805 protein-coding genes, 13 tRNA genes, 6 rRNA genes, 1 other RNA gene, 2 pseudogenes and 5 riboswitches (2 of these 832 cut by a window edge) are annotated in these 917,496 nt (G+C 71.6%); of the genes and pseudogenes, 486 read left to right on the top strand and 341 right to left on the bottom strand.

Annotated elements, in window-relative coordinates; all coding sequences use genetic code 11:
• The 5 genes in view from M1D46_RS16730 to M1D46_RS16710 are tightly spaced (at most 24 nt apart) and all read left to right on the top strand, a layout consistent with a single transcriptional unit that may run on beyond the window.
• On the top strand, positions 1-863 hold the 3' portion of the coding sequence (locus M1D46_RS16730; protein ID WP_456286164.1) for an ABC transporter permease. The gene continues 22 nt to the left of window position 1, outside the view; 863 of the gene's 885 nt are visible here — the last part of the coding sequence; the start codon falls outside the window, past its left edge; its stop codon occupies positions 861-863.
• Positions 860-2,458 carry a dipeptide ABC transporter ATP-binding protein gene (locus M1D46_RS16725; protein WP_456286163.1) on the top strand — a complete coding sequence of 533 codons (1,599 nt, stop codon included), beginning with the start codon at positions 860-862 and terminating at the stop codon, positions 2,456-2,458. The genes M1D46_RS16730 and M1D46_RS16725 overlap by 4 nt, the downstream gene beginning before the upstream one ends.
• A 24-nt stretch (positions 2,459-2,482) precedes the next feature.
• A complete protein-coding gene (locus tag M1D46_RS16720) occupies positions 2,483-4,027 on the top strand; it encodes an ABC transporter substrate-binding protein (protein WP_456286162.1) in 1,545 nt (514 codons plus the stop codon).
• A complete protein-coding gene (locus tag M1D46_RS16715) occupies positions 4,024-5,235 on the top strand; it encodes an amidohydrolase family protein (RefSeq protein WP_456286161.1) in 1,212 nt (403 codons plus the stop codon). Before M1D46_RS16720 ends, M1D46_RS16715 begins: the two co-directional genes overlap by 4 nt.
• Positions 5,232-6,215 (top strand): ornithine cyclodeaminase family protein, encoded by a 984-nt coding sequence (locus M1D46_RS16710; RefSeq protein ID WP_456286160.1) that lies wholly within the window; start codon positions 5,232-5,234, stop codon positions 6,213-6,215. Before M1D46_RS16715 ends, M1D46_RS16710 begins: the two co-directional genes overlap by 4 nt.
• Here M1D46_RS16710 and M1D46_RS16705 read toward each other — a convergent pair whose 3' ends face one another.
• A complete protein-coding gene (locus tag M1D46_RS16705) occupies positions 6,216-7,484 on the bottom strand; it encodes a TetR/AcrR family transcriptional regulator (RefSeq protein ID WP_456286159.1) in 1,269 nt (422 codons plus the stop codon).
• Between the two features lie 121 nt (positions 7,485-7,605).
• On the opposite strand from M1D46_RS16705, the gene M1D46_RS16700 reads away from it, so the two are divergent.
• The 6 genes from M1D46_RS16700 to M1D46_RS16675 all read left to right on the top strand — a co-directional run bounded on the left by M1D46_RS16700 (position 7,606) and on the right by M1D46_RS16675 (position 15,535).
• Positions 7,606-8,910 (top strand): MFS transporter, encoded by a 1,305-nt coding sequence (locus tag M1D46_RS16700; protein ID WP_456286158.1) that lies wholly within the window; start codon positions 7,606-7,608, stop codon positions 8,908-8,910.
• Positions 8,907-10,685, top strand: coding sequence for a glycoside hydrolase family 3 protein (locus tag M1D46_RS16695; RefSeq protein ID WP_456286157.1), 1,779 nt, complete (start codon positions 8,907-8,909; stop codon positions 10,683-10,685). The genes M1D46_RS16700 and M1D46_RS16695 overlap by 4 nt, the downstream gene beginning before the upstream one ends.
• Before the next feature lie 82 nt (positions 10,686-10,767).
• Positions 10,768-11,598, top strand: coding sequence for a histidine phosphatase family protein (locus M1D46_RS16690; RefSeq protein WP_456286156.1), 831 nt, complete (start codon positions 10,768-10,770; stop codon positions 11,596-11,598).
• 395 nt (positions 11,599-11,993) lie between these two features.
• The gene (gene ddaH, locus M1D46_RS16685; protein ID WP_456286155.1) at positions 11,994-12,863 is read left to right on the top strand and encodes a dimethylargininase; all 870 of its coding nucleotides are present in this window, start codon (positions 11,994-11,996) and stop codon (positions 12,861-12,863) included.
• Positions 12,860-14,059 (top strand): ornithine--oxo-acid transaminase, encoded by a 1,200-nt coding sequence (gene rocD, locus M1D46_RS16680; protein WP_456286154.1) that lies wholly within the window; start codon positions 12,860-12,862, stop codon positions 14,057-14,059. The genes ddaH and rocD overlap by 4 nt, the downstream gene beginning before the upstream one ends.
• 189 nt (positions 14,060-14,248) lie before the next feature.
• Positions 14,249-15,535 (top strand): MFS transporter, encoded by a 1,287-nt coding sequence (locus M1D46_RS16675; protein ID WP_455970394.1) that lies wholly within the window; start codon positions 14,249-14,251, stop codon positions 15,533-15,535.
• Between the two features lie 59 nt (positions 15,536-15,594).
• Here the strand turns inward: M1D46_RS16675 and M1D46_RS16670 are convergent, their stop codons facing one another.
• Genes M1D46_RS16670 through M1D46_RS16660 form a run of 3 tightly spaced genes read right to left on the bottom strand, consistent with a single transcriptional unit; the run spans position 15,595 to position 17,821 of the window.
• Positions 15,595-15,948: an L-rhamnose mutarotase gene (locus M1D46_RS16670; protein WP_282980080.1), complete on the bottom strand. Its 354-nt coding sequence runs from the start codon at positions 15,946-15,948 to the stop codon at positions 15,595-15,597.
• 53 nt (positions 15,949-16,001) lie between these two features.
• Positions 16,002-17,375 (bottom strand): MFS transporter, encoded by a 1,374-nt coding sequence (locus M1D46_RS16665; RefSeq protein ID WP_456287184.1) that lies wholly within the window; start codon positions 17,373-17,375, stop codon positions 16,002-16,004.
• Between the two features lie 5 nt (positions 17,376-17,380).
• The gene (locus tag M1D46_RS16660; RefSeq protein WP_456286153.1) at positions 17,381-17,821 is read right to left on the bottom strand and encodes a MarR family winged helix-turn-helix transcriptional regulator; all 441 of its coding nucleotides are present in this window, start codon (positions 17,819-17,821) and stop codon (positions 17,381-17,383) included.
• Between the two features lie 59 nt (positions 17,822-17,880).
• Here M1D46_RS16660 and M1D46_RS16655 point away from each other — a divergent pair, with 59 nt between their 5' ends.
• From M1D46_RS16655 to M1D46_RS16645, 3 genes are read left to right on the top strand one after another with little or no spacing between them, the layout of a single operon-like run.
• Entirely contained in the window at positions 17,881-18,738 is an 858-nt protein-coding gene (locus M1D46_RS16655; protein ID WP_456286152.1) for an alpha/beta fold hydrolase, read from the top strand.
• A gap of 58 nt (positions 18,739-18,796) precedes the next feature.
• Complete coding sequence (locus M1D46_RS16650) at positions 18,797-19,846, top strand: lipoyl protein ligase domain-containing protein (protein ID WP_456286151.1); 1,050 nt, start codon at positions 18,797-18,799, stop codon at positions 19,844-19,846.
• Positions 19,843-20,853 carry a DNA-methyltransferase gene (locus M1D46_RS16645; RefSeq protein ID WP_456286150.1) on the top strand — a complete coding sequence of 337 codons (1,011 nt, stop codon included), beginning with the start codon at positions 19,843-19,845 and terminating at the stop codon, positions 20,851-20,853. The genes M1D46_RS16650 and M1D46_RS16645 overlap by 4 nt, the downstream gene beginning before the upstream one ends.
• A gap of 60 nt (positions 20,854-20,913) precedes the next feature.
• On the opposite strand, the gene M1D46_RS16640 is transcribed toward M1D46_RS16645, so the two are convergent.
• Positions 20,914-22,956 carry a bifunctional metallophosphatase/5'-nucleotidase gene (locus M1D46_RS16640; protein WP_456286149.1) on the bottom strand — a complete coding sequence of 681 codons (2,043 nt, stop codon included), beginning with the start codon at positions 22,954-22,956 and terminating at the stop codon, positions 20,914-20,916.
• A 116-nt stretch (positions 22,957-23,072) separates the two neighbouring features.
• On the opposite strand from M1D46_RS16640, the gene M1D46_RS16635 reads away from it, so the two are divergent.
• A complete protein-coding gene (locus tag M1D46_RS16635; protein WP_456286148.1) occupies positions 23,073-24,056 on the top strand; it encodes an LLM class F420-dependent oxidoreductase in 984 nt (327 codons plus the stop codon).
• A gap of 10 nt (positions 24,057-24,066) precedes the next feature.
• Here M1D46_RS16635 and M1D46_RS16630 read toward each other — a convergent pair whose 3' ends face one another.
• The gene (locus M1D46_RS16630) at positions 24,067-25,566 is read right to left on the bottom strand and encodes a carboxylesterase/lipase family protein (protein ID WP_456283905.1); all 1,500 of its coding nucleotides are present in this window, start codon (positions 25,564-25,566) and stop codon (positions 24,067-24,069) included.
• A gap of 28 nt (positions 25,567-25,594) precedes the next feature.
• Positions 25,595-27,319, bottom strand: a complete 1,725-nt coding sequence (poxB, locus tag M1D46_RS16625) for a ubiquinone-dependent pyruvate dehydrogenase (RefSeq protein WP_456286147.1) — start codon at positions 27,317-27,319, stop codon at positions 25,595-25,597.
• 181 nt (positions 27,320-27,500) lie between these two features.
• Here poxB and M1D46_RS16620 point away from each other — a divergent pair, with 181 nt between their 5' ends.
• A complete protein-coding gene (locus M1D46_RS16620) occupies positions 27,501-28,973 on the top strand; it encodes an MFS transporter (protein ID WP_456286146.1) in 1,473 nt (490 codons plus the stop codon).
• Here M1D46_RS16620 and M1D46_RS16615 read toward each other — a convergent pair.
• From M1D46_RS16615 to M1D46_RS16575, 9 genes are all read right to left on the bottom strand, one after another.
• Positions 28,955-29,401 (bottom strand): MarR family winged helix-turn-helix transcriptional regulator, encoded by a 447-nt coding sequence (locus M1D46_RS16615; RefSeq protein ID WP_456283903.1) that lies wholly within the window; start codon positions 29,399-29,401, stop codon positions 28,955-28,957. The two genes, M1D46_RS16620 and M1D46_RS16615, sit on opposite strands and share 19 nt — an antisense overlap.
• Before the next feature lie 60 nt (positions 29,402-29,461).
• Positions 29,462-31,138 (bottom strand): hypothetical protein, encoded by a 1,677-nt coding sequence (locus M1D46_RS16610; protein ID WP_456286145.1) that lies wholly within the window; start codon positions 31,136-31,138, stop codon positions 29,462-29,464.
• Complete coding sequence (locus M1D46_RS16605) at positions 31,135-32,031, bottom strand: carbohydrate ABC transporter permease (RefSeq protein WP_456286144.1); 897 nt, start codon at positions 32,029-32,031, stop codon at positions 31,135-31,137. The genes M1D46_RS16610 and M1D46_RS16605 overlap by 4 nt, the downstream gene beginning before the upstream one ends.
• Positions 32,028-32,960 carry a carbohydrate ABC transporter permease gene (locus M1D46_RS16600; protein WP_456286143.1) on the bottom strand — a complete coding sequence of 311 codons (933 nt, stop codon included), beginning with the start codon at positions 32,958-32,960 and terminating at the stop codon, positions 32,028-32,030. Before M1D46_RS16600 ends, M1D46_RS16605 begins: the two co-directional genes overlap by 4 nt.
• A gap of 4 nt (positions 32,961-32,964) precedes the next feature.
• A complete protein-coding gene (locus tag M1D46_RS16595; protein WP_456286142.1) occupies positions 32,965-34,251 on the bottom strand; it encodes an ABC transporter substrate-binding protein in 1,287 nt (428 codons plus the stop codon).
• Between the two features lie 445 nt (positions 34,252-34,696).
• A complete protein-coding gene (locus M1D46_RS16590) occupies positions 34,697-35,170 on the bottom strand; it encodes an HD domain-containing protein (protein WP_456283899.1) in 474 nt (157 codons plus the stop codon).
• Positions 35,171-35,236: 66 nt separating this feature from the next.
• Positions 35,237-36,256: a cation diffusion facilitator family transporter gene (locus M1D46_RS16585; protein ID WP_456286141.1), complete on the bottom strand. Its 1,020-nt coding sequence runs from the start codon at positions 36,254-36,256 to the stop codon at positions 35,237-35,239.
• Complete coding sequence (locus tag M1D46_RS16580) at positions 36,253-36,618, bottom strand: ArsR/SmtB family transcription factor (RefSeq protein WP_456286140.1); 366 nt, start codon at positions 36,616-36,618, stop codon at positions 36,253-36,255. Before M1D46_RS16580 ends, M1D46_RS16585 begins: the two co-directional genes overlap by 4 nt.
• 81 nt (positions 36,619-36,699) lie before the next feature.
• Positions 36,700-37,992 carry an FAD-dependent oxidoreductase gene (locus M1D46_RS16575; RefSeq protein WP_456286139.1) on the bottom strand — a complete coding sequence of 431 codons (1,293 nt, stop codon included), beginning with the start codon at positions 37,990-37,992 and terminating at the stop codon, positions 36,700-36,702.
• 84 nt (positions 37,993-38,076) lie between these two features.
• Here M1D46_RS16575 and M1D46_RS16570 point away from each other — a divergent pair, with 84 nt between their 5' ends.
• The 5 genes from M1D46_RS16570 to M1D46_RS16550 all read left to right on the top strand — a co-directional run bounded on the left by M1D46_RS16570 (position 38,077) and on the right by M1D46_RS16550 (position 40,683).
• Positions 38,077-38,421, top strand: coding sequence for an ArsR/SmtB family transcription factor (locus M1D46_RS16570; protein ID WP_456286138.1), 345 nt, complete (start codon positions 38,077-38,079; stop codon positions 38,419-38,421).
• Between the two features lie 44 nt (positions 38,422-38,465).
• The gene (locus tag M1D46_RS16565) at positions 38,466-39,176 is read left to right on the top strand and encodes a tyrosine-protein phosphatase (RefSeq protein ID WP_456286137.1); all 711 of its coding nucleotides are present in this window, start codon (positions 38,466-38,468) and stop codon (positions 39,174-39,176) included.
• Between the two features lie 48 nt (positions 39,177-39,224).
• Positions 39,225-39,656, top strand: coding sequence for a DUF1232 domain-containing protein (locus M1D46_RS16560; RefSeq protein WP_456286136.1), 432 nt, complete (start codon positions 39,225-39,227; stop codon positions 39,654-39,656).
• A 59-nt stretch (positions 39,657-39,715) separates the two neighbouring features.
• Positions 39,716-40,213: a hypothetical protein gene (locus tag M1D46_RS16555; protein WP_456286135.1), complete on the top strand. Its 498-nt coding sequence runs from the start codon at positions 39,716-39,718 to the stop codon at positions 40,211-40,213.
• Between the two features lie 86 nt (positions 40,214-40,299).
• Complete coding sequence (locus tag M1D46_RS16550) at positions 40,300-40,683, top strand: hypothetical protein (protein ID WP_455970421.1); 384 nt, start codon at positions 40,300-40,302, stop codon at positions 40,681-40,683.
• A gap of 12 nt (positions 40,684-40,695) precedes the next feature.
• Here the strand turns inward: M1D46_RS16550 and corA are convergent, their stop codons facing one another.
• On the bottom strand, positions 40,696-41,712 hold the full coding sequence (gene corA, locus M1D46_RS16545) for a magnesium/cobalt transporter CorA (RefSeq protein WP_421076049.1): 1,017 nt from the start codon (positions 41,710-41,712) through the stop codon (positions 40,696-40,698).
• A 289-nt stretch (positions 41,713-42,001) separates the two neighbouring features.
• Positions 42,002-43,300: an alpha-galactosidase gene (locus tag M1D46_RS16540; RefSeq protein WP_456286134.1), complete on the bottom strand. Its 1,299-nt coding sequence runs from the start codon at positions 43,298-43,300 to the stop codon at positions 42,002-42,004.
• Between the two features lie 120 nt (positions 43,301-43,420).
• Here M1D46_RS16540 and soxR point away from each other — a divergent pair, with 120 nt between their 5' ends.
• The 3 genes from soxR (at position 43,421) to M1D46_RS16525 (ending at position 45,105) form a co-directional block, all read left to right on the top strand.
• A complete protein-coding gene (gene soxR, locus M1D46_RS16535; RefSeq protein WP_271174296.1) occupies positions 43,421-43,888 on the top strand; it encodes a redox-sensitive transcriptional activator SoxR in 468 nt (155 codons plus the stop codon).
• 62 nt (positions 43,889-43,950) lie between these two features.
• Positions 43,951-44,445: a flavin reductase family protein gene (locus M1D46_RS16530; protein ID WP_421076052.1), complete on the top strand. Its 495-nt coding sequence runs from the start codon at positions 43,951-43,953 to the stop codon at positions 44,443-44,445.
• A gap of 27 nt (positions 44,446-44,472) precedes the next feature.
• On the top strand, positions 44,473-45,105 hold the full coding sequence (locus M1D46_RS16525) for a superoxide dismutase (RefSeq protein WP_271174294.1): 633 nt from the start codon (positions 44,473-44,475) through the stop codon (positions 45,103-45,105).
• A 99-nt stretch (positions 45,106-45,204) separates the two neighbouring features.
• Here M1D46_RS16525 and M1D46_RS16520 read toward each other — a convergent pair whose 3' ends face one another.
• On the bottom strand, positions 45,205-46,749 hold the full coding sequence (locus M1D46_RS16520) for an SDR family oxidoreductase (RefSeq protein WP_456286133.1): 1,545 nt from the start codon (positions 46,747-46,749) through the stop codon (positions 45,205-45,207).
• 267 nt (positions 46,750-47,016) lie between these two features.
• Between M1D46_RS16520 and M1D46_RS16515 the strand changes: the two genes are divergently transcribed.
• Both M1D46_RS16515 and M1D46_RS16510 read left to right on the top strand, forming a co-directional pair.
• The gene (locus M1D46_RS16515) at positions 47,017-48,309 is read left to right on the top strand and encodes a hypothetical protein (RefSeq protein WP_456286132.1); all 1,293 of its coding nucleotides are present in this window, start codon (positions 47,017-47,019) and stop codon (positions 48,307-48,309) included.
• 47 nt (positions 48,310-48,356) lie between these two features.
• Positions 48,357-49,466 (top strand): threonine synthase, encoded by a 1,110-nt coding sequence (locus tag M1D46_RS16510; protein WP_456286131.1) that lies wholly within the window; start codon positions 48,357-48,359, stop codon positions 49,464-49,466.
• Positions 49,467-49,480: 14 nt separating this feature from the next.
• Here the strand turns inward: M1D46_RS16510 and M1D46_RS16505 are convergent, their stop codons facing one another.
• The gene (locus M1D46_RS16505) at positions 49,481-49,837 is read right to left on the bottom strand and encodes a winged helix-turn-helix transcriptional regulator (RefSeq protein ID WP_271174290.1); all 357 of its coding nucleotides are present in this window, start codon (positions 49,835-49,837) and stop codon (positions 49,481-49,483) included.
• Between the two features lie 124 nt (positions 49,838-49,961).
• On the opposite strand from M1D46_RS16505, the gene M1D46_RS16500 reads away from it, so the two are divergent.
• The 4 genes from M1D46_RS16500 (at position 49,962) to rrf (M1D46_RS16485) (ending at position 56,348) form a co-directional block, all read left to right on the top strand.
• Positions 49,962-50,603, top strand: coding sequence for an NAD(P)-dependent oxidoreductase (locus M1D46_RS16500; RefSeq protein WP_271174289.1), 642 nt, complete (start codon positions 49,962-49,964; stop codon positions 50,601-50,603).
• Between the two features lie 540 nt (positions 50,604-51,143).
• Positions 51,144-52,667 (top strand): 16S ribosomal RNA (locus M1D46_RS16495).
• A 357-nt stretch (positions 52,668-53,024) separates the two neighbouring features.
• Positions 53,025-56,129: ribosomal RNA gene (locus tag M1D46_RS16490) — 23S ribosomal RNA — on the top strand.
• Positions 56,130-56,231: 102 nt separating this feature from the next.
• A 5S ribosomal RNA gene (gene rrf / locus M1D46_RS16485) occupies positions 56,232-56,348 on the top strand.
• The 16S, 23S and 5S rRNA genes sit together here, the layout of an rRNA operon.
• A gap of 82 nt (positions 56,349-56,430) precedes the next feature.
• Here the strand turns inward: rrf (M1D46_RS16485) and M1D46_RS16480 are convergent.
• A complete protein-coding gene (locus tag M1D46_RS16480; protein WP_456286130.1) occupies positions 56,431-57,159 on the bottom strand; it encodes an NRDE family protein in 729 nt (242 codons plus the stop codon).
• A gap of 71 nt (positions 57,160-57,230) precedes the next feature.
• Here M1D46_RS16480 and coaBC point away from each other — a divergent pair, with 71 nt between their 5' ends.
• The gene (gene coaBC, locus M1D46_RS16475; protein WP_456286129.1) at positions 57,231-58,445 is read left to right on the top strand and encodes a bifunctional phosphopantothenoylcysteine decarboxylase/phosphopantothenate--cysteine ligase CoaBC; all 1,215 of its coding nucleotides are present in this window, start codon (positions 57,231-57,233) and stop codon (positions 58,443-58,445) included.
• A 5-nt stretch (positions 58,446-58,450) separates the two neighbouring features.
• Here coaBC and M1D46_RS16470 read toward each other — a convergent pair whose 3' ends face one another.
• Entirely contained in the window at positions 58,451-58,747 is a 297-nt protein-coding gene (locus M1D46_RS16470) for a DUF503 domain-containing protein (RefSeq protein WP_282980125.1), read from the bottom strand.
• A 103-nt stretch (positions 58,748-58,850) separates the two neighbouring features.
• On the opposite strand from M1D46_RS16470, the gene M1D46_RS16465 reads away from it, so the two are divergent.
• Entirely contained in the window at positions 58,851-59,411 is a 561-nt protein-coding gene (locus M1D46_RS16465; protein ID WP_282980126.1) for a hypothetical protein, read from the top strand.
• A 3-nt stretch (positions 59,412-59,414) separates the two neighbouring features.
• Here the strand turns inward: M1D46_RS16465 and M1D46_RS16460 are convergent, their stop codons facing one another.
• Positions 59,415-60,197, bottom strand: a complete 783-nt coding sequence (locus M1D46_RS16460; RefSeq protein ID WP_456286128.1) for a siderophore-interacting protein — start codon at positions 60,195-60,197, stop codon at positions 59,415-59,417.
• Positions 60,198-60,343: 146 nt separating this feature from the next.
• On the opposite strand from M1D46_RS16460, the gene M1D46_RS16455 reads away from it, so the two are divergent.
• The 4 genes from M1D46_RS16455 (at position 60,344) to M1D46_RS16440 (ending at position 64,191) form a co-directional block, all read left to right on the top strand.
• Entirely contained in the window at positions 60,344-61,348 is a 1,005-nt protein-coding gene (locus M1D46_RS16455) for a siderophore ABC transporter substrate-binding protein (protein ID WP_456286127.1), read from the top strand.
• Between the two features lie 65 nt (positions 61,349-61,413).
• The gene (locus tag M1D46_RS16450) at positions 61,414-62,400 is read left to right on the top strand and encodes an ABC transporter permease (protein WP_456283881.1); all 987 of its coding nucleotides are present in this window, start codon (positions 61,414-61,416) and stop codon (positions 62,398-62,400) included.
• On the top strand, positions 62,393-63,439 hold the full coding sequence (locus tag M1D46_RS16445) for an iron chelate uptake ABC transporter family permease subunit (protein ID WP_456286126.1): 1,047 nt from the start codon (positions 62,393-62,395) through the stop codon (positions 63,437-63,439). The genes M1D46_RS16450 and M1D46_RS16445 overlap by 8 nt, the downstream gene beginning before the upstream one ends.
• Entirely contained in the window at positions 63,436-64,191 is a 756-nt protein-coding gene (locus M1D46_RS16440; RefSeq protein ID WP_271174365.1) for an iron ABC transporter ATP-binding protein, read from the top strand. Before M1D46_RS16445 ends, M1D46_RS16440 begins: the two co-directional genes overlap by 4 nt.
• 1 nt (position 64,192) lies before the next feature.
• On the opposite strand, the gene M1D46_RS16435 is transcribed toward M1D46_RS16440, so the two are convergent.
• Genes M1D46_RS16435 through M1D46_RS16425 form a run of 3 tightly spaced genes read right to left on the bottom strand, consistent with a single transcriptional unit; the run spans position 64,193 to position 66,156 of the window.
• Positions 64,193-64,387 (bottom strand): hypothetical protein, encoded by a 195-nt coding sequence (locus tag M1D46_RS16435; RefSeq protein WP_271174366.1) that lies wholly within the window; start codon positions 64,385-64,387, stop codon positions 64,193-64,195.
• Positions 64,388-64,405: 18 nt separating this feature from the next.
• A complete protein-coding gene (locus tag M1D46_RS16430; protein ID WP_456286125.1) occupies positions 64,406-65,389 on the bottom strand; it encodes a DNA-3-methyladenine glycosylase family protein in 984 nt (327 codons plus the stop codon).
• 47 nt (positions 65,390-65,436) lie between these two features.
• Positions 65,437-66,156 (bottom strand): winged helix-turn-helix domain-containing protein, encoded by a 720-nt coding sequence (locus tag M1D46_RS16425; RefSeq protein WP_456286124.1) that lies wholly within the window; start codon positions 66,154-66,156, stop codon positions 65,437-65,439.
• A 461-nt stretch (positions 66,157-66,617) separates the two neighbouring features.
• On the opposite strand from M1D46_RS16425, the gene M1D46_RS16420 reads away from it, so the two are divergent.
• From M1D46_RS16420 to M1D46_RS16400, 5 genes are all read left to right on the top strand, one after another.
• A complete protein-coding gene (locus tag M1D46_RS16420) occupies positions 66,618-66,905 on the top strand; it encodes a GNAT family N-acetyltransferase (RefSeq protein WP_282980131.1) in 288 nt (95 codons plus the stop codon).
• Positions 66,902-67,342 carry a pyrimidine dimer DNA glycosylase/endonuclease V gene (locus tag M1D46_RS16415; protein ID WP_456286123.1) on the top strand — a complete coding sequence of 147 codons (441 nt, stop codon included), beginning with the start codon at positions 66,902-66,904 and terminating at the stop codon, positions 67,340-67,342. The genes M1D46_RS16420 and M1D46_RS16415 overlap by 4 nt, the downstream gene beginning before the upstream one ends.
• A 10-nt stretch (positions 67,343-67,352) precedes the next feature.
• Positions 67,353-68,324, top strand: a complete 972-nt coding sequence (locus tag M1D46_RS16410) for an SDR family oxidoreductase (protein WP_456286122.1) — start codon at positions 67,353-67,355, stop codon at positions 68,322-68,324.
• 277 nt (positions 68,325-68,601) lie between these two features.
• Positions 68,602-68,991, top strand: a complete 390-nt coding sequence (locus tag M1D46_RS16405; protein ID WP_456286121.1) for a nitroreductase family deazaflavin-dependent oxidoreductase — start codon at positions 68,602-68,604, stop codon at positions 68,989-68,991.
• A 256-nt stretch (positions 68,992-69,247) separates the two neighbouring features.
• Positions 69,248-70,045, top strand: coding sequence for an HNH endonuclease (locus M1D46_RS16400; RefSeq protein WP_456286120.1), 798 nt, complete (start codon positions 69,248-69,250; stop codon positions 70,043-70,045).
• On the opposite strand, the gene M1D46_RS16395 is transcribed toward M1D46_RS16400, so the two are convergent.
• Positions 70,019-70,432 carry a (deoxy)nucleoside triphosphate pyrophosphohydrolase gene (locus M1D46_RS16395; RefSeq protein ID WP_456286119.1) on the bottom strand — a complete coding sequence of 138 codons (414 nt, stop codon included), beginning with the start codon at positions 70,430-70,432 and terminating at the stop codon, positions 70,019-70,021. The two genes, M1D46_RS16400 and M1D46_RS16395, sit on opposite strands and share 27 nt — an antisense overlap.
• 97 nt (positions 70,433-70,529) lie before the next feature.
• Here M1D46_RS16395 and M1D46_RS16390 point away from each other — a divergent pair, with 97 nt between their 5' ends.
• Positions 70,530-71,687 (top strand): exonuclease SbcCD subunit D, encoded by a 1,158-nt coding sequence (locus tag M1D46_RS16390; RefSeq protein ID WP_456286118.1) that lies wholly within the window; start codon positions 70,530-70,532, stop codon positions 71,685-71,687.
• Positions 71,684-74,749, top strand: coding sequence for an AAA family ATPase (locus tag M1D46_RS16385; protein WP_456286117.1), 3,066 nt, complete (start codon positions 71,684-71,686; stop codon positions 74,747-74,749). The genes M1D46_RS16390 and M1D46_RS16385 overlap by 4 nt, the downstream gene beginning before the upstream one ends.
• Here the strand turns inward: M1D46_RS16385 and M1D46_RS16380 are convergent.
• Both M1D46_RS16380 and M1D46_RS16375 read right to left on the bottom strand, forming a co-directional pair.
• Positions 74,730-75,506: a hypothetical protein gene (locus M1D46_RS16380; protein ID WP_456286116.1), complete on the bottom strand. Its 777-nt coding sequence runs from the start codon at positions 75,504-75,506 to the stop codon at positions 74,730-74,732. The two genes, M1D46_RS16385 and M1D46_RS16380, sit on opposite strands and share 20 nt — an antisense overlap.
• Before the next feature lie 42 nt (positions 75,507-75,548).
• On the bottom strand, positions 75,549-76,475 hold the full coding sequence (locus M1D46_RS16375; RefSeq protein WP_421076073.1) for an aldo/keto reductase: 927 nt from the start codon (positions 76,473-76,475) through the stop codon (positions 75,549-75,551).
• Between the two features lie 202 nt (positions 76,476-76,677).
• Here M1D46_RS16375 and M1D46_RS16370 point away from each other — a divergent pair, with 202 nt between their 5' ends.
• Positions 76,678-78,033, top strand: coding sequence for a DUF222 domain-containing protein (locus M1D46_RS16370; RefSeq protein ID WP_456286115.1), 1,356 nt, complete (start codon positions 76,678-76,680; stop codon positions 78,031-78,033).
• Positions 78,034-78,056: 23 nt separating this feature from the next.
• Complete coding sequence (locus M1D46_RS16365; protein WP_324013943.1) at positions 78,057-78,236, top strand: hypothetical protein; 180 nt, start codon at positions 78,057-78,059, stop codon at positions 78,234-78,236.
• A 21-nt stretch (positions 78,237-78,257) separates the two neighbouring features.
• Here the strand turns inward: M1D46_RS16365 and M1D46_RS16360 are convergent, their stop codons facing one another.
• Genes M1D46_RS16360 through M1D46_RS16335 form a run of 6 tightly spaced genes read right to left on the bottom strand, consistent with a single transcriptional unit; the run spans position 78,258 to position 87,376 of the window.
• Positions 78,258-79,562 carry a GHKL domain-containing protein gene (locus M1D46_RS16360; RefSeq protein ID WP_456286114.1) on the bottom strand — a complete coding sequence of 435 codons (1,305 nt, stop codon included), beginning with the start codon at positions 79,560-79,562 and terminating at the stop codon, positions 78,258-78,260.
• Positions 79,559-80,281 carry a LytR/AlgR family response regulator transcription factor gene (locus M1D46_RS16355; protein WP_456286113.1) on the bottom strand — a complete coding sequence of 241 codons (723 nt, stop codon included), beginning with the start codon at positions 80,279-80,281 and terminating at the stop codon, positions 79,559-79,561. Before M1D46_RS16355 ends, M1D46_RS16360 begins: the two co-directional genes overlap by 4 nt.
• An 18-nt stretch (positions 80,282-80,299) precedes the next feature.
• Entirely contained in the window at positions 80,300-81,325 is a 1,026-nt protein-coding gene (locus M1D46_RS16350; RefSeq protein ID WP_324013945.1) for a glycosyltransferase family 2 protein, read from the bottom strand.
• A gap of 4 nt (positions 81,326-81,329) precedes the next feature.
• Positions 81,330-81,953 (bottom strand): hypothetical protein, encoded by a 624-nt coding sequence (locus M1D46_RS16345; protein WP_456286112.1) that lies wholly within the window; start codon positions 81,951-81,953, stop codon positions 81,330-81,332.
• Positions 81,950-84,409 (bottom strand): glycoside hydrolase family 3 C-terminal domain-containing protein, encoded by a 2,460-nt coding sequence (locus tag M1D46_RS16340; RefSeq protein WP_456286111.1) that lies wholly within the window; start codon positions 84,407-84,409, stop codon positions 81,950-81,952. The genes M1D46_RS16345 and M1D46_RS16340 overlap by 4 nt, the downstream gene beginning before the upstream one ends.
• Positions 84,410-84,469: 60 nt before the next feature.
• Positions 84,470-87,376, bottom strand: a complete 2,907-nt coding sequence (locus M1D46_RS16335; RefSeq protein ID WP_456286110.1) for a glycoside hydrolase family 3 C-terminal domain-containing protein — start codon at positions 87,374-87,376, stop codon at positions 84,470-84,472.
• A gap of 198 nt (positions 87,377-87,574) precedes the next feature.
• Here M1D46_RS16335 and M1D46_RS16330 point away from each other — a divergent pair, with 198 nt between their 5' ends.
• A complete protein-coding gene (locus tag M1D46_RS16330) occupies positions 87,575-88,180 on the top strand; it encodes a nucleoside deaminase (protein WP_271174393.1) in 606 nt (201 codons plus the stop codon).
• Positions 88,181-88,183: 3 nt separating this feature from the next.
• Here the strand turns inward: M1D46_RS16330 and M1D46_RS16325 are convergent, their stop codons facing one another.
• On the bottom strand, positions 88,184-89,371 hold the full coding sequence (locus tag M1D46_RS16325; protein WP_456286109.1) for an MFS transporter: 1,188 nt from the start codon (positions 89,369-89,371) through the stop codon (positions 88,184-88,186).
• Between the two features lie 70 nt (positions 89,372-89,441).
• Between M1D46_RS16325 and M1D46_RS16320 the strand changes: the two genes are divergently transcribed.
• Positions 89,442-90,350 carry a LysR family transcriptional regulator gene (locus tag M1D46_RS16320; protein WP_456286108.1) on the top strand — a complete coding sequence of 303 codons (909 nt, stop codon included), beginning with the start codon at positions 89,442-89,444 and terminating at the stop codon, positions 90,348-90,350.
• A gap of 7 nt (positions 90,351-90,357) precedes the next feature.
• Here M1D46_RS16320 and M1D46_RS16315 read toward each other — a convergent pair whose 3' ends face one another.
• Positions 90,358-91,812 carry a lipase maturation factor family protein gene (locus M1D46_RS16315; protein ID WP_456286107.1) on the bottom strand — a complete coding sequence of 485 codons (1,455 nt, stop codon included), beginning with the start codon at positions 91,810-91,812 and terminating at the stop codon, positions 90,358-90,360.
• An 89-nt stretch (positions 91,813-91,901) separates the two neighbouring features.
• On the opposite strand from M1D46_RS16315, the gene M1D46_RS16310 reads away from it, so the two are divergent.
• The gene (locus tag M1D46_RS16310) at positions 91,902-92,456 is read left to right on the top strand and encodes a hypothetical protein (RefSeq protein WP_271174397.1); all 555 of its coding nucleotides are present in this window, start codon (positions 91,902-91,904) and stop codon (positions 92,454-92,456) included.
• Here M1D46_RS16310 and M1D46_RS16305 read toward each other — a convergent pair whose 3' ends face one another.
• Genes M1D46_RS16305 through M1D46_RS16295 form a run of 3 tightly spaced genes read right to left on the bottom strand, consistent with a single transcriptional unit; the run spans position 92,457 to position 96,396 of the window.
• A complete protein-coding gene (locus tag M1D46_RS16305; protein WP_455970215.1) occupies positions 92,457-94,514 on the bottom strand; it encodes an NAD(+) synthase in 2,058 nt (685 codons plus the stop codon).
• A gap of 45 nt (positions 94,515-94,559) precedes the next feature.
• Complete coding sequence (locus M1D46_RS16300) at positions 94,560-95,225, bottom strand: LuxR C-terminal-related transcriptional regulator (protein WP_271174399.1); 666 nt, start codon at positions 95,223-95,225, stop codon at positions 94,560-94,562.
• The gene (locus M1D46_RS16295; protein WP_456286106.1) at positions 95,212-96,396 is read right to left on the bottom strand and encodes an ATP-binding protein; all 1,185 of its coding nucleotides are present in this window, start codon (positions 96,394-96,396) and stop codon (positions 95,212-95,214) included. Before M1D46_RS16295 ends, M1D46_RS16300 begins: the two co-directional genes overlap by 14 nt.
• 104 nt (positions 96,397-96,500) lie before the next feature.
• On the opposite strand from M1D46_RS16295, the gene M1D46_RS16290 reads away from it, so the two are divergent.
• On the top strand, positions 96,501-98,333 hold the full coding sequence (locus M1D46_RS16290; protein WP_456286105.1) for a PspC domain-containing protein: 1,833 nt from the start codon (positions 96,501-96,503) through the stop codon (positions 98,331-98,333).
• Complete coding sequence (locus tag M1D46_RS16285; RefSeq protein WP_456286104.1) at positions 98,330-98,638, top strand: hypothetical protein; 309 nt, start codon at positions 98,330-98,332, stop codon at positions 98,636-98,638. Before M1D46_RS16290 ends, M1D46_RS16285 begins: the two co-directional genes overlap by 4 nt.
• 49 nt (positions 98,639-98,687) lie before the next feature.
• Here M1D46_RS16285 and M1D46_RS16280 read toward each other — a convergent pair whose 3' ends face one another.
• Positions 98,688-99,509 carry an SMP-30/gluconolactonase/LRE family protein gene (locus tag M1D46_RS16280; protein WP_456286103.1) on the bottom strand — a complete coding sequence of 274 codons (822 nt, stop codon included), beginning with the start codon at positions 99,507-99,509 and terminating at the stop codon, positions 98,688-98,690.
• An 84-nt stretch (positions 99,510-99,593) separates the two neighbouring features.
• Between M1D46_RS16280 and M1D46_RS16275 the strand changes: the two genes are divergently transcribed.
• Both M1D46_RS16275 and M1D46_RS16270 read left to right on the top strand, forming a co-directional pair.
• Entirely contained in the window at positions 99,594-103,145 is a 3,552-nt protein-coding gene (locus M1D46_RS16275; protein ID WP_456286102.1) for a TM0106 family RecB-like putative nuclease, read from the top strand.
• Positions 103,142-103,915, top strand: a complete 774-nt coding sequence (locus M1D46_RS16270) for a hypothetical protein (protein WP_456286101.1) — start codon at positions 103,142-103,144, stop codon at positions 103,913-103,915. The genes M1D46_RS16275 and M1D46_RS16270 overlap by 4 nt, the downstream gene beginning before the upstream one ends.
• Positions 103,916-103,938: 23 nt before the next feature.
• Here M1D46_RS16270 and upp read toward each other — a convergent pair whose 3' ends face one another.
• Complete coding sequence (gene upp / locus M1D46_RS16265; protein ID WP_271174406.1) at positions 103,939-104,571, bottom strand: uracil phosphoribosyltransferase; 633 nt, start codon at positions 104,569-104,571, stop codon at positions 103,939-103,941.
• A 95-nt stretch (positions 104,572-104,666) separates the two neighbouring features.
• Between upp and tadA the strand changes: the two genes are divergently transcribed.
• Positions 104,667-105,098 (top strand): tRNA adenosine(34) deaminase TadA, encoded by a 432-nt coding sequence (tadA, locus tag M1D46_RS16260; RefSeq protein ID WP_456287183.1) that lies wholly within the window; start codon positions 104,667-104,669, stop codon positions 105,096-105,098.
• Positions 105,099-105,338: 240 nt separating this feature from the next.
• On the opposite strand, the gene M1D46_RS16255 is transcribed toward tadA, so the two are convergent.
• Together M1D46_RS16255 and M1D46_RS16250 are read right to left on the bottom strand one after the other, a co-directional pair.
• Positions 105,339-106,262 carry an LLM class F420-dependent oxidoreductase gene (locus tag M1D46_RS16255; protein WP_456286100.1) on the bottom strand — a complete coding sequence of 308 codons (924 nt, stop codon included), beginning with the start codon at positions 106,260-106,262 and terminating at the stop codon, positions 105,339-105,341.
• A gap of 29 nt (positions 106,263-106,291) precedes the next feature.
• Complete coding sequence (locus M1D46_RS16250) at positions 106,292-107,257, bottom strand: cation diffusion facilitator family transporter (RefSeq protein ID WP_282980161.1); 966 nt, start codon at positions 107,255-107,257, stop codon at positions 106,292-106,294.
• Positions 107,258-107,331: 74 nt separating this feature from the next.
• Between M1D46_RS16250 and proC the strand changes: the two genes are divergently transcribed.
• The gene (proC, locus tag M1D46_RS16245; protein ID WP_456286099.1) at positions 107,332-108,171 is read left to right on the top strand and encodes a pyrroline-5-carboxylate reductase; all 840 of its coding nucleotides are present in this window, start codon (positions 107,332-107,334) and stop codon (positions 108,169-108,171) included.
• A gap of 4 nt (positions 108,172-108,175) precedes the next feature.
• Here the strand turns inward: proC and M1D46_RS16240 are convergent, their stop codons facing one another.
• A complete protein-coding gene (locus tag M1D46_RS16240) occupies positions 108,176-109,384 on the bottom strand; it encodes an FAD-dependent oxidoreductase (protein WP_456286098.1) in 1,209 nt (402 codons plus the stop codon).
• A gap of 9 nt (positions 109,385-109,393) precedes the next feature.
• Between M1D46_RS16240 and M1D46_RS16235 the strand changes: the two genes are divergently transcribed.
• A complete protein-coding gene (locus M1D46_RS16235; RefSeq protein ID WP_456286097.1) occupies positions 109,394-110,857 on the top strand; it encodes a TrkH family potassium uptake protein in 1,464 nt (487 codons plus the stop codon).
• Between the two features lie 26 nt (positions 110,858-110,883).
• The gene (locus tag M1D46_RS16230; protein ID WP_456283849.1) at positions 110,884-111,579 is read left to right on the top strand and encodes a potassium channel family protein; all 696 of its coding nucleotides are present in this window, start codon (positions 110,884-110,886) and stop codon (positions 111,577-111,579) included.
• Between the two features lie 9 nt (positions 111,580-111,588).
• Here M1D46_RS16230 and M1D46_RS16225 read toward each other — a convergent pair whose 3' ends face one another.
• Both M1D46_RS16225 and M1D46_RS16220 read right to left on the bottom strand, forming a co-directional pair.
• On the bottom strand, positions 111,589-112,260 hold the full coding sequence (locus tag M1D46_RS16225; protein WP_271174410.1) for a potassium channel family protein: 672 nt from the start codon (positions 112,258-112,260) through the stop codon (positions 111,589-111,591).
• On the bottom strand, positions 112,253-113,692 hold the full coding sequence (locus tag M1D46_RS16220) for a TrkH family potassium uptake protein (RefSeq protein WP_282980165.1): 1,440 nt from the start codon (positions 113,690-113,692) through the stop codon (positions 112,253-112,255). The genes M1D46_RS16225 and M1D46_RS16220 overlap by 8 nt, the downstream gene beginning before the upstream one ends.
• A gap of 69 nt (positions 113,693-113,761) precedes the next feature.
• On the opposite strand from M1D46_RS16220, the gene M1D46_RS16215 reads away from it, so the two are divergent.
• The 3 genes from M1D46_RS16215 to M1D46_RS16205 all read left to right on the top strand — a co-directional run bounded on the left by M1D46_RS16215 (position 113,762) and on the right by M1D46_RS16205 (position 122,585).
• Positions 113,762-114,178, top strand: coding sequence for an ArsR/SmtB family transcription factor (locus tag M1D46_RS16215; protein ID WP_456286096.1), 417 nt, complete (start codon positions 113,762-113,764; stop codon positions 114,176-114,178).
• A gap of 383 nt (positions 114,179-114,561) precedes the next feature.
• A complete protein-coding gene (locus M1D46_RS16210) occupies positions 114,562-121,152 on the top strand; it encodes a hypothetical protein (RefSeq protein ID WP_456286095.1) in 6,591 nt (2,196 codons plus the stop codon).
• An 86-nt stretch (positions 121,153-121,238) separates the two neighbouring features.
• Positions 121,239-122,585, top strand: a complete 1,347-nt coding sequence (locus tag M1D46_RS16205; protein WP_456286094.1) for a copper amine oxidase — start codon at positions 121,239-121,241, stop codon at positions 122,583-122,585.
• A 45-nt stretch (positions 122,586-122,630) separates the two neighbouring features.
• Here M1D46_RS16205 and M1D46_RS16200 read toward each other — a convergent pair whose 3' ends face one another.
• Positions 122,631-123,419 (bottom strand): ABC transporter permease, encoded by a 789-nt coding sequence (locus tag M1D46_RS16200; protein WP_456286093.1) that lies wholly within the window; start codon positions 123,417-123,419, stop codon positions 122,631-122,633.
• Positions 123,416-124,312, bottom strand: coding sequence for an ATP-binding cassette domain-containing protein (locus M1D46_RS16195; protein ID WP_282980172.1), 897 nt, complete (start codon positions 124,310-124,312; stop codon positions 123,416-123,418). The genes M1D46_RS16200 and M1D46_RS16195 overlap by 4 nt, the downstream gene beginning before the upstream one ends.
• Before the next feature lie 83 nt (positions 124,313-124,395).
• Here M1D46_RS16195 and M1D46_RS16190 point away from each other — a divergent pair, with 83 nt between their 5' ends.
• From M1D46_RS16190 to M1D46_RS16160, 7 genes are all read left to right on the top strand, one after another.
• Positions 124,396-125,340, top strand: coding sequence for a TetR/AcrR family transcriptional regulator (locus M1D46_RS16190; protein ID WP_456286092.1), 945 nt, complete (start codon positions 124,396-124,398; stop codon positions 125,338-125,340).
• A 92-nt stretch (positions 125,341-125,432) separates the two neighbouring features.
• Positions 125,433-125,636, top strand: coding sequence for a helix-turn-helix domain-containing protein (locus M1D46_RS16185; RefSeq protein WP_271174418.1), 204 nt, complete (start codon positions 125,433-125,435; stop codon positions 125,634-125,636).
• Between the two features lie 138 nt (positions 125,637-125,774).
• A complete protein-coding gene (locus M1D46_RS16180) occupies positions 125,775-125,873 on the top strand; it encodes a 30S ribosomal protein bS22 (protein WP_003792170.1) in 99 nt (32 codons plus the stop codon).
• Between the two features lie 194 nt (positions 125,874-126,067).
• Positions 126,068-126,868 (top strand): aquaporin Z, encoded by an 801-nt coding sequence (gene aqpZ, locus M1D46_RS16175; protein ID WP_456286091.1) that lies wholly within the window; start codon positions 126,068-126,070, stop codon positions 126,866-126,868.
• Positions 126,869-126,918: 50 nt separating this feature from the next.
• Complete coding sequence (locus M1D46_RS16170) at positions 126,919-127,212, top strand: rhodanese-like domain-containing protein (RefSeq protein WP_271174419.1); 294 nt, start codon at positions 126,919-126,921, stop codon at positions 127,210-127,212.
• 5 nt (positions 127,213-127,217) lie between these two features.
• Positions 127,218-127,478: a glutaredoxin family protein gene (locus M1D46_RS16165; protein WP_282980178.1), complete on the top strand. Its 261-nt coding sequence runs from the start codon at positions 127,218-127,220 to the stop codon at positions 127,476-127,478.
• Between the two features lie 16 nt (positions 127,479-127,494).
• Positions 127,495-127,797, top strand: coding sequence for a Dabb family protein (locus M1D46_RS16160; protein WP_271174421.1), 303 nt, complete (start codon positions 127,495-127,497; stop codon positions 127,795-127,797).
• Between the two features lie 67 nt (positions 127,798-127,864).
• Here M1D46_RS16160 and aspS read toward each other — a convergent pair whose 3' ends face one another.
• Positions 127,865-129,640 carry an aspartate--tRNA ligase gene (gene aspS / locus M1D46_RS16155; protein ID WP_456286090.1) on the bottom strand — a complete coding sequence of 592 codons (1,776 nt, stop codon included), beginning with the start codon at positions 129,638-129,640 and terminating at the stop codon, positions 127,865-127,867.
• Positions 129,641-130,059: 419 nt separating this feature from the next.
• Between aspS and M1D46_RS16150 the strand changes: the two genes are divergently transcribed.
• From M1D46_RS16150 to M1D46_RS16105, 10 genes are all read left to right on the top strand, one after another.
• The gene (locus tag M1D46_RS16150) at positions 130,060-131,760 is read left to right on the top strand and encodes a DUF222 domain-containing protein (RefSeq protein WP_456286089.1); all 1,701 of its coding nucleotides are present in this window, start codon (positions 130,060-130,062) and stop codon (positions 131,758-131,760) included.
• A gap of 134 nt (positions 131,761-131,894) precedes the next feature.
• Positions 131,895-132,602 (top strand): DedA family protein, encoded by a 708-nt coding sequence (locus M1D46_RS16145; RefSeq protein WP_456286088.1) that lies wholly within the window; start codon positions 131,895-131,897, stop codon positions 132,600-132,602.
• 19 nt (positions 132,603-132,621) lie between these two features.
• Complete coding sequence (locus M1D46_RS16140) at positions 132,622-133,251, top strand: histidine phosphatase family protein (protein WP_271174547.1); 630 nt, start codon at positions 132,622-132,624, stop codon at positions 133,249-133,251.
• 121 nt (positions 133,252-133,372) lie between these two features.
• Entirely contained in the window at positions 133,373-133,936 is a 564-nt protein-coding gene (locus M1D46_RS16135) for a KdsC family phosphatase (protein ID WP_374727746.1), read from the top strand.
• On the top strand, positions 133,933-134,817 hold the full coding sequence (locus M1D46_RS16130; protein ID WP_456286087.1) for an N-acetylneuraminate synthase family protein: 885 nt from the start codon (positions 133,933-133,935) through the stop codon (positions 134,815-134,817). Before M1D46_RS16135 ends, M1D46_RS16130 begins: the two co-directional genes overlap by 4 nt.
• Before the next feature lie 144 nt (positions 134,818-134,961).
• Positions 134,962-135,597: a TlpA family protein disulfide reductase gene (locus M1D46_RS16125; protein WP_456283836.1), complete on the top strand. Its 636-nt coding sequence runs from the start codon at positions 134,962-134,964 to the stop codon at positions 135,595-135,597.
• 19 nt (positions 135,598-135,616) lie between these two features.
• Positions 135,617-136,390, top strand: a complete 774-nt coding sequence (locus tag M1D46_RS16120; RefSeq protein ID WP_282980321.1) for a cytochrome c biogenesis CcdA family protein — start codon at positions 135,617-135,619, stop codon at positions 136,388-136,390.
• Positions 136,387-138,108, top strand: coding sequence for a cytochrome c biogenesis protein ResB (resB, locus tag M1D46_RS16115; protein WP_271174551.1), 1,722 nt, complete (start codon positions 136,387-136,389; stop codon positions 138,106-138,108). The genes M1D46_RS16120 and resB overlap by 4 nt, the downstream gene beginning before the upstream one ends.
• Positions 138,109-138,162: 54 nt before the next feature.
• Complete coding sequence (gene ccsB / locus M1D46_RS16110; RefSeq protein WP_456286086.1) at positions 138,163-139,140, top strand: c-type cytochrome biogenesis protein CcsB; 978 nt, start codon at positions 138,163-138,165, stop codon at positions 139,138-139,140.
• 52 nt (positions 139,141-139,192) lie between these two features.
• Positions 139,193-140,335: an acyltransferase family protein gene (locus M1D46_RS16105; protein WP_456286085.1), complete on the top strand. Its 1,143-nt coding sequence runs from the start codon at positions 139,193-139,195 to the stop codon at positions 140,333-140,335.
• Here M1D46_RS16105 and M1D46_RS16100 read toward each other — a convergent pair.
• A complete protein-coding gene (locus M1D46_RS16100) occupies positions 140,325-141,767 on the bottom strand; it encodes a glycosyltransferase (protein ID WP_456286084.1) in 1,443 nt (480 codons plus the stop codon). The genes M1D46_RS16105 and M1D46_RS16100 overlap by 11 nt on opposite strands.
• Positions 141,768-141,904: 137 nt before the next feature.
• On the opposite strand from M1D46_RS16100, the gene M1D46_RS16095 reads away from it, so the two are divergent.
• Genes M1D46_RS16095 through M1D46_RS16085 form a run of 3 tightly spaced genes read left to right on the top strand, consistent with a single transcriptional unit; the run spans position 141,905 to position 145,760 of the window.
• Entirely contained in the window at positions 141,905-142,684 is a 780-nt protein-coding gene (locus tag M1D46_RS16095; protein ID WP_324013996.1) for a DeoR/GlpR family DNA-binding transcription regulator, read from the top strand.
• Positions 142,681-143,682 (top strand): 1-phosphofructokinase family hexose kinase, encoded by a 1,002-nt coding sequence (locus tag M1D46_RS16090; RefSeq protein WP_456286083.1) that lies wholly within the window; start codon positions 142,681-142,683, stop codon positions 143,680-143,682. The genes M1D46_RS16095 and M1D46_RS16090 overlap by 4 nt, the downstream gene beginning before the upstream one ends.
• Positions 143,683-143,723: 41 nt before the next feature.
• A complete protein-coding gene (locus M1D46_RS16085) occupies positions 143,724-145,760 on the top strand; it encodes a PTS fructose transporter subunit IIABC (protein WP_456286082.1) in 2,037 nt (678 codons plus the stop codon).
• Between the two features lie 55 nt (positions 145,761-145,815).
• On the opposite strand, the gene M1D46_RS16080 is transcribed toward M1D46_RS16085, so the two are convergent.
• From M1D46_RS16080 to M1D46_RS16070, 3 genes are read right to left on the bottom strand one after another with little or no spacing between them, the layout of a single operon-like run.
• On the bottom strand, positions 145,816-146,259 hold the full coding sequence (locus M1D46_RS16080) for a DUF1905 domain-containing protein (protein ID WP_421076158.1): 444 nt from the start codon (positions 146,257-146,259) through the stop codon (positions 145,816-145,818).
• A gap of 57 nt (positions 146,260-146,316) precedes the next feature.
• The gene (locus M1D46_RS16075) at positions 146,317-148,761 is read right to left on the bottom strand and encodes a YhgE/Pip family protein (RefSeq protein ID WP_456286081.1); all 2,445 of its coding nucleotides are present in this window, start codon (positions 148,759-148,761) and stop codon (positions 146,317-146,319) included.
• A complete protein-coding gene (locus tag M1D46_RS16070) occupies positions 148,758-151,556 on the bottom strand; it encodes an MMPL family transporter (RefSeq protein ID WP_456286080.1) in 2,799 nt (932 codons plus the stop codon). Before M1D46_RS16070 ends, M1D46_RS16075 begins: the two co-directional genes overlap by 4 nt.
• 163 nt (positions 151,557-151,719) lie before the next feature.
• On the opposite strand from M1D46_RS16070, the gene M1D46_RS16065 reads away from it, so the two are divergent.
• The 4 genes from M1D46_RS16065 to M1D46_RS16050 all read left to right on the top strand — a co-directional run bounded on the left by M1D46_RS16065 (position 151,720) and on the right by M1D46_RS16050 (position 156,953).
• Entirely contained in the window at positions 151,720-152,355 is a 636-nt protein-coding gene (locus M1D46_RS16065; RefSeq protein ID WP_456286079.1) for a TetR/AcrR family transcriptional regulator, read from the top strand.
• 80 nt (positions 152,356-152,435) lie between these two features.
• Positions 152,436-154,019, top strand: a complete 1,584-nt coding sequence (locus M1D46_RS16060) for a phenylacetate--CoA ligase family protein (RefSeq protein ID WP_456286078.1) — start codon at positions 152,436-152,438, stop codon at positions 154,017-154,019.
• A 1-nt stretch (position 154,020) separates the two neighbouring features.
• The gene (locus M1D46_RS16055; RefSeq protein WP_456286077.1) at positions 154,021-155,901 is read left to right on the top strand and encodes an N-acetyltransferase family protein; all 1,881 of its coding nucleotides are present in this window, start codon (positions 154,021-154,023) and stop codon (positions 155,899-155,901) included.
• Positions 155,898-156,953 (top strand): hypothetical protein, encoded by a 1,056-nt coding sequence (locus tag M1D46_RS16050; protein ID WP_456286076.1) that lies wholly within the window; start codon positions 155,898-155,900, stop codon positions 156,951-156,953. The genes M1D46_RS16055 and M1D46_RS16050 overlap by 4 nt, the downstream gene beginning before the upstream one ends.
• Positions 156,954-157,148: 195 nt before the next feature.
• Here the strand turns inward: M1D46_RS16050 and M1D46_RS16045 are convergent, their stop codons facing one another.
• On the bottom strand, positions 157,149-158,135 hold the full coding sequence (locus M1D46_RS16045; RefSeq protein WP_456286075.1) for an o-succinylbenzoate synthase: 987 nt from the start codon (positions 158,133-158,135) through the stop codon (positions 157,149-157,151).
• 97 nt (positions 158,136-158,232) lie between these two features.
• On the opposite strand from M1D46_RS16045, the gene M1D46_RS16040 reads away from it, so the two are divergent.
• The 6 genes from M1D46_RS16040 (at position 158,233) to M1D46_RS16015 (ending at position 163,707) form a co-directional block, all read left to right on the top strand.
• The gene (locus M1D46_RS16040; RefSeq protein WP_271174566.1) at positions 158,233-158,574 is read left to right on the top strand and encodes a PadR family transcriptional regulator; all 342 of its coding nucleotides are present in this window, start codon (positions 158,233-158,235) and stop codon (positions 158,572-158,574) included.
• Position 158,575: 1 nt separating this feature from the next.
• The gene (locus tag M1D46_RS16035) at positions 158,576-159,535 is read left to right on the top strand and encodes a permease prefix domain 1-containing protein (protein WP_456286074.1); all 960 of its coding nucleotides are present in this window, start codon (positions 158,576-158,578) and stop codon (positions 159,533-159,535) included.
• 239 nt (positions 159,536-159,774) lie between these two features.
• Entirely contained in the window at positions 159,775-160,575 is an 801-nt protein-coding gene (locus M1D46_RS16030; RefSeq protein ID WP_324014021.1) for an LLM class F420-dependent oxidoreductase, read from the top strand.
• A 96-nt stretch (positions 160,576-160,671) separates the two neighbouring features.
• Positions 160,672-161,580 carry a 1,4-dihydroxy-2-naphthoyl-CoA synthase gene (locus M1D46_RS16025; protein WP_271174570.1) on the top strand — a complete coding sequence of 303 codons (909 nt, stop codon included), beginning with the start codon at positions 160,672-160,674 and terminating at the stop codon, positions 161,578-161,580.
• Positions 161,581-161,593: 13 nt separating this feature from the next.
• The gene (locus M1D46_RS16020; RefSeq protein ID WP_456286073.1) at positions 161,594-162,742 is read left to right on the top strand and encodes an AMP-binding protein; all 1,149 of its coding nucleotides are present in this window, start codon (positions 161,594-161,596) and stop codon (positions 162,740-162,742) included.
• Between the two features lie 11 nt (positions 162,743-162,753).
• Positions 162,754-163,707 carry a 1,4-dihydroxy-2-naphthoate polyprenyltransferase gene (locus M1D46_RS16015; RefSeq protein ID WP_282980348.1) on the top strand — a complete coding sequence of 318 codons (954 nt, stop codon included), beginning with the start codon at positions 162,754-162,756 and terminating at the stop codon, positions 163,705-163,707.
• 298 nt (positions 163,708-164,005) lie between these two features.
• On the opposite strand, the gene M1D46_RS16010 is transcribed toward M1D46_RS16015, so the two are convergent.
• Positions 164,006-164,284, bottom strand: a complete 279-nt coding sequence (locus M1D46_RS16010) for a DUF4229 domain-containing protein (protein WP_282980350.1) — start codon at positions 164,282-164,284, stop codon at positions 164,006-164,008.
• A gap of 79 nt (positions 164,285-164,363) precedes the next feature.
• On the opposite strand from M1D46_RS16010, the gene M1D46_RS16005 reads away from it, so the two are divergent.
• From M1D46_RS16005 to M1D46_RS15955, 11 genes are all read left to right on the top strand, one after another.
• The gene (locus M1D46_RS16005) at positions 164,364-164,738 is read left to right on the top strand and encodes a PLD nuclease N-terminal domain-containing protein (RefSeq protein WP_271174574.1); all 375 of its coding nucleotides are present in this window, start codon (positions 164,364-164,366) and stop codon (positions 164,736-164,738) included.
• A gap of 1 nt (position 164,739) precedes the next feature.
• The gene (gene menD, locus M1D46_RS16000; RefSeq protein WP_456286072.1) at positions 164,740-166,428 is read left to right on the top strand and encodes a 2-succinyl-5-enolpyruvyl-6-hydroxy-3-cyclohexene-1-carboxylic-acid synthase; all 1,689 of its coding nucleotides are present in this window, start codon (positions 164,740-164,742) and stop codon (positions 166,426-166,428) included.
• Between the two features lie 44 nt (positions 166,429-166,472).
• Entirely contained in the window at positions 166,473-167,342 is an 870-nt protein-coding gene (locus tag M1D46_RS15995) for a polyphosphate kinase 2 family protein (RefSeq protein WP_456286071.1), read from the top strand.
• A gap of 61 nt (positions 167,343-167,403) precedes the next feature.
• Positions 167,404-168,549: a glycerate kinase gene (locus M1D46_RS15990; protein WP_456286070.1), complete on the top strand. Its 1,146-nt coding sequence runs from the start codon at positions 167,404-167,406 to the stop codon at positions 168,547-168,549.
• 24 nt (positions 168,550-168,573) lie between these two features.
• Positions 168,574-169,611 (top strand): LacI family DNA-binding transcriptional regulator, encoded by a 1,038-nt coding sequence (locus M1D46_RS15985; RefSeq protein WP_271174578.1) that lies wholly within the window; start codon positions 168,574-168,576, stop codon positions 169,609-169,611.
• A gap of 133 nt (positions 169,612-169,744) precedes the next feature.
• The gene (locus tag M1D46_RS15980) at positions 169,745-171,079 is read left to right on the top strand and encodes an ABC transporter substrate-binding protein (RefSeq protein WP_282980355.1); all 1,335 of its coding nucleotides are present in this window, start codon (positions 169,745-169,747) and stop codon (positions 171,077-171,079) included.
• A gap of 55 nt (positions 171,080-171,134) precedes the next feature.
• Positions 171,135-172,061 (top strand): carbohydrate ABC transporter permease, encoded by a 927-nt coding sequence (locus M1D46_RS15975; protein ID WP_271174580.1) that lies wholly within the window; start codon positions 171,135-171,137, stop codon positions 172,059-172,061.
• Positions 172,062-172,069: 8 nt separating this feature from the next.
• On the top strand, positions 172,070-173,005 hold the full coding sequence (locus tag M1D46_RS15970) for a carbohydrate ABC transporter permease (protein ID WP_271174581.1): 936 nt from the start codon (positions 172,070-172,072) through the stop codon (positions 173,003-173,005).
• A gap of 2 nt (positions 173,006-173,007) precedes the next feature.
• Positions 173,008-173,637, top strand: a complete 630-nt coding sequence (locus M1D46_RS15965) for a DUF624 domain-containing protein (protein ID WP_456286069.1) — start codon at positions 173,008-173,010, stop codon at positions 173,635-173,637.
• Between the two features lie 50 nt (positions 173,638-173,687).
• The gene (arfA, locus tag M1D46_RS15960) at positions 173,688-175,181 is read left to right on the top strand and encodes an arabinosylfuranosidase ArfA (protein WP_456283814.1); all 1,494 of its coding nucleotides are present in this window, start codon (positions 173,688-173,690) and stop codon (positions 175,179-175,181) included.
• A gap of 93 nt (positions 175,182-175,274) precedes the next feature.
• Positions 175,275-176,522: an FAD-binding protein gene (locus M1D46_RS15955; protein ID WP_456286068.1), complete on the top strand. Its 1,248-nt coding sequence runs from the start codon at positions 175,275-175,277 to the stop codon at positions 176,520-176,522.
• 8 nt (positions 176,523-176,530) lie between these two features.
• On the opposite strand, the gene M1D46_RS15950 is transcribed toward M1D46_RS15955, so the two are convergent.
• Positions 176,531-177,787 carry an isochorismate synthase gene (locus M1D46_RS15950; protein ID WP_456286067.1) on the bottom strand — a complete coding sequence of 419 codons (1,257 nt, stop codon included), beginning with the start codon at positions 177,785-177,787 and terminating at the stop codon, positions 176,531-176,533.
• 58 nt (positions 177,788-177,845) lie between these two features.
• Between M1D46_RS15950 and M1D46_RS15945 the strand changes: the two genes are divergently transcribed.
• The 4 genes from M1D46_RS15945 (at position 177,846) to M1D46_RS15930 (ending at position 181,656) form a co-directional block, all read left to right on the top strand.
• Positions 177,846-178,391, top strand: a complete 546-nt coding sequence (locus tag M1D46_RS15945; protein WP_456286066.1) for a DUF402 domain-containing protein — start codon at positions 177,846-177,848, stop codon at positions 178,389-178,391.
• 62 nt (positions 178,392-178,453) lie between these two features.
• Positions 178,454-179,143 carry a class I SAM-dependent methyltransferase gene (locus tag M1D46_RS15940; protein ID WP_456287182.1) on the top strand — a complete coding sequence of 230 codons (690 nt, stop codon included), beginning with the start codon at positions 178,454-178,456 and terminating at the stop codon, positions 179,141-179,143.
• Between the two features lie 45 nt (positions 179,144-179,188).
• Complete coding sequence (locus M1D46_RS15935; protein ID WP_271174588.1) at positions 179,189-180,250, top strand: polyprenyl synthetase family protein; 1,062 nt, start codon at positions 179,189-179,191, stop codon at positions 180,248-180,250.
• A 35-nt stretch (positions 180,251-180,285) separates the two neighbouring features.
• The gene (locus tag M1D46_RS15930) at positions 180,286-181,656 is read left to right on the top strand and encodes an FAD-dependent oxidoreductase (RefSeq protein ID WP_456286065.1); all 1,371 of its coding nucleotides are present in this window, start codon (positions 180,286-180,288) and stop codon (positions 181,654-181,656) included.
• A gap of 21 nt (positions 181,657-181,677) precedes the next feature.
• On the opposite strand, the gene M1D46_RS15925 is transcribed toward M1D46_RS15930, so the two are convergent.
• Complete coding sequence (locus M1D46_RS15925) at positions 181,678-182,703, bottom strand: LacI family DNA-binding transcriptional regulator (protein ID WP_456283811.1); 1,026 nt, start codon at positions 182,701-182,703, stop codon at positions 181,678-181,680.
• Between the two features lie 33 nt (positions 182,704-182,736).
• On the bottom strand, positions 182,737-184,377 hold the full coding sequence (locus tag M1D46_RS15920; RefSeq protein WP_456286064.1) for a glycoside hydrolase family 13 protein: 1,641 nt from the start codon (positions 184,375-184,377) through the stop codon (positions 182,737-182,739).
• A gap of 187 nt (positions 184,378-184,564) precedes the next feature.
• On the opposite strand from M1D46_RS15920, the gene M1D46_RS15915 reads away from it, so the two are divergent.
• The 3 genes from M1D46_RS15915 (at position 184,565) to M1D46_RS15905 (ending at position 188,492) form a co-directional block, all read left to right on the top strand.
• Positions 184,565-185,806, top strand: a complete 1,242-nt coding sequence (locus M1D46_RS15915; RefSeq protein WP_456286063.1) for a sugar ABC transporter substrate-binding protein — start codon at positions 184,565-184,567, stop codon at positions 185,804-185,806.
• A gap of 146 nt (positions 185,807-185,952) precedes the next feature.
• Positions 185,953-187,575 (top strand): ABC transporter permease subunit, encoded by a 1,623-nt coding sequence (locus M1D46_RS15910; protein WP_456286062.1) that lies wholly within the window; start codon positions 185,953-185,955, stop codon positions 187,573-187,575.
• On the top strand, positions 187,572-188,492 hold the full coding sequence (locus M1D46_RS15905; RefSeq protein WP_156243004.1) for a sugar ABC transporter permease: 921 nt from the start codon (positions 187,572-187,574) through the stop codon (positions 188,490-188,492). The genes M1D46_RS15910 and M1D46_RS15905 overlap by 4 nt, the downstream gene beginning before the upstream one ends.
• Before the next feature lie 248 nt (positions 188,493-188,740).
• Here the strand turns inward: M1D46_RS15905 and M1D46_RS15900 are convergent, their stop codons facing one another.
• The gene (locus tag M1D46_RS15900) at positions 188,741-190,303 is read right to left on the bottom strand and encodes a DEAD/DEAH box helicase (protein WP_456286061.1); all 1,563 of its coding nucleotides are present in this window, start codon (positions 190,301-190,303) and stop codon (positions 188,741-188,743) included.
• A gap of 283 nt (positions 190,304-190,586) precedes the next feature.
• On the opposite strand from M1D46_RS15900, the gene M1D46_RS15895 reads away from it, so the two are divergent.
• Complete coding sequence (locus M1D46_RS15895) at positions 190,587-190,910, top strand: hypothetical protein (RefSeq protein ID WP_271173682.1); 324 nt, start codon at positions 190,587-190,589, stop codon at positions 190,908-190,910.
• 184 nt (positions 190,911-191,094) lie between these two features.
• Here the strand turns inward: M1D46_RS15895 and M1D46_RS15890 are convergent, their stop codons facing one another.
• Positions 191,095-191,583 (bottom strand): YajQ family cyclic di-GMP-binding protein, encoded by a 489-nt coding sequence (locus M1D46_RS15890; protein WP_271173681.1) that lies wholly within the window; start codon positions 191,581-191,583, stop codon positions 191,095-191,097.
• A gap of 81 nt (positions 191,584-191,664) precedes the next feature.
• Here M1D46_RS15890 and M1D46_RS15885 point away from each other — a divergent pair, with 81 nt between their 5' ends.
• From M1D46_RS15885 to M1D46_RS15875, 3 genes are read left to right on the top strand one after another with little or no spacing between them, the layout of a single operon-like run.
• Complete coding sequence (locus tag M1D46_RS15885; RefSeq protein ID WP_456286060.1) at positions 191,665-192,156, top strand: FBP domain-containing protein; 492 nt, start codon at positions 191,665-191,667, stop codon at positions 192,154-192,156.
• Positions 192,157-192,184: 28 nt separating this feature from the next.
• Positions 192,185-192,577, top strand: coding sequence for a DoxX family protein (locus M1D46_RS15880; protein WP_456286059.1), 393 nt, complete (start codon positions 192,185-192,187; stop codon positions 192,575-192,577).
• A 39-nt stretch (positions 192,578-192,616) separates the two neighbouring features.
• Positions 192,617-193,822 (top strand): PQQ-dependent sugar dehydrogenase, encoded by a 1,206-nt coding sequence (locus M1D46_RS15875; protein WP_456286058.1) that lies wholly within the window; start codon positions 192,617-192,619, stop codon positions 193,820-193,822.
• A gap of 1 nt (position 193,823) precedes the next feature.
• Here M1D46_RS15875 and M1D46_RS15870 read toward each other — a convergent pair whose 3' ends face one another.
• The gene (locus M1D46_RS15870; protein ID WP_455970705.1) at positions 193,824-194,363 is read right to left on the bottom strand and encodes a TetR/AcrR family transcriptional regulator; all 540 of its coding nucleotides are present in this window, start codon (positions 194,361-194,363) and stop codon (positions 193,824-193,826) included.
• A gap of 53 nt (positions 194,364-194,416) precedes the next feature.
• Between M1D46_RS15870 and M1D46_RS15865 the strand changes: the two genes are divergently transcribed.
• Entirely contained in the window at positions 194,417-195,304 is an 888-nt protein-coding gene (locus M1D46_RS15865; protein WP_456286057.1) for an alpha/beta fold hydrolase, read from the top strand.
• 81 nt (positions 195,305-195,385) lie between these two features.
• On the opposite strand, the gene M1D46_RS15860 is transcribed toward M1D46_RS15865, so the two are convergent.
• Positions 195,386-196,426, bottom strand: coding sequence for an NAD(P)-dependent alcohol dehydrogenase (locus tag M1D46_RS15860; protein WP_456286056.1), 1,041 nt, complete (start codon positions 196,424-196,426; stop codon positions 195,386-195,388).
• A 215-nt stretch (positions 196,427-196,641) separates the two neighbouring features.
• Here M1D46_RS15860 and M1D46_RS15855 point away from each other — a divergent pair, with 215 nt between their 5' ends.
• Positions 196,642-197,820, top strand: coding sequence for a MarP family serine protease (locus M1D46_RS15855; protein ID WP_456286055.1), 1,179 nt, complete (start codon positions 196,642-196,644; stop codon positions 197,818-197,820).
• A 27-nt stretch (positions 197,821-197,847) separates the two neighbouring features.
• On the opposite strand, the gene M1D46_RS15850 is transcribed toward M1D46_RS15855, so the two are convergent.
• From M1D46_RS15850 to M1D46_RS15835, 4 genes are read right to left on the bottom strand one after another with little or no spacing between them, the layout of a single operon-like run.
• Entirely contained in the window at positions 197,848-199,551 is a 1,704-nt protein-coding gene (locus M1D46_RS15850) for an acyltransferase (protein WP_456286054.1), read from the bottom strand.
• Between the two features lie 3 nt (positions 199,552-199,554).
• Positions 199,555-200,469 (bottom strand): carbohydrate ABC transporter permease, encoded by a 915-nt coding sequence (locus M1D46_RS15845; RefSeq protein WP_456286053.1) that lies wholly within the window; start codon positions 200,467-200,469, stop codon positions 199,555-199,557.
• Positions 200,469-201,374, bottom strand: coding sequence for a carbohydrate ABC transporter permease (locus tag M1D46_RS15840; RefSeq protein ID WP_456286052.1), 906 nt, complete (start codon positions 201,372-201,374; stop codon positions 200,469-200,471). The genes M1D46_RS15845 and M1D46_RS15840 overlap by 1 nt, the downstream gene beginning before the upstream one ends.
• Before the next feature lie 55 nt (positions 201,375-201,429).
• Positions 201,430-202,719 carry an ABC transporter substrate-binding protein gene (locus M1D46_RS15835; RefSeq protein WP_456286051.1) on the bottom strand — a complete coding sequence of 430 codons (1,290 nt, stop codon included), beginning with the start codon at positions 202,717-202,719 and terminating at the stop codon, positions 201,430-201,432.
• Positions 202,720-202,860: 141 nt separating this feature from the next.
• On the opposite strand from M1D46_RS15835, the gene M1D46_RS15830 reads away from it, so the two are divergent.
• A complete protein-coding gene (locus M1D46_RS15830) occupies positions 202,861-203,946 on the top strand; it encodes a substrate-binding domain-containing protein (protein WP_456286050.1) in 1,086 nt (361 codons plus the stop codon).
• A 27-nt stretch (positions 203,947-203,973) separates the two neighbouring features.
• Here the strand turns inward: M1D46_RS15830 and M1D46_RS15825 are convergent, their stop codons facing one another.
• Together M1D46_RS15825 and M1D46_RS15820 are read right to left on the bottom strand one after the other, a co-directional pair.
• Positions 203,974-205,293, bottom strand: a complete 1,320-nt coding sequence (locus tag M1D46_RS15825) for an MFS transporter (RefSeq protein ID WP_456286049.1) — start codon at positions 205,291-205,293, stop codon at positions 203,974-203,976.
• A gap of 69 nt (positions 205,294-205,362) precedes the next feature.
• Entirely contained in the window at positions 205,363-206,136 is a 774-nt protein-coding gene (locus tag M1D46_RS15820) for an SDR family NAD(P)-dependent oxidoreductase (RefSeq protein WP_456286048.1), read from the bottom strand.
• A gap of 63 nt (positions 206,137-206,199) precedes the next feature.
• On the opposite strand from M1D46_RS15820, the gene M1D46_RS15815 reads away from it, so the two are divergent.
• Together M1D46_RS15815 and M1D46_RS15810 are read left to right on the top strand one after the other, a co-directional pair.
• On the top strand, positions 206,200-206,451 hold the full coding sequence (locus M1D46_RS15815) for a hypothetical protein (protein WP_456286047.1): 252 nt from the start codon (positions 206,200-206,202) through the stop codon (positions 206,449-206,451).
• 479 nt (positions 206,452-206,930) lie between these two features.
• Entirely contained in the window at positions 206,931-207,800 is an 870-nt protein-coding gene (locus tag M1D46_RS15810) for a LysR family transcriptional regulator (protein ID WP_456286046.1), read from the top strand.
• 686 nt (positions 207,801-208,486) lie between these two features.
• Here the strand turns inward: M1D46_RS15810 and M1D46_RS15805 are convergent.
• Positions 208,487-208,568 (bottom strand) — tRNA-Tyr (locus M1D46_RS15805).
• 201 nt (positions 208,569-208,769) lie between these two features.
• Between M1D46_RS15805 and M1D46_RS15800 the strand changes: the two genes are divergently transcribed.
• The 5 genes from M1D46_RS15800 to M1D46_RS15780 all read left to right on the top strand — a co-directional run bounded on the left by M1D46_RS15800 (position 208,770) and on the right by M1D46_RS15780 (position 212,299).
• Positions 208,770-209,741 carry a hypothetical protein gene (locus tag M1D46_RS15800; protein WP_456286045.1) on the top strand — a complete coding sequence of 324 codons (972 nt, stop codon included), beginning with the start codon at positions 208,770-208,772 and terminating at the stop codon, positions 209,739-209,741.
• Between the two features lie 79 nt (positions 209,742-209,820).
• The gene (locus tag M1D46_RS15795) at positions 209,821-210,612 is read left to right on the top strand and encodes an inositol monophosphatase family protein (RefSeq protein ID WP_456286044.1); all 792 of its coding nucleotides are present in this window, start codon (positions 209,821-209,823) and stop codon (positions 210,610-210,612) included.
• A gap of 364 nt (positions 210,613-210,976) precedes the next feature.
• Positions 210,977-212,050: a M23 family metallopeptidase gene (locus tag M1D46_RS15790; RefSeq protein WP_456286043.1), complete on the top strand. Its 1,074-nt coding sequence runs from the start codon at positions 210,977-210,979 to the stop codon at positions 212,048-212,050.
• Positions 212,051-212,130: 80 nt separating this feature from the next.
• A tRNA-Thr gene (locus tag M1D46_RS15785) sits at positions 212,131-212,202 on the top strand.
• 23 nt (positions 212,203-212,225) lie between these two features.
• A tRNA-Met gene (locus M1D46_RS15780) sits at positions 212,226-212,299 on the top strand.
• 359 nt (positions 212,300-212,658) lie between these two features.
• On the opposite strand, the gene M1D46_RS15775 is transcribed toward M1D46_RS15780, so the two are convergent.
• The 3 genes from M1D46_RS15775 to M1D46_RS15765 all read right to left on the bottom strand — a co-directional run bounded on the left by M1D46_RS15775 (position 212,659) and on the right by M1D46_RS15765 (position 216,663).
• Entirely contained in the window at positions 212,659-214,065 is a 1,407-nt protein-coding gene (locus M1D46_RS15775) for a ricin-type beta-trefoil lectin domain protein (RefSeq protein ID WP_456286042.1), read from the bottom strand.
• 339 nt (positions 214,066-214,404) lie between these two features.
• Positions 214,405-215,610, bottom strand: a complete 1,206-nt coding sequence (locus M1D46_RS15770) for a low temperature requirement protein A (RefSeq protein ID WP_456286041.1) — start codon at positions 215,608-215,610, stop codon at positions 214,405-214,407.
• 60 nt (positions 215,611-215,670) lie between these two features.
• The gene (locus M1D46_RS15765; RefSeq protein WP_456286040.1) at positions 215,671-216,663 is read right to left on the bottom strand and encodes a LacI family DNA-binding transcriptional regulator; all 993 of its coding nucleotides are present in this window, start codon (positions 216,661-216,663) and stop codon (positions 215,671-215,673) included.
• 153 nt (positions 216,664-216,816) lie between these two features.
• On the opposite strand from M1D46_RS15765, the gene M1D46_RS15760 reads away from it, so the two are divergent.
• The 6 genes from M1D46_RS15760 to M1D46_RS15735 all read left to right on the top strand — a co-directional run bounded on the left by M1D46_RS15760 (position 216,817) and on the right by M1D46_RS15735 (position 223,638).
• Positions 216,817-218,307, top strand: coding sequence for a mannitol dehydrogenase family protein (locus M1D46_RS15760; protein WP_456286039.1), 1,491 nt, complete (start codon positions 216,817-216,819; stop codon positions 218,305-218,307).
• Entirely contained in the window at positions 218,304-219,308 is a 1,005-nt protein-coding gene (locus M1D46_RS15755) for an L-idonate 5-dehydrogenase (protein ID WP_456286038.1), read from the top strand. The genes M1D46_RS15760 and M1D46_RS15755 overlap by 4 nt, the downstream gene beginning before the upstream one ends.
• A 70-nt stretch (positions 219,309-219,378) precedes the next feature.
• Positions 219,379-220,770 (top strand): MFS transporter, encoded by a 1,392-nt coding sequence (locus M1D46_RS15750; protein WP_456286037.1) that lies wholly within the window; start codon positions 219,379-219,381, stop codon positions 220,768-220,770.
• 30 nt (positions 220,771-220,800) lie between these two features.
• A complete protein-coding gene (manD, locus tag M1D46_RS15745) occupies positions 220,801-222,042 on the top strand; it encodes a D-mannonate dehydratase ManD (RefSeq protein ID WP_456286036.1) in 1,242 nt (413 codons plus the stop codon).
• The gene (locus M1D46_RS15740) at positions 222,032-222,682 is read left to right on the top strand and encodes a bifunctional 4-hydroxy-2-oxoglutarate aldolase/2-dehydro-3-deoxy-phosphogluconate aldolase (protein ID WP_456286035.1); all 651 of its coding nucleotides are present in this window, start codon (positions 222,032-222,034) and stop codon (positions 222,680-222,682) included. Before manD ends, M1D46_RS15740 begins: the two co-directional genes overlap by 11 nt.
• The gene (locus M1D46_RS15735; protein WP_456286034.1) at positions 222,679-223,638 is read left to right on the top strand and encodes a sugar kinase; all 960 of its coding nucleotides are present in this window, start codon (positions 222,679-222,681) and stop codon (positions 223,636-223,638) included. The genes M1D46_RS15740 and M1D46_RS15735 overlap by 4 nt, the downstream gene beginning before the upstream one ends.
• A 37-nt stretch (positions 223,639-223,675) precedes the next feature.
• Here M1D46_RS15735 and M1D46_RS15730 read toward each other — a convergent pair whose 3' ends face one another.
• Positions 223,676-223,855, bottom strand: a complete 180-nt coding sequence (locus M1D46_RS15730; RefSeq protein ID WP_271173669.1) for a hypothetical protein — start codon at positions 223,853-223,855, stop codon at positions 223,676-223,678.
• 27 nt (positions 223,856-223,882) lie between these two features.
• Entirely contained in the window at positions 223,883-225,385 is a 1,503-nt protein-coding gene (locus M1D46_RS15725; RefSeq protein ID WP_456286033.1) for a PucR family transcriptional regulator, read from the bottom strand.
• Between the two features lie 84 nt (positions 225,386-225,469).
• On the opposite strand from M1D46_RS15725, the gene gabT reads away from it, so the two are divergent.
• The 6 genes from gabT to M1D46_RS15695 are packed head-to-tail and all read left to right on the top strand — an operon-like array spanning position 225,470 to position 233,516.
• A complete protein-coding gene (gene gabT, locus M1D46_RS15720; protein WP_456286032.1) occupies positions 225,470-226,822 on the top strand; it encodes a 4-aminobutyrate--2-oxoglutarate transaminase in 1,353 nt (450 codons plus the stop codon).
• A gap of 26 nt (positions 226,823-226,848) precedes the next feature.
• Entirely contained in the window at positions 226,849-228,207 is a 1,359-nt protein-coding gene (locus M1D46_RS15715; protein WP_271173666.1) for a flavin monoamine oxidase family protein, read from the top strand.
• Entirely contained in the window at positions 228,204-229,079 is an 876-nt protein-coding gene (locus M1D46_RS15710; protein ID WP_456286031.1) for a universal stress protein, read from the top strand. Before M1D46_RS15715 ends, M1D46_RS15710 begins: the two co-directional genes overlap by 4 nt.
• 4 nt (positions 229,080-229,083) lie before the next feature.
• Positions 229,084-230,631: an APC family permease gene (locus tag M1D46_RS15705; RefSeq protein ID WP_456286030.1), complete on the top strand. Its 1,548-nt coding sequence runs from the start codon at positions 229,084-229,086 to the stop codon at positions 230,629-230,631.
• 37 nt (positions 230,632-230,668) lie between these two features.
• Entirely contained in the window at positions 230,669-232,135 is a 1,467-nt protein-coding gene (locus M1D46_RS15700; protein ID WP_271173663.1) for an NAD-dependent succinate-semialdehyde dehydrogenase, read from the top strand.
• Between the two features lie 19 nt (positions 232,136-232,154).
• The gene (locus M1D46_RS15695) at positions 232,155-233,516 is read left to right on the top strand and encodes an NAD-dependent succinate-semialdehyde dehydrogenase (protein WP_456286029.1); all 1,362 of its coding nucleotides are present in this window, start codon (positions 232,155-232,157) and stop codon (positions 233,514-233,516) included.
• A gap of 110 nt (positions 233,517-233,626) precedes the next feature.
• Here M1D46_RS15695 and M1D46_RS15690 read toward each other — a convergent pair whose 3' ends face one another.
• Positions 233,627-235,327, bottom strand: coding sequence for an amidase (locus M1D46_RS15690; protein WP_456286028.1), 1,701 nt, complete (start codon positions 235,325-235,327; stop codon positions 233,627-233,629).
• Positions 235,327-236,364 (bottom strand): agmatine deiminase family protein, encoded by a 1,038-nt coding sequence (locus tag M1D46_RS15685; RefSeq protein WP_456286027.1) that lies wholly within the window; start codon positions 236,362-236,364, stop codon positions 235,327-235,329. Before M1D46_RS15685 ends, M1D46_RS15690 begins: the two co-directional genes overlap by 1 nt.
• Before the next feature lie 64 nt (positions 236,365-236,428).
• Between M1D46_RS15685 and M1D46_RS15680 the strand changes: the two genes are divergently transcribed.
• The gene (locus tag M1D46_RS15680; RefSeq protein WP_455969407.1) at positions 236,429-237,040 is read left to right on the top strand and encodes a TetR/AcrR family transcriptional regulator; all 612 of its coding nucleotides are present in this window, start codon (positions 236,429-236,431) and stop codon (positions 237,038-237,040) included.
• A gap of 163 nt (positions 237,041-237,203) precedes the next feature.
• Here M1D46_RS15680 and M1D46_RS15675 read toward each other — a convergent pair whose 3' ends face one another.
• Positions 237,204-238,802, bottom strand: coding sequence for an amidohydrolase (locus tag M1D46_RS15675; protein WP_456286026.1), 1,599 nt, complete (start codon positions 238,800-238,802; stop codon positions 237,204-237,206).
• Positions 238,802-240,043, bottom strand: a complete 1,242-nt coding sequence (locus M1D46_RS15670) for an MFS transporter (protein WP_456286025.1) — start codon at positions 240,041-240,043, stop codon at positions 238,802-238,804. The genes M1D46_RS15675 and M1D46_RS15670 overlap by 1 nt, the downstream gene beginning before the upstream one ends.
• A gap of 186 nt (positions 240,044-240,229) precedes the next feature.
• Between M1D46_RS15670 and M1D46_RS15665 the strand changes: the two genes are divergently transcribed.
• From M1D46_RS15665 to M1D46_RS15655, 3 genes are all read left to right on the top strand, one after another.
• A complete protein-coding gene (locus tag M1D46_RS15665) occupies positions 240,230-240,832 on the top strand; it encodes a TetR/AcrR family transcriptional regulator C-terminal domain-containing protein (RefSeq protein WP_456286024.1) in 603 nt (200 codons plus the stop codon).
• A gap of 121 nt (positions 240,833-240,953) precedes the next feature.
• Positions 240,954-244,856 (top strand): Pls/PosA family non-ribosomal peptide synthetase, encoded by a 3,903-nt coding sequence (locus tag M1D46_RS15660; RefSeq protein WP_456286023.1) that lies wholly within the window; start codon positions 240,954-240,956, stop codon positions 244,854-244,856.
• Positions 244,853-246,184 carry a M1 family metallopeptidase gene (locus tag M1D46_RS15655; RefSeq protein ID WP_456286022.1) on the top strand — a complete coding sequence of 444 codons (1,332 nt, stop codon included), beginning with the start codon at positions 244,853-244,855 and terminating at the stop codon, positions 246,182-246,184. Before M1D46_RS15660 ends, M1D46_RS15655 begins: the two co-directional genes overlap by 4 nt.
• Here the strand turns inward: M1D46_RS15655 and M1D46_RS15650 are convergent.
• Positions 246,172-246,747, bottom strand: a complete 576-nt coding sequence (locus M1D46_RS15650; RefSeq protein ID WP_456286021.1) for a 4'-phosphopantetheinyl transferase family protein — start codon at positions 246,745-246,747, stop codon at positions 246,172-246,174. The genes M1D46_RS15655 and M1D46_RS15650 overlap by 13 nt on opposite strands.
• 35 nt (positions 246,748-246,782) lie before the next feature.
• Between M1D46_RS15650 and M1D46_RS15645 the strand changes: the two genes are divergently transcribed.
• Positions 246,783-247,391: a GNAT family N-acetyltransferase gene (locus tag M1D46_RS15645; protein WP_456286020.1), complete on the top strand. Its 609-nt coding sequence runs from the start codon at positions 246,783-246,785 to the stop codon at positions 247,389-247,391.
• Between the two features lie 112 nt (positions 247,392-247,503).
• Positions 247,504-248,298: a sulfite exporter TauE/SafE family protein gene (locus M1D46_RS15640; protein WP_456286019.1), complete on the top strand. Its 795-nt coding sequence runs from the start codon at positions 247,504-247,506 to the stop codon at positions 248,296-248,298.
• Between the two features lie 11 nt (positions 248,299-248,309).
• Here M1D46_RS15640 and M1D46_RS15635 read toward each other — a convergent pair whose 3' ends face one another.
• Positions 248,310-248,801, bottom strand: a complete 492-nt coding sequence (locus M1D46_RS15635; protein WP_282979476.1) for an FBP domain-containing protein — start codon at positions 248,799-248,801, stop codon at positions 248,310-248,312.
• A 334-nt stretch (positions 248,802-249,135) separates the two neighbouring features.
• On the opposite strand from M1D46_RS15635, the gene M1D46_RS15630 reads away from it, so the two are divergent.
• From M1D46_RS15630 to M1D46_RS15620, 3 genes are read left to right on the top strand one after another with little or no spacing between them, the layout of a single operon-like run.
• Entirely contained in the window at positions 249,136-249,594 is a 459-nt protein-coding gene (locus tag M1D46_RS15630; RefSeq protein ID WP_271173650.1) for an FAS1-like dehydratase domain-containing protein, read from the top strand.
• Positions 249,587-249,991 (top strand): MaoC/PaaZ C-terminal domain-containing protein, encoded by a 405-nt coding sequence (locus M1D46_RS15625; protein ID WP_271173649.1) that lies wholly within the window; start codon positions 249,587-249,589, stop codon positions 249,989-249,991. The genes M1D46_RS15630 and M1D46_RS15625 overlap by 8 nt, the downstream gene beginning before the upstream one ends.
• Positions 249,988-251,124, top strand: coding sequence for a UDP-N-acetylmuramate dehydrogenase (locus M1D46_RS15620; RefSeq protein ID WP_456286017.1), 1,137 nt, complete (start codon positions 249,988-249,990; stop codon positions 251,122-251,124). The genes M1D46_RS15625 and M1D46_RS15620 overlap by 4 nt, the downstream gene beginning before the upstream one ends.
• A 118-nt stretch (positions 251,125-251,242) precedes the next feature.
• On the opposite strand, the gene M1D46_RS15615 is transcribed toward M1D46_RS15620, so the two are convergent.
• From M1D46_RS15615 to aceA, 3 genes are all read right to left on the bottom strand, one after another.
• Positions 251,243-252,442, bottom strand: a complete 1,200-nt coding sequence (locus tag M1D46_RS15615) for a pyridoxal phosphate-dependent aminotransferase (protein WP_271173647.1) — start codon at positions 252,440-252,442, stop codon at positions 251,243-251,245.
• Positions 252,443-252,572: 130 nt separating this feature from the next.
• Positions 252,573-254,231: a malate synthase A gene (gene aceB, locus M1D46_RS15610; RefSeq protein WP_456286016.1), complete on the bottom strand. Its 1,659-nt coding sequence runs from the start codon at positions 254,229-254,231 to the stop codon at positions 252,573-252,575.
• A 49-nt stretch (positions 254,232-254,280) separates the two neighbouring features.
• The gene (gene aceA, locus M1D46_RS15605; RefSeq protein ID WP_456286015.1) at positions 254,281-255,597 is read right to left on the bottom strand and encodes an isocitrate lyase; all 1,317 of its coding nucleotides are present in this window, start codon (positions 255,595-255,597) and stop codon (positions 254,281-254,283) included.
• Between the two features lie 145 nt (positions 255,598-255,742).
• Here aceA and M1D46_RS15600 point away from each other — a divergent pair, with 145 nt between their 5' ends.
• The 4 genes from M1D46_RS15600 (at position 255,743) to nusG (ending at position 258,830) form a co-directional block, all read left to right on the top strand.
• Positions 255,743-257,212, top strand: a complete 1,470-nt coding sequence (locus tag M1D46_RS15600) for a helix-turn-helix domain-containing protein (protein WP_456283769.1) — start codon at positions 255,743-255,745, stop codon at positions 257,210-257,212.
• 137 nt (positions 257,213-257,349) lie between these two features.
• Positions 257,350-257,422: transfer RNA gene (locus M1D46_RS15595), tRNA-Trp, on the top strand.
• A gap of 35 nt (positions 257,423-257,457) precedes the next feature.
• Positions 257,458-257,721, top strand: a complete 264-nt coding sequence (gene secE, locus M1D46_RS15590) for a preprotein translocase subunit SecE (RefSeq protein ID WP_271173643.1) — start codon at positions 257,458-257,460, stop codon at positions 257,719-257,721.
• Positions 257,722-257,819: 98 nt separating this feature from the next.
• Positions 257,820-258,830: a transcription termination/antitermination protein NusG gene (gene nusG, locus M1D46_RS15585; protein ID WP_456286014.1), complete on the top strand. Its 1,011-nt coding sequence runs from the start codon at positions 257,820-257,822 to the stop codon at positions 258,828-258,830.
• A gap of 56 nt (positions 258,831-258,886) precedes the next feature.
• Here the strand turns inward: nusG and M1D46_RS15580 are convergent, their stop codons facing one another.
• Positions 258,887-259,285 (bottom strand): VOC family protein, encoded by a 399-nt coding sequence (locus M1D46_RS15580; RefSeq protein ID WP_456286013.1) that lies wholly within the window; start codon positions 259,283-259,285, stop codon positions 258,887-258,889.
• A 131-nt stretch (positions 259,286-259,416) separates the two neighbouring features.
• On the opposite strand from M1D46_RS15580, the gene M1D46_RS15575 reads away from it, so the two are divergent.
• The 8 genes from M1D46_RS15575 to M1D46_RS15540 all read left to right on the top strand — a co-directional run bounded on the left by M1D46_RS15575 (position 259,417) and on the right by M1D46_RS15540 (position 264,821).
• Positions 259,417-260,370 carry a helix-turn-helix transcriptional regulator gene (locus tag M1D46_RS15575; RefSeq protein ID WP_456286012.1) on the top strand — a complete coding sequence of 318 codons (954 nt, stop codon included), beginning with the start codon at positions 259,417-259,419 and terminating at the stop codon, positions 260,368-260,370.
• A gap of 112 nt (positions 260,371-260,482) precedes the next feature.
• On the top strand, positions 260,483-260,914 hold the full coding sequence (gene rplK, locus M1D46_RS15570; RefSeq protein WP_271173641.1) for a 50S ribosomal protein L11: 432 nt from the start codon (positions 260,483-260,485) through the stop codon (positions 260,912-260,914).
• Positions 260,915-260,927: 13 nt separating this feature from the next.
• Positions 260,928-261,620 carry a 50S ribosomal protein L1 gene (rplA, locus tag M1D46_RS15565; protein WP_271173640.1) on the top strand — a complete coding sequence of 231 codons (693 nt, stop codon included), beginning with the start codon at positions 260,928-260,930 and terminating at the stop codon, positions 261,618-261,620.
• Between the two features lie 174 nt (positions 261,621-261,794).
• A complete protein-coding gene (locus M1D46_RS15560) occupies positions 261,795-262,397 on the top strand; it encodes a SipW-dependent-type signal peptide-containing protein (protein ID WP_456286011.1) in 603 nt (200 codons plus the stop codon).
• A gap of 4 nt (positions 262,398-262,401) precedes the next feature.
• On the top strand, positions 262,402-263,028 hold the full coding sequence (locus M1D46_RS15555; protein ID WP_456286010.1) for a SipW-dependent-type signal peptide-containing protein: 627 nt from the start codon (positions 262,402-262,404) through the stop codon (positions 263,026-263,028).
• A gap of 10 nt (positions 263,029-263,038) precedes the next feature.
• Positions 263,039-263,641, top strand: a complete 603-nt coding sequence (locus M1D46_RS15550; RefSeq protein ID WP_456286009.1) for a signal peptidase I — start codon at positions 263,039-263,041, stop codon at positions 263,639-263,641.
• Positions 263,638-264,267 (top strand): hypothetical protein, encoded by a 630-nt coding sequence (locus M1D46_RS15545; RefSeq protein WP_456286008.1) that lies wholly within the window; start codon positions 263,638-263,640, stop codon positions 264,265-264,267. Before M1D46_RS15550 ends, M1D46_RS15545 begins: the two co-directional genes overlap by 4 nt.
• Entirely contained in the window at positions 264,264-264,821 is a 558-nt protein-coding gene (locus M1D46_RS15540) for a hypothetical protein (protein WP_456286007.1), read from the top strand. The genes M1D46_RS15545 and M1D46_RS15540 overlap by 4 nt, the downstream gene beginning before the upstream one ends.
• 11 nt (positions 264,822-264,832) lie before the next feature.
• Here the strand turns inward: M1D46_RS15540 and M1D46_RS15535 are convergent, their stop codons facing one another.
• The 3 genes from M1D46_RS15535 to M1D46_RS15525 form a co-directional block, all read right to left on the bottom strand.
• The gene (locus tag M1D46_RS15535) at positions 264,833-265,366 is read right to left on the bottom strand and encodes a MarR family winged helix-turn-helix transcriptional regulator (protein ID WP_271173634.1); all 534 of its coding nucleotides are present in this window, start codon (positions 265,364-265,366) and stop codon (positions 264,833-264,835) included.
• 22 nt (positions 265,367-265,388) lie between these two features.
• On the bottom strand, positions 265,389-267,065 hold the full coding sequence (locus tag M1D46_RS15530; RefSeq protein WP_455969432.1) for an MDR family MFS transporter: 1,677 nt from the start codon (positions 267,063-267,065) through the stop codon (positions 265,389-265,391).
• Positions 267,066-267,419: 354 nt separating this feature from the next.
• On the bottom strand, positions 267,420-268,106 hold the full coding sequence (locus M1D46_RS15525) for a YqaJ viral recombinase family protein (RefSeq protein WP_421075423.1): 687 nt from the start codon (positions 268,104-268,106) through the stop codon (positions 267,420-267,422).
• A 335-nt stretch (positions 268,107-268,441) separates the two neighbouring features.
• On the opposite strand from M1D46_RS15525, the gene rplJ reads away from it, so the two are divergent.
• From rplJ to M1D46_RS15500, 5 genes are all read left to right on the top strand, one after another.
• Complete coding sequence (rplJ, locus tag M1D46_RS15520) at positions 268,442-268,957, top strand: 50S ribosomal protein L10 (protein ID WP_271173631.1); 516 nt, start codon at positions 268,442-268,444, stop codon at positions 268,955-268,957.
• A gap of 51 nt (positions 268,958-269,008) precedes the next feature.
• Positions 269,009-269,398 carry a 50S ribosomal protein L7/L12 gene (rplL, locus tag M1D46_RS15515; RefSeq protein ID WP_271173630.1) on the top strand — a complete coding sequence of 130 codons (390 nt, stop codon included), beginning with the start codon at positions 269,009-269,011 and terminating at the stop codon, positions 269,396-269,398.
• A gap of 172 nt (positions 269,399-269,570) precedes the next feature.
• A complete protein-coding gene (locus tag M1D46_RS15510) occupies positions 269,571-270,905 on the top strand; it encodes an ABC transporter substrate-binding protein (RefSeq protein ID WP_456286006.1) in 1,335 nt (444 codons plus the stop codon).
• A gap of 9 nt (positions 270,906-270,914) precedes the next feature.
• Positions 270,915-272,048 carry a carbohydrate ABC transporter permease gene (locus M1D46_RS15505; RefSeq protein WP_271173628.1) on the top strand — a complete coding sequence of 378 codons (1,134 nt, stop codon included), beginning with the start codon at positions 270,915-270,917 and terminating at the stop codon, positions 272,046-272,048.
• Positions 272,048-272,983, top strand: coding sequence for a carbohydrate ABC transporter permease (locus M1D46_RS15500; RefSeq protein ID WP_271173627.1), 936 nt, complete (start codon positions 272,048-272,050; stop codon positions 272,981-272,983). Before M1D46_RS15505 ends, M1D46_RS15500 begins: the two co-directional genes overlap by 1 nt.
• A gap of 55 nt (positions 272,984-273,038) precedes the next feature.
• Here the strand turns inward: M1D46_RS15500 and M1D46_RS15495 are convergent, their stop codons facing one another.
• Together M1D46_RS15495 and M1D46_RS15490 are read right to left on the bottom strand one after the other, a co-directional pair.
• On the bottom strand, positions 273,039-273,713 hold the full coding sequence (locus M1D46_RS15495) for a DUF305 domain-containing protein (RefSeq protein WP_456286005.1): 675 nt from the start codon (positions 273,711-273,713) through the stop codon (positions 273,039-273,041).
• A 2-nt stretch (positions 273,714-273,715) separates the two neighbouring features.
• Positions 273,716-274,429, bottom strand: a complete 714-nt coding sequence (locus M1D46_RS15490; protein ID WP_282979456.1) for a DUF3105 domain-containing protein — start codon at positions 274,427-274,429, stop codon at positions 273,716-273,718.
• A gap of 334 nt (positions 274,430-274,763) precedes the next feature.
• On the opposite strand from M1D46_RS15490, the gene M1D46_RS15485 reads away from it, so the two are divergent.
• From M1D46_RS15485 to M1D46_RS15475, 3 genes are all read left to right on the top strand, one after another.
• A complete protein-coding gene (locus M1D46_RS15485; protein ID WP_456287181.1) occupies positions 274,764-275,999 on the top strand; it encodes a multidrug effflux MFS transporter in 1,236 nt (411 codons plus the stop codon).
• 46 nt (positions 276,000-276,045) lie between these two features.
• Positions 276,046-276,702, top strand: coding sequence for a phosphatase PAP2 family protein (locus tag M1D46_RS15480; protein ID WP_456286004.1), 657 nt, complete (start codon positions 276,046-276,048; stop codon positions 276,700-276,702).
• A 137-nt stretch (positions 276,703-276,839) separates the two neighbouring features.
• Positions 276,840-278,777 (top strand): helicase HerA-like domain-containing protein, encoded by a 1,938-nt coding sequence (locus tag M1D46_RS15475; protein ID WP_456286003.1) that lies wholly within the window; start codon positions 276,840-276,842, stop codon positions 278,775-278,777.
• Between the two features lie 54 nt (positions 278,778-278,831).
• Here M1D46_RS15475 and M1D46_RS15470 read toward each other — a convergent pair whose 3' ends face one another.
• The 4 genes from M1D46_RS15470 to M1D46_RS15455 form a co-directional block, all read right to left on the bottom strand.
• Positions 278,832-279,815 (bottom strand): malate dehydrogenase, encoded by a 984-nt coding sequence (locus M1D46_RS15470; RefSeq protein WP_456286002.1) that lies wholly within the window; start codon positions 279,813-279,815, stop codon positions 278,832-278,834.
• Positions 279,816-279,824: 9 nt separating this feature from the next.
• Positions 279,825-280,646 (bottom strand): alpha/beta fold hydrolase, encoded by an 822-nt coding sequence (locus M1D46_RS15465; protein ID WP_456286000.1) that lies wholly within the window; start codon positions 280,644-280,646, stop codon positions 279,825-279,827.
• A 19-nt stretch (positions 280,647-280,665) separates the two neighbouring features.
• Positions 280,666-283,836: a sigma-70 family RNA polymerase sigma factor gene (locus M1D46_RS15460; protein WP_456285999.1), complete on the bottom strand. Its 3,171-nt coding sequence runs from the start codon at positions 283,834-283,836 to the stop codon at positions 280,666-280,668.
• A 364-nt stretch (positions 283,837-284,200) separates the two neighbouring features.
• The gene (locus tag M1D46_RS15455; RefSeq protein ID WP_456285998.1) at positions 284,201-285,367 is read right to left on the bottom strand and encodes an N-acetylglucosamine-6-phosphate deacetylase; all 1,167 of its coding nucleotides are present in this window, start codon (positions 285,365-285,367) and stop codon (positions 284,201-284,203) included.
• Between the two features lie 57 nt (positions 285,368-285,424).
• A riboswitch (ZMP/ZTP riboswitch) is annotated at positions 285,425-285,508 on the top strand.
• Positions 285,509-285,542: 34 nt separating this feature from the next.
• Here M1D46_RS15455 and glyA point away from each other — a divergent pair.
• The 3 genes from glyA (at position 285,543) to M1D46_RS15440 (ending at position 289,557) form a co-directional block, all read left to right on the top strand.
• Complete coding sequence (glyA, locus tag M1D46_RS15450) at positions 285,543-286,841, top strand: serine hydroxymethyltransferase (protein ID WP_324014105.1); 1,299 nt, start codon at positions 285,543-285,545, stop codon at positions 286,839-286,841.
• 120 nt (positions 286,842-286,961) lie between these two features.
• Positions 286,962-287,843, top strand: a complete 882-nt coding sequence (locus M1D46_RS15445) for a bifunctional methylenetetrahydrofolate dehydrogenase/methenyltetrahydrofolate cyclohydrolase (RefSeq protein ID WP_324014106.1) — start codon at positions 286,962-286,964, stop codon at positions 287,841-287,843.
• A gap of 133 nt (positions 287,844-287,976) precedes the next feature.
• Positions 287,977-289,557 carry an AMP-binding protein gene (locus M1D46_RS15440; protein WP_456285997.1) on the top strand — a complete coding sequence of 527 codons (1,581 nt, stop codon included), beginning with the start codon at positions 287,977-287,979 and terminating at the stop codon, positions 289,555-289,557.
• Between the two features lie 3 nt (positions 289,558-289,560).
• Here the strand turns inward: M1D46_RS15440 and M1D46_RS15435 are convergent, their stop codons facing one another.
• The 3 genes from M1D46_RS15435 to M1D46_RS15425 form a co-directional block, all read right to left on the bottom strand.
• A complete protein-coding gene (locus M1D46_RS15435) occupies positions 289,561-290,001 on the bottom strand; it encodes a hypothetical protein (RefSeq protein WP_456285996.1) in 441 nt (146 codons plus the stop codon).
• Between the two features lie 32 nt (positions 290,002-290,033).
• Positions 290,034-290,213, bottom strand: a complete 180-nt coding sequence (locus M1D46_RS15430; protein ID WP_282979442.1) for a hypothetical protein — start codon at positions 290,211-290,213, stop codon at positions 290,034-290,036.
• A gap of 205 nt (positions 290,214-290,418) precedes the next feature.
• Positions 290,419-291,867, bottom strand: coding sequence for a helix-turn-helix domain-containing protein (locus M1D46_RS15425; RefSeq protein WP_416383290.1), 1,449 nt, complete (start codon positions 291,865-291,867; stop codon positions 290,419-290,421).
• 121 nt (positions 291,868-291,988) lie between these two features.
• Between M1D46_RS15425 and M1D46_RS15420 the strand changes: the two genes are divergently transcribed.
• Positions 291,989-293,845 carry a phosphoenolpyruvate carboxykinase (GTP) gene (locus M1D46_RS15420; protein WP_456285995.1) on the top strand — a complete coding sequence of 619 codons (1,857 nt, stop codon included), beginning with the start codon at positions 291,989-291,991 and terminating at the stop codon, positions 293,843-293,845.
• A 105-nt stretch (positions 293,846-293,950) separates the two neighbouring features.
• On the opposite strand, the gene M1D46_RS15415 is transcribed toward M1D46_RS15420, so the two are convergent.
• The 9 genes from M1D46_RS15415 to M1D46_RS15375 all read right to left on the bottom strand — a co-directional run bounded on the left by M1D46_RS15415 (position 293,951) and on the right by M1D46_RS15375 (position 303,939).
• A complete protein-coding gene (locus M1D46_RS15415) occupies positions 293,951-295,024 on the bottom strand; it encodes a winged helix DNA-binding domain-containing protein (RefSeq protein WP_456285994.1) in 1,074 nt (357 codons plus the stop codon).
• 43 nt (positions 295,025-295,067) lie between these two features.
• On the bottom strand, positions 295,068-297,125 hold the full coding sequence (locus M1D46_RS15410) for an ABC transporter ATP-binding protein (RefSeq protein WP_456285993.1): 2,058 nt from the start codon (positions 297,123-297,125) through the stop codon (positions 295,068-295,070).
• Positions 297,126-297,201: 76 nt separating this feature from the next.
• On the bottom strand, positions 297,202-298,632 hold the full coding sequence (locus M1D46_RS15405; RefSeq protein WP_456285991.1) for an MFS transporter: 1,431 nt from the start codon (positions 298,630-298,632) through the stop codon (positions 297,202-297,204).
• A gap of 236 nt (positions 298,633-298,868) precedes the next feature.
• Complete coding sequence (locus M1D46_RS15400) at positions 298,869-299,219, bottom strand: Fe-S protein (RefSeq protein ID WP_271173607.1); 351 nt, start codon at positions 299,217-299,219, stop codon at positions 298,869-298,871.
• Positions 299,220-299,266: 47 nt separating this feature from the next.
• Positions 299,267-299,740 (bottom strand): 6,7-dimethyl-8-ribityllumazine synthase, encoded by a 474-nt coding sequence (ribH, locus tag M1D46_RS15395; RefSeq protein WP_456285990.1) that lies wholly within the window; start codon positions 299,738-299,740, stop codon positions 299,267-299,269.
• Entirely contained in the window at positions 299,737-301,023 is a 1,287-nt protein-coding gene (gene ribA, locus M1D46_RS15390; protein WP_271173605.1) for a GTP cyclohydrolase II, read from the bottom strand. Before ribA ends, ribH begins: the two co-directional genes overlap by 4 nt.
• Positions 301,020-301,775 (bottom strand): riboflavin synthase, encoded by a 756-nt coding sequence (locus M1D46_RS15385; RefSeq protein ID WP_456285989.1) that lies wholly within the window; start codon positions 301,773-301,775, stop codon positions 301,020-301,022. The genes ribA and M1D46_RS15385 overlap by 4 nt, the downstream gene beginning before the upstream one ends.
• 1 nt (position 301,776) lies before the next feature.
• Positions 301,777-302,811 (bottom strand): bifunctional diaminohydroxyphosphoribosylaminopyrimidine deaminase/5-amino-6-(5-phosphoribosylamino)uracil reductase RibD, encoded by a 1,035-nt coding sequence (ribD, locus tag M1D46_RS15380; protein ID WP_456285988.1) that lies wholly within the window; start codon positions 302,809-302,811, stop codon positions 301,777-301,779.
• Between the two features lie 55 nt (positions 302,812-302,866).
• A riboswitch (FMN riboswitch) is annotated at positions 302,867-303,013 on the bottom strand.
• A gap of 62 nt (positions 303,014-303,075) precedes the next feature.
• Entirely contained in the window at positions 303,076-303,939 is an 864-nt protein-coding gene (locus tag M1D46_RS15375) for an Fpg/Nei family DNA glycosylase (RefSeq protein WP_456285987.1), read from the bottom strand.
• Between the two features lie 73 nt (positions 303,940-304,012).
• On the opposite strand from M1D46_RS15375, the gene M1D46_RS15370 reads away from it, so the two are divergent.
• On the top strand, positions 304,013-304,528 hold the full coding sequence (locus tag M1D46_RS15370) for an N-acetyltransferase family protein (protein WP_456285986.1): 516 nt from the start codon (positions 304,013-304,015) through the stop codon (positions 304,526-304,528).
• 1,235 nt (positions 304,529-305,763) lie between these two features.
• Here M1D46_RS15370 and M1D46_RS15365 read toward each other — a convergent pair.
• The 5 genes from M1D46_RS15365 to M1D46_RS15345 are packed head-to-tail and all read right to left on the bottom strand — an operon-like array spanning position 305,764 to position 311,303.
• Positions 305,764-306,396: a GNAT family N-acetyltransferase gene (locus M1D46_RS15365; RefSeq protein WP_421075441.1), complete on the bottom strand. Its 633-nt coding sequence runs from the start codon at positions 306,394-306,396 to the stop codon at positions 305,764-305,766.
• 7 nt (positions 306,397-306,403) lie between these two features.
• Positions 306,404-307,381: a tryptophan--tRNA ligase gene (gene trpS / locus M1D46_RS15360; RefSeq protein ID WP_456287180.1), complete on the bottom strand. Its 978-nt coding sequence runs from the start codon at positions 307,379-307,381 to the stop codon at positions 306,404-306,406.
• Between the two features lie 49 nt (positions 307,382-307,430).
• A complete protein-coding gene (locus M1D46_RS15355) occupies positions 307,431-308,375 on the bottom strand; it encodes an NUDIX hydrolase (protein ID WP_324014120.1) in 945 nt (314 codons plus the stop codon).
• Entirely contained in the window at positions 308,372-310,555 is a 2,184-nt protein-coding gene (locus tag M1D46_RS15350; protein ID WP_455969452.1) for an RNA degradosome polyphosphate kinase, read from the bottom strand. Before M1D46_RS15350 ends, M1D46_RS15355 begins: the two co-directional genes overlap by 4 nt.
• A gap of 49 nt (positions 310,556-310,604) precedes the next feature.
• Entirely contained in the window at positions 310,605-311,303 is a 699-nt protein-coding gene (locus tag M1D46_RS15345; protein WP_421075442.1) for a response regulator transcription factor, read from the bottom strand.
• 141 nt (positions 311,304-311,444) lie between these two features.
• On the opposite strand from M1D46_RS15345, the gene M1D46_RS15340 reads away from it, so the two are divergent.
• The 4 genes from M1D46_RS15340 (at position 311,445) to M1D46_RS15325 (ending at position 315,013) form a co-directional block, all read left to right on the top strand.
• The gene (locus M1D46_RS15340) at positions 311,445-311,735 is read left to right on the top strand and encodes a hypothetical protein (protein WP_271173595.1); all 291 of its coding nucleotides are present in this window, start codon (positions 311,445-311,447) and stop codon (positions 311,733-311,735) included.
• A 176-nt stretch (positions 311,736-311,911) separates the two neighbouring features.
• Positions 311,912-312,517, top strand: coding sequence for a nitrobindin family protein (locus M1D46_RS15335; protein ID WP_324014123.1), 606 nt, complete (start codon positions 311,912-311,914; stop codon positions 312,515-312,517).
• A gap of 256 nt (positions 312,518-312,773) precedes the next feature.
• Complete coding sequence (gene ygfZ / locus M1D46_RS15330; protein WP_456285985.1) at positions 312,774-313,871, top strand: CAF17-like 4Fe-4S cluster assembly/insertion protein YgfZ; 1,098 nt, start codon at positions 312,774-312,776, stop codon at positions 313,869-313,871.
• A 17-nt stretch (positions 313,872-313,888) separates the two neighbouring features.
• Positions 313,889-315,013 carry an FUSC family protein gene (locus M1D46_RS15325; protein WP_324014125.1) on the top strand — a complete coding sequence of 375 codons (1,125 nt, stop codon included), beginning with the start codon at positions 313,889-313,891 and terminating at the stop codon, positions 315,011-315,013.
• A gap of 12 nt (positions 315,014-315,025) precedes the next feature.
• Here the strand turns inward: M1D46_RS15325 and M1D46_RS15320 are convergent, their stop codons facing one another.
• The gene (locus M1D46_RS15320; protein WP_456285984.1) at positions 315,026-315,844 is read right to left on the bottom strand and encodes a class I SAM-dependent methyltransferase; all 819 of its coding nucleotides are present in this window, start codon (positions 315,842-315,844) and stop codon (positions 315,026-315,028) included.
• A gap of 71 nt (positions 315,845-315,915) precedes the next feature.
• Here M1D46_RS15320 and M1D46_RS15315 point away from each other — a divergent pair, with 71 nt between their 5' ends.
• On the top strand, positions 315,916-316,659 hold the full coding sequence (locus tag M1D46_RS15315; RefSeq protein ID WP_271173590.1) for a phosphoglyceromutase: 744 nt from the start codon (positions 315,916-315,918) through the stop codon (positions 316,657-316,659).
• A gap of 54 nt (positions 316,660-316,713) precedes the next feature.
• Here M1D46_RS15315 and phoU read toward each other — a convergent pair whose 3' ends face one another.
• Positions 316,714-317,403: a phosphate signaling complex protein PhoU gene (phoU, locus tag M1D46_RS15310; RefSeq protein WP_271173589.1), complete on the bottom strand. Its 690-nt coding sequence runs from the start codon at positions 317,401-317,403 to the stop codon at positions 316,714-316,716.
• A gap of 190 nt (positions 317,404-317,593) precedes the next feature.
• Here phoU and M1D46_RS15305 point away from each other — a divergent pair, with 190 nt between their 5' ends.
• A complete protein-coding gene (locus M1D46_RS15305; protein WP_324014127.1) occupies positions 317,594-318,784 on the top strand; it encodes a sensor histidine kinase in 1,191 nt (396 codons plus the stop codon).
• Positions 318,785-318,812: 28 nt separating this feature from the next.
• Positions 318,813-319,496: a response regulator transcription factor gene (locus M1D46_RS15300; RefSeq protein ID WP_271173587.1), complete on the top strand. Its 684-nt coding sequence runs from the start codon at positions 318,813-318,815 to the stop codon at positions 319,494-319,496.
• 71 nt (positions 319,497-319,567) lie between these two features.
• Here the strand turns inward: M1D46_RS15300 and M1D46_RS15295 are convergent, their stop codons facing one another.
• Entirely contained in the window at positions 319,568-320,095 is a 528-nt protein-coding gene (locus M1D46_RS15295) for a DNA modification methylase (protein WP_456285983.1), read from the bottom strand.
• Between the two features lie 174 nt (positions 320,096-320,269).
• Here M1D46_RS15295 and M1D46_RS15290 point away from each other — a divergent pair, with 174 nt between their 5' ends.
• Entirely contained in the window at positions 320,270-320,755 is a 486-nt protein-coding gene (locus tag M1D46_RS15290; protein ID WP_271173585.1) for a CarD family transcriptional regulator, read from the top strand.
• 76 nt (positions 320,756-320,831) lie between these two features.
• On the top strand, positions 320,832-322,013 hold the full coding sequence (gene ispD, locus M1D46_RS15285; protein WP_456285982.1) for a 2-C-methyl-D-erythritol 4-phosphate cytidylyltransferase: 1,182 nt from the start codon (positions 320,832-320,834) through the stop codon (positions 322,011-322,013).
• Positions 322,014-322,023: 10 nt separating this feature from the next.
• Here the strand turns inward: ispD and M1D46_RS15280 are convergent, their stop codons facing one another.
• Together M1D46_RS15280 and M1D46_RS15275 are read right to left on the bottom strand one after the other, a co-directional pair.
• A complete protein-coding gene (locus M1D46_RS15280) occupies positions 322,024-322,485 on the bottom strand; it encodes a GNAT family N-acetyltransferase (protein ID WP_456285981.1) in 462 nt (153 codons plus the stop codon).
• Position 322,486: 1 nt separating this feature from the next.
• Positions 322,487-323,398 (bottom strand): DMT family transporter, encoded by a 912-nt coding sequence (locus M1D46_RS15275; RefSeq protein ID WP_456287179.1) that lies wholly within the window; start codon positions 323,396-323,398, stop codon positions 322,487-322,489.
• Between the two features lie 86 nt (positions 323,399-323,484).
• Here M1D46_RS15275 and cysS point away from each other — a divergent pair, with 86 nt between their 5' ends.
• Positions 323,485-324,876 (top strand): cysteine--tRNA ligase, encoded by a 1,392-nt coding sequence (gene cysS / locus M1D46_RS15270; RefSeq protein ID WP_456285980.1) that lies wholly within the window; start codon positions 323,485-323,487, stop codon positions 324,874-324,876.
• Positions 324,869-325,843, top strand: coding sequence for a 23S rRNA (guanosine(2251)-2'-O)-methyltransferase RlmB (rlmB, locus tag M1D46_RS15265; protein WP_271173581.1), 975 nt, complete (start codon positions 324,869-324,871; stop codon positions 325,841-325,843). The genes cysS and rlmB overlap by 8 nt, the downstream gene beginning before the upstream one ends.
• A gap of 64 nt (positions 325,844-325,907) precedes the next feature.
• On the opposite strand, the gene M1D46_RS15260 is transcribed toward rlmB, so the two are convergent.
• Together M1D46_RS15260 and M1D46_RS15255 are read right to left on the bottom strand one after the other, a co-directional pair.
• A complete protein-coding gene (locus M1D46_RS15260; RefSeq protein ID WP_271173580.1) occupies positions 325,908-327,191 on the bottom strand; it encodes a DUF4032 domain-containing protein in 1,284 nt (427 codons plus the stop codon).
• A 78-nt stretch (positions 327,192-327,269) separates the two neighbouring features.
• Positions 327,270-328,367 carry an ABC transporter ATP-binding protein gene (locus M1D46_RS15255; RefSeq protein ID WP_271173579.1) on the bottom strand — a complete coding sequence of 366 codons (1,098 nt, stop codon included), beginning with the start codon at positions 328,365-328,367 and terminating at the stop codon, positions 327,270-327,272.
• Positions 328,368-328,637: 270 nt separating this feature from the next.
• Between M1D46_RS15255 and M1D46_RS15250 the strand changes: the two genes are divergently transcribed.
• Together M1D46_RS15250 and M1D46_RS15245 are read left to right on the top strand one after the other, a co-directional pair.
• Positions 328,638-329,627, top strand: a complete 990-nt coding sequence (locus tag M1D46_RS15250) for a DsbA family protein (RefSeq protein ID WP_271173578.1) — start codon at positions 328,638-328,640, stop codon at positions 329,625-329,627.
• Between the two features lie 53 nt (positions 329,628-329,680).
• Positions 329,681-329,756 (top strand) — tRNA-Thr (locus M1D46_RS15245).
• Positions 329,757-329,816: 60 nt separating this feature from the next.
• On the opposite strand, the gene M1D46_RS15240 is transcribed toward M1D46_RS15245, so the two are convergent.
• Positions 329,817-332,711: a glycosyl hydrolase gene (locus M1D46_RS15240; protein WP_456285979.1), complete on the bottom strand. Its 2,895-nt coding sequence runs from the start codon at positions 332,709-332,711 to the stop codon at positions 329,817-329,819.
• A 77-nt stretch (positions 332,712-332,788) separates the two neighbouring features.
• Complete coding sequence (locus M1D46_RS15235) at positions 332,789-333,559, bottom strand: metal-dependent hydrolase (RefSeq protein WP_456285977.1); 771 nt, start codon at positions 333,557-333,559, stop codon at positions 332,789-332,791.
• Positions 333,560-333,866: 307 nt separating this feature from the next.
• On the opposite strand from M1D46_RS15235, the gene M1D46_RS15230 reads away from it, so the two are divergent.
• Positions 333,867-334,166: a hypothetical protein gene (locus M1D46_RS15230; protein ID WP_271173575.1), complete on the top strand. Its 300-nt coding sequence runs from the start codon at positions 333,867-333,869 to the stop codon at positions 334,164-334,166.
• Between the two features lie 226 nt (positions 334,167-334,392).
• Positions 334,393-335,343 carry a DMT family transporter gene (locus M1D46_RS15225; protein ID WP_456285976.1) on the top strand — a complete coding sequence of 317 codons (951 nt, stop codon included), beginning with the start codon at positions 334,393-334,395 and terminating at the stop codon, positions 335,341-335,343.
• A gap of 4 nt (positions 335,344-335,347) precedes the next feature.
• Here M1D46_RS15225 and M1D46_RS15220 read toward each other — a convergent pair whose 3' ends face one another.
• Positions 335,348-336,328 (bottom strand): DUF5937 family protein, encoded by a 981-nt coding sequence (locus tag M1D46_RS15220; protein WP_456285975.1) that lies wholly within the window; start codon positions 336,326-336,328, stop codon positions 335,348-335,350.
• 65 nt (positions 336,329-336,393) lie between these two features.
• Between M1D46_RS15220 and M1D46_RS15215 the strand changes: the two genes are divergently transcribed.
• Together M1D46_RS15215 and M1D46_RS15210 are read left to right on the top strand one after the other, a co-directional pair.
• On the top strand, positions 336,394-336,726 hold the full coding sequence (locus M1D46_RS15215; protein ID WP_456285974.1) for a cupin domain-containing protein: 333 nt from the start codon (positions 336,394-336,396) through the stop codon (positions 336,724-336,726).
• Positions 336,726-337,019 carry a DUF4287 domain-containing protein gene (locus M1D46_RS15210; protein WP_271173571.1) on the top strand — a complete coding sequence of 98 codons (294 nt, stop codon included), beginning with the start codon at positions 336,726-336,728 and terminating at the stop codon, positions 337,017-337,019. The genes M1D46_RS15215 and M1D46_RS15210 overlap by 1 nt, the downstream gene beginning before the upstream one ends.
• A 1-nt stretch (position 337,020) precedes the next feature.
• On the opposite strand, the gene M1D46_RS15205 is transcribed toward M1D46_RS15210, so the two are convergent.
• Positions 337,021-337,569 carry a nitroreductase family protein gene (locus M1D46_RS15205; protein WP_421075465.1) on the bottom strand — a complete coding sequence of 183 codons (549 nt, stop codon included), beginning with the start codon at positions 337,567-337,569 and terminating at the stop codon, positions 337,021-337,023.
• Positions 337,570-337,580: 11 nt separating this feature from the next.
• Positions 337,581-337,982 (bottom strand): peptide-methionine (R)-S-oxide reductase MsrB, encoded by a 402-nt coding sequence (gene msrB / locus M1D46_RS15200; RefSeq protein ID WP_271173570.1) that lies wholly within the window; start codon positions 337,980-337,982, stop codon positions 337,581-337,583.
• Positions 337,983-338,054: 72 nt separating this feature from the next.
• Here msrB and M1D46_RS15195 point away from each other — a divergent pair, with 72 nt between their 5' ends.
• The 5 genes from M1D46_RS15195 (at position 338,055) to groL (ending at position 341,994) form a co-directional block, all read left to right on the top strand.
• Complete coding sequence (locus tag M1D46_RS15195) at positions 338,055-339,038, top strand: DUF2332 family protein (RefSeq protein ID WP_456285973.1); 984 nt, start codon at positions 338,055-338,057, stop codon at positions 339,036-339,038.
• A 35-nt stretch (positions 339,039-339,073) separates the two neighbouring features.
• Complete coding sequence (locus M1D46_RS15190; protein ID WP_271173568.1) at positions 339,074-339,319, top strand: DUF3263 domain-containing protein; 246 nt, start codon at positions 339,074-339,076, stop codon at positions 339,317-339,319.
• 29 nt (positions 339,320-339,348) lie between these two features.
• On the top strand, positions 339,349-339,888 hold the full coding sequence (locus tag M1D46_RS15185) for a LytR C-terminal domain-containing protein (RefSeq protein WP_282979401.1): 540 nt from the start codon (positions 339,349-339,351) through the stop codon (positions 339,886-339,888).
• A 103-nt stretch (positions 339,889-339,991) separates the two neighbouring features.
• Positions 339,992-340,195: a cold-shock protein gene (locus tag M1D46_RS15180; protein WP_271173566.1), complete on the top strand. Its 204-nt coding sequence runs from the start codon at positions 339,992-339,994 to the stop codon at positions 340,193-340,195.
• A 179-nt stretch (positions 340,196-340,374) separates the two neighbouring features.
• Positions 340,375-341,994 (top strand): chaperonin GroEL, encoded by a 1,620-nt coding sequence (gene groL, locus M1D46_RS15175; protein WP_271173565.1) that lies wholly within the window; start codon positions 340,375-340,377, stop codon positions 341,992-341,994.
• 82 nt (positions 341,995-342,076) lie between these two features.
• Here groL and M1D46_RS15170 read toward each other — a convergent pair whose 3' ends face one another.
• From M1D46_RS15170 to M1D46_RS15145, 6 genes are all read right to left on the bottom strand, one after another.
• The gene (locus M1D46_RS15170; protein ID WP_271173564.1) at positions 342,077-342,364 is read right to left on the bottom strand and encodes a WXG100 family type VII secretion target; all 288 of its coding nucleotides are present in this window, start codon (positions 342,362-342,364) and stop codon (positions 342,077-342,079) included.
• Positions 342,365-342,411: 47 nt separating this feature from the next.
• A complete protein-coding gene (locus M1D46_RS15165) occupies positions 342,412-344,214 on the bottom strand; it encodes a sensor histidine kinase (protein WP_271173563.1) in 1,803 nt (600 codons plus the stop codon).
• 61 nt (positions 344,215-344,275) lie between these two features.
• A complete protein-coding gene (locus M1D46_RS15160; RefSeq protein WP_271173562.1) occupies positions 344,276-344,971 on the bottom strand; it encodes a response regulator transcription factor in 696 nt (231 codons plus the stop codon).
• A gap of 81 nt (positions 344,972-345,052) precedes the next feature.
• Positions 345,053-346,696, bottom strand: coding sequence for a DNA repair helicase XPB (locus tag M1D46_RS15155; RefSeq protein WP_456285972.1), 1,644 nt, complete (start codon positions 346,694-346,696; stop codon positions 345,053-345,055).
• A gap of 49 nt (positions 346,697-346,745) precedes the next feature.
• The gene (locus M1D46_RS15150) at positions 346,746-348,437 is read right to left on the bottom strand and encodes a helicase-associated domain-containing protein (protein WP_456285971.1); all 1,692 of its coding nucleotides are present in this window, start codon (positions 348,435-348,437) and stop codon (positions 346,746-346,748) included.
• A gap of 4 nt (positions 348,438-348,441) precedes the next feature.
• Positions 348,442-348,708 carry a multidrug ABC transporter ATPase gene (locus tag M1D46_RS15145; RefSeq protein WP_271173559.1) on the bottom strand — a complete coding sequence of 89 codons (267 nt, stop codon included), beginning with the start codon at positions 348,706-348,708 and terminating at the stop codon, positions 348,442-348,444.
• Positions 348,709-348,804: 96 nt separating this feature from the next.
• Between M1D46_RS15145 and M1D46_RS15140 the strand changes: the two genes are divergently transcribed.
• A complete protein-coding gene (locus M1D46_RS15140; protein ID WP_271173558.1) occupies positions 348,805-349,188 on the top strand; it encodes a cold-shock protein in 384 nt (127 codons plus the stop codon).
• Positions 349,181-349,882, top strand: coding sequence for a DUF3027 domain-containing protein (locus tag M1D46_RS15135; RefSeq protein WP_456285970.1), 702 nt, complete (start codon positions 349,181-349,183; stop codon positions 349,880-349,882). Before M1D46_RS15140 ends, M1D46_RS15135 begins: the two co-directional genes overlap by 8 nt.
• Positions 349,883-349,944: 62 nt before the next feature.
• On the opposite strand, the gene serC is transcribed toward M1D46_RS15135, so the two are convergent.
• Positions 349,945-351,054, bottom strand: a complete 1,110-nt coding sequence (gene serC / locus M1D46_RS15130) for a phosphoserine transaminase (protein WP_456285969.1) — start codon at positions 351,052-351,054, stop codon at positions 349,945-349,947.
• Between the two features lie 98 nt (positions 351,055-351,152).
• Here serC and M1D46_RS15125 point away from each other — a divergent pair, with 98 nt between their 5' ends.
• The 3 genes from M1D46_RS15125 to M1D46_RS15115 all read left to right on the top strand — a co-directional run bounded on the left by M1D46_RS15125 (position 351,153) and on the right by M1D46_RS15115 (position 353,837).
• The gene (locus M1D46_RS15125; protein ID WP_271173555.1) at positions 351,153-351,854 is read left to right on the top strand and encodes a metal-dependent transcriptional regulator; all 702 of its coding nucleotides are present in this window, start codon (positions 351,153-351,155) and stop codon (positions 351,852-351,854) included.
• 198 nt (positions 351,855-352,052) lie between these two features.
• Positions 352,053-352,973, top strand: a complete 921-nt coding sequence (locus M1D46_RS15120) for a M23 family metallopeptidase (RefSeq protein ID WP_271173554.1) — start codon at positions 352,053-352,055, stop codon at positions 352,971-352,973.
• A 366-nt stretch (positions 352,974-353,339) separates the two neighbouring features.
• Positions 353,340-353,837: an HNH endonuclease gene (locus M1D46_RS15115; RefSeq protein ID WP_324014145.1), complete on the top strand. Its 498-nt coding sequence runs from the start codon at positions 353,340-353,342 to the stop codon at positions 353,835-353,837.
• A gap of 5 nt (positions 353,838-353,842) precedes the next feature.
• Here M1D46_RS15115 and M1D46_RS15110 read toward each other — a convergent pair.
• The 4 genes from M1D46_RS15110 to M1D46_RS15095 form a co-directional block, all read right to left on the bottom strand.
• A tRNA-Arg gene (locus tag M1D46_RS15110) sits at positions 353,843-353,915 on the bottom strand.
• Positions 353,916-353,991: 76 nt separating this feature from the next.
• Complete coding sequence (locus tag M1D46_RS15105) at positions 353,992-354,273, bottom strand: Fe-S cluster assembly protein HesB (protein ID WP_456285968.1); 282 nt, start codon at positions 354,271-354,273, stop codon at positions 353,992-353,994.
• Positions 354,274-354,405: 132 nt separating this feature from the next.
• Complete coding sequence (locus tag M1D46_RS15100) at positions 354,406-354,759, bottom strand: histone-like nucleoid-structuring protein Lsr2 (protein WP_456285967.1); 354 nt, start codon at positions 354,757-354,759, stop codon at positions 354,406-354,408.
• Between the two features lie 60 nt (positions 354,760-354,819).
• The gene (locus M1D46_RS15095; RefSeq protein WP_282979390.1) at positions 354,820-355,686 is read right to left on the bottom strand and encodes a LuxR C-terminal-related transcriptional regulator; all 867 of its coding nucleotides are present in this window, start codon (positions 355,684-355,686) and stop codon (positions 354,820-354,822) included.
• Between the two features lie 133 nt (positions 355,687-355,819).
• On the opposite strand from M1D46_RS15095, the gene M1D46_RS15090 reads away from it, so the two are divergent.
• Both M1D46_RS15090 and M1D46_RS15085 read left to right on the top strand, forming a co-directional pair.
• A complete protein-coding gene (locus tag M1D46_RS15090; RefSeq protein WP_456285966.1) occupies positions 355,820-356,170 on the top strand; it encodes a DUF485 domain-containing protein in 351 nt (116 codons plus the stop codon).
• Entirely contained in the window at positions 356,167-357,774 is a 1,608-nt protein-coding gene (locus tag M1D46_RS15085; protein WP_456285965.1) for a solute symporter family protein, read from the top strand. The genes M1D46_RS15090 and M1D46_RS15085 overlap by 4 nt, the downstream gene beginning before the upstream one ends.
• A gap of 82 nt (positions 357,775-357,856) precedes the next feature.
• Here the strand turns inward: M1D46_RS15085 and M1D46_RS15080 are convergent, their stop codons facing one another.
• Positions 357,857-358,369: a methylated-DNA--[protein]-cysteine S-methyltransferase gene (locus M1D46_RS15080; RefSeq protein WP_456285964.1), complete on the bottom strand. Its 513-nt coding sequence runs from the start codon at positions 358,367-358,369 to the stop codon at positions 357,857-357,859.
• 168 nt (positions 358,370-358,537) lie between these two features.
• Here M1D46_RS15080 and M1D46_RS15075 point away from each other — a divergent pair, with 168 nt between their 5' ends.
• On the top strand, positions 358,538-362,227 hold the full coding sequence (locus M1D46_RS15075; RefSeq protein ID WP_456287178.1) for an AAA family ATPase: 3,690 nt from the start codon (positions 358,538-358,540) through the stop codon (positions 362,225-362,227).
• The gene (locus tag M1D46_RS15070; protein ID WP_421075460.1) at positions 362,227-362,424 is read left to right on the top strand and encodes a hypothetical protein; all 198 of its coding nucleotides are present in this window, start codon (positions 362,227-362,229) and stop codon (positions 362,422-362,424) included. Before M1D46_RS15075 ends, M1D46_RS15070 begins: the two co-directional genes overlap by 1 nt.
• Positions 362,425-362,497: 73 nt before the next feature.
• Here M1D46_RS15070 and mscL read toward each other — a convergent pair whose 3' ends face one another.
• The 3 genes from mscL to M1D46_RS15055 are packed head-to-tail and all read right to left on the bottom strand — an operon-like array spanning position 362,498 to position 363,849.
• The gene (mscL, locus tag M1D46_RS15065; protein WP_421075461.1) at positions 362,498-362,902 is read right to left on the bottom strand and encodes a large conductance mechanosensitive channel protein MscL; all 405 of its coding nucleotides are present in this window, start codon (positions 362,900-362,902) and stop codon (positions 362,498-362,500) included.
• A gap of 55 nt (positions 362,903-362,957) precedes the next feature.
• Positions 362,958-363,230, bottom strand: coding sequence for an FmdB family zinc ribbon protein (locus M1D46_RS15060; protein WP_456285963.1), 273 nt, complete (start codon positions 363,228-363,230; stop codon positions 362,958-362,960).
• 31 nt (positions 363,231-363,261) lie between these two features.
• The gene (locus M1D46_RS15055; RefSeq protein ID WP_271173542.1) at positions 363,262-363,849 is read right to left on the bottom strand and encodes a 5-formyltetrahydrofolate cyclo-ligase; all 588 of its coding nucleotides are present in this window, start codon (positions 363,847-363,849) and stop codon (positions 363,262-363,264) included.
• A gap of 77 nt (positions 363,850-363,926) precedes the next feature.
• Here M1D46_RS15055 and galU point away from each other — a divergent pair, with 77 nt between their 5' ends.
• The 8 genes from galU to rrf (M1D46_RS15015) all read left to right on the top strand — a co-directional run bounded on the left by galU (position 363,927) and on the right by rrf (M1D46_RS15015) (position 373,102).
• The gene (galU, locus tag M1D46_RS15050; RefSeq protein WP_271173541.1) at positions 363,927-364,814 is read left to right on the top strand and encodes a UTP--glucose-1-phosphate uridylyltransferase GalU; all 888 of its coding nucleotides are present in this window, start codon (positions 363,927-363,929) and stop codon (positions 364,812-364,814) included.
• 34 nt (positions 364,815-364,848) lie between these two features.
• The gene (locus M1D46_RS15045; RefSeq protein WP_456285962.1) at positions 364,849-365,478 is read left to right on the top strand and encodes a GNAT family N-acetyltransferase; all 630 of its coding nucleotides are present in this window, start codon (positions 364,849-364,851) and stop codon (positions 365,476-365,478) included.
• 66 nt (positions 365,479-365,544) lie between these two features.
• Positions 365,545-366,549 carry a large exoprotein gene (locus M1D46_RS15040; RefSeq protein ID WP_456285961.1) on the top strand — a complete coding sequence of 335 codons (1,005 nt, stop codon included), beginning with the start codon at positions 365,545-365,547 and terminating at the stop codon, positions 366,547-366,549.
• 89 nt (positions 366,550-366,638) lie between these two features.
• Positions 366,639-367,241 (top strand): SGNH/GDSL hydrolase family protein, encoded by a 603-nt coding sequence (locus M1D46_RS15035; protein WP_455969999.1) that lies wholly within the window; start codon positions 366,639-366,641, stop codon positions 367,239-367,241.
• 55 nt (positions 367,242-367,296) lie between these two features.
• Positions 367,297-367,369: transfer RNA gene (locus M1D46_RS15030), tRNA-Ala, on the top strand.
• Positions 367,370-367,898: 529 nt separating this feature from the next.
• Positions 367,899-369,422, top strand: a 16S ribosomal RNA gene (locus tag M1D46_RS15025).
• A 356-nt stretch (positions 369,423-369,778) separates the two neighbouring features.
• Positions 369,779-372,883 (top strand): 23S ribosomal RNA (locus tag M1D46_RS15020).
• 102 nt (positions 372,884-372,985) lie between these two features.
• Positions 372,986-373,102: ribosomal RNA gene (gene rrf, locus M1D46_RS15015) — 5S ribosomal RNA — on the top strand.
• A 57-nt stretch (positions 373,103-373,159) separates the two neighbouring features.
• Here the strand turns inward: rrf (M1D46_RS15015) and M1D46_RS15010 are convergent.
• Positions 373,160-374,431: a DUF445 domain-containing protein gene (locus M1D46_RS15010; protein WP_421076385.1), complete on the bottom strand. Its 1,272-nt coding sequence runs from the start codon at positions 374,429-374,431 to the stop codon at positions 373,160-373,162.
• A gap of 76 nt (positions 374,432-374,507) precedes the next feature.
• On the opposite strand from M1D46_RS15010, the gene M1D46_RS15005 reads away from it, so the two are divergent.
• Positions 374,508-374,780 carry a metal-sensitive transcriptional regulator gene (locus M1D46_RS15005; RefSeq protein ID WP_271174754.1) on the top strand — a complete coding sequence of 91 codons (273 nt, stop codon included), beginning with the start codon at positions 374,508-374,510 and terminating at the stop codon, positions 374,778-374,780.
• Between the two features lie 6 nt (positions 374,781-374,786).
• Here the strand turns inward: M1D46_RS15005 and M1D46_RS15000 are convergent, their stop codons facing one another.
• Positions 374,787-375,992, bottom strand: coding sequence for an MFS transporter (locus tag M1D46_RS15000; protein ID WP_456285960.1), 1,206 nt, complete (start codon positions 375,990-375,992; stop codon positions 374,787-374,789).
• Positions 375,993-376,344: 352 nt separating this feature from the next.
• Between M1D46_RS15000 and nrdH the strand changes: the two genes are divergently transcribed.
• Genes nrdH through nrdF form a run of 4 tightly spaced genes read left to right on the top strand, consistent with a single transcriptional unit; the run spans position 376,345 to position 380,201 of the window.
• On the top strand, positions 376,345-376,578 hold the full coding sequence (gene nrdH, locus M1D46_RS14995) for a glutaredoxin-like protein NrdH (RefSeq protein ID WP_271174756.1): 234 nt from the start codon (positions 376,345-376,347) through the stop codon (positions 376,576-376,578).
• A 26-nt stretch (positions 376,579-376,604) separates the two neighbouring features.
• Positions 376,605-377,063 (top strand): class Ib ribonucleoside-diphosphate reductase assembly flavoprotein NrdI, encoded by a 459-nt coding sequence (gene nrdI, locus M1D46_RS14990; protein WP_271174757.1) that lies wholly within the window; start codon positions 376,605-376,607, stop codon positions 377,061-377,063.
• Positions 377,042-379,201 (top strand): class 1b ribonucleoside-diphosphate reductase subunit alpha, encoded by a 2,160-nt coding sequence (gene nrdE / locus M1D46_RS14985; protein WP_271174758.1) that lies wholly within the window; start codon positions 377,042-377,044, stop codon positions 379,199-379,201. Before nrdI ends, nrdE begins: the two co-directional genes overlap by 22 nt.
• Before the next feature lie 25 nt (positions 379,202-379,226).
• Positions 379,227-380,201, top strand: coding sequence for a class 1b ribonucleoside-diphosphate reductase subunit beta (gene nrdF / locus M1D46_RS14980; RefSeq protein WP_456285959.1), 975 nt, complete (start codon positions 379,227-379,229; stop codon positions 380,199-380,201).
• Positions 380,202-380,981: 780 nt separating this feature from the next.
• On the opposite strand, the gene M1D46_RS14975 is transcribed toward nrdF, so the two are convergent.
• Complete coding sequence (locus tag M1D46_RS14975) at positions 380,982-381,773, bottom strand: hypothetical protein (RefSeq protein ID WP_456285958.1); 792 nt, start codon at positions 381,771-381,773, stop codon at positions 380,982-380,984.
• Positions 381,774-381,834: 61 nt separating this feature from the next.
• Complete coding sequence (locus M1D46_RS14970) at positions 381,835-382,311, bottom strand: hypothetical protein (protein WP_456285957.1); 477 nt, start codon at positions 382,309-382,311, stop codon at positions 381,835-381,837.
• On the opposite strand from M1D46_RS14970, the gene M1D46_RS14965 reads away from it, so the two are divergent.
• Positions 382,271-383,059, top strand: a complete 789-nt coding sequence (locus tag M1D46_RS14965; protein WP_456285956.1) for a sunset domain-containing protein — start codon at positions 382,271-382,273, stop codon at positions 383,057-383,059. The two genes, M1D46_RS14970 and M1D46_RS14965, sit on opposite strands and share 41 nt — an antisense overlap.
• 57 nt (positions 383,060-383,116) lie before the next feature.
• Here M1D46_RS14965 and M1D46_RS14960 read toward each other — a convergent pair whose 3' ends face one another.
• A complete protein-coding gene (locus tag M1D46_RS14960) occupies positions 383,117-383,536 on the bottom strand; it encodes an N-acetyltransferase family protein (RefSeq protein ID WP_456283718.1) in 420 nt (139 codons plus the stop codon).
• A 75-nt stretch (positions 383,537-383,611) separates the two neighbouring features.
• On the opposite strand from M1D46_RS14960, the gene M1D46_RS14955 reads away from it, so the two are divergent.
• Positions 383,612-384,217, top strand: a complete 606-nt coding sequence (locus M1D46_RS14955; protein WP_456283717.1) for an NUDIX hydrolase — start codon at positions 383,612-383,614, stop codon at positions 384,215-384,217.
• A 45-nt stretch (positions 384,218-384,262) separates the two neighbouring features.
• Positions 384,263-384,559, top strand: a complete 297-nt coding sequence (locus tag M1D46_RS14950) for a hypothetical protein (protein ID WP_421078657.1) — start codon at positions 384,263-384,265, stop codon at positions 384,557-384,559.
• A 64-nt stretch (positions 384,560-384,623) separates the two neighbouring features.
• Here the strand turns inward: M1D46_RS14950 and M1D46_RS14945 are convergent, their stop codons facing one another.
• A complete protein-coding gene (locus M1D46_RS14945) occupies positions 384,624-386,099 on the bottom strand; it encodes a CitMHS family transporter (protein WP_282980537.1) in 1,476 nt (491 codons plus the stop codon).
• 174 nt (positions 386,100-386,273) lie between these two features.
• On the opposite strand from M1D46_RS14945, the gene M1D46_RS14940 reads away from it, so the two are divergent.
• The 3 genes from M1D46_RS14940 (at position 386,274) to M1D46_RS14930 (ending at position 390,485) form a co-directional block, all read left to right on the top strand.
• Complete coding sequence (locus M1D46_RS14940; RefSeq protein ID WP_456285955.1) at positions 386,274-387,941, top strand: ATP-binding protein; 1,668 nt, start codon at positions 386,274-386,276, stop codon at positions 387,939-387,941.
• Complete coding sequence (locus M1D46_RS14935) at positions 387,938-388,582, top strand: response regulator (RefSeq protein WP_282980540.1); 645 nt, start codon at positions 387,938-387,940, stop codon at positions 388,580-388,582. The genes M1D46_RS14940 and M1D46_RS14935 overlap by 4 nt, the downstream gene beginning before the upstream one ends.
• A 187-nt stretch (positions 388,583-388,769) precedes the next feature.
• Entirely contained in the window at positions 388,770-390,485 is a 1,716-nt protein-coding gene (locus tag M1D46_RS14930) for a DUF222 domain-containing protein (RefSeq protein WP_456285954.1), read from the top strand.
• A gap of 86 nt (positions 390,486-390,571) precedes the next feature.
• Here M1D46_RS14930 and bcp (M1D46_RS14925) read toward each other — a convergent pair whose 3' ends face one another.
• The 3 genes from bcp (M1D46_RS14925) to M1D46_RS14915 form a co-directional block, all read right to left on the bottom strand.
• The gene (gene bcp / locus M1D46_RS14925; RefSeq protein ID WP_282980312.1) at positions 390,572-391,042 is read right to left on the bottom strand and encodes a thioredoxin-dependent thiol peroxidase; all 471 of its coding nucleotides are present in this window, start codon (positions 391,040-391,042) and stop codon (positions 390,572-390,574) included.
• A gap of 136 nt (positions 391,043-391,178) precedes the next feature.
• Complete coding sequence (locus tag M1D46_RS14920) at positions 391,179-392,636, bottom strand: phytoene desaturase family protein (RefSeq protein WP_456285953.1); 1,458 nt, start codon at positions 392,634-392,636, stop codon at positions 391,179-391,181.
• A gap of 43 nt (positions 392,637-392,679) precedes the next feature.
• A complete protein-coding gene (locus M1D46_RS14915) occupies positions 392,680-393,909 on the bottom strand; it encodes an acyl-CoA dehydrogenase family protein (protein ID WP_456285952.1) in 1,230 nt (409 codons plus the stop codon).
• Positions 393,910-393,979: 70 nt separating this feature from the next.
• Here M1D46_RS14915 and M1D46_RS14910 point away from each other — a divergent pair, with 70 nt between their 5' ends.
• The 3 genes from M1D46_RS14910 to sucD all read left to right on the top strand — a co-directional run bounded on the left by M1D46_RS14910 (position 393,980) and on the right by sucD (position 396,417).
• Positions 393,980-394,132, top strand: a complete 153-nt coding sequence (locus M1D46_RS14910) for a hypothetical protein (RefSeq protein WP_271174534.1) — start codon at positions 393,980-393,982, stop codon at positions 394,130-394,132.
• Positions 394,133-394,326: 194 nt separating this feature from the next.
• Positions 394,327-395,493, top strand: a complete 1,167-nt coding sequence (gene sucC / locus M1D46_RS14905; RefSeq protein WP_271174533.1) for an ADP-forming succinate--CoA ligase subunit beta — start codon at positions 394,327-394,329, stop codon at positions 395,491-395,493.
• 21 nt (positions 395,494-395,514) lie between these two features.
• Positions 395,515-396,417, top strand: coding sequence for a succinate--CoA ligase subunit alpha (sucD, locus tag M1D46_RS14900; RefSeq protein ID WP_271174532.1), 903 nt, complete (start codon positions 395,515-395,517; stop codon positions 396,415-396,417).
• Positions 396,418-396,565: 148 nt separating this feature from the next.
• Here the strand turns inward: sucD and ligD are convergent, their stop codons facing one another.
• From ligD to dhaK, 4 genes are read right to left on the bottom strand one after another with little or no spacing between them, the layout of a single operon-like run.
• On the bottom strand, positions 396,566-397,618 hold the full coding sequence (ligD, locus tag M1D46_RS14895) for a non-homologous end-joining DNA ligase (protein WP_456285951.1): 1,053 nt from the start codon (positions 397,616-397,618) through the stop codon (positions 396,566-396,568).
• 7 nt (positions 397,619-397,625) lie between these two features.
• Positions 397,626-398,330: a dihydroxyacetone kinase phosphoryl donor subunit DhaM gene (gene dhaM, locus M1D46_RS14890; protein WP_421076103.1), complete on the bottom strand. Its 705-nt coding sequence runs from the start codon at positions 398,328-398,330 to the stop codon at positions 397,626-397,628.
• Entirely contained in the window at positions 398,327-398,959 is a 633-nt protein-coding gene (gene dhaL, locus M1D46_RS14885) for a dihydroxyacetone kinase subunit DhaL (protein WP_456285950.1), read from the bottom strand. The genes dhaM and dhaL overlap by 4 nt, the downstream gene beginning before the upstream one ends.
• A gap of 4 nt (positions 398,960-398,963) precedes the next feature.
• Positions 398,964-399,950 (bottom strand): dihydroxyacetone kinase subunit DhaK, encoded by a 987-nt coding sequence (gene dhaK, locus M1D46_RS14880; RefSeq protein WP_456285949.1) that lies wholly within the window; start codon positions 399,948-399,950, stop codon positions 398,964-398,966.
• Positions 399,951-400,120: 170 nt separating this feature from the next.
• Between dhaK and M1D46_RS14875 the strand changes: the two genes are divergently transcribed.
• The 9 genes from M1D46_RS14875 to M1D46_RS14835 all read left to right on the top strand — a co-directional run bounded on the left by M1D46_RS14875 (position 400,121) and on the right by M1D46_RS14835 (position 410,862).
• Positions 400,121-400,573: a nitroreductase family deazaflavin-dependent oxidoreductase gene (locus M1D46_RS14875; protein ID WP_282980299.1), complete on the top strand. Its 453-nt coding sequence runs from the start codon at positions 400,121-400,123 to the stop codon at positions 400,571-400,573.
• Positions 400,574-400,631: 58 nt separating this feature from the next.
• Positions 400,632-401,936 carry a cell division protein PerM gene (locus M1D46_RS14870; protein ID WP_456285948.1) on the top strand — a complete coding sequence of 435 codons (1,305 nt, stop codon included), beginning with the start codon at positions 400,632-400,634 and terminating at the stop codon, positions 401,934-401,936.
• A gap of 9 nt (positions 401,937-401,945) precedes the next feature.
• Positions 401,946-402,536, top strand: a complete 591-nt coding sequence (purN, locus tag M1D46_RS14865; RefSeq protein ID WP_271174525.1) for a phosphoribosylglycinamide formyltransferase — start codon at positions 401,946-401,948, stop codon at positions 402,534-402,536.
• A gap of 31 nt (positions 402,537-402,567) precedes the next feature.
• On the top strand, positions 402,568-404,175 hold the full coding sequence (gene purH / locus M1D46_RS14860; RefSeq protein ID WP_271174524.1) for a bifunctional phosphoribosylaminoimidazolecarboxamide formyltransferase/IMP cyclohydrolase: 1,608 nt from the start codon (positions 402,568-402,570) through the stop codon (positions 404,173-404,175).
• Positions 404,176-404,305: 130 nt separating this feature from the next.
• The gene (locus M1D46_RS14855) at positions 404,306-405,781 is read left to right on the top strand and encodes an AlkA N-terminal domain-containing protein (protein ID WP_456285947.1); all 1,476 of its coding nucleotides are present in this window, start codon (positions 404,306-404,308) and stop codon (positions 405,779-405,781) included.
• The gene (locus tag M1D46_RS14850) at positions 405,778-406,320 is read left to right on the top strand and encodes a methylated-DNA--[protein]-cysteine S-methyltransferase (RefSeq protein WP_456285946.1); all 543 of its coding nucleotides are present in this window, start codon (positions 405,778-405,780) and stop codon (positions 406,318-406,320) included. Before M1D46_RS14855 ends, M1D46_RS14850 begins: the two co-directional genes overlap by 4 nt.
• Before the next feature lie 33 nt (positions 406,321-406,353).
• Positions 406,354-407,046, top strand: coding sequence for a sulfurtransferase (locus tag M1D46_RS14845; RefSeq protein ID WP_456285945.1), 693 nt, complete (start codon positions 406,354-406,356; stop codon positions 407,044-407,046).
• Positions 407,047-407,140: 94 nt separating this feature from the next.
• Entirely contained in the window at positions 407,141-409,051 is a 1,911-nt protein-coding gene (locus M1D46_RS14840; RefSeq protein WP_456285944.1) for an ABC transporter ATP-binding protein, read from the top strand.
• Positions 409,048-410,862, top strand: coding sequence for an ABC transporter ATP-binding protein (locus M1D46_RS14835; RefSeq protein ID WP_456285943.1), 1,815 nt, complete (start codon positions 409,048-409,050; stop codon positions 410,860-410,862). Before M1D46_RS14840 ends, M1D46_RS14835 begins: the two co-directional genes overlap by 4 nt.
• 183 nt (positions 410,863-411,045) lie before the next feature.
• Here M1D46_RS14835 and M1D46_RS14830 read toward each other — a convergent pair whose 3' ends face one another.
• The 3 genes from M1D46_RS14830 to M1D46_RS14820 all read right to left on the bottom strand — a co-directional run bounded on the left by M1D46_RS14830 (position 411,046) and on the right by M1D46_RS14820 (position 414,514).
• Entirely contained in the window at positions 411,046-411,498 is a 453-nt protein-coding gene (locus M1D46_RS14830) for a GNAT family N-acetyltransferase (protein ID WP_271174518.1), read from the bottom strand.
• A 20-nt stretch (positions 411,499-411,518) separates the two neighbouring features.
• On the bottom strand, positions 411,519-412,997 hold the full coding sequence (locus M1D46_RS14825; protein ID WP_456285942.1) for a L,D-transpeptidase family protein: 1,479 nt from the start codon (positions 412,995-412,997) through the stop codon (positions 411,519-411,521).
• Between the two features lie 89 nt (positions 412,998-413,086).
• A complete protein-coding gene (locus M1D46_RS14820) occupies positions 413,087-414,514 on the bottom strand; it encodes a family 20 glycosylhydrolase (RefSeq protein ID WP_456285941.1) in 1,428 nt (475 codons plus the stop codon).
• A gap of 121 nt (positions 414,515-414,635) precedes the next feature.
• Here M1D46_RS14820 and M1D46_RS14815 point away from each other — a divergent pair, with 121 nt between their 5' ends.
• From M1D46_RS14815 to M1D46_RS14785, 7 genes are read left to right on the top strand one after another with little or no spacing between them, the layout of a single operon-like run.
• Entirely contained in the window at positions 414,636-415,769 is a 1,134-nt protein-coding gene (locus tag M1D46_RS14815) for an ROK family transcriptional regulator (RefSeq protein ID WP_456285940.1), read from the top strand.
• A gap of 37 nt (positions 415,770-415,806) precedes the next feature.
• Positions 415,807-417,078 (top strand): extracellular solute-binding protein, encoded by a 1,272-nt coding sequence (locus M1D46_RS14810; RefSeq protein WP_456285939.1) that lies wholly within the window; start codon positions 415,807-415,809, stop codon positions 417,076-417,078.
• Positions 417,079-417,085: 7 nt separating this feature from the next.
• Positions 417,086-418,051, top strand: coding sequence for a carbohydrate ABC transporter permease (locus tag M1D46_RS14805; protein WP_271174513.1), 966 nt, complete (start codon positions 417,086-417,088; stop codon positions 418,049-418,051).
• A complete protein-coding gene (locus M1D46_RS14800; RefSeq protein ID WP_271174512.1) occupies positions 418,048-418,902 on the top strand; it encodes a carbohydrate ABC transporter permease in 855 nt (284 codons plus the stop codon). The genes M1D46_RS14805 and M1D46_RS14800 overlap by 4 nt, the downstream gene beginning before the upstream one ends.
• Positions 418,899-419,801, top strand: a complete 903-nt coding sequence (locus M1D46_RS14795) for an ROK family protein (RefSeq protein ID WP_456285938.1) — start codon at positions 418,899-418,901, stop codon at positions 419,799-419,801. Before M1D46_RS14800 ends, M1D46_RS14795 begins: the two co-directional genes overlap by 4 nt.
• A 14-nt stretch (positions 419,802-419,815) precedes the next feature.
• Positions 419,816-420,595, top strand: coding sequence for a glucosamine-6-phosphate deaminase (locus tag M1D46_RS14790; protein WP_271174511.1), 780 nt, complete (start codon positions 419,816-419,818; stop codon positions 420,593-420,595).
• Between the two features lie 2 nt (positions 420,596-420,597).
• On the top strand, positions 420,598-421,317 hold the full coding sequence (locus M1D46_RS14785; protein WP_456285937.1) for a copper homeostasis protein CutC: 720 nt from the start codon (positions 420,598-420,600) through the stop codon (positions 421,315-421,317).
• A 14-nt stretch (positions 421,318-421,331) separates the two neighbouring features.
• On the opposite strand, the gene M1D46_RS14780 is transcribed toward M1D46_RS14785, so the two are convergent.
• The 4 genes from M1D46_RS14780 to M1D46_RS14765 are packed head-to-tail and all read right to left on the bottom strand — an operon-like array spanning position 421,332 to position 423,791.
• The gene (locus tag M1D46_RS14780) at positions 421,332-422,693 is read right to left on the bottom strand and encodes an FAD-binding oxidoreductase (protein WP_456285936.1); all 1,362 of its coding nucleotides are present in this window, start codon (positions 422,691-422,693) and stop codon (positions 421,332-421,334) included.
• Positions 422,693-423,064: a YrdB family protein gene (locus M1D46_RS14775; RefSeq protein ID WP_456285935.1), complete on the bottom strand. Its 372-nt coding sequence runs from the start codon at positions 423,062-423,064 to the stop codon at positions 422,693-422,695. Before M1D46_RS14775 ends, M1D46_RS14780 begins: the two co-directional genes overlap by 1 nt.
• Before the next feature lie 35 nt (positions 423,065-423,099).
• Complete coding sequence (locus M1D46_RS14770; RefSeq protein WP_456285934.1) at positions 423,100-423,531, bottom strand: hypothetical protein; 432 nt, start codon at positions 423,529-423,531, stop codon at positions 423,100-423,102.
• The gene (locus M1D46_RS14765; RefSeq protein WP_271174506.1) at positions 423,528-423,791 is read right to left on the bottom strand and encodes a hypothetical protein; all 264 of its coding nucleotides are present in this window, start codon (positions 423,789-423,791) and stop codon (positions 423,528-423,530) included. Before M1D46_RS14765 ends, M1D46_RS14770 begins: the two co-directional genes overlap by 4 nt.
• Before the next feature lie 167 nt (positions 423,792-423,958).
• Between M1D46_RS14765 and M1D46_RS14760 the strand changes: the two genes are divergently transcribed.
• Both M1D46_RS14760 and M1D46_RS14755 read left to right on the top strand, forming a co-directional pair.
• Entirely contained in the window at positions 423,959-425,473 is a 1,515-nt protein-coding gene (locus M1D46_RS14760; protein ID WP_456285933.1) for an FAD-dependent oxidoreductase, read from the top strand.
• Between the two features lie 72 nt (positions 425,474-425,545).
• Entirely contained in the window at positions 425,546-427,024 is a 1,479-nt protein-coding gene (locus M1D46_RS14755; protein ID WP_456285932.1) for an SPFH domain-containing protein, read from the top strand.
• A gap of 65 nt (positions 427,025-427,089) precedes the next feature.
• On the opposite strand, the gene M1D46_RS14750 is transcribed toward M1D46_RS14755, so the two are convergent.
• The gene (locus M1D46_RS14750) at positions 427,090-428,118 is read right to left on the bottom strand and encodes a fatty acid desaturase family protein (protein WP_456285931.1); all 1,029 of its coding nucleotides are present in this window, start codon (positions 428,116-428,118) and stop codon (positions 427,090-427,092) included.
• Between the two features lie 313 nt (positions 428,119-428,431).
• Between M1D46_RS14750 and M1D46_RS14745 the strand changes: the two genes are divergently transcribed.
• The 6 genes from M1D46_RS14745 (at position 428,432) to M1D46_RS14720 (ending at position 433,871) form a co-directional block, all read left to right on the top strand.
• Positions 428,432-430,114, top strand: coding sequence for a Na+/H+ antiporter (locus tag M1D46_RS14745; protein ID WP_456285930.1), 1,683 nt, complete (start codon positions 428,432-428,434; stop codon positions 430,112-430,114).
• 89 nt (positions 430,115-430,203) lie between these two features.
• Entirely contained in the window at positions 430,204-430,797 is a 594-nt protein-coding gene (locus M1D46_RS14740) for a carboxymuconolactone decarboxylase family protein (protein WP_456285929.1), read from the top strand.
• On the top strand, positions 430,794-431,315 hold the full coding sequence (locus tag M1D46_RS14735; RefSeq protein WP_456285928.1) for an O-acetyl-ADP-ribose deacetylase: 522 nt from the start codon (positions 430,794-430,796) through the stop codon (positions 431,313-431,315). The genes M1D46_RS14740 and M1D46_RS14735 overlap by 4 nt, the downstream gene beginning before the upstream one ends.
• Positions 431,316-431,471: 156 nt before the next feature.
• A complete protein-coding gene (locus M1D46_RS14730) occupies positions 431,472-432,449 on the top strand; it encodes a phosphodiesterase (RefSeq protein ID WP_456285926.1) in 978 nt (325 codons plus the stop codon).
• A 67-nt stretch (positions 432,450-432,516) separates the two neighbouring features.
• The gene (locus tag M1D46_RS14725) at positions 432,517-432,996 is read left to right on the top strand and encodes a hypothetical protein (protein WP_456285925.1); all 480 of its coding nucleotides are present in this window, start codon (positions 432,517-432,519) and stop codon (positions 432,994-432,996) included.
• Between the two features lie 101 nt (positions 432,997-433,097).
• Entirely contained in the window at positions 433,098-433,871 is a 774-nt protein-coding gene (locus M1D46_RS14720) for an alpha/beta fold hydrolase (protein WP_456285924.1), read from the top strand.
• Positions 433,872-433,916: 45 nt separating this feature from the next.
• On the opposite strand, the gene M1D46_RS14715 is transcribed toward M1D46_RS14720, so the two are convergent.
• Positions 433,917-434,606: an AAA family ATPase gene (locus M1D46_RS14715; RefSeq protein ID WP_456285923.1), complete on the bottom strand. Its 690-nt coding sequence runs from the start codon at positions 434,604-434,606 to the stop codon at positions 433,917-433,919.
• 203 nt (positions 434,607-434,809) lie between these two features.
• On the opposite strand from M1D46_RS14715, the gene M1D46_RS14710 reads away from it, so the two are divergent.
• Positions 434,810-434,898, top strand: a tRNA-Ser gene (locus M1D46_RS14710).
• Positions 434,899-434,952: 54 nt separating this feature from the next.
• On the opposite strand, the gene glgA is transcribed toward M1D46_RS14710, so the two are convergent.
• On the bottom strand, positions 434,953-436,140 hold the full coding sequence (gene glgA / locus M1D46_RS14705; RefSeq protein WP_421076127.1) for a glycogen synthase: 1,188 nt from the start codon (positions 436,138-436,140) through the stop codon (positions 434,953-434,955).
• Positions 436,141-436,251: 111 nt separating this feature from the next.
• Here glgA and glgC point away from each other — a divergent pair, with 111 nt between their 5' ends.
• A complete protein-coding gene (glgC, locus tag M1D46_RS14700; protein ID WP_282980264.1) occupies positions 436,252-437,490 on the top strand; it encodes a glucose-1-phosphate adenylyltransferase in 1,239 nt (412 codons plus the stop codon).
• A gap of 12 nt (positions 437,491-437,502) precedes the next feature.
• On the opposite strand, the gene M1D46_RS14695 is transcribed toward glgC, so the two are convergent.
• Genes M1D46_RS14695 through M1D46_RS14685 form a run of 3 tightly spaced genes read right to left on the bottom strand, consistent with a single transcriptional unit; the run spans position 437,503 to position 441,918 of the window.
• Positions 437,503-439,725: a transglutaminase TgpA family protein gene (locus M1D46_RS14695; protein ID WP_456285922.1), complete on the bottom strand. Its 2,223-nt coding sequence runs from the start codon at positions 439,723-439,725 to the stop codon at positions 437,503-437,505.
• Positions 439,712-440,950 carry a DUF58 domain-containing protein gene (locus M1D46_RS14690; RefSeq protein WP_271174493.1) on the bottom strand — a complete coding sequence of 413 codons (1,239 nt, stop codon included), beginning with the start codon at positions 440,948-440,950 and terminating at the stop codon, positions 439,712-439,714. Before M1D46_RS14690 ends, M1D46_RS14695 begins: the two co-directional genes overlap by 14 nt.
• Positions 440,951-440,955: 5 nt before the next feature.
• Positions 440,956-441,918 (bottom strand): AAA family ATPase, encoded by a 963-nt coding sequence (locus M1D46_RS14685; RefSeq protein WP_271174492.1) that lies wholly within the window; start codon positions 441,916-441,918, stop codon positions 440,956-440,958.
• A 42-nt stretch (positions 441,919-441,960) separates the two neighbouring features.
• Here M1D46_RS14685 and ffs point away from each other — a divergent pair.
• The 6 genes from ffs to M1D46_RS14655 all read left to right on the top strand — a co-directional run bounded on the left by ffs (position 441,961) and on the right by M1D46_RS14655 (position 449,629).
• An RNA gene (gene ffs / locus M1D46_RS14680) (signal recognition particle sRNA small type) lies at positions 441,961-442,057 on the top strand.
• A 92-nt stretch (positions 442,058-442,149) separates the two neighbouring features.
• A complete protein-coding gene (gene pta, locus M1D46_RS14675) occupies positions 442,150-444,261 on the top strand; it encodes a phosphate acetyltransferase (protein ID WP_421076130.1) in 2,112 nt (703 codons plus the stop codon).
• Positions 444,258-445,493 carry an acetate/propionate family kinase gene (locus tag M1D46_RS14670; protein ID WP_456285921.1) on the top strand — a complete coding sequence of 412 codons (1,236 nt, stop codon included), beginning with the start codon at positions 444,258-444,260 and terminating at the stop codon, positions 445,491-445,493. The genes pta and M1D46_RS14670 overlap by 4 nt, the downstream gene beginning before the upstream one ends.
• A 57-nt stretch (positions 445,494-445,550) precedes the next feature.
• Positions 445,551-446,294, top strand: a complete 744-nt coding sequence (locus tag M1D46_RS14665) for an HAD family hydrolase (RefSeq protein WP_456287177.1) — start codon at positions 445,551-445,553, stop codon at positions 446,292-446,294.
• Positions 446,295-446,340: 46 nt separating this feature from the next.
• Entirely contained in the window at positions 446,341-448,860 is a 2,520-nt protein-coding gene (locus M1D46_RS14660; protein WP_456285920.1) for a glycoside hydrolase family 65 protein, read from the top strand.
• 64 nt (positions 448,861-448,924) lie between these two features.
• The gene (locus M1D46_RS14655; protein WP_456285919.1) at positions 448,925-449,629 is read left to right on the top strand and encodes a FadR/GntR family transcriptional regulator; all 705 of its coding nucleotides are present in this window, start codon (positions 448,925-448,927) and stop codon (positions 449,627-449,629) included.
• On the opposite strand, the gene M1D46_RS14650 is transcribed toward M1D46_RS14655, so the two are convergent.
• The gene (locus tag M1D46_RS14650) at positions 449,595-450,992 is read right to left on the bottom strand and encodes an aspartate ammonia-lyase (protein ID WP_456285918.1); all 1,398 of its coding nucleotides are present in this window, start codon (positions 450,990-450,992) and stop codon (positions 449,595-449,597) included. The genes M1D46_RS14655 and M1D46_RS14650 overlap by 35 nt on opposite strands.
• Before the next feature lie 93 nt (positions 450,993-451,085).
• On the opposite strand from M1D46_RS14650, the gene M1D46_RS14645 reads away from it, so the two are divergent.
• From M1D46_RS14645 to mqo, 7 genes are all read left to right on the top strand, one after another.
• On the top strand, positions 451,086-452,648 hold the full coding sequence (locus tag M1D46_RS14645) for an amino acid permease (RefSeq protein ID WP_416383292.1): 1,563 nt from the start codon (positions 451,086-451,088) through the stop codon (positions 452,646-452,648).
• The gene (locus tag M1D46_RS14640) at positions 452,645-453,619 is read left to right on the top strand and encodes an asparaginase domain-containing protein (RefSeq protein ID WP_456285917.1); all 975 of its coding nucleotides are present in this window, start codon (positions 452,645-452,647) and stop codon (positions 453,617-453,619) included. The genes M1D46_RS14645 and M1D46_RS14640 overlap by 4 nt, the downstream gene beginning before the upstream one ends.
• A 53-nt stretch (positions 453,620-453,672) precedes the next feature.
• The gene (locus tag M1D46_RS14635; RefSeq protein WP_456285916.1) at positions 453,673-456,384 is read left to right on the top strand and encodes a DNA polymerase III subunit gamma and tau; all 2,712 of its coding nucleotides are present in this window, start codon (positions 453,673-453,675) and stop codon (positions 456,382-456,384) included.
• A gap of 29 nt (positions 456,385-456,413) precedes the next feature.
• On the top strand, positions 456,414-457,007 hold the full coding sequence (recR, locus tag M1D46_RS14630) for a recombination mediator RecR (RefSeq protein ID WP_456285915.1): 594 nt from the start codon (positions 456,414-456,416) through the stop codon (positions 457,005-457,007).
• Between the two features lie 521 nt (positions 457,008-457,528).
• Positions 457,529-458,836: an aspartate kinase gene (locus M1D46_RS14625; RefSeq protein WP_271173951.1), complete on the top strand. Its 1,308-nt coding sequence runs from the start codon at positions 457,529-457,531 to the stop codon at positions 458,834-458,836.
• A 252-nt stretch (positions 458,837-459,088) separates the two neighbouring features.
• Positions 459,089-460,165: an aspartate-semialdehyde dehydrogenase gene (locus M1D46_RS14620; RefSeq protein WP_456285914.1), complete on the top strand. Its 1,077-nt coding sequence runs from the start codon at positions 459,089-459,091 to the stop codon at positions 460,163-460,165.
• Between the two features lie 218 nt (positions 460,166-460,383).
• Entirely contained in the window at positions 460,384-461,808 is a 1,425-nt protein-coding gene (gene mqo / locus M1D46_RS14615; protein ID WP_456287176.1) for a malate dehydrogenase (quinone), read from the top strand.
• Between the two features lie 13 nt (positions 461,809-461,821).
• Here mqo and bcp (M1D46_RS14610) read toward each other — a convergent pair whose 3' ends face one another.
• Together bcp (M1D46_RS14610) and M1D46_RS14605 are read right to left on the bottom strand one after the other, a co-directional pair.
• A complete protein-coding gene (bcp, locus tag M1D46_RS14610; protein ID WP_271173948.1) occupies positions 461,822-462,301 on the bottom strand; it encodes a thioredoxin-dependent thiol peroxidase in 480 nt (159 codons plus the stop codon).
• An 89-nt stretch (positions 462,302-462,390) separates the two neighbouring features.
• Positions 462,391-463,167 carry an SDR family oxidoreductase gene (locus M1D46_RS14605; RefSeq protein WP_456285913.1) on the bottom strand — a complete coding sequence of 259 codons (777 nt, stop codon included), beginning with the start codon at positions 463,165-463,167 and terminating at the stop codon, positions 462,391-462,393.
• A 138-nt stretch (positions 463,168-463,305) separates the two neighbouring features.
• On the opposite strand from M1D46_RS14605, the gene uraD reads away from it, so the two are divergent.
• From uraD to aceE, 5 genes are all read left to right on the top strand, one after another.
• Positions 463,306-463,803, top strand: coding sequence for a 2-oxo-4-hydroxy-4-carboxy-5-ureidoimidazoline decarboxylase (gene uraD / locus M1D46_RS14600; RefSeq protein WP_324014199.1), 498 nt, complete (start codon positions 463,306-463,308; stop codon positions 463,801-463,803).
• Positions 463,800-464,126 (top strand): hydroxyisourate hydrolase, encoded by a 327-nt coding sequence (uraH, locus tag M1D46_RS14595; protein ID WP_282979724.1) that lies wholly within the window; start codon positions 463,800-463,802, stop codon positions 464,124-464,126. Before uraD ends, uraH begins: the two co-directional genes overlap by 4 nt.
• Positions 464,127-464,128: 2 nt before the next feature.
• Positions 464,129-465,064: a factor-independent urate hydroxylase gene (gene pucL, locus M1D46_RS14590; RefSeq protein ID WP_282979723.1), complete on the top strand. Its 936-nt coding sequence runs from the start codon at positions 464,129-464,131 to the stop codon at positions 465,062-465,064.
• A 167-nt stretch (positions 465,065-465,231) separates the two neighbouring features.
• A complete protein-coding gene (locus tag M1D46_RS14585) occupies positions 465,232-466,824 on the top strand; it encodes a nucleobase:cation symporter-2 family protein (protein ID WP_421076311.1) in 1,593 nt (530 codons plus the stop codon).
• On the top strand, positions 466,821-469,544 hold the full coding sequence (gene aceE / locus M1D46_RS14580) for a pyruvate dehydrogenase (acetyl-transferring), homodimeric type (protein ID WP_456285912.1): 2,724 nt from the start codon (positions 466,821-466,823) through the stop codon (positions 469,542-469,544). The genes M1D46_RS14585 and aceE overlap by 4 nt, the downstream gene beginning before the upstream one ends.
• A 65-nt stretch (positions 469,545-469,609) precedes the next feature.
• On the opposite strand, the gene M1D46_RS14575 is transcribed toward aceE, so the two are convergent.
• A complete protein-coding gene (locus M1D46_RS14575; protein ID WP_324014201.1) occupies positions 469,610-470,368 on the bottom strand; it encodes an IclR family transcriptional regulator in 759 nt (252 codons plus the stop codon).
• Positions 470,369-470,514: 146 nt separating this feature from the next.
• On the opposite strand from M1D46_RS14575, the gene M1D46_RS14570 reads away from it, so the two are divergent.
• The 12 genes from M1D46_RS14570 (at position 470,515) to galE (ending at position 484,344) form a co-directional block, all read left to right on the top strand.
• On the top strand, positions 470,515-471,939 hold the full coding sequence (locus M1D46_RS14570) for a malic enzyme-like NAD(P)-binding protein (protein WP_456285911.1): 1,425 nt from the start codon (positions 470,515-470,517) through the stop codon (positions 471,937-471,939).
• 15 nt (positions 471,940-471,954) lie between these two features.
• Positions 471,955-473,556: a malate synthase A gene (gene aceB / locus M1D46_RS14565; protein ID WP_456285910.1), complete on the top strand. Its 1,602-nt coding sequence runs from the start codon at positions 471,955-471,957 to the stop codon at positions 473,554-473,556.
• Positions 473,553-474,830 (top strand): DUF6986 family protein, encoded by a 1,278-nt coding sequence (locus M1D46_RS14560; protein WP_456285909.1) that lies wholly within the window; start codon positions 473,553-473,555, stop codon positions 474,828-474,830. Before aceB (M1D46_RS14565) ends, M1D46_RS14560 begins: the two co-directional genes overlap by 4 nt.
• A 9-nt stretch (positions 474,831-474,839) precedes the next feature.
• A complete protein-coding gene (locus tag M1D46_RS14555) occupies positions 474,840-475,667 on the top strand; it encodes a bifunctional allantoicase/(S)-ureidoglycine aminohydrolase (protein WP_271173937.1) in 828 nt (275 codons plus the stop codon).
• 157 nt (positions 475,668-475,824) lie between these two features.
• Positions 475,825-476,619 (top strand): hydroxypyruvate isomerase family protein, encoded by a 795-nt coding sequence (locus tag M1D46_RS14550; protein ID WP_282979717.1) that lies wholly within the window; start codon positions 475,825-475,827, stop codon positions 476,617-476,619.
• Positions 476,620-476,656: 37 nt separating this feature from the next.
• A complete protein-coding gene (locus M1D46_RS14545; RefSeq protein ID WP_456285908.1) occupies positions 476,657-477,544 on the top strand; it encodes a 2-hydroxy-3-oxopropionate reductase in 888 nt (295 codons plus the stop codon).
• Between the two features lie 69 nt (positions 477,545-477,613).
• Entirely contained in the window at positions 477,614-479,410 is a 1,797-nt protein-coding gene (gene gcl, locus M1D46_RS14540) for a glyoxylate carboligase (RefSeq protein ID WP_456285907.1), read from the top strand.
• A 22-nt stretch (positions 479,411-479,432) separates the two neighbouring features.
• Positions 479,433-480,566: a glycerate kinase gene (locus tag M1D46_RS14535; protein WP_456285906.1), complete on the top strand. Its 1,134-nt coding sequence runs from the start codon at positions 479,433-479,435 to the stop codon at positions 480,564-480,566.
• A gap of 26 nt (positions 480,567-480,592) precedes the next feature.
• Complete coding sequence (gene allB, locus M1D46_RS14530; RefSeq protein WP_456285904.1) at positions 480,593-481,987, top strand: allantoinase AllB; 1,395 nt, start codon at positions 480,593-480,595, stop codon at positions 481,985-481,987.
• Positions 481,988-482,029: 42 nt separating this feature from the next.
• Entirely contained in the window at positions 482,030-482,482 is a 453-nt protein-coding gene (locus tag M1D46_RS14525; protein ID WP_456285903.1) for an NUDIX hydrolase, read from the top strand.
• A gap of 137 nt (positions 482,483-482,619) precedes the next feature.
• Positions 482,620-483,282 (top strand): thymidine kinase, encoded by a 663-nt coding sequence (locus M1D46_RS14520; protein ID WP_456285902.1) that lies wholly within the window; start codon positions 482,620-482,622, stop codon positions 483,280-483,282.
• A 42-nt stretch (positions 483,283-483,324) separates the two neighbouring features.
• Positions 483,325-484,344 (top strand): UDP-glucose 4-epimerase GalE, encoded by a 1,020-nt coding sequence (gene galE, locus M1D46_RS14515; RefSeq protein WP_271173929.1) that lies wholly within the window; start codon positions 483,325-483,327, stop codon positions 484,342-484,344.
• A gap of 62 nt (positions 484,345-484,406) precedes the next feature.
• On the opposite strand, the gene M1D46_RS14510 is transcribed toward galE, so the two are convergent.
• Positions 484,407-485,174 carry an HAD-IIB family hydrolase gene (locus M1D46_RS14510; RefSeq protein ID WP_271173928.1) on the bottom strand — a complete coding sequence of 256 codons (768 nt, stop codon included), beginning with the start codon at positions 485,172-485,174 and terminating at the stop codon, positions 484,407-484,409.
• Between the two features lie 156 nt (positions 485,175-485,330).
• Between M1D46_RS14510 and M1D46_RS14505 the strand changes: the two genes are divergently transcribed.
• Positions 485,331-485,483, top strand: a complete 153-nt coding sequence (locus M1D46_RS14505) for a hypothetical protein (RefSeq protein ID WP_456285901.1) — start codon at positions 485,331-485,333, stop codon at positions 485,481-485,483.
• A 68-nt stretch (positions 485,484-485,551) separates the two neighbouring features.
• Here the strand turns inward: M1D46_RS14505 and M1D46_RS14500 are convergent.
• Positions 485,552-485,628: transfer RNA gene (locus M1D46_RS14500), tRNA-Pro, on the bottom strand.
• 199 nt (positions 485,629-485,827) lie between these two features.
• Between M1D46_RS14500 and M1D46_RS14495 the strand changes: the two genes are divergently transcribed.
• Positions 485,828-486,211, top strand: coding sequence for a Pr6Pr family membrane protein (locus tag M1D46_RS14495; RefSeq protein ID WP_456285900.1), 384 nt, complete (start codon positions 485,828-485,830; stop codon positions 486,209-486,211).
• On the opposite strand, the gene M1D46_RS14490 is transcribed toward M1D46_RS14495, so the two are convergent.
• Both M1D46_RS14490 and M1D46_RS14485 read right to left on the bottom strand, forming a co-directional pair.
• Positions 486,212-487,129 carry a metallophosphoesterase gene (locus M1D46_RS14490; RefSeq protein ID WP_271173925.1) on the bottom strand — a complete coding sequence of 306 codons (918 nt, stop codon included), beginning with the start codon at positions 487,127-487,129 and terminating at the stop codon, positions 486,212-486,214.
• Entirely contained in the window at positions 487,129-489,738 is a 2,610-nt protein-coding gene (locus M1D46_RS14485) for a transglycosylase domain-containing protein (protein WP_455969857.1), read from the bottom strand. Before M1D46_RS14485 ends, M1D46_RS14490 begins: the two co-directional genes overlap by 1 nt.
• 99 nt (positions 489,739-489,837) lie before the next feature.
• Between M1D46_RS14485 and M1D46_RS14480 the strand changes: the two genes are divergently transcribed.
• Together M1D46_RS14480 and M1D46_RS14475 are read left to right on the top strand one after the other, a co-directional pair.
• Positions 489,838-490,062: a hypothetical protein gene (locus tag M1D46_RS14480; protein ID WP_271173923.1), complete on the top strand. Its 225-nt coding sequence runs from the start codon at positions 489,838-489,840 to the stop codon at positions 490,060-490,062.
• The gene (locus tag M1D46_RS14475; protein ID WP_456285899.1) at positions 490,059-490,526 is read left to right on the top strand and encodes a RidA family protein; all 468 of its coding nucleotides are present in this window, start codon (positions 490,059-490,061) and stop codon (positions 490,524-490,526) included. Before M1D46_RS14480 ends, M1D46_RS14475 begins: the two co-directional genes overlap by 4 nt.
• Positions 490,527-490,577: 51 nt before the next feature.
• Here the strand turns inward: M1D46_RS14475 and acs are convergent, their stop codons facing one another.
• Complete coding sequence (gene acs / locus M1D46_RS14470; RefSeq protein ID WP_324014211.1) at positions 490,578-492,545, bottom strand: acetate--CoA ligase; 1,968 nt, start codon at positions 492,543-492,545, stop codon at positions 490,578-490,580.
• A gap of 229 nt (positions 492,546-492,774) precedes the next feature.
• Here acs and M1D46_RS14465 point away from each other — a divergent pair, with 229 nt between their 5' ends.
• From M1D46_RS14465 to M1D46_RS14415, 11 genes are all read left to right on the top strand, one after another.
• Positions 492,775-493,800 (top strand): TadA family conjugal transfer-associated ATPase, encoded by a 1,026-nt coding sequence (locus tag M1D46_RS14465; RefSeq protein WP_456285898.1) that lies wholly within the window; start codon positions 492,775-492,777, stop codon positions 493,798-493,800.
• A complete protein-coding gene (locus M1D46_RS14460; RefSeq protein WP_456285897.1) occupies positions 493,791-494,735 on the top strand; it encodes a type II secretion system F family protein in 945 nt (314 codons plus the stop codon). Before M1D46_RS14465 ends, M1D46_RS14460 begins: the two co-directional genes overlap by 10 nt.
• Before the next feature lie 42 nt (positions 494,736-494,777).
• Complete coding sequence (locus M1D46_RS14455) at positions 494,778-494,966, top strand: DUF4244 domain-containing protein (protein WP_271173890.1); 189 nt, start codon at positions 494,778-494,780, stop codon at positions 494,964-494,966.
• On the top strand, positions 494,966-495,328 hold the full coding sequence (locus M1D46_RS14450) for a TadE family type IV pilus minor pilin (RefSeq protein WP_271173889.1): 363 nt from the start codon (positions 494,966-494,968) through the stop codon (positions 495,326-495,328). The genes M1D46_RS14455 and M1D46_RS14450 overlap by 1 nt, the downstream gene beginning before the upstream one ends.
• Positions 495,328-495,648 carry an Rv3654c family TadE-like protein gene (locus M1D46_RS14445; RefSeq protein ID WP_324014215.1) on the top strand — a complete coding sequence of 107 codons (321 nt, stop codon included), beginning with the start codon at positions 495,328-495,330 and terminating at the stop codon, positions 495,646-495,648. Before M1D46_RS14450 ends, M1D46_RS14445 begins: the two co-directional genes overlap by 1 nt.
• A 147-nt stretch (positions 495,649-495,795) precedes the next feature.
• A complete protein-coding gene (gene topA, locus M1D46_RS14440; RefSeq protein ID WP_456287175.1) occupies positions 495,796-498,462 on the top strand; it encodes a type I DNA topoisomerase in 2,667 nt (888 codons plus the stop codon).
• Between the two features lie 2 nt (positions 498,463-498,464).
• On the top strand, positions 498,465-499,085 hold the full coding sequence (tmk, locus tag M1D46_RS14435; RefSeq protein ID WP_456285896.1) for a dTMP kinase: 621 nt from the start codon (positions 498,465-498,467) through the stop codon (positions 499,083-499,085).
• 55 nt (positions 499,086-499,140) lie between these two features.
• Positions 499,141-500,298 carry a DNA polymerase III subunit delta' gene (locus M1D46_RS14430; protein WP_456285895.1) on the top strand — a complete coding sequence of 386 codons (1,158 nt, stop codon included), beginning with the start codon at positions 499,141-499,143 and terminating at the stop codon, positions 500,296-500,298.
• Positions 500,295-501,875 (top strand): alpha/beta hydrolase, encoded by a 1,581-nt coding sequence (locus M1D46_RS14425; protein ID WP_456285894.1) that lies wholly within the window; start codon positions 500,295-500,297, stop codon positions 501,873-501,875. Before M1D46_RS14430 ends, M1D46_RS14425 begins: the two co-directional genes overlap by 4 nt.
• A 103-nt stretch (positions 501,876-501,978) precedes the next feature.
• Positions 501,979-502,051 (top strand) — tRNA-Thr (locus tag M1D46_RS14420).
• Between the two features lie 58 nt (positions 502,052-502,109).
• Entirely contained in the window at positions 502,110-502,508 is a 399-nt protein-coding gene (locus tag M1D46_RS14415; protein WP_271173883.1) for a hypothetical protein, read from the top strand.
• Positions 502,509-502,515: 7 nt separating this feature from the next.
• Here M1D46_RS14415 and M1D46_RS14410 read toward each other — a convergent pair whose 3' ends face one another.
• Positions 502,516-502,713 (bottom strand): hypothetical protein, encoded by a 198-nt coding sequence (locus tag M1D46_RS14410; protein WP_456285893.1) that lies wholly within the window; start codon positions 502,711-502,713, stop codon positions 502,516-502,518.
• 42 nt (positions 502,714-502,755) lie between these two features.
• On the opposite strand from M1D46_RS14410, the gene M1D46_RS14405 reads away from it, so the two are divergent.
• Both M1D46_RS14405 and M1D46_RS14400 read left to right on the top strand, forming a co-directional pair.
• Complete coding sequence (locus M1D46_RS14405) at positions 502,756-503,196, top strand: MarR family winged helix-turn-helix transcriptional regulator (protein ID WP_271173881.1); 441 nt, start codon at positions 502,756-502,758, stop codon at positions 503,194-503,196.
• Between the two features lie 31 nt (positions 503,197-503,227).
• The gene (locus M1D46_RS14400; protein WP_456285892.1) at positions 503,228-503,800 is read left to right on the top strand and encodes an isochorismatase family protein; all 573 of its coding nucleotides are present in this window, start codon (positions 503,228-503,230) and stop codon (positions 503,798-503,800) included.
• 3 nt (positions 503,801-503,803) lie between these two features.
• Here M1D46_RS14400 and M1D46_RS14395 read toward each other — a convergent pair whose 3' ends face one another.
• Together M1D46_RS14395 and M1D46_RS14390 are read right to left on the bottom strand one after the other, a co-directional pair.
• Positions 503,804-504,421 (bottom strand): GyrI-like domain-containing protein, encoded by a 618-nt coding sequence (locus M1D46_RS14395; protein WP_456285891.1) that lies wholly within the window; start codon positions 504,419-504,421, stop codon positions 503,804-503,806.
• 22 nt (positions 504,422-504,443) lie between these two features.
• Positions 504,444-505,244: a fructosamine kinase family protein gene (locus M1D46_RS14390; protein WP_456285890.1), complete on the bottom strand. Its 801-nt coding sequence runs from the start codon at positions 505,242-505,244 to the stop codon at positions 504,444-504,446.
• Positions 505,245-505,363: 119 nt separating this feature from the next.
• Here M1D46_RS14390 and M1D46_RS14385 point away from each other — a divergent pair, with 119 nt between their 5' ends.
• On the top strand, positions 505,364-506,233 hold the full coding sequence (locus M1D46_RS14385) for an SDR family oxidoreductase (RefSeq protein WP_421076362.1): 870 nt from the start codon (positions 505,364-505,366) through the stop codon (positions 506,231-506,233).
• Positions 506,234-506,261: 28 nt separating this feature from the next.
• Here M1D46_RS14385 and M1D46_RS14380 read toward each other — a convergent pair.
• Positions 506,262-506,337 (bottom strand) — tRNA-Lys (locus M1D46_RS14380).
• A 38-nt stretch (positions 506,338-506,375) separates the two neighbouring features.
• Between M1D46_RS14380 and M1D46_RS14375 the strand changes: the two genes are divergently transcribed.
• Both M1D46_RS14375 and M1D46_RS14370 read left to right on the top strand, forming a co-directional pair.
• Positions 506,376-506,765 (top strand): hypothetical protein, encoded by a 390-nt coding sequence (locus M1D46_RS14375; protein ID WP_456285889.1) that lies wholly within the window; start codon positions 506,376-506,378, stop codon positions 506,763-506,765.
• A 74-nt stretch (positions 506,766-506,839) separates the two neighbouring features.
• Complete coding sequence (locus tag M1D46_RS14370; protein ID WP_456285887.1) at positions 506,840-507,469, top strand: DNA-directed RNA polymerase subunit beta; 630 nt, start codon at positions 506,840-506,842, stop codon at positions 507,467-507,469.
• Positions 507,470-508,109: 640 nt separating this feature from the next.
• Here the strand turns inward: M1D46_RS14370 and pstB are convergent.
• From pstB to M1D46_RS14350, 4 genes are all read right to left on the bottom strand, one after another.
• Positions 508,110-508,889, bottom strand: a complete 780-nt coding sequence (gene pstB / locus M1D46_RS14365) for a phosphate ABC transporter ATP-binding protein PstB (RefSeq protein ID WP_271173874.1) — start codon at positions 508,887-508,889, stop codon at positions 508,110-508,112.
• A 35-nt stretch (positions 508,890-508,924) separates the two neighbouring features.
• The gene (gene pstA / locus M1D46_RS14360; protein ID WP_271173873.1) at positions 508,925-510,007 is read right to left on the bottom strand and encodes a phosphate ABC transporter permease PstA; all 1,083 of its coding nucleotides are present in this window, start codon (positions 510,005-510,007) and stop codon (positions 508,925-508,927) included.
• 1 nt (position 510,008) lies between these two features.
• The gene (gene pstC / locus M1D46_RS14355; protein WP_271173872.1) at positions 510,009-510,992 is read right to left on the bottom strand and encodes a phosphate ABC transporter permease subunit PstC; all 984 of its coding nucleotides are present in this window, start codon (positions 510,990-510,992) and stop codon (positions 510,009-510,011) included.
• Between the two features lie 138 nt (positions 510,993-511,130).
• Positions 511,131-512,240, bottom strand: a complete 1,110-nt coding sequence (locus M1D46_RS14350) for a phosphate ABC transporter substrate-binding protein PstS (RefSeq protein WP_271173871.1) — start codon at positions 512,238-512,240, stop codon at positions 511,131-511,133.
• Positions 512,241-512,429: 189 nt separating this feature from the next.
• Here M1D46_RS14350 and M1D46_RS14345 point away from each other — a divergent pair, with 189 nt between their 5' ends.
• Positions 512,430-513,194, top strand: coding sequence for a hypothetical protein (locus tag M1D46_RS14345; protein WP_456285886.1), 765 nt, complete (start codon positions 512,430-512,432; stop codon positions 513,192-513,194).
• A 61-nt stretch (positions 513,195-513,255) separates the two neighbouring features.
• Here M1D46_RS14345 and M1D46_RS14340 read toward each other — a convergent pair whose 3' ends face one another.
• A complete protein-coding gene (locus M1D46_RS14340; protein ID WP_271173869.1) occupies positions 513,256-514,098 on the bottom strand; it encodes an exodeoxyribonuclease III in 843 nt (280 codons plus the stop codon).
• A 125-nt stretch (positions 514,099-514,223) separates the two neighbouring features.
• Complete coding sequence (locus M1D46_RS14335) at positions 514,224-515,339, bottom strand: mannose-1-phosphate guanylyltransferase (protein ID WP_282979684.1); 1,116 nt, start codon at positions 515,337-515,339, stop codon at positions 514,224-514,226.
• A gap of 198 nt (positions 515,340-515,537) precedes the next feature.
• On the opposite strand from M1D46_RS14335, the gene sdhC reads away from it, so the two are divergent.
• The 11 genes and pseudogenes from sdhC (at position 515,538) to M1D46_RS14280 (ending at position 527,337) form a co-directional block, all read left to right on the top strand.
• Positions 515,538-515,972: a succinate dehydrogenase, cytochrome b556 subunit gene (gene sdhC / locus M1D46_RS14330; RefSeq protein ID WP_271173867.1), complete on the top strand. Its 435-nt coding sequence runs from the start codon at positions 515,538-515,540 to the stop codon at positions 515,970-515,972.
• Positions 515,972-516,445, top strand: coding sequence for a succinate dehydrogenase, hydrophobic membrane anchor protein (sdhD, locus tag M1D46_RS14325; protein ID WP_271173866.1), 474 nt, complete (start codon positions 515,972-515,974; stop codon positions 516,443-516,445). Before sdhC ends, sdhD begins: the two co-directional genes overlap by 1 nt.
• Positions 516,446-516,465: 20 nt before the next feature.
• A complete protein-coding gene (gene sdhA / locus M1D46_RS14320; protein WP_271173865.1) occupies positions 516,466-518,292 on the top strand; it encodes a succinate dehydrogenase flavoprotein subunit in 1,827 nt (608 codons plus the stop codon).
• Complete coding sequence (locus tag M1D46_RS14315; RefSeq protein ID WP_271173864.1) at positions 518,292-519,047, top strand: succinate dehydrogenase iron-sulfur subunit; 756 nt, start codon at positions 518,292-518,294, stop codon at positions 519,045-519,047. The genes sdhA and M1D46_RS14315 overlap by 1 nt, the downstream gene beginning before the upstream one ends.
• Before the next feature lie 162 nt (positions 519,048-519,209).
• Positions 519,210-520,313: a BMP family lipoprotein gene (locus M1D46_RS14310; protein WP_456285885.1), complete on the top strand. Its 1,104-nt coding sequence runs from the start codon at positions 519,210-519,212 to the stop codon at positions 520,311-520,313.
• A 102-nt stretch (positions 520,314-520,415) separates the two neighbouring features.
• The gene (locus tag M1D46_RS14305; RefSeq protein WP_456285884.1) at positions 520,416-521,924 is read left to right on the top strand and encodes an ABC transporter ATP-binding protein; all 1,509 of its coding nucleotides are present in this window, start codon (positions 520,416-520,418) and stop codon (positions 521,922-521,924) included.
• The gene (locus tag M1D46_RS14300) at positions 521,921-523,192 is read left to right on the top strand and encodes an ABC transporter permease (RefSeq protein WP_456285883.1); all 1,272 of its coding nucleotides are present in this window, start codon (positions 521,921-521,923) and stop codon (positions 523,190-523,192) included. The genes M1D46_RS14305 and M1D46_RS14300 overlap by 4 nt, the downstream gene beginning before the upstream one ends.
• Entirely contained in the window at positions 523,189-524,466 is a 1,278-nt protein-coding gene (locus M1D46_RS14295; RefSeq protein WP_271173860.1) for an ABC transporter permease, read from the top strand. The genes M1D46_RS14300 and M1D46_RS14295 overlap by 4 nt, the downstream gene beginning before the upstream one ends.
• 5 nt (positions 524,467-524,471) lie before the next feature.
• A complete protein-coding gene (locus tag M1D46_RS14290) occupies positions 524,472-524,867 on the top strand; it encodes a cytidine deaminase (protein WP_271173859.1) in 396 nt (131 codons plus the stop codon).
• Positions 524,864-526,154: pseudogene (locus tag M1D46_RS14285) on the top strand (thymidine phosphorylase). Before M1D46_RS14290 ends, M1D46_RS14285 begins: the two are co-directional and overlap by 4 nt.
• Before the next feature lie 67 nt (positions 526,155-526,221).
• Positions 526,222-527,337, top strand: coding sequence for an adenosine deaminase (locus tag M1D46_RS14280; RefSeq protein ID WP_421074304.1), 1,116 nt, complete (start codon positions 526,222-526,224; stop codon positions 527,335-527,337).
• A gap of 87 nt (positions 527,338-527,424) precedes the next feature.
• Here the strand turns inward: M1D46_RS14280 and M1D46_RS14275 are convergent, their stop codons facing one another.
• From M1D46_RS14275 to M1D46_RS14255, 5 genes are read right to left on the bottom strand one after another with little or no spacing between them, the layout of a single operon-like run.
• Positions 527,425-528,570 (bottom strand): mannitol-1-phosphate 5-dehydrogenase, encoded by a 1,146-nt coding sequence (locus M1D46_RS14275; RefSeq protein ID WP_282979678.1) that lies wholly within the window; start codon positions 528,568-528,570, stop codon positions 527,425-527,427.
• Positions 528,570-530,639, bottom strand: a complete 2,070-nt coding sequence (locus M1D46_RS14270; RefSeq protein ID WP_456285882.1) for a PTS mannitol transporter subunit IICBA — start codon at positions 530,637-530,639, stop codon at positions 528,570-528,572. Before M1D46_RS14270 ends, M1D46_RS14275 begins: the two co-directional genes overlap by 1 nt.
• A 29-nt stretch (positions 530,640-530,668) precedes the next feature.
• Positions 530,669-532,324 carry a phosphoenolpyruvate--protein phosphotransferase gene (ptsP, locus tag M1D46_RS14265; protein WP_456285881.1) on the bottom strand — a complete coding sequence of 552 codons (1,656 nt, stop codon included), beginning with the start codon at positions 532,322-532,324 and terminating at the stop codon, positions 530,669-530,671.
• A complete protein-coding gene (locus tag M1D46_RS14260) occupies positions 532,324-532,599 on the bottom strand; it encodes an HPr family phosphocarrier protein (RefSeq protein WP_271173853.1) in 276 nt (91 codons plus the stop codon). The genes ptsP and M1D46_RS14260 overlap by 1 nt, the downstream gene beginning before the upstream one ends.
• Positions 532,600-532,615: 16 nt before the next feature.
• Complete coding sequence (locus tag M1D46_RS14255; protein WP_271173852.1) at positions 532,616-532,939, bottom strand: PTS sugar transporter subunit IIB; 324 nt, start codon at positions 532,937-532,939, stop codon at positions 532,616-532,618.
• Positions 532,940-533,101: 162 nt separating this feature from the next.
• Here M1D46_RS14255 and M1D46_RS14250 point away from each other — a divergent pair, with 162 nt between their 5' ends.
• Positions 533,102-535,024 carry a BglG family transcription antiterminator gene (locus tag M1D46_RS14250; protein WP_456285880.1) on the top strand — a complete coding sequence of 641 codons (1,923 nt, stop codon included), beginning with the start codon at positions 533,102-533,104 and terminating at the stop codon, positions 535,022-535,024.
• A gap of 59 nt (positions 535,025-535,083) precedes the next feature.
• Here the strand turns inward: M1D46_RS14250 and M1D46_RS14245 are convergent, their stop codons facing one another.
• Both M1D46_RS14245 and M1D46_RS14240 read right to left on the bottom strand, forming a co-directional pair.
• Positions 535,084-536,739, bottom strand: coding sequence for a phospho-sugar mutase (locus M1D46_RS14245; protein WP_456285879.1), 1,656 nt, complete (start codon positions 536,737-536,739; stop codon positions 535,084-535,086).
• Positions 536,739-537,569, bottom strand: a complete 831-nt coding sequence (locus tag M1D46_RS14240) for a purine-nucleoside phosphorylase (RefSeq protein WP_456285878.1) — start codon at positions 537,567-537,569, stop codon at positions 536,739-536,741. Before M1D46_RS14240 ends, M1D46_RS14245 begins: the two co-directional genes overlap by 1 nt.
• A gap of 69 nt (positions 537,570-537,638) precedes the next feature.
• On the opposite strand from M1D46_RS14240, the gene M1D46_RS14235 reads away from it, so the two are divergent.
• From M1D46_RS14235 to M1D46_RS14195, 9 genes are all read left to right on the top strand, one after another.
• Positions 537,639-539,078: an NAD(P)H-quinone dehydrogenase gene (locus tag M1D46_RS14235; protein WP_271173848.1), complete on the top strand. Its 1,440-nt coding sequence runs from the start codon at positions 537,639-537,641 to the stop codon at positions 539,076-539,078.
• A 359-nt stretch (positions 539,079-539,437) separates the two neighbouring features.
• Positions 539,438-540,556, top strand: coding sequence for a pyruvate dehydrogenase (acetyl-transferring) E1 component subunit alpha (pdhA, locus tag M1D46_RS14230; protein ID WP_282979670.1), 1,119 nt, complete (start codon positions 539,438-539,440; stop codon positions 540,554-540,556).
• Positions 540,553-541,572 (top strand): alpha-ketoacid dehydrogenase subunit beta, encoded by a 1,020-nt coding sequence (locus M1D46_RS14225; protein ID WP_271173846.1) that lies wholly within the window; start codon positions 540,553-540,555, stop codon positions 541,570-541,572. The genes pdhA and M1D46_RS14225 overlap by 4 nt, the downstream gene beginning before the upstream one ends.
• Positions 541,569-542,864 (top strand): dihydrolipoamide acetyltransferase family protein, encoded by a 1,296-nt coding sequence (locus tag M1D46_RS14220; protein ID WP_456285877.1) that lies wholly within the window; start codon positions 541,569-541,571, stop codon positions 542,862-542,864. The genes M1D46_RS14225 and M1D46_RS14220 overlap by 4 nt, the downstream gene beginning before the upstream one ends.
• Before the next feature lie 8 nt (positions 542,865-542,872).
• Positions 542,873-544,480 (top strand): carboxyl transferase domain-containing protein, encoded by a 1,608-nt coding sequence (locus M1D46_RS14215; protein WP_456285876.1) that lies wholly within the window; start codon positions 542,873-542,875, stop codon positions 544,478-544,480.
• 5 nt (positions 544,481-544,485) lie between these two features.
• A complete protein-coding gene (locus tag M1D46_RS14210; protein ID WP_456285875.1) occupies positions 544,486-546,429 on the top strand; it encodes an acetyl/propionyl/methylcrotonyl-CoA carboxylase subunit alpha in 1,944 nt (647 codons plus the stop codon).
• Positions 546,426-546,902: a MaoC family dehydratase gene (locus M1D46_RS14205; RefSeq protein WP_271173842.1), complete on the top strand. Its 477-nt coding sequence runs from the start codon at positions 546,426-546,428 to the stop codon at positions 546,900-546,902. Before M1D46_RS14210 ends, M1D46_RS14205 begins: the two co-directional genes overlap by 4 nt.
• Entirely contained in the window at positions 546,899-547,726 is an 828-nt protein-coding gene (locus M1D46_RS14200) for an HpcH/HpaI aldolase/citrate lyase family protein (RefSeq protein WP_456285874.1), read from the top strand. The genes M1D46_RS14205 and M1D46_RS14200 overlap by 4 nt, the downstream gene beginning before the upstream one ends.
• 57 nt (positions 547,727-547,783) lie before the next feature.
• On the top strand, positions 547,784-548,950 hold the full coding sequence (locus tag M1D46_RS14195; RefSeq protein WP_271173957.1) for an acyl-CoA dehydrogenase family protein: 1,167 nt from the start codon (positions 547,784-547,786) through the stop codon (positions 548,948-548,950).
• A gap of 76 nt (positions 548,951-549,026) precedes the next feature.
• On the opposite strand, the gene M1D46_RS14190 is transcribed toward M1D46_RS14195, so the two are convergent.
• Positions 549,027-550,796: an acetyl/propionyl/methylcrotonyl-CoA carboxylase subunit alpha gene (locus tag M1D46_RS14190; RefSeq protein WP_282979660.1), complete on the bottom strand. Its 1,770-nt coding sequence runs from the start codon at positions 550,794-550,796 to the stop codon at positions 549,027-549,029.
• 78 nt (positions 550,797-550,874) lie between these two features.
• Positions 550,875-551,528 (bottom strand): Maf family protein, encoded by a 654-nt coding sequence (locus M1D46_RS14185; protein WP_456285873.1) that lies wholly within the window; start codon positions 551,526-551,528, stop codon positions 550,875-550,877.
• A gap of 48 nt (positions 551,529-551,576) precedes the next feature.
• Between M1D46_RS14185 and M1D46_RS14180 the strand changes: the two genes are divergently transcribed.
• Genes M1D46_RS14180 through M1D46_RS14165 form a run of 4 tightly spaced genes read left to right on the top strand, consistent with a single transcriptional unit; the run spans position 551,577 to position 555,841 of the window.
• A complete protein-coding gene (locus tag M1D46_RS14180) occupies positions 551,577-552,848 on the top strand; it encodes a class I SAM-dependent RNA methyltransferase (protein WP_456285872.1) in 1,272 nt (423 codons plus the stop codon).
• A 31-nt stretch (positions 552,849-552,879) separates the two neighbouring features.
• Positions 552,880-553,527, top strand: a complete 648-nt coding sequence (locus M1D46_RS14175) for a response regulator transcription factor (protein ID WP_271173837.1) — start codon at positions 552,880-552,882, stop codon at positions 553,525-553,527.
• A complete protein-coding gene (locus tag M1D46_RS14170) occupies positions 553,527-554,825 on the top strand; it encodes a sensor histidine kinase (protein ID WP_324014243.1) in 1,299 nt (432 codons plus the stop codon). Before M1D46_RS14175 ends, M1D46_RS14170 begins: the two co-directional genes overlap by 1 nt.
• Positions 554,822-555,841 (top strand): hypothetical protein, encoded by a 1,020-nt coding sequence (locus M1D46_RS14165; RefSeq protein WP_456285871.1) that lies wholly within the window; start codon positions 554,822-554,824, stop codon positions 555,839-555,841. The genes M1D46_RS14170 and M1D46_RS14165 overlap by 4 nt, the downstream gene beginning before the upstream one ends.
• Before the next feature lie 213 nt (positions 555,842-556,054).
• Here M1D46_RS14165 and M1D46_RS14160 read toward each other — a convergent pair whose 3' ends face one another.
• The 5 genes from M1D46_RS14160 to M1D46_RS14140 all read right to left on the bottom strand — a co-directional run bounded on the left by M1D46_RS14160 (position 556,055) and on the right by M1D46_RS14140 (position 560,530).
• Positions 556,055-556,270 (bottom strand): acyl-CoA carboxylase subunit epsilon, encoded by a 216-nt coding sequence (locus M1D46_RS14160; RefSeq protein ID WP_271173834.1) that lies wholly within the window; start codon positions 556,268-556,270, stop codon positions 556,055-556,057.
• A 13-nt stretch (positions 556,271-556,283) separates the two neighbouring features.
• Positions 556,284-557,855: an acyl-CoA carboxylase subunit beta gene (locus M1D46_RS14155; protein WP_282979738.1), complete on the bottom strand. Its 1,572-nt coding sequence runs from the start codon at positions 557,853-557,855 to the stop codon at positions 556,284-556,286.
• Between the two features lie 121 nt (positions 557,856-557,976).
• Entirely contained in the window at positions 557,977-559,098 is a 1,122-nt protein-coding gene (locus M1D46_RS14150; protein ID WP_282979657.1) for a 5-(carboxyamino)imidazole ribonucleotide synthase, read from the bottom strand.
• Between the two features lie 36 nt (positions 559,099-559,134).
• Positions 559,135-559,695: a PH domain-containing protein gene (locus M1D46_RS14145; RefSeq protein ID WP_456285870.1), complete on the bottom strand. Its 561-nt coding sequence runs from the start codon at positions 559,693-559,695 to the stop codon at positions 559,135-559,137.
• Positions 559,696-559,747: 52 nt separating this feature from the next.
• Positions 559,748-560,530, bottom strand: a complete 783-nt coding sequence (locus M1D46_RS14140; RefSeq protein ID WP_456285869.1) for a biotin--[acetyl-CoA-carboxylase] ligase — start codon at positions 560,528-560,530, stop codon at positions 559,748-559,750.
• Positions 560,531-560,811: 281 nt separating this feature from the next.
• Here M1D46_RS14140 and M1D46_RS14135 point away from each other — a divergent pair, with 281 nt between their 5' ends.
• The 6 genes from M1D46_RS14135 to M1D46_RS14110 all read left to right on the top strand — a co-directional run bounded on the left by M1D46_RS14135 (position 560,812) and on the right by M1D46_RS14110 (position 566,574).
• Positions 560,812-561,642, top strand: a complete 831-nt coding sequence (locus M1D46_RS14135) for an endonuclease domain-containing protein (RefSeq protein WP_456285868.1) — start codon at positions 560,812-560,814, stop codon at positions 561,640-561,642.
• Between the two features lie 216 nt (positions 561,643-561,858).
• The gene (purE, locus tag M1D46_RS14130) at positions 561,859-562,326 is read left to right on the top strand and encodes a 5-(carboxyamino)imidazole ribonucleotide mutase (RefSeq protein ID WP_456287174.1); all 468 of its coding nucleotides are present in this window, start codon (positions 561,859-561,861) and stop codon (positions 562,324-562,326) included.
• A gap of 11 nt (positions 562,327-562,337) precedes the next feature.
• Positions 562,338-563,768, top strand: a complete 1,431-nt coding sequence (locus tag M1D46_RS14125) for an LCP family protein (RefSeq protein WP_456285867.1) — start codon at positions 562,338-562,340, stop codon at positions 563,766-563,768.
• A complete protein-coding gene (locus M1D46_RS14120; RefSeq protein ID WP_324014248.1) occupies positions 563,765-564,841 on the top strand; it encodes a glycosyltransferase in 1,077 nt (358 codons plus the stop codon). The genes M1D46_RS14125 and M1D46_RS14120 overlap by 4 nt, the downstream gene beginning before the upstream one ends.
• Positions 564,842-564,937: 96 nt before the next feature.
• Positions 564,938-565,813: an ABC transporter permease gene (locus M1D46_RS14115; RefSeq protein WP_456285866.1), complete on the top strand. Its 876-nt coding sequence runs from the start codon at positions 564,938-564,940 to the stop codon at positions 565,811-565,813.
• Positions 565,813-566,574, top strand: coding sequence for an ABC transporter ATP-binding protein (locus M1D46_RS14110; protein ID WP_271173826.1), 762 nt, complete (start codon positions 565,813-565,815; stop codon positions 566,572-566,574). The genes M1D46_RS14115 and M1D46_RS14110 overlap by 1 nt, the downstream gene beginning before the upstream one ends.
• Before the next feature lie 24 nt (positions 566,575-566,598).
• Here the strand turns inward: M1D46_RS14110 and M1D46_RS14105 are convergent, their stop codons facing one another.
• Positions 566,599-567,507 (bottom strand): glycosyltransferase family 2 protein, encoded by a 909-nt coding sequence (locus M1D46_RS14105; RefSeq protein ID WP_324014250.1) that lies wholly within the window; start codon positions 567,505-567,507, stop codon positions 566,599-566,601.
• 1 nt (position 567,508) lies between these two features.
• Positions 567,509-568,810: a UDP-glucose dehydrogenase family protein gene (locus tag M1D46_RS14100; protein WP_324012313.1), complete on the bottom strand. Its 1,302-nt coding sequence runs from the start codon at positions 568,808-568,810 to the stop codon at positions 567,509-567,511.
• Positions 568,811-568,994: 184 nt separating this feature from the next.
• On the opposite strand from M1D46_RS14100, the gene M1D46_RS14095 reads away from it, so the two are divergent.
• Complete coding sequence (locus tag M1D46_RS14095; protein WP_456285865.1) at positions 568,995-571,091, top strand: hypothetical protein; 2,097 nt, start codon at positions 568,995-568,997, stop codon at positions 571,089-571,091.
• A gap of 22 nt (positions 571,092-571,113) precedes the next feature.
• A complete protein-coding gene (locus M1D46_RS14090) occupies positions 571,114-572,784 on the top strand; it encodes a glycosyltransferase (protein WP_456285864.1) in 1,671 nt (556 codons plus the stop codon).
• Here M1D46_RS14090 and M1D46_RS14085 read toward each other — a convergent pair.
• The 5 genes from M1D46_RS14085 to rfbA are packed head-to-tail and all read right to left on the bottom strand — an operon-like array spanning position 572,747 to position 579,157.
• Positions 572,747-573,832, bottom strand: coding sequence for a glycosyltransferase (locus tag M1D46_RS14085; RefSeq protein ID WP_456285863.1), 1,086 nt, complete (start codon positions 573,830-573,832; stop codon positions 572,747-572,749). The two genes, M1D46_RS14090 and M1D46_RS14085, sit on opposite strands and share 38 nt — an antisense overlap.
• Complete coding sequence (locus M1D46_RS14080) at positions 573,829-575,868, bottom strand: acyltransferase family protein (RefSeq protein ID WP_456285862.1); 2,040 nt, start codon at positions 575,866-575,868, stop codon at positions 573,829-573,831. Before M1D46_RS14080 ends, M1D46_RS14085 begins: the two co-directional genes overlap by 4 nt.
• The gene (locus tag M1D46_RS14075; protein WP_456285861.1) at positions 575,865-577,277 is read right to left on the bottom strand and encodes a sugar nucleotide-binding protein; all 1,413 of its coding nucleotides are present in this window, start codon (positions 577,275-577,277) and stop codon (positions 575,865-575,867) included. Before M1D46_RS14075 ends, M1D46_RS14080 begins: the two co-directional genes overlap by 4 nt.
• Before the next feature lie 6 nt (positions 577,278-577,283).
• Positions 577,284-578,282, bottom strand: a complete 999-nt coding sequence (gene rfbB, locus M1D46_RS14070; protein ID WP_324014256.1) for a dTDP-glucose 4,6-dehydratase — start codon at positions 578,280-578,282, stop codon at positions 577,284-577,286.
• 5 nt (positions 578,283-578,287) lie between these two features.
• Complete coding sequence (gene rfbA, locus M1D46_RS14065; protein ID WP_456285860.1) at positions 578,288-579,157, bottom strand: glucose-1-phosphate thymidylyltransferase RfbA; 870 nt, start codon at positions 579,155-579,157, stop codon at positions 578,288-578,290.
• A 160-nt stretch (positions 579,158-579,317) separates the two neighbouring features.
• Between rfbA and M1D46_RS14060 the strand changes: the two genes are divergently transcribed.
• On the top strand, positions 579,318-580,655 hold the full coding sequence (locus tag M1D46_RS14060; RefSeq protein ID WP_421074324.1) for an MFS transporter: 1,338 nt from the start codon (positions 579,318-579,320) through the stop codon (positions 580,653-580,655).
• A 79-nt stretch (positions 580,656-580,734) separates the two neighbouring features.
• Positions 580,735-582,927 carry a hypothetical protein gene (locus tag M1D46_RS14055; RefSeq protein ID WP_456285859.1) on the top strand — a complete coding sequence of 731 codons (2,193 nt, stop codon included), beginning with the start codon at positions 580,735-580,737 and terminating at the stop codon, positions 582,925-582,927.
• Here M1D46_RS14055 and M1D46_RS14050 read toward each other — a convergent pair.
• From M1D46_RS14050 to M1D46_RS14040, 3 genes are read right to left on the bottom strand one after another with little or no spacing between them, the layout of a single operon-like run.
• Positions 582,882-583,838, bottom strand: coding sequence for a glycosyltransferase family 2 protein (locus M1D46_RS14050; RefSeq protein ID WP_271172849.1), 957 nt, complete (start codon positions 583,836-583,838; stop codon positions 582,882-582,884). The genes M1D46_RS14055 and M1D46_RS14050 overlap by 46 nt on opposite strands.
• Positions 583,835-584,665, bottom strand: a complete 831-nt coding sequence (locus tag M1D46_RS14045) for a glycosyltransferase family 2 protein (protein WP_271172848.1) — start codon at positions 584,663-584,665, stop codon at positions 583,835-583,837. The genes M1D46_RS14050 and M1D46_RS14045 overlap by 4 nt, the downstream gene beginning before the upstream one ends.
• Positions 584,662-585,147 (bottom strand): GtrA family protein, encoded by a 486-nt coding sequence (locus M1D46_RS14040; protein WP_271172847.1) that lies wholly within the window; start codon positions 585,145-585,147, stop codon positions 584,662-584,664. Before M1D46_RS14040 ends, M1D46_RS14045 begins: the two co-directional genes overlap by 4 nt.
• Before the next feature lie 96 nt (positions 585,148-585,243).
• Between M1D46_RS14040 and glf the strand changes: the two genes are divergently transcribed.
• On the top strand, positions 585,244-586,383 hold the full coding sequence (gene glf, locus M1D46_RS14035; RefSeq protein ID WP_324014260.1) for a UDP-galactopyranose mutase: 1,140 nt from the start codon (positions 585,244-585,246) through the stop codon (positions 586,381-586,383).
• 28 nt (positions 586,384-586,411) lie between these two features.
• On the top strand, positions 586,412-588,463 hold the full coding sequence (locus M1D46_RS14030; RefSeq protein WP_456285858.1) for a DUF6541 family protein: 2,052 nt from the start codon (positions 586,412-586,414) through the stop codon (positions 588,461-588,463).
• Positions 588,464-588,631: 168 nt separating this feature from the next.
• Here M1D46_RS14030 and M1D46_RS14025 read toward each other — a convergent pair whose 3' ends face one another.
• Positions 588,632-589,093 carry a GtrA family protein gene (locus tag M1D46_RS14025; protein ID WP_421074329.1) on the bottom strand — a complete coding sequence of 154 codons (462 nt, stop codon included), beginning with the start codon at positions 589,091-589,093 and terminating at the stop codon, positions 588,632-588,634.
• 133 nt (positions 589,094-589,226) lie between these two features.
• Between M1D46_RS14025 and M1D46_RS14020 the strand changes: the two genes are divergently transcribed.
• The 4 genes from M1D46_RS14020 to M1D46_RS14005 are packed head-to-tail and all read left to right on the top strand — an operon-like array spanning position 589,227 to position 593,175.
• Complete coding sequence (locus M1D46_RS14020) at positions 589,227-590,204, top strand: glycosyltransferase (protein ID WP_271172843.1); 978 nt, start codon at positions 589,227-589,229, stop codon at positions 590,202-590,204.
• On the top strand, positions 590,201-590,998 hold the full coding sequence (locus M1D46_RS14015) for an ABC transporter permease (RefSeq protein ID WP_271172842.1): 798 nt from the start codon (positions 590,201-590,203) through the stop codon (positions 590,996-590,998). Before M1D46_RS14020 ends, M1D46_RS14015 begins: the two co-directional genes overlap by 4 nt.
• Positions 590,998-591,744: an ABC transporter ATP-binding protein gene (locus M1D46_RS14010; protein ID WP_324014263.1), complete on the top strand. Its 747-nt coding sequence runs from the start codon at positions 590,998-591,000 to the stop codon at positions 591,742-591,744. The genes M1D46_RS14015 and M1D46_RS14010 overlap by 1 nt, the downstream gene beginning before the upstream one ends.
• 27 nt (positions 591,745-591,771) lie before the next feature.
• Positions 591,772-593,175 (top strand): glycosyltransferase 61 family protein, encoded by a 1,404-nt coding sequence (locus M1D46_RS14005; protein WP_456285857.1) that lies wholly within the window; start codon positions 591,772-591,774, stop codon positions 593,173-593,175.
• Between the two features lie 4 nt (positions 593,176-593,179).
• On the opposite strand, the gene M1D46_RS14000 is transcribed toward M1D46_RS14005, so the two are convergent.
• Positions 593,180-595,216 (bottom strand): acyltransferase family protein, encoded by a 2,037-nt coding sequence (locus tag M1D46_RS14000; protein ID WP_456285856.1) that lies wholly within the window; start codon positions 595,214-595,216, stop codon positions 593,180-593,182.
• Positions 595,217-595,224: 8 nt separating this feature from the next.
• Positions 595,225-596,871, bottom strand: coding sequence for a glycosyltransferase (locus M1D46_RS13995; protein WP_271172838.1), 1,647 nt, complete (start codon positions 596,869-596,871; stop codon positions 595,225-595,227).
• Between the two features lie 145 nt (positions 596,872-597,016).
• Here M1D46_RS13995 and M1D46_RS13990 point away from each other — a divergent pair, with 145 nt between their 5' ends.
• The 6 genes from M1D46_RS13990 (at position 597,017) to M1D46_RS13965 (ending at position 605,309) form a co-directional block, all read left to right on the top strand.
• Positions 597,017-598,831, top strand: a complete 1,815-nt coding sequence (locus tag M1D46_RS13990; protein WP_421074332.1) for a glycosyltransferase — start codon at positions 597,017-597,019, stop codon at positions 598,829-598,831.
• Positions 598,832-598,834: 3 nt separating this feature from the next.
• Positions 598,835-600,721 carry a DUF6020 family protein gene (locus M1D46_RS13985; RefSeq protein ID WP_456285855.1) on the top strand — a complete coding sequence of 629 codons (1,887 nt, stop codon included), beginning with the start codon at positions 598,835-598,837 and terminating at the stop codon, positions 600,719-600,721.
• Positions 600,718-602,439, top strand: a complete 1,722-nt coding sequence (locus tag M1D46_RS13980) for a DUF6020 family protein (protein WP_456285854.1) — start codon at positions 600,718-600,720, stop codon at positions 602,437-602,439. Before M1D46_RS13985 ends, M1D46_RS13980 begins: the two co-directional genes overlap by 4 nt.
• Entirely contained in the window at positions 602,436-603,593 is a 1,158-nt protein-coding gene (locus tag M1D46_RS13975) for a glycosyltransferase (RefSeq protein WP_456285853.1), read from the top strand. The genes M1D46_RS13980 and M1D46_RS13975 overlap by 4 nt, the downstream gene beginning before the upstream one ends.
• A 205-nt stretch (positions 603,594-603,798) precedes the next feature.
• Positions 603,799-604,164, top strand: coding sequence for a HEPN domain-containing protein (locus M1D46_RS13970; protein ID WP_456285852.1), 366 nt, complete (start codon positions 603,799-603,801; stop codon positions 604,162-604,164).
• On the top strand, positions 604,164-605,309 hold the full coding sequence (locus M1D46_RS13965; protein WP_456285851.1) for a hypothetical protein: 1,146 nt from the start codon (positions 604,164-604,166) through the stop codon (positions 605,307-605,309). The genes M1D46_RS13970 and M1D46_RS13965 overlap by 1 nt, the downstream gene beginning before the upstream one ends.
• A 130-nt stretch (positions 605,310-605,439) precedes the next feature.
• Here the strand turns inward: M1D46_RS13965 and M1D46_RS13960 are convergent, their stop codons facing one another.
• From M1D46_RS13960 to M1D46_RS13940, 5 genes are read right to left on the bottom strand one after another with little or no spacing between them, the layout of a single operon-like run.
• Positions 605,440-605,895 (bottom strand): acyltransferase, encoded by a 456-nt coding sequence (locus M1D46_RS13960; RefSeq protein WP_271172833.1) that lies wholly within the window; start codon positions 605,893-605,895, stop codon positions 605,440-605,442.
• A 4-nt stretch (positions 605,896-605,899) separates the two neighbouring features.
• Positions 605,900-606,913, bottom strand: a complete 1,014-nt coding sequence (locus M1D46_RS13955) for a glycosyltransferase family 2 protein (RefSeq protein ID WP_324014271.1) — start codon at positions 606,911-606,913, stop codon at positions 605,900-605,902.
• Positions 606,910-608,820, bottom strand: a complete 1,911-nt coding sequence (locus M1D46_RS13950) for a glycosyltransferase (protein WP_455970017.1) — start codon at positions 608,818-608,820, stop codon at positions 606,910-606,912. Before M1D46_RS13950 ends, M1D46_RS13955 begins: the two co-directional genes overlap by 4 nt.
• Before the next feature lie 56 nt (positions 608,821-608,876).
• Complete coding sequence (locus M1D46_RS13945; protein ID WP_271172830.1) at positions 608,877-610,190, bottom strand: O-antigen ligase family protein; 1,314 nt, start codon at positions 610,188-610,190, stop codon at positions 608,877-608,879.
• Positions 610,187-611,614, bottom strand: a complete 1,428-nt coding sequence (locus M1D46_RS13940) for an O-antigen ligase family protein (protein ID WP_456285850.1) — start codon at positions 611,612-611,614, stop codon at positions 610,187-610,189. Before M1D46_RS13940 ends, M1D46_RS13945 begins: the two co-directional genes overlap by 4 nt.
• Positions 611,615-611,663: 49 nt before the next feature.
• Between M1D46_RS13940 and manA the strand changes: the two genes are divergently transcribed.
• From manA to M1D46_RS13920, 4 genes are all read left to right on the top strand, one after another.
• Positions 611,664-612,821 carry a mannose-6-phosphate isomerase, class I gene (manA, locus tag M1D46_RS13935; protein WP_456285849.1) on the top strand — a complete coding sequence of 386 codons (1,158 nt, stop codon included), beginning with the start codon at positions 611,664-611,666 and terminating at the stop codon, positions 612,819-612,821.
• A 197-nt stretch (positions 612,822-613,018) separates the two neighbouring features.
• Positions 613,019-613,339 (top strand): WhiB family transcriptional regulator, encoded by a 321-nt coding sequence (locus tag M1D46_RS13930; RefSeq protein ID WP_271172827.1) that lies wholly within the window; start codon positions 613,019-613,021, stop codon positions 613,337-613,339.
• A gap of 74 nt (positions 613,340-613,413) precedes the next feature.
• Entirely contained in the window at positions 613,414-616,209 is a 2,796-nt protein-coding gene (locus tag M1D46_RS13925; RefSeq protein WP_456285848.1) for a glycosyltransferase, read from the top strand.
• Entirely contained in the window at positions 616,206-617,582 is a 1,377-nt protein-coding gene (locus M1D46_RS13920; protein ID WP_456285847.1) for a DUF5719 family protein, read from the top strand. Before M1D46_RS13925 ends, M1D46_RS13920 begins: the two co-directional genes overlap by 4 nt.
• A 4-nt stretch (positions 617,583-617,586) precedes the next feature.
• Here the strand turns inward: M1D46_RS13920 and M1D46_RS13915 are convergent, their stop codons facing one another.
• On the bottom strand, positions 617,587-618,045 hold the full coding sequence (locus tag M1D46_RS13915) for a hypothetical protein (protein ID WP_271172824.1): 459 nt from the start codon (positions 618,043-618,045) through the stop codon (positions 617,587-617,589).
• A gap of 71 nt (positions 618,046-618,116) precedes the next feature.
• Here M1D46_RS13915 and M1D46_RS13910 point away from each other — a divergent pair, with 71 nt between their 5' ends.
• A complete protein-coding gene (locus M1D46_RS13910) occupies positions 618,117-618,323 on the top strand; it encodes a DUF3499 family protein (RefSeq protein ID WP_271172823.1) in 207 nt (68 codons plus the stop codon).
• Between the two features lie 17 nt (positions 618,324-618,340).
• On the opposite strand, the gene M1D46_RS13905 is transcribed toward M1D46_RS13910, so the two are convergent.
• A complete protein-coding gene (locus M1D46_RS13905; protein WP_324014278.1) occupies positions 618,341-619,336 on the bottom strand; it encodes a stage II sporulation protein M in 996 nt (331 codons plus the stop codon).
• A gap of 16 nt (positions 619,337-619,352) precedes the next feature.
• Between M1D46_RS13905 and M1D46_RS13900 the strand changes: the two genes are divergently transcribed.
• Entirely contained in the window at positions 619,353-620,174 is an 822-nt protein-coding gene (locus tag M1D46_RS13900; RefSeq protein WP_324014279.1) for an RDD family protein, read from the top strand.
• Positions 620,175-620,181: 7 nt separating this feature from the next.
• On the opposite strand, the gene M1D46_RS13895 is transcribed toward M1D46_RS13900, so the two are convergent.
• Positions 620,182-620,937, bottom strand: coding sequence for an aquaporin (locus M1D46_RS13895; RefSeq protein WP_456285846.1), 756 nt, complete (start codon positions 620,935-620,937; stop codon positions 620,182-620,184).
• Positions 620,938-621,064: 127 nt separating this feature from the next.
• Between M1D46_RS13895 and M1D46_RS13890 the strand changes: the two genes are divergently transcribed.
• On the top strand, positions 621,065-621,526 hold the full coding sequence (locus M1D46_RS13890) for a Fur family transcriptional regulator (protein ID WP_416383293.1): 462 nt from the start codon (positions 621,065-621,067) through the stop codon (positions 621,524-621,526).
• Positions 621,527-621,559: 33 nt separating this feature from the next.
• Positions 621,560-623,824 carry a catalase/peroxidase HPI gene (gene katG, locus M1D46_RS13885; RefSeq protein WP_456285845.1) on the top strand — a complete coding sequence of 755 codons (2,265 nt, stop codon included), beginning with the start codon at positions 621,560-621,562 and terminating at the stop codon, positions 623,822-623,824.
• Between the two features lie 189 nt (positions 623,825-624,013).
• Here katG and M1D46_RS13880 read toward each other — a convergent pair whose 3' ends face one another.
• Genes M1D46_RS13880 through M1D46_RS13860 form a run of 5 tightly spaced genes read right to left on the bottom strand, consistent with a single transcriptional unit; the run spans position 624,014 to position 629,564 of the window.
• On the bottom strand, positions 624,014-625,318 hold the full coding sequence (locus M1D46_RS13880) for a DUF58 domain-containing protein (RefSeq protein ID WP_271172818.1): 1,305 nt from the start codon (positions 625,316-625,318) through the stop codon (positions 624,014-624,016).
• Between the two features lie 16 nt (positions 625,319-625,334).
• A complete protein-coding gene (locus tag M1D46_RS13875) occupies positions 625,335-626,258 on the bottom strand; it encodes an AAA family ATPase (RefSeq protein WP_271172865.1) in 924 nt (307 codons plus the stop codon).
• Positions 626,259-626,299: 41 nt separating this feature from the next.
• Positions 626,300-627,478, bottom strand: a complete 1,179-nt coding sequence (locus M1D46_RS13870) for a DUF4350 domain-containing protein (RefSeq protein ID WP_456285844.1) — start codon at positions 627,476-627,478, stop codon at positions 626,300-626,302.
• Positions 627,475-628,152 carry a DUF4129 domain-containing protein gene (locus tag M1D46_RS13865; protein ID WP_456285843.1) on the bottom strand — a complete coding sequence of 226 codons (678 nt, stop codon included), beginning with the start codon at positions 628,150-628,152 and terminating at the stop codon, positions 627,475-627,477. The genes M1D46_RS13870 and M1D46_RS13865 overlap by 4 nt, the downstream gene beginning before the upstream one ends.
• Positions 628,149-629,564 (bottom strand): glycerophosphoryl diester phosphodiesterase membrane domain-containing protein, encoded by a 1,416-nt coding sequence (locus tag M1D46_RS13860; protein WP_456285842.1) that lies wholly within the window; start codon positions 629,562-629,564, stop codon positions 628,149-628,151. The genes M1D46_RS13865 and M1D46_RS13860 overlap by 4 nt, the downstream gene beginning before the upstream one ends.
• 179 nt (positions 629,565-629,743) lie before the next feature.
• Here M1D46_RS13860 and mtrA point away from each other — a divergent pair, with 179 nt between their 5' ends.
• The 5 genes from mtrA (at position 629,744) to hpf (ending at position 635,336) form a co-directional block, all read left to right on the top strand.
• Positions 629,744-630,424 (top strand): MtrAB system response regulator MtrA, encoded by a 681-nt coding sequence (gene mtrA / locus M1D46_RS13855; RefSeq protein ID WP_271172814.1) that lies wholly within the window; start codon positions 629,744-629,746, stop codon positions 630,422-630,424.
• 5 nt (positions 630,425-630,429) lie between these two features.
• Entirely contained in the window at positions 630,430-632,091 is a 1,662-nt protein-coding gene (mtrB, locus tag M1D46_RS13850; protein WP_421074349.1) for an MtrAB system histidine kinase MtrB, read from the top strand.
• On the top strand, positions 632,088-633,791 hold the full coding sequence (locus M1D46_RS13845) for an LpqB family beta-propeller domain-containing protein (protein ID WP_456285841.1): 1,704 nt from the start codon (positions 632,088-632,090) through the stop codon (positions 633,789-633,791). Before mtrB ends, M1D46_RS13845 begins: the two co-directional genes overlap by 4 nt.
• Before the next feature lie 97 nt (positions 633,792-633,888).
• The gene (locus tag M1D46_RS13840; RefSeq protein WP_456285840.1) at positions 633,889-634,560 is read left to right on the top strand and encodes a ComF family protein; all 672 of its coding nucleotides are present in this window, start codon (positions 633,889-633,891) and stop codon (positions 634,558-634,560) included.
• Between the two features lie 110 nt (positions 634,561-634,670).
• Complete coding sequence (gene hpf, locus M1D46_RS13835; protein WP_271172810.1) at positions 634,671-635,336, top strand: ribosome hibernation-promoting factor, HPF/YfiA family; 666 nt, start codon at positions 634,671-634,673, stop codon at positions 635,334-635,336.
• 64 nt (positions 635,337-635,400) lie between these two features.
• Here hpf and M1D46_RS13830 read toward each other — a convergent pair whose 3' ends face one another.
• From M1D46_RS13830 to M1D46_RS13785, 10 genes are all read right to left on the bottom strand, one after another.
• Positions 635,401-636,738, bottom strand: a complete 1,338-nt coding sequence (locus M1D46_RS13830; protein WP_324014287.1) for a hypothetical protein — start codon at positions 636,736-636,738, stop codon at positions 635,401-635,403.
• Between the two features lie 10 nt (positions 636,739-636,748).
• A complete protein-coding gene (locus M1D46_RS13825; protein ID WP_455970033.1) occupies positions 636,749-637,795 on the bottom strand; it encodes a LacI family DNA-binding transcriptional regulator in 1,047 nt (348 codons plus the stop codon).
• A 34-nt stretch (positions 637,796-637,829) separates the two neighbouring features.
• Complete coding sequence (locus M1D46_RS13820) at positions 637,830-638,735, bottom strand: N-acetylglucosamine kinase (protein ID WP_456285839.1); 906 nt, start codon at positions 638,733-638,735, stop codon at positions 637,830-637,832.
• 20 nt (positions 638,736-638,755) lie between these two features.
• A complete protein-coding gene (locus tag M1D46_RS13815) occupies positions 638,756-641,614 on the bottom strand; it encodes a glycosyl hydrolase (RefSeq protein WP_456285838.1) in 2,859 nt (952 codons plus the stop codon).
• A 46-nt stretch (positions 641,615-641,660) separates the two neighbouring features.
• Positions 641,661-642,602: a glycoside hydrolase family 113 gene (locus M1D46_RS13810; protein WP_456285837.1), complete on the bottom strand. Its 942-nt coding sequence runs from the start codon at positions 642,600-642,602 to the stop codon at positions 641,661-641,663.
• On the bottom strand, positions 642,599-645,067 hold the full coding sequence (locus M1D46_RS13805) for a glycoside hydrolase family 2 protein (RefSeq protein WP_456285836.1): 2,469 nt from the start codon (positions 645,065-645,067) through the stop codon (positions 642,599-642,601). The genes M1D46_RS13810 and M1D46_RS13805 overlap by 4 nt, the downstream gene beginning before the upstream one ends.
• Entirely contained in the window at positions 645,064-645,921 is an 858-nt protein-coding gene (locus M1D46_RS13800; protein ID WP_282978652.1) for a carbohydrate ABC transporter permease, read from the bottom strand. Before M1D46_RS13800 ends, M1D46_RS13805 begins: the two co-directional genes overlap by 4 nt.
• Positions 645,918-646,913 carry a carbohydrate ABC transporter permease gene (locus M1D46_RS13795; protein ID WP_456285835.1) on the bottom strand — a complete coding sequence of 332 codons (996 nt, stop codon included), beginning with the start codon at positions 646,911-646,913 and terminating at the stop codon, positions 645,918-645,920. The genes M1D46_RS13800 and M1D46_RS13795 overlap by 4 nt, the downstream gene beginning before the upstream one ends.
• A 23-nt stretch (positions 646,914-646,936) precedes the next feature.
• Positions 646,937-648,250 carry an ABC transporter substrate-binding protein gene (locus tag M1D46_RS13790; RefSeq protein ID WP_271172802.1) on the bottom strand — a complete coding sequence of 438 codons (1,314 nt, stop codon included), beginning with the start codon at positions 648,248-648,250 and terminating at the stop codon, positions 646,937-646,939.
• A gap of 211 nt (positions 648,251-648,461) precedes the next feature.
• Positions 648,462-649,055 (bottom strand): PadR family transcriptional regulator, encoded by a 594-nt coding sequence (locus M1D46_RS13785; RefSeq protein WP_456285834.1) that lies wholly within the window; start codon positions 649,053-649,055, stop codon positions 648,462-648,464.
• Between the two features lie 141 nt (positions 649,056-649,196).
• Between M1D46_RS13785 and M1D46_RS13780 the strand changes: the two genes are divergently transcribed.
• Entirely contained in the window at positions 649,197-650,165 is a 969-nt protein-coding gene (locus M1D46_RS13780; protein WP_421074359.1) for a phosphodiesterase, read from the top strand.
• A gap of 3 nt (positions 650,166-650,168) precedes the next feature.
• Here M1D46_RS13780 and M1D46_RS13775 read toward each other — a convergent pair whose 3' ends face one another.
• A complete protein-coding gene (locus tag M1D46_RS13775; protein WP_456285833.1) occupies positions 650,169-651,701 on the bottom strand; it encodes a stealth family protein in 1,533 nt (510 codons plus the stop codon).
• Positions 651,702-651,906: 205 nt separating this feature from the next.
• Positions 651,907-652,887: an epimerase gene (locus tag M1D46_RS13770; protein ID WP_456285832.1), complete on the bottom strand. Its 981-nt coding sequence runs from the start codon at positions 652,885-652,887 to the stop codon at positions 651,907-651,909.
• Positions 652,888-653,133: 246 nt separating this feature from the next.
• Here M1D46_RS13770 and M1D46_RS13765 point away from each other — a divergent pair, with 246 nt between their 5' ends.
• From M1D46_RS13765 to M1D46_RS13750, 4 genes are all read left to right on the top strand, one after another.
• Complete coding sequence (locus tag M1D46_RS13765) at positions 653,134-653,589, top strand: SRPBCC family protein (protein WP_456285831.1); 456 nt, start codon at positions 653,134-653,136, stop codon at positions 653,587-653,589.
• Positions 653,590-653,598: 9 nt separating this feature from the next.
• On the top strand, positions 653,599-654,366 hold the full coding sequence (locus M1D46_RS13760) for a hypothetical protein (protein ID WP_456285830.1): 768 nt from the start codon (positions 653,599-653,601) through the stop codon (positions 654,364-654,366).
• A 129-nt stretch (positions 654,367-654,495) separates the two neighbouring features.
• Complete coding sequence (gene secA, locus M1D46_RS13755) at positions 654,496-657,270, top strand: preprotein translocase subunit SecA (RefSeq protein ID WP_456285829.1); 2,775 nt, start codon at positions 654,496-654,498, stop codon at positions 657,268-657,270.
• 90 nt (positions 657,271-657,360) lie between these two features.
• Complete coding sequence (locus M1D46_RS13750; RefSeq protein WP_271172795.1) at positions 657,361-658,590, top strand: pyridoxal phosphate-dependent aminotransferase; 1,230 nt, start codon at positions 657,361-657,363, stop codon at positions 658,588-658,590.
• On the opposite strand, the gene M1D46_RS13745 is transcribed toward M1D46_RS13750, so the two are convergent.
• Complete coding sequence (locus M1D46_RS13745) at positions 658,591-659,031, bottom strand: Rv3235 family protein (RefSeq protein WP_324014298.1); 441 nt, start codon at positions 659,029-659,031, stop codon at positions 658,591-658,593.
• Positions 659,032-659,161: 130 nt separating this feature from the next.
• Here M1D46_RS13745 and M1D46_RS13740 point away from each other — a divergent pair, with 130 nt between their 5' ends.
• Positions 659,162-659,776, top strand: a complete 615-nt coding sequence (locus M1D46_RS13740; protein ID WP_456285828.1) for a hypothetical protein — start codon at positions 659,162-659,164, stop codon at positions 659,774-659,776.
• A gap of 4 nt (positions 659,777-659,780) precedes the next feature.
• Here M1D46_RS13740 and M1D46_RS13735 read toward each other — a convergent pair whose 3' ends face one another.
• Complete coding sequence (locus M1D46_RS13735; protein WP_271172792.1) at positions 659,781-660,044, bottom strand: helix-turn-helix domain-containing protein; 264 nt, start codon at positions 660,042-660,044, stop codon at positions 659,781-659,783.
• 98 nt (positions 660,045-660,142) lie between these two features.
• On the opposite strand from M1D46_RS13735, the gene M1D46_RS13730 reads away from it, so the two are divergent.
• The 3 genes from M1D46_RS13730 to M1D46_RS13720 are packed head-to-tail and all read left to right on the top strand — an operon-like array spanning position 660,143 to position 663,597.
• Positions 660,143-660,799, top strand: coding sequence for an SAF domain-containing protein (locus M1D46_RS13730; RefSeq protein WP_456285827.1), 657 nt, complete (start codon positions 660,143-660,145; stop codon positions 660,797-660,799).
• Positions 660,796-662,094 carry an AAA family ATPase gene (locus M1D46_RS13725; RefSeq protein WP_456285826.1) on the top strand — a complete coding sequence of 433 codons (1,299 nt, stop codon included), beginning with the start codon at positions 660,796-660,798 and terminating at the stop codon, positions 662,092-662,094. The genes M1D46_RS13730 and M1D46_RS13725 overlap by 4 nt, the downstream gene beginning before the upstream one ends.
• A 9-nt stretch (positions 662,095-662,103) precedes the next feature.
• On the top strand, positions 662,104-663,597 hold the full coding sequence (locus M1D46_RS13720; RefSeq protein WP_271172789.1) for a sensor histidine kinase: 1,494 nt from the start codon (positions 662,104-662,106) through the stop codon (positions 663,595-663,597).
• Positions 663,598-663,654: 57 nt separating this feature from the next.
• Here the strand turns inward: M1D46_RS13720 and M1D46_RS13715 are convergent, their stop codons facing one another.
• Positions 663,655-663,903: a WhiB family transcriptional regulator gene (locus tag M1D46_RS13715; protein WP_271172788.1), complete on the bottom strand. Its 249-nt coding sequence runs from the start codon at positions 663,901-663,903 to the stop codon at positions 663,655-663,657.
• 222 nt (positions 663,904-664,125) lie between these two features.
• On the opposite strand from M1D46_RS13715, the gene M1D46_RS13710 reads away from it, so the two are divergent.
• Entirely contained in the window at positions 664,126-664,521 is a 396-nt protein-coding gene (locus M1D46_RS13710; RefSeq protein ID WP_271172787.1) for a histidine kinase, read from the top strand.
• Here the strand turns inward: M1D46_RS13710 and M1D46_RS13705 are convergent.
• The 3 genes from M1D46_RS13705 to M1D46_RS13695 are packed head-to-tail and all read right to left on the bottom strand — an operon-like array spanning position 664,497 to position 665,982.
• A complete protein-coding gene (locus tag M1D46_RS13705) occupies positions 664,497-665,252 on the bottom strand; it encodes an EI24 domain-containing protein (RefSeq protein ID WP_456285825.1) in 756 nt (251 codons plus the stop codon). The genes M1D46_RS13710 and M1D46_RS13705 overlap by 25 nt on opposite strands.
• Before the next feature lie 34 nt (positions 665,253-665,286).
• Positions 665,287-665,496, bottom strand: coding sequence for a helix-turn-helix domain-containing protein (locus tag M1D46_RS13700; protein ID WP_271172785.1), 210 nt, complete (start codon positions 665,494-665,496; stop codon positions 665,287-665,289).
• Positions 665,497-665,982 carry a DUF2975 domain-containing protein gene (locus M1D46_RS13695; RefSeq protein WP_456285824.1) on the bottom strand — a complete coding sequence of 162 codons (486 nt, stop codon included), beginning with the start codon at positions 665,980-665,982 and terminating at the stop codon, positions 665,497-665,499. It lies immediately after the preceding gene.
• 180 nt (positions 665,983-666,162) lie between these two features.
• On the opposite strand from M1D46_RS13695, the gene M1D46_RS13690 reads away from it, so the two are divergent.
• The 6 genes from M1D46_RS13690 to M1D46_RS13665 all read left to right on the top strand — a co-directional run bounded on the left by M1D46_RS13690 (position 666,163) and on the right by M1D46_RS13665 (position 674,994).
• Positions 666,163-668,688, top strand: a complete 2,526-nt coding sequence (locus M1D46_RS13690) for an ATP-dependent Clp protease ATP-binding subunit (protein WP_456285823.1) — start codon at positions 666,163-666,165, stop codon at positions 668,686-668,688.
• Between the two features lie 223 nt (positions 668,689-668,911).
• Positions 668,912-669,988, top strand: a complete 1,077-nt coding sequence (locus tag M1D46_RS13685) for a 3-deoxy-7-phosphoheptulonate synthase (RefSeq protein ID WP_456285822.1) — start codon at positions 668,912-668,914, stop codon at positions 669,986-669,988.
• 9 nt (positions 669,989-669,997) lie between these two features.
• Positions 669,998-670,945 carry a nucleoside hydrolase gene (locus M1D46_RS13680; RefSeq protein ID WP_271172781.1) on the top strand — a complete coding sequence of 316 codons (948 nt, stop codon included), beginning with the start codon at positions 669,998-670,000 and terminating at the stop codon, positions 670,943-670,945.
• Positions 670,946-671,224: 279 nt separating this feature from the next.
• A complete protein-coding gene (locus M1D46_RS13675) occupies positions 671,225-672,226 on the top strand; it encodes an ABC transporter permease (protein WP_456285821.1) in 1,002 nt (333 codons plus the stop codon).
• A gap of 10 nt (positions 672,227-672,236) precedes the next feature.
• Positions 672,237-673,202, top strand: a complete 966-nt coding sequence (locus M1D46_RS13670; RefSeq protein ID WP_271172779.1) for a carbohydrate ABC transporter permease — start codon at positions 672,237-672,239, stop codon at positions 673,200-673,202.
• A 28-nt stretch (positions 673,203-673,230) separates the two neighbouring features.
• The gene (locus M1D46_RS13665) at positions 673,231-674,994 is read left to right on the top strand and encodes a type 2 periplasmic-binding domain-containing protein (RefSeq protein ID WP_324014308.1); all 1,764 of its coding nucleotides are present in this window, start codon (positions 673,231-673,233) and stop codon (positions 674,992-674,994) included.
• 71 nt (positions 674,995-675,065) lie between these two features.
• Here the strand turns inward: M1D46_RS13665 and M1D46_RS13660 are convergent, their stop codons facing one another.
• From M1D46_RS13660 to M1D46_RS13650, 3 genes are all read right to left on the bottom strand, one after another.
• Complete coding sequence (locus M1D46_RS13660; protein ID WP_324014309.1) at positions 675,066-675,668, bottom strand: DUF624 domain-containing protein; 603 nt, start codon at positions 675,666-675,668, stop codon at positions 675,066-675,068.
• A 97-nt stretch (positions 675,669-675,765) separates the two neighbouring features.
• Positions 675,766-676,515: a sulfite exporter TauE/SafE family protein gene (locus tag M1D46_RS13655; RefSeq protein WP_374727774.1), complete on the bottom strand. Its 750-nt coding sequence runs from the start codon at positions 676,513-676,515 to the stop codon at positions 675,766-675,768.
• Entirely contained in the window at positions 676,515-677,534 is a 1,020-nt protein-coding gene (locus tag M1D46_RS13650; RefSeq protein WP_456285820.1) for an NYN domain-containing protein, read from the bottom strand. Before M1D46_RS13650 ends, M1D46_RS13655 begins: the two co-directional genes overlap by 1 nt.
• A gap of 194 nt (positions 677,535-677,728) precedes the next feature.
• On the opposite strand from M1D46_RS13650, the gene M1D46_RS13645 reads away from it, so the two are divergent.
• Positions 677,729-680,203, top strand: coding sequence for a rhamnogalacturonan lyase (locus tag M1D46_RS13645; protein ID WP_456285819.1), 2,475 nt, complete (start codon positions 677,729-677,731; stop codon positions 680,201-680,203).
• Positions 680,204-680,263: 60 nt separating this feature from the next.
• Here M1D46_RS13645 and xylB read toward each other — a convergent pair whose 3' ends face one another.
• Genes xylB through M1D46_RS13630 form a run of 3 tightly spaced genes read right to left on the bottom strand, consistent with a single transcriptional unit; the run spans position 680,264 to position 683,635 of the window.
• Positions 680,264-681,655, bottom strand: a complete 1,392-nt coding sequence (gene xylB, locus M1D46_RS13640) for a xylulokinase (protein ID WP_456285818.1) — start codon at positions 681,653-681,655, stop codon at positions 680,264-680,266.
• 11 nt (positions 681,656-681,666) lie between these two features.
• On the bottom strand, positions 681,667-682,857 hold the full coding sequence (xylA, locus tag M1D46_RS13635) for a xylose isomerase (RefSeq protein ID WP_282978627.1): 1,191 nt from the start codon (positions 682,855-682,857) through the stop codon (positions 681,667-681,669).
• Between the two features lie 49 nt (positions 682,858-682,906).
• Positions 682,907-683,635 carry an alpha/beta hydrolase gene (locus M1D46_RS13630; RefSeq protein WP_271172772.1) on the bottom strand — a complete coding sequence of 243 codons (729 nt, stop codon included), beginning with the start codon at positions 683,633-683,635 and terminating at the stop codon, positions 682,907-682,909.
• A 56-nt stretch (positions 683,636-683,691) separates the two neighbouring features.
• On the opposite strand from M1D46_RS13630, the gene M1D46_RS13625 reads away from it, so the two are divergent.
• The 5 genes from M1D46_RS13625 (at position 683,692) to M1D46_RS13605 (ending at position 694,863) form a co-directional block, all read left to right on the top strand.
• Positions 683,692-686,025, top strand: a complete 2,334-nt coding sequence (locus M1D46_RS13625) for a glycosyl hydrolase family 95 catalytic domain-containing protein (protein WP_456285817.1) — start codon at positions 683,692-683,694, stop codon at positions 686,023-686,025.
• 145 nt (positions 686,026-686,170) lie between these two features.
• Entirely contained in the window at positions 686,171-688,294 is a 2,124-nt protein-coding gene (locus M1D46_RS13620; protein ID WP_456285816.1) for a beta-galactosidase, read from the top strand.
• Between the two features lie 72 nt (positions 688,295-688,366).
• The gene (locus tag M1D46_RS13615) at positions 688,367-689,374 is read left to right on the top strand and encodes a LacI family DNA-binding transcriptional regulator (protein WP_324014315.1); all 1,008 of its coding nucleotides are present in this window, start codon (positions 688,367-688,369) and stop codon (positions 689,372-689,374) included.
• Positions 689,375-689,479: 105 nt separating this feature from the next.
• Positions 689,480-691,807, top strand: coding sequence for an alpha-xylosidase (gene yicI / locus M1D46_RS13610; RefSeq protein ID WP_456285815.1), 2,328 nt, complete (start codon positions 689,480-689,482; stop codon positions 691,805-691,807).
• 176 nt (positions 691,808-691,983) lie between these two features.
• Complete coding sequence (locus tag M1D46_RS13605) at positions 691,984-694,863, top strand: endo-1,4-beta-xylanase (protein WP_456285814.1); 2,880 nt, start codon at positions 691,984-691,986, stop codon at positions 694,861-694,863.
• Between the two features lie 560 nt (positions 694,864-695,423).
• Here the strand turns inward: M1D46_RS13605 and M1D46_RS13600 are convergent.
• On the bottom strand, positions 695,424-696,467 hold the full coding sequence (locus M1D46_RS13600) for a LacI family DNA-binding transcriptional regulator (RefSeq protein ID WP_324014318.1): 1,044 nt from the start codon (positions 696,465-696,467) through the stop codon (positions 695,424-695,426).
• 188 nt (positions 696,468-696,655) lie between these two features.
• On the opposite strand from M1D46_RS13600, the gene M1D46_RS13595 reads away from it, so the two are divergent.
• The 5 genes from M1D46_RS13595 (at position 696,656) to M1D46_RS13575 (ending at position 703,580) form a co-directional block, all read left to right on the top strand.
• Entirely contained in the window at positions 696,656-697,933 is a 1,278-nt protein-coding gene (locus tag M1D46_RS13595) for an ABC transporter substrate-binding protein (RefSeq protein WP_271172765.1), read from the top strand.
• An 8-nt stretch (positions 697,934-697,941) separates the two neighbouring features.
• Positions 697,942-698,934 carry a carbohydrate ABC transporter permease gene (locus M1D46_RS13590; protein ID WP_421074378.1) on the top strand — a complete coding sequence of 331 codons (993 nt, stop codon included), beginning with the start codon at positions 697,942-697,944 and terminating at the stop codon, positions 698,932-698,934.
• Entirely contained in the window at positions 698,931-699,824 is an 894-nt protein-coding gene (locus M1D46_RS13585) for a carbohydrate ABC transporter permease (RefSeq protein WP_374727737.1), read from the top strand. The genes M1D46_RS13590 and M1D46_RS13585 overlap by 4 nt, the downstream gene beginning before the upstream one ends.
• Positions 699,825-699,850: 26 nt before the next feature.
• Positions 699,851-702,256, top strand: coding sequence for a beta-xylosidase/alpha-l-arabinosidase (locus tag M1D46_RS13580; protein ID WP_456285813.1), 2,406 nt, complete (start codon positions 699,851-699,853; stop codon positions 702,254-702,256).
• Between the two features lie 160 nt (positions 702,257-702,416).
• The gene (locus M1D46_RS13575) at positions 702,417-703,580 is read left to right on the top strand and encodes an ROK family protein (protein ID WP_455970801.1); all 1,164 of its coding nucleotides are present in this window, start codon (positions 702,417-702,419) and stop codon (positions 703,578-703,580) included.
• A 65-nt stretch (positions 703,581-703,645) separates the two neighbouring features.
• Here the strand turns inward: M1D46_RS13575 and M1D46_RS13570 are convergent, their stop codons facing one another.
• From M1D46_RS13570 to M1D46_RS13520, 11 genes are all read right to left on the bottom strand, one after another.
• Positions 703,646-705,091, bottom strand: a complete 1,446-nt coding sequence (locus tag M1D46_RS13570; RefSeq protein WP_456285812.1) for an aldehyde dehydrogenase (NADP(+)) — start codon at positions 705,089-705,091, stop codon at positions 703,646-703,648.
• Positions 705,088-706,176 carry a mandelate racemase/muconate lactonizing enzyme family protein gene (locus M1D46_RS13565; RefSeq protein ID WP_456285811.1) on the bottom strand — a complete coding sequence of 363 codons (1,089 nt, stop codon included), beginning with the start codon at positions 706,174-706,176 and terminating at the stop codon, positions 705,088-705,090. The genes M1D46_RS13570 and M1D46_RS13565 overlap by 4 nt, the downstream gene beginning before the upstream one ends.
• A complete protein-coding gene (locus tag M1D46_RS13560; protein WP_456285810.1) occupies positions 706,173-707,084 on the bottom strand; it encodes a 5-dehydro-4-deoxyglucarate dehydratase in 912 nt (303 codons plus the stop codon). Before M1D46_RS13560 ends, M1D46_RS13565 begins: the two co-directional genes overlap by 4 nt.
• Positions 707,077-708,018, bottom strand: coding sequence for an NAD-dependent epimerase/dehydratase family protein (locus tag M1D46_RS13555; RefSeq protein WP_456285809.1), 942 nt, complete (start codon positions 708,016-708,018; stop codon positions 707,077-707,079). Before M1D46_RS13555 ends, M1D46_RS13560 begins: the two co-directional genes overlap by 8 nt.
• Complete coding sequence (locus M1D46_RS13550) at positions 708,015-709,352, bottom strand: Gfo/Idh/MocA family protein (RefSeq protein WP_456285808.1); 1,338 nt, start codon at positions 709,350-709,352, stop codon at positions 708,015-708,017. The genes M1D46_RS13555 and M1D46_RS13550 overlap by 4 nt, the downstream gene beginning before the upstream one ends.
• 71 nt (positions 709,353-709,423) lie before the next feature.
• Positions 709,424-710,416: a LacI family DNA-binding transcriptional regulator gene (locus M1D46_RS13545; protein ID WP_421074385.1), complete on the bottom strand. Its 993-nt coding sequence runs from the start codon at positions 710,414-710,416 to the stop codon at positions 709,424-709,426.
• 105 nt (positions 710,417-710,521) lie between these two features.
• Positions 710,522-711,583 (bottom strand): M24 family metallopeptidase, encoded by a 1,062-nt coding sequence (locus M1D46_RS13540; RefSeq protein WP_456285807.1) that lies wholly within the window; start codon positions 711,581-711,583, stop codon positions 710,522-710,524.
• Positions 711,584-711,820: 237 nt separating this feature from the next.
• Positions 711,821-713,128: an O-acetylhomoserine aminocarboxypropyltransferase/cysteine synthase family protein gene (locus M1D46_RS13535; RefSeq protein WP_456285806.1), complete on the bottom strand. Its 1,308-nt coding sequence runs from the start codon at positions 713,126-713,128 to the stop codon at positions 711,821-711,823.
• Positions 713,129-713,207: 79 nt separating this feature from the next.
• Positions 713,208-714,149, bottom strand: a complete 942-nt coding sequence (locus M1D46_RS13530) for a quinone oxidoreductase family protein (protein ID WP_456285805.1) — start codon at positions 714,147-714,149, stop codon at positions 713,208-713,210.
• A gap of 62 nt (positions 714,150-714,211) precedes the next feature.
• Complete coding sequence (locus M1D46_RS13525) at positions 714,212-715,486, bottom strand: alpha-hydroxy acid oxidase (RefSeq protein WP_456285804.1); 1,275 nt, start codon at positions 715,484-715,486, stop codon at positions 714,212-714,214.
• Positions 715,455-716,189, bottom strand: coding sequence for a FadR/GntR family transcriptional regulator (locus M1D46_RS13520; RefSeq protein ID WP_324014330.1), 735 nt, complete (start codon positions 716,187-716,189; stop codon positions 715,455-715,457). Before M1D46_RS13520 ends, M1D46_RS13525 begins: the two co-directional genes overlap by 32 nt.
• A gap of 69 nt (positions 716,190-716,258) precedes the next feature.
• Between M1D46_RS13520 and M1D46_RS13515 the strand changes: the two genes are divergently transcribed.
• Both M1D46_RS13515 and M1D46_RS13510 read left to right on the top strand, forming a co-directional pair.
• Positions 716,259-717,173: a pseudouridine synthase gene (locus M1D46_RS13515; RefSeq protein ID WP_456285803.1), complete on the top strand. Its 915-nt coding sequence runs from the start codon at positions 716,259-716,261 to the stop codon at positions 717,171-717,173.
• Between the two features lie 177 nt (positions 717,174-717,350).
• Complete coding sequence (locus tag M1D46_RS13510; protein WP_456285802.1) at positions 717,351-718,970, top strand: DUF222 domain-containing protein; 1,620 nt, start codon at positions 717,351-717,353, stop codon at positions 718,968-718,970.
• A gap of 56 nt (positions 718,971-719,026) precedes the next feature.
• On the opposite strand, the gene M1D46_RS13505 is transcribed toward M1D46_RS13510, so the two are convergent.
• The 5 genes from M1D46_RS13505 to rhaI all read right to left on the bottom strand — a co-directional run bounded on the left by M1D46_RS13505 (position 719,027) and on the right by rhaI (position 725,620).
• Complete coding sequence (locus tag M1D46_RS13505) at positions 719,027-719,986, bottom strand: serine hydrolase domain-containing protein (RefSeq protein ID WP_456285801.1); 960 nt, start codon at positions 719,984-719,986, stop codon at positions 719,027-719,029.
• Positions 719,983-721,395, bottom strand: a complete 1,413-nt coding sequence (locus M1D46_RS13500) for a rhamnulokinase (protein WP_456285800.1) — start codon at positions 721,393-721,395, stop codon at positions 719,983-719,985. The genes M1D46_RS13505 and M1D46_RS13500 overlap by 4 nt, the downstream gene beginning before the upstream one ends.
• Positions 721,396-721,483: 88 nt before the next feature.
• The gene (locus M1D46_RS13495) at positions 721,484-723,520 is read right to left on the bottom strand and encodes a bifunctional aldolase/short-chain dehydrogenase (protein WP_282978575.1); all 2,037 of its coding nucleotides are present in this window, start codon (positions 723,518-723,520) and stop codon (positions 721,484-721,486) included.
• Positions 723,521-723,640: 120 nt separating this feature from the next.
• The gene (locus M1D46_RS13490) at positions 723,641-724,408 is read right to left on the bottom strand and encodes a DeoR/GlpR family DNA-binding transcription regulator (protein ID WP_456285799.1); all 768 of its coding nucleotides are present in this window, start codon (positions 724,406-724,408) and stop codon (positions 723,641-723,643) included.
• 33 nt (positions 724,409-724,441) lie between these two features.
• On the bottom strand, positions 724,442-725,620 hold the full coding sequence (gene rhaI / locus M1D46_RS13485) for an L-rhamnose isomerase (protein WP_271172744.1): 1,179 nt from the start codon (positions 725,618-725,620) through the stop codon (positions 724,442-724,444).
• 172 nt (positions 725,621-725,792) lie between these two features.
• Between rhaI and M1D46_RS13480 the strand changes: the two genes are divergently transcribed.
• Positions 725,793-726,770, top strand: coding sequence for a LacI family DNA-binding transcriptional regulator (locus M1D46_RS13480; RefSeq protein ID WP_282978571.1), 978 nt, complete (start codon positions 725,793-725,795; stop codon positions 726,768-726,770).
• 365 nt (positions 726,771-727,135) lie between these two features.
• On the opposite strand, the gene M1D46_RS13475 is transcribed toward M1D46_RS13480, so the two are convergent.
• The 18 genes from M1D46_RS13475 to M1D46_RS13390 form a co-directional block, all read right to left on the bottom strand.
• Complete coding sequence (locus M1D46_RS13475) at positions 727,136-727,810, bottom strand: uridine kinase (RefSeq protein ID WP_456285798.1); 675 nt, start codon at positions 727,808-727,810, stop codon at positions 727,136-727,138.
• Between the two features lie 86 nt (positions 727,811-727,896).
• Complete coding sequence (locus tag M1D46_RS13470) at positions 727,897-728,928, bottom strand: LacI family DNA-binding transcriptional regulator (RefSeq protein ID WP_456285797.1); 1,032 nt, start codon at positions 728,926-728,928, stop codon at positions 727,897-727,899.
• Between the two features lie 58 nt (positions 728,929-728,986).
• The gene (locus tag M1D46_RS13465; protein ID WP_421074402.1) at positions 728,987-729,853 is read right to left on the bottom strand and encodes a sugar phosphate isomerase/epimerase family protein; all 867 of its coding nucleotides are present in this window, start codon (positions 729,851-729,853) and stop codon (positions 728,987-728,989) included.
• Positions 729,850-731,055 (bottom strand): dihydrodipicolinate synthase family protein, encoded by a 1,206-nt coding sequence (locus M1D46_RS13460; RefSeq protein WP_456285796.1) that lies wholly within the window; start codon positions 731,053-731,055, stop codon positions 729,850-729,852. The genes M1D46_RS13465 and M1D46_RS13460 overlap by 4 nt, the downstream gene beginning before the upstream one ends.
• Positions 731,056-731,060: 5 nt before the next feature.
• Entirely contained in the window at positions 731,061-732,188 is a 1,128-nt protein-coding gene (locus tag M1D46_RS13455; protein ID WP_271172862.1) for a Gfo/Idh/MocA family protein, read from the bottom strand.
• 163 nt (positions 732,189-732,351) lie between these two features.
• A complete protein-coding gene (locus M1D46_RS13450; protein ID WP_456285795.1) occupies positions 732,352-734,418 on the bottom strand; it encodes a beta-galactosidase in 2,067 nt (688 codons plus the stop codon).
• 27 nt (positions 734,419-734,445) lie between these two features.
• Positions 734,446-735,087: a DUF624 domain-containing protein gene (locus M1D46_RS13445; RefSeq protein WP_456285794.1), complete on the bottom strand. Its 642-nt coding sequence runs from the start codon at positions 735,085-735,087 to the stop codon at positions 734,446-734,448.
• Positions 735,088-735,089: 2 nt separating this feature from the next.
• A complete protein-coding gene (locus M1D46_RS13440; RefSeq protein WP_271172734.1) occupies positions 735,090-735,989 on the bottom strand; it encodes a carbohydrate ABC transporter permease in 900 nt (299 codons plus the stop codon).
• Positions 735,986-736,969 (bottom strand): carbohydrate ABC transporter permease, encoded by a 984-nt coding sequence (locus tag M1D46_RS13435; protein ID WP_271172733.1) that lies wholly within the window; start codon positions 736,967-736,969, stop codon positions 735,986-735,988. The genes M1D46_RS13440 and M1D46_RS13435 overlap by 4 nt, the downstream gene beginning before the upstream one ends.
• Before the next feature lie 54 nt (positions 736,970-737,023).
• Entirely contained in the window at positions 737,024-738,328 is a 1,305-nt protein-coding gene (locus tag M1D46_RS13430; RefSeq protein WP_271172732.1) for an ABC transporter substrate-binding protein, read from the bottom strand.
• Positions 738,329-738,498: 170 nt separating this feature from the next.
• Entirely contained in the window at positions 738,499-739,776 is a 1,278-nt protein-coding gene (locus tag M1D46_RS13425; RefSeq protein ID WP_456285793.1) for an ABC transporter substrate-binding protein, read from the bottom strand.
• Positions 739,777-739,885: 109 nt separating this feature from the next.
• A complete protein-coding gene (locus tag M1D46_RS13420; RefSeq protein ID WP_456285792.1) occupies positions 739,886-740,812 on the bottom strand; it encodes a DUF6807 domain-containing protein in 927 nt (308 codons plus the stop codon).
• Positions 740,809-741,933, bottom strand: a complete 1,125-nt coding sequence (locus tag M1D46_RS13415; protein WP_271172729.1) for a Gfo/Idh/MocA family protein — start codon at positions 741,931-741,933, stop codon at positions 740,809-740,811. The genes M1D46_RS13420 and M1D46_RS13415 overlap by 4 nt, the downstream gene beginning before the upstream one ends.
• 97 nt (positions 741,934-742,030) lie before the next feature.
• Positions 742,031-743,797, bottom strand: a complete 1,767-nt coding sequence (locus M1D46_RS13410) for an ABC transporter ATP-binding protein (RefSeq protein WP_456285791.1) — start codon at positions 743,795-743,797, stop codon at positions 742,031-742,033.
• Between the two features lie 130 nt (positions 743,798-743,927).
• Complete coding sequence (locus M1D46_RS13405; RefSeq protein ID WP_456285790.1) at positions 743,928-748,925, bottom strand: rhamnogalacturonan lyase family protein; 4,998 nt, start codon at positions 748,923-748,925, stop codon at positions 743,928-743,930.
• Positions 748,926-749,056: 131 nt separating this feature from the next.
• Positions 749,057-750,061 (bottom strand): LacI family DNA-binding transcriptional regulator, encoded by a 1,005-nt coding sequence (locus M1D46_RS13400; protein WP_456285789.1) that lies wholly within the window; start codon positions 750,059-750,061, stop codon positions 749,057-749,059.
• Between the two features lie 111 nt (positions 750,062-750,172).
• A complete protein-coding gene (locus M1D46_RS13395; RefSeq protein WP_456285788.1) occupies positions 750,173-751,138 on the bottom strand; it encodes an acetylxylan esterase in 966 nt (321 codons plus the stop codon).
• A 147-nt stretch (positions 751,139-751,285) separates the two neighbouring features.
• On the bottom strand, positions 751,286-753,496 hold the full coding sequence (locus M1D46_RS13390; protein ID WP_456285787.1) for an NADP-dependent isocitrate dehydrogenase: 2,211 nt from the start codon (positions 753,494-753,496) through the stop codon (positions 751,286-751,288).
• 161 nt (positions 753,497-753,657) lie between these two features.
• Between M1D46_RS13390 and M1D46_RS13385 the strand changes: the two genes are divergently transcribed.
• From M1D46_RS13385 to M1D46_RS13375, 3 genes are read left to right on the top strand one after another with little or no spacing between them, the layout of a single operon-like run.
• The gene (locus M1D46_RS13385; protein WP_282978558.1) at positions 753,658-754,197 is read left to right on the top strand and encodes a VOC family protein; all 540 of its coding nucleotides are present in this window, start codon (positions 753,658-753,660) and stop codon (positions 754,195-754,197) included.
• Entirely contained in the window at positions 754,187-754,984 is a 798-nt protein-coding gene (locus M1D46_RS13380; RefSeq protein WP_456285786.1) for a MerR family transcriptional regulator, read from the top strand. Before M1D46_RS13385 ends, M1D46_RS13380 begins: the two co-directional genes overlap by 11 nt.
• A 23-nt stretch (positions 754,985-755,007) precedes the next feature.
• Complete coding sequence (locus M1D46_RS13375) at positions 755,008-755,730, top strand: DUF1361 domain-containing protein (protein WP_456285785.1); 723 nt, start codon at positions 755,008-755,010, stop codon at positions 755,728-755,730.
• Positions 755,731-755,735: 5 nt separating this feature from the next.
• Here M1D46_RS13375 and hrpA read toward each other — a convergent pair whose 3' ends face one another.
• Positions 755,736-759,695: an ATP-dependent RNA helicase HrpA gene (hrpA, locus tag M1D46_RS13370; protein ID WP_456285784.1), complete on the bottom strand. Its 3,960-nt coding sequence runs from the start codon at positions 759,693-759,695 to the stop codon at positions 755,736-755,738.
• A 61-nt stretch (positions 759,696-759,756) separates the two neighbouring features.
• Here hrpA and M1D46_RS13365 point away from each other — a divergent pair, with 61 nt between their 5' ends.
• Positions 759,757-760,647 (top strand): DUF817 domain-containing protein, encoded by an 891-nt coding sequence (locus M1D46_RS13365; protein WP_282978555.1) that lies wholly within the window; start codon positions 759,757-759,759, stop codon positions 760,645-760,647.
• Here M1D46_RS13365 and M1D46_RS13360 read toward each other — a convergent pair.
• On the bottom strand, positions 760,613-761,347 hold the full coding sequence (locus M1D46_RS13360; protein WP_282978554.1) for a ribonuclease H family protein: 735 nt from the start codon (positions 761,345-761,347) through the stop codon (positions 760,613-760,615). The two genes, M1D46_RS13365 and M1D46_RS13360, sit on opposite strands and share 35 nt — an antisense overlap.
• An 85-nt stretch (positions 761,348-761,432) precedes the next feature.
• Between M1D46_RS13360 and M1D46_RS13355 the strand changes: the two genes are divergently transcribed.
• From M1D46_RS13355 to M1D46_RS13315, 9 genes are all read left to right on the top strand, one after another.
• Positions 761,433-763,703: a glycoside hydrolase domain-containing protein gene (locus tag M1D46_RS13355; protein ID WP_456285783.1), complete on the top strand. Its 2,271-nt coding sequence runs from the start codon at positions 761,433-761,435 to the stop codon at positions 763,701-763,703.
• A 136-nt stretch (positions 763,704-763,839) separates the two neighbouring features.
• Complete coding sequence (locus M1D46_RS13350) at positions 763,840-765,114, top strand: glycosyltransferase (protein ID WP_456285782.1); 1,275 nt, start codon at positions 763,840-763,842, stop codon at positions 765,112-765,114.
• A 49-nt stretch (positions 765,115-765,163) separates the two neighbouring features.
• Positions 765,164-766,000: an aldo/keto reductase gene (locus M1D46_RS13345; protein WP_282978551.1), complete on the top strand. Its 837-nt coding sequence runs from the start codon at positions 765,164-765,166 to the stop codon at positions 765,998-766,000.
• A 145-nt stretch (positions 766,001-766,145) separates the two neighbouring features.
• Positions 766,146-767,246 (top strand): LacI family DNA-binding transcriptional regulator, encoded by a 1,101-nt coding sequence (locus M1D46_RS13340; protein ID WP_456285781.1) that lies wholly within the window; start codon positions 766,146-766,148, stop codon positions 767,244-767,246.
• A gap of 155 nt (positions 767,247-767,401) precedes the next feature.
• Complete coding sequence (locus M1D46_RS13335; protein ID WP_456285780.1) at positions 767,402-769,063, top strand: ABC transporter substrate-binding protein; 1,662 nt, start codon at positions 767,402-767,404, stop codon at positions 769,061-769,063.
• Positions 769,060-770,040, top strand: a complete 981-nt coding sequence (locus tag M1D46_RS13330; RefSeq protein WP_282978547.1) for an ABC transporter permease — start codon at positions 769,060-769,062, stop codon at positions 770,038-770,040. Before M1D46_RS13335 ends, M1D46_RS13330 begins: the two co-directional genes overlap by 4 nt.
• Positions 770,037-770,951, top strand: a complete 915-nt coding sequence (locus M1D46_RS13325; protein ID WP_282978545.1) for an ABC transporter permease — start codon at positions 770,037-770,039, stop codon at positions 770,949-770,951. The genes M1D46_RS13330 and M1D46_RS13325 overlap by 4 nt, the downstream gene beginning before the upstream one ends.
• Positions 770,948-772,651 carry an ABC transporter ATP-binding protein gene (locus tag M1D46_RS13320; protein ID WP_456285779.1) on the top strand — a complete coding sequence of 568 codons (1,704 nt, stop codon included), beginning with the start codon at positions 770,948-770,950 and terminating at the stop codon, positions 772,649-772,651. The genes M1D46_RS13325 and M1D46_RS13320 overlap by 4 nt, the downstream gene beginning before the upstream one ends.
• 44 nt (positions 772,652-772,695) lie before the next feature.
• The gene (locus M1D46_RS13315; protein WP_456285778.1) at positions 772,696-773,871 is read left to right on the top strand and encodes a glycoside hydrolase family 1 protein; all 1,176 of its coding nucleotides are present in this window, start codon (positions 772,696-772,698) and stop codon (positions 773,869-773,871) included.
• A gap of 57 nt (positions 773,872-773,928) precedes the next feature.
• Here the strand turns inward: M1D46_RS13315 and M1D46_RS13310 are convergent, their stop codons facing one another.
• Positions 773,929-775,476 (bottom strand): dolichyl-phosphate-mannose--protein mannosyltransferase, encoded by a 1,548-nt coding sequence (locus tag M1D46_RS13310; RefSeq protein ID WP_456285777.1) that lies wholly within the window; start codon positions 775,474-775,476, stop codon positions 773,929-773,931.
• A gap of 113 nt (positions 775,477-775,589) precedes the next feature.
• Between M1D46_RS13310 and M1D46_RS13305 the strand changes: the two genes are divergently transcribed.
• Both M1D46_RS13305 and rsmI read left to right on the top strand, forming a co-directional pair.
• Positions 775,590-777,047: a DUF4407 domain-containing protein gene (locus M1D46_RS13305; protein WP_456285776.1), complete on the top strand. Its 1,458-nt coding sequence runs from the start codon at positions 775,590-775,592 to the stop codon at positions 777,045-777,047.
• Positions 777,044-777,859, top strand: a complete 816-nt coding sequence (gene rsmI, locus M1D46_RS13300) for a 16S rRNA (cytidine(1402)-2'-O)-methyltransferase (RefSeq protein ID WP_282978540.1) — start codon at positions 777,044-777,046, stop codon at positions 777,857-777,859. Before M1D46_RS13305 ends, rsmI begins: the two co-directional genes overlap by 4 nt.
• 15 nt (positions 777,860-777,874) lie before the next feature.
• Here the strand turns inward: rsmI and M1D46_RS13295 are convergent, their stop codons facing one another.
• A complete protein-coding gene (locus M1D46_RS13295; RefSeq protein ID WP_456285775.1) occupies positions 777,875-778,534 on the bottom strand; it encodes a hypothetical protein in 660 nt (219 codons plus the stop codon).
• A 21-nt stretch (positions 778,535-778,555) separates the two neighbouring features.
• A complete protein-coding gene (locus M1D46_RS13290; RefSeq protein ID WP_456285774.1) occupies positions 778,556-779,206 on the bottom strand; it encodes an FAD-binding protein in 651 nt (216 codons plus the stop codon).
• Positions 779,207-779,276: 70 nt separating this feature from the next.
• Between M1D46_RS13290 and M1D46_RS13285 the strand changes: the two genes are divergently transcribed.
• The gene (locus M1D46_RS13285; RefSeq protein ID WP_456285773.1) at positions 779,277-780,137 is read left to right on the top strand and encodes a LysR family transcriptional regulator; all 861 of its coding nucleotides are present in this window, start codon (positions 779,277-779,279) and stop codon (positions 780,135-780,137) included.
• Positions 780,138-780,143: 6 nt separating this feature from the next.
• Here M1D46_RS13285 and M1D46_RS13280 read toward each other — a convergent pair whose 3' ends face one another.
• The 5 genes from M1D46_RS13280 to M1D46_RS13260 form a co-directional block, all read right to left on the bottom strand.
• Positions 780,144-782,099, bottom strand: a complete 1,956-nt coding sequence (locus M1D46_RS13280; RefSeq protein WP_456285772.1) for a glycosyl hydrolase 53 family protein — start codon at positions 782,097-782,099, stop codon at positions 780,144-780,146.
• A gap of 57 nt (positions 782,100-782,156) precedes the next feature.
• Positions 782,157-783,056 carry a sugar ABC transporter permease gene (locus tag M1D46_RS13275; RefSeq protein ID WP_456285771.1) on the bottom strand — a complete coding sequence of 300 codons (900 nt, stop codon included), beginning with the start codon at positions 783,054-783,056 and terminating at the stop codon, positions 782,157-782,159.
• On the bottom strand, positions 783,053-784,651 hold the full coding sequence (locus M1D46_RS13270) for an ABC transporter permease subunit (protein ID WP_421074426.1): 1,599 nt from the start codon (positions 784,649-784,651) through the stop codon (positions 783,053-783,055). The genes M1D46_RS13275 and M1D46_RS13270 overlap by 4 nt, the downstream gene beginning before the upstream one ends.
• A 58-nt stretch (positions 784,652-784,709) precedes the next feature.
• Positions 784,710-785,939 (bottom strand): sugar ABC transporter substrate-binding protein, encoded by a 1,230-nt coding sequence (locus M1D46_RS13265; RefSeq protein ID WP_456285770.1) that lies wholly within the window; start codon positions 785,937-785,939, stop codon positions 784,710-784,712.
• 115 nt (positions 785,940-786,054) lie between these two features.
• A complete protein-coding gene (locus tag M1D46_RS13260; RefSeq protein WP_282978535.1) occupies positions 786,055-788,058 on the bottom strand; it encodes a beta-galactosidase in 2,004 nt (667 codons plus the stop codon).
• Positions 788,059-788,197: 139 nt separating this feature from the next.
• On the opposite strand from M1D46_RS13260, the gene M1D46_RS13255 reads away from it, so the two are divergent.
• The 9 genes from M1D46_RS13255 to mmsB all read left to right on the top strand — a co-directional run bounded on the left by M1D46_RS13255 (position 788,198) and on the right by mmsB (position 798,811).
• Positions 788,198-789,211, top strand: a complete 1,014-nt coding sequence (locus tag M1D46_RS13255) for a LacI family DNA-binding transcriptional regulator (RefSeq protein WP_456285769.1) — start codon at positions 788,198-788,200, stop codon at positions 789,209-789,211.
• 42 nt (positions 789,212-789,253) lie between these two features.
• The gene (metG, locus tag M1D46_RS13250; protein ID WP_456285768.1) at positions 789,254-790,831 is read left to right on the top strand and encodes a methionine--tRNA ligase; all 1,578 of its coding nucleotides are present in this window, start codon (positions 789,254-789,256) and stop codon (positions 790,829-790,831) included.
• Positions 790,832-790,850: 19 nt separating this feature from the next.
• Positions 790,851-791,744: a TatD family hydrolase gene (locus M1D46_RS13245; protein WP_456285767.1), complete on the top strand. Its 894-nt coding sequence runs from the start codon at positions 790,851-790,853 to the stop codon at positions 791,742-791,744.
• Entirely contained in the window at positions 791,741-792,613 is an 873-nt protein-coding gene (gene rsmA / locus M1D46_RS13240) for a 16S rRNA (adenine(1518)-N(6)/adenine(1519)-N(6))-dimethyltransferase RsmA (RefSeq protein WP_271172698.1), read from the top strand. Before M1D46_RS13245 ends, rsmA begins: the two co-directional genes overlap by 4 nt.
• Positions 792,610-793,542, top strand: coding sequence for a 4-(cytidine 5'-diphospho)-2-C-methyl-D-erythritol kinase (locus M1D46_RS13235; protein ID WP_456285766.1), 933 nt, complete (start codon positions 792,610-792,612; stop codon positions 793,540-793,542). Before rsmA ends, M1D46_RS13235 begins: the two co-directional genes overlap by 4 nt.
• Before the next feature lie 154 nt (positions 793,543-793,696).
• The gene (locus tag M1D46_RS13230) at positions 793,697-794,686 is read left to right on the top strand and encodes a LacI family DNA-binding transcriptional regulator (RefSeq protein WP_456287173.1); all 990 of its coding nucleotides are present in this window, start codon (positions 793,697-793,699) and stop codon (positions 794,684-794,686) included.
• A gap of 176 nt (positions 794,687-794,862) precedes the next feature.
• Positions 794,863-795,981, top strand: coding sequence for a multiple monosaccharide ABC transporter substrate-binding protein (gene chvE, locus M1D46_RS13225; RefSeq protein WP_324014376.1), 1,119 nt, complete (start codon positions 794,863-794,865; stop codon positions 795,979-795,981).
• Between the two features lie 99 nt (positions 795,982-796,080).
• Positions 796,081-797,607 (top strand): multiple monosaccharide ABC transporter ATP-binding protein, encoded by a 1,527-nt coding sequence (gene mmsA, locus M1D46_RS13220; RefSeq protein ID WP_271172858.1) that lies wholly within the window; start codon positions 796,081-796,083, stop codon positions 797,605-797,607.
• Entirely contained in the window at positions 797,594-798,811 is a 1,218-nt protein-coding gene (gene mmsB / locus M1D46_RS13215; RefSeq protein WP_271172693.1) for a multiple monosaccharide ABC transporter permease, read from the top strand. Before mmsA ends, mmsB begins: the two co-directional genes overlap by 14 nt.
• A gap of 60 nt (positions 798,812-798,871) precedes the next feature.
• Here mmsB and M1D46_RS13210 read toward each other — a convergent pair whose 3' ends face one another.
• Genes M1D46_RS13210 through M1D46_RS13200 form a run of 3 tightly spaced genes read right to left on the bottom strand, consistent with a single transcriptional unit; the run spans position 798,872 to position 801,788 of the window.
• Positions 798,872-799,663 carry an ABC transporter ATP-binding protein gene (locus M1D46_RS13210; RefSeq protein ID WP_271172692.1) on the bottom strand — a complete coding sequence of 264 codons (792 nt, stop codon included), beginning with the start codon at positions 799,661-799,663 and terminating at the stop codon, positions 798,872-798,874.
• The gene (locus M1D46_RS13205) at positions 799,660-800,730 is read right to left on the bottom strand and encodes a FecCD family ABC transporter permease (protein WP_456285765.1); all 1,071 of its coding nucleotides are present in this window, start codon (positions 800,728-800,730) and stop codon (positions 799,660-799,662) included. Before M1D46_RS13205 ends, M1D46_RS13210 begins: the two co-directional genes overlap by 4 nt.
• A complete protein-coding gene (locus M1D46_RS13200; protein ID WP_456285764.1) occupies positions 800,727-801,788 on the bottom strand; it encodes a FecCD family ABC transporter permease in 1,062 nt (353 codons plus the stop codon). Before M1D46_RS13200 ends, M1D46_RS13205 begins: the two co-directional genes overlap by 4 nt.
• Positions 801,789-801,880: 92 nt before the next feature.
• On the opposite strand from M1D46_RS13200, the gene M1D46_RS13195 reads away from it, so the two are divergent.
• From M1D46_RS13195 to M1D46_RS13185, 3 genes are all read left to right on the top strand, one after another.
• Positions 801,881-802,900 (top strand): ABC transporter substrate-binding protein, encoded by a 1,020-nt coding sequence (locus M1D46_RS13195; RefSeq protein ID WP_456285763.1) that lies wholly within the window; start codon positions 801,881-801,883, stop codon positions 802,898-802,900.
• A 144-nt stretch (positions 802,901-803,044) separates the two neighbouring features.
• Positions 803,045-804,145 carry a ScyD/ScyE family protein gene (locus tag M1D46_RS13190; RefSeq protein ID WP_456285762.1) on the top strand — a complete coding sequence of 367 codons (1,101 nt, stop codon included), beginning with the start codon at positions 803,045-803,047 and terminating at the stop codon, positions 804,143-804,145.
• A 67-nt stretch (positions 804,146-804,212) separates the two neighbouring features.
• Positions 804,213-806,018: an ABC-F family ATP-binding cassette domain-containing protein gene (locus M1D46_RS13185; protein WP_456285761.1), complete on the top strand. Its 1,806-nt coding sequence runs from the start codon at positions 804,213-804,215 to the stop codon at positions 806,016-806,018.
• A gap of 12 nt (positions 806,019-806,030) precedes the next feature.
• Here the strand turns inward: M1D46_RS13185 and M1D46_RS13180 are convergent, their stop codons facing one another.
• Genes M1D46_RS13180 through M1D46_RS13170 form a run of 3 tightly spaced genes read right to left on the bottom strand, consistent with a single transcriptional unit; the run spans position 806,031 to position 807,736 of the window.
• Positions 806,031-806,579 (bottom strand): GNAT family N-acetyltransferase, encoded by a 549-nt coding sequence (locus tag M1D46_RS13180; protein ID WP_456285760.1) that lies wholly within the window; start codon positions 806,577-806,579, stop codon positions 806,031-806,033.
• Entirely contained in the window at positions 806,576-807,229 is a 654-nt protein-coding gene (locus M1D46_RS13175) for a GNAT family N-acetyltransferase (RefSeq protein ID WP_456285759.1), read from the bottom strand. Before M1D46_RS13175 ends, M1D46_RS13180 begins: the two co-directional genes overlap by 4 nt.
• Positions 807,230-807,283: 54 nt before the next feature.
• Positions 807,284-807,736 (bottom strand): N-acetyltransferase family protein, encoded by a 453-nt coding sequence (locus M1D46_RS13170; protein ID WP_456285758.1) that lies wholly within the window; start codon positions 807,734-807,736, stop codon positions 807,284-807,286.
• A 142-nt stretch (positions 807,737-807,878) separates the two neighbouring features.
• Here M1D46_RS13170 and M1D46_RS13165 point away from each other — a divergent pair, with 142 nt between their 5' ends.
• Both M1D46_RS13165 and M1D46_RS13160 read left to right on the top strand, forming a co-directional pair.
• Complete coding sequence (locus M1D46_RS13165; protein ID WP_456285757.1) at positions 807,879-809,339, top strand: DUF222 domain-containing protein; 1,461 nt, start codon at positions 807,879-807,881, stop codon at positions 809,337-809,339.
• A 240-nt stretch (positions 809,340-809,579) separates the two neighbouring features.
• The gene (locus M1D46_RS13160; RefSeq protein WP_456285756.1) at positions 809,580-810,116 is read left to right on the top strand and encodes a hypothetical protein; all 537 of its coding nucleotides are present in this window, start codon (positions 809,580-809,582) and stop codon (positions 810,114-810,116) included.
• Positions 810,117-810,231: 115 nt separating this feature from the next.
• On the opposite strand, the gene M1D46_RS13155 is transcribed toward M1D46_RS13160, so the two are convergent.
• Entirely contained in the window at positions 810,232-810,594 is a 363-nt protein-coding gene (locus M1D46_RS13155; protein WP_324014387.1) for a MerR family transcriptional regulator, read from the bottom strand.
• Positions 810,595-810,647: 53 nt separating this feature from the next.
• On the opposite strand from M1D46_RS13155, the gene M1D46_RS13150 reads away from it, so the two are divergent.
• A complete protein-coding gene (locus tag M1D46_RS13150; RefSeq protein ID WP_456285755.1) occupies positions 810,648-811,592 on the top strand; it encodes an aldo/keto reductase in 945 nt (314 codons plus the stop codon).
• A 6-nt stretch (positions 811,593-811,598) separates the two neighbouring features.
• Here M1D46_RS13150 and M1D46_RS13145 read toward each other — a convergent pair whose 3' ends face one another.
• Positions 811,599-812,102, bottom strand: a complete 504-nt coding sequence (locus tag M1D46_RS13145) for a MarR family winged helix-turn-helix transcriptional regulator (protein ID WP_271173815.1) — start codon at positions 812,100-812,102, stop codon at positions 811,599-811,601.
• A 101-nt stretch (positions 812,103-812,203) separates the two neighbouring features.
• Between M1D46_RS13145 and M1D46_RS13140 the strand changes: the two genes are divergently transcribed.
• The 6 genes from M1D46_RS13140 (at position 812,204) to M1D46_RS13115 (ending at position 817,746) form a co-directional block, all read left to right on the top strand.
• Positions 812,204-812,275, top strand: a tRNA-Gln gene (locus tag M1D46_RS13140).
• Between the two features lie 31 nt (positions 812,276-812,306).
• Positions 812,307-813,767 (top strand): bifunctional UDP-N-acetylglucosamine diphosphorylase/glucosamine-1-phosphate N-acetyltransferase GlmU, encoded by a 1,461-nt coding sequence (gene glmU, locus M1D46_RS13135; protein WP_456285754.1) that lies wholly within the window; start codon positions 812,307-812,309, stop codon positions 813,765-813,767.
• Positions 813,742-814,776 (top strand): ribose-phosphate diphosphokinase, encoded by a 1,035-nt coding sequence (locus M1D46_RS13130; RefSeq protein WP_271173813.1) that lies wholly within the window; start codon positions 813,742-813,744, stop codon positions 814,774-814,776. The genes glmU and M1D46_RS13130 overlap by 26 nt, the downstream gene beginning before the upstream one ends.
• A gap of 108 nt (positions 814,777-814,884) precedes the next feature.
• Entirely contained in the window at positions 814,885-815,337 is a 453-nt protein-coding gene (locus tag M1D46_RS13125; RefSeq protein ID WP_455969579.1) for a hypothetical protein, read from the top strand.
• Position 815,338: 1 nt separating this feature from the next.
• Entirely contained in the window at positions 815,339-816,202 is an 864-nt protein-coding gene (locus M1D46_RS13120) for an FAD:protein FMN transferase (RefSeq protein WP_456285753.1), read from the top strand.
• On the top strand, positions 816,199-817,746 hold the full coding sequence (locus M1D46_RS13115; protein ID WP_456285752.1) for an FAD-dependent oxidoreductase: 1,548 nt from the start codon (positions 816,199-816,201) through the stop codon (positions 817,744-817,746). The genes M1D46_RS13120 and M1D46_RS13115 overlap by 4 nt, the downstream gene beginning before the upstream one ends.
• Before the next feature lie 51 nt (positions 817,747-817,797).
• Here the strand turns inward: M1D46_RS13115 and M1D46_RS13110 are convergent, their stop codons facing one another.
• On the bottom strand, positions 817,798-818,481 hold the full coding sequence (locus M1D46_RS13110; protein ID WP_456285751.1) for an ABC transporter ATP-binding protein: 684 nt from the start codon (positions 818,479-818,481) through the stop codon (positions 817,798-817,800).
• 26 nt (positions 818,482-818,507) lie between these two features.
• On the bottom strand, positions 818,508-819,968 hold the full coding sequence (locus M1D46_RS13105) for an ABC transporter permease (RefSeq protein WP_456285750.1): 1,461 nt from the start codon (positions 819,966-819,968) through the stop codon (positions 818,508-818,510).
• A 170-nt stretch (positions 819,969-820,138) separates the two neighbouring features.
• Here M1D46_RS13105 and M1D46_RS13100 point away from each other — a divergent pair, with 170 nt between their 5' ends.
• The gene (locus M1D46_RS13100; RefSeq protein WP_271173807.1) at positions 820,139-820,879 is read left to right on the top strand and encodes a response regulator transcription factor; all 741 of its coding nucleotides are present in this window, start codon (positions 820,139-820,141) and stop codon (positions 820,877-820,879) included.
• Positions 820,876-822,372, top strand: a complete 1,497-nt coding sequence (locus tag M1D46_RS13095; protein WP_456285749.1) for a sensor histidine kinase — start codon at positions 820,876-820,878, stop codon at positions 822,370-822,372. Before M1D46_RS13100 ends, M1D46_RS13095 begins: the two co-directional genes overlap by 4 nt.
• 64 nt (positions 822,373-822,436) lie before the next feature.
• Here M1D46_RS13095 and gndA read toward each other — a convergent pair whose 3' ends face one another.
• Both gndA and M1D46_RS13085 read right to left on the bottom strand, forming a co-directional pair.
• A complete protein-coding gene (gndA, locus tag M1D46_RS13090) occupies positions 822,437-823,840 on the bottom strand; it encodes an NADP-dependent phosphogluconate dehydrogenase (RefSeq protein ID WP_456287172.1) in 1,404 nt (467 codons plus the stop codon).
• Between the two features lie 159 nt (positions 823,841-823,999).
• Entirely contained in the window at positions 824,000-824,122 is a 123-nt protein-coding gene (locus tag M1D46_RS13085; protein WP_271173805.1) for a hypothetical protein, read from the bottom strand.
• A 123-nt stretch (positions 824,123-824,245) separates the two neighbouring features.
• On the opposite strand from M1D46_RS13085, the gene M1D46_RS13080 reads away from it, so the two are divergent.
• The 3 genes from M1D46_RS13080 to pth all read left to right on the top strand — a co-directional run bounded on the left by M1D46_RS13080 (position 824,246) and on the right by pth (position 826,692).
• Positions 824,246-825,229: an alpha/beta hydrolase gene (locus M1D46_RS13080; RefSeq protein ID WP_456285748.1), complete on the top strand. Its 984-nt coding sequence runs from the start codon at positions 824,246-824,248 to the stop codon at positions 825,227-825,229.
• A 214-nt stretch (positions 825,230-825,443) separates the two neighbouring features.
• Positions 825,444-826,037 (top strand): 50S ribosomal protein L25/general stress protein Ctc, encoded by a 594-nt coding sequence (locus M1D46_RS13075; protein WP_271173803.1) that lies wholly within the window; start codon positions 825,444-825,446, stop codon positions 826,035-826,037.
• A gap of 70 nt (positions 826,038-826,107) precedes the next feature.
• Positions 826,108-826,692 carry an aminoacyl-tRNA hydrolase gene (pth, locus tag M1D46_RS13070; protein ID WP_271173802.1) on the top strand — a complete coding sequence of 195 codons (585 nt, stop codon included), beginning with the start codon at positions 826,108-826,110 and terminating at the stop codon, positions 826,690-826,692.
• 16 nt (positions 826,693-826,708) lie between these two features.
• Here pth and M1D46_RS13065 read toward each other — a convergent pair whose 3' ends face one another.
• The gene (locus M1D46_RS13065; RefSeq protein WP_324014398.1) at positions 826,709-827,272 is read right to left on the bottom strand and encodes a hypothetical protein; all 564 of its coding nucleotides are present in this window, start codon (positions 827,270-827,272) and stop codon (positions 826,709-826,711) included.
• 72 nt (positions 827,273-827,344) lie between these two features.
• Here M1D46_RS13065 and mfd point away from each other — a divergent pair, with 72 nt between their 5' ends.
• The 4 genes from mfd to hisS all read left to right on the top strand — a co-directional run bounded on the left by mfd (position 827,345) and on the right by hisS (position 834,229).
• Positions 827,345-830,962: a transcription-repair coupling factor gene (gene mfd / locus M1D46_RS13060; RefSeq protein WP_456285747.1), complete on the top strand. Its 3,618-nt coding sequence runs from the start codon at positions 827,345-827,347 to the stop codon at positions 830,960-830,962.
• Positions 830,963-831,049: 87 nt separating this feature from the next.
• A complete protein-coding gene (locus M1D46_RS13055) occupies positions 831,050-832,210 on the top strand; it encodes a Na+/H+ antiporter NhaA (protein ID WP_456285746.1) in 1,161 nt (386 codons plus the stop codon).
• 17 nt (positions 832,211-832,227) lie between these two features.
• A complete protein-coding gene (locus M1D46_RS13050) occupies positions 832,228-832,908 on the top strand; it encodes a MazG family protein (protein ID WP_455969587.1) in 681 nt (226 codons plus the stop codon).
• Positions 832,909-832,933: 25 nt separating this feature from the next.
• Complete coding sequence (gene hisS / locus M1D46_RS13045; RefSeq protein WP_456285745.1) at positions 832,934-834,229, top strand: histidine--tRNA ligase; 1,296 nt, start codon at positions 832,934-832,936, stop codon at positions 834,227-834,229.
• A gap of 3 nt (positions 834,230-834,232) precedes the next feature.
• Here the strand turns inward: hisS and M1D46_RS13040 are convergent, their stop codons facing one another.
• Positions 834,233-835,492: an APC family permease gene (locus tag M1D46_RS13040; RefSeq protein ID WP_455969589.1), complete on the bottom strand. Its 1,260-nt coding sequence runs from the start codon at positions 835,490-835,492 to the stop codon at positions 834,233-834,235.
• A gap of 86 nt (positions 835,493-835,578) precedes the next feature.
• On the opposite strand from M1D46_RS13040, the gene M1D46_RS13035 reads away from it, so the two are divergent.
• From M1D46_RS13035 to M1D46_RS12980, 12 genes are all read left to right on the top strand, one after another.
• Positions 835,579-835,929: a GntR family transcriptional regulator gene (locus M1D46_RS13035; RefSeq protein ID WP_271173795.1), complete on the top strand. Its 351-nt coding sequence runs from the start codon at positions 835,579-835,581 to the stop codon at positions 835,927-835,929.
• 27 nt (positions 835,930-835,956) lie between these two features.
• Positions 835,957-837,003, top strand: a complete 1,047-nt coding sequence (locus tag M1D46_RS13030; RefSeq protein WP_456285744.1) for a DUF1648 domain-containing protein — start codon at positions 835,957-835,959, stop codon at positions 837,001-837,003.
• A gap of 99 nt (positions 837,004-837,102) precedes the next feature.
• The gene (locus tag M1D46_RS13025; protein ID WP_456285743.1) at positions 837,103-838,110 is read left to right on the top strand and encodes an ABC transporter substrate-binding protein; all 1,008 of its coding nucleotides are present in this window, start codon (positions 837,103-837,105) and stop codon (positions 838,108-838,110) included.
• Between the two features lie 21 nt (positions 838,111-838,131).
• Positions 838,132-839,097 carry an ABC transporter permease gene (locus tag M1D46_RS13020; RefSeq protein WP_324014404.1) on the top strand — a complete coding sequence of 322 codons (966 nt, stop codon included), beginning with the start codon at positions 838,132-838,134 and terminating at the stop codon, positions 839,095-839,097.
• A gap of 5 nt (positions 839,098-839,102) precedes the next feature.
• Positions 839,103-839,894 (top strand): ABC transporter ATP-binding protein, encoded by a 792-nt coding sequence (locus M1D46_RS13015; protein ID WP_455969600.1) that lies wholly within the window; start codon positions 839,103-839,105, stop codon positions 839,892-839,894.
• Between the two features lie 10 nt (positions 839,895-839,904).
• On the top strand, positions 839,905-840,573 hold the full coding sequence (locus M1D46_RS13010) for an O-methyltransferase (protein ID WP_456285742.1): 669 nt from the start codon (positions 839,905-839,907) through the stop codon (positions 840,571-840,573).
• Between the two features lie 87 nt (positions 840,574-840,660).
• Positions 840,661-841,941 (top strand): phosphopyruvate hydratase, encoded by a 1,281-nt coding sequence (eno, locus tag M1D46_RS13005; protein ID WP_456285741.1) that lies wholly within the window; start codon positions 840,661-840,663, stop codon positions 841,939-841,941.
• Between the two features lie 33 nt (positions 841,942-841,974).
• Positions 841,975-842,523 (top strand): FtsB family cell division protein, encoded by a 549-nt coding sequence (locus M1D46_RS13000; protein WP_456285740.1) that lies wholly within the window; start codon positions 841,975-841,977, stop codon positions 842,521-842,523.
• 9 nt (positions 842,524-842,532) lie between these two features.
• Positions 842,533-843,051 carry a DUF501 domain-containing protein gene (locus M1D46_RS12995; protein WP_455969592.1) on the top strand — a complete coding sequence of 173 codons (519 nt, stop codon included), beginning with the start codon at positions 842,533-842,535 and terminating at the stop codon, positions 843,049-843,051.
• Positions 843,048-844,418, top strand: a complete 1,371-nt coding sequence (locus tag M1D46_RS12990) for a S8 family serine peptidase (protein WP_456285739.1) — start codon at positions 843,048-843,050, stop codon at positions 844,416-844,418. Before M1D46_RS12995 ends, M1D46_RS12990 begins: the two co-directional genes overlap by 4 nt.
• Before the next feature lie 35 nt (positions 844,419-844,453).
• Positions 844,454-845,845 carry an NAD(P)/FAD-dependent oxidoreductase gene (locus M1D46_RS12985; protein ID WP_456285738.1) on the top strand — a complete coding sequence of 464 codons (1,392 nt, stop codon included), beginning with the start codon at positions 844,454-844,456 and terminating at the stop codon, positions 845,843-845,845.
• 68 nt (positions 845,846-845,913) lie between these two features.
• A tRNA-Leu gene (locus M1D46_RS12980) sits at positions 845,914-845,986 on the top strand.
• A gap of 14 nt (positions 845,987-846,000) precedes the next feature.
• Here M1D46_RS12980 and M1D46_RS12975 read toward each other — a convergent pair.
• The 6 genes from M1D46_RS12975 to M1D46_RS12950 all read right to left on the bottom strand — a co-directional run bounded on the left by M1D46_RS12975 (position 846,001) and on the right by M1D46_RS12950 (position 849,875).
• Positions 846,001-846,582 carry a dihydrofolate reductase family protein gene (locus M1D46_RS12975; RefSeq protein WP_456285737.1) on the bottom strand — a complete coding sequence of 194 codons (582 nt, stop codon included), beginning with the start codon at positions 846,580-846,582 and terminating at the stop codon, positions 846,001-846,003.
• 37 nt (positions 846,583-846,619) lie between these two features.
• On the bottom strand, positions 846,620-847,300 hold the full coding sequence (locus M1D46_RS12970; protein WP_456285736.1) for a DNA alkylation repair protein: 681 nt from the start codon (positions 847,298-847,300) through the stop codon (positions 846,620-846,622).
• 24 nt (positions 847,301-847,324) lie between these two features.
• A complete protein-coding gene (locus tag M1D46_RS12965; protein WP_456285735.1) occupies positions 847,325-848,485 on the bottom strand; it encodes an aminotransferase class I/II-fold pyridoxal phosphate-dependent enzyme in 1,161 nt (386 codons plus the stop codon).
• A 19-nt stretch (positions 848,486-848,504) separates the two neighbouring features.
• Complete coding sequence (locus M1D46_RS12960; RefSeq protein WP_456285734.1) at positions 848,505-849,275, bottom strand: isocitrate lyase/PEP mutase family protein; 771 nt, start codon at positions 849,273-849,275, stop codon at positions 848,505-848,507.
• Positions 849,276-849,339: 64 nt separating this feature from the next.
• Positions 849,340-849,501, bottom strand: coding sequence for a hypothetical protein (locus M1D46_RS12955; RefSeq protein ID WP_456285733.1), 162 nt, complete (start codon positions 849,499-849,501; stop codon positions 849,340-849,342).
• Positions 849,498-849,875 carry a hypothetical protein gene (locus tag M1D46_RS12950; RefSeq protein ID WP_456285732.1) on the bottom strand — a complete coding sequence of 126 codons (378 nt, stop codon included), beginning with the start codon at positions 849,873-849,875 and terminating at the stop codon, positions 849,498-849,500. The genes M1D46_RS12955 and M1D46_RS12950 overlap by 4 nt, the downstream gene beginning before the upstream one ends.
• Positions 849,876-849,967: 92 nt before the next feature.
• Here M1D46_RS12950 and M1D46_RS12945 point away from each other — a divergent pair, with 92 nt between their 5' ends.
• Positions 849,968-850,534, top strand: a complete 567-nt coding sequence (locus M1D46_RS12945; RefSeq protein WP_282979584.1) for a LemA family protein — start codon at positions 849,968-849,970, stop codon at positions 850,532-850,534.
• A 24-nt stretch (positions 850,535-850,558) separates the two neighbouring features.
• On the opposite strand, the gene M1D46_RS12940 is transcribed toward M1D46_RS12945, so the two are convergent.
• On the bottom strand, positions 850,559-851,482 hold the full coding sequence (locus M1D46_RS12940) for a hypothetical protein (RefSeq protein ID WP_456285731.1): 924 nt from the start codon (positions 851,480-851,482) through the stop codon (positions 850,559-850,561).
• A 23-nt stretch (positions 851,483-851,505) separates the two neighbouring features.
• Positions 851,506-852,774 (bottom strand): winged helix-turn-helix domain-containing protein, encoded by a 1,269-nt coding sequence (locus tag M1D46_RS12935; RefSeq protein WP_456285730.1) that lies wholly within the window; start codon positions 852,772-852,774, stop codon positions 851,506-851,508.
• A 94-nt stretch (positions 852,775-852,868) separates the two neighbouring features.
• On the opposite strand from M1D46_RS12935, the gene M1D46_RS12930 reads away from it, so the two are divergent.
• Together M1D46_RS12930 and ilvA are read left to right on the top strand one after the other, a co-directional pair.
• Positions 852,869-854,104: an AI-2E family transporter gene (locus tag M1D46_RS12930; RefSeq protein WP_456285729.1), complete on the top strand. Its 1,236-nt coding sequence runs from the start codon at positions 852,869-852,871 to the stop codon at positions 854,102-854,104.
• A gap of 5 nt (positions 854,105-854,109) precedes the next feature.
• On the top strand, positions 854,110-855,381 hold the full coding sequence (gene ilvA, locus M1D46_RS12925; protein ID WP_271173823.1) for a threonine ammonia-lyase: 1,272 nt from the start codon (positions 854,110-854,112) through the stop codon (positions 855,379-855,381).
• A gap of 47 nt (positions 855,382-855,428) precedes the next feature.
• Here the strand turns inward: ilvA and greA are convergent, their stop codons facing one another.
• Positions 855,429-855,917, bottom strand: a complete 489-nt coding sequence (gene greA, locus M1D46_RS12920) for a transcription elongation factor GreA (protein ID WP_271173775.1) — start codon at positions 855,915-855,917, stop codon at positions 855,429-855,431.
• A 96-nt stretch (positions 855,918-856,013) separates the two neighbouring features.
• Positions 856,014-856,406, bottom strand: coding sequence for a DUF4307 domain-containing protein (locus tag M1D46_RS12915; protein ID WP_324014416.1), 393 nt, complete (start codon positions 856,404-856,406; stop codon positions 856,014-856,016).
• 102 nt (positions 856,407-856,508) lie between these two features.
• Between M1D46_RS12915 and M1D46_RS12910 the strand changes: the two genes are divergently transcribed.
• Positions 856,509-856,820: a hypothetical protein gene (locus M1D46_RS12910; RefSeq protein ID WP_456283497.1), complete on the top strand. Its 312-nt coding sequence runs from the start codon at positions 856,509-856,511 to the stop codon at positions 856,818-856,820.
• Here the strand turns inward: M1D46_RS12910 and trhA are convergent.
• The gene (gene trhA / locus M1D46_RS12905) at positions 856,804-857,541 is read right to left on the bottom strand and encodes a PAQR family membrane homeostasis protein TrhA (RefSeq protein WP_456285728.1); all 738 of its coding nucleotides are present in this window, start codon (positions 857,539-857,541) and stop codon (positions 856,804-856,806) included. The two genes, M1D46_RS12910 and trhA, sit on opposite strands and share 17 nt — an antisense overlap.
• Positions 857,542-857,606: 65 nt before the next feature.
• On the opposite strand from trhA, the gene M1D46_RS12900 reads away from it, so the two are divergent.
• From M1D46_RS12900 to M1D46_RS12880, 5 genes are all read left to right on the top strand, one after another.
• Positions 857,607-858,392, top strand: a complete 786-nt coding sequence (locus M1D46_RS12900; protein ID WP_271173771.1) for an isoprenyl transferase — start codon at positions 857,607-857,609, stop codon at positions 858,390-858,392.
• A gap of 43 nt (positions 858,393-858,435) precedes the next feature.
• Complete coding sequence (locus M1D46_RS12895) at positions 858,436-859,569, top strand: aminotransferase class V-fold PLP-dependent enzyme (protein WP_456285727.1); 1,134 nt, start codon at positions 858,436-858,438, stop codon at positions 859,567-859,569.
• A gap of 202 nt (positions 859,570-859,771) precedes the next feature.
• Positions 859,772-861,118, top strand: a complete 1,347-nt coding sequence (locus M1D46_RS12890) for a PhoH family protein (protein WP_271173769.1) — start codon at positions 859,772-859,774, stop codon at positions 861,116-861,118.
• Between the two features lie 112 nt (positions 861,119-861,230).
• On the top strand, positions 861,231-863,471 hold the full coding sequence (locus tag M1D46_RS12885; RefSeq protein ID WP_456285726.1) for a carbon starvation CstA family protein: 2,241 nt from the start codon (positions 861,231-861,233) through the stop codon (positions 863,469-863,471).
• Positions 863,471-863,677 carry a YbdD/YjiX family protein gene (locus tag M1D46_RS12880; RefSeq protein WP_456285725.1) on the top strand — a complete coding sequence of 69 codons (207 nt, stop codon included), beginning with the start codon at positions 863,471-863,473 and terminating at the stop codon, positions 863,675-863,677. The genes M1D46_RS12885 and M1D46_RS12880 overlap by 1 nt, the downstream gene beginning before the upstream one ends.
• Before the next feature lie 60 nt (positions 863,678-863,737).
• On the opposite strand, the gene M1D46_RS12875 is transcribed toward M1D46_RS12880, so the two are convergent.
• The 6 genes from M1D46_RS12875 to xseA all read right to left on the bottom strand — a co-directional run bounded on the left by M1D46_RS12875 (position 863,738) and on the right by xseA (position 870,581).
• A complete protein-coding gene (locus M1D46_RS12875) occupies positions 863,738-866,146 on the bottom strand; it encodes a PhoX family protein (protein ID WP_456285724.1) in 2,409 nt (802 codons plus the stop codon).
• Positions 866,147-866,343: 197 nt separating this feature from the next.
• Entirely contained in the window at positions 866,344-867,738 is a 1,395-nt protein-coding gene (locus M1D46_RS12870) for a class II fumarate hydratase (protein ID WP_271173766.1), read from the bottom strand.
• A gap of 19 nt (positions 867,739-867,757) precedes the next feature.
• The gene (locus M1D46_RS12865) at positions 867,758-868,408 is read right to left on the bottom strand and encodes a carbonic anhydrase (RefSeq protein WP_271173765.1); all 651 of its coding nucleotides are present in this window, start codon (positions 868,406-868,408) and stop codon (positions 867,758-867,760) included.
• Positions 868,405-869,052, bottom strand: a complete 648-nt coding sequence (locus M1D46_RS12860) for a DUF4245 family protein (RefSeq protein WP_455971178.1) — start codon at positions 869,050-869,052, stop codon at positions 868,405-868,407. Before M1D46_RS12860 ends, M1D46_RS12865 begins: the two co-directional genes overlap by 4 nt.
• Positions 869,052-869,276 (bottom strand): exodeoxyribonuclease VII small subunit, encoded by a 225-nt coding sequence (locus M1D46_RS12855; protein WP_421074469.1) that lies wholly within the window; start codon positions 869,274-869,276, stop codon positions 869,052-869,054. The genes M1D46_RS12860 and M1D46_RS12855 overlap by 1 nt, the downstream gene beginning before the upstream one ends.
• A gap of 12 nt (positions 869,277-869,288) precedes the next feature.
• Positions 869,289-870,581, bottom strand: a complete 1,293-nt coding sequence (gene xseA / locus M1D46_RS12850; protein ID WP_456285723.1) for an exodeoxyribonuclease VII large subunit — start codon at positions 870,579-870,581, stop codon at positions 869,289-869,291.
• Positions 870,582-870,653: 72 nt separating this feature from the next.
• Here xseA and M1D46_RS12845 point away from each other — a divergent pair, with 72 nt between their 5' ends.
• Together M1D46_RS12845 and M1D46_RS12840 are read left to right on the top strand one after the other, a co-directional pair.
• Positions 870,654-871,715: a 4-hydroxy-3-methylbut-2-enyl diphosphate reductase gene (locus M1D46_RS12845; protein ID WP_271173761.1), complete on the top strand. Its 1,062-nt coding sequence runs from the start codon at positions 870,654-870,656 to the stop codon at positions 871,713-871,715.
• A complete protein-coding gene (locus M1D46_RS12840) occupies positions 871,712-872,254 on the top strand; it encodes a DUF6264 family protein (RefSeq protein WP_456285722.1) in 543 nt (180 codons plus the stop codon). The genes M1D46_RS12845 and M1D46_RS12840 overlap by 4 nt, the downstream gene beginning before the upstream one ends.
• Positions 872,255-872,313: 59 nt before the next feature.
• On the opposite strand, the gene fbaA is transcribed toward M1D46_RS12840, so the two are convergent.
• The gene (gene fbaA, locus M1D46_RS12835) at positions 872,314-873,342 is read right to left on the bottom strand and encodes a class II fructose-bisphosphate aldolase (RefSeq protein ID WP_282979568.1); all 1,029 of its coding nucleotides are present in this window, start codon (positions 873,340-873,342) and stop codon (positions 872,314-872,316) included.
• Between the two features lie 179 nt (positions 873,343-873,521).
• On the opposite strand from fbaA, the gene glpX reads away from it, so the two are divergent.
• Together glpX and M1D46_RS12825 are read left to right on the top strand one after the other, a co-directional pair.
• A complete protein-coding gene (gene glpX / locus M1D46_RS12830) occupies positions 873,522-874,526 on the top strand; it encodes a class II fructose-bisphosphatase (RefSeq protein WP_271173758.1) in 1,005 nt (334 codons plus the stop codon).
• 120 nt (positions 874,527-874,646) lie between these two features.
• Positions 874,647-874,868 carry a UDP-N-acetylmuramyl pentapeptide phosphotransferase gene (locus M1D46_RS12825; protein ID WP_271173757.1) on the top strand — a complete coding sequence of 74 codons (222 nt, stop codon included), beginning with the start codon at positions 874,647-874,649 and terminating at the stop codon, positions 874,866-874,868.
• A 30-nt stretch (positions 874,869-874,898) separates the two neighbouring features.
• Here M1D46_RS12825 and M1D46_RS12820 read toward each other — a convergent pair whose 3' ends face one another.
• Positions 874,899-875,483 carry a 3'-5' exonuclease gene (locus M1D46_RS12820; protein ID WP_456285721.1) on the bottom strand — a complete coding sequence of 195 codons (585 nt, stop codon included), beginning with the start codon at positions 875,481-875,483 and terminating at the stop codon, positions 874,899-874,901.
• A gap of 104 nt (positions 875,484-875,587) precedes the next feature.
• On the opposite strand from M1D46_RS12820, the gene M1D46_RS12815 reads away from it, so the two are divergent.
• The 3 genes from M1D46_RS12815 to M1D46_RS12805 are packed head-to-tail and all read left to right on the top strand — an operon-like array spanning position 875,588 to position 878,945.
• Entirely contained in the window at positions 875,588-876,208 is a 621-nt protein-coding gene (locus tag M1D46_RS12815) for a TetR/AcrR family transcriptional regulator (protein ID WP_456285720.1), read from the top strand.
• On the top strand, positions 876,205-877,056 hold the full coding sequence (locus tag M1D46_RS12810; RefSeq protein WP_456285719.1) for a hypothetical protein: 852 nt from the start codon (positions 876,205-876,207) through the stop codon (positions 877,054-877,056). Before M1D46_RS12815 ends, M1D46_RS12810 begins: the two co-directional genes overlap by 4 nt.
• Complete coding sequence (locus tag M1D46_RS12805; protein ID WP_456285718.1) at positions 877,053-878,945, top strand: YhgE/Pip family protein; 1,893 nt, start codon at positions 877,053-877,055, stop codon at positions 878,943-878,945. The genes M1D46_RS12810 and M1D46_RS12805 overlap by 4 nt, the downstream gene beginning before the upstream one ends.
• On the opposite strand, the gene M1D46_RS12800 is transcribed toward M1D46_RS12805, so the two are convergent.
• Positions 878,935-880,011 carry an FUSC family protein gene (locus tag M1D46_RS12800; RefSeq protein WP_456285717.1) on the bottom strand — a complete coding sequence of 359 codons (1,077 nt, stop codon included), beginning with the start codon at positions 880,009-880,011 and terminating at the stop codon, positions 878,935-878,937. The two genes, M1D46_RS12805 and M1D46_RS12800, sit on opposite strands and share 11 nt — an antisense overlap.
• A 111-nt stretch (positions 880,012-880,122) precedes the next feature.
• Between M1D46_RS12800 and ychF the strand changes: the two genes are divergently transcribed.
• The 4 genes from ychF to M1D46_RS12780 all read left to right on the top strand — a co-directional run bounded on the left by ychF (position 880,123) and on the right by M1D46_RS12780 (position 882,587).
• Positions 880,123-881,196, top strand: coding sequence for a redox-regulated ATPase YchF (ychF, locus tag M1D46_RS12795; protein ID WP_282979560.1), 1,074 nt, complete (start codon positions 880,123-880,125; stop codon positions 881,194-881,196).
• Between the two features lie 124 nt (positions 881,197-881,320).
• On the top strand, positions 881,321-881,497 hold the full coding sequence (locus M1D46_RS12790) for a hypothetical protein (RefSeq protein WP_456285716.1): 177 nt from the start codon (positions 881,321-881,323) through the stop codon (positions 881,495-881,497).
• 53 nt (positions 881,498-881,550) lie between these two features.
• On the top strand, positions 881,551-881,988 hold the full coding sequence (locus M1D46_RS12785; protein ID WP_324014434.1) for an HIT family protein: 438 nt from the start codon (positions 881,551-881,553) through the stop codon (positions 881,986-881,988).
• A gap of 56 nt (positions 881,989-882,044) precedes the next feature.
• Complete coding sequence (locus tag M1D46_RS12780; protein WP_456285715.1) at positions 882,045-882,587, top strand: putative immunity protein; 543 nt, start codon at positions 882,045-882,047, stop codon at positions 882,585-882,587.
• A gap of 649 nt (positions 882,588-883,236) precedes the next feature.
• Here M1D46_RS12780 and M1D46_RS12775 read toward each other — a convergent pair.
• Positions 883,237-884,145: an alpha/beta hydrolase gene (locus M1D46_RS12775; RefSeq protein WP_456285714.1), complete on the bottom strand. Its 909-nt coding sequence runs from the start codon at positions 884,143-884,145 to the stop codon at positions 883,237-883,239.
• Between the two features lie 103 nt (positions 884,146-884,248).
• Complete coding sequence (locus tag M1D46_RS12770; protein WP_456285713.1) at positions 884,249-884,665, bottom strand: VOC family protein; 417 nt, start codon at positions 884,663-884,665, stop codon at positions 884,249-884,251.
• Positions 884,666-884,771: 106 nt separating this feature from the next.
• Here M1D46_RS12770 and M1D46_RS12765 point away from each other — a divergent pair, with 106 nt between their 5' ends.
• Positions 884,772-885,743 (top strand): helix-turn-helix transcriptional regulator, encoded by a 972-nt coding sequence (locus M1D46_RS12765; protein ID WP_456285712.1) that lies wholly within the window; start codon positions 884,772-884,774, stop codon positions 885,741-885,743.
• A 95-nt stretch (positions 885,744-885,838) separates the two neighbouring features.
• On the opposite strand, the gene M1D46_RS12760 is transcribed toward M1D46_RS12765, so the two are convergent.
• The gene (locus tag M1D46_RS12760; RefSeq protein ID WP_456285711.1) at positions 885,839-886,273 is read right to left on the bottom strand and encodes a MarR family winged helix-turn-helix transcriptional regulator; all 435 of its coding nucleotides are present in this window, start codon (positions 886,271-886,273) and stop codon (positions 885,839-885,841) included.
• Between the two features lie 65 nt (positions 886,274-886,338).
• Here M1D46_RS12760 and M1D46_RS12755 point away from each other — a divergent pair, with 65 nt between their 5' ends.
• The gene (locus M1D46_RS12755; protein ID WP_456287171.1) at positions 886,339-886,932 is read left to right on the top strand and encodes an NAD(P)H oxidoreductase; all 594 of its coding nucleotides are present in this window, start codon (positions 886,339-886,341) and stop codon (positions 886,930-886,932) included.
• A gap of 57 nt (positions 886,933-886,989) precedes the next feature.
• Here the strand turns inward: M1D46_RS12755 and M1D46_RS12750 are convergent, their stop codons facing one another.
• Positions 886,990-887,493 (bottom strand): carboxymuconolactone decarboxylase family protein, encoded by a 504-nt coding sequence (locus M1D46_RS12750; protein ID WP_456285710.1) that lies wholly within the window; start codon positions 887,491-887,493, stop codon positions 886,990-886,992.
• 88 nt (positions 887,494-887,581) lie between these two features.
• Between M1D46_RS12750 and M1D46_RS12745 the strand changes: the two genes are divergently transcribed.
• Both M1D46_RS12745 and M1D46_RS12740 read left to right on the top strand, forming a co-directional pair.
• On the top strand, positions 887,582-888,451 hold the full coding sequence (locus M1D46_RS12745) for a sigma-70 family RNA polymerase sigma factor (RefSeq protein WP_324014443.1): 870 nt from the start codon (positions 887,582-887,584) through the stop codon (positions 888,449-888,451).
• 62 nt (positions 888,452-888,513) lie between these two features.
• Positions 888,514-889,023 carry a pyridoxamine 5'-phosphate oxidase family protein gene (locus M1D46_RS12740; protein WP_456285709.1) on the top strand — a complete coding sequence of 170 codons (510 nt, stop codon included), beginning with the start codon at positions 888,514-888,516 and terminating at the stop codon, positions 889,021-889,023.
• Positions 889,024-889,042: 19 nt separating this feature from the next.
• On the opposite strand, the gene M1D46_RS12735 is transcribed toward M1D46_RS12740, so the two are convergent.
• Complete coding sequence (locus M1D46_RS12735) at positions 889,043-889,972, bottom strand: alpha/beta fold hydrolase (RefSeq protein WP_456285708.1); 930 nt, start codon at positions 889,970-889,972, stop codon at positions 889,043-889,045.
• 58 nt (positions 889,973-890,030) lie between these two features.
• On the opposite strand from M1D46_RS12735, the gene M1D46_RS12730 reads away from it, so the two are divergent.
• From M1D46_RS12730 to M1D46_RS12720, 3 genes and pseudogenes are all read left to right on the top strand, one after another.
• On the top strand, positions 890,031-890,648 hold the full coding sequence (locus M1D46_RS12730; protein WP_456285707.1) for a TetR/AcrR family transcriptional regulator: 618 nt from the start codon (positions 890,031-890,033) through the stop codon (positions 890,646-890,648).
• Positions 890,648-890,812, top strand: a pseudogene (locus tag M1D46_RS12725) (putative quinol monooxygenase); the annotation flags it as partial. The gene M1D46_RS12730 and the pseudogene M1D46_RS12725, both read left to right, overlap by 1 nt.
• A 210-nt stretch (positions 890,813-891,022) precedes the next feature.
• Positions 891,023-891,565, top strand: coding sequence for a mismatch-specific DNA-glycosylase (locus tag M1D46_RS12720; RefSeq protein WP_456287170.1), 543 nt, complete (start codon positions 891,023-891,025; stop codon positions 891,563-891,565).
• A gap of 15 nt (positions 891,566-891,580) precedes the next feature.
• Here the strand turns inward: M1D46_RS12720 and M1D46_RS12715 are convergent, their stop codons facing one another.
• Positions 891,581-893,461: a penicillin-binding transpeptidase domain-containing protein gene (locus tag M1D46_RS12715; RefSeq protein ID WP_456285706.1), complete on the bottom strand. Its 1,881-nt coding sequence runs from the start codon at positions 893,459-893,461 to the stop codon at positions 891,581-891,583.
• A 136-nt stretch (positions 893,462-893,597) separates the two neighbouring features.
• On the opposite strand from M1D46_RS12715, the gene M1D46_RS12710 reads away from it, so the two are divergent.
• Positions 893,598-894,914 carry a cytochrome P450 gene (locus M1D46_RS12710; protein ID WP_456285705.1) on the top strand — a complete coding sequence of 439 codons (1,317 nt, stop codon included), beginning with the start codon at positions 893,598-893,600 and terminating at the stop codon, positions 894,912-894,914.
• Between the two features lie 52 nt (positions 894,915-894,966).
• A complete protein-coding gene (locus tag M1D46_RS12705; RefSeq protein ID WP_456285704.1) occupies positions 894,967-895,584 on the top strand; it encodes a class I SAM-dependent DNA methyltransferase in 618 nt (205 codons plus the stop codon).
• 1 nt (position 895,585) lies between these two features.
• Here the strand turns inward: M1D46_RS12705 and M1D46_RS12700 are convergent, their stop codons facing one another.
• On the bottom strand, positions 895,586-896,065 hold the full coding sequence (locus M1D46_RS12700; RefSeq protein WP_456285703.1) for a DUF2231 domain-containing protein: 480 nt from the start codon (positions 896,063-896,065) through the stop codon (positions 895,586-895,588).
• 83 nt (positions 896,066-896,148) lie between these two features.
• Between M1D46_RS12700 and M1D46_RS12695 the strand changes: the two genes are divergently transcribed.
• The 3 genes from M1D46_RS12695 (at position 896,149) to M1D46_RS12685 (ending at position 897,908) form a co-directional block, all read left to right on the top strand.
• Positions 896,149-896,655 carry a sigma-70 family RNA polymerase sigma factor gene (locus M1D46_RS12695; protein WP_456285702.1) on the top strand — a complete coding sequence of 169 codons (507 nt, stop codon included), beginning with the start codon at positions 896,149-896,151 and terminating at the stop codon, positions 896,653-896,655.
• Positions 896,652-897,335 carry a zf-HC2 domain-containing protein gene (locus tag M1D46_RS12690; protein WP_456285701.1) on the top strand — a complete coding sequence of 228 codons (684 nt, stop codon included), beginning with the start codon at positions 896,652-896,654 and terminating at the stop codon, positions 897,333-897,335. The genes M1D46_RS12695 and M1D46_RS12690 overlap by 4 nt, the downstream gene beginning before the upstream one ends.
• Positions 897,336-897,398: 63 nt before the next feature.
• Positions 897,399-897,908 (top strand): COG4315 family predicted lipoprotein, encoded by a 510-nt coding sequence (locus tag M1D46_RS12685; protein WP_456285700.1) that lies wholly within the window; start codon positions 897,399-897,401, stop codon positions 897,906-897,908.
• 47 nt (positions 897,909-897,955) lie between these two features.
• Here the strand turns inward: M1D46_RS12685 and M1D46_RS12680 are convergent, their stop codons facing one another.
• Positions 897,956-898,939, bottom strand: a complete 984-nt coding sequence (locus tag M1D46_RS12680) for a bile acid:sodium symporter family protein (RefSeq protein ID WP_324014453.1) — start codon at positions 898,937-898,939, stop codon at positions 897,956-897,958.
• 110 nt (positions 898,940-899,049) lie between these two features.
• On the opposite strand from M1D46_RS12680, the gene M1D46_RS12675 reads away from it, so the two are divergent.
• Together M1D46_RS12675 and M1D46_RS12670 are read left to right on the top strand one after the other, a co-directional pair.
• Positions 899,050-900,615 (top strand): sodium-dependent transporter, encoded by a 1,566-nt coding sequence (locus tag M1D46_RS12675; protein WP_456285699.1) that lies wholly within the window; start codon positions 899,050-899,052, stop codon positions 900,613-900,615.
• Entirely contained in the window at positions 900,612-900,755 is a 144-nt protein-coding gene (locus tag M1D46_RS12670; protein ID WP_271173703.1) for a MetS family NSS transporter small subunit, read from the top strand. Before M1D46_RS12675 ends, M1D46_RS12670 begins: the two co-directional genes overlap by 4 nt.
• Before the next feature lie 232 nt (positions 900,756-900,987).
• Here the strand turns inward: M1D46_RS12670 and M1D46_RS12665 are convergent, their stop codons facing one another.
• A complete protein-coding gene (locus M1D46_RS12665; protein ID WP_456285698.1) occupies positions 900,988-902,484 on the bottom strand; it encodes an MDR family MFS transporter in 1,497 nt (498 codons plus the stop codon).
• A 151-nt stretch (positions 902,485-902,635) separates the two neighbouring features.
• On the opposite strand from M1D46_RS12665, the gene M1D46_RS12660 reads away from it, so the two are divergent.
• Positions 902,636-904,510, top strand: coding sequence for an ABC transporter ATP-binding protein (locus M1D46_RS12660; protein ID WP_456287169.1), 1,875 nt, complete (start codon positions 902,636-902,638; stop codon positions 904,508-904,510).
• 187 nt (positions 904,511-904,697) lie between these two features.
• Positions 904,698-905,078 carry a hypothetical protein gene (locus M1D46_RS12655; RefSeq protein WP_456285697.1) on the top strand — a complete coding sequence of 127 codons (381 nt, stop codon included), beginning with the start codon at positions 904,698-904,700 and terminating at the stop codon, positions 905,076-905,078.
• Positions 905,079-905,152: 74 nt separating this feature from the next.
• Here the strand turns inward: M1D46_RS12655 and M1D46_RS12650 are convergent, their stop codons facing one another.
• From M1D46_RS12650 to M1D46_RS12625, 6 genes are all read right to left on the bottom strand, one after another.
• Positions 905,153-906,040 (bottom strand): glycosyltransferase family 2 protein, encoded by an 888-nt coding sequence (locus M1D46_RS12650; protein ID WP_456285696.1) that lies wholly within the window; start codon positions 906,038-906,040, stop codon positions 905,153-905,155.
• Between the two features lie 34 nt (positions 906,041-906,074).
• Positions 906,075-907,196, bottom strand: coding sequence for a cysteine desulfurase family protein (locus M1D46_RS12645; protein WP_456285695.1), 1,122 nt, complete (start codon positions 907,194-907,196; stop codon positions 906,075-906,077).
• A 3-nt stretch (positions 907,197-907,199) separates the two neighbouring features.
• Complete coding sequence (gene nadC / locus M1D46_RS12640) at positions 907,200-908,051, bottom strand: carboxylating nicotinate-nucleotide diphosphorylase (protein ID WP_456285694.1); 852 nt, start codon at positions 908,049-908,051, stop codon at positions 907,200-907,202.
• Positions 908,045-909,562, bottom strand: coding sequence for an L-aspartate oxidase (gene nadB, locus M1D46_RS12635; RefSeq protein ID WP_456285693.1), 1,518 nt, complete (start codon positions 909,560-909,562; stop codon positions 908,045-908,047). The genes nadC and nadB overlap by 7 nt, the downstream gene beginning before the upstream one ends.
• Positions 909,559-910,890 carry a quinolinate synthase NadA gene (gene nadA / locus M1D46_RS12630; RefSeq protein ID WP_282979524.1) on the bottom strand — a complete coding sequence of 444 codons (1,332 nt, stop codon included), beginning with the start codon at positions 910,888-910,890 and terminating at the stop codon, positions 909,559-909,561. The genes nadB and nadA overlap by 4 nt, the downstream gene beginning before the upstream one ends.
• A gap of 83 nt (positions 910,891-910,973) precedes the next feature.
• Positions 910,974-911,579 (bottom strand): NUDIX hydrolase, encoded by a 606-nt coding sequence (locus M1D46_RS12625; RefSeq protein WP_324014856.1) that lies wholly within the window; start codon positions 911,577-911,579, stop codon positions 910,974-910,976.
• Positions 911,580-911,730: 151 nt separating this feature from the next.
• Positions 911,731-911,826, top strand: a riboswitch (TPP riboswitch).
• Here M1D46_RS12625 and thiM point away from each other — a divergent pair.
• The 5 genes from thiM to gcvT all read left to right on the top strand — a co-directional run.
• Positions 911,818-912,651, top strand: a complete 834-nt coding sequence (gene thiM / locus M1D46_RS12620; RefSeq protein ID WP_271173694.1) for a hydroxyethylthiazole kinase — start codon at positions 911,818-911,820, stop codon at positions 912,649-912,651. Its footprint overlaps the riboswitch before it by 9 nt.
• Entirely contained in the window at positions 912,648-913,319 is a 672-nt protein-coding gene (gene thiE, locus M1D46_RS12615; RefSeq protein WP_271173693.1) for a thiamine phosphate synthase, read from the top strand. The genes thiM and thiE overlap by 4 nt, the downstream gene beginning before the upstream one ends.
• Positions 913,316-914,824, top strand: coding sequence for a bifunctional hydroxymethylpyrimidine kinase/phosphomethylpyrimidine kinase (thiD, locus tag M1D46_RS12610; RefSeq protein ID WP_456285692.1), 1,509 nt, complete (start codon positions 913,316-913,318; stop codon positions 914,822-914,824). The genes thiE and thiD overlap by 4 nt, the downstream gene beginning before the upstream one ends.
• Before the next feature lie 27 nt (positions 914,825-914,851).
• A riboswitch (glycine riboswitch) is annotated at positions 914,852-914,942 on the top strand.
• Positions 914,943-915,035, top strand: a riboswitch (glycine riboswitch).
• A 47-nt stretch (positions 915,036-915,082) separates the two neighbouring features.
• On the top strand, positions 915,083-916,510 hold the full coding sequence (locus M1D46_RS12605; protein ID WP_456285691.1) for an L-serine ammonia-lyase: 1,428 nt from the start codon (positions 915,083-915,085) through the stop codon (positions 916,508-916,510).
• 10 nt (positions 916,511-916,520) lie between these two features.
• On the top strand, positions 916,521-917,496 hold the 5' portion of the coding sequence (gene gcvT / locus M1D46_RS12600; RefSeq protein ID WP_456285690.1) for a glycine cleavage system aminomethyltransferase GcvT. The gene runs 155 nt beyond the window's last position; 976 of the gene's 1,131 nt are visible here — the first part of the coding sequence; its start codon is at positions 916,521-916,523; its stop codon lies off the right edge, out of view.

The following is a 917,496-nucleotide window of genomic DNA, read 5'->3' as shown; positions in this document are numbered from 1 at the left end:
CGGCGGCGTCTGCCGTGGTTGCGCCCCCGCGCTTCGCCCTCCATCCCTCCGCTGTCGTCGGGGTCGTCATGATCTCGCTCGTGGCGCTGCTCGCGGCCATCCCGCCCCTCCTGCCCGGCTTCGACCCCATGGCGCAGGATCTGCGCGCCGCGCTCGTCCCGCCCTTCGCCGACCCGGGCCATCCGCTCGGGACCGACGCGCTCGGCCGCGACCTGCTGGACCGTGTGTCGCTCGCCTCGGGGGTGACGCTCGGCATCGCACTCGCGATCGTGTGCATGAATGCCGTCATCGGGTCCGCGGCCGGCATGCTCGCGGGGTACTTCGGGGGCCGCCTGGAGGCGTTCGTCTCCGTCGTCGGCAACGTCACCCTCGCCATGCCGGTCGTCCTCCTGCTCATCGCGATCTGCGCCGTGCTCCGGCCGAGTGCCGGCCTCGTCATCGTCGTGCTCGGCTGCACATGGTGGGTCGGCTATGCACGCGTCACGCGCAACGTCGCCTCGTCGCTCCGCAGGCAGGACTTCGTCGTCGCGCCGCTCACGCAGGGCGCGGACACCGTGTGGGTGCTCGTGCGCCACGTCGTCCCGAACATCTGGCCGCACACTCTCATCATCGCCGCGACCGACATCGCCACCATCGTGCTCATCGAGTCGTCCCTCGAGTACCTGGGGCTCGGTGTGCAGCCGCCCGTGCCCAGCTGGGGATCGATGATCTTCGACGGGCAGAAGTACCTCGGCACGGATCCGTGGGTCGCGGTCCTCCCCGGCCTCGTCATGTTCCTCGCCGTCGCGGGCGTGCAGTTCCTCAGCCAGCAGTTCACGGCGGAGAGCCGCGGTGCGCTCCTCCGGAAGGGAGGCATGCGATGAGCGTGCTTGAGATCGACGACCTCCGAATCGAGGTGCCGGGACCGGAGGGGCCGCGCCTCGCTGTCGACGGTGTCTCGCTCCGAGTCGGACCGGGGGAGGCTCTCGGCGTCGTCGGCGAATCGGGCTCCGGCAAGAGCCTCACGATGCTCGCGGCGCTCGGCCTCCTGCCGGCCGGGGTCCGCCTCGTATCCGGGCGCATCATCCTCGACGGGCGCGACATCACCGCCCTCGCCGAGTCGGAGATGCGGGTGCTCCGCGGTCGCACGGCGGCCATGGTCTTTCAGGACCCCATGTCGGCGCTCAACCCGCTGAGGTCGGTCGGGTCGCAGATCGCGACCGCGGTGCGCGTGCACGCGCCGCAGCTCACGCGCAGGCAGGCACGGGAGCGCGCCGTCGAGCTGCTCGAATCGGTCGGCGTGCGCCACGCCGCCGAGCGGGCCGGGGCGCGTCCGCACCAGTGGTCCGGAGGCATGCGCCAACGGGCGATGATCGCCATGGCCGTCGCACACGACCCTCTGCTGCTCATCGCGGACGAGCCGACCACGGCGCTCGACGTCACCGTGCAGGCCCAGGTCATGGCACTCCTTGCAGACGTGCGCGAGCGCAGGGGGTCGGCCCTCGTGCTCATCACCCACGACCTCGGCCTCGTGGCCGAGAACACCGACCGGGTCTCGGTCATGTACCACGGCTCGCTCGTCGAAGAGGGGCCGACGAGCGCGGTGCTTCTCGCCCCGGCCCACGACTACACGAGGCGCCTCCTCGGCGCGCGTCCCGAGGCGCACGAGCCCGACCGCCCGGCGCGTGCCGCGGCGACCCGGGATTCCGCGCTCGAGGTCGACGATCTCGTCGTGGAGTACCCGCCGCCGCGGCGAGGAGCCGCGCCCGTGCGGGCCGTCGACGGCGCGCGTCTGCGCGTGGACCGAGGCGAGACGGTCGCCGTCGTCGGCGAGTCGGGCTGCGGCAAGTCCTCGCTCGCCCGTGCCGTGCTCGGCATCCACGCTGCCGCGAGCGGCACCGTCTCACTCGGAGGACGCCGTGTCGCGCTCCCGCTGGCCCGTCGGAACGCCGGCGAGCGCGAGCGCGCCCAGATCGTCTTCCAGGACCCGTACTCCGCGCTCGACCCGCGGATGACCGTGGGCGAGATCGTCGCGGAGCCGCTCCGCATCCGGGGCGTGCACACCCGTGAGCGCGTGCTCGCCCTTCTCTCCGATGTCGGTCTCGACCGGTCCTTCGCCGCCCGGCTGCCCGGCGCGCTCTCCGGAGGACAGCGTCAGCGGGTCGGCATCGCGCGGGCCCTCGCTCTGCGGCCAGCGCTTCTCGTGCTCGACGAGCCGGTGTCCGCCCTCGACGTATCGATCCAGGCCCAGGTGCTCGATCTCCTCGACGTGCTGCAGCGGGAGCACGGACTCGGGTACCTCTTCATCTCCCACGACCTGGGGGTCGTGCGGAACATCGCCGACCGCGTCGTCGTGATGCAGGGCGGTCGGATCGTCGAGGAGGCGCCGGCCGACGAGATCTTCCGAAACCCCCGCCATCCGTACACCCGCACCCTTCTCGAAGCCATTCCGCGCATCGAGACCTCGCCCGCATCCTGACCCCCCCCCGAAACGAGGATCATCATGACCGTCTCGCCTTCCCGCCGTCGCGCGCTCGCGGCCGGCACCCTGCTCTCGATCGGCGGAGTCGTCCTCGCCGGATGCGCGGGCGGCTTCGACGAGCCGTCCGACGCTGCCGCGGAGGGTGCCGCGACCTCGATCGTCGCCGCGCTCCCGACTGACCCCACCTCGATGGATCCCATCCGCTCTGGCGCGCTCGTCGTGCTCTCGGTGTTCTTCCACACGTTCGATCAGCTCGTGAAGATCACGGCCGACGGTGCGATGGAGCCCAAGCTCGCCGAGGAGTGGACGTCGAACGACGAGCTCACGCAGTGGGACTTCTCGCTCCGCGAGGGCGTCACCGCGTCGAACGGCGAGGCGATCACGGCGGACGACGTCGTCTTCTCCTACGAGGCGATCCTCGGAGACCCGACGAGCGAGAACTTCGCCTACCTCTCATCGGTCGATTCGGTCGAGGCCGTCGACGAGCTCACCGTGCGGTTCCACCTCAAGCAGCCGTTCTCGGCATTCCCGCGCAACACCTCGCTCATCTCGATCGTCCCGGCGGACACGTACCAGGAGATGGGACCCGACGCGTTCGCGCAGGACCCGATCGGCTCGGGACCGTACGTCTTCGAGCGCGTGCAGAAGGGCGTGGCCTACGAGCTCGTCCGCAATGACGCGTACTGGGGCGAGGCCCCCGCGCTCGAGGAGATCTCGCTGCAGCCCGTGTCATCCGACGAATCGCGCGTCAACGGCGTCCTGTCGGGATCTCTCGACGTGGCGCAGGTCGGTCCGACGCAGGTGTCCTCTGTCGAATCGAGCGGATCCGCGCAGGTGTTCTCGGCGCTGTCGAACGGGGTCGTCTTCCTCGGGATGAACTCGACGTCGGGGGTCCTCGCGGACGCGCGCGTCCGGCAGGCGATCGCGTACGCCATCGACCGCGAGGCGATCACGGACAGCCTTCTCCTGGGGCTCGCGGAGCCGGCGACGGCGATGCTCGCTCCCGCGGTCGAAGGCTTCTCCGCGGAGGTCTCCGGAACGCCGTACGACCCCGCGCGAGCGAAGGAGCTGCTCGCCGAGGCCGGGTACGCCGGCGAGACGATCGCCTTCGACTACGCGACGGATGGTCGCATCCCGCTCTCCGCTGAGGTCGCGCAGACGATCCAGGGCTACCTGGCCGATGTCGGCATCTCCGTCGAGATGACGGGCGCTGACCAGGAGAGCCACACGCTCAAGGTGCGGAACAGGGAGTTCGCCGGCATCTACCTCAACACGTGGGCTCCTTCGACGGTGGATGGCGATCTGCCGCTCACCGACTTCTACGAGGCGGATGGGAACAACAACTACGCGCAGGATCCTGTCACGGCCGAGCTCGCCGTCGAGCAGCGAGGGGTGACGGGTGCGGACCGCGAGGCGGTGTTCGCGGAGCTTCTCGACTACAGCAACTCTCAGGGATACTTCGTGCCCCTCTACGTGCCCATGAACAACTTCGCGGCCGACCCGGCACTCGAGTGGGAACCGCGCGCCGACGGCCTCTACGACTTCTCGGAGACGAGCTTCCAGTGAGCAGCACCATCCTCGCCGACGTCCGCCCGTGGGGCGCGCAGCCGGCAGACGTCATCGTCCGCGACGGCGTGATCGCCGAGATCCTTCCCGCGGGCTCGGCGATCGGCGGCGACCGCGTCGCCGGTCGCGGGCGCCTCCTCCTGCCGTCGTTCTCCGACGTGCACGTGCACCTCGACTCGACCCGGATCGGACTGCCGTTCCGTCCGCACACGGGATCTCCCGGCGTCTGGAACATGATGCTCAACGACCGACGGCATTGGCGCGATGCCGAGGAGAGCATGGTCTGGCGCACGACCGAGACCCTCGGGCGGATGATCGCGCACGGCACGACGAGCGTGCGCAGCTACGCGCAGGTCGACGTCGACTGCGGCCTCGAGCGTCTCGATGCCGTCCTCGCCGCGAAGGCCGCGCACGCGGCGCGCGCCCACGTCGAGATCATCGCGTTCCCGCAGGCGGGACTTCTCCGCGAAGACGGTGCGCCCGAGCTGCTCGACCGCGCCATGGCGCACGGCGCGGACGTCGTCGGAGGCATCGACCCCTGCGCGCTCGACCGGGACCCTGTGCGGCATCTCGACATCGTGTTCGACATCGCGCAGCGCCACGACGCCCCCATCGATGTGCATCTGCATGAGCCGGATCAGCTGGCGAAGTTCTCCGCCGAGCTGATCGTCGAGCGCGTGAAGGCCCTCGATCTGCGAGGGCGCGTCACGATCTCGCACGGGTACGGTCTCGCTCGGCTCCCCGAGCGCGAGCTCCGCGGCCTGCTCGAGGACTTCGCCGAATGGGACATCGCGTGGGCCACGGTCGCTCCGCCCTCGGCCCTGCCGACGCTGCTGCTTGCGGAGTACGGCATCCGGCTCGGTCTCGGTGAGGATGGGCAGCGGGACTACTGGGCGCCGTACGGCAACGCGGACATGCTCGACAGAACCTGGCAGATGGCGTTCACGAACGGCTTCCGCCGCGACGTCGATATCGAGCACTGCGTCGCTGTCGCGACGATGGGCGGGCGCTCCGTGCTCGGCATGGCGGCACGTCTCGGATCGATCGAGGACCGGCCGGGAGTCGCCGTCGGCGACCCCGCCGACCTGGTGCTGATCGCGGGAGAGACCGTCACGTCGGCCGTGATGGATCGTCCCGCGGACCGCACGGTGCTGCGAGCGGGGACCGTCGTCGCCGACGGGCTGGAACTCGTGGATGTGAACGCGTGACCCTCGTGCTGACGGCGTCGCAGCTCGAGGCGCTCGTGGATCGCCCGGCGACGGTCGACGCCGTGTCGCGGATGTTCGCCGAGATCGCGACCGGGCGCGCCGCCCAGCCCGGGCCGACATCGATGGCGACAGCGGCCGCGACAGGCCGCTACATCCTCATGTCCGCGGTGTCGGACAGCACAGGGACGGCAGCGGTGAAGCTGCTCGCCGACCTGCCCGACAACGCCGAGCGCGGTCTGCCGACACAGCGGTCGATGATCCTCGTCGTCGATCGCGAGGACGGCGAGCCTGTCGCGCTGGTGCATGGGGGTGTGCCCACGCGCGTGCGCACCGCAGCCGCCAGTGCGGTCGCAACCGACGTGCTCGCGCGCCCCGACAGTCGCGGACTCGGTCTCGTCGGGGCAGGAGCGCTCGCTCGCGAGCATGTCCGGCAGCTCCAGGGCATCCGCGCGTTCGAACGTCTCGTCGTGTGGTCGCGCACGAGAGATTCGGCGGAGGCGCTCGCAGCGACGGCGGAGTGGGATGGCGAGATCGCCGTCGTGGACGACGTGCGCGCGGTCTTCGCCGAGGCCGACGTCGTGTGCACGCTGACGCCGTCGATCGAGCCGATCGTCGAAGGCGGCTGGCTTCGGCCGGGTCAGCATCTCAACGTCGTCGGCGCACGTCCGCGCGCTGACGAGCGGGAGGTCGACGGTGAGACCATGCGCCGCAGCTCGCTCTGGGTGGACGATCGCGCCACAGCGGAGTCGAAGTCGGGCGATCTCCTGATGGCCGTCGAGGAAGGCGCCATCGGACTCGGCGACGTCGTCGGGACGATCGGAGAGGCGATCGCAGGACGTGTGCGAGGACGCATCGACGCGGAGGAGATCACCCTCTTCGACTCCGTCGGGATCGGCGCACAGGACCTGGCGATCGCCGACCTGCTCATCCGTTCCGCCCGCCTCCGCGGTGTCGGGTGGGAGGTCGATCTGGGGGCCTGATCAGCGCGGCGGCAGCACGTCGGCGAGATGCGCTCGCAGCTGCGCGGCCACGTCGACACCGTCGCGATCGTAGAGCCAGTGGTACTGGAGTCCGTCCCACAGGGCCAGCACCCAGAGCGCCTCATGCGCGGGGTCGCGATGCGGCGGGAGGTCTCCGGTCGCTGCAGCTGCACGGAACATGCTCTCGAACCCGTCGAGCGCCGTCGCGTAGCGGTGCGCGACGTACGCGTGCCCCGGATGGTCGGCGGGCACGGCCTCGCACGAGATGACGGCGTAGACCTCGATGAGGCCGGGCTCGTCGCGCTCGTTCGCGGCCGCGGCATCCGCGAACCCTCGGATGACGTCGGCAGGCAGGTCGCCGGACATCGAGCCCACCACCCGGTCGATGCGGCGGTCGCGCTCCTCGAGCACCGCGAGCAGCAGGGCGTCCTTCGAGGGGAAGTGATGGTACAGAGCGGACTTCGACACGCCCACGCGCTCCGCGATGTCGCGCAGGCTGGTGTCGCCGTAGCCCTCGCGGGAGAACAGGGTCGTCGCGTCGGCGAGGATGCGCTCGCGTCGGGCGCGGCCTGATCGGTACCCCGTCTCCTCGACGGGCGGCGGGACGAGCGGCGGCATCTGCGGCGTCTCGGGGTGCCTCGCCGGCGCCCCGTCGTCGGGGTCGCGCCAGCCGAGCGGGAACGACAGGAGGCTCTCGTGCCGCTCGAGCGCCGCGACGACGTCGGCGCGGTCGGGAAGGTACTGCTCGATCACCTGGAGGGCGTCCCACGCCGCCATGAGGCGCACGGCCTCGGCCTCGGGGGCGCGGTCCGTTCCCACGAGGCCCTCCGCCTGGGCCGCCTCGATCGTCGCGGCGGCGAGGGGGCGGAACGCGTGCGCGCGGTCCCGCAGCGCGGCGTGCGCGGGATGCGCCGCGGCGGAGGCCTCGCCGATCAGGGAGGAGAAGAGGGGGAGGTAGCCGGGCGTGCGCGCGTTCCGCCGCGCGATCGCCGAGAACGGCAGCTCCCCGGCTGAGCTCGACGAGAGGTCGTCGAGCAGCTCGTCGCTCCTGTCCTCGTCGAACCGCTCGAGCACGAGGCGCAGGAGCTCCTCCTTGCCTGAGAAGTGCTTGAGCAGCGCGGGATGGCTGACGCCGGCCTCCGCGGCGATCTCGCGGAGGGAGACGGCGCGGTAGCCGCGCTGAGTGAAGAGCGCGAGCGCCGCATCGACGAGCGCCGCGCGCGTGCGCTGGGTGCGGGCCCCGCGGCTCGCGTCGGCTGTGGTCTGCACGTGCCCTCCCGGCTTCCATCGTACTTCGGTTACCGATCGGTCGAGGTTCAGTTACCAGTTGGTCGTTTTTCATGTACGCTGGGCGCGTTCGTCGGTGCAGACGAGAGAAGAGGACACGACGATGACAGAGATGTCAGCGGCCGCATCGGCGGCCTACGCAGGGACCACGGGCTTCAAGGCGCCGGGCACGACGCCGGCCCGCACACCGCGCGGCTACACGCCCGGGCTCGCGACGGTGAACTTCGGCATCTACATGGCGCTGCTGACGCCGGTCATGGTGTCGATGGCGTTCAAGGTGCAGCACATCGCGAGCTCGACCGAGGAGGCGACCGGCCAGCTCGGCCTCGTCCTCGGCGTCGGCGCGCTCTTCGCTCTCGTCGCGAACCCCCTCGCTGGCCGTCTGTCCGATCGCACGACGTCGCGCTTCGGCATGCGCCGCCCGTGGATCCTCGGCGGCGGCATCGTCGGGCTCGCGGGTCTGGGCCTCATCGGCGCGGCCACCTCCGTCTGGGCCGTGCTGATCGGATGGTGCGTGGCTCAGACCGCGCTGAACGCCGTGCTCGCCGCGGCGAACGCCACGCTGCCCGACCAGGTGCCGGTCTCGAGCCGCGGCCGCGTCTCAGGCGTCGTCGGCATCACCACGCCGCTCGCGATCCTCGGCGGGAGCTTCCTCATCAACTTCATCGCCGACGATCTCATGCGCTTCCTCGCGCCGGGCCTGCTCGCGCTGCTGTTCATCATCCTCTTCGTGCTCGTCCTGAAGGACCGCCGCCTCGAGCACAAGCCCGCTCAGCGCTTCACGGTCGGGCAGTTCTTCGGCTCGTTCGTCTTCAACCCGCGCAAGCACCCCGACTTCGGCTGGACCTGGCTGACGAAGTTCTTCGTCATGTTCGGGTACGCCGGCATCGCGACGTACCTGCCGTACTTCCTGACCGAGAAGTTCGCCCTCGACGAGCAGGGGGCGATCTCGACCATCCTGCTCGCCAACGTCGCGTCGACGCTCGCGATGGCCGTGTCGAGCCCGATCGGCGGCTTCCTCTCCGACCGCTTCGGCAAGCGCCGCCCGTTCGTCGCGGCTGCCGGGCTCATCATGGTCGTCGGGCTGGTGCTCCTCGCGTTCGCGCCGTCGATCCCGGTCATCGTCGTGGCGCAGGCGATCATCGGCCTCGGCGCCGGCTCGTTCTTCTCGGTCGACCTCGCGCTCGCGACGGAGGTGCTGCCGAACGCCGAGGACACCGCGAAGGACCTGGGTGTGCTCAACATCGCCAACGCGCTCCCGCAGTCCATCGCGCCGGCGATGGCCCCCGGCATCATCGCCCTCGGCGCGGGCACGGCGATCGGCGGCTACTCGACCTGGTACCTCTTCGGCGCCTTCGTGGCCTTCCTCGGCGCCGTGCTCGTCTACCGCATCAAGGGAGTGAAGTGACCGACCTCCAGACGCCGACTGCCCGTCCCTGGCTCGACGCCAGCCTGCCCGTCGAGGAGCGCGTCGAGCTGCTCCTCGCTGAGATGACCCTCGAGGAGAAGGCGGGGCTCCTCTTCCACACGATGATCGGCATGGGCGACCTCGACGCGTCCAACCCGATCTTCGGGACGCCGTCGGCCGTCGAGTACGTCGAGCAGCGGCGCATGACGCACTTCAACCTCGTCGGCGGGGCGGCGACGGCGCGAGAGATCGCGGCGTGGCACAACGCCGTCCAGCGGCTGGCGGCGTCGACGCGGCTCGGCATCCCTGTCACGCTCTCGACCGACCCGCGGCACTCCTTCACCGACAACCCCGGCACCGGGATGATGGCCGGCCCGTTCTCCGAGTGGCCCGAGCCGCTGGGCCTCGCGGCCATCCGCTCGGAGGAGGTCGTCGAGCGCTTCGCCGACATCGCGCGCCAGGAGTACCTCGCCGTCGGCATCCGCGTGGCACTGCATCCGCAGGTCGACCTCGCGACAGAGCCGCGCTGGTCGCGGCAGATCGCGACGTTCGGCGAGGACGCAGAGCTCACGGCCCGCCTCGGCGCCGCATACGTGCGGGGCTTCCAGGGCGAGGCATTCGGGGCCGCGTCCGTGTCGACCATGACGAAGCACTTCCCGGGCGGCGGGCCGCAGAAGGACGGCGAGGACCCGCACTTCGCTCACGGTCGCGAGCAGGTCTACCCGGGCGGAGCGTTCGAGCACCACCTCGAGCCGTTCGAGGCCCTGTTCGACGCGGGGACGCGCCAGGTCATGCCGTACTACGGGATGCCTGTGGGCACGGAGCACGAGGAGGTCGGCTTCGGCTTCAACAAGTCCGTCATCACGGGCCTTCTGCGCGAGCGGTTCGGCTTCGACGGCGTCGTGTGCACCGACTGGGGTCTCATCACCGACGCCGAGATCTTCGGCGACCCGTTCCCCGCGCGGGCCTGGGGCGTCGAGCACCTCTCGCCGCGCGAGCGCATGAAGAAGGTGCTCGAGGCGGGAGCCGACCAGTTCGGCGGCGAGGCGTGCCCCGAGCTGCTCGTCGAGCTCGTCGCCTCGGGCGAGGTGCCAGAGGCGCGGATCGACATCTCGGCGCGCCGCCTGCTGCGCGAGAAGTTCGCGCTCGGTCTCTTTGACGACCCGTTCGTCGACGAGGACGCGGCAGACCGCATCGTGGGCAGCGCGGAGTTCCGCGCTGCCGGAGAAGCCGCGCAGCGTGCCTCGATCACGCTGCTGACGAACGGGGTCGACGGCGCCCCCGCCCTCCCGCTGCGCCGAGGGCTGCGGCTCTACGTCGAGGGCGTCGATCGGGAGGTCGCCGCCGCGTACGGATCGGTCGTCGATCGTCCTGAGGACGCGGACGCGGCCATCCTCCGCCTGCAGGCGCCGTACGAGGCCCGCCCGACCGCGTTCGAGAACCTCTTCCACTCCGGATCGCTCGACTTCCCCGACGACGTCGTCGCCCATGTGCGCGACATCGCCGGCCACGTGCCGACGGTCGTCGACGTGTTCGCCGAGCGGCCGGCCATCCTGCAGCCGATCGTCGAGGCCGCCGCTGCCGTCACGGTCAACTGGGGCGCGAGCGCAGCCGCGCTGCTCGACGTGCTCACCGGCGCGTCGGCTCCCTCAGGGCGCCTCCCGTTCGATCTGCCCTGCTCCATGGCGGCCGTCGAGGCGTCGCGCCCCGACGTGCCGTTCGACACGGCCGACCCGCTCTTCCGGTTCGGTCACGGGCTCGGCTACTCGGCCTGAACCCGGACCGCCGGCGTCGGCTCGTGGCCCGACGCCGGCGGTGCTCCGTCCTGCCACGACCTCTCGATCGAAGGAGATCTTCGTGCACACAGCACACGTGCGCCGCATCGGCCTCGCCGCTCTCGCCACCGCCGCCCTTGTCGGCGGGACGACCGCCTGCGCGGCGTCCGAGAGCGCCGATGCGACGGCATCCGCCCCGCCCAGCGAACAGGGCGCGGTCACCGTGTACCTCACGCGCCACGGCGAGACCATCCTCAACGCGCTCGAGCGCGCGCAGGGCTGGGCCGACTCGCCGCTCACGGAGGGCGGCGAGCAGCTCGCCGTCGACCTCGGCGAGGGGCTCGCCGAGGAGGGGATCGAGTTCGAGGCCGCCTACTCCGCCGACATGGTGCGCCACTTCGACACCGCCTCGCTCGCGCTCGAGGGCGCAGGCCAGACCCTCGTGCCGGAGCGCGACGAGCGCCTCCGCGAGATCGCGTTCGGCAGCTTCGAGGGCAGCGAGAACGAGGTGATGTGGAACACCGCGGCGCAGAGCCTCGGCTATGCCGACCAGGCCGAGATGTTCGGCGACTTCGGCGCCGACTTCTCGTTCACGGACGCGCTCGACGCGATCGCCGCCGCCTCGACCGATGAGGAGTTGCCCGCCGAGACGAGCGACGACCTCGGTGCTCGGGCGATCGAGGCGCTCACGGAGATCGCGGAGGCGCAGAGCGAGGCCGGCGGCGGCGATGTGCTCGTCGTCTCGAGCGGCATCACGATCATGGTCGCGCTCGAGGCCCTCGACGCCGACCTCAGCGAGGTCACGGCGGGCATCGAGAACGCCGCCGTGAGCAAGCTCGTCTACGACGGCGGCACCTGGACCGTCGAGAGCGTGAACGACCTCAGCTACGTGGAGGCCGGCGCCGAGCTCTGACGCTCGCCCGGCGCCCCGTGCAGGCGCCCCGCGGATCGGATGGTCCGCGGGGCGCGGTCGTGTCCGGCGTCGTGCTGGCGCGTCGGGAGTCGCGCAGGCGTGTCCGGCGTCGTGCTGGCGCGTCCGGATTCGGATCGGTGGGGCGCGTGTGCGCGTGTCGGCCCCAGGAGCTCACACCAGCCCCACCGGTCCGAATCCGGGAGCGTTCACCGACAGCGGGCGCTCACCGCGGGCACGCCCTCGGGAAGATCGTCGTGGTGCCCTGACGCCGCGTTCTCACCGACGACTCGGGATCACCGTGGAAGAATGACCTCGGCGTGCCCGGATCGCGGCTTCCAGCTCCGCCGGGCCTCTGGACAGCGTCCGCCGCCCGTTGCCACGACGAGGAGCGAAATATGTCCGTCGCGTCTCCCGCGCCCACCGAGGCGCCGACTCGCACTCAGCACAAGCGGCGCTATCTGATGTGCCGCCCCGAGCACTTCACCGTGTCGTACTCGATCAACCCCTGGATGGAGCCGACGCGGCCGACCGACACCGCGCGAGCGGTCGCCCAGTGGCAGGTGCTCTACGACACCTACCGCGAGCTGGGGCACGAGGTCGAGCTCATCGAGCCCCTCGCCGACTACCCCGACATGGTCTACACGGCGAACGGCGGCTTCGTCATCGACGGCATCGCCTACGGGCCGAGCTTCCGCTATGTCGAGCGCCAGGGCGAGGCGCCCGCGTTCATCGACTGGTTCCGCGCGAACGGCTTCGAGACGGTCGTGCCCGAGGAGGTCAACGAGGGCGAAGGCGACTTCCTCCTCGCGGGCGACGTCATCCTGGCGGGCACGGGCTTCCGGTCGACGGGCGACAGCCATGCCGAGGTGGCCCGCGTGTTCGGCCGAGAGGTGATCAGCCTCAACCTCGTCGACCCGCGGTTCTACCACCTCGACACGGCACTGAGCGTGCTCGACCCGGTCGAGGACGAGACGACCGGGCCCGCGAACATCGCCTACCTCCCCGGCGCGTTCGACGAGCGCAGCCGCGCGATCCTCGAGGAGCGGTTCCCCGATGCGATCCAGGTCTCGGATGAGGACGGCGCCGTCTTCGGCCTGAACTCCGCCAGCGACGGGCACAACGTCTTCATCTCGCCGCGCGCGAAGGGCTTCGAGGCGCAGCTGCGCGAGCGCGGGTACAACCCGGTGCTCATCGACCTGTCCGAGCTCCTGCTCGGCGGCGGCGGCATCAAGTGCTGCACGCTCGAGCTGCGGGGCGCGAAGTGACCACGGCCGAGACCGCGACGAGCCACGTCGCGCACAACTACCACCCCCTTCCCGTCGTCATCGCGGGCGGCGAGGGCGCGTGGGTGACGGATGTCGAGGGCAAGCGGTACCTCGACATGCTCGCGGGGTACTCGGCCCTCAACTTCGGCCACCGGCACCCCGACCTCGTCGCGGCCGCGACGGAGCAGCTCGGGCGGATCACGCTGACGAGCCGCGCATTCGACAACGACCGCCTCGAGCCGTTCGCGACGGCACTCGCCGCGCTGTGCGGCAAGGACCTCGTCCTCCCCATGAACACCGGCGCCGAGGCCGTCGAGACCGGCATCAAGGTGGCGCGGGCGTGGGGCTACCGGGTGAAGGGCATCGCCGACGACCGCGCGAAGATCGTGGTCGCACACGGCAACTTCCACGGCCGCACGACGACGATCGTGGGCTTCAGCGACGACCCCGAGGCGCACGACGACTTCGGGCCGTTCCCGGCCGGATTCGTGGCCGTGCCCTACGGCGACGCCGACGCGCTCGCCGCGGCGATCGACGACGACACGGCAGCCGTGCTCATCGAGCCGATCCAGGGCGAGGCGGGCGTCGTGATCCCGCCGGATGGCTACCTCCGACGGGTGCGCGAGGTCACGCGCGAGCGCAACGTGCTCTTCATCGCGGACGAGATCCAGTCGGGGCTCGGCCGCGTGGGAGAGACGTTCGCGTGCGATCGCGAGGGCGTGGTCCCCGACGTCTACCTGCTCGGCAAGGCGCTCGGCGGCGGCATCCTGCCCGTGTCGGCTGTCGTCGCGGATGCCGACGTGCTGGGCGTCATCCGCCCGGGTGAGCACGGGTCCACGTTCGGCGGCAATCCGCTGTCTTCGGCCGTGGCGCTTCGCGTCGTCGAGCTGCTCGCGACCGGCGAGTTCCAGAAGCGCGCGCAGCTGCTCGGTGCGCACCTGCGGGAGAAGCTCGAGGCGCTCGTGGGTCAGGGCATCACCGAGATCCGCGTCGCCGGGCTCTGGGCCGGCGTCGACATCGACCCGTCCATCGGCACGGGGCGTCAGGTGTCGGAGGCGCTCATGGCGCGCGGCGTGCTCGTCAAGGACACCCACGGGCAGACCATCCGGATCGCCCCGCCGCTCGTCATCCGCGCGACCGAGATCGACTGGGCGCTCGAGCAGCTCCAGGTCGTGCTGGCGGATCTCGCCGGCTGACCCCCGTTCCTCCGGAAGCCCTCCGCCCCGACAGGGGTCGGAGGGCTTCTGTCGTCCGGCGGCTTGCGGATGGTCCGCGCGCCGCGTAAGGTACCGACTCGGCGTCGTTGAATCGTTTTATGAGAGCGGTCACATCGGAGCGCGAGGACGCGGACGACGTCGAACGGATTCAAGGAAGAGACGACTCACATGGCACGCATCGGAGCGAAATCGACCACGGGGTGGAAGGCCACCATCTCGGTCGCGATGTCCAACTACATCGAAGCGGGCTCGATCATCGCGATCGCGACGAGCCTCGGATTCTGGCAGGCGCAGTTCGGGTTCACCGACGGCTTCGCGGGCCTCCTCGCCGCGCTCAGCGCGAACGCGTTCGGCGCGGCGATCGGAGCGATCATCGGCGGGCCGCTGTGCGACCGGTTCGGGCGCAAGTTCATCTACACCTACGACCTCATGGTCTACATGGTCGGCGTGCTCATCGCGGCATTCGCGGTGAACGAGTGGATGCTGCTCGCGGCGTTCGTCATCACGGGCATCGCCGTCGGCGCAGGCGTGCCCGCCTCATGGACCTACATCGCCGAGGAGGCGCCCGCCGACAAGCGCGCGGCCCACGTCGGCACGGCGCAGCTCGCCTGGTCGGTGGGCCCGATGATCGGCTTCCTGCTCGCTGCTCTGCTGGAACCGCTCGGACTGCTCGGCTCGCGCATCATCTTCGTGCACCTCTTCGTCGTCGCCTTCGTCACGTGGTGGGTGCGACAGGGGCTCTCCGAGTCGAAGCGCTGGAAGGCCTCGCGCGACGACGCCTCCGCCAACGCGATCGGCGGCAAGGGGCTCAAGGCGCTCTTCGGCCGCAAGCAGAACCTCACGGCGCTCCTGTTCCTCATCGGCGTCTACGGCTTCTGGAACACCGTCGCCGGCCAGGCCGGCATCTTCATGCCGCGCGTCTACGACGCGGCGGGCCTCACCAACGCGCAGCAGCAGTTCTTCCTGCAGTCGCTGCTGTGGCTCTTCACCGTGCTCGGCACCTACTTCGGGTTCATGCGCTTCGCCGACCGCGTCTCCCGTCGCCTGCTCTACGTGATCGGCGCGGTCATGGGGATCGCCGGATGGGTGGTGCTCGTCTACCTGCCGGCCTCCGCCGTCACGATGCTCGCGTTCGCGGTGCTGTGGGGCTTCGCCTCGGGCATCGGCGCGCAGGCGTTCTACGGCCTCTGGACAGCGGAGCTGTTCTCGACCCGCTACCGCGCGTCGGCCCAGGGCGTGCTGTTCTTCGCCGCTCGCATCATGGTGGGCATCCTGAGCTACGGCTTCCCGGTCTGGCTGACCACGATGGGTCTGCACGGACTCGGCGCGCTCCTCATCGCCATCCTCGCGGTCGCCCTGCTCGTCGGCGCGATCTGGGCGCCCGAGACGCGCGGCAAGACGCTCGAGGAGATCGAGGAGGAGCGCTACGGCGCTCCCGCGAAGTCGCTCGTCTGAGCTCCCGCAGCACGAAGCCCTCCTGCGTCGACCGGCGCAGGAGGGCTTCGTCGTCGCTGCTAGGCGCCGCGGGCGTCGGCGAGCTGCGACTCGAGGTGGAACACCTCGGGGAACGTCTCGGCCGCCTGGTCGGCGCGGCCGTCGAGCGACACGAAGAAGGGGGCCATCGACTCCTCCCAGCGCGCCGCGACCTCCGACTCCGCGAGGTAGGCCTGCGCGGCGGCGTCATCGTCGGTCTCGTAGAACCCGATGAGCTCCCCGCCGCCCAGGTGGAAGATCGAGTAGTTCCGCCGCCCCGCTGCGGCGATCTCCTCGAGCATCTCCGGCCACACCGGGCTGTGGCGCGCGATGTACTCGTCGAGCATCTCGGGCTTCACCCGGAGACGGAAGCAGACGCGGGTCGTGGAGCTCATGGGCGGGGCCTCTCTCGATGGCGGGCAAGCGCTTTCATGCTAGCCGTCGAGCCTCAGCGGCCGCGTCGCGCCATCCGCTCGTCCTCGTCCTCGTCCTCGTCGTCGATGCGGATGGCCGTGGTCTGGGCCACCTGGTCGCTGAACTCCTCCGGCGCGACGGTCGGATTGGCCTTCGTGATGATGTCGAGCGGCCGGGTCTCGTCGAGGGAGACGCCGAGGCGGCGGTCGGCATCGCGGTGCAGGCGCCCCGACCAGATGACCCAGGTGAGCCCGATCAGGCTCGCGAGCACGCCGGCCGTGCCGCCGAGGACGATGGCGGCGCGAGGGCCGAACGCGTCGGCGACCCACCCCGCGATCGGCGCGCCGATCGGGGTCGAGCCCATGATGACCGCCATGTAGAGGGCGAGCACGCGGCCGCGCAGGGCCGGGTCGGAGTTCGTCTGCACGTAGCCGTTCGCGGTGGTGAGCATCGTCACCGTGCCGAAGCCGACGAAGACGAGGGCGGCGGCATATGTCCAGTAGCTCGGCATCGCCGCCGACACGAGCGACGCGACGCCGAAGCCGCCCGCTGCGATCATGACGACGCGCAGCCGGGCGCGCTCGCGTCGGGCGGCGAGCAGTGCGCCCGTGAGCGAGCCGATCGCGAGCACCGAGCTCAGCAGCCCGTAGCCGTCCGCACCGTGCCCGAACTCGATCGCCATGGTCGACGCGAAGATCGGGAAGTTCATGCCGAACGCGCCCACGAGGAACACCATGACGAACGCGACGATGAGGTCGGGGCGACGGGAGACATAGCGGAAGCCGTCGGCGACGCGCGCCGCGCCCTGGCTGCGCACGCGCGGCACGAGCTCGTCGCGGCGCATGAGCATGAGCGCCACGATCATGGCGAGGAAGGTGGCGGCGTTCACGAAGAACACCCATCCGCTCCCGACCGCGACGATGAGCAGACCGCCCACGGCCGGGCCGATGAGGCGCGCCATGTTGAACGACGCCGAGTTCAGCGCCACGGCGTTGGCCGCGTGCCGGCGCTCGACGACGTCCGACACGAACGCCTGCCGCGCGGGGCTGTCGAAGGCGTTCGCGACGCCGAAGGCCAGCGCGAAGAGCAGCATGAGCGGCAGGGTCATCACGCCCGCGAGGAGGAGCGCGCCAACCCCGAGCGCGAGGAGCAGGAGCACGCCCTGCGTGACCATGAGAAGACGTCGCCGGTCGAAGCGATCGGCGACCCAGCCGGTCACGCTCACGAGCACGAGCGGCGGGCCGAACTGCAGCGCCATCGTGACGCCCATGGCCGTCGCATCGTTGTCGGTGAGCTCGGTCAGGACGACCCAGTCCTGCGCCGTCGACTGCATCCATCCGCCGACGTTGGAGATGAGGGCCCCGAGGAACCAGATGCGGTAGTTGAACGACGCGAACGACCGGAACATCGCGTTCATCGCTCGACCTCCCGCATGATGATCGCCGCCGCGCTGCGGAGCGTCTGGCGGTCTTCGGGCGACAGGTCGGCGAGCACCTTCGAGAGCCACTCGTCGCGTCGCCGTGCGGTCTCCTCGACGACGCGACGCCCGCTCTCGGTGATCTGGATGTCGACCTTGCGCCGGTCATCGCCGTTCTCGGTGCGGCTGAGGTGGCCGAGGTCCTCGAGGCAGTTGACCGTCCGGTTCATGGATGGCGCGGTGATGCCTTCGCGCTCGGCGAGCGCGGACAGCGTGTGCGGCCCGTGCACCTTGAGGGCGACGAGCACGGCGAACTGCCCGTCGGTCATGTCCGAGACGGCGCGCTGCTGCTTGAGCCGCCGCGAGAGGCGGAAGACGGCGGCCCGGATCTCGGAGGCGTCGGAGGAGAGCTTCGTCGATGCGGATTGTTTAGCCATGTCAACCATTAGCATAGCTCATTAGCTTTGCTAAATAAAGGGGTGTGTACGATCGACGCATGCCCGAGTTCGTCGACGCGCACGGCGTCGCCATCGTGTACGACGTCTACGAGCCGGAGGGGCGGCCCCGCGGTGTCGTCCAGGTGCTCCACGGCGTCGGCGAGCACGCGGGGCGCTATGCCGCGCTCGCCGAGGCGCTGACCGGGGCCGGCTTCGCGGTCTACGCCGACGACCATCGCGGTCACGGCCGCACGGGCATGCGCCAGCACGGCGACGCGGCGAAGCTCGGTCGCCTCGGCGTCGGCGGGCACCGCGCGGCCGTCGACGCCGTCTGGCAGCTGTCGCGGCGGATCCGCGACGAGCGCCCGGGCCTCCCGCTCGTGCTCCTCGGCCACTCGTGGGGATCCTTCCTCGCGCAGATCCTCTTCGACGCCCACCCCGAGGCGTACGACGCGGTCGTCCTCGTCGGCTCGTCGCTGCGATGGCCGGGCGCCCTGAACCCGGGCGACCTCAATGCGCCGTGGAAGGCGCCGGGCGCGACCGGCGTCGAGTGGCTCTCGACCGACCCGGCCGTGCAGAAGGCGTTCCTCGACGATCCGCTCGCGGTCAACGTGCCGCTCGTCAAGCTGTTCGGCGTGGTCGAGGCCGCCCGGATCTACGGGCGCCCCCGCCGCGACCTCCGCGAGCGGGCGGGGGCCGACGTCCCCGTGCTCCTCCTCGTCGGGCGCGACGACACGGTCGGCGGCCCGCGCGGCGTGCACAAGCTCGCGCAGGCGTACCGGGAGCGCGCCGGGCTGACGGATGTGACGACGCTCGTCTACGACGGGCGGCACGAGATCCTCAACGAGCCCGTGCAGGGGCGCGTGCGCGCCGACATCCTCGCCTGGCTCGACGCGCGGGTGCCGGCGCGGTCGTAGCCCGCGAGAGAGCGCTCGCTCTCGGCGTCGTCTCGACGCGACGACGTAGGCTGGACGCGTGCACGGCGAGTACAAGGTCCCCGGTGGAAAGCTCGTGGTCGTCGACCTCGAGGTCGACGCCGGGAGGATCAGCTCCTTCCACCTGGCGGGCGACTTCTTCCTCGAGCCCGACACGGCGCTCGACGACATCAACCGCGCGCTGATCGGCATGCCCGACACCGCAGACGTCCCGGCGATCGCCGCGGCCATCCGCGCGCGCCTCCCCGAGGGCGTCCAGATGCTCGGGTTCACGCCCGAGGCCGTCGGCACGGCCGTGCGCCGCGCGCTCGTGACGGCGTCGACCTGGACCGACTTCGAGTGGGAGATCATCGACGACCCCGCCGTCTCGCCGCTCGTCAACCTCGCGCTCGACGAGGTGCTCACGGGCCGCGTGGGCGACGGCCGCCGCAAGCCGACGCTCCGCATCTGGGAGTGGGACGAGTCGGCGGTCGTGATCGGCTCGTTCCAGTCGTACCGCAACGAGGTCGACCCCGAGGGCGCCGCACGCCACGGCTTCCAGGTCGTCCGCCGCATCTCGGGCGGCGGCGCCATGCTCATGGGCGCCGGGCAGATCATCACCTACTCGCTCTACGTGCCGGCGTCGCTCGTGGCGGGCCTCACGTTCGCCGACTCGTACGCCTTCCTCGACGACTGGGTGCTGCAGGCGCTGCGCGGGCTCGGCATCGAGGCGACCTACCAGCCGCTCAACGACATCGCGAGCCCCTCGGGCAAGATCGGCGGGGCGGCGCAGAAGCGGCTCGCGAACGGCGGGGTCCTCCACCACGCGACGCTCTCGTACGACATCGACGGCCAGGTCATGACCGAGGTCCTGCGGATCGGGCGCGAGAAGCTCAGCGACAAGGGCACGGCGTCGGCCGCGAAGCGCGTCGACCCGATCCGCAGCCAGACGGGCATGTCGCGCCGCGAGATCATCGACCGCTTCATGGCGTCGTTCCAGGCGTTCACCGGCGCCGAGCGCGGGCACGTGGCGCCCGACGAGCTCGCAGAGGCCGAGGAGCTCGTGCGCACCAAGTTCGCGACCGACGCGTGGCTCCACCGCGTCCCGTGAGTCAGGACATCCTCGACGACGCACCGCTCGCCGCCCTCACACCGGGCCGCGGCGCGGTCGCGATCCACTACGGCGACAACCTCGACGTCGCGGCACGGCTGCCCGACGGCGCCTTCACCATCGCGTACCTCGACCCGCCGTTCAACACCGGGCGCGGGCGCGAGACCGACGAGAGCCGCCGCGGCTTCTCGATCCACGTGCCCGACGAGCCCGAGGTCGCGGCGGATGTCCCCGAGCCCGTCCTCGAGGACGGCGCGCTCTTCGGGAGCCCGGACGGCGCCGACATCGCGGCGACCGACGCGCACGAGGCCGAGGTCCGCGCGGCGACGCACACGGGCTTCCACGGCCGCAGCTACGAGCGCGTGCGGGGTGCGCTGCGCACCTTCGACGACCGGTTCGACGACTACTGGGGCTTCCTCATGCCGCGGATCGAGGAGGCCTGGCGGCTCCTCGCCGACGACGGCACGCTCTACCTGCATCTCGACTACCGCGAGGCGCACTACGCCAAGGTGATGCTCGACGCGGTCTTCGGGCGCGACGCGTTCCTCAACGAGCTCATCTGGGCGTACGACTACGGGGCGAAGTCGCGCCGCCGATGGCCGACGAAGCACGACACGATCCTCGTCTACGTCAAGGACCCCGACCGCTACTGGTTCGACTCCGAGGCCGTCGACCGCGAGCCGTACATGGCACCCGGACTCGTCACGCGCGAGAAGGCGCGTCGCGGCAAGCTGCCGACGGATGTCTGGTGGCACACGATCGTGCCGACGAGCGGGGCGGAGCGGACCGGATACGCGACGCAGAAGCCCGAGGGCATCCTGCGCCGCATCATCCAGGCCTCCTCGCGCCCGGGGGATCGCGTCCTCGACATGTTCGCGGGCAGCGGCACGACCGGAGCGGTCGCCGCAGCGCTCGGCCGCGACGCGGTGCTCATCGACGACAACCCCGACGCCATCCGGATCATGGGAGACCGCATCCCCGACGCGCGCGTCGTGCTCCGCAGGTAGCGCCGGCCCGCGCCTGCGCGGAGCGGCGGGGGCGACGCACGCCGCCCCCGCCGCCCCTCCTCAGACTCGGCGCCGGCGCGCCGCGAGGACCACGGCCCCCGCTGCGAGCACGAGGACGCCGGCGACGCCGGTGCCGATGACCGTCGAGCCGCCCGTCGGCGCAAGCGGAGCATCCTCGTCGGCCTCGGGCGAGGGCGCTGCGGTGGGCGCGGGCGTGGGCGCCGCTGTCGGCTCGGCAGTGGGCTCCGGCGAGGGCGCCGCGGTCGGCTCCGCCGTCGGCTCCGGGGTGGGCGCCGGCGACGGCGCCTCCTCGACGGGCGAGGTGGTGAGGGACCAGTTCTCGGTGAAGAAGTCGGCCGGGTCGATCACGCCGCGCGACTGCGCCCAGTCCACGAGCAGCTGCCGGATCTCGAGGCGCTCGTCGTAGACGACGGGCGCCTCCGCGACGTGCGGGTAGCCCGAGCCGCCGCTCTGCCGGTAGTTGTTCACGGCGAGCACGAACTGCTCGTCGTCGGACACGGGGGTGCCGTCGGGGTGGCGGAGCCCCGTGATGCGCTCGCCGACCGGCTGCGAGATGTCGATCGTGTAGTCGAGCCCGGTGAGCACGTCGTACGCGTAGTCGGGGATGCCCTCAGGGGCATCCTCGTAGCGGGCGTTCGTGCCGTTCTCGGGATCGAACTCGGCGCCCTCCTCCGTCTGGACGAAGTAGCGCGCGGAGTGCTCGAGGTAGTCCTGCACCTGCGCGCCCGTGAGCACGACGCCGAGAAGCGTGTTCTCGTAGATGTAGAGGCCTGCGAGATCGCGGATGGTGACCTCGCCCTGCGGGAAGCGCGCCGTCCGCGAGAACGGCGACGCCTGGGAGAGCACCGGCAGGTCGGCGTACTCCGTCGTGTCGAGAGCGTTCGCCACGGTCTCGGCCTGCACCTCGCTGATGAAGTCGATGATCGGGGTGTCCTCGTAGCGCGACGTCTCGGTGCGCAGCTCCTCGGTCGACGTCGCGACCGGGGTGTTGACGTACGACACCGTGGTGTCGTGCGCGCGCTGAACGGCCTCGGCGAGCCCGGCGCTCTCGCCGATCCCCTCTCGCCCGTAGTGCGGCACGACGACCGGGGCGTGGCCATCCGACCAGTCGACGCGGAAGCCGTCGCCGTCGGCGACGAGCGTCAGGTCGACCTGGCTCGCGCTGCGCGCCCAGTACTCCGGCTGGGTGATGAGCACCTTCTCGCCCGCGGCGTTCTCGACGATCTCCTCCGGCTCGTCCTGATGACTGTGGCCGGCCACGACGACGTCGATGCCCGGCACCTGGGTCGCGATGTTGCGGGCGGCGTCCTCCTCGAGCAGAGCCGGGTCGTAGTCCGCGTCGGCAGTGGTGCCCTTGCCCGTGTGCGCGAGCACGACGACCACATCGGCCTGCTCCTCGACCACGGGCACCCACTCCGCCGCGGTCTCGACGACGTCGCGGAACTCCAGCACGCCGTCGACGATCGCCTTGTCCCACACCCGAACGCCGGGGGTCACGGCCCCCAGCACGCCGATCGTGACGGTCTCGCCGTCGATCTCGCGATCGATGAGCGTGTAGGGCTCGTGATAGGGCTCGCCGGTCGCGACGTCGATGACGTTCGCACCGAGAAGCGGAGCGTCGAGGCCCTGCTCGTAGGCGGCGAGGAGGTCGAGACCGTAGTTGTACTCGTGGTTGCCGACGACCTGCGCGTCGTAGCCGATCGCGTCGAACGCCGTCGCCATGGGGTGCTCGAGCTCGCCCGACAGCACGGACGGCGCTCCGTCGCCCATCCCGTAGAAGTAGGTGAGGGGAGTGCCCTGGATCGCATCGCCGTTGTCGAGGACGACGACCGACTCGGCGCCCTTCTCCGCGCGCACCTGATCGACGGCGGTGGCGACCCGGGTGAGCCCGAGTGCGTCGTCGGCGGGGAACGGCGCGTTCTGGAAGTAGTCCCAGTCCACGACGTGTCCGTGCACGTCGGTCGTGGCCATGAGCGTGAGCGGGATGCGCCGCTCTGCGTCGTCCGTAGCGGCCGATGCGGCGGGTGCCGCCGGCAGCAGGACGAGCAGGGCGGCGGCGGGCGCGGCGATGATCCTGCGCATGAGTGCCTTCCTGGTTCGGGAGAGGGGAGAGGGCGTCGCGGTGGCGACGGGGGACACCTTACGGGGGGCCGATGACATGCGGATGTCGCGCGCGGGAAGGCGGGTACCCTGGCGGCATGCGCTTCGGAACCTTCATCCCCCAGGGCTGGCGTCACGACCTCGTCGGCATCGATCCGGCCGAGCAGTGGAGCGCGATGCTGTCGCTCGCGCAGGCCGCGGACGCCGGTCCGTGGGAGTCGCTGTGGGTCTACGACCACTTCCACACGACGCCGGTGCCGTCGCGCGAGGCTACTCACGAGGCGTGGACCCTCATGTCGGCGTTCGCGGCGTCGACGAGCCGCATCCGCCTCGGGCAGATGTGCACGTGCATGGGCTACCGCAATCCCGCATACCTCGCGAAGGTCGCCGCGACGGTCGACCATGTCTCGCGCGGGCGCGTCGAGATGGGCATCGGCGGCGGATGGTACGAGCACGAGTGGCGCGCGTACGGGTACGGATTCCCGAAGATCGGCGATCGGCTCCGGATGCTCCGCGAGGGCGTCGAGATCATGAAGCAGGCGTGGGAGTCGGGGGAGGCGACCCTCGACGGCCGCTTCTACCAGGTCGACGGCGCGATCGTCGAGCCCCGGCCCATCCAGCGCCCCGGCATCCCGTTCTGGATCTCGGGCGGCGGCGAGAAGGTCACCCTGAAGATCGCCGCGGAGTACGCGCAGTACACGAACTTCGCCGGCGCGCCCGACGCGTTCGCCCACAAGAGCGCCGTGCTTCGCGAGCACTGCGACGCCATCGGCCGCGACTTCGCCGAGATCGTCCGGTCGGCGAACTACAACACGGTCATCGGCGAGACCGAGTCCGAGGTCGAGGAGCGCCTCGCGGCGATCGAGGCGCGCGTCCGGCCGCATCTCGGCGACGCGACGGATGGCTTCATCGGCGAGTACCGGGGAGCGGTCGCGGTGGGCACGGTCGAGCAGGTGACCGAGCGCCTTGCCGCGCTCGGCGACCAGGGACTGGCCTACGCGATCCACTACTTCCCCGAGGCCGCCTACGACCGGTCGGGCGTCGAGCTGTTCGAGCAGAAGGTGATCCCGGCGCTCAGCTGAGCGCGCGGCCTCACGCGAGCGGGATCGCCCCGTCGTACGCGTCCAGTGACTCGGTCTCCGCGGTCGCGGGGTACGCGAACACGCGAGACGGCGTCGAGCCCGCTGACCAGGGACTCCAATCGGCCGCGCGGGTCCGGATGAAGCCGACCGCCGCGCCGTGGACGGCGTCGGCGAGCTCCTGCGGCGGGTCCTCGCCGGTCATGAGGTCGACGCCCTCGGCGTCGAGCACGTCGAAGAAGAACGGCACGTCGAGGCAGTGGAGCGACCACCCGCGCGCCGGCGACACCCACTCGAACCGGTAGGCCCAGGTGCGGCCGCCCGAGGTCGCGGCCGATCGCGCGCGGGCGATGCGCACCACGTGGCGGCGGAAGAGCGCGTCGGTGACGAAGCGGCCGATCGCGGCGGGGACGCCGCGATCGCGCCGCAGCTCCGCGTTCGCCCGGAGATAGGCGCGGCGTCGCTTCCGAGGGAGCCCGAGCACGGTCAGGACGAGCCAGGCCGGAACCCAGCGGAGCCACCGGCTGTGGTCGTCGACGATCATCGAGAACTCGTCGTCCGTGGTGCCGATCACGAGGGGCTTGTCGGAGCCGACGCCCTTCGCGAGGGCACGCAGAGTCGGCTCGAGGATGAGCTCGCCGTCGATCGCAGGACCCAGCCGCAGGCCATCCGACAGCACGGCCTGGGCGCCGTGCAGATCGCGCATGGCGATGAGGTCCTTCGCGGCGTCGCGCACCTGCTTCTCGGTGAGCGCGCGCCATCCCGCCACGGTCGGCTCGACGCCTCCCTCCGCTGCGGCCCGGCGCCCGAAGCGCTCGGCCTCCTCGGGCGTGATCACGCCGATCGTGGCCGACATCGCCCAGACCGCCGAGAAGAGGTGCTGCGCCGCGGGCATCCCGAGAAGGGTGAGCACCGCTCCGCCGCCGGCCGACTGGCCCGCGATCGTCACGCGGGTGGGGTCGCCGCCGAAGGAGCGGATGTTGCGCTGCACCCACTCGAGGGCGGCGAGCCAGTCCCGCACCCCGCGGTTGCTCGGCGCGTCGGCGATCCAGCCGAACCCGTCGAAGCCGAGGCGGTACGACGCCGTCACGACGACGACGCCGTCGCGGGCGAACGAGCGCCCGTCGTACCAGGGGCTCGCGATCGAGCCGGAGACGTAGGCGCCGCCGTGGAAGTACACGAGGACGGGAAGCTCCGCCCCCGGATCGGTCGACGGGGTGAACACGTTGACGTTGAGCGTCGAGCGACCGGGGACCGACGGCTCCGGGATGAGCGTGATGCCGGTCGCCCCGCGCTGGGGCGTCGCCCCCTGCCGGGTGGCGTCGAGCACGCCATCCCAGGGCTCGTGCGGTGCGGGCGCCTGGAAGCGGAGGCGCCCGACCGGCGGCTGCGCGAACGGGATGCCGAGGAACGTCGCGCAGTCCCGGCGCCAGAACCCGCGCACGCGACCCGCCTCGGTGTCGACGACGGGCTGCTCGACGCGGTGCGGATCGGTCGGGATGCTCGCGGTCACGGTTCCAGTATCGCCGCCCCCGGGAGGCTCAGAAGAGCTGGCGCCAGTTCGCCTTCGCGAGGTCGAGGAGCTCGTCGCCGCGGCCGGAGAGGACGGTGCGGATGGCGTAGAGCGCGAATCCGCCGACCTGGTCGGCCGTGATCGTGGGCGGCATCGACAGCTCCTGCCGCTCGGTCACGACGTCGAGGAGCGCCGGCCCGTCGTGGGCGAGGAGCTCCTCGATCGCGGCAGGGAGGGCATCCGACCGCTCCACCCGGATGCCCTTGATGCCGAGCGCGTTCGCGACGGCAGCGAAGTCGGGGTTCTCGAGACCCGTGCCGTAGGTCGCGAAGCCGGCGGCCTTCATCTCGAGCTCGACGAAGTTCAGCGACGAGTTGTTGACCACGACGGTCTTCACGGGCAGATCGTTCTGCGTGAGGGTGATGAGCTCGCCGAGCATCATCGCGAGCCCGCCGTCGCCCGCGAGGGCGACCACCTGGCGGCCGGGCTGCGCGGCCTGCGCGCCGATGCCGTGCAGGAGCGCGTTCGCCATGGATCCATGGCTGAACGAGCCGATGAGACGCCGGCGCCCGTTCATCGTGAGGTACCGCGCGGCCCAGACGGTCGGCGAGCCGACGTCGGCGGTGAAGACGGCGTCGTCGGCAGCGGCCTCGTCGAGGAGCCGCGCGAGGTACTGCGGGTGGATGGGGTGCGCCCCGCGGCGCGGAACCGCGAGCTCGTCGAGCTTGCGCCGCGTCTTGACGTAGTGGTCGCGCGCGTCGTCGAGGTGCTGTCGGCTGCGCTTCTCGGAGAGACGGGGGAGCAGCGCCGCCGCGGTCGCCTTGACGTCTCCGACGAGCCCGAGGTCGAGCGGATGGCGGCGGCCGAGCTGGGAGCCGCGGATGTCGACCTGGATCGTCGTCGCGTGCTCGGGGTAGAACTGCGGGTAGGGGAAGTCGGTGCCGAGCATCAGGAGCGCGTCGGCACCCTCCATCGCGCGGTAGCCCGAGGCGAATCCGAGCAGTCCCGTCATCCCGACGTCGAACGGGTTGTCGTACTCGATGAACTCCTTGCCGCGCAGCGCGTGGACGACCGGGGCGGCGAGCCGGTCGGCGAGGGCGACGACCTCGTCGTGCGCGCCCTGGACGCCGGCGCCGGCGAGGATCGTGACCTTCTTCGCGCCACCGAGCAGCTCGGCCGCGCGGTCGAGCTCGGCGTCGTTCGGCAGGACGACCGGGCGCGCCCGGTCGATGACGGTCACGCGGTCGGAGGCGGCCTCCGCGAGCGCGACGTCGCCGGGGATCACGACGACCGCGACGTCGCGCTCCTGGATGGCCGTGCGCATCGCGATCTCGAGGATGCGCGGCATCTGGCTCGCGTCCGCGACGTACTCGACGTAGGCGCTGCACTCGCGGAACAGCTCCTGCGGGTGCGTCTCCTGGAAGTAGTTCGTGCCGATCTCGGAGGTCGGGATGTGCGCCGCGATCGCAAGCACGGGAACCCGCGAGCGATGCGCGTCGTAGAGCCCGTTGATGAGGTGCAGGTTGCCCGGACCGCACGAGCCCGCGACGACGGCGAGGTCGTCGGTCAGCGCCGCCTCGGCGGCCGCCGCGAACGCCGCCGACTCCTCGTGGCGCACGTGGACCCAGCGGATGGATCCGTCCTTGCGGAGCGCGTCGGTGAAGCCGTTGAGCGAGTCGCCGGGGATCCCGTACACGCGCTCGACGCCGTTCGCCCTGAGGGTCGCGACGATGTTCTGGGCGACGTCGGTCATGGGTCGTGCCTCCGTTCGAGCCTGCCTGCGGTACCTCCGACGTTACGCCCGATCCGGAGCCCGGAGGCGGTCCGCGGGAATGTCCGAGGGGGCGCGTAGCTTCTCCTCGACAGATCCTCTTGACGACGTACTTGCCTTTTGCAAGTATCCGAACGACGGCGTGCGACGACGGAGAGAGACCATGGCGGACACCCAGACCCATCCCGGCGACGGCAACCCGGCGCCTCCCGAGAACGGCATGCGCAGCTTCCTGCACGTGCTCGTGAACACGGCATTCGCGAACATCACGACGAGCTATCTCTGGTGGGCCCTGACCTTCTGGATCTACCTCGAGACGCGCAACGTCATCGCGACGGGCGTCATCGGCGGCGCCTACATGCTGTTCATCGCGCTCTTCAGCATGTTCTTCGGGACCCTCGTCGACCGCTTCCGCAAGAAGGCGGTCATGGCCTGGGCCACGCTCATCGCGTTCAGCGTCTTCTGCCTCGACGCGATCTTCTTCTTCGTGCTGGGCGAGGAGCGCATCGTCGACCTCACGCAGCCGTGGTTCTGGATCTTCGCCGTCGTCATGCTCGCCGGTGCCGTGGTCGAGCAGCTGCGCAACATCGCCCTCTCGACGACCGTCACGCTTCTCGTGCCCGTCGACCGCCATGCGAACGCGAACGGCATGGTCGGCACCGTGCAGGGCCTCGCATTCCTCGTCACGAGCGTGTTCAGCGGGCTCTCCGTCGGGCTCCTCGGCATGGGCACGACGCTGCTCATCGCCCTCGTCGCGATGGCGCTGTCGCTTCTGCACCTCATGGCCATCCGCATCCCCGAGCGCGAGATCGTGCATGCCGAGGGGCAGACCCGGTGGGTGGATGTCGCCGGCGGGTTCCAGGCGGTGCGCGCGGTTCCGGGGCTGCTCACGCTCGTGCTCTTCACGACGCTGAACAACCTCGTGGGCGGCGTCTACATGGCGCTCATGGACCCGTACGGGCTCGAGATGTTCTCGGTCGAGATGTGGGGCATCTGGCTCGCGGTGGGCTCGACCGGCTTCATCGTCGGCGGCGCGGTGATCGCGAAGCTGGGGCTCGGCAGGAACCCGATCCGCACGATGCTGCTCATCGCCGCGCTCGTCGGCGTCGTCGGGGCGGTCTTCACCCTGAGGGACTGGGCGTGGCTCTACGTCGGCGGCATCTGGGTCTTCATGTGCCTCATGCCCGCCGTCGAGGCAGCCGAGCAGACGGTCATCCAGAAGGTGACGCCGTACGAGAAGCAGGGGCGCGTCTTCGGGTTCGCGATGACCTTCGAAGCGGCCTCGGCGCCCATCACCTCGTTCCTCATCGCGCCGATCGCTCAGCTCTGGGTCATCCCGTACATGCAGACGGACGCGGGTCAACGGCAGTGGGCCTGGCTGCTGGGGGAGGGCGAGGCGCGGGGCATCGCGCTCGTGTTCGTCGCGGCCGGCGTCGTCGCCATCCTGCTGGCGCTCGGCGCGTTCCTCCTGCCGGCCTACCGGATGCTGTCGGCCCAGTTCCTGAAGAGCGACGGCGAAGAGCCGAACGCGGCACCCGAGGCGCCGGCCGCTCCGACGCCAGGGACCGCGGGGCTCGTCGCGACTTCGCACGCGGAGGACGAGCCGGTCGCGCCGGATCAGTCGGCCGACCGGTAGCTTCCCGCGCGGAGCCTCTCGGTGATGTCGAGCAGCGTACGCAGGTCGTCGTCGTCGAGGCACGACATGCGCTCGGCGATGCTCTTGCCGTGAGCCGCGGCGATCGATCGGAACGCGCGGGCGCCGTCCTCCGTCGCCGTCACGAGGGCGCCGCGCCCGTCGTCGGGGTCGCTGCACTTCGTGACGAGCCCGCGCCCGACCATGCGGTCGACGAGCCGGGAGACGCTCGGCTGGCTGATGAGCATGTTCGCCGTGACGTCGCGCAGCCGCGCCGTCATGTCCGGTGCACGGGTGACCGTGAGCAGCACGTCGTACTCCGCCTGCGAGAGGTCGCCGCCCACGAAGTCGTTCGAGACGTCCTCGAACACCTCGTGCTGCGCACGGAAGAGGCTCTCCCACGCGGCGATAGCGAGTCTGCGGTCGGCCATGCCTCTCAGGCTAGCGTTCCATGCGCGCCTATAGGAGTTGATCGGGGCGCCGGGGCGCCCTCAGGTGCCACGCGTGCGCAGCGTGAGACGCGCCACCCCGGGCGCGCGCCCCGTGATGTAGACCCTCGGACCGGACTGCGCGTCGGTGCCACCGAGGTAGGTGTAGTCCTCTCCCGGCTCATAGAACGCAGGCGGACCGCCGGGCAGCGCGGGGCCGAACTCGATGACGTCGTGTCCGATCGTGCACCGGCCGTAGCCGTCCCTGAGCTGGTAGGCACCGCCTCCGAGCGGTGCGGCGCCGTCGATGCGGCCGCCCGGAGCGAAGGCGAGCTCGAGTGACCATGCCAGGGCAGGGCCCTGCAGCGAGATCTCGATGTCGGCGCCGTCGTCGCGCGGCGTGATCTCGATGCGCGTCACGAGCTCTACCGCATCGGATTCCCTCGCGTCGAAGGACATCGCGGCCGCGAAGCGGCCCTCGTCCGCGAGCGCGTAGTCGCCCATCGCGCGGATGGCCGTGGACGGGAGGGGCTGGTAGTACCGTCCCTCGACGCGCTCGTCGAGGACGAGCCGACCGTGCTCCTCGACGAGGCTGCCAGGACGGAAGGGGCCGAGACCGAAGAAGTCCCGGGAGAGCCGTGCGGACACGAGGCGCGCGGCCCCCGCCTCGAGCCGCAGGAACGTGGGACTGTTCGAAAGCCCTGACCGGACCCGGCGCATGCGGGCGTAGTCTGACCCGCCGAACACCACGACGGTGCGCTCTCTGCGCGTGTCGACGACGAGGCCGCTTGCGGACCATCGGTCGCGCCTCGGCAGCTCCGGTGCGAGCGGCGCGGGAAGCGTCTCACCGATCGCCGGGTGGAGGAGCAGTTCGGCGAGGGCGTCCGACGAGACGCCGGAGGCCCGGGCGCGCTCCGCGCCCCACGCGAGATCGCCTCGGCCCGTCTCCACGGCGTACCGACGGTAGAGAACGAGGAAGGGGGCGGCAGGGAAGCGATCGTCCCGCTGATCCTGGCGCCGCGAGTGCACCGTCTCGACGGAGCCGTCGCCGCGGATGAGCCCGAGGAAGGACGTGAGATTGCGCGCGACGATCTCCCGCAGGTCCTCGCGCACGAGGATGTCGGCGATGGCCGTGAGGGAGGGGTTCGACACGTGCGCGGCGTAGTTGGCGCTCCGTTCCGAGTACATCCCGTCCGCGTCGATGTCGACGCCCTCCTCGAGCCACGTCTCCGCGCGGCTCCGCAGCACCGGATCGCCGGTGTGGCGGTGGAGTCGGGCGAGCGCCCCGGCGAGCTCCCATCGGTGGTTCGGCGTGTGCACGCCGCCCGCCAGCATGGCGGGCGCCGCGCGCTCCGCGATCCGATCGAGCGCCGTCGCGACCTCGCGGAGCGGCCCTGGATCATCCGACCGCCGGATGAGCTCGAGCGCGTCGGCGACATCGCTGACGGTGAAGGCGGAATCGGGCGGCGACTCGACGTTGTCGCCGCCCGCGAACAGTCCGGAGGGGGACTGCAGCTCGCTCAGCGTCATGACGAGGTCGGCCGCCGCCCGGGCAGGATCGGCCCGTCCGGCGTGGGCGCTCCCGGGAGCGAGTGCGGCAGCGACGAGCAGCTTCGCCTGGCGCATGAGCTCGCGATGAGCGGGAAGGGCATCCGCTCGGCTCGGGCTGCTGAGAAGACGCGCGATGTCGCGGTCCGCGGCCGCGAGCACCGCCCGACGGAAGCCGAGGTCCTCGCTCACTCCTTCAGCCCCGCGTTGATGTCGGCGTTCATCACGTACTTCTGGAAGACGACGTACATGATCACGAGCGGGATGATGGAGATCACAGACGCGGCGAGCAGCACGGACCAGTTGACGTTCTCGGCCCCGACGATCGACTGGATCGCGATCTGCAGGGTGAACTTCCCCGGATCGTTGAGCACGATGAGCGGCCAGATGTAGTCATTCCAGCGCCATTGGAACGAGAAGATGGCGAGGGTGATGATGATCGGCCGCGCGATCGGGATCATGATCCGCGCGAAGATCCGCAGCTCGCTCGCTCCGTCGATGCGCGCGGCCTCGACCAGCGAGTCGGGCACCGTCAGGAAGAACTGCCGGAACATGAAGATGCCCGTCGCCGTGATGATCGAGGGGATCACGAGGCCCCACAGCGAGTTGTAGAGGCCCAGGTCGCGGATGACGAGGAACGTCGGCGACAGGATGACCTCCGTCGGGAGCATCGTCGTGGCGAGGATGCAGATGAAGAACGCCTTGAGCCACCACCGGTCGTACTTCGCCAGCGCGTATCCCGAGCAGGCGCTGGCGACGATGGTGAGTGCGGTGGTGGTGACCGCGACGAAGGCCGTGTTCAGGAAGTAGCCGGCGAAGTCGTAGCTCGACCATGCCGTGGCGTATCCGGAGAAGTCCCATCGCTCGGGGAGCAGCGTCAGCGGGTAGGAGAAGAGATCGCCGGCGGGCTTGAACGAGCTCAGCAGGAACCACAGCAGCGGGAAGCCGAACGCGAGCACGAGGATCCAGAGGACTGCCGTCGCGCCGATCGCCTTCACGCGCTCGGCGGGGCCGCGCAGGCGGTCGGCTGCGGGGCGGCGGCGTCGGGAAGGAGCCGTCGTCACGACCTCGGTGAGCGTGCTCATGCCGCGCCCCTCCTCTTGTTGAACCAGAGTTGGACCAGGGCGATCACCATGAGGATGACCATGAGGATCATGGATGCCGCGCTCGCATAGCCGATTTGGCCGTTCTGGAACCCGGTTCGGTAGATGTACTGCACGAGCAGGTTGTTCTCGGTTCCGGGCCCGCCGTTGTTGAGGGCCTGGATCATGGCGAACTCCTTGATCGATCCGATGGTCGACAGGAGGATCACGATGAACGACGTCGGGGCGATGCTCGGCAGCGTGATGTGCCGGAAGCGCTGCCAGGAGCCGGCGCCGTCGAGCTCGGCGGCCTCGTAGTACGCCTGCGGAACATTCCGGATCGCGGCGATGAAGAGGAGCATGTTGAACGCGGTGCCGGCCCACGCGCCGGCGAAGACGACGACGAGAAGCGAGATGTCGGCGTTCGACTGCCAGGGGACGGGAGCGCCGCCGAGCATCCCGATGACGAAGTTGACGAAGCCGAAGTTCTCCCCGAACATCCAGCGCCAGACCACGCCGGTCACGATGGGGGAGATGAGCCAGGGGATGAAGAACACGATGCGCGCCACCGCGCGCCCCCGCGCGAACTTGCTGACGAGCAGCGATGCGATGCCGAGCGCGAGTGCGTAGGACAGCGGCACCTGCAGGATCGCGTACTGGAACGTGCGCGCGAGCGCCTGGTAGAAGCCGCTGTCTGCGAACAGCTCCGCGTAGTTTTCGAATCCGATGAAATCGGGAGTGCCGATCCCCGTGTAGTCGGTGAACGAGTACGCGAGCCCGATCGCCCCGGGCCAGACGAAGAAGAGGGCGAAGAGGACGACGTTCGCCGCGATGAGCGTGAGCGGCGCGACCCGGTAGCGGTGGAGCGGTCGGCGTCGCCGGGCACCGCCGGCGGCAGGGGCCGCCTGCGGTGCCTGGAGGGCGGTCGTCATGCGCTCACTCGCCTCCGACCTGGTCCTCGTAGCCCGCGAGGATGTTGTCGAGCGTGGTCTGCGCGTCCTGCTGTCCATTGATGAACGCCCCCATCTCGGAGACCGTGGGGTCCTCGGCGAGGGCCTTGTCGTCGAGCGCCCAGCGTGTCTGCGCCTGAGCGAACGAGCTCGAGATCGGGTCGGCCAGCTCGATCTCCTGCGTGTACAGCTCGAACCCGTCGAGCGCGGCCTGCGACTCGAACGGGTAGGCGAGGTCGAGCCCGTTCTCGACGGGGAGGAACCCGTTCGTCTCGGCGAGCACCGCGTACTGCTCGGGGTCGTACATCCAGTCGACGAAGTCGTATGCGGCCTCAGAGCGGCCGCCGCCGTTGTCGAATGCGACCGTCAGCCCGCCGAAGTTGAGGTCCGTCGCGTGCACGGGCTGCGCCGGCGCCGGCACTGCGGCCCACTCGAAGTCGGTGATCGTGGAGCTGAAGTCCGCGATCTGCCAGACGCCGGAGAAGTACGCGACGACCTGGCCGCTCTTGAAGAGGGCGTTCGGGTCGGCGCCGCTCGTCCAGACCGACTTCGGCATGATCACGTCGTCGTTCATCGCCTTGAAGCGCTCGTAGATGTCGATCGTCGCGTCGTTCGTGGAGATCTCTCCGTCATCCCACTGGATGGCCTCGCCGCCGAGCTGGTACTGGAACGCGCGGAAGCGCGACGGCGATGCATCGAAGGTCAGGTTGTACTGCGCGCCGGTCGCCTCCCGCACCTGCGTCGTCGCGTCGAGGAACGCGTCCCACGTCCACGTCTCATTCGGATCGGTCGGGTACGCGACGCCTGCCTCGTCGAAGAGGGTCTTGTTGATGAACATGCCGGATGCGGTGACGTCCGAGGGGATGCTGAGCACCGAGTCGTCGTCGCCTCGCACGATGAGGTCGGTGTTGATCCCGTTCTCCGGGTCGTCGACGATCTCGGCGAGATCCTGGGCCGCCGGTGTCCACAGAGGATCGAGCCCCGGAACGCGCGCTACGTCGGGGAGCTCGTTCGCCTGCGCCGCGCTGCGCAGGCGCGTGCCGTAGCCGTCGTACGGGATGTTGACGATCTCGACGGCGGTCCCGGTCTCCTCCTCGTACTGCTCGGCGAGCGCGTCGTAGCCCGCCTGCTGCTCGACGCTCGTCGACAGCCAGAACGTGATGCTGTCGGCCTCGCCGCTCGCGCCGCCCGCGCATCCGGCGAGTGCGAGGACAGCGCTCCCTGCAACGACGAAGGCGGACGTGCGGATGAAGCGGGTGCTGCGGTTCGTCATCGAAACCTCCTCGGCGGCATCGATGCCGCGGTCGGGCTGGATGTCTCGGATGTGTGATTGTCTCTACGTCCGGACAAATGTGGGTGGCACGATGCTAGCCCGCTGATCGGGCATGGGCAAGCGCTTGCCCGGATGGTCGGCGTGGAAGGGATCTGCAACCCGGAGCTCGACTCCTGCTCGACGGGCGCAGGGGCTCAGCCGGCACAAGTAAGGGCCGGGCGGAGAGGAAGCCGCCCGGCCCTTGTCCCTTGCACCAAGAGTGTCCTGCAATCACATGTCGGCAGCTGCCACAGCAAAACAGCTGCCGTGCGATGACTCTATAACGGGGAGGTAACGGGAGCAACCCTCGGCGTTATCTTCCTGTGATTTCTTCACCGACGCATAGCGATCAGTCAGGCAGCGCCTCGACCTGGTGCGGGACCGGTCCTTCGGCGGAGGTCTGGGCTCAGGATGCGAGCGGAGTCGACGGCTGCTCCTCGCGTGCGGGAGCGCCGAGCCCGAGCAGCGCCCGCCCCCGCTCGTACTTCGCGAACAGCACCTCGCGCGTGGCCGCGTCGAGTGCCGCAAGCCGTTCCGGGCGCATGTTGTCGGCGAGGTCGTGCTCCTTCACGGCGCGCGCGAGCGGATTGGCGCGCACGCGGCCGTAGTAGGCCTCGACGGGCTCGTCGTCGCGGATCGAGAGGGCGTCGACAGCCTCGACGACGTGCGCCGGGAACTCCGCGCGCAGGTCCTCGATGGAGGTGTCGGTCTTCTCGAGCACGTCGTGCAGCCATCCGATCGCCGCGAGCACGTGGTCGCCCTCGGCTCGTGCGGCGACGCGTGCGGGATGGTCGACGTACGGGTTCCCGAGGAGGTCGACCTGGTCCGCGTGCGCCGCGCGCGCGAATCTCTCCGCGCGTCGAGCGATCCATCCACTCACGCGTCCATCTTCCATCGTTGACCGATGGACCGCATCCCGGCGTGGGCGAGGGCGGCCTGGTCCGCGTCAGGTGCGCGCAGAGCGGACGCGGACGGTCATCTCGTCGACGTTCGGCATCGCCTGCTTCACCGCGTGCTCGGCCTCGATCGCGAGACGGTCGGCGTCGATCAGCGTGGTCGCGCGCGTGGAGACGATGGCGTCCCCGCGCAGGCGGTGCCCGACCCACCGCAGCCGCACGCGCTCGACCGCATCCACCCGCGCTGTGTGCGCAAGGACGTGCTCGGCCCGGTCGACGAGCTCGGGCTCGATTCCGTCGAGCAGGCGGAGGCCGACGGATCGCACCGTTCCGATGAGCAGGATGCCGATCATGATCGAGATGAGCAGGCCGACGATCGCGTCGGCGATCGGGAACCCCAGCAGGACTCCGATCCCTCCGACCACGACGGCGAGCGACGTGAAGCCGTCGGCTCGCGCGTGCACTCCGTCGGCGACCAGCGCGGCGGACCCGATCCTGCGCCCGATGCGGATGCGGTAGATCGCGACGATCTCATTGCCGGCGAAGCCGACGACGCCGGCTGCGATGACCCACTCGAGGTTGGACACCGATCGCGGATCGAACAGCCGCTGGATGGACTCGCTCACAGCGACGACGGCCGAGAGGGCGATCATGAGCACGATGAACAGCCCTGCGAGATCCTCGGCTCGGCTGAGGCCGTAGGGGTAGCGGCGGGTGGCGACGCGTCGCGAGAGCGCGAACGCGATCCACAGGGGCACGGCGGTGAGCGCGTCGGAGAAGTTGTGGACGGTGTCGGCCAGCAGCGCCACCGAGCCCGACAGCGCGACGACGGCCGCCTGTGTCAGCGCCGTCGCGAGCATGATCGCCAGGCTGATCTTCAGCGCGCGGACGCCCTCGGTGTGGGCGCGCATCGCGTCGTCGATCGCGTCGGCGGGGTCGTGGGAGTGGGGCACCAGGATCCCGTGCAGAAGACCGCGCAGCCCCGACGGGTGGTCGTGGTCGTGGTCGTGATGCTCGCGGTCGTGAGGCGCGTGAGCGTGGTCGTGATGCGGATGGCTGTGCGCGGTCACGCGCCGGCCCTCTCGATGTGATGGTGGCGGGGATGGTCGCTGAGCGAGTGCTCTGCCTGGAAGATCGCGTCCGCGACGAGCTGTGACGCGTGCTCGTTCTCGAGGCGGTAGTGCACGCGCTGGCCCTCGTGCCGCGTCGCGACGATCCGCGCCATCCGGAGCTTCGCGAGGTGCTGCGACGCGGCCGCCGGCGACTTGCCGACGGCCTCGGCGATGCGGTTGACCGAGAGCTCGCCGTTCCTCCGGAGCGCGAGGACGATGCGGACGCGCGTCGGATCGGCGAGGAGGCGGAAGACCTCGACGGCGAGCTCGACGTACGGGCTGTCGAGATCCATTCCGCATATCCGCTTATCTGCATCCATACGCAGATTATGGCAGATGCGCGGGCGCCGGCCGGGGCTGGTCCGGCGCGGTCCGGCGCGGCACCATGGCGCCGTGCGCATCTACCCCACGGGGGCCGGCTGCGATCCGATCTGCAGGACCGGGGACGCGCAGCAGCTTCCTCCGGCTTCGTCGAATGCGGCCGCGCCTCCGCAGACTCCCGTCTCGGGAAGAGCGAGTTCGCTCCGCGCGGCCGCCTCGTGATCGCCGGCGAGGTGGGCTGCGACGCTGCGCACCTGCTCGTAGCCGGTCAGCGCGAGGAACGTGGGCGCGCGGCCGTAGCTCTTCGCTCCCACGATGAAGAGACCGCGTTCGGGCTGAACGAGCTCGCGCGCCCCGGTCGCGGCGACCGTGCCGCACGAGTGGATGTTCGGGTCGATCTCCGAGGCGATCCCCGCGACGGCCTCGAGGGTCGGGTCGAGGGCGACGCGCAGCTCGGACAGCAGAGACGTGTCCGGCCGGAAGCCGGTGAGCGCGAACACGTGGCCGAGCCCCGCGAGCTCTCGTCCGTCCTCGGAGACGAGGTCGACGCCATCCGCGTGAGCCCGCACCTCCGCGACGCGAAACCCTGCGACGACCTCGACCAGGCCCTCTTCTACGGCGCGGCGCGCGCGGCCTCCGAGCGCGGCGCGCTCGGGCAGCCCGTCGGCGTCGCCGGATCCGAAGACCGCCGCACCCCGACGCAGCGCCCAGGTGACGACCGTGCCGGGGGTCTTCCGGGCGAGTTCGGCCAGCCGGAGCACGGCATGCGCTGCCGAGTGCCCGGCGCCGACGACCGCGACCCGGCGCCCCGCGAACGCGGAGACGTCGTCGGGGATGCGATACGAGATCGCGCCTGCTGCCGAGGTCTCTCCGATGGCGGGAAGCCCGTCGGCACCTGCGGGATTGGGGTGGCTCCAGGTGCCGCTCGCGTCGATCACCGAGCCGGCGAGGATCCGCGCCTCACGACCATCCGCGTCCCTCGTGTGAACGGTGAACGCCTGCTCGTCGCGCCCGGCGTCGACCACGCGGTCGCGTCCGACGCGACTCACGCCGGTCACCTCGACCCCCGTGCGCACGCGCTCGCCGAGGGCGGCGGCGAGGGGGAGGAGGTAGCGGTCGACCCATTCTGCGCCGGTGGGGTACCCGGTCGTCGGTGCGGTCCATCCGGTCGGAGTCAGAAGGCGGCGGGCCGCGGCGTCGATGAGCTCCGGCCAGGCCGAGAACAGCCGCACGTGGCCCCATTCCGACACGGCGGCGCCCGCGGCGCGGCCTCTCTCGAGCACGATGGCGTCCCGTCCGCGCTCGGTGAGGTGCGCGGCGGTGGCCAGACCCTGCGGCCCCGCTCCGATGATGACGACGGGAAGCTGCGACATCGGATCTCCTCAGATTGAAAGATGTCAATGTGTCGAGCGTGCCCGACCTATCGAAAGATGTCAATGCGTGCGACACTGGGGAGCATGAGTCTTCCTGCGGTGATCGACGGAACGGGCACGTGCTGTGTGCCGCCGATCACGTCGATCATGAGCACCGAGGAGGCAGAGCGAGTCGCGCGCGTCTTCAAGGCGCTCGGCGACCCGACGCGTGTGAGGCTGCTGTCGCTGATCGCGTCGGCGGATGGCGCTGAGGCGTGCATCTGCGATCTCACGGAACCGGTCGGGCTCTCCCAGGGAACGGTGTCGCACCACATGAAGCTCCTTGCGGAAGCGGGCCTCGTGACGCGCGATCAGCGGGGGAAGTGGGCCTACTACGCGATCGACAAGGGTGCCCTCGACCAGGCCGCCGCGGCCCTCCGCACCGCATGATCGGCGGAGTCGCACATGTCCGCGAGCTCGATTGGGGCGGCAGTGTGAACATCCGCGATCTCGGCGGACTGCCGACGCCGCTCTCGCCGACGGGCCAGACCCTGCGGGGGCGCGTTGCGCGTGGCCCCCGCCGTGAGCGCCTGACCGCGGACGGGTGGCTCGCAGCCCGCGAATGGGGGCTGCGAGCGGTGGTCGACCTGCGTTGCGCCCATGAGGTCGGCCGTCGACCCGACGACCCCATCGTGTCGGAGGATGCACTTGCGGACCTGCGCATCGTCCAGGCGCCGACCGAGGACCAAGAGGATCCCGAGTTCCGGCGGGTCTGCTTCCCGCTGCTCGACTCGCCCGAGTACTGGGCTCACAACTGGCGTCTTCTCCCGGGCCTGGTGCGGGCAGCGCTCGTCGCCGTCGCTGACGCAGGAGCGGGAGTGCTCGTCCACTGCGGCGCAGGGCGTGACCGCACGGGCATGCTCTCCGCGCTGCTCCTCGGCAACGCCGGGGTCCTGCCCGACGCCGTGGCAGAGGACTACGCAGAGTCGGTCAGAGCGATGGCAGCGGCGGCGCACCATTCGCCCACGGGAGACCGGCAGTCGCGCTGGAGCCCAGAGGAGCGCGAGGCGTGGATCGAGGAGGTGTCGGTGATCGTGCGTGAGGTCGCAGCGGACGTCAGCCGCGCGTTCCATGTGATCGGCCTCGATGACGCGTACCGCGAGCGATTGCGTTCACTTCTCGTCGACCCCGACGGCGCCCGCTAGCGTGGGCACCGTGGTGGACGTGCGAGTGACCGTCCGGGAGCAGAATCCATGACGCCGCTGCCGGACTGGCTCGACATCCTCCTCGCGGTGCTCGGCGCGCTCCTCGTCCTGTGGCTCGGGCTCATCGCCATCCTGTGGGTCCAGGCGAAGCGGGCGGGGCGAGACGTGGACTGGCGGGAGGCGGTCCGACTCGTTCCCGACGTGATCCGGCTCATCCGGCGACTGGCGGTGGATCGCACGGTGCCTCGATCGACGCGATGGTGGCTCCTGGGCCTCCTCGGATACCTGCTCCTCCCGATCGATCTCGTGCCCGACGTGATCCCGGTTCTCGGCTACGCGGACGACGTGATCGTGGTCGTGCTCGTGCTGCGGCACGCCATCCGCACGGCGGGGCGCGAGCCGATCGAGCGCCACTGGCCGGGCAGCGAGGATGGGCTCGGCAGTCTTCTCGCGCTCCTCGGGATGCGGTCTCGCCGCTGAGCCCCTGTCCGCCGAAGAGCCGACAGCGCTCGACCCGACGCTCGACGTAGCCTGCCGGGATGAGAACGCGCACGCTGGTCGTCGCCTCGGCTGCCCTCCTCCTGCTGACGGGGTGCGCGGCCCCGACGGCCGCCGGCCGCGCGCCATCCGCCTCGCCGACACCGACCGCCGCGTGCCCCGAGCAGCCGGGTGTCGAACTGCCTCCCGAGTGCGCCGGCTACGACCCCGAGCACTCGATGGCGCAGAACGACGCCTACCGCCAACGGGGCGAGCTCGACCCGGCGGTCGAGGAGGCGGCGCGCGACATCGCCGAGGCCGCCGCCGATGACCTCGAGGCCCTCCGCACGAGCGGCGAGCCGGTGACCGCGGACGCGGTCGTCGATCTGCTCGAGGCGGAGGGCCTGTCCAGTGTGCAGACCCGCGAGGGCGCCGGGCACGTGCTGTTCGGCGCTGTCGCTGCCACGGGCGGATGCGTGTTCGGCGCGGTCGCGCCGGAGGCCGTCACGATCGACGTCGGCGGGGGCATCGCCGACGGAGGATGCCTGCCGGCGCAGTGAGCGTGCGCGTCGGCTCCGCGGGGAGCAGACCCGGGCACCGTCGCGCCGCCTTCCGCCGTTCCGACGGCGACGCTAGCTTGTGCGCCATGAGCGCACCTCGAGCGGCGACGCACCCTCCTCGACCGACAGCCCTCCACATCGGAGTCGGGCTCATGGTCTTCACGTGCCTCCTGGGGCTCACCTTCGGCATCCTCGGCTTCGTCGATGCATCCGACCACGGCGATGAGGAGGGCGCCGCGCTCTTCCTCATCGCCGCAGCCGTCGTCGTCGTCGACCTCGTGCTGGCGATCCTCGTGTGGTTCGGGCGCATGTGGGCGCGCACCGTGCTGACGGTCATCGTGATCGGCAACATGCTGCTCGGGATCTTCACCGGCCAGGGGCCGACGGGTCTTCTCGGGGTGGCCGCGGTCGCCGTGCTCTACCTCAAGCCGTGCACCGAGTGGCTGCAGGAGGCGCGCCCGTCGGAGTGACGGGCGCGGTCGCTAGAGCCACCGCTTGCGCTTGAACACGCCCCAGAGTGCGAAGCCGAGCCCGACCATGAGGGCGAGTGAGAGCGGATAGCCGTAGGTCCAGTCCAGCTCCGGCATGTGCTCGAAGTTCATGCCGTACACAGTGCCGACGAGCGTCGGCGCGAACAGGATGGCCGCCCACGACGAGATCTTCTTGATCTCCTCGTTCTGCGCGAGATTGAACTCCGTCATCCGGCGCATCTCGTCGTTCTGACGCTGAGCGGCGAGCGTCGCGTCGACCGTCAGCGCGTTCTCGAGGATCGACCGGAAGGCACCCGTGCGGTCGGCGATGCGCAGGGCGTGATCGAGCACATCGCGCAGGTACCGCTGCAGCTCGAGGTCGACACGGTACTTGTCGGAGCCGCGCAGGAGAGCTTCGAGCATGGCGACGAGCGGCTGCGTCGCCCGCTGGAAGCCGATGACCTCGCGGGCCAGCTCGTAGATGCGACGGGAAGCCGAGTCGGCACCCGAGAAGAGCTCGTCCTCGATCTCGTCGATGTCGTTCTCCAGGCCGGCGACCACGGGCGCGTACTTGTCGACGACCTCGTCGAGCACGGCGTACAGCACCGCCTCGGGCCCCATCGCGAGGAGCTGAGGCGAGGCCTCGAGCCGACGGCGGACGCTCGCGAGATCGGGCGCCTCGGCATGGCGGATCGTGACGACGAAGTCGGGCCCGACGAACAGGTGGAGCTCGCCGAACTCGACCTGCTCTTCGTCATCGCGGTAGCGCGCCGGCCGGAGCACGACGAAGAGCGTGTCGCCGTAGCGCTCGAGCTTGGCACGCTGGTGCCCCTTGAGCGCATCCTCGACGGCGAGCGGGTGGAGCGAGAACTCGGCGGCGATGGCGCGGATCTCCTCCGCCGTCGGGCGATAGAGCCCGATCCACGCCATGCCGTCGCGATCGCGCATGGTCTCGCGGGTCGCGGTCAGGTCGGCCGGGTCGGCCGTGCGGTGTCCGTCCACGTACACCGCGTTGTCGATCAATGCCATCATCATTCACCTCTTTCTGCTCACTTCGAGGCACGCGCGAGCAGGGCTCCGCACGTGCAGAGAGGCCGCGCGCTCGAGCACGCGGCAGGCGCCGCCGATGGGCGAAGACGTCAGCGAGGAGTGACGCTGATCGACGAAGGCGAATCGGCGGCGCGGCGACTATCACTGGACATCGCGCATCACCTGCCTTCGGATCGGGGAACGGGCATGGAGAGCCCGGGGAATGATACGTCGCGGCTGCCGAGGCGTCAAAATCCGGGGGCGCTCCGCCGGGGGAAGCCCCTACCTCTCAGCGCGCGACGTAGCGGAGGAGTGCGGCTCCGTGCGGTGCGAGGGAGAGGCGGATGGCCGTGCTGCCGTGAGCGACGCCGCGCACGGCGGCATGATCGGTCGCGATCTCGGCACCCGTCCACAGCTCGCGCAGCTCTCCGTGGAGCTGGGCGAGGAGACCGACGTTCTGCGCGTCGAGGGCGATGTCGCGCGCCTCGTCGTGGAGGTTGAACGCGGCGACGTAGCGCTCGCCGTCGGTGCCGTCGGCCGTCCACAGCACGAGGCCGTTCTCGCGGAACACCTCGCGACTCGCCTCGGCGCGCAGCAGCGCGAGCGCATCGGCGTTCGTGAAGAGCGCGATCGTGGCAGGGTCGCTCGTCGGAAGGTCTCCGCCGATCATGAGGGGCGACCGGGCCACGAGCCACAGCGTCATGAGCGAGACCCGCTCGGCGGGGGTCAGGCGGTCGTGACGCGGCTCGCCGCGCTCGGCCCGGATGCCGATCCGGCCGAGCGGCAGCATGTCGCCGTCCGGCCATCCGCTCGCCGACGCGTGCGGCGCCCAGCGCGCGAAACGGGCGAAGTTCGCCTCGACGTCGTGCCAGTCGTCCCACAGGTCGTCGCAGATCCGCCACATCGTCGCGTGCTCGCGGAGGTGATCGAGGCGCGTGAGGGAGAGGTCGCGGCCCGGCGAGAGGCTCAGCTCGATCGGGCGGCCGGTGCGCGCGATGGCGCGCGCGTAGGCCTCGATGTCGGCCGCCTGGTACGGCCACAGCATGTCGTCGGCCTTGATGAAGTCGACGCCCCACGACGCGTAGAGATCGAGCGTGGAGTCGTAGTATGCCTGCGCCGCGGGGTGATCATGGTCGAGCCCGACCATGTCGGGGTTCCACTCGCAGGCGTTCGCGGGGTCGGCGACCTCCGACGCGCGCGCGTCGGTGCCCAGGATCGGCGCGTCGGCGGCGACCGCGCGCCGCGGGATGCCCCGCATCGTGTGGATGCCGAAGCGGAGGCCGAGCGCGTGGATGCGCTCGGCCAGTGGCCCGAAGCCCGCGCCGCCGGCCGAACTCGGGAAGCGCCCCGGGTCGGGGATGAGCCTGCCGTGCTCGTCCATCGCGAGCGGCGCGTCGTCGTTGTACCCGTGCGAGCGCGCGGTCGGATCGGACCAGTCGATGTCGACGACCACCGTGTCCCACCCGTAGGGGAGGAGGTGCTTCGCCATGAACTCGGCATTCGCGAGGACCTCCGCCTCGGTGACGGTGGTGCCGAAGCAGTCCCAGCTGTTCCAGCCCATGGGCGGGGTGGTGCGCGCGAGCGGCATGGTGTCCCTTCATCGGGTTCGCGGGAGGGCACGACGCGGTGCCGCGGACGACGCTACCGGAATTCTCACGTTGGAGGAGACCGGCGATCGGATGGCGCGAGCGCGCTCTACCCTGGACGGATGGCGGAGGTCGAACGCGATCCCGAGCAACTGCTCACGGTCGGCGAGGTGAGCGCGCGAACCGGAGTCGCCGTGTCAGCGCTGCACTACTACGAGCAGCTCGGACTCATCGCGGCCTCGCGCACGTCGGGAAACCAGCGCCGGTTCCGCCGGCACATGATCCGCCGCATCACGCTGATCGCGGTGGCGAAGCGGCTGGGCATCCCGCTCGCCGACGTCCGCCGAGCGCTTGCCGACGTGCCGCTCGACCGACGGCCCACGCAGGAGGACTGGCAGCGGGCCTCGCGCGAGTGGAAGCGGGTGCTCGAACGACGACGGCAGGCGATCGAGCGTCTCGAGCATGAGCTGACCGGCTGCATCGGCTGCGGCTGCCTCTCGATGAACGCATGTCGCCTGCTCAACCCCGACGACGAGCTGGGCCAGGAGGGCGCAGGCGCGCGGCGACTCGACGTCGACGACGCTTCCTGAGGGTCTGCCGCGATCGGCCGCCGATTTGACCTCAAGTGCACCTGAGGTTCTACCGTCGAAGCATGCACAGCCCATCCGTCGATGCCTTCAAGACCGCGTTCCGTCTGCATCCGGCGGGGATCGCGGTGGTGTCGGCTCGCACAGCGGAGGGGCCCGTGGGGCTCACGGCCTCGAGCGTCGCGTCGGTCGGACTGGACCCGCTCGCCCTCGCGTTCTCCGTGACCCGGTCGCGGGGGAGCGCCGGCGGCATCCTCCGCGCCGAGTCGTTCGTCGTGAACCTCGTCACCGCGCGCCACGTTGAGACCGCGCAGGCCTTCGCGGTCACGGGCGCCGACCGCTTCACTCCCGAGCAGGGGTGGTCGACGCTCGAGACGGGCGAGCCCTACCTCCCGTCGGCGCGCTTCGCGCTGCGCTGCCGGCCTCTGCAGGTGACTCCCGTGGGCGCGTCCTCCCTGGTCCTCGCTGAAGTCCTCGACGTGATCGAAGGGGAGGCCGGCGAGCCGGTCGTCTACTTCGATCGCGCCTTCCACGTCCTCAACCCCACCGCGGTCGGCTGACCGCATCCACCCAGAGAGAAGGAAACGATGCCCGCATACGCACTGCCCGATCTTCCCTACGACTACTCCGCGCTCGCGCCGCACATCTCGGCGCGCATCATGGAGCTGCACCACTCGAAGCACCACCAGGCCTACGTCACGGGCGCGAACACGGCGCTCGAGCAGCTCGCCGAGGCGCGCGAGACGAACAGCCTCGCCAACGTGAACAAGCTCGAGAAGGACCTCGCGTTCAACCTCGGCGGTCACATCAACCACAGCGTGTTCTGGCAGAACATGTCGCCGGATGGCGGCGGAGCGCCCGAGGGCGAGCTCGCGGCCGCGCTCGAGGACGCGTTCGGCTCGATCGACGGCTTCCGCGCGCACTTCACCGCGACGGCGCTCGGCGTGCAGGGCTCGGGATGGTCGGTGCTCGCGTGGGACTCGGTCGGCGCGCGTCCCGTGATCTTCCAGCTGTTCGACCAGCAGGGCAACGCGCCCCTCGGCGTCACGCCGCTTCTCCAGCTCGACGTGTGGGAGCACGCGTACTACCTCGACTACCAGAACGTGCGCGCGGACTACGTGAAGGCGTTCTGGGAGGTCGTCAACTGGGCCGACGTGCAGCGCCGCTTCGAGGCCGCGCGCACGGCGACGTCGGGCCTCATCGTCCCGGCGGCGAGCTGAGCCCTCGCGCAGACGGCGCGCGACTCGCGACACGGCTGCGGCGGGCAGCGCTTCTGGCGCTGCTCGCCGTGCCCGTCGCGGTCGGCGCCGTCGCGAGTGTCATCGGGCGCTGAGGCCGCCGAGCGCCTCCGCAGCCGCCGTGATGCGCTCGGCCATCCCCGCGAAGATGAATCCGTGGAAGGGCAGGACGGCAAGCCAGTAGAGGCGTCCGGCGAGACCGCGCGGGAAGAACACCGCTCGCTGCCGGTACCGGGCGCCGGCGCCGTCCGGCTCGACCCCCAGCTCGAGCCACGCGGCACCCGGGACCTTCATCTCCGCCCGCAGCCGCAGGAGACGGCCGTCCTCGATCGCTTCGACACGCCAGAAGTCGATCGCGTCGCCGACGCGAGCCGCGCTGCGGGAGCGCCGCCCGCGGCGCAGTCCGACCCCGCCCGCAGCCCGGTCCATCCAGCCCCGCGCCGCCCAGAGGACGGGTGAGGAGTACCAGCCGTTCTCGCCCCCGATGCCGAGCACGATCTCCCAGACGTCCTCGGCCGAGGCGCGCGTGCAGCGTTCGCGCTCATCGGTGAAGACGGTGCGGCCGGCCCATTCGGGGTCGCTCGGCAGCGGGTCGCTCGGTGCGCCGGAGACCTCGGCGTCCTGCCAGCTCGTCTCGACACGGTCCGCGTCGAGGCGGCCGAGCGCGAGCCGCACCGCCTCGCGATACGGCGTCAGCCCGCCTGCGGGAGGCGGGATGAGGTCGTCGGGCACGCCGTCCTTCACGATGCACTCGTTCTGAAGCGACGCGATGAGCGGGCGCGCGATCGCACGCGGCACCGGAGTGACCAGGTTCACCCAGTGAGACGCGAGGGTCGGCGTGAGCACGGGCAGCGCCGCGATGGCGCGCTGGCGCAGCCCCGCCTCGATCGCGTAGCCGTTCATCATCTGCCCGTATCGGAGCACGTCAGGACCGCCGATGTCGATCGCACGGCTGATCCCGCTGGGAGCCCGTGCGGCTCCGAGCAGATAGTGGAGCACATCGCGGATCGCGATCGGCTGGATGCGGTTCCGCACCCAGCGCGGCGCGGGCATGTACGGGAGGACCTCGGTGAGATGGCGGATCATCTCGAATGATGCCGAGCCGGAGCCGATCACGACGCCCGCCTGCAGCACCAGAGTCGGCACCCCCGAGTTGAGGAGGATCTCGCCGACGGCGACGCGCGAGCGGAGGTGCGGTGAGAGCTCGGCATCGGCGGGATGCAGCCCGCCGAGATAGACGAGGCGACGGACACCGGCCGTGGCCGCCGCCTTCCCGACGGTCTGCGCCGCGAGCTCGTCTGCGCGCTCGAATCCCCGGCCGGCTCCCATGGAGTGGACGAGGTAGAACAGCACATCGGCGTCGTCGCATGCACGCGCGACCGCGCTCGCCTCGGCAGCGGAGCCCTCGACGATCTCCACCTCGTCGCCCCACGGCAGCGATCGTGCACGAGCGGCGTCTCTCACGAGCACGCGCACGCGGTATCCGGCTGCGACGAGCCGCGGCGTCAGTCTGCCGCCGACATAGCCCGTCGCCCCGAGCACGAGCGCGCGGGGTGGTGTGCCGTCAGCTCGCGGAAGCGCGCGCAATGCCGGTTCGTGTCCCGTGGGCGCCGTGAGGTCGATCATCCGCTCAGGCTAGGAGGCCCCGCTCGCCGCCGCCCAGCGCTTGACAGCCGGCGCGACGGCGCGATTCCTTGCGCCGAGATGACGGCTGGTTAGAATACCGGTGTTCTGTGCCGGCTGGCACGGGGGAAGACGTGGCCCTGACTGCGGGTTCGCGACCGGATGGCACGGAGAGCAGCTATGACCGCTGGCGGAGACGACGCCGTGGCCGCGTCTTCGCATGGCGGCGCGCGTCGGAGTCGTCGGGAGGGCCTCCCGGAAGCGGTGCCCGTGCGCCGCGTCGACACGGCCCCCGTGACGCCGCTCATCCTGCCGTCGTACGGGTCCTCTCCGCGCCGCGGCGGTGCCTCGGGCATCGCGGCTCTGCCGTTCGCGGCGCCGGTCACGCCCGTGCGCACCGAGGTCGCCGCGAACGGATCGTCGTTCCGCGCGGGTCAGCTCGTCGCCGCAGGCACGGCGGCTGCGGTGATCGCCGCCGTGGCGACCGCGTTCACTCCGGGAGGCGGCGGCGGGACGCTCCTCGGGTCGGGCTTCACCTTCGCTGAGGCACAGCAGGGGACCTACGCGGGCACCCCCGAGGCGGACGGCGAGGGCGGACTCGCCGTCGAGGTGGTCGAGCCGCCCGCCGATGACCTCGAGCCGCTCGGGATCCTGCCGTCGACGCTTCCTGACGACCTGCGCTCGGATGCGCCCGACGATCGCTCCGGCGGCGGAGGCGACGACAACGGCGGCGGCGATGACCCCCAGGACGAGCGCGACGGCGACGACCGCGAGGGCCAGGACGACCACGGGGACGAGGACCAGGACTCGAGCCCGAGCCCCTTCCCGTGGTGGCCCGACTTCGATTTCGATCTCGACGACCCGTCTCCGACGACGAAGCCGCAGCCGTCGCGCGAGCCGAGCGATCCATCCGACCCCTCGCCGACGCGGGAGCCGTCCGAGCCATCCGAGCCGTCTCCGACCCGGGAGCCCTCGGACCCGTCTCCGACACGCGAGCCATCGGACCCGTCTCCGACACGCGAGCCCTCCGAGCCCTCGCCCACCCGGGAGCCCTCGGAGCCTGCGCCCACACGCGAGCCGTCCGAGCCGTCTGAGCCCTCGCCGACCCGCGAGCCGTCCGAGCCCGCTGAGCCGTCGCCATCCGAGCCGACAGAGCCGACCGAGGAGCCTTCGACGCCGCCCACGAGCGGGCCCTCACAGCCGCCGAGCCCGAGTCTTCCTCCCACGAGTGAGCCCTCTCCGCCGCCCACGAGCGAACCGCCGGCCCCGGCACCCGATCCCCTCCGGTTCGCCGGGCTGAGCGAGAACTACACGCTCAGCCTCTTGGGAATCAAGGTGCTCGGAAGCTACACGCTCTCGGTGGTCGGCGAGCCCGGTTCGACGGCGACCGTCACCTACGGCGGGTCCGCCGCGGGCTCGGTCACGTTCGGCGGCTCCGGTGCCGCGTCGATCACGCTGGGCAGGTCGCTCGTCGACCTCAAGCTGAGCAATCCGCTGATCCGCGTCGCGTACTCGGATGGCACGCCGGGTGCGCCGATCGAAGAGTACCGCGACAGCATCTGACTCCCCGCTCGATAGTCTGCTCGTCCGAGCGTCCGAGAGGGGATGACATGGTCGCCGTGTACGTGGATCCTGTCGATGGCCGCACCTTTGGGCTGGACACGCCGCGCTGGCGCTCCGACGCGGGTCGGCCCCTCATGGTGAGTGCGCAGCGCGGGATCGCCCGCGACGAGATCGAGACGCGCGAGCGCTCGCTCTGGCGGTATCACGCCGCGCTCCCCGTCGACATCGCGCATCCGATCACGCTCGGCGAGGGCTGCACGCCGCTCGTGGAGCGGGAGTGGGGGCGCCATCGTCCGCTCTTCAAGCTCGAGTGGTTCAGCCCGACGGGGAGCTTCAAGGACCGCGGATCGAGCGTCATGCTGTCGTACCTGCGCGAGCGCGGAGTCGAGGCCGTGCTCGAGGACAGCTCCGGGAACGGCGGATCGTCGATCGCGGGGTACGGCGCGGCCGGTGGGATGGGGGTGCGCATCTTCGCGCCGGCCTCGACCTCTCCCGCGAAGATCGCGCAGGTGCGCGCATACGGTGCCGAGGTCGAGCTCGTCGACGGGCCGCGGGAGGCTTCTCAGGAAGCGGCGATCCGCGGATCCGACGAGACGTTCTACGCGAGCCACAACTGGCAGGCCCTCTTCCTCGAGGGGACGAAGACGCTCGCCTACGAGCTCTGGGAGGATCTCGGGTTCCGCGCGCCCGACAACGTCATCGTGCCGGTCGGTGCCGGGAGCAGCCTGCTCGGGTGCTGGCTCGGCTTCCGCGAGCTGCATTCCGCCGGTCAGATCGAGCGGATGCCGCGGCTCTTCGCCGCGCAGCCCATGGGATGCTCTCCGGTCGTCGCCGCGCTCTCGGGAGAGCGGCACGCGCATGCGCCGACGATCGCCGAGGGCACGGCCATCCGATCGCCTCTCCGCCTCGACCAGATGCTGCAGGCGCTCCGCGAGACGGAGGGCGCGGCTCTCGCGATCTCGGAGGAGGGCATCGTCGCCGCCCTGCGCGCGCTGTGCGATCGCGGGCTGTTCGCCGAGCCGACCAGCGCGCTCGCCGCGGCCGCCTTCGACGAGCTCGTCGCGCGCGGGGTGATCGGTGACAGCGAGACGACGGTCGTCATGCTCAGCGGCTCGGGGCTCAAGGCGGCCGAGACGATCCGGTCGCTGCTGTCCTGAGGCGTCCGGTGGCGTCAGGCGGCGTCGGCCTGCTGGCGCGCCTCGAGCACGTCGGGCATGTGCGTCGTCGCCCAGGTCTCCAGCGCGCGCAGCGGCTCGCGCAGGCTGCGTCCGAGGTCGGACAGCTCGTAGACGACGCGCGGCGGCACCTCGGCGTACACGGTCCGCGTCACGAGTCCGTCGCGCTCCAGTGCGCGGAGGGTCTGGGTGAGCATCTTCTGCGAGATGCCCTCGATGCGGCGGGCGACCTCAGAGAAGCGGAGCGGCCCGTCCTCGAGCGTGCCGAGGACGAGCGCGGTCCATCGGTCGCCGATGCGGTCGAGCAGCTGCCGGCTGGGGCAGTCCTTCGCGTAGGGGTTCCACGCGTCCATCACGCCTCACTTACGTCGCGGTGACCAGGGCACGGGAAAGTGCCTGCTTCCCCACAGTAACAGGCTCTCCTAGAGTGACTATTGCGCGGTGATCGCCGCGGACCGACTACAGGAGGACATCCAGATGACACGTATCGCCGTCTTCGGAGGAACCGGCTTCGCCGGAGGGCACATCGTCGAGAACGCCGTGGGGCGCGGACACGAGGTGATCTCGTACAGCCGGTCGGTTCCCGCGACGACGATCGAGGGCGTCGAGTACCGGACGGGGTCGATCGCCGATGCCGACACGGTGAAGCAGGCCGTCGCGGATGCCGACGTGGTGATCAGCGCCGTCGCCCCGCGGGGCGACATGGAGGGCGCGGTCGCGCCTGCCATCGCCCAGCTGGCCGAGGCCGCGCGCGCGGCCGGCACGCGGATCGGCGTGATCGGCGGCGCAGGGTCGCTGCACGTTTCGGAGGGCGGGCCTCGCGTGCTGGACAGCGGATTCCCGGAGGCGTTCAAGGCAGAGGCCCTTGAGATGACGGATGTCCTGGAGGCGCTCAAGGCCTCGCCCGAGGACCTGGACTGGTTCTTCATCAGCCCCGCGGGCGGGTTCGGCGCATTCAACCCCGGCGAGGCGAAGGGCACGTACCGTCTCGGCGGCGACGTGCTTCTCGTGGATGAGGACGGGGAGTCGTTCATCTCTGGGGCCGACCTCGCGCTCGCGATCGTGGATGAGATCGAGGCGCCGAAGCACCACCGCAAGCGCTTCACGGTCGCCTACTGACAGCTGGGGGCGCTGGGGAGAGGCGGGGCGGTCGCGATGGCGGCCGCCCCGCCTCGGCGCAGGAGCGCGACACGCCCGACGCTGACCTCGGTTTGCCCGACCCCACCGATCCGCGTAATGTATTCCCTTGTCGCCGCCAAGCGGTGAGGTTGAGCCGGAAGGTTCCCCGCCCCAGGTCTGCGACAGAAACCACCTCGAAGAAGAGACGCACTCGTGCGTCGACTCGAAGGGGTGGCGGTCGTTCTCTCGAGCGGCTGCGATCGACACGGCGTGTCGGATTCGCATCCTGGTGAGAAAGCGGCTAAGATAGAGAAGTTGCCCCGGAGGGCCACGGCGGGAGTCGTGGGGCTGGGTGCGTCTGATCCTTGAGAACTCAACAGCGTGCACTTGTCAAATGCCAAATTATCCTCGTCCAGCTTCGGCTGGTTGAGAATTCCTTTGGATCAAATTTTATGGTTGTCAGTTTTTGGCATCCTTTTTGGTCATGATTGAACTCGCAGGTGCCTGTCCGTTTTCCCGGGTGGGTGTCTGCTTTCGTTTTTTACGGAGAGTTTGATCCTGGCTCAGGATGAACGCTGGCGGCGTGCTTAACACATGCAAGTCGAACGATGAAGCCCAGCTTGCTGGGTGGATTAGTGGCGAACGGGTGAGTAACACGTGAGCAACCTGCCCCTGACTCTGGGATAACAGCCGGAAACGGTTGCTAATACCGGATATGCATCATGGCCGCATGGTCTGTGGTGGGAAAGATTTTTCGGTTGGGGATGGGCTCGCGGCCTATCAGCTTGTTGGTGAGGTAGTGGCTCACCAAGGCGTCGACGGGTAGCCGGCCTGAGAGGGTGACCGGCCACACTGGGACTGAGACACGGCCCAGACTCCTACGGGAGGCAGCAGTGGGGAATATTGCACAATGGGCGGAAGCCTGATGCAGCAACGCCGCGTGAGGGATGACGGCCTTCGGGTTGTAAACCTCTTTTAGCAGGGAAGAAGCGTAAGTGACGGTACCTGCAGAAAAAGCGCCGGCTAACTACGTGCCAGCAGCCGCGGTAATACGTAGGGCGCAAGCGTTATCCGGAATTATTGGGCGTAAAGAGCTCGTAGGCGGTTTGTCGCGTCTGCTGTGAAAACCCGAGGCTCAACCTCGGGCCTGCAGTGGGTACGGGCAGACTAGAGTGCGGTAGGGGAGATTGGAATTCCTGGTGTAGCGGTGGAATGCGCAGATATCAGGAGGAACACCGATGGCGAAGGCAGATCTCTGGGCCGTTACTGACGCTGAGGAGCGAAAGGGTGGGGAGCAAACAGGCTTAGATACCCTGGTAGTCCACCCCGTAAACGTTGGGAACTAGTTGTGGGGGCCTTTCCACGGTCTCCGTGACGCAGCTAACGCATTAAGTTCCCCGCCTGGGGAGTACGGCCGCAAGGCTAAAACTCAAAGGAATTGACGGGGACCCGCACAAGCGGCGGAGCATGCGGATTAATTCGATGCAACGCGAAGAACCTTACCAAGGCTTGACATACACCGGAAACGTCTGGAAACAGTCGCCCCTTTTTGGTCGGTGTACAGGTGGTGCATGGTTGTCGTCAGCTCGTGTCGTGAGATGTTGGGTTAAGTCCCGCAACGAGCGCAACCCTCGTTCTATGTTGCCAGCACGTTATGGTGGGAACTCATGGGATACTGCCGGGGTCAACTCGGAGGAAGGTGGGGATGACGTCAAATCATCATGCCCCTTATGTCTTGGGCTTCACGCATGCTACAATGGCCGGTACAAAGGGCTGCAATACCGTGAGGTGGAGCGAATCCCAAAAAGCCGGTCCCAGTTCGGATTGAGGTCTGCAACTCGACCTCATGAAGTCGGAGTCGCTAGTAATCGCAGATCAGCAACGCTGCGGTGAATACGTTCCCGGGTCTTGTACACACCGCCCGTCAAGTCATGAAAGTCGGTAACACCTGAAGCCGGTGGCCTAACCCCTTGTGGGAGGGAGCTGTCGAAGGTGGGATCGGTAATTAGGACTAAGTCGTAACAAGGTAGCCGTACCGGAAGGTGCGGCTGGATCACCTCCTTTCTAAGGAGCATCTCGAACCCTTCGGGGTTCGCAGAGGCCCGTTTCGAGGCGAATGTTCTCGACGGGTTGCTCATGGGTGGAACATTTGACAAGGCGTCAGCGCAGCTGAGTCCTTCTAGTACGTCTGGCCTTCGGGTCGGGTGGGAACGGGGGGTTCGGTGAGCGGGGCGCCTGCACGCTGTTGGGTCCTGAGGGACCAGGCGCTTTCGGGTGTCTGTTTCCTTGTGGGCCTCGTCTGAGCCGGCTGTCTGGTCGGGGAGGGGGGGTGCCGCCCGTACTTTGAGAACTACACAGTGGACGCGAGCATCTTAAAGAAGCGAACACAGGATCCTTTCGGGGGTTCTGTGGCTCATGTGATTTCAAGTCTTTAAGAGCAAACGGTGGATGCCTTGGCATCTGGAGCCGAAGAAGGACGTAGCAATCTGCGATAAGCCTTGGGGAGCCGATAAGCGGGCTGTGATCCGAGGATTTCCGAATGGGGAAACCCCGCCAGGCGGCGTGCTGACCTGGTGACTCCCGTCTGAATATATAGGGCGGGTAGAGGGAACGTGGGGAAGTGAAACATCTCAGTACCCACAGGAAGAGAAAACAACAGTGATTCCGTGAGTAGTGGCGAGCGAAAGCGGATGAGGCTAAACCGGATCGTGTGTGATAGCCGGCAGGTGTTGCACGTTCGGGGTTGTGGGACCATTCTGAGACCGCTGCCGCAGGTCTCGGTGGTACAGGTGCGTATAGACGAACGGTTTTGAATGGCCGGCCAGAGCGGGTGGTAGCCCCGTAGTCGACATGCGTTTCCTGCCGCGAGTGGTATCCCAAGTAGCACGGGGCCCGTGAAATCCCGTGTGAATCTGCCAGGACCACCTGGTAAGCCTAAATACTCCCAGATGACCGATAGCGGACAAGTACCGTGAGGGAAAGGTGAAAAGTACCCCGGGAGGGGAGTGAAATAGTACCTGAAACCGTTTGCTTACAAACCGTCGGAGCCTCCTTGTTGGGGTGACGGCGTGCCTTTTGAAGAATGAGCCTGCGAGTTAGTGATACGTGGCGAGGTTAACCCGTGTGGGGCAGCCGTAGCGAAAGCGAGTCTGAATAGGGCGAGTTTAGTCGCGTGTCCTAGACCCGAAGCGAAGTGATCTATCCATGGCCAGGCTGAAGCGACGGTAAGACGTCGTGGAGGGCCGAACCCACTTAGGTTGAAAACTGAGGGGATGAGCTGTGGATAGGGGTGAAAGGCCAATCAAACTTCGTGATAGCTGGTTCTCTCCGAAATGCATTTAGGTGCAGCGTTGCGTGTTTCTTGCCGGAGGTAGAGCTACTGGATGGCCGATGGGCCCTACAAGGTTACTGACGTCAGCCAAACTCCGAATGCCGGTAAGTGAGAGCGCAGCAGTGAGACGGTGGGGGATAAGCTTCATCGTCGAGAGGGAAACAACCCAGACCACCATCTAAGGTCCCTAAGCGCGTGCTAAGTGGGAAAGGATGTGGAGTTGCTCAGACAACCAGGAGGTTGGCTTAGAAGCAGCCACCCTTGAAAGAGTGCGTAATAGCTCACTGGTCAAGTGATTCCGCGCCGACAATGTAACGGGGCTCAAGCACGCCACCGAAGTTGTGGCATTGACATTTTTGGTAGGCCTTCGTGGTCCAGCCGTGTTGATGGGTAGGAGAGCGTCGTGTGGGCGGTGAAGCGGCGGAGTGATCCAGCCGTGGAGGCCACACGAGTGAGAATGCAGGCATGAGTAGCGAAAGACGTGTGAGAAACACGTCCTCCGGAAGACCAAGGGTTCCAGGGTCAAGCTAATCTTCCCTGGGTAAGTCGGGACCTAAGGCGAGGCCGACAGGCGTAGTCGATGGACAACGGGTTGATATTCCCGTACCGGCGAAGAACCGCCCCAATCAATCCAGTGGTGCTAAGCGCCCAAAGCCAGACATCGCCGCCTTCGGGTGGCACCGTCTGGTGGAGCGCGCGACCCCATGCTGGTGCGGTTAGCGTATTAACAGGTGTGACGCAGGAAGGTAGCCCAAGCCAGGCGATGGTTGTCCTGGTCCAAGCATGTAGGCCGAGCCATAGGCAAATCCGTGGCTCATGTGGCTGAGATGTGATGGGGATGAAAAGTGGGTGATCCTATGCTGCCGAGAAAAGCATCGACGCGAGGTTCTAGCCGCCCGTACCCCAAACCGACTCAGGTGGTCAGGTAGAGAATACCGAGGAGATCGAGATAATCGTGGTTAAGGAACTCGGCAAAATGCCCCCGTAACTTCGGGAGAAGGGGGGCCCAGCGCGTATTAGAACTTGCTTCGAAAGCGTGTGTGGGCCGCAGAGACCAGTGGGTAGCGACTGTTTATTAAAAACACAGGTCCGTGCGAAGTCGCAAGACGATGTATACGGACTGACGCCTGCCCGGTGCCGGAAGGTTAAGAGGACCGGTCAGCCGCAAGGCGAAGCTGAGAATTTAAGCCCCGGTAAACGGCGGTGGTAACTATAACCATCCTAAGGTAGCGAAATTCCTTGTCGGGTAAGTTCCGACCTGCACGAATGGCGTAACGACTTCCCAACTGTCTCAACCACGAACTCGGCGAAATTGCATTACGAGTAAAGATGCTCGTTACGCGCAGCAGGACGGAAAGACCCCGTGACCTTTACTACAGCTTGGTATTGGTGTTCGGTGTGGCTTGTGTAGGATAGGTGGGAGACTGTGAAGCAGTGACGCCAGTCATTGTGGAGTCGTTGTTGAAATACCACTCTGGTCACTCTGGATATCTAACTTCGGACCGTGATCCGGTTCAGGGACAGTGCCTGGTGGGTAGTTTAACTGGGGCGGTTGCCTCCCAAAGAGTAACGGAGGCGCCCAAAGGTTCCCTCAACCTGGTTGGCAATCAGGTGGCGAGTGTAAGTGCACAAGGGAGCTTGACTGTGAGACTGACAGGTCGAGCAGGGACGAAAGTCGGGACTAGTGATCCGGCAGTGGCTTGTGGAAGCGCTGTCGCTCAACGGATAAAAGGTACCTCGGGGATAACAGGCTGATCTTGCCCAAGAGTCCATATCGACGGCATGGTTTGGCACCTCGATGTCGGCTCGTCGCATCCTGGGGCTGGAGTAGGTCCCAAGGGTTGGGCTGTTCGCCCATTAAAGCGGTACGCGAGCTGGGTTTAGAACGTCGTGAGACAGTTCGGTCCCTATCCGCTGCGCGCGTAGGAAGTTTGAGAGGATCTGACCCTAGTACGAGAGGACCGGGTTGGACGAACCTCTGGTGTGCCAGTTGTCCTGCCAAGGGCACCGCTGGTTGGCTACGTTCGGGATGGATAACCGCTGAAAGCATCTAAGCGGGAAGCCGGCCTCAAGATGAGACTTCCATCACCTTCGGGTGGAGAGGCTCCCAGCAGACTACTGGGTTGATAGGCCAGACGTGGAAGCCCAGCAATGGGTGCAGCTGACTGGTACTAATAAGCCGATGACTTGATAACACACCGTCTTCTGCGGTGCTCGCGTCCACTTTGTGGTTCCCGATGTACGGGCACCAGAAACTTTCATAGAGAAAGCTTGATGTCGAACACATCACCAGATGTTTCGGCGGTCATAGCGAGAGGGAAACGCCCGGCCACATTCCGAACCCGGAAGCTAAGCCTCTCAGCGCCGATGGTACTGCAAGGGGGACCTTGTGGGAGAGTAGGACACCGCCGGACTTCACGTAGACGAAAGGCCACCCAACGCCGGGTGGCCTTTCGTGCATCACACGGGCATCACCCGAACACCGCCTCGCGGCAGTCAGCCGCGGGGCGGCTCGAAGCTCAGCGGCGACCACTCGCCCGCGTGGGGCAGCTCGGCGTACCGCACGTCGGTCGTCTGCGCGGAGACCGAAGCCACGCACGCCAGCAGAGACTGCGTCGGGTAGCCGTGCGGGCGGTTGTCGCGGATGATCGCGCGGTCGTCCTCCGGGCTGAGCTCGGCGCTCTGCGCGAGCACGGTCAGCCATGGCTCCCACCATCCGCTCGCATCGCCATCCGTCGACGCGGCCTCGAAGGCCGCGTGCCACGCCGCGATGCGCGGCGTGGCCGGGTCGTCCGCATCGGTGTGCGCGATCATGTGCGTGCCGGGGGACAGGCGTTCGCGTCGCAGCTCCTGCCCGTCCCACGAGACGATCGACGCGCCCTCTCCATCGACCTCGACGAGGTTGAAGCCCAGGGTGCGGAGCTCTCCTCGCGGGGTGGCGCCCCTGACCGCGTCGAGCACGATGCCCCCGCGCGAGGCGATCTGAGCGGCGGGGAGATCGGGTTCGCCGGCGCGGTTGAGCAGCACGGCGAGGCGGCCCGGCCGGGCTGCGAGCCATGCGCCGCCTGCGAGGCGATCCTGCACGCCGACGACGTCCGGCAGCCGCGGCCACCACGAGCCGAGGGGGTTCCACGGGCGAGCCGGGTCCTCGTCGCGCACGGCGAGAAGGCGGATGGGCTCGGCGGTGGCGCCGGGCTCGGGAATGCGGATGACGACGGTGCACATAGCGATCCCGTTCAGCCTAGGGCCGTGCGGAGGGGTGCCGGGCGGCCAGACGGATGGGAGAATCGCACTCGATGAACATCGTCGTGGGAGTGTCCGGCGGCATCGCCGCGTACAAGGCCGTGCACCTCGTGCGGCTGCTCGTGAAGGACGGTCACGACGTGCACGTCGTGCCCACCGCTGACGCGCTGCGCTTCGTCGGTCTGCCGACCTGGGAGGCGATCAGCCGCCATCCGGTGACGACATCCGTGCACGAGGACGTCGCGAGCGTGCGCCATGTCGCGCTGGGCCAGGCGGCCGACCTTGTCGTCGTGGCGCCTGCCACCGCGAACACGCTCGCGCGGATGGCCGCCGGCATCGCGGACGACCTCCTCGGCACGACGCTGCTCGCGACGACGGCGCCGGTCGTCGTCGCCCCGGCCATGCACACGGAGATGTGGCGGCATCCCGCCACGGAGGCGAACGTCGACACCCTGCGCCGCCGCGGCGTGCTCTTCGTCGGCCCGGAGTCGGGGCAGCTCACGGGGGACGACGTCGGCCCGGGGCGGATGGCCGAGCCCGAGCGGATCCACGAGGCTCTGCGCGCGATCCTCTCGCGACGCCAGGATGCCGCCGGGCTCCGTATCGCCGTCTCCGCGGGCGGGACGCGCGAGCCCATCGACCCCGTCCGCTTCCTCGGCAACCGCTCGAGCGGTCGCCAGGGCGCGGCCATCGCGATCGCGGCCGCCGATCGCGGGGCTGAGGTGACCGCGGTCCTCGCGCATGTGGACGAATCCGTCCGGAGCGCCCTCGAGGGGCACCCCGGCATCCGGGTGCGCGTCGCCGGCACGGCCGCCGAGCTCGCCGCGGAGATGCGCGAGGTGGCGCCCGGCGTCGATGTCGTGATCATGGCCGCGGCGGTCGCCGACTACCGCGTCGCGTCGGTGTCCGAGAGCAAGCTCACGAAGGAGGCGGCCGGCGGCGCGCCCCCGACGCTCGAGCTCGTCGAGAACGAGGACATCCTCGCGGGGCTGGCCGCCGACCGGAGGCCGGGCCAGACGGTCGTCGGCTTCGCCGCCGAGACGCCCGCGGAGGGGGAGACCCTTCTCGAGCGCGGGGTGCGGAAGCGTCGGCGGAAGGGCGTCGATCTCCTCGCGGTGAACGCGGTCGGATGGTCGGAGGGCTTCGAGCAGGCCGACAACGCGCTCACGATCATCGACGCGCAGGACCAGGTCGCGGCATCCGTCACCGGCTCCAAGCGCGAGGTCGCCGATGGGCTGATCGACGCCATCCTCGCCGTGCGGAGCTGACCTCCTCAGTCGTCGCTCGAGTGCAGTCCCCGTCGGACGGACAGGAGCGTCACCTCGGGGTGCTCCTCCGCGAGCACGCGCTCGGCGCGGTCGAGCACGTCGCGCACGTGCGCGAGGTCGGCGCCCACGACCGAGAGCCCGATCGCCGTCCGCCGGTGCAGGTCGTGCGCACCCACCTCCGCGGCGGCGGCCTCGGTGCGGCGGGAGAGGTTCGCGATGAGCGGCCGGATGACGCTCCGCTTCTCCTTGAGGGAGTGCACGTCACCCAGCAGGACGTCGAACTCGACCCAGCCGATCCACATGGTGCCAGTGTCACACGGCTGTCTCGGCGTGCGTGAGCACGCAGCGGATGGATCCCCCCGAGATGTCCGGGATATCGCCAGCGATGCGGCGTAGGCTCCGCGCATGAGCAGCACCTGGATCGCGCAGCCCACGGTCGACGACGCCACGGTCACGGCGAGCACAGGGCGCGGATGGGACGAGTGGGTCGCCCTCATCGACGCCGGCCCGGGCCCCGAGGCGGGCCACACGGCGATCGCCCGCTGGCTCGTCGACGCGCACGCGGTCGACGCGTGGTGGGCGCAGTCGGTGACCGTCGGCTACGAGCGCATCCGCGGGCTGCGACTGCCGGGGCAGATGCCCGACGGGACGTTCAGCGTCTCGCGCAGCCGGCGTCTCCGCGTGCAGGCCGACACCCTGCGTGACGCCCTGCTCGATGACGCGCTGCGGCGCGAGCTGCTCGGCGAGGTCGAGACCGAGCTGCTCTCGCGGCCCACGGCGAAGAACCTGCGCTTCCGCGTCACCCATGAGGGCGTCGAGACGGGGATCGTGGCGTTCACCGCGGAGGACGCGGGCGACGGCACGCGCCTCACGGTCACGCACGAGAAGCTGCCCACGCCCGAGGAGGCGGAGTGGTGGAAGGCGCACTGGGCCGAGTGGCTCGACGGAGTCGGCTCGAACCCGTGAGCCTCAGTGCGCGGCGTGGTACGTCGCGCCGCTCTCGTCGGCCTTCCAGTAGCCCTTGACGACGATGCGCTCGGGGTCGAGCGACCAGCGGTCGACAGCGAGCGCGCGCCCGGCCCTGACGACCGCCTGCTCGGCGGCGATGAATGCGAAGACGTCGCCATCGGGCCGGTCGGCCTCGGTGAGCTGCTCGAGCCGGGAGATGAGCGCCGATGTCGGGCGGGCGCCATCCCGATGCACGTACTCCACGGCGACCGGTGCATCGATCGGCACCTCATGCGCGGCATCCGCGACCTCCACGAGCACGCGGGCGCTCGCGCCATCCGGGATCGCCGCAGCATAGCGGCGGATCTGCGGGATGGCGGTCTCATCGCCCGCGAGGAGCCACGCGTCGGGCGCGCCGTCGATGCGCAGCGTGCCGCGCGGGCCCCCGACGCCGAGCAGCGAGCCCATCGGCGCTCCGGCCGCCCACACGCCCGCGACGCCCTCGTCGCCGTGCACGGCGAACTCGAGGTCGAGCCAGTCCTCGCCCCACCGCAGCGGGGTGAACTCGCGGCTCGGCGCCTCGCGCATCTCCTCGACGCTCGATGGGGCGCCGTCGGGGAAGAAGATGCGGATGTGGTCGTCGTGGCCGAGGCCCTCGCCGAAGCCCGCGAGGTCGTCGCCCTGAACGCGCACCCGGACGTAGTCCGGACCGATCCACTCGCGGGAGGCGAGCCGTGTGAACCGGAAGCGGAGGTCGACGCGCGAGCGCTCGAGTGCGAAGCGGGCGTCCGTGGAATTCGACAAGTGCATAAGACTTAGGTTAGCCTTCCTGCGATCCGGTTAGGTTCGGCTTACCTGAATCGAGCGTCCCGAGGATGAGCGGCGCTCCCGGCATCGTCCCCCACGAGACCGCGGATGACACCGCGCTCTCCGACCCAGGAGGCACCGCTATGTCCACGACCCGTCCGATCGCCGCGCTCTCGCTCGTCGCGGCATCCGCCCTCGCTCTCGCCGGCTGCGCTTCGGCCGCCGATGACAGCGCCGAGGCCGCGCCCGAGGAGTCCGCGGCCGCCGAGCCGACCTCGGTCGAGGTCGAGGACAACAACGGCACGCAGACGGTCGCCGTCCCGCCGACGTCGGTGGTCGCGACCGACAACCGCACGTTCGAGACGCTCGCCGACTGGGGCATCGAGCTCTCCGCCGCCGCCGTGTCGCTCATGCCCGAGACGATCCCGTACACGACCGACGACGCGATCGTCGACCTCGGCACGCACAACGAGCCCGACCTCGAGGCCGTGGTCGCGGCCGAGCCAGACCTCATCGTGAACGGTCAGCGCTTCGCGCAGTACCACGACGACTTCGCGGCGCTCGCGCCGGACGCGACGATCCTCGAGCTCGACCCGCGCGAGGGCGAGCCCTTCGACGCGGAGCTCAAGCGCCAGGTCGCCGTGCTCGGCGAGGTCTTCGGCAAGCAGGCCGAGGCCGAGGAGCTCGCGGCCGACCTCGACGCTGCGATCGAGCGCGTGAAGGCCGCCTACGACCCGGCCGACTCGGTGATGGCGGTCATCACGTCGGGCGGAGAGATCGGGTACTCCGCGCCGGGCAACGGCCGCACGCTCGGTCCGGTCTTCGACATCCTCGGTCTCACCCCCGCGCTCGAGGTCCCGGAGTCGAGCGAGGACCACCAGGGCGACGACATCTCCGTCGAGGCGATCGCCGACTCGAACCCGGACTGGCTCCTCGTGATGGACCGTGACGCGGCCGTCGCCGCAGACGACCCGGAGTACACGCAGGCGGCCGAGGTGCTCGAGGACTCCGAGGCGCTCGCCGGCGTCACCGCCGTGCAGGAGGACCAGATCGTGTACATGCCCGCCGACACGTACACGAACGAGGGCATCCAGACGTACACGGAGTTCTTCAACGACTTCGCCGACGCCCTCGAAGCGGGCGCGTGATCCGACACGGCTGAACCGGTGGCGGGCCCGCAGGACGCGGGCCCGCCGTCGACGCAGAGGACCCCATGACTCAGGCCATCCCCACCGCGGCGCCCGCGCGCCGCAGCCGTCTCTTCGACGCTCGGCTGCTGATCGGCGTCGCCGTGGTCGCGGCGCTGCTCGTGCTCTCGCTCTTCGTCGGCGTCTACGACGTGCTCGGCGCCGACGACGGCGCCGAGATGTTCGCGATCACCCGGATCCCCCGGACGATCGCCCTCGTGCTCGCGGGCGCGGCGATGGCGATGTGCGGCCTCGTGATGCAGCTGCTCACGCAGAACCGCTTCGTCGAGCCCACGACGACGGGCACGACGGAGTGGGCGGGGCTCGGCCTCCTCGCGGTCATGGTGCTCATCCCCGACGCGAGCATCCTCACGCGGATGGTCGGCGCGGTCGTCGCCGCGTTCGTCGGCACGATGGTCTTCTTCCTCTTCCTGCGCAGGGTCTCGCTCCGGTCCTCGCTCATCGTGCCGATCGTCGGGATCATGCTCGGCGCCGTGGTCGGCTCGGTCTCCATGTTCTTCGCCCTGCAGACCGACATGCTGCAGAGCCTCGGCGTGTGGTTCGCCGGCAGCTTCACCTCCGTCCTGCGCGGTCAGTACGAGCCGCTGTGGGTCGTCCTGGCGGTGGGGATCGCGATCTTCATCGCCGCCGACCGCTTCACGGTGGCGGGGCTGGGCGAGGAGGTCGCGACCAACGTCGGCCTCGACTACAACCGCATCATGCTCCTCGGAACCGCCCTCATCGCGGTCGCCACGGGCGTCGTGACGGTGGTCGTCGGCAACCTGCCCTTCCTCGGGCTGATCGTGCCCAACGTCGTGTCGATGGTCCGCGGCGACGACCTCCGCAGCAACCTGCCGTGGGTCTGCCTGCTCGGCATCGCGATCGTCACCGTATGCGACCTCGTCGGGCGGACGATCATCATGCCGTTCGAGGTGCCGGTGTCCCTGATCCTGGGTGTCGTCGGTGCCGCCGTCTTCATCCTCCTTCTCCTGAGGCAGCGTCGACGTGGCTGACACCCGAACCGTCCTCGCTCCCGCAGGCGCCGCGACCCGCCGCAGCGCCGCGCCGCTGCCGACCCTCCGCGCGCGGCGCCGCTACGCCATCCTGCTCGCGGTGCTCGCCGCCCTCGCGGCCGGCGCCGCGTTCGGACTGCTCGCGTGGGACAACCCCATGCCCGTCGGCTCCGAGGGGTTCTGGCGCATCGCGAACCTCCGCGCGACGAACCTCGTCGTGCTGTCCGTCGTCGCGGTCTGCCAGGCGATCGCGACGGTGACGTTCCAGACGGTCACCGAGAACCGGATCATCACGCCGTCGATCATGGGCTTCGAGTCCCTCTACACGGCCGTGCAGACATCGGCGGTCTACTTCCTCGGCGCGGCCGGCGTGGTCGCGTTTCAGGGCGTGCCGCAGTTCCTCCTGCAGGTCGCCCTCATGGTCGGGCTCTCGCTGCTGCTCTACGGATGGCTGCTGTCGGGGCGGTACGGAAGCCTCCACATCATGCTCCTCGTCGGGATCGTCATCGGCGCGGGCCTCGGCTCGGTCTCGACCTTCATGCAGCGGCTGCTCACGCCGAGCGAGTTCGATGTGCTCGCGGCCCGGCTGTTCGGGAGCATCGCGAACGCCGACGCCTCCTACCTGCCCGTGGCCCTCCCGCTCGTGGGCCTCGCGGTGATCTTCATCCTCGCGAACGGCCGCCGGCTCAACGCGATCGCCCTCGGCCGCGACCTGAGCACGAGCCTCGGCATCGACCACCGACGCGAGGTCATGCGGATGCTGATCTTCGTGTCCATCCTCATGGCGGTCTCGACGGCCCTGGTCGGTCCGATGACGTTCCTCGGCTTCCTCGTCGCGACGCTCGCCTACCAGTTCGCCGACACGTACGACCACCGCCTCGTGTTCCCGGTCGCCGCGTTGACCGGCTTCGTGGTCCTGGCCGGGGCGTACTTCGTCATGAAGAACGTCTTCTCCGCGCAGGGCGTCGTCTCGATCATCATCGAGCTCGTCGGCGGGACTGTCTTCCTCTTCGTCATCCTCAGAAAGGGCAGGCTGTGATCTCGCTCACCGGCGTCCGCAAGGACTACAGCACCGAGGTCGCGATCGGCCCCGTCGATCTGCAGATCCCCGAGGGCGGCATCACGGCCCTCGTCGGGCCGAATGGCGCGGGGAAGTCGACGCTCCTCACGATGATCGGACGCCTCCTCGGCATCGACGAGGGCAGCATCGAGATCGCGGGCTGCGACGTCGCGAGCACGGCCTCGAAGGACCTCGCTCGCATCGTCTCGATCCTCCGCCAGGAGAACCACTTCATCACGCGGCTGACCGTGCGCCAGCTCGTGTCGTTCGGGCGCTTCCCCTACTCCAAGGGGCGTCTGACGCGGGCGGACGAGGAGATCATCAGCCGGGCGATCGACTTCCTCGATCTCACGGCGCTCGAGAACCGCTATCTCGACCAGCTCTCCGGCGGTCAGCGGCAGCGCGCCTACGTGGCGATGGTGCTGTCGCAGGAGACCGAGTACGTGCTGCTCGACGAGCCGCTCAACAACCTCGACATGCGCCACTCCGTGCAGATGATGAAGCAGCTGCGGCGCGCGGCCGAGGAGCTCGGGCGGACGATCGTCATCGTGCTGCACGACATCAACTTCGCGGGCCACTACGCCGATCGCATCTGCGCGGTCAAGGACGGCAGGGTCGTCGAGTTCGGCACGCCCGACGAGATCCTCACCGACGAGGTGCTGACACGCGTCTTCGACACCCCGGTGCAGGTGGTGGCGGGCCCGAACGGGCCGCTCGCGGTCTACTACTGACCTACAGCTCGATGCCGTGATCCTCGTCGTTCACGCCCTGGTTGCGCCCGCGGCGCGACTCGAACGACATGAAGAGGATGAGCCCGACGACGAGGCCGAGCACGATGCCGAGGCCGACGTTGCCCAGGATCAGCCCGACGATGATGGCGAGCGCGAGCACGCCGAGGGCGATGAGCAGGGTGCGGCCGCGGGTCATGCCACCATCATGCCGCGCTCAGCGGTCGCGGTGGTCCTCCATGTGCAGGCGCGGCGCTCGCCGCGGCTCGCTCGCGCCGGACGCGAGGATGAGGCGGATGACCCGGTAGCGCTGCCCGCGCCAGGGTTCGAGCAGCTCGAGCATGCCGTCGTCGTCCGTCCGGCAGCCGGTGAGCGCGTACCCGACCTGATGCGCGAGATGGAAGTCGCCCACGCTCACGGCGTCCGGGTCTCCGAGCGCGCGGATGCGCGTCTCGGATGCGGTCCAGAGGCCGATCCCGCGGATGGCCGTGAGGGCGCGGTCGCGACCGTCGCCATCCGAGGCGGTGAGCGTCGCCCGCACGAGCGAGGGTCCGCGCCGGGCCGCCTCGACGATGGTGCGCGACTGCGGCGGCTCGAGCCCTGCTCTGTGCCATGCCCACGACGGGATGAGCCGCCAGCCGTCGATCGAGGGCGGCGCGAACAGAGGCCGCGGTGTCGGGCCGGGGACGCGTTCGCCGAACCACGTGACGAGGGCGCGCCAGGCGCCGAACGCCTGCCGCAGGGTCACCTTCTGCTCGGTGATGGACTGCGCGAGCGCGTCGAAGAGCAGGTCGCTGCGCGCGATGCGGAGGCCGGGGTGCCGCCGGTGCGCGTCCGCGATGAGCGGATGGGCGCGTGCGTCGAAGTCGCCGGCATCGTCGAGCGCGCCGCAGAGGGCGGGCACCTGGGCGATCGCCCACGCGCGCCCCGGGCCCCAGGCAGCGGCGCGCACCGCGCCATCCGCCGTCTGCCGCAGAGCCGTGCACGCGATGCCGTCGGGGGTGCGCGTCGCGCGCCAGACCACGCCGCGGTCGAAGGCCTGCGCCGGATCGCCCGGGCCGCGCTGCAACACGGCGACCGTCGCGTAGAGGTCGAGAGGGCGCCGCGGGCGGTAGACCGTCTCGAGGCGCGGGCCGGGGTCGGGGCGCGGGTCGCGCTCGCGGGTCGCGAAGCGCGACTCGAGCGCGGCCTGAGGGATCATGCCGCCACGCTACGCCCCGCACCCGACAAAGCGGTGCGCGGCGCGGGTCAGAAGCGGTCGGGCGACGGGGCGCCGGCGCCGTACCGGATGGTGACGTCGGCGTGGCGGTCGAAGCGGTAGCCGACGCCGCGCACGGTGCGGACGATGTCCTCGTAGCGCCCGAGCTTCGCGCGCAGGCGGCGCACGTGCACGTCGATGGTGCGCTCGCCGGGCACGTCGTCCTCGCTCTGCGCCTGCCACAGAGACTCGACGAGCTCGGTGCGCTCGATCGTGCGGCCCTCGCGGAGGACGAGGTACTGCAGCAGCTCGAACTCCTTGAACGTGAGGGCGGCCGACTCCCCGTCGAGCAGGACGCGCTTGCGCGAGATGTCGACGACGACGCCCTCGGCCTGCTCGGGCTCGGTCGTCTCGGGCTGGACGCGGGCGACCGCACCCGGCTCCTTGAGGGCGAGGCGGACGACGTCGACGTCGCGGCCGCCCGCGTTCTGCGGAGCGAGCGCGACGGCCGCGTAGGTCTCGGCGCTGGGGGAGAGCTCCGCGATGGTGCGGCGGAGCGCCTCGACGATCGTCGAGAGCGAGACGCCGTCGGCGACGGCCTTGGCCTCGTCGAGCCCGACGTAGAGCGCGAAGCCGCGGGGCGAGACGGCCGGCTGCGGGCCGGTCTGCGGCGCCTCGGCGGGGGAGGGGACGGCACGGAGGTGGGTCGGACGGGCGGTGGGAGCGGCGGGGCGGACGGTCGCGGGGCGCTCGAGGAGGGAAGCAGACATGATGATGGAGTCCTTCTGCGGGGGAACCCGGTGGGTTCGGTCGTGCTGAGGTGCGGCCGGATCGGCGGTGATCGCCTGATCGTGAGCTCGGCCGGTGCCGGATGCGGCGGTGTCGAAGCTGCCGGTGTGATCGGAGCTCGGGGGCGTTGCGACCATAGGGGTCTCGCTGTGCCCTGGCGGTGCTGCTGAGGGGTTATCCGACGTCAGCTGCACATTCGACAGCACGTGACAACACAGCCGGCCATCATCATGCCGGCAGTCCCGTTCGCCTCCCAGGCGGACAAGGGCTGTGTGCTGTCAGTCATGTCGCCGATTATGTCCGGGCGTGTCGGGGTGTGTCAAACGGAGTCCGGATGTGACGGTCTGCGTGAAGAAATGTGACGGATGTGCGCGCCTGAGAGCCTCCCGGCAGGGCGATCTGCACGCGCCTCGGTGTCGGTGGGCGGGCGTACTCTCGGAGGGTGACCGAGCTCCACTTCACCCACGCACCCGAGGCGTCGCGCTACGAGCTGCGGCGGGGCGACGACCTCGTGAGCATCCTCGACTACCGCGACAACGGGCGCACGGTCGCGCTCACGCGCGCGTACACGAATCCCCGCTTCCGAGGGCACGGCTACGCCGCGGTCGTGACCGAGCGCGCGGTCGCCGACATCGAGTCCCGCGGCGATCGGCGCGTGCTGCCGGTGTGCTGGTACGTGGCCGACTGGTTCGCGGAGCATCCCGAGCGCGCCGGCCTGCTCGCTTCGTGAGGCTCTGGACGCTGCACCCCTCGCTCCTCGATCGGCAGGGGCTCACTGCCGTCTGGCGTGAGGGCCTGCTCGCGCAGGCGGTGCTCCTGGGGCGGACGAAGGGCTACACCGCGCACCCGCAGCTCGACCGCTTCCGCGCCCACGCGGATCCGGAGGCGGCGATCGGCGCCTACCTCGCCGGCGTGCAGGAGGAGGCGACCCGCCGCGGCTACCGATACGACGTCGAGCGCATCGCGGTCCCGCCGCACGGCGAGGTCGAGGCGATCCCCGCGACCGCGGGCCAGCTCGAGTTCGAGTGGGGTCATCTGCTGCGCAAGCTGGCCATCCGCTCTCCTGAGCTCCATGAGGCGCATGCCGCGCGCCTCACGCGCGACAGCCATCCGCTCTTCGTGATCGTGCCCGGCGACGTCGAGCCCTGGGAGCGCGGGCGGGAGTAGCGTGGCGTCCATGCGCATCCTCCTCATCGGCGGCACCGGCAACATCAGCTCGTACGTGACGGAGGAGGCGCTCGCGCGCGGGCACGACGTCACCGTGCTGAACCGCGGGAAGAGCGAGGTGCCGGATGGTGTGCGCTCGCTCGTCGGCGACGCAGGTGACGCCGCATCGATGGAGCGCGCGGTCGGCGCCGAGACGTTCGACGTCGTCGCGAACTTCCGCAGCTTCTCTCCGCAGCAGGTGGCCGACGACATCCGGATCTTCGAGGGCCGGACGGCGCAGTACATCTACATCTCGAGTGCGTCGGCGTATCAGAAGCCGATCGCGCAGCTGCCGATCGTGGAGTCGACGTCGCTGCGGAACCCGTTCTGGCAGTACTCGCGCGACAAGATCGCGAGCGAGGACCTGCTCGTGGCGGCGTACCGCGGGTCGGGCTTCCCGATGACGATCGTGCGGCCGAGCCACACCTACGGTCCGTCGCTCATCCCGCTCGAGGGCAAGTGGACCGCGCTGCAGCGCATCCTCGACGGGCGGCCGATCGTCGTGCACGGCGACGGCACGAGCTGGTGGACGCTCACCCACTCGCGCGACTTCGCTCGGGCGTTCGTCGGACTGTTCGGCAATCCGCACGCGCTCGGGCAGGCGGTGCACATCACGAGCGACGAGAGCCTCACGTGGGATGAGATCGCCCGGCTTCTCGGCCGCGCGCTCGGTCGCGAGCCGGAGATCGTGCACGTGGCGTCGGACGCGATCGCCCGCGAGCTTCCCGAGATGGGCCCCGGGCTCGTGGGCGACAAGGCGCACTCGGTGATCTTCGACAACACGCGGATCAAGCAGCTCGTGCCCGGATGGACGGCGACGACGCCGTTCGCGGAGGGTGCGCGCGAGATCGTCGAGTGGCATCGAGCGGATCCGTCGCGTCAGGAGGTGGACGCGGAGCTGGACGCCGCGTTCGATCGGCTCATCGCGAAGCACGGGGCGTAGGGGCGGCGTCGTCCGGTCGTTGAGCGGGTTCCGTTTCCCCGGTCGTTGAGCGAGCTCTCCGTCCCGGTCATTGAGCGGGTTCCGTTTCCCCGGTCGTTGAGCTAGTGCTCCCTTCCGGTCGTTGAGCGAGTGCTCCCTCCCGGTCATTGAGCCATGCCTCCCTTCCGGGCGTTGAGCGAGCGAAGCGAGTCGAAACGCCGCAAGCCGACCTCGGGACCTTCCTCGCTCTGGTCTCCGCGCGTCGAAACGGCGCAAGATGGTCCCGGAGAGGACTCCCATGACCCGCGCGAAGTCGACATTCCTGAAGGTGCTCAACCGCACCCTCAACCCGCTGACTCTGCGCGCGGCGCGGAGCGGGCGGGGTCCGTTCTCGCTCATCGAGCATGTCGGACGGCGCTCAGGTCGGACCTTCGAAGCACCGCTGATCCTCGCGCGCGTGCCCGAGGGCTTCGTCGCCGAGCTGACGTACGGCCCGCAGGTGAACTGGTACCGCAACGTGGTCGCCGGCGGCGGGCGCGTGCTCTACCGAGGAGAGTGGTTCGAGATCACGTCCGTCGAGCCCTGCGGCGTGGAGGAAGGGCTGAGGGCCTTCGGGGCGCCGGCGTCATGGCTGCTGAAGCTGCTGCGGAGGAGGGAGTTCCGGCGGCTGTGCGTGGAGCAATCGTGATTGGGAATGCCAAGTCGCGACACTCGTGCGACTTCCGATCTTTCCAACCCTTCACATAGCTAAACGATACTGTTGAACTATGGAAGTTCCGCGTGGCCCTCGAGCCAATAGGTCAACGTTTACTGCGGAACAAGAGGATCTGCTCAGAGCCGACGTGTTCCGGTGGCTGGACGAGCAGCTGCTGATCTCTGGGGGAGGCCCCCTGAGCCGGACGCTTCTGTCGTCATACCGGTTCCCCGGCATGAAGGGAACCCTGGTGGACAACTCGAAGGGAATTCGGAATCCCAGCGAATTGGATGCCACGCTGAGTATCCTGACCACCTACAAGACGCTCATCAGAGCTCGTTCGGGATTTCACTATCGCGACCAGATTGACAGTCAGGGACGCGTCACCTACTCGCTACAGAAGAAGGACGCGGGCGATAACGTCAAGCTCTTCAGGGCTTACCAGGCGAGAGTTCCACTGGTCTACTTTCATCCGGTCCGTGAAGGTCTCTATGACGCGCACTATCCGGTGTTTCTTGATCAGTTCGACTGGAACGAACGCGTTGTCCAGTTCTGGTTACCGGGCGTCCAGGACGATGAGTTCCACGGCATCGACCCTCTGTCGGAGATGCCTCAATATCGAAACTATAAGCAGCGGAAGATCTGGCAGCGCGCACACCAGGCGGGTTTTCGCCTCCGCGTGCTGAACGCCTATCGACACCGGTGTGCGGTGTGTGCTTTGTCTGAGACCGTTCTGCTCGAGGCCGCGCACATTTACCCCGACCTACATGAACGCGGAGAGCCGGTCGTAACGAACGGTCTATCGCTCTGCAAAATTCATCATGCGGCCTTCGATGGCCTGCTAATGGCAATCACTCCCAGCTACAGAGTGGAAGTGGCCGCGCGCGTCCGAAACAAGCCGGGTGACCTGATCCTCGGAGAGATACTCGGGAAGTCTCACGGGCGTGAGATCGCCCGTCCCGTCAAAAGGACGGACTGGCCGGATCCGCTTGCCCTCGAGTACAGGTTTGAACGGTTTCTCTCAAAGGCCAACGATGGTCTGAGCTAGGGCCTGTGCCGCGGGGATATCGGCTGGGGCCCACTCGAGTCCGTCGAGCTCCGAGGGACGTAGCCACATCAGAGACGAGTGCTCGGACGCTTGAGGAGAGCCGTCCAGCAGTTCGCAGACGTAGGTAGAGAGCACGACCACGCCGAAGTCGTACTCATATCGTGTCGTGACGACATGCTCGTCCACCCGGATAACACAGGACAACTCTTCGTGAATCTCGCGCGCGAGGGCGTCGGCAGGGGCCTCGCCTGGCTCGATCTTCCCGCCCGGAAACTCCCACATGCCGCCGAGCGTGGCGCCGGGTCGGCGTTGCGCGCACAGCACGTGGCCATCACGAATGATCGCGGCAGCCACCACCGGGATCTCTCGGGCCACGGAAGCTTCCACGCGGCAAGCCTAGATCGGCCGGTCGGTCCTGCGCCCTCCTGACCCCTGCCCGCCGCGTCGCCGCGGCAATGTCCGACCCCCTCCTTACCGTTGAAGCATGCGGATCCTGCACACCTCGGACTGGCACATCGGGCGGACCTTCCACGGGTTCTCGACGCTCGATGCGCTGCGGGGCGTGTTCGATGCCCTTGTCGAGGAGGTGCGTGTCCGGAAGATCGACGTGGTCGTCGTCGCGGGCGATGTCTTCGACTCCGGTACGCCCGCCGCTGCCGCGTTCGAACTGCTCACCGATACTCTCCGGGCCATCCGCTCGGCAGGGGCTCAGCTCGTCGTCACGAGCGGCAACCACGACTCGGCCGCGCGCCTGGGCTTCCAGGCGCCGCTGCTCGGCGCAGCCGGCGTGCACATCATCACCGATCCGCGCTCGGTCGGCACCCCCGTCACGATCGACGACGAGCACGGGCCCGTGCACTTCTACGGTCTTCCCTACCTCGAGCCCGCGATCGTGCGCAGCGTCTGGCGAGACGTCGACCTGCGCACGCAGGAGCAGGCCATCCGTCACGCGATGAGCCTCGTGAACGCCGACCGCTCCGAGCGCGGCGGGCGATCGATCGTCGCGTCCCATTGCTTCGCGGGCGACGTCGAACCGACCGCGGGCGTCGAGCGCGAGATCCGGCAGGGATCGCTCGATGTCGTGCCGCTCGTCGACTTCGACGGGCCCGACTACGTCGCGCTCGGTCACATCCACGGGCGGTCGCGCCTCGCCGAGAACGTCCGCTACTCGGGCGCGCCGCTGCACTACAGCTTCGGTGAGGGCGACAAGCCCCGCGGCGCCTGGATCGTCGATCTCGGCGCCGACGGTGTCGAGCGCATCGAATGGCTCGACCTCCCCATCCCGCGCCGGCTGGTCACTCTGCGCGGCACCCTCGACGAGCTGCTGTCCGACGAGCGCTACCGCGAGCACGAGGGCGACTGGGTCTGCGCCGTGCTGACCGACGTGAACCCGCCGCTCGAGCCGATGCGGAAGCTCCGCGCGCGCTTCGACGGATGCGCCACCATCCAGCTCGCACCCGTCGGAGGAGTCAAGGAGGAGCGTCGCACCTTCCGTGAGCGAGTCGAGAGCGCGCGCTCCGACCGCGAGCTCGTCGACGACTTCCTGGCGCACGTGCGCAACGGCGAGGGCGCGACTGACGTCGAGCGGGAGATCATCGGCGAGGTCGTCTCGACCCGCGAGGCCGCGGAGACGCGCGCATGAGAATCCACCGCGTCGAGATCGAGGGCTTCGGCCCCTTCCGCAGGCGCCAGATCGTCGACCTCGACGCATACGCCGCCGACGGCCTCTTCCTCATCGGCGGGCGCACGGGCGCCGGCAAGTCGAGCATCCTCGACGCGATCACCTTCGCGATCTTCGGCTCGGTTCCGCGCTACGAGGGCGGAGAGAAGCGCCTCCGCAGCGACCACTGCGAGCCCGACGACCCAACGAGCGTCGCGGTCGAGTTCACGACCGGCGGCACCCGCTGGCGCATCGAGCGATCGCCCGAGTACGAGCGCCCGAAGAAGCGCGGCGACGGGATGACCACGGCTCCCGCGCGCGCTCAGATGGGCGAGGTGGTCGGCGACTCCGTCGACTGGCGCGCCGCGAAGGACCGCGACGTCGCGAACCTCGTCGCCGAGGTCGTCGGACTCAACCAGCAGCAGTTCCTCCAGGTCATCCTGCTCGCGCAGGGGCGCTTCGCCCGCTTCCTGCTCGCCGACAACAACGATCGCCAGAAGCTCCTCCGCACCCTCTTCGGCTCGCGCCGCTTCGAGGACTACGAGAGGGAGCTCGATCAGCGGCGGGCATCGGCTGAGGCGACAGTCGCCGAGGGGCGTCAGCTCCTCTCGGTCGTGCTCGACCAGGCCGACGGCATCGCGGCCCGGCTTCCGTCCTCGTCCGAGGCTGCGGCGGATGGCGAGGGCGGCGCGATCGCGCATGCGGCGACAGCGGATGGCCCGGGCCGAGAGGCGACGGAGGCTGCGGCCGGGCGCGCCTCTGACGACATGCGGATCGCCGAGCTCGAGCGCGCCGAGCAGCGCTCGCGCCACGAGGTGGAGATCGCGGAGGCCGCGGAGGCCGAGGCGCGTCGCCGCCGCGAGGCGGCCGCCGAGACCTGCGACCGCCTCCGCGGCGAACGGGAGAAGCAAGAGCAGCGTGATGGTCTGCGGCGCCGGCTCGACGAGCTCGAAGCGCGCATCGACGACATCGAGCGCGCGCGGGCGGAGCTCACCGCGGCGCGCCGGGCGGAGAGCGTGCGCGGCGCGCTTGATGGCGCCGGACGCGCCCTCGCCGCCGTCGCGACCGCTGTGAGCGCGGTCGAGGGCGCGGCGGAGCGGTGGTCCGAGTTCGCGTCGGGCGAGGGCCTCGAGCCCGCCGATCTCGAGCGGATCGCGACGGAGGCGCAGCAGCGGATCGGTGAATGGCGACCGGTTCTCGCCGTCGAGCAGAGTCTCGTCGCCGACGAGGAGGCCCTCGCCGCCCTGCGCGACGAAGCCGCACGAGCGCAGGAGCGCGCCGATGAGGTCGCGGTGCGCCTCGCGGAGATCCCGCGTCGACGCGGGGAACTCGACGCCGCGGCGAAGTCTGCCACGGAGACCGCGGGGCAGCGCCGCCACGCGGAGGACCGGCTGACCTCGGCGACGGCGCAGCTCGAGGCTGCGCGTGAGGTTGCACGACTCGCGTCCGAGTACGAGCGCGCCGCCGCGGCGGCCGAGGAGGCGCTGCGTGCGCGCGACGCCGCCGATCGCGAGCTCGCCGAGCTCCATCGGCGTCGCCTCAGCGGCTACGCCGCCGAACTCGCGGCGGAGCTCTCGGACGGCGTCGCGTGCGCGGTCTGCGGGTCCACGGCCCACCCCGCGCCAGCCGAGCGGGACGACGACCATGTCTCCGCTGAGGAGATCGACGCCGCGGAGGAGCGGAAGGCGCATGCGAGCCGAACCGAGCTCGCGGCATCCGAGACCCGTCGAGAGGCGCAGCGCGCGCTCGCCGAAGCCGAGGCGAAGTCGGGCGGGCGGAGCGTCGAGCAGCTCGAGTCCGAACGCGACGCGGCGGCAGAGGAGCTCCGCGCGGCGACGGCCGCGGCAGAGGACCTCAAGGCCATCGAGTCGGCCCAGCGCGAGCTCGCCGAGGAGGAGCAGCGTCTCGGGTCCGAGCGGACCGCTGTGGAGACCGAGAAGACCGAGCTGGCCTCGCGCATCCGCTCGGCGGAGGACGGGCTGGAGAAGAACCGCGCGACGGTCACGGCAGCGAGGGGCGATGCCGAGTCGGTCGCCGATCGCATCGAGGCGGAGACCCGGCGTGCGGGAGCAGCAGAGGCCTACGCCGAAGCGCAGAATGATGCGCTTCGTGCCGAGCGATCCGCGACAGAGGCGGCCGAGGCGCTCGATCGGGCCGTCCGCAATGCGGGCTTCGCCGATGTCGAGAGCGCGCGTGCGGCCATCCGCGACGTCGCCGTCCAGGAGCAGCTCGAGCAGCAGATCAGCACCCATGACGGCGATCTGCGCAGCACGAAGGCCGCGCTCATGGAGCTCGAGTTCCTCGTGCTGCCCGAGGAGCCGATCGATGTCGACGGCGCGCAGGCCGCACTCTCCGCGGCCGACGACGCCCGCCACGCGGCTGTCGCGCACCTGTCGTCGATGCGTCAACTCGCTGCGGCGCTGCAGGACGCGCTCCGCCGGGCGCAGGAGGCGCATGAGAGCATCGCCGCCGCGGTGCGGGAGGCGACGATCATCCGCGACCTGGCCGACGCCGTCGCCGGGCGGAACATGAAGAAGATGGACCTCGAGACGTTCGTCCTCGCTGCCGAGCTCGAGGGCATCGTCGAAGCGGCCAACCGCCGCCTCGATGAGATGTCGGATGGCCGCTACGCGCTCCAGCACACCGACGCGCTCGCGTACCGCAACGCGGCGAGCGGCCTCGGGCTCGAGGTGCTCGACCGCTTCACGGGGCAGCCGCGGTCACCGCGGTCGCTCTCGGGCGGAGAGACGTTCCTCGCCTCCCTCGCTCTCGCGCTCGGGCTCGCCGAGGTCGTCACGAACCGCGCAGGGGGGATCACGCTCGACACCCTCTTCATCGACGAGGGCTTCGGATCACTTGACAGCGAGACGCTCGAGGTCGCGATGCGCACGCTCGACGGCCTCCGCGAGGGCGGCCGCACCGTGGGCGTGATCAGCCACGTCGAGGCCATGAAGGAGCAGATCCCCGCGCAGCTGCGCGTCGATCGCACGCCTCAGGGCTGGAGCACCGTGACCCAGGAGACCGTCAGTCCGCTCGGACGATGATCTGATCTCCGGACAGCTCGAACTGGAGGGCGGTTCCGACGGGGAAGATGTCGCGAAGCGGCGCCGGCGTGCTTTCGTCGATCATTGTCGCGATGGTCGCGGGGAATGGCCCGAACGCACAGGCCGCGAATCCGAAGAAGTACCGCGCTCCGTCATCGGGGAGCGGAGCTGATGCCTGCATGCACCGTGTACCGCCTGCCGTACGCCCCGAACCGCTGAGCGGGTAGGTCACAAAGCTGATGCCGTGGAACTCCTCGAAGACCGTGACATCTCCCGGCATATCGAGTTCGGGCGGCAGCTCGCCGTCGGGGTCGACGTGCAGCACGGCGACGCGGTGCACGTCGATGCTCGACACGGCGGCCATGCCCCCGAGGGTGACCGCGACGGCGAGGACGAGCGATGCAGCCCAGAGGGCGAGGAGTCTGGTCGAGGGAAGCCGGCGCATGCGCGCCGCAAGCCGTTCGATCCATCGCCGTCCCGACACGCCATCCGCGGGAGCGGACAGCACTGGATCGCTCTCCGATGCCGCGCTCTGCGTGTCCGCTGCCGCACCGGACCGCGCCGCACCGTCCGCCGCGAGCGAAGGGGAAGCAGCCGCGACGCCCTCGTCACCCGCGGTGTCGACCTTCGCGGTCCGGGCCGCACCGTCGAGTTCCGCGAGGCGGGCGAGGGCGGCGGCGCGCGTCGCGCCGTCCGCCCCACGCCCGAAGGCCTGCTCGCGAAGGAGTCGCAGTTCGTCGTCGGTCGCGGGAGCCATCCCGCTCATCCTGCCATCGCGCGCGGGTGGCGCTGCGAGCCGCTACGCGGACAGGCGGTCGAGTTCTGCGATCTCCTCCGGCGCGAGCTCGAGGCGTCCGGCGGCGAGGAGATCCGCCACCTGGTCGACGCGCGACGCCGACGCGATCGGGGCGACGACGGTGGGGCGCGACCGAAGCCACGCGAGCGAGATCGTCGCGATCGACACCCCGTGGGCCTGCGCGATCCGCTCGATGCCGTCGATGAGCGCGAGGTTCTTCTCGGAGATGTACTCCTTCGCAGCGCCCGCACGCGGAGAGCCGGCGTCGGCCGCCGAGCGGTACTTGCCCGCGAGGAAGCCCTTCGCGAGGGAGAAGTACGGCAGGACGCCGAGGTGGAACTCCTCGGCGAGAGGGAGGATCGTCTGCTCGATGCCGCGCTCGACGAGGTTGTAGTGGGGCTGCACGGCGACCGGGTCAGGGGCGCCGATCTCGCGCGCGATGCGGATCCACTCGCGGATGCGCTCGGGCGTGTAGTTCGAGATCGCGGTGTACTGAACGAGGCCGTCCTGCACGAGCTCGCCGAACGCCGCGACGGTCTCCTCGAGCGGCGTCGACTCGTCGTCGAAGTGCGCGTAGTAGAGATCGATCGACTCGACGCCGAGGCGCTCGATGGACGCCTCCGCGGCGGCGCGGACGTTGGCGGCGGAGAGGCCGCGGAAGTCGGGGTGCTGGCTGACCTTGGTCGCGACGGTCACGCCCTGCGGCTTGCGATCGGCGAGCCAGGCTCCGATGATCCGCTCGCTGTCGCCGCCGCTGTTGCCGGGAACCCAGGCGCTGTACGAGTCGGCCGTGTCGATGAAGTCGCCGCCTCCTTCGACGAAGGCGTCGAGGATGCGGAACGACTCGTCGCGGTCCGCCGTCCACCCGAACACGTTTCCGCCGAGATTCAGGGGGAAGACGTCGAGCTCGCTCGTGCCGATCCGTGCCATGGTGCCTCCAGTCGTTCGGTGATCCGGCTTCCAGGCTATGAGCTGTCGGATGGCCGGGGCGCGGATCGCGGGGAGATCAGCGGATGCTGCGGCTGCGTTCGCGGGGGAGGGACGTGCAATCGTGTGCGAACGAGCTCGAAGAAAACTTCTAAAAACTCTTGCGCGACCAATCGAACAGAACTACTATGGAGTCATGTCGAGGATGACATCAGCACTCAGCGAGAGCCTGGCGGCCCTGCGTGCCGACGTCGCTGACCTCGATGTGGATGGTCTCGCTCCGGACGAGCTGAGGGCGCTGACCGATGTGCTCGGCGCCCTCCGGCGCAGCGTCGATGCGTCGCTCGCCGCGGCCTCGGGAGAGATCGCCCGGCAGTCGCGCCGCGAGCTCGGCAAGGACGGGTTCGCGCGCAGGCAGGGGTACTCCTCGCCGGGCACTCTGCTCTCGGCCACGACGGGTGTGACGACGTGCGAGGCTGCTCGGCTCGTGCGCGTCGGCGAGGCGATCGCGCCGCGGATGAGCCTCGTCGGGGAGCGGCTGCCCGCGAAGCACCCGCATGTCGCCGAGGCGCTTCGGGCCGGCGCCCTCGGCCTCGCCGCAGCGGAGGCCATCGTCGGCATGCTCGACCGGGTGGTCGTGCGCGCCGGCACGGCGGCCTGCGACGAGATGGAGTCGATCCTCGTCGCGCAGGCCCCCGGGCTCACGAGTGACGAGCTGCGGCGCCTGCTGCTCGATGCCGAGATGCGGCTCGATCCGGATGGCGCGGAAGTCCGAGAGCAGGATCGCCGCGATCGGCGCATGCTCGCGTGGCGCACGGAGCGCGACGGCTCGGTGTCCTTCACGGGGCGCGCCGACCCCGAGACGGCGGCGCCGATCGTCGCGCTGCTCGACGGCATGGTGACGCAGCGGATGCGCGCGAACGAGCACGAGCCCGACGAGGCGCGGCGCGATCGCCGCACGCGGCTGCAGATGCAGATCGACATCCTCGCCGACGTCGCTCGGCATGCTCTCGGCTGCACCGCCATCCCGACCCGCCCCATCGCCACGATGGTCGTGCGGATGGACTACGACACCTTCCGTGCGGCACTCGATGAGCAGAACGGCGACGCGTCGGGCGGCGGCATGGCGACCATCGACGGAATCGAGCAGCCCGTGACCGCCAAGGCGGTGCGGCGCATGGCGGTCGATGCGCAGATCATCCCGTGCGTGCTCGGCGGCAAGAGCGAGATCCTCGACCTCGGACGCAGAGAGCGTCTCTTCACGCCGAAGCAGAAGCTCGCGATCTCCATCCGCGACGAGGGGTGCGCATTCTGCGGCGCCCCGCCCGGCCACGCTGTGGTGCACCACATCGAGTGGTGGTCGCGGGGAGGAAGGACCGATCTCGACAACGGGATCCTCCTGTGCGTGGCCTGTCATCATCGGATCCACGACGACGGATGGGATATCCGCATCGAGGGAGCCGGGGTCGACGCGGTGCCGTGGTTCATCCCGCCGCCCTGGCTCGACCACACGCGCACGCCGCGTCGTGGCGGGCCGACCCGGTACCGGGTGGCCTGCTGATCGGCGGGCCCTAGGCTGGAGTCATGAACAAGAGCACCATCTGGACAGTCCTGGGCGTCATCGCCGCGGTCGTCATCGCGTGGTGGCTCGTGAACATCCTGTTCTCGGTGATGTTCTGGATCTTCAAGCTCGCGGTCGTCGCCGTCGTGGCCGTGGTCGTCTTCTTCGTGCTGCGGTCGCTCGTGAGCTCGCGGCGCGACTGAGCACCGCCGAGCCCGGAACGCTCAGCGCGGGAAGAGCGCGCGCAGCGAGAACCAGCGCTCGTCCGCGCTGATCGAGAGCGAGCCGCCGTACCGCTCGACGGCCGCCTCGATGTTGCGCAGACCGTAGCCGTGGCCGGCCTCGCGCTTGCGTGAGACGATCCGGCCATCCGCGCGCTTCACGATGCCGTCGAAGGTGTTCTCGACGCGCAGCATCACGAAGTCGTCCTGCGCGAAGAGGGCGACCCGCACGAGGCGCTCATCGGTGTCCGCGATGCGCTTCGTCGCCTCGATGGCGTTGTCGAGGGCGTTCCCCAGCACCGCCGTCACGTCGAGCGGGCTCATGAAGTCGAGCAGCCGGCCATCCGCCACGTACGAGACGTCGACTCCGTCCTCGTTGGCGCGCAGGCGCTTGCCGGTGAGGACCACGTCGACCACGCGGTTGCCCGTGCGCACCTGTGCCCCGTAGTCGCGGATGGACTCCTCGAGGTCGTCGAGCATCCGCTCGCGCAGCCCCGGATCGGTCTCGGCCCGCAGCGCGTCGAGATGGTGCTTCATGTCGTGGTACTTGCGGCTCACCTCGTCGATCGCGCGTCGCGAGAGCTCGTACTGGTCGTGCTGGCTCCGGAGCAGCTGCGACATCGCCTCCGCGTCGCGACGGGTCTGCATCTCGCGGCGCACCTCGTGCTGCACGTAGAGCGCGATGTAGCCGCAGAGGTCCACGAGTGTGCGGATGTAGAAGATCTCGGGGCCAAGCCGGCTGCTGAACGGGGTGTTGGCGTTGGCGAAGCTGAGGTTCGAGATCCCGAAGGTCGCTGCGGCGATCGCCAGCGCGCTCACGAGCTCGCGCCATCCGACCTCGATCTCCGCTCCGCGCGTGAGATGCCGGCGCTCGGCGAGCCAGGCGAGCACGAGCACGCCGCCGTAGACGAGGGCGAGGAACGCCGCCCGGGCGACGCCCTCCGCGTCGGGCAGGTAGAAGCGCTCGAGCTGCCAGTGCAGCGAGGCGACGAACTCGGCGAGCACGAACGCCCGCGCCGTCAGGTACCCCGCCGTCACCGCGGTGATCCGCAGCGACGCGAACAGGAGCGCGAACATCGTGATCGCGGCGCCGAGCATGCCGGGGATCCACAGCGCGAGAGGGAGGGTGTCTGCCCACAGCTGCAGGCCGACGAGAGCCGCGAGCCCGGCCAGGGCGACGCCGACGGTGGGGAGCCACCGCATGCGCCGGCGGACGATCGCGATGAACACCACGCAGGCGCCCCACTCGGCGAGAGCGGTGAACAGGCGCGGGATCTCGGCGAGCTCGCTCGTGACGACGTCGCTCATGCCGTGATCCCGCGCGAGCCGATGTAGCTCGCGAGCGCCGCGAGGAAGTCCTTCTTGCGCGGACGGCTGATCTGCAGCCGCGCACCGCCGCGCATCCGGCAGTCGCTGCCCTCGACGCCCGTGACGTGGCGCAGATTGACGAGGTATCCGCTGTTGCACCGGTGGAAGCCCTCGTCCGCGAGCTCGGCCTCCATGGCCTTCAGCGTCGCGACCACCGTGTGGTCGGTCTCGAGCGTGTGGATCAGCACGTTGTGCTTCGCGCTCTCGAGGTAGACGATGTCGGCGACGTCGACGCGGTGGCGCGCCCCGTCGGTGGTCGAGAAGAGGAGGTGACGGCGCTCGCGCCGCCGCAGGCGGACGAGGCACCGCTCCATCTCCTGCTCGAAGGCCGCGTAGGACACCGGCTTGAGGAGGTAGCTGAGCGCGTCGACCTCGTATCCGCTGATCGCGTACTGAGGCGAGCTCGTCACGAACACGATGATGACCTCGCCGTCCACCTCGCGGATGTGGCGGGCGGCGGTCATGCCGTCCACGCGCTCCATCTGGATGTCGAGGAGGAGGACATCCCAGTCGGGCCGGTAGTCGTCGAGGATGTCCGCGCCGTCATGGAACGCGCCGATGTGGAACCGCTCGTCGTGCTCGCGCTGGAACCGGTCGAGGTGCGAGAGGAGACGGTCGATGCTCCCCGGGTCGTCCTCGACGACGGCGATGCGGATCATCCTCTCTCCCTCCTCGGATCAGCTGAAACCGACGACCCGGCGCGCGACGCTGTACGCGAGCGAGGTCACGCGGCGCCCGGCATGACCGGGCAGGTTGCTGCTCGCGCCCATGAAGCTCCGTCGGAGCCTCGTGTAGACCCACGGGCTCTCCGCCTTGACCTCGCGCCAGAAGGCGTCGCGCTGAGCGAGGTGCGCACGCGTTCCTCCTCGCGCGAGAGTGGCGGAGGTGACCGCGCAGATCGCCTCGATGTAGTGCAGCAGCGCGGCGTACAGGGGCGCCGGCACCTCTCCGGTCGCGACCTCGGCGGGAGAGGGGAGTGCGCGCAGGGCGAGGCGGTTCACCCGCAGCTGCTGGTCGACGCGGCGCAGCATCGTGTCGGCCTCGACCGACTGCCCCTCGCGGCCGATGACGTAGTGGTAGAGCTTCACCGGCAGGTAGTACATGCTCCGCACGCGCGCGAGGGGCACGACGACGTAGAGGTTGTCGACGTAGAAGGTGTTCTCGGGCAGCCGGAGGCCGGATGCCCGCACCATCTCGGTGCGGTAGATGATCGCGTGCATCATGAGGTACTGGCGACGGCTGAACCGCTCGGTGTCGCCCCATCCGAAGACCCGCCCCGCGGGGAAGACGCTGTCGAACCGGGAGACGCGGTTCGACTTGCCCACGCGGTCGTGCACGTAGTCGGTGAACACGGCGTCGACGCCGCCGCACTCCTCGAGGGTGCGCAGGATCTGCAGCACCTGCTCGAGAGCGGGGATGCTGAGCCAGTCGTCGGCGTCGAGCACCTTGAGGTACGTGCCGCGCGCCTCGGCGAGACCGGTGTTGATCGCCCCGCCGTGCCCCCGGTTCGGCTGATGGATGGCCCGGAACACGTCGGGGCGCCGACGCGCGTAGTCGTCGGCGATCTCGGCGGTGGCATCGGTCGATCCGTCGTCGACGACGATCACCTCGATGTCGTGCCGCATCCGCAGAAGGGGGACGAGGGCACGGTGAAGGTGGTCGGCCGCGTTGTAGGCGGGGACCACGATCGAGAGGAGGGGCATGGCTCTAGTCTGCCTGTGCGGTGGGCGCGGCCACGGCGGCGTCGGGCGTCTGGCGGAAGATCAGCTTGAAGATCGGGTAGAAGACCCAGAACGAGATCGCCGAGTTGATGATCATCGTCGCGACGTCGGCCACGACCTCGCCCGTGCCGCCCCACATCCCGATGAGGAGGTCGTAGATCGGGGCCTTGTAGAACCCCTGCGCGGCAGCCGCGACGAACGTGATGACGACGTAGGCGAGCGCGTACCATCCGGCCGCGACCCACGGCGAGGTGTTCGACTTGAACGTGATGTTGCGCTGGAGGAAGAAGTTGATGACCTGCGCGATGAGCAGCGTGATCTGGACGGCCAGGAAGTAGGCGAGACCGCCGCCCCCTTCGGGGAGGGCGCCGGCCGCGTAGTCGAACATGAAGTACGTCGAGCCGTCGACGTTCGAGCCGACCGGGAGCACCTGGAAGTCGACCCCGACGAGACCCGTGAAGCTGTCGAACGCCCAGCGGAAGATCGGCATGAGCGCGAGCTGCAGCACGGTCACGCCGTTCGAGAGCACGAAGAACATGAGGAACTTCGACAGCTCGGGGTGCCGGTCCTGGAAGCCTCGCCACCAGTCCTTGATCGCGGTGAACATCATGCGCTCCTGTTCGAGGTGGGTGCGTCGGCGGCGGAGAGGAAGGCGTCGCGGGTGCGCCTCTCCTCCCGGCGTCCGCGGAAGAAGGCGGCGACGACGCGGCCCAGACCGCGGATCGTCTGCCCGTTGACGAGGGTGAGCAGCGCGTCGGTGAGCCGGCTCGTCGCGAGCCCGCCGCTCATCTTCGAGATGACGCGGAACGGCCCGTTGAAGAGGAAGAGGATGTTGAGGTCGGGCTCCCCGGACGCCTCGGCCTTGCGCCGACGACCGTCGACGATCCGGAACACAAGGCGCGCGAGGGGGCTGCGGGCGACGCGGAGCCGATCGATCGGATCGTTCACGCCGAGCGGGCCGTCGCCCCATTCCGACTCCGGGCGCGGGCGGCCGAGCAGCGCGGTGAAGTCCGCGTCGGAGACGTCGTGCACGCGTCCCGTGGCGTAGACGGCGAGTGCTGCCTCCGGCGTCCGCTGGGGCACGGTGCCCCCGACGGGGACGACGGCCTCAAGCGGCAGATCGCGGACATTCGGGCCCACCAGCACGAGGTAGTCGCCCTCCTCGATCTGCCAGGTGCCCGTGCGGACGTCGAAGAACCGGAAGGCGCGCGCGCCGAGCGGCACGGTGATCCGCGCGGCCTCGCCGGCCGCGAGCCGCACCTTGCGGAAGCCCTTGAGCTCGCGCACCGCGCGCGGGACGCCGCCCGTGCCGCGGCGGCCGACGTAGACCTGCGCCACGTCGGCGCCTGCGACGCCGCCCGTGTTCGTCACGGTGAACGAGACCGCGTCGTCGCCCACCTGCAGGTCGGAGTACGCGAACGTCGTGTAGCTCAGTCCGAATCCGAAGGGGAACGCGACATCGACGCCCGCGGTCTCGTAGTAGCGGTAGCCGACGAAGGGGCCCTCGCGGTACTCGGCGGTGCGGTCGACGCTCGGGAAGCGTCCGGCGGTCGGCGTGTCGGCGAGGCGGTGCGGGACGGTCTCGGCGAGGCGGCCGCCGGGGTTGACGGCTCCGGTCAGCACGTCGGCGAGCCCCTCCGCACCGGCCTGTCCGCCGAGGTATGCGTGCACGAGAGCCGCCGCGTCATCGGCCCACGGCGTCTCGACGACGCCGCCCGCGCTCAGCACGACCACCGTGCGCGGATTCGCGGCCGCGACAGCGCGCAGCACGTCGACCTGCGCCGTGGGCAGCGCGAGGGAGCCGCGGTCGAGCCCCTCCGACTCGGAGATCTCGGGGAGGCCGAGCGCGAGGACCGCGACCTCGGCCTCGCGCGCCGCGGCGACGGCGCCTGCGAGGAGCGCGGCGTCGGGGCGGCCGTCCCGGCGGAACCCCGGCGAGAACGAGAGCACCTCGAGGTCGCTGTCGGCGAGCGCATCCCGCAGGTTCGTCACGCGGGTGGCGTTGACCGCCGACGATCCTGCGCCCTGGTAGCGCGGGGTCTCGGCGAAGTCGCCGATGAGGGCGACGCGCGTGCCGGACGAGAGGGGGAGGAGCCCGCCCTCATTGCGCAGGAGGACGGCCGACTCGGCCGCCGCGCGTCGGGCGAGGGCGTGGTGCGCGTCGGCGTCGAAGCGCGATCGGGCGCGCGTCGTCCGCGTCGTGACGCGCCGCACGAGGTCGAGGATCTCGGCGACCCGCGCATCGAGGTCCGCCTCGGCGAGCTCGCCGCGCTCGACGGCGGCGACGATCTGACGGGCCGAGTCGAACCCGGGCGAGGGCATCTCGATCGAGCCGCCCGCGCGCACGGCGGCGACGGCGTCGTTGCCGCCACCCCAGTCGGAGACGACCGCGCCGTCGAAGCCCCACTCCTCGCGGAGGATCTCGGCGAGAAGATGCGCGTTCTCGTGCGCGTAGGCGCCGTTCACGAGGTTGTACGACGACATGATCGCCCACGGCGCCGCGTCCTCGACGACGATCTCGAACGCGGTCAGGTAGATCTCGCGCAGGGTCCGCTCGTCGACGACCGAGTCGCTCACCATCCGGCGCAGCTCCTGGCTGTTGACGGCGAAGTGCTTGGGCGTCGCGGCGACACCCTGCTCCTGGATGCCGCGCACGTACGCGGCGGCGAGGCACCCCGCGAGCTCGGGGTCCTCGGAGAAGTACTCGAAGCTGCGCCCGCCGAGCGGGCTGCGCTTGATGTTGAGACCCGGCCCAAGCAGCACGTGCACGCCCTGGGCGGACGCCTCCGCACCGAGCGCTCGGCCGATCTCGGCGGCGAGCTCCTCGTCCCAGCTGTTGGCGATCGTGGCCGCGGTCGGGAAGCAGGTCGCCGGCTCGGAGGCGTTGAGACCGAGGTGGTCCGCGGAGCCGACCTGCTTGCGCACACCGTGCGGGCCATCCGACATCCAGATCGCGGGGATGCCGAGACGCGCGATCGCGCGCGTCTGCCAGGTGTTCTGACCGCTCAGCAGGGCGGCCTTCTCGAGGAGGGTGAGCTGGGCGAGGAGCGCCGGTGTGTCGTTCACGATGAGGTCTTCCTGTGCGGGGCCGGGAGGTCGCCCTCCCGGCCCCGGTTCATGGCTGGGTCAGTACGTCGCCGCGTCGGCCGGGGCGACGGTCGGGCGAGCGCGGTGACGGCGCACGCGCACGACCATCCAGACCACGCCGGCCACGACGAGCAGCGCGAGCAGGATCGTCCCGACGATGACGCCGATCTCCCAGCCCGCCAGCTGGTACGTGAGCGTCGCACCCGAGGCCATGCCGTTCACCGCGTTGGAGTTCGCCACGGTGTAGAGCACGTTGTGGATGGCGTACCGCAGGTTGTCCTGCGCGGCCGCGCTCGTCGAGTCCGCGATCGTCTTCGAGCCCTCGAACGTCAGCATGTGATCCGTTCCCCTGGCGTTCCACGCCTGGTCGGGGTACATGAAGTCGTACAGGTTGAAGTCGGTGATCGCGAAGCCGCGGAAGCCCCACTCCTCGCGCAGGACGTCGTGCATGAGCGCGGACGAGCCGCCGGCCCACGTCGCGCCGATGCGGTTGAAGGAGCTCATGATCGCGGTCGAGCCGATCTCGCTCGTCTGCAGCTCGCCATCCGCGTCGTAGTACTCGACCTCGCCGCGCGCGTCCTTCACGACCATCTCGAACGGCTTGAGGTACAGCTCGCGGATGGTCTGCTCGGTCGCCCAGGTCGAGAGCCCGCCGCCGTTCACGCGGTTGGTCTCCTGGTCGTTCATGGCGAAGTGCTTCGTGAACGAGTACACGCCCTTCGTCAGCGCGCCGTCGACGACCTGGGTCGCGAGGGCGCCCGAGAGCACAGGGTCCTCCGAGTAGTACTCGAAGTTGCGGCCGGCGAAGGGCGAGCGGTGTAGGTTCACCGCGGGGGCGTACCAGCCGTTCGCGCCCATGTGCAGCGCCTCGTTGCCCACGGCCACGCCCATGGCGTTCGCGAGGTCGCGGCTCCACGTCTGCCCGATGAGGTACTCCGAGGGGAACGCGGTCCCGGTCCAGAGGTCGGGGTTGATGAACGACGAGAAGCCCGCGGGGCCGTCGAGGTCGTTCGTGCGGATCTTGCCGATCTCCGGCAGCCCGGCCGTGTTGTACGCGCCCGACGTGAGGAGCGTGAGCACCTCGTCGGGGTCGAGCTGGTCGAGGAGCTCCTCCCACGTGGGGTCGTCGTACGGCAGGCCGCGCAGATCGACGAGGGACAGGTCGTTGCCGGCGTTCCACGTCGGAGCCTCGGCGCCCTCGGCGTCGGACGCGGCGGCTGCGGCGTCGAACGGCTCGTACGCGGCGATCGTCGCCTCGCTCGCCTCGAGGTCGGCGCCCTCGGGAGCGGTCGGGAACGTGCCGGCGAAATCCGCGCGCGAGAACGCCGTGCGGGTGCCGTCCTCGAAGGCGGCCGTGACGTCGTCGAAGCGGTTGGTCGCGGGGACCTCGTCGCTCGCGCGTCCGTCCGTGTAGACGACGGTCTCGTCGACCGTGTAGACGAGCGGCTCGATGCCGTCCTTGAGGCTGTGCGAGTCGGTCTGCAGCTTCAGCTCGTAGTCGCCCTGCTCGAGCACGTAGGCCGCGGCATCTGCCGCGTCGTACGAGGCCATGTCCTCGACAGCGAGCGTCAGCGTGACGGTCTCCGTCGCGCCGGGCTCGAGGAGCCCCGTCTTCGCGAAGTCGCCGAGCACCACGTGGGCCTTCTCGATGCCGCCCGGGGTGTAGGGAGCGGTGTAGTAGAGCTGGACGACGTCCTTGCCGGCGACGTCGCCCGTGTTCGTCACGTCGACGTCGATCGAGATCTCGCCGTCGACCTCGCCCAGGCGCGCGTCCGCGACGCTCCAGTCGAAGGTCGTGTAGCTCAGCCCGTAGCCGAACGGGTAGACGACGGCCTCGTCGTAGTCGATGAAGCCCTCGACCGCGGCGGTCTCGTAGTAGCGGTACCCGCTGTAGATGCCCTCCTCGTAGTCCACGAAGTACGCGTCCTCGAGGTTCGAGTAGGCGAAGTCGCCGAAGTTGACGAACGTCGGGTCGGCCGTGAAGTCGGCCGAGAAGACGTCGACGGTGTGACCAGACGGGTTGACCGCGCCGCTCAGGATGCTGCCGAGGGCGTTGAAGCCCGAGACACCCGGCGAGCCGGCGAACACGATGCCGTCGACTGCGGGGTCGTCCTCGAGGATGCCGAGCTCCATCGACGTCGACGCGTTGACGACGACCACGACGGTCTCGAAGTTCTCCTCGGCGAGGGCGACGAGGTCCTTCTCGTCCTGGTCGAGCTCGAGCTGGTGCTGCCCCGGCTCGGCGGTCTCGTCCCAGGGGGTCATGTCGGTGGCGAGGTCTCCGCCCTCGCCGCCGGCGCGTCCGATGACGACGATCGCCGCGTCGCCGTACTCCGCGAAGCTGTCGAGCGCGTCCTGCGAGTACTCGTCGACCGGCATCTCGCCGATGTTGTAGTTCGACTCCTCGGGCTTGTCCATGACGATGTTCGTCCGGCCGCCCTCCGCTGCGGGGTTCGCCTCGGCGAAGGCCGCGAGCTCGTCGAAGACCGTGTCGTTGACCGTGAAGCCGGCGTTCTCGATGCCCTGGCGGATGTTCACGGCCGTGCGCGTGTCGGCGGTTCCCGATCCGGAGCCGCCGTACACGGGGTCGGCGGCGCCACGCCCGAGGAGCGTCACGGCGCCCGTCTCGAGCGGCAGCGCGCCGTTGTTCTTGAGGAGCGTCATGCCCTCGTCGGCGATGTCCTCGACGAGCTCGGCCGACGCCGCCTTGGCGTCCTCCTGCGTCGCGTGATCGCTCTCGTAGTAGGTCGTGTCGAGCTCAGCGCCCTCGGCGGTGTTGCTGACGACGTACGTGCCGGTGCCCATGAACGATTCGATCGCCCCGCGGAACATCCCGATCGCGATGTTCGCGCCGACGGCCAGGACGGCCACGAACGCGACGATCGGGATCCAGATCGCGAGGAACCTCCTGTTCGACATCGGCGCCTTGGCCTTCGTTGAACCCACGTGTTCTCTCCTCTTGATGCGGGCCTCCCTCGGCGGAGGCCGGCGTCCCGCCTCGGTGCGCAGACGCCGCCACCCATTCCACCGATGTTCATGCACCTGCATGGGCGCTGCCGCACAATCTGTCGTTTCCGGCGGATGAACTGTCGGCCGCCCGCGGTCCGTCACACGGCCGACACATGCGTGGAGCATGCTGGCGTCATGGAGTTCCCACCCCTCGCCACCTCGTACACGATCTCCCTTCCCGCCTGGATCGCGGAGGAGCTCGCCGACGTGCCCGACGTCATCCCGACCCTCGAGGAGCGCATGGCCCTCGTCAACCGGCTCGCCGACCGCAACTGGCGCGAGGGCAACGGCGGCCCGTTCGCGGCCCTCGTCGCCGAGGCCGACACGGGCCGGATCGTGTCGGTCGGCGTGAACGTCGTGCTGTCCACGGGCATCACGTCGGGGCACGCCGAGGTGACGGCGCTCGGGATGGCCCAGGCGCGGGTCGGCTCGTGGGACCTCGGCGCATCCGACCAGCCGCGGCACGAGCTCGTCGTGAACTGGCGCCCGTGCGTGCAGTGCTACGGCGCGGCGATGTGGTCGGGCATCACGACCCTCGCGATCGCCGGATCGGGGCCGGAGTGCGAGGAGATCACGACGTTCGACGAGGGCCCGATGGTCGCCGACTGGGCGGAGGCCTTCGAGGCCCGCGGCATCGCCGTGATCGATGGCGTCGCGAAGGACGACGCGGTCGCGGTCTTCCGCGCGTACCGTGCGGCGGTCGACGCCGGCGCGATCACGGTCTACAACGCGCGCGGCTGATCGTCAGCGCCGCGTGGCCGCGAGCGCGCATCCGCCCGCCGCGATCGCGAGCGCGCCCAGGACGATGACGACCGCGGGCCATCCGGCCGCCGTCCACGCGGCGCTGCAGAGCCATCCGAACAGGCTCGACCCGCCGTAGTAGAAGACGTTGTACATCGACCCCGCGCTCGCGCGGTCGGCGCCCGCGAAGCCCGCCACGGCCGAGCTCGCGACGGAGTGCGCGAGGAACATCCCGGTCGTGAGCAGCACGACGCCCGCGATCACGAGCGGCAGCGGGGTCGTGCCCGTGAGCAGGGCGCCCGCGAGCATGAGCGCGCATCCCGCGAGCAGGGGCGTGCGCAGGCCGAAGCGGAGCGAGAGGCGCCCGGAGAGCTGCGCGGCGGCCGTCCCGCCGAGATAGGCGAGGAACACGAAGGAGACGACCGCAGCCGGCAGGGCATAGGGCGGGGCCTCGAGGCGGAACGTGATCGCGTTGTACATGCCGATCATCGCCCCGAGCAGCATGCCGCCCATGAGGAACAGCGCGCGCAGGCGCGCATCGCGCAGCTGCCGCAGGAACACCCGGAGCGTGCGCCCGGCGGGGGCTCCGGATGGCGCCGTGCGCGGCAGCAGGACGGCCATCGTGATCGTGATCGCGGCGCCGACGAGATCGAGGAGGAGCAGGCCGAGGCGCCATCCGCCGATCTCGGCGAGGAGCGGCGCGACGAGCCGCCCGGACAGCCCGCCGATCGAGGCCGCCGCGATGTAGCCGCCCGCCACGACCGCGGCGCGGCGCCCCGAGATCACCTCGTGCACGAGGGCGACGGCCAGCGCCGGGATCCCGCCCAGCGCCGCGCCCTGCAGGAACCGCCCCGCCACGAGGAGCTCGAGGGTGGGCGCGAGCGGGAGGAGCAGCGCGATGAGCGCCGACGTCGTCGCCGAGACGCGCATCGACCACGCCACCCCGCGCCGTGCCGCGAGCACCGCCCACAGCGGAAGCGAGAGGGCGAGGCCGAGCGTCGCGCCGGAGATGATCCAGGCCACGGCGGCGGCTGAGCGGCCGAGGTCGGCGGCGACGAACGTGAGCAGCCCCTGCGGGGCGTGGAGGAGCGCGAAGCTCGCGATGCCCGCGCACCACATCGCGATCGAGAGGCGCCGCGACCTCGGCACGGCCGACTCCCTCGCGGTCGGGAGGGAGGCGGTCGCCGTCATGACCTCGACGCTAGCTCGCCCGATACATGCGGATCCAATACCGGATCGGCTTGATGCATACCATGAGGGCATGGAACCGGATCGGATCCGCGGCGTCCTCCCGCTCGTGCCGGTGCTCGTCGCGCTCGGCGACACCGAGCACGTCACGGCGGCCGCCGAGCGCCTCGGTATGCCGCAGCCCAACGTGAGCCGCGCCATCCGCACCCTCGAGCAGCGCCTCGGCGTCGCGCTCGTCGAGAGGGAGGGCCGCGGCATCCGCCTGACCGCCGCCGCGCGCACGCTCCTGCCTGCGTTCCGACGTGCGATCGAGCTCATCGAGGACGGCGTCGGCGCCGTCACGGGCGCGGCCTCGTCGACGGTGTCGCTCGCCTTCCAGACCTCGCTCGGGGAGCGCTTCATCCCCGAGGTCGTGAGCACCGTGCGCCGCGACCGCCCGGATCTGCGCTTCGAGCTGCACCAGGGCGCGCGCTCGCTCCTCATCGAGCAGCTGCACGCGGGTCGCGTCGCCATGGCCCTCGTCGTCGACACTCCGGCGATCGGCGGCGACATCGAGGTCGTGCCCCTGTTCGAGCAGCCGCTCGTCGCGCTCGTGCCCGACGACCATCCGCTCGCGCGGCGCGCGTCGGTCTCGGTGCCCGAGATCGCGGAGTGGCCGATCGTCACCCTCGCGCGCGGCTTCGGGCTGCGGGACTCGCTCGACGCCCTCTTCGCGCGCAGCGAGCGGACGCCCCGCATCGCCTTCGAGGGCGAGGATCTCATCACGGTGCGCGGTCTCGTGACGGCCGGGCTCGGCCTCGCGGTCGTGCCCGAGCAGCCGGTCGTGCCCGCGGGCTGCGTGTCCGTGCCGATCCGCAGCCGCCTCGCGTCGCGGCGGATGTGCGCGGTGACGGCCGCGGGGGAGTCGCGCCCTGCGGTGCTGCTCGTGCGCGACGCGGTCGTCCGCGTCGCGCAGGAGCGGCGGATCTGGGCGGAGGGCTGATCAGGCGTCACGCGACGTCGTGCAGCGACACGGGCTGCACGAGCGTCCTGCGCCGGTCGCGCACCCAGACGTCTCCGCTCTCGCGCTTCTCGGCGCGCGAGGCGAAGCGGTAGCGGTAGGTCACGACGCGGACGAAGCGGGGTGGCTGGCCGTGGAACGGGTCGCGCGCGAGGAGCCGGAGGGTCGGACGGTCGGCTTCGAGCAGCCGCACGAGGAACACGAGGAACCAGTCGTCGATGCGGTGGCCGAGCGGGAGGAACCACATCAGCCAGTCGAGCCGCAGATGGTACGGAGCGACCTGAGGGGGCCTGCGACGCACGTCGCCGGGTTTCCCGCGGAAGCCGTACTCGTGCCACTGCGCGTGCTCGGGATTCGCGTCGAGCGTGCCCTCGACGACGAACTCGATGCGCTCCTTCGTGACCGTGCCGAAGGCGCCGTACGCGTTGGCGAGGTTCCAGCGGTTGAAGCTCGCGTTCATGAGCTGCCGATGCGCGAAGAGGTTGCGCAGCGGCTGCCCGCTCAGCACGACGCAGAGCACCGCGACGGCCGAGGTGACCACGAGCCAGGGCAGGGGGAGCTCGTCGCGCTCGTCGCCCGCGGGGATGCCCACAGCCGAGAAAGCGAGGACGATCGTCGCCGCGTTCAGCCATGCGAAGTTGCCCGTGAGGACGAGCCAGAGCTGCGTCGCGATGATCACGACCGCCGCGCACGCGCCGATGAGGAGCGGGATCGCGTCGGGCAGCCACAGCCCGAGGAGCGGCGCGAACACGAGCCAGGGCACGGCGAGCTGCGCGATGTGATTGCCCACGACCTCGAGCCTGTGGAACCAGCGCGGCAGCAGATGCGCCTGGCGGCTCAGGGGCCCCGGCATCGGCTGCGTTTCGTGGTGGTAGGTCAGCGCCGTGAGGTCTCGCCACTCGCGCCCGCTGCGGATCTTGATCATGCCGGCGCCGAACTCGAGCCGGAACAGCAGCCACCAGAACAGGACGATGATCGCCGTCGCGGGCGGCTGGTCGTGCGAGCCGAGGAACGCGGCGAGGAAGCCCGACTCGAGGAGCAGCATCTCCCATCCGAAGCCGTAGAAGGTCTGCCCGATCGAGACGATCGACATGTAGCCGAACCAGATCGCGAGGAAGCACAGCATCGGCAGCCAGGGCGGACCGAGCTGGGGGAGGCCGGCCGCGATCAGCGTGCTGACGGCCATCCCGCCGATGCAGAGCGCGACGAGACGGCGATCCGTGTACCGGATCCATCGGAACAGAGTGGGCCGCAGCGCCCGGGCGGCACGGTCGGAGGAGCGCGCCCACGCGAGCAGCTCGGGCGCCGGGAGCAGGCCGTGCTCGCCGAGGAGCGCGCGGAACTGGTTGAGCGTCGAGAGGAACGCGACGAGGTACAGCGCCGCGATGCCGCGCTGGAGCACCTCGCGCGCGAACGCGAAGTCGACCGCCGCGAAGCCGTCCATGCCGCCACGATACGACCGTCGCGCCCGGCCTCTCACGGGGTTGACGGAGGGGTCTGGCCTCGCATCCGGATCCCGGCATATATTGAGGCATGGAAGGTACGACCGGAACCATCGTCGCCGTCGTCGGCCCCGGTGCCGACGACGTGCTCGCCTCCGTCGATGCGCTCGACGGCGTCTCCGCGCTCTCGCTGCGCGGTTCCGAGCCGTCTCTCGCGGCGCATCGCATCTCGGCGTCCGGCACCCCCTGGGTGGTGCACGACGCCGACCCGCTCGAGCACGTGGCCTCCGCGTGGATCGAGCTCTTCGAGGAGCGCGCGACCCTCGGCGTGCTCGAGGCGGAGATCGGCGACACGCTCCGCCAGTTCGAGCGCGGCGACGCGCTCATGCCCGACTACTACCTCGTGCTCGAACCCGACGAGGCCCCCGAGATCTGGCGGCACTGGTGGTGCGGCGCGCTCGGCCACCGGGCGCCGCGGCGCATCGTGCCCGTGCACGCGCCCGAGGCCGAGCGCCGCGAGCAGGCGGCGCGGATGCTCCGCAGCCTGCCGACGTCGCGCCCGTGGCCGGATCCCGCGACATGGCTCCCGGGCCTCGCGATGCAGATCCCGGATCGCGTCGGCCTGCGCGACCGCGACCCCGAGTGACTACTCGACGAGGTCGGGCAGCGCGGCCTTGAGCTCGGCGAGCCAGGCCCTCGCGTTCCCGTCGGACGGCGCACGCCAGTCTCCGCGTGGCGAGAGCGAGCCGGCGGGCGACACCTTCGGCCCATTCGGGATGGCCGACCGCTTGAACTGCGAGAACCCGAAGAAGCGCTTGAGGAAGACCTGCTCCCACTTCACGATGGTCGCGAGGTCGTAGGCGTAGTGATCCTCCGCGGGGAACCCGGGGGGCCACGCGCCCGCCTCGGCGTCGCTCCACGCCCGCTCGGCGAGGAAGGCGATCTTCGACGGCCGCATGCCGTAGCGCAGGATGTGGAACAGCGTGAAGTCGTGGAGGGCGTACGGACCGATCGTGCTCTCGGTCGACTGCACCTTGCCGTCCTGGCCGGCCGGCACGAGCTCGGGGCTGATCTCGGTGTCGAGCACCGACTGCAGCACCTTCCGCTCCGCCTCCGACACGCCCTCGCCGTGTGCGATGACCCAGCGGATGAGGTGCTGCATGAGGGTCTTCGGGACGCCGGGGTTGACCGAGTAGTGGCTCATCTGGTCGCCCACGCCGTAGGTCGCCCAGCCGAGGGCGATCTCGGACAGGTCGCCCGTGCCGACGACGATGCCGCCATGGTGGTTCGCGAGCCGGAAGAGGTAGTCGGTCCGCAGGCCCGCCTGCACGTTCTCGAACGTCACGTCGTAGACCGGCTCGCCCTGGCCGAACGGATGGCCCATGCGCGTGAGCATCTCGGTCGCGGCCGGGCGGATGTCGATGGTCTCGATGGTCGCGCCGACCGACTCCGCGAGGGCGATCGCGTTCGACTTCGTGTGCTCGCTCGTCGCGAACCCCGGCATCGTGTAGGCGAGGATGTCGCTGCGCGGGCGGCCCATCCGGTCCATCGCGCGGGCGATGACGAGCAGCGCGTGCGTCGAGTCGAGACCGCCGCTCACGCCGATGACGGGCTTCGGGCTGCCGATCGCCGACAGGCGCTGCACGAGCCCCGACACCTGGATGTTGAACGCCTCGTAGCAGTCCTGCGCGAGACGAGCGGGGTCGTCGGGCACGAAGGGGAACCGGTCGAGCGCTCGCCGCAGGCCGACGTCGCCGCGCGGCGGATCCACCTCGAAGCGGACGGTCCGGAAGCGCGTCTGCTCGGCGAAGGTGCGCCGGTTGTCGTCGAATGTGCCCTGGCGCAGGCGGTCCTGCCGGATGCGGTCGAGGTCGACGTCCGCGACGGAGTGGCGCGCGCCATCCGGGAAGCGCTCGGTCTCGGCGAGGAGGGTGCCGACCTCGTAGACCATCGTCTGCCCGTCCCACGAGACGTCGTTGGTCGACTCGCCCTGCCCGGCCGCGGCGTACGCGTACGCCGCGATGCATCGGGCAGAGGCCGACTTGCAGAGCAGGTGGCGATCGTCGGCGCGCGCGATCGTGATCGGGCTGCCGGAGAGATTGAGGAGCACGGTGGCGCCCGCGAGCGCCGCGAGCGACGAGGGCGGAACGGGCACCCACATGTCCTCGCACACCTCGACGTGCACGACGAGGCCGGGCACGTCCGCCGCCTCGAAGAGGAGGTCGGGGCCGAACGGCACCTCGCGACCCGCGACCGCGATCGTGCCGCGCTGGTCGTCGCCCGGGGCGTACCAGCGGCGCTCGTAGAACTCGCGGTAGGTCGGCAGATACGACTTCGGCGCGACGCCGAGGATCTCGCCGCGGTGGATGACGACGGCCGTGTTGAAGACGCGGCTGCCGCGCTGGAGGGGCGCGCCCACGACGAGCACGGGGAAGAGGTCGGCCGAGGCCGCGACGATCGTCGCGATCGCGTCGTCGACCGCGTCGAGGAGCGGGTCCTGCAGCACGAGGTCGTCGATCGCGTAGCCCGAGAGGCACAGCTCGGGGTACACCGCGACCGCGACGGCGTCGTCGCTCAGCTCGCGGGCGGTCTCGATGACCGCCTGTGCGTTCGCGGCCGGGTCCGCGACCGCGAGCGGGATGGTCGCCGCCGCGATGCGGGCGAAGCCGTGGCCGTATGCGCTGCCGAAGTCGAAGTCGCTCACGTCGTCCAGTCTGTCACCGGAGGCGGTGGGCCGCCCCGATCGCCGCTAGAGCAGCCGTCGCGCCGACGCCCACGCCGTGAGCTCGTGCCGCGACGAGAGCTGGAGCTTGCGGAGCACGGCCGACACGTGCGTCTCGACGGTCTTCACCGAGATGAAGAGCTCGGCGGCGACCTCCTTGTAGGCGTAGCCGCGGGCGATGAGCCGCATGACCTCCTGCTCGCGCGCGGAGAGGCGGTCGAGCTCGTCGTCGGCGACCGCGGTCTCGCCCGAGGCCGCGCCGAAGGCGTCGATGACGAATCCGGCCAGGCGCGGGGAGAAGACCGCGTCGCCCGACGCGACGACCCGCACCGCGCGGGAGACCTCGGCTCCCGACGCGCCCTTCGTGATGTACCCGCGGGCGCCCGCGCGGATGACCCGCACGACGTCCTCCGCGGCGTCCGAGACGCTCAGGGCGAGGAAGCGGGTTCCGGGTGAGAGCGGCGACGCCTGCCGCAGGACGTCCTCGCCGCCCGCGCTGCCGGCCGCGCCGCCGGGCAGGTGCACGTCGAGGAGCACGACGTCGGGCGCGGTCTCGGCGATCACGGCGACTGCGGACGGCACGTCGGCGGCCTCGCCGACGACCCGGAGCGCGCCGTCGAGGTCGGCGCGCAGCCCCGAGCGGAAGATGGAGTGGTCGTCGACGATCACGACGGTGAGCTCAGGCACGGGCACCTGCCGAAGGGTAGCGGATGTGCACCTGCGTGCCGACGCCTCCCGCGCCGCGCGTGACCGAGGCCATCCCGCCCGTGCGCCGCATGCGGCCGACGATCGACTCGCGCACGCCGAAGCGGTCCTCGGGAACGGCGTCGAGGTCGAACCCGGCACCCCGGTCGCGGACGAAGACGTCGACGGCTCCCGGGGCGCCCTCGATGTAGACCGAGACCTCGCCGCCCGCGTGGCGCGCCGCGTTGAGCATCGCCTCGCGGGCCGCCGCGGCGACCTCGCCGCTCGCCCGCTCGGTCGACGATCCGGCGGAGACGACCGAGATCGCCACCTCGTAGTCGAGCTCGAGCGCTGTCGCGTAGTCGCGCAGATCGGTCGCGAGGTCGCTGTCGGCGGGGGCGTCGTCGTCGTAGAGCCATGCCCGCAGCTCGCGCTCCTGGGCGCGGGCGATCCGGCCGACCTCGCTCGAGGCGCCCGCGCGGTTCTGGATGAGCGCGAGCGTCTGCAGCACGGAGTCGTGCAGGTGCGCGGCCATCTCGGCGCGCTGCTCCTCGCGGATGCCCTGGATGCGCGCGGCCTGGAGCTCACGGAACCGCGCGATCCAGGTCGACGACCACACGACGGCGATGCCGAGCGCTGCCGCGAGCGCGATGAGGAGCATGACCGGCGCGAGCTGGGCCGCGACCGAGCCCGTGCGGGTGAGGATGAGGATGGCCACGGCCGCGAGCACGGCCGACGCGATGCTGCGCACGAGGAGGTCCTGCTGGGGGCCGCGGGCCGGGTCGGCCCGGTCGAGGACGGCCGACCACACGCCCCCGGCGGTCGCGAGCGCGATCGCGAAGACCGCGGGGAGCAGGCTCGCGGGCGGGAGGACGCCCTGAGTGAGGCTCCAGTAGTTCATCTGGAGCGCGACCAGGAGGAACAGGGCAGCCCCCGCGAGGAGGATCCACGCGACGGGAGCCCGCCGCGTGACGCGCGCATCGCCATCCTGCAGGGGCGTGAAGGCCCAGAGCCACAGATAGAGGAGTGCGCCCGCGCCCCAGATGCCTGCCGTCGCGGCGAACAGGAGCCGCGTGACCGGCACGCGCCATCCGAGGTGCCGCGCGACGCCCTCGGCGACGCCCGCGACGACCGCGCTGCGCGAGCGCGCGAGGCGCGAAGCGGGAGGCGCGGCGGTCATGCCCCCATGCAACCACGCGCGGGCCGCCCTGAGCGGGCGAATCAGGGGAGGACCGGGGTGATCCCTCATGGCGGCGCCGGCGCGCAGCGCGCGAGGATCGGACCATGACCGAGAGCGAGCCGCGGGGAACCGAGATGACGAGCGCCGTGGGGGCGGATGGCGGCGCTCCCGCCGTCGAGGCGCCGTCGCGTCGCCCGGGAGGAGGCTTCTTCGACTGGGTGCGATCGCTCGGCCTCGTGCGCACGGAGGGCTGGATCGGCGGCGTGTGCGCCGCGATCGCGCGCCGCACGGGCGCCGACCCCGTCATCGTGCGGGGCATCTTCGTCGTCGCCGCGGTGCTCGGGTTCCCCGCGCTGTGGCTGTACGCCCTCGGATGGGCCCTGCTCCCGGATGAGCGAGGCGACATCGCGATCCGCCTGCGGACCGGCTCGGGCCCCGCCCTCGTCGGCATCGCGATCATGATCGGCTTCGGCGCACTCGCCAGCTGGGCGAGCGCGACGCTCATGGAGGACTTCCTCGCCCTGGCGTACCCGGGCCGGATCGTCTGGACCGCCATCGAGGCCTCGTTCTGGATCGCGGTCGTCGCGGCGCTCGCCGCGTTCGCGCTCTGGCTCGTCCGGCGCGAGCGGTCCGTGGGCGGCGTGGCCGCGCTCGGACCGGGGCGGACGGCGCTCATCGTCCTCGTCTGCGTCGCGGCCGCCATCCCGATCCTGGGGATCGGCTTCGGCGTCGTCGTGCCCGCGATCTTCGGGTACGGATCGCCCGTCGCGCTCCTCGTCGGGCTCGCGGCGGTCGCGGCCATCGCCGCGCTCGGCATCTGGGCCGGCCGGCGCATCGCGTCCCCCGTGTCGGGCGGGGGCCTCGGCGGGGTGCAGGGAACCCCCGCCGCCCGCGGGACGGCCGGGGGGCCGGCCGTCCCGCCCTTCGAGCCGGCTCCGTCGCCCGAGCCGCCCGCCGACGGCGACTTCGACGCCTGGCGTCGCCAGCACGAGGAGTGGCGCGAGCAGCACGACGCGTGGCGCGCGCAGCAGACCGACGCGGAGCGCCTCGCCCGCGAGGAGGAGCGCGCCCGCCGCCAGCAGGCCGCGCGCGCGTTCGCGGAGGAGGCGGCGCGCGTGCGCGCGGCCCGCAGGGCGAGTCGTCCGAGGATCTCCCTCGCCTTCGGCGCGTCGACACTCGGACTCGCCCTCGTCGCGGGATCGGCCGCAGCCCTCGTCGTCCTCGGCGGAGGGACCTGGCCGATCGAGCCCGAACGCGCCTCGGCCGCCCTTGCGGCCGCGGCCTTCGCGATGTCGGCGGTCGCGGCCGGCGGGATGGTGATCGCGGGCGCCCTGCGCCGCCGCAGCGGGGCGCTCGCGGCCCTCGCCGCGATCGCGCTCGCCGCAGGGGCCGGCACGGCGCTCGGCGCGAACAACGTGATCGGCGCGAACAGCTGGCAGACGATCGCCGTCGACGGCTCGTCGTACGAGGTGACGCGCGCCTACGGCTCCCTCGAGCTGTGGCTGATGGCCGACGGCGGCGGAGAGGGCAGCGCCACGGTCGTCCGCCGTGCCGGCTTCACGCAGGTGACCGTCCCTCCGGATGTCGCGGCGGACATCCGGGTCCATGCCGACGATGACACGCGCGTCATGGTGACCCGGATGGGCGACGCGGGCGTCTACGAGTCGGAGGACCTGCCGGTGCCGCGCGACGGGATCGTCGAGTGGGCGCAGGACGGCGCCGAGGCGGATGCGCCCCTGCGCACGGTGGACATCACGCAGACCGAGGGCGGTGAGGTGTCGATCTGGGTGCTCGACGAGGCCGAGTTCGGCGCGGTCGAGCCGACGCCCACGCCGACCGCGGGATCGACGGGCGGCCCGACGCCGGAGCCGACCGATGGCACCGGCGGAGCCACCGCCGAGCCGACGCCGTCCGCTGACGAGGAGAGTGCACGATGAGCGAAGAGCAGCGCGTCCTCGAGGGCGCCCCGGCCGCGGGCCCCGAGCCCGCCGAGCGGCCCCGCATCCGCTGGGCGGCGATCATCTGGGGTGCGCTCATGCTCGTCGTCTCCCTCGTCGGGCTGGGGCAGGTGCTCGACGCGACGCGATACGCCGCGCTCCAGGCGGCGGTGGCCGACTGGATCCTCACGGCCGACCCCGTGTCGACCGCGGTGACCGTCGTCCTGGCCGCCGGCGCGGTCATCCTCGTCGCCGGTCTCGCCGGGCTCGCTCGCGGCGTGCAGAAGCGGTCAGCGCGGCGCTGAGCCGGGCCGCTTCGCCGCGCGACGCGGCGCCCGCGCCGCCTGACCGGGCTCAGGCCTCGAGCACGTCGGCGATCGCGGCGGCGAACGTGTGCCCGTCGAACGGTCCCGGCTCATCCATCCCCTGCGCGGCGCTCGTCACGACGACGCGGCCGTCCGGCGTCGTGAGGACGCTCGTGGGGTGCTCGGCCGGGACCTCGATGCGCGCGAGCCGCGTGCCATCCGCTCGGTACACGTCGAGGCGCCCGCCGTCGTACACGGCGCTCCAGATGCGTCCCTGCGCGTCGACGTGCAGGCCGTCGGGCGACCCGTCGACCGCTGCGAACACGTCGAGGCGGTCGGGTGCCGCGAGCGGCGCGCGCAGGATGCGGCCGCCCACGGTGTCGGCGATGAGCACGGTCTCGCCGTCGGGATGGAAGGCCGGGCCGTTCGGGATGTCGATGCCGGTCGCGAGGCGCGTCACCTCGCCGGTGCCCGCGTCCCAGCGCCAGACCGCGCCATCCGGGTCGGAGCCGTCCCGGACCATCGTCCCGAACCACAGCGATCCGTCGGGCGCGATGGTCCCGTCGTTGACGCGATGCCGGGCGGGGTCGAGACCGGTGTCGGCGAGAGCGGTGTGGCGCCCGAAGATGTCGAGCTCGACGACGCCCGTCCCCGCCGCGGCGAGCAGGCGTCCGTCCGGCGCCTTCTCGGCGAAGCCGACCGGGCGGTCGAGCCGATGGGTCGCGGCGTCCCCGCCCTCGGGGGTCCAGGCGTGCAGGACGCCGCCTTCGAGGTCGACCCAGTGCACGACGCCGTCGATGAGCCGCGATCCCTCGCCGAGGGGATGGGCCGCGGCGCTCAGCCGGGTCCACGGGCCGGGTCGCTCGTCCATGCCGTCTCCTCCGCTCGCGGGCATCAGAGCCATCGTGTCATGCCGGCGGACGGGGATGTCCGAGACCCGGGCTACCGTCGGAGTGTGAGATTCATCCCGACAGAGCAGCGCCTCGTGTGGAGCGCGAGCGACCTCAAGGCCGCCGCCGAGTGCGAGTTCGCGTGGCTGCGGGCGATCGACGCGAAGCTCGGCCGCGTCGCCGCCGTCGAGGATCCGGAGGACGCCATGCTCGAGCGCGCGGCCCGGCTCGGCGATCGCCACGAGGAGCGCGTCCTCGAGCGCTACCGCCAGGAGTTCGGCGCCGGGGTGGTCGAGCTCGAGCGGGTGTCGTCGGCCGACTCCGCGGCGCTCGCCGACGTGGCGGCCCAGACGGTCGACGCGCTGCGGTCGGATGCGCGGGTGCTGTTCCAGGCGGCCTTCACCACGGACGAGTTCGTCGGATTCGCCGACTTCCTCGTGCAGGAGGCGGATGGCCGCTGGCGCGTGCAGGACAGCAAGCTCGCCCGCACGGCCCGCGTGACGGCGCTCATGCAGCTCGCGGCATACGTCGATCAGCTGCGCCGTCTCGGCATCCCGACCTCCGACGAGGTCGACCTCCTGCTCGGCGACGGCTCGGTGTCGACGCACCGCGTGGACGACCTGCTTCCGATGTTCGACGTGCGCCGTCGCCGCCTGCGCGCGCTCATCGCGGATCGCGGGATCGAGCGGGGCGCGTCGGCCGAGGCGATCGCGTGGGGCGACGAGCGCGGCGAGCTCGAGGTGTCCGCCTGCGGGCGCTGCGCGACCTGCGAGCTCGAGGTCGTCGCGCATCGCGACCTGCTGCTCGTCGCGGGCATGCGCCCGTCGCAGCGCGCTCGCCTGCGCGACATCGGCATCCGCACGATCGACGACCTCGCGGCGGCCGAGACCGGGCCCGCGCGGATGAACTCCGACGTCTTCGCGTCGCTGCGCACGCAGGCGCGCCTCCAGCTGCAGAGCCCTGCGGGCGTGCCGGGTGACGAGCCGGCCGACGCGCACCCGGTTCCCGCGTACGAGGTCGTGCAGCCGCTCGCGCTCGGCGCGATGCCCCGCCCGAGCCAGGGTGACGTGTTCTTCGACTTCGAGGGCGATCCGCTCTACAGCGAGCAGGTCGGCTCGGCCGCCGTCTGGGGCATCGACTACCTCTTCGGATGGGTCGACCTGCGCGAGCAGTACTCCGCACTCTGGGCGCACACCCTCGCGGAGGAGAAGGCCGCCCTCGAGCGCTTCTGCGACTTCGTCGCGGCGCGCAGGGCCGCGCATCCCGACATGCACATCTACCACTACGCGCCGTATGAGCCCACGCACCTGGCGGCGATGGCCGCTCGGCACGGCGTGCGCGAGGCCGACGTCGACCGGATGCTGCGCGACGAGCTCTTCGTCGACCTCTACCCGATCGTTCGGCGGGCCCTGCGCATCGGCTCGCGGTCGTACTCGATCAAGAAGCTCGAGCCGCTCTACATGGGCGACGAGGTGCGCACGCAGGACGTGCAGAAGGGCGACGACTCGATCGTCCGCTACGTCGAGGCGCGCGCCCTGCAGGCCGATGGGCAGGAGGCGGCCGCGCGGGCCATCCTCGACGACCTCGCCGACTACAACCGCTACGACTGCGTCTCGACCCGGCGCCTGCGCGACTGGCTCGTCGAGCGTGCGCGGGAGACCGGCGTGACCCCTGCCCCGCCCGAGGTGCCCGACGAGCTCGCGTACGCGCCGTCTCCGCTCGCGCTCGCGCTCGACGCGCATGCCGCTGCGCGCCGCGATGCCCGCGTGGCGGCAGACCCGCTGTCGGCCCCGAGCGCCGACGAGGACGCGCTGCGTCTCGCTGCGGCCGCGATCGACTACTACCCGCGCGAGGCGAAGAGCTTCTGGCACGGGCACTTCCAGCGGCTGCGGGAGCCGCTCGGCCTCTGGCTCGACACCCGCGATGTCCTCGCCGTCGACGCCTCGCGCTGCCGCGTCGTCGAGGACTGGGGGATGCCCGAGGGCGCGCGATCCGTCCGCCGCGTGGTCGAGCTCCGCGGCGAGCTCGCACCGGGAACGCGACTGAGCGAGGGCGTCGAGCCGTACCTGCTCTATCCGCGGCCCGCTCCGTTCCCGAACCAGGCCTCCCCGCGCTGGGTGCACGTGCCGCGCCAGGCACGCGTCATCGAGGTCCTCGACGACGGTGCCGTCATCGAGGAGCGCGCGGCCGACGGCGAGACGTGGCAGGAGCTTCCGGTCGCCCTCACCCCCGCGCCCCCGCCGCGTGCCGGCAACCAGCAGGGGGCCATCGACGCATGGGCCGAGACGGTCGTGCGCGCGGCCGACGCGGGGGAGCTCCCGGCCGACCCGGCCACCGACATCCTGCGCCGCATCCCGCCGCGCGGTGCCGGGATCGCGCCGTCCGACGGCGACGACGTGTCCGCGATCGTCCGGACGGTGCGCGGCCTGGACAGCTCCTACGTCGCCGTCCAGGGCCCTCCCGGCACCGGCAAGACGTATGTCGGCTCGCATGTCATCGCCCGCCTCGTCATGGAGCACGGCTACCGGGTCGGCGTCGTCGCGCAGTCGCACGCCGTGGTCGAGAACATGCTCGACCGCGTCGTCGCGGCGGGGGTGCCCGGCTCGCGCGTCGCGAAGGCGCCGAAGTCCGGAGCCGAGCCGCGCGACCCCGCCTTCACGCTGATCCCCAAGAACGGCATGGCCCGCTTCGTCTCCGAGCAGCAGGGCGGCTACGTCGTCGGCGGCACCGCGTGGGACTTCACGCACACCGGCCGCATCGCGCGCGGCGGGCTCGACCTGCTCGTCATCGACGAGGCCGGCCAGTTCTCGCTCGCGTCGACCATCGCGGTCTCGACGGCGGCGCGCAGCCTTCTGCTGCTCGGCGATCCGCAGCAGCTTCCGCAGGTGAGCCAGGGGGTGCATCCCGAGCCCGTGGACACCTCGGCGCTCGGCTGGGTCATGGATGGCCAGCAGGTGCTCCCGGAGACGCACGGCTACTTCCTCGCGCGGTCGTGGCGCATGCATCCGGAGGTGTCCGAGGCCGTCTCGCACCTGTCCTACGCCGGGCGTCTCGCGTCGCGCGCCGGCGCGGAGCGCCGGTCGGTCGACGGCGTCGCGCCGGGCCTGCACGCGGTGCCCGTGCATCATCGGGGCGACGCGACCGAGTCGCAGGCCGAGGCCGACGAGGTCGTGCGGATCGTCGGCGAGGTCGTCGGGCGGGCATTCACCGACATCCGCATCGACGACGACGGCGTCGCCCACGCGTGCCCGCCGCGCCCGCTCACGGAGGACGACATCATCGTCGTCGCGCCGTACAACGCCCAGCAGCAGCTCGTCGAGCAGACCCTGCAGCGTGCCGGATGGCCGCGCGTGCGCGTCGGGACCGTCGACCGGTTCCAGGGGCAGGAGGCCGCGATCTCGATCGTGACGCTCGCGGCCTCATCGGGCAGGGACGCCCCGCGCGGGACGGAGTTCCTGCTGCTCCAGAACCGGCTCAACGTCGCGATCTCGCGCGCGATGGTCGCGGCGTACCTCGTGCACTCGCCCGCCCTGCTCGACGACCTGCCTCACACGCCCGCCGGCGTCGCGCGCATGAGCGCGTTCGCCCGCCTCGTGGCTCCGGAGGAGCGCGCATGACCGACGCCGACGCCATCCGCCGCGCAGCCGCCGAGTGGGTCTGGCTGCCCCGCGACTCCGATCACGTCGTCGACGGGATGGTCGCCGTGCGCTATCCCGCGCGCTTCGGCGGCGGGGTGCGGGTCTCGGCGTTCGACCGCGAGGGCACACCCGATGAGGCGGTGGACGCCGCGCTCGACCGCGCCCGCGACTGGGGCGAGCGGCGCGCGACCTTCTGGGTCGGCGCATCCGACCGCCCAGCGGGGCTCGCGGACGCGCTGCTCCGGCGCGGCGCGGTGCACGAGGACACCGTCACCGTCTTCGCGCTCGCCCTCGACGAGGCGGCGCCGGGGGAGTCCCCGGGCGTCACGGTCGAGACGGTGCGCACACGAGAGCAGCTGCGCGACGTCGACGCGGTCAACGTGCCGGTCTGGGAGCAGGCGCCGCTCGACGAGGCGGGGCTCGACGCCGAACTGCGCGAGCTCGAGGCGGATGGGAGCGCGGGGCGCGGGTTCCGCGTGCTCGCGCGCATCGACGGCCGCCCCGTGAGCACGGGCGGCGCGACGATCGTCGGGGAGTTCGCGCGCCTCTGGGGCGCGGCCACCCTCGCCTCCGACCGCGGGCGCGGCGCGTATCGGGCCGCGCTCGCGGAGCGGCTCCGCCTCGCCCGCGCGTTCGGCGCGTCGACCGCGCTCGTCAAGGGGCGGGTGTCGACCTCGGCGCCGATCCTCGCGCGCGCCGGCTTCCGGACGTACGGCGAGGAGCGGGCCTACCGGCTCGACGTGGACTGAGGCGCGGCCCGAGCCGCCCCGGCTCAGACCGTGCCGTACAGGCGGTCGCCCGCGTCGCCGAGCCCCGGCACGATGTACCCGTGCTCGTTGAGGCCCTCGTCGAGCGCGCCGAGCACGAGCGTGATGTCGCGGTCGCCCACGAGGCTCTCGATCGCGTGGACGCCCTCCGGGGTGCCGAGGAGGCACACGGCGGTTACCTCGGTCGCGCCGCGGTCGAAGAGGTACTTGATCGCCGCGGCGAGCGAGCCGCCGGTCGCGAGCATCGGGTCGAGCACGAAGCACTGGCGGTCGCTGAGGTCGTCGGGCAGGCGCTCGGCGTACGTGGTCGGAAGGAGGGTCTCCTCGTTCCGCACGATGCCGAGGAAGCCGACCTCCGCGGTCGGGACGAGCTTGGTCATCCCCTCGAGCATGCCGAGCCCTGCGCGCAGGATCGGGACGACGAGCGGCTTCGGGTCGGCGATCCTGACGCCCTTCGTCTGCGTGACGGGGGTGTCGATCGTGACCGGCTCGACGCGCACGTTGCGCGTGGCCTCGTAGGCGAGGAGCGTCATGAGCTCCTCAGTCAGCTGACGGAAGACCGGCGACGGCGTTGCCTTGTCGCGGAGCACCGTGAGCTTGTGCGTGATGAGCGGGTGGTCGGCGACGTGCAGGCGCATAGAGCAAGGCTACCGGGACGCGGTTGCGCGGATGCAGAGAGCCGGGGCCGTTCTAGGCTCGGAGGGTGAATTCCTCGCCATCCGACGTGTCCGCGATGCGCCGCGCGCTCGCGCTGGCCGACGCCGCGGGGGAGCGCGGGGACATCCCGGTCGGAGCCGTGGTGCTCGGGGCGGATGGCGCGGTGCTCGGCGAGGGGCGGAACCTCCGCGAGGAGACGCACGACCCAGCGGCGCACGCCGAGATCGTCGCCATGCGCCGCGCGGCCGAGGCCATCGGATCCTGGAACCTCGAGGGATGCACGCTCGTCGTGACGCTCGAGCCGTGCGTCATGTGCGCGGGAGCGGTCCTGCAGGCCCGCATTGCGCGGCTCGTCTTCGGGGCGTGGGACGAGAAGGCAGGGGCCGCGGGATCGATGTACGACGTCGTGCGGGACCGGCGCCTTCCCCACCGCGCGGAGGTCGTCGGCGGCGTGCTCGAGGACGAGGCCGTGGCGCTCCTGCGCGCCTTCTTCGCCGAGCGCCGCTGAACGCAGAGAGTCCCCGCGGCCGCGCCGCGGGGACTCTCGAGCGATGGGCTCAGATGCCGAGGCCGCCGAGGAGGCCGAGGAGCGTCTCGAGGAGTCCGGAGAGGAGGCCGAGGAGATCTGCCATGGTCGTTTCCTTTGTTCTGCGGGCCGGAGCCCAGGTGGGAGAGGTGCGCCGGTCGGGCGCAGTCCCTAGCCTCGCCTACTGAAATATCGGAATGCAAGACCCTGGCGGCGATTCGCTCAGCGCAGGCGCGGCAGCACCTCCTCGCCGAGATACGCCACGTGATCGAGGTCGCCCATGTCCATCAGCTGGAAGTACAGCCGAGACGCGCCGAGCTTCTTCAGCCGGGTCGCCTTGGCGACGATGTCGTCGGCGGAGCCGGCGAAGCCGTCTCCCGCGCGGAACGCCGCGAGGTCGGTCTGGGTCGCTGCTGCGCGCCGCTCGAGGTCGGCCTCGCTGCCGCCCGCGAGGGTCGTGAGCGCGACGCTGAGCTTCAGCGTCTCGGGGTCCCGGCCGATCCGCTCGCACGCCGCGCGCACGCGGGCGAAGCGGTCGGCGATGACGTCCTCGGGCTGGAAGGCGATGTTGAACTCGGTCGCGTGCTGCGCCGCGAGCTCCGGCGTCCGGGTGAGGCCTGCGCCGCCCACGATGACGGGCACCCGATCCTGCACGGGCTTCGGCAGGGCGGGGGAGTCGACGAGCCGGTAGTGCTCTCCCTCGAAGCCGTAGCGCTCGCCGACCGGGGTGGACCACAGCCCGTTCACGATCTCGAGCTGCTCGGCGAGCATCCCGAACCGCTTCCGGGGGAAGGGGATCGCGTACGCGAGATGCTCCGCCTCGAACCAGCCGGTCCCGAGCCCGAGCTCGGCGCGGCCATCCGACATCGCGTCGACCTGCGCGACCTGGATCGCGAGGATCCCGGGCCAGCGGTAGGTGACCGACGAGACGAGGGTGCCGAGCCTCAGGCGGGTCGTCTCGCGCGCCAGGCCGGCGAGCGTCGTCCAGGCGTCCGTCGGCCCCGGGAGCCCTTCGCCGCCCATCGTCAGATAGTGGTCCGAGCGGAAGAAGCCGTCGAATCCGACGCGCTCGGCCTGCTGCGCGAACGCGAGCTGGGTGTCGTAGCTGGCCCCCATCTGGGGCTCGGTGAAGACGCAGAACTCCATGCGCCCCAGTCTGTCAGCGCAGGGAGCCGTCAGTCGGAGGACTTGAGGATGAAGGTCTCCGTCGGAGGGCCGGGCTCGTGGGGAGCGCGATAGACGTCGGTCTCGAGGTAGATGATCCGCGCGGCAGGCACGGCCTCGCGGATGCGCGCCTCGACCGCATCGATGTCGCGCGCCGCGTCGGCCACGGAGATGTCCTGCGGGAGGCCGACCTTGCCGGCCACCATGAGCTCCTCGGGCCCGACGTATAGCGTCTTCACGTGGATGAGCTTCTCGACCTCGGGCCCCGCCTCGATCGCGGCGACGATCCGCTCGAAGTCGGCCTCCGATGCGCCTTCGCCGACGAGCAGGCTCTTCGTCTCGATGCCGAGCACGATCGCCACGAGGATGAGGAGCACGCCGATGCAGATGGTGCCGAGCGCGTCGAAGACGGCGTCGCCCGTGAGCACCGTGAGGCCCACGCCGAGGAGCGCGAGGGTGAGGCCGATCAGCGCCGCGAAGTCCTCGAGGAGGACGACGGGCAGCTCGGGTGCCTTCGCGCGGCGGATGAACGACGCCCAGGACTGCCCGCGCTCGCGCACGGCGTTGCTCTCCTTGACGGCGGTGCGCAGCGAGAAGCTCTCGAGGCCGATCGCGATGACGAGGATGGCGATCGGCAGCCAGGCGTTCTCGACCGCGTGCGGGTGGGTGAGCTTCTCGACTCCCTCGTAGAGCGAGAAGACCCCGCCGACCGAGAAGAGGATGATCGCGACGACGAACGCGTACACGTAGCGCTCGCGGCCGTGCCCGAAGGGGTGCTCGCGGTCGGCGGCTCGCCGCGCGCGGCGTCCGCCGAGCAGGAGGAGGAGCTGGTTGCCGGAGTCGGCGACCGAGTGGATGGCCTCCGCGAGCATCGATGCGGAGCCCGAGATGATCCATCCGATGAACTTCGCGATCGCGATCCCGATGTTCGCCGCGAAGGCCGCCAGGATCGCCTTGCCACCGCCGTGTGCGCTCATGCTCGCAGTCTAAGGCGGGCGCTCGCGCCTCGCCCGCCCGTCGGCGCGCCGCACGCGCTCCCTAGGATTGACGCATGACTGACTCGCTCCCCTCCGTCGCGTTCCTCGGTGCCGGCTCGATGGGCGGTGCGATCCTGCGGGGTCTCGTCGCGAGCGGCCTCGACGTCGACGGCGGCGTCTTCGCGACCAACCGCTCGGCGCAGAAGGCGGCCGAGCTCGCAGCGCTCCCGGGGGTCACGAGCATCGCGCTCGAGGACGAGCCCGACGGCAACGCGCGCGCCGCGTCGGAGGCGCGCATCGTGCTCGTCGGCGTGAAGCCCGCGATGGTGCCCGACCTCCTCCGCGAGATCGGGCCCGCTCTCCGCGACGACGCGATCGTCGTGAGCCTCGCGGCGGGCGTGACGCTCGACACCTTCCAGAGCATCCTCGGCTCCGAGACCGCGGTGCTCCGCTCGATGCCGAACACCCCCGCGCGCATCGGCAAGGGCGTCACGGGCCTCGCTCGGGGCGCCGCCGCGAGCGACGAGGATGTGCGCGTCGTGCGCCGCCTCTTCGAGACGGTGGGCACCGTGATCGAGGTGCCCGAGGAGCGCATCGACGCGCTCTCGGCGATCTCGGGTTCGGGGCCCGCCTACGTCTTCCTCCTCGTCGAGGAGCTCACGCGCGCGGCCGTCGCGCAGGGGTTCGCGGAGGCGGATGCGCGCGCGATGGCCGAGGGCACGTTCATCGGCGCGACGGCGCTCCTCGACGCGACGGGGGAGGACCCCGCCGAGCTGCGTCGGCAGGTGACGAGCCCCAAGGGCACGACCGAGCGGGCGATCGCGGTCCTGCAGGACGCTCGCCTGAGCGAGCTCTTCCGGACGGCGACGGATGCCGCGATCGCGCGCGCGAAGGAGCTCGCCGCGGGCGTGTGACGGGTCAGCGGCCGATGCGCTCGGGGCGCACGCCCATCCCGACGAACCTCCCGGTGAGGTGGGTCAGCCGCGGGTGATCCCGCAGCAGGCGGAGCATCAGCGGCAGGGGAGCGCCGGGCGCGCGCTCGGCCAGGAGGGGCGCCTGCATTCGGCGCTGGATGGCCTGGGTCACGATCGTGGGGAACGCGCGTCGCCGCTGCACGCGGCGGAGGACGCTGCCGGGCACAGCACCGCCCGCGTGGAGGGCCGGGGTGAGGATCCGCGCGGCCGCGATCGCATCCTGCAGCGCGAGGTTGATGCCGACGCCGCCCGCCGGCGACATGGCGTGCGCGGCGTCGCCGATGCAGAGCAGCCCGTCCGACCACCACCGGCGCAGGCGCTCGATCCGCACCCGCAGGAGGTGCACGTCGGAGGGTGTCAGCCGGGAGACCGCCTCTGACAGGCGAGGGGAGATGCGCGCGATGCGGTCGCGCATGCGCGCGAGATCCGCCGCGCTGCCCTGCCAGCCGCCCGCGGGGATGACGTGGGCGACCTGGAGGAAGTCGCCGCGGTCGATCGCGATGATCATGCCCGCTCCCGCCTGCACGAAGGGGTGGCGCTCGCCGGCGCGCTTCGGCAGGCGGAACCACAGCACGTCCATGCCCGCGGCCTTCCCGCGCGGCACGAGGCCCGCGCGCTCGCGGACGCGCGAATCGCGGCCATCCGCCCCGACGACGAGCCGCGCTCCGACCTCGAGCGGGCCGTTCGGCCCGACGGCCCGCACGCCGGTCACGCGATCGGCGTCGCGGAGCAGACCCTCGACGCGCGTCGACCGGAGGAGCCGGTAGGACGCCTCCTGCTCGCCCGCGCGGGCGAGCAGGTCGAGGAAGTCCAACTGGGGCATGAAGGTGATGACGCGACGCCGCAGCGGCAGACGCGAGAAGTCGGCGATGACGCCCTCCTCGCCGTGCCAGCTCACAGTGATCCGCTCGGTGTCGGCGTGGGGGAGCGCGAGGAAGTCGTCGAGCAGGCCCAGCTCGTGCAGCGCTTCCTGTGTCGAAGGATGGATGGTGTCGCCGCGGAAATCGCGGAGGAAGTCGGCGTGCTTCTCCAGCACGACGACATCGATGCCTGCCCGCGCGAGCAGCAGGCCCAGCATGAGGCCCGCCGGCCCGCCGCCCGCGATGACGCAGTCAGCGTCGATCCGGCTCGGGGCTCTGCGCTGCGCGGGCACGGAGCCATCATGCGGCGAGCGGCCGATGACGGCAAGGGCGTCCACGGGAGCGGGGGAGTGCGCGTCGTCCGTGCGCCGCGCGAAGCAGGAGTATCGTGCTTCCTCGTGCTCTTCTCAGCGACGTCGTCGCGGCGACACCGCGCACGGCTGCGGCACCTCGCTCCCGCGCAGGCGATCGTCACCGGTTTCGGACTCGCGCTCGCAGTCGGCACCGCGCTCCTCTGGCTTCCGATCTCGAATGCCGAGGGGGAGTTCACGGACCCCGTCGACGCGGTGTTCACCGCGACGTCCGCGCTCTGTGTGACCGGCCTCACGGTCGTCGACACGGCGGCTCACTGGAGCCCCTTCGGACTCGTCGTCATCCTCGCGCTGATCCATATCGGCGGGCTCGGCATCATGCTGTTCGCGTCGCTCGTCGGCATCGTCCTCGCCCGCAAGCTCAGCGTGCGCTCACGGCTCAACGCCGTCGCGGAGGCGAAGGCCGACGGCATCGGCGATGTCCGGCGGCTCGCGTGGGGCATCTTCGCGACGTCGATCGCGATCGAGGGCGTCGTGGCCGTGCTGCTGTTCGTCCGGTTCGTCGTGGGCTACGGGTCCTCGGCGGGCGAGGCGGCGTGGCTCGCGGTGTTCCATGCGGTGTCGTCGTTCAACAACGCCGGCTTCGCGCTGTACAGCGACAACCTCATGTCCTTCGTCGGCGACCCGTGGATCTGCCTCCCGCTCTGCGCCGCGATCATCCTCGGCGGGCTCGGCTTCCCCGTGCTCCGGCAGCTGAGGCGCGAGATCGGGCGGCCCCTGCACTGGACGATGAACACGAGGATCGTGCTCGCCGGCACGGTCGTGCTGCTCGTCCTCGGCACGGTGTACATCACGGTGATCGAGTGGGAGAACCCCGGCACGCTGGGCGCCTTCGACCCCGCGACGCGCATCCTGGCCGGGTTCTTCCACGCCGTGCAGGTGCGGACGGCTGGATTCAACTCGCTCGACATCGGCCAGATGCACGACGAGACCTGGCTCGGGATGGATGTGCTCATGTTCATCGGCGGCGGGCCGGCCGGAACCGCGGGCGGCATCAAGATCACGACCTTCGCCGTGCTCCTCTTCATCCTCTGGACCGAGCTGCGCGGCGGCACGGCCGTCAACGTCTTCGGCAAGCGCCTGTCCCGCGCGGTGCACCGCGAGGCGATCTCCGTCGTCCTCATGGCGATCGCCGCCGTGATGGCCGGCGTCATCGCGATCCTCACGATGACGGAGCTCGATCTCGACGCGGTCCTCTTCGAAGCCGTGTCGGCGTTCGCCACGGTCGGGCTGTCGACCGGGATCACGGCCGATCTGCCCGACGCGGCGAAGCTCATCCTCGTCGCGCTGATGTTCCTGGGCCGCATCGGCCCCCTCACGCTCGGCTCGGCTCTCGCGCTGCGCGAGCGCCGCGTCTCATACGAGCTCCCGAAGGAGCGGCCGGCGATCGGCTGATGCCGCCGGCGGAAAGGATCGAATCCATGGGCAGGTTCCTCTCATTCGGCGACACGTCTCGCCGCATCGCCGAGGCCGACTCGGTCGCCGTCATCGGGCTCGGCCGGTTCGGCAGCTCGCTCGCGCTCGAGCTGATGGCGTCGGGCACCGAGGTCCTCGGGATCGACGGCTCGGAGGAGGTGGTGCAGGACCACAACGCGCAGCTCACCCAGGTGGTGCGCGCGGACGCGACGAAGGAGGAGGTCCTCCGTCAGCTCGCCGTCGACGAGTTCGACCGCGTCGTGCTCGCGATCGGCACCGACATCAAGGCGTCGATCCTCGTCGCCTCGCTCCTGCTGCAGCTGAACGTCCCGGTGATCTGGGCGAAGGCGGTCGACGAGCAGCACGGCCGCATCCTCGAGCAGCTGGGCGTGCACCACGTCATCTATCCCGAGAAGGACATGGGGCGCCGTGTCGCGCATCTCGTCCGTGGCGCCGCCTCGGACTACCTCGAGATCGATCGCGGCTACGCGATCGTCAAGACGGCGGCTCCCGCCGAGGTGCAGGGGGTGCCGCTCGGCGAGACCGACCTGCGCCGGCGACACGGCGTGACGATCGCAGCGTTCCGCGGAGCATCGAACGAGTGGGCCAACGCCGACGCCGACACGGTCCTGCATGAGGGCGACGTCGTGCTCGTCGTCGGGCCGACCCGGCGCGTCGAGTCGTTCGCGCAGCTGCGCTGAGGGCGCGGCTCAGCGGTCGAGCGAGGCGAAGCGCTCGATGTCCTCGTTCGTCCCGGACACGATGATGAGGTCGTGGTTCGTCACGACGGTGTTCGCCTCGGCGTAGCGGAACGGCTTGCCGGGGCTCTTCACGCCGACGACGGTCACGTTGTACTTCGAGCGGACGCCCGACTCGTTGAGGCCCCTGCCTCGGATGAACCGCGGCGGGTACATCTTCGCGAGCACGAAGTCGTCGTCGAAGCGGATGAAGTCGAGCATGCGGCCGCTCACGAGGTGGGCGACGCGCTCTCCTGCCTCCCGCTCGGGGTAGATGACGTGATTCGCGCCCACGCGGGCGAGGATCTTGCCGTGCGACTGCGAGACGGCCTTCGCCCAGATCTGCGGCACCTTGAGGTCGACGAGGTTGGCGGTGATGAGCACCGACGCCTCGATCGACGAGCCGACGGCCACCACGGCCACCTGGAAGTCGCCGGCGCCGATCTGCTGGAGCGCCTCGAGACTGCGGGCATCCGCCTGCACGGCGTGCGTGACGCGCTCGGACCATTTCTGCACGAGATCGAGGTTGTCGTCGATCGCGAGGACGTCGCGGTCGAGTCGGTCGAGCTCGCCCGCGCAGGCGGCGCCGAAGCGCCCGAGTCCGATGACGAGGACGGGCGCGTCGCTGCGGATCTGCTCAACCAACGATGGGCCTTTCGACGGGCAGCGCGTACTGCTGCGACTTGGAGGTCGCGGCCACGGCCGCGGCGAGGGTCACTGTACCAACGCGCCCCATGAAGACCGTGACGGCGAGCACGTAGACGGCGGAGTCGGGCAGCTCCGCCGTGAGGCCGGTGGAGAGCCCCACGGTCGCGAACGCGGAGATGACGTCGAACAGCACCTCGGCGAGGGGCGCCTTGGTGATCTGCGCGATGATGATGGTCGACAGGGCGACGATCGTGGCGCCCCAGGCGAGAACCGCCACGGCGACGCGCTGCACGTCGCTGGGGATGCGTCGCCCGAAGACCTCGACGCTGCGCCGGCCCTTGGCCTCCGACCACACCGAGAGGGCCAGCACGGCGAGGGTCGTGACCTTGATGCCGCCCGCGGTCGACGCCGAGCCGCCGCCCACGAACATGAGCATCGACGCGGCGAGCATCGACGACTCGTACAGCTCGCCGGGGTCGATCACGGAGAAGCCCCCGGACCGGGTCATGGCGCTGAGGAAGAACGCCTGGAAGGTCGTGTCCCACGCATCGCTCTCGCCCCAGGTTCCGGGGTTGCCGTACTCGAGAACCAGGAACACCGCCGCGCCCGCGACGAAGAGGATGACGGTGGTGATGAGCGTGAGCTTCGTGTGCAGCGGCCAGCGGTGCGGCTGGGTGAGCTGCCGCGAGAGTGCGTAGATGACGGGGAACCCGATGCTGCCGAGGAACACCGAGATCATGAGGACGGTCAGGAAGAAGTAGTCGGTGTGGAACGACTCGAGTCCGCCCACGGTCGGCGTGAAGCCCGTGTTCGTGAACGACATCGCGGCGTAGTACGGCGCGATCCACGCGGCGTCGAGCCAGCTGTACCCGGCCCAGACGATCGGGAAGTAGAGGAGCACGGCGACGACCACCTCGATGACGAGGGTCGACAGGGCGACGACGCGCAGCAGCTGGCCGATCTCGCCGAGGCGAACGGCCTGTCCTTCGTTGACGACGCCCCCGTGCGATCGCAGCGGGTTGGTGTCGCCAGCGGCGATCAGCTTGGCGCGCAGGCCCAGCCGCTTCGAGATCACGAGGCCGAGCAGCGACGCGAGGGTCAGAGCGCCGAGCCCGCCGATGTTGACGCCGATGAAGATGACGGCGTGCCCGAACGCCGACCAGTGCGTCGCCATGTCGACCGTCGACAGGCCGGTCACGCAGATGGTCGAGACAGCCGTGAAGAGCGCGTCCGACAGCGGGGTGCGCGAGCGGTCGTCGCTCGCGATCGGCAGAGACAGCAGCGCCGTGAAGATGAGGATCAGCGAGACGAACACGAGGATGGCGAATCGCGCCGGCGAGGACGTCGTGAAGTCGCGGAAGAACTGGCCGAGCTCCCGCCCGGCATCCTTGAACGCGCCGGCCAGTGCCGCCGACCGGCTCGTCGCCATCCGCTCTCCCCCTTCGCGCCGAAGTCGCCCATCATGGTACTCCGCGGCGCGCGCGGCTAACCTATCGGCATGGCGGACATCTTCGACGTGATCGCGGACGGCACGAGGCGCGACATCCTTCAGCTTCTGCTTCGCCGATCGTCGGATGGCCAGGACGGCACGAGCGTGTCGCAGATCGTCGCCGAGATGGGGGTCAGCCAGCCCACCGTCTCGAAGCATCTCAAGGTGCTGCGCGAGGCCGGTCTCGTCTCGGTGCGCGAGGAAGGGCAGCACCGCTACTACAGCCTGTCGCCCGAGCCGCTCGAGGCGGTCGACGACTGGCTCGTGCCGTTCTTCGTCGACGAGTCCGACCTCGCGGAGGAGGCCGCGTCGTACGCGACGCCGACCCTGCCGGAGCCGGCCGCACGAGTGGCGGAGTCGGTCGGCCGCGCCGCGGCGTCCGCCAAGAACGTGGTGCAGTCGGCGCTGCGTCGTCTCGGGGCCTGACCCACCGGGCGCGTTCGGGCCATCCGCTCCTCCTCGTCCGCGCGGACTCAGGAGGTGTCATCGCGCGCTGATTCTTCGAGGGGAGCGCTCTCAGCGCTGACCGGCGACTTCCGCGGTCCGGAAGCCCGTCGGGGCGTCCCTGCGACGCTGGGAAGAACTTTCGCGGGACCTGTGGACATCCTGAATGTGATCCCGTAATACTGGCATCACGAGCGCGCTCGGTCGACCGGTGTCGGCACTTGGGGGAGTTGCGTCACACAGAAGGGCGAAGGTTGATGCGTCAACAGCGAAATCTGCCGCCGGCTCGGGGCGGTACGAGGGGGAGGAAGCGCTGGCAGCTGCCCAGCCTTCTGACGGGAACAGCCGCGGCAGTCGCTGCGGCCATGATCGTCTCGACCACGAATGCGGCCATGGCCGCAGGACTGAACACCTATCCGGACGAGCCGACCGAGGCCGAGGCCAACATCGCCGAGCTCGTGCTGAACGGCGACGACGTCCTGAGCGCCGCGCACTCTCACGCCGGCTCGGTTTCGAATCCCGGCCCGAACCGCGAGGCGTTCAGCGGCTCGTTCGTCGGAGCCGAGGTCATCGACTTCGGCGCGGGGTACACCATCCCGCTGGACCAGTTCATCCAGTTCGGCGAGCTCGGCGTCATCCAGAGCGAGTCGACCGCGACCGACGGCCGCAACGGCGAGGCCATCACCGGCATCGCCGGTGCGGACGGGGGACTCGCGCTCGACGGCACCGATTCCGACTTCGGCACGGCGCGCATCAACCTGCTCTCGGTGTTCCAGGCGGCCGGCCTCGGCGGCGTCACCGACCCCGCGGTCGATCAGGCCGACCTGAGCTTCGGGCTCGGCGGCGCGTGGGTCGAGGCCGTCGACGGACAGTTCCAGGACCCCGACGCGGTCGGCGGCGCGGGCCAGTACCGCGTCGGCGACATGAAGCTCGAGCTCCACTCGCCTGCACTCGAGACGGCTGCCGCCGGCCTCAGCGACGCCGTGGGCCAGATGGAGCAGACGCTCGTCGACACGATCAACACCGCGCTCGGGCTCGGCACGCTCGTGCCTGGAGCGACGATCGAGACGACGATCACGAGCAACCTTCAGCAGGACGTGCTCGATGCGGTCATGCTCGGTCCGATCGAGACGGACGACGGCCTCGCGTCGATCAACCTCAGCGAGGGGACGATCACGGTCGACCTCGCCCGGATCGGCGGCAACGACGACGGCATCATCGACCGCCCGGTCGGTATCAACAACCAGAACCCCAACACCGAGCTGATCGATGACGAGACCTACCCGTTCATCGCGTCGAGTATCCACGACGTCATCGAGAAGGTGATCGACGTCGCTCTCGACTCGGCGATCAACTCGCTCGACAGCGTGGTCATCGACTTCGACGTCACGTCGGTCGCGGGCACGGCGGCGTTCGCCATGAACCTCTCGGGTGACATCGTCGAGCCCTGTGTCGGCGGCGGCCTCGGCGGCGTCGCTCTCTGCGGCACGGCCGTGCCGCTTGTGCAGACCGCGGTCGGACTGCTCAGCCCGGTGCTGACGGACCCGGCGGGTGCGCTGTACCAGGCGTTCGAGACGATCAAGACCGACACGATCACCGCTCCGGTCCGTGCGGTTCTCGACCCGTTCATCGAGCTCTTCGCGGACAACGTCTTCTCGGTTCAGCTGAACCACCAGGAGACCGCGAGCTGCACGCTGCCGGCAGGCGGTGAGACGCTCGCGTCGCTCCAGCTCTCGGCGCTGAGCTTCGGCGTCGCGGGCGGCGTCGGCCGGTTCAACATCGGCAACGCCGGTCTCCGGGTCGACGCCTGTGCACCCGCCGGCCCCGTGGTCGACGCGTCGTCGCCGGTGCCCTCGGGCTCCTGCACGACGATCACGTCGTCGGGTTGGACGCCGGCCACCGAGGTGACGTTCCAGCTGCGCGACGCCGCGGGTAACGCTGTCGGCGAGCCGCTCGTCGTCACGACCGACGCCGAGGGCAACGTGCCCGCCGACACCTGCCTGCCGATCCCCGCGGGATCGACTCCGGGTGACTACACGGTGGAGGGAACGGACCCCGACGGAAACACCAGCAGTGACACGGTCACCGTGTACACGCCGACGCTCACGGCCCAGTCGCCGGTCCTCCCAGGCGAGTGCTCGGTTCTGACGTCCGGTGGATGGCTGCCGAGCACGGAGGTCACGTTCCAGCTGACCGACGCGGCGGGCACCCCGGTCGGCGACCCGGTGGTCGTCACGACCGACGCCGAGGGCAACATCCCGGCTGACACGTGCGTCCTCGTCCCCGAGGGCACCGAGCCCGGCGACTACAGCGTCGTCGGCACCGACCCGAACGGCGCCGAGATCACGTCGCCGCTCGTGGTGTCGCCCGAGGACGCGCCGATCCTCGACGCCTCCTCGCCGGCTCCCGCCGGTGACGAGACCGAGATCACGTCGGAGAACTGGGACCCAACGGTCGACGTGACGGTCCAGCTGCAGGACGCCGACGGCAACGCGGTCGGCGACCCGATCACGGTGACGACCGACGACACCGGCGCCTTCCCCGCGGGGACGACGCTGCCGATCCCGGCCGGCACGCCGGCGGGCGACTACACGGTCGTCGGCACGGACCCGAACGGCGAGACCGCGCAGGACACCATCCAGGTGTACCTGCCGACGCTCGAGCCGCTCACCCCGGCCGCTCCCGGCGCGTGCGTCGCGATCGTCTCGGGTGGCTGGCAGCCGAACACGGAGGTCACCTTCCAGCTGACCGACGCTGCCGGCAACCCGGTCGGCGACCCGGTCACGGCGACCACCGACGGCGCGGGCAACGTCCCGGCTGACACGTGCGTCACGATCCCCGAGGGCACGGAGCCCGGCGACTACACGGTCATCGGCACCGATCCCGAGGGCGGTCAGGTCGAGGGCCCGATCGAGGTCTACGCGCCGACGCTCGAGGCCACGTCGCCCGAGATCGCCGGTGGCGAGACCGAGGTGACGTCGGGCGGCTGGCTGCCCGAGTCGGAGGTCACGCTCCAGCTGACGGACCCTGACGGCAACCCCGTGGGCGACCCGGTTCCGGCCACGACGGACGCGGACGGCAACGTCCCCGCCGGCACGGTCGTCCCGGTTCCGGCTGACGCTCCTGCGGGCGCGTACACGGTCGTCGGCACCGACGCGAACGGCACGGAGGTCTCGGCCCCGGTCGAGGTCATCGCGCCGACGATCGAGGCGACGTCTCCGGTTCCGGCCGGTGGCGAGACCGAGGTGACGTCGGGCGGCTGGCCGGCCGACACCCCGCTGACGCTTCAGCTGGTGGACGCTGACGGCAGCCCCGTGGGTGAGCCGGTTCCCGCGACGACCGACGCGGAGGGCAACCTCCCCGAAGGCACGGTCGTCCCCGTTCCGGCTGACGCTCCCGCGGACGAGTACATGGTCACGGCGACCGACGCGGACGGCAACGAGATCTCGGCTGCGATCGCGGTCTACGCTCCCGCGATCGACGTGACGTCGCCCGAGATCGCCGGTGGCGAGACCGAGGTCACGTCGGGTGGCTGGCTGCCCGAGTCGGAGGTCACCCTCCAGCTCGAGGACGCCGACGGCAACCCCGCGGGCGAGCCGGTGGTCGTCACGACGGACGCGGACGGCAACGTGCCCGAGGGCACCGTGGTCCCGATCCCGGCCGACGCCGCCGAGGGTGACGTGCTCACCGTCGTCGCGACGGACGCGAACGGCGCCGAGGTGTCGGACACCGTCGAGGTCGCGGCCATCGCGCCGACCCTCGAGGCCGAGTCGCCGGTTCCCGCCGGCGGCGCGTCGGACATCACGTCGGGTGGCTGGCTGCCCGAGTCGGAGGTCACCCTCCAGCTCGAGGACGCCGAGGGCAACCCGGTCGGCGAGCCCGTGGTCGTCACGACCGACGCGGACGGCAACGTCTCCGCCGGTACGACGGTTCCGGTTCCGGCTGAGGCTCCCGCGGGCGACTACACGGTCGTCGGCACGGACGAGAACGGTGTCACGGTCGAGGATGTCGTCTCGGTCTACGCACCCGCGATCGACGTCACCTCTCCGGAGGCGGCGGGTGGCGAGACCGAGGTCACGTCGGGCGGCTGGCTGCCCGAGTCCGAGGTCACGCTGCAGCTGACGGACGGCGGCGCCCCCGTGGGCGACCCCGTGGTCGTCACGACCGACGCGGACGGCAACGTCCCCGCCGGCACGACGGTCGCGATCCCCGCTGACGCGACGATCGAGGATGTCTTCACCGTCGTCGGCTCTGACGCCAACGGCGCCACGGTGAGCGACACCGTCGAGATCATCGCTCCGACGCTCGAGGCGACGTCGCCGGTTCCGGCCGGTGGCGCGACCGAGGTGACGTCGGGCGGCTGGGCTCCTGAGTCCGAGGTCTCGCTGCAGCTCGAAGACGCCGACGGCAACCCCGTGGGCGAGCCCGTGGTCGTCACGACCGACGCGGACGGCAACGTCCCCGCCGGCACGACGGTCCCGGTTCCGGCTGACGCACCGGCGGGCGACTTCACGGTCGTCGGCACCGACGCGAACGACAACAGCGTCGAGGCCCCGGTCGAGGTCTACGCGCCGGTCATCGAAGCCACGTCGCCGGTTCAGGCCGGTGACGCGACCGAGGTGACGTCGGGCGGCTGGATTGGCGGCAGTGACGTCTCGCTGCAGCTGACCGACGCCGAGGGCAACCCCGTGGGGGAGCCCGTGGTCGTCACGACGGACGCGGACGGCAACGTCCCCGCCGCCACGACGCTCCCGACCCCGGCCGACGCGGCTCCCGGTGACGTGTTCACCGTGGTCGCAACGGACGACAACGGCGCCGAGGTGTCCGACACGGTCGAGATCGTCGCCCGCGAGGTGACGGTCGATGCCGAGTCGCCGGTTCCGGCCGGCGGCGAGTCGGAGATCACATCGGGCGGCTGGCTGCCCGAGTCCGAGGTCACCTTCCAGCTGACGGACGCCGAGGGCAACCCCGTGGGCGAGCCCGTGGTGGTCACGACGGACGCGGATGGCAACGTCCCCGCCGGCACGACGGTCCCGGTTCCGGCTGACGCTCCTGCTGGCGACTACACGGTCGTCGGCTCGGACGCCAACGGCAACACGGGCGAGGCTCCGCTCGCGGTGTACGCGCCGGTCATCGACGCCTCCTCGCCGGTCATCGCCGGCGGTGAGACCGAGGTGACGTCGGGTGGCTGGGCTCCCGAGTCCGAGGTCACGATCCAGCTCGAGGACGCCGACGGCAACGTCGCCGGCGACCCCGTGACGGTCACGACCGACGCTGAGGGCAGCGTGCCCGCAGGCACCACGCTGACGGTTCCCGCTGACGCGGCAGCCGGTGACATGTTCACCGTCGTCGCGACCGACGCGAACGGCGCCGAGGTCTCGGCTCCGGTCGAGGTCATCGCTCCCACCCTCGAGGCGGAGTCGCCGGTTCCGGCCGGTGGCGAGTCGGAGGTCACGTCGGGCGGCTGGGCGCCCAACGCTCCTCTGACCATCCAGCTCGTGGACGGCGACGGCAACCCGGTCGGTGAGCCGATCGAGGTCACCACGGACGACCAGGGCAACGTGCCGGCAGGCACCGTCGTCCCGGTTCCCGAGGACGCCGCGGCCGGCGACTACGAGATCGTCGTGACGGATGACGCGGGCAACGCGCTCTCGGCTCCGCTCGCGGTCTACGCGCCGGTCATCGAGGCCACGTCGCCGGTCGAGGCCGGTGACGCGACCGAGGTCACGTCGTCCGGCTGGATCGGCGACAGCGAGGTCTCGCTGCAGCTGACGGATGGCGAGGGTGCGCCGGTGGGCGACCCGGTGGCCGTGACGGTCGACGCGGACGGCAGCGTCCCCGCCGGCACCACGGTTCCGGTTCCCGCCGACGCCGCACTCGGTGCGCACACGGTCGTCGCGACCGACGCGAACGGCGCGGAGGTCTCCGCACCGGTCGAGGTCATCGCGGCCTCCGGTGAGCCGACCTTCGACGCGGAGTCGCCGGTTCCGGCCGGCGGCGAGTCGGAGATCACGTCGGGCGGCTGGGCCCCTGAGTCGGAGGTCACCCTCCAGCTCTCGGACCCCGAGGGCGCGGACGCGGGCGAGCCCGTGGTCGTGACGACCGACGCCGAGGGCGACGTGCCGGCCGGCACGGTCGTGCCGATCCCGGCGGACGCCGAGGCCGGTGTCTTCACCGTCACGGCGGCCGACGCGGAGGGCCTGCAGCTGTCCGACACCGTCGACGTCTACTCGCCGACGCTCGAGGTCGAGACCCCGGCGGCGCCCGGTACGTGCGCCGACGTCGTCTCGGGCGGCTGGCTGCCGAACTCGGAGGTCACGATCCAGCTGACGGATGCCGATGGCAACCCCGTGGGCGACCCGGTGGTCGTCACGGCGGACGCCGACGGCAACCTGCCGGCCGGCACGTGCGTCCCCGTTCCCGCTGACGCGGAGCCCGGAGACTACACGGTCGTCGGAACCGACGGAGACGCGGTCGTCGAGGCGCCGCTGACCGTCGCGAACGAGGGCGACGCCGACGACAGCAGCAACGCCGACAGCGACGCGAACGCTGACAGCTCCAGCAACGCTGACAGCTCCAGCAACGCTGACAGCTCCAGCAACGCGGACAGCTCCAGCAACGCGGACAGCTCCAGCAACGCTGACAGCTCCAGCAACGCGGACAGCTCCAGCAACGCTGACAGCAGCAGCAACGCCGACTCCGACAACGAGTCCGACGCCAACGCTGACAACGACAGCACCGCGGACAGCGACAGCAACGCGAACGCTGACAACGACAGCGACGCGAACGCGAACAGCTCGAGCAACGGCAACGGCGACAGCGGCGGCAAGAAGCGCCCGCTCTCGCCGACCGGCGGCGAGTTCGACGCGATCCCGCTGGCGCTGCTGGTGATCCTCGCCGGCACGGGCATCCTGCTCGGCGCCACCCGCAGCAAGTGGCTGGTCCGCAAGGACTGACCATCTGACGCGCACACCGGCGGCGGCCTCGGAGACGGGGCCGCCGTCGGCGTGTGCGGGGGAGGAGATCTGTGAGAATCGAGAGCATGCGAAGGCGAGCGGGGGCCGCGTTGATCGCGCTGGTGGCGGCGGGCGGGCTCGCCGCCTGCACGGATGAGCCGCAGGCAGCGCCCGAGGAGGCGCCGCGCGCTGCGACGTTCGACTGCGATCAGGGTGAGCCGCTCGCGAACGCCCTCGAGAACGGCGCCGAGTGGGCCATGTGCTGGCAGGTCGATCCCGATCGCGGCCTCGTGCTCACGGACATCCGCTTCACTCCGACCGATGCCGAGCCCGTCCTCATCGCCGAGGAGCTCTCGCTCGCGCAGCTCGAGGTCCCCTACGACTCGGGCGAGAACACCACGTACGACCTCACCGACGCCGGCTTCGGCGGCACGAAGATGCAGACCCTCACCGAGACGGAGTGCGTCGGGGAGCGGATCGCGACGGACATCCCCGACATCGATGACGGCACGTACGGCAAGACCCGTCACCGCGAGGTGCTGTGCTCGCTCATCGTTGACGGCGGGCTCGGGTACCGATCGGGGGAGTTCGGCGAGGTCGTCGCCGCGCGACGCGAGGACTGGCAGCTCTCCACGATCTCGAAGGTCGGATGGTACGAGTACGTCACGCAGTACTCGTTCGGCTCGGACGGCGTCATCCGATCCGACCTCGGCGCGACCGGCGACATCTCGCCGATCGACTTCAGCGACCACGAGCACGGCTCGGCGGTGGGCGAGGGCGATCATGCGCACGCGACGAGCCACTCCCACAACGCCGTCTGGCGGGTCCACTGGGCGCTCGACGATCCGGGCGCGCTCGCGGTCGAGCAGTACGACGCGGAGGACACGGGGGAGATGGGGCCGAAGGCGCCGATCGTGGAGGGCAGTCTGCGGGCGATCGAGCATCCGGCGATCGCGCAGTGGGAGGACCGGCGCTGGTGGCGCGTCCTGGCACCGGGCGTGCTCAACGCCGATGGCCGTCCGATCTCCTACGAGATCGATCTCGGCAAGAGCGACACCTTCACCTTCACCCACGATCACCTCTTCCACGGCGAGGAGGAGGCGTACGACGTCGCGTTCACGAATGCCGACCCGTGCGAGCTGCTCGCCGTCCGCAACGGGGCGGGGTCGACCTGCGGGCAGAGCGTGCACGACTACATCGAGGACTCCGCGGACGAGGAGCTGCGCGATGTCGTCTCCTGGGTCGCCGTGGGCTTCCACCATGTCGTCAGAGATGAGGATCAGTCGCCGATGGACATGCACTGGCAGGGGTTCGCCCTGCGGCCGCGCGACCTCACGGCGCAGCGGGTCGCCGTGCCGGACGGGCGCGAGGAGCTCAACGGCGAGCTCGAGGGCGAGTTCCGGAAGTGGTATCGCCTCGACGAGGAGGACTGAGCAGGGGAGGGAGCGGGCGGAGGGGCGCGCCCTCCGCCCGCCTGCTCAGCGGCGCCCTGCCTTGCGCTGGAACAGCCATCCGCCCCAGGCCACCGCGATGACGAGGATCGCGGCGCACCAGAGCAGCGCCCAGGCTCCCTGTGCACCGATGCCGGTGCCGAAGAGCAGGCCGCGGATGGTCTCGATGATGGGCGTCACGGGCTGGTAGGTCGCGATCGGCTGCAGCCAGTCGGCCAGGGAGTCCACCGGGACGAACCCGCTCGAGAGGTACGGCAGGAAGAGGAGCACGAAGCCGTAGGCGTTGGCGCCCTCGGGGCTCGACGCGGCGAGTCCGATCGCGCCGAAGAGGTACGTGATGGCGAGGATGTACAGCGCGATGAGCGCGGCGGCGCCGATCCACTCGAGCGGACCGGCCGTCGGACGGAAGCCCACGAGCAGGGCGACGCCGACGACGATCGCCGTCGCCACGAGGTTGCGGATGAGGCTCGCGACGACGTGTCCCGTGAGGACGGCGCTCGCTCGCAGCGGCATCGTGCGGAACCGGGCGATGATGCCCGCCTTCATGTCACCGGCGACGTAGACGGCTGTCGAGGCCGCGCCGAAGCCCGCGCACGTGAAGACGATCCCGGGCACGACATAGTCGACGTAGCCGCCGGACGGATCGATCGCGCCGCCGAAGATCCACGTGAACATGAGCATGAGCATCACGGGGAGGAGGATGGCCATGAGCAGCGACTCCCCGTCGCGCAGCGAATGGCGGAGGCTGCGCCCGACGAAGACCGACTCGGCGGTCAGGCCGCGCAGGCGCGGGCGTGCGAGGTCGACGGTGGTCATGCGGACTCCTTGAGCTGGGGCGTCCGGGCGGACGCGGGTTCGGTGAGGGCGAGGAAGACGTCGTCGAGCGTCGGGCGTCGCAGCGAGACGACGCCCTCGGCGCCGGACTCGTCGAGCACGTCGAGGGCCCGGCGCAGGCCCGACACGGTGCCGTCCGTCGGCACCTCGCGGAGGAGGTCGCCACGGGCGTCGTGGAGCTCGACGGTGTCGCCGCCCACGCGCGCCTTCAGCTGCGAGGCCGTGCCGAGCGCGGCGACCCGGCCCTCGTGCAGCACGGCGATCCGGTCGGCCAGCTGGTCCGCCTCCTCGAGGTACTGGGTCGTGAGGAAGACGGTGGTGCCGGCTGCGGCGACGGCGCGGATGACGTCCCACAGGTCACGGCGGCTGCGGGTGTCGAGACCGGTGGTCGGCTCGTCGAGGAAGAGCACCTCGGGCGTCACGACGAAGCTCAGCGCGAGGTCGAGACGGCGGCGCATCCCGCCGGAGAACGTGCCCACGCGCCGCGCGGCGGCATCGGACAGGGCGAAGCGGGCGAGGAGATCCCGTGCGCGCTCGGCGGCGGCTCGGGGCGACAGGCCGGCGAGACGGCCGAACATGACGAGGTTCTCGGACGCCGTGAGCACGTCGTCGACCGCAGCGGACTGACCCGTCAGGCTGATGCGACGGCGGACCTCGTCGGGCTGCGTCGCCACGTCGTGGCCCGCGACGTGCGCGATGCCGTCGTCGGGGTGCACGAGCGTCGTGAGGATGCTGATGGTCGTCGTCTTGCCCGCGCCGTTCGGGCCGAGCAGGGCGAAGACCTCTCCGGGCTCGACCGAGAGGTCGAGCCCGTCGAGGACGGTGTGCGCGCCGAACCGCTTGCGCAGTCCTCGCACCTCGATGGCGGGACGCATGGCGTCTCCCTTCTGTGTATGAGTGAAACTGTTTATGACAGTAACACACTGTTTATGTCATATACAGGCCTAGGCTGAGACGCATGAGCGAGATCGAGCAGACCCCCGTCGAGCTGCCCCGCGGCATCGCGCTCGCATGGGGGGTCGCCGCGAATCCGCAGCGGGGGCCCAAGCGCGAGATGAGCGTCGAGCGCATCGTCGAGACGGCCGTCGACCTGGCCGACCGCGAGGGGATCGGCGCCGTGTCGATGGCCGCCGTCGCGAAGAAGCTCGGCTTCACGCCCATGTCGCTCTACCGGTACGTCAGTGCGAAGGACGACCTGCTCCTCCTCATGCAGGAGGAGGCGACGGGGCTGCCACCCGAGGAGCATCGGACGGCGGATGGCTGGCGCCGGGCGCTCGAGGTGCTCTTCCGCGCGCAGGTCGAGATCTACCTCCGCCATCCGTGGATCCTGGCTCTGCCGATCGCGGGCTCGCCGATCACGCCGAACAGCTCGGCGTGGCTCGATGCGGCCCTCGGCGCGCTGGCGGAGACGCCCCTCGCTCCGTCGGAGCGGCTCGCGGTCGCGCTGGCCGTCACTGGGCAGGCGCGGTGGTGCGGGATCGTGAACGCCGGCTACAGCGAGGCCGCGCGCGCAGACGGGCTCGCGCCCGAGGAGGTGGCAGCGCGCGAGGCGGCCCTGTTCGATGCGGTCATCGACGCCGACGGGTATCCGGCGCTGCGCGGCGCGATCGATGCGGGCGTCTTCCTCGACGAGGCCGATCCCTTCCGATTCGGGCTCGCCCGCCTTCTCGACGGCGTCGAGGGCTACATCGCCCGGCTCGACCGCGGTGAGCCCCCTGCGAGCGAGGGCGGATGGATCGAGCTCGACGACGCCGACGTGCTCGAGGACAAGCGCTACCGCGCGGCGGCGAAGGCGTCGCGAGACGCGCAGAAGGCGCTCGTCGCCGCGGAGAAGGCGCTGCGCCAGGCGCGCAGGGCTCAGGCCCAGGCTCTCAAGGAGGCGCGGGAGCGCGCCGCGCGCTGACGGGTGCCCGGGTCACACGGGTCACTCGGGTTTACAGGCGTCTCCGCTAGCCTCTAGAGTTGTCGGGATCGAACAGAGAGGGTCGTGGGGGAATGGCTGAACTGCCGGATGTGCGGTTTCTCACGGTCGCCGAGGTCGCAGACATCATGCGCGTCTCGAAGATGACCGTCTATCGGCTCGTCCACTCGGGCGAGCTCCCCGCCGTCCGGTTCGGCCGCAGCTACCGCGTCCCCGAGTCGGCCGTCACGGCCGCTCTCGAAATGCCGTCGGAGCGCCCCATCGCCGACGCCGGCTGAGCGCTCCGAGTCGGCGTTCAGGCGCCGCTCCCATCATGGGATAAGATGCTCTGAGGCACTTTTCCATGGTGCCCGATCCCGGATGTCAGCGACGGCCGTCGCGACCGGACATCCAACCCCTGACATAGCGAGGTTTCCGTGGGTTCTGTCATCAAGAAGCGCCGCAAGCGCATGGCGAAGAAGAAGCACCGCAAGCTGCTTCGCAAGACTCGCCACCAGCGCCGCAACAAGAAGTAGCGGCCCCCGCGAACGCCGGCTCCGTGATCCACGGGCCGGCGTTTCTGGTATCCGGCGTCATCGCCGGTCGTGACCTGTCGTCGCGGCTCGTCACATGATGACTCGCCCTCGTCTGGAATATTGGAATTCGCTAGGTTGAGCGTGAACCGCCTGCCGGAGATCCGGCGCGGCGATCCTCCTCTGAAAGGGCAACCATGAGCGATCCGAAGCCAGAGCGTCACGTCGATCCCACCCCTCTCGAGCACACCCCCGACCCCACGGGTCCGTCCACCGCCGCGACGCTCGTCGCGGAGTTCCTGGGCACCTTCCTCCTCGTCCTCGGCGGCGTCGGCGCGGCGCTGTTCGCCGCCGACTTCGGCGCGAGCGATGCCGGGACGAGCCTCGGCATCGGCTTCGTCGGCGTCGCGCTGGCGTTCGGGCTCACCGTCGTCGCAGGGGCGTACGCCTTCGGGCCGATCTCCGGCGGGCACTTCAACCCGGCCGTCACCCTCGGCCTGGCCGCCGCCGGCCGGTTCCCGTGGGGCGGCGTCGCCGGCTACGTCGTCGCGCAGGTCATCGGCGGCGTCGCGGCGACGAGCGTCATCGCGCTCATCGGCTCGTCCGGCGACGGATGGCTCGCCGCGGCCCAGGAGGGCGGGTTCGCGAGCAACGGGTTCGGCGAGCTCTCGCCGGGCGGCTTCGGCATCCTCGGCGCGATCGTCGTCGAGGTGCTGTTCACGGCGCTCTTCGTGCTCGTCATCCTCGGCGTCACGCACCCCACGCGCGGCAACCCCGCGCTCGCGGGTCTCGCGATCGGCCTCACCCTGACGCTCATCCACCTCGTCACGATCCCCGTCGACAACACGTCGGTGAACCCCGCGCGATCGATCGCGTCGGCGATCTTCGGGGGAGGCGACGCGCTCGCGCAGCTCTGGGTCTTCCTCGTGTTCCCTCTCGTCGGCGGACTCATCGCGGGCTTCGCCTACAAGCCGCTGCTCGACACGGCGCGCCGCTGAGCAGCAGCGCGAGCGGAGCGACGGCCCGTGATCCACGGGATACTGGAGGGATGAACGAGATCACGGTCCAGGAGCTCCGCTCGCGCGAGGGCGTTCCGCTCATCGACGTCCGCGAGACGCACGAGTTCGCGGCAGGACGTGTGCCGGGCGCCGTCAACCTGCCGATGTCCGAGCTCGGGATGCGGCTCGACGAGCTGCCCGCAGAGCCGTTCGACGTCATCTGCGAGGTCGGCGGACGCTCCGCCCGGGTCGTCGAGGCGCTCACGGCGCGGGGCTACGAGGCGACGAACGTCGCGGGCGGCACGAGCGCGTGGCGCGCGGCCGGCTACGACATCGAGGCCTGAGCCGGATGACGCAGCTGACGCTCATCGGCAAGCCCGACTGCCATCTCTGCGACGTCGCGCGCGAGGTCGTCGACCAGGTCCTCGCCGAGCTCCCGGATGAGACCGCCGACCGCATCGAGGTCGTCGAGCGGTCGATCGCCGACGACGAGGAGCTTCACGCGCAGTGGTGGGAGAAGATCCCCGTCGTCCTCATCGACGGACGACTGCACGGCCACTGGCGCGTGTCCCCCGACCGCCTGCGCGACGCCCTCGTCGCCGCATCCTGAACCGAGAGGCTCTGCCATGGCCATCCGCCACATCGTCCTGTTCCAGCTCGCCGCGTCCGACCCCGAGACCCGCGCAGCGCACGCGGCCGAGGCGAAGGAGCGCCTCGAGGCGCTCGTCGGCGTCGTCCCCGGTCTGCTCGAGCTGACCGTCTCGCGCAACGCCGCCTACGAGGGCGAGAACCACGACATCGTGCTCGACGCGCTCTTCCCCGACCTCGCCGCGCTCGAGGCGTACCAGGTGCACCCCGCCCATGTCGAGGCGGCGCGCTTCGTCGGGTCTGTCCGCAGCGGGCGCGCGGCGATCGACCTCGAGGTCTGAGACCCGTCCCTCACGCACGACGCCCCCGCCGGATGGCGGGGGCGTCGTGCATGAGGGCGGGAGAGGCTCAGGCCTCGTCGTCCTCCTCGGGCTCGTAGTCGACGCCGGCCTCGGCGCGCTGCTCGGGCGTGATCGGGGCCGGAGCAGCCGTGAGCGGGTCGAAGCCGCTGCCGATCTTCGGGAACGCGATGACCTCGCGGATCGACGGGGCGCCCGCGAGCAGCGACACGACGCGGTCCCACCCGAACGCGATGCCGCCGTGCGGCGGCGCGCCGAACTGGAACGCGTCGAGCAGGAAGCCGAACTTCTCCTGCGCCTCCTCGGGGCCGATCCCCATGACGTCGAAGACGCGCTCCTGCACGTCGCGGCGGTGGATGCGGATCGAGCCGCCGCCGATCTCGTTGCCGTTGCACACGATGTCGTACGCGTACGCGAGCGCCTCGCCCGGAGCCTCCTCGAAGCGGTCGATCCACTCCGGCTTGGGCGACGTGAACGCGTGGTGCACGGCGGTCCAGGCGGAGTGGCCGAGGTCGACGTCGTCGTCCTCGCCGGTCGGCTTGAAGAGGGGCGCGTCGACGACCCACACGAACGACCACGCGCTCTCGTCGATCTGTCTCGTGCGCTTGGCGATCTCGACGCGCGCGGCGCCGAGCAGCGCGCGCGCCTCGCTCGTCCTGCCTGCAGCGAAGAACACGGCGTCGCCGGGCTGAGCGCCCGTCGCGGCGGCGAGCCCCTCGCGCTCGGCGTCGGAGAGGTTCTTGGCGACCGGGCCGCCGAGCGTCCCGTCCTCGCCGAACGTGACGTAGGCGAGGCCCTTCGCGCCGCGCGACTTGGCCCAGTCCTGCCACGCGTCGAACTGACGACGGGGGAGCGAGGCGCCGCCGGGGTGCACGACCGAGCCGACGTACTCCTGCTGGAAGACGCGGAAGGTCGTGTCGGCGAAGTAGTCGGCGAGCTCGACGATCGCGTTGCCGAAGCGCAGGTCCGGCTTGTCCGAGCCGTACAGGCGCATCGCGTCGGCGAAGGTGATGCGCTCGATCGGCGTCGGGATCTCGACGTCGATGAGGCGCCACAGTGCCTGCACGATCTCCTCGCCGAGGGCGATCACGTCCTCCTGGTCGACGAAGCTCGCCTCGATGTCGAGCTGCGTGAACTCGGGCTGGCGGTCGGCGCGGAAGTCCTCGTCGCGGTAGCAGCGTGCGATCTGGTAGTAGCGCTCGATGCCGCCCACCTGTAGCAGCTGCTTGAAGAGCTGCGGCGACTGGGGGAGCGCGTACCAGCTGCCCGGGCTGAGGCGCGCGGGCACGAGGAAGTCGCGCGCGCCCTCGGGCGTCGAGCGGGTGAGCGTGGGGGTCTCGACCTCGACGAAGTCGTGCTCCTCGAGCACACGGCGCGCGGCCGCCGATGCCTTCGAGCGCAGGCGGATGGCCGCGGCGGGCGCGGGGCGGCGGAGGTCGAGGTAGCGGTACTTGAAGCGCGCGTCCTCGCCGACGGTCTCGGTGCCGTCGAGCGCGGTCGAGACCTGGAAGGGGAGCGCGGCCGACTCGTTGAGCACCTCGACCTCGGACGCGATGATCTCGATCTCGCCGGTCGCGAGGTTCGGGTTCGCGTTGCCCTCGGGACGGCGTGACACCTCGCCCGTGACCTTCAGGACGAACTCGCTGCGCAGCGGGTGCGCGATCTCCTCGTCGCGGATGACGACCTGTGCGATGCCCGATGCATCGCGCAGATCGATGAAGGCGACGCCTCCGTGATCGCGGCGGCGATCGACCCACCCGGTGAGGGTGACGGTCTGACCGATGAGCGAGGCGTCGAGCGAGCCTGCCTTGTGGGTGCGCAGCACGGAGAATCCTCCTGGTAGGAAAGGGAACCGCACCATTCTACGGACCGCGCGCGTCCTGGCCATCCGCTCGCGGGAGCGGGCTAGCCAGGGCTCGCAGGGCGCGGGGCGGCTGGCGGAGGCGCGCGGAACAGCGAACGCTGCGGATGGCGTGCGGAGGGCATGCGGCGGATGGCGGGCGGCGGATGCGCCGGTCCGTCGAGCGCGATCCTGGCGTGTGGCCAGTGCGCGGGGCGGTCCCGCTCGGTCGCGACAGGTGCATGTAAGCGTTTCGCTTACACGTCCCGGAGGATGTCGGTGGTCGGGACGAGGATGGCCCCTTGTTTTGTGGCCCTGGGCACGCGAGATTGCAGGCAACGGATCTTCGAAGAATCTTCGAGGAATGTCTTGCATCTGGTCGTAGTTGTGTTCTATCATGGGGTATGGCCTTCCCATGGGTGCCCGATGAGGGGCAGGATGATCCGGCCGGCGCGGTGTGCGCCGCGGTCGGGTTGCTGGGCGGGCTGTTCACACGGGTGGGGGAGGTGGCGTCGGGCGATCTCGCGGGATTCACCGCGCGGGTGGAGCAGCTGGGGCGGGTCGTGGACGCGCTGCGGGTGCGGGCGGCAGGGGAGGTCGCGTGGCGGTCCCGGCGGGGCCTGGAAAGGCCCCTCGCGGGAGAGCTCGGCTGCCGGGACGGGCGGGAACTGCTCGAGCGGCTCACCGGGATCCCCGGGCCGGCAGTATCCGCGCGGGTGCGGCTGGATGAAGCCACCCGCGACCGGGAAGGCCCCACCGGGCTCCCCGTCCCGCCGGCGCACCCGGCGGTGGCCGCGGCAGTGGAAGCGGGCCTGCTCGGGGCGGAGCCGGCGGCGCTGATCGTGAAGGCCGTCGCCACCGCCCGCCGCGGCGCGCCCGCCTCCGAGGCCGACAAGCTCGAGGTGATGGAGCGTCACCTCGTCGGGATCGCCACCGGCGCGATCGCGACCGACCTGGACGAGGCCGCACCCCCAGCAGAGGCCACCTCGCCGTTCCCGGACGGCACGGCCGCGGCCGTGCCGTGGAGCGTCGTGAAAGCCCACGCGGACGCGTGGGTGGACGTCCTCACCGCGGACGGCCTCCCGCCCGACCCCGAACGCCCCATCCGCAACCGCACCCTCACCCTCACACCCCTGCCCGACGGGGCCTTCCGTGTCAACGGCACCCTCGTCCCCGAAGCCGGCGCCCTCCTGCAGAACCTCCTCTCCGCCCACACCAACCCCGCCCGCCACGTCACCTTCACCCCCACCACAGACCACGACGACGCCCCCGAAGGCGGCGACCCCCTGCGCAGCAACGCCGACGCGGGCGACGCCGAAAGCGGCGCGGACACGGATGGCGATGGCGGGTTCTTCGACGGGATCGACACCGAGACCCGCAACGACACAGACCCGTGGGGACCGGACGAGATCATCCACGACCCCCGCACCCCCGGACAGAAGCGCCACGACGCGTTCTTCGCGATGATCCAGGCCGCCTCACGCGCCGCAGAGACCCCCACCCTCGGCGGCGCCGCCCCCACCGTCATGATCCACATCACCGCCGACGACCTCACCACCACAGACACAGACCCCAGCGGCGACGGCGACGGCGTGCATGACACCGCGGCCCACGGCCCGGGTCCCGCATTCACCCGCCCGAAGCACGGCATCGCGCACCTCGACGGCGTCGACGCGCCCGTCCCCGCGACCGTGGCCCGCCGGATCGGATGCACCGGCGACATCCTCCGCGCCCTCTTCAGCCCCGAAGGACGCATCCTCGAGCTGCGCAGCATCCAACGCTGCTTCACCCCCACCCAGCGCAAAGCGATCGTCGCCCGCGACGGCGGATGCATCATCCCCGGCTGCACCATCCCCGCCGCCTGGTGCGAGATCCACCACGTCCAAGACCACGCCCACGGCGGACCCACCGAAACCGACAACGGCGTCCTCCTCTGCTGGTGGCACCACCACCACCTCGACACCTCCGGCTGGAACATCCACATGCACCACGGCGTGCCCTACATCGCCGCCCCCAACTGGATCGACCGACACCACCGCCACCGCCCAGCACCCACCTCCCGCACCAGACTCCACGCAAAACTCACCCAACACCTCAGATGCTGACAACCCCGCAGATGCCGAACCACGCGCGACGAGCGCACAGGCGATCCCGGCCCTTCGCACAGGGAACCCGGATGCGCCGTCGATAGCGTCGAGCCCGACCCCACCGCCCGCGCCGACGGAAAGGCCGCACCGACATGACGACGACCGAGATCACGGCCGCCGCCGACGGAGGATCCTGGCTCTCCACTCTCGTGGATGCGGTCGTGGGGCTCATGGACGTCATCGGCCCCTACGGCGCCGGCGTCGCGATCGCGGCCGAGAACCTGTTCCCGCCGCTGCCGAGCGAGGCCATCCTCCCCATGGCGGGCCTCGCCGCCCATCGCGGCGCATTCGCGCTGTGGGAGGCGATCCTCTGGACGACGGTCGGGTCCATCGTCGGCGCGCTCCTCCTCTACGGCATCGGCGTCTGGTTCGGCGTCGACCGCCTGCGCCGCATCGCCGAGCGCCTGCCGCTCGTCTCGGGAGAGGACATCGACCGGACGGTGGCCTGGTTCCACCGGCACGGCGGCAAGGCCGTCTTCCTCGGCCGGTTCGTCCCGATCTTCCGGAGCCTCATCTCCATCCCGGCGGGTGTCGTGCGGATGCCCGTGTGGCGCTTCGCGCTGCTCACGGCCGCGGGGAGCGTCATCTGGAACACCGTCTTCATCCTCGTCGGCTGGTATCTCGGCAGCGGGTGGCACATCGTCGAGCAGTACATGGACATCGTCCAGAACGTCGTCATCGTGGGCGTCGCGGCCGCGGTCGTCTGGTTCGTCGTCGTCCGCATCCGCGCGCAGCGTCGCCAGCGGGCGGCCGGTGCCGTCGCTCCGCGCGGCGAGCGCGAGGCGCCCGCGGCCGACTGAGCGTTCGTAGACTGGGCCTGTGCCCGCCGAACGCCTCCATCTCGTCCGCCACGGCGAGGTCTTCAATCCGCGGCGCGTGCTGTACGAGCGCATGCCCGGATTCCGCCTGAGCGAGGACGGGCGGCGGATGGCCAGGGCAGCGGCCGACTACGTGCGCTCGCTCGATCGCCCGCTCGCCGAGCTCGTGTGCTCTCCGCTCGAGCGCACGCGCGAGTCGGCCGAGCCGTTCACGGCGCTGTTCGAGCTCGAGCCGCGCGCCGACGAGCGCGTCATCGAGCCGTGGAACGCGTTCGCGGGGAAGCGCATGAGCCGCGCCGTCTTCATCCCGCAGAACTGGTGGCACCTGCGCCGCCCGTCGCGGCCGAGCTGGGGCGAGCCGTATCGCGAGGTCGTCGACCGCATGCACGCGGCCCTCGACGACGCGTGGGACGCCGCCGACGGCGGCGATGTCGTCATCGTGACGCACCAGGCGCCGATCTGGATCACGCACCTCTCCGTCGCGGGCCTGCCGCTGCGGCACGATCCCCGCACGCGCCGGTGCGCCCTCTCGAGCGTGACCTCGTTCGAGCGCAAGGGCGACGTCTGGCGCGAGATCGACTACGTCGAGCCTGCGTCGACCGCGGGCGCGGTCGACGTCGGCGCCGTCTGAGACCCGCACCGCGCCATCCTTCACCCCGCCGTCGCCTCGCGGGCACCTTCCGGACCCCTCGCGTTCACGCAGTGCGCTGACCGTAGAAGGTCAGCGGGAGACGCCCGCTGACGGAGGTCACGTGAGCGGTCTGAGGCGAGAGGCGATCGACGCCCGGGCGGTCGTGACCGACTTCGACGGAGTCCACACCGACGACACCGCCTTCGTCGACGCCGACGGCCGCGAGTTCGTCCGGGTGAGCCGCTCCGACGGGATGGGCGTCTCGCTCCTGCGCAGGGCCGGCATCCCCTTCCTCATCCTCTCCACCGAGACGAACGGCGTCGTCGCCGCGCGCGCCCGCAAGCTCCGCGTCGACGTGCGCCAGGGGCTCGACGACAAGGCGGCGGCTCTGCGCGAGTGGGCGGATGCCCAGGGCGTCGCGCTCGCGGATGTCGCGTACCTGGGCAACGACGTGAACGACTTGCCGTGCCTGCGGATCGTCGGCTGGCCCGTCGCGGTTCCGCGCTCCCATCCCGACGTGCTCGCGATCGCCCGCGTCGTCCTGCACCGAGCGGGCGGCGACGGCGCCGTCCGCGAACTGGCCGAGCGCGTCCTGCGCTCCCGCACGGGCCTCGTGCCCGAGCGCGCGGGCGCTGCGCTCCGCGCGTCCATCCCGTCCTCGTCACAACCGGAGGAGCACTCATGACGGTCACGATCGGCACTCGCACGCTGGGCGATGCGCACCCCACCTACGTCATCGCCGAGATCGGCCTGAACCACAACGGCTCGGTCGAGATCGCCAAGGAGCTCATCGACGTCGCCGCGGCCGCCGGCGCGGATGCGGTCAAGTTCCAGAAGCGCACCCCGGAGATCTCCACGCCCGAGCACATGCGCGACGTGCCGCGCGAGACGCCGTGGGGCACCATGACGTACCTCGAGTACCGCTACCGGGTCGAGTTCGGCCGCGACGAGTACCTCGAGATCGGCGCGCACGCCGCCGAGCGCGGCGTCGACTGGTTCGCGTCGCCGTGGGACGAGCCGTCGGTCGCGTTCCTCGAGGACCTCGACGTCGTCGCGCACAAGGTCGCCTCGGCGAGCCTCACCGACGACGGACTCCTCGCGGCTCTGCGCGACACGGGCAAGCCGATCATCCTCTCCACGGGCATGTCGACCATGGCGCAGATCGACCGGGCGGTCGACCTCCTCGGCACGGAGAACCTCGTCCTCCTGCACGCGACGTCGACGTATCCGATGCCGGCGGAGGAGGCGAACCTCCGCATGATCCCGACGCTGAAGGACCGCTTCGCCGGCGTCCCGGTCGGATACTCGGGGCACGAGCGTGGGCTCGCGATCTCGTTCGCGGCCGTCGCGCTGGGCGCCGCCGCCGTCGAGCGCCACATCACGCTCGATCGCGGCATGTGGGGCTCGGACCACGCCGCCTCGATCGAGCCGACCGAGCTCGCGGCCCTCGTCGCCGGCATCCGCGACATCGAGCCCGCCCTCGGCGACGGCATCAAGCGCGTCTTCCCCGGCGAGCTCGCGCCCATGGCCAAGCTGCGCCGCGTGGGAGCGGGCGCCGCGGTCTGACCCGCCTGCCGCACCTTCGCGGCAAACCGGCGCCCGATCGCCGCATTTCGGGGCAAGGCTCGCCGAGCCTTGCCCCGAAGCCACCGCCCCGGCCATACAGCATCGACCCAGGCACCTCGAACACGGGAACGTAGGATGGGAGCCGTGCGCACGCCTGCCGTCCCGAGCCTGTCTCCCCGCATCCGCCGGGGCGCGAGAGCGGCCGCCGCGCTCGCCGTCGCGACGCTCATCGCCGGTCTGGCGGCGTGCTCCGCGGACCCCGTGACGCAGGCCTACCTCGAAGGCGACGACAAAGGCTACATCGCGAGCGACTTCCGGGTGAAGGAGATCCCCGTCGAGGAGCGCGGCGAGCCCGTCGAGTGGTCGGGTGTCACGGAGGAGGGCGACGAGCTCTCGAGCGACGACACCGCGGGCGATGTCACCGTCGTGAACTTCTGGTACGCCGCCTGCGGCCCGTGCCGGGCCGAGGCCGCCGACCTCGAGTCGGTGTGGCAGGAGTACCAGGGCGAGAACGTGTCGTTCGTCGGCGTCAACACCTACGACCAGGCCGACACCGCGCGCTCGTTCGCCGAGCGGTGGGGCGTGACGTACCCGAGCATCATCGACGCCAACGACGGCAGCGCGAAGCTCGCCTTCGCCGGCGCGACCTCGATCCAGGCGACGCCCACGACGCTCGTCCTCGACACCGAGGGGCGCGTCGCCGCGGTCCTCATCGGCCAGCTCGAGGGCGCGTCCATCCTCTCGACGCTCGTGGCCGACACGCTCGCGGAGTCGGCATGACCGCCGCGGGCGCGGCATCGTGAGCCTCGACGCCGTCGTCTTCGGCGGGGCCCTGTGGCTCGCGATCCCGATCGCGATGCTCGCGGGGCTCGTGTCGTTCGTGTCGCCCTGCGTGCTTCCCCTCATCCCGGGCTACCTCGGCTTCATCGGGGGAGCCGTCGCGCCCCGCGGTGGGGCGGCGGATGGCGCGGCGCCGGGCGGCTCGCGCGGTCGCCTCGTCGGCGGGGTGCTCCTGTTCATCGCGGGCTTCACGCTCGTGTTCGTGACCCTCATCGTGCTCGGCGGGCTCGCGGGCAGCGGCCTGCAGCAGTTCAGCCTGCTCTACGGCGACCTCATCACCCGCATCCTCGGCGTCGTCATCATCCTCATGGGCGTCGTCTTCATCGGCTTCCTCGGGTTCGCGCAGCGCATCGCGCGCCCGCAGGTCAAGGGCGACCTCGGCCTCATCGGCGCTCCGCTGCTCGGGATCGCCCTCGGCATCGGCTGGGCGCCGTGCATCGGCCCGACCCTCACGGCGATCATGTCGCTCGCGATCATCCAGGGAGACGGATGGCGCGCCGCGGTGCTCGGCCTCGCCTACTCGCTCGGGCTGGGCATCCCGTTCCTCCTCGTCGCCCTCGGCTTCGGCTGGGTCACGCGATCGACCGCGTTCCTGCGTCGGCACATCCGCGTCGTGAACATCGTCGGCGGCGTGCTCCTCATCGTGCTCGGCCTGCTCATGGTGACGGGCCTGTGGACCGACGTGATGTCGCGCCTCGGCGTGCTGTTCGCCACGATCGAGCCGCCCCTATGACCGCCGAGAAGGGCGCCGCGACCGCCCGGAAGGACACCGTGACCGATCAGCGCACCGCGCCCCAGCGCGACGGCAGCGAGCCGCTGCGCCCCTCCGACCACGTCGACGCCGACGAGGCGATCGCGCAGCCCGCGCTCGGCTTCGTCGGATGGCTGCGCTGGGGATGGCGGCAGCTCACGAGCATGCGCACGGCGCTCGTGCTGCTGCTCCTGCTCGCGATCGCGGCCGTTCCGGGGTCGATCTTCCCGCAGCGCATGGCGAACCCGAACGGCGTCACGCAGTGGGAGCGCGACAACCCGGATCTGTTCCCCGTGCTCGACGCGCTGCAGCTGTTCGACGTGTACCAGTCCGCCTGGTTCTCGGCGATCTACATCCTGCTGTTCGTCTCGCTCATCGGCTGCATCCTGCCGCGCACGAAGCACCACGCGAAGGCCCTGCGCACGAAGCCGCCGCGCACGCCCGCGCGGCTCGCGCGCCTCGACGACTTCCGCGAGGACCGCATCGCGGCCGAGGACCCGGAGGCCGAGGCCGCCCACGCCGTCGATCTCGCGGCCGCGCAGCTCAAGGCGCAGGGGTATCGCGTCGAGCGCTACGACGGCCGCGGCGCGTTCTCGGTGTCGGCCGAGCGCGGGTACCTGCGCGAGACGGGCAACCTCGTCTTCCACGCGTCGCTCGTCGGCGTGCTCCTCACGGTCGGCATCGGCGGCGGATTCGCCTACACGGGCCAGCGCGTCGTCGTCGAGGGCACGACCTTCGTCAACTCACTGCTCGACTACTCGTCGATGAACCGCGGCCGCTTCGTGTCGGAGGCCGCCCTCACGCCGTACTCGATGCGGCTCGACTCGTTCGACGTCACCTACCAGGAGTACGGCGGGCCCGGGTCGGGGCAGGCGGGCGACTTCTCCGCCAACGTCACGGTCACGCATCCCGACGGGTCGACGTCGGAGGACGCGGTGCGCGTCAACCACCCTCTCCAGCTCGAGGGCGACGCGATCTACCTGCTCGGCAACGGGTACGCGCCGACGATCACCGTCCGGAACCCCGAGGGCGAGGTCGTGTACCGCGACTCCGTACCGTTCCTGCCGCAGGACACCGCGATGACGTCGACCGGCGTCGTCAAGGTGCCCGACGGCCTCTCCGAGCAGCTCGGCCTCGTGGGCTTCTTCTACCCGACCCAGGTGCCGCTCGACACGGGCGCGTTCGCCTCGGCGTACGGCGACCTGCTCAACCCCATGCTCACCCTGAACGTGTACGCGGGCGACCTCGGTATCGACGACGGCACGCCGCGCTCGGTGTACGCCCTCGACGTGACGGGGCTCGAGCAGCTCACGGGCGGCGACACGGGCGTCGACTCGATCGAGCTGGCACCGGGTGACACCGCCGACCTGCCGAACGGCATGGGCACGATCACGTTCGAGGACGAGACGCCCGAGGGCACCGATCCGGCCCTCGGCTACACCGAGTCGGTCAAGCGGTTCGTGTCGCTCCAGATCCACCACGATCCCTCGGCGCTCGGCGTGCTCGTGTTCGCGGTCCTCGCGACGCTCGGCCTGCTCGTCGCGCTCTTCGTGCCTCGGCGCCGGATGTGGGTCAAGGCCACGCCCGACGGAGACGGCGTGCGCCTCGAGTACGCGGCTCTCGCCCGCGGCGAGGATCCCGCGCTCGCCGACGCGGTCGAGCAGCTGCGCGCGAAGCACCGGGCAGCGCTCGACGACTGATCCTCGCGCTCGGCTCCCGACCGCGCGCGACCCCCGAAACCTAGGATGGACACCATGCAGCTCGATCCCGTGACGATGGACAGCTTCTCCGTCGTGCTCGTCTGGACGGCCATCTCGCTCTACGTCCTCGCGTTCATCGCCTACGCGGTCGACCTCGCGAACCGCTCACAGGCGTCGCTGGCCGCGAAGGACGCCCGGCAGCTCGTCGGCGTCGGCGCCCGCGCCGCGTCTCCCGCCGCGAGCGAGACCGCGGGCGCGGCGGCCCCGCGCTACGTGTGGGGCCGGATCGGCACCTCGCTCACGTGGCTCGGCTTCGTGTTCCACCTCGGCGCGACGCTCCTGCGCGGCCTCGCGGCGGGGCGCGTGCCGTGGTCGAACATGTACGAGTTCGCGATGACCGGCACGCTCCTCATGACGGCGGTCTACCTCGGCGTCCTGTTCTGGAAGGACCTCCGCTTCCTCGGGTCGTTCATGACCGGCCTCGTGACGGTGCTGCTCGGCTCGTCGTCGCTGTTCTACGTGCAGATCACGCCGCTCATGGACCCGCTCAAGTCGGTCTGGCTCGTCATCCACGTCTTCGTCGCGTCGCTCGCGACCGCCTTCCTCGCGCTCGCCTTCGCGCTGTCGGTGCTGCAGCTCCTGCAGGCACGGCGCGAGCGGATGGCCGTCGAAGCGGCCGAGGCGCCCGCGCGCCGCAGCATGCTCCGGACCATCCCGAGCGCCGAGGCGCTCGAGGGCCTCGCGTACCGCTTCGCGATCATCGGCTTCATCTTCTGGACGTTCACGCTCATCGCGGGGGCCATCTGGGCGAACGACGCCTGGGGGCGCTACTGGGGCTTCGACACGAAGGAAGTCTGGACCTTCATCATCTGGGTGCTCTACGCGGGCTACATCCACGCACGGGCGACGCGCGGCTGGCGCGGCACGCGCTCGGCGTGGCTCTCGATCGTCGGCTTCGCCGCCGTGATCTTCAACTTCACGATCGTGAACATGTTCTTCGAGGGGCTGCACGCGTACAGCGGCCTCAGCTGAGCGTGGGAGGAGCCTGAGCACCGCGCCCCGCTCGGTTGCCTAGGCTGATCGGATGGCCGCGCCCCGACCCGCACGACTGCACGCGCTCGACGGCGTGCGCGGAGCGGCCGCGCTAGTCGTCGTGCTCTACCACGCGAGCCTCATCGCCCGGCCGTTCGCCGACGACGGGACGGCCCGCCTCATCTGGGAGACGGCGACCGAGTCGCCCCTCAAGCTGGGGTTCGCGGGAACCGAGGCGGTCCAGGTGTTCTTCGTGCTGTCGGGCCTCGTCGTGACGCTCCCTGCGCTGCGCGCGGGGTTCTCGTGGCCCGGCTACTTCGTCTCGCGACTCGTGCGCCTCTACCTGCCCGTGTGGGCGGCCATCCTCTTCGCCGTCCTCCTCGTCGTGGTCATCCCGCGCGACCCCTCCCGGGTGACGCCCGACGTCTGGATCGTGAACGCCAACATCACCTTCCCCGACTGGGCGCTCGCGTTCGACGAGGCCACCCTCATGCCCGTGACGTACGACACGGTGAACACGCTCTGGTCGCTGCGCTGGGAGATCGTCTTCAGCGTGCTGCTGCCGGTGTTCGCGGCCGTCGCGCTGCTCCTGCGGCGCTGGGCCTGGCCGGCCGCGGCCGCGTGCATCGCGGCGATGGTCGCCGGTCGGGTGCTCGACGAGCGGCCCTTCGACCTCGACGCGCTCGTCTACCTGCCGACGTTCCTGCTCGGCTGCCTCATCGCCGTCCGCCTCGACGAGATCACCGCGTGGGCGCGGCGTCGGCCGCGGCCCATCCTGTGGCTCGCGCTCTTCGCCGCCTCCTGGCTGCTGCTCATCGCGTCGTGGTGGACGCGCCCGCTCGTGCCGCCGTCGAGCACGCTGGGGGAGGCGCTGTGGGGTCTCGCGGGCGCGGGCGCGGCAGGGCTCATCCTGCTCGCCGTGTGCTCCCCGCTCGCCGAGCGCGTGCTGCAGACGCGCCCGCTGCGCTGGCTGGGCGACATCTCGTTCAGCCTCTACCTCGTGCACGCGCCGATCCTCGCGACGCTCGCGTTCGCGTGGGGCGACGAGAACTGGGCGCTCGTCGCTCTCGCGGGCGTCCCGCTGAGCCTCGCGGTCGGGTGGCTCTTCCACCGCGGCGTCGAGCGGCCCTCCCACCGTGCCGCGCGCGCGGCGGGGCGCCGCGCGGAGCGCGCGTTCGCCCGCGTCACCGCCTGAGCAGGCGGTGCTTCCTGCGGTGCGCGCGTCGCATCGCCTGTCCCCACGCGCGGGTGACGTCCTCGTCGGAGAAGCGCTGCGCGCTCTCGACGGCCGCACGGCGCATCCGCATCCGCTCCTCCTCTGACGCTCCGACGAACCGCGCGACCGCGGCGGCCAGCGCCTCCTCGTCGCCCGCGGGAACGAGGAACCCGTTCTCGCCGTCGCGGATGATGTCGGCCGCCCCGTAGGGGACGTCGTACGCGATCGGCACGCAGCCCGCGGCGAGCGCCTCGATGAGGACGAGCGGGAAGCCCTCCGAGGTGGACGTCGACAGCAGGAAGGAGGAGCGCTCGAGGTGCGCGGCCGCGTCGGGCGCGTACCCGCGCAGCCGGATGCGGTCGTCGGCGAGCGGGGCGAGGCTCGCGCGGTCCTCGCCCTCGCCCCACACGTCGAGCTCGACGTCGAGGCCCGCGGAGCGGGCCGCGCGGACGGCCGCCATGGCGTGCGCGACGCGCTTGCGTCGGGTCAGGCTCGCGAGCATGATGCCGGCGCCGGGCGGCCGGCCCTCGAGCGGCGGCGCCTCGGGCAGGTCGCGCCCGTTCGGCACGACGTCCAGGCACGCGTGCTCGCCGAGCAGGGCCACGACGTCGTCGCGCTGGCGCCGCGTGAGGAGCACGACGGCGTCGAACGCGTCCAGGTTCTCGAACACGGGCCTCCGCGACTCGCGCAGGCGCCCCATCGGCCGCCGGCGTCCGACGAGATGCGATGCGTGCACGACGTGCATGGTCACCGCGTGCGGGCGGTGGTAGTCCATCGCCCAGCGTGCGACGGTCTTGCTGTCGACGACGAGGTACGACGGCTCGTCCTCGGTGAGCGCGTCGAGCCACGCGCGGTAGAGGTGCGCGATGCGGCCCCACGACCGCACCGGCCGGCCGTCGCCGTCGCACAGGACGACGGACTTCCCGCCTGGGGTCCCGCGCTCGGTGACATCCCGGCGCTCCGAGAGGAGCAGCGAGCCGTCCGCGCGGAAGTGGTCGGTCTGCAGGATCTCGCCGCCCTCTGATGCGCGCACGCGGCTGAGGACGATGTCGCCCCGGCGCCGCTCGGACAGCCGCTCGCCGTCACGCGGCGGCAGGGTCGCGAGCGGCGTGAACGGGTGCCGGTCGGGGCGGAGGGAGCCGCCGGGCAGGGGGTTCTCGCGCAGCCAGTCCCACAGATTGAGGAGGGCCATCCCATCGACGATCATGCCCTCGCGCCGCAGACGCTCCTCCCTGGCCGGGTAGTCCGGGTCGGGATCGAACGTGAGCACGGTCACCGGCCGGTCGGCGAGACGCACGAACGCGCGGCTGCGGTGGAGCATCGCGGAGGTCATCCCGCCCCACGTGTCGTCGACCGACCACGTGAGCGCGTACTGACGCCCGCGGGGAAGCATCGGGCGGAGGTGCAGCATCCGGAGAGCCTAAGTCGGCGGCCTCAGCGGTCCCAGGGGATTGCGCGTGTGGCGGACGGTCTGCCAGCGGATCCATAACTCTGTTGCTTTGTGTGGGTTTCGGTTGTATTGTGTGGGAATCCGAAGGAGGATGCCGCATGTACGCAACGGAGCGCAGAGAGCTCATCGAGCAGGCGCTGCTCGCCGACGCCCGCGTCGCGGTCGCCGATCTGGCCGAGCGCCTGGGCGTCACGACCGAGACCGTGCGCCGCGACCTCGCCGTCCTCGAGGAGGCCGGCGTCCTCCGCCGCGTCCACGGCGGCGCGGTTCCCGCCGACCGCGGCAGCCTCGCCGAGACCGACCTCAGAGAGCGCGTCGGCCGCCACGGCGTCGCCAAGCGGCGGATCGCGCAGCGTGCGCTCGACGCCCTGCCCTCCGGGTTCACGGGCTCCGTCCTCCTCGACGCGGGCACGACCACCGCGGCGCTCGCCGATCTGCTTCCCGCCCGGTTCGGCGGAGCGCGGGTCGAGGTGGTCACGCACTCGGTCGCGATCGCCGCCGCCCTGAGCGCGAGCGAGGGGGTGGCCCTCTCCGCGATCGGCGGACGGGTTCGCGGCGTGACCGGAGCGGCGGTGGGCGCGCGGACGGTCGAGGCGATCTCATCCCTCCGGCCCGAGATCGCCTTCGTCGGCGTCAACGGCCTCTCGGCCGCATTCGGCGCGAGCACCCCCGATCCCGACGAGGCCGATGTCAAGGGCGCGATCGTGCGCGCCGCGCGCCGCGTCGTCGTCCTCGCCGATGCGTCGAAGTTCGGCGAGGAGTCGCTGCAGCGCTTCGCGAGGCTCGACCAGCTCGACGTGCTCGTCACCGATCGCGCCCCCGACGCGGCGCTCGCCGCGGCGCTCGAGGACGCGGGAACGGAGGTCTGGGTCGCATGATCGTCACGCTCACCGCCAACCCGGCGCTCGACCGCACGATCGCGCTGGACAGCGCCCTCGTGCCGGGCGAGGTGCACCGGGCCTCGTCCGCGCAGGAGGACGCCGCGGGCAAGGGCGTCAACGTCGCCCGCGTGCTCCACGGCTCCGAGGTCGAGGCCCTCGCGGTCCTGCCGCTCGCCGCGGACGACCCGTTCGCGGCGCTGCTCGACCCGACCCTGGCCATCCGCGCCGTGCCGACGACGGCGCACGCCCGCGCGAACATCGCGCTGACGGATGCCGCCGGCGAGACGACGAAGATCAACCTCGCGGGCACCCCGCTCGGCGACGACGTGCTCCGCGCGCTCGTCGACGCCGTGGTCGCGGCCTCGGACGGCGCCGACTGGCTCGCCCTGTGCGGCTCGCTGCCCGCGGGCGCCCCCGGCGACCTCTACGCGACCGTCATCCGCGCGGTGCGCTCCCGCGTCGCGCATCCGCCGCGGATCGCCGTCGACGCGACCGGGCCCGCGCTCGAGACCGTGCTCGCCCAGGCGGACGAGATCGGCGCCGTCGACCTCATCAAGCCCAACGAGGACGAGCTCGTGCAGCTCGCGGTCGACCTCTCGGCGCCGGATGTCGACCGGCCCGCGCTGCAGTCGCGTCTCGTCCGCGAGGTCGAGGCCGACCCGATCGCCGCCACGGCACGCCTCGCGCGGGAGCTCGTGCCCGGCACGGTCCGCGCGGCCCTCGTGACGCTCGGCGGCGACGGCGCGATCCTCGTCGACGCGCACGGCGTCTGGCACGCCGGCATCCCGGCGGGCGTCGACGTGCTCAGCACCGTCGGAGCGGGCGACAGCTCGCTCGCCGGCTACCTGCTCGCCGACCGGGCCGGGGCCGCCCCCGCCGAGCGGCTCCGCACCGCCGTCCGCTACGGCTCCGCGACCGCGGCCCTGCCCGGGACGCGCCTGGCGACCCCCGCCGATCTCCCGACCGGCGACATCCCCGTCCGCGCGCTCGACTGAGCGCACCCGAATCCCGCACCGCACCCATCCAGGAGGGCACCGTGTCCACCATCACCCCCCAGCTCGTCAGCCTCGACGAGGATCTCGGAGCCGACAAGGAAGCCGTGCTCCGCTCGCTCTCGGCGCGCTTCGTCGCGCAGGGCCGCGCCCGCGACGCCGAGGAGCTCTTCGCCGCCGCGTGGGCGCGCGAGGAGACCGACGCGACCGGCCTGCCGGGAGGCATCGCGATCCCGCACGCCAAGAGCGCGACCGTCACCCAGGCCTCGCTCGCCTTCGCGCGGCTCTCGCCGGGCGTAGACTTCGGCTCGTTCGACGGCCCGAGCGACATCGTCTTCATGATCGCCGCGCCCGACACCGCCGCCGAGGAGCACCTCGCCGTGCTCTCCACGCTCGCGCGGCACCTCATGGACGAGGACTTCCTCGCCGCCCTGCGCGGCGCGAAGGACGCCGATGAGGCCGTCGCGATCGTCCGTCACGCGATCGGCGAGGGCGACGGAGCTGCCGACGCGGAGCCGGTCGCGGCGGCGCCGACGCCGGCGGCTCCCGCCGACGGCGGACGGCAGATCGACGGGCGTCCCGTGCGGATCGTCGCGGTCACCGCGTGCGCCACCGGCATCGCCCACACGTACATGGCGGCCGACGCGCTCGCCGCCGCCGCGAAGAAGGCCGGCGTGGAGTTCGCGGTCGAGCCGCAGGGCTCGAGCGGCTTCGACCGCTTCGACGCCGAGACGATCGCGCAGGCGGACGCCGTGATCTTCGCGGTCGACGTCGACGTGCGCGAGCCCGAGCGCTTCGCCGGCAAGCCCGTCGTGCGGCGCTCGGTGAAGGCGGGCATCGAGCACGCCGCCGAGCTCATCGAGACCGCCGCGAAGGCCGCGGCCGACCCGGCGGCGGAGCGCGTGAGCGGAAGCGCGGCGGCGTCGACCGCCGCCGCCTCCGCGCAGAAGGAGTCGTTCGGCGCGAAGGTCAAGCGCGTGCTCCTCACGGGCGTCTCGTACATGATCCCGTTCGTCGCGGGCGGCGGCCTCCTGATCGCGCTCGGGTTCCTCTTCGGTGGGTTCGACATCAACGAGAACGCCCAGGACATCGTCCTCGGGAACGCCCTGTGGAACCTGCCGGAGGGCGGCCTCTTCCAATACCTGGGCGCCGTGTTCTTCTCCATCGGCGGCATCTCGATGGGCTTCCTCGTCGCAGCGCTCGCGGGCTACATCGCGTTCGCGATCGCCGACCGCCCGGGCATCGCGCCCGGCTTCGTGGCCGGCTCGGTCGCCGTGCTCATGAGCGCGGGCTTCATCGGCGGCATCGTCGGCGGTGTGCTCGCCGGGCTCGCGGCCTGGTGGCTCGGCTCGCTCAGCGTCCCGCGCTGGCTGCGCGGCCTCATGCCCGTCGTGATCATCCCGCTGCTCGGCTCGATCTTCGCGTCGGGCCTCATGATCCTGTTCCTCGGCTGGCCGATCGCGGCGCTCATGAGCGCCATGACCGACGGGCTCAACGGGCTCGCGGAGTCGGGCCTCATCGTCGTCGTGGGCATCGTCCTCGGCCTCATGATGTGCTTCGACCTCGGCGGCCCCGTGAACAAGGTCGCGTACGCGTTCGCCGTCGCGGGCCTGGGAACGGCGACCGAGGGCAACAGCGTGCCGTACCTCATCATGGCCGCGGTCATGACCGCCGGCATGGTGCCGCCGCTCGGCATGGCGCTCGCGTCGACCGTGCTCGCCCCCAAGGCGTTCACCGCGCCCGAGCGCGAGAACGGCAAGGCCGCGTGGCTGCTGGGCCTGTCCTTCATCTCGGAGGGGGCGATCCCGTTCGCGGCGGCCGACCCGCTGCGCGTCATCCCCGCCTCGATGCTCGGCGGGGCCGTCACGGGCGCGCTCTCGATGCTGTTCTCGGTCGGCTCGCGCGCCCCGCACGGCGGCCTGTTCGTGTGGTTCGCGATCGACCCGATCTGGGGCTTCGCGCTCTCGCTCGTCGCCGGCACCGTCGTCACGGCCTTCGCGGTCGTGCTCCTCAAGCGGTTCGCGCGTCGCCGCACCGACGCTCCCGCACCGGCCCTTGAGGATGCCGTCGCGATCGCCTGATCCGCGCGGCGCACGGCGCCCCATCCGCTCGTCGGATGGGGCGCCGTGCTGTCGATCAGCCCCGCAGCTCGGCGAGCGCCTTCTCGAGGCGGCGGTCGCGCGTCGCCTCCTGCTTGGCCTCCGCGATCGACCGGGCGATCTCCTTGCGGCGCGAGTACGCGAGCGCGTCGAATGCGGCCTTCGCGGCGGGATCCGCCGCGAGCGCCTCGGCGAGCGCGGGCGGCACCTCGACCGTGCGCTCTGCCGCGTCGAGGGCGATCTCGACCTCGACCTCGTCGCCGATCTCGACGCCCAGCTCGGCGCGCGCGGCCTTGCTGAGCCCGAGCATGTTCTCGCCGCCCATCCGCGCGATGCGCAGCCGTGCGACCCGGTCGCCGATCGTCACGACGACAGGCGGGTTCTTCACCGAGCCGAGCGCGGCCACCTGCTCGTCCGAGAGCAGGATGGCCGCGGCCGGCCCGCGCGCATGGATGGTCGTGTGCAGCTGCAGGGCGTTCATGCGGCCACGATAGCGGCCTCGGATCCGCGTTCGGGTGCGTCGCGCCCTGCACCCGGCTCAGCTCGCGAGCAGGGCGCGCGCCGACACCGTGCGCCGCGCGGCGACCGCGATCGAGGTCGCCGCGAACGCCAGCACCGCCCAGACGACGAGCCCGGCGATCGCGGCGCCAGCACCCGGCGCATCCGAGATGACCGCGAGCAGGGCGCGGTGCGCCGGGGCCGTGGGCAGGGCCGCGGCGAGGTCGCCGAGCACGCCAGGGGTCGTCGACACGATGCCCGTGGCGATCGCGAGCGTTCCGGCCACGGCCGCGATCCAGCGGCCCGCCCCACCGAGGATCGTGACGAGCGCCTGGTGCACGGCGGCGAACGACACGCCCGCGAGCGCGCTCAGCCCGAGGAGCGCCCAGAAGGTCGACGCCTCGTAGCCCGCCGCGAGCTGCACGACGCCCGCGACGAGCACGCCCTGCGCGGCGCCGATGCCCGCTGCGGGGAGGAGTCCGCCGCCCGCCAGCAGGACCGATGCGCGGCGCGAGGTGAGCGTCCGGCCGGCGATGGGGCGCAGCGCGAGGAACGTCGCGAGACCGCCGAACCACAGCACGGCCGCGATGAGGAGCGGGATGGCCGAGGCGCCGAAGAGCTCGAGATCGGACGCGCTCGAGGCGACCGGGTCCGCGACCGCCGAGGCGAGGTCGGCGGCCTCCTCGTCGGTGTACGAGGGGAGGGCCTCGGTCGCCTGATCCAGCCCGTCGCCGAGCGTGGTCGCTCCCGACCCCAGCTCGCCGATGCCGTCGCCGAGGTCGGTCGCGCCGTCGGCGAGCTGCCCGATGCCGTCGCCGAGGTCGGTCGCGCCGTCCTCGAGCTGCCCGATGCCGCTGCCGAGATCGGCAGCGCCCGTCGCGAGCTGCGCGATGCCGTCCGAGAGGTCGGTGGTGCCGCCGGCGAGCTGCCCGATGCCGCCCGACAGGTCGGTCGCTCCCGTGGCGAGCTGCGTCGCACCATCCGCGAGCGGGGCCGCGCCTCCCTGCAGCTGGCGCGCGCCGTCGCCCAGCTGCGTGGCGCCGCCCGCGAGCTGCGCGACCCCGTCGGCGAGCGCGCCGGCCCCGGTCTGCAGCTCGCTCGCGCCCGACGCGAGCTCGTCGGCGCCCGTTGCGAGGGCGCCCAGGCCCTCGTCGCCGGCGAGAGCGCCCGCGCCGCCCGCTGCCTCCTGCAGCTGCCCCGCGATCTGCGCCGTGGCCTGCGCGTCGAACGCCGACAGGCCGCCCGAGGTGCCGGCCGCGGCCTGCTCGGCCTGGTCTGCGGCTCCCGCGATCGCCGACAGCTGCGCGCAGTACTCCGCCGCCGCTCCCGAGGCCGCGCAGCCCGCGACGAGGGCGTCCAGGCCGTCGGAGACGCCGGTCGTCGCCTGCGCCGCTCCGCTCGCGGCCGCGAGGAGATCGTCGGGCACGAGTCCGCTCGCGGTGAGGGCCGCCGCCCCGTCGGACAGCTGCGTCTGCATCTGCGCGGCGCCATCCTGCGCCTGCCGGATGCCGGCGGCGAGCTGGGTCGCCCCGTCCGCGAGCGCGCCCGCTCCGTCGGCGACGCGGGTCGCGCCGGCCGAGGCGTCGGTCGCTCCGGTCGCGAGCTGGTCGGCGCCGTTCGCGAGATCGCCGGCGCCCGTGCCGAGCTGGCCGATGCCGTCCGCGACCTGCGTCGCCCCGTCGGCCAGCTGCGTCGCGCCGGTCTGCGCGGCGCCCGCTCCATCGGCGAGCTGCGTCGCGCCGTCACGGGCCGCTCCGGCTCCGTTCGCGAGCTGGACGGCGCCATCCTGCGCCTGACCTGCGCCGTTCGCGAGCTGCATCGCCCCGTCCTGCGCCTGCGTCGCTCCGTCGGCGAGCTGAGTCGCCCCGTCCTGCGCCTGCGTCGCTCCGTCGGCGAGCGCGTGGGCGCCGTCGGCCGCCTCGCCCAGCTGGTCGCCGAGCGTCGTGTAGCCGACGAAGACGTTCTCGAGCGTCGACTCCGACAGCGTCGTGCCGAGCGTCGATGCCGCGACCGAGGCGATCTCGCTCGTGATCGCGCCGTCGACGACCCGGGCGTCGGGCGCGGTGGTGACCTCGATGAGCGCCTGCTCCGGCTTCTCGTCCTCGCCCGAGAGCGACTGCGCCGACGACATCGCCGCGGCCGAGAACTCGGCGGGGATCGTCACGACGGCCTGGTACGTGCCGTCCGCGAGGCCCTCCTCGGCGTCGTCCTCGTTCGAGAGCACCCAGTCGAGGTTGCTGTCGAGGTCGTCGGAGCCCTCGACGAGCCCCGCGGCGAGCTGGCGGCCGAGCGGCACGGTCTGACCGTCGATCTCGGTGCCGTCGTCGTCGTTCACGATCGCGGCCGTCATGTTGTCGAGTCGCGCGGTCGGGTCGTCGAGCGCCGACACGAGCACGCCGCCGAGCAGGGCGGGCAGCGCGAGCGCTCCGATCACCGCGAGCCAGCGCACGCGGCTGCGGTCTGCGGATGGCCGGAAGGGCGTCATGCGGTCACCTCGAGGGTCTCGTCGGGCGTGTGGATGTCTGCGGTGCCGCCATCGGGGAAGCCCGCGGCGGCGAGGAGGGCGAGGGCCGTCCGGGAGTCGCGCGCCGCGGCGACCACCGTGAGCGGCGCGGTCGGGTCCTGCGCGTGCGCGGCATCCCGCAGGAGCGCCGCGACCTGGTCGCCGGTCGCGGGGGAGAGCGTGTCGAGGCCGTCCACGACCACGAGCCGCGTCGCGCCGGAGAGCGCGGCGCGCAGGTCGGCGGCCGGGTCGTCCGCGCCGTCGAGGAGGGCGACGCCGACATGGCCGCGGACCCAGGCCCCGCGTCCGGGCAGGAGATGGCCGGCGACGCGCAGGCGGCCGTCGGCGATCGGCAGGCGGCCGGCGATCGCGAGCAGCACGGCACGCGATCGGGCCGGGTCGTCCGCGGTCACGACGAGCGCCTCGCCGGGGTCGACCCGCAGATCGGCGCCGGACACGAGTGCGCGGTCGCCGTCGGCGATGACGAGCCCCTCGGCGGCGACGACCGCCGTCGAGCCGGGCTCCGGCCAGTCGGCGAGCTCGCGTTCGCGCTCGACCGCCTCGCCCTCGATGTCGAAGTGCGGCAGGGCGCGCTCGAGCCACGCCGGCATCCACCAGGCGTGGCGTCCGAGGAGCGCGAGGACCGCGGGCACGAGCGTCATGCGGATGAGGAACGCGTCGACGGCGATGCCCACGGCGAGCGCGAGCGCGATCGGCTTGATGCTGCTGTCGCCCTCGGGGACGAAGGCCGCGAACACCGCGAACATGATGACCGCGGCGGCCGTCACGACGCGGGCCGAGGCGGCGAAGCCCGTGTGGATCGCGCCCACCGCCACCTCGCGCGTGCGACCGCGGCGCCGCGCCGCGTGCACGTAGTCCTCGCGCATGCGCGAGACGAGGAACACCTCGTAGTCCATCGCGAGGCCGAAGAGCACGCCCATGACGATGATCGGCATGAACGCGATCACGGGGCCCGTGCGCGCGACGTGCAGGAGGTCGGCGCCCCAGCCCCACTCGAAGACCGCCGCGACGACGCCGAAGGCGGCGAGGACCGACAGCAGGTACCCCGCCGTCGCCTTGAGCGGCACCCAGATCGAGCGGAAGACGATCATGAGCAGGACGAACGAGAGGCCCACGACGAACACGCCGAACGGCAGGAGCGCCTCGCCGAGCCGGTCGGAGATGTCGATCGAGACCGCCGTGAAGCCCGTCACGACGAGGTCGACGCCGTACTCGTCGAGCCACGCGTCGTGGTGCGCGCGCAGCTCGCGCACGAGCTCGCTCGTCGCGGGGTCGGATGGCCCGGTCTCGGGGATGATCTGGACGATGCCCGTGTCGGCGGTCTCGTTGGGCGTCGCGAGCGCGACCCGGGCGACGCCGTCGATCTGCTCGACCTCGTCCGCGAGGTCCGCCATGAGGCCGAGCGGGTCGTCCGACGTCACGATCGTGCCGGTGAGGATGAGGGGCCCGTTGAACCCCTCGCCGAAGTGCTCGCCGACGAGGTCGTAGCTCTGCCGCGCCTCGCTGTCCTCAGGCAGCACGCCCGCGTTCGGCAGAGCGAGGCCGAGCTGGGCCGACGGGACGGCCACGATGCCGAGCCCGAGCACGACCGCGACCGTCGTGATCCAGGGGTGGCGTGTGACTCCGCGCACCCAGCGCAGCGCGAACCCCGGGCGCGCACCTGCGTCCTCGGCCGGCTCTGCGCCATCCGCCGGGGCCGCCGGGCTCTTCCGTGTGCGCCGGGCCCGGGGCGGCCGACCGGCGGCTCGGCCCTTCACGAGCCCGAGGAAGGCGGGTGTGAGCGTCACCGCGATGAGCACGGCGACGGCGACGGCGACGGCGGCGGCGATGCCCATCGTCGTGAGGAAGGGGATGCCGGCGAAGCCCAGGCCCACGAGCGCGATGAGCACCGTGACGCCCGCGAAGACCACCGCCGACCCGGCCGTGCCGGTGGCCCGGGCGGCGGACTCCTCGGGATCGACGCCGCTGCGCACCTGGTCCTGGTGTCGCGCCGCGATGAAGAGCGCGTAGTCGATGCCGACCGCGAGCCCCAGCATGAGGGCGAGCATCGGCGTCGTCGACGACACGGTCGCGAACGCGGTCGACGCCACGATGCCGAGCATCGACACGCCCACGCCGAGCAGGGCGATGCCGAGGGGGAGGCCAGCGAGGACGAACGAGCGGAACGTCACGATGAGCACGAGCAGCGCGATGACGACGCCGACGGCCTCGACGATCGAGAGGGCGGGGAGCTCGGTCGCGTAGAGGTCGCCGCCGAGCGCGACGCGCGCGCCGTCGGGCAGCTCGCCGCGCAGCTCGTGCACGGCGTCGGCGAAGCCGTCCTTCGTCTCATCGGAGATCGTCGAGCTCTGGCCGGTGAACTGCACCTGCACGATCGCGGCCTCGCCGTCGTCGGAGACGAGGCCGTCGACCATCTCGCTGTACGGCGAGGTCGTCGCCTCGACCCCCGGGAAGTCGGCGAGCTCATCGACCTTCTCCTCGATCGGCTCCCGGTAGGCCGCATCGTCGATGCTGTCGCCATCGGCGGCCACGACGATGAACTGCGCGGCCGTCCCCGAGACCTGCGGGAACGTGCGGCTCAGCTGCTCGATGCCCTCCTGGCCCTCGGTCCCGGGGATCGAGAAGCTGTTGTCGAAGCCGCGGTTCAGGCCGAGGGCACCCGCCCCCACGACGACGAGGAGGAGCAGCCAGCCGCCGAGGACGCGCCAGGGGTGGCGGAAGGACCAGCGGCCGAGCGAGAACAGCAGAGTGGACACGGTGGCGCCTCCGGGGGCACGTCAGACGGGCTTCGATACAGCGCTGTATCCGATACAGGACTGTATCGTAATCGACCGAGCAGGATTCCGGGCTGAATCCCGGGTGTGAGATCGTGAACAGCGCGGGACGCGCCGATGGCGCGCTTCGCGGGAGGAGGCCGAGGTGGCAGAAGAGGTGCGGAGCGGGACGCGGAGCCGCGAGAACACGCGCGCGCGGCTGCTGGAGGCGGCTGCCGAGGTGTTCGCGGAGGTGGGGCTCGGCGAGGCGTCGGTCGAGCGCATCTGCGAGCGGGCGGGCTACACCCGCGGCGCGTTCTACTCGAACTTCGCCACGAAGGACGAGATGTTCCTCGAGCTCGCGAAGGTCGTCGCCCGCGACCGGGTGGCCGCGGCGCGGGCGCGTGTCGCCGAGATCGACGTCGCCGCGACGATCGGCGTCGAGGCCTCCGACGTCGCGGCGATCATCCGGGTCCTCGACGTGATCGGCGACGACCGGCTGAGCACGCTCCTCACGTACGAGATCAATCTCCACGCGATGCGCGACCGCGACTTCGCCGTCGCCTACGCGGTGCAGGAGCAGGAGATGGTCGACGAGGTCGTCCAGCTCATCGAGGAGATCGTCGAGAACGAGCGGCTGGAGCTGCGTGTGACCTCGCTCGAGGCCGCGCGCATCATCCTCGCCGTGTGGGGCGACGTGTCGGGTCGTGCGGCCATCGCCGGCCTCGACGCGGACGCCGCGCGCGAGCTGCGCAGCGTGGAGGTCGGCCGCGTCGTGCAGCTGCTCATCGAGCGGTGCTGACCGTGCTTCAGACGGGGGCCGCCGGGCGCTAGGTTTCTGCCCAGGGGTCCGCATCGGGAGCGGACGGAGGGGGAGGCGTCGTGACGCGCAGGCACAGCGGCCCGGGGCCGGCCGGACTCGAGGGGCCGGGCTCGGCTCTGCGGCAGACGCTCCTGCGGCTCTCGGCCAAGGCGATCACCGACCTCTACGAGCTGTACCGCGTCCATCCGGTGGTCTGGCGGTGGACGGCGCGGCACTTCCAGCCCGGGATGGCGCGGTTCGCGAGGTTCAACGCGTGGATGATGTGCCAGCTCGCGAACCTCGACGTGCCGGCCTATCAGCGCCACCTCCGTGCGCACGGGTTCCGCTTCCGGTGGTTCCGGCTCGACAGCTTCCCCGAGACCGACAAGCACGGCTACGTCACGGCGCACTCGGAGGACGACCGCTGCTGGAACGGCGAGATCGAGACGATCGGCACGGTCGTCGACGAGTCGTCCGGCTCGTCGGGCACGCCCTTCAACTGGATGCGCGGCCGCCACGAGCTGAAGACCATCCACAGCAACGTCGCGGGGTACGTGACGCTCCTGTTCGGCTCGAAGCGGCTGTTCTGCATCAACGCGTTCTCGATGGGCGCCTGGGCGACGGGCACGAACACCGGCCATGCGATGTCGAAGATCGCCATGGTGAAGAACACCGGGCCCGACCTCGACAAGATCGTCGACACCATCCGCCACTTCGGGCCGCGCTTCGTGTATCTCGTGAGCGCGTACCCGCCGTTCCTCAAGCACCTCCGCGACCGGCTCGACCGCGAGGAGTGGTTCTCGTGGCGCGACTACCAGCTGAACGGGTTCGTCGGGGGCGAGGCCATGACGGAGGGCCTGCGCGACTACCTCGAGGTCTGCTTCGGACGCGTGTACTCGGGATACGGCGCGAGCGACCTCACGATCGGGATGGGCGGGGAATCGGATGTCGCGGTGTGGCTGCGGCGGTCGATGTACGCCGACGAGCGGGTGCGCGAGCGGCTGCTGGGGCCCGATGAGACGCGCATCCCGATGGTGTTCCAGTACAACCCGCTCGAGACCTTCCTCGAGGTGAACGGCGCCGGCGAGCTCGTCGTCACGCTCAACTCGACCGCCGTCATGAGCCCGAAGCTCCGCTACAACATCGGCGACGAGGCGAAGCTCATCTCGCTCCCCGAGGTCTTCGACGCGCTCGCCTTCGACCCCGAGCTGCAGCGCGCGTTCCACCGGGCGTTCGCGGTGCAGCGCATGCGCCTGCCGTTCCTCTTCCTGTTCGGGCGGAAGGACTCCACGATCTCGTACATGGGCGCGAACCTCTATCCGATCGACATCGAGAACGGGCTCTACCGGGACAACCGGTTCGCGCCGCAGATCGAGTCGTTCAAGCTCGCGCTCGTCGACATCGGCGCGCACGAGCAGCGCCCGCTCGTGCATGTGCAGCTGCGCGAGGGAGCGGCCCTCGACGCGGCGGAGCGCGACGAGCTCGCTCAGGCCGCGCGGGGCGGGATCGTGGCGCACCTCGAGGCGGTCTCGCGCGACTTCGCGCAGTCGCTCGAGGAGGACCCGACGACCGCCGACATCCGCGTCGAGGTGCACGCGCACGGCACGGGGCCGTTCGCAGGCGGCGAGTCCAAGATCAAGAACGTCTACCTCGTGAAGGACTGACGTGTTCACCGAGGACTTCTCCCGCGCACCCGTGCAGGGGCGCGCGGCCGCTCTCGTGATCGCCGAGGGCCGGTGCGCGGCGAGCCGCCGCGACGGCGTGACGTGGCGGCGCCGACTGCGTGACGGGTCGATCCGCGCCGAGCTCGTCCTGTTCTCGTCGATCGCGGCCGCCGAGGCCGTCGCCCGCGCGCACCGCGGGCGCGTGCGGCTCCTCGTGGCCGAGCCGCGCGGCTACACGAACGGCGTGTGGCGCGCGGAGGACGGCGGGATGGCGCACAACGAGCGCTTCCACCCCGTCTCCACCGAGCTGCGCGACGGCCGGGAGCCGCCCGAGATCGCCGGGCCGGTGCGGCGTCCGCGACGGGAGCGTCGTCGCCCCGAGCCGCGTCGCTGGACGATCTTCGACGGGGAGTCGATGTTCCTCGGCGCGACGCGCTACCGCCATCCGCTCGCGTGGCTCGCCACGAACCGGCACTGGTGGCCCATGGTCGCGAAGATGCACCGCATGCCCGGCACGGTGTGGCACGGCGTCTTCGCCGAGTGGCCGTTCACGCTCGGCACGCTCGCGACCTATCGCACGCGCGACGACATGATGCGCTTCGCGCGCATGCCGGAGCATCGCCACCTCATGCAGTGGATCGTCCGCGACACGGTCAACGCGACGGGCGGCTTCATCCGGATCTTCTCCTCGCGCGGCGAGCTCGCGCGTCAGGCATCGGCGGCCGCGCAGGCGCCCGCGCGCGTTCGGGCGGATGGCCCAGGCGGCGACGACGGGGAGCGGCTGCGCCTCGAGCGGGTCGAGACCGAGGCGCAGCTGCAGGAGTTCCTCGCGGTGTCGCGCCGCGGCGACCCCGCGCACCTCGCGGTGCCCCTCCTCGAGGACGTCGTGCGCGCGTGGTTCGACGGGTCGGCGGCGGCGGATGGCCGCACCGAGCTGCTCCTCGCACGCCGCGGCGACGAGACGGTGGGGCGCACGACGATCCACGCCGACCGCGCGCTCGACGAGAAGCTCGGCACGCGCGCGACGCTCTTCGGGGCGACGTGGGCGGCGACGCCCGACGACCTCCGCGCGCTGCTCGAGCTCATCGCGGATCGCGGGCGGCGCGACGGCAGCGCCGAGGTGATCGGCCCCGTCTCGCTCCTGCCGAACCAGACCGGCGGGGTGATCACGAGCGGATTCGACGAGCCCGGCTTCTTCGACGGGGCCTGGAATCCCGAGTGGGTCCCGCGCGTGTACGAGGAGGCGGGCTTCGCGGTCTGGAACGCATCCGACACCTGGATCGCCGACCTCGATGCCGCTCCCGCGCCATCCGCCCCGTCGGCCGAGGAGCTCGCCGCCGCGGGCATCCGGATCCGGCGCGCGTCGCGCGTGCGGTTCGCGCGCGACGTGGCCCGGCTGCGGACGCTCGTCAACGCCGCCTTCGCGCAGCTGCCGTACTACACCGAGATCTCGCGCGCGCAGATGCGCGACGCGACGAGCGGGCTCGTCGGGCTCATGGACCCCGGGCTGTGGCTCTTCGCCGAGGACGCGCGGACGGGCGAGCCGGTCGGCTTCGTGCTCGTCGTGCCCGACCCGGTCGACGTGCTGAGAGGATCCGGCGGGCGCGTCGGGCCGCGCGAGGCCCTTCGACTGCTGCGCGGCGGGCGCGGCCGCGACGCCGTGCTCGTCATCCACGGCGTCGTGCCCGAGCGCCAGGGGCGAGGCATCGCCGGGCTTCTCTGGCGCGCCGTCGCCGAGCGGCTCCGCGCGGGCGGCTACCGCACCCTGCGGACGACGTACATCGGGCGCGAGAACGCGGCCTCGGCCCGACCCATCGAGCGGCTCGGCGGCCGTCCGCTGCACGGGACGGCCTTCTACCGCCGCCGGCTGGAGGAGTCATGACCGATCTTCGCGACATCGTCGCGGCGGCGTCGAGCGCGCCGTCCGCGCACAACACGCAGCCGTGGGACGCCCGCATCCGCTCGGACGCGATCGAGCTGGGCGTCGCGGAGGGCCGCACGCTCCGCGTGGGCGACCCCACGGGCCGCGACACCGTGCTCGCGCTCGGAGCGTGGACCGAGGCCGCCGTCGCCGCGGCGCGTGCGCGCGGGCGCGCCCTCGACGTGCAGATCCTGCCGGCCCTCGCGGACCCCGCGGTGATCGTCCGCGCCGAGCGCCGCGACCCGGTCGCCCGCCTCGCGCTCGGCGGCGAGGTGCCCGTCCAGGGCACGGCTCTGGATCGGCGGCTCACCTATCGCGGGGCCGTGCGACGCGTGCCCGGCTTCCTCGAGGCCGCGTCTGCCGTCGTGCCGCCGTGGATCCGGCTCGTGCCCATCGCCGCGGGCGACCTGCGCCGGCTGTCGGCACTGGGCACAGCCGACACGCTCACCCGGCCCGGCGTCGCGGAGGAGCTCGCCTCCTGGCTGAGGCTGTCGCCGCAGCACCCCCGCTATGACCTCGACGGGCTGAGCGACCGCGTGCTCCTCCTGCCGCCGCGCCTCGCGGCACTCGCCGCGCCGTTCACGCGACGCCGCCGGCTGCGCGACGGCGCGGCCCGCGTGGCCCGCATCGGCGGCGATCTCGTGCGCCGCGTGCTGCTCGAGGTGCCGGTCCAGGCCGCGGGCGAGGCCGCCGACGCGGACCACTTCGTGCTCGTCGTCGAGTCGGACGAGCTCGACCTTAGCACCGGCGCCGCGCTCACGCGGATCCTCAACTCGCCGCTCGGCCTGCCCGCGGAGACGGTGTTCGAGGCTGGCCGCGCGCTCATGCGGGTGTGGCTTCTCGCCGCCGAGCGCGGCATCGCGTTCGCGCCCCACTCGGAGGTGCTCGACTCTGCACTCGCCCAGGGCGAGCTGCAGTACCGGCTCGGGCTCGGGCGCCGCGCGGTGCCGCTCTTCGTCACATCGGCCGGGCGGCCGATGGCGGTGCCGCCGCGCTCGCCGCGTCTCGGCTGATCTCGTCCGCAGAGCGACCGCGACGCGGTTCGGGTCGCAGTTGGCGTCGGTATCGGCGTCTGTGGGGACGGGAGTTGCGACCTGGGTGGGGTGGTGTGTGGTTCGGGTCGCGGTTTCCGTCGGTATCGGCGTCTGTGGGGACGGGAGTTGCGACCTGGGTGGGGTGGTGTGTGGTTCGGGTCGCGGTTGGGTCCGCTACGTCAGGAGCGCGTGGCAGCGGGTGATGCGGGCGCGCCACCACTGCTCGCGCTCGGCGGGTGCCCCGTGCGTGTCGAGCAGGGAGGGATCCGGCTCCGGCCGGGTGACGGGGATCGCGCCGCCTGAGGGGACGAGGCGCGGATCGACGACGTCGGCCGCGAGCAGTGCGGCCGTGCCGAGGCCGCAGTCGTATGCCAGTTCGGGGAGGGCTGCGGCGAGGGCCGCGCCCTGCGCGAGGCCGATCGACGTGTCGAGGGCGCTCGAGACGACCGCGGGGAGCCCTGCCGCCTGCACGATGTCGAGGGCACGCCTCGTGCCGCCCAGAGGCTGCGCCTTCACGACGAGGATGTCGGCCGCTCCCGCGCGGGCGACCCGCAGCGGGTCGGCCGCCTTCCGCACGCTCTCGTCGGCCGCGACCGGGATGTCCCAGTCATGCAGACGCCGTCGGATCTCGGCGAGTTCGTCGACGCTCGCGCACGGCTGCTCCGCGTACTCGAGGTCGAACTCGGAGAGGGCGTGGAGGGCCCGCTCGGCCTCGTCGACGTTCCAGCCGCCGTTCGCGTCGACGCGGATGCGCGCCTCGACACCCAGAGCCTCGCGCACGGCCCTCACGCGGGCGACGTCGTCGTCGAGCGTCTGCCCGCGCTCGGCGACCTTGACCTTCGCGGTGCGGCATCCGTCATAGCGGGCGAGGATGGCCGCGACGTCTGCGGCGGCGACGGCGGGCACCGTCGCGTTGACGGGGATCGAGGATCGATGCGCCGCGGGCTGCGGGTTCCAGGCGAAGTCGATCGCCGCCGCGAGCCAGGTGCTCGCCTCCTCGTCGTCGTACTCGAGGAAGGGGGAGAACTCGGCCCACCCCTCCGGCCCCTCGAACAGCGCGGCCTCGCGGTGGTCGACACCCCGGAACCGCGTCGCGAGCGGGAGCGAGACGATGCGCGTGCCCGCGAGGATCTCGGCGAGCGGGGGCAGCGGAGCGGTCATGGGACCATCCTGCCCCTCGCCGCGGGGGCGCAGCGTGTGCGACCCGGGTCAGTAGTGTCTATTGCAATAGTGTGTGTCACACAGTAATGTGAAGCGCATGAGCGAGAACGAGGCCTTCGAGACGCACCTGCAGGAGCTCCGGCGCGGCACGATCGTGCTCGCGTGCCTGCAGCTCCTGCGGGACGCGGGCTACGGGTACGGGCTGCTCGAAGACCTCGAGCGCCACGGCTTCGCGACCGACGCCAACACGCTGTACCCGCTGCTGCGTCGCCTCGAGAAGCAGGGACACCTCACGAGCGAGTGGAACACCGACGAGGCGCGGCCGCGCAAGTTCTACCGCACCTCGGCGGCGGGCATCCGCCTCGCCGAGACCCTCACCGGCGAGTGGCGCGCGCTCACCGCCTCCATCGCCTCCCTCACCGACCCCTCGGAGGACTGACATGACCGGCTACACCGAGCGGTACATCGCCGCCGCCATCCGCACGCTCCCGCCCACCGCCCAGGGCGACGTCCGCGATGAGCTCCAGGCGTCGATCGCCGACGCGATCGACGCGCGCGTCGACGCGGGACAGCCGTTCGTCGACGCCGAGCGCGCCGTGCTCACCGAGCTCGGCGACCCCGACGTGCTGGCGGCGCGCTACGCCGACCGGCCCCTGCAGCTCATCGGCCCGCGCTACTACCTCGTGTGGTGGCGGCTCCTCAAGCTCCTGCTGTGGATCGTCATCCCGTGTGCCATGGTCGGCCATGCGATCGCCCTCGTGCTCACGAAGCGCGCGGCCGGCTTGGACGCGAGCGCGAACCTCATCGGGGAGGTGATCGGCGGGTCGATCGCGCTCGGCCTCTCCGTGGGGGTCCATGTCGCGTTCTGGACGACGCTCGTGTTCGCGATCCTCGAGCGCACGGGCACCGACACCGGCGTGCGGTGGAGCGTCGATCAGCTGCCCGAGCCGAGCGGCGACGGCACGGGGCGCAGCGACCTCATCGCGTCGCTCGTCCTGCTCGGCGCGCTTGCGGGGGCCATCCTCTGGGACAGCGCGGTCGGGTTCGCGCGGACGCCCGAGCGATGGATGCCCGTGCTCGACCAGCGACTGTGGCCCTGGGGGATCGCGTGGCTGTTCGCGACCCTCGTGCTGTCGGCGCTCGTCGCTATCGCGGTGTACGCGAAGGGGCGGTGGACGAGCGCGCTTGCCGCGCTGAACGCGGTCGCCGCTCTCGCCTTCGCGGTGCCGGCCCTCGTGCTGCTCGTGCAGGACGGTCTGCTGAGCCCCGCGTTCACGGCGACCTTCCTGCCGGGCGCGGCGCTCCCGGTCACGAAGGCGGTCCTCGGGGTCGTGATCATCGCCGTCGCGGGGTGGTCGATCGTCGACGGCTTCGTGAAGGCCCGTCGCGCAGCGCGCTGACCGAGAAGGGGCGCCTCGCCGGCGGGCGGGGCGCCTCTCCATTGCACGGGCGGCCGGTACCATGCCCGCATGGCGCTGACTGCCGATGCCCTCGTCGCCGCGCCCGACGCGGCGCGGGCCTTCCTGGAGCGGGTGGGGGAGCGCCTCCCGGCGTCCGTCCGGAGAGAGGCGCGCGCCAAGCTCCCGTGAGCGGCCTGCCGTCCGAGCCCGCACCATCCGCGCGCCCATAGGCTGGCCACATGCCTCTTCTCGACACCCCGGTCCGACTCGGCGTCCAGATCGCGCCGCAGCACTCCTCCTACGCCACGATCCGCGACGCGGTCTCCCGCCTCGAGGACATGGGCGTCGACATCCTCTTCAACTGGGACCACTTCTTCCCGCTCTCGGGCGATCCCGAAGGCACGCACTTCGAGGCCTGGACGATGCTCGCGGCGTGGGCCGAGCAGACCGAGCGCGTCGAGTTCGGCTGCCTCGTGAACTGCAACTCGTACCGCAACGCGGATCTCCAGGCCGACATGGCCCGGACCGTCGACCACATCTCCGCGAAGGGCGGCGAGACCGGGCGCTTCATCTTCGGCACGGGAGCCGGATGGTTCGAGCGCGACTACGACGAGTACGGCTACGAGTTCGGCACCCCGGGCACGCGCCTGAAGGACCTCGCCGCGGGGATGGAGCGGATCGAGCGCCGCTGGGACGCGCTCAACCCGGCGCCGACGCGGCGGATCCCCGTGCTCATCGGCGGCAAGGGCGAGCAGAAGACGCTGCGCCTCGTCGCGAGGCACGCGGACATCTGGCACAGCTTCACGGAGGGCGAGGAGCTCGCGCGCAAGCTCGACGTGCTCGCGAGCTGGGGGGAGAAGGAGGAGCGCGACCTGTCGCAGCTCGTCGTCTCGAACGAGCTCAAGGGGCGCGACGAGGCGAAGGCCGACGAGCTCTTCGCGGCCGGCGTGCGCCTGTTCACGCTCGGGATCAGCGGCCCCGAGCTCGACTTCGACCTCGTGCGCCGCTGGCTCGCCTGGCGCGACGCGAAGAACGGCTGAGACGGGGCGGGTTCGCCGCGAAACGCGGCAACCCGAGCCCGTTCGCCGCGAAACGCGGCGAACCGCCTCCCCGGGCCCCGGAATAGGCTGGACCACGTGAGCGACGCCTTCGTATCCGACCTGTTCGACCCCGCCGAGTGGGACGCCGCGCCCGGCTCCGAGGACTACCGGGACATCACGGCGCACGTGTCGAAGGACGGCCGCATCGCGCGGATCGCGATCGACCGGCCGGAGGTGCGCAACGCGTTCCGCCCGGCGACCGTCGACGAGCTCTACCGCGCCCTCGACCTCGCGCGCACCGACCCGCGCATCGGCGTCGTGCTCCTCACGGGCAACGGCCCGAGCCCCAAGGACGGCGGATGGGCGTTCTGCTCGGGCGGGGATCAGCGCATCCGCGGCCGCGACGGGTACAAGTACTCCGAGGACGAGACCTCGGTCACGGACTCCGCGCGCGCGGGGCGGCTTCACATCCTCGAGGTGCAGCGGCTCATCCGCTTCATGCCGAAGGTCGTCATCGCCGTGGTCCCCGGCTGGGCCGCGGGAGGCGGGCACTCCCTCAACGTCGTGTGCGATCTCTCGATCGCGTCGGAGGACGCGAAGTTCAAGCAGACGGATGCCGACGTCGGCTCATTCGATGCGGGATACGGCTCGGCGTACTTCGCGCGGCAGATCGGCCAGAAGTTCGCGCGCGAGATCTTCTTCCTCGCCGAGACCTACTCGGCGCAGCGGGCGTACGAGATGGGCGCGGTCAACCGCGTCGTCCCGCACGCGGAGCTCGAGCGCGAGGCGATCGCGATGGCCCGGACCATCCTCGGGAAGTCACCCACGGCCATCCGCATGCTGAAGTACGCCTTCAACGCGGTCGACGACGGCCTCGTCGGGCAGCAGCTCTTCGCGGGCGAGGCGACGCGTCTCGCCTACGGCACCGACGAGGCGGTCGAGGGCCGCGACGCGTTCCTCGAGAAGCGGGATCCCGACTGGGCGCCGTTCCCGTGGCACTTCTGATCCGGATGGCGCGGTGAAGCTCGAGCGCTTCGCGGGCGACGACCCGCGCGACCTCCTGCGGGCTCTGCGCAGCGCGCTGGGGGCAGGCCCCGCGATCGCCGTGGGGCCGGCGGATGGCCTGCCCGCGGATGTCCCGGCGGGCACCGCGGTCGTCCTCACGACCTCGGGCTCGACAGGGGTGCCCAAGAGCGTCGTCCTGTCGCGGCACGCGCTCACCGCGAGCGCCCTCGCGACGCGCGAGCGGATCGGCGCGGGGCAGTGGCTGCTGCCCCTCGCGCCGACGTACATCGCCGGCGTCCAGGTGCTCGTGCGCGGACTCGTCGAGGGCACCGAGCCCGCGGTGCTGTCCGGGCGGTTCTCTGCGCAGGCCTTCGCGCATGTCGTCTCGGGCATGCGATCGTCGCGCGGCGGCGAGCGCGTGCCGACCTACACATCCCTCGTGCCCGCGCAGCTGCAGACCCTCGTCGATGCCGCGGCCGAGAGCGCCGAGGTGCAGCGCGCGCTCGCGTCGTTCGAGGCCATCCTCGTCGGCGGGCAGGCGCTGCCGGTCGCGCTGCGCGAGCGCGCGGCCGAGCTCGGTGCGCGGATCGTCCGCACCTACGGCTCGACCGAGACGAGCGGCGGCTGCGTGTACGACGGCGTGCCGCTCGACGGCGTCCGCGTCGCCGAGGTCGGCGGCGAGCTGCGGATCGCGGGCCCCGTGCTCGCCGACGGCTACCTCGACGCCGAGCTCACGGCGCGCACCTTCGAGACGGATGGCGACGGCATCCGCTGGTACCGGACGGGCGACGCGGGAGCGGTCGCGGATGGCGCGGTGTCGGTCACGGGCCGGATCGACAACGTCATCGTCTCCGGCGGCGTGAACGTCTCGCTCGACCGCGTCGAGCGCGCCGTGCGCGAGCTGCCCGGTCTCGCCGACGCGGTCGTCGTCGGCGCCCCCGACGAGCGCTGGGGAGAGACGCCCGTCGTCGTCGCGGCGCGCAGAGCAGGGGAGGCGCCGTCCCTCGACGTCGTGCGCGCGGCCGTCGCCGCGGCCGTCGGGAAGCCCGCCAGGCCCTCGCGCCTCGTCCTCGTCGACGCGCTGCCGCGGCTCGCCTCCGGCAAGCCCGACCGCCAGGCCATCCGGAGCCTCGTGCGCGGGCAGGGCGAGCCTGCGTCGTAGGATCGGAAGCCGTGGCACAGGCGAAGAACCGCAGGAAGAACGTCAGCGGCAACCCGGCGAAGCGCGGCAGCGTCGTCGCCCCTCCGCCGAAGCCCGTCACGCTCGGAGACTGGATCGGCGCGGCGCGACTGCGCACGCTGCCGCTCGCGATCACCCCGGTTGTCATCGGAACCGGCGCCGCCGTCCTCGTCGGCGACCTCTTCCACTGGGTCATCGCGCTCGCGTGCCTCGTCGTCGCGGTCGCGCTGCAGATCGGCGTGAACTTCGCCAACGACTACTCCGACGGCGTCCGCGGCACGGATGACCACCGCGTCGGCCCGGCACGGCTCACCGCGTCGCGGCGCGTGTCTGCGAAGTCGGTGCTCGTCGTCGCCCTCGTCTTCTTCGGGATCGCCGCGGTGGCCGGGCTCGCCATCGTCATCCGCACGCAGCAGTGGTGGATGCTCGCGGTCGGCGCGGTCTGCATCGTCGCCGCCTGGTTCTACACGGGCGGCAAGCGCCCCTACGGCTACAACGCTCTCGGCGAGGTGTTCGTGTTCGTGTTCTTCGGGCTCGTCGCGACGCTCGGGACGACGTGGGTGCAGGCGCTCGCCCTCCCGCAGGAGGCGTGGTTCGGCGCCGTGGCAGCGGGCTTCCTCGCGTGCGCGGTGCTCCTCGCGAACAACCTCCGCGACATCGACCAGGACCGCGCGGCCGGCAAGCGGACGCTTACGGTGCTCATCGGCAAGCGCGCGACGCAGGCGCTCTTCACGGCGCTCGTCGCGCTCGCGTTCGCGATCGCCGTGTACCTCGCGTTCTTCTATCCGATCGCGTGGCTCGCGCTGCTCGCGCTCCTGGCGGTCGGGCCGGCCATCCTCATCGTGTGGACGTATCAGACCGCGCGCGAGCTCATTCTCGCCCTCGCCCTCACGTCGCTCGGGTCGCTCGCGTACGGCGCCTTCCTCGCCTGGGCCTTCGTCGGCTGAGCCCACCACGCATGTCTCACTCGCTGCGGCTTAGACCGGGCCTTTCCCGCAGGGCGTGAGACATGCACCGCCTGGAGTGAGACCCCCACTCTGCATGTCTCACTCGCTGCGGCTTAGCCCGGGTCTTTCCGGCAGGGAGTGAGACATGCACCGCCTGGAGTGAGACCCCCACTCCGCATGTCTCACGCGCTGCGGCTTAGACCGGGTCTTTCCGGCAGGCAGTGAGTCATGCACCGCCCGGCGTGAGACATGCACGGCCTGGAGTGAGACATGCACCGCCGGGACGCCGCGGGGCGCGTCACGCGCCGGTGGCGGAGTCCTCGGCCTCGGCGTCGAGCTCGGCGGCGGAGCGGCGGCGCGACTGCTTCTCCTGACGCGACGCGTACAGCCCCGTCGAGACGTCGTCGAGCGGGCGGCGCAGGAGGAGGATCGACAGGCTCAGCCCGATGAGCGCCGCGAAGATCGCCGCGAGCCACCACAGCTGCTGGAAGACGGGGAAGATCATCAGCACGCCGAACGGCACGAGGAACGCGAGCAGACGCAGCACCGAGTAGACGACGACAGACCGGATCTTCACGCTGACATCCTACGGAGCGTCGTCTGAGGGAATCCGGGGCACCCGGGCCGCTCCCGGTTCCCCCGCCTAGGATGTGAGGATGGCCCGCGCTCTCATCGTCCTGGCGGTCGCCGCTGCTGTGTTCTGGGTGTTCAGCATCGTCGACTGCTCGGTGCAGCCGCCGTCGCGTCACCGCGGCGTCTCGAAGCGCGCATGGATCGCCATCGTCGTCCTCATCCCCGTCATCGGCGGCATCCTCTGGTTCGTCATCGGGCGCACACGCCCCGACGCGCAGCGCCAGCGCCCGATCGCGCCGGACGACGACCCGACCTTCCTCGGCACCGTGCGGCCGATCCCCGACCAGGACGAGCGCATCCGCCAGCTCGAGGAGGAGCTCGCCCGGCTCGACGCCGAGGACGACCCGACCCGCGACGACAAGCGCGACGATCCCGACGGCGACGGACGCCTCCGCTGACATGCCGGACGCCATCGCCTCCCCGGCCTCCGCGGCCGCGTGGCGGCTGCTCGACGAGCTCGTCCGCGGCGGGGTCTCGCACGTCGTCCTGAGCCCGGGGTCGCGGTCGCAGGCGCTCGCGCTCGCCGCTGCGCGTCTCGAGCGCGAGGGTCGCATCCGCCTGCACGTCCGCATCGACGAGCGCGTCGCGGGGTTCACGGCGCTCGGCATCGGCCGCGAGCTCGGCGTGCCCGCTGCGGTCGTCTGCACGTCGGGCACGGCGGTCGCGAACCTCCTCCCGGCCGCCCTCGAGGCGCACCACTCGGGCGTGCCCCTGCTCCTCCTCACCGCGGATCGGCCGCCCGAGCTGCGCGGCGTCGGCGCGAACCAGACCACGCGCCAGCCGGGCCTCTTCGACGCGCTCGCGCGGTTCGCGACGGATGCCGAGACGCCGACGGGCGCGGATGGCGAGGGCGAGCGGATGGCGCGGCTCGCGGCGCTCGCGCTCGCGCACGCGACGGGGCGGGCGGGAGACGCCGTGCCGGGCCCTGTTCACCTGAACCTGCCGTACCGCGAGCCGCTCGCGGGCGCCATCCCGGAGCCGGACGGGGAGCCGGGGCCGTCGGCAGACGTCCCCCCGAGCGCACCCGCGCGCACGACGACGATCCTGCCGCGCGGCCCGCGGACGGTCGTCGTCGCGGGCGAGGGCGCGGGCGCTGACGCCGAGCAGCTCGCGCACGAGGCGGGCTGGCCGCTCGTCGCGGAGATCGTGAGCGGCGCGCGGTTCGGTCGGCGGATCATCCACGGCTACCGCGCTGCGCTGCGGGACGCCGAGCTGGGCGGCCGCGTCGAGCGGGCCGTCGTGCTCGGCCATCCGACCCTGAGCCGGGAGGTCGCCGCGCTCCTGTCCGACCCCGCTGTCGACGTCGTGGCCGTCCGCCGTGGGGGCGAGGAGCTGAACCTCAACGGCCGCACGCGCCCCGCCGACGCCGTCGCGGTCGAGGACGGACCCGTCGACGACGCGTGGCTGGGCGCGTGGATGCGCTTCTCGCACGCGCATGCCGCCGACCTCGACGCGCCCGCGCCCGACCTGCCCGGGCTGCGCTCGGCGGATCCGCACGAGCGCCTCGACGCCGTGCGCGCCGAGCTCGACGCCGTGCGGCGGCCCCTCGACCGTGCGCAGCTCGTGTCGGCGGTCTGGGCGGCGACCTGGCCGCACGACCGGCTCGTCTTCGGGTCGTCGCGGCTCGTGCGGGTCGCCGACGCGCTGCTGCCGGGCAAGAAGGTGCCCGTGCACGCGAACCGCGGGCTCGCCGGCATCGACGGCACGGTCGCGACGGCGATGGGCGTCGCGCTCGCGAGCCAGGGCCCGGACCGGCCGGGCGTCACCCGCGTCCTCCTCGGCGACCTCGCCTTCCTCCACGACACCGGCGCGCTCCTCCTGCCCGACTTCGAGGACGAGCCGCGTGTGCAGGTGATCGTCGGCAACGACCGCGGCGGAACGATCTTCGACGGGCTCGAGGTCGCGGCGACGGCCTCCGACGAGGACATGACGCGCGTGCTCTACACGCCGCAGTCCGCCCGCATCGAGCAGCTCGCCGCGGCGTACGGGTGGGAGCACCACCGCGTCACGACGCGCGGCGCGCTCGACCAGGCGCTCACCTCGACCGTCGGCCGCCGCCGGATCATCGAGGTCCCGCTCGCGCGCTGACCCGCCCTGGCGCCGCGGCGACCGTGCGCGGCAGGATGGGGACCATGATCGCGAAGAGCCAGGTGAAGTGGACCGAGGACGCGCTGACCGCGCTCCGAGCGCCGGCGGGGTTCCGCCTGGCCGATCTCGATCCGGACGCGACGCCGGGCTACGCGGGCGACAAGAAGGACGGCGCTGTCGACCTCGCGTCCGGTCTGACGCAGCTGGCCGAGTACCAGGAGCGCCTCTACGCCGAGAGCCACGGCGGCGACGGCCGCGACAGCGTGCTGCTCGTCCTGCAGGCGATGGACTCGGCGGGCAAGGGCGGCATCGTGCGCCACGTCGTCGGCGGCGTGGATCCGCAGGGGATCGAGCTCGTCGCCTTCAAGGCGCCGTCACCCGAGGAGCTCGAGCACGACTTCCTCTGGCGCATCGAGCAGCGCGTGCCGCGCCCGGGCTTCATCGGGGTCTTCGACCGCTCGCACTACGAGGACGTGCTCATCGGGAGGGTCCGCGCCCTCGCGCCGGCGGACGAGATCGAGCGGCGCTACGACGCGATCAACGCGTTCGAGGAGCGCCTCGTCGAGCAGGGCACGCGCATCGTGAAGGTCATGCTGCACATCTCCTACGACGAGCAGGGCGAGCGGCTCATGGAGCGCCTCGAGCGCCCGGACAAGCACTGGAAGTACAACCCCGGCGACGTCGACGAGCGCGCGCAGTGGCCCGCCTACCAGGAGGCGTATCAGACGGTCTTCGACCGCACCTCGACCCCCGAGGCCCCGTGGTACGTCGTCCCGGCGAACCGCAAGTGGTATGCGCGGCTCGCCGTTCAGGAGCTCCTCCTCGAGACGCTCGAGCAGATCGACCCGCAGTGGCCGACCGCCGACTTCGACGTCGAGGCCGAGAAGGCGCGGCTGCGCGCGACCATGCGCTGACCGCGCGACGGCGGATGGCCGCGGTCCGTGCGCGCTCCGCGGATGCGGGAGGATTGGGGGCATGGCTCGCATCGTCATCGCACCGGACAGCTTCAAGGGCACGATCGCGGCGGCCGATGTCGCCGCGGCGCTCGCCGAGGGATGGACAGCGGTGCGCCCCGACGACGAGATCGTCGCGCGGCCGATGGCCGACGGCGGCGAGGGCACCCTCGCCGCGTTCGCGGAGGCCGTCCCCGGGGCCGTGCGCGTGCCCATCCGCGTGACCGGCCCGTCGGGGTTCGCCGTCGACGCGTCGTGGCTGCGCCTTCCCGCGACCGACGCCGCCCCGGGCGGCATCGGCGTCGTCGAGCTCGCATCGACCTCGGGCATCGAGCTGCTGGGCGACGCGCGTCGTCCGTGGGAGGCGTCGACGCTCGGCTTCGGGCAGGCGATCGCGGCCGCGCTGGACGCCGGCGTCTCGCAGCTCGTCCTCGGCATCGGCTCGAGCGCGTCGACCGACGGCGGAACGGGCCTGCTCACCGCACTCGGCGCGCGCTTCACGGACGCGTTCGACACGTCGATCGCGCCCGGGGCATCGGGCCTCGACGACGTCGCGAAGGTCGACCTCTCGCGGCTGCGCCCGCTGCCGGAGGGCGGGGTCCAGGTGCTCTGCGACGTCACGAACCCGCTGCTCGGCGGCCGGGGCGCGGCGGCCGTGTTCGGCCCGCAGAAGGGCCTCGACGAGGAGGGCGTCGCGCGCGCTGACGCGGGCCTCGCGCGCCTCGTCGATGTGCTGCGCGGCGTGAGCGGCGACACCGTCGCCGGCTCGCTCGCGCGCGTCGCCGACCCCGAGGAGGCCGGCGCGGGTGCCGCGGGCGGCGCGGGCTACGGGCTGCTCGTGTGGGGCGCCGAGATCGTCCCGGGGGCGGAGCGCGTGGCGGAGCTCACCGGCCTCGGCGACGCGATCGCCGGCGCCGATCTCGTCGTGACGGGCGAGGGCTCGTACGACGGCCAGTCCGCCTCGGGCAAGGCGCCCGCGCACGTCTCGGCTCTGGCCGAGGCCGCGGGCGCACGCGTCGCGATCGTGGCCGGGCGCATCGCCGCCGACACGTCGGGGCTCTGGCGCGCCCTCTCGCTCACCGAGCTCGCGGGGTCATCCGAGGCGGCGATCGCCGACCCCGCGACGCACCTGCGCGCGGCCGGATCCGCGCTCGCGGAGGCACTGTGAGCGGCGCGGGGGAGGAGGGGCGCCATGGCCGCCACCCTGCGTGACGTCGCGGAGCTCGCCGGCGTCTCGATCAAGACGGTCTCCAACGTCGTGCGCGGCTACAAGCACGTCAAGGAGTCGACGCGGACGGCCGTGCTCGCGGCGATCGAGCAGACCGGCTACCAGCCGAACATCTCCGCGCGCAGCCTGCGCATCGGGCGCAGCGGCGTCATCGGCCTCGCCCTGCCGGAGCTCGCCCTGCCGTACTTCGCCGAGCTCGCGGGAGCCGTGATCTCGGAGGCGAAGGAGCACGGGGTCACGGTGCTCATCGAGCAGACCGGGGCCGAGCTCGACGCCGAGTACGACGTGCTGCGCAGCCCGAGCCTCCAGCTGACCGACGGGCTCATCTTCAGCCCGCTCGCGATGAGCCAGGACGATGTCGCGCGCCTCGAGGTCGACTACCCGCTCGTCATCCTCGGCGAGCGCATCTTCGACCCGCCGTGCGACCACGTCGTCATGGACAACGTGGTCGCCGCGCGCGCGGCCACCGAGCACCTCATCGCGGCCGGATGCCGGCGGATCGCCGCCATCGGCGCGCACCTCGGCGAGGACCAGGGCTCCGCGGCCCTGCGCCTGCGCGGATACCGCGAGGCGCTCGAGGCCGCCGGCCTGCCCTACGACGAGAGCCTCGTCGGCTACGTCGGCCTCTGGCACCGCCTGGACGGCGCGCAGGCCATGCACGAGGTCCTCGCGCGCGGCGTCGCCGTCGACGGCGTCTTCGGCATGAACGACACGCTCGCGTTCGGCGCGCTCCGCGCCCTGCAGGACGAGGGGCGCCGCGTGCCCGACGAGGTGAAGATCATCGGCTTCGACGACCTCGACGAGACCCGGTACACGGCGCCCTCCCTCTCGACCGTCGACCCCGGCCGCCTCCAGATCGCCCAGCAGGCGGTGCGGGTGCTGCTGTCGCGCATCGAGGAGCGCCGCTCGGGCGGCGCCGCAGCGGCTCCGCGCCGCTACACGACGCCGTTCCGGATCGTCGAGCGCGAGTCGACCCGACGCGCGGACGCCCCCGCTGCCTGACGGCGCCGCGTCGTCTTGACGTCGTGGGGTCGGCGGTCTATCTTTACAACGTTGGCTTTACAACGTTGGAAACCAGGCTCGGAGAAGAGCGTTTCGAGCGGCGCTGTCGCCGCCTGAGAAGAAGGAGGTCGCGATGCCGAGGAAGATCGCGATCGCGGGGATGACCGCCGTGCTGGCGATCGCCGCGCCGGTGCTCGGCGGCTGCGCCGCTGCGCAGGACGAGGACACCCTGACGTTCATGTTCCGCGGCGGACCCGCCGAGGAGGAGGCGTACACCGCCGCCATCGAGCAGTACGAGGCCGACACCGGCATCGACGTCGAGATCATCATGACGACGGCCGACGAGTACGCGACGAAGCTCCGTGCGGCGATCGTCGGCGGCCAGGTGCCCGACGTGTTCTACATCGATCCGGGCAGCGTCGAGTCCTACGTGAACGCGGGGGTGATCCAGGACATCACGGAGTACGTCGAGGCGTCCGACGCGATCGACCTCGACAACATGTGGGACTACGGCATCGACTCGTACCGCTACGACGGCGAGAAGCTCGGGCAGGGGCCGCTCTACGCGCTCCCCAAGGACGTCGGCCCGTTCTCGTTCGGCTACAACGCGACGATGCTCGACGCCGCGGGCGTCGAGCGGCCCGACCCCGACGACCCGTACACGTGGGAGGAGTGGGTCGAGGTCCTCAAGGCGATCACGAAGGACACCGACGGCGACGGCGAGCTCGACCAGTGGGGCACGGGCCTCAACGTGGTCTGGAACCTGCAGTCGTTCGCGTGGTCGAACGGCGCCGACTGGATCGACGAGGACGCCGAGAGCGTCACGGTCGACACCCCCGAGTTCGCCGAGGCGCTGCAGTTCTTCGCGGACCTGCAGAACGTCCACGCCGTGACGCCCTCGGTCGCCGAGGCGCAGACGCTCGACACCTACCAGCGCTGGATGCAGGGCGAGATCGGGTTCTTCCCCGTCGGCCCGTGGGACGTCCCGATCTACAAGGACCTCCCCTTCGAGTGGGACCTCATCCCGTGGCCGGTCGGCGAGACGGGGGAGACCGCGTCCTGGATCGGCACCCTGGGCATCGCCGTGTCGGCCTCGACTGCGAACACCGAGGCCGCCGTCGACCTGGCCGCGTACCTGTCGGCGGACCGCGAGACGCAGCAGGCGCTCGTCGACGCGGGCGTGCAGATCCCCAACCTCATCGACATGGCCGAGGAGTACGCGGCCGACGACTCCACCATGCCGGCCAACAAGGAGGAGTTCCTCCAGGTCCTGCAGGACTACGGCCGCGCGCTGCCCGCCACCTACACGTACAACGCGCAGTGGTACGACGAGCTCTTCACGAACATCCAGCCGGTCATCGATGGCAAGGTCACGGCCGAGGAGTACCTCGCGCAGGCGCAGCCGAGGATGCAGGAGTTCCTCGACATGGCCAACGACCAGTCCGAGATGGCGAGGACCGGCGGATGATCGCGGCGCCGCTGCCCCTGCCCTCCCTCTCCCTGTCGAACGAAGGAGCTCGACGATGACCACCACCTCCGCCGTCGCCCCACCCAGGGCGACCCGCCGGCGCAGCGCGCTGCATCGGCGCGAGCACCGGGCCGCCGCGCTCTTCGTGGCGATCCCCGTGATCGGGTTCCTCGCGTTCGTCGCGTACCCGCTCGTGTTCGCCGCGGCGACGTCGTTCACGAACTGGAATGGCATCACGGCCCCCGCGCCCAACGGGATCGCCAACTACGTGCGCATGCTCGGCGACGAGTACTTCTGGAAGTCGCTCGGCAACACCGTCTTCCTCATGCTCGGCATCCCGCTCGGGCTCATCCTGTCGCTCCTGCTCGCGCTCGCGATGAACCGCAAGATGCGCGGCACGACGTTCTTCCGGACGATCTACTACATCCCGGTCATCTCCTCGATCGCGGCCATCGCCATCCTCTGGCAGTGGGCGTACAACGGCGACTTCGGTCTCGTGAACCAGGCGCTCGCGTACGTCGGCATCGACGGGCCGAACTGGCTGCAGGATGCCGCGACCGCGAAGCCCGCGATCATCCTCATGACCGTGTGGAAGGGCCTCGGCTACTCGATGCTCCTCTACCTCGCGGCGCTGCAGTCCGTTCCCCGGCAGCTGTACGAGGCGGCGAGCCTCGACGGGGCGTCGGCGTTCCAGCAGTTCCGCGCGATCACCGTGCCGATGCTGCGGCCCGTGACCTTCTTCCTCGTCGTGACCAACATCATCGGCGGAGCGCAGATCTTCGTCGAGATCAACATCATGACCCCGACGGGAGGCCCGGAGTTCTCCACGGCCACGATCGTCTGGTACATCTGGCGCCAGGCGTTCGAGTACCTCAACATGGGCTACGCGACGGCGATGTCGATCGTCCTCGGCATCCTCGTGTTCGTCGTCACGGCCATCCAGTTCGCGCTCAACCGGCGCAGCACGTTCTCGATCGAGTGAGGCCGACGATGACCGCTCTCCAGACCCCCACCCCGACCACGACGCAGAGCCTGTCGACGCGCGCGCTCGTGCAGCCGCAGAAGGGCGGCCGCCGCCCCGAGGGCAGCCGCACGCGCCGCTCCCGCCTCGGCAACGTGATCGTCGCGATCATCCTGTCGCTCGGCGGCATCACGATGGTCGCTCCGCTCCTGTGGATGCTCACGACCTCGCTCAAGACCCGCGAGGCCGTCTTCTTCCTGCCGCCGCAGTGGATCCCCGACCCCGTGCAGTGGGACAACTACGTGCGCGTGTGGACGGCCGGGCCGCTCCTCACGGGCATCGCCAACAGCGCGATCGTCGCCGTGAGCGTGACGCTCATCGGCGGTGCCGCGTCGGCGCTCGCGGCCTACGCGTTCGCCAAGATGCGCCTGCCCGGCAAGGGAGCGCTGTTCCTGTCGCTGCTCGCGGCGATCATGATCCCGTTCCCGACGCTCATGATCCCGCAGTTCCAGATGTTCGCCCGCGCGGGCCTCGTCGACACCCTCTGGCCGCTCATCCTGCCCGGGATCTTCGGGAACATCGTCATGGTGTTCTTCCTGCGCCAGTACCTCGACACGGTGCCCGACTCGATCATCGAGGCGGCCGTGATCGACGGCGCGAGCCACTTCACGATCTTCTGGCGCCTGATCTTCCCGATCATCCGACCGGCGATCGCGGCGCAGTTCATCCTGTGGTTCATGGCCGTCTGGAACGACTACCTCGCGCCGATCATCTACCTGAACTCGCCCGAGGTGCAGACCCTGCAGCTCGTGATCGCGCGCTTCAACGCGACGTACGCGAGCCAGACCGACTATCCGCTCATCATGGCGGCGTCGTGCATCGCGCTCGTGCCGGTCCTCGCGGTCTTCGTGATCTTCCAGAAGCAGATCATCGAGTCGATCGCCCTCACGGGATCGAAGGGCTGATCGTGGCGACGACGGATGTCCGGGGCGCGGCAGGCGAGGAGGCGATCGGATGGTCGGGGCGCGTCATGGACGTGCTCGGCCACGTCTCGCGGCTGCTGCTCGTGCAGGGGCTGTGGCTCGGGGGCGCGCTCGCCGGCCTCGTCGTGCTCGGCGTCTTCCCGGCATCCGTCGCCGCCGTGCGCGCGCTCGAGGCGCCCTCCGCGCCGGTCCGCGCGTTCGTCGCGGCCTATCGCGAGGCGTTCGGGCGCGCGAACCTCGCCGGCGCCGGGTTCCAGGTCGCCTGGCTCGTCGTCGCGCTCGACGTCGCCGTCTCGTCGTCGCTGCCGGCGGGCATCGCGTCGGCAGCCCTCGCGGCCGTCACGATCGTCGGCGCCGTATCCGCTGTGTCGGCGGCGTACGCGGTCGTCGCCCTGGCCCGTGCGCCGCGGGCGACGACCCGCACTGTCCTGCGGTTCGCGGTCGTGGCGCCCTGGCTGACCCCGGGCCGGGCCCTCGTCGTCCTCGCCGCGCTCGGCGCCGTCGCCGCGGCGCTCCTGACCGCACCGCCCATCGCGCTCCTCTTCGGAGCGAGCGCGCCGCTCCTCGTCCACGCGGCGCTCATCGGCCCTGCCGTCGACCGCGCGACCGCGTGACACCATGGCCGGCACCGGCCACCCCCTGAGAGAGAAACCGAGAGGTACGCATGTCCACCGCGAGCATTCGCATCGACCCCGAGGCCGTCGTCGCACCGATCGACCGCCGCATCTTCGGCTCGTTCGTCGAGCACCTCGGTCGCTGCGTCTACGACGGCATCTACGAGCCCGGCCATCCGCAGGCCGATGAGAACGGCTTCCGGAAGGACGTCACCGCCCTCGTGAAGGAGCTCGGCGCGACGACCATCCGCTATCCGGGCGGCAACTTCGTGTCGGGCTACCGATGGGAGGACGGCGTCGGGCCGCGGGAGAGCCGCCCCGTCCGCCGCGACCTCGCATGGCACGCGCTCGAGACGAACCAGATCGGCCTGAACGAGTTCGCCTCGTGGCTCCAGGAGATCGGCAGCGAGCTCATGCTCGCGGTGAACCTCGGCACGCGCGGCATCCTCGAGGCGCTCGACCTGCTCGAGTACGCCAACCACCCGTCGGGCACCGCGCTCAGCGACCTGCGCGCCGCGCACGGCTACCCCGAGCCGTGGGACATCCGGATGTGGTGCCTCGGCAACGAGATGGACGGCCCGTGGCAGACCGGCTACATGACGGCCGACGACTACGGCAAGCTCGCTGCGCGCACCGCGCAGGCGATGAAGGCCGCGCAGAAGGACCTCGAGCTCGTCGTGTGCGGGTCGTCGGGATCGTCGATGCCGACCTTCGGGGAGTGGGAGCGCACCGTCCTCGAGCACGCGTACGACTACGTCGACTTCGTCTCGTGCCACGCCTACTACCAGGAGTTCGACGGCGACCTCGACTCCTTCCTCGCGTCGGCCCTCGACATGCGCTACTTCATCGAGACGGTCGTGACGACGGCCGACGCGGTGGGGCATCGGCGCAAGACCGACAAGAAGATCATGCTGTCGTTCGACGAGTGGAACATCTGGTACCTCAAGGAGCACCAGGAGTCCGACGAGGTCAACGAGACCTGGCCGATCGCGCCGCGCCAGCTCGAGGACGTGTACTCGGTCGCCGACGCGGTCGTCTTCGGCAGCCTGCTGATGACCCTGCTCGAGCACCACGACCGCGTGCGCTCGGCCTCGCTCGCGCAGCTCGTCAACGTGATCGCGCCGATCATGACCGAGCCGGGCGGCGACGCGTGGCGCCAGACGACGTTCTTCCCGTTCTCGGTCACCTCGCGCCTCGCGCAGGGCCGCGTGCTCAAGCCGCGCGTCGAGGCCGGGACGGTCACCTCGAAGAAGTACGGAGAGGCATCGGCGGTCGACGCGGTCGCGACCGACGGCGACGAGGGCTCGGCGGTGTTCCTCGTGAACCGCTCGCGCGAGGCCGTCGACGTGACGATCGACGTCTCGGGTCTGGGGCGCGCCGCGGTGGCGGAGGCCGTCACCCTGTGGGACGACGACGTGTACGCGAAGAACACGATCGACGACCAGGAGCGCGTGGGGCTCAAGCCCCTCGACGCCCGGCTCGACGGCGGCACCCTGCGGGTCCGGCTCGAGCCCGTGTCGTGGTCGGCCATCGCGCTGAGCTGAGCCGCGCTACGGTCGGGAGGGCGGGGCGCGGATGCGCCCCGCCCTCAATAACGCTATAGTGGCAACAAATCAACGGCGATGAAGGAGACGAGGATGGCGCAGGCCAACTGGGCGGGGAACGTGCGCTTCGGCGCACAGCGGGTCGAGACGCCGTCGAGCGTCGACGAGGTCCGTGCGGTGCTGGCCTCGGCCGGCCGCGTGCGCGCGCTGGGGTCGGGGCACTCGTTCAACCTCATCGCCGACACCGACGACACGCTCCTGTCGACGGCGCGGCTCACGGCCGCGCCGCGCATCGACCCAGGCGCCCGCACCGTCACGGTCGGCGCGGGCATGCGCTACGGCGAGCTCGCGCCCGCGCTCGAGGCCGAGGGATGGGCGCTCGCGAACCTCGCATCGCTGCCGCACATCTCGATCGCGGGCGCGATCGCGACCGGAACGCACGGATCGGGTGACACGGTCGGCACGCTCTCCTCCGCGGTCGCGGCTCTCGAGCTCGTCACGCCGACGGGCGAGGTCGTCACCCTGCGCCGCGGCGACCGCGACTTCGACGGGGCCGTGGTCTCGCTCGGCGCGCTCGGCATCGTCACCGAGGTGACCCTCGACATCGAGCCGACCTTCGCCATCCGCCAGCGCGTGTACGAGCGGCTGCCGCTCGAGGTCGCGCTCGCGGAGTTCGACGTGCTCATGGCCTCGGCGTACAGCGTCAGCCTCTTCCACCGCTGGGACGACCCCGACGTCATCGACCAGGTCTGGACGAAGGCGCGCGGCGATGAGGCACCGCGGCTGCCGGGCGACATCGCCGAGGCGACCGAGCAGGTGCACATGCTCGCCGGCGTCACCCCCGAGGCGACCACGCCGCAGCTCGGCGAGCGCGGCGCGTGGCTCGACCGGCTCGCGCACTTCAAGCTCAGCCACACGCCGTCGAACGGCGCCGAGCTGCAGTCGGAGCTCCTCGTGCCGCGCACGCACGCGGTGGGGGCGATCGAGGCCGTCCGCGCGCTCGCCGACGAGGTCGCGCCGCTCGTGCAGGTGATGGAGATCCGCTCGATGCGCGCCGACGACCTCTGGCTGAGCCCCGCCTCCGGTCACGACGCGATCGGCCTGCACTTCACGTGGCACCAGCGCCAGGCCGAGGTCGAGGCCGTCGTGGCGAAGCTCGAGAAGGCCCTCGAGCCGTGGGGTGCGCGCCCGCACTGGGGCAAGCTCACGCGACTCGACGCCGACATGCTCCGGTCGGTCTGGCCGCGCCTGGGCGACTTCGCGGAGCTCGCGCGGCGTTTCGACCCCGAGGGGAAGCTGCGCAATCCGTTCCTGGACCGGGTGCTCGCCGCAGCGGGCTGAGCCGCCGGCTAGGCGAGCGCGTCGACGATCGGACGGAACTTCACGCGCGTCTCGAGCAGCTCGGCCTCGGGCTGGCTGCCCGCGACGATGCCCCCGCCCGCGTGCGCGGTGACCGGGCGGTGCGCACCCTCGGGTGCGCCGATCTGGGCGCAGCGCAGCGCGATCGCCCATTCGCCGTCGCCGTCGCCGTCCACCCAGCCGACGGGCCCGGCGTAGCGACCGCGGTCGAACGGCTCGATGCGCCGGATGGCGGCGATCGCGTCGGGCGTCGGGGTCCCGGCCACGGCGGCGGTCGGATGCAGCGCGCGCACCATGTCGAGAGCCGAGTCGCCGTTCGCGAGCGTGCCCTCGACATCCGTCGCGAGGTGCCACACGTTCGGCAGCTTCAGGGTGAACGGCTGCTCGGCGGCGACGAGAGCCGACGTGTGGGGCTCGAGCGCCGTGAGCACGCTCTGGACGGCGTAGCGGTGCTCGTCGAGGTCCTTCGGGGTCGTCGCGAGCTCGGCCGTGATCGCCGTGTCCTCATCCGCGTTCGCGCCGCGCGGGCGGGTGCCGGCGAGCACGCGCGCCGTGACGGTGCCTCCCGAGACCGTGACGAGCGTCTCGGGGCTCGCCCCGATGATGCCGTCGACGGCATAGGCCCAGGTGCCGGGGTATCCCTCCGCGAGAGCGCGCACGAGCCGCCGCAGGTCGGCGTCGGCGGGCAGCGTGCCCGCGATGTCCCGCGCGATGACGACCTTCTCGACCTCGCCGGCGGCGATCGCCTCGAGTGCGGCGGCGACCGCCGCGGTGTGCCCTGCGGGGTCGAGCTCGCCGGGACCGAGCGTCGCCGACCAGTGCGGGCCATAAGCGAGCGGCTCGGGGGCGGCCGGCTCCGGGCCGTCCAGCCGCGAGATGCGCGTCATCCACGCGCGGCCGCCGCGGCGCCCCACGACAATGCTCGGCACGATGAGCGTGCTCGGCGCGAGCGAGGTCTCGTCGAACGCGAACGCCCCGAACGCGACGAGTCCGGTTCCCGGCAGGCGGACGGCGTCGTCGACCTCGGTCGCGGCCGAGATCGCGCGCCACACGTCGGCGATCGCCTCGAGCCGGCCGTCCTCTCCGACGTCGATCCGCAGCACCTCGGCTCCGGATCCGATCATCCCCTCGCCGCGGCGCATCCAGACGAGCGGGTCCTCGGCGGAGGAGAGCAGCAGCGGATCCTCGGGGGCGTCGATGGGGCGCGTCACCGCGCGCAGGCGCGGCAGGGAGAGCGGGTCGGGCACGGCCTCCAGCCTAGGGACTCACGCTGAGCGCACGTCGTGCGCGTCTACACTCGGCAGGGTGAGCGCCGACCGACCCGCCGTGGGAACCCGACTGCTCTTCCGCTGGCGCAAGTGGGACGGCTCTCCGCACTGGGTGCACGAGTGCGTGTATCTCGGGTCGGACGACTGGGGCGACTGGTTCGGCCAGCTCCCTGGGTGGCGCAGCGCGCGCCCCGGTCGCGATGTCGTCCTCGACGCCGCGTGCATCACGCTCCTCCCCGCGGGCGAGGCCACGTGGACGCTCACGCGGAACGCGGCGCCGTCGCTCACGCGCGTCTACATCGATCTCGCGTGGGATGCGCGCTGGGATGGCCCCGAGCCGACGGCGATCGACATGGACCTCGACGTCGTGCACCGCCTCGACCACCGCGGCATCTACGTCGACGACCGCGACGAGTGGGACGAGCACCGCGCGCACTACGGCTATCCCGCCGACGTGCAGGAGGAGCTCGAGGCCCGCACGCTCGTCCTCGAGCAGGAGGTGCGCGCCGACGTCGCGCCGTTCGACGACGCCACCGCCGACCGCTGGTTCGGGGTGCTGCACGACCTAGACTCGACAGGGTGAGCGCCGCACCGAAGGAACCCAACCGCGCCGACCTCGGCAAGGACCCCGCGAGCGTCGCGGGGATGTTCGATCAGGTCGCCGCGCGCTACGACCTCACCAACGTCGCGATGACGTTCGGGAACGACGCGCTCTGGCGGGCGGCGACGACCCGCACGGTCGCGCCTCGGCCGGGGGAGCGCATCCTCGACCTGGCGGCGGGCACCGGCTCGTCGTCCGCGTCGCTCGCGCGCAGCGGCGCCGAGGTCGTCGCCGCCGACTTCTCGCCCGGCATGCTCGCCGAGGGGCGCCGGCGGCACGGCGACATCCGCAATCTCACCTTCGTGCAGGCGGACGCCACCGACCTGCCCTTCGATGACGACGAGTTCGACGCCGTCACGATGTCGTACGGGCTCCGCAACGTCGACCGCCCCAAGAAGGCGATCGCCGAGCTCTTCCGCGTGACGAAGCCGGGCGGACGGCTCGTCATCAACGAGTTCTCGACCCCGCCCGGGCGGCTGTTCGGAAGGCTCTACCGGTTCTACGGCGACAACGTGCTGCCGCGGGTCGCGCGCCTCGTCGGATCGAACGGGGAGGCCTACGACTACCTCAACGAGTCGATCCGGCACTGGCCGGACCAGGCGACGCTCGCGACGTGGATCCGCGAGGCGGGCTGGGTCGACGTGCGGTACCGCAACCTGAGCTTCGGCATCGTCGCCCTGCACCGCGGGGTCAAGCCGACGGGCGAGGCGGCATCCGGAGATGTCTCGGCCTGAAGGCACCGTGAGCGCCGGTGCGGGCCGGGCAGGTAGGCTGGGCAGGTGACTCCGAGCCCCTCCGCGCCGGGTTCGCAGCTGGCGAGCCGATTCGGTCTGAGCGACCGCGTGTTCGCCGGACCCGTCGCTCGGCGCCTCGCGGCGAAGATCGAGGAGGGACTCGAGCAGGTCGAGAGCGAGCTCGCCGTCGAGCTCAAGGCCGCCGACCCGCTCGTCGACGCGATGAGCCGGTACCTCTACGAGGCCGGCGGCAAGCGCGTCCGCCCGATGCTCGTCCTGCTCACCGCTCAGCTCGGCCAGGGGGCGACGCAGCCGGTCATCGAAGCCGCCAAGGCCCTCGAGCTCATGCACCTCGGGTCGCTCTACCACGACGACGTCATGGACGGCGCCGACCGGCGTCGCGGCGTCGCGGCCGCGCACCAGGTCTGGGGCAACAGCGTCGCCATCCTCACGGGAGACCTGCTCCTGTCCCGCGCGAGCGTGATCATGTCGCGCAACGGCGAGGAGGCCATGCGCATCCAGTCGCAGACGTTCGAGCGCCTCGTCCTCGGGCAGATGCACGAGACGCTCGGAGCGCAGCCGGGCGACGACCCGATCGAGTTCTACATCGGCGTGCTCGCCGACAAGACGGGCTCGCTCATCGCCGCGGCCGCCCAGGCCGGAGCGTACTTCTCGGGGGCCGACGAGAAGTACGGCGAGCCCCTGCGCGTGTACGGCGAGAAGGTGGGCGTCGCGTTCCAGCTCGCGGATGACGTGATCGATCTCTCGGCGAACCCCGACGACACGGGCAAGGTGCCGGGGACGGATCTGCGCGCCGGCGTGCCGACGATGCCCTACCTCCTCCTGTCGCGTCGCGATGACGACGCGTCGCGCGGCCTCCTCGCGCGCATCGATGAGGGTGTCGCGCGCATCGCCGACGGCGCCGACCCCGCGATCCTCGACGGGCCGCTCGCGGAGCTCCGCGACCACCCGGTGACCGAGGCCACCCGCGAGCTGTCGCTCGAATGGACCAGGGGCGCCATCGCGGCGCTCGACGCGCTCCCGCGCGGCGCCGTCCGCGAGGCGCTCACGCGCTTCGCGGAGAGTCTCGCCATCCGCTCCAGCTGACGCCCGCCTCCGCGGTGCCGAACGAAGGGACCGATATGACCCAGCTCCGTCTCGCCATCGTGGGCGCAGGCCCGGCCGGCATCTACGCAGCGGACATCCTGCTGAAGACCGAGCGCAGCTTCGACGTGTCGATCGACCTGTTCGAGCAGCTCCCCGCGCCCTACGGCCTCGTCCGCTACGGCGTCGCGCCCGATCATCCGCGCATCAAGGGCGTCGTCGGCGCCCTCCGCGAGGTGCTCGACCGCGGCGACATCCGCATCTTCGGCAACGTGCGCTTCGGCGAGGACCTCACGCTCGACGACCTCAAGCGCCACTACCACGCCGTGCTCTTCGCGACCGGCGCGGTGCGCGACGCCGACCTCGCGATCCCCGGCATCGACGCCGACGGCTCGTTCGGCGCCGCCGACTTCGTGAGCTGGTTCGACGGGCACCCGGATGTCCCGCGCACGTGGCCGCTCACGGCGTCGTCGGTGGGCGTGATCGGCAACGGCAACGTGGCCCTCGACATCTCGCGCATGCTCGCCAAGCACGCCGAGGACCTCCTGCCCACCGAGATCCCGGACAACGTCTACGAGGTGCTCGCGGCATCGCCCGTCACCGATGTGCACGTGTTCGGCCGCCGAGGCCCCGCGCAGGTGAAGTTCACGCCGCTCGAGCTGCGCGAGCTCGGCGAGCTGCGCGACGTGGACATGGTCGTGTACGACGAGGACTTCGACTACGACGAGGCGTCGAAGGCCGCCGTCGCGTCGAACAAGCAGGTCAAGGTCATCGACCGCGTCCTCCAGGAATGGCGCACCCGCCCTGGCGCGAACGGGGCCGGGGGAACCGCCTCGCGTCGTCTGCACCTGCACTTCTGGGCGCGCCCCGTCGAGGTGAAGACCGATGAGCAGGGCCGTGTCGCCGCCCTCGTGTACGAGCGGACGCGACCGGATGGCCACGGCGGCGTCATCGGGACAGGCGAGATGCGCGAGGTGCCGATGGGGCAGCTCTACCGCGCCGTGGGGTACTTCGGATCGCCCCTGCCCGGCGTGCCGTTCGACGAGAAGCACGGGGTCATCCCGAACCACGAGGGCCAGGTGCTGCACGAGGACTCGAACGAGCGCGTGCCCGGGCTGTACGCGACAGGCTGGATCAAGCGCGGCCCTGTCGGCCTCATCGGGCACACGAAGTCCGACGCGATGGAGACCGTGCAGCACATCGTGAACGATCAGGGCTCGTGGTGGCAGCCGGAGGACCCGTCGGCCGACGCCATCCCCGCGCTCCTCGCCGAGCGCGGGGTCATCTGGACCGACCTCGAGGGGTGGCATCGGCTCGACGCGCACGAGATCGCGCTGGGCCAGCCGCACGGCCGCGCGCGCGTCAAGGTCGTCCCGCGCGACGAGATGGTGCGGATCTCGCGCGACTGACGGCCCGAGCGCCGGGTCGGCTCAGTCGCGCGGGCGCGACGTCGACGAGCGCACGACGAGCTCGAACGGCAGCGGGATGTCCGCGAGCGGCTCGGAGCCGTCGCGCGGCTCGAGCTGCTCGAGCAGGATGTCCACCGCGCGCGCTCCCTGCTTCCGCGGGAACTGCGCGACCGTCGTGAGCCCGAAGAACTCGGCCTGGTCGTGGTCGTCGATGCCCACGACCGAGACGTCGTGGGGCACGGCGAGCCCGAGGTCGCGCGCCGCGAGGATGGCGCCGATCGCCATCTCGTCGGAGGCCGCGAAGATCGCCGTCGGACGGCTGCGCGGGGGAGCGCCGAGGAGCTGCTTGGCCGCGTGGTACCCGCCCTGCACCGTGAAGTCGGCGTTCGCCACGAGGTCGGCGTCGAACGGGATGCCCGCCTCGTCCAGCGCCGCCTCGTACCCGTGCCGGCGCTGGACAGGCAGGTGGAAGTCGGAGTCGAACTCCGGTCGGCCGCCGAGGTGGCCGATCCGCGTGTGCCCGAGCCCCGTGAGGTGCTCCGTCGCGAGCTTGGCGACCGCGACGTCGTCGATCGCGAGCGTGCGCACCCCCGGGATGGGCCCGCCGACGCCGACGATGGGCTTGCCGAGCGCGTGCAGGCGGGCGACCTCGTCCTCCGTGAGCTCGAGCGACACGGCGATCACGGCGTCGACGCGCTGGCGCAGGAGGAAGTGCTCGAAGACGCTCGCGCGCTCCTCCCCGCCGCCGGAGAGGTTGTAGAGCGTCACGTCGTAGCCCGCCCGGAGGAGCGCCTGCTGAGCGCCCTCGAGCACGGAGGCGAAGTACCACCGGTTGAGGAACGGCAGCACGACGCCGACGTTGCGCGTGCGCCCGCTCGCGAGGCTCGAGGCGTTCGATGAGACGACGTACCCGAGCGCGTCGGCCGCCGCGAGGACGGCCTCCTTCGCCGCCGCCGACACGTGGCCGCGGCCGGAGAGGGCGCGCGAGACCGTGGCGGTCGAGACGCCTGCGCGCTGCGCGACCTCGGCGATGCTCACGGAATGCACGCGTTCATCGTAGGAGACGCGGGGCATCCCGCGTCATCCTGCGATGAACCAGGCGGCCGTGTCGGCGGGGACGACGCCCTCGCCGAGCGGCCCGCTCGCGCACAGGACCCGCATGCCCTCGGGCGCGGGGACATCCTCGGATCCCGTGTTCGCGATCACCGTCACACGCCCGTTGCGGAACGCGAGGACGTGCGTCGGCCATCCGTCGACCCACTCGAGGTCGCCGCTCGCGAGGGACTCCTCGCGGCGCAGCCGCAGGAGGTCGCGGTAGAGCGAGAGCGTCGACGCAGGATCGTCGCGCTGGACGTCGCGCGCGAGCGCCCGCCACTCGGCCGGCTGGGGGAGCCACGACGCCCCGGTCGCGCTGAAGCCGAACGCCGGCGCGCCGGCCTCCCACGGGATGGGAACGCGGCACCCGTCGCGGCCGTAGCGCTCGCCGTTCGTGCGGAACCAGGTCGGGTCCTGGCGGGCCTCATCGGGAAGCTCGATCGCCTCGGGGAGCCCGAGCTCCTCGCCCTGGTAGATGTAGGCGCTTCCCGGCAGCGCGAACATGACGGTCGTCGCCGCTCGGGCGCGGCGGAGGCCGACGACGGGGTCGGGCTTGCCCGGGGAGAGCGGGCCGATGCCGTGACCCTGCGGGCTGTCGGCGCCCAGCGCGAGTCGCGAGGCGTGCCGGATGACGTCGTGGTTCGACAGGACCCACGTCGCGGGCGCGCCGACGGCCGGGAAGGCCTCGAGCGAGTCGGCGATGACCGTGCGCAGGGCCGCGGCGTCCCACTCGGTCATCATGTACGGGAAGTTGAAGGCCTGGTGCATCTCATCGGGGCGCACCCACAGCGCGGTCTCGCGCGCGGTCGGACGCCACGCCTCGGCGCACAGCGCGCGGTCGCCGTCGTACTGCTCGAGCAGCGCGCGCCACTCGCGGTACACCTCGTGGACGCCGGGGCGCCCCCAGTAGGGCACGTCGTCCTCGGCCTCGCCGCCCATCGAGTCGGCGTCCTCGGGCTGGATGTAGTCGGGGAGCCCGTCCTCCTTGATGAGGCCGTGCGCGACGTCGACGCGGAAGCCGTCGACGCCCCGGTCGAGCCAGAAGCGCAGGATGTCGAGGAACTCGTCGCGCACCTCGCGCTGCGTCCAGTCGAAGTCGGGCTGGCTCGAGTCGAAGAGGTGCAGGTACCACTGACCGGGAGAGCCATCTGCTTCGGTGACGCGCGTCCACGCGGGGCCGCCGAAGATCGACTGCCAGTTGTTCGGCGGCTCGTGGCCGCCCGGGCCGCGGCCGTCGCGGAACAGGTAGCGCGCGCGCTCGCGGCTGCCGGGCGCGGCGGTCAGCGCCTCCTGGAACCAGACATGCTGGTCGGAGGAGTGGTTCGGCACGAGGTCGATGATGACCCGGATGCCCCGGGCGTGCGCGGCCTCGAGCATCGCGTCGAAGTCGGCCAGCGTCCCGAAGAGCGGATCGACGTCGCGGTAGTCGGTCACGTCGTAGCCCGCGTCGCGCTGGGGCGAGGTCATGAACGGCGAGAGCCAGATCGCGTCGATGCCCAGCTCGGCGAGCGCGTCCATGCGCGACGTCACGCCCGCGAGGTCGCCGACGCCGTCGCCCGAGGCGTCGGCGAAGGAGCGCGGGTAGATCTGGTAGATCGCGGCGGTGCGCCACCATTCAGGGGTCATGGTCGCCCACTCTAGAGGATTTCGGCGTCGGTTGTAAGCGTTTGCAGTTCACGGGCGCGTAACTCGGCCCGCGATTCGTATCGAATCGGTCACGCCCGCAGATTCGCGGTTTTCAAATCGGTGCTCGACGGTGTATACATGTAAACGCTTGCACAGTTGCGGGCTCATCAACCAGGAGGACACACCAATGAAGGTGAACAGCAGGGGACGCTTCGCGGCCGTCGTCGCGATGGCCGGCGTGACGGCACTCGGGCTCGCGGGTTGTGCGAGCGACAGCGCGAACGAAGGCGCTTCGGGCGGCGGAGACGCCGAGGCGCCCTCGTCGACGCTCACCGTGTGGGTCGACGCCGAGCGCGTCGACGCGCTGCAGGCGGTGGCCGACGCGTACACCGAGAAGAGCGGCGTCGAGGTCGAGCTCGTCGGCAAGGACAACGCGACGATCAAGGACGACTTCATCCAGCAGGTGCCGACCGGTGAGGGCCCCGACATCACGATGGGCGCGCACGACTGGCTCGGCGAGCTCGCGACGAACGGCGTCGTGGCGCCGCTCGAGCTGGGCGACGCCGCGGGCGACTTCCTCGACGTCGCCGTCGAGGCCTCGACGTACGACGGCACCGTCTACATGCTCCCGTACGCGGTCGAGAACATCGCGATGCTGCGCAACGCCGAGCTCGTCCCCGAGGCCGCGACGAGCTTCGACGACATGATCGCGAAGGGCCAGGCCGCCGGCCTCGAGACCCCGTTCGTCGTCGAGCAGGGCGCGGAGGGCAACCCGTACCACCTCTACCCGTTCCAGACCGCGTTCGGCGCTCCCGTCTTCGGCACGAACGAGAACGGCTACGACGCGACCGACCTGCAGCTGGGCAACGCCGGCGGCGAGGAGTTCGCGACGTGGCTCGGCGAGCAGGGCGGCAAGGGCGCGTTCAACACCGACATCGACGGCGACATCGCCAAGCAGGCGTTCCTCGACGGCACGGCGGCCTTCTGGCTGACCGGCCCGTGGAACGTCGGCGCAGCGGTCGACGCGGGCATCGACGTCGCGATCGACCCCGTCCCGAGCCCGACCGATCAGCCGGCATCGCCCTTCGCGGGCGTGAAGGGCTTCTTCGTGTCGGCCGAGTCGGACGACAAGGTCGCCGCGAACGACTTCCTCGTGAACTACCTCGGCAGCGAGGAGGCGCAGCTCGCGCTCTTCGAGGCCGGCAACATCCTCCCCGCGCTCTCGTCGGCCGCGGAGACCGCCTCGAGCGACCCGATCATCGGCGGCTTCGCGACCGTCGGCGCGGAGGCCGTGCCGATGCCCGCGATCCCCGAGATGGGCGCCGTGTGGCAGTACTGGGGCATCGCGGAGGCCGAGATCATCAACGGCGCCGACCCCGTCGCGACGTGGGAGAAGCTCGCCGCCGACGTGCAGGCCGCGATCGGCTGACGCACCCGCTCGGATCGCGGACGCGGGCGGGCCGCCCTCTCGACGGGGGCGTCCCCGCCCGCGGCCGCGGCCCATCCGAGCGCACCGCAGCGGTCCGCCCGCCCTGGCGACCGGCCGCTGACCCCACGAGACAGCGATAGGAACCCATGACCGACACCCTCTCCGGCGCCGAGACGGCGACCGAAGACCCGAAGCCCACGGCGCGCCAGCGGCGCGCGCGGTCGATCGCCGACCAGGCCGGCGGCGGACTGGCCTCCGTGATCGTGAAGATCGCGGCCCTCGCGATCGTCGACGCGATCGCCGTGTACGCGGCTCTCGTGCTGCTCGGCCACGAGCAGTGGATCGTCCTCGCGGCGGTCGTGCTCGTGGCGGGAATCGTCAACTGGGTCTACTTCTCCCGCCGCGCGCTCGCGGCGAAGTACCTCGCGCCCGGCCTCATCTTCCTGTGCCTGTTCCAGGTCTTCGTGCTCGTCTACACGGGCTACGTCGCCTTCACGAACTACGGCACGGGCCACAACGGCTCGAAGGAGCAGGCCGTCGCCTCGCTCATGGCCTCGGCCCTCGAGCGCGTGCCCGACTCCGCGAGCTACCCGATCACTGTGGTCGAGGCCGGAGGCGAGATCGGCCTCCTCGTCACCACACCCGACGGCGAGGCCCTCCTGGGGACCGCCGAGCAGCCCCTCGCGCCGGTCGACGCCGGCTTCGACGGCGACAAGGCCGTATCGGCGCCCGGCTGGACGACGCTGCAGTTCGCCGACGTGCTCGAGCGCACCGACCAGATCACCGAGCTCGCCGTGCCGTTCTCGGACGACCCGAACGACGGCGCCCTCCGCACCCCCGACGGGACGAGCGCGTACCTCTACACCTCGACGCTCGAGTACGACGAGGCGGCCGGCACGCTCACCGACCTCCGCAGCGGCACCGTCTACTCCGACCTCGGCACCGGCGCGTTCACGGCGCCCGACGGCACCGAGATCCTTCCCGGGTGGCAGGTGACGGTCGGCTTCGACAACTTCATCCGCGCCGTCACGGACGCGCGCCTCGCGAGCCCGCTCGTCTACGTCACGATCTGGACGTTCGCGTTCGCGCTCATCTCGGTCGCGTCGACGTTCTTCCTCGGCCTCTTCCTCGCGATCGCGTTCAACAACGCGCGCATGCGGGGGCGCCGCACCTACCGCGTGCTCATGATCCTCCCGTATGCGGTGCCGTCGTTCCTGTCGGCACTCGTGTGGGCCGGCATGATGAACCAGAGCTTCGGGTTCCTCAACGAGGTGATCTTCGGCGGCGCCGACATCCCGTGGCTGACCGACCCCGTGCTCGCGAAGGTGTCGGTGCTCATCGTGAACCTCTGGCTCGGCTTCCCCTACATGTTCCTCGTGTGCACGGGAGCGCTGCAGGCCATCCCCGAGGAGCTCCAGGAGGCCGCGACCGTCGACGGCGCGAAGCCATGGGCCGTTTTCCGGCTCATCAAGCTGCCGCTCCTGCTCGTGAGCGTGGCGCCTCTGCTCATCGCGTCGTTCGCGTTCAACTTCAACAACTTCAACATCGTCTACATGCTCACGAACGGCGGTCCGCGCGACAGTGAGGCGCCGATCCCGGTCGGCCACACCGACCTGCTGATCTCGATGGTCTACAAGGTCGCCTTCACGGGGCAGACCCGCGACTACGGGCTCGCGAGCGCGTACTCGATCATCATCTTCATCATCGTGGCGGTCATCTCCGTGATCGCGTTCCGCCGCACCAAGTCCCTCGAGGAGCTGAACGGATGACCGCCTCACTCGACACCGTCGCCATCACCGGCGGCAGCCGCGGCGCGTACGCGCCCCGCCGGCGCGGCTTCGGGCGCTGGTTCGCCGACACCGGATGGCGCCACCTCGTCGGCGTCGTCATGGTCGCGTTCTCGCTCCTGCCGATCGTCTTCGTCATCTCGAGCTCGCTGAACCCGAACGGCACCCTCACCGGCTCGAACGCGCTCTTCTCGAAGATCGGCATCGACAGCTACGTGCGGATCCTGAGCGACCCGAAGGTGCCGTTCGTGGCCTGGTTCGGCAACACGCTCATCATCGCGGGCATCACCGCCGTCGCGACCGTGTTCCTGGGCGGGCTCGCGGCGTACGCGTTCTCGCGCATGCGGTTCGCGGGCCGCCGGTTCGGGCTCATCGCGATCGTCGTCGTGCAGATGTTCCCGCAGCTGCTCGCCGTCGTCGCGATCTTCCTCCTCATGAGCGCGATCAGCGACTGGTTCCCCGCGATCGGCCTGAACACCCGCATCGGCCTCATCCTCGTCTACCTGGGCGGCGCGCTCGGCGTGAACACCTACCTCATGTACGGGTTCTTCAACACGATCCCGCAGTCGATCGACGAGGCCGCGAAGATCGACGGCGCAGGGCATGCGCGCGTGTTCTTCACGATCATCCTTCCGCTCGTGGCGCCCATCCTCGCGGTCGTCGCGCTGCTGTCGTTCATCGCCTCGGTGAACGAGTACGTGGTCGCGTCGGTGCTGCTCATCGACACCGACGTGCAGACGCTCGCGGTCGGCCTCACGAAGCTCGTGTCGAACCCGCGCTACGCCGACTGGAGCGCGTTCTCGGCGGGCGCCGTGATCGCGGCGCTGCCCGTCGTGGCGCTGTTCCTCTTCCTCCAGAAGTACATAGTCGGAGGACTGACGGCGGGCGCCGTGAAGTAGGCCGCACCGCTCGTCGAGGGGCTCGCGCTGGGGCGCGGGCCCCTCGACGTGTCTGCGGTCCCGCGCCTGGAGCTGCCCTGCGGTACACATTGCAGGAGTTCCTTCGGGGTGCGGATGGCTGCGCCCCGGATTCCTGCGGGTCGCGGTGCGCGCGGGGCCGGGATCTCCTGCGTTCTGTCCCGCATCGGGAGTGAACGACAGAGCCCCGGCCATCCGAGAGCGGATGGCCGGGGCGCTGTCGACGGGGATCAGCCCTGGGTCGACTGCGCGGGAGCCGAGACGCGGCGCGGCTGCCGACGGCGCGGCGGGCGCGACGGGGCGCTCTCGGCGCCTGCGGCGTGCGTGCGGGGAGCGGTGTCGCCCGACGAGGTCGAGTACATCGGCTGCGAGCCGCCCTGCGCGCGCCCGCGGCCGCCCTGACCGCGCGCCGCGCCGCCGTTGCGACCGCCGCCGTTGCGACCAGCCGAAGCACCGCCGCGGCCGCCCGCGCGCTCGGCCGACTGCTGGCCGCCCTGACCCTCGCGGGCCGCGCGCTTGCGACGGGCGTTCGCCCCCTGCGACGTGCCGGGAGCCGACGGCGCGGGAGCGTTGCCCGAGCCCGGGCCGCCCGGGACGGGTGCGACGCGCGGAGCGACCTCGCCGACGAGGGCCGTGACGGCAGCGCTCTCGGGCGTGACGCGCTGCGGCTGCGCGGCGATGCCCGCCTTGCGCAGCAGCTGCTTGGTGTCCTGGCGCTGCGAGGGCAGCATGACCGTGACGACGTCGCCGGCCGAGCCCGCGCGCGCGGTGCGGCCCGAGCGGTGGACGTACGCCTTGTGCTCGGCGGGCGGGTCGACGTGGACCACGAGGTCGACGCCGTCGACGTGCACGCCGCGCGCGGCGACATCCGTCGCGACGAGCACGCGGACGCGGCCCGACGAGAAGTCCGCGAGGTTGCGGTCGCGGGCGTTCTGCGACAGGTTGCCGTGCAGGTCGACCGCGGGGATGCCGCGCGCCGTGAGCTGCTTGGCGAGCTTCTTCGCCTGGTGCTTGGTGCGGGTGAAGAGGATGCGGCGGGCGACGCCCGACGCGAGGGTGCGGACGAGCTCGGTCTTGTCCTCGTCGTCGACCTCGAAGACGTGGTGCGTCATCGCGGGGACCGGCGACTCGGCCGGGTCGATCGAGTGGCGCACCGGGTCCTTGAGGAATCGCGCGACGAGCTTGTCCACGCCGTTGTCGAGCGTCGCGGAGAAGAACATCCGCTGACCGCCGGCAGGTGTCTTCGCGAGGATGCGCGTGACGCCGGGCAGGAAGCCCAGGTCGGCCATGTGGTCGGCCTCGTCGAGCACCGTCACCGCGACGCGGTCGAGGTTGACGATGCCCTGGCTCATGAGGTCCTCGAGGCGGCCGGGGCAGGCGACGACGATGTCGACGCCGGCGCGGAACGCGGCCTCCTGCGGCTTCTGCGAGACCCCGCCGAACACGACGGCGACGGTGAGGCCGGAGGCCTTCGCGAGCGGCGTGACGACGCGTGCGATCTGGGTCGCGAGCTCGCGGGTCGGGGCGAGCACGAGGCCCGACGGACGCCCGGCGATGCGCTTCGGCTTCGCGGCCGACAGGCGCGCGACGAGCGGGATGGCGAACGCGAGCGTCTTGCCCGAGCCGGTCTTGCCGCGGCCGAGCACGTCGCGGCCGGCGAGGGTGGAGGGCAGCGTCTCGCGCTGGATGGGGAAGGGGGTCGGGCGGTCCTCGGCGACGAGCACCTCGATGAGGTGCGCGGGGACGCCGAGGTCGGCGAAGGTGGTCTCGGGCTGCGTGGTCGCAGTGGTCACAGATGACTGCTTTCGAGAAGGGGCCGTCGTGCAGGGGAACACGCTGATCGCGGGGCACGACGGCAGGTGGCGAACTCGGCGGATGCCGGATCCGTTCGCCGCGGCAGGATGTTCGCGAGGCGCGGCGGGGGAGTCCCTCCGCGCGATCAAGACACGACGACGCGCGACACTCGGGTCGCGCAGATCCCGACTCTAGCATCCGGCGCTGAGCGCGGCCTGGGGCACCTCTCCCTGATGTGCGGGCGGCCGCCGCTCGATACTGTGCTTGCAGACAAGTCCGCGGATGAAGGGGGACGCGATGTACAACGACGACTACGGATGGATGGCCGGGCTCGGCGTGGGGATGATGATCCTGGGGCTCGTCATCTACCTCGGGATCCTGGCGCTCATGCTGTGGGTGGGGTACCTGATCATGCGGACGGCCGTGAAGAACGGCATCCTGCGCGCGGACGAGGAGCGCGCGGCGCGCGGGCTCGCGCCGCGGCCCGGTGCGCCGTATCCGCCGCAGCAGGGATATGCGGGGCCGCAGCACCCCGGCTCGCCGGGATCGGGACCGTCCTACCCGGGCGGCACGGCGAACCCGCCGTCCACGCCGCCGCGGGACTGAGACGCGATCGGCCCGGCGCCTTCGAGGCGCCGGGCCGAGCCGCATTCCTGCGCGCATCCCCCCGGAGCGGAGGCGGTGCTCCCCAGAAGCCCCGCCCCCGCAGGGACCCGACCTGCGTCGGAGCCCCCGTCGATGAGACCGCCGAGCGGCCCATCCATGACGCGGGTTCAGGAACCCCTCAGGTTCAGCGGTAGTTGATGAACTGGAGGTCGATGTCGAGGTCGGCGGCCTTCAGGAGACGGATGACCTCCTGCAGGTCGTCGCGGCTCTTCGACGACACGCGCAGCTCGTCGCCCTGGATCTGCGACTTCACGCCCTTGGGGCCCTCGTCTCGGATGATCTTGCCGATCTTCTTCGCGTTCTCCTGCGAGATCCCCTCCTTGAGCGTGGAGGTGATGCGGTACTCCTTGCCGCTCGCGACGGGGTCGCCCGACTCGAGGCTCTTGAGCGAGATGCCGCGCTTGATGAGCTTGGACTGGAAGACGTCGAGCACGGCCTTCGCACGGTCCTCGCTGTCCGCCTTGATGAGGATGGCCTCGCCGCTCCACTCGATGGAGGCGCCGGTGCCCTTGAAGTCGTAGCGCTGCTCGACCTCCTTGCGTGCCTGGTTGAGCGCGTTGTCCGCCTCCTGGCGGTCGATCTTGGAGACGATGTCGAATGAGCTGTCGGCCATGTCGAAAAGCCTACTCACCCGATCCCGGGCGGCGCGGGGCTTCGTAGAATGGCCCGCGAGAACACGGCGAGGAGGATGGCCATGCGCCCGCTGACAGAGAAGGATGTCCTCGAGTCGTTCGTGAACGCGGACGACCGTGAGCTCGAGCTCGTCGAGCTTCCCCACGACTTCCCGCTCACCGAGTGGGATCACCTCGACTTCCTCGCCTGGCGCGATCCGCACACCCACAGCCGCGGGTACATCGTGGCCGAGATCGACGGCGAGCCGACCGGCGTCGTGCTGCGGGCGGCCTCGACGACCTCGGGCGCGCGACACGGCATCTGCAACATCTGCCGCACGATGCAGCCCGGCAACCAGGTGACCATGTTCACGGCGCGCAAGGCGGGCCGTGCGGGGCAGAAGGGCGACAGCGTCGGCACGTACATCTGCGCCGACCTCTCCTGCCACGAGAACGTGCGTCTCGCGCTGCCGCTCGCGCCGAACGAATACCGGGCGAGCGTCGACATGAAGATCGACGGCACCGCGCGGCGCTCCCGCGCGTTCGTCGAGCGGGTTCTCGAAGACGCGGCCTGACGTCCGCAGGCGCGCCTAGACTCGCCGCATGAGCACGCCCGTCCGCACGATCGGCCGCCTCCTCCTCGGCTCGGCGCTCGCGTTCGCGGGCGTCGCGCACCTCACCGTCGCCCGCGGGGAGTTCCGCGCGCAGGTGCCCGACTTCGTGCCGCTCGACCCCGACACGACGGTCGTGGCCTCGGGCGTCGTCGAGGTCGGTCTCGGAGCAGCGCTGCTCTTCGCGCGCCGTCGACGCCGCCGGATCGGCACGCTCGCGGCACTCTTCTTCGTCGCCGTCTTCCCGGGCAACATCGCGCAGTGGTGGCATCGCCGGAGCGCGTTCGGACTCGACACCGACGGCAAGCGCTTTGCGCGCCTCTTCTTCCAGCCGCTCCTCGTCGCCCTCGCGGTGTGGTCGACGCGGACGCCGCGCGTGCGCTGAGCAGGAGACGCGCGAGCGAGGCCGACGATGAGCGAGCGGATGGCCAGGGCGCGCCACGCGCGAAGAGGCCGGCTGCTGCCGGCGTGTCGGGTCGCCGCGGGAGTGGCGATCGCCGTCACGGCCGTTGCGCTCGCCGCATGCGGGCCGTCGTCGCCTCCGAACGGGGACGGCCCGACGGTGCCGGCGAGCTCCGCATCGACCCCGCCGTCGCCATCCGCGCCCTCCGGCTCCGGATCGCCCTCGCCATCCGCGCCCGCCGCTTCGCCTCCGAAGCCCTCGCCGCAGCCATCCGCCCTCGTGCTCGATGAGCGCCGCGTGGTCGCCGAGGGACTCGACGCGCCCTGGTCGGTCGCGTTCCTGGGCGCGACGGCGCTCGTGAGCGAGCGCGACAGCGGGCGCATCCTCGAGCTCGACGGTGAGGGCGGCGTGCGCGAGGTCGGCGTCATCCCCGGCGTCCGCGCGGGAGGCGAGGGCGGTCTCCTCGGCATCGCGGTGCACGATGGCCTGCTGTATGTGTACTTCACGGCGTCGGGGGAGAACCGCATCGAGCGCTTTCCGCTCGACGGCGACCCGCTCGCCCTAGGGGCGGGCGAGACCGTGCTCGCGGGGATCCCCGCCGCCGGCAACCACAACGGCGGCCGCATCGCGTTCGGCCCCGACGGGATGCTCTACGCGACGGCGGGCGACGCGGGCGACCGGTCGAGCGCGCGAGACCCGGCAGCCCTGTCCGGCAAGATCCTGCGGATGACGCCCGAAGGCGACGTACCGGCCGACAATCCGTTCCCCGGATCGCTCGTCTACAGCCTCGGGCATCGGAACCCGCAGGGCATCGCGTGGGCGCAGGACGGCACGATGTACGCGAGCGAGTTCGGCCAGGACACGTGGGACGAGCTCAACGTCATCGAGCTGGGCGGAGACTACGGATGGCCCGACGTCGAGGGCGCGGCCGGGCGGGCGGGCCTGATCGATCCCGTGCAGCAGTGGGCGCCGGCCGACGCGAGCCCGAGCGGCATCGCGATCGCGGGCGACACCCTCTACATCGCCAACCTGCGGGGCGAGCGCCTGCGCGAGGTTCCGCTGGCCGACCCTGCCTCCTCGACCGAGCACCTCGTCGCGGAGGAGGGGCGCCTGCGTGACGTCGTGGTGACGCCCGACGGAGAGCTGTGGGTGCTGACGAACAACACCGACGGTCGCGGCGAGCCGCGCCCGGAGGACGACCGGATCCTCGGGTTCGCCCTGCGCTGATTCAGTCCGCGAGCGCTCCGCGGATCGCCACCGCGATCGCCGGCCGCGGGTCGCTCGTATCGCCGCGGGCGATGCGGTGCAGGATCAGTCCCTCGCACACGCTCATCACGGCGGCCGCCGCCGCGTCGGGATCGCGTGCGCCCAGCCGGGCGACCGCGTCGGACACGACCGCGACATAGCGCTCGCGCGACGACGACAGCTTCGCGCTGAGCTCGGGGTCGTGCGACGCCTCGAGGAAGAGCGCGTGGCGGGCGATGGTGTGGGTTCGTCGGGGGCCCGTGATGAACTCGACCATTCCGGCGAGGGCATCGACGAAGGCGTCGGGGTCGGCGGGCAGGGGCTCGGCGGTGTCGAGCTCGGACGCGACGATGCCGTCGACGACCCCCGCGAGAAGCGCCTCCCGCGTGCGGAAGTAGTTCGACGTGCTGCCCTCGGGCAGGCCCGCCCGCCGATCCACCCTCCGATGCGTGAAGGAGCGCATCCCCTCCTCGCCGAGGAGGGCGATCGCCGCCTCGACGACGAGCTCTCGCGTGCGTGCCATCGCGCTCCAGGGTAGTCATGGTGTTGTTACTACGATCGTAGTAACATGCGGCCATGAGCGCTCTCGAACTGCGCATGCCGGACCTGGCCGACGTGACGCATCGCATGGTCCAGGTGCACGAGCACGGCGACGCGCTCGCGCTGCACGTCGCCGAGGCGGGCGCCGGCGTGCCGGTGCTCCTCCTGCACGGCTCGCCCCAGCACTGGTGGGAGTACCGCCGTGTGATCCCCGAGCTGGCCGCCGATCATCGTGTGATCGCGGCCGACCTGCGGGGCGCGGGATGGTCGGACGCTCCCGATCACGGGTACGACGAGGCCCAGCAGACGGCGGACGTCCTCGCTCTGCTCGACGCGCTCGGCATCGAGCGTGTGCACCTCGTCGTCCACGACTACTCCGCGTTCCTCGGCTGGCGTCTCGCGTTCGACCATCCGGATCGGCTCGCGAGCCTCACGGCGCTCGGGAGCCCGCATCCGTGGAGCGGGATCACGCCGAAGATGGCGCTCCAGCTGTGGCGCGTCTGGTTCCTTCCCGTGATCGCGTCGCCGCTCGGTCCGCGGCTCCTCGCGCGAGGGCGGCAGCGGCTCGCACGGCACATGCTCCGCGAACGGGCGGCGGGTGTCGCCGACCTCGGCGGAGACGACGTCGAGGCCTTCCTCGCGCCCCTGCGCGACCCCGCGCGGCCTACCGCACTCGCGCTCGTCTACCGCAGGCTCATCCTGCCGGGCATGAGCGCGATGTCGCAGTGGAAGGAGCGGACGCTGCAGGTCCCCACGCGGATCGTCGTGGGGGCCCAGGATCCGGTCATGCGCCATGCCGTGCTGGACGACGGCGGCGGCCGCGCCGTCGACCTCCGCATGAGCCGGGCGGATGGCGCGGCGCACTTCATCGTGGACGAGCGCCCCGATGCCGTCCTGGCGGCGGTGCGCGAGCTCACGCGCTGACGACCATCCCCATCCGCAGATGGCGCCCGTTCCGGTGTCGCGGCCGCGACCATCCGGAACGGGCGCCTTCCGCCCTGACTCCTACAGCGTGGAGCTGTCGATGACGAAGCGGTACCGCACGTCACTCGAGAGCACGCGCTCGTACGCCTCGTTGATCTGCTCGGCCGGGATCAGCTCGATCTCGGGCGCGATGCCGTGCTCGGCGCAGAAGTCGAGCATCTCCTGGGTCTCCGCGATCGAGCCGATGCCCGATCCCGCGAACGAGCGGCGGTTGCCGAACAGCGTGAAGACGTGCAGAGCGAGGGGCTCGGGCGGTGCGCCGACGTTGACCATCGTGCCGTCGAGACGGAGCAGCGAGAGGTAGCGGTCGAGGTCGAGCGGCGCGCTGACGGTGTTGACGATGAGATCGAACCGGTTGCGCAGCTCGGCGAAGGTCGCGGGGTCGGCGGTCGCGAAGTGATCCGTCGCCCCGTAGCGCAGGGCGTCATCCTTCTTGTCGAGGGTGCGCGACAGCACCGTCACCTCGGCGCCCATCGCGGCGGCGATCTTGACGGCCATGTGGCCGAGACCGCCCATGCCGACGACCGCGACGCGCTTGCCGGGGCCCGCATTCCAGTGGGCGAGCGGCGAGTAGGTCGTGATGCCCGCGCACAGCAGCGGCGCTGCCGCCTCGTACGGGATGGCCTCGGGCACCTTCAGGACGAAGTCCTCGTCGACGACGACGTGCGTCGAGTACCCGCCCTGCGTGATCGTGCCGTCGCGGTCGACCGACGCGTACGTCTGCGTGTTGCCGGCGAGGCAGTAGTTCTCCATGCCCGCCTGGCAGTTCTCGCACTCGCGGCACGAGTCGACCATGCAGCCGACCCCGACGCGGTCGCCGACGGCGTGCTTGACGACGTCGGAGCCGACCTCCACGACCTCGCCGACGATCTCGTGGCCGACGACCTGCGGGTAGGTGATCGGTCCCCAGTCGCCGCGGACCGTGTGGATGTCGGAATGGCAGATGCCGGCGTAGCGGATGGCGATGAGGACGTCCTTCGGCCCGACATCCCGTCGTTCGATGGTGGTCGGGACGAGCGGCTCGGTCGCGGATGGCGCCGCGTAGGCGTTGACAGTGAGCATGCGATCTCCTGTGATGCGGTCTGTCGACGCCCGACGGGCGTCGATGGATTCCATCCTCATGCGGGATCGGGGGCGGAGGGCGCGATGCGGGGGTGCCGGTCGCACTTTCCTGGCGGAAGCGCGCGTGCCGCATCGAGCGCGCTCCCGGCCGAGGCGGAGGTGCCGTGCGTAGCCTGAGGGCGACACGCGGTCGGCGCGTGGGGGAGGAGGACGACATGCCCTCGGTCGTCGACGTGCTGATCGTCGTGCTGCTCCTCGGCGCGCTCCTGTCGGGACTGCGCGCGGGCTTCTTCGCCGCGCTCGGCGCCCTGTGCGGACTCGTCGCGGCGGGCGTCGCGGCTCCGTGGGTCCTGCCCCTCGTCGCCTCCGCCGTGCCGGATGAGGGATGGCGCGGGCTGGCCGTGATCGGAAGCGCGGTCCTCCTGCTCGCGCTCGGTGCGAGCCTCGGGGCCGCGATCGGCGGGATCATCCGGCGCGGTGCCGACAGGCTGCGCCTTCGCGCGCTCGAGCGGCTGCTCGGCGGCGCCTTCGGGCTCGTGGCCGGCACGCTCGCGGTGTCGCTCACCGGAGCGGGGATCGCGTCGGCCGGCATCCCCGCCGTGTCGTCGTCGGTCGCGTCCTCGTCGCTCCTGCGGACCATCGACGCGCTCACTCCCGCTCCGCTGTCCGAGGCCATGGCGCGGCTTCACTCGGCCATCCTCGGAGAGACGGTGCTGCCGACGATCGACGGGCTCCTCGGCGACCTACCCGACGCGGCGGACCCCGGCAGCGCGGATCTCGAGAACCCCGCGCTCGCCGCAGCAGCCGAGTCGGTGGCCAGGGTATCGGGCGTGGCCGCCGCCTGCAGCACGCGGCCCAGCGGAACCGGCTTCGTCGTCGCCGAGGACCGGATCGTCACGAACGCCCACGTCGTGGCGGGGGTCGAGACGCCCATGGTCGAGCTGCCCGGCGAACCGGCCCGTGACGGCCGGATCGTGTACTTCGATCCGATCGACGACCTCGCGGTGATCGCCGTCGACGTCGAGGCCGCGCCGCTCGCGCTCGACGACAGCGTGCAGGCGGGTGACGCCGGGGCCGTGCAGGGATACCCGTACGGCGGCCCGTTCCGCACCGTCTCGGCCGGCATCGCGGCGAGCGGCCCCGCGCTCATCGAGGACATCTACGGTGAGAGCACGACAGAGCGGGCGATCTACGCGCTCGAGGCGGAGGTCGCCCCCGGCAACTCCGGCGGTCCGCTGCTCAGCGAGGACGGCACGGTCGCCGGGGTCGTCTTCGCCCGCGACGAGGCGCGTCCGGAGATCGGCTACGCGATGTCGAACGCCGAGCTGCAGCCCGTTCTTGACGCGCTTCCCGGAGCGACCGACACGGTGTCCACCGGGCGCTGCCTGGGCTGAGAATGTCGCATCCGAGGGGGCCGGGCCTCAGCTCGTCTCGATTGCCCGGAGAGGGCGATGCACGCCTCGGGGGCGGTAGCCGAGTTCCGCGCTGCACCCCGCCAGGTCCGCGAGATACCAGACGATGGAGAGCCACATCTCGGTGCCCTGGAGACCTGGCACCGTTCCAGGGCGATCGAGCGACGGCCACCCGACTCGGAAGCCATGCCCTGCATCCTCCTGCCAAGCGCTCAGCGCCTGACGCAGGAGAGATTCCGCGACGTGCTGGATGTCATCGGCGCGGTGCTCGGCGCGCCGGCTGAGCCACAGGGGGTGCGCGACATCGAGGACGTTGCAGGCATTGAGCTGATCGGGGGCGAAGAAGCGCCTGTCCTGTGCATGTCTCAGCACGGTGTCGACGACACGGTCGGCGAAGGGCACCGGCCGACGGAACTGCGACAGACTGCCTCGCGATGCCCGGTAGAACCCGTTCACGATCTGCAGCAGCCCGTCGGAGTCCCCGGGCTCTCCCCACATCCCGGTCCATGGCGAAGCGTGCGTGAAGAGCCAGCCGAAGTACGCCTCCTCGACACCGGCGGGAATGGGATCGCCGCGCCGCACGGACCACCAGAGCGCTGTGCCGATGATGTCGGCCCAATGGCCCGCGTGCCACGCACCGTCCCGCCAGGGGAGCCCATCGAGCCTGCGCACGAGGTCCGCGGGCGTCGTGTCCGTGATCATTTTGAGCGGGTGAGCGAATCCGCTCCCGAGCACATCGAGCGCATAGCCGGCGCTCAGTACGTGATACCCGACGTCGCCGTCGTCGGGGCTGCCCGGAGCGAGCGGCTCACCCCGCTCGTCCAGGAGTGCGATGAGTCCGGTCTCCGGGTCTTGCCAGCCGCGGAGCCGGTCGACGATCGTCTGCTTCGGGGTCTGCGGCGGAGCGTCGTCGAGGAGCATGTCCGCGATCTCCACGGCGTCGCACTGAGCCCGGACAGTCGGCGCGGCGCCCGGGATGTCCGTGAAGAGCCCGAGGTCGGCGTTCCAGCACCGCTCCAGCACACTCGTCGCCTGTCGGCGGGCCCGCTCGCCGTACTGCGCGACCAGTGCCGAGAGCCCGTCGCGCTCGGTCCGGCCACGCGGCGCGACGCGCCACCTGATGAGCTTCGCCGGGTTGCCTCCGACGACGGCACCCGCCGGCACATCCTTCGTGACGACCGCTCCGGCCGCGAGCACCGCGCGGTCTCCGATGGTCACTCCGTCGAGGATCACGACGTGCGAGCCGACCCAGACGTCCTCGCCGATCCGGATCCCCTTCGACGTGAGCGGCTGGTGGAAGACCCACCTGTCGGGATCATCGATCGTGTGGTTGAAGCCCAGGATCGAGGTGTGCGCGCCGATGCGCACGGCGTCGCCCATCTGCACGATGCCGCGGACCACCGCGTAGGCGTTGATGGTGCAGTGCCGACCGGTTCGGATGTCGCCGGTCACATAGGCGCCGGCCGCGATCGTCGACCCCGCTCCCAGTTCGAGCGCGTCGGTGTCGACGTTCGCCGTGGTGGCGATGTAGACGTCGTCGCCGATTCGATGGCCCGGACGCTCGGCGAGGCGAGCCGCGATCGCCGTCTGAAGGTCGCGTTCACGGTCTCCGCCCTCAGCGGGGAACAGCCAGGGGGAGAAATCCCACCGCTTCATGTCCGGCTGTGGCTCCGCAGAGGGGGCGGTGTCGAGCGAGTGTGGGGTCGAGGACATGTGTCAGCCTTTCAGTCCGCTTGTCGCGATGCCTTCGACGAAGAACCGCTGTCCGAGGAGGAAGATGATCGCGATCGGCACGACCGAGAGTGTAAGGCCCGCGAAGAGGACGCCGTAGTCGACATCGAAGAGGCTCGTGACGAAGTTGTTCAGGCCGAGCTGCATCGTCCACAGGCTCGGGTCGCGCAGGTAGATGAGCGGTCCGAGGTAGTCGTTCCACGTGCCGACGAACGTGAGGAGCGACAGGCTCGCGATCGCCGGCACCGACAGCGGGAGCATCATCCGCCGCCAGATGCCGTACTCGGTCAGCCCGTCGAGACGGGCGGCCTCGGAGATATCCTCGGGGATCGTCTCGTAGAACTGCCGCATGAGGAAGACTCCGAACGCGCCGAACGCCTGCAGGAGGACGATGGACCAGAGCGTGTTCGCCACCCCGGCGTCGGACAGGAGGACGAACTGCGGGATCATGTACGACTGCCACGGGACCGCGATCGTGCCGATGTAGAGCAGGAAGAGCGCGTCCCTGCCGGGGAAGCGCACGCGGGAGAACCCGTAGGCGGCGAAGGAGCCCGTGAGCACCTGCAGGGCCGTGACCGTGACCGAGAGGACGAGCGTGTTGCGGATCCACGTGACGATGTCGGAGCGCGTCCAGATCTCCACGTAGTTGTCCCACACGAACACCTCGGGGATCCAGCGGATCGGCACCGAGAAGACCGCGTTGGCCTCCTTGAGCGAGCTCATGATCATCCAGAAGAACGGAGTGAGCATGGCGGCCGCCGCCGCGATGAGCGCGACGTAGAGGAGCGCGCGGGCGATCGGGTGCGCCTTCCCTCCCGCGCCGCGCGGGCGGGGCTTCGGGTCGATCGAGAGCCGGCGACGGGTCGGCTCGGGGGCGACGAGGGTCATGGTCTCGCTCATCACGAGTCCTTCCGCTTGTTCCACAGGAACTGCGCGATCGTCACGACGATGCACAGGAGGAAGAGCACGACGGCCGCGGCGGACGCGTAGCCGAACTGGTTCTCCACGAAGCCCTTGCGGTAGATGAACTGCGAGATCACGGTCGTCGACTGGCCGGGACCCCCTTCCGTGAGCACGAGGATGAGATCGAAGACCTTGAACGATCCGATCGTCAGCATCACGGTGACGAAGAACATCGTCGGCCGCAGACTCGGCAGCGTCACGTGTCGGAAGCGCTGGACCGCGTCGGCGCCGTCGACGCGCGCCGCCTCGAGGAGCTCCCTCGGGACCGTCTGGAGCGCGGCCAGGAACAGCACCATATAGAACCCCATGTCGCGCCAGGTGCTGACGATGACGACCGCCGGCATCGCCCAATCGGCAGACGTGAGCCAGCCAGGCGGCTCCGTGATCCCCAGGAACCGCAGGATCTCGTTGACCGGGCCGTACTCCGGGCTGAGCAAGAGGTTCCACACGAGCGCGATCGCGACGATCGACGTGATGTAGGGGAAGAACGCGGCGGTGCGGAAGAACGCGACGCCGCGCAGCTTGTTGTTGAGCAGGAGCGCGAGCCCGAGCGACACGACGATGGTCAGAGGAATGTGCATCGCCGCGTAGTAGAGCGTGTTGACGAACGCAAGATGGAACGTGGCGTCGCCGAGGAGGCGCTGGAAGTTCTGCACTCCCACGAAGCGAGACGTTCCGAAGATGTTCCAGTCGGTCAACGACATGTAGAACAGCGTGAGGATCGGAACCAGGGTGAGCGCCGCGAATCCGAGGAAGTTCGGCAGGATGAAGCTCCACCCGACGAGGGTGTTGCGCATCCGCAGGCGGGACGGCCGGCGGCGAGCTGCGGCGATGGCTGTCATTCGGTCTCCTTTGCGAGAACGTGTGACCGGCCCTGCGAGGGCCGGCCAACACGGCTCAGAACGTTCCGACCTCGGCGTCGACGCGGGACTCGGCCTCCGCGATGGCGTCGTCCACATCTGCACTCCCGGAGAGGATCGCCGAGTGCATGTCGGCGAGGATGTTCCAGACAGGGGAGGTCGCGGGTGACGTCGGGACTTCGGGGACCGTCTCGTGTGTCTGAACCGCGAACCGCGAGAGCTCGTCCTGCGGGGCGCCCTCGACCGAGAAGTACGCATCGACCACGGCGTCGCTCAGGAGAGCAGGGGTGATGCCGATTCCGGCGAGCTCCAGAGCCGCCTCTTCGCTTGCGGCGTACTCCAGGAACGCCTCTGCAGTCTCGAGTTCGCCCTCGTCGAGGGCCGCGTTGATGCCGAATCCCGTCGGGTTCCCGAACGTCACCGGCTCCGCCGCGGTGCCGGTCGCGGTCTCATCGGCCTGAGGGGCCGGGGCGATCCCCCATTCGAACTCATCGGCTTCTCCCGCTGCACGTTGCGTCATGAGCGTGGCGACGTACCACGAGCCCATCAGCATCATCGCGGACTTCTGGCGGCCGAACTCGCCCTGATAGGTCAGCTGGCTCGCGGTGACGGTGTTGTAGGACTCCTGGGCGCCCGCTTCCTGGAGCGCGAGGGTGCGCTCGTAGTACGGCACCATGTACGCGTAATCCCCACTCAGGAAGTCGGCGCCGTCGGTCTGTGCCGTGGCCATGGACTGCACAACCGACTGCCAGGTGTGCTGGAAGACCGCCTTCGCGGTGGAGCCTGCGGCGTCGAGTCCTTCTGTCAGCCTCCGCGCCGCGTCCTCGTAGTCGTCCCACGTCCACGTGCCGTCCGGATACTCCACGCCCGCCGCGTCGAAGAGCGCCCGGTTGTAGAAGAGGACCCACGAATCCTGGCGATACGGCACGGCGTACCGCACGCCATCGATCTCATACGCGGGCGCACCGCCGATGCCCTCGGGGAGCGGCACGGCCGAGACATCGCGAAGCTGACCTCCCTGCTGGAAGGTCGTGAGCGACTGGATCGACTTCTGGGTGATGATGTCGGGCCCCTTGCCCGCGGCGAGATCCGCCGTGACGAGAGTGTCGTACTGCGCGGCCTCGTAGTTGACCAGCTCCACTTCGACACCCGGATTCGCCTTCTCGAATCCGTCCGCGAGGACCTGGAACTCGGGGGTGGTCTCGAGGCTCCATGCGGAGACGGTGAGCGTCTGGTCGCCGCCCGCCGCGGACGGCTCCGCGCCGCCGCAGCCGGAGAGGGTCAAGGCCCCGACCAAGAGAATCGATCCGCCGATCGCGCGCTTCATGTGGATGCTGCTCCTTTGCAGAGGGCGGGCACCGTGCCCGCCGGGTTGCGAGCGAGCGTAGCAATCTCAGTTGATCTATCAAGCGCTGATCAGATCATCTACGATCAAAACGATCACGCAGTGGTCTGGGAGGGTCGATTCATGACAAACAGCCCGCAGTTCGCCGCGTCCCGGCGAGAAGCCATCCTGGATCTGCTCGCACGTACCGGTGAGCTCCGGATCGCCGAGTTGGCGGAGGCGCTCGGAGTCGCCGCGGTGACTTTGCGTCGAGATCTTCAGCACCTGGAGGAGCAGGGGCTGCTCATCAGGGTGCACGGCGGGGCGGTTCCGGCGCCGGGCGGGGCCGCGCGTCGCCGCACGAAGATCCCGAGCGAGATCACGGTCGGCGTGCTCGTCCCCTCCCTGGGGTTCTACTGGCCGCAGGTGGTTCGCTCGCTCGAAGAGGCCGCGCGGGAGCACGGGGTGTCCGTTGTCCTGCGCAGCACGTCATACGACCTCCAGGACGAGAGGCCCGTCCTGCAGCGGATGCGGGAGGAGGATGGCGTCTCCGGGTTCGTGGTCGCTCCCAATACGGACACCGAGCACTCCGCGGACGTGATCGCGTGGCTCGAATCGTCGGGGCTGCCGTATGTGCTCGCGGAACGCGAGGCGGTGGTCGGCGCGGCCGAGGAGCCGGTGGAAGCGGTCACGACCGACCATGCGCTGGGCGCAGCGATGGCGGCGCGACATCTGGTCCAACTGGGTCATCGCAGGGTCGGCCTGCTGTTCCGCGCTTCACCCACCGCAAGGAAGATCGCCGCGGGGTGGTCTTCCGCTTGCCGTTCTCTCGGCCTCGCCTCGAGCGATCACCTCGAGCGCATGCTCCCTGACCGGGGAGCACCGGACTTCTCCAGCACGGTGCAGGAGGTGCTCGAGAGCATCGCCAACGCGGGCGTGACCGGACTCCTCGTCCATTCCGACCGCGAGGCGATGGCGATCGTCGATCTCGTCCTCGCTCAGGGGCTCGCTGTGCCAGGGGACCTCTCTGTCATCGCCTACGACGACGAGTTCGCCGAGCTGTTCACCCCGCCGATCACGGGAATCGCGCCGCCACGCGCCATGATCGGACGGCTCGCGCTCGAGCTCCTGCTCGCGCGCATCGCCGAGCCGGACCGTCCTGTGCAGAGGGCTCTGCTCAATCCCGCGCTCAACGTGCGCGCGTCGACCGCAGCCCCGCGGGAAGGGTGACCGGCGGCCGCAGAGCCCCGGCACAGATCAGCCGTGTGCCGTTCGCTCGCCGTCGGCCGCGCTCTTCGAGCGCCAGGCCGCGACGCCGGCAAGGATGCACGCTCCCGAGACGAACGATGCGGCAAGAACCCAGTTGTCCGTGCTGCCCAAGAGCGCGAAGCAGATCGTCGGGGCGAACCCCGTGACGAGGAAGCTCAGTTGGGTTGAGATGGCGACGCCTGTGTAGCGGACATCCGGGGTGAACTGCTCGGCGAAGAATGAAGGCCACAGGGCGTTCGGCGCGGCATAGAGGACTCCTTTGAGCAGGATCGTTGACGCGATGACGAGCCCGAGGTTCCCGGTTGTGATCGAGGCGAAGAAGCCGAACGCGCCGACGGCGCACGCGAAGGACCCTGCGACGTAGACGACACGGCGGCCTACCCTGTCGGCAAGAGCACCGAACAACGGGTGGCACGCGAGGGCGACGAACTGGCTCGCGGAGATCGCAACGAGCATTCCGGGGCGATCGATCCCGTGATGTCCCGTCGCGTAGGACAGCCCGAACACCATCACGACCGTCGAGATGACGATCGAGAACGCCGATACGAAGACGGTCAGCGCCTGACGCCACTGCGTGCGGAGGAGCTTCGCGAGGGGAAGTTTCGGTCGGGCTGTCCGGTCCGGAGTGAGGCGGCTCACGAACTCGGGCGACTCGTCGACACCGCTGCGGACCACGAGGGTCACGAAGACCATCACGAAGCTGAGGAGGAAGGGGATGCGCCAGCCCCAAGATTCCAGGGCGTCTCGAGGAAGCGCCTCGAGAGGGATGAAGATGGCCGTCGCCGACAGCGCGCCGATCGCTGCACCGTTGAGTAGCCAACTCGTGTACAGGCCGCGCTTCCTTGACGGCGCGTGCTCGATGGTGAGGAGGCTCGCTCCGACCTGCTCGCCTCCGGCCGAGATGCCCTGCAGCAGCCGGCAAGCGACGAGGAGGGTCGGCGCCCAGCCCCCGATGGCCTCGTAGGTGGGCAGGAGACCGATCGCGAACGTGCTCGCTCCCATAAGCGCGAGGGTGGCCATGAGGACCTTCTTGCGCCCGAGGCGGTCGCCTAGGTCGCCGAAGAGGACGGCCCCGACGGGGCGCGCGACGTATGCGACGCCGAAGGACGCGAGTGAGGCGAGGGTCGCCGCGAACGGATGCGCGTCGGGAAAGAAGAGGTGATTGAACAGAAGGGCGGCGGCGGTGCCGTAGACGAAGAAGTCGTAGTACTCGACCACGCTTCCCAGGAAGCTGCCGAAGGCAGCTCGTCGCGCCATGCGAGTGCTCGGAGGCACCGCGGCGACGTCGTTGTCAGCGAGAGAGTTCATGTGAGATTTGCCTTTCGGTTTCCCGGTGCTTCGCTGCATCGGGAGCGGTCGTGCGTTGAAGGGGCAGCGTCAAGGGGCGGCTGCGAGTTGCGCGCCCCCGGCGACGTGGAGAACTTCTCCCGTGATGAAGGAGGCGTTGTCTCCTGCGAGGAAGGCGATCGCGTCGACGACGTCCTCGACGGTAGCGAGCCTCCCCAGAACCGACATCCGCTCGTGCTTGTGGACGAACGCGTCGAGTTCCTCCGCGCTGCGACCGCCGCGCGTGAACGGGGTGACGATCATGCTGGGCGCGACGGCGTTGGCGGTGACGCCCAGAGGGCCGAGCTCGACCGCCATGGAGCGAGTCAGCCCGACGATGCCGGCCTTCGACGTCGTGTACGCCGCCGGGCCGCCGCTGAGGTACGTGCGGGAGGTGATGTTCACGATGCGCCCGTATCGGGTCGCACGCCAGATCGGGACAGCCGCCCGCGCGAGAAGCATCGGCGCTCGGAGATTGACCGCCATCGTGAGGTCCCACGCATCGACCTCAACGGCGTCGAGGCGCTGCTTCGGGTTGAAGGCCGCGTTGTTGATGAGGCGATCGAGTCGACCGAGCTGTCGAGAGATGGTCTCGACGCTTGCCGTGGCCTGTGCCGGGTCGCTGAGATCCGCCATCAGGGGCAGGACCTCGGCACCGGTGCGTTCGGCGATCTCGCCTGCACGCTGCGCCGTTGCGTCACGGTCGCGGTCGAGAAGCACAACGAGGTCGCCCTGTGCGGCGAAGCGCGCAGCGACGGCGGAGCCGAGGGCACCTGCGCCTCCCGTGACGACGGTGACGGGCATCGGAATGGGCGCGGTGGTCATGGAATCCTTCGTTCGTTCACAGACACGAGCTGAGCTGCTCGCGCGATCAAGAGGGCGGGAGTCGTGGACCGCGCGCGCGAGCGGGGCATCGGTAGGCTCATCGCTGAAGTCCTCCGCGCTGACCCATCCATCGATTCCGGCGTCGTGAAGGGTCTCGATGAAGAGGGGGACGTCGAGAACGCCGGGGTGCAGGGTGGACCAGCGCAGACGACATCCCGTCGCGGTCTCATCCGTGCGCTCGTGGTCGGCGTTCTTGACGTGCACGCCCCCGATGCGGTCGCCGAGGATGTCCACCGCATCGCGGTGTGCTCGTAGCCTTCCGCCGCGAGATTTCCGACGTCGTAGATGACGCCGACGAGCCGTGAGTCGACGCCGGAGAGGAGGTGCTCGGCTGGCGACGCGCTGGGAACGATCGTGCGCTGATGGGTCTCAACGGCGAACCTCACCGCGACGGTTGCGAGCCCGACCGAGCGGGTGGCAGCGCACGCGGCGTCGGCCGTCACCGTGCACCGGTTGTGGTCGAGGAAATGGGGGAGTTCGCCCGTTGAGGGTTCATCGCTGATCCGCCATTCGATCCCGGCATAGCGGAACGCGGATGCAGCGGAGATGTGCTCCTCGGGGAGAAGCGAAGGCGTGCACGCGGAGTAGACGCTGAGTTTCACCACGGAGTCCTCCAGATTCGCCTTTGAGCGGGGCGGCACGGCCCTGTGCTTGTTCCAGTAGAGACGACGGCCTCGTTCCTGTCCAAGGCCATTCGCGCACCGGGATATGCCGAGCGGGCATATCATCGCGGCATGGACATCCGCCAGCTCGAATACTTCGTGGCCATCGTCGACGAAGGATCGATCAACGCGGCCGCCGATGTACTGAGGCTCGGCCAACCTGCGCTGTCGCGACAGGTGCGTGCGCTCGAAATCGAGGTCGGCGTCGAATTGCTCGTTCGCACGCCACGCGGCGTGCAGGCGACGCCGGCGGGAGAGGCGCTCGCCAGGCATGCCCGCCGGCTGATCGCCCTGCGGGCTGAGATCCCTGAGGTGATCGCGCATAGCCGGGCCGTCGCGGAGATGGTCAACATCGGCATACCGCCCGGCACCCCGGCGGAATGGCTGCTCGAGGTGGTGCGCCTCCTCCTCACACACCTGGCCTGCCAGCCGGTGATCGCGGAGTCGAGCAGTACGCAGCAGCTCAAGCGCCTGCGCGAGGGGCGCCTGGATCTCGCGATCGTCCATCAGGAGCCTCCGAAGGACGTGCGCGCCTGGCTCCTGCGCAGCGAAGACTTCGGACTCGCGGTCCGGCCGGATTCGCCGCTCGTCGAACGGCCGCGGCTCGAGATCGACGCGCTCGACGGGATTCGCGTCATGGTGCACTCGCGCGAGCAGGTCCCGACCCAGCAGGATGCTCTCATCGCGGCCGTCGTGAATGCCGGCGCCGAACCCGTCTGGCAGTTCGTGCAGTTCGTCGAGCATGCTCGGGCCGCCGCCGAGGCCGTGCGGGCGGACGCTGCGCTCGTGAGCCGCCACACCGCCACACGGCAGCTGGACGGCTGGCATTGGCGGCCGATCAGCGGCCTCGGCGTGCAGATGCGGACGTGGCTGCTCGCGCCAATGCGGTCGCGTGCGATCGTCCAGGACGCGGCGGCGGCCATCGTGGCGCTCTCTGCGTAGCCGACGGGTTCTGCGGCTGACCCTCGCTGATCGGGCGCGGTGTGTCCACGCCAGTGTCGCCGCTGTCGCGATCGACGAACGGACGTCCACAGCGGGTGAGCCTGTGGACGGGGACCGGCTGGCGGCGCAGAGCTGACCGCCGCCCGCGTGTCGGCTCGGACGTCGCAGCGCTTGCCCTCACCATCGGCCGGGCAGGGCTAATAGATGTGCCACGGCGGTCAGCGGGTGGATCCCTGCGATCGGGCTTGCTGGCCCGCCCCTCGACGTCGCCTTCGACCTGCTGAACGCGGGAGCGCTGGACGAGGCCCTCGACGCGCTCTCAACCGCCGCGGCCGCTCCGGTCACGGCCGCAGGCACCGTCCGTCCCATCGCGCACTACGCGGCGGCCGCGACCCACGCGTCGAGGGGCGCCGGCGACGATGGCAGCGTCGGTGCGATGAAGGACGCGTCGTGGAGCCCTCGGCATCAGTGCGAGCGTTCCCAGGATGCCGTCCCGTCGGCTGTAGGGCGGGCAGACGCCGCCGGCCGGTTGCCCCGATGGAAACGGTGGAGGCGGCCTCGGGTAGATCGCCACCCGGCGGCGATGCACGCCTGGACAGCGCGAGGCTGACGCTGGAGCTTCTCCACGGTGCGCCCTCGTGGCGTAACGAGAAGGCCCCCGCTCTCGCGGGGGCCTTCTCGTTGTGTGGCAAGTGAGGGATTCGAACCCCCGAAGCATGACGCGGCTGATTTACAGTCAGCTCCCTTTGGCCGCTCGGGCAACTTGCCAGTGCGCGCCCGCCCGACTTTCACCAGACGACCGGATGCGCGAGTAACGATATTACCCCGTGAGACGGGCAAGGTGAAATCGCCGGATGGTGAGCGCCTCTCGGGCGCGTTGCTCACGGTTCGGCGACGGTCGGGGAGGGCGCCCGCCCGCCGTGGAATGATGACGACATCGGAGCGCCCGCTCCGCCGAAGGGGGACCAGATGTCTGCACCGTACCCGCCCCACGATCAGCCGCAGCAGGCTGTCGCGCCGGGCGATCGTCCGATGTCGAAGCTGATCAAGGGCGCCATCTGGATCGCGATCGGCGCGCTCATCGCGGCCGCCCTCATCTGCGTGGTGTGGGTGCTCGTGGGCGACCAGAACGGCATCATCGGCAAGGCGTTCCTCACGGTGCTCCTCCTGGCGGGCTTCGCCGGGGTCGTGCTGCTCGACGCGAACCTCGCGCCGCGGCGTCCGGATTGGTTCGCACTCGCGAGCATGATCTCGTGGGTCGTCGTCCTGCTCGTGGGCGCCGTGAAGATCTGGCTCGACGTGGTGCCCCGCGGGTGGGAGTCCGACGACTACTTCGAGTACGGATACGGTGCGGAGGGGATCGAGCGCTTCTTCCACCTCGTCCTCGTGATCGGCGTGCTCCAGCTCGCGCTGCTGCACCAGCGCCTCTTCTGGCGAGCCCACGAGCGCCACGTGACGACGTTCACGCGCATCATCGCGATCGCGACGACGGTCTTCCTCGTCGTCCTCGTCGCGATGCTCGTCTTCTTCCTCACCTTCCCCGACAGCTTCGACTTCGGCGAGCTGTACTGGCGGATCGTCGTGTCCCTCGCCATCCTCGCGGCCGTCGGCACGACGCTCCTGCCGCTGCTCAACGCCCTCTTCGCACCGCGGAAGCCGCGCCCGATGGGGCCGGCCTCCGCGCAGGGGTACGCGCAGGTCCAGCCGCAGCCGCAGCCGTACGCGCAGCCGCAGGGCTACCCGCAGGCACAGGGCCACGCGCCTCCGGCGTGGCCGACGTACTACGACGGCGTGACGCCGCTTCCTATGCTGCCCGACGGATCCCCCGACTGGAACGCGTACTACACCGGGTACCCGACCTATCCGCAGACTCCCGCCGCATCCGGCGAAGCCGAGGTGCCGCCGCGTCCGCCGCTCCCGCCCGTCCCGCCCGTGTCCTGACGGCTCCCCGCTGAAGGCGGGAGTCGCCCGTTCACGGCACCGGCGCCATCCGGCCAGCGCGCGCGGATACCGTGGAGGGATGACTCTCGAACTCGACCTGCGCGACCTCGCCATCGACATCGCCCGCGAGGCGGGTGAGCTCGCGAAGCGCCGCCGCGACGAGGGGGTGGCCATCGCCGCGAGCAAGTCGACCCTCGCCGACATCGTCACCGAGGCCGACCGCGAGGTCGAGGCGCTCATCCGCTCCCGCCTCGCCGAGGCGCGTCCGGGTGACGGGTTCCTGGGGGAGGAGTCGGGCGGTGGCGACGGCGCCTCCGAGGTGACGTGGGTCGTCGACCCGATCGACGGGACCGTCAACTACGCGTTCGGGCAACCGGCCTATGGAGTGAGCATCGCCGCCGTGACCGGGCCCGCCGACCCGCTCGGATGGCAGGTCATCGCGGGCGCGGTCGCGGCGCCCGCTCTGGGTGAGATGTTCTCCGCCGCGCGGGAACACGGCGCGTTCGTGGGAGACCGGCGGCTCTCCGTGACGGTGGAGGCGCCCGCGGGCGCGCTCGTCGCGACGGGCTTCGGATACGACCCCGAGACGCATGCGAGCGCTCTCGACGAGCTGCGGCGCGTCATGCCCATCGCGCGCGACATCCGCCGTGCGGGGGCGGCCTCCCTGGACCTCGCGTACGTGGCGGCTGGGCGCCTGGACGCCTACTACGAGCGCGGCCTGAAGCCGTGGGACATGGCGGCGGGATCGCTCCTCGTGACCGAGGCCGGCGGGCGACTCGGGTGGTTCGAGACGGACGCCTGGGGGCGCCGGATGATGGTCGCCGCGAGTGCGGCCGTGTACGACCGGCTCGTCGAGGTGCTCGCCAGCTGACTGCGGGGCGGGCGTTCTCGTCGATTCGTGCACAGGGTGCCGGGTCGGTTAGATTCGTCCCCAACCTCCGTCGTGGATGGCGCTCCCAGAGAACATCCGCTACGTTGGTTACCGGATCGTTACTTTCGCAGCCCGATCTTGCGGAGTGACCGATCGCCCCGATCACGTTTCTCGCTGTTCCCCCGCAGCGACCTACGGAAAGCACTCCTCCTTGCCGCTCGACACACCCATGGCTGAAGCTGCGCCCCAGCGCCGCTCGCGTCGCGACCTCCGCGCGACGTCCATGCCAGACCCGCAGGGTGCGACGACGCGTGCTGACGATGTGGAGACGACTCTTCCCGAGCCGCCGCTGACGCGTCGCCGGTTGCGTGAACTCGCCTCGGCCACCCCCGCCCCCGAGATCATCCACGACGGCGATGCCGACTTCGGCGAGGCCCTCAAGGTCGCCGAGCAGGTGACGGGCTCCGCTCCCGCCACCGGCGCCATCCCCACGGCTGAGGACGATGAGTTCCTCGCCGCGGCGCGTGCCCTCCACTTCACGGGCGAGACGCCCGTCTCCGTCGCTCCCGCAGCGGAGGCCCCCGAGCCCACGCCGGAGACTCCCGCGCAGGACGCGCACGTCGCTCCGCGTCGCGGGCTCGCCTTCCGTCGCGTCGCGACCGCTGCGGCGTCGATCGGCGCGATGGGCGTCATCGGCCTCCTCGCCGTCGGCATGACCACGCCGCTCGGCGCCCTCGCGCAGGGCGGCGCCGCGAATGCTGCGGCCACCGTCTCGATCGCCGCAGGCAGCGACGCTCAGGACCTCGAGGATGAGGAGATCCAGGCCTTCGTCGCCTCCTCCGAGGTGCAGAACGCCGATGTCACGCGTGCCCAGGGGTACTCGGCGGAGACCCTCCCGACCCTCGCGTCGGCGGATGGCATCAGCACGGCCGGCGCGTTCTTCACGAACGACGCCTCGGCCGACATCCAGTGGCCGTTCGCGGTTGGCACGAGCATGAGCTCGGGCTACGGGCCGCGCTGGGGCCGCATGCACGAGGGTGTCGACTTCACGCCGGGTGACGGCGCTCCCGTCCAGGCGATCGCCGACGGCGTCGTGCGCATCGCGACCGAGTCGGGCGGCGCGTACGGCGTGACCGTCTACATCGACCACGTCATCGACGGCCAGGTCGTCACGAGCCACTATGCGCACATGCAGTACGGCTCGCTGAAGGTGACGCAGGGTCAGCGTGTGGAGACCGGTGACGTCGTCGGCCTCACGGGCAACACCGGCCGCTCGTACGGCGCGCACATGCACTTCGAGATCATCATCAACGGGAAGACCACCGACCCGCTGCCGTGGCTCCAGGAGCATGCGAACACGCGCTACTCGAAGGAAGAGGAGGCCGCTGCGGAGGCCGCTCTCACGGATCTCCTCGGCTCGGAGATCACGTCGGAGTGACCGACGCGCGCGGCGGTCGTCGGTTCGAAGTCGCCGCGCGGAGATGGTATTCTCTTCTGGTTGCCTGCTGAAGGCAGCACGCCCCGATAGCTCAGTGGCAGAGCACTTCCATGGTAAGGAAGGGGTCGTCAGTTCAATCCTGACTCGGGGCTCGCAGCATCCACGGATGCATCGCGGCAGGGTAGCTCAGTTGGTGAGAGCGCACGACTCATAATCGTGAGGTCGCGGGTTCAAGCCCCGCTCCTGCTACAGATCAAGCCCCCGCCTCGGCGGGGGCTTCGTCGTGTCGGAGCACGTCGCGTCGCGAGCGTCGTCCTCTCCGGAGCCTTCGTCATGCCAGCCCGTCGCCGCCGGAGCCTTCGTCATGCCGGGGCCTCCTCGCTGGAGCCTTCGTCATGCCGGGGCCTCGGAGCCTCCTCGCTGGAGCCTCGTGCCCCGCGGCCTGGCCTGACCTGCCTCGTTCCGCCGACTGACCGGGATCGATGTCTCGCTTCGCGCGGGAATGGCGGGCGGATGGCCGCGGCGAGTGAGACATGCGAGGCCCGAACGGCAGCGCCCCGGGGATGCGGGGCGTTCCCGGGCGCTGCCCGCGCCGCGCGCGGGTGGCGTCAGGCTCGGCTCCAGCGCTGGGTCGCGCTCGTCGCGTCGCAGGTCTCGAGCGCGAGCGACCACTCCGTCTCCGAGGTCGCGACGCACAGCGTCGGATCGGCGAGGCTCGCGATGGCGCCGTCGGCTCGGAACTCCCAGAGCTGGGTCGCCTCGCCGGAGCAGTCCTCGATCGACAGGCCGCTTCCGACGGCGAGCGAGCCGGCCACATCGACGCACATGTCGCCGTAGACCGTGACCTCGCCCTCGGGCGTCGCGTGGAACGACTGGTTCGCGCCGCCGTTGCAGTTCCACAGGCCCAGCATCGTCCCGGGTGTGGACGAGGCGCCGGGCACGTCGATGCAGACGCCGTGCTGCTCGCTCACGATCGGCTCGCCGGGAGGGGCGGGCGGGAGGTCGTTGAGCTGCTCGTCCTTCAGCAGGCCCCAGCCCCACTGGAGCTGGGCGAGCCCGGACTCGTTCGTCACCTCGAGGTCGCCGTCGCCGACGAACTCGGTGAGCGTGTACGAGTCGTTCGTGCGCAGGCCCGGCCAGTAGACGACGCCCATTCCCTGGTCGCGGGTCACCTCCGTGAGCGCGCCGAGGTACGACGTGGACACGTCGCCCGTGTGGTTGCCGTAGTTCAGCCCCGTCGTCATCGGCGAGCCGGCCTCGCTCACGAGCGTGCGCCATCCGTACTCGCCGATCCGCGGCAGCAGGTTCTGCTTCCACTCCTCCTCGGTCGTGTGATCCGCCCAGAAGCCGTAGAAGTGCAGCGACAGGAGCGTGCCCTCGAGCTCCTCGGCCGCGCCGACGCCGGTGACGTCGTCGTTGTAGCCCGTTCCCGAGACGATCACACGCGAGCGGGGCACGTCAGAGTGCTGCTCCAGCCAGTCGACGTTCAGATCGACCCACTCGTCAAGCGAGTAGCCGAACGGCTCGTTCATCACCTCGAAGTACACGTGCGGATTGCGCTCGTACGCGTCGACGACCGTGTCCCACATCTCATCGAACGCAGCCGGGTCGTCGGCTCGGCCGTCCTTCGCGTTGTCGGCCTCCCAGTAGCTGAGGATGACGTCGAAGCCGTGGCGGCTGGCCGCGTCGATCGCGCCGCGGTACGAGTCCCACCACTCCGTTCCGACGCTGGACGGGTTGATCGGCAGGCGCACGGTGTTCGCGCGCAGCTCGTGTCGGAACTCCGAGACGATGTCCGACGCCTTCTCATACGTGGTCCTGTAGTCGTCCGCGGTACTGAGACCGGATGGCACGACCTCGTCGTCCGCGTAGTTGTCGCGAGGGTCGGCCCAGTTGACGCCGCGGAACTCGCTCGTCCCCTTGGGTCCGCTCGTCGGGGCGGCGGTCGCGCTCGCGGCGACGCCTCCGGTCAGCAGCAGGCCGGCCGCTACCGCGATCCCGAGTGCTCTCTTCATCGATCAGTACTCCATTCCGGCGCAGCGTCGCGCCATGGGTGACAGCGGATGGCGCGCCATGGTTGCGCAAACATCCGCCGCGGACAGCGTAGCCGACGATCGCGGATCTGTCGCGGCCGCGGCGGGTTCCCGGGCGAGTGTGCCGGTTGGCGCCGACGGGGCAGGCAGGGGCGCGGCTTTCGGCGCAGGATCGACACCCGGCGCGGGCGGCAGCGCCTCGGCGCCGGGCGCGACGCTCGGTGAGGCGGGCGCCGGGGCAGAGGGGCACTCGGTGCGGAAGTGCGCCGTGGGCAGAAGGGCGCCCGGGCAGAAAGGCACCCGAGGAGAAGTGCGCCCGGGTCAGCCGCCTGCGCGTCGACCGCGCCGCACGCGCTCGATCGTCTCACCCGCGGCGACCGCGACGAGCACGGCGGTGACGACCACCGTGGTCGTCAGTGCGATCGCGAAGAGCCCGAAGACCCACACCCCGGCCATGGCGACTGCCCCCGCGAGCTGAGCCCTGGGCATCCGCCCTTCGAGCAGCCTGCGAAAGACGACCGTCCCGACAAGGAAGAGGAACGGGCCCGTCGTGGTCGTGAGCGCGCTGACCGCACCGTGCTCGTGTGGATGCGAGAGTGCCTGCTTGTCGCCGACCGACAGCATCACGATGCCGCCGACGATGAGCAGGTGCACCCAGGTGTAGACGATGCGGGCGAGGCGCCCGGGAGCATCCGACTCCTCGATCGCCTCGGCTCCCACCCGCTCGCCGTGATCGAAGTAGATCCACCAGGTCGCGGCAGCCGTGACGAATGCGCAGGCCATTGCGATCACGCTCTCCGGCGATGACTCCTTCGCGACGAAGGCGAAGCCGGTGACGAGAAGGCCTTCGCCGATCGCGATGAGCACGAAGAGAGATGTGCGCTCGGCGATGTGCGCGCCGGAGAGGTCCCAGCGCTCGAGGGAGACGCCGCCCCATCCCGGTACGCGGAACCCCAGAACGGTGCCGACGAGCTCGAGGCCGAGGGCGGCGATCCACAGGGGCAGCTGCGTGGGCAGGGGGAGGAGGGCGCCGACGATCCAGAGCACGGATCCCGCCGCGGTCCAGATGAGGATGCACGTGAAGTCGTGCGCGATCCGTCGGTCATGCCGCATCGTCGCCCACACGATGAAGGCCGTGCGGCCCAGCTGCAGGGCGACATACGCGACGGCGAAGGTCCAGGCGCGGTCGCCGAACGACTCCTTGGTCGCCACGGCCATGAGCAGGGCGAGGAATGCGAGGGCGATCACCGCGACGCGCACGGGGAGCTTCGCCGGGTCGAGCGTGTTCGTCACCCACGTCGTCGAGACCCAGGTCCACCACACCGCGCAGAGCAGGATGGCGCCCTCGAGCGCGCCGAGGAGCTCTCGGTGATCGAAGAGGTAGCTCGAGAGCTGGGTGAGCGCGAAGACGAACACGAGGTCGAAGAAGAGCTCGACGTGCGTCACGCGGTCGGCCCCGCTCGATCTCAGCACGTTCCGCGGAAGGCCGAGACGGGCGATCCCGGAGGGGAGGCGTTGGGGGCGCATGACGACAGCATCCCGCACCGCGGGCGGCCCGGTGAAGCGCCGGCGCTGACGCGCCTCGTCTCAGCCCGCCGGCGCGGAAGAATCTCGCGTAGGCGATGGCGGCGGCGCGGTGGACCCTCGGACGATGAGCTGCGAATCGAGGCTCGCGAGCTCGCGCGCCGTGCCGCCCGACATCGCCTCGAGCAGCACCTCGACGGCGAGCGAGCCGCAACGGCCGATCGCGAGGCGCACGGTCGTCAGCCCGGGCTGCCTGGCCGACGCCATCTCGATATCGTCGACCCCGACGATGCTGAGATCCTCGGGGCAGCTCCTGCCGAGATCCGCGATCCCCGCATCGATGCCGAGTGCGATGAGGTCGTTGTACGCGATCACCGCGGTCGCGCCGCTCGCGAGTGCCGGCGCCGCCGCCGCCCGGCCGCCCTGGATGGATGCCGACTGGTGATTGAGGCGCGTGAGGCGCACGCCCTGGCGCTCGCAGGCTCGCGCGATCGCGTCCCCGCGGCGGATGTCGGCCCAGGACAGGCGCGGACCAGCCGCGTACGCGATGTGACGGTGGCCCAGGGCTGCCAGGTGCTCGACGGCCTGTCGCGGCCCGTTCTCCGTGTCCATGACGACCGACGGCACGCCCTCGATGACGCGGTTGACGACGACGGCAGGCGTGTCGCCGATGAGCTCGCGGATCTCATCATCCGGAAGGCGCGGGGAGCACAGCAGGATGCCGTTCAGGCGTCGGGCGCGCTCGATCTGCTCCCGCTCCCGGTGCACGTCCTCGTCCGTGTCGAACAGCACAACTCGGTGGCGTCCGTGCCAGGCCTGCGCATGGATCCCCTTGAGGAGCGTCGCGTAGACGGGGCTCGCGACGTCGGGCACCAGGACGCCGAAGGCCTTCTCGCCGCCGTTCGCATTCGCGTTCGCGTAACCGAGCTCGGCGGCGGCGGCGAGGACCCGTTCGAGCGTCGCGCGCGCCAGCCGGTCGGGCTCGCCGAACGCGCGCGATGCCGTCGCGAGAGAGACGCCGGCGGCGCGAGCGACATCGGTCAGTGTGGCGGTCACGGAGGTCCTTCTTCTGGGAGTGCCTCATCCATGATGACCCATGAAACGTGAATGAAAGCAGTTGACAAGCTTGTACAAACACTGCAGGATGGCTCTCATGTCGATCGAAGAGGATCCCGCCGTCTTCCGGCGCCCGAGCCGCGGGAGTGCGGCATGATCGCCTCCGGACCGCGCTTGGGGCGCGAGGGGCGGCAGATCGCACGACCTGCGGGTGTGCTCCATCTCGGCCTGGGCAACTTCCACCGCGCGCATCAGGCCGTCTACACGGCCGCGGCGATCGCCGCGGAGGGAGGCGACTGGGGCATCGTCGGCGTCGCCTCCCGCTCGCGGTCGATCGCCGACGCCATGCGCGCCCAAGATCTGCGATACGCGGTCGCGGAGATCTCGCCGCAGGGGATGTCGCTGAGCACCCCGGACGTGCATACAGACGTCTTCGTCGCCGGAGACGAGCCGGAGCGCGTCGTCTCGCACCTCGCAGACCCGGCCATCCGCGTCGTGACGCTCACGGTCACCGAGAACGGGTACAGCTACTCGCCCTCCACAGGCCACCTCGACGTCGACGATCCTGCGATCACGGCCGACCTCCGCGGCGGACGGCCGAGCACGACCATCGGGCAGCTGGCGCGGGGCATCCAGCGCCGTGCGGCCGATGGAGCACCCCTCACGGTGCTCAGCTGCGACAACCTCGCATCGAACGGCGCACACACCGAGCGCCTCGTCCGCGAGTTCCTGACGGCGCTTCCCGAGCGCGAGAGCGCGGAAGCGCTCGCCTTCCTCGACCAGGCCGTCGCGTTCCCCTCGAGCATGGTCGACCGGATCGTCCCGGCGACCACGGCTCAGCTGCGTCACGATGTGGCCGCGCGGCTGGGCGCCTGGGACGAGGTCCCGGTTCCCGCCGAGCCGTTCACGATGTGGGCGATCGAGGACCGGTTCGCCGCTGGTCGCCCGGCGTGGGAGGTCGGCGGAGCGGTCTTCACCGACGAGGTCGGCCGGTACGAGGACCTCAAGGTCCGCCTGCTCAACGGCACCCACTCGCTGATCGCCTACCTCGGCGCGCTGCGCGGCCTCGACACGATCGCCGAGGCGATCGCCGACCCCGAGATCGAGGCCGCGGCGCGGGCCGTGCTCCGCCGTGAGTACGGGCCCTCGATCACTGCGCCGAGCGGAGTCGACCTCGACGCGTACGAGGAGCAGCTCTTCGAGCGCTGGAGCAACAGCGCCCTCGGGCATCGGACCGCCCAGGTTGGCACCGACGGGTCGGTCAAGCTGCGGCAGCGCATCCCCGCCCCGGCCGTGCTCGCCCTGGAGGGAGGGACGGTTCCGCACCTGATCGCCCTCACCGTCGCCGCGTACCTCGCGTGCCTCGCGCCGATGCCGCATTTCGATCCGGGTTCGCAGGCTCATGCGATGAAGGACGGAGCTCGCGCCCGGCTTGCGGCGGTCGCGGCCGATGCCCGCGGTGCGCGGGAGGTCGCCCGACGGGCGATCGGCGACCTGCACCTGTTCGGCGGGGAGCTCGCCGAGCACGACGAGTTCATCGAGCGCGTCGGGGAGCTGCTGCACACCATCACGGAGCACGGCGCGGCCGCCGCCATCCGAGACGCGGTCGCCGCGTCCGAGCAGATCAAGGAGACGAGCCGATGAAGCGACTGGCGATCCACGCCCGCGAGGACATCCGCTGGGAGGAGGCGGATGATCCGCGGCCCGAGACGGGCCAGGTCCGGCTCCGCGTCCGCTACGTCGGCATCTGCGGGTCCGACCTCCACTACTACTTCCACGGCGCGAATGGCGAGTACGCCATCCGGGAGCCGCTCACACCCGGGCACGAGCTGTCTGCCGAGGTCGATCTCGACCCGTCCGGCCGGCTCGAGCCGGGGACGCGGGTCACGGTCCACCCCGCCCGGTTCGGGTCGGATGTCGCGGGGCTCGAGGAGCGCCCCCACCTGCGTCCCGGGGGCGATTACCTCGGAAGCGCCGCTACCATGCCGCACCGACAGGGCGGTGCTGCGGAGTACCTCATCGTCGAGCAGCACATGGTCCGGCCGCTTCCTGATGGCGTGTCCCTCGAGCGCGGCGCGCTCGCCGAACCGCTTGCTGTCGCACTCCACGCCGTCCGGATCGCCGGCGATCTCGCGGGCAAGCGCGTCCTCGTGACCGGCGCGGGGCCGATCGGCCTCCTCGTCGTCGCGGCGGCGGTGCGCGCCGGCGCAGAGGCCGTCGCCGCCGGCGACCTCCGCGAGGAGCCGCTCGCCCGCGCTCAGGCGCTGGGCGCACACGAAGTGCTCCTCGTCGGGCGGGACGCCGTCGCGGCCGAGTCGTACGACGTGGTGTTCGAGTGCTCCGGAGCACCCGTCTCGCTCAGCCAGGCGATGCGGGCTGCGAAGCGCGCGGGCACCGTCGTCCAGGTCGGGATGCTGCCCGACGCCCTCATCGAGGTGAACCTCGCTCCCGCACTGGCGAAGGAACTCACCCTGCGAGGCGCATTCCGGTTCTCGGACGAGATCGACGAGGCCATCGAGATGCTCGCCGCAGACAGTCGGCTCGATGCCGTGATCACGCATGTCGTCCCCGCATCCGATGCGGTCTCCGCCTTCACGACCGCTCGCGATTCATCCGCGTCCGCGAAGGTCCTGCTGTCGCTCTGACGCGACGGCCCATCCCAGCCGAACCCACCCCAGACATCCGTCCGACCAAACGGTGCAAAGGAGTACCCGAATGTCAGATGCACAGCGTGTGACCGACGTCCACGATCCCGCAGCGAAGAGGTCGATTCGCGACCTCGTGCGCGCCGCCATCTCCGGCTGGCTCGGCACGGCGCTGGAGTTCATGGACTACCAGCTCTACTCGCTCGCCGCGGCCCTCGTCTTCGCCGACCTGTTCTTCTCCGACGAGGACCCCGCGATGGCCGTCGTCGCCGCGATGACTACCTACGGGGTCGGCTACGTCGCCCGCCCCGTGGGCGCATTCTTCTTCGCGCGCCTCGGAGACAAGACCGGGCGGACGAAGGTCCTCTTCTACACGATCCTGCTCATGGGCCTCGCGACCACGTTGATCGGCGTCCTGCCCACCTACTCGCAGGTCGGCATCCTCGCGCCCATCCTGCTCGTGGTGCTGCGCATCGCGCAGGGCTTCGGCGCCGGCGCCGAGATCTCCGGGGCCGGGGTCATGCTCGCGGAGTACGCCCCCGCGAAGCGCCGCGGGATCATCGCGTCGCTCGTCGCACTCGGCACGAACTGCGGCACGCTGCTCGCTTCGGCAATCTGGGCGGTGCTGCTCGTCGCGTTCAACGAGCAGCAGGTCATCGACTGGGCCTGGCGCATCCCGTTCATCGGCAGCGTGGTGATCATGCTCTTCGCCGTCTGGGTCCGCTTCAACCTCAAGGAGAGCCCGGTCTTCGAGGAGCGCGACGATGTCGTCGACGGTCAGGCGCTGTCCAAGCAGGAGACGATCCGGCTCGCGACCGAGACCGGCGACATCCGCACGCTCGAGGCGATGAACCGCAAGCCGATCAAGGCGTTCATCATCGCGCTGCTCCTGCGCTTCGGCCAGGCCGGCAACTCCGGGATGATCCAGACCTACCTGATCAGCTACATCACCGTCGTGCTCCTGCTCGACCGCTCCATCGGCGTGAACGCCGTCATCGTCTCGTCGCTCGTCGCCTTCATCACCGTGCCGCTCTCGGGCTGGCTCGGCGACCGCTTCGGCCGCAAGCGCATGTACATGGTGTGGGCCGTCGTCGCGCTCGTCGTCATCGTTCCGACGATGCTCATGATCAGTAGCAAGGACACGCCTCTGGTGTTCATCGGGTACGTGGTCCTGCACAACCTCGCCGTGATGAGCTTCGCCTCGCTCGAGAACCTCACGCTGCCCGAGATCTTCGGCGCCCGGAACCGGTACACCTACACGGCGATGGCCCGCGAGATCGCAGCGATCGCGGCAACCGGAGCCGGCCCCGTGATCGCCGCGGCCTGGGTCTCCGCCGCGACCGGCTCGTTCATCCCGGTCATCATGATGCTCGTGTTCTTCACCCTCTGTGCGCTCGTCGCCTCCATCTGGATGCCGGAGGTCGCCGGCCGCGACCTCACCGACCCGCGCGACGCCATCTGACCCTCGTCGAACGCCGCTGAAAGGAACACCGTGAGCATCGAAAGTGCCGATGTCATCATCACCAGCCCCGGTCGGAACTTCGTCACCCTGAAGATCACGACGAGCGACGGCGTCGTGGGATGGGGCGACGCCACCCTCAATGGCCGTGAGCTCTCGGTCGCGTCGTACCTCGGCGATCACGTCGCGTCGACGCTGATCGGTCGCGACGAGGACCGGATCGAAGACACCTGGCAGTACCTGTATCGAGGGCCGTACTGGCGCCGCGGGCCTGTCACCATGGCCGCGATCGCCGCCGTCGACATGGCGCTCTGGGACATCAAGGCCAAGAAGGCCGGCATGCCCCTCTACCAGCTGCTCGGCGGTGCGAGCCGCGCGGGAGTGCGCGTCTACGCCCATGCCTCAGGAACCGACTACCAGGCTCTTGCGAACGCGATCACGGGGTATCAGGAGCTCGGCTTCACGGCGGTCCGCGTGCAGACGGGGGTGCCCGGGCTCGGGCAGATCTACGGCGTCTCGACCTCGGGGCCGGGCGTCCGCTACGACTACGAGCCCGCCAAGCGCGCGGCAGACGGGACGGCGGCGTCTGCCCCGACCGAGGAGTCCTGGGACACCGCCGCGTACCTCGCGCATATGCCGGGGGTGTTCGAGCGCATCCGCTCCGATTTCGGATCCGGCCTGCGGATCCTGCACGACGGCCACCATCGCATGTCACCGATCGAGGCCGCGCGATTCGCGAAGGACATCGAGCCGTACAAGCTCTTCTGGCTCGAGGACTGCACGCCGGGGGAGGACCAGACCGCGCTGCGCCTCGTCCGTCAGCACTCCACGACGCCCCTCGCGATCGGCGAGGTGTTCAACTCCGTGCACGACTACCAGACCCTCATCACCGAGCGCCTGATCGACTACGTGCGCTCGGCGGTCACGCACACCGGCGGCATCACCGCGATGAAGAAGCTCCTCGACTTCGCAGCGATCTACGGCATCCGCTCGGGCATCCACGGGCCCACCGACATCTCGCCCGTCGGGATGGCCGCGGCGCTCCACCTGGACCTCGCCATCCACAACTTCGGGATCCAGGAGTACATGCCGCACAACGCCGAGACGCTCGAGGTCTTCCAGACGTCGTTCACGCTCGACGGCGGCTTCCTGCACCCGGGCGAGGCTCCCGGACTGGGCGTCGAGCTCGACGAGGAGGCGGCGTCGGCCTTCCCGTACACGAAGGCGTATCTGCCCGTGAACCGTCTCACGGACGGAACCGTTCATGACTGGTGACCAGAGGATCCCGCTCCCGTCGCGCACCGCCGCAGCCCGCCTCATCGTCGTGATGCGTGCATCGGCTGCCGAGGAGTACGACCGCGTGCTGGACGTGCTCCTCGGCGCGGGCGTCCGCAGCGTCGAGCTCACGCTCACGACGCCGGGCACGATCGAGCGACTCCCGGCCCTGCGGGAGCGCTACGGAGACGTCGCCGACCTCGGCGTCGGCACGGTCGTCGACCGCGAGCAGCTGCGGCGGGCGGCGGAAGCGGGGGCCGATTACATCGTCACCCCGATCACGTCGAGCGCTCTCCTGGCGGAGGCAGCGCACGTCAGGGTTCCTTTCGTGCCCGGCGGGCTCACGCCGACCGAGCTCGAGAGCTCCTGGTCCGCGGGGGCCTCGGCCGTGAAGATCTTCCCCGCGGGCCAGGTGGGCGCGGGATACGTCAAGGACCTCCGTGGGCCGTTCCCCGACATGCAGGTCGTGCCGTCGGGAGGCGTCGACCGAGACAGCGCGGCCGAGTGGCTGCGGGCGGGCGCCGTCGCCGTGAGCGTCGGCGGTCCGCTTCTCGGCGACGCACTGCGCGGAGGGGATCTCGGAGGGCTCCGCGCTCGAGCGGAGGCCTTCGTGACGGTCTGCGCCGAGGCAGCACGATGAGAGCCCGCGCTCCTCGCGTGGTGACGCTGGGCGAGACCATGGCGCTCATGCGCACGCGCGAACTCGGGTCGTTGCGGCACCTCTCCGACCTCGCGTGCGGCATCGGGGGCGCCGAGAGCAATGTCGCGATCGGCCTCCGGCGCCTCGGCGTCGATGCGTCGTGGCTCGGGCGCGTCGGCGACGACGCGCTCGGCGAGCGGGTCGTGCGCGAGATCCGCGCGGAGGGCGTGGACGTGCGCGCCGTCGTGGACGACGGCGCACCCACCGGGCTCATGGTGAAGGAGCGGCCGTCGTCGACCTCGACCGTGGTGCGCTATTACCGCGCGGGATCCGCAGGCTCCCGCCTCGCCCCCGCAGACCTCCCGGCGGGATGGATCGAGGAGGCCGCGCTCCTGCACGTCTCGGGCATCACTGCCTTGATCTCCGCGACGGCGCGGGACGCTCTCCTGGCCGCGATCGACCGTGCGCGGGACGCCGGTGTGACGGTGTCCTTCGACGTCAACTACAGGTCAGCGCTTGCGCCGCCCGAGACCGCCGGGCCGGTCCTGCGGTCGATCGCCGAGCGTGCGGACCTCGTCTTCGGGGGTGAGGACGAGCTCATGCTCCTCGCCGTCGGCGGCGACGCGGAGAGCGGTGCGGGCCGACTTCGCGCTGGGGGCGTCGGCGAGGTGGTCGTCAAGCGCGGGGCCGAGGGCGCGACACTGCTCTCTCCCGAGGGTCGTGTCGAGGCGCGCGGACACGCGGTCGACGTCGTCGACACGGTCGGCGCAGGGGACGCCTTCGTCGCGGGCTACCTCAGCGCGCTGCTCGCGGGGATGGACGCCCCCGCTCGCGTGGCGAGGGCCAACGTCTGCGGGGCGCTGGCCTGCACGACTCCGGGCGACTGGGAAGCGGGGCCGACCCTCCGGGAGGTCGAAGGCTTCGGCGTGTCCGGAACGGACCCGGTGGCACGCTGAGCCGGACCCGGTGAAGCGCCCTCGAGCGCGCCTCGTCTCAGTCGCCGCGCGAGCCCAGGTGCTCGATGAGCCGCAGGACGAGCGTGATGAGCCCGGCGAGTCCGACGAGCGCGAGCACGGCGCCCAGCAGGCGCGGCGGACCGCCCGCCGCGACGACGAGCGCGATGCCGACCGCGAGCAGGACGAGCGAGAGCGCGGCCAGGCGCGTGGTCGACATCCGCCTCAGCATCCCGCCACCCTAGCGTCAGCGCGCCGCGAGCAGCGCGACCCAGATCTCGGCGCGCGCCGCGAACGACTGGAGGTCGCGCTCGAGCAGCCGCTCGGCGAGGCGGATGCGGGTGCGCACGGTGTGACGGTGCACGCCGAGCGCGCGGGCGGCGTCGTCGTAGCGCGCATCGTGCAGGAGCCAGATCCGCAGCGTGTCGAGGATGGCGGTGCCGTGCACGTCGTCATGCCGCACGATGGCGGACAGGACCGTGCGCGCCACGTTCGCGGCCTCGGGGGAGAGGGTGCTCAGCACTCCGGCGGATGCGACATCGGCGAAGCGCGTGACGCCCTCGCCTCGGTCGCGCGCGATGCGCGCCTCGTCGAGCGACGCCGCGAAGGACGCGAGGGGCCCCGGCTCCGACACCCCGACCGCGACGTCGAAGCGCTCGGCGAGCTCGTCGAGCGCGAGCGGGGCATCCGCCGTGTGGACGAGGGCGATCCCGCCCTCGGGGTCGCTCCCGAAGAAGAAGCTCCCCTGCTCGCGGCCCGCGCGCAGCTCGAGGAACGCGGCGAGCGCATCCGGTGCCTCGTCGGTGACCGCGACGACGACCGGGTCGGCCGGCAGTCCGCCCCACGCGGCGTCGCCGATCTCGCCCGCGAGCGCGGTGTCGCCCGTGAGGAGCGCCCGCACGACGCCGGCGCGGAGCGTGCCGCGGGCACGCGCGAGGGCCTCGTTCTGCTCGAGCGCGAACCCCGTCATCGCGACGACCGCCGTGACGACGCTGCGGGCCTCCTCGTCGAGCGCCTCGGCCCCGATGACGAGCACGCCTCGCAGCGTGCCGCCCGGTCCGAGCGTCTGGAGCGTGAACGAGCGACCGCCGACGCGGATCACCGCGGCAGCGCTCGCCCCGCGCGCGAGCATCGTCTCGCACTCCTGCTGCACACGCTCGGCCAGCGCGGGCTCGAGCGGCGCAGACGCGCGCACGGGGGCCGCCGCGGAGTCGAACAGTCCCGCCCACGCGCCCAGCTGCCGGGAGAGCTCGGAGATCGCCGAGCCGAGGCCATCCCGCCGCAGGGCGGCGAGAGCGACCGCCCGCTGCGCCGACAGCGCCCAGGTGCGCCGAGCGTATGCTCCGGCGGCGATCGCCTCGGCGACTGCGCGCGCGACCGCGATGAAGGGCGTGCGGTAGGGCACCTCGAACAGCGGCACGCCGTGCGCCTCGCACGCGGCCGAGAGCGCTTCGGGGATGCCGGTGCGGGCGACCTCGGTGCCGAACCCGAGCGCGACCACGCCGCGATGCGCGAGCCGGCGGACGTACTCCTCGTACTGCGCGGCGTCGTCTCCGGAGAACTGCGTCCCGGTTGTGAGGAGCACCATCTCCTCCGCGAGGAAGGGCGTCGGGTCCGCCAGATCCGAGCTGTGCACCCAGCGGATGGGCTGCTCGAGCGCTCCGTGCGACGCGGACGCGAGGCGCAGGGCGAGGTCGCCGCGCGAGAGCAGGGCGCGGAGCGTGGGGGCGGATGGTGCGGGCTGAGACATCGTGTACAGAGCGTATAGCGAATGCATCGATTCTGTACCGCATGGCGAATGCAGCGACTTCGGGCCCGGTCGTACGCTCGCGGCATGACCACCTCTACCCTCGCCACCGCTGTGGGCGGCCCGGCCCTGCCTCAGGAGCGCCGCCTCGTCACCTCGATCCCCGGCCCGCGCTCGCAGGAGCTGCTCGCGCGCAAGGCCGATGCGGTCGCCGCGGGCGTCGGCCACACCGCGCCCATCTCGGCCTTCGCGGCCGGCGGCGGCGTCGTCGTCGACGCCGACGGCAACTCGCTCATCGACCTCGGCTCCGGCATCGCCGTGACGACGGTGGGCAACGCGCACCCCAAGGTCGTCGAGGCCGTGCAGGCCCAGGTCGCCGCCTTCACGCACACCTGCTTCATGGTCTCGCCGTACGAGTCGTACGTCGCCGTCGCTGAGGCGCTCAACCGCCTCACCCCGGGCGACCACGCGAAGAAGTCCGCGCTCTTCAACTCCGGCGCCGAGGCCGTCGAGAACGCGGTCAAGATCGCGCGCAAGCACACGGGGCGCCAGGCCGTCGTCGCGTTCGACCACGGCTACCACGGCCGCACGAACCTCACGATGGCGCTCACCGCGAAGTCGATGCCCTACAAGAGCGGCTTCGGCCCGTTCGCGCCCGAGGTGTACCGCGCCCCGCTGTCGTACCCCTACCGCGACGGCCTGTCCGGCACCGAGGCGGCGAAGCGCGCGATCTCGCAGATCGAGAAGCAGATCGGCGCCGACAACCTCGCGGCCGTCATCATCGAGCCCATCCAGGGCGAGGGCGGCTTCATCGTCCCGGCCGACGGATTCCTCCCCGCGATCGTCGACTGGTGCCGCTCGAACGGCGTCGTCTTCATCGCCGACGAGGTGCAGACCGGCTTCGGCCGCACGGGCGCGATGTTCGCGAGCGAGCACTTCGGCATCGTCCCCGACCTCATCACGACCGCCAAGGGCATCGCGGCCGGCCTGCCGCTGGCCGCCGTCACGGGACGCGCCGAGATCATGGACGCCTCGCACGCGGGCGGCCTCGGCGGCACCTACGGCGGCAACCCCATCGCGTGCGCGGCCGCGCTCGCGGCGATCGACGTGTTCGAGAACGACGACCTCATCTCCCGTGCGCGGGAGATCGGCGACCTCATCAAGGGCCGCTTCACCGAGCTGCAGGCGGGCGACGCGCGCATCGGCGACGTCCGCGGCCTGGGCGCGATGATCGCGGTCGAGTTCGTGAACGCCGAGACGGGCGAGCCCGACGCGGCGCTCACCGCCGCGGTGGCGAAGGCGGCCATCGCGCAGGGCGTCATCGTCCTGACCTGCGGAACCTACGGCAACGTCATCCGCTTCCTGCCCCCGCTCTCGATCGACGACGCGCTGCTCGCCGAGGGTCTGGGCGTCGTCGCCGACGCGCTGGCCGCGGCCTGACGGACGACCGGAAGAAGGAGAACGACATGACGGAGATCACACGCGACGTCGTCATCGTGGGCGCGGGAGCGGCCGGCACGACGGCGGCGAACGAGCTGAAGAAGGCCGGTCTGTCGGTCGCCGTGCTCGAGGCGCGCGACCGCGTCGGCGGCCGGCTGTGGACCGACGTCGTCGACGGGGCGATGCTCGAGATCGGCGGCCAGTGGGTGTCGCCCGACCAGGACGCGCTCAAGGAGACGATCGCCGAGCTCGGTCTCGAGACCTACAGCCGCTATCGCGAGGGCGAGAGCGTCTACGTCGACGCCGACGGCAAGCTCACCCGCTTCACGGGCGAGATCTTCCCGGTGGCGCCTGAGACCGAGAAGGTCATGGTCGAGCTCATCGAGAAGCTCGACCGCCTGACGGCCGAGATCGACCCCGCGCGCCCGTGGGAGCACCCCGACGCCGAGGCGCTCGACACGATCTCGTTCGAGGGCTGGCTCGCGCGCGAGACCGACGACCAGGAAGCGCGCGACAACATCGCGCTCTTCATCGCGGGCGCGATGCTCACCAAGCCCGCCCACGCGTTCTCGGCTCTGCAGGCCCTGCACATGGCGGCGAGCGCCGGGAGCTTCTCGAACCTCGTCGACGCCGACTTCATCCTCGACAAGCGCGTGGTGGGCGGCCTGCAGCAGGTGCCGCAGCTGCTCGCCGAGCGCCTCGGCGACGACGTGCACCTGAACGCGCCCGTCCGGACGCTCCGGTGGGGCGCCGACGGCGTCATCGCGGAGGCCGACGGCATCACCGTCCGCGCCAAGTACGCGATCCTCGCGCACGCGCCGGTCCTCTACGACCGCATCTCGTTCGTGCCCGCGCTGCCGCGCCGCCAGCACCAGCTGCACCAGCACCTGTCGATGGGCTTCGTCATCAAGGTGCACGCCGTGTACGACCGGCCGTTCTGGCGCGAGCAGGGCCTCTCGGCGACCGCCTTCAGCCCGTACGAGCTGTGCCACGAGGCGTACGACAACACCAACCACGGCGACGAGCGCGGCACCCTCGTGGGCTTCGTGTCGGACAAGAACGCCGACGGCGTGTTCGAGCTCTCGGCCGAGGAGCGCAAGGAGCGCATCCTCGAGTCGATCTCGCACTACTACGGCCCCGAGGCGAAGAACCCGGTCGTGTACTACGAGAGCGACTGGGGCTCCGAGGAGTGGACGCGCGGCGCGTACGCCGCGAGCTTCGACCTCGGCGGCCTGCACCGCTACGGCAAGGACCAGTCGGCGCCCGTCGGCCCGATCCACTTCGCCTGCAGCGACCTCGCGGGTCTCGGCTACCAGCACGTGGACGGCGCGATCCGCATGGGCCGCCTCGCCGCCGCCGACATCATCGAGCGGTCCCGCTCATGACCGCGGCGCTGGTCGTCGGCTACACCGCCACCCCCGCGGGCGCGGATGCCGTCGCGCTCGCGGGCCGTCTCGCCGCCGCGACCGGCGCGAGCGTCGAGATCGTCATGGTGCTGCCGTCCGAGGGCCGCAACGCCCTGACGCCGCCCGACGCGTCCTACGACGAGTACGTCCGCGCGCAGGCGCGCGAGTGGCTGCGCGACGCGGCCGCCTCGCTCCCCGAAGGCCTCGACCACCGTGCGCACGTGCGCACGGCCGAGTCCTTCGGGGAGGGCCTCCTCGCCGCCGCGCGCGAGTTCCGCGCGTCGCACATCGTCGTCGGCGCCGCCGACGGCGGTCTCCGCGGCCGCCACCGCCTCGGGTCCGTGGCGAACGAGCTGCTGCACTCGTCCGACATCCCCGTCGTCCTCGCGCCGGCGGGCTCCGTCGACGTGACGGCGCCCCTCGACCGCGTGACAGTCGCGATCGGCACCCGCCCGGGCGCCGACGTCCTCCTCGAGGATGCCGCAGCGCTCGCCGCGGGCGCTCGCGTGCCGCTGCGTCTCGTCTCGCTCGTCACGGTGGACCTCCCCGCGGGGGTGCAGACGTCCGCCATCCGCGTCGTCGGCGCCTCGCACGCCGATGCCGTCCTCGAGGCCGCGCGCGCCGAGCTCCCGGCCGATGTGCCCGTCGACGTCGTCGTCGCCGAGGGCGACTCGATCGAGGACGCCGTCACCCGCCTCGCCTGGCAGCCGGGCGAGGTCGTGTTCGTCGGCTCGAGCCGTCTCGCACGCCCCCGCTTCCTGTTCCTCGGCTCGACCGCGGCGAAGATGCTGCACGAGCTGCCCGTCCCGATGATCGTCGTCTCGCGCACCCGCGCGCCTGAAGAATCCTGAGCGCATGAGCCAGAACCCGCACACCGTCGTGTCTGATCCCGTCACCACCGGCATCTCGAGCAAGGGCCTGAGCGCCGGCACGCTCGGGCTCATCGGAGCCGTCGTCCTCGGCGTCTCCACCGTGGCGCCCGCCTACACGTTCACGGCCGCCATCGGCCCGACCGCGTCCGAGGTCGGCACGCAGGTGCCCGCGATCATCATCGTGGGCTTCATCCCGATGCTCCTCGTCGCCTTCGGCTACCGCGAGCTCAACCGCGTCATGCCCGACTCGGGCACCTCGTTCACGTGGGCGACGCGCGCCTTCGGTCCGTGGATCGGCTGGATGGCCGGGTGGGGCCTGATCGCCGCGACCATCCTCGTCCTGTCGAACCTCGCGGGCATCGCGGTCGACTTCCTCTTCCTCCTGATCAGCCAGATCACGGGCAGCGCCGAGATCGCGGAGCTGACGCGGAACCCGTTCATCAACGTGGGCGTCTGCCTGCTGTTCGTGCTCGCGGCGACGTGGGTGTCGTACCGCGACCTGCAGACGTCGCAGCGCCTCCAGTACGTGCTCGTGGGCTTCCAGGTCGTCGTGCTCGTCGTGTTCGCGATCACGGCGATCACGCGCGCCGCGTCGGGTGATGCGTTCGACCCGACGCCGTTCGACCCGAACTGGTTCAACCCGTTCGCCGTCCCCTCCTTCAGCGCGGCGGTCGCCGGCCTGTCGCTGTCGATCTTCATCTTCTGGGGATGGGACCTCGTGCTCACGATGAACGAGGAGACGAAGAACCCCGAGAAGACCCCGGGCCGCGCCGCCACCGTCGTCGTGCTCGTGGTCGTGTTCCTGTACCTCATCCTCGGCATCGGCATGGTGATGTTCGCGGGCGTCGGCGACGGCGAGCTCGGCCTCGGCAACCCCGACATCCAGGAGAACGTGTTCTTCGCGCTGTCGAACCCGATCATGGGCTCGCTGGGCTTCCTCGTCTCGCTCGCGGTGCTCACGAGCTCGGCGTCGTCGCTGCAGGCCACGTTCGCGTCGCCCACCCGAACGATGCTCGCCATGGGCCACTACGGAGCGCTCCCCAAGAAGTTCGGCTCCGTGCACCCGCGGTTCTTCAGCCCCGGATACTCGACGATCGTCGCGGCGATCGTGACGAGCGTGTTCTACGCGGTCATGCGCTTCGTGAGCGAGAACACCCTGTGGGACACGATCCTCGCGCTCGGCATGCTCATCTGCTTCTACTACGGGCTGACCGCCTTCGCGTGCGTCTGGTACTTCCGCCGGCAGTGGTTCGACTCCGTGCGCAACGTCTTCTTCATGCTGCTGTTCCCGCTCGTCGGCGGGATCATCCTGGCCATCCTCTTCGTGACGACCCTCATCGACACGATGGACCCGGCCTACGGAAGCGGCTCTCAGATCGGCGGCATCGGCCTCGTCTTCATCCTCGGCATCGCCGTCATCGTGATCGGCATCGCGCTGATGCTGTGGCAGGCGGCGCGCGAGCCCGCGTTCTTCCGCGGCAGCGTGCTGACCATGGACGCGCCGCCCAGCCTCCGCGGCACCCGCCGCTGAACCGACCTCACCGACCATCCACCCGGAAGGAACCGACATGACGAACGACCGCGAGAGCGCCCTGCTGGCCTCGGTGCCGACCCGTCTGTTCATCGGCGGCGAGTGGGTCGACGCCCCCGAGGGCGCGACCTTCGACGTCCACGACCCCTCGACGAACGAGGTGATCGCCCGCGTGGCGGACGCGACCGCCGAGGACGGCACCCGCGCCCTCGACGCCGCGGTCGCCGCGCAGGACGCCTGGGCGGCCACCGCGCCCCGCACGCGCAGCGACATCCTGCGCCGCGCCTGGGAGCTCGTTCAGGAGCGCAAGGAGGACATCGCCCTCCTCATGACGCTCGAGATGGGCAAGCCGCTCGCGGAGGCGCGCGGCGAGGTCGTCTACGGGGGCGAGTTCCTGCGCTGGTTCAGCGAGGAGGCGGTGCGCATCACGGGCCGCTACGGCCTGAACCCGGAGGGCACCGGCCGGATGGTCGTGTCGCAGCGCCCCGTGGGCCCCTCGTTCTTCATCACCCCGTGGAACTTCCCGTTCGCGATGGCCACGCGCAAGATCGCGCCCGCGCTCGCCGCCGGCTGCACGGTCGTCATCAAGCCCCCGCAGCTCACGCCCCTCACGACGCTGTTCTTCACGCAGCTCCTCGTCGAGGCCGGCGTGCCCGCGGGCGTCGTGAACGTCGTCACGTCGGCGTCGTCGCGTCGCGTCTCGGCGCCCATCATCTCCGACCCGCGTCTGCGCAAGCTGTCGTTCACGGGTTCGACCGAGGTCGGCCGCCAGCTCATCGCGCAGGCCGCCGAGGGCGTGCTGCGCGTCTCGATGGAGCTCGGCGGCAACGCGCCGTTCGTCGTCTTCGAGGACGCCGATCTCGACAAGGCCGTGGAGGGCGCCCTCGCGGCGAAGTTCCGCAACATCGGGCAGGCGTGCACCGCGGCCAACCGCTTCATCGTGCACGAGTCCATCGCCGACGCCTTCGCGGCCAAGGTCACCGAGCGCGTCCAGGCGATGCGGATCGGCCGCGGCACCGAGGACGGCGTGGCCATCGGCCCGCTCATCGACGCCGACGCGGTCGCGAAGGCCGACGAGCTCGTGACGGACGCGACCGACCGCGGCGCCACGGTGCTCACGGGCGGCGAGAAGCTCGACGGCCCCGGGACGTTCTACGCGCCCACGGTCCTCACCGGAGTCACCGCGGGCAGCGCCATCCTGCGCGAGGAGATCTTCGGACCCGTCCTCGCGATCGCGACCTTCGCCGACGAGGACGAGGCGGTCCGCCTCGCGAACGACACCGAGTACGGCCTCGTGTCGTACGTCTACACGCAGGACCTCGCCCGCGGCCACCGGATGATCGACCGCCTCGAGACCGGCATGATGGGTCTCAACGCCGGCGTCGTCTCGAACGCGGCCGCTCCGTTCGGCGGCGTCAAGCAGTCCGGCGTCGGACGCGAGGGCGGGCTCGAGGGCATCCACGAGTACCTGTCGACGAAGTACACCCTCATCCCCAACGACTGACCGCGACGAGAGGAACATCATGAGCGACTACGCCGTCGTCGATCCCGCAACGGGCGAGACCGTCGCCGAGTACGACACCTTCACGGACGCGCAGATCCAGGACGCGATCGCGCGCGCGAGCGAGGGAGCCCGCGCCTGGGCGGCGCTCTCCGTCGCCGACCGCGCCGCGGCCGTCCGCCGTGCCGCCGCCCTGCACCGCGAGCGCCGCGACGCCCTCGCCGCGACGATCGTGCGCGAGATGGGCAAGCCGCTCGAGGCCGCGCTCGGCGAGGTCGACTTCTCGGCCGACATCATCGAGTACTACGCCGACAACGCCGAGGCGATCACGCGCGACCAGCCGATCGACATCCTGGGCGAGGGGAGCGCGGTCATCCGCCGCGCCCCGCTCGGCGTGCTGTTCGGGATCATGCCGTGGAACTTCCCGACCTACCAGGTCGCGCGGTTCGCGGGTCCGAACCTCGTGATCGGGAACGCGATCATCCTCAAGCACGCCCCGCAGTGCCCCGAGTCGGCGGCAGCGCTCGAGGAGATCTTCCGCGACGCGGGCCTGCCCGAGGGGGCCTACGTCAACGTGTACGCGACGAACGAGCAGGCGGCGACGATCATCGCCGACCCGCGCGTCCAGGGCGTCTCGGTGACCGGCTCGGAGCGTGCGGGCTCCGCCGTCGCCGCGCTCGCGGGCCAGCACCTCAAGAAGGTGGCTCTCGAGCTCGGCGGGTCGGACCCGTTCATCGTGCTCTCGGCCGACGACCTCGACGCGGTCGTGCAGGCCGCCGTCGACGCGCGCCTCGACAACAACGGCCAGGCGTGCAACGGCGCCAAGCGGTTCATCGTCGTCGACGCCCTGTACGACGAGTTCCTGTCGAAGTTCTCCTCGGCCATGGAGGCCGCGAAGGTCGGCCACCCGCTCGAGGAGGACACGGTCCTCGGGCCGCTCTCGTCGCTCGCCGCCGCGGAGCGCCTGCAGGAGCAGATCGACCGCGCCGTCGAGCAGGGCGCGCGTCTCGTCGTGGGCGGCAAGCGCGACGGCGCGTACTTCCCCGGGACCGTGCTCACCGACGTGACGCCCGAGATGGACGTCTACCGCGAGGAGCTCTTCGGCCCCGCGGGCGTCGTGTACCGCGTCGCCGACGAGGACGAGGCCGTGCGTCTCGCGAACGACACCCCGTTCGGCCTCGGGTCGTACGTCTTCACGACCGACGCCGAGCAGGCGCAGCGGGTAGCCGACCGCATCGAGGCCGGCATGGTGTACGTCAACATCGTGCTCGCCGACAGCCCCGAGCTGCCCTTCGGCGGCGTCAAGCGCAGCGGCACCTCGCGTGAGCTCGGCCTCCTCGCGGCCGAGGAGTTCGTCAACAAGAAGCTCATCCGGGTGGGCTGAGCCGGGTCGGGCGGGCGGATCCGCCCCGCGGCTGCCGCCAGCCCGCCGCCAACGCGAGAGCCCCGGATGGCCACCACGGCCATCCGGGGCTCTCGCGCGTCGGCGCCGCGTCAGAGCGCGGGCGTCCGCGGCGGCATCGTGCGGCGCGCGCCCGTCGCCTCGAACGCGGCGCCGAGCGCGAGGAGCGCCGCGTCGTCGTACGCGCGGCCGGCGAAGGTGAGGCCCACGGGCATCCCGATGTCCGACATCGTGCCCATCGGAACGGTCACGGTCGGCACGCCGAAGTGGCGGATGGCGAGGTTGCCGTTCGCGACCCACACGCCGTTGCGCCAGCCGAGCTCGGCGGACTCCGGGTTCACGTCCATGTCCGCGCGGCCGACGTCGGCCATCGCGGGGAAGACGACGGCGTCGAGTCCGACGTCGTCCATCCACTGCTCGAGGTCGACGCGGCGGGTCTCCTCGAGGCCGCGCACGCCGCTCTCGAGCTCGGGGATGTCCGTCATCGCCGCCACGGGGTGCTCGCGGACGTGCGCGGGGTACGACGCGATGTCGTCGTCGAAGCCCGTGTAGCGGTCGGGCAGCGCGCCCGCGGGATGCGGGAAGATCTGCGCGCCGTCGACCACGTCGAGCGACGGGATGGCCGGATCTCCGTTCGCGCGCAGGAAGTCGTCCCATGCCCACGCGGACAGGTCGACGATCTCGCGGTGGAGGTAGGCGGGCGTGACGAGCCCGCGCGTCGTGATCTTCGGCGCACCGGGCCGGTCGCCCTCGTAGTTCGACACGAGCGGGAAGTCCACCTCCACGACGGTCGCTCCGGCCGCCTCGAGGTCGGCGCGCGCGGCCCGCCACAGCTCTATGACGGACTCGCGCGTGCTGATGCGGCGCCCGGTGGGGCCGCCGATGCCGGGGTCGTCCGACGTGCCGGCGTCCGGATCGGCGTTGATGTACATGCGCGGCACGCCGAGGCGCTTGCCCCGCAGCGAGGCGCCGTCGGCGAGCGCCGGGTAGGAGGCGGGGCGGATGGCGGACGCCGCGGGGATCCGCACCCACGGCTGCACGCGCCAGAAGTCGCCGCGCGTCTCGGGGTCGTCGGCGACGACGACGTCGAGCACCGCGAGCAGGTCGGCCATCGTGCGCGTGTGCGGCACGACGACGTCCATGGTGGGCACGAGCGGCCAGTTGCCGCGTACCGAGATGACGCCGCGCGAGGGCGTGTACGCGCACAGCGCGTTGCACGACGCGGGAGCGCGCCCGCTCGACCACGTCTCCTCGCCGAGGCCGAACGCCGCGAAGCTCGCGGCGGTCGCCGTGCCCGACCCGTTCGACGAGCCCGACCCGAACGCCGACGTGAGGTACTCGGCGCTGTACGGGCTCTCAGCGCGACCGTAGAGGCCGCGCTGCATGCCGCCGTTGGCCATCGGGGGCATGTTCGTGAGACCGAGGCAGATCGCGCCGGATGCGCGCAGCCGCTCGATCGTGAACGCGTCGCGCTGGGCGACGAGATCGGCGAAGGCCGGGCTGCCCGACGCGGCCGTGAGGCCCTTCACGAGGTAGCTGTCCTTGGCCGTGTACGGGATGCCGTCCAGCGGACCGAGGAGGCGGCCGGCCGCGCGACGGGCGTCGGACGCGCGTGCCTCGTCGCGGGCATCGGGGTTCCGCACGACGACCGCGTTGAGCGCGGTCGCGGTGCCGGGCGCGTCGAAGGCGTCGATGCGGGCGAGGTAGGCCTCGACGAGCTCGACCGCGGTCGTGCGGCCCTGCGCGAGCGCCTGCTGGAGGTCGGCGATGGATGCCTCGAGCACGTCGATCATCAGAGCGCCCCCACCGACGGCTGCTGCTGCGTGATGCAGTGGATGCCGCCGCCACGCGCGAAGATCTCGCGGGCGTCGACCGTCTTCACGGTGCGGCCCGGGTATACCTCCGCGAGGATGTCGCGCGCGCGGCCATCCGCTTCGTCCTCGCCGAATCCGCACGCGATGACCCCGTCGTTCACGACGAGGTGGTTGACGTAGCTCCAGTCGACGAAGCCCTCATCGTCGCGCAGCGTCGCGGGCGCCGGCAGGTCGACGATCTCGAAGGCGCGGCCCGCCGCATCGGTCTGCTGGGCGAGATGCGCGCGCAGCTCGCGCGTCACGGCGTGGTCAGGATGGTCGGGGTCGCGCTGATCGTGGAGCAGGAGGACGCCGGGGGAGGTCAGCGTCGCGACGATGTCGACGTGGCCGTTCGTGCCGAACTCGTCGTAGTCGCGCGTGAGTCCGCGCGGCAGCCAGACGACCTTCGCCGCACCGATCGTGCGGGCGAACTCGGCCTCGACGCGCTCCTTGTCGGCGTACGGGTTGCGACGCGGGTCGAGCTGCACGGTCTCCGTCGCGAGCACGGTGCCCTCGCCGTCGACGTGGATGCCGCCGCCCTCGTTCACGAGCGCCGAGCTGACGATCTCCGCGCCCGCGGCGCGGCCCACGATGCGTCCGAGCTGCGCCGACAGGCGCCATTCCGCCCACGCGGGCGCGCCCCAGCCGTTGAAGGTCCAGTCGACGGCGCCGAGAGCGCCCGGGCGCGAGTCGTCGAGGACGAAGGTCGGGCCGACGTCGCGCATCCAGAACTCGTCGAGGGGCGCCTCGAGGAGCTCGATGTGCGACGAGAGCATGCGGCGGGCGCGCGCGACCTCGCTCGGGTCGACGACCATCGTGACGGGCTCGAACTCGGCGACGGCGTGCGCGACCGCGCTCCACGCCGTGTAGCCGGCCTCGCGCTCGGCGTCGGTGTCGCCGAGGGTGAATCCCTCTCGGGGGAACGCCATCCAGGTGCGCTCGTGCCGATCCGTCTCTGCGGGCATCCGCCAGGTCATCATCGATCCTCTCGTATATTGATCGTGTGATCAATAACTTGATTCTGACGCTAGGGTGAGGGACATGTCAAGCGAAGCGGCGCCCCCTCGCCGACGTGCGCCGCGCCGCGCTCCCGCTGAGCGCCGCGCCGAGATCGCCGCGGCGGCGCGCGCGATCGCCCTGGCCGATGGGCTGCATGCCGTGACGCTCCGCGCGATCGCCGCCCGGGCATCCGTGACTCCTGCGCTCGTCGCGCACTACGCACCGGCCATGGAGGAGCTCGTCGCGACGACCTTCGCCGGCATCGTGGGCGACGAGCTCGCCGAGGTCGCTCAGCTCGTCGCGGGGGAGGCCCCGCGGGATGCGCTGCGCGCCCTCATCGAGACCCTCCTCAGCGGGACGCGCGACGACGTCACGGCGGTGTGGGTCGAGGCGTGGGCGCTCGGACGCCGCAGCGATCCGCTCGCCGCCGCGGTGCGCGAGCAGATGGACGCGTGGGCCCGCCTGCTGCGCGAGGTGATCGAGGAGGGAGCGGCCGACGGGTCGTTCCGCGTCGAAGACCCGTCGGCCGCAGCGTGGCAGCTGCTGGGGATGATCGACGGCCTCAACGCGCAGGCCCTCGTCCGGTGGGGCGGCGCGGCAGAGCGCGCCGAGCTGCTGCTGCGCGCCGCCGAGGCCATGCTCGGCGTCCGCTGACCGACCCCGCGCGTCCCGCTCGCAACCCCGCGCGTCCGCTCGCAACCCCGCGCGTCCCGCTCGCACGCCTGCATGTCTCACCCGAAGGCATGCATGTCTCACTCGTCGCGGGAATGCCGAGGCGTATCCCGCGGCGAGTGAGACATGCGGAGGGGGTGGTGGGTCAGGCCTCGTATGCGACGCGGCCCGCGACGACGGTCACGACGACGCGCGCGGAGAGCAGTGCCGCCGGCCCGGCGGCGAACGGGTCCGTGTCGAGCACCGCGAAGTCGGCCGCGGCTCCCGGCACGAGGCGCCCGCGCCATCCGCCGTCGCCGATCGACGCCGCCGTGTCGCGCGTCGCGTGGACGATCGCGCGGTCGAGCGGCAGCGCGAACTGCGGGTGCACGGCCGGCACCGACGTGTCGAGCGCCGACGCGCGCGTCGTGGCGACGTACATGTTCGCGAGGGACGCGTGCGGCGCCGTGGGCGCGTCGGTCGAGAAGGCGAGGAGGGCACCCGCGTCCTCGTACTCGGGCCAGGCGAAGGCGCGCTCGACGCGCTCGTCGTCGAGCTGGGCCGCCCAGTTGGCGAAGATGGCCGGATCCGCGTGAACCGGCTGCATCGACGCCGTGACGCCGAGGCGCGCCATCCGTTCGGCCGTGCCGGGCGCCGCGTACTCGAGATGCTCGATGCGGTGGCGTCGCGGACGCTCCCCGTTCGCGGCGATCGCGTGCTCGATCGCGTCGAGTGCCATCGTGCTCGCGCGGTCGCCGATCGCGTGCATGGCGATCTGCAGTCCCGCGGCATCCGCCGCATCGACCACGGGCCCGAGCCGCTCGGCCGGCCAGATCGGCTCGGCGTTCGTGCCGTCGGCGTACGGATGGCCCATGGCCGCCGTGCACGCGTCGATCGTGCCGTCGAGGATGAGCTTGATGCCGATGACCCGGAGCCACGGCGACGCCGTCGCGGCAGCGAGCTCGGCGGCGCGGGCGACCTGCGCGACGTTCTCCGCATCGTCGCCCGTGTTCGTCACGAACCAGTGCGCGGCCACGCGGATCGGCAGCGTGCCGCCGCGCCGCTCAGCCGCGCGTCGGAACGCCTCGAGCCCGAAGTCGTCGAACGCCATGTCGACGACCCCGGTGACGCCGGTCGCGAGGTACGCCCCGATCACGCGCTCGACCGCGGCGTCGCGCTGCGCGTCGGTCGCCGTCGCATCGCGATGCGCCCACGCGTACTGCACGGCCGCGGTCTCGTAGAGCAGTCCGGTCGGCTCGCCGTCGGCGTCGCGCTCGATGCGGCCGCCGATGGGGTCGGGCGTGTCTCGCGTGATGCCGAGCTCGGCGAGCGCCGCGGTGTTGACCCAGCACGAGTGGTAGTCGTTCGCGTCGAGGTACACGGGGATGTCGGCGACGGCCTCGTCGATCATCGCGGCGGTCGGCGCCCCGCCGGGGATCGCGTCGAAGAGCCACCCGCGCCCGCGCAGCACGCCGTCGGCGCCCGGGCGCGCGTCGCGGAGCCGGCTCTGGATCTCGTCGAGCGTGCGGGCGTCGGTCAGACCGACCTGGCCGAGCGCCTCGCCCGTCATGAGCAGGTGGGTGTGCGCGTCGGTGAATCCGGGCAGGACGAGGCGGCCGCCGAGGTCGACCGTCGCATCGGCCGCCGGCGCTCCGCTGGCGTCCCCGACGTACGCGAGCGTGTCGCCGTCGACGACGAGCGCCTCGGCCCAGGCGGGCTCGTCGGCGGTGAAGATGCGGGCGCTGCGGTAGAGGGTGCGGGTCATCAGGCGTTCTCCGGGATGGCGGTGCGTGCGGCTCGCTCGAGCCGCGTGGACAGGAGCGCGATCGCGCCCGCGGGGACGGCGAGCACGACGCTCGCGACGGAGAGGGCGGTCGTGAAGCCCTGGTATCCGAGCGTGCCGACGAGGGCCGCGCCGATCACGGGCGTGAGCGCCGAGCCGACGAGGTAGACCGCGAGGAGCGGGCCCGACCAGCGGCCGTCCGCGTCGAGGGCCGCCGAGGTCGAGACGAAGTACATGAAGGCGATCGCGTAGATCGTGTTCCACGCGATGAAGACGACGATGAACGCGGTCTGGTCGGCCATGAAGCCCTCGGCGAACTTGAGGGCGGCGCCCGCGAGCAGCAGGGTCGCGAGCGGCACGGCACGGCCAAGGCGGTCGCCGACGATCATGAGGAGGATCGAGCCGAGGAGCCCGCCCGCCGTCGCTCCGCTGAGCGCGATGCCGAGGCCCTCGGGCGTGAGACCCGCCTGCTCGGCGCCCATGACTCCCGCCATCGCCCACAGCGAGTCCTCGCTCGCGGCCCAGAGCGCGAACGTGACGAGCAGGGCGAAGCCGGCGATCGTGACGGTGCGCGAGCGCGGCACCGAGGTGCGCACCATGCCGGTGGGCGGGATCTCGATCGGCATGGCCTCCGCGACGGCGGCGCCGGCGTGCGGCTCGAGCACGGGCGCGGCCGGCAGCCAGAGCGACACCGCGAGCCCGATGAGGCAGAAGAGCGCGAGCGCGCCGAACACGTCGATCGGCGCGAGCCCGATGAGGGGGAGCACGGCGAGGACGACGGTGATGACGGCGCGGTTGGCGAGCCCGTTGAAGCCCGCGACGCGATCGGGGTTGCGGAACGCCGCGAGAGCGGCCCCCGAGGCGGCGACCGCGCCGCCCGCGCCGACGCCGCCGGCGAGGAGTCCCGGCAGGATGAGGGCCGGCACGACGGCGGCTGCGCCGAAGCCGAGGAGCCCGAGGGCGAGTCCGCCGCGGGCGACGGTGCGACGGTGCGCTCCCGCGCAGAGCGGGGCGATGGCGAGGCCGGTCACGGCGGTCAGCAGGAGCGTCGCGGTGACGAGCCAGCTCGCCGCGAGGACGTCCATGCCGAGGCCCGACTGGGCCGCCGTGATCATGTACGGCGAGAGGTTGACGCCGAGGTAGCCGGCGATGCCGATCGCGAATGTCGCGGTCGCGGTGGGGAGTCGCAGGGGCACGCGGCTCGTCAGGTCGATGGTTGACATGGGAACTCCAGAGGGGGCACGGCGCTGTGCGCGGAAGCGGATGTGCGGGCCGGCATCGGGTGGTGCGGCTCGGCCGTTTAACGAATGGTGTTCGTCAACGAACGATGTTCGTTATTATGCAGGGAAGAGACGCCGCGCGAAACCCCCGTGCGGCGATCGTGCTCCGATCGGCGGAGAGGGGAGCGCATGGCCAGGCCGTCCACACCGCTGCTGTCGCCCGAGATCATCGGCGACGCGGGGCTCGCGCTGGCCCGGGCGGGGGAGCCGTTCGGCGTCAACGCGATCGCGCGCAGCCTCGGCGTGCGGCCGTCGTCCCTCTACAACCACGCCGACGGCGCCGACGCGATCCTCGAGCTCATGCGGGGGCGCCTCATCGCGTCGTACCGCGTGCAGCCGCAGGGCGTGCCGTGGGACGACTACGTGCTCGAGGTGCTGCGCGCCCAGCGCCGCATGTACGCCGACTACCCGGCTCTCGTCCCGCTGCTCGTCGACCGGACGATCACGAACCCCGACCTCATCGCGTCGTACGACGACCTCGCCACCGTGCTCGTGGAGGCGGGCTTCCCCGAAGACGAGGTCCTCACGATCATCGCCGTGATCGACGCCTTCGCGATCGGCTTCGGCCTCGACCTCGCGTCGCCCGACGAGGTCTGGCGCCCAGAGGGCGAGACCCGCACCCTCGGGCGCCTTCTCGAGGGCGGCGTGCGCGGGGAGGCGCGCGCCGCGCGGTCCTTCGAGCTCGGCGCCGCCATCCTCATCGACTCCCTGCGCGCGCGCCTGCCGCGCTGACCCGCGCGACGCGCCCGGCCGTCGTCGTGCGGCCCCGCGCCGGTCGGCGGTCGTTCACCGATCGGTAACCTGACCCCACGACGATGGCGGCGCACCCGGCGACGCCACGGATGGAGACAGGTTGACCGACACCGCGGCGGCGCAGAGCGCCGTGCTCGATCGCGGCGAGAGCGCCGCACCCCCGCGCACCCTCGTCGACATCCTCGAGGAGACCGCGCGGGCGCATCCCGACGCGTCCGCCATCGAGGACGCCGACGGAGCGCTCAGCTACCGCGAGCTGCTCGCGCAGGTGCGGGCCGTCGCGCAGCGCCTGCGGACGCACGGGGTCCGCCGCGGAGACCGCGTCGGCGTGCGGATGGCCTCGGGAACGGCGGAGCTGTACGTCTCGATCCTCGCGGTGCTCGCCGCGGGAGCCGCGTACGTGCCCGTCGACGCGGACGACCCCCAGGAGCGCGCCGACCTCGTGTTCGGCGAGGCGAAGGTGCGCGGCGTCCTCACGGGCGGCGGGCGCTTCGAGCCCACCGACCCGTCCGCGCCGGCCGTCGAGCCCGCCGAGGACCAGCGCCCCGGCCTCGACGACGACGCCTGGATCATCTTCACCTCGGGCTCGACGGGCACCCCGAAGGGCGTCGCGGTCTCGCACCGCTCGGCCGCGGCGTTCGTCGACGCCGAGGCGCGCCTCTTCCTCGCCGACGAGCCGCTCGGGCCCGGCGACCGCGTGCTCGCCGGCCTCTCCGTCGCCTTCGACGCGTCGTGCGAGGAGATGTGGCTCGCGTGGCGCTCGGGGGCGTGTCTCGTTCCCGCCCCGCGCTCGCTCGTGCGCTCGGGATCCGACCTCGGCCCGTGGCTGCTCGGCCACGGCATCACGGCCGTCTCGACCGTCCCGACGCTCGCCGCGCTGTGGCCCGCCGACACGATCGAGAACGTGCGCCTCCTCATCTTCGGCGGCGAGGCCTGCCCGCCCGAGCTCGTCGCCCGCCTCGTCGGCGAGGGCCGCGAGGTCTGGAACACCTACGGGCCCACCGAGGCCACCGTCGTGGCGTGCGCGGCGCTCATGCGCGCCGACGAGCCCGTGCGGATCGGCCTTCCGCTCGACGGATGGCAGCTGGCCGTCGTCGACGCCGACGGCCGCCCGGTCGCGGCGGGCGAGCCCGGCGAGCTCATCATCGGCGGGGTCGGCCTCGCGCGCTACCTCGACCCCGCCAAGGACGCCGAGAAGTACGCGCCCATGCCGACTCTCGGGTGGGAGCGGGCGTACCGCTCGGGCGACATGGTGCGGTTCGAGCCCGAGGGGCTCCTCTTCCAGGGCCGCGTCGACGACCAGGTGAAGGTGGGCGGGCGCCGCATCGAGCTGGGCGAGGTCGAAGCCGCGCTCCAGGACCTCCCGGGCGTCGGCGGCGCCGCGGTCGCGGTCCGCAAGACCGCGGCCGGCGTCGACATCCTCGTCGGCTACCTCGTCGCCGATGCCGGCTTCGACCGCGCCGACGCGCGCTCGCGCTTGGCCGAGCGCCTGCCCGCGCCGCTCATCCCCACCCTCGCCGTCATCGACGAGCTGCCGACGCGCACATCGGGCAAGGTCGACAAGGCCGCGCTGCCGTGGCCGCTCGCGGATGCGGGTGACGCCGACGCCTCCGACCTCGACGCCGACGTCGCGTGGCTCGCCGCGCACTGGCAGGCCGTGCTCGGCATCCCAGTCGCCGATCCGGATGCCGATTTCTTCGACCTCGGCGGCGGGTCGCTCGCGGCCGCGCAGCTCGTCACGCTCATCCGCGAGACCGCGCCCGAGTTCACGGTCGCCGACGTGTACAGCCACCCGCGTCTCGCCGCGATGGCCGAAGCCGCGCTCGACACCGTCGACCCCGAGGCCGCCGGCGGGTTCAGCACGCCCGCGCCGACGCCCCGGCTCACGCAGTGGACCCAGTCGCTCGTCGGGATCCCGCTCTTCATCCTCACCGGCGCCCGCTGGCTCGTGTACGCGCTCACGGCCTCGACTCTCCTGTCGCTCGTCCCCGGGTTCGAGGCCCTCCCGGTCATCGACTGGTGGTGGACGCTCCTCGGGCTCATCGTCTTCGCGACGCCGTTCGGGCGGATGGCGCTGGGCGCGCTGTTCGCGCGGGTGCTGCTCGCGGGACTCCGGCCGGGCGACTACCGCCGCGGGGGCGCGACGCACATGCGCCTCTGGCTCGCCGAGAAGGTCACCGACCAGATCGACCCGGTCGGCCTCGCGGGTGCGCCGTGGGTCACCTACTACGCGCGCGCCCTCGGCGCGAAGATCGGCCGGGACGTCGACCTCCACACCATGCCGCCCGTGACGGGCATGCTCGAGGTCGGCTCGGGCGCCGCGATCGAGCCCGAGGTCGACCTGTCGGGGTACTGGATCGACGGAGAGACCGTCCGCATCGGCGGCATCCGCATCGGCGCCGGCGCGACGATCGGCGCGCGCAGCACCCTCGCCCCGGGAACGAAGATCGGCCAGGGCGCGGAGGTCGGCCCGGGATCCGCCGTGTTCGGCCGCGTGCGCGCGGGGCAGCACTGGTCGGGCTCGCCTGCCGTCCGGGCGGGCGCCGCGACGCGGGGATGGCCGCAGGAGCGCCCGCCCGCACCGCGTCGTCACCTGGCGCTCTATGCGCTGTCGTCGATGGGCCTCGCGCTCCTGCCGATCGTCGCGTTCGCCGCGGGCGGCCTCGTGCTCGCGCTCAGCATGCGCGGGGCAGACGACCTCGCGGAGGCCGCGCTCGCCGCGTTCGCGCTCCTCGTGCCGGCCGTCGTCGTGACCGGCCTCGTCTTCGCCGGCGCGGTCGTCGTGCTCGTGCGGCTGCTCTCGATCGGCCTGCGCGAGGGCACGTATCCCATCCGCAGCGTGCCGGCGTGGCAGGCCTGGAGCATCGAGCGCCTCCTCGACGCCGCGCGCACCGTGCTCTTCCCGATCTACTCGAGCCTCTTCACGCCCGTGTGGCTGCGGCTTCTCGGCGCGAAGGTCGGGCGCAACGTCGAGGCGTCGACGGTTCTGCTCCTGCCGTCGATGACGACGATCGACGACGGCGCGTTCCTCGCCGACGACACGATGGTCGCCTCGTACGAGCTGCGCGGCGGATGGCTCAGGGTCGCGCCCGCGCGGATCGGCAAGCGGGCGTTCCTCGGCAACTCGGGGATGGCCGCGGCCGGTCACCGCGTTCCCAAGGACGGCCTCGTCGCCGTGCTGTCGGTCGCGCCCATGAAGGCCAAGGCCGGCTCCAGCTGGCTCGGGTCGCCGCCCGTGCGCCTCCGGCGCGTCGTCGCCGAGGTCGACGAGAGCCGCACCTTCCGGCCATCCGCCCGGCTGCGCGTCGCCCGCACGCTGTGGGAGCTGTGCCGCTTCGTGCCCGTCGTGATCACGTGCGGTCTCGGGCTCGGCGTGCTGTTCGCCCTCTATGCGCTCGCCCAGCTGCTCGGCGTGGTCGTCACCCTGCTGCTCTCGGGCGTCGTCATGCTCGCGGCCGGGGCGGTCGCCGCGCTCGTCTCGACCGCCGCCAAGTGGCTCATCGTCGGGCCGATCCGCGCGGGGGAGCAGCCGCTCTGGTCGAGCTTCGTGTGGCGCACGGAGGTCTCGGACACCTTCGTCGAGATGCTCGCTGCGCCGTGGTTCGCGCGGCCCGCGTCGGGCACGCCCGCGCTCGCCGCATGGCTGCGGTCGCTCGGCGCCCGCATCGGCCGCGGCGTGTGGTGCGAGAGCTACTGGCTGCCCGAGCCCGACCTCGTCACGCTCGGCGACGGCGCGACGGTCAACCGCGGGTGCGTCGTGCAGACCCACCTGTTCCATGATCGAATCATGAGCATGGACACCGTGACGCTCGAGCCGGGGGCGACCCTCGGCCCCCACAGCGTGATCCTGCCGGCGGCCTCGATCGGCGCGCACGCGACGGTCGGCCCTGCCTCGCTCGTCATGCGCGGCGAGGCCGTGCCCGTCGGCAGCCGCTGGAGCGGCAACCCGATCGGGCCGTGGCGAGCCGTGAAGGTGCGCGCCTACCAGGCGACCGCCTCGTGACGGCCGGCCTGGGCGCCGACCCGTACGTGCCGCGCAGCGGCGACACGCGGTACCGCGTCGAGCGCTACGACGTCGACCTCGACTACCGCATCGCGACGAACCGTCTCGCGGGGCGAGCCGAGATCGCCCTCGTCACGCTCGCGGACACCTCTGTGCTGTCCTTCGACCTCGTCGGGCTGCGCGCGTCGAACGTGCAGGTGCGCGGGCGCAAGGTCGCCAAGATGCGCCAGTCGGAGCGCCGCGTGCGCGTCACGCTGTCGGAGGAGCTCCCGGCCGGGACAGCCCTCGACGTCCGCATCGACTACGCGGGTTCGCCGCGGCCGCGCCGGTCTCCCTGGGGCCCGATCGGCTGGGAGGAGCTCGAGGACGGCGTGCTCGTGGCCTCGCAGCCCACCGGCGCGCCGACCTGGTTCCCGTGCAACGACCGCGTCGCCGACAAGGCGCGGTACCGGATCGCGATCGCGTGCGATCAGAACCACCGCGTCGAGGCGACGGGGCGCCGGGTGTCGACGACGACACGCGCGGGGCGGACGACGCACGTCTTCGAGGAGGACACCCCGACGTCGGCCTACCTCGTCACGGTGCAGATCGGGCGCTATGTCTCCCGCCAGATCGCCGAGACGGCCGAGGGGGTCCCGGTCGCCGCGGTGCATCCGCCCGCACTCGCCGCGCGCGTCGACGCGGACCTCGCGGTCGTCCCGCGCATCCTCGAGACGTTCGAGCGGGCCTTCGGGCCCTACCCGATGTCGGTGTGCCGTCTCGTGGTCACCGAGGACGAGCTGGAGATCCCGCTCGAGGCGCAGGGGATGGCCGTGTTCGGCGCGAATCACATCGACGGGCGCGGCGGATCGGAGCGCCTCGTCGCCCACGAGATCGCGCACCAGTGGTTCGGCAACAGCGTGGGCGTCGGGCAGTGGCGCGACATCTGGCTCAACGAGGGCTTCGCGTGCTACGCCGAGTGGATCTGGTCCGAGGCGAAGGGCGGCCCCTCGGCGGACGAGCTCGCACGCACGCACCACGCGCGGCTGCGTCAGCTCCCGCAGGACCTCCTCCTGAGCGACCCGGGGCCCGACCTCATGTTCGACGACCGGGTCTACAAGCGCGGCGCGCTCGCGCTGCACGCCCTGCGTCTGACGATCGGCGATCCGGCGTTCTTCGATCTCGTGCGGGCGTGGACCGCGAACCACCGTCACGGCGTGGCCGCGTCGGCGGACTTCGAGCGGATGGCCGACCCCGTGCTCGCTCCGTGGCTGCACGAGCGCGCGCTGCCCGAGCTGCCGCCGCGCCGGTCCGGCCGCGCAGCGGGCCCAGCGCGTCAGGACGACTGAGACACCGCGATCGCCGCGACGTGCGCGGCGTCGATCGCGAGGTCGCGCACGTCGTAGACGGCCCCCTCGAGCTCCGCGCGCCATCCGTCGCCCGCCGGGGCGAGCGCGACCACGGCGGGATCGACGCGCAGGCCGCGGCCATCCGCCTTGAGCACGGCCTCGACCCTGGTCCAGTGCCGCAGCGGATCCTCCCCGGGCGGCACCGGGATGGGCGGAGGCACGCGCAGAGCGCTCGCCGTCTCGACGTCGACCCCCACGCGGCGGCGGGAGACCGCCGCGAGCGATCCGCCATCCGCGTGCGACGTGCTCGCGAAGAGGCGCGCGCCATCCGCCCGCACCTCGGGAGCACCGTGCCGCGCGCCGCAGTCGGGGCAGCGTGCCGGCTCGACGACCGCGCGCTCGTCGAGCAGCGCGCGCAGCGCCGCGCGCCCGTGGAGGAACCGTGCGCGCCGCGGGGCCGTCAGCGCCGCCGCGCGCTCGGCGTCGGCGGACGACAGGGCAGGCAGGGCGGCGTCGGACGCCGCGAGCCACGCGACGCCCGGGGCGACGAGGCGGACGGGCACCTCGCGAGGCTACCGCGCGGGATAGCCTGGCGGTCGTGAGCGAATCCGCCGCGCTGATGCGTCCGTACCGCCCCTCCGATCGCGCCGCCCTCGGGGAGGTGTGCGTGCGCACCGCCGACGCGGGCGGCGACGCGACCGGCCTCCTCGGCGACGACGAGCTGTGGCCCGAGCTCTTCCTGTATCCGTACGTCGACCGTCACCCCGATCTCGCCCTCGTCGTCGAGTCGGGAGGGCGCGCGGCCGGCTACATCGTGTGCGCGCCCGACACGGCCGCCTTCGAGACCTGGTTCCGCGACACGTGGTGGCCGCCGCGCGCCGCGCGGTTCCCCGACCCCGGCGATCGTCCCGGGCGCGAAGCCGACCTCCTCCGGTACGCGCATCGCCGGGGCCCCGAGGACCAGCCGCATCTCGCCGCCCATCCCGCGCACCTCCACATCGACCTGCTGCCTGAGCTGCAGGGACAGGGGTGGGGGCGGCGCCTCGTCGAGACCCTGCTCGACGCGCTGCGCGAGCGCGGGGTGCCGGGCGTGCACCTCGCCGCGGACCCCGCGAACACGGGCGCGCTCGCGTTCTACCCGCGCCTGGGGTTCACCCGCGTCGAGAGCGCCCGCGACTCGGCGGTGTTCGTCCGCGCGCTGCGCTGACGCCGCGCGCGCCCCGCGCGTCATCGCCGGAAACATGCCGTTGGTAGCGTGGACGGATGGCTCACGGACGGATGACGAGGGATGGCGCGGTGTCGGCGATCGGGTCGGCGCAGTGACCGAGGTGCGCCGCCGCGGCGCGGGGGCCATCGCGGCGTTCGTCGGGATCGGCGCGCTCGCGGGCTTCCTGTCCGGGCTCTTCGGCGTGGGCGGCGGCACGGTCATCGTCCCGCTGCTCGTGCTCCTCGTCCGCTTCACGCAGCGCCTGGGCGCGGGCACGTCGTCGGCGGCGATCATCCCGACGGCGATCGTCGGCGTCATCTCCTACGCCGTGAACGGCGACGTCGACTGGATCGCGGCGCTGCTCATCGCCGCGGGCGCCGTCTTCGGCGCGCAGATCGGCGTGCGGATGCTCCACGCGCTGTCGGAGCCCGTGCTCCGGTGGATCTTCGTCGGCTTCCTCGTCGTCGTCATGATCAGCCTCTTCCTCATCGTGCCCTCGCGCGACGCCGTGCTCGAGATCGACGTCTGGAGCGGCGCGGGCCTCGTCGTGCTCGGCCTCGTGACCGGCATCGTGTCGGGGCTCATCGGCGTCGGCGGCGGCATCGTCGTCGTGCCCGTCCTCATGCTGCTCTTCGGGATGAGCGACCTCGTCGCGAAGGGCACGTCGCTGCTCATGATGATCCCGACGTCGCTCTCGGGCACCGTGGCGAACATCCGCAAGCACAACGTCGACGTCGCCGCCGCCGTCGGCGTGGGCCTCGCGGCCTGCGCGACCGCGCCGCTCGGCACGTGGGTCGCGAACCTCGTCGACCCGCAGGTCGGCAACATCCTCTTCGCCGTCTTCCTCGTCGTGATCGCGGCGCAGATGGCCCAGAAGGCCATCCGCGCCGCGCGCGCGAAGGGGTGACCCCGGCGGCGTCAGCCCTCGACGCCGAGCGCGCGGATGAACGCCCGCACGTGCTCGCCGAGACGGCGGATGCGCTCGTCGCGCGCCGCCTCGCGGTCGAAGCCCTGGTAGGCGAGGGGCGGGAGCTTCCGCACGGCGGCGGGGCACCCGAAGTTCGCGCACACCAGGGTGCCGATCGTGTCGCCCTTGCGGCCGGCGGGGCCCGTCTTGCGCGCCGCGAAGAACTGCACGTCGTTCGGCAGGGTCACGTCCTCGCACCATGAGCACAGGGCGCGGGCGCCCGTGCGCTGCTCGGCCTGGCGCAGGAGCACGCCCACGGGGCGCCCGCCGAGCTCCGCGACGACGTACGCGCGTCGGGGGAGCTTCGGGTCGGCCCAGCCGAGGTAGTCGAGCCGATCGAAGTCGCGCTCGGCGAAGTCGACCGGGAGGGTCAGGTCGGAGACCTCCTTGCGGGAGGCGTTGACGAAGGAGGCGCGGATGTCGCGCTCGGTCAGGGTGTTCATGTCATGTCCTCGAAGGCGGCCGCGTGCGTGCGCGGCGTCGTGTGTCAGCGGGACTCCGGCCGATGGCGAGGCCGCCTGCCGTGCAGGAGGTCTCGCGAGAGGGTCGCGGTCTCGCGGGAGTGGTGAGGTCTCGCGCGGATGGCGAGAGCACGGCACGCCGCAGAAGGGCGCGCCGGAGCGACGGGCCGCGCAGGGGCGCGGCGACGGCTCAGGCTCTGTCGTCGGCGCGAGCGGCGCCGACGACCTCCTCACGCCCGCGACGCGGGCTCACACGATGGGACACGTGCGGCAGTCTACCGACCGCGCCTGGAGGCGGCCTCGTTAGGATGGCCGGGTGCCTGTGAACCCCGAACTGGTCGGACGAGAGTTCCCGCCGACGCCCCCGTATCTGGTGGGTCGCGAGAAGGTGCGCGAGTTCGCGCGCGCCGTCTTCGCCGACGCGCCGCAGCACAGCGACCCGGAGGCCGCGCGCGCGCTCGGCTACGCCGACGTCGTCGCGCCGCCGACCTTCGCGATGGTCGTCCAGGACCACACGCTGCAGCAGCTGCTGGGCGAGCCCGACAGCGGCATCGCGCTGGAGCGGACGATCCACGCCGAGCAGCGCTTCCGCTACACGCGCCCGATCGTCGCGGGCGACGAGCTCACGGCGCAGCTGACCGTCACGGGCATCCGCTCGGTCGGCTCGAACGCCATGATCACGAGCGACGCCGAGATCGTCGACGCCGAGGGGCGCCACGTCGTCACCGCGACGTCGGTCCTGCTCGTCGGGGGAGAGGAGAGCGCGGATGTCTGAGCTCACCGTCGGCGAGGTCGTCGCCGAGCGCACCGTGCACCTCACGCGCGAGTCCCTCGTGCGCTATGCCGGGGCATCCGGCGACTTCAATCCGATCCACTACCGCGACGACGTCGCCCAGTCGGTGGGCCTGCCCGGCGTGCTCGCGCACGGCATGCTGACGATGGGCCTCGCGGTCGGCACGATCGCGGAGTGGCTCGGCGACACCGGCCGGATCGCAGAGTACGGCGTGCGCTTCACGCGCCCCGTCGTCGTGGACGCCGAGACCGGCGCCGACGTCTCGGTCGTCGCGAAGGTCGGGCAGGTCGCCGACGACACCGTGCGCATCGACCTCACCGTGACGCACGCCGACACGACCGTGCTCGGCAAGGCGCAGGTGCGCGTGCGCCGCGCATGAGCGAGATCGCGCCCATCCCCCTCTCGCAGCTCACGACCCTGCGGGTCGGTGCCGCGCCCGAGCGCATGATCGACGCCCACACGCGAGACGAGCTCGTCGCGGTCCTGCGCGACGTCTGGAGCGACGACGGCGAGTGGATGGTCCTCGGCGGCGGGTCGAACCTGCTCATGGGGGACGAGCCGTTCCCCGGCACGGTCGTCCGCATCCTCACCCGCGGCTTCGAGGTCGTCGGCGGCGCACGCGAGGGCCGCGTCCGACTGCGCGTCGAGGCCGGCCAGAACTGGGATGAGCTCGTCGCCTGGACGGTCGCGAACGGGCTCGCGGGCATCGAGGCGATGTCGGGCATCCCCGGCACGTCGGGGGCCGCGCCGATCCAGAACGTGGGCGCCTACGGGCAGGAGATCGTCCAGACGCTCGTCGAGGTCGACCTCATCGACGCGTCCACGGGCGAGGTGTCGACGGTCCCGGCCGCCGACCTCGCGCTCGGCCCGCGCACGTCGGTGCTCAAGCGCCACTACGGGTCCGTGCCCGAGCGGGAGGCGGTCATCCTCTCGCTCACGCTCGAGCTCGAGCAGGTCGGCACGGGCGAGCGGCCCATCCGCGACGCGCGGCTGCGCAGCGCCCTCGGCGTCGCCGAGGACGCGGCGGTCTCGCTGGCGTGGATCCGCGATCACGTCCTCGCGATCCGGGCGTCCAAGGGCATGGTCCTCGACGACCCCGACGCCGACACGCACAGCGCGGGCTCGTTCTTCCAGAACCCGATCCTGCCCGAGTCGGTCGCGCGCACGCTGCCCGACGAGTGCCCGCGGTGGCCCGTCGAGCCGGATCTCGACCCGGTCGTCGTCATCCCGCTCGAGTCCTACGACGGGGCCCTGCCGCGCGTGGTGAGCACGCGCGCCGACGTGAAGGTGCCCGCCGCATGGCTCATCGAGCACTCGGGCATCGAGAAGGGCTTCCGCCTGCCGCGATCGCGCGCGGGCGTCTCGACCAAGCACGCGCTCGCGCTCACGAACCGCGGCGGCGCCACCGGCGGGGAGATCGCCGAGCTCGCGCGCTTCATCCGCAGCCGCGTGGCGGCGGAGTTCGGCATCGTGCTGCAGCCCGAGCCCGTCCTCGTGGGTGTCGAGCTGTAGCGCCGTCCCCCCCCTACATCATCGAAACTAGCCCCCGTGGTCGAAACCGGTGCTCGGAGCGCCGGTCTCGACGACGGGGGCTAGTCTCGTGGGCCGTGGTGGGCCGACCGACGGGGTGTTACGCGAAGAGCTCCTGGAGGCGCTGGACGCCCTCGAGCAGCTGGTCGTCGCCGAGCGCGTACGACAGGCGCAGGTAGCCGCTCGGGCCGAAGGCCTCGCCCGGCACGACGGCGACCTCGGCCTCGTCGAGGATGAAGTCGGCGAGCTCGAGCGACGTCTCGATGCGGCGCCCCTTCCACTCGCGGCCGAGCAGGCCCTGCACGTCGGGGTACGCGTAGAACGCCCCGAGCGGGTTCGGCACGGTGACGCCCTCGATCTTCGCGAGCTCCGAGACGATGAGGCGGCGACGGCGGTCGAACGCCGTGCGGAACTCCTCGACCTCGTCCTGCGGTCCGCTGAGTGCGGTGGTCGCCGCGATCTGCGCGATGTTGTTGACGTTGCTCGTGAGGTGCGACTGGAGGTTCGCGGCGAGCTTGATCGCGTCGGAGGGCCCGACCATCCAGCCCACGCGCCATCCGGTCATGGCGTACGTCTTCGCGACGCCGTTCAGCAGCAGGGTCTGGCCGGCGAGCTCGGGGACGGCCTCGACGATCGACACGGCGCGCGTGCCCTCGTAGACGAGGTTCTGGTAGATCTCGTCGGTGATCACCCAGATGCCGTGCTCGAGCGCCCACTGGCCGATCGCGGCGGTCTCCTCGGCGGTGTAGACCGAGCCGGTGGGATTGGAGGGCGATACGAACACGAGGACGGTCGTGCGCTCCGTGCGCGCGGCCTCGAGCTGCTCGACGGTGACCTTGTACTCCTGGTCGGCGCCCGCGAAGACCTCGACCGGGACGCCGTCGGCGAGGCGGATGGCCTCGGGGTACGTCGTCCAGTACGGCGCGGGCAGGAGCACCTCGTCGCCGGGGTTCACGACGGCCTGGAACGCCTGGTAGACGGCCTGCTTGCCGCCGTTCGTCACGACGATCTGGCTCGGCGACACCTCGAGGCCCGAGTCGCGGAGGGTCTTCGCGGCGATCGCCTCGCGCAGCGGGAGGAGACCCGCGGCGGGGGTGTAGCGGAAGTTCGCCGGGTTGCGGAGCGCCTCGGCCGCCGCGTCCACGACGAACTGCGGCGTCGAGAAGTCGGGCTCGCCGGCGGCATACGAGATGACGGGCTTGCCCTCGGCCTTCAGGGCTTTCGCCTTGGCGTCGACCTTGAGGGTCGCGGATTCGGCGATGGCGGAGAGCTTGCGAGAGAGCGGTGCGCGGTCGGTCACGCCCCCAGCGTAGTCGGCGCGACGCGGGCGCGCCGCTCGCCGACGGGGCGAAAACTCGGCCGTTCCTTCGCCCTGGTCAAGCCCGTGCGAGCCGGAGGCCCGAGGCTCCGACTCGCACGGGCGCAGGACGTCAGTCCCGCTCGACGAGATGGTCGGCGTAGGCCTTCGTCGTGAGGAAGGCACGGAACGTCGGGCTCAGGGCCACGTCGCGGAAGACCTCGGCCGCCTCGTCGAAGCGGTCTCCCTCCGAGCGCTCGACCTCGCCGAGCACCCGGTCGACGAGCTCCGACACGTACTCGCGGGTGATCGGCGTGCCCTGCTCGGTGACCTGCTCCTGCCGGATCCACTGCCAGATCTGCGAGCGCGAGATCTCGGCCGTCGCCGCGTCCTCCATGAGGCCGTCGATCGCCACGGCCCCGAGCCCGCGCAGCCAGGCCTCGATGTAGCGGATGGCCACGGACACGTTCCCGTGGACGCCCTCGTCGGTGATCGCGCGCCCGATCCACAGGTTGAGCAGGTGGCGCTCGCGCACCCTGACGTCGTCGCGGGTGCGCTCGAGCTGGTTCGGCCGGTCTCCGAGCACGGCGTCGAACTCCGCCTGGGCGACGGGGATGAGGTCGGGGTGCGCGACCCAGGTGCCGTCGAAGCCGTCCGCTGCCTCGCGCTTCTTGTCGGCCGCGACCCTCTCCATCGCCCGCGCATTCGCCTCGGGGTCCCTGCGGTTGGGGATGAACGCGCTCATGCCGCCGATCGCGTACGCGCCGCGCCGGTGGCACGTCTGCACGAGGAGCTCGGTGTAGGCGCGCATGAAGTCGACCGTCATCGTGACCTCGTTCCGGTCGGGCAGCACGAAGCGCGATCCGCGGCCGCGGTAGGTCTTGATGATCGAGAAGATGTAGTCCCAGCGGCCCGCGTTGAGCCCCGCGCAGTGGTCGCGCAGCTCGTAGAGGATCTCCTCCATCTCGAACGCGGCCGGCAGCGTCTCGATCAGCACGGTCGCGCGGATCGTGCCGTGCGGGATGCCGAGGTACTGCTCCGAGAACGAGAAGACGTGGTCCCACAGGCGCGCCTCCTCCGCCGACTCGATCTTCGGCAGGTAGAAGTACGGGCCTGCGCCGCTGGCGATGAGCTGCTCGGCGTTGTGGAAGACGTAGAGGCCGAAGTCGACGAGCGAGCCCGAAGCGGGCATCGTGCGCCCGTGGCGGTCGGTGAAGAGCAGGTGGTGCTCCTCGAGGTGCCAGCCGCGGGGGCGCATCACGATCGTGGGCGTGCGCTCGGCGGTGACCTCGTAGCGGCGGCCGTCCGGGCTCGTGTACGAGAGGTCGCCGCGGATCGCGTCGCGCAGCGAAAGCTGCCCGCCGATGACATTGCGCCAGGTCGGGCTCGTCGCGTCCTCCTGGTCGGCGAGCCACACGCGGGCCCCCGAGTTCAGCGCGTTGATCGTCATGCGCGGATCGGTCGGGCCGGTGATCTCGACGCGTCGGTCCTCGAGACCCGGCCCGGGGCCCGCGACGCGCCAGGAGGCGTCTTCGCGGATGCGCGCGGTGTCCTCGCGGAAGCGCGGGTCCCGGCCGTTGCCGATCTCGTAGCCGCGCCGCATCCGATCGGCGAGACGGTCGTAGCGCGCGCCTGCGAAGAGCTCGTGCAGCTGGGCGAGGAACGCGAGCGCCTCAGGGGTGAGGATCTCCTCGAAGCGCTCGTGGAGGCGGCCGGCGACCTCGATCGACGGGGCGGTGCGCGCGCGGTAGCGCTCGTCGGCGGCGGGCGGGGCGATGTCGGTGATGGTCATGATGACTCCTGAAGGGAAGAGAAGCGGATGGCCTGAGCCGGGTGCGGCATCAGTGGAACTGCTCGGCCTCGGTGGAGCCGACGAGAGCGAGGGTGGCGCTCGAGGGGTTGAGGGCGGTCGACACGTGGTCGAAGTAGCCGGTGCCGACCTCGCGCTGGTGCTTGGTGGCGGTGTAGCCGTCGGCCTCGGCGGCGAACTCGGCGTCCTGCAGCTCGACGTAGGCCGTCATCGCGCGCTCGGCGTAGCCGCGCGCGAGCTGGTACATCGAGTGGTTGAGGGCGTGGAAGCCGGCGAGGGTGATGAACTGGAACCGGTAGCCGAGCTCGGCGAGCTCCGCCTGGAACGACGCGATCTGGCTGTCGGACAGCGCGCGGTGCCAGTTGAAGCTGGGCGAGCAGTTGTAGGCGAGCATCTTGCCGGGGTGCTCGGCGTGGATCGCCGCCGCGAACTCGCGGGCGAGCTCGATGTCGGGGGTCCCCGTCTCGACCCAGAGCAGGTCGGCGTACGGGGCGTAGGCGAGCCCGCGGGAGATCACCGGCTCGATGCCGTTGCGCACGCGGTAGAAGCCCTCGTCCGTGCGCTCGCCGGTCGTGAACGCGCGGTCGCGCTCGTCGACGTCGCTCGTCAGGAGGTCGGCTGCGAGGGCATCGGTCCGCGCGATCTGGATGGTCGGCACGCCCGCGACGTCGGCCGCGAGCCGCGCGGCGTTGAGCGTGCGGATGTGCTGCTGCGTCGGCACGAGGACCTTGCCCCCGAGGTGCCCGCACTTCTTCTCGCTCGCGAGCTGGTCCTCCCAGTGGATGCCGGCGGCGCCCGCCTGGATCATCGCGTGCGCCAGCTCGTAGGCGTTGAGTGGGCCGCCGAAGCCGGCCTCCGCGTCGGCGACGATCGGGGCGAGCCAGTCGCGGGTCACCTCGCCCTCGGCGTGCTCGAGCTGGTCCTGGCGGAGGAGCGCGTTGTTGATGCGGCGCACGACGGCCGGAACGGAGTTCGCGGGGTAGAGCGACTGGTCGGGATACGTCTGCCCGGAGAGGTTCGCGTCTGCCGCGACCTGCCATCCGGAGAGGTAGATCGCCTTGAGCCCTGCACGGACCTGCTGGACCGCCTGGTTGCCGGTGAGCGCTCCGAGCGCGCGGATGTACTCGTCCGAGTTCAGGCGCTCCCACAGGACCTCCGCGCCGCGGCGGGCGAGGGTCGCCTCCTCGCGGACGGTGCCGCGCAGGCGGATGACGTCCTCGGCCGTGTAGTCGCGCGTGATGCCGTTCCAGCGGGGATCGGCGCTCCACTCGAGGCGGAGCTCCTCGGCCGTCTGGGTCTGGTTGCCAGGGCGGCGACCGGCGGTCGTGTTCTCTTCGGGGGTGCTCATCATCGTGCTCCTCGTGGTGAGCGGCGGGTGCCGCGTGCTGTCGTGAACACAACGATCCGAGAAAGTCGAGCGACTCGGGGACGGTTCGTGAGGAGAAGTTCACGAGATCTTCTGCAGATCGGATGTCCTGTGGCATCATCGGCGCATGGTCGCCGCAGAAGAAGTCGAAGAGGACGGGCCCGACGCGCTCGCCGTGGGGCGCCGCATCCGCCAGCTCCGCGCCGAGCGGGGCATGACGCTCGATGCGCTCGCGGCGGCGGTCGGGCGCGCACCGAGCCAGCTCTCGATGATCGAGAACGGGCGGCGCGAGCCGCGCCTGTCGATGCTGCGCACGATCGCGAAGGCGCTCGGCGTGGGCATCGACGCGCTGCTCGAGGCCGACGCGCTCGACGAGCGGGCGGGCATGGAGATCGCGCTCGAGCGGGCGCTGCGCTCGCCGCGCATGCAGACCCTCGGGATCGAGCCCTTCCGCATCCCCAAGGCCGTCCCCGACGACGTGCTCCGAGCCATCCTCCGCCTGACCGGCGAGATCGACCGCCTGCATGACGAGCGCTCGGCGACGCCCGAGGAGGCGCGCCGCGCGAACGTCGAGCTGCGCCGTCTCATGCGACGGCAGGACAACTACTTCCCGGAGCTCGAGCAGAAGGCGCGCGAGCTCCTCGCGGCGATCGACCACCCGGGAGGGCCGCTCACGCAGCGCGCCGCGAGCGACATCGCGGCGCATCTCGGCTTCACGCTCCACTACGTGCCCGACCTCCCGCAGACCACGCGCAGCGTCGCCGACCTCCGCCACGGGCGGCTCTACCTCTCCGACCGGGTGAGCGGCGACCCGCGCACGGCGGTGCTGCAGGCGCTCGCCAGCCGCGTGCTCGGGCACTCGGCGCCTTCGGACTATCGGGAGTTCCTGCGGCAGCGCGTCGAGCAGAACTACCTGACCGGCGCCCTGCTCATCCCGGAGGATCACGCGGTGCCCGTGCTGCGCGAGGCGAAGGCGCGACGCGCGATCTCCATCGAGGACCTCCGCGACGCCTATGCGGTGTCGTATGAGAGCGCAGCCCACCGGTTCACGAACCTCGCGACCCGGCACCTCGACATCCCCGTCCACTTCCTCAAGGTGCACGAGTCGGGCACGATCACGAAGGCCTACGAGAACGACGACGTCAACTTCCCGACCGACCGCCTCGGTTCGATCGAGGGGCAGCTGTGCTGCCGGCTCTGGACGAGCCGCGTCGTCTTCGACGTCGACGACCGGTTCAACCCGTACTACCAGTACACCGACACGGGCAACGGGACCTACTGGTGCACGGCGCGCGTGGAGCATTCGAGCCAGGGCGCGCACTCGGTGAGCGTCGGCGTGCGCTTCGACGACACGAAGTGGTTCGTGGGGCGCGACACGCCCCAGCGCGGCGTGTCGCGGCACGCGGTCGAGACCTGCTGTCGGCGTCCGCCCGCTGAGCTCGAGTCCGCGTGGCGGGATGGCGCGTGGCCGAACGTGCGGACGCCGCGCACCCTGCTCGCGACGCTCCCGACCGGCTCCTTCCCGGGCGTCGACACGACCGATGTGTACGCGTTCCTGGAAGCCCACGCGCCGCGCGAGCACGCGGACGCGCGCTGAGCGGACGGCGCGCCTCGGTTCGCGGTGCCCATCGGCATGCCGTATGCTGGATGAAGCAGTGCTCCTCTGCATTCTTCCGCTGTGCCTCGTGCACGACGGCAGTCGGGGAGGGGCATTCCTGAGATCGCACGATCTCTAGGGCGGTAGCTCAATTGGCAGAGCAGCGGTCTCCAAAACCGCAGGTTGCAGGTTCGATTCCTGTCCGCCCTGCGCGTCAGCGACAGCTGACTCACGAAAGGTAACCCATGGCCCACGACGCTTCGGGCGGCGAGATCGTCGCGGCGGCTGGCACGACCGGCGGCAAGAAGGCAGGCTTCTTCGCGCGCATCGTGATCTTCATCCGCCAGGTGATCGCCGAGCTCCGCAAGGTCGTCACTCCCACGCGCAAGGAACTCCTGAAGTTCACCGCCGTGGTGCTGGGGTTCGTGGTGATCATGATGGCCCTCGTGTACGGCCTGGACTACCTGTTCTCGTGGGTCACGACGGTGGTCTTCGGCGTCCCGAGCTGATCCAGCCGGTCGGATGACGCGCATGCCCTCTCCGCGCCACAATGGAGAGAGCAAGTCTGCGTGACGCCTCTCGGCGTCCGGAACGGAAGAGAAACCACGTGTCTGAGAAGTATGCCGACGACGTCGACCTGGCGACGGCTGCTGAGCAGTCGAGCGAAGAGGACGAGGCCCAGGAGGGCAACGTCCTCGCCGAGGAGGAGCGCTCGAGCTCGTCCGCCGAGCACAACGCCATGCACGTCGAGGGCGACTTCGACGAGGACTCTGACGAGGACATCGACATCGACGACCCGGAGGCCGACGCGATCGTGAACGACGCACTGAACATCGACGAGGCCGCTGAGGTCGAGGCTGCTGCCGAGGTCCTCACGGACTCCGCGGACGAGGAGGCCGACGAGGCCGCGGCGGCTGCCGCCGAGGAGGTCGCACCGTACGACGGCCCCGAGGTCGGCGACGACGCCGACGACGAGGAGTCGGACGCCGAGGACGACCCCTACGAGGCGTTCCGCCGCGAGCTGCGCTCGCTCGAGGGCAAGTGGTACGTCATCCACTCGTACGCGGGCTTCGAGCGCAAGGTGAAGGCCAACATCGAGCAGCGCAAGTCGACGCTCGAGGTCGAGGACGACATCTACCAGGTCGAGGTCCCGATGGAGGACGTCGTCGAGATCAAGAACGGCCAGCGCAAGATGGTCACGCGCGTGCGCATCCCGGGCTACGTGCTCGTGCGCATGGAGCTCAACGAGGACACCTGGTCGGTCGTGCGCCACACGCCGGGCGTCACGGGCTTCGTGGGCAACGCCCACAACCCGACGCCCCTCCGCTTCGAAGAGGCCTTCAACATGCTGAAGCCGCTCGCGGAGCTCAAGGAGGCGCAGGCCCAGGCCGCCAAGGGCGCGTCGAAGAAGGGCCAGGCGGCCCCCGCTCGCGTCATCCCGGCCGAGGTCGACTTCGAGATCGGCGAGACGATCACGATCAAGGAGGGCTCGTTCGCCGGCCTTCCCGGTTCGATCAGCGAGATCAAGCCCGAGAGCGGCAAGCTCACGGTGCTCGTGTCGCTCTTCGAACGCGAGACGCCCGTCGAGCTCTCGTTCGACCAGGTCACCAAGATCTGACCCGCTTCGCGCGTCGCGAACGCCCCGTCGGCTCCCGCCGGCGGGGCGTTCGCCGTTCAGCGGGCGTGCTGCGCGGCCCAGTGCGGGCTCTGGATCAGGCCGATGAGGTTCCCGAACGGGTCGCTCACCGACGCGGACCACCACCCCTCGCCGCGCTGGACCACGGGGTCGAACGGCGACGCGCCCAGCGCCACGAGGCGATCGACCTCGCCGCGGATGTCGTCGACGTGCAGGCTCGCGAGCGCGCCTCCCGGCTGGGGGAGGACGGGGCGGAAGCGCGCGTCCATGACGGCGAACTCGTCGTCGTCGTCGCCGAAGCGCCACTCCGCATACTGCGCGGGCCCCTCCTCGGGGCGGATGAAGTACGGCGGCGTGCCGAAGACGGCGGTGTACCACGCGACGGCTGCGCTCATGTCGTCGGCGACGACGTTGAGCTGGGCGAGACCACGGAACATGATGTCCTCCTCGATCGGGGCTGATTCCCCTATGCTCGTCGGTGAAGTGATCACCTTCTGATCACTTCAGAAACGGGGTCCACATCCGCGCCGACCGGCTCATCCAGGCGCTCCTCCTGCTGCAGGGGCGCGTGCAGATCACCGCGGCGGAGCTCGCGGCGGAGCTCGAGGTCTCTGTGCCGACCGCGCGGCGCGATCTCGAGGCGCTCGCGATGGCGGGGGTGCCGATCTACCCCACCCGCGGCCGCGGGGGCGGCTGGCGGCTCATCGGCGGTGCTCGCACCGACCTCACCGGCCTGACCGAGGGGGAGGTGACGGCGCTGGTCATCGCCGTGACGCAATCCAGCTCTCCTTCGGCGGAGCGGACAGCGGCCATCCGCAAGCTCGTGCAGGCCGCGCCTGCCCCGTTCCGCGAGGGAGCGCAGCTCGTCGCCGCCGCGACCGTGCGGGACCTGCCGTGGGGCGAGCGCGACGACGGACGCACGCGGTCCGCGGTCGCGGAGCTGCAGCGGGCGATCGCACGACGTCGCCGTGTGCGGCTTGTTTATGGGAGCGCGTCGGCGGGGGAGCACCTCGACCTCGTGCCCCTTCTCGTCGGGAGCCGCGGCGCGAACTGGTATCTGCTCGCCGCCCCGTGCCTCCCGGGGGAGACGACAGCCGATGAGGACCGTCTGCGCACCTACCGCGTCGACCGGATGCGCGAGCTGCGCGCGATCGAGGAGCCCGGTGCGGCTCCCGCGGGATTCGATCCCGCGCAGGCCTGGGCGCGGATGACGGAGCGGGTCGAGCGTCTGCGCGGCGAGGTGCGAGCCATCGTGCGCGTGCAGCCGTGGGCCGTGAAGGCGCTCTGCGACCGCTTCGGAGTGCAGGCTGCCCCGCGGGAACCAGGGGCCGAGGGCGGGAGCGCACTCGTCGAGGTCGGCGCGCAGAGCGCGGATGCCCTGGCTGAGCAGCTCGCCGGGTGGGTCGACGTCGCGGAGGTGATCGAGCCGGATGACGTGCGTCGGGCTCTGCGACGACTGGGCGAGCGCCTCCTCGCGCGATACGCGGATGAGGGCGATGCGGCCGGCTCTGCGATCCGGTAGACTTGTGTGGTTTGCGTGCGCTTTCGCGCGCGCCGACACACCGCCATCCGGATCCGCCGGATGCGCGGGAGAGCGGATGCATCCGGCATTCACTCGATGAGAGGAAGAGGAAATGGCACCGAAGAAGAAGGTGACCGGCCTGATCAAGCTTCAGATCAACGCCGGTGCAGCCAACCCGGCGCCGCCGATCGGACCCGCCCTGGGTCAGCACGGCGTCAACATCATGGAGTTCTGCAAGGCGTACAACGCGGCGACCGAGTCGCAGCGCGGCAACGTCATCCCCGTGGAGATCACCGTCTACGAGGACCGCAGCTTCACGTTCGTCCTGAAGACTCCGCCGGCAGCCGAGCTCATCAAGAAGGCGGCTGGCGTCGCCAAGGGCTCGTCCACGCCGCACACGGTCAAGGTCGCGAAGCTCACCAAGGAGCAGGTCGCCGAGATCGCCAAGACGAAGCAGCCCGACCTCAACGCGAACGACCTCGAGGCCGCCTCGAAGATCATCGCCGGCACCGCCCGCTCCATGGGCATCACGGTCGAGGACTGAGGGGATAACGAACATGGCTACCAAGTCCAAGGCTTACCAGTCCGCCGCCGAGAAGATCGAGGCCGGCAAGTTCTACACGCCCGCTGAGGCCGTCGCGCTCGCGAAGGAGACGGGCTCGAAGAAGTTCGACTCGACCGTCGAGGTCGCGCTCAAGCTCTCGGTCGACCCGCGCAAGGCGGACCAGATGGTCCGCGGCACGGTCATCCTGCCGCACGGCACGGGCAAGACCGCCCGCGTCATCGTCTTCGCCAACGGCCCGGCCGCCGAAGCCGCCATCGCCGCCGGTGCGGACGAGGTCGGCGGCGCCGAGCTCATCGAGAAGGTCGCCGCCGGCTGGACCGACTTCGATGCGGCTGTCGCCGTGCCGGAGCTCATGGGCCAGGTCGGTCGACTCGGCAAGGTGCTCGGCCCCCGTGGCCTCATGCCCAACCCGAAGACCGGCACCGTCACCCCCAACACGGCCAAGGCCGTCGAGGAGATCAAGGGCGGCAAGATCGAGTTCCGTGTCGACAAGCACGCCAACGTGCACTTCGTCGTCGGCAAGGCCTCGTTCTCGGCCGAGCAGCTGAACGAGAACATCGGCGCAGCGCTCGAGGAGATCGTCCGCCTCAAGCCGTCGAGCTCGAAGGGCCGCTACATCCAGAAGGGCGCCGTGTCGACTACGTTCGGCCCCGGCATCCCGCTGGACGTCAACGCGATCGCGTAACACGCCCATCCCGCGAAGGCCCCGTCTCCGGACGGGGCCTTCGTCGTCTCCCGCCCCGGACGCACGTGGGTGTCCGGCCCCCAGCCTGAGGGCTATGCGCGCGGCGTTCCATGTGCGACGCTGGAACGGCGTGAATACCGATATCCGCACGCGCAGCACCACGAGGGGGCACACATGAGCACGACCGACACCCGTCGCCGCAAGGTCTTCGCCGTCCTCGCCGGAGGACTCGTCCTCGGCGTCGGCGCCGCCGTCACGCTGGCCGCCTGGAACGACTCGGAGTTCGCGACGGGGACATTCGGGGCCGGCGCGTTCAACCTGGAGGGCTCGACGACGAGCGCGACGGACGGCTACGCGGACCACGAGACGGCACCCGGAGCGGCCCTCGCCTTCACGCTGCCGCTCGCCGAGAACCTGTCGCCGACCGACGTCGTCTACGCGCCGTTCTGGGTGCGACTCGATGACACGACGACCTCCGACGCGACCCTCGTCGCCGACACCGTCGCGGCCACGGGGGCGAACGCGGCGAACCTGTCGTACGAGGTGTACGCGATCGCCGCCGACGCGACCTGCAGCGCGGCGACCGCGACGGGCACGCTCGTCGCATCGGGCGCGACGCTCGACGCGCTGACCGCAGGTGCCGACGTGGCCCTCACCGCGGGAGACGCCGCGCCCGGTGCACCCGTGCAGCTCTGCTTCGAGGTGACGGCCGGGGCGGGGCTCGAGGAGGGCGGCGACGCGACGGCGACCTGGTCGTTCACGGCGACGTCGGAGTAGTCCCGTGGCGCGCAAGGCCACGCGCGACGCGCGGCGGCGGGCGCCGCGGTGGCGCCGCCTGCGGGCGGTGCTGGCAGGCGGCGTCGTGCTCGGCATCGGTGCCGCCGCGACGCTGGCGGCATGGAACGACACCGAGCACACGACGGCGACGCTCACGGCGGGCACGTTCGGGATCGTCGGTGCGACGAACGGCACGACCTTCACCGAGCACGCGAGTGCGGGCGCGGCGGCCGTCCTGAACTTCCAGGTCGCCCCCACGGCGATGGCTCCGGGCACGACGACCTACGCGCTGTTCAGCGTGCGCACGGTGAATCCCTCGATCGCCGGGAGCGTCCTCCTCACCGCGACCGACGCCAACGCCACGACAGGGCTCGGCCAGTACCTCACGTACGGCGTCCGCACGGTTCCCGCGGCGCAGTGCGACGCGACGACGTTCGGAGCATCGACCGCGACCGTGATCCCGCCGGGCTCGCCGCTCGGTGCCGACGCCGCGTCGTCGCAGAGCCTGTCTGCCAACGGAGCGAGCACCGTCAACTACTGCTTCGCGGTCACGCTCCCGTCGACCGCGCCCAACGCGGCGCAGGGAGCCTCCGTGACGCCGACGTGGCAGTTCACGGCGACGTCCTCGTGAGCGTCCTCGCATGAGCGCTCCTCCGCAGACGCGTCGCGACGCCCGCGCCCGCCAGCGCGCGGGCGTCCGTCGGCGGACGCCCGCGCGCTTCCTCGGCGACGTGCTCCTGACCCTCGCGGCGATCGCGGGCACGGTCTGCATCGTGCTCGTGGTGCTCGCATACCTCTTCGACATCACGCTCATCATGTTCCGCACGGGATCGATGGCTCCGACCATCCCCTCCGGCTCCGTCGCCGTGGTGCAGCGTGTGCCGGCCGCGTCGCTCGACGTGGGCGACGTCGTGACCGTGGACCGCGAGGGCCAGCTGCCCGTGACGCACCGCATCACCTCGATCAACCCGGGGGCGAGCGCTGAAGAGCGCGTCATCACGATGCGCGGCGACGCGAACGAGCAGGACGACGTCGCGCCGTACACGATCACCACGGCGCGGATCGTGCTCTTCTCCGTGCCCGGGATCGCGCCGGTCATCGCGTCCTTCGGCGATCCGCGTGTGCTCGGCGGGCTCTCGGTCGGCGCGGCCCTGCTCGTCGGCTGGGCCTTCTGGCCGCGTCGGGCGGATGGCGCCGAGCGCGCGAGGGAAGAGCCAGCGCCCGACGGCCGGGGGACCGGATGACCCCGCGTCGAGCTCTCTGCCTCGCGGCGGCCGTCGCCGCCGTCGCGCTGCCGACGGCGGCCGTCGCCGCTCCGACGACGCGGGTGATCGAGGGCGAGCACATCCGGATCGAGTCGACGGCGGACTGGGAGCGGATGGCGCAGCTCGAGCCGGGGGAGAGCGTCGCGTGGACGCTCGCGATCTCCGTGGATGCGCCCGACCCCGGGACGCTCGACATCGGCGTCCGCGGCGCGGGCGGGCTCGACCTCGTCGCCGACATCGCCACGTGCGGCGTCGCATGGCAGGGGGCGGAGTGCCCCGAGGGAGCGGAAGTCCTGCGCGCCGACTGGGCGCTGCCGCTCGACGGCGCCACCGACTGGCTGCGGAGCTCGGGCACCGAGGAGCCTGTCTTCGTGCGGCTGGACGTGAGCCTGGCGCCCTCGGCCGTCGAGTCGGCCGAAGCGGAGGTCTCGGTCCACGTGCGCGCGGCCGGCGACGAGGTCTTCGTCGATCAGGACGACGAGCGCGACCTCTCGCCGACGGGCGGCTCGGCCGCGCCGCTGTTGCTCGCTGCGGGAGCCGTGCTCGTGGGTGGAGGCGTCGCCGCGCTCGCCCGCGGCCGCCGCGCCCGGAGGTCGCCGCGATGACCCGGCTCCGCAGGCGGATCGCTGCGCTCGCCCTCGCCGCCGCGCTCGGCGTCGCCGCGCTCACGCCTGCCGCGACGACGACAGACGCGGCGTTCACGGACACGGAGCACGCGAACGCGACGCTGACGGCGTTGCGCCTGCAGCCGCCGACGATCACGGGGGTGACGTGCTCGCGTCCTGCACTGCTCAACCCCGGGGCGGTCTACCTCACGATCACGTGGCGCTGGCCCGACGCCGGAGCGCCGTACTCGGGATACTCTGCAGCGAACGCGTCCTGGACGACGACCGCGATCACACCGGTGGCGGGCTCGCCCACCCCCGCGGCGCCGACGACCACCGTGGCGAACGGCGTCTACACGACGACGTTCACGGGCACCCTTCTCGGGAACCTTCTGGGCGGGCTCAGCAACCTCCTGCTCGGGTCATCCTTCTCGGCGGACGTCGTCACGACCGGCGTCGTCGGAACGGGGACGACCACCTGGACGTCGCCGACGCGCAGCGGTGTGACGATGACGATCCCGCCGCTGGCGGGGGCGAGCTGCTCGGTGAACTGAGAGCCCGACGCTCAGCGGGGGTCGGGCGTCGTCCCGTTGGTGAGGGCGTGGAGGAGGCCAGCGAGGTCGCGGACGCGCTCGACATCCCAGGCGAGGAGGGTGTCGTAGAGCAGGCTCTCGTGATGGGAGCGGGCCTCCTCGAGGCGGGCGATGCCGAGCGGGGTCGCCTCGAGCAGATGCGCCCGTCGATCGCTCGGATCCGGTGTGCGGGCGATGAGGCCGAGATCCTGCAGGTCCTTCACGGTGCGGCTCAGCTGGCCCTTGTCGAGCATCATCCGCTCGACGAGCGTCGACGCCTTGAGCGGGCCGTGCCGGACGATCGCGGTGAACACCTTGTAGGCGCCGGGGTTGAGCCCGGGGGACACGCGGTCTGCGTTCTCGTGGATGATGCGCCGCACGTGCGTCATCAGCTCGCTGAACTCGGCCTCGACCGACTTGATGGCCTCCGCCTGCTCGGGGGAGACGCCCTCGGCGGGCGTCGTCCCCGCAAGCGGGAGCCCGGGTCCGCGCGGGGGCGCGGCGTCCTGGGCGGTGTCGGCGGTCACGGGATCATTCTCTCGGATCGCCTCAGCGGCTGCGCGCAGATGACGCGTCGCCGTCATCTGCGACGTGCACGGGGATGGAGCCCGTCTCGGCGGTCGCGACCGCGAGATCGCCCTCGAGACGCTGCGCGCGCATCCGCTCGATGTTGTTCTGCCGGGTGAGGGGCTTGTTCGGGAGGAAAGCGATCGCCACGAGGCTCAGGACGGCCAGGGGCACGCCGATGAGGAACGCGTGCGAGATCGCCTGAGCCGAGGCGTCCTCGATGATCACCGCGATGGCCTCGGGCATGTCCCTCGTGACCGGGAGGGCGCCCGACTGGAGCTGGGCGAGGATGGCCTGGCCCTGCTCGCCGAGGCTCATCACGGCGGCGCCGATCTCCTGTGCGCGATCCGTCAGCTGCTGGGTCATGCTCGCTGCCAGCACCGAGCCCATGACGGCGACGCCGGCGGTGCCGCCGACCGTGCGGAAGAAGTTGACGCCCGAGCTGGCGACGCCGATCTCCTGCGGCTTCGACGTGTTCTGCACGACGAGGACCAGGTTCTGCATGGTCATGCCGGTGCCCGCTCCGAGCAGGAACATGTACGTGCCGACGAGCCACAGCGACGTGTCGTACGCGAGCGTCGACAGCAGGCCCGTGCCCGCGATCATGAGCACGGCGCCCACGACGAGGTAGCTCTTCCAACGGCCGAAGCGCGTGACGAGCTGCCCCACGACGGCCGACGCCACGAGCATGCCCGCGGCCATCGGGATCGTCAGCAGACCCGCCTCGGTCGGGCCGTAGCCGCGGGAGATCTGCATGTACTGGCCGAGGTAGACGGAGGTGCCGAACATCGCCACGCCGATCGAGATCGACGCGAGCACCGCGAGCGTGAACGTGCGGTTGCGGAAGAGCGTGAGGGGGATGAGCGGCTCGGCGACGCGGAGCTCGACGAGCACGAACGCGACGGCCGCGATCAGCGCGATGCCGACCATCCATGCGGTCTCCCAGCTGATCCATCCGTAGTCCGACACGTTCGTGATCCAGACGAGGAGCACACCGGCCGAGACGCTGAGGAGCACGATGCCGAGGTAGTCGATGCGCACCTTCGCCGCGCGGATCTGCTCGATCCGCAGTGTCCGCAGGAGCACGGCGAACGCGATGACGCCCAGCGGGACGCCGACGTAGAAGTTCCAGCGCCATCCGATCGTGTCGGTCATGACGCCGCCGAGCAGCGGGCCGCCGACCGTCGCGACAGCCATGACGCCCGCGAAGAGGCCCATGTACTTGCCGCGCTCGCGCGGGCTGATGATGTCGGCCATGAGCACCTGGCTGAGTGCGGCCAGACCGCCGCCGCCGAGGCCCTGGAGGGCGCGGAAGGCGATGAGCATCTCGGCGCTCGTGGACATGCCAGCACCCGCGCTCGCGAGCACGAAGACCGCGAGGGCGATGAGCATGAGGGTCTTGCGGTTGACGAGGTCGGCGAGCTTGCCCCAGATCGGGGTCGAGATCGCCGTGGTCAGGAGGGTGATCGTCACGACCCAGGTGTAGGACTCCTGGGTGCCGCCGAGCGCCGGGACGATGATGGGCAGCGACGTGCCGACCACGGTCGTGGAGACCATGGAGCAGAACATGGCGAGGAGGAGGCCCGAGAGGGCCTCGAGCACCTGGCGGCGGGACATCCGCGCCGCGGGCGCCTGTGCGGGGGTGGGTTGCGCGCTCATACGCACCTTTCGCGATCGTGTCCGGATTGGCATGACGGCGTCGGCATGCAGAAGTTGAAGAAAGTCAACGATATCGAGAACGTTGACAAACCGCAACTAATTCCCCGGATGTCGGTGCGTGTGGTGTTGGGGTGGGGTGCGGTGCATGTCTCGGTTGGTGTGGGTATGGGCTGCCGATTGCCGCGGCGGGTGAGACATGCCTGGTTCCGGTATCGGTGCGTGTCTCGCTTGGTGCCGGTATGGGGTGCCGATAACGACGGCGGGTGAGACATGGCGGCGCGGCGCGTGAGATATGGCAGCCACCCCCCCCGCGGCCACCCGGCACACCGCCACCCGGGCGTGCGACTCGGCGCGTCAGTCGGCGAGTGCCAGTGCCCGATACGCGGAGCGCTGGAGTGCGCGCTCGCGCGGAGTGAGCGGCGCGGTCGCTGCGGCCTCGGGCCGGCGCGGCGGCTCGTTGCCCGTCGTGCGTCGGTACAGCTCGTCGATGAGGGCGGTCGCGAGCTTCACGAGCCGCGAGATCTCCGCGTCGTCGCGGTCGATCCAGACGCACTTCGGCTCGTCGTGCAGCGGCTGGAAGTCGCGGTGCTCCTCCCAGGCGAAGAGCGTCCGCTCGGCGCCGAGCACGTGCTGCTGCCACCACACCTGGCGGAGGTACGAGCGCGGGATGGTGCGCCACGTCTTGTTCGTCGTCTTGATCTCGGCGAGCAGGATGCGGCCGCTCTGGTCGACGGCGATCCCGTCGGGGGTTGCGAGATGGCGCTTCTCGATCGTCGCGTGGAAGAGGGCGCTGGACGGCTGGATGCCGTGGGTCGCGGCGACCCACGAGGCGATCTCGGGCTCTCGGCGCCGCCCGTGGTCGGTGTACGCGTTGCCGCCGAACGACGAGCCGCGCAGCTTCTGCTCGGCGGCGCGGGGGATGACCCGCTCGCTCGTGATCGTCGCGATGTCGGTCGCGGTGATGCCCTGCGACCGCGCCCGTAGCCAGGCCACCCTGTCGCGGGAGTCCGCGACGATCCGGGCGGCGAGTTCGGGGGTCACCTCTCGACCCTAACCCCGCCCCCTGACGGCGTCCCGACCGGACATGCGGGTTCGGCGGACTCGGTGCGGAAGGTCCGCTCCCGTCGATTTGGCCCAGGCCCTCGAGTCGGGTACGCTGGTCCGAGCCGAAGACCGCCGGTCATCGCCGTGTGCGCAAGCACGTGACGATCGAAGCTCTGCACTGCAGGGGCCCGCGCAGGTGTCACGAACGTATCCCGTGAGAACGGGAACCGAGCTCCGTGCGCTTGCGCCGGAGCTCTTTCTCATGTTCGGGGCGGGTGGCGCGGCCGGTGCCCCACCTCCGTGGAGCACCTCAGGACAATCAAGGAGTGGCCATGGCGCAGAAGGAAGCATCGGTCGCCGAGCTCACGAAGCAGTTCGAGAGCTCGACCGCCGTTCTGCTCACCGAGTACCGCGGTCTGACGGTTGCCGAGCTCAAGGAGCTCCGCAACGCGATCCGTCAGGACGCGGAGTACGCCGTGGTGAAGAACACGCTGACCAAGATCGCCGCGAACAACGCGGGGATCACGGCGCTGGACGACGACCTCAAGGGTCCGTCGGCCGTCGCCTTCGTGCACGGCGACCCCGTCGCCGTCGCCAAGGGTCTGCGCGCCTTCGCCAAGGCACACCCTCTTCTCGTGGTGAAGGGCGGCTACTTCGATGGCACCGCCCTCAGCCCTGAGGAGGTCAGCAAGCTCGCTGACCTCGAGAGCCGCGAAGTCCTGCTCGCCAAGGTCGCGGGCATGATGAAGGCCTCGATGTCGAAGGCTGCCGCCCTCTTCCAGGCGCCGCTGTCGAAGACCGTTCGCACGGTCGAGGCGCTGCGCGAGAAGCAGGAGACCGCAGCCTGATCAGGCTGCGCGGAAGCAACCCCGAAACCCCGAAAAAGTAGGAGAAACATCATGGCGAAGCTCAGCACCGAAGAGCTGCTCGACGCGTTCAAGGAGCTCACGCTCATCGAGCTCAGCGAGTTCGTGAAGGCCTTCGAGGAGACCTTCGACGTCACCGCTGCTGCCCCGGTCGCCGTTGCGGCCGCTGGCGCCCCGGCTGCGGGCGGCGACGCTCCGGCCGAGGAGGAGAAGGACTCGTTCGACGTCATCCTCGAGGCTGCCGGCGACAAGAAGATCCAGGTCATCAAGGTCGTCCGCGAGCTCACCTCGCTCGGCCTCGGCGAGGCGAAGGCTGTCGTCGACGGCGCTCCCAAGGCTGTCCTCGAGGGCGCCAACAAGGAGACGGCCGACAAGGCCAAGGAGGCCCTCGAGGGCGCCGGCGCGACCGTCACCCTCAAGTAAGTCTTCTTCTCGAAGCTTCTTCGCGAAGGCCCCGGGTTCGTCCCGGGGCCTTCGTGCGTCTGCGGACGTTACGGGTCCGTGACTGTCAAGTGATTGTGGAAGCGCTCCTATGGCTCCTAGCTTGGAGGGCACAGCCTTTCCACAGAGAAGATGCTCGAGATAGGAGCAGACGATGAAGACTGCAGGACGCAAGCGGATCCTCCTCGCGGCGAGCGGGCTGGGGATCGCCGGTCTCGCTCTCGCGGGATGCACGAGCGGCCCCGGAGCATCGGATGGCGGCGGAGACGGGGGCGGTGGCGACGGCGGAGACGCCCAGGTCACGGTCTACGGCACGATCGTCGACGCGGAGGCGGAGCTCCTCGAGCAGTCCTGGGCGGACTGGGAGGAGGAGAGCGGCATCGACATCGTGTACGAGGGCTCGCAGGAGTTCGAGGCGCAGATCGCCGTTCGCGCGCAGGGCGGCAACCCGCCCGACCTCGCGATCTTCCCGCAGCCCGGCCTGCTGTCCGACATGGCGAGCCGCGGCTACCTCATGGAGGCGCCCGAGGGAGTGGTCTCGAACCTCCGCGAGTACTGGGCAGAGGACTGGGAGACCTACGCCTCGCATGACGGCACGATCTACGGCGCGCCCCTCATGGCGAACGCGAAGGGCTGGATCTGGTACCAGCCCGGCGTGTTCGAGGAGCACGGCTGGGAGGTCCCGACCGACTGGCAGGGCCTGCTCGACCTCACGCAGCAGATCCGCGACGAGACGGGCGAGCCGCCGTGGTGCGCGGGCTTCGGGTCCGACGCCGCGACCGGATGGCCGGGCACCGACTGGATCGAGGACCTCGTCCTGCGCCAGGCCGGCCCCGAGGTCTACGACCAGTGGGTCGCGAACGAGGTCCCCTTCACCGACCCGCAGATCAAGGAGGCCTTCGACGCGACGGCTGAGATCCTCCTCAACCCCGACTACGTCAACGCGGGCTTCGGCGACGTGGCCTCGATCGGCTCGACGCCCTTCGGCGACGTGGCGAACGCGCTCGTCTCGGGCGACTGCCTCCTGACGCACCAGGCGTCGTTCCTCGACGGCTTCATCGTCGAGGCCGGCGGCGAGGTCGGCGAGGATGGCGATGTCTGGGCGTTCATGCTGCCCCCGGTCGACGCGGGCGCCGGCCAGATGATCACGGGCGGCGGCGAGATCGTCGGCGCGTTCAGCGACGACGAGAACGTCGTCAAGGTGCAGGAGTACCTGTCGAGCCCCGAGTGGGCGAACTCCCGCGTCTCGCTCGGCGGCGTGATCAGCGCGAACAACGGGCTCGACCCCGAGAACGCGCAGAGCCCGATCCTCAAGGCGGCCATCGAGATCCTCCAGGACGAGGAGACGACGTTCCGCTTCGACGGATCCGACCTCATGCCCTCCGCAGTCGGCGCCGGCACGTTCTGGACGGGCATGCGCGACTGGGTGAACGGCGCCTCGACCGACGACGTCCTGGAGCAGATCGAATCGGGCTGGCCGGAAGAGTAACGGCCGGACATGAAAGCGTTTCTCGACTGGCTGAGCACGCTCTCGCCGTGGCTGGAGATCCCGATCATCATCGGGGTGTTCCTGCTCGCGGTCGGCATCCTGCTCTTCTTCATCGAGATCGCGCCGCGCGCGGGCCGGGTGTACACGTACATCCGGCTCGCCGCGTGCGTGCTCTTGCCCCTGGCCGTGATGTGGATGCTCCAGTCCTACTGGTGGGCGATCATCGCGGCCGGCGTCCTCGGCCTGCTGTTCTTCTGGCTCGACTACCGGTCGAAGCAGGGAGCCGGCTATCTGTTCCAGCTCGTCGGATTCCTCGCGCCCGCCCTGATCCTGCTGCTCGTCGGCCTCGTCTTCCCCGTCATCCAGACGTTCGGGCAGTCGATGTTCAATGCGAGCGGATCGCGCTTCATCGGACTCGACAACTTCATCTGGATCTTCACGCAGCCGCAGGGCATCCGCACGATCGTGAACACGATTGTCTGGGTGCTCATCGCCCCGATCGTGTCGACGGTCGTGGGCCTCGTCTACGCGTACTTCATCGACAAGACGCGCGGGGAGAAGGTCTACAAGATCCTCGTGTTCCTGCCGATGGCGATCTCGTTCGTCGGCGCGTCGATCATCTGGCGCTTCATGTACACGGCTCGGCCCGCGGACGCGGAGCAGATCGGCTTCGTCAACCAGATCATCGTCTGGTTCGGCGGCAGCCCTGTCCCGTTCCTCCAGGTGGAGCCCTGGAACACGCTGTTCCTCATCGTCGTGTTCGTGTGGATCTACACCGGATTCGCGATGGTCGTGCTGTCCGCGGCGATCAAGGGCGTGCCGACCGAGCAGCTCGAGGCGGCTGAGCTCGACGGAGCCAACGCGTACGAGCGCTTCATGAACGTCGTCGTGCCGGGCATCCGGCCCTCCCTGATCGTGGTCCTCACGACGATCGCGATCGCGTCCATGAAGATCTTCGACATCGTCCGCACGATGACCGCGGGCGCGAACAACACCTCGGTGCTCGCGAACGAGATGTACTCGCAGTTCCGCAGCTTCGAGGCCGGACGGTCCGCGGCGTACGCCGTGATCCTGTTCGTGCTCGTGCTCCCGCTGGTCATCTACAACGCGCGACAGCTCAAGGCACAGAGGGAGGTGCGCTGATGACCGCGACCGAGCTCGTGACGACGGCGGGCAAGCCGTCGAGGAAGCGCGCGCTGAGCGACACCAAGCGCCGCCTGACGAACCCGTGGGCCACGGTTGCCGCGCTCGTCATCGCGGTGCTGTGGACCATCCCGACGTTCGGCGTGTTCGTGTCGTCGTTCCGTCCGCGGGTGGAGATCCAGACGACCGGATGGTGGACGGTCTTCCAGAACTGGGGCTGGACGTTCGACAACTACGTCGAGGCGCTGAACACCTCGACGGGCGGCCTCACGATGCTGGGCTCGTTCGTGAACTCCTTCGCGATCACGCTCCCGGCGTCGATCATCCCGCTCATCATCGCGACGCTCGCGGCGTACGGGTTCGCCTGGATGGACTTCCGCGGCAAGAACCTGCTGTTCGTGCTCGTGTTCGCGCTGCAGATCGTCCCGATCCAGATGGCCTTCATCCCGCTCCTGCAGCTGTTCTCGCGCGGAGAGCTGTTCGGGGTCCCGGTCATCCAGGCGGTGGGGTCGTCGGGCTACGCGCAGGTGTGGATCGCGCACACGATCTTCGGACTGCCGCTCGCGATCTTCCTGCTGCACAACTTCATCGCGCAGATCCCGGCGGATGTCATCGAGGCGGCCCGCGTGGACGGCGCGGGGCACGGGCAGATCTTCTTCCGCATCGTGCTCCCGCTCAGCATGCCGGCGATCGCGTCGTTCGCGATCTTCCAGTTCCTGTGGGTCTGGAACGACCTGCTCGTGGCCTTGATCTTCGCGGACGGCAACGTGGCTCCGATCACGAAGCTGCTCGCGCAGATGACAGGGTCGCGCGGTCAGGACTGGCACCTGCTCACGGCCGGCGCGTTCATCGCGATCATCGTGCCGCTGCTGGTGTTCCTCTTCCTGCAGCGCTACTTCGTCCGCGGCCTGCTGGCGGGCTCGGCGAAGGGATGACCCGCATGACGAAGGGCCCGCCGGACGGCGGGCCCTTCGTCATGCGTCGGCCCGCTCAGCCGGTGCAGCCGAGGCGCGTCTGGATCGACTGCATGGCCGCGATCTCGGCCGTCTGGCCCTGGCCCATGCTGCGCGCGGTCTGGATCACGCGCTCGTCGCTGCCGAGCTCCACGACGGCGTCCGTCATCTCGATCGCGCCCGCGTGGTGACGGATCATGAGCTCGAGGAAGAGGCAGTCCCGAGCCGAGCCCTCGAGCGAGGCGAGCCGGTCGATCTCCTCGGCCGTGGCCATCCCCATCGCCGCTTCGAGCTCCTCGGCGGATGCCGTCGCGCTCGCGCCGTGGTCGTGTCCGGTTCCCGACATCCACGACATGAGCGGGTCGCCCGCCTGGGGCAGGCCCCACGCCACGAGCCATCCGTACATCTCGCCGCGCTGCGCCGCCTGAGCCGTCGCGATGTCGTACGCGAGGGCGCGGAGCTCGTCGTCGTCGGTCGCGCGGTACTCGATCATCGCCATCTCGACGGCCTGCGCATGATGCACCTGCATGTCGCGCGCGAAGCCGGCGTCCGCGGCGTTCGGCCCGCCGCCCGAGCCGGTCGCGTCGGAGAGGTCGTCGAACGTCGTGAAGCGGCCGATCGCGAACGCGAGGCCCGCCACGAGCACGACCGCGATCACCACGAGCGGCCAGGGGATGCCCGTGCGCGCGGTCGGGCCGTCGGACTCCGTCATGCTCAGCTGAGCTTGCCGGGGCCGTCGATGGCGCCGGTGCATGCGGCGCCCGGCTCCGGCACGTTCTGGTTGCGCCAGTACTCCTCGAAGAACTCCGCGATGCGCTCGTCGTCGACCGAGTCGACCTTGAGCTGCGCGTTCCAGGCGCTCACGGCGACCGGCGTACCGAGGTCGGGGTACGGCGAGAGGATCGCGTAGCTCGACGGCAGGTAGCCCTTGAGCGTCTCGAGCTCCTCGTCGCTCACGAGCTCGGGGTCGTACGTGACCCACACCGCGCCGTGCTCGAGGGAGTGCACCGCGTTCTCGTTCTGCTGCGGCTCGCTGTAGACGCCGCAGTTCAGCCAGTACACGTTGTGCGGGCCGCCCGCGGGAGGGGTCTGCTCGTATTCGACGGTGCCCTCGACGTGCGTGTTCGTGTTGGAGAAGGTCTCGACCCCCTCGATCTCCGCCCCGTCGCCGCCGATGCCGTACTCGGCGACATTCGGACGCGGCGTGAAGACGAACGACGCGACGATCGCCCCGATCACGGCGACCGCCGCGACCGTGCCGACCGTCCACCAGACGAGCTTCCCGCGCTGGCGCTTCTTGAGCTGCCGCTGGTACTCGGCGAGCTTCTCCTGACGCCGGGCCTCGCGCTGCTGCTTGACCGTCTGCTCGATCTCGGCCTGGCGGGCGGGGTTGCCGCTGGACTTCTGGGGGCGCTTCTGCGTCGACACGCTCCGATCCTATGCGGCTGAATGCGCGCGCCGCTGGGAGAATCGGGCCGGGAACCTGGGCTTCCGCCTTGCGCTGCCCGTCCCCCTCGACCCTAGGATTGAGGACGTCCCCTTCGCGCGGATCCTCCCGGGCGTCGTCTGGGACTTCTTTCTTTCTCCGCACACCTCGTCCGCGAAAGCAGCGACGCTCACGATGACTCACGAAGACCGTTCCCCGCGCGACGAGCACGGGCACCACCCGCACACGGGCAGCATCCCCACCGCCACGGGCCTCATCCCGGTGCCCACGGGGACCATTCCGCTGCCCGACGCCGCGCGCGCGGCAGCGGGGGAGATGCCGCGCACGCATCGCGGTGACGCGCTCTCGAGCGGCCGGCGCCTCGCGTACGTCCTCCTGCTCGGCGCGCTGACGGCGCTCGGCCCGTTCACGATCGACCTCTACCTGCCCGCGTTCCCCCTGCTCGAGCGCGATTTCGAGACGACGAGCGCGGCCATCCAGCTCACGCTCACGGGCACGATGATCGGCTTCGCGCTCGGCCAGCTCGTCGTGGGCCCGCTGAGCGACAAGTTCGGCCGGCGGGTTCCGCTGCTCATGGTGACCGCGCTGCACGTGCTCTCGAGCCTCGCGGCGGCCTTCGCGCCCACGCTCGAGCTGCTCGGCGCCGCGCGCGTGCTGATGGGAATGGGCGCGGCCGCGGGCGGCGTGGTGGCGATGGCCATGGTGCGCGACCTGTTCGGCGGGCGCCGCCTCGTCATCATGCTGTCGCGGCTCGCGCTCGTGACGGGGGTCGCGCCCGTCGTGGCGCCGCTCATCGGCTCAGCGCTGCTCACGGTCATGCCCTGGCACGGGATCTTCCTCGTGCTCGCTGCGTACGGCACGGTCATGCTCCTGTGCGCGATCTTCGCGCTGCCCGAGACCCGCCCCGCGTCCGACCGCATCTCGCACGAGACGGTGTCCGTGTGGCACCGCTATCGCGTCGTGCTCACCGACCGCGTGTACCTGGGCGTGCTCGTGATCGGAGCGATGACCTTCTCGGGGCTCTTCTCGTACCTGTCGGCGTCGTCCTTCCTGTTCCAGCAGTCGTACGGCTTCACCGAGGTGCAGTACGGCCTGCTCTTCGCCTCGAACTCGGTCGGCCTCGTGATCGGCAACCAGGTCGCGGCCCGTCTCGCGGCGCGGTTCGGGCCGCAGTGGGTGCTCGCGTACGCGACCGCCGTGCTCGTGCTCGCCTCTGCCGGCATCATCGTCGGCGACCAGCTCGGGCTCGGCGTGTGGGGCGTCGTGATCCCGCTGTTCGTCTTCATGACGACGTGCGGCTTCACCTTCCCCTGCGCGCAGGTGCTCGCGCTCGACCGGCACCCCGAGGCGGCCGGCACGGCGGCGTCGGTGCTCGGCGCGACGAACAACGGGATCGCGGGCGTCATCTCGCCGCTCGTCGGCGTGATCTCGGCGGCCTCGGGCATCACGGGTACCACGATGGCGTCGGTGATGCTCGGCTGCTCGGCCATCGCCGTCCTCTCGCTCTGGCTCGTCGTCCGCCCGCGCTCGCTCGGCCTGCTCGCCGACTGACCGCACGCCTGCGCCCGAACGGCGCGGGCGTGGGCAGAATGGGGCGATGGGGATGTCGCGTCGGGCCATGCTGTGGTGGGGGATCGGGCTCATCGCGGCGGCCGCGCTGCTCGGCTGGGCCACGGTGCTGCACCGCGATCCCTTCCCGATCGACACGTGGTGGGCAGGCGTGCTGCCCGAGGCCGATGCGGGCGTCCGCCTGTGGTTCTCTCTCCTCCTCGACCGGATCGGCGGAGGGTGGTGGGCCATCCTCGTCTTCCCGCTCGGGATCGGGGCCTTCCTCCTCGCAACGCGCCACCGCTGGGGAGCCCTGTACTTCCTCGTCGCGACGGCTGCCAGCGCGGGGTTCGTGCAGCTGCTCAAGCAGCTCTACTCGCGGCAGCGCCCCGAGGACATCCTCGTCGTCGTCGACCACGGTTCATTCCCGTCGGGGCATGTGGCCAATGCCGCCACGGTCGTGTTCGCCCTGTGGGTGCTCTTCCCGCGATGGTGGATGGCCACGGTCGCGGTGATCTGGACGCTCTCGATGGCGTTCGCGCGCACGTATCTCTCGGCGCACTGGGCGAGCGACACCGCGGGCGGCGCGCTCGTCGGGGCCGGGGCGGCGCTGGTCGTCGCCGCGCTCCTGAACGCGCGTCTCCTGCGAGATCGCGACCGCATCGCTGAGCGGCGGGAGCAGTCGGAGAGGCTCGCCCGGTCGTAGGGCGGGACACAGCGCAGGAGTCCGGTCGGAGGCGGAGCCTGCTGCCCGCGCGATCCTGGGGGTGAGCGCGCGCCGGGCCCGGGGAGTTCCTGCGTCGTGTCCCGCGTCGGGCGACCCGCGCTGGCTAGGCTGTGGCCATGAGCCCCGAGAACGCTCCTGACGCCGCTGCCGCCGAACTCGAGAGACTGCGCGCGGAGGCCGCGGCCGCCGAAGCCGCTCTCAAGGCCGCGGAGGCCCGCGCGAAGCTCGCCGCCGCGGAGGCCGCCGCGGCACGTGCCGGACGGTCGGATGGCGACGAGCCGGCCGCCGAGGACGATGCCGAGCCGCCCGCCGCGGACGAGCCATCTGCGGAGCCCGAGACATCCGCGGAGCCCGAGCCCGAACCATCCGCCGAGCCCGAGCCGTCCGCTGAGCCCGAGCCCGAGCCATCCGAGGAATCCGCGAAGCCCGCGGCGTCTGACGGGCCGCTCGACGCGGGCGACGTGCAGCGCATCGTCGACGGCTACGCCTTCGAGGGGGAGACGCTCGACATCGGCGCCCTCGTGAACGGGGAGCCGCTCGCCGACGCGCAGATCCGGATCCCGCTCGCGATGCTCAACCGGCACGGCCTCGTCGCCGGAGCAACGGGAACGGGCAAGACCCGCACTCTGCAGGGGCTCGCGGAGCAGCTCGCCGCGAAGGGTGTGCCCGTGTTCGCGGCCGACATCAAGGGCGACCTCACGGGCATGGCGACGCCGGGGGAGCCGAGTGACAAGCTTCTCGCCCGCACGAAGGGCATCGGCCAGGACTGGAAGCCCGAGGCGGCGGCGGTCGAGTACTTCGCGCTCGGCGGGATCGGCACGGGCGTGCCCGTGCGCGCGACGGTGACCGGCTTCGGGCCGCTCCTGCTGTCGAAGGTGCTCGGCCTCAACGACACGCAGGAGTCGAGCCTCGGGCTCGTCTTCCACTACGCCGACGAGAAGGGCCTGCCGCTCGTCGATCTCGCCGACCTCCGCGCGGTGCTGCAGTACCTCACGAGCGACGAGGGCAAGGCCGAGCTCAAGGGGCTGGGCGGCTTGTCGTCGGCGACCGCCGGCGTCATCCTGCGCGAGCTCATCACGTTCGCCGAGGGCGGCGCCGACGTCTTCTTCGGAGAGCCCGAGTTCGATGTGCAGGACTTCCTGCGGACGGCCGAGGATGGCCGTGGCATCGTCTCACTGCTCGAGGTGCCGGGCGTCGCCGATCGACCGGAACTGTTCTCGACGTTCCTCATGTACCTCCTCGCCGAGCTCTTCGAGCTGCTGCCCGAGGTCGGCGACGTCGACAAGCCCAAGCTCGTGTTCTTCTTCGACGAGGCGCACCTGCTCTTCAAGAACGCGTCGAAGGACTTCCTCGCGGCGATCACGCAGACGGTGCGGCTCATCCGCTCGAAGGGCGTCGGCGTCTTCTTCGTCACGCAGACGCCGAAGGATGTCGATGGCGACGTGCTCGCGCAGCTCGGCTCCCGCGTGCAGCACCAGTTGCGCGCCTTCACGCCGGATGACGCCAAGGCGCTTCGCTCGACGGTCGGGACGTATCCGAAGTCGGGCTACGACCTCGAGCGGGTGCTGCAGGAGCTCGGCACCGGAGAGGCGATCGTCACCGTCATGAGCGAGAAGGGTGCGCCCACACCCGTCGCGTGGACGCGCGTGCGCGCACCGCAGGGGCTCATGGACGCGTCGCCCGCCGCTGTCGTGGAGCAGGCTGTCGCGTCGTCGACGCTCCTGCCCAAGTACGGCGAGCCCGTCGATCGCGAATCCGCGTACGAGATGCTCACGGCGAAGATGAACGCCGCCGCCGAGGCCGCGGAGGCCGAGGAGAAGGCACTCGAGAAGGCGAAGGCCGACGCCGAGTACGAGAAGCAGAAGGCCGCGATCGAGAAGAAGGCGCAGCAGGAGTACGACCGCCTGCTGAAGTCGACCAAGAGCCGCACGACGACACGGCGCACCACGCGGTCGAGCAGCGACCGCGTGGTCGAGCGGGTCATCGGCTCGGCGGCGACGACCCTCGTGAACAGCGTGATCCGGGGTCTGTTCGGCAACAGCCGCCGGCGCTGAGGATGAAAGCCCTGCCCGCCCCGTGTCGGGGCGGGCAGGGCTTCCACCATCAGCTCAGGACGGGATGAGCCCGAGCTCGCGCACGGCGGTGCGCTCGTCGGCGAGCTCGGCGACCGACGTGTCGATGCGGGCGCGCGAGAAGCCGTCGATCTCGAGGTCGGGCACGATCCGCCATCCGCCGTTCTCCGTCTGCACGGGGAAGGACGACACGAGTCCCTCGGGCACGCCGTAGGACCCGTCGGAGACGACCGCCATCGAGGTCCAGTCGCCTTCGGCCGTGCCGTCCAGCCAGTCGCGCGCGGCATCCACCGTGGCGCTCGCCGCGGACGCTGCGGACGACGAACCGCGGGCCTCGATGATCGCCGTGCCCCGGTTCGCGACGGTCGGCAGGAACTCGCTCTCGACCCACGGACGGTCGACGAGCTCGAGCGCGGGCCGGCCTGACACCACGGCGTGCGACAGGTCGGCGTACTGCGTCGCGGAGTGGTTGCCCCAGATCGTCATGCGCGAGATCTCCGACACCGGCGCGCCCGTCTTGAGCGCCAGCTGCGCGAGAGCGCGGTTGTGGTCGAGGCGGGTCAGGGCAGAGAAGCGCTCGGCCGGGATGTCGGGCGCGTTCTGCTGCGCGATCAGCGCGTTCGTGTTCGCGGGGTTGCCCGTGATGAGCACGCGGATGTCGTCGCCTGCGACGTCGTTCAGCGCCTGACCCTGGGCCGTGAAGATCGCTCCGTTGGCGGAGAGGAGATCGCCGCGGGTCATCTCGGCCGTGCGCGGGCGGGCGCCGACGAGGAGCGCGAGGTCGGCTCCGTCGAACGCGCGCCGCGCATCGTCGGTGATGTCGATCCCGGAGAGAAGGGGGAATGCGCAGTCGACGAGCTCCATCGCGACGCCCTCCGCCTTCGGCAGCGCGGGCGTCACCTCGAGCAGGCGGAGCTCGACCGGGCGGTCGCCGAGACCGCCGCTCGCGAGACGGAAGAGGAGGCTGTAGCCGATCTGACCGGCCGCGCCCGTGACGGCGATGCGAAGAGGTGTGACCATGACTCGACGCTACCGGTCGGTCGGTGCCTCCGGCAGGGCCGAGCGCAGCGGGCGGCGCAGGAACCGGTCGGCGATCTGCATCCCGATCCCGCCGTCGAGCAGCACGCCGTGCTTGGCGCCCTTGATCACGGTCAGTCGGGCGCCCGGGATGCGCGCGTCGAGGACCCGGGCGTTCTCGACCGGCGTCAGGGCGTCGAGCTCGCCGTGCAGCACGAGCGTCGGGGCCGTGATGCGCGGCAGGTCGTCGAGCGTGTCGTGCGCGCGGCTGGCGCGATGGTGCCGGGCGAGGGCGGTGCGGTCGCGGCCGACGGCGAGGAGCCGCACCAGGTCGTCCTGCGCCTCGTCCCAGAAGACCGACGCGACCTCCTTCCGGTCGCGCGAGCGGATGGCGCGGTCGGCTTCGTCGGAACGCCGCGGGCCGTGCGCGTCGCCGGTCGACGTCGAGACGAGCACGAGCTTGCGCACGCGCTCGGGATGGTCGATCGCGAGCCACTGGGCGACACGGCCGCCCATCGAATGCCCGACGACGTCCGCTCGCTCGATGCCCGCATCGTCGAGGATGTGCACGACGTCGTCGGCGAAGAGGCGCGTCGTGAAGCGCTCGGCCTCGCCCAGTTCGCTGTCGCCGATGCCGCGGTGGTCGAAGATCACGATCTGCCGATCGCGGAGCAGTCCGGGCCCCACGATCTGCCACGACCGGTGATCGACCGCCTGACCCGCGATGAGCACGAGCGGTGCGCCTTGCCCCGCGGTCCAGTACGCGAGCCGGATGCCGTCGGCCGCGGTCGCATCGTGCCGCACCCACTCGGGCCCGTAGGGATTGTCCGTCACTCGGACGAGGGTAGCCGGGTCAGGGGAGTGGGATGGTCAGAGTCGAGATGAACGAAGACAAGCGCACAGGCTGAGACGCGTCACCATGTGCTGTGTCCTCGTACTCGGACTCGATGGTGTCCTGCTGCGCAACCACATCGAGAAGAAGTTCGCCCGCCGGTTTCGTGAAGCTCGCCGTTGCCATTCCGTATCCGTCGAGCACCCCGCGCCACACAGCGTCGCCGGAGTAGATCAATCGAGTTGCGGAGTACGGCCTGCCCGCGATCTCAACCGTCGTGGTCACGGGCAGGAGTGCGTCGGCGTCGAAGGGGTCGGTGGGCAGTCCGCTCGTGGCGGACTCGATTGTGAGCGGGGTCGGTGGAGCGACAAGTTCCTCAACGCCGAGCGATGCAAGCGTTTCCGATGCGCCATTGCCCCACACTTCCTGGCGGGCGTAGCTAAGCGTCACCCGAGCCATCGGATCGCTCAGCGCGAGGCCGTCTTCGGAGAGCTGCGGCTCGAAAGCGAACACGGCGTTCCCACCAGGATTCGCAAGGGGGACGACCGTCTGAGTTCCATAAACGTCGACGACGACACTCTCGCCCGGCTCGCCGACGAGTGGGAGCACGACCGTGAACCTCTCACGCTCGGGATCGACATTCGGCGTGCCAACCTGCAGCGACGTGTCCAGCAGCCCGCTGAGGTTCAGCTCGCGAACGGTGTTCTCGACCGGAGGCGCGACGGCGTGCGCTGCCGCGTAGCGGGCGACGACGGCGACGTCGGACCTCACGTCCTCCTGCGTGAGCGGAAGAACGATGGTCGACGTCCCGCCCGCCAATTGGGTTGTGCCGAGCCGTCGTTCCGCTAGGAACACCTCGACCCGCGCGTCGGGTTCCCCGCTCACGACCAGCGTCGCTGTGCTGTCGACATCGTCGCCTAGAGCGCTCAGCTGCAGCGGATCGTTGATCGCGACATCCTCGATATCGATCAGCTCGCCCAGAGTCGTCGCGTCGTCGAGGCCCGCGAGGGCGCCATCCCGATAGCGCACCTCGATCGGCAGATCGTCTCGGACCTCGCCCGGGCCGAGCGCGATGGTGAGCGTGGCCTTCCCCTCAGCATCGAGCGTTCGTGAGTCGTCGGACGAGGTCGACCCGTTGACGTACACGGAAACCTGCTTGCTGACCTCGCCGGTCACGGCGAACTCGACGGTTCCGGCGTTCTTGTCGACATCGACCGCCGCGCCGATGTCGATCCGCTGCGGTGGCACCGGCGTCTCAGTCGGCGTCGGTTCCGGCGTGGGCGTCGGGCTCGCGGTCGGCGTCACCGTCGGAGTCGGAGTCGGAGTCGGAGTCGGGGTCGGCTCGGGCTCGACGGCCTCGAGCAGCGGATCGCGCACGCCCAGCGTCGACAGCGACGCGACGAACGACTCACCCTCGACGTCGCGATAGGCGATCTCGAGCGTGACGTCGTCCGTCACCTGAACGGCGGTGAGCGCGAACTGGAGCTCCGCGACGCCGTCGGCCGAGAACTCGCCCTCCGCGAGCGCATCCGCGTCGGCCGCCGTGAAGAGGAGCATCGCGGAGGCCGCAGCGGGTGCGGAGCTCGACTCGGTCACGGCCACGGGCTCACCGGGCTCGCCGGTCACGTCGATCTGGACGATGCGCTCGCGCGCATCGACGACGGACGCACGCTCGAAGCCGATGGGCGCGGGGCTCTCGACCTCGGGCGCGGGCTCCGACGGCTGCGGCGTCGGCTCGGGCGACGGCTCCTCCGACGGGCTCGGAGCGGGCTCCTCCGATGGGCTCGGCTCGGGCGACGGCGCCCCTGACGGCTCTGGCTCGGCGGTCGGCTGCGGCTCGAGCGTGGGCTCGGGGGTCGGCTGAGGCTCGGCCGTCGGCTGGGGCTCGGCGCTCGGCTCGGGAGCCGGCGCCGGAGTGAGCGTCGGTGTCGGGGTCGGCGAAGCGGATGGCGCGGGCTCGTCGACCGGGGGAGCGATCGGCTCCTCGGGGGCCGGGGTCTGCGCGAGCAGCTCGTCGGAGGCCTCGATCGACGCGTCGGGCTGCGCAGCGTCCTCGAATGCTGACGCGGCCTCGTTCGCGGATCCCGCGAAGCCGCCCGTGAGCGTCGCCGCGAGCACCGTTCCCGCGACCGCGGCCGCCGCGATCCCGGCGCCGACGAGCCCGCCGATCGTCCACGCGGAGCTCGACGCCGACCCGCCGGCCGATCCTCCGGATCCACCTGACCCGCCGCCTGCCGCAGCGAACCCGACCGACTTGGCGGCGCCATCCGCTGCCGCGCCGGTCGCCGCTCCGGCGCCGACGGCTCCGCCCGCGACCGCCACAGCGCCCTCGTATACCGAAGACGGCATGGCCGCGAGCGCGACGAGCGCCGACTCGTCGCGCTGGAGCGATGCGAGGTAGCCGGCGGTGCCGGTGACGCCGATCGTGAGCGGCAGGAGCACGAGCGCGAGTCGGCTGCCGACCTCCTTCGCCTCCGAGGCGACGATCGCGCAGCGCGCGCACTCGCCGAGGTGCGCGTCGACCTTGGCCTGGTCGCGCGATCCGAGGTTGCCGCGCGTGTACGCGCCGAGGCGCTCGATCGTCCAGGCGTGCGCGGACCCGTCCTCGACGGAGGCGATGTGCGCCTGGATCCACGCCTCGCGCAGCCCCTCACGAGCGCGGAACGCGAGCTGCGAGACGGCAGCCGCCTTCATGCCGAGCAGCGGCGCGATCTCCGCGGGCTTCATCTGCTCGATCTCGGTGTACCAGAGCACCTCCTGCCAGCGCGTGGGCAGGCTGCGGAAGGCGGTGTGGGTGAGGCTGCGGTCGAGCGCCTCGTCCGTGGCGACCTCGGTCGACTCCGGGTCCTCGACCTCCTCGAGCCCGTCGCTCGTCGCCTCCGTGCGCGCGCGGCCCCACGATGCCGCCACATTGCGGATGGTCGTGAAGAGGTAGGCGCGGAACGAGCCGGTCGGCCCGTTGCCGCGCTGGATCGACTGGAAGATCTTCGCGTACGACTCCTGCACGAGGTCGTCGGCGTCGAGGCTCGACGTAATCGACCGCGCGGCGACGATGCCCGATCGGTAGTGGCGCCGCCACAGCTCGCCGAACGCGTCGTGGTCTCCCGAGCGGGTGCGGAGGACGAGATCCGCGTCGGGGGTCGCCGATGCCGGCGCCTCGCCGTCGCTGAGGTTCTCGTCGTCTGTGGTCATAGGTGCGGGTCCGTGTCGGTGGGCACACCCCTCGTCGCATCGGTGGCGGCGGGTGCGCGTGCGGCCGACGTCGGGTCGTCAGGCCGGTGAACATCCTCCCGCGGATCGGGCGGCTCCGCCACCCCGATGTAGGGATTCACGGGGGATTTGCCGCCCGATGGCACGGTCACATCCGGAGTTCGACAAATTTCTCGGAAGTCGCGTAATGAAACCGCCCCACCGCCGTCTCATGCGGTGAGGGACGTTCCGCCCAGCTGCTGGGGAGCTTCGGGTCGGAGGTCTCGCGAGGCGGCATCGCCGCTCGCGACGAGGGGCTCGGACACTCGGGGGAGGGGTCCGGGCCCCTGATCTCTCTCCGGACGCCTCAGCGCACGGCGCCCGCCGTCCAGACGCGCGCGACCTCGAGCTCGCGGCTCCACAGAACCGCATCGGCGATCGCCCCGGTGCGGAGCGTGCCGAGGTCGTCGCGGCGCAGCACCTTGGCGGGTGTCGCCGTGAGCGCCCCGACCGCGTCGGGCAGCGGGACGCCGAGCCCGACGACCCGGCGGAGCGCCACGTCCTGCGTGAGCGTGGAGCCCGCGATGATGTCGGTGCCGCGTACCGTCGCGACGCCCTGCTCGACGACCACGTCGAGGGCGCCGATCGCGTAGTCGCCGTCGGCCATGCCGGTCGCCGCCATCGCGTCGGTCACGAGCGCGACCCGGCCCGGCGCTGCCCGGAGCAGCATGAGCATCACGGCGTCGGCGACGTGCACACCGTCGGCGATGAGCTCGAGCACGACCCGGTCGTCGCGCGCGGCGGTCGGGATGGGCCCCGGCCGGCGGTGGTGGATGCCCGGCATCGCGTTGAAGGCGTGCGTCACGAGCGTCGCACCGGCGTCGACGCCCGCCGCGGTCGCGTCGGCGTCGGCGTCGGTGTGCCCGATCGCCGCGATGACCCCCGCCGCCGAGATGGCGCGGATCGCGTCGATCGCGCCGGGCAGCTCGGGGGCGATCGTGATCTGCCGGATGGTCTGGGTTCCGCCGATCTCGCCCGCTGCGAGCAGGCGCGCGACCGTGTCGGCGTCGGGGTGGCGCAGGAGCTCGGGGTCATGCGCGCCGTGATGGCCGGGGTCGAGGAACGGCCCCTCGAGATGGCTGCCGAGGATGTCGTCCTCATGCTGGGCGAGGCGCCCGATGGCGGCGACGCGCGCCTCGAGGTCGTCGACGGAAGCGGTCACGAGCGAGATGACCGCTCGCGTCGTGCCGTGCGCCCGGTGCAGAGCGCGTGCCGTCCGGATGGCGTCCGCCCCGTCCTCGTGGGCGGCGCCCGCACCGCCGTGCCCGTGCAGGTCGATCAGCCCCGGCGTGAGCACGGCGCCGTCGCCCGCGATCTCGGCCGCGTCGATGACGACATCGCCCGTCTGCGTCGCGGCGCGCCATCCGTCTCCGTCGCCGCGCGACGAGACGCGTCCGTCCTCGAAGCGGATCCAGCCGTCGCGCTCCGCGCGGCGGTCGGAGACGAGCAGCGTCGAGTGGATCACGGTCCCCATGCTCCTGACCCTCCCACATCCACCCGACCGCGGCCATCCGACTCGGGTCGGCTATGCTGTTCGCGTCGCGACTGGCGTTGAGGTGGTGCACCACCGGGAAGCGACCGAGACGGCATTCGACCGCACGCCTGGGCCGATGCGATGACCCCTTTTCGTCTGTCGTCTGGAGATCGCCATGACCGATCCGCTGTTCAACGCCCCCCTCGCCGAGGTCGACCCGGAGATCGCGGAGGTGCTGCAGCGCGAGCTCGATCGCCAGCGCGGCTTCCTCGAGATGATCGCGTCGGAGAACTTCGTGCCTGTCTCGGTGCTGCAGTCGCAGGGCTCCGTGCTCACGAACAAGTACGCCGAGGGCTACCCTGGCCGCCGCTACTACGGCGGCTGCGAGGAGGTCGACGTCGCCGAGGAGCTCGCGATCGCCCGCGCGAAGGAGCTGTTCGGCGCCGAGTTCGCGAACGTCCAGCCGCACTCGGGCGCCACCGCCAACGCGGCCGTGCTGCACGCGATCGCCCGCCCCGGCGACACGATCCTCGGCCTCTCGCTCGACCACGGCGGCCACCTCACGCACGGCATGAAGATCAACTTCTCCGGCCGTCTCTACGACATCGTCGCCTACGGCGTGAACCCCGAGACCTCGCTCGTCGACATGGACGAGGTGCGCCGCCTCGCCCTCGAGCACAAGCCGAAGGTCATCATCGCCGGCTGGTCGGCGTACCCCCGCCAGCTCGACTTCGCCGCGTTCCGCGAGATCGCCGACGAGGTGGGCGCGTACCTCTGGGTCGACATGGCGCACTTCGCGGGCCTGGTCGCCGCGGGTGTCCACCCGAGCCCCGTCCCGCACGCGCACGTCGTCTCGTCGACCGTGCACAAGACGATCGGCGGCCCCCGCTCGGGCTTCATCCTCACGAACGACGCCGACATCGCGAAGAAGATCAACTCGGCCGTCTTCCCGGGTCAGCAGGGCGGCCCGCTCATGCACGTGATCGCCGCCAAGGCCACCGCGTTCAAGCTCGCCGCGACGCCCGAGTTCAAGGACCGTCAGGAGCGCACCGTCCGCGGCGCGGCCATCCTCGCCGATCGCCTCTCGCAGCAGGACGTGAAGGACGCGGGCATCGCGGTCCGCTCGGGCGGCACCGACGTGCATCTCGTGCTCGTCGACCTGCGCGACGCCGCGATCAACGGCAAGGAGGCCGAGGACCTCCTGCACGACATCCGCATCACGGTCAACCGCAACGCCGTCCCGAACGACCCGCGCCCGCCGATGGTCACCTCGGGCCTGCGTATCGGCACCCCCGCGCTCGCGACGCGCGGCTTCGGCGACGCCGAGTTCACCGAGGTCGCCGACATCATCGCCCTCGCGCTGCTCCCCGGCGCCGACGTCGACGCCCTGCGCGAGCGCGTCGCGAAGCTCGCCGATGCGTTCCCGCTCTACCCCGGCCTCGAGCAGGTCGGCCAGGGCTACGCAGGCGTCTGAGGCACCCCGATCCGTCGAGACTAGCCCCGGTCGTCGAAGCCAGCGCTCCCCGCGCTGGCTTCGACGACGGGCACTAGTCTCGACCGGTTCTGACCCACGAACGAGGGAAGACGAAGACGGATGACCGCACAGATTCTCGATGGCAAGGCGGCCGCGGCCGCGATCAAGGCGGAGCTCGCGGAGCGGGTCGCCGCCCTCGCGGCGAAGGGCGTCACACCCGGCATCGCGACCGTGCTGGTCGGCGCCGACCCCGCGTCGCAGCTGTACGTCGGCATGAAGCACAAGCAGTCGGTGGCGATCGGGATGAACTCGATCCAGCGCGAGCTGCCGGCTGACGCGACCCAGGCCGACGTCGAGGCGCTGATCGACGAGCTCAACGCCGATCCGACGTGCCACGGCTACATCGTGCAGCTGCCGCTGCCCAAGCACATCGACACGGACGCGGTGCTCGAGCGCATCGACCCCGCGAAGGACGCCGACGGCCTGCACCCGACGAACCTCGGCCGTCTCGTGCTCAACGTGAACGCGCCGATCGCCACCCCGCTGCCGTGCACGCCCCGCGGCGTCATCGAGCTGCTCGTGCGCAACGGGTACGACCTGAACGGCAAGCACGTCGTGGTCGTCGGCCGCGGCGTGACGATCGGCCGCCCCATGGGGCTCCTCCTCACGCGGCGCGACGTCAACGCGACGGTCACCCAGGTGCACACGGGCACGCCCGACATGGCGCCCTACCTGCGCGAGGCCGACGTCATCGTCGCGGGCGCCGGCGTCAAGCACCTCATCCGCGCGGAGGACGTCAAGCCCGGCGCGGCCGTGCTCGACGTGGGCGTCACGCGCGAGACCGACCCCGAGACCGGGAAGCAGCGGGTCTTCGGAGACGTGCACCCCGACGTCGCCGAGGTCGCGGGCTTCCTGTCGCCGAACCCCGGCGGCGTGGGCCCGATGACCGTGGCGCTGCTCATGACGAACGTCGTCGAGGCGGCCGAGCGCTCCCTCGCCTGAGCCGCGTCCCCCGACACGAACCCCGGTCCGCTCTCGTCGGGCCGGGGTTCTTCGTGAGAGACTCCCCGCATCCGGTCGACGGCGACCGGAGGGGCCGTCGGAGGGGCGGGCCTGAAGGGGACGAGAGGCCATCATGCACGCTCCGGAGCCCGAGCTCACCATTCCCGACGCACCCGTCTACGACCTCCTCTTCGCGGACCTCCGCGATGAGGAGCGCGACCTCGTCGCCTTCATCGACGGCCGGACCGGCGACACCCTGACCTACGGAGCGCTCGTCGACGCGATCGACGCCTTCGCGGGCGCGCTCGCCGCGCGCGGCATCGGCCCCGGAGACGTGGTCTCGCTGCACGCGGTCAACACCCCGGCCTTCGCGATCGCCTTCCACGGCATCCTCCGCGCCGGCGCGACGGCGACCACGGTCAACGCGCTCTTCACGCCGGGCGAGATCGAGAAGCAGCTGCGGATGGCCAGGGCCGTCGCGCACGTGACGGTCTCGCCGCTCGCGCCCGGCTCGGTGCCCGCGGCGCAGGCGACGGGCATCCCGGCCGAGCGCATCGTCGTCCTCGACGGGTGGGACGCCTTCCCGACCCTCCGCGACCTGCTGGCCGAGGGCCATCCCGCCCCCGACGTGACACCGGAGGCGCGGAGCCAGGTCGCCGTGATCCCGTTCTCGTCGGGCACGACGGGCCTGCCCAAGGGGGTCATGCTCTCGCACCGCAACCTCGTCGCGAACGTGCAGCAGTGCGTCGCGCGACTGCACGTGTCGCCGCAGGAGCGCCTGCTCGCGGTGCTCCCGTTCTTCCACATCTACGGGATGACCGTGCTCCTGAACCTCGCGCTGCGCGCGCGTGCGACGCTCGTCACGATGCCGAGGTTCGATCTCGAGGAGTTCCTGCGCGTCCTGCAGGACCACCGCGTCTCCTACGCGTTCATCGCCCCGCCGATCGCGGTCGCCCTCGCGAAGCACCCGCTCGTCGACCAGTACGACCTGAGCGCCCTGCGCACGGTCTTCTCGGGAGCTGCGCCCCTCGACGAGCGACTCGGCCGCGCGGTCGCCGACCGTCTCGGCGTCGAGGTGCTGCAGGGCTACGGCATGACCGAGCTCAGCCCGGTCTCGCACGCCATGGTGCGCGGCGCGAGCGACGGCGTCCCGCTCTCGTCGATCGGGCCCGCCGTGCCGGGCACCGAGGCGCAGATCGTCGACATCGAGACGCACGCGGTGATCGAGGTGCCGGAGGAGGGGCGCTCGCGCTCGGGCGAGCTGTGGGTGCGCGGGCCGCAGGTGATGCTCGGGTACCTCGACAACCCGGAGGCGACGGCCGCGTGCCTGACAGAGGACGGATGGCTGCGCACGGGCGACATCGCCGCATACGACGCGAGCGGGGCCGTGTTCATCGTCGATCGGCTCAAGGAGCTCATCAAGCACAAGGGCTACCAGGTGGCGCCCGCGGAGCTCGAGGCGCTCCTGCTCGCGAGCGACCGCGTCGCGGATGCGGCGGTCGTGGGCGAGCCGCTCGAGGACGGCGACGAGGCGCCCGTGGCCTTCGTCGTCCCGCAGGGCGAGCCCGACGCCGACGCCGTGCTCGCCGAGCTCAACGGCCAGGTCGCGCCCTACAAGAAGCTGCGCCGGGTCGAGTTCGTCGACGCCATCCCGAAGTCCGCATCGGGCAAGATCCTCCGCAAGGATCTCAAGGCCCGCCTGACGGGGGAGTGAGGGTCATCCGCGGCGCTTGAAGCGCGCCCGGGCGTCGTCGAGCATCCGCGTCGCCCGGCGCTCGAAGCGGTCGTCGATGAGGTCGTAGACGACCCACGCGACGAGCAGGTAGAGCGGCGGGAGGACGTAGCCCCAGAACCAGCCGCGCACGTCGACGTCCGACAGGGCGACCACGAGCATCCAGATGACGAGCTGCACGAGGAACGTCGCGAGGTACTGGACGAGCTTCTCGCCGATGCGCGCCCTCCGCGCGAGCGAGGACGCGGCGCCGCGGAAGATCCGTGCGAGGAGCGGCTTGAGCCAGATCGTCGCGAGCGCGAGCACGAGAGCCGCCCACCACGCGGCCCAGCCGACGGAGACGAACGGGACGAGCCATCCGACGACCGCGAGCACGAGCACGTCGAAGAGGTAGAGGCAGACGAGCCGGATGAACCACGCTTTCATGGCCTCAGCCTGCCACGCAGGCCGCTCGCCGGCTACGAGGCGGATGGCTCGCCCGCGAGGCGCAGCGTGCTCACCGACACGGTCGACTCCGTGCCGAGGAAGACGAGCGAGCCCGCGGCGATGCGCAGGGCGCTGTACGCGGGGTCGACGAGCCCCGTGCGGCGCGGTGCGCTCGGAGGCTGCGAGGGCGAGGGAATGGCGGTGGCCGGCATGACGGCTCCTCGGGTCGGCGGCTGGTACTGCTCCAGCTTCCGCCCGGCGGGGCGTCGCGCACATCCCGCTGGGGGATGAACCCGGGTCATCCCAGGGTCCTCCTCCGGGATGACCCCGTCCAGGTTCTGCATGTCTCACCCGGGGTGTGAAAGGGGCCGCCGAAACCACAGCGAGTGAGACATGCAGAAGGGGGGGCGGGGGAGGTCAGTGCTCGCTGTGGCGGTCGAGGAACTCGTAGACCTCGAGGTCGTCGACGCCCGGGAAGGCGCCGCGGGGCAGCGGCGAGAAGATGTGCGTGTGGACGCGCGCGCTCGGCCACGCCTTGCCGCGCCACGGTGACTCCGCAACGCTCGGCGGCCGCCGGCAGCACGATTCGTCGGGGCAGCTCGACGACGCCCGCACCTGCGTCTCGCGACCGCGCCACCACTTCGCGTCGTCGAACGGGACGCCGACCGTGATCGAGAACTCGCCCGAGCTGCGCGAGCCCGTCTGCGTCGCACACCAGAACGTGCCGGCCGGGGTGTCGGTGTACTGGTAGTGCTCGGTCGTGCGGTTCTGCTGCTCGAAGGCGTTGCGCGCCGCGAACTTGCGGCACACGATCTGGCCCTCGATCGCACCGGTCACATCCTCGGGCAGCGGCAGGCCGTCGTTCTCGTAAACGCGCTCCACCTGGCCCTGGCTGCCCACCCTGAGGAAGTGCAGCCGCATGCCGAAGTGGGTCGTGAGCAGGTTCGTCATCCGCATGCCCGCCGCCTCGTGCGTCACGCCGAACGCGTCGCGGAAGTCCTCGACGGCGAGATTGCGGTCCTTGCGCGCCTGCTCGAGGAACGCCACCGCGGCGGTCTGCGGGATGAGGCAGCAGGCGGCGTAGTAGTTGATCTCGAGCCGCTGCTGGAGGAAGTCGGCGTAGTCGGTGGGCCGCTCGTGCCCGAGCAGCCGGTGAGCCATGGCCTGCAAGGCCATCGAGCGGAGACCGTGGCCGCCGGGGATCGACGCCGGCGGCAGGTAGATGCGGCCGTTCTCGAGGTCGGTGATCGAGCGCGTCGACGAGGGCAGGTCGTTCACGTAGATGAGCTCGAAGCCGAGCTGCTCGGCCATGATGCTCACCGTGCGGTGCTTGAGGGCGCCCGACGTGTGGCCGGCCGCGCGGAGCTGGCGCTCGGCGAGCTCCTCGATCTCGGGCAGGTAGTTGTTGGCCGCACGCTGCCGCAGGCGCAGCTCGGTGTTGGCGCGCCGCGCCTCCTCCGGGGTGGCGATCGCCTCGTTCTCACGGCGCTGCAGCTCGCGGTGCAGGCCGATGATCGACTCGATGGTCTCGTCGCTGAGACCCTTGGTCACCTTGATCGGCGGGACGCCGAGCTGGCGGAACACCTGGCTCGACTGCGCCCGCTCGAGCTCGATCTCGAGGGCGGCCCTGCGGTTCGGCGGCTCTCCTGAGATGAGGTCGGTGACGTTCGTGTCCACGGCGTCGGCGATGGCCTGCAGCAGCGAGAGCTTCGGCTCGCGCTTGCCGTTCTCGATGAGGCTCAGCTGGCTTCCGGCGACCCCGACGAGCGCGCCGAGCTCGTCGAGCGTCAGCCCCCGCTGCACGCGGTGATGGCGGATGCGGTGGCCGAGGGTCTTGAGCTCGAGGCCGGTCTTCTGGTCGCTCATCGGAGGCATTCCTTGATGATAGCTAAAGATCCATCATTCTTTCGACTTCGGATGGCCGAAAAGAGCGGCAGAACCGAGAGAACCTGGCATGGCGACCACGTCTCACCCACAAGGAGCTCTGATGGCAATCGCCGAACCCCTCGCCCCTCACACGACGGACGCCCTCGCCGGCTTCGGCGCACGGCCCGCCTACGACGGCGCCGGCATGCGCGAGCTCGCCGCGTGGGTCGACGAGATCGCCCGTCTCACCCAGCCCGATCGCATCCACTGGGTATCGGGCTCCGCGGAGGAGAACGCCGCGCTCATCGCCGACATGGTGGCCTCCGGCACGCTCATCCCGCTCGACGCCGAGAAGCGCCCGAACTCGTTCCTCGCGCGATCGCACCCCGGCGACGTCGCGCGCCTCGAGTCGCGCACGTACATCTGCTCGGAGCGCGAGGAGGACGCCGGCCCCACGAACAACTGGGCCGACCCCGCGCAGATGCGCGAGACCCTGAACCCGCTGTTCCGCGGCTCCATGCGCGGCCGCACGATGTTCGTCGTGCCGTTCTCGATGGGCAAGGTCGGCGGTCCGATCTCGCAGATCGGCGTGCAGGTCACCGACAGCCCGTACGCGGTCGCGTCGATCGAGATCATGACCCGCGTCGGCGACGACGTCACGCGCCTCATCGCCGAGGGCGCCGACTGGGTGCGCACGGTGCACACCGTCGGAGCCCCGCTCGAGCCGGGTGAGGTCGACGTCGCGTGGCCGTGCAACGACGAGAAGTACATCGTGCACTTCCCCGACACGCTCGAGGTCTGGTCGTTCGGCTCCGGCTACGGCGGCAACGCCATCCTCGCGAAGAAGTGCTTCGCGCTCCGGATCGCCTCGGTGCTCGGGCGCGACCAGAGCTGGATGGCCGAGCACATGCTGCTCATCCGCGTCATCGACCCTGCCGGCCGCGCGTACCACGTGGCCGCGGCCTTCCCGTCGGCCTGCGGCAAGACGAACCTCGCGATGCTGCGCCCCACCATCCCCGGATGGAAGGTCGAGACCCTCGGCGACGACATCACGTGGATCCGCCCCGGCGCCGACGGCCGGTTCCATGCGATCAACCCCGAGGCCGGGTTCTTCGGGGTCGCACCCGGCACGGGCGCGTCGACGAATGTCACTGCGGTCGAGACGCTGTGGGGCAACGTGCTCTTCACGAACGTCGCGCTGACCGACGACGGCGACGTCTGGTGGGAGGGCCTCACGGACGAGACGCCCGCGCACCTCATCGACTGGCAGGGCCAGGACTGGACGCCCGACGCGGGCCGCCCGGCCGCCCACCCGAACTCGCGCTTCACCGTGGCCGCCGATCAGGCGCCGTCGATCGCGGACGACTGGGAGGAGGCGGTGCCGCTCGATGCCATCCTCTTCGGGGGCCGTCGCGCGACGAACGTCCCGCTCGTCGTCGAGGCGTTCGACTGGGAGCACGGCGTCTTCCTCGGGTCGACGATCTCGTCGGAGCGCACCGCGGCGGCCGAGGGCACCGTGGGCGAGCTGCGCCGCGACCCGTTCGCGATGATGCCGTTCTGTGGGTACAACATGGCCGACTACTTCGGGCACTGGCTCGAGATGGGCGGCAAGGCCGAGCAGCTCCCGCGGATCTTCCAGGTCAACTGGTTCCGCAAGGGCGCCGACGGCCGCTTCCTCTGGCCCGGGTTCGGCGAGAACTCGCGCGTGATCGACTGGATCATCCGTCGCCTGCAGGGTGAGGTCGAGGCCGTGCCGTCCGCCATCGGCCTGCTGCCGGTCGTCGCCGACCTGGACCTCGATGGCATCGATGTGCCCGCAGCCGACCTCGAGGAGCTCTTCGAGGTCGACCCGACGTCGTGGCTCGCCGAGGCGGCGCTCACCGAGGAGTTCTACGACACGTTCGGCGACCGCGTCCCGGCCGCGCTGCGGGCGCAGCTCGCGGCTCTTCGCGAGCGTCTCGAGTCCGCGAAGGCCTGATCCGCACAGACGGCCTTCCGCCGCGTCCACCCGGACCGCACGCCGGGTGACGCACCCCAGCGGCCCGCCCCCTTCCGATCCGGGGCGGGCCGCTTCATGCTCGGCTCACGCGCGCAGGATGGCCATGGCCCGGTCGACCGCGGCGCGCGCGTCGGATGCGTCGATCGGAGCGTCGGCGAAGAGCTCGATCTGCGCGTCGCCCGTCGCCCGCTGCGCCATCGCGGGCGGCTTCCACACGCCGACGATCTCGCCGTCGTGCACGATGAGGGGCCGCACCATGCCGTTGGCGCCGGGACCTGCGGCCGCGAGCGCCTCGGGGGATGCGGTCACGGTGCGGTCGGCGTAGGCGATGTAGAACTCCTCGAACGTCGGCAGGGCGAACGTCCGCGCGGCGTCGGGAGCGGTGCGCGGTGGCGCGGGAGACGCGTAGAGCGGCTCGTCGGCGTCGCGGACGACCCTCACCCGATCCGCCGCGGCGGCAGCGGCCGCGCGTGCCGTGGTGAGCGGGAGCCCGGCCCACCAGGCGAAGTCGCGCGCCGTGGCCGGTCCGTGCCCCGCGATGTAGCGCGCGAAGAACTCGGCGAGCGGGTCGGCGGGCGATGCGGACTCGCGGATCCACTCCTCGGCGAGGACGAGGTGCTGCTCGCGCGGCTCGGCCCCGTCGCGATGGACGACGGGGCCCCAGACGAGGACGCGGTGGAGCGCGAGCGTGACGATGAGGTGGTAGCCGCGCTGACCGGCCGTCGAGATGCCGCCCGACTCCCAGACCGCGGCGATCTCCGCGCGGGTCAGGCGGCCGCCGCCGCGTAGCGCGGCCACGGCGAGCTTCTCGGCGCGCGCGATGTCGTCGTCGGCGATGCCCAGGTCGCGCAGCCGCTTCGCGTCGGCCTGCAGCATCCGCGCGGCGGTGACCGACAGCATCCAGCCGAGGTCCTCGGCCGCGGCGGTGTGCAGCGTGCCGCGCTGCGTCCACGCGCGCACGAGTGCGCCGCGGTCGTAGGCGCGGTCGACGGCCGACACCCCTGCGCCGCGTGTCCGCGCGGCGAGAGCCAGCCGGCCGCCCCAGAAGTCCTGGGACTGGGTGGCGGTCAGATGGCGGGCGGCGTCGACGGGTGTGCGCGCGGGAGCGACGAGCCGGTGGTGGCGCAGGCGCGCTCGCCGCAGGGCGGGGAGATCCATGCCGCCCATCCTGCCCGTGGCCGCCGACGTCGGGGAAGGCGACTCACACGAGCAGCTGGTGCTTCGCGAGATCGCGGTAGAGCGGCACGCTCGCCACGAGCTCCGAGTGCGTGCCCTGGCCGATCACTCGGCCGCGATCGAGCACGACGATGCGGTCGCTGTCGACGACGGTCGAGAGGCGGTGCGCGATCACGATGAGCGTGCGCCCCTCGGCGACCGCGTCGATCGCCTCGCGCATCCTCTGCTCGTTGACGCCGTCGAGGGACGACGTCGACTCATCGAGGAGCAGGATGGGCGGAGCCGCGAGCAGCGCGCGGGCGATCGCGAGCCGCTGGCGCTCGCCTCCGGACAGCATGACGCCGTCCTCGCCCACCGGGGTGTCGATCCCGAGCGGGCTGCGGTCGACGATCTCGCCGAGGTTCACGGCGCGCAGCACGCGGTCGCAGTCGGCGTCGCTCGCGTCGGGCGAGGCGAGGCGGAGGTTGTCGGCGAGCGTGCCAGCGAGCGTCGGCGCGTCCTGCTCGACGTATCCGAAGTGCGACCGCAGCTCGGCGCGGGGCAGGTCGCGGATGTCGACGCCGTCGAGGAGGACCGCGCCGCCCGTCGGGTCGTAGAAGCGCTCGATGAGCGAGAGGATGGTCGACTTGCCCGCGCCGGACGGGCCGACGAGCGCCACGCGCGCGCTGTGCGGCACCTCGAAGGAGACGCCGCGGAGCACCTCGCGGTCGGCCTCGCTCGGCGCCTGTGCCGCCTCCTCGTCGAGAGGCCCCGCCTCGAGGTGCGCACGCTCGATCGCCCGCTGCGCCTCGCGCGCCGCCTCCTCGCGTGCCGCGACCGCCGCCGCGGGGTAGGCGAAGCGCACGTCGCGGAAGGCGATCGCCGGCGCCGCGCCATCCGCTGTCGCCGGTGCCGCGCCATCCGCTGTCGTCGCGCCCATGCCATCCGCTGCCGTCGCGCCCGCGCCATCCGCTGCAGGAGAATCCGTCCGCCGCAGGAGGATTCCCGCGGAGGGGTCCTGCTCTCGCGCGTCCGTCCTGCCCTCGCGCGGGGCGGCTGGCGCGGCGTCGGCGCGGACGCGGTCGTCGGCGTCCTCGGTGGGGAGGTCGAGGACCTCCTGGATGCGCCCGAGCGCGCCGAGCGCCTGGCCGACGCTCGCAATGGCCCCGAACGCCGAGGCGAGGGGCATGATGAGGAGGAAGAGGAACATCACGAACGTGACGAGGCTCGCGATCGTGAGCGCTCCCGATGCGACGCGCATGCCGCCGACGCCGAGCACGACGAGCAGCGAGACCTGCATCGCGATGCCCGCGACCGGGACGACGAGCGCAGACGCCTTCGCGACGCGGATGCCGGCGTGGTACGCGGCGGTCGCCATCGCGCCGACCGACTCCTGCTCGCGGTCGGTCGCTCCCGCCGCGCGGATGGTGCGGATGGATCCGATCACGCGCTCGACGCCGCTCGAGAGCTCGCCAACGCGCTCCTGCTGCGCGGCCGATGCGGCGCGGATGCGACCGGACAGGAGCCCGACGGCCGCACCCGAGACGCCGATGACGCCGACGATCGTCAGCAGCAGCACGGGATCGATGAAGAGCATCGCCACGAGGGCGCCGACGAACAGGAGGGCGTTGCCCCCGCTGTCGGCGAGGCCCTGGGTGAGGACGGCGTAGAGCAGTGTCGTGTCGGTGCCGACGCGCGAGACGAGGTCGCCGGTGCGCCGCGCGTCGAACTCGCTCACCGGGAGGTGGAGGATGCGCGCGATGAGGCGGCGCCGGCTCGAGTGGACGACCGCGGTGCCCGTGCGCTGCAGGAGGTAGTGCTGGTACGCGCCCACGGCGCTCGAGGCGAGGACGAGGAGGACGAGAGCCCACAGCAGCCACCCGAGCGGCGAGCTGGCCTGGACGCGGTCGATCACCTGCCCGATGAGGAGCGGCTGGACGAGCGTCGCGACCGCCTCGACGATGCTCAGCACCGCGACGACGACGAGCACGCCGCGGTGCTCCAGGAGGAAGGGCAGCAGCTGCCGGAACGACGCGCGCGGCCCTTCCTCTGCACGCGGTCGCGCGAAGAGCGAGCGGCGTGCGCGCGGGGCGGTCTGGCTCACGGGGTCTCCTTCCGAGGTGCGCGGGGGATCGCCGAGCGCACCTCAGCCAGCCTAGGCAACCGCCCCGCGCATCGGCTCAGCGTCGGGAGGCCGCTGCGACCGCCGCGTCGTCGTCGAGGTCGACGTCCTTCGTCTCCTTGCCGATGAGGAGCGCGACGAGCGTGAGCACGCCGGCCGCGGCGAGGTACACGCCGACGAGCCAGGGGTTGCCGCCGCCGAGGGCCCACAGACCCAGCGCGATCGAGGGCGCCACGGCGGCGCCGAGGATCGACGCGACGTTGTACGACACGGCCGATCCGGTGTACCGCACGTTGGTCGGGAACAGCTCGGGAAGCAGCGCGCCCATGGGCCCGAACGTCATGCCCATGAGGAGGAAGCCGAAGATGAGGAACGCCTGCACGAGCGCACCCGTGAACTTCTCCTGGCCCTGCGGCAGGAGGAAGACGACGAAGAGCAGGCCGAACACGATGATCGCGGTCGTGACGCAGATGAGGAGGCGGCGGCGTCCGACCGAGTCGGCGAGCGGTCCCGAGAGCAGCGTGCACAGGCCGAAGAACACGACGCCGATGATCTGCATGAGCACGAAGTCGACGTACGTGAACCCGAGCCCGGGCACGAAGGTCGCGGGGTCGACGCCCTCAGGGGCGGTCGCCGGGCGGGTGCCGTACGCGAGCGTGAAGCTCGTCATGAGGTAGAAGAGCACGTACGTCGCGAGCATGTAGAAGGTGCCCAGGATGAGCGGGCGCCAGTGCGTGCGGACGGTCGCGCCGAGCGGGAACTTCTGGATCGCGCCGGTCTTCTCCGCCTTCGTGAACGAGTCCGACTCGACGAGCTTGAGGCGGACCCAGAGGCCGATGATCACCATGACCGCGGAGAAGAGGAACGGGATGCGCCAGCCCCACGCGAGGAACGCCTCCGATGCGAGGCCGCCCTCGCCGGGCAGGGCGAAGTTGATCACGAGGAAGAGGGTGTTCGCGATGATGAAGCCGATCGGCGCGCCGAGCTGGGGGAACGTCCCGTAGAGGGCGCGCTTGCCGGCGGGCGCGTTCTCGGTCGCCACGAGCGCGGCGCCCGACCACTCGCCGCCCAGCGCGAAGCCCTGCGCGAGCCGCAGGATGAGCAGGAGGAGCGCTGCCCACGCGCCGATGAGCTGGTACGTCGGCAGCAGGCCGATGAGGAAGGTCGCGATGCCCATCGTGAGCAGCGATGCGACGAGGGTCGCCTTGCGTCCGAACCGGTCGCCGAAGTGGCCGAAGACGATCGCCCCGACCGGGCGCGCGAGCATCGCGGCGCCGAAGGTCGCGAACGACGCGAGCAGCGCCGTGGTCTCGTTGCCCGTCGGGAAGAAGAGAGCAGGGAAGACGAGCACGGCCGCCGTCGCGTAGGCGTAGAAGTCGTAGAACTCGATCGTCGTGCCGACGAGGCTCGCGGTGATGACGCGGCCGCGCGTGTTCGCGGGCGTGGCGGCGGCGGGGGCGTCGGGGCTCTGTGCTGCGGTGGATGTCATGGAGATGCCTGTCCGGAGGGAAGACGGCGGCGCGGAGGGCGCTCGCCGGGGAGACGGCGTCGGCGTCGTCGCCGGCTGGATGGCCGTCTCGACGCGCGGACGCGATCGTCAAGTCTACGCGCCCTCAGCAATACGGAGACCGCGACGGCCCCTCGCGCGAAAGGTGCGCAGAGGGGCCGTCGTGCGTGCCGGAGCCGGTGGGCGGAATGCTCAGCCGCCCGAGGGCTCGGATGCGGTCACCAGATGACCGCGATCGTCGCGTTCGCGAGCGTGAGGATGCCGACCAGCCAGAACAGCGCGGGCGGCGTCTGCGCGCCGCGCTTCTGCCGTGCGGAGAGGATGCCGAGGAGCGCGCCGATCACGAGGAGCACGACGAGCTTGACGCCGATCTTGGCGTAGTTCAGGTCGCCGTCCACGCCCCACGGCGCGGCCAGAGCGAGACCCGCGAGACCGGCGATCGCGAGCCCCCAGTGCATGAGCCGCGTGACGTGCGTCCGCCGGTTCGCGACCTCGACGAGCCACGAGCCGAAGAGCGTCGCGAAGCCGACGAGGTGGATGACGATGACGATGCTGCGCAGGATCTCCATGAGCACACCCTACGGGTTTTCTACGATATGTAGAAGGAAGGTCGCCCTCAGCCGCGGAGCGCGCGCAGCGTGAGCGCCGTGCGCAGCGCCGCGTCGGCCGCCTCTGCGCCCTTGTCCTCCTTCGAGCCAGGCAGGCCCGCGCGGTCGAGGCCCTGCTGCTCATCGTCCAGCGTGAGCACGCCGAAGCCGACCGGCTTGCCGGTGTCGAGCGCGACGCGCGTGAGGCCATCCGTCGCGGCGTTCGAGACGAAGTCGAAGTGGGGCGTTCCTCCGCGGATGATGACGCCGAGGGCGACGACCGCGTCCGCGCCCGCCTCGAGCGCCGCCTTCGCGACGATCGGGAGCTCGAACGAGCCCGCCACGCGCACGAGCGTCGACTCGGCGCCCGCCGCGTCGAGGGTGCGCTGCGCCCCTGCGATGAGCCCGTCGGTGATCTCGTCGTGCCACGTCCCCGCGACGATCGTCACGCGCAGGCCCTCCGCCGCGATGCCGCCCTTCTCGGGTGCTCCCTTGCCGCTCACTTCTCTGCTCCTTCGTGCATCTGGGCGACCGCCGCGGCGAGCGCCTCCTCGCCGATCACGTGACCCATCCGGTCGCGCTTCGTCTCGAGGTACTGGTGGTTGTTGGGTCCGACGCCGACGATCAGCGGCACCTGCTCGACGACCTCGAGCCCGAGGGCGCGCAGCTGGCTGACCTTGTCGGTGTTGTTCGTGAGGAGGCGGATGCGCTCGACGCCGAGATCGGCGAGGATGCCCGCGGCCGCCGCGTAGTCGCGCGCGTCGGCGGGGAGGCCGAGTGCCGTGTTGGCATCGACGGTGTCGAGGCCGCGCTCCTGCAGCGCGTAGGCGCGCAGCTTGTTGATGAGGCCGATGCCGCGCCCCTCGTGCCCGCGCATGTAGATGACCACGCCGCCGTCCTGCTCGATCGCGTCGAGCGCGGCGTCGAGCTGCGGGCCGCACTCGCACTTGAGCGAGCCGAACGCCTCGCCCGTGAGGCACTCCGAGTGCACGCGCACGAGCGGCGCGTCGTCGGTGAGGTCGCCCTTGACGACCGCGAGGTGGTCGGTGCCGGTGATCCGGTCCTTGTACGCGAGGAAGCGGAAGACGCCGTGCGAGGTCGGGACGGTGGAGTCCGCGCGCAGGCTCACCTGGCGGCGGAACGGCGTGACGGGCTCCGCCGACGGGTCGTTCTCCTCGAGGTAGGCGATGAGCTGCTCGATCGTGACGACAGGGAGCCCCTCGCGCTGTCCGAGCTCGATGAGGCCGGGGAGGCGCATCATGTCGCCGTCCTCCGCCACGACCTCGCCGATCACCCCGACGGGTGCGAGGCCCGCGAGGCGCATGAGGTCGACCGCGGCCTCGGTGTGGCCCGAGCGCTCGCGGACGCCGCCGGGCACGGCGCGCAGGGGCAGGATGTGGCCGGGGCGGATGATGCTCGTCGGCGTCGACTCGGGGTCGGCGAGGACGTTGACCGTGCGGGCGCGATCGTGCGCGCTGATGCCCGTGGTGACGCCCTCGGCTGCGTCGACGCTCACCGTGTACGCCGTCGACCGCGCGTCCTCGTTGACGGCCACCATGGGCGCGAGGTCGAGGCGGTCGGCCCAGTCCTGGGGCATGGGGGCGCACAGGAAGCCCGAGGAGTACCGCACGGTCCAGGCGATCCACTCGGGCGTCGCGAGCTGCGCCGAGAGGATGACGTCGCCCTCGTTCTCGCGGTTCTCGTCGTCGGCCACGAGGACGGGGCGGCCCGCCCGGAGCGCCTCGAGCGCCTCGGGGATGGTCGACAGCTGACTGGCAAGGCTCATCGCGAGCCTCCTTCGGGGGTGGAGCGGAGGATGACGAAGTCGGCGGGCGGAACGTCGTACGTCGCGAACGACGACTCGTGACCCGTCCCGGCCTCGCGCTGGGCGGTCGCGACGGCCGCGCGGACGGGCGCGGGGGTCGCCTGCTGCGCGCCGAAGGACAGCAGCCGCTGCACGTGGCGCGCGAGGATGTCGGTCTCGAGGTTGACGGCGTCGCCGACGCGGCGCTCGCCGAGGGTCGTCGCCTCGAGCGTCTCGGGGATGAGCGACACCTCGAACCACGGCGTCGGCTCGTGGGCGGGGCTGACGGCGCTCACGGTGAGCGAGACGCCGTCGACCGCGATCGAGCCCTTGTCGACGACGAGGGGCGCGAGCTCGGCGGGGAGCGCGATGCGCACGACGCGCCACTGCTCGCCGGGCCGGACGCCGACGACGGTTCCCGTGCCGTCGATGTGCCCCTGCACGATGTGGCCGCCGAGCCGGCCGCCCGAGGCCGTCGCCCGCTCGAGGTTGACGGGGGTGCCCGTCCGCGCCGCGTCGAGCGTCGACATGTCGAGCGTCTGCTTCATGACGTCTGCCGTGAAGCCCTCGTCCGTCCAGTCCACGACCGTGAGGCACACGCCGCTCACCGCGATCGAGTCGCCGTGGTGCACGTCCTCGATCACGCGCGGGGCGTGGAGCGTGAGGCGCACGCCGTCGCCGGAGGGCTCGATCGCCGTGATGCGGCCGATCTCCTCGATGATGCCGGTGAACATGTCAGCTGCCTCCTTCGGGGGCTTCGGGGGCCGGGCGGGCCACGACGAGGAGGTCGGAGCCGAGGCGGTCGACCTGCTCGACGGCGAGGCGCCGCTGCCGGGAGATGGTGGGGACGCCGATCTCGCCGAGCGCGAGCCGCGGACCGCCGAGGAGGGTCGGCGCGAGATAGACGAGGACGCGGTCGGCGAGTCCCGCAGCGAGGAACGCGCTCGCGAGCGTCGGCCCGCCCTCGACGAACACGCGGTGGAGCCCGCGCTCGTGGAGGTCGTCGAGAACGGCGCGCAGGTCGCGCGTGCGGTAGTGGATCGCCTCGTGCGGATGGCGGCGGATGGCCGCTCCGTCGGGGATGTCGGCGGTGCCGATCACGACGGGGACGGGCTGCGCGGGGTGCAGGGCGTCGCCGTCGCGGGCCGTGAGAGCAGGGTCGTCGGCGAGCAGGGTGCCCGACCCGACGACGATCGCGTCGGCCTGCGCCCGTCGGACATGGACATCCGCCCGCGCCTCGGCTCCCGTGATCCACTGGCTCGTGCCGTCGGCCGCGGCCGCGCGGCCGTCGAGGCTCTGAGCCCACTTGATCGTGACGTGGGGGCGGCCGAGCCGTCGCGCCGTCAGCCACGAGTCGAGAAGCGCATGGGCCTCGGGCGCCATGAGGCCGCTCTCGACGCTCACGCCCGCAGCGCGGAGGCGATCGCCGCCTCCGCTCTCGACGTCGCCCGGGTCGTCCAGTGCGTACACGACGCGCGCGACGCCTGCGGCGATGAGGGCCTCGGAGCAGGGGCCCGTGCGGCCGGTGTGGTTGCACGGCTCGAGCGTCACGACCGCCGTCGCGCCGCGGGCCGCGCCCGGGGCGAGGTGCGAGAGCGCGTCGACCTCGGCATGCGCGGTCCCGGCCCCGTGGTGCCAGCCCTCGGCGATCACATCGCCGTCGGGGGAGAGGATGACCGCGCCGACCTGCGGGTTCCGGCTGCGCGGCCCGCGGCGCGCGAGCTCGAGCGCGCGGGCCATCGCCCGCTGCTCCGCGTTGCTGAACGCCATCCGAACCTCCTGCAGGCACCCCGGGGTTCGCGAACGGCGCCCTCGACGGGCGACGTCACGTGCTGCCTCTCATCCGGACTCGCAGGCTGCGCCTGCATCACCGTCGGTTCCGGAATCCCACCGGATCGGCCCCCGCCATCAGGACGGGGGTTCGCGGACTGTCACCGCCGGTTCGGATTCTCACCGACCCCGGAGCACGTTCTGTGCACTCAGCATAATCAACCGCGACCGTGCGCCGTTATTCCCGGCGTCGTATGCGTCGCCCTATTTCAGCAGGCGCGACAGCCGGCGGTCGGCGAGGACCTTGCCGCCCGTCTGGCACGTCGGGCAGTACTGGAAGTCGGTGTCGGCGAAGAAGACGCTGCGGATGGTGTCTCCGCAGACGGGGCAGGCCTCTCCCGATCGCGCGTGCACGGCCATCCCGCGCCGCTTCGCGTCCTTGAGATCGGCCGGCGGCTTGCCCGAGGCCGTCGCGACGGCATCGGCGAGGGTCGCGCGGAGCGCGTCGTAGAGGCGGTCGACCTCGGCGTCGTCGAGGTTCGCCGCGAGCGCGTAGGGCGACATCCGCGCGGCATGCAGGATCTCGTCGGAGTAGGCGTTCCCGATGCCCGCGATCACGGACTGGTCGCGCAGGAGCCCCTTGATCTGCGTGCGGCGCCCGCGCAGCAGCCCGGCGAGAGCGTCGCGGTCGAAGCCGTCGCCCAGCGGATCGGGGCCGAGGCGCGCGATGCCGGGCACGTCGCCGATGGCCCGAACGACGTACACCGCGAGCGACTTCTTCGTGCCGGCCTCGGTGAGGTCGAAGCCCGAGCCGTCGTCGAACGCGATCCGCAGGGCGATCGGCGAGCGGCCCGGCTTGATCACGGTCGCCGGCAGCGTCTCGTGCCAGCGCAGCCATCCGGCCTTCGCGAGGTGGAAGATGAGGTGGAGACCGCCGTCGAGCTCGAGGTCGACGAACTTGCCGTGGCGCTGCGCGTCGCGCACGCGGGCGCCGACGATCGCGTCGATCGGAGGATCGTAGGTCTTGAGCGCCGCGATCGCGGCCACCTGGGCCTTGACGACGGCGCGCCCCGACGTGCGCTCGCGCAGATAGCGCACGAGCCCCTCCACCTCCGGCATCTCGGGCATGCCGCCATCCTCGCACCGCGCACGGACATCCGTCACGGGCTGGACAGGGCGACGCCGATGCGACACTGGATCCGTGATCGCCGACCTCGCGCTGCTGCCCGTCGTCCTCGAGTCCCGCCTGGGGGAGGTGACGCTGCGCGCGGCCCGCGAGGAGGATCTCGACGCGCTCATGGCGCTGCTCGCGGACGACGAGGTGAGCGCCGCGCGCGGCGACGTCGCCGCGGAGGAGGACCGCCCCGCCTACGCGGCCGCGCTCGCGGCCATCCAGGCCGACCCCGCGAACACGCTGCTCGTCGCGGAGTCCGCCGATGGCGCCCTCATCGGGACGCTCCAGCTCACCCGCATCCCGGGAATGGCCCGTCGCGGCGCGACCCGGCTGCTCGTCGAGGCCGTTCGCGTGCGCTCCGACCTGCGCTCATCGGGCGTCGGCTCGGCGATGATGCGGTGGGTTGTCGATGACGCGGCGCCGGCGCTCGGCTGCGCACTCGTGCAGCTGACCTCGGACTCCGCGCGCGCCGCGGCGCACCGCTTCTACGAGCGCCTCGGATTCGTCGCCTCGCACGTGGGCTTCAAGTACCGCGTCGTGTAGGCGCACCGGCACGCCCGTCGCCCGGACGCGCTCGTCGCCCGGGACAGAACGCAGGAGTTTCTGCGGGGCGGCGAGCAGCGGCCCCGAGAATCCGCGCCTCGTCGGCGGCTGCGCGCGCGAAGTTCCTGCGTTGTGTCCCGCTCCCCGCGCCGACGCGTCGTGCACAGACGGCGTGTTGGGGCGAAGATCTCCACAGGTCCGACTCTCGCGTCTCCCCGCCGCTGTCGCCACGGGCACGATGCCGTCATGGCAGGAGGCAGCACCGCCCAAGCGCGGAAGAAGGCGCGGAGGTCGCCGAGGTCGTTCTCCTTCGCCGCGCTGCGCGCGCGGGGGATGAGCCGAGGGACGATCCGGCGCAGGGTCGCGGAGGGCGAGTACGTGCGCGTGCGGCGAGACGTGTACGTCGAACGCGGGGAGTCGGACGACATCCTTCGGGCAGCGCGGGTCGGAGGCCGACTGGACTGCGTCTCGGCGATGCGGGAGCGGGGCGTCTTCGTGCGCGAGCGCGGAGGACTGCACATCCAGGTGGATCCGCGCAGCGGCCGACTCGCATCGCCCGAGGATCGCGAGCAGCGCCTCGCGGCAGTGCACGGCGTCGTCGTGCACTGGCGGGACGATCCGGCGCCCGACCACGACCTCCTCGCCGACCCCGTCGCCTCTGTCGCGCGTGCCGTGCGCTGCCAGCATCCGCGCGACGCCGTGGCCACGATCGACAGTGCTCTCCACCTCGGGGTGATCCGCGCTGATCAGATCGACGCGCTGTTCGCGCTCCTCCCTGCGCGCTGCGCCGCGCTGCGTCCGCTCATCGACGGCCGGGCGGAATCCGGCGCCGAGTCGCTCGCGCGCCTGGCGCTCCGCGTGCTCGGCCGGTCGATCGACCTCCAGGTGCGCATCGACGGGGTCGGCCGCGTCGACCTGCTCGTCGACGGATGGATCGTCGTCGAATGCGACGGCAAGGCGTTCCACGAGAGCTGGGCGGCCCAGCTGGAGGACCGCCGCCGCGACCTCGCGCTCGCCGCGCGCGGCTACGCGTGCGTCCGGGTCTCGGCGATGACGGTGTTCGAGGAGCGGCACGTGCTCGCCTGGCGGTCCGCGGGCTCCTGCGCGCTCGCCGCTGAGCGACCGCCGGGACAGAACGCAGGAGATCCGTCCGTGCAGAGGCCATCAGCACGCGGGATCATGCGGCCGTCGGCGACGCGGGCTGAGAGGACTCCTGCGCTGTGTCCCGGCAGCCCTCAGCGCAGAGCGGACGAGGCCGCGGTGCGCGGACCGGAGACCCGGATGGGCCGCCGACGGCGCCGGCGGATCGACAGCGACGCGGTCCTCGGCTCGAGCACCGGCCATTCGACGGGGGAGCGGTCGTCGCTCGCCACGAGGCCCGCGATCCACGCGTCCTCGCGCTCGGCGGAGGCGCGGATGCCGCGGCGCCGCGTGCCCTCGAACCGGAACCCGAGCGAGCGCGCGAGGCGGGCGGACGGCTCGTTCCCGGCGACCGCGTGCCACTCGATCCGCTCGAGGCGCATGGGACCGAGGGCGAAGTCGACGACCGCGCAGCCGGCCTCGGCGCCGTAGCCGCGCCCGCGCGCGTCAGCGGAGATCCAGTAGCCGAGCTCGGCCGAGCCGTCCCCGATCCGGTGCAGGCCGATCATCCCGACGAGACCCTCGGCGTCGTGGATCGCCCAGGTGATCTCCTCGCCGGCGCTGCGCCGCTCGGCGCAGAGCGCGACGAACTGCTCGGCGTCCTCCCGCGTGTAGGGGGACGGCACGTTCGTCCACCGCTGCACCTCGGTGTCCTGGCAGGCGAGGTGGATGGCCTCGACATCGTCCTCGGTCGGCGGCGTGAGAGTCAGGCGGGCGGTCCGCAGCATCAGCGCGTCACGCACGGCGCAGCAGTCCGACGCGGTCGTACACGGTGCTCAGGGTCTCGTCGGCGACGGCCGCGGCCTTCTCGGCGTTGACGGCGAGCACGCGGTCGAGCTCGGCGGGGTCGTCGAGCAGCTCGAGCGCCCGCGCGCGGACCGGCTCGAACTCGGCCACGACGACGTCGCGCAGGCCCTTCTTGAAGTCGCCGTACCCGCGGCCGGCGTACTCGTCCTCGATCGAGGGGATCTGACGGCCGGTGAGGGCCGCGTAGATCGTGAGGAGGTTCGAGACGCCGGGCTTGCCCTCGCGGTCGTAGACGACGACGCCGTCGTTGTCGGTCACGGCGCGCATGATCTTCTTGGCCGTGACGTCGACGTCGTCAAGCAGCCACAGCACGCCCGCGTGCGACTCCGCCGACTTCGACATCTTCGCCGAGGGGTTCTGCAGGTCGTAGATGCGCGCCGTCTCGGCCTGGATCACCGGCTCCGGCACGCGGAACGTCTCGCCGTAGCGCGCGTTGAAGCGCTCGGCGAGGTCGCGCGTGAGCTCGACGTGCTGCTTCTGGTCGTCGCCGACCGGGACGACGTGCGTCTGGTAGAGCAGGATGTCGGCGGCCATGAGCACGGGATACGTGAAGAGGCCGACGCTCGTCGCGTCGGCGCCGTAGCGCTGCGACTTGTCCTTGAACTGCGTCATGCGGCCGGCCTCGCCGAAGCCGGTGATCGTGGAGAGGATCCAGGCGAGCTCGGCGTGCGCGCGCACGTGCGACTGCACGTACAGCGTCGACCGCGACGGCTCGATGCCGGCCGCGATGTACTGCGCGGCCGTGCGGCGGGTCTTCTCGCGCAGCTCGGCCGGATCGTTCGGCTGGGTGAGCGCGTGCAGGTCGACGACCGAGAAGAACGCGTCGTACGTGTCCTGCATGTCGCGCCACTGCAGGAGAGCCCCGATGTAGTTGCCGATCTGGAGCGAATCGGCCGACGGCTGCATTCCCGAGTAGAGGCGCGCTTTCTGAGTCACCGGACGATTCTAGACGCCGTCAGACCCCCGGAGCGTGCGTCTCGATCGCGACGATGCCCGCTCCGGGGTTCGTCGCCGAGAGGTGCACGACCGCGAAGGCGCCGGGGTCGAGGCCCGCCGCGCTCTCGAGATGGGGCCCGTGGACGGTCCCGGTCGCGAGCGCCAGCTCCCGCATGAGCGCGGGGATCACGGGCCGATGGCTGCAGATGACGGCGGGCTTGCCCGACCGCACCCGACGGCCGACGACCTCGCGGGCATCCGCCGTGCCGGCATCCCATGCGTCCTCGCTGATGAGCGGTGTCTCGACGATCCGGCGGCCGATCGCCTTCGACAGCGGCGTCACCGTCTTCACGCACCGCTCGGCGTCGCTCGAGACGATCTTGCGGACGCCGAACGCGCGCAGCGCCCCGACGATCGCCTTCGCCTGCTCCTTGCCGCGGGTCTGCAGCGGACGGGCGGCGTCCTCGCCGCCCCATTCGTCGCGCGCGACGGCCTTCCCGTGCCGCAGCACGACGACCGGGAACGTGCGGAGGCTCGCGGCGCGGCGCAGCCGCTCGAAGCGATCGAGGATGTCCTGGTCGACCGGGTAGCTGAGGCGCTTGCGCGCCGCGCCGACGGTGACCCACTCGAGCCCGGCGATCTCCTTGTTCGGCACGAACGTGCTGGCGCGGATGGCCTCCTGCGTCGCCTCGGCGGCCCAGTAGTGCACGATCTTCTCGCGTCCGGACGGCTGGATGTAGACCGACTGGCCCACCGACGGGCCGAGCGACACCCGCAGGCCTGTCTCCTCGTGGATCTCGCGCACGGCGGTCTCCGCGAGCATCTCTCCCGGATCGAGCTTGCCCTTCGGGAGGGAGATGTCGCGGTACTTGCCGCGGTGCACGAGCAGGACGAGGAGCTCGCCGTCGAGCTCGCGCCACACCACGCACCCGGCGGCGTACACGGGTCGATGCGCTGACGTCATCGAGTCGCGCGCGGACGCCGTCGTCGCTGGATCGCTGCCATGGTCTTATCCTGCACGTCGGCGAGGGGCTTGCCGTTCTCATCGAGGTGGTGGCGCGTCCACACGCCCTCGGCGCCGAGGTGCCAGGTCGCGCTCGCGTCATCCATCCCGAGGTCGAAGAACGCCTGCAGCTCCTTGATGTGCTGCGGCTTCGCGACCCGGACGAGCGCCTCGACGCGGCGGTCGAGGTTGCGGTGCATCATGTCGGCGCTGCCGATGTAGACCTCGGGGTCGCCGTCGTTCGCGAACGCGAAGATGCGCGCGTGCTCGAGGTAGCGGCCGAGCACGCTGCGGACGCGGATGTTGTCGCTCACGCCGGGCAGATCCACGCGGAGGCTGCAGATGCCGCGGACCCAGACGTCGACCTGCACGCCCGCGAGCGACGCGCGGTAGAGCGCGTCGATGATCTGCTCGTCGACCATCGAGTTGACCTTGATGCGCACGTGCGCGGGCTTGCCGGCCAGCGCGTTGCGGCGCTCGCGCTCGATGAGGCGCAGGAGGCCCTTGCGGAGATGGAGCGGCGCGACGAGGAGGCGCTTGAACTTCTTCTCGATCGCGTACCCGCTCAGCTCGTTGAACAGGCGGGTGACGTCGCGCCCCACATCGGGGTCGCACGTGAAGAGGCCGAGGTCCTCGTAGATGCGGCTCGTCTTGGGGTTGTAGTTGCCCGTGCCGACGTGCGTGTAGTGGCGCAGCAGGCCCTTCTCCTCGCGGATGACGAGAGCGAGCTTGCAGTGGGTCTTGAGCCCGACGAGGCCGTAGACGACGTGCACGCCCGCCTTCTCGAGCTTGCGCGCCCACTCGATGTTGTTGGCCTCGTCGAAGCGCGCCTTGACCTCGACGAGCGCGAGCACCTGCTTGCCGGCCTCGGCCGCGTCGATGAGCGCCTGCACGATGGGGCTGTCGCCCGAGGTGCGGTAGAGCGTCTGCTTGATCGCGAGCACGTGCGGGTCGCGCGCGGCCTGCTCGAGGAACGCCTGCACGCTCGTCGCGAAGGACTCGTACGGGTGGTGCACGAGCACGTCGCCCTTGCGGATGGCTCCGAAGATGTCGGCGCGCGCGTGCTTCGAGTCCGCGTCGGCGGGCTGGAAGGCGAGCGGCGTCACGGGCAGGTGCGGCTTGAACTTCAGCTCGGGCCGGTCGATCTTCCCGAGGCTGAAGAGCGACCGGAGGTCGAGCGGAGACGGGAGGCGATAGACCTCCTGCTCAGAGATGTCGAGCTCGCGGATGAGCAGGTCGAGGGTGACGTCGTCCATGTCCTCGGTGATCTCGAGGCGGATGGGCGGGCCGAATCGGCGGCGCAGCAGCTCCGCCTCGAGCGCCTGGATGAGGTTCTCCGACTCGTCCTCCTCGATCGTCACGTCCTCGTTGCGCGTGAGGCGGAACGCGTGGTGGTCGAGGATCTCCATCCCGGGGAAGAGGTCGGCGAGGTTCTCGGCGATGAGGTCCTCGAGCGCGAGGTAGCGGATGCTGCCGGGCGCGTCGTCCTTCGCGGGAACCTGCACGAGGCGGGGGAGCATCTGCGGCACCTTCAGGCGCGCGAACTCCTCGCGCCCCGTGCGCGCGTTGCGGATGCGGATGGCGAGGTTGAGCGACAGGCCCGAGATGTACGGGAACGGGTGAGCCGGGTCGACCGCGAGCGGCATGAGCACGGGGAAGACCTGCGCCTGGAAGTACTCGTAGAGGTCGGCGCGCTCGCTGTCGGTGAGCTCGTCCCAGCGGACGAAGTCGATCCCGGCCTCGGAGAGCGCGGGCTTGAGGTCGTCGTTCCAGACGGCCGCGTGGCGCGCCTGCAGCTCGTGCGCGAGCTCGGAGATGTTGGAGAGCACCTTCGCGGGCGCCGTTCCGACGTTCGTCGGGACGGCCAGGCCCGTCACGATGCGCCGCTTGAGGCCCGCGACGCGGACCATGAAGAACTCGTCGAGGTTGCTCGCGAAGATCGCGAGGAAGTTCGCACGCTCGAGGAGCGGGAGCGCCGGGTCCTCCGCGAGCTCGAGCACGCGGTTGTTGAACGCGAGCCAGCTGAGCTCCCGGTCCATGAAGCGATGCTCGGGGAGGCTCGCATCGGGGGCTTCCACGATCTCGTCGAAGTCGTCGTCCTCGGTGTCGAAGCCGGGGTCGACCAGGGGCGCATCCGTCATGTGCCTATCCTGGCACCCGCGGGTGTCGCGCGTGTGAACGGGCGGCGCGTCAGGCCTTCCGCGCTCCCTGCGCCGGCGCGTCCTCGTCGTCCTCCGAGACGTTGAACCGATAGCCGACGTTCCGCACGGTGCCGATGAGCTGCTCGAGGTCGCCGAGCTTCGCGCGCAGGCGCCGAACGTGCACGTCGACCGTGCGGGTGCCGCCGAAGTAGTCGTAGCCCCACACCTCGCTCAGCAGCTGCTCGCGCGTGAACACCCGCGAGGGGTGGGTCGCGAAGAAGTGCAGGAGCTGGAACTCCTTGTACGTGAGGTCGAGCGGCTTCCCGTGCACCTTGGCCGAGTACGAGGCCTCGTCGATCGTGATGCCCGAGGTCTGGACGCGGCTCGAGGTCTCCTCCGCGGTGCGCCGCCCCACCACGAGGCGGATGCGCGCATCGGCTTCGGCGGGGCCGGCCGTCGCGAGGATGACGTCGTCGACACCCCAGTCGGGGGAGACGGCCGTCAGGCCGCCCTCCGTGACGATGAGGACGAGGGGCGCGTCGATGCCCGCCGTGTTCAGGATCTTGCAGAGCGCCTTCGCGCCGACGAGGTCGGTGCGCGCGTCGAGGAAGATCGCGTCAGCGCTCGGTGCGTTCACGAGCTGAGCGGCCTCCGCGGGGATCTGTCGCACGCGGTGGCTGAGGAGCTCGAGTGCGGGCAGCGCAGAGGCTCCGCCGGGGGCGGAGCTGAGCACGAGGAGCTGAGCCAAGCGAGGTCCTTTCGCCGGCGGCGGGTGCCACGCCGTGCTTCCGATGATAGGGGCAGCCGAAAGTGCGGCGAGACGCCTGCGCGCGCGGCACGCCACCGTGGATCCTGTCGTCAGGGGCCGCGATCGGCGATGATGGAGGGCGTGACCGAACCCGTGCTCGTCCCGCGCAGATTCCCGGTCGGCCTGGCCGTGACCTGGGCGTTCGCCGGCGTGGTCGCGATCGCGATCGGCATCTTCGTGGCGCCCGCCGATCGGTTCGGATGGTTCGCCGTCGGCGCAGGCGCCGCCCTCCTCGTCGCGTTCGCCGCGGAGCTGCGCCTCGGTCGCGCCGAGGGGTTCATCTCGCGGGTCGCCGCCGCGGCGGTCGGCGGGGTCGGGATCATGGGCGTCGTGTCCGCGATCTTCGCGCTCGCCGCGATCGTCCCCGGCTGAGCCCTGCGCGGTCGCCGGGGCGCGCCGGGAGGACTAGAGTGGTGCCATGGATCTCGTCGCCCTCGAACTGTTCTTCGTCGGCCTGCTGGGCCTCGCGAGTCTCGCGATCGCCTTCTGCTCCGGCGCAGTGATCGTCAACCTCTTCCGCGGCCAGCGCTGAGCCGGGGCGGAGCCTCGTGATCGAGATTCCGACCGACCTGCCTGCCGACCTCGTCCCGCTCTCCTGGCTCATCGGAGTGTGGGAGGGGACGGGCGTCATCGACTACCGCGTCGGGGATGCCCACTACGAGGGCGAGTTCACGCACCGCGTCAGCTTCAGCCATGACGGCGGTCCGTACCTCAACTACTCGGCCACCGCATGGCTCGCGCCCGAGGGCGAGCGCCCCGCGCAGCAGCTCGTCGCCGAGACCGGCTTCTGGCGCCTCTCGCGTCCCGCGACCGCTGCGACGCCGGGGCCCGGCCTTCTCCCTGCGCTCGAGACGGAGCCGACTCGGACGGCCGACGACGTCGAGCGCCTGCGCACAGCGGGCGGCGGCTTCGAGATCGAGGTCAACCTCGTGCACGCGGACGGCGTGAGCGAGCTCTACCTCGGTCAGGTCAAGGGGCCTCGCATCGACATCGCGACGGACGCGGTCGTCCGCACCGCCGGCGCGAAGCACTATGCCGCCGCGACGCGGATGTACGGCCTCGTCGACGGACACCTCCTGTGGGCGTGGGACATCGCGGCGCTGGGCCGCGAGCTCGGGTCGCACGCCTCCGCGCGCCTCGCCCGCACACAGTAACCCCTGCGAGCGCAGCGAGCCGCTCTCGGTCGTTGAGCGAGCGGAGCGAGTCGAAACGCGAGCGCAGCGAGCCGCTCCCGGTCGTTGAGCGAGCGGAGCGAGTCGAAACGCAGAGCGCAGCGAGCCGCTCCCGGTCGTTGAGCGAGCGGAGCGAGTCGAAACGCAGAGCGCAGCGAGCCGCTCTCGGTCGTTGAGCGAGCGGAGCGAGTCGAAACGGCGCGGCGCCTCTGTTCGCGCCGTGCCCGAGAATGGGAGCATGACCGATCCCTTCGCCCAGATCCCCGGGGCCGTGCTCTCGGATGACGGCGTCGCCCATTTCGGCGACCCCACGCGGGAGCAGCGCGCCCTCGCCCAGGGGGAGGCGATCGTCCCGCGCGGCGACCGTGCCGTCGTGGCGGTCTCGGGGCCCGAGCGGCTGACGTGGCTCGACTCCATCACGTCGCAGGCCGTCGCGCGCCTCGCGCCCGGCGTGAGCACCGAGCTGCTCGTTCTCGACCCGCAGGGCCACGTCGAGCACGCGGCGGCGGTGATCGACGACGGCGCGACCGCATGGCTCATCGCCGACGCGGCGGATGCCGCCGGACTCGCGAAGTGGCTCGGCATGATGCGCTTCCGCGCGCAGGTCGAGGTGGCCCTGCGCCCCGACCTCCGCGTGGCCGGCTTCGTGCGCGGCGGGGGCGCGGAGCACGCGCTCGCCGACGCGGCCGCCCGGCCGAACGGCGTCGCGCTGGTCTGGCAGGACCCCTGGACGGGGGTGAGCGCGGGCGGATGGCAGTACGCGCGCACCGAGGAGCATCCGGGCGCCGCGCACGCGTGGGCCGAGGCCATCCTCGAGGAGAGCGTGTGGGCGGACGCTGCAGCGCTCCCGGTCGCCGGCCTGCTCGCCGCGGAGGCGCTGCGGATCGCGGCCTGGCGCCCGCGATGGGCCGCCGAGGTCGACGAGCGGGCGCTGCCGCACGAGAGCGACTGGCTGCGGTCGGCGGTGCACCTCGCGAAGGGCTGCTATCGCGGCCAGGAGACCGTGGCGAAGGTGCACAACCTCGGCCATCCGCCGCGTCGACTGGTGATGCTGCATCTCGACGGCAGCGACAGCGTGCTCCCCGAGCGGGGTGCGCGCGTGCTCGCGGGCGAGGCCGAGGCCGGGCACGTCACGTCGTCGGCGTGGCATCACGAGCTGGGCCCGATCGCGCTCGCGATCGTCGCCCGCCGCATCCCGGAGGGGGAGACGCTCGCGGTCGAGGCCGACGGCGTGCGCGTCGCCGCGGCGCAGGAGGTCATCGTGCCGGGCGACGCGGGCGCGACCGCGGAGGTGCCGCGCATCACGCGCCTGTCGCGCCGCCCGCTCGCGCAGTGACGGCGTAGCGTCGGAACGTGCCCGAGCCGCGTGACGCCCCCGAGACCTCGCCACTGACCGCGGCGATCCCCGTCACGTGGCGCCGCCGCCTCTCCCTGCGGCCGGGGCTCGAGCGCGTGCGCGACTCGGGGGCGGCGATCGCCCAGATCGTCATCGCGGCCACGGGCGCCTTCCTCCTCGCGCACTATCTCCTCGGCCACGAGGCGCCCCTGCTCGCGGCGACGGTGTCGATCTCCTCCCTCGGCCTCGCGCGCGACGCGCGACCGCGCAAGGTCGTCGAGACGGTGCTGGGCATGCTCACGGGCATCCTCATCTCCGAGCTGCTCCGCCTCGTCTTCGGCTCGGGGCCGTGGCAGCTCGCGCTCACGCTCGCCGTCACGCTCCTCGTCGCGCGCTTCCTCATGCCCTCTCCGCAGTTCGCCGTCGCGGCGGCCATCCAGTCCGCGATCGCGATGGTGCTGCCGGCCGGGCCGCTGCCGTTCCTCCGGCTCGCGGATGGGGCGATCGGCGGGGCGCTCGCGATCGTCATGACCGCGCTGCTGCCGCGCAACCCGATGAGCACCGAGCTGCGCGATGCCCGCGTGCTGTTCGCGGCGCTCGACGCGGCGATGGGGCGCGTCGTCCAGGGGCTCCGACGCGGCGACGCCGTGCGGGCGGATCGCGGGCTCGAGAAGGCGCGCGGGCTGCAGGGCGATGTCGACGCCTGGCGCACGTCGCTCGAGTCGGCGCAGGCGGTCTCGGCGCTCTCGCCGTTCCTGCGCTCGCGCCGGATCGAGCTCGCCCGCCACGCGCGCGTCCTGCAGAGCGTCGACCTCGCCGCCCGGAATCTGCGCGTCGTCGCGCGGCGCGCGGCCTACGTCGTGCGCGACGGCGAGCCGCGTCCGGCGATCGCCGAGCCGCTCGCCGAGCTCCAGCGCGCGGCGGGCGTCGTCGCGCACGCGCTCGAGGACATCTCCGCCGAGCCCGCGGCGCGAGAGGCGCTCCTCGCGATCGCGCGGCGGCTCGATCCCGCGGCGATGATGCCCGACGCGTCTCAGGGCGAGCTCGCGCTGCTCGCGGCGCTGCGCCCGTTCGCGGTCGACCTGCTCGTCGCGAGCGGTCTCACCCACGCCGAAGCGGCAGCGGCCATCCCGCGCATCTGATCGCGTCGCGCCTCACGCGGGCGCGACGGCCGCCCAGGGCACCGTGAGCTCGCCGAGCCGCCACCGCCGCCGGGTGCCGACGACATCCCACCCGCCGCGGCGCATCGCCTCGACCGTCGCGATCCAGCGCTGCACAGGGCCGAAGGGGGAGAGGTGCGCGGCGCGCTCCCATTCGCCGTCGAGCGCCTGCAGGAACGCGTGCACGCGCTCTCCGGGCACATTGCGGTGGATGAGCGCCTTCGGCAGCCGCTCGGCGACGATGCCGGGGCGCTCGAGATCGGCGAGCCGCAGCGAGACCGTGAAGCGGACGGCCTCTCCGGTCGGCGCGACGTCGACCCACGCGCAGACGCGGCCGAGCTCGTCGCAGGTGCCCTCGATGAGGACGCCGCCGGTCGCGAGGCGCTCGGCCATCCGGCGCCACGCCGCAGCGACCTCGTGCTCGTCGTACTGCCGCAGCACGTTGAACGCGCGCACGACGGCAGGCCGCCGCCCGCCCTCCGTCGGGATCTCGAATCCACCGCGTGCGAACGAGACCGCGATGTCGGGCGCGAACACGGTGCGCCCCGCGCGGACGTCGGCCAGCTGCGCCCGCGCGCGCTCGACCCGCTCGAGGTCGATCTCGAGACCGCGCACCTCGACATCCGCGCGTGCGCGACGCAGGCGCGCGGCGAGCTCGAGCGCCGTCACGCCGCTCGCGCCGAAGCCGAGGTCCACGACGAGCGGGTCGCCCGCGCCGAGGAGCGCGGGGTGCTGCGCGATCCAGCGGTCGACGCGCCGCAGCCGGTTCGTGCCGGTCGTGCCGCGGGTCGGTCGGCCCTCGGTCGTCGGCATGCCTCCATTCTCGCGCGAACGCACGGGGGCCGCGGCATCGGGCCTCGCGCCGCCTCGGTAGCATGTCAGGTATGACGCACACCCTGATCCTGCTCCGCCACGGGCAGAGCGACTGGAACGAGAAGAACCTCTTCACCGGATGGGTCGACGTGCGGCTCACGGAGCAGGGGAAGGCCGAGGCCCAGCGCGGCGGCGAGCTGCTGAAGGAGCAGGGCGTGCTGCCCGACATCCTCCACACCTCCGTGCTGAGCCGTGCAATCCAGACGGCGAACATCGCGCTCGACGCGGCCGACCGCCTCTGGATCCCGGTCAAGCGCTCGTGGCGCCTGAACGAGCGCCACTACGGCGCTCTGCAGGGCAAGGACAAGGCGCAGACGCTCGCCGAGTTCGGCGAGGAGAAGTTCATGGAGTGGCGTCGCTCGTTCGACGTGCCGCCGCCCGTCATCGACCCCGAGGACGAGTACGCCCAGACGCACGACCCGCGCTACGCCGGGATCGACGGCGAGATCCCCGGCACCGAGTCGCTCAAGATCGTCATCGACCGCCTGCTGCCGTACTGGGAGTCGGAGATCGTGCCCGACCTCGCAGCCGGCAAGACCGTGCTCGTCACGGCGCACGGCAACTCGCTGCGCGCGCTCGTGAAGCACCTCGACGGCATCAGCGACGACGACATCGCTGGCCTGAACATCCCGACGGGCATCCCGCTCGTGTACGAGCTCGACGACGACATGAAGCCGACCGGCCCGAGCCGCTACCTCGACCCGGAGGCCGCAGCGGCCGGCGCCGCAGCGGTCGCCGCCCAGGGCAAGAAGTAGCGCGAGAACGACGAAGCGCCCCGCCGACCGGCGGGGCGCTTCGTCGTTCTCGGGTCAGACGCCCGGCGTGCGGTCCACGACCTCGATCTCGGGGTCGGCGGAGCCGGTCCAGTCGCCCGTGGCGAGGTAGACGATCTTCTTCGCGATCGAGACCGCGTGGTCGCCGAAGCGCTCGTGGTAGCGGCTCGCGAGAGCGGCGTCGATGACGTGGCTCGCGTCGCCCGCGAACGCCTCGCTGAGCACCTTCTCGTAGACGGTCGCGTGGAGCTCGTCGATGACGTCGTCGGCGTCGCGGATCTGCGCGGCGTAGGCGAGGTCCTGCGTGCGCAGGAGCTCGACGAGCGTGCGCGCGACCTCGACGTCGAGCTTGCCCATCTTCACGAACGTGCTCTTGAGGCCCTTGGGGATGGCGCGCTCGGGGAAGCGGGAGCGGGCGAGCTGCGCGATGTGCTCGGCGAGGTCGCCCATGCGCTCGAGCGACGCGCTCGTGCGCAGCGCGCTCACGATGATGCGGAGGTCGCGGGCGACGGGCTGCTGCATCGCGAGCGTGTCGATCGCGAGCTCGTCGACCGAGAGGGCCAGCTCGTCGATGCGGACGTCATCGGCGATGACCTCCTCGGCGAGGGCGACGTCGCCGTTCTCGAAGGCGATGGTGGCCTTGTCGATGGCCACCGTGACCAGCTCGGCGATCTCGACCAGCCGGTTCTGGATGTCCTCGAGGGCCTGGTGGAAGACTTCGCGCATCTGGCGAACCTTTCGTCGGTTTCGGGTCTCGGCCGCGCAGCGGCGGCTTCTCACACTGGCCTGTGCGCCTCGCGATTGTCATGCGCGAAGGTGAACGGCCGGTGCCCGGTCGGTGAACAGTGCGTCGGGGCGGCGCCCCGACGAGCCCATTCGTCCAGAGGGGCTCTCGGCTGCACTCTACTCTGGAGACATGGACTCCACGCAGCTCGCGCTGCTCGCGCTCGCCGCAGGGATCATCCTCGGCGTCGGCGTGACCCTGATCGTGGTGCTCGCGTTCCGCGCCAGGGAGCGGGCGCTGCGCGAGCAGAGCCTCGCGCTTCCGCCGGCGCTCACGGCCGCGCTCGACGCGATCGACGACGCGACGGCCGTGATCGACTCCTCGGGCGCCGTCGTCTCGGTCTCGGCATCGGCGACGTGGCTCGGCCTGACTCCGGGGCAGGGGCTCGAGCAGCCCGAGCTCCGCGAGCTCGTGAAGGCCGCACGCGGGCTCGGCTCCTCGACCGAGTCGCAGACGCTGCGCATCCGCCGTGGCCGGATCTCCGACGACACCCGCCTCGTCGTCGCGCGCGCGACGGCGATCGCCGACCGGCTCACGCTGCTCATCGTGCGCGACATCTCGGAGCAGGAGCGCCTGCAGCAGATGCGGCAGGACTTCATCGCGAACACGAGCCACGAGCTGAAGACGCCGGTCGGGGCGATCGGCCTCCTCGCCGAGGCGATGGAGTCGGCCTCCGATGATCCTGAGCAGGTGCGCCGCTTCGCCGCGCGGATGTCGGCGGAGGCGCAGCGCCTCGGCCAGCTCACGGGGCGCATCATGAACCTGTCCAAGCTGCAGGCCGCGGACGAGCTCACCGAGGTCGGCGACGTCGCGATCGACGAGGTCGTCGCCGCTGCCCTCGAGCAGTACCAGGTGCAGGCCGAGTCGGCGGATGTCGCGCTCGTGCGCGGCGGCGACCGCGGGCTCTTCGTGCGCGGCTCGGCGACCATCCTCGTCGAGGCGCTCGGCAACCTCGTCGCGAACGCCATCGCGTACTCCCCGCGCGGCTCGCGCGTGGGCATCGGCGTGCGCGGAACCGCGGAGGCCGTCGAGATCGCCGTGACCGACCAGGGCATCGGCATCGCGGAGGCCGACCAGCAGCGCGTGTTCGAGCGCTTCTACCGCGCCGACCAGGCGCGCTCGCGCCGCACGGGAGGCACCGGCCTCGGCCTCTCGATCGTGAAGCACGCGGTGAATCGGCACGGCGGCGAGGTGCGGCTCTGGTCGCAGCCCGATCGCGGGTCGACGTTCACCATCAGGCTCCCGCGCACGGAGGCCCCGCTCGTCGGCGCCGAGTCCGCGAAACGCAAGAGGAAGGGCGCCCGCGCGGTCGACGCCGCGTGACGAGGCGCCACGGAAGGAAAGAGAACGAATGACGCGTGTTCTGCTCGTGGAGGACGAACCCGACCTCGCCGACCCGCTCGCCTACCTGCTGCGGCGCGAGGGCTACGAGGTCGAGATCGCCGAGGACGGAGACGCCGCGCTCGCGGCGTTCCGGGACCAGGAGCCCGACGTCATCCTGCTCGACCTCATGCTCCCCGGGATGCCGGGCACCGAGGTCTGCCGCCAGGTGCGCACGACGTCGGCCGTGCCGATCATCATGCTGACCGCCAAGGACTCCGAGGTGGACATCGTCGTCGGGCTCGAGCTCGGCGCCGACGACTACGTCACGAAGCCGTACTCGGCGCGCGAGCTCCTCGCGCGCATGCGGGCGGTCATGCGCCGCTCGCTGCAGGCGGAGGCCGACCTCGACGAGCGCGTGCTCGAAGGCGGCCGCGTGACGCTCGACATCGACCGTCACACGGTGTCGGTGGACGGCGAGCAGATCAACATGCCGCTCAAGGAGTTCGAGCTGCTCGAGGTGCTCATGCGCAACGCAGGCCGTGTGCTCACGCGCGGCCAGCTCATCGACCGCGTGTGGGGCAGCGACTACTTCGGCGACACGAAGACGCTCGACGTGCACATCAAGCGCATCCGCTCGCGCATCGAGAAGGTGCCCAGCGAGCCGGTCATGCTCGTGACCGTGCGCGGCCTCGGCTACCGCTTCGAGGGCTGACCCCAGGACGCGAAGAAGGGCCGAGCGGGAGGATCTCCGCTCGGCCCTTCTTCACGCCATCGGGCGTCGGGTCAGTGGCCCTCTTCGCCGTGCTCGGCGGGGGCTTCCTTCTCGCAGTCGCTCGCGCCGCCGCCGGGCACGAGGTCGGCGAACTGCTCGAGGCAGCCGTCGAGCACCGGGACCTCGGTGAGGACGCCCTCGGCGTCGCCGGACTGGAAGTAGACGGGGAGCGTCGAGCCCGCGGGGGAGTCGATCGCGTCGAGCAGCAGCGGCTCGGTCTCCTCGGTGCCGAGGCTCACGACGCTCTCGGCCGGGATCCGCACCGTCTCGCGCTCGTCGCCCCACTCGAGCGTGAGGGTCGCGGCGCTGTCGGTGCGGTTGACGAGCGCGGCGGCGAGGTTGCCCTGGTCGCCGTCCTTGTCGGCGATGATGACCGCGTTGCGGATCTCGACGGGCGCGCCCTCGGCATCGGGGACGTTCACGCCGTCCGACGCGGAGTACTTGATCGTCGTCGCCTGCGACGTGATGGCCTGGCAGCCCGTGGCTCCCAGGATGACGAGGCCGGCAAGGGCGGCGGACGCGAGTGCGCGCGTGTTCACGGATCCTCCAGATGCTGCGGCGTCGCCCGTCGGCAGACGCTCCCACGCCATTCTAAAGGGATGGCGTGCGGGCCCGTGATCACGCGGATGGCGTGGCATGCGGGCCGATGCCGCGCGAACCTTAGTGCATCGCGAGCTGTGATATCCTTGAGATCGCCGAAAGGACACAATTCTATGCTTTTTGAGGTTGGCGAGACGGTCGTGTACCCCCATCACGGGGCGGCGACGATCACCGAAGTCAAGACTCGCGTCATCAAGGGCGAGGAGAAGATCTACCTCAAGCTGAACGTCACGCAGGGCGACCTCGTCATCGAGGTCCCCGCAGAGAACGTCGACCTCGTCGGCGTGCGCGACGTCATCGGCCAGGAGGGGCTGGACAAGGTGTTCGAGGTGCTGCGCGCCCCGTTCACCGAGGAGCCGACGAACTGGTCGCGCCGCTACAAGGCGAACCTTGAGAAGCTCGCCTCGGGCGACGTCATCAAGGTCAGCGAGGTCGTGCGCGACCTGTGGCGCCGCGACCAGGACCGCGGGCTCTCCGCCGGCGAGAAGCGGATGCTCGCCAAGGCCCGCCAGATCCTCGTCTCCGAGCTCGCGCTCGCGGAGAAGGTCGAAGAGGAGAAGGCCGCAGAGCTCCTCGACGAGGTCCTCGCGAGCAGCTGACGCGCGATCGATCGGAACGGCCCGGTTCACCTGAGGTGAACCGGGCCGTTCCGCGTCCGGCGGGTACCGTGGGGGTGTGAGCACCGTCACGCCGTCGCCCCGTGTCGCCGTCATCGTCGTCGCCGCCGGATCCGGCACGCGCCTCGGCGCCGGCGCGCCCAAGGCCTTCGTCGGGATCGACGACCACACGATCCTCCGGCACTGCCTGGACCGCGTCTTCGCCGCCCGGACCGCTCAGGTCGTCGTCGTCGCGCCCGAGGAGCGGGTCGGCGAGGCGCTGACCGACGCGCAGGAGGCAGCGGGCGCGCGCCGTGAGCTCGTCTCGGTCGTGGCGGGCGGGAGCACCCGCCAGCAGTCCGTCGCGGCGGGTCTCGCCGCGGTCTGGCCCGACGTCGAGATCGTGCTCGTGCACGACGCGGCGCGCGCGCTCGCGCCGGCCGAGCTCATCGACCGGGTCGTCGACGCCGTCGAGCGGACCGGATGGGGCGTCGTGCCCGTTCTCCCGGTCGTCGACACCATCAAGCGAGTCGACGGCGAGCTGATCACGGGGGTCGTCGACCGCTCGGAGCTCGCGTCTGCGCAGACCCCGCAGGGCTTCCGGCGCGACATCCTCGAGACGGCCTACCGCGTGGCGGGCGAGGAGCACACCGACGACTCGGCCCTCGTCGCGGCCGCAGGCCACCCGATCGCGTCGGTCGAGGGCGACGCGCGCGCGTTCAAGATCACGACGCCGGCCGACCTGCAGCGCGCGCGGACTCTCATCAGTCCGGCCCCGGCCGGCCCCGCCCTGCCCCGCATCGGCGTCGGGACGGACGTGCACGCATTCGGCGGCGAGGGCGCGCTCTGGCTCGCGGGCCTCGAGTGGCCGGGCGAGCCCGCCCTCTCCGGCCACTCCGACGGGGATGCCGTCGCGCACGCGATCGTCGACGCGCTGCTCTCCGCTGCAGGCCTGGGCGACATCGGCTCGCGCTTCGGGACCGACCGCCCCGAGTTCGCCGGCGCGCACGCCGCCGCGTTCCTCGAGGACACCCGCGCCTACCTGGCGGCCGAGGGGTGGACCATCGGCAACGTCTCGGTGCAGGTGCAGGCCGCACGGCCGCGCTTCGCGCCGCGGCGCGCGGAGGCCGAGGCGGCGCTGTCCGCCGCGCTCGGCGGCGCGCCCGTGACGGTGTCGGCGACGACGACGGACGGCCTCGGGTTCACGGGCGCCGCGGAGGGCGTGCAGGCGTTCGCGGTCGCCCTCGTGCACCGCGCGTGAGTCGCGCGCGTCAGAGCGTGCGCGTCATGAAGGTCGAGAGCGGGTCGAGGACGTAGTCGTCGAACGGCCCGCATTCGACGAAGCCCTCGCTCGCATACAGACCGCGCGCCGGGGCGAACGCGGCGTCGCTGCCGGTCTCAAGCCACAGCGACGCCATCCCGCGCGTCCGCGCCTCGGCGATGATGTGCCGCAGAACGGCGCGGGCGACGCCGCGGCCGAGGTGCGTCTCGGCGGTGCGGAACGACTTGAGCTCGCCGCGCTCGTCGTCGAGGCGCTTGAGCGCGCCGATGCCGGCGATCTGATCGTCGATCCACGCCGACCACAGCGTGACCGACGGGTGCCGCAGCCCGTCGAGATCGAGCGCGTGGACGCTCTCGGCGGGTGTGCCGGCGTGCATGCCCGCGAGGTGGATGGCCGCGAGCGCCTGGGTCGCGGGGTGGGTCAGGTCGTCGACGCGGATGTCGATGGTCATGTCAGGCCTCCAGGGCGTAGGGGCGGATGGGGCGCCGCGCGCCCCTGGCGAGCAGGACGAGTCCGATGGCGAGGGCCGCGAGCCCCGCGATGCCCAGCGGCGCGAGGCGCTCGCCGAGCACGATCACGCCGAGCAGTGCGGCCGTCAGCGGCTCCGCGAGCGTGAGGGTCGCGGCGGTCGGCGCGGGCACACGTCGCAGGCCCCACGTGAACGAGGCATAGGCGAGCGTCGTCGCGCCGAGGCCGAGCCACAGCGCCATCGCGGCGCCGTCAGGGCGGGCGAGCCATGCCAGGTCCTGAAAGGGCAGCAGTGCGGCGGCGAGCACGGCCGCGACGCCACCCGCGACGCCCATCACGGTGAGGGGCTGCCAGCCGCCGTCGAGAAGGCGCCGTTGCGCGACGGCGAACACGGCGAAGGACGCGCCGGCTCCGACAGAGGCGGCCACGCCGAGGGGCGCGGTCGCCGCGCCCTCCTGACCGCCCAGGGCGAGCAGGGCCACACCGCCGGTCGCGATGAGGGTCGCGACCATCCAGGTGCGCCCCGGCGCGCGGCGCGTGAGCGCTCCCTCGATCGCGCCGGCGAGCACGGGGGAGGAGCCGAGGGCGATGACCGTGCCGACCGCGACGCCGTTCACCGAGGCGCCGAGGAAGAACAGCGGCTGGTACGCGAACAGGCACACGCCCGCGATCGCCATGAGGAGCAGCGGGCGCGCCTCGGGCCGCGGAGACCGGACGCCGCCCGTGCGTCGCGCCCACGCGCCGGTGACCGCCGCGAGTGCGGCGAGGGCGAGACCGCCGACCGCGACGCGGACGGCTCCCACCGCGAGGGGCGTCGTGCCGTCGGGGCCGAGGGCCTGCGCCGTCCCCGTCGTCCCGAACAGGACGGCCGCGGCGAGCACGGCGAGGACGGACATCACCCTTCGGTTCTACACGCTCCGGATGACGGCCGTGTGACGCGGGCCGCCGGGGCGGGGCGGACGGCGGCCAGTAGTCTGAGGGGGTGACTCTCCGGCTGTACGACACCCGCGCTCAGACGCTGCGCGACTTCGCGCCTCTCGACCCGGAGAACGTGACGATGTACGTGTGCGGCCCGACGGTGCAGTCCGGCCCGCACATCGGGCACCTGCGGGGCGCCCTCGCCTTCGACCTGCTGAGGCGATGGCTCGCGCACCGCTACCCGCGCGTGACGTTCGTGCGGAACGTGACCGACATCGACGACAAGGTGCTCGCCAACGCGACCGACGCCGAGCCGTGGTGGGCGCTGGCCTATCGCATGGAGCAGGAGTTCACCGCCGCCTACGCGGCCATCGGCATCCTGCCCCCGACCTACGAGCCGCGCGCGACCGCATCCATCCCGCAGATGCAGGAGCTCATCCAGGAGCTCATCGAGCGGGGGCATGCGTATGCGTCAGCGGGCGACGTCTACTTCGACGTGCGGTCGTGGCGCGCGTACGGCGCCCTCACGCGCCAGTCGGTCGACGCGATGGAGGACGCGGCCGACGCGGATCCGCGCGGCAAGCGCGATCCGCACGACTTCGCGCTCTGGAAGGGCGCCAAGCCCGACGAGCCGCGCAGCGCGGTATGGGCGTCGCCGTGGGGCGAGGGGCGCCCCGGGTGGCACATCGAGTGCTCGGCGATGTCGCGCCGCTACCTCGGGCCGGCTTTCGACATCCACGGAGGCGGGCTCGACCTGCGCTTCCCGCACCACGAGAACGAGCTCGCGCAGTCGACCGCCGCCGGAGACGCGTTCGCGAGCTACTGGGTGCACAACGGCCTCGTCACGGTCGACGGGCAGAAGATGTCGAAGTCGCTCGGCAACTTCACGCTCGCGGCCGACGTGCTCGCTGCCGAGGATCCGCTCGTGGTCCGCTACGCGCTCGCGGCAGCCCACTACCGCTCGAGCCTCGACCTGACCGACGCGTCGTGGCGCGAGGCGGAGGCGGCGCTCGCGCGCATCCGCGGCTTCCTCGAGCGGTTCCTGCGGGTGCATCCGCGCCCCGAGGCGGCCGAGATCCCCGGCGCCTTCGCGGACGCGATGGACGACGACCTCGGCGTCCCGCAGGCGCTCGCGGTCGTGCACGAGACCGTCCGCGCGGGCAACACCGCGCTCGATGCGGGCGATGAGGCGGCGGCGCGGGGCGCGTTCTCAGCCGTGTCCGCCATGATGGACGTCCTGGGCCTGGATCCGTTCGGCGCGCTCGCGCGGAGCTCCGGAGACGGCCCGACGGCAGAGTCCCTCTCCGCCCTCGTCGAGCAGCTCATCGCGCAGCGCGCCGAGGCGCGTGCGGCGAAGGACTGGGCGAGCGCCGACCGCATCCGCGATGCATTCGCCGCGGCGGGCATCGCCCTCGAAGACACCGCACACGGAACCACTTGGAGCATCAATGGCTAAGCCTGGACGACCCGGCGCCGCGAAGGGCAAGAAGGGCCCCACGAAGGGCACGGGCGGCAAGAACCGCCGGTCGCTCGAGGGCAAGGGCCCGACCCCGAAGGCCGAGGACCGGCCGTACCACGTAGCGCACAAGCGCAAGCAGGCCGCCGAGCGCCTCGCCGCCAAGCGCGGCGGGAGCGCGCAGAAGCCGCAGCAGCGCTCGTCGCGCCCGAAAGACGACACCGAGAACGTGACCGGGCGCAACAGCGTGCTCGAGGCCCTGCGCGCGAAGATCCCCGCGACCGCGCTCTACATCGCGCAGCGCGTCGAGATGGACGACCGCGTCAAGGAGATGCTCGCGATCGCCCGGAACCGCGAGATCCCCGTGCTCGAGGTCACCCGCCCCGAGCTCGACCGCATGGCCGGCTTCGACGGCGTACACCAGGGCGTCGCGCTCAAGGTGCCGCCGTACGAGTACGCGCACCCCCAGGACCTCCTCGAGCAGGTCGTCGACACGGGCGCGACTCCGCTGTTCGTGGCGCTCGACGGCATCACCGACCCGCGCAACCTGGGCGCGATCATCCGCTCGACCGGCGCGTTCGGCGGCCACGGCGTCATCGTGCCGCAGCGCCGCTCGGCCAGCGTGAACTCGGCGGCGTGGAAGACGAGCGCGGGCGCCGCCGCGCGCATCCCCGTGGCGATCGCGCCGAACCTCACGACCACGCTCAAGGAGTTCAAGAAGCAGGGCGTCTTCGTGCTCGGCCTCGACGGCGACGGCGACGTGTCGCTGCCCTCGATCGAGCTCGCCGACCGCCCGGTCGTCATCGTCGTCGGCAGCGAGGGCAAGGGCCTCTCGCGCCTCGTGACGGAGACGTGCGACCAGGTCGTGTCCATCCCGATCTCCGACGTGACCGAGTCGCTCAACGCGGGCATCGCGGCATCCGTCGCCCTCTACCAGGTCTCGACGATCCGAGGCGCCCAGGCGTAACCCGCGCGACGGCGCGGGTTCGCCGCGAAACGGGGCAGGCGCCTGCGGGCCCTGCCCCGCTCAGTCAGACCAGGTCGCGCCAGTCGCGCGCCTCTCCCGAGGCCGTCGCGAGGGGCTCGGTGAGCGTCTCCGTGAGGGGGCCCATGATCGTGGCCTCGTCGCGCCGGTGCCGCAGCACGTCGCGGATGTAGCTCGTGAGCGTCTCGGCGAGCGGCACGGATGCGCCGCGCGCCTGCGAGAGATGCCAGCGGTGCTCGAGCACCTGGTGGAACACCTCGGCGGGCTCGAGCTTCGCGCGCATCTCATAGGGGATGGCCCGGACGACCGGCTCGAAGACGCGCGTCACCCACTCGTGCGCGGCGACCTCCTCGTCGGACGAGCGCGAGATCCGCGAACGGTACTCGTCGAGGTCGTTGAGGAGACGGCGGGCCTGGTTCTCCTCGGCGTCGAGGCCCGTGAGACGCAGCAGGCGGCGACGGTGGTGCCCCGCGTCGACGACCTTCGGCTGGATCGAGACGCGCGTGCCGTCGGGGTCGGTCTGGATCGTCATCTCGTCGATGTCGAAGCCGAGCTCGTTGAGCCGCTGCACGCGCTCGGTGATGCGCCAGGTCTCGGTCAGGGCGAACGACTCGGCCTCCGTGAGCGCCGACCACAGCTCGCGGTAGGTCGCGACGAGCTGATCGGCGACCTCGACGGCGTCGACGCCGATCTCGACGCGTCCGCCGGCCTCGAGGTCCATGATCTCGCCGGCGATGTTCGTGCGCGCGATGTCGATGTCGTGCTCGCGCTGGCCATCCGTCAGCCCGCCCTCATAGAGATCGCCGGTCTCGGCATCGACGAGGTACGCGGCGAACGCGCCGGCGTCGCGGCGGAAGAGCGTGTTCGACAGCGAGACGTCGCCCCAGCGGAAGCCGACCTTGTGCACGCGCACGAGGAGGAGGGCGAGCGCATCCACGAGGCGCGTGGCGGTGTCGGGGCGCAGCGTCTGCGTGAACAGCGCGCGGTACGGCATCGAGAACTTCAGATGCGCGGTCACGAGGGCCGCGGGGAGCGGGTTGCCCTGCTCGTCGGTGCGCCCGTCGATGACCGCGACGCGGCGCACGCACGGGACCTCGAGGCGCTGCAGCGCACCGAGGAGCTCGTACTCGCGCTGGGCCATGTGCGCCGTCGTCTCCTTGACGGCGATGACCATCCCCGACAGCTCGCTGAAGCGGACGATGTGCCGCGAGATGCCTTTCGGGAGCTTCACGATCGCGCTGCTCGGCCACTCGGCGAGCTTCGTCCGCCAAGGCAGCGTGAGCAGCTGCGGGTCGATCTCGGCGGCGGTGATGCGGAGCGAATCGGCCATAGAGAAGATCTTCCCCCAGAAACGGCGACGGCGCGGACGAACCCGGAGGTTCGCCCGCGCCGTCGCGCGGTGACAGCGTTACGCCGAGACGATCGCCTTGTCGAGCAGGCGTTCGCCGGTCTCCACGTCGAAGACGTGGATGTGGTCGGGCGTCGGCAGGAGCGAGACGGTGTCGCCGGCCATCGGGTGGCGGCGGCCGTCGACGCGCGCGACGATCTGCGCGTCCGAGCCCTCGACGTGGCCGTACAGGTAGCCGTCGGCGCCGAGCTCCTCGACGAGGTCGACCTTGACCGCGAGGCCCTCGCTGCCGGCGGGGCCGACGATGAAGTCCTCGGGGCGGACGCCCGCCGTCACCTTGGAGCCGTGCGCCTTGTTGAGCGCCGACGCGTCGACGCCCACGACCTTCGTGCCGAAGCGGATGCCGCCCTCGGCGATCTCCGCGGGGAACAGGTTCATCGCGGGCGAGCCGATGAAGCCGGCCACGAAGACGTTGTTCGGCTTCTCGTACAGGTCGCGCGGCGTGCCCACCTGCTGGAGGAGGCCGTCCTTGAGGACCGCGATGCGGTCGCCCATCGTGAGCGCCTCGGTCTGGTCGTGCGTGACGTAGACCGTGGTGACGCCGAGGCGACGCTGGAGCGACGCGATCTGCGTGCGGGTCTGCACGCGGAGCTTGGCGTCGAGGTTCGACAGCGGCTCGTCCATGAGGAACACCTGGGGCTCGCGGACGATGGCGCGGCCCATCGCGACACGCTGACGCTGACCACCCGAGAGGGCCTTCGGCTTGCGGTTGAGGTACTGCTCGAGGTCGAGGAGCTTGGCGGCCTCGAGGACGCGCTTGGCGCGCTCGTCCTTGCTCACGCCGGCGATCTTGAGCGCGAAGCCCATGTTCTCGGCGACCGTCATGTGCGGGTAGAGCGCGTAGTTCTGGAACACCATCGCGATGTCGCGGTCCTTCGGCGGCACGTCGGTGACGTCGCGGTCGCCGATGAGGATGCGGCCGTCGTTGACCTCTTCGAGGCCCGCGAGCATGCGCAGCGAGGTGGACTTTCCGCAGCCCGAGGGGCCGACGAGAACGAGGAACTCGCCGTCGCCGATCTCAAGGTTCAGCTTGTCGACCGCGGGACGGGTTCCGCCCGGGTAGAGGCGGGTGGCGTCGTCGAAAGTGACACTGGCCATGGTTCTTCTCCTTCACCGGCAGGTACGTGCCGGACGATCCGTAGTGAATGGAACCGACGGTGCGAACCGCCGTAGACCCCTCGTCGGGTCTCGGCTCAGTATGCCATCGAATCCGCGCGCGTGGGGAAATCGTTTGCTGATGAGCGGATGGCGCGGGCGCGGAGACGGCGGATCTGCCGTGTCTGCCGGGGCATTTCCCAGTGACACGCTCTAGCCTCTTCGAGGTCGACCGCCGGTACCCGTGGCGGCGAAGGGGAGTGCGAGCAGGCGATGACGAACGAGAACCCGATCGTTCCCCCGGGCAGCGAGCGACGCGATGCTGTGCGGGAGAAGGCGCAGAAGGTCAAGGCGAAGCAGACGCGCGCGAAGATGCTGCGTCGAGGCGGGATCACCCTCGTGATCGTCGCGGGCGTCGCCGCGATCGCGTTCGCGGTGACGAGCGTCGTCGTTCCCGCCCTCAACCGCCCGACCCTGACACCGGAGAACCTCGAGGACGACGGCATCGTCGTCGCCGACTCCGACGACCTGTCGCCCATGGTGACGAGCTCGCTCGAGGCCACCGAGCCCGCTGCGCCCGAGGCGGAGCGCGCGAGCTCGGCGTCCGCCGTCAGCATCCGCGTGTATGTCGACTACCTGTCCGAGGGGTCCGCGCAGTTCGAGCAGACGAACTCGTCCCAGCTCGCGGAGTGGGTCGCCCAGGGCGCGGCTGACCTCTCGTACCACCCCGTGGCCCTGCTCACGGCCAAGTCGAACGGCTCGAAGTACTCCCTGCGCGCAGCGGGCGCGGTCGCCTGCGTGCGCACGCACGCGCCCGAGTCGGCGCTCGCCTTCAACCACGAGCTGCTCGTCGAGCAGCCCTCGGTCGACAGCGAGGGGTACACCGACAAGGAGCTCGCCGCGCTCGCGGCCGCCGTCGGCGTCGACGACACGAAGGCCGTGCGCGAGTGCATCGAGAACGAGGACTTCGTGACCTGGGCGAGCGAGACGACCCAGCGCGTCCTCGAGGAGCCGCTGCCCGACACCGAGGACGTGCGCCTGACCGGCGCGCCGATGATCCTCGTGAACGGCCGTCCGTATCAGGGTCAGCTCGACGACCCGGCCGAGTTCGCGCAGTTCGTGCTCACCGTCTCGAGCGAGGCCTACTACTCGACGGCCTCGCCGACGCCGACTCCCGCCGAGGAGCCCGAGGCGACAGAGGAGCCCGAGCCCGCGCCGAGCGAGACCGCAGAGCCCGAGCCGACCGAGACCCCCGCGGAGTAGCGGATCCCGTCGCCGCGCGACGGTATGCTTTCCAGGTCCCCTCGGGGACCCGCGCCGGCTTAGCTCAGTTGGTAGAGCACCTGTCTTGTAAACAGGGGGTCGTCAGTTCGAACCTGGCAGCCGGCACCATCACGCGGCCGCGCCCGGGCCATCCGCTCGATCAGCGGATGGCCCGGGCGCGAGCCGCGTTCAGCGCACGCGGATGGCGTCGATCGCGTGCTGCCCCGCGTCGAGGCGCAGGTTGACGCCGCGGACGTCGCCGAGCTGACCGCGGCACTCGGATGACAGCGCGCCGAGGTCGATCGCGACCGACGCTCCGTCGGAGACAGGGTCACCGGCGGGCAGTTCGCACCAGCTCCACGAGGGGCCGACCTGCAGCGCGAGGCCGATCGACGTGCCGGTCGTCTCCGCGACGTCGATGACGAGCGTCGAGCGGCCGGAGAGGTCCCACGAGCCGGTCGCCCAGATCCATCCGCTCTCCGCGAGGTCGACCGTGAGGCGTCCGTCCGCGGCGTCGATGGCCCCGTTCGCGGCCCATCCCTGCGGTCCGTCCGCGAAGTCGAAGAGGGTCGTCGGCGGCTCCGTGCCCGGGGCCGCGTCGAAGGCCCGCAGGGCGCGGGCGAGCTCCGCCCGCGTCACGGGACCGCGCATCCCGAAGCGGTCGTGGCCGGCGGGCTCGACGATGCCGTTCTGCGTGACCCACGCGATCGCCTCGGCCGACGGGTGGGCGGGCGGCACATCGTCGAAGTCCGCGGGCTCCGCGGGCGTCGGCGCGCCCGCGAGCTCCCACAGCGCGTGGGCGAGCTCGGAGCGCTCGACGGGCGCCTTCGCCGTGCCCTCGACCGCCGGGGCATCCTCCCGGTACGCCGCGAGTGCGCGCGTCGCCTCGGCACGCGTCACGGGGCGCGCGGGGTGGAAGCGGCCGTTCGCGTCGCCGAGATCGACGACCTCGTCGTGCAGCCAGGCGATCGCGGCGTAGTCGGGGTCGTCGCGTTCGACGTCGACGTAGACCGGCGGCGGGGGCGTGCCCTCGACCGCGCGGAGCTCGTCGACGACGATGGAGCCGTCGACGGCGCCTGCGTCGGCCGCGTTGACGAACACGCTGAACTGCGACACGTGGGCGAGGGCCTCGGGCGTGAGGCGGCGGTCGGCGTTGGCGGTGTCCCAGGGAGCGGGTCGCCAGTCGGCGAAGGGGATGGTGGCGAGGTAGGGGTCGTCGCCGGCGAGCGAGGGGTAGGCCTCGAAGGCGACGCCGTCGGCGACGAGCTGGAGGACGAGCCGGTTGCCGGACGCGTCGGGATCGATCCACGCCTGGAAGTCCCAGAACGACGACCAGTCGCCCGAGACCGGCCGGCCCGCACCCGTGTACGACTGCGTCGCGAAGGAGTACGACAGCCGCATCGCGGCCTCTCCGCCTCCGACCGCGTCGCCCTCGGCCGCGCGGGCGAGCTCGAGGACGTTCGCGTTCTGGGGCACCCACCTGCTCTGCAGGGCGGCGTCGGCGTCGTAGGACTCGAAGTCGTCGACGACGCCGAGCGGCAGCACCGGCTCGGGACCGAGGACGACGGTCGACGCCGTGGTCTCCACCTCCGCGCCGCCCGCGAACACGCGCAGGGTCAGCCCGTGCGACGTGTTGTCGAGCTGCTCGGGGGCGACCTCCCACGCCCCGGTCCACCACATCCCGCCGTCAGCCGGGGCCGCGAGCTCGATCACGTCTCCCGCATCGGTCGTGACCGTCACGCGATCGGCCGCGTGGCCCGTCACCGATGCGCGCAGCTCGACGGGCCCCGCCTCCACGCGCGCGCCGTCGGCGGGGGAGGCGAGGTGCGCAGCGGCCGAGGCGACGGACGCGGTCTCGGCGTCGTAGACGCCCGCGAGATCGTCGGCGAAGAACGTGCGCGGGTCGTCGTGGTACGCCTGGAAGTCGGGCAGCATCTCGCCCTCGACCGGGAAGTAGGGCGTCGAGTCGCCGCCGTAGTTCGCCCACGTCATCATGTAGGCGGTCCGCGCCGCGTCGGGATCCGACATGATCGCGTCGAGCACATCCGTGAACCACGTCACGTTCGCGTTCTCGCCGTCGGGGCGCACGCCGCCCGAGATACCGAACTCCGTCAGCGCACTGATCTTCCCGCGCGCCTGCGCGAGCCGGCCCATCATGCCGAGGTCGGCGACGAGCCCGTCCAGGAAGCTCTGCGCGGCGCCCGAGCTGTCGTAGACGTCGTAGCCGAGCACGTCCACGAAGTCGTCGCCGGGGTACGTGCGCAGGTACAGGTCCTCGTCGCCGCCGAACCCGCCCCCGGGCGAGAACGCGTACAGGAGGTTGTGCACGTCCTTCACGTCGCGCAGGTACTCGACCGTGAAGCGGAACAGCTCCGCGTATTCGCCGGGCAGGCCGAACGCCGCGCCCCACCAGAACCACGAGCCTGCGTTCTCATGCCACGGGCGGAACACGATCGGGATGGCCGTGCCGTCGGCGGCGACGGCGGCATGCGCGGTCGCGGCGATGCGATCGAGATACGCGCGGAGCGCATCGTGCTGCGCGCCGCCGGGGAGGACGGCGCGCAGCGCGTCGCCCGAGGTGTCGTAGAAGTCGCCGCCGGTCGCGAGGTTCTCCATGTGGATCGTGAGAGTGCTGATCGCCCCGGCGTCGTGCGCCTGGCGGATGTTCGCCGCCAGCTGCTGCGCCTTCGCCTCGCGCTCGGCGAGCGGCATGCCCGCGGTCTCGAGCGTGTCGAATCCGATGACGGCCGGATGGTCGCCCGTCGCGGTGAGGGTGTCGGAGGACGTGCCGTCCTGCGCGGGGAAGGACTCCCCGAAGTACAGGTCCTCCTGGTGCCCGAACAGGACGCCCTCTGCGTCGATGTCGCGCAGGTACGCGAAGAGCGAGCGCGTCTCGGGTGTCGCGTCCGGGTCGACCAGGTCGACCTCGGCCGCGATGGGGGCGGCGTGCGCCACCGGACTCACGGCGAGCGGAGCCGCGAGGCCGAGCGCAAGCGCGACGGCGACCGCGGCGCGCCTGCCGCGTCGTCGCGGTCGGACGCGACGGGATGGCTGCGCCCAGGCGGGCGCGGGGGTGCTGTTCATCGGCGAACCTCCTCAGGTGGGCGTCGGTGCCCACAGAAGTCCTACCGCGACTTAGTTACACATGTCAACAAACTTCCTCACATCCCTCCCGCGAGGACAGCGGCCGCCTCGGCCGCGACGCCCCACAGGGCGTAGCAGTTGAGCGCGGCGAAGAGCGCCTGCTCGCGCCAGGATCCCGTATCGCCCAGGACCGGCACCGCGATGCCGCCGCCGCGCAGCCACACCCGGCGGAGCAGCGGCGTGCGCCGCGCCCACCGAGGAGCGCGCACGCGAATAGGCCACAGCAGCGGGATGCCGCCGGTCGTGAGGAGGTCGCCGGCGAGGTGCGCGAGGTATCCGACCCCGACGCACCAGGGGAGCCAGGAGGTCTGCGCGGGGGCGAGGAAGCCGGCCGCCGCGCCGAGCGCCGCGCCGCCCGCCCACGCGAGGGGCCACCGTCGCGCGATCCGCAGCACCTTGAGCGCGAAGGCGGTGCACGCCGCGACCGCGATCGCGACGCCCAGGTGGTAGGGCTTGACCGAGCCGTCCGGGTGCCAGACGACCTCTCCCAGAAAGCGCATGCCGACGATGACGCCGAGCACGGCGAGCAGCGAGTGCATGCCCTTGCGGTGCCCGCCCGACACGGCGCCGACGACACCTGCCGCGAGTCGCCCGGCGATGGGCACGGAGTGGGCGATCGTCGCGCTGTGATGATCCGCGTCGGGCAGGAGGGCGGCGCCCGCCGCGATGGGCGCGCCGAGCAGCACCGCGGCGGGCGCGAGCTCGTGCGCCCCCAGGGCGGGGAGCGTCGTGGCGGTGAGCGCGATCCAGGCGGCGGCGCCGCTGGCGGCGTGCGAGGTCCCCATCATGGCGCGGGGTCTCCTTGGAGGTCGAAGGGCGTGGTGCGTCACGACGTCGGGACGACGTTCAGGCTATGCGCGTGCGCCGACATCGCCGGGCGCGGCGACACGCGGATGGCCTTCTCCGCTCGCTGCAGGTAGACTGGACGGAGCTTGCAGCGCGATGTCCGCCGCCTCTCACGGCCGATCGCCGCAGCTCACCGGCTCAGGGCCATCCACGGATCCCCTCGCACAGATGCGAGCGGCGATCGCCCGGAGCCGCCGCATCGCGGGCATGCCCACGCGGCCGCCCGCACTCAGACGAGAAGAGCACGACATGACCATCACCCACCTCGACGACCCTCACCATACCGACGAGCCGCTTGCCTGGAAGCAGGCGGCAGACGACGTCTTCGTCGCGACGCATGCCGGCGAGTTCGCGGGCTTCGTCACGGTCGACGGCCGGCGCCACCTCGCGCACGACCGCCATGGCGTCGCGATCGGCGAGTTCGCCTCGCTCGCGACCGCCCTCGCGGCGCTCGAGGAGCGCGCCCGCGACGTGAAGCCCATCCTCAAGGCCGCGCACCCTCCCCGCACGCCTCGCCCGCGCCGACTCTCGCGGCGCGCGATCGCCTGACCGCGCGCCGCCCGCGGCTGCCGCTCCCGAGCTGTGCCGGGATTCGGATGCGCGGGGCCGGTGTGCGCGTGTCGGCCACAGGCGTGCACATGCGCACCACGGATCCGATTCCCGTGACGCGCTGTGCCGCGACGTGACGAGGCACCGACGTGACGAGGCACCGCGCGCGGTTGCGGCCCGGTGCCGCCGTAGGATGGCCGAGGTCGCACGAGCAGGGGGAGGCGCCATGGACCGGGGAGCGCCGAAGCACCGGCTCGCGATCGCGATCGGCGTCGGCGGCGCCGTCCTCGTGGGCGCCCTCACGGCCATCCAGGCGCGCGTCAACGGGCAGCTCGGCGTCGCGCTCGACGCCGCGCTCGTCGCGGCCCTCATCTCGTTCGGGTCGGGCCTCGTCATCCTGTTCGTGCTCGCGCCGCTCCTCCCGAGCGGACGCGCTGGCGTCCGTGCCCTCCGATCGGCCCTGCGCGAGCGCCGCGTGCCGTGGTGGATGCTCGTGGGCGGCGCGGCAGGGGCGTTCAGCGTCGCGACGCAGAGCTTCACGGTCGCCGTCATCGGCGTGGCCATGTTCTCGGTCGGCATGGTCGCAGGCCAGACCGTGCACGGACTCGTGCTCGACCGCATCGGCTACAGCCCCGCGGGCGTGAGCGCCGTGACGCTGCCGCGGGTCGCGGGAGCCGCTCTCGTGCTCTCGGCGGTCGTCGTGTCGCTGACCGGAGACGCCGTGGCGCGGGCCCCGCTGTGGATGCTCGTCCTGCCGTTCCTCGTCGGGGCGGGCGTCGCGTGGCAGACGGCGACGAACGGGCGGCTGCGCCAGGCCGTCGGCTCCGCGTTCGCGGCGACGCTCGTCAACTTCATCGGCGGGACGGCCGTGCTCGCCGTCGCCGCCGTCTGGCACCTCGCGACGGCGGGTGCGCCCGCATCCGCGCCGCGCGAGCCGTGGCTCTACCTCGGCGGAGCGCTCGGCGTCGCGTACATCTTCATCTCGGCCGCGCTCACTCCGCGCACGGGAGTGCTGCTCATGACACTCGGGTCCGTGCTCGGCATGCTCGGCGCATCCGTCGTCCTCGACGTCGTCTGGCCGCCCGCCGCGCCGCCCGCCTTGTGGCAGCGCGCGCTCACGGTGGCGCTCGCCGCGGGCGGCGTCGTCGTCGCGACCGTGCGCGCCGGGCGCCGCTGACCGGTCAGCCAGCGAGGAGGGCCTCGCCCAGCGGCGTGCGCGCATGGAGCATGCGCTGTCCGGATCGCCGCGACGTGATGAGCCTCGCGTCGCGCAGCGCGCTGAGGTGATGCGATGCCGTCGCGATCGCGAGCCCGGTCGCCGTGGCGACGGCACTCGTCGAGAGCGGCTCCCGCAGCGCCAGGAGCACCGAGAGCCGCCCCTCGCCGAGAAGCCTGCCGAGTGCGGCCGCGTGCGCGACCCCTTCGCGATGCCAGTCCTCGGCGACGCCGAGCGCGGGGTAGAACAGCGTCGGCTGCGCCGGCGGCTCGGTGATCACCGAGCACCGCCGCGCGAACACCGACGGCACGAGCACGAGGCCGCGCCCCGTGCAGTCGACGGTCTCCTCGTGGCGCGTGAGCTCGACGCGCACGGAGTCGGCCGACCAGTCCACGGCCGGATGGAGCGCTGTCGCCATCGCGCCGATGCCGGCCGTCGTGACGACCCGCGTCCGTGCCACGATGTCGGCCCGCAGGAGGCGCTCCAGCTGCGACCAGGATGGCGCGAGCACGGCATCCCACACGGCGTCGGCGGCCTCGGCGATGACGGCTCGCGCGCGGTGCGGGTCGTCGAGAAGTCGGAGGAGCGCCGTCCGCTCGCGGCCCGTGCTGCGGTCGACGCGCTTGCGGAGGTCGACCTGCATCCCCGGCAGCGGAGCCCGGCGGCGGCGCGCCGCCTCCTCGGCAGGGTCGAGATCCCACGAGGGCTCCGAGGTGAGGAAGTCGGGGACGTAGCCGTCAGCCCCGACGACGGTCCGCAGCAGCTCGAAGGCAGGGCGCGGAACGACGTCGCGGGCCTGGCGCAGCCAACCCCACTGGAGCGGGTTCTCCGCGGGGCGGGCGAGGGAGCGCACCGCGTGCACGAGCTCGTGCCCCGGCGAGATGCCGAATCGGATGGCCGACACGTCGTCCGGGCGCAGGCGGAACTCGACGAGCTTTCGATGCACGTCGAAACCTTATCCTCGCCGAACCGCGCCTGCGAGAGTCGCGTCGTGAGAGAGAGGAGCCGCTCATGGGCATCGTGACGGCGGATGGGATCCGCATGCCGGGCAGCAGGACGCTGCGCTTCGAGGGGCGGGAGCACGGCGCGGCCGTGTCGTTCTCCCAGGTCGACAACGAGCCGGGTCAGGGGCCCGGGCTGCACCGCCATCCCTACTCGGAGACCTGGCATGTCCTCGCGGGCGAGGCCACGATCACGATGGGCGAGGAGACGATCGTCGCCCACGCGGGCGACACCGCGACCGTCGGAGCCGGCGTGTGGCACGGCTTCGTCAACTCGGGCGATGGGCCTCTGCGCATCCTCTGCATCCACGCATCCGACACGATGATCCAGGAGTTCCTCTGATGTCCTTCCAGGCGTACCTCGACAACATCGAGACGAAGACCGGCGTCACGCCGCGCGCCTTCGTCGACCTCGCCGCCGAGCGCGGCTTCGGCCCCGGGACCAAGGCGGGCCCGATCATCGAGTGGCTCGCCGCCGACTACGGCCTCGGCCGCGGCCACGCGATGGCGCTCGTGCACGTCATCACCAAGGGTGACCGCATCGACGCCAAGCACGTCGGCAGCGGGACCGCCCACAGCGACGCGTCGGACCGGCTGTGGCTCGACGGCAAGGACACCCGGCCCGCGGGCTGGTGACCTAGGAGCGCTCGCCGCCCGGCATCCTGCCGAGGATCCGGTCCGGGTCGACACCGGGTCGGAACCCCTCGCGGTCGCGCGGAGGGCGCCCGCCGACGTACAGCCATCCGAGGAGCTTCTCGCGGCGGGTGAGGCCGTGCGCCTTCGCGACCGCGGGGGAGCGCACGAAGGCGCCCGTGCGCCACATCACACCCCAGCCGGCCTCGTCGAGGAGCAGGCTCAGCAGGTGGGCCACGCCCGACGCGACCGCCTCCTGCTCCCACTCCGGCACCTTCTCGGACGGGCGGGGGCTCGACACGATCGCGATGAGCAGGGGAGCGCGCAGCGGCTTCGTCGAAGGTCCGTCGCCTGTCGCCTCGCCGATCGCGCGGCCGAGCCGCAGACGGTCGTCGCCGCGCAGCTCGATGAGCCGCCACGGGGTGAGGTTCGAGTGGTCGGCGACGCGACCGGCCGCCGCCACGAGCGGCAGCAGCTCCTCGCGCGTGGGAGCCTCGTCGGTGACCTTGGACGATGAGCGCCGCGCGCGGGCGGCCTCGAGTGCGGAGCCCATGCGCGGAGCGCTCACGCCTCGGGCGTGAAGTTCAGCGAGAGCGAGTTCATGCAGTAGCGGTCGCCGGTGGGCGTGCCGAATCCGTCCGGGAAGACGTGTCCGAGGTGCGAGCCGCAGTTCGCGCAGCGGACCTCGGTCCGCACCATGCCGTGGCTCGTGTCCTCGAGCAGCTCGACGGCCTCGGGCCGCACCGACTCGTAGAAGCTCGGCCATCCGCAGTGCGAGTCGAACTTCGTGCCGCTCTGGAAGAGCTCGGCGCCGCATGCGGCGCACGTGTACAGGCCCGCGCGCTCCTCGTCGAGCAGCTCGCCGGTCCACGGCCGCTCGGTTCCGGCTTCGCGCAGCACCGCGTACTGCTCAGGCGTCAGCTCTGCACGCCACTCCGCCTCGGACTTCTCGACCCTGTACGACATGCCCCGATTCTACCGCCGCGCAGGACGGCAGGGGCCGGAGGAGGGGCGCCGGGAGACGGCAGAATGGCGGGGATGGACGAGGTCGCGCAGGTCGCCGAACGCTTCGCCCGGTTCGCCGCGGAGGAGGCGCCGGGACGGTCTCGCGTCTACGGCGACTGGGCGGCGAGGGTCGCCGAGGACGGCACGGTCGCCGCCGTGCTCGCCCGCATCCCGGCGGCGCACCGCCAGCCGCCGCTCGTGTTCGCCGTGACGCGCCTGCTCGGCGCGGCGGACGACGCCGACGCCGCCGACTGGGCGCGCTTCGTGCGCGCGCGGGCCGACGACATCGTCGCCGAGTGCGCCGTCCGCGGCCTGCAGACGAACGAGCCGCTGCGCTGCGCGGCGCTCCTGCCCGCGCTCTCGCTCGTCGCCGGCCCGATCGCCCTCCTCGAGCTCGGTGCATCGGGTGGCCTGTGCCTCTACCCCGACCGCTACTCGTACCGGTATGCGGCGACCGGCCGACACGTGCGTCTCGACCCCGTCGACGGGGCGTCCGGGGTCGTACTGACCTCGACCTGGGATGGCCCGCTGCCGGAGCTGCGGCTGCCGGAGGTCGTCTGGCGCGCGGGCGTCGACCTGCAGCCGCGCGATCCGCGCGACCCGCGCGACCGCGCCTGGCTCGAGATGCTCGTGTGGCCGGGCGAGGAGGGGCGGCGCGAGCGGATCGCGCGGGCGCTCGACATCGCGGCGGCCGAGCCGCCTCTTCTCATCGCAGGCGATGCCGGCGATCCCGAGGCCCTCCGCGCGCTCGCCGCGGACGCGCCATCGGAGGCGACGCTCGTCGTGTCGACGCCGGGCGTGCTCCCGTATCTCCCGCGTGCCCGCCGGGAGGCGCTCATCGACGCCATCCGGGCACTCGGCGCTCGCTGGATCACGCTCGATGCGCCGGGGCTCCACAGCGGATGGGCCGAGCCGGTCGACGAGGCGGAATGGCCCGGTGGCTTCGCGCTGGCTCTCGACGGCCGCGTGCTCGCCGCGGCGGATCCGCTCGGGGCCCGCGTCCGCTGGCGCGCCTGACGGCCGAGCGGCGCCGCGCGCCATACGCTCGGAGCATGTCCACCTCCCTGTCGGAACGCGAGCGCGCCATCCTCGCCTTCGAGGCGGCGTGGGGCGCCCACGGCGGCGCCAAGGAGGAGGCGATCCGCGCAGAGCTCGCGATGACCCCGGCGCGGTACTACCAGCTACTCGGGCGGCTGATCGACACCGAGGCCGCCCTCGCCGCGGATCCGCTCCTCGTCAAGCGCCTCCGCCGACTGCGCGACGAGCGCGAGGCGGCGCGCCTCCGCGTCACCAGCTGATCCACGACGTCCGCGGATAGCATCGAGGGATGCCGAGCACCTACCCCCGGGACCGCTTCGACGACATCCCGCGCGAGACCGGGCGCGTCGGCGCCCACCGCGCGGAGAACCCGGGCATGAGCGGACCCGCCGTGCTGCTGTGGGCGATCGTCGCGACGATCGTGCTCGTGATCGCGGGGATCCTCGGCTTCCTCGTCCTCTCGCAGCAGGGCGCGCTCCCGGCGCCCGAGAACACGCCGGCGCCGGCGGCGACGACGGCGCCCGTCGTCGACACGTCGTACTCGGTGCTCGTCCTCAACGGCACGGCGACAGAGGGACTCGACGACGAGGTCGCGGAGCAGCTCGTCGACGCTGGCTTCCCCGAGGGGGCCGTGACCCCCACCGATTCCGACGAGACGGACTTCGAGAAGACGACCGTCTTCTACGCGAGCCCCGAGGATGAGCCGGCGGCGCGCGGCGTCGCGGAGGCCATCGGCGCGACCGAGGTGGTGCAGAGCGACGCGTACCAGAGCGGCGACGGCCGACAGCTCACGGTGGTCGTCGGACTCGACCGTGTTTCCGGCGCGTAAACGTCACGAGACGACCGTGTCAAACGTCGCCTCATCGACGTTCTGCCGCGGAATCACGCGGATACGATCGCTCCAGTTCCATCCCGCAACAGGAGTGATCGCCATGACCCAGGGCACCGTGAAGTGGTTCAACGCCGAGAAGGGCTACGGGTTCATCACCGTCGCCGACGGCGGCCAGGACGTCTTCGTGCACTATTCGAACATCGAGATGACCGGCTTCCGCGTGCTCGAGGAGGGCCAGGCCGTCGAGTTCACGGTGGGCACCGGGCAGAAGGGCCCCCAGGCCGAGGCGGTCCGCCCCGTCTGAGCGCTCCCGCCTTCTCCGCAGCCGCCCCGCGACCCCGGTCGCGGGGCGGCTGCGCGTGTGTCGGCGGGTGACGCCTCCCGGCTTGCACTCGATGGGGTCGAGTGCCAAAATGGCGTTTAGCACTCCCGTCAAGAGAGTGCTAAACCCATACGCCTACGTCCGGGAGGGACGACAAACACATGGCAAAGATCATCGCTTTCGACGAAGAGGCCCGTCGCGGCCTCGAGCGCGGCCTCAACACGCTGGCCGACGCCGTCAAGGTGACGCTCGGCCCGCGTGGTCGCAACGTCGTGCTCGAGAAGAAGTGGGGCGCTCCCACGATCACGAACGACGGCGTCTCCATCGCGAAGGAGATCGAGCTCGACGACCCGTACGAGAAGATCGGCGCCGAGCTCGTCAAGGAGGTCGCGAAGAAGACCGACGACGTCGCCGGTGACGGCACGACCACGGCCACCGTCCTCGCCCAGGCGCTCGTCCGCGAGGGCCTCCGCAACGTCGCCGCGGGCGCCGACCCGATCAGCCTCAAGCGCGGCATCGAGAAGGCCGTCAAGGCGGTCACCGACCAGCTCCTCTCCACCGCGAAGGAGATCGAGTCGAAGGAGCAGATCGCCGCGACGGCGTCGATCTCGGCTGCGGACACCTCGATCGGCGAGCTCATCGCCGAGGCGATCGACAAGGTCGGCAAGGAGGGCGTCGTCACGGTCGAGGAGGCCCAGGCCTTCGGCACCGAGCTCGAGCTGACGGAGGGCATGCGCTTCGACAAGGGCTACCTCAACCCCTACTTCGTGACGGACCCGGAGCGCCAGGAGGCCGTCTTCGAGGACCCGTACATCCTCATCGCGAACCAGAAGATCTCGAACATCAAGGACCTTCTGCCCGTCGTCGACAAGGTGATCCAGGCGGGCAAGGAGCTCGTCATCATCGCCGAGGACGTCGAGGGCGAGGCTCTCGCGACGCTCGTGCTCAACAAGATCCGCGGCATCTTCAAGTCGGTCGCCGTCAAGGCCCCCGGCTTCGGCGACCGCCGCAAGGCGCAGCTGCAGGACATCGCGATCCTCACGGGCGGCCAGGTCATCACGGAGGAGGTCGGCCTCAAGCTCGAGAACACCGACCTCGAGCTCCTCGGCCGTGCGCGCAAGGTCATCATCACCAAGGACGAGACGACGATCGTCGAGGGTGCCGGTGACGCCGCGCAGATCGAGGGTCGCGTGACCCAGATCCGCCGCGAGATCGAGAACACCGACAGCGACTACGACCGCGAGAAGCTGCAGGAGCGCCTCGCCAAGCTCGCCGGCGGCGTCGCCGTCATCAAGGCGGGCGCGGCCACCGAGGTCGAGCTCAAGGAGCGCAAGCACCGCATCGAGGACGCCGTCCGCAACGCGAAGGCGGCCGTCGAGGAGGGCATCGTCCCCGGTGGTGGCGTCGCGCTCATCCAGGCGGGCCAGGTCGCGTTCGACGGTCTCGAGCTCACGGGCGACGAGGCGACCGGCGCGAACATCGTGAAGATCGCCATCGAGGCTCCGCTCAAGCAGATCGCGCTCAACGCGGGCCTCGAGCCGGGCGTCGTCGCGAACCGCGTCGCCGAGCTCCCGGTCGGCCAGGGCCTCAACGCGGCCACGGGCGAGTACGTCGACCTCTTCGAGGCCGGCATCATCGACCCCGCCAAGGTCACGCGCTCGGCTCTGCAGAACGCCGCGTCGATCGCCGGCCTGTTCCTCACGACCGAGGCGGTCGTGGCGGACAAGCCGGAGAAGGCCGCGGCCGCTCCTGCCGACCCCAGCGGCGGCATGGACTTCTGATCCGCGCCGCGCGCTCGTCGCGCTGAACGACACGAAGGGCCCCTCCTCGCGGAGGGGCCCTTCTGCGTACCGGGACGCGGGCTCAGCGGAACATGCCGGCGCTGGCCTGCTCCGCCTCGGCGTACTGCATCCCCGCGACGCTGAGCGCCTGCCCGATCGACGCGAGGGACTCCTGGATGGCGAGCTGTGCCGCCCGCCACTGGTCCATGACGCTCTGGAAGCCCGCGGCGGCCGATCCCTGCCACACCGCCTGCAGCTCGAGCAGCTGCGCGAGCATGGTGTCGGAATCGGCCTGGATGCGGTCGCCCGTGGCACGGACGTTGGCGGACTGAGCGACGAGCGCGTCGCTGTCGACGGCGAAGATCGGCATGGGTGCTCCTTCTCGTGTGACCGCCGGAGATCGGCGTGGTCCTCACGCTAGGAGCGGGGCGCGCCGCCCTCCGGGTCGTCCACAGCGTCGCCCGGCGACACCGCGGCGATGCCGGACTGTGCACGCGGCGTCGCCCCGGCATCCGACCCCTCCCGGGCGAGCGGGAAGGCCACGCGGAACGTCGCGCCGCCTCCGGGGGTGTCGGTCACCTGGACGGTTCCGCTGAGGGAGTCGACGATCGAGGCGACGATCGAGAGGCCGAGGCCGCTGCCTCCCGTCTCCCGTGCGCGCGAGGTGTCGGCCCGCCAGAACCGCTGGAAGACCTTGTCCCTGATCGACTCGGGGACGCCCTCGCCATGGTCGACGATCGCGATCCATCCGGTGCGCGCCGCGGCGTCCACGCCCACCTCGATGACGATGGGGGATTCGGCGGGGCTGTAGCGGCGCGCATTGCCGAGCAGGTTCGACACCACCTGGCGGATCTTGTCCTCCTCGCCGCGGACGATCGGAGGGAGCGCGACGGGCTTCGCGGGCGGCTGCACGGGGATGTCGAGCTGCGCGACGAGCGGCTGCTCGCCGGTCTGGGCCGGGCGTCGGCGACGCAGCGCCGCCGACGCGCGGGCGATCGCGGCGGTTCCCGGCGCCCAGCGCCGCCGCGGCGCGTCGGGCCCGTCCGCGCGGCCGTCCTCGGGAGCGGATGTCGCGGCCTCGAGCTCGGCGCGCTCGGGCAGCGTCACCGCGCCCGTGATCGCCTCGAAGGTGTGGTCGACGACCGTGACGTCGCGGCCCGGCTCGGCCGCGCGGACGTCGAGCGCGGCATCGTGCGCGATCGGGCGGAGGTCGACCGGGCGGATGTCGAGCTCGCGGCGGTCGTCGAGCCGGGTGAGGGCGAGCAGGTCCTCGACGAGGACGCCCATCCGCTTGGCCTCGGCCTCGATGCGCTCCATCGCCTTGGCTGTCGCCTCCTCGCCCTGCAGCGCGCCCATCCGGTACAGCTCGGCGTAGCCGCGCACGCTCACGAGCGGCGTGCGCAGCTCGTGGCTCGCGTCGCCGATGAAGCGGCGCATCTGCCGCACCGTGGCGTCGCGCTCGTCGATCGCCCCGTCGATGCGGTCGAGCATCGTGTTGATCGCGATCTTGAGGCGGCCGATCTCGGTGCTGGGCTCGATGTCGGTCATCCGCTGGCTGAAGTCGCCCGCCGCGATCTCCATGGCGGTCGCCTCGACCTGGCCGAAGCGGCGGAACGTCAGCGTCACGAGGCCGCGGGTGAGGAACGCCGCCGCGATGACCGTCGCGAACGCGACGAGCGTGAAGACGGCGATGTACGTGCGGACGAAGCTGTCGACGTCGGCGAGGGGGAGCGCGACGACCGTGGCGTACGGGAGGTCGTAGCTCTCCGACTGGAGCGTGTTCACGGTCGTCGCGGCGTAGAACCCGGGTCCGCGCCCGGTCTCCGCGTCGAGGGGGACGATGCTGCCGCGCCGGATGTACGCCTCGTCGAGGGGCAGGCGGCGCGGGAAGGCGGGTTCCGCGGCCTCCTCCGAGCCGCCCGCGGTCGCGATGAGCTCGCCCTCGCGGTTGTACATCGCGACGAAGTACTCGGTGCGCGGCTCGTTGTCGGCCGGCACGAACATGAGCTCGCCCGATGCCGTCGTGAGCGGCGTGAGGAGCCGCTCGGCGACGTTCGAGTCGGCGTACTCCTGGACCGTGCTGCGGACGCTGCCGAGCAGGTTCTGCTGGAGGATGGGCACGGTCACGACGCCCGTGATGAGGAGTCCGACGGCGAGGACGAACACCGTCACGCCGGTGACCTTCGCCCGCAGGCTGACGCGTCGCCACCACCGGGTCACGGCGTCGTGCTTGCGTGCCAGGGCAGGGCCTTTCCGCGAGGCGGGGCGCGCCCGCCGACTGTCAGGAGACCTTGTCGACCTTCAGCATGTAGCCGAAGCCGCGCTTGGTCTGGATGAGCGACTCCGCGGTGTGCGGGTCGATCTTGCGGCGCAGGTACGAGATGTAGCTCTCGACGATGCCCGCGTCGCCGTTGAAGTCGTACTCCCACACGTGGTCGAGGATCTGCGCCTTCGACAGCACGCGGTTCGGGTTGAGCATGAGGTAGCGGAGGAGCTTGAACTCCGTCGGGCTCAGGTCGATCTGCTCGTCGCCGACGTAGACGTCGTGCGTGTCCTGGTCCATCGTGAGCTCGCCCGCGCGGATGACCGACTCCTCCTCGTCGTTCTGCATCGTGCGGCGCAGGACGGCCTGGATGCGCGCGACGATCTCGTCGAGGCTGAACGGCTTCGTGACGTAGTCGTCGCCGCCGACGTTGAGGCCCTTGATCTTGTCCTCGGTCTCGTCCTTGGCGGTGAGGAAGATGATCGGGGCGGTGTATCCGGCGTCGCGCAGGCGCTTGGTGACGCTGAACCCGTTCATGTCGGGGAGCATGACGTCGAGCACGATGAGATCGGGCTCCTCCTCCAGCACGGCCGAGATGGTCTGGGCTCCGTTGGACACGGTCCGAACCTGGAATCCGGCGAATCGCAGGCTCTGCGAGAGCAGGTCGCGGATGTTCGGCTCGTCGTCGACGACCAGGATGCGCGGTGCGGTCATGACCCCATTATGTCGGTGCCGGGTAAGCGCGGGCTGGAAATCCGCGCGTCGGGCCCGGAATCCGTGCGCCGAGCGCGAACGCTACGCGGCGGCGAGCCGCTCGGCGTCGAGGATCGTGTAGCTGTAGCCCTGCTCGGCGAGGAACCGCTGACGGTTCTGCGCGAAGTCCTGATCCACCGTGTCGCGCGCGATGAGCGTGTAGAAGCTCGCCGTGTGGTCGGTCTGCTTCGGACGCAGGAGGCGTCCCAGGCGCTGGGCCTCCTCCTGTCGGGAGCCGAACGACCCCGACACCTGGATCGCGACCGACGCCTCGGGCAGGTCGACGGAGAAGTTCGCGACCTTCGACACGACGAGCAGCTTCAGCGACCCCTCCCGGAACGCCGAGAACAGCCGCTCGCGCTCGTCCACGGGCGTGGCGCCCGTGATCTTCGGCGCGTCGAGCGCCTCGGAGAGCTCGTCGAGCTGGTCGAGGTACTGGCCGATCACGAGCACCTGCTCGTCGGGGTGGTGCGCGAGGATGCGCCGCACGGCGTCGATCTTCGCGGGCGCCGTCGCCGCCAGCCGGTAGCGCTCGTCGTCGGCCGCGGCCGCGTACTCGAGGCGCTCCGACGCGGGCAGGTCGATCCGCACCTCGTAGCAGGCCGCGGGGGAGATGTAGCCCTGCGCCTCGATCTCCTTCCACGGCGCGTCGAACCGCTTGGGCCCGATGAGGCTGAAGACGTCGCCCTCCCTGCCGTCCTCGCGCACGAGCGTCGCGGTGAGCCCGAGCCGTCGGCGCGCCTGCAGGTCGGCGGTGAGCTTGAAGACGGGCGCGGGCAGCAGGTGCACCTCGTCGTACACGATCAGCCCCCAGTCGAGGGCGTCGAGGAGCGAGAGATGCGCGTACTCGCCCTTCCGCTTCGACGTGAGGATCTGGTACGTCGCGATCGTGACCGGCTTGATCTCCTTGGACTGCCCCGAGTACTCGCCGATCTCCTCGGGCGTGAGCGTCGTGCGCCGCAGCAGCTCGTCGCGCCACTGGCGCGCCGACACCGTGTTCGTCACGAGGATGAGGGTCGTCGTCCCGGTCGCCGCCATCGCCCCCGCTCCGACGAGGGTCTTCCCGGCGCCGCACGGCAGCACGACGACGCCGGAGCCGTCCTCGCGGAAGGTGTCGACCGCGAGCCGCTGGTAGGGGCGCAGCGCCCACCCGTCCTCGGCGAGGGCGATGGGGTGGGGCGTGCCCGGCGTGTAGCCCGCGCGGTCCTCCGCGGGCCATCCGATCTTCAGCAGCTCCTGCTTGATGTGCCCGCGCGCCCACGCGTCGACGATGTAGGAGTCGGGCGTCGGGTGCTCGACGAGCAGCGGCTGGATGCGCTTGTTGCGCGAGACCTCGGTGATCACCGCCTCGTCCTGGGAGACGAGGCGCAGGCGGCCCTCGTCGTCGCGGTCGATCACGAGGCGCCCGTATCGGTTCACGGTCTCGCGGATGTCCGTCGACACCGAGGGCGGGACGGGGAACCGGGACCATCGGTCGAGGGTCTGCAGCATGTCGTCGGCGGTGTGCCCTGCCGCGCGCGCGTTCCACAGGCCCAGCCGGGTCACGCGGTACGTGTGGATGTGCTCGGGCGCCCGCTCGAGCTCGGCGAACACCGCGAGCTCGTGGCGCGCGGCCTCCGCGTCGGGGTGCGCGACCTCGAGCAGCACCGTGCGGTCGCTCTGGACGATGAGGGGGCCGTCGGACATAGCTGTCCAGTCTACCGGCGGGTCGCCGCCGTGGGGCCGGGGCGGTGCGTCACGCGGTGCGGACCGAGCGGATGAGCGAGACCGGGAGGGTGCGCTCGACGTCGGCCGCCCGGTCGAGGCCGCGCAGCCGTCCTCCGCCGATCCCCGACGCCTCGAGCGTCAGCTCGCGCGTCGTCCCGTCGGGCATCGCGACCTCGACGACGATGACGGCCTTCGCGCGGACGGCGGCGTCGAGCTCGCGCTCGCGCCACGCGGCCTCCGCATCCTCGCCGTGAGAAGCGCGCAGCCGGTCGATGACGGCCCGGTACCGCTCCTCGGGAGCATCCTCCTCGGCAGCGGGGGCGAGTCGGCGGCGGTGCAGCGCGACGGTGCGGCCGTCGTCGTCGATCGCGACGACGGGATAGCGCGCGTCGGCGAGCGCCCAGTAGACGGTCTGCCGTGCAGCGCGCGTCCGCAGCAGCGCGCCCTCGCGCACGAGGCCCAGCGGGCGCAGCGCCTGGTCGACGCCGATGGTCTCGACGAGATGGTGGTCGCGGCTCGACACGATCGTGTGGCCGCTGCCCGGCTCGACCGAGACCCGCACGAGGCCGTGCCGCTCGGCGGTCCGGGTGAGCAGGTAGTCGAGCGGCTGCGGGATGCCGGTGAGCGAGAGCTCGGAGAGGAACGAGCGGATGGCCTCGGCCGTCTCGCCGCCCGCGATCGCCGACGAGAGCGACGCCTCGGTGAAGCGGTAGGTCGAGGCCTGCGCGTGCGACTCGCGGACGGTCATCGCGCGCAGGCGCATGTCGAGCGCGGGCACGAGCGGTCCGGGGGAGATCGCGGTGAGGTCGTTCTGCAGGAAGACGCGGTCGACCTCACCGGGGAGGAGCTCTGCGAGGGGGCCGGCGTCGGCGGCGCCGCCCGCCCGGAACGGCGTCGCCCACGGGGTCTCCGTGCCGTCGGGCGCGATGAGGCCGAGCAGAGCCGCCAGACGCAGGGCCGAGGCCGCCCGCTCGGGCCAGGCCGGGTCGAGCGGATAGGCGTCGACCCACGTCGACGGCGGCACCCAGCCGCCCTCGCGGGTGCGCAGACCTGCGGGCAGCGCGTCGCGCCATCCCGTCGCGAGGATCTCCCAGCGACGACGCGTGGGCTCGCGCGTCCAGTCCTCGCCGGCAACGGCCACGAGCCAGGCGCGATCCACCGGACGCACGAGGCCGGCCGCCTCGGCGAGCGCGACGAGGTCGTCGAGCTCCTCGGCGTCGCGCACGACCTCGTCCTGCACGAGCCGGCGCCGGTCGGACGCGCCGACCGACCCGCCGCCGACGCGCGACAGCGGAGTCGCGAGCGCCGCGACGAGCACGTCAGCGAGCGCCCCGAGGGTCGTGAAGGCGCGCTCCGCCGCCCGAGCCGCGGCCGACTCGTCGGCGGGCTGAGGGGCGTCGTGGCGGGCAGGCGCGAGGTCCACGCCGTCGAGCGCGCGACGGACCGACGGCAGCGGCGACCCGGATCCGTCGACGAGCGAGGACGCGATGCCCTCGTCGGCGATCGGACGGCCGCTGGCGAGGTCGGCGAGCACGTCGCGCGGGAGCTGACGCAGCGCCGTCGTCAACGACTCGGGGGCGAGCAGCGCGTCGGCGGCGTCGAAGAAGTCGCGCCAGCCGACGTGGGCGGAGACCCGGCGGGCCGCGAGGAGCGAGCCGAGCCGCGCGTCGGACATCGCGGCCAGCCGCTCCGCCAGCACCCGTGCGTCCGCGCCGCTCATCCGCTCAGCTCCGGCGCGAGGCGCGACCCCTTCGCACGAAGCTCATGACGAGCAGCGTGAGGAGCAGGAGGAAGGCGATCACGGGCCCGATCATCTGCACGAGGAACACGACCGGCCACGCGCCGCCGCTGAAGTCGGTGACCCCTGAGGCGGTCGCGATGATCACGGCGAGGAAGCAGCCGATCGACAGCACGACGATCCCCAGGGACATGAACGCGAGGATGCGGTCGACGCGGCGGACCGCGGGCTGCGCGCTGGGCTGATCACTCATCCTGACCAGGATAGTCGTACGTCTGCCGGACTAGGATGGCGGGGAGGGATCGATCGATCCCTCTCTCTACGTTCCAGCGGTATCAGCGAGGTTCACATGCCCACCGGCAAGGTCAGGTTCTACGACGAGGACAAGGGCTTCGGCTTCATCACGTCGGACGACGGACAGGACGACGTGTTCCTGCACGCGAGCGCGCTCCCCGCGGGCGCGGTCGTGAAGGCCGGGACGCGGCTCGAGTTCGGGATCGCCGACGGCCGCAAGGGGCCGCAGGCGCTCTCGGTGCGGGTGCTCGAGGCTCCGCCGAGCCTCGCGAAGGCGTCGCGCAAGAAGGCAGACGACATGGCCGTCATCGTCGAGGACCTCGTGAAGCTCCTCGACGACATCGGCGGCGACCTGCGTCGCGGCCGCTACCCCTCGTCGTCGCACGCGCGCAAGGTCGCGGCCGTGCTGCGCAAGGTCGCGGACGAGCTCGATGTCTGAGGCTCCCGAGCCTGCGGCGGACGCGGAGGCGCTCGCGGATTCCGAGGCGCCCCGCGAGGACGCCTCCGTCGAGACCGCGCCCGTCGAGCCCGACCCTCGCCTGCTCGAGGCTCGGGATCTCGCGCTCGCCGCGCTGCGGGAGATCACGCCCGCGCAGACCATCGGCGAGCCGGCGGGCTACACCGTCGAGGGCGACGGCGTCGTCTCGCTGCGCTTCGAGAACCGCCTGAGCGGCTATCCGGGATGGCACTGGACCGTCTCCCTCGCGGTCGTCGAGGACGCCGAGCCGACCGTGCTCGAGGCGGAGCTGCTGCCGGGCGACGGAGCGCTGCTCGCGCCCGAGTGGGTGCCGTGGTCGGTGCGCCTCGAGGAGTACAAGGCGGCGCAGAGCGCGGCGGCCGAGGCCGCGGCGGCCGACGAGTCCGATGAGGGCGAGGACTTCGCGCCCGAGGGCGACGAGTTCGACCAGGACGAGGACGACTTCGACGAGGACGGCTCGCCGATCCTGCACGCGGGGGACGTCGACGGCGTCGACATCGACGAGCTCGACGCGGGCGACGACGATGCGGCCGATGACGACGATGCGGCCGAGTCCGACGAGGACTACGACGAGGACGACGACGAGGCGCGCAGCGCGGACGACGACGCGGACGAGGACGACGACGCGTGGGATGACGACGACGCGGAGGACTGACCGCGTGAGACAGGAGGAGCCCCGGCCGACCGGCCGGGGCTCCTCCTGTCTGCGGTGACGGATCAGCTGTTCTCGAGAACGAAGTCGATCGCGCGCGTGAGCTGGCGGACGTCCTCGGGCTCGATCGAGACGAACGTCGCGACCCGGAGCTGGTTGCGGCCGAGCTTGCGGTACGGCTCGGTGTCGACGATCCCGTTGGCGCGCAGCGTCTTGGCGACCGCCGCCGCGTCGACCGCCTCGTCGAAGTCGATCGTCACGACGACGGGGGAGCGGTGCGCGGGGTCGGCGACGAACGGGGTCGCCGAGGACGACGCCTCGGCCCACGTGTACAGCGCCTGCGACGACTCCGCCGTGCGGGCCGCGGCCCACTCAAGGCCGCCGTTCTCCAGGATCCAGCCCAGCTGGCTGTCGAGGAGATGGAGCGTCGCGAGGGCCGGGGTGTTGAGCGTCTGCTCCTTGCGCGAGTTGTCGACCGCATTCCAGAGGCTGAGGAACTCCGGGATGTAGCGGTCGGACGCGTGCAGGCGCTCGATGCGCTCGATCGCCGCGGGCGACATCGCGGCGAACCACAGCCCGCCGTCCGAGCCGAGGTTCTTCTGCGGCGCGAAGTAGTACACGTCGGTCTCGGCGACATCGAAGTCGATGCCGCCGGCGGCGCTCGTCGCGTCGATCACGGTGAGCGCACCCACGTCGCCGGACACGCGCCGGATCGGTGCGGCCACGCCCGTGGACGTCTCGTTGTGCGGCCAGGCGTAGACGTCGACGCCCTCGACCGGCTCGGACTCGGCGCGCGTGCCCGGCTCCGCCTTGCGGACGTCGGGGGCCTCGAGCCACGGTGCGGCGGCCGCCTTCGCGAACTTCCCGCCGAACTCGCCGAACACGAGGTTCTGCGCGCGGCGCTCGATGAGCCCGAACGCGGCCGCGTCCCAGAACGCGGTCGAGCCGCCGTTGCCCGTGACGATCTCGTAGCCGTCGGGCAGGCGGAGCAGCTGCGCGAGGCGCTCGCGCACGCTCGCGACGAGGTTCTTCACCGGCGCCTGGCGGTGCGACGTCCCGAGGAGCGACGATCCCGCCTCGGCGAGGGCGGCGACCTGCTCGGGACGCACCTTCGAGGGGCCGCAGCCGAACCGGCCGTCGGAGGGAAGGAGATCGGCGGGGATCGTGAGCGTCATGCTGCTCATCCTACGGCGCGTGCGCGGGCGGCCACGGCGGCCAGCGCCCGGGGTCCGTGCTCCCGGTTAGGATTGCCTTCGACGCAGACGGAGGATCGATGACCGACCTGATCGACACCACGGAGATGTACCTCCGCACCATCCTCGACCTCGAGGAGGAGGAGATCATCCCCCTGCGCGCGCGCATCTCCGAGCGCCTCGGCCACTCGGGCCCGACCGTCTCGCAGACCGTCGCCCGCATGGAGCGCGACGGCCTCGTCGTCGTCGCCGAGGATCGCCGTCTGCAGCTCACCGACGAGGGCAGGGCCAAGGCCGTCGAGGTGATGCGCAAGCACCGCCTCGCGGAGCGCCTCCTGTCGGACGTGATCGGCCTCGACTGGGCCTACGTCCACGACGAGGCGTGCCGGTGGGAGCACGTCATGAGCGAGCAGGTCGAGCGCCGCCTCGTCGAGCTGCTCGGCTACCCGACCGAGTCGCCGTACGGCAACCCGATCCCCGGGCTCGAGCAGCTCGGGGAGTTCTCCGTCGAGCGGGCCGATCAGGGGGTGGTCGGCCTCGTGCGCCGCCTCGACGAGAACGGCGGGCCCGTGTCCGGCACGGTCCGGCGGCTCGCCGAGTCGGCCCAGGTCGACCCCGAGCTCCTGCAGCAGCTGCGCGACGCCGGGGTCGTGCCGGGTGCGCACGGCGACTTCCGCTACAGCGAGGGGTACGTGCTGGTCCAGATCGCCGGCGCGCAGGACGCGCTCGAGCTGCCCGTGGAGATCGCGTCGCACATCTTCCTCGTCGACGATCGCGGCTGACGCTCGGCTGGGAGCCCGACGGGGAGCGTGACATTTCCGTTATCTTCCGTTACCGTTGAGCGATACCCGGCGGCTCCGAGCCCCGGGCGCTCCGTGAGAAATCGCCTCCCCGGCTCGTCGTTCTGACGGAGTGAGACTGTGCCCCGACCAGTTCTGACGAGTCGGCGCTCCCTGGCGCGAGGCGACGGAGGAGACAACTTGGCTGAGAACCCCACGTCCGCGGGCGCCCCCGACGCCGACGCGACGACCCCGACGAAGGCCGTGCAGCCCGTGACGCGAGGAATCGTCGTCATGCCGCGCAGCGACGTCCGGCGCATGGAGCGGGCCGCCCGCCGTGCCGGCGCCCCCCAGGTGAAGCCGGTCCGCGCCGCGGGCACGATCGCCGCCGTCCTCGCCCTGCTCGCCGGCGTCGCCATCCCCGCGTACGCGGCGACGCAGCCGGCGCCCGAGACCGTCTCGATGCAGGACGCCGCCGAGCGCGAGGCCCAGTCGATCGCGGTGGACGCCGCGGTCGAGACCGCCCCGCTGAGCGGCGCGGCGTACTCCGCGACGACGCCGGAGGAGATCGAGGAGGCCAAGGCGGCCGCCGCGGCGGCGGAGGCCGCCGAGCGCGCCCGTGAGCAGGCCGAGCTCCTCGCCCAGCAGCAGCGCGAGCAGCAGGCCCAGCAGCAGGAGCAGCAGGCGCAGACCGCGCCGCAGCAGCCGCAGCAGCAGCCGCAGACGTACGAGCCCCCGGTCGTGAGCGACGGCGGCATCTGCCCGCTGCCCGCTGGCACCTACTACGTGAGCCGCTCGGTCGGGTCGGGCCACGAGGGCACCGACATGGTCGCGCCCGCGATGACCCCGATCTACGCCGTGAAGTCCGGCACCGTCATCACCTCGCAGGAGGCGCTCGGCGGCTGGGGCGTCACCGTCGCGATCGACCACGGCGACGGCACCTCGAGCCTCTACGGCCACATGACCTACGGAACCCGCCAGGTCGAGGTCGGGCAGACCGTCGAGGCGGGCCAGCTGATCGGCTACGTCGGCTCGACCGGCCGCTCCACGGCGAACCACCTCCACATCGAGTACCGCATCAACGGCGCGATCGTCGACCCGATGAGCTACCTGCCGATCTGATCGGATCCCGCGAGAGAGCGCCCGGCACGTCGCGTGCCGGGCGCTCTGTCGCATCCGGCCACGGAATCCCCGGCTGTTCACCCGCTCTTCGCCCTCGACACGCCCGGGGTGCGCTAGCCTGACCCTGTCGCCGAGAGAGGCGGAGGGAGCCGATGGAACGAATACCTCGCATCCGCACCACGGATGCGCTCGGGCGTTACGTCCTCCGGCATCGTGTGCACACGGGCCGCGGAGCAGCCGCGGTCTCTCCAGGGCGCTGTCCATGAGACAGCGCCCTTTTTCGTGCCCGCGCACGCCCGCCGCCGATCGGAGCGGTCGCAGTTCGAATGCCCGGAAGCCGTCCGGGTCGTATCGAAGGGATCGAGTATGCGAACACTGGTGCTGAATGCGGGATACGAGCCCCTCGCGGTCGTCTCGTTCAAGAGAGCCCTCGTCCTCGTCATGAACGAGAAGGCGACCGTCATCGAGCACGTCGAGGGGGAGCCCGTGTGGGGCACGAGATCGGTGTTCGACCGGCCCGCCGTCATCGTCCTCACCCGCTACGTGCGCGTGCCCACGGCGCGCCGGACGCCGGTGACGCGTCGCGGCGTGCTGCGCAGGGACGGCTTCCGCTGCGGGTACTGCGGAGCCTCGGCCTCGACGATCGACCACATCCTCCCGCGCTCGCGCGGGGGACGGGACACGTGGGAGAACCTCGTGGCATGCTGCCTGCGGTGCAACAACATCAAGAGCGACCGGACTCCGCAGGAGATGGGCTGGGAGCTCCGCTTCGCGCCTGGGGCGCCGCGCAGCACGTCCTGGACGGTGCGCGGGGCCGAGCGCGCGGATCCGCGCTGGGAGCCGTACCTCGCACTCGCGGCGTGAGACGGTGCCCCCGACTGGACTCGAACCAGCGACGCACGGTTTAGGAAACCGACGCTCTATCCACTGAGCTACGGGGGCGTCCGCACCAGCTTATCGGCAGTGCGGACAGGACACGGCGCCGCCCGGGAATCCCGGGCGGCGCCGTGCGACGCTCTCAGACCTGGACGGCCAGCGCGAAGCGCACGCCGTCGGGCGTCACCTCGGCGTCGAGCACCTTGTCGTCGAGCTCGACGGCCGCCTCCTGGGGGAGGAAGACGCGAACCGGGCCGCTCTCCACCACGGCGTCGGCGGCCTCGGGCGAGGGCGCGAGCGTGAGCGTGTACCCCTGCGGGGAAGAGCTCGAGCCGTCGATGCGCAGGCCCGCGGTGGCGGGATCCGGCGACTGGTCGACGATCGTTCGGACGGCGGTCTGGGCGTTCTCGGTGAGTGTGAGCATTCGGCTCTCCTTCCGTCGGGCCAGCCACGATTCCGAGAACGCCGCCGGGATGCAACCCCCGGACGCGACACGGCGCCGATTCACACGGGATGCACATGTGCATCCGGCGAATCGGCGCCGTGACGTGCGGGCTCAGTGAGCCGCTTCGTAGGCCTCGAGCACGGCAGCGGGGACGCGCCCGCGCTCGGAGACGGAATAGCCGTTCTCCTTCGCCCACGCGCGAACCGGTCCGTAATCGGTCTGGCCGGAGCGCCGACGGGTCGCGCGCGATGCGCTCGAATTCGTCGAGCCGGATCCGCTTCCGACGCGGCGGCCGGCCGAGATGTAGCGCTCGAACTGCGCGCGGAATTCCGCCGCGTTGTCGGCGGAGAGGTCGATCTCGTAGCTCTTTCCGTCAAGGGCGAAGAGGACGGTCTCGCCTTCTCCGGGCTCGAGAACGGTGTCGTCGAGGTCGTCAACAAGCTGGTGGATGATCTTTCGGGCCATATCTCGAATGTAGCGTCAGAAGGCGCCAATTCGAGCACAATTCGCGTCTGCCCGGGGATATCAGGGCAGAATACCGGCGCGACGCGCTTTCGCGACCGCGGCCAAACGCGTCGAGGCGTCGAGTTTCGACATCGCGGCGCCGAGATAGGCCTTCACGGTTCCCTCGCGAAGACCCAGCTGAGCGGCGATCTCGGCATTCGTCGCACCGAGAGCAGCGCAGGCGAGCACGTCGACCTCGCGCGGCGAGAGGTGCACGGTCGGCTCGGCCGCCGGACGCGGTGCCGACACGGCCACGCCGGAGAGCGCGGCGAGCCGACGCTCGACCTCCTCGAGACGGGATCGGATGGCGCCGTCGTCGACGGCGGCCGCGATGCGCCGCAGCTCGGCGTAGGTCTCCCGCAGCTCCTCCTGATGCGCGGGCGGGAGCACGGCCGACGACTCCGCCGCCGCCTCCCGTCGCCGCCGCGACGCGTCGAGCGCGGCGATCTGGCTCGCGAGCCGGTCGGCGACCTCGACGGCGGGAGCCGCGGCGACCCCGCCGACGTTCCACTGGCCCCAGGCGGCGCCGTAGAGCACGCCTCGTGCGCGCCCCTGGACGATGACGGGCACGGCGAGGAGGGTGCCGATGCCCTCGCCGAGGATGTACGGGTCGTAGTCGTGCGTGATCTGCTTCGCCGTGCGGTAGTCGCTCGCGAAGCGGGGGCGCAGCTCCATGATGGCGCGGCCGCCGAGGCCGCGCTCGGGGCGCACCGCGAGCCCGTCGAGCGCCGACGTCCGCGTGCCGTGGAAGGCCGACATCGCGACGCGGCCGTCCTCCAGGAGTCCGCCGAACGCGACCGGGAAGCGCGTGCGGCGAGCGAGCTCGTCGACGGCGCCCGCGACGAGCCGCTGCTCATCGGCTCCGCGAGACGGCAACACTGTCTGCACCGGGGATACCTACTTTCGGGGGTGACGACCGCTCTGTCGCTTTCCGTAGCGTCGAAGATATCACCGGCGAGGTGCCGGAACACCGGCTCTGCGAACACGCAGTGCGGCAGGGACCATGCGGCAAGGAGGCCTCATGACTGACTCTCCGGGCGGCGTCGCCCCGACGACGTCGATCGACTATGCGGCGGTGGAGGATTCATCGCGTTTCCGCGAGCTGAAGCGCACCCAGCGGAGCTTCATCTTCCCGCTGGCGGCATTCTTCCTCGTCTGGTATTTCCTCTACGTCGTCCTCGCGGGCTTCTTCCCCGAGTTCATGGGGCAGAGGGTGTGGGGAGATATCACCGTCGGCCTGCTCTTCGGATTGGGCCAATTCGTCACGACATTCGCGATCACGATGGGATACGTGGCCTTCGCGAATCGCCGACTCGACCCGATCTCCGCCGAGATCCGGTCTGAACTCGAGCGGAAGGCGGCCGGCGCATGAGCGCATGGATGGCAGCGGCGCCCGCGCAGATGGAGAACAACCCGATCCTCAATATCAGCGTGTTCGGCGCCTTCGTCGCGGTCACGCTGTTCATCGTCATCAGGGCGAGTCGCAACAACAGGACCGCGGCGGACTTCTACGCCGGCGGGCGCTCGTTCAGCGGGCCGCAGAACGGGTTCGCGATCGCGGGGGACTACCTCTCCGCCGCGTCGTTCCTCGGCATCGTCGGCGCGATCGCCCTGAACGGGTACGACGGGTTCCTGTACTCGATCGGCTTCCTCGTGGCGTGGCTCGTCGCGCTGCTGCTCGTCGCCGAGCTCATGCGCAACACGGGCAAGTTCACGATGGCCGACGTGCTGTCGTTCCGCCTGCGGCAGCGTCCCGTGCGGATGGCCGCGGCGATCACGACCCTCGCGGTGTGCCTGTTCTACCTCCTCGCGCAGATGTCGGGAGCGGGCGGCCTCGTGTCGCTTCTGCTCGGGGTCGGCGACCGCGTCGGCCAGTCGGTGGTCATCGCGGTCGTGGGCGTCCTCATGGTCGTCTACGTGCTCATCGGCGGGATGAAGGGCACGACCTGGGTGCAGATCGTGAAGGCCTTCCTCCTCATCGGCGGCGCCATCGCGATGGCGATCTGGGTGCTCGCGCAGCACGGGTTCGACTTCAACGGCCTTCTCGGCGCCGCGGTCGCGAACGCGTCGGCCGGCGAGGCCATCCTCGCGCCCGGCCTCCAGTACGGCGCGAAGCCGCTCGACTTCCTGTCGCTCGGGATGGCGCTCGTGCTCGGCACGGCCGGCCTGCCGCACGTGCTCATGCGCTTCTACACGGTGCCGACGGCGAAAGAGGCGCGTCGCTCGGTCGTGTGGGCGATCTGGCTCATCGGGCTGTTCTACCTGCTCACGCTCGTGCTCGGCTACGGCGCGGGAGCGCTCGTGGGCGCGGAGACGATCGCGGCCGCGCCGGGCGGCGTGAACTCGGCCGCTCCGCTGCTCGCGCAGGCGCTCGGGGGCCCCGTGCTGATGGGGTTCATCTCCGCGGTCGCGTTCGCGACGATCCTCGCGGTCGTCGCGGGCCTCACGATCACGGCCGCGACCTCGTTCGCCCACGACATCTACGCGAACGTCATCAAGAACGGGCGCGTGGAGGGCGACGGCGAGGTGCGGGTCGCCCGCATCACGGTGCTCGTGATCGGCGCGCTGGCGATCGTCGGCGGCATCGGCGTGCAGGGGCAGAACGTGGCGTTCCTCGTGGCGCTCGCGTTCGCGGTCGCGGCGTCGGCGAACCTGCCGACGATCCTCTACTCGCTGTTCTGGCGCGGCTTCACGACGCGCGGCGCGGTGTGGAGCATGTACGGCGGCCTCGGCACGGCCCTGGTGCTCATCATCTTCTCGCCCGTGTTCTCGGGCACCGAGACGAGCGTGTTCCCCGCCGCCGACTTCGCGATCTGGCCCTTGAGCAACCCGGGGATCGTCTCGATCCCGGTCGGGTTCCTCCTCGGGTGGATCGGCTCGCTGACCTCGCGCTCGGCGGAGGACCCGCGTCTCGCGGCCGAGATGGAGGTGCGCTCGCTCACCGGGTTCGGCGCCGAGAAGGCGGTCGAGCACTGAGCGGCGTTCACTGAGGCGGAAGGAGCGCCGACCCGCGGCCTACTCGCGGGTCGGCGCTCCCGTGTGCGGCGGGCGGATGGCCTCAGGCGCCGAGCGCGTCCTGCTCGAGCTCGATGAGGTGGCGCTTCAGCTCGATGTCGCCGCCGTAGCCGCCGATCGTGCCGTCGGCGCGGATGACCCGGTGCACCGGGACGATCAGCGAGTAGGGCGTCGTGCGGCAGGCCGTGCCGACCGCGCGGGCGGCGCGCGGGCGCCCCGCCATGGCGGCGACCTCGCCGTAGCTCGCCGTGGTGCCGTAGGGGATCTCGCGCACCGCCTCGAGGGCCTCTCGCGTGAAGCCCGTCGCGAGGCGCCAGTCCAGCGCGAGGTCGAAGCGCCGGCGCTCGCCCGCGAAGTAGCCCTCGAGCTGCGCGGCGAGCTCCTCGGCGGCGTCCGAGCCGTCGTCGGGAAGGAGGGCGCCGCGCAGCTCGCGGGAGACGGACTCGAGCGCCCACTCGGGCTCGTCGGCGAGACGCAGCGCGACGAGGCCCTCGTCGGAGAACGCCGAGACCGCGTCGCCGACGGGCGTGGGGAGGATCGCGTACCGGTAGGTCATGCGTCCATCCTGAAGGGGCGGACGGCCGTGCGGCGCTCGCGCGGCGCGGCCGGGAGCCGACGCGCCGATGGAGAGGGCCTGTGCAGACGGCGTCGCAGGGGCCGTGCGCCCGGGTAATCCGGCGAAACTCCGCGGCACGCGGGTGACTTTGAGGCGCGTCCGCCTACCCTGACTGGTGTGCTGCCCGCTGAAGACGACGCCGTGGAGACCACGAGGCTCGTGCCCGTGACGCCCGCGGACCTCCGCGTCGCCGACCCCGACGTGTCGGTCGCGCATGTCGCGTCCTCCGAACGGGAGCAGCTGCGGTCTCTCGCCGGGGCGCTCGGCGGACGGTCGCCGCTCCTGCGCTATCGGCCGGCGCCCGAGTCGGGCATCGAGATCACGAAGGCGCACCCCGGCAGCCTCCCGCAGTTCATCACGGGACGGTCGACGCTGCTGTCGAACCTCTTCCGCGACGAGGTCGCGCTGCGCACCGCCCGCCTGGCCGCGGAGCGGATCACGGCGAAGAACCTCGAGCTGCGCACCGTGCGCGGCATCGACGCCGTGCGCCTCGCGGTCGGCCTCGCGACGTGGCGCGTCGGCGACGAGGAGTTCGTCGCGCCGGTCCTCCTGCGCCCGCTCGCCATCCGCCGCCATCACTCCGACTTCGAGCTGAAGCTCCACGGCCGCTTCGCCGTGAACCCCGAGCTCGTCCGCATCGCGCAGGACCACTTCGGGATCGACATCGACGGCGACGCGCTCGCCGAGCTCGCCTACGACGAGGGCGTGTTCAAGCCCCAGCCCGTGATCGACCGGCTGCGCGGCCTCGTCGCGCACGTCGACACCTTCAGCGTCAAGCCGCGGCTCATCGTCTCGACGTTCGCGGAGGTCGGCGAGGTCATGGCGCGCGACATGCGCGAGCTCGACCATCCGGTCCTGAACGCGCTCGCCGGCCACCCCGACGACCTCGCTGCCCTGGGCGCCCAGCGCCCGGCACCCGCCGTGCCGCACCCCGACGAGCGCGCGCCGGCATCCGACATGCTCCTGCTCGATGCGGATGCCGAGCAGGAGCGCGTGCTGGCGCGCATCACGGCCGGACAGTCTCTCGCGGTGCACACCCTGCCCGGCACGGGCGGCACGCAGACGATCATCAACGCCGTGGGCGCGCTCGTGCGCGACGGCAAGCGGGTCCTCGTCGTGAGCGCGCGCCGCTCGACCCTCGAGGGCATCCGCCATCGTCTCGCGGGCATCGGGCTCGACGCCCTCGCGGTGTCGCCGACCGACCTGCGGCGCGACCTCATCCGCGCGATCGGCCGCAACGAGAAGGCGACGCAGCCCAAGGTCTCCGACATCGACGACGCCCTCGTGCGCCTCCGCTCGGTGCTGCGCGACTACCGCCACGCGCTCACGCGCGTGCACGACGGGCTCGGCATCTCGGTGCTCGAGGCGACGCGCACCCTCACGCGGCTCGCGGCCCTGCCGACCCCGCCGTCGACATCCGCCCGCCTCGGCATCCGGGCCCTCGAGCAGCTCGCGGGCGACCGCTCGAAGGCCGCATCGACCCTGGCGCTCGCCGCGCGCCTGGGCGAGTTCCGCGTGGGCCCCGACGACTCGCCGTGGTACGGCGTCTCCTTCTCGTCGACCGACGACGCCCGTGCGGCGCATCGGATGGCCGGCAAGCTGCACCGCACGAGCGTGCCGAACCTCCTCGAGCGCGGATACGAGCTCATCTCGCAGACGCGGATGCGCCCGTTCACGACGATCGACGAGCTGGGGGAGTACCTGCGGCTCCTGCACGGGATCCGCGACTCGCTCGACCGGTTCACGCCGTCGGTGTTCGAGCGCCCGCTCGGCGACATGATCAAGGCCTTCGGACCGCGACGCGAGTCGGGCCTGCCCGGCGCGCAGCGCCGGCGCCTCAAGCGCCTCTCGAAGGAGTACCTGCGCCCCGGCGTGCACGTGACCGACATGCACGCTGCGCTGTCCCGGATCCAGCACCAGCGTCAGCAGTGGCAGCAGCTCGTCGACGTCGGGACGATCCCCGAGCTGCCGCTCGGACTCGCCGACGTGCAGGTCGAGTGGCAGCGCGTGGAGGCCGAGCTGAGCGAGCTCGACGCGGCCCTCGGGCGCGGGACGCGGCTCGCATCGATGCCCGTGGAGCGTCTCGTGCGCACGCTCGCCGGGCTCGCCGCCGACTCCGACGTCTTCGACAACATCGTCGAGCGCGCCGAGCTGCGCGCCGAGCTGTCGCGCCTCGGCCTCGAGCCGCTCCTGACCGAGCTGTCGGTCCGCCATGTCGACGAGGAGCGCGTGGGCGAGGAGCTCGAGTTCGCGTGGTGGCAGTCGGCCCTCGAGCACCTGCTGCAGAGCGACCGCGCGCTGCTCGGCGCCAACACATCGGTCGTCGACCGGCTCGAGCGCGACTTCCGCCTCGTCGACGAGGCGCACGCCGCGGCATCCGGCCCGCTGCTCGCCTGGCAGCTCGCGACGCAGTGGAAGATCGGCATCGTCGACGAGCCGGGCGAGGCGGAGGCCCTCAAGCGCTCCCTCACGCGCGGCGACGTGAGCGCCGAGGCGCTCGCATCGATCGCGCCGACCCTGTCGCGCGTCATCGCGCCGGTCTGGATCGCGTCGCCCTACGACGTGCCCCTCATCCCCGACGCGCCGGGCTTCGACGTCGTGCTCATCGCCGACTCCGGGGCGATCGGCCTCGCGGAGGCGGCCCCGGCCATCCGCCGCGCACGGCAGGTCGTTGCCTTCGGCGATCCTGTGACGCAGCGGCCCCTGCCCTTCTCCGTCGCGGTGCTCGAGAGCCCTCCCGCGGGCGGCGAGCAGGCCAGTGCATTCGAGCGCCTCGCCGACGTGCTTCCGGTCGAGACCCTGACCCGCAGCTACCGGGCGGGCGGCGAGGACCTCGCCGAGCTCGTGAACGACGCGTTCTACGGCGGCGAGATCGTGTCGCTGCCCTGGGCCGGGTCGTATCTCGGCCGCGGCAGCCTGTCGGTCGACTACGTCGAGGGCGGCTACGGCGCGCCCGACCCGGAGAGCGGCGCCGTCGAGAGCCCCGATGCCGAGGTCCAGCGCGTCGTGACGCTCGTCGTCGAGCACGCCGTGAACCGCCCGCACGAGTCGCTCATGGTGATCACCGCGAGCCGTCGGCACGCCGAGCGCATCCGCTCCGCCGTGACGACCGCGTTCGCGGGCCGCTCGGATGTCGCGGACTTCGTCGCGCGCGACACGACCGAGCCGCTCACGGTGCTCACGCTCGAGGAGTCGGTCGCCGAGAGCCGCGACCGCGTGATCTTCTCGCTCGGGTACGGCGTGACCAAGCACGGCCGCGTGCTGAGCGACTTCGGCGACCTCTCCACGCCGGACGGCGAGAGGCTCCTGACCGTCGGCATGACCCGCGCGCGGCGCTCGATGGTGATCGTGTCGTCGATCCGCCCCGCGGCCGACGACGGCCGCCTCGAGCACGGCGCGGCCATCCTCATGGGCATCCTCGCGAGCATCGACGGGCGAGGCCGCGAGGCGCGGCGCGAGGACGACGCGGATCCGCTCACGCGCGTGCTCGCGCGCGAGCTGCGCCGACTGGGCGTCGCCGTCGACGTGGACTACCACGGGATGCTCCCGCTCGTCGCGCAGCGCAGCGGCAAGGCCGTCGTCGTGGAGAGCGACCCCGAATCGCAGGACGCGTCGCTGCGCGAGTCGCTCCGGCTGCGCCCGCACGCCCTGCGGCGGCTCGGCTGGCACTACGTCCGCGTGCACGCCTTCGACCTCTACAGCGACCCTGCCGCGGTCGCCGAGCGCATCGCGGCCGTGCTGGGCGTCTCCGCCGACACGCCCCGCGTCGACCCGGACACCGAGCCGCTCGCCTTCTGATGTCGGACGAGCCTCGTCAGCGGGTCGAGCGCGTCGCCGGCGCGCGTCGAGCCCGCCTCACGCGCGTGGAGGGCACGCTCGCCGACGCGGATGCGGAGGCGACCCTGCGGGGCGCGGACGCGGGCGCTCGCCCCGCCGCGGGGGAGAAGGGCCCGAACGACGAGCGGCTGCGGAGGGATCGTCCGCCGCACTGGTGACGCGGCCATCCGCCCCTCAGACGGAGAAGGGCGCCTCCCGAACGGGAGGCGCCCTTCGTCATGTGCGCGCGGGTCAGCGGGAGCCCTGCTTCGCGAGCAGGTCGCGGATCTCCGCGAGGAGCTCCTCCTGCGTGGGAGCGGGGACGTCCTCGGTGACGCCGAGCTTGGCCTTGCGGCGCTCGGCGAGCTTGTTCATCGGCAGCACGAGCGCGAAGTACACGACGGCGGCCACCGCGAGGAAGTTGATGATCGCCGAGATGATGCCGCCGATGCCGAGGTTCGCCGTGGCGAAGAGGCCCGGGATCGGGATGACCCAGCTGGCGAGGTCGCCCGAGGGCACGAAGGCGCCGATGAGCGGGTTGACGAGGTTGTCGACGACGGCCGTGACGATCGCGGCGAACGCGGCGCCGATGATGACCGCGACCGCGAGGTCGATGACGTTGCCGCGGGAGATGAACTCCTTGAAGCCCTGGATCATGGTGGTGGTTCCCCCATCTGCCGACGACGCCGGCGAGAAGTCGAACCGCGGGGCGTCAGGCGCCGGCCGCGGCGGGAGCGGAGGCTCCCGACCCCGATGATGGCGCAGACGAGGACGCGGATCCAGCACCCGCGCCGGAGGAGGACGCAGCATTCCGAGAGTCCGTGCGGTAGAAGCCCGCGCCGTTGAACGTCACGCCGATCGAGCCGTACTGCTTGCGCAGCTCGCCCCCGCACTCGGGGCACTCGGTGAGCGACGGGTCGCTGAAGGCCTGGACGGCGTCGAACCGGTGGCCACAGGACTTGCAGGCGTAGGCGTATGTGGGCATGGGTCCTCGTTCGGATGATGGAGCGGAGTCGTCAGCCGCGGAACGCGACGGTGCGCGTCGGGGTCACGACGCCGTCGACGGACTGATCATGGAGATCGCGCGGAACGCGATCGACCAACTCGGAATCATAGATCACCGCGTATACAGGCGGCCTGTGCGCCATCGAGCCGAGCGTCTTGTCGTAGAAGCCCCGGCCCCAGCCCATCCGGAGCCCCTCGCCGTCCACGGCCGACGCGGGCACGACGAGGAGATCGACGTCGTTGACCGCGATCGGCCCGAGCACCTCGCCGACGGCCTCGGGAACGCCGTACGCGCTCTCGATCTCGTCGCCGTCCGCGCTCGCGGCCGTCCAGTCCAGGAGGCCGTCTGCACGCGTGATCGGCAGCAGCACGCGGAGGCCGCGCTCGAGGGCGGAGCGGATGAACGGGCGCGTGTCCGGCTCGGTCGGGCCCGACAGGTAGCAGGACAGGGAGCGCGCGCCCAGACGCGCGACGAGCGCGTCGAGCTCGCGGTGGATGCCCTCTCCCGCCGCCTCGCGCTGCGCGGGCGAGAGCAGCTGGCGGCGCTCGCGGATCTCCGCGCGCAGGGCGCGCTTGGCCTGATCGAGCTCTCCGGGCATGTCCCGATCCTAGGAGACGCGCCCCGTGTCGCAGGGCGATCACAGGCGGATAACGGGGCATCGCCTAGGCTGTCAGCATGGATTCACCGAAGATCAAGGCGGTCATCCCCGCCGCCGGGCTGGGCACGCGCTTCCTTCCGGCGACGAAGGCCACGCCCAAGGAGATGCTGCCGGTCGTCGACAAGCCGGCGATCCAGTACGTCGTCGAAGAGGCTGTCGCCGCCGGCATCCGCGATGTGCTGATGATCATCGGGCGCAACAAGAACGCGCTCGCGAACCACTTCGACTCGGTGCCCGAGCTCGAGCGCAACCTCGAGAAGAAGGGCGACACCGGCCGTCTCGAGCGCGTCCAGGCATCCAGCGACCTCGCCGACATCCACTTCGTCCGCCAGGGCGACCCCAAGGGCCTCGGTCACGCGGTGCTGCGCGCCCAGGCTCACGTGGGCGACTCGCCGTTCGCCGTCCTCCTGGGCGACGACCTCATCGACGAGCGCGACGAGCTGCTCACGACGATGATCGACGAGCAGGCCAAGCGCGGCGCGCAGGTCATCGCCCTCATGGAGGTCGACCCCGACCAGATCCACATGTACGGCTGCGCCGACGTCGAGCCGACCGACACCGAGGGCGTCGTCCGCGTGAAGGGCCTCGTCGAGAAGCCCGCCAAGGAGGACGCGCCGTCGAACCTCGCGATCATCGGCCGCTACGTGCTGACCCCCGCGATCTTCGATGTGCTCGAGCGCACGGAGCCCGGCAAGGGCGGCGAGATCCAGCTGACCGACGCGCTGCAGGAGGTCGCGGCCGACGAAGCGGGCCCCGGGGTCTACGGCGTCATCTTCCGCGGGCGCCGCTACGACACGGGCGACCGCCTCGACTACATCAAGGCCATCGTCCAGCTCGCCGCGGACCGCGCCGACCTCGGCCCGGACCTGCGACCCTGGTTCAAGGAGTTCGCGACCACTCTCTGAGCCCGGTCGCTCGAGACATCTGCCGAGGAGTCGGATGGATACCCAGGCGTGGCGTGAACACGGCGCGGTGTCCATCCGACTCGTGCGTCCGCGGGACGCGCGCACCCTCCAGCAGGAGCTGCTCGCGAACCGATCGTGGCTGCGCCCGTGGGAGGCGACGAACCCCGACGGCGCCATCTCCTTCGACATGCGCGCCGGCATCCGGCGCCTGCTGCAGCAGTACCGCGACGGCGTGGGCGTGCCCCTCGTCATGGAGTACGAGGGCGCCGTCTGCGGTCAGCTCAACGTGTGGGGGATCGCCCGCGGCTCCCTCTCGTCCGCGACGATCGGCTACTGGGTGAGTGAGCGCTTCGCGGGCCGCGGCATCACCCCGACAGCCGTCGCGCTCGCGACCGACCTCTGCTTCACCGATCTCCGTCTGCACCGCATGGAGATCTGCATCCGGCCCGAGAACGTGCCGAGCCTGCGCGTGGTCCAGAAGCTCGGATTCCGGTACGAGGGGCTGCGCCGTCGGTACATCCACATCGACGGCGACTGGCGCGACCACTACGCCTTCGCCCTCGTCCGCGAAGAGGTGCCGGAAGGCGTCCTCGCCCGCTGGGTCAGCGGTCGCGCGCCCACCGACGCCGCGGCCATCCCGCCGAGCGACACACTCGCCTCCTGACCGCTCCGCGCGCGACACGCGGGCGCGAGCGCGGGCCGCGCACCGTCGTCGCCTACCTTTGTCTTCATGGGCGGGCAGATGCTGGGCGGCGGCGTGATCATCGCGGTCGCCGTGCTGCTCTGGATCGTCTACCTCCTCCCGACCTGGCAGGCGCGCATGCGCTACAACGCCGCCGAGCGCAACGCGGTCCGGCTCAACCAGGCTCTGCGCGTGCTCGCGGAGACGAGCGAGACGCCCGACGAGATCCGCGTCGAGCTGAGCGCGCGCGAGGCACGCGCGCAGGAGAAGCTCGTGCGTCAGCTGCGCGCCGAGGACGAGCGGCTGCGCGCCGAGCGCGACCGCCTCGAGCTCGAGCGCAAGCGGATGGAGGTTCAGGCGCGCCTCGAGCGCGAGCGCGACGAGGCCGCGGCCGGTCGCGAACGCCGGCGCCGTGAGCTGGAGCTCGAGGCGGAGCGCCGCCGACGGGAGCTCGACGCCGCGCGCCGCGCTCCCGAGGTGCTCCGCGCGCGCCAGGCGCGCGCCCGTCGCGCCGTGCGGATGGCCGCCACCGTCGTCCTGCTCGCTGGCCTCGCGGCAATCCCCGTCGGCGTCGCGGCCCTCGCGCAGGGCGGAGCCGGGTGGTGGCTGGCGGGCGGTGCCGTCGCGACGCTCGTGGCGCTGCAGACGCTGAATCGGATGGCCGCGGTCGCGCGTCGCGCGAAGCGCCCGGCGGCCCCGGCGGCTGCGCCGATCGCCGAGGCGGCCCCGGTGGTCCGCCGGGCCGCGCCCGCGCTCATGGACCCCGAGGACCGCGGCTGGACGCCGCGCTCGCTCCCGGCGCCGCTGACGAGCGTCTCCGGCTCGCGCGCCGCGCTCGCGCTCGACGGCGCGCGCGCACACGAGGCGCTCCGCGCGGCCGCGCGCGAGGAGGCTCTGCGCACGCAGATCGCGGCCCAGGCTCCCGCGCCGGTGCCGATCACTGCGGCCCGTCAGCAGCAGCCGGCGTCGCCGTATGCGCGCATGGGGTTCGTCGACGACGCCGAGATCGAGGCGCACGTGCGCGAGCTGCTCGCCCGCCGCGCGGCCGGATGACCGCAGATGTCCGATCCGGTGCGGCGACGCCCCGATCGTGAGACGCTCTCGGCGGGTCGGAGCCCGTCCGTCCCGCTCGAAGGAGAACGATGACCCGCCCCGCTCGACTCGTGTTCGTCGGAGACTCGATCACCGATGCCGGTCGCGATCGCTCGCACGCCGCCTCGCTCGGACACGGTTACGTGCACCTCATCGCCGAGACGCTCGGCGATGAGGTGCACGTCGTGAACGTCGGGGTCGGGGGAGACCGCGCCGTCGACCTCGAGCGCCGCTGGAACGAGGACGTGGAGGCAGCCGAGCCGGACGTGCTCACCGTCTACATCGGCGTCAACGACACCTGGCGGCGCTTCGATCGCGACGACCCCACCAGCGCCGAGGACTTCGAGGCGACCGTGCGCCGGCTGCTCGCGAGTGACGCCGCGCGCCGCGCACGGCTCATCCTCGTGGAGCCGTTCGTCCTGCCCGTGCGCGACGATCAGGAGGGGTGGCTCGACGACCTCGCGGCGAAGCGAGAGGTCATCGCGCGTCTCGCGGAGGAGCACGGCGCGTCCTTCGTGCCGCTGCACCGTCTGCTCACCGAGGCCGCCCGCACCGTGGGTGCTGCCGCGCTCGCGCCTGACGGCGTCCACCCCTCTGCCGAGGGCGCGCGGCGGATCGCGGACGCATGGCTCGACGCCTGGCGACGCGCCTGACGCGCCTCGGTTTCTGCAAGCGGCTCGGGGTCTGGTAATGTATCTCGAGTTGCAAGGGCCCATGGCGCAGTTGGTAGCGCGTCTCGTTCGCAATGAGAAGGTCGGGGGTTCGAATCCCCCTGGGTCCACACTGAGTTGAGACAGTCGACAAGCCCCCGTCCATCGGACGGGGGCTTCGTCGTATCCGGCGTCCGGCACGTCGGCGCCGAGCAGGAGTCGTCGGGGCGCGGCCGTGCTGGCCCTGCCTCCGGCTCGCGACACGCCCGGGTGGTGGGTGGGTTTGCTGGGGGTGGGGGTTCGGCGTAATGTATTCCCTTGTCGCCGCCAAGCGGTGAGGTTGAGCCGGAAGGTTCCCCGCCCCAGGTCTGCGACGTACAACACAATCCCTGGTTCTGGTGAGGCTGTGGTCTTGCTGGTGCTGGGGGTGGATGGTTGCCCCGGAGGGCCGCGGCGGGAGTCGTGGGGCTGGGTGCGTCTGATCCTTGAGAACTCAACAGCGTGCACTTGTCAAATGCCAAATTATCCTCGTCCAGCTTCGGCTGGTTGAGAATTCCTTTGGATCAAATTTTATGGTTGTCAGTTTTTGGCATCCTTTTTGGTCATGATTGAACTCGCAGGTGCCTGTCCGTTTTCCCGGGTGGGTGTCTGCTTTCGTTTTTTACGGAGAGTTTGATCCTGGCTCAGGATGAACGCTGGCGGCGTGCTTAACACATGCAAGTCGAACGATGAAGCCCAGCTTGCTGGGTGGATTAGTGGCGAACGGGTGAGTAACACGTGAGCAACCTGCCCCTGACTCTGGGATAACAGCCGGAAACGGTTGCTAATACCGGATATGCATCATGGCCGCATGGTCTGTGGTGGGAAAGATTTTTCGGTTGGGGATGGGCTCGCGGCCTATCAGCTTGTTGGTGAGGTAGTGGCTCACCAAGGCGTCGACGGGTAGCCGGCCTGAGAGGGTGACCGGCCACACTGGGACTGAGACACGGCCCAGACTCCTACGGGAGGCAGCAGTGGGGAATATTGCACAATGGGCGGAAGCCTGATGCAGCAACGCCGCGTGAGGGATGACGGCCTTCGGGTTGTAAACCTCTTTTAGCAGGGAAGAAGCGAAAGTGACGGTACCTGCAGAAAAAGCGCCGGCTAACTACGTGCCAGCAGCCGCGGTAATACGTAGGGCGCAAGCGTTATCCGGAATTATTGGGCGTAAAGAGCTCGTAGGCGGTTTGTCGCGTCTGCTGTGAAAACCCGAGGCTCAACCTCGGGCCTGCAGTGGGTACGGGCAGACTAGAGTGCGGTAGGGGAGATTGGAATTCCTGGTGTAGCGGTGGAATGCGCAGATATCAGGAGGAACACCGATGGCGAAGGCAGATCTCTGGGCCGTTACTGACGCTGAGGAGCGAAAGGGTGGGGAGCAAACAGGCTTAGATACCCTGGTAGTCCACCCCGTAAACGTTGGGAACTAGTTGTGGGGGCCTTTCCACGGTCTCCGTGACGCAGCTAACGCATTAAGTTCCCCGCCTGGGGAGTACGGCCGCAAGGCTAAAACTCAAAGGAATTGACGGGGACCCGCACAAGCGGCGGAGCATGCGGATTAATTCGATGCAACGCGAAGAACCTTACCAAGGCTTGACATACACCGGAAACGTCTGGAAACAGTCGCCCCTTTTTGGTCGGTGTACAGGTGGTGCATGGTTGTCGTCAGCTCGTGTCGTGAGATGTTGGGTTAAGTCCCGCAACGAGCGCAACCCTCGTTCTATGTTGCCAGCACGTTATGGTGGGAACTCATGGGATACTGCCGGGGTCAACTCGGAGGAAGGTGGGGATGACGTCAAATCATCATGCCCCTTATGTCTTGGGCTTCACGCATGCTACAATGGCCGGTACAAAGGGCTGCAATACCGTGAGGTGGAGCGAATCCCAAAAAGCCGGTCCCAGTTCGGATTGAGGTCTGCAACTCGACCTCATGAAGTCGGAGTCGCTAGTAATCGCAGATCAGCAACGCTGCGGTGAATACGTTCCCGGGTCTTGTACACACCGCCCGTCAAGTCATGAAAGTCGGTAACACCTGAAGCCGGTGGCCTAACCCCTTGTGGGAGGGAGCTGTCGAAGGTGGGATCGGTAATTAGGACTAAGTCGTAACAAGGTAGCCGTACCGGAAGGTGCGGCTGGATCACCTCCTTTCTAAGGAGCATCTCGAACCCTTCGGGGTTCGCAGAGGCCCGTTTCGAGGCGAATGTTCTCGACGGGTTGCTCATGGGTGGAACATTTGACAAGGCGTCAGCGCAGCTGAGTCCTTCTAGTACGTCTGGCCTTCGGGTCGGGTGGGAACGGGGGTTCGGTGAGCGGGGCGCCTGCACGCTGTTGGGTCCTGAGGGACCAGGCGCTTTCGGGTGTCTGTTTCCTTGTGGGCCTCGTCTGAGCCGGCTGTCTGGTCGGGGAGGGGGGGTGCCGCCCGTACTTTGAGAACTACACAGTGGACGCGAGCATCTTAAAGAAGCGAACACAGGATCCTTTCGGGGGTTCTGTGGCTCATGTGATTTCAAGTCTTTAAGAGCAAACGGTGGATGCCTTGGCATCTGGAGCCGAAGAAGGACGTAGCAATCTGCGATAAGCCTTGGGGAGCCGATAAGCGGGCTGTGATCCGAGGATTTCCGAATGGGGAAACCCCGCCAGGCGGCGTGCTGACCTGGTGACTCCCGTCTGAATATATAGGGCGGGTAGAGGGAACGTGGGGAAGTGAAACATCTCAGTACCCACAGGAAGAGAAAACAACAGTGATTCCGTGAGTAGTGGCGAGCGAAAGCGGATGAGGCTAAACCGGATCGTGTGTGATAGCCGGCAGGTGTTGCACGTTCGGGGTTGTGGGACCATTCTGAGACCGCTGCCGCAGGTCTCGGTGGTACAGGTGCGTATAGACGAACGGTTTTGAATGGCCGGCCAGAGCGGGTGGTAGCCCCGTAGTCGACATGCGTTTCCTGCCGCGAGTGGTATCCCAAGTAGCACGGGGCCCGTGAAATCCCGTGTGAATCTGCCAGGACCACCTGGTAAGCCTAAATACTCCCAGATGACCGATAGCGGACAAGTACCGTGAGGGAAAGGTGAAAAGTACCCCGGGAGGGGAGTGAAATAGTACCTGAAACCGTTTGCTTACAAACCGTCGGAGCCTCCTTGTTGGGGTGACGGCGTGCCTTTTGAAGAATGAGCCTGCGAGTTAGTGATACGTGGCGAGGTTAACCCGTGTGGGGCAGCCGTAGCGAAAGCGAGTCTGAATAGGGCGAGTTTAGTCGCGTGTCCTAGACCCGAAGCGAAGTGATCTATCCATGGCCAGGCTGAAGCGACGGTAAGACGTCGTGGAGGGCCGAACCCACTTAGGTTGAAAACTGAGGGGATGAGCTGTGGATAGGGGTGAAAGGCCAATCAAACTTCGTGATAGCTGGTTCTCTCCGAAATGCATTTAGGTGCAGCGTTGCGTGTTTCTTGCCGGAGGTAGAGCTACTGGATGGCCGATGGGCCCTACAAGGTTACTGACGTCAGCCAAACTCCGAATGCCGGTAAGTGAGAGCGCAGCAGTGAGACGGTGGGGGATAAGCTTCATCGTCGAGAGGGAAACAACCCAGACCACCATCTAAGGTCCCTAAGCGCGTGCTAAGTGGGAAAGGATGTGGAGTTGCTCAGACAACCAGGAGGTTGGCTTAGAAGCAGCCACCCTTGAAAGAGTGCGTAATAGCTCACTGGTCAAGTGATTCCGCGCCGACAATGTAACGGGGCTCAAGCACGCCACCGAAGTTGTGGCATTGACATTTTTGGTAGGCCTTCGTGGTCCAGCCGTGTTGATGGGTAGGAGAGCGTCGTGTGGGCGGTGAAGCGGCGGAGTGATCCAGCCGTGGAGGCCACACGAGTGAGAATGCAGGCATGAGTAGCGAAAGACGTGTGAGAAACACGTCCTCCGGAAGACCAAGGGTTCCAGGGTCAAGCTAATCTTCCCTGGGTAAGTCGGGACCTAAGGCGAGGCCGACAGGCGTAGTCGATGGACAACGGGTTGATATTCCCGTACCGGCGAAGAACCGCCCCAATCAATCCAGTGGTGCTAAGCGCCCAAAGCCAGACATCGCCGCCTTCGGGTGGCACCGTCTGGTGGAGCGCGCGACCCCATGCTGGTGCGGTTAGCGTATTAACAGGTGTGACGCAGGAAGGTAGCCCAAGCCAGGCGATGGTTGTCCTGGTCCAAGCATGTAGGCCGAGCCATAGGCAAATCCGTGGCTCATGTGGCTGAGATGTGATGGGGATGAAAAGTGGGTGATCCTATGCTGCCGAGAAAAGCATCGACGCGAGGTTCTAGCCGCCCGTACCCCAAACCGACTCAGGTGGTCAGGTAGAGAATACCGAGGAGATCGAGATAATCGTGGTTAAGGAACTCGGCAAAATGCCCCCGTAACTTCGGGAGAAGGGGGGCCCAGCGCGTATTAGAACTTGCTTCGAAAGCGTGTGTGGGCCGCAGAGACCAGTGGGTAGCGACTGTTTATTAAAAACACAGGTCCGTGCGAAGTCGCAAGACGATGTATACGGACTGACGCCTGCCCGGTGCCGGAAGGTTAAGAGGACCGGTCAGCCGCAAGGCGAAGCTGAGAATTTAAGCCCCGGTAAACGGCGGTGGTAACTATAACCATCCTAAGGTAGCGAAATTCCTTGTCGGGTAAGTTCCGACCTGCACGAATGGCGTAACGACTTCCCAACTGTCTCAACCACGAACTCGGCGAAATTGCATTACGAGTAAAGATGCTCGTTACGCGCAGCAGGACGGAAAGACCCCGTGACCTTTACTACAGCTTGGTATTGGTGTTCGGTGTGGCTTGTGTAGGATAGGTGGGAGACTGTGAAGCAGTGACGCCAGTCATTGTGGAGTCGTTGTTGAAATACCACTCTGGTCACTCTGGATATCTAACTTCGGACCGTGATCCGGTTCAGGGACAGTGCCTGGTGGGTAGTTTAACTGGGGCGGTTGCCTCCCAAAGAGTAACGGAGGCGCCCAAAGGTTCCCTCAACCTGGTTGGCAATCAGGTGGCGAGTGTAAGTGCACAAGGGAGCTTGACTGTGAGACTGACAGGTCGAGCAGGGACGAAAGTCGGGACTAGTGATCCGGCAGTGGCTTGTGGAAGCGCTGTCGCTCAACGGATAAAAGGTACCTCGGGGATAACAGGCTGATCTTGCCCAAGAGTCCATATCGACGGCATGGTTTGGCACCTCGATGTCGGCTCGTCGCATCCTGGGGCTGGAGTAGGTCCCAAGGGTTGGGCTGTTCGCCCATTAAAGCGGTACGCGAGCTGGGTTTAGAACGTCGTGAGACAGTTCGGTCCCTATCCGCTGCGCGCGTAGGAAGTTTGAGAGGATCTGACCCTAGTACGAGAGGACCGGGTTGGACGAACCTCTGGTGTGCCAGTTGTCCTGCCAAGGGCACCGCTGGTTGGCTACGTTCGGGATGGATAACCGCTGAAAGCATCTAAGCGGGAAGCCGGCCTCAAGATGAGACTTCCATCACCTTCGGGTGGAGAGGCTCCCAGCAGACTACTGGGTTGATAGGCCAGACGTGGAAGCCCAGCAATGGGTGCAGCTGACTGGTACTAATAAGCCGATGACTTGATAACACACCGTCTTCTGCGGTGCTCGCGTCCACTTTGTGGTTCCCGATGTACGGGCACCAGAAACTTTCATAGAGAAAGCTTGATGTCGAACACATCACCAGATGTTTCGGCGGTCATAGCGAGAGGGAAACGCCCGGCCACATTCCGAACCCGGAAGCTAAGCCTCTCAGCGCCGATGGTACTGCAAGGGGGACCTTGTGGGAGAGTAGGACACCGCCGGACTTAACCTGAACGAAAGGCCACCCAACGCCGGGTGGCCTTTCGTGCATCACACGGGCATCACCCGAACACCGCGTGGGCCACGGAGAAGATCACGAGGCCCGCGAGCGCCCCCACGACGGTTCCGTTGAGGCGGATGTACTGCAGGTCGCGGCCCACGAGCAGTTCGATCTTCTCGGTCGTCTCCTCGGCGTCCCACTTCTCGACCGTGTCGGTGATGATCGACGCGATGTCGTGGCGGTAGCGCTCGACGAGGAATCCCGCCGCGTCCACCACCCATCCGTCGACGCGACGCTGGATGGCCCGATCGGAGCCCAGGCGCCCGCCGATCTCGATGAGCGCCTCGCGCATCCGCGTGCGCAGCGCGCTGCGCTCGTCGCCGAGCGAGACGATGAGGCCGTTCTTCGCGGTCTCCCATGCGCTTCCGGCGAGCTCTCGGACGCGCGGGCTGTCGAACACGGCGACCTTCGCGCCCTCGAGCTTCGCGCGGGTCTCCGCGTCGTGCTGCAGGCTGTCAGCGAGACGCGCGAGATAGCGGTCGATCGCCTTCCTGGCGGGATGGGCGCCATCCGCTCGCACGGCATCGACGAAGGCCACGGTCTCGTTGTAGAGCGCGCCGTCGACGACGCGGTGAGCGAGCGAGGGCACCCAGGACGGAAGCCGCCGCGACACGAGGCCCGCGAAGGCATCGCGGTTGTCGGCGAGCCAGCTCGAGAGGCTGTCCGCCGCGAGATCCACGGCGGCGTGGTGCGCTCCCGTCTCCACGATGCGCTCGAGCCACACGCCGGCGGGCGTGCCCCACTCCGGCTCGATGAGGTGCTCACGGGCGAGCGCCGCCACGAGGTCCTGCACGTCGTCGTCGCTCAGCGCCCGCAGCACGCCCTGCGCCATCGCCGCTCCCTCGGAGGACACCCGCTCGGCGTGCGCAGGCTGCGCGAGCCACGCGCCGAGGCGCTCCGAGATGCGCGCCGACTGCAGCTTGCCGCGGACGACGGGTGAGGAGAGGAAATTCGTCTCGACGAACTCCCCGAGCGAGCGCCCGATCTCGTCCTTTCGCGACGGGATGATCGCCGTGTGGGGGATGGGAAGGCCGAGCGGACGCCGGAACAGCGCTGTGACAGCGAACCAGTCGGCGAGTGCGCCGACCATCCCGCCCTCTGCCGCCGCGCGCAGGTAGGCGAGCGCCGGGACCGATTCCTGCAGCGCGAAGCCCAGCACGAAGAGGGCGGCCATGAGGAGGAGAGCGCCGAGGGCGACGGCCTTCATCCGACGCAGCGAGGCGAGGCGCTCGCGGTCAGCGGGGGACAGCAGCTCAGTCGGTGTGCGCGGCATGGCTCGATCCTCGCACGCGGGTCCGGCGGCCGGACGAGCGGAGCCCGCACCCTGCTGCGCGCGGTACGCTGGCGCGGTGATCGACGACATCCAGAAGCGTGCGCTGCACCGCACGCGCATCCTCGAGGGGCAGCTGCGCGGTCTCGGTCGCATGATCGAGGACGAGGACTACTGCATGGACATCATCACGCAGTCCCGGGCCATCCAGCGGTCGCTCGAATCGCTCAACAGGCTTCTCCTCGAGAACCACCTGCGCACGCATGTCACGCACATGTTCGAGAGCGGAGGCGACCACCGCGAGCAGGCCGTCGCCGAGCTCCTGCGCGCCTTCGACTTCGACGGGAAGTGACCCGCTCTACGGGAGGGTCTGGACCGGCTCGGTGTCGGGGATCGGAGACGCGTCCCGGCCGCGCAGATCCGGGAAGCCGCGCACGCACACGATCGCGACGACGAGCCCGAGCACGATGAAGCCGAGGGCGGTCATCATGGCGCCGCGCGGCCCGACGCCGTCGATCATGAAGCCGGCGATCGCCGAGCCGAGCGCGGCGCCGATGAGCTGGCCGGTGTTGATCCATCCGTAGGCCTCGGCCGTCTCGCTGAACTTCACGCTCGCCGAGGTGATGGCGAACGACATCGCGAGCACGGGAGCGATGCCGAGCCCCGCGATGACGAGCGATCCGCCCAGCCACCACGCGTCCAGGGAGACGAGCGTGAGCCCCATGCCGACCGCGATGATCGCGTAGCGACGGGCCATGGACCACGGCGACATCGGGAGGTTGCCGAAGGCCAGGCCGCCCACGAAGCTCCCGACGGCGAAGACCGCGAGGATGAAGCCCGACTCGACCGCGCCCTCCCCGAACGACGCGACGACGCCCGCCTCCGCCGCGGCGCACGCGCCGATGAGGAGGAAGCCGAGCACGGTGGTCAGCACGACGGTCGGCCCACGCAGCACGCGTCCGAACGAGCGCCGGCTGCGGGGGATGCGCACGCGTCCGAGCTCGGGGGAGAGGATGAACCACGTGCCTCCCGCGATCGTGAAGCCGACGATCATGACCAGGCCCACGACGGTCGAGATCTGCGTCGACACGAAGGTGATGAGCACGGGGCCTGCGATCCAGATGATCTCCTGCAGCGACGCGTCGAGCGAGTACAGCGCGGTCAGCTGCGACGCGTTGACCATCTTCGGGTAGATGGTGCGGACAGCCGACTGCACGGGAGGCGAAGCGAGACCGGCGATGAGGCCGAAGAGGATGGTCACGGGCAGCGGCGCGGGGACGAGCGCGAGCGCCGCGATGGCGGCGGACGTGACGAGCGTCGTGAGGGCGAGGACGCGCCGCATGCCCCAGCGGCCCATCCAGCGGCTCGTCACGGGTCCGGCGACGGCCTGGCCGATCGACACGGCGGCGAGCACGGTGCCGGCCGCGCCGTAGGAGTGGTGGGTGTGCTCGACGTGGAGGAGAACGGCGAGTGCGACCATCCCTCCCGGGAAGCGCGCGGCCAGCTGAGCCGCGATGATGCGGCCGACGCCGGGCGTGCGCAGCAGATCACGATAGCCAGACACGCCTCTCACGCTATCCCGTCGGGATGGGGGCGAGGCGCGCCGCGGACGACACGCCGAGACACGCCGAAGGAGCTTCTCCACAGGACGTCGGATGTCGGTGGCCGGGCGTAGCTTCGCGCCTGTGGAGAACCTCCGCCGAGAGGCGCGAGAACCGCGTGATCCGGGCATTTTCGAGGGTGCTCGGGCGTTGTATCCCTGTGGAGGCGTCGGTGGATGGAGCTGTGGTGAACGGTGGAAAATCACACGGATGTAACTACTAGCCCTTGTGGTGCCCCCGAACGTCGGCACCCATATGTAGTATTGAGAGCCCGGCAGGGGTATGCCGGCCGAACACGGATCTGAGGGGAAAGAAATGGCGATCACGGTCTACACCAAGCCTTCGTGCGTGCAGTGCAACGCGACCTACCGCGCACTCGACGCGAAGGGCATCGAGTACCAGGTCACCGACCTCTCGCAGGACGCTGACGCGCTCGAGCAGGTCAAGGCCCTCGGCTACATGCAGGCGCCGGTCGTCGTGACCGACGAGGACCACTGGTCGGGCTTCCGTCCCGACAAGATCGACGAGCTCGCCGCCCGTCTGGTCTGAACCAGGAGCGCGGGAGTGATGTCCCCATGACCGCGACGCTCTCGGCCACGACGGCGCCCCTGCTCGTGTACTTCTCGAGCGTGTCGGGCAACACGGCGCGATTCATCGAGAAGCTCGAGCGGCACTCGGAGGGCATCCGATCCGTCCGCATCCCGCTGCACTCGTGGGAGGCGCCCCTCCTCGTCGACGAGCCCTTCGTGCTCGTGACCCCCACCTACGGCGGGGGCCAAGGACGCGGCGAGGAGAAGGGCGCCGTCCCCAAGCAGGTCATCCGTTTCCTCAACGACGAGCGGAACAGACGACACATCCGCGGTGTGATCGCCGCGGGCAACACCAACTTCGGCGATGCGTTCTGCCTCGCCGGCGACATCATCAGCCGCAAGTGCCACGTGCCGCACTTGTACCGGCTCGAACTGTTCGGCACGCCCGAGGACGTCGACCGCGTGAGCGACGGATTGGAACGATGGTGGAAGCGACAGCACTGACAGAAGCGGACTTCAAGCACAACGTGAAGTTCGACGGCATGGACTACCACGCCCTCAACGCCATGCTCAACCTGTACGACGCGGACGGGAAGATCCAGTTCGACGCCGACAAGCGGGCGGCGCGGGAGTACTTCCTGCAGCACGTGAACCAGAACACGGTGTTCTTCCACTCGCTCAAGGAGCGCCTGGACTACCTCGTGGAGAAGGAGTACTACGAGGGCTCGGTCATCGAGAAGTACCCGTTCGAGTTCATCGAGAAGCTCAACGCCTTCGCGTACGGCAAGAAGTTCCGCTTCGAGACGTTCCTCGGCGCCTTCAAGTACTACACGAGCTACACGCTCAAGACGTTCGACGGCAAGCGCTACCTCGAGCGCTTCGAGGACCGCGTCGTCATGACCGCCCTCGCCCTCGCGGACGGCGACCAGGACCTCGCGTGGAAGCTCGTGGACGAGATCATCTCGGGTCGCTTCCAGCCTGCGACGCCGACGTTCCTCAACGCCGGCAAGGCGCAGCGCGGCGAGCTCGTCAGCTGCTTCCTCCTGCGCATCGAGGACAACATGGAGTCGATCGCGCGCGGCATCAACTCGGCCCTGCAGCTCTCGAAGCGCGGTGGCGGCGTCGCGCTCCTCCTCTCGAACATCCGCGAGGCCGGTGCGCCGATCAAGCAGATCGAGAACCAGTCGAGCGGCATCATCCCGGTCATGAAGCTGCTCGAGGACTCGTTCAGCTACGCCAACCAGCTCGGCGCGCGTCAGGGCGCCGGCGCGGTGTACCTGTCGGCTCACCACCCCGACATCATGAAGTTCCTCGACACCAAGCGCGAGAACGCGGACGAGAAGATCCGCATCAAGACGCTGTCGCTGGGTGTCGTCGTGCCCGACATCACGTTCGAGCTCGCGCGCAACGACGAGGACATGTACCTGTTCTCGCCCTACGACGTCGAGCGCGTCTACGGCGTGCCGTTCGGCGACATCGCGGTGACCGAGAAGTACCGCGAGATGGTCGACGACCCGCGCATCAAGAAGACGAAGATCAACGCGCGCAAGTTCTTCCAGACGCTCGCCGAGATCCAGTTCGAGTCGGGCTACCCGTACATCATGTTCGAGGACACGGTGAACCGGGCGAACCCGATCAAGGGCCGGATCAACATGTCGAACCTCTGCAGCGAGATCCTGCAGGTGAACACGCCGACGACGCTCAACGAGGACCTCTCGTACGACCAGATCGGCAAGGACATCTCCTGCAACCTCGGGTCGCTCAACATCGCGCTCGCGATGGACTCGCCCGACTTCGGCCAGACGGTCGAGACCTCGATCCGCGCGCTCACCGCGGTCAGCGACCAGAGCCACATCCGCTCGGTCCGATCGATCGAGGACGGCAACGACCGCTCGCACGCGATCGGCCTCGGGCAGATGAACCTGCACGGCTACCTCGCTCGCGAGCGCGTGTTCTACGGCTCGGAAGAGGGCATCGACTTCACGAACATCTACTTCTACACGGTGCTGTTCCACGCTCTCCGGGCGTCGAACAAGCTCGCCATCGAGCGCGGCCAGGCGTTCGACGGCTTCGAGGAGTCGAAGTACGCCACGGGCGAGTTCTTCGACAAGTACATCGAGCAGGAGTGGGTGCCGCAGACGGAGAAGGTGAAGGAGCTCTTCGCGAACCACCACATCCCGACGCAGCAGGACTGGGTCGAGCTCAAGGAGTCCATCCAGAAGCACGGCATCTACAACCAGAACCTGCAGGCGGTGCCGCCGACCGGCTCGATCTCGTACATCAACAACTCGACGTCGTCGATCCATCCGATCGCGTCGAAGATCGAGATCCGCAAGGAAGGCAAGCTCGGCCGCGTCTACTACCCGGCGCCGTTCATGACGAACGACAACCTGGAGTACTACCAGGACGCGTACGAGATCGGCTACGAGAAGGTCATCGACACGTACGCCGCCGCGACGCAGCACGTCGACCAGGGCCTGTCGCTCACGCTGTTCTTCAAGGACACGGCGACCACGCGCGACATCAACAAGGCGCAGATCTACGCATGGCGCAAGGGCATCAAGACGATCTACTACATCCGACTCCGTCAGATGGCCCTCGAGGGCACGGAGCTCGACATGTGCGTCAGCTGCACGCTCTGACGGCGAAGAAAGAGGAACGAAGAGGATGACCGAGAAGCTGCAGCTTCTGGACCACGTCCAGGCGATCAACTGGAATCGCATCGAGGACGAGAAGGACGTGGAGGTGTGGAACCGCCTCACGGGCAACTTCTGGCTGCCGGAGAAGGTGCCGCTCTCCAACGACATCCAGTCGTGGAACACGCTCACCGAGCACGAGCAGCTGCTGACCATGCGCGTGTTCACGGGTCTGACGCTGCTCGACACGGTGCAGGCGACGGTCGGCGCCGTCTCGCTCATCCCCGACGCAGTGACGCCGCACGAGGAGGCCGTCTACACGAACATCGCGTTCATGGAGTCGGTGCACGCGAAGAGCTACTCGTCGATCTTCTCGACGCTGTGCTCGACGCAGGAGATCGACGAGGCCTTCCGGTGGTCGGTGGAGAACCAGAACCTCCAGAAGAAGGCCCAGATCATCATGGAGTACTACCGGGGCGATGAGCCGCTCAAGCGCAAGGTCGCCTCGACCCTGCTCGAGAGCTTCCTCTTCTACTCGGGCTTCTACCTCCCGATGCACTGGTCCAGCCGCGCGAAGCTCACCAACACGGCCGACCTCATCCGCCTCATCATCCGCGACGAGGCCGTGCACGGCTACTACATCGGCTACAAGTTCCAGAAGGGGCTCGAGAAGGTCGATGAGGCCAAGCAGGCGGAGATCAAGGACTACACGTTCTCGCTGCTCTACGAGCTCTACGACAACGAGGTGCAGTACACGCAGGACCTCTACGACTCCGTGGGCCTCACGGAGGACGTCAAGAAGTTCCTGCACTACAACGCGAACAAGGCGCTCATGAACCTCGGCTACGAGGCGATGTTCCCGTCGACCGTGACCGACGTGAACCCCGCGATCCTCTCGGCCCTGTCGCCGAACGCCGACGAGAACCACGACTTCTTCTCGGGGTCGGGCTCGTCGTACGTGATCGGCAAGGCCGTCGCGACCGAGGACGACGACTGGGACTTCTGAGAAGCCAAGGTCGGAGAAGGACAGAGGAGGTGATGACGATGACCGCGACACAGAGTGATGTGATGTTCCCGGCGCAGATGGGGGCAGCTCTTGCCCACATCCTGCCAACGTTCGAGCACCATCGTCATCACCGACGATGGTCGCTGAGCTTCGCCTGCGACCTCACGAGCAAGGGCTCCCGCGCTCTCACGGGAGCCCTTGCTCGTTCCCGGAGGACTCCGTTCGCGCGACGCGCGCACGGAATGAAGAGCTCGCCCACAAGGGTGAGCGTGGATGACGTTCGGAGGTGGCTCATCATGAGCTGACCTACTGGACGTCCAACTAGAGCGACAGATCGTCGCTCGGATTGGAATGGACAGATGCCTGTTGTGCATATGCCCAAGGGTCCCGACGGGACTTGGAAGACTGGCCAGCGCGTCCCGTTCACGGGGCTGTGGGCTGATCAGTACGGTGACGTCGTCCGCTTTGAAGCGGGCAGTACGTTCCCCCCGTGCATCGACCGCAAGGACGAGTGCGCTTTTCGGTACCTGGTTGATCCGGCTGTTGCAGCAGCCTGACCCAACCGGCTGCTTAGCAGCCATCTCATGAGAGGCGTGGAGGCACCAGCTTCGGCTGGTGTCCTCCACGTTTTCGTTTGCCCTGAAGGGATGAGCACTCGAGCTTGCGGTCGATGCTTGGTGGAACACCCAGCATCGTCCATATCTTCCCGGCGCCGCAAGTTCGGCGCCGGAGTGTTGAAACTTCGGCGCCGAGCCCCGCAGTTCTCGGCGCCGAACCAATTTACTCGTCGAGCTCGTGTCTGGTCGGGTGCTTTCTCCAGCGTCTTGAGGCGCTGCTGGTGAATGGGGTCGGCTCGGAGGCGGGCCCTCCACCAGGCGGGGAGTACGTGCTCTTGGACGACGCGGCGCCCGTCGGAGTCGTTGGGTCATTGGCATGCCGTTGAGACGCCAACGGCGGATGGCGCGGCGCGAGCGGCGCACTCGTGCCGCGGCTTCGCGGTACGTCAGCCGCTCGCCCACGGTCAGGCCTTCCGCCAGGTGTACGTCTACCCGCAGGTCTGGCAGGCACCGGCGGGTCCGATGCCACCGGGGATGTGCGCCCAATCGACGAGCACCGCCACGTCGCCGCACACGGGGCGGGGGCGTGCGCGCCGGGCCGGGTGATGGTGTGCCGACCGCGGGCCTTCCGCGCGAGCTCGAACAGGTGCTCCTCGGAGTCCCGCAAGGCGTCGAGCGCCGCGACGGCGAGCATGTTGGTGACGAGCCACCCGACGACCTCAGATGCCGCCCACGACACATCCCGGCCGGTCGCGGCGGCGCGGATGCCGGCGACGTTCCCGCGCTGGAACCACGTCGCGCGGAGCACGTGCGGGCGGTCGGTCCCGAGGGTGTCGGCGACCTCGAGCGTGTACTCGATGAGCGCCGCCCACAGCTCGTCGGCCTGGTCGACGGAGTCGAGGCGGAACGGCAGTGGGTTCATGTCCGCCTTCGACCCGGACACCACCACCTTGTCCGTCTGCGACGACGCGAGCGTCACCCGGCCGTCGTGGATCACGTCGATCAGGCCGGGCACCTGGTCGACGCCACGTGTACCGCTCCGTCCACGCCACCCATTCTGGGTCCGTTCGCCGTCGTCATCGGGGCTCCTCGAGAATGCGGGCGGTGGTTGCGGCGTCGAGTTCGCGTAGCCCGAGAGTCCCGCGGAACGGGATCGGCTCGTCGAGTGCGCGCGGGTTCGCGAGTAGCAGGTGCCAGGCGTCGAGCTCGGCCCACGGCGATGGCAGGCCGCCACACTTCGGTTCTGGGTGCGGCGCGTGTGCGTCGACGAGGTCGACGATGCCGATGATGTGCCTGAACTGATCCCGGCGGCCGGTCAGCGTGTCGTCCGGCGTTGTCCACCAGGCATCCCGCGTGAGGCGGATGATCTCTGGGTGCGAGCGAGCCGACGTGTCCTCACGCAGCGCTCTTTCGGGAGCCGCCCTCTTGGCGTCTGCCCGGCGTTTCGCCGCTTCAGCATGTCGATATGCTGGTGCCCTCCCTCCCTCCCTCCCTTCCTCTCTCAGGAATCTGATGCGACGCGCCCTCTCTCTGGCCTTCGGGCTTCTTCTCACTCTGTCCCTCGTTCCCGGGGCGCCGGTTGCCTCGCACGCGGCGCCGGCGCCTGAGGCCGCCAGCGCGGACCCCTCGGCCAGCCAGCCGGTCTACCGCTTCTGGAGTGCCACGTTCGACAACGCGCACTTCTACACCGCAAACGCCGCGGAAGCACTGAAGCTCCACACCTCCGATCCGAACTGGAAGTACGAGGGGCAGGACTTCCGCGTGTGGCCCGTCTCGAACGGCGTCTGCCCCGCGGGCACCATCGCGGTGCACAGGTTCTGGTCTTCCGCGTTCGAGTCGCACTTCTACACGACGAGCGCAGACGAGGCAGCCAAGGTGCGCTCCACGGACAAGAACTGGTCCTACGAGGGAACGGCCTTCTGCTCGGCCCCGTCTGCGGGCGCGGGTACGGTTCCGGTGTTCCGATTCTGGAGCCCGAACTTCCGCAAGCACTTCTACACCGCGAACGCGGATGAGGCGCAGCGGCTCCGCTCGTCGGATCGGAACTGGAACTACGAGGGCATCGCCATGTACGCGCCGGCCTCGGGTCCCTCTGTCCCGGACCTCCGAGCTCCGCGGTCGCCCGTCCCTGGCACGTGGAACTGCCCCGCCGGATTCCCGGTGAAGGGGAACCGCTCGAGCTCGGGCGAGTGGATCTATCACGTGCCCGGTGGACAGTTCTACGAGGCGACGAACCCCGAGGAGTGCTTCGCAACCCCGGAGGACGCTCGAGCGGCGGGTTACCGCGCCTCGAAGCGCTGACCCCGTGCATGCCAAGAGGGCGGCTCCTTCGGGAGCCGCCCTCTTCGCGTCTGTGTCTCAGCGTCGGACGAGGAACACGTCGACCTCGTCCTCGCTGTCGAGCGCGAATCCCATCCGCTCGTAGAGCCGACGTGCGGGACTGCCCTGCAGCACGTTGAGACGGAAGGGCCCCGCGCCGTCGAGCGCCGCCGTGAGCACCGCCGTCCCGATTCCGCGCCCCTGCAGGCGCGGCGACAGATAGAAGTGCTCGATCCACGTGCCGTCGGCGGATGGCCGGATCGCGACGGTTCCGGAGTCGGCTCCGTCGACGACGATCACCTTTGTGAGAGCGGGATCGAAGGCGGCGAGGAAGCGCGTGCGCACCCGCTCCGGGTCGTAGCGGCCGAGGCGCTCGAGGTCGGCGCGGAGCACGTCGGCTCGCAGTTCGGCGATCCACGCGGCGTCCGACGCGACGGCGGGGCGGAGGGTCCAGCGCATCCTCTCAGGGTAGGGGAGTGCGTCCGGGGACAGCCGAGGTGATCGGCCCCATGGAGCGCGTCGTACGGTGACTTCATGACGAGTGAGGTCGAAGCGCACTGGGAGATGACCGGGCGCACCGCGGTCTACGCGGGACGGGTGCGCCTTGTCGACCACGCCGTCGTTCTCCCGGACGGAACGCGAACGCACTACGAGGTCGATGAGAGCATTCCCTTCGCGGTCGCGACGCTCGTCGTCGACGGCGGTGACGTCATCCTCACGCGCCAGTACCGGTATCCGCTCGACCGGTGGATCTACGACCTTCCGGGTGGCGCCGGCGCCGCGACCGAGTCGCCGAGCGCTGCCGCGCGCCGCGAGCTCGAGGAGGAGCTCGGTCTCACGCCCCGTGCGCTGAAGCCCTTGCATACGTTCGCCGTCAATCCCGGGCGCTCCGCGTGGTCCGTCCACCTCTTCTTCTGCGACGCCTGGACGTCGGTCGGACCCGCGGACGCTTCCGACCCGTCCGAGGACGTGCGCCTCGTCCGCATGGCGCTGCGCGAGCTCGACGCGGCGATCGCGAGCCGCGAGATCGTCGACCCCTCCCTGATCGTGGCCCGCGCGTGCGCGGCCGCGAGCGGGCTTCTGCCACCTCTCGGCGCGACCGCGCAGGACCCGCATCGAGCGGGAGCCGCACCCCGGTGACGCGCGCGGCCCGACGACATCCGCTCTTCGCAGCGAAGGGTGTCGGTGACGCCTCGTACCCTGGAAGGCGTGCTCGTGGGTGTGATCAGACGAAACGACAGCGGCAAGCTCGAGGCCGAGGCGGAGACGCAGGCGGAGGTCCGCGAGGCACTCGAGGCGCAGGTCCCGGCGGGGCACGTCCTCACGGACGCGACGGTCGCCATGGCCAAGCGCTCGACGCGGATCAGCGCGGTGGGCGTGTACCGCAGCACCGAGATCGCGGAGATCGAGGCCGACGACATGGCAAGTCTCGAGGCGAAGGTGCCCGAGGGATGGTCGCTCCTGTCGGTGCGCCGGCTCTGAGCGCACATGCGCGAAGGCGCCGCCCGCGAGACCTGCGGGCGGCGCCTTCGCGTCGAGGAGGGCCTCAGCCCAGCGGAACCGAGCCGACGAGGATGCCGACGGCGAGCATGACGAGCGAGACGACCGTCGCGCGCCACAGCACCTTCTTGTGGTGATCGCCGAGGTTGACGTTGGCGAGCGACACGAGCAGCAGGATGGCCGGCACGAGCGGGCTCTGCAGGTGGACCGGCTGCCCGATCACGGATGCGCGGGCCATCTCGGCGGGGGAGATGCCGTACGTCGCCGCGCTCTCGGCGAGGATCGGCAGGATGCCGTAGTAGAACGCGTCGTTCGACATGAAGAACGTCATGGGGATCGACAGCAGACCCGTGATCACGGCGAAGAACGGGCCGAGCGCGGGCGGGACGATGTCGACGACCCAGTCGGCCATGGCCGTGACCATGCCCGTGCCATCCAGCACGCCGACGAGCACGCCCGCCGCGAGCACCATCGAGACGACGCCCACGATGCTGGGGGCGTGCGCGACGATCTCGGCGCTCTGCTCCTTGAGCTTCGGGAAGTTCAGGATGAGCGCGATGCCCGTGCCGATCATGAAGACGAACGCGAGGGGCAGGACGTCCATGACGAGCAGGACCATGACCGCGACCGTGAGCGCGAGGTTGAACCAGATGAGCTTCGGGCGCAGGGTGGGACGATCGGGGCTGAGCATCGTGTCGGCCATCGCCGTATCGCGCTCGTCCTCGGCGATCACGGCGGGCGCCGCGAGGCCCGACCCCTTCACCGTGAGGACGTTCGTCGTGCCGAGCACGGCACGCGCGCCGGGCGTTCCGACCCCCGACCGCAGCCGGGGAACGCGCATGCCGAAACGTCCTGCTCGCGTGCTGCCGCCATCCGCCTGCGCCTCGTCGAGCCCGGTGAGGCTGAGCTTGCCGAGGCGGCGGCGCTCCGAGAGCCCGAGCAGCCAGGACAGGCCGAGCGCCACGGCGAGACCCACGGCGAGCGAGGGGATCATCGGGACGAAGACGTCGGTCGGCTGGAGGCCGAGTGCGGTCGCCGCGCGCACGGTCGGACCGCCCCACGGCACGATGTTGAGCGTGCCGTTCATGAGGCCCGCGACGCACGTGAGGACGACCGGGCTCATCCCGAGACGCAGGTAGAGCGGGAGCATCGCCGACGTCGTGATGATGAAGGTCGTGGAGCCGTCGCCGTCGAGCGAGACCGCGCCGGCGAGCAGCGCCGTGCCGAGCACGACCTTGGCGGGGTCGTCGCCGAGCGCGCGGGTGATGAAGCGGATGAGCGGATCGAACAGTCCGACGTCGATCATGATGCCGAAGTACATGATCGCGAACATGAGCAGCGCGGCCGTCGGCGCCATGTCGCCGATGGCCGAGATGACCATGTCGCCGAGGCCGAGCCCCGCGCCCGCGAAGAGCCCGAAGATCGTGGGCACGAGGATGAGCGCGACCATGGGCGTGAGCCGCTTGGTCATGATGAGCACCATGAACGCGAGGATCATGGTGAAACCGAGGATGACGAGCATGTGACGTCCTTGTCGTCGTGTCGCAGCGCGTCGTCGCGTGCGGCGGTGGAGCGTACGCGGCGACGATACGGAATCGGCTCGGCGCAGGAGGGGATGCGCGCATTGCGCAGGGATCTGCGCGTTGAGTCGGTTGTGCGCATTCTGCTCACGCGACGCGGAGAGGATACTCGACCTATGCGGTTCACGACGCGGGTGTTCGCGATGCAGCTCATCGCCGCCGCGGTCGTCATCGCGGTGTGCGTCTCGGCGTTCGCGCTGCTCGGGATCGGGCAGCTGCGCGACGAGGCGGAGTCGACGGCGCTCGCGGTCGCGCGGACGGTCGCGAGCGACCCCCAGGTGCGGGCGGACGTCGCGTCGTACGCGGGGCAGGAACGGCTGGATGGCGAAGCGCTCGCCGAAGGCGCGCTGCAGGACTATGCGGCCGAGATCGTCGAGCGCACGGAGACGCTCTTCGTCGTCATCGCGAACGACCTCGGCCTCCGGCTCGCGCACCCGGACCCCACGCTGCTCGGCGAGCGGGTGAGCACCGATTTCACGCGGGTGATCGCGGGCGACGAGGTCGTGGCCTGGGAGCGCGGGACCCTCGGCGAGTCGGTGCGCGCGAAGGTGCCCGTCCGCTCTCCGGATGGCGAGGCGATCGTGGGCGAAGTGAGCGTCGGCTTCGCGCCCGCTCGCGTCTTCGCGGATGCTCCTCTGCTCGTGGCGCTCTTCGTCGCGATCGCAGTGGTCGCCCTCGCGGTCGCGGCGCTCGTGTCGACCCTCATCCGCCGACGGCTCGAGCGGCTGACGCGCGGCGTGCAGCCGGAGGAGCTCGGCGGTCTGCTGCAGAGCCGCGCCGCCATCCTCGAGGGCGTGCACGACGGGGTGCTCGCGGTATCGGACGACGGGCGCGTGCGCGCGGCGAACGAGGCCGCGCTCGAGATCGTCGGGGACGCGCAGGCGGTCGGGCGCCGCCTCGAAGAGCTCGATCTGCCGCCGCGGCTGCGGGCCGCGCTCACACGGGCGCTCGATGGCGAGGCATTCGTGACCGGCGAGCTTGTGCTCGCCGATCGTGTCGCCTACGTCGAGGTGCGGCGGGTCCGGCACGAGGGGCGCTCGCTCGGCGTCGTCGCCGTGCTGCGGGATCGGACGGATGTCGTCGCGCTCGCGGAGCGCCTCGATGCCGTGCGGGCCGCGACGAACGCCATGCGCGCGCAGCGCCACGAGTTCGCGAACCGGGTGCATGCGGTTCGCGGCATGCTCGCAGCAGGGCGCATCGACGAGGCGCAGGGTCTGCTCGGCGAGTTCGCGGATCGCGGCGCTCTGCCGGAGGAAGCCGGGATCGATGTCGCGGATCCGTTCCTGCGATCCTTCCTCGCGGCCAAGCGGGTCGAAGCCGGGGAGAGGGGCGTCGAGCTGCGGATCGGTGCCGACACCTTCCTCGTCGGGGCGGTCGCCGAGCCCGAGGACGTCGCAGCCGTGCTCGGCAACCTCGTCGACAACGCCGTCACAGCCGCCGCGGCCGGAGCGGAGCCCCGGTGGGTCGAGGTATCGCTCCTCGATGCGGGGGAAGAGCTCGCGGTGACGGTCGTCGACTCCGGGCCGGGCGTCGACGATCCCGAGAGCGTGTTCGAGCGCGCGAGGGCGGCCGAGGACGACGTGTCGTCGCGCGTGCACGGCCGCGGGATCGGGCTGCCCCTCGCTCGGCGCTTCACCAGGCGGCGCGGCGGCGAGCTGTGGCTGGCCGAGGCCCGCGGCGTCGGGCATGGTGCTGTGTTCGCGGCGAGTCTGCCCGGCGTCATGCGCTCGCGAACGGCCGACGACGGGGAGGATGGGATGACGGCAGAGGGGGACGCGACGTGACCGGCGACATCCGAGTGCTCATCGTCGACGACGACTTCCGCGTGAGCGGCATCCATCGCGACATCGTGGCGGCGCGCGCCGGCTTCGAGGCGCTCCCGCCCGTGCGCGACGCGTCGTCGGCGCGCACGGCCATCCGCGACCTCCGTCCGGATCTGCTGCTCCTCGACGTCTACCTGCCGGATGGCGATGGCATCGAGATCGGGCGGGAGTCCGGCATCGATCGCTTCGTGCTGAGCGCGGCCGACGACGTGCCCACCATCCGCCGCGCGCTCGGCTCCGGTGCGCTGCACTACCTCGTGAAGCCCTTCGATCCGCGGGCGCTGCAGGACCGGCTCGATCGGTATGCGCGGTTCCGCAACCTCCTCGCCTCCGGAAGCGCGACGCAGGAGACGATCGACCGCGCGATGGCCGTGCTGCACGGGGGAGCGGCGACGACGCCCGCCCGCGCCGGCACGCAGCAGCTCATCCTCGACGCGCTCGCCGAGGGGGAGGCCTCGAGCGTCGAGCTCGCCGAGCGCGTGGGGGTCTCGCGCGCGACCGCGCAGCGGCATCTCGCAGAGCTCGCGGCCCGCGGCGCCGTGGAGGTGGCGCTGCAGTACGGATCGGCCGGACGCCCTGAGCACCGGTATCGCGTGAGCTGAGTCCTCCGTCGTCTGGTGCGCCTGTCGTCTGGTGCGCCTGTCGTCTGGTGCGCCTGTCGTCTGGTGCGGCTGTCGTCTGGTGTGCTGGGTGGATGTCGGTGGTGTGTGCTAGCGCTCGTCGCAGAAACATCCCGATCAGGGTAAGAAAAGTGGTGCGTTCGTCGTATCGATGTTCTATGCTGGCCGTATGGCGAAGGAGCCAGGATTCGAACCTCTCTTCCCGGGCGTGGCGGTCCGGGACGCGCTGACGCGACTGGAAGGCCTGGCCGAGGGCGTGCGCGGGGTGACGGACGCGGACCTGATCGCGTCCGCGGGGGAGGTCGAGCACCTCGGGCGCACGCTCGACGCGCTGCGCACCCGGGTCGCGGGAGAGGTCGACGCCCGCTCCCGCCGCGGCGACGACGACCCGCTCGCGGGCCGCTACGGGTGCCGCACCGGGCTCGAGCTGCTCGAACGCCTCACCGGGGCGTCGAACCGGGAGCTGCGCGGGCGGGTGCGGCTGGATGAAGCCACCCGCACCCGCACCGCCCTGACCGGGCAGGACCTCGATCCCCGGTGCGTGCACGTGGCCGCCGGGCTCGCGTCCGGACTGCTCGGCGCGGAAGTGGCCGCGGGGATCGTGAAGGCCGTCGACACCGCCCGCCGCGGCGGCGGGCACCCCGACCGGGTCGAGCTCATGGAACGCCACCTCGTCGCCCTCGCCACCGGCACCATCACCCCCGACACCGACCCCGACACGGACCCGGGTATGGACACGGGCGTTGCCGACGCGGACGCGGCCGACGCGGACGCGATGGCGGGGCGGGATCCGCTGGAGGAGCTCGCGCCGGTCCCGCCGCTGTCGGTGGTGAACGTGCACGCGCAGGCGTGGATCGACGTGCTCACCGCCGACGGCACCGAGCCCGACCCCGACCGGCCCGAACGCGACCGCGCCCTGAACCTCACACCCCTGCCCAGCGGAGCCTTCCGGGTCAACGGCACCCTCGTCCCCGAAGCCGGCGCCCTCCTGCAGAACCTCCTCTCCGCCCATACCAACCCCGCCCGCAACGTCACCTTCACCGAAACCGGCGACGCGGGCGGCGGGCCGGACAGCGGCGGCGGAGACGTCGAGGCGGGAGGGAACGCCGCGGACGATGCCGGACTCGGCGACGGCATCGGAGCGAATGGCGCGGAGTTCGGTCCGGTCATGCCGGACACCCGCTCGCCGGCGCAGAAGCGGCACGACGCGTTCTTCGCGATGATCCAGGCCGCCTCACGCGCCGCCGAGACCCCCACCCTCGGCGGCGCCGCCCCCACCGTCATGATCCACATCACCGCCGACGACCTCACCACCACAGACACCGACACCGACACCGACACAGGCACCGGCGACCGCGACGGCGTGCATGACACCGCGGCCCACGGCACAGGGGCGGCGTTCGCCCGCCCGAAGCACGGCATCGCGCACCTCGACGGCGTCGACGCGCCCGTCCCCGCCACCGTGGCCCGCCGGATCGGATGCACCGGAGACATCCTCCGCGCCCTCTTCACCCCCGAAGGACGCATCCTCGAACTGCGCAGCATCCAACGCTGCTTCACCCCCACCCAACGCAAAGCCATCGTCGCCCGCGACGGAGGATGCATCATCCCCGGCTGCACCATCCCCGCCGCCTGGTGCGAAATCCACCACGTCCAAGACCACGCCCAAGGCGGACCCACCGAAACCGACAACGGCGTCCTGCTCTGCTGGTGGCACCACCACCACCTCGACACCTCCGGCTGGACCATCCACATGCACCACGGCGTGCCCTACATCGTCCCGCCCCGCTGGATCGACCGCGACTGCACACCCCGCCCCGCACAAGGCTCCGCCACCCGCATACGCACCCGCCTCCGCCGCACCCTCACCCGCATCCGCACCTGACCCACCTGACCCACCACGGCATGGCGCGAGCCGCCGCGGCCGCCGACGAGAGTGTCGGGGACCGCGGGCGCGAGCGCTGAGGCGGGTCAGTCGATGCCGAGGTCGCGGCGCAGCCGCGCGACGTGCCCGGTCGCCTTGACGTTGTAGAGGGCCTTCTCGATGACGCCCTCTTCGTCGAGCACGAACGTCGAGCGGATGACTCCCTCGATGATCCGGCCGTAGCTGTTCTTCTCGCCCCACGTGCCGTACGCATCGTGCACCGCGTGGTCGGGGTCGCTCAGCAGGTCGAAGGTCAGGCCGTCGCGCTCACGGAAGCGGCGCAGCTTCTCGGGCTCGTCGCGCGAGACGCCGACCACCGTGTACCCGGCGCTCTGCAGCGAGCCGAGGCTGTCGCGGAAGTCGCACGCCTGCTTGGCGCATCCGACCGTGAGCGCCTCCGGGTAGAAGTAGAGGACGACCTTCCGCCCGCGGAGGTCGGAGAGCGAGACGCTCTTCTCATCCTGGTCGAGCAGCGTGAAGGCAGGAGCGACGGTACCGGGTTCGAGGCGCGAAGTCATAGGCTTCCCAGCCTAAGCGGCGCCGGCCGGGCGGCCGCTCTGCGCAAGCCAGTCGTCAGACGCACGTCCGGCGCGTCCAACCGCGCGCAGGCCGCCCGGATCGCCCGCGAGAAGGGGTGGATCTGAGCGGCCTGTCCTAGAACAGGTCCTCGAGCTCGACGCGCTCCCCCGTCGCATCGGCGATCGCGAGACGCGCGGCGAACCAGCCGGCCATCCCGTGCACGCCCGGGCCGGGAGGGGTCGACGCCGACGCGAGGTAGACGCCCTTCATCGGGGTGCGCCACGGCGAGGCGGAGAGGACGGGGCGGCCGATCAGCTGCCGGAACGTCACGGCGCCGCCGGCGAAGTCGCCGCCCACGGCCGACGGGTTGTACACGGCGAACTCGGTGGCGGCCGTGGCGTGCGACGCGAGAATGCGGTCGCGGAAGCCGGGTGCGAAGCGCTCGATCTGCCGCGTCACCGTCTCAGTCGCGTCGACGCTCGACCCCGGCGGCACGTGGATGTACGTCCACAGCACGCTCTTGCCCTTCGGAGCGCGCGTGGGGTCCAGGATGGACGGCTGGGCGGCGAGCACGAACGGCCGCTCGGGCACGCGCCCGCGGGCGACGGCGTTCTCGCCCGCCTCGATCTCGGCGCGGGTTCCGCCGATGTGCACGGTGGGGGAGAGGTGCACATCGGGGTGCGCCCACGGCACGGGCCCGTCGAGCGCGAAGTCGACCTTCGAGGCGCCCGGCCCGTACCGGAATCGGCGGATGGCCGCGGCCCAGGCGCCGTGCGCGTCGGGATGCGTGAGCGCGAGACGCGGCGAGGTGTCGAGGACGAGGACGTCGCCGCGCGTCGGGTCGCCCCAGTCGAGCGCGGACAGATCGTCGACACGGCGACCCGTCTCGATCCGGCCGCCGTGCGCGCGCAGATCCTCCGCGAGGGCGTCGGGGATGGCCTGGGCGCCGCCGACGGGGAATCCCCAGCCCCCGGCATGCGCCTGCGAGGCGAGCAGCAGCCCTGCCGCCGACGCGGCGACCGAGGGCAGAGCGGTGTTCGCGTGCGCGATCACGCCCGTGAGGAGCGCGTGCGCCTCCTCGCTGCGGAACGAGTGCCGGCCGAGCGGTGAGCCGAGCTCAAGCGCCCGGAGTCCGAAGCGCACGAAGGTGACCGGATGGCGCGGCACGCGCAGCATCTGATTGCCGGTCACGTCGGCGACCGCGTCGATGTGGCGCGCGAGCGGTCGGAGCATCGCATTCCACGCCCTGCGGTCGACCCCGAGCCCGTCGGCGGTCCGCGCGATGTCGCGCCAGGCGATCGCGGCGCGGCCGCCGTCGAGCGGATGCGCGTACGACGCGTCGGGCACGAGCCATCCGACCTTCTCGCGCATGCCGAACGCGTCGAAGAAGGGCGAGGTGAACGCGGCCGGATGCACGGCAGAGCACACGTCGTGACGGAACCCCGGGAGCGTGAGCTCGGCCGTGCGGGTTCCGCCGCCGATCCCGGAGTGCGCCTCGATCACGGTGACGTCGAAGCCGGCCCGCGCGAGCGCCACCGCGGCGGAGAGCCCGTTCGGTCCGCTGCCCACCACCGTCGCGCGCCGAGTCGTCATAGGCCCATCCTGCCAGGGGCCCGCGACGGCCGGGCCGCCGAGGTCAGACGAACGCGCTCATCCCGGTGAGGTCGCGGCCCAGCAGCAGCGCCTGGACGCTCTCGGTGCCCTCGTAGGTGTGGATCGCCTCGATGTCGGCGAGATGCTGCATGACGACGTTCTCGAGGAGGATGCCGTTCCCGCCGAGCATGTCGCGCGCCGTCCGGGCGACATCGCGCGCCGTCCGCGTGCAGTGGTACTTCGCGAGCGACGCCTGCGTCGCGCGCATGCCGCCGGCCGCCTCGAGGTCGGCGAGGCGGCGCAGGAACAGCTGCATCGACGTGAGCTGGGCGAGCATCTGCGTCAGGCGCTCCTGCACCATCTGGAAGCGCGCGAGCGGGCGGCCGAACTGCTCGCGCTGCGTCGCGTACGAGAGGGCGGCCTCGAAGCAGGCCGTCGCGTGCCCGAGCGCCGACCAGGCGACCCCCGAGCGGGTCGCGAAGAGCACCGTCGTCGCGTCCTTGAACGAGTGCGCGCCCGGGAGCACGGCGTCGGCCGGCACCCGCACGTCGTCGAGTCGGATGTGCGCCTGATGGATGGCGCGCAGCGCGACCTTGCCCGCGATGACGTCGGCCGCATAGCCCGGCGCATCCTGCTCCACGAGGAAGCACCGGACGGCGCCATGGTCGGGGTCGCCCTCGTGATCCACGCGCGCCCAGACGAACGTGATGCCGCCCGATGCGCCGTTGCCGATCCACTTCTTGGTGCCGCGCAGCACCCACCCGTCGCCGTCTCGACGCGCGACGGTCTCGAGCGACGTCGAATCCGATCCGTGATCGGGCTCCGTCAGCGCGAAGGAGCCCAGCACCTCGCCCGTCTGCAGCGGTCCGAGCCAGCGCTCCTGCTGCGCCTCGCTGCCGAACAGCGCGAGCGTGCGGAGGGCGAGCCCGCCCTGGACGGCGAGGATCGTTCCGAGCGAGCCGTCGTGCCGAGACATCTCCATGTTGACCAGCCCCGCGGCCAGGGGCGACAGGCGGGGGATGGCCGGATGATCGATGCCGTCCGCGTAGAGGCCGGCGGCTCCCAGCTCAGGCAGGACCTCGAGCGGATACTCCGCGCGCTCCCACGCCTCGCGCATGCGGGGAGCGAGGCGCTCCCCGATCTCGCGCGCGCGGGACCAGACCTCGCGGTCTTCGCCCGAGACATCCGAGAACACCGCGTAGTAGTCGATGTCCAGAACCTTCGCGACGTCGTACGTCGACACCTTCTCGCCGGGGAGGAGCTCCGTTGCCATGGCGACAGGCTAGGCAGGGGCCCCGCCCGGGATCATCTAAGCTGGAGGAAGTCTTCAAAAAGGAGCAGAGATGTTCATCGTCGCTTTGGTTCTCTTCCTCGGCGGGCTGGCGCTGTTCGGCGTCGCCTTCATGGTGCCGGCGTTCCAGGCCCTGGTGTTCGCGGCGGGCATCCTGCTCGTGTGCCTCGCCATGGCCCTGCCCATGCACACCAAGGCGAGGTAGCACCGCCCTCCCTCCGCGTGCAGGCTGCTCCGGATGATCCGGGGCCGCCTTCTTCATGCCCGCTCGCGCCGCTCACCGGGAGGCCCGCAGGGAGCGGTCACCGCGCGGTAGTAGGCTTGAGCATCGGTCGAGATCTCTCGACGTCGAGACGTTTCCACGCGTCTTGTCCCGTGGCCCCATCGAAGGAATGCAACGTGGATCTGTACGAGTACCAGGCTCGAGACCTTTTTGAGAAGTACGAGGTGCCGGTGCTCGCCGGCATCGTCGCGGACACCCCCGAGGAGGTGAAGGCGGCAGCCGAGAAGATCGGCGGCGTCGTGGTGGTCAAGGCCCAGGTCAAGACCGGCGGGCGCGGGAAGGCCGGCGGCGTCAAGGTCGCGAAGACCCCCGACGAGGCATACGAGGCCGCGAAGGCCATCCTCGGCCTCGACATCAAGGGCCACATCGTCAAGCGCGTGATGGTCGCGCAGGGCGCCGACATCGCGCGCGAGTTCTACTTCTCGGTCCTCCTCGACCGCGCCAACCGCTCCTACCTGTCGCTCGCGAGCGTCGAGGGCGGCATGGAGATCGAGCAGCTCGCCGTCGAGAAGCCCGAGGCGCTCGCGCGCGTCGAGGTGAACCCGCTGCGCGGCATCGACAAGGAGAAGGCCGTCGAGATCGCCCGCGCGGGCGGCTGGGACGAGGAGCTCGTCGAGAAGGTCGCCGACGTGTTCGTCAAGCTCTACGAGGTCTACAAGACCGAGGGTGCGACGCTCGTCGAGGTGAACCCGCTCGTGCTCACCGGCGCCGGCGACATCGTCGCCCTCGACGGCAAGGTCTCGCTCGACGACAACGCGAGCGAGGTGCGCCACCCCGAGCACGAGGAGCTCGAGGACAAGGAGGCGGCCGACCCGCTCGAGGCGAAGGCCAAGGCCAACGGCCTCAACTACGTCAAGCTCGACGGCCAGGTCGGCATCATCGGCAACGGCGCGGGCCTCGTCATGTCGACGCTCGACGTCGTCGCGTACGCGGGCGAGAAGCACGGCGGCGTGAAGCCCGCCAACTTCCTCGACATCGGCGGCGGCGCGAACGCGCAGGTCATGGCCAACGGCCTCGACGTCATCCTCGGCGACGAGCAGGTCAAGAGCGTCTTCGTCAACGTCTTCGGCGGCATCACGTCGTGCGTCGCCGTGGCGGAGGGCATCGTGAAGGCCCTCGAGATCCTCGGGGACCACGCCACCAAGCCGCTCGTGGTGCGCCTCGACGGCAACCAGGTCGAAGAGGGCCGCGCGATCCTGCAGGGGGCCAACCACCCGCTGGTCACGCTCGCGGCCGGCATGGACGAGGGCGCCGACAAGGCCGCCGAGCTGGCGAACGCCTGAGCCGGGAAAGGGACTAGAGACATGTCGATCTACCTCAACAAGGACTCCAAGGTCATCGTCCAGGGCATCACGGGCGGCGAGGGCACCAAGCACACCGCCCTCATGCTCAAGGCCGGCACGAATATCGTCGGCGGCGTGAACGCCCGCAAGGCCGGCACCACCGTCACGCACGAGAAGCCCGGCGAGGGCGAGGTCGAGCTCCCCGTCTTCGGGTCGGTCGCCGAGGCGATCGAGAAGACCGGCGCCGACGTGTCGATCGCGTTCGTGCCGCCCGCGTTCACGAAGGACGCCATGGTCGAGGCCATCGACGCCGAGATCCCCCTCCTCGTCGTGATCACCGAGGGCGTGCCCGTCGGCGACACCGCGGAGGCGTGGGCGTACGCGATCGAGAAGGGCAACAAGACCCGCATCATCGGCCCGAACTGCCCCGGCATCATCACGCCGGGCGAGTCGCTCGTCGGCATCACGCCCGCGAACATCACGGGCAAGGGCCCGATCGGCCTCGTCTCGAAGTCGGGCACGCTGACCTACCAGATGATGTTCGAGCTGCGCGACCTCGGCTTCTCGACGGCCATCGGCATCGGCGGCGACCCCGTCATCGGCACGACGCACATCGACGCCCTCGAGGCGTTCGAGGCCGACCCCGAGACGAAGGCGATCGTCATGATCGGCGAGATCGGCGGCGACGCCGAGGAGCGCGCGGCCGAGTTCATCAAGGCGAACGTCACGAAGCCGGTCGTCGGCTACGTCGCGGGCTTCACCGCCCCCGAGGGCAAGACGATGGGCCACGCGGGCGCGATCGTGTCCGGCTCGGCCGGCACCGCGCAGGCGAAGAAGGAGGCCCTCGAGGCCGCCGGCGTCAAGGTCGGGAAGACCCCGAGCGAGACGGCCGCCCTCATGCGCGAGATCATCGAGTCCCTCTAAGGCTCAGCGAGCGCAGCGAGCCGCCCCCGGTCGTTGAGCGAGCGCAGCGAGCCGAAACGCAGCGAGCCGAAGCGCAGCGAGTCGAAACGCAGCGAGTCGAAACGCAGCGAGCCGCCCCCGGGATCATCCCGGGGGCGGCTCGCTGCATTCAGTCGTCGACGCGGTTGCCCTGCGCGTCCCAGTGCTCGGCGACCTTCTTCGAGGGCTGCACGCGCGGCGGCTCGCCGGGCATCTTCGGGAAGTCGGGCGGGAACGGCAGCTCGCCGAGGCCGTCGGCGAGGTCGCGCTCCCACCACTCGAGGAGCGTGTCGATGCGGGCGGGCGCATCGCCGAACGCGGCCCACGGGTCGCCGACCTCCTCGAGGCGCCGGGGCACGGTGCGCACGGTGAGCGCGAGCGGATCGACGTCGTCGAGCTCGTCCCAGGAGAGCGGCGTCGACACGGTCGCCTGCGGGAGCGCCCGCGGGCTGTAGGCGCCCGCCATCGTGCGGTCGCGGTTGGCCTGGTTGAAGTCGATGAAGACGCGCTCGCCGCGCTCCTCCTTCCACCAGCTCATCGTCACGCGCGACGGATGGCGCCGCTCGAGCTCGCGCCCCGCGGCGATCACCGCGTGGCGCACCTCGAGGAACTCCCACCGCGGCTCGATCGGGCAGAAGAGGTGGATCCCGCGGCTGCCGCTCGTCTTGATCCACGACGTGAGGCCGGCTTCGTCGAGCACCTCGCGCATCGCGTGCGCCGCGAAGACGACGTCGGCGAAGTCGGTGCCCGGCTGCGGGTCGAGGTCGATCCGCAGCTCGACGGGATGGTCGGGGTCGCTCGCGAGAGACGCCCACGGGTGGAACACGACGGTGTTCATCTGCGCGGCCCACACGGCCGACGCCGGCTCGGTGAGGACGAGCTGCGGATGGCGCCTGCCGCTGTTGTACGTCACGGGCACCGACTCGACGTAGGCGGGTGCGCCCTTGGGTGGGTTCTTCGAGAAGAAGCTCTCGCCGTCGACGGACCCGGGGAAGCGCTCGAGCGACACCGGCCGATGGCCGCTGTGCGCGAGGAACGGGCCCGACACCGCGATGAGGTACTCCGCGAGGTCGCGCTTGGTCACCCCGGCCTCTGGCCACACGACGCGTCCTGGGCTCGACAGGCTCACCTCGCGGTCGCCATCCGGTCCGGGGATCGTGAGGGTGACGCGCTCGGAGGCCACGGCGCGCCTACTCGCCGAAGCCCGACGCGACGAGGTCGCGGATGGCCGAGATCGCGCGCTCCGCGTCGGGCCCGTCGGCGGTCACGTCGATCGTGTCGCCCTTGCGGGCGCCGAGCGCCATAAGTCCGACGAGGCTGCGCCCGTCGACGGCGGGCTTCGTGGCGGTGCCGATCCGGACGACCGCGTCGAGCCCGCGCAGGGCGCCCGCGAGTGCGGCCGCCGGCCGCGCATGGAGCCCGATCTCGTTCGTCAGCAGGAACGACTCCGAGCGCCCCGTGGGCTTCTCCTCAGCGGGGACGGACTCGCCCTCCACGCCGAGGTGCCGCAGCTTGGCGTCGAGGGCGCGGCGCGCCTCGCGCTCGACCTCGACGAGGTCGCCGCCCGCGCCGGCTCGCGCCACCGCGGCGACGAGGCCCTCCACGAGCGGAGCCGCAGCGAGGCGCACCGGCCCCTCGGCGGCGCCCGCGAGATCGAAGGCGAGCTCGGCGCTGAGGATGGCCGATCCGAGGTCCGTGAAGACGAGGGTGCCGTCGGGCGAGGCGACCGACTCGATCGCCCGCGCGATGAGCGCCGCATCCGTGCCCATCCCGCCCTCCGCCGTTCCGGCCGCGACGGCGATCCGGGGCGCCACAGGGCCGGCCATCTCGCTCGCGAGCGCGACAGCCGCCTCCGCGAGGGCGACGCTGTGCGAGACCACGACGAAGCCGATCATGCCGCGACCTCCTCGGCCGCCGCGGCGAGCGCCTCGAACAGGAGCGCGGTCGAGACCGAACCGGGGTCGAGGTGCCCCGCGCTGCGTTCGCCGAGATAGCTCGCGCGTCCCTTGCGTGCGACGAGCGGCTCGGTCGCGTCGCTTCCCGCGCGCGCAGCCCGAGCGGCAGAGCGCGCGGCGGAGACGAGGTCGGATGCGCCCGCCTCGAACGCGTCGACCGCCGGGGTCATCGCGTCGATCATCGTCTTGTCGCCCGGCTCCGCCTTGCCCCGTGACACGACGCCCTCGAGGCCCGCGCGCAGCGCGGCGGCGAGCGCGGGGCCATCCAGCTCGGCGCCGTCGCCGCCGCTCGCGCCGAAGCGCAGGAAGAAGGTGCCGTACAGCGGGCCGCTCGCGCCGCCCACGGTCGAGACGAGCGCCATCCCCACCGCCTTCCCGAACTCGCCGACGGTCGTGGGCGTCGCCGACTCGAGCTTCGCGACGGCTGCCGCGGTGCCGCGCGCCATATTCGCACCGTGGTCGGCGTCGCCGATCGCGGAGTCGAGCGCCGTCAGCCGCTCCTGCTCGTCGGAGACGCGATCGCGGAAGAGCGCGACCCAGCGTCCGAGCGCTGCGATGTCGAACGCCATCCGATCACCGCCCCCAGCGCAGGCCGGGCGTCTCGACGGGCGCGTCCCACAGACGCAGCATCTCGTCGTCGGCGCGCAGGAGCGTGAGCGAGCACCCCGCCATGTCGAGCGACGTGATGTAGTCGCCCACGAGGGTGCGTGCGACGCGCACGCCGGCCTTCTCGAGCAGCTTCGCGACCTCGCCGTACATGAGGTAGAGCTCGAGAAGCGGGGAGCCGCCCATGCCGTTCAGCATCGCGATCACCGGCCCGCCCGCCGCGTCGAAGTCGTGGAGGATCGGGTCGACGAGCATCTCGGCGATCTCCGGTGCGGGCGCGACCTTCACGCGGCGTCGCCCGGGCTCTCCGTGGATGCCGATGCCGATCTCCATCTCGTCGTCGGGCAGGTCGAACGTCGGCTTGCCCGCCGCGGGCACCGTGCAGCTCGTGAGCGCCATGCCCATCGAGCGTCCCTGCGCCGAGACCGCCTCCGCGATCCGCACGACCTCGTCGAGGGGCGCGCCCTCCTCGGCGGCAGCGCCCACGATCTTCTCGAGGAGCACCGTGAGGCCCACCCCGCGGCGCCCGGCCGTGTAGAGCGAGTCCTCCACCGCGACGTCGTCGTGCACGAGGACGGACGCGACCTCCGCCTCCGCGAGCTCGGCCGCCATCTCGAAGTTCATGACGTCGCCGGTGTAGTTCTTCACGATGTGCAGCACGCCCGCGCCGCGATCGACCGCGCTCGTGGCCGCCAGCACCTGGTCGGGGGTGGGGGAGGTGAACACCTCGCCCGCGCACGCCGCGTCGAGCATCCCGTAGCCGACGTAGCCGCCGTGCAGCGGCTCATGTCCCGATCCGCCGCCCGACACGAGCGCCACCTTGCCGGCGTCCTTGGGTGTCGCGCGGAGGACGACCCGGTTCTCGTGGTCCACGCGGAGCTGCGGCAGGGCCGCCTCCATGCCGAACAGGGCATCTGTGACGACCGCCGCGGTGTCGCCGATCAGCTTCTTCATCGCCTGCTCCTCCGAGCCCATCCGGACATCCCTGCTCCCTCGCGTCGATGCCAGCGCCAGCCGTGTACGCCTCACTATCGGCAGGACGATCGCGGGGTGTCAAGGGGAGGGGACGGATGTGCATGCGGATGGCCGGAGCCGATGGCCCGACGGGATCGTAGGCTCGGAGCATGCCGCTTCAGGGAGAGTACGCACCGAGCACATCCGAATGGGCACGTCAGCAGGCCGAGGCCTACGAGGCGTCGAACGGCGCCGAGGCCTCCGTCCTGCCGGGCACGTCCTGGCCGATCGTCGTCGTGACGAACGTCGGCGCCCGCAGCGGGAAGCTGCACAAGACGGCCCTCATGCGCGTCGAGCACGAGGGCGTCTACGCGCTCGTCGCCTCGAAGGGCGGGGCGCCGAAGCCGCCCGCGTGGTACTTCAACATCGCCGCGCACCCGCACGTCGAGCTGCAGGACGGCGCCGTGAAGCGCGACTACCTCGCGCGCGAGCTCGACGTCGACAGCGACGAGTACGCCCAGTGGTGGGAGCGCGCCGTCGCGGCGTACCCGCCGTACGCCGAGTACCAGGAGCGCACGGAGCGCCGGATCGCGGTCTTCGTCCTCGAGCCGATCGCGGCGTAGCGCGGCCCCGGCGCGGGTCCGGGGATCTCCCGGGGCCCGCGGGTAGGGTCGTGACGCCATGCATCGGATCCTCATCGCCCTGCTCGCCGCGTTCGACGCGCTCGTGGCGGCGCTGGTCGGCCTCGCCGTCGTCCTCGCGCCGCTGACGCTCCTGTGGACGTTCACGTTCGGCCTGACGGCCGACTGGGCGGGCCTGTGGCCGACGACGGCGCGGATCTGGCAGCTCGGCAACCTCGTCCCGCTGTCGCTCGCGTTCGACGAGGACGCCGTCGTGGCGCTCGGCCTGCCCGACGAGGCGGCCACCTTCACGCTGACCCTCGCTCCGCTCGCGTTCGCGGTCTTCGCGGCGTTCTTCGCGGCCCGATCCGGCCGGCGCGCGGTCCGCTCGGGCGCCGGAGCGGTGGGCGTCCTCGCGGGCATCGCGATGACCGCGATCATCGCGGCGGTCGTCCTCGCGACCTCGGGGAGCGAGCTCGCACGCGTCGAGGCCTGGCAGGCTGTGCTCCTGCCGACCGCCGTCTACGCGGTCGGGGCGGTCGCCGGCGCGTGGGCCGAGGGCTGGAGCGAGGGCGACGGCGGCCTCGCGGACCTCGTGCACGAGCGGGTCGACGGATGGTCGTCGAAGTGGCGCGAGGTCCCCACGCTCGCGGTGCGCGGCGGCGCCGTCTCCCTCGCTGCCGTCGTCGGCGCGGCCGCGCTCGCGGTCGTCGTCGCCGTGCTCGTCCGCGCGGACGCCGTCGTCGCCCTCTTCGAGCAGGCGCAGGTCGACGCGCTCGGGGCGACCGCCCTCGCGCTCGCGCAGGTCGCGTACCTGCCGACGCTCATCGGCTGGGGGGTGTCCTGGATCGCGGGGCCGGGCTTCGCGGTCGGCGCGGCGACCACGGTCTCCCCGGCCGGCACGCAGCTCGGCGTCGTGCCCGGCATCCCGATGCTCGGCCTCCTCCCGGAGCAGGGCTCGGGATGGCTGCTGCTCGTCGCGCTCCTGCCCGTCGCGGCGGGCGCGCTGGCCGGGTGGCACGTGCGCTCGGCGCTCGCGGCGGAGTGGGAGATCGAGCGCCCCGAGGACGACGACCATCCCTCGCCGCACGAGCCGGTGTCGCCTCGGGTCGTGCTCGCGATCGCCATCGCCGCCATCGCGGGAGCCGGGGCGGCCGGCATCGCGGCACTCTCGTCGGGATCCATCGGCCCGGGGCGGCTCGCGACCGTCGGCCCCGATCCCGGTCCCGTCGCCCTCGCGGTGGGCCTCGAGGTGCTCGTCGGCGCGGCCATCCTGCTCCTCTCGCCCCGCCCGCACGGGCATGCCGCCGCGACAGCGGACGGGGCGGCCGCGCTCGCCGACGGGGACGAACTCGCGCGCCGGTAGACTGGCCGCGTGCTCTCGGTCGCCGTCCTCATCTCTGGCACCGGTTCGAATCTCCGCGCCCTCCTCGAAGCCGCGAGCGAACCCGGATTCCCCGCTCGGATCGTCGCCGTCGGCGCCGACCGCGACGCGGCGGGCCTCGCCCACGCCGAGGAGTTCGGCATCCCGACCTTCACGGTCCCGTATCGCGACCATCCGTCGCGCGAGGCCTGGGGCGCCGCGCTGGCCGAGGAGCTGCGCCGCATCGGCGCGGATCTCATCGTGCTGAGCGGCCTCATGCGCCTGCTGCCCTCCGCGCTCGTCGACGAGTTCGCGCCGCGCATGATCAACACGCACCCCGCCTTCCTCCCCGAGTTCCCGGGGGCGCACGGCGTGCGCGACGCGCTCGCCGCGGGCGTCGAGGAGACCGGGGCGAGCGTCATCATCGTCGACAACGGCGTGGACAGCGGGCCGATCCTCGCGCAGGAGCGCGTGCCCGTGCTCCCGGGCGACGACGAGGCCGCGCTGCACGAGCGCATCAAGCCCGTCGAGCGCCGCCTGCTCATCGACGTCGTCCGCGGGATCGCCGCGGGCGAGATCGATCTCGAGAACCCCTCGCGCTGACCCGAACCCCGAACCCCGACAAGGAGTCCTCATGGCCGGCCCCCGCCACGACCACTCGCTCTACCGCGACCGCGATGTCGTCCCGATCCGGCGCGCGCTCGTGTCGGTCAGCGACAAGACCGATCTCCTGAAGCTCGCCGAGGCGCTCGCGGCCGCGGGCGTCGAGATCGTCTCGACGGGCTCGACCGCGTCGACCATCCGCGACGCGGGCTTCGACGTGACCGACGTCGCGAGCGTGACGGGCTTCCCCGAGTCGCTCGACGGACGCGTGAAGACGCTGCACCCGGGCGTGCACGCGGGCCTCCTCGCCGACCTCCGCCTCGAGCACCACGAGCAGCAGCTCGGCGATCTCGGCATCTCGCCGTTCGAGCTCGTCGTGGTGAACCTCTACCCGTTCGTGGAGACCGTCCGCTCGGGCGCCGCGGGCGACGACGTCGTCGAGCAGATCGACATCGGAGGGCCCGCGATGGTCCGCGCGTCGGCGAAGAACTTCGCGAACGTCGCGATCGTCGTCTCGCCGGAGTCGTACCCGGCGATCATCGACGCGGTCGCCGCGGGCGGCACGACGCTCGGACAGCGCCGGGAGCTCGCGGCGCGCGCCTTCGCGCACACCGCCGGCTACGACGCCGCCGTGGCGGCATGGTTCGCCGAGGGCACGCTCGGCGAGGGCGCCGACCTGCCGGAGCACCTCACGATCAAGGCCGAGAAGCTCGGCGACCTGCGCTACGGCGAGAACTCCCACCAGCGCGCCGCCATCTACTCGCGCGTGGACGGCCACGGGATCGCGCAGGCGACGCAGCTCCAGGGCAAGGAGATGTCGTACAACAACTACGTCGACGCCGATGCCGCCCTCCGCGCCGCGTACGACTACGTGAACCCCGCGGTCGCGATCATCAAGCACGCGAACCCGTGCGGCATCGCGCTGTCGGCGCCGAACGCGCTCGACCCGATCGCGAGCGCCCACCTGCGCGCGCACGAGTGCGACCCGCTCTCGGCGTTCGGCGGCGTCATCGCCGCGAACCGACCGGTCACGCTCAAGATGGCCGAGAACCTCCGCGACATCTTCACGGAGGTCATCGTCGCGCCCGACTTCGAGCCCGCCGCGCTCGAGGTGTTCAAGACGAAGAAGAACCTGCGCCTCCTCAAGCTGCCCGCCGACTGGCGCCAGGAGACGATGGACGTGCGCCTCGTCTCGGGCGGCCTGCTCCTGCAGGACTCCGACCGGTTCCCCGACGACATCCAGTCCGTCGCGCAGAGCTGGCAGCTCGTGTCGGGCGAGCGCCCGTCCGACGAGGAGATGAGCGACTTCATCTTCGCGTGGAAGACGTGCCGCGCCGTGAAGTCGAACGCGATCGTGCTCGCCAAGGACGCCGCGACGGTCGGCGTGGGCATGGGCCAGGTCAACCGGGTGGACTCGTGCAAGCTCGCCGTCGAGCGCGCGGGCGGGCGCGCGGCGGGATCGATCGCCGCGTCGGACGCGTTCTTCCCGTTCTCGGACGGACCCGAGGTGCTCATCAACGCGGGTGTGCGCGCGATCATCCAGCCCGGAGGCTCGGTGCGCGACGACGAGACGATCGAGCTCGCCCGCGCCAACGGCGTGACGATGTTCTTTACCGGCGAGCGTCACTTCTTCCACTGACACGCGGCTTCCGGCCCTAGCGAGCCGACCTCGGCACCATCCCGAGGTCGGCTCGCGCCGTTCTCGCCGTCCCCACCGCCGTGTCCGAAAACCGCCAGCCCGCGCCCTCGGAGCGTGACAGGCTGGAGCCATGACGACGCGCATGACCTTCGACGAGCGGTACCGCGCGATCTCGTCGCGCGACACCCGCTTCGACGGCCAGTTCGTCACCGCCGTCCGCTCGACCGGGATCTACTGCCGGCCGAGCTGCCCCGCGCGGACGCCGAAGCCGGCGAACGTCACCTTCTTCGCGACGAGCGCCGCCGCGCACGAGGCCGGCTACCGCGCGTGCAAGCGCTGCCTCCCGGAGGCGGCGCCCGGATCGCCGGACTGGAATCTGCGGGGCGACGTCGTCGCCCGAGCGATGCGCCTCATCGCCGACGGCGTCGTCGAGCGCGAGGGCGTCACGGGCCTCGCGGGGCGGCTCGGGTACTCGTCGCGCCACCTGTCGCGGCTGCTCGCCGACGAGCTGGGCGCCGGCCCGCTCGCGCTCGCACGCGCCCAGCGCGCCCACACCGCGCGGCTGCTGCTCGTCGGCACCGATCTGCCGGCCGCCGACGTCGCCTTCTCCGCGGGGTTCGCGAGCGTGCGCCAGTTCAACGAGACCGTGCGCGAGGTGTTCGGGCTGACGCCGACCGAGCTGCGCGCGACGCGGCGCGGTCGCACGGCCTCGGCCGGCATCTCGCTCGCCCTGCCGGTCCGCGAGCCCTTCGACCACGCCGGGCTGTTCGCCTGGATGTCCGTGCGCGCGCTCCCCGGCGTCGAGGCTGGCGACGAGGCGTCGTTCGCGCGCACCGTGCGCCTGCCCGCCGGGGCCGGATGGTTCCGGCTGCGCCTCGACGGTCGCCTGCGGCTCGACGCGCAGCTGCAGAGCCTCGCGGACCTCGCGACGCTCGTCGCCCGCGTGCGGCGTCTGTTCGACCTCGACGCGGACCCGCTCGCGATCGATGCGGCGCTCGGCGCGCACCCCGAGCTCGCGGGGCTCGTGGCGGCGACCCCGGGCATCCGCCTGCCCGGCGCCGCCGACCCGCACGAGATGCTCATCCGCGCGATGATCGGCCAGCAGATCTCCGTGTCGGCCGCGCGCACCCATCTCACGCGTCTCGTCGAGGCGCTCGGCGAGGACGTCGAGATCGCGGGGGAGCGGCGGCGCCTCTTCCCGCGGATGGCGACGATCGCGGAGCGCGGAGCCGACGTGCTCCGCGGCCCCGCGGCCCGCATCCGCGCGATCACCGAGGCGGCTGCCGCGCTCGCGTCGGGCGGTCTCGCCCTCAGCGCGGGCGATGACGCCCACGCCCAGCGGGAGCGCCTCCTCGCGCTGCGGGGCGTGGGGGAGTGGACGGCCGACTACGTGCGGATGCGCGTGCTCGGCGACTCCGACATCATCCTGCCCGGCGACGTCGCGCTCCGCGCGGGTGCGGCCGCCGCGGGACTGCCCGCCGCACCGCGCGAGCTCGTCGCGTGGGCGGCGCGCGTCGCGCCCTGGCGCTCCTACCTCTCGATGCACCTGTGGCGCGCGGCCCTCGCCGCGCAGTCCGCCCGATCCCGCAAGGAGACCCCGTCATGACCGCTCGCCTCCAGACCGTCGCGACGCCCGACGGCCCGTTCACCCTGATCGCCGACGCCGACGGCGCCGTGCTCGCCTCGGGTTGGACGCCGGACGCCTCGCTCGTGCTCGCGCGCATCCACCCGCGCCTGCGCCCCGCCGAGCTGCGGGAGGAGCCCACCGCGGCGGGCGACGCCGTCGCCGCGTACTACGAGGGCGACCTCGCGGCCATCCGCGCGGTGGCCGTGCGGCAGCAGGGCACCGTGCTCCAGCAGGCGGGCTGGGCGGCGCTGCGCGACATCGCGCCCGGGGAGCCGCTCACGTACACGGGCTTCGCCGCGGCGCTCGGCTCGCCGCGCGCCGTGCGGGCCGCCGCGTCGATCTGCGCGCGGAACGCCCCCGCGCTGTTCGTCCCGTGTCACCGGGTGCTCCGCGGCGACGGCTCCATGGGCGGCTTCGCGTGGGGCGTCGACGTCAAGCGGTCGCTCCTCGCGCGCGAGCGCGCGGGCGCCGCTGCGGGCGCACCCGCAGCCGATGTCGAAGCGTTACCCGTGCCGTGACGGGCGTCGGCGGCGCCGCGTAGCGTGGCGGTCATGGGCTCCGAGATCCTCATCACCCCCGACGAGCTGGCCGAGCTGACCGCGCGCGACGAGCGCGTCCGCATCCTCGATGTGCGCTGGCGCCTCGACCGGCCGGACGGTCGCCCCGAGTACCTCGAGGGGCACATCCCCGGCGCGGTCTACGTCGATCTCGAGAGCGAGCTGTCGGGGCACGGAGCGGCGTCCGACGGACGCCACCCTCTGCCCGACACCCCCGCACTCGAGCGGGCCGCCCGACGCTGGGGGCTGGACGACGGCGACACGGTCGTCGTGTACGACGATCTCAAGTCGCTGTCCGCGGCGCGTGCGTGGTGGCTGCTGACCGACGCGGGCGTGCAGGACGTGCGGATCCTCGACGGCGCCCTGCGCGGGTGGGTCGCGTCGGGTCACGCGCTCGAGCGCGGCGACGTCGTGGCCGCTCCCGGCTCGATCACGCTCACGGCGGGGCGGCTGCCGCAGCTCTCGATCGATGCGGCCGCCGTGCTCGCGCGCGATGGCGTGCTCATCGACGTGCGCGCGCCCGAGCGCTACCGGGGCGAGGTCGAGCCGATCGACCCGCGCGCGGGGCACGTGCCGGGCGCGCGGAACCTGTTCGCGGGGTCCTGGAGCGCATGGAGCAACACCGCGCGCCCCGTCGCGATCGGTTCCGATCGATTTGGCGGGGAAGACGCGAAATCCCTTTCCTGAACGCCGAGGTGTGGATAGGCTGAAAGGCTGACCCCCGCTCGGGTGGTCGGAAAGCCATCTCCCGGCCCGCTCTCCCGCGGGCCCCTCGAGGATCATGTCTCGCCCCACCACATCTCCCCAGAATCCGTCGACCCTCCGCTCCCTCCTCCGTCTCCTCCCGTTCGCGAAGCCGGTTCTCCCGCGCCTCGTGCTCGGCGGGCTCAGCGCGCTCACCGCGGCGGTGCTGGCCCTGCTCATCCCGATCGTGCTCGAGTGGGTCGTCGGCGGCCCGATCGCCTCCGGCGTCGTCTCCGCGATCGTCTGGGGCGCCGTCGCCGTGCTCGCGCTCGGCCTCGCCGAGGCCGCTATGGTGTGGCTGCGCCGGTGGTTCATCCTCGGCCCGGCCACGAGCGTCGAGTACGACATCCGCACGCGCTTCTACAACCGCCTCCAGCGTCTCCCCGTCGAGTTCCACGACCGCTGGCAGGGCGGCCAGCTCCTGAGCCGCATGATGCAGGACATCGGCCTCATCCGACGCTGGATGGCGTTCGGCCTCGTCATGCTCGTCGTGAACGTCCTCACCATCCTCATCGGCGCCGTGCTGCTGTTCCAGTGGCACTGGGCGCTCGCGGTCGTGTTCATCGCGTCGGGTGTGCCGGTGTGGTACCAGGGGTTCCGGTTCGAGCAGACCTACGGCGTGCTCAGCCGGCAGAGCCAGGACCAGCAGGGCGACCTCGCCACGAGCGTCGAGGAGAGCGTGCACGGCATCCGCGTGCTCAAGGCCTTCGGCCGCGGGCCGCACGCCCTGCGCCGCTTCACGCGCCAGGCGGAGAACCTCCGCGAGACCGAGATGCGCAAGGCCGGGGCGATCGCGCGCATCGACTTCTGGCTCGTCGCGGCGCCCGAGCTCGCCTTCGCGATCTCGCTCGTGCTCGGCATCTGGCTGGCCTCGACGGATCAGATCTCGGTCTCGCAGCTGTTCGCGTACTTCGCGATGGCGACCGTGCTGCGCTGGCCGCTCGAGTCGATCGGCTTCCTCTTCTCGTTCCTCCTCGACGCGCGCACCGCGGCGGATCGCGTGTTCGAGGTGTTCGACGCGGTCGACACGATCGCCGATCCCGATGCGCCGACGACTCTCGCCGACCCCCAAGGCGCCCTCGTATTCGAGGACGCGCACTTCCGCTACCAGGACGCGGGGGCCGACGAGCCCGACCTGCTGAACGGCATCGACCTCGCGCTGCGGCCGGGGGAGACCATGGCGCTCGTCGGGCTCACCGGCTCGGGGAAGACGACGCTCACGACGCTGCCGACGCGGCTCTACGACGTCACCGGCGGCCGGGTCACGCTCGACGGCGTCGATGTGCGCGACCTCTCGCTCGTCGAGCTGCGCACGCACATCGCGACCGCGTTCGAAGACGCGACGCTCTTCTCGGCATCGGTGCGCGAGAACGTCCTCCTCGGGCGCGACGACCTCGACATCCACTCGCCCGAGGCCGACCGCGTCCTCCAGGAGGCGCTCGACGTCGCGCAGGCGGAGTTCGTGGCGCACCTGCCAGAGGGGGCAGAGACGATGATCGGCGAGGAGGGCATGAGCCTGTCGGGCGGCCAGCGGCAGCGCCTCGCGCTCGCGCGCGCCGTCGCCGCGCGCCCGACCGTCATCGTCATGGACGACCCCCTGTCGGCGCTCGACGTCGACACGGAGGAGCGCGTGCAGGTGGGCCTGCGCCGTGTGCTCCAGGGCACGACGGCGCTCATCGTCGCGCACCGTCCGTCGACGGTCGCGCTCGCCGACCGCGTCGCCCTGCTCGAGGGCGGGCGCATCACCGCGGTCGGCGCCCACACCGAGCTCATGGCGACGTCCGCGCACTACCGCAGCGTCATCTCGAGCTTCGAGAAGGAGGACTCGGAGGACAGCGCGCGGCGCATGGATCCCGAGCACGGATTCGACGTCGTCACCGGCGCCATCCCGATCGTCGGGGGCGCCGCGGGCGAGCACGACCAGAACGACGAGGGGGCGCTCCGATGAGCAGCACGGTCCACGGCACAGCGGGAGAGGACCGCTCCGAGTTCACGCGCGAGGAGAACCGCGCAATCCGTCGGCGCTCGTGGCGGCTCCTGCTGTCGCTGCTCGCGCCGCTGAAGTGGCAGGTCGTGCTCGTCGCGTCCGTCGTCGTCGCGCAGACGGGAGTGCGCGTGCTCGGCCCGGCGCTCATCGGCCTCGGCATCGACAGCGCGCTGCCCGCCGTGCTGGACCGCGCCGACTGGGGCCCGGCGTGGTTCGTGGGCACGGCCTACATCGTCACGGCGCTCGGCGGGGCGGCGCTGCTCGCCTGGTACGACATGCTCGCCGCCCGGGTGACCCAGAACGTACTGCTCGACCTGCGCACGCGGGTCTTCCGGCACACCCAGCGCCTGAGCCTCGAGTTCCACGAGACCTACACGTCGGGCCGCATCATCTCCCGGCAGACGAGCGACCTCGACACGATCCGCGAGCTGCTGAACGGCGGGCTCAACCAGCTCGTGCACGGCGTCCTCTACGGGGCGTTCACGTTCATCGCCCTCGCGCTCGTCGACTGGCGGTCGTCGCTCGTGCTCGTCGCGGCGTTCGTCCCGCTCGCGCTGCTCATGCGCTGGTTCTACGTGAACTCGCAGCGCGCGTACCGCGTCTCGCGGGTCGTCAGCGCGAAGCTCATCGTCAAGTTCGTCGAGACGATGACCGGCATCCGGGCCGGCAAGGCCTTCCGCACCGAGCCGCGCAACGAGGTGGAGTTCGGCGGCCTCGCGAAGGAGTACCGCGAGGTCAACATGCGCTCGATCCGCCTGTTCGGCACGTTCGAGCCCGGGCTCATGGCGATCTCGGCGTGCGCCATCGGCGCGGTCGTCCTGTGGGGCGGGGTGCGCGTGACGACCGGCGAGTTCACGGCGGGCCTGCTGCTGAGCGCGGTGCTCTACGTGCGCAACTTCTTCAGCCCGCTGCAGGAGGTCGCGATGTTCCTGAACTCGTTCCAGGCGGCATCCGCGGCGCTCGAGAAGGTCTCGGGCGTGCTGGAGGAGGAGCTGACGGTCCCCGACCCGGTGCGTCCGGTCCGACTCGAGGAGGCGCGGGGCCACCTCCGCTTCGACCGCGTGGCGTTCGGCTACGCGAGCGGGCGGACCATCCTGCCCTCGTTCGACCTCGACATCCCCGCCGGGCAGACCGTCGCGCTTGTCGGGACGACCGGCGCCGGCAAGTCGACCCTCGCGAAGCTGCTGTCGCGCTTCTACGACCCGACCGCGGGCAGCGTGACGCTCGACGGGATCGATCTGCGCGAGCTCGACGGGCGCGACCTGCGCCGCGCGATCGTCATGGTGACGCAGGAGGCGTACCTCTTCAGCGGCACGGTCGCCGACAACATCGCGCTCGGGCGGCCCGACGCGACGCTCGACGAGATCAAGGAGGCGGCGCGGGCCGTGGGCGCCGACGCGTTCATCGAGACGCTCCCCGACGGCTACGACACCGACGTCAACAAGCGCGGCGGGCGCGTGTCGGCCGGGCAGCGCCAGCTCATCTCGTTCGCGCGCGCCTTCCTCGCCGACCCGGCCGTGCTCATCCTCGACGAGGCGACGGCGTCTCTCGACATCCCGTCGGAGCGGATGATCCAGGACGCGCTGCAGACGCTGCTCGCCGACCGGACGGCGATCATCATCGCGCACCGGCTGTCGACGGTCGCGATCGCCGATCGCGTGCTCGTCATGGAGCAGGGCCGCATCGTCGAGGACGACACCCCCGACGCCCTCATCGCCGGCACGGGCCGCTTCGCGCAGCTCCATGCCGCGTGGAAGGGCTCGCTCGTCTGACGCGGGTCTGCGCGAAAGGGAATCGCCCCGGACGGATGTCCGGGGCGATTCTCATGAGGAGGGCGACGGGGTCTCGATGGGGGAGGGGTATTCGAGGCCCCGCCGCCGGCCAGGTGTCGGCACCGCGGCGGGTGACGCGGTGCTGAGGTTCTCGGGTTCGTCCGCGGCAGGGCCGCGGGGCGCCTAGAGGCGGATCTCTGCGATCACTTCACCGTACTCGGTCTCGCCCACGGGCGTGAAGCCGACACGGTGGAAGAACGCCTCGGGGCCGCCTTCGCCCGCCTCGTAGATCACGTTGAGGCGGTCGAACTCGCGCTTGCGGGCCTCGTCGAGGAGACCCTCGACCGCGAACCGCCCCACGCCGCGGCCCTGGTCGTCGGCGTCGACGTTGATGCGCCACAGCACCGACTGGAAGTACTCGGGCTTGGCGTCGCGGTCGAAGTTGGCGCTGACGAAGCCGACCACGTCGGAGTCGTCGAGCACCACGCGCTGCCAGGTCGTCTTCGGGTTGAGGACGGAGGCGGCGATGCCGTAGGAGACGGGCGCGAGGAACTGCTCCTGTCCCGGCTTGAGCGACAGGTTGTTCACCTGGACGATGGTGTCGGCCGAGAGCTCGACGAGGCGCAGTTCGGTCATATCGACAGGCTAGCGCGCAATCAGGCGTGCACCCACACCTCGGTGCCCGTCTGCGCGAAGTAGTACACGCGCTCGGCGGCGGCGATCGTCATGTTCACGCAGCCGTGGCTCATGTACGCGCCGGCCCCGAAGTTGCTGTGCCAGTAGGTGCCGTGGAAGCCCTGGTCGCCGTTGAAGTAGGTGACCCAGGGGACGTCGGCCGTGCAGTAGTCGAAGCTGCCGCCGGGCACGTAATTGCCCTCGGCGTCGCACGAGCCCATGTCCTGGATGGTGAGCTGCCCGTAGACCGTGAACCGGCCCTCCTGGGTGTCGTGCCCGGGCTTGCCCAGCGCGATCGCGTAGGTGTCGACGACCTTGTCGTTCTCGTAGAGGATGGTCGTCCCGGCGCTCTTGTCGACCTCGATCCAGCGGTGGAGGAGCGTCGTCTCGAACGGGATCTCCTTGACCGGCAGCTGGTACACGCCGTTGCCGCCGGCGAGCTGCTCGGCGAACTTCTCCGCGATGCCGTCGGTCGACTCGAGGCCCCAGCCGTTCTGGCCCTCCTGGATCGTGCGGAGGTGGTCTCCCGCGGAGTTCGTGACGATCTCCTCGTTCACGACCTCGCGGTTCACCTTCTCGGGCAGAGAGGCGACCGTGTCGGCGACGGCGGCCGCGACCGCCTGCTGGTCCACGGAGAGAGAGAGCTCCTCGCCCTCGCTGCTCACCTGCACCCACGAGGCCGCCTGCGCGGGGTCGATGCCGACGACCTTCTCGTCCTCGACGTAGAAGCCCGCATCGTGGATGAGCCCGTTCAGGGCCTCGGCCTGGGCCTGCGCCTCGGCGGTCGTGATGTCGGCCTCGACCTCGCTGGCCTGCGCCTCGACCGAGACGTCGCCGCCCGCGCTGAGCGCGCGCGAGATGTCGGCCGCGAGCGCGTCCACGTCGATCCCGGAGCCCGCCTTCGCGTCCACGACCGAGTAGGTGCCGGCGCCCTCGTCGTACGTGACCTCGGCGTTCACGGGCGCGGTGAAGATGCCGGGGATCTCGGCCTCGACGGCCGCGAGCGCGGTGTCGACGTCGACGGCCACGTCGACCGGGACGGCGCCGGGGTTCCAGGCGCCCACGTTCCAGAGCGGATGGTCGCCGAACGCCTTCTCGGCGACCGCCTGCGCGTCGACGGAGGCGCCGAGCTCCGCGCCCGTGAAGGTCGCCTCGCCCGCCGCGGTCGTGATCGTGACCTCGGTGTCGGCGATGCCCGCGGCGATCGCCTCGCTGGCCGCGCCAGGGGTCTGCCAGCCGATGTCGGCGCCGGCGGCTTCCACCCCGGGGGCGATGAGGATGGCCGAGCACGCACCCGCGCCCGCGAGCAGCAGGGCGGCGGGGATGCCGATCCAGAGGCCGAGGCGGCGCTTGCGCGGCTCGGGCTCCGCGGGCGCCCACTCGACGGGTGCGGCAGCGGCCGCGGCGGCGTCGCCGGCGTCGTCTGCCCCCGGTGCGGGCTTGGTCGCGAGATCGGTCATCTTCCTACCCCCAGATGCGCGCCGATGTGCACGGCGTGGTCCGAATCTTCATCGTAAGGGCGAGAACCCTACCTCAGGGCACATCGGAATCACGATGTGGGCACGATCGCGCCGACCCGGATACCGTCATCCTCCCAGCGACTCACCAGCTCCGCGAGGCGTGCGCGGTACGCCGGCCAGGTCCGCTCGGGATCGCGCGCCGTCGACCACGCGATCTCCGCGGCCGACGCGATGCGGGGGAAGACCAGCCGCTCGATGTCCTGCCGGTCGCGCACGGTCTCCGTCCACAGGGGCGCCTCCACGCCGCGGATGGCGCGGGCGGGCAGACCGGGCACGACGTCGTCGGGCTCCCACCGGTACGAGCGCTCGATGCTCGTGGGGCCGTTGGCCCACGTGAGCCCGATCGGGGTGCGCTCGTCGTACTTCATGTCGAGATAGACCGCGTCGGCGGGCGAGAGGATGAGGCCGCCGCGGTCGGCGAAGGCGTGCGCCTTCGCGTCGTGTCCGTCCGTCGGCACGAGGAAGCCCCAGTACTGCCCGATCGCGTCGTCCGGAAGCGGAGCGCTCGCCGCCTCGTGCCACGCGATGGGCGTCTTGCCGGCGTCGGCGACGATGCGCGCCGCGCGCGCGGTGAGGGCCGCGTAGTCCTCCGGCGCCGTCCCGAGGGCCTCGTCTCCGCCGATGTGGACGAACGGGCCCGGCGTGATCGCGCAGAGCTCGCCGAGCACGTCGACGAGGAACGCGTCGACCTCGGCGTCGAGCGGCCGCAGGGAGGAGAACCCGACCGCGAGGCCCGTGTACGGGACGCCCGGCTCGGGGAGCGAGCCGCCGAGCCGACGCGTGGTCTCCCGGACGTCGTCGCTCACGACGGGCGGCGCCATGAGCTCGGGATGCGCGAGCCCGACCGCGTGGGTGTGTCCGGGGAGGTCGATCTCGGGCACGACCGTCACGTGGCGTGCCGCGGCGTGGGCGAGGATCGCCTGCCAGTCGTCCTGCGTGTAGAACCCGCCCGCGTCGCCTCCCGTCGCGGTCGCGGAGCCGCGTGCGACGAGGTCGGGCCGTGACCGCAGGGCGATCCGCCATCCCTGATCGTCGGTCAGATGGAGGTGGAGGTGGTTGAGCTTCAGCTCGGCGAGCCGGTCGATGAACCAGGCGACGGTCGGCACGGGATGGAAGTGACGCGCGACATCGAGCATGGCTCCGCGGTAGGGGAAGCGCGGGGCGTCCTCGATCTCGACGGCGCGGATGACCCAGCTCCCCGTGTCGTCGCACTCGACGAGCTGGGCGAGCGTGGCCGCGGCGTAGGCGGCGCCCGCCGCGTCGCTCGAGCGCACGGCGATGCCGTCCGCGTCGACGCGGAGCGCGTAGCCCTCCCGCGGGATGGTCGGATCGTCGGCGTGCCGGATGGCGGAGCGCGCGCGGGTGATCGCCTCGCCCCGCGTCCGTGCCGCGAGCTGCAGGGGAGACCCGGGGCCCGGCGTCACACGTCGCGGCCAGGGGGTGAGCGGGAGCGGCATGAGGGGACGGTAGCAGGGAGCCGCGCTCCCGCGTGCGTGGCGTAACGAATATGTAAACTTCCCTGCGTAAATCGATCGCAGGGCTTGCGCCGCCTCGTATTCGTAAATACAACTTACAAATATGAGCGAGCAGCAGACCGTCCCCGCACCGCGCCGCGCCGTCCGCGCGAAGGTGCTGCCCGAGCACGCGCGGGCGCACAACCGCGCGCTCGTCCTGCAGGCGCTCTTCCACGAGGGGGCGATGAGCCGCGCGGATCTCGCGCGCGCCACGGGCCTCACGCGCGTCACGACGTCCGACCTCGCGGGTGAGCTCATCGGCGAGGGCGTCGTCGTCGAGCAGGGCGTGCAGACGCGGACGGGCCCCGGCAAGCCGGCCACGCTCGTCGACATCGACCGCGAGGGCCTGCAGATCGTCGCGATCGACCTCTCCGCCGCCGACGAGTACCGCGGGGCCCTCCTCGACCTCACGGGCGCCGTCGTCGCGCGCGCCGCCGTGCCGCGACCGGCCGACGGCGAGGCCGACGCCGCGCGCGCGGCCGTGCTCGAGCTCGCGTCGGCGGTGGCGCGCGAGGCGACCTCCCGCCTTCTCGGCGTCGGCGTGGGCGCCCCGGGCGTCATCACGTCGGACGGCGTCGTGCTGACGGCGCCGAACGTCGGCTGGGCGGGCATGCCCCTGCGCGCGCTGCTCGCCGAGGAGCTCGGCATCCCCGTCGTCGTCGCGAACGATGCGAACGCCGCCGCGCTCGCCGAGTACACCCTGGGCGGCGCGAGCGACGACCTCATGCTCGTGCGGATCGGCCGCGGTGTCGGCTCGGGGCTGCTCGTGCGCGGCGAGCTGACGCGCGGGAGCCGGGACGCCGCCGGCGAGATCGGGCACGTCACGGTGGGCACCGACGGCGGCCCGCGCTGCGCATGCGGACGCGACGGCTGCCTCGAGGCGTGGCTCGCCGTGCCGGCGCTGCAGGCCCGCATCGCCGAGGGCGACCGCGACAGCGTGCTGCGGGACGCGGGGGAGCGGCTCGGCATCGCGCTCGCGCCCGTCGTCGGCACCCTCGACATCGACGACATCGTCCTGTCGGGGCCGGTCGACCTCCTCGACGGCCCGCTGCGCGACGCGGCGGTCGAGACCCTGCGCGCGCGCACACTCGAGCCCTTCACGACGCACGCGCGCGTGCGCCTGTCCGCCCAGGGCGACGACGTCGTGCTGCGCGGCGCCTTCGCCATGGTCCTGGATGCCCGACTCGGCATCCGCTGACCCCCACCCCACCCATCCGAGTGAAGGAAACACCCCCATGAACAGGAAGCTCATCGGCGCGAGCGCCGTCCTCGGCGCCCTCGCCCTCGCGGGCTGCTCCGGCAATGCCGCCGGAGGCGACGCGGCCGACGGCGGCGCAGCCGACGGCGCGGAGCTGCGCGTCTGGCTCGTCGGCGAGGACACGCCACAGGAGGCGCGCGACTACCTCGTCGAGACGTTCGAGGCCGAGAACGAGGGCGCGACCCTCGTCATCGAGGAGCAGCAGTGGACCGGCATCGTCGACCTGCTCACCACCGCCATGTCGGGCTCCGACAGCCCCGACATCGTCGAGATGGGCAACACGCAGGCCGCGGCGTTCACGTCGGCCGGCGCGTTCGTCGATCTCACCGACATGTACGAGGAGCTCGGCGGCGACGACCTGCTGCCCGGCTTCGTCGAGGCCGGCTCGTTCGACGGCGCGTTCTACGCGGCGCCGTACTACTCGGGCTCGCGCGTCGTTTTCTACAACACGTCCATCTTCGAGGAGGCGGGCATCGAGGTGCCGACCACGCTCGACGAGTACGTCGCGGCGGCTGAGCGGCTCGCCGAGACGACGGGCGTCTCGGGCGTCTGGTACCCCGGAAAGGACTGGTACAACGCGCTCCCGTTCATCTGGGAGAACGGCGGCGAGATCGCCGTGCTCGAGGGAGAGCAGTGGGACGCGCAGCTCTCGAGCCCCGAGTCCATCGCGGGCCTCGAGCAGGTGCAGGCGCTCATGGCGACGTCGCAGGCGCCGAAGGACGGCGACGAGACCGACGCCTGGGTGCCGTTCCGCGAGGAGCAGGCCGCCATGCTGTCGGCGCCGAGCTGGGCCTACTGGTCGATCGTGGCCGACGAGGATCAGGCGGAGACGGCGCTCGCGGACTCCCTCGGCTCGTTCGCGCTGCCCGGCAAGGACGGCGGAGCGGCCCAGGTCTTCGCGGGCGGGTCGAACATCGCGATCCCCGCGGCCTCCGACAACCAGGAGCTCGCGAAGAGCGCGCTGCGGATCATGCTCAGCGAGGAGTACCAGTCGATCCTCGCGGAGGCGGGCCTCGTGCCGGCTCTGCAGTCGCTCGGGGGCGATGTCGCGGCCGCGACGCCCGAGCTCGCCGCCGTGATCGCGGAGGCCGCGGCGAACGCGAAGCTCACCCCGGCCTCGCCCAAGTGGGCCGACGTCGAGGCCGCGCAGCTGCTGCAGGACTTCTTCGTCCAGATCGCGAGCGGCGGCGACATCCCGTCGCTCGCGGAGGAGCTCGACGCCGACATCGAGGCCATCCTCAACGGCTGACCCGCACATGGCCACCCTCACCGCGCCGCGCGCGCACGACCTCGCGCCGCCGCCGTCGCCCCCGCGACGGCGGCGCCGCGAGACGTTCCTGCGCGGACCCGCCCTGCTGCTCGTGCCCGCCGGCGCCGTCATCGCGGCGCTCACGGCCTGGCCGCTCGTCCAGCTCATCGTCATGTCGTTCCAGGAGTTCGGGCGCGCGCAGATCTTCGGCGCACCGCCCGAGTTCGTGGGGCTGGACAACTACGTCCGCGTGCTCTCCGATCCCGGATTCTGGGCCGTCCTCGCCCGGAGCGTCGCCTTCTGCGCGGTCAACGTCGTCCTCACGATGGTGCTCGGGGTCGGCGTCGCCCTGCTCATGACGCGCCTCGGCCGCTTCCTGAAGGGGCTCGTCTCGATCGGCCTGCTCCTCGCCTGGGCGATGCCGCCGATCTCGGCGACGACGGTGTGGGGATGGATCTTCGACACCCGCGCGGGCCTCGTGAACCACGTCCTCACGGCGCTCACGCCGCTGGACATGCGAGGGCACTCGTGGCTCATCGAGCCGATCGGGTTCTTCTTCGTCGCGACCGTCATCGTGACGTGGATGGCCGTGCCCTTCGTCGCGTTCACGACGTTCGCCGCGCTCACCCAGGTGCCGGGCGAGGTGCTCGAGGCTGCGAGCCTCGACGGGGCCACGGGCGCGCAGCGGTTCCGCCTCGTCACGGTCCCGTACATCCGCAGCGTCCTCGTCGTTCTGCTCATCCTGCAGGTGATCTGGGACATGCGCGTGTTCACCCAGATCTACGCGCTGCAGACGATCGGCGGCCTCCGCGCGGAGACCGACACGATCGGCGTCTACATCTACGCGACCGCGACGGCCGGCGGCGATCAGGGTGCGGCCGGGGCGATCTCGGTCATCCTCGTCGTCTTCATGATGGCGGTCGCGGGGTACTACGTCGTCGCGACGCTGCGCGAGGAGGAGTCGAGAGCATGAGCAGCCGCCCCCGCTCGCGCGTCGCCCGCGCGGGCCTGAACGCCCTCGCGGTCGTTGTGTTCCTCGCGAGCGCGTTCCCCGTGTACTGGATGGTGAACTCGGCGCTGCTGCCGAACGCCGTCGTGACCTCGTCCGAGCCGCACTGGTGGCCCGACCGGTTCACGCTCGCGAACTTCGTCGAGGTCGTCACGGAGCCCAGCGGCAGCATCGCCTTCCTCCCCGCGCTCGCGATGAGCGTCGGCGTGACGCTCGCGGCGGTCGTCTTCGCGCTCCTGTTCGCGTTCCTCGCAGCCCTCGCGCTCAGCCGCTTCCGCTTCCGCAGCCGACGCGCCCTCATCGTCGCGGTGCTCGCGATCCAGATGATCCCCGCAGAGGCGCTCATCATCTCGACCTACCGCGTGCTCGACGGATGGCAGCTGCTCAACTCGGCCGTGGGGCTCGCGCTCGTCTACATCGCGATGGTGCTGCCGTTCACGATCTGGACCCTCCGCGGGTTCGTGAACGGCGTGCCGATCGAGCTCGAGGAGGCCGCGCGCGTCGACGGCTGCACGCGGATGGGGGCCTTCTGGCGGGTGACCTTCCCGCTGCTCGGCCCCGGCCTCGCCGCGACGGGCGTGTTCGCCTTCATCCAGGCATGGAACGAGTTCGTCTACGCCCTCGTCATCATGACGCGCCCCGAGGCGCGCACGCTGCCCGTGTGGCTGCGCGCCTTCGTGCAGGCCACCAAGGAGACCGACTGGGCCGCCATCATGGCGGGCTCGACCCTGTGCGCGATCCCCGTGGTCGTCTTCTTCCTCATCGTGCAGGGGCGGATGGCCCAGGGCATGGTCGCGGGGGCGGTCAAGGGATGACCGGGGTGCGGATCGGTCTCGACGTGGGAGGGTCGAAGACCGACGCCGTGGCGGTCGCCGCGGACGGCTCGATCCTCGCGCGCCGGCGCAGCGCGACCGAGCGCGGCGACGTCGGCGTGGTCGACTCGATCGTCGCGGCCGTGGAGGCCGTGTCGACTCGGGCCGGGTCCTCTTCGATCACCTCGATCGGGATCGGCATCCCCGGTCAGACCGACGGGCGGACCGTGCGGCACGCCGTGAACCTCGACGTCCGGGAGCTGCCCCTCGCCGACGCGGTGGAGGCGCGGTGCGGGGTTCCGGTGGCGGTCGAGAACGACGTCAAGGCCGCGGCTCTCGGCGCGCATGCGCTCGCGCCCGCCGCCGGCCCGCTCGCGCTGCTCAACCTCGGCACCGGCATCGCCGCGGGCGTCGTCGTCGACGGCCGCCTCTGGCGCGGCGCGGGCGGCGCGGCCGGCGAGATCGGCCACGTGCCGATCGATCCGGCCGGCCCCGTGTGCGCGTGCGGGCAGACCGGCTGCATCGAGGCGCTCGCGGGCGGCCGCGCGCTCGCCGCCCGCTGGGCGCGGCCCGGAGCGTTCCCCGTCCGCGACCTGCTCGATGCCGCCGACGAGGGCCATCCGCTCGCGCTGCGTCTGCGGGTGGACTTCGTGCGCGGCGCCGCCGCGGCCATCCGCCTGCTCGCGCTCGCGGTCGACCCGCGCCGCATCGTGCTCGCGGGCGGACTCGCGGCGCTCGGCGACCGGATGGCCGACATCGTGTCGGAGGAGCTGCGGCGGTCGTCGGCCGCATCGGGCTTCCTCCGCTCCCTGCACCTGGGTGAGAGGATCGAGGTGCTGCCGGCAGGGTCGCCGGCAGCGGCGCTCGGCGCCTCGCTCATCGACGCCCCCGTCCCCGTCTGAGAGAAGGTCACCGCATGGCCGAAGTCATCATCGTCCCCGACGCCCCCGCGGGCGGCGCCATCGTCGCCGACGAGATCGCGCGACTCATCCGCCGGCGGCCCGACGCCGTGCTCGGTCTCGCGACCGGATCGACGCCGCTGCCCGTCTACGAGGCGCTCCGCACGCGCCTGTCGGGCGTCGACGTCTCGCAGGTGCGCGGCTTCGCGCTCGACGAGTACGTCGGCATCGACCCGGCGCACCCCGAGTCGTACCGGTCGGTGATCTCGCGCGAGGTCGTCGAGCCGCTCGGATTCGACCCCGCGCGGATCCGCACACCCGACGGGTCGCTCGAGGGCATCGAGCACGCGGGCGATGCGTACGAGGCGGCGATCGAGGAGGCCGGGGGCGTCGACCTGCAGATCCTCGGCATCGGCACCGACGGCCACATCGGCTTCAACGAGCCGGGATCGTCGTTCGCGTCGCGGACGCGCGTGAAGACCCTCACACGGCAGACGCGCGAGGACAACGCGCGGTTCTTCGACTCGATCGACGACGTCCCCATGCACTGCATCACGCAGGGGCTCGGCACGATCCTGCGGGCGCGCCACCTCGTGCTCCTCGCGTTCGGCGCGGGCAAGGCCGAGGCGGTCGCGGGCGCCGTCGAGGGCCCCGTCAGCGCCTCGCTGCCGGGGTCGGCGATCCAGCTCCACCCGCACGTCACGGTCGTCGTCGACGAGGCGGCGGCGTCGCGGCTGCGCGATGCCGACTACTACCGCTACGCGTGGGACAACAAGCCCGACTGGCAGGGCATCTGACGATGACGGCGTTCGAGCTCGCGGTGCAGGACGCCGCGGGTGTGACCGTCGCGGCGCACGTGCGGGCCGACCGCATCGAGCTCGCGACCGCGCTCGCGCTGGGCGGGCTCACGCCGTCCGCCGGGCTCGTCGAGCTCGCGGTCGCGTCGGGCATCCCCGTGCACGTCCTCGTCCGTCCGCGCGCGGGCGGCTTCGCCTACGACGCCGACGACCGCGCCCTCATGACGGCAGACGTGCGCGCGGCGATCCGAGCGGGCGCAGCGGGCGTCGTCGTCGGCGGCCTCGTCCAGGGCCGCGTCGACGCCGACCTCGTGCGGGCGGCGCGCGACGCGGCCGAGGGCAGGGAGGTGACGTTCCACCGCGCGTTCGATGCGCTCGGCGACAGGGCGCGCGCCGTGGACGAGCTCGCCGAGCTCGGCGTCACCCGCGTGCTCACGTCGGGAGGCGCGTCGCGCGCCGCGGACGCCCTCGACGAGCTCCGCGCGCTCGTGCGCCGCGCGGACGGCGCCATCCAGATCATGGCGGGCGGCGGTGTCGATGCCGGCAACGCGGCGGACGTCGCCGCGACGGGCGTCGACGCGGTCCACGCGTCCGCCAAGCGCACCGTCGTCGACGCCGTGCCGGTCGCTCTGGGATTCGGCGCTGGCGCGGGCGCCGTCGCCTACGAGACCGCCGACGAGAGCGCGGCCCTGGCCATCCGCTCAGCCCTCGGCCGGGTCTGACCAGCCGAGGGGGATCACGGCGCGAAGACCTTGCCGGGGTTGAGGATCCCGCGCGGGTCGAACACCCGGGCGATGTCGCGCTGCAGGCGCCACTGGTCGTCGCCGAGCTCGTCGGCGAGCCAGCGGCGCTTGAGGAGACCCACGCCGTGCTCGCCCGTGAGCGTGCCGCCGAGGCGCAGAGCCGAGCGGAAGAGGTCGTCGGCGGCGGCCCACACGTGCGCGGGGACCTCGTCGCCGTCGAAGACGAAGTTCGGATGCAGGTTCCCGTCGCCCGCGTGCGCCACCGTGGGGATCACGACGCCATGTTCGCGCTCGACGCGCGCGATCTCGTCGAACATCTCGGGCAGACGGCTGCGCGGCACCGAGACGTCCTCGATGAGCGAGGTGCCGAGGGCCGCCATCGCGGGGTGCATCGCACGGCGGAAGGCGAGGAGGCGCTCGCCCTCGCCGGCGTCGTCGGTCATCGCGACCTCGCCGCCCGCGTCACGCAGCACGCGCGCGATCGCCTCGGCCTCCGCGCGGGCGCCCGGGCCGTCCGTCTGGATCGTGAGCTGCGCCGAGCCCGGCGCCGTCTCGGCGACCCGCAGCAGCGCGCTGATCGCGGCGACCGCGGCGGCGTCGAGGAGCTCCATGATCGCCGGCTGCGCGCCGGCCGCGGTGACCGCGGCAGACGCCCGCGCGGCTGCGCGCACCGACGGGAAGAACGCCGAGAGCGTGCACACGTCGCCGGGCACGAGGCGGCGCAGCTTGAGCGTCGCCCCCACCACGACGCCGAGCGTGCCCTCCGACCCGATGAGGAGCGATGTGAGGTCGTAGCCCGTCACGCCCTTCACGCTGCGGTGCCCGGTGCGGATGAGCCGCCCGTCGGCGAGGACGACGTCGAGGCCCAGGACCGCGTCCCGGACGACGCCGTACTTCGCGCAGAGCAGGCCGCCCGCACCCGTGGCGATGTTGCCCCCGACGGTCGAGATCGCGCGGCTCGCCGGATCAGGCGCCCACCACAGCCCGTGCGGGGCGAGCGCCGCGCCGAGATCGCCGTTCAGGATGCCGGGCTCGACCACGGCGAGCAGATCGTCGGGGGAGATCTCGAGGATCCGGGTCATCCGCCGCACGGACAGGGCGATCTCGCCCGGCCCCGCGTTCGCGGCACCCGCGAGACCGGTGCCGGCGCCGCGCGTGACGACGGGCGTGCGGGTCTCGTGCGCGATGCGCAGCACCGTCTGCACGTCGGCGACGGACTCGGCGTGCACGACCGCGAGCGGCGGGCCGTCGGAGCGGAAGCCCGACCGGTCGGCGCGCGCCTCCTCGAGGGACGCGGCGAGCGTGTCGACCCGCTCGCCGAGGGCGTCCTGCAGCCGGGCGAGCGCGTCGGCCATCACAGCTCGCGGCGGTTGTGGAGGAGGCCGATCACGACCGCGGCCACGCCGAACGCGATGCCGCCCCACGCGAGGCCGAGATCCCACAGCGCGATGGTCGCCGCGAGGAAGACCGCGAGCTCGACGACCGCGCGCACGAAGGGGTGCACCGCGAATACGGCCTTGGGGGAGACGAACAGGGCCCACACGAGGATCGCGAGCGCGGGAGCCGCGATGCCGACCACCATGCTCCACGGGAACGCCCACGCGACGAACCCCCAGACCGCGAGGGCCGCGATCGCCAGCAGCTCCGAGAGGAAGCGGAGCGCGTCGAGGACCGTGATGCGGCGCGGCGAGACGCCGGGGGTCGCGGGGGCAGCGGAGTCGGGCATGGACTCCAGTCTAGAACCGCCCGCGCCCGCGGCTCTCAGGCGTCGGCGCCGGGCTCGGCGCCCTCGATCGTCGTGTCGGGCTCGCCGGAGACGGCCTCGCGGATGAGACCGTCGAACTGCTCGTCCCGCAGCTCGATTCCCGCGTCGTCGAGGCGCCGGCGGAGCATCCGCCGCAGCTCCTCCTCCGACGCACGGCCGGTCGCGAGGTCGCCCTGCACCTGCACGAGGATGCCGCGGACGCGCTCGTCGGAGGTCGTGTCGTGCGTGTCCTCGCGCGGCTCGGTCTGCAGGCCCCTGTCGTCCTCGGGGCCCGCGGGCCCGACGCCCGCGATGTCGTTCTGGTCGCCCTCCTCGGGCGACGCGGGCGCCGTGCCCTCGACGTCGACGAGGTCGGCGGCCCCGCTGTCGGCGCCGCCGCGCCCTGCCGGCACCTCGTGCGCCGCGCGGTCGTGCTGCTCGGAGGTCATCGGATGCCCTCCTCATCGTCCGCGATGAAGACATCCTCTTCGCCCAGGTACCCGTCGTCGACCTCGCGCTCGTCGTCCGGGAGCACGGGATGGTCGGCCGCGGTCTCGGGCAGCGGCCCTCGGTCGTCCGCGAGGTCGGCCGGGTCGCGGTCGTCCTCGAGCGCATCGAGGTCCGCATCCGCCGGGACCTCGTGCCGCGTGGGCGCCGGCTCGATGGGCCGGGTCTGGATGTCGGGGTCGGTTCCTTCGACGTGAGCCATGTCGTCCTCCTCGCTCGGTGTCTCCAGAGTGCCGCGCGGCGCGTCCGCCCGCCAGGGGTTGACAGCGTCTCGGCCCTGGCCGATAGGGCGCGTGCCGGAGGGTGTCAACCCGCTGGCCCTCTCGCGCGCACACAGGGGAGGGTGGGGTCATCGAGAGAGGACACCCGATGACGCCCGTCGCGCCCGAGCCGCTGTGGATCCGCACCGGTCCGCCCATCCCCGTCGACCGCGAGCACGTGCTCCACCCGGACGTCGTCGTGGCAGGTGCGGGGCTGACCGGACTCGCGACCGCGGTGGCGCTCGCGCGCGCCGGTCGGCGCGTCGCGGTGTGCGAGGCGCGCACGGTCGGCGCCGTCGCGACGGGCAACACGACCGCGAAGCTGTCGCTCCTGCAGGGCTCGGTGTACGGAGAGATCCGCGCGCACGCCGGCGTCGAGGCGCTGCGCGCCTACGCCGCCGCTCAGCGCGCGGGAGCGGACTGGCTGCGTGCGATCGCGGAGTCCGTCGACGGCGCCCTGCGCGACGAGCCGGCGTTCACCTTCTCGACCACCGACGAGGGCGATGCGGCGCTCGAGCGGGAGGCCGAGGCGCTCGAGGCCTCCGGCGTCGACGCGGTCTGGGGGCCCACCGAGCAGACCGGCCTGCCCTTCGCCGTCTCGCGCGCGCTGCGCATGGAGGGGCAGGCGGCCCTGCACCCGCGCCGCGTCCTCGCGGCGCTCGCGGCCGAGCTGCGCAGCCGCGGCGGCACGATCGTCGAGGGATGCCGCGTCACGGGCCTCGAGGACGCTCCCGACGGCGTGGGCGTCGCGACGACGCGCGGCGTGCTCGCCGCGGCCCACCTCGTCGTCGCGACGGGTTCGCCCGCGATCGACCGCGCCGGGTTCTTCGCGCGGCTCGAGCCGTCGCGCTCGGTCGTCGGCGCCTATGCCGTGGACGGCCCGCCGCCGGAGGGCATGCACCTCTCGGTCGACCCGCAGGCCCGATCGCTGCGCACCGCCGACGACGGCGCGGGCGGGCGCCTCCTGCTCGTCGGCGGGGGCGGGTTCCGCACCGGCCGCGGCGACGCGGGCGCCATGCTCGCCGACATCGACGCGTGGACCGCCGAGGCCTTCCCCGGGGCCCGCCGCGTCACGTGGTGGGCGGCGCAGGACTACCGCACGATCACCCGGCTGCCCTTCGCGGGCGCCGAGCCCGGAACCGACGGGCGGGTCCTCACGGCGACCGGATACGACAAGTGGGGCATGGCGAACGGGGCGGCGGCCGCGCTCGCGATGGCGGGCGAGATCCTCGACGAGCGCCCGAGCTGGGTCGACGGGCTGCGCTCGCCGCAGGTGGGCGTGCGGGACGCCGCGACCGCGGTCGGCGCGAACGCACGCGTGGCGAAGGAGATGGCGAGCGGATGGACGAAGGCGCTCGTGAGCCGCGATGCCGAGCCGCCCGCGGAAGGCGAGGGGCGCGTGGAGACCCGGGGCGCGCATCCGGTCGCGGTCTCGCGCGTGGACGGGCGACTGTGCGCGGTCTCGGGCGTCTGCACCCACCTCGGCGGCATCCTGCAGTGGAACCCGGCCGAGCGCTCGTGGGACTGCCCGCTGCACGCATCGCGCTTCGATCCCGAGGGCCGCGTGCTCGAGGGCCCCGCGACGAAGGACCTCGCCCGGATGGACGACGCGCCGGCTCGATAGGGTGGCCCCGAGACCGTCCGCGTCCGACGCGCCCGCACCCGGCGCGCCGCGGTCGGCCGAAGGGGGTAGTGCATGGACGGAATCGTCGACACGGCCGGGAGCATCGGCATCGTCGTCGCCGTCGTGATCGTGGTCGTCGTCCTCGCGGTGGCGGCGCTCATCGGAACGCTCGTGCTGCGCGCGTGGTACAAGGTCGCGCGCGCCGACGAGGCGCTCATCATCGTCGGCAAGAAGCAGAAGGCGAAGGACGGCACCTCGTCGAACGTCGCGGTGATCCGCGGCGGCGGCGCGATCGTCAACCCGATCACGCAGCGTGCGGAGACGCTCTCGCTGCGGGCGCGGCAGATCATGGTCAAGCCGACCGCGCAGTCGATCCAGGGCGTGACGGTCGACGTCACGGGGGTCGCGCTCGTGAAGATCGGCTCCACGCCGGAGGCGATCGCGAGCGCCGCCGAGCGCTTCGTCTCGCAGGACGACGCGATCGAGGTCTTCACGACCGAGCAGCTCGAGGGCGCTCTGCGCGGCGTCGTCGCGACGCTCACGGTCGAGCAGCTCATGCGCGACCGCCAGGAGCTGTCCGACCAGATCGCGACGCTCATCAAGAGCGACCTGGAGGACCAGGGCCTCGTGCTCGACAGCTTCCAGATCCAGGGCATCACCGACCAGAACGGCTACATCGACGCCCTGGGCGCCGAGGAGGTCTCCAAGGTCAAGCGCCAGGCCGAGATCGCCCGCATCAACGCCGAGCGCGAGATCAAGGCGCGCGAGATCGCGACGAGCGAGGAGACGCTCATCGAGCAGACCGCGTTCGACCGCAACACCGCGTCGGCCGCGGCGGAGGTCGGCCAGGCGCGCGCCGAGGCCGAGCAGGCTGAGGCCCTCGCGCGGGCGAAGGCGCAGCAGGGCGTCCTCATGCAGGAGGCCGAGAACAAGCAGGCCGAGCTCGACGCCGACGTCAAGCGCGTCGCCGACGCGGCGCTCTACGAGCGGCAGAAGCGCGCCGACGCCGACGCGTACGCGCGGGTCAAGGAGGCCGAGGCCGAGGCCCTCATCGCCGAGCAGGAGGCGCGGGCCATCCGGATCAAGGCCGAGGCCGACGCCGAGGCCGTCCGCCTCGAGGGCGACGCGCGGGCGGCGGCCATCGAGGCCGAGGCGGCGGCGCTCGCGAAGAACCAGGACGCGTTCCTCGCCCAGCGCGCGCTCGACGCGCTCGTGCCGATGATGACGGAGTTCGCGAAGGGCTACGCGAACGTCGGCTCCGTCACGGTGCTCTCGGGCGGCGGTGCGGATGGCGCGAGCGCGCACCTCGCGGGGGAGACCGCGGCCGGGATGCGGTCGATGTTCGACAGCGTCCGCGCGGCGACCGGCGTCGACCTGTCGGCCGTCATCCAGGGACACGCGGTCGGACGCGGGATGGCCGCGGGCCAGCGCGCCGACGACGCCGCCTCGGCTGAGCCCGCTCCTGCGGCGCCCGCCGCGGAGCACACGGCTGCGTCGGCGACGTCGCCGGAGGCGGGAGGCGCCCCCGCGCCATCCGACGCTCCCGCCTGACCTGCTCATCGGACAGCAGAGGGGCCCGTCACCGCGGTGACGGGCCCCTCTGCTGTTCGGGCGGCTCAGGCGCGCCGGTACTGCGACGCCAAGGGGCAGTCGAAGGGGTCGCGCGCGGCGAGGCCCACGCGGTTGAGGTAGGCGATGACGATGCCGTACGAGCGCAGCAGGCTCGTCTCGGTGTACGGCACGTCGTTCGTCGCGCAGAAGTCGCGGACGATCTCGCGCGCCTTGGCGAGGTGGGGGCGCGGCATGCTCGGGAAGAGGTGGTGCTCGACCTGGTAGTTGAGCCCGCCCATGAGCCAGGTGGCCCACCATCCGCCCGCGATGTTGCGCGAGGTGCGGACCTGCTTCGAGAAGAAGTCGAGCTTCGCATCGGGCGCGATGACGGGCATGCCCTTGTGGTTCGGCGCGAAGGACGCGCCCATGTACACGCCGAAGACCGCGAGCTGCACGCCGAGGAAGGCGAAGGCCATGCCCACCGGGAGCAGGAGGAAGAGCGGCGTCAGGAGGAGCGCGAAGCGCAGCGCGATGATGCCGAGCTCGGTCCAGCGTCCCTTGACCGGGCCGCGAGACAGCAGGTGCTTCAGGCTCAGGTAGTGCAGATTGACGCCCTCGAGCGTGAGGAGCGGGAAGAACAGCCAGCCCTGCCGCTGCGTGATGAGGCGGCGCAGGCCCCTCGCCCCGGCGGCGTCCTCCTCGACGAACGAGATCGTGTCGATCTCGATGTCGGGGTCCTTGCCGACGCGGTTCGGGTTCGCGTGGTGACGGCTGTGCTTGGCGTCCCACCAGGCGTAGCTCATGCCGATGCTGCCGGCGAGGATGCGCGCGAGGCGGTCGTTCGCGGGGCCGCTCGCGAGGATCTGGCGGTGTGCCGCTTCGTGCGCGAGGAACGCGACCTGCGTGAAGATGACGCCGAGCGCGCCCGCGATGAGCAGCTGGAACCAGCTGTCGCCGAGGAGCAGGAAACCGGCGATCGCGCCGCCGAGGGCGACGAGGATCCCGGCGCCGACGAGGGCGTAGAAGACGCGGGCGCGGCGCAGCAGCCCCGTCTCGCGCACGACCTGCGACACCTTCGTGTACGCCTTGGCCATCGGAGGGAACGTCTCTGTTCCGGAGTAGGTCTGGCGCACAGCGCCGAGACGGGAGGCCACGGGTGCGGTCTGGGTGAGGGAGATGGACTTCTCCTGTCGTGTCGGCAGCCGTTCGGCTCCTGGAGCCAAGGGCGGATGCCGATCGCTGGTCTCAGGCTAGCTCGCGCCGTATGCGGCGTCGCGCATACGGAGGGAGGTGCCAGGGGATGCGCCGGAGACGCCCAGGGGGCGGTGCGCCGGAATGCGCGGGCGCCGCGCGTCGTTGCGCACGTCATCCCCTCGGCGTGGGCCGCGCCAGGGAGAGAGGACACCGATGGACGGACTCGAGATCACCGTGCTCCTGGGCGCCGCCGTGCTCGTCGGAGCGCTCGTCGCTCCGCGGCTGCGCGTCGCGGTTCCCCTGCTGCTGCTCGCGTTCGGACTCGTGCTGGGGTTCGTGCCCGAGCTGCGCGAGGTGCAGCTGCCGCCCGAGACGGTGCTCCTGCTCTTCCTGCCGGTCATGCTCTTCTGGGAGAGCCTCACGACCTCGCTCCGGGCCATCCGGCGCGACCTGCGCGGCATCGTGCTGATGAGCACGCTCCTCGTCGTCGCGACCGCGTTCGCGGTCGCGGGCGCCGCGCACCTGATGGGCCTGCCGTGGGAGATCGCCCTCATCCTCGGCGCCGCGGTCGCCCCTCCCGACGCGACGGCGGTCGCCGCGCTCGGGCGGACCCTGCCGCACCGGAACTTCATGGTGCTGAAGGCCGAGAGCCTCACGAACGACGGCACCGCCCTCGTCATCTCGTCGGTCGCCGTCGGCGTCGCGATCGGAGGCCAGTACACGCCGTGGACCATCACGGGCCTCGTCGTGCTGTCGTACGCGGGCGGGGTCGTGGCCGGCCTCGCGGTCGCGGGCGTCGCCTATCTGCTCATGCGCCGCCTGCACGACGCGCTGACGATCAACATCGCGCTCCTTCTCACGCCGTTCGCGGCGTTCCTCGTCGCCGAGCTCGTCCACGCGTCGGGCGTGCTCGCGGTCGTCGTGGCGGGGCTCATCGCGGCCTGGGTCGCGCCGCGCACGACGACGGCCGCCTCACGGCGCCAGACCGAGGCCGCGTGGCCGCTCGGGACGTTCCTCCTCAACGGCGCGCTGTTCGTGCTCATCGGGCTCGAGGTGCAGCATGTCGCGCACACGATCGACGCGCGCGAGGTCGGCCGGCTCCTGGGCGTCACGGTCGTCGTGTGGCTCGTGACGCTCGTCGTCCGGTTCGCGTTCCAGATGACCACGGTCACGATGATCCGTCTGCTCGATCGCCGTCCGTCGCAGCGCGAGCGGCGGATGAGCCATCGCGCGCGGGTGGTCAGCACGGTGGCGGGCTTCCGGGGCGCCGTCTCGCTCGCGATCGCGCTGTCCGTTCCGCTCGCGACCGCGGACGGCTCCGCGCTCGCGGGGCGCGAGGACATCGTGTTCGTCACGGCGGGCGTCATCGTGCTCACCCTGCTCGTGCAGGGGCCGCTCCTCCCCGTCGTCGTGCGCTGGGCTCGCCTTCCGGAGGACCGGGCGAGCGACGAGGAGTACGAGCTCGCGCAGCGGGCCATCACGGGTGCGGCTCTCGCGTCGCTCGACGAGCTCGCGGCCGCGCACGCGGTGAGCGACGAGGTGCGCGACCGCATCCGCGACGACGTCTCGGAGGCGCTCGAGCTCGCGAACGCGCAGCGTCAGGCGCGCGAGCAGGAGCGCGTCGACCGCGAGGTGGCCGTGCTCGAGGGGATGCTCGGCCCGTCCGACGACGCCGAGCGCGCCGCCGAGGCTGCGGCGATCGAGGTGCTCACGATGTCGCCGATCACGCGGCACGAGGAGCACACGCGTCTCCGGCTCGCGCTGCTCGCGCGCAAGCGGGAGGTGCTCTACGGTCTCCGGGCCGACGGCTCGGTCGACGACGGCGTCGTGAACCGCATCCAGGCGCGGCTCGACCTCGAGGAGCTGCGGCTCACGGGCATCGAGCCCGTCGCCTGACCCCGGTCGCGCCGTCGAGAGCTGATCCCCTCGACGCGGAGGCGATGCGGGAGCATCCTGGTCGCATCCGACGCAGTCAGGAGGCGGGCATGATCATCTCGACGCCCCATGAGGACGACCCCGACCCGCAGGTCGCGGCCATGTACGCGCACGACCTCGAGGCGGACGGCCTCGTGTTCAGCCATACCCGCGCGATGGCCATGAACCCCGCGGCGCACGCGGCGTTCGAGGCGCTCGTGCGCGCCGTCGTCCCGTCGATCGGGCTCCGCGTCTACGAGCTCGCGACCCTCGCCGCAGCTGCCGCGATCGGGTCGGTGCACTGCCTCCTCGCGCACGGCAGGAAGACGCTCGACGCAGGCCTCCTCGACGAGGACGGGCTCGCGCTCGTGCTCCGCGATCCCGAGGCCGCGGGCCTCGACGAGCGCGACGTCGCCGTGATGGCGTTCGCGGCGCACCTGTCGCAAGATGCGTCCTCGATGACGGACGACGACTCGGCGCGGCTGCGGGCCGTCGGCTTCTCCGACCGGCAGATCGTCGACATCGCGCTCGCCGCAGGGGCGCGCAACCTCTTCAGCCGTACGCTCCAGGCGCTCGCGGTGCCGATCGAGGACGTGCCGCGGCTGAGCCCGCAGCTGTCGCAGGCCCTGCGCGAGGCCGCCGAGAGACGCGGGGCCGCCGCATGACGGCCATCACCGCCGTTCTGGGCGACATCACGGAGCAGGAGGTGGACGTCGTCGTCAACGCGGCGAGCAGGGCGATGCGCGGAGGCGGCGGCGTCGACGGCGCCATCCACCGCGCGGGCGGCCCCGAGATCCTCCGCGCGTGCATCGCGCGGTTCCCGCACGGGCTCGCGACGGGCGACGCGGGGTGGACGACCGCCGGTCGCCTGCCTGCGCGGTGGGTCGTGCACACGGTCGGCCCGAACCACGCGGCGGGCGAGCGCGACCGCACGCTCCTGGAGTCCTGCTATCGGCGAGCACTCGCGGTCGCGGACGAGCTCGGTGCGCGCAGCGTCGCCTTCCCGCTCATCAGCGCGGGCATCTACGGATGGCCCCGGGACGATGCGATCGCGGCTGCCGTGGAGACGATCGCGGCGTCGCGCACACGGGCGGAGGAGGTGCGCATCGTCGCGCGCGATGCGGAGACGCACGCGCGGGTCGCCGCGGCGATCGAGACGCTCGGCCGGCCTCCGCGCGGCTGAGCGCGCCGCGCGGCCGTTCGCCGGGCGGCGACGCCCCGTTCACCGGCGCGTCTCCGCCGCGCCAGCCGGGCGACATCCCGAGGAGGCACCCTGCGGGCGAGGCGGAGCCGGCCCCGAGAGCCCTGCCGGCGCCCGCCGCCGACGAGAGGGAACCCCGTGCCCATCCGCCAGTCCGAGCACCCGCTGCCCGATCACTTCCTCGTCCACATCTCGGACACGCACCTCGTCATGCCGGGGGAGCGCCTGTGCGGCGTAGCCGAGGCGAGCGAGCGCCTGCGCGAGCTGCTCGGCTCGCTGGCCGGGACGGGCATCCGCCCCGAGGCGCTCGTGTTCACGGGCGATCTGGCCGACCGGGGCGAGCCCGAGGCGTACGTCGAGCTGCGCGACATCGTGGAGCGCGCGGCCGCGGAGATGGACGCGCGGATCGTGTGGGTCATGGGCAATCACGACGACCGCGCGACGCTGCGGCGCACGCTCCTCGACGCCGCGCCGACGACCGAGCCGCTGGACCGCGTCGAGTGGCTCGGCGGGCTGCGGCTCGTCGTCCTGGACTCGACCGTGCCCGGGCACGCGCACGGCGAGCTCGAGCCGGGCCAGCTCGCCTGGCTGTCCGACGTGCTCGCGACGCCCGCGCCCGAGGGGACGATCCTCGCGATGCACCACCCGCCCGTCCCGTGCCTGCAGGACCTCGCCGTCACGGTCGAGCTGCGCGACCAGGCGGCCCTCGCCGACGTCCTGCGCGGCACGGATGTGCGGGCCATCCTCGCGGGGCACCTGCACTACAGCACGACCGCGGGGTTCGAGGGCATCCCCGTGTCGGTCGCCTCGTCGACCTGCTACACGCAGGACCTCTTCACGCCCGGCCGGGGGACGCGCGGAAGGGATGCAGCACAGAGCGTCAACTTCGTCCACGTCTACGAGCGCACGGTGATGCACACGGTGGTGCCGGCCGCCGGCGCGGCGACGGTGGGGCGCTTCGTCGACGAGGCGGCGACCGCGCGCCGCCTCGAGGAGGAGGGCGTGGTGATCCCGCCGTCCGCGAACCCGTACGCGCCCGAGTGGGCGCGGCGCGCCATCCCGTCGCCGGTCGGGAGCGAGCCCGCGGCGGCGCTCCCGCTGCCCGTGGCCCGGTGACGCGACACGCGTTCCTGTCGAGCGCCCGGCGCGGGTACCGTCGAAGGGTGGGGAGAAGGAGCGCATCGTGAGCCAATCGCCGGAGACCAGCGTGGACCAGGGCCGGGAGGGGCGCGCGAAGCGGTACGCGACGCTCGACGAGGCCTTCCAGAAGCACGGGACGCCGCCCGAGAACCAGGCGGTCATCCGCCGCATCGTGGACGGCTCCGACGTCACGGGCTTCGTCGGGTACCGCACGTACTTCAAGATCGAGCGCCGCGGCAGCGCCGCGCTCGAGGTGCACGCGGGCTACACGAACGGCTTCCGGTCGGAGTCCGACGCCGCCCGCCTCGCGGGCGACCTCGAGCGCTGGCCGAGCCGCCGCTTCCACGGCTCGTGGGGTGTCACGCACCCTGTGGCGCACGCCGTGCGCGTCGCGCCGGCGCGCTCGAGCGCGCCGCGCCGCGAGACGGTCCGCAAGCCCGTCGTGCCCGAGCGCGTGGCCGACGTCTGCCCGACCTGCTTCATGGAGATGCCGCTCACGGGCGTCTGCCCGAACTGCGGCTGAGGCGGACCACTTGCCGCTTCCGGCCGCTTGAGCCGGCGGATGGCGGCCGTTCGCGACCAGGACCGGTTCCGGATGTCGGCGGTGCATGGTTCGCTGGGATCATGGACACGGTCACCTCGGCAGACGGCACCCCCATCGCGTTCCGCATCCTCGGCGACGGGCCCACGGTCGTCATCGTCAACGGCGCGCTCTCGACCGCGGCGGACGCCTCGGGCCTCGCCGAGGCGCTCGCGGCCTCCGGCCTGCGGGCCGTCACCTGGGACCGACGCGCGCGCGGTGACAGCGGCGACGCACGCGACTCCGCCCCCGAGCGCGAGAGCGAGGACCTCGCGGCCGTGATCGAGGCCGCGGGCGGCGACGCCGCGGTGCTCGGGCACTCGTCGGGGGCCGTGCTCGCGCTGTTCGCGGCGTCGCTGGGGGTGCCCATCCGCCGGCTGTTCCTCTCGGAGCCCCCGCTCCACGCAGGAGAGCCGGCGCCGCACGACCTGCCCGATCGTCTCCAGGCGCTCGTCGACGACGGCGCCCTCGAGGACGCGGTCGCGACATTCCAGGTCGAGGGCGTCGGGCTTCCGCGCGAGATGGTCGAGGGGATGCGGGCGAGGGGCGCGCTCACGCTCCTCGCGCCCCTCGCGCAGTCGACCGTCTACGACGCGCGGCTCGTCCGGGATGCGGGAGGGCCGACCGCCGCGATGCTCGAGGTCGGGCAGCCGATCGTGATCCTGCGCGGGGAGCAGACGTTCCCCGTGCTCGTCGAGGCGGCCGACCGCCTCGCGGCCGCGCGCCCCGACGCCGAGCTCGTCGTGGTGCCGGAGTCCGTCATGCACCGCCCCGATCCCGCGGCGACCGCGCGCATCGTCGCCGAGCGGATGGGCTGACCGCCCACCGCTCCCGGCTCAGCCGCCCGCGACGGTTCGACGCGTTCACTCCAGGTGACGCAGGAACCGGCCGGGGGAGTCGAGGAATGATCGCCACGTCCGCACGAGGTCGAGGTCGTCGTACGCGCATCGACGGATGCCCCACGAGCCGAGCTCGAGCAGGTCGGCTCCGGGGAATGCGGCGAGCACCGGGGAGTGCGTCGAGAGGACGATCTGCGAGCCGTCCGCGACGAGCTCGCGCAGCAGCCCGAGAAGCGCGAGGCAGCCGGAGACGGAAAGGGCGGATTCCGGCTCGTCGAGCACCCACAGCCCGCGGATGCGCAGGCGCTCGGAGACCAGGTCGAGGAACGACTCGCCGTGGCTGCGCTCGTGAAGCGGGGCGCCCATCCCGATGTCCTCGAGGTACGTGTAGAACCCGTGCATGGTCTCCGCCCGCAGGAAGAAGCCCTTCCTCGGCGCACCGGCCCCGCGCACGAGCTGCAGGTGGTCGCCGAGGTCGGACTCCGACGCGCGCGTGGCGTGCTGGGCGCCGCTCGAGCCTCCCTCTGCGTTGAGGCCGTATGCCGTGACGAGAGCCTCGACCAGGGTCGACTTGCCGACGCCGTTCTCGCCCGTGAGCACCGTCACGGCGCCGAGGTCCAGTCCCTCCTCGAGCACCTGCCGGACGGGCGCGAGCGTGGCGGGCCAGCGCCGCAGGTCGGCGGGCGCGAGCGGGTGCGCCTCGATTCTGCGCACGGGGAGGGCCCGGCGGGAGAAGGGGCGCGCGTCCACACGGCGACCCTAGCCTGCCCCGCGCCCCGCTCCGGACACGCGTCATGTCTCACTTGTGCAGCCTTACGGGCCGCGATTGCCTGCAAATTCGAGACATGCGAGGGAGCGGCCTACCGGGGGAGGACTCGGCAGGAGAGGCGCGGGCTCGCGTGATAAGGTCTTCCTCTGGAAGCGTGTCCGAGAGGCCTAAGGAGCTTGGCTGGAATCCAAGTATGCGGGGTAACTCGCATCGCAGGTTCAAATCCTGTCGCTTCCGCAGAAGAGGCCCCGTCCGGTTCGCCGGACGGGGCCTCTGACATGCCAGCGGGAGCTACACGCCGCGGACGTCGGCGTACAGCGCGCGGGTGCGGTCGGCGATCGCGGTCCACGAGAACTCGCGCTCGGCGCGCTCGCGCCCTGCGGCCCCCAGCGCACGCGCGCGATCGGGGTCGGACACCATCTCGGTGAGCGCCGCCGCGAGGTCGCCGACGAAGCGCTCGGGGTCGATCGGGGTGCCCGTTCCGTCGTCCACCTGCTCGATCGGGACGATCGCTCCCGTCACGCCGTCCGCGACGACCTCGGGGATGCCGCCGGTGCCCGTGCCGACGACCGGCGCGCCGCAGGCCATGGCCTCGAGATTCACGATGCCGAGCGGCTCGTACACCGAGGGGCAGACGAACGTCGTGGCCGCGCTCAGCAGGGCGCACAGCTCGGGGCGGGGCAGGTGGCGGTCGATCCAGACGACGCCGTCGCGCTCGGCGCGCAGCTCGGCGACGAGGCCCTCGACCTCGGCCATGATCTCGGCCGTGTCGGGAGCGCCCGCGCACAGCACGAGCTGCACCTCGGGCGGCAGGGCGCGCGCCGCGCGGAGCAGGTACGGCAGCCCCTTCTGCCGCGTGATGCGGCCGACGAACACGATCGAGGGGCGGTCGGGGTCGACGCCCAGCGCGCGCACGGTGTCCGGGTCGTCGACGCGCTGCCAGCCGTCGAGGTCGATGCCGTTGTAGACGACCTTCACGCGCTCGGGCTCGAGCTCGGGGTACACCCGTAGCAGGTCGCGGCGCATGCCCTCGCTGACCGCGACGACGGCGTCGGCCGACGTGAGGGCCTCGCGCTCGATCCAGCTCGACAGACGATAGCCGCCGCCGAGCTGCTCGGCCTTCCACGGGCGCAGCGGCTCGAGGCTGTGGGCGGTGGCCACGTGCGGGATGCCGTGGAGCATCTTCGCGACGTGGCCGGCGAAGTTCGCGTACCAGGTATGCGAGTGGACGAGGTCGGCGCCCTCGACATCGCGGGCGATGAGGAGGTCGGTGCCCATGGTCTGCAGGGCGCCGTTCGCGCCCGAGAGCTCGGCGGGCGTCCCGTACGAGAAGACACCCTCCTCGTCGCGCGGAGCGCCGAACGCGCGCACGACGACGTCGAGATCTCGGCGGAGCGCTCTGACGAGCTCGGCGACGTGCACGCCAGCACCGCCGTACACCTCGGGCGGGTACTCGCGGGAGAGGAGATCGACTCGCATGCAGTCAACCTAGCGCCGCTGGAGGCCGCGCGGGGAACAGGTCGAGAATTGCACATTTCTCCCCGCGATTCGAGCCTGCCTTTCTCCCCCGGTTCTCACTAGGGTGAGGCCATGTCCAAGTACTTCGGCATCGTGCTCGCAGGCGGAGAAGGCAAGCGGCTCATGCCGCTCACGGAGGACCGGGCGAAACCGGCTGTGCCCTTCGGCGGACAGTACCGCCTCATCGACTTCGCGCTGTCGAACCTCATCAACTCGGGGCTGCGGCAGATCGTCGTGCTCACGCAGTACAAGTCGCACAGCCTCGACCGCCACATCTCGCAGCTGTGGCGCATGAACGGCCTGCTCGGCTCCTACATCGCGTCCGTGCCCGCGCAGCAGCGGCTCGGGAAGCGCTGGTACCAGGGCTCGGCCGACGCGATCCTGCAGAGCCTCAACCTCGTGTACGACGAGCGCCCGGACTACATCGTCGTGGTCGGCGCCGACCACGTCTACCGGATGGACTTCGACCAGATGATCGAGGCGCACATCGCCTCGGGCGCCGAGGCGACCGTCGCGGCCATCCGCCAGCCGATCTCGCTCGCCGACCAGTTCGGCGTCATCGACATCGACCCCGAGAACCCGAGCCGCATCCGCGAGTTCCTCGAGAAGCCGTCGAATCCGCAGGGCCTGCCCGACTCGCCGCGCGAGGTGCTCGCCTCGATGGGCAACTACGTCTTCACGGCCGAGGCGCTCATCGAGGAGGTGCTGCGCGACGGCGAGCGCGCCGACTCGAAGCACGACATGGGCGGCGACATCATCCCGGCCTTCGTCGAGCGCGGCACGGCCGGCGTGTACGACATGAAGCAGAACACCGTGCCCGGCGCCTCGGCGCGCGATCGCTACTACTGGCGCGACGTGGGGACGATCGACTCGTACTTCGAGGCGCACCAGGACCTCATCTCGGTGCTCCCGGTGTTCAACCTCTACAACCAGGAGTGGCCGATCTTCACGCAGCAGGTGAACCTGCCGCCGGCGAAGTTCACGCGCGACGCCCGGGGCACGCTGAGCACCGTGATCGACTCGATCGTCGCGGGCGGCACCGTGATCTCGGGCGCGCACATCGAGCGCAGCGTGCTCGGCTCGGGCGGCATTGTCGAGTCGGGCGCGCACGTGAGCGACTCGATCGTGTTCGAGAACGCGCGGATCAAGCCGGGGGCGACCGTGCGCCGCGCGATCCTCGACAAGAACGTCGTCGTCGAGGCGGGCGCGTCGATCGGCCTCTCTCGCGAGGCGGATGCCGCGCGCGGCTTCGCGATCACGCCGAGCGGCATCACCCTCGTCGGAAAGGGCGCGACGGTCACCGCGTCCTGACGGCGCGAGCGCTCAGAGCGCGTCCTCCACACGAGGGCGCACGACGAGCGATCGCGGCAGCGCGCTCGCGCGCGCCCGCTCAGCCGCGCCCGGCAGGAGCGCGCGCCGGATGCGGCGCAGGGCGGGCGCGGCGGTCTCGGCCGGGAGCTCGTCGGATGCCCGCGCGTACGACGCGCGCTCGACCGCGCCCACGAGCAGCGCGACATCCGCCTCGGGAGCTCCGCACTGCGTCACGAGGCGCCGGCCGAGCGCACGGGGCGACTCGCTCGCGCGCACGTCGACGCCCGCGTCGATCGCGGTGTCGACGAGCTCGAGCCACACGGCGCGCGACCGGGCCGCTCCCGAGGCGTTCAGGCGCCGCGACCGCCGCGCGCTCCGCACGACGAAGGGGAGCGCGACGACGAGCAGAGCGAGGATGGCGATGCCGATCGCGCCGAGGGCGCCGCGCGGATCCCACGCGGCGACCTCGGCGCCGTCCGCGCCGCCCGCACCCGGGTCCGCCGAGGGGCGCGCGCTCGCGGTCGGCGTGGGCGCGTCGCTCGGGCGCTCGTCCTCCTCGACCGGGGCCTGGCCGCCGTCGCTCGTCTGCGGAAGGAAGTTCGTGGGCACGCCCAGGGAGGCCGTGGGCTCGAACGACACCCAGCCGATGCCCTCGAGATGCGCCTCGGGCCACGCGTGGAGCTGCGCGCTCGTGACCGAGTACGTCACCGACCCGTCGTCCGCCGGCGGGCCCGTCGCCGTTCCCGGCAGGTAGCCGACCACGACGCGCGTGGGGATCCCGAGGGTGCGTGCCATGACGGCGAACGACGACGCGAAGTGCACGCAGTAGCCCGCGCGCACCTCGAGGAAGTCGGCGATCGCGTCGATCCCCGAGCCGTCGAAGCCCTCCGCGACCGGCGCCTCGAGCGAGTACCGGAACGCGCCGCCGCGGAACCAGCCCTGCAGGGCGCGCAGGGCGTCGTAGGGGGTCTGCGCGTCGGCCGTCACCTCCGCAGCGAGCTCGCCGATCACGGCGGGCAGCTCGGGCAGCGCGAGCGCCTGCTCCGGCGCCTCGCCGATCGCCGCGGCCTGCGCCTGCTCCCGCGTCGGGTCGGGCCGCTCCCACGTCACCGTGTACTCGGCGCCGAGGGAGGACGCCGAGTTCGTCACGAGCGTGCGGTTCGCGGTGAGCATCGACCACGCGTCGTCGACGCCCTCGAGCTCGACGGCCGCGTAGGGCACCGGCAGGTAGCCGCCGGTGAGCCGCGTGATGTCGACGGACGCCGTGCCGCGCTCGCGCTCGACCGCGATCTCCTCGACCGGCGGCAGCCCGCCCCCGACCGCGGTGAGCGCGCCGGTGTCAGGCGTCCACACCTCCCCGTCGAAGGACGACAGGGTCGCGACGCGCAGGTACGGAGCCGCGCCGGCCGCCGTCCTGACCTGCAGCACCTCGGTCTGGGCGGGCTGGCGCAGGCTGGCGCCGAGATCGAGGTCGGCGTCGATCGTCGTCGTGGGCCCGAAGCCGGATCCGGGTCGCGCGACCGGCTGCGGGAGCAGGGGCGGGATGGCCATGGCGGCGACGACCGCGACAGTGCCGACGATCGCGGCGACGACGGACGCGGGTGCCGTGTGCCCGACGCCCGTCCGCGGATCGCGCGCGCGGGTGTCGGCGCGCAGCATGAGGAGGATCGACACCGCGAGTGGGACGAAGAAGACCGCCTCCACGCGCTGCGGCACGACGAGCGACGGGATGAGCGACACGGTGATGAACCCCACCGCCGCGAGAAGGGGAAGCCGTGCGGTGAGGGCGACGTGCGACATGGCGATCGCGAGGAGGCCGACCGCGACGGTGATCACCCACGCGAGTCCGCTCGACGGCCGCAGCGGCGCGACGCCGTGGAGCACCTCATCCCACACGGCACCGAGGAGCGCCTCGACCGCGCGCGGCGTCTGCGGCGAGGGGACGACGAGGTAGCGCGGCACCGAGGCGGGCAGGAGGATCATCGCGCACGCGATCCACACGGCCGCCTCGGCGAGGAACGCCCAGGCGCGGTGACGCGTGCGGCGGACCGCGTAGCCGGCGGCGCACACGACTGCGACCGTGAACACCGTCTGGGGGAGCCAGATCGGGACGACGACCCTCGTCAGCGGGAGGGCGGATGCGAGGACGGCGATCGCCGTCCACAGGGCGAGCACGGGATCGGCGGGACGACGGCGGCGCTCGGCCCCGCGCGCCCGCAGCTCAGCGGCGTCCATATCGCGCTCCCGGGTTCACGGCGCGCTGCCATGCGTCCTCGACGTCTGCCTCGAGCGCGACAGAGCGCCATCCGGCGCGACGGGCTTCGTCGAGCGCGTCGCGCTGCGGGGCGGATGCGAACAGGAGGGGGAGCGCGCCGCGATGCGCCGTGCGGGCGAGCACCGCGGCGTCGGATGGCTCGAGGCGCCCCGCGATGAGCACGAGCGGCCCCGTGGTCACGCCCGCGAGCACCTCGTCGAGGCGCGGCAGGGTGTCGGCGGAGCGCGTCCCGACCGTCGTGAAGGCGCGCAGGAGCTCGGCGCGCTCGTCGCCCTGGGCCGCGCCGCGCTGGCCGAGCGACGCGAGCGGCGCGCCGTCGCCGTCGATGACCCGGACGATGTAGCCGTCGGCCGCGAGGCGCCACGCGGCCGAGACGCACAGCGAGACCGCGGCCTCGAACGCGCTGTCGCCGCCGGGCGACGCGGCGGAGGGCGACCAGCGCGACGTGCCCCGGTCGAGCACGACGACTGCCTGCGGCGACGCCTCCTGCTCCTCCTCCCGCACCATGAACTCCCCGAGCCGCGCGGAGGCGCGCCAGTGGATGCGGCGCATCGAGTCCCCTGGAGCGTACGGGCGGGGGATGAGGTTGTCGCTGCCCTGGCCGCGCCGCTCGGCGCTCGCGAGCGCGACGCCCGAGTCGCCCGCGAGGCGGGGCAGGGGCGAGAGCGGGACGATGCGCGGCGTCACGGTGACGGGCGTCATCCCGCCCAGACGTCGCGTGCGGCGCGCGATGCCGAACGGGTCGTGCTCGACGACCGTGAGCGGCCCGAGAGTCCACGCGCCTCGGCGGACTCCCGTGACCGCGTACGTCAGCTCGAGCGCTCCGGACGCGCCGCGGCTCGGCAGGAGCGACGCGGGCAGCGCGCCGGTCGCATCGCCCGCGAAGCCGCCCGGCAGCTCGTCGGCCCACGTCCCGCCCGGCGTGGGCAGCGGAGAGCGCCCCGAGATCCGCAGCGCGACCGTGCTCTCCTCGCCGACCGCGACGGTCTCGGGGCGGAGCGTGCGGATCACGCGCTCGGGGCTCCGGCGCAGGTACAGCGAGAGCGCGCACGCCGCCACGAGCGCGAAGAGGAGCATCGCGTACGCGAGGGCCTCTGTCGACCCCACCGCGTGCGCCGCGACGAAGAGCGCCGCGCCGAGAGCGAGCGCCCCGGCGCCGCGCACGGTGAGCGGGTGGCGGCGCATCGCGCTCAGCGCGCCGTCGCGAGCGGGACCCGGACGGCGTGCACGATGCGCTCGAGGATCGCGGGGATCGCGTCCGCCTCGCCGCGGTGCGCGGCGGCCGCGCGCGTCGGGATGAGACGGTGCGCGAACACGGGCGTGAGCAGGGCCATGAGGTCGTCCGGGATGACGTAGTCGCGCCCGTCGAGCGCGGCGCGCACCTTGGCCGCGCGGACCAGCTGGATGGTCGCCCGCGGGCTCGCGCCCAGACGGAGGTCGGGATGGCGGCGCGTGGCCTGCGCCAGCGCGACCGCATACTGCTCGACGACGGGCGCGACGTGCACGGCGCGCGCCCACGCGATGAGCGCCGCGACCGTCTCGACGTCGACGACCGCCGTGAGCGCGTCGAGCGGATTCGCGGTGTCGCGCTGGCGCAGCATGAGCGCCTCGGCCTCGGCATCCGGGTAGCCCATCGAGATGCGCATCATGAAGCGGTCGCGCTGGGCCTCGGGGAGCGCGTACGTGCCCTCCATCTCGAGCGGATTCTGGGTCGCGACGACGAGGAACGGGCGCGGCAGCCGATGGGTCCGCCCATCGACCGTGACCTGCGCCTCCTCCATCGCCTCGAGCAGGGCCGACTGCGTCTTGGGGGAGGAGCGGTTGATCTCATCGGCGATGACGACGTTGGCGAACACGGCACCCGATTTGAACTCGAACTCGCGGCTCACCGGGTCGAAGACCGACACGCCCGTGACGTCGCTGGGCAGGAGATCCGGCGTGAACTGGATCCGTCGCACGCTCGCCGCGATCGAGGCGGCGAGGGCGCGCGCGAGCTGCGTCTTGCCGACGCCCGGCACATCCTCGATGAGCAGGTGACCCTCGGCCAGGAGCGAGATGAGGGCGCTGTCGACGGCCTCGGGCTTGCCGTCGATCACGCTCGAGATCGCGCGCGCGATCCCGTTCGCCGCCTCGAGGAATCTCTCGGCCGTCATGGTCTCTGGCACAGGCCACCTCGCATTCGGGGTTAGACTATCTGCAGCTCTCCGCGTGGCGGCATCCAGGCCAACTCCCCCAGGACGGAAACGTAGCAAGGGTAACCGGGCTCTGTCGGGTGCGCGGAGAGCCTTTTCATGCCCAGGCGGGAATCCGCCCGTCGTCCTGACGCGTCGAAGGTGTTCGACCTAGGCTGACGCGTCGAAGGTGTTCGACCTAGGGTGGATGACGTGGCGAGAAGCATCTACATCACGTCGGCCGAGGGGCATTCCGGCAAGTCCACGGTGGCGCTCGGCGTCCTGGATGCGCTGAGCAGGGCGACCCCGCGCGTGGGGGTCTTCCGTCCGATCGCCCGGTCATCCGCCGAGCGCGACTACGTCCTCGAGATGCTGCTCGACCACGACGGCGTCGACCTCGCGTACGAGGAGTGCGTCGCGGTCACCTACGACGACGTCCGCGCCGACCCCGACGCCGCGCTCGCGCGGATCGTAGAGCGCTTCAAGGCCGTCGAGGCGAAGTGCGACGCGGTCGTCGTCCTCGGGAGCGACTACACCGACGTCGGCAGCCCCGCGGAGCTCGCCTACAACGCGCGCGTCGCGGTGAACCTCGGCACGCCCGTTCTGCTCGTCCTCGGCGGACGCGCGCAGCAGGGCCACACCGAGCAGCTCGGCACGACGTCGCCGCGCACGCCCGAGGAGGTCGCGCAGATCGCCGCGCTCGCGGTGTCGGAGCTCGTGCGCGAGCGCGCCGAGCTGCTCGCGACGATCGTGAACAGGGCCGACGGCGCCCGCCGGGACGAGATCCTCGCAGCGGTCGGCGCGGTCACCCCGTCGGCTCCGGTCTGGGCGATCCCCGAGGACCGGATGCTCGTGGCCCCGTCGATGGGCGACGTGCTGCGCGCGGTCGACGGCCGGCTCGTGAACGGCGACGAGGCGCTGCTCACGCGCGAGGCGCTCGGCGTGGTCATCGCCGCGATGTCGATGGAGAACGTGCTCCCGCGGCTCACCGAGGGCGCCTGCCTCATCGTGCCCGGCGACCGGAGCGAGGTCCTCCTCGCGGCGCTCCTCGCGAACGCCTCAGGCACGTTCCCGTCGATCGCGGGGATCATCCTCAACGGGCCCTTCGAGGTGCCGGAGGCCGTGTCGCGCCTGCTCGAGGGCCTCGGCTCGCGCCTTCCCGTCATCCGCGCGGACGGCGACACCTACACCACCGCCGTGCGGGTCATGAGCGCCCGCGGGCGCCTCGCCGCAGGCTCGCCCCAGCGCTACAACCTCGCGCTGTCGCTGTTCGAGAGCAGCGTCGACGTCGAGGAGCTCACCCGCGTGCTCGGGGTCGCGCGGGCGACCGTCGTCACGCCGCTCATGTTCGAGTACACCCTGCTCGAGCGGGCCCGCGCCGACCGCCGCCACATCGTCCTGCCCGAGGGCGACGACGACCGCGTGCTGCGCGCGGCGGGCATCCTGCTCCAGCGCGGCGTGGCCGAGCTCACGATCCTCGGCGAGCCGTTCGAGGTCCGCGCCCGCGCGATCGAGCTCGGCGTGGACATCCGCGAGGCGCACGTCCTGAGCCCGTTCGATCCCGTGCACGTGCACAAGTTCGCGACCGAGTACGCGCGGCTGCGGGCGCACAAGGGCGTGACCTACGAGCGCGCGGCCGACACCGTCACCGACGTCAGCTACTTCGGCACGATGATGGTGCACATGGGGCTCGCCGACGGCATGGTCTCGGGCGCCGCGCACACGACGGCCCACACCATCCGCCCGGCATTCGAGGTCATCAAGACCGAGCCGGGCGTCTCGGTGGTCTCGAGCGTCTTCCTCATGGCGCTCGCCGACCGGGTGCTCGTCTACGGCGACTGCGCGGTGATCCCCGATCCGACGAGCGAGCAGCTCGCCGACATCGCGATCACCTCGGCGCAGACCGCGCGCCAGTTCGGCGTCGAGCCGCGCGTCGCGATGCTGTCGTACTCGACGGGGGAGTCGGGCACGGGCGCGGATGTCGACAAGGTGCGCGAGGCGACGCGGCTCGCGCGCGAGCGCGCGCCCGAGCTGCCGATCGAGGGCCCGATCCAGTACGACGCGGCGGCCGACGCCGCGGTCGCGAAGGCGAAGCTCCCGGGCTCGGAGGTCGCCGGGCGCGCGACGGTCTTCGTCTTCCCCGACCTCAACACGGGCAACAACACCTACAAGGCCGTGCAGCGGTCGGCGGGCGCCGTCGCGATCGGGCCGGTCCTGCAGGGCCTGAACAAGCCGATCAACGACCTGTCGCGCGGCGCGCTCGTCGAGGACATCGTCAACACCGTCGCGATCACGGCCATCCAGGCGCAGGGGGAGCAGCGATGACCGCGCGGAGCGTCCTCGTCGTCAACAGCGGGTCGTCGTCGTTCAAGTACCAGCTCATCGACATGGCCGCCGAGCGGGTGCTCGCCTCGGGGCTCGTCGAGCGGATCGGGCAGACGCAGGGCGCCGCAGCCCACACGGTCCGCTTCGCGGCCGGTCCCGGAGAGCCCGCGCCGGCGATCGCCGACGAGACGCACCGCCGTGAGACGGAGATCCCCGACCACACCGCCGGGTTCCGCGTGATGCTCGACGCGTTCGCCGCGCACGGCCCCGCGCTCGACGCCGACGCGCTCGCCGCCGTCGGGCACCGCGTCGTGCACGGCGGCGCGCGGTTCTTCGAGCCGACCGTCGTGAACGACCTCGTCGAGATCAACATCGACGAGCTCTCGGTGCTCGCCCCCCTGCACAACCCCGGCGCGCTGCAGGGCATCCGCGCCGCGCGCGCGGCGTTCCCGCACGTGCCGCACGTCGCGGTGTTCGACACGGCATTCCACCAGACCCTTCCGCCCGCCGCGTACACCTACGCGATCGACCGCGAGATCGCGCAGGCGCATCGCGTCCGCCGCTACGGGTTCCACGGCACGAGCCACAAGTACGTCTCGGAGGCGGCGGCGCGCCATGTCGGACGACCGCTCGCGGAGCTGCGCCAGATCGTGTTCCACCTCGGCAACGGCGCGTCCGTCACCGCCGTCGACGGCGGCCGGTCGGTCGAGACCTCGATGGGCATGACGCCGCTCGAGGGCCTCGTGATGGGCACCCGGTCGGGCGACATCGACCCGGCGGTGCTCTTCCAGCTCGCGCGCAGGGCCGACCTGACGATCGCCGACCTCGACCGGCTCCTCAACACGCGAAGCGGCCTCATGGGCCTCGCCGGCGTCTCGGACATGCGCGACGTGCAGGAGCGCAGGGCGGCGGGAGACGAGGCAGCCCAGCTCGCGTTCGACGTGTACGTCCACCGGCTCCGCGCGTACGCGGGCGCGTATCTCGCGCAGCTCGGCGGGGTCGATGTCATCTCGTTCACGGCCGGAGTGGGGGAGAACTCCCCGGATGTCCGCGCTGCGGCGCTCGCCACGCTCGGGTTCGCGGGGGTGGAGATCGACGCGGCGCGGAACGCCGCGGCTCCGCGCGGCGAGATCGCGGTCATCTCGACCGACGCGTCGCGCGTGACCGTGCTCGTCGTGCCGACCGACGAGGAGCTCGAGATCGCCCGCCAGTCCCTCGCGGCGGCGAGCTGACCGCCACTACGCTGGGGTGAACCGGCCATCCCGCGCGACGGAGGATCTGTGACCTCTCTGCCCGACTCGCCCCTTCCCGACCTGAGACGCTACGACGCCGTGCTGTTCGACCTCGACGGCGTGCTCACGCCGACGGCCGAGGTGCACATGCACGCGTGGCGGGCGATGTTCGAGGAGCTCTTCGCCCAGTGGGGCATCGAGCCCGCCTACACCGACGACGACTACTTCGCGCACCTCGACGGCAAGAAGCGCTACGACGGCGTCGCCGCCCTGCTGCGCAGCCGCGACGTCGAGATCCCGTGGGGCGACCCGTCTGACGATCCCTCGCTCGACACCGTGTGCGGCATCGGCAACCGCAAGAACGCCGTGTTCTCGCGCGTGCTCGCGGACGAGGGGATCGCGCCGTACCCGGGCTCGCTGGCCCTCCTCGACGCGCTCGCGGCGGTGGGAGCGCGCGTGGGCGTGGTCTCGAGCTCGAAGAACGCGAAGGACGTGCTGACCGCCGCCGGCATCCTCGACCGGTTCCCCGTGATCGTCGACGGCGCGGTGGCCGAGCGCGACGGGCTGCCGTCGAAGCCGGCGCCCGACATGTTCCTCGCGGGCGCCCGCCAGCTCGGCGCCGCCCCCGCCCACTGCGCGGCCGTCGAGGACGCCCTCAGCGGAGTCGCATCGGCGGCCGCCGGCGGGTTCGCCCTCATCGTCGGCGTCGACCGCGGCGCCGGGGCGGCCACGCTCTCGGCCGCGGGCGCGCACGTCGTCGTGTCCGACCTCGCCGAGCTCGTCGGCCCGGCCACCCGCTGACCTCCGCCCTCCGTCCATCCGGCACCCGACCATCCGGAGCACACGCATGATCGATCGCGACCGCTTTCCCGTCGACCCCTGGCGCCTCGTCGAGACCCGCTACTCCGAGGAGGACGCGGGTGTCACCGAGACCCTGTTCGCCGTCGGGAACGGCTTCCTCGGACTGCGCGGGAACTACCCCGAGGGCCGCCACGCGCACGAGCACGGCACGTTCATCAACGGCTTCCACGAGACGTGGCCGATCCGTCACGCCGAGAGCGCCTACGGCTTCGCCGAGGTGGGGCAGACGATCGTCAACGTGCCCGACCCGAAGGTCATGCGCGTCTACGTCGACGATGAGCCCCTCTCGCTCGACCTCGCGGACGTGCGCGAGTACGAGCGCTCGCTCGACTTCCGCGACGGGGTCCTGCGGCGCCGTCTGCTGTGGGTCACGCCGTCGGGCAAGGAGGTGCTCCTCGAGTCGGAGCGCCTCGTGCCGTTCGAGGACCGGCACCTCGCGATCGAGCGGATGACCGTCACGGTCCGCAACGCGGACGCTCCGGTCGTCATCAACTGCCAGCTCATCAACCGGCAGGACGGGCAGGACGTGTACGGGGGCCACCCGCACGCGCCGGGCGCGACCTTCGACCCGCGCCGCGCCGAGCGCATCGAAGCGGAGCGCGTGCTCATGCCGCAGGAGCACTGGCAGGACGGCACGCGCACCGCGCTGTCGTATCGCACGGCGTCTTCCGGCATGTCGCTCGCGGTCGTCGCCGACCACGTCATCGAGACCGAGAACGCTCATGTGCACCGCGCGCTCATCGAGCCCGACATCGCGAAGAACGTCTTCCGCGTCGAGGCGAAGGCCGGCGTGCCCGTGACCGTCACCAAGACGATCAGCTACCACACGTCGCGCAGCGTGCCGACGGGCGAGCTCATCGACCGCTGCCGGCGCACCCTCGACCGCGTGCTCGCGACGGGCACGGCCTCGGTCTTCGAGGCGCAGCGTCGCTGGATGACGGGGTTCTGGGAGCGGTCGGATGTCCGCATCGTCGGCCACGACGACCTGCAGCAGGCGACCCGCTGGTGCCTCATCCAGCTCGCCATGGCGGCGGCGCGCGCGGACGGATGGGGCGTGCCGGCCAAGGGCGTCACCGGCTCGGGCTACAGCGGCCACTACTTCTGGGACACGGAGATCTACATCCTCCCGTTCCTCGCCTACACGACGCCGCTCTGGGCGCGCAACGCCATGCGCATGCGCACGAAGATGCTCCCCGCCGCGCGTCGACGCGCGGCGAAGATGAGCGAGGCCGGCGCCCTCTACCCGTGGCGCACGATCAACGGCGAGGAGGCGTCGGCCTACTACGCGGCGGGCACCGCGCAGTACCACATCAACGCCGACATCGCCTTCGCGCTCGTGCGCTACGTCCGCGCGACGGGCGACGTCGACTTCATGGCGCGCGAGGGCGCGGATGTCCTCGTCGAGACCGCGCGGATGTGGACGACGCTCGGGTTCTGGCGGCAGAACGAGGGCGAGGAGAGCTTCCACATCCACGGCGTGACCGGGCCCGACGAGTACACGACCGTCGTGAACGACAACCTCTTCACGAACGTGATGGCCCGCTTCAACCTCCGTGCCGCGGCGCGGGTCGTCCGCACGATGGCCGAGAAGTCCGGGCGCGCGTACCGCGACCTCGTCGACCGCGTGCAGCTCGATCCGGGCGAGCCGGAGGCCTGGGAGCGCGCAGCCGACGCGATGTACATCCCGTACAACGAGAAGCTCGGCATCAACCCGCAGGACTCCCTGTTCCTCGAGCGCGAGGTGTGGGACCTCGAGCACACCCCGCGCGAGCAGCGCCCGCTGCTGCTGCACTTCCATCCGCTCGTCATCTACCGGTTCCAGGTGCTCAAGCAGGCGGACGTCGTGCTCGCCCTCTACCTGCAGGGCAACCACTTCACCGACGAGGAGAAGCTCGCCGACTTCGAGTACTACGACCCGCTCACGACGGGCGACTCGACGCTGTCGGCCGTCGTGCAGTCGATCCTCGCGGCCGAGGTCGGGTACCAGGACCTCGCGCTCGAGTACTTCGAGCACGCGCTGTTCGTCGACCTCGCGAACATGCACGGCAACACGTCCGACGGCGTGCACGTGGCGTCGGCGGGCGGCGTGTGGACGGCGCTCGTGGCGGGCTTCGGCGGCATGCGCGACCACGACGGCGAGCTCAGCTTCGACCCGCGCCTCCCGCGCGACTGGCCCGAGCTGCAGTACGCCCTCGCATGGCAGGGCTCGCAGCTGGACGTCTCGATCCGGCGCGACGAGATGCGGGTGTCGGTCCGCTCGGGCGACCCCGTGACGTTCACGGTGCGCGGCGTGTCCCACACCGCGAGCGCGTCCGCGCCGGCCATCGTGCCGCTCGCCGATCAGGGGCCCGTGCGCCCGGGGCGCCCGACCATGCGCAAGTACTCGTCGATGCACCGCGAGGACGGCTCGCAGCTCGAGCCGACCCTGCCGCCGGTCACCACGGCCATCCCGATCGTGGCCGACGACCTCGTGGAGCGCTCGACCGACCCGCGCACGCTCGATTGAGCGTCGTCCGCGCCCGGCCGCGCACGGTTTGACTTTGCGTGGCCGGGCGCAGACAGTGGAGGGCATGCCCGACGAATGGACCTCGCGCCCCGCGCCCGTCGTGCGCCGCAGCGTCGCGGAGTCCGTGATCGAGGACCTGCGCGGCGCGATCACCTCGGGGGCGCTCGCGGTCGGCACGCGACTGCCGTCGGAGGCGCTGCTCGCGGAGCGGTACGCCGTGAGTCGGCCGGTCATCCGCGAGGCGCTGCGCTCGCTGCAGACCCTCGGGCTCACCCAGACGCGCACCGGCAGCGGCACGTACGTGACGGCGGACCGGATCGATCCGACCACCGTGTACGGCGAGTTCTCCGCGCGCGACCTCATGGAGGCGCGCCCGCACATCGAGGTCCCCGCGGCGGGGCTAGCCGCCGAGCGCCGGACGGACGAGCAGCGCGACGAGCTCACCGCCCTGTGCGATGCGATGGACGCGTGCGACGACCCGCAGGAATGGGTCGCGCTGGACACCCGCTTCCACTCTCTCGTCGCGCAGGCGTCGGGGAACGCGGTCTTCGCGAAGGCCGTCTCCGACATCCGCGACGCCCTCTCGCGTCAGTCGCAGGTCGTGAACCTCGTCGCGTCGCGCCAGGAGCCATCCGGTCGCGAGCACCGGCGGATCGCCGAGGCGATCGCGGTCGGCTCGCCGATCGAGGCCCGCGAGGCCATGCGCGCGCACCTCGGCGAGGTCGAGCGCGTCGTCATCCCCCTGACACGACCAGCCGCTCGGGGCTGAGCGCGGCGCGCACCTCGTCGGGCGTGAGCAGCCCGCGCTCGAGCGCGACATCCGGAACCGATCGGCCCGTCCGCAGCGCCTCCTGCGCGATGTCGGTGGCCATCCGGTAGCCGAGCAGCGGGTTGAGCGCGGTCGCGAGGCCGATCGACGACGCGACGCGCTCCGCCATGATCTCGGGGTGCGCCTCGATGCCGTCGACGCAGCGGTCGGCCAGGAGCCGGCACGCCGCCGTGAGATGCGCGAAGCTCTGCGAGAGGGCGCGCGCGATCACCGGCTCGAAGGCGTTGAGCTGCAGCTGGCCCGCCTCCGCGGCGAGCGTGACGGCGAGGTCGTCGGCGATCACGGTGTACGCCACCTGCGTGACCATCTCGGGGATGACCGGATTCACCTTGCCGGGCATGATGCTCGAGCCGGCCTGCACGGCGGGCAGCGAGATCTCGCCGAGCCCCGCGCGCGGACCGGACGACAGCAGGCGCAGGTCGTTGCACGTCTTGGAGAGCTTGATCGCGATGCGCTTGAGCACCCCGGAGACGTGCACGAACGCGCCGGGATCCTGCGTCGCCTCGACGAGGTCGGCGGCGGTGACGAACGGGCGCCCCGTGAGCCCGGCGAGGTGCGCGCAGGCGCGGGCGGCGTAGCCTGCGGGGGCGTTGAGGCCCGTGCCGATCGCGGTGGCGCCCAGGTTCACCTCGAGCAGGAGCGCGGCCGACTCCCGCAGCCGCGCCCTGTCCTCGCCGAGCATGACGGCGAACGCCCCGAACTCCTGCCCGAGGGTCATGGGCACCGCGTCCTGCAGCTGCGTGCGGCCGACCTTGAGATGCGCGGCGAACTGTGCGGCCTTCCGCGCGAACGCCGCCTCGAGGTGCGCCATCGCCGCCTCGAGCTCGTCGACCGCCTCCGTGAGCGCCGCGTTGATCGCGGTGGGGTAGACGTCGTTGGTCGACTGGCTCATGTTGACGTGGTCGTTCGGGTGCAGGCGCGCGTAGTCGCCCTTCTCGTGCCCGAGCAGCTCGAGCGCGCGGTTGGCGATGACCTCGTTCGCATTCATGTTCGTCGACGTGCCGGCGCCGCCCTGGATGAGGTCGACGACGAACTGGTCGTGGAGAGCGCCCGCGCGGATCTCCGCGCACGCGGCCGTGATCGCGTCGCACCGGGCGGCGTCGAGCAGGCCGAGATCGCGGTTGGCGAGCGCCGCGGCCCGCTTGACGGCTGCGAGCCCGCGCACGAGGAACGGGAATCGTCCGATCGGCGTGCCCGTGACGGGGAAGTTGGCGACCGCCCGGGCCGTGTGGACGCCCCAGTAGGCGTCTGCCGGGACCTCGAGGTCGCCGAGGAGGTCGTGCTCGCTGCGCGTCTTCGTCATCACTGTTCTCTTCCTTGAGGTGGAACGTGCCTGTAAAGCTACCAGACAGATTTCCGGACATCCGACTTGACATCTCGCGGCTCGCGTGGTCGGATGTCGCAAGCTGTTTGGCAGCTAGCCAGATTCCGCGGCAACGTCGCCGCCCGACCGAAGGCAGACACCGTGTCGACCCAGACCCCCGACTCCGCCCCCTCGTCGCTCCCCGACGAGCAGTCCGGATTCCGCAAGGCGCTCCGTCCCCGCCAGATCCAGATGATCGCCATCGGCGGCGCGATCGGCACCGGCCTGTTCATGGGAGCCGGCGGCCGGCTCGAGAGCGCCGGCCCGGCCCTCGTCGTCGTGTACGCCGTCTGCGCGTTCTTCGCGTTCCTCGTGCTGCGTGCCCTCGGCGAGCTCATCGTGCACCGTCCGTCGAGCGGCTCCTTCGTGTCGTACGCGCGCGAGTTCTACGGCGAGAAGATGGCGTTCTTCGCAGGCTGGATGTACTGGCTGAACTGGGCGATGACCTCGGTCGCCGACGTCACGGCCGTCGCCCTCTACATGAACTTCTTCAAGCAGTACGTCGCGTGGCTCGCGGCGATCGACCAGTGGGTGTTCGCGCTCGTGGCGCTTGTGCTCGTGCTCGGCATGAACCTGCTCTCTGTGAAGGTGTTCGGCGAGCTCGAGTTCTGGTTCGCGCTCGTGAAGGTGCTCGCGCTCGTCGCGTTCCTCGTCGTCGGCGTCTTCTTCGTCGTGACCGGCACGCCGGTCGACGGCGTCGCGCCGGGCTTCCACCTCATCGCCGACAACGGCGGCGTCTTCCCGAACGGCGTGCTCGCCGCCTTCATCGTCATCCAGGGCGTCGTCTTCGCGTACGCCTCGATCGAGCTCGTCGGCACCGCCGCGGGGGAGACCCAGGATGCCCGCACCGTCATGCCGAAGGCCATCCGCACGGTCGTGTTCCGCCTCGTCGTCTTCTACGTGGGCTCGGTGCTCCTGTTCACGCTGCTCATGCCGACCACGTCGTACGCCGCGGGCGAGAGCCCGTTCGTGACGTTCTTCGGCGCGATCGGCGTCGAGGGCGCGGACATCATCATGAACCTCGTCGTGCTCACGGCGGTGCTCTCGTCGCTCAACGCCGGTCTCTACTCGACCGGGCGCATCCTCCACTCGATGGCGGTCTCGGGCTCGGCTCCCGCCGCGCTCGCCCGCATGAACCGCGCGGGCGTGCCGTACATGGGGATCGCCGTCACGGCCGTCGTCACCGCGATCGGGGTGGCGCTCAACGCGGTCGTGCCCGAGCAGGCGTTCGAGATCGCGCTCAACGTCTCGGCGCTCGGCATCATCAGCGCGTGGGCGGTCATCGTCCTCTGCCAGCTGAAGCTGCGCAGCCTCGCCGAGCGCGGCGCGCTCGAGCGCCCCGCGTTCCGGATGCCCGGCGCCCCCTACACGGGCTACGCGACGCTCGTCTTCCTCGGCGCCGTCGTCGTGCTCATGGCGCTCGACTACCCGATCGGCAGCGCCACCGTCGCGTCGCTCGTCCTCATCGTGCCGGCGCTCATCGCGGGCTGGTTCCTCTCGCGCGACCGCATCCGGGCGCTCACGGCCGAGCGGACGGGCACGCTCGCCGCGCTCGCGCACCGCGCGGCCGCGACCCGCTCGGGACGGGCCGAGTGACGCCCGCCCCGGCCGTCGTCGTCGTCGCGACGGGCGGCACCATCGCGAGCCGCCCGTCAGCCGAGGGCGGCACGGCGCCCGCGCTCGGCGGCGACGCCATCACGGCGTCGGCCGGGGCGTCAGCGCCCGTCCGCGTGGTCGATCTGATGGCGGAGGACTCGGCCGCGCTCGACCTCGCGCGCATGCAGGAGATCGCCGACGCCGTGGCCGACGCGCTGGCCGACCCGCACACGACGGGTGTGGTCGTGCTCCACGGCACCGACTCGCTCGAGGAGACCGCGCTTCTCGTCGGCCTGCAGTGCGGAGCCGACCCGCGCCCGATCGTGCTGACCGGCGCGCAGTTCCTGCCCGACGATCCGCGGTCGGATGGCCCCGCGAACGTCGCGGCGGCCCTCTCGATCGCATCGGGCGAGGCGACCGCGCCGCGCCACCCTGCGACGGGCGGCGCCGTCATCGTGTTCGGCGGGCGCGTCCTCCCCGCGTGGGGCGCGTTCAAGGCGCGCACCGACGACGCCGACGCCTTCCGGCGGGGCGGCGACGCTCTCGCGGCGCCCGCTCTCGGTGCGTCCGCTCTCGCGACGGCGCGACGCGCGCACGACGGCGTCGCGCGCGTCCGTGTCGACGTCGTCGCGGTCGTCCCCGGCGGAGACGACGTGCACCTGCGCGCGAGCGCGGCGGCCGGCGCACGGGCCGTGGTGCTCGAGGCGCTCGGCTCGGGGAACGCGTCGCCGGCCATCGTCGAGGGCGTGCGCCGCTGCGTCGATCAGGGCGTGCGCGTCGCGGTCACGAGCCGCGTGCCGGAGGGGGCGCTCGCTGCGACCTACGGCGGGGGAGGCGGCGGTCACGACCTCGTCGTCGCGGGCGCCGCGATGGCGCGCACGCTCCGTGCGGGCCAGGCGCGCATCCTCCTCGCCGAGCTGCTCGCGCGCGGCATGGCCGACGACGCGATCGCGGCCGCCCTCGCCGCGTGAGCGCCGATCGAGGGTCTCAGCGCGATGTCGGCGGGGAGCCGTAGGCTGGATCCGTGACCACCGCCTTGTATCGCCGCTACCGGCCGGAGACCTTCGGGGAGATGATCGGCCAGGCGCAGGTCACGGATCCGCTCATGACCGCGCTGCGCGGCGATCGCATCGGGCACGCGTACCTCTTCTCGGGGCCCCGCGGCTGCGGCAAGACGACCTCGGCGCGCATCCTCGCGCGCTGCCTCAACTGCGCAGAGGGCCCGACCGACACGCCGTGCGGCCGCTGCGACAGCTGCGTCGAGCTCTCGCGGACGGGCGGCGGCTCGCTCGACGTCGTCGAGATCGACGCCGCGAGCCACAACGGCGTCGACGACGCGCGCGACCTCCGGGAGCGAGCGATCTTCGCCCCCGCACGCGACCGGTTCAAGATCTTCATCCTCGACGAGGCCCACATGGTCACGCCGCAGGGCTTCAACGCGCTGCTCAAGCTCGTCGAGGAGCCTCCCGCGCACGTGAAGTTCATCTTCGCGACCACCGAGCCCGACAAGGTGATCGGCACCATCCGCTCGCGCACGCATCACTACCCCTTCCGGCTGGTGCCGCCGGCCGCGATGCTCGCGTACGTCGAGAAGCTGTGCGCCGAGGAGGGCGTGGCCGTGGCGCAGGGGGTGCTGCCCCTCGTCGTGCGCGCGGGCGGAGGCTCTCCCCGTGACACGCTGTCGATCCTCGATCAGCTGATCGCGGGGTCCGAGAACGACAGCGTGACCTACGAGCGCGCGGTCGCGCTGCTGGGCTACACGCATGCCGAGCTCCTCGACGAGGTCGTCGACGCGTTCGCGCTGGCCGACGCGGGCTCCGCGTTCGGCGCGGTCGACCGCGTCGTGCAGACGGGGCAGGACCCCCGCCGCTTCGTGGACGACCTGCTCGAGCGGCTTCGCGACCTCATCGTGATCGCGGCCACGGGCGCCGGCGCGTCCGCCGTGCTGCGCGGCATCCCGTCCGATGAGCTCGAGCGCATGGGGCAGCAGGCCGAGCGCTTCGGCGCGGAGCGCCTCTCGCGCACCGCCGACATCGTCAGCGCCGCCCTCGACGGCATGACCGGCGCGACGTCGCCTCGCCTCCAACTCGAGCTCATGATCGCGCGCGTCCTCACACACGGAGCGGCCGCGGCTCCGGCCGGGGGCGCGACCGCGGCCGGTTCCTCGCGCGGTCCGGCCGCGCCGGCGGGGCCCGCGGCCGGGGCCGCGGGGCCGGCGGCGGGGACGCCCGCTGCGGCTGCGCCTGCGGCTCCGGCGGCACCTGCGGCAGCGGCACCTCCTGCGGCTGCGCCTCCTGCAGCGGCACCTGCTGCGGCTGCGGCACCTGCTGCGGCTGCGCCTGCGGCGCCTGCACCGGTAGCACCTGCGGCGGCTGCACCGGTAGCACCTGCGGCGGCTGCACCTGCGGCACCTGCGGCGGCTGCACCTGCGGCACCTCCTGTTACCGCACCGGCGGCTGCGCCTGCGGCACCGGCGGCTGCACCTGCGGCACCGGCGGCTGCACCTGCGGCACCGGCGGCTGCACCTTCCGTCGCTGCGCCGGTGGCACCTCGCGCGGCGGCACCGACCGCAGGGCCCACGGCGGCACCTCCCACGTCTCCGGCACCGCCCGCGGCTGCGGCGCCTGCTGCCGCGGGCTCCAGCGCGGTGAGGTCCGATGGGCCCGAGGCACCCGTACGTCCCGCGACGGCCGTCCGCGATGACGGAACCGTCCCCGCCGCCGGCTGGGCGACCATCCCGCCCGGTGCGGACGGGCCCGTGGCTCCCGCACAGCCGACGTCTGCCGAGCGTCCGCCGGCCGACGACGGGCCGCTGCCCGCGCCCGAGGACGAGCCGCCCTACGACCCGTACGACGAGCCCGCTCGCAGCGAGCAGCCGCGTCGACCGGAGCCCGCGCGTGAGCCTGCTCCTGCCGGCGCGCCGCTGACCCTCGCCGGAGTGCAGGCCGTGTGGTCGGGGATCCTCGCCCGACTGGAGCATGCGAGTCGCGCGTCGTGGCTCGTGCTCCAGAGCGCGCGGCCGGTGGCCGCGGAGGGCGACGTGCTGACGCTGGCGTTCACGAACCAGCGCGACCTTGCGACCTTCAAGCAGCGCACGCCGCAGGGCGGGGGAGTGAGCGAGGACCTGCGCGGGGTCATCCTCGAGGTCCTCGGCATCCGCGTGAAGTACCTCGCCCGTCACGAGCCGGGCCCCGGCGGGCCTGGATCGAGCGGACCAGGCGGCGCGGGGCCCGGATCGAGCGGACCGGGCGGCGGCCAGACGCCTCCCGCCGGCGCGGGCGGCGTCGCACGCGCACCGGAGCGGTCGGCGCCGCAGCGCGCGTCGGCGCCCTCGGCCGATGCAGGAGCGGTCGCCCTGTCGTCCCGCACCGTCACGGAGTGGGCCGTCGCGCCGATCCCGGGTGGTGCCGTCGGCACGCTCGCGGTCGACGAGGATCCGGAGGAGGCGGAGATCCCGCCCGCGGCCCGCATCGCACCGCCCGTCGCGGATGGCGAGATCGCCCCGCCCGCGTCGGCCGCTCCCGCCGTCGACGAGGACGACGACACCGACCCGGGCGACATCCCGCCCGAGCCGGCGGAGGCGATCGCGCCGAACCCGGCGCCCGTGCCGACGGTGCAGGCGCGCCACGTCGGGCCCGAGGGCATCCAGCGCTACGGCGAGGCGGTGGTCCGCCAGGTGCTCGGCGCGACGTTCCTCCACGAGGAGCCGTACGAGCCCGCGACCCGCTTCCAGTGACCTCCCCTGCGTAAGGACACCATCCCTCCATGTACGACGGCATCGTCCAGGAGCTGATCGACGAGCTCGGCCGGCTTCCCGGCATCGGCCCCAAGTCGGCCCAGCGCATCGCGTTCCACATCCTGCAGACCCCGTCCTTCGACGTCTCGCGACTCTCCGAGCTCCTGCGCGAAGTGCGTGAGCGGGTGAGGTTCTGCGAGATCTGCGGCAACGTCTCCGAGAGCGACACGTGCGGCATCTGCCGCGACCCCCGTCGCAACCCGGCGCTCATCTGCGTCGTCGAGGACGCGAAGGACGTCGCCGCGATCGAGCGCACGCGCGAGTTCCGCGGCCGCTATCACGTGCTCGGCGGGGCGATCAGCCCGATCGCCGGCATCGGGCCTGATGACCTGCGCATCCAGCAGCTCATGACGCGCCTCGCCGACGGCACCGTCCAGGAGGTCATCCTCGCGACGAACCCGAACCTCGAGGGCGAGGCGACCGCCGCCTATCTGAGCCGCCTGCTCACGACCCTCGACATCGCGGTCTCGCGTCTCGCGTCGGGCCTCCCGGTCGGCGGAGACCTCGAGTACGCCGACGAGGTCACCCTCGGCCGCGCGTTCGAGGGCCGCCGCCGCCTCTGAGCGCCGCCGCCTCTGAGCGCGCGGCGCCTCTGAGGGCGGCCTCCTCTGAGCGTGCGGGCGAGACTGCACCTCGCGGCCGAGACAGCGCATTGCCGCCGAGACAGCGCGTTGCCGCCCCTGAGCGCGCGGGCGAGACTGCACCTCGCGGCCGAGACAGCGCGTCGCCGCCGAGACAGCGCGTTGCCGCCCCTGAGCGCGCGGCCGAGACTGCAGCTCGCCGCCCAGACAGCGCGTTGCCGCCGAGAGGCGTGCCGCCGGCCGCGCTCTCGGCGCCCGTATGCACGGCCGGCGGGGGATGGCACTCTCGGCGCCCACGTGCACGCTCGGCGGGGGATGGCCCTCTCGGCGCCCGCGTGCACGCTCGGCGGGGGACGGCCCTCCCGGCGCCCGCGTGCACGGCCGGCGGGGGATGGCCCTCCGGGCGGCGCGGGCGGGCGCGGGGCGGCGGGTGCGGAGCCTCTAGACTTGTCGACTGGGCGCGCCCTGCGTCCCTCACCCGCCCGCACCGTGAGGAGCCTCACTTGGCGTTGATCGTCCAGAAGTTCGGCGGCTCGTCCGTCGCCGACGCCGAGAGCATCAAGCGCGTCGCGAAGCGCATCGTCGACACCCGCCGGGCGGGGCACGACGTCGTCGTCGCCGTCAGCGCGATGGGAGACACCACCGACGAGCTGCTCGACCTCGCGTCGCAGGTCGCACCGGTCCCGGCGCCGCGCGAGCTCGACATGCTCCTCTCCAGCGGAGAGCGCATCTCGATGGCGCTCCTGGCCATGGCCATCCACTCGATGGGGTACGAGGCGCGCTCGTTCACGGGCAGCCAGGCGGGCATGATCACGACGGCCGACCACGGCGCCGCGCGCATCGTCGACGTCACCCCCGTGCGCCTGCGTGCGGCTCTCGACGACGGGGCCGTCGTCATCGTCGCGGGCTTCCAGGGCTTCAACCGCGACACGAAGGACATCACGACGCTCGGCCGAGGCGGATCCGACACGACAGCCGTCGCGCTCGCCGCTGCGCTCGACGCCGACGTGTGCGAGATCTACAGCGACGTCGACGGCATCTTCACGGCCGACCCGCGGGTCGTGCCCCTCGCCCGCAAGCTCGGCCACATCACGGCCGAGGAGATGCTCGAGCTCGCCGCCAACGGTGCCAAGGTGCTCTACATCCGCGCCGTCGAGTACGCCCGTCGCCACGGCGTGCTCATCCACGCCCGCTCGACGTTCACGTCGAACGAGGGCACGTACGTTCTGGGCGAGGGGATGAAGGCCCCCCGCAATGCCAAGGGAGAGATCATGTCGGACGACGCCATCGGAATGGAAGAGCCGGTCGTCGCCGGAGTCGCCATCGACCGCAGCCAGGCCAAGATCACGGTCCTCGGCGTGCCGGACGTGCCGGGCTCGGCAGCAGCGATCTTCACGCTCGTCGCGAAGACGGGTGCCAACATCGACATGATCGTGCAGAACGTGCAGTCGGCGAAGGCGGGCCGCACCGACATCTCGTTCACGCTGCCGAAGCAGTCGGCTGCCGAGGTCGCGAAGGCGCTCACGGCGGCGCAGGACGATATCGGGTACGAGAACCTCGTCTACGACGACCAGGTCGGCAAGCTCTCGGTCGTCGGCGCGGGCATGCGCACGCACTCGGGCGTTTCGCTGACGCTCTTCGAGGCGCTGAGCTCCGCCGGCATCAACATCGAGATGATCTCGACGAGCGAGATCCGCATCTCGGTCATCCTCCGCGACACCGAGCTCGACGAGGCCGCCCGCGTCGTCCACTCGGCGTACGGGCTCGACGGCGAGGTCGAGGCGACCGTCTACGCCGGAACCGGCCGCTGACATCCCTCTCCGAAGGCCTCCGACCCCGCGGTCGGGGGCCTTCGTCGTCCACTCCCATCACGCATGTCTCACTCGGCGCCGGTATGGAGGCGCTATATCCGCGACAAGTGAGACATGCACGGGCGCTGACCCGCACCAAGCGAGACATGCCCGGTCGCCGACCCACGACAAGTGAGACATGCCCGGGCGGGACGGGGCACTCCGCGGCGCCGGTAGAATCGAGCAACCCCGCTCGCATCCCCGAGGAACACCATGACCCGCATCTCTGAATCAGGACTCTCCGTCGCCGTCGTCGGCGCCACCGGCCAGGTCGGCACCGTGATGCGCGAGATCCTCCAGGAGCGCGACTTCCCGATCCGCGAGCTGCGGCTCTTCGCGTCGGCGCGCTCGGCCGGCCGAACGATCGACTTCGGCGGCACCGAGGTCGTCGTCGAGGACATCGCGACCGACGACCTGTCGGGCATCGACATCGCGCTCTTCTCCGCCGGCGGCTCCGCCTCGAAGGAGCACGCCCCGCGCTTCGCCGCGGCCGGAGCGGTCGTCATCGACAACTCGAGCGCCTGGCGCATGGACCCCGAGGTCCCGCTCGTCGTGAGCGAGGTCAACCCCCACGCGATCGACCAGGCCGTCAAGGGCATCATCGCGAACCCGAACTGCACGACCATGGCGGCCATGCCCGTCCTCAAGCCGCTCGCCGCCGAGGCCGGCCTCGAGCGCCTCATCGTCTCGACCTACCAGGCCGTCTCGGGCTCGGGCCTCGCCGGCGCACAGGAGCTCCTCGGCCAGGTCGAGGGCGTCCTCGCACAGGGCGACACCCTCCGCCTCGTGCACGACGGCTCGGCGGTCGACTTCCCGGAGCCCGAGAAGTACGTCGCGCCCATCGCGTTCGACGTCGTGCCGCTCGCGGGCAACCTCGTCGACGACGGGCTGAACGAGACCGACGAGGAGAAGAAGCTCCGCAACGAGAGCCGCAAGATCCTCGAGCTCCCCGACCTGCGCGTGGCCGGCACGTGCGTGCGCGTTCCGGTGTTCACCGGCCACTCGCTGAGCATCCACGCCGAGTTCGCGCGCGAGATCACGCCCGAGCGCGCGCGCGAGCTCCTCGCGGATGCCCCGGGCGTGGCTCTCGAGGAGGTCCCGACTCCGCTGCAGGCGGCGGGAAGCGACCCCAGCTACGTCGGCCGGATCCGCGCCGACCAGTCGGCTCCCGAGGGGCGCGGTCTCGTGCTGTTCATCTCGAACGACAACCTCCGCAAGGGCGCCGCGCTCAACGCCGTGCAGATCGCGGAGCTCGTCGCCGCCAAGCTCGGTTCGCCCGTCGCGCGCTGATCCATCCCGCAGAACGGGCCGGCCCCTCGGGGCCGGCCCCTCGGGGCCGGCCCGTTCTGCGTCCCGGCCCGATCGCAAGAACGCCACCGTCTTCGGGGCGCCGGAAACGCAAGTTCCGGTGTTCTTTCGACGGCGGATGGTCAGGTTCGCCGAAAAGCCGGGAATAGGATTGACGCGTGAGTGAAACCGTCGATGTCGTGCTGATCGGCGGCGGGATCATGTCCGCCACACTCGGCACGCTCCTCAAGGAACTGCAGCCCGACTGGAAGATCGTCGCCTTCGAGCGCGACGGGGAGGTCGCGCAGGAGAGCTCGAACGCGTGGAACAACGCGGGAACCGGGCACTCGGCCCTGTGCGAGCTCAACTACATGCCCGACCCGTCGAACCCGGCGAAGGCGATCGGCATCAACGAGCAGTTCCAGCAGAGCCGCGAGCTGTGGGCATCCCTCGTCGCGAAGGGCATCCTCGACGCGCCGTCGACGTTCATCAGCACGACGCCGCACATGACGTTCGTCACGGGGGAGAAGGACGTCTCCTACCTCCGCGCGCGCTACGAGACGCTCAAGGACCAGCCGCTCTTCGAGGGCATCGAGTACTCCGAGGACTCGCGCGTCATCCACTCCTGGGCGCCGCTGCTCATGGAGAAGCGCCGCAAGACCGACGAGCCCTTCGCCGCGACGCGCGTGCCGGCCGGCACCGACGTCGACTTCGGCGCGCTCACCCGCCAGCTCTTCGACCACCTCCGTGCGAACGACGCCGAGGTGCTGCTGAACCACGAGGTCAACGGCCTCAAGAAGCAGAAGGACGGCACCTGGCTCGTCAGCTACCGCAACCGGGTCGGCAAGACGCCCGGCCAGGTGCGGGCGCGCTTCGTCTTCGTCGGCGCGGGCGGATGGGCCATCAAGCTCCTGCAGAAGGCGCGCATCCCCGAGATCAAGGGCTACGGCGTCTTCCCGATCGGCGGCCAGTTCCTCAAGACAACCGATCCGAAGCTCGTCGCGAAGCACGGCGCGAAGGTGTACTCGCAGGCGGCCGTGGGCGCCCCGCCCATGTCGGTCCCGCACCTCGACGCCCGCCGCGTCGACGGCGAGGGGTCGCTCATGTTCGGTCCGTTCGCGACGTTCAGCCCGAAGTTCCTCAAGAAGGGGTCGTGGCTCGACATCGTCTCGCAGGTGCGCCTGCACAACATCGGCTCGATGCTCAAGGTCGGAGCCACGAACCTCGACCTCGTGAAGTACCTCGTGACCGAGCTCCTCAAGAGCCGTGCCAAGAAGATCGAGGCCCTGCGCGTCTTCGTGCCCACAGCCGACGGCGCGGACTGGGAGCTCATCCAGGCCGGTCAGCGCGCCCAGGTCATGAAGGGCGGCAAGCTCCAGTTCGGCACCGAGGTGGTCTCGGCGGCGGATGGCTCGATCGCGGGTCTGCTCGGAGCATCCCCGGGCGCGTCGACGGGCGCGACGATCATGCTCGACGTGCTGTCGTCGTGCTTCCCCGATCGGATCGAGGGATGGAAGCCCGCGCTGCGCGAGCTCATCCCCACCTACGGAGAGACGTTGAACGGAGACGCCGCGAAGGCGCGCGCCGAGATGCGACGCACCGCGGAGGCGCTTCACATCGCGGAGGAGCAGCGCGTCGACGCGTGACGCGCACTCCTTCTCAGACCCCAAGCTTCTCGCGCAGGGCCGCGACGTGCCCATCCGGGTCGACGCGGTACTCGGCGATCTCGATGCGGTTCTCCTCATCGAGCACGAACGTCGAGCGCAGCACGCCCGTGAGGGTGCGGCCGTCGATCTGCTTCTCACCCCACGCGCCGTAGCTCTTCGCGACGGCGTGATCCGGGTCGGAGAGGAGCGGGAAGTCCAGGCGGTCCTCCTCGGCGAAGCGGGCGAGCGTCTCGACGTCGTCCTTCGAGATGCCGACGACCTGGTAGCCGGCGCCGCTCAGCGACGCGAGGTTGTCGCGGAAGTCGCACGCCTCGGTCGTGCAGCCGGGAGTGAAGGCCGCGGGGTAGAAGTAGAGGATGGTGCGTCCGCCCGCGAAGTCGGACAGGCGCACCGTCTCGCCCTTCGCGTCGCTCAGGGCGAAGTCGGGCGCGTCGGCGCCGGGAGCGAGCTGTGCGACGGTCTCTTCGGCCACGATGCCTCCGTATTTTCACGATATGGAATAAAGCTTCTGTAGCTCGGAATTCATTATAGTCCAGCCCGGCGGGGCGGCGCAATGGCCGATCAGCCGCGCCCGTCGAAGGGCATGCCGGTCGCGGTCACCACGATCTCGTGGACCGCGACCTCGTGCGGCAGGTCGGCGACGTCTGCGATCAGGCGTGCGGCGTGCGCGACGTCGAATGTCGGCTCGACGCGGCGCGTGCCATCGGGCTGCAGTGCGCCATCGCCCGCGTCGATGCCGTGCAGGAGCTCGGTGGCGGCGTTGCCGATGTCGATCTGGGTCGCGGTGATGCCGAAGGAGCGCCCGTCGAGCGCGACCGAGCGCGTGAGCCCGGTCATCGCGTGCTTCGTGATCGTGTAGGCGGCCGATCGCGGGCGCGGACGGTGCGCCGACACCGAGCCGTTGTTGATGATGCGGCCGCCCTGCGGAGTCTGCGCGCGCATGCGACGGAAGGCCTCGCGCGCGCAGAGCACCGCGCCCGTGACGTTGACGTCGAGCACCCGCTGCCAGTCGTCGTCCGAGAGCTCGTCGATCCGCGCCTGGGGCCCGAATGCGCCCGCGTTGTTGAAGAGCAGGTCGACGCGCCCTGCATGCTCCTGGGCGGCATCGAACGCGCGGACGACGTCATCCGGTCGCGTCACGTCGGCGGGGATGGACGCGGCGGCCGGCCCGCTCGCCTCCGCGATCTCGGCGGCCGTCCGCTCGAGCGTCTCGCGCGTGCGCCCGACGAGGGTGAGCGACCAGCCCCGGCGCGCGAGCTCGAGGGCGGTCGCCCGCCCGATGCCCGTCCCGGCGCCGGTGATGAGCGCGCTGCGGATGGCGCGGGTCTGCGTCGACATGGTGTCTCCTTCTTCTGCACGACGGTGCGCACGGTAGCTTCTCACGGAGGTCGGCTTGACTCTCCCGAAACGGGGTGCTTCACTAATTACACACAACGGAAGAACAGTTCCGGAGTGTGGAATGAAGGAAGGTAAGCAATGACGCTTGCAGCGTTCAACCAGCTGACGCCGACGGAGGCGGATGCGCTCATCCGGCCCGCCGCCGACATCGACCGCTGGGTGGAGGCCGTCGTGTCCGCTCGTCCGTACTCCAACGTGGAGGAGGTGCTGTCGGCCGCCCGCGAGCGGGCGCTCGACTGGACGGACGAGGACATCGACGCGGCGCTGGCGCATCACCCGCGCATCGGGGACCGTCCGAGCGGCAGCTCGACGGAAGCCGGCATGTCGCGCGGAGAGCAGGCCGGCGTCGATGCGGGCGATGCGGCACTGGCCGCAGAGCTCCACGCGGGCAACCGCGCCTACGAGGAGCGATTCGGGCGAGTCTTCCTCATCCGGGCGGCGGGGCGCAGCGGTCGAGAGATCCTCGACGAGCTGAACCGCCGTCTCGACAACACCGACGAGGACGAGATCCGTGAAGTCGCCGAACAGCTTCGCGAGATCGCACTCCTCCGACTGGAAGGGATCCTCCGCGCATGAGCCACGTCACCACGCACATCCTCGACGCGTCGATCGGCCGTCCGGCCGCCGACGTCGCGGTGGCACTGGAGGACGCGGACGGCGCGGTCGTCGCATCCGCCCGCACTGACGCGGACGGCCGTGTGAAGGACCTCGGTCCCGAGGCGCTCGAGCCGGGGCACTACCGGCTCCGCTTCGAGGTCGCCGCGTACTTCGCGCGCACCGGCACGGATTCCTTCTACCCCGTCGTCACGATCGACTTCACGGTCGGCGACGCCGAGCAGCACTATCACGTACCGCTACTCATCAGCCCGTTCGCATATTCAACCTACAGGGGTAGCTGATCATGACCATCGCTGACACCACCGTCGAGACCTCGTCCCAGACCAAGGTCGTGCTGGGCGACAGCCAGTACGGCAAGGCAGAGGTCCACGTCGTCCGCGTCACGCGCGACACCGACCGCCACGAGATCGAGGACCTCACGGTCGTCTCGCAGCTCCACGGCGACTTCGACTCGTGCTACTACGAGGGCGACAACTCGCACGTTGTGCCGACGGACACGCAGAAGAACACGGTGTTCGGCTTCGCCCGGGAGGGCATCGGGTCGCCCGAGGACTTCCTCATCCGCCTCGGCCGCCACTTCACGAGCGAGTTCGAGTGGGTCACGGGCGGCCGCTGGGGCGCGCGTCAGGCGACGTGGTCGCGCATCCCGGTCGCGGGCGAGGGCCACGACCACTCGTTCTTCCGCGGCGGCACGGGAGCCGAGACCCGCACCGCGGTCGTGAAGATCGTCGGCGACCAGACGCACGTGGTCGCGGGTCTCGAGGACCTCGCCGTGCTCAAGACGACGCAGTCGGGATTCGTCGGCTACCCGGTCGACCGCTACACGACGCTCCCCGAGACGACCGACCGCATCCTCGCGACGAACGTCACGGCGCGCTGGCTGTACAACCGCACCGACATCGACTTCAACGAGGTCTTCGCGTCGGTCCGGACGATCATGCTCGAGGCGTTCACGAACCACTACTCGCGCGCGCTCCAGGAGACGCAGTACATCATGGGCCGCGCCGTGCTCGAGGCGCACCCCGAGATCGACGAGATCAAGTTCTCCATGCCGAACCTCCACCACTTCGTCGTGGACCTCGAGCCCTTCGGCCAGGACAACCCCAACGAGGTGTTCTACGCCGCCCACAGCCCGTACGGCCTCATCGAGGGCACGCTGCGGCGCGAGGGCCTCGGCGACACCGCGGCCATCTGGCAGGGCATCCCCGCCTACGTCTGATGCCGTGACGGCCCCTGCGCCGTCTCGACAGCCCGTCGCGGTCGGGTCGTCGCTCTCGACGACCCGACCGCGGACGGGCGTGCCCGCGCACGCTCGCGCGGGCGCTGCGCGATCACGCGCGAACCTGGGCGGCGCCGAGCGCCGCCGTGCCGACAAGGAGGTCAGCAATGAGCAAGAAGAACCGCCGGGCGCTGCCCGGATCACTGGATGTCGCCGGATCGCCCGAGGACGAGCGCCTGCCCGTCGGCAGGTCGTTCATGTACGGACTGCAGCACGTCCTGACGATGTACGGCGGGATCATCGCCCCGCCGATCATCCTCGGCGGCGCCGCCGGCGTCACCGACGCGGAGAAGGGCCTCCTCATCGCGTCGTGCCTCTTCATCGGAGGCCTCGCGACCATCCTGCAGAGCGTGGGGATCCCGTTCTTCGGATCGAAGCTCCCGCTCGTGCAGGGCACGTCGTTCGCGGCCGTCGCGACGATGCTCGCGATCGTGAACGGGGGAGGAGGGCTGCCCGCGGTCTTCGGCGCCGTCCTCGCCGCGTCGCTGATCGGCTTCGTCATCACGCCGTTCTTCGCGATGATCCTCCGCTTCTTCCCGCCCGTCGTCACGGGCGTCGTCATCACCGCGATCGGCCTCTCGCTGATCCCGGTCGCCGGCAACTGGATCATGGGCGGCAACGCGGCCGCCGACGACTACGGCTCGATGGCCAACGTCGGGCTCGCGGGGCTCACGCTCCTCATCATCGTCGTGCTCTCCAAGCTCGGCAGCGCCACGATCTCGCGCCTGTCGATCCTGCTCGCGCTCATCATCGGCACCGTCATCGCGATCCCGCTCGGGATGGCCGACTTCTCGTCGGTCCTCGACGGCCCGGTCTTCGCCATCCCCACCCCGCTCGCGTTCGGCGCGCCGGTCTTCGACCCGGCAGCGATCGTCTCGATGCTCGTCGTCGTGCTCGTGATCCTCACCGAGACGACCGCCGACATCCTCGCGGTGGGCGAGATCACGGGGGCGCGCGTCGACTCCCGCCGCATCGCCAACGGCCTGCGCGCCGACATGGCGGCCAGCGCGGTGTCGCCGCTGCTCAACTCGTTCACGCAGAGCGCGTTCGCGCAGAACGTGGGCCTCGTCGCCATCACAGGCGTGAAGAGCCGCTTCGTCGTCACCGCGGGCGGCGTCATCCTCGTCATCCTCGGCGTCCTGCCCATCCTCGGGCGCGTCGCCGCGGCCATCCCGATGCCGGTCCTCGGCGGCGCGGGCATCGTCCTGTTCGGCACGGTCGCGGCCTCGGGCATCCGCACGCTGTCGAAGGTCGACTACCGCAACAACATGAACCTCATCATCGTCGCGGCGTCGCTCGCGTTCGGCATGCTGCCGGTCGTCAAGACCGACATCTACCACCTGTTCCCCGACTGGTTCGAGGTCATCTTCCACTCGGGCATCTCGTCCGCTGCGATCATGGCCGTCCTGCTCAACCTCATCTTCAACGAGCTCACCCTCGGCAACGTGCGCAAGAACGCCTCGGTCTTCGTCGCGTCGCCCCCGCGCATGGTCCGCGAGGACGAGCTCGAGGCCCTCGAGGACGGGGACACGTTCGTCGGCGGCAAGCTCATCGCCGCGGACGGCAACGAGGTCCCGATCGTCCGCGTGAACGCGGCTGGCAACCAGACCACCTCCATCCACATCAGCTCCGTCGACCGCGTCGCGCCCGACACCCCTGCTCAGGGCTCGCGCACCATCCGGAAGGGCTTCCGCCGATGACAGCACCCCTCGAACCCGCGCTCCTCGACCGGAGGGTCGACGACGTCGATCCCGCCGAGACCGCGGAGTGGCTCGAATCGATCGACGGCCTCGTGGCCGCGGGCGGCCGCGAGCGCGCGCACCGCATGATCGAGGCGCTCGCCGCCCGCGTCGGCGCGGACCGCGCGCGGGCCGAGCTGACGACCGACTACGTCAACACGATCCCGGCCTCGCAGGATGCGCCGTACCCGGGCGACGAGCAGGCCGAGCGACGCTACCGCGCATGGATCCGCTGGAACGCGGCGGTCATGGTGCATCGTGCGCAGCACCCGTCGACCGGGGGCGTGGGCGGCCACATCGCGACCTACGCGGGCGCCGCCACGCTCTACGAGGTCGGCTTCAACCACTTCTTCCGCGGCAAGGACCATCCGGGCGGCGGCGACCAGGTGTACTTCCAGGGGCACGCGTCTCCCGGCATGTACGCGCGGTCGTTCGTGGAGGGGCGCCTCGACGAGGCCGACCTCGACGGCTTCCGCCAGGAGCGCTCGCGCGAGGGGCACGGTCTGCCGTCGTACCCGCACCCGCGGCTCAAGCCGGCCTACTGGGAGTTCCCGACGGTCTCGATGGGCATCGGGCCGATGAACGCCATCTACCAGGCGCAGGCGAACCGGTACCTGCACGCGCGCGGCATCAAGGACACGTCCGACCAGCACGTGTGGGCGTTCCTCGGCGACGGCGAGATGGATGAGCCCGAGTCGCGCGGGCTGCTGCAGCTCGCGGCGAACGACGGGCTCGACAACCTCACGTTCGTGATCAACTGCAACCTGCAGCGTCTGGACGGACCCGTCCGCGGCAACACGAAGGTCATGCAGGAGCTCGAGGCGTTCTTCCGCGGCGCCGGGTGGAACGTCATCAAGGTCGTCTGGGGCCGCGAGTGGGATGCGCTGTTCGAGCGCGACGTCGACGGCGCGCTCGTCGACCTCATGAACCGCACACCGGACGGCGACTTCCAGACCTTCAAGGCCGAGTCGGGTGCGTTCGTCCGCGAGCACTTCTTCGGGCGCGACCCGCGCACGCTCGCGCTCGTGTCGGACTACTCCGACGAGGACATCTGGAACCTCCGGCGCGGCGGGCACGACTACGTCAAGGTGCACTCGGCCTACAAGGCCGCGATGGAGCACCGCGGTCAGCCCACGGTCGTGCTCGTGAAGACGGTCAAGGGGTACACGCTCGGTCCGAGCTTCGAGGGTCGGATGGCCTCGCACCAGATGAAGAAGCTCGCCCTCCAGGATCTCAAGGACTTCCGCGACCTGCTCCGGATCCCGATCCCCGACGCGCAGCTCGAGGAGGACCCGTACCGGCCGCCGTACTTCCGCCCTGAGCGTGGCGCGCCCGAGCTCGAGTACATGCTCGAGCGCCGTCGCGCGCTGGGCGGCCCGGTGCCCGAGCGCCGTGCGACGCACACCGCGATCGAGCTCCCGGCCGATGCGGTGTACGCCTCGGCGAAGAAGGGGTCGGGAGCCCAGCAGGCGGCGACGACGATGGCGTTCGCGCGCATCCTCCGCGACATCCTGCGCGATAAGAAGGTCGGGCACCGGATCGTGCCGATCATCCCGGATGAGGCGCGCACGTTCGGCATGGACGCGTACTTCCCGACCTCGAAGATCTACAACCCGCGCGGGCAGAACTACATGTCGGTCGACCGCGAGCTGCTCCTCGCCTACAAGGAGTCCGAGGCCGGTCAGATCCTCCACGTCGGCATCAACGAGGCCGGTGCCGTCGCGGCCTTCACGGCGGCGGGCACGTCGTACGCGACGCACGGCGAGCCGCTCATCCCGGTCTACGTCTTCTACTCGATGTTCGGGTTCCAGCGCACGGGCGACTCGTTCTGGGCCGCGGCCGACCAGATGGCGCGCGGCTTCGTGATCGGCGCGACCGCGGGGCGCACGACCCTCACGGGCGAGGGGCTGCAGCACGGCGACGGCCACTCGCCGCTCCTGGCATCGACGAACCCGGCGGTCGTCTCGTACGACCCGGCCTACGGGTACGAGCTCGCGCACATCGTGCGCGCGGGGTTCGAGCGCATGTACGGAGGGGCCCATCCCGACCCGAACGTCATGTACTACCTCACGGTCTACAACGAGCCGATCTCGCAGCCGGCCGAGCCGGAGGGCGTGGACGTCGACGGCATCCTTCGCGGCATGCACCGCGTGTCGCAGGCGGATGGCCAGGGCGTCCCCGCGCAGATCCTCGCGTCGGGCGTCGCGGTGCCGTGGGCGATCGAGGCCCAGCGGGTGCTCGCGGAGGAGTGGGGCGTCGCGGCCGACGTGTGGTCGGTCACGAGCTGGAACGAGCTGCGCCGCGACGCGATCGACGCCGACAGCGCCATCCTGCACGCGGGCGAGCCGCGCGAGCCGTACGTGACCCGCCGTCTCCGCGAGGGGTCCGGCGGTCCGGTCGTCGCCGTCAGCGACTACATGCGGCAGGTGCAGGACCAGATCGCGCCCTACGTGCCCGGCCGCTGGCTCTCGCTCGGGACCGACGGCTTCGGGTTCTCCGACACCCGGGCCGCGGCGCGGCGGTTCTTCCGGGTCGACGTCGAGTCGATCGTCGTCCGCACGCTCGAGGCGCTCGCGCTCGACGGCGCGGTCGACCCCGCGGCTGCGCGTCAGGCCGCCGAGCGCTACCGTCTGCAGGACGTGCGCGCCGGCCACACCGGAACGGCCGGCGGCGACGCGTAGTCGTCGGCACACGGAAGCGGGGTCGGGCGTCCAGGTCGCCCGACCCCGCTTCCGCGTGCGCGGTTTCAGACCGTGCGGTTCATCTCCCGGCTGATGGCCTCCGCGGCCTCGAGGAGGAGCGGCACGGCGCGCTCGCCGAACGCCTCATCGACCCGGGTCTGCGGGCCGGAGACCGAGACGGCCGTCGGCGTGGGGGCGTTCGGGATCGGCACGGCGTAGCAGCGCACGCCGATCTCCTGCTCGTTGTCGTCGATCGAGTAGCCGCGCTCGCGGATGAGCGACAGGTGCGAGACGAGCTCCTCGGGGTCGCCGATGCTGTGCTCGGTCGCGCGGGGCATCCCGACCCGCGACACGATCGACCGCACGGTCGGCTCGTCGAGCTGCGAAAGGATCGCCTTGCCCACCCCCGTGTCGTGCGTGTGGGCGCGTCGCCCGATCTCGGTGAACATCCGCACCGAGTGCGGCGACGGCACCTGCGCGACGTACAGGACCATGTCTCCGTCGAGCACCGCGAGGTTGGCGGTCTCCTGCAGCCGGCCGACGAGGTCGGCGAGGTACGGCTCCGCGATCTGCCCGAGCTGGCGGTTGGCGCCGTCGCCGAGGCGGATGAGGCGGGGCCCGAGCGCGTAGCGGCGGTTGGGCAGCTGGCGGACGTACCCGCGCCCCACGAGCGTGCGCAGAAGGCGGTGAATGGTCGGCGGCGGCAGCTCCGTGCGGTTCGCGAGCTCCGACAGCGTCTGCGTGCCGCCCGCGTCCGCCATGAGGTCGAGCAGCTCGAAGGCGCGCTCGACGGACTGCACGCCGCCTGTGGTGCGTTCGGTCATGGGATCTCCTCCAGTTGCGGCCGGTCCGCACTTCGTTCTACAATCATTCCACAAGGCAGAAGCAAAACTCCACTTCGTGGAAAAACGGCTCTCGTCTCCGAGTCCGCACAATCGACGTGCGGGCCCCGCCGATCAAGGAGGATCCTATGGCCAACCCGAGCCCCGGGTATTCGATCACCGTCCGCGTCCAGGCGCCCTCGAGCTACCAGGTCACGAGCGAGCTCGCCGCCGCGGTCGGCGCCGCGGGAGCTCAGGTGACCGCGCTCGATGTCGTCGAGTCGCACGCCGACCGCATGGTCGTCGACGTCACCGCCAACACCTCGTCGCCCGATCACGCCGACCAGGTCGCCGACGCGATCCGCGCGATCGAGGGCGTCGCGGTCGAGCACGTGAGCGACCGCACGTTCCTCATCCACCTGGGCGGCAAGCTCGAGGTCGTGCCCAAGGTCGAGCTGCGCAACCGTGACGACCTGTCCCGCGCCTACACGCCGGGTGTCGCGCGCGTCTGCCTCGCCATCGCCGATGACGAGAAGCTCGCCCGCAACCTCACGGTCAAGCGCAACACGATCGCGGTCGTCACAGACGGATCGGCGGTGCTCGGCCTGGGCAACATCGGCCCCTCGGCCGCGCTGCCGGTCATGGAGGGCAAGGCGGCCCTGTTCAAGCAGTTCGCCGACGTCGACGCCTGGCCCGTGTGCATCGACACGCAGGACACCGACGAGATCGTCAAGATCGTCAAGGCGATCGCCCCCGTCTACGGCGGCGTGAACCTCGAGGACATCGCCGCTCCCCGGTGCTTCGAGATCGAGGCCCGCCTGCGCGAGGAGCTCGACATCCCCGTCTTCCACGACGACCAGCACGGCACGGCGATCGTCGTGCTCGCCGCGCTCAACAACGCGCTCCGCGTCGTCGACAAGCGCATCGAGGACATCGAGGTCGTCGTCTCGGGTGTCGGCGCCGCCGGCCACGCGATCATCCAGCTCCTCCTCGCCGCCGGCGTGCGCCGCATCGTGGCGGCCGGCCGCTCCGGCGTCATCTCGCGCGGCGAGGAGTACGCCGACGAGCACCGCCGGTGGATCGCCGAGAACACGAACCAGCAGGGTCTCGCCGGCTCGCTCACCGAGGCGGTCGCCGGCGCCGACGTCTTCATCGGCGTCAGCGCGCCGGACGTGCTCACCGAGGAGGCCGTCGCGACGATGGCGCCGCGCTCGATCGTCTTCGCCCTCGCCAACCCCGACCCGGAGATCGATCCGGTCATCGCCGGACGGCACGCGGCCGTGGTCGCCACGGGCCGCAGCGACTACCCGAACCAGATCAACAACGTGCTCGCGTTCCCCGGCGTGTTCCGCGGGCTGCTCGACGCGGGCGTCAACGACGTGACGACCGAGATGCTCGTCGCGGCGGCGGAGGCCATCAGCCGCAACGTCTCCGACGAGGAGCTCAACGAGAGCTACATCATCCCCAGCGTGTTCGACCGCGACGTCGCGCGCGATGTGGCCGACGCCATCGTCGCCGTCGCCGAGCGCGACCGCGAGCGCGCACACGAGCCCGTCGCCGCCGCGGCGCACTAGGAGAGGAGCACCATCATGTCGATCCAGATCACCGATCCGGCGCCGGTCGCGCGCGCCGAGGAGATCCTCACCCCCGAGGCGCTCGCCTTCGTCGACGCGCTCCACGAGCGCTTCGCCGCGCGTGTGCCGCAGCTGCTCGACCGCCGCCGCGAGCGACGCGACGAGATCGCCCGCACGCACACCCTCGGCTTCCTGCCGGAGACGGCCGACGTGCGCGCCGGCGACTGGCGCGTGCCCGAGCCGCCCGCCGCCATCCGCGACCGTCGTGTCGAGATCACGGGCCCCGCGAGCCCCGCGAAGATGGCGATCAACGCCCTCAACTCGGGGGCCAAGGTGTGGCTCGCCGACCTCGAGGACGCGTCGGCGCCGACGTGGCACAACGTCGTCGACGCGCAGGTCAACCTGAAGGACGCCGCCCGCGGCTCGCTCTCCTACACCGCTCCCGACGGCCGTGCGTACGCGCTGCGGACGGACGCGCCGCTCGCGGTCGTCGTGGTCCGCCCCCGCGGGTGGCACCTGCCGGAGCACAACGTGCGCTGGGACGGCGAGAGCGCGGTCGGCGCGCTCGTCGACTTCGGACTCCACTTCTTCCACAACGCCCGCATCCTCGCCGACGCGGGGCAGGGGCCGTTCTACTACCTCCCGAAGATGGAGAGCCACCTCGAGGCGCGCCTGTGGAACGACGTCTTCACGTACGCCGAGGACGCCCTCGGGATCGAGCCCGGCACCATCCGCGCCACGGTGCTCATCGAGACGATCACCGCCGCGTTCGAGATGGACGAGATCCTCTACGAGCTGCGACCGCACGCGTCGGGTCTCAACGCCGGGCGCTGGGACTACCTGTTCAGCATCATCAAGAACTTCCGCGACGCGGGGGAGGCGTTCACCCTGCCCGACCGTGCGCAGGTGCAGATGACCGCGCCCTTCATGCGCGCGTACACCGAGCTGCTCGTGCAGACGTGCCACAAGCGCGGCGCGTTCGCGATGGGCGGCATGGCCGCCTTCATCCCGAACCGCCGCGAGCCCGAGGTGACCGAGCAGGCCATCGCGAAGGTCCGCGCCGACAAGCTGCGCGAGGCGAACGACGGCTTCGACGGCTCGTGGGTCGCGCACCCCGACCTCGTGCCCGTGTGCCGCGAGGTGTTCGACGAGGTGCTCGGCGAGCGGCCGAACCAGATCGACCGCCAGCGCCCCGACGTGCGCATCGAGGGCCCCGAGCTCCTCGACGTCCCCTCGGCGGGCGGCACGGCGACGCTCGACGGCCTCCGTCTGAACCTCTACGTCGCCGTCGCGTACACGGCGGCCTGGCTCGGGGGCAATGGCGCGGTCGCGATCCACAACCTCATGGAGGACGCGGCGACCGCCGAGATCTCCCGCTCGCAGGTGTGGCAGCAGATCCGCAACGGCGTCACGCTCGACTCGGGCGAGACCGTCACGCGCGATCTCGTCGAGCGCATCCTGGACGAGGAGGTCGAGCGCCTGCGCGGCGAGGTGCCCGGCGACGACTTCGAGCGGCTCTACGTGCCGGCCTCGCGGCTCGTGCGCGACATCGTGCTCTCCGAGGAGTACGCCGACTTCCTGACCAACGGCGCCTACGACGAGGTCGTGGCACGATGACGGCCGCTCGCGCGGTCGAGGTGGCCGGATCGCTCGGCGAGTCGGACTACGCCGAGGCCGACGCCGCGCTCGCCGCGACCGACCGGCTGCTCGTCGAGAGCTATCCCGGCGACACGGGCGCGCGCCAGCCGATCCACACCGTCTACGTCCCCGGCCACCTCTACCGGCCCGGGCTCGCGGGGGAGTGGGGCGCCGCGGCGCTCGAGGCCGTCGAGGCATCGGGCGGGCTCCGCGCTCTCGTGTCCGACCTCGTCGGAGACGCGGAGGCCGACGTCATCGTCGAGCGCGTCTCGGCGAAGCTGCGCACCGAGCCGATCGAGGATCTCCGGATCGACTTCGAGGACGGCTTCGGCGACCGTGGCGACGAGCAGGAGGACGCCGCCGTGGTCGCCGCGGCGGAGGCGCTCGCCGACGACGTCGCCGCCGGCACCGCGCCGCCGTTCGCGGGCATCCGCTTCAAGTGCTTCGAAGCCCCGACGCGGCGCCGCGGCATCCGCACGCTCGACCTGTTCCTGACGACCCTCGCGGCGCGCGGCGAGCTCCCCGAGGGGCTCGTCCTCACGCTGCCCAAGGTGACGACGGTCGACCAGGTGCGCACGATGGTCTCGCTCCTCGAGCGGATCGAGGAGCGCCTGGGGCTCGTCCCCGGCCGCCTCGGGTTCGAGGTGCAGGTGGAGACCCCGCAGCTCATCCTCGCCGCTGACGGCACCGCGCCCGTCGCGACGCTGATCCACGCCGGCAAGGGGAGGATCACCGGCCTCCACTACGGCACGTACGACTACTCCGCATCGCTCGGGGTCTCCGCGGCGTACCAGTCGATGGAGCACCCGGCGGCGGATCACGCGAAGGCCGTGATGCAGGTCGCGGTGGCCGGCACGGGCGTCCGCCTCAGCGACGGCTCGACGAACGTCATGCCGACGGGCGACCCCGAGCGCGTGCGCGACGCGTGGCGCCTGCACGCGCGGCTCGTCCGCCGCTCGCTCGAGCGCGCGTACTACCAGGGCTGGGATCTGCACCCCGCGCACCTGCCGAGCCGCTTCATCGCCAGCTACGCGTTCTTCCGCGACGGCCTGGGCGGCGTCGCCACGCGCCTGCGCGACTACGTCGAGCAGAACTCGGGCGGCTTCCTCGACGAGCCCGCGACCGCGCGAGCGCTCGCCGGATTCCTCGTCCGCGGCGTCCAGTCCGGAGCCGTCACTTCCGAAGAGCTGCGCGAGCGCGTGGGCATCGACGAGCAGGCGCTCGTCGCCCTGGCCCACCCCCGCCGCGCCTGAGAGGACCCCATGCCCATCACCACTCCGACCTACGACTACGCGACGATCGACCCGACACTGCCGCCGCAGACCGACTCCCTCGGGTCGGCCGCGATCGTCACGGAGGCGTACACCGTCATCCCGCGCAGCGTCATGCGCGACATCGTCGCGAGCGTGCTGCCCGAATGGCGCGGCACCCGCGCCTGGATCCTCAACCGCCCCGTCGCATCCGGTGCGACGACCTTCGCGCAGCTCGTGCTCGAGGTCGAGCCCGGAGGAGGGTCCGACGGGCCCGAGCCCCAGGCCGAGGTCGAGGGCTTCGTCTTCGTCCTCACCGGGTCGGTGTCGGTCGAGATCGACGGCGAGCGCCACGAGCTCACGCCGGGCGGCTTCGCGTACATCCCCCCGGCCGCGCGCTGGTCGCTGCGCAACGACGGCGGCCAGACGGCCCAGTTCCACTGGTTCCGCAAGCGCTACGAGCGCGTCGAGGGACTCGAGCCCCGCGCGTTCGCGGGGAACGAGCAGCAGATCGAGCCGGCGCCGATGCCCGGCACCGACGGCGCCTGGAGGACGACGCGGCTGTTCGACGTCGAGGACCTCGCCTACGACTTCCACATCACGGTCGTGACGTTCGAGCCCGGTGCGAAGATCCCGTTCCTCGAGACGCACGTCATGGAGCACGGCATCTTCGTCCTCGAGGGCAACGCGGTCTACCGGCTCAACGACGACTGGGTCGAGCTGCAGCCGGGCGACTACTTCTCCCTGCGGGCGTTCTGCCCGCAGGCCTGCTACGCGGGCGGTCCCGGGGTGTTCCGGTACCTGCTCTACAAGGACGTGAACCGTCAGATCACCCTCTGACTCACGGCGCGATGGCCGGGGACCTCGTTGGGGCGGTTCCCGGCCATCGTTGTGTCCGGACGCCGGCGACTGCGGGTTGACGTGCGCCAGGACCATCCGGTAGATTTCACATATCAGAACTAATCTTCCGGATTATGAAACTAGAAAGGCCGGTCCGATGACGTACACGGTGAACTGCTCGATCCTCCTCACCGAGCTGCCGATCGCCGAGCGCCCTGCCGCCGCGAAGGCCGCGGGCTTCGACGCCGTCGAGTTCTGGTGGCCGTTCGCCGAGGCCGTGCCCGCGCAGGACGAGGTCGACGCCTTCGTCCGCGCGATCGAGGACGCCGGCGTGCAGCTCACGGGGCTCAACTTCTTCGCGGGCGACATGCCCGCCGGCGACCGCGGCCTCGTCTCGTGGCCCGCGCGCTCGCAGGAGTTCCGCGACAACCTCGACGTCGTGACCCGCATCGGCGAGCGTCTCGGCACGCGCGCCTTCAATGCGCTGTACGGCCTCCGCCAGGACGACGCGACGCCCGAGGAGCAGGACGCGCTCGGCGCCGAGAACCTCGCCGCCGCGGCGACCGCCGTCGCCCGCATCGGCGGCACGGTGCTGCTCGAGCCCGTCTCGGGCGCCGACCGCTACCCGCTGCGCACGGCGCAGGACGCGCTCGACGTGATCGCCCGCGTCCCGGCGAGCGCCGGCGAGGTGCGCCTGCTCGCCGACTTCTACCACCTCGCGGTCAACGGCGACGACGTCGCCGCGGTGATCGAGGCGCACGCGGCGCGCTTCGGCCACATCCAGATCGCCGACGCCCCCGGGCGCGGCGAGCCCGGCACGGGCGACCTGCCCCTGCAGCAGTGGATCGACCGCAGCCGCGAGCTCGGCTACGACGGCCCGATCGGGCTCGAGTACAAGGCCACGGGTGACGCCCCGTTCGCCTGGCTCGACGCCGCGGCCGCCCGCAGCTGACCGCTTCCCCCGCACAGACATCTCGGAAAGGCAGATCATGACCAGGATCGCGTTCATCGGACTCGGCATCATGGGCCTCCCCATGGCGAAGAACCTCATCTCGGCCGGCCACGACGTCGTGGGCTTCAACCGCAGCCGGGGCGCCGTCGACGCACTCGTCGAGGCGGGCGGCACGGGTGCCGCGTCGATCGCGGAGGCCGTCGCCGGCGCCGACATCGTCGCCACGATGGTGCCCGACTCGGCCGACGTCGAGGCCGTCGTGGGCGGCTCGGAGGGCGTGTTCGCCCACGCGCAGAAGGGCGCCGTCTGGATCGACTTCTCGAGCATCCGGCCCGTCGTCTCGGCGCGACTCGCGGAGGCCGCCGCCGAGGCCGGCCTGCGCGCGCTCGACGCGCCCGTGTCCGGCGGAGAGGCCGGGGCGATCGAGGGCGTGCTCTCGATCATGATCGGCGGCGACGAGGCCGTCGTCGAGGAGGTCCGCCCCGTGCTCGAGGCGGTCGGCAAGACGATCGTCCGCGTCGGTCCCGCCGGCTCGGGCCAGACGGTCAAGGCGGCCAACCAGCTCATCGTCGCCGGCACGATCGAGCTCGTCGCCGAGGCCCTCGTCTTCCTCGAGGCGTACGGCGTCGACACGACGAGTGCCGTCGAGGTGCTCGCGGGCGGACTCGCCGGCAATCGGATCCTCGATCGCAAGGCCGCGTCGATGATCAAGCGCGAGTTCGAGCCGGGCTTCCGCATCGACCTCCACCACAAGGACATGGGCATCGTCACGAGCGCCGCCCGTGAAGCCGGCGTGCACATCCCGCTCGGCGCCCTCACCGCCCAGCTCATGGGCGCCGCTCGTCAGAAGGGCTACGGGTCGCTCGACCACTCGGGCCTCCTCCTCCTCGTCGAGGAGCTCTCCGGCCGCGCGAGCAAGGCGTAGCCCCACCCTCACCTCCCGCAGCGGAAGCGGCCTCGGCCCCCGCGGCGACAAGACCATCAGGAGACCATCATGACCAAGATGCGCGCCGTGGACGCGGCAGTGCTCATCCTCGAGAAGGAGGGCGCCACGCAGGCCTTCGGCCTGCCGGGCGCCGCCATCAACCCCTTCTACTCCGCCATGCGCGCCCACGGCGGCATCCGCCACGTGCTCGCCCGCCACGTCGAGGCGGCGAGCCACATGGCCGAGGGGTACACCCGTGCCGAGCCGGGCAACATCGGCATCTGCATCGGAACGTCGGGCCCCGCCGGCACCGACATGATCACGGGCCTGTACTCGGCATCCGCCGACTCCATCCCTATCCTCTGCATCACGGGCCAGGCGCCGGTCGCCAAGCTCGACAAGGAGGACTTCCAGGCGGTCGACATCGCCTCGATCGCGGCTCCCGTGACGAAGATGGCGAAGACCGTGCTCGAGGCCGGCCAGGTGCCCGGCGTCTTCCAGCAGGCGTTCCACCTCATGCGCTCGGGCCGTCCCGGCCCCGTGCTCATCGACCTCCCGATCGACGTGCAGCTCACCGAGATCGAGTTCGACATCGACCTGTACGAGCCGCTGCCGATCGCGCGCCCCGAGGCCACCCGCGGCCAGCTCGAGGCCGTGCTCAACCTCATCGAGTCGTCCGAGAGGCCCGTGCTCGTCGCGGGCGGCGGCATCATCAACGCCGACGCGTCGGACGACTTCGTCGCGCTCGCCGAGGAGCTCGGCCTTCCCGTCATCCCGACCCTCATGGGCTGGGGCGTCATCCCCGACGACCACGCCCTGCACGCGGGGATGGTGGGCCTGCAGACCCAGCACCGCTACGGCAACGAGAACCTGCTCGCCTCCGACGCCGTGATCGGCATCGGCAACCGCTGGGCGAACCGCCACACGGGCGCCCTCGACGTCTACCGTGCGGGCCGCCGCTTCGTCCACATCGACATCGAGCCCACGCAGATCGGCCGCGTGTTCGCGCCCGACCTCGGCATCGTGTCGGACGCGGGTGCCGCGATCCGCGGACTGCTCGAGCTCGTCCGCGAGCGCAAGGCGGCCGGGTCGCTCCGCGACCGGTCGGCCTGGGTCGCCGAGACGCAGGAGCGCAAGGCGACGCTGCAGCGCAAGACGCACTTCGACAACGTGCCGATCAAGCCGCAGCGCGTGTACCAGGAGATGAACGCCGCGTTCGGCCGCGACGTCCGCTACGTCTCGACGATCGGCCTGTCGCAGATCGCCGGCGCGCAGCTGCTCCACGTGTACCGCCCGCGTCACTGGATCAACTGCGGTCAGGCCGGACCCCTCGGCTGGACGCTGCCCGCGGCGCTCGGCGTCGTGACCGCCGACCCGACGAAGACCGTCGTCGCCCTGTCGGGCGACTACGACTTCCAGTTCCTCATCGAGGAGCTCGCGGTGGGCGCGCAGTTCAAGCTGCCCTACATCCACGTGCTCGTGAACAACTCCTACCTGGGCCTCATCCGCCAGGCGCAGCGCGCGTTCGACATGGACTACCACGTGTCGCTCGCGTTCGACAACGTCAACAGCCCGGAGACCGAGGGCTACGGCGTGGACCACGTGAAGGTGGCCGAGGGCCTCGGCTGCAAGGCGATCCGCGTGCGCGAGGCAGGCGACCTCGCGGGCGCGTTCGAGCAGGCGAAGAAGCTCATGGAGGAGCACCAGGTGCCGGTCGTGGTCGAGGTCATCCTCGAGCGCGTGACCAACATCTCGATGGGCGCAGCGGGCATCGACGCGATCAACGAGTTCGAGGACCTCGCCGAGGGCCCCGAGGACGCGCCGACCGCGACCATCCCGCTGCGTCCGGCCGCCGTCACGGCCTGAGCAGGACGCCCGGAGGACGCGCGTGCGCATCGTCATCGCCCCCGACAAGTTCAAGGGGTCGCTCAGCGCGGAGCAGGTCGCGCAGGCCGTCGCCGACGGCCTGCGCGACGAGCTTCCCGCCGCGGAGATCGACCTCGCGCCGGTCGCCGACGGCGGCGAGGGCACGGTCGACGCGGCGGTCGCCAACGGGTTCGCCCGGCACGGGGCGGTCGCGTCCGGGCCCCTCGGCGAGCCGGTCGCGGCGACGTGGGCGCAACGCGACGACCTCGCCGTCATCGAGATGGCGACGGCCTCGGGCCTCGAGCTCGTGCCCGAAGCCGAGCGCGACGCGCTGAGGGCGTCGTCGCGCGGCACGGGCGACCTGATCCGGGCCGCCCTCGGCCGCGGTGCACGCCGGCTCGTGCTCGCGGTCGGCGGGTCGGCCTCCACCGACGGGGGAGCGGGCATGCTCGCGGCCCTCGGCGCGCGCCTCCTCGACGAGGAGGGGCGCGAGGTGCCGGATGGCGGTGCAGCGCTCGCGCGCGTCCGTCGCGTCGACCTGTCGGGGCTCGATCCCCGGCTCGTCGGCGCGGAGGTCGTCCTCGCGAGCGATGTCGACCATCCGCTGCTCGGGGCGCGCGGTGCGGCGCGCGTCTTCGGGCCGCAGAAGGGAGCATCGCCCGCCGACGTCGAGACCCTCGACGCCGCGCTCGCGGTGTTCGCCGACGCCCTCGAGGCCGCATCGGGCGTCGCCGCCCGCGACCTGCCCGGTGCGGGCGCGGCCGGCGGCGTCGGCTTCGGCGCTCTCGCGGCGCTGCGCGCTCGACGCCGTGCGGGCGTCGACGTCGTGCTCGACCTCACCCGTCTCGCCGACCGTCTGCGGGGGGCGGACCTCGTCGTGACGGGTGAGGGCTCGCTCGACGAGCAGAGCCTCGGGGGGAAGACGCCGCTGGGCGTCGCGCGCACGGCGGCGGCCGCGGGGGTGCCCGCCGTCGCCGTGTGCGGCCGGTCGCTCCTCGGCGAGGAGCGCTGGCGGGAGGCGGGGTTCGCCGCGTGCTACGCCACGAGCGACCGCGCCGTCGACGCGGCGGCGAGCATCCGCGATGCCGCCATCCACCTGCGCGCGATCGGCCGCGACATCGCCGCGCAGCATCTCGCGGCCGTTCCGCGAAACTGATGAGAGACCATTCGAAAGGAGCGACGATGTCGTCGCAGACCGAACACAGTGCAGACTCGACAGCCGCCTCGACGCTTCCCCGCGAGCGCTACGACCTCGTGATCCGGGGCGAGCGGGTGCTCACGACCTCGGGCGTGCGCCCTCGCGAGGTGGGCGTGCGGGATGGCCGGATCGTGGCGCTCCAGCCGCTCGGGAACGCACTCGAGGGCGACGAGGTCGTCGAGCTGGCAGCAGGCGAGACCCTCATCCCGGGCCTCGTCGACACCCATGTGCACGTCAACGAACCCGGCCGCACCGAGTGGGAGGGCTTCGCGTCCGCGACCCGCGCCGCAGCCGCTGGAGGCGTGACGACGATCATCGACATGCCGCTCAACAGCATCCCGCCGACGATCGACGTGCCGGCCCTCGAGGAGAAGCGCGCCGTCGCGCGCGACCAGGTGCACATCGACGTGGGCTTCTGGGGCGGCGCCGTGCCCGGCAACACGTCGTCCCTGCGCGACCTGCACGACGACGGCGTCTTCGGGTTCAAGTGCTTCCTGCTGCACTCGGGCGTCGACGAGTTCCCGCCGCTGGACGCCGACGAGATGGAGCACGACATGCGCGAGCTCGCGTCGTTCGACTCCGTCATGCTCGTGCACGCCGAGGACTCGCGCGCCATCGACCGCGCGCCCTCGCCCGAGGGCGACGACTACGCGAAGTTCCTCGCCTCGCGCCCCCGCGGCGCCGAGAACATCGCGATCGCCGAGGTCATCGAGCGCGCCCGCTGGACCGGGGCGCGTGCGCACATCCTGCACCTGTCGTCGTCCGACGCGCTGCCGATGATCCGCTCGGCGAAGCGCGACGGCGTGCGGCTCACGGTCGAGACCTGCCCGCACTACCTGACCCTCACCGCCGAGGAGATCCCGACGGGCGGCACGCAGTACAAGTGCTGCCCGCCGATCCGCGAGGCCGGCAACCGCGAGCTGCTCTGGGAGGGCCTGCAGGACGGCACGATCGACTTCATCGTCTCGGACCACTCCCCGTCGACGCTCGACCTGAAGGACCTCGAGAACGGCGACTTCGCGGTGGCATGGGGCGGCGTCTCCTCGCTGCAGCTGGGGCTGTCGCTCGTGTGGACCGAGGCGCGTCACCGCGGCATCGACTTCGAGACCGTGGTGTCGTGGATGAGCGACCGGCCGGCGCAGTTCGCGGGGCTCACCGGCAAGGGCCGCATCGCGCCCGGCTACGACGCCGACTTCGCGGTGTTCGCCGACGACGACGCGTACGTCGTCGACGTCGCGAAGCTCCATCACAAGAACCCGATCACGCCGTACGCGGGCCGCGCGCTCTCGGGTCTCGTGCGCCGCACGTACCTGCGCGGTCAGGTCGTCGACGGCAGCACCCCGCGGGGCCAGCTCCTCCGCCGCGGCATGATCGACTGACGCACGGCCGCCGGATGGCGGCTGCGGCTAACATGGCTCGACGTGCCCGTGAACCCCGCAGCCGCCATCCGACCCTCCGTGGCAACGGCGTCGTCCGCCCCGCGGATCACCGTCGCCGCGATCGCCTTCCTGCGAGCGGATGGCGCGGTGCTGACCGTGCGCAAGCGCGGCACGCGCGCGTTCATGCTGCCGGGCGGGAAGCCCGAGGCGGGGGAGAGCGCGGTCGACACGGCCATCCGCGAGGTGCGCGAGGAGCTCGGGCTGGAGATCGCGCCCGCCGACCTGCGCCTGCTGGGCACCTTCGCGACCCGTGCGGCCAACGAGGCCGATCACGCGCTGCTCGCCACCGTGTTCTCGACCCGCACTCCGGTCGAGCCGGTCGTGCAGGCCGAGATCGACGAGCTCCGGTGGGTCGTCCCCGTCGAGGCGGTGGACGATCCTTCGCAGGCGCCGCTCAACCGCGAGCACGTGTTCGCCCGCCTCGCCGTGCTCTGACCGCCCACCTCCTTCGTGAGACTAGCGTCGGGCGTCGAGACTGGCGTTCCCTGCACTGGTCTCGGCGACGGGCGCTGGTCTGGATGGCGGCAGCCCGCCGCGCGGGGCTCTGACCGCCCGCCGACTACACTCATCCGGTGGCCAAACTCTACTTCCGCTACGGGGCGATGAACTCGGGCAAGTCCACCGCCCTCCTGCAGGCCGCGTACAACTACGAGGAGCGGGGGCAGGCCGTCCTCCTCGCCAAGCCCGCGATCGACACGAAGGGCGCCGACCAGATCGAGTCGCGCCTCGGCGTCACCCGCACGGTCGACTTCCTCATCGATGCGGATGACGATGCCGGCGAGCTCTTCGCGCGTCACCGCGAGCACGTCCGCCGCGAGGCGACCCGCGCCCTGTTCGCAGGAGACCGTCCGCGCGACGTCGCGTGCCTGCTCATCGACGAGGCGCAGTTCCTCACGCCCGCGCAGGTCGACCAGGTGTTCCGCATCGCGGTGATCGAGGACATCCCGGTGATGGCGTACGGCATCCGCACCGACTTCCGCACGCAGGCGTTCCCTGGCTCGCGGCGACTCCTCGAGATCGCCCACGCCCTCGAGGAGCTGAAGACGATCTGCCGCTGCGGCCGGAAGGCGCTCTTCAACGGCCGCAAGGTCGCAGGACGGTTCGTTTTCGACGGGGACCAGGTGGCCATCGACGCCGAGGGCGCCGCCGTGCGTGACGAGCACTTCGTGACCTACGAGTCGCTGTGCGGCGTCTGCTACCTCGAGGAGTCCGGCGGCGTGCTCACGCCTGCATGATGCATGTTGACGTCAACATGGCCGGAGCCGTAGCCTGAGGGCATGCGAGTACTCCTTGCCGGCGGAGCCGGATACATCGGTGCGCACACTGCGGTGGCGCTCGTCGAAGCCGGCCACGAGGTCGTGCTGCTCGACAACCTCGACAACACGAGCGACGTCGTCGCCTCGCGCATCGAGCAGATCACGGGGACGCCCGTGGCGCTCGTCGTGGGCGACGCGGCCGACGATGAGGTCGTGGGGGCGGCGTTCGCCGAGCACGGGCCGTTCGAGGCGATCATCCACTTCGCCGCGCACAAGGCGGTCGGCGAGTCGACCCAGAAGCCGCTCGAGTACTACGCGAACAACCTCGACTCGACGTTCGCGCTGCTCCGCGTGGGGCTCGCCAACGGGATCCGCTCGTTCGTCTTCTCCTCCACGGGGACCGTCTACTCGAACCCGGCCGACCTGCCGTTCCGCGAGACGGGCACGCGCGACCTCGTCGAGCTCTCGAACCCGTACTCGAAGAGCAAGCTCATCAACGAGGTCATCCTCGCCGACGTGCAGAAGGTGAACCCCGAGCTCAACGTCACGCTGCTGCGCTACTTCAACCCGGTCGGCGCGCACGAGTCCGGTCTCATCGGCGAGGACCCGCAGGGCATCCCCAACAACCTCATGCCGTTCGTCGCACGCGTGGCCGTCGGCTCGCTGCCCGAGATCAACGTCTTCGGCGACGACTACGACACCCCGGACGGCACGGGCCTGCGCGACTACATCCACGTCGTCGACCTCGCCGAGGGGCACGTCGCGGCGCTCGAGAAGGCGCAGCCCGGGCTCGCGAGCTACAACCTCGGCACGGGTCGCCCCGTGAGCGTGCTCGAGCTCATCGCGTCGTTCGAGAAGGCCGTCGGCCGCGAGCTGCCCAAGGTGATCGCGCCGCGACGCCCGGGCGACATGGCCGCGACGTACTGCGACCCGGCGAAGGCCGAGTCGGAGCTCGGATGGAAGGCGCGCTTCGGCATCGACGACATGACGTCGAGCGTCTGGAACTGGCAGCAGAAGAACCCGCGCGGCTACGCCAGCTGACGCGCCAGACGACGAAACGGCCTCCGGATGATCCGGAGGCCGTTTCGTCGTCTGGCGGGCGCTCAGACGCGCACGGGGAGCGCCGGGATGAGCTCCTCGAGCTTCTCGACGGTGTCCTCCCAGCCCGTCACCGAGACGCACGCGACGCCCATCGCGAGGACGGGGTAGTCGTTGCCGTCGGCGTCGAGCCGGTCGCCGTAGAAGAGCATGTCGTCGAGGTCGATGCCGGTCTCCTCGGCGAGCTGGCGCATGCCGTAGGCCTTGTCGATGCCCTTGCGGGTGATGTCGACGGAGGTCGAGCCGCCCGAGCGCACCTCGAGGTCGGGCACGCGCGCGGCGACGGCGTCGCGCAGCGCGGACTTCTTCTCGCTCGTCGGGTCCCACGCCTTCTTCGCGTCGACGGGCGCCTCCTGGCCGAGGGCGGAGAACGTGATCTGCGAGCCGCGGTCCTCGAGGATCGGGCCCCAGGTCTGCGTCTCCCAGAAGCCGAGGCGCTTGGCCTCCTCCTCGACCGCGGCGAGGGCGCGGCGCTTCTCATCGTCGGTGAGCTCGCGCGCGTACACCGCCGAGAAGTCGTCGCCCGTGTGACGGAAGTACTGGGTGCCGCACGTCGGCAGGAGGTGGATGTGCGAGAGCGCCTCGGGAGCCTCGGGGAGGCGGTCGACGACCTGCATGCGGAACTGCTGGATCTGCCCGCCCGAGATGATCGCGACCTCGACGCGCTCCGCGAGTGCGATGAGCAGCTCGCCGATCCGCGGCTCGATGGGCGACTTCGAGGGAGCGAGGGTGTCGTCGAGGTCGAAGGCGACGAGGCGGGGCGTGGCAGGCATGTCTCTCCGGATGTCGGATGGGGCACGAACCGGACAAGCCTACGCGACACGCCCTGAGAACGCGGGGAGGGATGGTCCCGGTCGACCCGCGTAATGAAACGGCCGCTCGCGCGTCTCATGAGCAGGGGAGGGATCCGCGGACGGAAGGGGAGAGGCATGAGTGCCGATGAGATGGCCCACATCGCGTCGATCGTCGCGCTCGCCGCGTCGGCCGCCGGGGGTCTGCTCGTGCTGATCAGCGCCTTCGTCTTCGGCCGCACGCGCCGGCGCACGGCGGTGCCGCGGCGCCCGGGCGGTCGGCGCGCCTGACGCGCCACCCGAGGCCGATGGCCGGGACAGCAGAAGGGCCGGTTCCGATGGAACCGGCCCTTCTCGTGTGGTCGGGGTGACAGGATTTGAACCTGCGGCCTCGTCGTCCCGAACGACGCGCGCTACCAAGCTGCGCCACACCCCGTGGCAACCCGTCTACTCTACCCGATCCGACGCGGTGAGCCGAATCCGGCGTGTCCCCGGGAGTGCCGCGGCTTCGGCGCCGCCCCGAGGGGGACCGGGGTGCGGATGGCGGCGGTCCTGTGCCTCGGGCCGGGCGGGTGTCGACGCTGGTCGTCGCGATTCGCGGCGACTGCTGGCCCGTTCGCCCCGATCCGCGGCAGGTGCCGACGGCACCTGCCGCGTTCCGCGTCCAAGCCGGCCCGATTCGCCGCGAAACGCGGGAACCGCGCACCTGCCCCCTCCACATCGTTTTCCCGGCTCTCGCCCTCGTCGATTGGCTCGTCGCGCCGGATCGTCCGAGGCTCCCGTGGCGCGAGCTGTGGGTCGTCTTCCCCTACCTCGTACTCTGGCTCGCCGTCGTCCTCGTGCGCGGCGCGGTCGACGGCTGGGTTCCGTACGGGTTCCTGCTGCCGGAGCGCGGCGCGGGCTCCCTCGTGGCGCACGTCGTCGGGCTGCTGGTCGCGCTGACAGCCGCGGGCGCGCTCGTGTGGGGGATGAGCCGGATCCCTCGCGGAACCGACTCAGGCGCGCGCCGCGCGGGCTGATCAGCGGGCGCGCGGCGCGAGCGTGAGCAGCGAGACCTCCGGCGGGCACGCGAAGCGCACAGGGGAGTAGATCGAGTGCCCGAGGCCCGCGCTCACGTTGAGCGGCACGGTCCGGCCGTCGTGCGTCCAGCTCGAAAGCCCCCGCGCCTGCTTCGGCGGAAGGTCGCAGTTGGAGACGAGGGCGCCGTAGAACGGCACGCGAACCTGGCCGCCGTGCGTGTGACCCGCGATGAGGACGTCGGCGCCGAGCTCCGTGAACGCGTCGAGGACGCGCCGGTACGGGGCGTGGGTCACGCCGATCGAGACCGGAGCGGATGGCAGGGCCGCGACGTGCGCGGGGAGCGCATCGAGGTCATCGAGATCGTGATGCGCGTCGCTCACGCCGAACAGCTTCACGGCCGTGCCGCGCACGTCCAGAGTGGCAGCCGCGTTGTTGAGGCTCGTCCAGCCGAGCTCGTCGGCGAAGAACGCGTCGAGGGCCGCGGTGTCGAGCTTCGGCGCGGTCGTGGCCCGCTCGGATGGCCCGAGGACGTAGCGCAGGGGGTTGCGCGGAGACGGCTCGTACAGGTCGTTGGACCCGTGCACGAAGACACCGGGGACGCCGGCGAACGGCTCGAACGCCCGGCGGATGCCGGCCAGGCCTTCGCGGTGCCCGAGATTGTCGCCGGTGTTGACGACGAGATCGGGGCGCAGCGATGCGAGCTTAGCCATCCACTCCTGCTTGCCCCGCTGCCACGGCGCCATGTGGGCGTCCGAGACGTGCAGGACCCGCAGGGGAGTCGCCCCCGGCTCGAGCACGCGCACGGTGTGGTGGCGCACGGTGAAGAGGTGCCGCTCGATGCCGATGCCCCAGACGGCGGCCGCGGCCCCCGCGCCCGCGAGGGCGCCGAGGGCCGCGACACCAGGACGCGACGCCACTAGTCGTCGTCCTTGTCGTTCTTCTTGTCGTCGCCTCCGCCGCCGCAGCTCTTGGCCTCGTAGTTCACGCGGATCACGGTGTTCGGATCGGCGACCGTTCCTGCTTCGGGGTCGGTCCCGGTTACCTTGCCGCTGCCGGCGTCGGAGTTCTCGGAGCAGCTGCCACGCTCGACGTTGTCGAAGCCTGCGCCGGTGATCGCCGCGAATGCGGCCTGCACCGACATGCCCGATACATCGGGAACAGACGACGCCTTGCCATCGCTCGGGAAGATCGTGACGTTGGTGCCGCCAGCGGCCTGACCCGCGCCCGGGTCCTGACGCTGGATCGTGCCCTCGGGCTGATCGCCCGGGACGGTCTCGCCGACCGTGACACCGAAGCCGGCACCGCGGAGGATGCTCGTGGCCTCGTCGATCGACTTGCCCGTGACGTCCGGGAGGTCGACGAGCACGCGACGCGTCAGGTTCGGATCCGGCGTGGGGAACGCGCCGCCGGGGTAGTGCGCGTTGGCCGCGGCCTGGATCGGGCGGGCGAGCTCATAGCGGACGTTGTTGCCGTTGATCCCGTTGCTCCAGATCGTGCGGAGATCCGTGAGCCCCCGGGTGTTGCCGACCCAGACGGCCGTCGTGGCGGCCGTGGACGACTCGATCATCATTGTCGAGACGTTCTCGTGCGTTCCGGTCTTGCCGATGAGCTCGGTGCCGTCGCCGGGGTTCGCTGCCGCACCCGTTCCGCCGTTCATGACCGACTTGAGCGCCTCGGCCGCCGTCGCGGCGATATTGGGCTCGATGACCGGCTCGCAGCCTGTCTCGGGGACCGGCACTTCCTTGTCGTCGATGTCGGTGATCCGATCGATCGCGTGCGGCTCGCAGCGCACGCCGTTGTTGGCGATCGTCGCGTAGGCCGACGCCATGTCGATGGGCGCGATGGCCTTCGAGCCGAGGACGTCGTAGAGCACGTTCTCGTCGGTGACCGATCCGCCGTTGCCCAGGGTCACTCCGAAGCGCTCGGCGACGCGGTTGATCTCGCAGACGTCGAGCTGCTCGGCCATCGCGAGGAAGCCCGAGTTGAGCGAGTCCCTCGTGAAGCGGGTGACCGTCCCCGTGTAGCCGTTGCCGTTGGCGAAGTTGCCGATCTTCGACGTGTTGTACTGCTGGACGCCGTCGCACTTGTACTGGAAGACGCGGTTGTTGCCGTTCAGCACCTCGTTGATCGAACGGCCCTTCTCGAGCCAGTCGATGAGCGTGAAGAGCTTGTATGTCGATCCGACCGGGAATCCGTTGGCGGAGCCGTGCGCGCTGTCTGCCGCGTAGACGAGCGAGGAGTAACCCGGCTGCGTCGAGACGACCTTCTCGTCCTCGGAGAAGTTCGTGTTCTGGGCCATCGCCAGGATCCTGCCCGTGCTCGGCTCGACCGTCACGGCCGCGGCGCCGAACTCGATCCCGTCGATGTGCGACGCAGCAGTGGCCTTCATCGCCGCCTCGGCGGGCATCTGGATGTTGAAGTCGAGGGTCGTGTAGACCTTGAGCCCGCCGCGTCGCAGCGTCTCCCAGCGCTCCTCGTCGGTCTCGCCGAACGCGGGGTCGGTGAGGATCGTCTGCTGCACGTACTTGCAGAAGTACGCGGAGCCGCCTGCCGCGCCGCAGCCCGTCTCACGCGGGGTGATCTGCGGCTCGATGGGCTCCTCGACGGCAGCGTCGTGCTGCTCCTGGGTGATCTTGCCGTCTTCGAGCATGCGGCCGAGGACGTAGTCGCGTCGCTGCTTCGTCGCCGCGTAGCCATCCTCCGCGGTGTTGCGCGCGACGCCCTCGGAATCGGTGTAGGAGCCATCCGGCAGGTCGAACCGGTACCGGTTCGGGTTCTGCACCATGCCGGCGAGCGTTGCGGCCTGGCTCAGCGTGAGCTTCGCGGCCGTCGTGTGGAAGTAGTACTGCGCGGCGGCCTCGATGCCGTACGTCTGACCGCCGAAGTTCGCGATGTTGAGGTACCCGATGAGGATGTCGTCCTTCGAGTACTCCTGCTCGATCGAGATCGCGTAGCGCATCTCCTGGAGCTTGCGCTCGTAGCCCTCGACGCCTTCTGCCTCGATCGCGTCGTTGTAGCAGTCGAGCTGCTCCTGCGAGCCGAAGGGCGCCTCCTGCTCGCACTTCTGGATGAGCACGTTCTTGACGTACTGCTGGCTGATCGAGGAGCCGCCCTGGGTGTCGCCGCCCTGGAAGTTGTTGAGCAGGGCGCGCGTCGTGCCGATGAGGTCGATGCCGCCGTGGTCGTAGTAGCGCGGGTCCTCACTGGAGAGGAGCGCGTCGTACATCGTCTGCGTGACCTCGTCATACGAGACGGGGACGCGGTTCTGGTCGTAGAACGACGTCAGGACGAAGTCCTTGCCGTCGAGACCCTTCGCGTAGATCGTGGTCGGCAGCATCGGCGTATCCACCTCGAGATACGCGGGCAGCTTGTCGAACATCGTGATCGCGCTCGACGCGGCAGAGCCGGCGACGGCGATCGCGGGGGTGACGGTGGCGGTGACGAGCACTCCGGCGATCGCGCTCAGGCCGACGAGGCCGAGCACACCGCCGAGAACACCGCTCGCAGTCCTTTTCGCTCCGGGCATAGGCTTGATCGTAGGGGAGTTCCCTGAACATCCCCGCCTTCGGCCATGGTCCTCGGACCGCATTCCCAGCGCCGCACACGCTCGAACGACAGGAGTTCCATGACCACGTGGGAGTACCTCACCACGCCGCTGCTCATCCACAACACGGCGGCCATCCTCAACAACTGGGGCAAGCAGGGCTGGGAGCTCGTGCAGGTCGTGCAGGGCCCCGAGGGCGGCCTCGTCGCCTACCTGAAGCGGCCGCTGACCGAGGCTGGGCCGTCGAACGCGGGCCTCGGCGCCGCGGCCGAGGCGGCGAAGCAGTTCGAGGGCGGCGCCCAGTGACGGTCAGTGCGCGGCTCGCAGAGCTCGGCATCGAGCTCCCGGGCGTCGTCGCCCCCATGGCCGCGTACATCCCCGCGAAGGTGCACGGTGACGTCGTTCAGACGTCGGGTCAACTGCCGATGGTGTCGGGCTCGCTCCCGCACACGGGCAAGGTCGGCGACGGCGAGGGCCTCGTCGCCGCGGACGACGCGAAGGCGCTCGCCCGCATCTGCGCCCTGAACGCACTTGCCGCCGCGGCGGACGCGGTCGGCGGACTCGACCGCATCACGGGCGTGCTCAAGGTGACCGGGTTCGTCGCATCGGCGCCGGCCTTCACCGGCCAGCCCGGCGTCATCAACGGCGCGAGCGAGGTGCTGGGCGAGATCTTCGGCGAGGCTGGACGGCACTCGCGCTCCGCGGTCGGCGTCTCGGTGCTGCCGCTCGACGCTCCCGTCGAGGTCGAGGTGGCCTTCCTCTTCGCCTGACAGGACGACGACAGAGGCCGGGCCCCGCGGGGCCCGGCCTCTGTCGTCGTCCTACCGCACCTGGGCGGAGATCACGCTCATCACGGCGGTGTCGGCCAGTGTCGTCGTGTCGCCGACCTCGCGTCCCTCGGCCACGTCGCGCAGCAGGCGGCGCATGATCTTGCCCGAGCGGGTCTTCGGCAGCTCGCCGACGATGTAGACGTCGCGCGGACGCGCGATCGGGCCGATCTGCTCGCCGACCCATGCGCGCAGCTGCTGCGCGAGACCATCCGGCCCGTGCTCCTTGAGGTAGCTCTCCTTCAGGATCACGAACGCGACGACCGCCTGCCCCGTCGTCTCGTCCGAGGCGCCCACGACCGCGGCCTCCGCGGTCGCCTCGTGGGCGACGAGGGCCGACTCGATCTCCGCGGTGGAGAGCCGGTGCCCCGAGACGTTCATGACGTCGTCGACGCGGCCGAGCAGCCAGATGTCGCCGTCCTCGTCGAGGCGCGCGCCATCCCCCGCGAAGTAGTAGCCCTGCTCGGCGAACTTGTCCCAGTAGGTCTCCTTGTAGCGCTCGGGGTCGCCCCAGATGCCGCGGAGCATGCTCGGCCACGGCTCCGTGATGACGAGCAGGCCTCCGTTGCCGTTGCCGACGTGCTGGGCCTTCTCGTCGACGACGTCGATCGAGATGCCGGGGAGCGGCACCTGAGCCGAGCCGGGCTTCGCCTCCGTCACGCCCGGGAGGGCGGACACCATGATCGCGCCCGTCTCGGTCTGCCACCACGTGTCGACGATCGGGGTCTTCCCGCCGCCGATGACGTCGCGGTACCAGACCCACGCCTCGGGGTTGATCGGCTCGCCGACCGAGCCGAGGACGCGCAGGCTCGACAGGTCGCGCTGCTGCGGGATGACCCTGCCCTGCTTCATGAATCCGCGGATGGCCGTGGGGGCGGTGTAGAGGATGGTCACGCCGTACTTCTCGACGATGTCCCACCACCGGCCGGGCGCGGGGAACTCGGGCGTGCCCTCGTACAGGACCTGCGTCGCGCCGTTCGCGAGCGGGCCGTACGCGACGTACGTGTGCCCGGTGACCCATCCGATGTCGGCCGTGCACCAGTACACGTCGGACTCGGGGTGGAGGTCGAACACGTTCCGGTGCGTGAACGCGGCCTGCGTGAGGTAGCCGCCCGACGTGTGCAGGATGCCCTTCGGCTTCCCCGTCGTGCCCGACGTGTACAGGATGTACAGCGGGTTCTCCGACGGGAAGGCCTGCGCGGTGTGCTCGGCCGGCGCCTGCGGGACGACGTCGTGCCACCACAGGTCGCGGCCCTCGGTCCACTCGACCTCGTTCTCGCCGCGCTTGACGACGAGAACGTGCTCGACCGTGAGCTGCGCGCCGTCGCCGCGGTCGGAGAGCGCCTGATCGACGGCCGGCTTGAGCGGCGACACCTTGCCCTTGCGGTAGCCGCCGTCGGCCGTGATGACGAGCTTCGCGCCGGCGTCGTCGATGCGCGAGCGCAGGCTGTCGGCGCTGAACCCGCCGAAGACGACCGAGTGGATGGCGCCGATCCGCGCGACCGCGAGCATCGAGGCGATGGCCTCGGGGATCATCGGCAGGTAGATCGCGACGCGGTCGCCCGCTCCGACACCGAGGTCGGTGAGCACGTTCGCGAGGCGCTTGACCTCGTCGGTGAGCTCGGCGTAGGTGACCGTGCGGGAGTCGCCCGGCTCGCCCTCCCACAGCAGGGCCACGCGGTCGCCGTTGCCCGCCTCGACGTGGCGGTCGAGGCAGTTGTACGCGACGTTCAGCTCGCCGTCGGCGAACCACTTCGCGAACGGCGGCGTCGACCAGTCGAGCACCTGGGTGAACGGCTTCTCCCAGTGCAGCAGCTCGCGGGACTGCTCGGCCCAGAACCCCTCGCGATCCGCGGCGGCGCGCTCGTACAGGTCGGCCTTCGCGACGGCGTTCGCGGCGAACTCGGGCGACGGCGCGAATCGGCGCGTCTCGGTGAGCAGGTGGTCGATCTGGCTGGACATTCGATCGCTCCTTCGCGTGCAGGTCCTGAAGCCGCGACGCCGCGGCGCCGGCTGACGAAGCCGACCATCCGAACCTACGCCGCCGCCGGACGGGTCGGGTACCTCCGAAAGTCGGGGGTGCGTCTCAGGCCACCCGACGCCGTGTGCCCAGGCGGCGTGTCTCGTCATGGTTCTCCACGGATGGCGCGAGCGCCCGTTCTCGAGGGAGCGGGCTCCCTAGCGTCGAGGCATGGCCGTCCCCTTCATCGTCCAGCCGCGTGGAAACCCCCGCCGCGCGCCCGGAGATGACGACGCGCAGGCCGCGCGGCGGGACGACCTGGCGGCGCGGGCGGACCTGGGGCCGCTCGCGCCGTACCTCGCCGACGACGCCGTGACCGACCTCTTCGTCAACGGGACCGCGGGGCTCTTCGTCGACCGCGGGGAGGGGCCGCGGCACGATCCGAGCTGGCGGGCGTCGGAGCGCGAGGTGCGCGACCTGGCGACCGAGCTCATCGCACGGGGCGGACGCCACATCGACGACGCGACGCCGTGCGTCGACGTGCGCCTGCCGGGCGGCATGCGCATCCACGCGGTCCTGCCGCCGGTGAGCTCGAGCGGAACGTCGCTGTCGATCCGCGTGCCCCGGCTGACCCGCGCCGACCTCGGCGACCTGTGCCGCGGCGGCGCCTTCGCCGACGACGTCCGCGCCTGGCTGGTCGAGATCGTCCGTCGGCGCGAGAACGTGCTCGTGACGGGAGCCGCGGGCACCGGCAAGACGACGCTGCTCGCGGCCATGCTCTCGCACACCCCGCCCAACGAGCGGATCGTGACGATCGAGGACGTCGCCGAGCTGCGCATCGCGCATCCGCATCACGTGTCGCTCGAGGCGCGGCAGCCGAACCTCGAGGGCGCCGGTGCGATCGGCCTCGCCCGGCTCGTGAGGGAATCGCTGCGGATGCGCCCCGACCGGATCGTCGTGGGGGAGTGCCGCGGCGAGGAGGTCCGCGAGCTCCTCACGGCGCTCAAGCGGGGACACGACGGCGGCGCGGGCACCCTGCATGCGTCGGGTCTCGACGACGTGCCGGCGCGTCTCGAGGCCCTCGGCGCGCTTGCGGGCATGGACGACCACGCCGTCGCGCGCCAGGTCACGAGCGCGATCGGCTTCGTGCTGCACCTCGAGCGCGACCGCGCCGGGCAGCGTCGGCTGGCCCGCGTCGGGCGATTCGCGGATGGACGGGGTCGGCTGGCGATCGAGGAGGTCGAGCCGTGGCGCTGAGGAGAAGGCGCCGCGACGAGCCGACCGGTCCGGTCGCGGAGACCGTCCTGCGTCTGGCCGTGCTGCTGCAGGCGGGTGCATCGCCGACGACGGCATGGCGCCACCTCAGCGAGTCGGGCGACGCGGCTGCCGAGCGGATCGTCGCACGCTCGGCCGCCGGCATGCCCCTCGTCGAGGCGATCGAGGCGGAGGCGGAGGCCGTCGAGCGCCCGCGCGATCCGGCGGCCATCCGCCTCGCCGCCGCCTGGCGCGACGTCGCAGCCGCGTGGCATGTGTCGATCGCGGTGGGCGCGCCGCTCGCCGAGAGCCTCCGCGCGATGGCAGCCGCACTTCGCGATGCGCAGGAGAGCGGCGACGATGTGCGGGTCGCGCTCGCGGAGCCCGCCGGCACCGCGCGTCTCATGGCCTGGCTGCCGCTGTTCGGCCTGCTCATCGGCGGGGCGCTCGGCTTCGACACGCTCTCCGTTCTCGTGGGCGACGCGATCGGCCTCGTCTGCCTGGGGAGCGGGCTCGCCCTCCTCCTCCTGGCTCGCATCTGGACCGGTCGGCTCGTCCGCGCGGCTCAGCCTCCGGCCGGGACACCGGGCATGACCGCCGAGCTGATGGCCATCGGACTCGCGGGCGGCGTGTCGATCGACCGCGCGACGCGGCTCGTCGACGAGGCCGCGGGCGGCCCCCGTGCTGTCGATCGCATCGAGCCCGTGCTCGCTCTGTCGCGTTCGGCAGGGGTGCCAGCGGTCGAGCTGCTCCGCGCCGCCGCCGCGCACGACCGGCACGACGCGCGCACGCAGGGCCGGATGCGCGCGGCGCGCCTCGGTTCGCGTCTGCTGCTGCCGCTCGGCGTGTGCACCCTGCCGGCGTTCCTGTGCCTCGGTGTCGCGCCGATGATGCTCAGCGTCATCCGCGCGACCCCTCTGCCCGCACTCGGCGGCTGAGCATCGACCCCGGGAATCCATCCAGAGAGAAAGAAGGAGCACATGTCAGAGAAGCCCACCCTCCGACTCGTCGAGCTGCTCGACGACGAGACCGGAGCGTCGACGGCGGAGTACGCGATCGTCACGATGGCGGCCGTCGCGTTCGCCGGTCTGCTCGTGATGATCATGCGGTCGGGCGAGGTGCAGCAGATCCTCACCGATCTCGTGCGCCGCGCGCTCACGGTTCCGTGATGCGACGGGCGGTGCGGCGGCGACGCGGATGGCCGTGCCGCGCGAGCGAGCGCGGCTCGGTCACGGCCGAGCTCGCCGTCGCGCTGCCCGCCGTCGTGCTCGTCGCCGCGCTCGGCATCGCCGGGCTCGGTGCGGCCTCGCGCCAGGTGCAGCTCCAGGACGCCGCGGCGGACGCGGCGCGGCTCATCGCGAGGGGAGAGGAGGAGGGGCGCGCCGCCGGCATCGTCGCGGCGGTCGGCGGCGCGCTCTCGATCGCGCACCACGGCGACCTCGTGTGCGCGACGGCCGAGGCCGAGGCCCGCATCGGAGCGCTCGCCGTCCCGCTGTCCGCGTCGAGCTGCGCACTCGCCGGAGGATGGTGATGTCGGGCACCGCGATCGGGGCGGGCGTGGTCGCGGCAGCATGCGCGCTCGTCGTCGGGCTCGCCGCCGCGGGAGGGGCGGCGGCCGAGAGCCAGCGCATCGCGAGCGTGGCCGACGCGGCCGCGCTCGCCGCGGCCGATGCGGCGAGCGGCGCGGTCGTCGGCGACCCCTGCGGGCTCGCGGGCCAGGTGGCGGGTGCGGGCCGGGCATCCCTGGCGTCCTGTACCGTGGAGGGTCTCATCGCAACCGTCTCCGTCCAGTCCCGATACGGCGGATTCCCGGTGGCGGCCGCTGCCCGAGCGGGCCCGCCTCCCTCATGAGCCGAGGCGCTCCCCTGTGAGCGTCCGGTCGGCGCGCGATGTGTATGGTGTGCTTCGAGGAAAGGACGCCCCTTGGCATCAGGCAAGACGGCATCAGGCAAGACCGCTGCCGGCAAGACGCTCGTCATCGTCGAGTCCCCGACGAAGATGCGCTCGATCCAGAGCTATCTCGGCGACGGCTACGAGGTGCTCAGCTCGGTCGGCCACATCCGCGACCTCGCCGACAAGCGCGACATCCCCGAGAAGGACCGCGAGGCCTACGGCAAGTACTCGATCGACATCGAGCACGGCTTCGAGCCGTACTACGTCGTCAGCGATCGGAAGACGAAGACCGTCTCCGAGCTCAAGCGCGCGCTCAAGGATGCCTCCGAGCTCCTGCTCGCCACCGATGAGGACCGCGAGGGCGAGGCCATCGCGTGGCACCTCCTCGAGACGCTCAAGCCGAAGATCCCGGTCAAGCGCATGGTGTTCCACGAGATCACCAAGGACGCCATCCAGGCCGCGGTCGAGAAGACGCGCGAGCTCGATCTCGCCCTCGTCGACGCCCAGGAGACCCGGCGCATCCTCGACCGCCTCTACGGCTGGGACGTCTCCCCGGTCCTGTGGCGCAAGATCGGCAGCGGCAGCTCCGGCGCCGCGCTCAGCGCAGGACGCGTGCAGTCCGCGGCCACGCGGATGGTCGTGGACCGCGAGCGCGAGCGGATGGCGTTCGTGTCGGCCTCGTACTGGGGCATCGAGGCGACCGCGGCGCGCGCCGCCGAGAGCTTCTCGGTGCGTCTCGTGCGCGTCGACGGCGCGCCCCTCGCGGTCGGCCGCGACTTCGACGACAAGGGCCAGCTCAAGCGCGCGGTCGTCGTGCTCGACGAGGCGGGCGCACGGCAGCTCTCGACCGCGATCGACGAGACGGGAACGGCGCGCGCCACGAAGGTCGAGGCGAAGCCCGGCACGCGGCGCCCCTCCGCGCCGTTCACGACGTCGACCCTCCAGCAGGAGGCCGGCCGCAAGCTCGGCATGACCGCGAAGGTCACGATGTCGGTCGCGCAGAGCCTGTACGAGCGGGGATACATCACCTATATGCGCACCGACTCGACCAACCTCAGCGCGCAGGCGATCAGCGCCGCGCGCGAGCAGGCGGTCGCGCTGTACGGCGAGAGCGCCGTGCCGCTCAAGCCGCGGTCGTACGCGTCGAAGAGCAAGAACGCGCAGGAGGCGCACGAGGCGATCCGCCCGTCGGGCGACCGCTTCCGCACCCCCAAGGAGGTCGCGGGGCAGCTCGGGCGCGACGAGCAGCGGATGTACGACCTCATCTGGAAGCGCACCATCGCGAGCCAGATGTCCGACGCGAAGTTCGAGACGACGACGGTCACGCTCGAGACCGAGGCGGATGGCCGGAAGGTCGAGTTCACGGCGTCGGGCACCGTCTACACGTTCAAGGGCTTCCTCGAGGCGTACGAGGAAGGGCGCGACGAGAAGCGCGGCGACGCCGACGAGGCGAAGGAGCAGTCGCTCCCGCGCGTCGCCGAGGGTGACGAGCTCGCGCTCTCCGACGCGACCGCGAAGGGGCACGAGACGACCCCGAAGCCGCGCTACACCGAGGCGAGCCTCGTCAAGGCGCTCGAGGAGCGCGGCATCGGGCGCCCCTCGACGTTCGCGAGCATCATCGGCGTCATCCTCGACCGCGGGTATGTCGTCAAGCGCGGCCAGGCGCTCGTCCCGACCTGGATCGCGTTCAGCGTGATCCGCCTGCTCGAAGACCACTTCTCCGAGCTCGTCGACTACGACTTCACGGCCGAGCTCGAGGACGACCTCGACGCCATCGCGCGCGGCGAGCAGCGCCGCGTCGACTGGCTGAAGTCGTTCTACTTCGGCGGGGAGGGGCATCCCGGCCTCCGCAACATCGTCGACAACCTCGGCGAGATCGACGCGCGTGCCATCAACTCCATGCCGATCACCGAGACGGCGACGCTGCGGGTCGGCAAGTACGGGCCGTACCTCGAGGTCGTTGACCCCGCGAAGCCCGACGAGAAGCCGCGCATCGTGAACGTGCCGGAGGATCTCGCTCCCGACGAGCTGACGCCCGAGAAGGCGCAGGAGCTCATCGATGCTCCGGTCGTGAGCGACCGGGTGCTCGGCGAGAACCCGGAGAACGGCAAGATCGTCGTCGTGAAGGACGGCCGGTACGGTCCGTATGTGCAGGAGCAGGAGCCGCCGTCGGCCGATGAGGTCGACGAGGCGACCGGCGAGGTGGCCGAGGAGCCGAAGAAGCGCGGCGCCAAGAAGGCCGCTGCGCCGAAGCCGCGCACGGCGTCGCTCTTCAAGAGCATGACGCCCGAGACGGTCGACCTCGACACCGCGCTGCGCCTGCTGTCGCTCCCGCGCGTCGTCGGCGAGGACCCGGAGAGCGGCGAGCAGATCACCGCGCAGAACGGCCGCTTCGGCCCCTACCTGAAGAAGGGCTCCGACTCTCGCTCGCTCGAGAGCGAGAGCCAGATCTTCGACATCACGCTCGAGCAGGCGCTCGAGCTCTACAAGCAGCCGAAGTACGGCGCGCGACGGGCGTCGAGCGCGCTCAAGGAGTTCGACAACGACCCCGTGAGCGGCAAGCCGATCCGCGTGCGCGACGGCCGCTTCGGGCCGTACGTGACCGACGGCGAGACGAACGCGACGATCCCGCGCGGCGAGACGGTCGACGAGATCGACTTCGAGCGCGCCAAGCAGCTGCTCGCCGACAAGCGCGCCAAGGGGCCCGTCAAGAAGCGCACGACGACGCGCAAGACGACCACGACGCGCAAGCCGGCCGCGAAGAAGAAGTGACGGTGGCGCGCGGGGTCTGGATCACATTCGAGGGCGGCGACGGCGTCGGCAAGACGACGCAGGCGCGTCTGCTCGAGGACTGGCTCTCCGCCGAGGGCCGCACGGTCGTGCGCACCCGCGAGCCGGGCGGCAGCGATGTGGGCCAGCTCATCCGCGACATCGTCCTGCACCACCGCGGCGACATCGCGCCGCGCGCGGAGGCTCTCCTCTACGCGGCCGACCGCGCCCACCATGTGCGCGCGGTCGTCCGCCCCGCCCTCGAGCGCGGCGAGGTCGTCATCCAGGACCGCTACCTCGACTCGTCGGTCGCCTATCAGGGTGCCGGTCGCGTGCTCGACGCGGACGAGGTGCGCGATCTGTCGCTGTGGGCCGCGGAGGGGGCGCTGCCCGACGTGACCGTGCTGCTCGATCTCGACCCGGCCGCGGCGCGCGCACGGCTCGACGCCGACGACAAGCCGTTCGACCGGCTCGAGGCCGAGAAGGAGGACTTCCACCGTCGCGTGCGCGAGGCCTTCCTCGCGCTCGCGGCCGCCGAGCCCGACCGGTTCCTCGTCGTCGACGCGGCCCTCTCGCCGGAGACGCTCGCCGAGGCCATCCGCGCGCGCATCGCGCCCCTGCTCTGACCCCGCACGCGGGAGCGCGGAGGGCATTGTCGGCGGGGCTGGTTAGGCTGACGGTATGACCTCCGTCACGGCACCCGCTCTTCCGTGGGGGGATGTGTGGGGGCAGGACGAGGCCGTCGAGATCCTCCAGGCCGCTGCGTCGGGCGCGGGCTCGCTCGCGCACGCGTGGCTCATCACCGGTCCGCCCGGCTCCGGGCGATCGACCCTCGCGCGGGCGTTCGCCGCCGCGCTCATCGCGTCGGCGCCGGACGACACCGCGACGATGAAGCAGGTGCTCGCGGGAACGCACCCCGACCTCACCGCGCTGCGCACCGAGGGCGTCATCATCACGATCGCCCAGGCGCGCGCCCTCGTGGAGCGGTCGTACTTCTCGCCCTCGACCGGGCGGTACCGCGTGATCGTCGTCGAGGACGCCGATCGGATGACCGAGCGCACCTCGAACGTGCTCCTGAAGGCTCTCGAGGAGCCGCCGCCCGAGACCGTGTGGGTGCTCTGCGCGCCGAGCGATGCGGATCTGCTGCCGACCATCCGCTCGCGCGTGCGGCTCCTGCGCCTGCGCGAGCCGGAGGTCGCCGACGTCGCCGCGCTCATCCAGGCCCGAACGGGCGTCGACGAGGCGACCGCCGAGCAGGCGGCTCGTCACGCGCAGCGCCACATCGGCATGGCGCAGCGGCTCGCGACCGACGCCGCGTCGCGCCGGCGCCGCGACGACACGCTGCGCGCCGTCATGCGGGTGCGGGGCATCGGCGACGTCGTCGAGGTCGCGGGCGAGATCGTGCAGGCCGCCACGGACGATGCCAAGGCCCTCACCGCCGAGCGCGACGAGGCAGAGCGCGCCGCCCTCCTGCGGACGGTGGGTGCCGTGGAGGGCGCCCGGATCCCGCCGGCGGTGCGCGCGCAGATCACGGCGCTCGAGGACGAGCAGCGCAAGCGCGCCACGCGCAGCCTGCGCGACGGGATCGATCGCGTGCTCACCGATCTGCAGTCCCTGTACCGCGACGTCGTGCTCCTGCAGCTCGGGCGCGAGGAGGGCCTCATCAACCTCGAGCTCCTCGACGACCTCCGAGCGCTGGCGGGCGCGTGGAAGCCCGAGCGCACGCTGGTCGTGCTGGACCACATCGCCGAGACGCGCGACGCGCTCGAGAAGAACGTGCAGCCCACGCTCGCGCTCGAGAGCCTGCTCGTCACCATCGTCAGCGGAAGGAAGACATGACCATCGCCCGTCATCCCCTCCGGAGGCGGTTCGGCCGTCTGACGGCCGTCGTCGCGGGCCTCTCGGCGGCCGCCCTTGCGCTGTCGGGCTGCCTCACCGCGCAGATCCCGGTCGAGGGGGAGGGGCAGTCGGGAACCGTCGTCGGGGCCGAGCCCGTGCTCGACGGCGTTCCCGACGAGCTGCTGCCGTTCTACGACCAGCGGCTCGAGTGGACGCCGTGCGGCGGCGACTTCCAGTGCTCGACGGTCACCGCGCCGCTCGACTGGGAGCACCCCGACGCGGGCGAGATCGAGCTCGCCGTGATCCGCCAGACCGCGCTCTCCGGGCGGGCACAGGGATCGCTGCTGACCAACCCGGGCGGTCCGGGCGGCAGCGGTGTCTCCTTCATCCGCGAGAACATCGCGTGGTCGATCGGGGACGCGCTGCAGGAGAGCTACGACGTCATCGGATGGGATCCGCGCGGCGTGGGCGCGTCGACCGCCGTCCGCTGCTTCGACGCGGATGAGATGGACGCCTACCTCTACGACATCCCGCAGGGTGAGCGCGGCTCCGCCGAGTGGGAGGCTGAGCTCGAGGAGCGCGCCGAGGCGTTCGCGAACGCGTGCGCCGAGAACAGCGACGGGCTGCTCGAGTTCATCACGACGGAGCAATCGTCGCGCGACCTCGATCTGCTGCGCGCCGTCCTCGGCGAGACCGAGCTCGACTACCTCGGGTTCTCGTACGGCACGTTCCTCGGAGCGACCTACGCCGAGAACTTCCCGGATCGCGTCGGCCGCCTCGTGCTCGACGGCGCGATCGACCCCTCGACCTCCGGGGAGGAGGTCGGCGTGACACAGGCGGTCGGCTTCGAGAACGCCCTGCGCACCTACATGGAGGCGTGCGTGGCAGGTGACACGGGCGCAGCCTGCCCCTTCGCAGGGTCGGCCGACGACGCGATGAACGACCTCTCCGCACTGCTCGCGAGCGTCGACGCGCGCCCTCTGCCCTACGACGACGGGCGTGAGCTCGGCGCCGATGCGCTCATGACGGCGATCATCGCGGCGCTCTACAACGAGGCGAACTGGATGTACCTCACGGAGGCGCTCGCGGGCGCCCTCGAGGGCGACCCGTCGACCGCCTTCTTCCTCGCCGACTTCTACAACGGGCGCGAGAACGGCGAGTACCAGGACAACTCGACCGAGGCCTTCAACGCCTACAACTGCATGGACTACCCGGAAGACCCCGAAGAGGCGGTCGAGGAGACCGAGCGGCGGATCGCGGAGGAGGCGCCGACGATCGCGCCGTACTGGTCCGGCGCCTCCGCCTGCGAGTACTGGCCCTACCCGCCGACGGGCGAGCGCGGCGAGATCTCCGCCTCCGGAGCCGCGCCCATCCTTGTCGTCGGAACGACGGGCGATCCGGCGACCCCGTACGAGTGGGCCGAGGCGCTCGCAGCCCAGCTCGAATCGGGGGTGCTGCTCACGTACGAGGGGGAGGGGCACACGGCGTACAACGGCGCGAGCGACTGCATCAACGACGCCGTGGAGGCGTTCCTCGTCGACGGCACCGTGCCTGAGGACGGGCTCGTCTGCTCCTGACCGGACTGCTCTGACGCGAAACGCCCGGCCGACGCCGTCGGTTCGCAGCACGGGCTCCGACCCGGTATGCTTGATTCTCGTGCCGCTCGGGCGGCGCGAGATCGCCACCTTAGCTCAGTCGGCAGAGCGATTCACTCGTAATGAATAGGTCGTCGGTTCGATTCCGACAGGTGGCTCCGATACAGAAGGCGCGCTCCATCCGGGGCGCGCCTTCTGCCATACCGACGGAGCCCCATGGACGCGAGCCACGTGATCGGAGCGATCACCGAGATCTTCTCGTGGATCGGCTTCGGCGCGGCGCTCGTCCTCGGTCTCATCGCGATCATCGCGCGCCTCGCGGACGGCACGTGGGTCCCCGTTCGGGCGTTCGTGCTGTCGGAGCAGGAGCCGCCGATCCTGCGCTGGTTCACGGTGGGTCACACGGTCGGGGAGGCGCCGCTCACGCCCGAGCTGCGGGCGGCCGCCGGCGATGCCGACGAGGTCGACGTCTTCACGAATCCGCAGCGCCCGGGGTCCGTGCGACTCCACCAGCACTCGCCGCTGCCCCGATTCCTCGGCTGGGGCGCGATCGCGTTCGGCGGCCTCGGGGTCGTGTCGACGATCGTGCAGCTGATCCTCGTGGCGATGCGCTGAGCCGCGCTCACGGGCAGTGCAGCTCGCCGTCTACGAGGGCGTGGTCGACCTTGTGCGCGCCGCAGCGATGACAGGGCGTGCCCTTTCCCTCACCCACCTGCGCGGGGCCGGCCAGGCTGATCAGGGTGGTGTTGAACCACTGGTAGAAGCCGCCCGCCTCCCGGATGCGGGTGCGGAGGGGGGTTCGCTCGGCGCGTGCGTGCATGTAATTAGTGTACTAACGAATAGACCTCGATAGGGTAGTCGGGTGACGGACCATCGCGAGGACCTGCTGAAGCTCGAGAACCAACTGTGCTTCGCGATCGTGACGGCCGCGCGCAACGTGGTGTCGATCTACCGGCCCGTGCTCGAGCCCCTCGGGCTGACGCATCCGCAGTACCTCGTGATGCTCGCCCTGTGGGAGAAGGCCCCGCGCACGCTCCGTGAGCTGTCCGCGGAGCTCGCGCTCGAGCCCGCGACCGCGTCGCCGCTCGTGAAGCGCCTCGAGGCCCAGGGGCTTGTCCGCCGCGAGCGCCGACCGGATGACGAGCGGCGGCTCGCGATCGGGCTCACGGAGGAGGGCGCCGCCCTGCGCGAGCAGGCGCTCGCCGTGCCCGAGCAGATCATGGCGCGCGTCGGCCTCGACGCCGCGCAGCTCGCGAGCATCCGGGATTCGCTCGCGCCCTTCTCGGGCAATCTGGACGCCTGACGTCGACCCGGGGGAGGCGTACGCTCGGACCATGAGCAGGGCGCTTCTCATCGTCGACGTGCAGAACGACTTCACCGAGGGCGGTGCGCTCGCGGTCGCGGGCGGCGACGCCGTGGCCGAGGGGATCACGCGGCACCTCGCGGAGCATGCGGGGGAGTACGCGGCGATCATCGCCTCGCGCGACTGGCACGATGCCGATGGTGACAACGGCGGGCACTTCGCCGTGGATGCCGATCCCGATTTCGTCGACACGTGGCCCGTGCACTGCGTCGCGGGCACGCCAGGGGCCGACTACGATCCCGGGCTCGACACCGCCTCGGTCACACACCATGTGAAGAAGGGCCAGGGACGCCCCGCCTACTCGATGTTCGAGGGTCAGACGGATGACGGCGAGACCGTCGGCCGCATCCTCGATGCGCGCGGGATCGAAGCTGTCGACGTCGTCGGGATCGCGACCGATCACTGCGTCCGTGCGTCCGCGCTCGACGCGATCGCGCACGGCCAGCACGTCCGCGTCCTCACCGAGCTCATCGCCGGGGTCGGCGCCGAGTCGTCGGAGGCGGCGCTCGCCGAGCTCGCGCACGCGGGAGCCGAGATCGTCTGACCGTCAAGCGGGAGCGACCGGCTGTCGCAGGATGGTCCGGCGCCGCTCGGGCGGGACCCGGCGGAAGTCGCTGAGATAGATCTCGTGGTGGCGGCCCGTCATCCGCAGGCCGTGCTGCGGGATGAACTCCTCGTGCATGCGCGTGAGGACGGGCCCCTCGTCGTCGAACGACCCGACGTGCAGCGTCTGCACGGCGCGCCCCTCATCGAGCATCTCCCAGCGCAGATCGGAGAGGCGGGGCGGGTTCTTCGCCGCCGCCTTCCCGATGGCGGCATCGACGAGGCCCGCGTCGATCCAGTCGGGCGTGCGGATGACCAGGGTCCAGTTCCACGCGGACTTGTCGCGGGCGGTCGTGAAGCTCGCCATGTCGTCGGCGCTCCAGAGGCCCTCGAGCGGCGGGACGACGTAGTCGCGTTCGAGCTCCTGCTTGCTGGCGAACTTCAGCGCGTAGGCGACGGGGTAGAGCGTCTCGATCGCCTCCGCGAACGCGGGGGAGGTGTTCGGATCGCCGTGCCCGTCGACCATGAGGTATCGGGCGGGCTCGAGGTCGACGATGCGGAACTGTCCCTGTCGCGCGCGGTAGGCGTCGAGGGTCTTCCGGAGGTCGATCTTGTCCGCCATGACGGCCAGCGTAACGGCGGCCTCAGACGTACGCGCGGGCCAGTCGCAGCGCGGAGGCCGTGTATCCGCCGCGGAAGAGATGCGCGTGCATGATGACGATCCCGAGCTGATGCAGTCGGATGCGGTCGCGCCATCCGTCTGCGAGCGGCGATGCGTCGTCGTACCCGGCGTAGACGTCCTCGAGATGGGGGAAGCCGAAGACCGAGAGCGTCGCGAGGTCGGTCTCGGCATGGCCGCCGTGCGCCATCGGGTCGATGAGCGCGGCGCCCGACGGGTCGTCGGCGTAGAGGACGTTCCCCGCCCACATGTCCCCGTGGACGCGTGCGACGGGATGGCCCGCCGCGCGCACGAGCGCGGGCTGCGGATGGTCGAGGGCGCCGTCACGCGGGCGCGACGCCAGCCGCTCGAACACGGCGGCGTCGTCGGCGTCGATCACGCCGTCGTCCCTCAGGCGCCGCGCGAACACCTCGATCCGGTGCTCGGCGTAGAAGGCGCCCCACGCGTCCGCCGCTTCCGCGGCGTCCACGACGAGCGGCGTGCGCGAACGGCCCATGCTGTCTGCGCCCGAGTGCTCCGGGGGAGGGCAGCCCCACCAGGCCGCGCCCGCCGCGTGGGTGCGGGCGAGCGCGCGGCCGAATGCGCGCGCCGCCTCCGCCGACGGCGCGGCCTCGTCGATCCGCTCGAGGACGAGTCGATCGCGGTCGGCGGAGACGACCCGCGCGACGCGCGCACCGCCATCCGCCTCCGCGAGCCATCGGAGTCCGGCCGCCTCGCCGAGCAGGTCGTCGCCTTCGCGTCGTGTCTTCGTGAACGTGTCGCCCATCGACGACGAGGGTAGCCGTCGCGGGCTGCGGTCCGACTAGCATGGGCGTCATGCAATGCCGGTGAGCCGCTTCCGCCCCCTGATCTCGCGCGTCTGCGCATCTCGGAAGGACCTCCTGCATGCCTGCACTCCCTCTGTCCGGCAAGACCGCCCTCGTCACCGGCGTCTCGCGACGACGCGGCATCGGATTCGCCGTCGCGGCGCGTCTCGCCGCACTCGGCGCGAGCGTCTTCATCCACCACTTCCGCGCGCACGACGTCGACCAGCCCTGGGGAGGGGACGACATCGAGGCGCTCACGGAGCAGCTGCGCGGCCATCTCGCTCCGGGCGCGCGCCTCGGCGACCGCGCAGCCGACCTGCGCGACCCCGCGGAGATCCCTGCCCTGCTCGACGACGCCTTCGCGCTCACCGGCGGTGTCGACATCCTCGTCTGCAATCACGCGCGCAGCGGCGGCGACGGGAGCCTGCTCGACATGACCGCGGAGCGCCTCGACGAGCACTGGCAGGCGAACGCGCGCTCGGTGCTGCTGCTCACCGCCGAGTACGCACGTCGCATCTCGGGTGTGACGCCGGACGCCGCGCTGCGCCCGGGCGACCACGTGGGTCGGCGGGGCCCCTTCCCGGAGCCGACCGGGCGGGTGTTCTGGATGACGTCGGGCCAGATCCACGGCGCCATGCGCGGTGAGGTGGCCTACGCGACGAGCAAGGCCGCGCTCGCGGGAATCACGGCGACGGCCGCGGCCGAGCTCCTCGACGTGGGGATCGTGCTGAACACGGTCAACCCGGGGCCCGTGAACACGGGGTACCTCGACGCCGACTCGACGGACCGCGACCTGAGCGGCATCGAGGAGGCGCTCGCGCGCACCGCGTTCGGCCGCTTCGGGCGGCCGGATGATCCCGCGCACCTCATCGGATGGCTCGCCACCGACGAGGGGGCGTGGATCGTCGGGCAGGTGCTCACGAGCGACGGCGGATTCTCGCTCGGGTGAGCCGAGCGCGACCTCGCGAGGCGGCGTCTGGTGGGCCCAGAGGGGCTCGAACCCTCGACCTACGGATTAAAAGTCCGCTGCTCTACCGACTGAGCTATAGGCCCGAGACCACTTTACGCGGACCCGGTGGTAGCTTCGGGCCATGCTCGACAGACGCACCTTCACCGACGAAGAGCAGGCGTACGCGCGCGAGTGGTTCGAGGAGACGCTCCAGGCCGCCCGCGACGTCCACACGATCGGCGAGCGCCGCGCGTCGGAGGGCATCCTCCTCGCGCTCGACCGCTGGTTCGTGCACCGGCTGCGCAGCGTCGCCGGCGAGGACACCAACCCGCTCACCGAGGTCTCGCTCGTCGTCGAGGCGATCATGTCGGACGGCGTGCTGCGCGAGCATCCGCCGATCGTCTACGACCGCTCGCGCGCCGTGCTCGGCAACGCGATCGGCGAGCATCTCACTCTCACCTTCGACGACGTCGAGCGCCTCGGCGGGGCGTTCCTGCAGGAGATCGCCGCGCGCTACTCCGCGCCGTGCTGACGGGGGAAGCCTATCCATCCGGCATGTGCGTCGCCCCGGAGACCGGGGCTCGACCCGGGCGTAGCCTTTTCGGGATGAGTGCGGAGTTCAGCAAGCCGGTGCGCCGGCCCTCGGAGATGTTCGACCGGCTGTTCGCGGGGAGCGACCCGGCCGAGGTCTCGCGCGCGGCGCACGCGACGGCCGTCGCGCTGCTCTCGCGCGTGCGCGACGAGGCCGACGCGGATGTCGTCGAGCGGCTGATCTCGTTCACCGCGCACCACGGCATCGACGACATCGCCGAGCTGTGGTCGCAGTCGCCCGCGCGCTCGCTGCCCGGCTCGCTCTGGCGCCTCTACCTCGTCCAGCTCTCAATCCACGACGACCCGCACACGGCATCGCTGCTGTACGAGCGCGGGAGGGTCGAGCTGCACTCGGCCGATCCGGTGATCGCCGGGGCGCCGACGCCGGCGGGGCCGCAGGAGCTCGTGCGCCTCATCGACACCATCCTGCACGGCGCCTTCACGGGCGATTACGCCGTCGCGCTCGATCGCACGGCAGCGTACTGCCGGGTGGTCGCGTCCGGAGCGACGCACCTCGCCGACGACTACGAGCCGACCGAGCCGGAGCGGTCATCCGCCCTCACGACGCGGGCACTGCGCCTGTCGGCCTTCGCCGCCGATCTCGCGGCGGCGGCGCGCCTGTGGCGCCGGGACGCCCTCGAGTGACCGGGGCATGAAAAAGGCCGAGCCGCAGAAAACGCCTCTCGGCGGAAGGCCGCTCGCAGCGGCAGAATTTGGAGCCCGGGGTTACTGCGGCCCGGCCATCACAGTCTAACGGGCACCCCCTGTCGGGTATTCCCATGGGGCATTCAGCACGCGGCGACGCTCGGGCGTGCCGGGCTGGCTGGGCCTGCCGGGCCCTGCTGCGACATTCCCTCCCTCGCTGGGCCCTTGCGCGACGTTCCCTGCCCGCTGCGCCCTGGCGCGGCGCTCCCTGCCCGCTCGCAGCGGCCATCCATCCGCCGGGGCGTGCGCCGATTCGGATCGGTGGGGCGGATGGTGTCGGCTGGGGCGGACACGCGCGCACCAGCCCCAGGGGTCCGATTCCGCGCACGGGCGTCGTGGGGCGCGGGCGGCGCGGGGCGTGCGCCGATTCGGATCGGTGGGGCGGATGGTGTCGGCTGGGGCGGACACGCGCGCACCAGCCCCAGGGGTCCGATTCCGCGCACCGGCGTCGCGGGGGCGGCGCGCGGGCGGCGCGGGCGTGCGGGGCGCTGTGCGCGCACAGCGGCCCTCCGCCATCCGCCCGCCATGCAGAAGGGCCGGCCCCGCGGAAGCGAGACCGGCCCTTCGGGCACGGGGCGGTTCAGCCGAAGCGACCCGAGACGTAGTCCTCCGTCGCCTGCACCTGGGGTGTCGTGAAGATCTTCGTGGTGTCGTCGTACTCGATGAGCTTGCCGGGCTTGCCGGTGCCCGCGATGTTGAAGAACGCGGTCTTGTCGCTCACGCGCGACGCCTGCTGCATGTTGTGCGTGACGATGACGACCGTGTAGTCGTTCTTCAGCTCGCTGATGAGCTCCTCGATCGCGAAGGTCGAGATCGGGTCGAGGGCCGAGCAGGGCTCGTCCATGAGGATGATGTCGGGCGAGACGGCGATGGCGCGCGCGATGCACAGACGCTGCTGCTGACCGCCCGAGAGGCCCGAACCGGGCTTGTCGAGGCGGTCCTTGACCTCGTTCCAGAGGTTCGCGCCCGTGAGCGACTTCTCGACGAGGGCGTCGGCGTCGCTCTTCGAGATGCGCTTGTTGTTGAGCTTGACGCCCGCGAGCACGTTCTCGCGGATCGACATCGTGGGGAAGGGGTTCGGGCGCTGGAAGACCATGCCGACCTGGCGGCGGACGAGCACGGGGTCGACGCCCGGGCCGTAGAGGTCCTGGCCGTCGACGAGCACCTGGCCCTTGACGGACGCACCCGGGATGACCTCGTGCATGCGGTTGAGAGTGCGGAGGAAGGTGGACTTGCCGCAGCCCGACGGGCCGATGAACGCCGTCACGGTGCGGGGCTGGATGTCGATCGAGACGCCCTCGACGGCGAGGAAGTCGCCGTAGTAGACGTTGAGGTCGTTGACTTCGATGCTCTTGGACACGGGGGTTCCTTCGTTGTGGTCGGAGAAGTCTCGGCTCAGCGGCCCGCGGTCTTCGGGGCGAAGACCTTCGCGATGAGGCGCGCGACGAGGTTGAGCAGCATGACGATGAGGATGAGGGTGAGGGCGGCCGCCCACGCGCGCGCGACCGCGGCGTCGGGGCTCGTGCCCTGGTTCATGTACTGGTTGTACGCGAACACCGGCAGCGTCATCATCTGCCCGTCGAACAGGTTGGTGTTGAGGCTGAGCGTGTACCCCGCCGTGAGGAGGAGCGGTGCGGTCTCGCCGATGACGCGCGCGATCGCGAGCATGATCGTCGTCGTGATGCCGGCGATCGACGTGGGGAGGACGACCTTCACGATCGTGAGCCACTTCGGCACGCCGAGCGCGTACGAGGCCTCACGCAGCTCGTTCGGGACGATGCGGAGGAGCTCCTCGCTTCCGCGGACGACGACCGGGATCATGAGGACCGCGAGGGCGAGTGCGCCCATGAAGCCCATCGAGATGCCCGGGCGGATGAAGAGCGCGAACACCGAGTAGATGAACAGACCGGCGACGATCGACGGGATGCCCGTCATGACGTCGACGAAGAAGGTGATCGCCCGCGCGAGCTTGCCGCGGCCGTACTCGACGAGGTAGATCGACGTCATCAGGCCGATCGGCACCGCGATCAGGGTCGCCATGAGCGTGATGAGGACCGTGCCCCAGATGGCGTGCACGATGCCGCCGCCCTCGCCGACGATGTTGCGCATCGAGTACGAGAAGAACTCGGCGTCGAAGCGCTGGATGCCGTTGACGACGACCGTCCAGAGGAGCGAGACGAGCGGGAGGAGCGCGATCACGAACGCGGTCGAGACGAGCGCCGTCATCACACGGTCGACGGCCTTGCGGCTGCTCTCGGCGATCGACGACGTGACCGCGATGAGCAGGATGTAGAGGATCATGCCGACGATGAGCGCGCCGGCGATGTTGAAGTCGGCCAGCTCGCCGCCGGCGGCGATGATGCCGAAGACGATGGAGGAGGCGACGAAGCAGCCGACGAGAAGGGCCCACGGGGCCCAGCCGGGAAGGCGTCCGGAGGTCAGGCGCGCGCTCTGCGCGGGGGCGGCGATGGCGGCCATGTCAGTTGGCTCCCGAGAACTCGGCGCGGCGCGCGACGATCCAGCGCGCGAACGCGTTGACCGCGAAGGTCACGATGAAGAGGATGAGGCCCGTCGCGATGAGCGTGTTGACGCCCGAGTCGTGCGCCTCCGGGAAGCGGAGGGCGATGTTCGCCGGGATGGGGGTCGGGTTCGTCGAGGTGAGCAGCTCGAACGTGATGGCGCCGGAGGCCGACAGGACCATCGTCACGGCCATCGTCTCGCCGAGGGCGCGCCCCAGACCGAGCATCGCCGCCGACACCATGCCGCCGCGCGCGAAGGGGAGCACGGCCATCCGCACCATCTCCCAGCGGGTGGCGCCCAGCGCGAGGGCGGCCTCCTCGTGGAGCTTGGGCGTCTGCAGGAACACCTCGCGCGAGATGGCGGTCATGATCGGGATGATCATCACGGCGAGCACGAGGGAGGCGGTGAGGATGGTGCGCCCCGTCGGGGACACCTGGCCCGAGAAGAGCGGGATCCAGCCGAGGTTCTCGTTGAGCCACGCGAAGAGGCCGACGAGCATGGGCGCGAAGACGAGGCCGCCCCACAGACCGAAGACCACGGAGGGCACCGCGGCCAGGAGGTCGATGATGTAGCCGAGGACGGCGGCCAGTCGTCGAGGCGCGTAGTGCGAGATGAAGAGCGCGATGCCGATGGCGATCGGCGCGGCCACGATGAGCGCGATCAGCGACGACCAGACGGTGCCGAAGATCAGAGGCCACACGTAGGACCAGAACGACTGGCCGCGCAGCATGTGGTTGTCGGTGGTGTCCGCCTCGAAGGCGGGGATGCTCTGGACGATCAGGAAGAGCGCGACCGCGGCGAGCACGATGAGGATGATCAGTCCGGCGCCGAGGGCCGTGCCGGAGAAGATCCGGTCTCCGAGCCGCTGCTTCGCCTTGATGGGCTCGCCCGGCGCGGGCGCTGCCGGCGGCGCTTCCTCCGCCGTCTTCTCAGAGATGCTCATGTGCTCCCAGTCCTCGGGTCATCGTGGGGGTCGTCGTCTGCGGGGCTTCGCGACAGTGCCCTCGCATCCTGCCGAGGAATCCTTCCTCGGACAAGGGCGCGAGGGCACCGTCGCTCAGCTGTCCGCCGTGAGGTTGTGTCAGTCGACCTGGATGAGGTCGATGGCCGCGAGCACCTGCTCGCGGAGGCCGTCGGAGATCGGCGCGCTGCCCGCGTTCTCGGCAGCGGCCTCCTGGCCCTCGGCGCTCGCGATGTACTCGAGGTACGCCTTGATGAGAGCGGCCTGCTCCTTGTCCTCGTACTGCTCGCACGCGATGAGGTAGCTCACGAGAGCGATCGGGTACGCGCCGTCGGTGGCCGAAGCCGGGTCGACGTCGAAGACCAGGTCGGCCTCGCCGCGGCCCTCGACCAGCGGCGAGTTCTCGACGAGGAGCGAGGCGGCCTCCGCCGAGTAGGCGACGAACTCGCCGTCGACCTCGACGTGGACCTGGCCGAGGTCGCCGACCTGCGACGCGTCGGCGAAGCCGATCGTGCCGTTGCCGCCGCTGATCGCCTGGATCACGCCGGACGTGCCCTGTGCGGCCTCGCCGCCCTCGAGCGGCCACTCGTCCGAGGGCTCGTCGGTCCACACGTCCGGAGCGGTCGCCTGGAGGTACGTCGTGAAGGTCTCCTGCGTGCCCGAGGGGTCGGAGCGGTGAACGGGCGTGATCGCGAGGTCGGGCAGCTCGACGTCGGGGTTCGTCGCGGCGATCGCGTCGTCGTTCCAGTTCGTGATCTCGCCCTTGAAGATGCCGGCGATCGTCGCGGCGTCGAGGTTGAGCGTGTCGATGCCCTCGAGGTTGAAGGCGACGGCGACCGGCGAGATGTAGAGCGGGACCTCGACGATGTCGTCGGTCATGCAGGCGCCGAAGCCGCCTGCGGCGACCTCGTCGTCGTCGAACGCGCGGTCGGAGCCGATGAAGGCGCTCGCGCCGGAGAGGAAGTTCTCACGACCCGTGCCCGAGCCCGTGGGCTCGTAGTTCACGGTGACGTCGGGGTTGGCGGTCTGGAACGCGGCGACCCAGGCCTCCTGCGCGGCGGTCTGCGACGAGGCGCCCGTCGCGTCGATCGTGCCGCTGAGCGCGCTGTCGCCGCCGGTGCTGCCCTCCGTCTCGGGGGTGGCTCCACCCTCGTTCGCGGCGCAGCCCGCGAGAGTGAGGGCGGCGATGGCGCCCACGGCCGCCAGGCTCGAAAGACGAGTGATCTTCACTGTGAATCCTCATTCGGTTCAGTGTCAGGGACAGCCCCGCCGGGTCGCAGGGCACGTCGTGACGCTAGGAGTGCCCGGTGAAGAGACTGCGGTGCGCAGGTGAACGGACGGTGAACGCGCCTGGACGAATGCCGAGGACGGCCGACGGCCTGACCGGCGCGGCCTCTCACGGAGCTCTACCATGCAGGGATGGCGAAGACACCCGAGCGCGAACGCGCAGCGCACAAGGCCCTCCAGGAAGCCGCGAAGGCGGTCTCGACCGCGAAGAAGGCCGCGAAGCGGCTCCCGAAGAAGGCCGCGCAGCGCCTCGAGCCCCTCATCGCCGAGGCGGCCGAGATCGCCGGGACCTCGGCCAAGAGCGCATCGAAGGCGCCCAAGCGCACGGCGCGCCGGGCCGAGGAGGCCGCAGCGGCGCTGCGCTCCGCCACCGAGGCCGCGGTCCGGAAGGCCGAGGAGAAGGCCGCCGCGGAGAAGCCCGCGCCGAAGAAGAAGGACGCCGCGAAGAAGAAGGACGCGAAGCCCGCGGCGAAGAAGGACGCCGAGAAGAAGGACGCCGCGAAGAAGGACGCCGCGAAGAAGGACGCCGCGAAGAAGAAGGACACGAAGCCCGCGTCGAAGGACGCCGCGAAGAAGAAGGACGCGAAGCGCGCGGATGGCGCGAAGGGCGACCGCAGGAAGGCGACCGAGAAGGAGAAGCGCGCAGCGGACGCGGCCAAGCGCACGGTCGTGCGACCGCCGGCGATCGCGCCGATCGAGCGGATCGTGGAGGAGATCGCCGCGGCGCCCGCCGCGCCCGCTCCACGGCGTGCGCGCCGTTCCACCGCACCGGAGCCCACGTCGGACGAGCTCTCCGGCCTCACGGTCCCGGCCCTGCGGGCTCGTGCTCGGGAGGCGGGCCTCTCGGGCTACTCGCGCCTGACGAAGGCCGCGCTGATCGATCTCCTGCGCCGCTGAGCCACGAAGCGGAGACACGCAGAGGGCGCCTCGGAATCCGAGGCGCCCTCTGCGTGAGCGGTCAGAACGCGTAGTCCACGACGACCGGGGCGTGATCCGTCCAGCGCTCGGCGTACGACGCGTGACGATCGACGCGGTACGTGCTGACGCGCTCCGCGAGCGGCGGCGTCGCGAGCTGGTAGTCGATGCGCCATCCGGCGTCGTTGTCGAAGGCCTGACCGCGCTGCGACCACCAGGTGTAGGGGCCCGGCACCTCGCCGTGGAAGCGGCGCCCGATGTCGACCCAGCCGAGGCCCGTGCCGGTCGTGCCGTCCGCGCAGTCGACGGTCTCGCCCTCGGCGCCGAGCCAGCGGTCGAAGTAGGCGCGCTCGCGCGGCAGGAAGCCCGCCTTCTTGAGGTTGCCCTTCCAGTTCTTGATGTCGAGCTCGCGGTGGCCGACGTTGAGGTCGCCCGTCACGACCGCGAGCGCGCCGTCGGCGGCGAGCTCGGGAAGCCGGAGATCCATCGCGTCGAGGAACGCCCACTTCTGCTCCTGCTTGGGAGTGTCGGCCTCGCCCGTGAACACGTACGCGCTGACGACCGTGAGCTTGTGACCCTCCACCTCGAAGTCGGCCTCGAGCCAGCGCCCGTTCGACTCGAGCGCGTCGTCGCCCAGGGCGATGCTCGACGCCGTCGGCTCGAGGCGGCTCGCGATCGCGACGCCCGCGCGCCCCTTCTGGAGGGCCTTGTCCTCGAGGATGTGCCATCCCGGCAGCGCCGCGTCGAGGTGCTCGCGCTCGCCGCGCACCTCCTGCAGCGTGAGGATGTCGACGTCGGCAGCATCCAGCCATCCGGCCATCCCCTTGCGGGCGGCTGCGCGGATTCCGTTGACGTTGACTGTGGCGACGCGGATCGTTCGAGACATGATCTCGACCCTACCGAGGGGGTCGGACGTTTCGACTCGCTGGCGCTCGCTCAACGACCGGGCGCGGCTCGCTGCGCTCGCTGAGTGTCGACTCGCTGGCGCTCGCTCAACGACCGGGGGCGGCTCTAGAGGACGCTGTCGCGGCCGCCCTCATGCAGGCGGCCGACGACGCCCTTGACGCGCTGCGCGTGCTCGTTCGTCGTGACGAGAAGGGCGTCGTCGGTGTCGACGACGATGAGGTTCTCGACGCCGATGACCGCGATGACGCGGTTGGTCTGCGACACGATGAGACCCGTGGACTCGTCGACGATCACCTTGTCGTTCGGCCCGAGCACGCTCATCCGCTCGCCGTCGCCGTCGGAGATGAGGTTCGACAGGCTCGCGAAGTCGCCGACGTCATCCCAGTCGAACTGGCCGGGGACGACGGCGAGGCGCCCCTTCGCGGCCGCGGGCTCGGCAACGGCGTAGTCGATCGCGATCTTCTTGAGGGTCGGCCAGACGCGTGCGACGGTCTCGTCCTTGCGCGCGGGGTCGTCCCACGCCTCCGCGATCTCGACGAGGCCCGCGTGCAGCTCGGGCTCGTTCGCCTTGAGCTCGTCGAGGATGACGTCGGCGCGCGAGATGAACATGCCGGCGTTCCAGAGGAACGAGCGGTCGGCGTAGTAGCGGCGGGCGGTCTCGAGGTCGGGCTTCTCGACGAACGCGTCGACCATGGCGGCCAGCGGCGCGTCGTCGATGACGAGCTCGCCGCCGGTCTTGATGTACCCGAAGCCCACGGCGGGCTCGGACGGCTGGATGCCGATCGTGCAGATGTAGCCCTCGCGCGCCACGGCGACCGCCTGGCGCACCGTGAACTCGAACACCCGCTGCCGCTTGATGACGTGGTCGGCCGCGAACGAGCCGATGATGACGTCGGGATTGCGGCGGTGCAGGATGGCCGCGGCCAGGCCGATCGCGGCGGCCGACTCGCGCGGGTCGGCTTCCACGAAGACGTTGTGCTCGGGCATGTCGGGGAGCGTGTTCTCGACCTTCGGTCCGTGCGCGCGCCCGGTCACCACGGCGATGTGCTCGCGGTCGGCCAGCGGCAGGAGCCGATCCCACGTCTCCTGGAGCAGCGAGCGGCCGGAACCGGTCAGATCGTGGAGGAACTTGGGCGTCTCCGCGCGGGACAGCGGCCACAGCCTCGAGCCCACCCCGCCTGCGGGGATGACGGCGAAGAAGTCCTTGATCGGTTCTGGCATGAGCACCAGGCTACAAGGCGTCGCCTCCGAACCCCGGGAGGCGCGGAATCACGCGGAGTAAGGGTGCCCTGACCTCTCGACGTCGAGATAGTTAGGCGATCCTCAATGGCCGCTTCGGCGCCCCTGGGAGTAGCCTGAAGGGCGATCGGCGGCAGGTCCACGAGCCGCCTCGCAGGCCCTGAGAGCAGGAGGACGATCTTGTCCGCTACCGCGCGACCGACGCCCCGGGTGTCGGAGACGACGTCGAGAACACCGAGGGGCACCCTGTACCGCGGCCGCGAGGGCATGTGGTCGTGGGTGCTGCACCGCATCACCGGCATCGCCATCTTCTTCTTCCTTCTCGTGCACGTGCTCGACACCGCGCTCATCCGCGTCTCGCCGGAGGCGTACAACGCGGTGATCGGCACGTACCAGCACCCGATCATGGGCATCGGCGAGATCGCGCTCGTCGGCGCGATCGCGTTCCACGCGTTCAACGGGCTGCGCATCATCCTCGTCGACTTCTGGTCGAAGGGCGCGAAGTACCAGCGCCAGCTCTTCTGGGGAGTCCTCGGCGTCTGGGCCGTGGTCATGGCCGGCTTCGTCCCGCGTCAGCTCATGAACGTGTTCGGCGACTTCGGAGGAGGACACTGATGACCGCCGCAGACCTCGCCGCACCCCGCTCCCCGCAGCGGCCCGCCAGCCGCGGTGTCAACCTCGAGAAGTGGGGATGGCTCTACATGCGCGTGTCGGGCGTCCTGCTCGTCGTGCTCATCTTCGGCCACCTGCTCGTGAACCTCGTGCTGCCGGAAGGCGGCGTCCACGCGCTGAACTTCGCGTTCGTCGCGGGCAAGTTCGCGTCGCCGTTCTGGCAGTGGTGGGACGTGCTCATGCTCTGGCTCGCGTTCATCCACGGCGCGAACGGCATGCGCACGATCGTCAACGACTACGTGCAGGGCAAGACCGTGCGCACCGCGCTCGTGTGGGTCATCGGCATCGTCGCCGCGCTCATGATCGTGCTCGGCACGCTCGTGGTGTTCACCTTCGACCCGTGCGCCGGCGTGTTCGGCGCGTTCGAGAACCCCGACAGCGCGCTGTTCGAGGTCTGCCAGGCTGCGGCCAACTGACAGGGATTGACGGAAGAGACGTGACGACACAGCACACCGACGCCGTGCTCAAGGACGGCGTGTACTACCACGAGTTCGACATCGTGATCGTCGGCGCCGGCGGCGCCGGCATGCGCGCGGCCATCGAGGCCGGCCCGGGCGCGAAGACCGCCGTGATCACGAAGCTGTACCCCACGCGCTCCCACACGGGAGCCGCGCAGGGCGGCATGGCCGCTGCCCTCGCGAACGTGGAGGAGGACTCCTGGGAGTGGCACACGTTCGACACAGTGAAGGGCGGCGACTACCTCGTCGACCAGGACGCCGCGGAGATCCTCGCCAAGGAGGCGATCGACGCCGTTATCGACCTCGAGAACATGGGCCTGCCGTTCAACCGCACGCCCGACGGCAAGATCGACCAGCGCCGCTTCGGCGGTCACACGGCCGAGCACGGCAAGAACCCCGTGCGCCGTGCGTGCTACGCGGCCGACCGCACGGGCCACATGATCCTGCAGACGCTGTTCCAGAACTGCGTCAAGCTCGGCATCAACTTCTTCAACGAGTTCTACGCGCTCGACCTCATCACCGTGAAGGACGCGGACGGCACGACGAAGATCGCGGGCGTCGTCGCCTACGAGCTCGCCACGGGCGACCTCCACGTCTTCCACTCCAAGGCCGTCATCTTCGCGACGGGCGGCTTCGGCAAGGTCTTCAAGACGACGTCGAACGCGCACACCCTCACGGGCGACGGCGTCGGCATCGTGTGGCGCAAGGGCCTGCCGCTCGAGGACATCGAGTTCTTCCAGTTCCACCCGACCGGCCTCGCCGGCCTCGGCATCCTGCTGACCGAGGGCGCGCGCGGCGAGGGAGCCATCCTCCGCAACGCCTCCGGCGAGCGGTTCATGGAGCGCTACGCGCCGACGATCAAAGACCTCGCCCCGCGCGACATCGTCGCGCGCTGCATGGTCAAGGAGGTCCTCGAGGGCCGCGGCGCCGGACCCAACAAGGACTACGTCTACCTCGACTGCACCCACCTGGGCGCCGAGGTGCTCGAGACGAAGCTGCCCGACATCACGGAGTTCGCGCGCACGTACCTCGGCGTCGACCCCGTCGTCGAGCCCGTGCCCGTGATGCCGACCGCGCACTACGCGATGGGCGGCATCCCGACGAACAACGACGCGCAGGTGCTCGCCGACAACACGACCGTCGTCCCCGGCCTGTACGCGGCGGGGGAGTGCGCGTGCGTCTCGGTCCACGGCGCCAACCGACTCGGCACGAACTCGCTGCTCGACATCAACGTCTTCGGCAAGCGAGCGGGCCGCCATGCGGTCGAGTACGTGAAGACCGGCGAGCTCGTCCCGCTGCCCGAGGACCCGGCGAAGGAGGTGCGCGAGCTCGTCGAGCGCATCCGCACCGCCAACGGCACCGAGCGCATCGCCGACATCCGCCGCACGCTGCAGGAGCAGATGGATGCGAACGCGCAGGTGTTCCGCACCGAGGAGACCCTGACGAACGTCATGGGCACCATCCACGACCTGCGCGAGCGCTACAAGAACATCTACGTCGACGACAAGGGCAAGCGGTTCAACACCGACCTGCTCGAGGCGATCGAGCTGGGCTTCCTGCTCGACCTCGCCGAGATCGTCGCCTACGCCGCCCGCAACCGCAAGGAGAGCCGCGGCGGCCACATGCGCGAGGACTACCCCGACCGCGACGACGAGAACTTCATGAAGCACACGATGGCCTACCTGACCGGCGACCCGCACTCGCCGGACCCGGAGGACCACATCAAGCTCGATTGGAAGCCCGTCGTGTTCACCAAGAACGAGAAGGGCGAGTTCAACTACCCGCCGATGGAGAGGAAGTACTGATGTCGACCGTCGCAGAGGCGCCCGCCGCCGAGACCGCCATCCAGTCGTACCTCGTCACGTTCATCGTCCGGCGCTTCGACCCGGAGACCGACAGCGAGCCCCGCTGGGTCGACTACGACGTCGAGATGTACCCGACCGATCGCGTGCTCGACGCGCTGCACAAGATCAAGTGGGAGGTCGACGGCTCGCTGACCTTCCGCCGCTCGTGCGCGCACGGCATCTGCGGGTCGGACGCCATGCGGATCAACGGGCGCAACCGTCTCGCCTGCAAGACGCTCATCAAGGACCTCGACATCTCGAAGCCGATCTACGTCGAGGCGATCAAGGGCCTGCCGCTCGAGAAGGACCTCGTCGTCGACATGGACCCGTTCTTCGCGGCGTACCGTGACGTCCAGCCGTTCCTGCAGGCGAACAGCGCGCCCGCCAAGGGCAAGGAGCGCGTGCAGTCGATCGCCGATCGCGAGCGCTTCGACGACACCACGAAGTGCATCCTCTGCGCGGCGTGCACCTCGTCGTGCCCCGTGTTCTGGACCGACGGGCAGTACTTCGGCCCCGCCGCCATCGTGAACGCGCACCGCTTCATCTTCGACTCGCGCGACGACGAGGCGCAGGTGCGCCTCGACATCCTGAACGACAAGGAGGGCGTGTGGCGCTGCCGCACGACCTTCAACTGCACCGAGGCGTGCCCGCGTGGCATCGAGGTCACGAAGGCCATCGCCGAGGTCAAGCAGGCCATCCTCAAGGGCGGCCGCTGACCTTCGCCCGCGACGGGGCCCGGGAGTTCCCCGGGCCCCGTCGTCGTGTTTGTAACTATCGCGTTGCGGTCGCCCGGATCGTCGTTTCGCACGGTGTGAGCGAACTAGCGTGAGCATATTGGCCCCGGGTCGGTTCGGGGCCCGCACACTCTGGAGGACAGTGTGAAGACCACCAAGAAGGCTGCGCTCAGCGGTCTCGCGCTCACCGCTTCGGCGGTGCTGCTCGCCGGATGCGGGTCGGCGCCGGAGGAGACCACGGGCGGAACCCAGGTCGACAGCGACTTCCTGCCCTGCCTCATCTCGGATGAGGGCGGCTGGAACGACCGCTCGTTCAACCAGTCCGCCAAGGAGGGCATGGACCGCGCGCTCGAGGAGCTCGGCATCGAGGGCAAGGAGATGGAGTCGACGAACGCGAACGACTACGCCCCGAACCTCGAGACGCTCGTCTCGGAGGGCTGCTCGCTCATCATCTCGGTCGGGTTCAACCTCTCGGCGGCGACGGTCGAGTCGGCGCTGGCGAACCCCGACGTCGACTACGCGATCATCGACGACTGGGCCGACAACGACTTCGACGGCGAGACGGACGCTCCGAACATCAAGCCGCTCGTGTTCGACACCGCGCAGGCCGCGTACCTCGGCGGCTACGCTGCCGCGGCATGGTCGGCGCAGTCGGGCGTGAACAAGGTCGGCACCTTCGGCGGCGCGCAGATCCCCTCGGTCGCGGTCTTCATGGACGGCTACCAGCTCGGCGTCGAGAAGTACAACGAGGACAAGGGCGCGAACGTCGAGGTCGTCGGCTGGGACGTGGAGTCGCAGACCGGCTCGTTCACGGGCGGGTTCGAGGCGAACGACGTCGCGCGCCAGACCGCGCAGGGCATCCTCGACCAGGGCGTGGACGTCATCCTCCCGGTCGGCGGCCCGATCTACACGAGCGCGGCGGCGGCCATCCAGGACAGCGGAGACGACGTCCTCATGATCGGCGTCGACAGCGACCTCGCGGTCAAGGAGCCGGACCTCGCCGACCTCGTCTACGTCTCGATCCAGAAGGCGATCGACCAGGCCGTGTTCGACGCCACGACGACCGCGGCGACCGGCGAGTTCGAGGTCGAGCCCTACGTCGGCACGCTCGAGAACGAGGGCGTGACGCTGTCGAGCTTCCACGACTTCGAGTCGCAGCTTCCCGAGGGCCTCACCGACGAGCTGGCGGCTCTGCAGGAGCAGATCGTCGCCGGCGACATCGTCGTCGAGTCGCCCAACTCGCCGTAAGGCGCATCGCTCGCATCGGGGCGGCCGGGCCCGTACCGGCCGCCCCGACGCGCGCTCAACCCACTTCTGTCCACGACCATCCGCGCACGGTAGGGTGCCCACATGAAGCTCGAGCTCCGCGGAATCACGAAGCGATTCGGCAGCCTCGTCGCCAACGACCACATCGACCTGACCGTCGAGCCGGGCGAGATCCACGCCCTCCTCGGAGAGAACGGCGCCGGCAAGTCGACGCTCATGAACGTCCTGTACGGCCTCTACCAGGCCGACGAGGGCGAGATCCTCCTCGACGACGTGCCGCAGCGGTTCCGCGGCCCCGGCGACGCGATGGCGGCGGGCATCGGCATGGTGCATCAGCACTTCATGCTCATCCCGGTGTTCACCGTCGCGGAGAACGTCGCACTGGGGCATGAGAAGGTGCGCCGCAGCGGCGCCCTCGACCTCGACGCCGCGCGCGCGGAGGTCCGCGCGGTCGCGGACCGCTTCGGATTCCACGTCGACCCCGATGCGATCGTCGAGGACCTGCCCGTGGGCGTCCAGCAGCGGGTCGAGATCATCAAGGCGCTCGCGCGCGACGCGCGCGTGCTCGTGTTCGACGAGCCCACCGCCGTGCTCACGCCGCAGGAGACCGACGAGCTCATGGCGATGATGCGGCAGCTGCGCGACGAGGGCGTCGGCATCGTGTTCATCACGCACAAGCTGCGCGAGGTGCGCGAGGTCGCCGACCGGATCACGGTCATCCGCCGCGGCAAGGTCGTCGGGGAGGCGTCGCCCACGTCGACCAACGCCGAGCTCGCCTCGCTCATGGTCGGTCGCGCTGTCGAGCTGACGGTGCACAAGGAGCCCGCTCGAACGCGGCCGGGAGGTCTCGTCGTCGAGGGGCTGCGCGTGCTCACGCCCGAGGGCGTCGTGCTCGTCGACGACGTGAGCTTCACGGTGCAGCCGGGGGAGATCCTCGCGATCGCGGGCGTGCAGGGCAACGGACAGACCGAGCTGACCGAGGCGATCATGGGCCTCGAGACCCGGGTGACCGGCTCCATCGCCCTCGACGGTCAGGAGCTCGTCGGAGCCTCCGTGCGCCGCATCCTCGACGCGGGCGTCGGATTCGTTCCCGAGGACCGGAAGATCGACGGCCTCGTGGGCGGCATGTCGATTGCGGAGAACCTCGTGCTCGATCGCTCCGACGCGCCCGAGTTCGTCACGGCGGGCACGCTGCGGCGCGGGGCGCTCGACGACTTCGCCCGCGAGCGCATCGAGGAGTTCGACATCCGCGCGCAGGGCCCGCTGACTCCGGCGGGCACGCTGTCGGGCGGAAACCAGCAGAAGGTCGTCGTGGCGCGCGAGATGAGCCGCGACCTGAAGGTCCTGCTCGCCGCCCAGCCCACGCGCGGCGTCGACGTCGGCTCGATCGAGTTCATCCACAGCCGGATCGTCGCCGCGCGCGACGCCGGGGTGGCCGTCATCGTCGTGTCGACCGAGCTCGACGAGGTCGTCGCGCTCGCCGACCGGATCGCGGTGATGTACCGAGGCAGGATCGTCGGCATCGTGCCGAGCGACACCCCACGCGACGTGCTCGGCCTCATGATGGCCGGTGCTCAGGAGGCAGCGGCATGAGCGAGACCACCCCGGCCCCGCAGGCGCCGCAGCCCCACACGGCGACCCCCGAGGCACCCCGGGGCAACGCCGTGCTGCGCGACATCCTCCGCGGGAGCGTCGTCACGTCGATCCTCGCCCTCGTCGCCGCGATGGTGGTGGGCGGCATCCTCATCGCGCTCACGAACGAGGACGTCCGGACGGCGTCCGGCTACTTCTTCGCCCGGCCCGCCGACACCTTCCGCGCCATCTGGGACGCCGTCTACGGCGGGTACGAGGCCCTCTTCCGCGGCGCGATCTACAACTCCCGCGCGGACGACTTCCTCACGGCCATCCGCCCGCTCACGAACACGCTCGGCAACGCGGCTCCGCTCATCGCGGCAGGTCTCGGCGTCGCGCTGGCCTTCCGGGTCGGGATGTTCAACATCGGCGCGCAGGGCCAGATCCTCTTCGGCGCCGCCTTCTCGGCGCTCATGACCTTCCGGCTCGACCTGCCCCTCGCGCTCCAGCTGCCGCTCACCCTCATCGCCGGGCTCATCGGCGGTGCGATCTGGGCGGGGATCGCGGGAATCCTCAAGGCGCGCACGGGCGCGCACGAGGTCATCCTCACGATCATGCTGAACTACATCGCCGTCTACCTCGTGGACTGGATGGTCAGCACCGCCGGCGTGCTGCAGAAGCCGGGGTCGAACCAGCCGATCTCGGCGGCCACGCCCTCGGGTGCACTCTTCCCCGATCTCTTCGGCCCCGCATACCCGAACCTCGACGTCGGGTTCCTGCTCGTCATCGCCGCGACGGTGTTCGTGTGGTGGCTCATCGAGCGCTCGAGCCTCGGGCTCCGCATGCGCGCGGTGGGCGAGAACCCGCACGCCGCGCGCGCAGCGGGCATCTCGGTGCAGCGGATCTACGTGTACGCGATGCTCTTCGCGGGAGGGCTCGCGGGTCTCGCGGCCATGAACCAGATCCAGGGCGCCGTCACGAGCGGCTTCGACAGCCACATCGACGCCGGCTTCGGCTTCGATGCCATCACGGTCGCGCTCCTCGGCCGCAGCCGCGCATGGGGCACGTTCGTCGCCGGTCTGCTCTTCGGCGCGCTGAAGGCCGGCAGCTACACGATGCAGGCGTCGGAGGGGATCCCGGTCGACATCGTGCTCGTCGTGCAGGCGCTCGTCGTCCTCTTCGTCGCCGCGCCGCCCCTCATCCGCACGATGTTCTTCCTGCCGAAGGACGAATCCGAGAAGAGCGCCAGGGCACGAGCCAAGGCGGCGCGGAAGGCGGTCGCACGATGACGAACACGACAGCTCCCGCTTCCGTCGAGGCGCCCACGGTCGTCCGCGTCCGGCGGCCGAAGCTCGCGATCACGCTCGGCGTGCTCACCGTGCTGCTCGCGGCCCTCTTCATCCTCGCCGCGCGAGAGGGCTGGACGACGTTCCGGCTGAGCGGCGCAGACGCCCTCATCCCGCTGGGCGAGGTGAGCATCCCGACGGCTCCGTTCGTATGGGGGACGCTCGCGCTCCTCGTGGCGCTCACGGCCTGGGCGGTGGCCGACACGCTGGCGTATCGACGGAGCCCGCTGTGGCTCTCGATCGCCTACGGCATCCTCGCCCTCTTCGGCTTCCTCACCTGGGCCGGCGCCGACGGGCTCGTGCCGGTCATCAGCCTGCTCTCCGGTGCGCTGTCGATCTCGGTGCCGATCGTCTTCGGCGCGCTCGGCGGCGTGATCGGCGAGCGCGTCGGCGTCGTCAACGTCGCGATCGAGGGCCAGCTCCTGTTCGGGGCGTTCAGCGCTGCGCTCCTGTCGAGCATCACGGGCAATCCGTTCGTCGGGCTCCTCGGCGCCATGATCGGCGGCGTGCTCGTCTCGCTCGTGCTCGCCGTCTTCGCGATCAAGTACCTCGTCGAGCAGGTCATCGTCGGCGTCGTGCTGAACGTGCTCGTGACCGGCCTCACGGGCTTCCTCTTCGGCATCCTGCTCGTGCCGAACGAGCTCGAGCTCAACCGCCCTGCGACGTTCGACCGCCTGCCCATCCCGGGCCTCGTCGAGATCCCGCTGCTGGGGCCGGTGCTCTTCAACCAGTCGTTCCTCGTGTACTTCATGTACTTCGCGGTCGCCGCGGTCGCCTGGGGTCTGTACCGCACGCGGTGGGGACTCCGCGTCCGCGCCGTCGGCGAGCACCCGCAGGCGGCGGACACCGTGGGCATCAGGGTCAACCCGATGCGCTTCTGGAACGTGAACCTCGCCGGCGCGATCGCCGGTGCGGGCGGCGCGTACTTCACGCTCGTCTCCGTCCCGCAGTTCAACGAGGAGATGACGGGCGGCCTCGGCTTCATCGCACTTGCCGCGGTCATCTTCGGACGCTGGGACCCGATCCGCGCGACGCTCGCGGCCCTGCTGTTCGGATTCGCCACCAACCTGCAGAACCTGCTCTCGGTGCTGGGCACGCCCATCCCGAGCCAGTTCATGCTCATGCTCCCGTACGTCGTGACGATCCTCGCGGTCGCCGGGTTCGTGGGGCAGTCGCGCGGCCCCGCCGCCGCCGGCAAGCCGTACATCAAGGGCTAGGAGAGATGACAGACATCGACTGGGACGAGCTGCGTGCCGTCGCGACCGACGCCATGACCCGGGCGTACGTGCCCTACTCGAAGTTCCCCGTGGGGGCGGCCGCCCTCGTGACGGATGGCCGGATCGTCGCGGGGTGCAATACCGAGAACGCGTCGTACGGCGTCGGGCTGTGCGCGGAGTGTGGCCTCATCTCGAATCTCGCCATGACCGGCGGCGGGCAGCTCGTCGCGTTCGTGTGCGTGGATCGCGAGGGCCGCACCCTCATGCCGTGCGGACGCTGCCGGCAGCTGCTGTTCGAGCACGCCCTGCCGGGCATGCTGCTCGAGACCGTGTCGGGCATCCGCAGCATCGAAGAGGTGCTGCCCGACGCGTTCGGACCCCGAGACCTGGAGGAGCGATGAGCCCCGAGCCGTTCGACGCGGTCGACGTCATCCGCGCCAAGCGCGACGGCGGCGCGGTCCCCGAGGGCGCGCTGCGCTGGATGGTCGACGCCTACACGCGCGGGTACGTCTCCGACGCGCAGATGTCGGCGTTCACGATGGCCGTGCTGCTGAACGGCATGGAGCGGGACGAGATCCGCGTCATGACCGATGCGATGATCGCGTCGGGGGAGCGGATGTCGTTCGCGTCGCTCGACAAGCCGACCGCCGACAAGCACTCCACGGGCGGCGTGGGCGACAAGATCACGCTGCCCCTCGCCCCGCTCGTGGCGGCCTTCGGCGTCGCCGTGCCGCAGCTCTCCGGGCGGGGGCTCGGCCACACGGGCGGCACGCTCGACAAGCTCGAGTCGATTCCCGGCTGGCGCGCCGCCCTCTCGAACGAGGAGATGCTCGCCCAGCTCGCCGACGTCGGCGCCGTGATCTGCGCCGCGGGCACCGGTCTCGCCCCCGCCGACAAGAAGCTCTACGCGCTGCGCGACGTCACCGGCACGGTCGAGGCCATCCCGCTCATCGCGTCGAGCATCATGTCGAAGAAGATCGCGGAGGGCACCGACTCGCTCGTGCTCGACGTGAAGTTCGGCACGGGCGCCTTCATGAAGGACCCCGCGCGCGCACGCGAGCTCGCCGAGACGATGGTCGCGCTCGGCACGGACTCCGGCGTGAAGACCACGGCGCTTCTCACCGACATGAACACCCCGCTCGGCCTCGCGATCGGCAATGCGAACGAGGTGCGGGAGTCGGTCGAGGTGCTCGCGGGCGGCGGCCCCGCCGACGTCGTCGAGCTCACCGTCGCGCTCGCCCGCGAGATGCTCGCGCTCGCCGGACAGCCCGACGCCGACGTCGAGGCGGCGCTCGCGGACGGCCGCGCGATGGACACCTGGCGCCGCATGATCCGCGCGCAGGACGGCGACCCCGATGCGCCCCCTGCCCGTCGCACGCGAGACGCACACCGTGACGGCGAGCCGCTCGGGCGTCGTCACCCGGATGGACGCCTACGACTTCGGGATCGCCGCGTGGCGGCTCGGAGCAGGGCGCGCCCGGGCCGAGGACGCGGTCGTCCACGCGGCCGGCATCGACCTGCTCGTGAAGCCGGGCGACGCGGTCGCCGAGGGCCAGGCGCTCTTCACGCTCTCGGCGGATGACGGCGCGCGCTTCGACAGGGCGCTGGACGCTCTCGACGGCGCGTACGAGATCGGGGATACTGCTCCCGAGACCGCGCCCCTCGTGCGCGAGCGCATCACCGCCTGACCGACCGACGACATCCGGACCGCGGCCATCCCGCATCCGTTCGCACCGCACGATCCTGGAGGCCGACATGGCGAAGGACAAGACCGCTGAGCCCCGCGTGCAGGGCGTCGCGCTGCGCAGCCTGCCCAAGGTCTCGCTGCACGACCACCTCGACGGCGGCCTGCGGCCGGAGACCATCCTCGAGCTCGCGGAGGGGACGGATGTCGCGCTGCCGGCGTCGGACGCCGCGTCGCTCCAGGAGTGGTTCGCCGAGCGCGCGGACTCCGGCTCGCTCGTCGAGTACCTGAAGACCTTCGAGATCACCGTGGGCGTCATGCAGACACGCGAGGCGCTCACGCGCGTCGCGCGCGAGTTCGTCGAGGACCTCGCGGCCGACGGCGTCGTGTACGGCGAGGTGCGCTGGGCGCCCGAGCAGCACCTCGACGGCGGGCTCACGCTCGAGGAGGCCGTCGAGGCCGTGCAGGACGGCATCGAGCAGGGCGAGGACATCGTCGAGGACAGCGGGCGGAGCATCCGCGTGGGCCAGATCCTCTCCGCGATGCGCCAGGGCGACCGCGTGCAGGAGGTCGCCGAGCTCGCTGTCGCGTTCCGCCAGGACGGGGTCGTGGCGTTCGACATCGCCGGTCCTGAGGACGGCTTCCCGCCATCGCAGCACCGTGAGGCGTTCGACTACCTCGCCGGCGAGTTCTTCCCGGTCACCGTGCACGCGGGCGAGGCCGCCGGGGTCGCGTCGATCCGGTCGGCGCTCCTCGACGGACGCGCGCTGCGCCTGGGGCACGGCGTCGCGATCGCCCGGGACCTCGAGGTCGTCTCGCGCGAGGGCGAGGAGGTGCTCGTGCAGTTCGGCGACCTGGCGCGCTGGGTGCGGGATCGGGAGATCCCGCTGGAGCTGTCGCCCTCGTCGAACCTGCAGACGGGCGCCGTGGCTCACTGGGGGAGCCAGATCGAGGACCATCCGTTCGACCTGCTCTACCAGCTCGGCTTCTGCGTGACGGTCAACACCGACAACCGCCTCATGAGCCGCACGTCGCTCACGCGCGAGCTGGCCATCCTGCAGGCGGCCTTCGGCTACGACCTCGACGACATCGAGCAGTTCCAGCTCAACGCCGCGGCCGCGTCGTTCCTGCCGGTCGAGCAGCGCGAGGAGCTCATCGACCTCATCTCCGAGGGCTTCGCGCGGTAGGCGCCGCCCCCTGGGGCATGTCTCACTCGCCGCGGGATAGCCGACGGCAATCCCGCGGCGAGTGAGACATGCTGAGCAGGGCGAGGCCTATGCGGCCTGGTGCTCCGCGACGGCCGAGCGGATGGCGGGGAACAGCGGATGGGCGGGCTCGAGTCCCGTGACCTGCTGGGTGAACGCGTCGGCGTCGAGCTCGCCGAGGAGCGCCTGCAGCTGCACGGCCTGCTCGTCGCCCTCGTCGGAGAACGCGAGGGCCGCCGAGATCGCCGCGACCAGCGCGCTCGTCGACAGGCCGCGCTCGGCAGCCTCGGCGGCGGGGCCCACGAAGCGCTCGTGGCGCGACAGCTTGCGCAGCGGCTGTCGTCCCACGCGCTGGACAGTGTCGGGCAGCGCCGGATTGCGGAACCGCTCGAGGATCGTCGCGCGGTAGGTCGCGAGCTCGTCGGCGGGGAACCCGTGCTTCGCGGCGAGCAGCGCCGACGTCTCCTCGAGAGCCGCCTCGACCGAGGCCGCGACGGCCGGGTCGGCCAGCGCCTCGGCGATCCGCTCGAAGCCTGCGCGGGCGCCGTGGTACGCGGTCGCCGCGTGCCCCGTGTTCACCGTGAAGAGCTTCCGCTCGATGTACGGCGCGAGGTCGTCGACGAAGTGCGCCCCGGGGATGCTCGGCAGGTCGCCGTCGAACGGGCCGCGCTCGATCGCCCACTCGAAGAACGGCTCGACCGTGACGTCGATGCCGCCGTCGGCCGGCTGGCCGGGGACGATCCGGTCGACGGCCGTGTTCGCGAACACGACGCGACCCTCGAGGGCGTCCCACGTGCCGCCGGCGAGCTCGACGATCTCCGCGCGGAGCTGGTCGGTCGCTCCGATCGCGTTCTCGCACGCCATGACCTGCAGCGGGGGCGCGTCGGGGTCGCGCAGCGCGATCCCGGCGAGGATGTGCGGAGCGATGAACCTCAGGATCGTCGGCCCGACGGCGGTCGTGACGACGTTCGCCGTCGCGACCTCGTCGGCCACCGCCTGCGGGTCCTCTGCGCTGTTCACCGCGCGGAACCCCGTGACCTCCCGGTCGACGCCGCCCGCGCCGACCTCGTGGACCGTGTACGCGTCGGCGGCAGCCAGCGCGTCGACGAGGGGAGCGGCGACGTCGGAGAAGACGACCTCGTACCCTCCCTCGTGCAGCAGCAGGCCGACGAAGCCGCGGCCGATGTTCCCTGCGCCGAAGTGGACGGCCTTCATCAGTCCTCCTGGTTGACGCTCTGGAAGAGCTCGAAGAGCTCCTCGGGGGTCGCGGCGGCCTTGAGGCGCGCGATCTGCGACTCGTCGCTGAACAGCTCGGCGACGTTCGACAGGATCTTCAGGTGCTCGTCGCCCTTGCCGGCGATGCCGACGACGAACGTCACCGCGTCGCCGTCCCAGTCGACCCCGCCGTCGTAGCGGACAACCGAGAGCGCCGACCCGAGGATGGCATCCTTCGCCTCGTTCGTGCCGTGCGGGATGGCCAGCTCGTTGCCCATGAAGGTCGACACGGTCTGCTCTCGGGCCAGCATCGCGTCGAAGTACGCGCCGGTGACGGCACCTGCGCTCGCGAGGATATCGGCGGCCTCCTGGAGCGCCTCCTCCCGCGTCGCGGAGCCGGCGTGGATGCGGACGCTGCCGCGCGTGAGGACCGCGTCGTCGGCGGGGCGCGACGTGCCGCTGCCGATCGGGCCGGTCGTCGTCGGCACGGCACGCGCCTCGCGACGCGTCGTGGGCGCGGCGGGCGCTTCGGCCTCCGCGGGGGCCGCCCCTCCCGATGCCTGCTCGCGCAGGAGCTCCACGACCTCGTCGTAGCGCGGCGAGTTCATGAAGTTGTCCACGGAGACGTGCACAGCGCTCTGCTCCCGCTGGCGGGCGCGGTCGGTCAGCTGCGCCTGCGTGATCACGAGGTCCGCCGTGCCGTCGAGCGACGCGATGGCCTTGTTCGTGACCGTGACGCCCTCGATGCCCGCCTGCTTGATCTTGTTGCGCAGGACGCTCGCTCCCATCGCCGACGACCCCATGCCGGCGTCGCACGCGAAGATGACCTTCTCGATCGGCCTGGTCGCGACGGCCGTGCCGCCGGCGAGGCCGCCCAGCACGCTGGACTTCCGGCCCTTGTTCGCCTCGGTGCGCGCGACGGCGTCGGCGAATCCGTCTGCGCCCGCCGCTTCGGCGGCGAGGTCGCGCTTGCGGCTCGCGCGCAGGATGACGGCGGCGATGAGGAACGTGACGGCCGCCGACAGCACGACCGCGAGGATGACGCCGAGGTAGCTGTCGCGCGCGGTCTGGATGAGGACGGCGATGATCGAGCCCGGCGCCGCGGGGGCCACGAGGCCCGAGCGGAAGAGCACGTTGGTCGCCACGCCCGTCATGCCGCCGCCGATCACCGCGAGGATGAGGGCCGGCTTCATGAGCACGTACGGGAAGTACACCTCGTGGATGCCGCCGAAGAAGTGGATGATCGCGGCACCGGGAGCGGAGGCGCGAGCCGCGCCGACGCCGAAGAAGGTGAAGGCGAGGAGCAGGCCGAGGCCCACGCCGGGGTTCGCCTCGAGGAGGAAGAGGATCGACTTGCCGTCCTCCGTCGCCTGCGCGAGGCCGAGCGGCGTGAGCACGCCGTGGTTGATCGCGTTGTTGAGGAAGAACACCTTCGCCGGCTCGATGAGGATGCTCGTGAGCGGCAGCAGGTTGTTGTCGACGAGCCATCCCACGGCCCCGCCGAGGATGTTCATGAGGAAGTTCACGACCGGCGCGAGCACGTAGAACGCGAAGATCGCCGCGACGAAGCCGAAGATGCCGGCCGAGAACATGTTGACGAGCATCTCGAAGCCCGCCTTGACGCGGCCCTCCCAGAGCGCGTCGAGCTTCTTCATGATCCACGCGGCGAGGGGGCCCATGATCATCGCGCCGATGAACATGTGGATCGTCGGGATGGGGCTCTCGCCCGCGGGGAGGTCCGCGTTCTGCAGGCCGATGAGCCAGTCCGAGCCGGCGATCGCGCCGAACGTCGCGATCGACGCGACCACCGCACCGCGCGTGTCGTAGATCATCCGACCGCCCTGCGCGGCGATGAGGATCGGCAGGAGGTAGTGGATCATCGGCCCGACGATCGAGTTGAGCGCCTCGTTGGGCGTCCACCCGACCTCGATGAAGAACGCGGTGAAGAGGCCCCACGCGATGAGCGCGGGGATGTTGGGCATGATCATGCCGGAGAGGAAGGTGCCGACCTTCTGCACTCCGACGCGAAGCGATCCGGGCGTCTTCGCCGCGGTGCGGGTGTCACTCATGGGTATCGGGCTTTCTGCTGTGGGGGATCTCAGGAGGAGACGGCGGCTCGGGCGGCGTCGCGCGCCGCCTCCGCGCTGCTCGCCGAGAGCGCGGCCTGCGCGATGCGCTGCGCGTCCTCGAGGGTGTGCTTCAGGAGCTCGGCTCGCACGTCGACGAGCGCGGGCGGAGACATCGACAGGGTCGTGGCGCCCAGGCCGACGAGGACGACCGCGAGGAGCGGGTCGGCCGCGGCCTGACCGCAGATGCCGACCGGCTTGCCGTGCTTCGCGCCGGCCCGGCCGATCTCGGCGATGAGGCGCAGCACGGCGGGGTGCCACGGGTCCTGGTACGACGACACCGTGCCGAGCATGCGGTCGGCCGCCATCGTGTACTGCACAAGGTCGTTCGTGCCCACCGAGCCGAAGTCGGTGACCTCGTACACCGCGTCCGCGAGGAGCGCGACCGACGGCACCTCGACCATGACGCCGGCCGTCTTGATGCCGTGCTCGCGCGCGATGCGCGTGAAGTACTCGGCCTCCTCGACCGTCGCCACCATGGGCGCCATGACCCAGAGATCGGCGTCGGTCGCCGCGTCGGCGTTCGCGAGCGCCGTGAGCTGGTCGCGGAGGACCTCCTCGTGGTGGCGCAGCGCGCGCAGACCGCGTCGGCCGAGCGCGGGGTTCTCCTCGCCCTCGTCGGTGAGGAACTTCAGCGGCTTGTCCGCACCCGCGTCGAGCGCGCGCACCACGACCTTCCTGCCGGGGAAGGCCTCGAGCAGCTTCGTGTACGACGCCGTCTGCGATTCGACGCTGGGCGCCTCGTCGGAGCTGAGGAACAGGAACTCGGTGCGGAAGAGCCCCACGCCTTCGGCGCCCAGCGCGACGGCCTCGGCCGCGCCATGGGGGTTGCCGAGGTTCGCGAGCAGCGGCACGGCCGTGCCGTCCGCGAGCGCACCGGGGGTGATCGGCGCGCTCGCCGCGGCGCGCCGCGCCTCCGCGCGCTCGGCAGCCGCCGCGCGCTGCTCGTCGGTCGGGTCGATCGTGACGACGCCGGCCGCCGCGTCGACGATCGCGACGGCGCCGTCGACGAGCGCATCGCTCTCGCCGGTCCCGACGATCGCCACGATGCCCTTGTCGCCCGCGAGGATCGCCGTGTGCGACGTCGGGCCGCCCTCCGTGGTCACGACCGCGAGGACCTTCTCGAGGTCGAGCAGGGCCGTGTCGGCCGGGGCGAGGTCGGGCGCGACGAGGACGAACGGATGGCCGGGGTCGGGCACGCCGGGAGCGGAGACACCGCGCAGGTGCGCGATGACGCGCTGCGCGACGTCGGCGAGGTCGGCGGCGCGCTCGCCGAGGTAGCCGCCCATCGCCTGGAGGGTCTCGGCGAACTCGGCGAAGGCCGCGTGCACGGCCCACTCGCCCGTGCTGCCCGCGTCGATGCGCGCGTGGACGCCCTCCTCGAGGGTCGGGTCCTCGGCCATCATGGCCTGGGCCTCGAGCACGTCGCGGGCCGCGCCGCCGGCGCGCTCGCCGCGGGCGTTGAGCTCCGCGGCGACGGCCGCGACCGCCGCGGCGACCGCGGCCTTCTCCTCGTCGGGGCTCTTCGCGCTCTTCTCGTCGCGCGGCGGCTCGAGGCGCGATGCCATGCGGGCGATCGGCCCCTGCGCGACGCCCTGGCCGATCCCGACGCCGCGGAGCTCGAGCATCACTCGGCGTCCGTGTCGGTCTCGAGCTGAGCCGTGAGCTGGTCGAGCACGGCCTCGGCGCCGTCGCCTTCGACCGTGAGGGTGACCTCGTCGCCCGTGTTGGCCCCGAGCGAGATGACACCGAGGATGCTCGCGGCGTTGACGGGCTTGCCGTCGCCCTTCGCGATCGTGACGGCGAGCCCCGAGTTCTTGGCGGCCTCGGCGAAGAGCTTGGCGGGGCGCGCGTGCAGTCCGTGCGACGATGCGATCTTCACGGTGCGGGTGACAGCGGACATGGGTGCTCCTTGCGGTTCATTCGGATGCGGGCGCATCCGGGGCGGCGGCGGCCCGCACGAGCGCGAGCACGCGCGTGCCGTCGGTGTCGGTGAAGACGTCGTCCGGCAGCGGCACGACGGCGACCCCGCGCGGCGACGCCGCCCCGCGGATCGCGTCGAGCGATGTCGTGAGGTGCGGCCCCACGAGCACGATGTCCGCCGCGTCGAGATCGACCGGCAGCGACACCTGCGTGCCCGCGAAGGCCGACCAGGAGAGCCCGGCGGCGCGCGCAGCGCGGTTCACGCGATGCGCGACGAACGTGCTCGATGCCCCTGCACCGCACACAACCAGGATCCTCATCGACGCCTCCTGATCCTCATCCTCCCGAGGCGCGCTCGGCAGGACAACCACTCTTTCTTCCGCCCGGGCGGAAAGCGCGGGCGGCCCCGCATGCCGCAGCGCGCCCGGGGCGTGCGTCCGCGCCCAGCGCGACGTGATTGACTGTCGGAGGAGGAGGTGCGCGTGTCGAGACAGCGTCAGGATCGTCTCGTCGCGATCCTCCTCAGGGACGGCGGATGGATGACGGCCGCGGCGCTCGCCGACCTCCTCGGCGTCACGCCGCGCAGCGTGCGCTCGTACGTGACCGCCGTGAACGCGCGCGTGCCAGACCATCCGGTCATCGCCTCTGGCCCCGCGGGGTATCGCGCGCACCCCACGGGCGCCGCGCTCCTGCGCGAGCGCGACCAGCCCCCGCAGAGCGCGCCGCGCGACCGCCTGCACCGGCTCATCCATGCGCTCATCGATGCGGACGACGGCCTCGACGTGTACGAGACCGCCGACGCGTTCCACGTGAGCGAGGCGACGCTCGAGTCCGACCTCGCACGCGTGCGCGCTCTCGTCCGCGAGGGCGGCGAGCTCTCCCTCGACCGCAGCGGGCCGCGCATCGCGCTCGTCGGCACCGAGCTCGCGCGCCGCCGCCTGCTGTCGTCGCTCGCGCACGACGAGATGGAGGACGGCGCGTTCGACGTGGAGGCGATCCGCCGGGTCGCGGGATCGACCTCGGTTCCCGCGGAGGCGTTCGGGCGGTTCAAGTCCGCCCTCGCGGCCGAGCTCGGCGACCTCGGCTACTTCGTGAACGAGTTCGCCGTCGCCGACGTCACGCTGCACGTGTCGATCGCCGTCGATCGCGCGAGCCAGGGCCGCGCGCTCGAGACGGTGCACGGCACGCCGCCCGCCGAGCAGGAGCGCCTGGCCGAGGTGGTCGGGCGCCTCGCGGAGGCGGCCCTCGGGGTGACCCTCGGGCGCGGCGACCGCATGCACCTCGCCTCGCTCCTCCTCACCCGCGTCGTCGTGCCCGGAGCCGGCGCCGTGGGCACCGCGGGCGTCGACCCGGTCGTGGACGCCGCCGTCCGCGCTGCGGTCGCCCGGGTGTCGAACGAGTACCTCGTCGCCCTCGGCCGCGACGAGTTCGTCGAGCGGCTCGCGCTGCACGTGCAGAACCTCGCGCACCGCGCGCGCGAGCAGGCGTGGTCGCGCAACCCGCTGACCCGCTCGCTCAAGACGACGTACCCGATGATCTTCGAGGTCGCCGTCTCGATCGCGGGGGAGCTGTCCGAACGGCTCGGCATGTCGATCCGCGACGACGAGATCGCGTACATCGCGATGCACGTCGGCGGCGAGCTCGAGCGGGAGCGGCGCGCCGAGACGCGCCTCACCGCGACGATCGTGTGCCCCGGCTACTACGAGCTGCACGAGCTCCTCCGCTCGAGCATCACCCGCTCCCTCGGGCAGGCGGTCGAGGTCACCGAGGTCGTCACGCGCGTCGACCCCGACTGGAAGGCGATCGACACCGACCTCGTGCTGACGACGATCGAGCCGCCCACGCCGTCCGAGAGCACGGTCCGCATCCGCCCGTTCCTCACCGACGGCGACGTCGAGCGCGTCATGCAGGCCGCCGCCCGGATCCGCCGGGGCCGCCGCCTGTCGCGGCTGCGCGCCGAGCTCGAGCGCTACTTCGACGCCGGCGCCTTCGTCCGAGGCCTCGACGACGCCCTCGGCGAGGAGGGGATCATCCGCGCCCTCGGCGCGCTGCTCGTCGAGCGCGGGGTGATCGACGACGCGTACGTCGAGGGCGCGATCGAGCGCGAGCGGATGTCGTCGACCGCGTTCACCGACGCCCTCGCGGTTCCGCATGCGCTGCGGATGACGGCATCGCGCACGGCCATCGCGATCGGGATCGCCGACCCGTCGGTCGCATGGGGAGACGGGCGCGTGCAGGTGGTCGCCCTCGCCGCGTTCAGCGAGAGCGACCGCGAGGCGTTCCAGACGGTGTTCGAGCAGTTCGTCGAGGTGTTCGGCGAGCGTGAGAACGTGCAGCGGATCATCCGCCGCGGCACCGACTTCGCGGGCTTCCTGGACGAGCTCGTCGCGATCATCGGCCAGTAATACGTCGCGATCATCGGCCAGTAATACTCCGCGAACGCCGTGAGCCGCCTCCGGACGGCTCAGCCCAGGTCGAGCGCCTCCCGCACCGCTGCGTCGAGCGCGGACAGGCGGGCAGCGGCGTCCTCGGGGGAGTCGCCGCGCACGTCGAGGTACGCCTTGAGCTTCGGCTCCGTCCCGCTCGGGCGCACGATGACGCGCGAGCCGTCGTCGAGCGTGTAGCGCAGGATGTCGCCCGACGGGCCGCCGTCTGCGGGGTGCAGGAGGTCCTCCGCGCGCGTCACGGCGCGCTCGCCGAACGCGCCGGGCGGCGACTGGCGGAGCCCATCCATGATCCGGCCGATGATCGAGATGTCGTCGACGCGGATCGAGACCTGGCCGCTCGCGAAGTGGCCGATCTCCGCGGCCAGCTCGTCGAGCATCCCGGAGATCGTCGTCCCGCGGCCGCGCGCCTCTGCCGCGAGACCGAGGACGGCGACGGCCGCCGAGATGCCGTCCTTGTCGCGCACGGTCTCGGGGTTCACGAGGTAGCCCAGGGCCTCCTCGAAGCCGAACACGATGCCCGGGGCGCGCGAGATCCACTTGAACCCCGTCAGCGTCGTGTGGAAGTCCAGTCCGTGCCGCTCGGCGATCGCTCCGAGCGCCGGCGACGACACGAGCGAGCAGGCGAGCGACGCCCCCGGCGTGCCCTCGGCGGTGCGTGCGGCCCGTGCACCCAGCAGCATCCCGATCTCGTTGCCGGTCAGCCGCCGCCATCCGTCGGGGCCCGGCACGCCGACCGCGAGCCGATCGGCGTCAGGGTCGTTCGCGAGGACGAACTCGGCGTCATGCGCGGCTGCCGTCGCGAAGGCGAGGTCCATCGCGCCCGGCTCCTCGGGGTTCGGGAACGCGACGGTCGGGAAGGCCGCGTCGGGCGCGATCTGCTCCGCGACGACGGCCGGGGCCGGATACCCGGCGCGCGCCAGGATGCGCTCGAGCGTCTCCCACCCGACGCCGTGCATCGCCGTATAGGCCCAGCGCATCCCGGCGGCCGATGCGGGGGCCGGCGCGACCGCGGCGGTCGCGGCGACGTAGGCCTCGACGACCTCCTCGTCGGCGAGCTCGTACGCGTCGGAGCGCGGCAGGTCGGGAACGCGGACCTCGTCGGCGACGCGCTGGATGTGCGCGGCGATCTCTCGGTCGGCGGGCGAGACGATCTGCGCGCCCTCATCGGCCCCGCCGAGATAGACCTTGTACCCGTTGTCGTCGGGCGGGTTGTGGCTCGCGGTGACCATGACGCCCGCGTCGGCGCCGAGGTGGCGCACCGCGAACGCGAGGACGGGCGTCGGCAGAAGGCGGGGGAGGAGGATGGCGGTCAGCCCGGCCCCCGCGAAGATCTCCGCCGAGTCGCGCGCGAACACGTCGGAGTTGCGGCGTCCGTCGTACCCGATGACGACGCGGGGCCGGGCGCCATCCGCTGCGCGCTCGGACAGGTACGCCGCGAAGCCGGCGGCCGCCTGCGCCACGAGCACGCGGTTCATCCGCATGGGGCCCGACCCGAGCTCTCCGCGCAGGCCGGCCGTGCCGAACGCGAGGCGCCCCGCGAAGCGCGAGGCGAGGTCTGCCGAGGCCGCGGCATCGCCGCCCTCCGCGCGCGCGATGAGCCCGGACAGCTCCTCGCGGGTGACCGGGTCCGGGTCCTGCGCGAGCCAGTCGCGCGCGTGCGACAGGACGTCCATCAGAGCTTCCCCACGACCTCGGCGAGCAGAGCCGAGATCCGGCCCTCGGCCATCCGCCCCGCCTCGATGACCTCCTCGTGGCTGAGCGGATCGGGCGAGATCCCCGCGGCGAGGTTGGTGATGAGGGAGAACCCGAGGACCTCCATGCCGGCCTGGCGCGCGGCGATGGCCTCGAGGGCGGTCGACATGCCGACGATGTCGCCGCCGATCGCCTTCGCCATCTGGACCTCGGCGGGCGTCTCGTAGTGAGGGCCCCGGAACTGGCAGTAGACGCCGCTGTCGAGCGTCGGGTCGACCGAGAGCGCGATGTCGCGCAGGCGCGTGGCGTACAGGTCGGTGAGGTCGATGAACGTCGCTCCCTCGAGCGGCGAGTCGGCCGTGAGGTTGATGTGGTCGCTGATGAGCACGGGCTGGCCCGCGCTCCAGGTCTCCTTGATGCCGCCCGCGCCGTTGGTGAGCACCATGACCATCGCACCCGTCGCCGCGGCGGTGCGGACGCTGTGCACGACCCGGCGGACGCCATGGCCCTCGTAGTAGTGCGTGCGCGCGCCGATCACGAGCACGTGCCTGCCTGCGGGCGTGCGGACGCTGCGGAGGGTTCCGACATGCCCCTCGAGCGCGGGGCGCGAGAAGCCCGTGACCTCCGTCGCCGGGATCGTCGCGACGGTCTCGCCGATGAGCTCGGCGGCCTTGCCCCAGCCGCTGCCGAGGGTCACCGCGACGTCGTGTCGCTCGACCCCCGTGAGCCGCGCGATGTCGGCCGCGGCGGCCTGGGCGACCTCGAACGGGTCGGCGGGCGGATCGAGCGGATGTGCGCCTTCCAGAGTCATGGCATGAGCATAACGACCGGTCTCCGGCCGGGGTCGTGCCGATCTCGCAGGAAGGGGGAGAATGGAGGCATGGTCTTTGATTTCGAGCGGACGCAGCGCATCGCGATTCTGGGAGGCGGCCCCGGCGGCTACGAGGCGGCCCTGGCGGGCGCTCAGCTCGGCGCCGACGTGACCCTCGTCGAGCACACGGGCGTCGGCGGGTCGGCGGTGCTGACCGACGTCGTCCCGTCGAAGACGCTCATCGCGACGGCCGACGCGGCCCAGTCGATCGCCGACGCGGGGGAGCTCGGCGTGCAGTTCTACGCGCGCGGCGAGGACGGCAAGCCGCTCAAGCCCGAGGTCGCCATCAACCTCCTCGCGATCAACAAGCGCCTCCTCGCGCTCGCGGGGCAGCAGTCGGAGGACATGCGCGCGCAGCTCATCGAGGCCGGCGTCAAGATCATCTCCGGACACGGGCGGCTCGAGGGCGATGAGGCGATCGTCGTTTCGACGGGGCCGAAGGGCACCGACTTCGATCGTGTCGAGGCCGACACGATCATCGTGTCGGTGGGCGCGTCGCCGCGCGAGCTGCCCTCGGCCAAGCCCGACGGCAAGCGCATCCTCACGTGGAAGCAGCTGTACGACCTCGAGGCCGTGCCCGAGCACCTCATCGTCGTCGGATCCGGCGTCACGGGCGCCGAGTTCGCGTCGGCGTACATGAACCTCGGCGCGAAGGTCACGCTCGTCTCGAGCCGCGACCAGGTGCTCCCCGGCGAGGACCAGGACGCCGCGAAGGTCCTCGAGAAGGTCTTCACGCGCGGCGGCATGACGCTGCTCGCGAAGTCGCGCGCCGACAAGGTCGAGAACACGGGAGACGGCGTCACCGTCACCCTCTCCGACGGCCGCGTCGTCGAGGGCTCGCACTGCCTCATGGCGGTCGGCTCGATCCCGAACACCGCCGGCATCGGCCTCGAGGACGCGGGCGTCCAGCGCACGGAGTCGGGGCACATCCGCATCAACAAGGTGGGGCGCACGTCGGTGCCCAACGTGTACGCGGTGGGCGACTGCACGACGATGATGCCGCTCGCGTCGGTCGCGTCGATGCTCGGCCGCACTGCGGTCTTCCACGCGATGGGGGATGTGGCCATCCCCTTCGACACGCACAAGATCGCCTCGAACATCTTCACGAGCCCCGAGATCGCGACCGTCGGCTGGACGCAGCCGGCCGTCGACGAGGGCGAGGTCAGCGCCGAGGTGCACAAGCTGCCGCTCGCCTCGAATGCGCGCGCGAAGATGATGGGCGTCAAGGACGGCTTCGTGAAGCTCTACGCGCGCGAGGGATCCGGCACGATCGTCGGCGGCGTCATCGTCGCGCCCCGCGCGTCGGAGCTCATCTACCCGATCTCGATCGCGGTCGAGCGCCGTCTCACGGTGGATCAGATCGCGCGCGTGTTCGCGGCGTACCCGTCGCTCGCCGGCTCCATCACCGACGCCGCGCGCGCCCTGCACCACGTCGACCGCCGGAGCTAGCAACCTCAGGCGCCGGCGCGGCGCGCGGAAGAGCCGGCCCCGGGATCGTCCCGGGCCGGCTCTTCGCATGCCGCCCTCGTGCACGCGGCTCTTCGCATGCCGCTCTCGTGCACGCCGCTCGTCGCATGCCGCCCTCCCGCATGTCGCCCTCGTGCATGTCTCACTCGTCGTGGGTTTCGGGGTCCGATAACGACGATAAGTGAGACATGCAGAGCAGGAGGGGCGGCGTGGAATGAGCAATCTGCGGACTTCTGACGGATGTCATTGCTCGGTCTGCTGGGTCGGCGTAGCGTGAGCGGTGTCCGGACCAGGACGGCAATGACGCCCACAAGGCGCAGCGCGAACGAGGAGGTTCCGCGATGTCGATCGCCATTCCCGCACCCCGCAGCGAGCTGGTCGAGGGGCTCGACACCCCGCTCGGCGTCCTCGCCCCCGACGGCTCCCGACGCGCGTGCCGCACGCTCGATGAGCACCTGGCCGACCTCGACGAGACCGCGCTCACCGACCTCTTCGTCGACATGTCCCTCGTGCGCCGCGTCGACGAGGAGGCCTTCGCCCTGACCCGTCAGGGCGAGCTCGTGCTGTGGCCGCCGCTGCGCGGACAGGAGGCGGCGCAGGTCGGGGCCGCGCACGCCCTCCGCGAGACCGACTTCGTCTTCGGCTCGTACCGCGAGCACGCCCTCGCCGTGCTGCGGGGCGTCGACCTCGGCGACCTGCTGCGCGTGTGGCAGGGCCACGCGCTCTCGGGCTGGGATCCCCTCGCGCATCGGATGGCCACGCCCCAGATCATCATCGGCGCGCAGACCCTGCACGCGACGGGATACGCGATGGCGGTGCGCCGCGACGGCGGCGACGACATCGCGGTCGCGTGCTTCGGCGACGGCGCGACGAGCGAGGGCGACGTGAGCGAGGCGATGGTGTTCGCGAGCTCGTTCCAGGCTCCCGTGGTGTTCCTCTGCCAGAACAACCAGTACGCGATCTCCGAGCCGGTCCGCGTGCAGTCGCACGCCGCGCTCGCGCTGCGCGCGACGGGCTTCGGGATCCCGGCCATCCGCGTCGACGGCAACGATGTGCTCGCGGTCCTCGCCGCGATGCGCGCGGCGGCCGACCGCGCGCGTCGGGGAGAGGGGCCGACGTTCGTCGAGGCGGTCACGTACCGGATGGGCCCGCACACGACGACGGACGACCCCGGCCGCTATCGCGACGCCGACGAGGTCGACGCCTGGCGCGCGAAGGACCCGATCGACCGGCTCGAGCGCCACCTCGCCTCCGTCGGGGCGCCGATCGAGCACATCCGGGAGGAGGCGCGGATCCGTTGCGACGCGATCGCCAAGGAGATGCGCGCGGCCGTCGTGCAGGCCGAGGCACCCGCCCCGGAGAGCCTCTTCGACCACGTGACCGTCACGCCCACGCGTCGGATCCGGCGCCAGCGAGCCGAGCACCTCGCGTTCGCGGCGAGCATCCAGGAGGAGCGATGACGGTCGAGACCCTCAGCCTGGGCGCGGCCGTCGGGCGCGCCCTCGCGGACGCGCTCGAGGGCGATCCCGACGTCGTTCTCATGGGCGAGGACATCGGGCGGCTCGGCGGCGTCTTCCGCGTGACGGACGGACTGCAGGCGCGCTTCGGCGCGGAGCGCGTGATCGACGCGCCGCTCGCCGAGTCCGCGATCGTCGGAACCGCGGTCGGCATGGCCTACCGCGGCGCGCGACCGGTCGTCGAGATCCAGTTCGACGGCTTCGTCTTCCCCGCGCTCGACCAGATCGTCACGCAGCTGTCGCGCCTGCACTACCGCACGCACGGTCGGCTGCGGATGCCCGTCACGATCCGCGTGCCGTTCGGCGGCGGGATCGGCTCGGTCGAGCACCACGCCGAGTCGCCCGAGGCGTACTTCGCGCACACGCCGGGCCTGCGCGTCGTCACGGCGTGGAGCCCGCAGGAGGCCTACTCGACGCTGCGTGCCGCGATCGCGAGCGACGACCCCGTCGTGTTCCTCGAGCCCAAGGCGCGGTACTGGTCCAAGGGGGAGGTCGACACGGCGCTCGTGCGCGACCTCGACACCGCCGAGGTGCTCGTCCGCGGACGCGACGTCACGCTCGCGGCGTACGGGGCGGTCGTGCAGACGGCGCTCGACGCCGCCCTCGCCGCCCGCGACGAGGGGATCGAGATCGAGGTCATCGACCTGCGCTCCATCTCGCCGCTCGACGTCGACACGGTCGTGGCGAGCGTCGAGCGGACCGGGCGCCTTGTCGTCGCCCACGAGGCGCCCGCCGAGGTGTCGGTGTCGAGCGAGCTCATCGCGAGCGTCGTCGAACGGGCGTTCGGGGCTCTCGAGGCGACCCCCGAGCGCGTGACCGGATACGACACGCCCTACCCGCCATCCGCTCTCGAGTCCCATTACCTGCCGAGCCTCGACCGCATCCTCGACGCGGTCGACCGCTCGCTCGGGCGCCGCTCGTCGCGGACGGGGCTCGTCCTCGAGGGGAGCGCGCGATGACCGTCGTCTTCCGCCTGCCCGACCTCGGGGAGGGCCTCACCGAGAGCGAGATCGTCGCGTGGAAGGTCTCTGAGGGCGACTCCGTCACGCTCAACCAGGTCATCGCCGAGGTCGAGACCGCCAAGGCCGTCATCGACCTGCCGAGCCCCTACGCGGGCGTGATCCGCCGCCTGCACGCGAGCGAGGGCGAGACCGTCGAGGTCGGCGCCCCGCTCGTCGAGTACGACCTCGAGGACGCCGCAGAGGCGGCCGCCGACCCCGAGCCCGCGGAGCCCGCGGAGCCCGCGGAGCCCGCGGACGCCCCGCCCGCGCCATCCGCAGAGCCCGCGGAGCCCGAGCCATCCGAGCCGTCCGAGGAGCGGGTCGCCATGCTCGTCGGGTCGGTGCGGATGGACGGCGCGCGGCGCTCCACGCGCAGACCGCGCACGTTCGCGCAGACGCCGTTCGTGCGCGCGGAGCGGTCGCCCGCGCGCGCGTTCCCGCCGGTCCGCCAGCTCGCGAAGCAGCGGGGGATCGACCTCGCCGCGGTCACGCCGACCGGCGAGGGCGGCGTCGTCACACGCGCCGACCTCGATCGCGCGGCCGCCCACCCCGCCCCGCAGACCTCGCACCGCGAGCGCCTGAGCGGGCTGCGCCGGGAGACGGCCAAGGCGATGACGGCGTCGGCGCTCTCAGTCCCGCACGCCGCGTGCTTCCTGCAGGTCGACGTCACGGAGACCCTGCGCCTCGCTCGCGACCTCGCCGCAGAGGGCGGGGCGAGCCCGACGCTCCTCTCGCTCGCCTCGCGCGCCATCGTGCTCGCGGCTCGACGCACGCCCGGCGTCAACGCGCGCTTCGACGCCGACGCGGGGGAGATCGAGTTCCATGATCGCGTGAACCTGGGCATCGCGGTCGCGACCGACCGCGGTCTCGTCGTCGCGAGCGTCGACGACGCCGAGCGTCTCGATGCCATCGCGCTCGCCGGCGCCATCGCCGAGCGCGCGGCCGCCGCGCGCGACGGCTCGATCGGGCTCGCCGCGCTCACGTCGTCGACGCTCACCGTGTCGAACGTCGGCGTCTTCGGCGTCGACGGCGGCATCCCGATCCTCACGCCCGGGCAGTCGGCGATCGTCGCCCTCGGCGCGGTGCGGCGCACGCCCTGGGAGCACGACGGCGACATCGCGCTGCGCGACGTCATGACGATCACGGTGTCGTTCGACCACCGGGTGATCGACGGCAGGGAGGCGAGCGCCTTCCTCGTCGACGTCGGGGAGATGCTCGAGCGACCGGGGCTCGCGCTCGCACGGGGGTGAGGATGGCCATGGAGCGGCTGACGACGACGGTGGACGCGGGCGGCGCGGAGGGCGCGGCGCGCGACGCGCGGATGCGCGAGCTCGTCGCCGACCTGCGCGCTCGGCTGGAGTCCGCGGCGCTCGGCGGCAGTGCCCGCGCGCGCGAGCGGCACGTCGCGCGCGGCAAGCTGCTGCCGCGGGAGCGCATCGACCGGCTGCTCGATCCGGGCAGCCCGTTCCTCGAGCTGTCGCCGCTCGCGGCGAACGGCCTGTATGACGACGAGGCGCCCGCGGCCGGTCTCATCACCGGCATCGGCACGGTGTCGGGCCGCCGCTGCGTCGTCATCGCCAACGACGCGACGGTCAAGGGCGGCACGTACTTCCCGCTCACGGTCAAGAAGCACCTCCGCGCGCAGGAGGTCGCGCGAGAGAACCGGCTGCCGTGCATCAGCCTCGTCGACTCGGGCGGCGCATTCCTCCCGATGCAGGACGAGGTCTTCCCCGACCGCGAGCACTTCGGCCGCATCTTCTACAACCAGGCCACGATGAGCGCTGCGGGCATCCCGCAGATCGCGTGCGTCATGGGCTCCTCGACCGCGGGAGGCGCCTACGTGCCCGCCATGAGCGACGAGACCGTGATCGTGGCCGAGCAGGGGACGATCTTCCTCGGCGGCCCGCCGCTCGTCAAGGCGGCCACCGGCGAGGTCGTCTCGGCCGAGGACCTCGGCGGCGGCGAGCTGCACACGACGGTGTCGGGCGTGGCGGATCACCTTGCCGACTCCGACGAGCACGCGCTGCGCATCGTGCGCGACATCGTCGCGACGCTCCCGCCCGACCCGGCGCCGCCGTGGGAGATCGCCCCGCCCCGCGAGCCGGTCGTCGAACCCGAGACGCTCTATGCCGCCATCCCCGAGGATCTCCAGACGCCGTACGACGTGCGTGAGATCATCGCCCGCCTCGTCGACGCGAGTGCGTTCCACGAGTTCAAGGGGGGCTACGGCACGACGCTCGTGACCGGGTTCGCGCGCATCCTCGGCCACCCCGTCGGCATCGTCGCGAACCAGGGCGTTCTCTTCTCGGAGAGCGCGCTCAAGGGCGCGCACTTCGTCGAGCTGTGCGATCAGCGCGGCATCCCGCTCGTCTTCCTCCAGAACATCACGGGCTTCATGGTCGGCGCGGAGTACGAGCGCGGCGGGATCGCGAAGAACGGCGCGAAGATGGTCACCGCGGTGTCGTGCGCGCGCGTCCCGAAGCTCACCGTCGTCGTCGGAGGGTCGTTCGGAGCCGGCACCTACTCCATGTGCGGTCGCGCGTTCGACCCGCGGTTCCTCTGGCTGTGGCCCAACGCGCGGGTCTCGGTGATGGGAGGCCCCCAGGCCGCGAGCGTGCTCGCCACGGTCAAGCGCGAGCAGATCGAGGCCGACGGCGGCACCTGGACCGACGCCGAGCAGGCCGCGTTCGAGGAGCCCATCCGCGAGCGGTACGAGCGCCAGGGGTCGCCGTACTACTCGACCGCGCGCCTGTGGGACGACGGCGTCATCGATCCCGCCGACACGCGTCGCGTGCTCGGCCTCGCCCTGAGCGTCGTCGGCCGCGCGCCCCTGCCCGACGTCCGCTACGGCGTCTTCCGGATGTGAGCGCGATGTTCGACAGGGTCCTCATCGCCAACCGCGGCGAGATCGCGCTGCGGGTCATCCGCACGCTCGATCGGCTCGGCATCGCCTCGGTCGCGGTGCACTCCGACGCCGATGCCGACGCGCCCCACGTGCGCGCGGCGACCGAGGCCATCCGCATCGGCCCCGCCGATCCGCGGCGGTCGTACCTCGACATCGAGGCGGTCATCGCCGCCGCGCTCGCAGCAGGTGCGCAGGCCGTGCACCCCGGGTACGGCTTCCTGTCGGAGAACGCCGCGTTCGCGCGGGCCTGCGCGGAGGCCGGCATCGTGTTCATCGGCCCGCCGCCCGGGGCGATCGAGACGATGGGCGACAAGATCCGCGCGCGCGCCGCGGTCGAGACGCGCGGCGTGGCCACCGTGCCCGGCATCGCCGAGCCGGGGCTCGACGACGCCGCGCTCATCGCGGGGGCGGCGCGCGTCGGCTTCCCCGTGCTCGTGAAGCCGTCGGCGGGCGGGGGCGGCAAGGGGATGCACCGGGTCGACCGCCCCGAGGACCTGCCCGCGGCGCTCGCGCAGGCGCGGCGCGAGGCCGCTGGCGCGTTCGGCGACGACACCCTCTTCGTGGAGCGCTTCGTGGCCGACCCTCGGCACATCGAGGTGCAGGTGCTGGCCGACGCGCACGGCGCGATCATCCACCTGGGGGAGCGCGAGTGCTCCCTGCAGCGTCGTCACCAGAAAATCATCGAGGAGGCGCCGAGCCCGCTCCTCGACGCGGCGCAGCGCGAGGCGATCGGGCGCGCGGCGTGCGAGACGGCCCGGGCCGTCGGGTACACGGGGGCGGGGACGGTCGAGTTCATCGTGTCGGGTGCGCGCCCCGATGAGCCGTTCTTCATGGAGATGAACACGCGGCTGCAGGTCGAGCATCCCGTCACAGAGCTCGTGACCGGCGTCGACCTCGTCGAGCAGCAGCTGCGCGTCGCGGCGGGCGAGCGCCTCGCGATCGCGCAGGAGGACATGCGGATGGCCGGGCACGCGATCGAGGCGCGCGTCTACGCCGAGGATCCGTCGGCCGGGTTCCTGCCGACGGGCGGGCGGCTCATCGACGTCGCATGGCCGAGCAGCGCTCGCGTCGACGCGGGTGTCGAGGCCGGGACGGCCGTCGGCGCGCACTACGACCCCCTGCTCGCGAAGATCGCGGTCCACGCGGCGACGCGCGCGGACGCCGTCGCGGGTCTGCGCGATGCGCTCGCGCAGACGCACCTGCCGGGGATCGTCACGAACCTCGGCTTCCTCCGTCGACTGCTCGAGGTGCCGGCGGTCGCGGACGGCGCCCTCGACACGGGCCTCGTCGACCGCGAGGTCGACCGCCTCGCGGCGGAGACGACGCCCGACGCGGCCTTCGCAGCGTGCGCGCTGCACGTGCTGCCGCCGACGACGGGGGCGTGGGCCGCCGACGGCTGGCGCATCGGCGGGGCGCGGGGCGCACGGCTGCGCTACGCGGACGGCGACGCCGTCGCGACCGTGTCGATCGACGTCCGTGCGACGCCGTGGCGGATCTCGGTCGAACGGGATGGCGCCGCGCGCCCGGTCGCGGAGGCCGACGCCCGCGCCCTGCGGGTGCTCGAGGACCCGCGGGACCCCGCGGGCGCGCTGTGGGCGGTCGGGCCCGACGGCGACGCGCGCGTCGTCCCGTACGCCCCGCCGCGCCGGATGCGCAGGGGAGCCGCGCCCGCCCTCGCCTCGCCCATGCCAGGGACCGTCGTGGCCGTCCACGTCGCCGACGGCGCGGAGGTCGGCGAGGGCGCGGCCGTCGCGAGCGTCGAGGCGATGAAGATGGAGCACGTCCTGCGCGCGCCGGTCGCCGGGACGGTGCGCCTCGACGTCGCGGTCGGCGAGACCGTGTCGCGCGGCCAGCAGGTCGCGCGGATCCTGCTCCCTGCGGGGGCGTCAGACGAGGAGGAGACGCCGTGAGCGCCGAGCGCCGCATCACCCAGCGCGGGCTGTGGTTCGACGAGTTCGAGACGGGAGTCGTCTACGAGCACCGGCCGGGCCGCACGATCACCGAGGCCGACGACGTGCTGTTCACCACCATGACGATGAACACGCAGGCCCTGCACCTCGACGCGCACTGGGCGGCGCAGACGGAGTTCGGCGAGCGACTCGTCAACTCGATGCTCACCCTCGCGACGATCGTCGGGATGTCGACGGGCCAGCTCACGAACGGGACGATCGTCGCGAACCTCGGGTTCACGAGCGTCGAGTTCCCCGCCCCCATGCGGCACGGGGACACCCTCTACGGCGAGACGCGCGTGCAGGAGACGCGGCCCTCGCGCTCCCGACCCGGCCAGGGGATCGTGACCCTCGAGCACATCGGCCGCAACCAGGACGGCGTCGTCGTGGCCCGCGCGGTCCGCACGGTGCTCATGCAGGGGAGGCCGCGATGAGCGTCGCGCTCGGTCCCGCTCTGCTCTTCTGCCCCGCCGACCGCGCCGACCGGTTCGCGAAGGCGGCCGAGCGCGCCGACGCGGTGGTCCTCGACCTCGAGGATGCCGTCGCGCCCGACGCGAAGGACGCCGCTCGTCGCGCGGTGGTGGAGTCCGCGCTCGACCCCGCCCGCACTCTCGTGCGGGTCAACGACGCCCGGAGCGGACAGCTCGCCGCCGACCTCGACGCCGTGCGCCGGTCGCCGTATCGCGCCGTGATGCTCGCGAAGACGGAGGCCGCCGCAGACATCGACGCGCTCGGCGACCTCGAGGTCGTCGCGCTGTGCGAGACGGCGGCGGGCGTCGTGCGCGCCGCGGAGATCGCGGCGCACCCGCGCGTCACGGCGCTCATGTGGGGCGCGGAGGACCTCGTCGCGTCGATCGGCGGAACCTCCAGCCGCACGCAGGACGGCGCCTACCGCGCCGTCGCGATGCACGCGCGCTCGGCCATCCTGCTCGCCGCGGGAGCCTTCGGGAAGGCGGCCGTCGACGCGGTGCACCTGGACATCGGCGACCTGGACGGCTGCCGCGCCGAGGCCGAGGACGCGGCCGCGAGCGGATTCGCCGCGAAGGCCGCCATCCATCCGTCGCACGTCGCGGCCATCCGGGCGGCGTTCGCGCCCTCGGATGCCGAGGCCGCCTGGGCGCGCCGGCTGATCGCGGAGTCCTCCGCGCACGGCGGCGTCTTCCGGTTCGAGGGCCGCATGGTCGACGAGCCGGTGCTCCGACACGCGCGCGCCATCCTCGCGCGCACCGCACGCGGGGCCACGAGCCCCGCCCCCTGAAGGGAGACGACGATGTCGCTCATCACGCCCACCCGCACCCCCGTCGACGGCACCGAGATGCTCGAGCCGGACCTGCAGGAGCTCGCGCGCACCGTGCGCGCGTTCGCCGACGACGTGGTCGCGCCCGCCGCCTACACCTACGACACCGAGCGCCGCCTCCCGCTCGAGATCATCGCCGAGATGGGGCGGATGGGGCTGTTCGGCCTGCCGCTGCCCGAGGAGTACGGCGGGCAGGGCAAGTCGTACCTGCACCTGTGTGTCGCGGTCGAGCAGCTCGCGCGCGTGGACCAGTCCATCGCGGTCACGCTCGAGGCCGGTCTCGGGCTCGGCGCGATGCCGATCTACCGCTTCGGCACCGAGGAGCAGCGCCGCGCGCACCTGCCCGCCCTCGCACGCGGCGAGGCGCTCGCCGCCTTCGGCCTCACCGAGGCCGAAGCGGGCTCCGACGCGGGGGCGACGAAGACGACCGCCACGCTCTCGGACGGCTGGTGGACGATCAACGGATCCAAGCAGTTCATCACCAACTCGGGTACGCCCATCACGAGCGTCGTGACGGTGACCGCCGTGACCGGCGAGCGCGTCGGGCGCGACGGACGGCGAGGGCCCGAGCTGTCGACGATCATCGTGCCGGTCCCGACGCCCGGGTTCACCGCGCTGCCCGCATACGACAAGGTCGGGTGGCACACGTCCGACACGCATCCGCTCGTGTTCGACGGTGTCCGCGTGCCCGAGGAGAACCTCCTGGGGGAGCGCGGCCGCGGCTTCTCGAACTTCCTCAGCGTGCTCGACGAGGGCAGGGTCGCGTTCGCGGCGCTCTGCGTGGGGGCGGCGCAGGGGTGCCTCGAGCAGGCCGTGCTGCACGCCAAGCGCCGCGTCGTCTTCGGGCGCCCGATCGGCGACAACCAGCACATCGCGTTCACGATCGCGCGGATGCAGGCCCGTGTCGCGGCGGCCCGCGCGGTCATGCACGACGCGGCTCGCCGCATCGACGCGGGGGCGCCGTTCACGACCCAGGCCTCGCTCGCGAAGCTCATCGGATCGGAGGCGGCGGTCGCCAATGCGTCGGACGCGACCCAGATCTGGGGCGGGTACGGGTTCATGAACGAGAATCCGGTCGCGCGGCACTACCGCGACGCGCGCATCCTCACGCTCGGGGAGGGCTCGACCGAGGTCCAGCTGGGGATCATCGCCCGCAGCCTCGGCTTCGACCGCGCCTTCGGCTGACCCGCCCACGCATGTCCCACGTGTTCCGGGTTCCGGGGGCGGATGGCCGGAGCACGTGGGACATGCCCGGGGGAGATCAGCCGATCAGGAGGAGCTGGTGGCCCGCACCGACGGTGGCGCCGGGCGTCGCGTCGATCGAGCCGATCGTGCCGTCCTTGTGGGCGTGCAGCGGCTGCTCCATCTTCATCGCCTCGAGCACGACGACGAGGTCGCCCTTGACGACCTGCTGGCCCTCCTCGACGGCCACCTTGACGACCGTCGCCTGCATGGGCGACTTGAGGGCATCGCCCGAGGCGCCCGCGGTCGCGGTGCCGCCGCCGTGCTTGCGGCGGGACGAGGGGACGGCCGCGGGGCGGCCGGTCGCGCCGGGAGCCGTCACGACGCGGTCGGGCAGGCTGACCTCGAGCCGCTTGCCGTTCACCTCGACGACGACCGTGTGCCGGCTCTCGGCCGCGCGCGGCGCCTCGAGCTCGCCGTCCCACGCGGGGATGTCGTTCTCGAACTCGGTCTCGATCCAGCGCGTGTACACGCCGAAGACGCCGTCCTCCGCCGTGAAGGCGGGGTCGCGCACGACCTTGCGGTGGAACGGGAGCACCGTGGGCAGGCCCGCGACCTCGAACTCGTCGAGGGCGCGGCGCGAGCGCTCGAGCGCCTCCTCGCGCGTCCGGCCGGTGACGATGATCTTCGCCAGGAGCGAGTCGAACGCGCCCGAGACCTCGTCGCCCGCGGTGACGCCCGAGTCGAGGCGGATGCCCGGGCCGCCGAAGGTCTTGAACACGTGGATCGGGCCGGGCTGGGGCAGGAAGCCGCGACCGGGGTCCTCGCCGTTGATGCGGAACTCGATCGAGTGGCCCTGCGGAGCCGGGTCGTCGTAGTCGATGGTGCCGCCGGCCGCGATGCGGAACTGCTCGCGCACGAGGTCGATGCCGGTGACCTCCTCGGAGACCGGATGCTCGACCTGCAGGCGGGTGTTCACCTCGAGGAACGAGATGGTGCCGTCGGCGCCCACGAGGAACTCGCACGTGCCGGCGCCCGTGTAGCCGACCTCGCGCAGGATGGCCTTGGATGCGGCGTAGAGGATGGCGTTCTGCTCGTCCGTGAGGAAGGGAGCGGGGGCCTCCTCGACGAGCTTCTGGTGACGGCGCTGCAGCGAGCAGTCGCGCGTCGACACGACGACGACGTTGCCCTCGGCGTCGGCGAGGCACTGCGTCTCGACGTGGCGGGGCTTGTCGAGGTACTTCTCGACGAAGCACTCGCCGCGGCCGAAGGCCGCGATCGCCTCGCGCGTGGCCGACTCGAACATCTCCGGCACCTCGTCGAGGGTGCGCGCGACCTTGAGTCCGCGGCCGCCGCCGCCGTAGGCCGCCTTGATCGCGATCGGGAGGCCGGCCTTCTCGGCGAACGCGACGACCTCCTCGGCCGTGTCGACGGGGCCGGGCGTGCCGGGCGCGAGCGGCGCGCCGACCTTCTCGGCCACGTGGCGCGCGGTGACCTTGTCGCCGAGCGCCTCGATCGCCTCGGGCGACGGCCCGATCCAGATGAGGCCGGCGGCCTGCACGGCGCGCGCGAACGCGGCGTTCTCCGCGAGGAAGCCGTAGCCCGGGTGCACGGCGTCCGCACCGGAGCGACGGGCGACCGAGAGGATCTTCTCGATCTGCAGGTAGGTCTCGGCGCTCGTGGCGCCCTCGAGGGCGTAGGCCTCGTCGGCGAGGCGCGCGTGCAGCGCATCGCGGTCCTGGTCGGCGTAGACGGCGACTGAGGCGATCCCCGAGTCGCGGGCTGCGCGGATGATGCGGACGGCGATCTCGCCGCGGTTCGCGATGAGCACCTTGGCGATATCAGGCATGCGTTCCAGACTAGTCACGGTCGGACGCCGCCTTTTGAGTGACCCTCACAAAGTGCGCGCCGAAAGGTGTGCCGTTCCCTACGACGGCAGGCGGTTCCAGAGCGACGTCCACTCGACGCCGAGCTCTCGGACGAGACGGCGGACGGTCGAGAGTGACATGCCGACGACGGTCGACGGGTCGCCCTCCACGCGCTCGATGAACGCACCGCCCAGGCTGTCGACCGTGAACGCGCCGGCCACGAGGAGAGGCTCGCCGGTCGCGACGTACGCGGCGATCTCGTCGTCGCTCACGTCCGCGGCGAACGACACCGAGGCCCGCGCGGTCGCGTGCGCCTCGACCGGCTCGGCCTCCGCGCGGACGCGGATGACCGCGTGGCCCGAGTGCAGGACGCCGGTGCGGCCGCGCATGCCCTGCCAGCGCGCCGTCGCCGCCTCGGGCGTATAGGGCTTGCCGTAGATCTCCCCGTCGAGCTCGAACATGGAGTCCCCGCCGATCACGACGCCGTCGAAGCCGGGATGGACCTGCAGGACGCGCGCGGCGACATCCGCCGCCTTGCGGCGCGCGAGGACGAGGACGTGCTCGTCGGGCGGCAGCACCCTGCCCTCGCGCTCCTCGAGCTCGGCGATCGCCGCCTCCTCGTCGACGGCGGGGGCGATCGCGAGCGGCTCGATGCCGGCCTGGTTCAGGAGCATGAGGCGCGCGGGAGACGTCGAGGCGAGGCAGACCTGCATGGCTCCACGCTAGGCGATCCGCCAGGGGCGAGGTGCGACGATGGGAGCATGCAGACGGGAGACGTCGTCGACCTCGAGGTCACGGACATCGCGCACGGAGGCGTCTTCGTGGCGCGGCACGAGGGCAGGGTCGTCTTCGTGCCCGACGCCGTCCCCGGGGAGCGCGTCCGCGCGCGGGTCGCGGAGGTCAAGAAGAGCTTCGCGCGAGCCGAGGCGCTCGAGGTGCTCGACGCGTCGGAGCACCGCCAGCCGCACATCTGGGCCGAGGCCGACATCGCCCGCGACCCCGCCGACCGGGTCGGCGGCGCCGACCTCGGTCACATCGCGCTCGCGCACCAGCGCGAGCTCAAGGCGCATGTCCTCCGCGACGCGTTCGCGCGCTTCGCGGACGAGAAGGTCGACGTGGTCGTCGCGCCCGCCGCGGACGGCGACGAGACCGAGTCGGCGGATGGCACGGGCTGGCGCACGCGCGTCGGGCTCCATGTCGACGCGGATGGCCGGATCGGCCCGTTCGCCTCGCGCAGCCATCGCGTCATCGAGGTGGCGCACCACCCGCTCGCCGTCGCGGAGATCGAGAGCGCCGCCCTCGCGCTCCAGCGCGAGAAGCCCGGCCGGGTCGACCTCGTCCGGCCGGCCGACGGGCGCGTCCGGGTCATCCGCCGCCCGGATCGCCGGCGCACGCGGGGCGCGCAGCCGGCCCCCGCCCCCGAGGTCGTGGTCGAGCGCGTCGGCGACCGCGGCTTCCAGGTCGATGCGGGCGGATTCTGGCAGGTGCACCGCCTCGCGGCGCGGACGCTGCACGCGGCGGTCGCCCGTGCCCTCGACGACATCGCGCCGCACGGCCTCGACGCCGACGCATGGCACCTCGACCTCTACGGCGGGGTGGGGCTCTTCGCCGATGCGCTCGCGTCCGCCGCGGACGGCGACGCCCGTCTCACGTCCGTCGAGTCCGCGCCCCGCGCGACCGCGCACGCGCGCGAGAACCTCGAGCGCCATCCGCGTGCCGAGGCCGTGACCGCACGCGTCGAGCGCTGGCTCGGCGCGCTCGCCGCGGACGCGGAGCCCGCAGACCGCGACGCGCTGCGGCGGGGCGTGACCCTGCTCGACCCTCCGCGTGCGGGGGCGTGCCGCGAGGTCGTCGACGCGGTCGCCGCGCTCGAGCCGTCCGCCGTCGTCTACGTCGCCTGCGACCCGGTCGCGCTCGCGCGCGACGTGGGGCTGTTCCGCGCCCACGGCTACGCGCCCGAGCGCCTGGAGGCGTTCGATCTCTTCCCGAACTCGCACCACGTGGAGGCGCTCGCGGTCCTGCGCCGCGCGTGAGCCCGCGTCGCCTGGCGATAGGCTTCTCGCCATGACACGCGTGGCCCTGATCGACGATCACGAGTCGGTTCGTCTCGGGCTCGAGGCGGCGCTTCAGCGCGACGGCCAGGAGGTCGTCTACAGCGGCGTCTCGGTCTCGGCGTATCTCGCGTGGCGGGCCGAGACGAAGGCGCCGCCCGTCGACGTCGTGCTGCTGGACCTCACCCTCGGCGACGGCGCGACCGTCACCGAGAACGTCCTGCGGCTCGCGGGCGAGTCCTCCGTGATCATCCACTCCGTCGCCGATCGTCCTGCGGCGGTCCGCGAGGCGCTCGCGGCCGGCGCGGCCGGCGTCGTGAGCAAGTCGTCGCCCCTCGAGGACGTCCTGAGCGCCGTCCACACGACCGCGGGCGGCGAGCCCCTCAACAACGTCGAGTGGGCCAGCGCCGTCGAGGGCGACCGCGAGTTCGCCGACGCGCAGCTCGCCACGCGCGAGCGCGAGGTGCTACGGCTGTACGCGGCGGGGCTCCCGCTCAAGGCCGTCGCCGACCGCCTCGGCATCGCGTACTCGACGGCCAAGGAGAACATCACGCGCATCCGCGTGAAGTACACCGAGGTCGGGCGCCCCGCCCCGACGAAGGTGGATCTGCTGCGGCGGGCGATCGAGGACGGCATCGTCGAAGCGCCCGCGGAGGGGTGATGTCCGCGGGCGGCACGCGCGGGATCCCCTCGGGACAGGAGGCGATCGCCGAGGCCTGGACGCACGTGCTGCCGCGCCGCACGGCGACCGCCGTCGAGATCGAGCGCGGCTTCACGTCCGCACGCATCGAGCGGGTCCTGCAGATCGCCGTGGCCCTCGCGTCGGCCCTCCTCGGGGTCCAGTCGTTCCTGACCGCGATGGGGTCCGACCTCGACCCGCTCCCGCGCACGCTGCTCACGGCCACCGTGTTCGCATCGCTCGCGGCGATGATCGCCGCGTGTCTCGCGGGCCGGTGGGCGCGCCCCGCGGCCACGGTGTTCGCCTTCCTCTTCCCGCTCTCGCTGCTGCTGTTCTGGGCGCTCCCCGAGCCGCGGTACGAGCCCGCGGGAGGCCCCTGGGTCTTCTTCCTCCTCAATGTCGCGCCGGCGGCGGCCGCCCTCGTCTTCCCCGTGGCCTGGCAGCTCGTGTGGGTCGTCGTCGTCCCGCTGCTGTTCGCGATCGTCCGGCTCTCGCGCGGCGAGTTCTCGGCCGAGCACTGGCTGACGTCGGTCTACGACGTCTCCCTCTCGCTCATCGTCGGGGGAACCGCGGTCGCGCTCATCTGGATGTTCCGCAGTCTCGCCGCGGGCGTCGACGCCGCGCGCGCCGCCGCGATCGACCAGTACTCCCGCGCCGCCTCGGCCGAGGCCGCTGAGCAGGAGCGCGTCGAGGTCGCGGCCCTCATGCACGACAGCGTGCTCGCCGCCCTCATCGCCGCGGGCCGCGCGCAGTCCGACCGCGAGCGCCAGCTCGCCGTGTCGATGGCGCGCGAGGCGCTCACGCGCCTCGCGAACGCCGAGTCCGACGAGCCAGAGGGCAGCGACGCCCCCGTGACCTCCGCCTGGATCGCCTCGGAGCTCCAGGCGCAGGCGCGAGGGCTCGGCGTCGTGCTCGCCGTGGCGGGCGACGAGCTGCCGATGCCGGGCATCCCCGGCCGCGTCGCGCGTGCGCTCGTCCTCGCGGCCACGCAGGCCGTCGCGAACTCCATCCAGCACGCGGATGGCCGCGGCCTCGCCGTGCGCCTCACCGCGCGGCACGGGCGCATCCGGATCGTCGTGTCGGATGCGGGCCGCGGCATCGATCTCGCGTCGATCCCCGCCGACCGCCTCGGCATCCGGGCGTCGATCTTCGCGCGCGTGGCGGCGGTCGGCGGCGGAGCGGCCATCGAATCCGACGAGCGCGGCACGGTCGTGACGATCACCTGGCCGGCGGGCGACGACGACAGCCTCTACCGGCGCGAGGCGGAGGAGGCCCCGTGAAGGTCCGCAAGGTCCTCACGATCCTCGCCGCGGCGTTCTCGGGGTACCTCGCCGCGCGCGGAGTCTTCCCGACGCAGCCGGTCGACCGGCCGGGATTCCTCATCGCGGGCGTCGTGCTCTACCTCGGTGCGACCATCCTCGTGCTGGCCGTGCGCTCGGTCGACTCCGCGCGCCGCGACGTCGCGCGCCTGCCCGTCTGGGCGACCGCGTGCGCTCTCGCCGTGTCGGCCGCGATGCCGTGGGTCGTGACGGCCTGCGCGGACGAGAGCGCGCGGATGGCGCCGCACGTCACCTGGTACGTCGGCGGAGCGGGCGCTCTCATGACGATCGTCATGGTGCGCCGCCGCCCGATCTCGGCGTGGACGGGGATCGCGCTCCTCGGCGTGAGCAGCTCGATCCTCATGGGCATCGGGAACGCGCTCGCCTTCGGCCTCGTCGGGTCGTTCCTCTGGGTCGGGGTCGGCCAGCTCATGCAGATCTCGACCGACCGGGCGTACTCCGACACCGTGAAGCTCGCGAGCCTGCAGCAGGCGTCGGCGGCATGGCAGTCCGCGCAGCTCGTGCGCCGCCGCGAGCGGCGCGAGCGCGTGCAGTACGCCCTGCAGGTCGCGGCGCCCGTGCTCACCCAGGTGATCGCGTCGGGAGGCGCTCTCACCGACGAGCAGCGCGCTGCCGCCTGGCTCGCGGAGGGCGCGCTGCGCGACGAGCTGCGCGGGGCCCGGCTCCTCGACGACGACGTCCGGCGCGTCATCGCGACGCTCCGCGAGGGCGGCGCCGCCGTCACGGTCCTCGACGAGGGCGGACTCGACGACCTCGGCGACGACGCGCTGTCGGCCATCCGCGCCGAGCTCGCGCAGACGCTCGCCTCCGCGGATGCCGGCCGCATCATCATCCGCACCGCGCCGCATCCGGACATCGCCGTGACGATCGTGGGGCGTGCGGCAGCGGGCGGTCACTCCGATGAGGACGCGGTCGCGCTGTGGCACGAGATCCGTCGGCCCGCGGCCTCCTCCTGAGACGGGGAAAAGGAAAGGGCCGGGGGTGATCCTTCACCCCCGGCCGTGCGGACGGTTACCCGAAAACCGTCCGCGGTGTGCCGACTCGCCATCTGCTTACCCTGGAGCGGATGGGGCGGCCAACGCACAAGCGTTTCCATATCCAGTATGGAAAACCCGCAAGCCCGTGTCTGTAGGTATTTCGGGGGACAAGAACCGGCCCCCTGAGCGGTCTCAGCCGCCGAAGCGGCCCCAGCCGCCGCGTGCGAGCGGACGGCGGAGACGGCGCGACCTCGTCCACGCGTCGAACGACGGCGTGTCGTCGACGACGGCGGATGCCGCCTCCTGCGTGTAGGCCTCGGACACGACCGCGACGATGGCCGCGAGCTCCTCGTCGGTCGGGTTCCCGCGCACGACGTCGACGCGGGGGATGTCGTTCTGCTCGGACATGAGCCGTCTCCCGCTAGAGCGGGATGTTCCCGTGCTTCTTGGGCGGCAGCTCCGCGCGCTTGCCGCGGAGCGAGCGCAGCGCCTTCGCGATCGCCACGCGCGTCGCGGCCGGCTCGATGATGCCGTCGAGCTCGCCGCGCTCGGCCGCGAGGAACGGGCTCGCGACGTTGTACGTGTACTCGTTCGCGAGGCGCGTGCGGACGGCCGCGACATCCTCGCCCGCCTCCTCGGCCTTCTTGAGCTCGCCGCGGTAGAGGATGTTCACCGCGCCCTGGCCGCCCATGACCGCGATCTCGGCGGTCGGCCAGGCGAGGTTGATGTCGGCGCCGAGCTGCTTCGAGCCCATGACGATGTAGGCGCCGCCGTAGGCCTTGCGCAGGATGACCGTGACGAGCGGGACGGTGGCCTCGGCGTAGGCGTAGAGCAGCTTCGCGCCGCGGCGGATGACGCCGGTCCACTCCTGATCCGTGCCGGGCAGGTAGCCGGGCACGTCGACGAGGGTGACGATCGGGATGGAGAACGCGTCGCAGAAGCGCACGAAGCGCGACGCCTTCTCGCCCGCGTCGATGTTGAGCGTGCCCGCCATCTGCGAGGGCTGGTTCGCGATGATGCCGACCGTGCGTCCCTCGACGCGGCCGAAGCCGATGACGATGTTCGGCGCGAACAGCGGCTGCACCTCGAGGAACTCGCCGTCGTCGACCGTGCGCGAGATGACCTCGTGGATGTCGTACGGCTGGTTCGGCGAGTCGGGGATGAGGGTGTTCAGCTGCCGGTCGGCGTCGGTCGTCTCGAACTCGAACGCCGACTCGTACGCCGGCGCATCCGCCATGTTGTTGTCGGGCAGGAAGCCGAGGAGGGTGCGCGCGTAGTCGAGCGCGTCGTCCTCGTCCTCGGCGAGGTAGTGGGCCACGCCCGAGCGCGTGTTGTGCGTGTAGGCGCCGCCGAGGTCCTCCATGCCGACGTCCTCGCCGGTCACGGTCTTGATGACGTCGGGGCCCGTGACGAACATCTGGCTCGTCTTGTCGACCATGATGACGAAGTCCGTGAGCGCGGGGGAGTACACCGCGCCGCCCGCTGCGGGGCCCATGATGATCGAGATCTGCGGGATGACGCCCGACGCGGCGGTGTTCAGGCGGAAGATCTCCCCGTACTTGCCGAGGGCGACGACGCCCTCCTGGATGCGCGCGCCACCCGAGTCGAGGATGCCGACGATGGGCATCCCGCCGCGGAGCGCGAACTCCATGATCTTGATGATCTTCTCGCCCGCGACCTCGCCGAGGGAGCCGCCGAAGGTCGAGAAGTCCTGCGCGTAGACGGCGACCGTGCGGCCGTGGATCGTGCCGACGCCGGTCACGACCGAGTCGCCGTACGGCCGCGACCTCTCCATCCCGAACGCGGTCGTGCGGTGGCGCACGTACTCGTCGAACTCGACGAACGAGCCGTGGTCGACGAGCAGCTCGATGCGCTCGCGCGCCGTCAGCTTGTTCTTGGCGTGCTGCTTCTCCTGCGCCTTCGCCTCGGCCTGGACGACGGCCTCGTCGTAGCGGGCGCGCAGGTCGGCGATCTTGCCCTGGGTCGTGGACATGTCGGGTTCGGTCACGCGTTCCACCCTAGTCGCGGCCGCCGCGCGCGACTTGGAGGGCACACACAACGCCCGTCGTGAAGCTGTGTGGCGCGGCGACACCGCCCTCGGAGACCCGCGCGGATCAGTCGAAGAAGGCGGCAGCCGCGCGCGCCTCGTACGCGGCGTCGTCGAGCTCATCGGCGGCGACGTTGACGTGCCCGACCTTGCGCCCGGGGCGCGGCTCCTTGCCGTAGGTGTGGATCTTGGCGAGCGGATGCGCCGCCATGGCTGCGGCGAAGCGGTCGGTGAGCTGCTCGCCCTGCGGGCCGCCGAGGATGTTCACCATGACGACCGCGCCCGCGGCGACGTCGGGAGCGCCGAGCGGGAGGTCGAGGACGGCGCGCAGGTGCTGCTCGAACTGACTCGTCACGGCCCCGTCCTGCGTCCAGTGCCCGCTGTTGTGCGGGCGCATCGCGAGCTCGTTGACGAGGATGCGGTCGTCGACGGTCTCGAAGAGCTCGACCGCGAGCATGCCCGTGACGCGCAGTCCCTCGGCGATCGTCTTGCCGAGGCGCGCCGCGACCTCCATGAGCTTCTCGCTCGCGTCGGGGGCGGGCGCGAGCACCTCGGCGCACACGCCGCCGCGCTGCACGGTCTCGACGACCGGGTAGGCGACCATCCCGCCGCTCGGGCGACGCGCCACCTGTTGCGCGAGCTCGCGGCGGAAGTCGACGAGCTCCTCCACGAGCAGCGCCTCGCCGTCGAAGTCGGCGAACCAGTCGGCGACGTCCTCCGGGCGCGAGACGACCTTCACGCCCTTGCCGTCGTAGCCGCCCCGCGGCGTCTTCACGACCGCGCGCCCGCCGTGGTCGTCGAGGAAGGCCTGCAGCTCGGACGGCTCGGCGACGGCGGCCCAGTCGGGCTGCGGCGCGCCGAGCTCGGCCAGGCGGCGCCGCATCACGAGCTTGTCCTGTGCGAAGCGCAGCGCGTCGGGGCCCGGGTGCACCGCGACGCCCGCGTCGACGAGCGCGTGCAGGACGTCCTGCGGCACGTGCTCGTGGTCGAACGTGATGACGTCCACGTCCTTCGCGAACGCGAGCACGGTCTGGGCATCCCGGTAGTCGCCCACGGCGGCCTGGGCGAGTGCGGCCGACATGCCCTCCTGCTCGGCGAGCACGCTCAGCTCGATGCCCATCTCGACCGCGGGAGCGATCATCATCCTCGCGAGCTGGCCGCCGCCGATCACACCCACACGCATCGTCATGCGTCCATTTTGACGCATCGGCGGACCCGCGAACGATCAGCCGCGGGGCGCGGGCAGCTGGTGCCCGAACGAGAAGCCCTGCGATTCGCGGTGCGCCTGGATCTGGCTCATCTCGACCTGGTCGGCGAGCACCTCGTGCACGAGGCCGGCGTCGGGCACGTCCCGCAGCACGAGCGGCGCCGTGACGCCGTCGGACAGCACGAGCGTGCCCGCTCCCCACATCCGCTGTAGCACCCCGCGGCGGAGTCGGATGGAGTAGCCGCGCGTGTGCGAGAGCTCGCTGTGGTCGCGGACGAGGAGGCCGCGCTTCGCGATCACGCGCCGGGTCGTGATCGTGTACGTGCGGGTGAGCCATGCGAGCAGCGGCAGGACGGCGCCGAGCAGGACGACGGCGCCCGCCGCGGCCAGCAGCATCCAGTCCTCGAAGGGAGCCGGCAGGTTGCCGAGCAGGTAGCCCGTCGCGCCCGCCGTGGCGATGACGAGCAGCGCCGACCAGGTGAGCCGCCGGGCGTGGCCGTGCAGGCGCGCCACGAGCAGCTCGGGCGCGGGGGCGACCGGCGGCGTGGCGGGCCGACCCGCGAGTCCAGGCGTGCTCATGCCCCCATTGTCCGCGACGCGGGCAGGACTCCGCCGCGCCGCGCCGGGCCGCTCAGCGGACGTGCACGACGTCGCCGGCCGAGACCGCCACGCGGTCGCTGTCCGCGACGACGACGAGGCGCCCGTCGGGAGCGAGCTCGGTCGCGCGCCCCCGCAGCGTCGTCCCATCGGGGAGGGACACGGCGACGTCGCGGCCGAGCGTCGTGCACACGGCGGTCGCCGCGGCGTGCGCTCCGGACGCGACGGCGTCGCCGCCCGCCCGGGCGAGACCGCGGAGCAGGTCGTCGAGCGCCGTGAGGTAGTCCGCGACGAGGGCGTCCTCGTCGCACTCCAGGCCCAGCGCGGGGAACGACGTCGCCGTCGGCACGGGGAGGTCGATCGGCTGCAGGCGCGTGTTGACCCCCGTGCCGACGATCACGGCGTCGGGGTCGGCGGTGCCCTCCGCCAGCACGCCGCAGATCTTCCGGAGCTCGTCGCCCTCGTGCGCGACGAGCACGTCGTTCGGCCATTTCAGGCCGACCCGGATGCCCGGGGTCTGGGCCGCGACCGCACGCTGCATCGCGACTCCCGCGACGAGGGGGATCCAGCCGCGCCCGGCCAGGGGGAGATCGGGCACCCGCACGACGACCGACAGGGCGAGGGCGGCGCCCGGAGGGGCGACCCAGCGTCGGTCGAGTCGGCCGCGCCCCGCCTGCTGGTCGTGCGTGAGGAGCACCCCGAGGTGCGGCCACTCCTCGCCCTGCGAGATCGCGCGCGCGAGATCGGCGTTCGTCGACCCCGTCTGCGCGACCTCCGCCATCCGCCCTGCCACCGTGCGCGTCCGCTCCCAGCTCACCCGTCGACCCTAGCCGGATGGCCCTGGCCGGCGTCGCAGGGCGGGCGTTCCGCCCCGGCGACAGCAGGAGGATCCACCGAGGGCAGGACGGCACGGCCGAATCCGTCCTGCTCTCGGCGGATTCTCCTGCGGCGGGCGGCGGGGATGGCGACGCGGGGCAGGCCCGACGGCGGCCGCCCGGCGCCGACACCCTGTGCACAGCCGCGTGCGCCGCCGCGGGTCCGTCCACAGCGCGGAGGAGTGGCGCTCGCCGGACGCTCCGCGCGGGCCAGGCTCTCCGCATGTCCCTGCGCGCACTCCTCTCCGCCCACGACGGGTACCCCCACCGCCGCGATCTCCTCGAGTCGGGATGGTCGCCCGATCGCCTGCGCCGTGCGGCCCGCGCCGAGGGCATCGCGCTGCTGCGCCGCTCCTGGCTCGTCCTTCCCGAGGCGCCGGCAGAGGTCCACGCCGCGGCGCGCCTCGGCGGGCGCATCGCCTGCCGAAGCGCGCTCGAGCAGCACGGGCTCTGGTGCCCGCCTGGTTCGGCCGATGCGATCCACATCGCGCTCGCACCGAATGCGCGCGCCGGCGAACCCGGCGTGCGCGCGCACTGGGCGTCGCCCGTCGTCGCCGTCGCACCCCGGACCCTGCTCGATCCGATCGAGAACGTCCTTGCGTGCATCGCGGTGTGCGCGGACGGCGAAGCGGCGTTCGCCGTGTGGGAGTCGGCACTCGCGCGGACCCGGATCTCCGCCGACGCCATGGCGCGGACGAAATGGGGCAGCGTCGCGGCCCGTGCGCTCGCCGCGGAGGCGGGAGTCCGATCCGACTCGGGCGTGGAGTCCCGGTTCGCGTACCGCTGCCGCCGCGCGGGCATCCCCTTCCGGCAGCAGGTGTGGCTCGCCGGTCGCCCCGTGGACGCCCTCATCGGCCGTCGGCTCGTCGTGCAGCTCGACGGCTTCGCCTTCCACAGCGACGCGCGTCAGCGGCGCGCCGACATCGCGCACGACCGGGCGCTCCGCCTCCTGGGCTTCACCGTCTTCCGCTTCGACTACTTCGAGGTGATGCACGACTGGGACCACGTCGAGTCTTCGCTGCGCTCGGCGATGGCGCAGGGGCTGCACCTCTGACCGCTGCGAGGGAAGGAGATCCGCGTGAGCGCAGGACGATGCCCACGCAGTGGTCCTGCTCTCGGCGGATTCTCCTGCGCTCGCGCGGACGCCGAGGGGATGGCGGATGGCGCGGGCCCGGGGAGCGAGGCGATGTCGCTCCCGGCGATTTCCAGGGTCTCGCCCTAGCCTTGTCGGGTGCTGAACTCGTCCGAAACGCCCCTCGTCGGCGTCGTCATGGGCTCCGACTCCGACTGGCGCGTCATGGTCGACGCCTCGACCGCTCTTACCGAGCTCGGCATCCCGCACGAGGTCGAGGTGGTCTCGGCGCACCGCACGGTGGACAAGCTCATCCGCTACGGCCGCGAGGCGCGCGGCCGCGGACTCCAGGCGATCATCGCGGGAGCCGGCGGCGCGGCCCACCTGCCCGGCATGCTCGCGTCGGTCACGGCGCTTCCCGTGATCGGCGTCCCCGTGCAGCTGAAGACGCTCGACGGGCTCGACTCCCTCCTGTCGATCGTCCAGATGCCGGCGGGGATCCCCGTCGCCACCGTCTCGATCAACGGCGCCAAGAACGCCGGCCTCCTCGCCGCGCGCATCCTCGGCACCGCCGATGCCGCGATCGCCGACCGCATCGAGGAGTACGCCCGCGACCTCGAGGGCCAGGTCGAGGAGAAGAACGCACGTCTGAAGGGCTCTCTGTGACGGTTGCCGCCATGGCACGCACCCGGACGCCGCTGCGATCGAGCGCTCTCGTCGAGACGCGCCCGATGCGGCACCCCGACGCGGCCGACGCGGCGCTCATGACGCGCCGCGGATGGTGGCTCGTCCTGCTCGGCTGGGTCATCCCCGGGTCCGCGCAGGTGCTCGCCGGCAGCCGCCGACTGGGCCGCTTCGGCCTGGGGGCGACCCTCCTGTCCTGGGTGCTCGTCGCGGTCGGCGCGCTCGCGCTCCTGCTCTGGCGCGACGGCGCCATGACCATCCTCCTCAACCCGCTCGTGCTGCTCGCTCTCGCGGCGATCGTCGTCGCGTACGGCGTGCTCTGGATCGTCCTGTCGATCGACACGCTGCGGCTCGTCCGGCTCGTCCGGACGCAGAGCCCCGCGCGCTTCGGCATCGCGGCGCTCGCGATCCTGCTCATGGTCGTCACGGGCGGCACGGTGGCCTACGCCGCGCCGCGCCTCGTCGCGGCCTCCAACGCGCTCGGCTCGATCTTCGCCGCGAGCGCGCCGGTCGTGCCGCCGAGCGAGGGCTACTACAACATCCTCCTGCTCGGCGCGGACTCGGGCGACGGCCGCGACTCCATGCGGTTCGACAGCATCTCGGTCGTCTCCATCAACGCATCGACCGGCGCCGTGACGATCACCGGCGTCCCGCGCGAGCTGGGCGCCGCGCCGTTCAGCGACGGCAGCCCCATGCAGGCGCTGTACCCGAACGGGTTCGAGGGGCACGCCGATCCGTCGTGCGGCTGGGACGACTGGATGAACCACATCCGCCAGGCCGCCGAGATCTGCCGCGAGGACCAGGGCGCCTCGCTCTATCCCGACGCCGAGCGCCACGGCTCGTCGCCGGGCGTGGAGGCCACGAAGGACGCGGCCGAGGGCGTGACCGGCCTCGAGATCCCGTACTACGCGTTCATCGACATGAACGGCTTCGCGGCGCTCGTCGACGCGCTCGGGGGCGTCGACATCGAGGTGTCGCAGCGCCTGCCGAAGGGCGGGGGGCCCGCGTACGAGGGCCAGCCGGCCGAGGACTGGGCGATCGGATGGATCGAGCCGGGCGCCCAGCACATGGACGGCGACACCGCGCAGTGGTACGCGCGCTCCCGCTACACGACGAGCGACTGGGACCGCATGCAGCGGCAGCGGCAGCTGCAGGAGGCGATCCTCGCGCAGTTCACGCCGGAGAACGTGCTCACGCGCTTCCAGGACGTCGCACGCGCCGGCACCGCGATCGTCGAGACCGACATCCCCCAGTCGCTCCTGCCGACCTTCCTCGACCTCGCCGTCGAGGCGAAGAGCCAGGCGGTGACCTCCGTCGAGCTGACGCCCGAGGGGCCGATCGCGGTCGACCAGGAGTCGCCCGACTTCGCGGCCATCCACGCCTACCTCGAGAGCGTCCTGCACCCTGAGGAGTCGTCGGGATGACGGTGCGGCTGCGAGTCGTCCTCGACCAGCTCGCGGCACCCACCGACCCCGATCTCTCCGCGGCCGCGCGCGACCTCGCGCGCATGCTCATCGAGTCGGCGCCCTCGGGATGCGTCGTCGACGCGATCGCGCCGGCCGGAGAGCCGCTGCGCCTGGACGGCATCTCGAGCGAGAAGCGCCTCGCTCTCGCGCGCCGGGAGCTCGTCGCGGCCTGGCGGATGGGCGTGGCCGCGGGCGCCGAGGGCGGCCTCATCCACGCGCCCACGCTCCTCGCGCCCCTCGTCCGGCATGACCGGGCGAAGGACCACGCGCAGACCGTCGTCACGCTGTGGGATCTGCGCGCGTGGGAGGCGCCTGGCGAGCTGCCCCGTGCGGCGGCCGCGCTCGAGCAGGCGCTCCTGAAGCGCGCGCAGAAGCACGCCGATGCGATCGTCGTGCCGACGCATGCGATCGCCGAGCGCCTCGCCGAGCATGCCGCGTTCGGTCCGCGCGTCCGGGTCGTCGCCGGTGCGCCGCCCGAGGGCTTCTCGATCCCCAGCGACGTCGACGCGCGTCGCCGCGACCTCGCGCTGCCCGCCCGCTACATCGCGGCGTCCGGAGGAGCCGCGGCGTCCGACGGCCTCGCCCGCGCGCTCGCGGCCGCCCGCGCCGTCGACGCGGACGTCGTCGTCATCGACGTGCCGGAGGGGCAGGACGGCGCGGTTCGGGAGATCGCGGACGCCGTCGGCGCCGATCCGCAGCGCGTTCGGACGCACGGCTCGCTCGACCGGGGAGACCGCGCCGCGGTTCTCGCGCACGCCGCGGCGTTCGCGGCCGGGTCGACGCGGGCCGCGTGGCCCTGGCGCGTCGTCGAGGCGATGGCCCTCGGCACCCCCGTCGTGGCCGCCGACTGCGACGGACACCGCGAGGTCGTCCTCGACGGTGGCGCGGTCGTCGACGGCGCCGAGATGGGCGACGCGCTCGCGGCGGCGATCGACGACGAGCGGATGGCGCTGCGCGCGCGGGATCGGTCGCGCGCGTTCTCGTGGCACAGCGCGGCGGAGAAGGTCTGGCAGCTGCATGCCGAGCTCTGACGCCGCGCGCTCGGGGCTGGCCTCCAGGTTGCCCGCGGGTGCGGCGATAGGATCGCGTGTGGCTTTTTCCCGATTGACGAGGCAGGGCGCGCACCAGTGACGACGATCGATCTGTCGGAATACGACGTCCCCGGCCGAGGTCGCGGACTCGCGGATGTGTTCCGCTGGCGGTATCTGCTCCGCCTCCTCGTGCGCAAGGGCACGGCGACGCGCTACCGCAACTCGGTGCTCGGCTGGACGTGGTCGTACGTCAAGCCCGGCATCCAGTTCGTCATGTACTACCTCGTGATGGGGATCATCTTCGAGGGCGATCGCGGGATCACGAACTATCCGATCTACCTCTTCGCGGGCCTCGTCGCCGTGAACTTCTTCAACGAGGCGTTCGGCAACGCGACGACGGCCATCGTGGACAACCGCGCCCTCGTGAAGAAGATCTACCTGCCGCGCGAGCTCTTCCCGATCTCCGCGATCATCGTGGCGTTCATCCACTTCCTGCCGCAGCTGGCCATCCTCGTCGTCGTCAGCCTCATCTACGGCTGGGTCCCGTCCTTCGCGGGCGTGGGCGCGATGCTCCTCGGGATCGCCCTCATCGCCGCGCTCGCGCTCGGTCTCGGGATCTTCTTCGCGGGCATCAACGTGCGCTACCGCGACGCGCAGAACTTCGTCGAGATCATCCGCATGGTCTCGACGTGGGCGTCGCCCGTCCTGTATCCATGGACGCTCGTGCAGGAGAAGGCCACGGGCTGGATCCTCCACCTCTACATGTCGAACCCTGTGACCATCGCGGTCGAGCTGTTCCACTGGTCGTTCTGGGAGCCCACCGTGCCGCTGGACGCGGCGAAGCAGCCGCACGGGTTCCCCGAGCACTTCCTCGTGTACCTCGGGATCGCCGTCGCGCTGTGCGCGGTCATCCTCGTCATCGGCCAGCTGACGTTCCGCCGCTTCGAGCGCACCTTCGCCCAGGATCTGTGATGTCGAACACCCTCACCGTCACGTCGGCCACGAAGCCGGCGATCGTCATCGACCACGTGTCGAAGCTCTTCCTCAAGCGCAACACGCACTCCTTCAAGGAGGCGTTCATCGGCTGGATCCAGCGCAAGAAGGTGCGCAGCGACGTCTTCACGGCGCTCGACGACGTGAGCTTCCAGATCGGCGAGGGCGAGTCGGTCGCCGTCCTCGGCTTCAACGGATCCGGGAAGTCGACGACGCTCAAGCTCGTGTCGGGCGTGCTCGAACCCGACAAGGGACGCGTCTTCACGCGCGGCCGGGTCGCGGGCCTCATCGAGGTCGGCGCGGGCTTCCACCCCGAGCTCTCGGGGCGCGAGAACGTCTACCTCAACGCGGCCATCCTCGGCATGAAGCAGGACGAGATCGAGGCGCGCTTCGACGACATCGTCGCGTTCAGCGAGATCGGCGACTTCATCGACACCGAGGTGAAGCACTACTCCTCGGGCATGTTCATGCGCCTCGCCTTCGCGGTCGCGATCCACGTCGACCTCGATGTGCTCCTCGTGGACGAGGTGCTCTCGGTCGGCGACGCGCCGTTCCGCCAGAAGTGCTACGCGAAGATCGAGGAGCTCACGGCGAAGGGCGTCACGATGCTCGTCGTGAGCCACGACATGGGCACCGTGAAGCGCCTGTGCTCGCGCGGGATCTTCATCCACGAGCACAAGGTGCTCTTCGACGGCCCGATCGACGAGGCCGTCGAGCTCGTCCGCACGACGCCGCACTGATCGCGCGCGACGCCGTGCGGCCGGTCAGCGGGCGAGGCGGCGCCGCACCTTGTCGTAGCCGCGCTGGAGGACGTTGAGGCGGCCCACCTCGCGGCGCACCTCGTCGCGGATGCCGTTCTCGACCTCGACGAAGCGCCGGTCGATGAACTTCGTCAGGTAGAGCACGAGGCCGAGCCCGTGCTCGTCGACGTACGCGCGCAGCGCCTCATCGCGGATGAGCGCATCGTGCTTCTCATGATCCCCGCGCGACTCGATCACGCTGTTGCCCGCTGCGCCGTCGGCGCCGGTGCGCTGGTGCCAGTACGCGTACGGCTCGTCGGCGAGGTACTCGAGGGGACCGCGCGCGAGCACGCGCAGGTTGAAGTCCCAGTCGCCGACGACGGGGAGCCGGTCGTCGTACAGGCCCAGTTCCTCGTGGAGGCTGCGGCGGTACACGAAGCCGATCGGCACGTACCGGTTGAACAGGAGTGTGTCGGCGAGGGTCGGCACCGTGAGCTGCGGCTGGAACACCTCGCGGCGGACGGCGACGAGGCGGTCGCCCTGCTGCTCCTCCCACACGATCTCGATGCGGGACACCACGCCGCCGCGCTCGGGGTGGGCGTCGAGGTAGGCGGATGCCCGCTCGAGGAACTCCGGATGCCATGTGTCGTCGTCGTCGTGCAGGACGAGGAGCGGCGCAGAGGTCGCGAGGACCCCCGCGTTCGCGCTCACCCAGCGCCCGCGCGACGTCTCCGAGTGCACCGCGCGCACACGCGCGCGGTGCTCGTCGGGGAGCGCCGCGATGAGCGCGTCGACGACCGCGGGGTCGCCGCCGTCGTTGACGATCACGGCCTCCCACGCCGTCAGCGTCTGGCCCGTGATGCTCCGCAGCGCCCTGCGCAGGAAGTCGGGGCGGTCCTTGGTGCGGACGACGACGGCGACGCGGGGGGTCATGTCAGCGGCCCATGCCGTGGTAGGTCCAGCCGGCGTCGCGCCAGGTGGTGGGGGTGAGGATGTTGCGGCCGTCGATGATGACGGGGCGGGCGACCTTGTCGCGGGTGGTGTGGGGGTCGAGGTCGCGGAAGGCTTTCCATTCGGTGGCGATGACGACGGTCTCGGCGCCGGTGAGGGCGTCGTCGAGGGTGTCGGCGTAGGCGAGCTGGGGGTGGGCGCGGCGGGCGTTGGGGATCGCTTCGGGGTCGTAGGCGATGACGTCGGCGCCGAGGCCCTTGAGACGGACGGCGACGTCGAGGGCGGGGGAGTCGCGGGTGTCGTCGCTGTCGGGCTTGAACGCGAGGCCGAGGACGGCGACGCGGTGGCCGTTGATGTGGTCGGGGAAGCTGTCCACGGCGAGGTCGACCACGCGCTGGCGGCGGCGGAGGTTGATCTCGTCGACGTGCTTGAGGAACGCGACGGATTCGCCCTTGCCGAGTTCCTCGGCGCGGGCGGTGAAGGCGCGGATGTCCTTGGGCAGGCAGCCGCCGCCGAATCCGACGCCGGCGTTGAGGAAGCGGCGTCCGATGCGGTTGTCGTGTCCGATCGCGTCGGCGAGCTGGGTGACGTCGGCGCCGACGGTCTCGGCGATCTCGGCCATCGCGTTGATGAAGCTGATCTTGGTGGCCAGGAAGCTGTTGGCGGCGACCTTGACGAGCTCGGCGGTGGCGTATCCGGTGACCAGGCGGGGGGTGCCCGCGGCGATCGCGGTGTGGTAGACGGCGTCGAGGGTGGCGGTGTCGTCGGTGCCGGTGGTGTCGGAGACGCCGTACACGAGCCGGTCGGGCTCGATGGTGTCCTTGACCGCGAAGCCCTCGCGGAGGAACTCGGGGTTCCAGGCCAGGTGCGCGCCGGTGGGGGCGATCAGCTCGGCCAGGCGGCTGGCGGTGCCGACGGGGACGGTCGACTTGCCCGCGACGAGGTCGCCGGGGCGCAGGTGGGGCAGGAGGGACTCGACGGACGCGTTGACGTAGGTCATGTCCGCGCCGGTGCCGTCGTGGCGCTGCGGGGTGCCCACGGCGATGAAGTGGACCTGCGCGCCCGCGGCGGCGGACATGTCGGTCGTGAACGACAGGCGACCCGATTCCAGCCCCTGGGTGAGGATCTCCCCGAGCCCGGGCTCGAAGAACGGCGTCTCGCCCGCGGCGAGCTTGGCGATCTTGGCCTCATCGACATCGATCCCGACGACCTCGTGCCCCAGCGACGCCATCGCCGCCGCATGCACCGCACCCAGATACCCGCAACCGATCACACTCAACTTCATGACGCCTGAAACCTCTCTGGCCGACTCGAACGCGCCGGGCCGGGGACCGGGCCGTGCGACGCAACCCGTCAATCCTCCCATGGACCCGCCCGGCCACCCTCGGAGCGACATGGACGCGGCCCGCGCGGCAGGCCCGGCGCCATCCGCCCCTTCTCAGAGCTTTCACATCTGTCACACTGTTCACATGCGTGCACCCTCTCGCACGTCGGCGCACGCGCGCGGACGTCTCGCTCTGTCGACCCTCGCGGTCGTCTCGCTCCTCGCGGGCGTCATCTCCTCTGCGAGCCCGGCCCTCGCCGCGGCGCCCGACTCGGATGACGAGCCCGTCATCTCGGCGACGACGGCCCCCGGCGTGCTGCCGAGCGCGCCGCCGCTCCCGTCCGCGACGCCGAATGCGTCGCCGACCCCGAGTGCCGCACCCACGCCGAGCGCGTCCCCGACCCCCAGCGCGACGCCCTCGCCCTCGCCCACCCCCGGCGCGCTCACCGACGAGGAGATGGACCGCGTCGCGCAGGACACGACGCTCGACGCCGCGGTCGTCGAGGAGGGCGCGGAGCTGCGCGCGAGCGCGGTGAGCCTGGTCGGGTTCGACCCGGGCAACATCATCAGCGACGCCGTGTTCTACGACAGCGGGTCCATGACCGCCGCCCAGATCCAGGACTTCCTGAAGCGCAAGGTGCCGACCTGCCAGTCCGGGTACACCTGCCTCAAGGACTTCCGCGCGAGCACGACGTCGCGCAAGGCCGACGCGTACTGCACGAAGCCCTATCAGGGCGCCTCGAGCGAGTCCGCCGCGACGATCATCGCGAAGGTCGCGCAGGCGTGCGGCATCAGCCCCAAGGTGCTCCTCGTGATGCTGCAGAAGGAGCAGGGACTCGTCACGCACACGTGGCCGAGCTCGTGGCGGTACACGATCGCGATGGGCATGGCCTGCCCCGACACGTCGGCCTGCGACACCCGCTACTACGGCTTCCAGAACCAGGTCTACGGCGCGGCACGGCAGTACCAGATCTACGCGAAGTCCAGCTGGTTCGACTGGTTCCCCGTCGGGAAGGTGTCGCAGGTCCGGTATCACCCGAACGCGTCCTGCGGCTCGGGACCGGTCACGATCCGGAACAAGGCCACGGCGAGCCTCTACTACTACACGCCGTATCAGCCCAACGCCGCGGCGCTGCGTGCCGGTTACGGCACGGGCGACGCGTGCTCCGCCTACGGGAACCGGAACTTCTACAACTACTTCACCGACTGGTTCGGGGCGACGCGCGGGCCGACGTCGGGTCTCATCCGGACGCCGAACGGAGACATCTTCCTCCTCAACGGCGCGAGCAAGGTCCACGTCACGAGAGAGCTGCTCTCGGCATACGAGGCCGCCTTCGGCTCGTGGCGCTCGGTCTCGGCGGACGAGGCGGCGCGATACCCGACGAAGGGCACGTCCTCGCGCTTCATCCGCAACGCGTCGACCGGCGACATCTCGCTCCTGCAGGGCGGCCAGCGCCACCGCTTCACGACCTGCACGCAGGTCTGGCAGTGGGGCGGCAGGTGCGGCACGGAGCTCGCCCTCACAGCCGGCACGTACACGGCGGTCAAGCAGGGCGCGACGATGACGAACGTCGCGCGCCGCACGTGGAGCGGCACGACGCTCCACCTCATCAGCGGCTCGAAGCTGCACCCGCTCTACGACGCCGCCGCCGCGGCGGCACTCGGGGGATCGTCGAAGCCGTTCGCGGCCGTCATGCCGCCGTCGGGCCTCTCGCGCTACACGATCGGCGAGGTCCGGTTCGCGCCCGGCTCGTGGGTCAAGCGGACCTCGTCCGCCCGGGTGTACCTCGCGACCTCCGACCGCCGCCTCGTGTACCTCCCGAGCTGGGGCTTCGCCGAAGAGTACGGCCTCGGTCGCGGCGTCGACGCGCACGTCCCGGGCGCGACGCTCACGGGGTACGCCGACAAGGGGAGCCTGAGCCTCTTCGCCCGCTGCGGCGGCACGACGTACTTCGCCGCCGGCGGCAGGCTGCGTGCCGTGACCACGACCGCGGGCTTCGCGGTGACGACGCTCGACACGGCGACGTGCCGCGTGCTCGATCTCTCCGGCGGGCGCGTGCCCGGCCGCATCTTCGTGAAGTCGGCCACGAGCGATCGCGTCTATGTGCTCGACGGCGGGCGCCTGCGCCATGTGACGTCGGTCGCGGCCGTGCGGCGCCTCAACGGGGGAGCGTGGCCGACCATCCTCACCCTCACGGCGCAGACCGTGGACTTCCTGCCGAAGGGCTCGGCGGTCCGCTGACGCGCGCGGATAGGATCGGGTGGTGACTGAGCGCCCGGTCCTGTCCGTCGTGATCCCCACGCACGATGTCGCCCCGTGGATCCGCGAGACGCTCGAGACGGTCCTCGCCCAGCGCGTCGCGGGCATGGAGGTCCTCGTCGTCGACGACGCCTCGACGGATGGCACGGCCGACATCGTCGCGGAGGTCGCGGGGCGCGACAGTCGGGTGCGGCTCATCCCGTCGGCCGGTCGGGGCGGCGGCACGGCGCGCAACACGGGGATGGATGCGGCCCGAGGGCGGTTCCTCGTCTTCTGCGACGGCGACGACCTCGTGCCCGACGGCGCCTATGTCGCCCTCGTCGACAGCCTCGCCCGCAGCGGCTCGGATATCGCGTTCGGCGACTACCTCAAGTTCCGTCCCGCCGACACGTGGCGGCCGACCGACGTGATGCCGGCGTTCGAGCGTCCCGCGCGCGGCACGACCCTGCGCGACGAGCCCACGCTGCTCTTCAGCCGCCCCTGCTGGAACAAGGCCTTCGCGCTCGACTGGCTGCGCGGCACGGGCATCCGCTTCCCCGACGTCCCGCGGTCCAACGACATCGTGCCGATGGTCAGCGCCTACCTGCGCGCGCGCCGGGTCGACGTCGTCTCCGACGTCGTCTATCTCTACCGCGAGCGGCCGGGCGGCAGCTCGATGTCGGCGCGCGCCGACTCAGCGGCGTCGCTGCTCAGCTATCTGGACCAGGAGCTCGCCTGCGCGCGCCTTGTCGCCGACGCGGGTGACGAGCGGCTCTCGACGGTGTACGCGGATCTCGTGCGCGAGCGGGACGGGTTCGTGCACGTCGCGCGCTGGGCGGCGCGCGACGCCGCAGACGGAGCGGACGATGAGCGTGTGCGCGACGCGCTGCGGGAGCTTCTCGAGGCGACGCCGCCGTTCGCCGGCGACCCGCTCCGCGTGCTCGTGCTGCGGATGGCCGCGGCAGGCGGGCGCACCGCCATCCGTCCGCTCGCACGATGGATGACGGGGCTCGGCCCGCAGCCCGTCGCGGACTGGCACGCGGCACTGGACGCCCTGGACGCCGTCGCGGCGCTGTCTCCCGAGGAGCGCGAGGCGCTCATCACGCCGCTCACCTCGTCGCTGCGGTCGGATGACGAGGACGTCGATGCCTGGCACCGGCTCGTCGAGGCGGTGCGCCGGGTGCTCGGCGAGCGCGCCCTCATGCTCGTCCCCGAGGCGCGCGTCGTCGAGCGCGACCTCGGGCGGGCGCTCGCGGCACGTCGTGAGCTCGACGGACGGGTCACGCACGTCGCGCGCATCGGAGGATCGCTTGTCGTGGAGGGGCGCAGCGCCCGCGGACAGGACGTGTGCGTTCCCGTGCTCCACGACGGGGAGTTCGCGGGCCGCCCGCCTGTCCCCGCCGCGGAGACGACGTGGCGCGCGGACGTCCGCGGCGGGTGGCGATGGCGCGCGGTGTTCCCGGCGGGCGCGCTGCCGCTGCACCGACCCCTCACCCCGGCGCTTCTCGTCGCCCGGGAGGACGTCGCGGTGGCCGTCGCGGGGGAGGGGGAGCTGCCCGCGTACGACCCGCGGGATCCGTTCCTCTACGCGCGCGTCGACGGCGTGACCGTCGTGCGGCGCCGGCGGCACTGGGCGCCGCGGGCGGTCCGGCGAGCGCTCATCGTGGCGCGAGAGCGGGCGAGGGCGCTGCGCTGAGCTCGTCGAGCAGACGGCGGTAGGCGCTCGCCGTGCGCCACGGCGAGATCCCGGCCGTGAAGCGCGCGAAGTCGCGCTCCCCGACGCCCGCGAACAGCTCGCGGTCGCGGAGCAGCTCGGCGATGGACGCCGCCGGCCGCGCGGTGTCGAAGAACGCCACCCAGCGCTCGTCCCCGAACTGCTCGCGCAGGTGCGGCTCATCCGGCAGCACGACCGGCACCCGGAAGGTGGCGGCGAGGTGCACGCTGCCCGAGTTGAGGATCGCGCGGTACGGGAACACCGCGACGTCGGCCGCGCGGAACCAGCGCGCGAGATCCCCGTCGGGCACGAAGGAGAACTGCGTGTGCGCGCGGAGCCCGTCGGGAAGGAGCGCGGCGACCTCCTCCTCCGACTGCTCCTTGACGACGCCCGCGAGGAGGAGGACGATGTCGTCGCCCGCGGCGGTCGCGGCCTCGACGAGCGCGTCGACGCCCTTGTAGGGCCGGATCTGCCCGAGGAAGAGCACCGCGCGATCGCGCTCCGCGAGGTCGAACGACGCCCGCGCGGCGGTGCGGTCGACGCCCGCGTCATAGATGCCCTCGTAGCTGGGATGAGGGATGACGCGGATCCGGGCCGGATCGAGCGCGACGACGTCGGCGACGACCGCTGCCGTGTCGGGCGCCATCACGTGCACGACGTCGGCGAGGTCGGCGAGGCCCCGGTAGAGCGCGATCTCTGCGTCCCGGAAGCGCAGCTCGTGGGGCAGCCGGTTGTGCAGCGTCCAGATGATCCGCACACCACGGCGGCGGGCGTCGCGAAGCGCCGCGAGGAGGCGACGCAGACGGTCGCGGGCGTCGGCCTCGTCGGCGGCCTCCTGCACGAGCGGGGTCGTCCAGTGCACGTGCACGACGCCGCCCCGAGGCAGGGCCGGCAGGGCGTGCAGCAGCTCGGCATGCGTCGTCGCGCCCCGGAAGCGGTAGCCGGCCGCACGGGCCGCCAGCTCGAGGAGGTTGAGGTAGGGGTTCTCCGGCCACGTGGGGAACACGAGCACGGTTCCGGCGTTCTTCATCGACTCCTCCTCGGGGTGGGCGACGGCTCGACGCCGATCGCCGCGCTCACACGCTCGGCGAGATAGCCGCCGAGCGTCGTGCTGAACGACCCCGTGATGTGGTGGAGGTCGCGGTACACGAGCACGCCTCCCAGCATCATGGGGCACGCGTCGGCCGTGCAGTACGCGTCGGACAGATCCACGAGCGGCGCGTCGAGAGACGCCGCGGTCGCGCGGAGCGGATCGCTCTCGAGCGCCGCGTCGGCGCGCGGGATCGCGCAGGTCGCCTCGGTGAGCACATCCGCGGTGGCCACGCAGTCCTGGGCGGCTGCGGGCACACGCGGGTTGTCGGCGAGCACGACCACGCGCGTCCCCGCCTCCTGCGCCGACCGCCACGCCTCGGCGTAGCGGTCGGCGACCGCGGCCTGCGCCGCCGCGTCGCGCTCGGCGGAGTTGACCGCGGTGACGAGCAGCACGTCGTACGCCCCGTCGGCGAGACGGCTCTCGAGGCGTGCGTTCCGCTCGGCGCATGCGGCGCTCGCGGGCTCCTGCCAGACGCAGCCCCGCCCCACGAACGTCTCGACGCGCCATCCGCGCTCGTCGGCGACCTCCCGCAGGGCGGGGATGAGCATCGCGGCATGCGAGTCCCCGTGCAGCGCCACCCGGACCGCGCCGGGCGCCTCGGAGCCGAACGCGCACGACACCGGCTCCCCGCCTGCGCCGGGATCGAAGTCGTAGCAGTCGAAGGCGCACGTCGTGTCGTCGCGGAGGCCGGCCAGGGCGGGCACCACATCGGCGATCGGATGAGGGTCGTCCGCGCGGCCGGCGCAGCCCGGCTCGAGGAGGGCTGCCGCGCCGCGGCACTGGGCGGGATCTCGCAGGCTCGCCTCGGCCTGCGCGCGCTGCTCGGCTGCCGCGGTCGCTCCGTGCCACATCGGCAGGGCGGCGACGGCCACGACCACCGCCATCCCGACTGCGGTGAGGGCGAGGATCCGGGAGGGCCGGGCCGCGCGGGGGCGCGCGCCGAAGCGGATCGGATCCTCCACGAGCCGCTTCGACGCCGCGGCGAGCACGAACGTCGTCGCGAGCAGCAGCAGGTTCTCAGGGAGGTCGGGCGCACGGCCGAGCACGTGCGGCGCGATCACCACGAGGGGCCAATGCCAGAGATACACGCCGTACGACTGATCGCCCACCCACTGCACGGGGCGCCATGCGACGAGCCGCTCGAGCGCGTGCGAGGGCGCGGTCGGCCCGATCGTGATGAGGAGCGCGGTCGCCGCGGTCGGCACGAGCGCCCAGGGGCCGGGGAAAGCCGTCGCGGCGTCGAACACGAGCATCGCCGTCACCAGCGCGGCGACCGCGGCGATCCAGATGGCCAGGCGGACGGATGCCCTCAGGGCGAGCGGGGGCAGGAGCGCGACGATCGCGCCCAGCGCGAACTCCCACAGGCGACTCGCGGTCGAGAAGTAGCCGTACGGATAGCTCGCGCCCGTGAGCCACACGCTCACCGCGAAGCCGACGACCGCGACCGCCACGGCGCCGGCGACGAGCACCCGTCGCCCCCGCAGGCGGCGCGCGGTGACGGCGAGGATGAGCAGGGGCCACAGGAGGTAGAACTGCTCCTCGACGGCGAGCGACCAGTAGTGCTGGGCGATCGGCGGAGCCGCGTCGTGCGCGAGGTAGTCGACCCCGTCGGCCGCGAGCTGCCAGTTCACGGCATACAGCGCGCTCGCGACGATCGAGCGCAGGTCGTGGGCCTGCTGGGGCGCGGGCGTCCACACGACCACGAGCACGACGCTCGCGAGCAGCACGAGCAGGCTCGCGGGCAGCAGGCGACGGGCGCGGGTGGCCCAGAACGCTCCCAGTCTCAGCGTTCCGCGCTCGCGTGCGCGGACGAGCTGGCCCGTGATGAGGAAGCCGGAGATGACGAAGAAGACGTCGACGCCCGCGTAGCCGCCCGGCAGGGCTCGCGGCCAGATGTGGAACAGGACGACGCCGAGCACCGCGAGGGCGCGGAGGGCCTGGATGTCGGCGCGCGCGGGGGTGCGCGTGGTCACTGCGGGGTGAGGTAGGCGGCGAGGCGGTCGGTGTGGTCGGCGGGGGTGTAGCCGGTGGCGGTGATCTTGGCGAGGTCGAGGACGCTGTTGCGGGGGCGGGGGGCGATGGGGCCGGTCGCGGTGGCGTAGTAGGCGTCGGTGGTGACGGGGGTGATGCGGGCGGGGTCGTGGCCGGTGAGGGTGAAGACGCTCTGGGCGATCTGGGCCCAGGTGGCGGGCTGTCCGCTGCCGGTGAGGTTGTAGGTGCCGTAGGGGGCGCGGGTGGTGAGGAGGTGGTGGATGCCGGCGGCGAGGTCGTCGGTGAAGGTGAGGCGTCCGGTCTGGTCGGCGACGACGGAGGGGTCGATGCCGCGTTCGGCGAGGGAGGCCATGGTGGTGACGAAGTTGCGGCCGTCGCCGATGACCCAGCTGGTGCGGATGAGGTAGTGGCGGGGGACGGTCTGCACGATCGCGTCGCCGGCGGCCTTGGTCTGCCCGTAGACGCCGAGGGGCGAGAGGGGGGCGTCCTCGGGGTAGGGGGCGTCGGATGTGCCGTCGAAGACGTAGTCGCTGGAGATGTGGACGAGGGTGCAGCGGTGCTCGGTCGCGATGCGGGCGAGCGCGGCGACGCCGGTGGCGTTCGCGGCCCAGGCCTGGGTGCGGCCCTCGGGGGTCTCGGCGTGGTCGACGGCGGTGTGGGCGGCGGCGTTGACGATGACGTCGTAGTCGCGCCAGGGTCGTGCGGTGTCGAGGCCGGGGGAGGCGAGGTCGAGGTCGGCGCGGGTGGCGTACTCGATGTCGGGGCGGTCGCCGAGGAGGGCGCGCAGGGCGCGGCCGAGCTGGCCGTTCGCGCCGAGCACGAGGGTCTTGCGCGGCGGGATCGGCACGACGTCGGCCAGGCGCGGGTGGGTGCGGTCCTTGTCGCTGATCTCGACGTCGGAGAGCGGGATGGGCCAGTCGATCGCGACGGTCTCGTCGGCGAGATTGAGGAAGGAGTAGGCGGCGTCGGGGGACCAGTGGTCGTTGACCAGGTAGACGTAGGCGGTGTCGGGCTCGAGGGTCTGGTAGCTGTTGCCGACACCGCGGGGCACGAAGATCGCCTTCGACGGGTCGAGCTCGGCGGTGAACACGGCCCCGAAGGTGGGGCCCTCGCGCAGGTCGACCCAGGCGCCGAAGATGCGCCCGGTCGCGACGGAGACGTACTTGTCCCACGGTTCGGCGTGGATGCCGCGGGTGGTGCCGGGCTTGTCGTTGAAGGAGATGTTGTTCTGCACGGGCCCGAAGTCGGGCAGCCCGAGCGCGGTCATCTTCTCCCGCTGCCAGTTCTCCTTGAACCAGCCGCGGGCGTCGCCGTGGACGGGCAGGTCGAGCACGACGAGCCCCGGGATCGGGGTGTCGGTGACGGCGAGGGTCTTGCCGAACGTCGTCACTGCCGGTCACTGTCCTTTCGAGGCGTAGAAGGCTTCGACGTGGTCTTTGGCGGGTGCCCACCAGGTCTCGTTCTCGCGGTACCAGTCGATGGTCGCGGCGAGTCCTGCTTCGAAGTCCTGGTAGCGGGGGGTCCAGCCGAGTTCGGTGCGGAGCTTGGTGGAGTCGATCGCGTAGCGCAGGTCGTGGCCGGGGCGGTCGGCGACGTGGTCGTACGCGTCTCGGGGTTGGCCCATGAGGGTGAGGATGAGCTCGACGACGTCCTTGTTGTTCTTCTCGCCGTCGGCGCCGATGAGGTAGGTCTGCCCGATCTGGCCGTGCTCGAGGATCGTGAGCACGGCGGAGGAGTGGTCGTCGGCGTGGATCCAGTCGCGCACGTTCTGCCCGGCGCCGTAGAGCTTGGGGCGGATGCCGCGGATGATGTTCGTGATCTGGCGGGGGATGAACTTCTCCACGTGCTGGTAGGGGCCGTAGTTGTTGGAGCAGTTCGAGATGGTCGCGGCGATCCCGAACGAGCGCACCCACGCGCGCACGAGCAGGTCGGAGCCGGCCTTCGTCGAGGAGTAGGGGGAGGAGGGGTTGTAGGGGGTGGTCTCGGTGAACCGGGCCGGGTCGTCGAGCTCGAGGTCGCCATAGACCTCGTCGGTGGAGATGTGGTGGAAGCGGGTGCCGTGGCGGCGGGCGGCTTCCAGCAGCGTGTAGGTGCCGACGATGTTGGTGTCCAGGAACGGGCGGGGGTCGTTCAGGGAGTTGTCGTTGTGGGACTCCGCGGCGTAGTGCACGACCGCGTCGGCGCGGGCGAACAGGGAGTCGACGAGGTCCGCGTCGGCGATGTCGCCCACGACGAGCTCGACGCGGTCCTCGGGCAGCCCGGCCAGCGAGGCGGGGTTGCCGGCGTAGGTGAGCTTGTCCAGCACGATCACCCGGTGGTCGGTGTGCGCGATGACGTGGTGGACGAAGTTCGATCCGATGAAACCGGCCCCGCCGGTGACGACAAGAGTGCCCACGATGCTCACTTACCCCGTTCCAGGACCTCGAGGAGGTACGCCCCGTACCCCGACTTCACCAGCTTCTGCGCCCGCTGACGCAGATCGTCGTCGGACAGGAACCCCTGCCGCCACCCGATCTCCTCCGGAGACCCGATCTTCAACCCCGTGCGCCGCTCGATCGTGCGGACGTAGTCTCCCGCGTCGGCCATCTGATCGAACGTGCCCGTGTCCAGCCACGCCGTCCCGCGCGGCAGCACCTCCACCCGCAGCTTCCCCTGTCGCAGGTACGCGGCGTTCACGTCCGTGATCTCCAGCTCCCCCCGCGGGGAGGGCCGAAGCCCCCGGGCGATGTCGACGACGTCGTTGTCGTAGAAGTACAGGCCGGGGATGGCGTAGTTCGACTTCGGGTGCGTCGGCTTCTCCTCCAGCGACACCGCCCGCCCCGTCCCGTCGAACTCGACCACCCCGTACGCCGACGGCTCCGCGACCCAGTACGCGAACACCGCCGCCCCGTCCACGTCCGCGAACCGCTTCAGCTGCGTGCCCAGCCCCGGCCCGTACAGCAGGTTGTCGCCCAGCACGAGCGCGACCTTGTCATCGCCGATGAAATCCGCCCCGATCGTGAACGCCTGCGCCAGCCCATCCGGCGACGGCTGCACCGCGAACGAGATCGACACCCCGAACTGCGACCCGTCCCCCAGCAGACGCTCGAACGAGGCCGCATCATGCGGCGTCGTGATCACCAGGATCTCCCGGATCCCCGCCAGCATCAGCGTCGACAGCGGGTAGTACACCATCGGCTTGTCATACACCGGCACCAGCTGCTTCGACGTGCCCAACGTCACCGGATGCAGACGCGTCCCCGACCCACCCGCCAGAATGATGCCCTTCACACAGCCATCGTGACACAGGAGACCCCGTGACCCCTGGCGGACGCCGTCGCCCGCACCGCGCACCGACGCCCGAGTTGTCGCGATTGAAACGTTCCATTACGATGGAAAACGCTTACCCACGTTCGGGTCGGCGAGTCAGTGCGGACAGGAGAGTGACGGCATGAGCGCAGCGAAGCAGGCCGAAGCCGACAGCGGGATCGTTCGGGAGCCGAAGAAGGCGGCCCTCAGCGCATGGGTGGGCAGCGCCCTCGAGTACTACGACTTCGCGCTCTACTCGCAGGCCGCGGCGCTCGTCTTCCCGGTCGTGTTCTTCCCGACCGGCGACCCGACGGTGGGCATCATCTCGTCCCTCGCGACCTACGCGGTCGGCTACGTCGCGCGCCCCGTCGGCGCCGTGCTGCTGGGCGCCTGGGGCGACCGGCGCGGGCGCAAGAACGTCCTCATCCTCGCGATGCTGCTCATGGGCTTCTCGACCCTGCTCGTCGGCCTCCTCCCGACGTACGCGCAGGTGGGCGTCCTCGCGCCGATCCTCCTCGTCATCCTGCGCCTCGTGCAGGGATTCGCCGTCGCGGGAGAGCTGGGCGGCGCCGGGGCGATGGTCGTCGAGCACTCGCCCGACGCGCGACGGGGCTTCTTCACGAGCTTCACGCTGCAGGGCACCCAGATCGGCTCCATCCTCGCCACCGGTGTGATGCTCCCGCTCGCGGCCGTGCTCAGCGAGGAGGACTTCGCCGCGTGGGGATGGCGCATCCCGTTCCTCCTCAGCGCCGTCGTCATCATCGCGGGATACCTCATCCGCCGCGGCGTGCACGAGACGCCCGTCTTCTCCGCGGAGAGCGCCGTCGAGGTCCGTCGCCGGTTCCCCGTCGTGGAGCTCCTGCGCTCGTACCCGTGGGTCATGATCCGCTGCATCCTCATGACGTTCACGAACGTGATCGGGATGGCCACGCTCGTCTTCGGCGTGTCGTATGCGACGCAGGAGGGGTACGGGATCGGGTTCTCGACGAGCGACTTCCTCTGGGTCACGCTCGTGGCCAATCTCACCGCGGCCCTCACCATCCCGATCTTCGGCGGCCTGTCCGACCGCTTCGGACGCCGTGGCTTCATGGTCGCGGGCGGGCTCGGCGGAGGCCTCCTCACGGTCGCGTACCTGTGGGCCGTGGAGCAGCGCAGCCTCGTGCTCGTGTTCGTCTTCGTCGTCATCGTGCAGAGCATCTTCTTCCAGATGTGGAACGCGACCTTCGCGACCTTCTTCCAGGAGCAGTTCCCCGCGCGCATCCGCGTGACCGGCTTCGCCGTGTCGCAGAACATCGGGCTCATGCTGGCGGCGTTCTTCCCGTCGCTGTTCACGGCGATCGCCCCTCCTGGGACGGAGAACGTGCCGCTCACGATCGGCGCCGTGACGTTCGCCATCTGCGCGGTGTCGGCGCTCGCGACGCTCCTCACCCGCGAGACCCGCGGCCGCACGCTCGAGGAGCTCGAGGGCCCGGCGCGCTGATCGCGGGGTCCGCCCGGCCGCTCGCACTACCATCGAGTCTGGCCCGCCGCGCGGCGGCGGGGCGAGCAGCGGAGGACAGATGACGGCGGACGGCACGAATCGGGCACGGCGGCGCGCGCAGCGGGTGGGCTGGCCCCTTCTCACCGTCCTGGCGACCCTCTCTCTCGCGGCCGCACGGCTCCTCGTGACCCCGCGGTTCTACTTCTCCGACGACACCGAGCGCGGCTCGGCGGGGCAGTGGTGGCAGCTCGGCGACCAGCTCCTGCAGGGGCGCCTGCCGATGCTCGATCCCTCGGCCTGGCAGGCCGGCAACTACTGGGCCGAGGGCCAGTGGGGCCTCCTCAACCCCATGACGTGGCTCATCGCCGTCACGGCGCGGCTCAGCGAGAGTCCGGTCGCGCACGCGACCGGCGTGAAGCTCGCGTTCCTCGTCGTGCTCGCCCTGGGCGTCTACCTGCTCGCGCGCCAGTTCGGCGCGCACCGTCCGTGGGCGGCGCTCGCGGGCGTGCTCGTGCCGTCGTCCGGCTTCGTCGTCTACATGGACGCCGCGTCCTGGTCGACCGACCTCATCAACGTCGCGCTGTTCCCGTGGGTGTGGTGGGCGCTGCGGCGCACGGTCGAGCACCGCCGCTCGCCGCTGCCGTACCTCGTCGCGAGCTACCTGCTCATCACGGTCGGCTACGTGTTCGGCGTCATGATGCTCGTCGTCGTGCTCGTCGAGTCGCTCGTGCGCCATGCGGTGCGCCGCGACGGCCCCCGGGTGCTGCGGACCCTGCTCGCCTCGGCGTGGGGCGCGCTGCTCACGATCGTCGTGTACCTGCCCGCTGTCCTCACCGCGCCCGTGACGGAGCGCGGGAACGCGCCGTTCGAGAACCTCGGGTTCCTCAACGCCGACCTCACGGACCTCGCGTCGGCGGGGAATCCCTGGGTGAGCGGGACCATCCGCTCCTGGTTCGGCGACATCACGCCCGGTCCGCTCGTCTACATCGCGTGGGTCCTCCTGCTCTTCCCGCTCGCGCTGCCGCTCGCGCGCTCGGCCGTGCGGCGCGCCATCCCGCTCTTCGTGCTCGGCGGCCTCGTGCTCGCGCTCGTGCTGGGGCCGAGCCACATGGGGCCGATCCGCTGGCCGCTGCGCCTCATCCCGTATCTCGCGATCGTGCTCATCGTGCTCTTCGCGGTGGGGACCTCGCGCCGCTTCCCCGCGGGGGCGACGCGCCGTGCCTTCTGGCTCTCGGCACTCGTCATCGCCGTGACCTCGGTCCTGACCTGGGGAAACGGGCCGTACGCGTGGAAGGCCATCGGAGCCGCCGCGCTCGTCTCCCTCGCGGCGCTCGTCGCGCTGCGATGGGTCGCGCGCTCGCCCCGCGTGCGACGGCGCACGACCGTCGCGGTGGTCGGGGCGATGATCGTGACGGCCGTCTTCGCCGCGGGGCAGATGCGCTTCCTGCCCGAGTCGCCGCTGCCGAGCCGCAGCGCGCCCGACAGCGCGACGGCCCTGCAGGCCGTCCTCCCGGACGCGCACGGCGACGCGATCGTCGTCGGCGACGCGGAGGACGGATGGCAGGACCGCGACAGCTGGTCGGAGCGGCTGCTCGCCAACCTCTGGTACTTCAGCCCGACGGAGGTGAGCAGCCTCTACACCGTCCTGCCGTTCGAGACGTTCGGCGACGACCTCTGCGTCGACCTGCGCGGGCAGACCTGCGAGGACGCCCTCGAGACGCTGTGGTCGGTCGACGAGGAGACGGGCCTGCGCGTGGCCGACCTCATGAGCGTGAGCACGATCGTCGCGATGAAGGACACGTACCCCGAGCAGCCGGAGGCGCCCGAGGGATGGACGCTCGCAGCCGACGGCGAGTACACCTGGCTCTTCGAGCGCGATGAGGCGCTGCCGAGCGCGGGCGGCGTCGTGTGGACGGCTCCCGACACGCGCGTCACGGTGACCGCGCAGGACGACACGTCGGTGTCCTTCGAGGTCGACGAGGCCGGCGAGGACGGGCGCGTGGTGCTGAGCCGTCTGCCGTACCCGGGCTACGCCGTCGCGGGCGCGGCGGAGGCCGAGCCGCTGCGGGGCTGGCTTCTCACGGTCGACGCGACGGACGTGGCGCCCGGCGAGACGGTGACCGTGTCGTTCCGCCCGCCCGCGTGGCCGCTGCTCATGGGCGCCTACGGCCTCGCGATGGCGATCGGCCTGGGCTGGCTCATCGGGCGCGGGGTGGCGCGCCTCCGTCAGCGCGCGGGCGGGGGCCCGGCCTCGGCGACCGCGAAGGCGTAGAGCGGGCGGCCCTGCACCTCGACGTAGATGCGGCCGAGGTAGCTGCCGAGCACCCCCAGCATGAGCATCTGCACGCCGCCGAGGAGGAACATCCCGGCCGCGAGGTAGGTCCAGCCCTCGATGACCGACTCCGGGTTCACGAGACGCGCGATGACGAGGTAGATCGTCCACAGGAGCGCGAGGACGGCCATCGCGCCGCCCACGCGGCTGATGAGCTTGAGGGGCGCGGTCGAGAAGCCGAAGATGCCGTCGCCCGCGAGCTTGAGCATCTTCCGGAGGGGATAGCCGGTCTCGCCCGCGTGCCGCGCGTCGCGGTCGAAGAGGACGGCCTCCTGGCGGAACCCGATCGACGCGACGAGCCCCCGGATGAACCGGTTGCGCTCGGGGTGCTTGCGCAGCTCCTCGACGACCCGGCGGTCCATGAGGCGGAAGTCGCCCGTGTCGCGGGGGATGTCCACGCTCGAGAGCTTGCTCAGCAGCCAGTAGAAGCCGTGCGCCGTCGTGCGCTTGAAGAGGCCGTCGTCGCGCGTGCGCCGCTGCGCGTAGGCGACGTCGACGCCGTGCTCCCACCGCTCGATGAGCTCGAGGCTGACCTCGGGAGGGTCCTGCAGGTCGCTGTCCATGACGATCACGGCGTCGGCGTCGGCGACGTCGAGGCCCGCCGTCACGGCGATCTGGTGGCCGTAGTTGCGCGCGAGCGCGTACACGGAGACGCGAGGGTCCTGCGCGCGCAGTCCGCGCAGCAGCTCGAGCGACCGGTCGCGGCTGCCGTCGTCGACGAAGACGAACTCGACGTCGTAGCGGTCGCCGAGCGGCGCCGTGGCCGAGACGAGACGCTCGTACAGGAGGGGGATGTTCCCCTCCTCGTTGTAGATCGGCAGCACGTAGGCGATGCGCCGGCGCACGGTCATCCCATCCTCCTCTTGAGGACACGGTACGAGATGCGCCGGGCCTGGGCCATGAGACCGGCGCGGATGTCGCCCATGCGCCGATCCGCCTCGGTTACGATCTCGGGGTGCTCGGCGCGCAGCCATGCGTGAAAGGCGCGCGCCTCCGCGGTCTGCTCGTCGACGAGCGCGACCGACCACTGCGTGTCGCTCATCCGGAACGTCGCGCCCACCTCGGTGTCGGGCGTGAACCCGCCGCCGACGAGCACGCGGGCGTAGCTCGCGAGGTCGATCAGATAGGAGAAGCGGCCGTGCCATCCGCCGGCCGCCGCGAACGCCTCCCGGCGCATCATGACGGAGGCGGGCTCGCCGAGGAGGTTGCGGCCTGCGCGCACGGTGCGGCGGAGCGCCTCGCCGCCCGACATGGGCCGGCCGAGCCCCGTGAGGCCCCATCCGGCCATGAGCACCTTGCCCTCGGCATCGATGATGTCGCGCTTGCAGGCGGTGAGGACGGCGCCCGACCGCTCGAGCAGCCGCGCCTGGCGTGCGAGCACGCCGGGCCGCAGGACGTCGTCGCCGCACACGAGCTTGAGGTAGGCGCCGGTCGCGGCGTCCGTCACGCGGTTCCAGTTGCGCGCGGCGCCGCCGCCGGCCTCCGTGCGCAGCAGGGTCACGCGCGGGTCGGCTGCGAAGCCCTGCATGACATCCCATGTGTCGTCCGACGACGCGTGGTCGGCGACGACGAGCTCGAGCCCGTCGACCTGCTGGTCGAGCACGGATCGCATCGTCTCGCCGAGCGTGCGGCCGTTGTTGTACGCGGGGATGACCACGCTGATGCGCGGAGCGGTCACGCGTCCTCCTTCTTGCGGTGGAACGAGAAGCGGCTGTGCCCGAACCAGCTGGCGAACGCGATCACGACCGTGAACAGGAGCTGCGCGACGATCTCATGCCAGCCGAGCCAGAGCTTGAGCGGCGGCACGACGACGAAGTTGAGGATGAACGTCCCGAGGTACACGAGCTGGAACCGGGCGAAGTCGAGCCACACGTGGCCGCGCACCCGGAAGACGAGCTTCCGGTAGAAGACGAACGCGCTGAGCGTGCTCATGATCTGCGCGCACAGGATGACCGCGAAGACCGTCCAGGCGGCGCCCGGCCATCCGGCCTCGAACAGACGGGAGAAGAGCACGAACCACGCGAAGCCGATCGCGGTGTTGACGGCCCCGACGAACAGGAAGGCGACGCGACGGTCGCGGAAGAGGCGCAGCAGCGGGCCATCCGGCCCGCTCATCCCGGCGATGGCCTCGGTCTCGGCGGGGGATTCTTCGTTGCTCATGTGCGGCATCAGGATACGCGAGGGGCATGCACATAGACTCGGGGAGGCCGCGACAGCGTGCCAGGGCCCTTCCCCTTGAGAGAAAGAGCACCACGGATGGATCTCCTCGTCGTCGGCTCCGGTTTCTTCGGACTCACCATCGCGGAGCGCGCGGCAGCAGCCGGGCGCAAGGTCACGGTCATCGACCGCCGCCATCACATCGGCGGGAACGCGTACAGCGAGAACGAGGCCACGACGGGCATCGAGGTGCACCGCTACGGGGCGCACCTCTTCCACACCTCGAACGAGAAGGTGTGGGAGTACGTCAACCGCTTCACGACGTTCACGAACTACGTGCACCGCGTGTACACGAACCACAACGGCGTCGTGTACCCGCTGCCGGTGAACCTCGGCACCATCAACCAGTTCTTCCAGGCCGCGTACTCGCCCGACGAGGCGCGCGCCCTCGTGAAGGAGCAGGCGGGCGAGTTCGACGTCAAGACGGCCCGCAACTTCGAGGAGAAGGGCATCGCCCTCGTCGGCCGCCCTCTGTTCGAGGCGTTCTTCCGCGACTACACCGCGAAGCAGTGGCAGACCGACCCGCAGAAGCTGTCGGGCGACATCATCAGCCGCCTCCCCGTGCGCTACAACTACGACAACCGCTACTTCAACGACACGCACGAGGGCCTGCCGACCGACGGCTACACCGCGTGGCTCGAGCGGATGGCCGACCACCCGAACATCGAGGTCAAGCTGAACGTCGACTTCTTCGACGAGTCGCAGCCGCTCAACAAGAAGGCGCTCGTCGGCCAGGTGCCGATCGTCTACACGGGACCGGTCGACCGCTACTTCGACGACGTCGAGGGCGCGCTGAGCTGGCGCACGCTCGACTTCGAGGAGGAGGTCCTCGACATCGGAGACTTCCAGGGGACGAGCGTCATGAACTACCCGGATGCAGACGTGCCCTTCACGCGCATCCACGAGTTCAAGCACTTCCACCCCGAGCGCGCCGACGTGTACCCGACCGACAAGACGGTCATCATGCGCGAGTACTCGCGCTTCGCCGAGCGCGCCGACGAGCCGTACTACCCGGTCAACACCGATGAGGACCGCGCGCGTCTGCTCGCCTACCGCGAGCTCGCGAAGGGCGAGAAGGACGTGTTCTTCGGCGGCCGTCTCGGCACGTACCAGTACCTCGACATGCACATGGCCATCGGGTCGGCGCTGTCGATGTGGCAGAACCAGCTGAACGGCTGACCCGCGCCCGCCTGACGGCAGGAGTCCGATGAGCTGGGTCGTCGTCGCGCCGGCCCTCGTGTCGGCGCTCCTCGCCGTGCTCGCACCCGGGCTCATCGCGACCGCGCCCCTGCGCATGGGCGCGGTCGCGCGCGTCGCGGTGGCGTCGCTCGCGAGCGTGTGCTGCGCGGGCGTCGCGGCGGCGGTGTTCGGCGCGCTCGGCGCGCCGTTCCATGTCGTGCAGGTGCTCGCCGTCGCGCTCGTCGGGCTCGCGGCATCCCTCCTCGTCCGGCGCGCGCATCCCGACCTCGTCGTGACGGGCGCGGCCATCCCGCCGCGCGCGCTCGCCGCGGTGTGGGCCCTCGCCGCCGCGATCGTCGGCGTCGTCGCGTTCGCGGGAGTGCCGGACCCGTCTCGGATCTCGCAGACCTACGACAACGTCTTCCACCTCTCGGCCGTGTCGGCCATCCTGGACGGGTTCTCCGCCTCGCCCCTCACGCTGCGCTCGCTCATCGAGACGGGCGCGACGGGGATCGCGTACTACCCGTCGGCGTGGCACGCGCTCGTCGTGATGACGGTGCAGGGGAGCGGCGTGCCGGTTCCCGTCGCGTTCAACGCCGCATGGCTCGCCGTGCAGGCGCTCGTCTGGCTGCCCGGGGTCGCCTGGCTCGCCCAGGTCGCGCTCCCAGGGCGCTCCACGGGAACCGTCGCCCTCGTCGCGCTCCCGCTCGGCGCCGCCTTCGGCGCGTTCCCCTACGCGCTGCTCTCGTGGGGCACGATCTACCCCACGGGCCTCGCGCACGCGCTGCTCCCCGCGGCGGTCGCGCTGTCGGTCCTCGCCGTCCGGGGTGTCGCGCTCGCGCGGCCCGGGAACCGCGGACGCGCCGTCATGCTCGCGGCGCTGTCGGGCTGCCTGTCCGTCGGGGCGCTCGCCGTGGCTCATCCGCGGGTCCTCCCGACGTGGGCGCTCATCGGCATCCCGTTCGTCGCGGGGGTTCTCGGCGGCGCGTTCGCGCGCGCCCGTCGACGCGGCGGGCGCGAGCGCCGCCGCGCGGTCATCGTGCTCGTCGCGGGCGTCGTCGGCGGCGTCGCGCTGTCGGCGGCGGCGCTCGCGATCGCCATCCTGCGGTTCGGGCTCCTCGACGAGCCGATCGAGAGCCGCCTCTCCGGCCCGCAGGCGCAGGCGGTGCAGGGCATCTGGGAGGGCGTCGTGCAGGTTCTCACGCTGCAGGCGATGACGGGGGAGGGTGGCGCGGTGACGACGGTCGCGCCCTTCCTCGCGTTCCTCGTCATCGTCGGCGCCGGGGTCGCGCTCCGCACCCGGCGCACGCGGTGGCTCGTCGTCGCCTTCGTGCTCGTCGCTGCCCTGTTCGTTCTCGCCGCCGGTTCGGACGGCGTCATCGCGAAGCTCGCGACGGGGGTCTGGTACAAGGACCGCTTCCGCCTCGCGGCCGCGCTGCCCGTCGTCGCCGTCCCTCTCGCGACGCTCGGCGCGCTCGCGCTCGCGCGACGTGCCCTCCCGGCCGAGCGCGCCATCCGGACGGGCGGATCCCGTCGAGCCCTCCCGCGCCTCGCCGCGCCGCTCGCGCTGGCCGTCGCCGTGGTGTCGGCTGCGGGGCTCGCCCTCACCGGAACGACATCGGCGATCGCGGCCGTGTTCGCGATGCCCGACGAGCGTGCGCAGTGGGAGGTCGTGTCGCAGAAGCAGATCGACTTCATGGACCATGAGGTGGCCGAGGAGGTGCCCGCGAGCGAGCGCGTGCTCGGCGACCCGTGGGACGGCTCGGCGCTGACCCAGCTGTATGCCGGACGCGAGCCGGTCTTCCCGCACGTCAACGGCCAGTGGGATCCGCTGCGTCAGACGCTCGCGTGGGGCCTCATGGACATCGACAGCGACCCGGCGGTGTGCCGCGCGCTCGATGCCCTCCGCGTGCGGCACGTGCTCTACAACCCGCACGAGTTCGGGGGAGGAGACCCGGCGGGCAACCACTTCCCCGGACCGCACGCCGCGGTGGAGGCGGGACTCTTCACGGAGGTCGCGACGGACGGCGAGTCGACGCTCTACCGCATCGACCGCTGCGGCCCGCTGCCGGCGGAGTAGCTGCGGGGCGGGTCGGCCGCGTCCCGCGGCGCCGGCATGCTCGCACGCTCCTGCATGTCTCACTCGCGGCGCGTTTTCGCCCCGGATTCCCTCGTCGGGTGAGACACGTGGGGGTCGGCGTGTCTCGTTCGCGGCGGGATGGCGCGATCGCCGCGCGATCGTGACCCGCTACGGGCGCGGGGCGGGGGAGGGCTCCTCGTGCGGGAAGACGAACCTGTCGTACGTGAGGAAGCGGAACGCGGTCGCGAGGGTCTGCCCGATCAGGGTTCCCGAGATGTTGTCGGCGACGACGTCGTCGAGACCCAGCACGTAGCGCGAGAACGCGAGGCAGCCGAGCTGGAGGCCGATCGCGATGAGGTTGCACAGCACGAAGATCGCGTAGCGCGAGAAGCGGTGCGGCAGATGCCGGTCGGAGAAGGTCCAGTACCGGTTCCCGACGTACGTCACGAGGGACGCCACGACGATCGAGATGATCTTGGCGGCCAGCGGCTGTCCGTGCATCGGGCCGTCGCCGGTCACCCAGAACACGAGCAGGTTGTAGACGCCCGCATCGACGAGGAACGCGAGACCGCCGATGACGAGGAAGGCCCCCGCCTGCTTGGCCTTCCGGGTCGCCGCGTTCGCGTGCATCGTGCTCCTCGTGAGGGCGGCGTGTGCCGAGGGGTTTCGGCAGAGCCGCGTGTTAGCCTGAACCGGCTCCGACGGCGGCCGTCTCGGCGCCATGCGGTCCATCGAAGATCCTACGTCGCCGAAAGTGCTCTCCATGACGTCGTCCCCTGTCATCGCCGCGATCGTCCCCTGCTACAACGAGGAGCTCGCGGTCGGGAAGGTCGTCCGCGATCTCCGCGCCGCCGTCCCGGGCATGACGGTCTACGTCTACGACAACAACAGCTCCGACCGGACGGCCGAGGTCGCGCGCGAGGCCGGCGCGATCGTGCGCCGCGAGGAGCGCAAGGGCAAGGGCAACGTCGTGCGCCGCGCCTTCGCCGACGTCGACGCCGACATCTACGTCATGATCGACGGCGACGACACGTACGACGCCGCCGCGCTGCCCGAGATGATCCGCACGCTGCAGGAGGGGCCGTACGACCACGTCCTCGGCGTACGCGACCAGAAGACCGAGACCGCGTACCGTCCCGGGCACGAGCTCGGCAACCGCGGCTTCAACTGGCTCGTCGGCGGCATCTTCGGCTCCGAGGTCAGCGACATGCTCTCGGGCTACCGGGTCATGTCGCGGCGCTTCGTGAAGAGCTTCCCCGCGGCGTCGCGCGAGTTCGAGATCGAGACCGAGCTGACGGTGCACGTCATGAGCATCCGCGTCCCGCAGACCGAGGTGCACGTCGGCTTCCGCGACCGGCCGGCCGGCAGCGAGAGCAAGCTCCGCACGTACCACGACGGATTCCGCATCCTCTCGCTCATCGTGCAGCTCATCCGCTACGAGCGGCCGCTCCTCTTCTACGGCCTTCTGGGTGCGGTCGCGATGCTCGTCGGCGTCGTCCTGGGCATCCCGCTCGTCGTGGAGTTCGCGCAGACCGGACTCGTGCCCCGCTTCCCGACCGCGGTCCTCGCTGTCGGCTTCGGCCTCGCCGGCGCCCTCGCCTGGACCGTGGGCTTCGTGCTCGACGGCGTGCTCAGGGCACGGCGCGAGCAGAGCCGCCTCATCTACCTGCAGTACAGCGCGCCCGCCGCGGCCGACACGTCCGGATCCGAGCCCCCGCTGCTCAGGGGCACCGCGTCGTGAGCTCGGGCGTCGTCGGTGCGCCGGGCACGCCGCGGCGCTACCTCCACTCGCTGTGGCTGCTCTCGGCGCGCGACCTCAAGGTGCGCTACGCGACGAGCTGGCTCGGCTACCTGTGGTCGATCCTCGATCCGCTCGTGATGAGCCTCATCTACTGGTTCGTCTTCACGCAGGTCTTCCATCGGGGCGGCCGGGTCGGCGAGGAGCCGTACATCGTGTTCCTCATGACCGCGCTGCTGCCGTGGGTCTGGTTCAACGCGGCCGTCACCGACTTCACGCGCGCCTTCAACAAGGACGCCAAGCTCGTCCGCTCGACCTCCATCCCCCGCTCGATCTGGATCAACCGCATCGTGCTGAGCAAGGGCGTCGAGTTCCTGTGCTCGCTCCCGGTCCTCGTGCTGTTCGCGGTCGCCGCGGGCGCGACGGTCGGATGGCAGCTGCTGCTCTTCCCGGTCGGGGTGCTCCTGCAGACGGTGCTGCTCGTGGGGCTCGGGCTCCTCGTCGCGCCGCTGTGCGTCCTCTTCTCCGACCTCGAGCGCACCACCCGCCTGATCCTCCGCGTGCTCTTCTACGCGTCGCCGATCATCTACGGGATCGGCGACCTGCCCGGTGCCGTGAGCGACCTCGGCGCGCTCAATCCGCTCGCGGGCATCTTCACGCTGTACCGCGTGGGCTTCTTCCCCGGCCAGTGGGACACCTTCGCGGTCGTCGCGGGAGCGCTCATGAGCCTGCTGTTCCTCGGCGTCGGCATCCTCACCTTCCGCCGCCTCGAGCGTCCGCTGCTGAAGGAGCTGTGATGGAGCGCGACGACGCCTACGCGATCGAGGTCGACGGTCTCGGCGTGCGGTTCCGGCGGAACCGGCGCGGGCGGCGCAGCATCAAGTCGATGTTCGCGAGCGCCTCCCGGCGCGCGCCCAAGGACGAGTTCTGGGCCCTGCGGGACGTCTCGTTCCGCGTGCGCCCCGGCGAGTCCATCGGCGTCGTCGGCCGCAACGGCCAGGGCAAGTCCACGCTCCTCAAGCTCGTCGCGGGGGTCCTGCTGCCCGACGAGGGATCGGTCGTCGTGCGCGGCGGGGTCGCCCCGCTCATCGAGATCACGGGAGGCTTCGTCGGCGACCTCACCGTGCGCGAGAACGTCCGCCTCACGGCGGGACTCCACGGCATGAGCCGTGCCCACATCGCGGCCCGCTACGACGACATCATCGCCTTCGCCGAGCTCGAGGACTTCCAGGACACCCCCTACAAGCACCTCTCGAACGGCATGAAGGTGCGCCTCGCGTTCTCCGTCGTGTCGCAGCTCGACGAGCCCATCCTGCTCGTGGACGAGGTGCTCGCGGTCGGTGACAAGGCCTTCCGCGCCAAGTGCTACGCCCGCATCGACGAGCTGCTCGCGTCGGGGCGCACCCTGTTCTTCGTGAGCCACAGCGAACGCGACCTGCGGCGCTTCTGCACGCGCGGCCTCTACATCCGCGATCACGCGCTCGTCATGGACGCGCCGATCGACGACGTCGTCGCCGCGTACAACGCCGACAACCCGGTCTGACCGGGCACCGCCGGTAGGGTGAACGGAATGGAACCGCTCTCCGCCCGCGTCGTCTCCGACGCCGTCGTCTCCCCGGTCGTCGTGCGCGAGGACCGTCCGGGCGAGCTGCTCATGGGGGTTTTCGACGCGTCCGGGCGCTACGTCGACGGCACCGTGACGGACCGGCGCTCCGGCTTGCGCGGATCGCCGATCCCGCTCGAGCTCCTGGTCGACATCGAGGACGCCGACGTGCCGGAGGCGATCTACGCCGGCGATCTCCACATGCACTTCGGCCACTTCCTGCTCGAGAGCCTCGCGCGCCTGTCGGCGGCATCCGCCGCCCCCGACGTGCCGATCGTGTGGACGGCGGCGCAGACCTGGGGCGACCGGGAGTCCTTCCGCCCCTGGCAGCGCGAGATCCTGGACATCCTGGGCGTCCGCAACCCGATCCGCTTCATCACCCGCCCGACGCGGTTCCGCACGCTCCACGTGCCCGACATCGGCTACCGCTACGACGACTGGATCCACCCCGATCACGCGCGTTTCCTCGCGCAGCACCGCGGCCCATCCGCCGAGCCGGGCCGCCGCCTGTGGCTCTCGCGCGGCGCGATCGACTCGGGCATCCGCGACCTCGGGTCCGACGCGGCCGAGCGGCATCTGCGGGCGGCGGGATGGACGGTCGTGAATCCCGAGCGGATGTCGGTGCGCGAGCAGCTCGACCAGATCTCGCGCGCCGAGGTGATCGGGGGAGAGGAGGGATCCGCGTTCCACGCGATCCTCCTGCTCGCGGATGTCGGCGCGCGGCGCTTCGAGGTCGTGCGTCGCCGCGGGCCCGAGCACAGGAACTTCCGCACGATCGGCGAGGCGCGCGATGTCGATCAGCGCTTCCACTCGCTCGCGGGCGAGCGGATCCTCCACGCCGAGGGGCGCGACGTCACGAAGCTGTCGCGCAGCGCCGTGGCCCTGCTCGACGCGCTCGAGGTGCCGCGGGCGCTCCCGCTCGCGCCGCGGGCGGGCGACCGGGCGGCCGCCGCGATCGCGCGCGAGCGGAAGGTGCAGCGCCTGCTCGAGGTCGGCGCGCGCACGGCGTTCGCGGCCGCGACGTCGGGTGCGCGCACGGTGCTCGTCGTCAGCACGCGCCTCGAGGAGGACCCCCGCGCCTATCGGGCGCTCGAGGGCCGTGTCGACGAGCTCCCGCTCGCACGCTACCGGGAGCTGTTCGTCGAGACGCCGGGGACGTACGACCTCATCCGCATCGCGGGGGAGACGGCGGAGGACGTGCTCCGCGACGTCGACGCGTCCGCCGAGTTCGCGACCGCCGACACCGTGTGGGTGCTCGACGACGACGCCGCGGGGCGGGAGGCCGCCGCCGCGCTGCGCGAGCGCGAGGGCACGGTCGTGCGCCACGAGCGCGCAGGCGGCGAGACCGCGTGGACGGTCGCGCGCGGCTGAGGCGTCAGCCGAGCGCGGCCGCGAGCCGCTCGGAGAGATAGGGCCCGAGGGTCGCGGCGTAGGTCGCCGTCAGGTGGTGCCCGTCGCGATAGACGACGACTCCGCCGATGACGACAGGGCACGTGCCGTCGGCGCAGTAGAACTCGGTCAGATCGATGACCGTGGCATTCGGGTCGCGCTCCGCCGCCGCGGCCTGCCCGTCGTCGTGCAGCACGGCGTCGGCAGGCTGCGCGCACCTCTCGTTCGCCGTCTCCGGATCCGCCTCGATGCACTGGATGGTCTCGGCCGGCATGCGGGGATTGTCGCGGATCGCGATCACGGGCACGGTCGGATCCGGACGCGCGCCCCACGCCGACACCATGCCGTCGACCGTGGTCGCATCCGCGTCCCGCCCATCGGACGAGCGCGTCACGACGAACGCATCGATCCCGTCGGTGCTCTCCGCCACGTAGTCCGCGATCTCGCCGCGCCACGCGGTGCAGGCGTCGGTCGACACGGGCGTCGAGCGCTCGACGAGGGCGTCCGTCCAGTAGCAGCCGCCGTGCCCCGCGATGTCGATGCGCCAGTTGCGCTCCTCGGCGATGCGCGCGTAGGCGCCCACGAACACGTTGCTGTGGGAGTCGCCGATCACCATGAGGTGCCGGTCCCAGTCGGCGTCGGGTCCGAGGGAGCAGACGCGCAGCACGGTCTCATCCGGGCCGGACCAGCACGCGTCGCGGTTGGCGTCGTCGCTCGCCGCGTCCATCGGAGCGGGCACGAGCGGGTAGGCGTCGAGCTCGGGGTTCTCGCACGGTGCGAGCTCGGGGTCCATCGCCTGCGCGCCGAAGCAGTCGGGCAGGGTCTCGACGAGCGACTCGGTGGCCGCGAGCACGCGCTCCTCCTCCGCGCGGAGGGTCGCCGATGCGGCCACGGGGAACACGAGCACGCAGGCCATGCCGGCCGCGGCCCACGCCGCGACCGTGCGGGGCCGGCGACGTGCGAGCAGGCTCGGCGAGAGGCGGACCGGGTTCTCGATGAAGCGCGTCGACGCCCACGCGAGGGTGAACGCCGCGGCCGCGATCGCGACCTTCTCGACGGTCGTCAGCGGATGCCCCGTGGCGTAGGGGAGCAGCACGATGAGCGGCCAGTGCCAGAGGTACACGGCGTACGACACGGCGCCCGTGAACGCGACGGGGCGCGCGGCCCCGACCGGCGCGAGGAACGAGCCGCCGCCCGCCCACACGACGAGCGCCGTGCCCACGACGGGCAGCAGCGCCGCCGTGCCCGGGAACGGCGTGGTGCCCGACAGCGCGACCGTGCTCACGGCGATCAGCGCGACGCCGGCGACGGCGAGCGCGTTCGACATCGCGCGCCAGGCGATGAGCGGGAGGAAGGCCGCGAGGGCGCCGACGCCGAACTCCCATGCGCGGGTGAGCGTGGAGAAGTAGGCCTCGCTCGCCGACCAGGCGGTGAGCCACAGGCTGTATGCGAACGAGGCGGCGGTCGCCGTGGCGAGCACGCCGACGGCGACCTTCCGCCACGCGACGCGGCGCAGGAGCGCCATGGCGGCGATGAGCAGGAGCGGCAGGGCGACGTAGAACTGCTCCTCGACCGACAGGGTCCAGAAGTGCTGCACGGGGGACGGCTGGTTGTCGGCTGCGAGGTAGTCGACGCTGTCGAACAGCAGGCGCCAGTTCTGCACGTACAGCGCCGCCGCGCCGACCTCGCCGAGGAACTGGTCCCACAGCGAGCGCGGCACCCACAGCAGGACGCCCACCGCGGTCGCCGCGAGCGTGAGGAGCGACGCGGGGAGAAGGCGCACCGCGCGTCGCGCCCAGAACCGCGCCACCGCGATCCGCCCCGTCCTCTCGCGCTCGCGGACGAGGTGCGAGGTGATGAGGTAGCCGCTGATGACGAAGAAGACGTCGACCCCGACGAAGCCGCCCGTCAGCCGATTCGGCCACAGGTGGTAGAGGAGGACGCTCAGCACCGCGATCGCGCGGAGCGCCTGGATGTCCGGGCGGAAGCCGGACTGATGCGATGCGTCTGTGCGGGACGTCATCCGCTCGATCAGCCTCGGCGCAGACGCCGGATGGCCGCGGCGGGCGCGCCGCCGAGCCGGGCGTTGACGCCGCGCACGACGGGAGCGAGCCGCCCGCCCGATGCGGCGTTGAGCCGCTGGGCGATCTGACGCGCGAGCGACGGCGGCGGCGCGATGCGCGCGCGCAGCGCGGCGACCTCGGCCTCGAGCTCGGCGACCCGCGGGTCGACGCGCGTCACGCGCTCCGAGAGGTCGGCCTCGCGGAGGTCGATGAGCTGCGCCGTGTCGTTCGAGCCCCACTGGAAGCCCCAGACCCGGTCGACGAGGTCCTCGATCGCGTCGCCCTCGCGCAGGTACCGCTTGGCGCGGGCCACCGCGGCCGAGTCCCAGATCGTCACGGAGTCGTCCTTCGTGTGACCGGGCGTGAAGTAGCGCACCGCGCCCAGTCGGTTGCCGTCGATCTGGCGGTACATCTGCATCAGGCTGTCGCTCGTGACGCCCACCGTGATCGGCAGGTCGACGCGGTACGGGGCCGGGAACACCGTCTCGGGCACCTCCTCCGCGAAGATCACGCGGTTGTCGGTGCGCAGCCACTCGCGCACGAGGTAGAGCTCGTTCAGCGGGTCGGCGAGCATCTTCCGCCGGCCCTCGTGGAGCTGCGACCACGGGCCGACGAGCACGACGTGCACGTCGGTGAGGGTGCTGTTGAGGATGCGGTCGACGCAGTTGCGGGCGAGGTACGCGGTCTCGGGGGTCACCTCGACGACGACCTTGACGAGCGGCACCTCCCAGATGCGGTTGTCGGCCTTGCGGCGGTAGCGCGGGATCGGCATGCGCTGGGCGAAGTGCACGTCGTTGTGCCAGGCCACCTTGACCGCGTGGTCCTGCACCGTGCCGCGGCCGAGGTGCCACGTGAGCGCCTCCTCGACGGGGATGAAGACGGCGCCGGCCTGCCAGAGCTGGTAGGCGATCTCGGTGTCCTCGCCCAGGTGGAGACGGGTGTCCTGCCCGAACGTGCGGTCGTAGACCTCGCGCGTGACCGAGGCGCACGCGCCCATGTGCGTCGAGTAGTTGCGGCCGTGCGACGTGTTGAGGTCGTCCGTGTCGCGGAAGATCTGGATGGACCAGTGCTCGTGGAGCGTCGAGCGGTCGTAGTCGTCGCCGATCGTGCCGTCGAGGACCTTCTCGTACACCGTCTCGGGGGTGTAGTCCCACTCCTCGATGAAGCCCTTGTTGCCGATCGTGGCCGCCTCGGGGATGAAGTGCGCCCACTTCGCGTGCTGGCGCACGTTGTCGCGGAACAGGATCATGTCGGAGTCGACCCAGTAGATGATGTCGCCCGACGTGGCCTTGATGCCGATGTCGGTCGCGTTGGAGCGGCCCCAGCCCTCCTCGACGCGGATGAGGCGGATGTTCTTCGGAACGACCTCGCCGAGCTCGACGGGCGGCTCGCTGCCGTCGTCCACGACGACGACCTCGAGCAGGTCCTCGGGGTAGTCCTGCGCGGCGAGCGACGCGAGCGTGAGCGGCAGCGTCTTGCTGTTGTACGACGCGATGACGACGGAGACGGACTTCGTCGGCTCCCAGCCGTCGGGGAGCGTGCCGTCGAAGACGTCGCGCCACTGGTTCTGGTAGACGATCGGGGCGGGCTCGGGGGATGCGGCGGGCCTGGTCACCGCGTCATTCTACGGTGCGCTTTCTCCGAGACCGGTGGACGCGGCCCGCCGGACGCGCTCTCACGGGGACGAAAGGCGCGCACGATAGACTCCTCGCGCCGCGCTCGCGGCCATCCGTCCGCCGACTCGGGGAGCCGATCGATCTATGCCCGTCCGCCGCTGGTTCCGTCGCCCCGATGAGCAGGACGCCCCGGACCGCGACGGCGAGCACGTCGTGACCGATCCGCGCCAGGCGCCGGCGCTCGCGTCGACGGCGGACGAGCCGCTGCCCGTGCGCCTGCGGGTGCCGGACGTCGACGCGCTCCGTCACCTCGTGATGGCCGCCGACGGCGCGATGACGCAGGACCTGCGCGTCCACATCGAGCGCTGGGAGGCGCCCTCGCCGCGCTGGCGCGGCCGGATGGCGCCGCTGCGCGACACGCGCACGGTCACGCTCTCGCACGACCCCGCGCGCCGCACGGCGTCGGCGCACGTCTCGCTGCACGCGCCGCTTCCCGTCGCGCGCGTGCTCGACGCCCTCATCCCGGCCTTCGTCCCGGACGCGCCGGTCGTCGGGGCGGGCTTCCCGCTTCTCGCGGTCGATCCGAGCGCGGGCGCCGAGGCGCTGCCGCTCCTGCCGAGCCGGCGCATCCCGCAGCTCGAGCCGATCGCCCCCGCCCTCGAGGGACGGCACCTGCGCAAGGCCGATGTGCTGCTGACCGCGCGCACCGATCTCGCGCGCGAGGAGGAGGATGCCGTCCACCAGCTCACGGTGGGGGAGGCCCTCCTCGGGCACCCGCGCGTCGAGCGGCCGGTCATCGACCTCAACGTGCACAACCCGATCGGGCGCATCCTCGGGTTCAAGCCGTCGCCGCCGGCGCGACGGCTCGTCATCGACCGTCCGCGCGGGGTCGTCCGGCTCCTCGGCGCGACCGACCCCGACCTCCGCCCCATCGAGTTCGCCATCGCGGAGCCGCTCAGCGCGCGCGACGTCGCCGCCGTCCGCAATGTCGAGGCGGTCGACCTCTCGCCGCTCGCAGGGCTCGCCGGCCCCGTCCCCGAGGGACTCACGACCCGCTTCGCCGAGCTCGCGGCGGCCGGCGTCATCCTGCACTCGCTGCCGGACAGCGTCGCCATCGCGCCCGAGCAGCTCTCGCCGCGGATCGCTGAGGCCATCCGGCGCCCGTATCGGCCCGCGATGGGGCTCGAGCGCGAGCGCCGCTCGGTCGCGCTGCGGCGCGCCGCGATGCACGACCACGCCGGCTTCCTGCGCCTCGCATCGGCCGTCGAGCATCGCACGGGCTCGCGCTACCTCCCCTCGGTGAGCGTCGTGCTCTCGACGATGCGCGGCGAGCTGATCCCCGGGGTGCTCGAGATGATGGCGCGGCAGACGTACCCGCACATGGAGGTCGTGGTCGTCGCGCACGGGATCCCCGCTCCCGACCTGTCGGGGGTCGAGCTCGGCGGGCTCGATGTGACCGTGGTCGAGGTCCCGAGCACCGTCCTGTTCGGCGCGGCCCTCGCCGAGGGCGTCCGGCGCTCGAGCGGCGACCTCATCACCAAGCTCGACGACGACGACTGGTACAGCGAGCACCACGTCTTCGACCTCGTCCTCGCGCACCTCTACTCCCGTGCCGACATCGTCGGGAAGACGACGGAGTACCTCTTCTTCGAGGAGGTCGCGCAGACCGTGCACCGGACGTTCGCGACCGAGCGCTACCACGACCAGGTCGCCGGCGGCGCGATGCTCCTGTCGCGGGCGGCCTTCGACGCGCTCGGCGGATGGCGTCCCACGCCGAACTCCACGGACCGCTCGGTGCTCATCCGCGTCGAGACGCAGGGCGGCATCGGGTACCGCACGCATTCGCTCGGCTACATGTACATCCGCCACTCGTCCAAGCACACGTGGGAGCGCACTGACTCGCAGCTCCTGAACGGCTCGTTCGAGCAGTGGCGCGGCTGGCGCGCCCCCGAGGTCTGAGCCGTGCGCGTGCTCATCGCCGTGGCGGGCGCGTTCGCCACGACGCTCGCGCTGTGCGCGGGCACGACGCCCGCGACCCTCGGCGACGTGCTCGAGGGGAACAGCCTCGTCGCGATCGCGGCGTTCGCGGCGATCGCCTACGGCGGATGGCTCGCGCTCGGCCGTCTGCCGCGCGAGGTCTGGCGCTGGGCGGTGCCGGTGGGCCTCGCCTACGCGGTCGCGGAGCTGGCCGGCATCTCCCTCCTGCGTGAGGAGGCCGACCTCTGGCTGCTGCGGCCGTCGGGCTGGAGCGCCGTGCACGGCCTCGGCACCGCGTACGCCGCCGTCCTCGGCGCAGCGGTCCTGCTGCATCTCGCCGACCGCGCGACGCCCGACGCCGCCGCCGTGCCCGCTCCCCGTCGCGGGCGGCTCAGCCGACTCGTCGAGGCGCTGCGGGCACCGGGGCCGGCGCCATGGCGCCCCCTCGGGCTCGTCTTCGGGCTCATCGTGCTCTGCCGGCTGCCGTACCTGCTCGTGTGGTGGCCGGGGCTCATCTTCTTCGACACCTACCGGAGCCTCTCCTACGCGCGCGGGCTCGGCCCCTGGGAGTCCTACGAGCCGGTCGGGCACTCCCTCCTCATCGCGGCGTGGAACGGCGTGTGGCAGCTCCTCGGCCTGAGCGATTCCGCGGCGCTCGCGTTCGCGGCCGTCCTGCAGATGCTGTCGACCAGCGCGGTGTTCGCCGTGCTGCTCCGGCGCATCGCGGCATGGGGCGTCGGGCCGCGCATGTGGTGGGCGCTCTGGGCGTGGATCGCGCTGCTGCCCGTGCTCAGCCTGTCGTCGATCACGGTCGTGAAGGACATCCCCTTCATGTCGGCCTTCGTGCTCTTCCTCATCGGGATCGTCGAGGTCTCGCGCGCCGTCCGACGCGGGGATCGCGCGCGGTGGCCGTGGGTCCTCCTGCTCACGGCGGGCATCGCGACCATGGTCCTCCGGAACAACGGCGTCCACGTCGTCCTGCTCGGCGTCGCACTGCTCATCATCCCGTTCCGCCGCCAGTGGAAGCGCGTCGGCGCCGTGCTCGCGGCATGCGTCGTCGCGTACGGACTCTATGCGGGGCCGCTCTCGGCGGCGCTCGACGTGCAGCCCGGCCCGAAGACCGAGGCGTGGTCGGTTCCGCTGCAGCAGATCGCGCGGATCGCGCACGACCACCACGCGACGATGAGCGACGAGGACCGGGCGTTCGTGGACGACGTCTTCACGTGGTGGAGCGTCGACGACGTCGGCGACCACTACATCCCCGGCTTCGCGGACCCGATCAAGCTCGACGCGCGGGCGGCGTGGGAGGAGCGGACGACGGGGGAGTTCGTGAGCGGATGGCTGCGGCTCGTCGCGGAGTACCCCGGGTCCGCGATCACCGCGACGCTCGCGAACACGGTCGGCTACTGGGCGCCGGGCGCGCCCTCGTACGACGGCGTCGTGCACGAGTCGTGGAACGACATCCGCGGGATCGTCCTCGACATCCCGTATCAGATCACGGGCGACCGCGAGCAGGGGGAGCCGCTCACGGGGATCCGCGCGCTCATCGAGCGTCACGGGCTCCTCGACGAGGGGTATCTCGCGATCCCCGTGATCGGGATGACGCTGTCTCCGGGCTTCGTCACGTGGATCTGGATCCTCGCGCTCGTCGTGCTCTGGCGCAAGCGCGCCGGGCTCGAGGCGGCCTTCGCCCTGCCGGCCGCCGCGCTCATGGCGACCTTCCTCGCCGGCCCGGTCTCGGGCGGCATGCGCTACGCGCTCGGGTTCTTCGCGACGGCGCCGCTCGCGGTCGCCGTCGCCCTCGTCGCCCGTCGGCGGAACAGGAGCGACGCGTCGTCCCCGTCGGCTGAGACGCAGCGGGCGCACGCGTGAACCGCCCTTCCGCGCTGCGGGCCCTGTGGGATCCGCATGCCGCGGCCACGGCGCTCGTCCTCGCGGCGTTCGTCGTCGTGGGGGCGTCGTTCGACGCGAACGACAGCGCGGTGTGGTTCGCCGGCTCCGTCGGCGCCGCGGTCGGCAGCGGCCTCGTCGTCCTCGGACTCGGCGCCGCGCTCTTCGTCCCGCTGACCCTGCTGTTCCGCTGGCTCGACGGGCGTCGCGCGGTGCCCGAGCCGGCGTCCTTCCGCGAGACCGCGCGCCGGCGCCTGCTGCCGACAGCCGGCGCCATCCTCGCCGGCTGGCTGCCGTGGCTGCTCGTGCACGCGCCGGGCAACGTCGACAGCGACACCATCACGCAGCGGCTCCAGTGGATGGGGCTGCTCGAGCAGACCGACCACCATCCGTGGTTCGACACGATGGTCTTCGGATGGTTCTGGGATCTCGGATCCGCGCTCGGCGACGATCGGATCGGCCTGTTCGCCTTCCTCCTCCTGCAGGAGGCCGCCACGGCGGCCGGTGCGGCCCTCGTGCTCACCTACCTCGGATGGCTCGGGATGGCGCGCCCCATCCGCTGGACGCTGACAGCGGCGGTCGCCGTCCTGCCGGTCTTCATGGCCGCGCCGTCGGTCATGAGCAAGGACGCGTTCGCCGCCGTGTTCTGGCTCCCCTTCCTCGTGCTCTTCGTCGAGGCCGTGCGCACGCGCGGGCGCGTGCTGCTCAGCGCGCGCGTGGGTGTCGTCGCGCTCGCCATCGTCATCCCGCTCATCCTCGCCAAGCGCACCAACGTCTACCTCGTCGTCGTGTGCGCCGTCGTCCTGCTGGTGATCTGCGCGCGGCGGGCCCGCCTGCGCGTCGCAGCGGGGACTGCGGGAGCGCTCCTCGTGACGAACGTCGTGTGGCCGCTCCTCGTCCTCCCCGCGATCGGCATCGCGCCCGGCACAGCGACCGACATGCTCACGATCCCCGTCCAGCAGACCGCGCGCATCGTCGCCGAGCACGGCGACGAGATCCCCGCAGACGAGCGGGCGGTCATCGACGCCGTGCTGCGCTACGACGGCCTCGGCGAGGCGTATGTGCCGCGGCGCTCGGACGCGGTGAAGGGGCGCTGGAACCTCGAGGCCGGCTCCGAGGAGCGTCTCGCCTACGCGCGGGTGTGGCTCGCGCAGGTGATCCGCTATCCGGGTACCGCGCTGTCGGCGACGGCCGCGAACACCTTCGAGTACTTCGCCCCGGTCACGCCGATGATCTTCCAGAGCGGGATCGTGCTCGACCGCTATCTCGACTTCTGGGAGGCCAGGGCTCTGCCGACCACGACGCGCGCCGAGATCGAGGCCGCGATCGAGGACCTCCACGAGCCGGCCGTGCTCGACGACGCGCGCCTCGCGGTCAACCGCGCGACCGAGTCGCTCGCGGAAGGCAACCTCCTCTCCTCGAAGGCGTTCTACGCGTCGTGGGTGCCGCTCATCGCGCTCGCGTACGCCATCCGCCGGCGCAGCCCGCTGCACGTCCTCGCGGTGTCGCCTCTCCTCGTCAACCTCGCCTTCCTCGTGGCGAGCCCGGTCGCGCTGCCGCGGTACATCCTGCCGCTCGTGTACGGGAGCGTGCTCGCGATCGGCATGATGCTCACCCCCGTCCGCTGGCAGAATCGGGAGGACGACCTCGCGCCGGCCGCCCCGGCGCCCCTGACCGAGAGCGACGCGACCCCCGGATGACGATCGACCACTTCGCCGGCGCGACGATCATCGTCCCCACCTACAACGAGGCTCCGAATGTCGAGCCGCTCGTGCGGCGCATCGTCGCCGCCATGGACGGTGTCGCGTGCGAGGTCCTGTTCGTCGACGACTCGAGCGACGGAACGGCCGACGAGGTGCGCCGCGTCGCCGGCCTCGTCGACATCCCCGTGCGCGTCATCCACCGCGACGAGCCGGTCGGCGGGCTCAGCGGCGCCGTGATCCTGGGCCTCGAGCAGGCGGCCCACGACGCGTGCGTCGTGATCGACGGCGACCTCCAGCACCCGCCCGAGCGGATCCCCGCGCTCGTCGCGCGCTTCCGCGCGGGAGACGTCGACGCGGTCGTCGCGTCGCGCTACGTGCGCGACGGCTCGGCGGCGGGTCTCGCCGATCTCACCCGCAACCTCGTCTCGCGCGTCACCACCGCGCTCACGAAGGCGATGTTCCCGCTGCGACTGCGCGACTGCTCCGACCCCATGACCGGGTTCTTCCTCGTCGACCGCACGCGCGTCGACCTCGCGCTCCTGCGCCCGCGCGGCTTCAAGATCCTCCTCGAGATCCTCGCGCGGCAGCAGCTGCGCGTCGCCGAGATCCCGTTCGACTTCGCCGAGCGCGCGGCGGGCGCGTCGAAGGCGTCGATCCGCCAGGGGGCCCGCTTCCTCGTGCAGCTCGCGGCGCTGCGCTTCGGCAAGATGTCGGCGTTCGCGATCATCGGCGGGCTCGGCGCGGTCGCGAACCTCGCGATCATGTGGACGCTCACGCAGCTCGGGATGCCCTACATCTGGGCGGCGATCATCGCCGCGGAGGCCACGATCATCGGGAACTTCCTCCTGCAGGAGCGGTTCGTCTTCCGCGAGATGCTCGACGAGGCCTCGAGCGGGCGCACGCGGTTCGCGAAGTCGTTCGCGTTCAACAACACCGAGGCGCTCGTGCGGATCCCCGTGCTCGCGCTGCTCGTCGAGACGTGGCACATCTCGAGCGTCGTCGCGGCGGCGATCACGCTCGCGGTCGCGTTCGTCGCCCGCTACGCGTTCCACGCTCTCGTCGTGTACGCGCCCCGGCGCGGCCGCTCCGCGCGGACGCGGCGCGTGCTCGAGGAGATCGACGAGCAGGTCACCGCGCCCGGCGAGCTGTAGCGGTCGCGTCAGCGCAGGCGGCGGATGACCGCGGCCAGCGAGCTTCGCAGCCTATGGGAGGCGGCTGCTTCTGGTATAGCAGTATCGTGTAGTTCCAGTTCGTCCGACAGCACTGCCGTGTGCATCTTGCTTGCAGGAGAAATAGCGAACGCTGAGGGGCTCGCCGCATGGAGGTCGACATGATCCGAGTGGGTCGACGCTGACCGTGGATCTGAGCGCTGCGGTCCGATTGAAACTGGACAAAGCGGATGAGTTCCTGCTCATGGCGGAACTGGCGTTGGAAACGGATTCGTTCGATGCAGCAGTCAGCCTCGCAGTCTCGGCATCGATCAATGCATCCGACGCGCTGATCATGCGCACCGGTGGGGCGATTCCACGAGGTCCTGCTCACGACACGGCCGTCACGACGCTTCGTCGCCTCGTCGACCGCCATGCATCCCAGCAACTCGCGCGTGCGCTGAACTTCAAGAATAAGTCACAGTACGATTTGAAGCGATGCACCCGAGCCGATGCGGAGGAAGTCCTTCGTGCGGCCGAGCGTCTCATCTCTAAGGGCAAGGGGCTGAGTTAATGAGTGAGTTGGCGGCCACGTCCACGTGGCGTTGCTTTGTTGTAGGGCCAATCGGCAATAAGTTTGCACCGATTGGTGATCCCGCTCGCGAAATCTATGAGGATGCGCTCGAAGTGTTCGAGAAGGTGATTCAGCCTGCATGTCAAGCTGTTTCGATCGAGCCCGTGCGTGCAGATCAAATTGCGCTAACAGGCGAGATAAACGAGCAAGTGTTTCGGCACTTGTATGAAGACGAGGTTGTGATTGCGGATGTTAGCGGAGGTAACCCAAATGTGATGTATGAACTCGGTCTGCGTCACACTCGCCCATTGCTCACTATCCAGCTTGGTGAGTTCGGACAACTTCCATTCGACATAACCGCTGTTCGGACGATTCAGTTCTCTCGTTCGGATCGCGGACTTATCGATGCTCGGAAGCAGCTCCAGCGCGCTCTTGAATTTGGCATGAACGAGCCGGGCGAGGGTGTGACCGCAACACGAATCTGGAACTCTGCCTCAGAGTCTCCAATCGTCCTCGCGCAGGATCCGGCGTTGTTGGCGGAGCCCGCCGACGCGGCCGGCGCGTTGGACGAGGAGGACGTCGACGCGGATGGCTTCATCGATCGCATCGCCAATCTCGAAGAATCCATGCCGACGCTCACGAACACGACGACGGAGATTGGCGCCGTCGTGAGCGCGATGGGAAGGATTGCCGCGGATTCCAATGAAGAAATCGCCCTTCTTAACGCATCTAGCGCGCCTATGAATCAACGCCTTACTGCGGTCGCTAACTTCGCGCGCGCGCTCCAGCCGTCCGCAGATGAACTTGAGACGCTCACGAGCAATTTCTACGAGAATATGAAGCGACTCGATGTCGAGGTCCGCGGCATTCTCGGCTTCCTGGAACGAAACCCGAGCATGCTGGAGAATGCGAGCATCAGAACGTTCCTGGAGACAATCACTGCGATGACCCGGTCGTCGCGCCAGGCGATGGAGAACGTGAATCAGTTTGGAAGTGCTATAGAAACGCTGTCGGGCCTAAGTAAGGTGCTTCGCCGCCCAGCCCGTCAGGTGTCCGAGTCAGTTCGGACCATGCTTCGCGGGATTCAGCTCACTGACCATTGGGAGGAGGTGGCGCTTCGATTGAAGCAAGTTTCGGCGGTCTAGTGCTGAATAGCTTGGATTTGAGCGCCCGTTCAGGCGCTGCACATCGGCGCGGCCGCTCCGCGCGGACGCGGCGCGTGCTCGAGGAGATCGACGAGCAGGTCACCGCGCCCGGCGAGCTGTAGCGGTCGCGTCAGCGCAGGCGGCGGATGACCGCGGCCGGCACGCCGCCGACCATGGTGTCGTCCGGCACGTCCGAGGTCACGACCGCGCCCGCCGCGATGACGCACCCGGCGCCGATCCGGACGCCCCCGACGACCGTGACGGCCGCGCCGATCCAGGTGCCGTCGCCGACCGAGATCGGCTCGTGCCGCACGTCGCCCGCGCGCTTGTCGTGCCCGCCGATCTCATGCGTGTCGGTGATGAGGCGCACGAACGGCCCGAGGTTCACGCGGTCGCCGAGGCGCGTGCCGGGGCGGATGTACGCGTCGCGGTTGATGAAGACGTCCTCGCCGATCTCGACGGGGCCGAGGATCTCGGCCCCGCGGTAGATCTTCGTCCGGGCCCCGATCGCGATGTCGCGATCGCCGTCGCGGTGGAGGAGCTTGACCGACGGGTCGACGACCGCGTCCTCGGCGATGGTCAGCACGGGCTCAGCGCTTCTCGTCCTGCGCGGCAGGAGCGTCGAGCGGCGGCATGGTGCGCCACGAGCGGTCCTTCGCGATGCGGCGTCCGTCGCGCATGCCGCGGAAGAGGTTGCTCGTTCCCCGCACGGTCCGCTCCACGGCGATGAGGCGGATGAGCTCCTTGGCGAAGGTCAGCGCCGTGCCGAGGGCGAAGAGGACGGGGCGGTACGCGCCGTGCTCGGCGAAGTAGTGCCGCATGATGCCGCGGTTGCGCATGATGTAGTAGCGGTACGCGTTGCTCGAGGCGTTGAGATGGCGCACGCCCATGTCCCACTGCTTGATCTCGCGCGTGCGGCGCAGCACGAACTCGTTGACGATCGCGGATGTCGTCTGGAGCGACGCGAGCCATCCGTACACCGAGTCGTCCCAGTAGATGAAGAAGCGCGGATCGGGCAGCCCGACCTTCTGCACGATGTCGCGGTGGATGAACATCCCCTCGAAGCACCCGGAGTTCATCTCGCGGTACCCCGTGGCATCGAAGCCGGCCGGGGCGAAGGGGATCGGGATGCCGAGCGGGATCGACAGGCGGTACTGCCAGTAGAACTCGCTGCCGTCGTAGTCGTAGCGGCGCCCCTGGATGCTCTTGAAGCGCGGCGCCCACACGCCCATGCGCGCGAGCCCGTCGGGGAGCACCTCGACGTCGTCGTCCATGAGCCAGATCCAGGTCGAGCCGAGCTCGTACGCCACGCGCATGCCCTCGCTGAACCCGCCGGAGCCGCCCGTGTTCTCCTCGAGACGCCGGTAGACGATCTCGGTGCCGATCTCCGCGCGGAACGACTCGACGACCTCGGTCGTGTCGTCGGACGACGCGTTGTCGACGATGACGACGTGGCCCGGCTTCGGGTCCATCTCGCCGATCGAGACGAGCAGCTTCGACAGGAGGTGCGAGCGGTTGTAGGTGACGACCACGATGGTCGCGGTCGCCGGGTCGAACGCGCGCGGGTCGTAGCTCTGCTCCACGACGGACGTCTTCTCGCTCATGACTGCCTCTCGAAGATCTCGCGCCACGCGCCCTCGGACACGAGGCCGGGCAGCGCCTCACGGTACTCCCGCTGCAGGCGCGGCCACTCCCGTCGCAGGCGCGCGTGCAGCCGGATGGAGTCCAGGAGCATGCGCCGGTACAGCAGCCGGTCGCGCGTGTAGATGTTCTTGCCCGAGCCGTCCGCCGCGCTCACGAGCGCCGAGTCGTACAGCGGGACGCGCCACCAGTGCGCGTCGGACTTGCCGAACTCGACCTCGGGGCGCTCGACGTTGGCCGGGTCGGGCTCCCGCAGCCAGTGCGAGACCAGCGTCTGCGCGGTGAAGAGCCGAAGCCGCCATCCGGTGGGGCTGTCGAAGACATGCTGCTTGAGCCGCTGGAAGACCTGGCGCCCGCGCCGCGAGCGGATGACGACCTCGGGGTCGCGATGGACGACCGTCTCCGGGAAGCGGGCGGCGAGGGAGCGCGCCTCCGGCATCGCGGTCGCGAGGTTCTCCCGCAGGTGCGCGGGCCCGCGCAGCACGTCCCGCAGCGCGCGGTTCCGCAGCGCGACGGGGTAGTACTGCATCATCATCAGGTGCTTGAGGTCCACCCGGCGCGAGTGGCGGATGAGCGTCCCGCCGCGCGGCGCATTCGAGTGGAGGAGGCCGGCGACGATCCGGTTGCGGGCGTGGAAGTACGCCTGCCAGTCGATCGAGTCGTCCTTGCCGATCCAGGACACGTGCCACAGCGCGGCGCCGGGCAGCGACACCGTGGGGTAGCCGGCCTCGCGCGCGCGCAGGCAGAACTCGGCGTCGTCCCACTTGATGAACGCGGGCAGCGCGAGGCCCACCTCGCGGATGACCTGGGTCGGGATGAGGCACATCCACCAGCCGTTGTAGTCGGCGTCCATGCGCATGTGCAGCAGGGGCGTCTGCCGGATGTTCGCGCGACGGAAGTCGTGCGGCATCCTCTCCTGATACAGGTTGCGCCACATGAACGGCTGCTCGTCGACGACCTCCGCCCACGCGTGCAGCCGCGGGCGGTTGAGGAGATCGAACATGTGGGCGCCCACGAGCACGGGCTGCGTCGCGAAGCGCCCGAACGTGATCGAGCGGCGGATGGACTCCGGCTCGATGCGGACGTCGTCGTCGAGGAGCTGGATGAAGTCGCTCTCGGGGCGCTGCAGCGTCTCGTGCATCGCGCGCGCGAAGCCGCCGGAGCCGCCGAGGTTCGGCTGCTCGACGACCTGCAGCTGGTCGCCCAGGCGCGCGGCGACCTCGTCGTACCCGTCCTGGGCCGCGACCTTCTGCGTGCCCTGGTCGACGATGAAGATGCGGTCGACGAGCTCGAGCGCCTCGGGGGCGTCGGCGAGCGCGCCGAGCGTCGCGACGCAGTAGTCGGGCTTGTTGTACGTCGTGATCCCGAGCGACGCCTTGCCCGTGCGCGCTGGCTCCTGCTCGGTCGTCCACTCGCCGCCGGCGAGCACGACGTCCTCCGCGCCGGCCACGACGTCGAACCACAGCCATCCGCCGTCGCTGAACTGCGTGAGCGGGATGTCGAACACGGTCTCGGCGTCGCCGAACGCGTCCTTCGTGTCGATGCGCTGCTGGGCGGCGTCGCCCGTCGAGCGGTACACGAGCACGGTCGCCGTGCCCTCGGTGCGCACCGCGAGGCGCACCGAGCGGACGCTCGTCCAGTGCTGCCAGTACGACGCAGGGAAGGCGTTGAAGTACGTCGCGAACGACACGCGCGTCCCGGCCGGGATCCGCGCGCGCGTGCGGCCGAGGATGTCGGAGAGATGCGCGACGTCGGAGACGCGGACCGGCTCCTCGTCGATCGTCGACCAGACCTCGGGATCGATGTACAGCGGCAGGAGGTCGGGATCGCGGTCGAGCGGGAAGACCACGCTCTGGAGGACGTGTGTCACGGCGAGAGCTCCGGGTGCGAGACGGGATCGGCGCCGGGTTCGGGCCGCCGTCGAGCCTATCGCGGCGGTGCCAGGGGATCCTGTGATTCGCCCCCGCTCGCCACGAGATCGAGGCTCTCGCGCCACGAGCGGGACTGGCCCGCGCGGACGGCGCACAGCACGAGCAGCAGCCAGCCGGCGCCCTCGAGCGTGAAGCTCTCGAACATCGAGTCGACGATGAGCGCCGCGAGCACGGCCGGGGTCCACGCGTACACCGTCGACTTCCGCTCGCTCGCGACGAGCCAGGAGCGCACGAACGCGACGCCGCAGAGCGCGGCGAAGAGCAGCAGGCCGACCCAGCCGAGCTGGAGCAGCACGTCGAAGTAGGCGTTGAGCGCCGAGCGGTGCGACTCGCCCAGGAGCACGTTGATGACGTTCATCGGGTACGCGTCGGCATCCCAGCCGCCGTGCCAGCCGAAGCCCTGGATCGGACGGTTGCCCACCCACGTGAGGATCGCGTTCCAGAGGTCGGCGCGCAGCGAGAAGCCCGCCGTCGCGTCGAGCCAGCGGAGGATCGGATGGCGGAGGGCGTAGGCGATCGACAGCGACAGCACGAGCGCTATCGCGAGCGTCCACTGCAGGGACCGGCGCCGCTCGGGGGCCGCGCGGCGCACGAGGGTCAGGGCGAGCAGCGCCACGGCGACGGACAGCGCGAGGACGACCGCCGTCGGGGAGGCCGACAGCACCGCGAGCAGGGCCGCGAGCGTGATCGAGAACGCGGCCTTCTGCGGCGGGACGGACTGGGTGCGCCACTCGACGAGGAACGTGACGAGGGCGACGATCGCGACGAACCCGAGCATGTTTCGGGTGCCGAAGAGGCCCTGGATCGGGCCCCCGTTCGCGATCTGGCCCGCGATCCCGAGGAACGGGAACGGCATGTCGAGGAGGATCCCGGAGAGGATCTCGAGGGCGAGGGATGCCGCGAGCAGCCACCGCAGGACGTCGCCGATGGCGCGCACCGTCTGCAGCGTGTCGCGGATGTGCGCGATCACGAGCGCGAGGAACCCGTAGGCGACCAGCGACATCCATCCGCCCAGGGTCGCGTCGTCGTCGTTCGACCAGATCGTCGAGACGAGCGCCCACACGAGGAACACCACGAAGCTCGTGGGGGCGAACCCGAGGGGGCGCAGCTCGCGCCGCCGTGCCGCGATGATGCCGATGCCGAGCACGACGAGCGACACGATGACGGTCGCGAGGGTCACGCGCCCCGCGGTGCGCTCGACCGCGTGCGACCCGAAGGCCGCCAGCAGCGTCGCGAGCGTGTAGGCGCGCGCGACATCGGCCGAGCGCAGGAGGCGCGCCGCCATCCGCACGGGCGAGTACGGGTTCATCCGCGCCGCACCCGCAGCGGACGCCTCTCCGGCGCCGACGCCTCGGCGACCCCGACGTCGACGAGCGGGACGGACTTGATCTTGAAGGCGAGCAGCGTCACGAGCATCCAGCCCCACAGCATGATCGGCCCGGACTCGGTGAGCCCCTGCACGAGCAGCATCGCGACGACGAGGATCGGCAGCAGCGTGAGCGCCTGATAGGGGCGGTCAGCGCGGATGTCCCAGCGCGGGCGGTCGACGGCGAAGAACCACGCGCGCCACGTGAGCGCGGCGAACACGCCCGCGACGAGGGCCACGCCGATCGCTCCGAGCTGCAGGTAGACGTCGAGCCACATGTCGTGCGCGTGGAAGACCGTGATGCCGTGGTCGAGGATCCAGCCGTCGAAGGCCGGGTCCCATGGGAGCCACGGGCTCGCGAAGCCGTTGCCGGCGACGGGCCGCGTGCTCGCGCGCTCGAGCACGGCCTGCCAGATGTCGCCGCGGCCGGTCAGGTCGCCCTCCCGCCCGACGAGCGCGAGCAGCCGCTCGCGCAGGAGCACCGCGGAGACGATCCCGACGACGGCCACGCCCGCGAAGACCGCATACAGCGGCGTGCGACCGCGCGGCAGCGCGGCGCGGCGGATGAGGAGGGCGGCGCAGAGGACGCCCGCGACCGCGACGAGCGCGACGAGCGTCGTCACGGATCCCGAGCGGAGGAGGAGGAAGGCCGCGAGGGCGATCCAGACGATGCGGACGGCGGGCGACGGCGCCCGGTCGGCCAGCCGGATGCCGAACACGATGAGCGCGAGCAGGCACAGGATGCCGAGGAGGTTCGCGTTGCCGACGATGCCCTGCACGCGCCCGGGATCGAGCACGCCGTCGAGGAGGTTGCCGCGGACCCAGTACCAGTGCGGGTCCGGATCGGCGGGGGCGTCGGAGAAGTTCGGAAGGAGCGGCCGTCGGCGGATGCCCGCGACCCACAGCTCGAGGAGGAGCGAGAGGCCGAGCACCCAGCGCAGGGAGATCTCGAGGCAGCGGACGAGCTCGCGCCAGGTGAGGGCATCGGCGAGGAACAGCCCCTGCAGCGTCGCGGAGGCGAGGAGCAGCCAGGTCACCGCCGTCGCGGCCGGCCACGCCGACCACAGGAGCGACAGCAGCGCGAAGGCCGCATAGGCGAGCCCGAGCCAGGGGAGCCGACGCCACGCGAACGGCGTCGCCCGCCGCGAGCGCCGCAGGCGCGGCAGCCAGATCGCGAGGGTCGCGAGCGTGAGCGCTCCGAGGAGGACCGCGGCCCCGGCCATCCCGGCGAGGTTGTACCAGAACGAGTGGGCGAGCGCGGAGAACACCACGAGCACCGCGTATGCGCGCAGCAGGAGATGCCCCGTCTTCTCGCGCTCCGGCGCGGTGGGCGGGTCCGCGACCGGATGGCGGCTCAGCTGCGTCATCGCGCACCAGGCTACCGTCCGCCGCGCGCGGGCACCCTAAGGTGGGATCGTGCTCGTACCGCTCACCAATGTCCCGCGCGACTACGCCTGGGGATCGCGTTCGCTGCTCGCCGCTCTCGAGGGCCGGGAGCCGGCCGAGGGGCCGGAGGCCGAGGTCTGGTTCGGAGACCATCCGTCGGATCCCGCTGACCTCGCGGACGGCAGCGGCCGCACCCTCGACGCGTGGATCGCGGACAACGGCGTGCACGTCTCGCCGACCGGGCGCCTGCCGTACCTGCTCAAGCTGCTCGCGGCCGGGTCGCCGCTGTCGATCCAGGTGCACCCCACCAAGGCGCAGGCTGAGGAGGGGTTCGCGCGTGAGGCGTCGCTCGACGCCGACGCTCCCCGCAACTACGTCGACGACAACCACAAGCCCGAGATCATCGTGGCGCTGAGCGACCGCTTCGAGGCGCTCTGCGGGCTGCGCGACCTCGACGCGACGCGGCGCCTGCTCGACGCGATCGGCCCCGCAGCCGCGCCGCTGCGCGACCGCCTCGTCGACGCGGAGGGCCTGCGCCAGGCGCTCGGCTGGCTGCTGGGCGGCGAGGCGGGGGAGACGGTCTCGGAGATCATCGCCGCCCTCGACGAGGCCCAGTCGACCGAGTTCGCGGCCGAGCTCGCGAACGCGCGCCGGGTCGCATCGATCTATCCCGGCGACCCGGGCGTCGTCGTCGCGCTCCTCATGAACTACGTGCTCCTGCGGCGCGGCGAGGGGCTGTTCCTCGGCGCGGGTCAGCTGCACGCGTACGTCTCGGGTCTCGGCGTCGAGCTCATGGCCGCGAGCGACAACGTTCTCCGCGGCGGCCTCACCCCCAAGCGGATCGACGTCGACGAGCTCCTCGCGATCGTCGACCCGACCCCGGGCGAGGTGCCCGTCGTGCTCCCCGTCGCGGTCGACCACGGCAGCCGCGGCGTCGAGGCGTTCCCGGTGCCGGTCGCGGACTTCCGGCTCCTGCGCGTGCGCGCGGGCGAGGACGAGGAGGCGAGCCTGCGCCCGGCTGGCCCCGCGATCGTGCTCGCGACGGCCGGCGCGGTCACGGTGTCCGACGGCGGCGACGCGGTCGAGCTCGTGCCGGGACGCGCTCTGTTCGCGACGCCCGACACGGCGCAGCTGCGGTTCGACGGCGACGGCGAGGTCTTCGTCGCCGAGCCGGGCGCTCCGGCCTGACGCGGCGGGACGCGCTGCACCACGGCGCGTCCCGGTGTCGGCGACACGCCTCGCCGACACGCCGACACGCCCGGTGAACCTTCAATCTCCCCTTCAGGGTTTACGATCCGCGACTTGACCTATCCGAATCACACGGTTGTAATTAGGTGCACACGCTGCCCGCGTGGGGGGATAGGACAAGGGGTGGGAGAGCGACGATGGCGACTTCGCAGTATCGATCCGGAGTTCCCGACAACTGGTTCGTGGATCCGGTCGACCTCGGTGTTCCCGGAGTGCGGCCTGCGACCGAGGAGGACACGGCGCTCGCCTGGCAGAGCGACGCGCTGTGCGCCCAGACGGACCCCGAGGCGTTCTTCCCCGAGAAGGGCGGCTCGACCCGCGACGCGAAGCGCATCTGCGCGACGTGCGACGTGCGCGCCCAGTGCCTCGAGTACGCGCTCCAGAACGACGAGCGGTTCGGGATCTGGGGCGGCCTGAGCGAGCGCGAGCGCCGCAAGCTCAAGCGCCGCGCGAGCTGACCCGCCTGGGAATCCGCCCGCCCGGCGCGCCGGTGGACGGCTCGACGCGGCCCCCGGCTTAGGCTTGCCGGGTCATGCCCGCCGCAGTCCACGCCGTCCTCGTCGCGCGCTCATCCCCGGAAGCCGTGAAGGTGCTCGGCCGCACCCTCGAGGCCGTCCGCTCGCAGACTCGTCCGGTCGACGCGCTCACGATCGTGGTGTGCGGTCCGATCGCTCCCGTGCGCGAGCTCGTGTCGGCGTCCGGCGCCGAGGGCGTGATCGAGGCGTCCGCCGCGACGCCGTTCGCGGCCGCCGTGGAGTTCGCGCTGCGACGCGTCACGCCCGGGGCGTCGGTCTGGCTGCTCGCCCATGACGCGACACCCGATGCCACCGCCCTCGCGGCCCTCGCGGGCGAGCTCGAGCGCGGGCCGTCGATCGCGATCGCCGCCCCCAAGCTCGTCGACGCGGACGACGTCGACCGCATCGTCTCCCTCGGGCAGAGCATGACCCGGTTCGGCCGCGCCGTCGAGCTCGCCGACGGCGAGTTCGATCAGGGGCAGTACGACGCGCTCGACGACGTGCTCGGCTCCGACATCCGCGGCGTTCTCGTCCGCGGCGAGGTCGTCGCCGACCTCGTGCCCGATCGCGCGCTCCTCGGCGTCGACGAGGGCCTCGACCTCGGTGTGCGCGCGCACCTCGCCGGCCGGCGCGTCGCGCTCGTGCCGCGTGCCCGCGTCGCCGTGCCGAGACCGGCGCGGAAGCGGATGCGCGACGACTTCCGTCAGCGCACCGCCCAGCTGCATCGCCGACTCGCGTACGCGCCCGCCTGGGCCGTCCTGCTGCACTGGCTCTCCTTCCTGCCGCTCGCCCTGTGGAAGACGGCCGTCCAGCTCATCGCGAAGAACCCGGCCTTCGTGCCCGCCGAATGGGCGGCCGCGATCGTCGCGATGGCCCGGATCCCGGCCGTGGCGCGCTCGCGCGCGCGCATCCGCCGGACGCGCCGTGCCTCGTGGACCGCGGTCGACGCCCTCCGGGCCACCCGCGAGAGCCTGCGCGAGCGACAGGCCTCGCACGACCATCCGGTCGTCCGCCGCGAGCTGCGCTTCTTCAGCGGCGGCGGCGCGTGGGCCGTGCTCGCCGCCGGCGTCGTGAGCGTCGTCGCCTTCCTCGCGCTCCTGTCCTGGCCGGGCGTCGCGGGCGGCGCTCTGCTGCCCCTCGCGCGCACCGTGTCGGGGCTGTGGGCCGAGGCCGCCTTCGGCCGCCGCGCGGTCGGGCTCGACGTCGTGTCGCCGGCCGACCCGTTCGCGGCCGTGACTGCCCTGCTGGGGTCGCTGTGGCCGGGCAGCCCGTCGTTCGCGCTGCTCGCGCTGTGGCTGCTCGCCCTCCCGCTGGCGGTGCTCGGGGCCTGGTTCGCCGCGACGCGCGTCACGGTGCGCTCGGGGCTGCGTGTCGTGATGGCGGCGCTGTGGGCGCTCGCGCCGAGCTTCCTCTCGGCGCTCGTCGACCCCCGTCCTGCGGCGGTCCTCGTGCACCTGCTCCTGCCGTGGCTGCTCTTCTCCGGCGCCGCGGCGCACCGGTCCTGGGGTGCTGCCGGCACCGCGTCGCTCCTGCTGGCCGCGGTCGTCGCGTGCGCGCCGTCGCTGGCCCCTGCGCTCGTCGTCGTGTGGGCGCTCGGGCTCGTCCTGACCTGCGCGCTGCGCCCGCGGGGCATCGCGCGCGTCGTGTGGACGCTCGTCCCGAGCGCTGCGCTCGCGTTCCCGGTCGTCCTCGCGCAACTCGATCGCGGGACGCCGTGGGCGCTGCTGGCCGATCCCGGGCGACCGTGGGCAGGACCCGTGCTCGCGGCCGATGAGCGCTGGCGGATCGCGCTGGGCTTCCCGACGTCCGACCCGGGCGGATGGGGCGGCTTCCTCGCCGGCCTCGGGCTCCCGGCCGAGACGTGGTGGGTGCCGATCCTGCTCGCGCCGGTCGCGCTCGCCGCGCTCGTCGCGCCGCTCACGCGCCGCTGGCGGGCGGGGATCGCGATGATCGTGATCGCCGTGCTCGGCCTCGCGACGGCCGGCGCCGCACTGTCCGTCCAGGTCGCGTGGGCGCAGTCGCAGCCCGTCGCCGTCTGGCCCGGTGCGGGGCTCAGCCTCGCGTGGCTCGGCCTCGTCGCGGCGGCGGTCATCGCCTTCGACGTCGGCTTCGCGCCGCGCGCGGTCCTGCGCGCCGCCGCGCTCGTCGCGACCGCGTGCGTGCTGCTGGCCGCCATCCCTTCGCTCACCGCCGTCCACCGGGGGCAGGCGGCGCTGCGCAGCGGAACCGACACGACCCTGCCCGCGTACGTCTCGGCGCAGGCCGCGATCGCGGAGGACGTCGCGACCCTCGTGCTCGCGCCCCAGCCCGACGGGGGCGTCGCGGCATCCGTCGTCTGGGGGGCGAGCGAGACGCTCGGCGGCCAGTCGACGCTGCAGTCCACGCAGCCCGCTCTCTCCGACGGCGACCGGCGCATCGCGGAGATCGCGACCGACCTCGTGGCCGGGTCCTCGGCCGACGCGACCGGGGCGCTCGCCGAGCGCGGCGTGGGATTCGTGCTGCTGGCCGCGGAGGGCGAGGACACCGACGCCGCGCGCGTGCTGCGCCTCTCCGCCGCGACCGCGATCGATCAGCGGGCCGGGCTCGTGCGCGTGGGGGAGACGCCGCGCGGCGTGCTCTGGAGCGTCGACGTCGATCGCGCGCCGCGACCGGCGATCTCGGACGACGACGCGCAGACCGCTCGGGGCATCGCGCTCGTCCAGCTCATCGCGGTCGCCGTCGCGCTGCTGCTCGCCGTGCCGACGCCCGCGTCGCATCGCGCGGCTCGCCGGAAGCCGCGTGTGATCGCCGCCGAGTACGAGGAGGTCTCATGAGAAGGGCGACCGTGTCGGCGCGCATCGGCATCGGCGCCGTGGTCTCGGCGGCGGCGGTCGCCGCCGCGCTCGGCGCCGGAGTCGTCCCGTGGCCCGTCGTGGGAGGCGAGGCCCCTGCGGTCGACGTGGCGCCGGCGCCCGCGGAGACGGTGCTCGCATGCGACGGCCCCCTGCTCGCGCTCGGACGCTCGGCCGAGGACGCGGGCGGGCTCACCGCGGCCGCCGACCCGCGCGTGGTCTCGGGCAGCACGGCCGACGGCGAGCCCGAGCGCGTCGACCTCACCGTCGCGGGCGTCGACGGAGCGGCCGTGCCCGTCTTCCGGCAGAGCCCGGACGGGCGCGAGGCGGTTCCGGTCGCGGCGGCCTCCTCGTTCGAGACCGACGACCTCGACCTCGGCGGCTTCGCGGCGTCGGAGTGCCGCCGACCCCTCATGGAGTCCTGGATCGTGGGCGGCGATGTCACGACGGGCTCCACGGGCATCCTCCTCATCGCGAACCCGACCGACGTCAACGCGGTCGTCGCGCTCGACGTCTTCGGCGTGGACGGCCGGCGCACGCCCGTCGGGTCCGACGCGATCGCCATCCCCGCGGGCGAGCAGGTGGCCATCCCGCTCGCCGGGATCGCCGAGGGCGAGGAGGCGCCGTCCGTCCGGGTGACCGCCGACGGCGCCCCTGTGCGCGTCACGCTGCAGTCGAGCCTCGTGCGCACGCTCGAGCCCGGTGGCATCGACCTGCAGCCATCCGTCGCGCCCGCACCGGTCCAGGCCATCCCCGGCATCAGCGTGACGCGCGAGGCGAGCGAGAGCGAGAACTCGGCGGGGCTCGTGCGACTGCTCTCCACGTCGGACGCGACGGCGACCGTGACCGTGCTGCCCGAGGGCGGGGGATCGCCCGCGCGCGCGCCCGAGCAGGTCGCCCTGACCGCCGACCAGCCGATGTCGGTCGACATCGGCGGACTCCCCGAGGGGCGCTACACGGTGCTCGTCGAGTCGGATCAGCCGCTCGTCGCGGCGGCGTGGCAGGCGACGGGGTTCGGCGCGGGCTCCGACTACGCGTGGTACGCGGCGGCTCCCGCGCTCGATGCGCCGACCGCGTTCGCCGTCCCCGACGGTCCGGGCGCGCGCCTCAGCGTCTACAACCCCGGAGACGAGGACACCGCCGTCTCGATCACGCGCGGCGACGAGTCGCAGACCCTGGAGGTGCCGGCGGGCGGCTTCGCCTCCGTCGAGCTCGCCGAGGCGGGCGTCTTCGTGCTCGACCCCGGCGGGTCGGCCGTGCACGCGTCGGTCGGGTTCGAGAGCGGGTCGGCCCTCGCCGGTCTCCCGGTCGAGCGCGACGCGGCCGCGCCGCAGGACGTCCGCGTCTACCCGTGACCGGTCAGAACCAGCGGTAGCGGTCGGGCGCGAGGTCCCACGGATCGCGGTCGAGGTAGTCGGCCGCCGCGCGGAAGACCGCGCCCTCGATCACGAGCCGGCGGTGGAAGTCGTCGGCGCGCGCGAGGCCGATCGAGCCGTGGATGCGGCTGAGCCGCTCGACGGGGATGCGGAAGAGGATGATCCGACGCGCCGCGCGGTCGATGCGCCACCGTGGGATGCCGTCCTCCGATGGCTCGACGGGAAGGCCGGCGATCTCGAAGCTCACGTCGCGCAGCTCGGGCCACGCCCCGCGCAGGTACTCGGCGGCCGAGCCGACGGCGACGTCGAACCGCTCGTAGCGGGTGTCGACGGGCGGCAGCGGAGGGCGCACGATCGAGCTGCGGCCCGTCCGACCGTGGCGGCCGTGCCGTGCCGTCGAGCGCCGCGCGACGGGACGGGGTGCGCGATTCCACCACTTCATGCCTCCCAGCTTAGGCTCGCGCGCTGCGCGTCGTCGCTGTCCGGCGCCGCGGCCTCGATAGGCTGTCCGGGATGCGCGAGAGACTGTGCTCGAAGGTGGGCTGCGCCCGCGAGGCCGTGACGACCATGACCTACGACTATGCCGACCAGATGGCGGCCGTCGGACCGCTCGGAGCGGGCGACGACCCGCACGCGCACGATCTCTGCGCGTTCCACACCGAGCGGCTGTCCGTCCCGCAGGGGTGGGTCGTCTTCCGCCACGAGACGCTGCGCGCCTAGCGCGCGCCCGGCCATCCCTATCCGGAGACGAGCCGCGGCGTTCCCGCCTCGTACTCGGTGAGTCCTCCGGTCTCGCCGGCCCTGGCCGCCCTCCGCCCCACGAAGAGCATGTAGAAGAGGAAGACGCCGAGCGCGAGCGCGCCGATGCCGATCTTGAGCCACCACGGCCAGGGCTGGCCGGTCACGAATCCCTCGACGACGCCCGACAGGGCGAGGGCGAACACGAGCCCGATGGCGATCGTCGCGAGCGAGAGCCCGGCGTCCGCGAGCGCGGCGAGCCGGGTGCGCGGGCCCGGCGCGACGAGCGCCCAGAAGATGTGGAGCCCGGCCGCGCCCGCGACGAAGATGCAGGTCATCTCGAGGAGACCGTGCGGGAGGATGTACAGCACGAACACGTCGCCCCGGTCGAACGCGAACATGACGGCGGCCGCCGTCCCCAGTCCGACCGCGTTCTGCATGAGGACGTAGACGGGGAACACCCCCGTGACGCCGAACAGCACGCACTGCGCAGCGATCCACGCGTTGTTCGTCCAGACCATGCCCGCGAACACGGCGGCCGGGTTCTCGGTGTAGTACTCGGTGAACTGCTCGCGCGCGTAGTGCTCGAGAGCGGCCTGCGGCCCCAGCGAGGCGACGAGGGCCGGGTCGCTCGAGACCCACGCCGCGACGAGGGCCACGACCGCGACGAAGAGCACCGCGATGACGAGCGTCGTCCACCGGACGCGGTACAGGGCCGCGGGGAGCTGGAGGGCGAAGAACCGAGGAAGGGTCCGCAGGACGTTCTCCGGCGCGCCCGTCAGCCGCAGGCGGGCGCGCGACAGCATCGTCGAGACGTGGTCGCCCTGCGGCGTGCGCCCCGCGCTCGTCTTGATGTCGGCGAGGTCCGCCGACGCCGCCTGGTAGCGGGCGACGAGCTCGTCGACCTCGGGACCCGTGAGCCGACGGCTCTTCGAGAGCGCGTCGAGCCGCGCCCATTCGCGGGCGCGAGCGGCCGTGAGCGCGTCGAGGTTCACCTGATTAACTGTACGCATGTCGACGCCATCCGCTCCGGCGCGCGCCACGGTGCAGGCGGTCCGTGACGACGAGGTGCTCACGGGAGAGGCCGTCGCGCTCGACATCCAGCCGGTCGGGCTCGTGCTGCGCGCCACCGGCGCCCTCATCGACGTGCTCGTGTCGATCGCGCTCTACGTGCTCTTCGCGCTCGCCGTCTGGCGCCTGCTCGACCTCGGCGTCCTCGACGATGCCACGATGCGCATCGCGCTCGTCGTCATGCTCGTGATCGTGCTCGTCCTCCTGCCGACGACGGTCGAGACGCTCACGAAGGGGCGCAGCCTCGGCAAGCTCGTCGTCGGCGGTCGCGTCGTCCGCTCGGACGGCGGGGCGATCGGGTTCCGGCACGCGCTCATCCGCGCCCTGGTCGGCGTCTTCGAGACGTACATGACCGCCGGGGGGACGGCGCTCCTCGTCGGGATGTTCACGCCGCGCTCGCAGCGTCTCGGAGATCTCGTGGCCGGCACCTACGCCGAGCGCACCCGCACGCCGCGGCTGCCGCCGGCCGACTTCTCCCTCCCTGCGGGCATGGAGTCGTGGGCCGCGATCGCCGACGTCGGGCGGATGCCGGATCGGCTCGGGCGCCGCGTCTCGCAGTTCGTCGCGGGCGCTGGCCGGATGTTCCCCGCCGCGCGCGAGCGCGTCGCACATGACCTCGCACGCGAGATCGCCCCGTTCGTCAGCCCGCTTCCGCCCGTGCCGCCCGAGATCCTGCTGCGCGCGGTCGTCGCCGCGCGGCGCGATCGGGAGCTGCGCGCCCTGGCTCTGCAGGACGAGCGCGTCGCGCGGCTCGCCCGCTGACGTCGGCTCAGCGGCGATCGAGGAAGATCAGGCGACAGGCGAAGCCGGCGAGCACGGCGCCCACGAGCGGGAAGACGAGGAACGGCCACAGCTGCGCGAGCGCCGCGCCGCCGCCGTAGACGGCGGTCGCGATCGAGCGGGCGGGGTTGACGGACGCGCCGTCGACGACGATGCCGACGAGGTGGATGAGCGCGAGCGCGAGGCCGATCGCGCCCGGAGCGAGCGCCGTGCCGCGCTCGGGATGGGTCGCTCCGAGGACGACGAGGACGAGCACCGCCGTCAGCACGACCTCGGCGATGATCGCGGCCGGGAGGTCGAACCCGCCCGGCGACCGCTCGCCCCAGCCGTTGCTCGCGAACCCTCCGTTCTGCGCGGCCTCGAGCCATCCGGCGGGCCCGAACAGGCCGATCAGCACGAGGAGGGTCGTCGCGACCGCACCGCCGATCACCTGGACGAGGGCGTACTTCCACACCTCCGCCCACGGGAACCGTCCTGCCACGGCGAGGCCCAGGGTGACCGCGGGATTGAAGAGCGCACCCGAGACGCCCGCGAACGCGGCGGCGCCCACCGCGGCGGAGAGGCCGAAGGCCGCCGCGGTGGCGAGGTACACGATGCCCGGTGCGAACGCGTCGCCTGCGTCGGCGAGATGCGCCGCGAACAGGGCCGTGCCGACGCCGCCGAACACGAGGAGGAAGGTCCCGACGGCCTCGGCCATGAGGCGCGCAGCGGGCGTCGTGGGGGCGGGGGAGGTGCTCTCGGACATGACATCCTCTCGGGCGGATGGTCTGCTCTCGCTTGCATCGTGGCACACGGTGCCGAGGGGCGGGGCAGGGCGCGTGCATGGCGGCGGACACGCCGGGAGCGGCTCTTGTTTTGAAGAGTTCAAAACGATGGCTAGCATGGACGACGTGACCCTCACCCCGCCCGCCCCCGACGCCGAGGCCGCCATCCGCGCCGTCGGGCTGCGCGTGACGACTCCGCGACGAGCCGTCTACACGGCCCTCGCGACGATGCCGCATGCGCGCGCCGACGAGGTGTTCGACCGCGTGCGCGACACCGTGCCGGGCACGAGCCTGCAGGCCGTGTACAACGTCCTCGGCGACTTCGTCGAGGCCGGACTCGCGCGGCGCATCGAGCCGAGCGGTCAGCCGGGCCTCTTCGAGCTGCGCGTCGGCGACAACCACCACCACGTCGTGTGCACGTCGTGCGGACGCGTCGACGACATCGACTGCGTGCAGGGCGCGGCCCCGTGCCTGCACCCCGCTCACGAGACCGGCTTCCGCATCCAGGTCGCCGAGGTGACGTTCTGGGGCGTGTGCCCCGACTGCGACGCCTCGTCCGGCGACTCCTGACCGACCCCTCCTTCCGCGAACGAAAGGACATCCATGAGCAGCGACACGATCACGGGCTGCCCCGTCATCCACGACGGCTCCGCCGACGACACGACCCGCCTGCCCGCGGCCGACCTGCCGGCGAGCGAGCCGCGCGCCGACCTCGTCCACCCGACCCAGGGCGACCCGAACCGGGAATGGTGGCCAGAGCGCCTGAACCTCAAGCTGCTCGCGAAGAACCCCGCGGTCTCCGACCCGTTCGCGGATGAGGACTTCGACTACGCGGCGGCCTTCCAGTCCCTCGACCTCGCCGCGGTGAAGGCCGACATCGCGGAGACGCTCACGACCTCGCAGCCCTGGTGGCCCGCCGACTTCGGCCACTACGGTCCGCTCATCGTGCGCATGGCGTGGCACAGCGCCGGCACCTACCGGGCGACGGACGGCCGCGGCGGTGCGGGAGCCGGACAGCAGCGCTTCGCTCCGCTGAACAGCTGGCCTGACAACGCGAACCTCGACAAGGCGCGCCGCGTCCTCTGGCCCGTGAAGAAGAAGTACGGCAAGAGCCTCTCGTGGGCCGACCTGATGATCCTCGCCGGCAACGTCGCGCTCGAGACGATGGGCCTGAAGACGTTCGGCTTCGCCGGCGGCCGCGCCGACGTCTGGGAGCCGGACGACGACGTGTACTGGGGCGCCGAGAAGATCTGGCTCGGAAGCGACAAGCGCTTCACGGGCGACCGCGAGCTCGAGAAGCCGCTCGCGGCGACGCACATGGGCCTCATCTACGTGAACCCGGAGGGCCCCGAGGGCGTGCCGGACCCGCTCGCCGCCGCCGACGACATCCGCACCACCTTCCGCCGCATGGGCATGGAGGACGACGAGACCGTCGCCCTCATCGCGGGCGGTCACACGTTCGGCAAGACGCACGGCGCCGCACCCGACACGCACGTGGGCGACAACCCCGAGGCCGCGGGCCTCGAGGAGCAGGGCCTCGGCTGGAAGAGCTCGCACGGCTCGGGCAAGGGCGACGACACGATCACGTCGGGTCTCGAGGTCACGTGGACCTACCACCCGACCCGCTGGGACAACGAGTTCTTCCACATCCTCTTCGGCTACGAGTGGGAGCTCATGGAGAGCCCCGCCGGCGCCAAGCAGTGGCGACCGAAGAACGGCGGCGGCAGCGACATGGTTCCGCTCGCGCACTCGGACGGCAAGCGCGAGCCGCGCATGCTGACGACCGACCTCGCCCTGCGCGAAGACCCGTCGTTCCGCGAGATCTCGCTGCGCTTCCGCGACGACCAGGAGGCCTTCAGCGACGCGTTCGCCCGTGCGTGGTTCAAGCTCACGCACCGTGACATGGGCCCCAAGGCCCGCTACCTCGGCCCCGAGGTGCCCGCCGAGGACCTCATCTGGCAGGACCCGCTCCCCGCGGTGGACCACGAGCTCATCGACGCGGCAGACGCCGTCGTGCTCAAGGAGCAGATCCTCGCGTCGGGCCTCACGGTGGCCGAGCTCGTCTCGACGACCTGGGCCGCCGCGTCGACCTTCCGCGGCGGCGACAAGCGCGGCGGCGTCAACGGCGCGCGCATCCGCCTCGCCCCGCAGAAGGACTGGGACGTCAACAACCCCGAGCAGCTCGCGAAGGTGATCGGCGTGCTCGAGGGCATCCAGGCCTCGTTCAACGCCGCGCAGACGGGCGACAAGCGGGTGTCACTCGCCGACCTCATCGTGCTCGCGGGCAACGCGGGTGTCGAGAAGGCCGCGGCGGACGCCGGCGTCGAGGTGCGGGTCCCCTTCCACCCGGGTCGCACCGACGCCACGCAGGAGCAGACCGACGTCGCGTCGTTCGGCTACCTCGAGCCCATCGCCGACGGCTTCCGCAACTACACCGGGCCTGACGCGACGCTCCCCGCGGAGTACCTCCTCATCGACAAGGCGAACCTCCTCACGCTGAGCGCGCCCGAGATGACGGTCCTCGTCGGCGGGCTGCGCGTGCTCGGCGCCAACTGGGACGGCTCGCCGTACGGCGTGTTCACCGACCGCCCCGGCACGCTCACGAACGACTTCTTCGTGAACCTGCTCGATCTCGGCAAGACGTGGCGCCCGCTCGACCCGGGCAAGCACGCGTTCGAGGCCACGGACGACGTCACGGGCGAGGTCTTCGGGCGCGGCACGCGCGTCGACCTCGTGTTCGGCTCGAACTCGGAGCTGCGCGCGCTCGCCGAGGTCTACGCGAGCGACGACGCGCACGAGAAGTTCGTGCGCGACTTCGTGAAGGCGTGGACGAAGGTCACGGAGCTCGACCGCTTCGACCTGGCCTGAGCCCCGCCGCGGAGCGGCCCGTCCCCGTCGGGGGCGGGCCGCTCCGCCGTGTCCGGGGTCTGGAGCGGGGTTCTTGCCGCGAAGGGCCGGTGTCGGATGGCGGTGGCGGCCGTTCGGGGCAAGGACCCGGGGGCAAGCGTCCGGGGCGGCGGCGCCGCGAGGGCGGCCGGCTCCCGGTCGCGGGTGTCCCTACAGGCGCCCGGCCCGCTTGAGCGCGAGGTACCGGTCGGCGACGAGCGGCGGGAGGTCGTCCGGCGACGCCGAGATGGCGTCGGCGCCGGCCCGCTCGATCGCCCGCGCCACGCGCCGCGCGGCCGAGAGCCCGGCCTCGGCGGCGGCTGCGCGGTACACGGCGTCGGCCGACCCCCGCTCGCGCGCCGCGCTCTCGAGGGTCGTGTCGGTGGCGGCGCCGACGAGCACGACCGTGCCGCGACGCGCCGCCGACGGGAGGACGCCGAGGAACGCGCGCGAGGCGTCGACGGACTCCTGGGCCGTGAGCAGCACGAGCAGCGACGGGTGCGGGGCGAGCCGGCGCGCCTGCGCGAGCGCGGCATCCCAGTCGGTGTCGATGAGCTGGGCGTCCACGGGAGCGAGGGCGTCGACGAGTGCGGGCAGGAGCGCCGGCCCCTCGACGCCCGTGACGCGCGCGCGCACGACCCTGTCGAACGCGACGAGATGCACGTGGTCGCCCGCGCGCTGCGCGAGCGCCGACAGGAGGAGCGCGGCCTCGAACGCGGCCTCGAGACGCGTGCTGTCTCCGACGCGCGCAGCGGACGTCCGGCCCGTGTCGATCACGATGACGACGTGGCGGTCGCGCTCGGGTCGCCACGTGCGGAGCATGGTCGTCGACGCGCGGGCTGTGGCCCGCCAGTCGATCGAGCGCACGTCGTCCCCGCGCACGTACTCGCGGAGCGAGTCGAACTCGGTGCCCTGACCGCGGACCTGGATGCTCGTGTTGCCGTCGAGCTCGCGCAGCCGCGCGACGCGGCTCGCGAGGTGGCGGCGGCTGTGGAAGGGCGGCAGGACGCGGATGGCCCCCGGGGCCGCGATCACGGCCTGGCGCCCCGCCATGCCCAGCGGGCCCGCGCTGCGCACGGCGACGAACGCGGAGCGCAGCTCGCCGCGCCGCCGGGGGAGGAGCGGGACGCGGTAGGCCCGGGACTCGCCGGGCGGCACGTCGATCGCCAGGCGCTCGGCGGGAGCCCCCGCGGTCGGCTGCCACGCGTCCCGCGCGCGCCCGCGCAGGCGACGCTGGCCCGTGTTCACGAGGCGGACGAGGGCAGACGCCGGCTCGCCCAGCCGGACGCGGGCCGGGGCCTCGCGCAGCACGCGGAGGGCGCGCGGGTCGGCCGCGGCGGCGACGTCGGCGACGAGCACCGCCGCGCACACGACGAGCCACATCGCGAGCACGGCCCATGGCGCCGAGCCGCCCAGGAGGACGACGGGCACGATCCCGCAGCCCACGAGCACGGCGAAGCGGCCGGTCAGGTACATGGCGACCTCCGCGCGCTCAGAGCGGGACCGGCGTCTGCTGCAGCACCGAGGTCAGCACGGCCTCGACCGAGACGCCCTCGATCTCGGCGTCGGCTCGGAGGCGGATGCGGTGTCGCCACACGGGCACGATCATCGCCTGCACGTGATCGGGCGTGATCGCAGGGTAGCCGCCGAGCCAGGCCCATGCCTTGGCCGCCGCCAGCAGCGCGGTCGCCGCTCGCGGGCTCGCGCCCAGCTGCACGGAGGGGCTCTGCCGGGTCGCGCGCGCGAGGTCGACGATGTAGGCGAGCACGTCGTCGGTGACCGTCACCGCCTCGACCGCCCGCTGCGCGGACGCGATGTCGGACGCCGTCACGACCGCCTCGACCCCGTCGAGCGCGCGCGGCGAGAACCCGTCGGCGTGGCGGCGGAGCACGGCGACCTCGGCATCGCGCGCGGGCACCTCGACGACGAGCTTCATGAGGAAGCGGTCGAGCTGGGCCTCCGGAAGCGTGTACGTGCCCTCGTGCTCGATCGGGTTCTGGGTCGCCGCCACGAGGAACGGGGCCGGCAGCGGGCGCGTGACGCCGTCGGTCGAGACCTGCCGCTCCTCCATCGCCTCGAGCAGGGCGGCCTGGGTCTTCGGAGGTGTGCGGTTGATCTCGTCGGCGAGGAGGATGTGCGTGAACACGGGGCCCTCGCGGAACTCGAACTCGCCCGAGCGGGCGTCGTAGATGAGCGAGCCGGACACGTCGCCCGGCATGAGGTCGGGCGTGAACTGGACGCGCTTGGTGTCGAGGCCCAGGGCCCGGCTGAAGGTGCGCACGAGAAGCGTCTTCGCGACGCCGGGCACGCCCTCGAGCAGCACGTGGCCGCGGGCGAGCAGCGCGATGAGCAGGCCGCTCACGGCGCCATCCTGGCCGACGACGGCCTTGCCGATCTCCTGGCGCACGCGCCCCATCGCCTCGCGGAGCGCCGCGGGATCGCCGTTCGGGGTCTCGGTCACGATGGTGTCCTTTCGGTGCGGACGGCCGCGTCGACGGCCGTCTCGAGGTCGTGGAGGCGCTCGCCGAAGGCCACGAGCGATGCGTCGTCGTGGGGCTCGGCGAGCAGGATGCCGCGCACGGCGTCGGCGCGTGCGCGCAGGCGGATGGCCGCGGCGTCGGCGACCTCGGCGGGCGGCGCGGTGCGAGGCAGGCCGAGTCGCACGGCCATCCGGGCGGATGCCCCCGCGCGCAGCAGCCGGGCGGCGTGCGCGGCGTCGGATGCGCGCGCGTAGAGCCGCGCGCGCCCCTCGAGGGTCTCGTTCGCCCGCACCGTGACCGGCAGATCCTCCGCGACGAGCGGGCCGAAGCGCCGGCCCCGCCAGATGCCGGCCGCGACAGCGGCGAGTGCGGCGGCGACGATTGCGGGGGTGACCCACGCCGGCGTGAGCTCGCCGAGCGTCGCGGGGGCCGTGCTCGCGGCGTCGGCGATGCGGGGCAGGTACCAGACGAGCTCGTCGCGCGCTGCGAGAAGCCCGAGTGCGAGCGCCGCGTTCCCCTCGCGGTCGAGGTGCTCGTTGACCAGCAGGGACGCGCCGTCGACCGCCGACACCGTCCGGCCGTCGCCCTCCTGCTGCAGGAGGGCGAACCCGCTGTCGGCGACCGGGTAGCAGGCGACGTCGGCGCCGCCGCGGTCGTACGCCTCTCCGGCCACGACATCGCCTGCGTTCACGGCGACGTCGAGCCCGCAGGACGGCGCGGCGGGCGTGCCATCGCCGAAGGCCTGGAAGCCGGAGGAGGCGAACAGGATGCGGAGATCGCGCGAGGTCGGCGCGAGGAGCACGGTGTCGCCCGCCTGCGCCACGAGCCGCTCGACCTCGTCGTCGGCGAGCGGGGCCGTCGAGCCGAGTGCGAGCCCTGTTCCGTCGCCGACCGCGCCGAGCGCCTCGTCGAGGCTCGACACGATGACGACGTCGACGCCCAGGCGCTCCTCGAGCAGCCGCGTGACGGCGAGTGCGCCGTCCGGGCCCGCGGACTCCGCGTCGAGCGCCGGCCGCTGCGACCATTCGCGACCCGCTACGAGCACGAGCACGAGGCCGAACACGACGAACCCGGCGACGAGGGCGATCCAGCCGAGGGCGCGCCGGCCGCGGCGCGCCGGTGCGGCTTCCGGCGCGCTGTCGCGGAGCTCGGTCATCCGAGGACCCCCTCGCGCAGGCGCGCGGGGCGCGCGGCCGAGATCGCGTCGTCGAGCTGCGCGACGGCGGCGTACATCTCGGCGGTGCCCTCGCGGCGCAGGTAGCGCACGTCGTCGAACGCTGCGGCGGCCCGCGACAGCGCGTCCGCGTGAGCGGGGAACGGCGCCGTCGCGAGCACGGCGAAGCGCTGGGCCGTCGTGCCGGGGGGAGCATCGAGGAGGTCGCGCTCCTCGAGCGACCGTGCGAGCGCGCGGAACCGGTCGACGACGGCGCCGGTCCAGTCGCCCGCTTCGGCTCGGCGAGCCGCCGAGGCGCGGAGCTCCGCCGCCGTGCGGTGCTCGTCCTCGCCGAACAGCAGCGCCGAGCGCGACGGCGCGCGATGCGCGGAGCGGGGGCGACCCCAGATGAGGAAGGCGCACACGACGACGATCGCGATGACGCCGGTGACGACGATCGCGAGGAGCGGGTTCCATTCGGCGCCGAGCTCGGTGTCGAAGAGCCGCGCGAAGAAGTCGGCGATCGCCCCGGCGATGCGGTCGAGGAGAGTCGGCTGCGCGGCGTCGTAGACCGGGTCGCCGAGCTCGTCCTCGGCCCAGTCGCGGGCCTCGTCGCCGTCCGGCAGGGTCGCGAGGACGAGCCGGAGCGCGCCGGTCGCGAGCTGCGCGCCTGTCACGAGCCGTCCGCGGCGTCCGTCCGCCCCGCGTCGGGCGCCGAGCCGGTGTCGACGGGACGCGCGTACGGCGGCGCGGTGGGGCGCTCGGCCGATGCCGGGGCGCCGGACGTGTCGGGAGTGCGCTCCGACGGCGCCGGCTGTCCGGAGGTCGGTGCGTACTGCCCGTACTGCGGTGCCGGCTGACCGTACTGGTGTGCGTACTGGCCGTACTGCGGTGCCGGCTGACCGTACTGGGGTGCGTACTGCCCGTACTGCGGTGCCAGCTGACCGTACTGCGGTGCCGGCTGCCCGTACGGCGGCTGCGCGCCGTAGGGCGCGGCGGGAGAGCCGTATGCCGGGCCCGCGTATGCGGGCCAGGGCGCCCGCACCGGCGCGACCGCGTCGGGGTCGAAGGCGTAGGGGTCGTCGAGGTCGGTGCGGCCGCTGTCTCGGCGCTCGACGTAGGACTGCATCCGCAGGTCGATGCCCTCGCGGCGCATGCGCGCGTCGATGTAGACGAGCGCCGACGACGTCGCCTGCACGACCACCGTCACCGACGAGATGACGAGCGTCACGATCTGGCTCGCGGCGATCGCGAGCACGAAGCCGATCCCGGCGGCCGCGTCGGGAGACCCCGTCGGGGCGAAGATGCTCGACATCGCGGAGCCGAGGAAGGTGAACGGCATGCCCACGACGTACGAGGCGGTGTTCATGATCAGGCCGATGAGCACGATGATGCCGAACGTGGGCCAGAACCGGCCGCGCGTGAGCTGCCACGAGCGGCGGATGCCGCCGATCACCGTCGCGTGCTCGAGGATGATCGCGCTCGGCACGACGAAGAGCTTCGTGCCGAGCCACGCGTACAGCACGATGGCCGCCAGCGCGGCGAGCACCCCGTAGACCACGGCCATCCAGATCTCGACCGAGCCGAGCGCGAACCCGACCGCGATGAGGACGCCGACGGCGACGGAGACGGCGATCGTGACGAGGGCGTAGTACCCGATGAGACGCCACACGACCGGGCGCACCCGGCGCCAGATCGCGCCGAGCGTCGCGCGCTCGCCGAGCGCTGCGTGGGCGACCTCGCCCACGACGACCGCCTGGACGATGATGCCGAGGACGCTCATCACGAGCGCGACGCCGATCGTCGTGAGAACGGCGATGAGCGTCGAGCCGGCCGCGATGAGCCCGAAGTCGTCGGAGAACTCGTTCACGGTGTCGAGGCGCGACATCGCCGCGTACGTGACCCAGCCGATCACGACCACCCCGACGATCGACGCGGCCAGCTGCACGACCATCGCGAAGCCCAGGAGCACGCGGGGGTTGCCGCGCAGGGCGGAGAAGGACCTGCCGAGGATCGTGCCGAACCCGAGCGGCTGGAGCGGGATGAGCCCGCCCCGCGGCGCCGGCGTCCACGACGGTTCTGCGGTCACGTCGATCCTCCCTCGACCTGCCTGCGAGCGGACGGCTGCCGCCCCCGCTCTCATCGTGTCACACGCGCAGGGCCCCGTGTCGCCGCCGCTCGGCGCGACCGTTCGTCTAGGCTGTCGAGGACGCCTCGCCCGCGCGAACGACGCGCGTCGGCGCGCAACCGGAGCAAAGGACCAGCCTCATGAGCGCCCGCATCCTCGTCGTCGACGACGACACGGCCCTCGCCGAGATGATCGGCATCGTCCTGCGCACGGAGGGCTTCGACACGGCCTTCTGCGCGGACGGAGCGCTCGCCGTCGACAGCTGGCGGCAGGAGCGCCCCGACCTCGTGCTGCTCGATCTCATGCTCCCCGGCAAGGACGGCATCGAGATCTGCTCCGAGATCCGGGGAGAGTCGGGCGTCCCGATCATCATGCTGACCGCCCGCTCCGACACCGCCGATGTCGTCGCGGGCCTGGAGGCGGGCGCCGACGACTACATCGTCAAGCCCTTCAATCCGAAGGAGCTCGTGGCGCGCATCCGCACGCGCCTGCGACCGGCCCCCGAGTCGTCGGGCGACGTCCTGCGCGCGGGCGACCTCACGATCGACGTCGCGGCGCACGAGGTGCGTCGGGGGCAGACCCCGATCTCGCTCACGCCCCTCGAGTTCGAGCTGCTCGTCGCGCTCGCCTCGAAGCCGCAGCAGGTCTTCTCGCGCGAGGCCCTCCTCGAGCAGGTCTGGGGATACCACTACAAGGCCGACACGCGCCTGGTGAACGTCCACGTGCAGCGCCTGCGCGCGAAGATCGAGATCGATCCGGACAACCCGAAGATCGTCATGACGGTGCGCGGCGTCGGCTATCGCGCCGGCGCGGCGATCTAGCGCGCATGTCGCAGGGGCCCGCGCGCATCACGCTCCGGCGCCCGTCGACCTGGGTGCCGGCCATCCGGGCGCAGTGGACGAGCTCGCTCCGCTTCCGCACGACCTTCATGACGGTGGCGGCGACAGCGCTCGCGATCGCCGTGACGTGCGTGTGGACGGCCCTGGCCATCCACAACAACCTCTTCTCCACGAGCAGGGACGAGGTGCTCGATCAGGCGCAGCGCGCCGTGCTCGCCGCGCAGGACGTCATCGACACGGCCGAGGTCGCCGCGGACGGCGCGGCCCTCCAGCAGGTGCTCTTCGACGCCCGCACCGCGTTCACGAGCCAGGGCGGCACGCCGTACTTCGCCTACTTCCGCATCGACGACGCGCCGTCGGCGATCGCGCCGCCCGACTTCGCCTTCCTCCTCGCCGACGGCGAGGAGGCCATCCTCAGCGAGGGGCTCCGCGAGCGCGTGCGCGCCTCCGACGAGAACCAGTGGTGGCAGTCCGTCGCCCTGCAGCTCGACGACGACGAGGAGCCGGTGCCCGGCATCGTCGTCGGCCAGCAGCTCCAGGTGCAGAACGCGGGCGCGTACGAGGTGTACCTCGCGTACAGCCTGCAGGAGGCAGACCGCACCCTCCGCTTCGTGCAGGGCACCCTGTGGGTCACGGGCATGGTGCTCGTCGTGCTCGTCGCGGCGATCTCGTGGTTCGTGCTGCGCACAGTCGCCCAGCCGCTCATCGAGGCGAGTCAGACGAGCGCGCGCTTCGCCGCCGGCTACTTCGACGTGCGGCTCCCCGTCCGCGGCAAGGACGAGCTCGCGGCTCTCGGCCGCTCGTTCAACGCCATGGCCGACAGCATCGAGGCGCAGATCACCGAGCTCGCCGAGCTCTCGCAGGTGCAGCAGCGGTTCGTGTCGGATGTCTCGCACGAGCTGCGCACGCCGCTCACGACCATCCGGCTCGCGTCCGAGATGATCAACGACCGTCGCGCCGAGTTCGACGAGGCGACGGCGCGCGCGGCGGAGCTGCTGCACGATCAGGTGGCGCGCTTCGAGCAGCTGCTCACCGATCTGCTCGAGATCAGCCGCTACGACGCCGGCTCGGTGCAGCTCGAGCTGGAGTCGACGAACCTCGCGCAGCTCGCCGAGGACGTGGCCGCCTCCATGCGGCAGGTGGCGGCGCAGCACGGCAGCGAGCTGCGCATCGTGGCGCCCGGCGGGTACTCGCCGGTCGACGTCGACCCGCGGCGCGTCCGCCGCGTGCTCCGCAACCTCATCGGCAACGCCATCGAGCACGGCGAGGGACGGCCGATCGTCATCACGATCGACAGCGACGCCCGGGCGGTCGCGATCGGCGTGCGCGACTACGGCCTCGGCATGTCGCCCGAGCAGGCTGCGCGCGTCTTCGACCGGTTCTGGCGCGCGGATCCGTCGCGCAAGCGCACGCTCGGGGGCACGGGCCTCGGCCTCGCGATCGCGCTCGGCGACGCGAAGCTCCACGGCGGCGCCCTCGAGCTGTGGTCGGAGCCGGGGCGCGGGTCGCATTTCGTGCTCACCGTCCCGCGTGTGCCGGGGCAGCCGGTCGAGCGCTCGCCGATCCCCGTCGAGCCCACCGAGAGCGTGACCGACGAGCTCGGGCTGACCCAGCCCATCCGCACCGATGACGAGGAGGACCCCGCATGACCCGCCTCCGCCGCGTGCTCGCCGCGCTCGTCCTCGTTCCCGCTCTCGCGCTCGCCGCGTGCTCGGGCCTGCCGATGAGCGGCCCGGTCTCGGTCGGCAACGCCCCGGGCGACGTCGTCGAGGACGTCACGGGCGGCAGCTACGACGCCGAGTCGCCGCGCCCCGGCGATTCGCCGCAGGAGATCGTCGACGGCTTCCTGCGCGCGTCGATCTCGCCCGAGCAGAGCTGGGCGACCGCGCGCGAGTACCTCTCCGACGATCTCGCCGACACCTGGAACCCGGTCGCGAGCGTCACGATCGACACGACCGACGACCGCGAGGTGAGCGAGGTCTCGGCATCGGAGGACGCCGCGAGCGTCTCGGCCGAGGTGCACGGGGAGGCCGTGGTCGACTCCGACGGGCGATACCGCCTCATCGCCGACGGCACGACCTCGCTGTCGTTCGAGCTCGCGCGCGACGCCGAGGGGGAGTGGCGGATCGTGTCGGCCCCCGACGGCATCGTGCTCGACCGCCTCTTCTTCCGCGAGCTGTACGCCGCGCACGACCTCGCCTACTTCGATGCGACGTGGCGGCACATCGTGCCCGACCGGCGGTGGTTCCTCACGCTCCAGCACGCGCCCACGCGCATCGTGCAGAAGCTCGTGGAGGGCGCGCCGAGCGACTGGCTCGCTCCCGGGGTCGAGACCGCCTTCGCCGACGACGTCCAGCTCGCCAGCGGGACGATCGAGGTCGACGCCGATCGCGTCGCGCACGTCGAGCTCACCGACGCCGCGGGAGCGGACGACGAGACGCTCAGCCGCATGCGCGCGCAGCTCGAGCAGAGCCTGGCGTCGACCGACGTGCGCGAGGTCGCGCTCACGGTCGAGGGCCAGGAGGTCGACGTGCCGGCGGCGCCGGTCGCGTCGACGCGGATTGACTCGCGCGCGCTCGTGCTCACGGACGACGGGTTCGGCTACCTGTCCGGCGGCGAGGTCGTCGCCGTCGACGGGATGTCGGAGGTCCTCTCGGACTTCCCCGAGGACATCGCGTCCGTGGCGATGTCGGCCGACCAGCAGATCGCGGCCGTGGGCCTCGCGGACGGGCGCGTCATGCGCGTCACGGCTGACGACCATCCGTCGGAGATCGACGCGGGCGGCAAGACGATCGCGCCCGCGCTCGACCCGCACGGATGGATCTGGACGGTGCGGCCGGACGATCCGCGCTCGCTCACGGCCTGGAGCGCCGACCTCGAGCCGACCCCGATGACCGGCGGATGGACCGACGTCTCCCGCGTGACGGCGATCGACGTCTCGCGCGACGGCGCGCGGATCGCGGCGATCGTCGCGATCGGCGACGAGCAGTGGGTGATCGTGTCGGCGATCGAGCGCGACTTCGACGGCGCGCCGCTCTCGGTGGGCGCGCCGACGCGGATCGCGCAGCTGCGCATGCCGGGTATCGACCTCGCCTGGATCGACGACAGCACGGTCGGCATCGCGGCCGGCGGCACCGACAGCGCGCAGCTCATCCAGCAGCCCATCGGGGCGCCGGGGACGACCGCGACCGCGCCGCTCAACGTCGTCGCAGTGGGGGCGGGCAACCAGGACTCGCCTGTGCGCCTCCTGACCTCGGAGGGGAGCCTGCTCGTCATGCGCGGCCGCAATCCCACCGAGTCGGCGAAGGGCGTCGAGGTGCTCGCGACGCAGCTCGGCCTGCCCGGCTGAGCCGACGCCGCGTGCACAGGCGCGCGGCGTCGGCGTGCCGCGCCGTGTGCCGACGGCGGCGTCCCTGCGGAGGCCGCGGCATGCGCAGGGTGGCCTCATGACGACGATGACCGATGGCCTGCGCGTCGCCCTGCGCGAGGCCGGCGCCCTGCTCCTGCCCGTCGACTGCGCGGGATGCGGGGCACCCGGCGCCGCCGTGTGCGACCGCTGCCGCGCGGCGCTCGGGCCGTGTGTCGTGCGCCGCACCCTCGACGACGACTTCGAGGTGATCAGCGGGCTGGCCTATCAGGGTGCCGCGGCGGCGTCCCTGCGCGCATTCAAGCAGCGCGGGCGCACCGACCTCGCCCGCGTCCTCGCGCCGGCGCTGCGGGCGGCGCTCGTGAGCTGCGCCGTCGCGAGCGGGCGCCTCGTCGACGCCGTGCCCATCCCGCCGTCGGCCGCCTCGTCGCGACGGCGCGGCTACCGCCCGGTCGAGCTGCTGCTGCACCACGCGGGGGTCGCCCCGCTGCGCGCGCTGCGCTGGGCCCGCCGCATCGACGACCAGCGTGCGCTCGACGTGGCCGAGCGCGGGCGCAACGTCGCGGCAGCGCTCGCCGTGCGCCGCCATGTCGAGGGGCGCGCGGTCGTCATCGTCGACGACGTCGTGACCACCGGGGCGACGCTCCGCGAGGCGCGTCGCGCGCTCGCCGAGGCCGGTGCTCTCGTGCTCGGCGCGGCCACGCTCGCGGCGACGCCGCGCGTTCTCCCGCCGCGAACACGACACGCGTGATCGTTTCGAGATAGTTCGTGACACCCGTCCGCGCCGGGGATACGGTGGGGGACACCAAGGCGACCGCAGGTCCGCCGCTCACACCGGTCGGACCGGATAGGGAGGCAGAGATGGACACGAACATCGTCGGCGTGGGGGTCAGCGTCTCAGAGCGATTCCGCACCGTGGTCGAGGAGAAGAGCGAGCGGATAGCGTCGCTCGCCCCGCGTGCCCAGCGTCTCGAAGTGAAGGTCACGCACCACGCGCATCGCGGGGGCCGTCTCGAGGAGGAGTCGGTCGAGCTCACGATCTTCTGGAACGGCCCGGTCATCCGGGCGGAGGCGCACGACGCCGACAAGTTCACGGCGCTCGACATGGCGATCGAGAAGCTCAGCGAGCAGATCCGCCGTGCGAAGGACAAGAAGGTCAGCGGGCGTCTGCACCCGCGCGCCGCGCGCTTCGCGAAGGAGAAGGGGGCGCTCGAGGGGCTCGACGTGCAGCCGGCGACCGTCGAGACGCTCCAGGCCGTCGCGACCGGCACCGTGCCGGTCGTCGAGCAGACCGAGGAGGACGAGGCCTACACGCCCGTCGTGATCCGGAGCAAGACCTTCGAGCCCGAGTGGATGACCGTCGAGGAGGCCGTCGACCGCATGGAGCTCGTCGGCCACGACTTCTTCCTCTTCATCAACGCGCGCACCGACCACCCGAGCGTCGTCTACCGGCGCCGCGGCTGGGACTACGGTGTCATCGCGCTGACCACGCAGGCCCCTCCCGTGGAGGACGTGCTCGCGTCGTGACGACCTCATGACATGCGGATGGCCCGGATCCCAGGATCCGGGCCATCCGCCTGTGTGCGCGGGATCAGTCGAAGACGTCGCCGATGAGGCCGCCGAGCAGCACGCCGCCGAGCACCGGCCCGAGGAGGCCGCCTCCTCCGCCGCCGAAGCCCCCGCCGCGCGGCCCGCGTCGGCCGCCGCCCCACGAGCCCCAGTCGTCGTCATCGGGGCGCGACGAGTCGATGTCGCGCTGCGCGAGCTGGAGCGCCTCGTGCGCCAGCTGCGCCGCCCGGCGGGCGAGCTGCTGCGCCTGCTCGCGCGTGTCCTCGTCGGCGACGAGGGGATCGATGTCGATCCGCACGCGCTGCGCCTCGGCGTAGCGCGTGCGGGCGTCCGCGCCGATCCAGCCGCGGTGGCCGTTGATGAGGCTTCCCGCGACGGCGATGGCGCGGTCGGCGGCGTCGATGTCGTGGCGCACGTGCGCGATGGACGGCACGGGGCGCGCCGCGCGCTCGCGCGCCTTCGCGACGGCGGCGTCGAGCGCGGCGTTCGCGTCGGACAGCGAGGCGAGGTCGGAGAACGGGTCGGATGGCGTGCCGGGGCCCGGCAGGGCGGCGAGCGCCGCCTCGAGGTCGGCGACCGCCCGAGTCACCTCGGGCGTCTGCGGAGCCTGCCGCGCCGCGACGATGTCGCCGCGGGAGTCGGCGACGACGTCGGCCAGGGTCGACTGCGCGCGCATCGCCTCGATCTCGAAGTCGTCGACGCCGTCGAGGATGCTCGTGGCACGGCGGACGGCCTCGGTGGCGGTCTCGAGGGCGAGGTTCGCCTCCTCACCGCGCCGCGCCTCGCGGCGGCGCTCCGACACGTCGGCCGAGTGCAGGGCGAAGTCCAGCAGCTGCTCCGCCTCGTCGGCGTTCACCCGCACGCGCTGCAGGGCCTCGGGGCTGTAGTGACGCGCGAGGCGCTCGACGGTCGTGCGCGCCTGCGGGAGCCGCTCGCGGAGGCGCTCGACGTCGGCGCGGACCTGCTGCAGGATCTGCGGAGCCTGCCGGACGAGCGCGATGCGCGCCTGCAGCGCCGCCGTGCGCTCGTCGAGGACGTCCTCGGCCCAGTCGCAGAGCTGGATGATGCGCGCGTTGCGCGTGCGCAGCTCCTCCGGGGTGTCGGGGATCTCGTCGTGGTTGAGCTGGTGCAGGTGGAAGGCCTCGGCCATGTGCTCCTTGACCGCGGCCAGGCCGGTGCGCAGATCCTCGGTCGGTCCTTCGCCGAGCTCGGCGACGGCGAAGACCAGCTCGTCTCCGGTCGCCCGGATCCGCTCGTCCGCTGTCACCAGCGCGGTGCGGGCGCGCCGTGCGAGGTCGGCGTCGGCCGACTCCTGCTGCTCGCGCTCTTCCCGTCGGCGTCGACCCCACAAACCTGCCATGCTCTCGATCCTACGGCGCTTCCCGCGGCGCACGGGCGGTCGATCCGCGCGGGCGCAGGAGGGCGGTGGAGTCGAGGTGCGCGGCCGGGGCGGCGCCGTCGATGAGGTCGAACAGGCGCCGGGCGACGTGCGCCCCGAAGGCGACGACGTCGTGACTGAGCGCCGTGAGCTGCGGGAACGTGTGCTCGCACAGGACCGAGTCGTCCCACGCGATGATCGACAGCTCGTCGGGCACCCGCACGCCCAGCTCCATCGCGACCGTGAGCCCGGCCACCGCCATGACGTCGTTGTCGAAGATGAGGGCGGTGGGGCGGTGCGGCGAGGTGAGCAGCGCGCGCGTCGCCCGTGCGCCGTCCTCGGGGGAGTAGTCGGTGTGGACGAGCGTCGGCTCGAGCCCCGCGCGCGTCATCTCGGCGACGAACGCGTCATCGCGGATGCTCGTGTGGGCGAGCGCGGCGAGGCCCGACACGCGGGCGATCCGCGTGTGACCGTGCTCGCGCAGGTGGCCGACCGCCGACCGCATCGAGGTCGCGTCGTCGGTCCACACGGTCGTGAGCCCGCCCGAGACGGCCGGGTCTCCGACGACGACGGTGGGCAGCGCATTGCGCGCCTTCGAGAGGCCGATGCGGGGGTCGTCGAGCTCGAGGTCGGTGAGGATGATGCCGTCGACGCGGCCGCTGCTGTGCCACTTCGAGAGAGTTGCGTACGCGGCCTCGGGCGTGGGGACGACCTGCAGCAGGAGGCTGTACGAGCGCTCCGCGAGCTCGCTCTCGAGGCCCGCGAAGAACTTCATGTAGAACGCCTCGACGCCGAGGTTGCGGGGATCGCGCGCGAGCACGAGCCCGAACGTCTCGGTGCGCGCCTCCGCGAGCGAGCGGGCGCTGCTGGCCGGGGCCCATCCCATCTCGTCGGCGACCCGCAGCACGCGCGCACGGGTCTCCTCAGAGACGCCCTTGCGGCCGTTGAGCGCGAACGACACGGCCCCGATCGACACCCCCGCGCGCGCCGCGATGTCGCTGATCGTCACCCGCCCCGTGCGCCGTCGTGTCCCCGCCACACGAGAACCCTATGCCACGCCTGCGCGGACCGGCTCAGCGTCGCACGACCGCGACCGAGGCGGCGAGCGGATGGCCGGGGCCCACGCCCGAGAGCAGGGTCGCGCCGTCGAGGCCCGAGCCCCGCGCGGTCACGATGCGCGCATGGGGAGCGCGCCCGGCGAGCGCGGCCGAGAAGGCATCGGCGATCGGAGCCGAGCCGAAGACGCCGCCGATCGGGGCCACGGGCGCGTCCGCGCCCTCGAGCCCCGCTCGGCGGAGACCGGCGACGACACTCAGCGCGAGCTGCTCGCCGGCGCGCCGCGAGATGTCGAGCGCGACCGGATCGCCGTCGGCCGCACGGCGCGCGACCGCGCGCGCGAACGATGCGACCCTGCTCACGCGCGACGGGTCGGACTGGAGCAGGATGTAGGCGGTCTCGAGGTCGCGCCACACGGTGCGCACGTCGTCGCTCAGCAGGGTCGCCGGTCCGCGGCCGTCGTGCGCGCGCATGACTGCGTCGAGTGCCTCCCTGCCGATCCAGTAGCCGCTGCCCGCGTCGCCCATGATGTGCCCCCAGCCGTCGACGCGGCACGAGCTCTCGGGGCCCACGGCGAGCGTGACGACGCCGGTCCCCGCGGCGACGACCGCTCCGTGCACATCGCCGAGGGCCCCGAGGTACGACGTGATGGAGTCGTGGGCGAGCCGCACCTCACGCACGCCGGCATCGGCGAGGAGCGCATGGAGAGCGGCCGCATCGGCGCCGCCGTCGACGAGGCCCGAGGCCCCGACGACGACGGCGTCGACCCCGGTCGCGCCCTCGTCGATCGCTCGCCGCGCGGCCGCGGCGAGCTGCACGGGTAAGGGCTCGTGCGTGCGGAGCCCGGGGGACTCGCGCACGATGCCTCCGGCCACGCGGGCGCGCACGCCGGTCTGGCCGGCGTCGATCGACAGGACGGTCATGACTCTCCTTCCCGCGACGCTCAGCGCGCGCGGATCTCCTCGATCTCGTGATGCCCCTCGTCGAGGTGCAGGTTCACTCCGCGCACGTCGCCGAGCTTCTCGCGGCACGACGCGTCGAGCGTCGTCAGGTCGATGACGACGGCGTCCTCGCCCGTGCGCTCTCCCTCGGCCCATCCCGCGTTCGCGGTCTCGCACCAGGTCCAGTCGGATCCCAGCTGCAGGGCGGCCTTCCCGTCGAAGCCGGTGGACGCTGCGACGTCGACGAGGAGCGCGCTGCGGCCGGCGAGGTCGAGCGAGCCGGTCCAGCTGACCCAGTTCCCGCCGGCTGCGGCGTCGACGATGAGACGTCCGTCGGCCGCCGCAGCCGAGCCCTCGGTCTGCCACGAGGCGATCGCCCAGCCGTCGGCCCCCTCCGCGAACGCGAAGAGCACCTCCTCGCCGGTCGCATCCCGCACCGCGTCGAGCGCGTGAACGGCGGTGGCGAGCTCCGCGCGGTCGACGCGCGCCGACGCCTTCAGGCGGTCGGGACCGTGCGCCGCGATGATGCCGTACTCGACGGCCCAGGCCGCGGCCGCCGCATGTGCGTCGGGCACGTCGTCGAACGCGCGTGGCACGGCGGGCGCCGGCTCCCCGGCCGCACGCCAGAGCGCGACGGCGAGGTCGAGCCGGCGCGCGCCATCCGCGGTGACTCCGGCGTCGGGCGCGTAGGCCTTGAGCACGGTCTCGATGTCGTCGGCGGAGGCCGCGCGGGACGGGTGGAAGCGCCCGTTCGCATCGCCGAGGTCGACGACCTCGTCGTGCAGCCACTGGATCGCGACGTAGGCGGCGTGGTCGCGCGGCACGTCGGCGTAGACCGTCGGCGGGGGCGTGCCCTCGACCGCGCGGAGTTCGTCGACGACGATCGAGCCCTCGACGGCGCCGCCGTCGGCCGCGTTGACGTACACGTTGAACTGCGACACCTTCGCGAGGGCCTCGGGCGTGAGGCGGCGGTCGGCGTTGGCGGTGTCCCAGGGAGCGGGGCGCCAGTCGGCGAAGGGGATGGTGGCGAGGTAGGGGTCGTCGCCGGCGAGGGAGGGGTAGGCCTCGAAGGCGACGCCGTCGGCGACGAGCTGGAGGACGAGCCGGTTGCCGGACGCGTCGGGATCGATCCACGCCTGGAAGTCCCAGAACGACGACCAGTCGCCCGAGAGCTGTCGACCGGTGCCCGTGTAGCTCTGGTTCGCGAACGAGTAGTCGAGCCGCAGGGCCTTCTCCCCGCCGCCGGTAGACGCGGTCTCGAGCGAGATCTCGTTCGCCTGGTACTGCACGTACTCGCTGCGCAGCGCCGTGTCGTCGCCGTATCCCTCGAAGTCGTCCACGACGCCGAGCGGCAGCTCGGGACGCGGCCCGACGACCACGTGCGACGTCGCGGAGAGATCCTCGGCGCCGTCCGTCTTGACGTGCAGGATCAGCGCGCGCGTCGAGTTGTCGAGCTGATCGGCGGGGATGTCCCAGTTGCCCGTCCACCACAGGCCCCCGTCGGTCGGCGGGGCGAGGTCGATCGCGGATCCGTCGTCGAGCTCGATCCAGGCGCGGATCGGTGCCGTGCCCGTGATGGAGGCGCGCAGCGCGACGGGTCCCTCCGCGACACGTGCCCCGTCGGCGGGGCTCGCGATGTGGGCGACCGGCGCGGCGGGTGCGGCGTCCGTCGCTCGGTCGAACGCGCCGGTCACGTCGTCCGCGAACAGCGTGCGCGGGTCGTCGTGGAAGGCGGAGAAGTCAGCGAGCATCTCGCCCTCGACCGGGGTGTAGGGCGCGGTGTCGCCCCCGAAGTTCGCCCAGGTGAGCATGTACGACAGGCGCGACGCGTCGGCGTCGGATCGGATGGCGTCGAGCACGTCGGTGTACCACGTCGGGTTCGCGTTCTCGCCATCGGGCTTCACGCCTCCTGTGATCCCGAATTCGGTGAACGCCGTCACCTTGCCGCGCTCGGCGCCGAGCCGTCCGATCATCCCGAGATCTGCGACGAGGCCGTCGAGGAAGGTCTGCGATGCGGACGGGTCGTAGGTGTCGTAGCCCAGGACGTCGACGAAGTCGTCGCCGGGGTAGGTGCGAAGGTACTGCTCGGCGCTCCCACCGAATCCGCCGCCCGGGGAGAAGGCGTAGAGCAGGTTGTGGACGCCCTTGATGTCGCGCAGGTACTCCACGGTGAAGCGGAACAGCTCTGCGTACTCGCCAGGCGAGCCGAAGGCCGCTCCCCACCAGAACCAGGACCCTGCATTCTCGTGCCAAGGCCTGTAGACGATCGGGATGGCCGCTCCCTCGGCGTCGACGGCGTTCTGAGCCGCGAGGGCGACGAGGTCGAGATGCGCGCGCAACTCGTCATGATGCGTTCCGCCGGGCAGGACGGCGCGCAGCGCGTCGCCCGTCGTGTCGTAGAAGTCGCCGCCCGTGACGACGTTCTCGACGTGCCCGCTGAGCGTGCTGATGCCGCCGAGGTCGTGCGCCTCGCGGATGCTCCTCGCGAGGGTCAGCGCGTTCTCCTCGCGCGTGGCCGATGCGTCGCCCGGCCGCTCCCTGCCCTCGATGATGAGGGTGTCGAACCCGAACACGGCCGGATGGTCGCCGGTCGCCGCGAGGACGTCGGATGCGGTGCCGTCGCGGGTCGTGAACGTCTCGCCGTAGTCGGTCGTGTGCTGATGGCCGAACAGGATGCCCGTGCCGCCGATGTCGCGCAGGTACGCGAACAGGCTGCGGGTCTCATCGGTCGCCTGCGCGTCGACGAGATCGACGCGCGGCGGCGCCTCCTCGGCTGCGGTCGCGGTGCTCGGCAGCAGCAGCGCGGCTGCGGCGAGCGCTGCCACGGGCGCGAGAAGCGCCCGCCATGTTGGATTCCCCATCGAATCTCTCCTCGTATCGGTGATGTGGCGGTTCCCGGTTTGCGGGTCACCCGCGCTCCGCGTACGCGTCGCGCAGCCATCCGCCCGCGGGCTTGGCGTAGGGGCAGTAGTCGTCGTTGCGCGCCGCCTCGTCGGGGGCGTACAGCTGGGCGGGCCAATCCCACAGCATGAAGCCGCGCACCCAGTCGCGCGCATCGCACGCGGCGAACATCGTCCGGTAGTAGCGCAGCTGCTCCTCACCCGAGGGCGCGCCCGCGAGGCTCCAGTCGTTCGGGAGGGCAGCCGACCCCTCGCGCGACGGGCATCCGGCCTCCAGGAACAGGAACGGCTTGCCGTGGGCGGCGACGACGGGCTCGATCCGGTCGAGCTGCGCCTCCCACGCGTCCTCGGGGTAGTAGCCGCTGGAGCTGATGACGTCGACCGCGTCCCACCAGGTGATGCGGTCCTCCTGGTACTTGTCGCAGTTGTAGGTGACGAGACCGCGGTACTCCGCGCGGACATCCGCGATGAGCGCCCGCCACTCGGCCTCGCGCGCGTCGGCGCGCACCATCTCGCAGCCGATGCAGAGCATCTCGCATCCCTCGCGCTCCGCGATGCGCGCGGCGTGCAGGATGAACGCGCGGTACGACGCGAACCACTGCGTCCAGCTCGGCTCGCCCGGCACGTCCCAGTCGAAGAAGCCGATGTGCGCGCGCCAGGTCCCGTCGGCGACGTTCACGACGGGCTTGAGGCAGACCCTGAGCCCGAGCGCCTTCGCCTCGCGGATGGCCCAGACGATCTCGTCGTCGGTCACGGTGGGCTCGTCCTGGAAGCGGATGTCGGTGCTGATCGCCGTGTCCTGCAGGGCGCCGTACGCGAGCGCCGTCCAGGTCACGGAGTGGTCGGCCATCCGCCGCATCGAGTCGGCCGCGGCGGGAGTCGCCCACGTGCCGCGCACGCCGGTCCACCCCCATGTCATGCCGCAGACGTATCCGTCGTCGAGGGTCATCGCGCGACCAGCTCGTTGGCCGTGCGGATGACCCGCTCCGAGAGGAGGGCGGGCAGATCGATCGGCTCCGGATGCCGCACGCGGAAGATGGCCGTCTCGCCGGGCAGCAGGGTGAACAGCCCGTCCTCCGTGACGGCGTCGGGATGCGCCTTGTCGACGAGCAGGGACAGGTCGCGCACGAGGTTCCGCGCGGTGATCTCCACCTCGGTGCCGCCGTCGACAGGGCGCACCTCGAAGTCGAGGACGGCCGGAGCGAGGCGCGAGTCGCGCGGCTCGGCGAAGAACCACAGGCCCCGCACGTCGCCCGTCGACGCGACGACGAGCTCGGCCGCCGCGTCATCCGGTGTCGCGAGTTCCGGGCGAAGGGGGAGCGTCGTCGTTCCGCGCGGCGGGATCCAGAAGGGCTGCGCGTCCTCCGCGATGGCCGTCCCGTCGAAGCCGCGCCGGGTCGTCGTGAGCGTGCCCTCCCACGACTCTCCCGTGTCGTTCGAGAGGACGACCGCGAGCCCGTCGCCGCGCAGCTGGATCGTCGCGATCCGCGGCGCGAAGGCCTGCTTGAGGGCGTGCCACAGCGGCTTCAGCCGCTCGGCGCCGTCGATCGCCGCCCAGCTCGTGACCGGCCAGCAGTCGTTGAGCTGCCAGACGATCGCGCCCATCGTGACCGGGGTCCAGGACCGGAAGTGCTCGAGAGCCGTCCGGACGGCGAGCGCCTGGTTGAGCTGCATCGCCCAGTGCCAGCCCTCCATGTCGCGCGGCATGCGGAAGTGGGGGAGGAGCCCGTTCGTGAGCTTCGTGTTCCCCTCCATCGCCTTCTGGTGGACGATCATCCCCGGTGACTCCGGAGTGAGCGGATCGTCGGACACGGCGTCGCGCAGCGTGGTCCACGTCGCCGGGCCCTGCCATCCGAACTCGGCGACGAAGCGCGGCCGGTGGTCGCGGTAGGTGAGCCAGTCCCGGCGGTTCCACTGCTCCCAGAGGTGCACGGATCCGTGGGCGTCGTCGCTCGGGCCCTCGCCGTTCGGGCTGAACGGGCTGCCGGGAGCGTAGGGGATGTGCGGCGCGAGCTCGGCGACGAGCGACGGGAAGAGCTCGAAGTAGTAGTGCGCACCCCACGTCGCACCGTCGAGGGCCGTCTGCCATCCCCACTCCGCGAAGCCCATGAGGTTCTCGTTGCTGCCGCACAGGAGCACGAGCGAGGGGTGAGCGGACAGCCGCACGATCTGATCGCGCGCCTCGGCCTCGATCTCGCCGCGCAGCGGCTCCTCCTCGGGGTAGGCCGCGCACGCGAGCAGGAAGTCCTGCCAGGTGAGGAGCCCCAGCTCGTCGCACAGGCGGAAGAGGTCGTCCGACTCGTAGATGCCGCCGCCCCAGATGCGGATGAGGTTGACGCCGGCGGCCTGCGCCTGACGGAGCCGACGCTCGTAGCGCGCGGCGTCGACGCGCGTGACGAGCGCGTCGTCGGGGATCCAGTTCACGCCCTTGACGAACACCGGCACGTCGTTGACGTGCAGCGCGAACGGCGTGCCGTCGGCATCGGGGGTCGTGTCCCAGCGCGCCGAGCGGAAGCCGACCCGACGGGTCGCCTCGTCGAGCGGCGCGTCATCGGCCGACAGCGCGAGCCGCACGTCGTACAGCGGCTGCTCCCCGTAGCCGGCAGGCCACCAGAGCGCGGCGCCCGGGACCGCGACCTCGATGTGCGCGGCGTCCATTCCCATGGCGAGCTCCGCCTCGGCCGTGCGGCCGTCGATCTCGACCGCGAGATGCAGTGCGCGATCGGCGTCCGCGCGCTCGACGCGCACATCCGCGCGCAGCGCGCCGCCATCCGGGGTCGGCGCGGCGTCCACGCGCACCTCGGCGATGCGCGCGATGGACCAGGACTCGAGCCGCACGGGCCGCCAGATGCCGCTCGTCGCGGTCGCGATGCCCCAGTCCCAGCCGAAGCTCGCGGCGGATTTCCGGATGGCCTCGTACGGCAGCGGGTACGGGCGCGGTCGGGCGCCGTACTCCATGCTGCGGGCGCCCGCGTACTTCACGGGCGAGGAGAACGCCACGACGAGCACGTTGTCGCCCTCGACGAGCGCGTCCCGCGCGTCGACGCGGTAGGTGCGGTGCTGGTTCGCGGACTCGAGCACGACGCGCCCGTTCAGGGTCACCGTCGCGACCGTGTCGAGACCGTCGAACACGAGATCGTGCCGCTCATGGCCATCCGCCGACCACGTGAACGTCGTCTCGTACGTCCAGTCGGTCAGCCCGATCCACCGCTGGGCGGCCTCGTTGTCGTCGAGATACGGGTCGTCGATGAGGCCGGCCGCGAGCAGATCGGTGTGGATGCACCCGGGCACCGTCGCGGGGATGGTCGCGCCCGCGACCGACTCCGGGACCGGGCCGGCCACGGCGCGCGCGCTCCAGCCTTCGTGCAGGTCGCGGCGGATGACGGCACGGGTGAGGGCGAGGATGTCGGTCACTTGACGGCTCCTGAGGTGAGGCCCCGGTAGATCCACTTCTGCAGGAACAGGAAGGCGACCAGGGTCGGGATGATGACGAGGATCGAGCCGGCGGCGATGAGCTCCCACTGCGCGCCGAACGGCCCCTTGAAGCGGAACAGCGACGTCGAGATGAGCCCCTCGGACGGCAGGTAGAGGAACGGCATGTAGAACTCGTTGTAGACCGCGATGCCCTTGATGATGACGACGGTCGCGATCGCGGGGCGCAGCAACGGCAGGATGACGCGCCAGTAGATCGTCCACCGGCTCGCGCCGTCGATCATGGCCGCCTCGTCGAGGGAGACGGGGATCGACGACATGAACTGGATGAACAGGTAGATGGCGATGATGTCGGTGCCCATGAAGAGCAGGATCAGCGCGATCTTGGTGTCGTAGAGGCCCATGCCGTTGATGAGCTGGAAGGTCGCCACCTGCGTCGTCACGCCGGGGATGAGCGTCGCGACGAGGAAGAGCCCGAAGATGAGCTTCTTCCCGCGGAAGGCGAAGCGATCGAGCGCGTACGCGCACATCGTGCCGAGGATGATGGTGCCCACGAGCGAGACGCCGAGGACGATGAGGGTGTTGACGAACCCCTCGAGCATCCGGCCGCTCTCGAACGCCGTCGCGAAGTTCTCGAGGTTGAGCCAGTTGGCCGGAGGGTCGAACGGACCGGTCTGCAGGTACTCCTGCTCGGTCTTGAGCGCGGCGATGAGCACGACCGACAGCGGGAGCAGCGTGAGGACCGCGCCGATGATCAGGCTGACGTACTTGGCCGTCGTGGCGCTCATGCTGCGCAGCCGCATGAGCGGGGTGCGCGCGGATGCGATCGCGGTCATGTCAGGTCCACCTTCTCGTCGGGGAACACCAGGCGCTGGATCCACGTCACCAGCAGGACGATCGCGAGCAGCACGACCGCCATGGCGGACGCGAGCCCGACGTTGCGGAAGCTGAACGCGGTCGAGAGGGTCTCGATCACGAACGTGCTCGATCCGTTGGCGCCGCCGGTCATGACGAACGGCACCTCGAAGACGCTCAGGCTGCCGGAGATGGCGAGGATGAACGAGAGGCCGATGATGCGGCGGATGCCGGGGAAGATGATCGCCCAGAACTGCTGCCAGCGGCTCGCCCCGTCGAGCTCGGCGGCCTCGTACAGGTCGCCCGGGATCGACTGGATCGCGCCGAGGAACAGGACGAAGTTCAGGCCGGTGTACCGCCACACCGACGTCGCGGCGAGCGAGTAGCTCACGACCTCCGGGTCGCCGAGCCACTGCGGAGGCTCTGCCACGCCGAACCAGGAGAGCACCGTGTCGAGCGTGCCGCCCGGCTGGAAGAGGTACAGGAAGACGAAGCCGATCGCGACGCCGTTGATGAGGTACGGGAAGAACAGGACGCCGCGGAAGAAGTTCGAGAACCTCGTCGAGAAGCTCAGGAGAGTGGCGAAGTAGAGCGCGATCGCCATCTGCGCGAAGGACGCGGCGAAGTAGTAGAGGCTCACGCCGAACACGCTGAAGATGCGCGGGTTCGTGAAGACCTCGATGTAGTTCTCGAGCCCGACGAAGTTCTTCTCGAGGTCGAGGCCGTCCCAGTCCGTGACGCTGTAGTACAGCAGGTTGAGGGCGGGCCAGTAGCTGAAGAGGAGCAGCAGGCCCACCGCTCCCGAGAGGAAGAACCAGGGGGTCAGTCGCTGCAGAGCGGTCCGGCTCGTCGGCGCCCCGCGCCCGGGGGCGCCGGGGTCGCGGCGCGAGCCGCGCCCCCGGCGCTCGGGCGAGGGCACGATGACGGCGGCGCGCGTGGCGGCGGATGCGCCGGCGGGAGCCGAGGTCGTCATGGTGTCTCCGTCTCGTGGTCGGCTTACTCGCCGACCCGGGCCTGGGCGTCGCTCCAGGTCGAGTTCAGCTCGGCGAAGGAGGTCTCCTTGTCGCCGTCGGCGGCGCCGCGGGCGATGTCGACGAGCTTCTGCCGGTACAGCGGGCCCCACAGGTCGATCTGCGCGGTGTCCGCGATCTCGCGGAGGAGGTTCTCCTTGCCCTCGGGCGCGGGGTTCGTCTCGAGGAGCTCGACGCCGGCGGACTCGAGCTCGGCGAGGTAGTCGGGCGCGGGCTTGTCGATGACGGTCGAGATCATGTTCTGCGTCTCGGTGAAGCCCGAGTCCTCGATGAGCCACTGGATGAAGGCCCACGCCGCGGCCTTGTGCTCGGAGTGGCGGCTCACGCCGAGGTTGTAGTCGCCGCCGATCGTGGCGTACTGCTGGCCGTCGACGTTCGCGGGGAAGGCCATGAAGCCGACGTCCTCGGGGGAGGCGCCGTTCTCCTCGGCCGCGGCCTGCATCTGCGACACGGCCCAGGAGCCGAGCGCCATCGTGGCGATCCGGCCCGTCGCGAAGTCGACCTTCGACTTCTCCCAGTTCGTCGTGAGGGGGTCGTCCTCGGTGAGACCCGCCGCCACGGTCTCGTAGAGAAGCGAGTCGATCGCGTAGACGTCGGTGCCCTCGGTCCACGGCTCGGGGTCCTCGGCGAGCGTGATGCCCGCGTCGGGGTCGTTCGTGATCGCGCCGAGGTTGCTGAAGGCCTGCGACAGCGGCCATCCGTCCTTGTAGTTCGTGTAGTACGGGATGGCGTCGGTGTTCTCGTCGACGAGGCGGAGCGCCTCGAGCCACTCGTCCTCGGTCGTCGGCAGCGTCTCGACGCCCGCCTCCTCGAACACCCGCTTGTTGTAGAGGATGCCGTTGGCGTTGCCGCCGATCGCGAGGCCGTACTGCGTGCCCTCGTAGGTGTGCGTCGTGAGGAAGCGGTACGTGTCGGCGAGCTCCTCGGTCTCGCCGAGCGGCTCGAGGAACTGCTCGTACTGGCTCGGCAGCATCGAGGGGATGCCGATGACGTCGCCGTAGTTCGTCGTGCTGAGGCGCGTCTTCATCTCGCCCTCGTAGTCGGTGATGCCCTCGAACGTCACGGTCACGTCGGGGTGGAGCTTCTGGAACTCCTCCGCGTACTTCTCGAACGTGCCGTCCTCGACGAGGTCGGTGCGCCAGGTGACGACCTTGATCTCGCCCGAGGGCTCGCCGTCGATGGTGTTGTCGGCGTCGTTCGCCGCGCCGCCGCCGCACGCGGTCAGCAGCAGCGCACCGCCGGCGAGCATCGCGGCGCCTGCCCATGCCTTCTTTGCCATGTTCCTTCTCCTCGTGATCGAGGCACTCATCGGGAGCACGCGCCTTCGCGCTCTCCGGGTGCTGATGAGCGAGCGTACGGGAGAATCGGCGCAATGTAAAGCGCTTTAGTTGTGGCAGGTGTTCGGGGCGCGCGGGAGGGGTCGATTCGCGGGCCGGTTCGCGGGGCCGGCTCGTGTCGCGGTTGCCGCGAAACGCGGCGGCAGCCGCGCGTCAGACGGCGGCGACGGGGCGCGCGGGGCGGCCGCGCTTCGGGCGCTCGGTCGAGAGGTCGAGCGCGAGCGCGTGGTCGGGATGCGCGGCGAGACGCTCCTCGGCGTGCGCGAGCCAGCGGGCATCCGCCTCCGCGGAGAAGAGGAGCGCGTCGGAGATCAGCGACCACGCGACCCGCTCGGGCCCCTCCTGCTCCGAACCGGGGTACACGGCGGCGCGCAGACCCTCGATCCGGGCGTCGACGGCCTCGCGCTCGGCGCGGAGCACGGCGCACGCGTCGACGCCCGGGAGGGTCGCGGCGAGGGCGAGCTTGACCGCGAGCGCGTCGCGATCGGATGGATCCACGGGCGTCTCGAGCCACAGGTGCGCCGCCTCGCGGCCGGCGGGCGTGATGCTCCAGTAGACGTGCCCCTGCGCGTCGGGCTCGCCGCGCTCGACGAGCCCGTCGCGCTCGAGGCGCTCGAGCGTGTTGTAGATCTGCCCGACGTTGAGGGTGCGCGTTCCCCCCGTGCGGCGGGCGAACTCGGTGCGCAGCTGGTATCCGTAGCAGGGGCCCTGATCCAGGATCGCCAGCAGTCCGTGTCGCACCGACATCCGCACCTCCGGTCCGCGCGGCGAAAAGGGATGCCGCGTATGCAGATACGAGCGTACCGATCGGATGGCGGATCGCAGAGATTCCCGGACATCGCCTTGTGTCGCGCTGAGAGTGCGAGGCGCCTCGCTACCATCGCGAACATGGCCGGACCGTCGATGACGCCACGGAGATCCGAGTACGCGCGCCCGAGTCACGTGCTCGTCCATCTGAGCGACACGCATCTGAGAGCCGAGGGCGGCGTCTTCGGGATCGACGCCGCCGAGCACGTGAGCCGCATGCTCGCGGAGATCGAGCAGTCCGGGGCGCGCCCCGACGCGCTGGTCTTCACCGGCGACCTCGCCGATCTCGGCGAGCGCGACGCCTACCGGCAGCTCCGCGACGCCGTCGCGCCCGCTGCGGAGCGCCTCGGGGCGCGCGTGATCTGGGTCATGGGCAACCACGACGCCCGCGACCCGTTCCGACGCGAGCTCCTCGGCGAGGCGGGCGACGCGCCGGTCGACGCGGTCCACGACCTCGACGGGCTTCGCGTCATCGTGCTCGACACGTCGGTGCCTGGAGCGCACCACGGCGAGGTGTCGGCGGAGCAGCTCGAGTGGCTGTCGCTCGAGCTCGCCCTGCCCGCGCCGCGCGGGACCATCCTCGCGATGCACCACCCGCCCATCCCGTGCGTCCTCGATCTCGCGACGCTCGTCGAGCTGCGCGATCAGCAGGCGCTCGCCGAGGTGCTGCGGGGGAGCGACGTCCGGGCCATCCTCGCGGGCCACGTGCACTTCTCGTCGACGGCGACATTCGCCGGGATCCCGGTGTCGGTCGCGTCGTCGTCCTGCTACACGCAGGACCTGCGCATCGCCGACGGCGGCATGCAGCCGCGCGACGGCGCGCAGTCGTACAACCTCGTGCACGTCTACGACGAGACGATCGTCCACTCTGTGGTGCCGTTCTCGGACGCGCCGCCCGCCGAGATCACCTCGGCCGAGGAGACCGCGCGCCGGCTCGAGCGCGCGGGCGTGGTCATCCCGCCCGCGAGCCCGTCCCGCACGGTCGCATCCGACGCGCCGGTCGCCGAGCAGGTCGCGCCGCCGACGGAGCCGCTGCCGCTCGTGGGGTGACGGTCAGTCGCTCTCCCACGGCGCCTTGACGGGGAAGTAGGCCTCGAGCGTCTCCCGGACGACCCGTGCGCGCAGCTCCTCCGGGAGCTCGGGCTCGCTGCCGTCGTTGAGGCAGAACATGTCGACGTCCCGCCCGGCCAGCAGTCGCCCCATCCGCGCGGGCGCATCGCGCTGCGTCGTCTGGATGTACGCCGTCCGCGGCTCGGTCGTCGCGAGAGCTCGGCCGGTGAACGTCGCGTAGTAGTGGTAGAGCGAGTTCGTGACCGAGATGTCGGTCGCGCTGCGGAAGCGGGCCGCCGCCGTCCGCGCGAACTCCTCGGGGAACGCGCGCTCCAGCTCGAACATCACCTCGCGGCTGTGCGGCGTGGCGCAGTGCTGCAGATCGCGAAGGATGACCCGTCCGAAGCGCTCGCGCAGGAGGTCGCGGTTGACGCGCGCCGCGTTGTCGTGGCCGGACCGGCTCGGTCGCGAGGGGCCGACGCCGATGCGCACGCCGCATTCGACGTACTTCGTGAGCCCGCCCGCGGTGAAGAACATCTCGGGGGAGACCGGACGGCCGAAGAACATGTCGTCGTTCGAGTACAGGAAGTGCTCGGCGATGCCCGGGATGCGGTGCAGCTGCGCCTCGACGGCGTGCGAGTTGTGGGTCGGGAGGACCGTCGGGTCGGCGAAGAACTCCTCGCTGCGGACGATCGTCACCCGCGGGTGCTCGGCGAGCCAGCGCGGCGCGGGGCTGTCGGTCGCGATGAAGATGCGGCGGACCCACGGGGCGAACATGTGCACGCTGCGCAGGGCGTAGCGCAGCTCGTCGACGTGGCGGTAGCGCGCGGCGTGCGCGTCGCCCTCCCCGACGACGTAGGCGTTCATGCGCTTGGCGCGCTCGCGCTGGAAGTCGTTGGACGAGCCGTCGACCCACGAGAAGACCATGTCGATGTCGAAGGTCACCTCATGCGGGCCCGCGTCGAACATCCCCTCGAGCGTGCGCCACTCGCGTCCATGCCGGCGGATGGTCGTCAGAGCGAGGTCGTCCGCCGCGATCACATGGCGGGTCAGCGCGTTCCGTCGCGGGGCGCGCACGATGGCGCCCTCGCGACGCCAGAACTCGACGCGCACGCCGCAGTCGGCGCCGTAGCTCAGCGTGCCCGACGGCACGATGCGCGGGCGGAAGAGCACCGCGACGTCCTTCGCGAACGCGGACTCGACCCCCGAGGAGAGCGGCACGGGAACGCGTCGGGCCGAGCGCGCCGCCGCCCACGGACCCTCGTCGGCGGCCAGCGCGGCGAGCGCGGCGGGCTTGTCCTCGACGTCGAGCGCGAGGGCGGGGCGCCCACTCGTCCGGCGCAGGAGGAGCGGCTGCAGGCCCGCGCGCTCGAGGAGATCGGCGAGCGCGAGGAGATCGGCTGTCTGGGCCTCGTCCGGTGTGGACTCCTCGACGAGATGCAGGATCCCGTCATGAAGGCGCGTGGCGGCATGGTCGGGAGCGACCTCGCGCGGGGAGTGTGCGGTGCGACCGGAAGGGGTGCCCAGAAGCGTCATCAATCACCTCGAATCTACTTACGGCGGACGCCGTCAGGACGGGGAACATGGAGCCGATCCGACGGAGGCGGGGATTCCCGGACGACGTCTCGTGAACAGCTCCTGACTGAATGATAGACAGCGCGTGACGCTGCGGATGCACCCTCGACAAGCGGAGCGCCATGCGGTAAGGGATCCGGTCGCCGATTCGCGGCATCCTCGCAGGTCAGCGGCGCGGCGCGACGTCCTGCAGCGCCTCGAGGAGGGCGGGGTGCGAGAAGCGGAAGCCGGCGGCGAGGAGCCGCTCGGGAACGACCCACCTGCTCTTCAGCACGAGCTCGGGCTCGGTGCGGATGACCCACATCGCGGGCTCGAGCATGAAGCGCCACGCGGGCAGGCCGAAGCGCGCGCCGACGATGCGGCGCAGGGTCCGCATGAGCGTGCGATTGTCGCTCGGGTTCGGAGACGCGACGTTGACGACGCCGTCGATGTCGTCGTGCGTCTCGAGGAAGCGGATGGCCGCGATCACGTCGTCGATGTGCACCCAGCTGAACCGCTGGCGGCCGCCCGTGCGGTGCCGCGGGGCGCGTCCGTCGCCGCTCGGGGCGGAGCCGATCCCGCGGTAGCGGCGATGGGGGAACCACCATCCGTCGATCTGCGGGCCGCCGATGCCGAGGCGGGCGAGGAGGAAGAGCAGCCGGGTCGCCGGCCCGTCGCCGAGGACGATGGCCATCCGCAGCGCGACGCGGCGCGTGGCCGGGAGGTCGCCCGCGAAGAGCTCGCGCTCCCACTCCCGCGCGACGTCGACCGAGAAGCCCGTGCCGAGCTCGCCCGTGCTCTCGGTCTGAGGGCGGTCCGTCGCGTGCCGGTAGATGGTCGCCGTGCTCGCGTTCATCCACACGCGCGGAGGCCGCGCTGAGGCGGCGATCGCCTCGCGGAGCGCGCGGGTCGTGTCGACGCGGGACCGCAGGATCTCGTCGCGATGGGGGTCGGTGTACCGGCAGTTGACGGACTTCCCGGCGAGGTTCACGACGAGATCCGCGCCATCGATCGCCGCGGCGATCGACGCGGGGTCGTCCCACCGGGCGGGTCCGCCGCGGCCGATCGTGCGAACCGTGCGCCCCTCCGCCTCGAGCGCGCGGACGAGCGCGCGTCCGACGAAGCCGCTCGCTCCCGCGACGACCGCGATCCGCTCGGTGTCGGCCATCCGCATCCCCCTCCCGCGGCGCGAGCCGCTCGGGGCCATCCTCTCAAGGAGCCGCGCATCGTCTCTCGACGTCGAGACATCGGTGCGGCGCCGGCGCGAGTGTGCGCGTCGGCGCCGAAGTCGCGGCGCGCGCGCGAGTGTGCCAGTCCGCGCCGACGACGGCGGCAGGGGCGCGGCGTTCGGCGCGGAGTCGACACCTGGCGCGGGCTGCGCCGTCTCGAGCAGGCGCCGTGCGAGCATCGCGATATGAGCAGCCGCTTCACGATCGTGACGGACACCGCCTTCCCGCCGGAGCGCCTGTTCGCGGTGTCGCTCGACGTCGATGCGCACGTCGCGTCCATGGCCGCGTCCCGCGAGCGCGCGATCGGGGGCGTCACGGCGGGCTCGATCGGCCTCGGGGAGACGGTCACCTGGCGCGCCTGGCACTTCGGCGTCCCGTGGACGATGACCTCGGTGATCACCGAGCTGGAGGAGGGGGTGCGCTTCGTCGATGAGCAGATGCGCGGACCGTTCCGGCTGTTCCGCCACGTTCACGTGTTCGAGCCGCACGGCACCGGGTCGCGCATGATCGATGAGATCGAGCTCGCCGCGCCGGTGCTCGGCGCGATCGCGGAGCGGCTCGTCCTCGTTCCGTATCTGCGCCGCCTCATCCGCCGCCGAAACGGGCACCTCCTCCGACAGCTGAGCGCGTCGGGCGGATAGGGTCTGGCCGTGGGGGATGCGCGCGACGAGCTCGACGAGCTGCGGAGACGCGCGTACGGCCGGAACGGCAGACTCGACGCACGGGAGCTCGCCCGCCTGCACGAGCTCGAGGAGCTTGGACGCGGGCGGGCCGACGGGGACGGCCGCGTCGAGGGAGCGGCTGCGGATGTCCCGAGCGCGCCCGCGGATGTCCCCGACGCCGTGCGCGAGGCCAGCGCCGACGAGCGGACGCCCCGACGCCGCAGAGGACGGAGCGGCGCGATGCTCGGCCTCGCCGGCGTCTCGCTGACGGTCGGCGTCGTCGCGGGCATCGGCATCGCCGCGCTCGCGCAGGAGCGGCCATCGGCCATCCTCCGCCCCGCGGCGACGCCGCCGGCGTACGAGCTGCCGCTCGAGACCTGGGGACTCGAGGGCGCGGACGCGGTCCCGTACGACACCATCGGGACGGTGCGGGTCTGGGCCGTGTCGTCTTCGGATGGCGCGACAATCGGGGCGGGGGACGGCTCGGCGAGGTGCATCGTGACCCGCAGCGAGGTCGCCGGTGCGACGGACGCGCAGGTCCTGGCCTGCGCGCGCGACGGCGCCTTTCCCGCGACCGCCGACCTCGTGGTGCTCGCCGACGATGCCGCTCAGCGCGGCTGGGGGCTCGCGGCCGACGAGCTCGGGCTTCCCGTTGGCACGGCCGTGCGTCTCGTGCTGCGGAACGACGTGGTCGAGGTCTGGACGCGGACACCAGCGTCCGACGGCGAGACCGCGCCGGACGGGCGGATGGGGTGAGCGCGCCGACTGAGAGTCTGCTGGCCGGTCATTGTCACGGCCGGATAACATGGGCGAGTATGCCCGTCGCCGTTCGACGGCGACCTGGCCCATCCGCCCGGGATGAGGCACCCGATCGAGGAGTGATACGTGGCAAATCCGTTCGAGAAGCTGCTCCGTGCCGGCGAAGGACGCGTCCGACGGCAGCTGCAGCGGGTGGTCACCGCCGTGAACGCCCTCGAGGAGGACTACGCGAAGCTGACCGACGAGGAGCTGCGCAGCGAGACCGCTGAGCTCCGCGCGCGCCACGAGAAGGGCGAGACGCTCGACCAGCTCATGCCCGAGGCGTTCGCGGCGGTCCGCGAGGCCGCCAAGCGCACGCTCGGGATGCGCGCGTACGACGTGCAGCTCATGGGCGGGGCCGCGCTCCACCTGGGCAACATCGCCGAGATGAAGACCGGTGAGGGCAAGACGCTCGTCGCCACGTTCCCCTCGTACCTCAACGCGATCGCCGGCAAGGGCGTCCACGTCGTCACCGTCAACGACTACCTCGCGTCGTATCAGGCCGAGCTCATGGGCCGCGTGTACCGCGCCCTGGGCATGACCACCGGCATCATCGTGTCGGGCCAGACGCCCGCCGTGCGCCGGGAGCAGTACGCGGCCGACATCACCTACGGCACGAACAACGAGTTCGGCTTCGACTACCTGCGCGACAACATGGCGTGGCGCAAGGAGGATCTCGTCCAGCGCGGCCACTTCTTCGCGGTGGTCGACGAGGTCGACTCGATCCTCATCGACGAGGCCCGCACGCCGCTCATCATCTCGGGCCCGTCGTCGGGCGAGGCCAACCGCTGGTTCGCCGAGTTCGCCAAGATCGCGCGCACCCTCGAGGAGGGCGTCGACTACGAGGTCGACATTAAGAAGCGCACGGTCGGCGTTCTCGAGACGGGCATCGAGAAGGTCGAGGACTACCTCGGCATCGACAACCTGTACGAGTCGGCGAACACCCCGCTCATCTCGTTCCTCAACAACTCGATCAAGGCCAAGGCCCTCTTCAAGCGCGACACCGACTACGTCGTCATGAACGACGAGGTCATGATCGTCGACGAGCACACCGGCCGCATCCTCGTGGGCCGCCGCTACAACGAGGGCATGCACCAGGCGATCGAGGCGAAGGAGGGCGTCCCGGTCAAGGCCGAGAACCAGACGCTCGCCACCGTCACGCTGCAGAACTACTTCCGCCTCTACGACAAGCTCGCGGGCATGACGGGCACGGCCGAGACCGAGGCCGCCGAGTTCATGTCGACGTACCAGCTCGGGGTCATCCCGATCCCGACCAACCGGCCCATGGTCCGCAAGGACCAGACCGACCTCGTCTACAAGAACGAGCAGGGCAAGTTCGCGCAGGTCGTCGAGGACATCGCGGAGCGCCACGCGAACGGTCAGCCGGTGCTCGTCGGCACCGTCAGCGTCGAGAAGAGCGAGTACCTGTCGCGCCTGCTGTCGAAGAAGGGCATCCGGCACGAGGTCCTCAACGCGAAGAACCACGCACGCGAGGCCGAGGTCGTCGCGCGCGCTGGTCAGCTCGGCGCCGTCACGGTCGCGACCAACATGGCGGGTCGAGGCACCGACATCATGCTCGGCGGCAACGCGGAGTTCATCGCCGTCCAGGAGATGAAGGCCAAGGGCCTCTCTCCCGAGGAGACGCCGGAGGAGTACGAGGCCGAGTGGCCCGCCGTCTTCGACGCCGTCAAGGAGCGCGTCGAGGAGGAGGCGGCCAAGGTGCGCGAGGCCGGCGGTCTCTACGTGCTCGGCACCGAGCGCCACGAGTCGCGTCGCATCGACAACCAGCTCCGAGGACGCGCCGGCCGTCAGGGCGACCCCGGTGAGAGCCGCTTCTATCTGAGCCTCACCGACGACCTCATGCGCCGCTTCCAGTCGGGCCCGGCAGACGCGCTCCTGTCGCGCACCGACTTCCCGGACGACGTCGCGATCGAGTCGAAGCTCGTCTCGCGCCTCATCAAGAACGCGCAGGCCGCGGTCGAGTCGCGCAACGCCGAGGCCCGCAAGAACGTCCTGAAGTACGACGACGTCCTCAACCGCCAGCGTGAGGCGATCTACGCCGACCGCCGGACCATCCTGCACGGCGACGACATCAAGGACCGCGTCGAGCACTTCATCGAGGACGCCATCACGGCGATCGTCGACGACCACACGTCGGGCGGTCACAACGAGAGCTGGGACTTCGACGCGCTCTGGACCGAGCTCAAGACGCTGTACCCGGTCGGCGTGACGATCGACGAGGTCGTGGCCGAGGCCGGGGCGCGCAAGGGCGGCATCACCGCCGAGGCGCTCAAGCGCGAGCTGCTCAGCGACGCGAAGATCGCGTACGCGAAGCGCGAGGAGCAGCTGGGCGAGAAGGCCGTGCGCGAGCTCGAGCGCCGCGTCGTGCTCCAGGTGCTCGACCGCCGCTGGCGCGACCACCTCTACGAGATGGACTACCTCAAGGACGGCATCGGCCTGCGGGCCATGGCGCAGCGCGACCCGCTCATCGAGTACCAGCGCGAGGGGTACTCGATGTTCCAGGCGATGATGGGGCAGATCAAGGAGGAGGCCGTCGGCTACCTCTTCAACCTCGAGGTCGAGGTGCGCAAGGTCGGCGAGGACGACCAGGCCGCGCCGCAGGTGGAGGCCAAGGGTCTCGCCGAAGCGCCGGCCGAGCAGCGTCTCGAGTACTCGGCGCCCAGCGAGGACGGCGACGTCGAGGTGCGCAACGAGCGCGGCCAGGTGCAGAAGTCGCAGACCGACCGCGCTCGTCAGAAGGACGCGCCGCGCGGCGCGTTCGGCCAGCGGACCGACGACGACGGCGCCGCGGCGCCCGTGCCGCAGAACCGCGAGCAGCGCAGGGCCGCGAAGAAGAAGTAGCGCGCGACGCGACGAGGGCGGGCCACCGGATCTCCGGTGGCCCGCCCTCGTCGCACCGAGCCACGCCCCGCGCGGGCATATCCTGATGCGATGAACTCCCTCCGTCCCCTCGGCCAGTCCGCGAAGCTCCAGAACGTCCTCTACGAGATCCGCGGGGCAGCACTGGCAGAGGCGACGCGGCTCGAGGCGGACGGGCACTCGATCCTGAAGCTCAACACGGGCAACCCCGCCATCTTCGGCTTCGAGGCGCCGTACCAGATCGTGCGCGACATGATCGAGGCCGTCCCGTATGCGCACGGCTACAGCGACAGCCGCGGCATCCTGCCCGCGCGTCGCGCGATCGTCAGCCGCTACGAGGAGACCCCCGGCTTCCCGCACGTGGATCCGGACGACGTCTACCTCGGCAACGGCGTGTCCGAGCTCATCACGATGACGATGCAGGCGCTCCTCGACGAGGGCGACGAGGTGCTCATCCCCGCGCCCGACTACCCGCTGTGGACCGCGATGACGAGCCTGTCCGGCGGAACCCCCGTGCACTACCTGTGCGATGAGGAGAACGGCTGGCAGCCCGACCTCGAGGACATCCGCTCGAAGGTGACCTCGAAGACCAAGGCGATCGTCGTCATCAACCCGAACAACCCCACGGGAGCCGTGTACAGCCGCGAGCTGCTCGAGGGGATCGCGCAGATCGCGCGCGAGCACTCGCTGCTGATCCTGTCGGACGAGATCTACGACCGCATCCTCTTCGACGGTGCCGTGCACATCCCGACCGCCACGGTCGCCCCCGACCTCCTCGTCCTCACGTTCAACGGCCTCTCCAAGACCTACCGCGTCGCCGGGTACCGATCCGGATGGATGGTCATCACGGGTCCCAAGAAGCACGCGAAGGGATTCCTCGAGGGCATCCAGCTCCTCGCGTCGACGCGACTGTGCGCGAACGTGCCGGCACAGCACGCCGTGCTCGCCGCGCTCACCGGCGTGCAGTCCATCGACGCCCTCATCGCTCCGACCGGGCGCCTCCACGAGCAGCGCGACGTCGCCTGGGAGAAGCTCTCGACCATCCCGGGCGTCTCGTGCGTCCGCCCGGATGGTGCGCTCTACGCGTTCCCGCGGCTCGACCCCGAGGTGCACGAGATCCGCGACGACAAGCAGCTCGTGTACGACCTGCTCGTGTCGGAGCACATCCTGCTCGTCGAGGGCACGGGGTTCAACTGGCCGACGCCGGATCACCTGCGTGTCGTGACCCTGCCCGAGGCGCGTGTGCTCAGCGAGGCGATCGAGCGGCTCGGGAACTTCCTGTCGTCCTACCGGCAGCGGTAGTCAGAGGATCCGGATGTCGGTGGCGCGCCACCGGCGGTCGAGACCCTCGAGGCGCATCGCGAGCGCGCGGGTGCGGTCGGGCATCGCCACGATGACGACGACCTCCACCACGCCGTCGGCCGGCGCCATCTGACGCATGGTGCGCACCGTGAAGACGGGACGCTGCGCCGGCAGCCGACGTGCGCTGCGCGCCCGGCGCGACAGGTTCGCGCGCTGGACGAGCTTGAGGTACGTCTCCTCGGCGAGCCAGCGCGCGAGCTGATCGACCTCGCGGGTGCCGGCGAGAGCCTCGAGGATGCCGCGGGTGAGGGCCGCGACGAGCGGCGCGGGATCGGGGAGCTCGGCGGAGGACGTGCGCTGCGGGGCGAAGAGCTCCTCGACGTCCTCCTCGGTGCGGTGGGACCGTCTGCGAGAGGTCGCACCCGCGGCGTTCGGCGGCATGACAGCCTCATTCCGGTCGGGGAGAAGGGTTGCCCGAGTGAACCAGCACGCCCGCGCGGCCGGGAACCCCGCATACATGCCTGTGGAGAGCGGATGACGTGGCCGCGCGCTTTCCCCTACGCTCTCGCAGATGCGCTGGGATCGCTTCTTCGAGGACCTGGAGGACCAGCTCGCGGCCGAGTGGGAGGCCGAGCGGGCCGCGCTGGACTCCGAGGCCGAGCGGCTGCGCGTGTCCCGCCTCGCCCTCCGTGAGCGCCTCGTGGCGTTCGCGCAGTCGGCGGCCGCGCCCCTGTCGATCGAGCTGCGCGACGGATCGTCACTGGAGGCATCGGTCACCTCGGTCGGGGCGGACTGGATGGCCGTTCGCCCGCTCCGCGCGCACGGCGCGGTGGAGAGCGCGGTGCTCGTGCCGCTCCCGGCCATCCGCTCGATCGGCGCGGCGCAGGGCGAGCTCCTGCGCAGCGCGCGCCCGACCGAGCCCGAGAGCCGCCTCGCGCAGCGGGTCACCTTCGGGTTCGCTCTGCGCGACCTCGCGCGGCGCAGGGCCGCCGTGGCGATCGGCGTCGTGTCGGGGCGCGCGCTGTCGGGCACGATCGACCGCGTCGGCGCCGATCACCTCGACCTGGCGCTGCACGACCCCGATTCGCCCCGCCGCTCCGCCGCGGTCACGGCGTTCCGCATCGTGTCGTTCGAGGCCGTCGCCTGGGTGCGCGTGGCGGCCGCGGTCGGCGTCGTCGCGCCGTGAGCCGTCAGGGGCGCCGACGGCCCCAGAGCTCGGGGAAGCTCGCCTCGTTCGACTCCCGCCACAGGGCCATCCGCCGCGTCTCCTCGTGCTGGTCCTCGAGGTACTCGTCGACGCTGAGTTGCTCGATGCGCCAGCGCGCGGGCGAGCCGAGTCGCGCGCCGCGGAGTCGTCCGGCGTGGACGAGCTCGACGACCTCGTCCGCCTCGATGCCCAGCAGCTCGGCGACCTGAGCGGGCGCGAGGTAGCGCACGTCGGAGTTGTCGGGCATGGCCCCATTATGGGCAGGGGCGGGTCTCCGGGGACCCGGACGCGCCATCCTGTGGATAACTTTCTCAGGCGTCGCGCCGATTCGGACAGCATGGGCTCATGACCACGACGACCCCGGTCCGCGACGTCGCCGCCCTTGCCCCCGTTCCGCGTCGCCGGCGCGTGTTCTGGGGCGACGCGCGGTTCTTCATCGGCCTCGCCCTCATCGTCGCGTCGATCGCCGGGGTCTGGTGGGTCGTGTCGGCTGCCCGGCAGACCGCGCCCGTGCTCGCCGCCGAGACGACGATCGTCCCGGGGGAGGCGGTGACCGCGGGCGATCTCGCGGTCGTCGACGTCGCCCTGGGCGGCGCGGAGGACGCCTATCTCGCGCCCCACGAGCTCGCGGAGGGGTACGTCGCGACGCGCACGATCGAGGCCGGCGAGCTCGTCCCCTCGTCGGCCGTGACGCCGGCCGACGAGGCGGCGGTCACGACGGTCGTCGTCGAGAGCGCCGTCGACGTGCCGTCGTCGGTCGGGGAGGGCACGGCGGTCGAGCTCTGGGCGGCGCCCCTCCTCGAGCAGGGGGTCTACGACGAGCCGCGCATCCTCGTGGCGGACGCGACGGTCGCCGCCGTGCTCCGCGACGACGCCGTGATGGGCGCGGCAGGAGCGTCCATCGAGCTCGTGATCGACCGGGCGCGCGTCGCCGACGTGCTCGCGGCGGTGTCCTCGGGCACCGCGCTCTCGGCCGTCCCGCAGTCCGGAGCCGGATCGTGAACGTCGTCGTGGCGCTCGACGAGCCGCGCGGGTCGGCCCTCGCGGAGGCCCTCGAGGACGAGGGCCTCTCGGTCATCGCCACCTGGCCGTCCGAGACGATCGCCCGCTCGCTCGGCGATCCGACGGCCGAGGCCTGGGACGTCCTGCGCTCCGCCGAGGCGCTCGTCCTGCCGGCGTCCCGCGCGGCGCTCACGCACGGCGTGGTGGGCGCCTGCGACCGGCACGGCGTCCGCATCGTCCCGCTGGGCGAACGCGCGGGCGAGGTGCGCCTCGCGCGCGCGTTCGGCCTCGCCGATCCGCTGCCCCTCGCGGTGGAGGGCTGGCGCGTGGCCGAGGCCATCCGGAGCGGATCCCTGGCGGTGCGCGCCGTCGGCGGGGAGCGCGGGCGGGTGGTGGCCGTGTGGGGCGCGCACGGCGCGCCGGGGCGGACGACGGTTGCCATCGAGCTCGCCGTCGAGACCGCGCGCACGCGCGGCCACGTCGCGCTGGTCGACGCGGACACGCACGCGCCCTCGGTCGCCATCGCCCTCGGGCTCGCCGACGAGGGGCCCGGGTTCGCGGCCGCCTGCCGTCAGGCGGAGCTCGGCGGGCTCGACGCCGCGGAGCTCACGCGCCTGAGCCTGCCCGTGGGCGGCGCCGACGGCATCGTCGACGTCCTGCCCGGGCTGAACCGGGCAGCACGGTGGCCCGAGCTGTCGGAGCGGCGCGTGGCGTCGGCTCTCGAGGCGTGCCGCGGATGGGCCGACGTCACGGTCGTCGACACGGCGGCGTCGCTCGAGTCCGACGAGGAGATCATGAGCGACCTCGACGGGCCGCGCCGCAACGCCGCGACGCTCGCGGCCCTCTCGTCGGCAGACGTCGTGGTCGCGGTCGCCGCGGCGGACCCGATCGGGATCGCGCGGTTCCTCCGCGGATACGCGGAGCTGCGCGCGATCGTCGGCGCGACCCCGGTCGTCGTCGCCGTCAACCGCCTGCGCACGGGCCCGCTCGGCATCGACGCCCGCGGCCAGGTCCGGCGCACGCTCGAGCGATTCGGCGGGGTCGACGACGTGTCGTTCCTGCCGCTCGATCCTCGCGCGGCCGACGCCGCCCTCCTCGCGGCGCGCCCCGTCGGAGAGGTCATGCCGCGCTCGGCCCTGGCTCAGGCCGTCCGCCGTCTCGTCGCGCGCGTCGACGGACGCCGCGGCGACGAGGAGGCGGCGCTCATCCCGCTCGGGCGGGAGCGGGGTCGCCGCATCGCGCGCCCGGCGCGGCGAGCGCGCGGACGCGGGGAGGACGGCGTGCGGTCGGCATAGACTCGACGCGTGTCGACCCTCAGCGATCTCGTCTCCGCCCAGGGCCGTTCGAGCGAATCGGATATCGAATGGCTGCACCGTCTCGCCGGCGACGGGCAGCTGCTCGCCGATCTGGCCTCGGCGGACATCGTCTTCTGGGTGCCCACGTCGGACGACTCCTACATCGCGGTCGCGCACACGCGCCCGGGCGGCGCCGCGACGCTCTTCTATCGCGACATCGTCGGAGGACGCGTCCGACCGCAGTGGCAGGCGCAGGTCCGCGAGGCGTTCCAGACCGCGCAGATCGTCGACTCGTCCTCGCCAGAGTGGTTCGAGGAGACGCCCACACGCGTGCGCGCCGTGCCGATCGCGATCCGGGAGGACGACGGCCTCCGCGCGATCGGCGTGCTCACGCGCCACACCAACCTCGGCGACGTGCGCACGCCGTCGCGCCAGCAGATCACCTTCAACGACTGCGCCGACGATCTCTTCCGGATGATCGCGACCGGCGACTTCCCCGACCTCTCGGCGCCGACCGGGCCGCGCAGGGGCGCTCCGCGCGCCGCCGACGGGCTCATCCGCCTCGACGTCGACGGCATCGTCACGTTCGCGAGCCCGAACGCCCTGTCGGCGTTCAACCGCATCGGCTTCGCGGAGGAGCTCGAGGGCGAGAACCTCGCCGACGTGACGAGCCAGATCCTGCCGGCGTCTCATGACACCGACGAGCGCCTGCCGATCCTCGTCTCGGGCCGTGCGCCATGGCGCAGCGACATCGAGGCGCGCGGCGTGACCGTGTCGCTGCGCGCGATCCCGCTCAAGGACCACGGCCACCGCACGGGCGCGATCGTCCTGTGCCGCGACGTGAGCGAGCTGCGCAGCCAGGAGCAGGAGCTCATCACGAAGGACGCGACGATCCGCGAGATCCACCACCGCGTCAAGAACAACCTCCAGACGGTCGCCTCGCTGCTGCGGATCCAGGCACGGCGCACGACCTCGGAGGAGGCGCGCGAGTCGCTGCTTCAGGCCATGCAGCGGGTCGCCGCGATCGCCGTCGTGCACGACACGCTGTCGGAGGGGCTCGCGCAGAACGTCGACTTCGACGAGGTGTTCGCGCGCGTGCTGCGCCTCGTCGCGGAGGTGGCGGCCGCGCAGAACACGGTCGCGCACACACGCACGAAGGGCCGATTCGGAACGCTCCCCAGCGAGTACGCGACGCCGCTCGCGCTCGCGCTCACCGAGGTCGTCACGAACGCGGTGGAGCACGGGCTCGCGGGGCGCGAGGGCGAGGTCGAGATCGTCGCCGACCGCGACGACACCCGCCTCGAGGTGCGCGTGCGCGACACCGGCAGCGGTCTGCCCGACGGCCAGGTCGGCCGCGGCCTCGGCACGCAGATCGTCCGCACGCTCATCCAGGGAGAGCTCTCCGGGACGATCGACTGGTCGACGATCGACGCGCCGGACACGGCTTTCCACGGCGGGACCGAGGTCACGATCGCGGTTCCCCTGAGGTGGATCCGCAGCTGACCCGGACATGAAGAAGCCCCGCCGAGGCGGGGCTTCTTCAGATGACGGTGCCTCAGGTCAGCTGGCGCGACGGGCACGAGCGGCGCGGCGCTTGAGCGCGCGGCGCTCGTCCTCGCTGAGCCCGCCCCAGACGCCCGAGTCCTGGCCGGTCTCGAGGGCGTACTGCAGGCAGATCTCGGTGACCGTGCAGCGAGCGCAGACGGACTTCGCCTTCTCGATCTGGTCGATCGCGGGGCCGGTGTTCCCGACGGGGAAGAACAGCTCGGGGTCGACGGTGAGGCAGGCGGCCTTGTCGCGCCAGTCCATAGGAATGCTCCTTGCGGGGTGGGGTTTCTCAGGGAAAGCACAGCGTGGCAAAACGGGTGGATTACGCTGGATGTGCGACGGACCTGTGCAGGTTCCGCCCCACCACGCTGTGGGAAACACACCGTTAACAATTGTCATACACGCGAGGTTCTCGGGCAAGGGTTTTTTCTGTCCGTTCCCTGATCGTGCGTGCGGTGTGAGGCACGGGGAGCGAGGAGAGCCATGGCCACCAGCGCGACCGCACGGACGGCTGCCGTGCTCGTCGGACTCGAGGCGGTGGGCGTGCTCGCCCTCGCCGGCTGGCAGGTGCTCGCCCTCGGCTCGGCGGATGTCGCCTCGATGCCCAGCGCGATCGCCCTCCTCCTGCTCACGCTCGTCGGCGCCCTCGCCGTGGGCGCCTTCGCGCGCGGCATCGCACGGGGCCTGTCCTGGGGACGATCCGGCGCGATCGTCGTGCAGCTGCTCATCATCGCGGTCGCGATCGGCGCCGCGACGGGGGAGTACGCGCACGTCGCCGTCGCGGTCGGCCTCGCGGTCCCGGCCGCGATCGTGCTCGCCGTCCTGCTCTTCGCCGCCCGCGATGCCGGGCGGGCTCAGCCCCGCGCGCTCGACGACTGAGCGGAGCGCCGCTCGAGGAGCGTGTGCGCGAGGAGCGTGCTGCCGGCGACGGCGGCCGGCATCGCGACGATCGCGCCCAGGGGCACGAGCAGGCACACGTGCGTCGCCATCCCGAATCCCGCGACCCGTGCGCGGGAGCCGCGCCGCAGGGCCCGTCGCTCCTGCGCCCCGATGCCTCGCGCAGACAGCGCACGGGCCGTGAGCTCGTCGGAGAGCACCCAGCCGGAGAGCGCGGCTCCGACGACGGCGGCGAGCGGTGCGCCGACCACCGGGACGAACCCGAGCGCGACGCTCGCGACGGCGATCGCGAGCCCGCGGGCGATGAGCGACGCGCTGTCTGCGACCGATCGCCAGAAGCCGTACGCGCTCTCGGGAACGGAGCCCGTGCGCGCGGCCTCGACCGAGCGCCAGACCCGGTCGTAGAAGGGCTCGCCCACGAGCAGGGTGAGGGCGGTGAACGTCGTCACCGCCAGCACGAGTCCACCCGCGAGCACGGCGGCGCCGATGAGCACGCGCACGAGGATGGTCCAGATCGCGGCCCAGTCCTCCGCCCAGGGGGTGAGGCCCTCGGCGATCGCGGGAAGGAGCGCTCCGAGGGTGATGAGCGCGGCTGCCATCGCCGCGCCGACGATCGCGGCGGGGATGAGCGCGGCCGCCATCACGCGCGGATCTCGCCGCCACCAGCCGAACCCCTCCAGCAGCGTGCGCACGCCCGCCCAGAACTCGCTCATGCGTCCATGAAAGCAAACGCCGTGCGCCGCGGGCTCACTCCTCGGGCTCCCAGCGGAGCAGATCGCCCGGCTGGCACTCGAGCGCCTCGCACAGCGCGTCGAGCGTGGCGAAGCGGACGGCCTTGGCGCGTCCGTTCTTGAGCACGGCGAGGTTGGTGGGGGTGATGCCGATCCGCTCGGCGAGCGCGCCGACGGACATCTTCCGGCGGGCGAGCATGACGTCGATGTCCACGATGATCGGCACTCAGATCACCTCGCCGAGCTCGTCCCGCAGGGCCTGCGCCTCGTGCTCGCGCGCGATCGCCTGCCGCAGCAGCGCCTTCATGACGACGACGAGCAGCGCCATCCCCCCGAGGACGAGCGACGCACCGCAGACGAGGCCGACGAGACCCGGGGCCGCGCTGCCCGGGGCGAGGAGGATCGCGAGCGCGAAGGCGAGCAGGGCGGCCGCGGCGATCGCCCCGATGATGACGTCGACGTAGCGGAAGGACGACTCCGAGAAGATCGAGCCGCGCCGGACCCTGGTGAGGAGCTGCCACACGCACACCCCGAAGACCTGCATCGTCGCGACGCCGAGCCCGAGGATGACGACGAAGGCGGCCCGCGATGCGGTCTCCACGCCCTCGAGGTCGACCCAGATCAGCGGGAGGAGGAACGCCTGCACGACGACCGAGCCCGCAAGGGCAAGGGCGATGACGACGCGCAGGATGAGGATCGTCGCTCTGCTCACGGTCGCTCCGTTCGTTGAATCACAGCGGAAATCTATCGATAGTCGTTCGATTATGCAAGTCGCTCGACAGATTCTCGCGGGCGGGAATAGCGCGCACGGGATCGCGTTGATCTTGATAGACTCCGACTCAAGTTCCATACTTGATAGGGAACGACGCAACTTTCAAGGAGATGCCGGGACATGCCCGAGAACAACTTCCCCCAGGATGGGCCGAGCTCGTTCGACGAGTTCCTCGCGCGCTATCTGCAGGGCGAGCGTGCTCGCGCGAGCCGCTCGATCGATCTCAGCCGCTTCCTCAGCTCGCGCACGCAGGAGCTCCTGCAGCGGGCGGGGCGCTACGCCCTCGGTCGCGGGCAGCTCGAGCTCGACGCGCTGCACGTCCTCCACGTGCTCGTCGGCGACCCGACCGTCGCCGACGCGATCTCGCGCGTCGGCGGAGACCCCGAGGCGATCGCACGGGAGGCCGAGGAGCGCCTTCCGCGCGAGGGTGCCTCGGCCCACGTCGACGCCGCCGCGGTGACGGCGGCCGTGCAGCGGGCGCTGTTCCACGCGTTCCAGGTCGCGCGCTCGTCTGGCTCGACCTATGTGGACCCCGAGCACCTCTTCTTCGCCCTCGTGCTCGCACAGGACACGCCCGCCGGGCAGATCCTCGCACGCTCGGGCGTGACCGCGGAGGCCCTCACCCAGGGCGCGCGCGAGAGCGTGGACCCGCAGGCCGCGCCCGAGCAGGGCGCAGGGCGGACCGCGGGCGGATCGATGCTCGAGAAGTACGGCACCGACCTCACGGCGCTCGCGCGGGACGGCGAGCTCGACCCCGTCATCGGCCGCGCCGACGAGATCGAGCAGACGATCGAGATCCTCTCGCGCCGGACGAAGAACAACCCCGTGCTCGTGGGCGAGGCCGGCGTCGGCAAGACCGCCGTCGTCGAGGGCCTCGCGTCCGCCATCGTCGCGGGAGCCGTTCCGGAGCAGCTGCGGAACCGCCGCGTCGTCGCACTCGACCTCCCCGCGATGCTCGCGGGCACGCGCTACCGCGGCGACTTCGAGGAGCGCCTGACGAAGACGATGGAGGAGGTCGCCGCGCAGAAGGGCGAGCTCATCCTCTTCATCGAGGAGATCCACACCCTCGTGGGCGCCGGCGGCGGGGGAGAGGGAGCCATGGACGCGGGCAACATCCTCAAGCCGCGTCTCGCTCGCGGAGACCTGCACCTCGTCGGCGCGACGACGCTCTCCGAGTACCGCAAGATCGAGAAGGACGCCGCGCTCGAGCGCCGCTTCCAGCCCGTGCGGGTCGGCGAGCCGTCGCCCGCGGACGCGATCGCGATCCTCGAGGGGCTCCGCCCGGCGTACGAGGAGCACCACCGTGTCACCTACACCGACGACGCGCTGCGGGCGGCCGTCGAGCTGAGCGACCGCTATCTGTCCGACCGCGTGCTGCCGGACAAGGCGATCGACCTCATCGACCAGGCCGGCGCCCGCGTGCGGCTGCGTCTGGGCGCTCCCGTCGACACGCAGGAGCTCGTCGCGCGTCTCGCCGAGCTCGAGGCGGAGAAGAACGCCGCGGTGTCGGCCGAGCACTACGAGGAGGCCTCCCGCATCCGCGACGAGATCGCGACCGTGCAGGCGCGCCTCGCCGACGCCACCTCGGCCGACGGAGCCGGGCGCGCGATCGTCGACGAGCCCGAGATCGCGGCCGTCATCAGCCGCGCCACCGGGATCCCCGTGAACCGCCTCACCGAGAGCGAGCGCGAGCGTCTCGCCGGTCTCGAGGAGGAGCTGCACGCCCGCGTGATCGGCCAGGACGATGCGGTGACGGCGGTCGCCAAGGCCGTCCGCCGCAGTCGCACGGGCATGGGCGACGCCCGCCGCCCGGTCGGGTCGTTCCTCTTCCTCGGGCCGACCGGCGTCGGGAAGACCGAGCTGGCGAAGGCGCTCGCGGCGAGCCTGTTCGACGACGAGAGCGCCGTGGTGCGCTTCGACATGAGCGAGTTCGGCGAGCGGCACACCGTCTCGCGCCTCGTCGGGGCCCCTCCGGGATACGTCGGATACGACGAGGCCGGTCAGCTCACGGAGCGCGTGCGGCGCAACCCGTACTCGATCGTGCTCTTCGACGAGATCGAGAAGGCGCACCCCGACGTGTTCAACCTGCTCCTGCAGGTGCTCGACGACGGGCGGCTCACCGACGGGCAGGGGCGCACCGTCGACTTCCGCAACACGGTCGTCGTGATGACCTCGAACCTCGGCTCGGAGTTCCTGACCTCGCGCTCGGGCGCGATCGGCTTCTCGGCCGCGGGGCGCGAGTTCGACGAGAAGGATCTGCGCGACCGCGTGATGGGGCGGCTGCGCGAGTCGATGCGCCCCGAGTTCCTCAACCGCATCGACGAGATCGTGCTCTTCCGCAAGCTCGACGAGCAGCAGCTCGCGCAGATCGTGCACCTGCTGCTGGGGGCGACCCGCGCGCGGCTGGCCGCGCGCGATATCGCCCTCGAAGCGACCGATGCCGCGGTGGCGTGGCTCGCCCGCAACGGCTACGAGCCCGAGTTCGGCGCTCGACCGCTGCGCCGTCTCATCCAGCGCGAGGTGGACGACCGCATCGCGGATCTGCTCGTGACGGGGGAGCTCGCGGACGGCGGCTCGGTCACGGTCGATGCGATCGACGACGGTCTCGTCGTCCGTGCGGAGCGGATGGCCCCGGCAGCCGCGTGAGAGATCGGAGGGCGGACGGGGCGACCCGCCCGCCCTCCGTGCACTAGAGTGGCGGCATGACAACCCGTTGGTATGCGTATGACGAGTCGGCTCCGGAGGGGCCGTCGCGGATGTAGCGTGCCGACACCTCCAGAGCCGACAGGGCAGAGCGATCGCTCTGCCCTTCGCCGTATCGGCGGGCTCTGCGCAAGAGGGTCCGCCCCGACCAGGGACAGGACCTGCCATGGACACCATCGAGGCCGCATCCGACATCCACGTCGCCTCGTTCACGACCCTCCCGAGCCCCGCTGAGATCGCCGCAGAGCTGCCCGGCGCCGACAGCGCCCCCTTCGTCGGCGCCGCGCGCGAGGCCGTCCGCTCGGTGATGACCGGAGACGATCCCCGCCTGCTCGTCGTCGTCGGCCCGTGCTCGATCCACGACCCGGCCGCGGGGCTCGACTACGCCGCGCGGCTCGCGGAGGAGGCCCGACGCCACGACGAGGATCTCCTCGTCGTCATGCGGACCTACTTCGAGAAGCCCCGCACGACGGTCGGCTGGAAGGGCCTCATCAACGATCCGCACCTCGACGGAAGCCATGACATCGCGACCGGACTGCGTCTCGCCCGCCGCTTCCTCCGCGACGTCACGGCGCTCGGTCTGCCCTGCGCGACCGAGTTCCTCGAGCCGATCAGCCCGCAGTACATCGCCGACCTCGTCACGTGGGGAGCGATCGGCGCGCGCACGACCGAGAGTCAGATCCACCGACAGCTCGCCTCCGGCCTGTCCATGCCGATCGGGTTCAAGAACGGGATGGACGGCGGCATCCAGGTCGCGATCGACGCGGCCCGGGCGGCGGCCGCGCCGCAGGCATTCCTCGGAATCGGCGCGGACGGCCGCGCGAGTCTCGTCGCGACGACCGGCAACCCCGACACCTCGGTGATCCTGCGCGGAGGGGCGGACGGCCCGAACCACGGCCCCGAGCACGTGCAGGCCGCGGCCTCGCGTCTCGCAGCTGCCGGTCTCGCGCCGCGTCTCGTCGTCGACGCGAGCCACGGGAACAGCGGGAAGGACCACGTGCGGCAGTTCGCGGTGGCCGGCGAGATCGCCGAGCAGGTCGCCGCGGGCGGCGCGATCGCGGGTGTCATGCTCGAGAGCAATCTCGTCGCGGGCGCGCAGCCGCTGGATGTCGCCCGCGGACCCGCCGGGCTCGTCTTCGGTCAGAGCGTCACGGACGCATGCCTGTCCTGGGAGACCACGGTCGACGCGCTCGGCCTGCTGGCGGCAGCCGCACGCGCGAGGCGGGGCGGACGTGCCGGGTAGGCTCGAGCGGTGACGACCAAGATCGTGCTCGACGTCGACACCGGCATCGACGACGCCCTGGCCATCCTCACGGCGTGCCGGGCGCCCGAGATCGAGCTGCTCGCGTGCACGGCGACCTGGGGCAACATCGATGTCGCGCAGGCCGCGCGGAACACTGCGTACGTGCTCGACATCGCGGGGCGCTCCGACGTCCCGGTCGCCGCGGGGGCCGCCGGTCCGTATGACGGGACGGCGCCGGAGTTCTCGACGACGGTCCACGGTGCCGATGGGCAGGGCGGCAGGGCGGACCTCGATTTCGCGCCGGTCCTCGCGCGCGAGAGCGCGGTCGATCTGCTGCTGCGGCTCAGCCGCGAGCACGCGCACGAGCTCGAGATCGTCGCGGTCGGGCCGCTCACGAACCTCGCGCTCGCCCTGGACGCGGATCCCGATCTTCCGTCCCGCGTGCGCGCCGTGACGATCATGGGCGGCGCGTCGTTCGTCCCCGGCAACGTCACCCCGGGGGCCGAGGCGAACATCTGGCACGATCCCGAGGCGGCCCAGCGCGTGTTCGACGCCGCGTGGCCCGTCACCATGGTGGGCCTCGACGTCACGATGCGCACGCTCCTCACCGAGGAGCATCGCGCGCGCCTCGCCGCGGGCGGCCGCGCCGGGCGCTACGCGGCAGACATCCTCGACCACTACTTCGGGTACTACGCGCAGGTGACCGGCGAGCGCACCTCGGCGAACCACGACGCGCTCGCGGTCGCGGTCGGGTGCGGGCTCGTGTCGACCGTCGTCGCGCCCGTCGTGCACGTCGAGGTCGACACGACGCACGGTCCGAGCCGCGGTCGCACGGTGGCCGATCTGCGCGGCATGTGGCGCGGATGGCCCGAGGTCGACGGCGCGCGCCATCGGGTCGTGCTCGAGGTCGAGCCGGGCTTCGAGGACCGGATGGTGGATCTCATCGCGAGCGCCTGACCAGCCGCTCCGCGGCCCGCCCCGCCCCCTCGGACGGGTTTCGCGGAGCGCTTCGACAACTGACGGTCGATCGGGCCAGGGCGGCGATGTCGCCTCGCGCCGCGAATCCCGCGTGATTCCGGGCTTGATCGCGCCTATCGTGTGCGCTCGCCACATTTCCCCTTGACGCCCGCGACGTCTCTGCGTAGCTTTATCGAAGCGATTCGACTGATCCTCGGAAGAGGGCACGTCGCGGGTCACACGAAGGAGTGAGATGAGCCGGTGCAGAGGAGGCGCGCGATGAGCGTGCTCACGGAGGTCGGAAGCGCGGCTCCGGAGACCGCGTCTCTCGCCGCAGGTGCCGGCGTGCCGCGCGGGCGGTCGCGGGCACGGCGGCGCGGTCGGCGCACGTCGTTCGGGATGTTCCTGTGCATCGTGCCGTTCATGGTGCTGATCTTCCTGTTCTCGTACTTCCCGCTGTACGGGTGGATCTACTCCCTGTACGACTACCGGCCGGCGCTCGGGCTCGCCGGGAGCGAGTTCGTCGGCCTGCAGTGGTTCGAGCTCATGTTCAACTCGCCCGCGCAGATCGCGCAGATCGGGCAGGTGCTCACCAACACGCTCGCGATGAGCTTCCTCGGGATCGCGACCTCGGTCCTCCCCGTCGCGTTCGCGATCTTCCTCAACGAGATCAAGGCGCCGTGGTTCCGCAACTCCGTGCAGACGCTCACGACCATGCCGAACTTCATCTCGTGGGTGCTCGTGTACATGATCGCGTTCTCCCTGTTCTCGAGCACGGGGCTCGTGAACGACGTCCTCGTCGACTCCGGCCTCATCACGGCGCCCATGAAGTTCCTCGACTCGGGCGGCGAGGGCGTCTGGATCACGATGACGCTCTGGAGTCTCTGGAAGGGACTCGGATGGGGCGCGATCATCTACCTCGCGGCCATCGCGGGCATCGACCCCTCCCTCTACGAGTCCGCCAAGCTCGACGGCGCCGGCCGCTTCCAGACGATGTGGCACATCACGGTGCCGCAGCTCATGCCGACCTACATCGTCCTGCTCATGCTCTCGATCGCGAACCTGCTCAACAACGGCATGGAGCAGTACTTCGTGTTCCAGAACGCCTTCAACAAGGAGCACATCGAGGTGCTCGACCTGTACGTCTACAACATCGGCCTGACCGGCAACAACCTGTCGATGGCGACCGCCGTCGGCATGCTCAAGAGCCTGATCTCCGTGGTCCTGCTCTTCACCGTCAACGCCATCGCCAAGCGCACGCGCGGCTCGTCGATCATCTGAGGCAGCGAACATGACCGTCACCGAGACATCCGCACTCGTCGCGCCCGGCCTCGCGCCCGATCGACGCGCGCCCCGCACCGGCAGCAGGTCGGCCGGCGACCTCGCGTTCCACATCCTGAACTACGCGATGTTCACGGTGCTCGCGATCCTCTGCGCGTACCCCTTCTACTACCTCATCATCAACTCGGTCAGTGCGAACGACGCCTCGGCTCTGGGCGATGTGCGGCTCTTCCCCGTCGGGTTCCACCTGGAGAACTACGCCGAGATCTTCCAGCTCAAGGGACTCGCGACCTCCGCGGCGGTCACCGTCGCGCGCACGGTCCTCGGCACGGCGGCGACCGTGCTCGCGTCGGCCTTCCTCGGCTTCATGTTCACGCAGGAGCGGATGTGGGGCCGCAGCTTCTGGTACCGGTTCACGGTCGTGACGATGTACTTCAGCGCGGGACTCATCCCGGTCTTCATCATCGTCAAGGCGCTGGGGCTCACGAACAACTTCTGGGTCTACGTCCTGCCGTTCGTCGTCCAGCCGTTCAACATCATCCTCGTCAAGACCTACGTCGAGTCGATGCCGCGCTCGCTGCAGGAGGCGGCGGAGGTCGACGGCGCGAACATCCTGCAGGTGTTCTTCCGGGTCTACCTCCAGAACATGACCCCGATCCTCGCGACCGTCGCCATCTTCTCCGCCGTCGCCCAGTGGAACATGTTCCAGGACACCCTGATCTACATCACCGACCAGAGCCTGTACACGCTGCAGTACCAGCTGTACATGTTCCTCAATCAGGCGTCGTCGCTCGCCCAGGCGGCGCAGAACGCGGGCGGCGACCTCAGCGCGATCGCGGGTGCCGCGACGACGCAGACGGCGACCTCGATCCGCATGACCATCTCGGTGATCGTCGTGCTCCCGATCATCTTCATCTACCCGCTCTTCCAGCGGTTCTTCGTCAAGGGCATCATGCTCGGCGCCGTCAAGGGCTGACGGCCGGGCTCAGAGGAAAGGACAGGCAATGAAGCTCACCAGACTGGCCGCGGGAGTCGCGGTCGGATCCCTCGCGGTCGCGTCGCTCGCGGGCTGCTCCCTCATCACGGGCGAGCAGCCGTCCGATGCGCAGGACTCGGGCAGCGGGAGCTTCCCCGAGGCCTGGGAGGAGACGATCACGATCGACGTCTTCGACGGCCTCGCGAACTACATGGGCGTGCAGAGCGGATGGTTCGCGAAGATCGTCAAGGACAAGTTCAACATGGAGCTCAACATCATCGCCCCCAACGTCGCGGGCGGAGGCGACACGCTCTACAACACCCGCGTCTCGGCGGGCGATCTCGGCGACCTCATCATCACGGACAAGGGGGAGAAGCTCGACGAGCTCATCGAGGGCGGGCTCGTGCTCGACGCGGGCGGGTACTACGACCGGATGGAGCACGCGCCCCGGTTCGACGCCGCGGTCGACAAGCTCAACGAGGGCAAGGACGGCGTCTACGCCTTCCCGACGAGCGTCTCCTCGATCCCTCCGACAGAGTCGTCGGAGGGGCTCGAGCCGACCTTCGGCCCCTACGTCCGGTGGGACTACTACGCGGAGCTCGGCTACCCCGAGGTCGGCACGCTCGAGGACCTCCTCCCGATCCTCGCCGACATGCAGGCCGCGCATCCGACCGCCGAGAACGGCCAGCCCGTCTACGGGCTGTCCCTCTTCAAGGACTGGGACGGCAACTTCATGAACAACGCCAAGCAGCCGGCGACGTTCTACGGGTACGACGAGATGGGCTTCGCGCTGGCGAAGGCCGACGGGTCCGACTACCAGAGCATCATCGACGACGACTCCGCGTACGTGCGCTCGCTGCGCTTCTTCCACGAGGCCAACGAGCTCGGCCTGGTCGACCCCGAGTCGACCACGCAGAACTACGACACGATGTTCACGAAGTACCAGAACGGGCAGGTGCTGTTCTCGTTCTGGCCGTGGCTCGGCCAGTCGGCCTTCAACACGCCGGAGAACACCGCCGAGGGCAAGGGCTTCGGCATGGTGAACATGCAGGACCAGCAGATCTTCTCGTACGGCGCCGAGATCTACGGCGGCAAGCAGGTGCTCGCGATCGGCGCGGACGCGGAGGATCCGGAGCGCATCGCGGCCTTCATCGACTGGCTCTACTCGACAGAGGGCGCGTACGTGAACGGCAGCCAGACGGGCGCCGCGGCCGGACCGCAGGGCCTGACCTGGGAGGTCGGGGCGGACGGCGAGCCCGAGCTCACCGAGTTCGGCATGGAGGCGCTCCTGACCGGGGAGGCCGCTGTTCCGGAGGAATGGGGCGGCGGCACCTACCGAGACGGCGTGTCGGCGCTCAACGTCACGGTCGTGCTCCCCGCCGACGTCGACCCGGACACCGGCTTCCCGTACAGCTACACGTTCTGGCCGAGCTTCCAGGAGACCCAGTCGAACCCGTTCACCGAGGACTGGTCGTCGCACATGGACGGCGCGACCTCCACGATGGACTTCCTCGAGACGCACGACCAGATCCTCGTCGCCCCCGGCGGCGGGTACACGTCGCCCCCCGACACGTCGGAGATCGAGACGCTCCGCAACCAGATCAAGGCGCAGATCGTGCAGTACTCATGGCAGATGGTCTTCGCCCGCGACGACGCGGAGTTCGACGCCCTGCTCGACGACCTGCAGACCACGGTCGAGGGGCTCGGCTACGACAAGGTGCTCGCCTTCGACATGGAGAAGGCCGAGGCGCAGAACGACGCGCGCGTCGCGGTGGCCGAGCAGTTCGGCTGACCGTCTCGCGCCGGAGGGGCCGGTCCCGCGCATGGCGCGGGACCGGCCCCTCCGGCGCTGGGCGAGGGCGCTCAGTCGTGCCGTGCGAAGGCGCTGCGGAACGCGAAGGCCGCTGCGTAGGCGCCTACGGAGAACCCGATGGTGAGCAGGATGATCCAGAACGGCGGGAGCACGAAGGCCAGGCTCGCGCAGCCCGCGGGGAGCGCGAGGAGGAGGAGGGTGCGCGCCGGCTCCGCCGCCGGGAGGAGGAGCGCGCTGCGCAGGGTCTGGCGCAGGGGCTGCGCATAGCGCGCCACGAGCGCGCAGCCGTAGAGGAAGGCCGCGAAGAGCCACACGGCGCCGAGGAACGAGAGCATGCCCGCGACCGAGCCGAGCACGCTGCCGAGGGCCATCCAGAACACGCCGCTGAAGACCAGCGCAGCGGTCGGGACGCCGAAGACGAGGAGCACGACCGTGCCGCGGGCGGCGTCGCGTGCGAGCGCCGGGAAGAAGTCCGCGAGGGGGCGGCCCTGCTCGTCGTCCGAGTACCGCATCGCGACCTCGAAGAGAGCGGAGGTCGCGGCGCCGATCGTCACGACGGGAAGGCAGGCCACGAGGTACGCGACGTTGAGCCCGACGAACGTGAGGAACGTCGAGAGGCCGCTCAGGGCCCTGCCTTCGGGGTCGAGCTTCATCGCGGATCGGCCTCTCCTCGGGGGCGGCGGCCCCGGCGAACTCCTCGTCGGATTCTAGCCGGAAACCGGCGAAGCGCTTCGATTCTCCGCCGCGGCCTCAGACGAGCAGGTACACCGCGCCCGCGATCGTCAGGGCGATGACGAGCCGATCGAACACGCGCTGGTCCATCCGCGACGCGACGCGGCGGCCGACGAGAGCTCCGACGATGACGGCCGGCACGAGGACGAGGTCGAGCAGGAGCGAGCCGGGCGTGATGATGCCGAGCCCGACGGAGAACGGCAGCTTCGCGATGTTCACGATCGCGAAGAACCAGGCGGATGTGCCGAGGAACGCCTTCACGGGGAACTTCGCCGCGAGGAAGTACATCGACATCACGGGGCCCGCCGCGTTCGCCACCATGGTCGTGAATCCGCCGAGCGCGCCGTAGGTCGCCGCGGCGACCGCGCCCGACCGCGCTCCCGGCTCGGCCTCAGACCGGGCCTGGAGCCATCGGCGCCACAGCGTCACGGCGACGACGAGCAGCAGGAGGACGCCGATGACGCGCCGCACCCAGGCGTCGTCGGCGAGGGCGAGGAACGCCCAGCCTGCGACGAGACCGAGCACGACCGCGGGCGCCATCCGGACGATGACCTTCCAGTCCGCGTGCCGCCGGTACGACAGCAGCGCGAACATGTCGCCCACGATGAGGAGGATGAGCAGGGCTCCGGTCGACTCCTTGGCGGGCAGGACCGCGGCGAACAGGGCGACCGAGAGCGTCGCGCCGCCCGGCACGGCGGTCTTGGACAGGCCGACGACGAGCGCGCCGATCGCGAGCGCCGCCCAGACGATCGGGGAGAGGTCGGCGATCACGCCTTGAGCCGCACGAGGCGCTCGTGGCCCGTCTCCTCGAGCTCCGCGAGGTCCTCGCGCGACTTGAGGAAGTCGGAGAACGAGCGGTATCCGAGGGCCTTCTCGCTGAACGAGGGGTCCATGCGGCGGATGTGCTGCTTCACGGCCGAGCTGTGCAGCCATCCCGCGTCATCGCCCTTGCCCTGGCCGACGCGCAGCGCCCGCTCCAGCAGGCGCGACGCGGCCGCGTGCAGGTCCTCCGGCGGCGTCTCGTCGAAGGCGAGGAACGTCTCCGGCTCCTCGGCGGGCTTGGACTTCGACGCCCGGCGCGTGCGCGGCTTCGCCTTCGGCTCGGCGTCATCCTTCGCCTCGGCTCCGGCGGCCTTCGTCGCGTCCTTCGCGCCCTCCGCCTTGTCGGCGGCCTCGCCCCTGTCATCGGTCTTCGCCCTGGCGGCGGGCTTCGCGGGCAGCTGCACGCCGGGGAGCGAGTCGTAGGGCTCGAACTCGTCGCACGCCGCGGCGAGGGACTTCGCGGTGGAGCCCGCGACGCCCACGCCGACGACGTAGCGGCCGAGGCGCCGGCAGCGCTGCGCGAGCGGCACGTAGTCGGAGTCGCCCGCGACGATCACGACGTGCGTGAGGTCGGGGAGGCGGAACATGTCCTCGACGGCGTCGACCGCGAGGCGGATGTCCGCGCCGTTCTTCGCGTACGCGGCGGCGGGGAAGAGCTGCACGAGGTCGACCGCGCGCGCGACGAGCTGCTGGCGGTAGATGGCGTTCACGGGCGACGACCAGTCGGCGTAGGCGCGTGTGAGCACGAGCGTTCCGTACGACGCCGAGTAGTCGATGACCGCGCCCACGTCGACCATTGCGCGGGACAGCCGGTCGGCGATCTCGGGATCCTGCGGGTTCTCGGCGATCCGTGCGCGGTCTCGGCTGTAGGAGTTGCGCCCGTGGACCCGGTCGTACCACGACATCACGATGTTGTCGAAGTCGAGGTAGACGGCGACCCGGCCGTCATCGTGGGTCTCGGGCACGGCGGCTCCTCAGATGGCGCGGATGGGACTCCTCCGAGCGTAGCCGCGTCGGCTGTGGGTCGCGCCGGGTGCCCATCACCCGGGTGGTGAGGGGTTGTCGGATGGCGCGCACGCCGCTACGGTCTGATGTGCGGAAAGCGTTTTCTCCCAATCTGAAACGTTTCACGTCCATCGACGACGATGAGGAGTCCGACATGACCCGACCATCCGCCCGCTGGGCCGCGCGCGCCGGCGTCGGCGCGCTGGCCGCAGCGCTGGTCGCCGCGATGCCCGGCATCGCGGCGCACGCCGACGATCGAGAGCCGCCCGTGCCGCAGCTCGAGCGGCTCGACCGCGGCCTCGTCGCCGCGCGCACCGACGACGGCGTCTTCCTCAGCTGGCGCCTCCTCGCCGAGGAGACCTCGGGCGCAGGAGAGGCGGGGATGACCGGACCGGATTTCGCCGTCTACCGCGACGGCGAGCGGATCGCGACGGTGACGGACAGCACGAACCTCCTCGATCCCGAGGGCACGGCGTCCTCCGCCTACCGCGTGGCTCCCATCGTGAACGGCGTCGAGCTCGAGGCGAGCGACAGCACCGCACCGTGGAACGGCGCCTCCGCGACGCTGCCGCTGCAGAAGCCGGCTGACGGCGTGACGCCCGCGGGCGAGGCGTACACCTACTCGGCGAACGACATGTCGGTGGGGGACATGGACGGCGACGGCGATTACGAGTACGTCGTGAAGTGGTATCCGTCGAACGCCAAGGATGTCTCGCAGGTCGGCTACACGGGGAACACGTACATCGACACCTACGAGGCCGATGGCACCCTGCTGCACCGCATCGACCTCGGCGTGAACATCCGCTCGGGTGCGCACTACACGCAGTTCATGGTCTACGACTTCGACGGCGACGGCCGCTCCGAGATCATGATGAAGACCGCGCCGGGCACGAGCGTGACCGCGCAGGGGCAGACGGCCTACGTCACGATCCCGGCCGATGACGCGGCCGCCGGCGTGACGGACGCGGACGACTACCGGATGTCGGCGGCGGACTACCGCGCGCACCTCGTGGAGGTGTTCCGCGGATGGAGCGAGCGCGACGAGGTCGTGTCCGGTCAGTGGCCCGCGACGCTCGAGGAGGCCTTCGGGATCGAACCGCGCTACGACTACCCCCTCTCGGAGGCCGACGCGACCGCGCTCGTCGACCACTTCATCGACGTCTATGCGCCGTCGCGGTCCGCGCGGAACCAGCTGCGGAAGTTCGAGGGCTTCGTGCTGACGGGCCCCGAGTACCTCACGGTGTTCGACGGGCTGACCGGCGCCGAGCTCGAGACGGTGGACTACAAGTCGGCCCGTGGCGACGACGGCCTGCTCTGGGGCGACTATGCCATGGCGCGGATCGAGCCGGGCAACCGCAACGACCGCTTCCTCGCGGGTGTCGCGTACCTCGACGGCGCGCACCCCTCCGCGATCTTCGCCCGCGGCTACTACACGCGCTCCACGCTCGTCGCCTACGACTGGGACGGCGAGAGCCTCTCGGAGCGCTGGTACGTCGACAGCGGGCACGCGCCCATGGCCAACCCGTTCAACGCCTCGCCGCACGGCGTGGACGGCACGGACCCCGAGTTCGGCACGCTCACGACCCAGGGATTCCACTCGCTCTCGGCGGCCGACGTCGACGGCGACGGCAGGCAGGAGATCGTGTACGGGTCGGCGACGATCGACGATGACGGGTCGCTGCTCTACAGCTCGTTCGCCGAGATGCCCGAGGGAAGCGCCGCGCCAGGGACGACGGCGCGGCTCGGGCACGGCGACGCGATGCACGTGACCGACATCCTCCCCGAGCGCAGCGGCCTCGAAATCTTCACGGTGCACGAGGGCGGCGTCTGGGCACCCTACGGATGGGCGCTCCGCGACGCCGCGACCGGCGAGGTGCTCGAGGGGGAGTACTCCGGTCGCGACACGGGACGCGGCATGGTCGGCGACGTCGATCCCGACCAGCCAGGGCTCGAGTTCTGGGCGTCGATGCCGCCCGGTTCCGGCACGCCGGTCGAGGGGCTGGGCACCAACCAGTCCATCCGCTGGGCGGCCGACATGACGACGCAGATCGTCGAGGGCTATGGCGACGAGGACGTGCGGATCGTCGACGGCTCGGGCGAGGTGCTTCTCGAGGCCGAGGGGACGCGCTCGAACAACGGCACGAAGGGCAACCCCGCCCTCGTCGCCGACGTCTTCGGCGACTGGCGCGAGGAGCTCCTCGTGCGCTCGGCGGACAGCTCCGAGATCCGGATCCACCTCTCCACCGAGGTGACGGACCGCAAGCTCACCACCCTCATGCACGAGCCCCAGTACCGTGCGGAGGTGGCGCGGCAGAACACGGCGTACAACCAGCCGAGCTACACGGGCTACCGCCTCGCCTCCGACATCGACTGGGGCGACGTGCCCGTCTACACGAGCGAGGTCGTCGCGCCGGCGCCGATCTTCGTCGACGAGGCGGGCCGAGGCCGCGACGGCTACGAGATCCCCGATGCGCACGGCGTCGCGTACTACGTCGACGGCGCCGAGGTCGCGCCCGGCTTCCATCGCGCGAAGGGCTCCGTCGAGATCGTCGCGGTGCCCGACGCGTGGTTCGCCCTCGCTCCCGAGGTCGAGTCGACGTGGGAGTTCGCGTTCCGCGCCGGTCGCTGATCCCGAATGAGGAGGGCCGCCGCCGGCGACTGCCGGCGGCGGCCCTCCTCTGCGTCCGGGTCAGCGGCGCGCGGCGTACTGCTCGCGGATGACCGGTCGCGTGTCGACGGGGAGGGTCGCGGCGATCTGCAGCGGCCACTCCGGGCGCGTGCCGGTGAGCGCCCACGCGGCCTGGGCCGCCGCGCCGAGCGCGACGTACTCTCCCGGCTCGGGCACGACGACGGGAGCATCGAAGACCTGCGCCGCGATCGCCTGGACGGCCGCGCTCTGCGCCGCTCCGCCCACGAGGAGCACGCGCTCGGCGGCGACGCCGTGGGCGCGGATCGCGTCGAGACCCTCCGCGAGCCCGCACAGCACGCCCTCGATCGCGGCCCTGGCGAGGTTCTCGCGGGTCGTCGAGGCGAGGGTCATGCCGAAGAGCGTCGCTGTCGCATCGGGCAGGTTGGGAGTGCGCTCGCCCTCGAACCAGGGCTGCAGCACGAGCCCGCCTGCTCCCGGCTCGGCGGCGAGGGCGAGCCGCGCGAGCTCAGCGTGGTCTGCGCCGAGAAGAGCCGCGGTCGCGTCGAGCACGCGCGCCGCGTTCAGGGTCGTGACGATCGGCAGGAAGCCGCCTGCGGCATCCGCGAACCCGGCGACCGCTCCCGTCCGGTCCTGCACCGCGACATCCGTCACGGCGAACACGGTGCCGCTCGTGCCGATCGAGATCCCGATGTCGCCCGCACGGGCATCGAGGCCGAGCGCCGCGCCCGCGTTGTCGCCGGCACCGGGCGCCACGACGAACCCGGGGCCGTCGACGTGCTCGGCGGGGGCGAGGACGCGGGGGAGCACGATCGCGTCGGCGTCGCGGCGCAGAGCGCGTGCGAGCAGGTCGCGGTCGTAGACGTCGCGCGACGGGTCGAAGTAGGCCGTCCCGCTCGCGTCGGAGCGATCGGTCACGAGCTCCTCGAGCACAGGGCCGCGCTCGCCGTCGGGTCCGAAGCCGCGCAGGCGCCAGGTGAGCCAGTCGTGCGGAAGCGCGACGGCCGCGACGCGCGCGGCGTTCTCCGGCTCATGGTCCGCCAGCCACCGCAGCTTCGTCGCGGTGAAGGAGGCCACGGGGACGAGCCCCGCGCGCTCCGCGAAGGCCTCGGCGCCGACCTCCGCGGTGAGCGCGGCCGCGGCATCGGCCGAGCGCGTGTCGTTCCAGAGGAGGGCGGGGCGGATGACCTCGCCGCGCGCGTCGAGCGCGACCATGCCGTGCTGCTGCCCCGCGATCGACACCGCGTCGACGTCGGAGAGCCCGCCGGCGTCGGCGATCGCCGACTGCAGCGCGTCCCACCAGCGCCGGGGGTCGACCTCGGAGCCGTCGGGGTGCGATGCGCGGCCCGTGCGCGCGATCTCGCCGGTGGCGAGATCGCGCACGACGACCTTGCAGCTCTGCGTGGACGAGTCGATGCCCGCGACGAGAGTCATCCGCGCCGTCCTCAGCGGGCGCCGAGCAGGTGCTCGGTCGCGAGCTGCTGGAGCCGCACGAAGCCGAAGCCGTGGCCGCCCAGGTACGCGTCGGCGTCGAAGTCCTCGTACGCCGAGCGGTCGGCGAGGAGGTCGTCGTACGACTCGCCCTCGCTCAGGGTCGGCTGGCCGAGCTCGAGCACCTTCGCGCTCGCGAGCGCCTCCTGCACCTCGGGGTCGGCGCGGAAGGCGGCCGCCCGCTCCTTGAGGAGGAGGTAGGTGCGCATGTTCGCGGAGACCGAGTCCCACACGCCCGTCTCGTCCTCGGTGCGGCTGGGCTTGTAGTCGAAGTGGCGGGGGCCGTCGTAGGCGGGGACGCCGCCGGGGCCGCCGTTCTCGAGGAGGTCGACGAGCGCGAACGCGTTGTGCAGGTCGCCGTGACCGAAGACGAGGTCCTGGTCGTACTTGATGCCGCGCTGGCCGTTGAGATCGATGTGGAAGAGCTTGCCGTGGTACAGCGCCTGCGCGATGCCCGCCGCGAAGTTCAGTCCCGCCATCTGCTCGTGGCCGACCTCGGGGTTGAGGCCCACGAGCTCGGGGCGCTCGAGCGAGTCGATGAACGCGATCGCGTGGCCGAGCGTCGGGAGGAGGATGTCGCCGCGCGGCTCGTTCGGCTTCGGCTCGATCGCGAACCGGATGTCGTAGCCCTTGTCGGTGACGTAGTCGCCGAGGAGGTTGACCGCCTCGCGGTAGCGCTCGAGAGCCGCGCGGATGTCCTTCGCGGAGTCGTACTCCGCTCCCTCGCGACCGCCCCACATGACGAAGGTCTTGGCGCCGAGCTCGGCGGCGAGGTCGATGTTCCGCAGCACCTTGCGCAGCGCGAAGCGGCGCACCTGGCGGTCGTTGGAGGTGAAGCCGCCGTCCTTGAAGACGGGGGCGCTGAACAGGTTCGTCGTGACCATCGGGACGACGACGCCGGTGTCGGCGAGCGCGCCCTTGAGCCGGTCGATCTGCTTCTGCCGCTCGTCGTCGGTCGAGCCGAACGCGAACAGATCGTCGTCGTGGAATGTGAGGCCGTAGGCGCCGAGCTCGGCGAGCTTCTCGACCGCGTGCACGACGTCGAGCGCCGGTCGGGTCGGGCCGCCGAACGGGTCGGTGCCGTTGTAGCCGATGGTCCAGAGACCGAACGAGAACTTGTCGTCCTTGGTGGGTGTGAGCGACATGAGGATCCGCCTTCAGCGTCGTCGGTGAAATGTTGTGAAAATGAACATATCACCAACCCTGCTCGCGGATCCAGTCCACCGCGAGGCGTGTCCATCCCTCGAGCGGTCCGAGGCCGGTTGCGAGTCCCTTTCCGTGCGCGCCCTCCGCGAAGACGTGCAGGTCGGCGGGCACGCCGTGACGGACGAGCGCGCGGGTGTAGGCGAGCGCGTGCGTCACCGGGACCGCCTCGTCGGCGGCCGTGTGCCACAGGAACGTCGGCGGCGTGCGCTCGTCGACGAGGGCGTCGGCGTCGAGCGCCGCACGGGCGGCGACGGGCGCGTCGGGGCCGAGGAGCGCGTCGACGGAGCCCCGGTGCACGAGATCGGTCATCGAGATGACCGGATAGCAGAGGATGGCCAGGTCGGGCCGCGCGTCGACGTCGTGCGCCGCGCGCTCCGCCGCCGTGGGCGCGCTGCTGAGCGTGGCCGCGAGGTGGCCGCCCGCCGAGAAGCCGAGGACGCCGATCCGCGACACGTCGAAGGCCCCGTGCTCGCCGCGGCGGAGGGCGGCCAGGAGCGACCGGGTCGCGACGATGGGCTCGGGATGGCGCTGCGGCGCGACCGGGTAGCGGAAGACCACGGCGTTCAGTCCCGCGTCGTTCAGCCACGCCGCGACGGGCTCGGCCTCGTGCGGGGCGTGATGCGCGTAGCCGCCTCCCGGCAGCACGAGCATGAGCGGCCGGCTCTCGGGAGCCTCGGCGCGGGCGGGCAGGAAGACGATCTCGTCGGCGTGGGTCATGCTCGTTTCCTACCATCCGCGCGCACCGTATCGTGGTCCGCGTGTGCCCTGATGCGATGACGCCCGACCGCACGACCGACCCCGACGAGACCTCCCGACGCGCGCGCCGGCGCGGTGGCCGGCGGCTCGTCTTCGAGGGGGAGGCGCGCGAGTGGCTCGAGGCCCTTCCTCTCGGCAACGGCCGCATCGGCGCGATGTGCGGAGGCGGCGCGCGGGCCGTGCTGCACCTCAACGAGGAGAGCGTCTGGTCGGGAGCGCCGTGGCGAGACGAGCGGCAGCGTCCGCTCGCGCCCGAGGAATCGCAGCGCCTGCTCGCCGAAGCGCGGCGCGCCGTGCTCGAGGGCCGGCCGCGCGAGGCGGAGGAGCTGCTCCAGCGCCGTCAGTCGGGCTACAGCCAGGCGTTCCTGCCGGTCGGGTCGCTCGTCGTCGGCCCGCGCGCGGGCGCGGATCGCACTCCCGTCGTCCGCGCCCTCGACCTCGGCGCGGCCGTCCACGAGCTGCGCGCGGGCGACCAGACCGCGGAGACCTTCGTGTCGGCGGCCGACGACGTGCTCGTCCACGCGGTGTCCGGCGCCGCCGCGCCGATCGAGCTGTCGTTCTCGACGCCCCTGCGCGAGACGGCGCGCGAGGACCTCGCCGACGGCTTCGCGGCCCTTCTCGCGGCGCCCCTCGACGTCGCGCCCGGACACGAGCCCGACCTCCCCGCCGCGACGTGGCCCGACGACGGCGAGCGCACCGTCGAGGTCGCCGTCGTCGTCCGCCGCCGGGAGGAGGGGGAGCGGACCGTGTTCGCTCTCGCGATCGAGACCACGTATGCGGGGCCCACGGCCGAGCTCTCGTCGCCCGATGACGCGCTCCGCCGGGCGCACGAGCGCGTCGAGGCCGCCCTCGCGAGCGGGTACGAGCGCCTGCGGGCAGCGCACGTCCGCGCGCACGCCGAGCTCTTCGACCGCGTGCGGATCGACCTCGGGCGCGCTCCCGACGCGTCCACCTCCGAGCGTCTCGAGCGCGCGCGCAGCGCAGGCGACGTCGCCGCGGCGGATCCCGATCTCGTCGCGACGCTGTTCGACTACGGCCGGTACCTGCTGATCTCGTCCTCGCGGCCGGGTCGGCTCCCGGCGAACCTGCAGGGTCTGTGGAATGCCGAGATGCGTCCGCCGTGGAGCTCGAACTACACGCTCAACATCAACACCGAGATGAACTGCTGGGCGGCCGAGGTGACCGCTCTTCCGGAGACCGCACAGCCGCTCATCCGCTTCGCCGGCGCCCTCGCCGAGCGCGGCGCGCGGACGGCGGCGATCGACTACGGCGCGCCCGGATGGGTGGCGCACCACAACAGCGACGCGTGGGCCTTCACCGCCACGGTGGGCGCGGGGCACGGCTCTCCCTGCTGGGCGTTCTGGCCGTTCGCAGGACCGTGGCTCATCCGCCATCTGTCCGAGCACGTCGCGTTCGGCTCCGCGCCGGACGGCTTCGTCGACGGCACGCTCCGCCCGCTCGCCCGCGGCGCGGCGGAGTTCCTCCTCGCCTGGCTCGTCCGCCTGCCCGACGGCTCCCTCGGGACCGCGCCGTCGACATCCCCCGAGAACACCTTCCGGGTGGGCGGCCACGAGGTCGGCGTCGGCGCCACGAGCACGATGGACCTCGCGCTCGCGCGCGAGCTGCTCGGCACCGTCGTGACGCTCGGTCCCGACGACGACCCGCTCGTGGGCGCCGCCCGCGACGCGCTCGACGCGCTGCCCGAGGTCTCGTCGCGTGCGACCGACGAGGGCGTCCTCGAATGGGACGCCGTCGTCGATGAGGTCGACCCGCAGCATCGCCACGTCAGCCATCTCTACCCGCTCTATCCCGGCGACGCGGCCGACGAGGCCTTCGAGCGCGCGGCGGCCGTGACGCTCGACCGCCGCGGGCTCGACTCGACCGGCTGGTCGCTCGCGTGGAAGACGGCGCTCTGGGCGCGCCTCGGACGCGCGGACCGCGTCGCGGATCTCCTGCGGCTCTTCTTCCGCGACGCGCGCGGGAGCGGCTTCGGCGAGGCGGGCGGACTCTACGCGAACCTCTTCGCGGCGCACCCGCCCTTCCAGATCGACGGGAACCTCGGGTTCACAGGCGGGTTCGCCGAGTGCCTCCTGCAGAGCCATCGCGGGCGGATCGACCTCCTGCCCGCCGTGCCGACGGCGCTCGCGTCCGGCCGGGTCGCGGGGCTCATCGCGCGGCCGGGCGTCGTCGTCGACATCGCCTGGGCGGACGGCCGTCTCGTGTCCGCGCGCCTGCGCGCGCGATCCGGGCGGGATGGCCGGATGCGGCTGCGCTGGAGCGGCCGCGAGATCGAGATCGAGGTGTCGTCGGCGGCCGACACGGTCGTGTCGGCCGCCGACTTCGACGCCTGAGCGCGGGGGCGGCGCCCGTGCGGTCGGCCCGGGGTTGAAAGGGCGAAAGGGGCGCGCTAGGGTCAAGCGAAGCGCTTCGATAAAGGGGTGCGAGAACGTCCGCCGCGACGAGGCCGCGTCTGCGCGCCATCGGCCGAAGGGACCCGTGCCGCAGAGGACCGGGACGCATCGCCTCGTCGCGGCGGCGCGGCCCGCCGACGACGGCGAGGAGGGATCGAGGATGACCGACGGCACGCGCAGCGCGTATGCGCCCGGCATGCTCCTGTTCGGCGGCGACTACAACCCCGAGCAGTGGCCGCGCGAGATCTGGCGGGAGGACATCGCCCTCATGCGGCGCGCGCGGGTGAACACCGTGACGCTCGGCGTGTTCTCCTGGGCGCTGCTCGAGCCGCGCGAGGGCCGGTTCGAGACCGGCTGGCTCGACGAGGTCATCTCCCTGCTCGACGAGGCCGGCATCGGGTTCTTCCTCGCCACGCCGACCGCGTCGCCGCCGCCGTGGTTCACGCTCGCGCACCCGGACGCGATGCCCGTCGGACCCGACGGGGTCGTGCTCTCGCACGGCTCCCGCGACACGTACGCGGTGAGCGCGCCCGCGTACCGCGAGGCGTCCCGGCGGATCGCGCGGATGCTCGGCGAGCGATACGGACGCCACCGCGGTCTGCGGGGATGGCACATCCACAACGAGTACGGGACGCTCGACTACGGGCCGCATGCGGCGCGCGCCTTCCGCGCCTGGCTGCGGAGCCGCTACGGCGATCTCGACGCGCTGAACGCCGCGTGGGGCACCGCGTTCTGGTCGCAGCGCTACGGGGCGTGGGAGGAGATCCTCCCTCCGCGCGCCACGCAGTACCTGCACAGCCCCGCGCTCCTGATCGACTTCCGGCGGTTCTCCTCCGACGAGATGCTCGCGGCCTTCGAGGAGCAGAAGACGGAGATCCGCGCGGCCGGCTCGTCCGCTCCGGTCACGACGAACTTCATGCTGCCCACCTGGAACCACCTCGAGCAGTGGTCGTGGTCCGCCGCGCAGGACATCGTGTCGATCGACCACTATCTGGACACGACCGGCCCGGACGGCGAGGCGCACGTGGCCTACGGCGCGGACCTCACCCGGTCGTGGGCGGGCGGGCCCTGGGTGCTCATGGAGCAGAACGCGCGCGGCATCCGCGTCGGCGATCGCACGCACGCCAAGACAGCTGATCGGATGATCCGCAACTCCCTCGGCTACATCGCGCGCGGCTCGCAGAGCTCGCTCTTCTTCCAGTGGCGGCAGAGCGCGGCGGGCGCCGAGCAGTGGCACGGCGCGCTCGTGCCGCACGGGGGCGGCGACTCGCCGCAGTTCGAGCCCGTGGTCGAGCTCGGCCGGATCCTCGAGGCCATCGGCGAGGTCGCCGAGCCGCCGGCCGATGGCCCGGTCGTCCCGGCCGAGGTGGGGATCGTCTGGCACGCCGACGGCTGGTGGGCGCTCGAGACGCCGCACCTGCCGAACGACGCGCTGTCGTACTCCGACGAGGTGCGGGCGACGCACCGCGCGCTCTGGCGGAAGGGCATCGCGTCGGAGTTCGTGCGGCCCGGAGGAGAGATCTCGCACCTGCGCCTGCTCATCGTGCCCGCGCTGTACGCCATGGCGCGGGAGACCGTCGGATGGCTCGAGGGGTTCGTGCGCGCGGGCGGGCGCCTCGTCGTCACGACCCCGTCCGGGTTCGCGGACGAGAGCCTCCGGATCGCCGCCGGCCGCTACCCTGCGCTGCTGGGCGACCTCCTGGGCGCAGGCGCGGACGAGATCGTGCCGCTCGAGCCGGGCGCTGGCGTCGCGATCGAGGGCGGCCTGCGTGCGGAGGAGTGGACCGAGCGCCTGCATGCGTCGGATGCGCGCGTCCTCGCGCGCTACGTCGACGGCCCGCTCGCAGGGCACGCCGCCATCACCCAGGCCGAGCGGGGCGCGGGGACGGCGGTCTACGTGTCGGCCCGGCTCGCTCAGGAATCCCGCGACATCCTGCTCGCCGAGCTCGCGCAGCGCGCGGGCGCGCGCGAGACGGTCGCGGGCGCCGCAGCGCTCGGCGTCGAAGCCGTGAGGCGGCGCGGGGCGCGGGCGGACTTCCTCTTCCTCCTCCACCACGGCGCCGAGCCGGTGCGGGTGCGCGGCGAGGCGCGCGAGCTCATCCGCGCGAGCGACCTCTCGCGCGGGCTCACGCTCGATCCGGGAGCGAGCGCCGTCCTGCGCGTCGCGCGCGGCGCGGAGGTGGAGATCGAGCGGATGGTCGGGCGATGATGGGAGTTGCACGGCCCTGACCTCGCGGATAGGATCGCGGGACAGTCGAAGCGCTTAGACAATGGAGTGAAGATGGCGACGATCAACGAGGTGGCGAAGCTCGCCGGCGTGTCGATCAGCACGGTCTCGTACGCCCTCTCCGGCAAGCGCACGATCTCGCGCTCGACGCGCGAGCGGATCGACCAGGCCATCGCAGAGCTCGACTACCAGCCGCACGCCGCCGCGCGCATCCTCGCCGGGGCCCGGACGCAGATCCTCGCCCTCAGCGCACCGCTGCGCGCCGACGGGCACCTGCCGACGCACATGCGGTTCACCTCCGCGGTCGTCGAGGCCGCGCGCGGGCGCGACTACGACGTGCTGCTGCTCGCTCGCGACGACGAGGTGAACGGCATCCGGAGGGTGAGCGCGAGCTCCCTCGTCGACGGCGTCGTGATGATGGGCGTCGCCGAGGATGACGAGCGGCTTCCGATCGTCCGCGCGGGGCGCATCCCCGCTGCGCTCATCGGCATCTCCGAGCACGCGCAGGGGGTCGCCTGCGTCGACTTCGACTTCGAGACGGCGGCGCGCGACGCCATAGCGCGGCTCGCGGATGCGGGGCATCGCGTCGTGGGCATGATCGGCCACCCGCACAGCTTCGTGGATCGGCGCGCGGGATTCATCGGACGCTTCGATCACGCTCTCGGCGAGGCCGCGGACGCCCGCGGGGTGCGCATCGTTCGTCAATGGGCGGGCATCGAGCGGGGGACGGGTGCGGAGGCGGTCAACCTCATCCTCGGGGCGGCCCCCGACGTCACGGCGATCGTGTTCCACTGCAACGAGCCGGTCGTGGAGGAGGCGCTGCGGCGCCTGGACGAGCGCGGGCTGCGCGTCCCGCACGACATCTCCCTCCTCGCGGCCGCGGCGAGCTACGACCCCGGGCGGCTCGAGCACCGGCTGAGCGGAACGACGCTTCCCATCGAGGAGATGGGGAGGATCGCCGTCGAGGGCATGCTCGCGGCGGTCGAGGGCGTCGTGCCGGGCCCGCCGCTCCTGCTCCCGCCCGCGTTCATCGACCGCAGCTCGATCGCGCCGCCCGCCTGAGGCGCGCCGCCCCGATGCGCGCCCGCGCGCCGGTCATCGAAGCGCTTCGAGAATGTCTCATCCACTCCGCCCGCCGACGGGCGTCACGACAGGAGCATCCCGGCCATGAAGTTCACCGACGGGTTCTGGCAGCTGCGTCAGGGCGTCGACGCCCTCTACGGGCGCGAGGCGTACGACGTCTGGTCCGACGGGCGCACGCTGAACGCGACCGTGCCGACGAAGGTCATCGAGCGCCGCGGCGACACCCTGAACCGCGCGACGCTCACGGTCTCGCTGCACTCGCCGCTGCCCGGGGTGATCGGCGTGCGCATCGAGCACCACCAGGGCGGCCGAGGCGAGGTCTCGTTCGACCTCGTCGGCGCCGAGGACGGGCACGGCGACGTCGTCGTGGACGACGCGGCCGGCAGCATCACGAGCGGCCGCATCCGCGCGACCATCACCCGTGGAGCTCCGTGGAGCCTCGTCTTCCACGATGTTGAGACCGGGCGGGTGCTCACGTCGAGCGGCGAGAAGTCGCTCGGATACATCCGCCTCGCCCCGGACGCCGCGGTCGAACGGGGGCCGCTCGGCGCGACGGGAGCCGGCGCCTACGTCCATGAGCAGCTGGCCCTCGACGTCGGCGAGCTCATCTACGGACTGGGCGAGCGATTCGGGCCGCTCGTGAAGAACGGCCAGACGGTCGACATCTGGAACGCCGACGGCGGCACCTCGAGCGAGCAGGCGTACAAGAACGTCCCGTTCCATCTCTCGAGCCGGGGATATGGCGTGCTCGTGGATCATCCGGGCCACGTCTCCTACGAGGTCGGGTCGGAGGCCGTCGAGCGCGTGCAGTTCTCGGTCGCGGGCGAGTCCCTCAGCTACTACGTCTTCGCCGGCGGTGACCCCGCCGGCGTGATCGAGCGCTACACGGCGCTGACCGGGCGCCCGGCTCGCCTGCCCGCATGGTCGTACGGCCTGTGGCTCACCACGAGCTTCACGACCGACTACGACGAGGCGACCGTGACGCGCTTCATCGAGGGGATGGCCGCGCGCGACATCCCGCTCGGCACGTTCCACTTCGACTGCTTCTGGATGCGCGAGTTCAACTGGTGCGACTTCGAGTGGGACCCGCGCGTGTTCCCGGACCCCGAAGGGCTGCTCGGCCGTCTGCACGAGCGCGGGCTGCGCGTGTGCGTCTGGATCAATCCGTACATCGGCCAGCGCTCGCCGCTCTTCGCGGAGGGCAAGGAGAAGGGCTACTTCGTCACGCGGCGCGACGGCTCGGTCTGGCAGTGGGATCTGTGGCAGGCGGGCATGGCGCTCGTCGACTTCACGAACCCCGAGGCGACGGCGTGGTACCAGGACCACCTGCGGCGGCTCATCCGCCAGGGCGTCGACTGCTTCAAGACCGACTTCGGCGAGCGCATTCCGCTCGAGATCGACTACTTCGACGGCTCGAGCCCCGAGCGGATGCACAACCTCTACACCCAGCGCTACAACGAGGCCGTGTTCGAGGTGCTCGAGGCCGAGCGCGGCGAGGGCGAGGCCGTGCTGTTCGCGCGGTCGGCGACCGCCGGCGGCCAGCGGATGCCCGTGCACTGGGGCGGCGACAACACGTCGTCGTTCGCGTCGATGGCCGAGAGCCTCCGCGGCGGCCTCTCGCTCTCGCTCAGCGGCTTCGGCTTCTGGAGCCACGACATCGGCGGGTTCGAGGGCATGCCCGACCCCGCGGTCTTCAAGCGCTGGCTCGCGTTCGGGCTCCTCTCGAGCCACAGCCGCCTGCATGGGTCCACGAGCTACCGCGTGCCGTGGCTGTTCGACGAGGCGGAGGGGCGCGATGAGGCCGATGCCGAGAGCGCGGTCTCGGTCGCCCGCCGGTTCACGCGCCTCAAGCTCGCGCTCATGCCGTACCTGCACGCGGCCGGACTCGAGGCGCACCGCACCGGCACGCCGGTCATGCGGCCCATGCCGCTCGCGTTCCCCGGCGATCCCGCGACCGCGTACCTCGACCGGCAGTACATGCTCGGCCCGGACCTGCTCGTCGCGCCCGTGTTCTCGGCGGACGGCGCCGTGGATCTCTACCTGCCCGCGGGGGAGTGGACGAGCCTTCTCACGGGTGAGACGGTGAGCGGCGGATGGCGCCGCGAGACCCACGCGTTCGACAGCGTGCCGCTGTACGTCCGCCCCGGCGCCGTCGTGCCGGTCGGCGCGCGCGACGACACGACCGACTACGACTACCTCGACGACCTCACGCTGCGGGTCGCGCCGGGCGGAGCGGACGGCGAGAGCGCCCTCACGGTGACCGCGGCGGATGGCCGGACGGCGCGCTTCCGCGTCGAGCGCGCGCCGGGATCCGTCCGCATCTCCTCCGAGGAGGTCGTCGCCTTCTCGATCGGCGCCATCGGCGGCGAGACCGTCCGCGCGTCCGACGGGGTCGCCGAGCTCGCCCTCTGACCCGGCGGCTGCGCAGTCCTGTCGCATGAGGAGCGCCTCTCCGCAGGCGGGTGAGGGCATCGATATCGATAACGATTTCGCAACGCTAAGTTTGGGATCGCAACTTTTCCTTGCGCGGAGCGCACGGCGTCCACCAGCCTGGGTGCCGACCATCCGTCCCGCGCAAAGGAGCGTGCATGATGCCCTCACCCCTTCGCAGACGCCGCCGCGGTGTGCTCGCCGCGCTTGCCGCGTCGCTGCTCGCCGCCTCGGCCCTTGCGGCTGTTCCGGCCGCCGCCGAGGAGGCGCCGCCCGTGATCGCGACCGACTTCGAGAGCGGGCTCGACGGCTGGGCGCCGCGCGACAGCGGATCCGGCGCGCCGACCGTCACCGTGACCGACGCCGATGCTCACGCGGGGGTCGGGGCCGCCCTCATCGCGGACCGCACCTCGCAGGGCAGCGGGATCATCCGCGATGTGACGGGCGTGCTCATCCCCGGCGAGACGTACGACCTCACGGCCTGGGTGCGCTTCGCGCCCGGACAGCCCGCCGACGCCGTGTGGGCGAGCATGGCGCGGACGACCGCGGGCGGGACGAGCTACGACACGATCGCGCAGCACGCCGCAGCGACCGACACGGGCTGGACGCAGCTCAGTGCGCGGTTCACGATGGGCGCCGCCGAGAGCGCGCAGCTGTACTTCGAGACGGCGTACGGCGGCACGAACACCTCCGACCTCCTCGTCGACGACATCGTCGTCACGCCGGTCGGCGACCCGCAGGTCGAGGAAGTGGTCCCGTTGAAGGACACGGTCGACTTCCCCGTCGGCGTCGCGATCGACAGCCGAGAGACGACGGGCGCGGCAGCGGAGCTCCTCACGCGGCACTTCGACCAGATCACGCCCGAGAACCACATGAAGCCCGAGGCCTGGTACGACGCGGACCGCGTGTTCACGCCGCATCCTGAGGCGATCGCTCTCATGGACTTCGCGCGAGATGAGGGCCTGCGGCTCTACGGCCACGTGCTCGTGTGGCACGGCCAGACGCCGGCCTGGTTCTTCGAGCACGACGATGGCACGCCGCTCACGAACTCGGAAGCCGATCAGGCCATCCTCGCCGAGCGCATGCGCACGCACATCTTCGCGGTCGCCGAGTACCTCTCGTCCGGATGGGGCGCGTTCGGAGCGGAGAACCCGCTCGTCGCGCTCGACGTCGTCAACGAGGTCATCGACGACGGCGCGCAGTACACCGACGGCATGCGCCGCAGCCGCTGGTACGACGTGCTCGGCGAGGAGTTCGTCGACCTCGCGTTCCAGTACGCCGACGAGGCGTTCAACCACGTGTACGCCGCGGACGGCGCCGACCGCCCGGTCACGCTCTTCATCAACGACTACAACACCGAGCAGGCGGGCAAGCAGGACCGGTACGCGGCCCTCGTCGACCGCCTTCTCGCGCGCGGCGTGCCGGTGGACGGCGTGGGGCATCAGTTCCACGTGTCGCTGTCGACGCCCGTCTCCGCGCTCGCCGGCGCGCTCGACCGGTTCGCCGACGTGGGGGTGACGCAGGCCGTCACCGAGCTCGACGTGACGACCGGCACGCCGGTCACGGACGCGCTGCTCGTCGACCAGGGCTACTACTACCGCGCCGTCTTCGACGCATTCCGCGAGCGGGCGGTCGAGCTGTTCTCCGCGTCGGTCTGGGGTCTCACCGACGGACGCTCGTGGCGCGTGGACTCGGGGGCGCCCCTTCTGTTCGACGACGCCCTGCAGGCGAAGCCCGCGTTCCACGGGGCCGCCGGGGGAGAGCTGCCGCCGCCGGCGCGCAGCGCGTCGGTCTTCCAGGGTGCGGTGCCGCTCGACGCGGATGCCGCCTTGGATGTCGCCTGGCGCCAGCTCCCTCTGCACGAGGCGGGTGACGCCGCGCGCTTCCAGCTGCGCTGGGACGCCGACCGGCTGACCGTGTATGTCGAGGTCGACGACACCACGCCGGGCGACGATCGCGTGGTGCTCTCCTGGAACGACGAGACAACGGATGTCCCGCGCGGGGGAGGCGCCGAGGTCGAAGCGGTGGTCTCGGAGACGGCGACGGGGTACGCCGTCGTCGCGGCGCTGCCGCTCGCGGCCGCGGAGGGCGACAGCGTCCTGTTCGACGTGCGCGTCGTGGACGACGGATCGCCGCGCGGCGGCTGGAGTGCGGAGGGCACGCAGGGCTCGCTCGCCCTCGTCGGCCCTCTCGCGTACGCCGAGGTCCCTGAGGCCGCATCGGCGCCCGTGATCGACGGTGCGCCGGACGACGTCTGGGCGGACGCCGCGACGGTCGCGACGGACATCCAGGTCGACGGCGAGGCGGGTGCGACCGCCCAGGCGCGGCTCCTCTGGCGGGACGACGTGCTGTACGTCCGCGCCGAGGTCGCCGACCCGGTGGTCGATGTCAGCGGCGTGGACCCCTGGATCCAGGACTCGGTCGAGATCTACGTCGACGCCGGCAACGCCAAGAACGGCGCCTACCGTGCGCAGGACATACAGCTGCGCGTGAACGCCGACGGCGTCGTCTCCTTCGGCGCCGGCGACGAGGCCGCGCAGGATGCGCGCACGGACACCGCAGCTGCGCGGACCGAGACGGGCTACGTCGTCGAGGCGGCGATCCGCCTCGATGGGGCGGGTGGGCCGGGCACCTTCCAGGGCCTCGACGTCCAGGTGAACGACGCGGCCGCCGGTGCCCGCACGGGCATCCGCAACTGGGCCGACCCGACGGGCCTGGGCTACCAGTCGACCGCGCGCTGGGGTGTCGTCCAGCTCGTCGCCGCGCCGCAGGAGCCGTCGATCACGGTGCCCGCCGGTGCCCAGGCGGGGGCGGAGACCGTCGTCACGGTCACCGGCGCCGCGCCGGGTGAGATGGTCGAGGTCAGTGCCGCGCGCGGCGAGGGACGCACGGGCGAGGTGATCGGCACGGCGGCGGCCGACGCGCGCGGCGTCGCGGAGGTGACGGTCGCCCTCCCGGACCGCCCCGGCGTGTGGCAGCTGACCGCGAGCGCGGACGGCGACATCCTCGCCCAGACGCGGGTGAAGCTGAGTCGCTGAGCGGCGGCGGCTGACCCGCGGAGTGCGGGTGGCCGCCCCGTTGAGTGGCGGCGAGAGCGGGCGGGGCGTCGACGGCGTCCCGCCCGCTTCCGTGTCTCACACGCGGTCGGAATCCGCCCGGGTTTCCCGCCCGGCGTGAGACACGCTGAGGGAGTGATCCCGGCGACGGTGTTCGCATGTCTCGCGTGCGGTGGGTATGGGCGCCTCTTTCCCACGTCGAGCGAGACATGCCGGCCGGGGCGTCGCCCGCGTGTCTCACGCGCGGTGGGTATGGGCGTCCGGTTCCCGCGTCGAGCGAGACATGCTGGCCGGGTGGGGCCCGCATGTCTCACGTGCGGTGGGGTATGGGCGCCTCTTTCCCACGTCGAGCGAGACATGCAACCGGGGTGGCGCCCGCGTGTCTCATGTTCCGCCGGATACGGCGCCCGGTTCCCATGCCAAGTGAGACATGCAACCGGGGTGGCGCCCGCGTGTCTCAGATGCCGCGGGATACGGCGCCTCTTTCCCACACCAAGTGAGACATGCAACCGGGGTGCCGGTGACTCCCACGCGGGCAGGAGCTAGCGGGCGGGCGCGGTGGATGCCCGGATGACGAGCTGGGCGGGCATCCGGACATGCGCGTCGCTCGCGTCATCGCCGCCGTCGAGCTTGCCGAGCAGGATCCGCACAGCGGCGGCGCCCATCTCGCGCAGAGGCTGCCGGATGGTCGTCAGCGGCGGCTCATGCGAGGCGGCGGCGGGGATGTCGTCGAAGCCGACGACCGACAGATCGTCGGGGACGGAGATCCCGTGCGCGCGCGCGATCTCGATCGTGCGGATGGCCGAGAGATCGTTCGCCGCGAACACGGCCGTCGGCGGGTCGGCGAGCGACAGGAGCTGCTCGGCGGCAGGTGTCGACTCCTCGGATCGATACCCGCCGTCGACCACGAGCGCGGGGTCGAACGCGATGCCGGCCTCCGCGAGGGCCGTCCGGTAACCCTCCTCGCGCAGGCGGGCGGACTCGAGGTCGCGGCGACCGCGGACGTGCGCGATCCGCCTGTGACCGAGCTCGATGAGATGACGGGTCGCGGCGATCGCCCCTTCGAGGTTGTCGCTGTCGACGGTCGTCGCGCCCGCGGGGCCGGTGTGCGGGTCGATCGCGACGACCGGCACGCTGGCGGAGGGCGCCTCGACGGTCGGCGTCACGATGATGGCGCCGTCGATGAGCGTGCCGCCCAGGCGGGAGAGGGAGCGGCGCTCCCAGCCCTCATGCTGCCCCTCGGTCGGCCCTGAGAGGCTTCCCGCGTACGAGAGCAGGTCGTAGCCCGTGCCCTGCAGGGCCTCCGAGATCCCCTCGAGAAGAGAGAGCGCGAAGGGCTCGAACTCCGCGACGAGCACGCCGATGACGTGCGTGCGGCCGCGCCGGAGCGAGGCGGCGATGAGCGACGACTCGTAGCCGAGCTCCGTGACCACGCGCAGCACGTGCGCCGAGGTCTTGGCCGAGACGCCGTACCGCCCGTTGATCACCTTCGAGACGGTCGACACCGATACGCCGGCCACACGTGCGACATCATGGATGGTCGCGCGGCCGCTCGGCGCGGCCTCCGGGGTCGGGGGGAACGTCACGCGTCAACGCTACTGCCGGACGGCGCCGGATGGCGGTCGGACACGGCCGTGTTTCAATCGTTATCGAAAACGATGTCGATAACGATTGACAATTTGTCGTGAGCGATGACATTCTCGTCTTCGCGGGGCGACCGTCGATGTCCGACGGATGCCCGGGATGTTCCCACTCGAGGACGAGGAGAGACGCGATGAGAGCACACAGGATCCTGACGATCGCAGCCGTCGCCGGCGCGGTGGCCCTGACGGGCTGCGCGGGCGGCAGCGGCGGCGGGGACGACGGGGACGTCACGATGACGCTCTGGCACAACTCGACCACCGGACCCGGCAAGCAGTACTGGGAGGACGCGGCCGCCGCGTTCGAGGCCGAGAACGAAGGGGTCACGATCGACGTCCAGTCGATCCAGAACGAGGACATGGATGGCCGCCTGCAGACTGCCGTGAACTCGGGCGACATGCCCGACCTCTTCATGGCGCGCGGCGGCGGCAAGCTCGCGGATGTCGTCGAGGCCGGAGCGGTCAAGGACCTCTCCGACCTCATCTCGGACGAGGTCCGGGCCGACTACGGCGACGGCGTGTTCGATGCCTTCACGATCGACGGCGCGACCTACGGCGTCCCCACGGCGGTGCTGCCCGGCGGCATCTTCTACAGCCAGGACCTCTTCGCCGACGCGGGCGTCGAGCCGGCCGGCACGATGGACGAGCTCGTCGACGCGACCGAGAAGCTCAAGGAGACGGGCGTCGCCCCGATCGCGCTCGGCGCGATGGACGCCTGGCCGGCCGCGCACTGGTACTACTTCTTCGCGCTGCGCGAGTGCAGCCAGGAGGTCATGTCGGAGATCGCGACGACGCTCGACTTCTCGGACGACTGCTGGCTGGCCGCGGGCGAGGACCTCGCCGACTTCGCCGAGACCCAGCCGTTCAACGAGGGCTACCTGACGACCTCGGCGCAGCAGGGCGCCGGCTCGTCGGCGGGCCTGCTCGCCAACCACCAGGCGGCCATGGAGCTCATGGGCGGCTGGGACGTGGGCGTCATCGCCTCGCTCACGCCCGACCAGAAGCCCCTCGCAGACCTGAGCTGGTTCCCCTTCCCGGCGGTCGACGGCGGCGACGGCGACCCGACGGCCATGATGGGCGGCGTCGACGGCTACTCGTGCTCGGTCGACTCGCCGTCGGCCTGCGAGGACTTCCTCAACTTCATCGCGTCGCAGGAGTGGCAGGAGAAGTACGCCGAGGCGTACCAGACCATCCCCGCCTCGAAGGCCGCTCAGGGCGCGGTCACCGACCCGGCCCTGCAGCCGCTGATGGAGGCCTACAACGAGGCCGCGTACGTCACGGTGTGGCTCGACACGCTGCTCGGCCAGAGCGTCGGCAACGCGCTCAACACGGCGGTCGTCGAGCTGCTCTCCGGCAACGGCTCGCCCGAGGGCATCGTCGAGGCCGTCGAGGGCGCGGCGGCGCGCGGCTGAGGAACGTCATGAGCTCCTCCCTCATCGAGGTGCCCCCGGCGGCCGACGCTCCCGCGTCGGCCGCCGGGCGGCCCGCCCGAGCGCGTCGCGGCGCCGCGGACTGGCGCAAGCGCGGCGAGATCGCGCTCCTCGCCGGTCCGGCGGTCGTCGTCTTCCTCGCGTTCGTCATCTTCCCCGTGCTGATGGCGGCCTACTACGGCTTCTTCAGCTGGAAGGGGTTCGGTCCGCCCACGAACTTCATCGGGCTGCAGAACTACATCACGATCCTGCAGGACCCGACGTTCCGCGACGCCGTGATCCACAACGGCGTCATCGTGATCGCGTCGCTCGTGCTGCAGGGGCCCCTGGCCATCCTGTTCGCCCTCCTGCTCAACCAGCGGATCCGCGGGCGGTCGATCATCCGCGTCCTCATCTTCGTCCCGTACGTCATCGCCGAGGTGGTGGTCGGAACCGGATGGAGCCTCATGCTCCAGGACGCGGGCGCGGTCAACAGCCTGCTCGGGAAGCTCGGCATCGAGGGTGCGTCGTGGATCGCCGATCCGGCGCTCGCGATGTGGACGCTCATCCTCATCATCACGTGGAAGTACATCGGCTTCGCGGTCATCCTCATGCTCGCCGGCCTGCAGGGCATCCCCGAGGAGCTGTACGAGGCCGCCGCGATCGACGGCGCGTCGTTCTGGCAGATCCAGCTGCGGATCACCCTGCCGCTGCTCGGACCGACCATCCGCATCTGGGCGTTCCTGTCGATCATCGGATCGCTGCAGCTGTTCGACCTCGTCAACATCATCTGGGGCCAGTACGTCTCCGCGACGGCCGGCACCTCGACCATGGCGACGTACATGTACCTCAACGGCCACATGGCGGGCAACTACGGCTTCGGCAACGCGGTCGCCGTCGTGCTGTTCGTCATCTCGCTCGTGGTCGCGCTCGTCTACCAGCGCTTCGTGCTGCGACGCGACACGGAAGGCGCCCTCACGGGCGGGAAGGAGCGGAGGAAGTGAGCTCGACCACCCTCCTCGTCGTGCCGTCGGCACGCCGGCGGCGCCGCGTCGACAGCGGCATCGCACGCCGTCCCGGTGACGGCAGCCGCGCGATCACGTATCTCTGCGCGGTCGTCCTCATCGCCATCTGCATGGGGCCGGTCCTCTACATCGTGCTCGGCGGCTTCCGCACGAACTCGCAGATCACCGCCGACCCATCGGGCTTCCCCGCCCCGTGGGTCGTGACGAACTACACGGAGGTGCTCGCGAGCGGCACCTTCTGGCAGGCCATGGCGAGCTCGACCATCACGGCCCTCGCCACGACCGCGGGTGTGGTCGCCCTCGGGCTCATGGCGAGCTACGTCATCGCGCGCTACGACTTCATGGGGAAGGGCGCGCTGTACGCGCTCTTCGCCGCGGGACTCATGTTCCCCGTCACGGTCGCGATCACGCCGCTCTACCTGCTCGTGCGCAGCCTGGGCCTGACGAACAGCCTGCTCGGCGTCATCCTGCCGCAGATCGCCTTCGCCCTCCCGACGACGATCATCATCCTCGTGCCGTTCCTGCGGGCCATCCCCGCGGAGATCGAGGAGGCGGCCTCCATCGACGGGGCGAGCCGACTCGGCTTCTTCTTCCGGATGGTGCTGCCGCTGAGCCTCCCCGGCGTGATCACGACGGGCATCCTCGCCTTCATCGGGTCGTGGAACGGGTACATGCTGCCGCTGTTCATCCTGAGCGACCCGAACCTCTTCACGCTGCCCCTCGGCGTGCAGAACTTCGCGTCGCAGTACTCCGTCGACACGGCGCGCGTGCTCGCGTTCACGTCGCTGTCGATGCTGCCCGCGCTCATCTTCTTCAGCCTCTTCGAACGCCGCATCGTCGGCGGCCTCAGCGGGGCGGTCAAGGGATGACCGCCCCCGGATCCGCAGGGAACGCCATGACCGAACTGCCCCCTCTGCCCGTCGTGTCCGAGCGCGTGAGCGCTCTCCTGGAGCGCATGACGCTCGAGGAGAAGCTCGCCCAGCTCGTCGGCTACTGGCTCGACCGCGGAGGCGAGGTCGTGGCGCCGATGCAGGGCGAGATGGCCGGCGACGATGCGGGAGCGACACTCGCCGAGATCACGCGCGACGGCATCGGCCACTACACGCGCGTGTACGGCACGCGGCCCGTCGACCCGGCCCAGCGCGCCGCGTGGCTGTGGGCGGAGCAGCGGCGGCTGAAGGCCGAGACCCGCCTCGGGATCCCCGCGATCGTCCACGAGGAGTGCCTCACCGGGCTCGCCGCGTGGAAGGCCGCGACCTTCCCGACGCCGCTCGCGTGGGGCGCGTCGTTCGATCCCGACCTCGTCGCCGAGATGGGCGCCGCGATCGGCGACACGATGCGCGAGCTCGGGATCCACCAGGGGCTCGCGCCCGTGCTCGACGTCATCGCCGACCCGCGCTGGGGCCGCGTCGACGAGTGCATCGCCGAGGACCCGTACCTCGTCGGCACGGTCGGCACCGCCTACGTGCGCGGCCTGCAGAGCGCGGGCGTGCATGCGACGCTCAAGCACTTCCTCGGCTACTCGGCGTCGAAGGCGGGGCGCAATCACGCCCCCGTCTCGGCGGGGCCGCGAGAGCTCGCCGACGTCTACCTGCCCCCGTTCGAGATGGCGCTCCGCGACGGCGGCGCCCGATCGGTGATGAACAGCTACACCGACATCGACGGCGAGCCCGTCGCGGCGCATCCCGGACTGCTCACGACCGTCCTGCGGGACGAGCTCGGCTTCGACGGCGTCGTCGTCTCGGACTACTTCTCGGTCGCGTTCCTCGAGGTCATGCACGGCGTCGCGGCCGACCGCGGCGAAGCCGCCGTCCAGGCGCTCCGGGCCGGCATCGACGTCGAGCTGCCCGCGGGCGACGCCTATCTCGCGCCGCTGGCCGAGCAGGTGCGGTCGGGCGGGATCGACATCCGTTTCGTCGACCGCGCCGTGCTGCGGGTGCTCGCGCAGAAGGAGGAGCTGGGCCTCCTCGACGAGGACGCCTTCTCGGACGAGCCGCCCGTCGAGATCGACGTGGACTCGCCGCGACACCGCGCGATCGCCCGGCGACTGGCCGCGGAGTCGATCGTCCTCCTCCGCGACGAGGGAGCGGTGCCGCTTCCCGCCGCCGCGCGCCGCGTCGCCGTGATCGGCCCCAACGCCGACCGCGCCGAGGCGCTGCAGGGCTGCTACTCGTTCGCGAACCACGTCCTCGCGCATCACCCCGACCATCCGCTCGGATTCGAGATCCCGACCGTGCGCGAGGCGCTCGCCGCGGCGCTCCCGCAGGCGGAGATCGTGCACGCGCGCGGCTGCGAGGTCGAGGGCGATGACCGCTCGGGCTTCGCGGAGGCCGTCGAGCTCGTGCGCTCGGCCGATGTCGCGGTCGTCGTCGCGGGCGATCAGGCCGGACTGTTCGGGCGCGGCACGGTCGGCGAGGGCAACGACGTCGAGTCGCTCGACCTGCCTGGCCCCCAGCGCGCGCTCGTCGAGGCCGCGGTCGCGACCGGCACGCCCGTCGTGCTCGTGCTCCTCACCGGCCGCCCGTATGCGATCGAGTGGGCGCTCGACGCGGAGACCGCGCCCGCCGCTGTCCTGCAGGCGTTCTTCCCCGGAGAGGGCGGCGGGCTCGCGATCGCCGACGTCCTCACGGGGGCGTTCGCACCGTCGGGACGTCTGCCGGTGTCGCTTCCGCGCTCGACCGGCGCGCAGCCGTACCGCTACCTGCACCCGCGTCTGGGCGGCCCGTCCGACGTGACATCGACCGACTCGACGCCGCTGCGTCCGTTCGGCTTCGGCCTGACCGGGACCACGTTCGCCTACGCCGACCTCGAGGTCGACGCCGCGGCACCGACCGACGGCGTGATCTGCGCGGCCGTGACCGTCACGAACACGGGCGAGCGCGAAGGGGTGGACGTCGTCCAGCTCTACGGGCGCGACGTCGTCGGGTCGATCGCGCGCCCCGTGGCGCAGCTGCTCGGCTACGCACGCGTGGCGCTCGAGCCCGGCGCGTCCGCGCGCGTCGTGTTCGACGTGCCCGCTCAGCGCTTCGCGTTCAGCGACCGCCGTCTCGTCCGCGTCGTCGAGCCCGGCGACGTCGAGCTGTGGGTCGCGGCTCACGCCGAGGCGTCGTCTGTCCGCGCCGACGGCGACGGCTCGATCAGCAGCACGCGGGCGCGGGTCGAGCGGACGCTCCCGGGCGACGCGACCGCGCGCGCGACCGTCGTGCTCACGGGCGACGTGCACGAGGTGACGGCGGCGGACCCCCGGCTCGTCGAGGTGCGCGTCGACGCCCTCGAGCCGGCCGAGGCACCCCTCAGCTGACCGCTCCCGCGGTGCCGGGCGGTGGCCATCCGGAGCGGATGGCCACCGCCCGGCACCGCCGATCCGCGCGAGGGCAGAGCGCGCCGCCCGGCACGCCGCACCGCGCGCGCCGCGGGACCCGGATATCGTGATCGGAACGACAAATGGCGAGGGGATCGCGATGGCGGAACGGGCGATGAGCGTCGAGGGCGTGCGGCGCCGCAACCTCGGCGAGGTGCTGCGGCTCGTGCACGAGGAGGGCGCCCAGTCGCGCGCCCGCATCACGGCCGCGACGGGCCTCAACCGCTCGACGGTCGCCGACCTCGTCGGCGCGCTCGTCGACGCCGGCCTCGTCGTCGAACGCGAGCCGGACCCCACGCGGCGTGTGGGCCGTCCGTCGCCCATCGTCGCGCCCAGCGCCGATGTCGTCGCGATCGCGGCGAACCCCGAGGTGGACGCGCTCGAGATCGGCGCGATCGCACTCGACGGCACCGTCCGCGCCCGCGCCCGCGAGGAGGTCGACCACCTGCTCACCCCTGAGGAGACGGCCGACGCCATCGCGCGGATCGTGAGCGGATGGCGAGAGGGCTCCCTGCGCGAGGTGCGGATGGTCGGGGTCGGGGTGGCCGTGCCGGGTCTCGTCCGCGCGGACGACGGCGTCGTGCGTCTCGCGCCGCACCTCGGCTGGCGCGATGCGGCCGTCGGGGCCCTCATCGCGGACCGCGTGGGGCTGCCGGTCGTCGTCGGCAACGACGCGACCCTCGGCGCGCGGGCCGAGCACCTGTTCGGAGCGGCCGAGGGGCACCGCGACGTCGTCTACCTCAACGGCGGTGCGAGCGGCATCGGCGGCGGACTCATCCTCGACGGGCGGGTGATCGCCGGCGCAGGCGGCTACGCGGGGGAGTGGGGGCAGAACACGCCGGGCATCCTCGACGGAGCAGACCGCGCGACACCCGGCGGCGTGCTCGAGGACGAGGTGAGCAGGGCGCGGCTCCTCGCGGCCCTCGGCCTGTCCTCGGCCGACGACCCGACCCTCGCCGCCGCGCTCGCCGAGTCGTCCGCTCCCGGAGTCGTCGACGAGGTCGCCCGGCAGCGGCGCATCCTCGCGACCGCGCTCGCGAATGCGGTCAACGTGCTGAACCCGTCGGCCATCGTCCTCGGCGGCTTCCTCGGCATGATCGTCGCCGCCGACCCCGAGGGGTTCGACGAGGCCGTCCGGCGTCATGCTCTCGCGGCGCCTGCCGAGGCGCTCGACATCCGTCCTGCGGCGCTCGCCGAGGACCGTCTCCTCATCGGCGCCGCCGAGGCCGCGTTCGCTCCGCTGCTCGCCGATCCGCTCGCCTGAGGGCCGACGGTCGCCGCGGGACCCGAAACGGGTTCCCGACCCGTCCCGTCCCGGCCCCGCGGCCCTCAGCCGCGCGGGACGACGAGCCCGCCGTTGCGGCGATGCGGCAGTCGCGCGAGCGCCTCGTCGCGCAGGGGCGCGGGCAGAAGGCGCTGCGGCGCATCCTGGTACGCCACGGGGCGCAGGAATCGCCGGATGGCCGTGGCTCCGACGGAGGTGTGCAGCGAGGTCGTCGCGGGCCACGGTCCGCCGTGGTGCTGCGACCACGTGACCGCGACGCCCGTCGGCCAGCCTGCGAACAGCACGCGCCCGGCGACCGCCGTGAGCGCGTCGACGAGCGCGTCGACCTCCTCGTCCTCCTCCGCATGCAGGGTCGCCGTGAGGCTGCCGGGGACGGCCGCGATCGCCCGGAGCAGCTGCTCCTCGTCGTCGTACGCGACGAGGAGGGTCGCGGGGCCGAAGACCTCCTCGAGGAGCACGTCAGGGCGCTCGGCGATCGCGGCGGCGTCCGTCGCGATGACGACCGGGCGCGCGCCATCCGATGCGGCGCCGTGCGCGATCACGGTCGCTGACGGGTCGGCGGCGAGCCGGTCGACGCCCTCGGGGAAGGCCTCGGTGATGCGGTCGGTGAGGAGAGGCCCGCCGTGCGCGTCGGCGACCTGCGCCGCGACGGCGTCCTCGAAGCCCGCTCCGCGCGGCACGAACACGACGCCGGGCTTGGTGCAGAACTGACCGGAGCCCAGCGTGAACGAGCCGACGAGCCCTGCGGCGAGCTCGTCGCGGCGGGCGGCTGCCGCGCCTCGCGTGACGACGACGGGATTGAGGCTGCCGAGCTCTCCGTAGAAGGGGATCGGGTCGGGTCGTCCGGAGGCGAGGTCGAACAGCGCGCGCCCTCCGGCGACCGAGCCCGTGAAGCCGGCGGCGCGCACCGCCGGATGCACCACGAGCGCGTTCCCCGCCGCGCGCCCCTCGACGAGCGCGAGGGAGCCGCTCGGCGCCCCCGCGGCCTCGAGCGCGGCGGCGGCGATCTGCGCGGTGCGCCGCGAGAGCTCGGGGTGCCCGGAGTGGGCCTTCACGACGACGGGATTCCCGGCGGCCAGGGCCGATGCCGCGTCGCCGCCGCAGACCGAGAACGCGAACGGGAAGTTCGACGCCGAGAACACCGCCACCACGCCGAGCGGCACGAGCAGACGGCGCAGCTCGGGCCGAGGCGGCGTGGCCGAGGGGTCGGCGTCGTCGACGGTGAGCTCGAGGTAGGAGCCCTCCTCGACGACGCCCGCGAAGAGGCGCAGCTGCCCGGTCGTGCGGGCGACCTCGCCGCGCAGGCGCGTGCCGCCGAGCCGCGTCTCGCGGTCGGCGATCTCGACGAGCTCGTCGGCGGCCGCGTCGAGCGCGTCGGCGAGTGCGCGCAGCCAGCGCGCGCGGGTGGCCGCGTCGGCGTCCCGCCATGCGGGGAACGCGGTGCGCGCGCGGGCGACGATCTCGTCGAGCTGGTCGGGTGTCGTGGTCATGAGGCGGCCTCCAGATCGGGATGGTAGCGGAAGCGCAGGCCGAGGCCGAGGTGCGGCGCCTCCGTGAGGCGCCCGTCTGCGATGCGCACCGGGCTGGGATCGGCGAGGGCCCCGAGATCGCCGAAGCCGGCATCCTCGACGTCCTCCGCGAGCGGGTCGCCGGGGAGCGTGAGCGCGAGCTGCCCCGACAGCTCGGGCAGGAGGTGCGGATGCACCTGCACGCCGTGCGCGTGCGCGCGCTCGACGATCCGGAGGAAGGGCGTGATGCCGCCCACGCGCACGACGTTCGGCTGCGCGAAGCGGATGGCCCCGCTCGCGAGGAACTCCTCGAATCGATGCACGGTGTGCAGGTTCTCGCCCACCGCGATCGGCGTCGGGATGCGCCGCGACAGCTCGACATGACCCTCGAGGTCGTCGGCGCGCAGCGGCTCCTCGATCCACGCGGGCGCGAACGGGGCGAGCAGCTCCATCGCGGCGGTCGCGCGGTCGAGGTCCCACCGCTGGTTCGCGTCGATCATGAGGCCGCGGCCGGGTCCGAGCACCTCGCGCACGGCGGCGACGCGGTCGGCGTCCTCGGCGGGGTCGGGCCGGCCGACCTTGATCTTCACGGCGTCGAAGCCGGCATCGACCCAGCGGCGCACCTGCGCGACGAGCTCGTCCTGCGTGTAGTGCAGGTTCACACCGCTGCCGTACGCGGTCACGCTGTCGCGACGGCGGCCGATGAGCGTCGAGAGCGAGGCACCGTGAGCGCGGCCCTCGGCGTCCCACAGGGCGAGGTCGAGCCCTGCGAGCGCGATCGTCGTGATGCCGCCGCCTCCGGCCTCGTGCAGGTGCCGCCACAGCTCATCCCACGTCCGCGTCGGGTCTGCGGGGCGGCCGATCGCGGCCGGAGCGATGTCGTGCTCGAGCATCGCGAGCACCGCCTCGGCGCCGATCTGCGGCGTCCACGAGAAGCCCCATCCGCGGGCGCCGTCCGAGCGGACGACGGTCGTGGCGATGACGCCGACGCTCGTGACGTCGGCCGCCCACGGGCGCACGAGCGGCACGCGCTCGAGGCGCGCCGTGAGCGAGCGGATGGTCGTCACGCGGCGAGCTCCCGCCCGCGTTCGAGGAGGGCGGCGAGGCGCGCGAGCTGGTCCGGGCTCGGGTCGATGAGCGGCGCGCGCACGGAGCCGACGTCGAGGCCCGAGAGTCGCACGCCGGCCTTGATGAGCGAGACGGCGAAGCCGGGCGTCTCGTCTCGGAGCGCGACGAGAGGCGCGTAGAAGCCCTCGAGGAGCGCGCGCTGTCGCGCGGTGTCGCCCGAGCGGTGCGCGGAGAAGAACGCGACGGCCACCTCCGGCAGCATCGCGAAGACGGCCGAGGAGTACATCGGCACGCCGATCGCGGTGTACGCCGCCTGCGACAGCTCGGCCGTGAGCAGCCCGTTGAAGAAGAGCACGTCGCGCTGGGCGCGGGCCGCCTCGAGCACGAACTGCTGCGCGAGCGCGACGTCGCCCGCGCCGTCCTTGATGCCGACGACGCGCGGATTCTGCAGGAGGTGCGCGACCGACCCGGGGGAGAACTGCGCGTTCGCGCGGTGGTAGACGATCACGGGGAGGTCGCTCGCCGCGGCGATCTGCTCGACGTACGCGATGAGGCCCTCCTGCGGTGCGCCCACGAGGTACGGGGGCATGACGAGCAGGCCGTCGGCGCCGGCCTCCGCCGCGATGCGCGCGCAGGCGACCGCGTGGCCGAGCGGGCCGCCGGCTCCCGCGATGACGGGCACGCGTCCTGCCGTCGCGCGCACGGCGGCCGCGACGGCCGCGCGCACGTCCTCGAGCGACAGGGTGTGGAACTCGCCCGTGCCGCAGGCGGCGAACACGGCGCCCGGCTCGTGGGCGAGAGCACCCGCGACGTGCTGCTCGACGAGGTCGGCGTCGACCCTGTCGTGCGCATCGAAGGCGGTCACCGGGAAGAACAGGACGCGGTCGGGGATGGCGAGGTCAGTCAAGGCGGTTCTCCTGTCGAGGGGATGCGGACACCGCGACGCGCTCGCCGAGCTCGTCGCGCCACGCGTGCTTGGGGCGCCACCCGAGCAGGCGCCGCGCCTTGGCGTTCGAGAACGCCGGAGCGGTGCCCGTGAGCTCGGCGGCCGCGCGGGCGGTGCCCGGGTGGAAGCGCGGGAGGAGGTCGCAGAGCGGCTCGCGTGCGAGGGCGTCGTCGGCGCCGACGAAGAACACCTCGCCGTTCGGGATGTCGCCCATGGCAGCGAGCAGCGTGTCGGCGAAGCGGGACACATCGCGCGCATCGACGTAGTTGAAGAGCGCGGGGGCCGACAGGGCCGGGTCGTCGAGCCGTTCGCGGACGGTGTGGCCCTGCTGGGTGGGCGCGCCCGCCCACTCCTCGGGGGCGATGACGTAGCAGGGGCGGAAGGCCGCGTAGCGGACAGCGTCGCCGGTCTGACGACGCAGCATGCCGATGGACTGCTCGATGATGAGCTTCGACAGCGCGTACGCGTTCCAGGGGAGCGGGGGCGTGTCCTCGTCGAGCGGAAGCCGCTCGGGAGTCCAGCCCGTCGGAGCGCCGTAGCCGAGCACGGTCGGGCTCGACGCCGCGACGATCCTCCCGACGCCGGCCGCCGCCGCGGCTCCCATCACCGACACCGCGAGGCCCGCGTTCGCGCGCATGATGACGTCCTCGGGAGCGCTGAACGGGACGGCGATCGCCGCGAGGTGGATGAGGGCGTCGGGGCGCGCCTGCGCGATCGCGCCGGCCGCCGCGCCGGGGGCGCCGAGGTCGGCGGCGACCTGCTCGACGCCCGCGAGCTCGGGGGCGTCGGAGACCTGCCGGTCGACCGACACGAGGTCGTGGCCCGCGGCCGCGAGGCCCGCGACGAGCGTGCGGCCGAGGCGCCCCGCGCCGCCGGTCACGAGGATGCGGCTCACGGTCGGTCCTCGGCGAGCAGCGCGATGCCCAGGTCGGACACGCGCACGGGGAGTCCCGTCTCGAGCGAGCGGTTCCCGGCGATCCCGACGGCGATCGAGCGGATGCCGTCGCTCCAGTCGGCAGGGCGCCCGAGCGGGTCGTCGCCGGGGCCGACGAAGACGTCGGAGAGGAGCAGCGCGTCGCCGCCCCCGTGGCCCCCCTCGCCCGACCGGCGGATCTCGATCTCGACGGGCTCCTCCCAGTGCCGCTGCACGATGAGGCGCTCGCCGCTCGGGCGCAGGACCGACGTCTCCGCGTCGACCGCGCTCGGGTCGAGCACGGGATGGAGCCCCTCGTCGGGCACGAGGGATCCGCGCTCGACGACCTCGAGCTCGGCACGGCCCTCGGTGCCGTTGATCGCGACGCGATAGCCCTCCCACGGCGCATGGGCGTTGAGGGAGTAGCCGAGCGTGGCTCCCGACGCGTAGTCCACGATGAGAGCGAGGTTGTCCTCGATCGTGATGCCGTCGCTGAAGACGTCGCGGTCGCGCACGTAGCCGTCGTGCTGCTCGGCTTCGAGGTACAGGGTCTTCAGACGCGGGTCCTCGCGCAGGTCGAGCTCGAACGGATCGTGCGCGCCCTCGTGCGTGCCGCGCTCGGGTCGCTCGCCGAGCCCGCGCGCGGCCGCGTTCTGTGCACCGTAGAAGCGCAGACCGCCCGAGGCGAACACGCGCCGCGGCTCGCTCGCGATCCACCAGTTGACGAGATCGAAGTGGTGGCTCGACTTGTGCACGAGGAGCCCGCCCGAATGCGCCTTCTCGCGGTGCCAGCGGCGGAAGTAGTCTGCGCCGTGCTTCGTGTCGAGCATCCAGGAGAAGTCGATCGACGTGACCCGCCCGATCCGACCCGACCGCACGACCTCGCGCAGCGCACTGTTGCGCGGGGAGTAGCGGTAGTTGAAGGTGATGACGACCTGACGGCCCGTGCGCGCAACCGCCTCCTCGATGCGCGCGGCGCTCGGGGCGTCGATCGTGAGCGGCTTCTCCACGACGACGTCGACGCCCGCCTCGAGCGAGCGCACGATCATCTCGGCGTGCGTGTCGTCGCGAGAGCAGATGACGACCCGCTCGATGCGCTCGTCGCGGATCATGTCCTCGAGGCGGTCGGGCGTCCAGACGCTCGGCGTCGGCAGCCCCTTGCCTGCGACCCGCTGCGCGTACACGTCGGCGCGGACCGGGTTGGGCTCGCACAGCGCGACGAGCGCCGCCCGGTCGGCGTAGGTGTCGGTGATCGCGTCGACATACATCTGGGCGCGGTGGCCGGTTCCGACGACGGCGTACCGGAGTTGGCTCATCGGTGAGTCCCTTCCTGAGAAAGCGGTTTCTCACGATACCACGAGGTCGCCTGCGGAGGCGAGCGTGCGGCTCAGGAAGCGGGCGGAGGGGCGGTGCTGCCGCGCACGGCGAGCGTCGGCGCGAGCACGACGGGCGGCGCGGCCGCGTCATCCTCGAGAAGCGCCCGCATCGCGCTCCATGCGAGCTCGCCCATCCGATCGGTCGGAACGCTCGCGGTCGTGAGAGGCGGTGTCGTGTAGCGCGCGAACGGGATGTCGTCGAAGCCCGTCACGGACACCTCGTGCGGGACCGCGACCCCCTCTTCGTGGAGTGCGCTGAGGAGGCCCATCGCGACGAGGTCGTTGTAGGCGAGAACCGCCGTGGCCTCGTGGGCGCGCACGGTCGCGACCGCCGCGGAGCCGTCGGCGAAGCCCGTCCCGCAGGGTGCCTCGGCGATGTCGAGATCCGGATGGGCGGCCCTCGCCTCGGCGATCGCCGCGACGCGCCGTGCGTTCGACGCGCTGCCCGGGACGCCCGCGAGGTAGAGCAGCCGACGGTGGCCGAGCATCCGCAGGTGCTCGATGAGCTCGCGGAGTCCGCGGCCGTAGTCGGCCGCGACGACGGGTGCGCCGTCCCCTCCGCGGTTCACGAGCACGGCGGGAGCGAGACGCGGCAGCGCCGCGGCCAGTTCGTCGTCGGGCATGCGCGGCGCGACGAGCACGATGCCGTCGGTGCGCCGGCGGGCCTGCAGTGCGAGCGCCGCCTCGTCGGCCGCGACCTCGGCGGAGTCGGCGACGAGCACGTGATAGCCGTCGCCCGCCGCCGCCCGGCTCAGCGTGCGCAGGATGGCCTGGAAGGTCGGGTTCCCGAGGTCGGGCACGAGGACCGCGACCGTCTGGGTCTTCCCGAGGGCGAGGCTTCGCGCGAGGGGGCTCGCGCTGTACCCGAGCTCGGCCGCCGCGTCCTGCACGCGCTGGACGAGGGCCGGGTCGACCTTCGGGTTGCCGTTCATGACCCGCGACACGGTCGCCGGCGACACTCCCGCGTGCTTCGCGACATCCGAGATGCGCAGCTTGGCCGTCATGGATTCGAGCGTATCCGCCGTCGGGCGATCATCCCGTCAGCCGTCCTCCGGGGTCGGCAGGCGGTAGACGTGCGAAGCCGTGCGCGGATGCCGTCGTCCAGCCGGTCATCCGACCTCGAGCGTCGCGGGACGTGCGACGCCGCGCACGTCGATGCGGGGCCAGGCGGGGTCGGCGCTCAGGACCTCGACGCCGCCCGCGCCATCGAACACGACGGTGTCCTCGACCTTCACCCCGGGGGCCCAGGGGTTCCAGGCGAACGCCTGGTTCTCCGCCACGCGGTCGCGGAGCGCGGGCGCGGCCTTGGGGTCGCGTCCCGCGTATCCCGTCGGCCCGCCCTGGTGGTGGCGCAGCCAGCCGTCCTCGCCGAAGCCATGGCGCCGGTAGCTCGCGGCGATGTCGTCGAGCACGTCGCCGAGCGCGCGGCCCGCGCGCGTCGCCGCCCAGGCGTCGGCCTCGACCTCGAGGACCCGCGGCGCGCCATCCGGCTCGGACCCGCGGAAGCGCACCCAGCGCGTGAGACTCACGTGGAGGCCGTCGCGCTTCGCGGTCGCGACCGCCATCGCGCGGTCGCCGAGCGGGGCCGCCGTCGGCAGCGGGTGCTGCACCCCGCCCCGGGCGGCTCCCGCGGCGAGCACGACCGCCGGCTCGGCGCCGCGGGCGAGGATGGCGTGCGCGAGTCGCCCGGCGAGCTCGAACTCCGACATCTCGGGAGACGCCTCGGCGAGCACCTCGGTCATCGCGCGCGCGGCGTCGGTGCCGAGACGCCGGTAGCGCTCGTGCTCGACCGGGAGAAGGCTCGCGCGCGCCGCGCGCAGCTCGGCCTCGAGCTCGGCCTCGTCGACGACGCCGTCGACGGGCGGCGCGAGGGGCGCGAACCAGTCGACGGGGCGGATCTCGGCGCCGCCGATCTCCTCCTCCGCGAGACGCTCGGCCTCGTTGCGCGGGGCGGTCACGACGATCTCGCCGTCGACGCGGACCACCGCCGAGAAGACGGGCGGACCGCCGAGCGGGACCGAGGTGCGCGCCCCGTCGAGCAGCCAGGACAGGCTCGCGCCGGATGTCAGCCGGACGGCGGTCGCGCCGCGCCGGTCGAGGAGGTCCGCGATGCGCGCGAGCTTGTGCGGACGGTCGGTCGAGACGGCGGCTCTGCCGGTCAGCGTGGTCATGGGTGCTCCCTTGCTCGGCACACACTCTACGCGAGGAACCGGTTTCTCGGTGTGGCGGCACGGCCGGTGCCATCGCCACGGCAGGAGAATCGCGCGGCTGCAGGACGCGAACGCGCGGATGGTCCTGCTCCGGGCGGAAAGTCCTGCGCTCGACCGGGCTGCGCGGGACGCGCAGTGCGACGGGCTGCGCGGGACGGGCAGCGCGCCGGGCTGCGACCGGCTGTGCGGACGAGGGCGCTAGGCGCGGGCGAGAGCCTGGTCGAGGTCGGCGATGATGTCGGCGGCCTCCTCGAGGCCGACCGAGATGCGGATGGTGCCCTGCGAGATGCCGGCGGCCGCGAGCTGATCGGGCGTCATGTGGTTGTGCGTCATCGAAGCGGGGTGCGCGACGATCGTGCGCGCATCGCCGATGTTCGCCACGAGGCGGATGGTCCGCAGGGCGTCGATCACCCGCTCCACGCGGTCGAACGTGTCCTCGTCGCTCGGCGCGAGCTCGAACGCGAACACGCTCGGCGAGCCCTTCGGGAGGTACGTCTCGGCACGCGCCCGCCACGGATTCGTCTCGATCGACGGGTGGAAGACGACGCCGACCGACGGATGGGCGTCGAGGAAGGCCGCGACGGCCTTCGCGTTCGCGACGTGGCGGCTCACGCGCAGGTCGAGGGTCTCGAGCCCCTGGATGAGCTGGAACGCGTTGAAGGGGGAGAGCGCGGGGCCCAGATCGCCGACGAACTTCGACTTCACGAGGGTCGTGAAGGCGCGCTCGCGCCCGAAGGCCTCCCAGAGCGAGACGTCGCCGTAGCGCCAGTGCGGCACGAAGAGGCCGGGCCACTTCTCGGGCTCGGCGGAGAAGTCGAACGTGCCGAGGTCGACCACGACGCCGCCGAGCGACGAGCCGTGTCCGCCGATGAACTTCGTCGCGGAGTGCACGACGATGTCGGCGCCGAAGTCGCGGGGGCGGAGGAGGAACGGCGTCGCGACCGTGTTGTCGATCACGAGGGGCACGCCGGCCTCGTGGGCGATGTGGGCGACCGCCGAGATGTCGAGCACCTGCGCGATCGGGTTCGCGACCGACTCGGCGAAGAACGCGCGCGTGCTCGGACGGACCGCGCGGCGCCATCCGTCGAGGTCGTCCTGGTCGACGAACGTGACGTCGAGGCCGAAGTCGCGGAAGGTGTCGTCGAAGAGGTCGACCGTGCCCCCGTACAGCTGACTCGCCGCGACGATGTGGCCACCGCGCCCCAGCAGGGCGAGCGTCGCGAGCGCGACCGCGGCCTGGCCCGAGGCGACGGCCGCCGCGGCCACGCCGCCCTCGAGACGCGCGAGGCGCTGCTCGAGCACGGCCTGCGTCGGGTTGTTGTTGCGGCTGTAGATGTAGCCCTTCTCGCGCAGCGCGAACTTCTCGCGCGCCTCGGTGAGCGACGAGAAGGCGTAGGCCGAGGACTGGTACACGGGAGGGAGCACCGTGAACTCGGGCGTGCCCGGCACGTAGCCCGCGTGGAGCTGGGTCGTGGCGAATCCCGCCGTCGGCTCGGCCTGTGTCATGCGGCCATTCTGTCGACCCGCACGGGGTCGCCCGGAATCCGTATGACGCCGTGTTTCGGCGCGGGAATGCCGCGCCGGGTCAGGGGATGAGCAGCACCTTGCCGTTCGCGCCCTCCTCGACGAGCCGATGCGCCTGCGGCGCCTCGGCGAGTGGGAGCGCTTCGCCGATCTCGACGCTGAACCGCCCGGCGGCCAGGAGCGCGAGCGCGACCGGCACCGCTTCCAGACGCCAGGCCTCCTGCTGCGGCGTGAGCGGCCGAGGCGAGCCTCCGCTGAAGGCGCGGATGCCGAGCGCGTCGGCCTTCGCGCCCTGCACGAGCGTGGCGATCCGCGTGCGGTCGTCGAGGAGCTCGAGCGACGCGTGCAGCGCCTCGTCGGTGCCGACGGCGTCGAGGATCACGGTCGGACCGTCCGGGGCGAGAGCGCGCACACGGTCGACGAGGCCCGGCCCGTACGCGACCGGCTCGCCGCCGAGCCCGCGCACGCGGTCGCCCCGCGCGTCGCTCGTCGTGGCGATGACGCGTGCGCCGGCGAGCACGGCGAACTGGATGACCGCCTGTCCGACGGCGCCCGAGCCGCCGTGCACGAGGAGCGTGTCGTCGGCGCGCACGCCGAGCGAGCGCAGGGCCTGGTACGCCGTCCCGATCGGGATGCCGAGCGCTGCGCCCTGTGCGGCCGTGACGCCTGCGGGGCGCGCGAACACGTGATCGGCCGGTGCGACGACATCCGTCGCGTAGGCACCCTGTGCGCCCGTGAACGCGACCGGGTCGCCGACGCGGAAGCCGTCGACGTCCGCGCCGACCGCGGTGATGTGGCCGGCGCCGTCGCTGCCGACGCGGCGGGGCTCGGTGATCGGCGGAGTGGGGCGCAGCCCCGTCCTGAGCTTCCACTCGACGGGGTTCACGCCGGCCGCCTCGACCCGGATGGCGACCTCGCCGGGTCCGGGGACGGGATCGGGGACGTCTGCGAGCGTCAGGACCTCGGGGCCGCCGAGCTCGGTGTGCTGGATCGCCTTCGCCATGCCTTCACGGTAGCGCGCGGAAGGGGCGCCGGGACCGATCCCGACGCCCCTTCCGCTCGAGGTCAGGCGCGCGCGGCTGCGGCCTCGGCAGCCGCGACGTGCGCGGGCGCGACCGGCACGAGGCGGCTGAGCTGCGTCACGTGGCGCGGCTCGAGCTCCTCGAGGGTGGAGACGCCGAGGAGTGCCATGGTGCGCTCGATCTCGGTCCGCAGGATCGCGATCATGCGGTCGACGCCCGCACGGCCGCCGGCCATGAGTCCGTAGAGGTACGCGCGGCCGACGAGCGTGAACTTCGCCCCGAGCGCGACCGAGGCGACGATGTCGGCGCCGTTCATGATGCCCGTGTCGATCATCACGGTCGCGTCGGAGCCGACCTCGCGCACGACGTTCGGCAGGAGGTGGAACGGCACGGGGGCGCGGTCGAGCTGACGGCCGCCGTGGTTGGACAGCACGATGCCGTCGACGCCGAGGTCGACGAGGCGCTTGGCGTCCGGCACGTTCTGCACGCCCTTCACGACGAGCTTGCCGGGCCACATCGAGCGGATGATGTCGAGGTCGTCGTACGAGATGGTCGGGTCCATCGCGGCGTTGAGCAGGTCGCCGACCGTCCCGCCCGTCGACGAGAGCGACGCGAACTCGAGCTTGGGCATCGTGAGGAAGTCGAACCACCACCACGGGCGCGGGATGGCGTTCACGATCGTGCCGAGGGAGAGCTGCGGGGGGATCGAGAAGCCGTTGCGCTTGTCGCGCAGGCGGGCTCCCGCGACCGGGGTGTCGACCGTGAACATGAGGGTGTCGAACCCGGCCTTGGCGGCGCGCTCGACGAGGCCGTACGAGATCTCGCGCTGGCGCATGACGTAGAGCTGGAACCAGTTGCGGCCGTTCGGGTTCGTCGCCTTGACGTCCTCGATCGAGGTCGTGCCGAGCGTCGACAGCGTGAACGGGATGCCCGCGGCGGCAGCGGCGCCCGCGCCCGCGTACTCGCCCTCGGTCTGCATGAGGCGCGTGAACCCGGTGGGCGCGATGCCGAACGGGAGCGCGCTCGGCCCGCCGAGGATCGTCGTCGACGTGTCGACGTGCTCGGCCGGCCGGAGGATGTCGGGGTGGAACTCGATGTCCTCGAAGGCCTGGCGGGCGCGCGCGATCGAGAGCTCTCCCTCGGCGGCGCCGTCGGTGTAGTCGAACGCGGCCGCCGGTGTGCGGCGCTTGGCGATCGCGCGCAGGTCGTACGTCGTGAGCGCCGCGTCGAGACGGCGTCGCTTGCCGTTGAGGTCGGGCTTCTTGAACTGCATGAGCTCGAGGAGCTCAGCGGGGTTGGGCAGCTGGCGCTTGAGCATTCTGCTCCCTCTCCATGGTGATCTGGTCGTAGTAGGTCGTGATGTGGTCGTGGATGGCCGTGGCGGCGGCGTCCTCGTCGGAGTCGGCGATCGCCGCGAGGATGCCGCGATGCTCATCGCGAAGCCGCGCGCAGGTCGCGGTCCAGTCGCCGACCGCGTGCGCTCCCGCGGTCACATAGGACTCGATCGCCGATCGGAGGCCCGCCATCGTCGCCGTGATGACCTGGTTGCCCGAGGCCTCGGCGAGCGAGAGGTGGAACTGCTGATCGAGCGCGAGGAACTCGGCCTCCGAGAGCGAGGGCTCGTCCATCGCGTCGAGGAGCGACGTCGCGGCCGAGAGGTCGGGGGAGATGCGCGCGAGGTGGCGCGCGACGTGCGTCTCCAGCACGAGGCGCGTGTCGACGATGTCGGACACGGGGAACCCGGTGGCCGCGAGCTGCAGCCGCATGAGGGCCGACATCCCGCCGCCGGGAACCGCGACGATGATCGCGCCCGACGAGGGTCCCGAGCCGGTCGCCGTGCGGACGAGGCCGAGCACCTCGAGCACGCGGATGGCCTCGCGCACGCTCGAGCGCCCGACGCCGAGCTCGGCCGCGAGCGCACGCTCGCCGGGGAGGCGGTCGCCGGGGGCGAGCGATCCGTCGAGCAGGGCGCGCTCGAGGTGGGAGAGGACGCTCTCCCAGGCGCGCTGATCGTCTGCCATGACGTCTCCTGTGGTCTGACCACTGTGGTCAGACCACACGTTATCACGTCTGCGGGGTACCGTCGAGGGATGCCCCGCTCCCCGCTTCCGCAGCGTCACGGCCTCGATGCGGCGTGGGTGCGGATGCCGCGCACGAGCCCGCACGCGTCGCTGCGCGACCACCTCGCCGCGCACATGCCGCGCCTGCGGCCCGAGCGTCTCGACGAGATGCTCGACGAGGGCGCCTTCGTCGACGACGAGGGCCGCCCGTTCGCCCCGGATGCGCCGTTCCGTCCCCATATGTTCGTCTGGTTCCACCGCGATCTGCGCGAGGAGGCGGAGGTGCCGTTCCCGCTCGAGGTGCTGCACCAGGACGAGCGGATCGTCGTGGTCGACAAGCCGCACTTCCTTGCGACCATCCCACGCGGCCGGCACGTCCAGCAGAGCGTCGTCGTGCGCGCTCGCCGCATGCTCGGCCTCCCCGAGCTCTCTCCGGCGCACCGTCTCGACCGCGTGACCGCGGGTGTCCTCCTCCTCACGACCGAGCGGCGGTGGCGGCGCGCCTACCAGTCGATGTTCGAGGAGCGCGTGCCGCAGAAGGAGTACGAGGCGGTGGCCGCGGCGCCCGGCGACCTCGAGCTGCCCGCGCACGTGCGCAGCTGCATCACCAAGGAGCACGGCGTCATGCAGGCGTTCGAGCACGACGACCGCCCGCCGAACGCGCACACGCTCATCGAGCTCATCGAGGAGAGCGGCGGCCTCGCGCGCTATCGCGCGACGCCCTTCACGGGGAAGACCCACCAGATCCGCCTGCACATGAACCGGATTGGGCGGCCGATCGTCGGCGACCCCATCTACCCGCGCGTGCAGGAGATCGACATCGACGACTTCTCATCCCCTCTGCAGCTGCTCGCGCGCACGCTGCGGTTCGTCGACCCCGTCGACGGCACGGAGCGGGAGTTCGAGAGCCGACGGGTGCTGGAGGCGTTCCCAGCGCAGAAGTGACGGCGCGGTGCGTTGGGCGACGCACGTCCGTGCCCCGCGGGCGCGGTGTCTGAGGCCTGACGCCGGGATCGCGAGCGACGATCCCACGCCCGCTTCGTTATCGTTCTGTGACCTTTTCTGCGACTGTCCGGCTCGTAGGGGTCTTCGAATGTCGGTGGTGGGCGGGACACTGGTGTCATGAGCGATGGGGCTGTGTGGGGTGAAGGGGATGGTCCGTCCCCGACACCGGGGGAGCGTGCGGCGGTGGAGTCGGCGATCGAGGCGATCCGGGCGGCGGACAGGGTGATCGCTCATGCGCAGGCGGCGCGTCAGATGGCGTTGGCGTCGGCGTCGCAGGTGGCGTGGGCGCAGCATGAGCGGCAGGTCGCGGCCGGGGGCTCGTCGCGGGCGTGGGCGCATCGGGCGATCGCGGAGGAGATCGCCGCGGCCACGCACACCCCGGGCCGGTCGGTGGAGCGGCAGATGAACGACGCCGCGAACCTGGTGTCCCGCTTCCCGGTCGTGCGGGACCGGCTCGCGGCGGGGACGGTGTCGCTCCCGCACGCGCGCACGATCGTGCTGTGCGGGGACCGGATCGACGACCCTGCCCTGCGCGCGACGTTCGAGGTGCGGGTGCTGGAGCGGCTGGACCGGGTGCCGATGACCGCGGCGGCGTTGGCGGAGGTGGCGCGGAAGATCGCGCAGGAACTGGACCCGGTCTCGATCAGCGACCGCCACAAGGCCGCCCGCAGGCGCCGGCGGGTGGGGTTCCGTCCCGGGGAGGACGCGATGGGCGCGTTCGACGCGGAGGTGGCGAACGTGCTCGGGGTCGGGATGATGGACCGCATCGACCAGATGGCGAAGACCGTCCTCGCCGCCCGCGCCGCCGCCCGCCGCGCCGGCGACCCGGCCGCGCTCGCGGATGACCGCACCTTGGATGAGATCCGGGCGGACATCTTCACCGACCTCACCCTCACCGGCACCCCCACCGGCCACGACCACCTCTACGGCGCCACCTTCGACTGTGCGGATGCGAAAGCCGGTGATGTCGGACTCGGCGCCACAGGCACAAGCGGCGCGGATGCGGACGTGAAGGCGGGTGATGTGGGCCTGGGCGTCATGGGCGTCGACGGCGACGCGGGCGCGAGCGTTGACGCGGGCGCGAGCGTTGACGCGGGCGCTCGCGCGGACGCGCGCACGTCACCCGGCGCGGCCGTCGGATCCGGTTCGGACGCTGCCTCGGCCGCGGGATCGGGTGCGGCGTTCCGTTCCCCGAAATCTCCGGCGGTGGGGCTCGGGGCGATTCGCGGGAGCGTGCACATCACCATCCCCGCCACCGCACTGGCGGACCCCACGAACCGGACCGAGGGCGCCACCCTTGCCGGGGCAGGCCCGATCCCGATCATCGACGCCAAGCAGATCGCCGCGGACGCGACGATCTGGAACCGGGCGTTCACCGACGCGAACACCGGGGTCCTCCTCACCGTCGACCAGAGATTCCCCACCACCGCGCAGCGGCGGTTCCTGAAGGCGCGAGATGAGCGGTGCCGGTTCCCCGGGTGCCGGCAGGCCATCCGGAAGCACTACGTCGACGTCGACCACACCCACCCCCACTCCCGCGGCGGGCCCACGAACGTGGCGAACCTCGAGTATTTGTGTGAAACGCATCACATGCTCGAGCAGATGACCGAATGGACCGTCACCCAGGGCCCCGGCGGCGTGCTCGAATGGGCCTCCCCCAACGGGCGCGTCTACACCGACACCCCACCACCCGTCGCCCGCTTCACCCCACGCGACGACGAACCACCACCCTTCTGACACGACACCGCGTCTCAGGGGAGAACTCTGCCCTCGGTCATGCGCGCTCTGAGCGCTCAGACCCCCGAGACGACCGCGTTGTCGAGCTGATCGGCGTCGAGGCCGTGGCCGTTCGCGCGGTTGGTCAGCAGCGTCCACGCGATGCCCGCGGTCGGATGGATCCAGAACTCGGTGCCCGACCATCCCGCGTGCCCGTAGACGTCGCGGTCGATGAGGGCGGGCGCGCGCGTGCGGAGGTTCCACGAGAAGCCCCAGTCCTGTCCGCGCTCCGCGGGGTACGGCTCGAAGCGAGGCACGCCGGTCGTGAGTGGGCGGAGCATCATCTCGAGGGTTCCGGGGCGCACGATGTCCGCGCCGCCGCGGAGCAGGGCCGAGCCGAGCGCCAGGAGCGCTCCCGCCGTGCCGATGGCGCCCGCGCCCGGGTGCCGCGAGGCGGCGAAGCGGTCGAGGTCGAGACTCGCCTCGATGTCGGGGATGCGGTGCGGGTCCGCGTCCTCGTCCAGGACGAGTCCGGGTGCGAAGGCGCGCACCTCGTCCTCCCACGACCGTCCTGTCGCGTGGCGGATGAGCTCGGCCGCGCCCTGGAACGCGATCGACGAGTAGCGCGATGCGGTGCCGACGGCGAAGTCGCGGCCAGGGCGGCGCAGGGCCGCGGCGAGCCCCTCGACCGGGTCGAGCGCCGGCTCGATGAGCCCCGACGTGTGCGCCATGAGGTGCTCGAGGCGCACGACGTCGTCGCGGGCGGCGGCTGCCTCGGGCACGGCGTCGGTGAGCGGGGTCTGCGACGTGAGCAGGCCGCGCTCGATCGCGCGCGCGGCGGCGAGCCCCGTGAGCACCTTCGTGATCGAGAACAGACGGTACGGATCGTCGATCCGCGCGGTGCGGCCATCCGTCGCGCCGAAGGCATCGAGCGCGACGACGCCGTCGGCCGTCGCGATGCCGAGGACCGCGGTCGGGATGCGGCCCGCGTCGACGTGGCGGCGCGCCCAGTCGAACGCCGCGCCCCAGCCGGTCATGCGCGGGGCGCGAAGCGTCGCGGCGCGGTCGTGCGCGCCACGAGCTCGCGCAGATCCTCGAGGGAGCCGGAGATCTCGCCGAGCGCGCGGGCCTGGACGAGCACGTTGCCGAGGGCGGTCGCCTCGACGGGCCCGGCGAGCACGGGGAGACCGGCGCGATCGGCGGTGAGCTGGCAGAGGAGCTCGTTGAGCGAGCCGCCGCCCACGAGGTGGATGGCGTTCACGCGCTTGCCGGAGAGCTCGGCGGCGGCGTGGACGGCGTCCGCGAACGCCGACGCGAGGCTCTCGACGATGCAGCGCGCGAACGCGGCACGGGACTGCGGCACGGCGAGCCCGCGTTCGGACAGCCAGCTCGCGATCCGGTCGGGCATCCCGCCCGGCGCCGTGAAGACGGGGTCGTTCGCATCGAAGACGGGCTGCGGCGTCTCGACGGCCGCGGCCTCGGCGAGCAGGGCGGGCAGGTCGATGGTCTCGCCCGACTCGCGCTCCCACGCGCGCACCGACTCCGAGAGGAGCCACAGGCCCATGACGTTGTGCAGGAAGCGCACGCGGCCGTCGACGCCTCCCTCGTTCGTGAAGTTCGCGGCGCGGCTCGCCTCGGTGAGGACAGGCGCGTCGAGCTCGACGCCGACGAGGCCCCACGTGCCGCAGCTGATGTACGCCGCATCCGGGTCGGTCATCGGGATCGCCGCGACGGCCGAGGCCGTGTCGTGCGAGCCGACCGCGATGACGGGCGCGTCGAGCCCCGTGGCCGTGCGCACGGCGTCGCGCAGCGTGCCGATGCGGTGGCCGGGCTGCACGAGGGTCGGCAGGAGGCGCGAGGGGATGCCGAGGCTCTCGGCGAGGGGGCGGTTCCAGTCTCCGCCGCCCACGCGCAGGAGTCCCGTGGTCGACGCGTTCGTGCTCTCGGCGACCTTCTCGCCGGTCAGCCAGTAGGCGATGAGGTCGGGGATGAGCAGGGCCTCGTCGGCGAGGTCGAGCGTGCCGGCGATGCGGTCGGCGGCGAGCTGGTAGAGCGTGTTGAACGCGAGGAACTGCAGACCGTTCTCGCCGTACAGCTCCTCGAACGGAGCGACCGCGTGGACGGCGTCGACGCCGGCGGCGGTGCGGGCATCGCGATAGTGATAGGGCGTGCCGAGCATGCGGCCGCCGCGGAGGAGAGCGTAGTCCACGGCCCACGAGTCGATCCCGATGGCGGCGACATCGCCGGTCTGCGCGGCGGCGCGGAGGCCCTCGACGATCGAGCGGTAGAGCTCGAGGATGTTCCAGTGCAGCCCGTCGATCGTCTCGACCGGGGTGTTGGGGAAGCGCGCGACGGCTTCCAGGCGCAGCTCGTCGGGGCCGACGTGGCCGAGCATGACCCGGCCGCTCGTGGCTCCGAGGTCGACGGCGGCGACGGTGACGGTCATGGGCGGGACGCTCCTCAGGGGAAGGGGATGGCGGGGGAGGAGCCCGGCGCGCGCGTGTGCGGTCGCGCGCGCCGGGCTCCGGGACGGGTCAGCGCAGGAAGGCGGCTGCGACGCCCGAGTCGACGGGGATGTGGAGACCCGTGGTGCGGCTGAGCTCGGGGCCCGTGAGCACGTAGACCGCGTCGGCCACGTTCTCGGGGACGACCTCGCGCTTGAGGATGGTCCGGTTCGCGTAGAACTGGCCGAGCTCCTCTTCCTTCACGCCGTAGGTGGCGGCGCGGTTGGCGCCCCAGCCGGCGGCGAAGATGCCCGAGCCGCGCACGACGCCGTCGGGGTTGATGCCGTTCACGCGGACGCCGTGCTCGCCGAGCTCCACCGCCAGCAGACGCACCTGGTGCGCCTGGTCGGCCTTGGTCGCCGAGTAGGCGATGTTGTTCGGGCCCGCGAAGACCGAGTTCTTCGACGAGATGTAGATCACGTCGCCGCCCATGCCCTGCTCGATGAGCGCCTTGGCTGCCGCCTTCGAGACGAGGAACGAGCCCTTCGCCATGACGTCGTGCTGGAGGTCCCAGTCCTTCTCGGTGGTCTCGAGCAGCGGCTTCGACAGCGACAGGCCGGCGTTGTTGACGACGAGGTCGATGCCGCCGAATGCGAGCAGCGTGGCGTCGATCGCGGCCTGGACGCCCTCCGCGTCGGCGACGTTCGCCGCGACGCCGATCGCGACGTCCGAGTTGCCGAGCTCGGCGGCCGCCGCCTGTGCCTTCTCGAGGTCGAGGTCGGCGACGACGACGCACGCGCCCTCGGCGGCGAGGCGCTTCGCGATGGCCTTGCCGATGCCCGATGCGGCGCCCGTGACGAACGCGATGCGACCCTGGTGGGTCTTGGGCTTCGGCATGCGCTGGAGCTTGGCCTCCTCGAGCGCCCAGTACTCGATGCGGAACTTCTCCGCGTCGGAGATCGGCGTGTACGTCGAGAGGGCCTCTGCGCCGCGCATGACGTTGATCGCGTTGACGTAGAACTCGCCCGCGACGCGCGCGGTCTGCTTGTTCGCTCCGTACGAGAACATGCCGACGCCGGGGACGAGCACGATGAGCGGGTCGGCGCCGCGGATGGCCGGGCTGTCGGCGGTCGCGTGCGCCTCGTAGTACGCCGTGTAGTCGGCGCGGTACTGCTCGTGCAGCTCCTTGAGGCGCGCGATCGACTCCTCCACCGACGCGGTCGCGGGCAGGTCGAGCAGCAGCGGCTTGACCTTGGTGCGGAGGAAGTGGTCGGGGCAGCTCGTGCCGAGCTCGGCGAGCGCGGGCGCCTTCTCGGAGGCGAGGAAGTCGAGCACCGTGTCCGAGTCGGTGAAGTGGCCGACCATCGGCTTGTCGGTGGACGCGAGGCCGCGGATCGTCGCGGCGAGCGCGGCGGCCTTCGCGCGGCGCTCGGCCTCGGGGAGGGCCTCGAAGCCCGGGCGGACGCCGCCGAACGGGTCGGCCTTGCCGTTCTCGTCGATGTACTTCTGCGCGGTCTCGATGATCCAGAGCGAGTTGCGCTCGCTCTCCTCGCTCGTGTCGCCCCACGCCGTGATGCCGTGACCGCCGAGGATCGTCCCGACCGCCTGCGGGTTGGCCTTCTTGATCTCCGCGATGTCGAGGCCGAGCTGGAAGCCGGGGCGGCGCCACGGGACCCAGACCACCTTGTCGCCGAAGATCCGCGCGGTCAGCTCCTCGCCATCCGCCGCGGTCGCGATCGCGATGCCGCTGTCGGGATGCAGGTGGTCGACGTGCGCGGCGTCGACGAGGCCGTGCATCGCCGTGTCGATCGACGGCGCCGCACCGCCCTTGCCGTGCAGGCAGTAGTCGAACGCGGCGACCATCTCGTCCTCGCGCTCGATGCCGGGGTAGACGTCGACGAGCGCGCGCATGCGGTCGAGGCGGAGCGCGGCGAGGCCCTTCTCGGTGAGCGTGCCCAGGTCGCCGCCCGAGCCCTTCACCCAGAGCAGCTCGACGGGCTCACCGGTCACCGGGTCGGTGTCCGTGCCCTTGGCCGACGTGTTGCCGCCGGCGTAGTTCGTGTTCTTCGGGTCGGCGCCCAGCCGGTTCGACCGGGCGATGAGGTCAGCGACAGTGGGGTTCGTCATGAGGATCCTTCGAGGGATGTCGGACGCGTCGGAGGCACCGCGTCGTGTGCTCTGTTGTGAATTATCTCACGAAGTAACACGCGAGGCAATGGTCGTCCGCGGAATCGGCCGTGCGGCCGGTCAGAGGATGGCGACCCGCTCGCGATAGGGGGCGAGTGCGGGGTCGCGGGGGTCGAGCTCGGTCACGAGGAGCGAGATGCGCTGCCACGGGAGGCCGAGCGCCAGGGCGTTCTGCCCCAGCTTCGCGCTGTCGGCGAGGAGGATGGTCTCGTCCGCCGACTCCGCGAAGGCCGCCTTCACCTGCGCCTCGGCCATCGTCACCTCGAACGCTCCGCGCTCGGGCTCGAGCGCCGACGCCGAGGTGAAGAAGCGCCGGTAGTGCAGGCTCCGGGCGGCGGCGCACGCGATCGGGCCGACGAAGCTGTCCGTGCGCGGCTCGGCCTCGCCGCCCACGAGGATCGCGGTGGCGCCCGGTGCGCGCCGGGCGACCTGGAAGTTCTCGTGCGAGTTGGTCGCGACGAGGAGCTCGCGCGCGGTGTCGTCGGGGAGCTGCGAGAGGAGCACCCCGACCGTCGACGACGCGTCGGCCGCGATCGCGCCGTCGAGGGGGAGGAGGTGCTGCACCTTGCGTGCGATGGCGAGCTTCGCCTCCGCGCCCGTGGCCATCCGCTCGGTGAACGAGCGCGGCCGCGCGGACGCGACGGCGCCGCCGCGGACGCGCCGCAGCATCCCCTCCGCCTCGAGGTCGGCGAGGTCGCGGCGCACGGTCATCGCCGAGACGTCGAGCGCCGAGGCCGCCTCGTCGATCCGGACCCGTCCGCTCTTCGAGAGGAGGTCCAGGATGCGCGCGCGGCGCGCCTCGGCGTCGACGGTCCCGGTGGTGGCCATATCGCCGATGCTATCTCCGGAGGGCGAGGCCGCTTACGCGCCCCAGCCCGCCTGCACGCCGCCGACGCGCTCGGCCTCGATCCGCTCCTGGTAGCCGGAGGCGAGGTAGGCGGCCATGGGGTCGGCGGGCAGGCCGCGCGACTCGCGCCACTGCGCGAGGGCCGGACGCACGTCGGTGTAGAACGCGTCCATGAACACCGCGTTCGCGGCGAGCACGTCTCCCGAGACCTGCGCGGCACGGAGCGCGTCCTGGTCGACGAGCAGCGCACGGGCCGTCATCTCCTGGACGTTCAGCACCGAGCGGATCTGGCCGAGGATCTTGTTCTCGACGTTGTGGCACTGGTCGAGCATGAACGCGACGTCGGGGTTCGCGTAGCCGCCGCCGCGGATGACCTCGAAGAGGATGCGGAAGAGCTGGAACGGGTCGGCCGCGCCCACGATGAGGTCGTCGTCGGCGTAGAACCGCGAGTTGAAGTCGAACGAGCCGAGCTTGCCGAGGCGAAGCAGCTGCATGACGATGAACTCGATGTTCGTGCCCGGCGCGTGGTGTCCCGTGTCGAGGCACACCATCGCGCGCTCGCCGAGCGTGGCCACCTGCGCGTACGACGTGCCCCAGTCGGGCACATCGGTGTGGTAGAACGCGGGCTCGAAGAACTTGTACTCGAGCACGAGGCGCTGCTCGCCCGAGAGGCGCTCGTAGATCTTCTGGAGCGAGTCGTTCAGGCGGTCCTGTCGGCCGCGCATGTCGGCCTGGCCGGGGTAGTTCGATCCCTCGGCGAGCCAGATCTTGAGGTCGCGCGAGCCGGTCGCGTTCATGACGTCGATGCACGCGAAGTGGTGGTCGATCGCCTTCTGGCGGATCGCCGCGTCCTCGTGCGTGAGGGCGCCGAACTTGTAGTCGTCGTCCTGGAAGGTGTTCGAGTTGATCGTGCCGAGCGCGACGCCGTTGTCCTCGGCGTGCTTGCGCAGGTCGTCGAAGCTGTCGACGAGGTCCCACGGGATGTGCAGGGCGACGGATGGCGCGAGCGCGGTGAGCCTGTTCACCTGCGCGGCGTCGGAGATCTTCTCGAACGGGTCGCGCGGCGTGCCGGCGGTCGCGAAGACCTTGAAGCGGGTGCCGGAGTTGCCGAACGCCCAGGACGGGAGCTCGATCGCCTGCTTCTCGAGCTGGCCGAGGATCTCGTCGCTCAGGACGGAGGAGGGGGTCGTCATCGACAGTGCCTTTCGCTTTAAAACGATTCAATCGATCGTCGTGTTCATGGTGGCACAGCGCCGGCGCGAGGTCAACCGGCGCGGCCGTCACGGCAGTCATCCGATGCGGACGACGTCCGTCGCGACCGGGCCATCCGACGCCTCCCCGATACGATGAGCGGGGAGGTGGCGGATGACCGTCAGCGTGAAGGATGTCGCCGCGGCAGCCGGCGTCTCGGCCGGCACGGTGTCCAACGCCCTCAACCATCCCGAGCGGGTCGCCCCGGAGACCGTCGAGCGCGTGCGCCGCGCCATCCGCGATCTCGGATACGTGCGGAACGACGCCGCGCGGCAGCTGCGCGCGGGCCGCAGCCGCAGCGTCGGGCTCATCGTGCTCGACATGCGCAACCCCTTCTACGCCGATGTCGCCCGCGGTGCCGACGCGCGTGCGGAGCAGGACGGCCTGTCGGTGCTCGTGTCCGACAGCGCGCGGGACGGCGAGCGCGAGCGCCGGCTCGTCGACCTGTTCGCCGAGCAGCGCGCGAGCGGGGTCATCGCGACGCCGCTGACCGGCGACCTCGAGCACTTCGAGCGCCTCGCAGAGCGCGGCGTGCCGGTCGTTCTCGTCGATCACGAGGGCGACTCGGATGGTCTGTCGACCGTCTCCGTGGACGACCGGAAGGGCGGGCGGCTCGCGACAGAGCACCTGCTGGCGCGCGGATGCACGCGGATCGCGTTCGTCGGCGGCCCGAGCGGGCTCCGTCAGGTGCGCGACCGCTTCGAGGGGGCGCGCGCCGCGGCATCCGCTGCGGGGGCCGCGCTCGAGCGCGTCGAGATCGACGACCTCACGGTGCGGCACGGCCGCGCAGCGGGGGAGGCGCTGCTGCGCCGCCCGACCGGAAGGCGACCGGACGGGATCTTCGCCGCGAACGACCTCGTCGCGGTCGGCCTGCTGCAGGCGCTCACGATGACGGGCGGCGTGCGGGTGCCCGACGACATCGCGCTCGTCGGCTACGACGACATCGACTTCGCCGCGTCGACGGTCGTTCCGCTCACGTCGGTGCGCCAGCCCGCCGAGCTGCTCGGCGCGACGGCGATCGAGCTGCTCGCGCAGGAGCCCGGGGAGCACGTGCGCTTCGAGCCGCAGGTCGTCGTCCGCGCGACGGCGTAGCCCGGGCGGTCACGCCGCGAGGATCAGCCACAGCGACGCGACGGCGAGCCCGAGGTACGGGTGCGTGGGTTATCCGGGGGGCGTTTTCGGCGTGTGGTGAGACATGGGTGGTCGGCGTGGGTGGCCGTGTCTCACGCGCGGCGGTTATGCGGGGGCGTTTTCGGCGTGTGGTGAGACATCGGTGGCCGGGCTGGGTGTCCGTGTCTCGCCTGCGGTGGTTATGAGGGAGTGTTTCCGGCGTGTGGTGAGACACGGGTGGCCGGGGTGGGTGTCTGTGTCTCGCCTGACGTGGTTATGAGGGAGTGTTTCCGGCGTGTGGCGAGACATGGGAGGTCGGGGCGGCGTCCGTGTCTCACGCGCGGCGGTTATCCGGGGGCGTTTCCGGCGTGTGGTGAGACATGCAACCCGCCGCCGGGCTCACGGGCTTCGCGTGAGGCTGCCGCTGAAGCTGAGTTGATGGTCGTGGGGCGGGTGACGTCGCTGTTGTCGATGACCATCGAGGCGTACTCCCACGGGCGCGCCGCGCGGAAGTACAGCCGCTGACCGCCGACGTATCTCTGCAGCGCGGGGGCGCGATGGTCGGGCGGCGTCCCATCGCGCTTGGCCATCCGGCGCGCCGTCTCCTCGAACGGGACGTCGAGGAAGATCGAGAAATCCCACCAGTGACGAAGCTCTTGACGATGAAGGAACAGCCCTTCCACGAGCACGATCGCATCCCGCGGCGCTCTGCTCAGCGGGGGATCAACTCTCGCGTCGCGAACGAGGTCATGTGCCGCGTGCTGGTACAAAGCGGCGCCTGTGCGAAGCGGTGCGAGCACGCGGTGGGTGAGGGCATCGTAGTCGTAGCTGTCGAGCCAGAAGCCCACCGGCGAGTCCCGACCCCGGCGGTACCGGACAGCACGCGGATGATGGAAGTCGTCGACGTGCACGACGATCACGGGTCGTCCGTCGACTCGGGCGGCCAGACGATCGGCGAACACGGACTTGCCGCTGCCGTCGACGCCGTCGATGCCGACGAGCGCGCGCTCTCCCGTCCTCACCGCGCGGAGCCGGTCGGAGAGGCCGTCCAGGAGCGAGGGAAAAGGATGGCCCGGAGTCGCGTCGTGTGTCTCGCGAGGCCGCCGGGTCACTGGCGCGGAGGCGTGCTGTCGCGGACGAGCACCTCGAGCGACACTGGCGCGGGCGGCGTCCAGTCGTCCTCGACGGCGGCGCGGAGCGCCTGGGCGCCGAGCTCCTCCAGGGGAAGGTGCACCGTCGTGAGACCGGGGGTCACATCGCGTCCCGTGGCGATGTCGTCGAACCCCGCGACGGCGATATCCGAGCCGGGCGCGCGCCCGGCATCGCGGATGGCCGAGATCGCGCCGATCGCGACGACGTCGCTGATCCCGAAGAGCAGCGTCCCGGACTCGAGGCCCTCCTCGAGGAGGCGCGTGGTCGCCTCGTAGCCGGCATCGCGCGAGATCTGGCCGCGGACGATCCGCGGCGTCGCGCCGCCGCCATCCGCGAAACCGGCGGTGAAGCCGGCGAGACGGTCGTCCGAGGTGCGCAGGCCCTCAGGGCCGGCGAGCACGACGGCGTCGCGATATCCGAGGGCGGTGAGCTTCCCCGCGAGCGCGCGGGCGCCGGCCTCGTTCTCGTACGCGACGACGCGCGTTCCGGGAAGGGCGGCGCCGAGCGTGACGACGCGTCCGCCGGTCGACTGGACGGAGGCGATCTCGGCGGTGAGCGCGTCGGCGTCGCTCGCCGTGTCGCGTGACGCCGCGAGTACGATGCCGCGGGGCCGCTGGCCGCGCAGCGCCCGCACGAGGGCGACCTCGCGCTGCGGGTCGCGCTCGGTCATCGCGATCGTGACGATGAGGCCGGCCTCGTCGGCCGCATGCGCGACGCCCGAGGCGATCTGGCCAAAGTAGGGGTCCGCGATGTCGGCGACGAGCAGGGCCACCGTCGCCGACGTCCCGCGGGCGATCGCCTGCGCGGAGAGGTTCGCGGTGTAGCCGAGGCGGTCCGCTGCGGCCTGCACGCGCTCGCGATAGGCCTCGGCCACCTTGCGGGTGGAGCCGTTGAGCACGCGCGACGCCGTGGCGAGGGAGACGCCGGCCTCGCGCGCGACGTCATGGAGCGTGGGCGCTCCGCCGGTGCGCACCGTGGTGTCGGTCATCCGCTGAGCCTATCGCCGGAGGGGGCGGGAGGGTGCGCGCGGCGCACCCTCCCGCGGGTCACACGAGGTGAGGGGCGACCGCGGACTCGAAGCCCGCGATCGTGCGGCGCACGGCCTCGGCCGGCGCGGTGTCCCAGATGGACTGGTTGAGCAGCTCGACCTCGATGTCGCCGTCGTACCCGGTCGCCTCGACGGCGCGGGTCATCGGGCCGAAGTCGATCATGCCGTCGCCCGGGTAGTGGCGCGACAGGAGGTTGTCGGCCTCGAGCGGCGTCTTCCAGTCGCACACCTGGTAGGTCGCGATGCGGCCCTCGCGACCGGCGCGCTCGATGTGCGCGAGCACATCCGGGTCCCACCAGATGTGGAACGTGTCCACCGTGACGCCGACGACCGACGGGTCGAAGTCCGCGGCGATGTCGAGCGCCTGGGGGAGCGTCGAGAGCACCGAGCGGTCCGACGCGTACATCGGATGCAGCGGCTCGAGGGCGAGCGTCACGCCCGCGGCACGCGCATCGGGCGCGAGCTCGGCGACCGCGTCGCGGACCCGCTCGCGGGCGCCGACGAGGTCGCGCGACCCCTCCGGCAGCCCGCCGACGACGAGGACGAGCACGGCGCGCGAGCCCTCGGCGCCTGCGGCGGCGAGCGTCGCGGTCTCCTCGATCGCGCGGCGATTGTCGTCGATCGCCGCGCGGCGTGCGGGGCCCTCCTCGACGGTGAACCATCCGCCGCGGCAGTGCGTGGAGTAGCGCAGGCCGGAGTCGGCGATGATGCGCGCCGACTCGTCGAGACCCGCCTCCTGCACCTGCTCGCGCCACAGGCCGATCGCGCCGATGCCGGCATCCTGCACGACCCGGACGGCCTCGGCGACCGTCGTGTACTTGATCGTCGCCTGGTTGATCGACAGGCGCGGGTGCGGGACGCTCATGCTCCGACTCCGTTCAGACGCAGGTAGTCGTTCCACCGGGCGGCCGCGAGCGAGGGGGCCTCGAGGGCGTTCGCGGCGTTCGCGAGCTCGACGATGCGGGAGAGATGGGGGATGCTGCGGGCCGAGTGGAGGCCTCCGACCATCTGGAACGCGGACTGGTGGCCGTTCAGCCACGACAGGAACGCGACGCCCGTCTTGTAGAAGTACGTCGGCGCGGCGAAGACCTGGCGGCTGAGCTCCTCGGTCGGGCCGAGGATGCGCAGGTACTCGTCGGGGTCGCCCGCGTCGAGCGCCTGGATGGCCGCGGAGGCGACCGGGGTGATCGCCGCGAATGCGCCGAGCAGGGCATCGGAGTGGGTTCGCGTCGCTCCCGGGGTCGCCGCCGGCTGGGTCGCCGCGGGGACGTCCGCGCCGCCGATGAGCCCGACGTAGTTGAAGTCGTCGCCCGTGTACATGCGCACGCCCTCGGGCAGGCGCTCGCGCACGGCCACCTCGGACTCGGCGTTCAGGAGGCTCATCTTGACGCCCGACACCTTGCCGGGGTTCTCCTCGATGATGCGCACGAGCGTGTTCGACGCGGTCTCCCAGTCGTCGGCGCCGAAGTAGCCGGCCAGCTCGGGGTCGAACGCCGTTCCGAGCCAGTGCAGGACGACCGGGGTCGTCGCGGCCTGAAGGACGGCGCCGTAGACGCGCAGGTAGTCCGTCGCGCTCGTCGCGACGCGCGCGAGGTGGCGCGACGCCATGAGCACGGGGCCGGCGCCCTGCTCCTCCGTGAAGTGCAGCTGCTCCTTGTAGGCGTCGATCACGGCATCGAGCGAGATCGTGTGCTCGTCGACGTGATCCGTGTTGACGCCGACGACGACCGAGCCGCCCTCCTCGCGCGCCACCTCGGCGCTGCGGCTGATCAGCTCGCGCACGGCCGTCGCGTCGAGACCCATGTTGCGCTGGGCGGTGTCCATGGCGTCGGCGACCCCGAGACCCCACGAGTACACGGCGCGGCGGAAGCCGAGCGTCGCGTCCCAGTCGATCTGCGCGGGCTGACCGGGGGTGTTGTCGCCCCAGACGACCGGCACGACGTGCGCGGCCGCGTAGGCGACGCGGCTGCGCAGCGCCTTCTGCGGCTTCGTGTAGACGCCCGCGTCGTTGAGCGCGACGCGGCTCAGGCCGCCGTCGGCGGCGACGAGGGTGAAGTGCTCCGTCATCCGACTCACTCCAGGGTCAGCTCGGGCAGGACGACCTTGGCGCCCGTGCGGCTCGACTCGAGACCGGCCTCGGCCAGCTGCACGCCGCGCGCGCCCGCGAGCAGGTCGAACGCGTAGTCGGTGCCGAGCGCGTACGACGTGAGGTACTCCTCCCACTGCTGGCGGAAGCCGTTGAGGAAGACGTCGTTCGTCGGGACCTTCTGCCAGTCGGCGTCGTAGTCGTGCGTGTCCTCGAGGTCGGGGTTCCACACCGGCTTCGGCGTGGCGTTGCGGGGCTGGATCTTCGCGCCGAAGAGGCCGACGACCGCCGAGCCGTGCGTGCCGTCGACGTGGAACTCGACGAGCTCGTCGCGGTTGACGCGCGTGGTCCAGCTCGAGTTGATCTGCGCGATCACGCCGCCGTCGAGCTCGAAGATGCCGTACGCGGCGTCCTCGGCGGTCGCGTCGTAGTGCTCGCCCTTCTCGTCCCAGCGGTCGGCGATGTGGATCGACGCGTGCGAGTAGACGCTCTTCACCTCGCCGAAGAGGTTCTCGAGCACGTAGTTCCAGTGCGGGAACATGTCGACGATGATGCCGCCGCCGTCCTCGGCGCGGTAGTTCCAGCTGGGGCGCTGGGCCGGCTGCCAGTCGCCCTCGAAGACCCAGTAGCCGAACTCGCCGCGGACCGAGAGGATGCGGCCGAAGAAGCCCGAGTCGATGAGGCGCTTGAGCTTCTGGAGGCCGGGGAGGTAGAGCTTGTCGTGCACGACGCCCGTCTTGACGCCGGCCTCCTTCGCGAGGCGGGCGAGCTCGACGGCCTCCTCGACCGACTCCGCGGTGGGCTTCTCGGTGTAGATGGCCTTGCCGGCCGCGATCGCCTTGCGCAGAGCCGTCGCACGGGCCTTCGTGACGAGGAAGTCGGCGTAGATCTCCCAGGTCGGGTCGGCCAGCGCCGCGTCGAGGTCGGTCGTGTAGTCCTCGATGCCGTGCTGGGCGGCGATCTCGGCGAGCTTCGCCTCGCTGCGGCCGACGAGGAGCGGGCGGACCGTCACCTTCGAGCCGTCGGGCAGCTCGACGCCGCCCGCGTCGCGGATCGCGAGGATCGAGCGCACGAGGTGCTGACGGTAGCCCATGCGCCCGGAGACGCCGTTCATGATGATGCCGATCTCGCGGACGGCGGGGGTGGCGGTGGTCACGATGTGCTTCCTTGCTCTCATCGAGGGCTGCCCCTCGTTGGGTAAACGCTTTCCAAGAGTGTGGCACACCGGATCTCCCGAGTGCAACCCCTCCGGATGGCGTTTTCCCACCCGGTGGGAATCAGGGAGCGGCGGTCGTGAGCACGCGCGCAGGAGCGAGGAGGAACGCCGACTCCTGCGGACCGAGAGCCACGGATGAGATCGCCGCGCCCGAGCGGATGTCGGTGCCAGCGACATCCACGACGACGTCGGTCTCGCCGTGGTTGATGAGCGTGACGAGGTCGCCGCGGCGCGCGACCTCGACGCCGGCGGGCGGGGCGTCGCCGAGGACCGGCTCGACCGCGGCCTCCTCGATGACGAGCCCCAGGACGAGGTCGAGTCCGGCGTCGTCGGGCATGGTCGCGAGATACCAGGCCGATCCCTCGCCGTGTGCGCGGCGGGTCAGCGCAGGACGCCCGCGCGAGGGACCTGTCGTGAACGAGGCGACGACCGCGGCGTCGTCGGCGAAGAGCGCCTCCGCGAAGAACGTCCCGACCGCCTCGCGACCGTCTCCGAGCGCGAAGCGCGCCTCGCGGACATCCTCGGCGACCCAGGTCTCCGCCCCGGAGCCGTGCGAGCCCTCCTCACCGGCGCGCTCGGCGATGTGATCGAGTGCGGGCGGCACGAGCGGGCGGAAGTCCTCGAGCGCGACGCCGAGCACGGGGCCGAGCTGCGTGAGGAACCCGCCGTCGCGGAAGCGGTCGTTCGCGTCGACGATGTCGCTGATCGGCCCGGTCAGGAGCACCCCGCCCGCGGCCGCGAAGCCCTCGAGCGCCGCGGCGCCCTCGTCGCGCAGCAGATAGAGGAACGGCGCGATCGCGAGGCGATACCGCCCGTCGACGTGCTCGGGCTTCACGATGTCGACCATGATGCCGCGGCGGTGGAGCGCGCCGTACCACTCGCGCAGCAGTGCGAGGTAGTCGATGCGGTTCGGGTGGTCGGCCGCCTCGACCGCCCACCAGTTCTCCCAGTCGAAGACGAGGGCGACCGGGGCGTCGTCGCCCGGAGCGGGCAGCTCGGGGAGGGCCGCGAGCGTCGCCCCGAGCGCGGTGACCTCCCGCCAGGTGCGCGTGCGCGTGCCCGCGTGCGGGAGCATCGCCGAGTGGAACTTCTCGGAGCCCGCCCGCGACTGCCGCCACTGGAAGAAGAAGATGCCGTCGGCCCCGCGGCCGACCGACTGCGCGGTCTCGGCGGCGAGCTGCCCGTCGCGCTTGGACGGGTTCGCCGGGCGCCAGTTCACCGCGTCGGCCGCCTGCTCCATGAGCAGCCACGGACGCCCGCGCTTGAGCGAGCGGACGAGGTCGCGCTGGAAGGCCGTGTTGCGCACGCGATGCGGATCGAGCGGGTCCGGGTAGCAGTCGTCGGTGATGACGTCGATGTGCGGCGCCCACGTCGTGTAGTCGGCGGGCTTGAACGGGCCCATCATGTTCGTCGAGATCGGCTGCGTCGCGCCGGCGGCCCGGATGATGTCCCGCTCGGCGAGGTAGCACTCCAGCCACATGTCCGACATGAAGCGGTGATAGTCGAGCACCTGGGACGGGTTCCGGCTGTACGGGGCCCTGCGCGGCGGGAACACCTCCTCCCACGCGCCGTATCGCTGGGCCCAGAAGTCGGTGCCCCACGCGGCGTTGAGGGCGGCGATCGTCTCGTAGCGCGCGCGCAGCCAGCCGCGGAACGCGTCGCGCGCGGCGTCCGAGTACTCCACCGGGAGGTGGCAGCCCGATTCGTTGCCCACGTGCCACATGACGACGGCGGGGTGCTGCGCGTAGCGCTCGGCGAGGCGGCGGACGAGCTCGGCGGCGAGCCGCCGGTAGGTCGGCGAGGCGGGGGAGTGGTGCTGCCGCGAGCCGTGCCAGTACGGCGCGCCGTTCTCGTCTGCGGCGAGGATGTCGGGGTGCGCGACCGTGGTCCACGGCGGCGGCGAGGCGGTCGCGGTGGCGAGGTTCACCCCGATCCCGCCCGCGTGCAGCTTGCCGATCACGGTGTCGAGCCACGCGAAGTCCCACACGTCGGGCGCGGGCTGGATGCGCGACCACGCGAAGATCCCGAGGCTCACGGTGGTCACCCCGGCCTCCTGCATGCGCAGCACGTCGTCGTCCCAGACGTGCTCCGGCCACTGGTCGGGGTTGTAGTCGGCGCCGTAGAGCATGGTCCTCGAATCCGGGGTACGTCGGCGTCAGCGCCGACGGCGGGGGCGCTCGGGGACGGCGACGGCTGCGAGGGCCGCGCACCCGAGTGCGGGGATGAGCAGGGGAGGGAGCATCCAGGTCGCGAGGCCCACGAATGCGGCCGCGACGACGAGGTACAGGAATCCGGGGATGTCCCGGCCGATCGCGGACGGCAGCGAGCGGATGGCGCGGAGCCATCCGCTCTCGGGCGACCACGCCGCCGACGCGGTGAGCAGGACCCCCGCGACGGCGGCCGCGAGCAGCCAGCCGAATCCGGCGATCAGCTCGCCGCCGGGCAGCAGCCCGGACGAGGCGAGCAGGATGTCGATCGCGAGCACGCCCGCGATCAGCGCGCACGCGAGGCCGACGAGGATCCCGCCGGGCAGCGCCGCGCGGACGTCGCCCCAGAACGCGCGCATCGAGGATCCCTCGGCGCGCGCGTACCGACGCAGGTGGCGGATGCCCGCCGCGAGCGCGGCGGGCAGGGTGACGACGAGGAGCCCGCAGACGGTCACGAGCACGCCCGTGAGGAGCACCTCGCCGAACAGGGCGAGCGCGCCTGCCGCGCCCGGGTTGCGCCCGGGCTCGTCGTGCGTCGGGCCCGAACCCGATGCCGCCGCGCGGCGGGCGGCGCGCTCGCCTCTGCTCATGGTCAGCCCTTCAGGCCCTGGGTCGCGACGCCGTCGATGAGGAAGCGCTGGAACACGATGAAGAAGAGCATCACCGGCACGAGCGCGACGAGGCTGGCCGTGACGGTCGCGCCGTAGTCCGACGCGGACGTCTGGTCGTTGTAGAGGCGCAGGGCGATCGGGAGCGGATAGTTCTCGGGGCTGTTGAGGTAGAGCAGCGGCCCCATGAAGTCGTTCCACGTCCAGATGAAGGTGAAGATCGCGCAGGTGACGAGGGCGGGCTTGATGAGCGGCAGGATGACCGACCAGAAGATGCGCCCGTGTCCTGCGCCGTCGATGCGCGCCGCCTCGTCCATGTCGCGCGGGATCTGCCGGATGAACTGCACGATGAGGAACACGAAGAACGCCTCGGTCGCGAGGAACTTCGGCAGGATGAGCGGCACGAAGGTGTCGACGAGCTCGAGCTTCTGGAACCAGATGTACTGCGGGATGATCACGACGTGGAACGGCAGCAGGAGTGTGCCGATCATGGCCGAGAAGAGGATCCCGAGGCCCTTGAACTTCACGCGCGCGAACGCGTAGGCCGCGAGGGCGGAGGACAGGACCGTGCCGATCACCGCCGACACCGCGAGGATGAGCGAGTTCGCGAAGAACCGCCACAGCGGGATGCCGGCGATGCCCTCGCCGACCTTGACGTAGTTGTCGAGCGTGGGCGCCCACGGGATGAGGCCGGGGTTCTGGCCGAACTCGCTGTTGGGCTTGAAGGTCGACGCGACCAGCCAGATGAGCGGGTAGATGACGACGAGGGTGATCGCCAGCAGCACGACGAACCAGATGATCGTCTGCCAGCCGCGACGCGTGACGCGCTTGCGGGGCGCTGGGCGCCCGGTGGTGACCAGGTGCGTGGAGACGGTGGAGGTCATCGGTCTTCTCCGGCGTAGTGGACCCAGGACTTCTGGGTGCGGAACAGGATCACGGCGATGACGGCGACGACGAGCATGACGATCCACGCGATGGCCGAGGCGTACCCGAACTGGCCGTCGGTGAAGCCGCGCTTGTAGAGGTAGATCGTGATGTAGTTCGTCATCCCGGCGGGGCCGCCGGTGCCGTTGGAGATGATGTACGCCGATGCGAACACCTGGAACGCTCCGATGAGCTCGAGCAGCAGGTTGAAGAAGATGACGGGCGAGAGCATCGGGACGGTGACGGCCCTGAAGCGGCGCAGCGCCCCCGCGCCGTCCATCTCGGCGGCCTCGTAGAGCTCCTTCGGAACCTGCTTGAGGCCCGCGAGGAAGATCACCATGGTGCCGCCGAACTGCCACACGGCGAGGAGGATCATCATCGGCACGACGAGGTCGACGTTGCCGACCCATCCGCCCAGGTCGATCCCGAAGATCGAGAGGGTCGAGTCGACGGGGCCGTCGGTGTTGAACATCGCGCGCCACACGATCGCGACCGAGACGGAGGCGCCGATGAGCGAGGGGGCGTAGAACGACGAGCGGAAGAACGCCGCGCCGCGGTCGCGGTAGTTCAGCAGCAGGGCGATGCCGAGCGCCGCGGCGAGCTTGATCGGCGTGCCGACCAGCACGTACACGAGCGTGATCGTCGCGGACTGCACGAACTGCGGGTCGTCCGTGAACATGCGCACGTAGTTCTCGAGGCCGATCCACTTCGGGTCGGTGAAGAGGTTGTACGACGTGAACGACAGGTACAGCGAGTAGACCATCGGGCCCAGGGTCAGCCCGAGGAAGCCCACGAGCCAGGGCGCCAGGAAGGCGTAGCCGGCCAGCGTCTCGCGCAGGCTCTTCTTCTTGAGGCCCGGCCGCAGCGGCGGAGCCCCCGCACGCGATCGCCGCCCGCCGCTGTCGGCGGTGACGACCGTTCTCGTCAGGGTGGTGGTCATGATCTCCCGATCGGGTGGGGCGGCCCGGACGCGTGCGTCCGGGCCGCCACGGGGTTACTGGTTGAGGACGACGTCCATCTCGGAGAAGAACTGGTCCACGGCCTCGTCGACCGTGACGGTGCCGAAGTTCAGCTCCGTGCCGAGCTGGCGGAACTTCTCCTCGAGGGTGCCGTAGCCGACGATCGGCACGGGCGGGGCGTCACCGAGGCGGTCGGCGATCGACGCCTCGTAGTCGGCGACCTTCTGGCTGAACTCGTCGAGCTCGGCGGCCTCGAGGGCCGTCTGCGAGGCGGGCAGGCCGCGGTTCGTGCCGAAGATCTCACCCGACTCCGGGCTGTTCACGAGGAAGTCCACGAGCGTCGCGGCCGCCTCGGGGTGGTCCGTGTTCGCCGAGATCGCGTGCAGCATCGACGGCTTGAGGTAGAGGTCCTTCGCGCCCTCCTCGGTCACCGGCGGGGCGACGAGGTCGAGCGTCGAGTACCCCTCGCCGAGGTTGGCGAGGTAGCCCGCGCCGAAGTTGTCCCAGACGAGCTCGCTCGTCGTCAGCGCGGAGTCGAAGCCGCCGAGCGGGGTCAGCTCCTCGACGCGCTGCTGCTCGATGGTCGTGCCGTCCTCGCGGATCTCCGAGCCCTGCTCCCAGAACGCGCGCAGGTCGTCCTCGGTGAAGTTCGCCTCGCCGTCCTCCGTGAAGAGGTCCTCGCCCTGTGCGCGCATCTGCAGCTCGAAGTTCTGGATGCGGCCGGTCCAGTCGCCGCCGCCCCACGCCTCGATGCCCTTGGCCTCCGCGGCGTCGGTGACCTCGGCCATCCACGCGTTGTAGTCCTCCCAGGTGCCGCCGGCGAAGCCCTCGACGCCGATCTCCTCGAGGAGGGTCGGGTTGAGGAACATCGCCCACGCGTTCGTCGAGGTCGTGATGCCGTAGTTGCCGTCGCCGACCTGGCCGATCGCGAGGATCTCCTCCGAGAGCGCGGAGTCGTCGATGATGTCGCCGACGTACGGCGTGAGGTCGAGCAGCAGGCCGTTCTCGGAGTACTGGCGCAGGTACGAGTAGTCGAACTGCATGACGTCGGGCAGGCCGCCGCCGGCCGCCTCGGTCTGCCGCTTCTCCCAGAAGGCGGGGAAGTCGAGGAACGAGCTCTGGATGGTGATGTTGGGGTATTCCTCGTTGAAGGCGGCGAACGCCTCCTCGTAGAGCGCCGCGCGGACGTCGTTGCCCCAGAACGCGAAGGTCAGGGTGACCTCCTCGTTGGGGTCGACGGTCTCGACGGCCTCGGGGGAGCCGCCGGAGCAGCCGGCGAGTGTCAGGCCGCCGATCGCGACGAGGGCCGCCGTCGCGGCCAGCCTCTTGGTGGGGAACATCTTTGTCCTCTCAGAACGACATCGTCCATGCCCGGAGCGGGCGGGCGCCGTGGGGTGGAAAGCGCTTGCCCGAGACTCTAGCGCGCGTAAAAACGTTTCACAAGGGGGATGCCCCTTCCCGCCCCGTGTCGTGGCCGTACCGTGACAAAGGGCGGGAAGGGGCGGGCGGATCAGCCGAGGATGACCTTCGCCTCGGAGAAGAACTGCGACACGGCGTCGTCCACCGAGACGGTGCCGAGGCCGAGCTCCTTGCCGAGATCCCAGAACTTCTGCTCGAGCGAGCCGTAGCCCACGACGGGCGCGGGCGGAGCGTCGCCGATGCGCTCCTCGACCGACGCGAGGAAGTCCGCCACCTGCTTGTCGGGGCCCTCGAGGGTCGCGCCCTCGAGCTTCGTCTCCGACGCGGGGAAGCCGAGCGACGTGCCGAAGATCTCGCCGGCCTCGGGGCTGTTCACGACGAAGTCGAGGAAGATCGCGGCGGCCTCGGGGTGCTCGCTCTTCGCCGACACGGCCATCTGCAACCCGGCCTGCCGATAGAGGTCCTGTGCGCCCTCCTCGGCGGTGGGCGGCGCGACCATCGAGATGCTCGATGCGCCGGAGTCCGCGAGGTAGGCGGCGACGAAGTTGCTCCAGCTCGCCTCGCTCGCCGTGACGTTCGCCCCGAAGCCCGAGACCGGGCTCAGCTCCTCGAGCTTCTGCTGGGGCACGACGACGCCGTTGCGGTCGGCGGCGCCGCTCTCCCAGAAGGCGCGGAGGTCGTCCTCGTCGAACCCGAGCTCGCCGTCCTCGGTGAAGAGGTTGCCGCCCTGCGCGCGCAGCACGTTCTCGAAGTTCTGGATGCGCTGCGTGTAGTCCGTGCCGCCGTACACCGCGCCGCCGGTCGCCTCGGTGACCCCGGCCATCCACGCCGAGTAGTCCTCGAAGCTCGTGCCGTCCGGGTAGGGCTCGATCCCGTGCTCGGCGAGGATGTCGTCGTTGAGGAAGACGGCCCACGTACTGTAGCCGAGCGGGAGCGAGTACTGCGCGCCGTCGAGCTGGCCGGTCGCGAGCAGACCCTCGTCGATCGCCGCGGTGTCCACGTACTCCGCGTACTCGCTGAGGTCGGCGAGCATGCCGTTCTGCGCGTACTGACGCAGGTACGTGTCGGAGAACTGCCACACGTCGGGGAGACCGCCGCCGGCGGCCTCGGTCTGGCGCTTCTCCCAGTACGACGGGAAGTCGGTGAACGACCCGTTGACGGTAATGTTCGGGTGCTCCTCGTTGAATGCCTCGATGAGCTTCTCGTACCGCTGCGCGCGGTCGTCGTTGCCCCACCACGTGAAGGTCAGCTCGACCTTCTCGTCCGGGTCGTACTCGGTCGAGCCGGAGCCCGAGCTCGCGCATCCCGCCAGAGTGAGGGATCCGATCGCCGCCGTGACCGCGGCCACGCGGATGAGCCGTCGCTTCATCGCTGCTCTCCTGTCTGCTTCTTCGCTGTGTGAAGGCGCGCTTCCCACGTTGGAAAGCGCTTCCCTTCGGGCACGCTAGTGCAGTCAGAAACGTTTTACAAGCCGGATGTCACGGCGCGAGCTCACGGGCGAGCGCCGCGACCTCGTCGGGCTCCCAGACGCGGTCGAGGAACGCGAGACGGTGCGCGAGCGCGAGCTCCTCACCCGGCGCGAGCACCACGGTCTCGGCGAAGGTCGGCGACGGCGCGAGCACGGGGAACGGCTCCGCGCGCACGAACCAGCGGATGGCCGGCGAGCCGCTCGAGCGCCCGGCGAACGCGAGCACGGTCCCGCCCCCGTCGATCTCGTCGTGCAGGCCCGAGAACGCCAGCCACGGCGCCTCCGATCCCATCAGCTCATCGGCCTCGGCGCCCGCACGGGCGGCGGCGACGCCACTGACGTCGGGTGCGACGACCGTGCCGCCCGTGAAGGAGCGCGTCAGGCGCAGGAACAGGCCGGAGTAGCCCGCGTTCTCGCGGCCGTTCGTCGTCGGGCTCCCGAGCACGAGCTCGCGCTGGCTCGTGTTCCGCAGCGTCGACGCGATGTCGAGCGCCCAGAGCCCACGCGAGGGGTCGAGGGTGTGGAACCGGTGCTCGCGCGCCTCGCTCAGCCACGCGTCGCCCGAAGCCGTGATCCACGTGAGGTCCTCGCGGATGACCGCGGCCGGGCCATCCGAGAGCGCCCGGAAGCGGTCGTGGCGGATGCGCCCCACGTTGTCGAGCGGGATGTAGCCGCGTCCGTGCACGTAGGTGTTGCCGCCCCAGAAGTTCTGGCCCGAGACGTCGGTGAGGGTCATCTGCAGACCCTTGTGCCAGCGGTGGTCCCAGGGGCGGAAGCCCGTGAGCGGCGCCCCCGAGAGGGCCCGGATCGGATGGAGGTAGGGCTTCAGGCCCTCGAATGCCGGGGCGTCCTCGGCGAAGACGTATCGTGCAACCTCCCTCCCGCCCGCGCGGACGACGACCGAGGCCTCCTCCTCGTGCAGGGCGAAGCCGGTCATGCGCGCGCCGATCGGATGGTGCCGGCATGGATCCGCGCGGTCGCCCCGACGGGATCGCCGCCGGGCATCGACGCGTAGAACGGGTCGGCGGGGGAGAGCTCGTCGCGCGCGACCGCTCGCCCGGTCAGGGCGGACTTGTACATGCCCGCCGCGAGCTCCATCACGCGCCGACCGTCCGCGCCGCTCACGCGGGGCCGCTCGCCGCGCTCCATGCTGTCGACGAACTGCGTGAACTGCGGCACGTGGGTCGAGCTCGGCACATCGTCCGTCGGCGCCCAGGCCGCCGCCGTCTCGGGGGCGACGTGCGGCGCGGGCGTCCACGTCCAGTGCGCGTTGCCGTAGCCGTAGAGGTGCTCGACCTCGACGGTCGCGTGCTCGAAGTCGATGCGCACCTGGCTCGTCTCGCGCGGCGACAGGAGGCTGTTCGTGATCGAGCAGAGGGCGCCCGACGCGAAGCGCACGACGGCGAACGAGACGTCCTCGGTCTCGGTCTCGCGCGCGAGCGTCGACATGACGGCCGTGACGTCGGTCCATTCGCCCAGGAGCGACAGGAGCATGTCCATCTGGTGGATGCCGTGGCCCATGGTCGGGCCGCCGCCCTCGGTCGCCCACTTCGCGCGCCACGGCACGGCGAAGTACGACGGATCGCGGTACCAGAGCGTGTCGCACTTCGCGACGAGCGGCCGGCCGAGCGATCCCTCGGCGATGAGCGTGCGGAGTCGCTCGGCCGCCGAGCCGAACCGGTGCTGGAAGATGTAGGCGGCGTAGGGGCCGTTCTCGCCCTCGTGCGCCATGATCTCGTCGTAGTCGGCGAGCGAGAGGGTCGGCGGCTTCTCCGACAGGACCCACGCGCCGGCGTCGAGAGCGGCGATCGCGGCCTCCTTGTGGGCGATCGGCGGCGTCGCGAGCGTGACGAGGTCGGGGCGCTCGCGCTCGAGCAGCTCGGCGACGTCGGTGTACCAGCTCGCGACGCCGAACTCGGCCGCGGCCGACGCCGCGGACTCGGCGCTCAGATCGGCGACCGCGACGACCTCGACGCGATCGCCGAGCGCGCGCAGGCTCGGCAGGTGCTGCACACGGGAGATCGCTCCCGTTCCGATGACGGCGACGCGGATGGCCATGGTGCTGCTCCTTCGCATAGGGCGCCCGGTGGGAAAGCGCTTGCCGACAGGGTATCGCGATTCGGCCGCGCGAGCGAGCCGAGGCGCCGCTCGCGGGTCAGAGCGCCTGGGTCAGGTGGAGCCGAGCGTAGCGGCCGTCGCGCGCGAGGAGCTCATCGTGCGCGCCCTGCTCGACGATCCTGCCCTGCTCGAGGACGACGATGCGGTCAGCGCTGCGGACCGTCGACAGCCGGTGCGCGACGACGAGCGTCGTCCGCCCCGACATGAGGCGATCGAATGCCTCCTTGACGAGTCGCTCCGACTCGGGGTCGAGGGCGCTCGTGGCCTCGTCGAGCAGGAGGATGCGCGGGTCGCGCACGAGCGCGCGGGCGATCGCGATCCGCTGGCGCTGCCCGCCCGACAGGCGCGCGCCGCGCTCGCCGACGATCGTGTGCCATCCGTCGGGCAGCGCGTCGACGAAGTCGAGCGCGTTCGCGTCGCGCAGGGCCGCGCGGATGCGCTCGTCGTCGGCGTGCTCCAGCCCGTACGCGACGTTGTCCCGGATGGTGCCCTCGAACAGCACGGACTCCTGCGGCACGACCGACACGTGACGGCGGACGGTCCGCAGGTCGAGCTCGCGCGTGTCGGCCCCGTCGAGCAGGATGCGACCGCCCGTGGGGCGCACGAAGCCGAGCACGAGGTTGAGCATGGTCGACTTGCCCGAGCCTGACGACCCCACGAAGGCAACGGTCTCGCCGGGGCGGATGTCGAGCGAGACGTCGCGGATCGCGTCGACGTCGGCGTCCGGATAGCGGTGCGTCACGTTCTCGAGCGCGATCGCGCCGACGACGGCATCGACACGTCGCCGGCCCTCGTTGACCTCGATGTCGGGCTCCTCGAGCACCTCGGCGATCGAGCGCACCGACTCCATCCCGCGCGCGGCGACGGGGAGGAGGAGCAGCAGCTGCGTCATCCCCTGCGTGAGGAGCGCGAAGTACGACGACAGCATGACGACCTCGCCCGGCGTGATCGGGACGATGCCCGTCAGCGCGAACACCGCGGCGAGGACGAGGCACGCGGCGCCGAGCAGCTGCATTGCCACCCACGACATCGACGCGATGCGCCCGTTGAGCAGGTCGAGCACGAAGCCCGCGCGCCGCACCTCGTCGGCGCCTGCGGCCACGCGCGTGACGGCCGTCTGCTCGAGCCCGTGCGCGCGGGTGATCGGGATGAGCGAGGCCATCTCGCCGACGCGCGCCGAGAAGCCCTCGACCTCGCGCCGGAAGCGCTCGTTGCTCGCGCGCGAGCGGCGGGAGGTGCCCCAGCGGATGAGCACGGCGAGCGGAACGGCGAGGAGGTAGATCGGCAGGAACTGCGGCACGACGAACGCGGTCATCGTCACGGCGCCGAGGAGGACCATCGCGGCCGACAGCAGCGGGTGCATGACCTGCTGCAGCATGACCTCGATGTTCTCGACGTCGCGGACGACCTTGGTCTGCACGACCGATGCGCTCTGGCGCGTGTGGAAGCCGATCGACAGGTTCTGCAGCCGCTGGGCGAGCGCGTTGCGCAGCTCGGCCCCGGTGTCGCGCACGACCGTCATGAACATCCGCGTGTACACGATGTGGTTCGGGTAGTTCTGCAGCAGCAGGAGCGCCGCGACCGCGAACCAGCCGAGCACGTGGATGACCTCGCCGTCCGACGCGACGATGTCGACGATGGCGGCCGTGACGACCGGGAGCGCCCACAGGGGGATCTCCTTGAGCGCGAACGCGCCGACGGCCACGGCCATCCGCCCCTTCCGCCGCAGCAGCAGGCGGACGACCGAGCGGGCGGGGTGCGATCCGTCGATGCGGACGGGCCGGGGAAGCGATTTCTCGGTCACGTCAGCCATGCTACGGCCGTCGTGGGCCATCCGGCCTCGACGCGAGACGGGGCAGGGCTCGTCGAGCCCTGCCCCGGAACGCGTCGAAGGAACGCCCGATCGCCGCACTTCGCGGCGACCGGGCGCCGGGTCACTTCACGGTCACCCGGATCTCCTTCGTCTCGGTCTCGCCCGCGGCGTTCGCGAGCACGGCGCGGTACACGTGCTCGCCCGCGGCTCGGCCGGTCAGGTGCGTCGACGCGGTCTGGGCCTCCGGCGTCGCCGCCGTGAGCTCCTGCTCGTCGACGAGCTGCCCGTCCTCGTACAGGCGGTACGACGTCGCGTTCGTGCCCCACCAGAGGTTGGCCGTGACGGTGTAGTCGCCGTCGCGGTCGTGGTTGTCGTGCGAGAGCACGGCCGTGCCGGGGTTCGCGTCGACGACCTTCACGGTGACCGGCTTGCACGGGGTCGTGCCGTGCTGGTTCACGAGCTCGCACGTGTACTCGTACGTGCCGTTCACGCGGCCCGTCACCTCGAACGAGAACTCCTGCGCGTCGGGAGTGCGGTCGGCGAGGTGCGCCTCCGTGAGGAGCTCGCCGTTCTCGAACAGGCGGATGGTGTGCGCGTTCTGGCCGTGCCACAGGTTCATCGTGACGGTGTAGTCGCCGTCCTTCAGACCGTAGGCCCATCCGCTCGTCGTCGAGAGCACGCCCTTCGCGGGCGCCGCCGTCGCCGGCCCGGGCACGACCTCGGCCGGTGCGGCGTCGGTCGTGTAGGCCAGGCGGGGAGCGGCCGGCGTCTCCATGCCCTCGCCGAGGTAGTAGCTCGTGTGCGGCGGCTGGTTGTATCCGGTGAGCTGCCACGCGACGGCGAGGCGGTACTGCGCGTCCGACATCAGGGTGCGGAGGCGGTGCTCCGTGACGTCCGTCGTCGTGAAGATGCGCAGCGCCGTCGAGTCGGTCGTGCGGTACACGAGCTCCTCGCGCCAGTCGCCGAACAGGTCGGCCTGGAGAGCGGGGTTGCCCTTCGTGTCGTTGTTCGTCAGGACGCCCTCCGGCTCGAAGATCGGCACCTCGACGCCGTTCTCGTAGTCCCACTTCGACACGACGGGCGAGCCCAGGCGCGTCGTCGTGTCGAACGCGTGGTCGACGATCTCGCTGAGGAGGTCGCCGTCCCACTGGGCGACGAAGTTGGCGGCGGGGATGGCCGTGGAGATCTCCTCGCCCGACACGTTGCGCAGGGTGCCCACCCGGGAGTCCCACGCCACCGTGCCGCCGATGTTCCAGCCCTCGGCGCCGTCGTAGCGCGGATCGATGTCGGCCATCGCGCCGCGGCCGGTGTCCTTCGTCGCGGGGACCGACCACAGCACCTCGCCGGTCGCCGCGTCGCGGTAGGTCGCGCCCATGCTGCCGGACCGGCCCATGTCCTCGTGCACGGCGTAGACCTCGAGGCCCGGGCGCGCCGGGTCGAAGTCGCTCACGTGCTCGGCATCGCCGTGGCCGAGACCCGTGGAGTACAGGCCCGTTCCGTCGTCGTCGATCGTCGCCGATCCGAAGACGATCTCGTCCTTCCCGTCGGCGTCGACGTCGGCGGAGATCATGGCGTGGTTGCCCTGACCCGCGTAGTCGCCGTTGCCCTTCGTCGAGGAGTCGAACACCCAGCGCTGGCTGAGGCTCTCGCCGTCGAAGTCGAACGCGGCGATCACCGCGCGCGTGTAGTAGCCGCGCGAGAACACGACGCTCGGGTGCTCGCCGTCGAGGTACGCCACGGTCGCGAGGAAGCGATCGACGCGGTTGCCGTAGCTGTCGCCCCACGCCGCGACGTCGCCGCGGCCGGGCACGTAGTCGATCGTGTCGATCGCGCGGCCCGTCGTGCCCTCGAACACCGTGAGGTACTCGGGTCCGGTGAGGATGTAGCCCGACGAGTTGCGCCAGTCCTTGCTGCCGTCGCCGATCACGGTGCCCTGGCCGTCCTCGGTGCCGTCGGCGGTCTTCACGACCACCTCCGCGCGGCCGTCGGAGTTCAGGTCGTAGACCATCGGCTGCGAGTAGTGCGCTCCCGCTCGGATGTTGATGCCGAGGTCGATGCGCCACAGCTGCGTGCCGTCGAGCTCGTACGCGTCGAGGTAGACGTTGCCCGTGTAGCCGGCCTTCGAGTTGTCCTGCGAGTTCGTCGGATCCCACTTGACGACGTACTCGAGCTGGCCGTCGCCGTCCAGGTCCGCGACCGACGTGTCGTTGGCGCGGTAGGAGTACGGCTGCCCGTCCTTCGAGTACGCGTCGGCCGGCTTGTTCAGGGGGATGTCGAGCGACTGCCCGTCCTCCCACGGCCGGAACTCCTCGGTCGCCCAGAACGACACCCCGTCCTCGACGATCGCGATGCGGTACGTCGAGTCGGCCGAGCCCGCTGCATCGAGGTAGTTCGTCGTGTCGACGATCGGCTCCTCGGTGATGCGCTCGCCGTCGCGGTAGACGTGGAACGCGGCATCCTGCGCGTCGTCGCCCAGCAGGCGCCATCCGACGTAGACGCCCTGCTCCTGCGCGACGGCCACGGGGGCGCGATCGAGCCGCTCGGCGGCCCGATCGAGCGTCGTGACCGCGGGCGTGGTGACGGGCTCGGAGGGCTCGGACGCCCCGCCCGCGTTCACGGCCTGCACGCGGTAGGTGTACGCGATCGTCGTGAGGACGTCCTCGTCGACGTACGCGGGCTCATCCGCCCGCGCGATGACCTGCCACTCGCCCTTCTTGTCCTGACGGCTGACGAGATAGAACAGCGCGCCGTCGGACGTGTCCCACGAGAGCGCCACGGAGTTCTTGAGCACGTCGCCGTAGGCGAGGCCCGTGGGCGCCGCGGGGACCGCGACATCCGGGTCGATGACCTCGACCTCGACGCCGACCGAGGGCACCGACTCGTCGCCCCGCGCGGTCACGGTGGTGACGGCGTAGGTCGCGGTCTGGCCGGGCTGCGCCGTCTCGTCGACGAAGGAGGTGCCCTCCGTCTCGCCGACGAGGACGGTGCCGTCATCGGTCGTCCGGTACAGCCGGTAGGCCGCAGCCTCGGGCGCGGCATCCCAGGACAGCGCGGCCGTCGCGGACGCCCCGTCGAATGCGAGGTCGTCGAGTCGGATGGCCGCGGGCGCGACGAGGATGGGCGTGAGCGTGAGGCCGTTGAGGTGGCCGGTCGCTCCCGAGATCACGGTGCTGAGCTGCCCGTCGCTCACCGTGATGCCGTCGATCGCCTTCGTCGTGCTGCCGCGGCTGACCGAGAGGCCGCCCTCGTCGCTGCCCTCGATCTCGAGGTTCGTGCGGACGGTGCCGAGCAGGTCGCCGACCGTGACGCTCGCCGAGTACTCGCCGTTGGGCACGTCGACGGCGAACTCGTAGCTGCCGTTGAAGTACGCGACGAAGTCGCGCGCGACGTCGTCGCCGGCCGATGCGCCGCGGTCGCGGTCGATCATCCCCGTCGGGTCGACGATGCCGTAGCCCCGCTCCGCCGAGTAGACCGTGGAGCGGTTGACCTCCGTGTAGCCCGCGCCGACGGGGGCGCCGGCCGGCTGGAAGTCGTAGCGGTACGCCGCGGCGCGGGTGGTCGCGGTCACGATGTCGCTCGACGGACCCTCGCCGAGTCCGTTGACGGCGCTCACGCGGAAGTCGTACGCGCCGCCCTCCGCGAGCGAGCCGATGCTCTTCTGCGGCACAGTGGATGTCGCCGCGAGGGTGAACGCGTCGGCTCCGGCCTCGCTGCGGTAGATCCGGTAGATGTCGGCGCCCGCGGTCTCGTCCCATTCGATCGACACCGAGGTGCTGGAGGTTCCGGCCACGGCGAGACCCGTGACCGCAGCGGGGAGCTCGGAGGGCGAGGTGACCTCGACCGCCTCCGAGATGGGCAGGCCGAGCTCGGCCACGCCCTGCGCGACGAGGCGCGCCATCTGGATCGCGCCGTACTCCTGGAAGTGCGTGTTGTCCTGCACGCCGTTCGGGCGGTTCGGGTACACCCCGGGGTCGGCGTAGAGGAAGACCGACTTCGCGGCCTCGGCGCCGATCGCGTCGAGGTAGGCGCGGCTCGAGGCGGAGAGATCGACCAGCGGGACGTCGAGCTCTGCGGCGACGGCCTTCATCACCGCGACGTACTCGGGGAAGCTCTCGTTGAAGAGCCCCGTCTCGCTGTCGACGTCGAGCCGGTTCACCGGGGTCACGAGCACCGGGATGCCGCCGCGCTGGCGAGTGCCCTCGACGTAGATGCGGAGGTAGTCGTCGAACTGGTCCGGCGGCGTGTACCGCTCGGGCACGGACGCGGTCGCGTCGTTGTGGCCGAACTGCACGAAGACGTAGTCGTCGGGTCGCACGACGCGGAGGATCTCGTCCAGGCGGCCCTGCTGCACGAACGACCGCGACGAGCGGCCTCCGATCGAGCGGTTGTCCACGGCGACGGCGTCGGTGAGGAACTGGTCGATCATCTGACCCCAGCCGGCCTGCGGCTCCCAGTACGGGTCGTACGTCTGCACGGTGGAGTCGCCGGTGAGGTACGCGGTGGGCGTCGCCGCGGCCTCGCGCGGAGCCTGCGGCGTGATGACGATCGCGTTGATGTTGGCGGCTGCGCCCGTGAAGTCGAACGACAGCTGCCCGTCGACGAGGGCGATGTCGTAGTTCATCTCGAGGAAGGCGCCCGCGGCCTTCGAGGTCGTCTGGACCTTCTGGATCTGCTCGCTCGCGATCGCGATCTCGGTCGTGCCGCCGGTGTCGCCGGCGACGATCGAGACGGTGTAGTCGACGTTCGCGAGATCGACGACGAAGCTCGAGCCGCTCACCGTCGCGAAGTCGCCCTTCAGAGGGTCGCCGCCGCGGTCGGTCTCGGTCACCGTCGCGCCCGGGGCGAAGCCGAAGCCCGCCTCGGGGGAGTACGCCGAGCCCGCCGTGACCTGCGTGTAGCCGTCGGCCACGGCGCCGGGGCCGAAGTCGAATCGCACGGGCTGGCCGGCCGCCGCCGTGTCGGCCGGTGTCGTCGCGGCGTGCGCGGCGCTCGCGCCGCCGATGCATCCGAAGGCGACGGCAGCCGCCGTCGCGATCGCGAGGCCGCGCAGCGCGCGCGGCCCCCGGCCATCCGTCGGTTCGCCGGCGGGCTCGCCGGCGCGCAGGGTTCTGCCCTTCACATCAACTCCGATCGTGGGGGACGTCGTGCTTCATCGCACGGAAACGTTTCAGGAAAGCGCTTCCCGGGCACCATAGCGTCGGCGACGGCGACCGTCAAGACAGGATATGAAACGTTTTGACGCGCGGGGAGTCAGGCGCGCGTCGACGCCCGGACGACGAGCTCGGGCGCGAACACCTCGGCCGGCGCTGAGGCGGGCGCCGCGCCGCGCACGGCATCGACGAGCATCTCCGCGGCGCGGCGTCCCATCGCGCGCGCCGGCTGCCGCACCGACGTGATCGGCACGGCCGCGATCGAGGCGAAGGGGATGTCGTCGTATCCGACGATGGCGATCTCGCCGGGAACGCGGATGCCCGCGGAGACGAGGGCGTGGACGATCCCGCACGCGAGCTGGTCGTTGGCGGCGAACACCGCGTCGGGGCGCTCGGCCGCGGGCAGCGCGGCGATGCGCTCGCCGATCTCGGCGCCCACTCGCGGAGTCGTGCGCCCGCTGAGCGTCACGTCGAGCGAGAGGCCCGCGTCCTGCGCCGCCGCGGCGGCTCCGCGCAGGCGGTCGCGCGTCTGGCGCACCTCCTCGCGCGCGCCCACGAACGCGATCCGCCGCCGGCCGAGCTCGATGAGGTGCTGCACGGCCATCCGCCCGCCCAGCACGTTGTCGAGCGAGACGGAGGGCGTGAGCCCCTTCTCGTCGACGCCGTCCACGAGCGCGACGGGGATCTGCTGCGCGCGCAGGCGCTCGAGTGCTGGCGCGACGTCTCCGAACGGCGAGATGAGCATGCCCTCCACGTGCGCCTGCTCGAACAGCTCGAGATAGCTGCTCTCGCGCTGGGCGCTGTCGTCGCTGTTGCCGAGCATGACCTGGTAGCCCGCGGCCGACGTCGCCTCCTCGGCGCCCTCGAGCATCTCGGCGAAGAAGGGGTTGCCGATGCTGATGACGGTCATGCCGATGAGTCCGCTGCGCCCCGCGCGGAGCTGCTGCGCCGCACGCAGCGGCACGTACCCGAGCTGGTCGACGGCGGCGTGCACGCGCGTGCGCACATGATCGCTCACGGCCTCCGGCCGGTTGAGGGCGTTCGAGACCGAGCTGATCGAGACGCCGGCGAGGACGGCGACGTCGCGGATGCCCACCCGCTTCATCCGACCCCCGTCCCGCCGTCGTCTGCGACGGCTCGGTAAACGCTTTACGAGATCAGTGTGGCACAGCGCAGCGGCGGGCGACGCCAGGCGGCGCGGGCGAATGCCGTGTCGTCAGCCGAGGCGACGCCCGAGCCACGCCAGCTGCGCCGCGCGCTGCGCGCCGCCCCCGCCCTCGTGGTTGTTGAACGGATAGACCTCGATCTCCTTCTCCTCCGCGCCCCACGCGTTGAAGGCGCCGAACACCGTCGAGGGCGGGCAGATCGTGTCCATGAGCGCGACCGAGAACAGCGCGGGAGCCGTCGCCCGCGACGCGAGCGTGACCCCGTCGAAGTACGACAGCGTGCGGTAGACGTCGTCGATCCGGTCGCGGTGCGCCGAGAGGTAGGTGCGGATCTCGCCGTACGGCATCGAGTCGACGAGGGTCGTGGCGCGCGGGAAGTCGCACAGGAACGGCACGTCGGGCATGGCGCCCGCCACGTCGCCGGCGAGCGCCGCCGCTGCGATCGAGAGGCCGCCGCCCTGGCTTCCGCCCGCGACGAAGACCGGGAGCCCGGGTGCGAGCGCGCGAGCGGCGTCGACGGCGAGCGCTGCGTCGGTGAACGCGCGGCGGTAGTAGTAGGTCTCGGGGCTCTCGATGCCGCGCGTCATGACGCCCGGCGCCTGCGAGCCGCTGCCGTGCGGGTCGGCCGTGGCGCCGCCCATGCTCCAGTGGCCCCAGCCCTGGCCGCGCGTGTCGACGATGAGCCGTGCGCATCCCGCGAGCGGGAACGAGCCCACCTCGTGAGCGGGGCCGCGGCCGCCCGAGTAGCCGACGAACTCGACGACGATCGCACGGGGCGCGCTCGCGGCGGGCACCTGCCACCAGCCGCGGATGGTGTCGCCGCCGAAGCCCGCGAACGCGACGTCGTGCACGTCGACGAGCGTGAGGCCGGTGTCGACCGGCTCGACGCGCGGAGCCCAGGCCGCATCCCGCGACGCGGCGAGCGTGCGCTCCCAGAAGGCGTCGAAGTCATCGGGCACGGGGAGCTCGGGCCGGTACGTGCGGAGCTGGTCGAGGGGGAGATCGAAGTGCGCCATCGTCGGCGTTCCTCCTGAGGTCGGGGCTGCGGTGGAAGGACCGAGGGCGAGCCTAGCGCGCCGCGTGCGCGCGACGGAAAGCGCCATCCGGCCGGGTATGCGACGACGCCCGCCCCCGGCGAGGGGCGGGCGTCGTCGAGCGGATGGTCAGAGCGCGTCGATCGCGGCGTTGAGCGTCGCGGAGGGGCGCATCACGGCGGCCGTCTTCTCGGCGTCCGGACGGTAGTAGCCGCCGATGTCGGCGGGCTTGCCCTGGACGGCGAGGAGCTCCTCGACGATCTTCTCCTCGTCGGCGGCCAGCTTCTCCGCGAGCGGCGCGAACGCCGCAGCGAGGTCGGCGTCCTGCGTCTGCCGCGCGAGCTCCTGCGCCCAGTACAGCGCGAGGTAGAAGTGCGAACCGCGGTTGTCGATCGTGCCGAGCTTGCGACCGGGGGAGCGGTCCTGCTCGAGGAACGTCCCCGTGGCGGCGTCGAGCGTGTCGGCGAGCACCTGTGCGCGCGCGTTGTCGGTGGTCTGGGCGAGGTGCTCGAACGACGCGGCGAGGGCGAAGAACTCGCCGAGCGAGTCCCAGCGCAGGTAGTTCTCCTCGACGAGCTGCTGCACGTGCTTGGGAGCGGAGCCGCCCGCGCCGGTCTCGAAGAGGCCGCCGCCCGCCATCAGCGGGACGATCGAGAGCATCTTCGCCGACGTGCCGACCTCGAGGATCGGGAACAGGTCGGTGTTGTAGTCGCGCAGCACGTTGCCCGTCACCGAGATGGTGTCGAGACCCTGGCGGATGCGCTCGAGCGAGAACGTCGTCGCCTCGGCGGGCGCGAGGACGCGGATGTCGAGGCCGTCCGTGTCGTGCTCGGGCAGGTAGCGCTCGATCTTCCCGATGAGGTTCGCGTCGTGCGCGCGGGTCTCGTCGAGCCAGAACACGGCGGGCGTGCTCGAGAGGCGCGCGCGCGTGACGGCGAGCTTCACCCAGTCGCGGATGGCGGCGTCCTTCGTCTGGCAGGCGCGCCAGATGTCGCCCTGCTCGACCTCGTGGGAGAGGACCGTCTCGCCTGCGCCGTTGACGACGCGCACGGTGCCGGCCTCGGCGATCTCGAAGGTCTTGTCGTGCGAGCCGTACTCCTCGGCCTTCTGCGCCATGAGGCCGACGTTGGGCACGGTGCCCATCGTCGTCGGGTCGAGGGCGCCGTTCGCCTTGCAGTCGTCGATCACGGCCTGGTACACGCCGGCGTAGGACGAGTCGGGGATGACGGCGAGCGTGTCCTTCTCGGCGCCGTCGGGGCCCCACATGTGCCCGCCGATGCGGATCATCGCGGGCATCGACGCGTCGACGATCACGTCGCTCGGCACGTGGAGGTTCGTGATGCCCTTGTCGCTGTTGACCATCGCGAGCTCGGGGCCGTCGGCGAGGGCGCGGTCGAACGCCGCACGGATCTCGGCGCCGTTCTCGAGCTTCTCGAGGCCGGCGAAGATTCCGCCGAGGCCGTCGTTGGCCGAGAGGCCGGCCGCCTCGAGGTCGGCGCCGTACTGCGCGAAGACGGGAGCGAAGTAGGCCTTGACGATGTGGCCGAAGATGATCGGGTCGGAGACCTTCATCATCGTCGCCTTGAGGTGCGCCGAGAACAGCACGCCCTCCTGCTTGGCCTGCGCGATCGCGTCGGCGAGGAACGCGTCGAGCGCCTTGGCGCTCATGAAGGTCGCGTCGACGACCTCGCCCTCGAGAACCGCCACCTTGTCCTTGAGGACCGTCACCGTGCCATCCGCCGCCACGTGCTCGATGCGCAGCGCGTCGTCGGCGGGCGAGACGAACGACTTCTCGTTCGAGCGGAAGTCGTCGTGACCCATCGTGGCCACCGAGGTCTTCGAGTCGGCCGACCACGCGCCCATGCGGTGCGGGTGCGCCTTCGCGTACGCCTTGACGGCGCCGGGCGCGCGGCGGTCGGAGTTGCCCTGACGCAGGACGGGGTTCACCGCGGAGCCCTTGACGCGGTCGTAGCGCGCGGCGACCTCCTTCTCGTCCTCGGTCTGCGGGTCCTCGGGGAGGTCGGGGATGTCGTAGCCCAGCGCCTGCAGCTCGGCGATCGCGGCCTTCAGCTGCGGCACCGATGCCGAGATGTTGGGGAGCTTGATGATGTTGGCGCTCGGCTCGTTGGCGAGCTCGCCCAGCTCGGCGAGTGCGTCGCCGATGCGCTGCGCCTCGGTGAGACGCTCGGGGAACTGCGCGATGATGCGGCCCGCGAGCGAGATGTCGCGCGTCTCGAACTCCACACCGGCCTTGGACGCGAAGCCCGAGATGATCGGCAGCAGCGAGTACGTCGCCAGCAGCGGCGCCTCGTCGGTGTGGGTGTAGATGATCTTTGACATGGGTGAGGCGACTCCAGACGGTGGGGTGTTGCCGGGGAACGACGGATGGCACGCGGATGGCGCGATTCTGTCTCGACATCAAGATACCTGGTGGGCTCTGCGCGGACGAAAGCGGGACGCGACTTGACCCTCACGCAGCGTCAGGCTCGAGGGTGGAGCGCATGACCGACTACTACGATGCCTTCGAGATCAGCCCCGTGCCGCCGCGCGACCCCGACGCGGTCGCGCCCGAGCCGTTCCGCGGCATCTACGCGATGCCCTCCTTCGTCACCATCCCCGCGCCCGACCTGCCCGCGTCCGTGGAGTTCTGGACGAGAGGGCTCGGCTTCATCGAGCTGTTCAGCGTTCCGGGCGGGATCGTGCATCTGCGGCGCTGGGCCTTCCAGGACGTCCTCCTCGTGCCCGCGGGCGATGCCCCCGCGCCGCCTCCCGCGATGAGCGTCAGCTTCGCCTGCGTCCTCCGGCAGATCGAGCCGGTCGCCGCCGCGTGCCGTGCCCTCAGGGCGGACGCGGTCGACGGCCCGCGCGACACGCCGTGGGGCACGCGCGACCTCGAGATCCGGACGCCCGAGAACGCCCGGGTCGTGTTCACCGCGCCCCTGCCCTGGGACCCGGAGAGCGACGCCGCGCGCCACCTCGCGGAGCTCGGCATCACGGCGCCCGATGCGGCCCGTGAGCAGAATGGGGAGCATGCGCGATGACGTCGACGGCCTGACCGTGGGGCAGGCGGCTGCGCAGCTCGGGGTCACGGTGCGGACGCTGCACCACTGGGACGCGATCGGGCTGGCGAGCCCGTCGGAACGGACGCCGGCGGGCTATCGGCTGTACACGGCGCCGGACCTCGATCGGCTGCGCCGCGTCGCGATCTACCGCGAGATCGGCGTCGCGCTCGAGGACATCCGCGCGATCCTCGACGGCGCGTCGCCCGAGGCGGCGGGCACGCTCCGGGCGGCGCACGCCCAGCTCGAGGAGCGGATCGCGCGGCTGAACCGGCTCGGATCGGGCCTCGAGCGGATGATCGCCGCGCATGAGCGCGGCGTCCCGCTCGCGGACGAGGTGCAGCGGGAGGTGTTCGGATCCGGCTGGGACCCCGAGCAGGCGCGCGGCGCGCGCGAGGCCTACGGCGGCACACGGCAGTGGCGGCAGTTCGCCGAGGCGGCCGCCGACCGCACCGCCGAGGAATGGCGCGAGGTCGCCGACCGCGTCGCGGGCGTCGAGCGCTCGCTCGCGGACGCGATGGACCGCGGTGTCGCACCGGGCAGCGCCGAGGCCGATGACCTCGTCGAGCACCACCGGGAGGCGTTCTCGGCCTACTTCCCGCTCAGCCGCCAGATGCAGGTGTGCCTTGCCCGCCGCTACGAGGCGGACCCGGGGTTCGCGGCGCACTACGACGGCATCCGCGTCGGCCTCGCGGCCTGGTTCCGGCGCGCGGTCGACGAGAGCGCACGCGCGCGCGGGATCGACCCCGAGACGGCGGTCTGGGAGTAGCGGGACGCGACTAGGGTCGTGGCGTGGCCGTCCTCGTCGCGTGCATCGCCGTCGTCCTGCTCAACATCTACGCGATCGTGCTCGTGAGGCTCCGATCGGCGGTGTACGGCGTGCCGCTCTACCGGCCGATGCTGCTGAACATCGGCCTCTCCTTCGTTCCGGTCCTCGTCTCGCTCGTCGCGGTCGCCGGGCTCCTCGGGCTCCCCGCGCTGCTGTCGCTCACGGCGCTGCGGCCACGGGCCGCGGCGGTCGCGGTGTGGGTGTACGTCGTCGTGGGCGCGATCGTGTGGGTGCTGCTCTTCCCGAACTCGATCTATCTCATCACCGAGCTGAACTTCAGCCACCGCCGCGACGGCGACCCGGTGCCCCTCTGGTACGACATCGTGCAGACCCTGACGCTCACGCTCTCCGGCATCGCGAACGCGGTGCTCAGCCTCGCGGTCGTGCAGACGGCCTTCCTCGCGCTCGTCGAGCCCAACGCGCTCGGCGCGGTGCCCGCGCCGAGCTGGGCGCTCGCGGCGGTCATCATCGTGCTCGGCGCCGTGGGCGTCTACCTCGGGCGCTACCTCCGGTTCAACAGCTGGGATGTGCGCCATCCGGTCTCGCTGCTCCGCAAGCTGCGCGCGCACCTGCGCCAGCGCGGGAAGGCCCTCGAGGCGGGCGGGTTCGTGCTCACGCACGCGGTGCTCATCGCCCTCATCTACGTCCCGACGTACCTCCTCGGGTTCGGCGCCCTGGCCGCCTGAGCCCCTCAGCCCTTCAGCGCCTTCGCGATGCGCGGGAGCGACACCGCCTCGGCCGTGCCGAGACGCTGCGCGAACAGGCTCACGCGGAACTCCTCGAGCAGCCAGCGTGCACGCTCGAGGTGCGCGGGAGCATCCTGCGGCAGGGGGATGGCCCCGCCCGCCTCGTCGAAGACGGCCCGCGCGCGCTCGAACTCCGTCATCCAGGCGCGGTCGCGGCCGGGATTGTCGGGGAGCGCCTCGAGGCGGATCCGGGCGCCCTCGAGATACCGGGGCAGGTGCGCCAGGCGCTCGACGCCCGTCGCCGACACGAAGCCGCGGAAGATCAGGCCAGCGAGCTGACCGCGCACATCGTTCAGTGCGCCGAGGAGCGCCATCGACGTCGCGCCCTTCATCGCGCGCTCCACGTCCCGCGCGAGGGTGAGGATGCGCGCGACGAGCGAGACGCACGCGAAGACGTCGTCGACCGACCCGCGCGAGACCTCGTCGCGCACGCGCTCGAACGCCGCGCGGTCGCGCACCTCGCCATGACGCGCCAGGACGGCGTCGGCGACCGCCGCTCGGCAGTCCTCGATGAGGGCCTTGGCCGACGCGTACGGCGACGCGGCGAGGGCGAGCTTCTCGTTCGCCGTGAGGTGCTCCTGCACGTACGACGCGGGCGAGGGCACCTGCAGCAGCACGAGCCTGCGCAGACCGGCGCGGGTGAGACGGGCGGCCGACTCGGGTGTCGCCTCGACGCGCAGCGCGACCGTCTGCCCCTCGTCGACGAGTGCGGGGTAGCCGCGGACGACGCCGCCCGCGACGCGCGTGTCGACGACCGGCGGCAGCTCGCCGAAGGTCCAGTCCGACAGGCCGGCGCGCTCGATGCCCGCGGAGGGCGCGGAGATGCCCGACGCCGCCGCGACGGCGGCCTCGCCGCGACGGCGCTCGCCGCGGGCTCCGCCGCGCGCGATCTGCTTCGCGACGCTGTCGCGCGTGCGCTCGGCGAGCCGCCTCTGCAGCGACGCGAGGTCGCGATCGGACGCGATCGCGCGCCCGCGCGCATCCACCGCCCGGAACGACATCCGCAGGTGCGGCGGCACGCGCTCGAGATCGAAGTCGGCTGGCGACACCGGCTGGCTCGCCGCGCGCTGCACAAGCCGTGCGAGGGCGTCGAGCAGCGGCTCCGCGGGAAGACCCGCGCTGTCCTCGGGGCCCCGTCCTGCCAGCTCCTCCGAGAGCTTCGCGGCCCAGTCGGCCGCGGGCACGACGTGGCGGCGGATGGCCTTGGGCAGCGCCTTGAGGAGCGCCGTGACGAGCTCGTCGCGGAAGCCGGGCACCTGCCAGTCGAAGCCGTCGGGTCGCAGCGATGCGAGCAGCGGGAGCGGCACGACGACCGTGACGCCGTCGTCCTCGGCGCCCGGTTCGAAGCGGTACGCGAGGTTCAGGGTCTGATCGCCCTGCGTCCACCGCGTCGGGAAGTCCCGTGCGTCGGCGGTCGCTGCGCCGTCGACGAGGTCGGCCTCGCGCATCGTGAGGAGCTTCGGCGTGCGAGCGCGCGCGTCGGTCCACCACTTCTCGAACGACCGGACGTCGAACACCTCAGCGGGGATCCGCGCGTCGTAGAAGGCGTAGACGGCCTCGTCGCCCGCGAGGATGTCGCGGCGTCGCTCGCGGTCCTCGAGGCGCTCGAGGCGCCGACGGAGGTCGGCGTTCTGCCGCAGGAACGCGGTGACCTGCTGCGGCAGAGCGTGCGCGTCCCATTCGCCCTCGACGAGCGCGTGCTGCAGGAAGAGCTCCCGGGCGGCCGGGCGATCCACGCGCGCGAACGGGATGCGTCGGCGCGGGACGATCTCGACGCCGAACAGCGTGACCTTCTCGTACGCGATCGCGGCGCCCGAGTCCTTCGACCAGTGCGGCTCCGACACCTGGCGCTTCACGAGGTCGCCTGCGAGGTCCTCGGCCCAGGCCGGATCGATCGCGGCCGCGGTCCGCGCGAACAGGCGCGAGGTCTCGACGAGCTCGGCGGCCATGACGGCCTGCGGGCGCCGCTTGCGCAGCACGGAGCCGGGGAAGACCGAGAAGCGCACGCCGCGCGCGCCGCGGTACTCGGCGCCGCGCGAGCGCGGGTCCTTCTTCGCCTCGCGCTCGTCGAGCACGCCGATCTGCGACAGCAGGCCGGCGAGGATCGCGCGATGCACGGCGGCGGGGTCCGCCGCACCCTCCCGCCGCGGGACGGAATCGCGCTCGCCGCGACGGCCGAGCCCGCGCGTGAGCCCCTGCAGCTGGCGGTGCACGTCGAACCACTCGCGCACTCGCACGTAGTTGAGGAACTCCGTGCGGCACAGGCGCCGGAACGCGCTCGAGCCGAGCGCGCGCTGCTGCTCCTGGAGGTGATCCCAGAGGTTGAGCAGCGTGAGGAAGTCGCTCGTCGGATCCGCGAACCGCGCGTGCGCCTGATCGGCCTGCTCACGCTGCTCCTCTGGGCGCTCGCGGACATCCTGGATGGACAGGCCCGCGACGATCGCGAGCACCTCGCGCTGCGTGCCGTTTCGCTGCGCCTCCACGAGCATCCGCGCGAAGCGGGGATCGATCGGGAGCCGGGCGAGGTCGCGGCCGATGCGCGTGAGCCGCGGCTGCCCGCCATCGCGCGCCGGGTGCACGGCCCCGAGCTCGACGAGCAGGTCGAGGGCCGCGCGCACGCCGCGGGAGTCGGGTGGGGTGAGGAACGGGAACTCGGAGATGTCGCCGAACCCGAGCGACAGCATCTGCAGGATCACCGAGGCGAGGCTCGTCCGCAGGATCTCCGGCTCGGTGAACGCGGGGCGCCGCGCGAAGTCGTCGTGCGCGTAGAGGCGGATGGCGATGCCCGCGCTCGTGCGGCCGGCGCGACCCGAGCGCTGCTGGGCCGACGCCTGCGACACCGCCTCGATCGGAAGGCGCTGCACCTTGGCCCGGTTGCTGTAGCGCGAGATCCGCGCGGTGCCGGTGTCGACGACGTACTTGATGCCGGGCACGGTGAGCGAGGTCTCGGCGACGTTGGTCGCGAGGACGATGCGGCGCCTGAGGCCGGCGACCGTCGAGCGCTCGAAGACCCGGTGCTGCTCGGCCGAGCTCAGGCGGCCGTAGAGGGGGAGCACCTCGACGGGCGCGGTCTCGCTGCGGAAGGCCCCGCGGACGGCGTCGGCCGCGTCGCGGATCTCGGCCTCGCCGGGCAGGAACACGAGCACGTCGCCCGGGGCCTCGCGCTCGAGCTCGCGCAGGGCCTGCACGATCGCCGACACGTCGTCCTCGACGTCGTACGGCCGCTCGTCGGGTCTCGGCTCGTCGCCGCCCTCGGTCGACGTCCGGGGTGTCGGCGCTTCGCCGTCCTCGGTCATGTCCGCGAGCAGCGGCCGGTACCGGATCTCGACGGGGAACGTGCGCCCCGAGACCTCGATCACGGGGGCGGGTGTGCCGTCCGGCTCCGCGAAGTGCTTCGCGAACGACTCGGGGTCGATCGTCGCCGACGTGATGACGACCTTGAGATCGGGCCGCTCCGGCAGGATGCGCTTGAGATAGCCGAGGAGGAAGTCGACGTTCAGCGACCGCTCGTGCGCCTCGTCGACGATGACCGTGTCGTAGCGGCGCAGCAGCCGGTCGCGGTGGATCTCGTTGAGGAGGATGCCGTCGGTCATGAGCGCGATGCGCGTCGCGTCCGACACCTGGTCGGTGAAGCGCACCTTGTATCCGACGAGCCCGCCGAGCTCGACCTGCATCTCCTCGGCGACCCGCTCGGCGATGGTCCGCGCGGCGAGGCGGCGCGGCTGCGTGTGCGCGATCGACGTCCGCCCGAGCTCGAGGGCGATCTTCGGCAGCTGGGTGGTCTTGCCCGACCCCGTGGCGCCCGCGACGATGACGACCTGGTGGTCGCGGATGGCCGCGGCGATCTCGTCGCGCGCCGCGCTGACGGGCAGCTCGGGCGGGTAGGCGATGACGGGGGAGGACATAGCCTTCCAGCTTAGAGGTGCGCTGGGAGCGCGTGCACGCGCGGACCCTAGGATCGACCGCATGTCACGGGCGTTCACCTCGGTCGAGCAGCGGATCGATGCCTGGGCGCACCGTCGGCTCGAGCGGCTCGAGCCCGGGGGAGCCCTGCGCCGCGGCCTCGTCGAGTTCACGGTGTTCGTGCTCAAGCAGGCGTGGGCGTGCATCTTCGGGGCGGCGATGCTCGCGGCGCTCGTCGCGGCGCGCCTGTGGTACCCCGACGACGCCGCGCTCGCGCGCACCGACGCGCTCGTCATCGCGGCCGTGGCGATCCAGGCGATCATGCTGCTCGCCCGGCTCGAGAGCGGCCGCGAGGTGTGGGTCATCCTGCTGTTCCACGTCGTCGGCACCGCCATGGAGATCTTCAAGACCGACGTCGGGTCGTGGTCGTACGAGGACGGCGGCGTGCTCCGCATCGCGGGCGTGCCGCTCTACACGGGATTCATGTACGCGGCCGTCGGCTCGTACCTCGTGCGCGTCTTCCGCCTCTTCGAGCTGCGCTTCGAGCGCTACCCGCCGATCTGGGCCACGGCCCTCGTCGCGGCGGGCATCTACGCGAACTTCTTCGCGCACCACTTCCTGCCCGACGCGCGCTGGGTGCTGCTGGCCCTCGTCGTCGCGCTCTATGCGCGCTGCACGATGCACTTCCGCAACCACCGCACGCGGCCCTGGCGGCGGATGCCCGTGCTCGCCGCGTTCGTCGGCGTCGCCTTCTTCATCTGGATCGCCGAGAACGTCGGGACGGCGGCGGGCGCGTGGATCTACCCGGATCAGGCCGACGGATGGCAGCCGGTCTCGATCTCGAAGCTCGTCGCGTGGCTGCTGCTCATGATGATCTCGGTCGTCCTCGTGACCTTCGTGTACCGCCCGCAGCCGCTGGTCAGATCAGACGACGCAGCGCGTCCTCGGGGCTGATGCCCCACGAGGCGGCCCGCGCGCGCAGGCGTGCGAGCTCGTCCGGTGCGAGGAGGAGCCGCAGCTCGACCATCTCCTCCTCGGGGGCCGGGAAGAGGGCGAGCTCGTCGTCGGCACCCCACAGCGCGTCGTCCACCGCGGTCGCGGTCGGCGTCGGAGCCGCGGAGGCAGACGACCCGGACGCGGCCGGCGGCTCGGGGGCGACGACGGCACCGCCCGACGCGCCCTCGACCGGGTCGGCGGCGAAGCCCGGGCCCCGGTTCGGCTCCGCGCGGCGCTGGAACGCCTGGGCGGCCGCGTTCGCGCGCTCGTCGGCCGCCTCGTTGAGCGGATGGCCGGCGTGGCCCTTCACCCACGAGAACACGACGTCGCGGCCCTGCATGGCCTCGTCGATCCCCTGCAGCAGCTCGCGGTTCAGGACGGGCTTGCCGTCGGCCTTGCGCCATCCCTTCCGCTTCCACCCGGGCATCCACTTCGTCACGGAGTCGATCACGTACCGGCTGTCGCATTCGATGAGCAGGGCGACGCCGGCGTCGGCCGTGGCGCGCAGGAGCTCGAGCACGGCCTGCAGCTCGCCCTGGTTGTTCGTGCCGTGAGGCGAGCCGCCCGCCGCCCAGCGCTCGTCGTCGATGTACCAGGCCCACCCCATCGGACCGGGGTTCCCGAGGGCTGAGCCGTCTGCGGCGGCGGTGATTCTCATCCCGCCAGCGTAGTTTCCTGCGCTGACATCTCCCGCGCGACGGTTCGTCACACGCCCGACGCGGGGCGGGGGTAGCGTCGGGCGCGTGAAGCTCGCAGACGTCGATCCGTTCATCGGGACCCAGCCGGCCGATCTCCCCGAGCCCCGCGGCATCGCGGCGTCGTGGTGGTGGCCCAAGCCGCAGATCGGCAACACACATCCGGGCGCAACCTTCCCGCTCGGGATGGTCTCGGCGTGCGCGTACTCGGGCGCGTACCCCACGGGCTACGGCGAGTACGACCTCGCGACCGAGGGCGTGCCCCCGCGCCTGCGGGACCGGCCCGTGGCGAGCGGCATCACGCACTTCCAGCAGAGCGGCACCGGCGCCATCCGCAAGTACTACAACTACGTCCGCGTGACGCCCATGCTCGGCTCGCTCGACGCGCTCGGCGAGCAGTGGGACGTGTCCGACGAGGTCGCCGCGCCCGGCTTCTACGCCTGCACGCTCTCGAGCGGCATCCGCTGCGAGGTGACGGTCGGGCCGCGCAGCGCCGTGCACCGCTACACGTTCCCGAAGCACCGCGACGCGCGGCTCGTCGTCGACCTGTCCCTCGGCGGCCTCGACATCCCGTACGGCGCGACCGTGCCGCTGCGCGCGCACCTCGAGTCCACGGCCCCCGGGCACGCCGAGGGCGAGATCGTCGTCGAGGGCGCGCCCCTCGCGATGCACATGGAGGCCGACGCACCGGGATGGCGCCAGCTGCTCTGGTACGACCGCCGGCTCATGCCGGGCGGCAAGCGGCTCGACTTCGACGCCATCCGCCCGACCACGCTCCGCCCCTTCGGGCTCATGTGGGCGGGACCGGCCGCGGCGGGGCAGACGATCGAGCTGAGGATCGGGTTCTCGCTGCGCGGCGTGGAGCGCGCGGCACGGAACCTGCGCGCCGACTGCCCGGAGGGCAGCGGCTTCGCCCACCGCCGCACCGCGACGCAGCTCGCATGGACCGAGCCCCTCGGGGCCATCCGCCTCTCCGATCCGCCCGAGCACCCGCGCGAGCCCGACCGCGAGGCGCGGAAGGCCGAGACGCGCGAGCGGCGCACGGTCTTCGGCACCGCGCTGTACCACTCGCTCATCAAGCCGTCGCTCGCGATGGGCGAGAGCCCGTTCTGGCCGTCGGAGGGCCCGTTCGTCTACGACCTCTGCACGATGTGGGACATCTACCGCACGCAGCTGCCGCTGCTCACCCTGCTGCGCCCCGATCGGGCGGTCGAGCTCGGGAACGCCCTCGTGACGATCTGCGAGGAGGAGGGCAACTTCCCGATCGGGTACCGGATGGCCAAGGGCTCGGACCGCTTCGCGCGCCAGGCGAGCGCGCTCGCGCACACGTTCCTCTCCGACCTCTGCCTCGCGGGCTTCGACGGCATCGACTGGGACTGGGCGCTCGTGCACATGCTCTCCGACCTGCGCCGCACGTACGGCGAGGACTTCCTCACCCACGGTCGCGCCGAGCCGATCACGCACACGCTCGACATCGCCTTCGGCTACTGGTGCACGGCCCAGGTGGCCGCCGCCGTCGGCGACCGTCGCGTGCGCGAGGAGTGCCTCGCGCTCGCTGGACGCTGGCGCAACGCGTTCGATCTCGACACGGGGCTGCTGCGCGACTCCACGTTCTACGAGGGCACGAAGTACAACTACTCGTTCCGGATCGGGCACGACATGGCGGGGCGCATCGCGCTCGCCGGCGGAGACGAGGCCTTCGTGGGCATGCTCGACCGCTTCTTCGGGTTCGGCGCGGCTCCCGTCCGCCAGCCCGGCGTGGGCCCCGGCGACGTCGAGATGGAGGGCGGGTACGCGCTCGGCCGCTTCGAGGGGCTCAACAACGAGCCCGACATGGACGCGCCGTGGGCCTACACCTACGCCGGCCGCCCCGACCGTACCGCCGAGATCGTGCACGCGGCGCTGCACCAGATGTTCGGCACGGGCCCCGGCGGCCTCCCGGGGAACGACGACTCGGGCGGGCTCTCGTCGTGGGTCGTGTGGGCGTCGCTCGGGATGTTCCCGGTCGCCGGCCAGGACCTCGTGCTCCTCAACGCCCCGGCCTGGCCCGAGGCGCGCATCGACCTCGGCGGCGAGAGCGAGCTCGTCGTGCAGACGACGGGATTCCGGCGGGTGGGCCGGGACACGGCTCCCCAGTACGTGCAGGGGATACGCCTCGACGGCCGTCCGCATCACGCGCCATGGCTCTCCGGCGCCCAGCTGCGCGCAGGCGGAGTGCTCGAGGTCGACCTGGGCGACGAGCCGGGCGACTGGGGCCGGGAGAGCCGGCCGCCGTCGCATCCGCACGAGGCCTCGCCGAGCTCCCGGTCACTGCGCTGAGCCGGGCGGCGGGGTCGATCGACCGCGCGACACAGACCGCGCACGCAGCCGACACATGCGTGTCGTATCATCGCCCGAACTCGCGCGCAGATCGCCCGCGATCCACGACCATCCGCCCCCTCGGACAGGAGCCAGCATGACCCGTCGACTCGTCATCGTCGTCCGCGCCGATCCGGTGATCTGCGGCCATTCGGGGGAGGCCCGGAATCTCGCCGAGGCCGCCATCGCCCGCGGCTTCGACGAGGTGCGCATCGTGACCTGGCCCATCGAGCGCCTCGAGTCGGCCGGGCTCCCGCTCAAGCCGCTCGAGTCGGTGCTCCCGTACAGCCCCGGGATCCTCGTCGAGCGCCCCGAGCCGGTCGGCGACTACAAGGTCGTCGACGGGCGGTACATCGGAGGTCTCGTCGGGCGCCTCGTCGAGCTGTTCACCGATGGCGTGCCGACCGTCGCGATGTCGCTCTACCTGAGCCCGCACACGACGGCCGTCAGCGACGCCGTCTCGGTCGCACGCCGCACGGGGCTTCCCGTCGACGTCGTGACGGTGGCCGAGGCCGTCGGATCCGACGTGACGAACGTCGTGCGCCAGTGCGTGAACGAGGGCCGCTTCGGTGCGGCGGCGCACGTGCTCGAGTCGTATCTCGCGAGCGACGTGTGCGTCGCGGTGTCGCAGTACACGAAGGACCTCATCGTCGAGGAGGCGCGCGTGCTCGACGCGCGCCACGGCACGCGGTACGCCGCGCGCTGCGAGGAGCGGATCGCGATCTCGTACCCCGCGATCGACGCCTCGCTGTTCCTCGATCTCGACGGCGCCGAGGTCGACCGGCGTCTCGCCCAGCGGGGCCTCGAGCGCGACGGCTACGTCTTCTACCTCTCGCGGCTCGCTCGCGCGAAGGGCGTCGACGACCTCATCGAGGGCTTCGCGCGATCGAGCGCGCCCGCGACGCGCCGGCTCGTCATCGCCGGTCGCGGGCCAGAGGAGCAGGAGCTGCGCGCGCTCGCCGCGGCGTCTCCGGTCGGCGACCGCATCACGTTCCTCACCGACGTCGACGACGCCGAGAAGCCGTATCTCTTCGCCGGCGCGGCCGCGTACGTGCTCCCGACGAAGCCGCGACCGGAGTTCATCGAGACCTTCGGCATCGCGCTCGCCGAGAAGGCGCTCTCGGGCGGTGGCCCGGCCATCACAACGCTCACGGGCGGAGTCGGCGAGGCCGTCGGCGACACCGCGATCATCATCGGCGTCGACGCGCCCGATGAGATCGCGGCCGCGATCGACCGCGCGATCGGGATGGACGTGGTCGAGCGCGCGGAGTGGGAGGAGCGGGCCAGGGCGCACGCGCTCCAGTTCGACCGCGGCAGCGTGTTCGATGCGCTGTTCGCGCGCGTCGACGCGCTCCAGGCGGCGGCGGTGTGAATCCGCATCTTCCGGCGCCGACCGCCCTCGCGCTCAATAAGGTGGAGACATGAACATTCCCGCAGTGACTCTGAACTCCGGCCACGACATCCCCCAGCTCGGCTTCGGCGTCTTCCTCGTGCCGCCGGCGGAGGCGGAGCAGGCCGTCAGCGAGGCCCTCGAGCTCGGCTACCGCCACATCGACACGGCGGCGATCTACCGGAACGAGGAGGGGGTGGGCGCCGCCATCGCGAAGAGCGGCATCCCGCGCGAGGAGCTGTTCATCACGACGAAGCTCTGGAACGACCGCCAGTCGGGCGAGCAGCCGCACGACGCCATCCGCGAGAGCCTCGACAAGCTCGGCCTCGAGTACGTCGACCTCTACCTCACGCACTGGCCGACGCCCGAGAAGGACACCTACTCGAACGCGTGGGCGAAGCTCATCGAGATCCGCGACGCGGGCCTGGCGCGCTCGATCGGCGTCTCGAACCATCTGCCCGAGCACCTCGACCGGATCGTGAAGGACACCGGCGTCGTGCCGGCCGTCGACCAGATCGAGCTGCACCCCGCCTACCAGCAGCGGGATGTGCTCGCGTGGGCCGAGCAGAACGGCACGAAGATCGAGTCGTGGGGCCCCCTCGGCCAGGGCAAGTACCCGCTGTTCGAGAACCCGGCGGTCGCCGAGGCGGCGGCGGCGCACGGCGTGACGCCCGCTCAGGCGGTCATCCGCTGGCACCTGCAGAAGGGCTTCATCGTGTTCCCCAAGTCGACGCGCAAGGAGCGGATGGCCGAGAACCTCGACGTGTTCGGCTTCGAGCTCACCGCCGACGAGGTCGCCCGCATCGACGGCATCGACCCCCTCGACGGGTCGGGGCGCGTGGGCGCCCACCCGCTCGAGTTCAACTGAGCCGACCACGCGGCCGCCGTCTCCCCGGAGCCGGCGGCCGCGTGCTGTCTGCGCACCGCCGCACCTCCTCCCCGGGCGTCCGCCGGGTTGCGGCTAGCCTGAACTGCGCCCGGGTGGTCCGGCGCGCATGCGGGAGGAGCGGTCTGTGTCGAAGGCGCCCACCGTCTACGACGTCGCGGAGAGCGCCGGTGTCTCGATCGCGACCGTTTCCCGCGTGCTGCGCACCCCCGAGGCGGTGCGCCCGGAGACGCGCGACCGCGTCCTCGATGCCGTCTCGCGTCTCGGGTACGTGCCCAGCGGAAGCGCGCGCGGGCTCGCCGAGCGGCGCACGGGCGTGCTCGGCATGTACTTCCCGGGCTTCGACGCGATCGACGACGTCTCGGCCCTCGACGTGCTCGCGAACGAGGTCAGGGAGCCGTTCACCGTCGTCCGCGGCGCCGGTCCGCGCGACGACGCCCGCGCATCGATGCTGTTCCAGGACGAGGTGCTGCGCGGCGCCGAGCTCGAGGCCTGGCGGCGCGGCTTCGTGCTCATGGTGGGTGTGGGGCGGGGCGACCCGTCAGCTTCGACGGTGCGCGACATGGCCGGTCGCGTCGACGGGCTCGTCGTCCTCGCCAGCAGCATCCCCGATGACGCGCTGGACTGGCTCTCGCGGCGCGTGCCCATCGTCGTGCTCGCAGGGCCCCGCCGCGGCGACCGCCACGACCACGTCACCGTGAGCAACACCGAGGCCATGGCCGAGCTGACGCGCCACGTCCTCGCGCAGACCGACGGGCGCCCGCCCGCGTACCTCGCCGGCCCGGCGGACTCGCCCGACGGCGCGCAGCGCTGGGAGGGCTTCCGCCGCGCGATCGAGGCGGCCGGGCTCCGCATCGACGAGATCGACGTGCGCCGGGGGGACTTCACGCGGGCATCGGGGCGCCGCGTGGGGGAGGAGCTCGTCGCGCACGGCCTTCCCGCCGCCCTCATGTCGTCGAACGACCAAATGGCGCTCGGGGCCCTGGACGCGTTCGCGAGCGCGGGCATCCGCGTCCCCGAGGACGTGATCGTCACGGGCTTCGACGGCATCGACGCCTCCGCTCTCGTCTCGCCCCCGCTCACGACCGTGCGGCAGCCCATGATCGAGCTCGGGCGCGCCGCCATCCAGGTGCTCGCGCACCGTCTCGAGACGCCGGACGCCGAGCCGGTGTCGGTCCGGCTGCCGGTCGAGATCCTCCTGCGCGCGAGCTCGCTGCGCGCGAGCTGACGCGCGCTCCGCCTCCGTCGTGCGGATGGGAGCACCCCGCAGACCGTTGCGCGCGGCAATGTATGCGCTTACACTCGTGGTGCGGACACCCTCCGCGAACGCCTCCTCCTCACGAGGAGCCGTGATCCAGACACACACGACATCGAGGTCACACCGTGCCGAAGACGCACAGACTCCGCCGCTGGCGGCGGGCGGCGGCCGCCGGGCTCGCCGCCGTCGCGCTCGCGGTGAGCGGATGCAGCATCCAGATCACGTCGCAGCCCGATCCCTCGATCGGCGACGACACGATGCTCATCAACGCCGACCACGGGAACCCGCTGTTCACGCGCACCTTCAACCCCTATCTCACGAACACGCGCACCGCGTCGCGGTGGATCTACGAGCCGCTCGTCCTCGTCAACCCGCTCGACGGGTCGCTGACGCCGTGGCTCGCGTCGGAGTGGGAGCAGCCCGACGCAGAGACGATCGTCATGACCCTCCGCGACGGCGTCGAGTGGAGCGACGGCGAGCCCTTCACGGCAGCCGATGTCGCGTTCACGTTCGACATGCTCAAGAAGACGCCCGCGAACGACATCTACGGCGCGTGGCAGCACCTCGCGAGCGTCGAGGCCGACGGGAAGACCGTGACGTTCCGCCTGCAGGGCGAGGACGCCCCCGCCCTGTCGATCATCGGGAAGACCTTCATGGTGCCCGAGCACATCTGGGCCGAGGTCGACGATCCCGGCACCTGGCGCAACGAGCACCCGGTCGGCACAGGGCCGTTCGTGCTCGGCAACTACAGCGACCAGCAGTACTCGATGGACCGGAACCCGACGTACTGGCAGGCCGACTCGATCGAGATCGAGCACATCATCCTGCCCGCGACGAACACCCAGCTCGACACCGTGACGCGCGGCTACGACTGGGCCTACTCCTTCATCTCGGACGTCGAGGGCACCTGGGGCGCCGCCAGCGCGCACAACCGCTGGTGGTTCCCTCCCGTCGGCATCATCTCGCTCGTGCCGAACCTCGAGCGCGAGCCGTTCGACGACGTCGACGTGCGACGCGGGATCGCGCTCGCGCTGGATCGCGAGGAGATCGCCGAGACCGCGTCGGAGGGCTACATGGAGCCCGCCGGACAGACGGGCCTCATCCTCCCCAACCAGGAGGAGTACCTCGATCCGACGATTCCCGACAGCGGCGTCCTCGCGCAGGATCAGGACGCGGCGCTCGCGGCATTCGAGGAGGCCGGCTACGAGCTCGAGGGCGACCGCCTCGTCGACGACGCGGGGGAGCAGCTCTCGTTCTCGCTCACGACGGCGAACGGCTACTCCGACTGGACGCGCGCCGCGCAGGCCGTGCAGCGCCAGCTCGCCGAGGTCGGCGTGAAGGTCTCCCTCGAGCTGCCCCAGCCGGCCGGCTACCAGAGCGCGATCGCGAACGGCGACTTCGAGATGGCGATCGGCGGCATGGGGAACGGCGAGGTGTACCAGTCGTTCAACAGCCTGCTCTCGAGCGACTTCTACGTGCCGAGCGGCGAGACGACCGCGAACAACTTCGAGCGGTTCCGCTCCGACGAGGCGGATGCGCTCCTCACCGAGTACCGCTCGACGGTCGACCCGCAGCGGCAGACCGAGATCGTCCACGAGCTGCAGGGCATCGTCTACGACGAGCTGCCGGTCATCGGGCTCTACTACGGCGGCAGCTGGGGGCTCTTCAACGACGCGAAGTTCACCGGCTGGCCCTCGGCGGAGGACCCGTACATGATCCCCCAGAACTACGACTCGGCCCCGCTCGCGATCTTCCCGCGCCTGGACCGGGTGGAGGGAGACCAGTGAAGTACCTGCTCCAAAAGCTCGGCCTGTTCGCTCTCACGCTTTGGGCCGCGATCACCCTGAACTTCTTCCTGCCCCGCCTGATGCCGGGCTCTCCCGCCGATGCCGCTCTCGCCAAGCTCTCGCAGAACGGCCCGGTGTCCGAGGCCACGCGGGCGGCGATCGAGGCGCAGCTCGGCGTGCCGAGCGGATCCCTGTGGGACCAGTACGTCGCGTACCTCGGCCAGGTCGTCACGCTCGACTTCGGCGTCTCGTACACGTTCTATCCGCAGACGGTCTCGAGCATGGTCTCGACGGCGCTGCCCTACACGATCGGGCTCGTCGGCATCGTCACGGTGCTCGCGTTCGTCATTGGCACCCTGATCGGCGTGCTCGCGGCGTGGAAGCGCGGCACCTGGCTCGATGCGCTGCCGACGCTGACGGGCTCCTTCCTCAGCACGTTCCCGTACTTCTGGACCGCGCTCCTGCTCCTGTTCTTCCTCGGGTACGTGCTGCACTGGTTCCCGACCACCGGCGCGTACGCCGCGACCACGACGCCGGGATTCACGGGGGAGTTCGTCGCCGACCTCGTCCGGCACGCGGCGCTGCCGGCGCTCACGATCCTGCTGACCTCGCTCGGCGGGTGGATCATCGGCATGCGCAACGCGATGATCAACACGCTCGGCGAGGACTACGTCACGTTCGCCGAGGCGAACGGCCTGCGCGGTCGGACGATCGCCATCCGCTACGCGGCGCGCAACGCGATCCTGCCGAATCTCACCGGCTTCGGCCTCACGCTCGGCGGCGTCGTCGGCGGGTCGATCCTCGTCGAGCAGGTCTTCGGGTACCCCGGCATCGGATACCTGCTCTTCAACGCCGTGATCGGGCAGGACTACCCGCTCATGCAGGCGCTCTTCCTGATGATCACGGTCAGCGTGCTCATCGCCAACTTCCTCGTCGACATCCTGTACGGCGTGCTGGACCCAAGGACTCGCCGATGACCTCCACCATGAACGTCAAGATGCCCCCGCGCTCGATCGCCGGGCCGCGCCCATGGCGCTCCGCCGGCCGGATGGTCGCGACCCTGTGGGGCAACGGCAAGGCGCGCCTGGGGCTGTGCATCCTCGCCGTGTTCGCGCTCGCCGCCGTCTTCGCGCCGGTGCTCGCGCCGTACGGCCCCAAGGACAACGGCTTCCCGCGCAATGCCGACGCATCGTGGGAGCACTGGCTCGGCACGACGGCGGCCGGCGAGGATGTGCTCAGCCAGCTGCTCTACGGCGCGCAGGTGAGCCTCGTCGTCGGGTTCGCTGCCGGCATCCTCTCCACGGTCGTGGCGGTGCTCATCGGACTGAGCTGGGGCTACCTGCGGGGATTCGCGGCCGAGGCCGTCGGCTTCGTGGTGAACCTCTTCCTCGTGATCCCGGGGCTCCCGCTCATGATCGTCATCGCGGCGTACCTGCAGAACGGCGGGATGCTCATGATCGTCGCCGTCATCGTCGTGACCGGATGGGCGTGGGGAGCGCGGGTGCTGCGCAGCCAGACGCAGTCCCTGCGCGGACGGGACTTCGTCGCGTCGGCGCAGTTCTCGGGCGACGGTCCCGCGCGGATCGTGTTCCGCGAGATCCTCCCCAACATGACCTCGATCATCGCCGGAACGCTCTTCGGCGCCGCGACGGCGGCGATCCTCGCGGAGGCGGGTCTCGAGTTCCTGGGGCTCGGCGACTCGAGCATCGTGAGCTGGGGGACGATGCTCTACTGGGCCCAGAACTCCAACTCGCTCCTCACCGGCCAGTGGCTGCTCCTGTTCGCGCCCGGCCTCTGCATCGCCCTCCTCGCCCTGAGCCTCACGCTCATCAACTTCGGCGTCGACGGCATCTCGAATCCGCGTCTGCGGGAAGGAAAGGGGCGATGAGCATGGAGCGCGAGATCCTGCTGGATGTCCAGGGACTGTCGGTCGAGTACGCGTCGCCGGGAGCGACGCCCGTCACGGCCGTCGACGACGTCTCGTTCACGCTGCGGCGCGGGGAGTTCGTCGGCCTCGTGGGGGAGTCGGGGTCGGGCAAGTCGACGCTCGGCTTCGCGCTCACCCGGCTGCAGAAGCCGCCGGCGCGGATCAGCGGCGGGCGCATCCTCTTCGGCGGTCGCGACATCCGCGAGCTCGACGCCGAGGAGCTGCGCCGGCAGCGGCAGGGCGGATTCGCCATGGTGCTCCAGTCGGGCATGAACGCGCTCAACCCCGTCCGCACGATCCGGAGCCACTTCCTCGACGTCTTCGCCACGCACGGCCATGTCGCCGGCCCCGCGCGCGAGGCGCGAGCGCGCGAGCTCGTGGCCAAGGTGGGGCTGAGGCCCGAGGCGCTCGACCGCTACCCGGGTGAGCTCTCCGGCGGCATGCGCCAGCGGGCGTCGATCGCGATCGCGCTGTCGCTCGAGCCGCAGCTCATGGTGTTCGACGAGCCGACGACCGCGCTGGATGTGCTCGTGCAGCACGCGGTCATGGACACGATCCAGGCTCTCCAGCGCGCCGAGGACTTCACCGCGATCCTCATCAGCCACGACCTCGGCATCGTGCTCGAGGCCACCGACCGTGTCCTGGTTATGCACGAGGGCCGCATCGTCGAGGACGCGCCGAGCCGCGACATCCTCGAGCGCCCGCAGGATCCGTACACGCGCATGCTGCTGAGCCACTACGCGGATCCGCGTGCTGCGCACATCTCGATCCCGGGCTTCGTCGACCTCGCGACGCGGAAGGCGCAGGGCGCCACGCGTGCCGAGGGCACCGAGACCGTGCCCACGGTCGGGTCGCGCGGAACCCGTCGCGCGGATGCGGCCATCGCGGTCGAGAGCGTGTCGAAGACCTACCCCGCTCCGCGCCGCGGACAGGCACCCGTGACCGCGGTCGACGACGTGTCGTTCCGGCTCGAGCCGGGGGAGTCGCTCGCCCTCGTGGGCGCCTCGGGGTCGGGCAAGTCGACCCTCGCGAAGCTCATCACGGGCGTCGAGAAGCCGACGTCGGGCGCCGTCCGCTTCGGCGACGTCGACGTGCCGTCGCTGCGGCGGAGAGGGCTGCGCGACCTGCGCAAGGACGTGCAGATGGTGTTCCAGGACCCCTACGCTGCCCTGAACCCGCTCCACACGGTGGAGTACACGCTCACGCGCCCCGTCGTGAACTACACGGGGCTGCGCGGAGTCGAGGCGCGCGCCCGTGTCCTCGAGCTCCTCGAGACCGTGGGGCTGACGCCCGTCGAGCAGTTCGCGGCCAAGCTCCCGCACCAGCTCTCGGGCGGGCAGCGACAGCGCGTCGTCATCGCCCGTGCGCTCGCGAGCGATCCGCAGGTGCTCATCGCGGACGAGCCGGTGTCGATGCTCGACGTGTCGCTGCGCGCCGGCGTGCTCGCGCTCCTCGAGGACCTGCGCGAGCGCTGGGGCATCAGCATGCTCTACATCACGCACGACCTCCTGAGCGCCCGCCTCGTCACCGAGAACATCCTCGTGCTCGAGCAGGGGCGCGTCGTCGAGCGCGGAGAGACCGCGCACGTGCTGCAGCATCCGCAGGACCCGTACACGATCGGCCTCCTGGACGCCGTGCCGAACCCCGCTCGCGCGCGCTGAGCGCGCGGGCGGCATCCGAAACCGAAACAGCGAGAGGAGCATCCGTGCTCTCATTCCCCGATGGCTTTCTCTGGGGCGCCGCGACCGCGGCGCATCAGGTGGAGGGGAACAACGTCGGCAGCAACTGGTGGGTCATGGAGCACGCTCCCGGCTCCCCGATGGTGGAGCCCTCGGGCGACGCCGCCGACCACTATCACCGCTACCCGGAGGACATGCGCCTCCTCGCGGAAGCGGGCCTGAACTCCTACCGGTTCTCGATCGAGTGGGCGCGGATCGAGCCCGAGCGCGGGTTCGTCTCGCGCGCCGCGCTCGACCACTACCGGCGGATGATCGACACGGCGCGCGAGACGGGGCTCGACCCGACCGTGACGCTCATGCACTTCACGGTGCCGCGCTGGTTCCAGGACGACGGCTTCTGGCGTGCGGACGACGCGGTCGACCTGTTCGCGCGCTACACCGAGACCGTGCTGCCGATCCTCGAGGGGGTCGAGCACGTGTGCACGATCAACGAGCCGAACATCGCCGCGATGCTCGCCGGCGGGGAGGACGCCGCGAACCTCGTCGCGTACGGGCTCCCGCATCCCGACCTCGGCGTCGCCGACACCCTGCTCGCCGCCCACCGTCGATCCGCCGAGATCCTCCGGTCCGTACCGGGCGTCAGGGCCGGCTGGACCATCGCGACGCAGGCGTTCCACTCGACGGGCGAGCCCGGCGCGGACGAGATGCTGCAGGAGTACGGTCATCCGCGCGACTTCTGGTACCTCGAGCAGTCCGCGGGCGACGACTTCGTCGGGGTGCAGGCGTACACGCGCACGTTCATCGGGCCGGAGGGGCCGCTGCCCGTCGCGGAAGGCGTCGAGACGACGCTCACCGGCTGGGAGTTCTTCCCCGACGCGCTCGAGCTCGGCGTCCGCTCGGCTTGGGAGCTGTCCGGCGGGACGCCCATCCTCGTCACCGAGAACGGGATCGCGACGTCGGACGACACGCGACGCGTCGCGTACACGCGGGGAGCGCTCGAGGGCCTCCACCGCGCGATCTCGGACGGCATCGACGTGCGCGGCTACCAGCACTGGAGCGCGCTCGACAACTACGAGTGGGCGAGCGGGTACCGGCCGACGTTCGGCCTCATCGCGTTCGACCGCGAGACCTTCGCGCGCACGCCGAAGCCGAGCCTGGCCTGGCTCGGCGAGGTCGCGCGCCGCAACGGCCTCGACGCCTGAGCGCGTGACGCACGAGACCCCCGGAGCGCGCGCTCCGGGGGTCTCGCGCATGCGGGATCAGACCCAGCTGGGCAGCCAGTTGTGCAGCTGCCAGAGCGGGAACGGCTCGACGATCCCGAGGGCGAGCGGAAGGTAGAACGCGCCCACGACGACGGCCACCGCGAGGAAGACGGCCGCCGCGATGCGCCACGCGCGCCGTTCGCGATCGGCGGCCTCCGTCGCGAAGGCGACCTCGGCATCCGTCGGGAACGGGAGCAGGTCGGGCTGCCGCGAGCGGGTCAGATGCGCCAGCGCGACCGCGAGTCCGAGCACGACGAACGGCAGCATGACGACCGTGTAGAACTGGAACACCGTGCGCTCGGGGTAGAGCAGCCAGGGCAGGTAGGTCACGGCGATCCCCGCGAGCGGGAAGCCGAATCGGGCGTCGCGGGTGCGGATGAGCAGCCAGACGAGGAAGAGGGCGGCCGCGATCCCCGCGTACCAGACGACGGGGTTCGGGATGCTCCCGATCACGCCGATGCAGTCGGTCGACCACGCGCAGGTCGTCGTGCCGACCTCGGGGCGCGTCAGCCACATCGCGGTCGGGCGGAGGAGGAGCGGCCACTGCCACGCGGGGCTCGCGTACGGATGGCTCGCGCTGAGCCCCACGTGGAACCCGTAGACCGCCTGATGGTAGTTCCACAGGGCGACCAGCGGGTTCGCGTCGCTCGCGCGGTCGTACCCGCCGGTCGTGACGAGCCACCCGCTCCACGAGAGCAGGTACACCACGGCGGCGGCCGGCACGAGCAGCAGGAAGGTGACGGGGCCCTGGCGGAGGATCGCGGAGAAGTACCACTCGCGGACGCCCGCGCGGCGGCGCCAGAGCGCGTCGAGGACGACGAGCCCGATCCCGACGCCCGCGATGACGTACATGCCCGACCACTTGACGGCGGTCGCGGCGCCGAACGCGGCGCCCGCGGCGAGGAGCCAGGGGCGCGCCCAGACGACGGGCCCCCACGCCTCTGTCTGATCGCGGAGGACGCGATCGCGCGTCTCCTGCACATCGCGCAGCAGGAACGAGAAGCCCAGGAGCACGAAGAGAGCGAGGATGCCGTCGAGCAGCGCGACCCTGCTCATCGCGACCGCGAGCGGGTCGATGGCGAGCAGGAGCCCCGCGACGCCCGCGACCGCGATCGAGCCGGTGAGGCGGCGCGCGACGAGGGAGAGCAGCGGCACGAGGAGGGTGCCGACGACGGCGGTCGAGATCCGCCAGCCCCATCCCGAGTCGGCGCCGAAGACCGCGAGCCCCAGTGCGATGATCCACTTGCCCAGGGGCGGGTGCACGACGAAGGAGGCATCCGCCGAGTACACATCGGTGTCGCCCGCGAGGAAGCTCTCGTTCGCGCCCTCGGGCCACGTGCCCTCGTAGCCGAGATGCAGAAGCGTCCAGGCGTCCTTGACGTAGTAGGTCTCGTCGAAGACGAGCTCGTGGGGATGGCCGAGTCCGACGATGCGCAGGAGGCCCGCGAGCAGCGTGAGAGCCGAGGGCACCAGCCAGCCCGCGTGCTGGCGGATGGCCGTGAGGGCTCTGTCGCGGGGGGATGCCTCGGGCAGCGCGTGCGTCACGGCTCCAGCGTAGTGCGCGGGCGCGAGGCGCCCGGGGGCGGGCGACTCCCCGGCCGGGTCCGCTCCAAGGGTCCTGACAACGCTCGCCCAGGCGGGCTTCGTATGTTGACGGGATGTCCTACTCCGCGCATCGCCCGGGACGCTACGACTCGCAGGGGCGGATCATCCTCCCCGACGACGACCCGAACGGCGCCGTTCCCGACGAGGAAGCCCTGTACCTCGAACGGGAGTTCTTCCCCGAGACCGCCGCCGCCCCGACCGAGCCGATCGAGGTCGACGAGCGCCCCGCTGAGGCGTCTGCCGAGCCCGAGTCGACGCCGCGCGCTCCGCGACGTCGCGCGGCGCGTCCGCCGCGCACGCCCGGCTCGCGTCTGCGCATGCTCGCGATCCTCGGCGGCGCGGACGGGCACGTGCTCGACACCGTCCCGACCGAGACGCCCCGGTTCGTGCAGATGTTCTTCGTGCTGCTCGGCACCGCGCTCGTGTCCGCCCTGTCGATGCTCTTCGCCCTCACGACCGGCGTGCAGGTCTCGGTCTGGCTCGCGGTGCCGCTCGCGATCGTCTGGGCGGGCATCATCTTCAACCTCGACCGGTTCCTCACGTCGACGATGACCGCGACCCGCAGCATCGCGCGCCTCGTCGGGCTCGCGCTGCCGCGTGTCATCATGGCGCTCCTCATCGGCGTCGTCGTCGCGGAGCCCGTCGTGCTGCAGGCCTTCCGCAACGACATCGCGCAGGAGGTCGCCTCGACGAACATCGTGCAGTCGCAGGAGGACCAGGCGGCCCTCGACTCCGGGCCCGAGAAGCAGGCGCTCGACGCCGCGACCGCGCGCCTGGGCGAGCTGCAGAACCAGGCCGCGACGGGCATCGTCGCGGGTACCGACTCGGCCTCTGCGACGCAGGCCGCCGCGCAGGCGACGGTCGACGACCTCACCGAGAAGCTCGCGGCGCAGCAGACCGTGATCGATGAGGCGCGCGCGCTCTACCAGTGCGAGCTCGACGGCTCAGGAGCGGGCGAGGTCGCCGGCTGCACGGGCGTGCAGGGGGAGGGCGCGAGTTCCGATGCCGCCCAGGACCAGCTCGCGGCGGCTCAGGCGACCTATGACGACCTCGCCGCCCAGCTGCGCGAGGCGAACGAGGCCCTCGCGGCGGCCGAGACGGCTGCGGGCGAGAACGCCGCGGCATCCGAGGCCGCGAACCGCCAGGCGGCGGAGGACCAGCTGCCCGCGGCGCAGCAGGAGTACGACGCGGCGCTCGCCGCGTACAACGCGCGGGCGGCATCCGTCGCCGAGACGAACGCCGGCGCGATCGGGCTCCTCAGCCAGATCAGCGGGCTGAACCGGCTCGCGGAGAAGGAGCCGGCGATCTGGTGGGCGCACCTCCTCATCGCCGCGCTCTTCCTCATGATCGAGCTCCTCCCCGTGCTCGTGAAGGTGCTGACGAGCTTCGGCGATCCCTCGCTGTACGAGAAGGCGGCCGCCGTGCGCAAGCAGGTCGCGGAGGAGCGCGTGAACGCGGACGGGTTCCGCGACCGCGCCGACATCATCTCGGCGCCTAGGCTGGCGGGGTGATCATCCTCGCCGCGACGCCCATCGGCAATCTCGGCGACGCGTCGCGCCGCCTCGTCGAGCTGCTCGAGCAGGCGCCCGTCGTGGCCGCCGAGGACACGCGCACGACGCAGCGCCTTCTCGCCGGGCTGGGCATCGCGAACCGTCCGCGGCTCATCGCCCTGCACGACCACAACGAGCGGCAGAAGGCGGCCGAGCTCGTGGAGCTCGCGCGCGATGAGGATCTCGTCGTGCTGACCGATGCGGGCATGCCGACCGTGAGCGACCCGGGTTACGGGCTCGTGCAGACCGCGGCCGCTGCGGGAGTCGACGTCACGGTCGTTCCGGGCCCGTCGGCCGTGCTCACGGCCCTCGCGGTGTCCGGTCTCCCGACCGATCGCTTCACCTTCGAGGGCTTCCCCGCGCGCAAGCCCGGTGACCGCCGTCGCGCCCTCGCGGCGCTCGCGGCCGAGCCGCGCACGATGGTGTTCTTCGAGGCGCCCACGCGCGTCGCGCAGACGCTCGCCGACATGGCGGCCGCGTTCGGCGGCGACCGCCGGGCGGTCGTCGCGCGAGAGCTCACCAAGCTGCACGAGGAGGTCGCGCGCGGCACGCTCGACGAGCTCGTCGGATGGGCCGAGGCGGGTGTGCGCGGCGAGCTCGCGATCGTCGTGGCCGGGTCCGAGCGGCGCGAGACGCCACTCGAGGACGCGGTCGCCCAGGTCCTCGCGCTCGTCGCCGACGGCGGCCGCCTCAAGGAGGCGGCCGCCGAGGTCGCCGCAGCGACCGGGCGCTCATCGCGCGAGCTGTATCAGGCCGCGCTCGCGGCGCGCTGACGCGCGCCCGCGGGCTCAGCCGTCCGCGCGCCCGTGGTGCGCGCGGAACAGGTCGTGCGGGTCGACTGCCCGCTTGATCCGCTCCACGCGCGCGGTGTCCTCCGGCAGGTAGGCCGTCGCGAGCTCGGCGCGCGTCACCGCCGGGCCTGAGAGGAAGCTGGCGAGCACGCCGCCCGTGCTCCATGGCGACATGTCGCCGATGAGTCCGGCGAGCGCGGACCTGAGGGCGGGCGCGTCATCGCCGTGTGCCGCACCGCCCGCATACAGGACGAACGCGCCGTCTCGCCTCCCGATCGCGCTCGGCACGGCGGCGGGCCGAGCGAGGGCGCCGCCCAGGAGCCGGAGCTCGACGAGGTACGGGGCGGCCGCCTCGGGCCCGGCGTGCCGCAGGAGCGTGCTGATGGCGGCCGGAGCGAGCGAAGCGAGCACGGTGTTGCGGCCGTGGAAGGGGACCGGAGCGGTCGGCTCGGCGTGGATGGACCCGACCTCGGCGTACGGCATCTCGGCCACCGTGTCCGTCGCCGGGTCCAGGTCGCGGAAAGGCTGGACGAGTCGCGCGCCTTCTTCGGCGCTCCCGGTGAACGCGAAGCGGAGGTGCAGGACCGAGCGGCCGCGCAGGGCGTCGGGGAGCTGCGGCAGGTCGGGCATCCGGATCAGGAGCGCGGAGGTTCCCATGGCCTCCGGAACAGTCTGCGTCTACTCCGCCCACGCCCGCAGCGCGCGCTCGACGTCCTCGGCGGCGAAGTGCATCCCGCCGCCGTACAGCCGGCTGATCGGATGCAGCGCGACCTCCATGCCGACCACGACGCCGAGGGTCCCGCGTCCCGCGCCCCGCAGCGCCCAGAACAGCTCGGGTTCCTCGGTCGCGCTCGCACGGCGCACAGCGCCGTCGGCCGTGACGACGTCCAGCGCCCGCACGTGATCGACGGCCCAGCCGAGCGTTCGGCCGAGGATGCCGACGCCCCCGCCCAGGTGGTATCCGATCACCCCCACCTCGGGAGATGAGCCGTTCACGGGAGCCAGTCCGTGCGCGGCCGCCGCCCGGACGAGGTCGCCGCCGCGGACGCCTGCTCCCACGCGCGCGATGCGGCGGACGGGATCGATCTCGACGGCATCCATGCCCGACGTGCGGATGAGCACGCCGCCGTCGGCGGGAAGCGACGGGCCGTGCCCGGTCGCCTGGACGGCGATGCCGAGACCGCGCTCCGCCGCGAAGCGGACGCCGTCGATGACATCCTCGACGGTCGAGGCGGGCACGACGAGGTCGGGGCGATGGGCGACAGAGAGGTTGTATCCGACGCACTCGGCGTCGAAGCGGGGATCCGAGGGGGAGAGGAATTCGGTCATGACTCCACCCTCGGCTCGGCGGAACCCGCGAACAACGACGGATCCGGCATCGACTGATAACCTGAGCCTTATGGAACGGCGCGAGATCGAGGTCTTCCTCACGCTCGCCGAGGAACTCCATTTCGGACGGACGGGGGAGCGCCTGCTCATCTCCCAGGCCCGGGTGAGTCAGAAGATCGCGGGTCTCGAGCGTCGGCTGGGCGTCGCCCTGTTCGAGCGCACCAGCCGGCGCGTCGCGCTCACCCCCGTGGGCGCGGCACTGCACGCCGAGGTGCGCGAAGGCCACGAGCGCATCGAGCGCGCTGTGGCAGACGCGATGGCCGCCGGCCGCGGGGTCGCCGGGAGGCTCGTCGTCGGACTCGAGGCGCCGGCGGTCGCCGAGCTGGCGGCGGACCTGTTCGACCGCTTCCGCGCGCGCCGCCCCGCTGTCGATCTCGCGTTCCGGGAGACGGGGTTCGCCGATCCGCTCGACCTCCTGCGCACGGGGGAGGTGGACGTGGTCGTCACGAACGGGCCCATCGACGAGGACGGCTTCGTCGAGGGACCGGAGGTGCTGCGAGAGCCGGTCGTGCTCGCGGTCGCGCACCGTCACCGTCTCGCGAAGCGCGAGACCGTGACCCTGGCCGACCTCGAAGGGGAGACGGTGTTCCGCGCGGGCCGCCGCGCCGCGCCGTACCGGCGCGAGCCGGATCGCACGGCCGCGACGCTCCTCGACCTCCTGACGATGATCGCCGCGGGCGAGGGCGTCTGCCCTCTGGCCGCGCACGCGGCGGACTACTTCGCGCGGCCGAGCCTGAGGATGATCCCGTTCGAGTCATCGGCGCCGCCCGTGAGCTGGGTGCTCTGCTGGCGCACCGGGCGGCTCACGGCGCAGGTCGCTGCGCTCGCCGAGGCGGCAGCGCGCGGCGACGCGGACGCCGCCGCGCGCTGAGCCGCCTCAGCCGACCTTCACGAGACGCACCTCGTCGACCGTTCCCCACGCGCCGGCCGACAGCTCCCACGCGATCTCGACCGTGACCTCCTGCCCACGCTGCACGCGCACGGCGTCGGTCTCTGAGGTGGCGTACGCGCGCCATCCGTCGAACGCGAGCAGCGCCTCCGCGGTGCGCGTCTGCGCCTGCGCCGCCCGGTCAGCCGCGGTCGCCGGCAGGTGCGTCGGCGACGCCGTGACGCGGAGGGTCACCGTGTCGCCGGGCAGCGTGCCGCCGCCCTGCGACGTCGCCGTCGCGACGTAGCGGCCAGGCTCGAGACCCGTCACGACCTGGGTCGCCGAACCCGTGAAGTCGCGGTCGAGCCACACATGGAGCGCATTCGTCCCTGCCGAGGCGTCGGCCTGCCATCCGATCGAGCCGCCGTCGCCGGCGAGCGTCCACAGCGCAGCCCCGTCTCCCTCGAAGCCGCCGCCGGGGAGGTGCGAGCGGGCGAGGACCTCGATCGTCGCGGACGTCTCGTGGCCGGCCGACGTGCGCCCCGCCACCGTGTAGACACCGGGCCCGTCGATCTCGACAGCATCCCAGACCACGGGCTGATCCTCTGTCGTGCCGTCGCTGTACGAGACGGTGACGGTCTCCGGCAGCGCGGCGTCCTCGCCCTCCTCGATCTCGAGCGCGACCGTCTCGACGCCGGTCACGACGCGCGGCCCCTGCGCTCCGGTGCGGACGTACTCGAACATCCGCAGCGACGGCAGGGGAGTGCCGTCGAACGCGAACAGCGCCTGGTTGTCGACGGCCGACCCGCCGAACCAGCGACCCGCGTCCGCGGGGTCGTACGCGCCCGCGTAGCTCGTCGCCCACCCCGAGCCGTCGCGCTCCCAGAGGAGGCGGTTCGCTTCGAGCTGCTCCGGAGGGCCGACGGGGAGCCACGCTGGCTCCCACGAGAACACGCCGATCCCCGCATCGCCGACATCGGCGACCGCCTGCACGACGTCGCGGAACGCCGTCGCCTGGCCCTGAGGGCTGACGGGATACGCCGTGGCCTCGCTTGCGAGGTCGATCGTGTTGCCATGGCCGTCGCCGTCCTCGAGCGTGTAGGCCCAGGAGGTCTCGACGACCGCGACCTTCTTGTCGTGCACCTCCGCGACGTGCGAGAGCACATCGGTGAGGTTCGCGATCGTGCCGTGCCAGTACGGGTAGTACGACGATGCGAACACGTCGTAGTCGACGCCGCGGGCGGCGAGCTCCGCGGCGTAGCCCGCGTAGCGCCCGGGCGTCTCGGGATTCGTGAAGTGCACGGCCACGAGCGCGTCAGGGAGCGTCTCGTGGACTGCCGCCGACCCGGCCCGGAACACCTCCGCCATCCCGTCCCAGCCCGTGACGCCGGCGACGCCGTTGTTCGTCTCGTTTCCGACCTGCACCATCCGCACATCGACGCCTGCATCCGCGAAGCGCGCGAGCGCGTCGGCGGTGAAGTCGTGCACCGCATCCGCGGTCTGGGCAGCCGTCAGTCCCTCCCACGCCTTCGGCGCCTGCTGTTTGCCCGGATCGGCCCAGAAGTCGGAGTAGTGGAAGTCGACCGTCACGCCGAGCCCCGCGTCGGTCGCGCGCTCGCCGATCTCGATCGCGCGTGCGACGTCGACGTTCCCGCCGCCGTATCCGCGTCCCTCGGCGTCGAAGGGGTCGTTCCACACCCGGACCCGCAGGTCGGTGACGCCGTGGTCGGCGAGCACGTGGAACAGGTCGGCCGGCGCGCCGGTGTCGTCGCGGAACACGACCCCGGACTCCTCGAGCGAGAGGACGGAGGAGACGTCGACGCCGGTCATGAAGTCGGCCGACAGGCCGTCGACGGCGGACAGCGAGATGTCGATGCTCGCGTCATCGGCATGCGCGGGCGACGCCACGAGGGCGAGGGAGACGGCCGCGGCCGTCGCGATGGCCGCTCGGATGAGGGATGGCATGGCACTCCTTCGTGCGGGTGGATGGATGGGGGATCGGTTTCGACTCGCTGCGCGCGCTCAGCCCTTCACGGAGCCCGCGGTGAGGCCGCCGACGATGTAGCGCTGGAGCGACAGGAACAGCACGAGGACCGGAACCGATGCGAGCACGGAGCCCGCGGCGAAGATGCCCCAGCGCGACGTGAGCTGGTTCGAGACCCACTGGTACATGCCCACGGCGAGGGTCCAGTTGTCCTCGCTGGTCAGGACGATCTTCGCGAGGATGAAGTCGCCGAACGCCGAGATGAAGGCCAGCAGCGCGACGACGGCGAGCACGGGCGTCACGAGCGGCATGATGATGCGCCAGAAGATCTGCGCGTGCGAGGCGCCGTCGATCTTGGCCGACTCGTCGAGCTCGATCGGGATCGAGTTGAAGAACCCGTACATGAGGAAGGTGTTCGCGCCGAGCGCGCCGCCCAGATAGACGCAGATGAGCGCGAGGCGCGAGTTGATTCCGAGGGCCGGCACGACCTCGCCGAGCGCGAGCAGCAGGAGGAACACCGCGACGAACGCGACGGTCTGCGGGAACATCTGGATGATGAGGAGGCTCGTGAGGCCCGCGCGCCGTCCCGCGAAGCGGAAGCGCGAGAAGGCGTACGCTGCGGCTGCGCCCATGAGCACCGCGCCGATCGCGGCGACGCCGCCGACGTAGAGGGTGTTGAGCATCCAGGTCCAGAAGCGCGTCTCGGCGAGCGCGGCGTAGTTGTCGGCGCTCACCGCCGAGAACAGTGCGCTCGACCCGGCGAGGCTTCCCCGCGGGTTCACCGACGCCGAGACGATGTAGAGCAGCGGGAACATCGCGTAGACGAGGATGACCGCCGCGACCGGGTACTTCCAGCCCACCTCGGCCCACCAGCGGGAGCGACGTGCGGTGCGACGCCCCGGGGTAGCGGACGTGATGCGTTCGGTGACAGTGCTCACTGGAACTCCTCGAGCTTGCGGGTCTGTCGGAAGGCGAGCGCCGAGATCACGCCGATGACGATGAACACGACGATCGAGAGGGCGCTCGCGAGGCCGTAGTCGGCTGATCCGCCCGCAACGCCGGAGATCCGGTAGATCGCGGAGATGAGGATGTCGGTCTCGCCCAGTCCCGAGTTGCCGAGGAACGCGGGGCCGCCTTCGGTGAGCATGTAGATGATCGTGAAGTTGTTGAAGTTGAACGCGAACGACGAGATCGCGAGCGGTGCCGTCGACACGAGCAGCTGCGGCAGGATGATGGATCGGAATCGGCGCCAGCGTCCGGCCCCGTCGATCGTGGCGGCCTCGAGCGTGTCACTGGGGAGCGCCTGGAGCGCGCCCGTGCACACGAGGAACCAGTAGGGGTAGCTGAGCCAGAGGTTCACCCAGAGGACGGCGGCCTTGGCGAGCAGGGGATCGCCCAGCCAGGCGATGTCGGCGCCGAGGAAGAGCAGGTCGTTGACGACGCCGAACTCGGAGTTCAGCATGCCTCGCCAGAGGAGCGCGGACATGAATGCGGGGAACGCGTACGGGAGGATCATGAGCGTCCGGAGGACCTTTCGGCCGCGGACACGGGGGTCGTTGTAGATGAGAGCGAAAAGGAGCCCGAGGCCGAAGCTCGTGAGCACGGTCAGAATGGCGAACGCGAACGTCCACGCCGCGACCTGGAGGAGCGGCCCGGCGAGGCTCTGATCCGTCACGGCGCGCACGAAGTTGTCGAACCCGACGTTGACGTACCAGCCGGTCGGGAGAGCCGACCCGTCCTCGGCGACGAAGCGGCCGTCATCGGACGCCGCGTAGACGACCCCGGTCTCTGTGTCGGTGAAGGTCCGCGCGGCGGCATCCCATTCGAGGCCCGAGGTGTAGACCGCGCCGGTCGTGCCCTCGCGGGTGCGGAGCGAGCCGTCTTCCGCCTCGTCCGAGACGGGGACGCGCAGGCTCGCGACGCGCTCCTGCAGATCGGGGTCGGTGAGGATGTCCGCGCGCGGCACGACCGTCCACCCCGGCACGGTCTCGGGGGCGCCTGACCCGCCGGTGCGTGCTCCCGCGACGGCCTCCAGCGGCTGGTCGGCGGTCCCGGCCCGCACGACGCCGTCCTCGTCGACGATCGCGAACCCGAGCTCGCCGTCCTGCTCGACGACCGCGAGGGGATAGGACGGAGAATCGGGATCCCGCCGCTCGTCCTGGATGAGCGCCGCGTCGACGGCCTGCTCCATCGAGCCCGCATGCCCGGTGCCGTAGTTCGTGAACGCGACGTAGGCCGTGTAGCCGAGCACGAACACCTGGAAGACGGCGAGGAACACGAGCCCGGGAAGCAGGTACTTGAGCGGCAGAGCCCGTCGTGAGAAGTACACCGCGTCCGCGATCGCGAGCAGCACGAGAGACGCGCCGAGCACGATCCACGACTCCGCCTGCCACGCCGACAGCGCGACCGCGATGCCGAGCGCGTTGACGATCCCCATGAGCACGAGCTTCACGACGAAGCCCCATCCGAGCCCGCGCCAGCCGCGCGCGTGCGATTCGCCGCGCCGCGCAGGGGCGGTCGTCACATCCGTCATTCCGTCTTCCTTCCGCCGGAACGCCGGGGCGCGCGTCCGCCCGCCCCGGCGCAGCCGGTCAGCCCAGCTCGGCCTCGAGGTCGGCGACCATCTGCTTCCAGGTCGCTCCGGGGTCGGCGCCGCCGATGATCTGCACCTCGGCCGCGTTCCAGAGGTCCCACACCGAGCCCATCTCGGGGATGCTCGGCATCGGCACGCCATTCTGCGACGAGGCGAGGAATCCCGCGATGACGGGGTCGGAGGCGACCTCATCGGCGAGCGCCGTGAACGCGGGAATGCGCGGGTCGGCCTCGTAGAGGGCACGCTGCGCGTCCTCCTTCGCGAGGTAGTTCACGAGGAACTCCTGAGCGAGCAGCGCGTTCTCGCTCTGCGAGCTGAGGTAGAAGCCCTGCACGCCCACGAAGGGCGCCGCGGTCTCGCCGCCGGCCGACGGGATGGGGTGCACCGCGACGTTCGGGACGTCGGCATAGGCGCTCATCGCCCACGGTCCCTGGATCGTGAAGGGCGCCGTGCCGCTGTTGAACAGCTCGTTGTTGATGTCGTAGTCGACCGTGGTCGAGATGTAGCCCGTGCCCGCCGACCCGTTCTCGTGGAGCCACTGCGCGAACGCCTCGCCGTTCGCGCCGCCCATGCCGATCTCGGCCGTGTACGAGCCGGTCTCGTCCTGGACGAACACCGGCGCGCCGAACGAGGTCTGCAGCCCGTACATCGTGTACGCGTCGCCCGTCTCGCCGGCCGTGTTGACCGCGATCGGGCGCTCGGCCCCGGCCTCCTGCGCCATCGACACGAGCTCGTCCCAGGTCGCCGGGGCGTCGGGGCCCACCATGTCGACGTTCTGAATGAGCGCGACCGTCTCGAGCGAGTACGGCAGCGCGTAGAGCTGGCCGTCGTAGGTCATCGCGTCGAGCGCGACCTGCTCGAAGTCGCCCGTCGCGTCGCCGAGATCGATCGTGTCGACGACGCCGGCGGTGACGAGCGCCCCGAGCCAGTCGTGCGCGCCGACCGTGATGTCAGGCCCCTCGCCCGTGGGCACCTGCGCGATGAAGTCGTTGCGCAGGTCCTCGAAGTTCTTTTGGACGAGCGTGACGGTCGCTCCCGTGTCGGCCTCGAACTGCTCGGCGGCCGCGGCGATCGCGTCCTCGCGCTCCTCGTCGGTCCACACGACGAGCTCGGCGGTCGAGCCCTCGTCGGCCGGCTCCTCGGCCGCCTCGGGGCCGCTGCCGGAGCAGCCGGCCAGCAGCAGGGCCGACGCGGCGGCGATGCCGGCGAATGCGATCTGCGTGCGCATGATTGTCTCCTTCTCGATGGTCGTGCGATGCGTCCGCCGAAGCGGTCGCGTCGTCACGACCTGGTGGTGGTGGATCGGTCGGGCCGGGCGGCCCCGGGGTGCCCCGGAGGGCGGGTCAGTCGGTCTCGATGACGGCGACGCCCCCGGCGGGGACGACGAGGGATCCGGACGCCGTGGCGCCGGTGAGCAGCTCGCGGCCGACGGCGTCGATGGTGACGTCGTCGTCGCGGTGGTTGATCGCGAAGAGGAACGTGCGATCGTCGGCGCGGCGCCGGACGACCTCGAGGCCATCCGGAGTCGACGACGCGACGACCCCCGCATCGGCGTACACGTCGGTCAGGACGGCGCGCAGCCCCTCCGCGTCCAGGCGCGTGGAGATGTACCACCCCGTTCCGGCGCCGTGACGGTGACGTGTGATGGCGGCGCCTCCCGCCGCGGGGCCCTCGGCGTAGGCGCCGACGACGTCGGCGCCGTGCAGACGGAGGCTCTCCTGCCAGTGGTCGGCGCCCAGCAGGGCGCCGTCGCTCCATTCGACCGCGGCAGCAGCGCCCTCGCGCAGCGGCAGGTGCTCCTCGACGTCGACGCCGAGGGCGTCGCGGAGGGGAGCGAGGAACCCACCGGGGTGGACGGCGTCGTTCTCGTCGACGACCGCCGAGAAGTACGAGACGACGAGCGTTCCGCCGCCTTCGACATACCGGGTGAGGTTCGCGGCGTCTGCCGCCGTGAGCAGGTACTGCGCGGGTGCGACGACGAGCCGGTAGCGCGACAGGTCGTGGCCAGGGAGCGCGAAGTCGACTGTGACGCCGTCCCGCCAGAGACGCTCGTAGAACGCGCGCACGCGCTCCTGGTGGGAGAGGTCCTCGGTCGGGCGCCATTCGAGGTCCTGCGCCCAGAACGACTCGAAGTCCCACAGGACGGCGACGTCGGCCTCGACGCGTGAACCGACGACCGCGTCGAGCCGGGACAGCCCCTCGCCGAGCGCAACCACCTCGCGCCAGACGCGCGAGTCGGTGCCGGCGTGGGGGAGCATCGCCGAATGGAACTTCTCGGCGCCCGAGCGTCCCGCGCGCCACTGGAAGAAGAGCACGGCGTCCGAGCCCCGTGCGACGTGCGTCAGCGAGTTGCGGGCCATCTCCCCGGGACGCTTCGCGATGTTGCGCGGCTGCCAGTTCACGGCCGACGTCGAGTGCTCCATGAGGATCCACGGCTTCCCTCCGCCGACCGACCGGGAGAGATCGGCGGCGATCGAGAGCCCGATGTGCGCGTCCTCGTCGGCCGCCCACAGATAGTGGTCGTCGGACACGACGTCGACGTCCCTGGCCCACGCCCACAGGTCGGTCGTCCAGCTCTGGTTCGCCATGAAGTTCGTCGTGATCGGCTGCGGGGCGCGGGCGCGGATCGCGTCGCGCTCGGCGATGAAGCACGCGCGGAGCTGATGGTCGGTGAAGCGCTGGAAGTCGAGGCGCTGTGCGGGATTGACGACCGACGGCGCCGCGGCCGGGGCGCCGATGTGCTCCCAGGCCGTGTAGTGCTGGCCCCAGAACGCCGTGCCCCATGCGGCATTGAGAGCGTCGAGTGACCCGTAGCGCTCGCGCAGCCATCCGCGGAAGGCGCGCACGGAATGCTCCGAATAGTCCTCGCCGACCGGGACGCCGTACTCGTTGTGCACGTGCCACAGCACGACGGCGGGGTGATCGCCGTAGCGGTCGGCGAGCGCGCTCGCGATGCGGACGATCGCCTCCCGGTAGGCGGGGGAGGAGTGGGACGCCATCCCGCGCGATCCGAAGCCCATGACGGTGCCGTCTCGTGTGACGACGCGCGCGTCGGGGTGCGCGGCGAAGAACCAGGCGGGCGGTGAGGCGGTCGGCGTGCCGAGGTCGACGGCGATGCCGTTCGCGTGGAGGAGGTCGATCACCTCGTCGAGCCAGGCGAAGTCGAACTCGCCCTCGGCGGTCTCGAGCAGAGCCCACGAGAAGATCCCCACGCTCACGAGGTTGACGCCCGCCTCGCGCATCAGGCGGACGTCGTCCTGCCACGTCTCGCGCGGCCACTGCTCGGGGTTGTAGTCGCCGCCGAAGGCGATGCCGGGCAGGGCGGGCAGGGGGGTCTGGTCGGGCATGGACGCTCCATCGGGTCGAAGGGCTGTGACCGGTCCCAGTGTGGCGCGGCGCCGTCGGAGCGACAAGACGATCGTCCATCCGTTATCGAACTGTGACCGGTCCCAGTCTTGCCCTCGGCTCGCGCTAGAGTCTTGATCCATGGAGCAGACGCCGCCCGCGCGCAAGCCGACGATCCGCGACGTCGCGGCGGTCGCGGGCGTCTCGCGCGGCACGGTCTCCCGCGTCATCAACGGAGGACACTGGGTCTCGCCCGACGCGCGTGCCGCGGTCGAGGACGCCATCCGGCGGACGGGCTACACCGCGAATCACCACGCGCGCAGCCTGGCGACGGGCCGCTCCGGATCGCTCGCCTTCCTCCTGACCGAGGAGCACCACCTGCTGTTCGAGGACCCGACCTTCGGCCTGCTGCTGCGCGGCGCTGCCGAGTCCCTCTCGAAGCGGTCGATGACCCTCGTGCTCCTCGTGGCGGGAACCGATGCCGAGAAGGCGAACGTGCTCGAGTACGTGCGCGCGGGGCACGTCGACGGCGTGCTCCTCGTGTCGAGCCATGCATCCGACCCCTTCCTCGGCCGCATGCACGAGGCCGGCATCCCGATCGTCAGCACGGGCGTCCCGCTCGGCCTCGAGGGGCTCGTCCCGTCGGTCGGCATCGACGAGGCGCGCGCCTCGCGCGAGATGACGGCCTACCTGCGCTCCCGCGGGCACCGTCGCATCGCGCATATCGCGGGGCCCGACGACACGCCGGGCGGCCGGTTCCGTCTCGCCGGGTTCCGCGAGGAGATGGGCGGCGACTACGACGCCGAGCTCGTCGAGCGCGGGGACTACTCGCGCGAGTCCGGCTCGCGCGCGATGGCGCGCCTGCTCGCACGCGGCCGCGATATCGACGCGGTCTTCGCGGCCTCGGACGGGATGGCCGCCGGCGCGGTCGCGACGCTGCGCCGCGAGGGGCTGCGCGTGCCCGACGACATCGCGGTTGCGGGGTTCGACGATTCGGGCCTCGCCGAGACCCACGATCCGCCGCTCACGACGATGCGTCAGCCGTGGGCCCGGATCAGCGAGGAGATGGTCGCCCTGCTGCTCGACGTCGTGGCGGGGAGCCCGGGCCGCGATCTCATGCTCCCGGCGTCGCTCGTCGTGCGCGAGAGCGCGTAACGCTCGGCGCGGAGCACGCGCGGCCCGGAATAGACTCTCCTGGTGACTTCCGGCCGTTCCTTCTACATCACCACGCCGATCTACTATCCGAGCGATGTCCCGCACATCGGGCACGGGTACACGACCGTGGCGGTGGACACGCTCGCGCGCTGGCACCGCCAGGCCGGTGACGACACCTGGATGCTGACGGGCACCGACGAGCACGGCCAGAAGATGATCCGCGCCGCCGCCGCGAACGGCGCGACCCCGCAGGAATGGGTCGACAAGCTCGTGGCGGAGTCGTGGCAGCCGCTCCTGCGGACGCTGGATGTCGCCAACGACGACTTCATCCGCACGACGCAGGAGCGTCACGAGAAGAGCGTCCAGCTGTTCCTGCAGGCCGTGTACGACCGCGGCTTCATCTACGCGGGCGAGTACGAGGCGCTCTACTGCGTCGGGTGCGAGGAGTTCAAGCCCGACAGCGAGATCGTCGACGGCACCGGGCCGTTCGAGGGGCTCAAGGTGTGCGCGATCCACTCGAAGCCGCTCGAGCTGCTGCAGGAGAAGAACTACTTCTTCAAGCTCAGCGAGTTCCAGGACCGCCTCCTCGAGCTCTACCGGGAGCGCCCCGACTTCGTCCAGCCCGAGTCCGCGCGCAACGAGGTCGTCGCCTTCGTGCAGCAGGGCCTGAAGGACCTCTCCATCTCGCGCTCGACGTTCGACTGGGGCATCACCGTCCCGTGGGACGAGTCGCACGTCATCTACGTGTGGGTCGACGCCCTCCTCAACTACGCGACCGCGGTGGGGTACGGCTCCGACCCCGACAACTTCGCGCGCCGCTGGCCCGCGCACCACGTCGTGGGCAAGGACATCCTCCGGTTCCACGCCGTGATCTGGCCGGCGATGCTGATGGCCGCGGGCATCGAGGTGCCTGAGAACGTCTTCGCGCACGGCTGGCTGCTCGTGGGCGGCGAGAAGATGTCGAAGTCGAAGCTCACAGGCATCGCGCCCAACGCGATCACCGACGTCTTCGGCTCCGACGCGTACCGGTTCTACTTCCTGTCGGCGATCTCGTTCGGCCAGGACGGCTCGTTCTCCTGGGAGGACCTGTCGGCTCGGTACCAGGCGGAGCTCGCGAACGGGTTCGGCAACCTCGCATCGCGGACCATCGCCATGATCGGCAAGTACTTCGACGGCGTCGTCCCCGCTCCCGCGGAGTACGCGGATGGCGATGTCGCGATCCAGCGGACCGTCGCGGAGGCGGCTCGGAAGGCCGATGCGGCGATCGACCGCTTCCGCATCGACGAGGCCATCCGCTCGATCTGGACGATCGTCGACGAGCTCAACGGCTACATCACCGAGAACGAGCCGTGGGCGCTCGCGAAGGACGACGCGCAGCGCGACCGCCTGGCGACCGTGCTCTACACGTGCGCCGAGGGGCTCCGCGCGCTCGCCGTGCTGCTCTCGCCCGTGATGCCGCAGGCCACCGGCAAGCTCTGGGACGCGCTGGGCGTCGAGAGCGCCCTGGGTGCGCTCGTCGAGCAGCCCGTGCGCGAGGCCGGCGCGTGGGGCGGCATCCCCGCCGGCACGGCGACGTCCACGCTCCAGCCGCTCTTCCCGCGGGTCGAGCAGCCGGAGTGATCCGATCGAGGGGGATGGCGTGAAGGACAACGGGGCGGACCCGACCGTCTACGTGCGCGAGCGGAGCCGGGACGGGCGGAAGGACCTGCGCTACCCGGCCGCGCCCGAGCCGCTGGCGGTGCCCGTGTACGACAACCACTGCCACCTCGAGATCGAGGACGGCGACGAGCCGCTCTCGCTCGAGGAGCAGCTCGATCGGGCGAGCGCGGTCGGCATCGCCGGCGTCGTGCAGTCGTCGGGCGACATCGACTCGTCGCGGTGGGCCGTCGCCGCCGCCGAGCGGGATGCGCGCGTGCTCGCGGCCGTCGCCATCCACCCCAACGACGCGCCGACGTACGCCGAGCAGGGGCGCCTCGAGGAGGCGCTCGGAGTCATCGACGAGCTCGCGGGGCACCCGCGCGTGCGCGCCGTGGGCGAGACGGGGCTCGACTACTTCCGCACGGGCGAGGAGGGGCGACCGGCACAGCGCGCCTCCTTCGAGGCGCACATCGACATCGCCAAGCGCCACGGCATCGCACTGCAGATCCACGACCGCGACGCCCATCGCGACGTGCTCGACACGCTGCGACGCGTCGGCGCCCCCGAGCGGACGGTCTTCCACTGCTTCTCGGGCGACGAGGACATGGCCCACGAGGCGGCCGACGCGGGCTACTGGGTGTCGTTCGCGGGGAACATCACGTTCAAGAACGCGCAGAACCTGCGCGACGCCCTGCGGGTGACGCCGCGCGACCGCATCCTCGTCGAGACGGATGCGCCGTTCCTCACTCCGACGCCGCACCGAGGGCGCCCGAACGCGCCGTACCTCGTGCCCGTCACGGTCCGCTTCATGGCCGCGGAGCTGGGGGCCGACGTCGACGAGCTCTCCGCCCAGCTTGCCGCGAACACGCGCGCCGTGTACGGGGAGTGGACATGACCGTGCGGCTCCTCGGGGCCGGCGACATCCGCGAGCTCGCCGCCGAGCTCGATGTCACGCCCACGAAGAAGCTGGGCCAGAACTTCGTCGTCGACGCCAACACCGTGCGACGCATCGTGCACACCGCGCGCGTCGAGGCGGGGGAGCGGGTCGTCGAGATCGGCCCAGGGCTCGGCTCGCTGACCCTGGCCATCCTCGAGGCCGGCGCGACCGTGACCGCCGTCGAGATCGACCACCGGCTCGCCGAGCGGCTGCCGCGCACGGCGGCCGAGCGCGGCGTCCCGGACGGCGCGCTCACGGTGGTCGACGCCGATGCGCTGCGCGTCACCGAGCTGCCCGGCGATCCGACCATCCTCGTCGCGAACCTGCCCTACAACGTGTCGGTGCCGGTGCTGCTGCACTTCCTCGAGACGTTCGCGCGGCTCGACCGCGGCGTCGTCATGGTGCAGGCCGAGGTCGGCGAGCGCCTCGCGGCCGAACCGGGGAGCAAGGTCTACGGGGCCCCGAGCGCGAAAGCCGCCTGGTACGGCGCGTGGCGGCTCGCCGGCAGCGTCTCCCGCCAGGTCTTCTGGCCGGTGCCGAACGTCGACAGCGTGCTCGTCGCGTTCCAGCGCGACGCCGCGGCGCGCGGCACGGAGGACGAGCGGCTGCGGACCTTCCGGATCGTCGATCTCGCGTTCCAGCAGCGACGCAAGATGCTGCGCCAGGCGCTCGCCGGCGAGCTCGGCGGCTCGGCGGGCGCGACCGAGGTGCTCGAGCGCGCGGGCGTCGCGCCGACCGCGCGCGGCGAGTCGCTGGACATCGACGACTTCCTGCGGATCGCACGCGCGCTCGCCGAGACGAGCGGCGCGGAGGCGACGGCGCCATGAGCCTCGCGTCGTCGGAGCCGCAGGTGCGCGTGCGCGCACCGGGCAAGATCAACGTCTTCCTCGAGGTCGGATGCCGGCAGAGCGACGGCTACCACCAGCTCGCGACCGCCTTCCAGGCCGTCTCGCTCTACGAGGATGTCGTCGCGACGCATGCCGACGGCTTCACGCTCGCGGTCGAGGGAACGGTCGACGTGTCGGGCGTGCCGGTCGACGACCGCAATCTCGCGCTCCGAGCGGCCCGCCTGCTCGCGGCGGAGACCGGGTACGGGGGCGGCGTCCACCTCGACGTGTTCAAGGAGGTCCCCGTCGCTGGCGGCATGGGCGGCGGCTCGGCGGATGCCGCCGCCGCGCTCGTGGCGTGCGACGCGCTCTGGGGCACGCGGGTCGGGCAGGCCGAGCTGCATCGCCTCGCAGCGCAGCTCGGCGCCGACGTGCCGTTCGCGCTCAAGGGCGGCACCGCGATCGGGACCGGTCGCGGCGATGAGCTGAGCCCGGCCCTCGCACGCGGTCGCTTCGACTGGGTGCTCGTCGTGAACGAGGAGGGCCTCTCGACGCCCGAGGTGTACGGGGCGCTCGACCGCCACCGCGAACGGCACCGGCTCGACATCGCCCCCACGCGCGCCGTGCCCGAGGTCGACGCCGGCGTGCTGCAGGCGCTGCGCGCGGGCGACGCGGCGATGCTCGCCGAGACGCTCCGCAACGACCTCCAGGTGGCCGCGCTCGGGCTGCGCCCCGATCTCGCCGAGACGCTCGAGCTCGGGGAGTCGTCGGGGGCGCTCGCGGGTCTCGTGTCGGGCTCAGGACCCACCGTCGCGTTCCTCGCGGCATCGCCCGAGGAAGCCGCGGAGCTCCGCGACGTGCTGGACGCCGCCGGTCGGGATGTGCTCCTCGCGCACGGCCCCGTGCGCGGCGCGCGCATCGTCGGCTGAGCGCCGCCGCAGCGCCCTCGCGCCACGCCCCGTCGTGCCCGGGATGGCCCCGTGCGCGTCCGTGCGCCATACTGTGGGAGGCGATGTGACCGTGCGCATCGCGGAATCAGGTGAGGACGAGACGGCTGTGGCCCACGCAACGGAGCGACCGCGGATGCCGAGCATCCGCGATGTGGCGCGCCTCGCCGGCGTGTCCCATCAGACGGTCTCGCGCGTGCTCAACGAGCATCCGTCGATCCGCGAGGAGACGAAGCAGCGCGTCCTCGATGCGATCCGCCAGCTCGACTACCGGCCGAACCAGGCCGCGCGCGCGCTCGTCACGAGCAAGCTGAATCTCATCGGCATCCTGTCGGCCACGGTCGGCGAGTTCGGCCCGACCGCGTCGATCGCGGCGATCGAGGAGGCGGCGCGCGAGGAGGGCTACTCGGTCACCACCCTCAACCTCTCCGACACGTCGCCGGAGGCGATCGGCGGCGCCGTGCGGCAGCTGCTGCGCGAGCAGGTCGACGGCATCGTCGTGCTCGCCCCCCAGGTGCGCGTGTTCCATGTCCTTCGCGGCATGGCGATCGGCGTGCCGTTCGTGAGCCTGCAGACGGCATCCGGCGCGCTCGAGGAGAGCGTCGCACCCGACCAGCTCGAGGGGGCGCGGATGGCGACGCGGCACCTCATCGAGCTGGGGCACGTCGACATCCTCCATCTGTCCGGCCCGCAGGACTGGATCGAGGCGGACTCGCGGATGCGCGGGTACCTGCAGGCTCTGCGCGACGCGGATCTGCCCACGATCCCGCCGATCCGCGGCGACTGGACGGCGGACTTCGGCCACTACGCGGGGCTCGAGCTCGCGCGGCGGCAGGACTTCTCCGCCGTCTTCGCGGCCAACGACCTCATGGCGATCGGGCTCATGCACGGCTTCCGCGATGCGGGCCTCGATGTGCCGCGCGATGTGAGCATCGTGGGCTTCGATGACATTCCCGTCGCGGCACATGTCTGGCCGCCCCTCACCACGGTCCACATCGACTTCGCGGACCTCGGCCGTCGCGCGATCGCGCGACTCCTCGCATCCCTCCGCGGCGAGGCCCCCTCGGCGGAGGAGCCGCCGGCTCCCGCCCTCGTCGTGCGCGACTCGGCCGCACCGCGCCGTTAGCGAGATGTGACACGGCGTCGGCTTGACAGGCCGGCGCGGCGGGTGCACGATAAGACGCGATGTGAACGGTCACACGGAGACGTGCGACCCCGACGAGGATGTCCCGCGACTCCTCGACGGCGCATCCCCCCGCTGTGACGCGGAGGCACACGTCCTGGATTCAGAGGAGAACACCCGTGAAGAAGCACCTTCTGCTCGTCGGCATCGTGGCCGTCGGCGGACTGGCCCTCGCCGGCTGCAGCGGCGACCGCACCGGAGGCGGAGCCGCTGAGGAGGGCGGCGAGGTCGACACGAGCTCGCTGACCATCGGCGTCGCGATGCCGACCCAGCAGTCCGAGCGATGGATCGCGGACGGCGAGAACGTCAAGGCCACCCTGGAGGAGATGGGCTACCAGGTCGACCTCCAGTTCGCGAACGACGACATCCCCACCCAGGTGTCGCAGATCGAGAACATGATCTCGAGCGGCGCCGACGCGCTCATCATCGCCTCGATCGACGGCACGACCCTCACCGACGTCCTGCAGACGGCCGCCGATCAGGACATCCCCGTGATCGCATACGACCGCCTCATCAACGGCACGGAGAACGTCGACTACTACACGACGTTCGACAACTACGAGGTCGGCGTGCAGCAGGCGACGAGCCTGCTGACCGGTCTCGGCGTGCTCGACGAGAACGGCGAGGAGACCGGCGAGAAGGGCCCGTTCAACATCGAGCTCTTCGCGGGCAGCCCCGACGACAACAACGCGAACTTCTTCTGGGACGGCGCGATGGACACCCTCCAGCCCTACCTCGACTCGGGTGTTCTCGCGGTTCCGTCCGGCCAGACCGACTTCGACCAGGCCGCGATCCTGCGCTGGCTGCCGGAGACGGCCCAGGAGCGCATGGAGAACATCCTCACGATCATCGGCGACACGAAGCTCGACGGCGTGCTCTCGCCGTACGACGGCCTCTCGATCGGCATCATCTCGGCGCTCACGAGCGGCGGCTACTCGGCCGACGCGCTGCCGGTCATCACCGGCCAGGACGCCGAGGTCGGCAGCGTGAAGTCGATCCTCGCGGGCGAGCAGTACTCGACGATCTTCAAGGACACACGCCTGCTCGGCGAGACGGCGGCCGACATGGTCGATGCGCTCATGCACGGCGAGGAGCCCGAGGTCAACGACACCGAGACGTACGACAACACGGTCAAGGTCGTGCCCTCGTACCTCCACGAGTCGGTCATCGTCACGGCCGACAACTACGAGGAGGTCCTCATCGACAGCGGCTACTACGAGGCCGGCGAGCTCGAGTAGCACGGAGCGCGGGTCCGCCTCGACGGCGGGGCGGACCCGCGCGCCCGTCACCCCTCATCCGCACGGCGAGAAAGCGAACCTGTGAACACCATCCTCGAGATGCGCGGCATCACCAAGGAGTTCCCGGGCGTCAAGGCACTGCAGAACGTGACGCTCGAGGTCGAGCGCGGCACCGTCCACGCCATCTGCGGCGAGAACGGCGCCGGCAAGTCGACCCTCATGAAGGTGCTGTCGGGCGTCTACCCGCACGGCACCTACGACGGCGAGATCGTCCTGGAGAACGAGACCGCCCAGTTCCGCGACATCCGCGACTCCGAGCGCGCAGGCGTCGTCATCATCCACCAGGAGCTCGCGCTCAGCCCGCACCTGTCGATCGCCGAGAACATCTTCCTGGGCAACGAGCGCCAGAAGAACGGCTTCATCGACTGGCACGACACGAACGTCGAGGCGCAGAAGCTCCTCGCACGCGTCGGGCTCGGCGACAACCCGGCGACCCCGGTCAAGGAGATCGGCGTCGGCAAGCAGCAGCTCGTCGAGATCGCGAAGGCCCTGTCGAAGAGCGTGAAGCTGCTCATCCTCGACGAGCCCACCGCGGCCCTCAACGACGAGGACTCCGCTCACCTGCTCGACCTGATCCGCCACCTCAAGGGCCAGGGGATCACGTCGATCATCATCAGCCACAAGCTCAACGAGATCAAGGCGATCGCCGACCGGGTGACGATCATCCGCGACGGCCGCACGATCGAGACGCTCGAGCTCAAGACCGACGACGTCTCAGAGAACCGCATCATCAAGGGGATGGTCGGACGCGACCTCGAGCACCGGTACCCCGACCGCACGGTCGATGTCGGCGAAGAGGTCTTCCGCGTCGAGGACTGGTGGGTCGACCACCCCACCGAGTCCGGTCGCACGATCATCCACGGCGCGAACCTCTCGGTCCGCGCGGGAGAGGTCGTCGGCATCGCGGGCCTCATGGGCGCGGGGCGCACGGAGCTCGGCATGAGCATCTTCGGCCGCTCCTACGGATCGAACATCCGCGGCCGCGTGTACGTGCGCGGCAAGGAGGTCAACACGAAGACCGTCGCCGACGCGATCGACGCGGGGATCGCCTATGCGACCGAGGACCGCAAGGTCTTCGGGCTCAACCTCATCGACGACATCAAGCGGAACATCTCCCTCGCGTCGCTCGGCAAGCTCGCCCGACGCGGGTGGGTCGACGCGCACGAGGAGTTCGCCGTCGCCGAGCGGTACCGCAAGAGCATGAACATCAAGGCGCCGTCGGTCGCCTCGGTCGTCGGCAAGCTCTCGGGAGGCAACCAGCAGAAGGTCGTGCTCTCGAAGTGGCTGTTCTCCGACCCCGAGGTGCTCATCCTCGACGAGCCCACGCGCGGCATCGACGTCGGCGCGAAGTACGAGATCTACACCCTCATCAACGAGCTGGCGGCGCAGGGCAAGGCCATCATCGTCATCTCGTCCGAGCTGCCCGAGCTGCTCGGCATCAGCGATCGCGTCTACGCGATCTCGGAGGGGCACATCACCGGCGAGCTGCCGATCGAGCAGGCGACGCCCGAGTCGCTCATGCAGCTCATGACCAAGGAGAAGGAAGCCGACCATGTCCTCAGCTAGCGCCACCGAATCGCCCGTGCGCGGTGCGATCGCGTTCCTGACCTCACGGCTCCGGCAGATCGGCATCTTCATCGCGCTGATCGCGATTGTGCTGTTCTTCCAGATCGTCACGAGCGGTCGCCTCCTGACGGCCGGCAACGTCTCGAACATCGTCGTCCAGAACAGCTACATCCTCATCCTCGCGATCGGCATGGTGATGATCATCATCGCCGGCCACATCGACCTGTCGGTCGGATCGGTCGCGGCCTTCGTCGGCGCCGTCTCGGGTGTGCTCATCGTGCACTGGGGATGGCCGTGGTGGGCGGGCATCCTCGTCTCGCTGCTCATCGGAGCGCTCGTGGGAGCCTGGCAGGGCTTCTGGGTCGCGTACGTGGGGATCCCGGCGTTCATCGTGACGCTCGCGGGCATGCTGCTCTTCCGCGGTCTCACCCAGATCGTGCTCGGCAACACGCAGATCACCCCGTTCCCGACGGAGTACCGCCAGCTGGGCGGCGGCTACCTCTTCCCCGAGCTCTTCCCGGCGTCGAGCTCGCCCGCCGAGTGGATCACGGTGGGCCTGGGCATCCTCGCCCTCGTGCTCTACATCGGCAACTCGCTGCGCGAGCGCGGCAAGCGCGTGAAGCTCGGCCTCGAGAGCGAGCCCGCGTCGTGGTTCTACACGAAGCTCGTCTTCATCTCGGCGCTCATCGCCTACATGACGTACCTGCTCGGCGTGGCCCCCGGATCGCGCGGCACCCCGATCGTCCTGATCGTGCTGGCGGTGCTCATCCTCGCGTACTCGCTCGTGATGAACCGGTCGGTCTTCGGCCGCCACATCTACGCGATCGGCGGCAACCGCCACGCGGCCGACCTGTCGGGCATCAAGTCGAAGAAGGTGGACTTCTACCTCTTCGTCAACATGGGCGTGCTCGCCGCGCTCGCCGGCCTCGTCTTCACGGGCCGCCTCAACTCGGCGGGCCCCGGCGCGGGCAACCTGTTCGAGCTCGACGCGATCGCGGCGGCGTTCATCGGCGGTGCGGCCGTCCAGGGCGGCGTCGGCACCGTGATCGGCGCGATCACGGGCGGTCTCATCATGGGTGTCCTGAACAACGGCATGTCGCTGCTCGGCATCGGCACCGACTACCAGCAGTTCATCAAGGGCCTCGTGCTCCTGCTGGCCGTCGCGTTCGACGTCTGGAACAAGCGCCGAACGCGCGCGAGCTGATCGGCCATCCGACCGCGAAGGGCCGGGGCGTCTTCGGACGCTCCGGCCCTTCGGCGTCCGTCAGACCGGAAGGCCGAGGGGGAGCACGTGCGGCGCGCCGCCGTCGGGATCCGCGACGAGCGCCGAGCGGATGCCGAACACGCGCTGCAGGGTCTCGGGGGTCGCGATCTCCGAGGGCTCGCCCGCGGCGACGACGGCGCCGTCGCGCATGGCGATGAGCCAGTCCGCGTAGCGGGCGGCGAGCGACAGATCGTGGAGCACCATGACGATCGTGCGCCCCGACGTGCGGTTGAGCGACCTCACGAGCTCGAGCACCTCGAGCTGGTGCGCGACGTCGAGGTAGGTCGTGGGCTCGTCGAGCAGGATGGTCTCGGTCTGCTGCGCGAGCGTGAGCGAGATCCACGCGCGCTGACGCTGCCCGCCCGACAGCTCGTCGAGCGGAGCGTCCGCGAGGTCGTCGAGCCGGGTCGCGGCGAGGGCCTCGCGCACGATGCGCTCGTCCTCCCGAGAGAACCGGTCGTACCAGCGCTGATGGGGCGTCCGACCGCGCGCGACGAGCTCGAGCACGGTCAGCCCCGATGGCGCGGACGGTGCCTGCGGGAGAAGCGCGATGCGACGCGCGATCTCGCGGTGTCCGAGCCGTGCGAGCGGGACGCCGTCGAGCAGCACCTCGCCCGCGGCCGGCGGCAGCAGCCGCCCGAACCCGCGCAGGAGCGTGGACTTGCCGCATCCGTTGGGCCCGATGATCGCCGTGACGCGACCGGCGGGGATGGCCAGCGACAGGTCGCCGACGATGACGCGGCCGTCGTAGGCGAGCGAGAGCGCCGAGGCCTCGAGGCGAGCGGACGTCATGCGATCCTCCTCCGGTTCAGGACGATGAGCCACAGCAGGTACGGAACGCCGACGAGCGCCGTGCCGACGCCCGCGGGAAGCGGGATGGGGAAGAGATGAGCGGTCACGACGTCGGCTGCGAGGAGCAGGACCGCGCCCACGAGCGCGCTCGCCCAGAGGGGAGGCGTGGGCGTGTGCGTCGCGAGGCGCGCGATCTGCGGCGCCGCGAGCGCGACGAACGAGATCGGGCCCGCGACGAGGGCCGCGAACGAGGCGAGCAGCACGGCCGTCGCGAGCACGGCGAGACGCACGGGGCCCAGGCGCACGCCGATGCCGGCTGCCGTCTGGTCGTCGAATGCGGTGAGCGCGAGCTGGTGCGCGAGCGCTGATCCGATGACGAGCAGGACGGCGATCGCGGCGACGCTCGGCGCGATCGCGCTCCACTCGCGCCCGTTGAGGGAGCCGCTCATCCAGGTCACGGCGATCGCGGCGTTCGTGACGTCGCCGAGCGTGAGCAGCCAGGTCGTGAGGCTCGTGGCGAGCCATGACACCCCGATGCCCGCGAGCACCGTGCGGTGCAGGTCGATTCCGCCGCGCCATCCGAGCACGGCGGTCGCGACTCCCGCGAGGATGCCGCCGCCGAGGGCGGCTGCGGGCATGAGCACGGATGCCGCGATGCCGCTCGCGCCCGCGCTCGCGCCGCCCGCGAGCACGAGGACGGCGACCGCGCCGAGCGCGGCGGCGGAGGTCACGCCGAGGATGTCGGGGCTCGCGAGAGGGTTCCGGGCGATGGTCTGGGTGAGGGCGCCCGACATGCCGAGCGCGAGGCCCGCGGTGAGCGCGGCCGTCGCGCGCGGGAGCCGGAAGCCGTGGACGACGAGGGCTGTCGCATCGTCGGGCGGGTTCCCGAGCAGTGTCGCGATGAGCTCGGAAGGCGGGATCACCGTCGTGCCGATCGAGAGATGCAGCGCGAACGCGGCGCCCGCGAGCAGCGCGAGGGCGACCGTCGCGACCACGGCGCGCAGCCGCACGAGCGCCGAGAGGCGCCCGATCCTGACCGGCGCGGGCACGGCCATCCGCGCGCTCACAGCGCGATCTTCCTGCGCGAGCGGGCGATCGCGACGAACAGCGGGGCGCCCACGACCGCGAGGACGACGGTGACCGAGATCTCGCCCGGCCGTGCGACGACGCGGCCGACCGTATCGGCGACGAGGACGATCGCGGGCCCGAGCAGCGCCGACACCGTCAGCTGCCATCGGTAGTCGGGCCCCACGAGCGAGCGCGCGAGATGCGGGACGATGAGGCCCGCGAACGCGATCGGCCCGGCGAGGGTCACGGCGGAGGCTGCGAGCAGGGCGATCGCGGCGATGCCGACGGCGCGGGCGCGCCAGGGCGCCTGGCCGAGAGCGGATGCGGCGTCGTCGCCCAGCGCGAGCACGTTGAGGGCGCGCGTGTTGGCGATGGCCAGCACGAGGCCGATGACGATGAGCGGCCAGACGGCGCCGATCGCGCCGCTGCGCGAGGCGAGGGAGCCGACCTGCCAGAACCGGAGCTGGTCGAGCGCCTGCAGGTCGAGCAGCGAGATCGCCGTCACGAGCGACGACGCCAGCGCGGAGATCGCGACGCCAGCGAGCACGAACGACAGGGTGCCCTCGCGCCCGGGGGCGACGCGCGCGATCGCGAAGACGAGCACGGCAACCGTGAGGGCGCCCGCGAAGGCGCAGAGAGCGAGGGCGAGGGCCGGCGGGTTCGCTCCCGCCGCCGTGACGACGACGATCGCGAGCGCCGCCCCCTGGTAGATGCCGAGGAGCCCCGGGTCGGCGACCGGATTCCTCGTGTGCCCCTGCGTCAGCGTGCCGGCGATGCCGAGGCACGCACCCACGACGAGCCCGAGCACGGTGCGGGGGAGTCGCAGGCCGAGGATCGTCACGTCGGCGTCCGTTCCGGTCGGCGCGAACAGGGCGCCGAGGAGCTCGCCGACGGACGTCACCCGGCCGCCGACGGCGAGACTCAGGACGACCGCGACGAGGAGGAGCAGTGCGCACAGGAGCGCGGCCGCCGGTCGGGAGCGGGGTCGGGCACGGCGCTCGCTCGGGCGCGCGATCGCGGAGACGGATGTCAGGGGAGCCTCCGGCGGTCGGGACATCGGGAGTTCTTAGGTTAGTCTACCCTTCGCGCTGACCCCGTCCGCGCGCCGTCCCCGCGACGGCCTCCTGACACCCGATAGAGGAAGACCGCATGAACACCCTGCGCACCTCGGCGTCCGCCCTCGGCATCGCCGGCCTCGCGCTCGGCCTTCTCGCCTGCGCCCCCGCGACCGCCGAGAGCGGATCCGCCCCCGAGGAGACCCCGGCGGCCAGCGCCGAGGCGTCCGAGTTCCCGATCACGATCGAGCACGCCATGGGCGAGACGACCATCCCCGAGGAGCCCCTCCGGATCGTCGCGCTCGACCCGAGCTACGTCGACGCGACCCTGCTGCTCGGCTCGCACCTCGTCGGCTACGCCCAGTACCGCCAGGACCCGGACGACCCGTTCGCCCCCTACCTCGGCGACGTCAGCGAGTTCGCGGGCGACGCCGTGAGCGTCGGCACGATGGCCGAGCCCGACCTGGAGGCGATCCTCGCGCTCGAGCCCGACCTCATCATCTCCGCGAAGGTGCGCCAGGAGGCGCTCTACCCGCAGCTGTCGCAGATCGCGCCGACCGTGTTCTCGGAGAGCACGGGCCCGACCTGGCGCGAGAACGTCGTGCTCCTCGGCGAGGCGCTCGGCAAGAAGGACGAGGCGGAGGCCGCCGTCGCCGCCTACGAGGAGCGCGCCGCAGCGGTCGGCGCCGAGATCCTCGAGGCGCAGCCCGACCTCACGGTCGACCTGGTCCGCTTCGCCGGCGAGGACACCGCGCGGCTCTACTCGAGCGACTCCTTCATCGGCGAGATCCTCACCGACATGGGCCTCCCGCGCCCCGAGACGGCGCCCGACACGACGGAGGAGATCTTCGTCCCCATCTCGCAGGAGCAGATCCTCGACGTCGACGCCGGGCTCATCCTCGTGAGCTCGTGGGAGCCCGAGGGAGCAGAGGGCGACGCGTCGCGCGCGCAGCGCGAGCAGTTCGAGTCGAACCCCCTGTGGGACCGCCTCGAGGGCGAGAAGCTCTACGTCGACGACGCGGTCTTCCTCGCGTCGGTGTCGATCCAGGGCGCGCACGAGGTCATCACCACGCTCGCCGAGCACTTCGGGGTCGACCCGCAGCTCGAGGACTGACGCCGGATCCGTTGCCCGGGCCGTCGCCCGGGAGCATACTTGCGGTGGAGCGCCGACCGGCGCTCCACCGCACCCGGACGCAAGGGGGCACCGCCCGGTCGAGCACGGTTCAGCGTGCCGCTGGACCGGGAACGGAAGGGCACCATGCGCACATCCCGCGCGCTTCTCGCGGCCGCCGCAGCCGCAGCGCTCGCACTCACGGCACCCGCTGCCGCATCCGCCGCGCCGCCCGCGCCATCGGAACCCCGGGTCTGGTCGACGCAGCTCGCGGCGCCGTTCAGCCTCGCGGTCGACGGCAAGCGCGTCCTCGTCGCCGACGGGGGCACGGGAGCGGTCGGCCAGCTCCAGCCCGACGGATCGGTCGTCCCGATCGTCGAGGGCGTCCCCGGGCTCGCCGGTCTCGCGATCCGCGGCGGGCGGACCGCGTACGGGTCGACCGTCACCGACTTCGGCACCTTCACCAACCTCGAGAGCGGCCTGAACATCCGGTCGGCGCAGGGCGACGCCGTGTACGTCGACCTGCACGCGTTCGAGAGCGCGCACAACCCCGACGGCGAGGTGTCGTACGGCGTCTCCGACCCGAGCCCGTGCGTCGAGGACGCGTTCGCGGAGCTGGGCATCCCCGCGAGCTACACGGGCATCGTCGACTCGCATGTCTACGGCGTCACCGCACGACAGGGCGGGTGGATCGTCGCGGATGCCGGGGCCAACACGGTCTACGCCGTGACCGACGACGGGGCGATCGAGCCCCTCGCCGTGCTGCCGCCCCAGCCCATGGAGATCACGGCGGACATGGCGGCGATGTTCGGCATGCCGGACTGCGTCGTCGGGGTGACCTACGCCTTCGAGTCGGTGCCGACGGGCGTCGCGGTCGGCCGCGGCGGCGAGATCCTCGTCAGCACCCTGCCGGGCGGGCCCGAGGTCGGCGCACGCGGCGGGCTCTGGAGCATCGACGCCGAGACAGGAGTGGCGACCCGGCTCGCATCCGGTCTCGCTGGCCCGACGAGCATCGCCGCTGTGCGCGACACCGTGTACGTCGCCGAGCTGTTCGGAGGGCGGGTATCCGCGGTGCACGGCGGGAGCGTCTCGACCGTCGCCGAGCTCCCCGGCGCCCTCGCGGTCGCGACGTCGGCGGACGGGACGCTGTGGGCTGCCACCATGGGCGGCGAGGAGCCGCCCGCTCCCGGCACCATCGTCAGCATCTCGGACGGTGCCGTGAAGGTGATCGGACACGTGAACCGCTGATGCGCGAGGGGATGGCCGGCCCCGGCCATCCCCTCCGCCCCGGCCGGTCGCCTACCCTGGTAGGGACATGGCGCATCTTCTCGGGGCCGAGGCCCTGCATCTCGAGTTCCCCACCCGCATCGTCTTCGACTCCGTCACGCTCGGCGTGAACGAGGGCGACCGCATCGGCATCGTCGGCCGCAACGGCGACGGAAAGTCGAGTCTGCTCGCGATGCTCGCGGGTCGTCTCGAACCCGACAGCGGCCGCGTGACGGTGCGCGGGGGCGTGCGGATCGGCGTGCTCGACCAGGCGGACACGCTCGACGACGACGACACGATCGGGAGCGCCGTCGTCGGCGACGCCGCGGAGCACGAGTGGGCGGGCGACGCCCGCGTGCGCGATGTCATCGCGGGCCTGCTGCGCGACCTTCCGTGGGATGCCCGGCTCGCGGAGCTCTCGGGCGGTCAGCGCCGACGGGTGGCGCTCGCGCGGCTCCTCGCCGGCGACTGGGACGTCATCGCGCTCGACGAGCCCACGAACCACCTCGACGTCGAGGCGATCGCGTGGCTCGCCGCGCACCTCAAGCGCCGGTGGTCCGCGAACGCGGGCGGGCTGCTCGTCGTGACGCACGACCGGTGGTTCCTCGACGAGGTGTGCACCACGACGTGGGAGGTCCACGACCGGATCGTCGAGCCCTTCGAGGGCGGCTATGCCGCGTACATCCTCCAGCGCGTCGAGCGCGACCGGCAGGCCGCGGCGATCGAGCAGCGGCGCCAGAACCTGGCCCGCAAGGAGCTCGCGTGGCTGCGCCGGGGAGCGCCCGCGCGCACGTCGAAGCCGAAGTTCCGCATCGACGCGGCCAACGAGCTCATCGCCGACGTCCCCGACGTGCGCGACAAGGTCGCGCTCCAGTCGCTCGCCGTCTCGCGCCTCGGCAAGGACGTCGTCGACCTGCTCGACGCCTCCGTCTCGTACGGCGACCGCGAGGTGCTCCGCCGGATCGAGTGGCGCATCGCACCGGGCGAGCGCACCGGCATCCTGGGCGTGAACGGCGCCGGGAAGTCGACGCTGCTCGGTCTGATCGCGGGCACCGTCGAGCCGACGGCAGGCCGGGTCAAGCGCGGGAAGACCGTGAAGGTCGCGACCCTGACCCAGCGGATGGACGAGCTCGAGCCGCACCTGCAGGACCCGGTGCGCGTGGTCATCTCGAACCTGCGCACGAGCTACACGATCGGGTCGGGCTCGAAGGCGCAGGAGCTCACCCCGGGCCAGCTGCTCGAGCGCATGGGCTTCTCGTCGGTGCAGCTGTCGACGCCCGTCAAGGACCTCTCGGGCGGGCAGAAGCGGCGCCTGCAGCTGCTGCTCATCCTCCTCGATCAGCCCAACGTGCTCATCCTCGACGAGCCCACCAACGACCTCGACACCGACATGCTCGCGGCGATGGAGGATCTCCTCGACTCCTGGGCGGGCACGCTCCTCGTCGTCTCGCACGACCGGTACTTCCTCGAGCGCGTCACCGATCAGCAGTACGCCGTTCTCGACGGGCGACTGCGGCATCTTCCCGGCGGCGTCGACGAGTACCTCCGACTGCGTGATGCGCAGGAGGCCGCGCGTGACCGCGCCCCGGCTGCCGCGGCGGGGGCCGCCGCGGCGACGCCTGCCGCCGGACTGTCAGGCGCCGAGCTGCGGGCCGCGCAGAAGGAGCTCGCCGCCGCGGAGCGCAAGCTCGAGAAGCTCCAGGCCGATATCGCGAAGGTGCACGACCGGATGGCCGCGCACGACCAGAGCGACTACGAGGGCCTGGGCGCGCTGTCGGCCGAGATCCGGGCGCTCGAAGAGCAGACGGCGCAGATCGAGGAGCGCTGGCTCGAGCTCAGCGAGCTCGTCGAGTAGCGGCGCCCGCGCTCAGTGCCGGTCGGAGGCGATCCGCGACCAGATCCCGAGGTCGACACGGCCGCCATCCGTGAACCCCGCATTGCGCGCCGTGCCCTCGTAGACGAACCCGGCGCGCTCGGCGACCCGCGTGGACGCCGCGTTGCCGGTCGCGATGCGGAGCTCGACGCGCTCGAACCCCTGTGCCTCGATCAGCCACGTGGCGAGGGCATCGACGGCGCCTGCGGCGAGCCCGCGGCCCCGGTGCGCAGATGAGAGCCAGTACCCGAGCTCGGCGGTGCGCGCCCGCCAGTCGACGCGCTTGACGTCGATGCAGCCGGCCATCCGCTCGCCTTCCCTGATGCAGCGGACGAGCCCGGATCCCGACGTGCGGATGGTCTCGGCGACGCGGGTGCTCCAGTCGGCTGCGAGCTCGAGCGGGTACGGACGGGGGAGCGGGAGCCAGCGGCGGATCTCGACGTCGTCCACCGCGGCGTGGATGGCGGCCGCGTCGTCGGACGCGAAGGCCGTCAGGGCGACCCCCTGCCGCACAGGGATCAGCTCATCGGGCAGCGCGTTCATGCCTGGTCCGGCATGAGCGCGCCGATCGCCGCCTCCGCGCCGCTCACGCGGAGGTCCCAGTCGGGACGCGCGAACTCCGCGGCCGAGACGCGCAGGCGCACGAGATCGTCGACCTGGTCGGGACGCGCCCGGACGCGCTCGATGCCGTTCTCGCGGTAGCCCAGTGCGCGCGAGACCCCGAGCGACGCCGCATTCCAGCTGGCGGCTCCGGACTCCGCCCACTCCGCGTCGAGCACGTCGAAGGCGAAGAGGAGGACCGCGGCTCGCATCTCGCGCCCGAGCCCGCGCCCCTGCACGGAGCGGGTCAGCCACGAGCCGGTGTGCACCGTGCGCAGGGCGGGGAAGTCGCGTCCGTCGAGATCCTGGATCCCGATGGGCCTGCCGTCCTCGAGGACGGCGAAGCTGATGCCCCATGCCTCCGGCCGGAGCTGCGCGCGCCGGCTCCAGTGGAACCGCGCGAACTCGCGCCGCAGGACCTCGGGCTCGGCGTCGGTCCATGGCGCGCTGAACGGCATGCGGTCCGGATCGTGGATCCCCTCGATCGCCGCATCCGTGAGCGGTGCGAGATCCTCGTCGCGCAGCGGTCTCAGGGTGAGGCGCGGCGTGGCGAGCTCGAGCGCGAACAGCGGCCAGACGGTCTCGATCCCCATCCGGTCAGGCTATGCGACGCGCGGGCGTGCGTGCGATCAGGACGCGCGTCGCGCTCACCCCGACGGCTTCATGTCGTAGGTCACCCAGGGCGTCGCGACAGCATGGGCGTCGTACACGGACCGGGCGACCTCGTTGTCCGCCGCCGTGATCCAGCGGACGACGCTCGCCCCTCCCGCAGCGGCGAGCTGGGCAGCGTGCTTCAGCAGCATGCCTGCCGCGCCGGCTCCGCGGGCATCCGGAGCGGTGAAGAGATCGTCGAGGTAGAGGCCCGTCGTCGCGGTGGATGGCCGAGCGAACCATCGCAGGTTCGCGAGCGCGACGGGGCGATCGCGCTCGTCCACGGCGACGAGCCCGACGAGGCCATACGCTCCTTCGCGGACCCAGGTCCACGTCGTGGCGACGGCAGCGGGATCATCGGGGAGCCGGTAGAAGGCGCGATATCCGCGGTAGAGGGCGGCCCACTCGTCGGAGTCACGCGCATCGACAGGGCGAACGCTCAGTGTCATCCTCAGATCGTCCCCTGCACGGGAGGCTGACCCCGACGGCAGTGCCCTCGCCGTACGATCCGTTGCCGATTCGTGATCGATCCTCATCGATCCTGCGTCGTCTGAATCTGCGAATGTCGGTGGTCCGGGCGATGATGAATGTATGGAGATCAGTTCGAGTGCGCGGGCGACGGCGGGGTGGCTGCCGACGTCGGATGAGCGCGCTCGGCTGGGGGCGCTCGCGGATGCGCTGGAGGTGAACGGGCGCTCTCTCGCGTCGCTCGAGGCGATGCAGGCGCTCCTGATCGCGCACATGGTGGAGGTCGCGCAGGAGCAGTACGCGCGGGAGGCGCGAGCTCTGGCCGACGGCGAGGAGGGCCGAGGGTGGTCCTTCCGGGCGCTGGCAGAGGAGATCGCGGGCGTGCTGGGATGCGCGCGGGCGACGGCCGAGGCGCGGATGGCGGACGCGGTCGCGCTGGTGAATCGGTATCCGGGGGTCCTCGCGTCGATGCAGGCGGGGCGCGTCTCGGCAGGGCAGGCGCGCGTGATCGTGGAGCTCGGGGATGAGCTGGAGTCCGCGACGGCGCGGGCGCGGTTCGAGGAGCTGGTGCTGGGCGTGCTGGCCGAGCACGCGCTGACACCCGGCCGGCTGCGTCCCGTAGCGGAGGCCGTGGCGGAGCGGCTGCAGCCGCGGTCGCTGCGAGAGCGGCACGAGGAGGAGGCTCGGCGGCGTCGAGTGGTGTTCCAGCGGGGCCGGCACGGGATGGGCTGGGTGCGGATGTACGTGTCCGCGCTGGTCGGCGAGGGGATCGTGGATCGCTCCCGGCAGCTGGCTGAGGAGCTCGCGGCGGCGGATGTCGACGGCTCTGACGAGCGCACCGCCGAGCAGCGGCAGGTGGATGTGCTGTGCGATCTCGCACTCGCGGGGGCGCCCACAGCCGGCCCGCAGGGAGTGCCGACGGGACTCGCGGGAATCCGCGCGAGCGTGCAGATCACGATCCCCGCCCGCGCGTTCATCGCCGCTGCGGAGCACCGCGCCGCCGACGCCGCGGGGATCGGCGGAGGGGGCGACGACGAGCTCGCCGACCCGTGTCCCGACGATGACACCGCGGACGCGACCGCTCAGGGGTCTGGGCGTGACGCGTTCGGACGACCGACGGAGCGCCTCGTCGGCGGGGCGGCCGTGCTGTGCGGGCACGGGGTGATCCCCGTCGTGCAGGCGGTTGAGCTCGCTGCGACCGCCCCTGTGTGGGAGCGGCTGTTCGTCGACGCCGACACCGGAGCGCTGCTCACGGTGGATCTGCGCTTCCCGAATGCCGCGCAGCGCCGATACCTGAGAGCGCGCGACGAGCACTGCCGGTTCCCCGGATGCCGTCGCCCCATCCGCAAGCGCCTCTCCGACGCCGATCACACGATCGATCACTCCCTTGGCGGGCCCACCTGCGTGTGCAATCTCGCCTACCTCTGCGAATACCATCACACCCTCAAGCACCATTCCGCATGGACGGTCGTGCAGAGACCCGGCGGCGTCCTCGAATGGACGTCGCCGACGGGACGCACCTGCACCGACGTGCCGCCGCCCGTCGTCCGCTTCATCCACGACGGCGACCCGCCACCCTTCTGAACGGTGGAGGAGGGGCTGCCCGGTGAGCCTGCGCGGTGTACGAGCGGGCAGCTCCCTGAAGGTTCGGGGAACAGTGCGCGGGAGGGGTTGACGCTCCCGTGCGCCCTGAGTAGGCCTGGGGGAGCCGGGGTCATCCTGACCCAGGCGAGGGGGAATCGCTCGGATCGGCGTGCTCGCGTCGGTCGACGACGACCGCTCGTCGTCGGCGCCGTTCACATCCAGATCAGTTGGGGGAACAACATGAGCAATTCGGATCAGTTCGGGCAGAACGACCAGTCCGAGGGGCAGGGGGCTGAGGAGTTCGGGTCGGGTGACCAGTACTCCGGAGAGGCTTCGGAGTCGTACGGCGAGTCGTCGGAGCAGGGCGGCTCCTACGACGGGGGCTCGTCGGATTCGTCGTACGGCGGCGCCTCGTCGGAGTCGTCGTACGGCGGCGAGTCGGGCGAGTCGACCGGAAGCGAGTCGTCCGGCGAGTCGTATGGAAGCGAGTCCTCGTACGGCGGTGAGTCGTCGTCGGAGTCCTCCTACGGCGGCGAGTCGGGCGAGTCCTACGGCAGCGAGTCGACGGGAGACTCCTCGTACGGCGGGGAGTCGCCCGAGTCGTCGGAGTCCTCCTACGGCGGCGAGCCGACCGCGTTCGGCGATGAGTCGTCCGAGTCCTCCTACGGCAGCGAGTCGTCGGGCGAGGAGGGCGGCTCCGCGTACGGCGGCGACTCGTCATCGGAGTCGTCCTTCGGCGGATCCTCGGAGCAGAGCGGCTCCTACGAGGAGGAGTGAGCTCGCGGTCGTGAGGCCGATCCCGCACGGGAGCCTCGTCGGATCGGATCCGGCGAGGCTCCCGCACGTTCGGCTGTCAGCGCGTCGGCCGTCGCGGCGTTCCGGGCGTGGTCGATCACGCGCCGATCTGCTCCTCGTACCACGCGATCTTCTCGTCGAGTCTCGCGCGGCGCTGCCGCAGGAGCTCCAGCTGCGCATCGACGTCGTCCGCGTGCTCGCGCAGCAGGTCGACGCGGGCGCGCAGGGTGGACGCGTCGCGGCAGAGCTCTCCGTACCGGCGCAGCCGTTCGATCGGCATCCCCGTGTCGCGCAGGCACTTGAGGAAGTCGAGCGTCGACAGGTCGCCGTCGGTGTACACGCGCCTCCCGCCGCCGTCGCGTGCGACCGGCGGCAGGATCCCCTCGCGCTCGTAGTAGCGGAGCGTGTCGATGGAGAGGCCGGAGCGCGTGGAGGCCTCTGCAGGGGAGTAGGTCGTCATGCTCGCACGATAGCGCTTGACCTGGAGCGCGCTCCAGGTCGCATCGTGTCCTCATGACCGTCACCACCACACCCCTCGTCCTCGGCGCCATGACCTTCGGAACCCGTCTCGACGACGAGGCGTCCTTCGCGCTTCTCGACCGCTTCGTGGAACGCGGCGGCGAGTGGATCGACACCGCCGACTGCTATGCGTTCTGGGAGAGCGCGGATGGCCGCGGCGGCGCGAGCGAGACCGTCCTCGGCCGGTGGCTCGCGGCACGGCCGGGCATGCGCGAGCGCGTCCGCCTCTCGACGAAGGTCGGCGCCGAGCCGCTCTGGGCCGGGTCCTGGCCCGAGCACCGCGCGGGCCTGAGCCGTCGCGCGATCCACGACGCGTTCCGGGGAAGCCTCTCGCGCCTCGGCGTCGACTCCGTCGATCTCCTCTGGCTGCATCAGGAGGACCGGCAGACGCCGATCGAGGAGACCGTCGACGCCCTGCAGGAGCTCGTTGCGCGCGGCGAGGTGCGCAGGGTCGGGGCGTCGAACCATCCGGCCTGGCGCATCGAGCGCGCGAGGCGGCACGCATCGGTGTCGGGTGCCCTCCCGATCGACGCGCTCCAGCTCAACGCGACCTACCTGCGGGCGCGCCCGGGCGTGCGGCCGGCGGGAGTCGTGCACCCCTTCGGCCTCCTGAGCGACGAGCAGCGCGACATCGCGCGCGAGCACCGCATGGAGATCTGGGCGTACACACCCCTCCTCGGAGGCGCCTACGACGACCCGGAGAAGGAGATCGACCCGGTGTACGACCACCCGGGCAACGCGCGCCGACTCGAGGCCCTCGACGAGGTCGCCCGTGACGCGGGCGCGACCCGCGGGCAGGTCGTCCTCGCGTGGCTCGTGTCGCGGGGCATCCGCCCGATCCTCGGCGGGAGCCGGCTGCACCAGCTCGACGCCGCTCTCGACGGCGTCGCGCTCGAGCTCACGGCCGCGCAGCTCGAGCGGCTCGACGTCGAGGGCTGAGCCCGGTCAGACCCCGCCGTCGAAGCTGAGGCTGAGGCGGCGCAGGAGCGCGGCCAGCCGCGTCCGCTCGGCCGCCGACAGGCGGCCGAGCAGCTCGGCCTCGGCGTCCATGAGTCGTGTGATGGCGGCGTCGACGCGCGTGCGGCCGTCGTCCGTGAGCGTGACGAGCACGCTGCGTCCGTCGCCGGGGTCGGACTCCCGGCGGACGAACCCGCGCGTCACGAGGCGGTCGATCCGGTTCGTCATGGTGCCGCTCGACACGAGCGTCTGCTGCAGCAGCTGCTTGGGGCTCAGCTGGTACGGGGCTCCGGCCCGGCGCAGGGCCGAGAGGACATCCCACTCCCACGGCTCGATCTCCGTGCGGCTGAACGCCTCGCGGCGCGCGCGGTCGAGATGCCGCGAGAGACGGTCGACACGCGAGAGCACCTCCATCGGCGAGAAGTCGAGATCGGGGCGCTGCGTCGCCCAGGCGCCCACGATGCGGTCGACTTCGTCGGTATCCGTGGCCATCCGTCCAGTATCACGCACGCGCGCCATCGGTCAGACGCCGGCCGACGACCCGAGCCCGACGACGCCACGTGGCAGACTTGTGGGGCGGCCAGGGGCCGTGGTCCGCCATGGTGTAACGGCAGCACGACAGCCTTTGGAGCTGTGAGGACCAGGTTCGAATCCTGGTGGCGGAGCGTGACGGAGAGCGACGTGACGGAGAACCACGTGACACAGAGCGAACTGGCGATCGTCATCCTGGCCGCGGGGCAGGGGACGCGCATGAGATCGAAGCTCCCGAAGGTGCTGCACCGGATCGGCGGCCGCCCGCTCGTCGGGCACGTCCTGCACACGGCGCAGCAGCTCGACGCGGTCGTGACGCGCGTCGTCGTGCGCCACGAGCGCGACCGGGTGGTCGAGGCGATCGCCGACTTCCCCGGCGTGGAGCCGGTCGACCAGGACGACATCCCGGGAACGGGGCGTGCGGTCCAGGTCGCGGTCGAGAACCTCCCGGACTCGTTCGGCGGCGATGTCCTCGTGCTGAGCGGCGACGTGCCGCTGCTCGATGCGGAGACCCTCGCGTCGCTCATCGAGACGCACCGCACCTCGGGCGCCGAGGCGACCCTCCTGACCGCGTCGCTCGACGATCCGTCGGGCTATGGGCGCGTCGTCCGCGACGCCGACGGCGCGGTCGCCCGCATCGTCGAGCAGAAGGACGCGAGCGACGACGAGCTCGCCATCGCCGAGATCAACGCGGGCGTCTACGTCTTCCGCGCGCCGGCGCTGCGCGCGCAGCTCGCGCGGATCGGCACGGCGAACGCGCAGGGGGAGATGTACCTCACCGACGTCGTCCGCCTGCTCCGCGAGGAGGGCGCACGCGTCGCCGCCCAGACGGCACCCGACGCGCGCATCGCGCTCGGCGTGAACGACCGCGTGCAGCTCGCGGAGGCCGCGGCCATCCTCAATGCGCGCATCGTGCGCCGCTGGCAGGTCGAGGGCGCGACCATCCTCGACCCCGCGTCCACGTGGATCGACGACACCGCATCGCTCGCCCCTGACGTGACCGTGCTGCCCGGCACCTTCATCCTGGGCGCGACGAGCGTGGGCGAGGGGGCGACGATCGGCCCCGACACCTCCCTCCTCGACTGCGAGGTCGGCGAGGGCGCGACCGTCCGGCGCACCGACGCGACGCTCGCCGTGATCGGCGCGGGGGCGACCGTCGGTCCGTTCGCGTTCCTGCGCCCCGGCGCGGAGCTCGCGGCGGACGCGAAGGTCGGCACGTTCGTCGAGGTGAAGAACTCGACGATCGGCGAGGGCAGCAAGGTGCCGCACCTCTCGTACGTCGGCGACACGACGATCGGCCGCGGCGTCAACCTCGGCGCGGGCGCGATCACCGCGAACTACGACGACATCGCCAAGCACCGCACGGTGATCGGCGACGAGGTGCACACCGGCTCGCACAACGTCTTCGTCGCCCCCGTTACACTGGGAGACGGCGCGAAGACGGGAGCGGGCGCGGTCATCCGCAAGGATGTGCCGGCGGGCGCTCTCGCTCTCAGCGTGGCACCCCAGCGGAACATCGCCGGGTGGGTCGAGACGAACAGGGCGGGCACCGCAGCGGCAGAGGCCGCGGCTCGTGCCCGAGCGGCGGAGAAAGCAGCCGATGGCGCGCACGAAGAAGACCATTGACCTCGACCTCGAACGGGGCATCGCCCCGGGAGTCGTCACCAAGACGAAGAAGCGGCTGGTGGTGGTCGCGGGGCGCTCGCATCCCGAGCTCGCCCAGGCCGTCGGCGAGCAGCTCGGCATCGGCATCGCGCCGACCGAGCACCGCACCTTCGCGTCCGGTGAGATCTACACGCGCTTCGAGGTCTCGATGCGCGGCAGCGACGTCTTCCTCATCCAGTCGTTCAGCCAGAGCGTCAATGAGGAGCTCATGGAGATGCTCATCATGCTCGACGCCCTCAAGCGCGCGTCGGCGAAGCGCGTCACCGTGGTCGTGCCGTACTACCCGTACTCGCGCCAGGACAAGAAGGGGCGCGGCCGCGAGCCGATCTCGGCGCGCCTCGTCACCGACCTGATCGCGACGGCCGGCGCCGACCGCATCATGAGCGTCGACCTGCACGCCTCCCAGATCCAGGGCTTCTTCGACGGTCCCGTCGACCACCTCTTCGCGAAGCCGGTGCTGCTGCGCCACTTCGAGGACACCCTCACGGAGGAGGAGCGCGAGACGCTCACGGTCGTCTCGCCCGACATGGGCCGCGTCCGCGTCGCCGACACGTGGTCGGACAGCCTCTCGGCGCCGCTCGCGATCATCCACAAGCGCCGTGACCCGAAGGTCGCCAACCAGGTCTCCGTGCACGAGATCGTCGGCGAGGTGTCGGGCCGCACGTGCCTCCTCGTCGACGACATGATCGACACGGCCGGAACGATCGTGAAGGCCGCCCAGGCGCTCAAGGCCAACGGCGCGAAGAAGGTCATCGTCGGCGCGACCCACGCGATCTTCAGCGACCCCGCCGTCGAGCGGCTGCAGGATGCATCCGTCGACCGCGTCGTGGTCACCGACACCGTGCCGATCCCGCCGGAGCGCCGCTTCGAGAAGCTCACGGTGCTCTCCGCGGCGCCGCTGCTCGCGCGTGCCATCCGCGAGGTGTTCGACGACGGATCGGTCACGAGCATGTTCGACGGCGCCGCCTGAGCGACCGTCACAGCAGACTCATAAGGTCCGCGAAGCGGTTCCCGCATCGTGCCTGGTTAGGGTTGCCTCACACGGCCGCACCGCGGCACCGATGAACAGGGGACCGACATGAACCGATCCATTCGCACCGGCGCCGCACTCGCAGGAGTCGCGGGCGTCGTGGCGCTCGCGGGCTGCGGCGCCGTCACCGTGGGAGCCACCGCGGACGACGAGACCGCGACGACCGACGCGTCGAGCGGCCAGGCGACCGACTCGGGCACGGTGGCGTACGCCGACGGCACCTACACGGCCGAGGGCAGCTACCAGACACCGGAGACGGTCGAGACGGTCAGCGTGACCGTGACGATCGAGGACGACGTTGTGACGGCGGTCGAGGTGACCGGCGACCCGCAGGCGGCCGAGAGCCGGCAGTACCAGTCCCAGTTCATCGGCGGCATCGCCGACGAGGTCGTGGGGGTCGCCCTCGATGACCTCGCCGTGGACCGCGTGGCCGGGTCGTCGCTCACGAGCGGCGGCTTCAACGCGGCGATCGAGCAGATCAAGCAGGACGCGGCGGTCTGACGTGTCCGCATCGGCCGCGTGGCGCTTCGACGCCATCGGCACGAGCTGGGAGATCGAGTCGGCGCAGCCGCTCGACGCGCACGTGCGCGACGCGGTGACCGCGGAGGTCGAGGCGTTCGATGCGGCCTGGTCGCGCTTCCGCCCCGACTCCCTCGTCTCCCGGCTCGCCCCCGCGGGCGGCGCTGCTCCGGCGCCGCCCGACGCCGGGGCGATGCTCGACGCGTGCGCGGAGCTCTCCGCGGCGACGGACGGCGCGGTGAACCCGCTCGTCGGCGGCTCGCTCGAGCAGCTGGGGTACGACGCGTCGTACAGCCTGCGTGCGGGGGAGCCCCTGCCGGCTCCGGCGGACTGGCGTGCGCGGCTGACGTGGGACGACGGCGAGCTCCGCCTGCGCGGCCCTGGCGTCGTCGACGTGGGGGCGCTCGGCAAGGGGCGCCTCGTCGATCTCGTCGCCGACCGCGTTCCGGGTGAGGGGGTCGTCGACGCGAGCGGCGACCTGCGGGTCCGCGGCCGCCGTCGCGTCGCCCTCGAGCACCCCTACGACCCGCGGCGCGCGATCGGCATCGTGACCGTCGAGGACGAGGCCCTGTGCGCGTCGGCGGCCAACCGCCGCACGTGGGGCGACGGGCTCCACCACGTTCTCGATGCGCGGACGGGTCTTCCGGTGCGCACGGTCGTCGCCACGTGGGCGATCGCCCCCACGGCGATGGTCGCCGACGCCGCCGCGACCGCGCTGTTCTTCGACGGCGGGCCCGAGTACGCGCACGCGCACGGCGTGCACTGGGTGCGCGTGCTGTCGGATGGCCGCGCCGAGTGGTCCTGGGGCTCCCGCGGGGAGCGGGGAGAAGCGGAGCTGTTCACATGATCGGACGACTCACCTCGGTCTACCAGCGGGGGATGCGCGCGCTCGGGCGGTTCTCGATGTACCGGCTCGTCCTCGTCGCCCTCGCGGTGCTCGCGGCCATCGCGCTCGCCCTGTCCGTGTTCGGCCTGGTGCTGCCCTCGCCGGGAGCCCTCCTGGCGACCGCCGCCGTCCTCGTCGGCGTCGGCGCCATCGTCGACGGCGCCGCGCACCGCATCCTCGGGCTCGTCTGGCGGCCCGAGTCGACGCTCATCACCGCGGGCATCCTGCTCTTCGTCGTGCGCCCCGGTCTCGACGCCGCAGGCCTGGCGGGCGCGGCGATCGCCGCGGCGGCCGCGTCGCTCTCGAAGTACCTGATCGTCTGGCGCGGGCGCCACCTCCTGAATCCCGCGGCGGTCGGGGCGACAGTCGCGACGCTCTCGACGCTCACGACCTCCGCGTGGTGGGTGGGTACCCCCGCGCTCTTCGCCCCGCTCCTCGTCCTCGCCGTCCTCGTGCTCTGGCGCACCGAGAAGCTCCGCGTCGTCGGCCTCTTCCTCGTCGTGGCGATGGCCGTCGGCGCTGCCCGCACGATCGTGCAGCTCCTCGCCGCCGGTCTCTCGCTTCCGCTCGAGACCCTGCTGCAGGGCCTGGTCGTGCAGTCGCCCTTCCTCTTCCTCGGCGCGTTCATGCTGTCCGAGCCGCTCACGCTCCCGCCGCGCCGACGCCAGCAGTACCTCGTCGCGGTCGTGGTCGGCGTGCTCGCCGGCTGGCCGATTCCGCTGGGGATCATCACCCTCGGCCAGGAGCGCGCTCTCCTCATCGGCAACCTCATCGCCTTCGCCTTCGCGGCGCGCGGCGCCGTCCGTCTCACCCTCGTCCGGCGCGTCGCCCTGACGCCGACGGTTCAGGAGCTGACGCTCGCCGCCCAGCGACGCCTGGCCTTCGTGCCGGGCCAGTACCTCGAGCTCGACGTGCCGCACCGTCGGCCCGATGCGCGCGGGACGCGCCGCGAGTTCTCGATCTCCTCTGCGCCTGAGGAGCTCCCGACCATCCGCATCGCCTTCCGCGAGAGCCGCGGGGGAGCGCTCTCCAGCTACAAGCGCGCCCTCGCGGAGGCGCGCGAGGGCGACGTGCTCGCGGTGACGGGAGTGTGGGGCGACTTCGTGCTGCCGCGGTCGGCGGATGCGCCGGTGCTGATGGTCGCCGCCGGCATCGGCGTGACGCCCTTCGTGTCGCAGCTGCGGCACCTGCAGCTCTCGGCCGCGCGGCGCGATGCCGTGCTCGTGCTCGTGGCGTCCCGCGCCGACGAGCTCGCGTATCGACGCGAGCTCGAGCAGACCGGCGTCCGGACGGTCGTGTTCACCCCGGATGAGCCCGCGGGCCTGCCCGCGCACTGGGCGTGGGCAGGAGGGGAGCGGCTGACGGCGGATGGCCTGGCCGCTGCCGTCCCGGACATCGCGGCCCGTCACGCGTACGTCTCCGGCCCGCCGGCCCTGATCGCCGATCTCGCGCCCGCGCTCGGCAGGGCGCGGTCGCTCACGACCGACGCCTTCGCCGGCTACTGACGCCGAGCGGCGGCGCGCCCGACGAGAGGGCGCGCCGCCGCTCGGCCCGGCTCACCGCCGGGTGATGTCGTGCACGGTGCCGTGGTCGAGGCGGAGCCGACGCCGGGCGCGGCGCGCGACGGCCGAATCGTGCGTGACGAGGACGAGGGTCAGGCCATCGGCGTTCAGGCGCTCGAGCAGGTCCATGATCTCGTCGCGCGTGCGCTCGTCGAGGTTCCCGGTCGGCTCGTCGGCGAGCAGCACCCGGGGCCGCTTCGCGATCGCACGCGCGATCGCGACGCGCTGCTGCTGGCCGCCCGACAGCTCAGCGGGACGATGGTCGGCGCGCTCGGCCAGCCCGACCTGCGCGAGGGCCTCGGCGACGCGCGCGTCGCGCTCGTCCCTCGACAGGCGCAGCGGCTCGAGACCCATGGCGACGTTCTCCCTCGCCGTCAGGGTGGGGATGAGGTTGAACCCCTGGAAGACGAAGCCGATCTCGCCCGCGCGGAGCGCACTGAGCTCCCCGGCTGACGTCCGGCCGAGCTCGGATCCGGCGATCGAGATCGAGCCCTTCGTCGGCGTGTCGAGCGCTCCCAGCAGCTGGAGCAGCGTGGACTTGCCGCCGCCGGTCGGCCCCTGGATCGTGACGAAGTCGCCCTGCTCGATCGTGAGATCGACGTGGGCGAGCGCGCGGATCTCGCGCCCCTTCGCCCGGTAGGTCTTCTGGACGCCCTCGAGCGCATACAGCGTGGTCATGATGTTCTCCTCTGTTCCGTCCGCGCTCAGCCGACCGAGCGCAGCGCTTCGGCGGGGCTCAGGCGCGCGGCGCGCCATCCGCCGATCGCCCCGGCCACGAGGCCGCCGGCGACCGCGAGGGCCACGGCGGCGATGATGACGACGGCGTCGAGCGGTGCCGTCAGCGCGATGTCGCTCGCGGTCTCGGCCATCGCGCCGAACGGACCGCCCATGCCGCCTCCCGCACCGGGGCCGGCGGCCGTCGCAGCGGAGGACGTCGAGATCGTCGGCCGCACGAGGTCGATGATCACGGCCCCGATCACGCCGAGCGCCACGCCGGCCGCGCCGCCGATGAGCCCCTGCACGACCGATTCGCCGGCGACCTGGCGCACGACGCGCGCGTTCGTCCATCCGATCGCCTTGAGCGTGCCGAACTCGCGCGTGCGGCGCGAGACGCCCGAGAGCGTGAACAGCACCGCGAGCAGCACGGCGACCGCGAGCACGATGACGGAGAGCCATGTGCCGAGGCTCGCGATGAGGCTCGAGGCGCTCGACAGCGACCCCGAGACCGTCGACGCGAGGTCGGACTGCGAGCTCACGGTCGCCTCGGGCAGCTCCTCCTCGAGGGCGTTCTGCACGGCGGCGATGTCGCCGGCGGACGCGGCCTGCACGTAGACGGTCGAGACGACGTCGCCCGCGCCCGAGAGCTCCTGCGCGATGTCGAGCGGGATGAAGACGTCGGCCGCGGTGTCGGCGGAGCCGGTCGCGGACGCCGCGATCCCGACGATCTCGAACTCCTCGCCGCCCAGCTCGACGGCGTCTCCGACCGTGAGCTCGTTGGTCGAGGCGTAGGTCGCGTCGACGACGGCGACGGCGGCACCCGTATCGGATGCCTCCAGCGCCCGCCCGTCGGACACCTCGACCGACGAGAGCGGGCCCACCGTCGTCGCGGCGTCATCGACACCCAGGACGCTGATCGACTCGAGGTCGAAGGCGCCGCCGCCGAAGCCCCCGCCTCCGCCGCCCGGAGGCGCCTCTCCCTCCGCGGGCGCGGCCTGCGTGGCGTCCCCGGCGTCCTCCGGCGCGCTCGGCAGCTCGCCGTCGAAGGTGATGTTGGTGAGCGCGAGCGCGCCCGACACGGCGGAGACGCCGTCGGTGCCGGCCGCCGTCTCGACCGCGGACGACGCGAGTGTGCTCCGGCCCATCTCGACGGCGAGGCGCGACTGGCTCACCTGCGTGCTCCCGTCCTCGGCGGTCTCGCCGTCATCCTCTCCGAACTCGAAGCGCTGGCCGCGGCCCTCGCCGGGCTCGGCCGCCGCCCCGCTGACCGTGAGGTCGGTGCCGATGCCGTAGACCGACTCGAGGGCCGCGTTCTGGGCGTCGCGGACGCCGGCCGACAGCGCATTCACGATGATCACGAGCGCGATCGCCACCGCGAGTCCGGAGGCGACGATCATCGTCTGCCGCTTCCGGCCCGCGAGCTCTCGTCGCAGGTACGTTCCGAACATGGATCTCCCTTCGCCGCTCCCCGCGAGCGGCCAGCTGCGACCGTAGGGAGCGCGGCGATGGAGGGGGCATGAGCGGCGTATGAACGGGCTATGCGGCGCCGCGCGCACTCACAGCCCGCGCATAGCGCGTGCCATAGCAGACCCATAGGAAGCGGAGCACAATGGGTCGCATGACAACGCCCGCTCGCACTCCGTCGCCCGCCCTCACCCGTCCCGACGGCAGCCCCGTGCGCGTCCTCGTCGTCGACGACGAGCAGATGCTCACCGACCTGCTGTCGATGGCGCTGCGCATGGAGGGCTGGGAGGTGCGCGCAGCGGGCAGCGGCTTCGAGGCGCTCCAGGCGGTGCGCGAGTTCGATCCCGACGCGCTCATCCTCGACGTCATGATGCCCGATCTCGACGGGATGGGCGTCCTCCAGCGGCTGCGACAGAACGGCAACGACGTGCCCGTGCTCTTCCTCACGGCGAAGGACGCCGTGAGCGACCGGGTCGCGGGACTGACGGCTGGCGGCGACGACTACGTGACGAAGCCGTTCAGCCTCGAGGAGGTCGTCGCGCGTCTGCGCGCCCTCATGCGCCGCTCCGGCACGGCCCTCGCGGCCGAGGTCGAGCCCATCCTGCGCGTCGCGGACCTCACCCTCAACGAGGACAGCCACGAGGTCGAGCGCGCGGGGACGCCGATCGAGCTCACGGCCACCGAGTTCGAGCTGCTGCGCTATCTCATGCGCAACCAGCGGCGCGTGCTCTCGAAGGCGCAGATCCTCGATCGGGTCTGGCACTACGACTTCGGCGGCAAGTCGAGCGTCGTCGAGCTCTACATCTCGTACCTCCGCAAGAAGATCGACGCCGGACGCGAGGCGCTCATCCACACGGTGCGCGGGGCCGGCTACATGATCAAGGCACCGCAGTGACCGATGCGCCGCGCGACGAGCTGGCCGCGCCGCCGCGCCGGCAGCTGACGTTCGAAGCGCGCCTCATGATCACGATCGTGTCGATCGTGTCGGTCATCCTCGTGATCATCACGACCCTCACGAGCGCGATCATGAGCAGCGTCCTCGACCAGCAGCTGAGCGAGCGCGTGGCCTCGGCCACGCAGGAGCTCGACCACCAGGTCGCCGAGGCGCTCGCGTCGGGGAAGACCGCCGCGGAGGCTCTCGTCGGCCCGCCGGTCGAGCGCGGACTCCTCCTCGTCGCCGAGACCGACGGCGGCATCACGGGCGCGGTCGTGGGCGAGGGGAGTGTCACGGCGCTCACCGCCGAGCAGGTGGACGACGTCGTCACGGCGATGACCGGCGAGGCGCACACGGAGACGGTCGCGGTGTCCGATCTCGGCACGTACCGCGTCCGCACGGCCGTGATCCGGCAGACCGGCCAGTCGCTCGTCATCGGCCTCCCCACCGCCGAGGTCCAGGGCACGATCGGCCGGCTCTGGACGACCATCCTCTTCGCGACGATCGGCGGGATGATCCTGCTCGGCATCGCGACGACCCTCGTCATCCGCGCGGGGCTGCGCCCCCTCCGCGCAGTCGCCGAGACCGCGACCCGCGTGGCGCAGCAGCCGCTCGATCAGGGATCCGTGTCGATCGACGAGCGCGTTCCGGCCGAGCAGGCCGACCCGCGCACGGAGATCGGGCAGGTCGGCGCCGCCCTCAACACGCTGCTCGACCATGTCGAGTCGTCGCTGCACGCACGGCAGCGAAACGAGGAGCTCATGCGCCGATTCGTCGCCGACGCGAGCCACGAGCTGCGCACGCCGCTCGCGTCGATCCGGGGCTACTCCGAGCTGTCGCTGCGCGATCCGTCGCTCAGCGAGACGTCGGAGCAGGCGCTCGAGCGCATCCAGGCGCAGTCGATCCGGATGACCTCGCTCGTCGAGGACCTGCTCCTCCTCGCGCGTCTCGACGAGGGGCACGAGATCGTGCTCGGCGCCGTCGACCTGACCCAGCTCGCGGTCGAGGCGCTCGCCGATCAGCAGGCGGCGGGACCCGATCACGACTGGTCGGTCGAGGTGCCCGAGGAGCCCGTCGTCATCGCGGGCGACCGGGGCCGCCTCACCCAGGTCGTGGTGAACCTCCTCGCGAACGCCCGCACGCACACGCCGGAGGGGACGCACGTCGAGCTCGCGGTGCGCCTCGAGGGCGAGGGGAGCGGGACGCGCGCCGTGCTCACCGTGCACGACGACGGGCCGGGCATCGACGAGGAGCTCCAGGGCGAGCTGTTCACGCGGTTCGCGCGCGGCGATCGGTCGCGGGCGCGCAAGACCGGCGGGACGGGCCTCGGGCTCTCGATCGCCAAGGCGATCGTCGAGGCGCACCACGGCGAGATCTCCGTGCACAGCGCGCCGGGAGACACGACGTTCGAGGTGCGCCTGCCCGCGAAGCCCGCCGAGGCCCCGCCGGCCTGACCGACGCCGGAGACGCAGCGAGCCGACCCCCGGGCGGGGGTCGGCTCGCTGCGCTCGCTGAGTCTTAGTGGGTGTCCTCGGCCTCGATCTCGGTGCGGTCGCCGCTCCACTGCGTGTGGAACGTGCCCTCCTTGTCGATGCGCTTGTAGGTGTGCGCGCCGAAGAAGTCGCGCTGCCCCTGCACGAGGGCGGCGGGCAGGCGCTCGGCGCGGATGCCGTCGTAGTACGCGAGCGACGACGAGAACGCCGGCGAGGGGATGCCCGCCTGCGTCGCGGCGACGACGACCCGGCGCCACGCCGCCTGGCCGCGCGTGAGCGCCTCGGCGAAGTACGGGGCGGTCGCGAGCACCGGGAGGTCGGGCTGCTCGGCGTACGCGTCGGCGATGCGGTTGAGGAACTGGGCGCGGATGATGCAGCCGGCGCGCCAGATCTTCGACACGGCGCCGAGGTCGATCGTCCAGTTGTACTCCGCTGCGCCCGCGCGGATCTCGTCGAAGCCCTGCGAGTAGGCGATGATCTTCGACGCGAACAGGGCCTGGCGGACGTCCTCGATGAAGCCGTCGACGTCGTCGACGCGGAACTCCTCGTCGGGGCCAGGGAGCGACGCCGCCACGGCGCGCTGCTCGGGGTGCGACGACAGCGAGCGGGCGAACGTCGCCTCGGCGATGCCCGACACGGGCACGCCGAGCGCGAGAGCCGTCTGCACGGTCCAGGCGCCGGTGCCCTTCGCGCCCGCCTGGTCGAGGATCACGTCGACGAGGGGCTTGCCCGTCTCGGCGTCGACCTGGCGGAGCACCTCGGCGGTGATCTCGATGAGGTACGACTCGAGCTCGCCCTTGTTCCACTCGGCGAAGACGTCGGCGATCTCGGCCGGCGTCTTGCCCGTGCCGCGGCGGATGAGGTCGTACGCCTCGGCGATGAGCTGCATGTCGGCGTACTCGATGCCGTTGTGCACCATCTTCACGAAGTGGCCGGCGCCGTCGTGTCCGACGTGCGTGACGCAGGGCTCGCCCTCGGCGACCGCCGCGATCGACTTGAGGATGGGGCCGAGCGTGACCCACGACTCGTCCGAGCCGCCGGGCATGATCGAGGGGCCCGTGAGCGCGCCCTCCTCGCCGCCCGAGATGCCCGCGCCGACGAAGTTGATGCCGGTCTCGCGGACGGCCTTCTCACGGCGGATCGTGTCAGGGAAGTACGCGTTGCCGCCGTCGACGATGATGTCGCCGGGCTCGAACACCTCGACGAGGGAGTCGATCACGGCGTCGGTGGGACGACCGGCCTTGACCATGATGATCGCCGTGCGCGGCTTCGACAGCGAGGCCGCGAACTCCTCGTAGGAGAACGCCGGGATGAAGCCGGCCTCGGGGTGCTCGGCGACGAGCTCGTCGGTCTTCGAGCGGCTGCGGTTGTACACGGCCACCGTGTTGCCCTCGCGGCTCGCGAGGTTGCGGGCCAGGTTCGAGCCCATCACGGCGAGGCCCACGACCCCGATGTTCGCAAGGGCAGGGGTCGATGAAGCGTCAGTCACGCGCGTCTCCTTGAGGACGGGAAATGATCGTACGTAATGCAGGGTAGTGCTCCCGCGCCTCACGCGCCTCTCCGTGACGTTGTGAGTGCGCGGAGGGCGTCACTTGCGGTACGAGCTCCGGCCGAGAGCGAACATCGCGCCCGCGACGAGCACGACGAAGGTCACGGACATGCCGCCGATGACCCAGGCGATCACGTGCGAGATGGCTGCGCCGTCGATCATGGGGACTCCTTCTGCAGATGCGCGGCCCTTTCCAGGGCGCGCGCGGACGGTCGAGGACGGCGCGATGCGCCGCCTCCATCGTAGTCGCGGGCGTCGTCGGGCCCTCCTCGATAGGCTCGGCCCATGGCGGCGCGCGCGTGGGCCCCGGACATCCTGGGGGAGGGGTTCGAGCAGCTCGAGCTGCCGCTCGCTGCCGACGGCGAAGGCGACGTCGTGGCCACCCTCGTGCGGCACCTCCCGCGCCGGCGCCGGTTCCTCGAGCGCGCGCGTCCGCTCGAGGACGTCGACGTCCTCTACGTGCACGGATGGTCGGACTACTTCTTCCAGCGCCGGCTCGCGCGCTTCTGGGCCGATAAAGGCGCGCGCTTCTTCGCGCTCGATCTCCGGAAGTACGGCAGGAGCCTCCGGCCCGGTCAGACGCCCGGGTACACGACCGACCTCGACGTCTACGACGAGGACATCGCGGCGGCGCTTGCGGCGATGCAGCCCGCGGTGGGGCGGCGCCTCGTCCTGCTCGGCCATTCCACGGGAGGCCTCACGCTCAGCCTCTGGGCCGCGCGCCATCCCGACGTCGCGAGCGCGCTCATCCTCAACAGCCCGTGGCTCGAGTTCCAGCTGAGCGGCGTGCGCACCGCGATCGCCCCCGTCGTGCAGATGCAGGCGCGCTGGCGCCCCATGGACGCGGCGCCGCAGGTCGACCTGGGCTACTACTCCCGCGCCCAGCGCGAGGCGGCCGATCCCGACGACCCGGTCGAGGTGAACCCGCTGTGGCGCCCCGAGCAGACGATGACGGTCCATGCCGGATGGCTGAGCGCTGTGCTGGCCGGGCACGCGCGGGTCGCGGCCGGCCTCGGGATCGCCGCGCCGGTCTGCGTCCTGCTCTCCGCGCGCAGCGCTCCGCCCACGCGGTGGTCCGACGAGCTCACGCGCGTCGACTCGGTCCTCGTCGTCGACGACATCGCGCGCGCGTCGCTCCGGCTCGGCCGCAGCGTCACCGTGGAGCGCATCGAGGGGGCGCTCCACGACGTGTTCCTCTCGCGGCGCGACGCGCGCGAGGAGGCGTACGCGCGCATGGACCGTTGGGTGAGCGGGTTCGTCGCGGGCTGAGGCTGGGAATCCGCGGTTCTCCCGACCGCCGGCGTCGGGTAGCATGGACGACGACCTCGGCGAGGGGTGCCTCCGCGCGTGCGCGAGACGGGCATCCGTGATCGACGCGGTGATGCGGGCCCATGCCCTCCTCACGCGCAGCGTTCGAGCCGAGGACTTCCGACAGAACTTCATGCGGCTCCGCTCGGCCGCGTGTCCCACGAGGAGCAGACACATGGCTGACCAGAACAAGCTCGCGGCAGAGGTCCGCACCGAGTTCGGCAAGGGCTTCGCCCGCCGCCTCCGCGCCGCCGGCAAGATCCCCGCCGTCATCTACGGCCACGGCACCGAGCCCGTGCACGTCGCGCTGCCCGGTCACGAGACGGCGCTCATCGTCCGTCACGCGAACGCGCTGCTCGAGCTCGACGTCGAGGGCCGCGCCGAGCTCGCACTCGTCAAGGACGTGCAGCGCGACCCGGTGCGCCAGGTCATCGAGCACATCGACCTCCTCGTCGTGAAGAAGGGCGAGAAGGTCGCCGTCGAGGTGCCCGTCACCACCGTCGGCGAGTCGTTCTCCGGCACGATCGTGAACCTCGAGACGGCGACCCTCAAGCTCGAGGTCGAGGCGACGCACATCCCCGAGCACGTCGAGGTCTCGGTCGAGGGCCTCGAGGACGGCACGGTCATCACGGCCGGCGACATCGCGCTCCCGCAGGGCGCCGTCCTCGCGGACGAGCCGGAGCTCCAGATCCTCTCGATCCTCACGCCGCGCGCGACGGTTGAGGACGAGGCTGCCGCCGAGGGCGAAGAGGCACCCGCCGCGGAGTGACGCGGATCTTCCACGCGAGGGGGTGCGACCTGGTCGCACCCCCTCGCGTCGTCTCCAGGAGGGAATGAGGATGGCCGAGACATGGCTGGTCATCGGGCTCGGCAATCCCGGCCCGCGGTATGAGCAGACGCGGCACAACGTCGGCCAGATGGTCGTCGACGAGCTCGCCGCGCGCCGCAGCGCGACGTTCCGGCAGCACAAGGCCAACGCGCGTGTGGCCGAGACGTGGCTGCGACCGGGCGCGGCGAAGCTCGTGCTCGCCAAGCCGAACACCTTCATGAACGTCTCGGGCGGCCCCGCGGCGGGCCTCGCCCGGTTCTACGGGCTCGCGGCCGATCGCGTCGTGGTCGTGCACGACGAGCTGGACATCCCGTTCGACACCATCAAGCTCAAGTCCGGCGGCGGGCACGGCGGGCACAACGGCGTCCGCGATGTCGCGAAGGCGCTCGGCACCCCGGACTTCGCCCGCGTGCGGGTCGGCATCGGGCGTCCACCCGGCCGTCAGGACCCCGCGGACTGGGTGCTCGACCCGTTCGGCGCGACCGAGCGCAAGACGCTCCCGATCCTCGTGTCCGACGCGGCCGACGCCGTCGAGCGGCTCGCGGAGGACGGCCTCGTGGCCGCGCAGCAGCGCTTCCACGCCCCGCGGGCCTGATCGGCGGGGCGCGAGGTCAGAATCCGGCCTGGTCCAGGCCGGCGGCGAGCCCGATCGAGAAGCCGATCGCGGCGGAGGTGGCGACGATCACGGGCGCGACCGCGGCGATGACGACGGCGGCGATCCCCGCGCCCCTGCCGCGCCGTCGTGCGATCGCGACGATGCCCTGGATCAGCGCCCACACGCCGAGCGCCGTGGCGACCCACGCGGTGATCTCGCCGGTGAGGACGGCGTCGCGCACCGGCGTGAGCAGCGACCAGTCGAACTCGGTCGCCGCCGCGAAGTCCGTGCGCCCGGCCTGCACCCCGACGAGGAAGCAGCAGACGCCGATCACGAGCGTTCCGCCGACGAGGGCCACGAGCGCGAGGAGGAGCGCGACGCGGCCGAGGGCGGCGGATGGCGCGGGCGCGGGCGCCTCGACCATGGCGGCGAAGCGCGGATCCCCCGGCTGCTGGTACGGCGCGGTCGGCGGATAGAGATAGGCGCCCGAGGGCTGCTGGCCGGGCGTGACGCCGCCGGGGGAGATCGGCGAGTGGTCGCCGGGAGCGGGCGGGTACGGCGGCTGCGGGTCGGCGCTCATGCGCCCATCCTAGGAAGGCGGGGCGCGGATGTCCGTCGTGCCCGTGTCGGAGGGCGCGACTAGACTTCTGCGGTGACTGTTCAGGGAATCGTCAGTGCTCTGGAACAGGACGGGTCCTTCCGCGACGCGCTCGCCGCGTCGGCCGTCGATGCGGATCTCTCGCTCGTCGACGGACTGGACGCCCCGATGCTCGCCGGCCTCCTCGAGCGCCGCCGTGCGAGCGGGCACGCCCCCGTCCTGCTCGTCGTCGCGCCCACCGGGCGGCGGGCGGAGGCGCTCGGCGCCGCGCTGTCGTCGGTGATGCCCGAGGCCGAGGTGCTCGACTTCCCCGCATGGGAGACGCTGCCGCACGAGCGGCTGAGCCCGAGCCCCGAGACCGTGGGCCGACGGCTCGAGACCCTCCGCCGCATCGCCGCCGCGCATGCCGGGCCGACCTCGCCGCTCATCGTGACGGCGTCGATCCGCGCCGCCATCCAGCCGATCGCGAGCGGCCTCGGCGACGTGCACCCGATCGAGCTGCGCGCGGGAGGGCGCGGCCATGAGCTCGAGAGCGTCGTCGAGCGCCTCGTCGAGCTCGCGTACCACCGGGTCGACATGGTGTCGCGACGCGGCGAGTTCGCCGTCCGCGGCGGCATCCTCGACGTCTTCCCGCCGGTCGCCGATCACCCGTATCGCATCGAGTTCTTCGGCGACGAGGTCGACCAGATCCGCGCCTTCTCCGTCGCCGACCAGCGCTCGCTCCCCGGCGATGTCGAGGCCGTCTCGCTCGTGCCGAGCCGCGAGCTCCTGCTGACGCCCGACATCCGCCAGCGCGCGCGCGAGCTGCAGCACGAGTACCCCGGCATCGCCCAGATGCTCGAGCGGATGGGCGAGGGCATCCCGGTCGAGGGCATGGAGTCGCTCATGCCGGTCCTCGCGGGGCCGCTCGTGTCGCTTCCGACCTACCTGCCCCGTGGCGCGGCCGTCGCACTCGTCGATCCCGAGCGCGCGGTGTCGCGGTCGATCACCCTCGGCGAGACGAACCGCGAGTTCCTCGAGGCGGCGTGGAGCGCCGCGACGAGCGGAGCGAGCGCGCCCATCAACCTCGACGCGGGCGACTTCCTCACCCTCGCCCAGCTGCGCGACGATGTGCGAGCGGTCGGCGGCGTGTGGTGGACCCTGAGCCCCTTCGACTCGGGAGCGGCCGAGATCGCGGCCGAGCTCGCCGAGCACGACGACCTCGACGCCGTGCCCGACGCGCGAGACGCGATCCGCGTGCGCGCCTCCGCGACGCCGACGTTCCAGGGCAACGTCGAGGGCGCCACCGCGCACATCGGGCAGCTCCTGCACGACGGCTGGTCGGTGGTCGTCGCGGCGTCGGGCATCGGCCTCGTGGAGCGGGCACGCGACGTGCTGTCGGAGCGCGGGCTCGCGGCGCGCATCGTCGACAGCCTCGTCGAGGCGCCGGAGCCGGGGGTCGCGACCCTCGTGCAGGCCGCGATCGAGCGCGGCTTCACGGTCGAGGGCGTGAAGCTCGCCCTCTTCACCGAGAACGAGTTCTACGGCAGGGCGATCGGCGGCGACACGCGCGCGGTCAAGAAGCTCGCGTCGCGGCGGAAGAACGTCGTCGACCCCCTTCAGCTGAAGCCGGGCGAGATCGTCGTGCACGCGACGCACGGCATCGGCCGATTCGTCGAGATGACCCAGCGCGAGGTCTCCAGCGGCGGCCGCAACGCGACGAAGACGACGCGCGACTACCTCGTGCTCGAGTACGCGCCGTCGAAGCGCGGGTACCCGGGCGACAAGCTGTACGTGCCGACGGACCAGCTCGACCTGCTCTCGAAGTACGTCGGCGGCGAGGCCCCGACGCTGTCGAAGATGGGCGGGAGCGACTGGGCGCAGGCGAAGAGCCGCGCGCGCAAGGCGGTCCGCGACATCGCCGTCGAGCTCGTCAAGCTGTACTCGGCGCGGATGGCGGCGAAGGGCCACGCCTTCGGGCCGGACACCCCGTGGCAGCGCGAGCTCGAGGAGGCCTTCCCCTTCGCGGAGACCCCCGATCAGCTGCAGACGATCGAGGAGGTCAAGCGCGACATGGAGCGCCCGATCCCGATGGACCGCCTGCTCTCGGGCGACGTCGGGTTCGGCAAGACCGAGGTCGCCGTGCGCGCCGCGTTCAAGGCGATCCAGGACGGCAAGCAGGTCGCGATGCTCGTCCCGACCACGCTGCTCGTGAAGCAGCACCTCGAGACCTTCCAGGACCGGTTCGCGGGCTTCCCCGTGAAGGTGCGCGCGCTGTCGCGCTTCCAGACCGACAAGGAGGCGCGCGAGACCATCCAGGGCCTGTCGGACGGGTCCATCGACATGGTGATCGGCACGCACCGCATCCTCACCGAGCAGGTGCGCTTCAAGGACCTGGGTCTGCTCATCGTCGACGAGGAGCAGCGCTTCGGCGTCGAGCACAAGGACGCCCTCAAGAAGCTCAAGACGAACGTCGACATCCTCGCGATGAGCGCGACCCCGATCCCGCGCACGCTCGAGATGGCGGTCACCGGCATCCGGGAGATGTCCACGCTCGCGACGCCGCCCGAGGATCGGCACCCGATCCTGTCGTACGTCGGCCCGCACAACGACAAGCAGATCGCCGCGGCCATCCGACGCGAGCTGCTGCGCGAGGGGCAGGTGTTCTTCGTGCACAACCGGGTCACGACGATCCAGAAGGTCGCCTCGCATCTCGCCGAGCTCGTTCCCGACGCCCGCATCGCGGTCGCGCACGGCAAGATGAGCGAGAACCAGCTCGAGCAGGTCGTCGACGACTTCTGGGAGCGCAAGTTCGACGTGCTCGTCTGCACGACCATCATCGAGACCGGCATCGACATCGCGAACGCGAACACGATCATCATCGACCGCGCCGACAAGTACGGGCTCGCGCAGCTGCACCAGCTGCGCGGTCGCGTCGGCCGCGGCCGCGAGCGCGCCTACGCGTACTTCGTGTACGACGAGGGCAAGCCGCTCTCCGAGACCGCGGCCGACCGCCTCGAGACGATCGCGGTGCACAACGATCTCGGCAGCGGCATCCAGGTCGCCATGAAGGATCTCGAGCTGCGCGGCGCCGGCAACCTCCTCGGCGCCGAGCAGGCCGGCCACATCGCGGGCGTCGGCTTCGACCTCTACCTGCGCATGATCGGCGAGGCCGTCGCGACGTTCCGGGGAGAGGAGACCGAGGGGCCGACCGAGCTGCGACTCGAGCTGCCCGTCGAGGCGCGCCTGCCGGAGAGCTACATCGACAGCGAGCGGCTGCGGCTCGAGGCGTACCAGAAGCTGTCGGCGGCCGCGTCGGCGACGGCGAAGGACGACGCCATCGACCTCGTGGTGGAGGAGCTCGTCGACCGCTACGGCGCGCCGCCGCCCGAGGTCGACGGCCTCATCGCCGTCGCGCGCCTGCGCCGCCGCGCGGCTCAGGCCGGTCTCGCCGATGTCGTCGCGATGGGGCGCAATCTGCGCATCGCGCCGGCGAACCTGCCCGATTCGATGAAGGTCCGGCTGCAGCGCCTGCACCCGGGCGCGAAGATCCTGAGCGGGGGAGAGGCCATGGTCGTCCCCCTTCCGCAGGCGGGCGGCGAGCCGCTCGGCGACGCCGAGCTCATCGCCTGGGTCGGGCAGCTGCTCGACGCGCTCTTCCCGGCGCCGAAGAAGGACGCTCCGGCCGAGTGACGTAGGGTGGGAGGCGGTGTGCCGGGAAGTCTGGTCGGCGGCGGGCGCTGATCGCGCCCGGTCCCCGGTCGGTCCTGAAAGGATCCCATGCTCAAGCTCCTGCGCTCCGAGCGCTTCCCCGCCTTCCTCCTCCTCGGCGCCGCGATCGTCGGCCTCGTCGTCGCGAACAGCCCGGTCGGCCCCGCGGTGCTCGATTTCAGCCATCTCCATCTCGCGGTGCCGGGAACGCCGCTCGACCTCTCGATCTCGCACTGGGTCGCCGACCTGCTGCTCGCGGTGTTCTTCTTCGGGGTCGCGATCGAGCTGCAGTACGAGCTCACGAACGGCCAGCTGAACACCGTCGGCAAGGCGCTCAAGCCCGCCATCGCCGCGGCCGGCGGTGTGATCGTGCCGATCGTCATCTATCTCGTCATCGCCTGGGATCCGGCCACGCGCGACGGATGGCCCATCCCGACCGCGACCGACATCGCGTTCGCGCTCGGCGTCCTCGCGATGTTCGGCAAGGGCCTGCCGTCGAAGGTGCGCGTGTTCCTCCTCGCGCTCGCGATCATCGACGACATCGTCGGCATCGTCTTCATCGCGGTGCTCTTCGCGACCGACATCGACTTCGGAAGCCTCGCGATCGGCGCGGTGCTCATCGTCGCCTTCGGCGCCCTGAGCCGCTTCGTGTCCGACCGCAACAAGCTCATCGTCGTGCCGCTCATGGTGGTCATCGCGCTCGCCGCCTGGGCCTTCGTGTTCGAGGGCGGCATCCACGCGACCATCGCGGGCGTGCTGCTGGGTCTCGCCATCCGCCAGGGGGAGGGCCTGCAGGCGCGCCACGTCCTCGAGCCGTGGATCAACGGCCTCATCCTGCCGGTCTTCGCGTTCTTCTCGGCGCTCGTGGTCATCCCGCAGGTCTCCCCGAGCGAGCTCTCGCCGGCTCTGTGGGCCATCCTCATCGCGCTCCCGGTCGGCAAGATCATCGGCATCACGATCTTCGGCGGGGTCGCCATGGCCGTCCGCCCGAAGGGGACCGAGCCCGAGATCCGCCTGCCCGATCTCATCGCGGCGGGCACCCTCGGCGGCATCGGGTTCACGGTGTCGCTGCTGCTGTCGAACCTCGCGTTCGCCGACGACGCGACCCTGCGCGACGAGGCGATCCTCGGGGTTCTGGGCGGCTCCATGATCGCACTCGCCCTGTCGGGCGTGATCGTCTCGCTGCGCGCGCGGCACCATCGGCGTCTCGCCGCGGCGACGTCGGCGTGATGCGGCAGGATGTCCGGATGAGCGGATCGGGGAACGAGCTGGGACGTGCGGCCGACGTCATGCGCGACGTGCACGAGCGGTGCGTGTGGACGCAGGGCATGACGCACGAGGCGCTCGTTCCCTACCTCGTCGAGGAGTCGGCGGAGGTCGTCGACGCGGTCGAGAGCGGCGACCGCGCGGCCCTGCGCGAGGAGCTCGGCGACCTGCTGTGGCAGGTGCTCTTCCACGCCGAGATCGCCTCGCACCATCCCGACGAGCCGTTCGGGATCGACGACGTCGCGCGGGGGCTCGCCGACAAGATGATCCGCCGCCATCCGCACGTGTTCGCTGGCGAGACGGCGGAGACGCCCGAGCGCGTGCTCGAGCTGTGGAACGCCGCCAAGGCCGCCGAGAAGCGCGAGCGAACCTCGGTGCTCGACGGCGTCTCGCACGCGATGCCCGCGCTCGCGCTCGCCCAGAAGGTCCTCGCGAAGGCCGAGCTGGTCGGCGTGGGGCTCGAGCTCGCCGAGGAGGTCGCCGCGGCCGAGGCCATCGCGGAGGACGACCCCGACATGCTGCCGGCGACCGAGGAGGAGCTCGGCGCCACCCTCCTCGGGGTCGTGGCGATCGCCCGCGCCCGCGGCTGGGACGCCGAGCGCGCGCTGCGCACGGCCGTCCGCGCGCTCGAGACGGAGGTCCGAGACGCCGAGAGCGGCTGACCCGTCGTGGGAGAATGGGGGCGCTATGGCTTCCGTGAACCCGCCGCGCGGCATGCGCGACTTCCTCCCCGCTGACAAGGCCCGTCGCGAGCGCGTGCTCGCCGTCATCCGCGAGCGCTACCGCGCGCACGGGTTCGACGAGATCGAGACGCCCGTCATGGAGGAGTACGACCGGCTGCACGCCGGGGTGGGCGGCGACAACGAGAAGCTCGCGTTCAACATCCTGCGCCGCGGCCTCGACGCCGACGGCGTCCGCGCGGCGGCCGACGATCCGGCCCAGCTGAGCGACCTCGGGCTGCGCTACGACCTCACGGTTCCGCTCGCGCGCTTCTACGCGTCGCACCGGGGCGAGCTGCCGGCGGTCTTCCGCTCGGTGCAGATCGCGCCGGTGTGGCGTGCCGAGCGGCCCCAGAAGGGCCGATACCGCCAGTTCATGCAGTGCGACATCGACATCATGGGCGACGCCTCGGCGCGCGCGGAGGCCGAGCTCATCACCGCGACGCTCGACACGCTCGACGCGCTCGGGCTCGAGGGCGCGAGCGTGCGCATCAACGACCGCCGGGCACTGGACGCCATGCTCGACCTCTTCGGCTTCCCCGTCGAGGAGCGCCCGGGCGTCCTCATCACGATCGACAAGCTCGACAAGATCGGCGCCGACGGCGTCGTGGCCGAGCTGCGCGAGCGCGGGGCGTCCGACGAGGCGGCCGACGCGCTCGCGTCCTTCCTCGATCAGGTCGCGCAGCGTGCGCACGAGCCCTTCGGCGAGGCCCAGATCCGCGGGGCTCTGCCCGAGGGCGTCGACGACGCGATCATCGCGCACCTCGTCGGCATCGGGGAGGCCGTGGGCGCGGCCCGCGGCGCCGACGCCGTCGGCGCCGAGCTGCCCCTCGCGTTCGATCCGTTCCTCGTCCGCGGCATGGGGTACTACACGGGGACGATCTTCGAGATCGCCCACCCGTCGGTGTCGTACTCGCTCGGCGGAGGCGGTCGCTACGACGGCATGATCGGCCGCTTCCTCGGGCAGGACGTGCCGGCGGTCGGGTTCTCGATCGGCTTCGAGCGGATCGTCGACCTCGTCTCGCTCGCCGACGCGGCCGTCGCCGAGGCGGTCGTGCTCGTGCACGATCGCGACGTCCCGGTCGCCGAGCTGCTCGCCCTCAAGGCGGCGCTCGTCGCGGAGGGCTCGCGCGTGCGCCTCGAGCAGCGGACGAAGAACCTCAAGGGTCTGCTCGAGCGCGCCTCCGCCGACGGCTACACGGCCTTCGCGACGGTGTCGGCGGGAGCCGAGCGCGACGATCTCGAGCTCAAGCCCCTCTCCTGACGTCTACTCCGCCGACGCCCGGCGCTCGGCCACGAGGCGGATGAGACGGTACGCCGCACCCGCGAGCACGACGACGACGCCCGCGACGACGCTCTGCCAGGGGAGGGTGAACGCGAGGACGACGCAGCCCGCCGCCCCCACGGCCTGCAGCCAGCGGGGATAGCGGCGCACGGCGCTGCCCTGTCGCCAGGCCGCGAGATTCGCGACGAGGTAGTAGAGGAGCACGCCGAACGACGAGAAGCCGATCGCGCCGCGGAGGTCCGCGAACGCGACGATCGCGATCACGACGAGCGCGATCACGGCCTCGGCGCGGTGCGGCACGCGCGTGCGCGGGTGGATGGCGGAGAGGAAGCGGGGGAGGTCGTCCTCGCGGGCCATCGCCAGGGTCGTGCGCCCGATCCCGGCGATGAGCGCGAGGAGGGCGCCGAGCGCGGCGGCCGCCGCGCCCACGCGCACGACCGGCTGCGCCGCGTCCCACCCCGCGGCGGCGACCACGTCGGCGAGCGGCGCGGGGGAGGCGGCGAGTGCCTCGACGCCGAGCGCGTGCAGCGAGGCGAGGGCGATGACCGCGTATACAGCGATCGCGAGGCCCAGGGCGAGCGGGATGGCCCGGGGGATCGTGCGCGCGGGATCGCGCACCTCCTCGCCCATCGTGGCGATGCGCGCGTAGCCCGCGAAGGCGAAGAAGAGCAGGCCGGCCGCCTGAAGCACGCCGTACGCCCCGACCCCGGGCGGCGTCTGCGCGCCGCCGGGGGCCGCAGGGGCGGCCCATCCGGCCGCGACGACGACCGCGAGGCACACGAGCACGACCGCGACGATGATCTTCGTCGCGAGCGCCGTGCGGGTCACGCCGAGCAGGTTGATCCCGGCGAGAAGGGCGACGGCGAGCACGGCCACGGGCCGCTCCCAGCCGGCGGGAGCCGCGTACGCCGCGAACGTCAGCGCCATCGCCGCGCAGCTCGCGATCTTGCCGATGACGAAGCACCATCCGGCCAGGTAGCCCCACCACGCGCCGAGCTCGGCGCGGCCGTACGCGTACGTGCCTCCCGCCACGGGGTGGACGGCCGCGAGCTGCGCGGACGACGTCGCGTTGCAGAACGCCACGACCGCGGCGATCGCCAGCCCCGCGAGCAGCCACGGGCCCGCGGCGGCCGCGGCGGGGGCGAAGACCGCGAAGACCCCGGCCCCGATCATCGATCCGAGGCCGATCGCGACGGCGTCGCCGACGCCGAGTCGTCGTGCGAGCGCGGGAGGGGGCGTCATGCGCCGCAGTATATGAGGCGCGGGTGGCGGCGAGACGACGCGCACGGTGCGCGCGTCTGAAGTTATAGTCCTGCTAGAATAAATGCATGCTCATCCGCATCGACCCGACGCGCGAGGAGCCGGTCTTCACGCAGATCGCGGCGTCCATCCGCTCGGATGCCGCCGCCGGTCGCACGCGTCCTGGAGACCGGCTCCCGGCCGCGAAGGAGGTGGCGGCGTCGCTCGGGGTGAACCTGCACACCGTGCTCCACGCGTACCGCCAGCTGCGCGACGAGGGGCTCGTCTCGATGCGGCCCGGGCGCGGCGCCGTGGTGACCGAGGCGGCGGCTCCGCTCGCGGCGCTCGATGCCGACATCCGAGCGCTCGTGCGTCGGGCGACCGAGCACGGCGTATCCCGCGAGACGCTCGCGGCCGCCGTGCGCGCGGCCGAGCTCTGAACCGACCGAACCCTCGAGGAGGAGACGATGACCGCATCGCAGCACACCGGCGCGGAGGAGGCCCTCCGCCGTTTCCGCTGGGTGGGCCTCTGCGTCCCGCTCGCCGTGCACCTCGCGCTCGCTCTCGTGCAGCTCGCGCAGGTGCCCGCGCTGCCTGACCCGGCCGCGATCCACTGGGGAGCCGCTGGCGGCCCCGACGGGTTCGGGCCGGCGTGGACCCTCCCGCTGCTGACCGCGCTCGTCGGGGGAGGGACGACGCTCCTCGTCGCGGGGCTCGCGCTCGTCGGAGCGCGCGGGGGCGCGAGCGGACGCACTCGCCGACACGGGCAGCGCATGTCCCTGCGCATGCTCGCCGCCGTCATCTGGTGGGAGGTCGGACTGCTCGGCGTCGGGCTCTCTGCGAGCGTCTTCGCCCAGGTCGGTCTGGACGACGCGAGGGATGCGCCTCCGGTCGGATGGGGGATGGCCGCGGGCTTCGCGGTCGGGGTCGCGCTCGGCATCGCGGCCTGGCTCGTCACGATCGACCCTCCGCACGAGGAGGGCGAGAGGCCTCGTCCGGTCGCGCTCGCGGCGCACGAGCGCGCGGTCTGGGCGCGCACCGCCTCGATGGCGCCCGCCGGCATCGCGCTCCTCGCGGTCTCCGCCGCGGCCGTCATCGCGATCGCGCTCGTGACCGCTTCCCTCGATCTCGCACAGAGCGGCGCGCTCTCGGGCGGGACCTGGATCACGATCGCCGCGGCGGCGCTCGTGACGTTCCTCGTCGGCGTCGGGTGCGTCTTCCGCGTGCGGGTCGACGAGGCCGGGCTGACGGTGCGCGCGCCGATCGGCTGGCCCCGCGTGCGCATCTCCGCGTCCGACATCCGCGCGGTCGAGGTCGTCCTGGTGAACCCGATGGCCGAGTACGGCGGGTGGGGCTGGCGCTATGCGGTCGGCAGCGGCTGGGGCGTCGTGCTGCGCGCCGGCGAGGCGCTGCGGGTCACCCGGGCGAACGGCAAGGCGTTCACCGTCACCGTCGACGACGCCGACACGGCCGCGGCGCTGCTCGCCGGGTTCGCCGAGCGCGCGAGGGCGTGACGTCGCGCCCGCGCGCGCCCGTTACGATTCTGTGGACGGCGCGACGCCGCACCCGACCTCCGGCACGGCGCCGGACCCCTCACCCGAAGGACCCGATCCATGCGACTCTCCTCGTTCTCCCGCCGTGGCCTCGGCGCCGCAGGTCTCGCCGCAGGCGCGGCGCTCGTCCTCGCCGGCTGCTCGTCGGACGGCGGCGGATCGGAAGGCGGCGGGGAGGAAGCGCTGTCGATCGGCATCAGCCAGCTCGTGCAGCACCCCGCGCTCGACGCGGCGACCGAGGGCTTCAAGCAGGCCTTCGCCGACGCCGGATACGTCGAGGGCGAGACGGTCGAGTTCGACGAGCAGAACGCGCAGGGCGAGCAGGCGAACGCCGTCACCATCGCGCAGAACTTCGCCTCGAGCGACCTCGACCTCGTCCTCGCGGTCGCGACCCCCGCTGCGCAGGCCGCCGCTCAGGCCATCCTCGACACCCCGGTGCTCTTCACGGCGGTCACGGACGCCGTCTCGGCCGAGCTCGTCGACTCGAACGAGGAGCCGGGAGCCAACATCACCGGCACGAGCGACGCCGCGCCGATGGCCGAGCAGTTCGAGCTGCTCCGGCAGCTCGTGCCCGACGCCGCCACGGTCGGCATCGTCTACAGCTCGGGCGAGGTGAACTCGGAGGTCCAGGTCGCCGCGGCCGAGGAGGTCGCCGACGAGCTCGGCATCGAGATCGTCACGCAGACGGTGACCACCGCGAACGACATCGCGCAGGCCACGGAGGCGCTCGGCGACGTCGACGCGATCTACGTGCCCACCGACAACATGGTCGTCGCAGGACTCGCCTCGCTCGTCCAGGTCGCCGAGACCCAGAAGACGCCGGTCATCGCCGCCGAGGCGGGCACGGTCGAGAGCGGCGCGATCGCGACGATCGGCATCGACTACACCGAGCTCGGCCGCCAGACCGGCGAGATGGCGCTGCGCATCCTCGAGGAGGACGCCGACCCCGCGACCATGCCCGTGGAGACGGCCAGCGAGTTCACCTACGTCGTCAACCCGGGCGCGGCCGAGCGCATGGGCGTGGAGATCCCCGCGGAGATCCTCGACCAGGCCGAGACCGTCGAGTAGAAGCCGGCAGGGAGGACGCGCATGATCGGCGCGATCGAGCTCGGCCTCGTCTACGGGGTCATGGCGCTGGGCGTGTACCTCACGTTCCGCGTCCTGAACTTCCCCGACCTGACGGTCGACGGGAGCTTCACGACGGGCGCGGCGGTCGCCGCGGCGATGATCACGACGGGGCAGAACCCCGTCGTCGCGACCCTCACGGGCGCCGCGGCGGGCGTCGTCGCGGGAGCCGTGACCGGCGTCCTGCACACGAAGGGCCGCATCGACGGCCTGCTCGCCGGCATCCTCACCATGATCGCGCTGTGGTCGATCAACCTGCGGATCATGGGCACGGCCAAGGAGGACGCCACGGTCGCGGCCAACCTGCCGCTCCTGCGCGCCGACACGCTGTTCACCCCGCTGCGCGACGCCGACCTGCTCGGCACGTGGGGCGGCGTCGCGATCATCCTCGTCGGCGTCGTCGTGCTGAAGCTCGCGGTCGACTGGTTCCTCTCGACCAACCTCGGGCTGGCGATCCAGGCCACCGGCGACAACGGGCCGATGATCCGCAGCTTCGGCGTCTCGACCGATCGCACGACCATCCTCACGCTCGCGATCTCGAACGGCTTCGTCGCGCTCTGCGGCGCGCTCGTCGCGCAGTACCAGGGCTTCTCCGACATCAGCATGGGCATCGGCCTGATCCTCGTCGGGCTCGCGTCGGTCATCCTCGGACAGGCCGTGTTCGGCCAGCGCTTCATCTGGCTCGCGAGCCTCGCCGTCGTGCTGGGCGCCGTGCTCTACCGGCTCATCATCTTCTTCGCGATGCGGGCGGGCCTCGACCCCAACGACATGAAGCTCGTCACCGCTGTGCTCGTCGTTCTCGCGCTGCTGCTGCCGCGCTGGGGCTTCCTCAAGCGCATCCCCTCGCTCCGCGGCCGCGGCGGACGCGTCGCGCCGCGCGAACCCGAGCCCGCCGTCCCGGCGCCCGCGGGCGCCGAGAGAGGGAGGTGACCGCCATGCTCGTCATGGACGGCATCGTCAAGACGTTCTTCCCCGGCACGGTCAACGAGCGCCGCGCGCTCGCCGGGCTCAGCCTCACGCTCGACGAGGGCGACTTCGTCACGGTCATCGGGTCGAACGGCGCGGGCAAGTCCACGCTGCTCAACTCGATCTCGGGGCGGATCGCCGTCGACGGCGGCACGATCTCGATCGACGGACGCCGCGTCAACCGGCTCCGCGAGTTCCAGCGTGCGCGGTACGTCGGCCGGGTCTTCCAGGACCCCATGGCGGGCACGGCGCCGAACCTCACGATCGAGCAGAACCTCGCCCTCGCCGCGCGCCGCGGCAGGCCGCGCGGCCTTGGCCGCGGGCTCACCCGGAAGCAGCGCGAGCGCTTCCGCGAGGAGCTGCGCGTGCTGGAGCTCGGCCTCGAGGACCGGCTCCACGCGAAGGTCGGGCTCCTCTCGGGAGGCCAGCGCCAGGCCCTCTCGCTGCTCATGGCCGGCTTCACGCAGCCGCGCATCCTGCTCCTCGACGAGCACACGGCGGCGCTCGACCCGCAGCGCGCGGACCTCGTGACGCGGCTCACGCAGCGGATCGTCGAGCAGGGCGGCCTCACGACGCTCATGGTCACGCACAACATGGAGCAGGCGCTCGCCCTCGGCAACCGGCTCATCATGATGCACGAGGGGCGCATCGTCTTCGAGGCGACCGAGGAGCGCAAGCGCAGGCTGACGGTTCCCGATCTCCTGGCCGAGTTCCAGAAGATCAAGGGCGCGACCCTCGACGACCGGGCCCTCCTGGGCTGAGAATCGGGGCATGACCGCTTCGCATCCCGACGCCTGGGCCGCCGTCGACCGCTACCTCGCCGAGACCCTCGTCGGGAGCGACCCCGCGCTCGAGGCCACGCTCGCGTCGCAGGATCGCGCGCATCTTCGGCCCATCGAGGTCGCGCCCGTCGCGGGCAAGCTGCTCCATCTGCTCGTGCGGATCTCCCGTGCGCGCCGGGTGCTCGAGATCGGCACGCTCGCCGGCTACTCCGCGATCTGGATGGCCAGGGCGCTGCCCGCGGACGGGCGGCTGATCTCGATCGAGGCCGAGCCGGCGAACGCCGCGCTCGCGCGGGAGAACGTCGACGCCGCCGGGGTGGGGGAGCGCGTGGACATCCGCATCGGCCGCGCCGCCGACGTGCTGCCCGGTCTCGCGAGCGAGGCGCCGTTCGACCTCGTCTTCATCGACGCCGACAAGGAGTCGAACACCGTCTACCTCGACTGGGCGGCGCGGCTCTCGCAGCCCGGCGCGGTCATCGTGGTCGACAACATCGGGCGCAGCGGCGAGGTGGCGAACGCCGACACGGACGACCCTCAGATCCAGGGCGTGCGCGCCGGCCTGGCCATGCTGGGCGAGGACCCCCGCTTCGATGCGACCGGCCTGCAGACGGTCGGCGTGAAGGGCTGGGACGGCCTCGCGATCGCCGTGCGCGTCTGACCGGTCAGGACCGACCGCGCGTCGGCAATAGACTGGCCAGCGGATCGACGTCGCTCCCCGCATCACCCACCGACAAGGAGTACTTCCGTGGCACTGATTGAGGCTGTAGGCGCTCGCGAGATTCTCGACTCGCGAGGCAACCCGACCGTCGAGGTGGAGGTGCTGCTGGACGATGGCATCGTGCAGCGCGCGGCTGTCCCCTCCGGCGCGTCGACCGGCGCCTTCGAGGCATACGAGCTGCGTGACGGCGACAAGGGCCGCTACGCCGGAAAGGGCGTCCAGAAGGCCGTCGACGCCGTCATCGACGAGCTCGGCCCGGCCATCGAGGGCCTCGACGCCAGCGAGCAGCGCGTCATCGACCAGGCGCTCATCGAGGTCGACGGAACCGAGAACAAGAAGCGCGTGGGCGCGAACGCCATCCTCGGAGTGAGCCTCGCGGTCGCCAAGGCCGCCGCCGACAGCGCCGACCTGCCGCTGTTCCGCTACGTGGGCGGCCCCAACGCCCACGTGCTGCCCGTCCCCGCGCTCAACGTGATCAACGGCGGCGCGCACGCCGACACGGGCGTCGACATGCAGGAGTTCTTCCTCGTGCCGCTCGGCGCGGAGACCTTCAGCGAGTCGCTGCGCTGGGGCACGGAGACCTACCACGTGCTCAAGAGCGAGCTCAAGGCCGGCGGCTACGCCACGGGCCTCGGTGACGAGGGCGGCTTCGCCCCCGACCTCCCGAGCAACCGCGGCGCGCTCGACTTCCTCATGGCCGCGATCGAGAAGGCCGGCTTCACGCCGGGCAAGGACATCGCCGTCGGCCTCGACGTCGCGTCGACCGAGTTCTTCAAGGACGGCGTCTACCACTTCGAGGGCAAGCAGCTCACGGCCGAGGAGCTCACGTCGTACTACGAGGACCTCCTCGCGAACTTCCCGCTCGTCACGATCGAGGACGCCCTCGCCGAGGACGACTGGGAGGGCTGGAAGGCCCTCACCGACCGCATCGGCGGCAAGGTCCAGCTCGTCGGCGACGACCTCTTCGTGACCAACCCGCAGCGTCTCTCGGACGGCATCGCGAAGGGCGTCGCGAACTCGCTGCTCGTCAAGGTCAACCAGATCGGCACGCTCACCGAGACGCTCGACGCGGTCGCGCTCGCGCAGAGCAACGGCTACACCGCGATGATGTCGCACCGCTCGGGCGAGACCGAGGACACGACGATCGCCGACCTCTCGGTCGCCGTCAACTGCGGTCAGATCAAGTCCGGCGCGCCCGCTCGCAGCGACCGTGTCGCGAAGTACAATCAGCTTCTGCGCATCGAGGAGGAGCTGGGTGCCGGAGCGAAGTTCGCCGGCCGCAGCGCCTTCCCGCGCTTCACGGCGTAAGCAGGGCGAGAGCCCCGCTCGGAAGGGGGAGTCATGGCGAGAAGACCATCGGCTCCCCCTTCCGCCGTTCGCGGACGGGGCCGTGCGGACGGCCGTCCTGTCGACGTGCGCGGCTGGCTCGGCGGCATCCGCCTCTCCGGGTTCACGGTCATCATGCTCGGCCTCGTCGTGCTCGCGGCGTTCGTGCTCGTGCCGACCGCGAGCACGTACCTCGAGCAGCGCCAGCGGATCGCGTTCCTGCAGGAGGCCGTCCAGGTCAGCCAGGACGAGGTCGACGCGCTCGAGCGCGAGCGCTCCCGCTGGCAGGACCCGGCCTACATCACGACCCAGGCGCGGGAGCGCCTGTTCTACGGCTTCCCGGGGGAGGTCGTGTACATCGTGGAGAACGACCTCGAGGAGGCCGATCAGCCGCGCGAGCCCGACCCCGTGAGCGCCGAGGTCGAGGAGGCCGAGCACGACTGGATGGGCCAGATGCTCCGGTCGGTCGTGGCCGCGGGGCTCACCGAGAACGCCGTCTCCGAGAAGGACGCCGCGCTCGACGGCGGGGGCGTCTTCCAGCCCGACTCCAGCACCGACCAGTAGCCTGACGGGGTGACGACTCCTCCCTTCGAGCCCGTGCGCCCCGTCGATCTCGAGGTGGTCTCGGCGCAGCTGCAGCGCGAGGCCCGCGGCGTCGTCGGCATCGCCGCGCGCTGCGTGTGCGGCAACCCCACCGTCGTCGCGACGGCGCCGCGCCTTCCCGACGGAAGCCCGTTCCCGACGTTCTACTACCTCACGCACCCCGCGGCGACCGCCGAGATGTCGCGCCTCGAGGCCAACCAGCTGATGCCCGAGCTCGCCGCGCTGCTCGAGGCGGACGAGGACGTGCGCGCTGGCTACCTCCGCGCGCACGAGGCGTACCTCGCCGACCGCGCGCAGTTCGGCGACGTGCCCGAGATCGCCGGCATCTCCGCGGGCGGCATGCCGACCCGGGTGAAGTGCCTGCACGCGCTCGCCGGGCACGCCCTGGCCGCCGGTCCGGGAGCGAACCCGATCGGCGATCTCGCCCTCGAGCGATCGGCCTGGTCGCCCGAGCGGTGCGCCTGCGAGGATCCCGGCGCGGCTGCATGACCCGACGCGTCGCCTCCCTCGTCATCGCCCTCCTGGCGCTCGCGGGCGCGGCCGCTCCCGCGTCGGCGTCGGCGCTCGCACAGACGGCGCCCGCGGCGCCGGTCGCCGCGCCCGCGACCGCGGATGACGAGGACGAGGGCGACGACGAGACCCCGTCTCCGACCCCGACGCCCACTGAGACTCCCGAGCCCGACGATCCGATCCGCTCGGCCGAGTACTGGCTCGAGGAGTACGGCATCGACGAGGCGTGGGAGACGACACGCGGGGCCGGCGCGACGATCGCGGTGATCGACACGGGCATCGCGAAGGGTCCGGCCGAGTTCGAGGGCGCCGTCGCCGACGGCACGGATGTGTCGGGCGTCGGGTCCGAGGACGGCCGGACGCCCGTCGGCGTGCAGGACCAGAACCACGGCTCGTACGTCGCCTCCCTCGCCGCGGGGCGCGGCACCGGGGAGGACACCGGGATGATCGGCGTCGCGCCGGAGGCGGACCTGCTGTCGATCTCGATCGGCTTCGGCTCCTCGGCGGCGGTCCCGTTCGACGAGCAGGTCGCGAAGGCGATGGTGTGGGCCGTCGACCACGGTGCCGATGTCATCAACCTCTCGTTCACGACGAACACGCTCGACTGGGACGAGAGCTGGGACGACGCGTTCCTGTACGCCTTCGAGCACGACGTCGTCGTCGTCGTGGCAGCGGGGAACCGGGCGAGCGGCACGACCGTCGTCGGCGCGCCCGCGACCATCCCGGGCGTGCTCGCGGTCGCCGGGGTCGACACCCGCGGCGTGGCCTCGGTCGGCGCGTCGACGCAGGGCATCACGATCGGCGTCGCAGCGCCCAGCGAGCAGCTCCTCGGCGTCTCGGCGACGGGCGACGTCGTGACGTGGAACGGCACGAGCGGCGCGGCGCCCATCGTCGCCGGGATCGCCGCGCTCGTGCGGTCGGCGCACCCCGACCTCGACGCGGCGAACGTCATCAACCGGATCATCTCGACCGCGAACCGCCCTCCCCAGGTCGAGGACGTGCCCGACCCGCAGTACGGATACGGTCTCGTGGACGCCGAGGCGGCCGTGAGCGCTCCCGTCTCGCGGGTGGCCGAGAACCCGCTCGGGAGCCTCCCGGACTGGATCGCGCTCCATCGTCGCGCGGACTCGGGCCCCGAGCCCACGCCGACCGCGGGAGCGGTCGAGATCCCGCCCGTCCCACCCGCCGATGCGCCCGGTGAGGCGAGCTCTCCGTTCGCCCCCTCGGCCGACAGCATGCGCGAGGTGACGCTGCCGCTCTTCGCGCTGAGCGCCGCTGGTATTCTTGTCGTGCTCGGCGTCGTGTCTGCGGTCAGGCGCGTTCGTTCGACGCGCGCGCAGCGATAGCCAGCCGAACATCAACTCAAGGAGTGACGTTTCACGTGCCCAAGATTCTCATCGTCGGTGGTGGATACGCGGGGTTCTACACCGCGTGGAAGCTCGAGAAGCACCTGCGACGCGGAGAGGCCGAGGTCGTCCTCGTCGACCCGCTTCCGTACATGACGTACCTGCCCTTCCTGCCCGAGGTCGCGGCCGGGTCGATCGAGCCGCGCCACGCGGTGGTCTCGCACCGCCGTCACCTCAAGCGCACGAAGCTCATCACGGCGAAGGTCACGAAGATCGACCACGCCCGCAAGACGGCGACGATCACGCCCGAGGGCGGCGAGCCGTGGGAGTACACCTACGACCAGATCGTCGTGACCGCGGGGTCGGTCTCGCGCACGTTCCCGATCCCGGGCATCGCCGACAACGCGATCGGCATGAAGTCGATCGAGGAGGCCGTCGCGGTGCGCGACACCCTCATCGGCAACTTCGAGAAGGCCGCCGCCCTCCCGAAGGACAACCCCCTCCGCCAGCGCCTCCTCACGACGGTCGTCGTGGGCGGCGGCTTCGCGGGCATCGAGACGTTCGCCGAGCTCCGCTCGCTCGCGAACGCGCTGCTCGAGAAGTTCCCGGAGATCTCGTTCGAGGAGACGCAGTTCCACCTCATCGAGGCGATGGGCCGCATCATGCCCGAGGTCTCGCTCGAGACGAGCGAGTGGGTCCTCAAGGACCTCGCCAAGCGCGGCGCGCACGTGCACCTCGACACGCAGGTCACCTCGGCCGTGGACGGCGTCGTCGAGACGTCGACGGGTGAGAAGTACCCGACCGACCTCATCATCTGGACCGCGGGCGTCATGGCGAACCCCATCGTCGTGAACGGCGGCGACCTGCCCAAGGAGGCCCGCGGCCGCATCAGCGCCCAGGCCGACCTGCGCGTCGTCGACGCCGACGGCAACGTCGTCGAGGGCGCGTGGACCGCGGGCGACGTCGCGGCCGTGCCCGACCTCACGGGCGGCGGCGTGGGCGGCATGTGCGTCCCGAACGCCCAGCACGCCGTGCGTCAGGCGAAGCGCCTCGCGAAGAACCTCGTGGCGGTCATCCGCGGCGAGCAGCCGGTCGACTACGTGCACAAGAACCTCGGCGCGGTCGCGGGCCTCGGGCTCTACAACGGAGCCTTCCAGTCGGGCAAGATCGCCCTCAAGGGCTTCGTCGCCTGGGTCGCGCACCGCGGCTACCACGGCCTCGCGATGCCGTCGTGGGAGCGCAAGTGGCGCGTCATCTGGGGCTGGGTGCACAACTTCTTCCTCGGTCGCGACACCGTCCAGCTCGGCACGACGCAGGCGCCCCGGGTCTTCTTCGAGACCTACGCCTCGCGGCCGAAGCCGAAGGTCGAGGAGCAGCCGGCTCCCGCCAAGCAGACCAAGGTCGAGGAGCCTGCGGCCGCTCGTTGAGCAGCTCCGCGCGAAGGCCGTCACCGCTGGTCGGTGGCGGCCTTCGCCATGCCGTAGCGTCGTTTCCACCCCCCGTAGCCCAACGGCAGAGGCAGGCGACTTAAACTCGCTTCAGTCTGGGTTCGAATCCCAGCGGGGGGACCGAGCGGGCCGGCTCAGGAGGCCGGCGTGTAGGTGATCGCCACGAGCTGCGAGCCCGGCAGCACACGGGCGCCGCGCAGGAGCAGAGGCGCGGGCGCGCCCCGGTACAGCGGCGAGCCGCCGCCGACCAGGGCCGGGCCGACGAGCAGGATGAGCTCGTCGACGAGCCCGTGCGCGAGGAGCGGATTCCACGTGGTCGAGCTGCCGAACATGATGATGTCCCGCCCCTCCGCCTGCTTCAGCCGAGCGATCTCCGCGGTCGCCTCGGCGCGCGGGACGACGCGTGTCGTCGCCGCCCACGGATCCTCCGGCCTCACCGCGAACGAGTCGCTGACGATGATCGCCTCGAGCGCGAGCACGCGCGCGGCGATCTCCCGGTCCCGCGCGCCGGAGTCGTCGCTCTCGGCGACGGCCGCCCAGGTGTCCCAGTTGAGGCGGAACCAGCGGCTGCCGTACACGATCGTGTCGGCGCTCCGCAGAAGGTCGAGATTGTGGTCGTTGAAGGCGTCCTCGACCGGCATCACCGCGAGGTCGTGTTCCGGCCCTTCGAAGAAGCCGTCTGCCGAGACGAGCACCGAGACGATGAGCCTGCGCATGACGCGAGCCGAGGGATGACCGGGCCTGCGCACCAGATCAGCCCTCGCGGCGGCGCACGATCTCGGCGATCCAGATCGGGGCGTACGGCGACGTGCAGTTCGGCGGCGTCGGGTAGTCCTTGAGCACCTCGAGTCGCTCGCCGATCGCGATCGCCCGCTCACGCAGGTGCGGGTGGTGGATGCCGATGGTCGCGAGCGTCTGGTTCATCGCCCACTGGAGGCGGTCCGGGGCATCCTTCATGTCGGCTTCGATCCGGTCGAGGAGATCCTCGAGGTCGAGGCCCTCGGGCTTCTTCGCGACGCGGTCGGTCGTGAGGTCCCAGCCCGCGGCCGCGACCGTCGGATCCGCGTCATCGAACCAGCGCGTGCGAAGCGCCTCGGCGTGCGGCCCCTTCTTCACGACGTAGTTCACGAGCCAGTCCTGCACCTTCGGCGCGCGGGCCTCGCGCAGCATGGCGTCGAGCTCCTCCGCGGAGAGCTCGCGGGGCCGCGCGACGAGCACGGCGACGAGGCGCGCCGCCGTGTGGTCCGTGCGCCACAGCGCACGGCCGAGTCCGGTGTCGGCGCCGAGGCGCTTCGCGACCGCCCGCAGCTTCGTGAGGTTGACGCCGTGGTCGTCGCCGTGCCTCTCGTTGACCGCGCGCATCCGCGGATCCTCCAGTGCGGCGAGCTCGTGGAGCACATCGGACACGGTCGAGTCGGCGATCCCCTGGACCATGAGCTCAGCGTACGCGCCTGCGGCTCATGCGAGCAGGGCGCGCAGGCGAGCGAGCCCCTCGCGGAGCTCCGCGCGCGATGCCGTGTACGACAGTCGCACGTGCGTCTGCGCGGTCGCTGCGCCGAAGTCGCGGCCCGGCGTGAGCGAGACGTGCACCTCCTCGAGGGCGCGGCGGCAGAACTCCCAGGCGTCCATGCCCGTCGAGGACACGTCGGCGTAGACGTAGAACGCGCCGTCCGGGGGCACAGGCACCGACAGGCCCAGCTCCGCGAGCCCGGCGAGCGCGATCTCCCGCCGCGCGCGCAGCTCGGCCCTGCGGTCCTCGCAGACGGCGAGCGTCTCCGGCGTGAAGCACGCGAGCGCCGCGACCTGGGCGGGCGTGGACGCGCACAGGAAGTAGTTCATCGCGAGCCGCTCGACGGGCGCGACGAGCTCCTCGGGGAGCACGCACCATCCGAGGCGCCATCCGGTCATCCCGAAGTACTTCGAGAAGCTCGACACGACGATCGCGTCCGGATCATGAGCGAGCACCGTCCGCGGCCGGAGCCCGTCCTCGCCCTCATCGGCGAGGTCGAGGTAGATCTCGTCGACGAGGCGCCAGGCCCCGCGATCCCGGGCGAAGGCGCAGATCGCCGCGAGCTCGTCGGGGCGGATGGTCGTGCCGGTCGGGTTCGCGGGCGTCGCGATCATGACGGCGCGCGTGCGCGGGGTCCAGGCGTCCGCGACCGCGGCCGCATCGAGCTGATAGCGCGCGGCCGCGGGAGCGGGGAGGGTCACCGCACGGGCGCCGAACGTCTCGATGAGCTGCCGGTTGCACGGGTACGAGGGGTCCGCGAGGAGCACCTCGTCGCCCTCGTCCGCGATCGCGGCCAGCGTGACGAGCAGCGCCGCAGACGCGCCCGACGTGACCGCGACGCGGGCGGGGTCGACGACGACGCCGTGCCGGTCGCGGTAGAAGCCCGCGATCGCCGCGCGCAGCGCCGGCAGCCCGAGCGCCGGCGTGTAGGGGAGCGGGCGGCCGTCCATCGCCGCCCGCATCGCCTCGCGCACGGTCGGCGGTGCGCCGAAGTCGGGCTCGCCGAGCCCGAGGCGGATGACACGGTGGCCCTCCGCCTCGAGCTCGGCGGCGCGCGCGCCGAACGCCATCGCGTGGAAGGGCTCCACGCGCTCGGCGCGGCGGGACATCCTCATGCGACGACGGCCGTCAGTTGAGGGCGGGGGTGTCCTGCGGGATCACGCCGTCGCCGTAGAGGTCGGTGGCGAGATCGCGGAGCGCGCGGAGGGCGACCCGCTGCGTCAGAGGACCGTAGGAGATGCGTGCGACGCCGAGCGCCTCGTACTCGGCGGCCGTCAGCGCGCCGGGCAGGCCGATCACGCTGACCTTGCGCTCCCCGATGCCCTCGACGAGTCGGGCGACCGTGTCGCGGTCGAGCGCGCCGGGAACGAACACGAGGCTCGCTCCCGCGTCGAGGAACGCGCGTCCGCGTGCGATCGCGTCCTCGATGCTCTCGTCGCGGGGCCGGTCGCCCGCGCGCACGAACGCGTCGGTGCGCGCATTGAGCTGGAAGGCCACGCCCTCGGCCTCCGCCGCGCGGGTGATCGCGGCGACCTTCGCGACGGAATCGTCGAACGGAGCCAGGCGGTCCTCGACGTTGGCGCCCACGACGCCCACGCCGATGGCACGGCGCACCGTGTCGGCCGCGTCGTCGTATCCCGCATCGAGATCGGCCGTGACCGGCAGGTCCACCGCCTCGACGATGCGCGCGATCGCCGCGAGGTTGACCTCGAGCGGCATCTCGCCGTCCTTGAAGCCGTGCGATGCCGCGATCGAGTGGCCGGCCGTGGCGATCGCCCGCGTGCTCGGCAGGTCGGCGACCGTGCGGGCGCTGACCGCGTCCCACACGTTCACGACGCGGAGGATCTCGGGGGCTTCGTGCAGCGACTTGAGGGAGAGGGCCCTGTCCTGAATGCTCATGCCTCGACGCTATCGACCCGCGGCGCCCGCCGGGGTCGTCCGCGCATGTGTGTCTCCCGTGACCTCACACGAGCGGCTTCTCGAGCTCGTCGAAGCGCAGGCCGGCCACGCGCGGCTCCCCGAAGCGCGCATCGCCGTAGGGGAAGGGCGAGGTGCCGCCCGTGGGGCGGTAGCCGCGGCGCGCGTACCACGCGATGAGGTCCGTCCGCGCCGAGATCACGGTCATCCGCATCCGCGGGGATCCCCACTCCTCGCGTGCGACGCGCTCCGCCTCCGCGAGGAGGGCCGCGCGAACCCGCGCGCCTGGCGGGTGGGGTCGACCGCGAACATCCCGAAATAGGCGTGATCCGCACGCCGATCGAGGTGGCACGTCGCGACGATGTCGCCGTGATCGGAGAGCGTCAGGAGCCCGCCGGTGGCCGAGGCGACGAGCTGCTCGACCTCGTCGGCGCCGGTGCGGCGCCCGCCGATGAGGTGCGCCTCGGTCGTCCAGCCGGCGTCGTCCGCACGGTATGCCCGCTCGACGACGGAGACGATCGCCGCGACGTCGTCGACGGTCGCGAAGCGGAAGCGGAGGGAGGAGTCGGGTCGTGCGATCACGGACGCCATCGTATGCGGATGCGCAGGCGGCGCACGGTGGCCGCGGAGGGCGCGGTGTCTAGGATGGACGCAGAAACCAAGGGGGTTCCGTCGTGGAGTGGTTGATTCCCGTTCTCGTCGTGGTGGCGATCGTCGTCATCGCGGCGATCTACCTGTGGGCGACGTACAACTCGCTCGTCCAGCTCAACGTGCGCGTCGACGAGGCGTGGAGCGGGATCACGGTCCAGCTCAAGCGAAGAGCGGATCTGATCCCGAACCTCATCGAGACGGTGAAGGGCTACGCGGCGCACGAGAAGGCGGTGTTCGAGAACGTCACGCGGGCGCGCGCCGAGACGCTCGCGGCATCGGGCCCCGCGGAGGCGGGAGTCGCCGAGAACCACATCCAGCAGGCCCTCAAGAGCCTGTTCGCGGTGGCGGAGTCCTACCCCCAGCTGCAGGCGAGCCAGAACTACCTGCAGCTGCAGCACAGCCTCGTCGACACCGAGGACAAGATCCAAGCCTCGCGCCGCTTCTACAACGGCGGCGTCCGCGAGCTGAACACGAAGATCTCGGTGTTCCCGAACAACCTCTTCGCGCGCAACCTCGGATTCGCCCAGCGCGAGTTCTTCGAGGTCGACGGCGGGGCCGCGATCTCCGAGCCGCCGCGCGTCCAGTTCTGACCGCTCGGGCCGAAGGGCTCCTGCTCAGTTCACGCTGAGTAGGAGCCCTTCGTCATCGAGCGAGATCGTTCCGTAGAGGCTCCAGGCATCGGTGCGGTAGGTGAAGACGCCCTCCGTGCCGTCGGGGCGCGTGCCCGTGACGGTCGCGACGACGGCGCCGCCGGTGGCCTGGAAGGTGCCCGTCTCGAGGTCGATCGCGGCCTCGGGCATCCGGTCCGCACGGAAGGACACCTCGGCCGCCTCCGCGAGGTCGGCCGGCCAGGGGACGATCATCCCGCAGCCCTGCGGCACCTCGGCGGCGGTCGCGAGGCAGCCCTCCAGATGGGCGGTCAGCTCGGCTTCGGCATCGGCGAGCGCCTGGTCGGTGAACGTCGGCGCGAGATCGACGGCGACCGGCTCGGCGGACGTGCCGACCTCGGCCGTGGTTGCTCCGTCGAGGTACTCGGCGGGCCACGCCGACACCTCGTAGGAGCCCGGAAGGAGTGCGAGCTGCGCGGCGCCGCCCTCGAGCGCGACCGGCTCGCCGGCCACATCCACCCACGCGCCGCGCGTCGCCGTCACCGTCACGGGCGAGAGCGGGACCTCGGCGACGTGCCATCCCGATGGGGACGAGGTCAGCGTGAACGCGAGCTCCTGCGGCTCCCCGTCGAGGGTCGCCTCCGCCCGCACCTGGGCGCTGTCCTCCGACTCGTCGACCTCGACGATCTCGGCGGAGGAGAGATGCGCGGACGCCGTGGAGAACGCGCTCCACGCGGTGTCCGGCACGGCGTCGGCGTCTGCGAGCAGGGCGCGGACCGCGTCGGCGTCGCCCGACGAGAGCGCGTCGAGATACCGCGCGGCGGTCTCCTCCGCGCTCGCCGGTCGGCTGGTCGACCAGAAGCCGATCGCGAGCATGCCGACGACGATCACGCCGACGACGGCGAGGATCGGGACCAGGGGTCGTTTCATGCGGGCTGCCTCCACCCGCAACACTAATCAGCCGTTGCTCGGAGTGCGCCGGGATGGGCGTGGCGCGGCGCGTCGAGCACGTGCGCGACATCGTCCGCGGCATCGCCCCAGTGCGAGACCGAGATCGCGTCGAGCCCCTGCCAGGCCGCTGCCTCGCGCAGCGCCTCCGCCGCACTCTCGGCGACGGCGGCCGGATCGACGTGCGCCTCCCACCAGGCGGACTGCACGCGCAGCGCGCCCGCCGCGCGGTCGGCCTTGAGGTCGAACCGACCCGCGATGCGGTCTCCGACGAGCAGCGGGAGCGAGTAGTAGCCGAACCGGCGCCGCTCGGCCGGCGTGTAGATCTCGATGCGGTAGTCGAATCCGAACATCCGCTCCGCGCGCTCGCGGAACCACACGACGGGGTCGAAGGGGGTGAGCAGGGTCGCGCGGTCGATGCGCCGGGGGAGCACGGCGTCCCGATGACGCCAGGCCGGCAGCGCACGGCCCGCGCGCTCCCACCCGCGCACGGCGACGGGGACGAGCTCTCCCGCGTCCTCGAGGTCGGACACGGCGGCGAGGACGCCGCGGCGGTCGCGCAGCCGGTGGTAGTCGGCGATGTCGGATGCCGTGGCCACGCCGTATGCGAGCGCCGCCCGGCGCACCAGCTCGCGGACCGCGTCGTCGGGGGCGACGACGCGCTCGAGGTGCTCGTGTGGGATGACGTGCTCGGCGAGGCCGTAGCGGCGCTCGAAGCCGTTGCGGCCGGCGATCGCGACCTCGCCGAAGCGCCACAGCATCTCGAGGGCGCGCTTGACGTCGTCCCAGCCCCACCATGGGCCGCGGCTCGCCTCGACATCGCGCTCGATCTCCGCGGGCCGCAGCGGACCGCGCTCCGCGAGCTCGGCGCGCACCCAGTTCACGGTGTCGGCGTTCGCGGCGAACCAGCTTCCGGGCCCCGCGTACCGGCTCCGCATGGCGTCCATGCGGAACCGCCAGAGCGGCCAGTCCGCGACCGGGACGAAGGTCGCCTCGTGGGCGAGGTACTCGACGTGCTCGGGCGCCCGCCCCCGACGCGCGGGGGTCAGGACGAGGCGATCCAGCAGATCCCGGTCGTAGGGCCCCAGCCGCGAGAAGAGCGGCATGTAGTGCGACCGGGAGAACACGTTCACGGAGTCGATCTGCAGGACGTGCATGCGCGCGAGCTCGCGGCGGACATGACGCAGCGAGGGCGCGGCCGGACGCGCACGGGAGAGGCCCTGGGCGGCGAGGCCCAGGCGGCGGGCTTCGGCAGCCGAGAGGACATCCTTCACGCGCGCAACGCTACCGGCGACCTCCGACACCGGGTCGCGCAGGCGGCCGATCGCGTGCCGACAGCGGAATGCACCCGGGATTAGGATGACGGGGATGAGCGACGACACGCCCCCGAGCTCTCGCGCGGGATTTCTCCGTCGACGCCGCGCCGCGCCGCCGAGCGCTCCTCCCGCGAGCCCTCCGCCCGCGGATCCCGTCGAGGTCCCCGTCGGACTGCGCATCGCGACGGCCTACGGATGGCGCTTCCTCGTGCTCGCCGCCGTCGCCGCCGTGATCGTCTGGCTCGTCATCCAGTTCAAGCTGCTCGTCATCCCGATCTTCGTGGCGACGCTGCTCACCGCCCTCCTGTTCCCGTTCTTCTCGTGGATGCTGCGCCACCGGGTGCCGCGCGTGCTCGCGGTCGTCGTGAGCGTGCTCGGGACGCTCGCGATCGTGACGGGCCTCGTGTGGCTCGTCGTCTGGCAGATCTCGCGGCAGGCGGAGGAGGTGCGCGCCCGCGCGGCCGAGTCGATCGCCGGTCTGCGGACCTTCCTCATCGACGGAGGGCTCGTCACCGCCCAGCAGCTCGACGACCTGCTCACGGGAGGCCTCCAGCTCGTCGAGGAGCAGGCCGATCTCCTCCTGAACGGTGCGCTCGCCGTGGGCTCGACCGTGGGGCACGTGGCCGCCGGCGCGCTCGTCGCGCTCTTCGTGCTCCTGTGCTTCCTCCTCGACGGCGCCGGCATCTGGCGCTGGACCCTCAGGCTCTTCCCGCGCGCGGCGCGGCCGGCCGTCGACGCGGCGGCGCGCAACGGCTGGACCACGCTCATCAACTACGCGCGCACGCAGATCATCGTCGCGACGATCGACGCGATCGGCATCGGCATCGGCGCGTTCGCGCTCGGCGTGCCCCTGGCCATCCCCATCGCGGTCCTCGTGTTCCTCGGGGCATTCGTCCCGTTCGTCGGCGCCATCGTCACGGGCGCACTCGCGGTCGTGATCGCGCTCGCCTACAACGGCATCTGGATCGGCGTCGCGATGCTCGCGGTCGTCCTGCTCGTGCAGCAGGTCGAGAGCCACATCCTGCAGCCGCTCCTCATGGGATCGGCCGTCAAGGTGCACCCGCTCGCGGTCGTCCTCGTCGTCGCGGGCGGCTCGATGGTCGGCGGCATCGCCGGCGCCCTGTTCGCGGTGCCGGTCGCGGCGTTCGTCAACGTCGTGGCCGTGACGCTCAGCTCGGGGTCGTGGCGCACGGGAGCCGAGGTCCGATCGGCCGATCTCATCTGGAGCACGGTCCCCAAGAGCCTCGGCCGAGGCGACGAGGACGACCACAGGAAGGCACGCACATGACGCGGATGGACGCGGACGCACCCGAGGACGCTCACGCGACGCCGGACGCCCCGCCGATCCCCGCGCTCGCCGAGTTCGAGGAGGCCGCGCGCTTCCTCGAGGGCGTCGTGGAGCACACCCCGACCGAGTACTCGCAGCACCTCAGCGAGGTGCTCGGCGCCCCGGTGCACCTCAAGCTCGAGAATCTGCAGCGCACGGGGTCGTTCAAGGTGCGCGGGGCGACCTACCGCCTGTCGCGCCTCACGGAGGACGAGCGGCGTCGCGGCGTGGTCGCGGCCTCGGCGGGCAACCACGCGCAGGGCGTCGCGCTCGCGGCGCAGCAGCTCGGCATCCCGGCGACGATCTACATGCCGCTCGGCGTTCCCGTCCCGAAGCTCCTCGCGACGAAGGGCTACGGCGCCGAGGTGGTGCTCGACGGCGCGACCGTCGACGTCGGGCTGCGTCGCGCTGCGGAGCACGCCGAGCGCACGGGAGCCGTGCTCATCCACCCGTTCGACCACCGCGACGTGATCATCGGCCAGGGCACGCTCGGCCTCGAGATCCTCGACGACGTGCCCGACGTCGACACGATCATCATGGGGATCGGCGGCGGAGGCCTCATCGCGGGCGTCGCCGCGGCCGCGAAGGCACGGGCGGCCGCGGCGGGGCGCACGGTGCGGATCATCGGCGTGCAGGCCGAGAACGCCGCGCCCATGCTCCCGTCGCTCGCCGCCGGAGAACCCGTGCGCGTCGAGACGAAGCCGACGATCGCCGACGGCATCCTCGTCGCCCGCCCGGGCGATGTGCCGTTCGCGATCGTCCGCGAGCTCGTCGACGAGGTCGTGACCGTGGGGGAGGACGACATCGCGCGCGCGCTCCTCGTGCTGCTGGAGCGGGCGAAGGTCGTCGTCGAGCCGGCCGGCGCGGTCGGCGTCGCGGCCATCCTCGCGGGCAAGGTGAGTCCGCAGGGGTCCACGGTCGCTCTCCTGTCCGGCGGCAACATCGATCCGCTCCTGCTGCAGCGGGTCGTCGCACACGGCCTCGCCGCGTCGGGCCGCTACATGACCATCCGCATCCCGCTGCCCGACCGTCCCGGTCAGCTCGCGCGCGTCTCCGAGCTCCTCGCGGAGGCCGGAGCGAACGTGATCGAGGTGCTGCACACACGGCACGGGCAGGGCATGCAGATCAGCGAGGTCATCCTGCAGATCTCCGTCGAGACGCGCGGCGAGGAGCACAAGCTGCTCACGCTGCAGATCCTGCGCGACGCGGGCTTCCGGCCCGAGATCCTGCCGGAATGACGAGAGGGCGACGGCCGGCCGGCCGTCGCCCTCTCGCGCGTGCGGGCTCAGCCCGTGAAGGTCTCGACCTTGACGATCTCGACGGGGATGTCCTTGCCGTTGGGCGCCTGGTAGCTCGTCTTCTCGCCCTCCTTGAGGCCGAGGATGGCGGCGCCGAGCGGGCTCTGCTCGCTGTAGACGTCGAGGTCGGTGCCTCCGGCGATCTCGCGGCTGCCGAGCAGGAAGCGCTCCTGGTCGCCGAACACGACCGCCGTCACGACGGTGCCGGGCTCGACGATGCCGTTGGACTCGGGGGCGACGCCGACCTTCGCGTCCTTGAGGAGCGCCTGCAGCTGGCGGATGCGCGCCTCCTGCTTCCCCTGCTCGTCCTTGGCCGCGTGGTAGCCGCCGTTCTCGCGGAGGTCGCCCTCCTCGCGGGCCGCCTCGATGCGCTTCGCGATCTCCTCACGACCGGTGGTCGAGAGGTGCTCGAGCTCGGCGGCGAGGCGGTCGTACGCCTCCTGCGTCAGGAACGGGACCTGGGTGTCATCGGACACGGTCTGTCTCCTTCGTGGATGCGCGGCCGAGGGGGCCGGCATATGTGAAGACGCCCCGGCAGGTCGCCGGGGCGTCGGATGGACTGACCGTCGATCTTACGGAACCCAGCAGGACTTCACAATTCCGGTCGTCGCCTCCGCGACGGTGGGGATGCTCTCGGTGTGTGAGGCCGACACGGCGTCGGACGGCGGGTACTCGACGATCCGCCAGCCGACCACGCCGAACTGCTCGTCGAGCGCCTCGAGCGCGCAGGCGACGCTCTCGCGCGAGCCCGAGGTGATCTGGAAGGTCACCGACACCTCGTGCTCGCTGCGCACCTCGTAGCCGAGATCGTCGAAATCGACCTCGGCGGCGGCGGTCTGCATCGTCGACCACCCGAACCACCCGACCGCGAGGGCGGCGAGCGCGATTCCCGCGATCCATGCGATGCGGCGCGAGCGGCGGGGGGTTCGCCCGTAGCGCTCGTCGAGACGCTGCTGGATCGTCACGGCGTCGTCCTCTCAGGTCGGGCGAACTAGGCTGGGACTCCAGGCTAACCGCCTTTTCCCGGCGCCCCGTCTCGGGCGCCGCGCACCCCGGAGGAGTCCTCGATGCCCGCTCTCGCCGTGCTCGCCGCCACCCCGAGCCCGCAGCCGACCGTGGACCCGGACCTCGTCACGCCCGGCCCCCTCGGCTTCGCGACGATCGTCGTCCTCGTCATCGCGGTGTTCCTCCTCGTCTTCGACATGCTGCGGCGCGTGCGCCGGGCGCGGTACCGCGAGGAGGCGAACGCCGTGCTCGACGCGGAGGAGGAGGCCGCCGCACAGGAGGCGGCCGCGCAGGAGGGCGCCGATCCGCGGGGAACCGGGACGGCGTCGGATGGCCGCGGTGAGACGGGCGAGGAGCCTACGCCGGGCCGTTGAACGCGGGATCGAGCGCGATGAGCAGCGCCCCCGCCCAGTGGCAGAGGAACGCGAGCACCGTGCACACGTGGAAGATCTCGTGGAATCCGAAGTGGCCCGGCCACGGGTTGGGCTTCTTGATCGCGTAGACGACCGCGCCGGCCGAGTAGAGGAGGCCGCCGACGATCACGAGGACCATCATCGTCCGGTTCGCCTGGAAGAGATCGCCCATGTACATGACGGCCGCCCAGCCGAGCACGAGGTAGAGGGCGACGTAGAGCCACCTCGGGGCGCCGATCCAGAACACCCGGAAGAGGATCCCGAGGAGGGCTCCGGTCCAGACGAGCACGAGCAGCGGCACGCCCTTCGACGGCGGCAGCGCGAGCACGCCGATCGGCGTGTACGTGCCCGCGATGAGCAGGAGGATGTTCGCATGGTCGATCCGCTTGAGGATCAGACGCGTGCGGGGCTTCCAGTGGAAGCGGTGGTAGAGCGCCGAGTTGCCGAAGAGCAGGAGCGACGACGCGGCGAAGACCGCCGACGCGGCCTTCGCCGCCGCGCCGTCGGCGAGCGCCACGAGGACGATGCCCGCCACGATCGCGACGGGGAACGTCCCGGCGTGGATCCAGCCGCGCCACGACGGCTTGGGCTCCTCGTGGGCGTCCGCGCGCGCGGCATCCATCAGCGGGAGCCGGGGCACGCCGTCCGGGGTCTGCGCGGGCGTGTGCTCGTCGGAGGTCATGGTCTGACAGTACGCGCCAGCGCATGCCGTGAGCGGCACGCGGACGCCCGGAGTACGCTCGGAGGGTGATCAGCGAGCGGTCGGCGGCAGGACGGGGGCCTCTGTACCGTCTCTACATCTCGCGGCTGCACCGGCAGATCGATCCGGCGAAGGTGCCCCACCACGTCGCGATGATGATCGACGGCAATCGCCGCTGGGCGCGTCAGCTGGGCTACGAGACGCCGGCGCACGGGCACCGCGCGGGCGCCGCGAAGATGCGCGAGTTCCTCGAGTGGTGCGAGGCCATCGGCGTCGAGGTCGTCTCGCTCTACCTGCTCTCGCACGACAACCTCCGCAAGCGCGACAGCCGCGAGCTGCAGGATCTCATCGAGATCATCGCGGGGCTCGCGGGGCAGCTCTCCCGACGACGGGACTGGCGCGTGCAGCACGTGGGACGCTCCGAGGGCCTTCCGGACTTCCTCCTGTCCGCCCTGCGCGACGCGGAGGAGCGCACCCGCGGCAACAGCGGGCTGCACGTCAACCTCGCGGTCGGGTACGGCGGACGCCACGAGATCGTCGACGCCGTCCGCAGCATCATCCGCGAGCACGGGTCGAACGGGGGCACCCTCGAGGATCTCGCCGCGCACCTCACGCCCGAGCAGATCGCCGAGCACCTCTACACGGGAGGTCAGAAGGACCCCGACCTCGTCATCCGGACGAGCGGCGAGCAGCGCCTGAGCGACTTCCTCCTCTGGCAGAGCGCGCACAGCGAGTTCTACTTCCTCGAGGCGCTCGGCCCCGACCTGCGCGAGGTCGACTTCCTCCGCGCCATCCGCGACTTCGGGTCGCGAGACCGGCGCTTCGGCCGCTGACGCGCGCAACCTCGCGGACGGCCGCCTCTGCGAGAATGGAGGCGTGACCACCCTCGCAGACCTCACCGCCTCGTTCGACGTGGAACCGGGCTATCTCGACTGGGCGCGGTTCGGCCCCCTCTCCCGCACCGTGCGCGAGGAGGCGATGGCCGATCTCGAGCTGCTCGGCTCCGGTCGCGAGAGCGGGATCGGCCTCGTCTCCGGCCGTGCGGACGAGGCGCGCGCGGCGATCGCCGGCCTCCTGCGCGTGGACCCCGCGGAGGTCGCCCTGCAGCCCTCGACCACGCACGGCCTCGCGCAGGCCGTCTACGGCATCACGGGCGGCGTCGTCGCGTCACCCCTCGAGTTCCCCAGCATCCCCGTGACGATCGCGCGGGCCGCGACCGCCCTCGGCCGCATCGTGCCGCAGTGGATCGCGCCCGAGCACCGGTTCGTCACGCCCGAGGCCGTCGCCGAGGCGATCGACGAGTCCACGAGCGCGGTGGCCGTGAGTCTCGTCGACTTCCGCACCGGATACCGCGCCGATCTCGCAGGCATCCGCGAGGTCATCGGCGACGACCGGCTGCTCATCGTCGACGCGACGCAGGCCGTCGGCGTCGTCGACGCCGAATGGACGGCCGCCGATGTCGTCGCCGCGCACGGATACAAGTGGCTGCGGGCGGGGCGGGGCACCGGCTTCGCGTGGTACGGCCGACGGGCGCGCGTCGCGCTCGACCCGGTGCTCTCGGGCACCACCGGCACGGACGCCGACGACCTGCCGTACGACGGCGTGCCCGTGCCGGCGCCCGCGCCCGATGCCCGCGCCTTCACGGTCTCGCGCCCCGACCCCCTGGCGGCCGCGCGTCTCGCGTCGGCGGTCGGCGAGGTCGCATCCGCGGGCATCGCCGCGATCGAGGCGGCCGTGGCGGAGCGGGCGGGACGCATCATCGAGATCGCCGACGCGCACGGCATCGAGGTCGTGACGCCGCGCGATCCGGCCCGACGCGCGGGCATCGTCGCCCTCGACCCCGGGGCGCGTCACGTCGGAGCCCTCGGCGCCGCCCTCGCGAACGCGGGGGTGACGGCGACGGCGCGATCCGGATACGTCCGCGTGTCGCCGCACGTCGCGACCGACGACGAGACGCTGCGGATGCTCGACGACGCGTGCGCGGTCTTCGTGCAGACGCGCGTGGGCTGACCTCGCCGCGTTCACGAGATCTTCATCCGCCCGTCAGCGTGTCCATGCGCCGCAGACCGCCCCGGCGGTCGTAGCTTCGGATCACCGGGCAAGGCGTCCGGTCGGGTCGGCCGTCAGGACTGCGACTCGTGGCCCCAGGTCGACTCGTCGAATCCGGGCGGAAGCCCGGGGTCGGGAGTGTGACGTGGCCACCACGACGGGCGTGAGCACCAGCACTGTCAGGAAGACCGGGCGGCGGTCGACGACGCGGGAGGCGCAGGACCTGCGCACCTACGTGCTCGACACCTCGGTCCTGCTGAGCGATCCGAGGGCGTTCTTCCGCTTCGCGGAGCACAGCGTCGTGATCCCCGTGGTGGTGATCACCGAGCTCGAGGGCAAACGGCACGATCCGGAGATCGGCTACTTCGCACGCGCCGCGCTGCGGCACCTGGACGAGCTGCGCGTCGAGCATGGGCGCCTCGACTTCCCCGTGCCCGTGGGCGAGGGCGGCACGCTGCGCGTCGAGCTCAACAACACCGACCAGAGCGTGCTGCCCAGCGGCATCCGGCTCGCCGACAACGACAGCCGCATCCTCGCCGTCGCCGCCCACCTCGCACAGGACGGACAGAGCGTCACGATCGTCTCCAAGGACCTCCCGATGCGCGTGAAGGCCGCCTCTCTCGGCCTCGCGGCAGAGGAGTACCTCGCCGAGCAGGCGGTCGACTCGGGCTGGACCGGGATCGCGACCCTGCAGGTCTCGGGCGACGAGATGTCGGACCTCTACGAGAGCGAGGTCGCGCTGCACGACGACGCACGGGGGCTCCCGGTCAACACCGGCCTCGTCATCCAGTCGGAGCGGGGCTCGGCGCTCGGCCGCGTCACGGGCGACGGCGAGCTGCGCCTCGTCCGCGGCGACCGCGAGGTGTTCGGCCTGCACGGGCGCTCGGCCGAGCAGCGCATCGCGATCGACCTCCTCCTCGACCCGACCGTCGGCATCGTCTCCCTGGGCGGGCGCGCCGGAACGGGCAAGTCGGCGCTCGCGCTCTGCGCGGGGCTGGAGGCGGTGCTCGAGCGCCAGCAGCAGAAGAAGATCATCGTCTTCCGGCCGCTGTTCGCGGTGGGCGGTCAGGAGCTCGGCTACCTGCCCGGCGACCAGGCCGAGAAGATGAACCCCTGGGGCCAGGCGGTCTTCGACACGCTCGGCTCCGTCGTGTCGCAGAACGTCCTCGACGAGGTCGTGGAGCGCGGGATGCTCGAGGTGCTCCCGCTCACGCACATCCGCGGCCGCTCGCTGCACGACGCGTTCGTGATCGTCGACGAGGCGCAGTCGCTCGAGCGCAACGTGCTCCTCACGGTGCTGAGCCGGATCGGGCAGGGATCGAAGGTCGTCCTCACGCACGACGTGGGGCAGCGCGACAACCTGCGCGTCGGCCGCCACGACGGCATCGCGAGCGTCATCGAGTCGCTCAAGGGACACGATCTCTTCGGGCACGTCACGCTCACGCGCAGCGAGCGCTCGGCGATCGCGGCCCTCGTGACCGACCTGCTGGAGGTCGGCGAGCTCTCCTGACACGGGCGCGGCGACGGCGGCGGGGCAACGTCTCCGCCGCCGTCGCCGTGCGTATCCTCGGATACCGGTCGGCATGTCGGCCGACGCACGAGGAGACGAAGGAGTCACGGCCATGGCACAGGACCCAGCCCCGCGCATCGCCCCCGAGACCGAGGCGTCGCCGCCGGTCGCTGTTCCCGACGACCGCCGCTGGACGCCGCTGCGCATCGTGATCTGGACGGCCATCGCCCTCCTCGGCGGCGTCGCATGGACCATGCTCGCGATCGTGCGCGGCGAGACGGTGAACGCGATCTGGTTCGTCTTCGCCGCCGTGTGCACGTACCTCGTGTTCTACCGCTTCTACGCGAAGTACATCGAGCGGAAGATCGTGCGCCCGGATGACCGTCGCGCGACGCCCGCGGAGTACCGGTCGGACGGCAAGGACTTCGTCCCCACCGACCGGGTCGTGCTGTTCGGCCACCACTTCGCCGCGATCGCCGGCGCAGGGCCCCTCGTGGGCCCCGTCCTCGCGGCCCAGATGGGATACCTCCCCGGCACCATCTGGATCATCGTGGGCGTCGTCCTGGCCGGGGCCGTGCAGGACTACCTCGTGATGTTCTTCTCGATGCGCCGCGGCGGCCGCTCGCTCGGCCAGATGGCGAAGGATGAGCTGGGCCGCTTCGGCGGCGCCGCGGCCATCCTCGCGACGCTCCTCATCATGATCATCATCACGGCCATCCTCGCGCTCATCGTCGTGAACGCCCTCGGCGAGAGCCCGTGGGGCGTGTTCTCGGTCGCCATGACCATCCCGATCGCGCTGTTCATGGGCGCGTACCTCCGCTGGATCCGCCCGGGCCGCATCCTCGAGGTCTCGATCATCGGGTTCGTCCTCCTCATGGCGGCCATCGTCGGCGGCGGCGCGATCGCGGCGACCGAGTGGGGGCAGGCCCTCTTCCACCTCGACCGCGTGACAGTCGCGTGGGCCATCATCGTGTATGGCTTCGTCGCCGCCGTCCTGCCCGTGTGGATGCTGCTCGCGCCGCGCGACTACCTCTCGACCTTCATGAAGGTGGGCGTGATCGTCGCGCTCGCGGTCGCGATCGTCTTCGTGCGCCCCGAGATCTCGGTGCCGGCGTTCAGCGAGTTCGCGAGCGGCGAGACGGGGCCGGTCTGGAGCGGGCCGCTGTTCCCGTTCCTCTTCGTCACGATCGCCTGCGGCGCCCTCTCGGGCTTCCACGCCCTGATCTCGTCGGGCACGACGCCGAAGATGATCGAGAAGGAGAAGCAGACGCGCTTCATCGGCTACGGCGGCATGCTCATGGAGTCGTTCGTCGCGGTCATGGCTCTCGTCGCCGCCGTCTCGATCGACCGCGGCATCTACTTCGCGATGAACTCCTCGGCCGCGGCCACGCTCGGCACGGTCGAGGGAGCGGTCGCCTGGGTGAACGGGCTCGGGCTGACCGGCGTCTCGCTCACGCCGGACGCGCTCACCACCATGGCCCAGCTCGTGGGGGAGGAGTCGATCGTGTCGCGCACGGGCGGCGCCCCGACCCTCGCGGTCGGGCTCGCGCTCATCATGGGCCAGTGGATCGGCGGCAGCGGCATGATGTCGTTCTGGTACCACTTCGCGATCATGTTCGAGGCGCTGTTCATCCTCACGGCGGTGGATGCCGGCACGCGCGTGGCACGGTTCATGCTCCAGGATTCGATCGGGAACGTCGTGCCGCGGTTCCGCGACACGTCGTGGCGGCTCGGAGCGTGGATCTGCACGGCGATCATGGTCGCCGGCTGGGGAGCGGTGCTCATCATGGGCGTGACGGATCCGCTCGGCGGCATCAACACGCTCTTCCCGCTGTTCGGCATCGCCAACCAGCTGCTCGCCGCGATCGCCCTCGCGGTCGTGCTCACGATCGTCGCGCGGCGACGGACCTTCGGGGCGCTCTGGATCGTGGCGCTCCCGCTCGCGTTCGTCACGGTCGTGACGACGGTCGCGTCGCTGCACAAGATCTTCTCGAGCGTGCCGGCGGTCGGCTACTGGGCGCAGCACGCCGCATTCCGCGACGCGCTCGCCGCGGGGGAGACCTCGTTCGGCACCGCGCCGAGCGTCGCGGCGATGGAGGCGGTCGTGCGCAACACGGCGATCCAGGGGACGCTCTCGATCATCTTCCTCGTGCTGACGCTCATCGTGCTCGTCGCGGCGATCGTCCGCGTCGTGCAGGCGCTGCGGTCGACCGAGACGATCGACAACGAGGACGCGCCCGTCCCGTCGCGCCGGTTCGCCCCGGCAGGGCTCATCCCCACGGCGGCGGAGCGGGCCGCGCAGCGCGAGTGGGATGCGCTGCCCGCGGAGCGCCGCCCCTCGCGGGGGGACTGATGGCCATCCGACTGCTTGCGCCGCTGGCCGCCGTGGGCAGCGTGTGCGCGCGCTTCGTCTCGGGGATGACCGGGCAGTCGCGGTACGCGGCGTACCTCGCGCACGAGCGAGAGCGCCATCCCGACGGCGAGCCGCTCACCGAGCGGGAGTTCTGGCGCGAGATCCACCGCGCGCAGGACCTCGATCCCGGCGGGCGCTGCTGCTGACAGCCGAGAGAGCCGGTCGGCGAGGGGTCTCCTCGCCGACCGGCCCTCTCGCGTGACCGGTCAGACCTCGTCGGTCGTCTCGGACGGCTGCTGCCCGTTCTCGCGCTTGCGGCGGGCGAGGAATGCCAGGCCCGCGGTCGCGAGCGCGCCGGCGCCCGCGAGCAGGCCGCCCACGACACCGCCGCCCGTGGGCGACAGCGGCGCGTCGGGGCCCGGCGACGGCGCGGTGCTCTGCGACGGCGACGGGACCGGCGTCTGCGACGGAGCCTGGGTGGGCGCCTGGGTCGGGGTCGCCGTGGGGCTCGCGCTCGGCGTCGTCGTGGGCGTCGGAGTCGACGTCGCGGTGGGCGTCGGCTCAGGCGTCGCGGTGGGCTCCGCCGTCGGCGTGGGCGTCGGCGACGGCGCGGCCACGGGCATCACCTGGACGACCGTCGGGCGGGGGCCGGCGAACGTCCCGCCGCCGGCGCCCGAGAGCGGGGCCTGCTTCATGCTGTCCGGGAACGTCGAGGTCTGCTCCTCGAACGAGCCGTCCTCACCCGGGTGCTGCACCGACACGAACACATGCCATTCGTCGTCGTGGATGACGGGGCCGCAGGTCTCGGCCTCACGCGGCACTGACAGGAACTGCTCGACCCGGCCGCGCTGGTCGCCCTCGAGGCCGACGCGGAAGAGGCCGTCGTTGAACCCGATCGTGCTGGGCGCGCCGTCCGTCGAGATCCAGAGGTTGCCCGCCGTGTCGAAGGCGAGGTTGTCGGGGCACGAGATGGGCGAGACCTCGTCGACCGGGAAGCCGGAGAAGTACGCCGAGTCGTTGCGCGCGGGGTCGCCCGCGACGAGGAGCAGCGTCCAGCCGAAGGTCCGCGCGGTCTGGTCGCCGCCGTCCTCGGTGATCTCGATGATGTGGCCGTCGCGGTTCTCGGTGCGCGGGTTCACCTCGTCGGGGCCGGCCTTGCCCTCCGTGCCGCGGTCGCTGTTGTTCGTGCACGCGACGTAGACACGGCCGCTCGTCGGATGCGGCTGGACGTCCTCGGGACGGTCCATCTTCGTGGCGCCCGCGCGGTCGGCCGCGAGGCGCGTGTGCACGAGCACCTCCTCGACGCTCATCCCGTCGACGGCCGATGCGCCGTCGACGACGAGGGGGAGCCACTCGCCCGAGCCGCCGAAGCCGCCGTCGGAGGGCAGCGTGCCCGAGCCGTCGATCTCGGTCGCGGGCGAGTCGCCCGAGAAGCGCGCGACGAAGAGGTCGCCGTTCTCCAGCAGCGTCATGTTGTGCGCGCGGTCGCCCTCCACGTACGTGTCGCGGGAGACGAACTTGTAGAGGTAGTCGAAGCGCTCGTCGTCGCCCGTGTACGCCACGACCCTGCCGTTCGCGGCGACGATGACGTTCGCGCCCTCGTGCTTCAGGCGGCCGAGCGACGTGTGCTTGCGCGGCGTCGAGGACGGGTCGGTCGGGTCGATCTCGACGATCCAGCCGAACCGGTTGGGCTCGTTCTCATAGCCGGGGGTGCGCGCGTCGAACCGCGGGTCGACGTTCTCCCAGCCGCGCGCGGTCTCCTCGTCGGCGAGGCCGTAGCGCTGCTCGGCCTCCGAGAGGCCGGACGAGCGGAAGTAGCCGTCGAAGTTCTCCTCGCCGCTGAGGATGGTGCCCCACGGGGTCGTGCCGCCCGAGCAGTTGCCGAAGGTGCCGAGGACGGTCCTGCCCTCCGGATCGGCGACCGTGCGCAGGAGCTCGCTGCCTGCGGCGGGCCCGGTGAACGCGTACGGGGTGTCGTCGAGGAAGCGGCGGTTGAGGGCTCCGCCCACGACGGGCGTCCAGGGCGCGGTCTCGCTCGTGCGCGTGAGCTCGACGACGCTGAGACCGTGCGCCTTGAGTCCGACGCGGCGCACGCGCTCCACGTCGCCCTCGAGCTGATCGGCGGGGAACATCACGTTCTCGTTCGTGTACTCGTGGTTCACGAAGAGGATGGCCGTGGTGGCCGAGGTGCGGATGATGTCGGTGTAGTCGACGTTGTAGCCGAACTGCCGGGCCTGGGCCTCGGGCGTCTGGTTGAGTGCGTCGAAGGCGGGGCTGTCGGCGAAGAGCGGGTCGCCCCAGCGGATGATGGGGGTCCAGTCGAATCCCTCCGGGACGACGAAGCTGTCGACCGTGTACGCGACGGGGTCGATCGGGGCGAAGCCGAAGGCGCCGGTCTCGCCCACGGCGGCGTAGGCGGTGCCGGTCGACGCGGCGGCGCGCTGCCCGGCCAGCGACGGCGCCAGCACGATCGCGGCGGCGCCGGCCGCACCGAGGCCGAGGAGAGCGCGGCGGGAGAGCTGGGCGTCGACGATGTCGCGGAAGTAGCCGTTGCCGGACGTGTTGCACACGCCCTTCGCGCAGGCGTTGGCGCACTTGAGGTGGCAGGTGACGGCGCTTCGCTTGCCCTTGACGTGCTGCGCCATGGGCAGCGTGCGGCCCAGGTTGATGACCATGTTCGACTGTCTCCTTCTCGCGGGCGGGGGAATCCCTTGTCGATCAGGCCCCGGAGAGCCCTCGCCACCACCTCACCGATGCCGGGTGTCCGGCAGGTGAAGCGGCGGCGAACGCCGGCTGACGCCCCGGGCACGGCTCGCATGCAGAGGGCCCGGGCGGACGATCGTCCACCCGGGCCCTGAGAGCGGGCTCCGCGTCAGCCCGCGTGCGTCATCGAGAGCAGGTCGAGCTTCTCGTCGAGCTGCTCCTCCGTGATCTCGCCGCGCTCGACGTAGCCGAGGTCGATCACGGCCTCGCGGACCGTGATTCCCTTCGCCACGGAGTGCTTGGCGATCTTCGCCGCCGCCTCGTAGCCGATCACCTTGTTGAGCGGCGTCACGATCGACGGCGACATGCCCGCGAAGGCGGCCGCGCGCTCGACGTTCGCCTCGAGACCCGCGATCGTCTTGTCGGCGAGCACGCGCGAGGCGTTGGCGAGGAGGCGGATCGACTCGAGCAGCGCGGTCCCCATGACCGGGATCGCCACGTTGAGCTCGAAGGCGCCCGACGCGCCGGCCCACGCGATCGTCGCGTCGTTGCCGATGACGCGCGCGCAGACCATGAGGGTGGCCTCGGGCACGACGGGGTTCACCTTGCCGGGCATGATCGACGAACCGGGCTGGAGGTCGGGGATGTGGAGCTCGCCGAGCCCGGTGTTCGGCCCCGAGCCCATCCAGCGCAGGTCGTTGTTGATCTTCGTGAGCGAGACGGCGATCGTGCGGAGCGCGCCCGAGGCCTCGACGAGCCCGTCGCGGTTCGCCTGCGCCTCGAAGTGGTCCTTCGCCTCGGTGATGGGCAGGCCGGTCTCGGCCGCGAGCAGCGCGATGACCTTCTGCGGGAAGCCGAGCGGCGTGTTGATGCCGGTGCCGACCGCGGTGCCGCCCAGCGGGACCTCCGCGACGCGGGGGAGCGACGCCTCGACGCGCTCGATGCCGAGCCGCATCTGGCGGGCGTATCCGCCGAACTCCTGGCCGAGCGTCACGGGCGTCGCGTCCATGAGGTGCGTGCGGCCGGACTTGACGACCGACTTCCACGCCTCGGCCTTCTCCTCGAAGGCCTTCGCGAGGTGGTCGAGCGCGGGCACGAGGTCGGTGATGAGCGCCTCGGTGACGGCGACGTGCACCGACGTCGGGAAGACGTCGTTCGACGACTGCGAGGCGTTGACGTGGTCGTTGGGGTGCACGGGCGAGCCGAGGCGGTCGGAGGCGAGCGTCGACAGGACCTCGTTCATGTTCATGTTCGACGACGTGCCCGACCCGGTCTGGTAGGTGTCGACGGGGAACTGGTCATCGTGGGCGCCGGTGGCGACCTCGTCGGCCGCTGCCGCGATGGCGTCCGCGATCGCTCCGTCGAGCGTCCCGAGCTCCTTGTTGGCGAGGGCCGCCGCCTTCTTGATGCGCGCGAGCGCGGCGATCTGGCGCGACTCCAGGCCCTTGCCCGAGATGGGGAAGTTCTCCACGGCGCGCTGCGTCTGCGCGCGGTAGAGGGCGGTCGCGGGGACGCGCACCTCGCCCATGGTGTCGTGCTCGATGCGGTACTCGATCTCGGTCACTTCCTTGTTCCCTCCGGGTTCAGGCGGCCGCGTCGGTCGCGACGCCCATGGTGACGTGGGGCACCGCGGTGCCCTCGGCCAGTCGGTAGTTGGCTCCCACGATGCCGAGACGGCCCTCCGCGACGGCGCGGGAGATCAGCTCGGACGACTGCAGGATCCAGTCGATCGTGTCGCGCACGTGCAGGCGGCCGACGAGCTCGGCGTCGACGGTCGCGGGGGTCGCGCCGTCCGACTCGCGCAGCGCCGCGTGCACCGCGGGCACGATCGGCGAGATCTGACGCCAGATGTGCGGGGGCAGAACGGGTGCGTCGGGCCCCGTGCTGTCGATCGCGGCGCGGACCGCGCCGCACGAGTCGTGCCCGAGCACGACGAGGAGCGGCACGCCGAGCACCTCGACGGCGTACTCGAGGGAGCCGACGATCGACTCTCCGGGGACCTGGCCGGCGTTGCGCACGACGAACAGGTCGCCGAGGCCCAGATCGAAGATGATCTCGGCCGCCAGCCGCGAGTCGGAGCATCCGAAGAGGGTGGCAAGCGGCGTCTGCCCCGCCGCGAGCTCGTGACGACGACGGACATCCTGGTGGGGGTGCGCGGGCGTGCCCGCCACGAACCGGGAGTTGCCGGCCTGCATCTTCTCCCACGCCTCGGCGGGGGTGAGGTTCTCGCTCATTCGGGTGTCCCTTCTGCGGTCGCGAGTGCGTCGATCTGGTCGGCCACGAGCGCGGCGAGGTCGGCGGCGACCTCCGGCTCGGAGGATCCGTACACGAGGACGTGGTCGGCGCCGGCCTGGGTGCCCAGCGCGTACGACACGTTGGCGTTCGCCTCGGGGTCGGAGATCTCGTACACGTCCCAGCGGACGCCGTCGATCGTGACGGCATCGGTCGGCGCCGCCCCGCCCAGGACCCGCGCGGCCCAGGTCTCGTCGGCGTCGAAGCCCTGGCTCAGTCGGAGGAAGCCGGTCTCGGTCGGAACGTACGCGATGCTCCACGTCGTGACGTCGCCGTTCTCGAGCCGTGCCGAGTTCACGCGCCAGTCGTCCGGGGCGTCGGGGACGATCGCGTCGTGACCCGTCGTCTCCTCGGCATCGGCGGCGATCGCCGCCACGTTGATGGGCGCAGGCTCCGGGGCCTCGCCGCGCGGCACGCCCCACACGATGACGGCCACGACGGCGAGCGAGACGACGAGTGCGACGATGAGGTTGCGGAACGTCTGGCTGCCGCGGTAGATGCGCGAGCTCTCGGCCTTCCGTGCGGCGATCTCGTCGGGCGTCTCGGGGCGGCCGAGGTGTGCGGCGATGCGCGGCTCGCGCGCCATCAGTCCTCGCCCCCCGCGGCGCGCGCGGCCTCGAGACGGCGCTTCGCCCCGAGCAGCCACTCCTCGCACCGCGCCGCGAGCGCCTCGCCGCGTTCCCAGAGCGCGAGGGACTGCTCGAGGGTGGGCGCGCCCTGCTCGAGCTCGGACACGACGCGGACGAGCTCGTCCCGCGCCTGTTCGAACGAGAGGGACGCGACGTCGGCGGGGGGAGCCTGTTCGGTCATAGCGGTTCCATCCTACGAGGAGGCGGGCGCGGTGCCCGCGTCGAGCGGTCCGCCCGAGGTCGCCGACACGGCGCCGTGCTCGAGGATGAGCACGAGCCGCGCGCCACGGGGCGCGTCCTGCGCGGACCGGAGGATGGCGCCATCCTCGGCCTGCGCGATCGCGTAGCCCCGTGCGAGCGTCGAGTGCGGCGAGAGGGCGCGCAGCGACGCCCGCAGCTCCGCGGTACGGCGCTCGCCGTCGTGGATGCGCCGCTGGGCGATGTCGCGCCCTCGCGCCACGAGGAGGAAGACGTCCTGCTCGCGCGTCTCGACGAGGCGCTCGGGCGCGCGCAGGACGGGGCGCGAGCGGATGTGCTCGAGCTGCGCGATGTCGTGCTGGAGGCGATGCTGGAGCCGTGTCGCGAGACGCGACCGCAGCTGCGCGACCAGCGCCCGCTGCTCGCCCACGTCGGGGACGACCCGCTTCGCGGCGTCGGTGGGCGTCGAGGCGCGCAGGTCGGCGACGTCGTCGAGCAGCGGATGGTCGTTCTCGTGGCCGATCGCGCTCACGACCGGGGTCCGCGCGGCCGCGACCGCGCGGACGAGGCGCTCGTCGCTGAACCCGAGGAGGGTCTGCGGATCGCCGCCGCCGCGGGCGATGATGATGACGTCGATGTGCGGATCCGCATCGAGCGCGCTGAGCGCCTGGAGGATCTCGGGCACGCTGCGCTCGCCCTGCACGGCGGCGTGGATCGTGCGGATGTCGACGTGCGGCCACCGCAGCTCGGCGTTGCGCAGGACGTCCTTCTCGGCATCCGAGCGCTCGCCCGTGATCAGCCCGATGCCGTGGGGCAGGAAGGGGAGCGGCTTCTTCCGGGCGGGGTCGAAGAGCCCCTCGGCGCGCAGCTGCGCGCGGAGCCTCTCGAGACGCTCGAGCTGCTCGCCGAGGCCCACGTGGCGCATCGAGGTGACCTGGAAGGAGAGGTCGCCGCCCTTCGGGTAGTAATCGGCCTTGACGCACGCGATCACGTGGTCGCCGACCTTCAGATCGGCCGGGGTGCGCGCGCGGACGCTGGACCACATCCGGATCGAGATCTGCGCATCCGATCGGAGGTCCTTCAGGCGTCCGAACACGGCGCCGCCGCGCACGTTCCACGAGGTGATCTCGCCCTCGACCCACACGGCGCCCCAGCGGTCGATGAAGCCCTTGATCGTCTGATTCAGGCGCGCGATCGAGGTCGGCGCATCCGGCTTCGAGTCGCGCGGGGCGACGGAATCGGCGGGGGGCTGCTCGCCCTCGGCGGGCTCCGGCTGGAACGTCGTCATGATCTCCTCGCGGCGCACTCCTCGGACGGCGGCACCCTGCCTGTCCCCAGGGGGCGCACGTAGGATCGGAGCATGAGCTCGACCGCCATCCATCTGCCCGTGCCCCGCGTGCCGGGCAGGAGCGTGCGCCTTCAGGATAACCCCGTGCCCGGACGCAAGCGGGTGCTGCTCGCGGCGCCGCGGGGCTACTGCGCGGGCGTCGACCGCGCCGTGATCACGGTCGAGAAGGCGCTCGAGCGCTACGGGTCGCCCGTCTACGTGCGCAAGCAGATCGTGCACAACATCCACGTCGTGCGCGAGCTCGAGGCGAAGGGCGCCGTCTTCGTCGAGGAGGTCGACGAGGTGCCAGAGGGCGCGCACGTCGTGTTCAGCGCGCACGGGGTCTCGCCCGCCGTCGTGAGCGCCGCGTCGGACCGGGGCCTCCAGGCCATCGACGCCACGTGCCCGCTCGTCACCAAGGTGCACCGCGAGGCCGTGCGCTTCGCGCGCGACGACTTCCACATCCTGCTCGTGGGCCACGAGGGCCACGAGGAGGTCGAGGGCACCGCGGGAGAGGCCCCCGAGAACGTCACGATCGTGAACTCGCCCGACGAGGCCGACACGATCGAGGTCGAGGATCCGTCGAAGCTCGTGTGGCTCTCGCAGACCACGCTCTCGGTGGACGAGACGATGGAGACGGTGAACCGCCTGCGCGCGCGCTTCCCCGAGCTGCACAACCCGCCGTCCGACGACATCTGCTACGCGACGCAGAACCGCCAGGTCGCGATCAAGAAGGTCGCGGCCGGAGCCGATCTCGTGATCGTCGTCGGCTCGGCGAACTCGTCGAACAGCGTGCGCCTCGTCGAGGTCGCCCTCCAGCACGGCGCGAAGGCCGCCTACCGGGTCGACTACGCGAGCGAGGTCCGGCAGGAGTGGCTCGACGGCGTCGAGACCGTGGGCGTGACGAGCGGCGCCTCCGTGCCCGAGGTGCTCGTCCAGGAGGTGCTCGACGCGCTCGCGAGCGCCGGCTACCGCGATGTCGAGGAGGTGCGGACGGCGGAGGAGGACCTCATGTTCTCGCTGCCCAAGGAGCTCCGCCAGGATCCGTCGGGTCGCCGCGACGCCCGCGCCGTGGGAGGCCGAGGCCGCGCATGACCGAGCCCCGCGACGACGCGCGGCCGCAGCCGCGGTTCGGGCAGTACGCCACGCCCGAGGAGCAGCGCGCGCGCATGGGGCTCCCGTCGGCTCCCGAGACCCGCGCGCCGGTCCCCGCGGCCCCCGTCGCGCCGCCGTCTGCCGACGCCGCGCCCCTCCCGTCGGGCGGTCGCCTGGTGGACCGTGCGGCGACCGTCGCGATGCTCGTCTTCGGAATCGTCAGCGTCATCCAGTCGATTCCGCTCGTGCTCGACACCACGCGCCTGCTCGAGACGATGGGACTCGACGTCGAGCTCGCCGACCCGGCCGGCGTGCGGATCTGGGGCGTCGCGGCCGTGATCGTACTGACGCTCGGATGGATGGCGACCGCGCTCCTGTCATGGCGCGTCGCGCGGCGCGGGCGCCTGACGTTCTGGGTGCCGATCCTCGGCGCTGTCGTCTTCAACCTGCTCGCGAGCATCGTCGTCGTGATCCCTCTCGTGAGCGATCCCGCCGTCGGGGATGCCGTGCTGCGGATGCAGGAGTCGTTCGGCGCCTAGCTCTGAGACGACGAAGCCCGGCGCCGCACGGCGCCGGGCTTCGTCGTCTCAGAGCGCTGTCAGCTCTGCGACTTGCCGAACGAGCCGAGCTGGCGGGTCGACTCCACGACGCGCGCGGCCATCGCCGACTCGGCGACCTTGCCCCACGCGCGCGGGTCGTACTGCTTCTTGTTGCCGACCTCGCCGTCGACCTTCAGGACGCCGTCGTAGTTCGAGAACATGTAGCCCGCGATCGAGCGCGTGAACGCGTACTGCGTGTCGGTGTCGATGTTCATCTTGACGACGCCGTTCGCGACCGCGAGCGCGATCTCCTCGTCGGTCGAGCCGCTGCCGCCGTGGAAGACGAGGTCGAGCGGCTTCTCGCCCGTGCCGAAGCGCGCCTGGATGCCCTCCTGGATCTCGCCGAGGAGCTCGGGGCGGAGCTTGACGCCGCCCGGCTTGTAGACACCGTGCACGTTGCCGAAGGTCAGGGCGGCGATGTAGCGGCCCTGCTCGCCGAGGCCGAGCGCCTCGACGGCCTTCGTGACATCCGCGACCGTCGTGTAGAGCGCCTCGTTCGAGCCCTCGTGCGCGACGCCGTCCTCCTCGCCGCCGACGACGCCGACCTCGATCTCGAGGATCGCGTTGATGTTCTTCATGCGGGGGAGGAGGTCCGCCGCGATCTGGATGTTCTCGTCGAGCGGCACGGCCGAGCCGTCCCACATGTGCGAGTTGAACAGCGGCTCGCCGCCGTTCTTCACGAGCTCCTCCGAGTACTCCAGGAGCGGGAGCACGAAGCCGGGGAGAGCGTCCTTCGGGCAGTGGTCGGTGTGCACGCCGACCGTGATGGGGTAGTTCTTGGCGACCTCGCGGACGTACTGCGCCATGGCGATCGCGCCCGTGGCGCGGCCCTTGACGGTGTGCCCGGCGAAGTAGTCGGCTCCGCCGGTCGTGACCTGGAGGATGCCGTCGGAGCCGGCCTCGGTCAGGCCCTGGAGCACGGCGTTGATCGTCTGCGAGCTCGACACGTTGAACGCGGGGTAGGCGAAGCCGCCCGCCTTCGCGCGGTCGAACATCTCTGCATACTGATCCGGGGTGGCGACGGGCATTGCGGTGCTCCTTCGAATGGCGAGGTGAGTGCAGTCTCAGCCTAGCGAAGGCCGGATCTGCTCCGACGACGGCGGCAATCGGGCGCGATCCTCACGATCCGGAAAGAAACGCAGATCCTTCGATCTGGAGCGCGCGAAGAACACCGATCTGCGCCATCCGCTGCCGCTACTCTCTCAGCATGACTGCCGACACGCACGAGATCACGAGCGCCGACGACCTCATCCCGCTCCACCCCGACCGCAACATCGCGCTCGAGCTCGTGCGCGCGACGGAGGCCGCGGCGATCCGCTCGGTCCCGTTCATCGGCCGCGGCGCGAAGGAGGCCGCCGACGGCGCGGCGGTCGACGCGATGCGCGCGTTCCTCGCGACCGTCGACTTCGACGGCGTCATCGTGATCGGCGAGGGCGAGAAGGACAACGCGCCCATGCTCTTCAACGGCGAGCACGTGGGCACGGGGCGCGGTCGCTCGTACGACATCGCGGTCGACCCGATCGACGGCACCTCGCTGACGGCGGCCGGGCGCAACAACGCGCTCTCCGTGATCGCGCTCTCCGACCGCGGCACGATGCTCGACGCGTCGAGCGTCTTCTACATGGACAAGCTCGTCACGGGCCCCGCGGGCGTCGGTGTGGTGGACATCCGCCTGCCGATCGCCGAGAACATCCGCCTCCTCGCGAAGGCCCTCGACAAGCCCGTCGAGGAGATGGTCGTGTCGGTGCTCAACCGTCCGCGCCATGAGCAGCTCATCGAGGACATCCGCGCGACGGGCGCGGGAACGCGCCTCATGAGCGACGGCGACGTCGCAGGCGGCATCAACGCGGCCCGCCACGATGCGCGGACCGACATGTGCGTCGGGATCGGCGGCAGCCCGGAGGGCATCGTCACGGCGTGCGCGATCAAGGCCCTCGGCGGGCACATCCAGGGTCGCCTCTGGCCGCGCGACGACGACGAGGCGCAGAAGGGCATCGACGCGGGCCTGAAGATGGACCACGTCTACGAGGCGGATGACCTCGTCGCCGGGAGCAACACGATCTTCGTCGCGACGGGTGTGACCGACGGCGCGCTCGTCGAGGGCGTGCGCCGCAAGGACGGCTACGTCTACACCGAGAGCGTCGTGCTCCGCGGGCACTCGGGCACGCTCCGCCGCATCTCGTCGGACCACCTCGAGTCGAAGTGGTTCTGATCCTCTGAGCGCGGCCCGCCGCGTTCGTGATGTGTCTGTGACCGCCTCTCAGCCGACTTCGGCGACAATGGAGGTGGCGCAGGAGGACTCAGCGCGTCACGGGAGGGGTGGACCGAGATCATGGCAGTGCACGAGACCGTTCAGCAGACCGTGCGGGAACCCGACGTCCGGACGGGCGCGCAGGCAGTCGTCGCCGCCGCGAAGGACCCGGCGCGTCGCCCCGATGTCCTCTTCCGCGTTCGCCGCGCGCCGGACCAGGAGGCGAGCCCCTGGTGGCACATCGGCGCGTTCGTGGTCACCTCGGCGGCGGTCGTCGCCCTGCTGAGCTTCCTGCCCGGCTGACTCCGGCCAATCGCCCGGCGGGTGGGTGGCTCAGCCCACCGGCTCGGCGACGAGCAGGGTCGCGATGGCGATGCCCGCCGACTGCGCGAGCGCCTCGATATCGTCCACGCCGAATCGGCGCGCCGCGTCGATGACGATGTGCGCGGATGCCAGGGCGTCGGCGCCCGCGTCGTGGTGCGCGAAGCCGGAGAAGCCGGCCGCGGCCGCCGCGCTCGGCAGCTTGTAGGACGGGAGATCGTACGTCTTCCGCGCGAGCTGGAGGCTGCACAGCGAGCGCCAGGGCGGGCAGACGACGCCCGTGGCCGCCGACGCGCGACCGAGCACGCCCATGTCGAAGGCCGCGCTGTGCGCGACGAGGATGTCGTCGCCCGCGAATTCGCGCAGATCGTCGAACTGCTCGGCCCATTCGGGCGCCCCGGCCACGTCGTCGGCGTGGATGCCGTGGATCGTCGAGTTGAAGGCGAAGAACTCGTCGAAGCCCGCAGGCGGCCGGATCAGCCACGAGGCGCGAGCGGCGATCTCCCCGCCCCTCACTCGAGCGAGACCGACCTGGCATGCGGACTCCGGGCGGGAGTTCGCGGTCTCGAAGTCGATCGCGGTGAAGTCGAGGGGCATCCGTCCAGTCTCTCCGACCGTTCCTGGGAGCGTGGACCGCGGCGCGCCTGTGAGTACTCCGAAATAACTTGCACACTGATGTGCAGATTACTACCGTGGAGGTCATGGACGAGACCGCACTGCCCCGTGGCCGTCGCCGCGACGCGCTCGAGAACAGGGAAGCCCTGCTCGAGGCCGCCGCGCGCCTGCTCCGACGCGATCCCGAGGCATCGATCGACGCCGTCGCCGCCGAGGCGGGTCTGAGTCGCCGCGCCCTGTACGGCCACTTCCCCTCGCGGGACGCGCTCCTCGGCGAGCTCGTCGAGCGGGGCACCGCGCGCATCGCCTCGGCACTCGCCGACGTCGGCGACCCCGACCCGGCCGCGCACGTCGCCCGGATCGGGATGGCGCTGTGGCAGGAGGTCTCGGACGTCAAGCTCGTCGCGCGCGTGATCGTGCGCGGACCGCTCGAGCGAGCGGCCGCGCGCGGGCTCGAGCCCATCCGCGCGTCCCTCCGCGACGCGGTTGCGCGCGGTGCGACGTCGGGCACCTTCCGCTCCGACGCGGAGCCGGCGATCGTGGCACGGCTCATCGAGGACTCCGCGCTCGCGGTGCTCGACGAGGTCGTGCGGCGCGGGCTCGGTGACGCCGAGGCGCGGCACCTCGTCGTGGTCACCGCACTCGGCGTCGCCGGGCTGTCCTGGCGCGACGCCGCGGCTGTCGCGATGGCGGTGGGCGCGGCATGAGGATCTCGGCGCGGGGCATCTCCAAGGGCAGCGTGCTGCCGGAGACGACGGTCCACGCCCGCTCGGGCGAGGTCGCCGTCGTCCCCGTCGAGGGCGGACAGCGGCCGAGCGTGCTGTCGCTCATCCTCGGCGGCCGGATGTCGCCCGACTCGGGCGAGGTCGCTCTCGACGGCGCGGCCGACGCGCGAGCGCTGCGGCGCGCGGTCGCGATCGTCGACGCGCCCGACGTGAGCGCCCCCGTCGACGATCTCGCCCTGCACACCGTGCTCCGCGAGGAGCTCGCCTTCTCGGGGGTGCGCGGCACGCGTCGCGCAGCGCGCCGGATGCTCGCCGACGAGGGGCTCGTCGCCTACCGCGACACCGCCATGGGCGAGCTCCCCGCCGAGGTGAGGGTGCGCGTCCTCACCGAGACGGCGGCGCGTCGCCGCGGAGTCGAGGCGCTCGTGATCGTCTCGCCCGACCGCCACGGCGGCGACCCACGCGGATGGTACGAGGTCGCGCGGTCGTGGGCAGACCGCGGGCTCCTCGTGATCGTGCTCGCCGGCGGCGCATCGGTCGAGGCCGTCGGGGCGCTCATGGCGCTCGAGCGCGACGCGCACGCCCAGGTCCACGACGTCGTCCGCGAGCCGGTTGCGGCCGAGACCGCGCCGCTGCCGGTCGCGCCGCCCGTCACCGTCCTGCGTTCCGAGACCGACGTCCCCGTCGAGGGCGAGCGGGAGACTCCGCCTCCGTCCGCGCCATCCGACACCGCGCCATCCGACATCGCGGACGCGGGGCCATCCGCCGCCGCATCCGTCTGCCCCGACCCGATCGCGTCGCGACCCGACGCGGAGGAGACCGAACGATGACCTTCCTCACCCTCGTGCGCACCGAGCTCAAGCGCCTCACGGCCACGCCGATGGCGAAGCTCGCGCTCGCGGCGCTCATGCTCGTGCCCGTGCTCTACGCCGGCCTCTATCTCTGGGGCAACGACGACCCGTACGGGAACCTCGATCAGGTGCCGGTCGCGCTCGTCGTCGCAGACGAAGGGGCGACGCAGGACGGCGAGACGGTCAACTACGGCGATCAGGTGCGCGACCAGCTCGTCGAGGACGCCGAGATGGACTGGCACGTCACGACGTCGCAGGAGGCCGCAGACGGGATCCGCTCGGGGGAGTACGACTTCATCGTGACGTTCGGGCCGGACTTCTCGCGAGCGCTCACCTCGGCGGCGGGGGATGACCCCGAGCAGGCCGTCGTGGAGGTCACGACGAACGACTCCAACAGCTACCTCGCGGGCACGATCGCGGATCAGGTCGGCGAGAAGGTGCGCTCGAGCCTCACGCAGGAGGTCGGCCGCGAGGCCGCGCAGAAGCTGCTCGACGGGCTCGCGACCGTGCGATCGGGCCTCGTCGACGCCGCAGACGGCGCGCGGGAGCTCGCGGACGGGACGGGCGAGGCGCGGACGGGATCGGCGACGCTCGCGGATGGCGCCGGCACGGCGGCCGACGGCGCCTCGCGGCTCGCGGACGGCCTGACGACGCTGCGCGACTCGACCGCGGCGCTGCCCGACCAGACGCGCCAGCTCAACGACGGCGCGCACCAGGTCGCAGCGGGCAACGCGCAGCTCTCCGCGACGGTTCAGCCGGTCGCGCAGCGCATCGGCGACGCGGTGGCGAACCTCCCGACGGAGGAGGACATCCGGGGCCGCCTGCAGGAGGCCGGTCTCGACGAGACGCAGATCCAGACGGTGCTCGGAATCGTCTCGCCCGTGCGGACGGATCTCGAGAGCGCGAACGCGCAGGTGCAGGATGCCGCCGGCAGCATCCAGGCGCTCGCCGACGGCAGCGCGCAGGTCGCCGAGGGCACGCAGAAGCTCGCGGACGGGATGCCCGCGCTGGTCGACGGGATCTCGAGCGCCCAGACCGGCGCGTCGGACCTGTCGACCGGAGTGTGGCAGCTCGCCGACGGCGCGTCGTCGCTCGCGGACGGCCTCGTCAAGATCGACGACGGCGCCGTGCAGCTGCGTGACGGACTCGCCGACGCTGTCACGCAGATCCCCGACCAATCAGAGGACGAGCGGAAGACAGCCGCCGCGATGATCGCCGACCCGGTGCACGTGTCGTCGAATGCGATCACGGAGGCGTCGTCGTACGGTGCGGGAATGGCGCCCTTCTTCATCAGCCTCGCGGCATGGATCGGGATCTACGCGCTGTTCCTCATCGTCAAGCCCTACTCGAAGCGCGCGGTCACGGCGCTGCGGCGACCCCTGCCCATCACGCTCGCGGCATGGACGACGCCTGCGGCGCTCGGCATCCTGCAGATGGCCGTCGTGTTCTGCGTCGTCGCGTTCGCCCTCGGGTACGCCGTGGCGCAGCCCTGGCCGATGCTCGGGTTCATGGCCCTCACCTCCGCGACCTTCGCGGCGATCATCCTCACGCTGAACGTGCTGCTGGGGAGCGTCGGGCAGTTCCTCGGGCTCGTGCTCATGGTGCTCCAGCTCGTCACGGCGGGCGGGACGTTCCCGTATCAGACGCTGCCGACGCCGCTTCGGACGCTGCACGAGGCGCTGCCGATGAGCCATGCGGTCGACGGCATCCGACAGCTCATGTACGGAGGGGACTACGCGCGCGCCTGGGCGGACGCGGGATTCCTCGGGCTGTGGCTCGTCGGCGCTCTGCTCGCGGCCTTCGTCGTGACCTTCCGGATGACGCGACGCCGCACGCTGCGCGACCTCCGGCCATCCCTCATCGGGTGATCGGCCGGGCGCTCTCGAGGATGCGCTGGAGGCAGAACCCTACCGTCGCGGCCTCGGGGCTCGGAGCCCCGGCGTCGCGCACGGTCGAGAGGTAGCCGGCGACCGCGTCCTCGGCGGCGGACACGAGATCGTCGGCGTCCTCGGACTCGAGGGGCGCCGCGACGAGGTCGGCGCACGCGCGGATCGCCGTGACGAGCGGCTCATGCGCCGTGCGGTCGACCGTGGGCTCGCCGTCGTCCTCGCCACCCGAGCGGAAGAGCGCGTCGCTGAGGTCGCGGATCGAGAACACCGTGTGCTCGAGAGCCCTGCGGCGCCGGTCGTTGACGGCGCGCTCCTCACGGTGGCCGCGCGAGCGCGGGTTGCCCCGGGCGCTCTCGTCGGCATCGAGCACGTCGGCCGCGACCGCGGAGGCGGTGCGACGGAGCCCGCTCACGATCGTGTCGATCTCCTCGCGGGGCCCGGTGCCGCGCTCGAGGAGGTCCGCGAGATCGCGAAGCGACCCTGCCGCGGCATCCCTCAGCTGCGAGAGGCGCCGGCTGGCATACCCGAGGTGCAGCGGCGGCACCATCGCGAGGTTGACCGCGACGCCGACGACGACGCCGAACGCGAGCGTGACGATGTACGAGATCGAGAACTGGTCGGCGTCGGCCCCGCCGAGGAGCAGGACGAACATCCCGGCCATCGCGACCCAGTCGCCGCCCGCCCCGAGGAAGCGCGTGGCCCCGGCGAGGACGCCGACGCCGACCACGCCGCCGAGGGCGACCACGGCCGGACCGCCCGCGTGCACGAGAGCGAGCCCCGCGGCGCCGAGCGCGATGCCGATGCCGACACCCGCGAGCGTCTGCAGGCCCGTGCGCACCGAGCGCATCAGGGTGGGATACATGCTCACCAGTGCGCCCAGGGGAGCGTAGTAGGAGTACTCGTTCTCGGCGAAGGGCACCCAGGGGGCGAGGTACCACGCGAGACCGCACGCCGCCGCCGTCTTGGCGGCGAGGAGGCCGCGCCCCGGCCCCTCGAGCTCCTGGCTGCGGCGCTTGAGCGCCTCCCACCGCGAGCGCCACGTCATGATCGAGACGGTACCGGTCGCCGTGCGCTCGCGGAACGGGTGGACAGCGCCCGGGGTCGTCGTCTATCCGCGGGGCGGCCTCGCAGGCGCCGCGCCGTAGGATGGATGCCCGTGGCTCTCACTATCGGAATCGTCGGCCTGCCCAACGTCGGCAAGTCCACCCTCTTCAACGCCCTGACCAAGAACACGGTGCTCGCGGCGAACTACCCGTTCGCGACGATCGAGCCGAACGTCGGCGTCGTGGAGCTGCCGGACGCGCGCCTGGATCGTCTCGCCGAGATCTTCGGCTCGCAGCGGATCCTCCCGGCGCCGGTGTCGTTCGTCGACATCGCCGGCATCGTGCGCGGGGCGAGCGAGGGCGAGGGCCTCGGCAACCAGTTCCTCGCGAACATCCGCGAGGCCGACGCGATCGCGCAGGTCGTGCGCGGGTTCGCCGACACGGATGTCGTGCATGTCGACGGCAAGGTCGATCCGGCGAGCGACATGGAGACGATCAACACCGAGCTCATCCTCGCCGACCTCCAGACCCTCGAGAAGGCGCTGCCGCGTCTCGAGAAGGAGGTCAAGGGGAAGAAGACCGACCCGGCCGTGCACGCCGCCGCCCTCGAGGCGAAGGCCGTGCTCGACACGGGCAAGACGCTGTTCCAGGCCGGCTTCGACGTCGCGCCGATCAAGGAGCTCGGCCTGCTGACGGCCAAGCCGACGCTGTTCGTGTTCAACGTCGACGAGGGCGTCCTCACCGACGCCGAGCGGATGGCGGAGCTCGCGGCGCTCGTCGCGCCCGCCAAGGCCGTGTTCCTCGACGCGAAGGTCGAGTCGGAGCTCATCGACCTCGAGCCGGCCGAGGCGCTCGAGCTGCTCCAGTCGCTCGGCCAGGAGGAGTCGGGGCTCGACCAGCTCGCGCGCGTCGGCTTCGAGACGCTCGGGCTGCAGACCTACCTCACCGCGGGGCCCAAGGAGGCGCGCGCGTGGACCATCCGCAAGGGGTGGACGGCGCCGCAGGCCGCCGGGGTCATCCACACCGACTTCGAGCGCGGCTTCATCAAGGCCGAGATCGTCTCGTTCGCCGACCTCGACGAGGCCGGGTCGATGAACGAGGCCAAGGCGAAGGGCCGCGTGCGGATCGAGGGCAAGGACTACGTCATGCAGGACGGCGACGTGGTGGAGTTCCGCTTCAACGTGTAGGCGCTCATGAAGCGGTGCGTGCTGTCCCGGTCAAAGGCGATCAGGTCGCACGGCATCAGGACCGACGACCAGTGGCGGATCTGCCTCACGTGGACCGACGCCAGTCTCGAGGGGGTCGAGATCGTTGACTATCACTGACAAGCTCTATCCGCCGATCCACCCGGGGGAGGTCGTCGACTTCATCAGAGGTTTCGGTATCGCACAGAACAAACTGAACCTGCAGCCGCAGTACGACTTCGACCTCGCCGAGGGTCGCGCGGCCGAGCAGATCGCCGCGATCACCCCGCTGCAGGTAGCGTGACCGCCTGGCATGAGGACCGAGTCCGGTCGGCGCTTGCAGGGATGAATCCCACGGTGCTCGCTGAGCTCGATGCGGCATTCGCCGTCGTCGGAGACGTCCAATGGCTCCCGGGGTACTCACTCGCGCTGACCAAGGTGCCGGGCGTGGATCGCCTGAGCGATCTGCCGCGCGCCGACCGGATCCGCTACCTCGCGGACGTCGACCTGGTCGCCACGGCAGTCGAGAACGTCTGCCGTCGTCGCGACGAGGCGTTTCGGCGCGTCAACGTCGAGATCCTTGGGAATCATGATGCGTTCCTTCACGCGCACGTCTGGCCGCGGTACGAATGGGAGCCGCCCGACCTCGTCGCGAAACCTGTGTGGCTGTACTCGCCTGATCACTGGACGGATCCGCAATTCTCTCTGAACGGCGAGCATGACGACCTGCGGGCGGAACTGACGGCAGAGATTATCCGGCTACGGAATGTGGTGGAGTTCCGCTTCAACGTGTAGACGCGGCGTCCTGAGCACTGGCCAGCCTGAGCTTCCGCGTCGGATATCCTCGCCGCGTGGTGTCGAATCAGACATTGAGCGACTCGGACCGGCGCGTGCTGGCGCGGTGGGCGCTGTCCTGCGCTGAGCGGGTGCTGCCGCTGTTCGATGCCGACGACGTGGCGCGACATGAGATCCTCGATGCCGTCGCCCGCACCCGCGCCTACAGCGCCGGGGACAGCAGTGCTGGGCAGGAGATCCGAAAGCGCCTCGTCGCTCTGAAAGCGGCACGGGCAGCGACCACTTCCGCCGGAGTGGCGGCCGCTCGCGCCGTCGGCCAGGCGGCGGCTGTCGCCCACATGGCCGCTCACGCGCTGGGCGCGGCGGCGTACGCCGCGAAGGCGGTCTCGCTTGCGCACCCCGAGCAGCCGGCGCTGGTGCAGGAGGAAGTGCGCTGGCAAGTGGCGGACCTCAGCGAGCGCGAGCGTGAGGCGCTGCGTCTGCTTCCGCCCCTCGGCGCCGATCCGTCAGGTCCGCTCGCACCTGGCCTTCTGTCCCGCGGCGTGCTCGGATCGACGATTCGCCAGATCCAAGGGCAGCTCGGCGAGACCGTGAGGTGAGTTCCCGTACGACGCGTCTCGGCGACCGAGACCTCGGACCTGGACATTCTCGTGGTGCTGCCCGGCGAATGGAAGACGACGGCGTTCGTCCAGACCACCACGGACAACGGGCGACTGGTGGAGGCCTTCGTCTACGGCCCGGACGCGCTGCAGGTCTGGTTGGACAAAGGGCGCGATGATGCTCGTCCCGTTCTGGATCGGCTCATCGGCGCAGGGGTGTCGCTGATCGAAGGCGACATCGCGGACGAACTGGTCTCCGCGTCGCGCGCGACGCTCGCCGCTGGGCCAGCACCCATCGGCAGGGATCAGCTTCGAGCGCGCCGGTACAGCCTCTCGGCGCTCGTCGATGATCTGGAGGACGCGGCAGACTCGGGAACCCTCCGTGTGGTCATGGCGACAGCGTGGCGGGAGGCGGCTGAGCTGGCCCTGCGCTCGATGCCCGCCTGGGTCGGGACCGGGAAGTGGCTCCTGCGCGAGCTGCGCGGGAACCAGGATCCGTTCGGTCTTGCCGCCTGGGTCGACAGCGGGGCGGATGATCACGCCGCGCTTGCAGGCATGTGCCGCGCAGTGCTCGACTCCGTGGGGGATACCTGCAGGACGGCTTCATCAGGGGCGAGAAGCCGAGCAGCCTGTAGCGCAGCCGCAGCGATCAGCGAGACGTCGGCTCGGCGCGCTCCAGCAGACCGTGCATCCTCATCCAGCTCACGAACGAGCCGAACCAGTCCGTGCTGGTCGTCTCCTTCGGATACATGCCGAACCCGTGGCCGCCTCGCTCATAGAAGTGGAGTTCGACGGGCCGCCCCGCAGCGCGCCAGCTCTCGACGAGGGGAAACCCCCTCGGGTCCATCAGGCCATCGTCCGCGGCAAGCGCGATGAACAGCGGCGGCGCGTCATCAGGGACGTCGAAGGCCGTGAGCGGGCCGTAGACATCGCCGATGAACGCCGGCTTCGCATCCCCGCCGACAAGGGCCGTTGCGACCGTGAGCATCGCACCCGCGGAGAAGCCGACCATGCCGACGCGCGCGGGATCGATCATCCACTCGTCCGCGCGGCTTCGCACGAGCGCGAATGCGGCGCGAGCGTCGGCGATCTGCGCATCGAGCCCGCGGAGCGCCGTGGCCGGGTCATGCCGGTCCGACAGGCGCGGTGCGGCCAGCATCGCCCTGATCGCCGCGTCGAAGTCGTCCAGATCCTCTGGAGTCGGCTTGAGACGGTACTTCAGCACGAAGGCGGCGACGCCACGGTTCGCGAGCGCGCGAGCGACGTCCCACCCCTCGTTCTCCATGGACAGCGACATGAATCCACCGCCCGGAGCCACGATCACGGCGGTGCCCGTCGCCGTGGCCGCGTCGGGCAGGAACGGTGTGAGCGTGGCGGTGCTGACATTGCGAGCGAACATGCTTCCGTACTGGCTGTGCCACGCCTCGGGTGCTGAAGCCTCCGGCAGCTGTCCCGTCCCGAGTTCGATGGCGTCGGGCTGCTCGGGGATGGGGATCGGCGTCATCCCGTGCTGCGCGGACGCGGCAGGTGCGTCGCCGGTGGCCGAGGTGGTGGTCATGAGCTCTCCGATCGGACGAGGCGCCGCAGGAACGCGGCTTCCGCGCTCGGCGCCGAGCATAGCGCCCGTGGTGGCGTTCCGCGCCGAGGGAGGAGGCGCGCCTTCAGCGCTCGGCGCCGACGTCCTTCGCGAAGCGCCGCCGGCCCGCTTCGCTGATCGGCGTGAAGAGGTTGATGAGGTTGCCGTCCGGGTCGCGGACGAGCAGCGATCGGTTGCCCCAGGGCATGTCCGTCGGCGCGTTGACGAACACCTCGACGACGTCCTGAACGGCCCGGTAGGTCGCGTCCACGTCGTCGACGAGGAAGTCCAGCACGACGCTGCGGTTCGCGTGGGCCTCGGCGGCACCGTCTCCGAGCAGGTGCACGGTCGCGGAGCTCGCGATGGCCAGCGTGCCGGATGGCGTCCGAAACTCGGCGAACATCGGGTGGAGCCGCTCGGCGGCTGCTCCGGTGAGTGCTTCGTAGAACGCGACGAGAGCGTCGACGTCGTCGGTGATGATGCGGGTGGCTGCCAGCTCCATGGCCTTCTCCTTCTGTCATGTCCGTGGCCGACGCACTCGGCCACGGACATGACGCTACGAGCGATACCGGGCGCAAAATGTCCTGTATGCGGAGGACAATGGATGGATGGCCGACACGACCGCTCGCGCCCTGCGCCTGCTCGACCTCCTGCAGTCCGCGCACCAGCGCACGGTCGGCGAGCTGGCCGATCGGCTCTGCGTCGATGAGCGGACCATCCGCAGGGACATGGCGCGGCTGGTCGATCTCGGGCTGCCCGTGGAGACGCTGCGGGGGCGCTACGGCGGCTATCGACTGGCGCCGGGCGAGCGGGTCCTCCCGCTCATGTTCAGCGCCGAGGAGGCGGTGGCTGTCTATCTCGGGCTCGTCCGCGCCCAGGCGGCGTCGGGTGAGCCCGAGATCGCCGCGCAGACGGCCCTCACCAAAATCCGGCGAGCGCTCCCGGCCGCGGAGGCGGAGCGGGTCGACGCCCTTCTCGGTGCCACGATGCGCACCCCTCAGGGCGGTGCCGCTGCTCCCGACCCTGCCATCACGCTGACCCTCGCGGAGGCCGTCGCGTCTCGGCAGGCGCTCGATCTCCGGTACGTCAACCGTCACGGCGCGCTCTCCCGACGAGTGGTCCATCCGCATGGCCTGGTGGCGCACGGGGATCGGTGGTATCTCATCGCCTTCGATGCGGATCGGGAGGAGGAGCGGACCTTCCGCGTCGACAGGGTTCGGTCAGCTCGATCTCTGCGCGAGACCTTCGCTCCGCCGCGTCGGCCGGATGCCGAGGGCCTGCTCGATCGGTTCGCCGGCGCGGACTACCGGTGGGAGGTGGTGCTGCGCATCCGGGCGACCGAGGATCGCATCCGACCTCACCTGCCGCGGAGCGTGGCCCGGCTCGAGCGGCTGGACGACGGAGAGGGTGCGTCCGAGGACGGCCTGCCCTGGTATCGGGCGGTGATCCATGCCGAGAGCCTCGACTGGCTGCCGCCCGTGATCGCGGCCCTCGACTGCGAGGTGACGATCGACGGCCCGGACGAGATGCGCGACCGCGTCCGGGCTGCAGCGGCGAGGATGTCGCGGGCCGCGGGCTGAGCTCTGTCGGGCTGCGAGTCGGGGAGGGGCGGATGGCTCCTGCCGGTGCGACGGGACGAATCCTCGGCCCACGCCGCCGTCTCGGCGCCCGAGCGTCAGGCCGGGGCTCGTCCGAGTGCCTTGTGCAGGAGCTGGGCCAGCTGGCTCTGCTCGTCAGCGCTGAGTCGGGAGGCGGCTGTCCTCGCGAACGCGAAGCTCTGCTCGAAGGCGGCGTTGAGGCTGTCGCCGGACGGCGTGCGGATGAGCAGTCGAGACCTGCGGTCGTCGGGATTCGCGTGGCGCTCCACCAGTCCTCGCGCCTCGAGTCGGCCGACGATCTGCGTGATGTTCGATGCGTCGCATTCGAGTTCGTCGGCGAGTTCGCGCATCCCGCGCGGCCTCGAGATGCGTCCGAGCACGCAGGCCTGGGCGACGCTCATCTCGTGCTGCGCGGCCGCGATTTCATAGGCCCTGTCGTAGGCGTCGACGAAGTCGAACATCGCGCGCTCGGCGTCCGTCGATGCCGACACGGGTCCTGACGGAGCTGCCATGCGCCGAGCATAACACTTGATCCAATCAAGCAAATGTGCCACTGTGATGCTTGAGCCGATCAAGTATGCGGTGCCACCGCCGAAGGGAGTCGAGATCGATGCACGCGCTCGTCGTCGTCGCACATCCACGCCGTGATTCGCTGACCGCCGCCACGGCGGCGCGCGTTCGGGACGCGCTCTGCGCCGAGGGCAGCACGGTGGACGTCCTGGACCTGTATGCGGAGGGCTTCGATCCGTCGCTGCGCACCGCGGACGAGCCTGACTGGGCCGACCACACGAAGGAGTACTCGGCGGAGGTCCGGGCGCACATGGCTCGCATCGCCGCCGCGGACCTCGTTGTCGTCGTCTTCCCCGTGTGGTGGTTCGGTCTGCCTGCGATCGCCAAGGGCTGGGTCGATCGGGTGTGGAACCGGGGGTTCGCCTACGAGCCGTCGACTCTCCACGGCACGCGCATGCTCTGGATCGGCCTGGCCGGCGCCTCGTCGGCGTACTACGCGCGCCACGGATTCGACACGGCGCTCGACGTCCAGCTGCGGGTCGGCATCTCCGAGTTCTGCGGGATCCGTGACGCCCGTGTCCACCTCATCTACGACACCCTCGAGGAGCCCGACGCGGCGCGCGTGGATGAGATCGTCTCGTCCGCCGCGCTCGCCGCGTAGGGGGATGCGCCGCAGGTCAGGGCCGCGCCGCCGTTCCCGCGGCGCGGCCCGGCGTGCTCAGCGCCGCCCTGCGGGCTGACGGATGGCTGCGTTGATCCTGTTCCAGACGTTGATCGCGCCGATCTCGAACAGGAGCGCCGAGATCTGGCGAGCGTCGAACAGCTCGGTCATGCGCGACCAGAGCTCGTCCGAGATCGGGTCGTGGTGATCGGCGAGGCGGGTGATCGCCTCCGTGAACTCGAGCGCGACCCGCTCTCGCTCAGTGAAGTACGGCGCATCGCGCCAGGCGGCGACCGAGTGGATCCGCTCGGGCGATGCGCCGTCCTCGCTCATCTCGCGTGCGTGGTCGACCGCGCACCAGCTGCAGCCGTTGATCTGGCTCGCGCGCAGGCAGAGCAGATGCAGGAGGGGCTCGGGCAGTCCTGCCGAGCGGGCGACGCGGTTCAGCCCGGTGAGGGCATCGAGCCCGCCCTCCAGGAGGAAGGCAGGATGGGGCATGCGCGCCTTGTGCGCCACGACGGTGTCGGCGTCGGCGGGGGTGAGCAGAGCGGTGTCGGTCATGGTGGTCTCCTCGTATCGCATCTGTGCTGTCACACCGCCGCGTTTCGGGCGGTCAGTAGAGTGACCCGCCGAACAGAGGGAATGTGACATGACCGATCAGAACGACCTCGCCATCCGCTTCGAGGAGCACCGACCGCGGCTCGCACGGCTCGCCCAGCGCATGCTCGGATCCGCCTCAGACGCCGACGACGCGGTCCAGGAGACGTGGCTTCGCGTGTCCCGCGCAGGCGACGATGACGTCGACAACTTCGGCGGGTGGCTCACGACCGTGACATCGCGCGTGTGTCTGAATGCGCTGCGCGCTCGCGCGACCCGGAACGAGATCGCGTACGAACAGGGTCTGCCCGATCCCGTCGTGGACACGGACACTCCGGAGGGCGCTCCGGATGTCGCGGCGCAGCTGTCAGACGCCGTCGGCGCCGCTCTCATGCTCGTCCTCGATCGGCTCAGCCCCGCGGAGCGCGTCGCCTTCGTGCTGCACGACTCCTTCGACGTCCCCTTCGAGCAGATCGCGGAGCTTCTCGAGCGGTCTCCCGCGGCGGTGCGCCAGCTCGCGTCCCGTGCACGGCGTCGTGTGCAGGCGGCGGGAGGAGGTGGCGACGCGGACCCGCGGCGGCAGCGGACCGTGCTCGATGCGTTCTTCGCGGCGGCCCGCTCGGGCGACCTGCCGCGTCTCATCGCCGTGCTCGATCCCGACGTCGTCCTGCGCGCGGACACGGCGACCTCGCCCCTCCGAGTGGTGCGCGGCGCCGAGGCGGTCGCGGGCAATGCGATGATGTTCGCGAACCCCGACGCGCGGCTCGTGCCCGTGCTCGTCGACGGACGGCCGGGCGTCGTCATCGAGGTGGGGGAGCGTGCGGTGTCGGTGATGGCCTTCTCGGTGCTCGGCGAGCGCATCGTCGCCATCGACGCCTACGCGGGGCCCGCTCGTCTCGCGCGAATCGAGCTGCCCCGGTGAGCGCGCGGTCCACTTCGCGCGTCCGGCGAGCCCGGCGCGCTCTCCTCGAGCGGATCGGCGCGGTGGTGCGCCGCCGGGGCATCCGCGCGCACCGCGCATCCGTCGACGTCTGGCTCGACGTCGCCCGCGCGACGATGCGCGCTCGCTACTGCCTGTGCATCACCGACGCACCGGGTGGGCCGCGGGCCCGCGCTGTGCAGCCCTTCCGGCCCGATGACGACCTCGTCGTGCACTCCGGGACGTCGCCGCACAGTCGGAAGGCTGCCGAGATCCGCCGGAGCGGAAGGGTCGTCCTCTCGTACCTCCGTGAACGCGACGGTGCCTGTGTCACCGTCCGATGCGCGGCGGAGATGCTCGAGGACGCGGCCGCCCGCCGCCGCTGGTTCATGCCGTTCTGGCGAGCCTTCTGGCCGGCAGGACCGGACGACCCCGCGTTCGTCGTGGTCCGGTGCGTCCCCTTCGAGATCGAGCTCTGGGACGCGCGGCGACGCGTCACACCACCGCCGTTCGGCCTCGCGCAGGCCCGCCTCGTGCGCGATCCCGGCGGGGAGTGGCGCATCGCGGCGGCGTGAGCGGCGCGCCGCGAGCCGATCAGCGGATGGCGTCCGCGACGGCGTCGGGATGGTCGAGGTGGGGGATGTGCCCGGCGGCCGGCACGACGACGACGCGGGCCGCGCTCATCTGCGCGGCGAGGGCGCGTGCGACGTCGGGGGAAGCATGGATGTCGGCATCGCCCCACACGAAGGCGGTCGGCACGTCCGCGGCGACCAGGACAGCGTCCACGCGCGCCGCCGGCTTCCAGCCCCGCGCGTCGGCGACGGAGCGGATCACCGCTCGGCTCGCCTCTCTCGCGCCCGGGAGGTTCACGCCCGCGAGGGCGACCGCGAGCACATCGTCGGCGATCCGCGCGGGGTCGGCCACGTAGGGCCCGAACATCCTTCTGCGCACGGCCTCCGGATCGCGCAGGGGCAGGCGCGAGACCGCCTTGCCCACGCCGGGGACCGTCCACAGGCGCAGGAAGAGCCCGATGTCCGCGAACAGCCCGCCGGCGCTTCCCGCCAGCGTGAGCCCCGCCACGCGATCGGGGTGAGCGGCCGCGAACCGGATCGTCGCGAAGCCGCCCATCGAGCAGCCGACGAGGCGGACGTGAGCCGCCCCGAGGGCGTCGACGACGTCGAGCAGCCAGCTCGCGCAGGCGCGACCCCAATCGTCGATCGGGGCGGGGAGCGGATCCGAGAGGCCGAAGCCCGGGGTGTCGACGATCGCGACCCGACCCGTGACGCGCGGCGCGACGTCTGCCCACTCCGCGCTGTTCCCCACGCCGCCGTGGACGAAGACGGTGACCTCGTCGTCGCCGCCGCCGGATGACAGGAGATGGATGCGGCTCCCGTCTCTGCGGATGACCTGGTGCTCATCCAGCTCGAGACCGCGACGCGCGAAGAGCTCGCGCCGGAGGAGGCGAAAGCGCTCGAGGCGCCCGCCGAAGGCGTGCTGTCCGACCGGAGCGAGAGCGGGGTCCACGATGACCTCCCGAGTTTCGTTACAACGTAACGTAACGATGTGACGATAGTCTGTCAAGGTGGGACGACCCAGACGGTACGGCGCCGAGACCGAGGCGGACCTGCTCGAGGCGGCCGAGCAGGTGCTTGAGGAGGGCGGGCTCGCGGCTCTGTCGGTGCGCGCCCTCGCCGAGCGGACCGGCGTCACGACGCGTGCGATCTACAGCGTGTTCACTTCCAAGGGCCACCTCCTCGCGCGGCTCGCTGTGCGAGGATTCGACCTGCTCGGGCGCCGCTTGGCCGAGCTGCCCGTCACCGACGATCCGGAGGCAGACCTCGTCGAGGCCGGACTGGCGCTTCGCGCGTTCGCCGCGCGTCATCCGGCCCTCTACGCTCTCGCCTTCGGTCTCGACCGCCCGACGGCAGACGACGCGCCGTCGGCGGAAGCGGCGCGGGGTGAGGCGCTCGCCGAGCTCCGGGCACGCGTCGCGCGGGTCGGCGGCTCGGTCGACGAACCGGAGCTGGGGGCGCAGGTCCGCGCGTTCCACGCCCTCTGCGAGGGGCTCGCGGCGCTCGAGCGCCGGCGCGCTCTGCAGGGGGAGCAGGCCTGGCGCACGGCGCTCGCGGTCTGCGTCCGCGGCATCGCAGCCCCGCGGCCGCGCGTCGCGGACGCGCGCCCGACTGGCCGGGGGGCCTGATGCCCATCGTCCTCACGGGACACCTCCTCTGCGCGACGCCCGCCGAGGCCGAGCGCGTCGAGCGCCACCTTCCCGCGCATCTCGCGGCGACCCGCGCGGAGCCGGGGTGCCTCGCGTTCCACGTGCGTCCGACCGCGGACCCCCTCGCGTGGCAGGTCGACGAGGTGTTCGCGGACGAGAGCGCCTTCGCCGCCCATCGGGCGCGGATGGCCCAGAGCACGTGGGCGCGCGCGACCGCGGGGATCGAACGCCGCTACGTCACGCGCGAGGGCGTGCGGCCCGTGCTCGGGGAGCCGAGGCGTCCGTCGCCACTCGCCGGGCGGCGGCCGCGTGCGGACGACCTGCGGCGATTCGCCGCGGATGACCCGCGGGCGATGGACGATGTCCTGCCGGCGGACCCGGAGGCACTGCGGATGCTCATCGTCGGAATCAACCCGGGCCTCTGGACCGCTGCGGTCAACGCGCCGTTCGCCCGTCCGGGCAACCGGTTCTGGCCGTCTCTGCAGCGCGCCGGTCTCACGGACCGCGCGGTGGACGCATCGACAGGGCTGTCGGGTGAAGACGAGCAGCAGCTGCTCGGCCGGGGGATCGGCGTCACGAACCTCGTCGGCCGCGCGACCGCCCGCGCGGACGAGCTCATCCGTGACGAGCTGAGGGCGGGCGGTCGCCGCGTGGTCGCGCAGGTCGCGCGCCTCCGGCCCCGCGTCGTCGCGGTGGCGGGCATCACGGCCTTTCGTGCGGCGTTCTCGCTGCCGAAGGCCAGGCTCGGCGCGCAGGACCCGCCCCTCGCCCTGGGATGGCCTGACGGCGTGGCGCTCTGGGTCGTTCCTCAGCCGAGCGGGCTCAACGCGCACGAGACGATCGACTCGCTCGCGGCGAAGTGGCGCGAGGTCTGGGCCGCGGCGGCCCGAGCCTGATCGGGCCGCCGCGGGTCACCAGCGTTCGAAGAAGGCCTGAAGCAGCGGTCCGGCGGTCTCGGCGCCCGACTTCCCCTCCTCGACGAACACGGCGACCGCGAGGTCGCCGTGCGTGCCGACCATCCAGCTGTGCGTGGGGTGCGAGCCATCCTCGCCGGGCTCGCCGTACTCCGCCGTGCCCGTCTTCGCACCGACCTCGCCGATGCCGTTCAGGAAGGTCGCCGAGCCCTCGGTGACGACCGCGCGCATGAGGGTCTGCAGCGCGGTCGCCTCGTCTGCCGTGAGCGGATCCGCCGGTTCGGCGTCTCCCGTCCGGTCCGCGATCAGATGCGGCACGACGGTCTCGCCGGCCTGGATGGACGCGGCGACCGTCGCCATGGCCAGGGGCGTGGCGATGATGCGCCCCTGGCCGATGAGGTCGGCCGCGCGCTCCGTCTCGCTCTCGGGCTCGGGAACCCGGCCGAGCCCGGCCGGGTAGCCGAGGTCGATCTCGGAGCCGAGCCCGAGGGACGCGGCGGCGGAGGCGAGCGCGCCGTCGGCGATCCGGTCTCGAGCGCCGATGAGTGCCGTGTTGCAGGAGTTCGCGATCGCGGTGCGGAAGGTCACGTCGCCCAGCGCCGAATCCGGGTAGTCGTCGTAGTTCTTGAACGTGAAGCCGTCGACCTCGATCGTCTCGGGGCAGGACAGGACGTCGTCGAGAGCGACGCCGGATCGCAGGAGAGCGAGCGACGTCACGAGCTTGAAGGTCGAGCCCGGGGCGAACTCGCCCGTGGTCGCGAGATTGAGGCCCGCATTGCCCTGGCCATTCGCCGCCGCGACGATCTCGCCGGTGGACGGGCGGATGGCGACGATCGCGCTCCCCGGCGCGTCCTCGCCGCCGAGGCCGCCGAGGATCTCCTCGGCGTGCATCTGCATGGCGGGATCCAGGGTGAGCGCGAGCGGCTCGCCGTCCTCGCCGGGCCACTCCGCGAGCGTGCGCCGCTCGTCCTCGGCGCCGACCGCTTCGATGACGGTGGTCGGCGTTCCGCGAAGCTGACGGTCGTGCTCCGCCTGCAGACCGGAGAGCCCGACCTGGTCGCCGGCTCGGACGGCGCCCTCGGAGCCCTCGACGATCTCGGCCGTCGCCTCGCCGACGGTGCCGAGGATCTCGCGCGCGAACGTGCGCGTCGGCGCGAGCGGGATCTCGTCGGGCACGACGAGTGCGCCGGGGATGCTCGAGAACGCGGGATCGACGTGCTGATCCTCCTCGCCCTCGCGCACGACGATCGCCTGCACGAAGGCCTCAGGGCCGGCGCTCTCCGCGGATGCCCGGAAGGCGGCGGGATCGATGCCGACGGCGGACGCGATCCGCTCTGCCGAGGCGCCGACCTCCTCCGCCGGGATCGCGGTCTTGTCGAGGCCGTACCGGCCGACCGGGCGGTCGGTGACGATGGGGGCTCCGTCACCTCCCAGGACCTCGGCGCGCGGGGAGAAGGTGCGCTGGATCTCGATCCGATCATCCGGTCCGAGTTCGGGGATGAGAGTCGCGGGCGTCCAGTCGACGGCCCACTCGTCCTCGCCTTCCACGAGGGCGGCCGTGGTGTCGTACGTCCACTCGTGGCCGTCGACATCCCAGCTCCAGTGCAGGGCGACGGTCGCCTCGGCGCCGTCCCGCTCGACCTCGTCGGCCGACACCTTCACCGTGTAGTCCGCGAGCGGGGCGATCTGTTCGTCGAACGCGGCGGCCGCCTCCGGGGCCGTGAGCGCGACACCGTCGAGCGTCCGCTCGGACAGGGCCTGGGCGAGGTCGTCCGCCGCGGCACGGGCGGCGTCTTCGGCGCCGTTCGTGCACGCGGCGAGAGGGAGCAGCAGCGCGAGGAGCGCGACGGCGGCGCCGCGTTTCGGGGAGAGGGGCATGGAGCAGTGGTCCTTCCGAGCGAGCGGGCGTCCTCCGTCATCCTGCCATGCGGATATGACGCATCCTCCGATAGCACACCGCCGTGCTCGGCGCCGCCCCCTGGAAGGGCGCGTTGATCCCTGAGACGGTGAGAGCATGCGGACATCTCGACTCGGCAAGCTGCTGCACGACGACTCCCTGTCCTTCCTCCTGCGCGGGTACGACTTCGGCGCGCACATCTGGAGCCGCGTGCGCGACGGTGCGCGGTCCGCGCCGATGCGGCTCCTCGGCGACGAGACGCTCTTCGTGCGCGGCCCCGAGGGCGTCGCGGTCTTCTACGACGAGAGCCGCATCGCGCGGCACGGGGCGATGCCCGCGATCGTGCAGGAGTCGCTCTTCGGGCACGGCTCCGTGCACAGTCTCGACGGCGCGGCGCACCGGCATCGCAAGGCGACCTTCGTCGACGTCGCCTACGAGGACGCGCAGGTGGAGAGGTTCGGCCCGCACCTCGAGCGCGAGTGGCTCACCGAGCTCGAGGCATGGCGCGACGGCGGCACGCGCTCGGCCTACGATGCCGCGGTCGGCGCGTTCGGGCGTGCGTCGATGCGATGGGCGGGTCTGCCCGGCACGGCCGACGCCCAGACGCGGTGGGCGGGGCGGCTCGCCCAGATCGTCGACGGGTTCGGCTCGCCCTACTCGCCTGCCTATCTGCTCGCGCTCGCGAACCGGCTCTGGTCGGATCGCCATGCCGAGCGGCTGATCGCGGCTGTCCGCGCCGGCGAGCTGAAGGCCGAGACGGACACCGCGCTGCGCGCGTGGGCGGACCACCGGGAGCCGGATGGCGCACTCCTGCCTGCGCGCACGGCCGGCATCGAGCTGCAGAACAGCATGCGGCCGATGATCGCGGTCGCGCGCTTCGCCGCGTTCGCCGCGAAGGAGCTGCACGACCGACCCGCGTGGCGCGAGCGCATCGCCGAGGAGACGCGAGAGCGGGGCTCGCTCGTGGGCGGCCCGCTCGCGACGATGTTCGCGCAGGAGATCCGGCGCACAGCGCCGTTCGTGCCGATGCTCCCCGGCTGGGCCATCGCCGACGTCGAGCTCGACGGCCGCCGCGTCGCCGCAGGCGGACGCGTCGTCCTCGACATCCTCGGGACGAACACCGACGAGCGCTCGTGGGAGCGCGCCGACGAGTTCGATCCGGAGCGGTTCGCGGGCGTCGAGGACTACGAGGCCCTCGCCGCGTTCGTGCCGCACGGCGGCGCGGATGTCGCGACGGGGCATCGGTGCCCCGGTGAGAAGCTCGCGATCGCCGGTCTCGCGACCGCGATCGCCGCTCTCAGCGACCCGCAGGTGACCATCCTCGGCTCCGGACTGGAGGTCAATCGGAGGAGGCTCCCGACGATGCCCGCGTCGGGCGGGCGCGTCCGGCGCTGCCCGTTCCACTCCGGCGCGGCGGGACCCGGGCCGGCGTAGCCTCGATCGAGGCCGGGCCCCGCCGGGCGGCTCGGGCGAGAGGAGGAGCCGGATGACCGTGATGCCGTCGGATGCGTCGGTCCGTGACGCGTACACCGCGCGCGCGGACGAGTACGTTCGGCTGCTCGGATCGGTGGACGCCATGGCGCCCGCGGACGAGCAGCGCATCACCGCCTGGGCGCGGTCTGTCGATGGCCGGATCGTGGACGCCGGCTGCGGGCCCGGTCACTGGACGAAGCACCTGCACGATCTCGGGTGTGCGGTCGAGGGCGTCGATCTCGTCGACGCGTTCGTGCGCAGCGCGCGCAAGCGCTTCCCTGACGTGACCTTCCGGCGCGGGGATCTTCGCCACCTCCCCGTCGACGACGGCTCTCTCGGCGGCATCCTCGCGTGGTACTCGCTCATCCATCTCGACCCCGCGGAGATCCCGGCGGTCCTCGCCGAGTTCGAGCGCGCTCTGACGCCGGGAGGCTCGCTGCTCATCGGGCTTTTCGACGGGGCCGACATCGAGCCGTTCCCGCACAAGGTCGTGACCGCGCACCGGTGGCCGGCCGCCGAGATGCGGCGCGCTCTCGAGGCGGCCGGGTTCGCGGTCACCGACATCGAGCGGCGGGCCGATCCGGGCGCGAGGCCGCATGCGGCGATCGTCGCCGTGCGCCCGCGGCGCTGACTCAGCCGCCCCAGACGGCGCGCGCTCCCGCCTCGCCCGCGAGGACGACCGAGACCGTCGCTCCCGATGCGGTGACGAGAGCGAGACCAGCGATCGTGACGCCGACGACGCGATCGCGACGAGAGGCCTCGCGCGTGCTCGCGCCATCCGCCGGGCGCCGCCGGAACCAGAGCCATTGCGCGACCGCGACCACGGCCATCCCGATCGTCCAGGGAGGGACGAGCACCGCGAGCGCCTCGTGGCGCGCGACCTGAGGCAGCGGACCGACGACCTCCTTGAGCGCTCCGCCCGACAAGACCGCGACGTACACGAGCACGACGGTCACCACGGCCGCGAGGGGCGTCACGGCGCCGAGTCGTCGACGCGCCGACGGGAGGATCGCACCCAGCACGAGCGCGAGAGCCGTGAGGGGCACGAGCACGACCGCACCGTGCACGACGAGCGGATGGAGGGGGAGGCCGGCGACCTCGAACGGGTTCATACTCGGAACACGGGATGGCGGGGCGAGCGGTTCAGATGAACCCGGGCACCGCGCATCTCGTTGCCTCAGTGGGGAGGTGTGCGATGCCGGGCGATGACGCGACACGACTGGGTGCGCTGTTCGACGCGCACGCGGCGCCGGTGTGGCGCTACGTCGTCCACCTCACGGGAGATCGCGCGGGCGCCGACGATGTCGTCCAGGAGACGCTCCTGCGCGCCTGGCGCACGCCGCGCATCCTCGCGCAGGATCCGGAGACGGCCCGCTCGTGGATGTACACGGTCGCGCGGCACATCGTCATCGACGAGGCGCGCAGCGCGCGGCATCGCCGTGAGATCGCGGTCGCCGAGACGCCGGAATCGGGCGTGCGCGACGCGACCGACGCGATCTTCGACGCCCTGCTCATCGAGGAGGCGCTCGGCGTCCTCTCGGAGGCGCATCGCGACGTCGTCGTCCGCGCGTACTTCGGCGGCCTGTCGACCGTAGAGATCGCCGCGGACCTCGGCATCCCGGAGGGCACGGTCAAGTCCCGGCTGCACTACGGGCTGCGGGCGCTGCGCCTCGCGCTGCAGGAGAGAGGGGTGACACGATGAACGCCGATCACGAGCGGTTCGCCGAGTGGGACGCCGCCTACGTGCTGGGCGCGCTGAGCTCGGCCGACCGCGCCGCGTTCGAGGCCCATCTCGTCGAGTGCGAGCGCTGTCGGGCGGCGATCGCCGACCTCGCTCCGATCGTCGGGCTCCTGTCTCGGGTGGAACCCGACCGAGGCCGCGGTCTGATCGAGGCAGAGCGCGTCAGCGACGGGCCCGACGCCGCTCGTCGCGCGCAGCTCGTCGCGCTCGGCGCACGCCGCTCGCGACGGCGCCGGCGCGCGGGCGTCGCGGTCGTCGCCGCGCTCGCCGCTGTGCTCGTCGCAGTGCCCGTCGTGGTGACCGTCACGCAGCCGCAGAGCACGGTGGTCGCGATGGCGCCCGTCGGATCGGCGCCGCTCGAGGCGTCGGTGGAGCTCACCGAGGTGGCGTGGGGCACGCGCATCGACATGACGTGCGCGTACCGACACGGCCCGTCCGACCGCGAGTGGCGCTACACCCTCGTCGTCACGGCGGCAGACGGCACGGAGAGCGCGCTGTCGACCTGGCGGGCGACAGCCGGATCGACGGCCCGCCTCAGCGCCGGCACGGCCCTCGCCCCCGACGAGATCGCGAGCATCGACATCCGCTCGTCGACGACGGGCGACGTGCTCATGCGCGCTGCGCCGCCGACGGGGAAGTGAACCCGATGCGCCTGCGGATCGTGTCCCCGGTGACTGAACCGCAGTCGTGAACGGAGGATCGCCATGTTCCGCAAGCACGTGATCAGGTCGGCCGTGTGGGGAGGGGTGCTCGTGCTCGCGCTCGCCGGCTGCTCGGCGCCCGCCGCCGAGCCCGAGGAGGAGCCGTCCGAGTCGGGGTCCTCGGAGCCCATGACCTCGCCCGACGAGATGACCGGCGACGGCACGACCCTCATGGTGGCCGAGTCGTCGCTCGGCGAGATCGTCGTCGACGGCGAGGGCATGACCGTCTACATGTTCGACCAGGACACCCAGGGCGCCGGGGCCAGCACCTGCGAGGGGCAGTGCGCCGAGAACTGGCCTGCCGTGACCGTCGAGGGCGACCTGTCGGAGGTGGAGGGCGTCACCGGCGAGGTGGGCACCATCGAGGGCGTCGACGGCGAGACGCAGGTGACGCTGAACGGCTGGCCGCTCTACTACTTCGCGGGCGATGCCGCAGCCGGAGACGTGAACGGCCAGGGCGTCAACGACGTGTGGTGGGTGCTGTCTCCCGCGGGTGAGCGGATGGCCGAGTAGCGGGCGGCCGCGCGCTGGCGGGGCGGTTCCCGCCAGCGCGCCGGTCGTCAGCGCTCGCGCACGGGCTCGGGCGCTGACGGCTCGTCGGTGACGGGTCGGCGGCCCATGACCATCGCGAACAGCGCACCCGACAGGTTGTGCCAGACGGAGAACACCGCGGCGGGCAGCGCCGCGAGCGGCGAGAAGTGCGCGGCCGCGAGCGAAGCGGCCAGCCCGGAGTTCTGCATGCCGACCTCGATCGAGATCGCGCGCCGCTCGCGCTGGGTCATCCCGAGCGCGATCGCGGCGAGGTAGCCGAGCAGGAGCCCCAGGCCGTTGTGCAGCACGACCGCGAGGAACACGATGAGGCCGGCCTGGACGATCCGATCCGCGCTGCCCGCCACGACGGCCGCGACGATGAGCGAGATCGCGATCGTGGAGAGCCACGGGAACCATGCCTGCACGCGCTCCACGAACGCGCGCAGGAAGAGGCGCACGACGAGGCCGGCGATGATCGGCAGCAGGACGGTCTGCAGGATCGACACCATCATCGAGCCGAACGGCACCTCGAGGAACGTGCCGGCGAGCCACAGGGTGAGCAGCGGGGTCATGATCGGCGCGAGCAGCGTCGAGCACGTCGTCACGGTGACCGACAGCGCCGTGTCGCCGCGTGACAGGTAGGTCACGACGTTCGACGCCGTCCCGCCGGGGGCGCAGCCGACGAGGATGACGCCCGCCGCGAGCTCGGGCGGGAGGCCGAGCGCGAAGGCGATGAGCCACGCGGTCAGCGGCATGATGAGGTACTGCAGCACGACTCCCACGAGGACCATCCACGGGCGCTTCGCGATGCGCGCGAAGTCGGGGAGCGTCAGGGTGAGGCCCATGCAGAACATGATGAATCCGAGCAGCCAGGGCACTGCGGGCCCGAGCACGGGCGCGGCTCCCGGCAGGAGGAATCCGATCACCCCGGCCACCAGCACGAGGATCGGGAAGACCGTGACCGCGCGCCGTGCGGCGCGGTCGGGAGCGGAGGATGCAGTCGGCTGGCTCATCCGATCAAATCTGCCATATCCAGGTGAGCCACCTGTGCGTCTGCTGAGCATGTTGCTACGCTCGCTCGATACTGAGATGGCGTGACAACCGCCCAGTGAAGGGATACAGAATGTCTCGCACGAACACGGCCGGCGCCGTTCCGGCACGCGAGGTGTGGACCGGTCAGATCGGCTTCATCCTCGCCGCGCTCGGGTCGGCTGTCGGCCTCGGAAATATCTGGCGCTTCCCCGGCGTCGCCTACGAGAACGGGGGAGGAGCCTTCCTCATCCCGTATCTCGTCGCGCTGCTGACCGCCGGCATCCCCATCCTCTTCCTCGACTACGCGATCGGTCACCGCTTCCGCGGTTCCGCCCCGCTCGCCTTCCGACGTCTCGCGGGGCGCCTGGGCGAGAGCGTCGGCTGGTTCCAGGTGATGATCTGCGTCTTCATCGCGATCTACTACACCGCCGTCCTCGCCTGGGCATCGAGCTACTTCGTCTTCTCCTGGAACCTCGGCTGGGGAGACGACCCCACGGCGTTCTTCGTCGGCGAGTACCTCCAGGTGTCCGGATCGCCGATCACCTTCGACTTCGTGCCGGGTGTGCTCATCCCTCTCGTGCTCATGTGGATCGTGTCGCTCGTGATCCTCGGGGCCGGAGTGGTCAAGGGCGTCCAGCGCGCGAACGTGATCTTCATCCCGCTCCTCGTCATCGGCTTCCTCATCCTCGTGATCCGCGCGCTGTTCCTCCCGGGCGCGATCGACGGCCTGACGGCGTTCTTCACGCCCGACTTCGCGGCCCTGGCCAACCCGTCGGTGTGGATCGCGGCCTACAGCCAGATCTTCTTCTCCCTCTCGGTCGCCTTCGGGATCATGGTCACCTACGCGTCGTACCGTCGTCGGCGCGTGAACCTCACGACGCCCGGGCTCGTCGTCGCGTTCGGCAACTCGTCCTTCGAGCTGCTGGCCGGCATCGGCGTCTTCGCGACGCTCGGGTTCTTCGCGTTCGAGCAGGGGATCCCTGTCGCGGAGCTCGAGGGGCTGACCGGCGTCGCGCTGTCGTTCATGACCTTCCCGGCGATCGTGTCGCAGATGCCGGGGGGCGAGTGGTTCGGCGCCCTCTTCTTCGGCGCGCTCGTGCTCGCCGGCCTCACCTCGCTCATCTCGATCCTCGAGGTGATCATCGCGGCCTTCCGCGACAAGTTCGGCTTCACCCGGGCGCAGGTCGTGTACGGCTTCGGCGGCGTCCTCGCGGTGGTCTCGATCATCCTGTTCGGCACGACCTCGGGACTCACGGCGCTCGACACGATCGACAACTGGGCCAACAACATCGGGATCGTCGCATCCGCGATCATCGTGTCGATCATCGTCATCTGGGTCAGGCGGGCCGGACCCGAGCTGGCGCGTCACCTCAGCGTGCTCTCGACGTTCAAGGTCGGCCGCGTGTGGCTCTTCCTCGTCTCGATCGTCGCGCCCGTGGTCCTCGCCTACATGCTCGTCTCGAAGGTCGTCGATCTCGCGGTCAACGGGTACAGCGGCTATCCGGGCGCGTACCTCGGCATCGTCGGCTGGGGATCCATCGTCCTCATGGTCGTCGGGGCGATCGCGCTCACCGGCGCACGGTGGCGCCATGATCCGGACAAGTTCGAGCCGTGGCCGGCGACGGACGCCGTGTCGCTGAAGGGAGACCTGCGATGACCGCCATCGCGACGCTGTTCTTCATCATCGCCGCCGTCCTCATCTGGGGCGGGCTCGTCGCGAGCATCGTCTTCCTCTCGTCGAAGCCCGAGGTGCCGGCGTATCCGGACGGCGCTGTTGACGACGAGGGCGATGACTGACGCTCCGGAGCCCGGGTCCTCTCGCGGGCGTAGCATGGTCGGCATGTCCACGACCGAGGAGACCAGGGCGATACCGCTCGTCCCGCTGCTGACCGCGTCCGCGGAGGACGCCCCCGCATGCGCCGACGGCGCATGCGGCTGGCCCGGGGCGCAGTCGTCCTGACCTGAGCGCACAAGAGGAGAGGGCCCGCGACCATGGTCGCGGGCCCTCTCCTCTTGCGTGCGAGGGAGCTCAGTGGCCGTGGCCGCCGGGCATACCCTCCTGCTCCTCGGGCTTGCGCACGAAGAACGACAGCGCGACCGAGACGAGCGAGATGATCGCCGCGATGAGGAAGGCCGTCCGCGCGCCGGGGGCGCCGGCTGCGGCTGCGGGCACGCCCGCCTCCTCGCCCGCATGGAGGATGCTCGAGTAGGTCGCGATGAGGATCGCGACGCCCGCCGCGCCGGCGACCTGCTGCAGCGTGTTGAGCACGGCAGAGCCGTGCGAGTAGAGGTGGCGCTCGAGCGATCCGAGCGAGGCCGAGAACAGCGGCGTGAACGACATCGCCATGCCGACGGACATGGCCGTCTGCACCGCCATGAGCAGCCACCACGGGGTGTGCTCGCTCACCGTCGCGTACACGAAGATCGCGGCAGCCACGATGATCGTGCCGGGCACGAGCAGCGTGCGCGGGCCCTTCGCGTCGTAGATCCGTCCCATGATCGGCCCGAGGAGGCCCATGAGCACGGAGCCCGGGAGGAGGATGAGACCCGACTGCAGCGCGTCGAGGCCCACGACGTTCTGCAGGTAGAGCGGCAGCAGGGTGAGCGAGCCGAACATCGTGAGGGCGATGAGCGCCATGATCACGATGGAGATCGTGAAGTTGCGCGACTGGAACACGCGCAGATCGAGCAGCGCGTCGTCGATGCGCTGCAGCTTGATCTGACGCATCACGAAGACCGCGAGCATGACCAGGCCGACGACGAGCGCGATGGCTCCCGACGCGATCGGCGAGATGCTCGCGCCGCCGTCTGCGGCCGCGCCGTGGGCGCCCCCGCCGAACTGGCTGAGGCCGTACACGATCCCGCCGAAGGCGATCGCCGACATGATGACCGACGGCACGTCGATCGGCGCCTTGCGCGTCTCGCCGAGGTTGGTCATCCACTTCGCGCCGATGAGGAGCGACGCGAGCGCGATCGGCAGCACGATCCCGAAGATCCAGCGCCAGCTGAGCGTCGTCAGGATCGCGCCCGACAGGGTCGGGCCGATCGCCGGTGCGAGCGAGATGACCATCCCCACGCGCCCCATCATGCGGCCGCGGGACTGCGGCGGGACGACGTTCATCATCGTCGTCATGAGCAGCGGCATCATGATGCCCGTGCCGGCGGCCTGGATCACGCGTCCGAGGAGGAGCACGACGAAGCCGGGCGCGATGAGGCACACGAGCGTTCCGAGCGAGAACGCGATCATCGCCGCGAGGAAGATCTGGCGCGTCGTGAAGCGCTGGAGCAGGAAGCCGGTCGTCGGGATGACGACGGCCATCGTGAGCATGAAGGCGCTCGTGAGCCACTGGCCCAGCTCGGGCGCGAGCCCGAGGTCCGCGTTGAGGTGCGGGATGGCGATGCCCATCGTCGTCTCGTTGAGGATCGCCGTGAAGGCCGCGATCAGCAGCAGCCAGATGACGCGCATGCCCTTCGGATCGATCTCCTGCTGCTGTGCGCGGATGGCGCCGGTGTCGGTAGACGTCATGAGACTCCTGGAGAGAGAAGAGGAAGGCCGGAGGCGGAGGGGAGAAGGGTCTCCGCGCGAACGTTACAGCTTAACGGCGACATTCCCGTTGCCATTCCCGATCCGATCGGATCCACCCGCTCCGAGCATATGTATGCTCTTTGACATGAGTATGGGGCGGGGCATGGGCGGGCGCGGCGGCGGCAAGCCGATCGACGAGGCGGCGCAGCGGAGACTGAACGCGCAGGCGCCGCGCGTGCCCGGACTCGGGCGCCGCGTCGTGGCGCTCTTCCGCCCGTATCGCGGTCGCATTGCCGCGACCGCCGTCCTCGTGATCGTCGGCGCGGCGCTCGGCGTCGTGCCGCCCCTCGTCATCCAGCGGGTGTTCGACGATGCGCTCTTCCCCGTCGACGGCGGGCCCGTCGACATCCCGCTCCTCGTGCGCCTCGTCGCCCTCATGATCGGCCTCTACCTCCTGAGCGCGATCGTCGGCGTCGCGCAGACGTGGTTCACCTCCAATGTCGGCAACCGCGTGACGGGCGATCTGCGCGTCCGGATGTTCGATCACCTCCAGGCGATGGAGCTCGGCTTCTTCACGCGCACGAAGACGGGCATCATCCAGTCGCGCCTGCAGAACGATGTGGGCGGCGTCTCGAGCGTCCTGACGAACACCTTCACGAGCATTCTCGGGAACACCGTGACGGTCATCGCGTCGCTCGTCGCGATGATCCTCATCGACTGGCGGCTGACCCTGATCGCCCTCGTCATCATGCCGGTGCTCGTCGTCGTGCAGCGCCGCGTGGGCCAGGTGCGCGCACGCATCGCGGCGCAGACGCAGCAGTCGCTGTCCGAGCTGACCGCGATCACGCAGGAGACGCTGAGCGTCTCGGGCATCCTCCTGTCGAAGTCGTTCAACCGCCAGCGCACGGAGTCCGCTCGCTACGCCGAGGAGAACGCCAACCAGATCCGCCTGCAGATCCGCCAGGCGATGACGGGGCAGGGGTTCTTCGCGGTCGTGCACGTGCTCATGGCCTCCGTGCCCGCGGTCATCTACCTCGTCGCGGGCTTCCTCGTCGCGGGCGACGCCGGGATGATCACGGCGGGCACGATCGTCGCCTTCACGAACGTGCAGGCACGGCTGCTGCAGCCGCTCACGAGCCTCATGCGGGTCGCGCTCGACGTGCAGACATCGTTCGCGCTCTTCGCGCGCATCTTCGAGTACCTCGACCTGAAGCCCGCGATCGCCGACGCGGCCGACGCCGTCGACGTGGAGGACGCCCCGGGCCCGGTCGGCCGCGTCGAGTTCCGCGATGTCTCGTTCCGCTATCCGGACGCGGCGGACGACACCCGCCCGACGCTGCAGGGCGTGTCGTTCGCGGTGGAGCCGGGCGAGCACGTGGCATTCGTCGGCCCGTCGGGCGCAGGCAAGACGACCGTGCTCTACCTCACGCCGCGGTTCTACGAGGCGACGGATGGCCAGGTGCTGTTCGCGGGCGAGGACGTGCGCCGCCTCAGGCAGGAGTCCATCGTCGACCACGTCGGCATCGTGTCGCAGGAGACGTACCTCTTCCACGCGACGGTGCGGGAGAACCTGCGCTATGCGCGCCCGGACGCGACGGACGAGGAGATCGAGGACGCGTGCCGGCAGGCGAACATCCACCACATCATCGCCGGTTTCGAGGACGGGTACGAGACCGTCGTGGGCGAGCGCGGCTACCGTCTGTCGGGCGGTGAGAAGCAGCGCATCGCGATCGCCCGCGTGCTCCTCAAGGACCCGCCCGTGCTCCTCCTCGACGAGGCGACGAGCGCGCTCGACACCGTCTCCGAGCGGATCGTCCAGGAGGCGCTCGAGAATGCGGCGCGCGGCCGGACGACCATCTCGATCGCCCACCGCCTCTCCACCGTCATCGACGCCGACACCATCCACGTCGTGGACGGCGGCCGCATCGTGGAGTCGGGCACGCACGCGCAGCTCGTCGCGGCAGGCGGCCTCTACGCCGAGCTCGCCGCCGAGCAGCTCGCTGCGACCCGCGTCCTGGAGGACTGAAGCCAGGGCTCGCACGTTCGGCCGCGAGCGCGAACCGGCTGTTGCCGCGAGAGGTCGGTGAGCGGGCCGGATGGCGGCCGGCCGCGCCCCGTCACGGTCCGTGCACAGGGGGCGGAGGGCGGCGCGGCGGTGCCGGAGGGTGTGGATGCGCGCACCCGACCACTCCTTCTTGCGCCAGCCTCTCTCCGTGAGCTCCCGACCATCCGATCTCCCGACCCGCCTCCGTGGACGTGCGTTCCGCGTCGCGGACGCACCCGAGGTGTCGCGTCGCCGGTCCCGCGCGTCCGACCTCTGGATTCCCGTGCGGGGCGCACGCCTGCCCATCGACCAGCAGGGGCCGGTGAGCATCTGCCACGCGATCGAGGGCGACCATCACCGCGATCGGGACCAGTGGCGCCGAGACCTCGCGCGGCGGCGTCGTCTCGAGGCACTCGGCTGGATCTACCTCCCGGTGACCCAGGCCGACCTCTCCGACCCCGCGGACCTGCTCGCGGACCTGCGCGCCGCGGTCACGCGGCGTGGGCGAGAGGCGACGTCCCTTCGGGATTTTGCCTCGATCGACCGGTGAGAGCGGCGGATGGCGGCCACTCGCGGCACGGACCCGGCCGGAGAACGCGGGACGTGAGACATGGGGGAAGGCGGCTAGGCGCGGTGCAGCGCCTCGACCTCGGCGGCGAACGCGTCGAGGTCGGAGCGGGTGGACGCGTCCGCGATCGCGGAGAGTCGAGGGATGTCCATGCGCAGGATCTGACCCGCTCGGGCACGCTGCGCGGCGCCGTGGCCGGCGAGCACCGCGAGGCCGTCGCGCATCGCGGCGAGGCACGCGCGGAAGACGCGGGGGTCGGCCTCGTGCTGCGTGATCGAGCTCCCGTCGGCGCGCACGCGCCACTGGACGACGACGTCGGGGACCGTGTCGATGGCACGCGCGGTCGTGTACATCCGCTGAGCGATCGCCTGGTCCTCGTAGAGCGCGTTCTCGGGAAACCGCAGGTCGTGCGCACGCCAGAAGCCCGTGCGCGAGACCTTCGACCACGCCACGACGTTCCCGGTGACCTCGGGGTGCGCGTCGAGCGTGACGCCGACGCGCCGCGGGCTCGTCGAGGCGGAGACCCACGGCTGCACCTCTCCCGCCGTGTACGACCCTCCTTCGGGCCACAGGCGCACGTACGCCCCCACCGCGAGGTCGCTTCCGGATGCCTCGAGTGAGCCGACGAGCGTCTCGAGGGCGCGCGGGAGCATGATGTCGTCGCCGTCGAGGAAGCCCAGGTACGGCGTGTCCACGTGCGCGAGCGCCGTGTTGCGCGCGGCGCCCAGCCCCTTGCGTCGCGAATGCCGGATGACCCGGAAGCGATCGTCGCGCGCGGCGAACTCCTCGAGCACGCGGCCCGTGCCATCGGTCGACGCGTCGTCCACGAGGATCGCGCGCCAGCGGGTCAGGGTCTGCGCGCGCAGCGAGTCGAGCGCCTCGGCGATGTATCCCTCGATGTCGAAGCCCGGGACGACGACGGTCACGAGGGGAGCGGTGGTCACCGGATGAGACTATCGGCGCACGGGGACACCGGGGTCAGACCGCCGCAACCGCAGCCGCGACCGCGTCGGCGACGGCGTCGAGCGAGCCCTCGTGGCGGTGCGCGAGCGTGAAGCGGACCGCGGTCTGCGCCTCCTCGGGCAGGACCCCGAGCGCGATGAGGACGTGCGACGGCTCGTCGCTTCCCGCGGCGCAGGCCGACCCGCTAGACGACACGACGCCGCGGCGCTCGAGCTCGAGCAGCACGGCCTCGCCGCTCGTGCCCGCGAAGGTGAAGCTCGCCGTGCCGGGGAGGCGCCGGGACGGATGGCCGGTGAGGCGCGCCGAGGGCACGAGCGCGAGCACCCGTGAGATGAAGGCGTCGCGGATGGCCGCCACGCGCCGAGCGCTGTCGGCGCGCTCGGCGTCGGCGAGCTCGAGCGCCGTCGCGAATCCGACGGCATCCGCGACCGCCTCGGTGCCGCTGCGGCGACCGCGCTGCTGGCCGCCGCCGTGGAGGAGTGGCTCGATCGGGATGCGTCCGCGCACGGCGAGCACGCCGGTGCCGGGCGGTGCCCCGATCTTATGGCCGGCGAGCGCGATCGCGTCGGCGCCCGTGTCGGCCAGCGGCAGCCATCCCGCCGCCTGCACGGCGTCGAGGTGCAGGGGGACGCGGCGCCCCGCGAGCGCGTCGGCGATGCCCCGCGCGTCCTGCACGGTGCCGATCTCGTTGTTGGCGAGCCCGATCGACACGAGCGCGGTGTCGTCGCGGAGGGCTGCGGCGACGTCGTCCGGCCGGACGAGGCCGTCCGCGTCGACGGGGAGGAGGGTCACCTCGAACCCGTGGAGGCGGCGGAGGTAATCGGCCGAGGCGAGGATCGACTCGTGCTCGATCGGCGTCGTCACGACGTGTCGTGCACGCGGCGCAGCGCCCAGGGCGATCCCCTTCACCGCGAGGTTGTTCGCCTCGGTTCCGCCCGAGGTGAAGACGATGTCGCCTCGGCGCATCCCGAGCACGGCCGCGACCCTGGCGCGGGCGTCCTCGAGAGCGCGCGCGGCTCGCTCGCCGACCGTGTGGTGGCTCGACGGGTTGCCGAATGCGCGCGTCAGGTGGGGCTCCATGGCCGCGAGCACCTCGGGCCGCACGGGCGTCGTCGCGGCGTTGTCGAGGTAGAGCACGGCTCAGCTCACGCGCATGTCGAGACCGAGGTCGAGCGCGCGGGCGGAGTGCGTCAGCGCGCCGACCGAGATGACGTCGACGCCCGTCTCGGCGATGCCCCGCACCGTGCCGAGGTCGACGCCGCCCGACGCCTCGACGATCGCTCGCCCGCCGACGATCCCGACGCCGCGACGGAGGTCGTCGAGAGAGAAGTTGTCGAGCATGATCGTGTCGACTCCGGCCGCGAGCACGGGCTCGATCTGGTCGATGCGATCGACCTCGACCTCGACGTGCGCCGTGTGCGGCAGACGCGCGATGCCCGCGCGGAGGGCGGTCGTCAGGTCGGCGCCGCCGGCCTGGAGCACGGCGAGATGGTTGTCCTTCGCCATGACCGCGTCCGACAGCGAGTGCCGGTGGTTGTGCCCTCCGCCGCAGCGGACGGCATGCCGCTCGAACGCGCGGAGCCCCGGCGTCGTCTTCCGGGTGTCGACGATCCGCGCGCGCGTGCCCGCCACCTCGGCGACGAATCGCGCCGTGAGCGTCGCGACGCCCGACATCCGCTGGGTGAAGTTCAGGCCGATGCGCTCTGCGGTGAGCACCGCGCGGGCCGGCCCGGCGACGGTCGCGAGCACGTCGCCCGCGGCGAAGGGCGCGCCGTCCGCCACGTGGAGGTCGACCTCGGTCGCGCGATCCGTGAGGGCGAACGCCGCCCGGAAGACCTCGCCTCCGCTGAACACGCCGTCCTCGCGCGCGACGAGCGATGCCTGCGCGTGAGCGGATGCGGGAAGGAACGCCTCGCTCGTGAGGTCGCCCCACGGCGCGTCCTCCTCGAGGGCGGCGCGGACGGTGCGCTCGATCGTCGACGCCGTCAGCATGCGGCACCCGCTGAGACGAGTTCGCGCGCGTGCGCGGACGCGTCGTCGGTGCGGAAATGCGACCCCACCGAGCCGGGCCGGGCGAGGGCGGCGCTCGCCGCGGCGAGGCCCACGCGCACGAGCCCCGCGTCCTCGTGCGCGGCGACCGTCTGCGGACGGGGGAGGGCGTCCTGCCACGCGGCGAGCACGGCCACGGCGTGCGCGAGGCCCGCGCCGTCGCGGAGGAGCCCCACGTGATCCCACATGAGCCGCTGCAGGGCGGCGCGCGAGAAGGGCGGGACGGCGGCGAGCTCCGACGGCGACTCCGGGCCGGGCGCGGAGGGGAGCGCGGGCGCCGCATCGACCTCGGCCGCGAGGATGGCCGCGGCCGCGCGCGCGGCGAAGACCGCGCCCTCGAGAAGGGAGTTGGAAGCGAGGCGGTTGGCGCCGTGCACGCCCGTGCGCGCGCACTCGCCGACGGCGAGGAGGCCGGCCAGGCTCGTGCGCCCGTCGAGGTCGGTCGCGATCCCGCCCATGAGGTAGTGGGCGGCCGGCGCGACGGGGATCGGGTGCGCGGCCCAGTCGAGCCCGCGCCCGGCGAGCGCCCTCGCGATCGTCGGGAAGCGCGCCTCGAGTCGCCGACGGCCGATGCGCGTCGCGTCCAGGAGCACGGGGCGCCCGCCCTGCTCCGCCATCCGCCGGGCGATCGATCGCGCGACGACATCGCGCGGCGCGAGCTCGCCGTCGGGGTGGTCGTCGAGCACGAAGCGCCGTCCGTCGAGGTCGATGAGGTCGGCGCCCTCGCCGCGCACCGCCTCGGAGACGAGGAACGGCGCGCCCTCGGCGAGCACGGTGGGGTGGAACTGCGCGAACTCGAGATCGACGACCGCGGCCCCCGCCCGCAGGGCGGCCGCGATGCCGTCGCCGGTCACGACGTCGGGGTTGGTGGTGCGCGCCCACAGCCGCCCCGCTCCGCCGGTCGCGAGCACGACGGCATCCGCCCGGAGCGCCTCAGGGCGCCCGTCGGCGAGCAGCTCGACTCCCGCGACGCGTCCGTCCTCCACGAGGAGGCCGGCGAGGAGCGTCCGCTCGCGAAGGCGGACGCCCGCCTCGAGCGCGGCCGCGATGAGCGCGATCTCGATCGCGAGGCCCGTCGCGTCTCCGCCCGCGTGGAGGATGCGCGGATGCGCGTGCGCGGCCTCGAGTCCTCGCGCCAGTGCGCCCGAGGTGTCTCGGTCGAACGCGACGCCGAGGTCCATGAGCTCGCGCACGCGCGCCGGCCCCTCCGACACGAGCACGTCGACCGCCGCGGGGTCGCACAGGCCGGCGCCCGCGGCGAGCGTGTCGGCCGCGTGGCTCTCGACGCTGTCATCGGGGAAGAGCGCGGCCGCGATGCCGCCCTGCGCGTGCCGCGTGCTGCCGTCGGCCATCCCCGCCTTCGTGACCAGCTGCACATCCGCCCCGCCGCGCGCGAGGTGCAGCGCCGTCGCGAGGCCCGCGACGCCGCTTCCGACGACGATGACCCCGGTCATGCGCGCGCGCCTCCCGTCGGCAGGGGCTTGGCCGCGAGCATCCGCTCGAGCGCGACGCGCGCCGGGTCCGCCACCGCGTCGTCGACGCCGATCCGGTTGACCACGCGACCCGCGACGAGCTCCTCGAGCACCCACGCGAGGTAGCCGGGGTGGATGCGGTACATCGTCGAGCAGGGGCACACGACGGGGTCGAGGCAGAAGATCGTGTGCTGCGGGTGCTCGGCGGCGAGCCGGCGCACGAGGTTGATCTCGGTGCCGATCGCGAACGTGGTCGGCTCGGTCGCCGCCTCGATCGCCTTGCGGATGTAGTCGGTCGATCCCGCCTCGTCGGCGGCGTCGACGACGGGCATGGGGCACTCCGGATGCACGATGACGCGCACGCCCGGATGCTCGGCGCGCGCGGTCTCGATCTGGTCGACCGTGAAGCGGCGGTGCACGGAGCAGAAGCCGTGCCAGAGGATGACCTCGGCGTCGCGCAGCGTCTCCTCGGACGACCCGCCGTACGGCGCGCGAGGGTTCCACAGCGGCATGCGCTCGAGCGGCACGCCCATCGCCTTGGCGGTGTTGCGCCCGAGGTGCTGGTCGGGGAAGAAGAGCACGCGGCGCCCGCGGGCGAACGCCCACTCGAGCACGGTGCGCGCGTTGGACGACGTGCACACGATGCCGCCGTTGCGGCCGACGAAGCCCTTGATCGCCGCGGAGGAGTTCATGTAGGTCACCGGGACGACCGGCACGCGGCCGTCCGCGTCCGGCACGTCGAGCGGGCCGTACACGTCCGCGAGCTGCTCCCAGCACTCCTCGACCTGGTCGATGTCGGCCATGTCGGCCATCGAGCAGCCTGCGGCGAGGTTCGGCAGGATGACGGACTGCTCCGGGCGGGACAGCATGTCGGCGGTCTCGGCCATGAAGTGCACGCCGCAGAAGACGATCGCCTCGGCCTCGGGGTGCGCCTTCGCCGCGCCCGCGAGCTGGAACGAGTCGCCCACGTAGTCGGCGTGCTGGACGACCTCGTCGCGCTGGTAGAAGTGGCCGAGGACCACGACGCGGTCGCCGAGCGCCGCCTTCGCCGCCCGGATGCGATCGTGCAGCTCGGCTTCCGGGGCCTCGCGGTAGGCGCGGGGGAGCTCGCCCTGCCGCGGGGCGTCGGTCGGGATCACGTCGCCCATCGAGGCGCCGGGGCCGTACCCGGCGACGGCGTCGAAGCTCCAGGGCCCCGCCGCGAGGTCGGTCGAGCACGTCGAGCCTGCGGCGCCGCCCGAGACGATCGCCTGGATCTCGTGATCGACGCTCGCGTCGCGGGCGGTGAGGGTGATGCTGGTCGCGGCCATGGGGACCCCTGTTCGTGTCGATTCGACTCTAAGTCGTCGACACCACTTTAAGTCAGGTTGACCACAAAGGCGAGCGGGGCTCCTCAGGCCGGTCCGAGCGGCCCGCGATCGGCGAGCTCGACCTCCGAGTTGTAGCGGTAAAGGCGCGCCGGGCGATGCTTGCCGGTGCGGAACGACTCGGTCGGGAGGAGCGCCTCGGAGCCCTCGAGGAGGCGGCGGAAGTTCGACGGGTCGAGGCGGCGCCCGAGCACGGCCTCGTAGACCTCCCGCAGCTCGGTCAGCGTGAACTCGTCGGGCAGGAGGCCGTGCGCGATCCGGCTGTAGCCGACCTTGTTGCGCAGCCGCCACACGGCGTAGTCGACGATCCGGTTGTGGTCGAAGGCGAGCGCCGGCAGGTCGTCCACGTCGAACCACTCGACGTTCTCCGGCGCGTCCTCCGCGGCGCGCTGCGCATCCACGAGGTCCGAGCGCAGGAGCGCCCAGTAGACGACCGACACGACGCGCGTGGGGGAGCGGTCGACGTCGCCGAAGGCGTAGAGCTGCTCGAGGTAGCTCGGGCTGAGCGCGGTCGTCTCGGCGAGCGTGCGGGCGGCGGCGTCGTCGAGCCCCTCCCGCTCGTCGAGCCATCCGCCCGGGAGCGCCCACGCGCCCTCGAACGGCTCCCGCGTGCGGCGCACGAGCGGGATCATGAGCGCGTCGGCCCCGGGCCGCGAGCGCAGCGAGAAGATCACGGTCGAGACGGCGACGCGGATGCCGGCGCTCTCGGTCGCGGAAGGGGAGGTCACCCTTCGAGCGTAGGCGACCCGGCGCGCGGGCCATCGCGGACCCGCTATGCTCGCTCGCAGTGACACGGGGTGTCCCCATCCGGGACTGAGATCACACCCGTATGCACCTGATCTCGTTAGGACGAGCGGAGGGATGTCGCTGATGAGTGACGCGCACCTGTCGGTATCCGATGGCCCCGGGGCCGTGCTGTCGAGACTGCGCGAGACCGCGCCGCTCGTGCAGTGCATCACGAACTCCGTGGTCGTGAACGTCACGGCCAACGCGCTGCTCGCGGTGGGCGCGGCGCCCGTGATGGCCGACATCCCCGAGGAGGCCGGGGAGTGCGCGGCGTTCGCGTCGGCGCTCCTGGTCAACCTCGGGACGCCGACCGCCGAGCAGCGCGCGGCGATGACCGCCGCGGTCGCCGCGGCACGCGCTTCCGGCACGCCGTGGGTCCTCGATCCCGTGGGCGTGGGCGCCCTCGGCCTGCGCACCGGCGTCGCGCGCGACCTGCTCGCGCACCGGCCGACCGTGATCCGCGGCAACGCCTCGGAGGTGCTCGCGCTCGCGGGCGCCGGCTCGGGCGGGCGCGGGGTCGATGCGGCCGACGAGGTCGATGCGGCGCTCGACGCCGCCCGCGCGCTCGCCGAGCGCACGGGCGCGGTCGTCGCGGTGTCGGGCGCGGTCGACGCGGTCACCGACGGCGCGCGCACGGAGCGCATCGCGGGCGGGAGCGCGCTCCTCACCCGCATGACGGGAGGCGGCTGCTCGCTCGGAGCGGTCGTGGCCGCCTGTGTCGCGGCGGCGGATGGCCCGGATGCCGCGTTCGCGGGCACGATCGCGGCGCACGCCGTCTACGCGGCCGCCTCCGAGCGCGCGGCGGCCGTCGCGACGGGCCCCGGCTCGTTCGCGGTGGCGTTCCTCGACGCGCTCGCGGAGGTGGATGCGGTCGACGTTTCCGCGCCCGAGCGCTTCGCGACGGAGGTGCCGGCATGACCGCGCGACCTCTCGACCTCTCCCTCTACCTCGTCGCGGACGCCGCGACGATCACCGGCCGCTCGCTCGTCGACGTCGTCGCCCAGGCGGTCGACGGAGGGGCATCGACCGTGCAGATCCGCGGCAAGGACCTGTCCGCCGCCGATCTCCTCGCCCTCGTCGAGGCCGCTGCCGCGCACACGCGCGGTCGTGCGACGCTGCTCGTGAACGACCGCGTCGACGTGTACCTCGCGGCACGGGCCGCGGGCGCCGCGGTCGACGGGGTGCACATCGGGCAGACCGACCTGCCGGCCGACCGCGTGCGCGGCCTCGTGGGCGACGACGCGATCATCGGCCTGAGCGCGAGCCTGCCGCGCCAGCTCGAGGCGCTGCGGCGCCTCCCCGCCGGCACGGTCGACTACCTGGGCGTGGGCGCGGTGCGCGCCACCCCGACGAAGAAGGACCATCCGACTCCGATCGGATGGACCGGATTCGCGGCCTTCGCCGAGCTCGCGCACGAGTTCCCGTGCGTCGCGATCGGCGGCGTCGGCCCGGGCGACGCACGCGACGCGCGGCGCGCGGGCGCCGCCGGGATCGCGGTCGTCCGCGCCATCTGCTCGGCGGAGTTCCCCGCCGCGGCGGCGGCCGCGCTGCGGTTCGAGTGGGCGGACGCCGAGGTCGTCGCATGACCGCCGTGCCGAACATCCTCGCGATCGCCGGCTCCGACCCGTCGGGAGGGGCGGGCATCCAGGCCGACCTCAAGTCGATCGCCGCGTGCGGCGGCTACGGCATGGCCGCGATCACGGCGCTCACCGCCCAGAGCACGCAGGGTGTCTCGGGCGTGCACGTGCCGCCCGCGTCGTTCCTGCGCGAGCAGCTCGACGCGCTCGCGGCCGACATCCGCATCGACGCCGTCAAGATCGGCATGCTCGGCACAGCGGAGATCGTCGCTGTCGTGGCGGACTGGCTGCGCGGCCTCGACACGCGCCCGCCGGTGGTCCTGGATCCCGTCATGATCGCCACGAGCGGGGATCGCCTCATCGACGCCGAGGCCGAGCGCGCGCTGCACGATCTCCTGTCGCTCGCCGACGTCGTGACGCCGAACCTCCCGGAGCTGGCCGTGCTCACCGGTTTCTCGGCCATCGGATCGTGGACGGACGCGCTCGCGCAGGCGGCCGCGCTCGCCCGTCGGCACGGCGTGCTCGTGCTCGCGAAGGGCGGGCACCTCGACAGCCCGGCGTGCCCGGACGCGCTGGTGGGGCCGGATGGCCTCATCGCCGAGTTCTCGGACGCGCGGATCGAGACCACCGCCACGCACGGCACGGGGTGCTCCCTCTCCGCGGCGCTCGCCACGCTCCGCGCGCGCGAGGGCGACTGGACCTGGGCGGCGCGCCTCGCCCGCGGATGGCTGCGCGACGCGATCGCGTCGGGCTCCGAGCTCGAGGTGGGCCGCCCGGGAGGTCACGGCCCGCTCCACCATCTCGCGGGCCTGTGGCGGACGAGAGGCCTCCCGCGCCGCGACGCCGAGCTCGACGCCTGGTGGGAGGACATCGCGCCGCTGCGCGCCGGCATCGACGACGTGTGGTTCGTGCGCGCGCTCGCGGACGGCTCGCTCGATCGGGACGACTTCGCGCACTACCTCGCGCAGGACTCGCTGTACCTGCGCACGTACGCGCGCGTGCTGAGCCGGGCCGCGGAGCTCGCGCCGACGCTCGAGGAGCAGGCCTTCTGGGCGGCATCCGCGCACAGCTGCCTGGAGACGGAGCTCTCCCTGCACCGCGCCCCTCTGGACGATGCGCCGGCCGACGCCCCGGCGACGCCGTCCGCCGAGACCACGGCGTACCTGGATCATCTGCAGGCGGCGGCAGCGGCCGGCGACCACGCGGTGCTCGTCGCCGCGGTGCTCCCGTGCTTCTGGCTCTACCAGGACATCGGCGCGCGCCTCGCGGCCGCGAATCGCCCGGGCCATCCGTATGCCGACTGGCTCGAGATGTACGCATCCGACGCGTTCGACCTCGCGACGCGCGAGGCCATCCGCTGGACGCAGGAGCACGCCAGGGCCGCGGACGACGCGCGCCTCGCGCGCATGCGCACGGCCTTCGACGTGTCGGCCCGGCACGAGCTCGCGTTCTTCGCTCAGCGGCGCGATGCCGTCGCGCGGGAGCAGTCGCGGGCGGGTGCGGTCGCCGGGTAGGATCGGCACACACAACTGAACGACCGTCCACCCGTCACGGGAGAATGCCGCGCTCGCGCGGCTGCCGTAGGAGCAACCCCTCCCGGAATCTCTCAGGCCCACGTACCGTGGCGGCAGGTCACTCTGGAAAGCGGCGCACACGCGCCCGCCGACGGGGCAAGCGGAGCTTCGGCGCCGCGGAAACTCTCAGGCCTATGACAGAGCGGGAGGAACTCGGCGCACCCTCACGGCGAGGGTGCCGAAGACGGGAGTTCCTCGATGGTGCACACGACAGACGACGACGTCGGCCGTGCCGGAACCGCCCTCGGCGACCGGGCGCCGTTCGTCGGGGTCTTCGACCTCTTCACGATCGGCATCGGGCCGTCGAGCTCGCACACCGTGGGGCCGATGCGCGCGGCCGCGGCGTTCGCCGACGAGCTCGCCGAGCGGATCCCGCTCGTCGCGGCCCTCGAGGTCGAGCTGTTCGGCTCGCTCGCCGCCACGGGCGCCGGCCACGGGACGCTCACGGCCGTGCTCGTCGGCCTTGAGGGGTGTCGCCCTGACGTCGTGCGGGCCGACGAGGTGTCCGCTCGCGCGGCGCGCATCGAGCGCGACGGCGTCGTCCGCCTGGGCGGCACGGGGTCGGTCCCGCTGCGTGCGCGCGACATCCGCCTCGCGCCGCTCACCGTGCTCGCCCGCCATACGAACGCACTGCGCTTCACGGCGAAGGATGTCGCGGGTCGCACGCTCGCGCACGGCACGTGGTACTCGGTCGGCGGCGGATTCATCGTCCGCGAGGGCGAGGAGGCCGCGGCGTCCGAGACGCCCGTTCCGCATCCGTTCTCGACCGCGTCGGAGCTGCTCGCGATCTGCGCGGCCGAGCAGGCGGGCATCGCCGAGATCGCGCTGCGCAACGAGTGCGCACTGCGGTCCGCGCACGACGTCCGCGAGGGGGTCCTGAGGATCCGCGACGCGATGGACGAGTGCGTGGCGGCCGGCACGCGCGCCGACGGAGAGCTGCCAGGGGGCCTGCGCGTCCGTCGCCGCGCTCCACAGTGGCACGCACGGCTTCTCCAGGAGGACCCCGACCGCAGCCCCGCGTACGCCCAGGAGTGGGTGAACCTCGTCGCGCTCGCCGTGAACGAGGAGAACGCGGCGGGCGGACGGGTCGTCACCGCGCCGACGAACGGCGCCGCGGGCATCATCCCCGCCGTGCTGCACTACGCGACGCACTACACGCCCGCGGTCGCCGCGGGGAGGCACCGCGACGATGTGGCTGTCGAGTTCCTGCTGACGGCCGCGGCGATCGGCTCGATCTACAAGGCGCGCGCCTCGATCTCGGGCGCCGAGGTCGGCTGCCAGGGCGAGGTCGGCTCGGCGTCGTCGATGGCGGCGGGCGCTCTCGCGGCCGTGCTCGGCGGCACGCCGGAGCAGGTCGAGAACGCGGCCGAGATCGCGATGGAGCACAACCTCGGTCTCACGTGCGACCCGGTGGGCGGCCTCGTGCAGATCCCGTGCATCGAGCGCAACGCGATCGCCTCCGGAAAGGCGGTCAATGCCGCCAAGATGGCCATGTGGGGCGACGGGACGCACCGCGTCTCGCTCGACGCCGTCATCGAGACCATGCGGCAGACCGGCCGCGACATGAGCGACAAGTACAAGGAGACCGCGAGGGGCGGCCTGGCCGTCAACGTGGTCGAATGCTGAGGAGAACCGCGTGAGCACAGACGAATCGACCGCCTCCGCCTCGGAGGGCCTGCGGTGGTCGCCGCTGCAGGCGGAGCACGAGGCGCAGGGAGCGTCGTTCACCGACTTCGGCGGGTGGTGGATGCCCGTGCGCTACACGTCGGATCTCGCCGAGCATCGCGCCGTGCGCGAGGCGGCAGGGCTGTTCGACATCTCGCACATGGGCGAGATCCTCGTGCGCGGCGCGGGCGCCGGCGCGTTCCTCGACTACGCTCTCGCCGGGCGGCTGTCGGCCGTCGCGGTCGGCCGCGCGAAGTACACGATGATGCTCGCGGAGGACGGCGGCATCATCGACGACCTCGTCGTGTACCGGCTCTCCGACGACGAGTTCCTCATCATCGCCAACGCGGGCAACCGCCGCACCGTCGCCGCCGAGGTGTCGGCGCGCATCGCGGGATTCGACGCCGACCTCGAGGACGCCTCCGATCGCCTCGCGCTCATCGCCCTGCAGGGGCCGCGCGCCCAGGCCATCCTCGAGAGCGCGCCCGAGGTGGGCGGCTTCGGCCTGCCGCTCGACGAGCTGCGCAACTACGCGTGGACCGACGCGGAGTTCGCGGGCGCGCCGCTGCTCGTCGCGCGCACCGGCTACACGGGTGAGGACGGCTTCGAGCTCTGCATCGACGCCGACCGCGCCGTCGAGCTGTGGCGCGCGCTGCTCGCGGCCGGAGCGCCCCACGGCCTCGTGCCGGCCGGACTCGCCGCGCGCGACACGCTGCGTCTCGAGGCGGGCATGCCCCTGTACGGGCACGAGCTCGCGCGCGACATCTTCCCTTCGCAGGCCGGGCTCGGCCGCGTCGTCGCCGCCGACAAGGGCGACTTCGTGGGCGCGCGGGCGCTCGACGCGCGGCCGGGCGAGCGCGTGCTCGTCGGCCTCACGATGGAGGGCCGCCGCGCCGGGCGCGCGGGCTACGGCGTGTTCCGCGGCGACCACCAGGTCGGCGAGATCA

This window comes from Microbacterium sp. JZ70, from assembly GCF_053903225.1.
This window is presented reverse-complemented; position numbering and strand designations above follow the sequence as displayed.

Coding starts and splice junctions, on each gene's coding strand:
- M1D46_RS16725 (WP_456286163.1), top strand. CDS start 860: ATGAGCGTGCTTGAGATCGACGACCTCCGAATCGAGGTGCCGGGACCG.
- M1D46_RS16720 (WP_456286162.1), top strand. CDS start 2,483: ATGACCGTCTCGCCTTCCCGCCGTCGCGCGCTCGCGGCCGGCACCCTG.
- M1D46_RS16700 (WP_456286158.1), top strand. CDS start 7,606: ATGACAGAGATGTCAGCGGCCGCATCGGCGGCCTACGCAGGGACCACG.
- ddaH (WP_456286155.1), top strand. CDS start 11,994: ATGTCCGTCGCGTCTCCCGCGCCCACCGAGGCGCCGACTCGCACTCAG.
- M1D46_RS16675 (WP_455970394.1), top strand. CDS start 14,249: ATGGCACGCATCGGAGCGAAATCGACCACGGGGTGGAAGGCCACCATC.
- M1D46_RS16670 (WP_282980080.1), bottom strand. CDS start 15,948: ATGAGCTCCACGACCCGCGTCTGCTTCCGTCTCCGGGTGAAGCCCGAG.
- M1D46_RS16665 (WP_456287184.1), bottom strand. CDS start 17,375: ATGTTCCGGTCGTTCGCGTCGTTCAACTACCGCATCTGGTTCCTCGGG.
- M1D46_RS16660 (WP_456286153.1), bottom strand. CDS start 17,821: ATGGCTAAACAATCCGCATCGACGAAGCTCTCCTCCGACGCCTCCGAG.
- M1D46_RS16655 (WP_456286152.1), top strand. CDS start 17,881: ATGCCCGAGTTCGTCGACGCGCACGGCGTCGCCATCGTGTACGACGTC.
- M1D46_RS16640 (WP_456286149.1), bottom strand. CDS start 22,956: ATGCGCAGGATCATCGCCGCGCCCGCCGCCGCCCTGCTCGTCCTGCTG.
- M1D46_RS16635 (WP_456286148.1), top strand. CDS start 23,073: ATGCGCTTCGGAACCTTCATCCCCCAGGGCTGGCGTCACGACCTCGTC.
- poxB (WP_456286147.1), bottom strand. CDS start 27,319: ATGACCGACGTCGCCCAGAACATCGTCGCGACCCTCAGGGCGAACGGC.
- M1D46_RS16620 (WP_456286146.1), top strand. CDS start 27,501: ATGGCGGACACCCAGACCCATCCCGGCGACGGCAACCCGGCGCCTCCC.
- M1D46_RS16615 (WP_456283903.1), bottom strand. CDS start 29,401: ATGGCCGACCGCAGACTCGCTATCGCCGCGTGGGAGAGCCTCTTCCGT.
- M1D46_RS16605 (WP_456286144.1), bottom strand. CDS start 32,031: ATGAGCACGCTCACCGAGGTCGTGACGACGGCTCCTTCCCGACGCCGC.
- M1D46_RS16600 (WP_456286143.1), bottom strand. CDS start 32,960: ATGACGACCGCCCTCCAGGCACCGCAGGCGGCCCCTGCCGCCGGCGGT.
- M1D46_RS16595 (WP_456286142.1), bottom strand. CDS start 34,251: ATGACGAACCGCAGCACCCGCTTCATCCGCACGTCCGCCTTCGTCGTT.
- M1D46_RS16580 (WP_456286140.1), bottom strand. CDS start 36,618: ATGGATGCAGATAAGCGGATATGCGGAATGGATCTCGACAGCCCGTAC.
- M1D46_RS16575 (WP_456286139.1), bottom strand. CDS start 37,992: ATGTCGCAGCTTCCCGTCGTCATCATCGGAGCGGGGCCGCAGGGTCTG.
- M1D46_RS16570 (WP_456286138.1), top strand. CDS start 38,077: ATGAGTCTTCCTGCGGTGATCGACGGAACGGGCACGTGCTGTGTGCCG.
- M1D46_RS16560 (WP_456286136.1), top strand. CDS start 39,225: ATGACGCCGCTGCCGGACTGGCTCGACATCCTCCTCGCGGTGCTCGGC.
- M1D46_RS16555 (WP_456286135.1), top strand. CDS start 39,716: ATGAGAACGCGCACGCTGGTCGTCGCCTCGGCTGCCCTCCTCCTGCTG.
- M1D46_RS16550 (WP_455970421.1), top strand. CDS start 40,300: ATGAGCGCACCTCGAGCGGCGACGCACCCTCCTCGACCGACAGCCCTC.
- corA (WP_421076049.1), bottom strand. CDS start 41,712: ATGGCATTGATCGACAACGCGGTGTACGTGGACGGACACCGCACGGCC.
- M1D46_RS16540 (WP_456286134.1), bottom strand. CDS start 43,300: ATGCCGCTCGCGCGCACCACCCCGCCCATGGGCTGGAACAGCTGGGAC.
- soxR (WP_271174296.1), top strand. CDS start 43,421: ATGGCGGAGGTCGAACGCGATCCCGAGCAACTGCTCACGGTCGGCGAG.
- M1D46_RS16530 (WP_421076052.1), top strand. CDS start 43,951: ATGCACAGCCCATCCGTCGATGCCTTCAAGACCGCGTTCCGTCTGCAT.
- M1D46_RS16525 (WP_271174294.1), top strand. CDS start 44,473: ATGCCCGCATACGCACTGCCCGATCTTCCCTACGACTACTCCGCGCTC.
- M1D46_RS16520 (WP_456286133.1), bottom strand. CDS start 46,749: ATGATCGACCTCACGGCGCCCACGGGACACGAACCGGCATTGCGCGCG.
- M1D46_RS16510 (WP_456286131.1), top strand. CDS start 48,357: ATGGTCGCCGTGTACGTGGATCCTGTCGATGGCCGCACCTTTGGGCTG.
- M1D46_RS16505 (WP_271174290.1), bottom strand. CDS start 49,837: ATGGACGCGTGGAACCCCTACGCGAAGGACTGCCCCAGCCGGCAGCTG.
- M1D46_RS16500 (WP_271174289.1), top strand. CDS start 49,962: ATGACACGTATCGCCGTCTTCGGAGGAACCGGCTTCGCCGGAGGGCAC.
- M1D46_RS16480 (WP_456286130.1), bottom strand. CDS start 57,159: ATGTGCACCGTCGTCATCCGCATTCCCGAGCCCGGCGCCACCGCCGAG.
- coaBC (WP_456286129.1), top strand. CDS start 57,231: ATGAACATCGTCGTGGGAGTGTCCGGCGGCATCGCCGCGTACAAGGCC.
- M1D46_RS16470 (WP_282980125.1), bottom strand. CDS start 58,747: ATGTGGATCGGCTGGGTCGAGTTCGACGTCCTGCTGGGTGACGTGCAC.
- M1D46_RS16465 (WP_282980126.1), top strand. CDS start 58,851: ATGAGCAGCACCTGGATCGCGCAGCCCACGGTCGACGACGCCACGGTC.
- M1D46_RS16455 (WP_456286127.1), top strand. CDS start 60,344: ATGTCCACGACCCGTCCGATCGCCGCGCTCTCGCTCGTCGCGGCATCC.
- M1D46_RS16450 (WP_456283881.1), top strand. CDS start 61,414: ATGACTCAGGCCATCCCCACCGCGGCGCCCGCGCGCCGCAGCCGTCTC.
- M1D46_RS16435 (WP_271174366.1), bottom strand. CDS start 64,387: ATGACCCGCGGCCGCACCCTGCTCATCGCCCTCGGCGTGCTCGCGCTC.
- M1D46_RS16430 (WP_456286125.1), bottom strand. CDS start 65,389: ATGATCCCTCAGGCCGCGCTCGAGTCGCGCTTCGCGACCCGCGAGCGC.
- M1D46_RS16425 (WP_456286124.1), bottom strand. CDS start 66,156: ATGTCTGCTTCCCTCCTCGAGCGCCCCGCGACCGTCCGCCCCGCCGCT.
- M1D46_RS16410 (WP_456286122.1), top strand. CDS start 67,353: ATGCGCATCCTCCTCATCGGCGGCACCGGCAACATCAGCTCGTACGTG.
- M1D46_RS16405 (WP_456286121.1), top strand. CDS start 68,602: ATGACCCGCGCGAAGTCGACATTCCTGAAGGTGCTCAACCGCACCCTC.
- M1D46_RS16390 (WP_456286118.1), top strand. CDS start 70,530: ATGCGGATCCTGCACACCTCGGACTGGCACATCGGGCGGACCTTCCAC.
- M1D46_RS16385 (WP_456286117.1), top strand. CDS start 71,684: ATGAGAATCCACCGCGTCGAGATCGAGGGCTTCGGCCCCTTCCGCAGG.
- M1D46_RS16380 (WP_456286116.1), bottom strand. CDS start 75,506: ATGGCTCCCGCGACCGACGACGAACTGCGACTCCTTCGCGAGCAGGCC.
- M1D46_RS16375 (WP_421076073.1), bottom strand. CDS start 76,475: ATGGCACGGATCGGCACGAGCGAGCTCGACGTCTTCCCCCTGAATCTC.
- M1D46_RS16370 (WP_456286115.1), top strand. CDS start 76,678: ATGACATCAGCACTCAGCGAGAGCCTGGCGGCCCTGCGTGCCGACGTC.
- M1D46_RS16365 (WP_324013943.1), top strand. CDS start 78,057: ATGAACAAGAGCACCATCTGGACAGTCCTGGGCGTCATCGCCGCGGTC.
- M1D46_RS16360 (WP_456286114.1), bottom strand. CDS start 79,562: ATGAGCGACGTCGTCACGAGCGAGCTCGCCGAGATCCCGCGCCTGTTC.
- M1D46_RS16355 (WP_456286113.1), bottom strand. CDS start 80,281: ATGATCCGCATCGCCGTCGTCGAGGACGACCCGGGGAGCATCGACCGT.
- M1D46_RS16350 (WP_324013945.1), bottom strand. CDS start 81,325: ATGCCCCTCCTCTCGATCGTGGTCCCCGCCTACAACGCGGCCGACCAC.
- M1D46_RS16345 (WP_456286112.1), bottom strand. CDS start 81,953: ATGATGTTCACCGCGATCAAGGACTGGTGGCGAGGCTTCCAGGACCGG.
- M1D46_RS16330 (WP_271174393.1), top strand. CDS start 87,575: ATGGAGTTCCCACCCCTCGCCACCTCGTACACGATCTCCCTTCCCGCC.
- M1D46_RS16325 (WP_456286109.1), bottom strand. CDS start 89,371: ATGACGGCGACCGCCTCCCTCCCGACCGCGAGGGAGTCGGCCGTGCCG.
- M1D46_RS16320 (WP_456286108.1), top strand. CDS start 89,442: ATGGAACCGGATCGGATCCGCGGCGTCCTCCCGCTCGTGCCGGTGCTC.
- M1D46_RS16315 (WP_456286107.1), bottom strand. CDS start 91,812: ATGGACGGCTTCGCGGCGGTCGACTTCGCGTTCGCGCGCGAGGTGCTC.
- M1D46_RS16310 (WP_271174397.1), top strand. CDS start 91,902: ATGGAAGGTACGACCGGAACCATCGTCGCCGTCGTCGGCCCCGGTGCC.
- M1D46_RS16295 (WP_456286106.1), bottom strand. CDS start 96,396: ATGACCGCCGCGCCTCCCGCTTCGCGCCTCGCGCGCTCGCGCAGCGCG.
- M1D46_RS16290 (WP_456286105.1), top strand. CDS start 96,501: ATGACCGAGAGCGAGCCGCGGGGAACCGAGATGACGAGCGCCGTGGGG.
- M1D46_RS16285 (WP_456286104.1), top strand. CDS start 98,330: ATGAGCGAAGAGCAGCGCGTCCTCGAGGGCGCCCCGGCCGCGGGCCCC.
- M1D46_RS16280 (WP_456286103.1), bottom strand. CDS start 99,509: ATGGACGAGCGACCCGGCCCGTGGACCCGGCTGAGCGCCGCGGCCCAT.
- M1D46_RS16270 (WP_456286101.1), top strand. CDS start 103,142: ATGACCGACGCCGACGCCATCCGCCGCGCAGCCGCCGAGTGGGTCTGG.
- upp (WP_271174406.1), bottom strand. CDS start 104,571: ATGCGCCTGCACGTCGCCGACCACCCGCTCATCACGCACAAGCTCACG.
- tadA (WP_456287183.1), top strand. CDS start 104,667: ATGCGCCGCGCGCTCGCGCTGGCCGACGCCGCGGGGGAGCGCGGGGAC.
- M1D46_RS16255 (WP_456286100.1), bottom strand. CDS start 106,262: ATGGAGTTCTGCGTCTTCACCGAGCCCCAGATGGGGGCCAGCTACGAC.
- M1D46_RS16250 (WP_282980161.1), bottom strand. CDS start 107,257: ATGAGCGCACACGGCGGTGGCAAGGCGATCCTGGCGGCCTTCGCGGCG.
- proC (WP_456286099.1), top strand. CDS start 107,332: ATGACTGACTCGCTCCCCTCCGTCGCGTTCCTCGGTGCCGGCTCGATG.
- M1D46_RS16235 (WP_456286097.1), top strand. CDS start 109,394: ATGCGGCGAGCGGCCGATGACGGCAAGGGCGTCCACGGGAGCGGGGGA.
- M1D46_RS16230 (WP_456283849.1), top strand. CDS start 110,884: ATGGGCAGGTTCCTCTCATTCGGCGACACGTCTCGCCGCATCGCCGAG.
- M1D46_RS16220 (WP_282980165.1), bottom strand. CDS start 113,692: ATGGCGACGAGCCGGTCGGCGGCACTGGCCGGCGCGTTCAAGGATGCC.
- M1D46_RS16215 (WP_456286096.1), top strand. CDS start 113,762: ATGGCGGACATCTTCGACGTGATCGCGGACGGCACGAGGCGCGACATC.
- M1D46_RS16210 (WP_456286095.1), top strand. CDS start 114,562: ATGATCGTCTCGACCACGAATGCGGCCATGGCCGCAGGACTGAACACC.
- M1D46_RS16205 (WP_456286094.1), top strand. CDS start 121,239: ATGCGAAGGCGAGCGGGGGCCGCGTTGATCGCGCTGGTGGCGGCGGGC.
- M1D46_RS16200 (WP_456286093.1), bottom strand. CDS start 123,419: ATGACCACCGTCGACCTCGCACGCCCGCGCCTGCGCGGCCTGACCGCC.
- M1D46_RS16195 (WP_282980172.1), bottom strand. CDS start 124,312: ATGCGTCCCGCCATCGAGGTGCGAGGACTGCGCAAGCGGTTCGGCGCG.
- M1D46_RS16190 (WP_456286092.1), top strand. CDS start 124,396: ATGAGCGAGATCGAGCAGACCCCCGTCGAGCTGCCCCGCGGCATCGCG.
- M1D46_RS16185 (WP_271174418.1), top strand. CDS start 125,433: ATGGCTGAACTGCCGGATGTGCGGTTTCTCACGGTCGCCGAGGTCGCA.
- aqpZ (WP_456286091.1), top strand. CDS start 126,068: ATGAGCGATCCGAAGCCAGAGCGTCACGTCGATCCCACCCCTCTCGAG.
- M1D46_RS16170 (WP_271174419.1), top strand. CDS start 126,919: ATGAACGAGATCACGGTCCAGGAGCTCCGCTCGCGCGAGGGCGTTCCG.
- M1D46_RS16165 (WP_282980178.1), top strand. CDS start 127,218: ATGACGCAGCTGACGCTCATCGGCAAGCCCGACTGCCATCTCTGCGAC.
- M1D46_RS16160 (WP_271174421.1), top strand. CDS start 127,495: ATGGCCATCCGCCACATCGTCCTGTTCCAGCTCGCCGCGTCCGACCCC.
- M1D46_RS16150 (WP_456286089.1), top strand. CDS start 130,060: ATGGCCTTCCCATGGGTGCCCGATGAGGGGCAGGATGATCCGGCCGGC.
- M1D46_RS16145 (WP_456286088.1), top strand. CDS start 131,895: ATGACGACGACCGAGATCACGGCCGCCGCCGACGGAGGATCCTGGCTC.
- M1D46_RS16130 (WP_456286087.1), top strand. CDS start 133,933: ATGACGGTCACGATCGGCACTCGCACGCTGGGCGATGCGCACCCCACC.
- resB (WP_271174551.1), top strand. CDS start 136,387: ATGACCGCCGAGAAGGGCGCCGCGACCGCCCGGAAGGACACCGTGACC.
- ccsB (WP_456286086.1), top strand. CDS start 138,163: ATGCAGCTCGATCCCGTGACGATGGACAGCTTCTCCGTCGTGCTCGTC.
- M1D46_RS16105 (WP_456286085.1), top strand. CDS start 139,193: ATGGCCGCGCCCCGACCCGCACGACTGCACGCGCTCGACGGCGTGCGC.
- M1D46_RS16100 (WP_456286084.1), bottom strand. CDS start 141,767: ATGCTGCACCTCCGCCCGATGCTTCCCCGCGGGCGTCAGTACGCGCTC.
- M1D46_RS16095 (WP_324013996.1), top strand. CDS start 141,905: ATGTACGCAACGGAGCGCAGAGAGCTCATCGAGCAGGCGCTGCTCGCC.
- M1D46_RS16090 (WP_456286083.1), top strand. CDS start 142,681: ATGATCGTCACGCTCACCGCCAACCCGGCGCTCGACCGCACGATCGCG.
- M1D46_RS16080 (WP_421076158.1), bottom strand. CDS start 146,259: ATGAACGCCCTGCAGCTGCACACGACCATCCATGCGCGCGGGCCGGCC.
- M1D46_RS16075 (WP_456286081.1), bottom strand. CDS start 148,761: ATGACGCCCTTCCGGCCATCCGCAGACCGCAGCCGCGTGCGCTGGCTC.
- M1D46_RS16050 (WP_456286076.1), top strand. CDS start 155,898: ATGACCGATCTTCGCGACATCGTCGCGGCGGCGTCGAGCGCGCCGTCC.
- M1D46_RS16045 (WP_456286075.1), bottom strand. CDS start 158,135: ATGACCGCTCCGCTGCCCCCGCTCGCCGAGATCCTCGCGGGCACGCGC.
- M1D46_RS16040 (WP_271174566.1), top strand. CDS start 158,233: ATGAGCGAGAACGAGGCCTTCGAGACGCACCTGCAGGAGCTCCGGCGC.
- M1D46_RS16035 (WP_456286074.1), top strand. CDS start 158,576: ATGACCGGCTACACCGAGCGGTACATCGCCGCCGCCATCCGCACGCTC.
- M1D46_RS16030 (WP_324014021.1), top strand. CDS start 159,775: ATGCCTCTTCTCGACACCCCGGTCCGACTCGGCGTCCAGATCGCGCCG.
- M1D46_RS16005 (WP_271174574.1), top strand. CDS start 164,364: ATGGCCCGCGCTCTCATCGTCCTGGCGGTCGCCGCTGCTGTGTTCTGG.
- menD (WP_456286072.1), top strand. CDS start 164,740: ATGCCGGACGCCATCGCCTCCCCGGCCTCCGCGGCCGCGTGGCGGCTG.
- M1D46_RS15995 (WP_456286071.1), top strand. CDS start 166,473: ATGATCGCGAAGAGCCAGGTGAAGTGGACCGAGGACGCGCTGACCGCG.
- M1D46_RS15990 (WP_456286070.1), top strand. CDS start 167,404: ATGGCTCGCATCGTCATCGCACCGGACAGCTTCAAGGGCACGATCGCG.
- M1D46_RS15985 (WP_271174578.1), top strand. CDS start 168,574: ATGGCCGCCACCCTGCGTGACGTCGCGGAGCTCGCCGGCGTCTCGATC.
- M1D46_RS15980 (WP_282980355.1), top strand. CDS start 169,745: ATGCCGAGGAAGATCGCGATCGCGGGGATGACCGCCGTGCTGGCGATC.
- M1D46_RS15975 (WP_271174580.1), top strand. CDS start 171,135: ATGACCACCACCTCCGCCGTCGCCCCACCCAGGGCGACCCGCCGGCGC.
- M1D46_RS15970 (WP_271174581.1), top strand. CDS start 172,070: ATGACCGCTCTCCAGACCCCCACCCCGACCACGACGCAGAGCCTGTCG.
- arfA (WP_456283814.1), top strand. CDS start 173,688: ATGTCCACCGCGAGCATTCGCATCGACCCCGAGGCCGTCGTCGCACCG.
- M1D46_RS15955 (WP_456286068.1), top strand. CDS start 175,275: ATGGCGCAGGCCAACTGGGCGGGGAACGTGCGCTTCGGCGCACAGCGG.
- M1D46_RS15940 (WP_456287182.1), top strand. CDS start 178,454: ATGTTCGATCAGGTCGCCGCGCGCTACGACCTCACCAACGTCGCGATG.
- M1D46_RS15930 (WP_456286065.1), top strand. CDS start 180,286: ATGACCCAGCTCCGTCTCGCCATCGTGGGCGCAGGCCCGGCCGGCATC.
- M1D46_RS15920 (WP_456286064.1), bottom strand. CDS start 184,377: ATGACCCCTGAATGGTGGCGCACCGCCGCGATCTACCAGATCTACCCG.
- M1D46_RS15915 (WP_456286063.1), top strand. CDS start 184,565: ATGAAGGTGAACAGCAGGGGACGCTTCGCGGCCGTCGTCGCGATGGCC.
- M1D46_RS15910 (WP_456286062.1), top strand. CDS start 185,953: ATGACCGACACCCTCTCCGGCGCCGAGACGGCGACCGAAGACCCGAAG.
- M1D46_RS15905 (WP_156243004.1), top strand. CDS start 187,572: ATGACCGCCTCACTCGACACCGTCGCCATCACCGGCGGCAGCCGCGGC.
- M1D46_RS15895 (WP_271173682.1), top strand. CDS start 190,587: ATGAAGGGGGACGCGATGTACAACGACGACTACGGATGGATGGCCGGG.
- M1D46_RS15890 (WP_271173681.1), bottom strand. CDS start 191,583: ATGGCCGACAGCTCATTCGACATCGTCTCCAAGATCGACCGCCAGGAG.
- M1D46_RS15885 (WP_456286060.1), top strand. CDS start 191,665: ATGCGCCCGCTGACAGAGAAGGATGTCCTCGAGTCGTTCGTGAACGCG.
- M1D46_RS15880 (WP_456286059.1), top strand. CDS start 192,185: ATGAGCACGCCCGTCCGCACGATCGGCCGCCTCCTCCTCGGCTCGGCG.
- M1D46_RS15875 (WP_456286058.1), top strand. CDS start 192,617: ATGGCCAGGGCGCGCCACGCGCGAAGAGGCCGGCTGCTGCCGGCGTGT.
- M1D46_RS15870 (WP_455970705.1), bottom strand. CDS start 194,363: ATGGCACGCACGCGAGAGCTCGTCGTCGAGGCGGCGATCGCCCTCCTC.
- M1D46_RS15865 (WP_456286057.1), top strand. CDS start 194,417: ATGAGCGCTCTCGAACTGCGCATGCCGGACCTGGCCGACGTGACGCAT.
- M1D46_RS15860 (WP_456286056.1), bottom strand. CDS start 196,426: ATGCTCACTGTCAACGCCTACGCGGCGCCATCCGCGACCGAGCCGCTC.
- M1D46_RS15855 (WP_456286055.1), top strand. CDS start 196,642: ATGCCCTCGGTCGTCGACGTGCTGATCGTCGTGCTGCTCCTCGGCGCG.
- M1D46_RS15850 (WP_456286054.1), bottom strand. CDS start 199,551: ATGTCCTCGACCCCACACTCGCTCGACACCGCCCCCTCTGCGGAGCCA.
- M1D46_RS15845 (WP_456286053.1), bottom strand. CDS start 200,469: ATGAGCGAGACCATGACCCTCGTCGCCCCCGAGCCGACCCGTCGCCGG.
- M1D46_RS15840 (WP_456286052.1), bottom strand. CDS start 201,374: ATGACAGCCATCGCCGCAGCTCGCCGCCGGCCGTCCCGCCTGCGGATG.
- M1D46_RS15835 (WP_456286051.1), bottom strand. CDS start 202,719: ATGAAGCGCGCGATCGGCGGATCGATTCTCTTGGTCGGGGCCTTGACC.
- M1D46_RS15830 (WP_456286050.1), top strand. CDS start 202,861: ATGACAAACAGCCCGCAGTTCGCCGCGTCCCGGCGAGAAGCCATCCTG.
- M1D46_RS15825 (WP_456286049.1), bottom strand. CDS start 205,293: ATGAACTCTCTCGCTGACAACGACGTCGCCGCGGTGCCTCCGAGCACT.
- M1D46_RS15820 (WP_456286048.1), bottom strand. CDS start 206,136: ATGACCACCGCGCCCATTCCGATGCCCGTCACCGTCGTCACGGGAGGC.
- M1D46_RS15810 (WP_456286046.1), top strand. CDS start 206,931: ATGGACATCCGCCAGCTCGAATACTTCGTGGCCATCGTCGACGAAGGA.
- M1D46_RS15800 (WP_456286045.1), top strand. CDS start 208,770: ATGTCTGCACCGTACCCGCCCCACGATCAGCCGCAGCAGGCTGTCGCG.
- M1D46_RS15795 (WP_456286044.1), top strand. CDS start 209,821: ATGACTCTCGAACTCGACCTGCGCGACCTCGCCATCGACATCGCCCGC.
- M1D46_RS15775 (WP_456286042.1), bottom strand. CDS start 214,065: ATGAAGAGAGCACTCGGGATCGCGGTAGCGGCCGGCCTGCTGCTGACC.
- M1D46_RS15770 (WP_456286041.1), bottom strand. CDS start 215,610: ATGCGCCCCCAACGCCTCCCCTCCGGGATCGCCCGTCTCGGCCTTCCG.
- M1D46_RS15760 (WP_456286039.1), top strand. CDS start 216,817: ATGATCGCCTCCGGACCGCGCTTGGGGCGCGAGGGGCGGCAGATCGCA.
- M1D46_RS15755 (WP_456286038.1), top strand. CDS start 218,304: ATGAAGCGACTGGCGATCCACGCCCGCGAGGACATCCGCTGGGAGGAG.
- M1D46_RS15750 (WP_456286037.1), top strand. CDS start 219,379: ATGTCAGATGCACAGCGTGTGACCGACGTCCACGATCCCGCAGCGAAG.
- M1D46_RS15740 (WP_456286035.1), top strand. CDS start 222,032: ATGACTGGTGACCAGAGGATCCCGCTCCCGTCGCGCACCGCCGCAGCC.
- M1D46_RS15735 (WP_456286034.1), top strand. CDS start 222,679: ATGAGAGCCCGCGCTCCTCGCGTGGTGACGCTGGGCGAGACCATGGCG.
- M1D46_RS15730 (WP_271173669.1), bottom strand. CDS start 223,855: ATGTCGACCACGCGCCTGGCCGCGCTCTCGCTCGTCCTGCTCGCGGTC.
- M1D46_RS15725 (WP_456286033.1), bottom strand. CDS start 225,385: ATGTCTCAGCCCGCACCATCCGCCCCCACGCTCCGCGCCCTGCTCTCG.
- gabT (WP_456286032.1), top strand. CDS start 225,470: ATGACCACCTCTACCCTCGCCACCGCTGTGGGCGGCCCGGCCCTGCCT.
- M1D46_RS15715 (WP_271173666.1), top strand. CDS start 226,849: ATGACGGAGATCACACGCGACGTCGTCATCGTGGGCGCGGGAGCGGCC.
- M1D46_RS15710 (WP_456286031.1), top strand. CDS start 228,204: ATGACCGCGGCGCTGGTCGTCGGCTACACCGCCACCCCCGCGGGCGCG.
- M1D46_RS15705 (WP_456286030.1), top strand. CDS start 229,084: ATGAGCCAGAACCCGCACACCGTCGTGTCTGATCCCGTCACCACCGGC.
- M1D46_RS15700 (WP_271173663.1), top strand. CDS start 230,669: ATGACGAACGACCGCGAGAGCGCCCTGCTGGCCTCGGTGCCGACCCGT.
- M1D46_RS15695 (WP_456286029.1), top strand. CDS start 232,155: ATGAGCGACTACGCCGTCGTCGATCCCGCAACGGGCGAGACCGTCGCC.
- M1D46_RS15690 (WP_456286028.1), bottom strand. CDS start 235,327: ATGATCGACGTGCTCGAGGCATCCATCGCCGACCTCCAGCAGGCGCTC.
- M1D46_RS15685 (WP_456286027.1), bottom strand. CDS start 236,364: ATGACCTGGCGGATGCCCGCAGAGACGGATCGGCACGAGCGCACCTGG.
- M1D46_RS15680 (WP_455969407.1), top strand. CDS start 236,429: ATGTCAAGCGAAGCGGCGCCCCCTCGCCGACGTGCGCCGCGCCGCGCT.
- M1D46_RS15675 (WP_456286026.1), bottom strand. CDS start 238,802: ATGACCCGCACCCTCTACCGCAGCGCCCGCATCTTCACCGCCGACGAG.
- M1D46_RS15670 (WP_456286025.1), bottom strand. CDS start 240,043: ATGTCAACCATCGACCTGACGAGCCGCGTGCCCCTGCGACTCCCCACC.
- M1D46_RS15665 (WP_456286024.1), top strand. CDS start 240,230: ATGGCCAGGCCGTCCACACCGCTGCTGTCGCCCGAGATCATCGGCGAC.
- M1D46_RS15635 (WP_282979476.1), bottom strand. CDS start 248,801: ATGAACACCCTGACCGAGCGCGACATCCGCGCCTCCTTCGTCAACGCC.
- M1D46_RS15625 (WP_271173649.1), top strand. CDS start 249,587: ATGTCTGAGCTCACCGTCGGCGAGGTCGTCGCCGAGCGCACCGTGCAC.
- M1D46_RS15620 (WP_456286017.1), top strand. CDS start 249,988: ATGAGCGAGATCGCGCCCATCCCCCTCTCGCAGCTCACGACCCTGCGG.
- aceB (WP_456286016.1), bottom strand. CDS start 254,231: ATGACCATCACCGACATCGCCCCGCCCGCCGCCGACGAGCGCTACCGC.
- aceA (WP_456286015.1), bottom strand. CDS start 255,597: ATGAGCACCCCCGAAGAGAACACGACCGCCGGTCGCCGCCCTGGCAAC.
- M1D46_RS15600 (WP_456283769.1), top strand. CDS start 255,743: ATGGTCGCCGCAGAAGAAGTCGAAGAGGACGGGCCCGACGCGCTCGCC.
- secE (WP_271173643.1), top strand. CDS start 257,458: ATGGCCCACGACGCTTCGGGCGGCGAGATCGTCGCGGCGGCTGGCACG.
- M1D46_RS15580 (WP_456286013.1), bottom strand. CDS start 259,285: ATGTTCCGTGGTCTCGCCCAGCTCAACGTCGTCGCCGACGACATGAGC.
- rplK (WP_271173641.1), top strand. CDS start 260,483: ATGGCACCGAAGAAGAAGGTGACCGGCCTGATCAAGCTTCAGATCAAC.
- rplA (WP_271173640.1), top strand. CDS start 260,928: ATGGCTACCAAGTCCAAGGCTTACCAGTCCGCCGCCGAGAAGATCGAG.
- M1D46_RS15560 (WP_456286011.1), top strand. CDS start 261,795: ATGAGCACGACCGACACCCGTCGCCGCAAGGTCTTCGCCGTCCTCGCC.
- M1D46_RS15550 (WP_456286009.1), top strand. CDS start 263,039: ATGAGCGCTCCTCCGCAGACGCGTCGCGACGCCCGCGCCCGCCAGCGC.
- M1D46_RS15545 (WP_456286008.1), top strand. CDS start 263,638: ATGACCCCGCGTCGAGCTCTCTGCCTCGCGGCGGCCGTCGCCGCCGTC.
- M1D46_RS15540 (WP_456286007.1), top strand. CDS start 264,264: ATGACCCGGCTCCGCAGGCGGATCGCTGCGCTCGCCCTCGCCGCCGCG.
- M1D46_RS15530 (WP_455969432.1), bottom strand. CDS start 267,065: ATGAGCGCGCAACCCACCCCCGCACAGGCGCCCGCGGCGCGGATGTCC.
- rplJ (WP_271173631.1), top strand. CDS start 268,442: ATGGCGCAGAAGGAAGCATCGGTCGCCGAGCTCACGAAGCAGTTCGAG.
- rplL (WP_271173630.1), top strand. CDS start 269,009: ATGGCGAAGCTCAGCACCGAAGAGCTGCTCGACGCGTTCAAGGAGCTC.
- M1D46_RS15510 (WP_456286006.1), top strand. CDS start 269,571: ATGAAGACTGCAGGACGCAAGCGGATCCTCCTCGCGGCGAGCGGGCTG.
- M1D46_RS15505 (WP_271173628.1), top strand. CDS start 270,915: ATGAAAGCGTTTCTCGACTGGCTGAGCACGCTCTCGCCGTGGCTGGAG.
- M1D46_RS15500 (WP_271173627.1), top strand. CDS start 272,048: ATGACCGCGACCGAGCTCGTGACGACGGCGGGCAAGCCGTCGAGGAAG.
- M1D46_RS15495 (WP_456286005.1), bottom strand. CDS start 273,713: ATGACGGAGTCCGACGGCCCGACCGCGCGCACGGGCATCCCCTGGCCG.
- M1D46_RS15485 (WP_456287181.1), top strand. CDS start 274,764: ATGCCGCGCACGCATCGCGGTGACGCGCTCTCGAGCGGCCGGCGCCTC.
- M1D46_RS15480 (WP_456286004.1), top strand. CDS start 276,046: ATGGGGATGTCGCGTCGGGCCATGCTGTGGTGGGGGATCGGGCTCATC.
- M1D46_RS15475 (WP_456286003.1), top strand. CDS start 276,840: ATGAGCCCCGAGAACGCTCCTGACGCCGCTGCCGCCGAACTCGAGAGA.
- M1D46_RS15470 (WP_456286002.1), bottom strand. CDS start 279,815: ATGGTCACACCTCTTCGCATCGCCGTCACGGGCGCGGCCGGTCAGATC.
- M1D46_RS15460 (WP_456285999.1), bottom strand. CDS start 283,836: ATGACCACAGACGACGAGAACCTCAGCGACGGCGAGGCGCCGGCATCG.
- M1D46_RS15455 (WP_456285998.1), bottom strand. CDS start 285,367: ATGGGGACCGTGATCCACTCGACGCTGCTCGTCTCCGACCGCCGCGCG.
- glyA (WP_324014105.1), top strand. CDS start 285,543: ATGACCGATCCGCTGTTCAACGCCCCCCTCGCCGAGGTCGACCCGGAG.
- M1D46_RS15445 (WP_324014106.1), top strand. CDS start 286,962: ATGACCGCACAGATTCTCGATGGCAAGGCGGCCGCGGCCGCGATCAAG.
- M1D46_RS15440 (WP_456285997.1), top strand. CDS start 287,977: ATGCACGCTCCGGAGCCCGAGCTCACCATTCCCGACGCACCCGTCTAC.
- M1D46_RS15435 (WP_456285996.1), bottom strand. CDS start 290,001: ATGAAAGCGTGGTTCATCCGGCTCGTCTGCCTCTACCTCTTCGACGTG.
- M1D46_RS15430 (WP_282979442.1), bottom strand. CDS start 290,213: ATGCCGGCCACCGCCATTCCCTCGCCCTCGCAGCCTCCGAGCGCACCG.
- M1D46_RS15425 (WP_416383290.1), bottom strand. CDS start 291,867: ATGAGCGACCAGAAGACCGGCCTCGAGCTCAAGACCCTCGGCCACCGC.
- M1D46_RS15420 (WP_456285995.1), top strand. CDS start 291,989: ATGGCAATCGCCGAACCCCTCGCCCCTCACACGACGGACGCCCTCGCC.
- M1D46_RS15415 (WP_456285994.1), bottom strand. CDS start 295,024: ATGGATCTCCCCGCCCTGCGGCGAGCGCGCCTGCGCCACCACCGGCTC.
- M1D46_RS15405 (WP_456285991.1), bottom strand. CDS start 298,632: ATGACATCCACCGCAGCACAGAGCCCCGACGCCCCCGCCGCCGCCACG.
- M1D46_RS15400 (WP_271173607.1), bottom strand. CDS start 299,219: ATGGAGATCCTGCGCAGCATCGTCATCGTCATCCACCTCGTCGGCTTC.
- ribA (WP_271173605.1), bottom strand. CDS start 301,023: ATGAGCCTTGCCAGTCAGCTGTCGACCATCCCCGAGGCGCTCGAGGCG.
- M1D46_RS15385 (WP_456285989.1), bottom strand. CDS start 301,775: ATGTTCACCGGCATCATCGAGGAGATCGGCCGCATCACGGCGATCGAG.
- ribD (WP_456285988.1), bottom strand. CDS start 302,811: ATGGCGTTCAGCAACGCGGAGCAGCGGGCGATGGCCCGCGCGCTCGAG.
- M1D46_RS15375 (WP_456285987.1), bottom strand. CDS start 303,939: ATGCCCGAGATGCCGGAGGTGGAGGGGCTCGTGCGCTATCTGCGCGAG.
- M1D46_RS15365 (WP_421075441.1), bottom strand. CDS start 306,396: ATGCTGCGGACCGCCCGCCTGACTCTCACGCCGCCGACCGAGGACGAT.
- trpS (WP_456287180.1), bottom strand. CDS start 307,381: ATGCAGCCGTCGGCCGATTCGCTCCAGATCGGCAACTACATCGGGGCT.
- M1D46_RS15355 (WP_324014120.1), bottom strand. CDS start 308,375: ATGACGTCAGCGCATCGACCCGTGTACGCCGCCGGGTGCGTGGTGTGG.
- M1D46_RS15350 (WP_455969452.1), bottom strand. CDS start 310,555: ATGACGGATGCGCCCCTGGTCGACCCCGGCTTCGACACCGAGGACGAC.
- ygfZ (WP_456285985.1), top strand. CDS start 312,774: ATGACCGATCCCTTCGCCCAGATCCCCGGGGCCGTGCTCTCGGATGAC.
- M1D46_RS15320 (WP_456285984.1), bottom strand. CDS start 315,844: ATGCCGACGACCGAGGGCCGACCGACCCGCGGCACGACCGGCACGAAC.
- M1D46_RS15315 (WP_271173590.1), top strand. CDS start 315,916: ATGACGCACACCCTGATCCTGCTCCGCCACGGGCAGAGCGACTGGAAC.
- phoU (WP_271173589.1), bottom strand. CDS start 317,403: ATGCGCGAAGTCTTCCACCAGGCCCTCGAGGACATCCAGAACCGGCTG.
- M1D46_RS15305 (WP_324014127.1), top strand. CDS start 317,594: ATGGACTCCACGCAGCTCGCGCTGCTCGCGCTCGCCGCAGGGATCATC.
- M1D46_RS15300 (WP_271173587.1), top strand. CDS start 318,813: ATGACGCGTGTTCTGCTCGTGGAGGACGAACCCGACCTCGCCGACCCG.
- M1D46_RS15290 (WP_271173585.1), top strand. CDS start 320,270: ATGCTTTTTGAGGTTGGCGAGACGGTCGTGTACCCCCATCACGGGGCG.
- M1D46_RS15280 (WP_456285981.1), bottom strand. CDS start 322,485: ATGACCATCGACATCCGCGTCGACGACCTGACCCACCCCGCGACCCAG.
- M1D46_RS15275 (WP_456287179.1), bottom strand. CDS start 323,398: ATGTCCGTCCTCGCCGTGCTCGCCGCGGCCGTCCTGTTCGGGACGACG.
- rlmB (WP_271173581.1), top strand. CDS start 324,869: ATGGCTAAGCCTGGACGACCCGGCGCCGCGAAGGGCAAGAAGGGCCCC.
- M1D46_RS15260 (WP_271173580.1), bottom strand. CDS start 327,191: ATGGCCGATTCGCTCCGCATCACCGCCGCCGAGATCGACCCGCAGCTG.
- M1D46_RS15255 (WP_271173579.1), bottom strand. CDS start 328,367: ATGGCCAGTGTCACTTTCGACGACGCCACCCGCCTCTACCCGGGCGGA.
- M1D46_RS15250 (WP_271173578.1), top strand. CDS start 328,638: ATGACGAACGAGAACCCGATCGTTCCCCCGGGCAGCGAGCGACGCGAT.
- M1D46_RS15240 (WP_456285979.1), bottom strand. CDS start 332,711: ATGAACAGCACCCCCGCGCCCGCCTGGGCGCAGCCATCCCGTCGCGTC.
- M1D46_RS15235 (WP_456285977.1), bottom strand. CDS start 333,559: ATGATGGGGACCTCGCACGCCGCCAGCGGCGCCGCCGCCTGGATCGCG.
- M1D46_RS15230 (WP_271173575.1), top strand. CDS start 333,867: ATGACCATCACCCACCTCGACGACCCTCACCATACCGACGAGCCGCTT.
- M1D46_RS15225 (WP_456285976.1), top strand. CDS start 334,393: ATGGACCGGGGAGCGCCGAAGCACCGGCTCGCGATCGCGATCGGCGTC.
- M1D46_RS15215 (WP_456285974.1), top strand. CDS start 336,394: ATGGGCATCGTGACGGCGGATGGGATCCGCATGCCGGGCAGCAGGACG.
- M1D46_RS15210 (WP_271173571.1), top strand. CDS start 336,726: ATGTCCTTCCAGGCGTACCTCGACAACATCGAGACGAAGACCGGCGTC.
- M1D46_RS15205 (WP_421075465.1), bottom strand. CDS start 337,569: ATGGGCTCCGCACTCGAGGCCGCCCGCGCGCGGCGCTCATCGTCCAAG.
- msrB (WP_271173570.1), bottom strand. CDS start 337,982: ATGTCGTACAGGGTCGAGAAGTCCGAGGCGGAGTGGCGTGCAGAGCTG.
- M1D46_RS15195 (WP_456285973.1), top strand. CDS start 338,055: ATGGACGAGGTCGCGCAGGTCGCCGAACGCTTCGCCCGGTTCGCCGCG.
- M1D46_RS15190 (WP_271173568.1), top strand. CDS start 339,074: ATGTCCACCTCCCTGTCGGAACGCGAGCGCGCCATCCTCGCCTTCGAG.
- M1D46_RS15185 (WP_282979401.1), top strand. CDS start 339,349: ATGCCGAGCACCTACCCCCGGGACCGCTTCGACGACATCCCGCGCGAG.
- M1D46_RS15180 (WP_271173566.1), top strand. CDS start 339,992: ATGACCCAGGGCACCGTGAAGTGGTTCAACGCCGAGAAGGGCTACGGG.
- groL (WP_271173565.1), top strand. CDS start 340,375: ATGGCAAAGATCATCGCTTTCGACGAAGAGGCCCGTCGCGGCCTCGAG.
- M1D46_RS15170 (WP_271173564.1), bottom strand. CDS start 342,364: ATGCCGATCTTCGCCGTCGACAGCGACGCGCTCGTCGCTCAGTCCGCC.
- M1D46_RS15160 (WP_271173562.1), bottom strand. CDS start 344,971: ATGACCGCACCGCGCATCCTGGTCGTCGACGACGAGCCGAACATCCGC.
- M1D46_RS15155 (WP_456285972.1), bottom strand. CDS start 346,696: ATGTCCGACGGCCCCCTCATCGTCCAGAGCGACCGCACGGTGCTGCTC.
- M1D46_RS15150 (WP_456285971.1), bottom strand. CDS start 348,437: ATGAGCGGCGCGGACGCACGGGTGCTGGCGGAGCGGCTGGCCGCGATG.
- M1D46_RS15145 (WP_271173559.1), bottom strand. CDS start 348,708: ATGAGTGATCAGCCCAGCGCGCAGCCCGCGGTCCGCCGCGTCGACCGC.
- M1D46_RS15140 (WP_271173558.1), top strand. CDS start 348,805: ATGCCCACCGGCAAGGTCAGGTTCTACGACGAGGACAAGGGCTTCGGC.
- M1D46_RS15135 (WP_456285970.1), top strand. CDS start 349,181: ATGTCTGAGGCTCCCGAGCCTGCGGCGGACGCGGAGGCGCTCGCGGAT.
- serC (WP_456285969.1), bottom strand. CDS start 351,054: ATGACGCTCACGATCCCCGCCGATCTCCTTCCCTCCGACGGCCGGTTC.
- M1D46_RS15125 (WP_271173555.1), top strand. CDS start 351,153: ATGACCGACCTGATCGACACCACGGAGATGTACCTCCGCACCATCCTC.
- M1D46_RS15115 (WP_324014145.1), top strand. CDS start 353,340: ATGCGAACACTGGTGCTGAATGCGGGATACGAGCCCCTCGCGGTCGTC.
- M1D46_RS15105 (WP_456285968.1), bottom strand. CDS start 354,273: ATGCTCACACTCACCGAGAACGCCCAGACCGCCGTCCGAACGATCGTC.
- M1D46_RS15100 (WP_456285967.1), bottom strand. CDS start 354,759: ATGGCCCGAAAGATCATCCACCAGCTTGTTGACGACCTCGACGACACC.
- M1D46_RS15090 (WP_456285966.1), top strand. CDS start 355,820: ATGACTGACTCTCCGGGCGGCGTCGCCCCGACGACGTCGATCGACTAT.
- M1D46_RS15085 (WP_456285965.1), top strand. CDS start 356,167: ATGAGCGCATGGATGGCAGCGGCGCCCGCGCAGATGGAGAACAACCCG.
- M1D46_RS15080 (WP_456285964.1), bottom strand. CDS start 358,369: ATGACCTACCGGTACGCGATCCTCCCCACGCCCGTCGGCGACGCGGTC.
- M1D46_RS15070 (WP_421075460.1), top strand. CDS start 362,227: ATGTCGGACGAGCCTCGTCAGCGGGTCGAGCGCGTCGCCGGCGCGCGT.
- mscL (WP_421075461.1), bottom strand. CDS start 362,902: ATGATCCAGGGCTTCAAGGAGTTCATCTCCCGCGGCAACGTCATCGAC.
- M1D46_RS15060 (WP_456285963.1), bottom strand. CDS start 363,230: ATGCCCACATACGCCTACGCCTGCAAGTCCTGTGGCCACCGGTTCGAC.
- M1D46_RS15055 (WP_271173542.1), bottom strand. CDS start 363,849: ATGCCCGGAGAGCTCGATCAGGCCAAGCGCGCCCTGCGCGCGGAGATC.
- galU (WP_271173541.1), top strand. CDS start 363,927: ATGGATTCACCGAAGATCAAGGCGGTCATCCCCGCCGCCGGGCTGGGC.
- M1D46_RS15045 (WP_456285962.1), top strand. CDS start 364,849: ATGGATACCCAGGCGTGGCGTGAACACGGCGCGGTGTCCATCCGACTC.
- M1D46_RS15040 (WP_456285961.1), top strand. CDS start 365,545: ATGGGCGGGCAGATGCTGGGCGGCGGCGTGATCATCGCGGTCGCCGTG.
- M1D46_RS15035 (WP_455969999.1), top strand. CDS start 366,639: ATGACCCGCCCCGCTCGACTCGTGTTCGTCGGAGACTCGATCACCGAT.
- M1D46_RS15010 (WP_421076385.1), bottom strand. CDS start 374,431: ATGCCGCGCACACCGACTGAGCTGCTGTCCCCCGCTGACCGCGAGCGC.
- nrdH (WP_271174756.1), top strand. CDS start 376,345: ATGGCGATCACGGTCTACACCAAGCCTTCGTGCGTGCAGTGCAACGCG.
- nrdI (WP_271174757.1), top strand. CDS start 376,605: ATGACCGCGACGCTCTCGGCCACGACGGCGCCCCTGCTCGTGTACTTC.
- nrdE (WP_271174758.1), top strand. CDS start 377,042: ATGGTGGAAGCGACAGCACTGACAGAAGCGGACTTCAAGCACAACGTG.
- nrdF (WP_456285959.1), top strand. CDS start 379,227: ATGACCGAGAAGCTGCAGCTTCTGGACCACGTCCAGGCGATCAACTGG.
- M1D46_RS14965 (WP_456285956.1), top strand. CDS start 382,271: ATGCGACGCGCCCTCTCTCTGGCCTTCGGGCTTCTTCTCACTCTGTCC.
- M1D46_RS14960 (WP_456283718.1), bottom strand. CDS start 383,536: ATGCGCTGGACCCTCCGCCCCGCCGTCGCGTCGGACGCCGCGTGGATC.
- M1D46_RS14955 (WP_456283717.1), top strand. CDS start 383,612: ATGACGAGTGAGGTCGAAGCGCACTGGGAGATGACCGGGCGCACCGCG.
- M1D46_RS14945 (WP_282980537.1), bottom strand. CDS start 386,099: ATGCTCGTCATCCTCGGTTTCACCATGATCCTCGCGTTCATGGTGCTC.
- M1D46_RS14940 (WP_456285955.1), top strand. CDS start 386,274: ATGCGGTTCACGACGCGGGTGTTCGCGATGCAGCTCATCGCCGCCGCG.
- M1D46_RS14930 (WP_456285954.1), top strand. CDS start 388,770: ATGGCGAAGGAGCCAGGATTCGAACCTCTCTTCCCGGGCGTGGCGGTC.
- bcp (WP_282980312.1), bottom strand. CDS start 391,042: ATGACTTCGCGCCTCGAACCCGGTACCGTCGCTCCTGCCTTCACGCTG.
- M1D46_RS14920 (WP_456285953.1), bottom strand. CDS start 392,636: ATGACGACTCGGCGCGCGACGGTGGTGGGCAGCGGACCGAACGGGCTC.
- M1D46_RS14915 (WP_456285952.1), bottom strand. CDS start 393,909: ATGGCAACGGAGCTCCTCCCCGGCGAGAAGGTGTCGACGTACGACGTC.
- M1D46_RS14910 (WP_271174534.1), top strand. CDS start 393,980: ATGTTCATCGTCGCTTTGGTTCTCTTCCTCGGCGGGCTGGCGCTGTTC.
- sucD (WP_271174532.1), top strand. CDS start 395,515: ATGTCGATCTACCTCAACAAGGACTCCAAGGTCATCGTCCAGGGCATC.
- dhaM (WP_421076103.1), bottom strand. CDS start 398,330: ATGATCGGCTTCGTCGTGGTCTCGCACAGCGTCGCCCTCGCGGAGGCG.
- dhaL (WP_456285950.1), bottom strand. CDS start 398,959: ATGGCGTTCGACATCGCAGCGCTCGGACGCTGGGTCGCGCTCTTCCGC.
- dhaK (WP_456285949.1), bottom strand. CDS start 399,950: ATGAAGAAGCTGATCGGCGACACCGCGGCGGTCGTCACAGATGCCCTG.
- M1D46_RS14875 (WP_282980299.1), top strand. CDS start 400,121: ATGCCGCTTCAGGGAGAGTACGCACCGAGCACATCCGAATGGGCACGT.
- M1D46_RS14870 (WP_456285948.1), top strand. CDS start 400,632: ATGCATCGGATCCTCATCGCCCTGCTCGCCGCGTTCGACGCGCTCGTG.
- purH (WP_271174524.1), top strand. CDS start 402,568: ATGGCCGGCCCCCGCCACGACCACTCGCTCTACCGCGACCGCGATGTC.
- M1D46_RS14855 (WP_456285947.1), top strand. CDS start 404,306: ATGACGACGCGCATGACCTTCGACGAGCGGTACCGCGCGATCTCGTCG.
- M1D46_RS14850 (WP_456285946.1), top strand. CDS start 405,778: ATGACCGCTCGCCTCCAGACCGTCGCGACGCCCGACGGCCCGTTCACC.
- M1D46_RS14845 (WP_456285945.1), top strand. CDS start 406,354: ATGGGCTCCGAGATCCTCATCACCCCCGACGAGCTGGCCGAGCTGACC.
- M1D46_RS14840 (WP_456285944.1), top strand. CDS start 407,141: ATGTCTCGCCCCACCACATCTCCCCAGAATCCGTCGACCCTCCGCTCC.
- M1D46_RS14835 (WP_456285943.1), top strand. CDS start 409,048: ATGAGCAGCACGGTCCACGGCACAGCGGGAGAGGACCGCTCCGAGTTC.
- M1D46_RS14830 (WP_271174518.1), bottom strand. CDS start 411,498: ATGACCGAACTGCGCCTCGTCGAGCTCTCGGCCGACACCATCGTCCAG.
- M1D46_RS14825 (WP_456285942.1), bottom strand. CDS start 412,997: ATGACCGATCTCGCGACCAAGCCCGCACCGGGGGCAGACGACGCCGGC.
- M1D46_RS14820 (WP_456285941.1), bottom strand. CDS start 414,514: ATGCCGCTCCCGCTCACCCCCTGGCCGCGACGTGTGACGCCGGGCCCC.
- M1D46_RS14815 (WP_456285940.1), top strand. CDS start 414,636: ATGAGCGAGCAGCAGACCGTCCCCGCACCGCGCCGCGCCGTCCGCGCG.
- M1D46_RS14810 (WP_456285939.1), top strand. CDS start 415,807: ATGAACAGGAAGCTCATCGGCGCGAGCGCCGTCCTCGGCGCCCTCGCC.
- M1D46_RS14805 (WP_271174513.1), top strand. CDS start 417,086: ATGGCCACCCTCACCGCGCCGCGCGCGCACGACCTCGCGCCGCCGCCG.
- M1D46_RS14800 (WP_271174512.1), top strand. CDS start 418,048: ATGAGCAGCCGCCCCCGCTCGCGCGTCGCCCGCGCGGGCCTGAACGCC.
- M1D46_RS14795 (WP_456285938.1), top strand. CDS start 418,899: ATGACCGGGGTGCGGATCGGTCTCGACGTGGGAGGGTCGAAGACCGAC.
- M1D46_RS14790 (WP_271174511.1), top strand. CDS start 419,816: ATGGCCGAAGTCATCATCGTCCCCGACGCCCCCGCGGGCGGCGCCATC.
- M1D46_RS14785 (WP_456285937.1), top strand. CDS start 420,598: ATGACGGCGTTCGAGCTCGCGGTGCAGGACGCCGCGGGTGTGACCGTC.
- M1D46_RS14780 (WP_456285936.1), bottom strand. CDS start 422,693: ATGGCCGACGCGCTCGCCCGGCTGCAGGACGCCCTCGGCGAGCGGGTC.
- M1D46_RS14775 (WP_456285935.1), bottom strand. CDS start 423,064: ATGCCCGACTCCGCTGCCCCCGCGACCCCCGGCGTCTCGCCGCGCCGC.
- M1D46_RS14770 (WP_456285934.1), bottom strand. CDS start 423,531: ATGACCTCCGAGCAGCACGACCGCGCGGCGCACGAGGTGCCGGCAGGG.
- M1D46_RS14765 (WP_271174506.1), bottom strand. CDS start 423,791: ATGGCTCACGTCGAAGGAACCGACCCCGACATCCAGACCCGGCCCATC.
- M1D46_RS14760 (WP_456285933.1), top strand. CDS start 423,959: ATGACGCCCGTCGCGCCCGAGCCGCTGTGGATCCGCACCGGTCCGCCC.
- M1D46_RS14755 (WP_456285932.1), top strand. CDS start 425,546: ATGGACGGAATCGTCGACACGGCCGGGAGCATCGGCATCGTCGTCGCC.
- M1D46_RS14750 (WP_456285931.1), bottom strand. CDS start 428,118: ATGGCCAAGGCGTACACGAAGGTGTCGCAGGTCGTGCGCGAGACGGGG.
- M1D46_RS14745 (WP_456285930.1), top strand. CDS start 428,432: ATGGACGGACTCGAGATCACCGTGCTCCTGGGCGCCGCCGTGCTCGTC.
- M1D46_RS14740 (WP_456285929.1), top strand. CDS start 430,204: ATGATCATCTCGACGCCCCATGAGGACGACCCCGACCCGCAGGTCGCG.
- M1D46_RS14735 (WP_456285928.1), top strand. CDS start 430,794: ATGACGGCCATCACCGCCGTTCTGGGCGACATCACGGAGCAGGAGGTG.
- M1D46_RS14720 (WP_456285924.1), top strand. CDS start 433,098: ATGGACACGGTCACCTCGGCAGACGGCACCCCCATCGCGTTCCGCATC.
- glgA (WP_421076127.1), bottom strand. CDS start 436,140: ATGCGAGTCGATCTCCTCTCCCGCGAGTACCCGCCCGAGGTGTACGGC.
- glgC (WP_282980264.1), top strand. CDS start 436,252: ATGTCCAAGTACTTCGGCATCGTGCTCGCAGGCGGAGAAGGCAAGCGG.
- M1D46_RS14695 (WP_456285922.1), bottom strand. CDS start 439,725: ATGGACGCCGCTGAGCTGCGGGCGCGCGGGGCCGAGCGCCGCCGTCGT.
- M1D46_RS14690 (WP_271174493.1), bottom strand. CDS start 440,950: ATGCGCCGCCACCCGCTCACCGTGCGCGGCGCCGGGGCGCTCGCTCTC.
- M1D46_RS14685 (WP_271174492.1), bottom strand. CDS start 441,918: ATGACGGCCGAGAGATTCCTCGAGGCGGCGAACGGGATCGCGCGCGCG.
- M1D46_RS14670 (WP_456285921.1), top strand. CDS start 444,258: ATGACCGCGCGGAGCGTCCTCGTCGTCAACAGCGGGTCGTCGTCGTTC.
- M1D46_RS14660 (WP_456285920.1), top strand. CDS start 446,341: ATGATCGATCGCGACCGCTTTCCCGTCGACCCCTGGCGCCTCGTCGAG.
- M1D46_RS14655 (WP_456285919.1), top strand. CDS start 448,925: ATGCCCGACGAATGGACCTCGCGCCCCGCGCCCGTCGTGCGCCGCAGC.
- M1D46_RS14650 (WP_456285918.1), bottom strand. CDS start 450,992: ATGACGAAGACGCGCAGCGAGCACGACCTCCTCGGCGACCTCGAGGTC.
- M1D46_RS14645 (WP_416383292.1), top strand. CDS start 451,086: ATGTCGCAAGCTGTTTGGCAGCTAGCCAGATTCCGCGGCAACGTCGCC.
- recR (WP_456285915.1), top strand. CDS start 456,414: ATGTACGACGGCATCGTCCAGGAGCTGATCGACGAGCTCGGCCGGCTT.
- M1D46_RS14620 (WP_456285914.1), top strand. CDS start 459,089: ATGACCCGCATCTCTGAATCAGGACTCTCCGTCGCCGTCGTCGGCGCC.
- mqo (WP_456287176.1), top strand. CDS start 460,384: ATGTCCGCCACACTCGGCACGCTCCTCAAGGAACTGCAGCCCGACTGG.
- M1D46_RS14605 (WP_456285913.1), bottom strand. CDS start 463,167: ATGTCGACGCAGACCCGCGCCATCCGCAGCGCGCTCATCACCGGCGCC.
- uraD (WP_324014199.1), top strand. CDS start 463,306: ATGACGCTTGCAGCGTTCAACCAGCTGACGCCGACGGAGGCGGATGCG.
- uraH (WP_282979724.1), top strand. CDS start 463,800: ATGAGCCACGTCACCACGCACATCCTCGACGCGTCGATCGGCCGTCCG.
- pucL (WP_282979723.1), top strand. CDS start 464,129: ATGACCATCGCTGACACCACCGTCGAGACCTCGTCCCAGACCAAGGTC.
- M1D46_RS14585 (WP_421076311.1), top strand. CDS start 465,232: ATGAGCAAGAAGAACCGCCGGGCGCTGCCCGGATCACTGGATGTCGCC.
- aceE (WP_456285912.1), top strand. CDS start 466,821: ATGACAGCACCCCTCGAACCCGCGCTCCTCGACCGGAGGGTCGACGAC.
- M1D46_RS14575 (WP_324014201.1), bottom strand. CDS start 470,368: ATGACCGAACGCACCACAGGCGGCGTGCAGTCCGTCGAGCGCGCCTTC.
- M1D46_RS14570 (WP_456285911.1), top strand. CDS start 470,515: ATGGCCAACCCGAGCCCCGGGTATTCGATCACCGTCCGCGTCCAGGCG.
- aceB (WP_456285910.1), top strand. CDS start 471,955: ATGTCGATCCAGATCACCGATCCGGCGCCGGTCGCGCGCGCCGAGGAG.
- M1D46_RS14560 (WP_456285909.1), top strand. CDS start 473,553: ATGACGGCCGCTCGCGCGGTCGAGGTGGCCGGATCGCTCGGCGAGTCG.
- M1D46_RS14555 (WP_271173937.1), top strand. CDS start 474,840: ATGCCCATCACCACTCCGACCTACGACTACGCGACGATCGACCCGACA.
- M1D46_RS14550 (WP_282979717.1), top strand. CDS start 475,825: ATGACGTACACGGTGAACTGCTCGATCCTCCTCACCGAGCTGCCGATC.
- M1D46_RS14545 (WP_456285908.1), top strand. CDS start 476,657: ATGACCAGGATCGCGTTCATCGGACTCGGCATCATGGGCCTCCCCATG.
- gcl (WP_456285907.1), top strand. CDS start 477,614: ATGACCAAGATGCGCGCCGTGGACGCGGCAGTGCTCATCCTCGAGAAG.
- allB (WP_456285904.1), top strand. CDS start 480,593: ATGTCGTCGCAGACCGAACACAGTGCAGACTCGACAGCCGCCTCGACG.
- galE (WP_271173929.1), top strand. CDS start 483,325: ATGCGAGTACTCCTTGCCGGCGGAGCCGGATACATCGGTGCGCACACT.
- M1D46_RS14510 (WP_271173928.1), bottom strand. CDS start 485,174: ATGCCTGCCACGCCCCGCCTCGTCGCCTTCGACCTCGACGACACCCTC.
- M1D46_RS14505 (WP_456285901.1), top strand. CDS start 485,331: ATGAGTGCCGATGAGATGGCCCACATCGCGTCGATCGTCGCGCTCGCC.
- M1D46_RS14485 (WP_455969857.1), bottom strand. CDS start 489,738: ATGCCCGGAGCGAAAAGGACTGCGAGCGGTGTTCTCGGCGGTGTGCTC.
- M1D46_RS14480 (WP_271173923.1), top strand. CDS start 489,838: ATGACCACGTGGGAGTACCTCACCACGCCGCTGCTCATCCACAACACG.
- acs (WP_324014211.1), bottom strand. CDS start 492,545: ATGTCCAGCCAGATCGACCACCTGCTCACCGAGACGCGCCGATTCGCG.
- M1D46_RS14465 (WP_456285898.1), top strand. CDS start 492,775: ATGGCCGTCCCCTTCATCGTCCAGCCGCGTGGAAACCCCCGCCGCGCG.
- M1D46_RS14455 (WP_271173890.1), top strand. CDS start 494,778: ATGTCAGAGAAGCCCACCCTCCGACTCGTCGAGCTGCTCGACGACGAG.
- M1D46_RS14450 (WP_271173889.1), top strand. CDS start 494,966: ATGCGACGGGCGGTGCGGCGGCGACGCGGATGGCCGTGCCGCGCGAGC.
- M1D46_RS14445 (WP_324014215.1), top strand. CDS start 495,328: ATGTCGGGCACCGCGATCGGGGCGGGCGTGGTCGCGGCAGCATGCGCG.
- topA (WP_456287175.1), top strand. CDS start 495,796: ATGCGCTCGATCCAGAGCTATCTCGGCGACGGCTACGAGGTGCTCAGC.
- M1D46_RS14430 (WP_456285895.1), top strand. CDS start 499,141: ATGACCTCCGTCACGGCACCCGCTCTTCCGTGGGGGGATGTGTGGGGG.
- M1D46_RS14425 (WP_456285894.1), top strand. CDS start 500,295: ATGACCATCGCCCGTCATCCCCTCCGGAGGCGGTTCGGCCGTCTGACG.
- M1D46_RS14415 (WP_271173883.1), top strand. CDS start 502,110: ATGGACGCGAGCCACGTGATCGGAGCGATCACCGAGATCTTCTCGTGG.
- M1D46_RS14410 (WP_456285893.1), bottom strand. CDS start 502,713: ATGCACGCACGCGCCGAGCGAACCCCCCTCCGCACCCGCATCCGGGAG.
- M1D46_RS14400 (WP_456285892.1), top strand. CDS start 503,228: ATGAGCAGGGCGCTTCTCATCGTCGACGTGCAGAACGACTTCACCGAG.
- M1D46_RS14395 (WP_456285891.1), bottom strand. CDS start 504,421: ATGGCGGACAAGATCGACCTCCGGAAGACCCTCGACGCCTACCGCGCG.
- M1D46_RS14390 (WP_456285890.1), bottom strand. CDS start 505,244: ATGGGCGACACGTTCACGAAGACACGACGCGAAGGCGACGACCTGCTC.
- M1D46_RS14385 (WP_421076362.1), top strand. CDS start 505,364: ATGCCTGCACTCCCTCTGTCCGGCAAGACCGCCCTCGTCACCGGCGTC.
- M1D46_RS14375 (WP_456285889.1), top strand. CDS start 506,376: ATGCTCGACAGACGCACCTTCACCGACGAAGAGCAGGCGTACGCGCGC.
- M1D46_RS14370 (WP_456285887.1), top strand. CDS start 506,840: ATGAGTGCGGAGTTCAGCAAGCCGGTGCGCCGGCCCTCGGAGATGTTC.
- pstA (WP_271173873.1), bottom strand. CDS start 510,007: ATGGCCGCCATCGCCGCCCCCGCGCAGAGCGCGCGCCTGACCTCCGGA.
- pstC (WP_271173872.1), bottom strand. CDS start 510,992: ATGAGCATCTCTGAGAAGACGGCGGAGGAAGCGCCGCCGGCAGCGCCC.
- M1D46_RS14345 (WP_456285886.1), top strand. CDS start 512,430: ATGGCGAAGACACCCGAGCGCGAACGCGCAGCGCACAAGGCCCTCCAG.
- M1D46_RS14340 (WP_271173869.1), bottom strand. CDS start 514,098: ATGTCTCGAACGATCCGCGTCGCCACAGTCAACGTCAACGGAATCCGC.
- M1D46_RS14335 (WP_282979684.1), bottom strand. CDS start 515,339: ATGCCAGAACCGATCAAGGACTTCTTCGCCGTCATCCCCGCAGGCGGG.
- sdhD (WP_271173866.1), top strand. CDS start 515,972: ATGACCGCCGCAGACCTCGCCGCACCCCGCTCCCCGCAGCGGCCCGCC.
- M1D46_RS14315 (WP_271173864.1), top strand. CDS start 518,292: ATGTCGACCGTCGCAGAGGCGCCCGCCGCCGAGACCGCCATCCAGTCG.
- M1D46_RS14305 (WP_456285884.1), top strand. CDS start 520,416: ATGAAGCTCGAGCTCCGCGGAATCACGAAGCGATTCGGCAGCCTCGTC.
- M1D46_RS14300 (WP_456285883.1), top strand. CDS start 521,921: ATGAGCGAGACCACCCCGGCCCCGCAGGCGCCGCAGCCCCACACGGCG.
- M1D46_RS14295 (WP_271173860.1), top strand. CDS start 523,189: ATGACGAACACGACAGCTCCCGCTTCCGTCGAGGCGCCCACGGTCGTC.
- M1D46_RS14290 (WP_271173859.1), top strand. CDS start 524,472: ATGACAGACATCGACTGGGACGAGCTGCGTGCCGTCGCGACCGACGCC.
- M1D46_RS14280 (WP_421074304.1), top strand. CDS start 526,222: ATGGCGAAGGACAAGACCGCTGAGCCCCGCGTGCAGGGCGTCGCGCTG.
- M1D46_RS14275 (WP_282979678.1), bottom strand. CDS start 528,570: ATGAAGGCCGTCCACTTCGGCGCAGGGAACATCGGCCGCGGCTTCGTC.
- M1D46_RS14270 (WP_456285882.1), bottom strand. CDS start 530,639: ATGAGTGACACCCGCACCGCGGCGAAGACGCCCGGATCGCTTCGCGTC.
- ptsP (WP_456285881.1), bottom strand. CDS start 532,324: ATGCTCGAGCTCCGCGGCGTCGGGATCGGCCAGGGCGTCGCGCAGGGG.
- M1D46_RS14260 (WP_271173853.1), bottom strand. CDS start 532,599: ATGTCCGCTGTCACCCGCACCGTGAAGATCGCATCGTCGCACGGACTG.
- M1D46_RS14255 (WP_271173852.1), bottom strand. CDS start 532,939: ATGAGGATCCTGGTTGTGTGCGGTGCAGGGGCATCGAGCACGTTCGTC.
- M1D46_RS14245 (WP_456285879.1), bottom strand. CDS start 536,739: ATGGACGTCCTGTCGCACGCGCGCGACTGGCTCGCGCAGGACCCGGAC.
- M1D46_RS14240 (WP_456285878.1), bottom strand. CDS start 537,569: ATGACTCTGGAAGGCGCACATCCGCTCGATCCGCCCGCCGACCCGTTC.
- M1D46_RS14235 (WP_271173848.1), top strand. CDS start 537,639: ATGGTCTTTGATTTCGAGCGGACGCAGCGCATCGCGATTCTGGGAGGC.
- pdhA (WP_282979670.1), top strand. CDS start 539,438: ATGTCGATCGCCATTCCCGCACCCCGCAGCGAGCTGGTCGAGGGGCTC.
- M1D46_RS14225 (WP_271173846.1), top strand. CDS start 540,553: ATGACGGTCGAGACCCTCAGCCTGGGCGCGGCCGTCGGGCGCGCCCTC.
- M1D46_RS14220 (WP_456285877.1), top strand. CDS start 541,569: ATGACCGTCGTCTTCCGCCTGCCCGACCTCGGGGAGGGCCTCACCGAG.
- M1D46_RS14215 (WP_456285876.1), top strand. CDS start 542,873: ATGGAGCGGCTGACGACGACGGTGGACGCGGGCGGCGCGGAGGGCGCG.
- M1D46_RS14210 (WP_456285875.1), top strand. CDS start 544,486: ATGTTCGACAGGGTCCTCATCGCCAACCGCGGCGAGATCGCGCTGCGG.
- M1D46_RS14200 (WP_456285874.1), top strand. CDS start 546,899: ATGAGCGTCGCGCTCGGTCCCGCTCTGCTCTTCTGCCCCGCCGACCGC.
- M1D46_RS14195 (WP_271173957.1), top strand. CDS start 547,784: ATGCTCGAGCCGGACCTGCAGGAGCTCGCGCGCACCGTGCGCGCGTTC.
- M1D46_RS14190 (WP_282979660.1), bottom strand. CDS start 550,796: ATGCCTGATATCGCCAAGGTGCTCATCGCGAACCGCGGCGAGATCGCC.
- M1D46_RS14185 (WP_456285873.1), bottom strand. CDS start 551,528: ATGCAGGTCTGCCTCGCCTCGACGTCTCCCGCGCGCCTCATGCTCCTG.
- M1D46_RS14180 (WP_456285872.1), top strand. CDS start 551,577: ATGCAGACGGGAGACGTCGTCGACCTCGAGGTCACGGACATCGCGCAC.
- M1D46_RS14175 (WP_271173837.1), top strand. CDS start 552,880: ATGACACGCGTGGCCCTGATCGACGATCACGAGTCGGTTCGTCTCGGG.
- M1D46_RS14170 (WP_324014243.1), top strand. CDS start 553,527: ATGTCCGCGGGCGGCACGCGCGGGATCCCCTCGGGACAGGAGGCGATC.
- M1D46_RS14160 (WP_271173834.1), bottom strand. CDS start 556,270: ATGTCCGAGCAGAACGACATCCCCCGCGTCGACGTCGTGCGCGGGAAC.
- M1D46_RS14155 (WP_282979738.1), bottom strand. CDS start 557,855: ATGTCCACGACCCAGGGCAAGATCGCCGACCTGCGCGCCCGCTACGAC.
- M1D46_RS14150 (WP_282979657.1), bottom strand. CDS start 559,098: ATGACGATGCGTGTGGGTGTGATCGGCGGCGGCCAGCTCGCGAGGATG.
- M1D46_RS14145 (WP_456285870.1), bottom strand. CDS start 559,695: ATGAGCACGCCTGGACTCGCGGGTCGGCCCGCCACGCCGCCGGTCGCC.
- M1D46_RS14135 (WP_456285868.1), top strand. CDS start 560,812: ATGTCCCTGCGCGCACTCCTCTCCGCCCACGACGGGTACCCCCACCGC.
- purE (WP_456287174.1), top strand. CDS start 561,859: ATGGGCTCCGACTCCGACTGGCGCGTCATGGTCGACGCCTCGACCGCT.
- M1D46_RS14125 (WP_456285867.1), top strand. CDS start 562,338: ATGGCACGCACCCGGACGCCGCTGCGATCGAGCGCTCTCGTCGAGACG.
- M1D46_RS14120 (WP_324014248.1), top strand. CDS start 563,765: ATGACGGTGCGGCTGCGAGTCGTCCTCGACCAGCTCGCGGCACCCACC.
- M1D46_RS14110 (WP_271173826.1), top strand. CDS start 565,813: ATGTCGAACACCCTCACCGTCACGTCGGCCACGAAGCCGGCGATCGTC.
- M1D46_RS14105 (WP_324014250.1), bottom strand. CDS start 567,507: ATGACCCCCCGCGTCGCCGTCGTCGTCCGCACCAAGGACCGCCCCGAC.
- M1D46_RS14100 (WP_324012313.1), bottom strand. CDS start 568,810: ATGAAGTTGAGTGTGATCGGTTGCGGGTATCTGGGTGCGGTGCATGCG.
- M1D46_RS14095 (WP_456285865.1), top strand. CDS start 568,995: ATGCGTGCACCCTCTCGCACGTCGGCGCACGCGCGCGGACGTCTCGCT.
- M1D46_RS14085 (WP_456285863.1), bottom strand. CDS start 573,832: ATGAAGAACGCCGGAACCGTGCTCGTGTTCCCCACGTGGCCGGAGAAC.
- M1D46_RS14060 (WP_421074324.1), top strand. CDS start 579,318: ATGAGCGCAGCGAAGCAGGCCGAAGCCGACAGCGGGATCGTTCGGGAG.
- M1D46_RS14055 (WP_456285859.1), top strand. CDS start 580,735: ATGACGGCGGACGGCACGAATCGGGCACGGCGGCGCGCGCAGCGGGTG.
- M1D46_RS14050 (WP_271172849.1), bottom strand. CDS start 583,838: ATGACCGTGCGCCGGCGCATCGCCTACGTGCTGCCGATCTACAACGAG.
- M1D46_RS14040 (WP_271172847.1), bottom strand. CDS start 585,147: ATGAGCAACGAAGAATCCCCCGCCGAGACCGAGGCCATCGCCGGGATG.
- glf (WP_324014260.1), top strand. CDS start 585,244: ATGGATCTCCTCGTCGTCGGCTCCGGTTTCTTCGGACTCACCATCGCG.
- M1D46_RS14030 (WP_456285858.1), top strand. CDS start 586,412: ATGAGCTGGGTCGTCGTCGCGCCGGCCCTCGTGTCGGCGCTCCTCGCC.
- M1D46_RS14025 (WP_421074329.1), bottom strand. CDS start 589,093: ATGCACGCGAACGCGGCGACCCGGAAGGCCAAGCAGGCGGGGGCCTTC.
- M1D46_RS14020 (WP_271172843.1), top strand. CDS start 589,227: ATGACGTCGTCCCCTGTCATCGCCGCGATCGTCCCCTGCTACAACGAG.
- M1D46_RS14010 (WP_324014263.1), top strand. CDS start 590,998: ATGGAGCGCGACGACGCCTACGCGATCGAGGTCGACGGTCTCGGCGTG.
- M1D46_RS14005 (WP_456285857.1), top strand. CDS start 591,772: ATGGAACCGCTCTCCGCCCGCGTCGTCTCCGACGCCGTCGTCTCCCCG.
- M1D46_RS14000 (WP_456285856.1), bottom strand. CDS start 595,216: ATGACGTCCCGCACAGACGCATCGCATCAGTCCGGCTTCCGCCCGGAC.
- M1D46_RS13990 (WP_421074332.1), top strand. CDS start 597,017: ATGCCCGTCCGCCGCTGGTTCCGTCGCCCCGATGAGCAGGACGCCCCG.
- M1D46_RS13975 (WP_456285853.1), top strand. CDS start 602,436: ATGACGATCGACCACTTCGCCGGCGCGACGATCATCGTCCCCACCTAC.
- M1D46_RS13965 (WP_456285851.1), top strand. CDS start 604,164: ATGAGTGAGTTGGCGGCCACGTCCACGTGGCGTTGCTTTGTTGTAGGG.
- M1D46_RS13955 (WP_324014271.1), bottom strand. CDS start 606,913: ATGAGCGAGAAGACGTCCGTCGTGGAGCAGAGCTACGACCCGCGCGCG.
- M1D46_RS13945 (WP_271172830.1), bottom strand. CDS start 610,190: ATGAACCCGTACTCGCCCGTGCGGATGGCGGCGCGCCTCCTGCGCTCG.
- M1D46_RS13940 (WP_456285850.1), bottom strand. CDS start 611,614: ATGACGCAGCTGAGCCGCCATCCGGTCGCGGACCCGCCCACCGCGCCG.
- M1D46_RS13930 (WP_271172827.1), top strand. CDS start 613,019: ATGGCGACTTCGCAGTATCGATCCGGAGTTCCCGACAACTGGTTCGTG.
- M1D46_RS13925 (WP_456285848.1), top strand. CDS start 613,414: ATGCCCGCCGCAGTCCACGCCGTCCTCGTCGCGCGCTCATCCCCGGAA.
- M1D46_RS13920 (WP_456285847.1), top strand. CDS start 616,206: ATGAGAAGGGCGACCGTGTCGGCGCGCATCGGCATCGGCGCCGTGGTC.
- M1D46_RS13915 (WP_271172824.1), bottom strand. CDS start 618,045: ATGAAGTGGTGGAATCGCGCACCCCGTCCCGTCGCGCGGCGCTCGACG.
- M1D46_RS13910 (WP_271172823.1), top strand. CDS start 618,117: ATGCGCGAGAGACTGTGCTCGAAGGTGGGCTGCGCCCGCGAGGCCGTG.
- M1D46_RS13900 (WP_324014279.1), top strand. CDS start 619,353: ATGTCGACGCCATCCGCTCCGGCGCGCGCCACGGTGCAGGCGGTCCGT.
- M1D46_RS13895 (WP_456285846.1), bottom strand. CDS start 620,937: ATGTCCGAGAGCACCTCCCCCGCCCCCACGACGCCCGCTGCGCGCCTC.
- M1D46_RS13890 (WP_416383293.1), top strand. CDS start 621,065: ATGGCTAGCATGGACGACGTGACCCTCACCCCGCCCGCCCCCGACGCC.
- katG (WP_456285845.1), top strand. CDS start 621,560: ATGAGCAGCGACACGATCACGGGCTGCCCCGTCATCCACGACGGCTCC.
- M1D46_RS13880 (WP_271172818.1), bottom strand. CDS start 625,318: ATGTACCTGACCGGCCGCTTCGCCGTGCTCGTGGGCTGCGGGATCGTG.
- M1D46_RS13875 (WP_271172865.1), bottom strand. CDS start 626,258: ATGGGGCGCGTGCGCCAGGAGATCGGCAAGGCCGTCGTCGGCCAGGAT.
- M1D46_RS13870 (WP_456285844.1), bottom strand. CDS start 627,478: ATGACCGAGCTCCGCGACAGCGCGCCGGAAGCCGCACCGGCGCGCCGC.
- mtrA (WP_271172814.1), top strand. CDS start 629,744: ATGAGCGCCCGCATCCTCGTCGTCGACGACGACACGGCCCTCGCCGAG.
- mtrB (WP_421074349.1), top strand. CDS start 630,430: ATGTCGCAGGGGCCCGCGCGCATCACGCTCCGGCGCCCGTCGACCTGG.
- M1D46_RS13845 (WP_456285841.1), top strand. CDS start 632,088: ATGACCCGCCTCCGCCGCGTGCTCGCCGCGCTCGTCCTCGTTCCCGCT.
- M1D46_RS13840 (WP_456285840.1), top strand. CDS start 633,889: ATGACGACGATGACCGATGGCCTGCGCGTCGCCCTGCGCGAGGCCGGC.
- hpf (WP_271172810.1), top strand. CDS start 634,671: ATGGACACGAACATCGTCGGCGTGGGGGTCAGCGTCTCAGAGCGATTC.
- M1D46_RS13830 (WP_324014287.1), bottom strand. CDS start 636,738: ATGGCAGGTTTGTGGGGTCGACGCCGACGGGAAGAGCGCGAGCAGCAG.
- M1D46_RS13820 (WP_456285839.1), bottom strand. CDS start 638,735: ATGACCGTCCTGTCGATCGACGCCGGCCAGACCGGCGTGCGCGCCCGC.
- M1D46_RS13815 (WP_456285838.1), bottom strand. CDS start 641,614: ATGGGGAATCCAACATGGCGGGCGCTTCTCGCGCCCGTGGCAGCGCTC.
- M1D46_RS13810 (WP_456285837.1), bottom strand. CDS start 642,602: ATGACCCTCGACGACGGATACGTCTGCGGCATGACATGGGGGTGGACC.
- M1D46_RS13800 (WP_282978652.1), bottom strand. CDS start 645,921: ATGACCGCGATCGCATCCGCGCGCACCCCGCTCATGCGGCTGCGCAGC.
- M1D46_RS13795 (WP_456285835.1), bottom strand. CDS start 646,913: ATGACGACCTCGGCTCCCGCCGGCGCATCCGCCGCCACGCGCGCCGCC.
- M1D46_RS13790 (WP_271172802.1), bottom strand. CDS start 648,250: ATGGCAAAGAAGGCATGGGCAGGCGCCGCGATGCTCGCCGGCGGTGCG.
- M1D46_RS13785 (WP_456285834.1), bottom strand. CDS start 649,055: ATGTCGGTGCGACACGGACTGCTGGCGATCCTGGATCAGGGCCCCTGC.
- M1D46_RS13780 (WP_421074359.1), top strand. CDS start 649,197: ATGGCCGGACCGTCGATGACGCCACGGAGATCCGAGTACGCGCGCCCG.
- M1D46_RS13775 (WP_456285833.1), bottom strand. CDS start 651,701: ATGACGCTTCTGGGCACCCCTTCCGGTCGCACCGCACACTCCCCGCGC.
- M1D46_RS13770 (WP_456285832.1), bottom strand. CDS start 652,887: ATGGCCGACACCGAGCGGATCGCGGTCGTCGCGGGAGCGAGCGGCTTC.
- M1D46_RS13765 (WP_456285831.1), top strand. CDS start 653,134: ATGAGCAGCCGCTTCACGATCGTGACGGACACCGCCTTCCCGCCGGAG.
- M1D46_RS13750 (WP_271172795.1), top strand. CDS start 657,361: ATGAACTCCCTCCGTCCCCTCGGCCAGTCCGCGAAGCTCCAGAACGTC.
- M1D46_RS13745 (WP_324014298.1), bottom strand. CDS start 659,031: ATGCCGCCGAACGCCGCGGGTGCGACCTCTCGCAGACGGTCCCACCGC.
- M1D46_RS13740 (WP_456285828.1), top strand. CDS start 659,162: ATGCGCTGGGATCGCTTCTTCGAGGACCTGGAGGACCAGCTCGCGGCC.
- M1D46_RS13735 (WP_271172792.1), bottom strand. CDS start 660,044: ATGCCCGACAACTCCGACGTGCGCTACCTCGCGCCCGCTCAGGTCGCC.
- M1D46_RS13730 (WP_456285827.1), top strand. CDS start 660,143: ATGACCACGACGACCCCGGTCCGCGACGTCGCCGCCCTTGCCCCCGTT.
- M1D46_RS13715 (WP_271172788.1), bottom strand. CDS start 663,903: ATGGACTGGCGCGACAAGGCCGCCTGCCTCACCGTCGACCCCGAGCTG.
- M1D46_RS13710 (WP_271172787.1), top strand. CDS start 664,126: ATGGCCACCAGCGCGACCGCACGGACGGCTGCCGTGCTCGTCGGACTC.
- M1D46_RS13705 (WP_456285825.1), bottom strand. CDS start 665,252: ATGAGCGAGTTCTGGGCGGGCGTGCGCACGCTGCTGGAGGGGTTCGGC.
- M1D46_RS13690 (WP_456285823.1), top strand. CDS start 666,163: ATGCCCGAGAACAACTTCCCCCAGGATGGGCCGAGCTCGTTCGACGAG.
- M1D46_RS13685 (WP_456285822.1), top strand. CDS start 668,912: ATGGACACCATCGAGGCCGCATCCGACATCCACGTCGCCTCGTTCACG.
- M1D46_RS13675 (WP_456285821.1), top strand. CDS start 671,225: ATGAGCGTGCTCACGGAGGTCGGAAGCGCGGCTCCGGAGACCGCGTCT.
- M1D46_RS13670 (WP_271172779.1), top strand. CDS start 672,237: ATGACCGTCACCGAGACATCCGCACTCGTCGCGCCCGGCCTCGCGCCC.
- M1D46_RS13665 (WP_324014308.1), top strand. CDS start 673,231: ATGAAGCTCACCAGACTGGCCGCGGGAGTCGCGGTCGGATCCCTCGCG.
- M1D46_RS13660 (WP_324014309.1), bottom strand. CDS start 675,668: ATGAAGCTCGACCCCGAAGGCAGGGCCCTGAGCGGCCTCTCGACGTTC.
- M1D46_RS13645 (WP_456285819.1), top strand. CDS start 677,729: ATGACCCGACCATCCGCCCGCTGGGCCGCGCGCGCCGGCGTCGGCGCG.
- xylB (WP_456285818.1), bottom strand. CDS start 681,655: ATGACTCTCGTCGCGGGCATCGACTCGTCCACGCAGAGCTGCAAGGTC.
- xylA (WP_282978627.1), bottom strand. CDS start 682,857: ATGTCGCTCACACCCACCAAGGACGACAAGTTCTCGTTCGGTCTCTGG.
- M1D46_RS13630 (WP_271172772.1), bottom strand. CDS start 683,635: ATGACCCACGCCGACGAGATCGTCTTCCTGCCCGCCCGCGCCGAGGCT.
- M1D46_RS13625 (WP_456285817.1), top strand. CDS start 683,692: ATGACGCCCGACCGCACGACCGACCCCGACGAGACCTCCCGACGCGCG.
- M1D46_RS13615 (WP_324014315.1), top strand. CDS start 688,367: ATGGCGACGATCAACGAGGTGGCGAAGCTCGCCGGCGTGTCGATCAGC.
- yicI (WP_456285815.1), top strand. CDS start 689,480: ATGAAGTTCACCGACGGGTTCTGGCAGCTGCGTCAGGGCGTCGACGCC.
- M1D46_RS13605 (WP_456285814.1), top strand. CDS start 691,984: ATGATGCCCTCACCCCTTCGCAGACGCCGCCGCGGTGTGCTCGCCGCG.
- M1D46_RS13595 (WP_271172765.1), top strand. CDS start 696,656: ATGAGAGCACACAGGATCCTGACGATCGCAGCCGTCGCCGGCGCGGTG.
- M1D46_RS13590 (WP_421074378.1), top strand. CDS start 697,942: ATGAGCTCCTCCCTCATCGAGGTGCCCCCGGCGGCCGACGCTCCCGCG.
- M1D46_RS13580 (WP_456285813.1), top strand. CDS start 699,851: ATGACCGAACTGCCCCCTCTGCCCGTCGTGTCCGAGCGCGTGAGCGCT.
- M1D46_RS13575 (WP_455970801.1), top strand. CDS start 702,417: ATGGCGGAACGGGCGATGAGCGTCGAGGGCGTGCGGCGCCGCAACCTC.
- M1D46_RS13570 (WP_456285812.1), bottom strand. CDS start 705,091: ATGACCACGACACCCGACCAGCTCGACGAGATCGTCGCCCGCGCGCGC.
- M1D46_RS13550 (WP_456285808.1), bottom strand. CDS start 709,352: ATGAGCCAACTCCGGTACGCCGTCGTCGGAACCGGCCACCGCGCCCAG.
- M1D46_RS13545 (WP_421074385.1), bottom strand. CDS start 710,416: ATGACGGCCAAGCTGCGCATCTCGGATGTCGCGAAGCACGCGGGAGTG.
- M1D46_RS13540 (WP_456285807.1), bottom strand. CDS start 711,583: ATGACCACGCTGACCGGCAGAGCCGCCGTCTCGACCGACCGTCCGCAC.
- M1D46_RS13535 (WP_456285806.1), bottom strand. CDS start 713,128: ATGACACAGGCCGAGCCGACGGCGGGATTCGCCACGACCCAGCTCCAC.
- M1D46_RS13530 (WP_456285805.1), bottom strand. CDS start 714,149: ATGGCGAAGGCGATCCAGCACACCGAGCTCGGCGGCCCCGAGGTCCTG.
- M1D46_RS13525 (WP_456285804.1), bottom strand. CDS start 715,486: ATGCTCAAGCGCCAGCTGCCCAACCCCGCTGAGCTCCTCGAGCTCATG.
- M1D46_RS13520 (WP_324014330.1), bottom strand. CDS start 716,189: ATGGCAGACGATCAGCGCGCCTGGGAGAGCGTCCTCTCCCACCTCGAG.
- M1D46_RS13515 (WP_456285803.1), top strand. CDS start 716,259: ATGCCCCGCTCCCCGCTTCCGCAGCGTCACGGCCTCGATGCGGCGTGG.
- M1D46_RS13510 (WP_456285802.1), top strand. CDS start 717,351: ATGAGCGATGGGGCTGTGTGGGGTGAAGGGGATGGTCCGTCCCCGACA.
- M1D46_RS13505 (WP_456285801.1), bottom strand. CDS start 719,986: ATGACCGGCTGGGGCGCGGCGTTCGACTGGGCGCGCCGCCACGTCGAC.
- M1D46_RS13500 (WP_456285800.1), bottom strand. CDS start 721,395: ATGACCGTCACCGTCGCCGCCGTCGACCTCGGAGCCACGAGCGGCCGG.
- M1D46_RS13495 (WP_282978575.1), bottom strand. CDS start 723,520: ATGACGAACCCCACTGTCGCTGACCTCATCGCCCGGTCGAACCGGCTG.
- M1D46_RS13490 (WP_456285799.1), bottom strand. CDS start 724,408: ATGGCCACCACCGGGACCGTCGACGCCGAGGCGCGCCGCGCGCGCATC.
- rhaI (WP_271172744.1), bottom strand. CDS start 725,620: ATGACGACCCCCTCCTCCGTCCTGAGCGACGAGATCCTCGGCCAGCTC.
- M1D46_RS13480 (WP_282978571.1), top strand. CDS start 725,793: ATGACCGTCAGCGTGAAGGATGTCGCCGCGGCAGCCGGCGTCTCGGCC.
- M1D46_RS13470 (WP_456285797.1), bottom strand. CDS start 728,928: ATGACCGACACCACGGTGCGCACCGGCGGAGCGCCCACGCTCCATGAC.
- M1D46_RS13465 (WP_421074402.1), bottom strand. CDS start 729,853: ATGAGCGTCCCGCACCCGCGCCTGTCGATCAACCAGGCGACGATCAAG.
- M1D46_RS13460 (WP_456285796.1), bottom strand. CDS start 731,055: ATGACGGAGCACTTCACCCTCGTCGCCGCCGACGGCGGCCTGAGCCGC.
- M1D46_RS13455 (WP_271172862.1), bottom strand. CDS start 732,188: ATGAACGGCGTCTCCGGGCGCATGGGCTACCGTCAGCACCTCGTGCGC.
- M1D46_RS13450 (WP_456285795.1), bottom strand. CDS start 734,418: ATGCTCTACGGCGCCGACTACAACCCCGACCAGTGGCCGGAGCACGTC.
- M1D46_RS13445 (WP_456285794.1), bottom strand. CDS start 735,087: ATGAGCAGAGGCGAGCGCGCCGCCCGCCGCGCGGCGGCATCGGGTTCG.
- M1D46_RS13440 (WP_271172734.1), bottom strand. CDS start 735,989: ATGACCTCCACCGTCTCCACGCACCTGGTCACCACCGGGCGCCCAGCG.
- M1D46_RS13435 (WP_271172733.1), bottom strand. CDS start 736,969: ATGACCACCACCCTGACGAGAACGGTCGTCACCGCCGACAGCGGCGGG.
- M1D46_RS13430 (WP_271172732.1), bottom strand. CDS start 738,328: ATGTTCCCCACCAAGAGGCTGGCCGCGACGGCGGCCCTCGTCGCGATC.
- M1D46_RS13425 (WP_456285793.1), bottom strand. CDS start 739,776: ATGAAGCGACGGCTCATCCGCGTGGCCGCGGTCACGGCGGCGATCGGA.
- M1D46_RS13420 (WP_456285792.1), bottom strand. CDS start 740,812: ATGACCGGCTTCGCCCTGCACGAGGAGGAGGCCTCGGTCGTCGTCCGC.
- M1D46_RS13415 (WP_271172729.1), bottom strand. CDS start 741,933: ATGGCCATCCGCGTCGCCGTCATCGGAACGGGAGCGATCTCCCGTGTG.
- M1D46_RS13400 (WP_456285789.1), bottom strand. CDS start 750,061: ATGAAGCGGGTGGGCATCCGCGACGTCGCCGTCCTCGCCGGCGTCTCG.
- M1D46_RS13395 (WP_456285788.1), bottom strand. CDS start 751,138: ATGGCGCACTTCGATCTCCCCCTCGACCAGCTCCGCACGTACCGGCCC.
- M1D46_RS13390 (WP_456285787.1), bottom strand. CDS start 753,496: ATGTCAAAGATCATCTACACCCACACCGACGAGGCGCCGCTGCTGGCG.
- M1D46_RS13385 (WP_282978558.1), top strand. CDS start 753,658: ATGACCGACTACTACGATGCCTTCGAGATCAGCCCCGTGCCGCCGCGC.
- M1D46_RS13380 (WP_456285786.1), top strand. CDS start 754,187: ATGCGCGATGACGTCGACGGCCTGACCGTGGGGCAGGCGGCTGCGCAG.
- hrpA (WP_456285784.1), bottom strand. CDS start 759,695: ATGTCCTCCCCCGTCATCGCCTACCCGCCCGAGCTGCCCGTCAGCGCG.
- M1D46_RS13365 (WP_282978555.1), top strand. CDS start 759,757: ATGTCACGGGCGTTCACCTCGGTCGAGCAGCGGATCGATGCCTGGGCG.
- M1D46_RS13360 (WP_282978554.1), bottom strand. CDS start 761,347: ATGAGAATCACCGCCGCCGCAGACGGCTCAGCCCTCGGGAACCCCGGT.
- M1D46_RS13350 (WP_456285782.1), top strand. CDS start 763,840: ATGACCCGTCGACTCGTCATCGTCGTCCGCGCCGATCCGGTGATCTGC.
- M1D46_RS13345 (WP_282978551.1), top strand. CDS start 765,164: ATGAACATTCCCGCAGTGACTCTGAACTCCGGCCACGACATCCCCCAG.
- M1D46_RS13325 (WP_282978545.1), top strand. CDS start 770,037: ATGACCTCCACCATGAACGTCAAGATGCCCCCGCGCTCGATCGCCGGG.
- M1D46_RS13320 (WP_456285779.1), top strand. CDS start 770,948: ATGAGCATGGAGCGCGAGATCCTGCTGGATGTCCAGGGACTGTCGGTC.
- M1D46_RS13305 (WP_456285776.1), top strand. CDS start 775,590: ATGTCCTACTCCGCGCATCGCCCGGGACGCTACGACTCGCAGGGGCGG.
- M1D46_RS13295 (WP_456285775.1), bottom strand. CDS start 778,534: ATGGGAACCTCCGCGCTCCTGATCCGGATGCCCGACCTGCCGCAGCTC.
- M1D46_RS13290 (WP_456285774.1), bottom strand. CDS start 779,206: ATGACCGAATTCCTCTCCCCCTCGGATCCCCGCTTCGACGCCGAGTGC.
- M1D46_RS13285 (WP_456285773.1), top strand. CDS start 779,277: ATGGAACGGCGCGAGATCGAGGTCTTCCTCACGCTCGCCGAGGAACTC.
- M1D46_RS13280 (WP_456285772.1), bottom strand. CDS start 782,099: ATGCCATCCCTCATCCGAGCGGCCATCGCGACGGCCGCGGCCGTCTCC.
- M1D46_RS13270 (WP_421074426.1), bottom strand. CDS start 784,651: ATGACGGATGTGACGACCGCCCCTGCGCGGCGCGGCGAATCGCACGCG.
- M1D46_RS13265 (WP_456285770.1), bottom strand. CDS start 785,939: ATGCGCACGCAGATCGCATTCGCCGGCATCGCCGCCGCGTCGGCCCTG.
- M1D46_RS13260 (WP_282978535.1), bottom strand. CDS start 788,058: ATGCCCGACCAGACCCCCCTGCCCGCCCTGCCCGGCATCGCCTTCGGC.
- M1D46_RS13255 (WP_456285769.1), top strand. CDS start 788,198: ATGGAGCAGACGCCGCCCGCGCGCAAGCCGACGATCCGCGACGTCGCG.
- rsmA (WP_271172698.1), top strand. CDS start 791,741: ATGACCGTGCGGCTCCTCGGGGCCGGCGACATCCGCGAGCTCGCCGCC.
- M1D46_RS13235 (WP_456285766.1), top strand. CDS start 792,610: ATGAGCCTCGCGTCGTCGGAGCCGCAGGTGCGCGTGCGCGCACCGGGC.
- M1D46_RS13230 (WP_456287173.1), top strand. CDS start 793,697: ATGCCGAGCATCCGCGATGTGGCGCGCCTCGCCGGCGTGTCCCATCAG.
- mmsA (WP_271172858.1), top strand. CDS start 796,081: ATGCGCGGCATCACCAAGGAGTTCCCGGGCGTCAAGGCACTGCAGAAC.
- mmsB (WP_271172693.1), top strand. CDS start 797,594: ATGTCCTCAGCTAGCGCCACCGAATCGCCCGTGCGCGGTGCGATCGCG.
- M1D46_RS13210 (WP_271172692.1), bottom strand. CDS start 799,663: ATGACGTCCGCTCGCCTCGAGGCCTCGGCGCTCTCGCTCGCCTACGAC.
- M1D46_RS13200 (WP_456285764.1), bottom strand. CDS start 801,788: ATGTCCCGACCGCCGGAGGCTCCCCTGACATCCGTCTCCGCGATCGCG.
- M1D46_RS13195 (WP_456285763.1), top strand. CDS start 801,881: ATGAACACCCTGCGCACCTCGGCGTCCGCCCTCGGCATCGCCGGCCTC.
- M1D46_RS13190 (WP_456285762.1), top strand. CDS start 803,045: ATGCGCACATCCCGCGCGCTTCTCGCGGCCGCCGCAGCCGCAGCGCTC.
- M1D46_RS13185 (WP_456285761.1), top strand. CDS start 804,213: ATGGCGCATCTTCTCGGGGCCGAGGCCCTGCATCTCGAGTTCCCCACC.
- M1D46_RS13180 (WP_456285760.1), bottom strand. CDS start 806,579: ATGAACGCGCTGCCCGATGAGCTGATCCCTGTGCGGCAGGGGGTCGCC.
- M1D46_RS13175 (WP_456285759.1), bottom strand. CDS start 807,229: ATGGGGATCGAGACCGTCTGGCCGCTGTTCGCGCTCGAGCTCGCCACG.
- M1D46_RS13170 (WP_456285758.1), bottom strand. CDS start 807,736: ATGACACTGAGCGTTCGCCCTGTCGATGCGCGTGACTCCGACGAGTGG.
- M1D46_RS13165 (WP_456285757.1), top strand. CDS start 807,879: ATGGAGATCAGTTCGAGTGCGCGGGCGACGGCGGGGTGGCTGCCGACG.
- M1D46_RS13160 (WP_456285756.1), top strand. CDS start 809,580: ATGAGCAATTCGGATCAGTTCGGGCAGAACGACCAGTCCGAGGGGCAG.
- M1D46_RS13155 (WP_324014387.1), bottom strand. CDS start 810,594: ATGACGACCTACTCCCCTGCAGAGGCCTCCACGCGCTCCGGCCTCTCC.
- M1D46_RS13150 (WP_456285755.1), top strand. CDS start 810,648: ATGACCGTCACCACCACACCCCTCGTCCTCGGCGCCATGACCTTCGGA.
- M1D46_RS13145 (WP_271173815.1), bottom strand. CDS start 812,102: ATGGCCACGGATACCGACGAAGTCGACCGCATCGTGGGCGCCTGGGCG.
- M1D46_RS13130 (WP_271173813.1), top strand. CDS start 813,742: ATGGCGCGCACGAAGAAGACCATTGACCTCGACCTCGAACGGGGCATC.
- M1D46_RS13125 (WP_455969579.1), top strand. CDS start 814,885: ATGAACCGATCCATTCGCACCGGCGCCGCACTCGCAGGAGTCGCGGGC.
- M1D46_RS13115 (WP_456285752.1), top strand. CDS start 816,199: ATGATCGGACGACTCACCTCGGTCTACCAGCGGGGGATGCGCGCGCTC.
- M1D46_RS13110 (WP_456285751.1), bottom strand. CDS start 818,481: ATGACCACGCTGTATGCGCTCGAGGGCGTCCAGAAGACCTACCGGGCG.
- M1D46_RS13105 (WP_456285750.1), bottom strand. CDS start 819,968: ATGTTCGGAACGTACCTGCGACGAGAGCTCGCGGGCCGGAAGCGGCAG.
- M1D46_RS13100 (WP_271173807.1), top strand. CDS start 820,139: ATGACAACGCCCGCTCGCACTCCGTCGCCCGCCCTCACCCGTCCCGAC.
- gndA (WP_456287172.1), bottom strand. CDS start 823,840: ATGGGCTCGAACCTGGCCCGCAACCTCGCGAGCCGCGAGGGCAACACG.
- M1D46_RS13085 (WP_271173805.1), bottom strand. CDS start 824,122: ATGATCGACGGCGCAGCCATCTCGCACGTGATCGCCTGGGTCATCGGC.
- M1D46_RS13080 (WP_456285748.1), top strand. CDS start 824,246: ATGGCGGCGCGCGCGTGGGCCCCGGACATCCTGGGGGAGGGGTTCGAG.
- M1D46_RS13075 (WP_271173803.1), top strand. CDS start 825,444: ATGGCTGACCAGAACAAGCTCGCGGCAGAGGTCCGCACCGAGTTCGGC.
- pth (WP_271173802.1), top strand. CDS start 826,108: ATGGCCGAGACATGGCTGGTCATCGGGCTCGGCAATCCCGGCCCGCGG.
- M1D46_RS13065 (WP_324014398.1), bottom strand. CDS start 827,272: ATGAGCGCCGACCCGCAGCCGCCGTACCCGCCCGCTCCCGGCGACCAC.
- M1D46_RS13055 (WP_456285746.1), top strand. CDS start 831,050: ATGCTCAAGCTCCTGCGCTCCGAGCGCTTCCCCGCCTTCCTCCTCCTC.
- M1D46_RS13050 (WP_455969587.1), top strand. CDS start 832,228: ATGAGCGGATCGGGGAACGAGCTGGGACGTGCGGCCGACGTCATGCGC.
- hisS (WP_456285745.1), top strand. CDS start 832,934: ATGGCTTCCGTGAACCCGCCGCGCGGCATGCGCGACTTCCTCCCCGCT.
- M1D46_RS13040 (WP_455969589.1), bottom strand. CDS start 835,492: ATGACGCCCCCTCCCGCGCTCGCACGACGACTCGGCGTCGGCGACGCC.
- M1D46_RS13035 (WP_271173795.1), top strand. CDS start 835,579: ATGCTCATCCGCATCGACCCGACGCGCGAGGAGCCGGTCTTCACGCAG.
- M1D46_RS13030 (WP_456285744.1), top strand. CDS start 835,957: ATGACCGCATCGCAGCACACCGGCGCGGAGGAGGCCCTCCGCCGTTTC.
- M1D46_RS13025 (WP_456285743.1), top strand. CDS start 837,103: ATGCGACTCTCCTCGTTCTCCCGCCGTGGCCTCGGCGCCGCAGGTCTC.
- M1D46_RS13020 (WP_324014404.1), top strand. CDS start 838,132: ATGATCGGCGCGATCGAGCTCGGCCTCGTCTACGGGGTCATGGCGCTG.
- M1D46_RS13015 (WP_455969600.1), top strand. CDS start 839,103: ATGCTCGTCATGGACGGCATCGTCAAGACGTTCTTCCCCGGCACGGTC.
- M1D46_RS13010 (WP_456285742.1), top strand. CDS start 839,905: ATGACCGCTTCGCATCCCGACGCCTGGGCCGCCGTCGACCGCTACCTC.
- M1D46_RS13000 (WP_456285740.1), top strand. CDS start 841,975: ATGGCGAGAAGACCATCGGCTCCCCCTTCCGCCGTTCGCGGACGGGGC.
- M1D46_RS12990 (WP_456285739.1), top strand. CDS start 843,048: ATGACCCGACGCGTCGCCTCCCTCGTCATCGCCCTCCTGGCGCTCGCG.
- M1D46_RS12975 (WP_456285737.1), bottom strand. CDS start 846,582: ATGCGCAGGCTCATCGTCTCGGTGCTCGTCTCGGCAGACGGCTTCTTC.
- M1D46_RS12970 (WP_456285736.1), bottom strand. CDS start 847,300: ATGGTCCAGGGGATCGCCGACTCGACCGTGTCCGATGTGCTCCACGAG.
- M1D46_RS12965 (WP_456285735.1), bottom strand. CDS start 848,485: ATGTCCCGCCGCGCCGAGCGCGTGGAGCCCTTCCACGCGATGGCGTTC.
- M1D46_RS12960 (WP_456285734.1), bottom strand. CDS start 849,275: ATGAGCATTCAGGACAGGGCCCTCTCCCTCAAGTCGCTGCACGAAGCC.
- M1D46_RS12955 (WP_456285733.1), bottom strand. CDS start 849,501: ATGACCGTGATCTCGGCGCGGACGGACCTCATCGCGTGGTACGCGCGC.
- M1D46_RS12940 (WP_456285731.1), bottom strand. CDS start 851,482: ATGAAACGACCCCTGGTCCCGATCCTCGCCGTCGTCGGCGTGATCGTC.
- M1D46_RS12930 (WP_456285729.1), top strand. CDS start 852,869: ATGAGCGACGACACGCCCCCGAGCTCTCGCGCGGGATTTCTCCGTCGA.
- ilvA (WP_271173823.1), top strand. CDS start 854,110: ATGGACGCGGACGCACCCGAGGACGCTCACGCGACGCCGGACGCCCCG.
- M1D46_RS12910 (WP_456283497.1), top strand. CDS start 856,509: ATGCCCGCTCTCGCCGTGCTCGCCGCCACCCCGAGCCCGCAGCCGACC.
- trhA (WP_456285728.1), bottom strand. CDS start 857,541: ATGACCTCCGACGAGCACACGCCCGCGCAGACCCCGGACGGCGTGCCC.
- M1D46_RS12885 (WP_456285726.1), top strand. CDS start 861,231: ATGGCACAGGACCCAGCCCCGCGCATCGCCCCCGAGACCGAGGCGTCG.
- M1D46_RS12880 (WP_456285725.1), top strand. CDS start 863,471: ATGGCCATCCGACTGCTTGCGCCGCTGGCCGCCGTGGGCAGCGTGTGC.
- M1D46_RS12875 (WP_456285724.1), bottom strand. CDS start 866,146: ATGGTCATCAACCTGGGCCGCACGCTGCCCATGGCGCAGCACGTCAAG.
- M1D46_RS12865 (WP_271173765.1), bottom strand. CDS start 868,408: ATGAGCGAGAACCTCACCCCCGCCGAGGCGTGGGAGAAGATGCAGGCC.
- M1D46_RS12860 (WP_455971178.1), bottom strand. CDS start 869,052: ATGGCGCGCGAGCCGCGCATCGCCGCACACCTCGGCCGCCCCGAGACG.
- M1D46_RS12855 (WP_421074469.1), bottom strand. CDS start 869,276: ATGACCGAACAGGCTCCCCCCGCCGACGTCGCGTCCCTCTCGTTCGAA.
- xseA (WP_456285723.1), bottom strand. CDS start 870,581: ATGACGACGTTCCAGCCGGAGCCCGCCGAGGGCGAGCAGCCCCCCGCC.
- M1D46_RS12845 (WP_271173761.1), top strand. CDS start 870,654: ATGAGCTCGACCGCCATCCATCTGCCCGTGCCCCGCGTGCCGGGCAGG.
- M1D46_RS12840 (WP_456285722.1), top strand. CDS start 871,712: ATGACCGAGCCCCGCGACGACGCGCGGCCGCAGCCGCGGTTCGGGCAG.
- fbaA (WP_282979568.1), bottom strand. CDS start 873,342: ATGCCCGTCGCCACCCCGGATCAGTATGCAGAGATGTTCGACCGCGCG.
- glpX (WP_271173758.1), top strand. CDS start 873,522: ATGACTGCCGACACGCACGAGATCACGAGCGCCGACGACCTCATCCCG.
- M1D46_RS12825 (WP_271173757.1), top strand. CDS start 874,647: ATGGCAGTGCACGAGACCGTTCAGCAGACCGTGCGGGAACCCGACGTC.
- M1D46_RS12820 (WP_456285721.1), bottom strand. CDS start 875,483: ATGCCCCTCGACTTCACCGCGATCGACTTCGAGACCGCGAACTCCCGC.
- M1D46_RS12815 (WP_456285720.1), top strand. CDS start 875,588: ATGGACGAGACCGCACTGCCCCGTGGCCGTCGCCGCGACGCGCTCGAG.
- M1D46_RS12810 (WP_456285719.1), top strand. CDS start 876,205: ATGAGGATCTCGGCGCGGGGCATCTCCAAGGGCAGCGTGCTGCCGGAG.
- M1D46_RS12805 (WP_456285718.1), top strand. CDS start 877,053: ATGACCTTCCTCACCCTCGTGCGCACCGAGCTCAAGCGCCTCACGGCC.
- M1D46_RS12800 (WP_456285717.1), bottom strand. CDS start 880,011: ATGACGTGGCGCTCGCGGTGGGAGGCGCTCAAGCGCCGCAGCCAGGAG.
- M1D46_RS12775 (WP_456285714.1), bottom strand. CDS start 884,145: ATGACCACCACCTCGGCCACCGGCGACGCACCTGCCGCGTCCGCGCAG.
- M1D46_RS12770 (WP_456285713.1), bottom strand. CDS start 884,665: ATGGAGCTGGCAGCCACCCGCATCATCACCGACGACGTCGACGCTCTC.
- M1D46_RS12765 (WP_456285712.1), top strand. CDS start 884,772: ATGGCCGACACGACCGCTCGCGCCCTGCGCCTGCTCGACCTCCTGCAG.
- M1D46_RS12760 (WP_456285711.1), bottom strand. CDS start 886,273: ATGGCAGCTCCGTCAGGACCCGTGTCGGCATCGACGGACGCCGAGCGC.
- M1D46_RS12755 (WP_456287171.1), top strand. CDS start 886,339: ATGCGGTGCCACCGCCGAAGGGAGTCGAGATCGATGCACGCGCTCGTC.
- M1D46_RS12750 (WP_456285710.1), bottom strand. CDS start 887,493: ATGACCGACACCGCTCTGCTCACCCCCGCCGACGCCGACACCGTCGTG.
- M1D46_RS12745 (WP_324014443.1), top strand. CDS start 887,582: ATGACCGATCAGAACGACCTCGCCATCCGCTTCGAGGAGCACCGACCG.
- M1D46_RS12720 (WP_456287170.1), top strand. CDS start 891,023: ATGGACGATGTCCTGCCGGCGGACCCGGAGGCACTGCGGATGCTCATC.
- M1D46_RS12715 (WP_456285706.1), bottom strand. CDS start 893,461: ATGCCCCTCTCCCCGAAACGCGGCGCCGCCGTCGCGCTCCTCGCGCTG.
- M1D46_RS12710 (WP_456285705.1), top strand. CDS start 893,598: ATGCGGACATCTCGACTCGGCAAGCTGCTGCACGACGACTCCCTGTCC.
- M1D46_RS12705 (WP_456285704.1), top strand. CDS start 894,967: ATGACCGTGATGCCGTCGGATGCGTCGGTCCGTGACGCGTACACCGCG.
- M1D46_RS12700 (WP_456285703.1), bottom strand. CDS start 896,065: ATGAACCCGTTCGAGGTCGCCGGCCTCCCCCTCCATCCGCTCGTCGTG.
- M1D46_RS12695 (WP_456285702.1), top strand. CDS start 896,149: ATGCCGGGCGATGACGCGACACGACTGGGTGCGCTGTTCGACGCGCAC.
- M1D46_RS12690 (WP_456285701.1), top strand. CDS start 896,652: ATGAACGCCGATCACGAGCGGTTCGCCGAGTGGGACGCCGCCTACGTG.
- M1D46_RS12685 (WP_456285700.1), top strand. CDS start 897,399: ATGTTCCGCAAGCACGTGATCAGGTCGGCCGTGTGGGGAGGGGTGCTC.
- M1D46_RS12680 (WP_324014453.1), bottom strand. CDS start 898,939: ATGAGCCAGCCGACTGCATCCTCCGCTCCCGACCGCGCCGCACGGCGC.
- M1D46_RS12675 (WP_456285699.1), top strand. CDS start 899,050: ATGTCTCGCACGAACACGGCCGGCGCCGTTCCGGCACGCGAGGTGTGG.
- M1D46_RS12670 (WP_271173703.1), top strand. CDS start 900,612: ATGACCGCCATCGCGACGCTGTTCTTCATCATCGCCGCCGTCCTCATC.
- M1D46_RS12665 (WP_456285698.1), bottom strand. CDS start 902,484: ATGACGTCTACCGACACCGGCGCCATCCGCGCACAGCAGCAGGAGATC.
- M1D46_RS12660 (WP_456287169.1), top strand. CDS start 902,636: ATGGGGCGGGGCATGGGCGGGCGCGGCGGCGGCAAGCCGATCGACGAG.
- nadC (WP_456285694.1), bottom strand. CDS start 908,051: ATGCTGACGGCGTCGACGATCGAGCGCACCGTCCGCGCCGCCCTCGAG.
- nadB (WP_456285693.1), bottom strand. CDS start 909,562: ATGACCGGGGTCATCGTCGTCGGAAGCGGCGTCGCGGGCCTCGCGACG.
- nadA (WP_282979524.1), bottom strand. CDS start 910,890: ATGGCCGCGACCAGCATCACCCTCACCGCCCGCGACGCGAGCGTCGAT.
- M1D46_RS12625 (WP_324014856.1), bottom strand. CDS start 911,579: ATGATCCCGCTCGTGCGCCGCACGCGGGAGCCGTTCGAGGGCGCGTGG.
- thiM (WP_271173694.1), top strand. CDS start 911,818: ATGAGTGACGCGCACCTGTCGGTATCCGATGGCCCCGGGGCCGTGCTG.
- thiE (WP_271173693.1), top strand. CDS start 912,648: ATGACCGCGCGACCTCTCGACCTCTCCCTCTACCTCGTCGCGGACGCC.
- thiD (WP_456285692.1), top strand. CDS start 913,316: ATGACCGCCGTGCCGAACATCCTCGCGATCGCCGGCTCCGACCCGTCG.
- M1D46_RS12605 (WP_456285691.1), top strand. CDS start 915,083: ATGGTGCACACGACAGACGACGACGTCGGCCGTGCCGGAACCGCCCTC.